Consider the following 922,746-nt stretch of genomic DNA (forward strand, 5'->3'; position numbering starts at 1 on the left):
CACGCTGGGCCGTTTGTCTGAACCGGAAGACGTGGCCGCCTGTGTTTCCTATCTCGCTGGCCCTGATTCTGACTATATGACAGGTCAGGCGCTGTTGATTGATGGTGGTATGGTCTTCAACTGATTGACTCAGCGCCACTGCGCCTCGTCACACGGCGAGGCGTGTTCTTCTCATCACCACTATCCGCGTTCTCCCACAGAGCCCCCAAACGCACAGAGCACGTTTCTTGCTATCTCCTGACGCTATCTGTATTCCTGATCCTGTCTGTGGTCGCTTTCACTCTTTTCACAAATCCCTACTCAGGGCATACCTATTAATTCGATAGAAACAACTACCATTATCCGTTTTGTCAAAAAAGGTAAAGTAGCCAGGTAGCCGCGGGTTATTCACATGCCACGGCAACAACGGCGGTTATTCACACCGTCAGCCATGAGTACAACCCCATTTCTTACCCGTCATGACGACAGGTCAGGAACAGGGAAAACAGATAAACCGCAATCACCAACAGGGCATGAGTCTTATCGTTGCCTCTGATGGAGAACTTTCTCTGCTGATAGCTTAAAGCAGTGCAATGGAATCACAGCAATAACCAAACCCTATTGTTGATAATAATCATACGGAAAATGAGGAAAGTTATGAGCAATCATGCCGCCATACATCGTATTCCCGGCTGGAAAACACCACTGGCCATCATCTCTTCACTGTTGATAGCCTACCCGGCGCTGTCAGCCACGCTGACGCGTGATAACGGCGCACCGGTGGGTGATAACCAAAACTCGCAAACTGCCGGCCCCAATGGCCCGGTTTTATTGCAGGATGTTCAGTTACTGCAAAAGCTACAGCGCTTTGACCGTGAACGCATTCCAGAACGCGTTGTGCACGCCCGCGGTACCGGTGCACACGGCACATTTACCGCCACCGAAGACATTTCGGACCTGACCATCGCCGAGGTATTCAAAAAAGGCAGTCAAACGCCGGTATTTGTACGCTTTTCAAGCGTCGTACACGGTAACCACTCCCCAGAAACCTTGCGAGATCCACGCGGTTTCGCTACCAAGTTCTATACCACGCAAGGCAACTGGGATCTGGTAGGCAACAACTTCCCCACCTTCTTTATCCGCGATGCGATCAAGTTCCCGGACATGGTACATGCGTTCAAACCCGATCCGCGGACCAATCAGGATAACGATGGACGCCGGTTTGATTTCTTTTCTCACGTTCCGGAATCGATCCGCACCCTGACCCTGCTCTATTCCAACGAAGGCACACCGGCCAGTTACCGCAACATGGACGGCAACAGCGTTCATGCTTATAAGCTGGTCAACGCCAAAGGCGAAGTGCATTACGTCAAATTCCACTGGAAGACACTACAGGGCATCAAAAATCTCGACCCCAAACAGGTTGAGGACGTTCAGGCTAAGGATTACAGCCACCTGACTAACGATCTGGTTGCTGCCATCAACCGTGGCGACTATCCGAAATGGGATCTTTACATTCAGGTGCTGACCCCGGGCGACCTGGCTAAGTTTGATTTCGACCCACTGGATGCCACCAAAATCTGGCCTGGCGTTCCCGAACGTAAAATCGGCCAGATGGTACTGAACAAAAACCCGGATAACTACTTCCAGGAAACCGAGCAGGTTGCCATGGCACCGGCGAATCTGGTTCCGGGTATCGAGCCGTCTGAAGACCGTCTGTTACAAGGCCGACTGTTCTCGTACGCCGATACCCAGATGTACCGGTTGGGCGCGAACGGCCTGAGCCTGCCAATCAATACTCCGCTGAAAAAGGTCAACAACATCAATCAGGATGGCAGTTTGAATAGCGGCCACACGCAAGACAACGGGGTGAATTACCAGCCAAGCCGGTTGTATCCACGCGAAGAGTTGGTGTCTGCTCGCTACAGCCAGACACCGCTGAGCGGCACTACCCAGCAGCGTAAAATCCAGAAAGAGCAGAACTTCAAACAGACTGGCGAGCTGTATCGCTCTTACAGTAAGAAAGATCAGGATGATCTGGTTCAGAGCCTGGGGTCTGCGCTGGCGATGGCTGATACCGACAGTAAAACCATCATGCTTTCCTACTTCTATAAAGCTGATGCTACCTACGGTACCCGCCTGACCAGTGTCGCCAAAGGCGATCTGAGCAAAGTTCAGTCACTGGCCAGCAAACTGGCTGATTAACGGAACGCCGTCGCCCGGCTTCGCGGCGGGCGACGCCAACGACCAGGGAATCGTCATCATGAAATCATTTCGCCTCTTTGTTTGCCTGCTGGCACTCATTCAGACAACCGCACAGGCACAGCCGCCCGTGTCTATTACAGAGCCGTCAAATTCAGTCGTCGCAGCACCGGCTGCACACGCAACTGATGAAAGACAAGTGCAGAACCAGCTTAATCAGTACCTGTGGGATGCGGCCCGTACCGGTAATGATGCCGTACTCCAGGAGTTCATCAACGCGGGTTATAACCTTAATACCCGTGATGAAAAAGGCTATACGGCAGTCATTCTGGCGGCTTACCACGGCCACTACGACACGGTTTCATTGTTGCTCAATCATGGTGCTGACCCCTGCTTGCAGGATAGTCGTGGCAATACCGCACTGATGGGCGCCGTATTTAAAGGCGAGCTGAAGATTGCCAACTTGTTGCTGAACGCAAAATGTAGCCCGGATACCCGTAATAACGCCGGACAAACTGCGGCCATGTATGCTTCGCTATTTCAGCGCGCAGAGATCCTCAAGGCATTACAGGAAAAGGGAGCGGATATGAATGCTACCGACGCACTGGGCAACAGTGTGCAGGCATTAGGCAGGGGTGAAGTGAAAGGACAATAGCCAACACGCATCAACAGAAATGACACGCCCCGCACGAATATACTACCTTCAGGCGGGGCGTGTGATATCAGACTGGGTTAGCATTATTCAGTCATCCCATTTGGGGCTCAGAAACGCGGCCAGAAATCCCGGTACAACGATAACGGCCAGTATCGCCAAATAAACAGTCACTTGTTCGAACATAACAACCTCCTACGTCAGCATGTAAAACGACCTCATGGTTCCACTACAGATTCATTCAACTACGATTCAACGACCATTCGACGACAAGTTCACTCACTACACAGTGATTCTATCGGCCGAACGTTAAGCAAACATTAACGTCTCTTTAATAGATAAGAAATCGGATCAGGACGAAAGTGCTCATACAGAACAACCTCGTTTGCTTTTTCCAGCACCGGATTAAGCCACCGGTAGTCAATCGGGTATGACGACGCACCAAAAAATATTATTTTTTAATGTGTTATCGGTATGCGGCACGGGTTTCATCATGTCCGGAATTATACGCATGAATATATATTATTGGTGTAATGAATCTTATTGATAATAATAAAAACCTATATTTATTGTCAGCAATGCCTGCTGAAGAAAAAGAATGTCATTTTTTCGGTGATATGACTGACAATACTTTTCAAATGGTCAGCGCTCACTATTCACGCCATTAATTCATTGCTCTGATAACAATAATTAAAATCGATTAATACTGAATGACATTTACCCCCCAATAATTCGCACAGCGCTAAGCCATAATTATCCCCTTTATTAAACGCGGTGTAACATAGCTAAACGGCACCTTAAATATCCATATCCCAGCCGCATACCAGAAGCAGAAAATGAGCACCCGGTCAGGGCACCAAAACTCGCCACTTCTCACCAGAACCGATAAATATCACGATTTAAAAAAAACATGACGCCGCTAGCAGAATACAGCACTCATCTAACCCATACCGAAAAAATGACCTAAAACAATATTTGCGTGGGGTCACAGATTCCCCGCTGATGGCGATTTTATCCATAAGATCAGCGAATACGGCCTGACCCTCTTCCCTCGGCAAAAACTACTGTTTTGTCATGAGTCGCTGGAAGAGGAAAAATAATCACGCCTGCCGTACCCCAAGACGGGGGCAATCCTGAATACCGAATAACACCGTTGTCCCTGAAAATGAAAAACCGATAGCCAATGATTACCAGAGAGGACACTTTTATGTGGAAACGCGTCATTTTAGCTTCAGCTGTGTGTGCGTCCCTGTCATCGGTCGCGCTGGCCGCACCATTAACGGTGGGGTTTTCTCAAGTCGGCTCGGAATCAGGCTGGCGCGCAGCTGAAACGACCGTAGCCAAAGAACAGGCCAAAGCGCGCGGTATTAACCTGAAAATTGCCGACGCCCAACAAAAACAGGAAAACCAAATCAAAGCCGTGCGTTCTTTCATCGCGCAGGGAGTGGACGCTATTTTCATCGCCCCTGTGGTGGCGACTGGCTGGGAGCCGGTATTGAAGGAAGCCAAAGAAGCCAAGATCCCCGTTATCCTGCTGGACCGCGGCATTGACGTCAAAGATGACTCACTGTATCTGACCACGGTACGCGCCGATAATATTAAAGAAGGGGCATTAATTGGCGAGTGGCTGATTAAAACTGAAAACGGCAAAAACTGTAATGTTGTTCAGTTAGAAGGCACCGTCGGCGCAAGCGTTGCTATTGACCGTAAAAAAGGGTTTGAAGACGCTATCGCCAAAACGCCGACTATTAAAATTATCCGTTCCCAGTCCGGCGACTTTACCCGTAGCGGCGGCAAACAGGTTATGGAAAGTTTTATCAAGTCAGAAAATAACGGCAAAAATATCTGCATGGTTTTCGCCCATAACGATGACATGGTGATCGGCGCCATTCAGGCCATTAAAGAAGCAGGGTTAAAACCGGGCAAAGATATTCTGACCGGGTCGATTGACGGTGTGCCGGATATTTTCCGTGCCATGCTGGCAGGCGAGGCAAATGTCTCGGTCGAACTGACGCCAAATATGGCCGGACCGGCGTTTGACGCGCTGGAAAAATATAAAAAGGATGGCACGCTGCCCGCCAAACTGATTCTGACACCGTCCACCCTGTTTAAACCAGACAGCGCACAGGCCGAGCTCGATAAGAAAAAGAACATGGGATATTGATCGTTTATCGTCAGCCCACGTCCTGCCATGGTTACCTACCACTACCATGGCAGGACATCACCTGTTTTGTAAGGAAGAATCGCATGAACGATTTCGACAACCAGGAAATCTTGCGTACGGAAGGGCTGAGCAAAATTTTTCCCGGGGTTAAAGCGCTGGATAAGGTCAATTTCAGCCTGAGGCGCGGGGAAATCATGGCGCTGCTGGGAGAAAATGGTGCAGGAAAATCCACGCTGATTAAAACACTCACTGGGGTGTATCAACGTGACGAGGGCGCTATTTATCTCGAAGGGCAGTCTATCTCGCCTAAAAATACGGCTCACGCCCAACAACTGGGCATCGGCACGGTGTACCAGGAAGTCAACCTGCTACCCAATTTATCGGTGGCGGATAACCTGTTTATCGGCCGCGAACCCAGACGCTTCGGATTATTACAACGCACCGAGATGGAAAAACGTGCGGCGGCGTTGATGTCTTCCTACGGTTTTGAACTGGATGTGCGCGAACCACTGAACCGCTTTTCCGTCGCGATGCAGCAAATCGTTGCCATTTGTCGTGCCATCGACCTGTCTGCCAAGGTGTTGATCCTTGATGAGCCGACCGCCAGTCTTGATACTCAGGAAGTAGAAATGCTCTTCACCCTGATGCGCCAGCTGCGCGATCAGGGCGTCAGCCTGATCTTCGTGACCCACTTTCTCGAGCAGGTTTATCAGGTGACCGATCGCATCACGGTTCTGCGCAACGGTGCTTTCGTCGGTACCTGCGAAACCGCCTCGCTGCCACAGATAGAACTGGTAAAAATGATGCTGGGCCGCGAGCTGGAGCAGAATGCGCTGCAACGTGCCGGACGTACGCTACTGAGCGACAAGCCGGTAGTGGAATTCAAAGGGTACGCTAAAAAAGGTGTGATTGAGCCATTCGAACTGGCGGTACGGCCGGGTGAAATCGTCGGTCTCGCCGGCTTGTTAGGCTCCGGGCGGACAGAAACCGCCGAGGTGATTTTTGGTATTAAACCAGCCGACCGGGGCGAAGCGGTGATCAAAGGGAAATCCCAGACGCTGCGCTCGCCACATCAGGCCTCCTGCCTTGGCATCGGCTTTTGCCCGGAAGACCGTAAAACCGACGGTATCATCGCTGCCGCCTCGGTACGGGAAAATATTATTCTGGCGTTGCAGGCCCAACGCGGCTGGCTGCGCCCGATCCCCCGCAAGGAGCAGATGGCGATTGCCGAGCGATTCATCCGTCAGTTGGGTATCCGCACCCCCAGTACCGAGCAACCTATCGAATTTCTATCCGGCGGGAATCAACAGAAAGTGCTGTTGTCTCGCTGGCTACTGACCAAACCGCAATTCCTGATCCTGGATGAACCCACACGCGGCATCGACGTCGGCGCTCACGCCGAGATCATCCGGTTGATCGAAAGCCTGTGTGCCAACGGGCTGGCGCTGCTGGTCATCTCGTCCGAACTGGAGGAGTTGGTGGGGTACGCTGACCGGGTGTTGATTATGCGTGACCGACAGCAGGTGGCGGAAATCCCGCTCGACCAGCTATCCGTTTCCGCCATCATGAATGCCATCGCGGCATAAGGAGGGCATGGTGATGCCTCGATCACTGATCAAACCGGGCTCCGATAAGCGCCCGTTCCGTTGGCCATCGATGCGGTTTTCACAAGGCATGCCGCAGATAGCCGCGCTGGTGCTGGTGTTGCTGGTAGACAGCCTGGTATCCAGCCACTTTTTCCAGATAGTGGTGCAGGATGGTCGCCTGTTCGGTAGTCCAATCGATATCCTTAACCGTGCTGCACCGGTAGCCTTGCTGGCGATCGGCATGACGCTGGTGATCGCTACCGGCGGTATCGATCTGTCCGTCGGGGCCATTATGGCGATTGCTGGTGCCGTGGCCGCCTCGTTGACCGTGCAGGGCTACAGCCTGACGGTGGTACTGCTGGCCGCACTCGGTGTCGGCATGCTGGCGGGCCTGTGGAACGGTATTCTGGTTGCAATTTTGAAGATTCAGCCGTTTGTCGCCACCCTCATCCTCATGGTGGCCGGTCGCGGTATCGCGCAGTTGATTACCGCCGGGCAAATTGTCACCTTCAACTCGCCGCCGCTGGCCTGGCTCGGTAGCGGTGCGCTGTTCTACTTCCCAACGCCTATCATCATCGCGCTGGTCACGTTGATTCTGTTCTGGCTGCTGGTGCGGCGTACCGCATTGGGGTTGTTTATTGAATCAGTGGGGATCAATATCCGGGCGGCGAAAAACGCCGGGGTCAGTACCCGCGCCATGGTGACCATGACGTATATCCTGAGCGGGCTGTGTGCCGCCATCGCCGGGGTTATCGTCACCGCCGATATTCGGGGGGCTGATGCCAACAACGCCGGTCTGTGGCTGGAGATGGATGCCATTCTCGCCGTGGTGATCGGTGGCGGTTCGCTGATGGGCGGCCGCTTCAACATGGTGCTTTCCGTGTTAGGTGCGCTGATTATTCAGGGCATGAACACCGGTATTCTGCTGTCCGGTTTTCCACCGGAGCTAAACCAAGTGGTGAAAGCCGTCGTAGTATTGTGCGTACTGATAGTCCAGTCGCCACGTTTTGTGACCTTGCTGAAAGGAGCTCGCCGCCATGATAAAGCGTAACTTGCCGCTGATGATCACCCTGGCGGTATTCGTGCTCGGATATCTGTACTGCCTGACGCAATTTCCAGGTTTCGCCTCCACGCGTGTCATCTGCAACATTCTTACCGATAACGCCTTTCTGGGTATTGTCGCCGTCGGCATGACTTTTGTGATTCTCTCCGGCGGTATCGACCTGTCTGTTGGGTCGGTAATCGCATTTACCGGTGTGTTTCTCGCCAAAGCTATCGGCGTGTGGGGGCTGTCCCCCTTGGTGGCGTTCCCGCTGATTCTGTTGATGGGATGTGCCTTTGGCGCGTTTATGGGCTTGCTCATCGACGCGCTAAAAATCCCAGCGTTTATCATCACGCTGGCGGGGATGTTCTTCCTGCGTGGTGCCAGTTATCTGGTGTCGAAAGAATCGCTGCCTATCAACCACCCTATCTATGAAACACTCTCCAGTCTGGCGTGGACGATTCCCGGCGGTGGTCGGCTTAGCGCCATGGGACTACTGATGCTGATGGTGGTCGTCGTCGGCATCGTGCTGGCACGCTATACCCGCTTCGGTAACCAGGTCTATGCCATCGGCGGCAACAGCACCTCCGCTAACCTGATGGGCATTTCCACCCGCAGCACCACCCTTCGCATTTATATGCTGTCCACCGGGCTGGCGACCCTCGCCGGGATCGTATTTTCCATTTACACCTCGGCGGGTTATGCGCTGGCAGGGGTCGGCGTCGAGCTGGATGCCATTGCCTCGGTGGTGATCGGCGGTACGCTACTGAGCGGCGGTGTCGGCACCGTACTCGGAACGCTGTTCGGCGTGGCGATCCAAGGCTTGATCCAGACCTACATCAACTTTGACGGTACGCTAAGTTCCTGGTGGACCAAGATAGCCATCGGCATATTGCTGTTTGTGTTCATCGCCTTGCAACGCGGCCTGACCGCACTGTGGGAAAACCGCCAGAACGCCCCGGTCAAACGTGTCGCTCCGCACGGATAACGACACCACAACGCCTCCCAAACGTAGGTGTGAGATGCCTCTAACGTCTCACCCTACGTTTGTACTCGTCTGACACCACCTCTCGCACCATTGAACCCAACGCAAACTTGCCATCGGCCAGAATACGCCTATGTTTGAATACAGGGGCCGCGCATAGTTGTCATCGGGCAATGACCCGACATTCATACCCATAGCGCTTTTCCCCCTTGCCACCCTTCGCTTTCCTTTCCCCACACCACCAGGTTGTACGTTGTTCGCACATAACGAGATGAGGCTACCGTCAGCACGGCAGTTAGCCTGTGCAACGGTTTTTCCGGGTGGTGACACATTGATTGTTCGACATTGACACGTCTATTGAATTGACACGTTCTATCGAGAGGAAATGCCATGACTCACACCAAAAGCCACACAGCAAGCACGCCTGAAGCAGAACAGTCGCCACATTACGAAAGCAGCGGGCACAGCCTGCTGACTCTGGATAACGCCGGGCCAATCCAGATGGGATTTTGGGTGCCCAACCGGGTATGGGCCACCGCCAAATTCCTGATGCCACTGCGCGAGCATATCGCCAACAAGAAGCGAACCAATACCCTGGCACCCATGCAGCCGGTGCTTCAGAATTTTAAAAACTGGGTGACCAACCACAGTGTCTACCGCATGTGGCTCAATAGCATGATCGAACAATCCAACGCCTATGTGGCTTCGCTGCCCGAATCCACCCGCAAGGAGATCAGCGACGATGGCGACGCGACCTGGATAGACAGCTACGACAGCTTCTTTGAGATCCTCAACGAAATCATTACCACCTCGCCATCATTCAACACTACCGCACAAGTCGGGACACCGATGAATGCGTTTTTGGCCGTGGCGATGGGAACAGAAGCGGGCGTGGCACTGTTCCACGACGCGACGTTCAATCAGCAGTTCCGCAAGGTGCTGGATGCCTGGAACAGTTTCCTGAAAAGCAGCGCCTCACTCGATAAACTCGATATCGCACAACCGGAAAAACCCGGCTCCTGGATTTCCAAAGCTGCGTATCAGGCCGGTGTCTGGAACCAAATGCAGCACGACCCCAACCTGCAGGGTTACGGCTTCGCCAGTTGGAACGATTTCTTTATCCGCCAGTTCGTACCCGGTGCACGCCCATTTAAAGGCGATCCGAACACCCAGATAGACATCGGCTGTGAAACCACACCGTGGCGCTACGCCGACCAGTTGCAACTGGAGAGCCGGTTTTGGGTCAAAGACATCCCTTATTCGCTGCTCGATCTGTTCGGCGGTCAGCGGCAATGGGCCAAACTGTTCGAGGGCGGGCAACTCTATCAAGGGTTCCTTTCTGCGACGCACTATCATCGCTGGAACGCGCCGCTGGATGGTTTTCTGGTACGTTCCTGGGTTGAACCGGGGACTTACTTTGCCCAACGTCCCGGACAGGGCGAAAATCAGGGCACCTGGGAAGGCACCGAGTCACAACCGTACCTCGGCCATGTGGCCGCGCGCGCCGTGTTTATCTTCCGACACAAGACCTGCGGCTACGTGGCGCTCATCTGCATCGGCATGGTGGAAGTGTCCAGCTGCGTGATCGAACCCAGCACGTTTATCGTTGAAGAGAGTGCCGAGCCGGTCAGTATCACCCGCGGCGTCGAAATCGGTCACTTCGAGTTCGGCGGTTCGACTCACATGATGATCTTCCAAAAAGATCGGGTCGCGTTGGAAAAATGGGCCATCGATGCCGTCAGTCACCGCAACGATAAAAATCCTGTCCCGTTGGGCAGCGTGATCGCCACCGCGCTGCATAACAAAGGCTAATCAGCGCTCACACCGGGCTCCGGCTACGGTCGGGGCCGGTTTCTCCGTTGGGGCCTCCCGCCTCCTCGACGATGTCTTTTCTGTTAATCGACGGTTCTTTTTTCGTGATCGCTTTCAACCTTTACGCCGACTTGCCGAATTTTGTTATTCGCTTTGACCTGCCGTTGCCACAATAACCGCAAGTCAACACAGGAAGCACCGGGCCGCCGCCGTCAGAATAGGCGCGACATGAAAGAATGGAAGGGTTCTCTCAAGGATGAGATTTCCCCCTGGCGCAATACAGACAATCCGTCTGTCGCCTCATGCTGGGATAGTCGTCTCTGTGCATACCGAGCCGACCCCAGCCCGACCTGAACAAGACACCGAATTCGCATCCGTACTTTTAACCACAACATGGTTTTTTACCACAACCTGCCTGCTCACCTGATTGAAGACGGTGAGCAACGTGGTTTAAACAGGTGACATAACAAGAGGATAAGCCCTATGGAACACTCCGTGATCGAACCGACTGTACCGATGCCCATGCCAGCGATGTTTGACGCACCGAGCGGCATTTTCGACTCGCTTGACGACGCCGTTCAGGCCGCCGTGTACGCGCAACAACAGTTGAACAGCGTCGAGCTGCGTCAACAGGTGATTAAAGCCATTCGGGTCGCTGGCGAGCGTTATGCCCAGGTGCTGGCGGAAATGGCCGTGGCCGAAACCGGCATGGGCCGCGTGGTCGATAAGTACATCAAAAACGTGTCACAGGCGCGCCATACACCAGGGATCGAATGCCTGTCGGCGGAAGTACTGACCGGTGATAATGGGCTGACGCTGATTGAAAATGCCCCCTGGGGTGTGGTTGCGTCGGTCACCCCGTCAACCAACCCGGCCGCAACCGTTATCAATAACGCCATCAGTATGATAGCAGCCGGTAACAGCGTGGTGTTCGCCCCTCATCCGTCAGCGAAAAACGTATCGCTGCGTACCATCAGCCTGCTCAATAAGGCCATCGTCGCCACCGGCGGCCCGGAGAACCTGCTGGTCAGCGTTTCCGACCCCAACATCGAAACCGCGCAACGCCTGTTTCGCTACCCCGGTATCGGGCTGCTGGTTGTCACCGGCGGCGAAGCGGTGGTGGAAGCGGCGCGCAGACATACCGACAAACGGCTGATCGCCGCCGGAGCGGGTAACCCGCCAGTGGTGGTGGATGAAACGGCGGATATTCCGAAAGCAGCCCGCGCGATTGTTAAAGGCGCCTCATTCGACAACAACATTATCTGTGCCGATGAGAAGGTGCTGATCGTGGTGGACAGTGTGGCCGATGCCCTACTGGCAGAAATGCAACGCAATCATGCCGTGCTGCTCACGCCAGCACAAACCGAACAGCTGCTGCCAGCACTGCTGAGCGACATCGACGAGCAGGGTAAAGGTCGCGTCAACCGCGACTATGTCGGCCGTGATGCCACGAAACTGGCTGAAGCCATCGGGCTTGAGGTCAACGAATATACCCGCTTACTGCTGGCTGAAACCGACGCCAGCCACCCGTTTGCCGTCACCGAGCTGATGATGCCGGTACTACCCGTGGTGCGGGTGAAAAGCGTGGATGACGCTATTGCGCTGGCACTCAAACTGGAAAATGGCTGCCGCCACACCGCCGCGATGCACTCCACCAATATCAGGAACTTAAATCGCATGGCTAACGCCATCAACACCAGTATTTTCGTCAAAAATGGCCCTTGTATCGCCGGGTTGGGGCTGGGTGGCGAAGGTTGGACATCGATGACCATTTCGACGCCGACCGGTGAAGGTGTCACCTCTGCTCGCACCTTTGTGCGCCTGCGACGCTGTGTGCTGGTGGATATGTTCCGTATTGCCTGACGATGGCGAATTATCCAAACAGGTTTGCCGCGCGGTTGCCGTTGGTTCATGACCAGCGGCAATCACAACGCAACAGCCGCTTAAGGAGATAAACAGGGGTCAGGCGATGAGGGCATAAGCCGTACCGAGGTGGGAGACGCCGGAAATTAGGTCGTACCAGAGAACAGGGAAAGTGTGCTTTAGCGCCTGTTCCTCCCCGGCTGAATACCGTATAACGGGGAATGCTTTGGTCTGTCTATACTTCATCCATCGATATGGTGTGACCATGATACGGTGTGACCATCACGCTCTGGCAGACCCCGCCCGACATTGTCAAGGAGGTGAGCTGACGATGAAACACAATCCAGTTAACCTGCATCATCTGGATACAGCGCACCGGCTTCCAGCTACAACGCTGATGCCGCCGGATGACAGTGTGCACCAGCGCCAGACACAGGATGTTTACGCCCAATCCCGCACCATTACAGACTGGCAGCAGATTTACGATCAGGTATCACCGGGACATTTCAAAGGGGAATTACGCGAAATCCTGCTCGACGGCATCCAGATTTGCCACGAATACACCAATCTGGCCTTGCGCCAGTCCTGCATGATATGGCCCGACGCTTTCTGGTTTGGTATTCCGGCCCGCCATGCCGGGACCGGCTTTATCGGCTCCCACCCCATCAGCGACAACGCCATCGCGGTCAGCCCAGGGGGGAAGGAGTTCGAACTGAATACGCCAGATGACTACGCCATTCTGGGGGTCGCTATCTCACGTGACGAGCTGTTGCAGTACACCGATGTGCTGGAAGAGCCGGAACAGCTGACGCGGTTGCTGGCACAAAGCACGACGTTGCTGGTAGAACCCCACAGGCGAGAAATCCTCTGGTCGTTTGTACGTGAAGCGCTGTGGTATGGCTGCAACGAACCGCAACGTTTGCAGCACAGCAACGCGGCCAAGGTACTGAAACACAACTTGCTGACCACCGTGATTTCGTTTCTGGAAAGCGCCCAGCCCGCCGATGTCAGCCCATCCCATACCAACAAACGTATCGGTTATCGCAGCCTGATCGGTCGCGCCAGAGAATATGTGCTCAGCCAGCAGTCGGAACCGGTCACGGTACTTGACCTGTGCCGTCGCCTGCATGTCAGCCGCCGCACGCTGCAAAATGCCTTTTGTGATGTCATGGGATGCGGTCCCAACGCCTGGCTAAAGATGATCCGCCTCAACGCAGTACGCCGCGAATTAGTCAGCCCCTACTCCCATCATCACACCGTACAGGATGCCGCCATGCAATGGGGTTTCTGGCATCTGAGCCAGTTCGCCACGGATTACCAGCGGCTGTTCAATGAAAAGCCATCGGTGACGCTCAAAGCGCGATTAGCAGGATAAAAAGGGAAGTGGGCGTACAGTGGTTATGAATATCAATCTGAGTAGGATGGGCCGACACGCGTCGGCCCAGTGTTTCATTTAATCAATCTTTCCATTTCTCAATGATGACTTTCACCGTGCCCGAATTGTCAGAGCGTTGCCAGTCCTGAAGATACAGATCGAAACCACCAGTTTGAGGAAACGCGTGAATGATCGCGGCGGCATGCATACCATCATCATTCAGACCGTAGTAGCTGACAGCAGCCGTCTTATCAGCAGTACTCGTGCGATCATACACCATCAGTGCCGCAGATTTTGAACGGGTATTACCGCCCTGCCCTGTTGCATAGTCAACACCATCGGAAGTCGGATCAATGCGAAAACGGTAAACGCCCGATGCAATCGTTGTTTCATTGTAAGCGCTTCCCCCGGGGACAGTATTGTTATATCCATCCAGTGTCACCGTTTTATACGGCTGCCAGCCCGCCATCGCTGAGTAAGAGGCTAATAGCGAGGCCGTAGCCACTAAAATTTTTGTCACGTTCTTCACGATTCAACATCCTTATGAATAAGATTAAACAGCCGTCAGATAATTATATAAATACCATTTAAAATCAAATCACTGGATATAACGATTCGTTTTAACCAGACATTATTGATAAGCAATGCTGGTGATTAGCGATTAGCGCCAGAGTCGCAAGCAAGAGATATCGTCCCTGATGGCAACGAGCGCTTTTTATTGCATATCACTACGCTGGCAGGGAGAGACGTAAGCAGCAGTAAGCTGAATCAAGGAAGGCAGGTATTGCCGGATGTTCACCCGGCAAGCCTGGATCACGCATTCAGGGCATCAAACGCGCGGCGGATATCGTCTTCTGGCAGACGAATACCGATAAACACCATGACGCTCTCGCGTGGTTCATCGTCGTTCCATGGGCGATCCCAGTCGGCACTGTAGAGCCGTTGTACCCCCTGAAATAACAGCCGACGATCATCACCCTCGATTGCCAGTACCCCTTTGTAGCGCAGCAGGTTATCGGCACAGTCTACCAACAGTTGCTCCATAACTGCCGATACCGCGGCCATGTCTACCGGCCTTGACAGTTGCACCACCAGCGAGGTGATGGCGTTATCCTGTTCAATCAACGGTCGAAAACGCGGTAACGACACCTGTAGCCGATCGTCTAGCATGAAACCATCGACGCCGAAGATCTGACGGTGATCAATCTGACCATTCACCACCCGATACAGGCTGGCTCGGGCATTGATACGCGCCAGTCTCTCTTCGAGTGCCTGCGTCTCGCCTGCCAGATCGGTTTTGGTCAGCAGAATGCGGTCGGCATAACCGACCTGCGCCTGCGCCACGGTATGTCGGCTCAGTTGCTCATCGGCATGTACCGCGTCGACCAGCGCAATCACACCATCCAGCAGGAAGCGTTGGCTCAGGCGCTCGTCAGAAAAAAATGTCTGAATCACCGGCCCCGGATCGGCCATGCCGGTGCACTCGATCACCAGCCGGTCAAACGCCAGTTCGCCGCGATCGATACCGTCCAGCAAGTCATGCAGCGCATTCGACAATTCATTGGCGCTGCTACAGCAGATACAACCGTTGCTCAGTGTGGTGATACGGGTCGCGCGATCGCCCAGTAACGAGTCATCAATCGCCACCGCGCCAAATTCATTTTCAATGACGGCAATTTTCTCGCCGTGATCGGCATACAGCAGATGGCGCAGTAACGTGGTTTTACCCGCCCCCAGAAAACCGGTGAGGATCGTCGCGGGTAATACGTCTACGGGTAATTCCTCTGCAGGTAATGAACGAGTCATACTCGAAAAAACTCCTTGTCACGCTGACAACTCAACAGCACCGAAAACCCCCTTTACCACTCCCGCCATAACGTGCCTGCTGGCGTTCGCGGAAAAACTCCTCGTAGCTCATCACGTCCTGATCTGGGTGGTTGGTCTGCATGTGCTGCACGTAGTTATCATAATCCGGGATGCCGACCAGCATTCTGGCGGCCTGACCCAGATATTTTCCTGCTTTCCCAAGGTTTCCGAACATATCGCCCTCTCTTGATATCAGCGCCGATGGCGCATGAGCCGACAGATATGAACGCCGACAGGCCCATTCAGGCACCTGTCGGCGGTATCGTCCTCACCGTCGGTTAATGATGGGAGGAGATCTTCACGCCGCCTTCTGGTACCGGCACATACGGGGTTTCACGGTCAGAGCGTTCTGACTGGTTACGTTCCCGCAAAGCTGTACGAATACCATAGAAGATTATGCTATACACCACCACCAGGAACAAAACGCTCAGTACCGCATTGGTGTAATTGTTCACCACGATGTGATGCATGTTGGCAATCTGCTGCGCACTCAAATCCGTGCCTTCAGCAATGCGCTGTTTGTAAACACGCGCCAGATACAGGAAACCTTCCATCTGCGGATTATTACTAAACAGCTTCAGCCCCAGCGCCCAGGTGGTACAAATCAGCAACCAGACTGCCGGTAACATCGTGACCCAAATATAACGGGTGCGTTTCATCTTGATCAGCACTACCGTACCCAGCACCAGCGCGACCGCCGCCAGCATCTGGTTGGAGATACCGAACAGTGGCCACAAGCTCTTGACGCCGCCCAGCGGATCCACCACGCCCTGATACAACAGGTAGCCCCACAAGCCAACGCAACCTGCGGTGCCGACCATACCAGCAATCAACGAATCGGTTTTCTTCAGGAACGGGACGAAGTTACCCAGCAGGTCCTGCAGCATAAAGCGACCAGAACGCGTGCCCGCATCCAGCGCAGTCAGAATAAACAGCGCTTCAAACAGAATACCGAAGTGGTACCAGAAGCCCATGTTGGCGCTTGGGATAATCTGATGGAACACATGAGCAATACCCACCGCCAGCGTCGGTGCGCCACCTGCGCGGTTCAGTACTGACGGTTCGCCGATATCTTTCGCGGTTTGCAGGATCTGCTCCGGTGAAATCACAAAGCCCCAGGAACTGACCGTTGCCGCCGCCTGTGCGGTAACACCCTGCAACTGCGCCATGATCGCCGGTGCATTGGCACCGCCAAGCTCATGCAGGTTCGGCATGGTGACGCCCAGACCGACCGGCGGGGTGTTCATGGCGAAATACAAACCCGGTTCGATAATCGATGCCGCAACCAGTGCCATGATGGCGACAAACGATTCCATCAACATAGCACCGTAACCGATAAAGCGGGCATCGGTTTCGTTCGCCAGCAGCTTCGGAGTGGTGCCGGAAGCAATCAGCGCATGGAAGCCGGATACAGCGCCACAGGCGATGGTAATAAACAGGAACGGGAACAACGCGCCTTTCCACACTGGGCCAGTACCGTCGATAAACTGCGTCATGGACGGCATTTTCAGCTCAGGGTTGATGATGACGATACCGATCGCCAGACCGACGATCACCCCGATTTTCAGGAACGTCGCCAGATAGTCGCGCGGAGCCAGAATCAGCCACACCGGCAACAGCGCCGAGATAAACGCATAACCGATTAACGCAAAGGTGATGGTGGTATCTTTGAACGTCAACGCCGGGCCCCAGTACGGGTCATGAGCGATAACACCGCCAAACCAGATAGCCAGCAGCAACAGTACGATACCGATGACCGACACCTCCCCCACCCGACCGGGGCGCAGGAAGCGCATATAGATGCCCATGAACAGCGCGATCGGCACGGTAGAGCACACGGTGAATACGCCCCACGGGCTTTCCGCCAGTGCTTTCACCACGATCAACGCCAGTACCGCCAGGATGATGATCATAATCAGGAAGCAGCCGAACAGCGCGATGGTGCCGGGTACCGGCCCCATTTCTTCTTTGATCATTTCACCCAGCGACACCCCATTGCGGCGGGTCGACATGAACAGCACCATAAAGTCCTGTACCGCGCCCGCCAGCACAACACCGGCCAGCAGCCACAGGGTGCCGGGCAGATAGCCCATTTGGGCGGCCAGTACCGGCCCTACCAGCGGGCCCGCGCCTGCGATAGCGGCAAAATGGTGGCCGAACAGCACATTGCGGTTGGTCGGCACGTAATTGAGCCCGTCGTTGTTTACCACTGCGGGTGTCGCGCGGTTGGCGTCAAGCTGCATCACCTGGCGGGCGATGTACAAGCTGTAGTAACGGTAAGCGACCAGATAGACCGCCACCGACGCTACCACGATCCACATGGCGCTGACATGTTCGCCGCGGCGCAGTGCAACCACGCCAAGGCAGCAAGCCCCGATGAACCCCAGTAACGCCCAGGGAAGATGCCTGAGAAGTTTATCTTTCATAGCGTTTACTCTTCTTATTGGTGTAATTACTTATGATGTAGTCACGTATGGTGACTGTAGTCAGGCTATTCGTCAGGTGATAGTTGAATTTGGGTCAGCGGTCGGATAAGCGGATGACCGGTCGCATACCGGAATAAGCGGTGACAGATTTTTACTTAAATTGACGAAAACGTGCCCTGCGGCCAACGTTTCAGCCGCAGTAATGATGCCGTTGCCGTGTCATGACCAACGCAAGGGACAGGATGAAAGGAATAGGAAATGCGCCGCCCGCACACACGCGGGTCGGCATTAGCCCTTAAGGCCAAGCAGTTGCTTGAGGGTTTTCAGGTAGCGGCGGCTGACCGGCAACGCCTGACCGCTTTTCAGCAGGATCTCCGCGTGCCCGCTCTCTTCCAGCCGGATTTCGCGCAGATGCGCCATATTGACCAGATACTGACGATGACAGCGTACCAACGGGGTACGGCTTTCCAGCGTTTTCAGGGTCAATTCGGTAAAGCACTCTTCCCCTTGCGGCCCCGTGACATACACACCGCTCTGACGCGAACTGGCAAACTGCACGTCGGCGCTTTTCATCAGGTAGATACGGCTGTGTCCGGTACAGGGAATGTAGTCCAGGCCCGACTGATGGTCGGACAGTTTGTCGATATTCTGCGCCGGGCGTTCCCGGTGCAGATTGCGCAAAGTCTTCGCCAGCCGCTGCGGGTCTATCGGCTTGAGCAGGTAATCAAACGCCTGCTCTTCAAACGCTTTAATCGCATACTCATCGTAAGCGGTAATGAACACGATATAGGGCATGTTGTCTGGATCGATCATGCCGATCATTTCCAGCCCGCTAATGCGCGGCATCTGAATATCCAGAAACACTACGTCGGGGCGTAAGCGGTGAATCGCGCTAATCGCTTCCACCGCGTTCGCACACTCACCGACCAGCTCAAGGCCGTCATCCTGTTCCAGCAAGCAGCGCAGGTTATCCCGCGCCAGCGGTTCATCATCAACAATCAGCACGCTTAGCATGACTGGCTTTCCTCACAGGGCAGCGTCAGATGGATATGGGTGTAACGGTCCGGCTCACATTCCACGCTCAGGCCATAATCATTGCCGTAGCGACTGCGGATACGCTTATCCACCAGATTCATGCCAAGCCCGGTGCAGTTAGTTCGCGGCTGGTACAAACCGGCATTATCCTCAATACTCAGCAACAGTCGCTCCCCCTGCCGACTGGCACTGATGGTGACAATTCCGGTTCCCAGCAGATGCGCCGTACCGTGTTTAATCGCGTTTTCCACCAGCGGTTGCAACGAAAACGCGGGTAACCGCATCGACATCAACGCCGATGGCAGGTCAAAACGGATCTGCAAACGCTCCTGAAAGCGCGCTTTTTCAATTTGCAGATAGGCATTCACATGCTCTATCTCGTCGGCCAGTGTAACAACTTCCTCTGAGCGTTTGAGATTTTTGCGAAAAAACGTCGACAACGACTGCACCAGTTGGCCAGCCTGTTCGCTATCACGGCGGATCACCGCCAGTAAGGTGTTGAGGGCGTTAAACAGAAAATGCGGGTTAACCTGCGCATGCAGCAGTTTGATTTCCGATTGTGTCAGCAACTGCTTGCTGCGCTCATACTGTCCCGCCAGGATCTGAGCCGCCAGCAGGCTGGCGATCCCCTCGCCAAACGTGCGATTGATGGAACTGAACAGGCGGTTTTTAGCTTCATACAATTTGATGGTGCCGATCACCTGCTGATTTTCACCACACAACGGGATCACCAGCGTCGATCCCAGCCGACAGGTGGATTGCAGCGAGCATTGGTACGGCGTCTCGTTGCCGTCGGCGTAGACCACCTCGTTATGCTCGATAGCGCGCCGGGTATGACCCGAGGCAATAGGCGTCCCCGGAAGATGGTGGTCATCGCCGATGCCGATAAAAGCCAGTAGCTTCTCACGGTCGGTGATCGCCACCGCACCAATATCCATCTCCTGATAGATGACCTGCGCCACCCGCATACTGTTTTCTTCATTAAACCCCTGATGCAGGATACCTTCGGTGCAGGCGGCGATTTTTAACGCCCGGGCGGAAAACGCCGAGGTATATCTTTCAAACATGGCGCGCCGGTCCAGCAGAATACGCATGAACATCGCCGCGCCAATACTGTTGGTGACGATCATCGGTGCCGCAATGTCTTTCACCAGTTTCAACGCATCATCAAACGGCCGCGCCAGCAACAGAATAATCGCCATTTGCAGCAGTTCAGCGATAAACGTCACCCCTGCTACGGTAAACGGGTTAAACAACCGGTCAACCCGGCCACGGCGCATCAGCAACCGGTGCGCCATGCCCCCCAACAGCCCCTCGACAATGGTCGACACCATACAACTGAATGCCGTCATCCCACCCAGCGAATAGCGGTGCAACCCGCCGGTCATCCCCACCAGAATGCCAACACCGGGGCCGCCCAGCAGCCCGCCGAGCACCGCGCCAATCGCGCGCGTATTGGCAATCGAATCCTGCACATGTAGCCCGAAATAGGTGCCCATAATGCAGAACATGGAAAACATGGCATAACACAGCAGCTTATGCGGTAAACGGACCGTGACCTGCATCAACGGGATAAACAGCGGCGTTTTACTGAGCAGATACGCGATTACCAGATAGACGCACATCTGCTGGAGCAACAGTAAAACCAGTTTGAACTCATACATGATAGAAACTCAGACGGGCAAAAAACCGGGAATCGGACGATCCCCCGAGGAGCATACCCTAACACAAACTCGCGGCGTTACCTTGACGCGTTTCACTGATTTGCATACTGGCGCAATCTGTTGTCAGCGAGGGGTGAGAAATCCCCGCCGCTATCATAGCTTCAGGCTTTTCTACCTACACCAACGCTAACGTCGCCAACCGGCATTGCTCAGCGGATTTCATTGACGTACATGAAGTTCCCGGTGGTGAAACGGTGATGGGCCAGGATCACCGGCCTTGCGCTCTGATCGAACGAGACTTCGTCAATCACCATAATCGCCTGCGGTGACTGCAACTCCAGCAAACGCAGGTCTTCCTCGCTAGCCAGTTCGGCGGTAATTTGCTCCCGTACTGCTGCCACCCGAATGTCATAGCAATCAATGAGAAACCGATACAGCAGCGACGGCACCGACTCCTGCGCCGGAAAATCGGGCAGGCGGGCCTCCGGCAGCACCATGGTTTCATGCATCGCGGGCGTACCGTCTATCTTTCGTAACCGTTTGAGATAGATAACGCTGTCACCCGGCTGCAACTGCAGCTTTTCCACTTCCTGCTCGGTTGCCAGCGCCCGATGATAATCCAGCAAGATCGTTTGCGAATTGAGCAAGCGGCCATCTTTGCCGTGCAGGCGAAAATAGCGGAAGAAATGACTCAGGTTGTGCAACGGAGCCCACCCGGTGACCACCGTGCCGGTTTTACGCCGACGCATCAGCATCCCTTCGGCGGTCAACGCCGCCAGCGCTTTGCGCACCGTCCCCACCGAAACGCCAAAATCGGCCGCCAGCGCGTTCTCGCTGGGCAGAACCGTACCGGCAGCCAGTTCGCCGACCAGAATCGACTCGCTGATATAGCGTTTCACTACCTCGTAACGCGGGGCCCCTTCAAATTCATCAAGACGCCCAAAACTCACGGCATCCTGCTCGTCAGATCTTTTCATTATCATGAATGATTACCTATTGACCAACTCGCTCACCTGAATTATCTATAAACTATATAGAAATACAACCCTGTGAGCACGACATGAGTGTGACATCCCTTTTTCAGCAGGCATTGGCCGCCATTGCGAATGATTCCGACGCCATTGTACAGGATATGAGCAGCATGCTGGCGGTGGATACCAGTTTCCCGCCCGGCCTGGGTTATGGTGCGTTCGCCGATCTGATGGAGTCACTGCTAACGCCGATGGGATTCCGCTTCCAGCGGGTGTCGGTACCCGAATCCCTCTGGCGTTCACCGGATGGTAGCGCACGCGGAGAGCGCGTCAACCTGCTGGCGACGCTGCCCGGCGACGCGGTAGAGAACTGCAACCTCTATTTTCACGTTGATACCGTTCCCCCCGGCGACGGCTGGCATTACCCGCCGTTAGCGCTGAGTCAGGACGGTGAACGGCTGATCGGCCGCGGTAGCGCCGACATGAAAGGAACGATTGTCGCCACGCTGGCCGCGCTGCGTGCAGCGCAAAAATATCGCCTCAAACTGCGTTTCAACCCGGTGCTGTTGCTGTGTACCGACGAAGAAGGCGGGTTGTACCCCGGCATTCGCTATCTGGCGGAACAGCGGCTTTTCCAAGGTCATATGTTGAGTTTCAACGGCGGTGCCGCGCCGCGCATCTGGGCCGGTTGTTTCGGCAGTCTGGATGTGGTGATCCGTGTGACGGGGCGCTCGGGGCATTCCGGCGACTCGGTAGACGGCATCAACGCCATTGAGGAGAGCCTGCCGTTGATGAACGCCCTGATGGCGCTGAAGCGGCAGGTTGAGCAACGCACCTCCGCCATGCCGCCACCGCCACATTTTGCCGGCAAGCCGCTGACCTCGCGCCTGACGCTGGCGGTGGCGCAAGGTGGTAGCAAAGGCTCCACCTTGCCGGAACGTTTTGAGTTGCTGGTCAACCGTCGCTACGCCCCCGAAGAGTCGTTCGACGCGGTCTGGCAAGAATTGACCGACTGCATCACACAATCCATGGCCTCCTCCGCCGCGCTGGGTACGGAATACCACCTGATCGGCCATCTGGCCCCGGTCAGCGATCCGACCGGGCCACACTGGCCGCGCTGGCAGCAAGCGCTGGGCATGGGATTTGGTTTCCGCGCCGACGAATTCGCCGCCTGGGGTTCCTCCAGCAGTTCCGACATGGGATGGGTACAACAGGCAGGCATTCAGGAAATTCTGTTAGGCGGTCTGGTGCGGCCGGATAACCACATTCACGCCGCCAATGAATACACCACCATGTCGGACATCGTCGCTTTATCCCAGTCTATTTTGGCCTATCTGGCCGAGGACTTTTCGCCAACCCAGGGTCATTAAGCCATAAAAAAACCAATAACAAACAATAAGTAGCAAATAACAATTAGCAAACAGCAGAGAGGAAACCACGATGTGTGCAATGAAAGGAATAAACAGACGGCAGTTTATTACTCACACCACGCTGATGACTGGCGCAGCCATGCTACCGTGGTCATTCCATGCTAACGCGGCTGAGGCCAGCGTCATGACGGCGGGCGGTACGCCACAAAAAGGCGGCACCCTGCGCATCAGCGTCGATCAGGCTATCAACATGCTCAACCCCCAGCAGGCACGCGTCAACCCCGAGTACCTGCTGGCTGAATTGCTCTACAGCGGCCTGACGCGTCTGACACAGGAGATGAAGGCCGAACCGGATTTGGCTATCAGCTGGCAGCCGAATGCTGACCTGACGCAGTGGACATTTACCCTGCGCCCCAACCTGAAGTTCAGCGACGGTACGCCGTTGACCGCCGAGGATGTCGTCGCCAGCCTCTCTGCCATTCTGGATCCCAAAAACGCCTCGCCGGGGATGCGTAACATTGGTCCAATCAAGGAGTTGCATGCCGATGGCAACGACAAAGTCGTGATCATCACCCAGGTACCTTACGCCGACCTGCCCGTGATGCTGGCGTACCCGGACGCCAGGATAGTCCCCGCCGCCATCGCGCAGGGGCAACTGGCGCGGCTGTCCAAAGAAGCGCTGGGGGCGGGCCCTTTCATCCTGTCGTCGTATGAGCCAGAACGCAAAATCGTGGTGAAGCGCAACCCGTATTACTACGACCCGAACCGCCCGTATCTGGATGCCGTGGAGATCGTGGTGTATCCCGATGCTATCGCCGAAAGCTCCGCGCTGATCGCCGGTGATACCGACCTGATGCTGGCGGCACAGCCCAGCGAGTTCAAGCGCCTGTCCGCCGCTTCGGGCATCCAGCCGCTGCGAGTGCCATCAGGCCAGTTCCTCAACATCAACATGGGTTGCGACCAGAAACCCTTTAATGACGTACGGGTACGCCAGGCGCTGGCGCTGTGCATCGATCGCAAAGCGATGGTCGATTTCGTCGCTGACAGTTACGGCACACCGGGTAACGACACGCCGATCAACGCCTCGTATCCGTGGTATCGCAACCTGCCGCTGCGCCAGCCCGACTACGCCAAAGCCAAGGCGCTGCTGGCAGAAGCCGGTTACCCGGATGGACTCGATTTAACCTTGATCGCGTCAGATAAACCGGCCTCCCGTACCCAGTTGGGGATCGCGGTACGCGAGATGGCCAAGCCTGCCGGTTTTCGTATCAACGTACAGACCATGGCCCACAGTACCTACCTCGATCAGGTGTGGAAGAAAGGCAATTTTTATGTCGGCTTCTACAATATGCAGCCTTCACCGGACGCCGTGTTCTCGCTGCTCTACACCTCCGATGCGGCGTGGAACGAAACCCGCTGGAACAATGCCGATTTTGACGCCGCCGTCGCTGGCGCGCGCGGCACCACCGACGACGCCAAACGCCGGGAGTTCTACGGTAAAGCGCAACAGTTGATGCATGAACAGGTGCCGTCGGTCATCCCAGCTTTCTTCAACCTGCTCTCCGCCAGCCGGGATTCCGTGCGCGGCTACGCGCTGCATCCACGTGCCGCCGTGTTCCGTCTCGATCATGTCTGGCTGACGGCGCAAGCGTCGACACGCCGAAGCTGAGTAAGGAGCGGCTGTGAGCGCAAGTTATCTGTTAAAACGTCTGCTGTTGGTGATCTACACCCTGCTGGTGGTGTCCGTACTGGTATTCAGTATTACCCAGTTGCTGCCCGCTGACGCCGCGGTCACCCTGCTCGGCCAGCATGCCACCCCGGAGGCGCTGGCGGCGGTCAGAGCCCGCCTCGGGCTGGACGCCCCCGCCTGGGTGCAATACTGGCACTGGCTGGCGGCGGCGTTGCACGGTGATTTCGGCGTCTCCATGCGGACCAACCTGCCGGTCGCGCCCACACTGCTCACCGCCCTATCCCGCTCGTTGCTGCTGGCGGCGTGCGCCCTGTCGCTGATGCTGCTGGTGGCGCTGCCGCTCGGCGTCTGGGCGGCGGTCAGAAAAGGCAAACTGGCGGATGTGCTGGTCAGCGTGCTGTCCTACATCGGTATTTCCTTTCCCGAGTTCGTCACCGCCACGCTGATGTTGCTGCTGTTCGCCGATATCTGGCAGTTGCTGCCAGCGACCGGTTATGTGCCGCTCAGCGAGAACCTGATTGACGGCGTGCGCCATCTGGTGCTGCCGTCGGCGACGGTGGCGATGATTCTGGTCGCGCATGTCTCACGTATGGTGCGATCGGAAATGGTGGATGTGCTGCATACCGACTACATCCGGGCAGCCTGGCTGAAAGGACTGCCGCGCCGCCGTATCCTGTGGCGCCACGCGCTGCGTAACGGCCTGTTGCCGACCATCACTATCGTGGCATTGGACGTGGGTTATCTGCTCGGCGGCATCGTGGTAGTGGAAGAGATTTTCGCTATTCCCGGCATCGGCCGGGAGCTTATCGTCGCAGTGCAGGCGCGCGATCTCCCGACCATTCAGGGCGGCGTGATGATCCTGGCCTCCACCTATGCGGTCGTCAATTTTCTGGCCGACCTCGCCTACGCCACGCTAGACAAGCGGATTCACTATGTTTGACGTACTCAAAAAACTACTGCGTACCCCGCAAGGGGCCGCCGGGCTTGGCATCCTGCTACTGGCGTTGATTACCGTGTGCGCGGGCGTTCATCTGGCCCCCGCCGACCCGGAGGCTATCTCGATTCTGGCGCGCTATAAAGCACCGAGCGCCATGCACTGGTTCGGTACCGATCAGCTAGGGCGCGACATCCTCAGCCGGGTACTGGTCGGTGCCCGCACCACCATTCTTTATTCGCTACTAGCCACCTCACTGGCGATGGTGGCAGGCTCGGTTATCGGTACCGCCAGCGCGTATCTGGGTGGCAGGATGGATGAAGGCATCATGCGCACCATGGATGCGGTGATGTCGATCCCCAGCCTGCTGTTCGCTTTATTGATTGTCAGCACACTAGGACAGAGTAGCCTGAATGCGGTGCTGGCTATCACCATCGCCTTTATACCGGGCATGGTACGCATCGCCCGTAGCGTGGCGCTGGCCGCGCGCCAGCAGGATTACGTCTATGCCGCCATCGCCCGCGGCGAATCCTCCGGCTATATCATCCTGCGGGAGATGCTGCCTAACATCGTGGCACCCATCATCGTGGAATCTACTATTCGCGTGTCGTTCGCCATTATGCTGTTCGCCACCCTGAGCTTCCTTGGGCTGGGCGCACAACCGCCACAACCGGAATGGGGGCTGATGGTATCCGAAGCCCGCGCCTACTTCTTTAACGCTCCCTGGATGATGCTGATCCCCGGGCTTGCGATCGCTATCGTCGCGATCGGTTTCAACCTACTTGGCGATGGGCTACGCGACGTTCTGAATCCGAGGAGCCACTGATGGACAAACACAACGCCACCCTGACGACGACATCCACACCCGTGCTGGCGGTTAACGATTACAGCCTGGACTACGCACTGCCGGACGGTTCGCATCTGCCGGTGCTGCGGGACATTACCCTGCACGTGAATCGCGGCGACGTGGTAGGGCTGGTGGGGGAATCCGGCTCCGGCAAAACCACCTTAGGCTGGGCCATTATGCGCTGGCTCGCCAGTAACGCACGGGAGCGCGCCGGCGAGATTCACCTCGGCGGGCTCAATCTGCGCACGTTGGCGACGGACAAACTGCACGCGCTGCGCGGCGGAAAACTGGGGATGATTTTTCAGGACCCCAGCGCCTCGCTCAACCCTACCCTGACGCTGGGGGAACAGGTCACCGAGGTGCTGCGCCGTCACCGTCACCTCAATGCCCGGGAAGCACAGGAATACGGCGAAACTCTGCTGCGTGACGTTGACCTGAAACATCCGGCGCTGATGATGCAACGCTACCCGCATCAGGTTTCCGGCGGTGAAAAGCAGCGCATCCTGATCGCTACCGCCTTCGCTTGTCAGCCCGATTGCCTGATTTTCGACGAACCCACCACCGCGCTGGACGTGATCAGCTCTGCACAGATACTGGCGTTGTTTGAACGACTGCGGGAAGAAACCGGTGTAGCAGCCTTGTATATCTCTCACGATCTGGCACTGGTCTCCCGTGTTACCGATCGCGTCTGTGTGTTGGAAAAAGGCCGTATCGTTGAACAGGCGGATGCCGGGGCGTTGTTCAGCGCACCACAACACGCCTACACCCGTCGGTTGATCGCCGCCGTGCCGAATCCAACCGTACGCTTGCTGGATGAAGCTACGCCGTCCTCCCAACCGTTACTGACCCTGAGTGACATCACTATCCAGTACGGTCACCACCGGTTGCTGGATAAACTGCTCAAGCGTCAGCCCCATCAAACCCGCGCCGCTAACGCGGTATCGCTCACCGTGCATGAAGGTGAGATTCTGGGGATTGTCGGTGAGTCCGGCTCCGGCAAGTCGACACTGGCCAAAGCCATCACCGGTCTGGTGCCGTTTAGTGGCGAGCTGGATTTTCGCGGCTACACTCTGCTCGGCCGCGCGCAGATGGATAAGGACTATCGCCGCCGGGTGCAAATGATCTTCCAGCACCCGGACGCGTCGCTCAATCCACGTATGCGTATCGGCGACATTATCGCCCGCCCGCTGCGGCTGTATGGTCTGCCCAACGGCGAAACCGAAACACAGGCCGTCGCCCGACTGCTGGAAGAAGTCCGCCTGCCAGCGTCGATGGCGTCGCGCTACCCTCATGAGCTGTCAGGTGGACAAAAACAGCGGGTGGCGATCGCCCGCGCCTTCGCCCACCCGCCAGAACTGGTGATTTGCGACGAGATCACCGCCGCATTGGACGTCTCGGTGCAAGCGACCGTGATTGAATTGCTGCTGGAACTGCGGCGACGCTACGGCACTGCCTACCTGTTCATTACCCATGACCTTAATTTGATCCAGCAGGTGGCCCATCGTATTGCGGTGATGTATCGCGGCGACGTGCTGGAGATCCTGCCGGGCCATGCGATGGCGTCTCAGGCACAGCATTCTTACACGCGGGCGCTGCTGTCCGCCATCCCGACACCCGGTGAGTTATCGCCTGCCTCACACTCATACACAGAATGAAACCATCATGACGAAAGAACAGTTACTACAGCGTATCGATACCGAATTTTGTCTGCGTTTTCTGGCAAACATGGTGCAACACAAAAGCTACAGCGCCACTGACGGCGAGCGTCAACTGGCGGAATTCATGGCCGGGCGGATGCGCGAACTCGGGCTGGAAACCCAGCTCACGCCGGTGCCGGGCGGGCGGCTCAATGCCATCGGCACGTTGCGCGGCGTCGGCGGCGGCCACAGTTTGCTGTTCAACGGCCATCTGGACACCAACCCGGTGACGGAAGGCTGGACGGTGGATCCGTGGGAAGGAAAAATCGACGACGAATTCATCTACGGTATCGGCGTGTCCAATATGAAATCCGGCGATGCGGCCTATTTCTGTGCGCTGAAAACGCTTATCGACGCGGGCATCAAACTGAAAGGCGACGTGGTGCTGACTTACGTGGTCGGGGAGTTGCAGGGCGGCATCGGCTCCATCGCCGCGATTGAGCAAGGTATCCGCGCCGACTATTTCATCAACGCCGAACCGACCGATATCCAGGCGCTGACCATGCACGCCGGTTCGCTGATGTTCACCATCGAACTGACCGGTGACACCCGTCATCTCTCCAAACGTGAGCAAGCGGTGGATGCCATCGCCGCGGCCGTGGAGCTGATCCCGCAGTTGAACGCCATGACGTTCAGCGGCGCACAGAGCGACGAACACCGCAGCATCAACCGTTGCCATGTCGGCACCGTACACGGTGCGCTGGGGCGCGATCTTGAAGAGTGGCGGCCGCCGCAGGTGGCGGACTTCGCCCGTCTCAAAGGCTCCGCCCGCTTCGCGCCGGGGCAGAGCGTCGCCAGCGTGCTGGCAGATATTCAGGCATTGCTGGATGCGCTCTGCGCCCGCCACCCCGGCCTGAAGGCGGAACTGTTCGACGACGGTGTACGGGATAAACCCACCATGCTGCCGTTCGAAGTGTCCCGCGAGTCAGCGATCGTGCAGGCGGTTAACCGTGCCTATCAACAGGTGCGCGGCGAACCACAGCCCAGCGGTGCTATCACGCCGCCCGCGTTTTACGGCACCGACGCCGCCCATTTTTATCAGTTAGCTGGGATGGAGGGTATCGTGTGTGGTCCCGGCGGCAAGTTCAACACCATGCCGGATGAACGCGTTCACATCAGCGATTTTCTCGATGCGGTACGCATCTATCTGCTGGCGATACTGGAGATCTGCCAGCCGGAGGAGGCGCTGTCGTAACCTCGCCTGCGTCGCTCGCTGGCGAGTCATCATGTCGTCTTGCCAGCGGGCACGGAGGTGACAAGAGATAGCCCCCATCAAAACACTATCCCCACCCTTTACTCCATTAAACGGTGGGGATTAATACACAGTTGCATCAAGAGAAGGATGGGAAGTCCGTCCTCAATCGACACGGGTATTACAACACTTTCGCGCTCCCGGCCCAGCCAGCGTGGAAATTGCCGGAGCAAATCGCCGGTTCAATAGCGCTGATATTTACCCGGACCAGGCCCAGCTTAACGAAGGGATCATCTGACAACGCGACATTGACTGCCGATGAGTCCGTTCCGTAGGCCAGAATAAATCCACCCAGTCCGTTCTCTAATGGACCGGCAAAAATGATATTCCCGAGTTTGATATTATCGGCAAGCCATTTTTTGTGCGCATCAATATGCTGTTCAAGTTCGTCTTTCGGACTGGAGTACTCAAGAGTAATGGCATATAACATAGCAGTTACCTTCATAATAAATTAAACGGCGAGAGAGTTAATCACTAACTGGATGGATGACCTGGCATTCTCAATTTCACGATTTTTTATTTCATCGCCTTTTGATGCTCCTTCCGCACGAATAAAATACACATCATGAATACCGAGAAACCCGAAAAAGGCCTGAAGATAGCGTTCCTGAAAATCCAGACCGGCAAAAGGGGGCTTGCCATAAAAACCGCCACGGGCAGAAACGATAATCACTTTTCTTCCTGCGGATAATCCGACGGGTCCGGTTTCAGTATATTTAAACGTCCTCCCTGCCTGCGCAATTCTATCCAACCAGGCTTTCAATTGACTGGAAACGGAAAAGTTATACATCGGCGCGCCAATAACAATGACATCACTCGCCAGAAACTCTGACACGAGTTGTTCTGACAGTTGGTGCTCCTGCAACGTTGCGTTGTCCACTGCCGCGTTATCTACCTGGCGAAAACCCGCCACAATCGGGCCGGTAAGGTGGTGTATTTCCTGTGCCACCACATCGCGGTAAGACAAGTCCGCATCCGGATAACGGTGGGTCAATTGTTCAATAACCTCAGCGGAAAGCTGCCGTGTTACTGAACCATCAGCAAGAATACTGGAATCTATATGTAATATATTCACGACAACCTCTCTTTATATTTAAGCGCAAAAATCATTCATACGTTAAATCATTCAGGTATCAGAACATCAGCAACCGAATTACGCGCTGTTATATGTATCAACACATCACCACAGACGAATCAGAACAACTCGCCGCCATCAACCTGAATACAGGACGGACATCATCATTTAATGGCCTTGGCTGCCTCATCAATAAAATGTGCGACAGCATCAGGGTGTGAAATAAGAGACATATGGCTGGATGCGATCGACATTACTTTGGCACCAATCTGCCCGGCTATTTTTTCCTGAACGGCATGCGGTAACGCGTTGTCATTTTCAGTTAATAAATACCACGACGGTTTATCTTTCCATGCAGCGTGCTGCACGTTATCGCCAAATGCTTTTGCTGCCATCGGCTGTTGAACCGCGGTTAATTCCTGTACTTTTTTTAACGGTACATCCCCGGCCATGACTTCCTGATACTGCTTAGGATTATCCAGCCAGATTAACCCGTTGGCATCCGCTGTCATCCCTTCCATCGGTGCATGCAGACGCTGCAATAAATCAGCAACGGATTCCCCACTGTCTGGCACCAGCGCCGATAAATAGACCAGCCCTCGCACATTTGGCGCGTTACCCGCCTGGGTAACGACAGCACCAGCCCACGAGTGCCCCACCAGCAGCACATCACCTTGCTGCCTTTGCAACACGCGCTCGGTGGCACTGACATCATCCGCCAACGAGGTCAGGGGGTTTTGCACGGCAGTGACATGGTAGCCCATGCCTTGCAACCGGGTCGTCACCGCCGACCAACTGGAACCATCGGCGAACGCGCCATGAACCAACACAATATTTTTAATTTTCGCGGCCTCCGCAATAGAGTGAACACCGGCAAAGAGAAGCAGCCCCAACCCAATAGCCAGTGTGCGTAGCCAGGCGGTGCGGGAATTCGTCATAGATGTTCCTTTGGCAGATGAATGAATGATGATCGCTGGGTTTTCCCTGGTGTTGCTCCCCTTGCGATACGGGATGAGTGAAGTGTAACCAGCATGGACGCTTGCAGTAAGATGGCAAAGTTGACATAGTTCATGCAAAATTCGCCAATCTTCTCCGACAGGAAAACATCACCATGCGTATCTCGATTCTGGCGTTACCGGGCAGTATGTCGTCGGCCATCGCCGGGCTGGCCGATATGTTCTGGATGGTCAATCAGGCGCTGATCTCGCGCCCGCAAGGAAATGCCGCCGCCAGCCCCCCTGGCGTGACGTTTGAAACCGCGATTGTCAGTGCCGATGGCAACCCGGTGCGCGATGCTCAGGGCCGACTCATCTATGTCGACAGTTCGTTTGAGGCGGTCGGTCAATCAGACATTGTGCTGGCCACAGGCATGATGCTCGGCCCGGATAAACTGCCACTGGCCGCGACATCCGTTGGAGAATCAGCGGCCTGGCTAAAACAGCAATACCTGCACGGTTCCCTGATAGGTGGTGCTTGTGCAGGCAGCTTTATTTTAGGTGAAGCAGGACTGCTGGATGGGCGCTTTTGCAGCACCACCTGGTGGCTCTATCACACCTTCAAGCAAAAATACCCGAAGGCAAAACCGGTATGGGGCAAGGCACTGGAAGAGCAGGATGGCATCATTACAACCGGTGGCCCCTTATCCTGGGTTGAACTTGCCCTGCATATTATTCGGCATCAGGCAGGTCCTGACATCGCCAGGATGGCAGCAGACATTGCCGTTGCCGATAGTCAGCCGCTGTCACAGCGTATTTATGCACCACAGGGATTTATGAATACGGTCGACCCGTTATTGCTGCGTGCTGAACATCTGGTTCGATACGAAAACCCGGCCATGACAGCAGAAGAACTGGCGCGAGCGCTGAATTTCAGCGACCGGACGCTACACCGGAAGATTAAGGAGCTGACCAACGAAAGCCCTAAAAACTTTATTACGCGCGTGCGGATCGAGATGGCCTGCCTGCTGCTCGAAAACCCGGCAGCCAACATCAAGCGGGTGGCTCAGGCCTGTGGTTACAGTGAAGACACGGCATTCAGACGCGCATTTTCGCAACAGATGGGGATGACGCCCGTGCAATATCGCAAGTGGGCGATGGTAAGAAACGATAAAACAGCGATGCCAGAGGCTGAAAAAAAAGACCCCGGATGACAGCATCCGGGGTCTTGAAACGAAACGAGTATTCGCCGTTTATCCAGGCTTAACCGCGATGAACTTCTTAACCGCGATGCTCTTCAATGTAACGAGCCAAATCAGCCGGGGTCTTCAGAACGGTGGCGACTTCGGTTGGCGGGATCATGCAGCCGTAAACGTCCTGCACTTCCAGCACCAGATCGACGGCCAGAATCGAGTCGAGGATATCAGACTCAATCAGTTCATCATTAAACCCCACTTTGCGGGATAAGACCTTTTCAAACAGGGCGAGTATCTCTTGTTCCATCATCATTTCCTGGTGTAATCAATTAGTGCGGGCATGAGTATCCAGCAGTTTACGATCTATTTTGCCGTTAGGATTCAGCGGCAACGCATCTTTAATAATAATCTGAGAAGGCACCATATAGGGTGGAATCACCTTCGAAAGCGAGGTTTTGATCGCATCAGGTGCCAGTTTCGTGACGCAGAACGCAGCAATACGCAACACGCCACCGCCCGACTTCATTAGCGGCAGCACCACCGCTTCACTAATATCAGGCATCGCCAGCAGGCGATTTTCAATCTCGTTGATTTCGATACGGTAGCCGTTCAGCTTGATCTGGCTGTCGTTGCGGCCCTGGCAATACAGGATACCGTTTTCTTCATAGCCCAGATCGCCGGTGCGATAGCCACGGAACTGCTCGCTCTCCCGATGTAACAATTTCGCCGCGTTCTCCTGCGGTAAGCCAAGGTAGCCACGCATCACGTTCTTACCCCAGATAATCAGCTCACCTTCGGCGGTAATTTCCATGTGGGAGTCCGGCATCATCGCCCCGACCGGCAGTACGTCGTTTTCACTGCACAGGATCTCATCGGTAATTTCGATAACCGTGGTGGCGATGGTCGCTTCGGTGGGGCCATAGGAGTTGAGAATTTTGGCATGCGGGAAACGACGGCGTAGCTGTTTTACCAGCGCTTTGTTCAACACTTCGCCAATAAACACAAAGACGCTCAGTGCAGGCAAATAGTCGCTGTTGAACTGTGGGGAGAGCAAGCGTTGATAGGCAAAAGACGGCGTGGAAACCCATACGGACACCCCGTTGTTTTTCAATCGCTCCAGCCAGTTTTCCGCCGCGATATCCTCTTTCGCATTCAGGACGATGTGCCCACCAGTCGCTAGGTTCGCCAGCAACGGAATCAACGAGAGATCAAAGCTGAATACCGCATGGTTCATCAATACCGGCACATCAGGCAGGGAAAAATCCTGACGCACCCATTGCATGAAGTGCCACAGGCTCTCACGCCCAATCTGCACACCTTTCGGTTTGCCGGTACTGCCTGACGTGAACATGATGTAAGCGAGTTCCGGCTCGGCCAGCACCTGCCCTTCCTCGCCAGTAGTGATGAACTGCTTCGTGGCCACATCGTAATAGTAAGGGGCTTTCGCCTGTTGGCAGATTTCCCGCAGACGCTCCTGCGGGTAGATGCAATCCACCGGCACGTAGGGAATGTTATGCAACAGGCAACTATAAATCGCCACGGCAAATTCTGCCTGTTGATGCCCGTATAACACGACCGGTGTACCAGCAGGCTGCTGGCAATGCTGATAACGCTGCTGCCAATCGCTAACGGCGACCGAGAGCTGTTGCCAGGTCATTGCCTCATCGCTACCGCTAATCGCCAACTGGTGTGGGTTCGCGGGCTTGAGTAGTACCGCATGCAAGAAATCTTGCAGTTCCTTAAGCTCGGAGTGATAGTTCATAGAGGTGACATTCCGCTAAAGATGTAAAGAGAGACAGCGGCGCTTGCCAGCGTCAGAATTCGCCCCAGGAACGCAATGACTGGACGTTGTAACCAGTTGCTGAGCGTTGGACTACGTTTGGCTGACCACTGCAACATATTGTGTGCAACAGAAATGGCGCCAAACAGCGCGCCGCTGATAATATAGTGTCGTTCAAGTCCGTTCCATGCCCCCATACAAAACAGGGTGCAAAAAATACCAATATTTTGTGCCAGCGTTTTGTTCTGTCGGAAAAAATCGATCTTCATCAGATTCATATAAATCGGCATAAAAACCACATCCCTTAGCCATTCGGACAAGCTAATGTGGAAGCGACGCCAGAAATCTTGCGGATTTTTAGCCAGGATCGGCATATTGAAGTTCGCCGGGATGTTGAGGCCAAATAGGCGCCCCGCCCCAATCGCCATATTGCTGTAACCGGCAAAATCAAAGTAAAGGTACGCGCTGTAAGCCACCGACATCACAACGCCGACGCTTAAGGTAAACGGGCGATGACTCCACGACTGAATGACCAGGTTATCGATCAGCGTAGCGAACAGGAATTTCTGGATAATACCGATGAAAATCTGCTCCATGGCAGGTAAAAACTGCTCGCGAGTGATAACGAAGGATGGCTTATTACTATCCGTCACCCAAGCTCGCCAGCGATACATCGGCCCGGCAGAAATAACCAGCGGCATAAAGAGATAGCAGAAATAATGCAGGAAATTCTGGCCGTCTTTTTTGGTGCGATACAGTAATACGTCAACGGCGCGAAATGTCATAAACGACAAGCCGATCATCCCCCAGTGGTTGTTCAGGTGTAATTTCACCAAAAACAACGGCAGCAGCGTCAACGTTACCGCCTGCCAGGTCTTTAACCAGCCTTTTTCTTTTAACGTGACAATAATATAAAAGCTCAGGAAAACTGCCACGGGGACAATATAATCACCCTGGAAAATATATCCCCAGCCTAACAACACCAGCGCGGAAATGGCGGATAAATAGGTCAGCCGGTAATGCCATAGCCGATTAATCAGCACAAACAACAGTGCTAATCCAAACAGGCAGAAAAAAAATGTTCCGGAGCTATACATCATTCATCCTTCAGAACTTTTGATATTCAAAATGCACTTGTAAACTCATGCTGTCATCAACAGAGGTCCACGCCACGATGGTCACCGCCAGCAAGAGATAAATAAAAAAAAGGCGAATCGCGTATTTCATCATTTAAAACTCTCAGCAATAAAACGGTCCATCACCACCCATGCCGGGTCTGTTGGATGCAGGCGGTCCCAGTTCCAGCCGTTCTGATAAGGCATAGCGTACATATCAAGATAAGGAACCTGATTCTCATCCAGCATCGACCTGATTTGTTTATCAATCGACTGGAATTTCTCGGAGTTTTTAATCGCCCACGGATTAATCGCATCCACAATCACCACCACCTGAACGTGGCGCTCTTTGAGCAGCTTAATTGTCGCCTGGAATGCGTCCATTTGTGCGGGAAATAGCGGCGCGTCATCCCATACATCCTGTGTCGGATCGTCATCATAGACAGATTTATCCATCCAGAATGTCGCCGCACTTTGCTGGCGAGATTTATTCAGTTCATGGGCGTTAGCCAATTCATTATCCCAGTTAGGAACAATGTCAGGCGAGGGCTTAACAGGCCACGGCCGTACCGGTTGAGGCTCAATCCCCAGTCTTGCCAGCCAGTCTTTTTTTATCATTTCGCAGAAAATGGCAAACTGATAGCTCACTTCCTGCCAGATAATTTGCGGATGCCAGCCATAAACGCGCATCTGAGCGAAGGTTAAATGGCTGACCTCGTCGATGTTGAGATTCTGTAAATAACTCACCAAAAAGCGGCGCGGTTCAGGATCGTCCATCAGGGGATTAAATATCGAGGGCGGGAAATTATCGGCAAACACAGCCCCCGGTACCCCATCACCGTAAAAACTATCGGGTGCCAATTGCAACACGACCTTACTGTTCGCGTTCAGGTCGTTTTTAAAACGCGAGAGCAGTAAAAAGTGCGCAATATTATCGATATAAATATCGCCATAGGCGACTACCGGCCGACGCAACTGGTTATTGAAGTAATTATAGACGGCGTAATGTTCATCTTCAGATGTAGAGACCTCCGACGCACCGATAAAGAAAATCGCATTCCCTTGTAATGCATGAGAAATAGTCGCCATTTTCTCCTTGAGCTCTTTGGGCGTGCCGTCCAGGCTTTTAATCAATGGCTGGAAATTCAGCGGCGGATCGAAGCTCGTCACCAACGGGGGAACGCTAAGAACCAGAATGGCGAGCGTCGCCATCAGGAGATGTAGGCAGATAGTATTTTTAAGTTTCTTCATAAAAGTAAAACTATATGACTTCAATTTGTTTGAAATTTGTTATCTTCACACGACGTCGATTACTGTTTTTTTATGACACTATATACCAGGCTAATCTTCGATGATGAGTGTTGCTGTGTAACGGTATGTACAGTGTGTAGACGGTTGAGCGGGCAAGACTGATATCACACAGAAATGAACGCTAAAACGCGAAGGAAGAGGCACCATTATCATTCGCACTTGCACGACCTTGTTTTGATTCAGCACGGTAGTATCAGGGCCTGAAGGGCATTGTTGAATAAACCGAATCGTTGTCAAACCGCAGAAAAATATTAACTAACATCATGATAAAAAATGAAATTCAAGCAAAATAAACGCGTCATGCCCACCATCTCAGAAAATAACCACCAAAACCTTATAATCCCGACTCTTTCACTTTCGCAAAAAAAGCATCGACAGCAGCATTCGGGAACTGACGTCACCGCACATTCATTGCAGTACCTGCCGCCTCACCTCGCCGATGAATTTGCGCGCCTATGATAAGTGCACACCTTCTCTGACAGAATTATCCTGCATCAACAAACGCACGAAATCCGACCATGTCGACGTTAAGACATCCCCAAATTCGGTCTGATGTAAAGACAGCAAGATCCGGGTCGCCGGGAGGCGCTGCACTCCCCATACTTCGCCTACACCTGCCACACACCATCAACGTGAACATGACACATCCGGAGGTTTTCATCATGCCTGACTTGTCTGACAAAATAGCCATTATCACCGGTGCCAGCTCTGGCATTGGGTATGCAACGGCCAAACGGTTTGCTCAGGAAGGCGCTCGCGTTATCGTGGGTGCCCGACGTCAGCAAGCGCTCAACACGCTGGTTGAGGAGATAACCCTGGCTGGCGGTCACGCGGTAGCCTTAGCCGGTGATGTCAAAAGCGAGGCTTTCGCAAAAGCGCTGGTTGAGCTGGCGATGGATTGTTATGGCGGGCTGGATATCGCCGTTAACAATGCCGGAACCACCGGAGAAACCGGCAGCTTACTGGACATGAGTCTTGCCGAGTGGGAAAACACCTTGCACACGAATTTGACGAGCGCCTTTGTTGGCGCTAAACACCAAATTCCGGCCATGCTCCGCCGGGGTGGCGGGTCGGTCATTTTTACGTCAACCTTCGTAGGCTATACCCTCGGTTTGCCGGGGATGGCGGCTTATGCCGCGAGCAAGTCTGGGTTAATCGGCCTGACACGAGTGCTTGCAGCGGAGTTTGGCGCTCAGGGGATTCGGGTAAACGCACTGCTACCGGGCGGGACGGACACACCGATGGGACAGGCCTTCACCCGTGACCCGGAGTCACTGGCGTTTGTTCAGGGCCTTCATGCCCTAAAACGTCTGGCGCAGCCGGAAGAGATTGCCGCATCAGCCCTTTATCTTGCGTCTGATGCCGCCAGTTTCACCACCGGCATTGCTCTTCTGGCTGACGGCGGCGCCTCCATCTGCCGCACCTGAATAACGACCACGAAAGGGATGGAAGATGACGATGCCAGACTACACACACTCAGACGCGGCACATTCAAACGATGAACATTCAGACTATGCGCGCATCGCTGATGCCATCACGTTCATCGCCAACAGTGTGAACAGCCAGCCCACTCTCGATGAGATTGCCGCGCACGTTCACCTGAGCCCTTTCCACTTTCAGCGGCTGTTTAGCCGGTGGGCTGGCGTTACGCCGAAGCGCTTCTTACAGGTGCTGACCCTCGAACGGGCCAAAGCGCTACTGCGCGAGTCAAGACCGCTGCTTGATGTGGCCGACGCCGTGGGGTTAAGCAGTAGCTCGCGGTTGTACGACCATTTCGTTCATCTCGAAGCGGTAACGCCGGGGGAATACAAGCAACAAGGTGCGGGCCTTATCATCGAACACGCCGTTCACCCTACGCCGTTCGGTAACGCCTTTATTGCCGTGACACCCCGAGGCATTTGCAGCCTTTCCTTTCTGGACAACAAGGATGCCGGAGAACCACTGGCAGCATTGCATCACACCTGGCCACATGCCGTGATGCATGAAAATCCGCAACGGACACAAACGGTGATAGACACACTGTTTGCCATGAAAACACCACCGGATCGCCCGATTTCATTGCATGTGACCGGCACCAACTTTCAGATTAGCGTCTGGAAAGCGCTGTTACAGATCCCCCCGGCCACTGTCGTCAGCTATTCTCAGGTGGCCGATGCCATCGGCCATCACAACGCGGCAAGAGCGGTGGGACTGGCGGTTGGCGCCAATCCGGTCGCCTTCTTAATCCCCTGCCACCGCGTCATCCAACAAAGTGGAAAAATCGGCGGCTACCACTGGGGAGAAACCCGAAAACACGCGATACACGCCTGGGAATCCGCAAGGTATGAAAGGTATGAGTAGCCAGCGCAGCGGCGTTAATCGTACTGCCGTTGTCGGTCCCAGGCCAGCAGACGCCGAAGCCACCAGAGGAGCAGTGCCAGTAAGGCGATGCCGCCAAGTACCGCAAACGCCGTGCGGTAGGAGTAGGTCGCGGCAATATTCCCTGCAAGCGCGGGGCTGAATGACGCCCCGATGCCTTGCAGTAACATGACAACGCTCAGCCCGGCATTGGTATGCCCGCTGCCTTCCAGCAACCTGACGATATAACCGGGAACCGCCACCCCCAGAAGCCCCGCCGCCACACCATCTAATACCTGAACCGGTATCATAAAAAATGGCCCGGCGGATACCGATGCCAGCGCGGCACGCAGCGGCAACACGATTAACGCCAACGTAATCAGCACCGCGTAACCGTATTTATCCGCTTTGGCGGCGGCAAATAACGCCACCGGGATCATCACCAACTGGGAAATAATGACGGTCGCCGCCGCATACACGCCCGCACTCATTTCGCCATCAGGCATCGCGGCCACCCGCATACTGAGCATCGGCAGCAAGGCGGCGTTGGCGAGGTGAAAGAGCATCAGTGTTGCCCCAGTCGTCACCACCGCCGGGTGCGTGATAATGACAGAAAGTCTAGGGGCGGAGGCCGCATCGTCAGCGCCGCTTAACCCACGGGCCACACGGTTATCGATATCACCATGCCGGATAGCCAAAACCGCCATCGTGGCGCATATCGCCATACCGGTCATCAGGATAAAGACGACATCGGTTCCCCAGTAAATCACCAGCGCGCCCGCTAACATCGCCGCGCTCATGTTCCCGCCATGATTAAACGCCTCGTTCCTTCCCATCTGATGGTTAAAACCAGACGGGCCCGTCAACCCCAGCGTAATCCCGGTCAACAAGGGCGCAATAAAGGTGGCGGATACCCCGGTTATCACCTGAGAGAACCCCACAACATACCGATTCGGGAAAAACCAAAGCAACAAGGTCGCGGCGGTGATGAGCACACAGCAGGCAACGAGCACCGCCCGTTTGTTGCGCGACGCATCCGCGGCCAGCCCGCAAGGCATAGTGGCAACCAGGCCCGCCAAACCACCGACGGTCATGATCCAGCCGATGTCATCGGCTTTCCAGTGATGCTCGGTGAGAAAAATCCCCAAAAAAGGGCCGAGGCCATCTCTGACATCAGCCATGAAAAAATTCACTAAACACAGCGCCTGAAGTGATCGTAAAGGCATCGGAACCCTTTTTACGTTGCTAACCATCATGGTTCAGCCTGCCTGAGATAGACGGCCTGTGCCATAGCCGAAAACGCACCACCCAACCTGTCTGTGGGGTAAGTTCTGTTGGATACAGAGAACAGGCATCACTCACCGCCCCCGAAAAATGAAAGTAATCGGCTTTCAAGTCAGTTGTATGATACACAACGGTAACATTAGGCAGAGGCTATGATTGTGGTTGTGCTGGATGATGTGTTCGGTACGGTGCTGCAGCTGCGTAGGTAAGGGGAACTGTTACAAATGTGCTGCTTCTTGACGCCAACACACAGGCTAAAAACCCGCCTTGCCCGGGCATCACCACAACAATGTGCCCAGCCAGTCATGAATTCAGGCACGCAACTTGCTTATTTTCCCCGCTGCGCCCGTCGCTCTCCGGCAGGCTGTTTTTTCGTACAAAAAACCGGCAAAAATAAAATCATGCCGATAACAATTCACATGACATCAAGCCATTAGCACCGTGACGTTTGCACTGGCACCACTTTTGCTTAAAAACGTGTTTTTTGCGGCGGGAAAAACAGAAAAAATCGCACTGGCTTGATCAAACAAAAACAATGGGTTATACATTTTCATTCGTCCTTACGGACTCGCCCTGACTGAAGGGATTAAGACTTCACCTTCGCGTCCAGCGTCACACGCATTAACGTCCGTACGGACGTTCCCTGACTGAAGGGATTAAGACATATCAAAGTGAACCTTTGTTTTGTTTCGAATCGGTCCGTAAGGACCTTCCCTGACTGAAGGGATTAAGACACATCATTTTCGCTCCATGCTGGCTTATCCATGTCCGTAAGGACCTTCCCTGACTAAAGGGATTAAGACCGAAAGAACGAACGCAGTGGTATCTCTGACATCGTCCGTACAGACTCTCCCTGACTGAAGGGATATAAGCTAAAGAAAACCGCCGCGCCCGAGGTGATATGCATCGGGCGCGGTGTGAAGAATCATTGCGGGAAATAACGAAAGGAACATCTGACCGGCACCCACCGTCTGTGCCGTATTATCATCAGTGCCGCGTTAAAGCCGGCTTTTGGCTGATGTATACACCTGCGAGCGCTCTCGTTTGCCCACCGCCACAACCAGCACCACAATCTCATGCTCAAGCACGTGATACACCAGCCGGTAGCCTGCGGATCGCAGTTTGATTTTGTAGCAGTCCGCCATGCCGTGCAGCCGGTTGGCGGGAATATGCGGGTTTTGCAGCACCTCTTTCAGCTTTTTGATGAACTGTTCCCGCACCGGGGCACCCAGTTTCTTAAACTCTTTCAGGGCGTGCTCTTCAAACTCCAGCTTATAACTCATCCAGTGTGACCTTGACGCGTTTCCCCTTCATGCGTGAACGGGCGATGCTGGCAAGTTCTTTGTCTTCCAGATAGTCGGCCAGCGTTTCCCAGATTTCGGGAGAAACGTAATACCCCGAGATATGGCCATTGGTTAACACCGCGACAGGCTCGCCGTGTGCCGCTTTCAGTGCCGCATTGGGGGATTTTTTAAACTCGCTGATGCTAACGGCAGCATTCGCCAGAATGGGTTGTACAGGCATCATCACACTCCTTTCAGTATGAAATTTGATACTGAATTTAGCACTCAATCAAACAGGCGGCAACCTCACGCGCCGCCGTCTTCGCCAGACAAAACACGTCTTCACCACACCAGACTGATGTGAACGATGCGGCGTCACCGCCGCCCGTGGCCGGGCAGCGGTGCGTTAGCGTTTTAGTGCATGGTGCCGCTCTGTGCGGGGCTTTCCGGGGTGTCGCTGTCGCTATCATCGGGCATCTCCAGCGTCGCCAGCAGCACTTCCAGCCGCTCGGCCAGCACAAACAACAGTGCTTCTTTGGCCGCCGGGTTCTCCAGCTCAATCACCGCATAGGTCAGGGCGCGGCACTGGTCGGTAATTTCTTCCGGGGTCAGAGGGGTGGAATCAAACATGGCGCACCTCCCGCACCGGCAGGCGACCGGCGAACACCAGAATAAAATCCGGCCCCAGACGGCGGCGGGCGCTGTGTTCATCGGCGGCCACCATCGCCTTGCGGCAAGGGTGCGAAAGCCCGGCACGGTGTACGGCCAGAAACAGAAAGGTAAATTGCGGGTGTAACAGGGTTGGGGCGGTAGCCATCAGGCAGTCTCCTTGAAGTAACGGTTATCGCTACCACCAGAAACGCCAATTTCAGGGTGGTAGCCCAGACGGGGTTGGCGTAACCGGACTTCAAGGAAACCGGCGCTTCCGAAGAAGCCCCCGCCTGAGCCACCATAATCTGAGTGCGGTAACGGCATGAAAGAATGTGCCGCACCGGATGCAGGTGTGCCAAGGCTGCGACATAAAAAAGACGCATGGCGCGTCTAAGTCGCCTTGAAGTTTATCAGGACGCCAATCCCGGCTGCCGATTGTGCGACAGCGGCAAAACTATAGCGCTAAAAAACCCCGGCAGGCAAGCAGGGAAAACGGCGTAACTCCACGCAAATAAAAAACCGAACCCCATCAGGCCGTTAGCGCCAAAACATTTTCACTGGCACCGCTTTTGCTTAAAAACGCATTTTTGCCACGAGGAAAACAGAAAAAATCAGACTGGCTTGAACAAATAAAAACAATGGGTTATACATTTTTGTTAGTCCGTACGGACCTTCCCTGACTGAAGGGATTAAGACTCAGCTACCCGACGAAGATGATAATCCAAAAAGTCCGTACGGACCTTCCCTAACTGAAGGGATTAAGACGTTTGAACTTGTTTTGCATGATCAGCACGATCGGTCCGTAAGGACCTTCCCTGACTAAAGGGATTAAGACTCAGTGAAACTCAAGACAAACCGTTTCATACCAGTCCTTATGGACTCGCCCTGACTGAAGGGATTAAAACTCCTCCTCTTCTTCCTCTTCTTCCTCTTCTGTCCTCACGGACTCCCCTGACTGAAGGGATTTTCTCTCCACCGGGCGGCTTTCCGCCCATTCTCAAATTTTCCTTATCCGTTGATAGGCATTTCGGCTGAAATTTCGTATGGTTAAGCCCGTTACGGGCGGGCAACGTGGCGCGCCCCGTTTTGGCACAAGGAGATGTCAATGAACTGGCTTGCCGCCTCTTGCCATGTGGCTGCCTTTGCGCTGTTACATAACCTGAAACCACTGGCGCAGCGTGCCGGCATTCAGGATTTCCCGTCACCGGCGCTGGCAAACAAACTGTTTGCGCCGCTGCCGGAAAGCCTCTCAAACCGTGTGGATCTGCACGAAAATACATTAACCCCGCTATTGGATTTCGCCGCCAGACTGGCGCGCGGCGTGCCGGAGACGCCCGTAAGCCGTGGCGAAACCGGGCTGATACCGCTCACCCACCTGTTAGCAGACGATAACCACAGCGCCCCGGCGGCGCGCTGTTACAGCCCGCTGGCCCCGCTGGGGGTCGATTCGCTGATGCCGGTGACGGCCGCGTTGCCTGCCAGCGAACGGCAGGCGGCGTACCGGCAGGTGTATCAGGCATTGATAGAGGGGCTGGAGGCTATCCCCGCCGCCCACCGCCTGCAACCGTCGCTGTGGCTTGACCACCTCGACAGCCTGTGGATGACCACCTGCCACGCGCTGCCAGACGGCGACGGGGACAGCGGTATCTCGCTGTACGATCAGGGTAAAACCACGGCGGCGCTCGCCGTCGCCCTGTGGCAGCACCACGCCCGTCAGGCCACGCCGGAGCAGGAGATACCGCTCACGCCGGGTGACGATGCACGCCTGTTGCTGATCCAGGCCGATGTGTTCGGCATTCAAAACCTGATTTTCGCCGAGGGCAACCAGACGCAAAAAATGGCCGCCAAACTGCTGCGCGGGCGCTCGTTGCAGGTGTCGCTGCTGGCGGAAGCCGCTGCGCTGCGGGTGCTGGAAGCCTTTGACCTGCCGCCGGTGTGCCAGTTGATTAACGCCGCCGGCAAAAGCCTCATTGTCGCGCCGAATCTGCCGGATGCCGCCGAGCGGCTGGCCGGGTTGCGTCAGCGCCTTGATGAATGGTTTTTAACCCACACCTACGCGCAAACCGGCATCGGGCTGTGCAGCACGGTGGCGGGCAGCGCTGAGTTCCTCGGCGAGCAGGCTTACGGCACGCTGCAAAGTCGGCTGGCGCAGGCGATGGAGCAACAGAAATATCAGCGCTTCTCCCTGTGTGCCGGTGATGCGCCCCCGCCGGTATTTGACGGTTATCTGGACCACATCGCGCAGGGCACAGGCGGTGAACCCTGCCCGGTGAATGGCCTGCACCCGGTGGAAACCACCCTCAACGGGCTTGACTGTAGCCGACTGGCGGCAGACCAGATAACCCTCGGCCACTGGATAAGCCACAGCGAGTGTTACGCCCGGCTGCTGATCCTGCGTGACAGCACCGCCACCTTCCCTGATAACCGCTGCCTGCACCTGACGCTGTTTGGCTATCAGGTGGTGGCCGTCAGACTGAAAGAGAACAGCGGCGAGTTCGGCGAACTGGCGCACAACGGCAGCCTGCGCCGCTGCTGGGACATCAGCCTGCCGCCGGAAGGTGTGCCCCTGTTTCAGGGTTATGCCCGCCGTTTTATCAACGGCTGGATGCCGCTGGCGCAGGGCGAGTATCAGCCGGAGTGCTACCCCGGCGTTGCAGACGCGCTCGCTAACGGCGACATCAAAACCTTTGATCACCTGAGCTGTGAAGATTTGTATCAGGATGCCGACCAGCAGTTACGCGGCACCTGCGCGCTGGGCGTGCTGAAAGGGGATATCGACAACCTCGGCTACCTGTTTCGCAGCGGCCTGCCGCAGCCGGGTTTTGCCAAAACCATCGGCCTGTCGCGCCAGATACACCTGTTTTTCACCCTGTGGCTGCCGCATCTGTGCCGCCAAGACTCGCGCTTTGCCAACACCTACACCGTGTTCGCCGGCGGCGACGATTTCTTTTTGATTGGCCCGTGGCGCAGCCAGCAGACGCTGGCGCTAACAATGGCGCAGCACTTCGCGCGCTACAGCGGCCACAACCCGGCGCTGCATTTCTCGCTCGGGCTGGTGCAGGCCAAACCCAGCTACCCGGTGCGGGCGCTGGCCGCTCAGGCCGAAGCCGCTCTGGAGCAGGTCAAGCAACACCCCGGCAAGAACGCCATCTGCCTGTATAACGAGGTGATGGGCTGGCCGGAATATGACGCGTTACTGACGTGCAGCGAGGAGCTGGCGCGCTGGCGCGAGCATGACGGCTACCCGCTCTCCTCCGGCCTGCTTTACCGGTTGCTGGCGCTCAGTGAACTGTCGGCGAAGGAGTCAGCAACCCCGCAGGCGGCACTGTGGCGCAGCCGGCTGGCCTATTTTTTACGCCGCAATCTGGTGGATAAAGTGAAAGTCCCGGCACAAGAGAACCCGGCAGCGTTCCGCCATCAGCTTTATTTGACCTTGTTCGCAATACTGGAACAGCACCTGAAACGGCACCGCCAGCGTTACCGGGTGGCGCTTCAACGCCATCTCTACCACTACCGCACGGTGCCGCGCGGCGAATAAAACGCACAACGACAAGGACACAGCATGACAATGCCAGATTTTAAACGCCAACTGCACAAGCCGGAGGCGACGTTTTTTGATAAAGACGCCGAAGACTTTGCCAAATCATTGTTAATCCTTAATGACAGAGGAAAGCCTCTGTCTCTGAACAAACCCACCCAGTTGCGCCGCTTTTACGACCAGTTACAGCAACTGGAGCAGCGCATCAATGGCGATGAGGAAAAACTGGCTCTCTACCTGCCGGAGATCCGCATGATCAGCGCCCATCTGGCGTATGCCAAAGGGCGCGAGCTTATCTCTGACGAGTTTTGCAAGACCATGCAACACCTGATTCGCAGCATCGACACCTGCCAGCACCTGAAAAACGGCCGGCTGTTTTTTGAAGCCACCCTCGGTTTTTTACGCGCCATACGCCACGACTGACAAGGACATCTCATGCAACTGAACAATATCCAGACGTTACGCGCCACTCTGGTGTGTGAAACCGGGTTACACATTGGCGGCGGCGACACCGCGTTGCAGATTGGCGGCATCGACAGCGCCGTGGTGCGCCACCCGTTGACCCAGCAACCTTACATTCCCGGCTCCAGCCTGAAAGGCAAACTGCGCAGCCTGCTCGAATGGCGCGCTGGTGTGGTCGGCGATACCAAGGGCAAGGTGCTCAGTCATCAGGTCTACCAGGACCTGAAGGACGCTCAAAAACAGGCGCAGGCACTGAAAATCCTGCAACTGTTTGGCGTCAGCGGCGGCGACAAACTTTCCGCCGAACAAGCCCAACAGGTTGGCCCGACCCGCCTGTCCTTCTGGGACTGTAAATTTGACGAACACTGGCTGGCGCAGCAAGGCGGGCGCGTCCAGACCGAAGAGAAAGCGGAAAACTGTATTGACCGCATCAGCGGCGTGGCGCTGCACCCGCGCTTTATCGAGCGCGTGCCTGCCGGCAGCCGCTTTGACTTTCGCCTCACCGTGCGCCAGCTTGATGGCGACAGCCCCGACCTGCTCGACACCCTGCTGGCGGGCCTGAAAATGCTGGAGCTGGACGGGCTGGGCGGCAGCATTTCCCGTGGGTATGGCAAAGTACGTTTTGAAACGCTGACCCTCGACGGGGAAGACCTCCAGCCGCGCTTTGAGCAGTTACAGCCGTTTAAACACACCACGCAGGGAGCCGGATGATGCCCTCCCCCGTTGCCCCCGCCGCCGCGTGGCAATGGCTACGCCTGCGGCTGTTCCCCGACAGCGCCTTTGCCACCGCACTGCGCGGCGATACGCTGTTTGGCCAGTTATGCTGGTACTTGCGCGAATCCCTCGGTGAGGCGGGCCTGAATGATCTACTGGCAGGCTACCACGACCAGCGCCCGTTCGCGGTGATCAGCGACCCGATGCTGGCCGACCACCTGCCGCGCCCGCACCTGCCCGAACACCTGCTGGGCTTTGCCGCCGCCGATGCCCGCGCCCGCAAACAACGGAAACAGCAATGCTGGCTGCCGCTTGCCTTCGCTCACCAGCCGCTGGCCGAGTGGGGCGCGCACGTAACCGCCGCACCCGAGCGCCACCGGCACCGCAGCGACGTGCAGATGCACAACAGCATCAACCGCCAGACGCTCACCACCGGTGGCGATGACGCGTTCGCCCCGTTTGGCAGTGAACAGCACTGGTTTGATGTGGACACCGCCTGGGATCTCTACCTGCTGCATGATGAGCGCCTGAGCGCCGCGCAACTGACCGACGCGCTGTGTGCCATCGGCCTGCTGGGGTACGGCAAAGATGCCAGCATCGGCAAAGGGCGTTTTCACCTCACGCCACAACCGATGCCGGAGCTGCCCACGCCTGACGGCAACCCGCTGCGCCTGACGCTCGCCCCCTGTGCGCCGCAGCAGGGCCACTGGCACAGTGCCGACAGTTTCTTCTCGCCGCTGGTGCGCGTTGGCCGCCACGGTGCCGCGCTGGTGGTGCAGGGCCATCCGTTTAAAAACCCGCTGCTGCTGGCAGACAGCGCCGCCGTGCTGGCCCCCGTCACCCCGGATAACCGCCCGTTTGTCGGCCAGGGGTTAGGCGGCAATGGCCGTCTTTCCACCGCCCTGCCACAAACGGTGCATCAGGGCTATGCGCCGGTGATCCCGGTGCGCTTTCACCATAAGGCACAGCCACAATGACCCCTGACCAGACGCCACGTCGCCACACCGCCTGTGACAGCGACAACATGCAATGCTTCACCCTCACCTGCCTGTCACCGGTGCATGTCGCCACCGGCGACAGCCTGAACCCCGGTGAATACCTGATAGACCAAAACGCACTGTATGAACTGGGGCAAGGCGGCCTGAGCCCGGCGCTCACGGCGACGCAGCGCAGCGAGTTGCTCACTATTCTGGAGAGCAATGATCCTGCTCTGCCGCTGACCGTGCAGCGCTTTCTGGCACGGGAAGCGGGCAAACTGAAATACGCCGCCCGCCGGGTGCGCCCGCTGTTGCCCGGCATCAGCCACTATTACCAGTCACGGCTCGGGCAGGTGATGCAGAACGACACCAAAAACAAAAAGCAGGTGCTCAACCAGCTAGAGCTGATGCGCCACGTCGGTGCCGCACTGGGCGCACCTTATATTCCCGGCTCTACGCTCAAAGGGGCTATCCGCACCGCGCTGGTCAGCGCGCTCAATCAAGGCCAGCCACTGCAAGCCGAACGATTGGAAACAGACAAGCTGAACAACAAGGTGGCGCAGGATACGGAACACCTGCTATTGAAGATTCCCAAGCGCAACGTCAAAGACTGGATTAAACATGACCCTTTCCACTGGTTACAGGTGGGGGATGCCGTAAGCCCGGCGGCGCACCCGCCCATGCTGGATTACTGGCTGGTGCGCCGCCAACCGCTCAAAGGCACGGAGAAGCAGAATAACAAGGCAGACAACATGGAACTGTCGCCGGTTGAATGCCTCAAACCCCGGCAAAGCCCGTTGCGCTGCCAGATAACCGTGAAAACGCCGCCCGCCGCTATCCCAATAAAAAACCCGCGCCTGAAGCAGTGGCTTGGCAAGGTGTCGCAACTGGCGCAACAGGTGAACCAGATAACCCTGCCGCAATGCCATCACGAGCTGGACTGGCTGGCCGAAAAACATATCGGCACGGATGATGCTTACGCCCCCGGCCAGAACTGGGTGGCGCAGATGCAACAATTACTGCGCCAGTTAGACGGCCCGCTACAGCGCGGCGAGGCACTTTTGCTGCGGGTCGGCAAATACGGCGGAGCCATCAGCAAAACCGTGGAGGGCTGGCGGCATATCGCCCGGCTCGGGAAAAAAGGCACGCGCCCCACCTACCACCCGGATGTCACCACCTGCACGCTGGCGCTGCCGCAGGCGGATGCGCTGACGCAGGCGCTGCCCTTTGGCTGGGTGCTGCTGCACCGGCCTGACCAGCCGGAGGTGGCTGAGTTTGTCGCCAGTCATCAGGACTGGTGCCAGCGGCAGCAACAGTGGCTGGCAGACCATCAGCAACAGCAGCACGCCCACCGCCAGCAACGGCAGGCCGAGCAACAACAACGTCAACAGTTGGCCAAAGAGCGAGAGGAAGAGGCACAGCGGCTGGCCAAAGCCCGTGAAGAGGAAGCACAGCGACTGGCAGACAAAGCCCGCCAGAGCCAGGCGCGCCAGTCCATCATGTCGCTGGCAGAAAGCCTGGCGAGTGAGCAACAGTTTCAGCGTAAAAACCCCAACGGCCCGCTGCGTGGCCAGTTAGCCACCTGTGTGGGTTGCGTCGCCGCTGAAGGCTCGGCAGATGAGAAAGCCGATCTGTGTACGCTGTTTGACGCCATCCTCAGCTATTGGGGCATCAAACCCGGCAAAGACAAAAAACTCACGGCCTTGAGGAATAAGCTGTTATGACATGGGCTTGCCATCTGGCGCGTTACCGCCTCTGTTTTCAAAGCAGGGAACCGCTGGCGCTGCCGCTGTTTAGCGGCTCCATGCTGCGCGGCGCGTTCGGCCATGCGCTGCGGCGCATCTGTTGCATCAGCCGCCAGAAACAGTGTGACGGCTGCCCGTTGCTGGCCGGTTGCCAGTACCCGCTGTTGTTTGAGCCGCGCCTGCTGCAACACACCCCCGGCCAGCCGCAACCGGCTCCGCCTTATGTGCTGGAGCCAGCGGCCGTTCAGGGGGCGCTTGCCGCAGGGGAAATCTGGCCGGTGGATGTGGTGCTGCACGGCCCGGCGCTGCCGCACCTGAGCCTGATCATTCTGGCCTGGATGCAGGCAGCCGTTCAGGGGTTTGGCAGCCAGCGGGTGCCAGCACAGTTGTGCCAGGTGCAGGTGGAGCAGCCCGATACAACACCGCATGAAGCGCGCTGGCTGACTATCTGGCGTCACGACCAGCCGTTTATCCTGCCGCACGCCACCACGCACACACCGCCACCGCCGCCAGAGACAGACGCACTGCGCCTGCACTTCACCACCCCGACCCGGCTGTTGCGCCAGGGGCAACTGGTGCGGGTGCGTGAGCTTCAGGCGCACGACCTGCTGGCCGCGCTGGAGCGACGCCTGCACACGCTGGCCGACTCGCTGGGTATTGCCCCGCCGCCGCCGATGACCACGCAGCCCGTTACGCTGCAACCCGGCCAGTTGCGCTGGATGAACTGGCAACGCTACTCCAGCCGCCAGCAACAGGAGATGAATCTCGGCGGGTTTATCGGTGACGTCACGCTCCACGGCGAGCTGACGCCACTGTGGCCGTGGCTGTGGCTGGGCCAGTGGTTGCATGTGGGCAAAAACAGCAGCTTCGGGCTGGGGCGCTATCGGTTAGAGGCGGTTCCTCGTTAACGGTTCCCCGCTAACGCCAGGAAGAAAAAACGCCGCCTGCGGGCGGTGTGAGGCTGTTGAAAAACAGCAATATTGTCTTGTGAATGATGAAATTTGTCCGGTCAGTGAAGAATGTCGTGCGGGATAAACGGTGTTATTTCTTTGCAGCTTCATTGCACGCACGACAAGGAGAGGTGCAAGCGCCACCTCTCCTTGACCTCTGGCTGGTGGCTAAACTGTGCCGCTTCGCGGTCCCTTCGGCGTTCGCCTTCGCTGTTCGGACCGCCCGTGACGCTCTCCCAGAGCGGCACGGGCTTTCGCGACGTCCTGTCGCTCACCCGGCGAAGCCGCCCACCTCAGCACAGTTTTTGACGCCGGAAAGATGCTTCATCCTGTACTTAATGCGTTTGTCAGCAGTCTGACGCCGCCTGCAGGCGGCGTGGAGGGTTAGGTTGACGGCTCATTGTCATGATCCAACATATTGACATACTCATTCCAGTCAATCGCTGGCGCCGTACCCAGCCACTGTAATTCACGCAACAAGCGAAATAAAAAATAAGCCAATGCCCCTTCCTCTTTATTACGAATCGTTAAATTTTCCATTTGAGTATTCTCAATGGTTTTAAAAATTTCTTTAACATTAATCTCAGACTGACTCTGGGGGTCTCTATTTCTTTTTTCTTCTTCCTCTTTCTTTTTTCTTTCCTCTTCTTTCTTTATCTTTTCATCTTCTTTAGAAAAGAAGTCAAAACATCCACCACTTAATGCCAACCCACAATCCAAATTCTTATGCCCGTTATCTTCACTCTGGTTTATGCTTTGTAATTTCTTTTTAAAAGCATCGCTATTAAACCCATCACGCCAATCAACATCAATGGCAATAATCCCAGTGATGATATTAAACAACCTTCCCCGCCCTACTCCCCCCGAATGGCGAAAAGTCATATTGGTACGATCTAATGACCTGACAGACGCTGCTTTATCGGCGGCATAATCCAGGTTCGATGCATCTATTATTGGCTTAACCTCCATGACTGCATACACTGCTTCTGCCGGAATTAAACGATGCCCCTGCTGATTTAATAATGTCGGTGTATAATGCCGGTCAAAAATTATCACATCTATCTGGTCGCTGGTTCTCCCCGCTGAATTGACTACAATCCCCCGGTCAACCGAATATCGCTCTGGCAAATACTGGCGAATTATATCTAAAAAATAACCCTCATTGACATCGCCTTTGACACCTTCATGAGTAATTGCAGCTCTTGACTGTAACAATTGAGTTTTCAGCACTTCCTGTTGCAATTTAAATGCATTCTTCAAATATTTCTTACCATCTTTTTTAGATAACTCTTTTGCCTGATTAGTCATATTCCCTTCCTGATTTTAATTTCATGAATATCCACCCGGAGGGAAAGTATACACCCTAAATAATTCGAGTTGCAGGAAGGCGGCAACCGAGTGAATTCCCAGGAGCTTACTCAAGTAAGTGACTGGAGTGAGCGAGGGAAGCTAACGCACCTGCAACTTGAAGTATGGCGGGTATATCGCTTATCCATAAATTTTCCTGCGACATCTGGGTTCCCATTTAGGCACAGATTTTGCTTATTTTCCCCACTGTGCCCGACATCGACCGGCGGGCCGTTTTTTCGTACAAAAAACCGGCAAAAATAAAATTATGCCGATAACAACCCACATGACATCAAGCCATTAACGCCACAACGTTTGCACTGGCACCGCTTTTGCTTAAAAACGTGTTTTTTGCGGCGAGGAAAACAGAAAAAAGCAGGCTTGCTTGATCAAACAAAAACAATGGGTTATAAATTTTCATTAGTCCGTACGGACCTTCCCTGACTGAAGGGATTAAGACTGTTCATCTTGGTTGTCTCCTCTCTGTTGTTAAGTCCGTACGGACGTTCCCTGACTGAAGGGATTAAGACACAAACTCACTGTTATACGCGTTGAGTATCTCATGTCCGTACGGACCTTCCCTGACTGAAGGGATTTGCCCGGCACAGCGCAATGTGCCGGGTTTATAAGCGCCGTCACACTTCTCACTTTTTCCCGTGTTTTATCCCCGCCCGCCCAACCGGTCAGCCGGCTGCCCGCTACGCTTTATGGTTAAAAAAACTTCATATTAACGGGGGTGGCTATGACCACGCTGGTACTCGACAGGCCCGACTATCACCTCATGCTGCAACAAGGGTTACTGCACCTGTCTCACCCGGAGCGGGAGGTTCGCCTGCTGCCGCTGGGCGATCTGGAGCGTATTGTGATGGGTGCCGGCATCACCCTTAACAGTGACCTGCTGCTGAAACTGGCCGAGCATGATATTGAACTGATTGCGGTTGGGCGGCACAGTTGCGCTCACCTGTTCAACCCGCAAACACCGCCTAATGCATTACGTCTGCTTCAGTATCGGCTGACCTTGCAGGAAGCCTGCCGAATGCAATTCGTGAAGCGGCTCATCAGCGCCCGCCGGGAAGGGCAGAATCAGGTGCTGCGGCGCTTGCACGCGGCCCCGTTGCCGCCGTTGCCGCACGACACGCCCCACTCGATGAAGCCCACCTGAGCCACCATTACTGGCAGGCCTGGCATCATGCCCTGCCGGAAAGCGGCTTTCAGGGCAGGCAGCGCCAGCCGCCGGGCGACCCGATTAACGCCTTGCTGTCGCTCTCCTCCACGCTTGAAGATCAGGCGCTGATTCGCCCGCTGCTCGCCGAAGGCTTTGATATCAATCTGGGCTTGCACCACAAGCACCGGCTATCGCCGTCACAGCCTGCTGCTTGATATCAAAGAGCTGACACGCGCCACGCTGGAAAACCATGTGCTGGATTTATGGCAACAACACACGCTCACCGCCGAACACTTCCACCACGATGGCCCGGCCTGCCGGCTGACCGCACAGGGCCAGCAAATTTTCTACACCGACTGGTTTAGCTGGCTGGCGCAACGGCGTCGTGGGCTGCGCCGTCTGGCGCGGTTATGTCGCCGCCTGCTGGAGCGGGAGGCCCGCTATGCCTAAACCGCTGTGGCTGATTGGTTATGACATTGCCTGCCCGAAACGGCTGCGCAAAATGCAGCGGCGCTGCGCCTCGCAAGGCTGGGCGTTGCAGAAATCGCTGTTTTTATTTGCACTTACCGTGCCGGAGCGCCAGGCATTATGCCGGGAACTGCAGCGCCTGATTGACCCGCAGGAAGACCGCCTGCTCTGCCTGCCATTTGACACGCCGCCCGGCAGTTTTCACCTCGGCCCGCGCTCTGACTACCTGCTCATTCACACCGACCCGCGCCTGAATGATTTTGTGTTTTAAGCACACAACCGGCACGCAAGTTGCTTATTTTCCTCGCTGCGCCCGTCGCTCTCCGGCGGGCTATTTTTTCGTACAAAAAATCAACAAAAATAAAATCGCGCTTACCGCAACTCACGCCACATCAAGCCATTAGCACCACAACGTTTGTAGTGGCACCGCTTTTGCTTAAAAACGTGTTTTTTGCGGCGGGAAAAACAGAAAAAGGCAGGCTGGCTTGATCAAACAAAAACAATGGGTTATAAATTTTCATTAGTCCTTACGGACTCGCCCTGACTGAAGGGATTAAGACCCAAATTCTTTAACATGTATTTCAACGTCTATCGTCCGTACGGACCTTCCCTGACTGAAGGGATTAAGACTTCAAATCGCGTCCAGTAGGACTTTTTGATGGGTCCTTATGGACTCGCCCTGACTGAAGGGATTTTCTGCTTTCTCTGCCAGCGTATTGCGGTGGTATTTTTCGGCTATAGCTTTGTGCAATCGCTGTCCTTGCCTTCCCTGTGCCATATGCCAACAACACAACCAGACCCGCTTTCGAGACTCAACGCATGGCTTCCACCTACACCGCTGAATATCAACTCGTTATCAAAACGCTGCGTGAAGCGCGTATCGCCAAAGGTATCACACAGGAAATGCTGGCGCAGGCGCTGGAACGCCCGCAATCGTTTATTGCCAAGGTCGAAAACGGGGAACGCAGGCTGGATGTGGTGGAGTTTGTTCAACTGGCTCGTTTGCTGGCGCTTGACCCCGCCCAGGTGCTTAACAGCATCCCTTTCAGGCTCAAGCCGCTGAGTTAAGCCTACCCTCGGCAGCGAATCAACGCATACAACCCGTCCGGCACGATAGCGATTCGAGCCTGTTCACAATGCCGGTAAACACGGATCAACACACAGCGAAACGTAACCCCGGTGTAACCCCAGCGTAAAAGTCAATTCGGGAAATTTTGGTAAGTTATTGATTTAGATGGTGCCGATAATAGGAGTCGAACCTACGACCTTCGCATTACGAATGCGCTGCTCTACCAACTGAGCTATATCGGCCCTGAGATCGTCCCGCGAGTGCGTGACGTGAACTACGGTGTGACAAACTAGTCAAATCATTACGGCAAGTCAATACTTACACGTATCGTCTGATGGTTTTCTAAGCGTCTTGCCCGACAGGCGCGCTCTCGCGGCTGCCGGGCATGGAAGGAAATCACGCACGAACCAGATCGTCGCCGTAACCAATCCATTTGTAGGTGGTGAGCGCTTCCAGCCCCATGGGGCCACGGGCGTGCAGTTTCTGGGTGCTGACCGCTACTTCCGCGCCAAGGCCAAACTGGCCGCCGTCGGTAAAGCGGGTGGTGGCGTTGACGTACACCGCCGAGGAATCCACTTCGCGCACGAACTGTTCAGCACGGCTTAATGAACGGGTCAGGATAGCGTCGGAGTGTTGGGTACCATGTTCACGAATGTGGTCGATGGCATCGTCGATATCGGTCACCAGCTTGACGTTCAGATCCAGAGAAAGCCACTCGTCGTCATAGTTCGCGGCCTCTACCGCCGTGACGTTGGCCGGGCCACCGCTTAACAACGGCAGTGAGGCCGGGCAGGCATGCAGGCTGACGCCTGCCTGCTTCATGCGCTCGCTCAGCGCAGGCAGGAACGTCGCCGCGATACCCTGATGCACCAGCAGGGTTTCCACCGTGTTACAGGTGCTGGGGCGTTGGGTTTTCGCGTTAACGATCACGTTCAGCGCCGGTTCAAACTCCATCGACTCATCAACGTAAATATGGCACACCCCGATACCACCGGTGATCACCGGAATGGTGGACTGCTCGCGGCACAATTTGTGCAACCCGGCACCACCGCGCGGGATCAGCATATCCACGTAGCGATCGAGCTTCAGCAGTTGGTTGACCAGCTCACGATCCGGGCTTTCAATCGCCTGAATCGCGGCGGCGGGTAAACCACACTCGGTGAGCGCCTGCTGGATAACCTTTACCGTGGCGGCGTTGGTGCGATAGGTCTCTTTACCGCCACGCAGTATCACCGCGTTGCCGGTTTTCAGGCACAGGCTGGCGACATCCACCGTCACGTTCGGACGGGCTTCATAAATCACCCCGACGACACCGAGCGGCACCCGGCGGCGCTCCAGTTTCAGGCCATTGTCCAGAATACGGCCGTCGATGATTTCACCGACCGGGTCATTCAGGCGGCACACCTGGCGCACATCGTCGGCAATCGCCGTCAGGCGCGCCGGGGTCAGTTGCAAGCGATCCAGCAATGCCTCGCTCATGCCGTTTTCTCTGGCCTGCGCCAGGTCCTGCTCGTTGGCGCTCAGAATAGCGTCATGCTGGGCTTCCAGCAGATCCGCTATCGTCATCAACGCCTTGTTTTTCTGGCTGGTGCTCAGCGCCGCCAGCTGATAAGAGGCTTTTTTAGCCGCTTTACCCATTTGCTCAAGCATCGCCTGCTCCTTAAATAATGATCATGTCGTCGCGGTGGACAGCAACCGGGCCGTATTCGTACCCCAGGATTTCCGCAATCTCCTGGGAGTGATGACCGGCTATCATGCGCAACGCGTCACTGTTGTAACGGGTGACGGCATGAGCCAGGTCACGGCCGTTCAGGCTGCGAATGCGAATGACCTCGCCACGGGAGAAATTGCCCGCCACCTCGCGAATGCCTTTGGGCAACAGGGAACTGCCGCGCTCCAGCATAGCGGCCAGCGCACCGTCATCCACGGTAATTTCACCGGCAGGCGGTGCGCCGAAGATCCAGCGTTTGCGGCTTTCCAGCGGGGTTTCCATGGCGTGGAAACGGGTACCGACCGAGACATCGTTAATCACATCACCGATAACGCCAGCGCGATTGCCTGCGGCAATCACCACCTCGATACCGGAACGGCACGCCACGTCGGCAGCCTGCAATTTGGTGGACATACCGCCCGTCCCCAGGCCGGAAACGCTGCCACCGGCAATCTGACGCAGTTCGTCGGTCACGCCCTGTACTTCACGGATAAGCTCGGCGTCCGGGTTCGTACGCGGGTCGGCGGTAAACAGCCCGGTCTGGTCGGTCAGCAGCAGCAGCTTATCGGCATCCGCCAGCATGGCGGCCAACGCCGACAGATTGTCGTTATCGCCGACTTTAATTTCTGCCGTCGCCACCGCATCGTTCTCGTTAATCACCGGTACGATACGGTTATCCAGCAGCGCACGCATGGTATCGCGGGCATTAAGGAAACGTTCCCGGTCTTCCAAGTCGGCACGGGTCAGCAGCATCTGCCCCACATGGATGCCATAGATGGAAAACAGTTGTTCCCACAGTTGAATCAATCGGCTTTGCCCTACGGCTGCCAGCAACTGCTTGGTGGCGATGGTCGGTGGCAGTTCCGGGTATCCCAGATGCTCGCGGCCGGCGGCAATCGCCCCAGAAGTCACAATCACAATGCGATGCCCTGCGGCATGCTGCTGGGCGCACTGGCGCACCAGTTCGACGATATGGGCGCGGTTGAGGCGGCGTGAACCGCCAGTCAGCACGCTGGTACCCAGTTTTACAACCAAAGTCTGGCTGCCACTCATAATTTTTCTGCCGTTGCGTTGAACAATAAACAATAAAAGGATGAAAAAAACGTTGTAACAGGAGAAACGCGCAATGCCAACCAGCACAACGCGAAAACCCCTGACTCCGGCGTGATGCCGGAGAGCATCATGGTCGTGCGGAGAGGGAAAAAGGTGGGTCGAGTTGTTCTACCAGCGCCTGCAGGCGGGTGTGGAAATCTTCACGGGTAGCCAGCACTTTCTCATGTACCTCAGTATCTTTGATGGTTTCTTCGCGCCAGTCGCCCGCCTTATCAAACAGACCGATACGGTAGGTATAAAACAGGGTTTGATCCTGCCATTCCAGATTAAGCCACCAACCCCAAAACTCTCGCTTTTCCGGCGCAGGTTTTACATTGACACAAACCGCCAGGCAATCAAAGAAAAAATGCTTTTCTTCGCACTGATCTTCACGCAAATACGGCCCCAATGAGGCAAATTTCTTGATGAGCCTGCTTTTCACTGCCATGACACCCTCCTTTAAAATCAGAAGACTTCCAAGCATTCACAGCGACGGAGTCAATCAACCTGCCAGAACTGCTGACACGGGTTCAAGTTTTTTTGCGTCCGTCGTTTCAGGGCGCGAGCCGTGTCACACCGCCACCCACTATACGGATAAATGCAGACTATATTGATAAGAAAAACTAATCAATCACAGTTATTTTTTATTCATCGCCACACCCGTCGCCCTTTACACCCGGCAACGGGGTGACAGCACTACAGATGCGAGAGGTTAGCGTAACTGGCGCTGTAACCAGTCGGTCATCTGTTGCAGCGCCAGATGGAACGTCTGGTACACCGGTGAGAAATTCAGTGCCAGCAATTTCCCCTGTTGCGAAGAGTTAACTATCAACATCGACTCTTCCGGCGGGCTAATCAGGTCATCTTTCCAGTAGCCAGAAAGCATCGGCGTCGGGCAGCGTCGTCCCAGCAACCCCTGCATTTTGAGGGAGTAACGCCCCATTTCTACCAGCAACGCCGCATCGGAGGAATAGGTCATGCCAAGGCGACTGGCGAGCACATCCATAAACATGTCAGGCACCTGCCGCTGACGCTGAGCATCCGACAGCAGGTGGTGCACAATCGGCCCCAGACAGGCGACCGCCCGTAGCCGGTTGGCTTCCAGATACGCCAGTCGCACCGCGATATTGGCTCCAAAGCGAAAACCAAAGGCACCGACGCGAGTATGATCAATCCACGGCACATCCGGTAACGCCCGCAGCACCTGTTGATGGAGAAAGCTGGAATCCTGATCCAGTTTCCAGCGTGAAGAGAACCCGACCGACGGCATATCCACCGTCAGCATCGCGAACCCCGCCGGGGCGAGATAATCCTGAAACAGGCGGTGATAATCACATTGCAGCATATCCAGACTGCCGCAGATCAGTACGGTTGGAAACGGTGCCTTCCCCTGCGCGGGCAGGTGCAAAAAGGCGGTCAACTGCCCGCCGCCGTCTACCGGAAAGGTCAGGGTTTTCAGTTCGTAGGGAAGATGAATAGCGGCTTCTTCATAAGCGCGATTCGCCAGCGTCTGCGCCTGCTCGGCCAGTTCATCCCCTTTAAGATGGGGATAGGCGGCGATACTGTACAGGTTGGCGGCGTTCAGCCAGCATTGCCCCGCCTGTTCGCTCTGCGGATGCTGACTGGCCTGTTGTTGCCAGCGCATCCCCTGTGATACCCACTCGTAGATCCAGTTACCCCCGCGATAGCCAATCACTGTATCCAGCCGCTGCTCATCGCTGCGCGTCGCCTGGCTGGCGGCAATGCGTGATAGCACCTCTTCAATTTCCCATGGGTGCACACCACGCCAGATCCACAATAACCGGTTAAGCATCCGATACCAGTTGTTGGTGGTTTCACCTTCCAGCGCCGACTGCATCTCGGCCGAGCCGGGCGTATTGCGGGAGCGCTGAATAAGCGTAGAGGTTTCCTGATGTCTTACCGATGGTTTAAATAGCGTTTCGGACAGGTTGGCCTGAACCACAGCTGCCTCCATGGACGAATCAACGACGGAACGATGAGGGTATGTGGGAAAAGTGTACCGAACAAACATGCACCGGGCTATAGCGGTACCGCACTATTCAGCCGACAAAAACCATCTTGTCGACAAAATCTATCAACCAGCAAAAACAGTCAACCTGCAAAAACAAACACGCCCGGCATAACCGGGCGCGTCGACGATAACAGCGGTATGGAATTAACGGCCAACCAAAGGCGGTACGAATACCACGCCCATGTCCCACGGCTGTTCAATCCAGGTATCCTGAGGGATATCGACTTCGTAGTCGTCTACCAGCGGTTTACCCGCCGGTTTGGCGAAAATAGTGATGAAGTGAGCTTTCGGGTACATTTCGCGGATCGCCTTGGCAGTACCGCCAGTGTCCACCAAATCATCGATTACGATGTAACCTTCACCGTCACCTTCAGCGCGTTTAAGCACTTTCAGCTCACGCTGGTTGTCATGATCGTAGCTGGAGATACACACAGTATCGACATTGCGAATACCCAGTTCACGGGCCAGTAAAGACCCCGGGACCAGACCGCCACGGCTCACGGCAATAATGCCTTTCCACTGTTCGGCCGGCAGCAAGCGCTGAGCCAGTTTACGGGCATGGATTTGCAACATATCCCAGGTGACGATGTACTTTTCACTCATAAAACATATCCCAGCCAACGATGAGGTCGGCTTAATCAGAATCAGAAGGGGAAAATAAGGTTGCGCGAGATTATAGATAGCTGAGAAGACAAAAACCAGTATTTATGCACACACTGGCAACTGGTAACTCACCGTAATTAATTAACCGTTCGTAATGTGAAAAAGTTATTAGACGTGATGTTACAGATGCGTTACAAACAAGGAGAACAGAAAATAGCCAGGAGAATAGCCATGACGATGTTTGACAGTTTCCTCCTTGCACAACTGGATGTGTTCGCCCCTTTCTTTGTTATCACCATACTGACGGTGATTTGCTTCGAACTGAGCATCAGCTTGCGCTTGTTGCGCCAACGCCAACCAGCTTTGACCCCGATTGTAATTCATCGGCATGACGCTACGTCCGATTCGCCACGCCACACCGACTAATCACGCAGACCGGGAAGAGGGCTCCCCCTCTTCTCCGGACTTTCTTCCCAGGATTGTATTGCCTGAATTCGCGCTCACGTATTCCGCCGTCTTCCACCTTCCGCCCCGTCAGCCATGCATAATCCTTATACCGCGGACATTCTCTCCCGCCGTGGGAAAGTGGTATTCTGTACTGACGTGCCTGCGTCTTCAGGCGATCAATAACCATGTTGCTCTGGCATCACACGCCGTTTGTCGCGTGAATGCCTAACTGGAGAGGTTCAATAGTGTCTGCTTTGTCTCAACTCTCCCCACAGCCGCTGTGGGATATTTTTGCCAAAATCTGCTCTATTCCACATCCGTCTTACCATGAAGAAGCACTGGCTGCGTATATTCTGTCATGGGCAAAGGAGCGCGGCCTTCACTCGGAACGCGATCAGGTTGGCAATATTCTGCTGCGTAAACCGGCGACACCCGGCATGGAAAATCGTAAACCGGTAGTGATCCAGGCGCATCTGGATATGGTGCCGCAGAAAAACAACGACACGGTACACGACTTCACTACCGACCCCATCCAGCCTTATGTCGATGGCGAGTGGATCAAAGCGCGCGGTACGACGCTTGGCGCAGACAACGGCATCGGCATGGCTTCGGCACTGGCGGTGTTGTCTGACGACAGCGTAGAGCACGGGCCGCTGGAAGTGCTGCTGACCATGACGGAAGAAGCCGGTATGGACGGTGCGTTCGGCCTGCAACCCAACTGGCTTCAGGGCGATATTCTGATCAATACCGATTCGGAAGAAGAAGGCGAAGTTTACATGGGATGTGCGGGCGGTATCGATTTTCTGACCCGTCTGCCGTTACAGCGCGAAGCCGTTCCAGCCGGTTACCAGACGCTGAAACTGGTCATCAAGGGGCTGAAAGGCGGCCATTCCGGTTGCGACATTCACCTGGGGCTTGGCAACGTCAATAAACTGCTGGCGCGTTTTCTGGCGCACTACGCCACCGAGCTGGATCTGCGGGTTATCGACCTGCACGGCGGCACACTGCGCAACGCGATTCCGCGTGAAGGTGCGGTGACCCTGGCGGTATCCGCTCATCACGTGGATGCCCTGAAAGACGCCGCGCAAGCCTATCTGGCCGTCCTCAAACATGAGCTCGCCGCCGTAGAAAAAAATATCACCTTGCTGCTGGAAACCACAGAAAGCGCCACGACTGCGCTGACTACCGCCAGCCGGGATCGTTTCATCGCGCTGTTGAACAGCACACCGAATGGCGTTATCCGCATGAGTGACGACATCAAAGGCGTGGTGGAAACGTCGCTAAACGTTGGCGTCGTCAGTATGACCGAGACGCAGGCAGACATTCACTGTCTGATCCGCTCGCTGGTCGATAGCGGTAAAGACTACGTGGTCAGCATGCTGACTTCGCTGGGCGAACTGGCGGGTGCTGATACCGAGGCCAAGGGCGGCTACCCTGGCTGGCAGCCGGATGCACAGTCACCTGTGATGCATCTGGTACGCGAAACGTACCAGAAGCTGTTCGGTAAAACCCCCAACATCATGGTGATCCATGCCGGTCTGGAGTGTGGTTTGTTCAAGAAACCGTATCCAGATATGGATATGGTTTCCATCGGGCCAACCATCAGAGGCCCACACTCACCGGATGAACGGGTTCATATCGCCAGCGTCGGTCAGTACTGGACGCTGCTGACGGCGTTGCTGAAAGCCATTCCGGAACGCGCCTAATCTGCGCCGGTGATGCCTGCTAATGCGGGCATCACCGCCAGATACCGAAACACGTTCGTTTACTGCCAAACGTCAATCCCACGGCAAGAGCAGTTGCCGTTCCAGCTGTGGGTCCATCAACGACACATGCAACCCCACCAGCCTCACGCCCCGGGCATCACGCCGCTGCTCCCAACTTTCACGCGCCAGCCTTAGCAAATCCGGCTTATTGAGTACCGGCCAGACATGCTCCTGCGTGGTCTGACGAAAATCATCAAATTTCAGTTTGACCCCCTGGCGGGCGATATGCAGATCCGGACGAACACGTCGCAGGCGTAGCTCCAGCTCGTCGTACAATCGTTCAATCAGCGCTTCGCAGGCAGTCCAGTCGTGAATATCCCGTGCCAGGGTCTTTTCTACGCCAACGGATTTTCGTAGGCGATCCGGCGAGACCTGGCGCTCATCAATACCGTGGCAGCGCTCCCACAACACCCGGCCGAATTTACCGAATTCCCGCAATAGTTCGCTCAGAGGGTAACGACGGACATCCGCACAGGTATGTAAACCGCACTCTGCCAGCCGTCGGGCGGTCACGTTGCCGACACCGGGGATTTTTTCCAGCGGCAACGCCAGCAGAAACGCCTCCATCTGCGTGGGGGCAATGACACACTGCCCATTGGGTTTGTTCTGTTCAGAAGCAACCTTAGCGAGAAATTTGATGGGTGCGACACCTGCCGATGCCGTCAGATGCAGTTCATCAAAAATCGTCTGGCGAATTTCCTGTGCCATCAGGGTGGCGGAACCCCCGCAGTGCGGGCTATCCGTCACATCAAGGTAGGCTTCATCCAGCGACAGCGGTTCAATCAACGAGGTATAGCGGGAAAATATCGCGCGGATCTGGAGGGAGGTGGCTTTGTAAACCTCCATACGGCCGGGCAACAAGGTCAAATGCGGGCACAGTCTCAACGCGGTAGCCGTCGCCATCGCACTGCGGACGCCATAACGGCGCGCTGGGTAGTTGGCGGTACAAATCACACCGCGGCGATCGGCACTGCCGCCAATCGCCAGCGGGATATCACGCAGGCGCGGATTATCCCGCATCTCTATTGCGGCGTAAAAGCAATCCATATCAACATGAATGATTTTGCGCATCGCCCCTCCAATTAACTGGATAAATATACAGTTAATTTTTGCGACAGGCAATATCTTCTCTTAACGTGATGCCACCCAGTCAATACGGCAGCGTGATTAGCCTGGCGCTATCAGCCGGAATAGTCCGATTTTTTATTCTTTTTTCCTTCCTGAATAAAACAGATACGGTGATAATGTGGTGGCGCGACTTGACATCAGGCTATCCCTCGCTATGGGGCATAGCCTAATGGCAGGACCAAGCCTGACAGATAAGGGAATACGGGGGCATCACCGCCACACGCCGTATCAGACAGAATCACAGTGCCAATAATCAGGATTAACAATGCACAAAGTCGCGTTTTCGCTTGCGATGTTGTTTATTTTACCTTCCGTCGCCATCAGCAATAGCTACGCCAATCAGGTCTCTCCGGTAGCGACAGAAACCAAACAGCAGGTTGCTGGTTCACCGGTTTATATTCAGATCTTCAAGGAAGAACGGGTGCTGGAGCTTTATGCCATGATTGGCGGCGAATACAAACTGGTACAGAGTTACCCGATTTGTAAATACTCCGGCGGTCTGGGTCCTAAAATGACCGAAGGCGACTTCAAAAGCCCGGAAGGGTTTTATCAGGTTGATTTAAAACAGCTTAAACCGGACAGCCACTATTATCGCGCCATTAATGTCGGCTTTCCGAACGAGTACGACCGCGCGCACGGTTATTCCGGTCGTTACCTGATGATTCACGGTGAGTGTGTGTCTATCGGCTGCTACGCCATGACCAACAAATACATCGAAGAGATTTACACTTACGTGGAGAAAGCACTGCGCAACGGGCAGCAGAAAGTCGAGCTGGCGATTTATCCGTTCCGCATGACCGAGCAGAACATGAAGCGCCACAGCCGCTCCAACTACTATAAATTCTGGAGTCAGTTGCAGCCGGGCTACGCTTACTTCAACCGCATGCATCAGCCGCCAGCGGTGTCGGTGCTCAACGGGCAGTACGTGGTTAACCAGTCCGCGCCCGTTGGTCAGCCAGAATCACATTACGCGCTCGCCAAAACAAAATAACGCGAACTCGCCTGGCAGAATCCGATGCCAGGTTTCGTTGCCGGTCAGCGGTTGCGTCGCCAGCACAGTGACCACATCGTTAGGTGTGGTCTGCTGCTGAAAGTCTATCTCAACATCGTCATCCAGTAAGGTCGCTTTGCCAAACGGTGCTCGCCGGGTGATCCAGTGCAAGTGCGTCGAGCAAAATCCCATCACGAACTGCCCGTCCGACAGCAACATGTTAAACACTCCTTTTTTGCGTAGCTGCTCCGCCAGTGTGGCGATGTAGCGAAACACAGCAGGCCAGTTAGACGGCGTACGCGGGTAGCGTTGCGACAACTGGTACAACAGCCAGCAAAACGCGTACTCGCTATCCGTTTCCCCAACCGGACGAAAATGGCCGGTTTTCAAACGCCGATACCCCTTAAGCTGACCATTATGGGCGAACGTCCAGTTCCGGCCCCACAACTCGCGGGTAAACGGGTGGGTATTTTCCAGCGCGACCGCGCCACGGTTGGCCTGACGGATGTGAGAAACCACCGCGCAGGATTTAATAGGATAGTTCTGCACCAATTCGGCAATCGGCGAGGTAAAGCTGGGTAGAGGGTCTTTAAAGGTACGGCAGCCGTTTCCTTCGTAGAACGTAATCCCCCAGCCATCACGGTGCGGCCCGGTACGGCCGCCCCGCTGCATCAGGCCGGTAAAACTGAAACAGATATCCGTTGGGACGTTGGCACTCATCCCAAGCAGTTCACACATGTCTGGTTCCTTTCACTACTACTGCTGCTACTGCTGCGCGTATGACGACGGCGCCTCATGGCAGGCAATCAGTTGCCAGCCATTTCCTTTTCAATCAACTGGATCAGAATATGGATAGCCTTGATGTGCACTTCCTGAATCCGGTCAGCGTAACCGAAATGCGGTACGCGAATTTCCACATCGGCGGTACCGGCCATTTTGCCACCATCTTTGCCGGTCAGTGTAATCACCTTCATACGCTTGGCACGGGCCGCGCTGATAGCCTTGATGATGTTGCCGGAATTACCAGAAGTGGAAATCCCCAGCAGGACATCCCCTTCACGTCCCAGCGATTCGACATAACGGGAGAACACGAAGTCATAGCCAAAATCGTTACTGACACAGGACAGATGGCTTGGGTCAGAAATGGCGATAGCCGGGTAACCAGGGCGGTTTTCACGGTAGCGGCCGGTGAGTTCTTCAGCGAAATGCATAGCGTCACAATGAGAACCGCCGTTACCGCAGGAGAGCACCTTTCCGCCTGCCTTGAAGGCATCCGCCAGCAAAACCGCCGCATCCTGAATTGCCTGAATATTGGCATCATCACTTAAAAATGTATTCAGTGTGGATGCCGCTTCTTTCAGCTCATTACGGATTAAGTCCTGGTACATGGAATCCTCTCATTCAATGACATCATGATATGTAGGCGGAGCCTCTGGTGAGGCATGGGGTGAAACATCGGGTCATGATGAACCCTGTTACCGGGCGATGCCCGCCATTCCACGCCATAAAGAGACGCAACCTGTATTGCCGTGCAGTGTAGCGGATCGCCCAAACGACGAGAAGCAGACAATTGCCAAACGACGGCATCGCGCACCCGAGGTTTCATCCGGCAGCGAGTTTGTGAGTTAAGTTGTAATTGCGTTGTAAATGAATTGATAAAAACACCTTACTGAACTAAAACCACACTATACCAACAGGTCAGACCACAAACGTAAACGGATTAAGCGGACTGGAGAATAAATTATGGTTGCAGTCAGTGTCCTGATCGTCTTGCTGCTTATCGGCGCTCTGCTCTACCACCGGGCTTCACTGTGGCTGAGCAGTGCGGTACTTGTACTCTGGGTTGTCGTCATGGCGTCGCTGCATGTGTGGTCAGCCTGGTTGCTGCTCCCACTCGCTCTTGTACTCGTGCCGTTGCTGGCGACACCGTGGCGGCGGCGATGGTTAGCTGCACCGGCGCTGGCGGCGTTCCGCCGCGTTATGCCGCCGATGTCGAAAACGGAAAAAGAGGCGATTGATGCCGGTACTACCTGGTGGGAAGGCGAATTGTTTCGCGGCACGCCAGACTGGCGCACCCTGCATGCTTACCCCCGACCGGCGCTCACACCGGAAGAACAGGCCTTTCTGGACGGGCCGGTGGAAGAAGCCTGCCGCATGGCAAACGACTTTGAGATCACCCATGAGCGCGCCGATTTACCGCCGGAACTGTGGGCATTACTGAAACAACATCGCTTCTTCGCGCTGATCATCAAAAAAGAGTACGGCGGGCTGGAATTTTCCGCTTACGCGCAGGCGATGGTGTTGCAAAAACTGGCGGGCGTCTCCAGCATCCTGGCAATCACCGTCGGCGTTCCCAATTCGCTCGGCCCCGGTGAGTTACTGCAACACTACGGCACCGACGAGCAGAAAAACCACTACCTTCCCCGGCTGGCGCGTGGTGATGAGATCCCCTGTTTCGCGCTGACCAGCCCGGAAGCCGGGTCCGATGCCGGTGCTATCCCTGATCTTGGCGTGGTGTGCTACGGCCACTGGCAAGGCCAACAGGTGCTGGGGATGCGGCTGACCTGGAACAAACGCTATATCACACTGGCCCCTGTCGCGACTGTACTGGGGCTGGCATTCCGGCTGTACGACCCGGATCACCTGCTGGGCACCCAGGACGACATCGGCATTACCTGCGCCCTGATCCCCACGCAGACCGACGGCGTCAAAATCGGCCGCCGTCATTTCCCCATTAATATCCCGTTCCAGAACGGTCCGACGCAGGGTGAAAACATTTTCGTTCCGCTGGATTACATCATTGGTGGGCCGGGTATGGCAGGTCAGGGCTGGCGGATGCTGATGGAGTGCCTGTCCGTCGGACGTGGTATCACCTTGCCATCCAACGCGACCGGCGGCCTGAAAAGCGTGGCGCTGGCGACCGGTGCCTACGCCCGTATCCGCCGCCAGTTCAAATTGCCGATCGGCAAAATGGAAGGGATTGAAGAACCGCTGGCCCGCATAGCGGGCAACGCCTACGTGATGGATGCCGCCGCGACGCTCATTACCAGCGGCATTATGCACGGCGCGCGGCCATCGGTGCTGTCGGCTATCGTCAAGTACCACTGTACCCATCGCGGCCAGCGCGGCATCATCGATGCAATGGACATCACCGGCGGTAAGGGCATTTGCCTGGGCCCGTCTAACTTTGTCGCCCGTCACTATCAGGGGGCACCAATCGCCATCACCGTCGAAGGTGCCAATATTCTGACCCGCAGCATGATCATCTTTGGGCAGGGCGCGATTCGCTGCCATCCTTACATCCTCAAAGAGATGAACGCAGCGCAGAATAATGACCTGAAAGCCTTTGATCAGGCGCTGTTCGGCCATCTGGGCCACGTCGCCAGCAACGCCATGCGTAGCTTGTGGCTGGGCCTGACCAACGGGCGCACCAGTCGCGCCCCGGTCAACGACGTCACCCGCCGCTACTACCAGCGCCTGAACCGGCTGAGCGCCAATCTGGCACTACTGGCCGATGTGTCGATGGGTGTCCTGGGTGGCAGCCTGAAGCGCCGCGAACGTCTTTCTGCCCGGCTGGGCGATGTGCTAAGCCAGCTCTATCTGGCGTCTGCCACGCTCAAGCGTTATGACGAGGAAGGTCGCCAGGAGGCTGACTTACCGCTGGTGCGTTGGGGCGTTCAGGACTGTTTGCATCAGGCCGAACAAGCCATCGTCGACCTGCTGCGCAATTTCCCCAACAAACTGGTGGCGCGGTTACTGCGTGTGATGATTCTCCCGCTAGGACAGGTCAGCAAAGCCCCAAGCGACCAGTTAGATCACCAGCTGGCGCGGCTGTTACAGGTGCCGTCCGCAACCCGCAGCCGGTTGGGACGTGGCCTGTATCTGCATACTGGTGCTCATCACCCGGCGGCACAACTGGAACATGCGCTGCGCGATATTCTGGCTGCCGAGCCGATTTATCAACGTTTATCGCAATCGGCAGGTTACCCGTTGCCCTTTATGCAACTGGATAAACTGGCGGAACACGGGCTGGCGGAAGGGGTGATTACGCCAGAAGAAGCCAACCTATTGATGCAGGCGGAAGCCAGTCGGCTGCGCTCTATCAACGTTGATGACTTTTCCCCGGACGCGCTAAGCGCACACAAGGTGGAGAGCAGGCAACGAGTACCGGTTGATGCTGATACCGCCGCCTGACAGGTCTGGCGCTTTTTCTGGTTGAAACATCGGGGAAAAGCGCCGGATTGATGCGTTATTCTCAGGCACCGCTCTGACGCACGCGCGCCAGCAAGGCTTCAGGGCCATCGATATGCGCGGCGGCCAACACCAGCGTCTTGCCAAGCTGAATCGCATGGCGCTGGCAGGCCTGACGGGCGGCCTCATCGGCAATGGTATCAAGGTCAGCGACATGCGCCAGCCCGATGGTACGGCGAATCAACTCGGTGCCGCAGTAACCGACCGTTTCCTGCCACACCTGTCGCAGAAACTGTTCAACGTAGCCATCCACCGCCAGCGCCGGGTCGCGGCTCTTTTCATGAGCCAACGCCGCAAAACGTGTAGCGAAGGTCTGCCATACCGTCACGATATCCTCCAGACGGCGTTCCCGCGCATCAACAGCTTCACGTGGCGGCAACAATCCCGGCAGCCCGCAGTAATTCAGCAGCAGGTTACCCAGCACCGTACCGACATCAAACCCTATCGGGCCGTAAAAACCGAATTCCGCATCGATCACCTTCAGACGGTTTTCCGCCACGAAAATAGAACCACTGTGGATATCGCCGTGCAACAAGGCTTCCGTCTTGCTGAGGAAAGCGTGCTTAAGCGCCGCGACGGCGCACAGCAGCGGGCGATCATCCCGTAATGCCAGCACATCGGCCAGCAGCGCCGGGTCAAACTGATTACGTTCATGTTCCCTGTACGGGTCGGTGAAGAACAGATCTTCGGTGATCTGACACAACTCCGGGTTGGTGAAGCGACTGACCGCCGCTTTTTTCTCATGGGGAGACTGGTAGAAATCGCTATGGTGGAACAACGCCTGCGCCAGATATTCACCCAGTTGTGCCGCCGCCTGCGGATAATCCTGCCCCTTCACCAGCTCACGCCGCCAGATCTCATGATCAGACAAGTCTTCTTGCACCATCACCGCCAGTACCGGGTCATGATGCAACACTGCTACCGTGTGCTGCGGGCAATGCTGTGCGTGTGCCAGCAGCGTTTCCGCTTCAATACGGGCGCGATCCAGCGTTAACGGCCAGGACTCACCGACACAGCGAACGTAGGGCAACGCCTGCTTGACGATCACCCGGCTGACGCCTTGTGTATCACGGATCTTGAACACCAGATTCAGGTTACCGTCGCCTATCTCATCGGCTGTTATCAACGACTGCGGATCCGCAACACCGCCATACTGACGGGCGTACTGCACGGCATCGTCCGCGTTAAAAGTACGGTAAAGTGACATGGCCAACCTCGTTTATCTACCTAGTGTGATGAATGTGTTTGCTTGTTATCAACGCCGAGCTTTATACCCAAAATAATTCGAGTTGCAGGAAGGCGGCAACCGAGCGACAAATTCGTCGGGAACGAATTTGACCAGCCAACGGCTGGCCTCCGGTGAGAGACAGGATGTCTCTCATTTCATCCCCAGGAGCTTACTCAAGTAAGTGACTGGGGTGAGAGAGGGCAGCCAACACACCTGCAACTTGAAGTATGAAGGGTATAGACATAAAGGCGTTTGGACGTCTATACTTCTGTAAAGCATATTGGCAGAATAAGAATTCTGATGCAATAACGCAACACGGATTTAACCACCCATGCAGACTGTTAACACCACCAGCCTCAACCTCGTTGATAATCAGTTGTGGATCCTTGACCAGCAGGCACTGCCGCAGGAAAAAATCTGGTGCCCCTGCCCGGATGTCGACGCACTGGTCGAACACATTCGCGCTCTGCGGGTACGTGGCGCACCGTTAATCGGGCTGTCCGCCAGCCTGCTGCTGGCGTTGCTGGCAGAGCAAGGTCTGTCGCGGCCGCAGTTGGCACAGGCGTTGGAAACGTTACGCGCATCCCGCCCGACCGCCGTTAACCTGATGAACAATCTGGACCGCATGAAGCAGGCACTGGCGAGTGACGATTTCGTCAACGCCATGGCGCAGGAAGCGTTACGACTGATAGAAGAAGATAAAGCGCTGTGCGAACGCATCGCGGATAACGGAGCCGGGCTGGTAAAACCGGGCAGCCGCCTGTTGACCCACTGCAATACCGGCGGGTTGGCGACGGCGGGCGTGGGGACGGCGATCGGCGTCATCCTGCGCGCTCACCAGCAAGGCAAGGTGGAGAATGTCTGGGTGGATGAAACCCGTCCGCTGTTGCAGGGCGGGCGTCTGACAGCCTGGGAACTGGGCGAGCTGGGTATCCCCTATCACCTGATTTGCGACTCGATGGCCGCGTCACTGATGGCGCAAGGCCAGGTTGATGCTATCTGGGTCGGAGCGGATCGCATCGCCGCTAACGGCGATGTCGCCAATAAAATCGGCACCTACAGCCTGGCGGTGCTGGCACACTATCACGGTATTCCGTTTTACGTCGCCGCTCCCCACACTACCCACGACCCTCACTGCCCGGATGGCAGCGCGATTCCCATCGAGCAGCGTGCCGCCAGCGAAGTCACCGGGGTAGCCGGTAGCTTCGGCCAGTGCCAGTGGGCACCGCACAACGCCCCGGTGTACAACCCGGCGTTCGATGTCACCCCCGCAGCACTGATTAGCGGCTGGGTACTGGATAGCGGTGTTGTCACCCCTGAGCAGGTTAACGCCGGTATTTTTCAGCAACCGCTGGCGGGATAAGGCGAGATAGGACGCGGGTAATAAAAGCAGCACAGAGAACAGGCCGTGCGCGGGTATATTCCGCCACGGCCTGTAACAGCATTACGCCAGTTTCGGGTACGCGTCAGCGATGGCATCGCCGGTGAACTGCGCAATCCAGCCATCCGGATTATTAAACAGGCGAATGGCGGTGAAATGCGGCTCAGAGCCCATATCAAACCAATGCGGCACCCCGGCAGGCACCGACAGTAAATCGTTCTTTTCGCACAGTATCTGGAAAATCTGGCCGTTTACGTGCAGGCAGAACAACCCAGCCCCTTCCACAAAGAAACGCACTTCATCTTCACCGTGGGTATGCTCCGACAGGAATTTGCTGCGCATCGCCTCTTTTTGCGGGTTATCGGCACGGATGCTGACCACATCCCAGCTCTGGTAGCCCTTTTCCGCCACCAGTTTATCAATCTCATGCTGATACGCCGCCAGCACCTCTTCAGAGGAAGGGGTGGCCCCTAAATCCCTGTCAGCCCGCCAGCGTTCAAACCGCACATTAATAGCACTCAGTTGTTGGGCGATAGCCTCGGCGTCGCGGCTTTGCCAGACGGGCTGATGGGCATCCGTATCACTGAAGATAGTTAAGGCACTCATGACGGTTCTCCTGTTTGGTTGCTCTGACAGGCATTCAGGTCTACCTGATCAAAACGGTTTACCTGCCGATGCTGACTTTCAACATCGGCGTCATCGCGGATCAACTGGCAGGTGTGCCAGCCCGCTTGTGCAGCCGCATCCAGTTCCTGACGAATATCGGACAAAAACAGCACCTTATCCGCGGTCAGGCCGATTGAAGCGGCGATAGTCTGATAGGACGCGACCTCTCGCTTGGCACCAACGCCGGTATCGAAATAGCCGGAAAACAGCGCGGTCAAATCCCCCGCGTCGCTATGCCCAAACAGCAGGCGCTGTGCTTCCACCGACCCGGATGAATAGACGTACAGCGCGATACCCTGTTCACGCCAGGCCTGTAATTGCGGGGCGACATCCTCATAAACATGGCCGCGAAAATCGCCGTTGTGGTAACCACTGCGCCAGATAATGCCCTGCAACAGCTTCAGCGCCGGTGATTTGCGGTCCTCATCCATAAACTGATTGAATGCGGCCAGCAGTTGCGCGGGCGAGGCTTCCGGTTGCCCCAGTTCCTGGCGCGTCAGCGTCAGCGCGGCAGCGATCTCCGGGTCATGCCCGGCCTGTGCCACCGCCTCGGCCAGACGCGCGCGGGCATACGGGAACAACACGTTGTGCACAAAGCGAATATCGCTGGTCGTGCCTTCAATATCCGTGACAATCGCCTTGATCACTTGGCCTCCAGTAAACGTCGTTGTAATTCACACTGGAACAGGAACTCTAACCCTTCCAGATGACGGCGAGCGTCTTTTACATTATGTCCCCAGCAGTACAGACCATGCCCACGCACCAGAAAACCGTAATGCAATGACGAGTTCGCATGGTGGGCGGCAACCTGCTCCGCCAGTGCCGGAATATCCTGAGAATTATCGAAAATTGGAATGGCGACCGCATCCAGATGAGTACGCTGGCCACTTAGCGACTTCTGCATTTCGTACCCCTGCAACACCAGCGCCTCGGTTTTCTCCACCCGCGACAACACCGTCGCGTTGACCGAATGGGTATGCAGCACCGCCCCTACCGTCGGGAACAAGCGATAAAGCAGCGTATGCAGCCCGGTTTCCGCCGACGGTGTGCGGCCGCTCGGTACATGGTTGGTGGCGATATCGACCAACAGGAAGTCTTCCGTGCTCAGGCTGCCTTTGTCTTTACCGGATTCGGTAATCAGGCATTGCCGCTCATCCAGACGCACGGACATATTACCGCCCGTCGCCGGGCACCAGCCTTTTTCGCCGATCCAGTGGCAGGCCGCCACCAGTGCGGCCAGTTGTGGAATTTCACTCATAACGCATCCTGTACAGGTGAAGCTGCCACCCGGTTATCTTCAGGGATAAAACCGGGTAATGAGCCTGCTTATTATATTTAGTTCTATGCCCTTTATACTTCAAGTTGCAGGTGTGTTGGCTGCGCTCGTTCACCCGAATCACTTACCTGAGTAAGCTCATCGGGATTCACTCCCTTGCCGCCTTCCCGCAACTCGAATTATTTTGGGAATAGCTTATCAAATTACGGAATTTAGCCGTTTAAACGTCCAAGCGTCTTGATTGCCAAATACTAGCATCCTGTATATAGTGGCAGCAATAACAGCCTTGCAGGAGTCCTTTTTCAGCCATGAGCGCCGCACTGATTCCAGACAGTAAACTCCCCTCTCTCGGTACCACCATTTTTACCCAGATGAGCGCCCTGGCGCAGCAACATCAGGCGATTAACCTGTCGCAAGGCTTCCCGGATTTTGACGGCCCCGACTACCTGAAACAGCGTCTGGCCTATCATGTCAGTCAGGGGGCAAACCAATACGCACCGATGACCGGCGTGGCACCGCTGCGTCAGGCGATTGCGGAAAAAACCGCCGCGCTCTACGGCTGGCAGCCGGACGCCGACAGTGAAGTCACGGTCACCGCCGGTGCTACTGAAGCGTTGTTTGCCGCCATCAGCGCGCTGGTGCGCCCCGGCGATGAAGTTGTCTGCTTTGATCCCAGTTATGACAGTTACGCCCCGGCGGTGCAGTTGGCGGGCGGGACGCTGAAGCGCATGGCGCTGCAACCACCGGCGTTTCGCGTCGACTGGGCCGCGTTTAGCGACGTACTGAACGACCGCACCCGGTTGGTGATCGTCAACACGCCGCATAATCCGTCCGCCACTGTCTGGCAGCAGGAGGACTTCCGCCAGCTCTGGCAAGCCATCGCCAGTCGCGCTATTTACGTGCTGAGCGATGAAGTGTACGAGCACATCTGCTTTGCCGCTGACGGCCACGCCAGCGTACTGGCGCACCCGGAGCTGCGGCAGCGGGCTATCGCGGTGTCCTCGTTCGGCAAAACCTACCACATGACCGGCTGGAAGGTCGGCTATTGCGTCGCCCCGGCACCGATCAGCGCCGAATTGCGGAAAGTGCATCAGTACCTGACGTTTTCCGTCAACACGCCAGCACAGCTGGCGTTGGCCGATATGTTGCAACAACAACCGCAACACTGGCGCGAACTGCCCGATTTTTATCGCGCTAAACGCGACCGGTTTGTTAACGCGCTGGCGGCCAGTCGGCTGGAGATCCTGCCCTGCGAAGGCACCTATTTCCTGCTGGCGGACTACCGGGCCATTTCCAGCCAGGATGACGTCAGTTTCTGTCGCTGGCTGACTGAGCATGTCGGCGTGGCGGCGATCCCACTGTCCGTTTTCTGTGACGCCCCCTTCCCTCACACGCTGATTCGGTTATGCTTTGCCAAACAGGAATCAACCCTGGATGCTGCTGCGGAGCGTTTATGTCAACTTTAAAGATAACCCTGCTACAACAACCGCTGGTCTGGATGGATGGCCCCGCTAACCTCAGCCATTTTGACAGCCTGTTAGGCGACATTACCGGCCGCGACCTGATTGTACTGCCAGAAATGTTCACCACCGGCTTTGCGATGGAAGCCGCTAAAAGCAGCCTGGAACAAGCGGTGGTAGAAGACTGGCTGAAACAGTGGGCACAGCGCAGCAATGCGCTGGTCGGCGGCAGCGTGGCGGTGCAGACCGGCAAGGGCGCGGTTAACCGTTTTCTGTTGGCTGACCCACAGGGCCGGGTATACCAGTACGACAAACGCCATCTGTTCCGCATGGCGGGCGAGCATGAATATTATCAGTCTGGTCAGACACGAGAAGTCGTGGAATGGCGCGGCTGGCGCATTCTGCCGCTGATCTGCTATGACCTGCGCTTTCCTGTGTGGTCCCGCAATCGTCAGGATTACGACCTGGCGCTGTACGTCGCCAACTGGCCAGCCCCGCGCGCGTTGCACTGGAAAACCCTGCTGGCGGCCCGAGCGATTGAGAATCAGGCGTATGTGGCAGGCTGCAACCGTGTCGGTACCGACGGCAACGGCCATAGTTATCAGGGCGACAGCCTGATTATCGACGCACAAGGCGCGATTCTGGCCTCAGCCCCTGAGCACCAACCTGCGCGTCTTGACGCCGAGCTGTCGCTGGAAGCGTTGCAAAGCTACCGTGAAGCCTTCCCTGCCTGGCTTGATGCCGATAAGTTCAGTGTGTAACCCACTATGCTACATTATCCCGCCCGACGGACTTGCACCGTAGGGCGGGATAAGTAACACAGAAAAGAAAACAGAACCGGCGTCGTTTCACCGTAACCAGTGTGACATACCCTTAATTCATCGCGGGATTACTCGTAACGCTCCGTGTGCCGCATTCCCCGGTCTGACGTCAGCTTAATCGCCTGCAACGGATTATCGGTAATGATATTGGTGAAACCACTCGTTAACTGTAAATCGAGCGATTCCCGTCGATCCACCGTTTCATTACCAAAATAACGGGTTTTGGTCAGATAATCCGACAGTCTGGCGCAACAGGTTGCATTGGAGCGAACGTAATAAGCACCATTACCACGCGACAAATTATATTCCGGCACCGGCACGAATGCGCCGATGGCATGTTTATAACGTTTCGCCTGTGCCACAAAGCTGGAAGTAGGGTCAGGATAATCAGGGCTCTTGTTGCCAATTTCGACCCAGGGAATATCAGGATTGTCATATGCCACCTTTAGCCACTCCTCCACCCGGCAGTGGTGTACTTCGACACTAACGTCACAATAAACATTGGTGAAATTCACCGCGATATCGTCAAGGTTTCCGGCATACACTGTCGGCACAAAATGAACGCCTGCCAGCGAACCCTCAGATCGCGGTGGATTGCTGGAATATAAAGAAGAACTGGCTTTCAATACCACCTGATTTTCCATTCCCAGGTCTTTGACTATTGAAGCACAACGCGAAACCGCCTCAGCTGTTTTTATATCAAGCACCACCAATAACTGTGGCGCTTTTACTTTTATATAGCGTAATGCTTCCAGTACGCTCAGGGGATGAAAACGAGTACCACTGAAATTCCTGTCACGCAGATAACTGTGTGACAGTTGATTATCCGTCATGGTGCGAAAATCCGGGTCCCATCCTATGGGTGGCGTTCTATCCTGAAAGATATCAAAGAGAGGAAGATGATAAATCATTCTCCCGGCATTTTGATCATGAAACAGCCACGGCGTCCCCTGAGAAGACTGTTTTACATCCAGCTCAATGGCTTCAATATTATTATTTACCGTGGCATCAATCGAACATTGCGAATTTTCAGGGCAGCCATCAGAAACCACACCGCGGTGCGCAATAATGCCCACGGTGGTTTGTCCATTGGCATAAGGATATTGAAAGGCTTCAAGAATATGTGCGGGGTTCCAGTTCTCGGCCGCCTGTACATGGCCGACCCAAAATAACAGACTGGCGACGATAACAAAAAACACGGACTGAATAGAACGCATAGTGTATTTCCTCAAGAAAAAACCGTGTTAGCTCTCTTTAACCAAGCCATCCCATGATCTAAAAATAAAAATCGTTTATTTAAAAAACTGACAACATCATGAACAGCAATGACAGCCATTCACGCCAGTCAATGTTATTGGCCAACAGGCAACAGATTCATGTCACGAAAATAATAATCAAATGATCCTATTGAGGCAGATTTATTAAAAAAATAAAAATCAATAGCATTAGTCTTATAAAATTAGAAAAGGAACACTTATTTAAAAACGAGGAAATAAAAAAAAGAATATCGATGAAATGAGATACGAATTAATGCATTTAGATACAGTTGCCCCAAACGATGAAGAATACCAAGCGATGAATGTGGAAAAAGCATTTAACCAGATGGGTGATGAACAAAACGGTGTGGCGTCAGATTGAATAATGACGAGTAAAGCAGGGCGGGACGAGCCCGCCATGCGTATATGCGGCGACGAGTGACACGCCGTCATACTGAGGGGATCGCCAGTCTCAGCGGTATCCCCACACCGTTTGCAATAGCGCCTGCAACGCCAGCGCCACATCCTCGGTCAACACCGCCTCATCGGGATGATGGCTGATACCACCCTTGCAACGCATAAACAGCATACCCACCGGCCAACGTTCAGCGATAGCGATAGCATCATGTCCGGCACCGCTTGGCAGCAACAGGTTCTCACCTTGTACCTGCATCACCGCCGCCGACAGCCGCTGTTGCAGCGTCTCATCGCAGCGGGTGGCAGCAATACGGTAGTACTCTTGCGCATCGAAGGTACACCCGCGTTGCATGGCGATGTCCTGCGCCAGCGTCAGCAGCCGTTGCAGCAGGGCATCCAGCGGCGTATCGTCCGGCCCGCGAATGTCCAGCGTCAGGCGTACCTCACCGGGAATTACATTGGCGGCACCGGGCAGGCACTGCAAGGTGCCGAAAGTCGCCACCAGATAAGGGTCGCTCTCGCGTGTCATCTGCTCTGCCTGCGTCATCCAAGCCGCCGCCGCCGCCAGGGCATCCTGACGTTGCGACATCGGCACGGTTCCCGCATGACCTGCGTGACCAGTAAACGTGCAGTTCAGCCGCCGGGCGCCGTTAATGGCCGTGACCACCCCCAACGCCAGTCCAGCCTGTTCCAGACACGGACCTTGTTCGATATGCAATTCCAGGTAGGCCAGAATATCCGTGGCCGGTCGGGCAGCCTGAGCGATAGCGTCCGGATCCAGCCCAACCTGTGTCAGCGCCTGCGCGACGGTAACGCCGTTGGCATCCGGGCGCGACAGCCAGCCATCAGGCCAGGTGCCGGTTAACCCACGACTGCCCAGCAGCGTGACATCAAAACGGGTGCCTTCTTCGTCGCCAAAGCCTACCACCTCCAGCGCTACCGGCAGTCGAATACCGTGCTGATGCAGGAATGACACCGTTTCAATCGCCGCCAGCACCCCTAACATACCGTCGTAACGCCCGGCGTTACGGACCGTATCCAGGTGTGAACCCATCAGCAGCGCCGGTGCCCCCGGTGTACTGCCTTCATAGCGACCGCAGATGTTACCCACACCGTCCTGCCACACCTGCATCCCGGCGTCACGCATCCACTCGCCGGTTTGCTGGTTGGCCTGCATATGCTGTGCCGACAGATAAACGCGGGTGAGCTGGTCAGGGGTTTCACTGATGGCCGCCAGCTGATCACAGCGCGTCATTACCCGTCGGGCGGCCGCCTGCGCATCGAAATCCGTCATCATGCCTTCCATCAGCACCTCGCTCATGTCGACGCCTGCGTGGCGTCGTACACATTCCAGGCCGCCTGCAACGCCGCCCCTTGCACAGAACGGAAACCAAGGTGGTTCAGTACCGCTTCCAGCGCGGTCAGCGTTTGCATCACACAGTCTTTGCGCGCGTTGTAACCCATGGTGCCGATACGCCAGATTTTGCCCTGCAATGGCCCGAACGACGTGCCGATTTCGATGGCGAAATCTTCCAGCAACAGCTTACGCACCTGCTCACCGTGAATACCCGACGGGATCACCACGCCCAGTACGTTACTCATTTTGTTGGCGATGTCGCCGTAGGGCTGCAACCCCATGCCTTCAATACCAGCCAGCAGCGCCTTACCGTGCAGCTGGTGACGGGCGATACAGGTATCCAGCCCCTCTTCCAGGATAATGCGGGCGCACTCACGGGCGGCGAATAGCATGCTGGTGGCTTCGGTGTGGTGGTTCAACCGCTCCGGCCCCCAGTAATCCATGATCATGCCGAGGTCGAAATAGTTGGAGTAAATCATCTCGTCGTCACCGTCCTGATGGTCGGTGGTGCGGATCCCCTGCTCTACGCATTTACGCTGGCGGATCACCGCTTCCATACGTGAGCTAAGCGTCACCGGCGAGCTGCCGGACGGGCCACCCAGGCACTTCTGCAACCCGGCAGAGACCGCATCCAGCCCCCAGGCATCGGCTTCCAACGGGTTACCGCCGAACGAGGCGGTGGCATCGGAGTAAAACAGAACATCATGGCGACGGCAGATCTCCCCGAGCTCCGCCAGCGGTTGCAGCATCGTCGTGGAGGTATCGCCTTGTACGGTGAGCAGCAGGCGGGGTTTTACCCGCTTGATGGCGTCTTCTATTTGATCGGGTGTGAATACTTCGCCCCACGGCACCTCGATGGTGTGAACATCGGCGCGGCAGCGGCGGGCAATCTCGCACAGCAAGTGGCCGAAACGGCCAAACACCGGCACCAGCACCCGGTCGCCGGGGCGGATCGCCGAGACCAGAATGGCCTCAATGCCGGCGCGGGAAGTGCCGTCCACCAGCATGGTCCAGCGGTTGTCGGTACGGAACAGTTGGCGGTACAGCGCCATCACCTGATTCATGTACCCGGTCATCGCCGGGTCATACTGCCCGACCAGTTGGCTGGCCATCGCGCGCAGTACACGCGGGTCGGCATTGATCGGGCCGGGCCCCATGAGCAAACGATGGGGCGGATTGATCTGCGCAAACAGGTCGTTAGGCATGTGATGAACTCCTGATGTCCTTGATAACATGAAAATCGTAATAGCCGATACCGCTCACGGCGCTACAGCCGTACCGAGGCGATAAACTGTTTCAGTTCGGCGGTCTGTGGGTTGGCAAACAGCGCATCGCCGCTCCCTTGTTCCCACACGGTGCCCTGATGCATAAACACCACCCGATCGCCCACTTCGCGGGCAAAATTCATCTCGTGGGTGACCAGAATCAGCGTCATGCCTTCAGCCGCCAGTTGCTCCAGCACCTTCAGCACTTCACCCACCAGCTCCGGGTCCAGCGCGGACGTAATTTCATCGCACAACAGCACTTTGGGGTTCATCGCCAACGCACGGGCGATCGCCACACGCTGCTGTTGGCCGCCGGACAAATTCGACGGGTAGTAATCGATACGTTCACCCAGCCCGACTTTCTCCAGCATCCTCACCCCCAGCTCCCGGCACTCGGCGGCGCTTTTCCCCAGCACCAGTTTGGGTGCCAGCATCACGTTTTCCAACGCGGTCATATGCGGGAACAGGTTGAAGTTCTGGAAAATCATGCCGATAGAGCGGCTGATCTCCCGCGCTTGCGAGTCACGGTCGGTGACGGTCATTCCGCCCAGTTTGATACTGCCGTCCTGATAGCCTTCCAGCCCGTTGATACAACGCAGCAGGGTGCTTTTGCCGGAACCGCTGCGGCCGATGATGGAGATAACTTCGCCCGCATCAATATCCAGATCCACCCCTTTCAGCACGTGGTTCTGGCCGTAATATTTATGAACCTGATTAATGGTGATGAGCGGCATTGAATTTCTTCTCCAGATAACGGCTGTAGTACGACAACGGATAACACAGCAGGAAATAACCCAGCGCCACCAGCCCGAACACCTTAAACGGCTGATACGTGACGTTGTTGAGCATGGTGCCGGCTTTCGTCAGGTCAACAAAACCAATAATTGACGCCAGTGCGGTGCCTTTAATCACCTGTACCGAAAACCCCACCGTCGGCGCAATGGCGATACGCATCGCCTGAGGCGCGATCACCCGGGTCAACGTCTGTGTGAAGGTCAACCCCAGACAACGACAGGCTTCCCACTGCCCTTTCGGCAACGCCTGTACGCTGCCGTGCCAGATATCCAGCAAGAACGCGCTGGTAAACAGCGTCAGCGCCAGTGAAGCCGCCGTCCACGGGCTCACATCGATACCAAACAACCCCAGCCCGAAAAACGCCAGAAACAGTTGCATCAGCAGCGGCGTGCCCTGAAACACATCGGCGTACAGCCGGGTCAGGCGCATCGGCCAGCGGCGTTTCGTCAGGCGCAGTAATAACAACGGTAACGTCACCACCGCGCCGCCAAAAAAGGCCACCAGCGACAGCAACACCGTCCAGCGCCCGGCCAGCAGCAGGTTGCGCACAATATCCCAGTCAGTAAATGTCATCATCAGCGCGCTGTCCCCAGAAAACGTCGCCCGACCAGCAACAGCAGCTGACGCATCAGCATCGACAGCACCAGATAGCAGAGCGTGGTCACCAGATACACCTCAAAACTGAGGAACGTCCGTGACTGAATTAAGTTGGCGGCAAAGGTCAGCTCTTCATACGACACCTGCGATACCACGGAGGAACCGAGCATCACGATGATGCACTGACTGACCAGCGCCGGATAAATCCGTTGCAGCGCGGGCGGCAAAATCACCCGCGTAAAGGTCTGGGTACGTGATAATCCCAGCACCCTTGCTGCTTCCCACTGGCCCTTCGGTGTCACCTGGATGCCTGCACGAATAATCTCCGTGCTGTACGCGCCCAGGTTCACCAACATCGCCAGTAGGGCGGCCTGACCGGCGGTGAGTTTGAGCCCCAACCCCGGCAGACCGAACACGATGAAAAACAGTTGCACCACAAACGGCGTGTTGCGGATCGCTTCGACGTACAGGCCCCACAGGCGGCTGACGAAGGTTGGCTTACCGCTGCGTAATGCCGCACCGCAAATACCGATGGCAATCCCGCCCAGTGTTGCCATCACCGTCAATTGCACAGTGACCCATAAACCGGCCAGTAACTCCGGCCAGTATGGCCACAGCGCCGCGAAATGAAGCTGATAAGTCATGGCGTATCCTTAGGCACCCAGATTGGCTGGCAGCGGCGCTTTCAGCCATTTTTCGGACAGGCCGTTAAGCGTGTTGTCCTTGAGCGCTTTTTCAATCAGTTCGTTGACTTTCGCTTTCAGCGCAGGCTCGTCCTTTTTCAGACCGATATAGCAAGGCGAGTCTTTCAACATGAATTTGGCGACCGGCGCTTTCTCCGGGTTCTTCTCGGCAATCGCCGCCACTACCAGGTTACCGGTAGCGATATACTGCACCTGACCGGACATATAAGCCGACAGCGTGGTGTTGTTGTCTTCGTAGCGCTTGATATCAGCGGTTTTAGGCGCGATATCGGTCAGCACCATGTCTTCCACCGCGCCACGGGTTACGCCCACGGTTTTGCCTTGTAAGGCATCCGGCGAGGTGACCGTCGTGTCTTTCGGGCCGAACACGCCCAGGAAGAACGGTGCGTAAGCGCTGCTAAAGTCGATCACTTTTTCACGTTCCGCATTTTTACCCAGGCTGGAAATCACCAGATCCACCTTGTCGGTTTGCAAATACGGCACACGGTTGGCACTGCTCACCGGCACCAGCTGCAACTTTAGTTTCATCTCACTGGCCAGATAACGGGCCATGTCGATGTCGTAACCCTGCGGCTGCAAATCGGTACCGACCGAGCCAAACGGCGGGAAATCCTGCGGCACCGCGACACGCAATACGCCGCGCTTCTGGATATCCTGCAGTTGATCCGCCATCGCTTGTCCAGCCTGAACCATCAACAGCGCTGCACCAACTACTGCCAAAACACGTTTTCCGATCTTCATTGCTGTGCCCCCGGTTAAGTTAATTTGAAACCAAAGATTCTTCAATAAAAATATTGAAACCTTTGTTGCAGATTAAAAAGCAAAATGCATGCCAGATAATCAACCGGCATGACACGGCGACACGAAGAGAGCAGCACAGGCAGACTCAGGGAATAACGGCAAGTTTCATCGTCAGGAAACGCGCCCGGCTTTCAACCTGCAGCGCACAATGACAGGGCATTAAAACGGGAATGGATTGCACCAAAATAGAACATTTGCACCAGTGGAGCGCGCAACTACCGCTGTTCCAGCTCGTCGAGTTGCAGGTAAAGATCGGCAATATCGTGGATACGTTGACGCCCTTCCGCCAGCATATGGTGCAGCAACGCGTTACTGATAAGGTTGACCAGACTCATGGCCCCGGCATAGCTGTCAAACGCCGACACGCTATCCAGCGGTGCGCTCAGCACCCAGGACGCCAGCGGCGGCAACGCGTGGACTTGCGGCTCACACAGCAGCAACACCGGAACCTGCCGGGCATGCAATTGTTGCAGCAAGGGCTGAATCAGGCGTGGACGGCGGCGGAACGCCACCACAATCACCACATCCCGCTCATCGAGGTCCGCCAGTTCTTCCGCCAGCGTCTGGCCAGGCTGCGCCAGCAACGGTACCTGCGGGCGGATTTGCAACAGTTGCTGACGCAGGTGTAATGCCACCGGGTAGCTGTTGCGCAGCCCAAGAATGCAGACACGCTGTGCCTGCTGCAACGCGGCGATGACCGCGCCAAACTGCTGCGGGTCTATCTGGTTGACCCATTGCGTCAGGTTAGCCATCTCCTGCTTGTAATGGCGCGCCAGCAACGTATTGCCCTGCACCGCGTCCCGGTTATCGGTCAACGGCATCCCGCTCTGGCGCAGGGTGCGCAGCTCGTCACGCATCTCGCGGTAACTGGGATAGCCGAGGCGGCGGAACAGACGACTGACCGTGGCCTTGGAAACGCCGCTCAGCCGCGCCAGTTCAGCGCTGTTATAGCTGATGAGGTCATCCAGATGGTCAAAGATAAACTCCGCCACACGCTGCTCCTGCGGCGACAGTTCGCTGTACTGGCTGCGCAACCGTTCATCAATCTGCTTCATGCCTGCCCTTGTCATTATCTAACATCTAAACGCTATCAGTTTGAGCGCGCCGGGTTTGAACGCATTAAGTTTGAGCGCTGTAAGTTTGAGCGCTGTAACTTTTGTTTCATCTTTTCGACGCTATGATGAACATAGCATACAACCGTCGGTCGGCAGCAAGCAGAAAAGATGGAACGGCTTTTGCTTAGCATCGACCACCCTACTGTCCACCAAGAGCCTTACCCTCATGATGCAAAGTAATATTGCCCCATCGGGCATGGCGGTCACACCGCATCATCTTGCCAGCGCCAGCGCACAACGCGTGTTACGCGCAGGAGGCAATGCCATCGAAGCGATGGTGGCCGCCGCCGCCGCTATTGCCGTGGTGTATCCCCACATGAACAGCGTAGGCGGCGATGGTTTCTGGCTGATAGTGCCACCGCAAGGCCAGCCTATCGCCATTGACGCCAGTGGTGCCGCCGGTTCGCTGGCGACCCGCGCACGCTACGCCGGTGAAAGCCGCATTCCGCACCGTGGCCCCAACGCCGCGCTGACCGTCGCCGGGACGGTAGGCGGCTGGCAGGAAGCGCTGAATTACGCCGCAGAACTGGATCTGGGTGCTCCCCTGCCACTGACACAGTTACTGGACGATGCCATCCACTATGCGCGCCACGGCATCCCGGTTACCCAGTCGCAGGAAGATGCGCTCACCAGTCGCCAGCACGAACTGCGCGATTTCTCCGAATTCTGCCGGGTCTTTATGCCGCAGGGTGCGATCCCCCGTACCGGCAGCCGTTTCACCCAGCCGGATCTGGCCGATACGCTGCAACAACTGGCACAAGATGGGCTGGACAGCTTTTATCGCGGTGCGTTGGCAGCACGCATGACAAAACAGATGGCGGCGCTGGGCATGCCGGTCACGCAGGAGGATCTGGCGAATTACCGCGCCCGCCGTACCGTGCCATTGGTGTTGAAACACAGCCACGGCGAGGTCTTCAACCTCGCGCCGCCAACGCAAGGGCTGGTCTCGCTGGCGATTCTCGGCATTACCGACAGGCTGGGGATGGCCGATCTCAGCGACAGCCAGACCATTCACCGGGTGGTGGAAGCCACCAAACTGGCGTTTGGGCTACGCGATAGCTACATCACCGATCCGAAACTGATCACCCAGGATATTCAGGCCCTGCTGTCCGATAGCCACCTGAAAGCGCTTGCCGATACCGTCAACACCCGCGCCGCCGCGCCCTGGGGCGAGGGCAAAGGGCCGGGCGATACCGTCTGGATGGGTGTGTGCGATCGCCATGGGGTGTCGGTCTCGTTCATTCAGAGTATTTATCACGAATTCGGCAGCGGCATGGTGCTGCCGGGTACTGGCGTGTTGTGGCAAAACCGTGGCGCGTCTTTCAGCCTGGACCCGAACCACTTGCTGGCGCTGGAACCGGGTAAACAACCCTTTCACACGCTGAACCCGGCGGCAGCACGCCTGTCTGACGGGCGCACGATGGTTTATGGTTCGATGGGCGGTGACGGCCAGCCGCAAACACAAGCCGCATTGTTTATTCGTCATGTGATGCAAGGGATGCCGTTGCAACAGGCGATTACGGCGCCACGCTGGTTGCTGGGGCGCACCTGGGGGCAGTCGACCGATACGCTCAAGCTGGAGGATCGGTTCATGCCCGCTACCATTGATGCGTTGCGAACCCTCGGTCACGATGTGGAACTGCTTACCGGATTTAGCGAAACCGTCGGTCACGCGGGAGCCATAGTCCGCCACGTCAACGGCATGCTGGAAGGTGCCAGCGACCCGCGCAGCAACGGCAGCGCAGCCGGTTATTAATCTTTCAACCCGATGAAGGTGCTGATTATGAAAAACAGGGATATCGATCAGGACACGCTGGCCGCGTACCTGCAACAGATGGAAACCCTGATGGGGCTGGACCTGGACGAGGCTCGCCGTCAGGAATTGCACGTCCAGTTCAGCCGCATCGCCGCTATGGCGCAACCGCTGATGGCGTTTACGTTGGATGAGCGTCAGGAAGTGGCGGGGGTCTACCAGCCATGAATCCCGCGCAACTGTCTATTCGCACATTGCAGGCTGAACTGGCGGCAGGTCACCTGTCCGCCACCGACATTGCCCGCGACACCCTGGCGCGCATCGAGCAACATAACCCGGCGGTCAACGCGTACACCGCCGTCACTGCACAGCGTATGCTGACAGAAGCCAACAGCATTGACCTGAAACGCCGCTTAGGCGAGCCGCTGCCCGCACTGGCCGGAGTACCCTATGCGGTGAAGAATCTGTTTGATGTCGCCGGTGAAACCACCCTGGCCGGGGCCAGGTTATTTAGCCAGCGTGCTCCCGCTACTCAGGATGCGTTCGCGGTGCGCCAGCTACAGGCACAAGGTGCGCTGCTGTCCGGCCTGCTGAATATGGACGCCTACGCTTACGGCTTTACAACTGAAAACACGCACTATGGTGCAACCTGCAACCCGCACGATGTGACCCGTATCGCGGGAGGGTCGTCCGGTGGTTCAGCCGCCGCTGTTGCCGCCGGTCTGGTGAATTTCTCGCTGGGCAGTGATACCAACGGTTCGATCCGGGTTCCCGCTTCGTTGTGCGGTATTTTCGGACTAAAGCCGACGTTCGGGCGGTTATCACGTCAGGGAACACAGCCGTTTGTCGGCAGCCTCGATCACATCGGCCCGCTGGCACGCAGCATAGACGATCTGGCGCTGGTCTATGACGTGCTGCAAGGTCGCGATCCGGCCGATCGGTTTCAGGCGGATCAATCGCTGCGATCTACGGTGCCGTCGTTGTCTGAAACTGCCCCGCTACGCAGCCGGGTATTGGGGGGCTACTTCGCGCAATGGTGCGATGAGCAGGCCGCCGCCGCTGTGCGACAAGTAGCAGACGCCTTAAACGCCGACAGCGAGGTGACACTGGATAACGCCGTGCTGGCGCGTACTGCGGCATTTATTCTTTCCGCCAGCGAAGGCGGTAATCAATACCTGCCAGCGCTGCAGGCCACACCGGAGCAATTTGAGCCACTTTCCCGTGAACGGCTGTTGGCTGGCGCGATGATCCCGGCGGCCTGGTATGTACAGGCTCAGCGCTTTCGCGATCATTTCCGCCGTGAAGTGCTGGCGTTATTCAACGACACCGATCTGCTGATTGCGCCAGCGACCCCGTGCCCGGCCACCCCGATCGGTCAGGAAACCATGCGCATCAATCACACCGATTTACCGATCCGCGCCAGCATGGGCATGTTAACCCAGCCCATTTCGTTCGTCGGCCTGCCAGTCGTCACCGTGCCGCTGGTAACCGCCAGCGGGCTGCCGATCGGTGTGCAGTTGATCGCCGCCCCCTGGAGGGAAGACGTGGCGCTACGCGCCGCCTGGCATCTTGAACAACAGGGCATCGCACAGGCGCTGCCCCCTATAACGTTTTACCCACAAGGACTTTCCGCATGACATCCGAGAACACACAGTCTGACATTAATATTCCCGAGGTACTGGCTGAGGTCACCGACGCCTTTTACCGTTACGAAAAGGCGTTGACCGGCAACGATGTTGACGTGCTGGACCAGTTGTTCTGGCATGATGAACGCACAGTGCGTTACGGCGCGTCTGAAAATCTGTACGGCATCGAGCAGATCCGCGAATTTCGTGCCGCACGCCCCTCTGCCGGGTTGGACAGGCAGTTGCAAAACACCGTCATCACCACCTATGGCCGTGATACCGCGGTCGCCAGTACCGAATTTCGTCGTGAAGGCAGCGAGAAAATCGGCCGTCAGATGCAAACCTGGCGGCGTACCGAGCAAGGCTGGCGCATCGTGGCGGCCCATGTGAGTCTGATGGTGTAACCCCAACACATCCATGTCGGATAGCGACGGTACCGGTTACCGGCTATCCGACGTCCCGCCAGAGGTCGGAGCCGGAACACCGCCCCCAGCAAGCCCAGTCGTGACACAGCCTGGCGCTATCACCGACAAAAAAGCCAGACAATGAAACCTACAGGTCACATTGTCTGGCTCATACGGGTAACGCCGTCGGTACGATGAATGCCTTATCGCATCAGCCCTGATAAGGGTGGACCCGATACCAGTGCTCGGCGATATCCTGACGGCGACAGACCCATACCCGCTCATGCTGTTGGATATAATCGAGGAAGCGTTGTAACGCCCGGAATCGTCCCGGTCGCCCCAGCAAACGACAGTGCATACCAATCGACAGCATTTTCGGCGCGTCATCCCCTTCGGCATACAGCACGTCAAAACTGTCCTTCAGGTAGTTGAAAAACTGCTCGCCACTGTTAAAACCCTGTGGTGAGGCAAAGCGCATGTCGTTGGCATCCAGCGTGTAGGGAACGATCAGATGCGGTTTCACCTCGCCGTCGGCGCGCCGCACCGGCAACCAAAACGGCAGGTCATCACCATAATAGTCGCTGTCGTACAGGAAGCCGCCCTGCTCCAGCACCAGCTGTCGGGTATGGGGGCTGTCGCGGCCGGTATACCAACCCAACGGCGGCTGACCGAATAAATCGGTGTGCACGGCGATGGCCTGTTGCAAATGCGCCCGTTCGGTATCGATATCCATATTCTGGTAGTGGATCCAGCGCCAACCGTGGCTGACCACGTCGTAGTCCGCCGCCTTGATAGCCTCGACCACCGCCGGGTTTCGCGCCAGCGCCATCGCCACGCCAAACACCGTCATCGGCAAGCCACGGCGTTGAAACTCCTGATGAATACGCCAAAAACCGGCACGAGAACCGTATTCATAGAGCGAATCCATCGACATATGCCGCGCCGGGTAACTGGCTGCCCCGATAATATCGGACAGAAACTGCTCGGAACCGGCATCGCCGTGCAGCACATGATTTTCGGACCCTTCTTCATAATTCAGAACAAATTGCACCGCGATACGTGCCTGTCCGGGCCAGCGGGCATGCGGCGGTTTTCCGGCATAACCAATCAGATCGCGCGGATAGTCAGGGTCTGTACCCCAGAGCTGAGAAAGTGTCATGGTCTCTTTCCTTTAATGATGACGGCAACGGCGCGCTCATTACTTAGCGCAACGGTGCACATGCGCCGGTTAACGGCTTGTCGAGTGGGTAGTCGAGATCGCCGTGTTTACTGGTGCTCAGTCCCAGTCCAACCAGCGACTCCACCATCTTCACCGCTGCACCGACGCCATCGATCACCGGGATCCCCAACTCCTGCGTCAGCGCCTGTGCCAGATCGGCCATGCCGCCACAGCCCAGCACAATCGCACCGGATCCATCCAGCCGCTTCGCTTGTATACACATTTCCCGCACTTTATGTTGTGCCAGCCCTTGCCCGTCCTCCAGTGCCAGCACCGGCAAATCGATCGCGTGCAGCGCGGCGCAGTGGTGCTCGAAACCGTAACGCTGCAACAGATGACGGGCGATGATAAGCGTGCGCGGCAGCGTGGTGACGATGGAAAAACGCGTCGCCACCAGCGTTGCCAGATGCATCGCTGCCTCAGCTATCCCCACCACCGGCGCGCTTGCCAGCTCCCGTGCCGCCAGCAGACCGGGGTCGCCGAAACAGGCGATGACATGTCCGCTGACCCCTTGCTCACGCCCCAGCCGCACCTGTTCCAGCACGCCCAGCGTCGCCACCGCTTCATCAAAATGCCCTTCAATCGACGGCACGCCCTGCGACGGGCACACCGCCAGAATCTCCGTACCGGCCGAGGCCACTCGCCGTGCCGCCTCACCGATGGTTTCCGTCATCGCCAGACTGGTATTAGGATTGATTACCTGAATCACGCATCGGCTCATTCGGCCTGCTCCTTGTTAGGGTGTTCGGACGATTTGAACTGGCTGAACAGCCGTGAAAAATCCGGTGTGGTCACACTGTCGCCGCCAAAGCGCAGGCTGGCGACGATGTCGTCGAAATGCTGTTGCATGGCGGCAGTCAGCGCCTGCAGACTGCCTTTACGCAACAGTGCCAGTAAATCCTGATGATCATGACAACGGCAGCCTTGCTGCCAGGGCGCACCATACGCGGCGATCACCAGCGACGATCGGAGCGTCAATTGTGACACCATGCCGGTCAGCACAGTGTTACCGGAAATCGCCTGCAGCTGTATATGAAAAGCGGCCGACAGGTGGATCGCCTCCGGCCCATTACGATCCTGATGGGCTTTTTCTTCTGCCTCCATCAGTTTCTCCAGCGCCGCCAGGTGCGGCGGCTGGCAGTGAGCCAGCACGGCAGGCAGGTTAGCGCACTCCATCAGGCTACGGGTTTGAAAGATCTCACGCGCTTCTTCTACCGTCGGTGTCGCTACCTGTGCACCACGTTTGGGCAACAGTGTGATCATTTGCACCGTTGCCAGACGCTGTAACACCTTTCGGATCCCAGTACGGCTCACCCCAAACGCGTCTGCCAACGCTTCTTCCGGCAGACGAGCCCCAGGCAATAACTGATGCTCAACAATCGCGTTTAACAGCGCCTGATAGATAACGTCATCTTTTTGCTCGAAAAATGTCTCTTGTCCGAGACCATAAATATCGTTCATTGGCTTCTTCCGTCATCACGTCACCACCAGATCGTACACAAAAAATAAAATTATTGTATACAAAATTCACCGATCTGGCCCAAATCCTGCAACACCTCACAGGACAGGTTATTCACCTCTATTTTTCATCGTCATCAAAAAAGGAGCAGATTCCATGCCAGAAAATATGACGCCCGCCGGAAGCGCTCCGGCACACTACAGCCCGAGACTGTGCAACGAAGACCTGGCACCGACACGCGAGCAAAACTGGTCCTGGTACAATATTTTTTCCTTCTGGATGTCGGATGTTCACAGTATGGGCGGCTACGTGGTCGCGGCCAGCTTCTTTACACTCGGTCTGGCCAGTTGGCAGGTGCTGCTGTGTTTGCTGGCCGGTATTTGCATCGTGCAGTTGTGTGCCAATTTAGTGGCTAAACCCAGTCAGCTCAGTGGCGTGCCCTATGCAGTGATTTGTCGTCAGTCCTTCGGGGTGTTCGGTGCCAACATTCCTGCGGTCATCCGTGGATTGATCGCCTTCGCCTGGTACGGCATCCAGACGTATCTGGCAGCCAATGCGCTGATGCTGGTGTTGCTGAAATTCGCCCCTTCTCTTACCTCGCTGACCGCCAGTCACTGGCTGGGCCTGTCGACACTGGGCTGGCTGTGCTTTGGTGTGATGTGGCTGTTGCAGGCCATGGTGTTCTGGCACGGCATGAGCGCCATCAAGCGCTTTATCGATGTCGCCGGTCCGGCGGTTTACGTGGTCATGCTGGCACTGGCCGGGTGGATTGTATACAAAACTGGGCTGGAGAATATCTCTTTCACCCTGAGCAGCAAATCGCTCAGCGGCGGCGAGCAGATCTGGCAGATGATCACCGCGACCGCGTTGGTGGTGTCCTATTTCTCTGGTCCGTTACTGAACTTTGGCGACTTTTCCCGCTACGCTAAAAGCATGCAGGAAATCCACCGCGGTAACCGCTGGGGGCTGCCGTTCAACTTCCTGCTGTTCTCCATCGTCACAGTGGTGATTGTCTCCGGCACCCAGTCCCTGTTCGGCCAAATGATTACCGACCCGATTGAAACCGTTAGCCGCGTCGGCAACAGTGTGGCGGTTGCGTTGGGCCTGCTGACCATGATTGTCGCGACCATCGGTATCAATATTGTCGCCAACTTCGTTTCCCCGGCGTTCGACTTCTCCAACTGTGCACCGCAACGCATCAGTTTCCGCACCGGTGGAATGATTGCCGCCGTCGGTTCAGTGCTGCTGACACCGTGGAACCTGTTCAATTCACCGGAGCTGATCCACTACACGCTCGACGTGCTGGGGGCATTTATCGGTCCGTTGTTCGGCATTCTGCTGGCTGACTTTTACCTGATCAAAGGCGGCAAGATCGATGTCGACGCGCTATTCAACGATACCCCGAACGGCCGCTACTGGTACCGTAACGGCATTAACCCGAATGCGGTGCTGGCGCTGCTGCCATCGGTCGCAATCGGGCTGGTGATCAGTTTTGTACCCGCCTGGCATGAGGTTGCCAACTTCAGTTGGTTTATCGGTGTTGGCTTAGGCGCAGGCAGCTACCGTTATCTGGCTCGCCGGGAAAAAGCCCGCACGCCAGCGGCCGCCAGCCTGTCAGGTTTAGTGCTGGGTAAAGAATAATCCCCCACCACCGGATCGCAGTGAATATTGCGATCCGGTGTTTTATCCTGCCGTATTGCCCCATTTTCGTCCTCGCCTTGCATTCGGTTGTGCTATGACGGTGCGTTTTACACAGATAGCTGCCCCTCCCTTTAGCAATAAACTCAAAGGAAACAGACAATTAAAAGATTGGCATAAGGTTTGAATGTTGCATTCCATCTTGTATACAAACTGGAATGCATTGATGACATCACACACCCCTTATATCGGCCTGACTCTCCCCCAGTGGCAACATCACTACCAGCACGCTTCTGACGCAGTGACTGAAACGCTGCTGGCTGTCTGGCGCTCACTGCGCGCCGAAGACCCGGCGTGGATTTATCTGCCAAACGAAGCCGACGTCCGCGAGCAAATCACCGACCTACTTAGCCGACCCGACGCGAAACACTTGCCGTTGTATGGCGTTCCGTTTGCGGTCAAAGACAATATCGATGTTGCAGGCTGGCCCACCAGCGCGGCCTGCCCGGCGTTTACCTACACCGCCACGCAGGACGCCACCGTGGTAGCACGCCTAAAGGCCGCCGGTGCGATCGTGGTTGGCAAAACCAACCTTGACCAGTTCGCTACCGGGTTGGTGGGTACCCGCTCACCGTTTGGTGCGGTGCCTAACAGCATCAAGCCTGAGTATGTCAGCGGTGGCTCCAGTTCCGGTTCCGCCTCGGTGGTTGCGCGCGGGCTGGTACCGTTCGCGCTGGGTACCGACACCGCAGGTTCCGGCCGCGTTCCCGCCGGTTTCAATAATATCGTCGGGCTTAAACCCACCAAAGGCTGGCTGTCAACGCGTGGGGTCGTCCCTGCCTGCCGCCTGAATGATTGTGTGTCAGTGTTTGCATTATCCGTGCAGGATGCCTGGCTGGTTACCACACTGGCAGGCGGTTATGACGAGGATGACGCGTATTCGCGCCACCACCCACGCACCACGCCAGCGAATGTCTCCGCCCGGTTACGACTGGCGCTACCGCATCCACTGGAGTTTTTTGGCGACCAGCAAGCGGAGCTCGCGTTTCAACAAGCGCTATCCGGTTTGCAGGCGATGGGTGCGACGCTGGAGCCGGTGGACTTCACCCCGTTCACACAACTGGCGCGCCAGCTCTATGAAGGGCCATGGGTGGCAGAACGTACCGTGGCCGTTGGCGCGTTACTGCATGAGCAGCCAGAAGCCATGGATCCAGTGGTACGCGGTATTATCGCTAAAGGTTCCGATTACCGTGCTGGTGAGGTGTTTGCCGCAGAATACCTGCGTGCGGAACTGGTACGACAGATAGCAGGCACGCTGAGTGAGTTTGATGCGCTGGTGGTCCCTACCGCCCCCACCATTCGCACACAGGAAGAGATGAAACAGCAACCCGTGCTCTACAACTCACAGTTCGGCTTCTACACCAACTTCACCAATCTGGCGGATTTGTGTGGGCTGGCATTACCGGCACCGTTTCGTGAAGACGGCCTGCCCGCCGGTATTACGCTGATTGCACCGGCCTGGCATGACGCGGCGTTGGCGGCGTTTGGTCAGCGCTGGCAATCTGCCACGGCGCTGCCGTTGGGTGCCACCGGTCAGCCTCTGCCGCCAATGTCTGCACCACAGGTGCCGTCGCCCCACCATGTACGGTTGGCTGTAGTGGGCGCTCACTTAACGGGGATGCCGCTTAATTTTCAATTGACTACCCGCGATGCCGTCAAAGTGGAAGAGACCATCACCAGCGCTGACTACCGTCTTTACGCACTGGCGAATACCCATCCCCCTAAACCGGGACTGGTCAACACCGGCCAGGGGCAACCCATTGCGGTAGAACTGTGGGATATTCCGCTGGCACGTTTCGGTGAATTCGTTGCCGAGATCCCCCCACCGCTCGGTATCGGCACGCTGACTCTGGCAGACGGACGCCAGGTCAAGGGGTTCATCTGTGAACAGTCAGCGCTGGAAGGTGCCGAGGACATTACCGTATTCGGCGGCTGGCGTGCCTTTATCGCTCAGCGTTCGTCGACCTGACGTTGGGAGGAAACCTTATGCAATTCGCCGCACCCGACACACCGACAACGCGTCGCCAAAGCAAACCACCGGTCCTGGCAGAGCAGGTTTATTTACAGCTGAAACAGGATATCTTCGATTTCCGGTTACTGCCGGGAGATCGCTTTACGGAACACGAACTGGCTGAACGCCTGTCAGTCAGCCGCACACCGATCCGTCAGGCATTGTTTCGGCTGGAAACCGAAGGGTTTGTGCGTGTTTACTACCGCAGTGGCTGGCAGGTTAAGCCGTTCGACTTCGCGTACTTCGAAGAGTTGTATGACCTGCGCATCGTACTGGAACGCGAAGCGGTACAACGGCTGTGCGCACTACCGCCAGACACCTGCACCACGCTGCTTCAGCCTCTGCGTCAGTACTGGATAGACGAACCGCAACAGGAAGACGGCAAGCAGGTTTCACAGCAGGATGAAGCCTTTCACCTGGCCTTAGTCGTTGCCGTCGGCAACCGTGAAATGGCGCGTGTCCACCGTGATGTTACTGAGAAAATCCGTATTATTCGTCGGCTGGATTTCACCCGTCAGGACCGGATTCAGGCAACGTATCAGGAGCATGCCGCCATCCTGCAAGCTATCTTCACTCAGGATACAGACCAGGCCTGTCAGCGCCTTACGCAGCATATTGCTGATAGCAAAGCGGAGGTGCGCAATATTACGTTGCATCTGCTACAACAGGCCAGAGATCAGACGGTGATTTGACCTCTCTTTTGATAGCTATATAGATTGTCTACTGCCGGGTCCTTCCCCCGGCAGTAGACACTATTTGACTGGCGCAATTTACCTGACGAAAATACTCATCATCGATGACTTATTTCTTTCATAAATAATCAGAATCATCCGATTATTTCTCTCATCTATTCCGTTGCGCCATTTACTATTATTCAGGCATTCATGGCAATCAAATGCCTGATAGCTTCCCCGCCTGCAACCCTCTACCATCAGCGGGTAACAGGCTACAACCACAATCTATTCACTGCAATCGTCATCACTCACAAAAATATGAAACCATGATTAAATCAACACATTTCATCGTCTTAAAAACCTCACTGGAATTATTGTTATCAACATAAAATCCCATCTTACAAAAACACCAGTAAAAACAAACAACTAATATAATCAATGCATTGAATTTAAACGATAATTAAATCACTAAAAAGACAGTCATGCGAAACAATAAAACCTAAAAAATCAGTAAGACATTAACAATAAAATAGCGACATCATGAACCATGGCATCACACACCGTATAACCAAAGGGTTGTCACGCCATCCATTTCTGGTTAGGGTATAAAAAGTTTTGTTCATCATGAGGCAGAAATAAAAAAATCAAACCACACAGGAAACCCTGAATTACATGGCAATTAAAATTGAAATAAGACATCTGTATAAAATATTTGGTGAGCATCCCAACCGGGCATTCAAGCTACTGGAGCAAGGGATGAAAAAGGACCAGATATTTGAGAAAACCGGTCTGACGGTTGGCGTAAAAGACGCCAGTCTGGCCATTGAAGAAGGCGAGATTTTTGTGATCATGGGATTATCCGGCTCCGGTAAATCCACCCTGGTACGCCTTCTCAATCGCCTGATTGAACCCACTCGTGGCCAGGTGCTGATCGATGGCGAGGATATTTCCCGCCTGCCGGATAGCGCATTGCGCGCGGTACGTCGCAAGAAACTCAGCATGGTGTTTCAGTCTTTCGCACTGATGCCACATCTGAATATTCTCGACAATACCGCATTCGGCCTGGATCTCGCCGGAGTTCCCCGTGAGGAACGCGAGCAAAAAGCGCACAATGCCCTGCAACAGGTCGGTCTGGAGGCATACGCCAATGCCTATCCGGACGAACTCTCCGGCGGGATGCGCCAACGCGTCGGCCTGGCCCGTGCGTTGGCGAATGACCCTGATATTCTGTTGATGGACGAAGCGTTTTCCGCCCTCGACCCGCTGATCCGTACCGAGATGCAAGATGAGCTGATTAAGCTACAGGCCCGTCAGCAACGCACTATCGTGTTTATCTCACACGATTTGGATGAAGCGATGCGCATCGGCGATCGCATCGCCATCATGCACAGCGGCGAAGTGATTCAGGTCGGCACGCCGGATGAAATCCTCAATAACCCGGCGAACGACTACGTACGCGCCTTCTTTCGCGGCGTGGATATCAGCCAGGTATTCAGTGCCAAAGATATCGCACGCCGTCGTCCGGTGACGATCATCCGTAAGACGCCAGGTGTCGGCCCGCGCTCAGCGTTGAAGATCCTGCAAGAGGAAGATCGTGAGTATGGCTATGTGTTGGAGCGGGGCCGCAAGTTTATCGGCGTAGTCTCCATTGATTCACTCAAACAGGCGCTGCGTGAGCAGTTGTCGCTAGAGCAGGCCTTACTGTCGGCTCCGGCACCGGTTCCGGCAGATATGCCGCTCAATGAGCTGATATCTCAGGTGGCACAAGCCCCCTGCGCCGTACCGGTTGTGGGTGAACACCATGAATACCTCGGCATTATCTCTAAAGGGATGTTGCTGCAGGCGCTGGATAAGGAGAACACGCTCAATGACTGATACCACACACGATTCGCTGGAAGAAATCCAAACACCCGATGCGGTGGCCAATACGGCCACGTCGGCCACTCCACATACCGCGGGCCACCCGGCCTCTACCGACCCGTGGGCGGCGGCATCCTCGCCGACAGACGCTTCATCAGCAGGTAGTCCCCCTGCGCAGGACACCAACGCCGATCCCTGGAACACGGCACCACCACCGCCTGCTGCCAGCGATGTACACCAGAATGGGGGCGACTGGCTCAACACCCCCGCCCCGGCGCAGGAGCATGTTAGCCTGATGGACCCGTTCCAGCATGCCTGGATCCCGCTCGATCGCTGGGTGACAGAAGGCATCGACTGGCTGGTACTGCATTTTCGCCCGCTGTTTCAGGGGATCCGGGTACCGGTGGATGTGATCCTGACCGGTTTTCAGCAACTGCTAACCAGTGTGCCCGCCCCCATCGCCATTCTGGTGTTTTCATTGCTGGCCTGGCAAATCGCCAGTTTCGGCATGGGCGTGGCGACACTGCTGTCGCTCATCGCTATCGGCGCTATTGGTGCCTGGTCGCAGGCGATGGTGACGCTGGCGCTGGTGCTGACCGCCTTGTTCTTCTGCATCATCATCGGGTTACCACTGGGCATCTGGCTGGCTAACAGCAACAGAGCAGTTCGTATTGTACGGCCCCTGCTGGATGCGATGCAGACCACACCGGCGTTTGTCTATCTGGTACCCATAGTGATGCTGTTTGGCATCGGTAATGTGCCGGGCGTCGTGGTCACCATTATTTTCGCCCTGCCGCCGATCGTCCGTCTGACCCTACTCGGCATCCGTCAGGTACCGGCAGATTTGGTCGAAGCAGCACAATCCTTCGGCGCCAGCCCGCGCCAAATGCTGTTTAAGGTCCAGTTGCCGCTGGCGATGCCCACCATCATGGCGGGTATCAACCAGACACTGATGCTGGCGCTCTCTATGGTGGTGATCGCATCAATGATCGCCGTCGGTGGGCTGGGACAGATGGTACTGCGCGGCATTGGTCGTCTCGACATGGGGCTGGCGTCCATCGGCGGGGTCGGCATCGTGATACTGGCCATCATACTGGACCGGCTGACCCAATCACTGGGGCAGGATGCCCGCAGTCGCGGCAACCGCCACTGGTCCCACCGCGGGCCGCTGGGGCTATTGATTCGCCCCTTCATCGCCCCCCGGGCCTGACCGGACGATAGCGTCTGACATTGCGGCTGGCATCGACTAGCCGCACACACGAAGACCAGAGCCCAAGCGTCACCAGACCACGTATTGAATGACAACATGAGGACTATCCACATGAGGACTATCCGTATGCGTACTCTTCGCCTCGTCACTGGCATAGCAACGCTTGCCGTGACGACGATACTCAGCACCAGCCTGTTTGCCGCCGACAATCTTCCCGGCAAAGGCATCACCGTTAAGCCGGTGCAAAGTACACTCTCTGAAGAAACCTTCCAGACACTGTTGGTCAGTAAAGCGCTGGAAAAACTGGGCTATACCGTCGATAAACCCAGTGAAGTTGATTACAACGTCGGCTACACCTCGATCGCCAACGGGGACGCCACCTTTACCGCCGTCAACTGGCAACCGTTGCACGATGATATGTATCAGGCCGCCGGGGGCGACACCGCCTTCTACCGTCAGGGGACCTATGTTTCAGGTGCCGCGCAAGGGTATCTGATCGATAAAAAAACTGCCGACCAGTACCACATTACCCGTCTTGATCAGCTAAAAGATCCGAAACTGGCCACACTGTTCGACACCAATCGCGATGGCAAAGCGGACCTGACCGGCTGTAACCCCGGCTGGGGCTGCGAAAGCGTGATTAATCACCAGATTCAGGCCTATGGACTGAGTGGAACCGTCAATCACAATCAGGGCAACTACGCAGCGCTGATCGCCGACACCATCGCCCGCTACAAACAGGGGAAACCGATTCTGTATTTCACCTGGACGCCGTATTGGGTGAGTGACGTACTGGTGCCGGGGCGCGACGTTGTCTGGTTGCAGGTACCGTTCTCATCGTTACCGGGCAAACAAAAAGAGACCGATACCAAACTGCCTAACGGCGCGAATTATGGCTTCCCCGTCAATAATATGCGCATTGTCGCCAATAAGTCGTGGGCGCAGAAAAACCCGGCGGCGGCAAAACTGTTCGCCATCATGACGTTACCACTGGCCGACATTAACGCCCAAAACCTGCGAATGCATCAGGGTGAAGCCTCTCAGGAAGATATCGAGCGCCACGTCAACGGCTGGATTAACGCGCATCAGGCACAGTTTGACGGTTGGATTAATACGGCCCGCGCTGCCGCACAATAAGCTATCCCACTGTAAGCCATCCCGCTGAGTGCCCAGAGGATACCCGCCCCGGTATCCTCTGTTTTTTCACCCACCGCCATACCAGAGTGAGTTCCTCTTTCCCCACCCGTTATCCTGCCACCTTTCGTTTCCCCGGTAGCCAAACATCATCGAACCTTTCAGGAAAGGCTGATAAAGAACCTTATTATTTTCAAGGAAATTTATAAGACAAATTGCTGGATTCTCAGGTGTGACTGTTCAATACTGAACCATCACTTAATGCAACATCAAGTTAACACTCCCCATGTCTGTATCTTCTACCAAGCCCGTCGGCCTGAGTCCGGCAATGACGTTATTAATGTCCGCCGCCACTGGCCTGGCGGTCGCCAGCAACTATTATGCCCAACCTTTGCTGGATGCTATCGCCCATGCGTTTAGTTTATCGGTCAATCAGGCAGGTTTTATTGTGACCGCTGCCCAACTGGGCTATGCCTGCGGCCTGATGTTTCTGGTGCCGTTGGGCGACCGGTTCGAACGCCGCAGCTTAATTGTCATCATGACACTGCTGGCCGCAGGCGGCATGCTGATAACCGCGTCTGCGCCGTCGCTATGGCTGATGGTGGCGGGTACCGCTATCACCGGGCTGTTCTCGGTAGTGGCGCAAATTCTGGTGCCGCTGGCGGCGACGCTTGCCTCACCGGAAAACCGGGGTAAGGTCGTTGGGACTATCATGAGCGGCCTGTTGCTGGGGATCCTGCTGGCAAGAACACTGGCAGGCGCACTGGCCTCGCTGGGAGACTGGCGTACGGTATATTGGGTCGCCAGCGCGTTAATGACGGGAATGGCGTTATTGATGTGGCGTTCACTGCCGCAGTATCACTCCTCCACCGATCTGAATTACCTGCAATTGCTGGCATCCATCTTCCAGCTCTTCGGCCGTTCCCGTGTACTGCGTACCCGCGCGATACTGGGCGCGATTTCATTTTCCAACTTCAGCATCATGTGGACGTCCATGGCGTTTCTGCTGGCAGCCGCGCCTTATCACTATAGCGAAGGCGTGATCGGCCTTTTTGGCCTGGCTGGCGCTGCGGGTGCGCTATCCGCCAGTCGGGCAGGTCGACTGGTCGATAAGGGCAAAGCCAAGCTCACCACCACCGTTGGCTGGTTGCTGCTGGTGTTATCATGGTTGCCGATTGCCGCAGGCGTCACTGCCGTGGTGCCATTGCTCATCGGCATCGTGGTGCTGGATATGGCGGCGCAGGGAACGCATGTCACCAATCAGAGCGTGATTTACCGTATGCACCCGGAGGCACGTAACCGTCTCACCGCCGGGTACATGACCAGCTATTTTATTGGCGGTGCGCTCGGTTCGCTGATCTCTGCCTACGCCTACCAACATTTCGGCTGGCTAGGTGTGTCGAGTGCCGGAGGGCTGTTGAGTTTGCTAGGGTTACTGGTGTGGTGGCGCAACCATCATCACGAGTCATCGTTACCGGAAGCAGACTAAAGAATACCGCGCGGCGGCCCGTTGACGGCCATGTCTTCGTGTGATGACCAATATTATTTGGGTGATGAACACCATTGCTGGCGCGGGTTTACGCCAATGATGTTATTTTTTAATGAGTCTATATTTTCAACCCGTGGATAACCTCAATACTGTGAATACCGTGACTGATGAGCACACGCCTGAACGCACCGTCCCCGAGGCCTCGTTTGCCAGAGGCCTGTTCGACAGTCTGCCGATTGTCATCGGCTACGTGCCGGTCGCGTTTGCGTTTGGTCTGAACGCGGTCAAACTGGGCTTCACGCCGTTGGAAGCCATTTTCCTTTCCTGCATTATCTACGCTGGTGCCAGCCAGTTTGTCATCACCGCGCTGCTGAGTGCGGGTGCGTCTATCTGGGTTGCGGCCCTTACCGTCATGGCAATGGACGTGCGCCACGTCTTGTACGGCCCGTCATTGCGCCACCGCATCCGGCAACGTCTCCCCACCGGCAAGACTGTCTGGTGGGCCTTTGGACTCACCGACGAAGTGTTTGCCGCCGCTACAGTGCGATTGTCACGGGATAACCGGCGCTGGAGTGAGTCATGGATGCTGGGTGTAGCGATAAACGCCTGGTTGTCGTGGGTCGCCGGGACAGTACTCGGCGCCCTCTTCGGCAATGGCCCGCTAAACGGATACCCTGCGGTTGAGGCGGCATTATCCTTCATGCTACCGGCACTTTTTTTGAGTTTTCTGCTTGCGTCGTTCAGGCGTCGTCAGAGTCTGGTGGTCGCCACCGCGCTAGGCGGCGCCAGCCTGGGGCTACTGATATCGTCTATTCCCGCCGCCATTCTGGTCGGTATTGTCGGCGGATGTCTGGCATCACTGTACCAACCGGCACAATTAACAGAAGAGACGCCATGAATACATCAGTATTATTGATTGGTCTACTGGTGGGAACCGTTAATTTCCTATTCCGGTACCTGCCGTTACGGCTGGGAGCTGGCCGGGCTCCAGGTCATTTGCGGCGAGGCAAAACCGCCCTATTGCTCGACAGTATCGGTATTGCCTCCATTTGTGCTCTGCTGGTGGTTTCCACCCTGCCGGATATCATGCAGCACCCGGAAAGACAGTTACCGACACTGGTGGGGTTTGCCCTGCTAACACTTTGTTTTTACAAAACCCGCAGTATTGTGCTGTCGACACTGCTGGGTGCGCTATGCTATGGCGTCGTATTTAAATGGGTTTAGACAATAGCCTGAGTATCACCGGCTCACATCGTGCCCTTTATCAGCAAAAATCAGGCGGCGACAGACCGCATCACCTGCACACCGTTCGAGCAGTGATAAAATAAGCACTAATCGACAAGTCTCTCGCATTTACCTAATTAGTAACATTCGTTACTATGCAGGTCGTGATTAATGAGGTTGACATCTATGGAAAGTTCGTTCGCTCCAATCGAAGACATGCTGCGTATGCGGGCATCACGCCGCCCAGATTTCCCTTACCGGGAGGTCTTGCTGCTGCGTTTGTTTATGCACATGCAAACTAAAATACTGGAACACCGCAATCACATGCTGAAAGAGCAGGACATCAACGAGACCCTGTTCATGGCGCTGATTACGCTGGAATCGCAGGAAAACTACTGTATCCAGCCTTCTGAGTTGAGCGCGGCGCTAGGCTCTTCACGCACCAACGCCACCCGCATCGCGGATGAACTGGAAAAACGCGGCTGGATCGAACGCCGCGAAAGCGACAGTGATCGCCGATGCCTGTACCTGTACATGACCGAGAAAGGTAAAGCCTTTCTGGACGAATTGCTGCCGCCTCAGCACCGCAGCCTGCATACGCTCTGTTCTGTCCTTGAAGACAGTGAGAGAGAGCAACTGGAAGTGCTGATGCGTAAGTTGTTACTGCGTCTTGACGAAATGGAGCAGGACGGTTTTTAACCCCCGTCGCTATTCCTGACAGAGACCATCATCATCATCGTTGTTATGCAAACCCTCGGGTTTGCAGATGGTGTCGTACGTTCAAAAAAATCGCCATCGCACTAATACCGCCATGAACGGCAATCAAAGGCCATGAAAGGCCGAAAAAAAGAAATTTAACTAGGAGAGAGTTATGAGTGCCAACGTGGAAAAGCAAAGTCCACCCACCGTGCCATCAAAGCCCAGAAAAACGCGTAAAGGAATTCTCACCCTGCTGATGATTCTGTTTTTCTTTATTGGCTGTGTGTGGTTCGCTTATTGGTATCTGGTATTGCGGCACCATCAGGAAACCGATGACGCCTATGTCGCCGGCAACCAGGTTCAAATTATGTCGCAGGTCAACGGCAGCGTCACCCGCGTCAACGTCGATAACACCGACTTCGTTAAAAAAGGTGATGTTCTGATTGAACTTGACCCAACCGATTCTGAGCAGGCCTTTGAGCGCGCGCAGACCACGCTGGCGAACAGCGTGCGTCAGGTTCATCAGCAGATGATCAACGTTCGTCAGTATAAAGCCAATATCGAACTGCAACAGATTACGCTGGATCAAGCCATCAGCGACTTGAACCGCCGTGAAGCACTGGGACGGGCGAATGCTATCGGACGGGAAGATTTGCAACATGCCCGCGATCAGGTCGCCAGCGCCAAGGCCTCGCTGGAAGCCACTAAACAGCAATATGCCGCTGCCCAGGCGTTGGTACTCAACACGCCGTTGGAGCAACAACCGGCTATTGCACAAGCCGCGACCGACCTGCGTAATGCCTGGCTGGCGCTGAAGCGTACCCATATCGTCAGCCCTGTTGATGGCTATGTTTCTCGTCGCAGCGTGCAGTTAGGTGCCCGAATTACCCCGTCATCGTCTCTGATGGCCGTCGTACCGGCAGCGCCGCTGTGGGTTGACGCGAACTTTAAGGAAACCCAGTTAGCCAACATGCGCATCGGCCAGCCTGCAACCGTCACCAGTGATCTTTACGGCGATAACGTGGTGTACAAAGGTAAGGTGGTCGGTCTGGATATGGGGACAGGTAGTGCGTTCTCGCTGCTACCTGCCCAGAACGCCACCGGTAACTGGATCAAAGTCGTACAGCGTTTGCCGGTCCGGATCGAGTTAGACCCGAAACAGCTGGCTGATAACCCGCTGCGCATTGGTTTGTCGATGTTGGTTAACGTGGATACCGCGAATACCGATGGTAGAGTGCTTTCCGACGCGAGCCGCACAACACCGGCTTACCAGAGTGACGCACTGGATCTCGACCTGACGCCAGTCAACCAGATGGTCGATCAGATCATCAGCGCCAACGCGGGCTAACCTCAGAAGGAGAGCAGCGTGACAAGAAAACCGCTTGAGGGCATGACGCTGGCTCTGATGACGTTCGCCCTGTCTCTGGCGACGTTCATGCAGGTGCTGGATTCAACCATTGCCAACGTCGCTATCCCGACTATCGCCGGGAATTTAGGTGCGTCGAACTCACAGGGTACCTGGGTCATCACGTCTTTCGGGGTCGCCAACGCCATTTCCATTCCGATTACTGGTTGGCTGGCAAAGCGATTCGGTGAGGTGCGTTTGTTCGTCTGGGCCACCGCCCTGTTTACCTTAGCCTCCTGGCTGTGTGGCATATCCACCAGCCTCGAAATGTTGATCGTCTGTCGTATGTTGCAGGGGTTGGTCGCGGGTCCAATTATTCCGTTGTCCCAAAGCCTGTTGCTGAACAACTACCCGCCCGCCAAACGGGGTATCGCTCTGGCCCTGTGGTCAATGACCGTGGTCGTCGCCCCGATCTTCGGCCCAATCCTTGGTGGTTTTATCAGCGACAACTACCACTGGGGATGGATCTTCTTCATCAACGTACCGCTAGGCATTATCGTTGTGTTGATAACCCTGCAAACTTTACGCGGGCGAGAGACCAAAACCGAGATCCGCCCTATCGATACGGTCGGGCTGGTTTTACTGGCAGCCGGTATCGGTAGTCTGCAAATGATGCTGGACCGCGGAAAAGAGCTGGACTGGTTTAACTCGACGGAAATCGTGACGTTGACGGTCGTCGCTGTCGTATCGCTAACGATATTGATCGTGTGGGAGCTCACAGACGAGCATCCGGTAGTTGACCTGTCGTTGTTTAAAATGCGGAACTTCACTCTTGGGTGCCTGTGTACCAGCCTGGCCTTCATGCTCTATTTCGGTGCCATTGTGCTGTTACCGCAGTTATTACAAGAGGTGTTTGGCTATACCGCCACCTGGGCCGGGCTGGCTTCTGCCCCCGTGGGGCTGATGCCGGTAATCCTTTCGCCGATCATCGGCAAATTCATGCATAAGCTGGATATGCGTCGTCTGGTAACGTTCAGCTTCATCATGTATGCGATCTGTTTCTACTGGCGAGCTTACACTTTCGAACCCGCCATGGATTTCGGTGCTTCCGCCTGGCCACAGTTCGTACAAGGATTTGCCGTCGCCTGCTTCTTTATGCCGTTAACCACCATCACGCTCTCCGGTCTGCCGCCGGAACGTATGGCGGCCGCATCCAGCCTGTCGAACTTCGCTCGTACGCTGGCAGGGTCTATCGGTACATCGATCACGACAACATTGTGGGAACGCCGGGAAGCGCTGCATCACGCCCAGTTGACGGAAGCGATCAATCCCTACAATCCGCTGGCACAGCAAACCTACCAACAGCTGGAAGCGATGGGGATGAGCCAACAGCAGGTGTCCAGCTATCTGGCCCAGCAGATTACCGCACAGGGGCTGATTATTAGCGCCAACGAAATCTTCTGGCTGTCGGCCGGAGTGTTTGTCGCGCTAATCGTGCTGGTCTGGTTTACCAAACCCCCATTTGGCAGTCACTCGGCAGGTGGCGCACACTGATCGGATACCGCACGACACTGAATCAAAAACGAAAAAAGAGGCCGCAACGTTATCCGTTGCGGCCTCCTTCAAAGGCTTTACTGACAAGCATTATGGCCAGGCCACCTTTTTTTATTCACTCAATCGGCGAACTGAACATCACTTAACCGTGATGCTGCCGCCACCACTCCGCCAGCAGGATCCCGGTCGCAACCGAGATATTCAGGCTTTCTACATTGCCGGTACCATCAATCGATACTTTGACATCGCCCTGCTGCCAGGCACTGTCTGACAAGCCATCGCCTTCCTGACCCAACACAATCACCGTCTTCGCGGGCAGCGAGACTTGCGACAAGGTGGTGCCCTTATGGCTGGACGTCGTCACGATGGTGTAACCCGCAGCACGGAACTGCGCCAGCGCATCAACCAGACCTTCAGCGCTGATGGCTTTCACATGCTCGGCGCCACCTTCAGCCGTACGCACTGCGGCACCGGATTCCAGCTGCGATGCATCATTGACCAGCACACCTTTCACACCAAAATGTGCGCAGCTGCGCATGATTCCGCCCAGATTATGTGGATTACCCACATCTTCCAGCGCCAGCACACAGTCAGTTTCCCCGGCTTCACGCAGGTAGGCAGTGACATCCAGACCACGGCGTTTCTTGATCAGAAAACACACACCGCCGTGATGTTCAGTACCGGATGCACGAGCAAGTTCTTCGTCCTCCACTACGTGGTAAGCCTTGCGGTTAGCCGCCATCCAACGCAGTGCCTCACGAAAACGCGGTGTGACTTCCTGCAAAAACCAGCCACGCACAATGGCTTCCGGACGGCTCAAAAACAGAGCCTGACAGGCATTTTCTCCGTAAACCCGCGTTTCCTCGGCACGCTGGCGGCGAATCTGCTCCGGGTCGACCTGGCTTTTACCGCTAATTCCGCCGTGATCCGGTGTCTCTTCTGGCGCACGTGATACCGTTTTCCAGGGAGAATCAGCATATTCCGGCGATTCACCGCGAACCGGACGCTCACGCCCAGCCGACTCACCGCGCCACTTACCGCCACGCCCGGCGCTGTCTTTATTATCTTTATTGTCCCGATCGCGTCCGCCACGCGGCGCACCATCACGCCCTTTACGGCTGCCACGGTTGCTGTCGCCACGGTTGCTATCACTACGATGGCTATCCCCGTCACCACGACGCTTATCCGATGTTCGTTTTGGCTTACTGCTTTTCTCGTCCCCGTCCTCGCTGCGGACGTACATGACACGGACTTTGCCGCCCTTTCCACTCAATGTATCGCTCATGATCTTCTCCACCTACGCGCTGGGCGCGAAGATTACCCTATGTACACCGGGTTAGCCACCAGCCCGATCATAAAAGTCACTAACTATTGTAACTATTGGGTAAAACGCCTTGTTGGTGTTCCACAGGCTATCCATACTTATCCTGTTTTCGCATCACAGTTGTTGATCCTTTTGCACCAAATGGACGCATCTTCATCAACAATACACTTGATTACAGCCCTTTTTCTATCAGAGGCCCGTTTATGAATACGGTATGTGCATTCTGCAACGCCACGAATCGACTGCCAGAAGAACGTATTAATGAAAACCAGAGCGCCAAATGCGGTCGTTGCGGTCATCCCCTGTTTAATGGGGAGGTGATTAACGCCACGGAAAAGACGCTGGATAAATTACTACAGGACGATCTGCCGGTGGTGGTGGACTTCTGGGCCCCCTGGTGCGGCCCGTGCGTCAACTTTGCACCGGTATTTGAAAGCGTCGCCGACGAAAATGCCGACAAGATCCGCTTTGTGAAAGTGAACACTGAGGCAGAACCGGCTCTGAGTGCCCGCTTTCGTATCCGCAGTATCCCGACTATCATGCTCTTCAAGCAAGGGAAAATGGTCGATATGCTTAACGGCGCGATGCCTAAAGCCCCTTTTGAGAGCTGGCTTAACGAATCGCTCTAAGTACACCCTGACCCGCATCATCACCAACAATCGGCCCCGTTTGCCACACGGGGCTTTAGGTCAGCAGCCCGGTCGTTTAGAATGACGCTTTTTAACGGAAAACCATGACCGGTAACGCTGTTCTGCGTCTGCGCCAGCAACGCCTTGCTCTCTCCACGCGCCCGTTTCGCGCCCGCGGTTGCCGCGTAACCCGCTGCCAGCGCTGTCTGCTGCCGGAAATTCATTGCCTGTGCGATACCCTCTCGCCCAGCACCGCTCGCAGCCGTTTCTGTCTGGTCATGTTCGACACCGAACCGCTAAAGCCCAGCAATACCGGTCGCCTGATTGCCGACATCCTGCCGCAAACGGATGCCTTTTTATGGTCTCGCACCGAACCTGACCCGGCCTTACTCGAGGCGTTACAAACCCCAGACTATCAACCCTGGCTAGTATTTCTGGCTGACGCCAACGAAGAGGGACGCCAGGTTTGCCATCAGTTACCCGCCAATGACAAACCGCCGTTGTTTGTGATGCTCGACGGCACCTGGCCGGAAGCGCGCAAAATGTTCCGCAAAAGCCCGTACCTCGATTCATTACCGATCCTGTCGCTCAGTGTGGACGCGTTATCCTGTTATCAACTGCGGGAAGCCAGTAGCGCCGGACAGCACTGCACCGCGGAAATCGCCATCGCCTTGCTGCATCAGGCTGGTGACCACACGGCCGCCGACGCACTGGGCGCACACTTTGACCGTTTTCGCCGCCACTATCTGGCAGGCAAAGCGCATCATGCGAAAAAGAAAATTTCTTCTACTGTCACAGCAAAATCGGCAACTGACGTTTAAGATCAATCAGGTGTATTCCAACAGGAGTAACTGATGAGCCAGCGTGGATTAGAAGCACTACTGCGGCCCCGTTCAATTGCGGTGCTCGGGGCGTCGGAAAAACCGGGACGAGCGGGTTTTCTGATGATGCGCAATCTGCTTGACGGCGGATTCAACGGACCGGTGCTGCCGGTCACCCCTAAATACAAGGCGGTATGTGGTGTTCTGGCGTACCGCGACGTCGCCAGCCTGCCAATGACACCTGACCTTGCGGTTATCTGCACACGCTCAGATCGTAATCTATCTCTGTTAGAAGCGTTGGGACAACGAGGCTGTAAAACCGTCATCGTGCTTTCCGCGCCGCCATCACAATTCGCCGAGTTGAAAAGCTGCGCCACCCGCTACGCTATGCGCCTGTTAGGCCCGAATAGCCTCGGTCTGCTGGCTCCCTGGCAGGGGCTTAACGCCAGCTTTTCACCGGTGCCGATTTTAAAAGGCAAACTGGCGTTTATCTCTCAATCGGCAGCTGTGTCCAATACAATACTGGACTGGGCGCAACAACGCGGCATTGGCTTCTCTTACTTTATCGCGCTGGGTGACAGCCTGGACATTGACGTTGATGACCTGTTGGACTTTCTGGCTCGTGACGGTAAAACCAGCGCCATTTTGCTACATCTGGAGCACATCAGCGACGCCCGACGTTTTCTTTCCGCCGCGCGCAGTGCTTCCCGCAATAAACCGATTCTGGTGATCAAAAGTGGTCGCAGCCAACAAGCGCAGCAACTGCTGCATGGCGGTCAGCATGGGTTGGATGCCGCCTATGACGCCGCAATCCAACGCGCCGGGCTGCTGCGGGTGCAAGACACCCACGAACTGTTTTCGGCAGTGGAAACCCTCAGCCACCTGCGCCCGTTGCGTGGCGAGCGTTTGCTGATTGTCAGCAACGGCGCATCCCCTGCCGCCCAGGCGCTGGATCAGTTGATTGCCCGCCAGGGCAAACTGGCAAAGTTGAGTGAAGCGACACAACAGGCGTTACGCGCCGTATTACCTGACGATGTCACTATCGGCAATCCGCTCGATTTGCGCGACGACGCGACTCCGCAACGCTATCAGGCCACGCTGTCGGCGCTGCTCGATAGCGACGATTATGATGCGTTGCTACTCATTCACGCCCCCAGCGCCGCCGCCCCAGGGACGGAAAGTGCAGAAAGCCTGATTCAGTTGTTGCAGCAACACCCACGTGGCAAGCGTATTACATTGCTGACCAACTGGTGCGGCGAGTTCTCCTCGCAGGAAGCGCGTCGTCTGTTCAACGAGGCCGGGATCCCAACCTACCGCACGCCGGAAGGTACGGTCACGGCATTCATGCATATCGTTGAATACCGTCGTAACCAGAAGCAGCTAAAAGAAACTCCGGCACTGCCCTCCGACCTCACCGCCAATGCCGCACAAGCGCACCAGTTAATCAGTCAGGCATTGCTGGAAGGCGCCACCCGGCTCGATACCCATGAAGTGCAGCCGATTCTACAGGCCTACGGCCTGAATACCCTGCCGACCTGGATTGCCAGCGATAGCACCGAGGCGGTGTACATCGCGGAAAAAATTGGCTATCCCGTGGCACTTAAACTGCGCTCGCCAGATATTCCCCACAAGTCGGAAATTCAGGGCGTTATGTTGTATCTGCAAAATGCCCAGGAAGTACAACTGGCGGCAGAAGCGATGCTGGAACGAGTCAGGCATACCAACCCACAGGCACGTGTTCACGGTTTGCTGGTGCAGGGCATGGCCAATCGTACCGGTGCGCTGGAGTTACGCATCGCCGTCGAACAGGATGCTATCTTCGGCCCGATCATTATGCTGGGAGAAGGCGGTACGGAATGGAACCGGGAAACACAGGCAGCGGTGGCCTTGCCGCCGCTGAACATGGCACTGGCGCGTTACCTGATCGTTCAGGCATTAAAAAGCGGTAAGATCCGTAGCCAAAATGCCCTCAAGCCATTAGATATTGCAGCCTTCAGCCGATTACTGGTGCAGGTTTCCAACCTGATTCTGGATTGCCCGGAGATTGTGCGTCTGGATATTCACCCACTGCTGGCTTCCGGCGAGGAGTTTACGTTGCTGGATGTGACCTTACATTTGGCCCCATTTAGCGGCGACCCACAATCGCGCTTATCGATTCGTCCGTATCCGCAGGAACTGGAAGAGAGCGTTTTGCTCAAGGATGGCTCATCCTGCCTGTTCCGCCCTATTCTGCCTGAAGACGAGCCGCTGTTGGCCCGTTTTATCGGCAAAGTGACGCGTGAAGATCTGTACTACCGCTATTTCAGTGAAATCAATGAATTTACTCATGAAGATTTAGCCAATATGACCCAGATTGACTACGATCGTGAAATGGCGTTTATTGCTGTCCGGGCTGATATCACCGGTGAGCCGGAAATTATCGGGGTCACACGCGCCATTGCCGACCCTGACAATATCAGCGCAGAATTCGCGGTACTGGTGCGTTCTGATCTGAAAGGGTTGGGATTAGGCAGGAAGCTGTTGGAAAAATTGATCCACTACGCCAGCCTCCACGGACTGAATCGTCTTAGCGGTATTACGATGCCGAACAATCAGGGAATGGTCTCGCTGGCGAAGAAACTGGGCTTCAATGTTGACGTGCAACTGGAAGACGGTATTGTCACGCTGGAACTGCCACTGGGTACGCCAGTGCAGCCATAACCCCGTGCGTAGATGTGGTTGAGATCTCGCTACCGGCAGTAAAACTTGCTCACACGCCTGCCAAGTAGTGGTATCATCGCCCGATTCGGCTATGCCTTAACATGTATTTCATGACCATGTGGTCATCCCACGATGAGAGAAGAATCGCACTGTGATGTTGTCAAAATTAAAGCGGACTAAATATCAACAACACCTTGCACAATTGCCTAAAATTCCTCAGTCTGCCGATGACGTCCAGACGCTTCACAGCCCGGCGCATTTCCGTACCACGCTGACAGAGCGGATTCTGCAGGCCAGGAAACGCATCTATGTGGTGGCTTTGTATCTGGAACACGATGATGGCGGCGAAGGTATTTTGTCTGCACTCTATCAGGCCAAGCGTCAATGCCCGGAACTGGAGATCAACGTACTGGTCGACTGGCACCGCGCACAACGCGGTCGCATCGGCGTCGCGGCCGATAGCACAAACGCCGACTGGTACTACGAGATGGCGCAACGATACGATGACGCCGCTTTCCCGATTTACGGCATCCCGGTAAATACCCGTGAGGCATTGGGTGTCTTACACCTGAAAGGGTTTATTATCGATGACACCGTGCTCTATAGCGGTGCCAGTCTGAATGATGTCTATCTCCATCAGCATGAAAAGTACCGCTATGACCGCTATCAGTTGATTCATAACCCGGTGCTGGCCGATGTGATGGCGCGTTATGTACAAGACCTGCTGGTGTCCCCTGCCGTACAACGCCTGGACACCTCTTCTCGTCCCAAAACCATCGACATCAAAAATGATATCCGTCAGTTCCGTCAGTCGCTACGTTCAGCAACCTATCTGCTACCGGGCGTCGGCGACAACAACAATCAGTTGACGGTCACACCGCTGGTTGGACTGGGAAAACAGAGCCCGCTGAATCAGACTATCCACCATTTGATGTACTGCACCGATCAGCGTCTGGTGATGTGTACGCCGTATTTCAATTTGCCTGCGCTGCTGGTGCGCAACATTATTCGCCTGCTACGTGACGGCAAGCAGATTGAGATCATTATTGGCGATAAAACGGCAAACGACTTTTTCATCCCGGAAGACCAACCATTTCGGATTATCGGTGCCCTGCCTTACCTGTATGAAATCAACCTGCGTCGCTTCCTGAGCCGCTTGCAGAAATATATCGACAGCAACCAGTTAGTGGTTCGCCTGTGGAAGGATGGCGACAACAGTTTCCACCTTAAAGGCATGTGGGTAGATGAACACTGGCAATTACTGACGGGCAATAACCTCAATCCCCGTGCCTGGCGACTGGATCTGGAAAACGCCATCCTGATTCATGACCCAGAACAGGTGCTGCAAGACCAGCGTCAGCAGGAGCTGGAATGCATTCGCGCTCACACCCAGGTCATCACGCACTATCAGCAGTTGCAGAGTATTGCACAATATCCGGTAAAAGTACGCAAGCTCATCCGTCGCCTGCGCCGAATCCGTATTGACCGCCTGATTAGCCGCATTCTGTAACCCTGCCTTCACCACCTCACAGTGGTGTTTACTGTTCACACAGATAAAACAGGAAAGACCTTATCGGAAGTAGCCGACATACGTCGGCTACTGCTTCGTGTAGCTGGCTGCCTATCATGAAAGCGTTTCACCTTTCCCTTTATGATGCAGCCCTAATGAAACCAGAAACGCCAGCGCCCCCATCAGTGAAACGTACCAAAAGAAGGACTCCTCCGTCCCCAGCGACTTCAACGATAAAGCAACATACTCAGCAGACCCGCCAAATAAGGCATTCGCTACAGCGTAAGATAACCCGACACCCAGTGCTCTGACCTCCGGAGGAAACATTTCCGCCTTCAAAATACCACTGATAGAGGTATAAAAGCTCACTATCACCAACGCTAGCATAACCAGCGAGAAGGCGATAACCGGGTTGGTCACCCCCTGCAAAGTAGACAGAATTGGTACCGTCAACAATGCCGACAACGCCCCAAAAAACAGCATTGAACTACGGCGGCCGATTTTATCAGACAGTGCGCCGAACAACGGTTGCAGTAACATGAAGACAAACAGCGCCAGTGTCATCAGCCCGCTGGCCGACTTGGCATTCATACCGGCGGTATTCACCAGATATTTCTGCATGTAAGTTGTGTAGGTATAAAAGCTTAGCGAGCCACCCGCAGTAAAACCCAGCACCATGATAAACGCCTTGCGGTTGTGCCACAGCCCGCGCAGCGATCCAGCATCTTTACGTGCACGGGTTTCGCTATTTAATGTTTCATTGAGTGAACGACGCAGAAACAAGGCAACCACCGCCAACGCCGCTCCCAGAGCAAAGGGGATACGCCATCCCCAGGAGCGTAACTCCACGTCAGAAAGCAAGTGTTGCAGGACGACCACCACCAGTAACGCCAGCAACTGACCACCAATCAGCGTGACATACTGAAAAGATGCGTAAAACCCCTTACGTCCTTCCAGCGCCACTTCACTCATGTAAGTTGCACTCGTCCCATATTCGCCACCTACTGATAGCCCCTGAAATAAACGCGCTATCAGTAGTAATATTGGTGCCCACACCCCAATCGCGGCATAACCGGGTAAACAGGCAATAACCAACGATCCCAGACACATCATGCACACCGATATCAGCATCGATTTTTTACGACCGTATTTATCAGCAATATAGCCAAACAACCAACCGCCGATGGGGCGCATCAAAAATCCAGCGGCAAAGACACCGGCTGTTTGTAACAGCTGCGTCGTCGTATTACCGGTTGGAAAGAAGATATGGGCGAAATAAAGAGAACAAAACGAATAGACGTAAAAATCAAACCACTCAACCAAATTACCCGAGGATGCGCCGACAATTGCCCAAATGCGTTGACGCGTGCTACTGACCATCATTCCATCCTGTGGCTTTATTGTATTCACCATGTACGATTTACCCTTTCTGTCTGTTATTTAATTATTCTTTTATATATAGCAGACACAATAAAACAGGCTTGAGGATTCAGGCAAAGACTAATCAGCCCATGTAATTATTTAAGCCAGAAACAGGATGTGAGCGCTATTTCTAATCGCAGTAAAACGAAATGGCTGATGTGGACTGAATACGTGATACATGGGGATCAAAGAAAAGGATCTACCGACCAAGGCTCCGGTTTTCGGGAACGATCGTAGACAGATGACAGATGACAGATGACAGATGACAGATGACAGATGACAGATGACAGATGACAGATGACAGATGACAAACAATAGGTCACAAGCAACGGATGAACAAAAGGCCCGTTCGAAAGAGCGGGCCTTTTGTCTTATGTGATGTCTGGCAGTTCCCTACTCTCGCATGGGGAGACCCCACACTACCATCGGCGCTACGGCGTTTCACTTCTGAGTTCGGCATGGGGTCAGGTGGGACCACCGCGCTCTCGCCGCCAGACAAATTCTTTTATTCATTTTGCCGAACGTAACTTAAAACAACTGGTGCTGATACCCAGAGTCGAACTGGGGACCTCACCCTTACCAAGGGTGCGCTCTACCAACTGAGCCATATCAGCACGCAAAATTTGATGCCTGGCAGTTCCCTACTCTCGCATGGGGAGACCCCACACTACCATCGGCGCTACGGCGTTTCACTTCTGAGTTCGGCATGGGGTCAGGTGGGACCACCGCGCTCTCGCCGCCAGGCAAATTCTTTTGATGTCTTTCAACATCCTAACCTTTCATGCCGCCGTGTATCGCTACACCACGCCATCCAATCCTCGAACAAGCCAAATTCTACTTTTAGTCTCTCACCAAAACACCTTCGGTGTTGTAAGGTTAAGCCTCTCGGGTCATTAGTACTGGTTAGCTCAACGTATCGCTACGCTTACACACCCAGCCTATCAACGTCTTCGTCTTAAACGTCCCTTCAGGGGCCTCAAGGGCCCAGGGAAGACTCATCTCGGGGCAAGTTTCCCGCTTAGATGCTTTCAGCGGTTATCTCTTCCGCACGTAGCTACCGGGCAGTGCCATTGGCATGACAACCCGAACACCAGCGGTGCGTTCACTCCGGTCCTCTCGTACTAGGAGCAACCCCCCTCAATCTTCCAACGCCCACGGCAGATAGGGACCGAACTGTCTCACGACGTTCTAAACCCAGCTCGCGTACCACTTTAAATGGCGAACAGCCATACCCTTGGGACCTACTTCAGCCCCAGGATGTGATGAGCCGACATCGAGGTGCCAAACACCGCCGTCGATATGAACTCTTGGGCGGTATCAGCCTGTTATCCCCGGAGTACCTTTTATCCGTTGAGCGATGGCCCTTCCATTCAGAACCACCGGATCACTAAGACCTGCTTTCGCACCTGCTCGAGCCGTCACTCTCGCAGTCAAGCTAGCTTATGCCTTTGCACTAACCTCCTGATGTCCGACCAGGATTAGCTAACCTTCGTGCTCCTCCGTTACTCTTTGGGAGGAGACCGCCCCAGTCAAACTACCCACCAGACACTGTCCCCAGCCCGGATTACGGGCCCAGGTTAGAACATCAAACATTAAAGGGTGGTATTTCAAGGTTGGCTCCATGCAGACTGGCGTCCACACTTCAAAGCCTCCCACCTATCCTACACATCAAGGCTCAAGGTTCAGTGTCAAGCTATAGTAAAGGTTCACGGGGTCTTTCCGTCTTGCCGCGGGTACACTGCATCTTCACAGCGAGTTCAATTTCACTGAGTCTCGGGTGGAGACAGCCTGGCCATCATTACGCCATTCGTGCAGGTCGGAACTTACCCGACAAGGAATTTCGCTACCTTAGGACCGTTATAGTTACGGCCGCCGTTTACCGGGGCTTCGATCAAGAGCTTCTCCCTGAGGATAACCCCATCAATTAACCTTCCGGCACCGGGCAGGCGTCACACCGTATACGTCCACTTTCGTGTTTGCACAGTGCTGTGTTTTTATTAAACAGTTGCAGCCAGCTGGTATCTGCGACTCTCGTCAGCTCCATCCGCAAGGGACTTCACCCACAAGAGCGTGCCTTCTCCCGAAGTTACGGCACCATTTTGCCTAGTTCCTTCACCCGAGTTCTCTCAAGCGCCTGAGTATTCTCTACCTGACCACCTGTGTCGGTTTGGGGTACGATTTAATGTTACCTGATGCTTAGAGGCTTTTCCTGGAAGCAGGGCATCTGTCACTTCAGCACCGTAGTGCCTCGTCATCACGCCTCAGTGTTAACAGCAGACCGGATTTGCCTGGTCCACCCACCTTCACGCTTAAACCGGGACAACCGTCGCCCGGATGACATAGCCTTCTCCGTCCCCCCTTCGCAGTAACACCAAGTACAGGAATATTAACCTGTTTCCCATCGACTACGCTTTTCAGCCTCGCCTTAGGGGTCGACTCACCCTGCCCCGATTAACGTTGGACAGGAACCCTTGGTCTTCCGGCGTGCGGGTTTTTCACCCGCATTATCGTTACTTATGTCAGCATTCGCACTTCTGATACCTCCAGCAGCCCTCACAGGCCACCTTCACAGGCTTACAGAACGCTCCCCTACCCAACAACACATTGTGTCGCTGCCGCAGCTTCGGTGCATGGTTTTAGCCCCGTTACATCTTCCGCGCAGGCCGACTCGACCAGTGAGCTATTACGCTTTCTTTAAATGATGGCTGCTTCTAAGCCAACATCCTGGCTGTCTGGGCCTTCCCACATCGTTTCCCACTTAACCATGACTTTGGGACCTTAGCTGGCGGTCTGGGTTGTTTCCCTCTTCACGACGGACGTTAGCACCCGCCGTGTGTCTCCCGTGATAACATTCTTCGGTATTCGCAGTTTGCATCGGGTTGGTAAGCCGGGATGGCCCCCTAGCCGAAACAGTGCTCTACCCCCGAAGATGAGTTCACGAGGCGCTACCTAAATAGCTTTCGGGGAGAACCAGCTATCTCCCGGTTTGATTGGCCTTTCACCCCCAGCCACAAGTCATCCGCTAATTTTTCAACATTAGTCGGTTCGGTCCTCCAGTTAGTGTTACCCAACCTTCAACCTGCCCATGGCTAGATCACCGGGTTTCGGGTCTATACCCTGCAACTAGACGCCCAGTTAAGACTCGGTTTCCCTGCGGCTCCCCTATTCGGTTAACCTTGCTACAGAATATAAGTCGCTGACCCATTATACAAAAGGTACGCAGTCACACCCTAAAGGTGCTCCCACTGCTTGTACGTACACGGTTTCAGGTTCTATTTCACTCCCCTCGCCGGGGTTCTTTTCGCCTTTCCCTCACGGTACTGGTTCACTATCGGTCAGTCAGGAGTATTTAGCCTTGGAGGATGGTCCCCCCATGTTCAGACAGGATACCACGTGTCCCGCCCTACTCGTCGAACTCACGACCTGTGCATCTTCGTGTACGGGACTGTCACCCTGTACCGTGCGCCTTTCCAGACGCTTCCACTGACACACAAGCCGATTCAGGTTCTGGGCTCCTCCCCGTTCGCTCGCCGCTACTGGGGGAATCTCGGTTGATTTCTTTTCCTCGGGGTACTGAGATGTTTCAGTTCCCCCGGTTCGCCTCACACACCTATGGATTCAGTGTGTGATAGTGTGACGAATCACACTGGGTTTCCCCATTCGGGTATCGTCGGGTATAACGGTTCATATCACCTTGCCGACGCTTTTCGCAGATTAGCACGCCCTTCATCGCCTCTGACTGCCTAGGCATCCACCGTGTACGCTTAGTCGCTTAACCTCACAACCCGAAAGTGTCTCGGGATATGAGTATTTTGAGAGACTCCAACAACACATGAATTCACACTCACATGCCGTCGTTTCAAATTATTCAGCTTGTTCCGGATTGTTAAAGAGCAGAATACTTCGCAGCATACTGTTGCCAGTACACTCTGAAGTCATTCGTAAATGGTGGAGCTATGCGGGATCGAACCGCAGACCTCCTGCGTGCAAAGCAGGCGCTCTCCCAGCTGAGCTATAGCCCCATAGATGCATCAACCTTTTCAACCCGCTTAGCCACAGAAACACTGCATACCCCGTCGCGCTCCGTGCAAAAGCACATCGTCAACGCAGTTCGTGAACGTTTCAAGGACAAGTAGAGTTGGTAGGCCTGAGTGGACTTGAACCACCGACCTCACCCTTATCAGGGGTGCGCTCTAACCACCTGAGCTACAAGCCTATAAGGTTTTACTGCTCATCTTCTTCATCAGACAATCTGTGTGGACACCCACGCAGGCACTTCTACTCGGTAAGGAGGTGATCCAACCGCAGGTTCCCCTACGGTTACCTTGTTACGACTTCACCCCAGTCATGAATCACAAAGTGGTAAGCGCCCTCCCGAAGGTTAAGCTACCTACTTCTTTTGCAACCCACTCCCATGGTGTGACGGGCGGTGTGTACAAGGCCCGGGAACGTATTCACCGTAGCATTCTGATCTACGATTACTAGCGATTCCGACTTCATGGAGTCGAGTTGCAGACTCCAATCCGGACTACGACGTACTTTATGAGGTCCGCTTGCTCTCGCGAGGTCGCTTCTCTTTGTATACGCCATTGTAGCACGTGTGTAGCCCTACTCGTAAGGGCCATGATGACTTGACGTCATCCCCACCTTCCTCCGGTTTATCACCGGCAGTCTCCCTTGAGTTCCCACCATTACGTGCTGGCAACAAAGGATAAGGGTTGCGCTCGTTGCGGGACTTAACCCAACATTTCACAACACGAGCTGACGACAGCCATGCAGCACCTGTCTCAGAGCTCCCGAAGGCACACCCGCATCTCTGCAGGCTTCTCTGGATGTCAAGAGTAGGTAAGGTTCTTCGCGTTGCATCGAATTAAACCACATGCTCCACCGCTTGTGCGGGCCCCCGTCAATTCATTTGAGTTTTAACCTTGCGGCCGTACTCCCCAGGCGGTCGATTTAACGCGTTAGCTCCGGAAGCCACGGTTCAAGACCACAACCTCCAAATCGACATCGTTTACAGCGTGGACTACCAGGGTATCTAATCCTGTTTGCTCCCCACGCTTTCGCACCTGAGCGTCAGTCTTCGTCCAGGGGGCCGCCTTCGCCACCGGTATTCCTCCAGATCTCTACGCATTTCACCGCTACACCTGGAATTCTACCCCCCTCTACGAGACTCTAGCCTGTCAGTTTTGAATGCAGTTCCCAGGTTAAGCCCGGGGATTTCACATCCAACTTAACAGACCGCCTGCGTGCGCTTTACGCCCAGTCATTCCGATTAACGCTTGCACCCTCCGTATTACCGCGGCTGCTGGCACGGAGTTAGCCGGTGCTTCTTCTGCGGGTAACGTCAATGAACAGGGTTATTAACCCTGCTCCCTTCCTCCCCGCTGAAAGTGCTTTACAACCCGAAGGCCTTCTTCACACACGCGGCATGGCTGCATCAGGCTTGCGCCCATTGTGCAATATTCCCCACTGCTGCCTCCCGTAGGAGTCTGGACCGTGTCTCAGTTCCAGTGTGGCTGGTCATCCTCTCAGACCAGCTAGGGATCGTCGCCTAGGTGAGCCTTTACCTCACCTACTAGCTAATCCCATCTGGGCACATCCGATGGCAAGAGGCCCGAAGGTCCCCCTCTTTGGTCTTGCGACGTTATGCGGTATTAGCTACCGTTTCCAGTAGTTATCCCCCTCCATCAGGCAGTTTCCCAGACATTACTCACCCGTCCGCCGCTCGTCACCCAGGGAGCAAGCTCCCTTGTGCTACCGCCCGACTTGCATGTGTTAGGCCTGCCGCCAGCGTTCAATCTGAGCCATGATCAAACTCTTCAATTTAAAGTTTGATGTGTTTTCCGAAGAAAACGGTGCTCAAAGAATTTACTGTTTATTCGTAATGAATTAACTGTTGTCACTCTTCAAGACTTTCACTAATTTTTTAGTGAAGCGTCCTGCGAGTGCCCACACAGATTGTCTGATTGATTGTTAAAGAGCAGTGCGACCGGTCTGAGCCTGCTGTCGCGAGGTGGCGTATACTACGCTTTCCTCATGAAGTGTCAACGATTATTTTCGTTTTCGCTTCCTGACACCGCGCTGCGTTGCCGCTGTTGCCGTGTCAGTGGGGTCGCATTATAGGGATCCGAACGGGTTACACAACCACTTTTTCAGTCTTTTTTTCCGTTCGCGCATTTTTCCACCCTTACGGCTATTTTCCATGCTGTTTTATCGTTTTAGGCAGGTCTGCCAGGCTATCAATTACCCAATCAGCCAATTTTTCGCCCTCTTCAGTGAGCGGCTTACCCGTTTTCACCAGAACTTTGGTTCCCACTCCTGCCACCTGTGCCGCCTGCATATCTTCCATTTTGTCACCCACCATATAGGAAGCCGCCATATCAATATGCAGATGACGCTGCGCGGAGAGGAACATGCCAGGCTGAGGCTTACGACAGTCACATTGTTGGCGGTACTCCCCTTCACCGGCATCAGGGTGATGCGGACAATAATAGATACCATCCAAATCAACACCGCGATCGGCCAACGACCAGTCCATCCATTCGGTAAGCTGCATGAACTGGTCTTCAGTAAACTTGCCTCTGGCAATCCCCGACTGATTGGTCACCAACACCAAGGCAAACCCCATTTTTTTGAGTTCATGCAAGGCCTCGATGACCCCATCGATAAATTGAAACTGATCGATTTCATGGACATAACCATGATCAACATTAATAGTACCGTCACGGTCGAGAAAAATTGCTGGAACGCTATTTGCCACTTACCTTTGCTCCTGATGGCGTAAATTGTGCGTAGTATCGCATGTTTTCATTATCAGAGAGAGTACATCCCCAATAGGATCTCGATTGACTTGGACGTCTAGACGCCTTAACATCCCTTCCACATTGGGCCGGATTATCATGGTTTCTAATCCGGCTATCGGCATCTTTGATAAAACTTATGATTGAACTAATTAATATTACAAAGGTTTTTCAGCAAAAGGGGCGCGCCGTCACTGCACTTGACGACGTGACATTACGCGTACCCGCTGGCCAGATTTATGGCGTAATCGGCGCATCAGGTGCGGGTAAAAGCACACTGATTCGTTGCGTGAATCTGTTGGAAAGACCGACTCAAGGGAAAGTGTTGATCGACGGGAAAGATCTGATGAGCCTGTCGGAAAGCCAGCTGACGCGCACTCGCCGTCAAATCGGCATGATTTTCCAGCACTTCAATTTGTTATCCTCCCGTACCGTATTTGGCAACGTGGCGTTACCGCTGGAACTGGATAATACTCCCGCGTCTGATATCAAGCAGCGGGTACATCAACTTCTGGATTTGGTCGGCCTGTCGGACAAACATGATGCCTACCCGGCCAACCTGTCTGGCGGTCAAAAACAGCGTGTCGCCATCGCCCGTGCGTTGGCAAGTAATCCTAAAGTACTGCTGTGTGATGAAGCCACCAGCGCACTGGACCCAGCCACTACCCGTTCTATTCTTGAATTACTAAAAGATATTAATCGCCGACTGGGTCTGACCATTCTGTTGATTACGCATGAAATGGATGTCGTTAAACGTATTTGTGATCAGGTGGCGGTGATCAGTGACGGCAAGCTGATTGAACAGGACACGGTCAGCGAGGTGTTCTCACACCCGAAAACGCCGCTGGCACAGAAATTTATTCAGTCTACCCTGCATCTGGATATTCCAGATGACTACCAGCAACGGCTATCACCAACACCCCGTCAGGGGAACGTACCGCTGCTGAGAATGGAATTCACCGGTCAGTCGGTTGATGCGCCGCTGTTGTCCGAAGTGGCTCGCACGTTCAACGTTAACAACAACATTATCAGTGCGCAGATGGATTACGCCGGTGGCGTTAAATTCGGCATCATGCTGGCAGAAATGCACGGACAAGACACCGATACTCAGGCAGCTATCGCATTTCTGCAGCAACACCATGTAAATATTGAGGTATTGGGTTATGTCTGAAGCCATGATCTGGTTGCTTGCCCGCGGTGTATGGGAAACCGTGGTAATGACATTTGTGTCCGGTTTCTTTGGCTTTGTACTGGGGTTGCCTATTGGTGTGCTGTTGTATATCACCCGACCCGGGCAAATTATCGCCAATCCCAAGCTCTACAGTAGTATTTCCGCATTAGTAAACATCTTCCGCTCAATTCCCTTCATTATTTTGTTGGTGTGGATGATCCCGTTTACCCGAATCATTGTCGGAACCGCGATTGGCTTACAGGCAGCGATCGTACCGTTGACGGTAGGTGCCGCACCGTTTATCGCCCGTATGGTGGAAAACGCCTTGCTGGAAATTCCAACCGGATTGATTGAAGCGGCACGCGCCATGGGCGCAACACCGATGCAGATTATCCGTAAGATTCTGCTCCCTGAAGCACTCCCCGGTTTGATCAATGCGGCGACGATTACCCTGATTACGTTGGTCGGTTACTCAGCGATGGGTGGCGCAGTCGGCGCGGGTGGTCTGGGGCAGATTGGCTATCAGTATGGCTATGTCGGTTATAACGCCACCGTGATGAATACCGTACTGGTTCTGCTGGTGGTACTGGTTTATCTCATTCAGTTTTTTGGTGAAAGAACAGTTCGCGCGGTTACTCATAAATAATTGAGTTTTAGTATCGCGTTTATCTTCTTCAGTGCAGGTTAAAAACATTACATAGGGGTAAAAAATGGCAATTAAATTGAAATCTCTCGCCGCAGTAGGTGCGTTGATTGGTGCACTGGCGCTGGCCGGATGCGGTCAGGAGCAGAAGAACCCTAACCACATTAAAGTGGGCGTTATCGTCGGTGCAGAACAACAGGTAGCGGAAGTGGCACAGAAAGTCGCCAAAGAAAAATACGGCCTGGATGTTGAGCTGGTGACCTTTAATGATTACGTGCTGCCGAACGAAGCGCTGAGCAAAGGCGATATCGACCTGAATGCCTTCCAGCACAAACCGTACCTCGACCAGCAAATTAAAGATCGCGGTTACAAGCTGGTTTCCGTCGGCAACACCTTTGTGTATCCGATCGCGGGCTATTCCAAAAAAATCAAATCGCTGAGCGAATTGCAAAATGGCGCCCAGATAGCACTGCCTAACGACCCGACAAACCTGGGCCGCTCGCTGTTGCTGCTGCAGAAAGTCGGCTTAATCAAACTCAAAGACAACGTTGGCCTGTTACCGACCGCGCTGGATGTGGTTGAAAACCCGAAAAACCTGAAACTGGTTGAACTGGAAGCGCCGCAATTACCGCGTTCTTTGGATGACGACCAGATTGCGCTGGCTATCATCAACACCACCTATGCCAGCCAAATCAATCTGACCCCAGCTAAAGATGGCCTGTTTGTAGAAGACAAAAACTCACCATACGTTAACCTGCTGGTTGCTCGTGAAGACAACAAAGACGCAGAAAACGTGAAAAAATTCGTCAAGGCCTATCAGTCTGAGGAAGTGAATCAGGCGGCGTTGAAAGTCTTTAATGGTGGTGCAGTGAAAGGCTGGTAAGTTAATACTTACTTTCTTGCACAAAAGAGATGAAAGACGGGCGCCAGCCCGTCTTGTTATTTTCTGTATAGCTTGATTCAATAACCGCACTTTATCCAAGCCAGAGGAAAATTTATGCGTGCTGTACCTGTTCTGTTGTTGGCGCTTTCGCTAACAGGGTGTTCCCTGCTGCACAAACCCGCTGCGCCTACGCCACAACCTCAGCCCCCTGCGGCAGTAGAACCTCCGCCGAAGCCGAAGCCGGTCGTACACACTGCGCCAGCAGTGCTGTATAAAAGTGCCGAAGAACTGGTAGGCAAGCCATTCCGCGATATGGGCGAAGTATCTGGTTCCTCCTGCCAGTCAAGTGCACAAGATACACCGCCTAGCATTCCCTCTGCCCGCAGAAAGATGCAAAACCGCGCGACCGCCATGAAAGCCAACGCCGTATTGCTGCATGACTGCCAGATAATCAGCAATGTCGCAGGATGCTACCGTCAGGCGGTTTGCCAGGGCACCGCATTGAAAGTTTCCGCGCAATGAGCCAATTTTGCTTTAATCAGATCGGTGTTATCCGCTCCCCTTATAAAGAAAAATTCGCCGTACCCCGGCAACCCGGTCTGATTAAGGATGGCGGTGGGGAGTTACATCTCCTCTCGCCTTATGATCAACCCGAGGCCGTTCGCGGGCTCGAGGATTTCAGTCATCTGTGGCTACTGTTTATCTTCCACCAGACAGCCTCCGCTGGCTGGCGCCCAACGGTCAGGCCGCCGCGTTTGGGCGGCAATGCCCGTATGGGCGTATTCGCTACCCGTTCAACGTTTCGTCCGAACCCGATAGGCATGTCACTGGTTGAACTCAAAGCGGTTCGCACGGGGCGGGATGGCGTAATACTGGATCTGGGCAGTCTGGACCTGGTCGATGGCACCCCCATCGTTGATATCAAACCGTATTTACCATTCGCAGAAAGCCAGCCGCAGGCGCGAGCCGGCTTTGCACAGTTGGCCCCCGACGCCGAGATGCCCGTTCGTTTTTCCGCGCTGGCGGAACAGCAACTGACTACGCAGCAGCACATTCATCCTAATTTGCGGCGTTTCATTACCCAGGTGCTGGCGCAAGACCCTCGCCCAGCCTACCGCAAAGGGGAGGATGACACCAAAGTGTATGCCGCACGGCTGTTGGAATTTAATGTCAAATGGCAGGTCATTGACGGTCAAACGGAAGTTATCAGCCTTGATGGCGGTTAAAAAACACGGCGGCGACTTTTGGGGAACCGCCCGCACTGGTAAACTAAACCACTTTTTCTGCCTAAACCACACTGTGGTTAATGCTATTTATTTGTTCTGACGGAACTCAAACATCATGCGTACAAGTCAATACATGCTCTCCACGCTGAAGGAGACGCCTGCCGATGCCGAAGTCATCAGCCATCAGTTAATGCTGCGTGCCGGGATGATTCGTAAACTGGCATCCGGCCTTTATACCTGGTTGCCAACCGGATTGCGGGTGCTGAAAAAAGTCGAAAACATCGTGCGTGAAGAAATGAATAACGCCGGTGCCATCGAGATTTCAATGCCGGTGGTCCAACCCGCTGACTTGTGGCAGGAAAGCGGCCGCTGGGAGCAATATGGTCCTGAACTGTTGCGCTTTGTTGACCGTGGCGACCGCCCGTTTGTACTCGGCCCAACGCATGAAGAAGTGATTACGGATTTGATCCGTAACGAAATCAGCTCCTACAAACAGTTGCCGCTGAACTTCTACCAGATCCAGACCAAATTCCGTGATGAAGTCCGTCCGCGTTTTGGCGTCATGCGTGCGCGTGAATTCCTGATGAAGGATGCGTATTCGTTCCATACTACGCAAGAATCCCTGCAGGTTACTTACGACGCCATGTATGCCGCCTACGGCAAGATTTTCAGTCGCATGGACCTCGATTTCCGCCCGGTACAGGCCGACACAGGTTCTATCGGTGGCAATGCATCCCATGAATTCCAGGTGCTGGCCAGCAGCGGTGAAGACGACATCGTCTTCTCTACAGAGTCGGATTACGCTGCCAATATCGAGCTGGCGGAAGCCGTTGCACCGGAACATGGCCTGAGTGCACCCACTCAGCCTATGACACTGGTAGATACGCCGAACGCTAAAACCATCGCCGAACTGGTCGAACAGTTTACTCTGCCAATAGAAAAAACCGTTAAGACTCTGCTGGTGAAAGCGACTGAAGAAAGCGGCCATAAACTGGTTGCCCTGCTGGTTCGTGGCGATCACGAACTGAACGAAGTCAAAGCCGAAAAACTGGAACTGGTTGCCAGCCCGCTGACATTTGCGACCGAAGATGAAATCCGTGCGGTTGTAAAAGCAGGCCCTGGTTCTCTGGGGCCAGTCAATATGCCGGTACCGGTTGTCGTTGACCGGACTGTCGCCGTCATGAGCGACTTCAGTGCGGGTGCCAACATTGATGGTAAGCATTACTTCGGTATCAACTGGGAACGCGATATCACACTGCCGCAGATTGCGGATATCCGCAATGTAGTGGAAGGTGATCGCAGCCCGGACGGTAAAGGCACGTTGCTTATCAAGCGTGGTATCGAAGTGGGCCACATCTTCCAGTTGGGTAAAAAATATTCCGAAGCGTTGAAAGCCACGGTACAAGGTGAAGACGGTCGTAACCAGACTCTGACCATGGGATGCTACGGCATCGGTGTCACCCGTGTGATCGCCGCCGCCATTGAACAGAACCACGACGATCGCGGTATTATCTGGCCTGACGCCATTGCGCCGTTCCAGGTCGCGATTCTGCCGATGAACATGCATAAATCCTTCCGTGTGCAGGAAGTAGCCGAAGGCATCTATCAGCAGTTACGTGCAAACGGCATTGATGTGTTGCTGGATGACCGTAAAGAGCGTCCTGGCGTTATGTTTGCCGATATGGAATTGATCGGGATTCCGCATACTATCGTGATTGGCGATCGTAACCTCGACAACGATGAGATCGAATATAAGCACCGCCGTAAAGGTGAGAAAGAGATGATCAAAGCCGGCGATATCGTTGAGTTTTTGCTATCTCAATGTGCCCGATAAGGCAAACCGCCTCTCAGACATACAACGTCTGATCTGTCGGACATAAAAAATGGTGGGGAAACCCACCATTTTTTGTGCCATGTTAATTATTGTACAGGTTATTCGCGGAACAGCTCTTCGATGTCCAGACCCTGCACTTGCAGGATTTCACGCAGACGGCGCAACCCTTCTACCTGAATCTGACGAACCCGTTCACGTGTCAGACCGATTTCACGACCGACATCCTCCAGTGTAGCGGCTTCATATCCCAGCAGACCAAAACGACGAGCCAGCACCTCACGCTGTTTGGCGTTCAGTTCAAACAACCACTTAACGATATTCTGCTTCATATCGTTATCCTGAGTGGTATCTTCCGGGCCGTTATCTTTCTCATCGGCCAGAATATCCAGCAGCGCTTTCTCCGAATCTCCGCCCAATGGGGTATCTACCGACGTGATGCGCTCATTGAGGCGCAGCATACGGTTCACGTCATCCACCGGCTTATCCAACCGTTCAGCAATCTCTTCCGCACTCGGCTCATGATCCAGCTTGTGGGAAAGCTCACGTGCCGTACGCAGATAAACGTTGAGTTCTTTGACGATATGGATAGGTAAACGGATAGTTCGGGTTTGATTCATGATGGCCCGTTCAATCGTTTGACGGATCCACCAGGTGGCGTAAGTTGAAAAACGGAACCCGCGTTCAGGGTCAAATTTCTCAACAGCGCGGATAAGACCGAGGTTTCCCTCTTCAATCAGGTCCAGCAATGCCAGTCCTCGATTGTTGTAGCGGCGGGCGATTTTCACCACCAGCCGCAGGTTACTCTCGATCATACGGCGGCGAGAAGAGACATCGCCGCGTAGTGCCCGACGGGCAAAGTAAACTTCTTCCTCAGCCGTCAGAAGAGGTGAGTAGCCGATTTCTCCCAGATAGAGCTGAGTTGCGTCCAGCACGCGCTGTGCAGTTCCTTGCGAGAGCAATTCCTCATCGAGTAGATCGCTATCGCTGGTTTCTTCCTCCGCAAGCGCTTTGTCGTCAAAAACATCGACTCCGTTCTCATCAAATTCAGCATCTTCATGCAACTCGTTAACTTTCAGCGTATTTTGGCTCATAAGTGGCTCCTACCCGTGATCCCATGGCAGGATACCAACATACCCTGCCCGATTTATCGCTGCGGAAGAAAACGCAGCGGGTTTACGGATTTCCCCTTGTAACGAATTTCAAAGTGCAAGCGTACTGAACTGGTTCCGGTGCTACCCATGGTAGCAATTTGTTGACCCGCCTTTACCTCTTGTTGTTCCCGGACCAGCATGGTTTCGTTATGGGCATAGGCGCTCAGGTAGTCATCATTATGTTTGATGATTATCAGATTACCGTAACCGCGTAACGCGTTACCCGCATACACTACGCGCCCGGAAGCGGTAGCGACAACGGATTGCCCACGTGAGCCGGCGATATCAATCCCTTTATTTCCCCCCTCTGAGGCTGAGAAATTATCTATGACTTTCCCATCTGTAGGCCAACGCCAACTGGCAATTGCCGTGTTGGTTTGCGTCGGTTCGGTGGCAGGCAACGTAGCTGCAGCCCCTGCCGCAGGCAGCATCTTACCGCCCGCATTCTGTTTACCCGAACCTTCAGAATACGCATTAGTTGGTTGAGAATCAACCTGTGCGGATTGCATTTGTGTTGACGATGGCGACGCCGTAGCAGCGGCCGCCGCGTTGGCTGGCAGCATATGACCGCTGCTGTTCGCGGTATTATTATTGCCCGACAACATACGACTACCGCCAGAGGCTTTAGCCGCATTTTCTGGCAACATATGGCCGCTGTCAGACGGGCTGCTGGCGGCAGGAGCAGGAGTCGTTGTCATGGTCGGCGTACCGGCGATCGCCATCCCCTGAGAACCGCCTGAAGCATTCATGTTGCTGCCAAGGCTCAACGTCTGGCCGACATTCAGACTATAAGGCTCCTGAATATTGTTGCGCTGGGCCAGCTCGCGGTAATCATTACCGGTAATCCAGGCAATATAAAACAGGGTGTCCCCACGTTTGACGGTGTAGTTATTGCCGGTATAGCTCCCTTTCGGAATGCTGTTATAGCTACGGTTATAGACAATCTTCCCTTCCCGCGTGGTGACGGCTGCGGGTGCTGGCGACGCCTCGCTAGAAGGACGGCTTATACTCGCGGAAGGAAGAGGCTGCGAGTTATTGCTCATGCTGCTGCCAGCGCTCGAAATACGCGGTGGTGGTGAATAGGTGGTCGTACTGCCCGAACGGCTTCCTGCGTCGTTACCTCCCACGCTGCTGATCGGGGCGGCCTGATTATTGTCATTTGCACAACCAGCCAATCCCAGAATAATAATCGAACACACAGCGATCTGACGCCAGTTAACGATTTGGCTTCCCATGCGCCAAATTCCCCCTATAACCAAAAATGACGAAATCTGCCCGGCCCCGGCGTTTACTCCTGTCCGGGGTACCCTGATGAAGGGTAGTGAGCATGCCAAACAACGCAAAACGCAGCCACCATTCATCGTCTTCGTCGATACAAACAGGCAATCACTACACAGTTCTGCCTGGCAGCCATACTGTACCAACAGGGCCAAGACACGGACAACGACGGCACACAGCCTATCAATATCAATCCGTTATCACCATAAGACAGTTGTATTGAAATTTTAAAGACGGATGTTTTACCGATGAATACTGTTTATCAATAAATACTGTTTATCAATGAATACTGTTTTACCGATCAAGACGATGTCATTGAAGATGATGACGGCGAGTGCCACGGTATCAAGCCAGTTCCCCTTTGACCAGCGGAACAAACCGAACTGTTTCCACCGTCTGGACGATAAATTCACCATGACGGTGCACCACCACCTGTAACGTTTGTTGTTGCTCCCCTACCGGCAACACCATAATGCCGCCTTCATCGAGTTGCTCCATCAACGCCGAGGGGATCTCCGGCGGTGCCGCCGTGACAATAATGGCATCGAATGGCCCTTTAGAAGCCCAGCCTTGCCAGCCATCACCATGGCGGGTGGAAATATTATGCAGATCCAATTGCTTAAGACGCCTTTTCGCCTGCCATTGCAGGCCTTTAATGCGCTCAACTGAAAATACATGCTGCACCAGATGTGCCAGGATGGCGGTTTGATAGCCGGACCCCGTGCCAATTTCCAGCACACGAGATACCGGCGTCAGCCGTAGCAACTCCGTCATTCTGGCGACGGTGTATGGCTGAGAAATGGTTTGTCCGGAGCCGATTGGCAGGGCGACATTATCATAGGCTTTATGCTCGAATGCCTCGTCAACAAAGCGTTCACGGGGAACCGAAGCCATCGCCTGCAACAGGCGTTCATCCTGAATTCCCTGCTGGCGAAGCTGTTCCAGCAGCGTTTGCACGCGTTTGTTCACCATTCCCAGCCTGCTCCAGCGTTAGCCCACCTCATCAACTCGCTCCGTCCCCCGATAGCAAAGAAACCGACTGCCCGTCCTGGCATAACACAGGCGTTTGCGACCGAAAAACCCGCCGCGGATCAGACCGATTACCTATTTTCCTGTTGTTCCTGTTGCACAGGAAGCAGCAGTTCCCGCACCACGCTGGTGGCAAAGCACCCCGCAGGCAGCCAAAAGTGTAACTCCAGCGTGGCATCATCTTGCCACAACCAGCGCATCTCTTGCGGATACAACATGATAGCGCGACGAGCACTCTCCACCCGCTCGCGCGTCAACAATGATAAGAGCTGAGTGTGCTCCTGCAAACATTGCTGCTCAAACGACAGCGCCAGCGCTTGCACGCCAGGGTCGCCTTGTCCCGGTAAGGCCGCGGTAATTTGTACGTCGCCAGCATTCACACGTGACTGCGCGTCGTCCAACTCCTCCGGCTTCACCACAAACCAGCTACCGCGACCGGTCAGTTGCAGTGCATCACCCACCAATACTTGTGTTGGGCCATATGTCGCCAGCCGCGCGCTGGCTATCTGATTAAATAATTCACTGCGAACGGCCGAGAGGTAGAAACTCCGTTTGCTGCGATCCTTAACCCGAATCTCGTCATTCGCCCAACGACGGGCCTGATCCAGATTATTACCATCGCGACCAAAACGCTGACTGCCAAAGTAATTAGGTACGCCCCCGGCTGCGACCTGTTGCAAACGGGTTTCGACCTCGGCACGGTCACTGATCTCACGCAACACCAGTCGAAATGCATTGCCACGTAGCGCACCAATACGCAGTTTACGGCGATGGCGATGTGCTTCAAGAATTTCACACCCATCGAGCGCAAACGTCGACCACTCCGGGGACTCTTTGCCCGGCAAATGAAGACAGAACCACTGCTCAGTTACCGCGTGACGATCTTTTAGTCCGGCATAGCTGACAGAACGCGCCGGGATACCTGCAAACCTGGCCAGTGCTTCCGCTACAAAAATGGTATTACACTCTCGTTTACGAAGACGTACCAGCACATGTTCGCCGTCACCGTCTGCGGTAAACCCCAAATCCTCGGCAACAAAGAAATCATCCGGCGACGCCTTGAGTTTCCCTGTTGCGACAGGTTCACCATGCAACCAAGACAGTGATTCGCAAGCCATTACCATGCCACGACTCCCGCCGCGTCACTTCTGACCAGTAAAACGACCGCTTCACAGGCAATCCCTTCGCCACGACCGGTAAAACCCAGTTGCTCCGTGGTGGTAGCCTTCACATTGACGTCATCCATATGCGATTGCAGATCTTCAGCAATATTGACGCGCATTTGTGGGATGTGTGGTGCCATCTTCGGGGCCTGTGCAATGATAGTGACATCCAGGTTACCCAACTCGTAACCTTTATCGGTAATACGACGCCAGGCCTCACGCAGCAATTCACGGCTGTCGATGCCGCGATAAGCCGGGTCAGTATCGGGAAACAGTTTGCCGATATCCCCCATTGCCGCCGCGCCCAGCAGCGCGTCGGTAACCGCATGCAACACAACATCACCATCGGAATGCGCCAGCAAGCCGCGCTCATAGGGAATACGCACCCCACCGATCACCAACGGGCCTTCCCCGCCAAATTTATGCACATCAAAACCGTGACCGATACGCATCACTCAGGCTCCTTTATTATCGTGTTAATGATGATCCAGACTGCGCGTCAAATAAAATTCCGCCAGAGCCAGATCCTCCGGACGTGTGACTTTGATATTGTCTGCGCGCCCCGGAACTATCTGCGGCTGATAACCGCAATATTCCAGCGCCGAGGCCTCATCGGTTATGGTTGCCCCTTCACGCAACGCGCGTTCCAGGCACGAGCGCAGCAGCGCCAACGGGAACAGTTGCGGCGTCAGTGCATGCCACAGCGCTTCACGTTCTACCGTGTGGTCAATGTGTCCATCACGGCTGCGCTTCATGGTATCACGTACCGGGGCCGCCAAAATGCCACCGACTTCACTCTGCCCGGTCAGGAGCAATAGTCTTGATAAATCATCCTGATGCAAACAAGGGCGAGCGGCATCATGCACCAGCACCCAATCAGCTTGCTGCACCTGTTGCAACCCAGCCAGCACCGAATCGGCACGCTGGCGACCGCCGTTCACCACCTGAATACGGGCATCCGAAGCCAGAGGTAGCGCGGAAAAATAGGGGTCATCGGCGCTAATAGCGATAATTACCCGTTGAATTCGCGGCTGGCGTAGCAACGCGGCGACCGTGTGTTCAAGAATGGTTTTCGTACCGATGGAAAGATACTGTTTGGGGCGATCACTGAGCATCCGGCTGCCGTTACCAGCCGCCGGCAAAACAGCGACCACCTCAGCCACAGCGTGATTCGGAGTAGACATACCTAGCGAGACATCGATGATGAAGTGGAAGACGTCGGGGAGGATGGCGCAGGTGACGAGCTACTGCGCGCACGGCGATCGGCTTGATCTGCCACTAAACGATAAAAACTTTCACCCGGTTTGGTCATACCCAGCTCGTTGCGCGCACGCTCCTCAATGGCTTCCTGACCGCCGTTGAGGTCGTCGATTTCAGCGAACAGCTGTTCGTTACGGGATTTCAGTTTAACGTTGTTGGCCTGCTGCACCGCCACGTCATCCTTCACCCGCACATAATCATGAACACCGTTTTTCCCCAGCCAGAGCGAATATTGCAACCAACCGAGAAGAATCAACAATAATAGCGAAAGTTTTCCCATCCAGCCCCCTGAAAAGCCGCCTAATCATCCCATAACTTTTGTCAGGACTCCACCTCCGCCAGCAGCATTCGTTTCTGGCAGGGAAAAGTCAGGCGTAACCGGTCGGTGACGGATAAAGTTACTCACTCATGGACATAGTTTTAGCAAAGAAATAAATAGTCTGAAATCGGTATCGTGGCGGGAATAACGCCTGAAGGGCTACCATCCGGTGATTAACACGAACACCAGCCAGAACAGGCCCGGAATGCTGACCGCACAGCAGAGCATCATCCACCCCACATGATTCGGCAACAACACGCGGAACAACATGCCGATCAGAACCGACAGGGGCATCAGCGCCAGGAAGAAAGGCCAGGTATACAGCATCAATAGCAGCGTGGAATTCAGGCCGTAGAACACGAATGGCAGAGAAAAAGCCAGCCAGTAGAAACAAAAACCGGCCAGTGCGCCCACCAGCGGACTGTAGGACGACGCAGGAGACGCGTCCTCCTCGCCATGAAAGGTCCGCGCACTACTATAGGTTTGCGAACTGCTATAGCTTTGCGAACTGCTATAGCTTTGCGAACTGCTATAGCTTTGCGAACTACCATAGCTTTGCGCACTACTACAGGTTTGCGTACTACTATCAGGTAATGGCGTCACACTCTGCATCATCGTTCCTGCTTACCCCATCACCGGGTAACCGTTGGCCTGAAGACTGCCCCTTCACTCGCACACCCCGTAGCGCGACAACGTAAACACACCTACGCCACGGCGGTGAACAGCCTCGTGAAGGGCCATCTGAGGCTTAGATGATAGCTCGACCATGCAGCATATCTAATAATTCGTCGACTAAATTTGTTACCAATTGTTGGCCATCCAGATGCAATTCAGGCTGTTCCGGTGCCTCATAAATGGCATCAATACCGGTGAAATTACGCAGCTCACCGGCGCGGGCTTTCTTGTACAGACCTTTCGGGTCACGGGCTTCACAAATCGACAGCGGCGTATCCACGAACACTTCAAGAAACTGCCCTTGATCAAGCAGTTCGCGTACCATCTGTCGTTCAGCACGATGCGGAGAGATAAACGCGGTTAATACAACCAGCCCCGCATCGACCATCAACCGGGCGACCTCGCCCACCCGGCGGATATTCTCCCGCCGGTCATCGTCGCTGAATCCCAGATCCCGGCAGAGGCCATGCCGAACATTATCGCCATCAAGCAAATAAGTACTGACGCCACGGGCAAACAGCGACTGCTCCAGCGCACCGGCTAACGTCGACTTACCGGAGCCGGACAACCCGGTAAACCACACCACCACGCCACGATGGCCGTGTTGCCGTTCCCGGTCCTCACGCGCCACCGCATGGTCATGCCACACCACATTGGCATCAACCGGTCTATTGCTGTCAACCGGTCTATTGTCATCAACCGGTCTGGAATGCGTTTGCGCCACCTTATTTTCCTCCCAGCAGATCACGCGCACCCCAGTGCGGGAAGTGGCGACGAATCAAGGCGTTCAACTCCAGCTCAAACGCGCTGTAATCACCACGCTCTGCGACAGTCTGTGCCACCGGCTCACGCACCAACCCGGCACCGACCGTCACATTACTCAGACGATCGATAAAAATCATGCCGCCGGTAACTGGATTGTGCTGGTACTTATCCAGCACCAACGGTTCATCAAAGGTGAGCTCCACCAGACCAATACCGTTAAGCGGCAACGATTCGGTAACCCGCTGCGTCAAGGTGTTGATGTCCACCTGATAGTGAATCTTTTCCACCCGTGCGCGGGTTTTCTTACCGGCAATTTTGATATCGTAGCTTTGTCCTGGCACTAAGGGTTGCTCAGCCATCCACACCACATCCACATTGGCACTGCGAACCGCCTGACGTGTTTCTTCACTGCTGACCAGCAAATCTCCCCGGCTGATGTCGACTTCGCTGGATAGCACCAGCGTCACCGCTTCACCCGCCTGCGCTTGCTGTAGATCACCATCGAAAGTCACGATACGGCTGATGCTGGACTCCACACCAGAGGGCAGTACTTTCACCCGCTGTCCAACCTGCACGGTGCCTGAGGCGACCGTACCGGCATAACCACGGAAATCAAGATTCGGGCGGTTGACATACTGTACCGGGAAGCGCATCGGCTGGCTCAGGCTACGGGCAGAAACATTGACGGTTTCCAACACGTCCAGCAGCGTCGGGCCGCTATACCAGCTCATAGACGAACTGGGCGTTGCCACATTATCGCCATCCAGCGCGGAAATCGGCACAAAGGTGATATCCAAATCCGCCGGTAACTGACCAGCGAAGTCCAGATAATCGCGCTTGAACTGCTCAAAGACCGCCTGCTGATAATCCACCAAATCCATCTTGTTAACCGCCACCACCAGATGGCGAATCCCCAATAGCGTAGCGATAAAGCTGTGACGCCGGGTCTGATCCAGCACGCCTTTACGGGCATCGATCAACAAAATCGCCAGTTCGCAAGTAGACGCGCCGGTCGCCATATTACGGGTGTACTGCTCATGCCCCGGCGTATCGGCAATAATAAATTTGCGCTTTTCAGTAGAAAAATAGCGATAGGCCACATCAATGGTGATGCCCTGTTCGCGCTCAGCCTGTAAGCCATCCACCAGCAACGCCAGATCCAGCTTTTCACCCTGTGTACCAAGACGTTTACTGTCATTGTGCAGCGTAGAGAGCTGATCTTCGTAAATCTGACGCGTATCGTGCAACAATCGGCCAATCAGGGTGCTTTTGCCATCGTCAACGCTGCCGCAGGTCAAAAAACGCAGCAGGCTTTTGTTCTGCTGTGCATGAAGGTAAGCCTCAACCCCGCCCTGCTCGGCAATCTGTTTTGCAATGCTATGATTCATTTGACGATTCCTCAGAAGTACCCTTGACGCTTTTTAAGCTCCATGGAGCCGGCCTGATCACGGTCAATGACCCGTCCCTGACGTTCACTGGTGGTGGACACCAGCATCTCTTCAATGATTTCCGGTAACGTCTGTGCCTGTGATTCCACCGCGCCGGTCAGCGGCCAGCAACCCAGTGTGCGAAAACGCACCATACGCTTGGCGATAACCTCACCCGGTTGCAGATCGATACGATCATCATCCACCATCAACAGCATACCGTCACGCTCCAGCACCGGACGTTCAGCGGCCAGATACAGCGGCACAATATCGATATTTTCCAGATAGATGTATTGCCAGATGTCCAGCTCAGTCCAGTTGGAAAGCGGGAATACGCGGATGCTTTCGCCTTTGTTAATCTGGCCGTTATAGTTGTTCCACAATTCCGGTCGTTGATTTTTAGGATCCCAACGGTGGGCGCGATCGCGGAAAGAGTAGATACGCTCTTTAGCACGGGATTTTTCCTCGTCACGGCGAGCGCCGCCAAACGCGGCATCAAAACCGTACTTATCCAATGCCTGTTTTAGCCCTTCGGTTTTCATGATGTCGGTATGCTTGGCGCTGCCGTGCACAAAGGGATTAATGCCCATCGCCACCCCTTCCGGGTTGCGGTGCACCAGCAACTCACAGCCATAAGCTTTGGCAGTACGATCGCGGAATTCGTACATTTCGCGAAACTTCCAGCCGGTATCCACATGCAAGAGCGGAAACGGCAACGTGCCCGGAAAGAACGCCTTGCGGGCCAGATGCAACATCACGGAGGAGTCCTTGCCGATGGAGTACAGCATCACCGGGTTGCTGAATTCGGCCGCCACCTCACGAATGATATGAATACTTTCTGCTTCAAGCTGTTTTAAATGCGTGAGTCTTTTCTCGTCCATAACCTTAACCTTAAGCCAGATTCACCACGGCCGGGCGCCCATCATTCGGCGTCATCCGCGCTTGTTCACCAAACCAGGCGATGTGTTGATGCAAATCCACCACTTCGCCGATAACCAGCAATGCAGGCGTCGGAGCCTGTTGCGCCAGCGTTTCTAATTCCGCCAGCGTTCCCGTCAGCACGACTTGATCCTGCCGGGTACCACGGCCGATGACCGCCACCGGCGTCTGTGCAGCCCGACCATGCGCAATCAGTTGCTGGCTGATTTCCGCCGATTTGACCGTGCCCATATAGATAGCCAATGTCTGCCTGCCGCGCGCCAGCGTCGACCAGTCCAGCGCATCGCCATCCGGCCGACAATGTCCGGTGATGAATGTCACGCTCTGCGCGTAATCCCGGTGTGTCAACGGAATGCCAGCGTAGGCTGTCGCACCTGCCGCCGCCGTAATTCCCGGCACCACCTGAAACGGAATGCCTGCCTGCGCCACCTGTTGCAGTTCTTCGCCACCGCGGCCAAAAATAAAGGGATCGCCGCCTTTGAGCCGCACGACCCGTTTCCCTTCTTGCGCCAGTTTCACCAACAGCGCATTAATCTCTTCTTGTGGCAGCAGGTGCGCGCTGGCGCGTTTACCGACACAAATCCGCTCAGCATCACGGCGCACCAGATCCAGCACGTCGTCACTGACCAGATGATCGTAAAGCACCACATCCGCCTGCTGAATGACCTGCAAGCCGCGCAGTGTTAGCAAACCGGCATCGCCGGGACCTGCCCCCACCAACGCCACCTCGCCCTGTTGCCCATCAGGCTGCGACAGTTGCTGTTCCAGTTCCTGCTCGGCCTGAGCCAGTTGACCGGCCGCCACCAGACTGGAAAAACGGCCACTAAACACACGCTCCCAAAACCGACGGCGTTCCGTTATTGATGCCAGTTGCTGCTTGATGCGTCCGCGCCATTTCCCGGCCAGTTCCGCCATTTGTCCCAGACGAGCAGGCAATAGCGCCTCGAGCTTCTCTCGCAATAACCGCGCCAGCACCGGTGCCTGACCACCGGATGAAATCGCCACCACCAATGGCGAGCGGTCAATCAGCGACGGGAAAATGAACGAGCATTTGGGTTGATCGTCTACCACGTTAACCAGTAGCTGGCGTTGATTGGCCTGCTCAAACACCGTGGCATTGAGCGCCCCGTCATCCGTAGCGGCAATCACCAGAAATACGTTATCCAGCAGCGCAGGCGCAAACTCCTGCGCTACCCAGGCCAGTTGTCCCGCCTGATGCAAAGCCTGAAGCGGCTCGCACAATGACCGCGCCACGACCCGGACATCCGCACCGGCACGTTGCAACAAGTCAATTTTGCGGGTTGCCACCTCACCGCCTCCCACCACCAACACGGGGCGTTGCCGGAGATCGGCGAATATAGGGAGATAGTTCACAGATGCCTTTACTAAGCTAAAAATTCTATAAAGCGACTATAAAACGTGAAGAGAAGGGTTATGAAATGCCGAATTAGTATGATTAGTTCCGTAATGGAATAACAAACTACGCGTGAAAGAATAAAAACGCTTAATAACGGTTTTTCATGACTATTTTTACACTTCACGTTCACCTGAGCCTGCTAAAAGCAGGCGAGAACATCAGCACACAGATGATGTGATAGCGTTGTGCACCTGCCGCCGGAATAGCCACCGGTGACAACGCTCATGGATAAGAAGAGGACTGACAAACCGTTTGAACCAGTAGGAATCAACCCTCATGCAGCCCGCATTCGCGTTTCAGGCCGAAGAAACGGGTTTCTTCCTCACTCATACCCGGCTCCCACTTGCGGGTAGTGTGGGTATCGCCGACGGACAGATAACCCTGCTCCCACAGCGGATGGTAGCCCAGTCCATTGGCTTTCAGGTACTGATACACCGTGCGGTTATCCCAATCGATGATCGGCAAAAACTTGAATACCCCACGTCGGATAGCCAGCACTGGCAAGCCTTCACGACTCCCTGACTGTTCACGACGCAAGCCAGCAAACCAGGTGCCGACCTGTAACTCCTGCAACGCCCGGTTCATCGGTTCGACTTTATTGATCTGGTTGTACTGTTCAAGCCCTTCCAGCCCCTGTTCCCACAATTTGCCGTAGCGCGCCTCCTGCCAGGCAGGAGACTGGGGGGCACGGTAAACATGCAGGTTAAGGTTCAGCTGTTCGGTTAATTGATCGATGAACTGGTAGGTTTCCGGGAACAGATAACCGGTATCGGTGAGGATAACCGGGATATCCGGCCGTTGCCGGGTCACCAGATGCAAACTCACCGCGGCCTGAATGCCGAAACTGGAGGACAGTGCAAACTCTCCCGGCAGGTTTTCCAGCGCCCAGCCCACACGCGCTTCGGCAGACAACCCTTCCAGCAATTGATTGACCTCCGCCAGAGCGGCGGTCTGCTCCGTTTGAGACAAGGCGCGCAGCGCCTCCAGATTCAGACTGGACATCAGGTTCTCCTGTCAGTCGTAAAAATCAACAGCGGGATCCAGCACCGGTTTAATGATGCCGACACGGATGGCAAAATCGCCAAACCCTTCGCCGCTTTCGCGTTCGCTGGCCCAACGCGCGACCAATTGGTCAATCTCCGTCAGGATCTCTTTTTCGGTAATGTTCTCCCGGTACATCCGCGGAATGCGGGTACCTTCGCGATTACCACCGATATGCAGGTTGTAACGACCGATAGCTTTCCCCACCAGGCCAATTTCCGCCAGCATGGCGCGGCCACAGCCGTTAGGGCAACCCGTTACGCGCAACACGATATGGTCATCACCCACACCGTGTTTCTGCATAATGCCTTCTACCTGCGTGACAAACTCCGGCAGGAAGCGCTCTGCTTCCGCCATCGCCAGCGGGCAGGTTGGCAGCGAAACACAGGCCATCGAGTTCTGCCGTTGCTCGGTGAGGCTATCGTCGATCAGGCCATGCTGACGCGCCAGTGCCTCGATTTTGGCTTTGTCGCGCGCCGCAACCCCCGCCACGATCAGGTTCTGATTCGCGGTCAGTCGGAAATCACCTTTGTGGATTTTAGCGATTTCCGCCATGCCGGTTTTTAACGGACGCCCCGGGTAATCCAGAATACGGCCATTCTCAATGAACAGCGTCAGATGCCAGTGATTATCGATCCCCTTCACCCAACCGATGCGATCGCCACGACCGGTAAACTCGTACGGCCGAACCGCTTCAAACGCAATACCGGCACGACGCTCGACTTCCTGTTTAAAGGTGTCGACGCCGACCCGCTCCAGCGTATATTTAGTCTTGGCGTTCTTACGGTTGGTACGGTTGCCCCAGTCACGTTGGGTGGTGACCACCGCTTCAGCTATCGCCAGCGTCTGCGCCAACGGAATGTACCCCAACTCACTGGCCGTACGCGGATAAGTGGTCTTGTCGCCATGAGCGATAGACAAGCCGCCACCGACCAGCACGTTAAAGCCCACCAGTTGGCCGTTATCTGAAATAGCGACAAAGTTCAGATCATTGGCGTGCAGATCCACATCATTCTGCGGCGGGATCACCACCGTGGTCTTGAATTTACGCGGCAGATAAGTCGGCCCCAGAATCGGCTCTTCATCGGTGGTGGCAACCTTTTCCTTATCCAGCCACACTTCAGCGTAAGCGCGAGTACGCGGCAGCAGATGTTCGGAAATTTTCTTCGCCCACTCGTAGGCCTGCTGATGCAGCACCGACTCGACCGGATTGGAGGTACAGAGCACGTTACGGTTGACGTCATTGGCGGTTGCCAACGAATCCAGCCCAACGTCATGCAGCAACTGATGAGCGGATTTCAGATCATTTTTCAAAATACCGTGAAACTGGAAGGTTTGGCGGTTTGTGATACGGATACTGCCGTACAGCGTTTTTTCACCCGCAAACTTGTCGATAGCGAGCCACTGCTGCGGCGTCATCACCCCACCCGGCAGACGGCAGCGCAACATCATGGCATGACGCGGCTCCAGTTTCTGCTCGGCGCGTTCAGCACGAATATCGCGATCGTCTTGCTGGTACATGCCGTGAAAGCGGATAAGCAGAAAGTTATCGCCGTTAAAACCGCCAGTCAGACCGTCGTTTAAATCTTGTGTAATCGTACCGCGCAGGTAATTGCTTTCCTGCTTCATACGTTCGGCGTCAGCCAGCGTACCCTCGACCACCAGCGGACCAGAATATCTTTCGCTCATTAGTACACATCTCTCTGATAACGCCGCTCAAGACGCAGCTCGCTTAAAAACTCATCCGCCTGTTCGGCGTCCATCCCACCTTGTTCAGCCACTATGTCCAGCAGCGCGTGTTCCACATCTTTTGCCATGCGATTGGCATCGCCGCACACATAAATATGGGCGCCATCCTGAATCCAGCGCCACACCTGCGCGCCTTTTTCACGAATCTTGTCCTGCACATAGACTTTGTGGGCTTGATCGCGTGACCATGCCAGGTCAATGTCGGTCAGCAGCCCATCCTTGACGTAGCGCTGCCACTCCACCTGATAAAGGAAATCTTCAGTAAAGTGTGGGTTGCCGAAAAACAGCCAGTTTTTGCCCCCGGCCCCCTCAGCCTCACGCTGTTGCATAAACGCGCGGAACGGAGCAATACCGGTACCGGGCCCAATCATAATAATCGGCGTGTCTGGGTTGGCAGGCAGACGGAAATTATCATTGTGTTCAATGAACACACGGACCTCGCCCTCTTCTTCCAGATGGTCAGCCAGATAACCTGACGCGCCGCCGCTACGCGCACGCCCTTCATATTCATAGCGCACGACGCCGACGGTGATGTGCACTTCACTGCCCACATCGTCCTGTGACGATGCAATAGAGTAGAGACGCGGCGTCAACGGACGCAACAACCCGATGAGCTGTTCCGGCGTCAGTTCCACCGGTGCTTCGCGTACCATATCCACCAGCGGAGTGCGTTGTGCGTACTGTTGCAAGGCAGACTTATCCGCCACCAACCCCAACAAGGTGTCGTTACGGGACAACGCCGCATAGTTGGCAACGATCGGTGCGGTATTCTGCGTCAGCTCGAAATGGCGTTGTAGTGCCTCGGACAGCGGTAGGGTGTTGCCGCCGACGCTGACCGGTTCATCGCCTTTTAACCACAACAGACCCAGTAATTCCTGTACCAGCGCCGGGGCATTCTCATACCAAACCCCTAACGCATCACCAGGCTGATAACGCAGACCGGAATCCCCTAAGTCGATTTCGATATGGCGGACATCTTTCTCTGAGTTGCGGCCGGTAATCTTCTGATTAGTTACCAACGAAGCGGTATAAGGTGCTTCTTTATGGTACGGGCTGGTGGTTACCGCGTTAACCTGACCACTGGCAGCCGTTTGTACCGCCACCGCCGTCTGGCTGGCGAAACGCGCTTTCAGCGCCTCAGCCACCTGGCGTCGCCACTGCACTGCCAGTGGCTGGAACTCCACATCAGCATCGACACGATCCAAAAGACGCTCAGCGCCCAATTCCGCCAGGCGACTGTCAAAATCTTTACCGGCCTTGCTGAAGAATTCGTAAGAGGTATCACCCAAACCAAATACCGCGAATGTCAGCCCCGCCAGCGACGGCGCTTTTTTCGAGAACAGGTACTTATGTAGCGCCACAGCTTCCTCTGGCGGCTCGCCCTCGCCCTGCGTCGAGGTGACTATCAGCAACAGTTTTTCCTGTGCTATCTGCTTGAACTTATAATCACCGGCATTCACCAGCGTCACGGGCAGGTTGGCTGCCAGCAGCTCGTCGCGGACCTGCTCCGCCACACGGCGCGCGTTGCCAGTCTGGGAGGCTGAAATCAGCGTAATAGCGGCAGGCGGTGCCGCGTTTGACGAAGCTAGCGCGCTGGTCGGTGCGGCGAGCGCACCGGGTTGCTGCTGAATCACGCCCCAGAAATAGCCAGACAGCCAGGCCAGTTGCGCCGGTGAAAGATCACCGGTCGCCGCCTGAAGACGCGAAAGTTGCTCCGCGCTCAACGGGAGCTGCGGAGTCGGAGAAGCCGGAATGCTCATTATGGTGTCGGTATCCTTGTTCTGGCTGCGGGCGCGAATGCCGGGTTGCCGCCATAGCCAATATCATGAAATAGAAAGTCAGATAGGATATAAGGTAACCATCCCTACCTGAACAATTAAAGACAGGATGGCAATATTTAATAACCAAAATGACTAAATAGTTTTTTTGATAACACTTATTGCTTTAAGTGTTATTGATCACAATTTATTGCATTGATTATTGGGATGTTTATTTTCCGCTATCGCACAGACGTGAAACCCTAAATAATCCGGGGCAGAACCCTATTTCGTGACCCTGGGAGCATACCGATAATGTGGCAACGTCGCGCGCTGGAACTCAATACCCAAGATATCTGGCACTGGCAGCGGGTCATCACGTTGGTGGAATATGCCCGTCGTTACGGTTTCAATACGCTGGTGCTAGGCCAGGCGGACTTGCTGGACAAGCTGGTGACGCCCCCGGCTTATCAGCCAACCCGCTTTGACGATCGTATCAGCAGTCAGCAACGCTCACGCTGCGTCTATCTCAATCAGGTTGCCGCTTATTGTCGCGAGCAAGGGTTAGCGTTATACCTGCAATGCAAAGAACTGACGTTCCCCACCGACTTGCTATTGCAGTATCCCCATTTACTGGACGATGCACGTCAGTTCCGCATTGATACCCACTTCTGGTGTGATTATCTGGCCGCCAAAGTCGAACAACTGATGCAGCAAATCCCACGATTGCATGGGCTGATGCTGGCTATCTCCAACAGCGACAGCCTGATACGTTTCGCTCCACCACCCGGCGAAGAGATACAGCGTGGCGGCACAGTCCCCGCCGCCACAGACAGCGAGCCGGTCTACCGGCAATTGTTCGCGGCCGTTACCCGCGTTATCCACGCCCACCAGCGTCACCTGGTATTACGCGCTTTTCCCGCTAATCATCAGGATATGTCTCATGTACTGGACGCTATCCGCAGCCTGCCGACTAGCGTATCCGCCGCCATTAAAATGACGCCGGAACGCTTCTGGCCGGAATTTCCCAATAATCCAGCACTGCTGGAACTGGGGGATCGGGAAGTCTGGGTGGAGTTGGATCTGGCTGGCGAAGAAGTCGGCTGGGGAAATTTACCGTTTTTGCGCTACACCGAAGTACAAGGGCGGCTGTTATGGTGTCGGGAGAAAAATCCGGCCATCGTCAGCGCGGCCTGTCGCATCAGTTGGGACGGCGTCGATAACCACAGCGTATTAGGCTCGCTGAGCGAATTCACCCTGTTTGCTTGCGCGCACCTGTTGAATGACAACGCGCCACCGATTAACGAAAGCGAACTTTTTCGCCGCTGGCTGGCGGAATGCTGGCAATGGCAACCGGATGAGCAGGTTTGTCACACCATGCGAACGTTGCTGGAACAGGCCCAACAGGCGCTGTCGTTATCGCTGTACGCCCGCCACCACGTGTTCCATCGCCATAGTCTGTTACCGTCCAGTTATGGTCAGGCGGTGTGGAGCCTGTACGGTCAGCTTAACCGCAATCACTGGCTCCCCGGCTCCGGTCGCGACATCACCTTTGAACGTCAGGAAACTGAGCTGGCCTCCCACAATCTGTACCAGATCGTGCGGGAGAAAGACACCGCCTGGCAGTTAGCCGAGCAAAGCCAGCAGGTTGCCATGCAGTTTGTCCGCGACCACCAACTGCCGGAGCCGCTACGTCAGCGCTGGCTGCAAGAATGGCGAGGGCTCGCGCTCTATTGCCGGGCTTTCGTCCATGCACAGAAAGCCTTTTTCACGTTGCACTATTGCCAGCGTGTGGAAAATAACTGGACGCTGCGTGAGATAGCCAAAACCAATATTCAGGCGCTTTATGGCGTAGCCCATGAAATGGATGATTTCAGCCTGCAACACCGGGATTACCCGGTCAGCATGCATGTCATGTTTGATGCTGACCGCCCACGCTCGCTGGCAGACAGTCTGCAACAGCAGTTGACAGCGCTCACGCAAGATATTGGTGGTCATCACCCGACAGCGCCACGTCATGAAGCGTAGCGCCATCAGGCCGACAATTAGCGGATCACGCGCTTGAGAATGCGATTACCGGCCTCGCTAAACGTCTTCGCGGAGACCTCCACCGTCTTGTTGCCGTAATCCAGTTGCTCGACCGTTTGCAGAATCAGGCTGGACAGTTGCGGGTCTTCAATATACGAGGACACCGGGGTTTGCATGGGTTTTTCCAGCGCCTGCATCAACCCTTTCACCGCCAGATCCTGCGTGTCCAGTTTTTGGTTATCCTGTAGTGCCTGTCGTGCCACCCGGCTAAGCGGTACGCCGCGCTCGGTCCCCATCAGGAGGCTGCCTTCCGGTTCATTCATCAGGAAATTGAGCAACAGTGCCGCCTCTTTCGGGTGCCCGCTGTTTTTGCTGATGGCAAACAGCATGGAGGGCTTGAAGAACTGCCCAGGATTATCCGAGCCAGGCGTCATTATGTACGGCCCCAGTTCCAGTTTGGCTGGCGGCGCTAACGGCTCGGCGTATTTTTTCACTACCGAGGCCCACAATTGCGCCCCGCCGTACTCACCGTTAATCCACGGCCGGGTTTCAAAGACTCCCGCCTTGCCAAAGGCGTTGTAGTACTTGGTCGATGGAATAACATGCTCATCCACCAACCGTTTATAGAAACGGAACGCTTCCAGCCACTGTGCTTCGGTGTAATTAAAACGCTTGTTCTGCTCGTCAATCATGCCAATATTGAATTTTTGCGTCATATAGGTGTTGAGCAGTTCCAGCAGCCCTTCCCCGCTGTCTTGCGCCGGGGACGCTAATGGGAAGTAGTTATCACCGAGCTTTTCTTTGAACACCTTGCCAGCCTGAAACAGCTCTTCCCAGGTGGTGGGATACGCCAGTCCGGCTTTTTTCCAGGTATCGACGTTGTAGTACATCACCAGCCCGTTCAGTGAGGTCGAGATAGCATTCACCTTGCCATCGACCGTCGTTAACGCATCGGCAGGGAAATCCTGCAATTTCAGAGTGTCTTTCAGTGTATTGAGGTCATAAAAGCCAGTACCGGTGCGGGAAAAAATCGGGATCCAGTTCCAGTTGATCTGCATGACATCCGGTTCCTGCCCGCTGGCGATTTGCGTCGTCAGGCGTGAAAGATAGCCGTCCCAGCCGGTATATTCTGCTTTAACGGTGATGCCTGGGTATTTCTTCTGAAACGCGTCAATCGCTGCCAGAGTCGCCTGATGGCGACTGTTGCCTCCCCACCAGGCCATACGCAATGTTACTTGTTCCGCTGCCTGAACCTGGCCCAGCAAGGTCAATGCCAGCAACAGTAATCCTGTCAGTAATCTCATCATGTCCCCGATCCTCTTGGTGTTGTTATTTTAGGGCGGAAGGGTAATCAGGCAGGTACAGAGCACCTCCCGCTGGCAAACAAGATAGGCAGATTGCTGTTGTCTTCACCAGTGCCGGGGAAGCCTCTGATACGCGTTATGCGGGGCAGGCTGAAAAAATGTGTACCGTCAGCCCTGACAACATTCATTTCATGGACATGGGTGCCCTCTTCATCGTACGGCACTCCTGCTACCTCACACCCCATCGCATACAGTAAACATCTTGCGCGATCTGCTTCACACTTATTTAACAAAAACAAAACACAATCTGTCACTGATGCGGCTGGCCTACATCGGAAGGGATTAAAGTGTGATGAAACACACATTACGCTCGGGCGGTGGCGGGTATGACGTTATCACGATCACATTCCGGCTGATGGCGTCAGACAGGCTGTGAAGGCGCTCTAACCTTCAATGATTTCCCGTCGCGCTACGGCTGCTGACGAGAAAAAGCCGTGCTGGAATAGCCCATCATCTGCCCGATACAGGATCACCACCATGACGCTATCTTTTCGTACCTACCAGCCCGCCGCCGATGGCATTACTCCGGATACCGCACGCTTCCAGCAAGCACTCAACGACCTGGACATACAGGGCGGCGGCACGCTGGTGGTCGAGTCGGGACGTTATTTGCTAGGGGGCCTGCGGATTCCTTCGAACTGTTGCCTGCAACTGGATGAAGGCGCGGAGCTTATCGCCAGCGCCTGTTATGACGATTTTGCCCACACCACGACGCTCAGCGTGGCAGAGCTTTCCGATCGTGCATTTTTGTATGCTCGCCAGCAGCGCAACATCACCTTGTGTGGAAAAGGAAAAATCACCGGTAGCGCCGATGCCTATTTTTCGGCACAGCCCGATGAGCAGGGCTATCGGTTACCCGCGCAGCATCGGCCGCGTATTGTGGTGCTGGAGGACTGTGAGCAGATTACGATACAGGATATCACTATCGAACACGCGCCGATGTGGACCATCCATCTGGTGAGCTGCCGTCAGGTCAACGTTGAACGCCTGACGGTGGATAACGACATGACGATGGCCAACACCGATGCGCTCAATCTCGACAGTTGCCAGGATGTCATCGTCCACGATTGCCATTTAAGCGCTGCCGATGACGCCTTGTGCATCAAAACCACGGCCAAGCCCCCTGCCATGCAATATAAAGCACAGCGTATGAGCGTCAGCCACTGCCGGTTACGCTCACGCAGCTGTGCACTAAAAATTGGTACCGAAACCTTTGCCGATATTGAAGACCTGAACGTCAGCCACTGTACCCTCTACGACTCCAACCGGGGGATCGGCCTTATTTCACGTGATGGCGGCGCGTTTCGTCGAATTTGTTTTAGCGATATCACGCTCGAATGCGTCACTGCGCCGCCGTGTCATTGGGGGAAAGCAGATCCGATATTCATCTCGGTACGCTACCGCGATCCAACGATAGAACCGGGGGTTATTGAGCAGATTCGCTTTGTGCGGATAACCGGCGTCAGTGAAGGGGCTATCAATCTGCACAGTACGCCAGCAGGTTATGTCCGCGATATTCATTTCGAGGACATAACACTGACACAACAATCAGTCGATAGTACGGAACAAGGTCTGTACGACGTTCGTCCGCCCTGTAACCCGGCCCGCCCCACCGGCATGGGACTGGATAATGCGTATCTGGTTAATCCCGATACCGGGCGTGCTTATGGCGTGGAGGCTTATCCGGGAGGAATGCCTGCGCTGTTTGCTCGCGGCATCAATGGGCTGACATTGCACAACATGACGCTGCAACGCCCATCTCCGTTGCCCGTCGGCTGGAACCACAATGCGATTATTGAACTGGCGGAGTAATTATTGAACCAGCCAAATAACCTGACCGCCTGATTGCGCCGCTCTCCTCGGACTGGCGCAACAAACACAAGCGACAGTGACTGGCACAAGGGATAGCGACCTCACACAAGGTATAGACCTCACACAAGGTATAGTCGGGTTGTCAGGAAACGTGCTTCACACCGCACTTTCCGGTAGTATGCGACGGTTTTTTGAATGACACGAGAGCATCACCATGCCAACCACACTGTTTAAAGATTTCCAGTTTGAAGCCGCGCACCGGCTCCCCCATGTACCGGACGGCCATAAATGCGGCCGCCTGCATGGTCATTCGTTCATGGTTCGTCTGGAAATTACCGGTGAGGTCGATCCTTATACCGGCTGGGTGATGGATTTCGCTGAATTGAAAGCGGCGTTCAAGCCGACCTGGGAGCGGTTGGATCACCACTACCTCAACGAGATCCCTGGGCTGGAAAACCCCACCAGCGAGGTGCTGGCCCGTTGGATTTGGCAGCAGCTTAAACCGACACTGCCGTTACTCAGCGCTGTGACCGTCAAGGAAACCTGCACCGCCGGGTGCATCTACCGCGGCGAAGAGGACTAACCCCACACCCGACGCCGCGCGCTATTTCCCGGCTCGTCAGGCGATATTCAGGTATTTGTGAGTCTGCATCGATAAACGCCAATTGCGGGCAATGCAGGTTTCAATACACAGCCGGGTGGCATCCTCTTTTTGGCTGACGGGTTGTAAGGCTACAACCCGCACCTTATCGTCATCCAGTCGCGCCAGTAACCCTTCCAGCGCCTCGATATCCCGCTCACGCGCCACCGGATGTTTGATTTCATCTGCCCGTTGCAACGCCTGATCCAACACAGCCAAACCGCCACGCATATTCACTTTGGGAGACACCGTCACCCAACAGCCTGATGAGCAACGCACCTCATGGGTGCCGCTGGTTTCAATCTGGGTACTGAATCCCTGCTGTTCCAACGCCTGCGTCAACGGCGTCAAATCATGAATACAAGGCTCGCCGCCGGTAATCACCACATGTCTGGCGCTATACCCCTGCTGCGTTATCTGTTGCAACAGCGCCTCGACACTGGAACTGCTCCAGGCATCACTTTCCCCGCGCTTAACCAGCACCTCCGCCAGTGAGATCTGCCGCTCTGGCAGTGTGTCCCAGGTGTGTTTGGTATCACACCAACTGCACCCTACCGGGCACCCTTGTAGACGGATAAACACCGCCGGGACGCCGGTAAAAAAACCTTCGCCCTGCAGGGTCTGGAACATTTCGTTAATCGGGTAACGCATCGTGTTTGAGTATTCCTTCTGGCTAAACCACTATTATCGCCGATAGTGGATGTCATGCCAAACCGCCGGGTGCGCTTCCCAACCGAACGGCTGAATGAAACGGTAACCCGAATACGGTTACCTGAAAACGGTTGTCAGAAAAAAGACGGTTACCGGAGAAAAGACGATTGTCGGAAATTTGTACCTTCCCGCTTCCCGGTTAATAATCAACAGGCAGCATATATCCGGCCGAACTTCTTCAAATAAGGAAATGCACGATGACGTTATTAAAGCCCCTGGCTGTTTTCTGTTTATCACTTTCTCTGGTGTCGACATTCGCCCATGCCGAAGCTGTCGCGCAAGTCAAAACCCAACCCGGTTATTACCGTATCATGGTCGGGCAATATGAAATTACTGCCTTGTCTGATGGCACCAACACCATGCCAATGGACAAGCTACTCACCCGCACCCCACGGGAGAAAATTGTCAGCCTGCTGGACGCCAGTTACCTGAAGCCACAGGTGGAAACCTCCATCAATGCCTTTCTCATCAACACCGGCAAGAACCTGATTCTGGTCGACAGTGGCACCGGGGCTTTGGGCGGTAAAACCACCGGTAAAACCCTGACCAACCTGAAAGCCGCAGGTTATAAACCGGAGCAGGTCGATACCGTGCTGGTCACCCACCTGCACGCCGATCACTTCGGCGGGCTGGTTAGCGACGGCAAGCTGGTTTACCCCAATGCCGTCATTTATGTGAATCAGAAAGACACAGATTTCTGGTTGAGTCAGGATAATCTGAAAAAAGCGCCCAAAGATAAAAAAGCCGGATTTGAACGTGTGCAGGAAGTGTTCCGCCATATCCGCGAGGCAGGCAAACTCAGAACATTTACCGATCACCAGTCGCTGCCAGCCAATATCATTGCCGTACCGACACCGGGTCACACCCCCGGCCATACGGCATTTTTGGTCAACAGCGACGGGCAGAAAATCCTGCTGTGGGGAGATATCATCCATGCTGAAGCGGTGCAAATGCCACTACCGGATACCGCTATCGCCTTTGACTCCGATAGCGATCAGGCGGTTCGTACCCGCGATGCGTTACTGAAAGAGACGGTAAAACAAGGCTATTGGGTGGCTGGCGCGCACCTGCCATTCCCCGGTATTGGTCATGTAGCGGTACAGCATGACGCCAGCGGTAAAACCAACGGTTATCGCTGGTTACCGGTGAATTACAGCCTGTCGGGATTGTGAGTCATATAAGCCCTGTTGTGCTGTTATTGGAGAATTTATGTCAGAACAGTGAATGATTTCGTGCGGGATAAACGATGTCATATATTTACCGCGTCATCGCACGCACGACAATGAGAGGCTCAAACGCCGCCTCTCCTTGACCACTGGCTGGTGGCTAAACTGTGCCGCTGCGCGGTCCCTTCGGCGTTAGCCTTCGCTGTTCGGACCGCCCGTGACGTGTTCCCAACACGGCACGGGCTTGCGCGGCTTCCCTGCCGCGCATCCGGCGAAGTCCCACACCTCAGCACAGTTTTTGACGCTGTAAAAACCCATAACCAATAACCAGAAGGATTTATAAACAATCTGGTGGGCTTCCCATTCTTCCTCTCATCTCCTGCCGTTTTACAGATAAACGCGCAAGTACTCTGACAGACACAAAATCGCCATCGCCTGACCATAGGGCATGGAGGTCAGCGGAATCTGGCGATAGTAATCCAGATCTTTCCCCATCGCCGTCCCGAAAGAGACGTTGAGCAACTCGCCACTCTCACTGATATTTGCCAGTACGCCGCGCATCGCCTTTTCCGCCACCTCGGCGTAGCGACGGTCGATGTAGCGTTTGCGTACCGCTTTCAAGATGCCATAGGCAAACCCGGCGGTCGCCGAGCTTTCCAGATAGGAATTAGGGTCATCGAGCAAGGTATGCCACAGACCGCTGTCATCCTGATACTTCGCCAGAGCATCGACCTGGCTCTCCAGCACCTGAATCAGAAAACGGCGGGTGGCGTTACCTTCCGGCAAATCCAGCAGCTCGATAAACTCCGGAATAACGATGGTCAGCCAACTGTTGCCGCGAGCCCAACGCGCCTGGGCAAAACTGTGGTTGCCGTCAAAAGTCCAACCGTGGAACCACAAGCCGCTTTGACGATCCATCAGGTACTGCACATGCAGCAGGAACTGGTAAGTCGCTTCCTCCACAAATTCAGGACGATTAAGCAACTTGCCGATCTTCGCCAGCGGCAACACGCTCATCATCAGGGTATCGTCCCACAGTTGATCGGTGTTTTCGCTGTTATAGACAATATGCTGCAACCCGTCCTTGTGGGTACGCGGCATGTCGTACATCACCCATTCTGCCCAGCGTTCAAGATACGGCACCCAACGACTGTCGCCGGTTTCTTCATAGCGGTAGGCCAGCGTCAAAAACGGGCATACCGTGTTGACGTTTTTGGTCGGCGTCCCCTCTTCCAGTCGAGCAGTAAACCAGTCATCGATGATAGCGCGCATCTGCTCATCGCCGGTCTGGCGATAATACTGGTAGATGCCATACAGCCCGATGCCGTGCGTCCATTCCCAACCTGCCCACCCTTTGGTGTCGATGACCCGGCCGTCATCCAGACGCAGCAGGAATTCGCCGGTTTTATCTTCAATATTGACAAGGTTGTCGGTCACCCGGCAAATCAATGCCTTTAACTCGTCCCGTGAGATAACGTATTCGGGCTGGCGCAACAGCGCACTATGCTTTACAGGAAAAATGGTCATAACAGATATCCAGTTCCAGTTTTATTACCCATCAATCGATGGCTTAACAGTCAATGGCGTCGCGCCAATAGCACGTCAGTTTAACGACAGACTCAATGGACGCCGTGGTGAGGCGTTCCGCGGGCTATCGGCCGGGCCGGCGCTTTATGGCGGTTGAGATAACCAATGTTGTTGTTCCCCCATAGCGACTCATAAGGCATACCCGCCAGCATCTCCACCGTCTCACGCGCTTCAGGCGTAATCTTTTCCGGTACGATACGGCCTGCTTCGCGCATTTTCGCCGTTTCCTGCCGCAACACTTCATGGGTTTGCAGATTCAGTTTAAAGCGCAGGGACACCAGAAAACCCAATGCCAGTACAGCGACAGTCCCAAAGCACAGCACCGTCAGAATGGTGTGGCTGACGCCCGGTGCCTGCACGCTCTGACCAGAAACAAAACCGGATAACTGTAAAACGATCCCCACCAGCATCACCGCACCCGCCTGAGAGGCTTTACGGGTCAAGGTCATAATCCCGGCGAAGATCCCTTCACGACGTTGTGCGGTGATCACCTCGTCCACATCCGCAATGTAGGTATAGGTATTCCACGGGACATAGTTGATACCGCCACGACCCACACCGGCCAGGCCAGATACCAGCAACAACAGCGAAAACGCCGAATGCATCCCGCTGTAATAGAGGAAGCCATACGAGAGTGCGCTTACACCAAACAGGCATACCACCATGCGGTAAGATGGTGCAGGACCAAATTTGATGCACAATGGGATCATCGCGATCACCGAGATAAATTGCAGGATAGCCATCGTCCCCATCAGGTTTGACGCCACCGTCGGGCTTTGCATCAACACGAACACCACGTAATACGTGAACACCGCATTAAATACGTCCTGCGCAATGTAACCGCCCAGATACATCCCCAAATGCTGGCGGAAGATGCGAATGCGCAGCGTCGACAGCAGTTCAATATTGAGGCGCTTGAGGCTCTGCCCGAGTGTCAGTGACTGACGTTCTTTTTCCGCCCGTAACGAGGCTTCAGACATCTGGTCGCGCGGCCGCTCCCAGGTAAACAGATACACCAATGTCAGTACACACGCGCAAATGACTGAGAACACCAGACTGGCGTAGAAAAAAGACACCGCGTTATCTTTGCCGAAATGCCCCAGCAGAATGCCCGGCAAAAACGCCGCCAGAATGGCTGACAACTGTGCCAGCGCGATACGCGCGCCGGAAAACTTAGTTTTTTGTTTGAAGTCATCCGTCATTTCCGGCACCAGCGTTTCATACGGCACTAGTACCATGGTGTAGATCACGTCAAACAGCAGGTAGGTTAGCAGGTAATACCAGTAATCCATGTGGCCGACCCACATCAGGCTGTAGCTGAAGACACAAGGAATACCAAGCAAAATAAAGAATTTGCGACGCCCGAAGCGCTTACCCAACCAGGTCGAACCGAAGTTATCGGTCAGGAAACCCATTAATGGGCTGACGACGGCATCCAGCACCCTGGCCATAGCAAAAATAAAGGTCGCCTCAATCGGTGTCAGGCCGCAAAACGTGGTGTAAAAATAGAGCAACCAGCCAGCGGTGAGCGCCGTGGTGCCGGCCCCGAGAAAATCGCCGGAACCGTAGGCCAGATAATTCGCCAGCCCAATCTTACGTGTTTTCATCGCCATCCTTCCTCATTGATTGTATTTATGAAGGTGTTGCAGCGGCCCTAAAAAACATCGCTGCCGCCGTAGCGTTAAAGTAACGAGGTGGCAAGGCAAAAACCTTTGCACGTTTGCCACCCCCTCATTGCTATTGGCATCCGCGGGAAGAACCAACCGATCGGCTTCAAACTTCTTATCGAAATAGGATTTTGAATCAGAAGAACCTGTAGTTTGAAATCACTCTACCGGGTCGTGAGGCAGGCCGCATGCGGCGAAGAAGAGATTTGGGATCGGGTTCATTGTTTGTTAGCGCAAGGTTCAGGACTCCCAAAATAGTCAGGAAGCGCGCTCATACATCAACGACATCCACCACCCTCCTTGCAGGTCAAAAGATGCGATAACACCATCGCCTGCACAGGTCATGATGCCGTTGGCGGCGGACCGTGAGCAGCAGGCAAAAAAAATCCGGAAGCGAAAACGCTTCCGGATAGCAGAGGTGATTTCCGGCGAGTCAACCCGCCGGAGAGCAGGCGATTACGCCTGACCTTTCACTTCTTTCAGACCGTTGAACGGTGCGGAATCACCCAGCGCTTCTTCGATACGAATCAGCTGGTTGTATTTAGCAACACGGTCAGAACGGCTCATAGAACCAGTTTTGATCTGGCCAGCCGCAGTACCTACCGCCAGGTCAGCGATGGTAGCGTCTTCAGTTTCGCCAGAACGGTGAGAAATAACGGCGGTGTAGCCTGCGTCTTTCGCCATCTTGATAGCAGCCAGCGTTTCAGTCAGAGAACCGATCTGGTTGAATTTGATCAGGATGGAGTTGGCGATGCCTTTCTCAATACCTTCTTTCAGGATCTTGGTGTTGGTGACGAACAGGTCGTCGCCCACCAGCTGGATTTTGTCGCCCAGCACTTTGGTCTGGTAAGCAAAACCGTCCCAGTCAGATTCGTCCAGACCGTCTTCGATAGAAACGATCGGGTACTGTTTGGTCAGGTCTTCCAGGAAGTGAGTGAATTCTTCAGAAGTGAACGCTTTGTTGCCTTCGCCAGCCAGAACGTATTTACCGTCTTTGTAGAATTCAGATGCTGCACAGTCCATCGCCAGGGTGATGTCTTTGCCCAGCACGTAACCGGCTGCTTTTACCGCTTCAGCGATAACGGCCAGCGCTTCCGCGTTGGAGCCCAGGTTCGGCGCATAGCCACCTTCGTCACCCACAGCGGTGTTCATGCCTTTGGACTTCAGTACTTTCGCCAGGTTGTGGAACACTTCAGAACCCATACGGATGGCTTCTTTAACAGTTTTCGCGCCAACTGGCTGAATCATGAATTCCTGGATGTCGACGTTGTTGTCGGCGTGCTCACCACCGTTGATGATGTTCATCATCGGCAACGGCATGGAGTATTTGCCCGGGGTGCCGTTCAGTTCAGCGATGTGAGCATACAGCGGCAAACCTTTAGACGCGGCAGCGGCTTTGGCGTTAGCCAGAGAAACAGCCAGAATGGCGTTAGCGCCGAAGTTGGATTTATTCTCGGTACCGTCCAGATCGATCATGATCTTGTCGATAGCAGCCTGATCCTTAGCGTCTTTGCCCAGAACAGCCTGTGCAATCGGACCATTTACCGCAGCAACGGCTTTAGTAACGCCTTTGCCCAGGAAACGGGATTTGTCGCCGTCACGCAGTTCCAGCGCTTCGCGGGAACCAGTAGAAGCGCCTGACGGTGCAGCAGCCAGACCAACGAAACCACCTTCCAGGTGTACTTCCGCTTCAACAGTCGGGTTTCCGCGTGAGTCGATGATTTCACGGCCAATGACTTTAACGATTTTGGACATCAGATTTTCCTCAGTACAAGTTAAACTAAAACCTCAGACGGCAACGCGCGATCGGAAGACCGCGCGTTGCTGCAAAACTCATTTCACCGGTAAAACCTTACTTCACCTGACGCTTCTGGTACGCCCCGGCGGCTTTAACAAAGCCGGCGAACAGCGGGTGCCCGTCACGCGGCGTGGAGGTGAATTCCGGATGGAACTGACACGCCACGAACCACGGATGATCAGGAATTTCGACAATCTCAACCAGCTTGCGGTCAGCGGAGACACCAGCAACACGCAATCCCGCCGCCTCAATCTGTTTTAACAACATATTGTTGACTTCGTAACGGTGGCGATGACGTTCAATAATCGTCGGCTCACCGTACATCTGACGCACCAGGCTGCCTTCTGTCAGATGACACTGCTGCCCGCCAACACGCATGGTGCCGCCAAGGTCGCCATCTTCAGTGCGCACTTCAAGATTACCATCCGCATCACGCCATTCGGTAATCAGCGCCACCACCGGGTACTTACAGTCTGGCACAAACTCGGTGGAGTTGGCGCCGTCCATACCCGCGACATGGCGAGCGAACTCTATCAGCGCCACCTGCATGCCCAGACAGATGCCGAGGTAAGGGATGTTGTTCTCACGGGCATAACGCGCCGCCATGATTTTCCCTTCCACCCCACGGTAACCAAACCCGCCTGGCACCAGTATCGCATCCAAACCTTTCAGCACATCGACACCGCGGGTTTCTACATCCTGCGAATCGATGAACTTGATATTCACCGTCAGACGGTTTTTCAAACCGCCATGCTTCAGCGCTTCAACAACGGACTTATACGCATCCGGCAGTTCTACATACTTGCCGACCATACCGATGGTCACTTCACCGACCGGATTGGCTTCTTCGTAAATCACCTGCTCCCATTCTGACAGGTTTGCTTCCGGACAGTTCAAGCTGAATCGTTTACAAATATAATCGTCCAGACCCTGAGATTTCAATAGCGATGGAATTTTATAAATGGAATCAATGTCCTTCAGCGAGATAACCGCTTTCTCCGGCACGTTACAGAACAGCGCAATTTTTGCGCGCTCGTTAGCCGGTACAGTGCGGTCAGAACGGCAAATCAACACGTCAGGCTGGATACCGATGGACAGCAATTCTTTCACTGAATGCTGAGTCGGCTTGGTTTTCACCTCACCAGCCGCTGCCATGTACGGCACCAGCGTCAGGTGCATAAACAGGGTGTGCTCGCGCCCCACTTCCACCGCCATCTGCCGAATCGCTTCAAGAAACGGCAGAGACTCGATATCGCCAACCGTACCGCCGATTTCTACCAGCACCACATCATGGCCTTCGCCGCCTTCGATAATACGTTCTTTAATGGCGTTGGTGATGTGCGGAATGACCTGAATGGTCGCCCCCAGATAATCACCCCGACGCTCCTTACGCAGAACGTCAGAATAAATGCGTCCGGTGGTGAAGTTATTGCGGCGCGTCATCTTTGTACGAATAAAACGCTCGTAGTGACCCAAGTCGAGATCGGTTTCAGCGCCATCTTCGGTGACAAACACTTCGCCGTGCTGCGTCGGGCTCATCGTGCCCGGATCCACATTGATATACGGGTCCAGTTTCATGATGGTCACGTTGAGGCCACGGGCTTCGAGAATAGCCGCGAGGGAGGCTGCGGCAATGCCTTTACCCAGAGAGGATACGACCCCGCCGGTCACAAAAATATAATTAGTTGTCATGCTGAACCTGAAAGTTTAGGTTTAAGGACGATGGAAAGACCAGGACGGGAAAGTAGTATACCCGAACCTGGGAGACGCCACAAATGATCGTTTTACCCTTTGTGACGTTGACAGGCTCCGGCTGGTAAGGTATTTCCCAAGCAGGCGGTAGACAATATTCGGGTTTACAATCAGCCGGATAGCAAGAAAAAGCGTATAAAATACGGCTTTTACTCAGAAAATGAATTCAATCGTTTTTTTCTGATGCTTTCACCTGTTGCCAGGCGATTTCCATTTCGTCTAACGTCGCGTCAGACAAGGTTTTGCCCTGGGCAGCAATCCGTTGCTCGACCTGCTGGAAACGGCGGGTGAACTTGCGATTAGCCTGCTGCAACGCCGTTTCCGCTTTATGACCAAGATGGCGGGACAAATTGACCGCCGCAAACAGCATGTCGCCTATCTCCTCACCCAGTTTTTCCGGGTCGATCACCGCCTGCTGTGCCTCAGCCATCACCTCATCGATCTCTTCATAGAGCTTATCGACCACTGGCCCCAACGTCGTCCAGTCGAAACCGACGGCGGCACAGCGCTGTTGGATTTTATGCGCCTGCATCAGCGCGGGCAGCGCCTGGGGAATATCGTCGAGTTGCGAATGGCGATCTTTTTCCGCCCGCTCTTGCGCTTTGGTCTGCTCCCAGTTAGCCAGCACCGCTTCACTGCTCGACAGGGTAGCGTCACCAAAAATATGTGGATGACGACGCTCCAGCTTGTCGCTGATGGCATCACACACATCTGAGAAATCAAACAACCCTTGCTCTTGCGCCATGTGTGCGTAAAACACCACCTGAAACAGCAGGTCGCCCAGTTCACTGCGCAGGTCGTCAAAATCCTTACGGCTGATGGCATCAAGCACTTCGTAGGTTTCTTCCAGCGTATACGGGGCGATGGTGTCGAATGTTTGTTCGCGATCCCAGGGGCAACCGTTTTCCGGGTCCCGCAGTTGCTGCATGATGCGCAGTAAGCGTTCGATGGCAGATGAATTCATGATAATCCTGATAATAAAATGGCAAAGGCGGGACCGGCCCGCCTTACGGTATTAAAACAGTATCAATTGCCCTGTAAACGACGGGCGTCAATCACATCCGGCAGTTGATTGAGCTTAGCCAGTACCCGGCCCAGCACCTGCAGATTGTAGATTTCGATATCCATGTCGATAGTCGCGAGTTGCTGTTTCACGTCGCTGCGGCTGGATACCCCCAACACGTTGACCTTTTCGTTGGCCAGAATGGTGGTGATATCACGCAACAAGCCGCTGCGGTCGTTGGCGGTTACCCTGACGACCAGCGAGTACCCGCTGGAGTAGCTTTCCCCCCACACCGCTTCGACAATACGTTCCGGCGCATGGCTGCGCAGGTCATCGAGCTGTTCGCAATCGGCACGGTGAATAGAAATGCCGCGCCCGCGGGTGATGAAACCGATGATGTCATCTCCCGGAATCGGCTGACAGCAACGCGCAATGTGGTGCATCAGGTTGCCAACCCCTTCTACCACCACCCGGCCATTGTCCTTGGTGCTGACACGCTGAGCCGGTTGCTGGGATTTCTGCGTCAACTGGCGTAGCGCTTCGCGATCCTGCTCTTCCGCACTCGGCTGGTTCACCTTCGATTGCAGGAAGTTCACCAGCTGATTCAGGCGGATATCGCCACCGCCGATGCCAGCCAGCAATTCATCCATCGAATTGATGTTGTAACGCGGCAACAGCAGTTTTTCGGCCATCTTCAGGCTCACACCGAGATGCGCCAGTTCATCATCCAGGATCTGTTTACCCGCGAGAATATTCTTGTCCCTGTCCTGCTTGCGGAACCAGTTGTGGATTTTGGAGCGCCCGCGGCTGGTGGTGATATACCCCAGATTGGGGTTCAGCCAGTCACGGCTTGGGTTCGGTTGCTTCTGGGTAATGACCTCGATTTGGTCCCCCATTTGCAACTGATAGGTGAACGGCACGATACGCCCGCCCACTTTGGCACCGATGCAGCGGTGACCGATATCGCTGTGGATGTGATAGGCAAAATCCAGCGGTGTGGAACCGGCGGGTAAATCCACCACATCACCTTTGGGCGTAAACACGTACACGCGGTCGTCGAACACCTGACTGCGTACCTCGTCGAGCATTTCGTCCGAGTCGGCCATTTCTTCCTGCCAGGCCAGCAGTTTACGCAGCCAGGCGATACGCCCTTCATAGCCAGAGCGCCCACTGGTGGTGGCACCTTCTTTGTATTTCCAGTGCGCAGCAACCCCCAGCTCGGCATCTTCGTGCATCTGCCGGGTCCGAATCTGAATTTCCAACGTTTTACCGCCCGGCCCTAACACCACGGTGTGGATCGACTGATAACCGTTAGGTTTAGGGTTGGCGACGTAGTCGTCGAATTCATCCGGCAGGTGGCGATAATGGGTATGCACAATCCCGAGCGCGGCGTAGCAATCCTGCAACCGCTCGACCACGATACGCACCGCCCGCACGTCAAACAGCTCATCAAACGACAGCGATTTTTTCTGCATCTTGCGCCAGATGCTGTAGATATGCTTGGGACGGCCGTAAACCTCGGCTTTAAGCCCTTCGGTTGCCATCGAGGCGCGCAGGTTTTTAACGAAGTCGTCAATGTACTGCTCACGGTCGATACGCCGTTCATGCAGCAATTTAGCGATGCGCTTGTACTCATCCGGGTGCAGATAGCGGAAGCAGAAATCCTCAAGCTCCCACTTGAGCTGCCCGATGCCCAGCCGGTTCGCCAGCGGCGCATAGATATTGGTACACTCTTTGGCCGCCAGTACGCGTTCTTCTTCTGGTGCGTCTTTCACTTCACGCAGGTGGGCGATACGCTCAGCGAGCTTTATCACCACGCAGCGGAAATCTTCCACCATCGCCAGCAGCATGCGGCGGATATTGTCCACCTGTTCAGATGCCATCGAATCGTGCTGGGTGGCTTTAAGCTGGCGAATCGCATCCATATCGCGCACGCCATGCACCAGATTGACGATATTCTTGCCGAAGGTTTCCCTCAGCGTGTCTTCTTCCACCACGTTAGCGTCGGCCAACGGGAACAGCATCGCCGCGCGCATGCTGTCGTTATCCATACTCAGGGTGGAGAGGATTTCCACCATTTCGATGCCGCGCCACAACAGCAACATCGCATCCGGGTGGTCTTGCGTTTTTTCTTCGCAGTAACGCCAGGTCTCGGCGAGACGTTCGCACGATGTTTTACTGGCGATACCCAGGGAGGCAATCCACGCGTCCGGCACGAACTTGCCTTCGGTATTCAAATGCGCACTTCTTACCGCAACCATAATTTCTCCCTACTTTACCGAACCTTCGGAACCAAGCAAAAACAGTGCCATTGACTCAAGATGTCCGGTATGTGGAAACATATCCAACATGGTCAACCGGGCCAAACGATAACCGGCTGCCATCAGTACCTTGCTATCTCTCGCCAGCGTGGTGGGGTTACAGGATATATACACCACCCGCCGGGGAGCCAGTTTCACAATCTGCGGCATCACACCCGGCGCACCGGCGCGAGCCGGATCAAGCAATACTTTATCAAACCCCATTGACGCCCACGGTTGTCGGGTAACGTCTTCTTCCAGATTATGATGATAAAATGTGACTTGGGTCAGCCCATTACGCTGGGCATTTTCCTGACCTTTCTCTACCAGCGCCGCGACACCCTCAACACCGACCACCCGACCGGCGTGCTGCGCCATCGGTAACGTGAAATTGCCCATGCCGCAAAACAGGTCGAGCACGCGGTCCTGCGGTTGCAGTTCCAGCCACGTTAACGCCTGCGCCACCATACGTTGGTTAATATCATCATTCACCTGAATAAAATCACGCGGACTGAACGCCAGCGATAACCCGGCGATACGATAAGACGGCATGTCGCCGTGCAGACACTCCAGCGTGTCCGCTTGCGGCGCAGCAAACAGCGACGCACCGCAAGCCTGCGCAAACGCTGTCAACGCGTGCCGGTCAGCGTCACACAACGGCTCCAGATGACGCAAAACGACCAGCGGCCCTTGCTCCGCCAAGACCAGCTCCACATGCCCGAGCCGCCGCTGTGCTCGCAATTGGCCCAGACAGTCGCGTAACGGCACCAGTAAGGCTTCCAGCGCCGGATGCAAAATCGGACAGGCGCGGATATCCACCAGGTCGTGCGACCCCGCCTGCCGATAGCCCATCTGCAACTGGCGTGTTTTCGCCTGATAGTATAATGCAAGGCGTGCGCGGCGGCGGTAGCCATAGGCCGCTGCACCGATAACCTCCGGCTCCGGCACGGTGTCACCGGTTTCCCGTTGCATCAGGTGTTTCAGTGCGGCCGATTTACTGCGATGCTGTAATGGCTGGCTGGCATGCTGCTGCTGGCAACCGCCGCACACGGAAAAATGTGGGCAACGCGGCGTCACGCGATCTTCGCTGGTGGTCAGCAAGCGTCGTAATTTAGCGTGGGCAAACTGGCGTTTATCTTGCGTTATCTGCACCTCAGCTTGCTCTCCCGGTAAGACGCCGGGAATGAACACCGTTTTTCCCTGATGACGGGCGACTCCCTGTCCGAATGGATCGAGATCATCCACCGTCACGGTAAGGGTTTGCCGGGTCGTCACGCGCCGGTTTGGAGAGTAGAATTGCGCCATAAGTGTGCTGTCATTGATTTAATGGAATAGTCGACCTTAATTGTCCCACATTGGAACCCCATGACCAAATACAGTCTGCGCGCACGAATGATGATACTGATTCTGGCCCCAACCATGCTGATCGGGCTGTTGCTCAGTAGCTTTTTCGTCATCCACCGTTATAACCAGTTGCAGGAACAGTTGGCCGACGCGGGTGCCAGCATCATTAAACCGTTGGCCGCCAACAGCGCCTATGCGTTGACCCAACGACAGCCTGAATCGCTACGACAATTGGTCAACATGCTGCACCGCCATCACTCCGGCATTGTGCGCGCCATCAGCGTATTTGACGCCCGTAACCAGTTAATCGTCACCAGTAATCCGAACAACCCACACGCATTGATGTTGCAGGTGCCGTCAGGCAGCCCAATACCGACCACGCTGCAATTACAAGACGAAGGCGAAAGTCTGGTGTTGCAGATGCCTATCGAAAACGAAGGCCCGCTTGCCGCCAATACGCTGGTCAGTCGACAAACGCCCATGGGGTATGTGGCGGTCGAACTGGATTTAAACACGATACGGTTACAGCAATACCGTGAGATGTTCATGGCCGCAATGTTGTTGCTGTTCTGCATGGGGGTGGCCATGTTGCTGGCCTATCGCCTGATGCGCGACGTGACAGCGCCCATTCGCAACATGGTGGAAACCGTAGACCGTATCCGTCGCGGCCAGTTGGACAGCCGGGTAGAAGGCCACATGCTGGGCGAACTGGACATGCTGAAAAACGGCATCAACTCGATGGCGATGTCACTGACCGCCTACCATGAGGAAATGCAGCAAAACATCGACCAGGCGACGTATGACCTGCGCGAAACGCTGGAACAGATGGAGATTCAAAACGTCGAGTTGGATTTGGCCAAAAAGCGGGCACAGGAAGCCGCGCGCATCAAATCCGAATTTCTGGCTAACATGTCTCACGAGCTGCGCACACCGCTCAACGGTGTTATCGGTTTTACCCGGCAGACGCTGAAAACCCAGCTTACGACCACCCAGAAGGACTATCTGCAAACCATTGAGCGTTCTGCTAACAATCTGCTCAACATCATCAACGACGTATTGGATTTCTCCAAGCTGGAAGCCGGAAAACTGGTGCTGGAGAACATCCCGTTTTCGCTGCACAACACACTCGATGAAGTGATCATGCTATTGGCGCACACCGCCCATGAGAAAGGTCTGGAACTGACACTTAACATTCAGCATGATGTGCCGGAACAGTTTGTCGGCGATCCGCTGCGTTTGCAGCAAATCATTACCAATTTGCTAGGTAATGCCATCAAGTTTACCGAACAGGGCAACATCGATATCCGCATCGAGAAACGCAAACAGGAAAACCTGCAGGTATTACTGGAAATCCAGATTAAAGATACCGGCATCGGTATCGCCGAAGCGCAGCAGACCCAGTTATTTCAGGCGTTTCGTCAGGCAGACACCAGCATTTCACGCCAGCACGGCGGCACCGGTTTGGGGCTGGTGATCACCCAGCGACTGGTTCGAGAGATGGGTGGCGATATCAGCTTCCACAGTAAGCTCAATCAGGGCACCACCTTCTGGTGCACCGTCAACCTACAGTTGAATCCACACATGCTGGAACCGGATTATCACTTTGCGCCGTTGCAGGGTAAACATCTGGCCTACGTGGAAACCAACCCGGCGGCGGCGCAGGCAACGCTGGACATTCTGGTGCATACGCCACTTACCGTTAGCTACAGCCCTACGCCTGAGCAATTGCCGGAGCGCACCTTCGATATCCTGCTGATAGGCGTACCGATCTATTATCGCAATACACTGCTGGATTTTACGCCGCAAATTCGCGATTTCTGCCGTCTGGCCTCCCGTGTCATTCTGGCGCTGCCCAGCCTGGCGGAAATAGAAGCCGAGCAACTGAAAGCGTTCGGCATTCATGCCAGTTTGAGCAAGCCTATCACCGCACCACGGCTCTTATCGCTGCTGCAAGACACCAACCTGTTTAGCCAGGATCAGCACGAAGAGGTGCAGGCCCTGCCGCCGCCTGCCACATCGTTCCAGCGTTTACCACTCAGCGTGATGGCGGTCGATGACAACCCCGCCAACCTGAAGTTGATTGGTGCATTGCTGGAAGAACAGGTAGAAAACATCATTTTGTGTGAAAGCGGCGCGGATGCGATCGCCCGCGCCCAGGAAAACCGCCTCGATATCATCCTGATGGACATTCAGATGCCAGGTATGGATGGGTTACAGGCCAGCGAACACATCCGGCGGTTGCCGCAACACGCACACACCCCAATTGTAGCGGTCACGGCACATACCATGAGTGGAGAGCGTGAAGTGCTATTGCAGGCCGGTATGGATGATTACCTGTCCAAACCGATTGATGAACAGATGCTGCGCCAGACACTGCTACACCATACCAACAAGCCCGAGCCTGAATTGACCGTGTTGCCATCAACAATAACCACACCATCGCCGTTGTCACTGGACTGGGACCTGGCATTACGGCAGGCCGCCAGCAAACCGGATCTGGCACGCGACCTGCTGGCGATGTTACTCGACTTTCTCCCCGAAGTACGTGAGCAGATAAACGCGGTGCTGGATGGCAACGCGCCGGATAATCTCGTCGATATCATTCATAAACTGCACGGCAGTTGCAGTTATAGCGGTGTGCCGCGGCTCAAACAGATTTGCCACTACCTTGAACAGTCGCTACGCAAAGGCCTGCCCGTTGATGAACTGGAGCCGGAATGGCTGGAATTACTGGATGAAATGACCAATGTGGAAAAGGCCGCACGGAAACGGCTTGAGATCTCTGCCTGAATTATTCACCGGGAAGCGTCATCAGGCTCAACAGCCGGGCTTCCCATCAGGCAGGCGTCGCAGACAAAGGCAGCGCCTGCCGGTTGATGAGCCGTCCTACTGACGGCCCGAGATGAGTCAGTGGCTCAGGCTATCGTCTGTGCCAGTTTGATGGTGGCGGCGATATTGCGCGCCGTCATACGCACATTGTTGGCGGCATTATCCAACGCCTCCTCCAGCGAGCAAATGGTGTACAGCACGCTGAATACGGCATCAAGACCATGATCGTGTACCACACCCACATCGGCCGTCAGGCTACCGGCAATGCCGATCACCGGTTTATGGTAGCGCTTGGCGACAGACGCCACGCCAATCGGCACTTTTCCGTGAATGGTCTGGCTGTCGATGCGGCCTTCACCGGTGATCACCAGCGATGCATCTTTGACCAGCTCATCCAGCCCCAGTGCCTCAGTCACAATCTCAATGCCCCGGCGCAACTCCGCGCCACAGAACGCCAGTAACGCCGCGCCCATGCCACCGGCAGCACCGGCACCCGGCACCTGCTCGACATCGATATCCAGGTCATGACGGATAACGCCAGCATAGTGCTGCAATGCCTGATCCAGCTGTTCTACCATCGCTTCGCTGGCGCCTTTTTGCGGCCCGAACACCGCTGAAGCCCCTTGCTTGCCGGTCAGTGGATTGGTGACATCACACGCGACTTCGAAACGACACTGCTGAATACGCGGGTCAAGCGAACGGGTATCAATGTACGCCAGCCGGGCCAGTTCCGCGCCGCCAAAGCCGATCGGCTGCTTCGCGTCATCGAGCAACTGCGCGCCCAACGCCTGCACCATCCCCGCGCCGCCATCGTTGGTGGCACTGCCGCCGATACCAATAATGCAGTGACGCACACCGTGGTCCAGCGCGCTGCGAATCAACTCGCCGGTGCCATAGCTGGTGGTCAGCAGCGGATTGCGCAGATGCGGCGGTACCCGCTCCAGCCCACTGGCGGCCGCCATCTCGATGAACGCCGTTTTTTCATCCCCTGACAGCCCAAAAAAGGCTTCGATATCATCGCCCAGCGGACCAGTGACGTTCACTCTGATGATTTTACCGCGGGTTGCCGCCACCATGGCCTCCACGGTTCCCTCTCCCCCATCGGCGACCGGCAGTTTCACATAGCTGGCGTCGGGGAACACTTCCCGAAAACCGGCCTCAATCTGCGTCGCCACTTCCTGGGCGGATAAGCTCTCTTTGTAAGAATCCGGTGCGATAACTATTTTCATAAACGACTCGCGTCATCAACTACCCGCGCTGCAGAACCGGCGCTAATCAAAATGTTCCGTCAACCAGGCGGCGTGCGTGATACCGACGCCGCCTTGTCAACTACCGAGTGACTTCCACTTTCGCCAGCTTCTCATAATAACGAGCCAGCGCACTGTGATCGGCACCGCCCAGATCATCGGCTTTCAGTGCCTGCATCATTTCCATCACGGCAGCAGTCAGCGGCAGTTGCGCCCCAACGCCATGAGAGGTATCCAGCGCGTTCGCCAAATCTTTGATATGCAGATCGATGCGGAAACCGGGTTTGAAGTTGCGGTCCATGACCATGGGCGCTTTGGCATCCAGCACAGTACTGCCCGCCAGACCACCACGAATCGCCTGATACACCAGGTCTGGATTGACACCCGCTTTGGTTGCCAGCACCAGTGCTTCTGACATGGCGGCGATATTCAGCGCCACAATGACCTGATTCGCCAGCTTGGTGACGTTACCGGCACCGATATCACCGGTATGCACCACTGAACCGGCCATCGCCTTCATCACGTCGTAGCAGCGCTCAAACACCGCTTTATCGCCGCCCACCATGACCGACAGCGTACCGTCGATCGCTTTCGGCTCACCGCCGCTGACCGGTGCATCCAGCATCTCGACGCCTTTTTCCGCCAGCGCTACGGCAATTTCACGGCTGGCCAACGGTGCGATAGAACTCATGTCGATAACGATAGCGCCTTTGCGTGCGCCTTCGATCACGCCGTTCTCACCCAGTACCACCTCCTTTACGTGAGGCGAGTTCGGCAGCATGGTAATGATGATATCGCTCTGCTCGGCGATGGCTTTCGGCGTTGCCGCCGCGCTAGCACCCGCTGCGGTCACTTCGGCAACGGCTTCACTATTTCTGTCCAGCACCACCAATGAATAACCCGCTTTAATCAGGTTTTTGCTCATCGGTTTGCCCATGATACCCAGTCCAATAAAACCAATTTTCATTGCGATAACCTCGTTGTCCATTCAGTGACATGGTCAGATATGTTGACGGCCGATGCGGCCCTGATTAATCCGAATTACTTTTTGAATTTGTCGCACAGTGCCTGTGTGGCGCCACGGAACACACCCAAGTCGCTGCCGACGGCAACAAAACGGGCACCCCATTCCAGATAACGACGCGCGTCTGCTTCCACCGGCGCGAGAATACCGCTCGGTTTGCCGTGGGCGGCCGCACGTTCAAAAATGTGGCGAATGACTTTCTGCACTTCCGGGTGATTCGGCTGACCCAGATACCCCAGTGCGGCCGACAGGTCGCCGGGGCCGACGAAGATACCGTCAACGCCATCGACGGCGGCAATCGCGTCCAGATTGTCCACCCCTTCCTGCGTTTCTATCTGCACCAGCACGGTAATGTTGTCGTTAATGGTGGCAAAGTAGTCCGGCTCAGTGCCGTAAGCATTGCTGCGATGGCCGACCGATACACCACGAATCCCTGCGGGCGGGTAACGGGTCGATGCGACGGCGCGAATGGCTTCTTCTTCGGTTTCCACAAAAGGAATCAGGAAGTTGTAGAAACCGATATCCAGCAACCGCTTGATAATCACCGGTTCATTACAGGGCGGACGCACCACCGGCGCGCTGTGGCTGCCTTTGAGCGCCATCAGTTGCGGAATAAAGGTGTTGATGTCGTTCGGCGCGTGCTCGCCGTCCAGTACCAGCCAGTCAAACCCTGCCAGCCCCAATACCTCGGTGGAAATCGGATTAGCCAGCGCACACCAGCAACCGATCAGGGTATTTCCCTGACGTAAATCCTGGCGAAATGGGTTAGGCAACAGTGGCGTCTTCATGTTTTGTCCTTACTCTTTACCGCGCCGCCCCGGATGACGCGGCGCTCTTCATTAACAACCTACGATAATTAACAAACCGCGATGGATTAACGGACCAGACAAGGACGTTTGTTATCGAACGTCCAGTTAGGGATCAGGTACTGCATGCCTACGGCGTCGTTACGTGCGCCTAATCCCATGTTTTTATACAGCTCATGTGCTTTCATGACCTGTTCCATATCCAGCTCGACACCCAGACCCGGTTTCTTCGGTACTTCCACCATACCGCCGACAATCTGCAACGGCTCTTTGGTCAGGCGCTGGTTGCCCTCCTGCCAAATCCAGTGCGTATCAATGGCGGTGATACGGCCCGGTGCTGCCGCTGCCACGTGGGTGAACATCGCCAGTGAAATATCAAAGTGGTTATTGGAGTGAGAGCCCCAGGTCAGGCCCCATTCATGGCACATCTGAGCGACGCGTACCGACCCTTGCATGGTCCAGAAATGCGGATCCGCCAACGGGATATCCACAGATTGCAGGGAAATGGTGTGCCCCATCTGCCGCCAGTCGGTGGCGATCATATTGGTGGCGGTAGGTAAACCGGTGGCGCGACGGAACTCTGCCATCACTTCACGACCGGAGAAGCCCTGCTCGGCACCGCAGGGGTCTTCCGCGTAAGCCAGCACACCGCGCAGTTGTTTGCCGAGGCGAATCGCCTCTTCCAGTGACCAGGCACCGTTCGGATCGAGCGTAATACGTGCCTGCGGGAATCGTTTGGCCAGCGCCGTCACCGCTTCAGCTTCTTCACTACCCGCCAGCACGCCGCCTTTGAGTTTGAAATCGTTGAAGCCGTATTTCTCGTACGCGGCTTCCGCCAGACGCACCACCGTTTCCGGCGTCAGCGCTTCTTCGTGACGCAGGCGATACCAGTCGCATTTGTCATTCGGCTGGCTCTGGTACGGCAGGTCGGTTTTGTTGCGATCGCCGATATAGAACAGGTAACCGAGCATTTCTACCGCGTCACGCTGCTGACCGTCGCCCAGCAACGCTGCCACCGGTACATTCAGGAACTGCCCCAGCAGGTCCAGCATGGCGGCTTCGATACCGGTGACGACATGAATGGTGGTACGCAGGTCGAAGGTTTGCAGGCCACGGCCGGAGGCATCGCGGTCGGCAAACTGGTTGCGTACCGCCGTCATCACGTTTTTGTATTCGCCTAACGTTTTACCCACCACCAGCGCCGCGGCGTCTTCCAGCGTCTGGCGGATCTTTTCGCCGCCCGGGATTTCCCCCACGCCGGTATGACCCGCGTTGTCGTTGATGATCACGATATTACGGGTGAAGTACGGCGCGTGCGCCCCGCTGAGGTTCAGCAACATGCTGTCGTGCCCGGCAACAGGGATCACCTGCATACTGGTAATAACCGGGGTAGAACTTTGCGACGTCATGGTAATTTCCTTCTGTTAAAACGTAGAATTCTTGGGTAACTCGCGTCCGAATACCGGGCGTTTGCGATCAAATTTCCAGCCGGGGATCAGGTACTGCATCGCCGCCGCGTCATTACGCGCGCCGCTCGGCAGTTTTTTATGCAGCTCATGGGCTTTCATGACCTGCGCCATATCCAGCTCAATGCCTAGCCCCGGCCGCTCCGGCACCTTGATTTTGCCGTTAATGATTTGCAGCGGCTCTTTGGTCAGGTGCTGGCCTTCCTGCCAGATCCAGTGGGTGTCAATAGCGGTCGGTTTGCCCGGCACCGCCGCCCCCACATGGGTAAACATCGCCAGCGAAATATCGAAGTGGTTATTGGAGTGACAACCCCAGGTCAGCCCCCACTCGTCACACAGTTGTGCAACCCGTACCGCACCGTGCATGGTCCAGAAGTGCGGGTCTGCCAGCGGGATATCGACCGCCTGCAACATCACTGCGTGGTTCATCTCACGCCAGTTGGTCGCAATCATGTTGGTCGCGACCGGCAGCCCGGTGGCGCGACGGAACTCCGCCATCACTTCACGGCCAGAGAAACCTTGCTCCGCGCCGCAGGGGTCTTCTGCGTAGGTCAGCACATCATTGAGGCCTTTGCACAAGCCTATCGCTTCATCGAGCAGCCAGGCGCCGTTCGGGTCTACCGTGATACGGGCATCGGGGAAGCGCTTTTTCAACGCCTTCACGGCGTCGATTTCCAGCTCGCCCGGCAACACGCCGCCTTTTAGTTTGAAGTCTTTGAAACCGTAACGATCGGCCGCCGCTTCCGCTAACCGCACCACCGATGCGCTGTCCATCGCCTTCTGATGGCGCAGGTGATACCACGGGTGTTTACCCTGTTCGCCTTCCAGATAGGGCAAATCGGTTTTAGTGCGATCGCCGATATAGAACAGGTAGCCCAGTACCGTGACTTCGTCGCGCTGCTTGCCCGGCCCCAGCAATTCGGCGACAGGCACATTCAGGTGCTGCCCCAGCAGGTCCAGCAGGGCGGCTTCCAGTGCGGCGACAGCGTTGACCCGCAATTCGAACGTCCAGGCGCCTTTGCCGAACGAGTCGAAATCCGAAGACTGGTTGCCTTTGTGAACCTGATGCACCAGGTGGTTCATACGCGCAACCTGCGATCCCACTACCTGTGACGTCATCGCCGTCAGCGTGTTGTAAATCACCTCGCCGCCGGGTGCTTCACCGACGCCGGTGTGACCGGCGTTGTCTTTGAGAATCACGATATTACGAGTGAAATAGGCCCCGTGAGCACCACCAATATTGAGTAACATGCTGTCATAGCCCGCGACGGGGATGACCGTCATTTCGGTAATAACAGGGGTATCTTGCGTACTGCTCATTTTCTCGTCCTTACCCGGCATCAGTGGGGTTTATAAGGTTTCAGTTCGATGCGTTTGATGTCCTGCACAATGAACAGGAAGCTCAGAATCGCCACCAGCGCATGGATACCGACGTAGATCAGGCCTCCGTTGAACGAGCCGGTACTGCCAACGATATAACCGATGGCAATCGGCGTGACGATGCCAGAGATATTGCCGAACATGTTGAACAGACCACCGCTCAGGCCGCTGATTTCCTTCGGCGCTGTATCCGCCATCACCGCCCAGCCCAGCGCGCCGATGCCTTTGCCGAAAAACGCCGCTGCCATCACCGCGATCACCACCCATTCCGTAGTGACGTAGTTACAAATCACCATCGACATAGAAAGCATCATACCCAGCACGATCGGCGTTTTACGGGCGAGGGTCAGCGATTGGGTGCGGCGCATCAGGTAATCGGAAATTACGCCGCCCAGCACGCCGCCGACAAACCCGCAAATGGCTGGGATCGATGCCACAAAACCGGCTTTCAGAATCGACATACCACGAGCCTGGACCAGATACACCGGGAACCAGGTAATGAAGAAGTAGGTCAGCGCATTGATGCAGTATTGACCAAGATAGACGCCCATCATCATGCGGGAAGTCAGTAATTGTTTAATCTGGTGCCACTTCTCACCGCGAGCGACGTCTTTTTTCGCGGCTGACGCATCCATGTTGACCAGTGCGCCACCGGCTTCGATGTACTCCAGTTCGGCTTTATTCACACCTGGGTGATCTTTCGGGTCATGAATCACTTTCAGCCACAGGAAACTGATAACCATACCCAAGCCGCCCATGAACCAGAACACGTGCGCCCAGCCCACTTCGTGCGTCAGCCAGCCCATGATGGGGGCGAAGATAACAGTGGCGAAATACTGCGCAGAGTTGAAGATGGCGACAGCGGTACCACGTTCTTGCGCCGGGAACCAGGCCGCCACAATACGGCTGTTACCGGGGAAAGACGGGGATTCACACAGCCCAACCATGAAGCGCAACATAAACAGGGAAATGACGATGGCCGAGCCGTGGAAGAGATCCACAAACCCTTGCAGCAGGGTAAACAGCGACCAGGTGAAAATACTCCAGAAGTAAACCCGCTTGGAACCAAAACGGTCCAGCAGCCAGCCGCCGGGGATTTGACCTATGACATAAGCCCAGGAGAACGCGGAGAAGATATAGCCCATGCCAACGGCATCAAGACCAATTTCTTTGGACATGGCGGAGCCTGCGATAGAAATCGTGGCTCGGTCGCCATAGTTGAATGACGTGACAATGAACAGCATCACGACAATCCAGTAACGGGCGTTGGTTTTCTTTTGTAGTACGCCTGCTGCTGTGCTGACGGTATTCATGATGAACTCCTACTTTCAGATAGCGGTTAGCTCATTCATTCCGAATAACAACACAATGTAGGGTTGAGTTACCAGAATGAAATCAAGAGTCGGTAATGGTTTGAAACCTGAGCAAAGGAAAAACAGAACAGCAAAAATAAACCACGGACCTCTTAGACTTCTGGAAACGATTATAACGGGCAGCGCCGGGCACCTCACTGGACAGGCGCACAACAATCACCACAATATCCAAAATGGATTATTGCAATCGCCCAACTCGTTGGGAGTCATTTCACGAAAACACCGTTTTTTGTCATCGCAGTCACAAAGCGCGACAGTCAGAATAAGGAAGGGATAAATCAACAGACGGAATAATGTGACAGGTCTCACTGCCTATTGTTTCTTCGCCCGAGAAATTAAGCACAACGCGTCGGGATGTCAGTCAATTGCATAATGCATGATGGTGGAAACCTCACCTATACTGATGCCGAGCAAAGTTATTATTAGCAGCAACAGTGAACATAAACCGCGCGTTATAACTATAACCAGTTGATAACTCATGAAGGTTAGCGCCATGTCAGAGAATACAACAACGGGTGTGGACAGTGAGCGGCCGCTTTATATCAAGGTCCATGAGTCTGACAATGTCGCCATTGTCGTCAACAATAATGGCCTGAAAGCCGGTACCCAGTTCAGCTGTGGTCTGGAACTGAAAGAACATATACCGCAAGGCCACAAGGTTGCGTTAGGCGATATCGCCCAAGGGGCTCCGATCGTTCGTTACGGCGAAATCATCGGCTATGCCCTCAGGGATATCACCCGTGGCAGTTGGATAGACGAATCGCTAGTGGAATTACCCAGCGCACCAGCGCTGGAGACACTGCCGCTGGCAACAAAGGTTCCGCCTGCGTTGCCGCCGCTGGAGGGTTTTACCTTCCAGGGCTACCGTAACCCGGACGGTAGCGTCGGTACCAAGAACCTGCTTGGGATTACTACCAGCGTTCACTGCGTCGCCGGTGTGGTGGATTATGTCGTCAATCTGATAGAGCGCGATTTACTGCCCCGCTACCCTAACGTCGACGGCGTCGTGGCGTTGAACCATCTGTACGGCTGCGGTGTGGCGATCAATGCTCCGGCGGCGGTCGTGCCAATTCGCACCATCCATAATCTGGCGTTAAACCCAAATTTCGGCGGCGAAGTACTGGTCGTCGGGTTGGGTTGCGAGAAACTGCAGCCGGAACGACTGCTGCAAGGAACGCCGGATGTGCAGGCGATTTCGCTCGATGAAACCAGTATTGTGCGATTGCAGGATGAACACCATGTCGGCTTCAAATCGATGGTGGACGATATCCTGTCCATGGCGGATAAACACTTGCAACAGCTCAACCGTCGTCAGCGTGAAATCGTACCGGCCTCTGAACTGGTGGTCGGTATGCAATGCGGCGGCAGCGATGCGTTTTCCGGCGTGACCGCCAATCCGGCAGTAGGCTTCGCCTCTGATTTGCTGGTACGCTGCGGCGCCACGGTGATGTTTTCCGAAGTCACCGAAGTCCGCGACGCCATCCATCTACTTACGCCACGGGCCATCAACGAAGAAGTCGGTAAACGACTGCTGGAAGAAATGGCCTGGTATGATGATTACCTCGATAGCGGTAAAACCGACCGCAGCGCCAACCCATCGCCCGGTAACAAAAAAGGCGGCCTGGCCAATGTGGTGGAAAAAGCGCTGGGGTCTATCGCTAAATCCGGTACCAGCGCGATTGTGGAAGTGCTATCGCCGGGCCAACGTCCGACCAAACGCGGTCTGATTTATGCCGCCACACCCGCCAGCGACTTCGTCTGTGGTACGCAGCAGTTGGCTTCCGGTATCACGGTGCAGGTATTTACCACCGGGCGTGGCACACCTTACGGGCTCAAAGCCGTGCCGGTTATCAAGATGGCGACCCGCTCAGCGCTGGCAGAGCGCTGGCATGACCTGATGGATATTAACGCCGGTACTATTGCGACTGGCGAGGCCACCATTGAGGATGTGGGCTGGCAGTTGTTCCACTTTATTTTGGATATTGCCAGCGGCAGGAAAAAAACCTGGTCTGACCAATGGGGTCTGCATAACGCCCTGTCGGTGTTTAACCCGGCACCGGTTACCTGATACGCACCATCATGCCATCAACTCCATTCCCCCGGATGCCTCATCCGGGGGAATATTCTCAACACACCAGCGGTGTGCCGTACCTTGAAATTAATTTAATGTGTCAGTTACGTGAATTATTTTCGAAAGAAAATAACGCCACATCTTTTCCCTTGGCCCACCATTAATACCTCTAAATAAGTAACGCTATTTTCCTTCATTTTAGGAAGCATTTTTTCGTTACCCATGTTAATAAAACGTTTTTATTGTGATGTCGTCTTTAAGAAAAAATCGATCAACATTTAATAAACACAAAGAAGATAAAAAAAGTGCTGTTCAAAAAATGATTTCATTGACAACACAAAGACCCAAAGCATAAATTCCTCCCTACAAAAAAAGGAATAATTTTACTTAGGGATGCTTTCTCGTTTAAAGCGCCCTTTTTTTCGTACCTTCTAACCATGATCAAAAACAAAAATGATGATCTTACACACCGTTAATGATCTCTCCTGACGGGTGCCCTTGTTGCAGCCAGACAACACGCGGACTGCACAGAAAGGCCCGAAAAGCAGGTTTTCAGCCGGTGTAATTAATCAGGCCACACTCACACGTTGGCCCTTTTATTCTCATGACATATTACTGACACACAGCATCGGGGTTTCCAATGAGGGTTAATACACCTATTACACAACAGGAATACCTGTTGGATGACGACACAACATTAATGTCGACCACGGATGTTAAAAGCCACATCACTTACGCCAATTCCGCATTTATACGTATAAGCGGATTTGATGAAAATGAACTCATGGGTGCGCCGCACAATCTTGTTCGTCATCCTGATATGCCCGTCGAAGCCTTTGCGGACATGTGGTACACCCTGCAACAGGGCGACAGTTGGACCGGGCTGGTAAAAAACCGTCGTAAAAACGGCGATCACTACTGGGTACGAGCTAATGTCACACCGGTTTATCATAACAACCACCTGACGGGCTATATTTCGGTTCGCAATACCCCCAAAACGGCAGAAATTCAGGCGGCAGAACCGTTGTATGAAGCGGTACAAAATAAGCAAGCCCGCCACCTTCGTTTTTATAAGGGACTGGTGGTTCGTACCGGACTATTCTCTGTATTGTCATTATTCCAGCGCTTATCGGTACGTGGGCGATTGCGGTTGGCGGTATTGTTTGGCGGCTTGATGCCACTAGCTCTCACTCTGCTGGGCATCGGCACCAGCGCGTCTATTGCCGCGACATTAGTGCTCATGATAATGCTGGACTCCTTTTTGCAACAACAAATCGCTCGCCCATTGCGTTTGATCCTGCGTCAGGCACAGCAGGTGGTGTCTGGCCGCCGGGCGGATAGCATCCATCTCAACCGGGTGGATGAGATCGGGCTATTGCTGCGGGTCGTCAACCAGTTTGGGCTGAACCTGCATTCTCTGGTCAACGATGTCAGCACACAGGTTTCTGGCATCAACGACATCAGCCAACAACTGGCCGACAGCAACAGCAACCTGAGTGTACGCACCGAAGAGACCGCCGCGAATCTGCAACAGACCGCCGCCGCTATCGAGCAAATTACGGTAGCGGTGCAGCAAAGCGCAGATACCGCCACACAAGCGACGCAGATGGCGCAAAACGCCAGTCACTCTGCCCGCAAAGGTGGCGACATCATGGCTGAAACCGTCAGCATGATGGAGTCGATTTCCAACGCCAGCCGCAAGATAGTCGATATTATCGGCGTTATCGACAGCATCGCCTTTCAGACCAATATTCTGGCGCTGAACGCGGCAGTAGAAGCGGCACGGGCAGGCGTAGAAGGGCGAGGCTTTGCCGTTGTGGCCGCGGAAGTGCGCAATCTGGCACAGCACTCCGCTTCCGCTGCCCGTGAAATTAAGACGTTGATCGACGCCAATATGGCGAGCGTTGAAACCGGCAGCGCCCTGGTGGATAACGCCGGTCAGCATATTCACGATATCATTAACGACGTGCAGCAGGTTGCCGCGATGATTAGCGAAATCAGCAATGCCACCCGGGAGCAAACCGAGGCTCTGTCGCTTATCAACGGCTCTATCGCCCAGATTGAACAGATGACCGTAGGCAATACCGGTATGGTCGATCAATCCGCTGAATTCTCCGCTAACCTCAGCCAACAGGCGCTGCGATTAACCGATGCCATTAACGTCTACGGGAAATGATGTCAGGCATAAAGATACAATTCTTTACCTCTCATCACGCCCAAAGAGTAGCCAGGTGTCACTTTTTGGTTAATAATCACTCATAAGATCGCGCGAGGTGCCGATAATAGAGATAGCAGGGACAGTCCCCTGCTAAGACGACCTAATCAGGAGGATGTATGCTGAGTCCAATTACCAGCTCTGCGTTTGCAGTGATGCCGGTGCCAGCATCCACCAGTGTCGAAACCAATACGGAACAGAAGGTTTCCGATCGCAATTTGCAAAACCTGAAAGCCGCGGAGACATCAGGCGAAAGCACCAAAAAGCAGCAGGAAACAACGATTAACGGGCAACAGCAGTCGATGCAGGCCCAGATCGTTGTGATGCAAGGGCAAATTGCACAGATGCAAAATCAGCAGGTTCCACCGCCGCAGGAAAGCAAGCCGATGGTGCGGCCGGTTGAGGGTGTTAACCGCCCTTCTGCCGAACACGCGATCGACATCTATATCTGATTCGGTCTGCCAGCCAAATCGCTTAACTTAGCCCGCTGTCATCCAGCGGGCTTTTGCGTTTTAATACCAAAGTGAAATAGCAGTAATACAAAACGCTACCGCTATACCGGTTTTCATCATACCCGACGGGCGAAGACCATGGATTGGCTGCGACGCATTTCGCTGAGGGAGCACGGCGAAAACGGTTATCATGCGGGTATATTTGTATATACTTCGTCAGGAAATCGAAAAACCTATAAGGCTATCGCAGTGTGATGCCGATAACGGTATAGCCATTATGGCTATTTTCAGGAGGAATTTATGGCAGGTTCTATCGGCTCAGCAACATCGGCCGTCTCTGCGTCATCAGGCAGCAGCAGTAGCGCCAGTGTTGATCAGCAAATTTCCCAGTTAAACAAGGAAATTCAATCGCTGACCAAACAAGCGACCAAGCTCTCTCAGCAGATGACGGAAGCAAAAACGGATGAAGAGCGCCAGTTGCTGGAACAACAGCAAAAGATGATTCAGGCGCAAATCCAGCAGCTTCAGGCACAAATCCAGCAATTGCAGCAGCAGAAATCGCAGCAGGCTCAGCAGTCAGGTGCTTCTGCCATCCAGTCGAGCACGCCCAAAGAAGGCGTTAACATGCCGACAGATGAAAACAGCGTTAATATTTACATCTGATTTTTTGCCGTTTGAATACTGTCTGGTATGAATAAAAGCATCATGTATCCTGATGATTCATGATGCTTTTTATTTGCTAAACTAAAAATGGTGTCAGCACCGGCGAATTGCCAGCGCCATCAATACCTGTCAGGTTAGTGATATCAGGGGGCGGGACGACGCAAAGGCTTAATCAGCCCCTGCAATCCTTCTATCTTAATGGCAAGGGTAATCTGCATCAGCTCACCCAGACGTCCTGCTGGAAATTCGCCCTTGCGGGCGAACCACAAGAGATATTCTTCCGGTAAATCGACCAGCATACGCCCTTTATATTTGCCAAACGGCATCGGTGTAGTGGCAATCGCCAGCAAATCCTCTTTTTCCATATGAACTTACCCCAGCAGACGCATCATCTCCGCTTCGTCGATGACGGCAATGCCAAGCTCTTGTGCTTTGGCAAGTTTAGACCCCGCTGCCTCACCGGCAATAACCAGATCGGTTTTCTTCGACACACTACCGCTGACCTTGGCTCCCAACGCAGTGAGACGATCTTTGGCTTCATCGCGAGACAACTGGCTTAACGAGCCGGTCAACACCACCGTTTTTCCGGCAAACGGGCTCGTTGACGCCTCAACATCGACTCTCACCGGATCCGGCCAGTGAATACCGACCTCATCGCTGATCAGCGCCTGGATTACCTGCTGGTTATGCGCTTCATCAAGAAAGTGACGCACATGCGTTGCCACGACGATGCCAACATCCGGCACCTGCTGCAAGGCTTCCAGATCGGCCGCCTGCAACGCGTCTAACGTACCGAAGTGCGATGCCAGATTCGCTGCCGTCGCCTCGCCCACATCGCGAATGCCTAACGCGTACAGAAAACGGGCAAACGTGGTCGATTTCGCTTTATCCAGCGCACTCACCAGATTCTGTGCCGACTTCGGACCCATGCGATCCAACCGGGTAAGGATACCGATATCCAGCCGAAGCAGGTCTGCCGGTGTTTTGACGTATTCTTTCTCGACCAGTTGGTCGATAATTTTATCGCCCATGCCTTCCACATCCAGCGCACGGCGAGAAACAAAGTGCTTCAGCGCTTCTTTACGCTGCGCGGCGCAGAATAAACCGCCGGTACAGCGGGTCACCGCTTCCCCCTCTACCCGCTCCAGCTCAGAACCACATACCGGGCAGTGTTCAGGAAAGACAATTGGCCGGGCATCCGATGGGCGTTCGGACAACACCACGCTCACTATCTGTGGAATGACGTCACCGGCACGGCGCACCGCCACCCGATCGCCAATCTGAATCCCCAGACGTTCGATTTCATCAGCGTTATGCAGTGTGGCGTTACTCACGACTACCCCAGCCACCGCCACCGGCTCAAGCCGCGCAACCGGTGTTATCGCACCGGTACGCCCGACCTGAAACTCCACATCGCGCAACCAGGTCAATTGCTCCTGTGCCGGGAACTTGAAGGCCACCGCCCAGCGTGGCGCTCTCGCCACAAAGCCCAGTCGTTCCTGCAAGGCCAACTCATTGACTTTGATCACCACACCATCGATATCAAATCCCAGCGTTTCGCGCTCTTGCTCCACCTGGCGATAGAAATTCAGCACCGCCTCACTACCGGTACACAGGCGAATGCGATCACTGACCGGCAGCCCCCAGTCACGGAACTGCATCAGCCGCTGCCAGTGGGTATCCGGCAGGGTACCGCCTTCCACCAGCCCAACGCCATAACACAGGAAGGTCAACGGACGCGTAGCGGTAATACGAGGATCTAACTGACGCAACGACCCCGCTGCTGCATTGCGCGGGTTGGCGAACACTTTACCGCCAGTACGGCGTGCTTCTTCATTCAGGGCTTCAAACCCTTTGTGTTTCATGAACACTTCGCCGCGCACTTCCAGCCGGGTCGGGATGTTATCGCCATGCAAACGCAACGGGATCGCACCAATGGTCCGGATATTAGCGGTGATATTTTCACCCGTCGTCCCATCGCCGCGTGTCGCGGCGCGAACCAGCACGCCCTGCTCATACAACAGGCTGACGGCCAGCCCATCGAGTTTCAATTCACAGCAGAACGTCAGCTCAGCATCATTTTTCAAGCGGTCGTTGATACGTTTGCAAAACGCCAGAAAGCTGGCCTCGTCAAAGACGTTATCCAATGACAGCATTGGCACGTCATGGGCGACGGTATCAAACGCATCCAGCGGCGCGGCACCCACACGCTGAGTCGGCGAATCCGGTGTGACCAGTTCAGGGTGCGCCTGCTCCAGCACTTTCAGCGTATTCATCAACGTGTCGTATTCTGCGTCGGGAATCTCCGGCGCATCTTCGACATGGTATTTGTATTCGTGATAACGCAGTTGGGCGCGCAGCGCCTCAACCTGTGCGGCAACAGCCGCGATATCGTCGGCCGTCTTCGACTCTTTTTCCAGCATAAGTGCGCCCGTTAGTCTCTGGCTTTGATGGTGTTGATAATATTGGTGGTCGAGCAACCATCCTCAAAATTCAGCACCCGCACTTCACCGCCATTGGCCCAGACTTCTTTGCTCCCGGCGATATCTTCCGGTTTGTAATCGCCACCCTTCACCAAAATATCCGGTAATACTTCGCTAATCAGACGCTGTGGGGTGTCTTCTTCAAACGGCACGACCCAGTCCACCGCCTCCAACGCCCCCAGAACGATCATCCGTTGCGGCAACGGATTAACCGGTCGAGTCGGCCCTTTCAGACGTTTGGTGGAATCATCGCTGTTTACCGCCACGATCAGACGGTCGCCCAGACGACGTGCATTTGCCAGATAGGAAACATGCCCGGCGTGCAAAATATCGAAACACCCGTTGGTCATTACCACCGTTTCGCCACGCTGGCGCGCCAGCGCCACCGCGTCTTTCAACTGTGCTTCGGTCATCACGCCAAAACCGGTATCGGCACGGCCACGGATGGCATTTTCCAGTTCGATCGGCGTAACCGTAGAGGTACCGAGTTTACCCACGACGACCCCCGCCGCCGCGTTAGCCAGGAAGCAGGCTTCCTCCAGCGGTTTACCCGCTGCCAGCGCCGCTGCCAGTACGCCAATCACGGTATCGCCCGCACCGGTCACGTCATACACTTCTTGCGCCTGCGTCGGCAGATGCAACGGCGCTTTACCCGGTTGCAGCAACGTCATGCCCTGCTCAGAGCGGGTCACCAGCAACGCGGACAGATCCAGCTCCGCCAGCAGTTTCGCACCCCGTTCCACCAGATCGTTTTCATCTTTGCAGCGCCCGGCCACCGCCTCGAACTCCGACAGGTTCGGCGTCAGCAGCGTTGCTCCGCGATAACGATTGAAATCGGTACCTTTCGGGTCGATCAACACCGGCACACCGGCGGCTCTGGCGGTTTGGATCATGGTTTGTACATGCACCAACGCCCCTTTGGCGTAATCAGACAACACCAACGCGCCGATTTTCGGCAATGCCTGTTGGATGCGGTCGATCATCGGTTGCGGATCGACACTGTCGAACCCCTCTTCAAAATCGAGGCGGATCAACTGCTGGTTACGCGACAGTACGCGCAGTTTGGTGATAGTCGGATGAGTGGGAACAGAAACGAAATCACATTTGACGTTGACTTCGTTCAATTTGGCGCTCAGGGCACGGGCGGCATCATCAATACCGGTTAACCCCACCAAACGCGACCCTGCGCCCAATGCAGCGATATTCATCGCCACGTTAGCCGCGCCGCCGGGACGTTCTTCGATGGTATCCACCTTAACCACCGGTACCGGCGCTTCCGGCGAAATACGGCTGGTTGGGCCGTACCAGTAGCGGTCCAGCATTACGTCACCCACGACCAGAACACCGGCGTGGCGAAAATCAGGTAGCGTTACTTTCATTCCCTGGCTCCAAAAACGGGTTCATTTTAACGCGCGCTATACTACCACAACTCCCACTCTCAGCTATCACACTCACCGGGTAGCCACCGCCCTGGCGGGCGTTTTGCACGCGCTTTACTCCAGCCACGTTTTCCAGCTCTGCAACACCTGCTGACGCTCGGCAGTGAAACTCTCCTGCCCAACCCGACCGGGCAATTCCTGCAATGCCAGATGATGGATTTCATCGCGCAGGGTGATGTAAGCCAGTCGCAGCGCCTCAGCTTCGGCTTCTTCCATCACGCCGTGGCGGGCCAGTAGTTCCAGAATCCGCACGTTATCGGACCAACGTGTTAATCGAGGCTCCTGCGCCGCATAGCGCAGCACCAGATACTGCGCGATAAATTCGATATCGGTAATCCCGCCAGCGTCCGCCTTAATATCGAACCCCATGTCCTTACTGGCGTGATGCTGACGCATCTTTTCGCGCATTTCCCGTACTTCGGTGCGCAAAGCGTCGCCGTCACGCTCACGACATAAAATTCGCTGGCGGATCTGCTCGAACTGCTGCTGTATGGCAGGCTCGCCATACACAACCCGAGCACGGACCAGTGCCTGATGCTCCCAAGTCCAGGCTTCGTTACACTGATAGTCTTCAAACGCCGTCACGGTACTCACCAGCATGCCCGCCGCCCCCGAAGGCCTTAAACGCGCATCCACCTCGTACAAAATACCGGACGAGGTACGGGTGCTAAAGAGGTGCATCACACGCTGGGCCAGACGCAAGTAGAACTGGCGGCCATCAATACTGCGTTCACCGTCAGTCATCACGTTATCAGGGCAATCGATCAGAAACACCAGGTCCAGATCCGAACTGTAACCCAGTTCCCACCCGCCCAGTTTGCCATACCCCACAACCGCGAAGCCCCGCCCGGACTGAGCATGCAAGTGGGTCGGCTGGCCGTAGCGGGTCGTCATCTGGCTCCATGCCTGCTGCACGACCGCCGCAATAATTGCCTCCGCCAGATAGGTTAAGTGATCGCTCACTTTCATGACCGGCAACGCGCCGACAATATCGGCCGCGGCAATACGCAGATGCTGCGCTTGTTTGAACTGACGCAATGCTTCCAGTTGCTGCTCTTCATCGTCTATCGGTACGCGCATCAGGTATTGGCGCAGCTCATCAGCGTAAGCATCCAGCGCAATGGGTTGATACAGACTGGCGGGATCCAGTAGTTCATCCAGCAGCAAGGGATAGCGCGCCAGTTGGCTTGCGATCATCGGTGATACAGCACACAGCCGGATCAACTGCGTCAATGCCGCTCGAGACTCCAGCAACAACTCCAGATAGGTCGTGCGGGTCACAATACCCAGCAGCAACGGCGTCAGACGCGCCACGATAACATCAGCGTTTGCATGACCGCAGGCCTGCGCCAGCAACGCGGGCATCAGTTGATCCAACACGTCACGACCGCGGGGCCCGATCGTACGGCGAGATAAATCGGCACGAAAATCCGCCACCCGAGTCAGCAAACGCTCACACACGTCGGTGGTCAGCTGCGGTGACAGCACCGACAGTTCCGCACTCTCCAGCCCATCCTGCCACAGGCTGCTGTAATGGCTATGCTCCGGGGTTTCACTGCCGTCAGGCGCGTCATCACCAATCAATTCATGGAACACCGCACGTACCGCCTGCATCTGCTGATGTAAGCGTTCACTCAGTTGCAGCCAGTCGTCACAACGCATTCCCCATGCCAGCCGCGCCTGATTCAGCGCGTCTTCCGGCAAGGTTTGTGTTTGCTCATCGGCGATCGATTGCAGCAGGTTCTCCAGCCGCCTTAAAAACAGATAAGCCTCGCGCAACTGGGCCGCCTGCTCCGGGGTCAATAACCCTAGCGCGCCCACTTGCTCCAGCGTCGGTAACAAAGAACGCCCTTGCAGCGCAGGTTCACGGCCACCACGAATCAACTGGAATACCTGAGTGATGAATTCCACTTCGCGGATGCCGCCCGCCCCCAACTTAATGTTGTTACGCAAATCGCGCCTGCGCACTTCACGGGCAATCATGCTCTTCATGTTGCGCAGCGACTGGATCACACTGAAATCAATATAACGGCGGAACACAAACGGCCGTAACAGACGGATCAGTTCCTGACTGTAGTGGTCATCATCGCCGCCCATCAGCCGGGCTTTGACCATCGCATAGCGTTCCCAGTCACGCCCTTGCTCCTGATAGTAATCTTCCAGCGCGGCAAAGCTCATCACCAGCGGGCCACTGTCGCCAAACGGCCGCAGACGCATATCGACCCGATACACAAACCCGTCTACCGTCGGCTGGTCCAGGGCTTTAATCAGCCGCTGCCCAAGGCGGGTAAAAAACTGGGCGTTATCCAGTTCACGACGGCCCCCCTGGGTCTGGCCATTTTCGGGATACGCGAAAATCAGGTCGATATCCGAAGAAAAGTTAAGCTCACCGCCCCCCAATTTCCCCATGCCCAAAATCAACAACGGTTGCGGTTCACCTGCCGCATTGCATGGCGTCCCCCACTCACGACAGCATGCGTCATACAGCCACTGTCGGGCAGCGACGATCAACACCTCCGCCAGTACGCTCAGTTGTTGCAATGTCTCGTCCGTGGTGCTTAGTTGTAGCCATTGCCCCCAGGCAATGCGCGTCAACATACGACGTCTGAACAGGCGCAACGCCGTCATTAACGTCGCCTCGTCCGTGACATCGCCCAGGGCTTGCGACAACCACTGCGCATACTGCTGCCACTCCTGCGGTTGAGGGGGCTGCCGGGTTATCTCCTCTCGCCAGTCCGGGTAACGTGCCAGCGACTCACTGACAAACTCGCTACAGGCCAGCACTGCCGCCGCACTATCGGCTATCGGCGTGGGAGCGGTACTCAACGCACGCTCCACCTCGTGGCGTGCCTGTTCAGTCAAGGATGCAGAGAGCGGAAATAATGATGCGGGACGACAGGTCATGGCGATATCCTTGCACAGCTGCCCCGTCAGGCAGCCTCAATTCGGGGTAACCGGGGCGGTGGATCCAGAACCAGCACGCCCCGAATGGCGATAGTCTGGACTATTGGCCGCTGTGCAGCCAAAACGGTGGCTGGGCGAGGGCCTGTTTGCGGCTGTTTTCCAGCATTCCGGGCACCACCTGGCCGACGGACAGCGACTCAATCAGTTGCATCAGCTCACGCCACGGCTGCAAATAGCGCGTCGCCTCCTCTTGCGGATAGCTTCCGCCCAGCAGCAAAAAGGTATACACACCACGCTGTAAACGCGGCAGTTGCTGGGTGTAATGCAACGCATCCAGTGAGTGACTGAATACCGCTTTCAGTTCAGCCAGCCCCCGACTCATCATGATGTCGGCAAAGCGCTTCCAGGAACTCTGCAGGCGCATCAGTTCACGGTTGTCCATATAGTTGCGCCATCCTTGCTTGACCAGCCACGAGGTCAGGATCAGCTTATCCTTCAGGTAATCGACGCTATAGCAGAGCGTATCCGCCGTTTCCGTACGCTCGATCGCCTCTTCAAGATGGCCCAACGCAGCACGGAACTCCGCAGTCACTTTACGCGGCACAACACCGCCTATCAGCACCAGCAATTCACGCATCATGGCACCGGCTTCCAGCAACGCCGGGCGGGCAGTGGCATCACCACGCGCCCATAGCTCCTCATGGTATTGCCAGTGGCTAAAGGCATGCTCCAATCCGGCAGCGATACCCTGATCGAGCGTCATTTTTGGCTCGACCGGCAGAAACGTCAGTTCGTGACACGGCCGGGCCGGATTACCTTTCGCCAGATGATAACCACGCGCGGCTTTACTCAAGCTACCTTGCCGCAAGCCGCCGAGATCAGCCAATTCGTTGGCGAACGCCAGCAAATCCGCAACACGACCGTTTTTCAGTTCCAGCTCCAGTTCACACAACGGTTCGCTACACTCACCGGCGCGGATCTCGCCCTGATCGACGGCAATTTCGATCAGGCTCTGGTGATGAGACACCACCCAGGATTCGCGTTGGAAATCCGTACTGAACAGCGGCTGCACCGCCTGAGAAAGTGCTTCAATGTCACAGCCTTCAGGCCAAATCTCTGGCGGCAACAGATGAATATCGAGGTGCGGCCCCGGCAGACTCACGTTGTATTCCGGGTGTTGGTGTAACCCCCCCACCACTTTTCCCGCGGTTTTCACCGTCATCTCATAACGGCCGTTTTCACCCCGAATACGCAGCCCGATGCCATGCTGGCGTAAATAGCCATCTGCCGTTTCGTAATAGCTATTGGCCAGTTGATGCGTATGCAGATGGTTGCTGTGCCCCACATCGCTCTGCCAGCTTTTCAGCCCTTGTCTGATCGATGCCGCCGCATCAGGGTGAATAATAAATTTTAATTCAATCTCTTCGCTCATCGTCTCGCACTGCCCGGGTGTTACGGAAATATCGCCAGTAAATAACATTTTATCGCAGGTTGCCACTTTTACGGCATGGCAGCGCACATACCCTGCGAAGGCGCTCGCAAAGCCGGTGCAACCGCTGTGCATTCGCGGCCGGTTGCCACCGACAATGGCTGGATAACACCGCCTGATTCAGTGCCCATCAGAATAGGTTCTAAGACAGTTCCCATTCAGGTTTGGCAACGTCATCGTCAGACTGGGCCGCTAACTTTATACTCCCTGAGAAACAATCCCTGCGAACTTAATATATTGAATATGATGAATAAATTATCCTTTTTCCTCACTGCCCTGCTGGGCCTGTCCACGACGTTGAGCCTGCATGCGGAAGAAAAGCGCTATATCTCCGACGAACTGGTGACCTACACCCGCAGCGGGCCGGGCAATCAATACCGTATCATCGGTACCTTGAATGCCGGTGAAGCCGTCACGCTGGTTAGCGTCAACGACGGTGCGAATTACGCCGAGATTCGCGATGACAAAGGCCGCACCAGTTGGATTCCTCTCGACCAACTCAGCCAAACCCCCAGCCTGAAAACCCGAGTGCCGGAACTGGAGAATCAGGTAAAAAGCCTGACCGATAAACTCAATAGCGTTGACCAGGACTGGAACCAGCGCACCACCGATCTGCGCCAGAAGGTCGCGAGCAGCGACAGTACCCTCGCCTCGCTACAGCAGGAAAACCAAACGCTGAAAACACAACTGAATGTCGCGCAGAAAAAACTCGAGGTCGCCAATCTGCAACTGGACGATAAGCAGCGCACGCTGATCATGCAGTGGTTCATGTACGGTGGTGGCGTGGCCGGTGGGGGGCTGCTGCTGGGATTGTTGCTGCCGCATCTGTTGCCCCGGCGCAAAAAAAACGACCGCTGGATGGGGTAGCGCCTGCACATCGGATCGCCAGTCATACCGATGTACCGTTGTGTTCAGGAAGCGGTTAATCAACAATAACCTTAAAATGACCACAATAACCGTAAATGACCGTTAGCTACCTTGTCGCTACCGCTAACGCGTATTCCATTTATCGACACAGCCTAAACATCGGGAGCCGGGTTTGAAGATTTACCTTGTAGGGGGTGCAGTGCGTGATGGCCTGTTGGGCAGGCCGGTCACCGAGCGTGATTGGGTCGTGGTCGGCGCTACCCCGGAGATGCTGTTAGCGCAAGGCTACCAACAGGTTGGCCGTGATTTTCCAGTTTTCCTGCACCCGCAAACCAAAGAAGAGTACGCACTGGCGCGTACTGAACGCAAATCCGGCAATGGCTATACCGGGTTTATTTGTCAGGCGACGCCGAACATTACCCTGGAAGAGGATCTGCTACGACGCGACCTGACCATCAATGCCATTGCGCAAGAGGAGAGCGGACAGCTCATCGACCCGTACGGTGGTCAGCGCGATCTGCAAAACCGGCTTCTGCGCCATGTCTCGCAGGCGTTTAGTGAAGACCCGCTACGGGTGCTGCGGGTTGCGCGTTTTGCTGCCCGCTACGCTCACCTCGGTTTTCAGATTGCCGAAGAAACCCTGCATCTGATGCAAACCATGACCCGCAACGGCGAACTGGATTTCCTGACGCCGGAGCGAGTCTGGAAAGAAACGGAAAAAGCCCTCGGCACGCAGGATCCTCAGGTCTATTTTCAGGTACTGCGCGATTGTGGCGCGCTGGCTGTCCTGTTCCCCGAAATCGATAGGTTGTATGGCGTGCCGGCTCCCGCCCAATGGCACCCGGAAATCGACACCGGCATTCATGTGATGATGAGTCTGGCCATGGCCGCCCGCCTCAGCCCGGCGCTCGATGTCCGCTTCGCCACACTGTGTCACGACCTTGGCAAAGGGCTGACACCGCCTGAACTCTGGCCGCGCCATCACGGCCACGGTGTCGCAGGTGTACCGCTGGTTGAGGCGTTATGCCAGCGCTTGCGGGTGCCAAATGCCTTGCGCGACCTGGCCTGTCTGGTAACCGAGTACCATGACCTGATCCACACCGTGCAGATACTGCAACCCAAAACACTGCTTAAGTTATTTGACGCGATTGACGTCTGGCGTAAACCCCAGCGGCTGGAGCAATTGATCCTCGCCAGCGAAGCAGATGCCAGAGGGCGAGCCGGGCTTGAACAGCAACCTTACCCGCAGGGCGACTATCTGCGCGACGCTTTTGCCGTCGTCAGCCAGATAACCAGTGCGGAGGTGGTAGCCGCCGGGTTCCAGCATGCAGCGATCAGAGAAGAGTTACAGCGCCGTCGGCATCACGCACTGGAAGAATGGAAAGCCCGGCGAGCAGAAAACACAACCGGGCCACGCGCATAGCGCCTTTATTAAAGCGCCTGTATTAATGAATGCTGTCGTCGGGGACATGGATTGCGCCCGACGACATTAATATTACATCAGTACCAGCCACACCACCGCCGCCACAATAAAGCGGTAAATCGCGAACGGCACAAAAGAAACGCGTTTAATTAACTGCAGGAAGGTTTTGATGGCGATCATCGCCACCACAAACGCGGTCACAAAACCGGTTACAAACATCGGCAGGTCGGACAACGACAGGAAATGCCAGCTTTTGTACAAATCCAACCCGCTCGCCCCCAGCATGATCGGCACGGCGAGAATAAAGGAGAACTCGGACGCCGCATAACGGTTAACACCGACCAGCATCCCACCGGAAATGGTCGCGCCAGAGCGAGAAAAACCCGGCCATAACGCCAGGCACTGAAAACAGCCAATCAGGAATGCCTGAAGATAGCTGATGTCATCCAACCCTTCCGCTGTCGGTTTTTTCGGTTTGCGCCACTCCGCCAGCAGCAGTAGTACGCCGCCAGCCACCAGCGCATAAGTCACCGTCACCGGATTGAACAGCGATTTGATGGCGTCATGCAATACCAGCCCCAACACCACGGCAGGGATCATCGCCAGTATAATATGTGCCAGCGTCAGATGGCCTTTGCCACGCCCTTCATGCTCGGGTGGCTGACCAAAATGGATGCCAATCAAGCCGAACATCCGCCGCCAGAACACCACCACCACGGCCAGAATCGACCCCAACTGAATAATGACTTCAAACGTCTTGGCGGTGTCTCCCTCAAACCCCAGCCAATGACCGACAATAATCATATGCCCGGTGGATGACACCGGTAGAAACTCGGTGAGCCCTTCCACCACCCCAAGAATGAACGCCACCAGCAACGAATGCAGATCCGCCATCGACCGTTAACTCCCTACCTGCCACATAAAAAAGCGGCCTTGCTACCAGCAAGCCGCAACGTATAACGCACATCGAATGATGTCCCCTTAAGGACATAACTTAAAGTAAAGATATTATCTTTTAATTACCTTAAGAACGGTCTGTGTTTATGCTGAAATAATCGCCAACCGTTCACGCTGACGGCCGAACGCCGCGCTCAATGACCACGCCGACGCTGCGCGCTTGCGCCACCGCACCGGGCTTGCTGACTTTCAGCCGTAGCCAGGGAATGCCAAAACGCTGCATCAGCCCGGCCGCCACTTCTTCTGCGACACGTTCTACCAGCGCAAAACGCCCACCTGCCACCCATTCAATCACGGACTCACTCACTTCGGCATAATTCAGGCAATCCGTTACCTCATCACTGGCAGCCGGTGGGCGGTTGTCCCAGGCCATTTCGATATCGAACACCAATTTCTGCTGGATGGTCTGTTCCCAGTCATACGCACCGATCGTGGTGATTACGCTGAGTTCTTCAATAAACACGATGTCCATCACGTCATCCCCTGTTTTTAGCGCCGCCGGATACCACTTCCGGCAGAAAGTGCGTATTATCCACAGATGCTGAAGTTAAAACGACCTTTATTGGACGGAAGCCGTTTATGAGTGTTATCGCGCCCGGAATGATTCTCGTCGCGTATCTGTGTGGCTCGATCTCCAGTGCGATCCTGATTTGTCGTATCGCCGGGTTGCCCGATCCGCGCGAACACGGTTCCGGCAACCCCGGCGCCACCAACGTGCTGCGTATCGGTGGTAAGGCTGCTGCTGCCGCGGTATTGGTTTTTGATATTCTCAAAGGGATGCTGCCAGTATGGGGCGCTTACGCGCTGGGCAGTTCACCGCTGTATCTTGGTCTGACGGCGATTGCAGCCTGTCTTGGACATATCTACCCGGTATTCTTTCACTTTCGTGGGGGCAAAGGGGTCGCTACTGCATTTGGCGCCATCGCGCCTATCGGCTGGGATCTGACGGGGTTGATGACCGGAACCTGGTTACTGACGGTGCTGTTAAGCGGCTACTCCTCACTGGGTGCGATTGTCAGCGCACTGATAGCCCCGTTTTATGTCTGGTGGTTCAAGCCGCAGTTTACCTTCCCGGTAGCCATGCTCTCTTGCCTTATCCTGATGCGCCATCACGATAATATCCAGCGCCTGTGGCGTGGGCAGGAAGGCAAAATCTGGAAAAAGCTCCGTCGTAATCGCCATTCAGCGGATGATACACCTGATGAGCACGACGCATCCTGACTATCCCTGAAATGCAAAAACTATCCTGAAATGCAAAAAAAGCGGCCTATCTGACCGCTTTTTCTTTTATATCAATAACATGTTAATTAGTAACGGCCTAATGCTGCCATCGTCTGCGGCTCCAGCCGGAACTGGGCCATGCTGGCCGCCAGTTCACGTGCCTGTTCTTCCAGTGATCGGGTCGCTGCTGCCGACTCTTCCACCAGCGATGCATTTTGCTGTGCGACCGAATCCATCTGCGATACCGCCTGGTTTACCTGCTCGATACCATTGCTTTGCTCACGGGTCGCCGTAGAGATTTCACGCATCAGCGTTGTCACCTGGGATACGGACAAGGCCACCTCACTCATGGTTTGCCCTGCAATACGGGCGATATCCGTCCCTTCGTTAACCTGAACTTGCGAATCCTGCATCAGCACTTTAATTTCTTTGGCGGACTGGGCACTGCGTTGTGCCAGATTGCGCACCTCACCAGCCACCACCGCAAAACCACGGCCCTGCTCCCCGGCTCGCGCCGCTTCTACCGCCGCATTCAGTGCCAGAATATTGGTCTGAAAAGCGATACCGTCGATCATCGCCAGAATGTCGGCCACGCGTGCCGCCGTGGCGGAAATCATCTGCATTTTATCCAGCATCTGGTCAGCGGCTTCACGCCCTTTACCTGCAATATCCGAGACCTGCTGTGCCAACAGGTAAGCCTGATCGGCGCTATCGGCATTCAACTTCACGGTAGACGCTAACTGTTCCATACTGGCTGCCGTCTCCTCCAGCGAGGCCGCTGACTCTTCGGTGCGCTCCGCTAAATGGTTGTTGCCAGATGCCAGTTCGCTGGTACCAATATCAATCTGGCTACCTGCGTCGCGCACACGCCCCACCGCAATAGCCAGCGACTGCTGCATGGATTTCATCGCTCGGATCAAGCGGCCGATTTCATTGTTACCGCCATCCTCAATCGTGCGTGACAGATCGCCCTGCGCAATAACCTCAAGCTGCTGTACGGCACCGTCCAACGGGCGCAACACTATCTGCCGGATAGCCCACCAGGCTACCCCGGCCAGCAACAGCGCGATGGCAAAGATTACCCCCATCGTCCACAGTCGGCTATAAGCCAGCTCGTCCGCCTGCAGTAACAGGGTTTCCCCCACCTGCAACGCAAAAGTGCGGAAATCGGTGATGGCTGAATCCATGTTGATACTCAGTGCCGGCAGGGTATCCTGCATCAGGGAATAGTAGGTATCCAGATTGTCGCTCTTTAACGCGGCGACCAACGGTGTTATGCCCTGACGGTCATAGGCGTCATAAGCCACTTTGATCTGTTCAGCCAGTTCAGCACCGCGTTTGGTCACCGTGCCATACGCCAGAAAACGCGCCATCTCCCGACGCGACTGGTTGGCATAATCTTCGACACGCCGAAGGGTATCCTGTGCCTGGTCAATCAAGCCTACCTCATAGAGTCTGGCGGCCTGTGACGCCGCCGTTCTGGCCCGCAACGCGGCGGTATAACTTGACGACAGAGCACTGAGTTCCTTGCCCTGAATTTTGTCGATAGACACTAATGACCGGTTCCCCTGACTAATTGCACTGGTGCCGATACCCACGACAATTGCCAGCAATACCAGCATAATGCCCCCCACAGCCAACAGGCCATGCCTGACCGTAATGCTCTTTAGCATCCGTACTCTCCCCTGTAATTCAACATCATAAAAAAACAACCAATAATGAAATAACGCTCCCGCCTCGTTGCCCGACGCACCTGACGATACGCCACAGCGCCTGTCTGGTGACACGATTCAGGACTGACGTTTATCGGAATACAGCTAATTGTTCTTTAATTAGATTAATTATTTAATTTCCATTAATTAGCACTATGTGGAATCCATTTTGACAGGCACGCCATACACCGCGTGCGCCCACCCTAAAAAACCACGACTTTCGCCATCAGTTGGCTATAATGAGCGCCACTCCATTCTGGTTTGAAGAAGAAGGAAACCGACATGAGTTTGAATAGCGTACCGGCGGGTAAAGACCTTCCGGAAGATATTTATGTAGTGATCGAAATCCCGGCTAACTCTGATCCGATCAAGTACGAAGTGGACAAAGAAACCGGCGCCCTGTTCGTAGACCGTTTCATGTCTACCGCCATGTTCTATCCGTGCAACTACGGCTACATCAACCACACCCTGTCACTGGACGGTGACCCGGTTGACGTGCTGGTGCCGACGCCGTATCCGCTGCAGCCGGGTTCGGTTATCCGCTGCCGTCCGGTTGGCGTACTGAAAATGACCGACGAGTCTGGCGAAGATGCCAAAGTCGTTGCGGTCCCGCACACCAAGCTGAGCAAAGAGTACGACCACATTAAAGACGTGAACGACCTGCCGGAACTGCTGCGTGCCCAGATCGGTCATTTCTTTGAGCACTACAAAGACCTGGAAAAAGGCAAGTGGGTTAAAGTGGAAGGTTGGGCTGATGCCGCCGCTGCGAAAGCCGAAATCCTGTCTTCTTTCGAGCGTGCTAAAAACAAATAAGGCGCTGTGATGATGTCTTTCGCGTTTTGGCTACGACAGTCACATGACCAGTAGCCAGCAACAGAAAGTCAGCAACGCCTGAATAACAACACCGCCGATGGCGGTGTTGTTGTTTATACCTCAGCGACAATCTCCATCACCGGTATTACTCTTCGTCAAACGCAGGCCGCCAGGAGCTGCCAACGCCAAACTCCGCTTCATACGCTGGCCGGGCCGTGACGGTGTCGTAAATGATGTGCAATTTTTCAATCAACCCTTCACTGTTCATTTCCAACACATCGACACACTCAAAATGCGCTGGCTCGCCGGAAGGCAACGTCCATCTGAATTTGAACCAGATGGTAATGAGCGGTCGCCCATCAACCTGCGACCCTTTCGTCACCCCTTTCAGATTGATTTTCGCACGCCCGGTGTCTTTGAATAACGCGGTATAGAAATCAACCGCTTTTCTCGGGCCGTACAACGGTGAAAAGACCACCCCATCCAGGGTATAGAGATCGAGAATGGCGCGAAGATCGCTTTTCTCCAGTGATTCAAGGTACGTTTTAGCAATCTGATCCGGTGTCATTGTTTTTCCTCCTGAAGCGTAATGTCCATCGTAATTTCACCGGCTGCCAACGGCTCGGATAGCCGCCATGCAGCCAGTACATGGGTTGCCAGTTGACCGACGTGGCCGACAATATCGCCCGCGTCGGTCACCAGTGTGGTTGCCCCCGATGCCGCCCAGGCAACCTGGTCATCCACATGGCAGTGGACAACAACACCTCGCGCCGCCAGCGCCGCCCGCATCGCCGCTAACAATTGCTCTTTGCTGCGCCCCAACGCTGCCAGATGGAATGGCTGTAGGGGGATGGCCGAGTACAACTGTGCCAAGTGTTCGTCAGACGGCGCACTGCCGGTCGCCACGCTCGGGGCAAGCGGCAATCGAGCAGGTAAAAACACACGTGCACGTTCAAAAATACCGCCGTAATGCAGCGGTAATGCGGTGCCTTGTTGCTGCCACAGGGTCAATAACCCTGGTAACAAGAGTGGCTGCATCACCGGCTCAATACCCTCTATCGGGTCACGCAGTTGCCAGTAATTAGCCAGCGAGTCCGGTAAGGTAGCGGGTTGTACGCAAGCCAACGCCTGCACAGAGGTAAACGGAAAGGTCGAGACCTGTACCCATCCCTCGGTCGCCATCGTCCAGTCGGTCTGGCTATCAATGTCATGCGTGCCTGATTTTTCGGCCTCTGCCGTGGCCAAGTCCATCGCCCTGCTGCTGGCATAGGTCAGGTCGCCATTCACGATCGGCTGCAAATCTTGCAAACCGTCCCTGAGCATCAGCGTACGTTCCACTCCAATGCCGAATGAAAAAGCGCTAAACGCGTCAGGGTCGACACCGCAATTGATCAGCACATCCCGATGCACCATGCCGCAGCCTCCCCATTCAATCCACCCCTCACCCTGACAAGTCGGGCACGTAGCCGACTGCCCGTGGCACTGATTGCATTGAATGTCGATTTCGGCTGCCGGTTGCGCGTAGGCAAACTCATAAGACCGTAACCGCGTCACCACTCCTTGCCCAAACAGCGAATGCGCCAGTTCATCCAGCAATTGCTTGAGGTTATCCATCGTCAGATGGCGGTCCACCGCCAGCCCTTCCAGTTGATTGAAGACCGGACTGTGTGTGGCATCAAGCGCATCAGGCCGATAGGTGCGACCAATATGAAAGCGATATAACGGCGGCGATTGCGTCAGCAAGGTACGCGCCTGTACTGGCGACGTATGCGCCCGCAGTACCAACCCGGAACGTGGCCGATGTGGTTCTGGCTGTTGTTCCGAGGTCGTTAACTCGCCGTACTGCTCTGCGGCTGACTGGATCAGATAAAAAGTATTGTCTGGGGTACGGGCAAAATGATCGTCAGCCATATTCAGCACATCGAAATTGAACCATTCGGCTTCAATTTCTGGTCCATCCATCGGGGTATAGCCACGCGCCTGAAAAAAACCGGCGATCTGTTGCCTGAGCAACGTCAGCGGATGCAATGAACCTCGCGGAGGTTGGCTACAGGATGTCATGATGAAGCGCCCTGCAATGTCCAGGCGGCGATACGCTCATGTACCAAATCCATCATGTCCCAGGCCTGACGGCACAGCGGCAGCAGCGATTGTATTTTTTCAGCGGGCAGGCTGTGGAGATAAGCCTGACCGATGGACCGATGGTCATCATCCGCTTCGGCATGTACATCAAAATAATCGCCTTCGACCTCGGGTTTATGGAATATTTCAGAGGTGGCGAGGCCAAACACGTGACCGCTCGACTCAACGACCAGATGCACGACGACCAGTTTCCCAGCTTCATCCTGTTGGTACATCTGAGAGACAAACCAGTTACCGGCCGCTTCCAAAATTGGGTCGTAAACCTCGTCATTAATCTCATAACGCACCCGCAACAATTCATCATGCCCCACTTCTTCCATAAAGTGACGCTGATACTCCTCCTGCAAAGCAGGGGTGATGCTCAGTGCCTGGCGAGCCAGCACCATTTTCTGGAAATAACGTGACCAGACATACAAGGCTGACACAAAGCGTTGACGTAATTGCGCGTCCTTCTGTAACCGGCCGGAGGAGAATAGCTGAAACAAGGCATTTTCCTGGTGACGGCCCACCAGCGTTTCGTTCACCTGATAGAGGTTATTCAGCGCATCGCTGAACGTTACCCTTGCCTGTTGTTCATCCTCATATAATCCCTTACCTTCAAATTGAATCGACAAACCATGAAAGGTTTCGCCCTCACGGGTGGTAAAGCCGTGGTTGCGGAAGGGTTCTACACAAACAATATCCCCCTCATATAATTGACGAGGTTCATCCCCCGTTAATTGCACCGAACCACTACAGACAATAATCATGGATTTTGTCGGGTGTTGATGGACATCCAGTGTCTCACCATCGGTTAAACGCACCCAGGCAAATGACAAGCGACCTGACTCGGGTATAAAATGAGCCAGATTTTCATTGCGACGAAAATCACGATGCTGCCCCAACAAATGTTTTTCACCATTAATGTCTACATGTGTAATCGCACGAATTTGTTCACGAGCAATAACATGGGTAACGGCATGTTGTTCCTTATTCATATCCAACGACTCCTTGTAATTACAGTTATTATATTTCGTTTTATTGACAACAACGGTTAAACCACAAAGATTAGCCATACGGCCTTTCATTCGTGTTCATAAAAATTTTTTATAAAAAAGGTTGGTACAGATTATGTCATATCAATACATTCAAATAATCACGGTTATTCCAACACCCGCAGCAGATTATCCATTACCTCGGGTGCAGCCAGTGAAATACGAATATAACCGATAAGCCCCATCGGATTCGGTAGCACATCAAATCCGGCATTCAGTAACCGGGTTGCCATCGATTCGGGCGCTTTGATGGTAATAAAACCAGCATGGGCAAGCACGTTTTCAATTTCAGGAATATTTTTCAGCCGTAGCGCTACCCGTTCGCGCTCCTGAATAAAAAGCAAAATTTGTTGTTTTAATTGCCCGATATTTGAGAGCGCGGCTTCCGCCTGCTCAATGACCGGCTGAGGAAGTGCAAAGGGAAGTCGTACCTTCATCATGGCTTGAATCAGTTCAGGCTGGGCCAATACCGCCCCCAGACGTAACCCAGCCAACGCCATGGCTTTAGACAAGGAACGCACCACAATAAGTTGCGGATAGTCATGAATTAAATGACGAAATGAACGTCGGGAGGCATATTCTACATAGGCTTCATCAATGACAACCAACCCTGAGAAATTCTCCAGCAGGTGAATAACCTCATCCATAACCAAGCTACTGCCAATGGGGTTATTAGGGTCACACAGCAATATGCCTTTCGCCTGACTCGCCTTTATCCTGACCAGATCAAGGTGATTAAACTCATCGCCTAAAAGCGGGATAGGTTCAACACGAACAGAATAGGCCGTAGCCAGTTCATCAAACAAACGGAAATTGGGTGGGGTGACAATCACACTATCTTGTCGCGGTTCAAAGAACGTTCGAAAGATTAAATCCAGACCATCAGATGCGCCACGGGTCATGAGTACCCAATCCAAATGCCATTCCTGACTATCTTGATATCCCTCTATCTCTGCCAGTGCATTAAGATAACGGCTGGCGAGTGTTGGGTAGACATTCGCAGGGTAACGATTTTGCTGACCACCGAACGGATTTTCGTTATCTCGCAGATTAACCATACCTCGTTCTTCTGAACGGGAAGCAAAACTGAAGGCGGGCTTCATACTGTTAATCACATCCCTGACCAGTGATTTTTTCATTTTCGTCCTTGTGTTAGTGAATTACAAATGGCGTGCAATGCCTTTCCCTTTACTCTTATCCATATTAACCCTTCACCTGCGATAGCAAATAAATATAACACGCAGAAAAAATCACCTAATATAAATAACAATAGCAACCCCAGGTGAAAGGTTCTCTTTCCACACAAATAAGCAACATAACAAAAATAAATAACAATTAACCAAAAAAAGAAAATAAGAATGAATTAGTGTTAATAAATTTTATTATTGAATCAAAATCACCATACTGTCAAGCATCATAAAAAAACAAAACAACATCACAAGAACAACAAAATTTTTACTCAAAAACCAAGAATACATATAAAAAATATCAACGAGATTTCTTTACAAAGAAAGAATTAATAAACACAAACAACAAATAAAGAAGAATAAATAAGAACAAGTGACTATTGGGGGAAATAAATAATCCCGGTTAACGTTATTCGCTACCGGGATTATGTAGAGTATGACGTGATGGTAGGTTATGGCTCTTCGTTACGCTTCAACCAGTCGCCGCTGACGATACGACGTAAGCCAGTAACCGGACGCTGATACAGGTAAATCCAGGCGCTGCCATAAGGCGTGGCAATCAACTCACGCTGGTAAGCTCCGCCTCCCCGCTTCAGTTCATCCAGTTCGGTCAGAATAGACGAACTGATGCGGTACACTTCGCAGTAAATCTCTCCTTCGCCTGCAACCGCCGCCGGATAGTGTCCCAGATCGTATAACTCGTACCCTTCGAGCTGGTGATCCCCTAACCACTGAGCGTTGGTCATCCAATGACTGTTTCCCTGTTTGCGCCGTAAACTGCCGTAGACAATAATTCGCATTGCTAAAACTCAAACTGATAGAGCACATCGAGTGCCTGACTCACACCAGACACCGCTTCCAGATATAGTTTTGGCATTAAACGGTAACGTAAGGTTAACGTTGCCAATGAATCGAACAGGCCGACACCATATTTGACCTGCAGGCCCGGAAGAACGTAACCGCTGACAACAACCTGCGATTTGTCGCCAACTCCCTGTGTATCCAGAGCTAAATGGCTTACGCCAAAGGCCTCGCCGATTTTACCCACAACTTGGCCACTTTGTGCAACCCCTAAACCAATCAGGGCTGATGTCATCATCGAACTATCTGCTCCGCTACGGTTCAAACCCTGACCACGCAGCAGGTAAGACAGCGCTTCCTCCTGGGATAACGTCGGCTCGGAAAACACATCCAGCTTAGGCGCACTGGCAGTACCGGTGACCCGTACGCCGACCGTCACACTGTCTGCGGTATTATCCGGGTTGCGAATAGCCTCGATATTTAACACCGGTAGCGTCGGCGGCCCGGAAAACAGTAATAGCCCTTTACGCACTTGCAAATCCTGTCCATAGGCCTTGAAGCGCCCTTCCTGCATCGAGATCTGCCCGTTCAGCCCCAACCCTTGTTCATCCTGCGAGACTTTCAAATCGCCATGAAGACGGGCTCGTAACCCATAAGCATCCAGCCAGACATCATCACCCACTCGGACAATCAGGTTGCTGGCGATGGGAATCCCACGGGCAACGGTTGCAACCGGTTGACGCCGCGCATCCAGAATCACTTCATCCGAGGAGACATCCACCGCACTGGCGGGCATATCGTGCACCACAATCCGCGCCCAGGGGATCGTCACTGTACCGTTTAGCGACAGTAGCTGTGGCGTCGCCTCGAACACGATATCCGGCGACACATCCAGCCGCGCCATTGGCGGTACTGTCACCCGCATACGATCACCGTTAACCGCAATCCGTGCTCGCCAGGCATCGAATACCGACCAGTCGGCGTTCCCCGTCAGGGTTATCTGCCCTTGAGTGGTACGGAAAACGCCCTGCAATGTCGAGGACATACCGTTAAACAGCAACGCTAACCGCCCGCTAGTCAAATCCACTGGCATCCAGTTACCGTCCACATCAAGGTTATCCAGCGTGAGTTGCCCGAACACCTGCGGACGTTGCAGATCGCCGCCCAACCGCAGATCAGCATTGACGACCCCAGCGGCTTTCTCGTTTTGACGCAGCATCGGTCGCAGCAAGTCGAGTGACAACGCATTTAGCGTCACCGTACCACTCAGATTACGGCGATGCTGCGGATCGGTAATACTCACATCGCCCCGGAAACGACCGTTACCCTGAATGCCCATCAGCCACGCCAGGCGCGCCTGCCCGTGCTCTAATCCGGCATCCAGGGTCAGCGTGTCAAACACTACCGGCAGCGTGCCGCCTTCAACCTGCTGGCGAACGGTGACACCCTGCCCCGCCAGCGTGACACGGGCTTGCGGCAAACCGCCGTTGACCTGCCAACTGACTTGCGCATTGCCGTTCACCGTACCACTCACCGCTGTCTGCTGACCGATAAACGGTGCCAGCATCGCCAGATTAAACCGGTTGAGCATCACGCTTGCCTTACCGCTGGCTCCCGCTTCAATCGGCTGAGGTACGCACAATTCAGCATTAGGATTACGCCAGCAATGCGTTCCTATCGTGACGGTCTGCGCCGCAACCTGATAAACCAGCGACATCGACGGTGCCAGCCGCCATTCGCCAACCGGGGTGTCAAACCGCGTATCGCTCAGCTCCCCCTGCCAGCGCTGCTGTGCACGGTCGAAGTGGCCGCTCAATAACAGCTGGCCGCCTACCGGCTCGCCGTTCAGGATGACGCGTAGCTGGTGCTGGCTCTCATCACCGGTCGCCCGGACATTCAGCGACGCCAGCCGCACATCCCCCTGCGTCAGTTGCTGCGCCTGTAACGTCAGTGTGCCGTGTACCTGTTTATCCGATTGCACGTCGCCCTTGAGTGTCAGTTTACCGAGGCTCAGTTCCTGCCAGCGCAACGCGGTGGCGGAAATATCTGTCTGCAACTGTGGTGCCTCACGTTTGCCATCCAGCCGCAGTTTCCCCGTTATCTGTCCACCCAGACCGGGCAGTATCCCATTGAGCGACGGCGCATTAATGTCGCCGCTCAATCGCCATTGGTCTTTCAATTCCCCCTGTAACGTCAGTTGGTTACGCCCCAGCGAAAGCGTTATCCCCGGAATCGACCACTGACCGTCGGCATTACCGCTCAATGCCCCTTTGGCGATCAGTTTGTTCTGCCGGATTTGCCCGTCCAGCGTCAGTTGCGGTACATCAAACCGCCATGACTCCCCCGTCAGGCTGCCGTTAATAGTGAATACACCGTCCAGCCGTGCTGGCCACTGTGGCCATTGCTGCGCGGTATTGATGCCTTTGAGCGCCAGATTACCGTTCCAGGTTATCGCATCACGCCAGTCCAGTTGACCGGTTATGTCCGCCGTTCCCTGCAACGCCGCCAGCCGTAATCGCGCCAGCGAGAACTGTTGTTCACTGCCCTGACCATCGAGCACCAGGGTAGCGGGCGGCAGTTCACTGCCACGGATATCCCCGCGTAGCGACAGTGAATAATCCGTCACTTTTCCGCTGACATTCACTTGTACTTCATTGAACTGGTAAAGCGCGTCACCGGTCAGCGGCCAACGCAGTTGCGGTGCGCGCACGCTCAGATTCAGCGGCAGGCCGGGTTCGGCCAACGCGGTCTGGATATCGACCTGCGCCCGCTGTGGGCCAGACAGGTTTATCGCCAGCCGTAGCTGCTGACGCAGGCTGCCGTCAGCGGTCAGCCGTATGCGCTCCCCCTTGAGCAGCTCGCTATTTAGCATACCGTTGAGGTTAAGCGTGACCGGCCAGTCGCCCGATAAGGTCGCGTTGCCGTGCGCATACAGTGCACCCTGCGGTGATTGCACCGTGAGTTGCTGCAGCGTCAGCGTTTGCTGTCGAATAGCTGCCTGCAATTGGACGCGTGAAATAGCTACCGGCTGGCTCCCTACAACCTGCCATGACTCCCCTTGCAGATCGGCAATGGTGAGATCCAACGGCAAGGTAAATGTCGGCATCGCCGGCAGTAGCGGTGCGGAAAACAGCGCATGTAGCGTTTCTCCCAGCGGCGGCGGCTTAACCGCCGTCACCGGCGGTGTAGACGGCGCTTTCGCTGTGGCAGGCAACGAAACAATGAGGCCTGACACCTGTGTCGGCAACAACGTCAGTGAACGTCCCTGCCAGTTCAGCGCAGTTTGCAGCGAGTTCAATGACACATCGGTGCCATCGATCACAATGCGACTATGGGTGAGGTTGATGTGATTCAGCGCCATCGCCACCGGTGCAAGAATGTCGGTTACCGGTGCGCTTTTCACCGGTGGTTCGGGTTCGGCCGGTGGCAATGCCTGAGTATTGATAGCGACCGTCAGCCCCTGCAACGACAGGTCATCCAGACACAACTGACTGCGCCACAGGCATCCCGGTTTCAACGCCACATGCACGCGCTCTGCCTGCACGGTGACGCCGGGTGACTGGTAGCGTATGGCATTGAGCGTCAAATCCCGCCAGCCGCCTTCGACGGCTCCCATTTCCAGCCCCGGCACCCAGCGCGTAGCCGCGCCAAGTAACACATGTAACCCTGGCGTGGTGGTCACCAGTAGTATCACCGCCAGCAATAACGCCAGCATCCCCACCATCAGGCCAATTCCGGCTTTTTTCATCCTGCTCATAATTCCGGTCCCAGCCCGATATAAAACTGCAATCCGCGTTTATCGTTATCACCAATCGGCCGGGCGATATCCAGCTTGACTGGCCCGACCGGCGAAGCCCAGCGCACACCAATACCCGCGCCCGTTTTCAGGTTGGTGCGAGCCAGATCATTGACGGCTTCGCCACTGTCGATGAAAACGGCTCCCCACCATTTCCCCGTGACGTTGTACTGGTACTCCAGCGATCCTGTTGCCAGCTTCGAGGCACCGGTGAGCTTGCCGTCGCTATCGCGTGGAGAAATGGATTTGTACTTATAACCGCGAATGCTGCGATCGCCACCGGCAAAGAAACGCAACGAGGGGGGAACACGCGAGAAGCTACCGGTTTCGATCCAGCCCAGATTGGCGCGAGTCACAAAACGGTGTTTCTCCGCCAGCGTCCGGATCCAGACGTTCTGTGCCTGAAACACCGCAAAGTCAATATCCGATCCCCACAAGGTATTGGAGACATCCACCGAGTAACGCTGGGTATCCCCCCAGTCGGGCATGAGCCCGCCTCGTTGTCGGGTACGGTTGAAACTGACGCCGGGGTAAAGCAGCATCGTCGTGTTGGTGACGTTGGCCTGAGTAAAGTGATCCAACGTCCAGCGCATATTCACGGCACGCTGCCAGCCGCTGGTGAGCTCCCAGTAACGCGCCAGGTTGAATGTCGTCGAGTCAGACTGGGTATCGTTGAGATCTTCTCGCTTAAAGCCACCTTGTGCCAGATAGTATTGCTCTAGCGGGCTTTTCAGCAGCGGCATCTTGTAGCTGAAATCCAGTTGCTGTTCCGGTGCGGATACGCTCAGGCTGCTTTCCAGACTGTGGCCATAATCGTTCACCCAGGGTCTTTTCCAGGTTGTTTTCAGCCTCGGCCCGACATCGGTGGCATACCCTACCCCGGTTTCCACGTTATTACGGGTACGCGGCGTCACCACCGCCTCTAGCGGCAGGACTTTACTCTGGCGACCGTGTTCGAAATCCGGCGAGACTACCGCAGAGTTAAACCAGCCGGTGGCAGACAAGCGCCGGTTAAACTCCCCCAGTTGTTCCACCGAGTAAACGTCGCCCTCGCGAAAGGGTACCAGATTGTGCAAATACGCCTGCTGAATCTGAGAGCCTCGAAAGTTCACCTTACCAAAGCGATAGCGGGTGCCGCTGTCATAATCGATGTCCCACCAGGCCTGATGGGTAGAGGGCATCACCCTTAACTGGCTTTTAGTGAAATGGCCGTCGAAATAGCCTTTACGCATCGACAACGTATTGAGTTCGTCTTTGAACGCATCGTAATCACCGTGATTGAGCGGACTACCGACTGCTGGCCGACGTTGTTGCACCAGTTTTTGATAATCCTCATCCTGTTGTGCGCCACCACGAATGGCGATGCTGGAACCGGCGATGTTGACCGGCTCTCCCGGTGTCACCGTGACCTTCAACACCGGACGGCCACGCCCCTGCGCTGGAATAAATTCAAAGCGGATATCCGGGTCGTAGTACCCCAACGCACGAAGCCCCTTGCGGATAGCTTCATCAACCCGGGCACGGAAACGCCCATCAGCATTGACTTCATCCGGGGTGATAGTAGAAAGGCGTGCCCGCACATTTTTCTGCAACTCCCCGTCCAGCCCGCTAAGCTGAAGACGTACATTCGATGCAGCCCATGCCGACGTCGCCATCAGCAGCAGGCAAGCTATGCTTAACACCCGGCAGAACACGGCGCTACGGCGGCAAAATCTATTTTTTGTCCTGATAAAAATTGTCACGTAACTTCCCAGTAGCGTCGGAAAAATCGACGTATTTTCTGAACAACAACAGACAGGTATCTCAGTAACGATAGAATTAGTTACCACTGTTAACTATAGATAGTCGTCGCCATGCCGACAACGCCATGACCCTGAAAGCCGCCCACACCCGGCACGATAGCCCGGCAATGCGTACACTTCAGGTAGGGGCCGACGTATTGGCGACACACTCGCCGTCGATACCCACACCGTTGTCATATACCTATGCTATTTCGCCATAAAGACAGAGCGCATTAACTCGGTTATGCTCTGAAAATGACGAAATACAGGGTGATAATCAGGAGCCAAACGTGATAGTGAATTTTGACAAGACCCAGTTGCTCGACAAGTCAGATGCCCTGCCAGGCCGCACGACGCCGATGCCAGTCGCCCGCCTGCACGTGGTCAACCAGCACTCCATGACCCACGTTCCGGACAACATGGAGGTGGCGATTTTCGCGATGGGCTGTTTCTGGGGCGTAGAGCGCCTGTTCTGGCAACAGTCGGGCGTTTACAGCACCGCGTCAGGGTATTGCGGCGGTTATACCCCCAACCCGACGTATCGGGAAGTGTGCACCGGTAAAACTGGCCATGCCGAAGCGGTACGGGTGGTGTTTGACCCGGCAGAGGTGAGTTATACCCAGTTGTTGCAGCTGTTTTGGGAAAACCATAATCCCGCGCAAGGGATGCGACAGGGCAACGACATCGGCACGCAATACCGTTCCGCTATCTATACGTTAACGCCAGAGCAGAACGCCGCCGCCAAAGCCAGCTACCAGCGCTTTCAGCAGGCCATGCGCGAAGCGGGCGATAACCGTGCCATTACCACCGAAATTCAACCCGCCGGGCCGTTTTACTATGCCGAAGATGAGCACCAGCAATACCTGCACAAAAATCCGTACGGCTACTGCGGACTGGGCGGTATTGGCGTGTGTTTACCGCCGCAAGGCTAAGGCTGGCGACGATTTCATCGCACCTGTTATACTGTGCGTCCACAGGACCGGTTTCCGGTCCTTTTTGCGGTGCCGTTGCACCCTTATTTCGGTGCCGAAGCACCCATAATGTGATTCCCTTTCAGAGGTTCGCCGTCCGCGACGACTGTGCGAAAAAACTATGTTAAACAGTCTGTTAATTATTTTATGTCTTATCGCTATTAGTGCGTTTTTTTCCCTATCGGAAATATCGCTGGCCGCTTCGCGCAAAATCAAACTGAAGCTGATGGCCGACGAGGGAGACTTGAATGCCGTGCTGGTACTGAAATTTCAGGAAACGCCGGGCATCTTTTTCACCGTCATTCAGATAGGCCTCAATGCGGTCGCTATCCTCGCCGGTATCATCGGCGACGCGGCATTCTCCCCGTATTTCGAAATGCTGTTTACCCGCGTTCTGCCGCAAGACATGGTCGCCCGGGCCAGTTTCGCCTGTTCGTTTGTGCTGGTGACCAGCCTGTTCATCCTGTTTGGCGACCTGACACCGAAACGCATTGGTATGATTGCCCCGGAAGCGATTGCCATTCGGATCATCAACCCCATGCGCTTCTGTCTGTTGGTATTCCGCCCGCTGGTGTGGCTGTTCAACGGCCTGGCAAACCTGATTTTTCGGCTGTTCAAATTACCGATGGTGCGCAAAGAAGACATTACACCGGATGATATCTATGCGGTGGTGGAAGCCGGAGCTCTGGCCGGCGTGCTGCGCAAACAGGAACACGAGTTGATCGAAAACGTATTCGAACTGGAGTCCCGTACGGTACCGTCCTCCATGACCTCGCGTGAAAGCGTGGTCTATTTCGATTTGCACGAAGATGAAGCGCAAATCAAAGAGAAAATCGCCCACCAGCCGCATTCCAAGTTTCTGGTATGCGACGGCACCATCGACCAGATTGTCGGCTATGTGGACTCCAAAGACTTGCTGAACCGGGTGTTGGGGAACCAGAGTCTGGAGCTGACCAGCGGCGTCCAGATTCGCCCGGCGCTGATGGTACCGGATGCCCTGACGCTGTCAGAAGCGCTGGAAAGTTTTAAAACGGCAGGAGAAGATTTTGCCGTTATCCTCAACGAGTACGCGCTGGTAGTAGGAATTATCACCCTCAACGACGTGATGACGACGCTGATGGGCGACCTGGTTGGACAGGGGATGGAAGAGCAAATTGTCGCCCGTGACGAGAACTCCTGGCTTATCGAGGGGGGCACACCGATAGAAGACGTGATGCGCGCGTTGAGTATTGATGAGTTCCCTCACTCCGATAATTACGAAACCATCGGCGGGTTCATGATGTATACGCTGCGCAAAATCCCCAAACGTACTGATTTTGTCCGTTACTCTGGGTATAAATTTGAAGTGGTGGATATCGACAGCAACAAGATAGACCAGTTGCTGGTGACCCGGCTGGAAGAAAGAACAACGGTTAACCCCGAAACGCCCCCGGCCTAAGCCAGCCTTCACCGTTCAGTCGCTACCAATAACAACGGCCCGTCAAAGGGCCGTTTTCCTATTGCTGAAGAGGGTTCGTCAACCCAGTTCAGCCTGCAATTTCAGTACCTGACGGTTCACTTCAGACATCACCACCAGATGCTGTTTATCCTGCGTCTTAGGCAGCAGGATGCGCCCCTGATCAAATTCAAAAGCGCCGATCCCGTTAATGTAGAGCCTTCCACGAAACAGGATTTTCACATACTTGGCGACCTTCAGGGGATTGTAACGCTCGAAGATCCTCATCGTCTTCCTCTCCTCCCGTTTTTATTCACCACGCACCCCATGCCTGATTCAGGCCGGAGATGTCCTGCGTGGCAATCATGTACTACTGATTAGTGTCTCTATTCTGTGGTTAGTTCCCGCAACAGCAGAATTATTTATGGCATTTACATAATTTTACCGAATAGATTAATGCCATAATTTTTAAATCAGTATAAACCTTCAAGTTATTACCGTGTGTGCGGTATGCCGCAAACTCGGGCATGCCGCCGCACTCGCGTTAACGGCCGCCAATCTACCGGGAGAATATGACCAAAAAACGACAGTACGTCGTGCTTCATGTTAAAGATGACAACGTAAAGATAGATATCGCAGCAGGGGCGTCGCCTGCTGCGATATCAGCGGGAAGAATCAGGCTGGCACATCACGACCAGTAGAAAATACGCCTCAGAACAGCGATACGCGAAATCCGGGGTTCAGGAAGGACTCTCGTGGCACATAGGAAAGTTCACGTCCCTGCCAGTCATGCACTTGTGCACCGGCGGCCAGTGCTACCGCATGCCCGGCAGCGGTATCCCAAATATTCGTCGGCCCAAAACGCGGATACAGTTGTGCTTTGCCTTCAGCGACCAGACAGAACTTCAGCGACGAACCGATAGAAACGGTCTGGTGCTCGCCTAACTGGCGCAGATAATCCTCCAGCTCCGCGTCGGCATGGGAGCGGCTCACTACCACCAGCGGCGGCCTGGCGTCTTTCACCCGAATCGGACGGCGCGATCCTTTTTCCTCTTTCCAGGCATTGCCCTGTGTGGCGGCATACATCACGCCCGTTACCGGCACATACACCACCCCCAACACCGGTTTACCGTTATCAATCAACGCGATATTGACGGTAAACTCACCGTTGCGGTTAAGAAACTCCTTGGTTCCATCCAACGGGTCCACCAGCCAATAACGCTGCCAGTGCTGGCGTTCGGACCACACCTGCGGGTCCTCTTCCGAGAGAATGGGGATAGTAGGGTGCAATTCCGCCAGCCCACGCGCAATCACCTTATGCGCCGCCAGGTCAGCCGCCGTCACCGGCGAATCATCTTTTTTATGCGCTACATTGAGCGGCTGCTGGCCGTTATATACCTGCATGATGGCCTCTCCCGCCTCACGCGCCAGTTGGCAGATCGGTTCTAACATCGTTTCACCTCGTTATCTGTACAGGCCATTATTATGTCTGTCCCCGGCATTCTATCCTTTAATAAATCGCGTTGCAGGAAGGCGGGTATATGTCATGCTTCACACTCCAGACTGATATTTAACACTATATTCATCAAAATCTGCGATATAGATTCAGGCTTCGCCGCCAGGACGTCGGACAAATGACCGGCGGCGAAGCCCTATTCATACCTCGTCACAGGAGCGACCTTTATGAAGCATAAGCTGGTGCTGAGCCTGCTTGCGATGGCTATCGCTACCGCTACCCAGGCGGCGACCGTCGATTTACGGGTGCTGGAAACCACCGATCTTCACAGCAACATGATGGACTATGACTACTATAAAGACAGTCCAACGGATAAATTCGGACTGGTCCGTACCGCCAGTTTAATTCAGTCCGCTCGTCAGCAGGCCGTCAACAGCGTGCTGGTGGACAACGGCGATATTATTCAGGGCAGCCCACTGGGTGACTACATTGCGGCCAAAGGATTACAAAAAGGCGATGTACACCCGGTCTATCTGGCGATGAATACGCTGGATTACGCTGTCGGCAATATCGGCAACCACGAATTCAACTACGGGCTGGACTACCTGCACAAAGCCTTGTCTGGCGCCCACTTCCCCTATATCAACGCTAATGTACTGGATGCCAGCACCGGCAAACCACTGTTTACACCTTACCTGATCGAAAAGAAAACGGTGAAAGACCGTGACGGTAACCCTCATGAACTGCGCATTGGTTACATCGGTTTTGTCCCGCCACAAATCATGGTGTGGGACAAAGCCAACCTGAGCGGCAAAGTCACCGTGGCGGATATCACCGAAACCGCGAAAAAATGGATACCGGAGCTGCGCAAACAAGGGGCGGATGTGGTGATTGCCATCCCGCATTCCGGCCTGTCGGCTGAGCCATACAAAGCCATGGCGGAAAACTCAGTCTACTACTTAAGCCAAATTCCCGGTATTGACGCCATTATGTTCGGCCACGCTCACGCCGTGTTCCCGAGCAAAGATTTTGCTGGCATCCACGGTGCCGATATCGCTAAAGGCACGCTCAATGGCGTACCGGCTGTCATGCCCGGCCAGTGGGGCGATCACCTTGGGGTGGTCGATTTGGTCTTGAACAATGACAGTGGTCAGTGGAAAGTGACCGAGGGCAAAGCGGAAGCGCGCCCCATCTTCGACAAAGCCCAGAAGAAATCACTGGCGGCGGAAGATGCGCAACTGGTTAACGTACTGGCGGACGCCCACCAAAAAACCCGTGAATTTGTCAGCCAGCCTATCGGTAAATCCTCCGACAACATGTACAGCTACCTGTCGTTGATTCAGGACGACCCAACCGTACAGATAGTCAACAACGCGCAGAAAGCCTACGTCGAACACTTTATTCAGGGCGACCCGGATCTGGCGGACCTGCCGGTGCTCTCCGCCGCCGCGCCATTTAAGGCTGGCGGTCGCAAAAACGACCCGGCCAGCTATGTGGAAGTCGAAAAAGGCCAGTTGACCTTCCGTAACGCTGCCGACCTTTACCTCTACCCCAACACGCTGGTGGTGGTGAAAGTCAAAGGCGAGCAGGTACGGGAATGGCTGGAATGCTCCGCCGGTCAGTTCAACCAGATTGATGTGCATAAACGCGAGCCGCAATCGCTGATCAACTGGGAAGGGTTCCGCACCTACAATTTTGACGTGATTGACGGTGTCAGCTATCAGATAGATGTCACCCAGCCCGCCCGTTACGACGGCGAGTGCCAATTGATCAACGGTAATGCACACCGCATCAAGGATCTGACCTTTAACGGCAAACCTATCGACCCGCAGGCCACGTTCCTTGTCGCCACCAATAACTACCGCGCGTATGGCGAAAAATTTGCCGGTACCGGTGAAAAACAGGTCGCATTCGCCTCGCCGGATGAAAACCGTGCGGTACTGGCTGCCTACATCAGCACTGAAACGAAAAAATCCGGAGAGGTGAAACCGTCGGCGGACAACAACTGGCGTCTGGCGAAGATTGTCAGCGATACACCACTGGATATCCGGGTGGAAACCTCACCGTCGCCGAAAGCCGCCGCATTCATCAAGGAAAAATCGCAATACCCGCTCACCCTAGTGGGCAACGATGATATCGGCTTCGCCGTGTACCGTCTGGATTTACAACAATAACCCGTCACCATACCGCGCCGACAGGCGCGGTGTTTTCATCGCCCTCTTTCTCCCAGTAATCCTTTTTAGGGATAGCTAATTTTTAAAGATGTATTTAAAATACATTTTATAAATAACACCGTTCTGAGGGTACCCACCATGCACTACCGCGACCAATCATTAGGCGAGCTGGCCATCACCATCCCTCGCGCTACCGCACTGTTCCGTGAATTCAATCTCGATTTTTGTTGCGGCGGCAAACAAACGCTGCTGCGTGCTGCCACCAAGAGGGCGCTGGACATCGATATGCTCGAATCGCGTCTGGCCGACCTGTCGACACAGCCATCCACGGAAAAAGACTGGCAACAGGCCTCTCTTGGCGAAATGATTGTGCATATCATCAGTCGTTTCCATGATCGTCACCGTGCACAGTTGCCGGAACTGATTCGGATGGCGGAGAAAGTCGAACGCGTACACCACGACAAGCCGGGTTGCCCAATTGGACTGACGGCTCAACTGACGCTGATTCACGACGATCTGGCACAGCACATGATGAAAGAAGAGCGGATCCTGTTCCCAATGATCCAGTCCGGTATGGGTGCCCAAGCCACTGGGCCGATTTCCGTCATGGAACATGAGCATGACGACGCCGGTCAACAGCTGGAAGTGGTCAAAGCCCTCACCAACAACGTGACCCCGCCGGTCGGCGCTTGTACTACCTGGCGTGCGCTATACACCGGTATCAATGAATTTATCGACGACCTGATGGAACATATCCATTTGGAGAACAACCAGTTGTTTCCACGGGCGCTGAAGGGCGAATAATCGCCGTTACCCGCCATGTAGCCGCTAAAAGAAACCGTGCTCTGCCAGAGCACGGTTTTTTATTTTAAGTTCGCTATCAATCACGGTTTACCAACGCGGGCCACCGTGATGAGGGCCTGGCCCCCATCCCCATCCTGGACCACGCGGCCCGGCAGGGACGACGTAGACCGGCGGCGGAGGCGGTGCTTCTACCACCACAACTCGGCGCGGCGGGGGCGGTGCATAGTCGTAATATTCGTAATAAACCTGGCGGGCATGATGGTGGCGACGGGCGTACCAGCTATCCGGGTCACACCACCGATTACCGTCCCAGTAATAGCCACGAGTATCACGATCGCCGATGTGCAAAGACACACCAGGCAATGACAGACTCAGGCTATCAGCCTGTGCGGCAGGCATTGCTGACAGCAATAAGCCTGTCACGATGGCACCCAGTAAAAGTGGCTTAATCATATTGTTAACCTCTGATTCACCGCAACGCGGCGGATGAGTCACTTATACGGCGCGCCACCTTCAGTCGCTATCAGAAAATGGCTAAATAATAATAACTTCAGGAAAGCAATTCACGCCTGGCGCCGTTGACTGCATACCAGTATAAAAAAAGAATCGTCAGCCCATCTTTACCAGGTGTATCCATCGGTTACACCACGACGTATTTGCACAGCGGCATGAACCATGATCAATGGGAAATGAGCAATTGAAAAGCGATGAGGTCGGCGTCATTCACAGCTAACGCCTGCGAGGGGAAATCAGCCGGGTCACGACGTCCCCGGCAGAGAAAACACTTACAGGATTTCCAGCAGTTCCACTTCAAAAATCAGGGTACTGAACGGAGGAATGGACGCACCCGCGCCACGTTCGCCATACGCCAGATTCTGAGGGATATAGAGTTCCCACTTAGAACCAACCGGCATCAGCGTCAGCGCTTCGATCCAACCTGGGATCACGCCGCTAACCGGGAATTCAGCCGGCTGGCCACGCTCTACCGAGCTGTCGAACACGGTGCCATCAATCAGGCGGCCAGTGTAGTGAACCCGCACACGATCCTGACGGGCCGGAATCGCGCCGTCGCCTTGAGTCAGAACACGGAACTGCAAGCCGGATTCTGTGCTGCTCACCCCGTCTTTAGCGGCGTTGGCATCCAGAAAACGCTGGCCTTCAACCGCTAGTTCACGCTGACGTTCACGACGCACCGCATCCGCCCGCTCATGCACTTCACGCAACGCGCGATGTACCACATCAACCGGCACCGCAGGCGCTTTACCTTCCAGCGCATCGCACAGCCCTGCCAGCAGCGCATCGGGGATCAACCCCTCCAGACCGGATTCCTGCAGTTGTTGACCAATCTGCAGGCCAATGCCGTAGCTTGCCTGCGCTTCGACGCTGTCATAAGAAGGCGTTGTCATGAATGTTCCTTTAATCTAAAAAATATGAAAGTGCAGCATAGCAGTGAGTCGATTGAGGGTAAAACGTTCTGTCGTTATCTTGTTTCGCCGTCGCTCGACCTTGCGTCAAACCGTTCATGTTTACGGCATCAGTTTCCAATGATGGCGGCCTTAACTGGTTATCTGTCACCAATTACCGATATAATTATACCCAAAATAATTCGAGTTGCGGGAAGGCGGCAAGAGAGCGAATCCCGATGAGCTTACTCAAGTAAGTGACTCGGGTGAGCGAGCGCAGCCAACACACCTGCAACTTGAAGTATGACGGGTATAGGCTGTTTTTACCTTTATACGGTTCTAAGAGAGGTCACCATGGGCAGAATCGCGCCCAGGAGAAAACAATCCAGGAGAGATCAATCCCGGAAAGAACAATCCACCTGGAATCACCTGACGTTATGGCGGTCCTGCCTGAACTGGCTGGCCCAGCGACGTCAACACAAGGCGATGCCAGATGAACCGGAAGAACGTGCAGAGGAAGCACCCGAGATTTCCCCGGATCCCGCGCCACGCCACCCGCATCGCAGACACTACTCATCCTGGCTGCGGACAGTGTGGCACCTGCCGGATGATTTCAGTTGGATGGAACCACTGCCCTATTTTCACCGTCGTTGTATTCTGATTCTGCTGTGCTTGCTGTTACTGGTACTGCTGTGGCCGACCCCGCCTTCAGCACCCGCGCCTTCCCATCAGGTGGACGTACCGCTTAGCTCGCAGAATGCGCCGATACAGGCACAACTGGTGGACCCTAACGCTAACGCCACCGCTAACCAGGCGTCGCGCCCGGCGACATCTGGTGCCCACTGGCAGTCCTACCAAATCGCCTCCGGTCAGACGCTGGCGCAGTTATTTCGCGACAATAACCTGCCCGTCAATGATGTGTTTGCTATGGCGCAAGTCGAGGGCCAGAACAAGCCACTCAGTAATTTGCGGGCCGGGCAGAATGTTCGCCTGCAACTCAATACACAGGGGATGGTGAGCCAGCTTGAAATCGACACCCCGGATGGTCAACAAGTCCAGTTCACCCGGCAGCAAGACGGCTCTTTTATTCGCGCTCGCTAAGCGTGCACTTGCTCAACCAGAAAATCACGCAAAACCATGGCATGATTTCGCTGCGTATCCCGGCTGCCATACAGCAGCGTTATCGGCTCGTTTTGACGCAACAGCGTTATCAACGGTTGCCACGCGCAATGCTGACAGAGTTCCGCGTGGTACAGCCCGACAAAAACATCCCACTCGACCGGGTTGGCATGATACCAGCGGCGCAATTCATGACTGGGTGCCACGTCTTTAAGCCAGACAACACCAGCCAGACGGCTTTTTGCCACACCGCGTGGCCATAGCCTATCCACCAGAAATGCCGCCGGTTCCATCGGCTGATGTACGTCATAGACGCGCATCAGGTGTATCAAGGTCATTCCCCCCTCCTTCTGACTGAATTGATTTCGCCTGTTGATCATACTCGCGGGGTAGCGTCACGTCGTGCGTATCCACCATTAACACATGATCCTCTGCTGAATAGATCCAATTTCTCGCAAATCCCTCTTGACAGGATCGGTCGCTTTGATAAAAACTGCAAACGTTCCCGCAAACGTTTTTGATAAATTGCACTCGACAGTACCCTATAGAAAAAAGAGGACGTTATGAAAAACATCAATATCGATTTACGTGGTCTTAACCCTGCACCAATCACCCCATTCACCCGCGACGGGGCCGTCGACTATGCGGCTTGTAAAAAACTAGGCAGTTGGCTGGCTAGCATCGACGGTGTGAAAAGCCTCACCGTGTTAGGGCACGCCGGGGAAGGCACCTTCCTGTCGCAAGAAGAACAAATGAAAGTGATTGAAGCCTTTGCCGAATCAGTAAACGGCGCGATTCCGATTATCGCTGGCATCACGCTGGAAGGGACCGCTGTAGCGGCAGAAGAAGCCAAACGCGCCATCAAAGCCGGTGCATCAGCAGGGTTGCTGTACCCGTCCCACGGTTGGCTGCGTTTCGGGTATCAGAAAGGCGCGCCGCAGGACAAATACCGCCATGTGTATGAAGAAAGTGGCCTGCCGCTCATTCTGTTCCAGTATCCCGATGCGACCAAATGTACTTACAACCTGGAAACGATGCTGGATATCGCGGCACAACCCGGCGTATTCGCCATGAAAAATGGGGTGAGAAACATGCGCCGCTGGGACACTGAAATTCCTGTCATCCGCCGCGAACGCCCTGACCTGCAAATCCTGAGTTGCCACGATGAATACCTGCTATCAACCGTATTCGATGTGGATGGCTTCCTGGTCGGTTATGGCAACATTGCCCCCGAACTGTTGGTTGAAATGATTAAAGCGGGTAAGGCGAAAGATTATGCTGCCGCCCGCGCTATCCACGATCGCCTGCTGCCGGTGACGAAAAGCGTGTACCACCGTGGTTCTCACATGGAAGGCACCGTGGCATTGAAACATGCGCTGGTCGCAAGAGGGATCCTGGATCATGCGACAGTTCGTTCCCCGTTAATGCCGTTGGAACCTGGTGCCGCAGACGAAATTATGACGGCCATCCGCATGGCGGAGCTTCCTCGCGTTGGCTGATGCGTTCGACGCTCATCTCTACTATCAGCGCAACTATCAGCGCAACTATCAGGGTGCCCGCCTACACAGGGTACGGGCACCCTGCCATTCTGACCTGACGCGCCCTGTTTGCGTGGCCTTGTGCTTCCCTTCACCACATTTGCTCGCGTACCGACCGCCATACCCTGTCGGCACTACGCCTTGATTCACGTCATAGCGCTATCTGCGGTGTATTACCAAAAATATAGCTAATTCACCGGTGCCACTACATAATAACAGCGTGCAAAACAAGCAATAAAACAGACACACTCCAGACGGCTGAAGGCATCCGGACAGCGTGGATAGCCTTAAATACCGGAGTTTTATCGGGGAGGCTCCCCTACTGATTACGACGAAGGATGACATGGACTCAAACGCATTTTCGCCACCTGGCGCCAACCGGAAGCTGAGCAATAAACCGGTAACACTGCAGGACGTGGCAACCGCGGCTGGCGTCAGCGTCTCTACCGTGTCGCGCGTACTGGACGAACGTCTGCCTCCATCGCGCAGTAAAGCCGCTCAACGGGTCAGAGAGGTCGCACAGGAGCTGGGGTACCGCCGCGATATTATGGCATCCAGCCTGCGTCGTGGTGGCACAGGGACTATCGGTGTGCTGGTGCCGCGTTTAAGCGATATGGTCATGGCGCTTTTATACGAAGCCATTTTCCGCGCCGCAGAACGGCACGGTTACTTCACTATTGTCGCCACTTGCGGTGATGACCCGGTGCAGGAAAAGCAGGCGGCAGAATCGTTGCTTGACCGCCGGGTTGACGGTTTGATTCTGGCCACCAGCCGACTGGATGACCAACTGCCTGCGGAATTACGCCAGCAGCAGATCCCCCATACTCTGGTGCTGCGTACCGATGGCATTAGCCCTTCAGCTACTGGTAATGATGAGCAAGGGGGTTATCTGGCCACTCGTCATCTTATCGATTTAGGTCATCGGGATATCGGTCTGATTGCGGGCCCCAATTTCACCTCGGGAGCGCGTGATCGCCGTCTGGGGTTTCAGCGGGCGATGCAGGAGGCGGGGTTGCCAATACGACCCGAATGGATCCGCGAGTCTGGTTTTGGGATTGAGTCCGGGGAACAACAAGGGTTGGCACTGCTCACACCGGCAAACCGTCCCAGCGCCATTTTTGCGATCAATGATGATCTGGCGATAGGCGTGATGGCGGCAGCGCACCGTGTCGGCCTGACAATTGGTCAGGACCTGTCGCTGGTAGGGTATAACGATATTCCGCTGGTCGCGCGCCTGCCGGTACCGCTCTCATCAGTCCACGTGCCGCTGGATCATGTCGCCTCACTGGCCGTCGACCTTTTGCTTTCGCCTCCACAAGGCGCTAACGCCATCAGTCGGGTTATCCCAAGCCTGATTCCACGCAGCTCCAGCGCGCCCTACAAACGCTAACCACTAAAAAAGGCCGCCCTGTTCATCAGAGCGGCCGACTTCCACCGTTTTTAGGATAACAGCCGATGCGGTGATACCAGTGCCGATGGACGACCATAGCCGGTCTCCTCGGGCAGATCATCGCCTTGCGGCAAACGGAAGACCGCAACCAATTCAGCCAGACGTGCCACCTGCTCTTCCAGCGCATGCGCCGCCGAAGACGATTCGCTGACCATCGAGGCGTTTTGCTGGATGGTCGAATCCATTTCTGTCACCGCACTGCCGATCTGCGAAATACCACGGCTCTGCTCATCAGAAGCAACGGCGATTTCCCCCATCAGGTTGTTGACCGAGTTGACCGACCCCACGATTTCATCCATCGTCGTCCCGGCTTTCGTCACCAGATTCGCCCCGACATCGACACGGGAAACCGACTCAGAAATCAGCGCTTCGATCTCTTTGGCTGCCTGAGAACTACGCTGCGCCAGACTACGCACTTCGCTGGCAACGACCGCAAACCCTCGGCCTTGTTCCCCGGCTCGGGCCGCTTCCACCGCGGCGTTCAACGCCAGAATATTGGTCTGAAACGCGATACTGTTGATGACCGATGTGATATCAGAAATCTTTTTAGAACTACCGGAAATCTCGGACATGGTACTGACCACTCGCCGGATAATATCGCCCCCCTGATTAGCAATGTCTGACGCCTTACCGGTAATCTGACTGGCATGGCGGGCGTTATCGGCATTATTTTTCACCGTTGAGGTCAACTGCTCCATACTGGCTGCCGTTTCCACAATCATGCTGGACTGCTGCTCCGTCCTTGCCGACAGGTCGTTATTACCTGCGCTGATTGCATTCGATGCCCCGGCGACGCGATTAACGCTGTGAAGAATATCCGCCACCAGCTTGCGCAGCCGCAATGTCATATCCATCATGGCGTGCGTCAGCATCCCCAACTCGTCATTGCGCTCAATCTTCACCGACATGGATAAATCACCATCCGCGATGGCTTCCGCCAGTTTCAGGTTCGACATAATTGGTTGGGTTATCTGGCGGGTTATCGCCCAGGAAATCAGCAAGCCGAACAGTACCGCAATCCCTCCGAGGGTTGTCATCTGCAAGACTGAGCTGTTGATGATGGCGCTATTTTTTGCGTCAATACTCCCGACGATGCTGGCAATATCCGCAGTGAGTTTATCCCCCGTCGCGCGGAATTTCACATCCGTAGACTTCAGGCTGGTCAGGTTATCAAAATACTGTTTGCCCACACGGCCATAATTGTCGATATAAGCAGCGGTATCCGTCAGCCGGGCTTTTCGTTCACTATCGAGTGCGCTGGCAAGGTCGGTATACGCCTTTGTCGCCTCATCGTAATAACGCAGTTGCGCTTTCGATGCCTCCGCACTGCCTGTCCGCTGCAGTGTCTGCGTACTGTTAGTCAGCTTAACAATGGCCAACAACATCGCATCACGCTTTGCCAGCAACACGGTTTCATCAGGCTTCAGCGTTATGCTACCCAAGGCCTGAGCCAGCTGATTTCCGCTACCAAGCGTATCAATCGCATTGTTGGTCTCTTTCACTTTATTTAATGCTGCTTTCTCGGTATCCAGATCCTGCCAGTACTGTTTCATATCCTGATCCAGACTGCTCAGATAACCAGAATATTCGTCTCCCCACGACAGTGATTTGGTTTTATTAATACTCTCGACAATCTGATTATTATAACTCACCAGGTTGTTGAGGTTAGACTCATCAAAAGAAAAGAAATATTTAATTCTCGCTATCTTAGACTGATCAAGGTAATGATTCATATCATTCATGATCGATGTCTTGATATAAAGGTCTCGAATAGTGAAAAATCGCGTCGCCGCAAACCCTGAGGCGATGATCACTAAAATAAGCACTATCGAGAAACCACCGTATAGCTTGTGTGAGACTTTCATTTTATTCATTATGTTATTAGCCAACCCCATATTGACCCCCACCCTTGACGGAAAGAAAAACCACACCACATTGTTACAGTATCGGTACGGATTGCGAGATATTAACGATGATGTAATTATTTTGTCTGACACTCGACAAATTGATAATTTTAACGCCAGGAAACATTAAAGTGTGATGCACACCACAAACAAGTTACTACTTATAATTATAGATTAATCTGTTACGGCCGAACCTCACACCGCCATGACCTCCTGATAAAACGGTATTACTGACAGCATCGAGATTAATAGCTTAAAAACAAATAATCCATACACATCATTAAATAAAAATTTGTTTCATCTTAGCTGAAATAAAAACCGACAACGTGATGCATAAAACCGGGGATTTCTTCTATTCCCCTGACGTATCCTCACGTCATACGTGGATGAGTTACATGATTCAGCCATTTCATCCCCCCAGGCTTAACCAGCCAGTATGTGGCATGGTTCAACACGCCACACAAATTATTTTGAATATATATAAATAATTATTCTTCATATTATTTCTCAGCGGATGAGGCGAGCGTCTGAAAACCACTGCCTGTGATTATTTAATGCTTGCCCCACACTCGCAGGGCAAGCCAACCATACACAGGTACCGCTATGGCGAGAGTTCCTCCAAAACCTTGCCTTTCGTTTCAATAGCATACCTCAGCGTTACCACACCCCCAATCAGGGCGATTAAGGCGAAAGCGACAAACACATAGCGAATGCCAAAATCACTGACAATAACGCCTACCAAAATAGGGCCAACGGCGGAACCTGCACGCAGCCAGGCACTCCCCAATCCGGTGCCAATAGCGCGTAGCCTGGTTGGATAAAGTTCGGAAGAATACAGGTAGAGAGAAAACGTGATGGTCTGCAATATGGCGTATGCCACCGTTGCACAGACCAGAATCTGTATTGGACTGGTCGCCCCTAATACGGTCAATGAAGTAAGCGGAATAATTGCCAATAAAAAAGCAGCCGCATACCAGCGCCTGCGCCCAACTTTATCAATAAACAGCGCACAGATAATCGAGGCTACAACACCAAATGCCGATGTTATCCAGCCGTACGCCAGCGCCGTTTCGATAGGCAAGCCAAATACCTTTTTATATAGCGTTGGCAACCAGGTCACCAAACCATTGTTGATGGTATAGCCGCATACCCACAACGCCCAAATGGTAAACGTCCGCTTACGGTAAATACCCGAAAACAGCTCACGCCACCCTTGCGAGGCAACGGTTTTATCCGCAGTCTGGCGAATGACCGGCTCTGCTAGCGTGCCACCGTGGCGAATCACTTCGTCCTCCAGCCTTTTCACCACCGCATCGGCTTCAGATAAGCGCCCTTTTGAGGCCAGCCAGCGTGGTGACTCGGGCATAAACCAGCGTAAAGGCACCGTAATGATGGAAGGAATCAACCCCACAATAAACATCGCCTTCCAGCCATAAATCGGCACCAGAAAATACCCGGCTATCCCCGCAAACATCATGCCTATCGGGAAAATCACTTCATATAACAAAAAGAAACGCCCACGTTTTTTCGCTCCGACGAATTCATTGATATAAGAACTGGCGACCGGAACTTCAGCGCCGATCCCCACACCTTGCAGGAAGCGAAATACCATCATGGATGTACCGCTCCAGGCAAACAGACAGGATGCATCCATGACTACAAACAGGATAATCGTGATTTTTAATACACCAAGACGACCAATCTTTTCTGCCAGAGAACCAAAAAATACCGCTCCGATCAATTGCCCGACATAGCTGGCAGCAATAATCATGCCGATATCCGTCGCATTTAACCCCCATTCCGCCGCCAGTTGCGGCATGGCAAAGGCGATTGCCAGTACGGTATAAGCATCAAAGAATGTGGAAAGACCCACAACCACACGAATCGTCATTAACTGGCGGGTGATTGGCATACGCTCAAGGCGAGCCACCAATTCAGCCTGTGTTGTGCCTCCAGTCGCGACAGTGCTGATGACACCACTCATGGTGCCGACACTCATGTCATGCGTAGACATACGTTTTTCTCCAGAAAGGCTAGTGAGGATGTGCTATTGCCTGACCAGTCAGGGGCTTTTCTCCGTATTTCCCCTTACCGGTATGTTCAGCACGCGGTAACAGTCACACAGGCGATTTCACCGCCCGATAACCACCTGTGTTACCGGTTGCACTCCTCGTTGCAGCAACGTATGCCTGCTCACGCAACGTATTATCCCCCGAGATCTGTCGCACAGTGCGTTAGCGCGTAATACATGACGCGCTCCATCAGCATGATTGCTTTTCTCCGTAGACGGACTGCGGTAGCGCTGCCCCGCCGTTATCGTGATTTTTTTCATAGCGTCCTCTTTTCTTCATGTAGGGTACTTTTAATAAATTATGTAAAACGTTTGCAGGAACGTTTGCATATTTTTCTAATGAAGGGATTATGGGTGTCAAGAAAACGATGAAAATTTCGACAGGGAGTGTGATGACTATCTATGCCTGACACTTATCCGATCGCAAGATCTCAGGCAGGTGGAATATATGCGAATTGCATCACAGACAGTTTCTTAATTGAGAAAACCGAAAAACCAGATGAAATAATACGTTAAATATCAATCAAATAAAAAATCATTGAATAACCACAGCCTTGTCAAAGATCACGGTGCCGGGATGCTGAAGAACGTCTGGCACAGGATCCAACGCGGTAAGATCACTCACATCAGGATCAACCCATAAAATGGATCGCCTGAAATGCAAAACGCTGGCACAAGGCCAGCGTTTTACGTGTTGCCATGAAGCGGAGTAAAAAATTACTCAGCTACAACGACAACGTTCAGTTTAGCGAATACGTCGCCGTGCAGCTGGAAGCTCACTTCGTGATCGCCCAGTGTGCGCAGAACGCCGTTCGGCAGACGAACTTCGCTTTTCGCTACTTCAACACCGGCAGCGGTCACCGCATCAGCGATGTCACGAGTACCGATAGAACCGAACAGTTTACCTTCGTCACCCGCTTTAGAAGCGATGGTTACGGAAGCCAGTGCGTTGACTTTCTCAGCGCGGGCTTCAGCAGCAGCCAGAACGTCAGCCAGTTTAGCTTCCAGTTCAGCGCGACGGGCTTCGAAGAACTCAACGTTTTTCTTGGTTGCCGGCACAGCTTTGCCCTGCGGAACCAGGAAGTTACGAGCGTAGCCCGCTTTAACGTTAACCTGATCACCCAGGCTGCCCAGGTTTGCTACTTTATCAAGCAGAATAACTTGCATTACCTTATCCTCTCAAAGTCTCGTTAATGGACAGTGGCCGATTACTGATGACGATCAGTGTACGGCAACAAAGACAGGTAGCGCGCACGCTTGATAGCGCGGGCCAGTTGACGCTGGTATTTTGCACGGGTGCCGGTGATACGGCTCGGTACAATTTTACCACTTTCAGTGATGTAGTTTTTCAGCGTTGCGATGTCTTTATAGTCAATCTCTTGAACGCCTTCCGCGGTGAAACGGCAGAACTTGCGACGACGGAAATAACGTGCCATTTGGCTAGTCTCCAGAATCAATCAATTCAATCTGCTCGGCATGCAGCACCAACTTACTGAGGCCATTGCGCCCTTGGTGGCAACTAATGAACCCCTGAACTCTGAGTTGCATACCGACCGTTATACTGTGGGTAAATGCCTGTGACGGATGTCCACTGACAATCACGGGCATACGGCACCATGCTTGTCGGCTGAGTCCGGCTTCTTCCTGCACTGAGCGGTGCTCAAGCACAAACTGGCAGTGAGGAATACCTGACGGACTGACTTTTCGAATGGGGGTCTTGCACACCGTGCCCGACAACACCAGCCGATTGGCCGTCACCACAACAATTACTCTTCAGAATCCCCAACTTCAGCATCATCATCAGCTTCAGCGTATTCGTCACGACGCTCACGGCGTTCGTCTTTCGCTTTCACCATCGGAGATGCTTCAGTTACCGCGTGCTTAACGCGCATAACCATGCTGCGGATAACGGCGTCGTTGAAGCGGAAGTTAGTTTCCAGCTCATCGATCACTTCCTGCGGCGCTTCAACGTTCAGCAGAACGTAGTGAGCTTTGTGCAGTTTGTTGATCGGGTAAGCCAGCTGACGACGGCCCCAGTCTTCCAGACGGTGGATCTTGCCTTCCGCTGCTGTGATAGCACCGGTGTAACGCTCGATCATGCCCGGAACCTGTTCGCTCTGGTCAGGATGAACCATAAAAACGATTTCGTAATGACGCATCGAATTGCTCCTTACGGATTATTCAGCCTCCTGTCAGGGTCAGCCGTGGCCCATGGAAGCAAGGAACGTATTGTGTGTACGGCTGAAAAAAATGACGCGTAATTATAATGACGCCCTCATGGGAAAACAAGCGATATCGCCAGACAGTCTCACAAAGGGAAAAGCGGCGCAGCCAGAGGGGAAATCAGAGTGAACGCACGAAGAAATCCGCACCGGCCTGCAAGGCGGTCGGGGTAATCTTGTGGCCAATACCGACCTCCGTCAGGTAGGTCACATGCTGACTGGCGTTACAAGCGGTCAGCTCCCGATACAACCGTTCGCTCTGTGATGCCGGTACCAGCTCATCGGCCAGGCCATGCCAGAGCAGTAGCGGTCGGTCAGACACCTTATCCAACTGATGCCCCACGTCATAAGGCGCCACACGTTCCGCCAGCGCCTGTAACTGCGCCTGCGCTCCCGGCTCATCCGGCGTCACCGGCGGAAACAGCGTCTGCGACAACGACGAAAAATAGCCTGCGCCCATAAAGCAGGCCGCTGATTTCAGCCAGGGGTATTGCGTCATTGCCGCCAGCGCCGTCATGCCGCCCATCGACGCACCACAAATCCCGACTCTGTCGCCGTCAATCAACCCGTGCTCACGACACCAGGCCAGGTGGATGGGCAACTCCTGCACATTCGTCAGTAATATGTCCCAAAAACAGCGCCAGCGCCGCGCCTCATCACCGTCAAAGCGTGCACCATGCATCAGTGCATCCGGCGCAATAACCCGAAAGCCAGCCTTCGCCAGCGCGTACGCAAAATACGAATAAACCTCTTTAGAAGAGGTGTAGCCGTGAAAGAAGAAAATGGTGGGTAAAGGCCGCGTCCTGCCACCGGAAGGAAAGGCATGCAGCACCTCGATGCCTGAAACATCCTCGTTTCCCATTTCTACCATTATCGTCTCCTTTTCTTCATTGATTGACAGGTAAAACCGTCAAGAACGCCTACAATTATTTCGTATGCCATTTAACCGCCAGCAACACTCAATACACATAAAGACAGATCGCAATGATCTTGATCAAATTAGTTACAAAAGTACCGATTAGTGTAAAATTTCGCACTTTTTTGCCGTTAACGGCAGTAATCAATCGCCAATCACGTCTCATATCATACTAAAGAGAATTATCATGCAGCTTGCTTTTAGACGCTGGAGCCTCGGTGTCAAACTTTCGGTCATTGCCTCCCTGAGTGTGGCTGTGCTGTTTATTACATTCAGCCTCAGCCTGACGCGCTCAGCCGGTGAGAAACTGGAATCATTGACAATGCATGACATGGAAAGTCAGGTTACGGGTATTACCGATATGATAGCTATGTACGACGCCAGCCTGCAGTCAGGTGTCGACAGCTATACCAATCTGTTTGCCAGCTTTCTACCTTCTCGTTTTACCGTCGATAATCAGGCCCGCCTGCCTGTCGGTGGGACTACAGCCCCGACACTGAAATCCGGCGACACCGTTCTTAACATGAACACCGCCGTTACTGACGAATTTCTCAACCGTACCGGTGCGATTTCCACTATTTTCGTCCGCGATGGCGACGATTTCGTGCGTATCACCACCTCGTTAAAAAAGGAAGACGGCTCACGTGCCATCGGCACTAAGCTGGACCGTGCCAGCCCGGCGTTCGCACCCGTTTCCAGCAACAAATCGTTCAGTGGACTGGCGGTGCTCTTCGGCAAACAATACATCACCCAGTACAAACCGGTCACCGACGCCAGCGGTAACGTTATCGCCATTCTGTTCGTGGGGATTGATATCAGCAAAGAGTTTGCCCTGATGCAAAAACGCATCCTGGATAAACGCATCGGCGATAGCGGTCATTTTATTGCGCTCAGCACCGCGGGTGCGACGGCAGGCAACTATCTGGTTCATCCAACGCTCAGCGGACAAAAACCGAACTGGTCTGGCGATACGCTGCAACAGGTGCTGAAAAATGACAGCGGCAGGCTGGAATACGAAGACAGCAGCCTGAGCGGCGATGATCGCACCCAGGTGATGGTGTATCACAGCGTTCCGCAATGGAAATGGGTTGTCGTCGGTACCATCAGCAAAGCCAGTCTGTTGGCGGAAATCAATGCCATCCGCAATCTGTTCCTGGGCGGTGGTATTGCGCTGGTAGTGCTGTTTGCCGTGTTCTTCGTCTACCTCACCCGTCGCTGGTTAAGTCGGCCACTGGACGAGGTGGTCAAAGTCGCAGAGCAGTTCGCAGCCGGGAATCTGCAGGCCACGCTCACGACCCAGAGCCAGGATGAAGTGGGTCGGCTGGTCGATGCCATCAACGGCATGGGGCATGGCCTGACCCGGCTGGTATCTCAGGTACGCGACGCCGCTGAAGAGATCGTCGTCGGTACGGATGTGTTGGCCGAAGACAGCGGCAACATCAGCGAGCAAATTTCCCGTCAGGCCAGCAGTGTGGAGGAAACCTCCGCCACCATGGAACAACTGGCATCGACGGTAAAACAGAATGCCGACAACGTTTCTACCGTCAAAGGTCTGGCGGCACAAAGCGCCAGCGCCGCTCAGAATGGCAGCAAAACGGTCACTGACTCGGTGGAGACCATGAGCGAAATCAAACGCTCATCGCAGAAAATTGCCGACATCACCACCACCATCCAGTCGATCGCCTTTCAGACCAACATTCTGGCACTCAACGCCGCCGTCGAAGCCTCACGCGCAGGCGAACACGGTAAAGGCTTTGCGGTGGTCGCCGCCGAAGTCCGCTCGCTGGCCCAGCGTAGCTCTTCAGCGGTCAAAGAAATCGAAGCACTGATTGCAGAGTCACTGCATCAGGTCGAAACCGGTTACCGTTTCTCGGAAAAAACCCGTGCAGCGATGGATGACTTACTGCAACGTATTCAGCAGGTCAGCACCATCATCAGCGATATTGATATCGCCTCACATGAACAGGCTCTCGGCATCGAGCAGGTCAATGTGGCTATCAATCAGATCGGGCAGGCTATCCACCAGAACGCCTCGTTGGTACAAAACTCGGAAAGCACGGCTCAGGGGCTACGTGAGAAGGGTCACCACTTGAGCGATGTGGTCAGCGTATTCCGCATTCATCACTGATGCTGTCATGACCTTCGCCGCTGAACGGCGAAGGTCGCGTCACCCCTGCCCCGTTTACACGTCAACACACCTCAACGGTATCCCTGCCTGCTTCAAGGCGTTACACTATTCTCGCCCGGTACAACAATTCTCACCCCTTACAACACGCTGATTCACCGTGTTATTGACGTGTGCCGGATGAATTTATCGCGTATCGGACTGAATGGAGCACCGCGTTATGACTTGCCTGTCATGGTTATTCAGACTGACGCCGCTACACAGAGTGTGGCTGGGTGCGGCGCTGTCGATGCTGCTCAGTAGCTGTGCGATGCTGGCCGGTAAGCCAGTTCCACCACCGCCACCGGCGCAGCAGGCAGTAGAAGTGTCCAGAGAGCAAAGCTACCTGTTGGAAAAAACCGGCTCTGTCTCGGTGAATGTCCGCGGTACTCTCGATGATGCGGTAGAAGAAATTGCCCGTGAGGCCAACGCACGCGGCATGCCTTACTACCGTGTGGTCAACCTGACGCAAGACGAGCATGTGCGACAGGACAACTGGCACGGCTATGCGGTCTTCTATCGTCCCTTGCCTGCCGCTCGCCCATAGCCATTCAGGCACAATAAGAGCCTAAAGAACGTTAAGAGGATGAAGGATGAAAACAAAGATTGCCGCCATCGCCCTGTTACTGCTGACAAGCGGCCTGAGTGGCACCGCGCTGGCTTCAGAATATCCATGCCGCAGCACGGAATGGAATGAGTGGATAGAGTCGATAGTCAATACGCGCGCCGTGCTGGGTGATGTCGATGTAGGCTCACAGGTTTGGCAGCAGGCGGTAGAAAGCCGGTTACCTGCCTCCTCCTGGCCGTCACGCAATTCGGTATTGTGGTGCGCGGCGGTAGAACAGAAAATCGCCAGCCTGAAGAAATAACGCATCGCCTCCCGGCAGGTCAGTTATGCCATCGTTAGATGCCGTCTGTCGGGAACATGCCGTTTTTATCGTATGACGGCATTTTTTATTTTCGTATGACCGTTTCGTGGGACCGTATTGTCGTATGACCGCACAGCAGCGTGTTAGCACACACCCGGTCACACGACGTCACGCCACCTTGCACGACGGCTCACACAGCGCGCTGGCGTACCGCTTCAAACAGACAAATGCCGGTAGCAACAGAGACATTCAGCGACGACACGCTTCCTGCCATCGGAATACTGATCAGCTCATCACAGTGTTCGCGCGTCAGACGGCGCATGCCCTCTCCTTCAGCCCCCATCACCAGCGCCAGCGGGCCGGTCAGTTTGCTTTGGTACAAGGTATGATCGGCTTCACCCGCCGTACCGACGATCCAGATATTCTGTTCCTGCAGGAAACGCAGCGTGCGTGCCAGATTGGTTACACGGATCAGCGGTACGGTTTCCGCCGCACCGCAGGCGACTTTCTTCGCGGTCGCATTCAACTGAGCGGAGCGATCTCGCGGCACAATCACCGCATGGACGCCAGCGGCATCAGCGCTACGCAGGCAAGCGCCCAGGTTATGGGGGTCTGTCACGCCATCCAACACCAACAGGAACGGCGTCGCGTGTGATGCCAGCAACCCCGGCAAGTCGTTTTCCTGATACTGACGCCCTTCTTTTACCCGGGCGATGATCCCCTGATGGACTGCGCCTTCCACCTTGTCATCCAGCCACTGACGACTGGCGACCTGTACCGCAATGCCGCTGGCTTCCAGCTCGGCTATCAGCGGTTGCAGGCGACGGTCTTCACGCCCTTTCAGGGTGAACACTTCCAGAAAACGTTGAGGGTCTTGTTCCAGCAGCGCTTTCACCGCATGGATGCCGTAAATAATTTCGCTCATTACTACTCTTCAATCATACGCTTGAGACGGGTTAACAGGGCAGCCGGTCGGCTGCCCAGAATACCGATGTCACGGTCAGACGCTGTTCGTCACTCTGCCGTTTTATTCTTTTTGCTGGCGCGTTTAGCTCGCGTGGCTGCCGCAATTTTACGCGTTTTTTCAGCGTTCTTTTGCGATTTTGCCGCCTTCTTTTTACCGCCGGTTTTCGCCTTACCGTTATCCTTGCTGGCAGGCTGACGTTTTTTACCGTCTCCCTCAGGGCGGAATGCGCTATCCGGCTCAAAGTTGGCTCGCTGGCCGGTACGGCGACGACGCGGCGGCTTCGCACCAGTATCGCTCCCTCTCTTCGCCCGGTCGCGCGAGGTTTTACCTTCGCCGCGCACCTTACGGGTAGACGAGATCAGCGCAAAATCAATTTTACGCTCATCCATGTGTACCGCTTCGACGCGGATTTCCACCTCGTCGCCCAGTCGGTAAGTCTGACCACGAGATTCGCCAATCAACCGCTGGCCGACATTGTCGTAGCGGTAATAGTCGTTATCCAGCGTGGAGACATGCACCAGACCATCGATGAACAGGTCGTTAAGCCGCACGAAGAAGCCGAAACCGGTAACACTGGAGATAATCCCGGTAAAGGTTTCCCCCACATGGTCCTGCATGAAATCGCACTTCAGCCAGTCGGCCACATCGCGTGTGGCTTCATCGGCACGGCGCTCAGTCATCGAGCAGTGTTCGCCCAGTTGCAACATTTCGTTGAAATCGGCATGCCAGCCACCGCTTTGCGTCCAGCGGTTTTTACGGTCGCTCAGCAGATACTTGATACCACGGTGCAACGACAAGTCCGGATAACGCCGGATCGGTGACGTGAAATGCGCATACGAGGTCAACGCCAGACCAAAGTGGCCGCGGTTTTCCGGGTCGTAGATAGCCTGCTTCATGGATCGCAGCAACATGGTTTGCAGCATCTCATGATCCGGCCGATCAGCGATGGAATCCATCAACTCAGCGTAGTCTTTCGGTTGCGGCTTCATGCCGCCTTTGAGCGTCAGCCCCAACTCGCCTAGCACGCTACGCAACGCCAGCACATGGTCTTCACTGGGTTGGTCATGCACGCGAAACAATGCCGGTTCTTCACTCTTCTCGACAAACTTCGCCGCCGAGATGTTGGCCAGAATCATGCACTCTTCGATAAGCTTGTGCGCATCATTACGCACGACGGCTTCCACCCGTTCGATACGGCGCTCTGCGTTGAAGATAAACTTGGCTTCTTCGGTTTCAAACGCGATACCGCCACGCACCTCACGCGCATGTTCCAGCACCTTGTACATCCGGTGCAGTTCTTCCAGCGGCTCCACCAGTGACTGGTAGTGTTCGCGCAACGCCTCATCGCCCTGCAAAATGCTCCACACCTTGGTGTAGGTGAGGCGGGCGTGTGAACTCATCACCGCTTCATAGAACTTGTAGCCGGACAATTTGCCCTGTGTGGAGACCGTCATCTCACACACCATACACAGGCGATCCACCTGCGGGTTCAGTGAACACAGCCCGTTGGACAGCACTTCCGGCAGCATCGGCACCACCTGCGACGGGAAATAGACCGAGGTGCCGCGCGCGCGGGCCTCATGGTCCAGCGCCGTACCGGGGCGCACGTAATAGCTGACATCCGCTATCGCCACCCACAGTCGCCAGCCGCCGCCGCGTTTTTTCTCACAGTACACCGCATCGTCAAAATCACGGGCGTCTTCGCCGTCAATCGTCACCAGCGGCAGGGAACGCAAATCAACCCGACCTTTCTTGGCGCTTTCCGGCACCTCTTCGGCCAGGTCACTCACCTGCTCTTCCACCTTAGGTGGCCAGCTGTGTGGGATTTCATGGGTGCGCAGCGCGATGTCTACCGCCAGCCCGGTCCCCATGTTGTCGCCGAGGATCTCTACGATCTTACCGATCGCCTTGGTGCGACGGGTCCCACGTTGAGTCAGTTCCACCACCACCACCGAGCCCATGCGTGCTCCAGCGATACATTCCGGTGGGATCAGGATATCAAAGCTCAGACGGCTGTCGTCCGGCACCACAAAACCGGTACCGGCTTCAGTGAAATAACGCCCGACGATCTGGCTGGTACGCGGCTCCAGCACGCGCACAATGCGTCCTTCACGGCGCCCCCGGCGGTCTTCACCCAACGGCTGGGCCAACACTACATCACCGTGGATCACCGTTTTCATCTGTTCAGCGGACAGGTAAAGATCGTCTTTACGTCCTTCCACCCGCAGAAAGCCATAACCATCGCGATGGCCGAGCACCTTACCGCGCAGTAAATCCAGCTTTTCCGGCAAGGCATAACACTGACGACGGGTAAACACCAGTTGCCCGTCGCGTTCCATCGCACGTAACCGGCGGCGCAGCCCTTCCAGTTGTTCATCGCTGGTCAGTTGCAGATCGCTTGCCAGTTCTTCACGACTGATAGGGGTATCCCGTTTGGCCAGGTGCTCCAGAATGTACTCGCGGCTGGGGATAGGGAATTCGTATTTTTCTGCTTCACGTTCCAGAAACGGATCTTGTGACATTGCGGTTCCTCCGTTGTCATCAGCAGGCAGCTGAGCAGGCTTATTCAACCAGAAGTAATTTATAGAGGTGTGGGTTCTGTTCCACCATATCGGCGAGCGTATAATTATCCAGTTCTTTCAGGAAATTCTGTACGGCCTGTTGCAATACCTGTTTGAGTCGGCAGGCGGGGGTAATATGACAAAACGCTTTACTGCAGTTAACCAGAGAGAGCGGCTCCAGTTCCCGTACCACATCGCCAATGCGGATAGTGGACGGATCGCGGCCCAGCCGAATGCCACCGTTCTTGCCGCGTACAGCCATAACCAACCCGGCGCGACTCAGTTGATTGATAATCTTCACCATATGATTGCGTGAAACGCCATACACTTCAGTCACTTCTGAAATGCTGGTCATTTTGCCCTCCGGCAATGACGCCATGTAAATCAGCGCGCGCAAACCATAATCCGTAAAACTTGTTAACTGCACAGAAACCTCGGGTACTTTTCCAATCGAGTACGTTGCCGAACAGTCACCTGACTGCCCAAAAACACTAACCAGAATCAGGATGGCGCTCGTTATCCTGACACCAGACACATCATGTTCATTTTTTATCAGCAGATGATAAACCAGTGCTCCGCGCCGGGCGAATTTATTTAGTACTCAGAGATCTTTCTTAAAGGAAAATTCGCCGAGTTGACGCATTTCTGTTAACAAAACATAAGAGAATCTTGCTATCTAACACGCTGTTTCATCTGTTATGTTCTGAACAAAAATAGCCCTACATGCACGTTAACGTATGGCAAGCCAGAGATAGGCTTTGCCAGTGTTTTTTATTCTGCACACACTAGGAAATGGACCATGCGTTTGAAAAATCTCTCCATCCGTACCGGCCTGTTAACCTTGCTGGCTGTCATCACCCTGTTATTACTGTTGGTCAGCGGTATGGGGATCCAGGCCATCAACAAAAGCCGGGACTCTCTGACGCAGCTCAACCAGATTCAGGGGGAGCAGTTGGGCGCGTTGATGAATGGTTATAACCTGACGCTACGGGCCAGAGCGTCCGCGACACTGGCGGTACGCAAGATAGAAATTGGTTTGCTGGACGTGGGCGCCAAAGAAACGGATAAACTGGATAGTTATATACAGCAGTCCGACAAAGAGATTCGCCAGTTCAGTAGCGTCGGCACCACCAGCGAGCAGGAGCAGAAACTGGCGCAGCAAGTGTTAAAAACGTATCAGGACTACCTGACTCAGGGATTAAAACCGATGTTAGACTCCCTGAGGAAACAGTACACCGACGAGTACTACACCCTGCTGGAAAATAACCTGACGCCCCTGAGCGACGCATTTGATAAATCCATCCAGAATTTCCGCAGTTACTCCCAGCAACTCTCCGAACAGCATATCCAACAGGCAAATAGCAACGAACGACTGATGCTGATGCTGATAGGCTTTGCCTGTCTGTTATCCCTGTTACTGGTCTTGCTGGGCTGGCTGGCGTTACGCCACATGTTGCTCAAACCGCTGGATCACGCCATTGAGCAGTTGGAACACGTCGCCTCCGGCGATTTGACCCACCGCATTACCACCGGGGGTGACAATGAACTGGGTCGCCTGAGCGACGCCATTTTGCGCATGCAAATGGCACTACTGGATTCCGTCGGCCAGGTACGTGACGCCAGCCATCAAATCGATCAGGGAAGCCGCGAACTGTTTAGCGGCAACCGCCATCTGGCGGAACGTACCGAGGAATCGGTCGCCGCGCTGGAGCAAACCGCCGCCAGCCTGGAAGAACTGAGCGCCACCGTTAAACGCAACGCCGATAACGCCGAACTGGCCCATCAGTTGACCAATCAGGTTTCCGATACCACCGATCGCGGCAATGAATCCGTCAACTACGTGGTGGAAAAAATGCGCGAAATCGCTGCCAGCGCCAAACGCATCAGCGATATTCTCGGCGTTATTGACGGCATCGCCTTCCAGACCAACATTCTGGCGCTGAACGCCGCGGTGGAAGCGGCCCGTGCGGGTGAACAAGGGAAAGGCTTTGCGGTGGTCGCCGGTGAAGTGCGTAATCTGGCACAACACAGCGCCCAGGCAGCCAAAGAGATCCGCACGCTGATTCTGGACTCACAGTCCCATGTCTCGGAAGGGCTCGATTTAGCCGCCAAAGCCGGTGAAACCATGGATAACGTCGCAGACGAAATCAACCGTATCACCACGCTGATGAAAGAGATTTCTTACGCGTCTCAGGAGCAACATCGCGGTATTGAACAGGTGAACATCGCCTTCACCCAGATAGATAAAGTCGCACAGCAGAACGCCTCTCTGGTCAAGGCCTCCACCGATACCACCCAGTCGCTGGAAGAGCAATCCCGCCAACTGGTGCAGGCTATGTCCATGTTCCGTATCGAAGACCACACGCCGCTGCTGCAAGCGCGCTGATTCTGTCTTTGGCAGTGGCCAGTCACGGCCACTGCGTTTTCACTGACTCGCCCTGTTGGCTTTATGGCTGCTGGTTCACGCGGCAGGTGAGCTCGTGCGTGGTTGATTCACGCTTTCAGTGCACCACACAGCACCTTGCACAGTAAACGGGCACATTACGCCATGTTTTAGCGCCAAACCATGCAGCCTGCACAGAGGGCATATTCTCAATGCTCTGGCGACCTTCCCTGACGACCTGTTCAGGCGTTAGCGACAGTAAAACCGGCACGTTCTTTGCTGCACACGCTGTAGCGCGCACTACACTGAATATCACTGACATTGTCGTTTCCCCAAAACGAGAAGAGAAGGAAAAAACCGGAGGGATCATCATGTCGGCATCGCATCAACGCAGCCTGTCTTATCGCGACAGTTCTCATGACCATACGGAAGAGCAGTGGGACGGATGGCGTAGCGATTTTCTGCTGGCGCTCCTCACCGCAGACCCGTCGGATCTGGCGCTGATTCATCAGCGTGCCGACCGCCTGCAATGGCCGCTGGACGTGCCACACCGGGTGGTAGCCTGGCGCATCGGTAACATGGCAAGCCTGTTCGCTTCACCGGATTGCCACAATCCAGAGGCGCAATTGCAGCGCTCACGCCTGGTGTTGCAACAACGGCTACAACAGTCCCTGTTGGCGCTGCATCCTGTATCAGCGCCACACCCTCCCCCACCGTTGGTTACGCTGGGCGATCTCAGCCTAATGGTGTTGCCGACAGACAGCCCATTACTGCAACCGCCGGGGCATCAGCGGCTGGTGGCACTACGCCAGGCCGTCCACGCCGAAATAGCTCCATTGACGCTATACGGCGGGCTATCCAGTGCGATCAGCTCAGCAGCACAGTACCGCCAGGGCCTGAACGAAGCGCAACAGGCACTTGACGCCGTCGTCAGCCTGCAGCCAGAAAAGGGGCTATGCGACTACACTGAACTGGGGATACTGCAATTATTGGGCGCCGTCAGCGACCCAGCATTGCTGACCCGGTTTATGCACAACGTGCTGGGCAATCTGGTAGAGCATAACCGTAAGTCGCCTTATCTATTGATTGAGACGCTAGATGCGGTATTGCAGGAAAACAGTAATCTGATCAAAGCGGCCGAACGGCTGGCTATTCATCGCAATACGCTGCACCAGCGCCTGCAACGCATTGAACAATTATCAGGCGGCACCCTGAACGACCCACTGTTTCGCCTTAGCGCCGCTGTCGCGCTCATGATCGGGCGCCTTTCTGGCTTTCCAGCGTCAGAAAGCGCAGTGTCGCCATTCAAGGTCCCATCACAGGAGTGATTATGAAGATTATCAACGCTGTGTTACGCCATCAGCCCGGGCTCTACACCGTGCAACTGCAAAACGGCCTGATTGCCGCCATCGACGCCCAATCAGGCCAGTGCCCCGCGATGCCAGACGACATCGACGCCGCAGGGCAGTTGGTGATTCCGCCGCTGGTAGAGCCGCATATTCATCTTGATGCGGTTATGACGGCAGGTGAACCGCAGTGGAATATGAGCGGCACACTGTTTGAGGGCATCGAACGCTGGAGCCAACGTAAAGCGACGATCACCCACGACGATACCCGACGCCGGGCACATACCGCTATCGGCCTGTTGCGCGACCACGGCATCCAGCATGTCCGTACCCATGTTGATGTCACCGATCCCTCGCTGGCGGCGCTGGAAGCCATGCTGAAACTCAAAAACGAGGTGCGCGACCTGATCGACCTGCAAATCGTCGCCTTCCCGCAGGAAGGTATCGAATCGTATCCAGATGGTCGCCAGTTGATGGAACGCGCCATTGCGCTGGGAGCGGATGTGGTCGGCGGCATTCCTCATTTTGAAAATACCCGCGAGCAGGGCGTCAGTTCAGTGAAGTTTTTGATGGATCTGGCAGAGCGTACCGGTTGTCTGGTTGACGTGCACTGCGATGAAACCGATGACCCGCATTCACGCTTTCTGGAGGTACTGGCCGAAGAAGCGCGGGTGCGAGACATGGGGGCTCGCGTCACCGCCAGCCATACGGTAGCGATGGGCTCATATGACAACGCGTACTGCTCGAAGCTGTTTCGCCTGTTGCGCCGCTCAGGCATCAGCTTCGTCTCCTGTCCGACGGAAAGCATCCACCTGCAAGGACGGTTCGATACCTTTCCTAAGCGCCGTGGTGTGACCCGCGTTGCCGAACTGGACCGCGCTGGTATGAACGTCTGCTTCGGACAGGACTCCATCAGAGACCCGTGGTACCCACTCGGCAACGGCAACATTCTGCGTATTCTCGACGCCGGGCTGCATATTTGCCACATGATGGGGTATCAGGATCTGCAACGTTGTCTCGATTTCGTCACTGATAATAGCGCCAAAGCCCTGCATTTGGGCGATCGCTACGGTATCGCTGTCGGTCGCCCGGCCAATCTGGTGATTATGGATGCACAAAACGACTACGATGCACTACAGCGGCAGGCCAAAGCACGGTTGTCTATCCGCCACGGGCGAATCATCATGCAGCGCGCCCCCGAGCACGTGATTTATCCGACAACGTAACTGTCTGACAACGTCACCGGACTCGTTATGAATCCGCGTTCACGGTTAATACATAGCCACAACAAACGCAAGGGTGATACCGTCGTCACCCTTTTTCATCAAACTTCCTGCCAACACCTCAGAAGTCGCCGCGGATGGTCGATAATTCCTTTGTCAGGAAAATTCCCCGAAAATGAACTAAAAGGAAGTAATCGGACGAACGCCTGCATCGAAAAACGGCCCGCCATCAGAATGCCGTTAACCGCGTATCAACACGGATTGTCATAAGAAGAACAGTATCGATGATGAGGTGAATGATGACCGGTTCTGCATGGAATTCAGAAAGTTTGTTTCAGGGCATCCTCGACCGCTGCCCGGTGGGCATTGCCGTTATCAATTACGACGGAAAGTATGTCACCGTTAATCCTGCCTATAGCGCTATTTATGGTTACACCCAGGAAGAGATGGTTAATCATCCCTTTACTATGGTTTTTCCTGAGTCTACCCGGCCATCCGTCCTGGCCCGTCATCAGTCGTTTCTCGATGAAGGCGGCAAACTGGGAGGGGAATGGACGGTCGTCCGTCATGACGGTGCGGTCCTGACAGTCTGGTCAGAATCCGTCCCCTTCGCGCAGCACGGGCAAAAAGCCGACCGACTGGTGTACGTCCTCGATATTACCGAACGCCAAAAAGCACGTGAGCAGATGAAGATTGCCGCTACCGTCTACGAAAGTACCCAGGAAGCCATCATCGTCATCGATACCAACCGAAACATTATCTCCATCAACCCCGCCTTTACCCGCCTGACCGGGTATAGCGAAGCTGACATCGTGGGAAAACCGTCGAACATATTCCAGTCCGATCGTCATGATATCGCTTTCTATAATGCCATCTGGCGCACGGTGAATGAGGACGGGCTGTGGGTCGGTGAAATGTGGGATCGCAAGAAAGACGGCAGCGACTATCTCCGGGAACTGACTATTAATATGGTCAAAGACGCGGCAGGCACCCCCATCAACTATGTTGGCGTGTTCTCCGATATTACCCAGCGCAAAAAACAAGAAGAATTAATCTGGCGACAAGCCAACTATGACGCGGTCACTGCACTGCCAAACCGACACAGATTTCAGGATAAACTTGAACGTGCGGTTGAACGCGCAAAGCAGACCGGCCGCCCAATGGCGCTGATGCTTATAGACCTGGACCATTTCAAATCGGTTAATGACAGCCTGGGGCACCGCGCAGGCGATGCGCTGCTGTTTGCGGTGTCGACCCGTATTACCGACTGTATTCAGAATGCCGATACTATTGCCCGAATCGGTGGCGACGAATTTGCCATTATCCTGTCTGACCTGCTACGAACCGATGACTGCGGACGTCTGGCCAACACATTGCTGCAGCGTTTGGCAAAACCGTTCAATATCGACGGGGAAAACATGCTGGTTTCCGCCAGTATCGGTATTGCCTTTTACCCTAACGACAGTGACACATTGGAAGAACTGTTCAAACATGCCGACCAGGCGATGTATTCCGCCAAGAGCGCGGGGCGCAACGGCTTCCATTATTTCACGCCTGCCCTGCATCAGGCTGCGCGCGCCCGTTTACGCCTGACTAACGATCTGCGCCAGGCGCTTGAATCCGCTCAGTTTGAGGTTTACTACCAGCCGATTATCGAACTGGCTACCAACCGGATAACCAAGGCTGAAGCGCTGGTACGCTGGCATCATCCCGAACGGGGTCTGGTCAGTCCGGCTGAGTTTATCCCGCTGGCGGAAGATACCGGCCTTATCGTTCCCCTCGGCGACTGGGTCGCGCAGCAGGCCATTATCCAGTTAGCACAATGGCGCAACACGCTCGACCCGCACTTTCAGATAGCCATCAACCAGTCCCCCATTCAACTACGCAGCAAAGATTTCACTGAAATGACCTGGGTGCAGGAACTGGCGCGATACGGGCTGGACGGCAACGCCGTGATCATCGAAATCACCGAGGGGCTACTGTTGAATGCGGAACTGCGGGTGAACAACAATCTGCATCTGCTCCGTGATGCCGGAATACAAATTGCCATTGATGATTTCGGCACCGGGTATTCATCACTGGCCTACCTCAGGAAATTCAACATTGATTGCCTGAAGATTGATCGCTCCTTTATTGAGGATCTCGATGGCATCGGGCTTGAACTGTGCGTGGCGATTATCGCCATGGCTCACAGCCTTGGCCTCAATGTGGTAGCCGAAGGGGTTGAAACGCAGCACCAGTGCGACATTCTTACCCGACTTGGGTGCGACTATGCACAGGGCTTTTTGTTCTCACGCCCGGTCCCGGCCCCGGAGCTAACGACGATGCTGCAAGCCGCCACCGATACGACAGAAACAAAATCGGCGTAAGCCGAAGGCATTTACGGCAATGGCGATTCATGACGGTAATTATCCCTCATTCTATGTCAGAGCCAGGTGTCGTCAGCATGGCATCCGGTAACAGGCCTTCCTGACACCGCTGTTGGTAGCTCTGTTCAAAGGTTTGCATCCCCACCTGGCTGCCGGTTTGCAACAGGCTCGGCAACTGGTGGGTTTTACCTTCGCGGATCAGGTTACTGACTGCCGGTGTGGCAAGCAGTACCTCAAATAACGCCACACGCCCACCCTGCGCACCCGGCAATAATTTCTGTGCCACTACCGCCTGCAAACTCGCTGCCAGTTGTGTGCGCACAAAGGCTTTCTCTTCGGCCGGGAACACATCCACTAACCTATCCACCGCCTGCACCGCCCGTCGGGTATGCAACGTCGCCAGTACCAAATGGCCGGTCTCCGCTGCCGTCAGCGCCAGCCGAATGGTCTCGCTGTCGCGCAGTTCCCCCAGTAACAGCACATCCGGGTCTTCACGCAATGCGGCCCGCAAAGCGCTGGCAAATCCTTCACTGTGCCGACCGATTTCCCGCTGTTGGATCAGGCTACGTTGACTGGTATGCAGGAATTCAATCGGATCTTCCAGCGTAATAATATGGCGGGCACAACGCTGATTCAGTACCGCGATCATCGCCGCCAGGGTGGTCGATTTCCCGCTGCCGGTCGCCCCGGTCACCAGAATCAATCCGTCGGTACGCTCAGCCAATGCCGCGACGACCGCGGGTGCCCCCAGCGTCTGCAAATCCGGCTGACGGTGTGGGATCAGGCGTAGCGCCGCCGACAAACCGTGGCGCTGCATAAACAAATTGGCCCGCAACCGCTGCCCTCCCGCCAGCGTCAACGCACAATCGGTTTGCCCACACCGACGCAACTGCTGCTCACACTCTGGGTCCAGCCAGCTCTGGCACCACTGTTCCAGGTCGGTGTGCTGTAACGGCGGCTGGGTGGCATCCGCCACCAATTGGCCGTCGATACGCCACACCGGGGGATGACCGCTGCACAGGTGCAGATCGGATACATTCTGTTTTACACTAGCGTTCACCCATTCACTCACATCCATTTATTGGCCTCCTGAATCACTATGACGATGACACCGGTAGCGACGATATCGACAGTTCAGCAAAACCTACAGGACGTCCGGCAGAAAATCTCGGCGGCGGCACAACGCTGCGGGCGCGCGCCAGAAGAGATTACGCTGCTTGCCGTCAGCAAAACCAAACCTGTGAGCGCGCTCGAAGAAGCCATCGCGGCTGGGCAGCGGGCATTTGGCGAAAACTATGTACAGGAAGGGGTGGATAAGGTTCGTCATTTTCAGACCGCCCTGCCCGATGTCGCGCTGGAATGGCACTTTATCGGGCCGTTGCAGTCGAATAAAAGCCGTCTGGTGGCAGAACATTTCGACTGGTGCCACACCATCGATAGGCTGCGTATCGCCCAGCGCCTGAGCGAGCAACGCCCAGCGCACCTGCCACCGCTCAATGTGCTGTTGCAGGTCAACATCAGTCAGGAAGCGAGCAAATCCGGCATTCTGGTCAGCGAACTGCCAGAGCTGGCCGCCAGCGTGGCGACACTACCGAATCTGCGATTGCGCGGACTGATGGCAATTCCCGCGCCGCAGGCGGATCACGCCCAGCAACTGGCGGTATTTCGTCAAATGACCGAACTTTTTCTGCAACTGAAAGTGGATTATGGCACCTTGGATACCTTGTCGATGGGGATGACCGACGACATGGCGGCCGCCATTGAAGCTGGCAGCACGATGGTACGCATCGGTACCGCAATTTTTGGCGCACGTGATTATAGTTCGCCGACCAGTTAACCTAACGGACAGACGAGAACAGCGAGAATCTGATGGAACACCGTAAAATAGCCTTTATCGGCGCGGGCAACATGGCACAGGCGATCATCGCCGGTTTGATGGCAGGCGGTTATCCGGCCCACCAAGTCAGCGTTAGCGCACCGTCCGCCACCCACCGGGATCAACTGGCTACCCGCTATGGCATTGCCAGCCTGAGCGACAATGCCGCCTGTGCCCGTGACGCCGATGTGGTGGTGCTGGCGGTTAAACCGCAACTGATGGCCGATGTTTGCGGGGAACTGGCAAAACAGGTGGATTTCAACGGCAAGCTGGTATTATCGATCGCCGCCGGTGTTAACGTCGCCCGCTTCCGCCAGTTATTGGGCGCATCGCTCAACATAGTGCGTATCATGCCAAATACCCCCTCGCTGGTAGGCCAGGGCATGAGCGGATTATACGCACCGGCCGAGGTGAGCGACGCCGATCGCGCCTTTGCCGCCGACCTGATGCACAGTGTCGGTAAACTGTGCTGGGTTGCCGACGAGTCGCACATTAACGGCGTGATTGCCGCTGCCGGTAGCGCACCTGCCTATTTCTTCCTGTTTATGGAAGCGATGCAGCAGGAGGCCATGCGTCAGGGGTTCGACGCCGACACCGCTCGCTTGCTGGTACAGCAGGCGGCTAGCGGTGCAGCGGCACTGGTGGAAGCCAGCCCGAACACCCCGTTGTCCACTCTGCGGGAAAATGTGACTTCCAAGGGCGGCACCACCGCCGCGGCGCTGCGCGTATTTAACGAGCGTCAGTTGAGCCAGACGGTTGCAGATGCCATGCAGGCCGCTGTGCACCGGGCAAAGGAAATGGAATCGCTGTTCTGATTACCACCTGAAAAATGACTTTGAATGAAGGAATGACCCTCTGATGCTGACCCTGACTTTTCTGGTCAAAACCCTGATTGACCTGTACGTGATGGTGTTGCTGCTGCGTATCTGGATGCAATGGGCACGCAGTGATTTTTACAACCCACTGGCGCAGTTCGTGGTGAAACTCACTCAGCCGATTATCGGCCCGTTGCGTCGTATTATCCCTTCGCTGGGGCCTATTGACAGCGCCTCGCTGCTGCTGGCGTTTCTGCTCACCACGCTGAAATACCCGTTGCTGTTGCTGATTCAGGTTGGCTCGCTCTCGCTAAGCCCGATCAACTTGCTGGTGGGGCTACTGGCGCTGATCAAATCCGCTGGTTATCTGGTGTTCTGGATAGTGATCATTCGCTCGCTAATGAGCTGGGTCAGCCAGGGCCGCAGCCCGGTGGATTATATGCTGCACCAACTGACCGAACCGTTGATGGGCCCGGTTCGCCGTATTCTTCCCTCGGCAGGCGGCCTGGATTTCTCGCCGATGATCGTGATTCTGGTGCTGTACGTGTTGAATTACCTTGGCATGGATTTCTTCCCGGGGCTGTGGTTCCTGTTGTGAGTGCTGTCAGTCGCTGTGAAGACGGGCTGGTCATTCGGCTGTATATTCAGCCGAAAGCCAGCCGGGATCAGATTGTCGGGTTGCATGGCGACGAGCTCAAAGTCGCCATCACCGCACCACCGGTAGACGGTCAGGCCAATGCCCACCTGATCAAATTTCTTGCCAAGCAATTCCGTGTCGCCAAAGGCATGGTCACCATCGAAAAAGGGGAGCTTGGCCGTCACAAACAGATTAGGATCGTCAACCCGCAAACCATCCCGGCCGATGTCGCGGGCCTCATTTCCTGAGCCGATTCCCTGAATAGAACATCCCAGACAGATTGCAGGAACAACAGATGCAAAACGTGGTTTTAGCCACCGGCAACGCCGGTAAAGTGCGTGAACTCGCCGGTCTGCTGGCGGATTTTGGTCTTGACGTGGTGGCACAAACCACGCTGGGCGTCGACTCCGCCGAAGAAACCGGTTTGACCTTTATCGAAAACGCCATTCTGAAAGCGCGCCACGCCGCACGCGCCACCGGCCTGCCCGCCATCGCAGATGATTCGGGGCTGGCGGTCAACGCGCTGGGCGGCGCACCGGGCATCTATTCCGCCCGCTATGCCGGAGAAGACGCCAGCGACCAGCAGAATCTGGACAAGCTGCTGGCGGTGCTCGACAACGTGCCAGACGAACAACGTCAGGCCAGCTTCCACTGTGTGCTGGTGTATTTGCGTCATGCTGATGACCCGACGCCGTTGGTGTGCCATGGTAGCTGGCAGGGCGTCATCACCCGTGCGCCTGTCGGTGAAGGCGGTTTTGGCTACGATCCCGTCTTTTTCGTGCCGCAACTCGGCAAAACCGCCGCCGAACTCAGCCGCGAAGAGAAAAACGCCCACTCCCACCGTGGACAGGCGCTGCGTCAATTGCTGGATGCGCTGCGACATGCTTAATTTGCCGCCGCTGAGCCTGTACATCCACATCCCCTGGTGCGTGCAGAAGTGCCCTTATTGCGACTTCAACTCCCACGCACTCAAAGGCGAAGTACCGCACGACGATTATGTGGCGCACCTGCTGGCGGATCTGGATGCCGACCTGCCGATGGCGGTCGCCCGCCCGCTGCACAGCATTTTTATCGGCGGTGGTACACCGAGCCTGCTCAGCGCCGAGGCGATGCAACAGTTGCTCGATGGGGTGCGGGCCCGGTTGTCATTGGTGCCGGACGCGGAAATCACCATGGAAGCCAACCCCGGTACGGTAGAAGCCGACAGGTTCAGCGGTTACCAACGTGCAGGGGTGAACCGTATTTCCATCGGCGTACAAAGTTTCAGCCCGGATAAACTGACGCGTTTAGGCCGCATCCACGGCCCGGAAGAGGCTAAACGCGCCGCTGTTCTCGCCGCCGGTCTGGGGCTGCGCAGTTTCAATCTGGATTTGATGCACGGGCTGCCGGAGCAGTCGCTGGATGAGGCGCTGGATGATTTACGTCAGGCGATAGCGCTTAACCCGCCACACCTGTCCTGGTATCAGTTGACCATCGAACCCAATACCCTGTTTGGCTCACGCCCGCCGATGCTGCCAGACGACGATGCGCTATGGGATATTTTCGAGCAGGGCCACCGTTTATTGAGCAACGCCGGGTACCAGCAGTATGAAACCTCGGCCTACGCCAAACCGGGTTACCAGTGTCGGCACAACCTCAACTACTGGCGCTTTGGCGATTATCTCGGTATCGGCTGCGGCGCACACGGCAAGATCACTTTCACTGACGGCGAGATCGTGCGCACGGTGAAAACCCGCCACCCACGCGGTTATATGCAGGGGAATTACCTGCAACAACGCAGCGAGGTCGCGCTGGCTGACCGTCCATTCGAGTTTTTCATGAACCGCTTTCGGTTGCTGGAACCGGCGCCACGCGCTGATTTCACCGCTTATACCGGCCTGTCGGAAAGTGTTATCAGGGAACAACTGGACGCCGCACTGACGCAAGGGTACCTGACGGAAACCGAACAACACTGGCAGGTCACCGAGCACGGTAAACTGTTTCTTAATTCGCTGCTGGAGCTCTTTTTGACGGAAGAGTGAGAGTACGCTTTTGGTTGCAGTAAGTTATGTCATACCCACACGCCGCTGTGCCGATACACAATGGCGGGCGATGAAACGCTCAACGGCGTTACCGTCAGGCAGGTGCCGCATTCTGGTCAGGACCCGCTTCTACCCGATTGCGGCCCAGATGTTTAGCGCGGTACAGCGCATCATCGGCATCATTGCTCAACTGTGTCATGCTGCTCCCGGCATCGCCCGGTCTGGCGACCGCCACACCGATACTCACCGTCACCACCCCCTGCGGCGACTTGGTATGGGGGATCTCCATCGACTCAACCGCCTGACGACAGCGTTCGGCCAAGGCCAACGCCTGTTGGTAGTCCGTTTGCGGCAACACCACCGTAAACTCCTCACCACCGTAACGCCCCAGCAGACATTCTGACGATGGCAGTTGCCCCGCCAGCGTTTCCACGACTGACTTTATGCAGGCGTCCCCTTTGCTATGCCCATAGCTATCGTTAAAGCGTTTGAAACGATCGATATCGATCATCAGCAACGACAACGGCATCTGTATGGATTCGTGCTGACGCCACAGTTGTTGATAGCGCTCATCGAAATGGCGGCGATTGGCGATGCCGGTCAGCGAGTCGGTCTGCGCTAACACCTGCAACAAGGTTTCTGACTGCTTGAGATCGGTAATATCGAGCATCGAACCGTAAAACACGGTGTTGCCGTCCTCAGGGTAAGACGCCATCGCTTCGGCATGGATCCAGCGAACATCGCCGTTTTCAGAGCAAATACGAAAATCACTGCGCCAGCTATGGCGATGAAAATCACCATTAGCGTAATAGTGTGCGATACGCTCACGATCTTCTGGCAGAATACGCTCTCGCAGCGGGTGACCGGGGCCGAACGGTACGGCGGTCATGGCCTGCGGCGTCAGGCCCAATACCCGAGTCGAGACAGGGCTACAGTAAACAAAGCGATATTCATTACCACGATCCGTATCGCCACTACCTGCATCGTCACGAACGGTATCGCTATGAACGGTATCTCTATGAACAACAAACGTATAAAGCACCGCCGGGGCATGCTGTAACAGCATATCCATCATGTGTTGCTGTTGATGCAATTGCTCCAGCAACCGCTCACGTGCGGTGATATCCGTAATCACACTGAGGTAGCCCAACAAGCGCTCGTCCGGCAGACGGACCTCATGAAAACTCAATTCGCCCCAAAAGATACCGCCATCTTTTTTCCGATAACACCAGACCGAAAACGGCTGATAATGACGTAACAGCGCCTGTGGCGATAACTGCCCCATTTCCCCCTGACGCAGCACTACCGTGGTGGCATCGCGACCGATAACTTCACAGGCGCGAAAGCCGAACAACCGTTCGGCTCCCGAGTTGAACAAGGTGATGTGATTGGCTGAATCGGTGGCAATGATCGCCGCCTGCGTGGACGCGTTCATCAATAGTGAACTACAGGCAGCCATAATCTGTGCGTCACTCACCGCAGACGACGTCTTTTCCCGAGACTTTTTTGACCAGCACATTTTTAACCAGTGAAACAGACCAGACATGACCAACCCTGTAACTGAATAAACCGAACTGGCGACCGACCTACCCCTGTCAGCCGGACTATGGCAAAACCCCCTGCGCTACACTGACTGATTCTCTGCTAACTGGCTGACATCACGTTGGATCCTTACGTGATAGTATGACAAAGTGAAAGCAGAAATGACCTCAGTCTGGATTTGCGCTGCGATCCCCGAAATAATTCACGTTGCAGAAAAACCGGCAGGCGTATTGAACCGTGCCGCGAAAAGAACGCACGGCGCTTATCCGGGCCAGCAACCGGAGTGAGCGGCCACGCTGCAAAAAGCAGACTGATACGCTGCTTGTTGCAGCGCTAACAGGCTGGGTAATAACACCAACACACCTGCGATATAAAGTATGACGGGTATATAAAGGTAAATCACTATGAAAACTATCGCCCTGCTGGTTGCCACACTCGTGATGGCGACCACATTGAGCGGATGCAACACCGCGCGCGGATTTGGTCAGGACGTTCAGAAACTCGGCAGTACTATTTCCCATTCCGCCAGTTAACCCGGCGTCAGCCCATACCAGCGCCCCGCCTGCACAGGTGCGGGGCTGCGCTGTCACGTCTTAGCGCCACACTTAGAGCCTATCCCAGTAGGCGTTACTGGCGTGGCCAGTTTGGACACGGGAAGCCGCGCAGACAACATGCGTTGCATGTTGAACGGACAAAGCACTTTGTCCGGCCCAACGGGCGAGCGCAGCGAGTAACCCGGAGCGTACACGTAGTACGTGAGGATTTCGAGCACTGCCCAGGGCCAAAATGGCAAGTGAAATAGCCCTAATGGGATAGGCTCTTACCCCGCGGTTCGCATCGGCACGTGAGGAATACCGTCCTCGTCGTAACCTTCACCACAAACCACAAAGCCAAATTGCTGGTAAAAGTGCTGCAAATGCGCCTGAGCCGAGAGGTATTGCGCCCGCCCCGGCCAGTGACGAGCACAAACGGCCTGAGCGTGCATCACCAACTGATGCCCCAACCGTTGGCCTCGCGCTTCAGGGGAGACAATGACCCGGCCAATCGTGACCACCTCTTGCCGGTCATGTGGTGCCAGCAAGCGCGCACAGGCGATCAGCCTGCCGTTTTGCCAGGCTGTAACATGCCGGTTACCGTCCACCAGATCCAGACCGTCCAGGTCCTGATAAGCGCACTGTTGTTCAACCACAAAAACCTGGCTACGCAGGCGCAAAATGTCATACAACGCATACGGGTTCAGGTCTTTCACCCCCCAGTCATGCCAAATCAGACTCATTGCCCCTCCCGTTATTCCTGCTCATCAGACGTTGGTGCGGCAGCAGACGCTGGCCGACGCCGCCACTGGGTTACCTGCACCCAGCACCACAACCCGGCAATCGCCAGCGCAAACAGTGTGCCGAAACCGATACCGATCGCCAGTACCGGTACACCGACCTTCACCGCCAGCGAGTAGAGCGCCAGCATCAGCAGCATCGCGCCGTTTTCACCCAGATTCTGCACGGCAATGGCGTTACCTGCCCCAACGCTTTCCCGGCCACGTTCTTGCAGCAACGCATTGAGCGGCACGATGAAAAAGCCCCCCAGCGCCCCCAGCACCAGCAGGCAGGCGTAAGCGTTCATCAGGCTATGCTGCAGGGTAAATACCACCACCATCACGCCGATCAACACACCTGCAGGCAGGCAGCGTCGCACGGTTTTCAACGTCACCAGTTTACCGGCTGCCGCTGCCCCTACCACAATCCCGACCGCGACCATGGCGTTGAGTAACGTCGGCGTAGAATTGTCGTTAATGCCCAATGCCAGCGGTACCCACAGCACCAGCAGGAAGCGTAACGTCACACCGGCCCCCCAGAACATGCCGGTGCCCACCAACGAAAAGCGGGTTTCGCCGTTGCGCCACAGAACCTGGCAGGCATCGAAAAACGAACGGGTCATGCGCGCCGGGTGCCAGGAGACACCGGGGCGGGCTGGGGCCAGTTTGGGTATCAGCAGGTTGGCGGCCAGTGCGATACCATAAGCCAGCGCACACACCGCCAGCGCGCCGTAGATATGCCAGTCCGCCAGCACACCGCCGACCACCGAGCCGGTAAGGATAGCGGCGATGGTGGAAGCCTCCATCAACCCGTTGGCTTTCACTAACTGATCGCCACGGGTGATTTCCCCCAGAATGCCGTATTTGGCCGGGGAATAGGCCGCCGCCCCCAGCCCCACCAGCGTATACCCCAGAAACGGGTTCCCACCCAGACAAATCCATAACGCGCCAGCCAGCTTCAGGGCGTTGGCAAACATCATCACCCGCCCTTTGGCGAAACTGTCAGCAAACTGCCCCACAAACGGTGCCAGCACGATATAGGCGGCGACGAACCCCATTTGCAGGAAGGGCTGGCTCCAGTCGGGATACGCCAGCGATTTCACCAATGCCAGCGTAGCGAACAGCAGAGCGTTATCGCCGAAAGCAGAGAAAAACTGCGCCACCATCACCGCATTCATACCGCGGGAAAACAGTGACGACGTTGGGGAAGTCGTCTGGCTCATGCATCATGCTCCGAAGGGGTAGGCGTGGCATCTTCCACGGCCACGGCGGGTTGTTCCGCCCATTGCCGCAGCGTGACGAAATCCGGTTTGCCGCTGCCCAATAGCGGCAACTCTTTCAGGTAACGAATATCTCGCGGCACCGCCAGTTCCGGCACGCCGCTCGCCCGCGCCAGTGTCAGCAGGCTATCGCGGGTCAGCGCCGCATCGGTAGTAAACAGCACCAGCGCCTCCCCTTTACTGCTGTCGCTGCGGGCGCTGGCGGCATGTTGGGTGTGTGGCGACGCCTGATTAGCCAGTTGCTCCACGCTCTCCAGCGACACCATTTCTCCGGCCAGCTTGGCAAAGCGTTTTACGCGGCCCACGATGGTACAAAAACCCTGTTCATCCAGAAAAACGACATCGCCGGTATCGTACCAGTTCGCCTCACGCTGCCCGTGCTCGTTTTCCGCGGCGGGGGATTCTAGCTCGCCAGGGTTTTCCACCCTCAAGTACCCCTTCATCACATTCGGTCCGCGCAGTTGCAGACGAGCGCCATGATGGATACCCGCAACCGGGATCAACCGTGACTCAATACCCGGCAATAATCGGCCGACAGAATGCAGTTTACAGGCCATCGGTACGTTGATAGCCACCACCGGCGCGCACTCCGTCACGCCGTAGCCTTCCAGAATACGAATGCCAAATTTGTCCTGCCACTGCGTCCGCACCCGTTCAGAGAGTTTTTCCGCCCCGGCCACCACATAACGCAGGCGGGCGAAATCATACGGGTGGGCAAAGCGGGCATAATGCCCGAGGAAGGTCGAGGTACCGAACAGCACCGTGCAGTTACGGTCATACACCAGCTCCGGCACAATGCGGTAATGCAGCGGGCTGGGGTAGAGGAAGATACGCGCACCGGTCATCAACGGCGTCAGCAACCCAACCGTCAACCCAAACGCATGGAACAGCGGCAAGGCCGACATGAAACGATCGCGCGGGGTAAAATCGGCCACGGTGCGGATCTGTTCTACGTTGGCCATCAGGCTATTATGGGAATGCACCACCCCTTTCGGGTTGCCTTCCGAGCCGGACGTAAACAGAATTACCGCCGCGTCATCCGGCTGCTGCGGGCACATGGCGCGCATCGGGAACAGCAGGTGGCACAGGATCCACAGCTTATCCGACAATGTCACCGTGTCCTTCAGGTCTTCCAGATAGACCCAATTGGCCTCTTTCACCTGCTGCGGCAGATGCGTCAGCTTACCTTTTTCCAGAAACTGCCGCGACGTGACGATGGTTTTGATGCGCGCGGCGCTCATCGCGCTCTGAATGCCTTTCGCCCCAGCGGTATAGTTCAACATCGCCGGCACCCGGCTGCTGAGCGACGCGCCAAGCACCGTCGCTGCCGTCACCGTCGCATTGGGCAATAACAACCCGACATGCTCACGTTCCTGGGTAAAACGTTGCAGAATGCGTGCTACCCCGAGTGATTTCTTCAGCAGGCCGTGATAACTGTCTTCCTTCAGATTGACGTCTTCAATACAGGCAGAGTGGTAACCGTAACGATCGCAAGCGGCCAGAAACGCCTGATAGAGCGTATGACGTGGGCGCACCGCCATACGTGCGTCCATCATGATGCGATGCAGCGCTTCACCGGCCAGCTCACGGCGCTCACGCGCGGAAGGGGCAACTGGCATCGGGAGCGTTGTCGGCGGCAGGAAATGCAGTGAAATTTGTGGGAACAGGCGACGACGCAACACCCCACCCAGACGGCCGAAGTGCGTAAACTCAGGCCCTTCAATGCGTACCGGCACCACTGCCGCGCCTGAGCGGGCCGCCACAAACGCCGCACCGCTGTAGATTTTCATCAGTGAGCCGGTCACGGTAATGCGCCCTTCGGGGAACACCACCACCGGACGCCCCTGCTCCACCAGACGAATTAACTGCTTAATAGCCAACGGCTTGGTCGGGTCCAACGGCAGAAAATCGATATAGGGCTTCAGCCAGCGCATAAACCAGCTATCGGCAATGCGGGAATAGACGGCGAATACCGGTTTGTTTTGTACCGGCAAGAACAGCGCCATCAGCGCGCCATCGAGAAAGGAAACGTGATTGGGGGTAATCAATATCTTCGATTGCCGGAAACTGCTTTCATCACCCGTAATCTGAATGCGATACAGGTGCTTGAGCGCCCAGCGTAAAAAGGTATAAATCATCCCACCTCCCTATGTCTAAACAGTAACACTGACGTAATAGTCACCTTGAGGTAAACCGTCACTCTGCCCGGTTTGGACCCCACATGCCACGGATTGTTCATGGCGGCCAGCCAAAGGGTTCACCATACCATAAACCATAGCAACATTAGCGATGCTCAGGAGGGGCAGAAAGACAGAGTTAGCGGGGCAAATGTCGGATCGCAGGCAAAAAAAAACCTACGCATCCGCGTAGGTTGGTGAAATTTGAATGGTTCAATGTGGAGAACACATCGATTGTCACCCATCAATACCTCTGGGACTTGTTACTCTAAAGACAGTCCCCCTGAATCACTAGCGTTGAATCGAAAGATAACCGTTCGAAGTGCAACTAACTGTAAAATTCTCAGGTGAGCTGTAATAAAGGCGTGAAAACGCAGCAACATTGCCACTTACACGCCCGGATCCAGACTTACAGTGCCCACCAGATCGCTGCTGCGATCCCGCCGAACAATGCCCATTTCACCAGATAGTAAACCGGCTTGTTCCAGCTTTTCAGCCGTTTCCCCACTTTGCGTACCGCGTAGAGATATTTGAAAATCCGATTGATGCCGCCGGTGCGATCCCCCTCGCTATTCGGTGCCGCCGCCGCGCTCATCAGATGGCGCCCAAGCCAGTAATTCACCGCTTGCGCCCAGCGATAACGCATCGGTCGCTCAATGTCGCAAAACAGGATCAGGCGATTCTGTCCACTTTGATTTTCCGCATAGTGGATATAGGTTTCGTCGAACAGCACGCCTTCGCCATCACGCCAGCTATAACGCTTGCCATCAACCTCGATAAAACAACGGTCATCGTTCGGCGTCGACAGCCCCAGATGGTAGCGCAGCGAACCGGCATAGGGGTCACGGTGGCGCGGCAGTCGGCTTCCGTCCGGCAAGGTGGCGAACATAGCGGCTTTTATCGACGGCACCGAACGCAGCAGCGCGGTAGTCTTGGGGCACAAGGCATCCGCCGAGGGATGAGACGCCTCATACCATTTCAGGTAGAAGCGCTTCCAGCCGGTCTTGAAAAACGAGTTAAACCCCGCGTCGTTATACCGATCCGACGCTTTAATCTCCTGCATTGCCAGTAGCCTTTCCCCTTCCTCGCGGATCGTCTGCCAGTTCTGCTGTAGCGCCGCCAGTTCGGGAAAATGTTCAGGTTTGAGATACGGCGTCACCGGGACACGGGAAAACAGGTACATAAAAACGTTGAGCGGCGCGGTAAAGGTCGAGTGGTCCGACAGTTGGCGCCAGAATGGATATCGTATACGACCACGGAAGTGGACATAGGCCACCGCCAGAATAAACACCAGCAAAATGATATATTTCATACAGAGACTTCCTTCCCTGAGGCTGTGAGTTACCCCCATAACTGAGTACTGCACCCAGCGCGGGAGATAACACGTTGGAAAAACATCGGCACAACATATGTCAAACAACTCGCTTACGTTTCACTAATATTGCTGCCGGAAGGGAACGGTCGATGGCGTACAAACGGTAAACGCGATGAACGTGGTGGGTGAAAGCGATGAAAGTTGCGATCCCCGCCTCTTGCGGCCACGGCCTAATTCCGTGACACTCAGGCAGTCACTTGATTCGACGCCTCATTTTTATATTAGTAACAACAGGAAACCTTCATGGCCACCATTAAGGATGTCGCCAGGCTGGCAGGCGTGTCGGTCGCCACCGTATCACGTGTGATCAACGATTCGCCTAAAGCCAGTGAGCACGCACGCAGCGCCGTTCTGCAGGCCATGCAACAGTTGCAATACCATCCGAACGCCAACGCCCGTGCGCTGGCCCAGCAGTCCACCGAAACACTGGGGCTGGTGGTCTCTGACGTGTCCGACCCGTTTTTCGGCACCATGGTCAAAGCGGTAGAGCAGGAAGCCTACCGTACCGGTAATTTTCTGTTGATCGGCAACGGCTACCACATCGCGCACAAAGAGCGGCAGGCCATTGAACAGTTGATTCGCCATCGCTGCGCTGCGCTGGTGGTGCATGCCAAGATGCTGCCGGATGAAGAGCTGGCGCAACTGATGGAACAGATCCCAGGAATGGTGTTGATTAACCGTATTCTGCCGGGGTACGAGACACGCTGCGTGGCGTTGGATAACCGTTACGGCGCCTGGCTGGCTACCCGGCATCTGATCCTGCAAGGGCATCGCCAGATTGGTATTTTGTGTTCCAACCATGCGATTTCCGATGCCGATGACCGCCTGGCGGGCTACCGGGACGCGCTGGCCGAACACGATATTGCACTGGATGAGCAGTTGATCGCCTACGGTGAACCGGATGAAAGCGGCGGCGAAGCCGCGATGACCACGCTGCTGGAGCGCGGCCGCCCGGTGACGGCGCTGACCTGCTACAACGACCCGATGGCCGCCGGTGCGTTGGCAGTGTTGAGTGATAACGGCATCGAAGTGCCGCGAGACATGTCGCTTATCGGCTTCGACGATGTGCTGCTGTCGCGTTACCTGCGCCCGCGCCTGACCACCATCCGCTATCCGATTACCGCCATGGCGACGCAGGCTGCGCAAATTGCGCTGGCGCTGGCAAACAACACGCCGCTACCCAACGCCATCAACCTGTTCCACCCGACGCTGATTCGCCGCCACTCCGTTACCAGTTTGAATAATGGGCAATAAAATTAGTAAGGCATTAAGACGCAGCAGACACTGGTAAGTCCCTTTAGCTGAAGGTGATGGTTTTACGGCGTCAAAAACTGTGCTGAGGCGGGCGACTTCGCCGGGTGAGCGGCAGGACGCCGCGAAAACCCGTGCCGTGCCGGACAAAAACGTCGGGAACGTTTTTGAACAGCGTTTACGCTGGCCCGAAGGGCGAGCCCCAGGGATGGGGCGAGTAACCACGTCACGGGCGGCCCGAACAGCGAAGACGAATGCCGAAGGAACCGCGTTAGCGGCACAGTTTAGCCCCTAGCCAGTGGTCAAGGAGAGGCGGCGTTTGAGCCTATCCTTGTCGTGCGTGCGACGAAATAGCAGAGAAATGACACTGGTTATCCAGCACGAAACCATTCACCGACCGGATAAAAATCACTATCCACGAAGCAGTAGGCTGTTTGCAAACAGCGCAGATTACCTTAATGAGCGGTGGTACAGCCGTACCTGTTTATCGGGGTACTCGGGTGCGTCGCCGATGTAACGCCAGCCGTGGCGCTCGTAGTAACCGCTGAAACTGGCGTACAGATAGAGAGAGTCAAAACCGCGTTCGCGGCTGAATTCGATGACAAAACGCTGAAGGTCCGCCCCCAGACCGCGATCGCGGTAGCGTTCGTCCACATACAGCGCCGCCAGCCACGGGGTTAAATCCTGACGGCTTATCAAATCACAACGCCACAGCCCGACCGTACCGACCAGTTGGTCGCCTGCCAGCGCCACGAACGTCAGCGGCAGCGCGCGCTTGTCCATGCTGTGGTGCACCACGCTGGCAAAAAAATCCCGACTCAGTCCGTCGCCAAATGCCTGCCACAGCCAGTCGACGACCTGCGTCTCGAAATGCGGGTAATCCGCCAGATAGCCAATTGAGACAGGAGATCCTATCGTTGGCGTAGTTTCCATCGTCGTCATACGTCAGACCAGTTTTCCCTGAAAAATCGGCACAGAATCGAACAGGTAGCCGTCAAACTCCGGCGCTTCGGCGTCAGATATTTCCATCAGTGTGGTTTTGACGTTTTCCAGATGCTGCCACATCGCCTGATACGACCCGCTGACGTCGCGACGACGCAGCGCCGCCAGTATCGTCTGGTGATCCGCCAGCCATTTCAGCCGGTAACCGTGGTTGCCCACATGGCTGTAAAGCTGTTGCCAGATAGGGCTTTCGTCCCGGCAAGACCAGATATTGCTGACGGTTTCCAACAGCATCTGGTTTTGGGTCGCCCCTGCTACCTGCAAGTGAAAGATTTTATCGAAATCGCTGCGGTAATCGTTGGCGGCGATAGCCGCCTGTTCCTGCTCCAGCGTGCGCCGCAAACTATCAATATCATTGCGGGTCGCCATCCGGGCGGCAAACGCGGCAATATTGCTTTCCAGCAGTTGGCGCGCCTGCAACATTTCAAACGCGCCGATACGGTTTTGCGCGTTCGGAGACGGTTCTTCCGCCGACGGCACACGTAACACGTACACCCCGGAACCCTGGCGGATATCCACCGTTCCTTCCAGCTCCAGCATCAGCAAGGCTTCACGCACGATGGTACGGCTTACACCATAGGTCTCCGCAATATTCCGCTCTGGCGGAAGACGCGCCCCGACCGGGTACTCCCCCCGCTGGATTTTCTCCCGCAGGTCACCCCCTATTTCCTGGTATTGCTTTCTGTCTTGTAGAACCACAACCTTCGTCACAATGCCACCCTGAACGGCCGAGAATTGAACACCGCTGCCGCCCCGACACGGGGCCGGATACCAGGCTGCTTCCTTTCGTCATCGTCACTGCGGCTTCACACCGCGTTCGTCAGGTCCACAGCCTAAACACGAACCGGCGTTTATTCCCACACCGGCTCGCATTTACAGCAATCAGACTCAGTTTACCAAACTCAGCGCCTGATCGAGTACCTTTGCACCGTTCAGGGTGCCGTAGGCCACCGAGTCGATAACGGCGATAGGAATGTGATACTCGTCGGTCAGTTTTTTGTTTTCCGCCAGCTTAAAGCGCACCTGCGGCCCCAGCAGCACGGCGATAATGTCATTGCCGTAAGTCTGCAATTCATCACGCAGGTTCTGTTCCGGGATAGCGTAAATCTGATATTCCATACCCCGTGCCGCGGCTTCTTTTTCCATTTTGGTCACCACCAGCGAGGTAGACATGCCTGCCGAGCAGGCCAGTACGATCCGTTTCATCTTTCCCCCTATTTCTCTTCATCGTCCAGTTCGAACGCCAGCACGCCGCTGTCCCGTACCTGTCGGAACCAGCCGGCTGATTTCTTCGCTCTGCGCTGCCGGTCGTGTTCCAGATCGATTTCAATCAGGCCGTAACGGTTTTTAAAGGCGTTCATCGGCGACACATTGTCAGTAAACGCCCACAGCATATAACCCTGGCAGTTGGCACCGTCTTCGCGTGCTTTTAGCGTCCAGTAAAGATGCTCGGCGATAAACGCAATACGGTAGTCGTCCTGTATCACGCCGTGGCTGTCTTTGAACTGGCCTTCATTTTCAATCCCCATACCGTTTTCCGACACAAACCAGGGCACGTTGCCGTATTCATCCTTCAGGCGCATCGCCATGTCGTAAATAATGCGGGGGTTGATCTCCCAACCGCGCGACTTATTCATCCGGCGGCCGGGCAATTCGAAATGCTCGTAATAGTAAGCTGGGTGGAACGGCGTGTTGCTGTTCCAGGCCCTGCTGGGGGCTTTGACCCGGTGCGGGTAGTAGAGATTAATACCCACCTCATCCACGGTGTTCGCGCGGATGATAGCCAGCTCTTGCGCGTCGTAATCCCACTTCACCTGATGTTTTTCCAGCAGCGCCAGTAATTCTGCCGGGTATTCGCCTTTCAGCGCCGGGTCGAGAAAGACCCGGTTATAGAACAGGTCATACAGGCGCGCCGCCTCAACATCATGCGCCTCACTGGAACGCGGGTAGGTGACTTCCGGGTTCAGGATCACCCCGATGCTGCCCCCTTGCAGGTGGTAACCTTTGTCGCGAAACCGTTGCACCACTTTGGCGGTTGCCAGGTTTTTATGGTGGTTCCACTGCATCCAGGTGCCAGTATCCTGCTGATAAGGGTAGCGCACCGCATCCAGATACACGCGGGTCTGCACCACAATCGGCTCATTAAAGGTAAACCAGCGTTTGACCTTACCGGCGTAGCGGGCAAATACCGCGTCGGCGTACTGCACGAACCACTCCACCACCTGCTTTGACGACCAGCCCTGATATTTCTCGAACAGCACCGCCGGGAGCTCATAGTGTTCTAAGCACAGCATCGGTTCGATGCCTTCACGCTGCATTTCGTCGATCAGGTTATCGATGTAAGCGGCGTACTCTTCATCCACCACGCCGTTTTCATAATCCAGCATGAAGCGCGACCAGTTAATCGAGGTACGAAAGTGCGTCAGCCCGGTCTGCTTCATCAGCGCCACGTCTTCACGGTAGCGGTTATAGAAATCGGTGGCGATCGCCGGGCCGTAGCCGTTGTGCCACACCTGACGATCCCGCTTGTACCACAGGTCCAGATAGGAATCCTGCCCGTTTTTCTTGCCTGACCACCCCTCGGTCTGCCAGGCGGACGCCGCCGCCCCCAGAATAAAGCCCTCAGGCAGGGTCATTGATACCTTGCTCATTACCGGTCTCCCTTAGATTCAGTATTGCAATACATTCATTATTTCAATGCATTGGCCTGTGCCGCGGCCTCTAACTCCGCCTCACGCTGCGCCTGCTCAGCACGACGAGACGCCACTTTGACGAACGGCAGGTAAATCAGGGTGGCGACGATGATGCACACCACCTGTGTCGCAACCGCCCCCATCGAACCGGCGGTAGACAGCCAGGCGTTAATCAACGGCGGCGTAGTCCAGGGCACCATCACCACCGCTTTACCGGCAAAGCCCATGCTGGTGGCGAAGTAACCGATGGTGCCGGTCACCAGCGGCGTGATGATGAACGGGATAGCCAGAATCGGGTTGAGCATGATAGGCATGCCGAAAATCACCGGTTCATTGATGTTGAAGACACCTGGGCCGAAGGAAATTTTGGCGATCTCTTTCATTTCTCGACGTTTAGAGGCAATCATCACCGCCAGCAGCAACCCGATGGTCAACCCAGACCCGCCGATACTCATGTACACGTCCCAGAACGGCATGGTGATGATGTTCGGTACTTCATGCCCCTGCTCAAACGCGGTCATGTTCACCGCAATCGCCCCCAGCAACAGCGGTTCGCGAATCGGTTTGATCATCTGGTTACCGTGAATACCGATAACCCAGAACAGTTGCGCCACGAACATCAGAATCAACAGCCCCGGCAGGCTCTGTACTACCGACTCCAGCGGCTGTTGCACCACCATATAGATGGCGTCATACAGGTACATGCCGGTCACTTTCTGGAAGGTAAACCCGAAGGTCGCGACCAGCGTGACGGTGATGATCGCCGGGATCAACGCCGAAAACGACGCGGACACATTCGGCGGCACGCTATCTGGCATCTTGATGCGCAGCCGGTCTACCGATTCCAGCTTCGAATAGATTTCCACCGACGCAATGGCGATAAACATGCCGAGGAACAGACTTTTGGTGTCGGAGAATTGCCGCGCCAGCACATCCTTCACCGGTAATGTCTGACCGTTGATCACCATATCGATGGTGGTCGGGGTAATGGAAATAAAGCAGATCACCGCCAGCAAACCGGGAAACAGGCTACGAGAGCCGTTGATTTTCCCAAGCTCGATGCCTATCAGGAACACCGCGCCGATGGTGAGGAAATTGAGCGTGGCGTAATTAATGCCGCTCATGATGGGTTTTAACGGTGCCAGAAATGAAAACAGAGCGAAACTCGCCAGCCCGTTCTTCGGATCCAGCACCATGTTGGAGATCAGCACAGAGAACGCCCCGACGATGATCACCGGCATCAACGTAATAAATGAGGCTTTGATCGCCATGATGTATCTCAGGCTGTTGAACTGGTTGGCGAACGATCCTAATGAATCGATAGCCTTATCCTTGAATGACATAACTCCACCTCTTTGATTTACCTGTGTTTTCAGGGGTTGTTGTTATCAGAGGCTCTCGCCCCCGTAGTGGCCGTTACGCGCGGAAGAGAATGGACGGCAGGTTCAGCGCTCTCGCGTTTGGCATACCAAAAAATAAAACAAACGAATAATTTTTCTGTGACACTGTTCTCACAAGTCAGTATTGGAATTCCAATAACATGTTTAAAAGCAAATTTGGCATACCAAGAGGACACCGCGATGGAATTGGATATGGAACAGACCGTAATGGAATTGCTGATCAACGCTGGCGAAGCGCGTTCCTGCGCCATGATGGCGATTCAGGCCGCCCGAGCGCAGGACTGGGTGGAAGCCGACGCGCAACTGCTGGCTTCTCAGGAGGCGGCAAAAGCAGCCCACCAGATCCAGACTCGGTTGATCGGGCTGGACGAAGGCGAAGGCAAAGTGCCGGTTAATCTGATCATGGTACACGCTCAGGATCACCTGATGACCGCCATGCTCTGCCGGGATCTGGCCGAAGAAATGGTACAACTGCGCAAAGAACTGTTTGGTGGTCACCACGCCTGATGGCACCGACCGCGCAACGTGCCGCACTTCACCCACTGACGTCGCTCCAGTGTGCTAGTATGTGACTAATATTGATAACAACGCTGTGACTGACTTCGATAAAACAGGGAAGGTGCAAACGATGATGACCATGCTTGACGTGGCAAAGCACGCCGGTGTATCCAAAGCAACGGTATCACGGGTGTTAAACGGTACAGGTCAGGTAAAACAAAGCACGCGTGACGCCGTCTTCAAGGCGATGGAAGATCTCGGCTATCGCCCTAATTTTCTGGCGCGCTCGCTGGCGCAACGCAGTTCAAACAGCCTCGGGTTGGTAGTCTCCAACTTCGACGGCCCCTATTTTGGCCGCCTGCTGCGCCGTGCCGCTGAGCGTACCGAAACCAGCGGCAAGCACCTGATCGTGACCGACGGTCACGACACGCCGGAAGACGAGCAACAGGCGGTGCAGCTCCTGATCGATCGCCGCTGTGATGCCATCGTGCTCTATACCCGCCACATGTCTGACGCCGCCCTGATGGCACTGCTGGATCACTCCCGCGTGCCCATCGTGGTCATCAATCGTCATCTGCCGATGGCACCTGAGTACTGCGTCTGGTTTGAACAACAACAGGCAGTGTTCCAACTGGTCGATTATCTGGTACAGCAAGGGCACCGCGACATTGCCTGCATCACCGGCCCCATCAACACGCCGACGGCACGCGCCCGTCTGGCCGGTTACCGGCAGGCGCTGGAGCATCATCACATTCCTTACGACCCGCTGCGGGTGGTCAATGGTGATAGCCTGGTCCCCGGCGGTTATCAGGCTGCACGCGAATTGCTGGTGCATGACGCCGGTTTTTCCGCGCTGTTCGCCAGTAACGATGATATGTGCATTGGTGCGATGAAAGCCCTGCTTGAAGCCGGTAAACGACTGCCGCAAGACGTATCGCTGTTCGGTTTTGACGATATCCCCAGTGCCCCTTATCTGACGCCCGCGTTATCTACCGTCTATTTACCGATTGAAGAGATGATTAGCGCCGCTATCTCGCAGGCGCTAAAACTGAGCGAAGGGTCCCCTGTCACTGCCATCGCGCCGTTTACCGGCGAGCTGAAACTGCGCGCGTCGGTGGTCAAAGGCCCCTACGCGCACTGAGTCTGCGCAAACGATTACACCCGCTCCAGCGCCAGCAATTCGTCCAGCGTTTGGCGGCGGCGAATCAGTCGCGGCTGCCCCTGTTCGAACAGCACTTCCGCTATCAGCGGACGGCTGTTGTAGTTGGAAGACATCGACGCACCGTACGCGCCGGTATCATGGAACACCAGATAGTCACCCACTTGCGCCGATGGCAACGCCATCGTTTCCACACCGCCACCGGCCTGCTGAGTGAACACATCGCCAGACTCACACAGCGGGCCTGCCACCACGGTATCACGCCGCGGTGACTGGCTCAGGTCACGCCCGTCGCCCGGCAACAGGGTAATATGGTGGTAACTGCCGTACATTGCCGGGCGCATCAGGTCACTGAATCCAGCATCCACCAGCACAAAATGACGGCTGCCCATGTCCTTCACCGCACGCACCTGCGCCACCAGTACGCCGGACTCCGCCACCAGAAAACGCCCCGGTTCGATTTCCAACGCCACCGGATGCCCCAGATGTGCGGCAATCCGCTCCCGCGCCTGATTCCACAGGCCATAATAGTGTTGGGTATCAATGCGCTCGCCGCCGTGGTGATAGGGAATAGACAACCCGCCACCCGCAGAAATTGCCTCCAGATCCTGCCCCACGGCCAGCACCTGCTGCACCATCGCTTCGCAAACCTGCTCCAGATGCCGGTAATCAACGCCGGAACCAATATGCATATGGATGCCGACCAATTTCAGGTGGTAACGGCTTAAGGCTTCCAGCGCCTGCGGTAAATCGGCATACCAGATGCCGTGTTTACTGTTTTCGCCACCGGTGTTGGTCTTCTGGCTGTGACCATGTCCAAAACCGGGGTTAATACGCAGCCACACCGGGTGACCCGGCGAACGCTCGCCCAGTTGATGCAGCATGTCGATGGAACCGGCGTTCACCGGAATAGCCAGCTCATGCACCCGTTGCAGCGTGGCGTCATCGAGCACATCGGCGGTAAACACAATCTCATGCGCGTCAGTACCCGGCTCAAAACCGGCGGCCAGTGCCCGTTCGATTTCACCCAACGAAACCGAATCCACTTTCACGCCCTGCTGGCGCATCAACGCCAAAATATGCAGGTTGGAGCAGGCTTTCTGCGCAAAACGGATGGTATCGAACTGGCGCAACTGACCAATGCGCTCAACGATGGTAGCAGCGTCATAGGCCCACAACGGGCAACCAAATTGGGCAGGCAGCGCACGCAGGCTCTGCGCGTTCAACGCATAAGACAGGTCATTCAGATCGTGTGGCATGAATAGAGTACCGAAACGTTATCAGATGTCGGAATTGTGCTGGCCCACAAGCTATAATTCCAATATCCTTTTTCAAAGACTCTATTCATTTTTGATATGGAATGAACCGCCTATGACCGCCGTCTCCCTGCGCCACATCGAGATTTTTCACGCGGTGATGACCACCGGCAACCTGACGGAAGCGGCCGCGCTGCTCAACACCTCACAGCCCACCGTGAGCCGCGAGCTGGCACGCTTCGAGCACCTGGTGCAGATGCCGCTGTTCGAGCGCATTCGCGGGCGGTTACACCCTACCGCGCAAGGGTTGCAGTTATTCGAGGAAGTACAACATTCCTATTATGGGTTGGATCGCATCATCAACGCGGCGCAGGATATCCGCCAGTTTCGTCAGGCCCCGCTCTCGGTTGCCTGTTTACCGGTGTTCTCTCAGTCATTACTGCCCGAGGTGTGCCAGCCGTTGCTGGCGCGTTACCCTGAACTCAACCTGCATGTCATCCCACAGGAATCGCCGTTGCTGGAAGAGTGGCTCTCCGCACAGCGCCACGACCTGGGGCTAACGGAAAACTTGAATACACCCGCCGGTACCGAACGGCGCACCCTGATGGAGTTGAACGAAGTCTGTGTGCTGCCCAGTGGTCACCCACTGGCACGCAAGGCGGTACTGACACCAGAGGATTTCCGCGACCAGCCGTTCGTCAGCCTGTCCAGCACCGACAGTTATCGGCAATTGCTCGACCAGCAGTTTGAGCAGGCAAACGTCGCGCGGCGGCTGGTGTTGGATACCCACAGCGCCGCCTCGGTATGCGCGATGGTGCGCGCCGGGGTAGGATTATCGATAGTCAATCCACTTACCGCGGTGGATTACGCCAGTAGCGGCGCGGTAGTGGTGCGCCGTTTCAGTATTGATGTGCCGTTTACCGTCAGCCTGATTCGCCCACTGCACCGCCCGGCGTCGACGCTGGTGGCGCAATTCACCGAACAGTTGCTCGCCTTCGCCGAGCGCTTCCCCACCCGGTTACAGCGCGTGCTGGCGGCATCAGCCTAATATAAACAGGCTTGACGGCGGTAAACCGCTTTCGTACTTTCAACTTAACATCAAATATATAGGGAAAACGTGCAAGAATTATCTGTACCGATTTATACCTGTTCCTGTAATGATGCGTTCCGGACTGCTCAATATTATTCAATCCAGTTAATCAGCTAAGAAATGCTTACTGTTGACTCCCCTGATAAAATATGTAGAAATCTTACCCTCACACGGTGATGGATTTTGTGAAAACGCATGGATACAGCGAGGGATTGATATGGCAAATATTATTTATTTGAAGCTTACAGGTGAGAAGCAGGGGCTTATATCTGCCGGATGTTCGACTGCAGATTCTATCGGTAATAAATACCAGTCGGCACACGAAGACGAAATCTTCGTCTATGAACTGATAAATCAGGTAACAAGAGTAGATAATGTCTCTTTACACCCTGTAGAAATCAGAAAGCCTGTAGATAAATCCACACCACTTCTGGCTCAGGCACTGAACGATAATGAAAAGCTGAAATGTGAATTTCTCTTTTACCGGACTTCTCTATCTGGTGGTAATGAACTTTATTTCAAAGTTAAACTGAGCGATGCTGTCATTACGGATCTTCGCTTTTTTTATCCAAATTCATTAACGAATAATGAGATGCAGCCACAGGAGAATGTTTCTTTCAAATTTGCATCAATAGAGTGGGAACACGTTGTTGCCCGTACCAGCTCTTATATATTATGGAATAATGTAGAGTACTGACATGACAGCAGCAGCCTTACTATATGGATTTTATGATGAGAGTGAGCGACTGAGAAGGATCGCTCTTCTTGCATCTTCTTTTTTCATTGAAGATAAAACCATTCGTATGGAGTACATTAAAGAAATAGATGATTTCATTAATGCACTCCGCGTAAAAATCACCTCTTCCACATTAGAGCTTAGTGATAAGAATGCTATTTTAGAATAGATAAGAAAAGAACGAGAGTCCACAGAAAAAGAGTATCAGAAATTAAGAACCGGCGATTATATAAAATATATTGTCACTGACATCTTTGAAGATCAGGGTGTACTAAAATATGCAAAAATTGCATCAGGTGTAGTCTCAGGCGGATTCCAGACATTCTCAGGATATAAATTAACAAAATTCGGAAATGGACTAAATATTAAGTATTTCAAATCACTTGGTGTTACGCTGATGGCACATGGGATTAATAATACATACGAAGCTATATCACCATTAATTCACAATGGCCAGTCCTTATCCGGCCCAGTAAGGAATATATATAGATATCTATCATCTACGCTTGGTTACGAGAGTGATCGTGGAGATCTCTTTTATAGTATGGGAGATATCTCTCTCACAATATATGCATCACTACGCATGCCTGTACTCATAGAAAACCCCAATCGTCTGATTTCGAGATCACGCTTTGATAAAGCCAGAACAGATAGGTTATTCTATTTTTTAAACAAAGATTATAATTCAAAGTTCTTAGCTGCAAGCCGGGCAATGAAGCTATATATGGTCGGTAACTCTGGTTATAAATTATACGCAGAATTTAAAGATGAAAATTATATCCACAACGATAAGAACTGAACCACATTACATAACATTAGTAGAAGAGCCATATCAAATGATGATTATTTATTCATATGAAGATAGTCATCATCTAGAAAATGAAATAGCATCATTAAAGGATTTTATTTATTAAACACCAACATAACTCTGAGTATTATCAGTTTAAATGTCGTACCTATCTTGATATGAAAGTAATCGCCATTATTTTTCAAAACGCAAACTAACATGATTGCATAAAGTAAAAGAAACACTTTCATTGCACTGACAATCTCTTCATAAATATAATAATCATAGATCGCGAAAGAAAGGCTGAAGAAAGTTATCATATACATTCCTTTCCAACATAGCCGAGAAACAAATGCGATGTAATCCGAAAAGGATTCAATATCTTTTATTTTTTCTTCTTTTCTGTAAGCCTTACCTTTAAACTCCAGGTATTTTTTTCTTAAAGAAATAATTTCTCTTAAAGAAAGCCCTGATTTTAATATTAACTGACGCTTATCCATATCTATTCCATGATTTAGGGAGGATAAATAACAAGCTATACTTATAGCACTTTATAATAAGTGAAGCCAGCCTCCCCTGACTCATCCCTGTATTCGCCACGTTTCCGCCAACAATTTGCACAGCGACGGGCTATACAATTCTGAAAGGTCAGAAATTTACCAACTGTAGGTTTTTGTGTCTCGCGTTTGGCAATTGAGTGGCACCAATCCTAGCCTTACATTGCCGCCGATCAGGTACAAAACCCTGTCACACCTCACCTGAATACACATCGCCCCTGAAAGGTATTGGCCTACCAAACAGGTGCTAACCACAACGTGATAAGGACTAACGCTTCAGAAAGGCAACGTACAACCAGCTTCTCATTCAGTTGATCTTCATACCCTACATCGGTCGAATAGCAGAAGAACGGCAAGCAAATCCCCATTACGCCACCTCACGCAGCGCGCCCAGGTCAATCTGCACCCCGACGCGGCTGCCGGTGGCGTGTAAATCCTCGACCGAGCGATTGAGCACATCCACCGAGAGCTCTACCCCGCTGACGCGTATCCGATAACGCACCACGTTCCCCAACAGGCTGTGCCCGATAATGTCCCCCGCCAGCCCCTGTTCCGGCGCGCACAAGCGCACCGACTCCGGGCGCAGCGCCACCTGGCCAGCAAACTGCCCACCGGTCAGGCGCATTGCCTCATCGGCGCTCAGCAGGTTATAGCTGCCGATAAACCCGGCGGCAAACAGACTGGCGGGCTGGGTATAGAGCGACTCCGCGTCGCCGTTTTGTACGATTTCACCTTTATTCATCAGCACGATTCGGTCAGACAAGGTCAGCGCCTCTTCCTGATCGTGGGTGACGAAAATCGTCGTCAGCGTCAGTTCCTGCTGGATGCGTCGGATCTGCTCACGCAGGTGGCGGCGAATGCGCGCATCCAGTGCGGATAACGGCTCGTCCAGCAATAGCAGCCGCGGGCGGGTCACCAGTGAACGCGCCAGCGCCACGCGCTGACACTGCCCACCAGACAACTGATGCGGGTAGCGGCGGGCGTAATCGCCCAGTTCCACCAGTGCCAATACCTCCTCGACCCGGTTGTGAATCTCAGCAGCAGGCAGCTTCTGCATCTTCAGGCCGAAGGCCACATTGCCTTCAACGGTCATATTGGGAAACAGCGCATAGTTCTGGAATACCATACCGATATCGCGCTGTTGTGGCGACAGCGGCACGATATCACGCCCCTGTAGCAGAATCTGGCCGTTGTCCACCGAGGTCAATCCGGCCAGACAGCGTAATAACGTCGATTTACCGCAACCACTTGGCCCCAGCAAAGTGACGAACTCGCCTTCGTCGGCCGAAAAATGGATATCCTGAAACACTCTGGTCGGCCCGTAGTGTTTATTCAGATTGATGACATCAAGGTAGGCCATGTTCAGCGTGTTCCTTTTTACTCATTGCGTCATTCATTGATGGCGATTCAGCGCATTGGCCAACCAGGTCACCAACAGCACCACCAGAAAATAGGAGATCACCAATGCACTGGTGAAATGCCCGCTGTCGTTGCGTCTGTTATAGAGGTAGACCTGTAAGGTTTCGTAGTTGGTGCCAGCCAGCAAGTTGGCAAACACAAACTCGCCAATCAGGAATGAAAACGACAGCAACACTGCGATCATCACCCCTTTGCGCAGGTTAGGTAGCACCACCCACAGCGCCGCCTGCCAGGTGCTGGCACCCAGCAAATGCGCCGCATCCAGCAGTTCCTGCAAATTTATGGCCTGTATATTGTTGGCGATGGCGCGGTAAATAAACGGTAGGGCAATCGTGAAATAACAGCCAATCAGGATCCACGGAGTGCCGGTCAGCGCCAGCGGCGGTGCGGAATAGAGCTGTAGTAACCCGACTGACGACACCACTGGCGGTACCGCAAACGGCAGCAAAATCAGCACGTTCATCAGCCCGTCGAGCTTCGGAAAAGCCCAGGCGATGACAAACATGGCTGGCAGCACCAACAGCAGTGAAAACAACAACGCGCCAAAACAGATAAGCAGTGAATGGCCCAGCGCGACCAGAAAGCGGCCATCGCGCCACAATTCGATAAACCATTTCAGGGTCAACCCATTGGGCAAAATGGTCGCCCCCCACTCGGTCGCCAGCGCGTAACCGAGCGTGGCGAGCAGCGGTAACATCAGAACCAGTAATATCAGCCACACCACCAGCAGATGGTAACGGCGTTCAGCCTGGGACATGGCAGCCTCCGGTGACAGAATTAGCGAGCAGCATGGAGGTAACTCCGGCGTAGCAGCCATTGGTGAATCGCGGTAATCAGCGCCATCAACACGACCAGCAGCATGGAAAGCGCACTGCCCAGATTAGGGTCCAGCGAGATATCGCCGGACACCAGCGCCGCAATGCGCACCGGCACCACGTTGAAATTGCCGGTGGTGAGCGCGTACAAGGTGGCATAGGCCCCCAGCGCGTTGGCCAGCAGGATGACGAAGGTGCCGAGCAATGCCGGCGTCAGCACCGGAATGCCAATATGCAGCCAGTAACGCCAGCGGCTGGCCCCCAACAATGCGGCCGACTCTTGCCATTCGCTGCGCAACCCGTCAAACGCCGGATAGAGCAGTAAAATGCCGAGCGGTATCTGAAAATAGGTATAAATCAGGATCAATCCGTCACGGGAATACAGCGTAAAGTCACCAAGCAACCCGTTTTGCCGCAGCAACAGGGTAATAAAACCGTTCAGCCCCAGCATGATCACGAAAGCGAACGCCAGCGGTACACCGGCGAAATTGCTGGTCATGTTGGCAAACGACATCACAAAACGCCGCAACCGTCCTTCTCCCAGCTGTTGCAGCGAATAACCGCCAACCAGTGCGATAATCAGCCCGTACAGACTTGACCAGAATGAAATATCCAGTGAAAAACGCATCGCCTGCAAATAAAACGGCGAGGTCAGTAAATCCTGATAGTTAGCCAGCCCCCAGGCACTTTCCGTGTCGCTGTAGAAGCTGTTGACTGCCATCCATACCAGTGGGGCTATCTGAAAGGCGATAAACACCACCAAAAACGGCAGCAACACCAGCGCTGCCAGCCATCGCCTCTTCACGCTCGCACCTCCGCACCGCTTTTCACCAGCATATCGCGGCTGACCGGCTTGTCATGTGCGACACCGAGCAATTGGCACACCGTGCCGCATAACTCGGTTTGTTGTGGCGCGGCATCCGGTCGCAACGAGAATGCGTCGCCGAACACGTACAACGGCACCTGGCGCTCTTCCGGTAAGATGCCGCCGTGGCTACGGTCGTCATTCATGCCGTGATCGGCAGTCACCAACACCTGGTAGCCTTCATCGAGCCAGCGCGGCATCCAGTGCGACAGGTAACCGTCCGCCATACGTGCCCGATTGCGGTACTGCGGGGTGGACAACCCGTGGCGATGCCCGGCATCGTCAATATTCATCGGGTGAATCAGCAGAAAGTCCGGCTGGTAACGCAGGCGCAGACTTTCCGCGTCTTCAAACAGATGGGAGTCGGGATAACCGTCATCATGGTAGAAGTGGCCGTACTGAATCGGCAACGACGGCTCGACGGTATGACGGTCGTGCGCTGCCTCAAACGGCGTACGGTTATACAGCTCGCTGATCCAGTGATACGCCGCCGCTGCGGTTGTTAACCCTGCCTCGCGAGCGTAGTGGAAAATACTGCGCTCGTGGCTTAGCCGGTCGACACCGTTGTGGATAATGCCGCTTTTCACCGGCGTCACACCGGTGAGAATGCACTCATACAAGGGGCGCGACAGCGAGGGCAACTCGCACTCCAGCTGATAGAGGTAACCGCGCCCGGCAGCACACTCCGCCTGCAGGTAACCCATGGCCTCACGACCTACCTGAAAGCTCAGCCCGTCCAGTATCACCAGAATCGTTTTCATCCCGAACTCCAAAACGCGTGCTTACTGCTTCATGTTGATGATGACGTTTTCCTGCCACAGACGCGGCAGCGCTTTCACGCTCTTATCCCAGGCGTCAGCATCCGCGATCGGATGCGCATTTTTATACTGTTCCTGCGGCAGCAGCCTGGCTTTCACGTCATCCGGCAGGGTAATGTATTGCGCACGGATCGGGCGGGCATAGCCACGTGCCAGATTGATCTGACCGGCATCAGAGAAGATGTATTCACGCGCCAGTTTGGCGGCGTTCGGGTGTTTGGCGTATTTGTTGATGATGGTGGTATAGCCGGAGATAACCGAACCGTCAGACGGGATCAGCACGTCGAAACGGCTTTTATCGATGGTGTCGCGGTAGTTCAGGCCGTTGAAATCCCACACCACGCCCACCTGCACTTCACCTTTTTCGATATTGGCGATAGCCGGGTTAGTCAGGCCGAGGCGACCTTCTTTAGCCAGTTTGGCGAAGAAATCCAGCGCCGGCTTCAGGTTTTTCTCGTTACCCCCCAATGCGAAGTTGGCCGCCAGCACCCCGCTTGACGCCTGAGACGCGGTACCGACGTCACCGATGGTCACCACATACTTGCCTTTTTGCAGATCGGCCCAGCTATGCGGAATGTCTTTCACCTGCTGCTTATCGACGATAAACGCAATGGTGCCGGTGTAGGCCATCGCCCAGTGGCCGTCCTTGTCTTTCGCCCAGGCAGGCACCTGGTCCCAGGTGGTCGGCTTGTACGGCTGACTCACGCCTTTTTGCACCGCAACCGGGCCGAAAGCCACGCCCACGTCGCCGATATCCGCACTGGCGTTCTCTTTCTCTGCGGCGAATTTGGCGATCTCCTGCGCGGAAGACATATCGGTATCACTGTGTTTCAGGCCGTATTTGGTGCTTAAATCGTTCCAGGTATCTTTCCAGTTGGCCCAGCTGTCCGGCATGCCGACGCTGTTAACTTCGCCTTCAGCACGAGCGGCTTTCTCTAACGCTGCCAGGTCCTGTGCCATAACGGCACTCGAAAACAACGCGCTGCTGATTAACACAGAAGACAACAATTTTTTCATCATGATGCTCCATAGCAAGGGGAGTGATACGCTGTTGGTCTGATACTCTGCTGGTCTAGTCCAGCAATAAGTACGCCAATTCAGCACACGGCGATGACGTTTTCATGTCGGCAAGATGACGAGAAGGTTTCAACGCCGGTCTGTAAACGCGTGTGGACGGCATCGGATGCCTGTCGGCGTGCAATTTGCATCACCCCGACAGACAGGCAACCTGATAGTCAACAATCCCTGCTATGGTGCAGGCTGCACAATATCAAGGCTTTTTACGATGACGAAAATACAACCGACCGCCGTTATCCAGATTGCTGACGCGCTACGAGAGCGCCTGCATCGTGGCGAGTTCACGAGTGGCCGACTGCCGTCCGAACGGGCGCTCAGCGAGCAGTTTTCCACCACCCGTATCACCCTGCGCGAAGCCCTCACGCTGCTGGAGTCGCAAGGCATCATTTACCGGGAACTGCGGCGCGGCTGGTTCATCTCACCGCCGCGGCTTAGCTATAATCCGCTGCACAGAAGTCACTTTCATGAAATGGCGGAAAAACAGGGGCGTAAAGCCGCTACCGAAGTACTGGAAGCGACTGTCGTTGCGGCAAATGCGACCATTGCCGGTCATCTGGAATTGGAGGAAGGCGCGGAGATCTACCGTATCCGCCGTTTGCGTCGCCTTGATGGGCGCGCGGTGTTGTACGTGGAACACTACCTGAATCCGGTCTGGTTTCCGGGTCTGCTCAATAGCGACCTGACCCGTTCGCTCACCCAGCTTTACCAGTCACAGTACGATATTCGCTACGGCCGGGTGCGCTTCATCATGCTGCCCTCGCCGCTGCCACCGGTGGCGGCACCGGTATTAAAGCTCGCCCCCGGCAGCCCGTCGCTGTTTATCACCCGCATCAACCGGGATCAGCATGACCGTATTATCGACTGTGACTGCGAGTATTGGCGTTACGATGCGCTGTATATTGATGTGCAAGCATAAGCCGTAGGAAAAAACGCGAAGGACATCTGAAGGGCAGCGATAAACAATAGCCCCATGAACCGGTTATCGGTGGTTCATGGGGTGAGTAAATAACACTCCCCATTAATGATTTATCTCAGATGAGGTGATTAGTTCAACGGATTGGCAAACATTTGCCACGCACCTTTGATATTTTTCAACTCAATATTATTAATCAGGCAATGATTGGGATTACCGGGAAGCGGATCTTTCGTTACTGTCGCATTTTTATTGATCAGTGTTGACGCATTGGTGGCACCGGCCTGATTCAACGGGTTGGGATGTTTGGTATCTGTCATAATTAATGCTTTGACTTTCGCGCTATCCACGCCTGAATTCGCTTGAGAGCACAGGGCGGAAACGTTTTGCAATTTTCCCGGATAACCATCCTGATTTTTATAATTCTCATCCATATTGGCTGCGCCATAACGCACTACCAGTGCACCTTTAGGCACATCGTTGACTGCCGCAAATGAAGACACTGATACCATTGCACCAATAGCCATCAACATCATATATTTGATTCTCATTACGACCTCACAGAGCTATCATTTTCAGAGAAATAAATGCCGTAATCTGAATAAATTCAGATTACGTCCACCTATATACCCAAAACAATCCTAACTGAAGGTAAGCCAATAACGACCACATCTCAGCACATATATGCGAAAGACATGAGAACAGTCAACACACCTGCAACAAAGAAATACGATGGGTATAAATTAAAACTCGTTATAAGTCTGGCCTGAATAATCATTTTTTCAAGAAGAAAATATTTATTATTTTTCAAAAAAAATAAAAACCAGAGAGAATGAATTAATTCACCCACATTTATATGCAGCAAAAGAGATCATACCAAACCTCTCTTACCACCAGAGAAATAGGTATTCCCTTTCATACCAAGGTTACAGACGCGTTAGCCAGGAAGATGTTAAGTCAATTTAAACCGATTGCCGTGAAGCAAGCGGAGAATGGAGACAGTCGATAAAAGCACGCTGGAATTCGCCAAGCTCGCTCTGGCTTTTCCCCATCGCCTCAAAAAGATTGTTCAGGATACGGGTGAGAGACGATTACCAGCGTTTTCATTGTAACTCCTTAGAAAATAAAAGAGATGGATAGCAATATGGGTTCTCAGGCGTCGGCAGGGAACGGTAACCCTTCGACCAGATAGATATTGCACCGCTGTCGATGTGCTGGCCGAACAACGTGCTGAAATTGGTGGTCATGTACGTCTCTCGTGTAGTGCAGAATTCGGCCACGACCATCTGTTACCGGTACTGTCAGGACTGCAGATGCGCTACCCTTCCCGGACGATAGAAGTAGACTTTGATGACCGCGTTATTGATCTGGTCAAAGACGGCTACGATTTGGCGATTCGAGGTGGGCAAATCGCAGACTCTGGGCTGGTATCGCGTCCGATTTGTCGACTTGGCATGGTATTGGTCGCCGCCCCGGACTATCTGCTGGCCGCCTTTGCCAACGACGACGCGCTACATGTGCCACTGCACACCCTGAATGATTATGTCTACACGCCCTGACTCAACGGGCATAGCCGTCGGCAGAGCGTGAGAAAATCAGTATCACTAAAAATGGGGCCCTCACACCGAGGGCCCGCCGACAGGGATGACTTAATCCTGTGCGTTAAGAGACGCCATATCTATCACAAAACGGTATTTCACATCGCTGTTCAGCATTCGCTCGTACGCTTCGTTGATGTCCTGCATACGAATCACTTCCACATCCGACACGATGTTATGTTCACCACAGAAATCGAGCATCTCTTGTGTTGCGGCGATCCCGCCGATCATCGATGCAGCGACAGCCTTACCCCCTATCACCATCGGCATGGTGTTCAGCGTCGGGTCAAGTGGGCCGAGATACCCGACCAGCACCAGCGAGCCGTTGAAACGCAAAGTGGGGATATAGGCGTTAACATCGTGTACATAAGGCACCGTATCGACGATGAGATGGAAATGGCCGGCGACCTGAGCCATCTGCTCAGCGTCAGTCGATATCACCACGCGATCGGCTCCCAGACGATAGGCGTCCTCTTCTTTGCCTGATGAACGGGTAAACAGGGTGACGTCGGCTCCCAAAGCCTTGGCCAGTTTAATCGCCATGTGGCCAAGCCCTCCCAGCCCGACCACTGCGACACGGCTACCGGGACCAACCTTGGCATTTTTGAGTGGGGACCAGGTCGTGATGCCAGCACACAGCAAGGGTGCAGCGCCCCGGAGATCAAGGTTATCAGGAATGCTCACGACGAAATCCTGTTTGACGACAACCTTTTCCGAATACCCCCCTTGGGTCATGCTACCATCAATGCGGTCAATGGCACCGTAGGTGTACGTGGCGGTTTCAGCACAATGCTGCTCGTGGCCTTCTTGACAGGCTTCGCAATGCCCACAAGAGTCCACCATACACCCGACACCGACGCGATCGCCGACCTTAAACCGGGTGACATGCTCGCCAACGGCAACAACCTGACCAATGATCTCATGGCCCGGCACAATCGGATAGCTGCTCCATCCCCAGTCATTGCGTGCCGTATGCAGATCTGAGTGGCATACGCCACAATAAAGAATGTCGATCTCCACATCGTCTGGTCGCCTCTGGCGACGTGTGATGGGATGAAACACCAGGGGCGTACTGGCCGAGGTAGCAGCATATGCCTTCACGGATTTGATCATAAATTATCTCCTGTAAACCGGCGTCAATAGTCGGCATGGTTCTTCGTTTACTGACGAGCCAAACACTCGACAAAGGTTGAATGGCGCGCAAAGCGCCTCGGATTCTCAGCATGGGAGCAACGAATTATTTAAACGGGCTTGAGCCGCGCACCATTGCCGACCACCAGTGACGCAATGACCAGCAACAAGGCACTCCCCATAAATGTAGCGCTAATAGAAAGCGTATCCAGCAGCCATCCCCCCAGCGCTGCGCCCAGCGTAATTGCCAGCTGAATGGCGGCAATCATTAATCCACCACCACTATCGGGGGAATCCTCCATCCCTTGAGTAATCCAGGCCGACCAGGCAACCGGAATCGCTGAATTCAGCATCCCCCAGAGGATGAGCGTCAGTGCCGCGCTCCAGAAAAGGTGCCCAACCGCCAGCAGGCAAAGCGTGATAATAGCCAGCACCAACGGCAACCAGCGCAACATCCGGTACAGGTGTAGGCTCAACATCAGGCTGACTGCCGTGGTACCGACAAAACCAGCCAGGCCCAACGCCAGCAACAACGAGGATAGCTGTGGCAGGCTCACGTGGGTGTAACTTTCCAGAAAAGGGCGGAAATAGGTAAAAGCGCTAAAAGCACCGGCGAAGGTCAGCATCACGCCCACGATGGCAAAGAGCACATTAGGGCGCTGCATCAGCCGAAATGGATTCTCTGGCCGTGATGTCGAACGCATCGATGGCACGCTGATCGCCATCCACAACAGGTTGACAACCACCAGCGGTGTCAACAGCCAGAATACCCCACGCCAGCCAATGATGCCGCCCAAATAGCTGCCGATCGGCGCAGCAAACGCCGTCGCTACCGCATTTCCGGTATACATAATACCCAGAGCCTTAGGAACAGACTCGGCCGGAACCAAACGCATAATCGTAGCCGCGGCCAGCGCCCAAAACCCGCCGATGACAATGCCAAGCAATGCCCTCGCCACCATCAGCACCGCAAAATTGGGGCTCAGAGCAATCACCACCAACGAGATTAACATCAGCGTTGCTAACCCCATCAGTACGTGGCGTCTGTCCAATGTGCGGCAAAGCGAGGCAATCACCAGGCTCGTTGGCACAGCAAACAGGCCGGAAATCGAGATAGCAAGGCCCGCCATACCATCGCTGGCCCCCAGGTCATCGGCAATCGGTGTCAGCAAGCTGACAGGCAGGAACTCGGCAGCAATCAATAACGCCACGCACAGCGACATAGCACCAACGGCGGACCACCGCCCGGTGCTCGCCGCCACAAAACCGGGAGCATCCGGCAGTAAGTGAGGAGATGTCATAACATTACCTACAGCTAAAAACGGTATAACTCTGAATATTGAGTCACTTGACGGCCTCAATGATGACGGTCGCGGAAGGATGAGCAGTCAGGTACGTCATGCCTGATTCAATTCGCCCTAACTTGACCAGCCCGGTTGAATAGCCGAAATCCTGATAAAAAATGGCCAGATTTCCCCATGGCGCGTAATACGTCAGATAGCCGACGTCGGGGTCGATGCCTTTAGGTGCCCCTTGCGTGGTTAATTTTCGCGGCAGATAGGCAATCTTCTCGGTACCGGCATGGTCCTCCAGCTTCAGCGTCAGCGGTAGCATAGAGAAAAAATCCCTGGCGCTCGGGCTATCGTCCAGTGTGGCGATGAGGGTCCCGCCTGCCAGAGTCATCTTGATGTTCATAGTGCCTTTCACCGTCGGGTTCTCGATACGGTAGCCTGCGTCGGCGGTTAACACGCTGGCGTTTACCTCAGATGAGCAGATGCTCGCCCCCACCACAGTAACCAGAGCGACGATGGCCAACAGGAACGCCGCCGTCGTGTTGCATGCAGATACAGCCATCCCCGTCACTCCCGCAATAGGATCACAACACCGGGTGTCGGACGCGATAACCAAGCGGCAGGAATTCACCCGCCGCCCAGAACCACCCTTACTTCAGATTGGTGTTAAAGAACTGCTCAAACCTGGCAAACGGGATCTTGCCAGCCTGGTTGTCATACAAGTCCACATGATTAGCACCGGGTACCACCACCAACTCTTTCTGCTTGCTGCCAACGGCCTTGAAAGCCCCCTCAGCAAAATAACGCGAGTGGGCGTTTTCACCCGTGACTATCAAGGTCGGAATGGTGATTTCACTGGCATAACTCAGCAGTGGCATATTCATAAACGACAGCGGCATGGTGGTATTCCACGCACCGTTGGAGTTAATTGAGCGTTCATGGAAGCCGCGCGGCACGCGGTAGTAATCAAAGAACTCGACCAGTACCGGGTTAGGGTTCGCTGGCAATGTCTCCGGCAAGATGCGCTCGGCGGCGGTAACGCGGCCATCTTTATCGACATAAATATCGTGGTTGGAACGGGCAATCGTACCGCTTTGCGCGTCTTTCCAGCGTTGTTCGTTCAGGTATCTCAGCACCGCGCGACGATCAGCGGTGGTGTAACGATCTTGACCATTACCAACACCATGGCCCATCGCACGACTCATGTCGTACATCACGCTGGTCGCGACCGCTTTCACGCGTGTGTCACCCGCAGCCGCATTCAACGCCATACCACCAAAGCCACAGATGCCGAGCAAACCGATGCGGTTACGGTCGACCTCTTTTTGCAGGCCGAGAAAATCAACGGCGGCGCTGAAATCTTCGGTGTTGATATCTGGCGACGCCACATTACGCGGTTCACCGCCGCTTTCACCGGTGTAAGACGGATCAAACGCCAGCGTGACAAAGCCACGTTCGGCAAGGGTTTGCGCGTACAAACCGCTTGATTGCTCCTTCACTGCACCAAATGGTCCGCTTAGCGCGATAGCGGCCAGTTTGCGCTCCCCCCTGTCTTTCGGGAGATAGAGATCGCCAACCAACGTAATGCCATATCGGTTTTGGAATGAGACCTTGCGATGATCAACCTTGCTGCTTTGTGCAAAGGTTTTATCCCACTGCGTCACCATAGAAACAGGTTCATTCGGATTCGTGCTGTCGGCATAGCTCATAGCGGAAACGCCGGTCAATGCCGCGCCCAACAACAAGGCAGAGGCCATAGCCGTCATTTTCCTTGGGAGGATATTCATGAAAAAGCTCCTTAAAAACAAATAATTGTTTTGCAGTCCGGGTGGGTAACTGGCGTTTTTCTAGCCTACGAGCAGCATTGTAATTAGTACGTGTAGTGATGATTAGAGGGTTTTATTTGATAACATTAATGATTTTTTGTTATGAATAGCCCAACCAGACTGGTGGCAAGTGATACCCACCGCCCTCACACGTAAAGGCGCATGACGATGGCGAATCGAGAAAACTACAATGATCTCTACCTGTTTATGCTGGTAGCGCGCGAAGGCAGTTTCACTAAGGCCGCTACCCGACTAGGGCTGACACAATCAGGGGTCAGCCGGGCCATACGAGAGCTGGAAACTCGACTGGGTGTACAGTTATTGACCCGCACCACGCGCAAACTGTCGCTGACACAGGCAGGAGAGCAGCTGTACCGTACCACGTTGACGGGTTTCGATTCGCTTGATCTGGGCCTGGCCACCCTCGCCCATTTCCGCGATACCCCATCAGGTACGGTGCGTATTAATGCCAGCCAACACGCTATCGACAAGGTGCTGCTACCGAAACTGGCGACATTCAGGCTGCACTATCCAGATATTCGACTGGAGCTCATCAGCGAGAGCCGTTTTGTGAACATCATTGACGAACGGTTCGATGCGGGTATCCGCTTAGGCCCCGAAGTCGATGAAGGCATGATTGCGGTGCAGATCACGCCGGATATGGAGATGGTCGTGGTAGCGACGCCGGATCACTTTCGCCATTACGGCTTTCCGCAGACACCCGCAGATTTGGTGGTACATCCTTGCATTGCCTATCAGTTCGCTGACGGCAGCCTCTATCAGTGGGAACTCTGGCAGGATGGCAAACCGTTGAGGCACAAACCACAAGGGCAATGGGTGTTCTCTGACAGCTATATGGAAGCCGCGGCTGCACGGCTTGGATTGGGGCTGGCTTATGTTCCAGAGGAACTGGTGACTCCCGATCTGGAACAAGGAACGCTTATCCGGGTACTACAGCGTTATAGCCACCGTCTGGCAGGATTACACCTTTATTATCCTCACCGTAATGTGTCACCAGCACTGAGAATGGTCATCGATGCGTTGAAACTCTGAATCTGCCGTAGCCTCCCGTTGCGTTGGTAACGTGAAGCTACGGCGCAACATGTTTTCTCCGCTTATCACGCTGTCTGCCAAAGAGAGGGGATTCCCGCTATACTACCCGTTCGCCTGTATATTCCCTGACGGTAAGGCCATCGCGTTTTGTGCCTGTGTCGGCGTGATGTTTTGTATCCTCGCCGAACACCACAACCGTGCGGCGTGCCGCCGCTCTGGCGCTGCGAGGGAGATGATTTAATCAACACGTGTCTGGAAACACCCGTAAATGACTCAGAAACCCATCAGTGAAAACCCCGTGAAATCAGGCATTGAGACCCCACCCGGCAAGCCTGCCCACCGTCAGAGATTCTCGATTGCCCCGATGTTGGACTGGACTGACCGCCATTGCCGCTACTTTCACCGGTTACTGAGCCATAACGCGTTGCTGTACACCGAGATGGTGACCACCGGTGCGATTTTGCACGGCAAGGGCGATTATCTGGCCTATAGCGACGAAGAACATCCGTTGGCGTTGCAGCTCGGCGGCAGCGACCCGACAGCACTGGCACAGTGCGCGGTGCTGGCGGAACAGCGCGGCTATGACGAAATCAACCTCAATGTCGGCTGCCCGTCCGACCGGGTGCAAAATGGCCGTTTCGGTGCCTGCCTGATGGCGGAAGCACAGCTCGTGGCGGATTGCGTAACAGCGATGCGCGAGCGCGTCAGCATTCCGGTGACGGTGAAAACCCGTATCGGTATCGACGATCAGGACAGCTACGAATTTTTATGCGATTTCATCCGCACCGTGTCCGAACAGGGTGGCTGCGACACCTTTATCGTGCATGCCCGTAAAGCCTGGCTTTCCGGCTTAAGCCCGAAGGAAAACCGCGAAATCCCGCCGCTGGATTACCCACGGGTCTACCAACTTAAACGCGATTTCCCCTCGCTGACACTGGCGATTAACGGCGGCATCAAAACGCTGGCGGAGGCGAAACAGCACCTGGAACACGTGGATGGCGTGATGGTGGGTCGGGAAGCCTACCAAAACCCCGGTATGCTGGCGCAGGTTGACCGCGATCTGTTTGACGCCACCAGTGTGGTGCCGAATCAGGCGGCCGTGGTGCAGGCGATGTACCCGTATATCGAACGCGAACTCTCTGGTGGTGCGGCACTGGGCCATATCACCCGGCACATGCTCGGTTTGTTTCAGGGCATACCCGGCGCACGCCAGTGGCGGCGTTATCTGAGTGAAAATGCCCATAAGCCGGGTGCGGACGCATCGGTAGTGGAACACGCGTTATCCCTGGTCAACATCGCCTAAAAAAAACCAACTGTTGGTCTTTTTGACCAACAGTGTATTTCCCCTTGTCATCACCTCATTATAAATCAATGCGTTAGCAGAAATTCATTCTGGCATGCTTCTTGTAATACTCAGCCTGTATACGTCATCACACGCAGAATGCGGCGGTTCCTGCGCACGACGTGATTCAATGGCCAAGGAGCACACCATGTTAGAGATTTTCTTCGTTATGGGGTTTTTTATCATGCTGGTGGTCACCGGCGTGTCACTACTGGGCGTCATGGTGGCGCTGATTGCCGCCGCCATTGTGATGCTGATTGCCGGGCTGTTTACGATGGCGATAAAAGTCCTGCCGTGGTTGCTGCTGGCCATCGTGGTGGTATGGCTGTGGCGTCGATATCAAGGTCCAGGTGCTGCCAGTACGCCCTATGGCCGGTATCGGAAAAAATACGACTCGCGCTATCACAGAGGCGGCGGTGACTGGTAACGACACACAGAAAGAGACACCAGAATAGACGTATCGCAGATAAAAACGCAGGGAATACAAAACTGTGCGCCAGCAAATATTTTTTCCTCACTGCAACTGCTAGCATACTGAGTATTGTCTGCGTCTTCCTGATAACTCAGGGAAAAGCCAACGACACGATTTCATCGCCGTCAGGAAAATAATAGCCGCTCAGTGGCACCTTCGTGACGATCACCCGCTGTACCCTACATACAGCTGATGAAATTAGCCTTATGGCGTTTACGGTCTGTGCACAAACACCGGCTCTTACCGGGCCGGTGTTTGTCCTGCCTGAATCGCACTACCTGATCAATCCCCCGCTGACACGCTCAAACACCTATGCCCTCACACGCCAGGGGAAGTACTGCGCCCTGCCACAGCACACTGATTACGCGCTGTAACCCGGAATCAGCAGGCATGAGCCTTGCGTAGTGCGACTTTCCAGCGCACGGTGGGCGGACTGCGCATCTTCCAGCGCAAATTTCTGGCTCTCCGGCACCGTCACATTGATGGCACCGCTGGCAATCAGCCCAAACAGCTCACGGCTGGCGAGCTCCAGCTCCTCGCGGTTGGTGATATAGCTAAACAGCGACGGACGGGTGACATACAGCGACCCTTTCTGGTTGAGGATACCGAGATTGACCCCGGTCACCGGGCCGGACGCGTTGCCGAAGCTCACCATTAACCCGCGCCGTTTCAGGCAGTTCAGCGATGCCTCCCAGGTGTCCTTGCCGACCGAGTCATACACCACCGACACTTTCTCTTCGTGCGTTAATTCCAGCACCCGCTGGACGATATCTTCCCGGCGATAATTGATGGTGGCCCAGGCCCCCGCCTGTTTTGCCAGTTCCGCCTTCTCGTCAGAACCGACGGTACCGATTAATTTTGCGCCCAGGGCTTTCGCCCACTGACAGGCGATAAGCCCAACGCCGCCCGCCGCCGCATGGAATAAAAACACCTCGCCCGGTTTCACTTCATAGGTCTGACGCAGCAGGTAATGTACGGTCAATCCTTTCAGGAATGACGCCGCCGCCTGCTCGAAGCTGATGTTATCCGGCAACAGCGCGACTTTGTCCGCCGGTACGTTATGCCGCTCGCTATACGCCCCCAATGCCGACTGGGCATACACCACACGATCGCCCACCTTCAGGTGTGTGACGCTCGCCCCGGCCTTCACCACCACGCCCGCCGCTTCAGTCCCCAATCCCGAGGGGAACGACGGCGGTGAGTACAACCCGGCACGAAAGTAGGTATCAATGAAGTTGATGCCGATGGCGTGGTTTTCCACCTGAACCTCGTTAAGACCCGGCTCGCGTGGTGTGTAATCCACATACTCCAGCACCCCCGGCCCGCCGTGGTCGCTGAACTGAATACGTTTAGCCATGATGAATCTCCTCGATCTACTCGTGTGTGCCCGCAGATATCATCGGACGATATGTCATTCTGTGATATACAATGCTCCCACTCCTTAAGCTAAATCAACCCGTAAAGAACGCGTTTCATGGCAGAAAAAAAATCAACTAAACCGGCAGAATCCCGCGACCGTCAGGTAGAAGGGCTAAAACTTCCGCCCCATTCCATCGAAGCGGAACAGTCGGTGCTAGGGGGGTTGATGCTCGATAACGAGCGTTGGGACAACGTTGCCGAGCGCGTCAGTACCAACGACTTTTTCAACCGCGCCCATCGGCTCATCTTCAACGAGATGCAGCGCCTGCTGGAGATGAGCAAGCCCATTGACCTGATCACCCTGTCAGAGTCGCTGGAGCAAAAAGGCGAGCTGGAATCCGCAGGTGGGTTCGCCTACCTGGCGGAAATGGCGAAAAACACCCCCAGCGCGGCGAATATCGGCGCTTATGCCGACATCGTACGTGAACGTGCAGTAGTGCGAGAAATGATCGCCGTCGCCAATGAAATCGCCGACGCAGGCTATGATCCACAAGGCCGCAGCAGCGAAGACCTGCTGGATCTGGCCGAATCGCGCGTGTTTCAAATCGCAGAAAACCGCGCCAGTAAAGATGAAGGCCCCAAAAGTATCGACCGCATTTTGGAAGATACCGTGTCGCGCATCGAGCAGCTTTATCAGCGCCCGCACGACGGCGTCACCGGTGTTTCCAGCGGCTATCAGGACCTGGACAAGAAAACCGCCGGGTTGCAGAAATCAGACCTGATTATCGTGGCGGCACGTCCTTCCATGGGGAAAACCACCTTCGCCATGAACCTGTGCGAAAACGCCGCCATGACACAGGAAAAACCGGTACTGATCTTCAGTCTGGAGATGCCCGGCGAACAGATCATGATGCGTATGCTGGCCTCGCTGTCGCGCGTCGACCAAACCCGCATTCGTACCGGTCAGCTCGACGATGAGGACTGGGCGCGCATTTCCAGCACCATGGGGTTGTTGCTGGAAAAACGCAACATGTACATCGATGATTCATCCGGCCTGACCCCTACCGAAGTACGCTCCCGCGCCCGCCGGGTATTCCGCGAGCACGATGGCCTGAGCCTTATCATGATCGACTACCTGCAATTGATGCGGGTTCCTTCCTTGTCGGACAACCGAACGCTGGAGATTGCCGAAATCTCCCGTTCACTCAAAGCGTTGGCAAAAGAATTGCAAGTACCGGTCATCGCGCTGTCGCAGCTCAACCGTAGCCTGGAGCAGCGGGCGGATAAACGCCCGGTTAACTCCGACTTGCGTGAATCCGGCTCCATCGAGCAGGACGCCGACCTGATCATGTTTATCTATCGTGACGAGGTCTATCACGAAAACAGCGATTTGAAAGGCATCGCGGAAATTATTATTGGTAAGCAGCGTAACGGGCCGATCGGTACCGTTCGCCTGACCTTTAACGGGCAGTGGTCACGTTTCGACAATTACGCCGGACCACAATACGATGATGAATAAATATGATGACGAATAAACGCACTAAGGACTTAGCATGAAAACGGCAACTGCCGTCATTGATCGTCAGGCTTTGCGCCACAATCTGCAACGTATCCGACAGATGGCACCACAAAGCCGATTGATCGCCATCGTCAAAGCCAACGCCTACGGGCACGGCGCACTGGAAGCCGCCCGCGCCTTTTCCGACGCTGACGGTTACGGCGTCTCCCGCCTGAGCGAAGCGCTGGTACTGCGCGCCGCCGGAATCACCAAACCTATCCTGCTGCTGGAAGGCTTCTTTGACGCTGACGAGTTACCGTTGCTGGCCGAACACCAGTTGGAAACCGCGGTACACAGTGAAGAGCAGTTAGCGGCGCTGGAACAGGCGCGCTTGCCGCACCCGCTGACGGTCTGGATGAAGCTCGACACCGGCATGCACCGCCTTGGCGTATTACCGGAACACGCCGACGCGTTTTATACCCGGCTGTGCAACTGCACTAACGTGGTGCAGCCGGTGAACATCATGAGTCACTTTTGCCGCGCCGATGAACCCGAGGTCGATACCACCCAACGCCAGCTCGACTGCTTTGATGCCTTTGTACAAGGCAAGCCGGGCCGTCAGTCCATCGCCGCTTCTGGTGGCATCCTGCTGTGGCCACAGGCGCACCGGGATCAAATTCGCCCCGGCATTATCCAGTACGGCATTTCACCGCTGGCGCAAGGCGATGCCAGCCAGTGGCAGCTTAAACCCGCAATGACCTTGACCTCACAGCTGATTGCGGTACGCGAACACCACGCCGGTGAACCGGTGGGATACGGCAGCAACTGGGTCAGCCCGCGTGACACCCGCCTTGGGGTGGTCGCCATCGGCTACGGCGACGGCTATCCGCGTGATGCCAAAAACGGCACGCCAGTGTGGGTAAATGGCCGTGAAGTGCCGCTATCTGGTCGGGTTTCGATGGATATGCTCACTGTCGACCTGGGGCCGGATGCACAAGACAAGGTGGGTGATGAAGTGATTTTATGGGGCGGCCCGCTGCCGGTAGAAAACGTCGCGGCCTACAACGGCATCAGCGCCTATGAGCTGATCACCCGTCTGACCGCCCGTACTCAACTGGAGTACATCGGCTAGCACATCGGCTAATCGCCCTTCCCGCTCAGTGCTATTATTCGATCAGTACTATTCGATCAGTACTATCCTCGATCAGCACTATCCGCTGCTATGCAAAAAGCCCGAACCCTGGATGAACCTGGGTTCGGGCTTTCTCACATCATACTGAACCGTTTACTCATGACGCGTCAGCCGCAGAACATCAGCCACGCACAAGCGAGTGATTAGTTATACAGTTCGGCAACCGCGCGCATCTGGTCATCACCGGTAGCAGAGATGATGCGGAAAGATTTGGCACCGGCGGCATCTGCTTTTACTGACAGCTGATGCTGCACATCATCCAGGGTGCGACCGGTAACAGACACGGTCCCGATGTCACGGCTCTGTGCTGACTGAACTTCAGTCGCCGCCATAGAACCGAAAGAGACAGTAGCCAGAACGGCAGCAGCAACAACAGTTTTGATTGATTTCATGATAAACCTCTTCACATTATTCGGGTCGGGAAGGCCATTTGCCTTCGATGTGAAGCAGGATAGCGCCGTTAGCAGTCTGTTAAAACCGGGTTAATTTGCCGATATCAATCAAAGAAATTGAATGAAAAAAAGCACCAAAAGATAAGCAAAAACTATCTCATGGTGCGCAATGTCGGTCTATTATCCCAAATAATACGATAAACAATATAGATTTACGTTATATTACACAGAATACACAAACTTTTATTCTGCCTTACCCAACCATTCAGAAATGATATTCCGATACTCACCCGTCGATTTAGACAAGTGCAGCCATTGGTCCACATATAACTTCCAGCTCATGTCGTCACGCGGCAGCATGTAGGCTTTCTCGCCATACTGCATCGGTGAAGCAGGATTAACCGCACACAGTTGCGGATAACGCTTCTGCTGGTACAACGCTTCGGACGCATCGGTAATCATCACATCCGCCTGCTTGTCTACCAGTTGCTGGAAGATGGTCACATTGTCGTGCAACGCCAGATGGGCATTCGGTAAATGAGCATGCACAAACGCCTCGTTGGTGCCGCCCGCCGGTTCGATCACCCGCACCGAGGGCTGATTAATCTGCGCTACCGTCTGGTACTTATCTTTATCGTCACAGCGCACCAGCGGGATCTTGCCATCCACATCCAGCGTATTAGAGAAAAAGGCCTTCTTCTGGCGCTCCAGCGTGACGGAAATCCCGCCCATGGCGATATCACACTGGTCAGACTGAAAATCTGGCATCAGGGTTTTCCAGCTGGTTTTCACCCATTCCACCTTCACGCCCAGGCTTTTCGCCAGCGACTGCGCCATCGCAATATCGATACCTTCGTAACTGCCATCCGCACGCAGCGAGGTATACGGCTTATAGTCCCCGGTAGTACAGACCTTCAGCACCCCACGTTCCTGAACCTGATCAAGATGAGAAGCCGCGCTGGCACTACCGGCCAGCCCCAATAACAACATCAATGAGAACCGTTTTTTCATGAAATATCCCTGCACGTCACGCCTGTCTGGCAAAAACGTCACTGTAGCACGCCATATTCACGAATATCGCTTTTGACCCTTTTTTTCGCCCCGTGATAACTCGTTGATTTTTAATGATGATAAAGGTGGGTTTTAAAAAAGGGTTTCACGACCCAAAACACGACTTTCCCTTTCAACATCAAGCCATAAGCGATAAATTGCTACAGTGAACTGCCGCATAGGCAGCTTAGAAAGCTACCGAGATCGCCACCTGCCGTGTATCAGCGTGAACTGCCGCATAGGCAGCTTAGAAAAGCATCAGCACCGCTATAACCTCAGCCAAATAGTGAACTGCCGCATAGGCAGCTTAGAAAACGGCGTGGCCCGATTCCGGGGTGGTACTGGCGTGAACTGCCGCATAGGCAGCTTAGAAATTGATGACACAGAAAAGCTCGACCGCAAACAAGTGAACTGCCGCATAGGCAGCTTAGAAAATGGGCGGTTATCGCATGACGCCACACGCCAGGTGAACTGCCGCATAGGCAGCTTAGAAAACGGTGTACGTCACGGTCATTACCTTGGTCAGGTGAACTGCCGCATAGGCAGCTTAGAAATGAGATATCAGGCATGGGCCGGTAACCGCGATGTGAACTGCCGCATAGGCAGCTTAGAAATAGGCAGCCCATCGCTGACCGGGACTCCAACCGTGAACTGCCGCATAGGCAGCTTAGAAATTATCGAATTCCGTATTAAAATCCTGCTGCGTGTGAACTGCCGTGTAGGCAGCTTAGAAAAATCAGCGGTTGCGTCATCAAGATACGTGTCAGTGAACTGCCGTGTAGGCAGCTTAGAAACGATAACGGAGCGTCTTCCACTAATTGAGACGGTGAACTGCCGCGTAGGCAGCTTAGAAAGAGCTGGAACCAGTTGATTGACGCCATCGAAGGTGAACTGCCGTACAGGCAGCGGTGGTGGGGTTACTGGCGTTAAAACTACGCTGAGGTGGGCGACTTCGCCGGATGAGCGGCAGGACGCCGCGAAAACCTGTGCCGTGCATGGAGCACGTCACAGGTGGTCCGAACAGCGAAGGTGAACGCCGAAGGCACCGCGTCAGCGGCGTAGTTTAGCCACTCAGCCAGAGGTCAAGGAGAGGTGGCGCTTGCACCTCTCCTTGTCGTGCGTGCGATGATGTGGCAAAGAATCGACACCGTTTATCCCGCACGAAACCACCCACCAACCTGACATACATTCGCCAGTCAATAACAAAGCACCCCGGCTGTTTACCAACAGCCCAAAAACGTTACTCCACCGTCAACACCGCTACCGCCTTTTTACGCTGTTTGATGGCATAACCCGCCCCCAGCGCCAGCAGCCAGAACGGAATCAGCCACACGGAAATCTGAATGCCCGGCGTCATCGCCATGATCACCAAAATCCCGGCCAGAAACAGCAGGCACAGAATGTTGGTCAGCGGGTAGCCCAGGCTTTTGAAGCGGGTTTCCTGATGCGCACGCTGTTTCGCCTGGCGGAATTTCAAATGGGTAATGCTGATCATCGCCCAGTTGATCACCAGTGCAGACACCACCAGCGCCATCAGCAGTTCAAACGCTTTGCCCGGCATCAGGTAGTTGAGCAGCACACACAACGCCGTCGCCAGCGCCGATACCCCCAATGACACCAGCGGAATACCACGGCGGTTGACCGAAAGCAGCACCCGCGGCGCGTTGCCCTGCTGCGCCAGCCCGAACAGCATGCGGCTATTGCAGTACACACAGCTGTTGTATACCGACAACGCGGCGGAGAGCACCACCAGATTCAGCACATTCGCCACCAGATTGCTATCCAGCGCGTGGAAAATCAGCACGAACGGGCTGCCGCCTTCCACCACTTTCTGCCACGGATACAGCGACAGCAGTACCGCCAGCGCCCCCACATAAAACAGCAGGATGCGGTAAATCACCTGATTGGTGGCACGTGGGATACTGCGTTGCGGGTCGTCCGCTTCGGCGGCAGTAATCCCCACCAGCTCCAGCCCGCCGAAGGAAAACATGATCACCGCCATCGCCATTACCATGCCGCTGACACCGTTCGGGAAGAAGCCACCGTGCTGCCACAGGTTGGCGACACTGGCATCCGGCCCGCCCGTACCGCTCAACAGCAGATAGCCACCAAACACGATCATGCCGATAATCGCCGCCACCTTGATGATGGAAAACCAAAACTCCAGCTCGCCGTAGACCTTCACCGTGCTCAGGTTGATGGCGTTAATCGCGACAAAAAACACCGCCGCCGAAACCCAGGTCGGCACACCCGGCCACCAATACTGAATGTAGATGCCCACCGCGCTCAGTTCCGCCATGCTCACCAGCACGTACAACACCCAGTAATTCCAGCCGGACATAAACCCGGCAAAATGCCCCCAGTAATGGTTAGCGAAATGACTAAACGAACCGGCTACCGGCTCTTCCACCACCATTTCCCCCAACTGACGCATAATAAAAAAAGCAATCACGCCCGCAATGGCGTACCCCAGCAGCACCGACGGCCCTGCCATACGAATTGTCTGTGCAATGCCAAGAAACAAACCGGTCCCGACCGCCCCACCCAGCGCAATCAGCTGGATATGGCGGTTCTTCAGCCCGCGCTTCAGCTGGCTGTCTTGTTGTGTGTTCATCACCCTGTCTCCCAGAAAGTGGGTTAATTGTTATGTCTGTCGTCACACAAGGAGCAATTATCAGGCCAACCTCCACACCGTTTCCCCGCAAGGCGTGTTTAAGGTACTTAACAAACTGAATCAGTTTAGAAAAAATCATGAATTCACACTTCTCGCAACAAAACAGCCATTGCGTTTATTCAGTGTAAAAAACAGACAAAAATCGCATACAACAGACAAAATACCGGCTAGTCATACACAACAACGAACCAGAATGGTGCAAGCGCTCAGCCGGAAAAACGTGCTGGCGGCATAAGATGTCAAACAACGAACTTCCGGAAGGGAAAAAAGCTGATAGTCTGTAGGCTTTATGCTTCTGGCAAGGCAGGGCTATGTACAACATTGATGATTTTGATTTGAAGATCCTCACATTGCTGCAGGCAAACGGACGCCTGACTAATCAGGAGCTCAGCGATCTGGTTGGGTTGTCTGCCTCACAGTGCTCCCGTCGTCGAATCGCCCTCGAACAGGCGCAACTGATTCTCGGCTATCACGCCCGGCTGGCGCCCGATGCGGTGGGGCTGGAGTTGATGGGGTTGATTGAAGTGCGGCTGATCAATCACACTCAGGAATGCGTAGACAGCTTCCATCAGATGCTCGGCGAAGTAGACGCCATTATTGATGCCTACAAAACCACTGGTGATGCCGATTACATGCTCAAAGTGGCGGTAGCGGATTTGCACGGCCTGAGCGCGCTCATCAGCGAAATTCTGGCGCGCAATAAAAGCGTGGCGCACCTGAAAACCTCCGTGGTGCTCAACCGCCTGAAAGAGAACGGGTTAATGGCACCAGCCGCCTCAGCGCTCTGATTCAGTGCACACCGTGCTTCATTATGGTGCAGGGCGGCATACCTCCTGCATCACTCCACCATAAATTGCACGATATCCACATAAATAACGACAATCATGCACGATACGTGTAAATATTTTCGTTTAATGCTTTCAATACGTTAACGTGATTACAGCGTGAAAAAGCAACCCTGGGCGACATGCGCCACACCATCTGGTGTGCTTTTTGCTTGAAAAGACAGGTATTCCCTCTTTTATCAGGCACGTTTCCATGGATAACGTCATTACACCACAACCCGTTTCACACACGCTGCTGGAAGACGTTCTGGCACTGCTTATCGGCACCCTGATGGTCTCTTTCGGGGTGATTCTGCTGCGCCAGGCGGGCGCGCTCACCGGCGGCACGGCTGGTATGGCTTTTTTGTTGCACTACGCGACCCATATCTCGTTTGGCACCGCGTTCTTTCTGCTGAATCTGCCGTTTTATTACCTCGCTATTCGGCGCATGGGCTGGGCATTTACCGTTAAAACCTTCTGTGCGGTAGCGATGGTCTCGCTGTTTTCCGACCTGCACCCGCTCTTCATCCACTTTGACCACCTGCAACCGGTTTACGCCACGCTGTTTGGCAACCTGATCATGGGGCTGGGGTTTATCGTACTGTTTCGCCATCGCGCCAGTCTGGGTGGGGTGAATATTCTGGCGCTCTATTTACAGGATAAAAGTGGAATCCGCGCCGGAAAATTCCAGATGGCGGTAGACGTGACCATTGTGCTGGCTTCCCTGTTCGTGGTAAGCATACCCATGCTGATCGCATCGGTAGTAGGAGCGGCGGCGCTGAATCTGATTATTGCCATGAATCATCGCCCCGGCCGTTATATCGCCTAGCGAACAGCCTGACTTTTTATACCTGAGGAGAGTGACCAACGTGTTCCAGAATGTCGACGCCTATGCTGGCGACCCTATCCTGTCCCTGATGGAAAAATTCAAGCAGGATCCCCGTACTGATAAAGTCAACCTCAGCATCGGGTTGTATTACGACGGTCAAGGCGTCATTCCTCAGTTGCAGGCGGTCAACGCCGCAGAAACCCAGTTGCAGGCAGAGCCGCAACACGCCTCGGTTTACCTGCCGATGGAAGGTCTGGCCGCTTACCGCAGCGCGGTACAAACGCTGCTGTTCGGCGAGCACCACCCGGCGCTTACCGCGCAGCGTGTCGCCACCATCCAGACCCTGGGCGGCTCCGGCGCGCTGAAAGTGGGGGCCGATTTCCTCAAACGTTATTTCCCGGACTCCGAAGTCTGGGTCAGCGACCCGACCTGGGAAAACCACATCGCGATTTTCTCCGGTGCCGGTTTTCAGGTGCATACCTACCCGTACTTTGACGCCGACACATTGGGCGTCAACGTAGAAAAGATGATAAGCGCGCTGAAACAGCTGCCGCCGCGCAGCATCGTGCTGCTGCACCCGTGCTGCCACAACCCGACCGGCTCAGACCTGACCCACGCCGAGTGGGACCGCGTCATCGAAGTGCTGATCAAAGGCGAGCTGGTGCCGTTTCTGGATATCGCTTATCAGGGCTTTGGTGGCGGCATGGACGACGATGCCTACGCCATTCGCGCCATCGCCAGTGCGGGCCTACCAGCGCTGGTCAGCAACTCGTTTTCTAAAATCTTCTCGCTGTATGGCGAGCGCGTCGGCGGGTTGTCCGTCGTATGTGAAGACCAGGACGCCGCCAGCCGCGTACTGGGGCAGTTGAAAGCCACCGTGCGCCGCAACTACTCCAGCCCACCGAACTTCGGTGCCCAGGTGGTCTCGCGCGTACTGAACGACAGCACGCTCAACGCCAGCTGGCACGCAGAAGTGGAAGCGATGCGCCTGCGTATTCATGAAATGCGCCAGACGCTGGTGGACGAACTGAAAAAAGCGCTACCGGAACGTAACTTTGACTACCTGCTAACCCAACGCGGCATGTTCAGCTACACCGGCTTTAGCGCCGCACAGGTAGACCGCCTGCGCGAAGAGTTCGGTGTGTATCTCATCGCCAGCGGCCGTGTTTGCATCGCCGGGTTAAACCATCACAACGTACAGCGCGTCGCTGCTGCCTTCGCTGCCGTACAGTAAGTTATTCCTTTCACTTTTTTTACGCCCTTTCCCCCAGCCGGTAACGGTTGGGGGATTTTTTTCCTTGCAGGAAACGGCTATGCCCGCCGGGGATGGGGTGCTGGTAACAGCCGGGGGATTGCGGCCTGATTTATGCTGGGCGGTGGGTGGTTTCGTGCGGGATAGACAATCGCGCCTCTCTACTATTTCATCGCACGCACGACAAGGAGAGGTGCAAGCGCCACCTCTCCTTGACCTCTGGCTTGATGGCTAAACTACGCCGCTGACGCGGTGCCTTCGGCGTTCGCCTTCGCTGTTCGGACCGCCCATTACGCGTTCCTTACGCGGAATGGGCTTGCACGGCATCCATGCCGTGCATCCGGCGAAGTCGCCCACCTCAGCGTAGTTTTAACGCCAGTAAACCCGTCAACCTCTGCCTACTCGGCAGTGAACTGTTAATGTTGACGACAAAAGCCCTTACGAGATTTCTAAGCTGCCTACTCGGCAGTGAACTGGCACCTTAGCAGCGTTGATTGTCCGGGCGCTTTCTAAGCTGCCTACGCGGCAGTGAACGATATTCATATCGACGTGAGCACGTATTGTAATTTCTAAGCTGCCTACGCGGCAGTGAACGAACGTAATTTGCCGGAATAGCGATAGTCATGTTTCTAAGCTGCCTATGCGGCAGTGAACCACGCGAAGAAGCCGACCAGCTTATTTTGACTTTTCTAAGCTGCCTATGCGGCAGTGAACAATTCGGTCATTGGTTTTGCCTTATTTCTTGATTTCTAAGCTGCCTACACGGCAGTGAACATTACCCGAAGGCGCCCTTCTCAAATCACTGGCTTCTAAGCTGCCTACACGGCAGTGAACGCCGACACTTTCGGCTTCAATCGTGCGCCGCATTTCTAAGCTGCCTACACGGCAGTGAACGTGTGCGCCAGCCGGACAATCACATTTTCAATTTTCTAAGCTGCCTGTGCGGCAGTGAACGCCCCCGCACTGCCGGATGCGCTACATGCAGATTTCTAAGCTGCCTGTGCGGCAGTGAACCGAATCATTTTCGGCGCGCAGGCGCTTATTCTTTTCTAAGCTGCCTGTGCGGCAGTGAACATCGCCCCGTTCCACAATGGCCCCACGTATCATTTCTAAGCTGCCTACACAGCAGTGAACATGAGGATGTAACCGATGGGATTCTTTGGCTTTTTTCTAAGCTGCCTACGCGGCAGTGAACGCGCTGATGCGGGTTTGGCCGTTGACCTGCCGTTTCTAAGCTGCCTGTGCGGCAGTGAACTGATACAGCAGGCGACAACGATTGTACACGCTTTTCTAAGCTGCCTGTGCGGCAGTGAACGGTTAACTCCGTGCGGTTCTTCAGCATTCCCATTTCTAAGCTGCCTGTGCGGCAGTGAACCAGGCGGCGCGCCGGGTGATCTGCCCGTATACTTTCTAAGCTGCCTGTGCGGCAGTGAACGAGACCGGCAATATTCCCGGTGCGCTGATGCATTTCTAAGCTGCCTGTGCGGCAGTGAACTGTAGCGAATAATCGCTTATCACCTGATTGTTAAAGAGAAATAGCCGTTTTCCCGGAAAAACCCTTTTTTCTGGCGGCCAGATTGCTGTATTAAAAATCAATACGTTACAACTGGCCGCAAAAAAAGGGTCAAAACCACGGGATGGTGGCGATGGCGCTTAAGCCGTAGCTGGAGAACACCCCGGCGACTGGTTTCTCCTGCAACGGGCCGTGCTCGACAAACAGTAAAAACGTTTGTCCGCTGGAAAGGCTGCGCAGCGGCAGGTACGGCAGCGAGGTGCGTTTTTCCGCCGCATAGGGAATGCGGGCGGCGGCTTCATCCGCAGTCATTCGGCCTTTACTCACCGCCCGGCGGCGCAGGCGTTCAGCGCTGCTTTTTACCTGCACCCGGCGCACGGTGCGGTACTGCGCACCCGTTGGCACCGTTAATACATCGGTAATGGTGCTATAGTCGCGCAGCCCTTTCAACCAGCCGGTTTGTTCCAGCGCCGCCAGCGCCTGCACGCTGCCGTGCAACCGCAGCCGTTCCCCCAGCGTTTTGCCCGCATCCGGAAAGCTCACGCCAATATCGCCAGTCGCACGCTGCCCCAGCGCCCGGTGCAACTTGGCAAACAGCGCGCTCAGCAACTGCACCGCGCTGAACTCCGGGTCAGGCAACACCCGAATCTCGATATAGTGGTCCATAGGGTTACTCACCTTTCTCGCCGAACACCCCGCCGCGAATCAGTGTGGCGATCACGTAGTGCTGCTGCGCCACCTCCGGCACGTTGCCCTTGATCACCCAGTTATCCAGCAGGGTGTAAAAATCCATCTTGTCTTTCGGCTGGCGATACGCACGGCCACGGCTGGTGACCGAGCCATAGGGTTCAACCGCAATCGGCCCGGTTTCCGCCGCTTCCGGGTGCCAGTCATCCACCGTGCGCAACGCATTGCCGATTTTCTGCGAGTGCATCGCCGCCACGCCGTTAACCTGATACAGAATTTTGCTCTTGCCGTTGCGGGCGCGCTCATCCAGCACCAGTTCTTGGGACGGGAACACCTCCTGCCCGTTGCCCAATTTCACCTGCGCTTCCACGCGGAAAAACGCCGAATCGCTGCCCGCCAGCGCCTGCTCAATGGCGTGGGCCAGTTCGGCCAGTGCCCCCGAAGGCTGGCTAAACTGGCGCAGCGAGTAGTCTTCGCCGTTAAATTCCCAGCGCTTATCGTCGTGCGTCACCACCACCTGCACCGCTTCTGCGCCGATACGGTTGCGCCACAAAAAACGACCACTGGCGATATTCTCAGCGTAACGTGCCGCGAGCACGCCAAAGCCCTGCTCGCGGGCGTAACCGTTAATCAGGTCAGTCAGCGCCTGTTGATAATCCTGATCGTTACAGACCGACGGCAGCGCCAGATTACCCAGCACCCGCAGGGTGAAGGCCACTTTCAGCGTGTCGGCATCAAACGGCAGCGCTGCCACATCTACCGTTTGCAGGTTGGGTTTTTGAATTTCGGCATCCAGTTTAGCCGGGTCACTGCTGATGGCGTTTTTTAACCGGTTGGAGATGGTGCCGCGTACCGATTTTTCCTGAATCACCACCGGCTGCCAGTTCTCCTGCTGCCAGTTGCCCGCCAGCATCAGCGCATCGGAATTCGCCAGTTTGCGCTCAAACGCCAGTACCGATGCGGTTTTCAACGTGGTTGCTGCTTTTGCCATGGTCTTCATCCTTATTCAAAGTCGTTCAGTTCGAATTCGTCGTAATCATCTGCGGCGCTGTCTGTACCTTGTCCGGTTTGCAGGCAGCGGTAGGTGTGGTGTTGATCGTCGTGTTGATAGAGGTAACGCCAGAAAATACGGTTGATGTCGTCAATACGGTGCGCGCCGCGCCATTCACCCACGCCGTAAATGGCTTCGGCAAAACAGAACGGGGTGGACGGGTCGCGGGTTTTCTCCACCTCGCCGGGGTTGTACAACGGCGAAATAGCGCGGTAGCCGGTCATCAGCGGCACCAGATAACCTCTGTCAGGCTTGGGCAGCGGCTGCCAGCTCACCGCATCATCAGAAGATCGCACCGCCTGATATTTCAGGGCAGCAAAATCGAGCCAGGCATCCAGCATGTCCGCCTGCGCGTCAGCCTGTTGCCGGGTTTCAAGATGCGACGATAACAGCGCCGTGCGGTCTACCAGCACAAAGCCCGGCAGTAAACGACGCATCAGGCCGCGGGTGGCTGCGCCCCTGGCGGGTATGTCATGGAAGCTCACCTGTTCGATATCTACAGTCAGCCCGCCCGCCAGCCGCTGCTGTTGCGCCTGTTGCCGCACCTGCTGGCGAAGCGCCTCACGCCCGTCTTCACCGGGCAACATGCCGTGGCATTCGATAAGCAGCGACACGGTGAGGTGCATCCGCCCCTCTTCGTTAAAAGCAGCGGTTTTTTCCTCTTTGGTCAACGGGTTACGTGTCAGCGCAAAGCTGCGGTTCCAGCCATTGCCGTAAGCGTGAACCTGATGCTGATGGCACACCACACCGCAGCCTTCCAGCCTCAAACCGTGGGATGCCTGCAACTGGCGCGACAACGCATGGGTAAAGCCGAGAAAATGACTGATGGCGGGAAAGCCGTAGGTGTGCCCAGCAATGGCGTTGGCGTTTTCCACCACAATACGCCGCAGAATCATCAGCTTGCTCATGCCAGCTCCTCCTTCAGCCATCGCTCGTTTTCCCGCAGCCGCTGCTTAAACAGTGCGGCGGTGGACCACTCGCGGCGCTCCACCTCGCCGAAAATCAGTTTTTCATGCTGCAATCGCGCATTCAGCCACAGGCCAAACTCGCGAGCGACCTGTTCCTTCCAGTCCCCCCCTTCGCGTGCATAGCAGAAAGCGTCATCCTGCCGACAGCGAAATGGGTCAAGCCACAATTGCAGAGGAACATTCAGGCGGGAGTCCTTGCTCCAGCCTGCCGGGCGCAGGTTTTGCACCGTGACGACATAGCCAAACAAGGTATCGATCAACTGGTCGAGGTAGCGCCGACGCTGATTGCGAATATCGCGGTTGTTTTCCACGTCTTTGACGCTGAGCAGGAATTGCCGCATATCCCGGCGATCCACATAGGTCAGTGCATCCACCTCGCCGTTGTTGCGAAAGATGGTGTCACTATCAAGCGGCGGTTTAATTTGGCTGAGCCACTGTGGCGGCGCGCAATTGAGCAGATAGGAACGACCGCTACGAGCGCTGTTCAGTGCGGAGATATTTTGCGGCTTGGTGCCGCCCATATTCTGCACCGCAATACCGGGGTAGCTGACGTCAACCTCATCGTGCCAACGCTTTTGCCGCCGGGCCTCACGGGTGGCTTTAGCCTGCTCGCCAAAGCGCACTGCGTTCAGGCGTTGATCCAGCGCCTGCGACAGCGAAGAGGAATAAAGCGGACTGAGTAAGTGGTATTCGCCGTCACCCACCGGGAAGTAGATCTGCTTTGCCAGCTTGTGGGAACTGGGTTGCTTATCACTTAACACCTGCCCGAACCCGGCCAGCCACTGGGTAAGCTGCTCTGCGTTTTCCGCCAGCGCTTCCAGTGCGCGGTGGTCGCCCCGTTGCAGCGCCGCCACCAGCGAATCACCCTGATGCTCGGTTTGCAGCAATTTAGCCACATCCAGCGCTGCGGCGTTGCCCACCGCATCAATCGCTGGTTGCGCCAGTGATGCGGTGGAGAGCACATCCGTAGCCGTTGCAGGCTCAGTGCTGAACACACTGCTGCCTTTGGCATCACTGTGGGTGAATTTCAGCGCGTGGGTCACCAGGCTAATCTGCCCGGCGCGGCTGGCGGCATCCGTCAGCCAGGTGCGCACCTCATAAGCCTGCTCAATCTCACGCCGCTGCTGCAAAAGCGTCACTTCCGCTGCGGCCAGCGCTTCGCCGCTTAACGCCGCTCGCTGCTTGTCGGCGGCCTTATCGAAGGCATCCAGCTTGGCCTGCTTTCGGGTTTCGATATACGACAGGATAAACGCTTGCAAACCCTCACTACTCATAGTCGATTCCTTGAGCGTGTTATCAATTGCGATTAGTTACGGTTAATATTTATAGAAAAAACCGAGAACCACTGGGCCTTTACTGACGTGTCCGGTGGGTTACTGACAGTCATAGATACCGGCCTCATCAGCAGACCGGCAACAATACAAAGTACCGCGACACAGAACAACGTTGAGTTATGGCGCTTCATTTCATTAGACTCACTAATCAATCAAGACAGTGACGCCATGCTACACAATGCCAATCAAGCGATCAACACCCAAGAGTCCCTCTTTATCGAAATCATTGTATAATCCAATTTCCATATATATGATGCGGACACTGTCGAATCAGACAGCTTAGAAACAAGAGTCGCTATTTATTAGCATGATTATTATTAACTGCCGCATAGGCAGCGGCGCACTCACTTGAGTGCGCCAAACACCCCGAGCCACTCATGCCAGCACCACGCCAGGTTATCTCGGGTGCTGATGCTGATTTCACCAAAGCGGTCGCTGACTCTGGCGAGTTCCCACTGCTTTTCCTCGGCCAGTTGCAGGTAAAGCGTGGTGTAATCCATCTCTACCCAGAGGCTGACGCCGTCGGCCATGGCCTGTTCCACTGAGCGAATCACATCGATTTCTTTCCAGCCGCTCGGGCCGTCGTCCTGCAACATAAAACGCGTTTTTTCGCTTTCGTCTTCCAACCGCAGCCAGTAGCGCTGCTGCGGGTCTGAACGGCGAAACGGCGTGTGCCGTTGTAGTTCGCCGTTCCAGTGCAACGAAACCTTCCACCACAACACCGCTGCGGGTTTATCTGTCGGCCGCGGTTTTGTCCTCCCCAACAGCATTAACCTTAATGCTGCGTGTTCGAGGCTGATTAGCGTCAGTTTTTTGAGATCTAACGGTGGCTCGGTAATACGCGGCGCAGCGCTGATGTGCTGGTAGTCCTCCGGTTTGAGGATCTCCCGCAGGTCGTGGCTGGCGAGTGTGAAACCGTGCTCTGATTCAAAACCTGGGCGACAAAACGCAATCGTTTGCTTATCACCAGCCGGACCATGACGCAGCGCCCGCACGTTATGGCTTAGCAGATAAAAGTTAGGAGAGGTCGGTACATACTCGTCACGCTGGCGGTGGCGCAGAATACGCCCGGCTAACTGGATAAATGAACGCATCGAGCTGGGTTCGGCGATGGCCCAGTCGTAATCGTGGTCTCGCCCCACTTCCGCCACCGAGGTGGCCAGCACCACAAACAGGTGATGCCGTTGCGGCTGCTGTGCGATGGCGTCACGAATTTCCGCCACCTGCCACAGTGCCTGCGGGTCTTTGCGCATCAGTGCCGCATCCAGCCGCGCTTCGATGTGGGAGCGCATCGCCAGCGGGTGCTGGCTGTGATAAACGCAGTAATGCACGCAGTAATCCGGCAGCGAGGGCATCTCCATCAGCGCACGCGCCACCGCCACCAGCGGGTTGATGTTTGCCATGCGAATCAACCCCAGCGACACGGTTTTGCCGCCGGAATGCGTCTGGTGATGGTGCTGATGCAGCGCAAACAGCCGCTGGTGCAGGGTTTGCGCCACCGCCCGGCACACCGCGCTCGCCTCTCGCGTCGGGCTTGCCACCGGTTCAATCTCCGCCCAGCGCAGCCGCTGCTCCTGCTGTTGCAGCTTGTCGATGCGCCCGGCGACAAACGCCTTGTGTTGAGCGGCAAAAGCGTCGGTATCAGCAAGCTGATGGCACTGGCTGTCGAATTCATCAAACCAACCGCAGCAAATACTCAGCGGCGTACCCGGTTCACCGTAAGCCTGCTGCCAGGCTTCGCGGCCTTTCAGGTAGGCTTCGAACAGTGCGCGGATCAACGCCGGTGGCAGCGTGGCGGATGACAGTAATACCCGTGAACCAAGCATCCCCACCCAGTTCACCAGCCGACACAACGCGGGCAGGTCTTCCAGCCCAAAATCGTCCGGCTCGTCCAGCACCAAATCCGAGGTGAGTAGCCGCAACATCGGCGCAATCTGGTGGCCGCCGCGCAGGCTTTCGGTCGCGGGCATCAGGTGGTCGATGGTGGTAACCAGCACCGGCGCACTCAGCAGTTGATGCAGCGTCGGCGATTTTTTCAGCCAGGTTTTCAGCCGTCCGTCATCCAGCGAGCCGTCGTAACTGACGTACTGATGCTCGATAAACAGCGACTCAGCCGATTCGCTACCGGTTTGCACCACACGCGTTTCCTGCTCCTGCTGGCGTAGCTCATGCAGTTCCTGCACCGCTTGCGATCCAATCAACACCGCCAGGTCGTCTTCATCTAACGTCAGGCGCTGGCGCAGGGCATCACCGGTTTGTAGCGTCAGGGTGCGCAGGCCGAGTGCTACCGAAAAGCGGCACCCGACGGATTCATCTGCCAGCGCGTACATAATGCGGGCATTCGCCAGCGTCTTGCCGCGCCCGGTAGACGCCATGTTAACGCCAAAAAAGCCGTGTCGAGCCGCCTGCTCACGTATCGCGCAGACCTGATCAAACGCTTTATCCTGCCAGCGAAAACGCGCATCGGTGCTGCGCTGGCGAAAGCCTTTGTGGCGGGTGATAGCTGGCAGCGTGTCGCGCAGGTGCGGCAGGCTACGCCCGAGCAGCAGCGCATTCTGCGCCACGCCGACGCAGTGCTCGTCCAGACGCTGTTTGAACACGTTTTTCTCGGTATTAGCCCATACGGTATAACGCGGGTCTTGCCAGCCGGGGGTGGCATCGGAAGAGGAGTAATGGTGATCTGCCAGCATCAGCGACAGCCGCGCCAGATGCACCGTCAACCGTTGCTCCAGTTGGCCGAAGGTCATCAACGAGGGTAACTTCAGCGCACGAGTGGCGAACTTGCGCGCCTTTTCACACCAGACGCGGCTTTGCAGCGGCGTGCCATGCGGGAACTGCCACACCTGTTGCCATTCCTGCGCACTGATATCCGGGCGCAGGTGATTAATGGCATTCCAGTTGGGTGACACCTGCGTGGTCAGCCATTCATCAATATAGGAGAGATCAGGGCTGGGATTGCCGCTCTTGTCATCCCAAAACATCGGCAAACGGTGGTGCGAAACAATCAGCCAGCCCACCACCTGCGCCAGCGGCGGCAGGCTGTTAAACGGCGAAGGCTTGAGTATTTTCGTATCCTGTTGCAAGCGTGCCAGCAACGCCACTTCCTCCTCCGCGCGGATAGCGGCCAGCGCCGTCAACCAGCCGGTATCGTCTTGCTCGCCAACAAACGCCTGAAACAGCCGCAGCGACACCCACTCGTGGCGAAGCGGCTGGCTACGCGGCCCTTTGCCCCGCAACCCGGCCTGAAACAGCGCATTGGCCTTGCCGATGTCGTGAAACAGCCCGGCAATCGCCGCCAGCAGGCTGAAGGCTTCAGCACTGTGCCACGGGTTTTCATCCTGGCTGCGCAGAATATCGCGCTCGGTACGGTTGGTCGGCACACTGCCTTGCGGATTGAAACGCCGCAGGTTGCCGACAATCCACAACAGTTCGGTGTGATTGGCGCTACGAATCCAGTGGCAGGCCACCGCTGTGTTGCGCCGTGCGGTTTTACGCAGCAGTGTGCGCAGCGTTTTTAACCCCTCTTCGGTGATGGCAGTCTGCCAGGTGCGTTCCCCTTTGCGCTCGGCGAACTGATCCAGCACCCGGCGGGTTTCCACCAGCGCTCGCTTGTTGCATTCGGAAATCAGTAGGATGTTCATTGCGCCCCCTGACTCCCGGTTTTCGCCACCTGGCTTAATTGCTGTGCCACCTGTTGCAGGCTGTCGATCATTACATCCAGCGCTTCGGCCTGACGAAACGACGTCAGGCAACGCTGGCGAAAGTCCTGCTCGTCTTCCCCTTCCATGGCAGCGATAAACGCCTGCGGCAGAATCAGTGCGTCTTTAATCAGGTCCGCCACATCGAACACCAGCCCGCCGCGCCGGGTTTTGCCGTGCAGCACCGCCAGCCCGTGCGGCAGGCCCAGTACCCACAACGCCACCGCCGCTAACCCATAAGCCAGATAATTACCGTGGTCGAGAAAACGGTTCGCCAGGTCGGTACCGCCACCGCGTTTGGCGCGGGTAAAATCACCGTAACTCACCGCGTTGGCCGCCAGCCGGTACAGCGCCTTGGTCATCATCGCTTCCTGCACCAATACGTCGTTACTGGTGCGACACGCCGTCAGCCCCTGCTGATAGCGGTTAAGCAGTGCTTCCACATGCTCGGGTTTGATAGCAAAACGCGACTCACGCGCCAGCCGCCCGCCCAGCCAGTGCTGGCGAATCTGGCCAATGCGCACCTGCTGAAAGGCAATCGCCGCCGCCAGCCGCTGCTCTTCGTTAAACCAGAAGCTGACCCAATCTTGCAAATATTCAGTAGGGCGGTATTCACTTTGCGGCGACAGCCATGACACCGCCACTTCGGCCTCATTGGCCGCGAACAGCGGCGTACCGCCCCCCCCACAAAACCCGACCATCACCCCGGCGCGGGCAAATTCCCGCATCGCCGCCTGCGTGACCGAAGTACCGGTGCCGAGCATCACCACGCTGGTATTAGCAATCGGGATATTCCAGTACAACGACTGATTCCCTTCTTCGGTGACATATTCCACCCGCCCGCCATTGACCAAAATACGGCAATGCTGGAGGTAATAAATATTGGCGCGTTTGGAATGCAGAATGGTTTTTAAATCCGACGGGCTGAATACGTTATCCATAAAACCGTTTCTCTGTTGTCGTGATAAAGCAACCCCACCCGCGTAATAACACGCAGGCTAATAATTAATTGGAAAACACGTAATACACTGGAAAGTAACGAGAATTAACCTATCACAACCCAAGCGAGAAAGTGAATGACGCCGAAAAGACTTTCCTTATTTCCGCACCCTTTTTTTCAGCCGCTATTTTCGGTATTGAAAAATCAACAAGTTACCGACAGCCGAAAAAAAAGGGTCTGACAGCGAAAATCGACAATTGCAGGCTGAAATACAACGGGTTAGAGTCAACGGGCTACAGTTCACTGCCGAGTAGGCAGCTTAGAAATCAACGACCGTCGGCGCTGTCAGTTGAGATAAGTTCACTGCCGAGTAGGCAGCTTAGAAAGCCACCTGCTGGGGCTGAATATTATGATGGACGTTCACTGCCGAGTAGGCAGCTTAGAAAATCCCGGCACTCGTCAGCGAGGAGTACATAGAGTTCACTGCCGAGTAGGCAGCTTAGAAATTTTCGTTGCCCAACCCTTCCACGAGGTGGAAGTTCACTGCCGAGTAGGCAGCTTAGAAAAGCTGCAACGGTTCCCGATGTCGTGCCGGTGCGTTCACTGCCGAGTAGGCAGCTTAGAAAGGCGATAAATGCGTCTTTAAATTCCTGCACGTGTTCACTGCCGAGTAGGCAGCTTAGAAAAGTATGCGGGGTTAAGACGCGTCGAGTTATGAGTTCACTGCCGAGTAGGCAGCTTAGAAATGGGGTGGATTAGTACGCTATCTGATCGACATGTTCACTGCCGAGTAGGCAGCTTAGAAAAGCCAGCGGGCCTTTGTTCGGGGCGCGCCAGTGTTCACTGCCGAGTAGGCAGCTTAGAAAGAACATTACGCCGGGCCGCACAGACCAAAATGGTTCACTGCCGAGTAGGCAGCTTAGAAACAGCTCAATGAAATGCTGGTTAAGCGCAACCAGTTCACTGCCGAGTAGGCAGCTTAGAAATTGCGTGCACTTGTATGCGAACGATTTTTCAAGTTCACTGCCGAGTAGGCAGCTTAGAAAAATAAGGCGTACCGCCTGCGCGTGCTTGATCGGTTCACTGCCGAGTAGGCAGCTTAGAAATTACGGCAGTTAATGAAACTCGGTCTACTTCTGTTCACTGCCGAGTAGGCAGCTTAGAAACTGGATTGTTGCGATTGTAGAAACGGGTGTATGTTCACTGCCGAGTAGGCAGCTTAGAAATTAGCCAAGATTACCCCCGAAAAGTGCAACTCGTTCACTGCCGAGTAGGCAGCTTAGAAAATGCATCACTACAGCTACGAAGAAATTATTGAGTTCACTGCCGAGTAGGCAGCTTAGAAAGCCCGGCTGGGCAGAACACCCCATGCGGTCAGGTTCACTGCCGAGTAGGCAGCTTAGAAAGACACACACCGGCATGTTGTTCATCGAGTCAAGTTCACTGCCGAGTAGGCAGCTTAGAAATATCCACATAACGGGATGGTCAATGCCGAGTTGTTCACTGCCGAGTAGGCAGCTTAGAAAATTGGCGCGCGACTTCGATTCTCAGATGTTTTGTTCACTGCCGAGTAGGCAGCTTAGAAAGTTGACCCAGCGACATGCCGCGCACGCGTTCGGTTCACTGCCGAGTAGGCAGCTTAGAAAGTTCACCGCTACGTTTTTCCGGCCAGAGATCAGTTCACTGCCGAGTAGGCAGCTTAGAAAGGCGCGCACGGTATGACCGGGCAATGCAGGCTGTTCACTGCCGAGTAGGCAGCTTAGAAAGCTATAACCTCAGCCAGATAAACAGACCCGATGTTCACTGCCGAGTAGGCAGCTTAGAAATTAATAGCGAGTTCTGACTAATAAGAATTGTCGTTCACTGCCGAGTAGGCAGCTTAGAAAGCTACGAAAACTGGTCCTGATCAAACTCGCAGGTTCACTGCCGCGTAGGCAGCTTAGAAACAGATGTCAGACTGGTCTTTCCCGACAGCCGGGTTCACTGCCGCGTAGGCAGCTTAGAAAGCATAGATAGACGGGCAGGCATCACGCATCGCGTTCACTGCCGAGTAGGCAGCTTAGAAAACAGTTCTGGCGATTAAGGGGATTAAATTAGATTTTCACTGCCGTACAAGCGGTGGTTGACGGGTTTACTGGCGTTAAAACTACGCTGAGGTGGGCGACTTCGCCGGATGAGCGGCAGGACGCCGCGAAAGCCTGTGCCGTGCATGGAGCACGTCACAGGCGGTCCGAATAGCGAAGGCGAACGCCGAAGGCACCGCGTTAGCGGCGTAGTTTAGCCATCAAGCCAGTGGTCAAGGAGAGGTGGCGCTTGCACCTCTCCTTGTCGTGCGTGCGATGATGTGGCAAAGAAGCGACTCGGTTTATCCCGCACGAAACCCTTCACGCTTTCAGGCACGCCTTCGGTGTCGGCGTGATGCGGTTAATCACGCACGAAACCCTCACTCTACCGATAATCCTCACTATCTAACGCCAGGAAAAGGGCAACCTGTCAGAACGACGTCCAATCACTATGGCTACCCGCTGCCGCCGCGGCCCGTTTTTCCGGCAGCGCCGGAGATAACACCGCTGACGGACGGGCTGGCGACGTTGCACCGCTGTTGCCCTGCGTCGTCAGGCGAAACGCGCTGACAGCTTCCGCCAACAAGGAAGCCTGAGACTGCAACGACAGCGCGGCAGAGGCCGACTCCTCCACCAATGCGGCATTCTGCTGGGTGGTGGTGTCAATCTGCCCGACGGCGATGTTGATCTGGCTCATGCCGTCGCTCTGTTCATGGCTCGCCTGCGAGATCTCGTTGATGATGCTATGCACATCATTGACGTGGCTGGTCAGGTCAGTCAGGGTGGATTCGGCGTTATCCACCAGATCCATCCCTTCCTGCACTTTGTCGACCGAATCATCGATCAGCTCTTTGATCTCTTTGGCGGCGGTGGCACTGCGTTGCGCCAGAGAACGCACCTCGCCCGCGACCACGGCAAACCCACGCCCTTGTTCGCCAGCACGCGCGGCTTCCACCGCCGCGTTCAACGCCAGAATGTTGGTCTGAAAGGCAATACCGTCGATAACGCCGATGATCTCCGCCATGCGCATCGAAGATTCGCGAATCCCGCGCATTTTATGGGTGACAGACAACATCACTTCGCCGCTGCGATGCGCGGCGGAGGATGCCAGATTGGCTATCGAGGTGGCCTGTTGTGTGTTATCGGCGGTGTTTTTGATGGTGGAGACCAGCTCTTCCACCGAGGCCGCCGTTTGTTCCAGCGAACTGGCCTGCTCTTCGGTGCGAGAAGAGAGGTCCTGATTACCGGCGGCGATTTGCGACGCGGCGGTGGAGATAGCCTCCGCGCCATCACGCACCTGGCCGACAATCTGGCGCAGGCTGGCATTCATGTGATCCAGCGCCTGCAACAGTAGCCCGGCTTCGTCTTTACGGGTGGTGGAAATCTGTGCGGTGAGGTCGCCTTGCGAGACGCGGTCCGCCATCAGCAGTGCCTGCTGAATGGGCTGGGTCACGCTGCGAGTTATTGCCATCGCCACCCAGATGCTCAGCAGCACACCGGCCCCCAGAATCGTCAGCAACACCAGCCGGATATCGTGATACGAGGCAGACATGGCATCCACGGTACTCATCATGGCGTTGTCCTGATAATCCACCAGTTGGCGTACCGCATTACGGTATTCCCGCTGTGCCGGATTCAGGTGCTGATTAAATTCATCCAGTGCTTCTTCACGGTTATTGGCTTTCACCAGCGCAACCATTTTTTGTCCTGACTCCAGAAACTGTGCCCGGATACGCCGGATATCGCCAATCAGTTGCTGAATTTTCGCGTTATTGGATTCATTGGCTTCTCTTTCCAACGCATCCATCAATCGGGTAATTTCCTTTGATACCGGGGCAATCTGATCGGATACCGCTTTGATACGATCATCACCCGAGACCAGCAGTAATTGCTGGAAAATTCGCACCCCTTCATTCACATTTTCGATCAGGGCATTGGCATCAACGGTTTGGGGATAAATCTCTTGTACAATGTTACGTGCATCATCATGAAACGTTGACAGCTTCGCCATCGATAACATGCCGACAAAAACCAGCATGACCGCCAGGACGGCAAAACCGGCTCCGAGCCGATACCCGATTCGCCAATCAGATAAACGCATATTCCGCTCCTCATTCCTTTATTAAGAACACAATCTCATAAACATGACTTTTTCAGAGGCAAACACAGAACTGCGGCTAAAACAGGTATCTCATCCGTTACTGTCATTAATCGTGATAAGAGAAAAGCAACAACCAGGCGAATATCTCAGCCAGTCATCACGATGAAATATTTCTCATCCCCTTTTTCCGGCGATAAAAAGCATTTCTTTTCCACAGTGTGTAAAACACAAACATTAAAAAAAGAGATTTAAAAGTATTCCAAGAACCCGGACTCGATATCATCATTACCTGTCGCCATTCAGCATACTCTGGTCTGCTCCCTGACCCGCTATCGGTTTTTCATTCTATCAACCTTTACGATTTGATCGATAAAAACATTCAAACAACAACTATAAATAGGTATTAGCTATTGAATTTTATTTATTGATCGGAAATAGCAACAAAAAAGTCACACAGTTGTTAAGGTTAACGTTGTGAGGGAGCAAGGAAGAGGAAGTGTGCGTAACGACAGACATCAGGTAAGAAAAAGAAGGGAAGACACGTCTTTATCGGTAAACGTAACCGAGTGCCTAACCCTGACCAGATACATCAACAACTGTGAAGTATTATACAGATACAGCCAACACTGCCAGTGTGGCATGCTGGTGGTCAATGTAAATCTGACTGATACTAAAGATGAAAATTAATAGCGAGTTAAGCAATTAGCAGACTGGGGTTATGATACTCATTTCAATACAATATATTATTCTTTATATTCCATAACTTTAATTAAAACACAGTTTCTTTTTTATTTTTGATTTACGCCAAAAAATTTCCCATCACACAGGTTGACACTATTTTAATCCTTGACTACTACTTAATTATTAAGGCTGGCTGTGTGTCCTTACTTAACGGAAAAATAAATGAATTGCACATTTTGTGCAACCAGAAATGGTAATAACCCCGGTAACGATAACTAAATGCGAGTAAAAAACCTACTACGAATAAATCTTCTGCATTTAATCCTGTTCATTTCTCTTGCCAGTATGTTTATTACACTTTTGAACAGCTACTTCACTTTTTATCATGTTCAAAAAAAACTGCTTATTGAACAAGCCAATAAAGTCAACTCAAGTTATTCATCCAAATTATCCACCACCGTGGATAATTTTTTCTCTATATCAGAAGAACAATTGTCATATGGTGCCAGATTGCTCGTCACACATATCCAGTCGGGGAATTTACACACGCTGCAAACCGAATTGCAACGCATTCACCGGTTAAGTCATGTGTTTAACTCCATGCTGGTGGTAACGGAAAATGGGCAAATCATCGCGTCATCACCTACGTCACTTAATTTGACCGGCCTCACATTACATTCCCGCCAGCATATTGCTGCGAATAAAGGGAAGCGCTTCTTTATCAGTTCGCCTTATACCTCCCTGAGTGGGAATTATATTATTTTTATTTCCCAACCTATTCTTGATGATGCAGGAAATTACCTCGGTTATGTCGGTGGTTCACTTTATCTTAATAACCGACGTGTTCTGAACGAATTCATGAATACACAGTTCAGCAATGACAGTTTTAATACTTATGTCATTGATAAAGAAGGTACCATCATTTACCACCACGATATCGCGCAAGTCGGTACCAAATTTACCGACCCCACCCTCTTCTCGGTAATTAGCAATCAGGATAAAGGCAGTTTTATGATGCCGGATGAACAGGGGATCCCCTCACCGGCTTCATTTATCCGCACGCAAAAATCAGGCTGGATTATTATTACCCAGCAATCGTTTCACTCCATCGAAGAAGCGCTGAACAATGTCATGTTGGATGTACTGAAACAAGGCACGCCGCTGGGGATCGCCACCCTAATGATACTCAGCATTCTGGTCTATTACATCGCCAAGCCGCTACGTCAGTTGGCCAAATCAGCCAGCAGCATGGAACAGCCTGGCGTGATTGGCAAAATCCGGGCGGTCAAAGCCTGGTATCAGGAGATAGAACAGCTCAAGCGGGTACTGCTCATGGGGACCGTCCTGTTGCACAAACGTATCGGTCGCCTTAGCTCAGAAGCGCACACCGACCCGCTTTCCGGCATGTTGAACCGGCGGGGCATGTTGGAAAGCATGGAAGAGATCCGGGGTGAATATAAGAAAGTCTCGGTCATCGCCATCGATATCGACCATTTCAAATCGATCAACGATTCCTTTGGGCATGATGTGGGCGATATGGTCATTCGCAAACTGAGCCAGCAAATCCGTAAAAACTTTCGCAAAACCGATCTGGTCTGCCGAATTGGCGGCGAAGAGTTTCTTATTTTGCTGCCCGGTGCCGATATCCATGTCGCGACGGTGATAGCCGAACGGCTGCGTAATAACGTCGCCAACACAGTCTACGTTCCGGGTTCACAGCACCATCAGGTCACCATTTCCATCGGCGTGACCACCTTTAACCCGCAAAAATCCGCGCTGGATATCGCCATTAAAACGGCAGATAACGCGCTGTACAAAGCGAAAAACGGCGGGCGTAATCAGGTGGTGGTGGAATACCTCTCTGACGACATTTCACTGGCACAACACTAAGCGGCACCCCGAGTTGCCGTCAGTACTCAACCGGTACGATACCGGTACTGGATTGACGCCGGTTATTCACCCTGCAAGGTTACCACCAGCGAGCGACTGCCGCCGTGGTTACGGTGTTCACACAGGTAAATCCCCTGCCAGGTGCCGACATGCAACCGACCGTTGCGTACCGGTAGCATCAGGCTGCTGCCCAACAGGCTGCTCTTCAGGTGCGCTGGCATGTCGTCGCTGCCTTCATAGGTATGGCGGTAATAGGGTTCGTCTTCCGGCACCAACTGGTTAAAGAAGTTCTCGAAGTCCTGGCGAACCGTGGGATCAGCATTTTCATTGACCGTCAGCGACGCGGACGTGTGGCAGATAAACACATGCAGCAACCCGACCTTAACCTGACGCAAATCCGTCACCTGCCCCAGCACTTCATCGGTGATCAAATGAAAACCACGGGACCGGGGTTTAAGCCGAATATCGTATTGTTTCCACATTTCATCTCTCCTGTGGTGGTAACCATCGCCAGAGGATGCCATAAAAAAGCGCGGCACGCCGCGATGAGGCTGTAAACAAACAGGCTATTGTTTTTTATAGGCGAATTTATGCCAGAACGGTAAAAAGTTTCGTGCGTAGTAAAAGTGGTGATTCTTTTGCAACGTCATCGCACGCACGACAAGGAGAGGCTCAACGCCGCCTCTCCTTGACCACTGGCTTGATAGCTAAACTGTGCCGCTGGCGCGGTGCCTTCGGCAAGCGTCTTCGCTGTTCGGGCCGCCCGTGACGTGCTCCCAGCACGGCACGGGCTTTCGCCGCGTCCATACGGCTCACCCGGCGAATCCGCTAGCCTCAGCACAGTTTTTGACGCTGGAAAAACCACTTCCGTCAAATAGGAAGGTTTATCAATAACCTAAACTGACTAACCCCGATCCAGAATCGGTTTCAGGAACCGGGCGGTGTGGGATTGCTCGCACTGGGCTACCGTTTCCGGCGTGCCGGACACCAGAATCTCGCCGCCGCCGCTGCCCCCTTCCGGGCCCAGATCGACTATCCAGTCAGCGGTTTTGATCACATCCAGATTGTGCTCGATCACCACAATGGTGTTGCCCTGATCGCGCAACTGGTGCAAAACCGCCAGCAACTGCTGAATATCAGCAAAATGCAGGCCGGTCGTCGGCTCATCCAGAATATACAACGTCTGCCCGGTGCCACGCTTCGACAGCTCACGCGCCAGCTTCACGCGCTGCGCTTCACCGCCGGACAAGGTGGTGGCCGACTGCCCCAAACGGATGTAAGACAAACCGACATCGATCAGGGTTTGCAGCTTACGCGCCAGCGCCGGAATGGCATCAAAGAACTCGCGGGCGTCTTCGATGGTCATCTCCAGCACTTCATGGATGCTCTTGCCCTTGTATTTAATCTCCAGCGTTTCGCGGTTATAGCGTTTGCCTTTGCACTGGTCACAGGGCACATAAATATCCGGCAGGAAGTGCATTTCCACCTTGATAACACCGTCGCCCTGACAGGCTTCGCAACGCCCGCCACGCACGTTAAAACTAAACCGACCGGGGTTATAGCCGCGGCTGCGCGCTTCCGGTACACCGGCGAATAATTCGCGGATCGGCGTAAACACGCCGGTGTAGGTGGCCGGGTTCGAGCGAGGGGTACGACCGATCGGGCTTTGATCGATGTCGATCACCTTATCGAATTGTTCCAGCCCCTGGATCTCGCGGTACGGTGCCGGTTCGTTCAGTTCACCACCGTTAAGCTGGCGCTGGGCAATCGGGAACAGCGTATCGTTGATCAGCGTCGATTTACCGGAACCGGACACCCCGGTAATACAGGTGAACAGCCCAACTGGCAGCGTCAGGGTCACGTCTTTGAGGTTGTTGCCACGCGCGCCAATCAGTTTCAGTACTTTAGACGGGTCGGCCTGCACGCGCTGCGCCGGGATCTCGATTTTGCGTGCCCCACTCAAGTACTGGCCGGTCAGTGATTCCGGCACCGCCATAATCTGCGTGGCCGTGCCTTCGGCAATCACCTGACCGCCGTGTACGCCAGCACCGGGGCCAATATCAATAATGTGGTCAGCGGCACGGATGGCGTCTTCATCGTGTTCCACCACGATCACTGTGTTACCGAGGTTACGCAGGTGGATCAACGTTTCCAGCAGGCGCTCGTTATCACGCTGATGCAGGCCGATAGAGGGTTCGTCCAGCACGTACATCACGCCGACCAGACCGGCACCGATTTGGCTCGCCAGACGAATACGCTGCGCTTCGCCGCCCGACAAGGTTTCCGCCGAGCGCGACAGCGACAGGTAATTCAACCCGACGTTGACCAGAAAACGCAGCCGATCGCCAATCTCTTTCAGTACTTTTTCGGCGATTTTCGCCCGTTGACCACTCAGCTTGATGTTATGGAAAAACTCCATCGCATGGCCGATGCTCATGTCAGCAATCTGTGGCAACGTCGTCTGCTCGACATAAACGTGACGCGCTTCTTCACGCAACCGGGTGCCGTTACAGCTGGCGCACGGCCGGTTACTGATGAATTTCGCCAGTTCCTCACGCACGGCGGTCGATTCCGTCTCTTTGTAGCGGCGCTCCATATTGTTGAGCACCCCTTCGAACGGATGACGACGTACCGAGGTGTCGCCGCGATCGTTGATATATTTGAACTCGATATTCTCTTTGCCGGAACCGTACAGAATCACCTTCTGAATCGCCGGACTCAGGCTATCGAACGGCGCTTCCACATCGAACTCATAGTGCTCCGCCAGTGAACGTAGCATCTGGAAATAGTAGAAATTACGGCGATCCCAGCCGCGGATCGCGCCGCCTGCCAGCGACAGTTCGCCGTTTTGCACCACGCGTGCCGGGTCGAAAAACTGCTGTACGCCCAGCCCGTCGCACGTCGGGCAGGCACCCGCTGGGTTATTGAATGAAAACAGCCGCGGTTCCAGCTCATGCATGCTGTAGCCACACACCGGGCAGGCAAAGTTGGCGGAAAATAACAGCTCTGGCGCGTTCGGGTCATCCATATCCGCTACCACAGCGGTGCCGCCGGACAACTCCAGCGCGGTTTCGAACGACTCCGCCAGACGTTGCGCCAAATCGCTGCGCACTTTAAAGCGGTCTACCACCACTTCAATGGTGTGCTTTTTCTGGAGTTCCAGTTTCGGCGGGTCTGACAGGTCGCACACTTCACCGTCGATACGCGCGCGGATATAGCCCTGCGTCGCCAGGTTCTCCAGCGTCTTGGTGTGTTCGCCTTTACGCTCTTTCACGATGGGGGCCAGCAGCATCAGCCGCTTGCCTTCCGGCTGGGACAAGGCGTTGTCCACCATCTGGCTGACGGTCTGGGCATCCAGCGGAATATCGTGTTCCGGACAGCGCGGCTCACCGACGCGGGCGAACAACAAACGCAGATAATCGTGGATTTCAGTGATGGTGCCGACGGTAGAACGCGGGTTATGGGACGTAGATTTCTGCTCGATGGAAATGGCGGGTGACAACCCTTCGATGTGGTCCACATCCGGCTTTTCCATCAATGACAGGAACTGGCGCGCGTAAGCCGATAGCGACTCCACATAACGACGTTGCCCTTCGGCATACAGCGTATCGAACGCCAGCGAGGATTTGCCCGAACCGGATAACCCCGTCACGACGATAAGCTTATCACGCGGAATAATCAGGTTGATGTTCTTCAGGTTATGAGTACGGGCACCACGAATCTCGATCTTATCCATGCACACTTTTCCCGCAGTAGACGCTGTTTTTTATCCTTTATCTAAGAAAGGAAACCAGTAGAAACGGCCGATTATGGCACAAACAAAACTGAATGAATATCCAGTATATGATGGCAATTTCTGCAACGGCGGAAAAAAGAATGCGGTTCGCCTCGCGGGTATTATCTGACTCAATGGCGTGATATAGTTTTTCGTTTAAAATTTAAAGAAGTGATTGTTCAGGAGACACCAACATGGCCAGCAGAGGCGTTAACAAAGTGATTCTTATCGGGAATCTGGGTCAGGACCCGGAAGTCCGTTACATGCCGAATGGCGGCGCAGTCGCTAACCTGACTCTGGCCACGTCGGACAGCTGGCGCGACAAGCAGACCGGCGAGCAGAAAGAGCGTACTGAGTGGCACCGCGTCGCACTCTACGGCAAGCTGGCGGAAATCGCCGGTGAGTACCTGCGCAAAGGCTCTCAGGTGTATATCGAAGGTCAGTTGCGTACCCGTAAATGGCAGGATCAGGGCGGCCAGGATCGCTACACCACTGAAGTGGTGGTCGATATCTCCGGCAGCATGCAAATGCTGGGCGGCCGTACCGGCGGCGGCGCACCTGCTGGTGGCAACATGGGTGGCAATACGGGTGGTGGTAACGCACCACAAGGTGGTTGGGGTCAACCGCAACAGCCGCAGCAAGCCAACCAGTTCAGCGGTGGCGGCCAGTCACGTCCTCAGCAAAGCGCCCCAATGCCGGGCAACGAACCGCCGATGGATTTTGACGACGACATTCCGTTCTGATAAGCATCATCAATGCCGGGGCAACACAGGTTCCGGTATGATGTACAGGTTCAAGGATGAACCCAGTTACCACATAAGTCAGGAAAAGGATGAGGATACTGCCTATGTCACGTTCATTTGAATTACAAAGAATTTCCGAAGCTCATCGTCAAGCAATGTTGCAATCTGTTGAGCGGGCATCAAGCCGCGCTAGTGCAGCAGGTGCAGCAGGTGCAGCAGGTGCAGCAGAAACAGTAAGAGCACTCTCTCCGTCAGATCTGAACGAACTGATTCATCAGGCTATGAGTCAGGTATTGGGTTCTAAATAGCTTCTCATATTATTGCTCCACTTTAGCCAAGCCAGGTTGGTTGCCGGGAAATGGTGAAGCGGTACGCATAAATTGCGTTACCTGTTTCAGTAACTGCCACAGGTACTGGCACTGATGGTTTCGCGTTATTGTCTCGTGTAACGATAGCCACAGCCGCTCTATCGGATTCAGCCACGGCGAATAGGTCGGCAGAAACAGCAGCCGGAACTTGCTGTTCTCCGCCAGCCAGCGCTCCACTTTGTGGCTTTTATGGATGATGTAGTTATCAACCACCAACGTAATGGTTTTCGCCCGCCGGTATATGCGTCGTAATGCCTCTAACAGTTTGATAAATAAATCATAACTCTTGCTGTTGCCACTAACGTGAGACTCGGCCCGTCCCCGAATGCAGAGCGCCGGCCAGATAATGTTCCTGGTTCTGTCCCGGCGTGGCGATACGCTTCTGCTGCCCTTTGGGCATCCAGTCGGCACCAATTTTCGGGTTCAGGTCGATATCGACTTCATCCTGATAAAACACAGGATTAGCCACTGAGCCCTGAGCCAGCGCCCGCTCGATGGCAAGCCGCTTTTCATCATAATATGGGTCCCTGATTTTCAGCGTCGGTGCGGCTCTGCGCCAGACCATACCGGCCTGTTTGAGGTATCGGTGCAGGGTGGAACGGTGAAGTGCCACGTCAAAAAGCCGGTTGACGATACGGGTCAGTAACTCCGTACTCCAACGGGAGCGCAGCCAGCCGAAATCCTTCGGCGACCGTTGAACCAGCAAGGGAAGCACTCGCTGGATATCGGCGACCGGCCAGCAAGGCGCACGACCGGGCCTGAGGCTCTTGAGTCCATCAACACCCTGTAAAGTAAACCAGTTTATCCATCTTCCGACGGATGAACGCGCAGCACAGAGCAATCTGGCGACCTCGGTGACGGTCATTCCCCGATGCAACATCAGCATGGCAATGAGTCGTCTGGCATAATTTTTATCGCGTGTTTGTTGGGCTTCTTTGCACATCAGTTGTCGTTCTTCATCAGGGATTGCTGCTATGATCGGCATCGCTCAGTCCGGTTGGTGATTTGTGATGTTTGGCGATTGATCAGATCGCACAATCCGGGCTGAGTTCCCCCCAAGTGATCTACTATTTGGCGAAGCTATTTAGCTGGTGTCAGGTGAATATTATCTCCATACACCCAGTATTTGTGATCCTGAAGGTCCTGGATCACAGTCAAGGGAGGAAGGAGCCGTACACCTCATCCATACAGGCGTGCTAGTCAATACAAGGTAGGAAATACAAAGGTTAGCCTAAATTGGCTTGTTAGCTGCGCAGCTAATGATACAATAACACCTAATATTAGCTAAAATTGCTTTTTTTGCTGCGCAGCTAATAATGAATTGGAGGCTAATGTTATGGGACATTACTCACATAGTTTAGGGTTTGAATTCGAAAGGCAGATGCTGGATGCACTGGTGGAGGCTCTTGCTGAAGCATTCGGCTCCGAAGCCTCTGTGCTCGATGCTTCACACGAGCTTCGTGGGGTTGGGGTTGAGCTTGATGGCATGATCGTGATCAAAGCTCCGGGTAAAACCCTGCAGGTATTCGTCGAAGTCAAAAGGGAGGTCTATCCAAGAGACTTGAGGAATGCTGTGTACCAGCTCCACAGGGGCATTGACGAAACTCGTCATCGTCACGAAGCTATTATTGGACTGCTCGCTGCAGGCGTATTGAGCCCCGGGGCTAAGCAGGAGCTTAGAGAACAGAATATCGCCTCATTCGAGCTGGGAGGCAGCCTTTACCTAAAGCATGACGGCTGGCTCATCAACATCGAAAAGCCTTCTCACCGTACCAAAAAGAACACTCAGGGCATTGATCTTTTCACTGAGGCTCGTGAAAGTGTAATACACGCGCTTTTGATGAATAGTCATGGGTGGTTAACTGGTACAGAGCTGGCCGAACAAGCCGAAACTTCTCCATACACCTGCTCTCTCGTGTTGCAGGAACTGACGTTGCGTGAGTGGGTGGAGTCTACTGGTGGAGGACCGAGCAAGCGCAGAATGCTCACTCGCCCTGGTAAGCTTTTGGACGCTTGGTCTGAGCAGTGGCAGGAGCGTAAAGAAAAGAAGTCAAAGTGGTACACCTTTGTCGAAAATCCCAAGGATATGCTGTCCCACCTAGCGGAACGTATAGATCGTCAGAAGGTGGATTATCCGTGGGCGTTCACAGGTGCTGCTGCGGCTAATGTTTACGCCCCATTGCTGACCAGTACTGAGGGGGCAGAAATCATTGTCCCCAAGGGCTACGCAGAGAGGATGGCTGATGTGTTAGGCCTGAAGCCAGTGAGCAAAGGGGCGAACGTTACTCTCATCGAACGCGAACCTGCGAGCTTGCTTTACCGAGATATGCACTCGGACCACCCTATCTTTTTCGCAAGTCCTTACATTCTTTACTTAGACTTATTGGATGGTCGAGGCCGCAACAAAGAACTGGCGGAACATATTAGAGAACGATTGGAGTCATTATGGCAACAGGACTGAAGCCTCGTACAGCGGCTGGATACGATCAAGATGTTACTTCGGCGTGTGAGAGGACATTGCTCACACTACTGAGCGCCTTTGGGAATCTTAAGGACACCCTGAGACTTGTCGGTGGCTTGGTTCCTCGTTATCTCACGCCAGCGACTCCGCCTGATGTTCCTATGCATGCAGGGACTTCTGACGTGGACATTGTGTTAAACCTGGAAGTACTGGCAGCTGGCAATGAATATGCTAGCCTTGCGCAGCAGTTAAAAGCACGGGGCTTCACCCGATGGTCCGAAGAGGGAAAGTCTGCATCTTGGCGCTGGCGCCGCAAGGTCAATGACCACATCGAGGTAGTCGTTGAGCTTCTCCGGGATGCCGGTGATGAGGAACCAGGCCGGACCATCAGTGTCGATGGGGAAAAAGTATCAGCACTCACAATCAAGCATGCTCGAATTGTTCACGATTGGTATCAGCAGAAGGAAATATCTGCCCAACTTCTGGATGGTGATGGCTTATCAGTAGATATCGTGCGATTTGCAGACGTGCCAGCATTTGTCGTTTTGAAAGCACTGGCTCTGGATCAACGTCAGGAGCGGAAGGATGCTGCTGACCTAATCCACGTGATCAGATACTCAGGCTCGGTACAGGAAGTCGCAGCTCTATTCGTTCAGCGTATTCGTTCAGGGCAGCACCCAGAAGCCTTGCAGGACGGGCTAGTGGCGCTCAGCAGGCGCTTTGGGGACGACGAGCATGGTGAAGGCTATGAGAAGGTGGGGCCTGTTGCCTACGCACGCTTCCACGGCAAAGACAACGAAGACGAAGATGAGCTTGTTGGTCGTCAGCGTTTTGCTGCAGGGTTAGTCCAGCACTTACTGGCCGAGATTGAGAAGCAACGGGCAATCTAACGAAAACAGAATTGCCCCATGCAAACTTGGTTTTTTGGCTGCTCCATCTACTCAATAGCAGCTGACAACAATGTAATGTTTAACAGGGAATGTTATGAGAAATTTTACAAAAAATATTACACTTTATGTGTTTTATTGGGTGTCGCGACACCCACATCCCTTTATATAGCCTTTTAGTATTACAAACAAATTCAGTAGTGATGCATCAGGTAAACCTAACCGTTCTGATTGGCATCATCAATGCCGGGGCCAACACGGGTTCCGGTATTATCCCCTTACAACGCCCTGCCCTTGCAGGGCGTTCGTTTATATCGTTATTCCCCCGCACACAGCGCATCGCCGATGGCGTAATAATGCCCACCCGCCACGTGATGCAGGCTACGCCACGCCGGGTCGGCCTTCTCAAAATGCCAGTGACCGTCACTAAAGACTCGTGAATCCGCCCAGGCAGCGATGACCTCCCCGATAAACAGATCGTAGGTTTGCTGGTTGTGAGCTTCAGGGATCAGCTTACACAGTAGCCAGGCCGCGCAACCGGCCACCAGCGGCACATCCGACTCACTGGTGCGAAACAGTTCCACCTGGCAGTGCGCCAGCTTGTCCGGGTTATCACGCAGGCTGATATTCCCGACCTGATTGGTTAATTGCAGTTGAGCTACGGTGGGTACCTGAACAGCGAAATAGCCGCTGTTTTCCAGCAGTTCACGTGTTTTGGTCGCCTTATCCAGCACTACGGTCAGTTTAGGTGGTACAAAATCCAGCCCACAGCACCAGGCCGCCGCCATCACATCCTCTACCCCGTTATGGCAGGCCGACACCAACACCGTCGGCCCGTGGTTAACCAGTCGATAGGCTTTTGCCAGCTCAACCGGTGAAATTTCGCTATTCATAGTGGCTCCTGCGTTATTCCGTTATACAGAGTGACCATCACTTTACACCAGATGCTCAGAGCCAATCACCTGCACACCGCCAACCGGATTCAACGCCGCCGCCAGCAACGCGTCCGCAATGTTTTCCGCAGGGTTAATACGCAAAGCCCGTGGTAGCACCGGATGCAATACACGCAATACCTGTTGTGCCGCCCATTCACCAGCACGCCGATCGTGTCGCTCGCCGCCAATCAATCCTGGGCGCACCAGCGTCAGCGAAGAAAACCCCACTCCAGCAAGATCGCGTTCCACGTCACCTTTCACCCGGTCGTAGAAAAACCGCGACGTAACGCTCGCCCCTCTGGCTGAATTCAGCACGTAGGTTGGCGTGCCATGGTGCTTAGCCAGACGTGCAACCGCCAGTGGGTAGTCATGATCGACCCGGTAGAACGCCGCCTGGCTCCCTGCCGTTTTAATGGTGGAGCCCAGCGTGCAGATCACGGCATCGGCCTGCCACCAGTCGGCATCTGGCGGCAAGTGTTCAAAACTCACCTGCGGTACCAGCAGTTTGTCGTGAGCGGGTAATTCACGCCGTACCGGTGCCGTCACCTGCGTAATACGCGACTCTGCCAGAGCCTTTAATAGCACCTGATGGCCGACCAACCCGGTTGCGCCGACAAGTAGTAGTTTCATTTCTATTTATCTCCGTATGGAATAGTGGCATGAAACAGCATCGCAACATGGCAGAACCCACCAAAGGGCATAACCCAGATTACACAAATAGATTTAAGCCCTACATAATACAGATGAACAGACCGCACGGTGTTTTGTACCGATCCGTTCAACCATCTGCTGGTTATCCCAAATGCTAATGACTATGGGTTGCAAACAATTTCCTTGCCTTCAACCTTCGTAAATTTGACTGTCTTATCATTGATGCGCCAGGCGTGTTCAACCGTCCTTGGCCATGGTTTTTCCTCCGAGGGGATAAACGTAACAAACGTATCGTGGGAATTCGAACCATCAACTACACACGAAACGATTTGTGCTTTAGGGTTTTCTTTCGGTGAAGGTGACGAGAGGACATCTTTGACGATTTCACGACGATCGAGTAAGAAATACTCCCGACCGCATATTTGCCATGACTCAAGTGACCAGGGATCACCATCACTTTCCATGCCGTAAGTCCCCAAATCTTTAAGATCAATACTCTTGTAACGCTCTTCGGTGGCCACAGTACTCTCATTTGGCATATGGCGCCCGATTAATGCCGAGGGAATATCACTCTTACAAGTTATACCATCGAATGACTTCGCCGCTCCAATAGCGTGTGAAGAAAGGAAAATAAGGGGTAAAAGTAGACTGATAGAACGCCCCAAGGTCATGTATAGCCTCCGAATAGCTAATAGAAAGATAATAAAATCATCAATAAGAAAGACGAGAAAAACCTCAAAAATAGGGTTTAAACTTCTGTCAATCGGCAGGATCAGGCCCAATAATCTTGTAACAATATCATAAGAATCAATCACAAAAAAGCGCCAAAATATGTTTAAAAAAAGCAGGTAAAAAACGTCACATAAAAAAGAAGCAATAGAAATGAATACATTGCTTCAAAAACCAGTAAAAACCATGGTTAATTCAGTCATAAATACGAATGATCTTTTCGGCATAAATTTTATCAGCAATACTTGCTGTACGACTTACAGCCACCTCATTTATAGCGAGTTCTACAGAGGATAATTAATAAAGGAACCCCCATGATCCACGCCTCTATCCATTACCTGACCCGGCAATTAAATCAATACCTGAAAAATACCCTGAACCTGCACGATGACGTTGTGGTTATAGCGAATCCGGCTGATGACGACGGTAAGATGTTTCCCCTCACGAAGAATAAGCTGGTGGTATTTTTATCGAACATTGAAAAAGAAACCGTGACGTATCGGAATAATGCCGCCAATCCTGGGAATCGTTTTGCTGTTAGTACACCGCCGTTATTTGTACGAATTTCGCTGGTGGTGGCGGCAAATTTTAGCGGTGCGCAATACGCGGAAGGATTACACATGATCGCCCATGCGATGGCGTTCTTTCATAAAAATGCCTTGCTTAACCGTTATAACGCCCCAGATATGGACGAGGCAATTGAGCAACTATTACTGGAAATGGATAGCCTGCCGCGCCATGAGCTCAGCACGATGTGGACGATGTTAGGCAGCCGTTATTTGCCGTCTGCGGTATACCGTGTGCGGGTGAAAATTGCCGATAGCCAGGCGATTCAGTCGCAGACCGAAAGTGTCAGACAATTGCCTGCCACCGTGACTAAGGGCACAACGCCATGAGCGATTACGACGTGTTATTTCAATTGCGTATCGAACATGAATTTTTTACCGGCTGCACCAGCCTGCCGTTTTATGGCGAATGGCTGCCATGTAGCCAACAGGCGGCGACAAGCATTGGGCTGTTGACCAAACCGCAGGCTGACGGGGTGCTGGTGTTGGCGGATAGAACCCATCCCGCCCTTCAGGCGGTGGAGAACGTAACGCTGCGGTGGTGGTTTGGCAGCCGGGAGCCGAATTTTTTCAGCTACACCGACACCAGTGCGACCGGCACCAGCGGGCTGTTGGAACCGAAGACGCCGTACTTTTGTTACACGCTGAGCGGCGCAGAACCCGGCGAGGTGCGTCTGGAAACGAGCAGCGACACGCCATCAGAGGCATCGAACAGTTTGCCCTCAGCCAAAGGGCGGCTCTGGCAGGTTGATATTGAGATCAATCCAACGGCAATAACGGCATTTCTCAACCGGCGAACAGCACCGGTCTTTATTATGCCGTTTCGCTGCCAACGGCGGCGCTGGAAATATCTGTTCACCGCGCCGTATGTTAATACGAATACACGTATTCGGGATAACCGTCAGAATAATCAGTTTGATTATCTGGGGGAGGAAATACTGGCTAATGACCAACGGGCACAGGCGTTTATTTCCCGTGAACCATTAAGAATACAAAAAAAGTCAGACTATTATTTTCAGCTTTATCAGGACAACACCGTATTCATTGAACGATTACCGGTCGCCATGCCGCAGCATCAATGTCGATTGCAGGTGGATAAATCATCCACCGTTGTCTCGGAAATCATTGTTAACTGACATAACAAGAAAGACAGGGCAATAAAAATAGCGCAATAAAAAATAGCGATACCGCCATACCGGCGCAGGTACCTTTTACTCTCGTCATCGAAAGGGCGCGGGGTGGTTATCTCTCTTAATCAGAAGGAATCACACTATGGGCGTGATGAAAACCCCAGGCGTTTATATTGTTGAAAAGAACGCCTTCCCCAATTCCGTAGTTGAAGTCGCCACTGCGGTACCGGCCTTTATTGGTTACACCGAAAAGGCGGAAAATGGCGGCGTATCACTGCGTAATAAAGCGTGGCGAATTACCTCGATGTCGGATTTTCGTCATTATTTTGGTGGCGCACCGCAGCATAAATTCGATATCGTCGAAAAAACCGATCAAGTACCGGGGGATGCCGCCTTCAGTCAGGCAGGTAAAGCCTATACCCTGACGCTGGCGAATACCCGCTACCTGCTGTACTACAGCATGCTGTTCTTTTTCCAGAATGGCGGCGGCCCCTGTTACATCATCTCGGTGGGGAGCTATCAAGACGCCATTGATGCTGATGCACTGAAAAACGGCATCACACCGCTGCTCAAAGAGCCGGAACCCACCATGGTGCTGACCCCGGAAGCGGTATGCCTGAAAGAAGACGACTGCATCAACGTGCAGCAGGCCGTGCTGGCCCACTGCGGCGGTACCATGAAAAACCGCATCGCCATTCTTGATGTCTGGGAAGGGTATAAAGACCGACAAGACCCGAGCGGCGACTGTATCGCCAACTTCCGTTCCAAACTGGGCATCAACTACCTGGATTACGCCACCGCGTACTACCCGTGGCTGAACACCTCAATCATTCAGGACAATGACATCAGCTTCGCCAACGTCAACAACCCGGACATTCTGATTACCGTGTTGAACGCGGAAATCGCCTCCGCTTTCAAAGAACTGGACGCACTGAACGCTGAGCAGCTAAACAGCGGCGGCAACAAGCTCAAAGCGGCCAAAAAGCAACAGATGCTGGACGAAGTCGCCAAGCTGACGGTGGAGCAGAGCGAAGCGGAAAAAACCTTGCTGCACAAAATTCTGTTCTCTATCAGCCCCATTTACAAAAGCGTGCTGGAAAACATCCGACGTCAGCAAAACCTGCTGCCACCCGCCGCGTCGATGGCGGGGATCTACACCATGGTGGATAACGCCCGTGGCGTGTGGAAAGCCCCGGCTAACGTCAGCCTGAACGCGGTGGTGTCACCCAGCGTGAATATCAGCGCCGACGAGCAGGAAGACCTGAACGTTACCACCCAGGGGAAATCGATCAACGCGCTGCGTACCTTCACCGGCGAAGGCACGCTGGTGTGGGGCGCGCGCACGCTGGATGGCAACAGCCTCGACTGGCGCTACGTCAACGTACGCCGGACCATGATCATGCTGGAGGAATCGATCAAACAGGCGGCCAAAGCCTACGTGTTCGAACCCAATACCGCCAATACCTGGGTGTCGATGGAGAGCATGATCGAAAACTTTCTGTTCGGCATCTGGAAGCGCGGCGGGCTGGCAGGGGCCTCACCGGAAGACGCCTACAGCGTGGATGTCGGCCTTGGCAAAACCATGACGCCGCAGGACATTTTGGAAGGGATCCTGCGTATCACCGTGCTGGTAGCCATCAGCCGTCCGGCTGAGTTTATCGAAATCACCTTCCAGCAGCAGATGCAGAAATCCTGACGCTGACGGTATGACGTTTTAGCGACCGTAGGTTTTTGACGACCATCGGTTTTTGACGAATGAGTTTTTTGACGACCACAGATTTTATCACCCTCTTCAAGGAGAACACCCATGGCAGATGACGGTTCCGCTCAGTCAAGCACCGTATGGCCGATGCCCAAATTTCACTTTGAAGTGAAATGGGACGGCGGCGCGGGCGCCAGCATGGTGGCGTCGTTTCAGGAAATTAGCGGCCTGGATATCGAAGCCCAGATTATTGAATACCGCGCGGGCAACAGCCCGGTATTTTCCACCATCAAAATGCCCGGAATTATCAAGTCCGGCAATGTGACGCTGAAAAAAGGCATTTTCGTCAAAGATAACAACTTCTACGACTGGTTCTCGAAAATCAAGATGAACACCATCGCCCGCACCGCCGTCACCATCAGCCTGCTCGATGAAAGCGGCAGCCCGGCTATGACGTGGAAGCTCAAAAACGCCTGGCCGACCAAAATCAGCGGGACGGATTTGAAATCAGACGGCAATGAAGTGGCGGTTGAAACCATCGAACTGGCGCACGAAGGGCTGGAAGTCGCGGTGTAATCGCCTATTCGCGGCGTGAGGGCCGGTTAATGCAGCAGGTTAGCGCTGCATTAACCCGGTCATCAGGCTCATCTGGCGTAGCCAATAACCAGCCCCGGTAATGCTGATGCAAAAACCATCGTCCAGCAGTGAATGGCCGCTACCCGCGTTTTATTTCAGCGTGAACATCGACAACAGCGGCGACGATCAAGCGTTTCAGGAAGTGTCCGGTATTGAGGCACGTATTGAAACCGAACCCTTCCGCGAGGGTGGCAATAACAACCTGTATCACCTGCCGGTGGCGGTGATACACGGGCCACTCACGCTGCGCCGGGGCCTCGGTTCGGCCAGTTCGCCGCTGGTGCGCTGGTGTAAGCGTTGCTTTGAAGGGCAATTGAATGGCCCGCTGGAAACCAAAGAGGTCAGCGTCAGCCTGCTGAACGAACAAGGCGACCCGTTACGGGTGTGGCTGTTTTATAACGCCTACCCCATCAGTTGGCGGGTTGACCGCTTCCACGCCACCCGCAATGAGGTGGCGATTGAAGAGATTGTGCTGTGTTTTAGTCGTTCGACACGTAAACAGTAACCGCAGAAGGACACACCATCATGGCAATAGAAGTGCGACAACTGACGATTTACTCACGGGTTATCCAGACGAATGACCCGGACGCCGCCCGGCAGGACACGGGCCGCCACGACAGCGACACAGACAACACGGCGGACAACAGTGGGCCAGATGCCGCACACAGCGCACCCGCAGGCTCGCAGGTACTGCATCACCTGAGCAGCAGGCCGCGGGAACGCTAACCGGAGGCGCTATCATGCAGAAGCTGACTATCCGCACCCTCGATAAAAAGCAGCAGTTTGACGTGATGCTCAACCCTGCCAGCCTCCGTCACGAGCACGGCATCAACTACACCAACCGGGCGGTGGCGGGCAACCGTACACTCGGCAGTCTGGCACCACGGCTCGATTTCGCCAGCTACCAGAGCGAGAGCCTCAGTTTCGAGTTGATGATTGACGGCACCGGCGTGGTCGAGCAGCCGCAAAAACCCGATGTCGCCAGTCAGGTCACTCAGTTGAAAAACGTAGTGTACCGCTATGTCGGCGAGAAGCACGAACCCAGCGTGGTGGTACTGACCTGGGGCACCCTATCGTTCAAAGGACGCCTGACCCGTCTTGATATTCGCTACTCGTTATTCGACGCCGCCGGTGCGCCACTGCGCGCCACCCTCGGGTTGCGCTTCGACAACTATCTGGACAGCAGTGAGCAGGCGTTGCGGGCCAATCGCTCCTCGCCGGACCTCACCCACAGCGTGGTGGTGAAACAAGGCGATACCTTGCCGCAACTGTGTCATGCGATTTATCAGGACAGTGCCTATTACGTGGCGGTCGCCCGTTACAACAACCTGAATAACGTGATGCACATCGCACCGGGCACACGCCTGTATTTTCCCCCACTGGCCTGACGGAATCACGATATGGCGGACTCCCCGGCAACACACCATGACGGCGTGGTGACCTACACCATCAAGAGCAACGGCACCGAGATCGGTAACGCTATCCAGGTGTTATCCCTCCATGTCTGTAAACGGGTGAACCATATCGCCCGCGCAGAACTGGTGATTGAGGATGGCGACATGCCGCAAAATCGCTTTCCGCTCAGTAGCGGCTCGCTGTTCAAACCGGGTAACACGCTGACTATCGCCGCCGGTTACGCCAGCCAGGAACAGGTGTTGTTCGAGGGCATGATCATTCGCCACGGCATCCGCCTCGGTGGGGCGGGTCATTCACGGCTGATCATCGAATGCCGGGACAGCGCTATCGGCATGACGGTCGCGCGCCGCAACAACAACTACCTCAAGAAGAAAGACAGCGACATCTTACGCCAGTTGATTGGCGGCTGCGCCGGGCTTACCGCCCGTGTCGACACCACAACCACCCAGCACGACGAGCTGGTGCAGTTCAACTGCACCGACTGGGATTTTTTGCTGACCCGAGCGGAAGCCAACGGGCTGGTGGTCTGCAACGACGATAATACGGTAGCGGTCACCGCGCCCTGTCTGAGCGCGTCGCCGGTGTTGACCCTCACCTACGGCGACGACCTGATGTCACTGACCGCCGATATCGACGCCCGTTATCAGTTCAGCTCGGTCACCGGCGTTGGCTGGGATATCAAAAACCAGCAGCCGATACAGGAAAACGCCGCCGCGCAGTCCGTCAGCCAGCAAGGCAACCTCAGTGCCGATGAGTTGGCCCGCGTACTGGGGCTGACCGCGTTCCGGCTGCAAAGCGCCACGCCACTGCCAGCCAGCGCCCTGCGGGACTGGGCGAGCGGCCAGCAGGTAAAATCCGCCCTCTCCCGCCTGCGCGGCACGCTGACCTGTCAGGGCAGCGCCCGTGCACGCATCAACACGCTGATTGAACTGGCTGGCGTCGGCACGCGTTTTAACGGCCACCTCTATGTCAGCGGCGTTCGCCACCATATTCAGGATGGGCAGTGGCTGACCCACATCGATTTCGGTATGCCGCCGGTCTGGTCGGCCGAGCACCGGGATCTCACGCCGCCGCCTGCCGCCGGTCTGCTGCCGGGCGTGGATGGCTTGCAAATAGGCATCGTCAAAAAGCTCGATGGCGACCCACAACAGCAACACCGCGTTCAGGTATCGCTACCGGTGACGCAGGCGGAAAACGATGGCTTGTGGGCGCGGCTGGCCAGTTATTACGCCTCATCCGGCATCGGGGCGCAGTTTATGCCGGAGGTGGGCGACGAGGTGATACTGGGTTACTTCAACAATAACCCGTCCGACCCGGTGATCCTCGGCAGCCTGTACAGCAGCAAGAACCCACCGCCGGTCATACCGGAAGCCAAAAACACCCTCAAAACGCTGATGACCCGCAGCCAGTTAACGTTGCAGTTCAACGAAGAGGACAAGTCCATCACCCTGACGACCCCCGGCGGCAATCAGGTGATGTTGAGCGACAAAGACAAAACGGTGACGTTACAAGATCAGAACGGCAACAGCGTCACGCTGGATGCGTCTGGTATCACGCTCGACAGCCCGAAGAACATCACCCTCAGTGCCAAAGGGAAAATCGAACTCAGCGCCGGGCGCACCGTGGATATCAGCGCCAAAGCCGACGTCACCGCCGAGGGGATGAACGTCAACCTGTCGGCCAAAACCGGCCTGACCGCCAAAGGCAACGCCACCGCCGAACTGTCGGCCTCCGGCCAAACCACCGTGAAAGGCGGCATCGTGATGATCAACTAGGGTTGACTGATTGAGGGCGGTAGAGCGGAAGCGCACACCTCAGCACAGTTTTAACGCCAGACTGGTACAGCACACAACGAGACAACGTTGTTAGTTATCTACAAAAAATCAGGAGAAACACCTTATGCCACCTGCTGCTCGCCTGACTGACTTACACGCTTGCCCGATGGTGACGCCGGGGTTGCCGCCGATTCCTCATGTCGGCGGGCCGGTTATCGGCCCCGGCGTGCCGACGGTGCTGATTGGCAAACTGCCAGCGGCGGTGCTGGGGGATAACTGCGTCTGTGTTGGGCCACCGGATGCCATCGTAAAAGGCTCCGCCACGGTGCTGATCGGCGGGAAACCGGCGGCCCGTATTGGTGATACCACCGCCCATGGCGGCACTATCGCGCTGGGCGATTTTACTGTGTTGATAGGAGGATAACCGTGAATAACGACAACGCGTTTCTCGGTACCGGCTGGGGGTTTCCGCCGCAGTTCGATACCGCGACCCACAGTATCGGCATGGCCAGTGGCGATGAGGATATCCGGCAAAGCCTGGCGCTATTGCTCTCCACCCGCCCCGGCGAGCGCATTATGGCCCCCAGGTACGGTTGCGATATTCAGGGCATGGTGTTTGAAGACCTCACGCTCTCCACCCTGACCGACATGAAAACCCGTATTGAGCAGGCCATCTTGTTTTTTGAGCCACGGATTCAACTACAGGCGATCACTATCGACAGTAGCCATGCCCCCGACGGCACCTTGCTGATTAACCTCGACTACACGCTGATTGCCACCAATACCCGCAGCAACATGGTGTATCCGTTCTATTTACGGGAAGGCACGTTGACCGCAACGCCATAACTGGCCCCGACTGCCGCGCACTTCTTCCTCTGACGGACACCCATTAACCAAGGTCGCTGAATCATGACTACACACTGGAGCCCCCCATTGCCGCCCGCTGGCACCTCACAACACCAGCGCCTGCCGCCAGCACTGGAGGACGGCGCGTTTCTGGCAGACGAGATGTCGTTTGAAACCCTGCTGGTACTGGCCAGTGACATCGCCGCCCAGCTGTCGTTCGATGCCGGTGAAGTCTCGCCGCCGGGTAACTGGCAGGCGCTGTTTGCCAAAAGCGAAGTCACCGGTATGGCTATCATGCTGTCGTTCGACACCACGCTGGAGCAGAACCGTTTTCGTCAGGCGCAGTCACGCGGTCTGGATCAAACGCTGGCGTATTTGATCGCCCTCTACGGCAATCTGGATCGCTGGTACCGGGCTTTTATTCCCGTCCAGACCCTCAGTGCCGATCACATCAAGCTGACCATCCAGACGGTGCTGAAAACACAGTTGGTGCGCCCCTTTCAGTACGTGGTGATCCTGGCGCAGGCGTTGGAGGACTATCGCCAGTCGCTGCTGGCGGACGATAACCTGACCGCCCTCGACCCGTTGTGGGGGATTGGCTACGACAACGGCCGGTTTGTCGCCAGTGAGCAGCACCCGTTGCTCCAACAGCAATTACCGGGCATGGCGATCCTGGAAGAGCAGTTGCAGTTGTGTTTTTCCGCCGCCATCAATGCTGTCAGCCAGTTGCAGGCCGAGTGCCGCCGCCATCTGCAACAGGCGTTGTCTCATGCCGATCACGCCCCGGAAGTCGCCCTGTATCTGACGTTTCTGCGCTTATTCGCCAGAGCGCAGGCCCGGCTTAACCGGTTCACCGCCCGACACCTCGATTTTTACTACCGGCAGGTGCTGCGCCAGCAGCCACAACCGCTCAACGCTGACGCCGTCTTTTTAAAACTGACGCTGGAACATCCCACGACGCCTGTCGTATCACTGGCGCGCGGTACCGCCTTTAGCCACGGGCAGGATGACCGACTGCGCGACCTGCTCTACCACAGCGAACACCCGGTGTTGGTGACCGACGCTGAAGTCAAACAGGTTCACTCGCTGCTGCTCAGGCGCGACCCGTTGATGTCACCAGAACGGGAGTTGGATTTCGTCACCGCTATCCACAGCGACAGCCTGTGGCCGTGGCACGATGACCAGCCGCGCTCCCGCACCCTGCTGACGCTATTTGGCGAAACACCGGCGTTACAACGCCACCCGTCGCCCTGTGAACCGGGCATCGCCATTATCGACCCGGTGCTCTACCTGCCTGAAGGGCGGCGTCGGGTCAGCCTCACCATTAATCTCCACGAAGCGCAACATTCGCTACTGGCGCAACAACTTTACCTGCTGCGCGATACCCCTTATCCGGCCTTGTTGCGAAATCGGCTGACCACGCTATTGCTCACGCTGGCACGCGCGATGACACCGCTGCTGCCTGACGACAGCGCCCCCGCCACTATCCACTCGCTGGTGGAGGCGTTATCTTCCCGCCAGCTACAGGCACTGCAACACGGCAGCGACGACCACATCATCAGCCGTCTGTACCAATACCTGTTACTGGGCGTATTGCGCCAGACCGACGACCCGGCCTGCTATCGTCGTGCGCTGGGGCATCTGTTCAGCCGCCAGTGCCTGAGCCTGACCGACTGGCTGAATGACGACGACCGGCAATGGATTGTGGCCCGCAGTCACCAGTTGCTGCCCGCAGACAGCCAGTTGTCGCTGGCAGAGTTACTCAACGGCAACCGGCAAGCCACCTTTTACCGCCTGTGCAGCGAATTATTCACGCTACGCATCAGCACCGACAGTGGCTGGCAACCTATCGCCACGTACCGTATCCATCCACTGCGTGCTGGCGATGATGGCCCCTACGGTTTTCGGCTGACCTTTACCCTGCCGCCGGGGTTTGGGGCTGTCATACCCTGTGACCCGGCGATCCACGGTGAGAGGTGGTGTTACCACGCCCCGGCGTTGCAGGTGACTATGAAGCCGGAAACCCCCTTTTTCCCCTATTCGGTGTTTCGCCACTTCGTGCTCGGCCCGTTAATCATCAATACAGAGGTCTCCGGCGTTCAGGCAATTCATGTCTACACGCCAGAAGGCCAGGCCGACGCCAGCAAGGTGTTTTACCCCTTTGGCGCACAACCCGTCAGCCAGTCCTCACTGACGATCGCCTGCTATGAACTCGCCCAAAAGCAGGTACAGGACATCACGCTGAGCATCGACTGGGCCAACCTGCCGGGCGGCAGCGACGGCTTTCGCCAGCACTATCAGGCTTATCCCGGTGATTACGCCACCACGCGTTTTAACGCGCAGTTATCCGTACTGCGTGAAGGTGAATGGAAAGTCGTCAGTCACGATATCGCACTGTTTGACGGCGAAGCAGGCAGCGATCGGTTACGCCCTGACAGGCAGATTCATGCCTCGCTGAAGCAGGCGTTTCAACCGAGCCGCCACGCCGTCGACGCCGATACCTTTCGCTTCGACAGTACCAGCCGCAACGGTCTGATTCGCCTGTCGTTGTGCGAACCGGAGCACGCGTTTGGTCACCAGCAGTACGCGTCACTGCTGAGCCAGACGCTGATACACAATGCCAAACACCGCACGCCACTACCGCTGCCCAACCCGCCGTATACCCCGGCGATAAACCGACTGACGCTCGGCTACCGGGCCTGCTCCCGGCTCACCCCCGGCTTACCCAGCCACACAGGGCACACCGGCCACACACCGCTGCCGGACAGCCATCTGCTGCATTTACATCCTTTCGGCTATGAAGTGCTGTTCGGCTATGAAGTATTGTCCGACGATAAAGCGCTGTCCCCGATGCGTACCACCGACGAGGCTACCCGTAGCGTGACCTTTTTCCCCCGCTACGAGGATGACGGTAACCTGTTCATCGGCTTACAGGCCTCATCACCGGGTGGCATGTTGAACCTGTTTTTCCATCTCGACGATCAGGCCACCCCCACCGCCATTCGCCATCGACAGGCGTTTCAGTGGCGCTATCTGGTGGATAACGACTGGCGCATTCTGCCGCCGCATCAGGTCATCGCCGATACCACCTGCGGCTTTATCACCTCCGGCATCATCACGCTGGAGATCCCAACAGAGATTAACGATCGACACACCGTTATGCCAGATAGGCTCTACTGGTTGCAGGTCAGCACCCGGCAGGGCATCGGCGAGTACGCCAACTGCCTGCATGTCGCCACCCACGTGGTGCAGGCACGTCGGCAATGGACGCCGGGGCAGGAAAACGATAACCCGCCCGTGCCACCCGCCACCGCCTCAGGCTGGCAGGTGCTGTCGCCACCGCCGGGGCTTGGCGGCGTCAGCCTGATGCTGCCAGTGCAGGGTGAAGCGCCGCATGAGTCCCTGCGCCAGTTCCACCAGCGCGTCAGCGAACAGTTGCGTCACAAAGGACGGGCATTGACCGGCTGGGATTATGAACGGCTGGTGCTGCAACAGTTTGCGGATATCGAGCAGGTGCGCTGTTTTCCACATACCCGCTTCGGCGTGCCGGGCCATCATCCGGGGCATGTCCTGCTTTTGGTGCGCCAACGTCATCCAGCCTGTCAGCATCACCCCTGCGACGCGCGGCACACCAGCGCCGCGCTGCTACACCGGATACAAACCTGGTTACAAACCGTCGCACCGCCGGGGGCCAACATCGCGGTGCGTTCACCGGTGTACGACCGGGTTCAGGTACGCTGTAGCGTCGCGTTTCAGCCGGGACAGCACCCGGGGCAGGCATTGCGGACGTTGAACCGGGATATCTGCACCTACCTCTGCCCGTGGCGCGAAGACAGCGTCAGTCAGGGCTTTGGTTCCCACGTGGCGCTGCATCAAATCGAGTCATTCATCGCCCACCTCGACTACGTGCGTTTCGTGACCGCGTTTTCACTGGTCATCCTGCGTCAGGACACTGCGGATGAGTGCGACGACCCGACCACGGGCTGGCGGTTATCTGACAGTGCTGCGCCGTCGCACGATAACACCCTCGTTCCCGCCGCAAACACCCCGAATCTGACCGGGCTAAGTCCGCGCTATCCCTGGAATATTATCCTGCCGGTTGAACAACACGCGTTGCGGCTCAGTACCGATCTGCGCCCGCTGGCGCCGGAAAAAATCGGTATTGGCGATCTGGTCATCGGCGACAGTTTTCTCACCGTCCGCTAACCCGTGATGGCGGCCCGCCCGACGCCGCCAGACGGGAGACAGCGACAAAAGGAGTAGGTCAGTGGCAAAACGAAATCGCGGCACGTTGAAAAACTATTTCCGTCAGGGCGCTATGCCGTCCGCCGAGCACTTTTCCGATCTGATCGACTCGTCAGTCAACAAAATCGAGGAAGGGTTCGATAAAACACCGGAACACGGGCTGAAGGTCGCCGCACTGGATGCCCACGCCAGACTGATGACGTTTTACCGCGACAGTGACCCCAGCCGTGAGTTGTGGTCGGTCGGCCTGCAACCGGACAGCGACCGCTTACAGATAGACCGCCACCTCAGCGACGGGCAGGAGGTGATGGACGACGAGGCCCCCTTGCTGACGCTCACCCCGGAAGGGCGAATGGGCGTGAATACCAGCGCGCCGCGCCATGCGCTTGACGTCAACGGGGTGATCGGCGCGCCAGGTCGCGCTGGGGCTCAATGGGCAGAGACACTACCGGCTGATGGTCAGTGGCACGATATCACCCCCAAACTGGAAGGGTGCCAGGCGTTTGAAGTGGTAGCCGGTGTGGGTATCCGCCATTCAGGGCGCTACGCGTTGCTCCACGCTATCGCCCTGAATACCTGCGCGCCCAGCGGTTTTCTGTTCAACTTTTTCGGCCACAAAAACCGCATCAACGCGCGCCATGCTTATTACCATTCACGGGCTGACAAGCTGACATTGCGCTGGCTGCGCGACGATACGCCGACGCACGGTCATGACGGTATCCGCCCCTACCGGTTGCAGATTCGCACCCACACCAGTTACGGCGACGGCATCGTCATTCGCTACCACCTCACCCAGCTGTGGCATGACGCCTACATGCACGACTGCCTGTTACCGGCGCAGGAGGAGTGAGCATGGCGCCGTCGTCGTTTATCCCAAGGCAAACGGATGACCCGGACAACGTTGCCAGCCTGCTGCGCGACGGGCTGAAACTTGTGCAGACACTCAGCGGCAACCGCTGGACCGACTACAACCTGCACGACCCCGGCGTCACGCTGTTGGAACTGCTGTGTTTCGCGCTGACGGACCTTATCTATCGCACCGATTTCGACGTTGCCGATTATCTGACAACGCCTGACGGCCAGCTGGATTACGCCGCACAGGGGCTGATGCTGCCGGAACAGATTTTCCCGGCACGCCCCTGCACCCGAGAAGATTACCAGCGTGCGATACAAGACAACGTCGATGACGTCGAGCGCGTCTGGGTGACACTGGACGCCCAATGCCCGCAGTACTATCACATCGACCTGCTGCTCACCGAGTCGGCTCGTCAGCGTTGTGAACACCACCCGGCGCTGCGCGATACCCTCATCACGGCGGTCACCGAGGTTTACCACCGCAACCGCAACCTGTGTGAAGACCTCGCCGGGATACGCATCATCGACAGCCGCGGGCTGCGGCTGTACGCCGATATTGAGCTGCAACGCCACGATAACGCCGACGCGCTGGCAGCGGACATTTACTTTCAGGCCGAACAGTGGCTGCGCGGCGACGACACCCGCGCCGACGAGATACCAGATAATGACCCCATAGCCCCGACCCGCGCCCTCTCATCGCTCTATACCCGGCTCATCAGCATCGATGGGATTAGCCATATCCAACAATTGCGCCTGATCCCGCAGCCTGAACGGGAGGGTGCCTCCGATGCTCGCGCTGATCACCTCCGATCTGATCACGAACACTTCAGCCCCGGCGACTGGGTCCTGCTGCCGAAAAAGCACGATGACATTCACCTCCGGTTTACCCATCAGGGCTACCCTGTGCCGATTGACTTCAGCGCCATGAGTATCCGGCTGGTGCGACGGCAGGCACAAGCTGGCTCGCTGGGCGAGCAAATCCGCCGCCAGACCGACACCCTGACCCCGGTGCCACACGGCACCTGGCGCGCGCTGTCGGAGTATCATTCTCTCCAGTCGCTGTTCCCCCGCGTCTACCAGCTGGACGCACCGCGTTTTCCGGCCGCAATGCGCCCGCAGGAACACCGGCAGGTACAGCAATTTCGCGGCTATCTGCTGCTGTTTGAACAACTGATGGCGAACTTCTGCGCCAATCTGGCTAACCTGCGCGACCTGTTTTCCCCGTCTATCGACACTGGGCGCAGTTATGCCTTTGGCTTGCTCAATGACAGCCAGTTTCGTGGGGTGGATGACCTCTATCCTGACGACGCCGCGACCCGCTTTCAGCACCTGCTGGCCGGTATCGACCACTACCCGGAACGCAAAGGTCGGTTATTCGACTATCTGTTGGCGTTATACGGCGAAACGCTGGATACCCGTTTATGGCGTCAGCCGGGCGAAGCGCTGGATGACAGCGCGCAACGCCCCTTGTCACTGGAATATCCACGCCGGTTTATTCAGGCCATCGACCGCCTGACGCGCGATCGGGGTGCGGGTTTCAACCTGTGCCAGCCGATGACCCACCGGGAAAACCGGGGAGGATTCGCGCACCGTGTGGCGCTACTGCTCGGCATGGACGACGCCGACGACTGGCCCTATAGCCAGACACTGGTCCGGCAGGGATGGCGGTTCATCACCAACGATGCCCTGCTGCACTGCGCGCAGGAGCAGTCCCGCCTGCAATGGTTGGATCAACGCTCGCTCGACAGTTTGCTTGATGTACCGCTACGGGAAGCGCCGGAGCCGGGGAGCGCGGAAGAAGCCGCGACGGTGCGCGACATACAGACACTCTGCGACCATCCCTTGCCAGTCACGCTGTTGCAGCACGGTGTCACGCTGGCGCATTACCGTATTTTACCGCCACGCACCGGTAGCCGTTATCAGGCGCTGTTCCGGTTATCGCCAGCAACCACGCCGCCACACAGCGCACTGTGGCTCTATCTGGGTGACAGCAGCCGACCGGCGCAACTGGTGCACCTCGTAAATCAACTGCGCCGTCGGTTGATTCGGCTCAACCAGCAGTGCGAAGGGGTGTATGTGGTAGAGCACCTGCTGCTGCAACCGGCACCGCCGCACTGCTGTGCAGATGACCGCCCCAACCCGTTTCGCGGCCAGCTCAGCCTGATCCTGCCCGGCTACACCGCCCGGGGCGGCAACCCGCTGTTTCGAGGGCAAGCCGAAGCGTTAATAGCCCGCCAGTGCCCGGCGCACCTGCTGCCACGCTGCCACTGGCTCGATCTCGATGCCATGCACAGCTTCGAAACCGCCTGGCTCACCTGGCTTGATGCACGACGCCACGCCCCCGGTCAGCCCTTATGCGACGAGGCCAGCGCCCGACTGACGGCGCTGTTGCACGACTGGCACACCCCATCGCCGTTTTCTCAACCAGAAGGACAGGACGCATGACGCAGCCACACCGGATCCACACCGCCAGCCTGACGCTCGACTTTTGCCATCCGTCCGAGGCGGAGCGGTTTGAGCGCGAGGCCCCACATCTGGTGCAGCACCAGTTGTTGCCATTGATTGACAAGCTGTTTGATCAGTACTCGCCGCCGCACCAACTATGGGTCATCGACCACCTGAACTGTGATTTGGGCGCACTGCCGGCATCGGATCTGGCCTCTGCATTGCTGGCCGCACTACAACAACAGCTCACACAACAGCTCACACAAGCGCTGCGCGTGCAGCGACGGAACGTGAACACACTTCATGCCGGACACGAGGCGGGAGCTTCGGCCAGACAAGCCGTACCACAAGAAGTACAACAAGAATTACTGGATGGCCCGGCGGCCCAATGGCGTCAGTTGGCGTTTTACCTGCAACACGGCGTGATGCCCTGGCATTACCCCAGTCGACAAGGCGGGTGGCGGGTGGATAACCACCGCCGTCACTGGCTGGCTGAGGCGGTGCGTCTGCACACTAAACAGCTCAACCAGTTACTGAACGCCAGCCCCCACGCGGCAAGCCTGCTCGCCCGGCTGGTTTCGCAACTGCCGCTGAGCGCGCTCAATGGCTGGCTGGAACAGCTCTCCCCGGCCCATCAAGACATGGCGCTGCGCTGTCTGGCAGAACGGCCGCAGCAGCGGGACATGCCCGCCGCGTTGCGGGGGCGGCTGCATCGCCACTGGCACCAACGCATCCATCAGGCGTTGCAGCAGCACCGTCTGCGCCAGGAATTACTCCCCGTCTGGTCAACACTACTCAGCGAGCAGCGCCCCCGCTTTTTGCTGGCGCTGTATGCCTGCGGGCAACACGCTGATGTGGTGCGCGCGATGGCACAGGCGTTGGATGACACCACCTTCAACGACCTGCTAATCCTGCTGGCACCGCAGGCACAGCCGTTCATCCAGCAGGTACTGAACCACCCGATGTGGCTCCGCCAGCCTGACGACGTCATCCCCCCGGCGGAACCACCCTACCTGTTGCGGGAATTCACCCTGCATTACCTGCTGGTACAGCGCGGCGGTCAGTTCAATAAACAGCGCTACATGGCCGGGTTGATTGGCCGTCTGGCGGCGCATCACAATAGAGAGCGCACCGAGGTACTGCAATCACTGTACCTGTATCTGGCGGCCTGGCCGGGCGACCGAGCACTGAAGCAGCCGCTGTTGTCGTTACTGACCACTCTCTGGGAAGAAATGGCCGCGCCTGCCCGGTCACTGCCACTGTTGTCCGTCCCCCTGTCAGGCGTTCAGCCGGTACAGTACCGTGCGGCAACCCACGAACGCGGCACACAAAGGCAAACCACCGCAGAGGCCTTCACCCCCGAATGGCGACAGCACTGGCTGGATGCCCTGCAACAGGCCGATGAAGCGGCGTTCCATCGGCTATGGCGCCACAGCGCGCCGACTGTGCTGCTGATGTTACGCCCACTGTTGATCCACTGCGGTCAGCAAAGTCAGGTGCGCCAGCGCTGGGCGGTGCGTTTTTCCGCTGCCGCGCGCTATCGCCTGCTAACGTTGCTGGAACCGGCTGAGGCCCCGTTTATTCGTGACCTGATGGCTGAGGTCAGCGCCAGCCAGTCGGCGATCAACGCCCACGCCGCCCACGCGCCGGGCGAACCACTGCTGACACACAGCCTGTGGAGCCTCACCTTCAGCTATCTGCTGGTCGAGCGCGGCAGCGAGTTCAACCGCCACAGCTATCTGGAAGCGTTGCTGCGGCAACTGGCGGCACACCATAACCTGTCACGCCAGACGCTGGTTGAGGCATTGTTGCAACACCTGCGCCATACCACCGCAGACAGCGAGGTACGCCGGTCGCTGCTGGCTCTGCTCAGCCGCTGGCAAGACAGTGAGCCGGGCGCACCATCACTGCCGCCGTCACTATCGCCGTCACCGTCACCGTCACCATCAAAACAGCCTCAGCCATCCGCCGGGCAGACATTCCCGATCGAGGCTGATTTTCCGCCCCCGGCCGACCCGCTGCTCGATGCTGCCTGTTACCAATATCTGCACGATGTGTTGATCGACGGCTCACCGGCACGTCGTTTTACACCGACGCAAGCGGTACCGGATACCCGTTATGCGGCCTCGTCCCCTGCCGGTGCCGACCTGCTGTACTGCCTGCAACAGTTACAGCGCCACCACCCGTTATTGATCCAACGCTGGCTGGCGGTTTCCACACACCATCCCGCCAGTTGGTTACGGCTGTGCGCCGCCCTGCGCCCGTCACACGCGGCCCGGTTACTGGCGCTGTTGATCATGCTGCGCCAGCCATCTGCCAATCTGCGCCACCTGTCGGCGACACTCGACACCGCCACCCGTCGCCTGAGCCTTGCCCAGCGGCAGGCCTTCTACGGGCAGATGATCGAGACGCTGGCAGCCAACCGCACACCGGATTGGCTGGCAATCCGTGATGCAGTAAGCCAGGCTGACCCAGCCACCAGCGAGACCACACCCCGGCAACCGGCTCCCCCCACCGTCGCCCAGACGCCACGTACTATCGATGAAGCCAGCGCACTGGCGTTATTACAGCGGATAGCGGATCACGGCCCGGCCGCCGTCACCGAAAGCGACCTGAGCGCGCTCCCGGCAGCACTGGCACGCCTGCTGCCTGCACAGCCCGAGGCCATCCGCCGTTTACTGCTACCGGCGCTGCGCTCATCGACTCTTGGCGAACAACTGGCTGACAGACTCCCCGACACGCTGCACACCGCGTTACTGCTGCTGTTGCGCCGTCACGATTTCCTGGCGCTGTACCCATACGGCCGGTTGGTTACCAACCTCTGCTATCGCCATCCGGCGAACTATGATCCAGCGAACGACAGGGCATCGTCGGTACTGGAAAAACTGTTCAGGCGGGCGCTGTACCACGCGTTGTTCGCCACCGACTCACCGATGGCTATCGCCGCGTTTATCCGCTATTTTCTTGACCAACTGGCGGCTGACTGGCAAACACGCAGCCATCAGGCGTCACCGGCGGCGTTCTACCGTTTTCTACTGGAACAGGCACAGGCCGAGTGCTTACCGGCAACCCGCCTACTGGTCGAGCGTTTGCAACAGCTCATCACCACCGCCGGTCTGCATCAGGACACCCCACCCGCTGCACCTGCCGATATCACCGATGACAGCGATACCGGGCAACCCGCGGAACACCACAGCGCAGAGGAGCCTTGCTCTGCCCCCTCCGATGCAGAGGATACACCGCTGCCTGCACTGGTAGCGCCCGCACGCACGCCGGTTATCAGCGACTGGCAGGGTGATGACGCCCTGCGCACCGACGAACCGCTGTCTGTCGCCAACGCCGGGCTGGTGCTGGCCTCACCCTGGTTGCCTCGTCTGCTGGCACGGCTGGGGTGGGTGCAAGACGGGGAATTTACCGCACTGGATGCCCGCTATCAGGCCATTTACTGCCTGCAATATCTGGTCAACCCGCAGCCCGACTATGCCGAATACCAGTTAGCGCTGAACAAGTTACTGTGCGGTGTGCCGCTCAACGCGCCACTACCACGGGCGATGACACCGGACACCGCCATCTGCGACACGCTGGACACGCTACTGGCCGCCATCCTGCAACACTGGAACGCGTTAGGTCACACCTCGGTAGAGGGCCTGCGTCAGACCTTTTTGCAACGCGAAGGCACCCTGTGGCGACAGGCAGATAGCTGGAAACTGGAAGTGGACCCCGGCCCGTTCGACATGCTTATCGACCGACTGCCGTGGGGATATTCGACCATCAAATATCCCTGGATGGACCGGCCGCTGCACGTGGTCTGGCGTTGAGCCGCCCCGTCCTGTCGGCACCTGCCATCGACACCTGTTAAGGGAGTAAACCACCGTCATGAGGATTCACCGTTTTATCGTGCATCGTGCCATACCCGTACCACAGCGCGTCTTGCTGGGGTTAGTGGCCTGCCTGTGTGTACTGGCATTACCGCTCACGCCGATGGCCTCTGCCGCACAGCCGGAGGCGGTGTCGTCTCTGCCAGCAGACACGCCCACTGCCACGCCCACCTATGCCCAATGCCTTCAGGTGCTGGAACGGATGGACAGCCGACGGTTTACCCACATCACGCAGGATAAACTGGCGATTATCTACCACGATAATGACGACTATCAGCGCGATTATCATCAGCCGGGGGACTACCTTGCCGATGGGGTGTTCGGCCCCAAAACCCGCAAATGGCTGGCGACGTTTTGTGGCGAATTCGACATCACGCCTGCGCCGAATCGCAACACCTTCGTCGAGGCGTTGCTGGTGTCGCTGGCTAAAGTGTCCGAGTTGGATCAACTGTTTCCTTACTGGCGCAGCCGGATGAGCGCGCCGGAGCTGTTGCAGTGGCCGACGCAGAAAACCATCGAGTTTCTTAGCGCGCAGGTGGAGGCAATGAGCACACCGTCTACGGAGGTCGCACCCGTGGAGTACTACGCGCTGACAGAAGACGACCTGCGTAAACTGGCAGAACGCAACGCCATTCAGAGTCAACTGGACGCACTGACAGGCCACCAGTTCACCAGCCCGGTAGAATTAAACAACGCGGTACGCCCGTTAATCCGTCAATTACACGGTAATGAAGAGCAGATTTTGCGGCAAATTGTCGACGCCGTACCGGTCAACGCTGGCAGCGCTCAGACGCCCCCTGTTGCCACCTCCCCCGAAGGTACGCCACCTGGCGCGCAGGCCAGCGACGACAGCGCGGATACCCCGCCAGCTCTCCCGTCAGATACGCCACAACCCAGCGATGCCAATACGGTGATGGCTTACTCGCTCAACCAGAATGCACTGGAGCTGGCTTATCTCGATCTCAACCTGGTATCGGTCGATAAGGATGCCCTGACGCAACTGGCAACACTGAAAAACATACCGTTTGCCGACCGTTACCAACTGACGGTCGCGATGAAGCTGGCCGGGCTTGGCCGCCTCACTCGCCAGAGCTGGCAGCACATTATTGAGATAGCCCGCAAAGACGGCGCGCCGTCAGCCACCCTGCCGCCGATGGTGTGGCGGGCATCGGCGGATTGCGGATGTGAAGACAGCGCCCCGAACATTAACGGCGATGACGCCACGTTCTACGGCTTTTATCCTTACTGGCAACCGCTGGCGGAAGGGCAAAGCCTGAATTTCCGCCAGTTGGACCGCATCGGGTATTTCTCTGCCGCCCTCCTGCCGGGGGGACGCGAACCACAACTGGTGTTGCCACCCAACTGGCGGAAAAACAAACCGTATTCCAACTTTATCCGACTGGCGCATCGTTATCGCACAAATGTCGACCTGGTGGTCTCCACGCCACGAAAACTGCCATCGGCAACGCTGGTCAGCCTGTTCACCCCCTCGGTGATTGCCCGCCTGAGCGCCAGTGTGCAAACGCCACTGGAGGACTGGATTAATGGAGCGAAACCCTGGCTGACACTGGGTCTGGGTACCATCGACACCATGGCGGATGGCGTCACGCTGGACATCGACCTGACGCGGCTGACCACCCGCGCCGGTCAACAGACTTTTATTCGCTTTGTACAGGCGCTGCGCAACGCGCTTACCCCCACCAGACATCACTTCACCCCACCGCCCCATTACGCCATCAACCTGATCGTGCCGGTGGAGTTGCTGTTGAAGCGACAGGGGTTCTATACGCTGGATAACCTGCGTGAACTGCTGCCGTATGTTGATCGGTTTATCCTGCAATCGGATCCGCCCGATGGGGTCAGCGAACCGCGCCGGGCACGCGACCAACTGAACGATCTGCGCTACGCATTAAGCCAGCAGCCACAGGACGGTATTGCCGACCTGTACCGCAAGATGGTGCCTATCCTGATTACCGACACCAACCGCCAGCAAACGACGGAGCTGACCGAACTGGTGCATTACAGTAGCTGGAACTTCCTCAGTGCGGCTTACTGGCCGCTGCCGCTTAACGACACCAGCCAGCAGCTCATCAGCCACACGTATTACCCCAGCACCATCCTGCCCGCGCCGCTGGCGCAGATAGCGGCCGTCGCCAATGCCGTTATCGACATTGTCTGCCCTAACCGCTGGGTCCTGCGTCTGATTCTGCTGATCACCTTTTGGGGAATTGTCATCACCGGGGTCGTCAGCCTGTGGCTGTTCCCGGTGCGTAAGGTGACCGAATCACTGTGGTTTGCGGGGTTTGTGGTGCTGTTTGCCGCAACGCTAATGCTGGCGCTGGTCGCGGATCCGTACTGGCAGCAATACCAAACCGTGATCCTGCTGCTGTTCGCCGCCGTGGTGGTCGCCATCGCCACGCTGCAACGCGTGCGGAAAAACCGGCGGGATCGAAATCCGTGATGCCAGCAGCCCCGCGCCAAAGAGAAACGGCCACACAGGCATAACGACAGGCCTACAACGTCACCCCCCGCACCGACTCCCTGATAACCAGGTGACCGGCCAGCTCGATGCGCTGGGCGATGCCAAGGGCCTGTGTGGGCAGCAGTTGTTGGGTCAGCAGGTGCAGCGCCGCACGCGCCATCTCTTCAAATGGCAGGTGCACCGTGGTGAGCGACAGCGGCAGCATGTCGAGCGGCAGGATGTCGTCCATCCCCATCACCGAGATATCCTGCGGTACCCGCAGGCCGTGCTGGCTGAGTGCATCGGTCACACCGATGGCCTGATTGTCGGCAGCGCAGAAGATAGCGGTCACGCCCAGTCTGTCTGGATGGCGCACCAGCCAGTCGAGCAGCGCGTCACGGGCAGTCAATGGCTGAAAATCCGGCAGCGACAGAATCAGGCGCTCATCCAGCGCGATGTCAGCCTGCGCCAGCGCACTGCGATAACCACGCTCGCGCTCGCGGATAGTCTGGCGTGAAGGCCAGGTCAGGTGCAGGATGCGGCGATGTCCTTGAGCTATCAGATAGCGCACCGCCTGCGTCGCCGCATAGTAGTTCGCGGGCATCACGGTGTTAAGCCGCATGGTCGGGTCTTCACCGTTGATCAGTACCGCCGGTACGCCACTTTCCGCCACCGCGTTCAGCAAGGTGGGGTGGTCGTCATTGACGATCAGGATTGCGTTAGCCTTGCCAGCCCGCAGCGCCTGCAACAGTTGTTGCTCGTTGATGCTATCCGGTTCGCCGACAAACGGACTCAGTTGGATGTTGCGCTGCTGGCACAGGGTTTTTAGCCGGTTGATTAACGTCAGCGACACCAGATTGATATCGCTTTCCAGCATTAGATTACGCGGTGTAGCCAGCATAATATGGCGTAGCGGGTCTGGAGCCACGAGCGTTTTACCCGTCTTATGCAGCGGATACCCTTGTTCGGTGGCAATCGCCATAATCTGCTGGCGCACGCTGGCGCTAATGGGCGCGGTCCCGTTCAGCACCCGTGACACCGTACTGATCGAGACGCCCGCGCGCTCGGCAATATCCTTGAGCGTCGTCATTTATTTCATTCCTGTGTTGGCAATACCGGTGGTGATGTATTTTTGCAGGAACACAAACACCGCCGTCACCGGCAACAGCGAGAGCATCGTCATCGCCAGAATATAGTGCCACTGCACCGAGAACTGCCCCTGAAACGCATTCAGACCGATTTGCAGCGTAAAATTGTCCTGGCTGGACAGCACAATCAGCGGCCACAGGAAGTCGTTCCAGCGCCAGATCACCGAGAAGATCGCCAGCACCGCCAGCGCGGGTGCGGTCAGCGGCAAAATGATCTTCCAGTAGATGCGAAATTCACTGGCGGCGTCGATACGCGCCGCTTCGATCAGCTCATCCGGGATCGTCAGCATGTACTGGCGCAGCAGGAACACCCCGGTAGGCGTGGCGATCGTCGGGATGATCACCCCCCACAGGTTATCGCCCATCCGCAGGCCGATCACCACCAGAAAGGTCGGTACCATTACCACTGACAGCGGGATCATCATGGTGGACAAAAAGAGCGTTAATACCGTGCCACGCCCACGAAACTCGTATTTCGCCAGCGCGAAGGCCGCCATTGAACTGAGCAGCAGCGTCAGCAGCGTTGCCATCACCGTCACGAACACGGTGTTTTTCAGGTAGGTGGCGAAGTGGAATTTCGACAACGGCGTGGTGTAGTTATCGGTTTCCAGATGCAGGGTTTTCTGCGGTGTCAGGTTCTGCACCGGTACCCGCACCACCTCTTGCGGTGCTTTCGGGTCCACCATTTGTGCCAGCAAACCGATACGCCGTACCATCGCCAGCGTTTTGCTACTGCCATCGTCCTGCTTCGCCTGCCACAGCTCCAGTGGTTTCGGGTAGTCTGGCAGCGTAACGGTACTGGCGGCCTCCGGCAGAAAACTGGGCGGGAAACGGTTGATTTCCGCCGGTGTTTTCAGCGATGACATCGCCGCCCACATCACCGGAATCAACACCAACAACGTACCGACCACCAACCACACCCAGCTCATGATATCGGTGATGTGAATCCGCCCCGGATAACGGGTACGGGTAAGAAACGAGATGATCTTCATGCCGCTGACTCCCGGTTATTTTTTGCCTTCCAGACGGCGGGTGAGCAGAAACTGCAACGCCGTCAGGATCATCAGCACCAGCCCCATCAACACCGAAGCCGCCGATGCCAGCCCATACAGTGACGCATTAGACGAAAACGCGGTCTGATAGATGTACTGCACAATAAAGTTGTTGGCCGTCCCTGGCCCGCCGCCGTTGGTCAGCACCCAGGCCTCATCGAAAATCTGCACGCTGTTGATGGTCAGCAGGATCACCACCACCAGAATGTTGGGTGCCAGCAACGGTAACGTCAGAATATAGAAACCGCGCCAGCGTGAGGTGCCGTCCACCGCCGCCGCTTCATAGATATCCCGAGGGATCGCCTGCAACCCGGCCAGCAGAATCAGGGTATAAAAGCCAACATGAAACCACACCGACACGAACACCACCCAAAACCGCGCCAGCGATGGTTCCAGCAAAAAGGTGACCGGCTGGCCGCCCAGTGACGACAACACCAGATTCAGCAACCCGTTACGGTTCAAAAACCACTGCCACACCAGCCCCACCACCACCGGTGACAGCAACACCGGATAGAAGAAAATGGCACGGAAAAAGCCACGGGCGATGATCTTGCGATTGAGGATCAGCGCGGTGACCAGCGCCACGCCGAGCGTGCAGGTCACGTTAAAAAAGGTGAACGACACCGTGTTGTAAATGCCGGTCCAGAACAAGTCCTGCTCGCAGGTCGACGGCACTGTATATTGCTCACAGCTCAACAGGGTGGAAAAGTTCTGCAACCCGACGTAGGGCCGGTCCCACAGCAGGATATTGGTCCCCCCGGTGAAGGCGTAGCACACCGCCAGCAGGATCGGAATAAACACGAACACGGCGAACAGCAGCATGTTCGGTGCGATAAAAAACCACGGCATCACCCGGCGGCCACCGAATTTTTGCAGCAGGTTGACGGACTTTTCCACCGGTGTGACCAGGGTATCCACCAGCGATGAGCCGGGCTGAATCAGCGATTTTCGGTTCATGGTTGTCTCCTGCAATCAGGCGAGTTGTTCAGTCAAACGCGGCAGTGTCTGGCCACTCTCGGCGTCAAACAGATGGCAATAGGCCTCTGGGAAGCGGACAAACACCAGTTCCGCCGTACGGAATTCGTGATGCCCCGGCAGGTGCACGATGATCTCATCTTCAATACCGGCGCAGCGGCCATAGATGAAGGTTTCATGCCCCATCATTTCGCAGCGGTCGATGCACAACGACACCCCCTCGTCATGCTCGCTCACCAGTTGGCAATGCGACGGCCGAATGCCCAGATCCACCGTTTTTCCCTCTTCGCCACGAAACGGCAGGCGCAACAGCGTGCCGGAGGGACAGCGAACCTCCACGCCGTCATCCGAGGCGCTGCTGATGGTGGCGCGGAACATATTCATGCGCGGCGAACCGATAAAACCCGCCACAAACTTGTTTCTCGGCCGATTGAACAGCTCCAGCGGCGTCCCCACCTGTTCGATACGTCCGCCATTGAGCACCACGATGCGCTGCGCCATGGTCATCGCCTCAACCTGATCATGGGTGACGTAGATCATGGTGGTGCGCAGCTTCTGGTGCAGTCGGGTCAATTCGCCACGGGTTTGCACCCGCAGTTTGGCGTCAAGGTTGGACAAGGGTTCGTCAAACAGGAACAGGTCGGGGTCACGCACAATGGCGCGGCCGATAGCGACACGCTGCTGTTGCCCGCCGGACAGCGCCCGTGGTTTGCGGTCCAGATACGGCTCCAGCCCAAGCATGCGGGCGGCCTCTTCAATGCGCCGCTCGATTTCATCTTTCGGGAAATGCAGGTTTTCCAGCCCGAACGCCAGGTTCTTGCGCACCGACAGATGCGGGTACAGTGCGTAAGACTGGAATACCATCGCGATTTTCCGCTCCGCCGGGCTGAGATCGTTAACCCTGCGATCGCCAATCCACAGATCGCCGTCGGTGATGGGCTCCAGACCGGCGATCATCCGTAATAGCGTGGATTTGCCGCAACCGGACGGCCCGACGAATACCATGAATTCCCCGTCGCGGATCGTCAGGTCCACGCCTTTGATAATCTGTATTGATCCATAGCTTTTATGGACGTTCTTCAGTTCCAGACTCGCCATCACCGTTTCCTCAACCTGTTTCTGTTTTCAAACCCAGTTCTGTTTTTCAAACAGAATGTCGCTGCGCCAGCAGCATCAGCATGGCCAGCGCCTGCCCGTAAGGCACCGCGACATTGGGGATATCACGATAAAACTGCAGGTCATGGCCCATCGCAGTGCCGTCTGACACCCCTTGCACCACACCCTGCTCATCGATTTGCGCCATCACCGCCGCCAGCCCGTTATCCAGCACCTCCTGCGGGAAGTCTGTCAGCATGCCAAGCTGACGCGCGGTCAGGATCCCGGCGATGAAACCAGCGCTGGCGGAGGTTTCCAGCGGTGAGTCTGGATCGTTGAGCAGCGTGTGCCATAATCCGGACTGGTGCTGACAGAGCGCCAGCGCACGGGTCTGCTGGGTGAGGATCGCCTCCAGCGTGCGGCGTACCGGTGCCGATAATGGCGAATCCGTCAACCAGCACATCTCCGGCAGCACCAGCGTGACCCAGGCGTTGCCACGCCCCCAGAATGCCCCGGCGTAATGATGGCGGCCCAAAAACGTCCAGCCGTGGTACCACAATCCGGTGGTGGCATCCGCCAGATAGCGGGCGTGGGTCAGCAGTTGGTATTCCGCTTCTTCCAGCAGTTCACGACGTTTGAGCACCCCAGCGCTGACCACCAGAAACAGCCCGGCCATGAACAACGTGTCATCCCACAGTTGTCCGGTATTGGGGCGTTCTTTCACCGTGTGCTGGAAACCACCGTCTTCGGTTTTCGGCAAGGAATGCAGCAGCCAGTCGGCCCACTCTTCCACCGCTGCCAGCCAGTGCGGTTTGGGGTTATCACGACACAGCAACGCCAGCACCAGCATCGGTGCCGTGGAGTTGATTTGCCGTGGCGGCAACCCGGCCTGTAATTTTTGCTCATACCACTGTTCGAGCGCCGCCAGCATGGCGGTATCCTGCCGCTGGCGCGCCAGCTTCCAAAATCCATACAGCCCGACGCCCACCTCCCAGTCCCATTCTTCAAACTGGATGGTCAGCGTATCGCCGGTAGGTGCGCCATCGGTCACGCTGTTGATAGCCTTCAGGCGACAGAACGCCAGTGCGACCTTGTCCAGCAGCGCATCGATCGGCTGACTGCCAGCGGATCTGTTGATTGATTGTATTGTCATGTTACCGATCCTCCTCGGTACGCTCAGGCATTACCGACACCGTGTCGGGAAAGATGAAAGGATGATGATTAACTGTAAAACCCTGTGCGGGATGCCAGTGCATCAGGCCGTATTCCGGGTCATCAAACGCGACACTGCCGTCATCCGCCCATTGCGCCTGACGGTGGCGGAAACGGTCGATAAACGCCTGAAAATCCGCCGCGCCCTGGCCGCTGTCCACCGCGATGTACCAGACGTTGCGCTCACCCACGGCGCGCAGTTCACTATCCGGCTGCCCGCCATCCGGCGTATGGGTCTGTAGCCCCGCCGGGTTATGCAGCGCCGCGTAGCCGTTACCACCACGCACAAAGCACCAGTGCGACTCCACCACCACGTCGTCCAGTGCGGTGCGCGGCAGGTAAAGGTGGGTCCAGCGGCGGAGATCCTGCTGTAAGTCGAAAATCATCCAGGCGCGATTGCGATGCTGCATCACGTGCGGCAGGCGGCCATTCCCCGCCCAGTACGACGGTCGGTGCACCCCATCGGGGCGATCTTCACCGGGATGGTTAACCCACAGTCGGGCGGCGTAATGACGACCCAGACGAATATCCAGCACATGCTGCTGATGCCCCGGCTGGCCGGGGTGGTGATCAAACACGGAAGAAAACGCCACATCCGGCTGTTTCCAGGCAATGACGCGGGCACTGCGGTTCAGCCCCTGCACCCAGCGCGCCTGCGCGCCCTGCGGTGACTGCCACTGGGCGATAGCGTACGTTTCATCGGGCGGTTGGTACTGGCTCAGGCACAACAGCGGCAGCGCCGCACAATGCGGAATCAGCCACCCTTCGCCCCAGACCAGCGCACACAACCCGGACAACTCGGTCAGCATGCCTGAGCGCAGCTCTTTATCGTAAGCCCGCCCCATGGTGCCGACCGCCACACCGTTTTGGTGTACCCAGGCGGTCATCAGCATAATACGGTCAACCACTGTGCGGGCGCGGGTGCGCAGGCTGTCATCGCTGGCCAGTTCGGCTAATGCCACCAGCCCAATCAGATCAATGGGGTAATACGCCGCGGAGTTCCACTCCACCAGCCCGTGTTCCAGAATGGCGTCAAACCATTTGTCCAGTCGCTGACGGGCGATAGCCTGCTGTTCGCGCCCCCGACGGCCGCTGCACACGAACACCGCATCAGGAAAGTTTTGCCCGGCCAGATATTGCGCGACATGGAAACACAGACAGTGGTTTTCGCTCCAAAACCACATGGTGTCGTTGCCCGGTTCGTCTATCCAGTAACGAAAGCCCAGAATCGCGCTGCGCACGCGCCGCCAGTCATGGGCCGCCAGTCGCTGGCCCTGATAGCGTTGCCACAGCCAGATAAGCGGCACCAGTTGAAAATCGGCACAGTCTTCCCGGCGGCTGATTTTATGCAGCGCCTGATTGAGCGCAGGCATGATCTGGTCCGTCCCTTCGCCCGTGGCAAAAGCGGCCAGCACCCGACCGATGCGCTCGAAACCGTGCAAGGCGATGTGGCGTAACAGGTGATCGCGTCTGGCCGCCAGTGTCGACAGCGCGGGCGTGGTGTGCATCGACATCGTTTGTGTCGGCAAACGGCCAAAGCTCAGGCTGCGCGTCAGGGTGATGCCGTGGCACACGACACGGCATACCACATCGTAATACCCCACCAGCCCATCCGGCAGTGTCACCTGCCAGCCAGTATTCCCCGCCGCCAGTGTTGACTGCTGCTGCCAGGGAGGCACCGATTCGTTGACGTTGCACAGCAGATGGTGGTGCAGTTCCACCGTTTCCGGCAGCGGTATGTCGGTACGCAGGGTCAGCACATCACCGTCGGTCAGGTTATCGACCAGCGACAGACTGTTGAGCCAGCGATCCAACGCCCACATGCGTTCGCTACAGGCGGCATCCGGCGCAACCTGCCAGCGCAGCGGCCTTTCACCGACATAGCGCAGGCTAAACAGGTAGTCGGTATCACGCTCACACAGTTCTTCGGCATGCACCACCAGCGTATTCAGCCCCAATTGCAAGGGCAGCGTCAGTTCGCATTGCTGCTCGGTGTTACGGCTAAACGGTGTGAAACGGCAAATCTGCTGGCCATTGAGCCATACGGTCACGCCACCGCAGGTAGACAGCTGGAAAGGTGCCGATTGCAGGCTATCGCTATGCACATAGCAACGGGCGAAGCGTTGCACATGGGCGGGGCACGGCCAGAAATCGCTGAAATTGACAGACTGGCTGTCATCGCCACCGCTCCACAGCGCGTGAAAACGCAGTGACTCCGGCAGGCTGACCGCACGGGGGGCCGTTTCCCGCAGAAAACGCACCCGACAAGGCAATACGCCGACATCGACAAAGCCATTAATAAAACGATAGTTAACATTATCCGGTAACGTATCCGGTTCTGCAGGATAATCACTCTCCTCCAGCTCGGTAATCATAAACCGGTTAATCACACTATTTTTCTTTAACACCCAACCGATATTCATGGCGATTCCTTGTTACCGCACAAAGGTATAAATGAAATAGCGAAAACGTATTACTCAATAAGAAAAAACTAATAACCCAGAAATACCTGAAGGTATTTATTTGCACTGTTGTGGTTATTTGCACTATTACTGTGCGCCCCGCTGCCGTTATTTGGCGCAGTGCTATTTTCCACTGCCAGTTTACGACACGTTTTTACTACCCGGCTCAGTATAAGCACGCAATTAATGCAAATTTGCATAATTAGGCAATTTGCACTTAACATCGTATTTTTGCATTATAGAGTAAATTATCGCGTGAACAATATGCGATTCTTATCGCAAAAAGACGTTGACTCAGCGTACTATCGAAATATATTTAATATGCCTCACAGAAAAGAACACCATTTTTGTTCATGATTAGCCGCTGAATGGCTTATTCATGCAAATTTGCATTCACGCTCTAGGGTCGTCGAAATATACCTGGAATCATCGGCCAATAATGCCAATGCACCTGCAACCTGACCCATGACGGGTCAGCTATTTATAATGGGTGGGAGAGAATGATGAATCGCTACCAGCACGCACTGTTATTTTCCTTCATGACGCTGGGTGCCATTGCCAGCAGCCATGCCTTCGCTGAAAAAACACAGATTACTTTTTTATACAGCGACGACGACCCGGAACTGGTCCATTTCATGGAACAGAAGGTGAAGACGTTTTCACAACATAACGATCATATTGACGTGAATTTTGTCAGCACCGGCTATAACGCGCTGCAAACCCAGTTGCCGATGCAACTGGCCGCCGGTCTGGGGCCGGACATCGCCAAAACCACCCAGATGGGCCTGCTCTCCTACACCCTCGACCTGCGCCCTTATCTGGCTGACCCGGCCGGATTTGAAAAACGCTACGGTGCTGGTATTGAAAAAATCATGCGTATCAAAGGGGTGCACAAAGACAACGCCCTGCCGGGTTTTGTCGCCTCCTGGACGGCCGACTTACCGTTCGTTAACGTGACGCTGTTCCAGCAAGCCGGTGTGCCACTGCCGCAACCGGGTTACACCATGGAACAACTGATGCAGGCCTCAAAACAGGTCGCAGCCAAAACCGGTGTCACCATTCCTTTTACCATCGACCGCAGCGGCTTTCGTTTCTCCGGACCGGCGTATTCCTACGGTACCCGTTACGACAAAGATGGCCTGATTAACTTCCCCGACGCAGCCGCACAGGCGTGGATCAAAGACCTGAAACGCTGGTCAGACGAAGGGATTTTCCCGCGTGAGATGTGGGGAGCGGCAGGCGGTGGCCAATACAAGAGCATGGCGGACGACTTTGTGAACGGCAACATCGTCACCTATTTCTCCGGCAACTGGCAGTTAAACCAGTTCAGCAAGCAAATCGGCAACGGTTTCGACTGGAAAATGCTGCCCGCCCCCTGCAAGGAAAAATGCATTTCAATGGGCGGTGCCACCTTTATTATGCCGTTCAAAACCAGCAAGCATCCGAAAGAAGTGGCGGAATTCATGGAGTGGCTGGGCAGCGATGCCATTCAGCGTGAAATCGCCGAGCGCTTTAATATTATCGTCGGCGCTGATATTCCCGATCTGCACTATCAGACCAAGGATCAGCACGTGATCGACGGCCTGAACACCGCTCGTGCCGAAATCGCCAACATCCCGGCTTATGTCTTCGACTGGGAAAAAATGGAAAGTCTGGGCGGCAATGAACTGTATCCGATTATCCTGACCCGCTTTACGCAGTACCTGAACAATCAGGTTTCCTACGACGAGTATCTACGCCTGACGGAAAACGACGTGAAACGGCTTAACCAGACTATTGCCGCCAACCGGCAGCAACAGAAAGCACAGTAACGGTATGACACATCCACTGGTTCCGTTGCCGCTCAATGGCGACGTCCCGTTTGACTGGCAGACGGAATACACGTTCTGCCAGCAACGGTGGCCGGATGAAGACCGTTTTCTGGTTGTCACCGGCACCTTCACCCGGCTGCTATGCTGGCGGCAGGGGCGGCTGCAGCACTATGGCGGCAACCTGTTTCCCGTGGGCGACCCGGCCAGTCAGGCGCGGCTCGGGCTGTGGGGCGTACAAGCCATGCTGCAAGCCGTCGAGGGTATGACACCGCTCACTCCGCTGGTCAGTACCTTGTTTGCCCGTTTCAATCACCAGATTGAGCAGGTCGTCGAGTGGTCAAAGCAGGCCCAGGCCAGTGATTACGCCACGCTGGCGGCCGATATCCTCGCCCACTCTACCGACCCGCTGGCTGAGGCGTTGTTACAACGCTGCGCCCACGAGCTGGCGCTGCTGCTGCGTATGCCAGACATCGCGAAACACGCGCCGGAACAGCTCTGCTTTAGCGGTGCGCTGGCGTCGGCGTGTCTGCCTTACCTGACTCAGGAGGCCCGTTCATGACCGCCACACCTTATACCGGGGAAGCACTTTATGCCGGTGTTGACGGCGGCGGCACCGGTTGTCGGGCGCGCATTTATCGGGCTGACGGCACGCCGCTCGGACAGGGTGTCGGCGGTCGCGCCAATCTGTTACTGGGCGTGGAAACGGTACGTCACGCGGTGGATGACGCGTTGTTGCAGGCGCTGGAGCACAGCGGACTACCGTCGCAGGATCGCGCGCGTTTACACGTCGGCCTGGCGCTGGCCGGTGCCGAACATCGCCGCGCTTATCAGGCGTTTCTGGCACTGCCTTCTCCTGATGCTGCACAGGTGCTCAATACCGATGCGCTGGGTGCCTGTCTGGCGGTGAACCGGGGGAACGACGCCGGGGTCGTGATCGCCGGTACCGGCTCTTGCGGTTTGGCCTGGCATCAACGCACCATCACCGCCTACGGCGGCCATGAATTTCCGATTTCCGATCAGGGTAGCGGCGCGCGTCTCGGGCTTGCGGCCCTGCAACACCTGTGGGGTGTCAGACAAGGCTGGGCTACGCCATCGGCGTTAAGTCAGCAACAGACGCTGCCGTTTGATAACGACGCGGACGCAGCGACCTGGCTGAATCAAGCCAGGCCGGGCGACTACGCCCGTTTTGCCCGGCCGGTGTTTGACTGCGCCCGTCAGGGCGATGCGCTATCAATCAACCTGCTGCAACAGACCGCCCGCGAGGTGGAAGGGCTGCTGGCCGCCGTGGCGACCCATGACCTGCCGCGCCTGTCGCTGATGGGTAGCATCGGGTTGCATATTCGTCCCTGGCTGACGGAAAGCTGGCAACAGCGGCTGTCACCCCCTGACGGCGATGCACTGGACGGCGCACGGCTGATTGCGCTGCACGGTTACGCGCTCTATGCCTGATGCGTTCGTGATGCCTGATGCCAGTTCTGGCACTACAATACCACCGGTTACACCGGTATATCTCGCGCCTGACGCTGGTTTGCCCAGCGCAGGCACAGCAACGGCAGCGGTAACGTCATCGCCAGCAACAGCCACACCAGCGCATACACCGCATCGACCCCGTCGTTTTGCAGGTTGATGTACAGCTTCACCGGAATACCCTGCGGAAAATAAGCGAAAATCATCACGATACCGAACTCACCCATCGCCCGAACCCAGGCAATCGCAACGGCGGCTGCCAGACCAGAGGCGGCCTGCGGTATGGTCAGGTAGATCAGGCGTTGCCTGGCGTTCGCCCCCAGGATACGCCCGGCCTCGTCCACCGAGGGCGGTATGTTGGCAAAAGCAGAGCGGGCGGCAGTAATGAAATACGGCAAAGCGCCGTATAGCTGTGCGACCACGAACGCCGCCGGATTATTGACCAACGCCAGCCCTACGCGGGATAACAGCACGCCGATAGGGCTATACGGCCCGTATACCGAGACCAGCAGAATCCCCATCGCCAGCGGCGGTGTTAGCAACGGAATCATCACCAACAGCTCCACCAGCCAGCGACGGCGAGAACGGCTTGCGCGTGCCAGCCAGAGCGCCACCGGTAACCCCAGCACGATAACCAACGCTATCGCCAGCAAACCGAGGCCAACGGAAACGGCGATAGCATCGCCATCGCCCCATGCCAGTTGAAAATGATGCCAGGGAGTAATGCCGAGCAGCGTGATAAACGGTACCGCCAACAGCAGCAAAGCGGGTATCGCCAGCCAGAGTGTCATCGTCGGCTATTTCGCGGCGTAAAGCGCCGTCCCTTTCGGTACGTCATAGCCGTTCTGGTGAAATAGCGCCTGCCCCTGCGGGCTTAACATGAAGTTGACGAATTGTCGGGCCTGCGGCGCATCGGGTGCGTTCTTCAGCACCGCGGCGTAAAACACCAATGGCTGAGTGTGCAATACCTGATCCTTGCCAGCACTGTCTTTGATGATGAAACTCACGGTGTCGTACCACTGTTTTGACATCTCCGGGTTACTGAGGTTGATTTCATCGGGCAGCGACACGTATGGCAGTTTGGCGGAGCGTACCGAGCTTTCATAACCGGAGGTGGCGTCGATCTGGCCTGACTCCAGCCGGGTCAGCAATCCCCCCTCCATAAAGACCTGCGCCGGATTCTGCACCTCACCGAGCGCTTTTTTCGCCGCCTCTGGCTGATGGTAATACTTCTCGGCCAGCAGCATGGTGAACACGATATTCTGCCCCTGCGGGTCGTTATACGGGTCGGTACGGCCAAATTTTAGCGATTTGTCCTGCAACACCGCCAGCCAGTCGCTGTTGTGAGCCTTATCCGAGGCGGCCAGTCTGGCAGCGAACGGGCTTTTCGGGTTATAGGCAATCACCATGCGGGTACTGGCAACCGGTATCGCCTCGTCAATCAGCCCGGCCTCTTTCAGGATCTGCATCGGCCCCGGTGTAATAGACACGAACACATCTGCCACCACCTTCTTACTGGCCAGCAGGCGCGCCATACCATACGCCCCTTGCCCCTGCCCTTGATAGGTCAGATGCTGTTGTTGGGCAAACGTCGGCCCCAACGCCTTGTCCATTACCACGCCCATCGACCCGGCGTAGGTTAGCTGAATTTTATCCTGCGCCTGTACCGTCTGGCCTGCCAACAATGTCGCCACCAGCACGGCGACGCACGAGTACGTTATCCGCTTGCTCACACTCACTCCATTCGCTATATAAAAAAATGCACAACGAAAATCCTCCTGAATATGGCAAAGTGAAAAAATAAAATGCGACAAAATATGTAATCCCGCAGAGTCACTCACCCACCTTGTCGCGACAGGCAAAAGAAGAGCGAGCAGCGACATGCCCCCACTCAAACGCGGATCTGAGACCTTCCTCGGCTGTACACGCATCGTCCCCTGCCGCCGCAGAGGCCCTGACACATTTTCTTACCTCTCATCGACTGGCATAAAATCGTTATGTTATATTATAACGATTCTGATGGAGGATACTGTGACCAGTCTTTACGCTTTTTCCGCTGTGGCCCGGCTGGGTATCGCCGGTGTGTTGCTGGTGCTGTTATGGGGTTTGATTTCCTGGGCGGTGGCACTGGCATGATCGCATTACATTCACTGACATTTGGTTATTCTGGCCAGCCCCCGCTGGGTACGCTGGACGGCTGCTTTGACAGCGGTTCGTTGACCGCCATTATCGGCGCGAATGGCGCAGGCAAATCCACCTTGCTTAAAACGCTGGCCGGTCTGTTGCCACCACTGGGCGGCCATTTCTGTATGGCACCGCAGGCACGACGCCAGTTAGGTTACCTACCCCAACTGACTGAATTTGATCGCCAGTTTCCACTGAGCGTTAACGACCTGGTGTTGATGGGGTGTGTCCCGCACTGCGGGATGTTCGGCCGTATTTCCGGTGAGTGGCGAAAAAAAGCCACCGACGCGCTGGATACCGTCGGCATGGCGGAATTCGCACCGGCGCACATCGGCACGCTTTCCGGCGGCCAGTTACAGCGCGTACTGTTTGCCCGACTGCTGGTGATGCAGTCGCCGGTTATTCTGCTCGATGAACCCTTTACCGGTATCGACGCGCAGACTACCCGCACCCTGCTGGCCGTTATCCGGCAGTTGCATCAGGAAGGACGTACTATTCTGGCGGTGCTGCATGACCTGGAACAGGTGGAAGCCCACTTTCCCCGCGTACTGATGCTCAGTGCGGAAGGCCATCGTTGGGGTGATAGTCCCGATGTTTTGCCTACCCCCACGGCCGTAGTCACGCCGCCGCAACTGAGGCTGGTGCCATGATGTTACTGCATCTTTTGACCGAGCCATTTGGCGATTTCGGTTTTATGCGTCGGGCGCTGGTGGGTTGTCTGGCACTGACTCTGAGCGCCGCGCCACTCGGCTGCTTTTTACTGCTGCGCCGTATGAGCCTGATCGGTGATGCGCTGTCCCACGCAGTCTTGCCCGGTGTGGCGATCGGCTACCTGATATCGGGCATGTCGCTGGTCGCGATGGGGGTCGGTGGTTTCATCGCCGGGCTGGCGGTGGCCATGTTGTCTGGCGTGGTCAGTCGCCATACCGAACTGAAAGAGGACGCCAGTTTCGCCGGGTTTTACCTCGGTTCGCTGGCGCTGGGCGTCACGCTGGTATCGCTACGCGGCTCCAGCGTCGACCTGTTGCATGTGCTGTTCGGCTCGATTCTGGCTATCGATGCCAGTGCGCTTATCACCATCGGCACCATCAGTTCCTGTTCGGTGCTGGTACTGGCGTTGATCTACCGGGCGCTGGTGATCGAGTCGTTTGACGTCACCTTTCTGAAAATTCTGTCACGCCGGTCGCGGGCGCTGATCCACGGTCTGTTTTTGTCGCTGGTGGTGCTCAATCTGGTGGCGGGCTTCCAGTTACTCGGCACGCTGATGGCCGTTGGCATGATGATGCTACCGGCTGCCTGCGCCCGCTTCTGGAGTCAACGTCTGCCCATCATGCTGCTGGCGGCGGTGGGCATTGGTGCCTGCGCCAGCCTGGTGGGGTTGACCTGGTCTTATTACGCTGACTTGCCCGCTGGCCCGGCGGTCATTCTTACTACCACGCTATTTTTCTGCTTTTCGGTACTGTTTGGTTCTAATGGCGGCATGTTACGCACACGTCGCTGACACGTAATGGTTTTGCATGGCAACGAGATGAAGGGGAAAAGATGAAACGTTCCATTTTGGTTATGACACTGTCCAGCCTGTTACTGAGTCCACTGGCAATGGCAAAAGAGTTGAATGTGGTGGCAAGTTTCTCGGTACTGGGCGATATGGTCAGCCAGATTGGCGGCCAACACGTCCACGTCACCGATCTGGTGCAGCCGAATGGTGACCCGCATGAATTCGAACCGTCGCCGAAAGACAGCAAAACCCTGTCACAGGCGGACGTCGTCTTTGTCAGCGGGCTAGGGCTGGAAGGCTGGCTGGACCGTCTGGTGAAAGCCTCGGGCTACAAAGGTGAGGTGATTACCGCGTCCAACGGCATCAAAACACTGAAAATGGAAGAAGACGGGAAAACCATCACCGATCCGCACGCCTGGAACAGCATGAAAAACGGCATCGTCTATGCCCACAACATCGTCAGTGCCCTGGTCAAAGCGGACCCGGAACACGCCGACGATTACCGTAAACAAGGCGACAGCTACATCCAGCAGTTGCAGCAACTGGATAACTACGCCACCCAGACGTTTGCCGCCATCCCGAAAGAGAAACGTAAAGTGCTGACCAGCCATGATGCGTTTGGCTATTTCGCTGCCGCCTACGGGGTGCGTTTCCTGTCGCCGGTGGGCTACTCCACCGAGTCGGAAGCCAGCAGTAAAACCGTGGCTAAACTGATCAATCAGATCAAGAAAGAACACGTGAAACTGTACTTTATCGAGAACCAGACCGACCCACGACTGGTGAAACAAATCGCCGATGCCAGCGGCGCACAGCCGGGTGGTGAGCTTTACCCTGAAGCGCTGACTGACAGCAACGGCCCCGCCGCCACCTACACAGCAGCGTTCAAACACAATGTCGATACCATCGCGGCTGGCATGAAGTAAGCGAGTAAGTAAGTAGTCATCAGGTTGCCCGGTACCGCCGGGCAACCCGGAAAGTACCTCTTGTCACCGTACCAGCCAGCACCTCACTCACTATCTGCTTATTATCCAATCTGATTATCGTCCGATAGCCCCTCATACCGGTTTCGATTATGCTGATAGCGCGATAACGCTCCGGTTCATCGTGCGAAGGCATAGCACACTCGCTCCCGCCGTCATCTGACAGACAGCATCGATCAACTCAGGCCACAGAAGGAATACTATGTTGAAGTTCGGCGTATTTTGCGGTTCCGCTCCCGGTAACAACGCGATTTATCAGCAACAGACGCAATCTCTCATCCGCTATCTGGTCAGCCAAAACGCCAGCATTGTCTACGGTGGTGGGAAAGTGGGCCTGATGGGACTGGTGGCGGATACGGCACTGGCCTGTGGTGGTCAGGTAACCGGGGTTATTCCTAAGCATTTGGTGAACAAGGAGCTGGCGCACCCGACGCTCACTGAACTGGTTATCACCGAAGACATGCATGAGCGCAAAGCGAAAATGGCTGAACTGGCGGATGTTTTCATCGCGTTGCCGGGCGGTGCCGGTACGCTGGAAGAAATTATCGAACAGTGGACCTGGGCGCAGTTGGGTCTGCACCACAAAGCCTGCATCCTGTTCAACGTCAACAGCTACTATGATGGCTTTATCGATTTTGTCGCCCGCACCGTGCGCGATGGCTTCATGAAGCAGGATTACCTCGACATGCTGATCGTCTCAGACAGCCCCGAAGCGGTGTGGGATAAAGCGCTGTCTTATCAGCCGCCCAAAGCTAAATGGGATAAATAATAGGCACATAGGCTGAATAGGCTGAGACGACTCAGCCTATGCCCGTTATACCGGGTTAGCCAAAACGCGCCAGTTCTTTGTCGAAATCCAGTGGCTGAATGCCTCGGGCGTTACGATCCGCAGGTGTCAGTTGATCAGCAGGAATAAACCAGGTGACCTCAAACAGCAGGCCATCCGGATCGTGGCCGTATACGCTTTTATGTACGCCGTGATCTTCCTCCAGCCCCAGCCGTCCGTCCTGCGCCAGCCGGTCACGAATCCGCTTGAGTTCGTGCAACGTATCCACCTCCCACGCCAAATGATACAACCCCGCCGGTGGCTCATGTTCGCCAGGTTGCTCGCCATGGGCGCGAAACACGCCAGCCCGCTGCTGACCGAGATTTTTAGCGAACAGCGCCAGGTCATGATCGTTATCCGATTCCGCTGCCTGGGTAAATACGGCCTGACTGCCGCCCGGCTTGGGGCGAAACCCTAACGTATCACGATAAAATGCGGTGCTTTTCTCCACGTCGGACACATACAACACCGCGTGATTCAGGCGGGTAATCCCCATCGTCATCTCCTTGTAGATTGCCGGTATAAACCTGCATCCTGACACACGATGACGGCGGAACATATGCCGATTTCCGTTAACCAAAGTCGCCGTACGCATGAGCCGGAGGACATCGAAACGCTAAAGCATACGAAAGGAAAAACGTGTGAAGAGAACAGAGCAAGAAGGGAAGCCGCCGTTCAGCGGCTCGCCACGCTCACCAGTTGCAGCGTAAACGGCTGCGCACGTAACTGACGTTCCACCTCTGGCGACAGGCCGCTGTCAGTGATGATATCGGTCAGTTCAGTCAACGCAGATACGCAAAACAGCGAGTAAGCGCCGTATTTGCTGCTGTCTGCCAGCAACACCCGACGGCTGGCGTTCATGCCTAGATCCTGTTTGATGCCCGCTTTTTCTTCCGTGGGGGTGGTGATGCCTTTCTCCAGGCTCCACGAGTTACAGCTGATAAAGGCAATATCCGGATAGACGCTGCGCAACAAACGACGACCGTGCTCACCAATGCAGGACTGGCTGCTGTCGTCGATACGCCCGCCAATAATCGTCACTTCTATCTGCTTGAACTCAGAGAGAAACAGCGCTATCTGCAAATCGGCGGTGATCACCCGCAGCGGCAAATGCGTCAGGTTACGCGCCAGTTCCAGCATGGTGGTACCGGCATCCAGCACCACTGCATTTCCCGGTTGCACCAGTGTCGCCGCCTGCCGGGCGATGGCCTGCTTTTCCGCCAGGCTGCGCTGCAGCTTTTCATTGGTTGTCGGCTGAGAAGGGATAAACCGGTTGAGCGTCACCCCGCCGTGGCTACGGCTGATGACGCCCTGCTCGTCGAGCTTGATCAAATCGCGGCGAATGGTCGCCGGGGACGCATCAATGACCGTCACAAGTTCATCCACCGTCACCAGATTATGGCTTTTCAGATAATCCAGAATCTGATCAAGACGGCTTTGTCCTCTCACTCGCTCTCCATTTACGCGTAACGTATCAGTCAATGTTGCACCCCACGACATCTTCAACAGGCTCCATATCCGCGATTATATCAGGCCAGTTGCATCGCCAGTTTGATGGAGATCGCCATGCTGTCAGACTTCGCTTTACCTGTCCAGGCGATATCAAACGCGGTACCGTGGTCCGCTGAGGTGCGGATAAACGGCAACCCGGCGGTGATATTCACACCATCATAAAAGCCCAGCAGTTTAAGCGGAATATGTCCCTGATCGTGGTACATCGCCACCACCATGTCGTATTGCCCCTCGTATGCCTGCAGGTACACCGTATCCGGCGGGCACGGGCCGTACGCGTCGATGCCTTTGGCTTTCATCGCCTCGATGGACGGACCGACAATAGTAATCTCTTCATCGCCGAACAAGCCATTTTCACCCGCATGCGGATTCACCCCGGCAACCGCAATGCGCGGCGCCTGATAGCCCACACGTTTGAGGAAGGTATCCGCCATCGCAATCACGGTTTCAACCCGATCACGGTTAAGCGTATCCAGGAATTTACGCAACGCAATATGGGTCGTGACATGAATCACTTTCAGTTTATCGGTGTACAACACCATCGCATAGTCACGGCTGTGGGTCAGCTTCGCCAGCAACTCGGTGTGCCCCGGGTAGAGGTGACCGGCAGAGTGCAGCGCCTCTTTGTTGAGCGGCGCGGTGGCAATCGCATGGACTTCACCCGCCATCGCCAGCTCGGTGGCGCGTTTCACGCAACGGTACGCCAGATCGCCCGCCTGCGCCTGTACCACGCCTTGTTTGAGACCCTGCGGGTCAGCCAGCGGCTCGTCGATCACGTTGATAACGCCGGGAGCGAAATGCGCATCGGCAGGCCGTTCGATTTCGTTGAGCTCCACCTGCGGCACAACGCCTAACGCCAGAATACGGCGCAGCGTCTGTACGCAGCCCACCACCACCGCCGGTGCGCCGGACAGTTCGCCTTCGGCCAACGACTTGATGATGATTTCCGGGCCGATGCCCGCCGGGTCGCCCATAGTTACCGCAATAATTTTACTCACACACGCTCTCCTCAATAAAACGCAATACATTCAGCAGGGTGGCCTCATCGCCAAACCCGCCCGCTTTCGTCATGACGGGAATGTCACCCACCAGGCTGTCGAGCAAACGTCCCCAGGGGACGCAGGAAGCAATCTGTCCTTTGATATGAAATCCGCTGGCCTGTAACGCGGTCGCGGCCGCAATGGCGATATCCCCGCCGGATAAATAGAGCCCGCCCGGTCGCTGACGCTGCACGATACGCCGCGTCAGTTCACCCAGCTGGCGACTGATGGTCTCCCCCAGTTGCTGACGGCTCATGCCGTAGCGCTGGCACAGACTGTCCACTTCAAATCGCTGATTATCGTCACGGCAGGTGCGCAGCACGCAGTGCTGTCCTGCGGCCAACACAGCCACCGCCTGCTGGCTGATTTGCACTAGCAAACCGTCATCCGCCGTCAGTAACCCGGCGATGTCTATATCGATTAACCGCACGTCGGGGCGTTGACCGGCCGCCTTAATCTGCAATTGAGCAATTTCACTCATCGAACCAATCACCGCCAGCAACGACCGACACGGTGCCGGAAACGACAGATACTGTGCCAGCGCTTCACTCAACCCGGCAGACCCCACCAGCAGCGGTTTTTCTGCCAATTGAGCGGCGGCCGCAACAATATGGTCAAGATCCTGCTGACTCTCGGCATCCAGCACCACCAGCCGCACACCGCTATCACTGAGCTGTTGCAGTCGAGCCGCCAGATTGCCGCCACGCACCTCGTCCAGCGACAACGCCGCCTGAGCCAGTTGGGTTTGCTCCGCCAGTCGTTTACCGATGGATGCTGAACGTACCGGCGTTTTCGGGTCGCTGGCAAATTCGGTATCCGTCAGCAACACGCCGTGTACCCACACTTGCCCATCACGGGTGACACGCCCCAGCGTTGGAGCAGCAGGCGCAATCAATGCCAGCGACAGATCCGCCGCATTCAGTGCCGCTTCTATTTCTGCGCCGGGGTTACCACGCAGGGTCGAATCCAGCTTTTTAACGATCCAACCGCGTGCGCCGGTTTTACGCCACAACGCCACCGCCTGTGCGGTACGCTCCGCCGCCACGGAAGCCGTGACAGCACGGCTGTCGGTGTTCACCACCAGCGCGTCATCCGTCTGTCCGGTATGGATAGCCGTGACGTCAAACATCACATTCACCCGCGCGCCCTGCAGCGCCAAACCGACGCCCGCATCGTTCGCACCAGTGAAGTCATCCGCCACCACCATGATTGGGGTGAAATCACGCCCGTCCGGCATACCCACTCTCCATCAGTTCGATTACCTGAAAATGATTATATTGAATCATGATTGATTATATGTGAGCAACATCAAATTATTCAAAACCAATTTCACCTATAAATTACCCCACACAATGCGAGTAAAACGATTTTTTTCCATCACAGCATAGAAATGTGATTGAAAAAAATCAGACCTATCCAGCTGAAGTCACAGCAAAAAGACAAGGTACCAGTATGAATATCAACAGCACCCTCATCAGCGGTTATCAGGCACTCCAGGATCTGGGCTACCTCCTGCGCGGCAGGCAGCACGTACTGTTGGTGACGGACAGGAACATCGTGGGACTGGCCGGGGTTCAGTCTCTGATCGCGCAACTGAAGGACAGCGTGCCACACCTTTCCCTGATTGATAACGTGCCGGCCGAACCCAGCCAGCACGATGTGGCGGCGGTCTTGCAACAATTGCCCGCCACCCAGCCTGATCTGGTGATCGGTGTCGGGGGCGGTAGCGTACTGGACGTCGCCAAACTGCTGTCGCTGCTGTGCGCCGGCGAAGAAGGCATCACGCTTGATAGCCTGCTGGAAGGTCGCAAACCGACACGGCGCACCACCTCGTTGCTGATCCCAACAACAGCGGGCACCGGTTCCGAAGCCACGCCAAACGCCATTCTGGCTATTCCGGAAAAAGAAACCAAAGTCGGGATTATCACCCCGGTAATGCTGCCGGATTATGTGGCGCTGATACCTGAACTGACCACCAGCATGCCAGCGCACATTGCTGCTTCAACCGGCATTGATGCGCTCTGTCACCTGATCGAATGCTTTACCGCCACCATCGCCAACCCGGTGGCCGACAACTATGCCTTAATCGGCATGAAGAAACTGTTCGCCAACATCGAAACCGCGGTGAACGAACCTTCTAATCTGGAAGCGCGCCTGAACATGCTGTGGGCTTCCTATTACGGCGGCGCGTCTATCGCCCACTCCGGTACTCATCTGGTCCACGCCATGTCTTACCCGCTGGGCGGCAAGTACCACATTCCTCATGGGGTAGCGAACGCCATTCTGCTGGCACCGTGCATGCGCTTCGTCCAGCACGCCGCGGCGGAAAAATTCGCGCAGGCTTATGACCTGCTGCCAGACGCCGACCTGTCGCTTTCCACTGAACAGAAAGCCGCTGCACTGGTGGATTACTTCACCGCGCTGGTGAAACGACTGAATCTGCCGTCGTCGCTGCAACAGTTGGGTATTAGCCCGGATCACCTGCCATATCTGGTGGAGTCCGCCTTGCAGGTACAGCGACTGATGAAAAATGTCCCGACTACCGTGACGGCGCAGGATGTCCACGCCATTTATTCAACGTTGTTTTAACAACCAGCCTAACCTGTTGTTTTAAAAAATTATAAGTGAGTGATTCAACCGTATCCGTTTTAACAACGTCGCTCTGGATAATGAAAAAGACCGAGGAACAATAACGATGACTAAAGCGATTACAGGCGTACTGACGGCGATCGTCACGCCTTTTGACCATCAGGGGGAATTCAGCCCCACCGCCATGCGCCAGCAGGTTCAACGCCAGATGCGCTATGGCAACGGCATTTTCTGTAACGGCACCAACGGTGAATTCTTTGTGTTGCACACCGACGAAAAAGTGGCCGTCACCGAAACCTGCGTGGATGAAGCCGCCGGAAAAGTACCGGTTGTAGCACACATCGGTGAAATCTCTACCCGTGAAACCATCAAGCTCGGCAAGCGCATCGCCGCATTGGGCGTGGATGCCGTTTCCGTCATCACGCCGTATTTCGTGCCGCTCAAACAAAGCGAACTGATAGACCACTACCGCGCGGTGGCGGACGCACTGCCGGTACCGGTGTTCATGTACAACATTCCGGCCCGTACCGGCAATACGCTGCAACCGGAAACGGTGCGCGTGCTGGCCGAGCACCCGAACATTATTGGCATCAAGGACAGCGCCGGTAGTTACGAAAGCCTGAGCGGCTTCTTGCAGGCGGTGAAAGATATGCCGAACTGCGATGTGCTCAACGGCCCGGATTCGCTGATTCATCAGGGGTTTGTTGACGGTTGCTCCGCCTGTATTTCAGGCCTGGCCAACGTGGCGCCACAGGCCATCAGCGAAATCTGGCACCGTTTCCACGCCGGTGACATCGAAGGCTCCCGCCAGGCACAAGAGCAGGTGAGCGAACTGCGTAAGACGCTGTACGCGGTGGCGTTCTCACCTGCCGTGGTGAAAAAAGCGCTGGTACTGATGGGGCAGGACGTCGGCGTCAGCCGCTACCCGATTGCGTTCTCAGCACAAGACGAAGAGACCATTCGCACCATTATTAAACCGTTCTCACAGTGAATGAGAACCTACCCTTACTCCTACAGGATCGAAAACCATGAACCATTTTGATCTGACAGACACACTTATCATCGTCGGGATAATTGTCGTCTACATTGCGCTTACCTCCTTGCTGACCCTGCGCCTGCGCAGTAAGTCCAACTCGGAGTTCATGGAAGGCTCACGCGCACTGCCGGCCTTTATCGTCGGTATCCTGCTGATGACCGAATTTATCGGTGCCAAATCGACCGTCGGTACGTCACAGGCCGCCTTTGAGAGTGGTATCGCGGCCTCCTGGTCGGTGATTGGCGCGGCTATCGGCTTCCTGCTGTTTGGCATGATTCTGGTGAAGAAGATCTATAACACCGGGAAAATCACCATTTCCGGTGCTATCGCTGAACGTTATGGCAACACCACCAAGAACATTATCTCCATCATCATGATCTACGCGCTGTTGCTGGTGAACGTAGGTAACTACGTCAGCGGCGCCGCGGCTATCTCCACCGTGCTGAAAGTGAGCCTGCCGGTGGCGGCGCTGATTACCGCTATCGTCAGTACCTTCTATTTCTACTTCGGCGGCATCAAAGGCGTTGCCTACGTCACGCTGATCCACAGCGGCATGAAATACATCGGGGTGATGGTCATTCTGTTCGTGGCGCTGAAAATGACCGGCGGCATCACGCCGATGGTCGAGAAGATGCCAGAATTCTACTGGACCTGGGACGGCAGTATCGGTGCCAGCACCATTGGCGCATGGCTTATCGGTACCATCGGCTCCATTTTCTGTACCCAGTTTGTGATTCAGGCTATAGCCTCCACCAAAGATGAGAAATCCGCCAAACGGGCGACCTGGATTGCGTTCCTGTTCTGTATGCCGATCGCCATTGCGATTGCCATCATCGGTGTCGCCGCCAAATTCGTACACCCGGAAATCAAGAGCCTGTACGCGTTGCCCATCTTCCTGCAGGACATGAATCCGTGGCTGGCAGGGCTTGTCACCACCTCGCTGGTGGCGTCCATCTTCATCAGCGTGAGTACGGTTGCACTGGCGATTGCCTCGCTGATCGTGAAAGATTTCTACGTGCCGTACTGCAAACCGACACCGGAAAAAGAATTCAAGATGACCCGCGTGTTCTCGCTGATCATCGGCTTCCTGCCGCTGGTGTTCGTGCTGCTGGTGCCGGAAGTGCTGAAACTGTCGTTCTTTACCCGTGCCATTCGTCTGTCGATTTCCGTGGTGGCGATGGTCGCCTTCTACCTGCCGTTCTTTAGCAGTTCGCGTGGCGTCAACGCGGGCCTAATTCTGTCCTGTGTCGTCACCTCAGTCTGGTACATCATGGGTAACCCGTTCGGCATCGACAACATGTACATTGCACTGGCAACACCGGCTGTGGTGATGGTGATTGACCGTCTGATCCCCAACAAAGCCGCCAAAGCCGGACAGAAAGTTGAACCATCCGTACCTCATTCTGGAGCCTAAGTAGTCATGACGACCGAAACGACCGAAACCATTACCATCGAACGCGACGGCCTGGTCCGCCCGGCTGACGCTGACAACCAACGTCTTGACGCGTACATTCCGTCAGAATGCCCGCAGAACCATGCGTCTAACCTGCTGCATCTGCCTAACGGCGATGTGCTGTGCGTCTGGTTCGGCGGCACCCAGGAAGGGGTGTCTGACATCTCGATTTACCTGTCGCGACTGGTGAACGGGAGCGGGCAATGGACGCCTGCCGTCAAACTCTCCGACGACCCGACCCGTTCCGAACAAAACCCGGTGCTGTTTCTGGCACCGGACGGCGTACTGTGGTTACTGTACACCGCGCAGAAATCCGGCAATCAGGACACCGCCATCGTGCGTTACCGCCAGTCGCAGGATCAGGGCTACACCTGGGGTGAGATTGGCGTACTGCTGGAACAACCCGGCACCTTTATCCGCCAGCCGATTACCGTGCTGCCCAACGGCGACTGGCTGCTGCCAGTGTTCTACTGCCGCATCCAGCCGGGTGAAAAATGGGTCGGCAACGATGACATCAGCGCGGTGAAGATTTCAAGCGATCGCGGGCAAACCTGGCGTGAGTCGGTGGTGCCGAACAGCACGGGCTGCGTACACATGAATATCACCCTGCTCAAAGACGGCACCTTACTGGCGCTGTTCCGCAGCCGCTGGGCCGATTTCATCTACCGCAGCCACTCGACCGACGGCGGGGAAACCTGGTCGGAGCCAGAGGCGACAGACCTGCCAAACAACAACTCGTCGATTCAGGTGACCACGCTGGACAACGGCCACCTGGCGCTGGTGTTCAACGCCATGAATGCCGACGGCGCGACCGAACGTCGCCTGTCGCTGTATGACGAAATCGAAGACGAAGAAGAGAGCGATGCCAAAATGCCGGAAATCGCCACCGGACGCAGCGCCTTCTGGGGCGCGCCACGTGCGCCGATGACGCTGGCGATTTCTGAAGATGGTGGGAAAACCTGGCCGTGGCAGCGCAATCTGGAAGTGGGTGACGGTTACTGCATGACCAATAACTCGACGGATAAACGTAACCGCGAGTTCTCCTACCCCAGTATCAAACAGGGGCCAGACGGCAAACTGCACATCGCGTTTACCTACTTCCGTCAGGCGATTAAATACGTCTGCGTCAGCGAAGAGTGGGTCAAAGGCTAACCCTGTCTCCCCTCCCTCTTGCAGGGAGGGGCTCTCGCCGCTTTCCGTCTACTTGCTAAGGAACCGCTTATGATCGCAGGTAATCTGAATCATCTGTCACTGGCCACCTTGCCCGAACCACTGTGGCGCATTCTTTCCGGCTTCACGCTTGCGCAGCTAAACGCGCTGCCGGAAGGGAAATACCAGCCGGATAACGTGGACTGGTTCTATTCTATCGGCACGGTATCCACCGCACCGAAAGCCGAACGTCATACCGAATTCCATCGCCGTTTTCTCGATATTCAACTGATTCTGGCAGGGGAAGAGATCATCGGTTACGACCTGAACGACGCCAGTGATCGCGCCGCTACCGAACGTAAACCGGACCTGTTTATTCTGGAACAGTCGCAGGTACCGCACGCCATTCGACTGGCCGCCGGGGATTTCGTCACCTTTTATCCCGGTGAGCCCCATCAGGCGCTGTGCGCCATCAACGACCAACCAGCCCCGGTGAAAAAAGCGGTGTTTAAGATACCGGTTGAACAACTGAACACACAGGGGTAAAGCGTATGTCAGCACAGAAACAGGCGGTGATTACCGGCAGCAGCTCCGGTATCGGTGCCGCCATTACCGCCACCTTGCTGGCGGCAGGCTGGAAGGTCATCGGGCTGTCACGTCAGCCGGGCGCGCATCAGCACCCCAATTTCAGGCATTGTCCACTGGATATCACCGATACGCCTGCGCTCTGTGCCCTGCTGGACAGCCTGCCCACTGTCGACGCAGTGATCCACGCCGCCGGGGTGATGAAAGCAGCGACACTGGGCACCTTGTCCTACGCCGACAGCGAGCAGTTGTGGAAGCTGCATATTCAGGTAGCGGAAGTGTTAGCCGACAGACTGGTGAACAAACTGCCGCAAGGCGGGCGCATCATCCTGCTGGGTAGCCGGACCTCTAGTGGTGCTGCCGGGCGTAGCCAGTACGTCGCCACCAAATCGGCGATGATCGGCATGGTGCGAAGCTGGGCGGCCGAACTGGCCCCACGCGGCATCACGGTGAATATTGTGGCACCGGGAGCGACCGAAACACCGATGCTCAACCAGCCGGGAAGACAAAGTTCACCGCCGAAACTGCCGCCCATTGGCCGGTTTATTCAACCGCAGGAAGTGGCCGATCTGGTCGCGTACCTGCTGTCCCCCTCCGCCGCCGCCATCACCGGACAACAACTGGTTATATGCGGCGGTGCCTCGTTATAACGCCGTTACGCCAGTCAGTGCTAACCCGGCCACACCGCGCTACGCCGTGTGGCCGGGAGCTCAGGCCGATTCACGCATCCATTCATCCATTCATCCATTCATCCATTCATCCATTCATCCATTCAAGCATTCAAGCATTCAACGGCTAGCGACGCTCAATGCCAGTCGCGGCGTTTTGCTGATCATCATTGAATCGACAGTCATCGCGCTGGCGGTCATCGAATCGGCAATCGTAAAGCGACTGACGGACTGCTTCAGTTCCTGCGAATGCGTTTCCAGATAGGCGGTATCTGTCGTGGTTTGCTCAACCATCGCGGCATTCTGTTGCGTTGTGCGCTCCATCTCAGCCAGCGACCGGGCAATTTCCTGCGTTGCGATGGACTGCTCCGCCGAGGTATCCGCAATCTTCCTGATAAACTCGCTCGACAAATCAACTGCCTGATTAATTTTCTGCATCACTTCAGAGGCCTGACTGATTTCACTGTAGCCCTCGCCGATTTTCTCAGATGACGCATCGATAAGGTGCTTTATCTGATGCGCCGATGCCGTGGTTTTCTGCGACAGGGTACGAATTTCAGCCGCCACCACCGAGAAACCGCGCCCTACCTCTCCTGCTCGCGCCGCTTCTACCGCCGCATTAATTGCCAGGATATTGGTCTGGAAGGCGATATCCTCAATCACTTTGGTGATAGACGAAATGCTGTCCGAATGCCGTTTGATGTTCTCCATCGTATCCACGATTTTACTCACCAGTTGGTTGCCCTGATGCGTTTCGCTGGCCGCATTTTCAGATAACTGACTGGCCTGTCTGGCACTGGCGGCATTATCTTTCACCGACTCTGACACCTGCCCCATCGCCGCTGAGGTTTGCTGCAACGCCGACACCTGCATATCGGTACGCTGCGACAACGCTACGCTACTTTTGCTGATATTTTCGCTGGCAATCGTCACCCCTTCAGCATGCGTCGACACATTAGCGACAATATTAATTAATGACTGGCGCATGGTTTCAATCGCTGCCATCACACTGTGTTGCTGCCTATCATTAATGAGGGTTTTCTCGGTTAAATTACCGGAGGCAATCGCACGGGTCATCGTTAGTAATACGGCCGGTTCGGCACCCAGCGCCTGAAAAATTCGGCGACGGGTCGCAAACATCGCCAATGTACCCAGTAATAGGGCGACGATTAAAACAATCGGCATTGCCACGCTAAAATACCTTGCGGTTTCTCTGGCGATATGCGTCAACTGATTATTCTGTTCAGCCTCATAATTAATAAACGCATTCACATCCGCCAGCCACTGTACAAATGCACCGCGACCTTCACTCAGCAAGAGAGTACGTGCAGCGTCGCTATTGCCTGCATTTTGTAATGCAATTAATCGGGCAATGATTGCGCTGGTCTTATTATTCGAATTTTGTATATTTTGGTATAAGGTTTTTTCGTGACCAGATATCGCCAACTGGTTCAACATCGCGTCGAGCTTAACATCCGACTGTTGGTAAATCTCTGCCAGTTTATTGATATTGTTGATAATAACTGAAAGCTCTTGCTTGTCGGCAATTAATAAATCCCGAACAGCAATCGAGCGGTCGTGAACACTACCACGCAAATTCACCGCATAGAATTGCTTAACGCTATTTTCATCATTCACTTCGGTTAATATATTGCTGATGTGCCGAATAGTTATCAAACCTGAAATACCCAACACTACACTGACTAATATAGGAATAATAAAACCCACTACAATTTGTCGTTTTACCGTCATGGTATTTTTCATGTATCCCCCGATGCCAACTTAACCACATATACCAATAAACATCATCGACGCCGCTCATTTAAACCTGGGTAGCGTAAACGAATCCAACACACACCAATTCGTGCAGATTCCGAACGCTGTCCAACGCCAAAATGGCAAATAAAATAGCCTGTCTGGATAAGTTTTTACTGTCTGTTTTAGTGACTGCCGTATCTGTATTTCATACTAAGTCAAACTGGCATCATAATCGATAGGGAAAAGCATCGGCTCACGCTATTAATACAATTGGAGACAATTGCTATATATCCGTCATATTTTCAGGTTGCAAGAGATACCGCCTCCCTGCCCCCGAATGCGTTTGGTATGGCGCACAATACGCCATCCTTTGCCGCAGCATCATTCGTTGTCTACATCATCCTTTATCTACATCATCCTTTATCGACGAACGCCCGGTATTTTTCCAACAGTTCCAGAAAGTCCTCCAGACCGCAGAGCGACAGGCTTTCTTCGTCGTAATAACTCATTCCCTCTTCCAGCTCGTCGGTTTCAAACGCCAGTTGATTAGCGCGCACCATCACCTCTTCACTGTCCAGCAGCAGCGTGTATTCATGACCGGCACGTTCCCACTGGCGCTCGCTGCCGGACAGTTCACGCACCGCTGCCTCTACTTCATCCAACACGGCCTGCTGACCTTTAACCTCTTCATTTAGCCAGTGCCCCACTGCTTCATGGCCCATCGACATCCGGACCATCACCTGCCCGGTGACATCATGCAAAAACTCATAGTCCATGATCGTTCTCCTCTGCCTGATTCGCTATCGCGTGCCACAACAGTAAAAAAAGGGAGACCTTTCGGCCTCCCTTCCTGTTATTACAATGAACTATAGCGGTTTATACGGCGGTCTGGAAGATCACCTTATCCGCTTTGTTGGTGTACTGCTGCAACTGGTCAAAATTCAGATAACGGTAAGTGTCGTCCGCGGTTTTGTCCACCTGCGCCATATACTGCTGGTACTCATCCGGTGTCGGAATACGACCCAGCAGCGCCGCTATCGCCGCCAGCTCTGCCGAGGCCAGATAGACATTGGCACCCGTGCCCAGACGGTTCGGGAAGTTACGGGTAGAGGTCGACACCACCGTCGAACCGTCTGCCACACGCGCCTGGTTACCCATGCACAGTGAACAGCCGGGGATTTCGACACGAGCCCCACTCTTACCGAAGACGCTGTAATAGCCTTCCTCGGTCAACTGTGCGGCGTCCATACGGGTCGGCGGAGCCACCCACAGACGGGTCGGCAATGACCCTTTGTTCTGATCCAGCAACTTACCGGCAGCACGGAAGTGACCGATGTTGGTCATACAAGAACCGATGAACACTTCATCGATTTTGTCGCCCTGCACGGTGGAAAGCAGACGTGCATCATCCGGATCGTTCGGTGCGCACAGGATCGGCTCTTTGATCTCGTTCAGATCGATATCGATAACCGCGGCATATTCTGCATCGGCATCGGCTTCCAGCAACTGCGGATCCGCCAGCCATTTTTCCATGCCCTGAATACGGCGTTCCAGCGTGCGGCGATCACCATAACCTTCGGCAATCATCCACTTGAGCAGAACGATGTTGGAGTTCAGGTACTCGATGATCGGCTCTTTATTGAGCTTAATGGTACAGCCCGCTGCCGAGCGCTCTGCCGAGGCATCAGTCAGTTCGAATGCCTGCTCGACTTTCAGATCCGGCAACCCTTCGATTTCCAGAATGCGACCGGAGAAGATGTTTTTCTTGCCTTTCTTCTCAACGGTCAGCAGCCCCTGCTGGATAGCGTAATACGGGATCGCATGGACCAGATCACGCAGGGTAATCCCCGGCTGCATCTGACCTTTGAAACGCACCAGCACTGATTCCGGCATATCCAGCGGCATCACACCGGTCGCGGCGGCAAACGCCACCAGACCAGAGCCTGCCGGGAATGAGATACCAATCGGGAAACGGGTGTGGGAGTCACCGCCGGTGCCGACGGTATCCGGCAACAGCATGCGGTTTAACCAGGAGTGGATAACACCATCACCCGGGCGCAGCGACACGCCGCCACGGTTCATGATGAAGTCCGGCAGGGTGTGGTGAGTATTCACGTCAACCGGCTTCGGATAGGCCGCCGTGTGACAGAAAGACTGCATCACCAGATCAGCCGAGAAGCCCAGACAAGCCAGGTCTTTCAGTTCGTCACGGGTCATCGGCCCGGTCGTATCCTGAGAGCCCACCGAGGTCATCTTCGGTTCGCAGTAAGCGCCCGGACGAATACCGGCTACACCGCAGGCACGGCCAACCATCTTCTGCGCCAGCGAGAAGCCACGGCTGCTCGCCGCCACATCTTTAGCATGACGGAATACGTCGCTGTGCGGCAAACCAAGCGATTCACGCGCCTTGCTGGTCAGACCGCGACCAATGATCAGCGGAATACGACCACCCGCACGGACTTCGTCCAGCAGCACATCGGTTTTCAGTTCAAAGCTGGCCAGCAGTTCATTGCTATCGTGATGACGGATTTCACCCTTGTACGGATAAACATCAATCACATCACCCATGTTCAGCTTGGTGACGTCAACCTCAATCGGCAGTGCCCCAGCATCTTCCATAGTGTTGAAGAAAATCGGCGCAATCTTGCCACCCAGCACCACGCCACCGCTACGCTTGTTCGGCACGTTCGGGATATCGTCACCCATGAACCACAGCACCGAGTTGGTGGCGGATTTACGGGAAGAACCGGTACCGACTACGTCACCGACATACGCCAACGGGAAGCCTTTATTGTTCAGTGCTTCGATTTGCTTGATTGGGCCGACCGCACCCGGCTGATCCGGCTCGATGCCATCACGGGCGTTTTTCAACATGGCCAGCGCATGCAGCGGGATATCCGGGCGTGACCAGGCGTCCTGCGCAGGAGACAAATCATCGGTATTGGTTTCGCCAGTTACCTTGAATACCGTCACGGTAATTTTTTCCGCCAACTGCGGACGGGACAGGAACCACTCGGCCTCAGCCCAGGATTTGACAACCTGCTGCGCGTGGGCGTTGCCAGCTTTGGCTTTTTCTTCCACGTCGTAGAAATTATCGAACATCAGCAGGGTGTGGGATAAGGCTTTGGCGGCAACCGGTGCCAGGGCGGGGTTATCCAACGCATCGATCAGCGGGTGAATATTGTAGCCGCCTTGCATGGTACCCAGCAGCTCAGTGGCTTTTTCCGGGGTGATCAGGGGAGAAACCGTCTCACCTTTGGTGATGGCAGCCAGGAAACCGGCTTTGACGTAGGCCGCCTCATCAACACCCGGCGGAACACGATTGACTAACAGGTCGACTAAAAACTCTTCTTCTCCGGCGGGGGGATTTTTAAGCAATTCCACCAGTGCCGCCATTTGCGAAGCCTCTAGCGGTTTGGGGACGATCCCTTGTGCAGCCCGCTCGGCTACGTGCTTGCGATAATCTTCTAGCACGACGTTCTCCTCGCTCTCATTGTCTAATTATGCCCGGCGCTCAGTTCCAGCTTTAGGCTGATTATCAGCGTTTGGATAGGTAAGGTCAGAGTGCCCGGTCCAGCCTGTCCAACATATCAGAGTTTGAACCGTTTGTTAATTCGTTTACATTAAGGCAACATTTATGCCTGTGCCACTTTTATAGCTGTACTGCTTTTATATTTTATAGCTGTACTGTTTTCTCAAGGATGGGGGCGTTAAACGACATAAGCCAAGCCTCCTGCCTTGAGGCCAGCATAGCAGTTGGCGGCAAAATCAACCACCGCTTAGCCCATAGAAACGATAAGGATAATAAAAAGAATATTCGCCACTGCCGCCGAATGCCAAACCCACTGTCACCACCCCGATATGACAGATTATCGCCGTTAAAAGCAGAAAAAATTGCTATGCTTCTCACGTCATTCGCGGCATTGTCTTTCTTTACATTTACGTCACAGCACAGATATCGCCATGTCAGCCCATTCCCGTATTACCGCCCGGTTGGCGCACCTGATCGTCACCACAGAACCGGATAGCACCGTTATCGATCTCGCCCGCGAAGGCGTCATGGATTTTCTCGCCTGCGCCCTGCCGGTTTGGCAGGGTGCGGTCGCTGACAGCGGGCTTGCGCCGTTAAAATCGGTCTACCCCGGCAACGATAGCCAGAGCAGAAGCTTGCTGCTGGGTTATGCAGGTCATGCGCTGGATTTTGACGATTTTCACTCTGGGTTTCGTGGTCATCCCAGCACGGTTATCCTACCCGCTTTGCTGGCTCTGGCTGGCGAACACCCAACATTCACGCAGACGCATTTTCTTGTCGCTTATGCTATCGGTGTAGAAGCTGCCGGACGGCTGGGGCTGGCGGCAGGGCCACGCCACTACAGCCAGGGTTACCATAATACGGCAACGCTGGGGGCCATTGCGGCCGCGGCGGCAAGCTGTCGCCTGATGGGTGCCACGTCAGATCAAACCGCCAATGCGCTGGGACTGGCGGCATCGCAAGCTGCCGGGCTGCGTGCGCAGTTTGGCTCTGCCATGAAGCCGCTGCATGCCGGGCTGGCCGCGCGTGCCGGGTTAAGTGCCACGCAACTGGCACTGGCGGGATTCCACGGCAACCACGATACCGTGCTGGAAGCGTTTCTCGCAGCCCACGGTGACGGCAAGCATCACGATGACGCGTTGACCGCCCACTGGGGTGCGCCCTGGCGACTGGTGTCACCTGGGCTGACCTTTAAGCGTTACCCCACCTGCGGCGGTACCCACAGTGCGGCAGAAGCGGCATTTATCCTGCGGGAACAGTGGGTCATGCAGGATGGACATTCACCTGACGACCTGCCCGACGCCATTCAAAGCATCACAGTACAATTCCCACCGGGTGGCGACGCAGCGCCGTTTATCCGGCGGGCCACCACCGGCGTCGAAGGCCGCTTCAGCCTGGAGTACGTGATTGCCGCTGCGCTGCTGGAAGGCCAGTTGCGACTGGAGCGTTTTACCGAAGGCCCGGTCGACCCGCGTATTGCCGAACTGGCAAGCAAAGTGTCACGTCAGGCAGACCTGAGCGCACCGCCGGACGAGCAAAACCCCGATGCCCGCTTCCATGACGTCAGTATGCAGATGAACGATGGGTCATGTTTTCATGCCAGAGTCACCTGGCAGCAAACCGCTGCGGTAAAAACGGATGTCACCGCCAAGCTACGCCAGACACTCACCCTGCTGCCGTGGCTGACGGCTGACGAGGCGCTCAGCCACAGCCAGTTACGCACACCCGATGCACTGGCCGAGCTGGTTCGGCTACTGTCATAACCGACAGCGGGATGCCTTCCCGCTGTATTGACCTGACAGCCCGCCGGGTTGGTTCACTGTACTCAGCGCGGCGCAGATGCCAGCCAGCGATCCAGCCATTGGAACACCGCTTCTTGTTGCTCCTGATAGAACACGTGTCCTAACTCAGGCCAGATGCGGGTTTCCAGCCGGTCATCAGCGTGTTGCGACTGCCACACCTGATGCATGCGCTCATACGCCGCTTGCACCGCCTGTTGTGGGAACAAGTTATCTTTGCCGCCGTTGAAAAACAGCATCGGACGCGGTGCCGCGATACTGGCAACATCAGGGAAATCAAGATGAGCAGGTAACCCCGGATGCAACATATAGAAAGAAGACTGGCCGCGCAGCACATTGTTGCCCGGCACCATTAAACCGTCATAGGTTCCCATCCAGGCAACAGCCGCTGTCGCCGCCGCTTTATCTGACAAGGCGGCCAGTTGCCAGGCACGGTAAGCCCCCATGGAAAACCCGACGACCCCCACGCATTTCGGGTCAACCGAGCGCAATGACGCCAGAAAATCCAGCGATCGCGTATCTTCGTAGGCCATATCCCCCGCCAGCGATCGCCCCAGATTAAAAAAATTACTGGCAAGCGCCTGCTGCTGTTCGTATTTTAGCGGCCCACGGTCCCCCCACCCCAGCGCATCTACCGCCAGCACCACATAACCCCGTTTGGCCAGTTCGTCACCGACAAAGCGGCCGGTAAAGTAACGATCAGCCCACGCCTTTGCAGAAGCGATGCGCGCGTCATCCCCCCACGGGCGGATCATTTTCTCCTTACCAATATCGAATTTCGCACCGTGATCATGCAGCAGCAGCACCGCCGGATGTGGCCCCGGGGTTTTTGGCGTCAGTAACAATCCCGCCACCCGGCTTTCATCGGTGAGATTAAACGCCACTTTCTCGGCCACATAGGTATCGCGGTCCTGACGGTCCACCACCTGTGGCTCGAAAGCGCGATGAGAATCAGGCGTGAGCAGCAGTGATCGTACTAGCTGCCGGGCATGCTCTCGCCATTGGTTGAAATGCACATCATGCCCGGCCAGCCAGGAATCCGGGTAGGTCAGTTGCTGCTTGAGCTGCGGGTAGAACGTGGGCAAGGCGTCATCCGTTACCGACGTCGTTGTATAGGAATGATCGTTTGCCATAAGCGGGGCACTCGCCAGACAGCACATCAAAATACCGAGGGTACGCCGTAATCTGCCTATTTTCATTGTTATCCTCCAAAAATAAAACATCGTTTCTTTTCGGTGGAGTTGATTGTAAATGAAGCAGATACCGCTGACAGGAGCAGATCAGAATTCTGGGAGGAAGGTAAAAAAAATCCGGCAACAGGTGCCGGATTCGCATTGAACAGACAAGACGTTTGTTCCCCACAACCACGGTTGCGGGGAAACGAATTATTTCTTCTTGGCTTTCGGGTTCGGCAGGTCGGTGATGCTACCTTCAAAGACTTCAGCCGCCAGACCTACGGATTCATGCAGCGTCGGGTGAGCGTGGATAGTCAGTGCGATATCTTCTGCATCACATCCCATCTCGATAGCCAGACCGATTTCACCCAGCAGTTCACCACCGTTGGTACCGACAATCGCACCACCGATCACACGGTGTGTTTCTTTGTCGAAAATCAGTTTGGTCATACCGTCAGCGCAGTCGGAGGCAATCGCACGACCCGATGCGGCCCACGGGAACACGGCGGTTTCGTAGCTGATGCCTTTTTCTTTCGCTTCTTTCTCGGTCAGGCCAACCCATGCCACTTCCGGCTCAGTGTACGCGATAGACGGGATCACTTTCGGATCGAAGTAGTGTTTCTTACCGGAAATGACTTCAGCCGCGACGTGACCTTCATGCACGCCTTTGTGCGCCAGCATCGGCTGACCGACGATATCGCCGATAGCGTAGATGTGCGGTACGTTGGTACGCATTTGTTTGTCAACGCGGATGAAACCACGGTCGTCAACTTCAACACCAGCCTGACCAGCATCCAGCAGTTTACCGTTCGGTACACGACCGATAGCCACCAGCACCGCGTCATAACGCTGCGGTTCTGCCGGGCCGTTCTTGCCTTCCATCGACACGTAGATACCGTCTTCTTTGGCTTCTACCGCCGTCACCTTGGTTTCCAGCATCAGGTTGAATTTCTTGCTGATACGTTTGGTGAAGACTTTAACGACGTCTTTATCCGCAGCCGGGATCACCTGATCGAACATTTCCACTACGTCGATCTGTGAACCCAGCGCGTGGTACACGGTACCCATTTCCAGACCGATGATACCGCCGCCCATGACCAGCAGACGGCCGGGAACGGTTTTCAGTTCCAGCGCATCGGTAGAGTCCCATACACGCGGGTCTTCATGCGGAATGAATGGCAACTGAATCGGACGGGAACCGGCAGCGATAATCGCGTTGTCGAAGTTTACCGTGGTGCTGCCGTTTTCCCCTTCAACCACCAGGGTGTTCGGACCGGTAAATTTACCAAAACCGTTGACGACTTTGACTTTACGGCCCTTCGCCATACCAGCCAGACCGCCAGTCAGTTGAGTAATAACCTTTTCTTTCCAGGTGCGAATTTTATTGATATCCGTCTGCGGTTCGCCAAACACGATACCGTGCTCAGCCAGCGCTTTGGCTTCTTCGATAACTTTCGCTACATGCAGCAGTGCTTTGGAGGGGATACAGCCTACATTCAGACATACGCCGCCCAGCGTGGAATAGCGCTCGACCAGCACGGTGTCCAGACCCAAATCTGCACAACGGAACGCTGCGGAATAACCTGCAGGGCCCGCGCCAAGTACCACCACCTGAGCTTTAATTTCAGTACTCATCATGACCTCTTAATGAATTTCCGGCGGGTCTGTGACGTCATTATTGTTGAGTCTTAACGCCCTCTTCCACCGGGACGTGTCTTTGCCGCGCTAGTTTACAAAATCATTAACAATTTTGAAACAACGAGCGACTAACGATTTGTCCTTAATCACTGATAGCTGTAACCAATAACAGCTTATCAGAAAAAAGCCGGCCGTCAGGCCGGCTTTTTTGATTACATCACCAGACGGCGAATGTCGGACAAGGTGTTGTTGATGATGGTAATGAAGCGTGCACCATCAGCACCGTCAATGACACGGTGGTCGAAGGACAGAGAGATCGGCATCATCAGACGCGGAACAAACTCTTTACCATTCCAGACCGGTTCCATGGCGGACTTAGACACACCCAGAATAGCCACTTCCGGCGCGTTGACGATCGGCGCGAAATGCGTTGTGCCGAGGCCGCCGATGCTGGAGATGGTAAAGCACCCACCCTGCATTTCGCCTGCGGTCAGCTTACCGTCACGGGCTTTCTTAGAGATGGTCATCAGTTCGCGAGACAGTTCAACGATGCCTTTCTTATTCACATCTTTGAATACCGGAACCACCAGACCATTCGGCGTATCTACCGCAACACCGATGTTGATGTATTTCTTCAGCGTCAGGCGTTGGCCGTCTTCAGACAGCGAACTGTTGAAGCGAGGCATCTGCTCAAGCGCAGCGGCAACCGCTTTCATGATGAACACGACCGGCGTGATCTTCACATCCAGTTTACGCTTCTCAGCTTCCACGTTCTGCTGTTTGCGGAACGCTTCCAGATCGGTGATATCAGTTTTATCGAAGTGCGTAACATGCGGGATCATCACCCAGTTACGGCTCAGGTTAGCACCAGAGATTTTCTGGATACGACCCAGTTCCACTTCTTCAATTTCACCAAACTTGCTGAAATCAACTTTCGGCCACGGCAACAGACCCGGCAGAGAACCGCCGGTCGCGCCCGCTGCCGGAGCAGACTCAGCGCGTTTCACGGCGTCTTTCACGTAAGCCTGTACGTCTTCGCGCAGGATACGACCTTTACGGCCAGTACCTTTTACTTTCGCCAGGTTGACGCCGAACTCACGCGCCAGACGGCGAATGACCGGTGTGGCATGGATGTAGGCGTCGTTTTCAGCAAACTCACCTTTGCTATCGGCTTTCGCCGCAGCTGGTGCCGCTGCCGCAGGTGCTGGTGCACTCGCGGCCGGAGCCGGTGCTGCCGCTACAGGAGCCGCAGCCGGTGCTGCGCCTTCTACTTCGAAGACCATGATAAGCGACCCGGTTTTCACCTTGCTACCGGTGCTAACCTTGATTTCCTTCACGGTACCGGCAAACGGTGCCGGGACTTCCATTGACGCTTTGTCGCCTTCCACAGTGATCAGCGACTGTTCAGCCGTCACTTTATCACCGACTTTGACCAATACTTCCGTCACTTCGACTTCATCGCCACCGATATCCGGCACGTTGACGTCTTTAGCACCACCGCTCACCGCTGGCGCGACAGCAGGTGCACTCGCGGCAGGAGCCGGAGCAGCAGCAGGCGCTGCACCCGCCACCTCAAACACCATGATCAGTGAGCCAGTTTTCACCTTGTCACCGGTCTTGATGCGAATTTCTTTTACTGTACCCGCGAACGGCGCCGGGACTTCCATAGAGGCTTTATCACCTTCCACCGTAATCAGCGACTGCTCTGCCGCTACGGTGTCGCCGACTTTCACCATCACTTCGGTCACTTCAACTTCGTCGCCGCCGATATCCGGTACTTCAACTTCTTTCACCGCGCTGGCAGCGGCAGGTGCCGCAGCCGGTGCTGGCGCAGCAGCAGCCGGAGCCGGTGCGGCAGCCGCCGCACCTTCTGCTTCGAAGACCATGATCAGTTTGCCGGTCTCGACTTTGTCACCCACCGCCACTTTAATCTCTTTAACTACACCCGCCTGCGGAGAGGGGACTTCCATCGAAGCCTTGTCACCTTCAACGGTGATCAGCGACTGCTCGGCTTCCACTTTGTCACCCACTTTGACCAGCACTTCGGTGACTTCAACTTCATCTGCACCGATATCCGGTACCTTGATTTCGATAGCCATTACTCTTTCCCTCTTATGCTACGCGCGGGTTAACTTTTTCAGGGTTGATGTCGAATTTCTTGATGGCTTCAGCCACAACAGATTTTTCAACTTCACCGCGTTTAGCCAGTTCGCCCAGAGCAGCAACAACCACGTAGGAAGCGTCCACTTCAAAGTGGTGACGCAGGTTTTCACGGCTGTCGGAACGGCCGAAACCATCGGTGCCCAGTACGCGATAATCGCTGGCCGGAACGTAGGTACGTACCTGCTCGGCAAACAGTTTCATGTAGTCGGTAGACGCGACTGCCGGTGCGTCGTTCATCACCTGAGCGATGTACGGTACGCGCGGCGCTTCGGTCGGGTGCAGCATATTCCAGCGTTCGCAGTCCTGACCGTCACGGGCCAGTTCAGTGAAGGAGGTAACGCTGTACACATCAGAACCGATGCCGTAATCCTTCGCCAGAATCTGTGCGGCTTCGCGTACATGACGCAGGATAGAACCGGAACCCAGCAACTGAACTTTGCCTTTGCTGCCTGCCACGGTTTCCAGCTTGTAGATACCTTTGCGGATGCCTTCTTCGGCGCCCTGCGGCATCGCCGGCATGTGGTAGTTTTCGTTCAGTGTGGTGATGTAGTAGTAAATGTTTTCCTGCGCGTCGCCATACATACGAACCAGACCGTCATGCATGATGACCGCCACTTCATAAGCGAACGCCGGGTCGTAGGAAATACAGTTCGGAATGGTCAGTGCCTGGATGTGGCTGTGACCATCTTCATGCTGCAAACCTTCGCCGTTCAGTGTGGTACGACCGGATGTACCGCCGATCAGGAAGCCACGTGCCTGCTGGTCGCCAGCCGCCCAGCACAGGTCGCCGATACGCTGGAACCCGAACATGGAGTAGTAAATATAAAACGGGATCATCGGCAGGTTATTGGTGCTGTAAGACGTTGCCGCCGCCAGCCAGGAGGAGCCTGCACCCAGTTCGTTGATCCCTTCCTGCAGGATCTGACCTTTCTGATCTTCTTTATAGTAAGCGACCAGTTCGCGGTCCTGCGGGGTGTACTGCTGACCATTCGGGCTGTAAATACCGATCTGACGGAACAGACCTTCCATACCGAAGGTACGCGCTTCGTCGGCGATGATCGGAACCAGTCTGTCTTTGATAGACTTGTTCTTCAGCATCACATTCAGTGCACGCACAAAGGCGATGGTGGTGGAGATTTCTTTGGTCTGCTCTTCCAGCAGAGAGCTGAAGTCTTCCAGCGTCGGCAGGTCCAGCTTCTCATCAAATCTCGGCTGACGGGACGGCAGGTAGCCTTCCAGCGCCTGACGACGTTCGTGCAGGTATTTATACTCTTCGGAGTTTTTGTCGAAGGTAATGAACGGCAGTTTTTCAACATCAGCGTCAGCAACCGGCACATTGAAACGGTCGCGGAAATAACGCACGCCGTCCATGTTGATTTTCTTGACCTGGTGAGCAATGTTCTTGCCTTCAGCCGCATCACCCATACCATAACCTTTGATGGTATGAGCCAGAATAACCACCGGCTTGCCTTTGGTTTCCTGTGCTTTTTTCAGTGCAGCGTAAACTTTCTTCGGATCGTGACCACCACGGTTAAGTGCCCAGATATCATCATCGCTCCAGTCTTTGACCAGTGCAGCGGTTTCCGGGTATTTACCGAAGAAGTGCTCACGCACGTAGGCACCGTTTTTGGATTTGAAGGTCTGGTAATCGCCGTCAACGGTTTCGTTCATCAGTTGGATCAGCTTACCGCTGGTGTCTTTACGCAGCAGTTCGTCCCAACGACCGCCCCAGATAACCTTGATCACTTCCCAGCCAGCACCACCGAAGATGCCTTCCAGCTCGTTGATGATCTTGCCGTTACCGGTGACCGGGCCGTCCAGACGCTGCAGGTTACAGTTGATGACAAACACCAGGTTGTCCAGCTTCTCACGGGTCGCGATAGTAATCGCACCTTTAGATTCCGGCTCATCCATTTCACCGTCGCCCAGGAAGGCATATACGGTTTGTTTGGTGGTATCTTTAAGACCGCGGTTATTCAGATACTTCAGGAATTTGGCCTGATAGATAGCGTTAATCGGGCCCAGGCCCATTGACACGGTCGGGAACTGCCAGAATTCCGGCATCAGTTTCGGATGCGGGTAGGAAGACAGGCCATTACCGTGAACTTCCTGACGGAAGTTGTTCATCTGATCTTCAGTCAAACGGCCTTCCAGGAAGGCGCGCGCATAAACCCCTGGGGAGATATGCCCCTGGAAGAACACCAGATCACCGCCGTCTTGTGCGTTACGAGCACGGAAGAAGTGGTTGAAGCACACTTCATAGAAGGTAGCGGAAGACTGGAAAGACGCCATATGACCGCCCAGCTCCAGATCTTTCTTAGATGCGCGCAGTACCGTCATCACCGCATTCCAGCGGATTGCGGAACGGATACGACGCTCCAGATCAAGGTTCCCCGGATACGCGGGTTCATCTTCTGCCGCGATGGTGTTGATGTAGTGACTGCCAGCACTGCCCGCAGCCACTTTCACCCCACCTTTACGTGCTTCAGTCAATACCTGATCAATCAGGAACTGAGCGCGCTCAACACCTTCTTCACGGATAACCGATTCGATCGCCTGCAGCCAGTCACGCGTTTCGATCGGATCCACGTCATTGTTCAAACGTTCTGACATGGTGTATTCCTTATCTGTTTCTAATCAGTTGATTTGTCTGGAGCCTGTCTTCTTGTACTCTGTTCCTGTTGGAGAAAGCACAGGAAGACAGGCCCTTCGTCTTGTTGCCGCAAACGACCGCCAGTCGACGGCCTAATCCTTGCGCTGCTGGAGCCGACGCAACGAGCGTTCCCGCCGACTATGTTCCCGGTTAAGTTCCAGCAATACTTCCTCAATAAAGGCCAGGTGGCGATGTGATGCCTCGCGGGCTTTTTCCGGCTCACGAGCGACAATCGCTTCAAAAATCCTGGCACGATGGCTACTCACCTGCGTCAGAACTTCACGACTCAGATAAAGCAATTCAAAATTCTGCCTGACGTTTTGCTCAAGCATCGGCCCCATACAACGCAACAGGTGCAACAACACCACGTTGTGCGCCGCTTCCGTCACTGCGACCTGATAATGCATGACCGCTTCAGACTCCCCTTCCAGATCACCGGCTTCACGTGCCGTTTCAATCAGGGCATGACAATCACGGATACGCTGCAAATCCTCTTCCGTACCACGCAAGGCGGCATAGTAAGCGGCGATCCCTTCAAGGGCATGACGAGTTTCGAGGAGGTCGAACTGGGATTCCGGATGGTTAATTAACAGCTCCGCCAGCGGGTCGCTAACGCTCTGCCACAGGTTATTCTGAACAAAGGTACCGCCACCCTGACGGCGCAACAGTAGCCCTTTGGCTTCCAACCGTTGGATAGCCTCGCGTAGCGAGGGGCGGGAAACATCGAACTGTTTTGCCAGTTCACGTTCCGGTGGCAGCTTCTCTCCAGGACGCAAGGTTCCCTCAAGGATCAGAAACTCCAGTTGCTGTTCAATCACATCTGACAGTTTAGGTTGACGGATCTTGCTGTAGGCCATGTGAATTCTTCCCGGCGAAAAAGCGCGGAGTCAATTGGTAATACCAATTTTAAAAACATGACGCACAAAGTAACAAAGTATTCACCTTCTGTCCATACAGACGATGAGCGAAATTACCAATCACCTTAGTTTTTAACAAATGCCCAGAATCTTGTAGCAAAAGCACGAATCGTTCAGTGGTATTACCATTTATTAAAGCTCGCCAGTTTTAACTTTTTTGAAACTCGAGTCAGGCAAAGCTGAACCGTTCAACCTGCCATTTAATGAATTTAAAATCACAATAAACGAATAAAAAACCAACAAGTCCAATTCACAGACCATGACCTTATTTTGGCCCTCCCGAACATATCGCGCGTGTATGACATGGAAAAGGCAACGACGTTTCTCCCCCTGTAAACAACGGTAAAAGCGCAAAGCCGTACCGTACAGATGACGGTGATCATGACATCACACTTTTATGTCATGCCTCGCAAGAAATCAGTGCAATTCTGTGCGCATATCACTATTCTCTGACGCGCGATAGCACTGGCGGCGATTTAAGTTTGTCAGCGTCGTAAATATAAAATTACACACACGTAAAAAGACAAACGTGCCAGCCCGCGCCACACCGTCGGTGAACGGTTTGTCTTTTCATCGGCAGAGGGTAAAAAGCATGCAAGATCAACAAGACGGTACGCTACAACGCGGACTGAAAAACCGTCACATACAGTTGATTGCTCTGGGGGGCGCGGTTGGAACCGGGTTGTTCCTCGGTATCGCACAAACGATCAAGATGGCCGGGCCATCCGTTCTGCTGGGCTATGCAATCGGCGGTCTGATTGCGTTTTTCATCATGCGCCAGTTAGGTGAAATGGTGGTGGAAGAGCCGGTTGCCGGTTCATTTAGCCACTTTGCCTATAAATACTGGGGCAACTTCGCCGGTTTCGCTTCCGGCTGGAACTACTGGGTGCTGTATGTGCTGGTGGCGATGGCGGAGCTAAGCGCCGTTGGTATCTATGTACAATACTGGTGGCCGGATATTCCTACCTGGGTGTCCGCTGCAGTGTTCTTTGTCGTGATCAACGCCATTAACCTTGCCAACGTGAAGATGTACGGCGAGCTGGAATTCTGGTTTGCGATTATCAAGGTGGTGGCGATTGTCGGCATGATCGTGTTCGGTGGCTGGCTGTTGCTCAGTGGCCACGGCGGGCCGGACGCATCCATTACCAATCTTTGGGCGCAGGGTGGTTTCTTCCCCAACGGCATCAGCGGTCTGGTGATGGCGATGGCGGTTATCATGTTTTCTTTCGGTGGTCTGGAACTGGTGGGCATTACAGCAGCAGAAGCAGACAAACCGGAAGAGAGCATTCCGCGCGCGACCAATCAGGTCATCTATCGTATCCTGATTTTCTACGTCGGCTCATTAACGGTGCTGCTGTCGCTCTATCCGTGGGGCAAAGTGGTTGAAGGCGGTAGTCCGTTCGTTATGATTTTCCACGCACTGAATAGTGAGCTGGTGGCTAACATCCTGAATATTGTGGTGCTGACTGCGGCGCTGTCGGTATACAACAGTTGCGTTTACTGCAACAGCCGTATGCTGTACGGCCTGGCTAAGCAGGGAAATGGCCCACAATCGCTGCTGAAAGTAGACCGTCGCGGTGTGCCGGTGGTCGCTATCGGCGTATCTGCGCTGGCTACCGCCCTGTGCGTACTAATCAACTATGTGTTGCCGGGCAAAGCGTTTGAGCTGCTGATGGCGCTGGTTGTGTCTGCTCTGGTTATCAACTGGGCGATGATCAGTCTGGCGCATCTGAAATTCCGTGCGACCAAAGACCGCGAAGGCGCGCAGACCCGATTTAAAGCGTTGTGGTTCCCGTACGGCAACTACCTGTGTCTGGCATTTATGGCAGGTATTCTGGTCATCATGTCCCTGACGCCAGGTATCCAGATTTCGGTCTTATTGATTCCTATCTGGTTGCTCGTGCTGGGCATCGGCTATCGTTTTAAAACACGCCAATAACACTTTCCTTTCTTAGAAAAACACCATCCTTTCTCAGTATGGCCGCCGCAGCGGCCATACTGTTTTCATGATGTTCCCATCTTCACAGCAACGTGACTCTCACGATAGGTTAGACCAGCGTACCGTAGATGGTGAGTAACGCCACGACGACAACCAACACCAGCGTCACTTTTTTCGCCAGCGACACTGCCGCTCTCGGGGTAGAAATCGGGTCGCCATGCGGTTCACGTTCAAGTGAAAACTGCGCCAGTTTCGTCAGAACCCAGTACTGAGAAGAGTGTGTGTCCATCATGGCGGCAAACCAGGCGGGCAATGCCTTCTCACCGTGCCCCAGCAACGCATAAGCGGCACCGGCCAACCGTACCGGAATCCAGTCCAACCAATGCAGTAAGGTATCAACCCCCGAATTCGCTCGTTCCAGAGGAGTATGATGACGGGCCAGGCAGCACTGCCGGGCGCGCAACACGGTGTAACCCACCAATGCTACCGGACCATAAGGCCCCGCCGCGACAAACCAGAACAATGGAGCCAGATAAAAGCGGAAATTCAACCACAGCAACGCGTTTTGTAATTCCTTTAAACGTTCACGTTCGCTGCCATCGAGCGGCAGGCCATGAATCAGCGCCAGCTCCTCAGCCATTTCCCGGCAGGCATCCGCCTCACCACGCTGAGCGCTCTGAATATAGCGGTGGTAATGCTGGCGTATTTCACCCGCGCCAATGCACAGCAAGCCAACAGCGATCCACAACAGCAACAGCGGCAAGCCAAACAACCACCCGCTGAGCACCCACTGCGCCGCCAACACCACCGCCATGCCCATAATAGATAACAGCAATGTTTGCACCAGCGATGGGGCGGAAAGATGACGAAACACCCGTTCCAAATGGTGATCCAGTTGCCAGTGGTCGCCACGTTTAAACAACCGCTCCCATCCCAGGACCAACAATAGGCTAAACAACGTCATCTGTGATTACTCCCCTTGTTCTGGTGGTGTCTGCCATAACTGTTGATATCGCGCCCAGTCGAACGCCGGGCCGGGGTCAGTCTTACGACCCGGTGCAATATCACTGTGTCCGGTAATACGTTCAGGCGTAATGCCATAAGTTTCACTCAGCAGGCGGGTAACGTCTGCCAGCCGGGCGTATTGTTCTGTGGTAAATGGCAGCGTATCAGTGCCTTCCAGCTCGATACCAATCGAAAAATCATTACAACGCTCTCGTCCATCAAACTGCGACACGCCGGCATGCCAGGCTCGTTGATCAAATGCCACATACTGTACAATTTCACCGTTACGACGAATCAGGCAATGCGCTGACACCCTCAGGTGGCATATGGACGCAAAATAAGGATGCGTCGTTGCGTCCAGCGTACCGGTAAAGAGTTGGTCGATGTAAGGCCCGCCGAATTCGCCTGGGGGCAAACTGATGTTGTGAATCACCAGCAAAGAAGGCAACTCGCCTTGCGGACGCTCATCCTGATGTGGCGACAAAACGCGTCTGGCCTCTGTCAACCAGCCATGCTCCACTCTCATCACCGCTCCTTTGATTCTTCCTGGCCGTCAAAACACGATCATCACCGGAACACATATTGCCCGGAAACAATCAGATATCGCACCACTAGCGTTAACCGACTGATCGCACTCATCATGCAAACATCTTACCGCATCTGCCCTGTTCCTGACCTGTTAAAAAACCATTCCGGTTTATTCGCGATTGTTCTTTCAACGCCTGCACACAAACCATGATGTTCTGCCCTTCTTCTGGTATGCTGCGCCCCCTCTTTCCGGCAAGCAGTCGACACGTACGCCATAACAAGCAAACGTTTTCGTCTTCTGCCCATCACCGGGAGGTTTTTCAGCAGTTATTTTGTTATTACAGCCCGAATCAATCTGCGCCTCCCCGGCCAACCAAGCCGCTGACGCGCTATCGGGCAACACAGAGAATCGTCATGAAAAAAATCCTTGCCGCCTGTGCAATCAGCACATTGTCATACAGTTTACCCACCGTTGCGGACACTAACGCCCCGCAATACCTCTCGGACTGGTGGCACCAGAGCATCAATGTGGTTGGCAGCTATCACACCCGTTTCGGACCCCAGTTAAACAATGATGTGTATCTGGAATATGAAGCGTTCGCCCGTAAAGACTGGTTTGATTTCTATGGCTATGTTGATGTGCCGAAAACCTTTGGCGCAGGTAATACGCCTGACCGTGGTATCTGGAATAAAGGCTCTCCGCTGTTCATGGAAATCGAACCTCGTTTCTCGATTGATAAACTGACCAACACGCAGTTGGGGTTCGGCCCATTCAAAGAGTGGTATGTCGCTAACAACATTATCTACGATCAGGGTCGTAATAATGACTCGCGCCAGAGCACCTGGTATGTCGGTCTGGGCACCGATATCAATACTGGTACGGATCTGTCGTTGTCCGCCAATATCTACGCCAAATACCAGGGACAGAACTACAGCGCGCCGAATGAAGATCGCTGGGACGGCTACCGTTTTAAAATCAAATACTTTTATCCGATCACATCGTTGTGGGGAGGCAAGCTGACCTATATCGGCTTTACCAACTTCGACTTCGGATCCGACCTGGCTGACGCCGCTGGCCCGTCTCGCACCAGTAACGCCATTGCCTCCAGCCATATTCTGGCGCTGAACTATGACCACTGGCACTACTCCGTCGTTGCCCGTTACTTCCATAACGGCGGCCAGTGGGCTGATGGCACCGAACTGGATTTCGGCCGTGGCCCGTTCAATGTCCGCTCTACAGGGTGGGGCTATTATCTGGTAGCCGGTTACAACTTCTGATCTTTGCTATGATGTATCCCGGCCATGGCCGGGATACGAAAACCCCGCCAGGATGGGTTGTTACTCACCATGTCAGACCTGGCGGGTTGCGCCAACAAAACAAATAATACATTGAATTGAAATAGTTTTTAAAATCACCCATTAACGGGATAGCATACATTCCGGATTCCATCGGAGTAGCATCATGACAACACGCCGTTATAGTCAGGAGCAGCGCCAGGCGGAACTGCTCAGCCGTATTGAGCAAGATATCCCCGCCAGCGTACAGCAGGCATTACGCGAAGACCTGGGGGGAGAAGCCAACCCGGAGCATGACCTCACCGCACAATTGTTACCCAATGACACTGTCGCCAGCGCGGTCATCATTACCCGCGAAGCTGGTATATTCTGCGGTCAGCGCTGGGTAGACGAGGTGTTCCGTCAGTTGGGCAACGTCATCACCATCGACTGGTTGGTTCAAGACGGTGATGTACTGACGGAAAATCAACCGCTGTGCCAGTTGCAGGGGTCTTCCCGTATACTGCTTACCGGTGAACGCACCGCGCTGAATTTCCTGCAAACGCTCTGCGGTGTGGCAACCGAAGTGAGTCGTTATGTCGCACAACTGGCAGGCACGCCTACCCGGTTGCTGGACACGCGAAAAACGCTGCCCGGCTTGCGCACTGCGCTGAAATACGCGGTACTGTGCGGTGGTGGGAGCAATCATCGCCTCGGCCTGGCCGATGCATTCCTGATCAAAGAAAACCACATTATTGCCGCAGGCTCCATCAGGCAGGCGGTTGAAAAAGCCTTCCAGTTGCGTAGCAATGTGCCGGTAGAAGTCGAGGTAGAAACCCTCGACGAACTGCAACAAGCGCTGGGTGCCGGGGCGGACATTATTATGCTGGACAACTTCACGCTGGATGCTATCCGCGAAGCCGTCACCCTGACCGATGGCCGCGCGTTGCTGGAAGTCTCCGGCAACGTGACGTTGCAAACATTGCCGGATTACGCCGCCACCGGTGTCGACTATATCTCGGTGGGCGCGCTGACCAAACATGTGCAGGCGCTCGACCTGTCGATGCGTTTTCGTTAATGCCTGTCGTTGCATTGCGGTGCTCCTCCATCAGCCCGGTGCGCCGGGTTGATGGCGATGCTGTAGCACTATTGGCTCTCTCGCCAACCTTTCCTTAGGTTTACCTCCCCGTTTTGCGAGCCCGCTCGCCTGTTTTTTGTAACACCCTGCTGTAATCCTCCGCAGTTTGCACAACAGGTTCCTGATTAAAAACATTGTGATAGCCAGCATCACTCTCAGTCTCTACCCTGCCATCACCAGCCACACCAGGGAACCAATAACATGACACAACAAGGATTTTCACTGATTGAATTGATGGTGGTTATTGTCATCATCGCCATTCTGAGCGCGCTGGGGATCCCGGCGTATCAAGGGTATCTGCAAAAAGCCGCCATGACTGACATGCTGCAAACCATGAGCGCCTATAAAACCGCAGTCGATCTTTGCAGCCTTAGCAATGCAGGGCTGGAAGGATGTAACGCCGGTAGCCAGGGGATCCCGACACCTTCGGCATCACGGTATGTCAGTGCCGTCACGATCAATCAGGGTGTCATTACCCTGACTGGCCAGTCGACCCTGCAAGGGTTAAGTGTGGTGATGACACCCACACTGGATGCGCAAAACGGTGCATCTCGCTGGACAAGGGCTTGCCGCACCAGCGCCGGAGCCGACAGTCTGCGTCAGGCATGCGAAGACGTCTTTCGTTTTGACTCGGCAGCAGGGTGACAGCCATGACACATCAGACACAACACCATGAATTACAATTGCTTTGTCGTCGTTATCACGCCCTACTACTGGATATAGACGAACAGACGATCTCTGTTGCCGTGGCCGGTTCGGTAACAGAAGATCTGATCGCTGCGCTGCGTTTCGCCAGTCACCGCCGCGTTCTGGTAGAACAATGGCCTGCCGCACGGCTGGAGCAACAACTCACGTCACCGCAAGCTCAAGAGGCTAACGCCTCTTATCAGGCTGATACCGCATCCCCCGAAGAACCCGATGATGCGCCAGTAGTCCAGTTCATTAACCAAACCCTGAAATTGGCTATCCAGCGCCGGGCCTCTGATATCCATCTGGAACCCTTATCAGCAGGTTATCGCGTCAGGCTGCGTATCGACGGGGTATTACATGAAATACCGACCAACCCGGATTTACCCGCAAACCGTATGGTTGCCCGTCTTAAGATTATGGGGAAACTAAATATTGCTGAACGCCGTTTGCCACAAGACGGGCAATTCAGCCTCCGTCTGGAGCAATATACCTATTCGCTACGCATCGCCACGTTACCCGTTCAGGGCGGTGAGAAAGTCGTATTGAGAGTATTACAAACACAGCAACACGCTCTGGAACTGAGTGCGTTAGGCCTGCCCGATTACGCGCTGCAACAATTCAAGCACACCCTCAGCCTGCCACAAGGCCTGATTTTGGTTACCGGCCCCACCGGTAGCGGCAAGACTTTCACACTGTACAGTGCTATCCGCTGGTTAAATGACACCAGCCGTAACATTTGCAGCGTAGAAGATCCGGTAGAAATTCCCTTGCCCGGCATCAATCAAACCGCTATCCACGCACAAAGTCAGTTGGACTTCGCCCGGGTATTACGTGCGCTATTACGCCAGGATCCCGATGTAATCATGATTGGTGAAATCCGTGATGCTGAAACGGCAGAGATCGCCGTCAAAGCCGCACAAACCGGTCATTTGGTGCTGTCCACCCTGCATACTAATTCGGCGCTGGATACGCTGATCCGGTTGGGGCATTTGGGCATCCCCGGCTATCTGGTGGCTGCGGCGCTCAAACTGGTTATTGCCCAAAGACTGGTGAGACGATTATGTCCGCACTGCCGCCAATTGAGAGAAGACACCACCACCTTACCCCACTCGCTATGGCAAGGCCCGTTACGGCAATGGCAGGCAACCGGGTGTGAACACTGTTTTTCTGGCTACTACGGCCGGGCCGCGATTTACGATCTACTACCGGTCACACCGGCACTTCAGCAGGCATTGTCTGGTGCCACATCATTAGCTGACCACAACCTGACACTCCCATTGCAACGGGAAACCCGCTTACTATCCGCAGGACTGGCACTGGTTCACGAAGGCGTCACGTCTTTGGAAGAAGTCTATCGCGTGATAGGCGATCACATTGAATAGAGGCCACTCATGGCGGTACAAAAACTCTACTACTGGCAGGCACTACGCCATGATGGCGAACCTTGCACTGGCGAACGTATCGGTTTTGAACGGGGTGAAATTTACCAGTACTTGCTGGAGCTCGGCTATCAGCCTTTACGACTGAAAACCGGTGCGTATCTGACACCACGTTACTGGCAAGGCCCCCAGCTATCCATCATCGTCCGACAGCTGTCGACCTTGCTGCAGGCAGGATTACCCTTACTGGATGCATTGGAGCTGCTAGGACGTCAGCACGAAAAAGCGGGCTGGCGCTGTCTGTTACAGGACATTCGCCTACAGGTCAGCCAGGGACGCCCACTGTCAGAGGTACTCTCAGAGTATCCAACCATCTTCCCGGTTATGTGTCGTTCGTTGGTCGCGGTGGGGGAACTGACTGGAAAACTGGACGAATGCTGTGCCCGCCTGGCGGACTATCAGGAAATGCAACGCCAGTTGACGGGAACAGTGATAAAAGCCTTACGCTATCCCATATTTGTGGTGGCGGTGGGGTTACTGGTCACGCTACTGATGCTCACGCTGGTATTACCGGAGTTCGCAGAGCTGTACGCTTCTTTTGGTGCCCCGCTTCCCTGGCTGACCCGCATGATGCTGGCATTATCGGATGGGATAAACCGTCATGGTGTGATCCTCTTTCTCCTGTCTGGTGGCATATTACTGGGTTACCGGCGGTTACGCAGGCAAAACGCAGAGTGGCAACAACGAGAACAACGGTTATTGCTGAAACTACCGCTGCTATCCACACTGATACAAAGTCATTGTCTGGGCCAAATTTTTCACACCCTGGCCATGACGCAACAGGCGGGATTAACGCTCTTGTCAGGCCTCAATGCCGCAGCCACAGTAAACAACCCGGTTTACCGACAGTCACTCACTGAGATACAACGCCAACTTGAACAGGGCATTCCGCTCGGGCAAGCCATCCATGATGAGCCTCTACTCTACCCGGCACCCTGCCACCAGCTCATCAGCGTCGGAGAGGAAACCGGGGCGCTGGATCAGTTATTTGCCCGACTGGCAGGCTGGTATGAGAATCACACCCGACAATTTGCAGACACGCTAACGCAAACACTGGAACCACTGCTTCTGGTCGTCGTTGGTGGTCTGGTGGGAACACTGGTTATCGCCATGTATCTACCGATTTTCCAGTTGGGGAATGTGCTGGCGGGTGCCTGACCCGCCAGCACATAACAACGGGGGCTTAGCCGTTAAACACCGGGTTTTCCTGCTCGGCAACACGAATGAAGGTGGTACGCTTGGTCAGTTCTTTCAGGCGTGCCGCTCCCACATACGTGCAGGCAGAGCGCAACCCACCGAGAACATCTCGTACTGTATGTTCTACCGGGCCACGCAATGGCAGGCGTACGGTCTTACCTTCCGCTGCGCGGTATTCAGCAACACCACCGACATGTCTCTCCATCGCTGAGGCAGAACTCATGCCGTAAAACAGCATCATCTTGCGGCCATCTTCCTCCACAATATCGCCACCACACTCGTCATGCGCGGCCAGCAGCCCTCCTAGCATCACGAAATCGGCACCGCCACCAAAGGCTTTGGCCACATCCCCCGGCACGGAGCACCCCCCGTCACTGACAATCTGTCCACCCAGCCCATGAGCGGCATCAGCACATTCGATCACCGCGGACAATTGCGGATAGCCAACGCCGGTTTTAACCCGCGTCGTACAAACAGAACCGGGGCCAATCCCCACCTTGACGATATCCGCCCCTGATAACAGTAACTCTTCCACCATCTCACCGGTTACCACGTTACCGGCACAGATGACTTTATCAGGGAAAACGTCACGTGCTTTCTGCACAAAATTGACGAAGTGTTCCGAATACCCGTTAGCAACATCAATGCAGATAAATTTCAGATCCGGGGATAACGCCAGGATCTGTGTCATCTTCTCAAAATCACTGTCCGATGTGCCGCTCGACACCATGACATGGCGTAAGACCGTAGCAGGCGTACTCTCGATGAACTGCCGCCATTCAGCCACGGAATAATGCTTATGCACTGCGGTCAGTAACTCAAACGACGCCAGGACTCGCGCCATCTGAAACGTCCCCACTGTATCCATATTGGCCGCAATGACGGGGACACCCGACCAGCCGCAACCTGCATGCAGAAAGCTGAATTCCCGTGTCAGTTCAACGTCTGCACGGCTTTTCAGCGTGGAGCGTTTAGGACGAATAAGCACATCTTTGAAACCCAGTTTAATATCTTCTTCAATACGCATGATGTACGACCTGATGAAGTGGGAGAATGATTCAGGGAAGAAGAGGCGATAATGCGCCAATTCATTGTGATCATACGCTCGAATAATCCTGCGACAAGACTGCGATTTTTCCTCAATTTGGGCTAAAATCCGATAAATTTACCTGGCCATTTCTAGTTGATTACCATGGCATATATCGTCGCGCTTACAGGCGGCATAGGAAGCGGGAAAAGCACGGTTGCTCAGGGTTTTGCAGAGCTTGGCGCCACTATTGTCGATGCGGATGTGATAGCCCGTGAGGTCGTGGCACCGGGGCAACCCGCGCTGGCAACTATCGTGAAATACTTTGGCCGGGAAATATTACAACCAGACGGTGCATTAAACCGAAGCGCCCTGCGTGAGCGCATTTTTGCTAACCCGGAAGATAAGCGTTGGCTCAATGCGTTGCTGCATCCGTTGATCCAGAAAGAAACCCGACGCCAGCTCGCTGCCGCTACCACCCCTTATGCGTTATGGGTGGTACCTTTGTTGGTGGAGAATCAACTACAAGGGAAAGCGCACCGTATTTTGGTGGTCGATGTCCCTCTGGACACACAATTACAACGTACCATGAGCAGGGATGGTGTATCCCGCGCTCAGGCGGAAAATATTTTGGCATCGCAGGCTAGCCGTGAACAACGGCTGGCCTGCGCTGATGATATTATCGATAACAACAGCAATCCGAGCTTACTGGCTCCGCGGATTGCCGCTCTACATCAGCATTACCTTGAGCTGGCCGCATCCGCAACCGACAGGACGACCCATAATGAGTGACGTTTCCTCAACAGTTCTTTTTGAATATCCGCTGAATGAAAAAATGCGTACCTGGTTACGCCTGGAATTTTTACTGCAACAGATGTTCGACAACCATGACCTGAAAGACATCGGCGTTGCCCTGACGTTTTTCCGCGCCGTCTCAGAGTTACTGGATATTCTCGAACGAGGGGATGCCCGCCCAGATCTGCTAAAAGAGCTGGAGCGACAGCAACAGAAACTGGCGCAATGGGGTGAATTGCCGGAAGCGGATATTTTGCGTATTAACACGTTACGTCAAAAATTACGCAACCTGTCTGCCGAACTGATTGCTGCGCCGCGCATGGGGCAAGGGCTGCGTGAAGACAAATTAATCGCTATGGTACGCCAACGTCTGAGCCTGCCAGGCGGGTGTTGCAGCTTTGACCTGCCCACCTTGCATATCTGGCTGCACCAGTTGCCGGAGCAAAAACAACGACACATCAACATGTGGCTGGAGAGCGTATCACCGCTCAAACGTTCACTCGACAGCATACTGGAGTTGATTCGTCATGCGGGATCCTTCAAAGAGCAAATCAGCCTTAACGGGTTTTATCAGGATAATGCAACCGATGCCGATCTGTTGCGCCTGCGGATTGGTCTCGCTCATCAGCTCTACCCGCAAATATCGGGTCATAAGACCCGTTATGCCATCCGTTTTCTGCCATTAGACAGTGATGGGCAAACACCTGCACGGCTGGAATTCGAGTTGGCGTGCTGCTAGATAGAATTAACTTGCTGGCGACAGCAAGTTTCTGGAGAAGAATGAAACGTGGATAACGAGATGACCGTTGTAAAATGCCCCGTCTGCACCAAACCGGTGGAATGGAGCGAGAACAGCCCTTATCGACCCTTCTGTAGCAAGCGCTGTCAGTTGATCGATTTAGGTGAGTGGGCAGACGAAGAAAAACGGATACCCAGCGAGGAAGACATTTCAGACAGCGACGTTTGGGGCGAAACGCAGCACTGACCACAGCCCCAACTATAGCGATACGCTATTTCTTGCCCTTGTCACGATTCATGCCTGCAGGCATGAATCGCTGTAAAGAACGCGAACAAGTCCAAGCCCCAGACAATATGCCCGATTTACGCTTATACGCGACCGGCTTTCAGCTGTTGAATCATCTCGGCGTTGGCCGGTGGAAACTCGTGTTCGTCCAGTTCTTCAGCCGTTAACCAACGCGACGGCTGGCCCTCACGGCCATACGGCTCACCACGCCACTGCTCAACTAAAAAGAAATGCAGCGTGATCAGACGTTCACCGGCAGAAAACGTTTTGCTGCCCAGCGGGCTCGGATTGATCACCTCAATCCCGGCTTCTTCATGCAGCTCACGCGCCAGCGCCTGCTCCGGTGTTTCCCCCTCTTCTACCTTGCCGCCGGGGAATTCCCATTTCCCAGCCATGTGTACGCCAGCTGGACGGCAGGCAATGAAGAACTCACGCTGCGGATTGCGGATAATCCCCACCGCCACAGATAAAGTTTTTTGCGTCATTCTCTTTTCAACCAGTAAAAAGGCGGTCAACGACCGCCTTTGGGATATGTCACTACGTTATCCGCCTTACTTCTGAAGGCGGCCGTGGCACTGCTTGTACTTTTTACCTGAACCGCACGGGCAAGGATCGTTACGACCGATTTTACGATCAGCATACGGTGAACTGCCAGCCGCTTCATCCTGATGGCTCAACTGTTGTTGACGGGCCAGACGCTCGGCTTCTTCACGACGCTGCTGTTCCATCGCTTCAACCTCTTCCGGCATACGCACCTGCACCTTACTCAGCGTACTGATAACTTCGTATTTGAGGCCTTCCAACATCGCGGCAAACATCGCAAACGACTCACGCTTGTATTCCTGCTTCGGATCTTTTTGCGCATAACCGCGCAAATGGATCCCCTGACGCAGATAATCCATCGCCGCCAGATGCTCTTTCCACAACGAGTCCAGCGTTTGCAGCATCACGCCTTTCTCGAAATTGCGCATCACATCACTGCCGACCACTTCTTCTTTACGACGATACACGTCGACTGCCTGCTCATAGATACGCTCACGCAACGTTTCCTCATGCAGTTCAGGCTCTTTATCCAGCCATTCTGCGATCGGCAATTCGAGATCGAAGTCGCTTTTCAAGCGTTGTTCCAGCCCCGGAATATCCCACATTTCTTCCAGAGACTGGGGTGGAATGTGAGCATCAAGGGTAACTTTGAACACATCTTCACGAATGCTATTGATGGTTTCGCTGATATCAGAGGCATTCAACAGTTCATTACGTTGGGAGTAGATAGCACGACGTTGATCGTTAGCCACATCATCGTATTCGAGCAATTGCTTACGAATATCGAAGTTACGGTTTTCTACCTTGCGCTGCGCATTGGCGATAGCTTTAGTTACCCAAGGGTGTTCAATCGCTTCACCTTCTTTCATGCCCAGTTTACGCATCATGTTGGAAACGCGATCCGAGGCGAAAATGCGCATCAACGCATCTTCCATCGACAGGTAGAAACGGGAAGAACCTGGGTCACCTTGACGACCGGAACGACCACGTAACTGGTTATCGATACGGCGAGATTCATGGCGTTCGGTACCAATAATGTGCAAACCACCCGCCGCCAGTACGTCGTCATGACGTTTTTGCCATTCTGCCTTGATAGCGGCAATTTGCGCATCATCCGGGCTTTCCAGTTCCGCCACTTCAGCCTGCCAGCTACCCCCCAATACGATATCCGTACCACGACCGGCCATGTTGGTAGCAATAGTCACCGCGCCTGAACGACCGGCCTGAGCCACGATATCCGCTTCCATCGCATGGAATTTGGCATTCAGCACGTTGTGCTTGATACCCGCGTTGGTCAACGCATGCGACACCACTTCGGATTTTTCGATGGAAATGGTCCCCACCAACACCGGTTGCCCTTTAGCCGCGCGCTCTTTGATATCTTCAATGATCGCATTGATTTTTTCCTGCTCGGTCATGTACACCAAATCTGGCAGGTCTTTACGGATCATTGGACGGTTAGTCGGCACCACAATAGTATCCAGCTTATAAATCGAGCTGAACTCGAACGCCTCGGTATCTGCTGTACCGGTCATCCCGGCCAGTTTTTCGTAAATACGGAAGTAGTTCTGGAAGGTGATCGACGCCAGTGTCTGGTTTTCGTTGTTGATCTTGACGTTTTCTTTGGCTTCCACCGCCTGGTGTAAGCCATCAGACCAACGGCGACCTTGCATAGTACGGCCGGTATGTTCATCAACGATGATGACTTCGTCATCTTTCACGATGTAGTCGACATCACGGGTAAACAGCACGTGCGCACGCAGCGCCGCCGTCACATGATGCATCAGCATAATGTTGGCTGGCGAATACAGCGATTCCCCCTCTTCCATGATGCCGCCCTGCACCAGCAACTCTTCAATTTTAACCAGACCGCGTTCAGTCAGGTTAACCTGGCGCGCTTTCTCATCCACCGAGAAGTGGCCTTCACCGTGGAAAGTATCTGAGTCTTCTTTCTCCTGACGAATCAAATGCGGGATGATTTTGTTCACCCGCATATACAGCTCAGAGCTGTCCTCCGCCGGACCCGAGATAATCAACGGGGTACGCGCCTCGTCAATCAGGATGGAGTCCACTTCATCCACCAGAGCATAATACAGTTCACGCTGTACACGCTCTTCCGGGCTGAACGCCATGTTGTCGCGCAGGTAATCGAAACCGTATTCGTTATTGGTGCCGTAAGTGATATCAGCGGCATACGCGGCACGTTTGGCCGGTGCTGGCATCCCTGGCAGGTTAATACCCACCGTCAGGCCCAGGAATTCAAACAACGGGCGGTTGTTTTCGGCGTCACGCTGCGCCAGATAGTCGTTGACGGTCACCACGTGCACACCACGCCCCGTCAAAGCATTGAGGTAGGCTGGCAAGGTCGCAGTCAGCGTTTTACCTTCACCGGTACGCATTTCCGCGATGCAACGCTCATTCAGCACCATACCGCCAATCAGCTGCACATCAAAGTGACGCATGCCAAACACACGTTTACTGGCTTCACGCACCACAGCAAACGCCTCCGGCAACAGCGACTCCAGGGTCTCACCTTTCTTGATGCGGTCACGGAATACCTGGGTTTGCGCCTTCAGCTCTTCATCAGAGAGCTTCTCCATGTCTGGTTCGAGGCGATTGATAACTTCCACAATTTTGCGCATACGGCGCAATGCACGGTCATTACGGCTACCGAAAACTTTCGTCAATAACTTGATTAACATAGTAATTTTAATCTCAACAATGCCAGTTTATCGATGCTGGCACGACATCAGAAAAAAGGTCTACGGCCACAGGCCTGGTACAAAATACGATGACAGTCAGGAGAACATCGGCCCGGCGCGAATACCCTGAACCTGCGCCAGCCATAGACCGGTGTGATGGGAAGGGGAAAAGTATGTCGGTGCCAGTTCAGTACTGGCAGTACGTTGCGGCGCGGCTTCGCGAGTCAGCAACGCATTCAGCGTTTCCAATAGCACCTGGTGATGGTGCAACCGGGAAGCCTCAGCCGCTTCAATAATGGTAGCGGGCGGCGTAAATGCAAATGACAGGTGACGGATTACCGTGCGGATGGCATGCTGATGCCAGAAATCATTACTGAACGGCGAGCGACGACGCGAATCTTTTAACGCCGCCAGATCAGTGAGATTGAAATAGGATACATTGGGACGACTGAACGCCGAAGCGGAATTGGGCTCGGTAGCGGTATCGCGAGACTCGGCGAAGTTAGCAGGCAGGCCGAGCGTCGCCGCAACCATCCCCAACAGCAGGTGAGGCCAGAAATAACGTCTGCCAAATTGTCGCCAACGATTTAAAATACCAATCACAAGTTTCTTTCCGTCGGAGCCTGCGTTATGCGTGATAACCGTCCACAATCACTGGAGTCATTTTTCGATGGCGCATCGCAAACAGGGTCAGGCCCATTGCATGATATTCAACAACGCGCGCTCGCACTGTTAAAGCTCAATCGGGCTGTGCATGCGCTGCTGCCGACTGCGCTGCGTCCGTATTGTCGGGTAGCCAACTATCGTCATGGACTGCTGGTGCTGGAAACCGCCAGCGCCAACTGGCTAATGCGGTTACGTTATGAACAACCCGCCCTGCTTTCTGCTCTGCGCGCACAAATACTACCATCATTGGCGGCGATCGACATCAGGATTAATCCAGTGCTGGCCGCAAAAATACATGAAAACGAGAAAACACCTGCCGTTGCGTCAACAGATGCAACAACCACGACTACCACAAGGATACTCAGCGCACAGAGTGCGGAAATATTGAAAGGATTAGCGGAGCAAAGCCCGGAGCGGCTGCAGAAAATATTAAAACGACTAGCTTCGCTGGCCGGAGAGAATACCAGCAAAAACCAGTCGTCATAATGTCATATCAGAACAGACTCAGGCCAGAACGGTAGACGGCGCTTTGAAAGCCAGCGGCATTTCCGCTTCATCTTCAAAGGTCACGTATTCCCATGCTTCCTGTTTGGCCAACACCGCCTGCAACAGCTTGTTGTTAAGCGCATGACCAGACTTGAATGCAGTGAACGCACCAATGATGTTGTGACCACACATGAACAGGTCGCCAATCGCGTCCAGCATCTTGTGGCGAACAAATTCATCATCAAAGCGCAAACCGTCTTCGTTCAGCACGCGATAGTCATCCACCACGATCGCACAATCGAAGCTACCGCCCAGGCACAAACCACGGGACTGCAGATACTCGATATCGCGCATAAAACCAAAGGTGCGCGCGCGACTGATTTGGCGCACGAACGCATCAGCGGAGAAATCCAGCTTGAAGCGTTGCGAACCAGAATCGATCACCGGGTGATTGAAATCGATTGTGAAATCTAGGCTGAATCCGTTGAAAGGCTTCAGTTCTGCCCATTTGTCACCGTCTTCTACGCGTACAGGCTGTTTGATTCGAACAAACTTCTTGGCACAATTCAGTTCTTCGATACCAGCATCCAGCAGCAGGTAGACAAATGGACTGGCACTACCATCCATGATCGGAATTTCAGGCGCATCCACTTCGACAACAATATTGTCGATGCCCAATCCCGCCAGAGCCGCATTCAGATGCTCCACCGTTGAAATACGCACGTCATGCTCATTAACCAGGCAAGTACAGAGCATGGTATCACGCACGGATTTGGCATCAGCCGGAAAATCAACCGGTGGATTCAAGTCAGTACGACGATAGATGACCCCGGTATTAGCCGGTGCAGGACGCATAGTCAGGGTGACTTTCTTGCCGGTATGAAGACCGACCCCTGTCGCCTGTACGATACGTTTTAATGTACGTTGTTTGATCATCGTATTATCTCGCATTCATCTGAACCTACAGCCTTAGCTTACACTAAGGCCGGTGGCACAGTTTAGCACAAAGAGCGGAGAATCCAACCAAACCTTAGTCAGCCTGCTTACGCAGGAAAGCAGGAATATCAAGATAATCCGGCTCTTTATTGGTCTGTACGCTCTGGTCATTCACCACTTTGGCCGCCGGTTTTTCCTGCGTCAGCGGCGCCATGCCATGCTGCTGATAGCGGTGATCCATAACCGGCTGGCTGCTCTGTTTGTTAGTAACCAGCGTAATTTCAGGACGTTTGTCCATGCCGATACCGGTCGCCACCACAGTCACCCGTAGTTCATCGTTCATATCCGGATCGAGCGATGTACCAATCACGACGGTTGCATTATCGGATGCAAACGCGCGAATGGTATTACCAACAGTCTCAAATTCATCCAGACGCAGATCGAAACCGGCAGTAATGTTAACCAGCACGCCGCGCGCACCAGACAGGTCGATATCTTCCAGCAGTGGACTGGAAATCGCCATTTCAGCCGCTTCTTCGGCACGATCTTCACCGCGAGCTACGCCAGAACCCATCATGGCATAGCCCATTTCGGACATGACGGTACGCACGTCAGCGAAGTCGACGTTCATCAGACCCGGACGAGTGATAAGCTCAGCGATACCCTGTACTGCGCCTTTTAGCACGTCGTTAGCCGCGCCAAACGCATCCAGCAGAGAAATACCACGACCCAACACTTTCAACAGCTTGTCATTGGGGATGGTAATCAGTGAATCAACGTGCTTAGACAGCTCCGCGATCCCCTGCTCGGCAAACGCCATGCGTTTTTTGCCTTCAAAATTAAATGGCTTGGTCACAACCGCCACGGTCAGGATACCCAGATCCTTAGCGACTTCAGCCACCACGGGTGCAGCGCCAGTACCGGTGCCGCCGCCCATACCTGCGGCGATAAACACCATGTCCGCCCCTTCCAGAGCAGAACGCAGCGCTTCGCGATCTTCTTCAGCAGAATTACGGCCGACTTCCGGGTTAGCACCCGCCCCCAGACCTTTGGTAATACCGCTACCGATCTGGATGGTCTGGCCGACAGCTGTTTTACGCAGTGCCTGAGCATCGGTGTTAACCGCAAAGAATTCAACACCTTCGATGCGTTCACGCACCATGTGTTCGACAGCGTTACCGCCGCCACCACCGACGCCGATGACTTTAATCACCGCGTCGTTGGTTAACTCCATTGGTTCAAACATAGTTTCTCTCCGTCTTGTGCCTGTATTGCTTCAAGATCAAAAAAGTCGTGCTAATGATCTCTTTTGATAACCGTCAAAATTCTTTTCTCAGCCAGCTATTGAGGCGTTTAAACCAATTGCTGACCGAAGTCCGTTTCTCAACTTCGTGTTCACCACTCAGATGAGACTCTTTGCCGTAATGCAGCAGCCCCACCGCTGTCGAGTAATAGGGCTCCTGCGCATAATCCGTCAATCCGGTGATGTTCAGCGGCTGACCAATACGCACCTGTGTATGGAACACACGCTGTGCGCAGGCTGCCAGGCCATCAATTTGCGCGGCACCACCGGTCAGCACGATACCTGCTGCCAGATGATGCTTCACACCTTGCTGACGCAATTGTTCTTGCAACTGCAACAGCTCGTCATTCACCAGATTCAATAATTCGGTATAGCGAGGCTCAATCACCTCAGCCAGAGTCTGACGCTGCAGACTACGTGGTGGACGCCCGCCAACACTCGGTACTTCCACGGTTTCATCCTTGCTGACAATGGAACCGAGCGCGCAACCGTAACGCACTTTTATCGCTTCTGCGTCTGTCGGCGGCGTACCAAACGCATAGGCTATATCGCTGGTGACTACGTTACCAGCATAAGGAATCACTTTTGTGTGACGCAGCGCGCCGCCGGTATACACCGCCATATCCATGGTGCCGCCGCCGATATCTACCACACACACGCCCAGCTCGCGTTCGTCTTCTGTTAACACCGCATAACTCGATGCCAGACCGGCGAAAATCAGCTGGTCAACTTTAAGACCACAACGTTCCACTGCTTTAACAATGTTCTTTGCCATGTCGTTATGACAGGTGATCAGATGCACTTTGGCCTGCATCCGCACACCAGACAAACCGACCGGATTTTTAATCCCTTCCTGATAATCAATGGCGTATTCCTGCGGGATAACATGCAGAATGCGGTGCTCGTCACGTACCCGGACAGACTTGGCCGTATGCACCACGCTTTCTACATCATCCTGCGTCACTTCTTCTTCAGAGATAGGCACCATGCCTATTTCGTTCTGGCAGCTGATATGCTTGCCGGACAACGCCAGATACACCGAAGAGATCTGGCAATCGGCCATCAGTTCCGCCTGATCGATGGCACGCTGCACGCACTTGACCACCGACTCCAGATCGTTGACGCCGCCTTTATCCATGCCCCGTGACGGGCAGCTTCCCACACCGATGATATTGATCATGCCATCAGGCAGAACTTCACCGACCAGTGCAGCGACTTTTGCTGTACCGATTTCCAGCCCAACTACCAGTTTTCTGTCCGTCGACTTGATCATTGCTGTTTAGCCTGTGCCTGATTCTGTTGCTGATTACCGTTCTTTTGCTGATCAATGTCTTTTTGCTGATCAATAAATGCCGGGCTCCAACCTACTGCAGCGCCGGTGTCATACCGTAAATCCACATAACTGATGCGCTTGTTTTCATTTTGAGCCTGCCGCTGCAGCAACGGATAAAGCTCCAGAAAACGCGCCAGACGGCGGCTTCTGTCATCACGACCCAGTTCAAGGCGAATATCATCGTCCAGCCCAACCTGCCATGAATGACGCGCGGTCATCGCCACCATCTTTACCGTAAATTTGCCTGCCGCGAGTGTCTGGCTTATCTCGCGGTATCCCTCCAGCACATCCTCCTCTCCACCTTCAGGGCCATACAGCATCGGCATTTTTTTATTACCAATGCGTTCTGCTGGCACGCTGAAGGCATTCCCTTCGCTGTCAACCATAAGCTGGTCATTCCACCGCGCAAACGGAACAAATTCAACCAGATGAATCTTTAATTCGTCCGGCCACTGCTTGCGCACACTGGCCTGCTTAATCCAGGGCAGACGTTCTATCTGCTGCTGAATGACATTCACGTCCTGGGTCATGAACGTGCCGGGCGGCCCCAGCGACAAAATCGCCTGACGAATATCGTCATTGGTGGTGTAGTGCCGCTCGCCCGTCACCACCAATCTGGACAGTGGCAAACGGCTGGCATCCTTCATCCAGCCCAACACCATCCAGCTTCCCCACAGGATGGTACCGGCCACCATTAACAGGAAAACAATCCCTGCCAACTGGCTACCATTGCTACGCCGTGCGCCCTTTTCCTGCTCACGTCCGCGTGTATTCAGCGCCGCCTGCGACATACTAATCCGCTAACTCCACAACAGGTACGCGGCGGTAACCATTGTGTGTCATGACTGGGCGCGACATATCGATGTAACACGCCTCAACCTGCCGTTGGCGGGTTTCATCGTAGTCAGCGTTGGCGTGTTTCATCACTACCATCACAAGCTCAGTCATCCTGTTCTCAGTCTGTAGACTTCGCCTGCAGGCGGTTTTCCGCCAGCCGACGCGCCAGTTTGCCAATATTGCCAGCACCCTGAACCAGCACCAGATCATCGCCCTGTAACGCCTGCGCCAATAATTCAGGCAACGTCTCGACATCCGGCACCATGATCGGGTCAATTTTGCCGCGACCACGGATCGTGCGGCACAGCGATCGGCTATCCGCTCCCGGAATCGGCGCTTCACCGGCCGGATACACATCCAGCATCAGCAGCACATCCACTTGCGACAATACATGTGCAAAATCATCGTACAGATCGCGCGTACGGGTATATCGATGCGGCTGGAAAATCATCACCAGACGCTTATCCGGCCAACCCGCTCGTGCCGCTTTAATCGTGGCGTCCACTTCCGTCGGGTGGTGCCCGTAATCATCCACCAGCATGGCGCTGCCGCTTTTGCCGTTGACCGGCTGTAGCGGAAACTCACCCAGAAAATCGAACCGACGGCCCGTTCCCTGAAAACGCACCAATGCCCGCAGGATAGCCTCGTCATCAATCCCTTCTTCCGTTGCGACCGCCACCGCCGCCGCCGCGTTCAACGCATTGTGACGGCCCGGAGCGTTCAGGGTAACGTTGAGCAACGGTTTGCCCTGCCGCGCCAACGTAAACAGCCCCTGAGCCCCCACCTGCCGGTAGTCAGCGACCCGCACATCCGCGTCTTCGCTAAAGCCGTAGGTGGTGATGTGACGCCCCACTTTCGGCAACAATTCACGAATCACCGCATCGTCAAGACACATTACCGCATGGCCGTAAAACGGCAGGTTGTGCAAGAAGTTGATGAACGTCTGTTTGAGGTTCTCAAAATCGCCCTGATAAGTGTCCATGTGGTCGGCTTCGATGTTCGTCACAATCGCGACCATCGGCTGCAAATGCAGGAACGACGCATCACTTTCATCCGCTTCCGCAATCAGGTAACGGCTCGACCCCAGACGGGCGTGTGTTCCTGCCGCTTTAACCAAACCACCGTTCACGAACGTTGGGTCCAGACCGGCTTCTGCGTAGATACTGGTGACCATCGCGGTGGTGGTGGTCTTGCCGTGCGTCCCGGCAATGGCGATGCCGTGGCGAAAGCGCATCAATTCTGCCAGCATCTCTGCCCGACGAATCACCGGAATACGGGCCTCATGTGCCGCGATAATCTCCGGGTTATCTGCCGCAATCGCGCTGGACACGACCACAACACTCGCCTCGTTCACGTTCTCCGGACGATGGTGGAAATAGATCCGGGCACCCAGATCGGTCAGTTGTTGCGTTACCGCATTGGGTGCCAGATCGGAACCGCTGATCTCGTACCCTTCATTAGCCAGTACTTCGGCAATACCGCCCATGCCAGCACCGCCGATGCCGACAAAATGGATGTGCCGGACACGGTGCATCTCGGGCACGATTGAACGCAGTTTCGCCAGTTCTTGAGTATTCACTATCTTTTATCGCAACCTACATCAACGCCGACGACTGTCGGCCATCATCAATTAATTCCGGACAGCCTGAGCTGTCCGCTGCATTGCCGCTGCCGCAACCTCAGCCGCTACCCGCTCCGTCGCATCTGGGATCGCAACGGTTCGGGCTTTCTGCGCCATATCGCGCAAGGTGGTGCGATCCCAGGAGGACAACACATCGCTTATCGCGTCCACGCTCAGTTCAGCCTGCTCGATAATCTTTGCCGCCCCCGCTTGCTCCAGAGGCAACGCATTCCAGTACTGCTGCCGATCCTTATGCTGGAACGGCACAAACAACGCTGGCAACCCGGCGGCGGCAATCTCGCTGACCGTCAGTGCGCCGGAACGGCACACGACGACATCCGCCCACGCATACGCCGCCGCCATGTCGTCGATAAACTCGGTAATCCGGTGTTGAGGCTCGCCGGCCTTCACATAGGCCGCCTGGACTTCCACCTGTGCCCCCTTGCCGGTTTGATGCCAGATGGTAACCGCATCATGTAAGCGCGCCGCAACGCCGGGCAGGGTTTGATTCAACACTCTGGCACCCTGACTTCCGCCAACAACCAATACCCGCACCGGGCCACTGCGTTCGGCTAATCGTTCTGTCGGGGATGGTAGCGCCAGTACGTCAGTACGCACCGGATTCCCCACCACATCCGCATCCGGAAATGCCCCCGGAAACGCCTGTAACACTTTTTTGGCGATGCGCGACAGCCAGCGGTTAGTCAATCCAGCGATACCGTTTTGTTCATGCAACACCACCGGGATACCGCACAACCAAGCCGCCAGACCGCCGGGGCCGGAAACATACCCCCCCATACCCAATACCACATCAGGCTGATAGCGACGCATAATCGCCTGTGCTTGCCGCACCGCCCGGAAGATACGCACCGGCGCCAACAACAAGGCTTTCAGCCCCTTGCCGCGCAGGCCGGAAATGCGGATAAAATCGATGTCGATACCGTGCTTCGGCACCAGATCTGCTTCCATCCGGTCAGCCGTGCCCAGCCAGCGGACCTGCCAGCCTTGCGCCATCAGGTGGTGCGCCACGGCCAGACCGGGGAACACATGTCCCCCCGTCCCGCCAGCCATCACCATCAAACGCTTGCCTTCGCCACTCATCGGGCACCTCTCGTAAACGCCTGCGCTTTGGTCAGGCGCGTTTCATAATCAATTCGCAACAACAACACAATGGCTGTCGACATAATCAGCAAACTGGACCCACCGTAGCTGATAAGCGGCAAGGTCAGCCCCTTGGTCGGCAACATACCGGCAGCAGCACCAACGTTCACCAACGTCTGAAAGCTGAACCAGATACCGATGGAGCAAGCCAGAAAACCCGAAAAACGCTGGTCGATTTCCAGTGCGCGACGCCCAATCGACATCGCTCGAAAAGCGACGAAGAATATCATTAACAACGCTAAAACCACACCGATATAGCCCAGCTCTTCCCCCAGAATGGAGAAAATAAAGTCAGTGTGCGCCTCCGGCAGATATTCCAGTTTCAGTATCGAGTTACCGAGCCCCTGCCCCCACAATTCACCGCGCCCAAACGCCATCAGTGACTGCGTTAACTGATAACCACTGCCAAACGGGTCGTCCCACGGGTTCCAGAACGAGGTGACACGACGTACACGATAAGGCTCTGCGATAATCAACAACGCGACGGCGAAGATGCCACAACCGATGATCGCCAGAAACTGCCACAACTTCGCTCCGGCAAGAAACAACATCGCCAGCGTCGTAATAAACAACACCACCACCGTACCGAGGTCCGGCTGGGCCAGCAGTAATACCGCCAGCACCACCATCACGCCCATCGGCTTACAAAATCCCCAGAAGTTGTTCCGCACCTCATCGACTTTGCGCACCATGTAACTGGAGAGGTAGCAAAACAACGACAACTTCGATAATTCCGCAGGCTGGATACGCAACGGGCCCAGAGAAATCCAGCGTGACGCCCCGTTCACCGAGCTCCCGACCACCAGCACGATCAACAACATCACCATCGATACCAGCAGTAATACCACGCTGTAACGCTGCCAGACCTCCATCGGTACCCGCATGGTGACCAGCGACAAACCGAACGCCAACCCGAGATACAGTGCATCGCGCTTGGCGAACAGGAAGGGATCGCTGGCCAGACGCTGCCCGACGGGCATCGACGCCGACGTCACCATCACAAAACCAATAACCGCCAGCCCCAGGGTCAACCACAGCAACGTCCGGTCATACAGCACGGTGCTGAGGTTGTCGCTTTCACGCGTCCCCATCACCCAGCTCTTAAGACGCTCGAACAGGCCGGCCCCGATAAGGCGCATTATCCCAACTCCTCCGCCAGACGGGCGAACTCATCGCCCCGCTGTTCAAAACTACGGAACTGATCGAGACTGGCACAGGCCGGTGACAGCAACACCATATCCCCCGGTTGGGTACGGCTGGCTATCAGGCGCATGGCCTGCTCCATGGTGTCAGTCTGCTGGGCAATCTCCGGGCGTAACGCCGCCAGTTGCCCACCGTCGCGTCCAAAGCAGTACAGCCGAATACGATCACCTTGCAGATAACGCAGCAACGGGGAGAAATCAGCCGATTTTCCGTCCCCGCCCAGCAACAGGTGCAGCGTTCCATCAACCTGCAACCCGCTCAACGCCGCTTCGGTGCTGCCAACATTGGTGGCTTTAGAGTCATTCACCCAGCGCACACCGTTACGCTCCAGCGACAACTGGAAACGGTGCGGCAGGCCGGTAAAGGTGGTCAGCGCGGTCAAGGCCGACGAGCGCGGGATACCCACCGCATCCGCCAGCGCCAGCGCTGCCAGCGCATTGGTGTAGTTATGCTGCCCGACCAGTTTGATTTCGCGGGTATTCAACACCCGTTCGCCTTTCACCCGCAGCCAGGTTTCACCCTGTTGCCGGTTCAGATGATAATCGCCCACATCCACACCGAAACTCAGACAACGCGCATCGGCACCGCGTACCGGCATCGTCAAAGCGTCGTCGGCGTTCACAATGCAGACTTTGGCATTTTCATAAATGCGTAGCTTGGCCGCGCGGTACTGCTGCAACCCGAGTGGGTAACGATTGGTGTGATCCTCGGTGACGTTGAGGATCGTCGCGGCAGCGGCATGCAGACTGTGGGTGGTTTCCAGTTGAAAGCTCGATAACTCCAGCACATACAGCTGGCTTTCTTGCTTGAGCAATTCCAGCGCCGGTACACCGATATTACCGCCCACACCGACAGCCCAACCGGCCGCGTGCGCCATTTGTCCCACCAGTGTGGTGACAGTACTTTTGCCGTTAGAGCCGGTAATCGCGACAATCGGTGCCTGTGCCTCACGGCAGAACAATTCGATATCGCCGATAATTTCAATACCGGCCGTCGCCGCATCGCACAGCACCGGCGTCGCCAACGCGATACCAGGGCTGGCGACAATCAAGTCAGCAGACAGCAGCCATTCATCATTAAGGCCGCCAAGATGACGCTCAACGGAACCGGGCAGTTTATCCAGACCCGGCGGACTGATACGGGTATCCACCACGCGCGGCACTACCCCGCGTGCAAGGAAAAAATCAACACAGGAGAGCCCTGTCAGCCCTAACCCGATAATGACAACCTTTCTACCCTGATAGTCCATTTTTACCGTACCTTGAGCGTTACCAGTCCGATGAGCATCAACATCAGCGAAATAATCCAAAACCGCACGATGACCCGCGGCTCCGGCCACCCTTTCAGTTCATAGTGGTGGTGGATCGGCGCCATGCGGAAAATCCGCTGGCCGCGCAGTTTGAAAGAGCCGACCTGCAAAATAACGGACAGCGTTTCCACCACGAAAACCCCGCCCATAATCACCAGCAAAAACTCCTGACGCAGCAGCACGGCGATAGTACCCAACGCGCCACCCAGCGCCAGTGAGCCGACATCCCCCATGAATACCTGCGCAGGGTAAGTGTTAAACCACAAAAACCCGAGCCCGGCACCGACAATCGCGGTACACACCACCACCAGTTCGCTGGCGTGCCGGATATACGGAATATGCAGATAGCTGGCGAAATTCATGTTACCGGTCGCCCAGGCCACCAGCGCAAAACCCACCGCTACAAACACCGTCGGCATGATAGCCAACCCATCCAGACCGTCGGTGAGGTTAACCGCATTGCTGGTGCCGACAATCACGAAATAGGCCAGCACGATATACATCACGCCCAGTTGCGGCATCACGTCTTTGAAGAACGGCACCACCAGTTGTGTTGCCGGGGTGTCTTTACCTATCGCGTACATGGAAAACGCCACGGCCAGCGCCAGCACTGATTGCCAGAAATACTTCCAGCGGGCAATCAGCCCACGGGTGTCTTTACGCACGACCTTGCGATAGTCATCCACAAACCCGACAATGCCGTATCCCACCAGCACCAGCAGTACACACCAGACATAGGGGTTAGCCAGATTGACCCACAACAGCACCGAAATAATGATCGACGCGAGAATCATCACGCCGCCCATGGTCGGCGTACCACGCTTACTAAAATGGGATTCTGGCCCTTCGTTACGCACCACCTGACCGATTTGCAGGCGTTGCAGCCAGGCAATCAGGTGCGGCCCCATCCACAGGGAAATAATTAATGCCGTCAGCAGGCTGACAATGGCCCGAAACGTCAGATACGAAAAGACGTTGAAGCCGGAATAAAACTTGACCAGATACTCGGCCAGCCAAACTAACATGTAGCATTCTCCTGTAATGCGTGTACTACCTGTTCCATCGCAGCGCTGCGTGAACCTTTAATTAAGACGGTAATGGTATTATGTTGCGTTACCAGCGCACGCAAACGTTCAATCAACGCTGCTTTATTATCAAAATGCTCGCCGGTGCCGCTCGCCTCACCAATCAACACACTCAGCGTTCCCACACTCAGCACCTTATCAATGTTCGCCTTGCGGGCTGCTTCACCCACCTGGCGATGACATGCCTGAGCGTCCTGACCCAACTCTGCCATATCGCCGACCACCATCACCCGATAGCCGGGCATTTCCGCCAGCACTTGCGCGGCGGCCGTCATTGAGCCGACATTGGCGTTGTAGCTGTCATCCAGCAGCAACTTCCCGGGTGCCAGCGCAATCGGGAACAAACGCCCAGGCACCGCCTGTAACTGCTCCAGGCCGACCTTCACCGCCTCAAGTGATGCCCCGACCGTCAGCGCCAGCGCCGTTGCGGCCAGCGCGTTGGCGATATTGTGGTGCCCCGGTAATGGTAGCGTCACAGCGATATCGCCCATCGGCGTATGCAACACAGCATCGGTACCCCGTTCGCTGACACGAATATCACTGGCGTAAAAATCAACGCCATCGTGTCCCTGCGGGGAAAAGCGCCACAGCGTTTTCCCTGTCAGCACATCCTGCCAGCGGGCTTCATCGTTGCTGTCCGCATTGATGATCGCCACACCCTGAGCGGGCAAGCCGCCAAAAATCTCGCCTTTGGCCTGCGCCACGCCTTCCAACGAACCAAACCCTTCCAGATGCGCGGCCGCCAGGTTATTCACCAATGCCGCCTCCGGTCGCACCATCGCCGTGGTGTAGGCGATTTCGCCAATATGATTGGCGCCCAGTTCGATAACGGCGTAGTCATGCTCTGGCGTCAGACGAAACAGCGTCAACGGCACACCGATGTCGTTATTGAAATTACCGGCGGTGTAGAGCACGTTGCCGCACTGACGCAGAATCGATGCGGCCATTTCCTTAACGGACGTTTTTCCCGATGACCCCGTCAGCGCCACGACGCGCGCACGACTTTGCTGGCGCACCCAACCGGCCATTACGCCCAGCGCCAAACGCGTATCGTCTACCACCAATTGCGGCACATCGATTGGTAAGTGCTTACTCACCAATAATGCTGCTGCCCCATTATTAACGGCATCAACCGCGTAATCATGAGCATCAAATTTTTCGCCGCGTAACGCGACGAACAGACACCCGGCATTGAGCTTGCGGGTATCGGTAGAAACATCGCTGATAGTCAGGTTTTCGCCCACCAGACGGGCACCCAGCACATCAGCCAACTGTCGCAACGACACGCTGATCATACGATAACCCCCAGCAAACGTGCGACCGTAATGCGATCCGAATAATCCAATCGCTCATTTCCTACCAGTTGGTAATCTTCATGCCCTTTACCGGCAACCAGTACCACATCATCGGCAGCCGCCTGCATCACCGCACTGGTGACAGCTTCCGCCCGTCCGGCAATCACCTGCACCCGACCTGCATCCAACAGTCCACTCAAAATATCAGTCACAATCGCCTGCGGGTCTTCGCTACGCGGGTTGTCATCGGTCACAATCACCCGATCTGCCAGTTGTTCTGCAATCGCTCCCATTAGTGGGCGCTTACCTCTGTCACGATCGCCGCCACACCCGAAGACGCACCATAACGTTCCCCGACAATGCAAGCGCGCCGCCGCCAGTGCTTTTTCCAACGCATCCGGGGTATGGGCATAATCCACCACAACCGTCGGACGTCCGCTGGCAAGAAAAACTTCCATTCTACCGCAAACAGGCTGCAACGCAGAACCGGCCTCCACCAGTTGCTCCAGCGGATACCCTAACGACAACAATGTCGCCAAGGCCAGCAACAGGTTACTGACGTTAAACTCTCCCATCAGACGGCTATTGATGGCACCGGCCCCCCAACTGGAATCAAACTGCACAGTAAAGCCACTGTCGTGATAATCGATGTGAGTGGCTTTCAGCCAACGCGCCCGTGAGCTATCGACGCTGCCCGCCACACTCACCGCCACCGCGTCTGGCAGGCGGCTTAACCAACGACGACCGACCTCATCGTCGGCGTTAATGACTTTCTGACCAACCTGATGCTCGGCAAACAACCGCCACTTAGCGGCCTCGTAATTCGCCATGTCGCCGTGATAATCGAGGTGGTCGCGACTCAGGTTAGTAAAGACGGCGGCGGCAAACGACAAGGCTTCAACCCGATGCTGCACCAGCCCATGGGAAGACACTTCCATGGCGGCGAAGTCGGCCCCTTGCTCCACCAACTGGCTCAGGATCTGCTGTACATCCACCGCCGAACCGGTGGTATTTTCTGAAGGTGCCACATGCCCCAGCAGCCCATTACCCACTGTGCCCATTACCGCACTGGTTTTACCCAGAGCCTGACTCCACTGCGCCAGCAACTGGGTCGTCGTCGTTTTACCGTTGGTACCCGTGACGCCAATCAATTGCAACGCGGTCGATGGCTGGCGGTAGAAGCGCCCCGCCAGCGCCGACAACCGCTGGTTGAGGTGTGCCAGGTAAATCACCGGTACGCCGTGCATTTCAGTCAGGGTGCCATCGGGCGTAGCATCATCCGCCTGCGCGACAACCGCCGCGACGCCCTGCGCAATGGCCTGCGGAATATAGTGCCGCCCATCCGTCTTGTGGCCGACCACAGCCACAAACAGATCCCCGGCAGCCGCCACGCGGCTGTCTAATGTCATTTCCCGCAGCGCGCGCTCTGGGGCGTCGTTCACCCACGGAGCCAGGACATCGCGCAAGTTACGATCTGTCACCTGAACCCTCTTTTCTGTTGATTACAAACTCACTTTTTTCACCGGTCGCCAACGCATCCGGCTCGATATTCATGGTGCGCAGCACGCCGCCCATGATCGCGCCAAATACCGGTGCCGACACCGCACCACCGTAGTATTTCCCCGCCTGTGGGTCGTTAATCACCACCACCAGCGCAAAGCGCGGGTTACTGGCTGGCGCCACCCCTGCGGTATAGGCGATATATTTGTTGATGTACTTGCCATCCGGGCCGACCTTTTTCGCCGTACCGGTTTTAATCGCGATGCGGTAGCCTTTGACCGCGGCCTTGGTACCACCACCACCGGGCAGGGCGACACTTTCCATCATGTGCACCACGGTACGAACAATCTGTTCAGAGAACACACGCTCTCCGGGTACCGGCGGGTCAACCCTGGTAATGGAAAGCGGGCGGTAAATACCGAAGCTGCCGATGGTCGCGTAGACACGCGCCAGTTGCAGCGGTGTGACCATCAGGCCATAGCCAAACGAGAAGGTAGCGCGTTCAATATCCGACCAGCGCTGACGATTCGGGTACAGCCCCAGACTTTCGCCCACCAACCCCAGATTGGTGGCTTTACCCAGCCCAAAGCGAGAGTAAGTGTCCACTAATGCGGAAGCAGGCATCGCCAGTGCCAGATGCGATACACCAACGTTACTGGATTTCTGCAACACCCCGGTCAATGTCAGCTCGCTGTAACGCGCAACGTCCTTGATCTCATGGCCGTTGATGTAATACGGCAGCGTATTGAGTACCGCATTTTCCTTGACCACATTACGCTGTAGCGCGGTCATCACCACCATCGGTTTTACGGTGGAACCGGGCTCAAAAATGTCGGTGATGGCGCGGTTACGGATAACGTCGGTCGGCGTGCCGCTCAGGTTGTTCGGGTTGTAGGAAGGGCTGCTGGCCATGGCCAGCACTTCACCGGTGTTCACATCGACCAGTACAGCAGTACCTGATTCAGCCTTATTGAACGCCACGGCGTTATTCAGTTCACGGTATACCAGCGCCTGCAGACGCTCATCGATACTGAGCATCAGGTTGTGCGCCGCCTGACTGTCCACCGAAGAAATATCTTCAATGACCCGCCCAAAACGGTCTTTGCGCACGGTACGCTCACCGGGACGGCCAGTCAGCCAGCGATCAAAACTTTTCTCAACACCTTCAATGCCCTGACCATCGATGTTGGTAAAACCGATCAGGTGCGACGTCACCTGACCGGAAGGATAATAACGACGAGACTCCTGACGCAGGTTGATGCCTGGCAGTTTCAGCTTGTGGATGTATTCGCCGATCGCCGGGTTCACCTGACGGGCAAGATAGACAAAGCGGCCATTCGGGTTGGCGTTCACTTTTGCAGCTATCTGATCCAGCGGGATTTCCAACGCATCTGCCAGCGCTTTCCAGCGTGTGTCCAGCGAGATACCGCCATGATCATTCACATCTTTCGGGTCAGCCCAGACCGCATTGACCGGTACGCTCACCGCCAGCGGTCGGCCTGCACGATCACTGATCATACCGCGAGCGGTCGGCACTTCTTGTACGCGCAGGGAACGCATGTCCCCTTCGCGCACCAGCTTATCAGGCGCGATCACCTGCAAGTATGCGGCGCGCAACATCAATCCCAACATGCACAACAAAATACCGCCGCAAAGCAACGCAAAACGCCAGCTGACGAAGCTGGCATGTTCTTCCTGACGTTTCACTTTTCCTGGTCGCGCTGCTCTCATAATTTAGGCGATACCTGCTAATTCATTGTTGTTTAACCACAATATTTTCCTGTGAAGGATCAACGTGCACCATATGCAGTTTCTCGGTGGCGATCTGCTCGACACGGCTGTGATCGCCCAGGGCATTTTCTTCCAAAATCAGGTTGCGCCACTCGATATCCAGCGCATCACGCTCCAGCAACAACCGCTCACGCTCTGCCGTCAACAGACGTGTACGATGCGCCGTGGTGACCACCATGATGGCGGACACCAATACCGCTATCAGCAGCAACAGTGGTAACTTGCCATGACGCAGCAGGTCATCACCGATGACGCCGCCCAGCGAATGGCGCTCATTCCCGATCACGACGGCAGCCTCTCGGCAAAGCGCAATACCGAGCTGCGCGCACGCGGATTTTCTGCCACCTCATCATCCGGGGGCATCATTTTACCGATAGACTTGAGCGTCTGGCCGCCCTGGCTACGCAGTTGCTCTTCCGTCAGCGGCAAACCGGCTGGCACCTGCGGCCCCCGGCTATGCTGACGGATAAAACGCTTCACAATACGGTCTTCCAGCGAATGGAAGCTGATTACCGACAAACGCCCTTCGGGAGCCAGCACTTTCAATGCGCCGTCCAACGCCCGTTCGATCTCTTCCAGCTCACTGTTGATGTAAATGCGGATAGCCTGAAATGACCGGGTCGCCGGATGTTTGTGCTTTTCCCGAATCGGACTGGCGGCAGCAATCAACTCCGCCAGCGCTTTGGTTCGGGTCAACGGATCGATGCGGTTACGTTCCACAATCGCGCGGGCGATACGTTTGGCAAAACGCTCCTCGCCGAATGTCTTCAACACCCAGGCAATATCGTCTGCTTCCGCTTTCATCAGCCATTCGGCGGCAGACTGGCCCCGCGTGGGGTCCATACGCATATCCAACGGCCCGTCACGCATAAACGAGAATCCCCGTTCCGGGTCATCCAACTGAGGTGAAGACACGCCCAAATCCAGCAAAATACCGTCGATTTTGCCGGTCAGCCCACGTTCATCGACGTAATCAGCCAGTTCGGAAAAAGGTCCATGGATAATAGAAAAGCGAGCGTCATCAATGGTATTAGCCACAGCAACCGCCTGAGGATCGCGATCGATAGCTAACAAACGGCCTTCCGGCCCAAGGTGGGACAGAATAAGACGGGAGTGGCCACCCCGGCCAAACGTACCGTCGATGTAGATACCGTTGCTGCGAATGTTCAGGCCGTTGACGGCCTCATCCAGCAACACGGTGGTGTGATTAAACGTTTCTGCCATGACTATAGTGATAAGTCCCGCAGCCGCTCAGACAAGGGCTCCTGAGTTGACTGCTCTGCGTCAATATCTTCCTTGACTTGTCGATACCAGGTCTGTTCATCCCACAGTTCAAACTTGTTGAACTGCCCAACCAGCATCACTTCTTTCGTAAGACCCGCATGCTGACGTAGCGTCGATGCAATTAATATCCTTCCGGCATTATCCATCTGGCATTCACTGGCATGCCCGAGCAGCAGGCGCTGAACACGACGCTCAGCAGGGTTCATACTCGACAGGCGAGAAAGTTTCTGTTCGATAATTTCCCATTCAGGTAGCAGGTAAAGCAGCAGGCAGGGCTGATGCAGGTCGATGGTGCATACCATTTGACCTTGAGCTTCCTCGTTCAGTAAGTCCCGGTAACGGGTAGGAACGGCAAGCCGCCCTTTACTGTCGAGATTGACCAGCGTCGCCCCACGAAACATGACAGTATTTAGTCCTTCATGACCCTTTTTACCACTTTGCCCCACAAATCCCCACTATTGAGAGTTTACGGAGGGGATGAAAACCTTGTCAAGCCAGCACGGATGCGCCTGGGCATTATTTCCTGCCAGGTTCGAGAGTGAAAAAACAGTTCAAAAACCACCACGAAAAAATAATGCGGATTAAGGCTGTGATTATTTAAGGAAAATTAATGGCTTTCAGCGAGGGGGCTAAAGATATAGGATTTTTCCTTCGGTGCAATATTATTTTGACTGTCACCGTTCGATACCTATTTCTTAAATATTCTAACGATGTCGAAATATTTTTATAGGCTGATTTTTAAGCATTTTTAGAAATAATTATTCCAGTCTGCAAAAATCATGGCCAGAAAAATGAAATTATCGCCTCTGGGATCCCATTTTTTTGACCTGAACCACAGTGTCAGCCACTTCAACTCAGGTTATCTATTCATACCTGAAACATTAACCCGCTGTCTTACTCTTACCAGACGGAATAACTGGTTTTATTTCCAGTGCCATTCACATTCACTTGCAATTTACCATTCAGCAACGTTTCCGCTGCAATCTTTTTCTTTTCCGATTTCTTGTTTCCTCACCGGACCTCAATATTACTAATCATTTGTTTTATATAAAATTAAACACATGACTCACGATAAACGAACGAAAAAGATGATTTGCAACCATAAAGTCGCGCCCTTGAACAAAAAAAGACCAAAAATAAGTTTTTTAAGCTAGTTAAAACATAATAAATAGTTATGTACACTACAAAAAAACCAATAAAGCAAAATGAAACACCAAAAAATCGCACCATAAGCAACGTTATTGTCCTTCACCACGGAGCCATACGATATGTTTTCCTTTATTTCGCGCATGCGTGGCATCGTCGCCGATACGGTAGCCATGGTGGTGTATTGCTTCCTGACGGGTATGGCAATCGAAATCGTATTGTCAGGAATGACCTTCGAGCAGTCACTCTCCTCCCGATTATTGTCGATTCCGGTCAATATCGTGATTGCCTGGCCTTATGGGCTTTACCGGGACTGGATTGTTGCACTAGCGCTACGTCTGAACGCCAATTCGCGCTGGGGGAAAAATATAGCGGACCTGTTTGCCTACGTCAGTTTTCAGTCGCCCGTTTATGTCGCTATTCTGTTAACGATTGGTGCAGAACCATCACAAATTCTGAAAGCGGTCGCCAGCAATGCGATAATCTCGATGGTGATGGGAGTGGCGTACGGTTATTTTCTGGAATATTGCCGTCGCCTGTTTCGGGTGGATGTTTCTTCTCGCGCACAAATTGCTGACCATTAATTCTGAACAATAAACAGTCATATCAATATACCTGTCATACTTCACGTTACAGGTGTGTTGGCTGCATTCCTGAAGCTCGAATTATTTTGGGTATAAAGATAAAAATAAGAATTATCTCATGCGGTGCGGAGTAAAAAATGATTCCCGCACCGCATGATGTCGATCAATGACGACTCAAAAAACCACGACGATAGAGATTGCGACGAATACGGTACAAACCCGGCTTCGGTTTACGCGGCTCATCCAGACTGGCCAGTACCAGTTCCAGTACACGTTCAGCCACTTCACGATGACGCTGCGCTACCGCCAGCACCTGGCACTCAAGGAAATCCAGCAATTCATTATCGCCGAATGTGGCAATAGCCAGATTGTTCGGCAAGCGGCCACTCTGCCTGAGCGTTACATCCATCACACCCTGCAGCAACGGAAATGATGTCGTAAATAACGCCTGCGGCATGGGATGGGTTTTCAGGTATTCTTCAAACACTGCCGCCGCCGCACTACGCTCATAGCTGTTGGCATAGACATAATTCACCTGACGCGGATCCTCTGCGAAGGCACGTCTGAATCCTTGCTCACGCAAAAAACTCACCGACAGTTCCGGCAGTGCGCCCAGATACATAACCGATTCAGCAGGCACCTTACGCAGTTCCTGCGCCAGCATCTCAGCATCTTCCATGTCTGCGCCGACCACACTGGTGAAATGCTCACGGTCCAGTGCTCGATCGAGCGCGATCACCGGCAGAGGATCGTTGGCCCAGCGCTGATAAAACGGGTGTTCCGGCGGCAGTGCAGTCGACACGATGATGGCATCTACCTGACGCTGCAACAGATGTTCAATGCAGCGCATCTCATTATCAGGTTGATCCTCAGAACAGGCGATCAGCAACTGATAACCACGCTGCCGGGCCTGACGCTCCAGATAATTGGCGATGCGGGTGTAGCTGGTGTTTTCCAGATCGGGAATGACCAACCCGATCGAACGGGTACGCCCGGCGCGCAAACCAGCTGCGACGGCGTTCGGATGGTAGTTGTGCTCCCTGACCACCGCCATCACTTTCTCAACGGTCTTATCGCTGACACGATACTGTTTCGCTTTACCGTTAATCACATAACTGGCCGTCGTACGCGAAACTCCAGCAAGACGCGCGATTTCATCCAGTTTCACTGGCAACCCCTTAATAAGCCGGACAAAAAACAAAGAATGGAAAGATAACCATGCATTAACCGTGGATATGATACCGATCTAAACGCAGAAAACACTGACGGGCAACCGCTTTTATTATTTACAGCAATCAGGATCAAAAAAGCCCGGCTTCATGGCCGGGCTCAATAATACCATCAGAAAAGCAGGTATTGCTGTATGAAAATCAGCAAATCGTCAAACAATCGACGACATTTCAGCACCGCGTCAGCGCATAACGCGGTCTCCGCGCGATACGCCCACAATGCCGGAACGCGCCACTTCAACAATTTCAGCCGCTTCGCGCACGCTATTAAGAAACGCATCCAGCTTCTCACTGGTCCCCGCCAATTGCACGGTATACAGCGAGGCGGTGACATCGACTATCTGCCCACGGAAGATTTCCGCACTGCGTTTGACCTCTTCGCGGCCATAACCGGTGGCCTGCAATTTCACCAGCATCAGTTCACGCTCAACATATGCGCCCTGACCCAGTTCGCTAACCCGCAGCACGTCCACCAGTTTATGCAGTTGCTTTTCAATCTGCTCCAGCACTTTCTCGTCACCCACTGTCTGGATGGTCATCCGCGACAAGGTAGGATCGTCCGTCGGAGCGACGGTCAGGCTTTCAATGTTGTAGCCGCGTTGAGAAAACAGGCCAATCACGCGCGACAGAGCCCCCGATTCGTTCTCCAGCAATACCGACAAAATACGACGCATGATCAGGTCCTCTCCGTTTTGCTTAGCCACATCTCATCCATCCCGCCGCCGCGGATCTGCATCGGATAGACATGCTCGCTGCTGTCCACTCGCACATCCACAAACACCAGCCGATTTTTTTGCTCCAGCGCCGCTTTCAACTTCGGCTCCAGCTCATCCGGGGTATCGATGGTGATGCCGACATGGCCGTAGGCTTCCGCCAGCTTGACGAAGTCCGGCAGGGATTCCATGTAAGAACTGGAGTGACGGCCGGAGTAGATCATGTCCTGCCACTGTTTCACCATACCGAGGAAGCGGTTATTCAGGCTCACCACCACAATCGGCAGGTCATATTGCAATGCGGTAGACAGCTCCTGAATATTCATCTGGATACTGCCGTCACCGGTCACGCAGATGACCGTTTCTTCCGGCAATGCCAGCTTGATACCCAGCGCGGCAGGCAAACCGAATCCCATCGTCCCCAGGCCGCCGGAGTTAACCCAACGACGCGGCTGGTCAAACGGATAATACAGCGCAGCGAACATCTGGTGCTGCCCCACATCGGATGCCACGTACGCCTTACCCTGCGTCAGGCGATGCAGCGTTTCGATAACCGCCTGCGGTTTGATGGCGTCACCATCAGTGTTGTATTTCAGGCACTGACGGGCACGCCACTGCTCGATGCGCAACCACCAGTCACGCATCGCGTCGAATTTCTGCTGAACCTCGCCGCCTTGCGTCAGCAGCTCCAGCATCAGACTTAGCACCTGACGGGCATCGCCGACGATCGGAATATCCGCCGCCACGGTTTTAGAGATGGACGCCGGGTCGATATCAATGTGCAAAATGGTGGCGTTCGGGCAGTACTTCGCGAGGTTATTGGTGGTTCTGTCGTCAAAACGAACCCCAACGGCAAAAATCACATCGGCATTGTGCATCGCCATATTGGCTTCGTAAGTACCGTGCATGCCGAGCATACCGAGACTCTGGCGATGCGTGCCCGGGAAACCGCCCAGCCCCATCAACGAGCTTGCCACTGGCAGGTTGAGTTTTTCCGCCAGTTCGCGCAGTTCCTGATGACAATTGGCGTTGACAACGCCGCCACCGCTGTAAATGACCGGGCGCTCGGCGGCCAGCAACGTCTGCAACGCGCGTTTGATTTGGCCTTTGTGCCCCTGCACCGTCGGGTTATAAGAGCGCAGACTCACCTGATCAGGATAGGCATACGGCAGCTTTTTAGCCGGATTAAGAATGTCTTTCGGCAAATCCACCACCACCGGCCCTGGACGACCGGTAGACGCCAGATAGAAGGCTTTTTTCAGCACGGTGGGAATGTCTTCGGTCTGTTTAACCAGATAACTGTGCTTCACCACCGGGCGGGAAATCCCCACCATGTCACATTCCTGAAAGGCGTCATACCCGATAAGCGACGTCGCCACCTGGCCGGAAATCACCACCAGCGGAATGGAATCCATGTACGCGGTGGCAATACCGGTAATGGCATTGGTTGCGCCCGGCCCCGAGGTCACGAGCACTACCCCAACTTCACCCGTCGCTCTGGCGTAGCCGTCTGCCATATGTACTGCGCCCTGCTCGTGGCGCACCAGAATGTGTTCTATACCGCCAACGGTGTGCAGCGCATCGTAAATATCCAGCACCGCACCGCCTGGATAGCCGAACACATGTTTTACGCCCTGATCGATCAACGATCGAATCACCATCTCGGCGCCTGACAACATCTCCATGGGTTTGCCTCTTATTGTTCAGATAGCGAGTTGCTTCTGCATTGACAGGGGAACCCCCCGCGCTCATTAGACGATACACGGTGAATGAAACAAGAGCGTGCGAGCTTTCGCCACACGCCTGCGCTTTCGCAGTACATCGCCCGGGTTTTTACATATAACTTATTAACATAACGCCAGATTATGAAGCAGGCAAACGCCGCTGCCGGGCTGGCAACGGTGTGATAATGGTAAATCAACTGTTAAAAGAGGAACGAAACAGATAAAACGCTGGGGAGCGACCACGGCATTAAAAAATATCCCGCCGTGGTCAGGCATTACAGAGTGAAATATTGACGATAAAATTGCGACTCAACGTGCGTCATCGCCGTCAAAATGTCTGCTACTCGGTGTACATCGCCTCAATTTCCAGCTGATAACGCTGATGAATGACCTTACGACGGAGTTTTAATGTTGGAGTCAGTTCGCCTTCCTCCTGACTAAACGGCGTCGGTAGCAACGTGAATTTCTTCACCTGCTCAAAGCGGGCAAACTCTTTTTGCACCTCACGTAGCCGCTGTTCGAACAGCGACACAATGTGGTTATGGCGCAACAGCTCCAGCCGGTCCTGATAACGCAGGTTAATCGAATGGGCATACTCTTCCAGTGCGTCAAAACACGGCACAATTAACGCAGAGACATATTTGCGGGCATCCGCGATCACCGCGACTTGCTCAATGAAACGATCCTGCCCCAGCGCCCCTTCCAAATGCTGTGGCGCGATGTATTTGCCGCCCGAGGTTTTCATCAGATCTTTGAGGCGTTCGGTGATGAACAGGTTACCGTTCCCGTCTACGTCACCCACATCGCCGGTTTTAAACCAGCCATCTGGCGTGAACGCCGCCTCGGTGTCTTGTGGACGCTGGTAATAGCCGCGCATCACCGTCGCACCACGTACCTGGATTTCATTTTGCTCGCCGATACGCACCTCAATACCCGGCAATGGCGTCCCCACAGACCCGAGCAGGTACTGATTCGCCTCCCAGCAGGACACCGTGGCGCAGGTTTCCGTCAGGCCGTAGCCATAAACGATACGCACCCCCATCGCCTGAAAGAAAGCGATGATATTGTCATCCAGACGCGCACCTGCCGCTGGCAGAAAGCGAACCTTTCCTCCCAGCAACTGACGCAGACGCGACAACACCAGTCGATCGGCAAGCTGGCAGGTCAGCGCATTCCACACACCAGTGCGTTTTCCGGCCTGCTGGCGTAAAAACCGCTTCGTGCCCTGGGCGATTCCCCAATGAAACAGCGCACGTCGATGCCACGGTGCCTGCGCCACTTTTTCATGGATTGCGCTAAACACCTTCTCGTAAAAACGCGGTACGGCGCACATCACCGTCGGGCTCACCGCTGTCATCGCCGCACGTACCTGATTGGTATCACGCAGATACACATTCTGTGCGCCGCGGTGCATGATAAGGAAGCTCCAGGCACGCTCGAATACATGCGATAACGGCAAAAAGCATAGCGACACATCCTGTTCGCTTATCTGCAACCGCTCATCATGCAACATCAGTTGGGTTGCCATGTTGGCGTAATCCAGCATGACGCCTTTCGGCTCACCGGTAGTACCGGAGGTGTAGATGAGCGTGAACAGGTCGTGCAGATCCCGCTCTGCCACACGCTGGCACAGAACAGACTCCCACACGGATAACTCAGCCTGCGCTTCAAACTCCTGCAGTGAGACGGCAATATCGCAACCCCGGCGGCGTGTCTGCTCATCAAGCAAAATAATGGTGCGCAGTTGTGGACAGGTACTGCGTAGCGACATCAGCAAATCAAACTGTGCCTGGCCGCCCACAAAAACGGTTCGGATATCCGCCTCATTGAGAATAAAGGCCGCCTGTTGCGCCGCACTGGTGGCATAAAACGGCACGGTAATCGCGCGCACGTGCAACAATGCCAGGTCTGCCAGCGACCAGTTGATCGAATTATCAGAGAAGATGGCCACCCGCTCCTGAACATCAACGCCCACTCCCAGCAGGCCGCAGGCGATGCGGCGAATACGCTCGCCCACCTGATGCCAGTCAAGTTGCTGTTCCTGACCGGGTTCCCATTCACGAAACGCCAGCGCGTCAGGACGTTGGGCTATTTGTTGCTGAATGCGGTGAACCAGGTGGTATTGTGGGAGTGAATTCGTCTTCATGCGCGTAAAAGTCTGACAATCTCAAAAATAGGCGTAAAAACCGGGCAGGCAGTCTACCGCGCCCATCAGTAGCGTCAAAGCCCTTTACGCCGCTTTTCCACCAGGAATGTGACGGGCAAAACACCCCGAATATCACCACCGGTGATGATCCCGATGTTGACATCACTGCGGGAATCAAGTACCAATAAAAGCAGAACTTCGTTTTCAACTCATTTTGGATACTGAAACAGCATGTTTAACGTCGCTCAGCTACTAGGCCTACTACTAAACGCATCTTACTTGCGCGGTATGCCGGTGGGCGAAATTCAGAGCTGATTTCAGGTCACCCCCATAAAAAACCCGCGCCGTTGCGCGGGTTTTTTTTTACTCGCCGGGCGCCCAGGCTAACAGAACAAAGGAAGAAGACCGATGAACCAACAAGTGATTATTTTCGATACGACGTTGCGTGACGGTGAGCAAGCGTTGCAGGCCAGCCTGAGTGTGAAAGAAAAGCTCCAGATTGCCCTGGCGCTGGAAAGGATGGGCGTCAATGTGATGGAAGTCGGGTTTCCCGTCTCCTCTCCCGGCGATTTCGAATCGGTACAAACTATCGCCCGTAACATCAAAAACAGCCGTGTTTGTGCCCTGGCACGTTGCGTTGAAAAAGACATTGATGTGGCGGCCGAATCCTTGCGCGTCGCCGAGGCGTTCCGTATCCATACGTTTATCGCCACCTCGCCGATGCATATCGCGACCAAACTGCGCAGCACGCTGGATGAAGTCATTGAGCGGGCCACGTATATGATTAAACGCGCCCGCAACTACACCGACGATGTGGAATTCTCCTGTGAAGACGCTGGCCGTACCCCGATCGAAGACCTGAGCCGGGTAGTGGAAGCCGCCATTAACGCTGGCGCCCGCACCATCAATATCCCGGATACTGTCGGTTATACCCTGCCCCACGAATTCGGCAACATCATCGCCTCGTTGTACCAGCGTGTGCCGAACATCGATAAAGCGATTATTTCCGTGCACACCCATGACGACCTCGGTCTGGCGGTGGGCAATGCTATAGCAGCGGTGCACGCGGGTGCTCGTCAGGTAGAAGGTACACTCAACGGCATCGGCGAACGCGCGGGCAACTGTTCACTGGAAGAAGTGATCATGGCCATCAAGGTACGCAGCCAGTTGATGAACCTGCACACCAGCATCAACCATCAGGAAATCTACCGTACCAGCCAGATAGTCAGCCAGATCTGCAACATGCCGATCCCGGCCAACAAAGCGGTAGTCGGCGCCAATGCGTTCGCTCACTCTTCCGGTATCCATCAGGACGGCGTGCTGAAAAACCGCGAAAACTACGAAATCATGACGCCGGAATCCATCGGCCTGAAAGAAGTGCAGTTGAACCTGACCTCCCGCTCTGGCCGTGCCGCCGTTAAACACCGCATGGAAGAAATGGGCTATAAAGAAGGCGACTACAATCTGGATACGCTGTACGCCGATTTCCTCAAACTGGCCGACAAGAAAGGTCAGGTGTTCGACTATGACCTGGAAGCGCTGGCGTTTATCAACAACCAGCAGGAAAGCTCCGAATTCTATCGGCTGGACTACTTCAGCGTGCAATCTGGTTCTAGTGTTATGGCTACAGCGTCCGTCAAATTGTCATGTGGCGACGAGACACTGTCTGAAGCCGCTACCGGTAACGGTCCGGTTGACGCCGTGTATCAGGCCATTAACCGCATTACCGGCTACCCGATCAATCTGGTCAAATACCAGTTGTCCGCCAAAGGGCAAGGTAAAGAAGCGCTCGGCCAGGTGGACATTGTGGTGGAATATCAGGGCCGCCGTTTCCACGGCGTCGGTCTGGCGACGGACATCGTCGAATCCTCCGCCAATGCGATGGTTAACGTATTAAACAACATCAAACGTGCGCAACTGGTTGAAAAAGAAGTGCAGCGTTTGCAGCAACACAACAAACACAACAGTCAGGAAACAGTGTGATGAGCAAGAGTTACCATATTGCCGTCTTACCCGGTGACGGCATCGGCCCGGAAGTGATGGCTCAGGCGTATAAAGTATTGGATGCGGTTCGCCAGCGTTTTGGTTTGCGCATCACCACCAGCGAATACGACGTCGGCGGCATCGCCATCGACCGTCAGGGGACGCCGCTGCCACAGGGAACGATCGAAGGCTGTGAACAGGCCGACGCCATTCTGTTCGGCTCGGTCGGCGGCCCGAAATGGGAACATCTGCCTCCGGCAGAGCAACCCGAGCGTGGCGCGCTGTTACCCCTGCGCAAACACTTCCGCCTGTTCAGCAACCTGCGCCCGGCGCGTCTGTATCAGGGATTGGAAGCCTTCTGCCCGCTGCGTAGCGACATCGCCGCCAACGGTTTCGACATTCTGTGTGTACGTGAACTGACCGGTGGTATCTATTTCGGCCAGCCGAAAGGCCGTGAAGGTAGCGGCATGTACGAACGCGCTTTCGATACCGAGGTGTATCACCGTTTCGAAATCGAGCGCATTGCCCGCATCGCCTTTGAATCAGCGCGCAAGCGTCGGAGCATCGTCACCTCTATCGATAAAGCCAACGTGTTGCAAAGTTCGATTTTGTGGCGCGAAATCGTCAACGAAATCGCCCGCGATTACCCGGATGTTCGCCTGAATCATCTGTACATCGACAACGCGACCATGCAGTTGATTAAGGATCCGTCCCAGTTTGACGTGCTGCTGTGTTCTAACCTGTTCGGCGACATCTTATCCGACGAATGCGCGATGATCACCGGCTCAATGGGGATGTTGCCGTCAGCCAGCCTCAACGAACAGGGCTTTGGTCTGTACGAACCGGCCGGTGGTTCCGCACCAGATATCGCCGGCAAGAACATCGCCAACCCGATCGCCCAAATCCTGTCCGCCGCGCTGTTGCTGCGTTACAGCCTGGGTGCAGATGATGCCGCCACCGCTATTGAGCAGGCGGTCAACCGGGCGCTGGCGGAAGGTTACCGCACCGGCGATCTGGCTAGCGGCGGCAACGCCGTCACCACCGATGAAATGGGCGATGCGATTGCCCGGTTTGTAGCAGAAGGGGCGTAATCATGGGTAAGACCTTATATCAGAAATTGTTCGATGCGCATGTGGTACACGAAGCACCGAATGAAACCCCGCTGCTGTATATCGACAGACATCTGGTGCATGAAGTGACTTCACCGCAGGCATTCGACGGTTTGCGCGCCATGGGCCGTAAAGTCCGCCAGCCGGGCAAAACCTTCGCCACCATGGACCACAACGTCTCGACTCAGACGCGTGATATCAACGCCAGCGGCGAAATGGCCCGTATCCAGATGCAGGAGTTGATCAAAAACTGTGCCGAGTTTGGCGTGCAACTGTATGACCTGAACCATCCATTTCAGGGCATCGTGCACGTTATCGGGCCAGAACAAGGTATGACGCTGCCGGGGATGACCATCGTTTGTGGTGACTCCCACACCGCCACCCACGGCGCGTTCGGCGCACTGGCATTCGGTATCGGCACCTCTGAAGTCGAGCATGTACTGGCGACGCAGACACTGAAACAAGGCCGCGCCAAAACCATGAAGATCGAGGTTGTGGGCGACGCAGCCCCCGGCATCACCGCGAAAGACATCGTACTGGCCATCATCGGTAAAACCGGCAGCGCTGGCGGCACCGGCCATGTCGTGGAATTCACCGGCAGCGCTATCGAAGCGCTGAGCATGGAAGGCCGCATGACCTTGTGCAACATGGCAATCGAAATGGGTGCCAAAGCCGGTCTGGTCGCGCCGGACGACACCACCTTTGCTTACCTGAAAGGCCGCCAGTTCGCGCCAACCGGTAGCGATTGGGATGCCGCCGTCGAGTACTGGAACACCCTGCGCTCCGACACTGATGCGCACTACGACACTATCGTCACACTGAATGCCGCCGACATCGCGCCGCAAGTGACCTGGGGCACCAACCCCGGTCAGGTGATCGCCGTCGATCAAATCATCCCGGCACCGGAATCCTTCCATGATCCGGTAGAGCGCGCCTCGGCAGAAAAAGCGCTGGCGTATATGGGCTTGCAGCCGGGCGTGAAACTGACGGAGGTGGCAATCGACAAAGTGTTTATCGGTTCGTGCACCAACTCCCGTATTGAAGACTTACGCGCTGCCGCCGCCATCGCCAAAGGGCGCAAAGTGGCCGACGGTGTGCAAGCCTATGTTGTCCCCGGCTCCGGCCCGGTCAAAGCGCAGGCTGAAGCCGAAGGTCTGGACAAAATCTTCCTGGATGCCGGTTTCGAATGGCGTCTGCCCGGTTGCTCTATGTGTCTGGCAATGAATAACGACCGTCTGAACCCGGGCGAGCGTTGCGCCTCGACCAGTAACCGTAACTTTGAAGGGCGTCAGGGCCGTGGTGGCCGCACCCATCTGGTCAGCCCCGCGATGGCGGCGGCAGCGGCGATTACCGGTCGTTTTGCAGACATTCGTGAACTGAATTAAGAGAGGCAACCATGGCTAAATTTACCCAACACACTGGTTTGGTGGTGCCGCTGGATGCCGCCAACGTCGATACCGACGCGATTATCCCGAAGCAGTTCCTGCAAAAAGTGACCCGTACCGGTTTCGGTCAGCATCTGTTTCACGACTGGCGTTTTCTGGACGATGCTGGTCAGCAGCCTAACCCGGATTTCGTGCTGAACCAGCCGCGCTATAAGGGTGCAAGCATTCTGCTGGCACGCGAAAACTTCGGCTGTGGCTCTTCCCGCGAGCACGCGCCGTGGGCGTTGACCGACTACGGTTTTAAGGTGGTGATCGCCCCAAGCTTCGCCGATATTTTCTACGGTAACTCGTTTAACAACCAGCTGTTGCCGGTTAAATTGAGCGATGCCGATATCGACGACCTGTTCAAACTGGTAGCCAGCCATGAAGGCATTACCTTCACCGTGGATCTGGAAGCACAGCAGGTTAAAGCGGGCGAGAAGACCTACTCGTTTGAAATAGACAACTTCCGCCGTCACTGCATGATAAACGGTCTGGACAGCATCGGCCTGACGCTGCAGCACGACGCATCCATCGCCAGTTACGAGCAGCAACAACCGGCGTTTCTGCGCTAGTTTTGCCTTGTAGGCTTTTAAACCACTTAAGTGCAGATGAAGGGTTTTCCGGCGTCAAAAACTGTGCTGAGGTGGGCGACTTCGCCGGGTGAGCGGCATGGATGCCGCGAAAGCCCGTGCCGCGTCTGGAACGCGTCACGGGCGGCCCGAACAGCGAAGGCGAACACAGAAGGGACCGCGTTAGCGGCACAGTTTAGCCACACAGCCAGTAGTCAAGGAGAGGCGGCGTCTGAGCCTCTCCTTGTCGTGCGTGCGATGGTGCTGCAAAGCGAGAATCGACGTTATAACGCACGAAACCTCTCACCGATCTTGCATAGACTCGTCAGCAACAAAACAACACGGTTGTTTGTCAACAACCTCAATGAGAACGAGGACCGCGGCTCCAGTAGGCCATAAAGGTGATAGATTCTTGCGCCAGGCCTTTTTCTGCCAGCAGATACCGACGCAACGCTTTCACCGCTGAGGATTCAGTGGCCACCCACCCGAAAAACTGACCTTGTTGCGCACTGGCCGGTTCCCAGACCTTCTCACCTTCAGCGATATCCGCCACCATCACTGGCTGTGCCGCTACTACCTGCGCTGTCGGGCATGACCAATGGCGCGCCGCCTCCAGCAAGCGCTCACCATAGGTCGCGCCCGTGCCTTCACGCGGCAACCAGACTACCTCGGCGAACGGTAACTGGCGATAATCGTCAGTGCAATCCGCCTGTAACGGTACTTCGATAAATGCCTGCACCTGCGGTGGGTTATCCTGCTGCGCCAACTGTTCCAGAATGCCTTTGATGGCTGGCAACGCGGTTTCATCGCCCATCAACAACACCTGACGGGTGTTGACTGACAACACCCACTCATAACCGCCGTTATCACCGGCAAAATCACCACGCGGTGCCACCACCTGCAATGTCGCGCCCGGCTGTGCACTCAACACCCAAGCAGAAGCGGGGCCTTCCGTGCCATGCACCACGAATTCCACCACCATTTCGCCGGTTTCAGTATCCAGACTGCGCAACGTATAAGTACGCGGGATGGGACGCTGTGGCTTCGGCATGGCCTGCACCATCTGATACCACTCGCCCACATCCGGCAGGCGTGGCGGTGTACCGTCTTCAGCAGGCAACAGCACTTTAATGCGTTGATCCGGCGCGCAGATTTTCATCTTTTTCACCGCCTCGCCACGAAAGACACAGCGCATTAGCGAGGGGGTAAGCAATGTCTTATGGGCCAACGTCACATCAAACACTTTATATTCCTTTACCCCAGCCATAACCTGCCTTTACCTCTTTGTTAGTGACTCCACGGCAACACGCCCCAATAACCGGTTCCGATGCCAAACGTCGACTGTTTTAACATTAAAAAATGCTAATGAGAACCATTATTGAATCAATTTTAATTCTCACATAAGACCAGTACTGTCAGTGCGGGATTGCCCGCGTGATCACGGTTTTATCCGGTACTTTTGCCCTATTCTGATCGTTCGTTATTCACGAGATAAGGAGACCTCATGACACGCATCATCCGGTGTTATCGCCTGAGCCTCTCCGGCGACTGTCGCCCCTGGTTCAACATCGACCACCGCCTCACCGACGATTTCCCACGCTCGCTTCATGCCTGATTCAGCTTTGCTCTGATTTTTTCCTGTTATTTCAATTTATTGTTTTTTGACGTCATACAGCGGCAAATCGGCCTGCTGACGGCGTTATGGAGAAAGTGCATGAAACGCATCCCTGAGCCTTTTCGTATCAAAATGGTAGAAAACATCCGTATGACCACCCGCGACGAACGGGAACGCGCCTTGCAGGAAGCAGGCTACAACCCGTTTTTGTTACGCAGTGAGGATGTCTACATCGACCTGCTGACCGACTCCGGTACCGGCGCCATGAGCGACCGCCAGTGGGCCGGGCTGATGATGGGCGACGAAGCCTATGCCGGGTCGCGCAACTACTACCATCTGTGCGATCAGGTGAAAGCGCTACTGGGTTATCCGTTCACGATTCCGACCCATCAGGGCCGTGGCGCGGAACAGATTCTGTTCCCGTGTCTGATTGCCAAAAAGCAACGCGCTGGCGGCGGCAAAAAGCCGGTGTTCATTTCCAACTTCCATTTTGACACCACCGCGGCCCATGTAGAGCTAAACGGTGCACGCGCCATCAATGTGGTGACTCCCAAAGCCTTCGACACCACCACCTATTACGACTGGAAAGGCGACTTCGACCTTGACCTGTTACAGACCACCATCGAGCAACACGGTGCGGATAACGTGGTGGCCATCATCACCACCGTCACCTGCAACAGCTCCGGCGGCCAGCCGATTTCAATGGGCAATATGCGCGAGGTGTATCGCATCGCGCAGCAACACGGGATCCCGGTCGTGATCGACTCCGCCCGGTTTTGCGAAAACGCCTGGTTTATCAAGCAACGTGAAGCCGGTTATGAGAACCGCTCGATCAAAGCGATCGTCCATGAGATGTACCAGTACGGCGATATGCTCACCATGTCGGCGAAGAAGGATCCGATGGTGAACATCGGCGGACTGTGCTGTTTTCGCAGCGACGAAGATCTGTTCAACGAGGTACGCATCCGCTGTGTACCGATGGAAGGCTTCGTGACCTACGGCGGGCTGGCCGGGCGCGACATGGAAGCGTTGGCTATCGGTCTGGAAGAAGGTATGAACGAAGACTACCTGACCTATCGTATCGGCCAGGTGACCTATCTCGGCGAGCGCCTGCGTGCCGGTGGGATTCCGATTCAATACCCGGTGGGCGGACATGCGGTATTTGTCGATGCGAAAAAACTGCTGCCGCATATCCCGGCGGAACAGTTCCCGGCACAGGCGCTGAATAACGAGCTGTATCTGGAAGCGGGCATCCGCAGTGTGGAAATCGGTTCATTGCTGCTGGGGCGTGACCCGGACACCGGCGAACAGAAACCATCGCCGCTGGAACTGCTGCGTCTGACCATTCCGCGCCGGGTGTATACCAACGATCACATGGACTATATCGCCGACTCGCTGATTGCACTGAAAGAAAGGGCCAGCAGCATCAAAGGTCTGACATTCACCTATGAGCCGCCGGTATTGCGCCACTTTGTCGCCCGGCTGAAACCGGTGGAATAACGCGCCACCATAAAACCTGCCATAAAAAAAGCCAGCGGAGCACTCCGCTGGCTGGTGAACAGCACCATTACTCAGAACACTGTGGCAGTTTCCCGCCACCGTTCTCACTCTCATTCGATAGCCACCGGCATTACAGCCAGCGGCGATACTCTTCCTCGTCCATATCCTGGATCTGCCACTGCGTAACCTGTAACAGCAATGCCATTCGCTGTGGAGCGGTGAGTACACCCCATCCCCGCCGACAGCCTCGGCAAAGCCAGCGACGATAAAAGCGGAATAACCGGTACATATAGCCTCCCCTTCACGACGGTTCGCGTACAGAACCATTCACTGATACTCAGTATCCGCGTAATATAGGGAAAAATATATTGATGACCTTGAGTCGTGGAGTTCCCCTTTTATGTCCTCCCCACGCCTGCAACAACAGTTCATTCGGTTATGGCAATGCCTGCAAGGTCAGGATACTGACACTACGCTGCAGGAACTGGCCGTGTTGCTCAGTTGTTCCCGTCGCCATGTCCGCTCGCTACTCAACGCCATGCAACAGCAAGGCTGGCTCACCTGGCAGGCAGAAGCCGGGCGTGGTAAACGCTCGCGTCTCAGTTTTCTCTACACCGGGTTAACCCTGCAACAGCAGCGGGCCGAAGACTTGCTGGAGCAGGACCGCATCGACCAGTTGGTACAACTGGTGGGTGACAAGGAAACCGTACGCCAGATGCTGATGTCACACCTTGGTCGCAGCGTACGACAAGGGCGCCACCTGCTGCGCATCCTCTATTACCGCCCAATGCATAACCTGTTGCCCGGCAGTGCGTTACGGCGCTCGGAAACCCATATCGCCCGCCAGATTTTCAACGGGCTGACCAGCCTAAATGAGGAAAATGGGGAACTGTTACCGGATATCGCGCACCACTGGCAGGCGTTGTCACCCTTGCACTGGCGTTTCTACTTGCGCCCGGCTATTCGTTTCCACCACGGTCGGGAACTGACGATGGAAGACGTGATCGCCTCGTTATCCCGGTTAACGTCGCTGCCGCTGTTTTCCCATTTAGCCGACATCTCGTCACCGACGCCGTTCGTGCTGGATATCCGGCTCAGCATGCCGGACGACTGGCTACCGTGGTTGCTCGGCAGCGTACCGGCGATGATCCTGCCGCAAGAATGGCCAACGCTGCCGGATTTTATGCGTCAACCGGTGGGCACCGGGCCCTATAAGGTGGTGCGCAATTCCCCCAATCAGCTAAAAATCGCCGCGTTTGACGATTACTTCGGCTACCGGGCGCTGATTGATGAGGTCAGTATCTGGGTGCTGCCTGACGCCCCGACTATCCCCGCCTGTACCGTCACGCTGCAAGGTGATGACACCACCGACAATGAACTGGAGAATCGGCTCGAAGAAGGCTGTTATTTCCTGCTGTTTGACCGCCGTTCTGCGCCAATGACAGACCCGGAGGTCCGCCACTGGCTGTGTCAGGTATTAAGCCCGGTAGCGATGCTTGCCCTGGCCGACAGCCCATACCAGAGTGACTGGTCCCCTGCCTATGGCTTGCTACCGCGCTGGCATCACAGCCCGCCGCGTGCGGTCCGGGAAAAACCGGCCGGTCTGACCCACCTCACGCTCACTTACTACCGTGACCACCCTGAGTACGCGGTGATAAGCGACATCATGAGCCGCCTGCTGGCATCACACGGCGTCACACTGACGCTACGCAGCCTGGAATTCGACGCCTGGTGCCAGGGCACCGATGTCGGCGATATCTGGCTCGGTAGCGCCAACGTCTATCTGCCGCTAGAGTTTTCGCTGTTCGCGATGCTGTATGAACTGCCGTTGCTACGACACTGTTTGGGGGAAGACGAGTTGGATAGCACCGCGCGCCAGTGGCGTCAGGGTTCCCTGTCGCTGGCAGAGTGGAGCCAGTCGCTGGTCAGTAACCAGCAACTTCACCCACTATTCCATCACTGGTTGCGGTTGCAGGGGCAGGCCAACATGCGAGGGCTGCACATGAACACACTGGGTTGGTTCGATTTCAAGTCGGCCTGGTTCGCACCGCCCGCCCCCACCACCTGACCCTCCGCTCCCCGTCATGGCGCTTTTCCTGATGTGACAAACACTTTACAATGGTGTCGTTCTCAACGGGGTGCGGCCCCAACATTCATGTACCAGTCGTCATGTACGAAGGGTCATGCACGAACAACCATGTACGTTTGCGCCGCTGAGAAAATACCCGTCGAACCTGATCCGGTTAATACCGGCGAAGGGATTTGAGACTGCATTCTGCTTGCTCAAAGACCTTTGCCGCCTTCAACAATTTGGAGCGCAAAGTGTTAAAGAAATTATTGTCCTGCCTGTTATTGCTGTCCGCCCCTGTGTTTGCCAAACCCATCCTGACGGTCTACACCTACGACTCGTTCGCCTCGGAGTGGGGCCCCGGCCCGGCGGTCAAAACCGCGTTTGAAAAAGAGTGCGACTGTGAGCTGAAATTCGTGGCGCTGGAAGATGGCGTCGCCCTGCTCAACCGCCTGCGAATGGAAGGTAACAATACATCGGCGGATGTGGTACTGGGGTTGGATAACAATCTGGTACAAGCCGCAGCACAGACCGGCCTGTTCGCCCCGCATGGCGTGAACACCAGCACGCTGACAGTGCCCGGTGGCTGGCACAACGCGACCTTCCTGCCGTTCGACTACGGTTATTTCGCCTTCGTCTATAACAAAGACAAACTGAAAAACCCGCCCAAAAGCCTGCATGAACTGGTGGAAAGCGACCAGCCGTGGAAAGTGATCTACGAAGATCCGCGGACCAGCACTCCGGGGCTGGGATTACTGTTGTGGATGCAAAAAGTGTATGGCGACAAAGCACCACAAGCCTGGCAGAAACTGGCGGCGAAAACCGTTACCGTGACCAAAGGCTGGAGTGAAGCCTACGGCCTGTTCCTGAAAGGTGAAGCCGATTTGGTACTGAGCTACACCACCTCACCGGCCTACCATCTCATCGCTGAGAAAAAAGACAGCTATGCCGCCGCCAATTTCAGCGAAGGCCACTATATGCAGGTCGAAGTCGCCGCCTCACTGGCTGGCAGTAAAAACCCGCAACTGGCGGCACGCTTCCTGCAATTTATGATAAGCCCCACCGTGCAACAGCTCATTCCGACCACCAACTGGATGTACCCGGTGATCAAAACCGAGCTGCCTGAGGGCTACAACACCCTGACGCTGCCAGCCAGTGCGCTGGAGTTTACCCCGCAGCAGGTCGTGGAACAGCGCGCGAATTGGGTTCAGGCATGGCAGCGCGCCGTCAGCCGCTGATCGCAGACTGGCTGTGGCCAGGGCTGCTGGCCACGGTTCTGTTGATCGCTACCGCGGCACTGGCGTTCGGCGCACTGTGGCTGGACGCCCCCCCGGCCCCCTGGCTGTCGCTGTGGAATGACAGCTACCTGTGGCATGTCATTCGCTTCAGCTTTTGGCAAGCGTCATTGTCCGCACTGCTTTCCACCTTGCCCGCGCTATTTCTGGCGCGGGCGTTGTATCGCCGCCGTTTTCCCGGTCGCCGTTTGCTGCTGCGGTTGTGCGCGATGACGCTAGTACTGCCGGTGCTGGTGGCGGTATTCGGTATACTCAGCGTCTATGGCCGGGAAGGCTGGCTGGCACGTTTGCTGATGCAGGTGGGCATCGAGTACCGGTTTTCGCCTTACGGCTTGCAGGGCATCCTGCTGGCTCATGTCTTTTTTAATCTGCCGCTGGCAACCCGGCTGTTCTTGCAGGCGCTGGAAGGCATTGCGACCGAACAACGCCAGTTGGCAGCCCAACTGGGCCTGCGCGGCTGGTACTTCTTCCGATTGGTGGAGTGGCCGTGGCTACGCCGCCAGCTCTTACCCGCCGGGGCACTGATTTTCATGCTGTGCTTTGCCAGCTTTGCTACCGTGCTGGCGCTGGGCGGTGGTCCGCAGGCGACGACTATCGAACTGGCTATTTATCAGGCGTTAAACTTTGACTATGACCCTGCCAGAGCCGCGCTGCTGGCGCTGTTGCAGATGGTCTGTTGTCTGGGGCTGGTGTTACTCAGCCAACGGCTAAGCCGGTTATTGGCAGTAGGCGTCAGCAACCGCCAGCGCTGGCGAGACCCACAGGACAGCCTGTTTAGCCGGGTCACCGATACACTACTGATTACAGCGGCGCTGTTATTGTTGTTGCCACCGCTACTGGCCGTCTTCGCTGATGGGCTAAATCGCTCGCTGCCGGACGTATTGCGCCAGCCTGCACTATGGCAAACGCTCTGGACTTCACTGCGTGTCGCGCTGGCGGCAGGTGCGCTCAGCGTAGCGTTAACCCTGATGTTATTGTGGAGCAGCCGTGAACTGAAACTGCGTCAGCAACGGTTAGCCGCCCAGTGGCTCGACCTGAGCGGTATGCTGATTCTAGCGATGCCGGGCATTGTGCTGGCGTCGGGGTTTTTCCTGCTATTCAATCGAACTATCGGGCTACCGTCCTCCCCTTACGGGCTGGTGGTGCTAACCAATGCGCTGCTGGCCATTCCTTATGCGATGAAAGTGCTGGAAAACCCGATGACGGACGCCGCCGCACGTTACAGCTTGTTGTGTCAGTCACTGGATATTCGTGGCTGGAATCGACTCAGGGTGGTGGAACTGAAGGCGCTACGCGCGCCTATTGCACAGGCGCTGGCCTTTGCTTGTGTATTATCGGTGGGTGATTTCGGCATCATCGCGCTATTTGGCAACGAGCAGTTTCGCACCCTGCCGTTTTACCTTTATCAACAGATTGGCGCTTATCGCAGCGCTGATGGTGCGGTAACGGCGCTGCTACTGTTAGTACTGTGCTTTACGCTGTTTACCCTGATTGAGAAACTGGCAGGCTTACATGATAGCGCTTCATAAGTTGACCTACCTCTACCAACACTTGCCGATGCGCTTCGATTTACAGGTGCAACCCGGCGAGCGCCTTGCCATTCTGGGCCCGAGTGGCGCGGGGAAAAGTACCCTGCTGAGCCTGATAGCGGGCTTTCTGTCAGCCGATAGCGGCCAGTTACAGCTTAACGGGCAGGATCATGCTGCCACGCCCCCGGCGAAACGCCCGGTGTCGATCCTGTTTCAGGAAAACAACCTGTTCCCCCATCTGACGCTGGCGCAGAATATCGCCCTTGGCCTGCATCCCGGCCTGAAATTAAGTACGGATCAGCAGCAAACACTACGTGATATCGCGGGCCGCATGGGGCTTTCGCCACTGCTGGAACGCCTGCCGTCGCAGGTGTCTGGCGGGCAACGCCAGCGGGCGGCACTGGCGCGTTGCCTGATTCGCCAGCAACCAATCCTGCTGCTGGATGAACCGTTTTCCGCACTCGACCCGGCGCTGCGTCAGGAAATGCTGTCACTGGTGGATGAAATTTGCCGCGAACGGCACCTGACGCTATTAATGGTGTCACACCAGTTGGAAGACGCCATACGCATTGCGCCACGCAGCATACTGGTGGTAGACGGCCGAATCTATCACGATGGCCCGACCAGCGAACTGGCGCAGCATGCACAGGCCGCGAAAATACTGGGGCTGGGATGACAAACACCCCATTTAAAATGTGACATTAAGCACATTTCTGTGGTTTTGCTGTGTTGAAGCCTTGTCTATTTTTCCGCGCTCATGGTTATATGGGAGCGCAAATTAACCAAAACGAACATTAAGGTTACCCGTGAAACACACCACCTCTACTTTCGCACTACTAAACAACGCCGCGCTGCTTGACGCGGTCGTCGTCGTGCGCGTGGTGGTCGTGGTCGGCAGCGCGCCGTAACGGGTTCCGAATCAAACCTAGATTCCCAAACCCCGCCGGCGCAAGCCGAGCGGGGTTTCTTTATGTCCACCCTCCCCGCTCCTCCTGACACCGGCTCTGATAAAGGATATGACTATGCGTTATACAGGAGCTGAGCTGATTATCCGTCTGCTGGAGCAGCAAGGCATCACCACAGTAAGCGGTATTCCGGGCGGCGCGGCGCTGCCGTTGTACGATGCGTTGGGAAAAAGCCACATCATTCGCCATGTACTCGCCCGCCATGAACAGGGTGCCGGATTCATCGCTCAGGGGATGGCTCGCGCCAGCGGTAAAGCCGCGGTATGTATGGCTTCCAGCGGGCCCGGTGCCACCAACCTGCTGACGGCCATCGCCGATGCCAAGCTCGATTCTATTCCACTGGTGTGCATCACCGGTCAGGTGCCTTCCAGCATGATCGGTACCGACGCGTTTCAGGAAGTCGACACCTATGGCATCTCGATCCCGGTGACCAAGCACAACTATCTGGTGCGCGATATCAGCGAACTGCCGCAGGTGATTAATGACGCCTTTCGGCTGGCACAATCCGGCCGTCCTGGCCCGGTCTGGGTGGACATCCCTAAAGACGTGCAAACCGCGACCATCGAACTGGCAGAGCTGCCTGCACCAGCCACGCTGTCCCCGGCTCCGGCTGTCGATACCCATGCTCTGAACGCGGCGGCGGCGATGATCAATCAGGCCAAACGCCCGATCCTGTATCTGGGTGGTGGGATCATTAGTGCAGATGCGCATCAACACGCCATCGAACTGGCTGAACGCGCTGGGTTACCCACCACCATGACGCTGATGGCGCTGGGCGCAATGCCAGTGGATCACCCGCTGTCACTGGGTATGCTGGGTATGCATGCCGCCCGCTATACCAACATGATCCTGCAACAGTCTGATCTGTTGATCGTACTGGGCGCCCGTTTTGACGATCGCGCTATCGGTAAAGCGGAAGAATTCTGCCCGGATGCCCGTGTTATCCACATCGATATCGATCCCGCTGAACTCGGTAAGATCCGCCAGCCGCATGTCGCACTTCACGCCGATGTCGCGCAAGCGCTGGAGCAGTTACTGCCATTGGTCGAACACCAGCCCCGTACCGAGTGGCTCGAACAGGTGCGTGCCCTGCAACGTGATTTTCCGTTCAATATGCCAAATGCCGACGACCCGCTCAGCCATTATGGGTTGATCCGCGCGGTGGCGGCGCAACTGGACGACCAGGCCATCATTACCACGGACGTAGGTCAGCACCAGATGTGGGTCGCGCAGGCGTATCCACTGCGACGTTCACGCCAATGGCTCACCTCCGGCGGTTTCGGCACCATGGGCTTTGGCGTACCGGCAGCTATCGGCGCGGCGCTGGCAGAACCACAACGCACCGTGGTCTGCTTTTCCGGTGACGGCAGCCTGATGATGAACATTCAGGAAATGGCTACCGCGGCGGAAGAGAACCTGAACGTCAAAATCGTCCTGATGAACAACCAGTCACTGGGGTTGGTGCACCAACAACAAGAGCTGTTCTATAAGCAGAACTTTGTAGCATCAGACTACCGTTACCAAACCAACTTTCTGGCGATCGCCGCCGGATTCGGTTTCGCCACCTGCGATCTGAACGCGGCGAAAGACCCGCAAGCCGCCTTGCGCGACGCACTGCAACGCCCCGGCCCGACATTGATTCACGCCGCGATTGATATCAACGAAAAAGTGTTCCCGATGGTACCGCCGGGTGCCGCCAATATTGAGATGATTGGAGATTAAATTATGCAGACTTCATCGACGACTGCACAGGTCACACTGGAACTCTCAGTACGCAACCACCCAGGCGTAATGTCCCATGTGTGCGGGCTGTTCGCCCGCCGCGCGTTCAACGTGGAAGGCATCATGTGTATGCCGCTACCCGGCAATGAACAAAGCCGCATCTGGCTATTGGTGAAAGATGATCACCGCTTAGCGCAAATGGTAAGCCAGGTAGAAAAGCTCGAAGATGTATTACAGGTGACTCGCCATGGCGAAGAGATGAAAATCTTTGATCAGGTAGCGGAGTTTTACCGCTAACCCTCAGAAGGCGATACCGCTCTGTCTGGTATCGCCTCCACTCATTTAGCGGTTTAAAAACTTACCCATTGAGAATTTGCCACAGCAGGTGTCGGTAAACCGGCATCAACGGGTGCTGCCACAACTGCCACAGACTGATGACCGCGATAACTGCCGTCAATGGTGCCAGCCATCGCAGGCGCGCCAGTGTCAGCCAACCGGTTGGTTCCGCCGTATTCCCACGAGGAGCACGCCACCACAGCCATACCAGCCAGCCCGCACTCCACAGCAAGACAGCCGTCACCAGCAACAGCCACTTAAAGCTACCGCTGTCCGCCTGTTTGGGAATATCAATCGCCACACCGGCCAGAATACCGGGCAGCAGATACACCGGTGGCCAGGTAAGACAACCGATGATATTCGGCAGTGCAAAACGCCGGGGCGATAACTGCAACATCCCCGCCACCATCGGGATCAGCGGTCGGGTCGGGCCAAAAAACCGACCAATCAGAATAGTCGCCATACTGTGCTGGTGCAGCATTTTCTCCGTGCGATACAGGTATGCCCGGTGCTTTTGCAGGAACGACCAGTTATGCAGTTTCTCGTTAAAGTGCCAGCCGATGAAATAGGAAATCCAGTCCCCCAGCAGACAACCAATGATGCCCATCCCCCAGGCGGGATACAGCCCCATATTACCGCTGCCGATCAAGGTGCCCAGTGACGCCATCATGATTGTGCCGGGTAACAGCAACCCTACTAACGCCAGTGACTCCAGAAACGCCACCAACAGTACCGCCGTCAGCGAATACGCCAACGATTGAGTGATCAGATGCTCCAGCCAGGCTTCCATACGTCTCTACATTTCTGCTTTTTTATAAACAAAGATAACGGGATGATAGCAGGAAACCGCTGGCGTATGGCAGGAAGGAGTAAAAGTGCCTCTGGCACGGTACTCATCATCACCGATGCCTCGCTTCCTTGAAGCGGCACTATTTTGTTGTTATAAAAGCAACACTTTAAAGTCGTGAATGGATTTACCGATGGAAGAAGCCAGGATTGCTTTTCCTGTTGGCAAAGGGCAAGTCAACAGGGTTGAAGATGTCAAAACCGTTCAACAGTTACTGAATAGCCGCTCAAATGGAACACTGAGCGTTGATGGTATTGTCGGTATCAGAACACAAACCGCCATCACACACTTTCAACGCCAGATAGTCGGGATGCATTCGCCTGACGGTATCGTCTCCCCGAATGGCCCCACACTGAGAAAATTAAATCATCTTCATATCCGACGCCCGGCAACTTCTCAACCCTCGTTTTCCAGCGATTCTGGTGACAGCGTTTCCGAAGAACTCTATCTGAATGCCGCCAGAGAATTAAACTGCGAAGTGGCGGCAATCAAAGCGGTGGTAATGACGGAAACGGCACTAAATAGTGCGTTCCTTAGCCCAGGAAAACCTAAGATACTCTATGAACGGCACTACTTCCGACGGCTAACTCAGGGTAGGTATGACCGATCGCATCCGGATATATCGGGTTCTCGTTATACATCCTATGGCTTAGAAAGCCAACAATATGAACGACTTGAAACAGCAATAATACTGGATCGACGAGCGGCATGGATGTCAGCCTCATGGGGTGCATTCCAGATTATGGGGGAGAATTATAGAACCGCAGGCTTTGATGATATCGAAAGTTTCGTTTCTGCAATGAGAAGTATTGACGGTCAGGTGTTCGCTTTCATTAATCATGTAAAAAATACCCCTATTCTACTTTCTGCATTAAGGCATAAAGACTGGGTAAAATTTGCACGATCTTATAATGGTGTTTCCTACGCAGAAAAGCACTACGATGTTAAAATAGCAAATAATTATCAAAGATTAACTAACAGGTAATAGTATATGAAGAAAATAGCATTAGCTTCATTATTAATGACACTACTGGTTTCTTTCCATTCGAATGCAACTGTTAATTTAATAAGAAATGAAGATAGAACTTTATCAAGTGATATAATAAAAGAAGGAAATAACAAGGGAATTATTGAGATAAGCATTCAAGACAATCAACGGTTTGATATTATTGATGATGGGGAATACATCGGAACAATAATACCTGCCAGAGGGTTTTATAATAATTATAACCCACTGTGTTTTATTGGTTGGTCAACTGATAAAAAAACAATATCAAAAATCATCCCATCAATAGGACAAGGGTATTTTGAACTTTCCCTCTGTTCAAAACTTGATGCAATAGGAAAAATAGAGGAAAATGGAAGAACCTTTATTGGCTTTGTATACACTGTAGGGTTGAGAGACAGATATTCTCAAAACTACTTTCTCATTGAGCTTAATAGAGAAAAAAGAACTATAGAAGATAAAAGTCAACTCATTGAAAAATTTCAAAATGATTCAGAAAAAAAGAGCATAGCTGATCTCAGAAGAGACATAAAGAAAATTGATGAGAAATAACAATGAAGAAAATATTAGCAATAATAACATTATCAATGTCACTTCAAGCGCATGCATCAATTATGTTAACGCCGATTGATAGCAGCAATCTATTATTGCAGCTGTCGATAAAAACACAGCCATTGGGAATAGACCAGATAAAAATAGATAATGGACAATCCTTTGACATTACTGAAAACGGTAAATATCTAGGCACACTAATCCCTGCCGAGGGTTATTATAGAAAATACAATCCGCTATGCTTTATTGGTTGGTCTATAGACAAAAAAGAAATCAGTAATATTGTTCAGTCTATTGGTCAGGGTGATTTTGAAAACTCAACCTGTTTAAGTCTCGATGCAGTTGGGAAAATTGATGTTAGAGATAAATCATTTATAGGTTTTGTTTATACTGTTGGGTTAAGAGATAGACGAGCAAAAAATTATTTTTTAATTGAGATTGATAAAGATAAAAAAACAATAACAGATAAGAGTACGATTATTGACGAACTACAGAATAACGGTAAAAAAAAGAGCATTACTGCAATCAAAAAATATCTCGAAGAAAACCAGAGTTCCATACCCGATTAACGTCATTCAATTATCAGGCACCTGAATTAAAATTAGGTGCCTGACAGGCTAACAACATGACTGCCAGTTAAAACAGCTGGCTTTCCCAAATGCAGTATGCACTGGTTCCCGCCTTAACATGCTCACATAACATATTCTTGTAAGTAAAAGAGATAAATTCTTCCGGCTGATACTCGTTATGTGTTATCGAACTCGGGTAGTGCATTCTGATATTTTTTACTTTTGCATCAGACAGTTTGATAGAGAAGTATTGCTCCATCCCACCATTCTCAGAGGTTCGATAGAAAATGAAAGTGCAGGTCAAATATTCATTCTCATTTAATGCGCTGAGTAATAATGGCGTTGATTTATCAATGGGCTTTCTAATTTCAACCGGCTGATATGCCACATTATCAATACGTTCAGCTGAATTATTTAGCTCATGAACAAAAATTTCATTTTCATGACCTTGTTGCCATTTATTTCCCATTGAATCATACGATCCACACCCAGAAGAAATCAGCCCCTGATTCTTACCTTCTATTTTCAGATAAATGATATTGGCCATTAAATTCCCTTTAATTCCATATTATGGATGATATGAAAAAGTAGCGAGGTCACTATAATAATTTAATGCTTAACCGACAAGTAGACCGCTCCAACGTGTGGGTACGGCAACTGGACAAAACCTGTATGCATATACATAATTTATGCCATTACTCCACTGACCCGCTGACAATACGCCATGACCCTTTCCCCACCGCGTCAGGGATTTGTACTGACCCGCCACTGGCAAGACACCCCTGCCGGAGTCCAGGTCGAATGCTGGCTGGCGACGGACACTGGCCCCTGTCGGGTCAGGTTGTCACCGCAACAGGCGGTAGCGTTTGTCCCAATGCGTCATCAGGCACGTATCAGCCAGTTATTCAGTGGGGAAAAGCACTGGCAACTGCGGCCGCTGGCGCTGAAAAACTTCCACCACGAGCCTCAACTGGGGCTCTACTGCCTGCAATATCGTCAGTTATTACGGCTGGAGAAGAAGCTACAGGAAGCGGGCATCCCAGTGTACGAAGCGGATATCCGCCCGCCGGAGCGGTTTCTGATGGAGCGTTTTATCACCGCGCCAGTCTGGTTTAGCGGCGAAGAAACCGCTGACGGGCTGATCGATAACGTCAAACTCAAACCGGCCCCTGACTACCGCCCGTCACTCAAAACTGTGTCGCTGGATATCGAAACCAGCCGCCACGGCGAGCTTTACTGCATCGGTCTGGAAGGGTGCGGCCAGCGTCAGGTCTTTATGCTGGGGCCAGAAAATGGCAACAGGGATGATGCTGGCGACCTGACGCTGGAATACGTCGCCAGCCGTCCACAACTGCTGGAAAAACTCAATCAGTGGCTGCACACCTACGATCCGGATGTGATTATCGGCTGGAATCTGGTGCAGTTTGACCTGCGGGTGCTGCAACAGCACGCCGAGCGTTACCGCATTCCACTAAGATTCGGACGCGACGGTCAGGAGCTGGAGTGGCGCGAGCATGGCTATCGACAGGGGCATTTTTTCGCCAGCGCGCCGGGCCGGTTGATCGTCGATGGTATCGAAGCACTGAAATCCGCCACCTGGCATTTTGCCTCGTTCAGTCTGGAATTTGTCGCCCAGTCGCTGCTTGGCGAAGGGAAAGCCAGCGACAATCCTTATCAGCGGCTGGAAGAAATCGAGCAGCGTTTTCAGCAAGACAAACCGGCACTAGCGCGCTACAACCTGAAAGATTGCGAGCTGGTGACGCGCATCTTCGAGAAAACCCATTTGATCGCCTTTTTACTGGAGCGGGCGAGCGTCACCGGGCTGGCAGCAGACCGCAGCGGCGGTTCGGTGGCAGCATTTACCCATCTCTACCTGCCGCGTATGCATCGAGCCGGGTTTGTCGCTCCCAACCTGGGTGAGATCCCGCCGGAAGCCAGCCCCGGCGGCTACGTGATGGACTCCCGCCCCGGCCTGTACGATTCGGTGCTGGTACTGGACTATAAAAGCCTCTATCCCTCAATTATTCGCACCTTCCTGATTGACCCGGTCGGGCTTATCACCGGCTTGCAGCAGCCTGATGAACAGCACGCGGTCGAGGGGTTTCGCGGTGCCTGGTTTTCCCGCCGCCAGCACTGCCTGCCCGCTATCGTGGAAGAGGTGTGGCACGGACGTGACCTCGCCAAGCAGGAGAACAATAAACCGCTGTCGCAGGCGTTGAAGATCATCATGAATGCATTTTATGGCGTACTGGGGTCCAGCGGTTGCCGTTTTTTTGATCCTCGTCTGGCGTCTTCGATCACTCTGCGCGGCCATGAGATCATGCGCCAGACCCGTTCTTTGATTGAAGCCAAAGGTTATCAGGTGATTTATGGCGATACGGATTCTACCTTCGTCTGGCTTAAGCGCGCCCATCGCGCGGACGAAGCGGACGCCATCGGCCATGAGCTGGTTGCTTATATCAACGACTGGTGGCAACAGCACCTGCGCCAGCAGCATGGCCTGAACAGCGCGCTGGAAATGGAATACGAAACCCATTTTCATCGTTTTTTGATGCCCACTATCCGTGGTGCCGAACTGGGCAGCAAAAAACGCTACGCCGGTATGACCATGACGCCACAGGGTGAGCAGATGGTATTCAAAGGACTGGAAACGGTACGTTCGGACTGGACCCCTCTGGCACAGCAATTCCAGCAACAGCTTTACCAGCGTATTTTCCACCGTGAGCCGTATCAGGAATGGGTGCGGGAATACGTGGCTAAAACGATGGAAGGCGAGCATGACGACCTGCTGGTCTACCGCAAACGCCTGCGCCATAAACTGAGCGACTATCAACGCAATGTACCGCCGCAAGTGCGCGCCGCCAGAATGGCCGACGAGTACAACCGTCAGCATGACCGCCCGTTACAATACCAAAGCGGCGGCTGGATAAGCTACGTCATCACGGTCAATGGCCCCGAACCGCTGGAGAATCGTCACTCAATGCTGGATTACAACCACTATGTGGAAAAACAGCTGCAACCGGTGGCCGATGCCATTCTGCCTTTCATTCACGATGATTTTGCTACACTGATTACCGGACAGATGGGGTTATTTTAACAATCCGATGGTGCCTGACAGGTGACGAACAGGCCGCCATCCAGTACCATAGCGCCCTTTCAAAAATATCAGGCGTGGGTCCACGTCTGTCAGTTAGACAACGGTCAATTACATCCGGGGCGCTTCCCCCATACCCGCATCACACAGGCTGTGCACGATAGCATCTCTGTCGCGCAGGGCGGGTAAGGTATTGCCGTACGCAGGGGTCGGCAGCCTCCTGTTCAGACATTCTCCGACAACGACGAGTATCGAGCTTAGAATTTATGCCTTTTACACTTGGTCAACGCTGGATCAGCGATACAGAAAGCGATTTAGGATTGGGTACGGTAGTGGCGATGGATGCCCGCATGATTACGGTGCTATTTCCGGCTAGCGGCGAAAACCGCCTCTATTCCAGAAATGACGCACCTATCACCCGTGTCATGTTCAATCCTGGCGATACCGTCACCAGCCACGAAGGCTGGCAACTACAGGTGGAAGACGTTCGTGATGAGAACGGCCTGCGCACCTACATCGGCCAGCGTCTGGATACCGACGAGCCCGCTGAACTGCGGGAGGTGTTCCTCGACAGCAAACTGACCTTCAATAAACCGCAAGACCGGTTGTTCGCCGGGCAGATTGACCGCATGGATCGTTTTGCACTGCGTTACCGTGCCCATCTGCACCAGCATGAACAGGCGCTGCAATCCTGGGGAGGGTTGCGTGGCATGCGCGCCAGCCTGATCCCTCATCAGTTACACATCGCCCGCGAAGTAGGCCAACGCCATGCGCCACGCGTGTTGCTGGCCGACGAAGTCGGTTTGGGTAAGACCATCGAAGCTGGCATGATTATCCACCAGCAATTGCTGGCAGGTCGTGCCGAGCGCGTACTGATCGTGGTGCCGGAAACCCTGCAACATCAATGGCTGGTGGAAATGTTGCGCCGTTTCAACCTGCTGTTTTCGTTGTTTGACGACGAACGCTACGCCGAAGCCCGCCTGGATAGCGACAACCCGTTTGAAACTGAGCAACTGATCATCTGCTCACTGGATTTTGTTCGCCGTAACCCCTCCCGTTTCGAGCAGTTGCTGGATGCCGACTGGGATCTGCTGGTGGTGGATGAAGCCCATCATCTGGCCTGGAGTGAAGCCGCACCGAGCGCTGGCTATAAGGCGATTGAGCGTCTGGCACGCGCTATCCCGGCCGTCTTGCTGCTGACGGCAACGCCAGAGCAATTAGGTCAGGAAAGCCACTTCGCCCGCCTGCGCCTGCTCGACCCGGATCGTTTCCACGATTACCACGAATTTATCGCTGAACAGCAACAATACCGCCCGGTCGCCGATGCGGTCACCCTGCTGCTAAGCGGCAACAGTATCAGCGACAGCGAACGTAACGCCCTTAGCGAGATGCTGGGTGAACAGGATATCGAACCGCTGCTGAAATCCATCGCCAGCGACAGTGAAGACAGCGCCGCCGCGCGTCAGGAACTGATCACCATGCTGATGGACCGCCACGGCACCAGCCGTGTGCTGTTCCGCAATACCCGCCAGGGCGTGAAAGGGTTCCCGAAACGCGAGCTACACCAAATCAGACTGCCGCTACCGGCACAGTATCAGACAGCGATCCGCGTATCCGGCATTATGAATGCCCGAAAATCCGCCGAAGACTGCGCACGCGACATGCTCTACCCGGAGCAAATTTATCAGCAGTTCGAAGACGATAACGCCACCTGGTGGAGCTTCGATCCGCGCGTCGAGTGGATGCTGGAATTTCTGACCAGCCATCGCGATGAAAAAGTACTGGTAATCTGCGCCAAGGCCGCCACCGCGTTGCAACTCGAACAAGTGCTGCGCACCCGTGAAGCTATCCGCGCCGCCGTCTTCCACGAAGGGCTCTCTATACTCGAACGTGACCGTGCCGCGGCGTACTTCGCTTCGGAAGAAGAAGGCGCACAGGTATTGATCTGTTCGGAAATCGGATCCGAAGGCCGCAACTTCCAGTTCGCCAGCCATTTGATCATGTTTGATCTGCCGTTTAACCCGGATCTGCTGGAACAGCGCATCGGCCGTCTGGATCGTATCGGTCAGAACCGTGACATTCAGATTCTGGCGCCCTATCTGGAAAATACCGCTCAGGCATTGCTGGTACGCTGGTATCACGAAGGGCTGGATGCGTTCGAACACACCTGCCCAACGGGTCGCGCAATTTATGACAGTCACTACGAGCAACTGATCAGCCTGCTGGCTAAACCGTCTGAACAAACCGGGCTGGATGAATTTATCCATACCTGTCGTCAGCAACATGACACCTTGAAAGCGCAACTGGAGCAAGGGCGTGACCGCCTGCTGGAGATGCATTCCAACGGTGGCGAGCGGGCGCAAGCGCTGGCCCAGGCCATTGCCGAGCAGGATAACGACGTCAATCTGGTCAATTTCGCGCTCAACCTGTTCGACATCATCGGTATTCATCAGGATGACCGTAGCGATAACTTGATCGTGCTGACACCGTCTGATCACATGCTGGTGCCGGACTTCCCCGGTCTGCCACAAGATGGCTGTACCATCACGTTCGATCGCGATCAGGCGCTGTCACGCGAAGATGCCCAGTTCGTGAGTTGGGAGCATCCGCTGATCCGCAATGGTCTGGATCTGATCCTGTCTGGCGACACCGGCAGCTGCGCCGTATCGCTGCTGAAAAACAAAGCCTTACCGGTCGGCACACTGCTGGCAGAGCTGGTCTATGTCGTGGAAGCACAGGCACCGAAGAAACTGCAGTTGACCCGCTTCCTGCCACCGACGCCGATTCGCGTCCTGCTGGACCGCAAAGGCACCAATCTGGCAGCACAGGTGGAGTTCGAGAGCTTCAACCGTCAACTGAGCGCGGTTAATCGCCACACCTCCAGCAAGCTGGTCAATGCGGTACAGGACGAGGTGCACGACATGTTGCAGAAGGCTCAGCCCTTGGTAGAGGCGCAGGCACAGGCACTGATCGCCGAGGCTAAGCGTAACGCCGAAACGCAATTACGCCGCGAACAGGAACGACTGGAGGCGCTCAAAGCCGTCAACCCGAACATCCGTGACGACGAACTGGAAGCGCTGGAAGAACAGCGTGAACAGGTGCTGCTGAATCTGCAACAGGCCAACTGGCGTCTGGATGCCATCCGTCTGGTGATGGTTGCGCACCAGTAAACCTCATCTGTTATCTACCTACTTCGCGGCGAGGCCTGCCTTGCCGCGATGCCGGAGCCTTCATGGAACCCTATAGCCCCCCTCGCGAGCCCTGGCTGCACATCCTGTATCAGGATCAGCACATCATGGTGGTGAACAAGCCTAGCGGACTGCTCTCCGTTCCCGGTCGTGCCGAAGAACATAAAGACAGCATCATGACCCGTATTCAGACTGATTTTCCCACCGCCGAGTCCGTCCATCGTCTGGATATGGCCACCAGCGGTGTAATGGTGGTCGCCCTGACCAAAGCGGCTGAACGGGAGCTGAAACGCCAGTTCCGCGAGCGGGAACCGAAGAAGTCTTACGTTGCCCGCGTTTGGGGCCATCTGGCGCAGGATGAAGGGCTGGTCGATCTGCCGCTCATTTGCGACTGGCCTAACCGTCCGAAACAAAAAGTCTGCTTTGAACAAGGTAAGCCCGCCCAGACCGACTACATCGTCTTATCACGGGACAGCGACGGCACCACCCGAGTGAAACTGATGCCTATTACCGGTCGCTCACACCAGTTGCGTGTCCACATGCTGGCATTAGGCCACCCGATTCTGGGCGACGGGTTTTATGCTCACCCAGAGGCGAAGGCATTGGCCCCCCGCTTGCTACTGCATGCACAGGAACTGGCCATTACCCATCCGATTTTTACGACACCGATGCACTTTCGTTGCGAAGCCGACTTCTGATACCGGTGGTCAGGCCCCCAGTTATCGCACTAAAAACCGTGCAGCATTAGAAACGAGCGCCCTGTATGAAAACAGGCAATCATGGAAAGAAGCGCGACTACGAGAAAAGCAAAAAGAGAAGAAGAGCTAGCGAGAAAACTTATTGATTTTCAGAAATTCATAGGCAGCCTGAATATCCTGCGCTTTACGCTTGGCTATCTCAATCATGCGCGGCGACAGGCCTTTGCCCATCATTTTATCAGGGTGGTGTTCGCTCATCAGTTTGCGATAAGCGCGCTTCACCGTCGCAGCATCATCCGTGCTACGCACCCCTAATGTCCGGCAGGCGCTTTCGATAGTCGGCCCGCGCGAGTATACCGGCGGCCGCTGGCCATAGGACTGCCCACCATAAGACTGATTACGCCGCTGATAAGACTTATTACCCTGTCTTGATGATTGTTGCTGACTATTATTCTGCCGTGATTGATGGGTGCTCCCCTGCCGTGACTGGTAGGTATTGCCCTGTCGTGACTGGTAACCACTGCTGCTCTGTTTTGACGACTGATGGGCACCGCGCTCCATGTTGCGCATGAACAACTCAAACTGTTCGCGGGTTACGCCCAGCTCATCGGCAAACACATACAGCAACCGCCGTTCATTCGGATGTAATGCGCCGTCTACAAACGCGGCCTGTAACTGAATCTCCAGAAACATCCTAATTAAATCAAAACGGCCAATGCAGGCGTCGCGTAACTTACGCAGCTTATTACGCACCGGAAACTGACTGGCTTTCCCTTCACGGAACGCCTGTTGCGCGGCATTCCGCGCCTCACCATGCAGTTCCAGTCGGTCCATCATGGTGGTCGCGATACGGATATCAGACTCCGTCACCCGCCCTTTTGATTTGGCCAGGTGCCCCATCGCCTGAAAGGTGGTCAGACAAAACAAGGCCTGGCGGGTGGCTTGCGCGGAAAAAAAGTCGCGACGACGGGATGCACGAGCTCTGTCAAGCAAATGACCCAACAGCAGCCCGATTATCAACCCGCCGACACCAGCGCTGGACACAATCCCCAACGCCAGTCCCAGCAACTTTCCCCAATACCGCATATACTCCTCAAATCCCCATGCCGTCGGCCAAAAATTGCTTTATCATACCCGTCATTTATCTTTGCTCCTAACGGCAACGCATAGAAAATGGCGGGGATTTTGCGCTGGCGCTACGCCGGTGGCTTATATAGTCTCTGACCGTTTGCCGGCATGACGCCCTTGATGACGGAACACCAGATACCGCGTATGAAAAAAAGTTTTCCAACCCTGCTGGCCTCGTTAATTGGGTCGGCGCTGTACAGCCAGCATGCGCTGGCCGATCTCGCCTCTCAGTGTATGTCGGGCGTTCCTGTATATAATCGCCCGCTGGTCACCGGGGACACCAGTCAGTTGCCGGTTCACATCCGCGCGGATCAGTCACAGGCCAACTACCCCGACAGCGCCTTATTTACCGGCAATGTGAACGTCGAGCAGGGTAATCGCGTGCTGACCGCAGATCAGGTGCAGCTACATCAGAAACAACAGGCGGGTCAGGCTGACCCTGTTCGCACTGTCACGGCTATCGGTAATGTGCATTACGATGATGATCAGGTCATCCTGAAAGGCCCGCGCGCCTGGTCCAACCTTAACACCAAGGATACCGACGTCGAAGACGGCGACTACCAGATGGTCGGGCGTCAGGGTCGCGGCGATGCCGACAAGATGAAGCAGCGCGAAAACAACCGCTATACCATCTTGGATCATGGTTCATTTACATCCTGCCTGCCAGGTGATGATAGCTGGAGCGTCGTCGGTTCGGAAGTGATTCAGGACCGGCAGGAAGAAGTTGCCGAAATCTGGAACGCCCGTTTTCGCATCGCGGGTGTCCCGGTATTCTACAGCCCTTACATGCAACTCCCGATTGGCAATAAGCGTCGTTCCGGTTTCCTGATCCCCAACGCGAAATACGGCAGGAATAACGGGTTTGAGCTGGTCACGCCTTATTACTGGAATATCGCGCCTAACTATGACGCCACCATCACGCCGCATGTACAGACCAATCGCGGCATGCAGTGGCAGAACGAATTTCGTTATCTGTCGCGCGCGGGCTTAGGCCTGGTCGAATTTGACTGGCTGCCGGACGACAGGCAATACAAAAGTGACATACTGTCAGGCAAATCGGGTTACGCGTCTGATGATAATTACACCCGCTGGCTGTTCCACTGGCAGCATTTCGGCGTGATGGACCAGGTGTGGCGCTTTAGCGCTGACTATACCAAGGTCAGTGACCCAAATTATTTCACCGATCTGGATTCGTTTTACGGTAATACCACCGACGGTTACGCCACCCAAAAATTTAGCCTGGGTTACGCCAACCAAAACTGGGATGCCACCGTCTCGACACGTCAGTACCAGATATTCAGCAATCTGGCTTCCCGCGATATCTATCGAGCGCTGCCGCAGCTCGATATGAATTACTATCAGAATGATATCGGCCCCTTCGATCTGCATCTTTACGGTCAGGCGGTAAAATTTACCAATGTTAACCCCAGCCTGCCTGATGCGACCCGTCTGCACTTCGAGCCGACGATTTCTATGCCGGTTTCCAATCAGTGGGCCAGCCTGAATACCGAAGCCAAGCTGATGGCAACCCACTATCAGCAGGAAAATCTGGATGCCTATAACGCCAGCAACCCGGACTCGCCATTAAAAAGTAGCGTCAACCGTGTCATGCCGCAGTTCAAAACCGACGGAAAGATGGTGTTCGAACGCGATATGGACTGGGCGAAAGGCTATACCCAAACGCTCGAGCCCCGAGTGCAGTATCTATATGTGCCATACCGTAATCAGTCTGATATTCGCGCCTATGACTCCACCCTGTTGCAGGCAGACTACGCCGGGTTATTCCGTGACCGTACCTTCAGCGGCCTGGATCGCATCGCGTCTGCGAATCAGGTATCGAGCGGGGTGACAACGCGGTTGTATGACAGTGCGCTCGAAGAGCGTTTCAATGCGTCAATGGGGCAGATTTATTATTTTGATCGCCCTCGCACTGGCACCAACTCAAGCCTCGACCAGAATGATGAGCGCGGCAGCCTGAACTGGGCGGGAGACGCCTACTGGAAATTTGCCGACAACTGGGGTCTGCGTGGCGGCGCGCAGTACGATGAACGTCTCAAAAGCGTCACTCTCGGCGACGCAATTCTTGAATACCGTGGCGGCGGTGAGCGTATGTTCCAGTTGAATTACCGTTTCGCCAGCTCGGAATATATTCAGGCTATGCTGCCAAACATTACCAACCCCGGTTTCCAGCAAGGCATATCGCAGGTCGGTGCCACCGCCAGTTGGCCGTTGTCCGATCGCTGGGCTATCGTGGGGGCTTATTACTATGACACCAAGGCCAATCAACCCGCCGACCAGTTAGTGGGTCTGCAGTACAACACCTGCTGTTGGGCGGTCAACGTGGGCTACGAACGCAAGATAACTAAATGGAATAGCACCACCAATCAGAGCGTCTACGACAGCAAGATTGGCTTCAGCTTCGAATTGCGTGGCCTGAGCAGCAATTACAATCTGGGAACGGACAAAATGCTGAGAAACAGTATATTGCCTTACCAGCGTGCGTTCTGATGAGGTAACGCCGGGAACTCTGGCGACAATAAACGTCTAATGACCGGTAGCGATTAAACATGTAACCCGCCCTGGCGGATAAATTAAACGGGAAAGGTATGAAGAACTGGAGAGCGCTTGTCCTGGGACTGGCACTGAGTGCCAATATGGCGTTTGCGGCCCCACAAGAGGTCAACAAGATCGCCGCCGTCGTCGACAACAGTGTGGTTCTGGAAAGTGATATCAATAGCCTGCTACAGTCCGTCAAACTGAACGCGCAAGAAGCCGGTCAGCAGTTGCCAGACGACGCCACGCTCCGTCACCAGATTCTGGAGCGTTTGATCATGGATAACATCATCATGCAGATGGCGCAAAAGATGGGTGTTCAGGTCACCGATGAACAATTGGATCGCTCTATCACCAATATTGCGGCACAAAACCACATGAGCCTTGACCAGTTGCGTAGCCGCCTGGCCGCCGAAGGCGTGAGCTTCGATACTTACCGTAGCCAGATTCGCAAGGACATGATGATCGCGGATGTGCGTAACAGTGAAGTGCGCCGTCGCGTCACCGTGCTACCGCAGGAAGTGGACGCGCTGGCTCAGCAGCTTGCTAGTCAGGGGGCAAACGGCCCTGAGGTTAATCTGAGCCAAATTTTGATCCCGCTGCCGGAAAATCCGACGCAAGATCAGGTTGATAAAGCAGAGAGTCTGGCCAACCGTCTGGTAAAAGAAGCCTCCCAGGGTGCTGATTTCGGCAAACTGGCCATCACCTACTCCGCCGATCCGCAGGCGCTGAAAGGCGGGCAGATGGGTTGGGGCCGTCCGCAAGAACTGCCGTCGCTGTTTGCCGAACGTCTGGCTAACCCACAGAAAGGACAGATCATCGGGCCGATTCGTTCTGGTGTGGGCTTCCATATTCTGCGTGTTAACGATACCCGCGGTGGCTCTCAAGCGGTATCAGTCACTGAAGTACATGCCCGCCACATTCTGCTGACGACCTCGGTAGTGATGAACGACGCGCAAGCCAAAGCTAAACTCGAAGAGGTGGCAAGCCAAATCCGGAGTGGCAAACTGAGCTTCGCCGCCGCCGCCAAACAGTTATCTCAGGATCCGGGCTCTGCTAATCAGGGCGGCGACCTGGGGTGGGCATCGCCAGATATGTATGACCCGGCATTCCGTGATGCCTTGATGGACCTGAAAAAAGGCGAAATCAGCGCACCGGTGCACTCCTCCTTTGGCTGGCACCTGATCCAGCTGCTGGATACCCGTCAGGTAGACAAGACTGACGCCGCTCAGAAGGATCGCGCCTATCGCATGCTGTTTAACCGTAAATTCGCCGAAGAAGCCCAAACCTGGATGCAGGAAAAACGCGCGGCGGCATACGTGAAAATCCTGGATGGTCAGAACTGATGTCCGTTGAAACGCAGGTGCAGCGAGTCGTGATTACTCCCGGCGAACCCGCCGGGATTGGTCCCGATGTGGTTGTTGCGCTGGCCCAGCAAAGCTGGCCGGTGGAACTGGTGGTATGCGCCGATGCCGAGCTGCTGTTAAGCCGTGCGCTGGCGCTGAAACTCCCGCTGACCTTGCGTGAATACCAACCGCATCTGGCGGCACAGCCGCAAGCGGCTGGCACGTTGACGTTGCTGCCGGTTGCCACCGACTCCACCGTGGTGCCAGGACAATTGAACGTGGCGAATAGCCGCTATGTGCTGGAGACGCTAACCCGTGCTTGCGACGGTTGTCTGAATGGCGACTTCGCGGCGTTGATTACCGGCCCGGTACACAAGGGCATTATCAATGAATCGGGTATTGCGTTTTCCGGTCACACGGAGTTTTTCGCCGAGCGCAGCCACTGCACGCGCGTGGTGATGATGCTGGCGACCGAGGAACTGCGCGTGGCGCTGGCGACCACCCATCTGCCGCTAAAAGCAGTATCGGATGCCATCACCCGCGACAGCCTGCACGAAGTGATTACCATTCTGCATCAGGATTTGCAGCGCAAGTTCGGCCTCGCCCAACCGGTCATCTACGTCTGCGGTTTGAACCCGCACGCTGGCGAAGGCGGCCATATGGGGCGTGAAGAACTGGATGTCATTATTCCCGCGCTGGATGAGCTGCGTCAGTCTGGTATTCAACTGGTTGGCCCGCTGCCTGCCGACACCTTATTCCAACCCAAGTATCTCGAACACGCCGACGCCGTGCTGGCGATGTATCACGATCAAGGCCTGCCAGTACTGAAATATCAGGGCTTTGGTCGAGCCGTCAACATCACGCTGGGGCTGCCGTTTATCCGCACGTCCGTCGATCACGGCACCGCACTGGAACTTGCCGGTCGCGGTCAGGCCGATCCGGGCAGCTTCCGCACTGCATTGAATCTCGCTCTACATATGATTGCTAACCTTAATGAATAATCGCGTCCATCAAGGCCATTTCGCGCGTAAGCGCTTTGGCCAGAATTTTCTCAACGATCAGTTCGTGATCGACAGTATTGTTTCCGCCATCCACCCGCAGCCGGGTCAGGCTATGGTGGAAATCGGCCCCGGTCTGGGGGCGTTAACGATTCCTGTCGGCGAACGTATCAACCGCTTTACCGTCGTCGAATTGGACCGCGATCTGGCCGCCCGGCTTGAAGTGCATCCGACGCTCAAGGACAAGCTGACCATCATCCAGCAGGACGCCATGACCGTGGACTTTGCCGCACTGTCACAACAGGCGGGACAACCGCTGCGGGTTTTTGGTAACCTGCCGTATAATATTTCGACACCGCTGATGTTCCACCTGTTCAGCTATACTCAGGCTATTCACGACATGCACTTCATGTTGCAAAAAGAAGTGGTCAACCGGCTGGTGGCAGGGCCAAACAGCAAGGCTTATGGTCGTCTGAGTGTGATGGCGCAGTACTATTGTCAGGTTATTCCGGTGCTTGAAGTGCCGCCGACGGCTTTCAAACCGGCCCCTAAAGTGGATTCTGCGGTAGTGCGGTTGGTACCGCACACGGCGTCGCCTTATCCGGCTGTGGATACCCGTATCCTGAGCCGGATTACCACGGAAGCCTTTAATCAGCGACGTAAAACGCTGCGTAACAGTCTGGGTAACCTGTTCACGCCAGAGCAATTGACGGCACTGGAAGTGGACCCTAACACCCGGGCTGAAAATGTCACTATTGCGCAATATTGCCGTCTGGCCGAGTGGCTGACCGCGCACCCCACATCGCAGGAATAAGCTGGAGTTGTCGTCATGATGAATGCGCCCCGAGTGTGTATACAGGTTCAGAGCTTCTATGTGGAAGCGCAGTCTCAGCCAGAAGAAGACCGTTTCGTCTTCGCGTATACCATCACCATCCGCAATCTCGGTCGTCATGACGTCAAACTGCTTAGCCGTTATTGGATGATTACCAACGGCAACGGCAAACAAACTGAAGTACAGGGTGAGGGCGTGATCGGCCTGCAACCTGTCATTCAGCCAGGCAGCGAATTCCAGTATACCAGCGGCGCCATTCTGGAAACGCCGATGGGCACCATGGAAGGTCACTACCAGATGATTGATCATCAGGGTGAAACATTTCAGGTTCCCATTACGGTATTCCGCCTGGCCATTCCCTCACTGATACATTGAAAGACTATGGCTATCTATCTTATTGGCGACGTTCACGGCTGTGCCGTCGAGCTCAACGCGTTGCTGGCGCACGTTGCGTTTAACCCTGAGAGCGACACGCTGTGGCTGACCGGCGATCTGGTCGCGCGTGGCCCCGACTCACTGGACGTGCTGCGCTATGTGCGCTCATTGGGCGATTCAGTGCGTATGGTGCTCGGCAATCACGATCTCCATCTCCTGGCGGTATACGCGGGTATCAGCCGCAATAAACCCAAAGATCGTCTGGATCCGCTGCTCTCGGCTCCTGATGCGGACGACTTGATCAACTGGCTGCGACGCCAGCCGATGTTGCAGGTAGATGAAGAACGTAAGCTGGTGATGACCCACGCCGGTATCACGCCGCAATGGGATCTGGACACCGCCAAAATGTGTGCGCGGGAAGTCGAAGCGATCCTCAGCAGCGACAGCTATCCGCTGTTTCTGGATGCGATGTACGGCGACATGCCGAATCATTGGAGCCCGGAATTGAGTGGGCTGGCTCGTTTGCGCTTTAGTACCAACGTGTTTACCCGCATGCGCTACTGCTTTTCAGGCGGCCAGCTCGATATGCTGTGTAAAGAGGCGCCCTCGCAGGCACCGTCGCTGCTTAAGCCCTGGTTTGCTCTACCGGGCCCGGTTCCAACCGAATACGCTATTGCCTTCGGTCACTGGGCATCGTTGGAAGGAAAAGGCACGCCGGAAGGTATCTATGCGCTGGATACCGGCTGCTGCTGGGGTGGCTCACTCACTTGTCTGCGTTGGGACGATAAGCGCTATTTCACGCAACCATCACTCTCATCCAATACCGAGTTTTCTGGCGATATCGCGCTGAACGGATAAGTAAAAGCGCTCCTATTATCCCCAGCCGTGCCAATGTCATAGCAACGAAAAAGTCGTCTCAGACTGAACCTTTTGGGATGACTGCTCGGCTGACGCCTTGACGGGAATCGACCAGATGCCGCCGCCAAGGAATCCGGCCAGACCCACGACTTCCAGATCATCTGAGGGCAATTCACGGCGGCGTGGATCGCTCAAACGGTCAGTATTCAGATTGCGGTTGCTATTCATCATGCGTACGGTCTCCGGCCTATCAAATGCCTATCAAACACAGCGGTTTACTGACATCGTTGATTTAACAACGAAAGCTGTCACTCATTTTTATAGTAACGATGGCAGATGACGGAAATGTGTCTTACGGGTTGATAGGTATGAAAAGCCTTTCGCTGTGGGAACAGAAAACGAAAAAACCCGTCATAAGACGGGTTTAGCTGGCTATCTGGCGTATTACCGACTGAGCGTTATCACCGGCAAGCGCACTTAGCGACGGTCGAGGATTTCGAAGCAATAACTGTGAGAGTTTTGCTCATCGGCATCATGGAATTCACTGAACGTCGATACCCACTCATCCGGTTCGTAATCCGGGAAATGGGTGTCGCCTTCCACCTCAGCGTCAATATGGGTCAGATACAGGCGGCCAGCCTGCGGCAGCATCTGCTGATAAATGCAGCCTCCGCCGATCACCATCACTTCTTCCACGTCACCAGCGGCTGCCAGCGCCGCGTCCAGCGACGTCACCCAGGTTACCCGCTCATCGTCGCCCGGTTGACTGCTCACCACAATGTTCAGTCGTCCCGGCAGCGGCCGCCCGATAGAGCGGAACGTATTGCGCCCCATAATCACGGGTTTATTGAGTGTGTTGCGCTTAAACCACGCCAAATCAGCTGGCAGGTGCCACGGCATGGCGTTCTCCATTCCGATCACACGATCCACTGCCAGTGCGGCAATCAAACTAATCACCATGGTAAAACCCTACAGGCTACAAAATTGGTGCCACTATACGGAAAGCCTGCCCATGCGTCGATATGCTTACCGGGTCGCCACCCACTATTTAAGAGAACACTGAATGCCTTAAGAGAACACCGAATCCTTAAACAGAAAGCCGAAGCGTTATACTCCCGGACGTTTACGATAAATCCAGACTCCCGGCAGCGACAGCCCGATAGACAGTGCCCCAACGATAAAACTGGCTTTCAGGAAGTTGGTGATCAGCGTTTGCATCAACGCCTCGCTATATCCATGCTGGGAAAGCTGCACGACCGAAATCATCGCCGTATAGGCGGAAATACCGGGGAACATCGGGATCACCGCTGCAACGGTAAAGACTTTAGGGTGAGCCAGGAACCAGCGGGACCAGCGAATACCGATGATCCCCACCATGATCGATGCCACAAAGGTCGCCAGCTCGATAGGGATACCGAAGCGAATCATCAAAAAGCGCACACTATGCCCCAGCGCGCCGAGTAACGCGCAATACGGCAACGCTCGCATTGGTACGTTAAATACCATAGCGAACCCGACCGCCGGCACCGCGGCCAGCACCATGTCCTGAATTAACGCCCAAACCAGTTCAATCACCATCCGTGCAGCCCCCATATCACCATTGCCGTTACCACACCAATACAGGTCGACAGCGTCAGCAGGCTGGCCATCGTCCAGCGTGCCAACCCGGTGTTCACATGGCCTTTAAACATATCGGCGACCGCATTAATCAGCGGAAAGCCGGGTACCAGCAACAACACACTGGCCGCCATCGCCACGGAGGAACTGTGCTCAAGAGCGGGCACCCGCATCAACAACCCGGATGCCGACGTCGCCACAAATGCGGTAATACAGAAATTGATCAACGGATTAAGGTGCCGGGCGGTCAAAACCTGACGAACATACATCGCCATGCCGCTGGCAATCAGCGTCACCAGAAACGCATCCCAGCCGCCGCCGTTTAAACGGCTAAAACAGCCGCACGACAACGCCACGATGGTCACCATCAGCCAACGCGGATAACGCAACGGTTTGATATGGCTAAAGCGCTTTGCCACACCCGCCACATCCAGCAGTTTATGTTCTGCCATGATCACCACGCGCTGCACTTCCGTCACCACATGCATGTTGATGCCTCTGTCCACATTTTTACGGGTGGATGTCAGGCAATGCCCTTGCATAATGGTAGTCAGCACTATTGCGTTAGCCGAAATTGAGCTTTCTACCGCGTCCATTCCCAGTGCCACGCCAAGTCGTGACGAGAGCTGCTCAACCAGCATACTTTCCGCACCATGCTGCAACAGCAGCAGTGCGCACTGAATACACAATCGGGTAATATCCCGCTGCTGTGTGGTTTCATTTACCATCTTACACTTCGTCCCCTGTCCTGATTACAACCACTATAAGCGTGGTTTTTATAAGTTTATTAACATTTCAAATCGATGATTGATAGTGCGAAAAAATGCCACTGACGGTATTATGCCCACCTTTTTTCGTCGAATCCTTGATTGTCATACGTGATCCATCATGCTTGAAACCTCTTTATTCGTGGCGACCATCGCTGCACTGGGGATGATATCTCCCGGCCCGGACTTCTTTCTGGTGATCAAAAATGCGGTACGTTACCCACGGCTGGCCGCCATGATGACCACTGTCGGTGTTATCGCTGGTGTCGCCACCCATATGGCGTATTGTGTCGCCGGTCTGGCGGTCGTCATCACCACCACGCCCTGGTTATTCAGCCTGCTGAAATATGTCGGTGCCGCCTACCTGATCTGGCTGGGGATTCAGGCACTGTGCTCACGCGGCGGCAGTAAGCTGGATTTATCCGGCCTGACGCCGCAGCGCATCGGACTGTGGAAAGCCTTCCTCCAGGGCTACCTCTGCAACCTGCTGAACCCGAAAGCGACGCTGTTTTTTCTGGCGGTCTTCACCCAGGTATTGGGGCTGAACTCCAGCATGGGGGAAAAGTTGTGGTACGCCGGGATAATCCTGGGATTGACGCTGATCTGGTGGCCGCTACTGGTTATTCTGATTCAGAGCGAACCAGTACGTCGCGGCCTGACCAAAGCCCAAAAGCTGATCGACAAACTGCTTGGCGGCGTGTTGATTACGCTGGGCATCAAAGTTGCGTTAAGCTAAACCGCCACCCTGATACCAGACGAAAAAACCGGCCTGATGCCACGCACCAGGCCGGTTTTATTTTTCATGATTGACCTTTCACGATTTCACGACAGCGCGCCTGAACTCAGGCGCGTGTGTTTTTAGCCGTTATCCCTGAATACGGGCATGCATTTCCTGAACGGAAATCACCTGCTCGGTTGGGTCGGCGTTCAGCGACATCGCCGTAGCAAAACCGCCGTTCATGGTGGTGTCGTAATGCACTTTATACTGCAGCGCACTGCGGCGAATCAGTTTGGAATCTTCGATCGCCTGACGACCCGCTGTGGTATTGACGATGTAGGTGTATTCGCCATTCTTGATGCGGTCCTGAATATGTGGACGGCCTTCATGTACCTTGTTCACCAAACGCGGATTGATACCGGCTTCACCCAACACCACCGCGGTGCCGTGAGTCGCATCCAGTTCAAAACCGTGCTTGAGCAGCTTGGCAGCCAAATCCACTACGCGGGCCTTGTCACCCTCACGTACCGACAGCAACGCGCGGCCAGTTTTCTTCATCGGTGAGTTACTGCCCAGCATCGCCTTGGCGAAGGCTTCAGCAAAGGTACGCCCTACACCCATCACCTCGCCGGTAGAACGCATTTCCGGCCCGAGGATCGGATCAACACCTGGGAATTTATTAAACGGCAGCACCACTTCCTTAACGGAATAGTACGGCGGAATCACCTCTTTGGTGACGCCCTGCTGCGCCAGCGTTTGTCCCACCATCACACGGGCAGCCACTTTCGCCAGCGGAACCCCTGTGGCTTTGGAAACAAATGGCACGGTACGTGCCGCACGCGGGTTCACCTCAATCAGGTACACTTCGTTGTTTTTCACCGCGAACTGCACATTCATCAGGCCACGCACCGCAAGCTCGAACGCCAGTTTTTCTACCTGCTGGCGCATCACATCCTGAATCTCTTTGCTCAGGGTATACGCTGGCAGCGAACAGGCCGAGTCACCGGAGTGCACGCCCGCCTGCTCGATATGTTCCATGATGCCGCCAATCAATACGCGCTCACCGTCGCAGATAGCGTCCACATCCACTTCCACCGCGTCATCCAGGAAACGGTCCAGCAGTACCGGCGCATCGTTGGAAACACTGACTGCCGTCTGGAAGTAACGACGCAAATCGATTTCGTCATACACGATTTCCATCGCCCGGCCACCCAGTACGTAAGACGGGCGCACCACCAGCGGATAGCCGATGTTAACGGCTTTTTCCACCGCCTGATCGATGGTGCTGACCGTGGCGTTGGCCGGTTGCTTCAGGCCAAGGCGGTTAACCGCCTGCTGGAAGCGCTCACGGTCTTCCGCACGGTCGATAGCATCTGGACTGGTGCCGATCACCGGTACACCGGCGGCCTCAAGCTGACGCGCCAGTTTCAGCGGCGTCTGTCCGCCGTACTGCACGATCACACCCTTCGGCTGCTCAATACGCACAATCTCCAGCACGTCTTCCAGCGTTACCGGCTCGAAGTAGAGGCGATCGGAAGTATCGTAATCGGTGGAGACGGTTTCCGGGTTGCAGTTGACCATAATGGTTTCATAGCCGTCTTCACGCAGCGCCAGCGCCGCATGCACACAGCAATAGTCAAACTCAATCCCCTGACCGATACGGTTCGGGCCACCGCCCAGCACCATTACCTTGTCACGATCCTGATTCGGGTTGGCCTCGCACTCCTCGTCATACGTGGAGTACATGTAGGCGGTATCCGTCGCGAACTCGGCGGCACAGGTATCTACGCGCTTGTAGACCGGATGCAGATCATATTTGTAACGCAGCTTGCGGATTTCACCTTCTGATACACCGGCCAGTTTTGCCAGGCGTGCATCGGCGAAGCCTTTGCGTTTGAGCAAACGCAGGAATTCTTTCGTCAGGCCGTTAGCGCCTTGTTCTGCCACCTGCTCTTCGAGGCGCACCAGTTCTTCGATTTGCACCAGGAACCAGCGGTCAATGTTGGTCAGGTTGAATACGCCGTCAACCGACATACCTGCACGGAATGCGTCCGCCAGATACCAGATACGGTCGCCGCCGGCGTCTTTCAATTCGCGGCGGATTTTAGTCAGCGCTTCCGGATCGTCCAGACTCACTTTGGGATCGAAACCGGTCGCCCCGACTTCCAGACCACGCAGCGCTTTCTGCAGTGATTCCTGCTGGGTACGGCCGATCGCCATCACTTCGCCCACCGATTTCATCTGCGTGGTCAGACGATCGTTAGCGCCAGCGAATTTTTCGAAGTTAAAGCGCGGTATCTTGGTAACCACATAATCGATGGACGGCTCGAACGATGCCGGGGTACGCCCGCCGGTAATATCATTCATCAGTTCATCAAGCGTATAACCCACCGCCAGTTTGGCCGCGATCTTGGCGATCGGGAAACCGGTCGCTTTGGAAGCCAGCGCCGAAGAGCGGGATACGCGCGGGTTCATTTCGATAACGATCAGACGCCCGGTTTTCGGGTTGACCGCAAACTGCACGTTGGAGCCGCCGGTTTCTACCCCGATTTCACGCAGTACCGCCATCGAGGCGTTACGCATGATTTGGTATTCCTTGTCGGTCAGGGTTTGTGCCGGTGCGACAGTGATAGAGTCACCGGTGTGGATCCCCATCGCATCAAGGTTTTCAATAGAGCAGACGATGATGCAGTTATCGTTTTTATCCCGCACCACTTCCATTTCATACTCTTTCCAGCCGATCAACGATTCGTCGATCAGCAGTTCCTTGGTCGGTGACAAATCCAGACCACGGGTACAAATTTCTTCAAACTCTTCACGGTTGTAAGCAATACCGCCGCCCGTGCCACCCATGGTGAAAGACGGGCGAATAATACAGGGATACCCCACATCCGCCGCTACCGCCAGCGCTTCATCCATATTGTGGGCGATGCCGGAACGTGCGGTTTCGAGGCCGATTTTTTTCATCGCGATATCGAAACGGCGACGATCTTCCGCCTTATCGATGGCATCAGCGGTCGCGCCAATCATGGTCACGCCGAACTCTGCCAACACTCCCTGACGTTCCAGTTCCAGCGCGCAGTTCAGCGCCGTCTGGCCGCCCATTGTCGGCAACACGGCATCCGGACGTTCTTTTTCGATGATTTTGCGCACCACTTCCCAATGGATCGGTTCAATATAGGTGGCATCGGCCATCTCCGGGTCGGTCATGATAGTGGCCGGGTTGGAGTTCACCAGAATCACGCGGTAACCTTCTTCACGCAGCGCCTTACACGCCTGAGCGCCGGAGTAGTCAAACTCGCACGCCTGACCGATCACGATCGGACCGGCACCGAGAATCAGGATACTTTTTATGTCTGTACGTTTTGGCATTTTTCGCTCCTGCGAACCCGTTTACTCACCGCCGCGCTGGCACTTTCGCCCTGTTCTTTTATCGCAGCGTGACTAAACGGATTCTGATTATTTGGTGTTACGATAAGACTCAATCAGCTCGATGAAGTGATCAAACAGCGGCGCGGCGTCATGTGGGCCGGGGCTGGCTTCAGGGTGACCCTGAAAACTGAATGCCGCTTTATCGGTGCGATGAATGCCCTGCAGCGAACCATCAAACAGCGATTTGTGTGTTGCACGCAGTGTGGCAGGCAGCGACGTTTCGTCTACCGCAAAGCCGTGGTTTTGCGCGGTGATCATCACACGGTTGCCGTCCAGATCTTTCACCGGGTGGTTGCCGCCGTGGTGACCGAACTTCATCTTGACGGTTTTCGCGCCACTGGCCAGCGCCAGCAACTGGTGGCCCAGACAAATGCCGAATACCGGAATATCGGTTTCCAGAAAGGCTTTAATCGCCTTGATGGCGTAATCGCACGGTTCCGGATCGCCAGGGCCATTAGAGAGGAAAATACCGTCCGGATTGAGTTTCAGCACATCCTCGGCCGAGGTTTGCGCCGGTACCACCGTCAGGCGGCAGCCGCGATCCACCAACATACGCAGGATATTACGCTTCACACCGTAGTCATACGCCACCACGTGATACGGCAGTTCACCCTCGGTTTTTGCTGCTGGCAGTTCGCCTTCCAGCGTCCAGCTTCCCTGTAACCAGCTATAGCTGGAGCGGGTGGTCACTTCTTTCGCCAGATCCATCCCTTTCAGGCCGGGGAACGCTTTAGCCTTTTCCAGCGCCAGCGCCGCATCCGGTGCGTCACCTGCGATGATGCAACCATTCTGCGCGCCTTTTTCACGCAGCAAACGCGTTAATTTGCGGGTATCGATATCCGCAATTGCCACAATATTGTTGCGCTTGAGGTAATCAGACAGGCTTTCTTCGCTGCGGTAGTTGCTGGCAATCAGCGGTAAATCACGGATAACCAAGCCCTGAGCATGAACGGCGGGAGATTCTTCATCGGCTTTGTTGGTGCCGACATTTCCGATATGGGGATAAGTAAGAGTGACAATCTGGCGGGAATAGGAAGGATCAGTGAGGATTTCTTGATAACCGGTCATTGACGTATTGAAAACGACTTCCCCCACTGCCGTTCCCTCTGCCCCAATGGCCCGACCGTGGAATTGGGTTCCGTCTTCCAGAACCAATAGCGCTGACTTAATCAAAACACCCTCCAAGGAATAAAAAATCATGTTATTTGCATATTAATTCAGATTTGATGGACTAAATCAATGCAAAAGCCACCTGTAAGGCAAATTTTTGGCAAATTGCGCGCATTTTAATGATGCACCTGACCGTTGTCTAGCCAAACCGGATTTTTTTTCACTATTTCATGGCTTCAGAAGGTAATACATCGCCATATCGGCAAAAACATACATCAACTGCGAAAAGTAAACGGTTGCCAGCATCGATGAATGAAAGAATGATTAAAATCACGCCAAAACCGGTATCCTGAATCAGAAATGGTCGACACACGACAGATAAAAAGATAGATAACCATGAAAAATATCAAATATAGACCAATATACAAACCAAACCATCATTTATCACATAAAACAATGGCGCTATTTTTAGCGCCATTAAAATCAATACATTAAGAAAAAATCAGGGAGCCACACCTTACAAATCATCAAGCCCCAGCACATCCCTCATGTCAAAAAGACCATGATTACGAGAGCTTACCCACAATGCAGACCTGACTGCGCCATTTGCGAATGTCATCCGACTGGAAGCCTTGTGCGTTATCTCGATGCGTTCGCCGATGTCTGCAAACATCGCCGTATGCTCTCCCACGATATCTCCAGCCCGAATGGTGGCAAAACCGATGCTTTTTGGCTCACGCTCACCGGTATACCCTTCACGTGCATAAACCGCACACTCTTTCAGGTCACGACCCAACGCCCCGGCAATCGCTTCCCCCATCGCCAATGCCGTGCCTGATGGGGCGTCCACTTTATGGCGGTGGTGCGCTTCAATAATCTCAATGTCCGTGTAGTCACCCATGACTTTGGCCGCTTTTTCCAGCAGCTTGAGCAACACATTCACGCCAACGCTAAAGTTAGCGGCAAACACAATACCAATGTCGGCGGCAGCCTGCTGAATCGCTGCTTTACCGGCGTCGTCAAAACCGGTAGTACCGATAACCATCCCTTTACCGTGCTGGCGACAAAACGCCAAATGCTTAAGCGTGCCTTCTGGACGGGTAAAATCGATAAACACATCAAAATCGTTCACCACTGCCTCAAGGCTGCTTTGTACGGTAACATCCGCTTTCCCTGCCCCGGCCAACTCTCCCGCGTCACTACCCAGCAAAGATGAACCTTCGCGTTCCAGCGCCGCACCCAGGACTACGCCTTCCATCTGCAATGCAGCCTGAATCAACTGCCGCCCCATGCGACCACCCGCTCCTGCGATGGCGACGCGGATTTGTGCATCACGCATATTCGTACTCTTTATTTGTTGATGAGTGAGAAAAGGTTCTCAGGTTAACCAGCCCAGCCAGGCGCTGCCAGCCGAAAACCCCCATAATTAGAAATTTATGACAAACCCGCGGGGATATCAGTAAAAGCTATTGTTTATGGCCACAATACCCTGCCCCTGCAGGAAGGCATGGCTTAACCAAAACATTAAGGTGCTAAAGCCAACACCTGCGCCACCCATGCGCGAAATCCCGCGGCATCCAACGCTAATGCCACCTGCGCATTAGCTGGGCGATGCAACCGATGCTGGAGATCCACTACCGTGGCACCGGCGGTATATTCTCCCTGCGTTTCCACCGCGACAAAACAGTGTTGCAGGGTAAACAATGTGGGTTTCACCAGATAAGCAATAGCGCACAGGTCGTGCATACGCAAACCAGTCGCCATACTGCCGCTGCGATAATGGCTGAACAGTGCATGCAACATGGCACCGGTGCGGTTAAGGCCCGGTAATGTGGCCAGATAATCCGGCGTCAGCACCGCCTCATTGGTCACATCCAGCCCACACATCACGATATCGATACCGCTGTCGAAGACACGCGCCGCCGCCTCCGGGTCGATCGCCATATTAAATTCCGCATTCGGCGTGAAATTGCCACGCCCTGACGATCCCCCCATCATCACCAGACGTTTAATCTGTTTTTTGCACTGCGGGTAAAGCGTCAGCAGTAAGGCGATATTGGTCAGTGGCCCGATGGTCACAAGCGTGACAGGCTCAGGGCTACGGTTAAGGCAGTCATACATGGCCTGAACGGCAGGCGCTTCCAGCACGGTACGTTCATGCGCCACAAAGTCATAGCCTTCCATGCCAGACTCGCCATGGACATAGGCAGCGTCACGCAATGGACGTACCAACGGTGTCGCCGCCCCTTGCGCCACCGGCACGACTGCGTCCCAAAAATGCAGCAGTTGCAGCACATTGCGCGTGGTTTTTTCCACATCCACATTGCCTGCTACTGTGGTAATGAGCTTCAGATCCAGTTCAGGGGAAAACAACGCCGCCGCGATGGCAACGGCATCATCAATGCCTGGGTCAGTATCCAGAATAATGGGGATTCGGTTCATGTGCGTTCTCCCAAAAAAATGCCAGGCGATTTTCATCGTCTGGCATCATTTTTAACGATGAGGCGAAGGACTTACTCCACTTCACGAACGTCCATACGCAATTCTTTCGGCACTTCAAACACGATGTTCTCTGCGCGACCTTCCATCTCCATGGCCACTTCGCCCCCCATGCTTTGCAAACGTTTAATCACTTGCTGAACCAGCACGTCCGGCGCAGAAGCCCCGGCCGTTACCCCCACACAAGCCACTCCCTTCAGCCACTCTTCCTGAATATCATCGGCAGAATCAATCAGGTAAGACGGTTTACCGACACGCTGTGACAGCTCGGCCAGACGATTGGAGTTAGAAGAGTTTTTCGAGCCGACCACCAGTACCACATTTGCCTGCGCCGCCAGGTTACGCACGGCTTCCTGACGGTTGGTGGTGGCGTAACAGATATCATCTTTGCGCGGCCCGATAATCTGCGGGAAACGCGCCCGCAGCGCATCGATGACCGCCGAGGTATCATCCACCGACAAGGTCGTCTGGGTCATGAAACAGAGATTGGTTTCATCCTTTACCTGCAGCGACCAGACATCCTCCGGCCCTTCCACCAGGTACATGCCCCCAGCCGGGTTGTTGTACTGGCCCATGGTGCCTTCCACTTCCGGATGCCCGGCGTGGCCTATCAGGATAGCTTCCGTCCCCTTACGGCTGGCACGCGCCACCTCCATATGCACTTTCGTCACCAGCGGACAGGTCGCATCAAAGACGGTCAATTCACGGCTTTTGGCTTCCGCTCTCACCGCCTGCGATACGCCGTGTGCGGAAAAGATCAGAATCGCGCCATCCGGCACGTCTTCGATTTGCTCGATAAAGACGGCACCGCGATCGCGCAGCCCGTCCACCACATAGCGGTTATGTACCACTTCATGACGGACGTAAATCGGCGCGCCGTACACTTCCAGCGCCCGCTCGACAATACTGATAGCGCGATCGACACCAGCGCAGAATCCACGGGGATTAGCCAGCAGGATTTTCATGCGTTGCCTCCGTCAGAGGGGGGATGAACCTCCAGTACTTCTACGTCAAACGTGATGGTATGCCCGGCCAACGGGTGGTTGAAATCCACCGTCACCGACTCGTCAGCCACCTCACGGATAATGCCTGGCATATCATTACCAGCCATACCGCTGAACAGCATGATGGTGCCCACTTCGGGCACCCCGGTCTGCACAAAATCACGACGCAGGAAGAATTGGATCAAATCGGGATTCAACGGGCCAAAGGCAGACTCTGGCGGCAGACTGAACGTACGCTTATCGCCGACCTGCAAACCCAGCAATTGAGCTTCCAGCGCCGCCGACAGGCTACCGTCCCCCAGCCGAAACATCGCCGGTTTGCCGCTCTCACGGGTGGCTTCCGCCACGGAACCGTCTTCCAGCATCAGCGTAAAATGCACCAGCACTCCGCTGCCGTTCGTCACGAATTCCGTCATGCGTTATTTACCTTCCGCCTGCTTTTTTTGCGGAGAAGCCAAAAACCCCTCCAGCACAATCAGCAACGCTCCCACGACAATGGCGCTATCCGCCAGATTAAACGTCGGGTAATGCCAGTTATTGACGTAAAAATCCAGAAAGTCGATCACGTAACCATGTACCAACCGATCGGCCAGGTTGCCAATAGCGCCACCAATGATCATCGCATAAGCGATGTTGTTCAGCTTCTGGCTGGCACTGGAGCGAAGCATCATCGCCAGCAACGCCACAATAATGACCAGTGCTATCACCGCAAACAGCCAACGTTGCCAGCCGCCTTTGTCTGCCAGAAAGCTAAACGCCGCGCCATAGTTATGGGCGTAGGTAAAATTGAAGAACGGCACCAGCGGTACCGACTCGCCCAGTTGGAAGTGGGTCATCACCCACTGCTTGCTGCCGAGATCGACCACCAGTACCAGTGCAGCCAGCCACAGCCAGCGCAGACCCGTTGCTCCAGTAGATTTACTCATCAGACAAACTTACGCTCTTCGCCATTACCGCCAACATTGGTCGCACAGCGACCGCATACATCCGGATGCGCGGCATCACTGCCGATATCCGTTTCATAGTGCCAACAACGCGGGCATTTCTCCCCGTCGGCTTTAGTAAGGACAACTTTCAGTCCCGGTAATTCACTTTGCTGTGCGTCAGCCGGTGCATTCTCACCACGTTCCAGGCGCGCTTTGGAAGTTAACAAGGCAAAGTGCAACTCACCTTGCAGGCTGTTGAGCTGTGCAAACAACCGCTCATCTGCATACAACGTCACGGCTGCTTCCAGTGAACCACCAATGCGTTTGTCGTTACGTGCCTGCTCGATCACCTTGTTGACTTCACTGCGCACATTCAGCATGTCAGTCCAGAACGCATCGTTCATCGGCTCGCTGTCGGCCAGCCCGAATAAACCGTCATACCACTCTTCGGTAAAGACAAACTGCGCACGTTTACCCGGCAGATACCCCCAGATTTCATCGGCGGTAAACGACATAATCGGTGCCATCCAACGCACCAACGCTTCAGCGATATGGAACAGTGCAGTCTGGCAGCTACGACGCGCCACGCTGTCGTGTTTCGCGGTGTACTGGCGGTCCTTGATGATATCGAGATAGAACGACCCCATCTCAATAGAACAGAACTGCATCAGACGCTGCACCACACGGTGGAAATCGTAGCTCTCGTAAGCCTCGACAATCTCATCCTGCGCCGCTTTGGCACAGCCTACCGCCCAACGATCCAGCACCACCATGTCTTCCGGCTTCACGCTATGCAGCGCCGGATCGAAACCATTCAGGTTAGCCAGCAGGAAACGTGCGGTGTTACGGATACGACGGTAGGCATCGGCAGAACGTTTGAGGATTTCATCAGATACCGCAATCTCGCCAGAGTAATCGGTAGAGCCGATCCACAAACGCAGAATATCCGCCCCCAATTTATCCATCACATCCTGCGGGCTGACGGTGTTGCCGATGGATTTCGACATCTTGCGGCCCTGACCGTCCACGGTGAAACCGTGGGTCAGTACCTGACGGTACGGCGCTTTGCCTTTAATAGCGGTAGAAATCATCAGTGAAGACATGAACCAGCCACGATGCTGGTCGGAGCCTTCCAGATACATATCCGCTGCGTGGCCACCAAATTCCGGGCGAACATCCACCACAGATGCATGCGTCGACCCGGAGTCGAACCACACATCCAGCGTATCCGGTACTTTTTCATAATCGGCCGCTTCCGCGCCCATCAGGTCTGCCGGGTTGAGATCCCACCATGCCTGAATGCCATCCTGTTCAACACGTTTGGCTACCGCCTCAATCAGCTCTGCGGTACGAGGATGCAGTTCCTGCGTTTCTTTATGCACGAACAGCGACATCGGCACGCCCCAGGTACGCTGGCGGGAAATACACCAGTCAGGACGGTTCGCGACCATCGACTCAATGCGCGCCTGACCCCAATCCGGAATCCACTGCACGCCTTTAATTTCAGACAGCGACTGTTTACGCAAGCCGTTTTGATCCATGCTCACGAACCACTGCGGCGTAGCACGGAACAGGATCGGCGACTTGTGACGCCAGCAGCACGGGTAACTGTGTTGCAGCTTTTCATGGTGCAACAACGCGCCGCGCTCACGCAGCAATTCAACGATCTTGTCGTTGGCTTTAAACACGAACAGACCATCCAGCCCTGGGAAGGTACCCGGCAGGTAGCAGCCGTTGGGTCCGACAGGGTTAGCGATTTCTAATTGGTATTTCTGGCTGATGACATAGTCGTCCGGGCCGTGACCACCGGCGGTGTGTACCGCACCGGTACCGGCATCCAGCGTGACGTGATCACCCAAAATAGCCGGGACATCGAAATCCAGGAATGGATGACGGAAACGCAGCAATTCCAGCTCGCTACCTTTGACGGCATGTCCCAAACGAGTGCTAGCGTCGCTCCCGGCAACACGTTTAGCGACCGCGTCGGCCAGCCCTTCAGCAACGATGATGGCTTTGCCAGCCACCTGAATCAGCGCATAGTCAAACTCGGCATTCAGTGAAATGGCACGGTTGGCCGGCAACGTCCAGGGGGTCGTCGTCCAGATAACCAGCGCCACATCGCCATCAACCGCATCGGCAGCCAGCCCGAACTTCGCCAGCACGGCGGCACGGTCAACCGCGTTAAACGCCACATCAATCGCCGGGGAAGTTTTGTCGTAATACTCCACTTCCGCTTCCGCCAACGCGGAACCACAGTCGGCACACCAGTGCACCGGCTTAGCGCCCTTGTGCAGATGGCCGTTTTCGATGATACGACCCAGTGCGCGAATAATATTGGCTTCGGTTTTAAAATCCATTGTCAGGTAGGGGCGATCCCAATCACCCAACACACCCAGACGGATGAAATCTTTTTTCTGCCCGGCTACCTGCTCGGCCGCGTATTTCCGGCACTCTTCACGGAACTGTGCAGCGCTGACTTTCTCACCCGGTTTGCCCACCAGTTGTTCTACTTTCAGTTCGATTGGCAGACCGTGACAGTCCCAGCCCGGCACATACGGCGAGTCATAACCGGATAAGCCTTTGGCCTTGATAATAATGTCTTTGAGAATCTTGTTAACCGAGTGACCAATATGAATGTTGCCGTTCGCATACGGCGGGCCGTCATGAAGGATAAAGGTTTTTTTACCCTTCTTGGCGCCACGAATAATCCCGTACAAATCCTGCTCATACCAACGTTTCAGCATGTCAGGTTCGCGCTTGGCTAAATCGCCACGCATCGGGAACCCTGTTTCCGGCAAATTCAGGGTAGTTTTATAGTCACTCATTCGCTTCTCGATTTCGTTTTCGGCTAGAAAAAAATTAAACCGGTGCCTTCAACCCGAAGAACTCACGGGCGGCCACCACATCGTCGGCGATTTGCTGCTTCAGCGCATCCAGCGAAGCAAACCGCTGCTCACTACGTAATTTTTTACACATCACCACATCTATATGTCGCCCATACAGATCCAGTGTGACATCCAACAAATGCACTTCCAGTTGCTGACGTTTATCGCCCGTTACGGTCGGACGGGTACCAATATTGGCAACACCGGGCAACGGCGCTTCACCCAGTCCGTACACCTGGACGGCATAGACACCGCTTACCGGAGAAACCTGACGTTTCAAAGGCAGGTTGGCCGTTGGAAAACCGATGGTGCGTCCCAGCTCGTTGCCGTGCACCACCCGACCAGAGATACTGAACGGGTGCCCTAACAGCTCCTGCGCCAGCGTCAGGTTGTCCTGCGCCAACGCTTCACGTACGGCGGTGCTGCTCACCCGTTTGCCACTGCTACAAAAGGTCTGCGTGCTGATCACGTCGAAATTCTGTTCGACACCCGCTTTCTGTAATAACAGGAAATCCCCCTCGCGACCAGCCCCGAAGCGGAAGTCATCCCCCACCACCAGAAATTTCACCCCTAGCTTTTCCACCAACAGGCTGGAAATAAAGGTACTGGCATGGTTGGCGGCAAAGTGGGCGTCAAAGGTCACGCACAAGAGATAATCCACACCGGCCTGCGCCAGATACTTCACCTTATCGCGCAGCCGGGTCAACCGTGCCGGTGCTTTCTCTGCGGCAAACAGCTCCAGCGGCTGAGGCTCGAAAATCATCACCATGACCGGTAACCCGCGAGCCTGACCTTCCTGCTTCAGGCGTTCAAGCAATGCCTGATGCCCGCGGTGGACACCGTCAAAGTTACCAATAGTTAGCACACAGCCGTAATGGCAGGCCTGGAGATTGTGTATACCGCGTATTAGCTGCATAACTGGCTCAAAACAGTGGAAATCGGCGGATTATACCTTGTACAGCGACCAAGGTTAACCCGCGATTCATGCCTTTTGTTGCCATGTCAGCGTATTTCGCCTCCCCACCGCAATGAGAATTTTTCACCTGGCCGATAACAGGCGCATCGGCGGACTCACGGCTTTTAACCCGTAATCAAACGCTTGACGCGACAAAGGCGGCAAAGGGCGAATTTATGACGCGAAAGGCTGTATTCCCGACGCTTAAGCTGCTAAAATCCCGCGCCATCACAACGTAACAAGCGCTGGCGTACAAACGGCGCTTATTTGCACAAATCCATTGACAAAAGAAGGCTAAAAGGGCATATTCCTCGGCCTTTGAATTGTCCTCGATAGAATATATTTGGGAGTTGGACCTTGGCTAATATCAAATCAGCTAAGAAACGCGCCGTACAGTCTGAGAAGCGCCGCAAGCACAATGCAAGCCGTCGCTCCATGATGCGTACTTTCATCAAGAAAGTGTATGCGGCCATCGCCACTGGCGATAAAGAAGCTGCGCAGAAAGCATTTAATGACATGCAACCGATCGTGGACCGTCAGGCCAGCAAAGGTCTGATCCACAAAAACAAAGCTGCTCGTCATAAATCCAATCTGACTGCGCAGATCAACGCGATGCAGTAATCACGTTTACGTGATGAATCGCTGAAGAAACCGGCTCAGGCCGGTTTTTTTGTGCCTGCCAAACGGCAAAATATCCTTATTCACAAAACGCTATTCACAAAACAGGGAAGAGAAATCTTCGTTGCAGACGCGTTGCACCGCCGGGTGTTGGATCATGCGTTCGGCAAAAATAACGTAATACTCATCCTGAATATTGTCGATGCGGCCAATCTCTACAATCTCGCCTTGCGCCACCATTTCATCGGCATGCAGCGATGGCGCGACAAAAATCGCATCGTGACTCATACCAAAAGCGGTCATCAATGCCGCATCATCGAACTCGCCCATGATATCCACTAACAGATTCTGCTCACTAAACCAATTGAGCAACTTGCGCCCCAGCATCGTACGGCGGGCAGGAATTAATAGCTTACTTTGCGACAGGCAGGCGGGAAAAGGGACACCTGGCCCCGGACGACGGCTATAAAAACTCACCCCGCACTCACCCAGTTTGCGGGAAAATAACCCGGCCTGCTGGCCGGAATCCACCGGGCAATCAGACAAAATCATATCCAGTTTGTGCTGACTCAGCTGTTCAATCAGCAGCTCATGAGTGGATTCGAAGCAGCGCAGGTGAATCGGCATTTGTTCATTCACCACCGTTTCCAACACCCGACTTACCAGTCGTTTCGACAAGGCATCCGCCACGCCGACGTCAAACAGCAAGCTGGATTCTTTGCGGTAGTTCACGATATCCAGCATCTCCTGACTCAAGGCAAACATCTTGTCCGCATAGCGAAATACCAGTTGCCCCAGCTCTGTTGGCTCCAGCCCACGGCCTTTACGCTTGAACAACTTTCCCTGTAGTCGCTCTTCCAGCAGTTTTATTTGCCCGGTAATCGTTTGTGGCGTCAAAAATAGCCGTTCGGCGGCGGCAGCCACCGAACCGGTCTTACACACTTGCCAGAAATAGTAGAGATGATTGAAGTTGATATGCGCCATAGGCCCGCGTCCCTTCACTCATGCATAGTTCATTCATGCATAGTTCATTCATACCGAGTTAGCGCTGTGCCGCAGGCAACACCGCACGCAATGTCAGGTAGCCCAACACTGCCGTGGTCAGCGACGTCAGCAAAATAGCCAGCTTGGCATACAAGATATCCTGTGCCGACACATCGCCAAACGCCAGCAGCGTAATGAAGATAGACATGGTAAACCCAATACCGCACAACACCGACACCGCCATCACCTGACGAAAATCCACGCCAGCCGGTAACCGGCCAAGCCCAAGGCGGATCACCAGCCAGCTAAATAACGACACACCAATCGGCTTGCCCACCAGTAATCCGCTGGCGATACCCAACGTTAATGGCGACAGCAAGTGCCGGAACTCAACACCCTGCAACGAAATACCGGCATTAGCGAAAGCAAACAGTGGGATCACCAAAAAGGCAATCCAACTCGCCAGCCCATGCTCCAGCGTACTGGCAGGTGAAGGATGCCCCGCCGGAACGCGCAGGGGAATAAAGAATCCCACAATCACCCCGGCAAGCGTAGCATGCACGCCAGATTTCAGAATACATACCCACAGCACGATACCAACCAACAGATAGGCCGAGGTTTTCATCACCTGCTGGTGATTCATGTACGCCAGTACCGCGATGGCGGCCAGTGCGCCTGACAGCGCCAGCCAATGCAACTGCTGTGTATAGAACAAGGCAATGATGACGATAGCCCCCAGGTCGTCAATGATCGCCAGTGCCAGCAGAAACACCTTTAACCCGGTTGGCACTCGTTTACCCAACAGCACCAGGATACCGACCGCGAAAGCGATATCCGTCGCCGTCGGAATCGCCCAGCCGGAGCGAGTTTCTACCTCAGTGGCGTTGAACAGCAGGAAAAACAGCGCGGGCACCAGCATCCCACCAAACGCCGCCACCACCGGCAATATGGCCTGACGTCGACTCGCCAGCGCACCGACGACCAATTCGCGTTTCACCTCCAGCCCTACCTGCAGGAAAAACAGCGCCATCAAACCGTCATTGATCCACAACAGCAGCGGTTTGTTGATATCCAGTGCACCAATTCCCAGCACAACCGGTATCTCCAGAAAGGCGTGATACCACGGCAGCGTGGCGGGGATATTGGCAACCAGTAACGCCAGCAGCGTGGCGATAATTAAAATCATACCGGCAGCCGCTTCCAGGCCGGTTAAATAGCGAAACAGCTTTATCATTTTTGTCTCCCTTACCCCATCGACGGGCATCACGGCCCGATAATGAGATGCAAGGTTAAGCTACAGCACTCATCGTTAAAAGCAGTTTTAAACTGGATTATTACTCGAAGAAACCGAATAGTCAGATAATATCTATAAAAACAATGGCTGTAAAAAAACCAGCCGGGTTACCCTGGCTGGCTTTTATTAAGACGGGCGGAGAATCGACTTATCGCGTCAGGTCATCAAAGAATTTTTTCACACCGTCGAAGAAACTTTTGGAGCGTGGGCTGTTGCTTTCGCCAGTCGGCCCACCGAAACTTTCCTGCAATTCCTGCAACAGCTGTTTTTGACGATCGCTCAAGTTGACCGGGGTTTCTACCACCACCCGGCACAGCAGGTCGCCTTGAACGCCACCACGAACCGATTTCACACCTTTACCGCGCATACGGAACAGTTTACCGGTTTGCGTTTCCGCTGGTACTTTCAGCATCACCCGGCCATCGAGCGTCGGCACTTCGATTTCGCCTCCCAGCGCCGCCATCGCGAAGTTAATCGGTACTTCGCAATAGAGGTTATTGTCTTCACGCTGGAAGATCGGGTGTTCACGCACTTGCACCTGAACATACAAATCGCCTGCTGGCGCGCCAAATTCTCCCGCTTCCCCTTCACCTGCCAGGCGGATGCGGTCACCAGTATCGACCCCTGCCGGGATCTTGACCGATAGTGTTTTGCTCTTCTCGACGCGGCCATGACCGTGGCACTTCGTGCAAGGGTCTTTGATGATTTTCCCGCGCCCATGACAGTGCGGACACGTCTGCTGCACCGTAAAGAAGCCCTGACGCATTTGCACCTGTCCGTTGCCGTGGCACGTCGGGCACGTGACCGCATTGCTGCCCGGCTTGGCACCGCTGCCATGGCACACGTCACACTCCTGCAGCGTCGGGATACGGATCTCTTTCGTGACGCCGCGTACCGCTTCTTCCAGCGTCAGCTCCATGGTGTAACGTAAATCAGAGCCGCGACTTGCACGCTGACGGCGTCCGCCGCCAAAGATATCGCCGAATACATCACCAAAAATATCGCCGAAATCAGCGCCGCCGAAACCACCGGCGCCACCGCCTCCCATGCCACCTTGCTCAAACGCGGCATGTCCATACTGATCGTAGGCGGCGCGTTTCTGAGCATCGGTCAAAATCTCATAGGCTTCTTTGACTTCCTTGAACTTGGCTTCAGCCTCTTTATCACCCGGATTGCGGTCCGGATGATATTTCATCGCCAGCCGTTTATAAGCCTTTTTGATGTCGCGTTCATCAGCGTCTTTCGCAACACCCAGAATTTCGTAGTAGTCTTGCTTCGCCATTCTTTTTTCCTGCCCTCAACATGCGTGCACGGGCGCAGAGTTTCCCCGACGCCCGTGCTGGTTGCCAGCAACAGTATGAGCTACCGCTACTGCGCCCGCTTAAGGGCGATTATTTCTTGTCTTTGACTTCTTCGAACTCGGCGTCGACCACATCGTCATCCTGACGGGCGGCATTGTCAGCGCCCGCCGCACCGGCCTGAGCCTGTTGCTGCTGAGCCGCTTCCAGCAGTTTGGTCGATGCTTCCGCCAGTTTCTGGATTTTCGCGTCGATATCCGCTTTATCTTCACCTTTCAGCGCAGTTTCCAGCGCTTTCAGTGCTTCTTCAATAGCGGTCTTGTCAGCGGCAGCCAGCTTGTCGCCGGTTTCTTCCAGTTGCTTACGGGTGCTATGCAGCAGGTGGTCACCCTGGTTGCGTGCCTGTACCAGTTCTTCAAACTTACGGTCCGCTTCGGCGTTGGCTTCAGCGTCACGTACCATCTTCTGAATTTCGTCCTCATTCAGGCCCGAAGAGGCTTTGATGGTGATGTTCTGCTCACGGCCACTGTTCTTGTCTTTAGCCGATACATGCAGGATACCGTCGGCGTCGATGTCGAACGTCACTTCAATCTGCGGCATACCGCGCGGTGCCGGCTGGATACCGTCCAGGTTGAACTGGCCCAGCGACTTGTTATCGTGAGCGCGCTTACGCTCACCCTGCAGTACATGGATGGTCACCGCAGACTGGTTGTCTTCCGCCGTTGAGAACACCTGACTGTGTTTGGTCGGGATGGTGGTGTTCTTGGTAATCAGCGGGGTCATCACGCCGCCCATGGTTTCGATACCCAGAGACAGCGGAGTCACGTCTAGCAGCAGAACGTCTTTTACGTCACCGGCCAGCACGCCACCCTGTACGGCAGCACCGATCGCCACTGCTTCATCCGGGTTAACGTCTTTACGCGGCTCTTTCCCGAAGAAATCGGCCACTTTCTTCTGTACCAGCGGCATACGTGTCTGACCACCGACCAGGATCACGTCGTGGATTTCGGACACGGACAGGCCAGCATCCTGCAACGCCACTTTCAGCGGTTCCAGTGAACGGGTTACCAAGTCTTCAACCAGCGATTCCAGTTTGGCGCGAGTCACCTTGATATTCAGGTGTTTCGGACCCGTAGCATCGGCTGTGATGTACGGCAGGTTAACATCAGTCTGCTGAGCGGAAGACAGTTCAATCTTCGCTTTTTCTGCCGCTTCTTTCAGACGCTGCATCGCCAGCGGGTCGTTACGCAGGTCAAAGCCCTGCTCTTTTTTGAATTCGTCAACCAGATAGTTGATCATACGGCTATCGAAGTCTTCGCCACCCAGGTGGGTATCACCATTGGTCGCCAGTACTTCAAAGGTTTTTTCGCCGTCCACGTCATCGATTTCGATGATGGAAATATCGAACGTACCACCACCCAGGTCATACACAGCGATGGTGCGGTTACCAACACCTTTGTCCAGACCGTATGCCAGCGCAGCGGCGGTCGGTTCGTTGATGATACGCTTCACTTCGAGGCCCGCGATACGGCCGGCGTCTTTGGTCGCCTGACGCTGAGCATCGTTAAAATAAGCCGGAACGGTAATGACTGCTTCGGTGATGGTTTCACCCAGATAATCTTCCGCCGTCTTTTTCATTTTTTTCAGCACTTCTGCGGAAATCTGCGGCGGAGCCAGTTTCTGGTCTTTGACTTCTACCCACGCGTCACCGTTGTCAGCCGGAATAATTCTGTACGGCATGATGTTGGTGTCACGCTGAACTTCTTCATCCTGGAAACGACGACCAATCAAACGTTTGATAGCGAATAGTGTATTTTTCGGGTTAGTCACCGCCTGACGTTTAGCCGGTTGGCCAACCAGAGTTTCACCATCTTGCGTATAAGCAATAATGGAAGGCGTGGTGCGATCACCTTCGCTGTTTTCCAGTACTTTGACCTGCGTACCGTCCATAATCGCTACACAAGAGTTGGTTGTACCCAAGTCGATACCAATAATCTTACCCATCTAAACATCTCCACTTAAAAGTCATATTCGGTGTGGTGGTTTAACCTACTATGCGGGCGAAATACTACTTTTCAACACCCCAAAATCGTCATTATCTTTTCAGTCAAACCGCTTCGATGACTCTAAGATGGGGACGACAATTCCGGCATCAAGGGGGAGTAACCAAAAAAAACTGCATCTTCCCGGTTTTTGATCAAATTATTCGCCACCTATCTGGTTGTATCGCCTATTCCCGCCCGCTATGATGCCGCGCTCGCCGCAGAAAAGGGATTAACCCGGCCTGACAGCGGGTAACGGCGGCACGCCGTTCATCTCGAAGGCGTGTCCGTCGGGCAAACTTTGAGACACAACACCACATTGACCATTTTGTTATTGCTGAGGATGTATGCACGAGAAAACGTTGGCGAATCCGGGCCCATTGGGACTGATGGGCTTCGGGATGACCACCATTTTGTTAAACCTGCACAACGCAGGCTTTTTCCCACTGACTTCTATTATTCTGAGCATGGGCATCTTCTACGGCGGTATCGCCCAGATCCTGGCTGGCCTGCTGGAATATAAAAAAGGCAACACATTTGGCGTCACTGCCTTTACGTCCTACGGCGCATTCTGGTTAACGCTGGTTGCTATCATCATGCTGCCGAAAATGGGTCTGGCGGAAGCGGCCGATGCACAGTTCCTGGGGGTATTCCTGGCACTGTGGGGCATTTTCACCCTGTTTATGTTCTTCGGCACACTGGGTGCCAACCGCGCACTGCAATTCGTGTTCGCCAGCCTGACCGTACTGTTCGCCCTGCTGGCGATCGGTAACATCACCGGCAACCACGCACTGCTGACCTTCGCCGGTTACGAAGGCATTATCTGTGGTGCCAGCGCCATCTACCTGGCAATGGCCGAAGTGCTCAACGAGCAGTATGGCCGTACCGTACTGCCGATTGGTGCCCGCGGCGCACACTGATAGACCGGCATGATGTACGCTATCAGGTAAAAAAAGAGAGACGCATAATTGCGCCTCTCTTTTTTATTCACATGTTTTATTCACATACTTTGATCACAGCAGTTATACGCTGGCAGGCGACGTCACCTGCTCTGCTTTCGATTCCACCTCACGGTGGGTCTGACTCTGCAGATAAACGCCCAGCATCAGCCCTAATGCACACAACGCCAGCACATAAAACGCAGGTGCCATCGGCGTCCATTTCATCAGCAACGTGACAAAAATTGGCGTCATACCACCAAAAATGGCGTACGCCACGTTGTAGGAAAATGAAATGCCGGAAAAACGCACCGCTGCCGGGAATGCGCGCACCATCACGTATGGCACCGCGCCCACGACCCCAACGCTCAATCCCGCCAGCGCATAGCTGATAAACAACACGCCATGACTCATGGCCGCGTGGGAATAAAAGAACCAACTGCATACGGCAAACAGCAGGCTACCAATAATAAAGGTGCGACCGACGCCAATCCTGTCCGACGCCAGACCGGCAATAATGCACCCCACCATCAGCATAATGGTGGCCAGACTATTGGCCTGCAATGTCAACGCCGCCGGAATACCGTACAGTTTCTGCAAATACACCGGCGCCATCAAGATCACCACCACAATGCCCGCTGATAACAGCCAGGTTAGCAACATACTGACCACTATCGCCTTTTTATGGTGGAATACGATGGTTTTGAGCGGCAATTCATCCGCCAACGCCTTATGCGCCTGCATTTCGCGGAAAATCGGCGTTTCCTGCAACCAGCGGCGCAGATACAAGGCAATCAACCCAAAAATACCGCCGATAAAGAACGGGATACGCCAGCCACCGGCAACAATCTGACCAGGCTGCAGTAAGGTATTGAGCACAGTGGCGACCATCGAACCAAACAGAATGCCGAGCGTCAGCCCGGCAGTCAGCGTGCCGCAGGCAATACCAATACGGGAACGGGGAACATGTTCCGCCACAAACACCCATGCGCCGGGTACTTCACCGCCAATCGCCGCCCCTTGCAGCACCCGCATCAACAATAACAGTAACGGAGCCGCGATACCGATGGAGGCGTACGTCGGCAACATCCCCATACCCAGCGTAGGTAATGCCATCAGCAGGATACTCAGGCTGAACATTTTCTTGCGACCGACACGATCGCCAAAGTGCGCCATCACGATGCCGCCTAACGGGCGCGCCAGATAGCCTGCGGCAAAGATGCCAAAGGTCTGTACCTGCCGCAGCCATTCGGGAATATCGGACGGGAAAAACAGGTCACCAATAACAGCGGCGAAAAAGACGAAGATGATGAAGTCGTAAAACTCCAGCGCGCCGCCCAGTGCCGCCAACGAGAGGGTTTGATAATCGTGTCGATTCAATCGACGATGCTGCTCACCAGCCATAAATCACCGCGCAATGCCAGTACGATAAGAAAATAATTTTATATTATCGTGTAAATAAAAAATTACTATAGCGGCAAACTTTTGACACACCAGTGCCACGCGGCGATTCTTGGTTCAATACGTCAACTTCAGCTTTTTATATCGCGTATCGCACTCTTAGGACGAAAAGCGACTACCACGTCAGGATTGGTTTCGATATAAGGCCCTTCCAGCAGTTGGATGCAGTAGGGAACACTGGCAAAAATACCCGGCACGATAACCTGCCCTGAGGCATCTTTCAGGCCTGACAGGGTTTCACGAATAGATTTCGGCTGCCCCGGTAGATTGAGAATCAATGCCTGCTTGCGAATAACACCAACCTGACGCGACAAAATCGCGGTGGGCACAAAACGCAGGCTAATCTGGCGCATCTGTTCGCCGAACCCCGGCATTTCCCGGTCGGCAACCGCCAGCGTGGCGTCAGGCGTGACATCACGGCGCGCCGGCCCGGTACCGCCCGTCGTCAGCACCAGATGACAACCACATTCGTCCACCAGCTCACACAGTGTTTGCTCAATGAGCGGTTGTTCATCCGGCACCAAACGGGTTTGCACATCAAAAGGGGTGCTCAGTGCTTCGCTCAGCCATGCCTGCAGAGCCGGAATGCCTTCATCCTGATAAACCCCGCTGGACGCGCGATCAGAAATGGATACCAAACCAACACATAGACTGTTCATAAGCACCTCTTGTTTATCCAAAAATTAGTTCTATCAGCCAGATTAATCATCCAATGCATTAAACCCATTCAAAAATCTGCTCACTAATGAGACAATGCTTGAGATCTGCGTGATGTCATCAACAACCGCGCCATGACCATGCACAATAGCTAACGATTCAACGAGTTAATTCTCAACTATCGATTAATATTTTTGACCATAATAATAATTAAGAGTCTACCCCAGCTTGCATGATTATCGCAGTCAGATTGCACAGGGAGAGTACGCGTAAATCATCACGTGAATAACGGCTACACTGATTCCGGGCTCCGGAAACCCGCGTAGCGCCTCAACGAGGCTGATTTTGCAAGTAATATCAGGGCCGGACAATAGCGTACCACCGTGCAGTTCAGGAAAAGTGAATGAATGTTATTAAAAGTCACCTGGTAAGGTTGTTTGCCAATCCATTTTCCGCTTTTGTCTTGTTCGGCTTGTTCTCCGTTGCGCTGACCAGCCTGTTGTTGCTGAATTCCCGTCAAAAAGACTGGCAGGAAGAAAAACGTAGTTTCGACAATATAATCCGCCTGTACGATGCCAATAACATGGGTGGCGACGTCACTGAAAGCGATCAGTTCTACAAAGTCGGCAATTCTATGTTTTCCCGGGTGCGCATTATGGCCTTCAACACCCACGACACCCGCCACGAATGCATCAACCGCCTGTCGGAACTCAACCTGCCGCTTAATGATATGGCGATTATCCGGGTCTGCCAGAATATGCTGGCCTCAGCGGGCAATTCGCCGGAAAAAGATCAGTTTATTACCGTGATGCCTATCCTCTCGCCCACCGACAAACTGATCGGTGCGCGCGTACGCATCACCACCTTGAGTAATGTGCCCGGCTTTATCAACATTCTTACCTCTTCTGCAGAAGTCGTCACGCTGGTTTGCATCAGCCTGCTGATTGCCATTATGGGCAGCCTGTTGTCGCTGTTTACGAAGAAGTACCTGATAGAACTACCTGCCACCGCCCGTTACGACGATCTGACCGGTGTTCTGCGCCGGGATGCATTTTACCAGTTGGCCAACCGCGCATTAAAAGTCGCCTATCAGGAGGATAAGCCGCTCTGCGCGATGCTGATTGATATCGACCATTTCAAGCAGGTGAACGACACATGGGGGCATGCCGCTGGCGATAAAACGCTCAAAACCATTGCCGACATTATTCGACACTCGTTTCGTAACCGTGACATCATTTGCCGTCTGGGTGGTGATGAATTTGCCGTTGTGCTGCCCGGTATCACGCTGGAAAATGCCATGCGTGTGGCAGAACGGGTCAGAGAAGGGATCCATGAATTCGGGTACAACGCCACCTCGGTAGCACCGGGAATTACCGTCAGCATTGGGCTGGTGGCCGCAGAACTGCCCGATGAGAGGCTGGATGAAATTATCCGCCGTGCCGACGTTAATCTCTATCAGGCCAAACGATCACGCAACTGTACCGTCGCCACGCAGCCCGCATCGGCCCAACAGGAGATGACAGAAACAACAACGGCCAGCGCCAGCTGACCGTTTTCGACAGACACTCGGTATTCAACCCTACCGGTGTAAACCTTACTGCAAGCAAGTCGTTATAACAGATAACGTCTTACAGCAGGTCGGCGATCATTTTTTCCAGTTTTTCCTGGTCTACCGCAAACTTACGGATACCGTCGGCCAGTTTATCCACCGCCATCGGATCCTGATTGTGCTGCCAGTAAAACTCAGACTCAGTCAGCTTAGCCGGACGGGCTTTCACTTCGCCCTGATAAGACAGCTTACGCACCACGTCGCCCTGGCTTTCCGCCAGTTCTTTAAGCAGTGCAGGGGCAATCGTCAGACGGTCGCAACCCGCCAGTTCCAGAATCTCGCCCGCATTACGGAAGCTGGCGCCCATGACCACGGTTTCATAACCATGCGACTTATAGTACTCATAGATATCAGTCACGGAGACAACACCCGGGTCTTCGTGCGCAGCGAACTCTTTCTTGTCGCCGTTGGCTTTATACCAGTCCAGAATGCGACCTACGAACGGAGAAATCAGGAACACACCGGCTTCTGCACAGGCACGTGCCTGGGCAAACGAGAACAGCAGTGTCAGGTTGCAGTTGATGCCTTCTTTTTCCAGCCGCTCAGCAGCGCGGATACCCTGCCAGGTGGAAGCCAGTTTGATCAGAATACGGTCGTTGCTGATACCGGCGTCGTTATACAGTTTGATCAGACGTTTTGCCTTGGCAACGCTGGCTTCGGTATCGTAAGAAAGACGGGCGTCAACTTCGGTAGAGATACGGCCCGGAATCAGCTTAAGAATTTCCAGACCGATATTGACGGCCAGTTTGTCAGTCGCATCAACAAGCTGCTGCTCGCGTTTGCTGCTCTGCGCGCGGGCCCAGACTACAGCGTCATCAATCAGCGCACGGTATTCCGGAATCTGCGCGGCATTCAAAATCAGGGAGGGGTTGGTAGTGGCGTCCTGCGGCTGGTAAAGCTTCATTGCCGCGATATCGCCGGTATCTGCCACTACGGTGGTGAATTGGCGTAGGGAAGTCAGTTTATCCGTCATGTTGGCCTTTCTCATTGTTTGTGCATGAACTGGTGGCAGGAACTGTCGCCAGAGCCTGATAATAACACGCGCCAAAGACCGCGCAAGCGGACCAGCGAAAAACCAGCCAAAAGAAAAAACAGAAAATTAAGATTAAAAATCAATAAAATAACCAACATTCATTTTTATTTATTCTTGTTTTTAACCAAAAATCGCGCGCTACACCACACACCGCCGATTTATCCTGCCTGTCGCAGCTATCGCCCCTTTTTTACCGACTTTTGCTACAGTAAGGCCTGCCAATACACCAACGGGATATGCTTATGCTCATCACCCTTTCACCTGCTAAAACGCTGGATTACACCAGCCCGCTGCCGACTCAACGCCATACGCAGCCTGCGCTGCTGGCGTACTCCCAGCAACTGATACAGCATTGCAAGCAATTGACCCCGGCGGATATCGCCTCGCTGATGAGCATCAGCGACAAACTGGCGGACCTGAATGCCGCTCGTTTTCAGGAATGGAGCCCGGAATTTTCGCTGGATAACGCGCGTCAGGCGCTGCTGGCCTTCAAAGGTGATGTCTATACCGGTCTGGCAGCGGAAGATTTCAGCGAGGCGGATTTTGATTTTGCCCAGCAGCATTTGCGCATACTGTCCGGCTTGTATGGCGTATTACGTCCATTGGACCTGATGCGGCCTTACCGTCTGGAAATGGGCATTCGGTTGAAAAACGACGTGGGCAACGACCTGTATCAGTTTTGGGGCGATACCATTACCGAAACGCTTAATCAGGCACTGGCCGAACAAAACGACGATGTCCTGATCAATCTGGCCTCAGACGAGTACTTCAAATCCGTCAAGCCAGCCAGACTCAAGGCACGGATTATCAAACCCGTCTTTTTGGATGAAAAGAACGGCAAGTTCAAGGTGATCAGTTTTTATGCCAAAAAGGCTCGCGGACTGATGAGTCGCTTCATCATTCAAAATCGGCTGACACAACCGGAACAGCTAAAAGATTTTAACAGCGATGGCTATTACTTCGACCCTGCCGACTCATCGGCGGACGAACTCGTCTTCCGACGCCGCGAGCGCGATGCCTGAAAACATGAGCACAAGGTTTAGCGTGCTTTAAACAAAAACGACCGGAAGGTGGTTCCCCATTTTCCGGTCGTTTCGCAAGGTCGTCGTGAGGGCCAGTCTGCCTCACTACCCAGAGTAGATTAGTACGGCAGCTCCATCAGGAATTTACGCAGCAGCGCAAAATCCGGGGCGAAGTGGTGTGACAGCAATGCCAGATCTGCACGATCAGCCAGCGCCTGCGGTAACGGCAAGGTTTTACCCAGAATAGCTTCCACACTCTCTTTAAACTTCGCCGGATGGGCAGTACCCAGGAACAGGCCGTATTCACCCGGTTGCAGTTGGTCACGCAACAAACGGTAAGCGATAGCCGCATGCGGCTCCGAGGTATACCCCAGCGCTTCGAGTTCCAGCATGGTGGCTTTGGTGGTTTCGTCACTCACCGCACCGAACGCCAGATCCTTCAGTTGCCAGTTTTTACGGCGGAACAACTCCTCCACGCGCGGCCAGTTGTTTGGCTGGCTCACATCCATCGCATTAGAGAGCGTCGCCACTGTTGGGTTCGGCTGCCAGGCACCGCTTTGCAAAAAGCGTGGCACGGTATCGTTCGCATTGGTCGCGGCGATAAAACGTTTCACCGGCAAGCCCAGCGATTTTGCCAACAGGCCTGCGGTCAGATCGCCGAAGTTACCACTGGGCACCGATACCACCAGTTGGTTACGTGCTTCCTGCGGCAACTGCGCCACCGCTTCAAAATAGTAACTGATCTGCGCCAGCAGACGACTGATGTTGATGGAGTTGGCAGAGTTCAGCCCGATAGCACGCTTGAGCTCTTCATCATCAAACGCCTGCTTCACCAGCGCCTGACAGGCATCGAAATCGCTGTCGATGGCGATAGTGTGGATGTTGCCACCCAGAGTACAGAACAGTTTCTCCTGCAACGGACTGATTTTGCCGTTCGGGTACAGAATCACCACACGCACATTCTTCAGGCCGTAGAACGCATGAGCAACCGCGGCCCCAGTATCACCAGACGTCGCGGTCAGAATCGTGATTGGTTGATCGCCCGCCACTTCCGCCAGCATCTGCGCCATCAAACGGCCGCCGAAGTCTTTGAACGCCAGCGTCGGACCGTGGAACAGCTCCAGCGCGGCAATATCCTCGCTCACCGGCACGACCGGTGCCGGGAAGCGGAACGCCGCTTTCACACGCTGGTAGACGATTTCATCGGACATTTCATCACCCATGAACGCCGACAGGATGCGGCTACTACGGGTGACAAAATCCTGCTCCAGCAGTTCATCAACGGTCGTGCGGTCGAATTCAGGCAGCTCCAACGGGAAAAACAGGCCCTGATTGCTTCCCAGTCCTTTACGGATCGCCTCGGCGAAATTCACCTGTTCATTGTGATCTTTCAGATTGTACAGTTTCATGCGTTATCCCAGTTGTCGCGCGCCTGCGGTATCCAGACGGCAAATATGAACAAAACCTTCGTCGTTCTGCAGATAGTTTTCCCGCAGCCAGTTTGCCAGGCGCTGTGCAACGTCCATGTCGTTGCACACGGAAAACAGCGTCGGCCCGGAACCGGAAATGCCACAGGCCAGCGCCCCTAATTCGTTGGCAGCCTGGCGCGCCTCGGCGAACCCCGGCAGCAGGCGCGTACGATACGGCTCAGCGATCACGTCTTTCATCAGTGTGGCCGCCAGTTCCGCCTGACCGGTATGGCAGGCGTGAATAAAGCCCGCCAGATAGCGACCGTGGCTAATACAGTCTTGACGGCGATACTGCGCGGGTAAGATTGCCCGCGCTTCAGCCGTGGACACTTTGATGCCCGGATAGGCCATCACCCATAACCAGTCGTCAAATCCCGGTACTGGCTGGCTGATGATGCCCTTCTCTTCTATCATCAGTTGCACGCCACCCAGAAAGCACGGCGCAACATTGTCGTAATGTACGCTACCGGAAATGCGGCCTTCCAGCTCACCCATCAGCGCTAACAGTCGGGTATCATCCAACGGCTTGCCACAGAATTCGTTCATCGCCATCAATCCGGCGACCACCGAGCAGGCGCTGGAGCCTAAACCCGATCCAATCGGCATGTTTTTTTCCAGCGTCATGGCAACCGGCACGGTCTTGCCAATCTCCTGACAGAACCGCTCCCAGCACTGATAAACGATGTTATCTTTCGGGTTATCCGGCAGCTTACTGACAAAACGCCCTTCATTGTGCAGGCTGAACAGATCCGCTTCGCGCACGCTAACGCAATCGCCCAACAGGGTACCATCCACCGGCGATACCGCCGCGCCCAGCACATCAAACCCCACACTCACATTCCCAATGGATGCCGGGGCATAAATCTTCACCATTCTCACACTCCCACCTTCCACGACAGCGTACGCAGCAGGTCTGCAAATACCCCGGCCGCCGTCACATCATTACCTGCCCCGTACCCTCGCAACACCAGCGGCAGCGGCTGATAGTAGCGGCTGTAGAACGCCAGCGCATTCTCACCGTCCTTCACTTTGAACAACGGATCGTTACCGCCTACGGCACTGATCGTCACCTGGCATTTGCCGTCTTCGATCTTACCGACGTAGCGTAACACTTTACCTTCTGCGCGCGCGGCTTCAACCCGGCTGGCAAATTCGTCATCCAGTTGCGGTAAACGTTCCAGAAAACTGGCCACATCGCCCTGCGCGTATTCCGCTGGCAGCACAGAGTCAACCTGAATATCTTCCAGCTCCAGCTCATACCCGGCCTCACGCGCCAGGATCAACAGCTTACGCGCCACATCCATGCCAGACAGATCGTCACGCGGGTCCGGCTCGGTAAAGCCTTTTTCTTTCGCCAGCAACGTCGCGGCGGACAACGGCATGCCTTCATCCAGCTTGCCGAAGATAAAGGACAGGGAACCCGACAAAATACCGTTAAAGCGGATGAGCTCATCACCGGCATTCAGCAGATTTTGCAGGTTTTCGATAACCGGCAAGCCAGCGCCAACGTTGGTGTCATACAGGAATTTTCGACGTGATTTCGCCGCAACCTGCCGCAACTGGTGGTAGTAACGCAGTGAGCCGGTGTTGGCTTTCTTATTCGGCGTAACGACATGGAAACCGTCTGCCAGAAAATCGGCATATTGATCGGCCACGACCTGACTGGAGGTACAATCGATGATCACCGGATTGAGCAGGTGATACTCTTTCACCAGACGGCTGAGCGCGGCCGGGCTGAATGGCTCACGCGCACGCGCCAGTTCGTCACGCCAGCGGTCCATCGGAATACCGTGCACGTTGGTGAGCATTGCTTTGGAATTGGCAATGCCGCACACCCGCACATCAATATGTTTTTGTTTGAGCCATGACTGCTGGCGCTGGATTTGCTCCAGCAGCGCGCCGCCTACACCGCCCACACCAATCACAAAGACGTCCAGCGTCTGATTGGTGTTAAACAGCATCTGATGCGCTACCCGCACACCTGTGGTCGCTACGTCGTTGTTCACGACAACCGAGATTGAGCGTTCGGACGACCCCTGTGCGATTGCCACAATGTTGATATTGGCGCTGGCCAGTGCGGTAAACAAACGCGCCGACAAGCCACGCAGCGTGCGCATGCCGTCACCCACCACGGAAATAATCGCCAGTCGCTGCACCACATCCAGCGGCTCCAGCACACCCTCTTTCAGTTCCAGATAGAATTCGTCTTCCAGCGTTTTGCGCGCACGCGACAGCTCATTTTGGGATACACAGAAGCTGATGCTGTATTCAGAAGAGGACTGGGTAATGAGTACCACCGAAATACCGGCACGCGACATCACGGCAAACACACGCGCGGCCATCCCGACCATCCCTTTCATGCCGGGGCCGGAAACGTTGATCATCGCCATGTTATTGAGATTGGTGATGCCTTTGACCGGATAGCGGATATCGTCGCTTTCCAGCCCGATGAGTGTGCCCGGGGCTTGGGGGTTTTCGGTATTCTTGATAAGGCAGGGGATTTGGAACTGGGCGATAGGAGCGATAGTGCGGGGGTGGAGAACTTTGGCACCGAAGTACGATAATTCCATCGCTTCCTGATAGGACATCGACTTCAACAATCGCGCGTCAGGCACCTGACGCGGGTCACAGGTGTACACGCCGTCAACATCCGTCCAGATCTCACAGCAATCAGCACGCAAACATGCGGCCAGCACCGCCGCCGAGTAGTCAGAACCATTGCGGCCCAGCACTACCAGTTCGCCTTTATCATTACCGGCGGTAAAGCCTGCCATCAGGATCACATGGTTCGCCGGGATCACCAGGTCATTAATACGGCGGGTAGATTCAGCGATATCAACCGTGGACTCCAGATAGTGACCCTGCGCCAACAGACTACGAACCGGATCGATGACCGACACCTGATAGCCACGCGCCTGAAATACCGCTTCCATAATCGCGATGGAGAGTTTTTCGCCCCGGCAGATAATGCCTGCGTTGACACTATCCGGGCATTGCCCCAGCAACGCGATGCCGTGTAATACTTGTTTGAGCTGGGCGAACTCTTCATCTACCCGCGCTTTCAGTCGGTCATAAGCAAAACCGGGCTGGGATTGGGCCAGTCCCTGCAATAAATCGGCAAAAATGACTTCTGCTTCGATGATATTTGGCTGGATGTCCTGTTTCGCCACGGTTTTTTCAATCATGGCGACCAAATGGTTGGTGATTTTCGCCGGTGCTGACAGCACCGTCGCGACCTGTCCCTGTCGTGCATTACTTTCGATGATATCGGCAACACGCGCAAACCGCTCCGCGTTGGCTACCGAGGTCCCGCCAAATTTCAACACTCGCATCTTGTCTATTCTCCTGAATTTTTTCTGGCCAAAAACGCCAAAGCGCCTTTGAAAACCGCTTGCAACAGCCTTGTATCCTTGACGGGCAGAAACAAGCCCGCAATAACTGTAAAAAAAAAGCCCGCACTCTGAAGTGCGGGCTTTTTCTGGATTCATCTGTACGCGTCAGCCCGCACCGTTACTGGTAGTACCGGTGGTAATAATAATGGTGGTGGTAACCTGGCTGGTGTAATGCATCGCGTAGCGTTCTCGTGATTCAAAAAATATCTGCCCTATTAGTTAGGGCAATCGCCTTGCTAAGTCAACGGATTTCTTCATTTCGCTGTTTGCTCCACGATAACCTCAATGGGGAAAGCCTCTGCAGAAAAACAAAAAAGCCAGACAATTATTCAGTAAATACGGCTTGCCGATATGTTTCGCCGCATTACCTTCATTTCCCCTTATCTTCTGCCGACAAGGCTTTTTCTACATCATGCAACAGTCTGTGCAACATGGCGTTATCCCGCTGCTCCAATAACCCAAGACGTTGCTGGAGCCAGTCACGCAACTTTTCATCCTGCTGCGCACCAACCCGAACCAGCAAGCGCGAAAATCGCTCACGCAGCGCTCCCAACTGCCCTGACTCCGCAGGCATCGGCTCCGCTACCGCCACCTGCATCAACGACGCTAACTGATAGCAATACACCATTACCGCCTGCCCCAAATTCAGTGATGGATAATCCGCCGCCATCGGCACACCGGTCAGGATGTCTGCCAGCGCCAGCTCTTCATTTGTCAGCCCGGAGTCTTCCCGGCCAAATACCAGCGCGGCAGAACTTATCCATTGCTGTTTTTCCTGCAACACCGCCAGCAGTTGGGCTGGTTCGCAATAGTAATGAAAACGCGCACGACTGCGGGCGGTTGTCGCCACCGTAAAATCAATATCCGCTAACGCGTCGGCAAGCGTCGGAAAAACGTCGACAGCATCCAGAATATCGCCGGAACCATGCGCCACCCAGCGCGCCGCGGGTTCAAGATGCGCACGGCTATCCACAATCCGCAAACGACCAAACCCCATCGTTTTCATGGCCCGCGCTGCCGCCCCAACGTTCTCAGGCCGGGCTGGTGCCACTAAAATGATATAGAACTGCACATAACCTCCCAAACGACACCTGGCAGGTGCGCTGACGATTCAGATATAACGGCGATTTAGCCAGCCCTCTAGCGGGTTGGGTATACCAGACAGATGGACCGAAACGTCAACCCCGACACTCCAGCCAGGATGGGATAACCCCGTGAAAATGGAAACGCTTCAGCTATAAGCATTTATTATGCCGTGGTCAGTATAAAAATGTTAAATTGTGATAGATAGCAGCATTCGTAGCGCGTTTTCCACAAAGCGCTAACGTGCTACAATGAAATTTGATATATGTCAATGGAACCGTAGATTTGCCAGTCGGTGAAATCAGTGCTCACTGTTATGTTGCTGTTAATAAGGTTAAACTATGCGCCACAATAGGCCCTGTTGAAAAACCTCATCGCTACCTGTTATCAGGCCGCGCGTCAGGTGAAAACAAGTGCATCAACACGTATTTGCGTACTTGAGTCGGTCGGCGAAAAAACGGTGAACATGATTTTCCAAAGCGCCCGAGAGAACCAGGACTTCTGTACTTTCGAATCTCTATATTAGTTGGCAATTTTAGGTAGCAAACATGCAGACCCCCCACATTCTTATTGTCGAAGACGAGTTGGTAACTCGTAATACCCTCAAAAGTATTTTTGAGGCTGAGGGATACGTTGTTCACGAGGCCACAGACGGCGCCGAGATGCATAACATACTGTCCGAGCATGATATCAATCTGGTCATTATGGATATTAATCTGCCGGGCAAGAATGGCTTATTACTGGCACGTGAACTGCGTGAACAGGCAAGCGTAGCGCTGATGTTCCTGACTGGTCGTGACAACGAAGTCGACAAAATTCTGGGCCTGGAAATCGGCGCGGATGACTATATCACCAAACCGTTTAACCCACGTGAGCTGACTATCCGCGCACGCAACTTGCTGTCCCGCACCATGAATCTGGGTGGCGGTACGGAAGAACGTCGTCTGGTTGAAAGTTACCGTTTCAACGGCTGGGAGCTGGATATCAACAGCCGCTCACTGGTCAGCCCGAATGGCGAACAATACAAACTGCCGCGTAGCGAATTCCGCGCTATGCTACATTTCTGCGAGAATCCAGGAAAAATCCAGTCACGTGCCGAGTTACTGAAGAAAATGACCGGTCGCGAGCTGAAGCCGCATGACCGTACGGTCGATGTGACTATCCGCCGTATCCGCAAACATTTCGAATCTACCGCCGATACGCCGGAAATCATCGCGACTATTCACGGTGAAGGTTATCGTTTCTGCGGCGATCTGGAAGACTGATCGTCAGCACATCGGGTACCACTAAAAAGCCGGGATTGCTCCCGGCTTTTTTATTCACTCGCGGTTATTCTCACAATAATCGTCGTTATTTCACCCAAGGCAGAATCGGTACTGCACTGAGCGCATTCTTCGGCGAACCATCCACCAGACGATCAGAATAGGTTAGATACACCAGCGCATTACGTTTCGCATCGTAAAAACGTACGACCTGCAATTTCTTGAAGATCAGCGACGTTCGCTGCTGAAATACCACGTTACCCTTGCCTTTACTGCTGGTGATCTTGTCACTCAGGGTGATGGGCCCTACCTGCTGACAAGAGATAGCGGCATCCGATGTATCTTCCGCCAGGCCAAGCCCACCTTTGATGCCACCGGTTTTCGCTCTGCTCAAATAACAAGTGACATTCGCCACATCCGGATCATCAAACGCTTCCACCACGATTTTATGGTCTGGACCTAACAGTTTAAACGCCGTATCCACCGAACCTATCTCTTCCGCCCTGACGGAGGTGATACCGAAAAGCAGGGCTGCAACCGTCAATATAACGTGTCTTTTCATCATCATTGCCACTCTCTCACAATTGCCGTTCTTTCGCTCGTTGCCATCATGGCGTAGTTTCTGTGGTCTACAGACCGTTTGTCAGATAGATTTCTCTGGTGGCCTATGTTAATCAAATTCTTTATTCATAAGGCACAAAAATCTTGGTAAGTGCACCAGGGAAAAAGTTGCTATTATGCCGAGCTTATACGCTTAGCTCTCGGTGTGTTCTATGAGGACGATCTATGGATCAAGCCAGTATCATACGTGACCTGCTCAACTGGCTGGAGGGTCATCTTGACCAGCCCTTATCGCTGGATAATGTTGCAGCCAAGGCCGGCTATTCCAAGTGGCATTTGCAGAGGATGTTCAAGGACGTAACAGGTCATGCTATCGGCTCATACATTCGCGCCCGTCGGCTCACCAAAGCGGCCGTCGCACTCTGTCTGACCAGCCGCCCCATTCTGGATATCGCCTTACAATACCGTTTCGATTCGCAACAGACCTTCACCCGCGCCTTCAAAAAGCAGTTTGCGCAGACGCCAGCCTCCTATCGCCGGGCGGATGACTGGAACACCTTTGGTATCCATCCACCGATTCGGCTGGGTGCGTTCACCATGCCGCAACCGCAATTTATCTCTATGCCGGAAACGCAACTGGTGGGCCTGACACAAAGCTACAACTGTAATCTGGAACAAATCAGCTGTTTTCGCACCGAAATACGCATCCACTTCTGGCGTCAGTACCTGGGTGAAGTGAAACAGGTACCACCGGTGTTATACGGGTTGCATCATTCTCGCCCAAGTAAAGAGAAAGATGATGAACATGAAGTGCTGTATACCACCGCGCTGGAGCCTCATCACGTACCGGAAGGCGTGCACCCTGGCGAACCCGTCACACTCCCGGCTGGCGATTACGCATTGTTTATCTACGAAGGCCCGGCAGACGATTTGCAAGATTTCATCATCACGCTGTACGACACTTGCCTGCCGACCTATAAACTGATCCGGCGCAAAGGGTTCGATGCCGAACGTTTTCATCCCAAAGAGGACCCAGACGCCGAACCCCAAAAAATCATACGCTGTGAATATCTGATTCCTATCCAGCGTTAACGCTGCATTTCATCCAACGCCGGAGCATCAAGATGAGACACATCTCCGGCCGTTTCCACTATCCAGCCAGGAGCCAGCCAGGGACTTTGCTGATAATCCACACGAGATAGCGAGCAGTTGCGAAGGCGCAGACGACGCTCTGCCCAGGCGGGCAAGCCCAGCAACGTACTGAGCAAACACCCCAGCGCAATACCGTGACTGACCAGCAATGGGCGGCTACCTTGCGGTAACGCCAGGCACTTTTCCAGCACACGATGCATACGCACAGCCAACTCCGACATGGATTCACCACCGGGAATACGGCCATCACGGGTGCCATCCACCAATTGTTTACGCCAGCTTTCCTCTTCGTGGCTTAGCGAATCAATCAGCCTTTCTTCCAGCACCCCCATGTTCAGTTCTCTCAGACCCGGCTCCATGATGACCTTACAGCCACCGCAGGCCTGCGAGATAATATCGGCGGTATGTCGGGTACGCCCCAGATCACTGGTAAAAATATGGGTGATCCCCAATTTTTTTACCCTGTCGGCGACCAAACGAGCTTGATGTTCACCACCTGGGGTTAACGGACTGTCCGACTGCCCCTGGATACGTCGCGCCACATTCCACTCTGTTTCACCGTGGCGAACAAGATATACCTGTAACATGATTTTTTTCCGTTATACTGCGTCAAACTAACTACAAGGTAGGGAAACATTATGTACCATGTTGTCGCATCCACGACCAACCCGGCCAAGATTAGTGCCATAACTTTAGCATTTGCCGACGTATTTGGTGCAGATAATTGCCGTATTGAAGGGGTTGACGTAGACAGTGGCGTCCCCAGTCAACCACTTGGCTCCGTTGAAACCCGAACAGGCGCAAGGAATCGCGTGATGAGGGCGCGTCAGGTCCGCCCGGAAGCCGATTTTTGGGTGGGTGTAGAAGCGGGTATCGAAGAAAGCATGACCTTCGCCTGGATGGTCATTGAAAACGCCACCATTCGGGGTGAATCCCGCTCGGCCAGTCTGGTATTACCGCAAAGTATTCTGCAGGGAATCGGCCAGGGCCGTGAGCTCGGGGACGAAATGGCTCGCATTACCGGCATTCAGGACATCAAACGTCAGGGTGGTGCGATCGGCGTATTTACCGATGGCAAGCTATCCAGAACCAGCGTGTATTATCAGGCGCTGCTATTGGCACTGGTGCCGTTTCATAACCCAGTTTATCAGCAATCCATTCATGCGGCATCTGCCTGAAGCCCCAAACGTTACGCTTTCTTCTCTGGTAACAACTGCTCCTCCAGCCAGATTTTCAGCCTGACTGGAGCAGACTTGAGACTGTTAGAACCCCGGGTGATGGTAGCAATACCGGCACCCAGCTCATTTTTCAACTCACGCTGACTCATTTCGCCCCGCATCAACTCTTGAATAATGCGCACGCGGGTTCCGAGAGAAGCCCGCTCATCCGGGGTTAACAACAATTGCAGTAGCGGCTGTTCCAATCCTTCCGTCATTGCCTGCTGGAACAGACTGACAAAAGCGTGCCAGTTTTCATCGTCTGACTCGGAAAAACTCGGATCGTGAAGTGAAGGTAATGTCATAACGGCCACCATACTATTTAACTAGTACAACAGCATAACATACTATTCACTTCGAAAAAAAGCGCAGGGAAAAGGATAAACACCCGCCCCAACGAGGCGGGCATTGAGATAATCACGGTTTGACGACAGTTACGCGTTAAACCCGCATGCAGTTTGGTGATAATGGGTCGCAGGTTGATTTATCAGTAACGTCGCTGCCACTCATTATCCATCAACAAAGCCGTCTGACGTTGTTGCATCAAACTACGATAAAAAACGTCATACGCCAGCACGTTTTTAACGTACCCCCGGGTTTCGGAAAACGGGATGCTTTCCACGAACGCGATCGCATCAATCCGGCCATTAGTGTCTTTTAACCAGTTATTGACCCGCGACGGCCCCGCATTATAAGCCGCTGATGCCAGAATACGGTTCTGACCAAACGACTGATAGACATAGTCCAGATAGCTGGTACCAAGCTGAATATTCATCTGCGGATCGAGCAACTGACTGCTATTGCTATAACTGGCGATGTTAAACATCTCAGCGGTGTGCTGCGCGGTGGCTGGCATCAGTTGCATCAACCCTGCCGCGCCTACAGCAGAACGAGCCTGTGGATTCCAGGCGCTTTCCTGACGAGCAATCGCCATGGCATAACTCTGGCTAATTCCTTTACCTTGTATTGCCTGACGGAAATCGTCACTCCATGCTAGCGGGAAACGCTCTTCCAGATTATCCCAAAGTTTCGCCACTATTGTGGCCTGTACACTCAAATCATACCAATGTTGTTCTAATGCAAAGCGTGCCAGCGCCTCTTGTTGAGGCCTCTCCCGGCTGGCGACCAGCCCGGCCCACTCAGAACGGGCCAGGCTTTCCAGTCCCCAAAACATCAGCTCGCGAACTCTTGCCACCTCTGGTGACTGCCCAATCGAGCGCTCCGGTTTGGCGGCAATTATGATCGTCAGCGGATAATTAACATTCAGTTTCTGTGCCGCAGCCATCGGGTAAAAACCGCGAATCTTCATCAGCTCGCGCAGTTGATTCTCGCCCTCTTGCTTTTGTCCTTGCTCAAGCAACAGTACGGCTCGCCAGTAACGCCATTCGTCTTTTTGCTGCACATCGGCTGGCAAGCGCGCCATCCACTGCGCCAGTCCGACACGATCGCCCTGCCCCAACGCCATACGGACACGTCGCTCCAGCAAGGGAGCAGAGGCACTACGCAAAATCACCGCATCACGCCAGCGCGCCTGTTCGTCAGTAGCATCGCTGCTCATCAGACGCCAGGCTATGTCATCTTCCATGCTCTGGCGGTCCTGCGGACGCATTTTTTGCAGTCGTACTAATTGTGGCAATAGGGCCAGAGCCTCATTGGGATCCTGACGGGCAATACGGCTAAACGCCGACACCACTACCCGACGGGTAAAATCCGTCGGGCCGACAGAGCGGGCGAATCGTTCAATTGATTTGGTATTGCTTTGTAACTTCAGCAACGCATCGGTGATGGTTTTGTAATCTGCCGGTAGTTGCCGGGCAAGATGGTTGACCAACCCCGCACTGCCCGCATCCATCGCCAGCCGCATCCGCTCAAGTACCATCAGTGAGGTTAGGCCGCCTTGTTGCTGCCAGGCTGAAAACAGCTTGTCACAGGTTGGCGGCAGAGAACGGCCGGTCAGCCAGATCTCTTGTGTCTGCTCCCACACGCCTTGCGGCTGCCCCGTCATGACTTTGGCATACAGATAATTGCAAAGTGAGGCGACAGGCTTAGGCTGCTGGGGGCTGAACGCCAACAGGCCGCTCCAGTCCTGACGACGGGCCAGTTCATTGATAAAACTGTTATTCAACGTCCGTACTGCGGGCAGTGTTGGGTGTGACGTCATAAACTGCCTGACCTGCACAGTACTAACCGTCGAGAGATCCTGCGTCAAAGAGCGGTATTCCAAATAGGGATAAAGCGGGTAATCACGCAGCGTTGGCATCAATTGGGAAACGATGTCCATCTGATTATTGTCCCAAGCGGACTTTACTTGCTGATAGCGCTGCCGCTGCTCATCGAGCGAGTCTGCCAGCACCTGGTACGAAACCCCAACGAGACACAGCACGGCGGCTACAGATCGCCAATACCCTATTTTGAACATACTGCCCTGACCTCACTCGTTATCGATTCTGCCATTGCGCCAGATGCCGCCCTCAATGCCCTATCAACATACTATCGATGTGTTAGGCGTTATCAATTCCAGCGCTCAGCTATACCGTTCCAGACCCACAGCGACCGCATTAACACCGGCAACATCTGACTTTTTCAAATCAAATCAGTGTGGCATATCCAGCCCGGCAACGATACGCCGAAAGCGCGCTAAAACAGAACGAAATTCACGGCGTTTTCCCCTTTTATCAACAGCGCTCGCAGTTTCAGCGGATATCCGCGTCGATTATGCCATCCCAGATGGAAGCCGCCTCGCAGAGTCGGCAACACGGTGACAGGATGGCTGGGATCATGAGGCGAAAACAGCTAAACTCCGTCAACAGTAAATTCCTTTTGCCGGTGGAGCACTTGTGCACTTCCGGTATCATGCCCCTACAGGCGCCATGCTTTTAATGGCATAACGCTAAACTGGACAGAAAGAGGCTCAGAGCAACGTGGCTCAATACGTTTACACCATGCACCGCGTCGGTAAGGTTGTTCCGCCGAAGCGCCATATCCTGAAAAATATCTCCCTTAGTTTCTTCCCCGGTGCCAAAATCGGCGTTCTGGGTCTAAACGGTGCGGGTAAATCCACTCTGCTGCGTATCATGGCGGGGATTGATAAAGACATCGAAGGCGAAGCACGCCCGCAGCCGGGGATAAAAATCGGCTACCTGCCTCAGGAACCCCAGTTAAATCTGGAATATACCGTCCGCGAAGCAGTTGAAGAGGCGGTCAGCGACGTGAAACGCGCGCTGACTCGTCTGGACGAGGTTTACGCTGCTTATGCCGACCCAGAAGCTGACTTCGATAAACTGGCGAAAGAACAAGGTGAACTGGAAGCGATTATTCAGGCGCACGATGGCCATAATCTTGATAATCAGCTAGAGCGAGCCGCTGATGCGCTGCGTCTGCCACCGTGGGAAGCGAAAATCGCCAACCTCTCTGGGGGCGAACGCCGCCGTGTCGCCATCTGCCGCCTGTTGCTGGAAAAACCGGACATGCTGCTGCTCGACGAACCCACCAACCACCTGGATGCGGAATCGGTCGCCTGGCTGGAGCGTTTCCTGCACGACTACGAAGGTACCGTTGTCGCCATCACCCATGACCGTTACTTCCTCGACAACGTTGCCGGCTGGATTCTGGAGCTGGACCGCGGCGAAGGGATTCCATGGGAAGGCAACTACTCGTCCTGGCTGGAACAGAAAGACCAGCGTCTGGCACAGGAAGCCTCCACCGAAGCCGCTCGTCGCAAATCCATTGAGAAAGAGCTGGAGTGGGTGCGTCAGAATCCGAAAGGTCGTCAGGCCAAAGGCAAAGCGCGTCTGGCTCGCTTCGACGAACTCAACAGCGTCGAATACCAGAAACGCAACGAAACCAGCGAACTGTTCATTCCACCAGGCCCTCGCCTTGGCGACAAAGTGCTGGAAGTGCAGAACCTCACCAAATCTTACGGTGACCGAGTGCTGATTGATAACCTGTCGTTCGCCATTCCGAAAGGCTCCATCGTCGGTATTATCGGCCCCAACGGCGCCGGTAAATCGACCCTGTTCCGTATGTTGTCCGCTCAGGAGCAGCCGGATTCCGGCTCGATTTCACTGGGTGATACCGTTCAACTGGCGTCAGTCGATCAGTTCCGTGACAAAATGGACGGCAGTAAGACCGTATGGGAAGAAGTTTCCGGCGGTCAGGATATTATGCGCATCGGTAATTTCGAGATCCCAAGCCGTGCCTACGTCGGCCGCTTCAACTTTAAAGGCGTCGATCAGGGTAAACGGATCGGAGAGCTCTCCGGTGGTGAACGCGGCCGTGTACATCTGGCCAAGTTGCTGCAGGTTGGCGGCAACATGCTGCTGCTTGACGAACCAACCAACGATCTGGACATCGAAACGCTGCGAGCGCTGGAAAACGCCCTGTTAGAATTCCCTGGCTGCGCTATGGTTATTTCCCATGACCGCTGGTTCCTGGACCGTATCGCCACCCACATCATCGACTATCAGGATGAAGGTAAGGTGGAATTCTTTGAAGGTAACTTCACGGAATACGAAGAGTACAAAAAACGCACGCTGGGTGCAGAGGCGCTGGAACCACATCGCATCAAGTATAAGAAAATGGCGTAACACCACGCCCTTTCTATTCTGCTCTATGCTGTCACAACCGGTTCCTGTGACGACAAAGCCCGCCGATTGGCGGGCTTTTCATTTGAATGCATTGACTTAATTAACATCAGGTGTGGCGAATTAAGCCACACCTGACAAGCCTCAGAACGTTTCCCAATTCTGATTGCTACGGCTACCTTTACCCGCCCCCAGAGCGGCCACGGCAGGAATAGCCTGCAACGTCGGCCGGGATGGTAACGATGCACGAACTGAGTCACTGTCCCGACGATGACTCAACTTGAAGACTGCGACCGCCTGGGTCAACCGTTCAGCCTGCGATTCCAGTGAGGATGCGGCAGCGGAAGCCTCTTGCACCAACGAGGCGTTTTGCTGTGTTGTGCCTTCCATTTCCAACACAGCCTGATTCACCTGCCCAATGCCACGACTTTGCTCATCAGATGCAGAAGCAATTTCACCCATGATATCCGTCACGCTGACAACCGCTTTTACGATCTCGTCCATCGTATCACCCGCTTTTGCCACCAGAACGGACCCCGCATCCACCAACTTGCCAGATTCACCAATCAGTGATTCGATCTCTTTCGCTGCCTGCGCGCTGCGTTGAGCCAGACTACGAACCTCTCCGGCAACCACGGCGAAACCCCGTCCCTGCTCACCGGCACGGGCTGCTTCTACCGCCGCATTCAGCGCCAGAATATTGGTCTGGAAAGCGATGCTATTAATAACACTGGTGATCTCCGATATTTTTCTCGAACTGGAGGAAATATCGCCCATGGTTCTCACCACATCCTGAACAATAGAGCCACCTTGCTCCGCCTTGCTGGAAGCATTACGTGCCAGTTGGCTGGCATGGTTGGCGTTATCGGAGTTCTGCTTCACGGTGGAAGTCAGCTCTTCCATGCTGGCTGCCGTCTGCTCCAGCGCCGCCGCCTGTTGCTCCGTACGGGAAGAAAGGTCGACGTTGCCCGCGCTAATTTCCGACGCGCCCTGATAGATAGAATCGGCACCTTCGCGAACGACCGTCACGGTATTGGTCAACGACTCCTGCATGTGCTGCAGGTTTTGCCCCAGAATACCGATTTCGTTGCGTCCCAGATTTTCAGCCGGTTGGGTCAGATCACCCTGAGCAATTTTCTGGATACGGGCAATCAGCACATTAACCGGTACCAAAATCGCCCGACGGATGACCAGATACGTCAGTGCGGCCAGCAGAATCGCTAAAATAAACGACGCCCCCATCAGGATATTCCCCAGACGGGCGTTAGCAGACGCCTGCGCATTAATACTGTTTGCGTGATCTGTCAGGTACTTCACTTCTTTTCGCACCTGAAGGGCATAATTCGTATCCAACTGGCGAGCCAGCGTCGTTTCCAGTTCAATGGTGTTTTCGAATTCACCGTTACGCACAAACTCCACCATCGGCAGCATTATCTTGTCACGATAGGCGGTATAGTTGGCGCTCAACTCAGAATCCAGGGATGTCTCTTGTGCGGATTTGTCAGTTCGCGCCATATACTCATCAAAGCGCTTCTGTGAGCTTTTGATGCGATCCAGACCTTCGGTAAAGGCCTGTTTGTAAGCCTCAGTATCACCGATACGCGACGATGCCACGGCCTGAACCAGCAACTGACGGGAAACACGCAGTTGGTCCATGCTGCTGCTGACCCCAGCCCGGATATCGGAAACCAGATTAGCCCGCTCCAGAGAGGCATTACTCTGTTTGAGAAAATAACTGGCAGTACCAATTGAGAGAGCAAACAGAACCAGAATAATGGTTAACAGGGTAATAAACAGCGTCACAAGACGAATGTTATTTATCGAAGAAATATTTCCTTTTTGTTCTGCCATTCCGATTTCTCACTTTCACTACAAGATGCTGAACACTTCCACTGTCTCAACAGCAGAAGCACGTATAGCTTTGCGCCATTTAGTACTCCTTGGCATACACCGGCTGCTGCCACATCAGCGTCCGGTAAGGCAACAAACGTCACTCCCAAGCGCAAAACAAAACGACATTTTATTTTAATTGTATTGTTGTTTCTTTAAAAAAGAAAAACCGTGACGACTGTAGCATGCTCTGTTGATAAGTGGTAAATAGAAACACTCAGGTTCCTTTTCTATGATGAAGTCATCATATATCAGGCGGGGATATCAACCGAAAATTAGCCTTTGCAGGGGAAAATACAAAAGATGGCAAACGAGGATTTGCAGCCCGTACGCTGATAACCTGACGATAATTGACAGGCAGAAGCAAGCCTTTGCAGGGTACGTTGCCCTACTGTACTTCTACCGGACTTCTTGTACCTCGTGAGAAAACAGCATGGTTTACCGTGAAGAATAATCGCACAACGCGTCAAAGCTCAGTGCAAAATCAATAAAGCTATTCAGCGCGGGGGAGTTCAACTTGCGCCCAGGATAAATCAAATAGAGATCGTTGGTATCTGCCTGCCATTCCGACAAAAGACAAACCAACTCCCCGCTATCTATCTGTTCACGGCACAAAAATGCCGGTAACAACGTAATTCCACCATCCGCCAGTACACAAGCACGCGCATACAGCAGATTGTCGGTAATGTGTGATTGCGGCAACCGCCAGAGAAAATACTCCGCTTCACGGCGAAATCCCCATTCCGGCCAGGCGCGGTGCGCAATACACCGGTGCGCTTGCAGCTCACGCGGGTGTGTAATCGGCGGCAATGCCGCCAGATAGGCGTAGGAAGCCACCAGATAATGCGGCACCTGTCCCAGAGAACGCCCAATCAGGGAAGAATCCTGTGGTTTACCGGTACGCAACGCGGCATCAAACCCTTCCTCCACAAGATCAATGACCCGATCAGCCACTACGATCTCCAGTGACACCGCCGGAAAGCGAGACTGAAACTCGACGGTCAAACGCGCCAGCAACGTCGCCCCCAATCCGGCCGGGCTGGTTATTCGCAAACGCCCACTGGGTTTATCGCGTAAGTGTTGCATCGCCATCTCAGCGCGCTCGCTCGCCTGGCGCATCTCCTGACAATGCACCAGATAGCGTTCACCCGCAAAGGTGAGGTTCAGCTTGCGAGTCGTTCGATTGAACAACCGCAACCCCAGAGACTGCTCTAATTGACTGACGCGTAAACTGAGGCTCGATTTGGCCATACCAGCTTGTCTGGCCGCTTCGGTAAAACTGCCGCATTCAGCCACCAGGGCGAACAGCGCCATATCCTGCAATTGTCTGAACATGATTGTTCTTCTCCGTCGAACACGTCGTTAGTGATTGTCCATCTTATCAGTACTATCGACAGGTTCTACACTGTCGTTACACCCAACATGCAACGATGGAAACATTGATCATGACAGTAAAAGCAATCGCCGTTGACCCCAGTTCTCCTGACAATTTCGTAGAAATCACGACCGAATTACCACAGCCCGGCGAGCATGACCTGCTGGTAGCCGTAAAAGCGGTGTCGGTTAATCCGGTAGATACCAAAGTACACGCAGGATTACGCCGAAATGGTCTGCAACACCCACGTATTCTTGGCTGGGATGCCAGTGGTGTCGTGATAAAAACCGGCTCAGGTGTCAGTAACGTCAACGTTGGAGATGAAGTCTGGTATGCCGGTGATATCACGCGCCCGGGCAGTAACAGCACCCATCAGTTAGTCGATGCCCGCATCGTCGCACACAAGCCCGCGTCACTGAACTGGGCTGAAGCCGCCGCCTTGCCGCTGACAGCGCTGACCGCCTGGGAAGGGCTATTTGAGCATCTGAACATTCAGAATGCGGCTAAAGGTAAAACGCTGTTGATTATCGGCGGCGCTGGCGGCGTCGGCTCACTGGCGATTTCACTGGCAGCCCAACGCAGCGAGGTGACCGTCATCGCGACGGCGTCTCGTCCCGACTCTGCACAATGGTGCCGCGACCGTGGCGCAGATATGGTGGTGGATTATCGCCATCTGGCTGATGATCTGAAAAAGCAGAATATTGAGCACGTGGATTACATTTTCTGCCTGAATGACACTGACGGCCACTGGGATGCCATTAGCCAGTTAATCGCCCCGCTGGGACATATCTGTACCATCGTGGAAAACACCCGTCCTTTAGATCAAAACGCACTGAAATTAAAAAGCGCTGCACTGCACTGGGAATTCATGTTTACCCGCAGCATGTTTACCACACCGGATATGGCCCGTCAGGGAGAAATTCTGCGTGAGGTGGCGCAACAGGTGGATAACGGTCTCTTGCAAGGCACGCTGAGCCAGACCCTGAACGGATTAACGCCTGAAACGCTAAAACAGGCCCACGAAGCCATACTGAATGGTCATATGCGCGGTAAGCTCGTCATTACACTGTGAGTGAACATCACCAGTGAAAGCGCCGGCATAAAAAAGCCAGCCCAACGGGCTGGCTTTGACGTTTTTCGTCGAACCGATCGGCGACCACCGACCGGCTATTCGCCGCTTAGTACAGCAGGCGGGCACGAATGGTGCCGGGGATAGATTTCATCAGTTGCAGCGCGGTGTCTGCCCCGTCCGTTTCCACATCGATAACCACATAACCGATTGTCGGGCTGGTCTGCAGATACTGTGCTGCAATGTTGATACCCTGCTCAGCAAAGATGTTGTTAATCTGCGTCATGATACCCGGGCGGTTTTCATGAATGTGCAGCAGACGGCTGGCGCGATCACTGTGCGTCGGCAACGACACTTCCGGGAAGTTGACAGCAGACAAGGTAGAACCGTTATCAGAGTATTTCACCAGTTTCCCGGCAACCTCGATACCAATGTTCTCCTGCGCTTCTTCCGTTGAGCCCCCGATATGCGGCGTCAGAATCACGTTATCAAATTCGCACAGCGGCGACAGGAACGGGTCGCTGTTGGTTGCCGGTTCCTGCGGGAATACGTCGATAGCGGCACCAGAGAGGTGCTTGTTGGCAAGAGCGTCACTCAATGCCGGAATATCGACCACGGTACCGCGTGATGCGTTGATCAAAATCGAACCCGGCTTCATCAACGCCAGTTCGTTGGCGCCAATCATATTCTGGGTACTGTCGGTTTCCGGCACATGCAGACTGACCACATCGCTCATATTCAGCAGTTCGGACAAATGACGAACCTGCTGGGCATTCCCCAACGGCAATTTGCTTTCGATATCGTAGAAATAGACATGCATCCCCAGGCTTTCAGCCAGGATCCCAAGCTGGGTACCGATGTGACCATAACCAATGATACCAAGCTTCTTACCGCGAGCCTCAAAGCAGCCAACCGCCTGTTTGTGCCAGATACCACGATGTGCTTTAGCGTTAGCAGTCGGAATGCCACGCAGCAGCAGCAGCAGTTCACCGATAACCATTTCGGCTACGGAGCGGGTATTGGAAAAAGGTGCATTGAAGACCGGGATGCCACGTTTGGTCGCAGCCGACAGTTCAACCTGATTTGTGCCGATACAAAAGCAACCCACTGCCACCAGTTTCTCAGCAGCTGCGAAAACGTCTTCCGTCAGATGCGTACGCGATCGAATCCCCACAAAGTGCGCGTCACGAATCGACGCTTTCAGCGCTTCCGGGTCAAGCGCCCCTTTATGGTATTCAATATTGGTGTAACCTGCAGCACGCAGATTCTCCAGCGCATTCGGGTGTACCCCCTCCAGCAGCAGGAACTTAATCTTGTCTTTTTCCAGTGATACCTTTGCCATTTCCCGACCTTATTTTCAGACTTCAGATATGACGGTTTGCAAACCGGTCTGTGCAAACATAACAAAAAATACGCAGGCGGCAATACAAACGATTGCCTTCGCGTTTTTTCTTACTCCCACCCGTCGGTGATTTCATGGCAAAAAATACTGCCAACCCTCAGCAAGACCAGACAGGGATGATGCGAAATAAGAAAAACTGATATTAAGTACCAAAAATGAGCCGTTAGAGAAAGTCGGATTTTTTAGATAAAAAAATCCGGCCACCGTTAGCGTGGCCGGACCTCTGCGAGAGATAACAACATGGCACGATTTCAATGGCATTATTTCAATGACACTGTTGTTTCCAACATGGGTTATTTCAGGAATAATTTATTTCAGGCGAACGGTTTTCACCCCGTCGGCGGTCCCCACCAGCGCGACATCCGCACCGCGGTTCGCAAACAACCCCACCGTTACCACGCCAGCCAGATTATTGATGCAGTTTTCCATCGCCACCGCATCCGACAGATCCATATTGTGCACATCCAGAATAATGTTGCCGTTGTCTGTGATAACCCCATCACGATACACCGGCTGACCACCCAGTTTGACCAGCTCACGGGCCACATAAGCGCGCGCCATCGGGATAACTTCCACCGGCAACGGGAAACGCCCCAGCACATCAACCTGTTTGGACGCATCGACGATACACACAAACTGACGCGCGATCGCCGCCACGATTTTTTCGCGGGTCAATGCGGCACCGCCACCTTTGATCATCTGCATGTGTGGGTTGATTTCATCAGCGCCGTCGACGTAGACATCAAGCACATCCACGTCATTACAGTCAAAAACCGGAATCCCCAGACTTTTGAGCTTGGCGGTAGAAGCGTCAGAGCTTGAAACCGCGCCTTCAATTTGATGCTTGATAGACCCCAGTGCGTCAATAAAGTGCGCGGCGGTAGAGCCGGTTCCCACGCCAACGATAGTACCGGGGCGAACATAATCGAGTGCGGCCCAACCAACGGCTTTTTTCAGTTCATCCTGCGTCATGATGTGCTTATGCCTGTAGCTACGAAAACGTGTGCGTATTATAGGGCATGCCATAGTCAAAAGGAGAGCCTTGCCTGTCGGGTACGGTAATATTTCGGTCTCACGGCGGCAGGCTGGGCGATTTTTTTCGGCGATACCTCACAAAAATGTGGCATATTGCCAAATATAGTTTTTACGCAAAGGAATCTTCACCTTCATGAAACGCCCGGACTATCGCACGCTTCAGGCGCTGGACGCCGTGATCCGTGAGCGTGGCTTTGAGCGCGCCGCACAAAAACTCTGTATTACGCAGTCCGCCGTCTCACAACGCATCAAACAGCTGGAGAATCTGTTTGGCCAGCCGCTACTGGTAAGAACAATTCCACCGCGCCCGACCGAGCAAGGGCAGAAGTTGCTGGCCTTATTGCATCAGGTGGAATTACTGGAAGAAGAGTGGCTGGGCAACGAAAACAGCAATGAAACCCCGCTTTTGCTGTCTCTGGCGGTCAACGCCGACAGTCTGGCGACCTGGCTTTTACCCGCCCTGCAACCTGTGCTGGTGGACTCCCCCATCAGGTTAAATTTGCAGGTGGAAGATGAAACCCGAACCCAGGAGCGCCTACGCCGGGGTGAAGTAGTGGGGGCCGTGAGTATTCAGCCGCAGCCGCTGCCAAGCTGTCTGGTGGATAAGCTGGGCGCGCTGGACTATCTGTTCGTCGCCTCGCCAGGCTTCGCCAATCGCTACTTCCCTAACGGGGTAACGCGTTCTGCGCTGCTGCGTGCGCCAGTGGTGGCGTTCGACCATCTGGACGATATGCATCAGGCATTTTTGCAGCAAAACTTCGACCTGCCGCCGGGTAGCGTACCCTGCCACATCGTTAACTCATCTGAAGCCTTCGTACAGCTCGCTCGTCAGGGCACGACCTGCTGTATGATCCCCCATTTGCAGATCGAACGTGAACTGGCGAACGGCGAACTTATCGACCTGACACCGGGGCTATGCCAGCGCCGTATGCTGTACTGGCATCGTTTCGCGCCGGAAAGCAGAATGATGCGACATGTGACCGACGCCCTGCTCACGCACGGACGCCAGGTTCTGCGTCAATCCTGAATTCATCAGGCAGACTCACTTACGCGGCGCCCTCAAGGCGCTCGCTGTAATTCAAACACCACATCCACCTGATCATCAAAGTGGATAGTCTGTTGTTCATACGTTTGCGACACCTCGCTCTGCGCCGCCATATTGGTGGTTTTGAACATACGCGCGGCCGGTATCGGCTGGTAGTTGGCAACGTGATAGCGAATGCTGTAAACCGGCCCCAACGTGGCGTTAAACCCAGAGGCTAACGACTGCGCCTGTAATGTCGCCTGCTCTATCGCTTTTTTACGCGCCTGTTCGCGGTAGGTATCCGGGTTAGACACCCCCAACTCCACCGCCCGGATCTCGTTAAGACCCGATTTGAGTGCACCATCCAGCAGTTCATTGAGCTTATCCAACTGACGCAACGTCACTTCCACCTGCCGCACCGCACGGTATCCTTTCAAGACCGAGCCGCCATTCTTCAGGTAATCGTACTCCGGTTGAGTGCGCAAATTGGCCGCGTTGATATCTTTCTTATCGATACCGTTTTTATCCAGAAAAGCAAAGTATTGCGCGACACGATCATCCACCTGCTTTTTGGCGTCGGACACGTCTTTGGAGGACACGCTAACTTCTATCGCCAGCCGGGCGATATCCGGCGTTGCATCCACACTCGCCGTGCCGGAAGTCACAATGTGTGGCCCACTGGGCAACTCATTACCGGCCTGTGCCGTCAGTGACGACAAACCGAGCAGCATAGTCAAAACCAGAACGTTCAGCTTCACAGTATCTCCTTTGCGCGTGAATGAATGACGAAGCCTACCTGGGGCAGGCTTTATTCACTATAGGCGAATGTCTGAATAGGTGAATGTCTGGATAGATGAATACTCGAATACCGGCTACGCATCGCGAAACACAATGCCAAACGCCCGCTTACGCCGCAGGCGGTGTAAATCCTAACTCAAGGGAAATAGTGCGGGCGGTTTCCCGTAAGGGGTCAACCAGCGTATCAATCCCTATTTGTTGCAGACGCGCCATCGACAGCGAAATGGAAACGGCATAGGCCACCCGGTGCTGAATATCAAACACCGGCGCAGAAATACAGGAAACCCCCAATTCATTCTCTTCCCGGTCCATCGCCAACCCCTGGCGGCGAATTTCCGCCAGTTCCTGTTGCATGGCGGGAAGCTCAACGATGGTGTTGTCAGTCAAAGGACAAATAGTGTTTTGATGGGTCCGCCAGTATTCTGCGGGGTAGTCCTCTGCGCCGTAGGCCATGAAAATCTTACCCATCGCCGAACTGTGCAAAGGCATATGCTGGCCGATGTAAGCGCGGGTACGCATCATGCCGGTAGTCGGTTCCAGCTTATAAATCAGAATCGCGTGGTCATCTTCACGCGTTGAGAAGTTAACAGTCTCACCTACCGTCAGGTTCAACGCCTCCAGGTGCGGTGCCGCTACGTGCAACACATTCAACGACGAGAGCGCCTTCTGGCCGATAGCGATAAACTTGGTGGTCAGTCGATAACTGCCTGGCTGACGTGCAGGCACCACGTAACCACACCCGGCCAGCCCTTGCAACAAGCGATGGACGGTGCTTTTATTCATGCCGGACAACTCGGCAATCCGCGCCAACGGGCACCCGTTGGGATAGTCGCTGAGTATTTCGATCAACTGTAAACCGCGAAACAGGCTTTGACTTCCCAGCGGCTTTTCCGCCTTCCCCTCGTCATCAATGCTATGTTCATTTATCACGTCTGATCTTCCTCTCATTACGCCTGTCAGGACATCAACCTCTGCCAGGACAAAGACCATCATGAAACAGCATGTTATGCGATGCAATAGAGGAAATCGCCTGCGCGCCGCTACGGATAACAGCCGCAGGCATGAATCCACATAAAAAACTACAGTGTCGGCGCGCCCTGCGACCCCGTCTGCGCTGAAGGCGTATGGTGCAAATGCACATCCATCTGTGGATACGGAATACCGATACGATGCTCATCCAACGCCCGTTTGAAATTCTCCAGCAGGTCCCAATACACGGCTGCTGCGTCGCCATTACTGGTCCACACCCGTACCACAAAGTTAAGCGAAGACGGCCCCATCTCATTGAGCCGAATAGTAACGCCGTTATCATGCAGGATACGGTTATCCGCCGCGACGATAGCGCCCAGCACATTTTTCACCACATCGATATCCGCGTCATAGGCCACGCCGACAATAATTTCAGTACGACGATTCGGCTCACGGGAACTGTTGATAATATTCCCTGCGATAATTTTGCCATTTGGCACCACGATGACTTTGCCGTCGGCCGTCAGCAGCGTGGTGGAAAAAATTTGCACCTGAGTGACCGTGCCCGCAATGCCGCCCAAATCTACCGACTCCCCGGTGCGAAACGGCCGGAACATCACCAACAGTACCCCAGCAGCAAAGTTCGACAGTGAACCTTGTAAAGCCAGACCAACCGCCAGACCGGCGGCACCCAACACCGCAATGACCGATGTGGTTTGCACACCTACCCGACTTAGCGCCGCTATCAGTGTGAAAGCGATAATGCCGTAGCGCACCAGTGCAGACAAAAAGTCTGCCACCGTGACGTCAATACCACGAGTGACCATCAGTCGGTTTAGCGTGTTCGCCATCATACGGGCAACCAGCATCCCAACACACAAAATCATCAGGGAGGCGACGACATTCACTGCATACTGCAACAGGATATGTTGATTATTCACCAGCCAGCTCTGCAGGCGTCCCATGCTTTCAGCTACGTTGAGTTCTTCCATTTGTTCGCTCCTGTTAGCGTCATTTGCATTATCGGTATGCAGATAAAATTAAGGCTCCCGTAGGAGCCTTAGTCAAACTATCTGTGTAAAAATCATAACCGGCCGTTTAAGAATGACAACCGGCTCGATAATTTACAGTACGTCAACCGCGTTCAGTTCTTTAAACGCTTGTTCCAGACGCGCCACCATGGTCACCTGACCGGCACGCAGCCAAGCACGCGGGTCATAGTATTTCTTGTTCGGCTTGTCGTCGCCTTCCGGGTTACCCAGTTGGCCCTGCAGATAGCCTTCGTTTTTCTTGTAGTAATTCAGGATGCCTTCCCAGGTCGCCCACTGGGTGTCGGTATCGATATTCATCTTCACCACACCGTAGCTGACTGCTTCGGCGATTTCTGCGGCGGAAGAACCAGAACCGCCGTGGAACACGAAGTCCAGGCTGTTATGCGGCAGGTTGAATTTCTTGGAGACATATTCCTGAGAGTTACGCAGGATTTTCGGCGTCAGTTGCACGTTACCCGGCTTATACACGCCGTGTACGTTACCGAAAGAGGCCGCGATGGTGAAACGAGGGCTGATAGCGTTCAATTTTTCGTAAGCATATGCCACATCTTCCGGCTGGGTATACAGCGCAGAGTTGTCCAGATGGCTATTGTCCACGCCGTCTTCTTCACCACCGGTGCAGCCCAGTTCGATTTCAAGCGTCATGTCCAGTTTGGCCATACGTGCCAGATACTTGCTGCAAATCTCGATGTTTTCTTCCAGTGATTCTTCAGACAGGTCGATCATGTGGGAAGAGAACAGCGGTTTACCGGTCGCGGCGTAGTGCTTCTCACCAGCATCCAGCAGACCGTCAAGCCATGGCAGCAGTTTCTTCGCGCAATGGTCGGTGTGCAAAATCACCGGAATACCATAGTGCTCAGCCATCTGGTGTACATGATGAGCGCCAGAAATCGCACCCAGAATTGCCGCCTGCTGACCTTCAGCTTTCAGCCCTTTACCAGCAGTAAATGCAGCACCGCCGTTGGAGAACTGAACGATCACCGGCGCGCGTACTTTGGCTGCGGCTTCAAGCACGGCGTTAATAGAGTCGGTACCGACACAGTTAACCGCCGGTAGTGCAAAGTGATTTTCTTTGGCAATAGCGAATACTTTCTGAACGTCATCACCAGTGATGACACCAGGTTTTACGAAATCAAAAATTTTAGACATGTCACGTGTCCTGTTTCGTTGGCCGTGGAGGGTTAGAGATTTGTCTGTTACTGCATATCGTCGGTAATACGGCGACTACCGACGTGACCACCATTCATTACTGCTGATATTGCTGCGGGTTAGCCCGGCCGTGACCAGGCTAACCGGGGCGCGGGATCGTCCCGCCGCCACTGACTGATGAAAAACGCTTACTGACGTGCGCGTTCTTCCAGCATCACCACTGCCGGCAGTTTTTTGCCTTCTACGAACTCCAGGAAGGCACCGCCACCGGTAGAAATATAGGAGATCTTGTCGGCAATGCCGAACAGATCGATTGCTGCCAACGTATCACCGCCGCCTGCGATAGAGAATGCATCACTGTTGGCAATCGCATTCGCCACAATCTCCGTCCCTTTACGGAAGTTCGGGAATTCGAATACACCAACCGGGCCATTCCACAGAATCGTCTTGGCATTTTTCAGGATGTCAGCCAGACGTTCGGCAGAAACGTCGCCCAGGTCCAGAATCTGTTCATCATCTTTAATGGCGGCCACGGATTTCAATGTCGCGCTGGCAGTTTCGGAGAATTCTGTTGCAACACGGACATCGCTCGGTACCGGAATATCGCAGGTTTCCAGCAGTTTTTTCGCTTCCGGAATCAGTTCCGCTTCGTACAGCGATTTACCGACGTTATGGCCTTGAGCGGCAACGAAGGTATTGGCGATACCGCCACCAACGATCAGCTGGTCAGCAATTTTAGACAGTGAATCCAGCACCGTCAGTTTGGTAGACACTTTGGAACCACCGACGATAGCCACCATCGGGCGAGCCGGGTTACCCAGTGCTTTACCCAACGCTTCCAGTTCATTGGACAGCAGCGGGCCAGCACAGGCGATCGGTGAGAATTTGCCAACACCGTGAGTTGACGCCTGCGCGCGGTGTGCGGTACCGAACGCATCCATCACAAACACGTCGCACAGCGCGGCGTATTTTTTGGACAGCACTTCGTCGTCTTTCTTCTCGCCCTTGTTGAAACGGACGTTTTCCAGCACGACCAACTCACCTTCGGCCACATCAACGCCGTCCAGGTAATCTTTCGCCAGACGTACCGGTGCAGACAGATGATCTTTCAGGTAGTTCACTACCGGCAGCAGGGAGAATTCTTCGTTGTACTCGCCTTCGGTCGGGCGGCCCAGATGGGATGTCACCATCACACGGGCACCCTGCTTCAGGGCGATTTCAATGGTCGGCAGGGATGCGCGGATGCGGGCGTCAGACGTCACTTTGCCATCTTTAACCGGCACGTTCAGATCCGCACGGATCAGCACGCGTTTGCCAGCCAAATCCAGGTCGGTCATCTTAATTACAGCCATGGTGAATCCTCTTGTTGATTCTCTTTAAAGTTGCTTGAGTGAGGTGTCGGTTCCCCGGCACCGCCTATCAGAAACCGCAGGCCGCCATCGCCCATGTTGTATCCAACATCCGATTGGCAAAGCCCCATTCGTTATCGCACCAGACCAGTGTTTTGATCAGATGTCCTCCGCTGACCCGGGTTTGCGTCCCATCCACTATCGCGCTATGCGGGTCGTGGTTGAAATCCACTGAGACCAACGGCAAATCGGTATAATCAACTATACCACGAAATGTATTCTGCGCTGACTGGCGAAACAGCGTATTGATTTCACTTACGTTTACCGCGTTTTTCACGCTGACGCTAAGATCAATCGCCGTGACATTGATAGTCGGCACCCGCACCGAAATCGCCTCAAAGCGGTCTTCGAATTTCGGAAAGAAACGGGTAATCCCCACCGCCAGTTTGGTGTCCACCGGGATGATCGACTGACTGGCAGCACGGGTACGCCGCAGGTCATGGTGATACGCATCGATCACCGGCTGGTCGTTCATCGACGCATGGATCGTCGTCACGGTACCGCTCTCGATGCTATACGCATCGTCCAGCAGTTTAATAATCGGAATAATACAGTTGGTGGTGCAGGAGGCGTTGGATACCAGACGGTGAGCCAAATGCAGATCCTGATGATTAACGCCATACACAATGGTGGCATCAAGATCCGGCGCTCCGGGGTGGGAAAACAGCACTTTTTTCGCGCCTGCCGCCAGATGGGCTTCACCATCGGCGCGGCTGCCGTACACACCGCTGCAATCCAGCACGATATCAACACCCAGCTCGCCCCACGGCAGAGAACGGAGATCTGGCTCATGCAACAGGCGAATGGTGTCATCCCCTACCGATAAACGATCGCACTCCTGACGGACATCCCACGAAAAACGGCCATGGCTGCTATCGTACTTGAGCAGATGGGCAATCCCTTCGGCATTAGCCAGCTCATTAATCGCCACCACCGTGATTTCGGCTCGCCGACCGGATTCATACAACGCACGCAGAACACTGCGACCTATACGACCAAAGCCATTTATCGCAATACGGATTGTCATGAAATTCCCTGTGTAGTGATAAAAGCATTGCGCGTTATAGGATAATCAGTAAGCCACCAGGAATAAACCGCTTGTTGCACAGGACATGTCACCACGTAAAACCGCTGTATAACCTTGTAGTCAAACGCTGTCACACCAACAACTGAAACGCTTCAGCTAGCATAAACGAATTGCCTGGCAAAAGAAATATGGCGGCAGGGCGGATACCAGAAGAGTGATCCGCGTCAAATAATTACCGCACAGTTTGTTCAACCAGTGTGTTATCCCAAGACTAGCAGGATCAAAAAAGGCCGGGAGACAATCCCGGCCTTACAAGAACCGCTAACTACAGAACAGCGTTATTTCAGCAGCGCTTTCGCCTTCGCCACCACGTTATCGGTAGTGAAGCCAAAGACGTCGAACAGTTTTTCTGCCGGTGCGGATTCGCCAAAGCTTTCCATACCAACAATCGCGCCATTGAGGCCAACATACTTGTACCAATAGTCAGCAATACCGGCTTCGATCGCCACACGGGCGCTCACGGCAGACGGTAGTACCGCTTCACGATAAGCCGCATCCTGTTTGTCGAATGCATCGGTAGACGGCATGGACACCACGCGCGCCTTAACGCCTTCTTCGCTCAGTTTCTGCCAGGCAGCGACCGCCAGTTCGACTTCAGAACCGGTAGCAATAAGGATCAGCTGCGGCTGGCCGCCGCTGTCTTTCAGCACATAAGCCCCTTTAGCGACATCAGCCAACTGCTGAGCGGTACGTTCCTGCTGCGCCAGATTCTGACGAGACAGAATCAACGCCGTCGGGCCGTCTTTACGCTCGATGGCGTATTTCCAGGCTACCGCGGTTTCAACCTGATCCGCCGGGCGCCAGGTACTCATGTTTGGCGTCACGCGCAGGCTGGCCAACTGCTCTACTGGCTGATGGGTCGGGCCATCTTCGCCCAGACCGATGGAGTCATGGGTGTAGACATAGATGCTGCGCACTTTCATCAGCGCTGCCATACGCACCGCATTACGGGCGTATTCCACGAACATCAGGAACGTCGCGGTGTACGGCACGAAACCGCCATGCAGCGAAATACCGTTGGCAATGGCAGTCATGCCAAATTCACGCACTCCGTAGTGGATGTAGTTACCAGCCGGGTCTTCATTCAGCGCTTTCGAACCAGACCAAATCGTCAGGTTGCTCGGCGCCAGGTCAGCAGAACCGCCCAGGAATTCCGGCAGCAGCTTGCCATAGGCTTCCAGCGCATTCTGCGAGGCTTTACGGCTGGCGATCTTGGCCGGGTTAGCCTGCAGTTGTTCGACAACTTTCGTCGACTCGGCCTGCCAGTTAGCCGGCAATTCGCCGTTCACGCGACGAGTGAATTCAGCAGCCAGTTCCGGATAGGCGCTGGCATAGGCATTGAACGCCTGCTGCCAGGCAGCCTCTTTGCTCTCACCGGCTTTGCGAGCATCCCAGGCGGCATAGATATCAGCCGGGATTTCAAACGGACCGTATTTCCAGCCCAATTGCTCACGGGTCGCAGCCACTTCAGCATCACCCAACGGCGCACCGTGGGAATCATGGGTACCGGCTTTGTTCGGAGAACCGAAACCAATCACGGTTTTGCACAGCAGCAGCGACGGTTTGTCAGTGACGCTCTGCGCTTCTTTGATAGCACGCTGGATGGCATCAGCATCATGACCGTCAATGCCGCGAACCACATGCCAGCCATAGGATTCAAAACGGGCAGCGGTATCATCGGTGAACCAGCCTTCGATGTGGCCGTCGATGGAAATACCGTTGTCATCGTAAAACGCAACCAGTTTACCCAACTTCAGGGTACCCGCCAGTGAACAGACCTCATGAGAGATCCCTTCCATCATGCAACCATCACCCAGGAAGACATAGGTGTGGTGGTCAACGATGTCATGGCCCGGACGGTTGAACTGCGCGGCCAGTGTACGTTCGGCAATCGCCATACCGACCGCGTTAGCGATCCCCTGCCCTAACGGTCCAGTAGTGGTTTCCACGCCCGGTGTATAACCCACTTCCGGGTGACCCGGCGTTCTGGAATGCAACTGGCGGAAGTTTTTCAGTTCTTCAATCGGCAGATCATAACCCGTCAGATGCAACAGGCTGTAGATCAGCATGGAGGCATGACCGTTGGACAGCACGAAGCGATCGCGGTTAGCCCAGTGCGGGTTGGCTGGGTTATGGTTCAGATGGTCACGCCACAGGACTTCAGCGATATCAGCCATACCCATTGGTGCGCCAGGATGACCAGATTTGGCCTTCTGCACGCCATCCATACTCAACGCACGGATAGCATTGGCAAGTTCTTTACGAGAGGACATGCTTTACTCCAGATCGGATTGAACAGTTGCCTGTCGAACATAAAACATATAAATCAATGTGTTAGCTCAAAAAGGCAAAGAAAAGATATTCACAAATGTACATGAAAACCCAGCCGATTGCACATGGAACAGCAAGCGGAAAAAACGCACGAATCTGCTGACATGCAGACCGTATAGCAGGCTTTCCTTTTCATCGGGGCGGTTTTATCTGCCTTAGCTCACACGATGTAGCAGCTTTACCTGTTTACGCCCGCCTTTTTTCGCCACCATAACACCACGGCTACGTCGTCTGCACGACCTTCTTTGAAGAGACACCGATCAAAAAGGGCATCCTGTAAGATGCCCTTGCAACGTGACTCATTAGCGAAAAATATCAACGACGGTAGGTCAGCACCGATTAATGCGCGGCAGCCTCATGTCCATGCAAACGGTGACGGGTCACCATCCCTAACAGGAAGCACATGACGAAGACCACAAAATAGAGCCCGTTCGCGGTCACCAGCGCAGCATGTACGCCGAAGTGCTGCACGATCGGCCCAGTGACGATAAAGGTCAGCATGGTTCCCACCGTTCCGCAGGTCAGAATGAAGTTGACCAGCTTCGGCGACGGCACCTTGGTCTGCTGGGAGCCCAGAGTAATCAGCGTGGTATAGATAGCGCTGGAAATGAAGCCCAGGCCAAAAATGAAGTATTTCAGCAGATGAGGTTGATCGCTGCTGACAAACAGGTACATCGCCCCGGTCGCCAGCACAGCCAGCACAGTCACTACGCGCTGCAAGTCAAAAAACTTGAGCACAACGCTGAACACCCACATACCAATCATGTACGACGTCCAGAAGCTACTGACCAGTTCCCCGGCATCGCCAATGCTCATACCAAAGGATTTGGTCACGTATTCCGGCACCCACTGAATAAACGCCAGTTGCCCCAGGATATAGCACAGCGCCGCAATAGACAGGAATACCACGCCCATGCCCCATTTTTCCGTCTCGACAGGTGTGCTCTGAGCGTTGGCTTTTTCCGTGCCGATAGCGGGAAAATCAGACAGCAGTGTCAGTACCAGAATCGCCACGTACAACAGTCCGATGCAAGCGTAAATCCAGTACCAGCCGAAATGACGGGACAACAACGCCGCTGCCACAATCGGGAAAATCATACCGGCCATACTGAAAAAGGAATCGGTAAACAGCAAGCGGGCACCACGCTGACGCCCGGAGTAGAGCTGGGTAATCAGAAAGGTGCCGATCGACATGGTGATGCCGCTGACTACGCCCAGCGTAAACATACAGGCAGAAAACACCGCCAGCGATTTACCCACGAACAACCCGACGACCGACAGGACAATCAGTATAAAACCGAAGATCAGCTGTTTCTTCAGCGGGAAAATATCCATCAGCCAGACATTCAGGAAAATGGATAGCAAAATACCGGCATTCAGAAACGTAAAGGTATTACTCATATTGGCTATCGGGACATTGAAGTACTGGGCGATATCGCCCATGACCATGCCCGTGACGATAACCAGCGCACCGGTCAGCGCATAAGAAAAGCAGCTGGTAAAAAATAACCGCTGACGATTGAGATCAGACATATATCCTTCCTGTCATCAAATAGGAAAAGCGCAGGTGATACCCGATTCTGGTATCGACGTAGCGCCACAACGTTGTCATCAAAGTGTTGGTAGGCCGCACACACAAAACGGCATGCTAACCGGAAAGCGTCATTCCGCCTTACTACACGCCGTACTACACAAAACCAGACGTGCTATTTAATAAAAAACTGACGTACTGTGTAATAAACGCAGACATACCGTACCGCACTCAGTATGGCTGCCACGCCCGAAAAAGAAAAAGGTTGAGCGCCTTATCAGCACCCAACCTTTTCTGACGAGAGATTATTCGTCTTCCAAATAAGTATAACCGTATAAGCCGGTTTCGAATTCCTCAAGGAATTGCGCCTGCAATTCCGGTTCCAGATTGGCGCCCTTCACCTGATCACGGAAGCGGGACATCAACACTTTCGGGTCGAGCTGCACGTATTCCAGCATATCGGCCACGGTGTTGCCTTCATCTGACTCTTCCAGCTCAACCGTCCCATCCTGGAATACAAACACATCCACGGTCGAGGTGTCGCCAAACAGGTTGTGCATATTACCGAGGATTTCCTGATACGCCCCCACCATGAAAAATCCCAGCAGCGGCGGGTTTTCCGGGTCGTAAGGCGGCATCGGCATCGTCGTGGCAACGCCATCGCCATCCACATAGTGATCGATAGTGCCGTCAGAATCGCAGGTGATATCCAGCAGTACCGCACGACGCTGCGGCGGCTTGTCCAGCCCTTCGAGCGGTAACACCGGGAATAACTGATCGATCCCCCAGGCATCTGGCATCGACTGGAACAGCGAGAAGTTGACATACAGCTTATCCGCCATACGTTCCTGCAGTTCATCAATAATCGGCCGGTGCGCGCGGTTACTCGGGTCAAGCTGCTGCTGAAGGCGCTGGCAGATATTCAGATAGAGCTGTTCCGCCTGTGCACGCTGGGTCAAATCCAGCATACCGTGGGTGTACTGGGTGTGGACATCATTCAGGTCCATCTGGCTGTCGTGCAGCCATTCACGCAGCGAACGACGGTTGCCCGGCTCCTGAATTTCCTGCCAGGTGCTCCACAAACTTTCCAGCGCACGCGGCGCGTCTTCATCCGGTGCTGTCGGCTCGCTAAATTCGTTACGCTCTACCCCGATGATATTGGATACCAGCACGGTGTGATGTGCGGTCACCGCACGCCCGGACTCGGTTATCACCATCGGATGCGGCAAGCCATATTCATTACAGGCGTCGCCAATTCCCCAAATAACGTTGTTGGCGTATTCGTTCAGGCCGTAATTGACCGAACAGTCGGACTGCGAACGGGTGCCTTCGTAATCGACGCCCAATCCACCACCGACGTCAAAACACTGAATATTGACGCCCAGTTTATGCAGTTCAACGTAAAAACGCGCCGATTCACGCACGCCAGTGGCGATATCACGAATGTTCGCCAGTTGTGAACCCAGGTGGAAATGCAACAGTTGCAGGCTATCGAGGCGGTTGGCGTTGCGCAGCAGTTCCACCAGTTGCAGTACCTGTGTCGCGGCCAGGCCGAACTTGGACTTTTCACCACCGCTCGACTGCCATTTGCCGGAACCCTGCGATGCCAGACGCGCACGCACGCCCAAACGCGGTACCACGTTCAGACGCTCGGCCTCTTCCAGCACCAGCTTGATTTCCGACATCTTTTCAATGACCAGATAGACCTTGTGACCCAGCTTTTCGCCGATCAAGGCCAGTCGGATATATTCACGGTCTTTATAACCGTTACAGACGATAACGGTACGGGTCATACCTGCATGGCCCAATACCGCCATCAATTCCGCTTTGGAGCCGGCTTCCAACCCCAACGGCTCACCGGAATTGATCAGGGATTCAATGACGCGGCGATGCTGGTTAACTTTGATGGGATAAACCAGAAAATAGCCGCCTTCATAACCGAAAGACTCACGCGCGCGTTTAAACGCGGCATTAATAGAACGCAGGCGGTGTTGCAAAATCTGCGGGAAGCAGAACAGCGCAGGTAGACGCTGATTATCCTGCTGACGGGTTTTTACCAGTTTGGCCAGGTCGACACGCGCCTCTGGCACGTCCGGATCCGGGCACACGCTGATGTGACCCAGCTCGTTGACGTCGTAGTAATTATTACCCCACCAGGCAATATTATACGTTCTCAGCATCTCGCTGGCGTCGCGGTCATTCATGGCTACCTCCTGCATGGAGCGCAGATGATCGTGTTTACCCGCCGCTGACGAGTACGGTTGAATCATATCGTCAGACATGGCGATCCCCTTCTTCCACTTCTAGATGAATAATCACATTTTTTCCCGCAACAAATACCGGCGGCATAGCAAAAGCGTGCATCGCTGGCAGTGAAAAAACCGACGAGCAGTAGTATGCCGTCGTTTTATGACTCTTATTAGTGTAAAACACGATGTCAGACTCCGAGATTCGGGTCGGTGAAAACCAGGGAAAACACCACCAGGAAGAACGCACATGCATTCACTGGCGCGGAGAAAAAAGCAGGTTAGCCAGCTCGGGAGTCCTGCGTTGCGCTGCGGGACAGGCAACTTCGGGCAAATGGCGGAAAGGATTGAGTCAGTGACGCAGTGGCGTCAGAAGAAAAGCGCGGCAGGCGCAACTCACTCAATAAACAACGGATCATTAATCCTATCACCTCCACGCTCGCCGCAGATGATGCGGTCAGGCTATCACGACAACCATCAGGAAACGGTCAAACAGTATCGGCAAGCGTCTTGTCGCAGCACTCGCCGGTCACTCAGGACAAGCCTCGCGCCACATTTTGAGGCCCCGAATGACGGACAACAAAACCGCCTGCCGTTTATACCTATCCATCCCCGGAAAAGCAAAATGAAAATGGTAAAAAAACCTATCATGTTGGCAAAAACTGCCGATGAACATCGTCAGTCCATCACTGCGGCATAAAAACTGCTGGCATGGGGCTATCGTGTGGCCTAGAATAGCCATCCAGATGTTAATCCATCTATACCGATTAACTGATGCCCTAAATAATCCGAGTTGCAGGACAAAACGCGTTGGCCCTTCAGGACAAGGTTCATTAAGAACCGAGCAAGTAAGAAAGCCCCACCTGCGGCTTAAAATATGACGGGTATATATTGATTAACGGCTTTAGCTTATAAGGTAGAGAAACTCATGGCTAAACACCTTTTTACGTCCGAATCGGTCTCCGAAGGACATCCTGATAAAATTGCTGACCAGATTTCTGACGCCGTCCTTGACGCGATTCTGGAGCAGGACCCCAAAGCGCGAGTTGCCTGCGAAACTTACGTAAAAACCGGTATGGTGTTAGTTGGTGGCGAAATCACCACCAGCGCCTGGGTGGATATCGAAGAAATCACACGTCGCACCGTCCGCGACATTGGCTACGTCAACTCAGAAATGGGTTTTGACGCCAACTCTTGCGCGGTACTGAGCGCCATCGGCAAACAGTCTCCAGACATCAATCAGGGCGTTGACCGTAAAGACCCGCTGGAGCAAGGCGCGGGTGACCAGGGCCTGATGTTCGGCTACGCCACCAACGAAACCGACGTGCTGATGCCAGCACCGATCACCTATGCACACCGGCTGGTACAGCGTCAGTCTGAAGTGCGCAAAAACGGCACCTTGTCGTGGCTGCGTCCCGATGCCAAGAGCCAGGTGACCTTTGCTTACGACAACGGCAAAATCGTCGGTATCGACGCGGTTGTATTGTCTACCCAGCATTCAGAATCCATCGGGCAGAAAGACCTGCAGGAAGCCGTGATGGAAGAGATCATCAAGCCGGTTCTGCCGTCTGAATGGCTCTCTGCCAATACCAAATACTTCATCAACCCGACCGGCCGTTTTGTTATCGGTGGCCCGATGGGTGACTGCGGCCTGACCGGTCGTAAAATCATCGTTGATACTTACGGCGGTGCCGCACGTCACGGTGGTGGTGCATTCTCCGGTAAAGATCCGTCCAAAGTGGACCGCTCTGCTGCCTACGCCGCCCGTTATGTCGCGAAAAACATCGTGGCCGCCGGTCTGGCAGATCGCTGTGAGATCCAGGTGTCTTACGCTATCGGCGTGGCAGAACCGACCTCCATCATGGTGGAAACCTTCGGTACGGAGAAAGTCTCCAGCGATCGCCTGGTTGATCTGGTTCGTCAGTTCTTCGATCTGCGCCCTTACGGTTTGATTCAGATGCTGGACTTGCTGCATCCGATCTACCAGAAAACCGCAGCTTACGGTCACTTTGGCCGTGAAGAATTCCCGTGGGAAAAAACCGACGTGGCAGAAAAACTGCGCGATGCCGCAGGCCTGAAATAATCCGCTTTTCTGACATGCCAACGGCGAAGCAGAGCTTCGCCGTTTTTTATTGCCGAAGCCTGTGGGCATGATTGTGTCTGAAACCATGATTGCATCCGGTTCGCCCAGCCCGTAAGCTGCCAGCATGAACACACCACGTCTTCCTATCGCCCTGCAACAAGCGGTCATGCGCTGTCTGCGAGAAAAACTTCAGCAGGCCAATACCGTATTAGGCAGCGATTATCCTGAACCGATCATCAACTACCAGCAACGCGGTTCCACGGCGGGCAGCGCCTGGCTCAAAGAGTGGGAAATCCGCCTCAACCCGGTGTTATTACTGGAAAACCAGCAGTCGTTCATTGACGAAGTCGTGCCGCACGAACTGGCGCACCTGCTGGTTTATGCCCGTTTTGGGAAAACCGCGCCACACGGTCAGCAATGGCGCTGGATGATGGAAAGCGTATTGAACGTTCCCGCCCGTCGTACCCATCAGTTTGTGACAGCATCAGTCCAGGGGAAAACCTTCCCTTATGAATGTGCCTGTCGCCGCCATGAACTCACTGTGCGTCGGCATAACCGGGTGATCAAGGGCGAATCAGAATACCGTTGTCGCTCTTGCGGCGAACGGTTACGCGCTCTTGTAACAAAACCCGTTTAAACAAAAATAACTGGCATTTAATACTGAATTTTTTGAGTTTGCCTGTACGGTCTTCCTCAGGTACGCTGCCCGTTTTTAACCCTGAGGTAGCGTTGGAATATGCTTCGCAATGTTGTCATTTTCGTGGTGTTGGGCGCAGGCCTGACAACGCTGGCCGTGGCCGGTCAGAACATCAATAATTTCACGCAAGCCAAAGCCGCCGCCGTGAAAATCCATCAGGATGCCCCCGGTACTTTCTACTGCGGCTGTACCATCAACTGGCAGGGTAAGAAAGGGACGCCGGACCTGGCCTCCTGCGGCTATCAGGTTCGCAAAGACGCCAACCGCGCTCATCGTATTGAGTGGGAACACGTCGTGCCTGCATGGCAATTTGGGAATCAGCGCCAGTGCTGGCAAGACGGCGGCCGCAAGAACTGCACCAAAGACGATGTTTACCGCCAGATGGAAACCGATCTGCACAACCTGCAACCGTCAATTGGTGAAGTGAACGGCGATCGTGGCAACTTCATGTACAGCCAGTGGAATGGTGGCGAGCGTCAATATGGCCAGTGCGAGATGAAGATTGATTTTAAAAACCAACTGGCAGAACCGCCCGAACGAGCACGCGGTGCTATCGCCCGCACCTACTTCTATATGCGCGACCGCTACCATCTGAACCTGTCCCGCCAGCAGACCCAACTGTTTGATGTCTGGAGCAAACAATACCCGGCCACCGCGTGGGAATGTACCCGTGAAAAACGCATCGCAGCGATACAAGGCAACCCTAACCCCTATGTGCAAGAGGCTTGCCAGCCCTGATGCCGCTCCCTACTATAACGGCTTGTCTCTTATAATAAGCGCCGCCGTCGCCACCGTTGCTATAACGGTGGCCGGGGTCTGTCAGGCTTTGCCCCTTCGATTAACTACCACCTAAGGCCAGATTATTCATGCGAATACCGCGCATTTTTCATCCCGATACGCTTGCCCCACAAGGGGGAGAAACCGATCTGAGCGAAGACGCCGCCAACCATGTGGGCCGAGTACTTCGCATGAGCGCCGGGCAGGCGCTGCAACTGTTCGACGGCAGTAATCAGGTTTTCGAGGCCGAGATTGTGCAGGCCGGGAAAAAAAGCGTGCGGGTCCGTTATGCCACCGGTCAAACGGAAGACCGGGAGTCACCCTTGCACCTGCATTTGGGCCAGGTGATGTCGCGTGGCGAAAAAATGGAATTCACTATCCAAAAATCCATCGAGCTGGGTGTTAATATCATCACTCCGCTGCTATCCGAACGTTGTGGCGTCAAACTGGATGGTGAACGGCTGGAGAAGAAAATCGCGCAGTGGCAAAAAATCGCCATTGCGGCCTGCGAACAGTGCGGCAGAAACCGGGTACCGGATATTCGCCCAGTCCAGACGTTGGAAAGCTGGTGCGCGGAATCGGACAATGGGTTAAAACTGAACCTGCATCCGCGGGCGTCGCAACACATCAATACATTGCCGTTGCCGGTATCGCGCATCCGGTTGTTGATTGGCCCGGAAGGCGGATTATCAGCAGACGAAATCGCCATGACCGCAACCCAGGGATTTACTGATATCCTGCTGGGGCCTCGCGTTCTGCGTACAGAAACCACCGCGCTCACCGCAATCACCGCGCTTCAGGTGCGATTCGGCGATTTGGGGTAAAGGAGAAAATAATGAGAAAACTCGGTATCGTGATGGACCCGATTTCGTCCATCAATATCAAGAAAGACACCAGCTTTGCGATGTTGCAGGAAGCCCAGCGCCGTGGCTGGGAACTGCACTATATGGAAATGGGCGACCTCTACCTGCACGCAGGTGAAGCCCGGGCAACCACCCGCACGCTGAACGTTCAATACGATTACAACCATTGGTATGACTTCGGTGCGACGCAGGACATCGCCCTGCATGAATTAGATGTGGTGTTGATGCGCAAAGACCCGCCGTTTGACACCGAATTCATCTACGCCACCTATATTCTGGAGCGGGCGGAAGAGAAAGGGACGCTCATCGTTAACAAACCGCAAAGCCTGCGTGATTGTAACGAGAAACTGTTCACTGCCTGGTTCCCGCAGTTAACGCCGGATACGCTGGTCACCCGCAATGCCGATCGGCTGCGTGCGTTCCATCAGCACCACAGCGACGTTATCTTAAAGCCACTCGACGGCATGGGCGGCGCGTCGATTTTCCGCCTGAAGCCAGAGGATGCTAACGTATCGGTCATCATCGAAACCCTGACCGAACACGGTAGCCGTTACTGCATGGCGCAAAACTACCTGCCTGCCATTAAAGACGGCGATAAACGCGTACTGGTGGTCGATGGTGAACCGGTGCCTTACTGTCTGGCACGCATTCCGAAAAGCGGTGAAACCCGCGGGAATCTGGCTGCTGGTGGTCGGGGCGAAGCCCGCCCGCTCAGCGAAAGCGACTGGCAGATTGCCCGTACCGTCGCACCAGTACTGAAACAGAAAGGCTTGATCTTCGTCGGGCTAGACATCATTGGCGATCGCCTGACCGAGATTAACGTCACCAGCCCAACCTGTGTGCGTGAAATCGAAGCCGCCTATCCGGATGTTTCTATTACCGGCATGTTGATGGACGCAATTGACCGCAGGCTGGCTCAGCGCTAACGATACACGGACCGTATCCCGGTCGGTGATGTAGACCTTACCCGGTTCGCGGCCCGGCAGCGAACCGGAAACATTCACTCCGACAGAGAAGCGATAATAAAGACGATGAATTTACAGCACCATTTTCTGATTGCGATGCCCTCTCTGCAGGACTCGGTGTTCAGGCGGACGGTGATTTATATCTGCGAACACAATGAAGACGGCGCCATGGGCCTTATCATCAACAAACCAATGGAACAGTTCACCGTCGAGAATATCCTCAAAAAGCTGAAGATTACGCCTGATCGTCGGGATACGACTATCCGTCTCGACAAGCCGGTGTTTTCCGGTGGCCCGCTGGCGGACGATCGCGGCTTTATTCTGCATACCCCTTGTGAGGGTTTTGCCTCCAGCATCAGTATTTCCGACGAAACCATGATCACCACGTCAAAAGATGTGCTGGAAACGTTGGGGACGCCGGAGCAACCGCGCAATACATTGGTCGCATTGGGTTATTCAGCCTGGGAAGGGGGCCAACTAGAGAGCGAACTGTTGGAAAACGCCTGGCTGACCGTGCCGGCGGACCACCATCTGTTATTCCATACACCGATTGCTGAGCGCTGGCGCGCGGCTGCTAAAAAACTGGGTGTGGACATTCATAATATCGCTGCTGAAGCGGGGCACGCCTGATGGGAAACCGAACATTACTGGCCTTCGACTTTGGCACCCGCAGTATTGGCGTTGCTATCGGCCAGGAAATCACCGGGACGGCCCGCCCGTTGACATCGCTGAAAGCGCAGGATGGCATACCTGACTGGCAGAAAGTAGAGAAACTGCTCAACGAGTGGCAGCCCGCTTTGATCATCGTCGGCCTTCCGCTGAATATGGATGGTACCGAACAGCCGCTGACCGCCCGGGCACGTAAATTTTCCCAGCGCTTGCAGGGCCGTTTCGGCGTCACCGTTGAGTTGCATGATGAGCGGCTCAGTACCGTGGAAGCACGCGCAGATCTGTTCGAGCGTGGTGGATTCCGGGCGCTGGATAAAGGCAGCGTCGATGCGGCCTCCGCGGTGATTATTCTGGAAAGTTGGTTCGAACAGCAATTTACCCCACCGCAGTAAACCTGACCTGGCAGGCCATGTCGTCTACCTTTCTTATCAACACTTGTCTTACTTACTGTATATACCCAAAATAATTCGAGTTGCAGGAAGGCGGCAAGTGAGTGAATCCCGATGAGCTTACTCAGGTAAGTGATTCGGGTGAACGAACGCAGCCAACACACCTGCAACTTGAAGTATGAAGGGTATAAACAATTCAGGCCCGCCAAAGCGAGCCTGAATGAAATACCGGGCACAACAACCGACGGGGATTACTCGTCTGGGTAGTCGCGCAGGAACCCTTCCAGGTCTTCCACCATTGAGGTGTTACCGACGAAGAACGGCGCACGCTGATGTAATTTCTGCGGGACAAGATCCAGAATGCGGTTTTTACCATCACTGGCTTTACCACCCGCCTGCTCGGCCAAAAACGCCATCGGATTACATTCGTACAGCAAGCGCAGTTTCCCTTCCGGGTAGCTGGCGGTACTTGGATAGAGGTAAATGCCGCCCTTCAACAAGTTACGGTGGAAATCCGCCACCAGCGAACCGATATAACGGGTGGTATACGGGCGCTGTGTCGCCTCGTCCTGTTCCTGGCAATACTTGATGTACTTCTTCACGCCCTGCGGGAATTTGATGTAGTTCCCTTCGTTGATGGAGTACATATTGCCTTTCTCCGGGAAACGCACGCGTTCGTGAGACAGGCAGAACACCCCCAGCGATGGGTCATAAGTAAAGGCATGCACGCCATGACCGGTGGTGTACACCAGCATGGTAGAAGACCCGTAAACGATATAACCCGCGGCAACCTGCTTGTGACCAGGCTGGAGGAAATCCTCTTCGCGCACCGGCATGCCCAGCGGGGTGATACGGCGGTAAATGGAGAAAATGGTTCCTACAGAGACATTCACGTCAATATTGGAAGAACCGTCCAGCGGGTCCATCAATACCACGTATTTGGCATTTTCAGCGCGCTCACCGTCGAAGATAACAATGTCGTCTTCTTCTTCGGAAGCAATCCCTGCTACCTCGCCACGGGCTTTTAGCGCCGCTTTCAGCTTTTCATTGGCGTACAGATCGAGTTTCATCTGTACTTCGCCCTGAACGTTGGACACGCCGCTGGTGCCCAGAATATCCACCAGACCCGCTTTGTTAATGTCACGGTGAATAATCTTCGCACCCAGTTTGATGGCAGAAAGCAAAGCAGTCAGCTCACCAGTGGCATGAGAGAAATCGTGCTGTTTTTCGACGATAAATTCGCCTAACGTTTTCATAACACTATTCCAGAATCTACGAATGAAAAGCGGTTTTATTTTTGTACCGCCAGCGTTTGCGTCTGCAGTGTAGCCCAAAGAGAAAGCGAGTACCTAGCAAATCCATTTCTTATGACGTATTCCAGGCGTTAGAATGGACGGCAGACTCTCTGAATATAGATGGAAAATGTATGCGTATTCATATTTTAGGAATCTGTGGCACCTTCATGGGAGGACTGGCGTTGCTGGCCCGATCACAAGGACATCAGGTAACCGGTTCGGATGCTAACGTCTATCCGCCAATGAGTACCTTACTGGAAGAGCAAGGGATTACCCTTATCCAGGGTTACGACCCCGCACAGTTGGATCCGGCACCGGATCTGGTCATCATTGGCAATGCCATGACCCGTGGTAATCCCTGCGTTGAGGCGGTACTGGAACAAAATATCCCGTATATGTCCGGCCCGCAATGGCTGCATGACCATGTTCTGCGTGAGCGATGGGTCATCGCTGTTGCCGGTACCCACGGCAAAACTACGACTGCCGGTATGGTGACCTGGATTCTGGAGGATTGTGGCTACAAACCGGGGTTTGTCATCGGTGGCGTACCGGGTAACTTCACCGTTTCCGCCCGTCTGGGCGACAGCCCATTCTTCGTGGTGGAAGCCGACGAATACGACTGCGCCTTCTTCGACAAGCGCTCCAAGTTCGTTCACTACAGCCCGCGGACACTCATTCTGAATAATCTGGAATTTGACCACGCCGATATTTTTGACGACCTCAAAGCCATTCAGAAGCAGTTCCATCATCTGGTACGTCTGGTGCCAGGCAAAGGTCGTATCATCGTTCCATCGCACGACCTGCACCTGAAGCAGGTGATGAGCATGGGATGCTGGAGCGAACAGGAACTGGTGGGAGAAGAAGGGGTCTGGAAGGCGAAAAAAGTCACCACCGACGCCAGCGTGTTTCAGGTATACCTCGACGATCAACTGGTTGGGGAAGTTACCTGGAATCTGGTGGGTGAACACAACATGCATAACGGCCTGATGGCTATCGCAGCGGCGCGCCATGTCGGTGTCACGCCAGCAGAAGCCTGCCGGGCGCTGGGCGGTTTCATTAATGCCCGCCGTCGTCTGGAACTGCGTGGTACCGCACACGGCGTGTCCGTGTATGACGATTTTGCTCACCATCCGACAGCCATTCTGGCAACACTGGCTGCGTTGCGCAGCAAAGTGGGTGGGACCGCACGCATTCTCGCCGTGCTGGAACCACGCTCCAATACCATGAAGATGGGTCATTGCAAAAACGAGTTAGCTCCTTCTCTGGGGCGTGCTGATGGTGTCTTCCTGTTCCAGCCCCAACATATCCCCTGGCAGGTCTCTGAAGTCGCTGACGCCTGTGTTCAGCCCGCCTACTGGAGTGCCGATATCGATACGTTGGTGGAGATGGTCAGTAAAGTCGCTCAGCCGGGCGACCATATTCTGGTGATGAGCAACGGTGGTTTCGGCAATATTCACAACAAACTGCTGGATGCACTGAATACCAAAGCTCTGGCGACGCACAACGAAGATTGACTGAGACTGCCACGATACGTGGCCTGTCGCCGACAACCCGCTTGTCGGCGAGCAGGCAAAAGTGAAAAGGTAAAGGCAGATATCAAAAAGCAAAAAGGACGGGCCTGGCCCGTCCTTTTTCATGCAGCAACCACTGAAATTATGCGTCGAAAGGATCGCGCAGAATCATGGTTTCTTCGCGGTCTGGACCCGTGGAAATGATATCCACCGGTACACCCGTTACTTCTTCGATGCGCTTAATGTAGTTCAGCGCTGCCTGCGGCAATTTGCTACGCTCTTTCACGCCAAAGGTGCTTTCAGACCAACCCGGCAATGATTCATAAATCGGCTCGATACCTTCCCAGCCGTCTGCAGCCAACGGAGTGACATCCACATTGCTGCCATCAGGCATACGGTAACCAACGCAGATTTTCACTTCACTCAGACCATCCAGCACATCCAGTTTGGTCAGGCAGAAACCGGACAGGGAATTAATCTGCACAGCACGGCGTACCGCCACCGCATCCAGCCAGCCAGTACGACGGCGACGACCGGTGGTTGCACCGAACTCATTACCTTTCTGCGACAGATGTTCGCCAACATCATCGAACAGCTCAGTCGGGAACGGACCTGCGCCGACACGTGTGGAGTAGGCTTTAACGATACCCAAGACATAATCCACGTAACGCGGCCCCAGACCAGAACCGGTCGCCACACCACCTGCGGTGGTATTGGAGGAGGTCACATACGGATAGGTACCGTGGTCGATATCCAGCAACGTACCCTGCGCCCCTTCGAACATGACGAAATCGCCACGCTGATGCGCTTTGAACAACAAATCGGATACGTCTACGACCATGCCGGTCAGGATGTCAGCGACTGCCAACACATCATCCAGCGTTTTCTGGTAATCCACCGGATCGGCTTTGTAGTAATGCACCAACTGGAAGTTATGGTATTCCATAATTTCTTTCAGCTTGATGGCAAAACTTTCCTGATCGAACAGATCGCCAACGCGCAAACCACGACGTGCAACCTTGTCTTCATACGCCGGACCGATACCACGGCCAGTCGTACCGATAGCTTTCGCGCCACGCGCTTTTTCGCGGGCGTTATCCAGCGCAACATGGTACGGCAGAATCAGCGGGCAGGCTTCGGAAAGCAACAGACGTTCACGCACTGGCACGCCACGCGCTTCGAGTGCGGTCATTTCCTTCAGAAGCGCATCCGGTGCCAGCACAACGCCGTTACCGATGATGCTAATGACATTCTCGCGCAGAATACCAGAGGGAATTAAATGGAGAACGGTTTTTTCACCGTTGATAACCAGCGTGTGACCAGCATTGTGACCACCCTGGTAGCGCACAACATATTTGGCCCGTTCAGTCAGCAGGTCTACGACCTTGCCTTTACCTTCGTCACCCCATTGGGTGCCCAGTACGACAACGTTCTTACCCATCTCAAGAATCACCAGATTGGTTAAAAAAGGATTCTAGCATCTCATCTTTCGGCTTTCAGTAGTTTTAGCACACGATTGCGCACATTTTTAGTGGAAATTTCAGCCGCCTGTCCGACTACGCAACATGTAGTAGATCACACACCCCGCAACCACAATTCCACCGCCAAACCGACGCAAAATATTATCGGGTAGCTGCGCCATCGTCAGGATCATCCGACGCCAGATACGGGGAAACAGCAAGGGCCCCAACCCTTCCATAATCAGCACTAACCCCAGCGCCAGCCAGATGCTCACATTCATAAAAAACTCCAGACAGAAAAAAGCCCGTAAACACGGGCTTGATAGTGTAGCGACAGACAACCTTAACGCGCCGGGAGGCTCTTTTCAGGCGATTTCATATAGCGGAAGAAATCGCTGTCAGGGCTCAACACCAGCACATCCTGATTGGAGCTGTTAAAGCTATGCTCATAAGCTCGCAGACTACGAATAAAGCCATAGAATTCCGGGTCCTGACTGAACGCGGCAGCAAACAGTTTTGCCGCTTCGGCGTCGCCTTCACCACGCATGATGCGCCCCTGGCGTTCCGCTTCAGCCAGTGTACGGGTCACTTCATAATCAGCAGCTGCCTTGATCTTCTCTGCCTGCTCCTGGCCTTGAGAACGGTGACGGCGGGCAACCGCTTCACGCTCAGCTCGCATACGCTGGTAGATAGCATCCGAGACTTCGGTCGGCAGGTTGATCTGCTTGATACGCACATCAATCACTTCAATCCCGAGCGCCGCCATACTATTCGGGTTAACACGCGGCATGTCGCCAGTGGTTTCACGAGCAACACGCGCAGCGGCAGAAGCAATCGCGTTATCCGCTTCGGTGGTTTCACCCGTACCGTTATTCAGTGCTTCGCGCACATCAGACATCAGCTGACCGCGGGAATCGGTGACGATGCCTTTGACATCCAGACGACCGATTTCAGAACGCAGACGGTCACTGAATTTACGCTTGAGCAGCACTTCCGCCTGAGAGACGTCACCACCGCCAGTCGCAAGATAGTAACGACTGAAATCGCTGATACGCCATTTGATATACGAGTCGACGATCAGGTCTTTCTGTTCTTTGGTAATGAAGCGGTCAGCCTGGTTTTCCATCGTCTGGATGCGAGCATCCAGCATTTTTACCGACTCCAGGAAGGGGATCTTCACATGCAGACCGGGCAGATACACCTGCGGCTTATTTTCACTATCGCGCAACACCTTACCAAAACGCATGACGATGCCGCGCTGGCCTTCCTGCACCACAAACAGCGAGGCATAGACCACCACCAGTAACAGGGCAAGAATAAAGAGGACTGACTTACGCATAATTATTCTCTCCCTACGCGAATGATCTCGTCACGCTGCGCGTTGGCGCGGCGTTGATCCATAATATTACCGTTGTTGGAAGAACGGGGCGCATAGCTGGCACCGTTACCGCCGGATGTCGACGGCAGGCGCAACGGCGCGGGATTCGCTGCATTGCCGTTGGCAGGTGCGGTTGCCGGGAAACTCCCCTGACCTCGCATCAATTGATCGAGCGGCAGCACCATCAGGTTGTTGCTCTTGTCACTCACCAGCACCTTGTTGGTGTGGCTCAGCACACGTTCCATGGTTTCAATATAGAGACGCTCACGGGTAATTTCCGGTGCAGCCTTATATTCCGGCAACAGACGAGAGAAACGAGACACCTCACCTTGCGCTTCCAGCACGGTACGGTCTTTATAGGCGCGGGATTCTTCCAGAATACGCTGTGCCTGACCATTGGCGCGCGGCTGGACTTCGTTAGCGTAGGCTTCCGCTTCACGAATGTACTGCTGCTCGTTTTCACGGGCGGCAATCGCATCGTCAAATGCGGCTTTGACTTCTTCAGGCGGACGGGCAGTCTGGAAGTTCACATCCAGCAAGGTAATCCCCATATCGTACGGACGCACGGTCTCTTCCAGCACACGCTGGGTATCCGTACGCACAATGGTACGCCCTTCAGTCAGGATTTTATCCATCGTGTACTTGCCGATAACGCCACGCAGCGCGCTATCGGTCGCCTGACGCAGGCTGTCGTCAGCATTGGTAACGCTAAACAGGTATTTTTCCGGCTGAGTGACACGGTACTGGACGTTCATCTCCACCCGCACCACGTTTTCGTCGGATGTCAGCATAACGCCGGAGGTCGCCAGCTCGCGGACTGACTCAACGTTGACAGCGCGTACCGCATCAACAAAGGTCGGTTTCCAGTTCAGGCCTGGCCCCACCAGATGGCTGAATTTGCCAAAGCGGGTGACCACACCACGTTCGGCTTCCTTGATGGTATAAAAACCGCTGACACCCCATACCACCACGACTGCCGCCACGACCAGCCCCAGAATACGGCCGCTGTTTCCACTGCCGCCCTGAGAACCAGAGCCGGAACCTGATGATTTACCGCCCAGATCGCCGAGTTTTTTGCTCAACTTACGGAAAATATCATCGAGGTCAGGCGGCCCCTGATCCCGTCCACCTTTATTGTTTCCGCCAGAGTTGCCGCTATTGTTATTGCTGCTCCCCCACGGGTCGCGGTCCTGTCCGTTGTTACCGGGCTGATTCCACGCCATGTTTAGCTCCATTCATTATGATAGGTATTTTTCGGGGTCAATGTCCCAGAGTTACGAGACTGTCTGTGTCGATGAGACAATATAATCTTGCAATTTCTGCTCCTGTTTACACAGGCGCCGCCAGTCGATAATGGGCATTCTGACCACCAACCCTACGCTGCCGTCTTCCTCAATCCACTCTTTTTCTATTGCCTGAAGCTGATAAAAACGACTTCTCAGGCGACCGGCCCCTGCCGGAAGATGCAACGAATAATGCGCAATCTCCCCGGACAGTCGTTCGGTTAACGCCTGAAATAATAATGGGATTCCTTCCCCGGTTTGAGCAGAAAGCCATACCCTGACTGGGCGGTTTTCCTCATCACGGTCGATACGCGGTGCAATATTCTCCAGCCGGTCAATTTTGTTCATGACCAGTAAAAAAGGAATATCATCCGCTTCTATCTCGGCTAACACCTCGTTAACGGCGTCGATATTTTCATCGACACGGGCGTCGGAGGCATCGACCACGTGCAGTAATAAGGTGGCTTCCCGGGTTTCCTGCAATGTCGCCTTGAATGCCGCCACCAGGTCATGCGGCAAATCGCGGATAAACCCGACTGTATCTGCCAGCACAGTATCACCGACATCATCGACCTCAATACGGCGCAATGTCGGATCCAGTGTGGCAAACAACTGGTCTGCAGCATAGACATCCGCAGCAGTCATACGATTGAACAGGGTTGATTTACCCGCGTTGGTGTATCCCACCAGCGAAACGGTCGGCACTTCAGCTCGCGTACGTGCCCGCCGCCCCTGCTCGCGCTGTTTTTCCACCCGCTCAAGGCGTGACAGAATCTGGCTGATGCGATTGCGTAATAAACGTCGGTCGGTTTCCAACTGGGTTTCACCCGGCCCACGCAAACCGATACCACCTTTCTGGCGCTCAAGGTGCGTCCAGCCACGAACCAGACGCGTCGCCAGATGGCGTAATTGCGCCAGCTCAACCTGTAATTTCCCTTCATGGGTACGGGCGCGCTGAGCAAAGATATCCAGAATCAACCCGGTACGGTCAATCACCCGGCACTCGCAAAGCCGCTCCAGATTACGCTCTTGCGCTGGCGTCAACGCATGATTAAACAACACGACAAAGGCACCGGTCGCTTTAACCGCCTGCGCGATTTCCTCCGCCTTGCCTTCGCCGACAAAATATTTGGAGTGCGGCGCTTTACGGCTGCCGGTAATCACCTGCAACGCGTCTATTCCGGCTGAAGACACCAGAGACTCGAACTCCAGCAGGTCTTCAGTATCTTTCTCTTGCGAAAAGTAAATATGAACTAGTATGGCCTGTTCACCGGCTTCATAACGGTCAAACAACCGGACACCCTCTCAGAAAAAAGCGACCACGGCAGTGAAAGCCGCTGAAATCAGCACTTTTCCCGCCGTGGTAAACTGGTAAGGACGCGTTATTCAGCGTCATCACTTTCCTGTTGCGGCTGTTGCTGCGCCGCCTGATTGTTGGCATGGTAGTTATTTGAGCCAGGATTATTACTGTGATGCGATACCGGGCGAGAAGGAACTACCGTTGAAATGGCGTGTTTGTACACCATCTGACTAACCGTGTTTTTCAGCAGAATCACAAACTGATCGAAAGACTCAATCTGGCCTTGCAGTTTGATGCCGTTAACCAAATAAATCGAAACCGGAACACGTTCACGACGCAAAGCGTTCAAGAACGGATCTTGCAAAGATTGCCCCTTAGCCATTCTATATTTTCCTTATTTGCTTGTTGTTTGTAACAAAGAACCCTGCGGCCCTAAAATAACGTTATAAAAATTTGTGCCGAGAATCAGTCAATTGTAGACACAGGCAATTGTACACAATCGTCTAACCTATGCACTAACAACCTGAATCACCGTGCGTAACGCTTCTGCGGGCTGATCGCTGTCAAGCCAGCGCACCCCTTCCCAGCCACGCAACCAGGTCATCTGGCGTTTCGCCAGTTGCCGGGTAGCGCAGATGCCACGATACACCATCTCATCGTAATCGATCTCGCCCGACAAATATGACCACATCTGGCGGTATCCGACACAACGAATTGACGGCAACGCAGGGTTCAGATCTGGTCGGGCAAACAATGCCCGGGCCTCTGTTTCAAAACCTGATTCCAACATCTGCCGAAAACGTAACGCTATCCGTTCATGCAACAACTCACGTGTCGCCGGAGCAATCGCAAACTGATGAACACGATAGGGCAACGCTTCACCGGATGTCTTTGTCAACTCAGTTAAAGTGTTACCTGAAACGAAAAAAACTTCCAGTGCCCGAGACAGTCTCTGCGGATCATTTGGATGAATCCGAGCCGCCGCCACCGGATCGATGGCACTGAGCTGACGATGTAACGCTTCCCACCCCTCGGTACGCGCACGTTCTTCAATCTCTTGCCGTATGCTGGCATCTGCCGATGGTAACGGCGACAATCCTTCCAGCAGCGCTTTGAAATACAGCATGGTGCCGCCTACCAGCAATGGAATACGCCCGGCGGCGGTGACCTCCGCCATCGCCTGCAACGCATCACGTCGAAAATCGGCGGCTGAATAGGCCTGTGCCGGATCCAGGATATCCAGCAAACGGTGTGGAGCCCGCGCCAGTTCTTCCTGACTGGGCTTTGCCGTGCCGATATCCATACCACGATAAATCAGCGCCGAATCCACGCTAATCAACTCAACGGGAAGGTGCTCGCGCAATGCCATCGCCAGCGCGGTTTTCCCGGAAGCCGTCGGCCCCATAATAAAAATGGCTGGCGGGTATTGCGCCGTGTCAAACTCATTCATGCTTCAACGCCTTGATGGCAGATTCAATATCCATCACATATAACAATTCTGACGGCGGCGTTTTCACTTGCACAGGGCACAGACGCTCGACATCGGACAGCAACTGTACGGCCTGTGGCAACGTCCAGCTTTCACGCTCACTGCCGAGCTGTCCGGCTATCCACGCCGCTACGGCATCAGGCTTCACGTCATGAGAATCAGCGAGATAGCCTAGCAGGTCAGAAATCAAGTTTTGTAAATTTTGTTGTCTCAATGGTAAAGGTACCGCCCGCAGCGTAGCGCGCGGCGGCGCTACCTCAACCTCTATGCCCATCAGGGCCAGCAACGGCTGTTGCTGCTGGACAACCGCCAGTTCGGATGCATTCAGCGTCAGTCGCTGCGGGATTAATAATGGCTGAGGGCGCAATCCTTCGCCATTCTGCGGCGGCGTCAATTGCGCCTGACGCAGATAACGCTCCGCGACGACTAACGACAAGAGTGCCAGCCCCTGCCGGTACTCCACCAATGCATAAGCTGGAGGATAGACAGTCAACACACGTCCTAACCCCAGCGAGTGGCTCGCCAGCGGCAGGTCATCGGCCACCGCTGTTTTCTCCGCCACGTAATGCGGCTTCACCAGCGAATCCTGCGCGGGCGGTGCCTCGCGAGCAACCGTCTGCGGGCCTGAGGATTCGGTATGCAGCAAGCGCTGGTACAGCTCACCCTGTTTCTTATCGTAACCCGCCGTCTGGGTACGGGCTGGCTGCGACTCGCGCGCCGGACGCCCCACTTCACCCGATTCACGAGCGGTGAAGGCAGAGGAGCGCAGCTCCGACGTCAATGTTGGCGTTGCCGGTCGGGCAAAATGATTTTCCCCCGCGGCGGTGCGGTTTTCCGGCTGCCACACCGTTGACGCCATCTGCGTATCACCCATCCCATTCAGGCCCGGTGACGCTGCCTGCTGCAATACGGTCATCACCGCCTGATAGATAAAGTCATGCACCAGCCGGGCCTGATGAAAGCGTACTTCATGCTTCGCCGGATGCACATTCACATCCACCTGATGGGGGTCAACCTCCAGATACAGGACGTAAGCCGGTTGCTGTTCATCACGTAATTGATCCTGATACGCCTGACGAATCGCATGATTAATCAAACGATCGCGCATCATGCGCTGATTGACATAGCAGTACTGCATTTCAGGTAACTGGCGTGAGCCTGCCGGATCGGCCACCCAGCCATGAATATTCAAATCGCCATGCTGCCAGGAAACCGCTAACGCATGCTGTAAAAATGCTGCCCCACAAATACTACCCAGCCGCCGTTCACGCTGTGCCGACTCCGATACGGCGCGGTATTGTCGAATCAACTTACCATTGTGGTGCAACGTTATCGCCACATCGAAGCGCGCCAGCGCAATGCGCCGCACGACCTCATCAATGTGCATGAATTCTGTCTTTTCGGTACGCAGAAACTTACGTCTGGCCGGGGTATTGTAGAACAAGTCCAGCACTTCCAGCGTCGTCCCCACCGGGTGCGCCGCTGGCTTGACGGTCACCGCCATCTCGCGCCCTTCGGCGTAGGCTTGCCACGCTTCTGTCTGCGCGTCGGTACGGGAAGTCAGCGTCAGGCGTGAAACCGAACTGATACTGGCCAGTGCTTCACCGCGAAATCCCAGGCTGACAATCGCCTCCAGATCATCAAGTGTAGCGATCTTACTGGTGGCATGACGCGCTAACGCCAGCGCCAGATCCGCCTTACTGATACCGCAGCCGTTATCCCGAATACGAATCAGCTTCGCGCCACCGCGTTCGATTTCGATATCGATTCGCGTCGCACCGGCATCCAGACTGTTTTCCACCAGTTCTTTGACGACAGAAGCGGGTCGCTCCACTACCTCGCCAGCGGCGATCTGGTTCGCCAACTGGGGGGGCAGTACCTGAATCGACATGGATTCTCCTCGTTTCCCCTGAATCAGGCAGAGGGGATGATCAGCGTTTGCCCCAACTGCACCGTTCCGGAAGACATGTTGTTCGCCTGCTGAATAGCTTTCATACTGACGCCATAGTGTGCCGCGATATCACTCAGCGTATCGCCCCGCACCACCTTGTGCTTTATCACGGTTGCGGTTTTCTTTACGCGTGACGTTGATGAAGCCACTACAGGCTTGCTCGTCGCCGCTGGCACTGACGCTGTTCTGGTCGTCGATGAAGCACTAGACGGTATCTTCAGCCGCTGCCCTACCCAGACTACGTCTTTTTTCAGGCGGTTGATGTCCCGAATAGCGTCCATACTAACGCCATAATGCGCGGCGATCCCCGATAAGGTTTCTCCGGTCACCACCGTATGGCGTACCGTTGCCCCGCTCGCTGTCTGAACAGGCTCAGCGGCTTGTGTTTTTTTCACCGTCTGCGTCTGCGGGGCGAGCGGACGGTTTTCCTGCTTTGGGACGTTTTGTAACGGATGAGTCTGGAAATAGCTACGCAACCCAAGGTAGATAGCGTTAGTGATTTTTTCCTGATACTCGTTGCTGCCTAGCAGCCGTTCCTCGCTCGGATTAGAAATAAACCCAGTTTCCACCAGTAATGATGGAATATCCGGTGAACGCAGGACACCCAGACTGGCGTGTTCCGGTCGGCGTTTATGCAAGTAACCGACCCGCTGCAATTCATGCAGTACTTTTACCGCCACATCGTAACCCACTCGCTGAGAATGCCCGAACTGCAAATCCAGCACCGCCTGACTCAGGTAAGGGTCGGCTGCGCTGTTAGCCAGCAAATCGCCCGCACCACCTAATAACTCAGACTGCTTTTCATGCTGTTCCAGCCAGTTCGCCATTTCGCTGTTGGCACGCCGGTTAGACAGCACCCAAACGGATGCCCCCGTCGCGCCACGGTTAGGCGCGGCATCTGCGTGAATCGACACCAGCAGGTTAGCCCCTTGCTTGCGCGCCACATCGGAACGCCCCATGACCGAGATAAAGTAGTCGCCATCGCGGGTCAACACCGGTTTGAACTCCGGGTCAGCGCTCATAATGGCGCGCAATTTACGGGCTATGGAGATAGTGACGTTTTTTTCATGCAGCCCGCCCGGCCCGGTCGCCCCTGGGTCCTGACCACCGTGGCCTGCGTCAATCGCGACAATAATTTTCTCGCCATTTCCTACCCTTCCCGATACACGAGTCGGGGTGGCAGCAACCGACGGCGATGGGGACATCAGCGGGTTGCGTCCAACAACCGGCGTTGATGGTTGCGCCGACGGCGTTACCGTCTTGCGGGCCACCGTTTTACGTTCGCCAGTCAGCGTAAAGACGGCACCATTGCCCTCTTTTGCCGCCTTAACCTGTACCTTCTGGGTCAGATCCAGCACCAGTCGCAGACTTTTCGGGTCTTTGGCGTTACTGGAACGAATACGCGCTATCAGATTTTGGCCGTTAAATGTCAGCGGCAACCCTTTCATCACCCCTGACTGGCTAATATCGATAACCACCCGGTTCGGGTTATCCAGCGAGAAATACTCGTATACCGGCTGACCACTGAAACTCAAGGTCACGACTGCCTCGCTGGCGGCATTATTTACCCGAATATCAGTCAGGCTGCTTGCCCACAGCGGCCAGGATAGCATCAGCAATAGCCCTGATAGGGCATTCATCAACCGCACCGTCATGGCGTTTCCTGCTCCGACTGCGCAGCCAGTATCGCCACAATCCGCTCACCCTCGGGGGTTCCCGCGTTGATCTCTGCCTGGCGCCCCTCGCCCTGATAACCCAGCAGTAACTCAATATCTGCCTGCGGCAGAATACCCGCACCTTGCTGTGGCCACTCAATCAGGCAGAGTGCGTCCTGCGACAAATAATCACGGATACCCATGAACTCCAGTTCTTCCGGGTCGGCCAGTCGATAAAGGTCGAAGTGATATACCGGGCGCGGCAACAGCGTATAAGGCTCCACCAGCGTATAGGTTGGACTTTTCACATTGCCCTGATGACCCAACGCCTGCAGGAACCCACGACTCAGTGTAGTTTTTCCTGCCCCCAGGTCACCCAGTAGATAAATAATGGTAGCGCGCTCGCAGGCTTTGGCTAACGCCGCCCCCAGCGCAATCGTGGCTGCCTCATCCGGCAAAGGTAACAAAAGCGTCTTCATTCTGTGTTTTCTAAGGATATCCGCTCAGGATTTACATACTGCGGCAATACCGCCATCAAATCGGTTGCCAACATCCCGCGTGTGCCCTGACGCTGCGCCAGCCAGTCCGCCGCCGCACCGTGGGCCACACAGCCCGCGCAAGTTGCGTCGTACAACGACAGCCCTTGCGCCAGCATCGCCCCAATCATCCCCGCCAGCACATCGCCCATGCCACCGGTCGCCATGCCGGGATTCCCGACATCGGCAATCGCGACGTTGCCCTGCTCACTGGCCAGCACCGTACCGGCACCTTTCAGCACCACCACGCCGCCATAACGTTTCACTAAACGTTGTGCGGCAAGTAAGCGGTCACTTTCGATATCGGCAATCCGGCAGTTCAACAGACGGGCCGCCTCGCCGGGGTGAGGCGTCAAAACGCGATTCTGACGTTTATGCGGGCTGATTGCCAGCAGGTTGAGTGCATCAGCATCCCATAACATGGATTTGTTACAATTTTCCACGATTCGCAGTGCGTTTTTTCCCCACTCCCGCTGCCCTAACCCTGGCCCGATAACTACCACATCCGCCCACGCAATGCCTGCTTTGACCGAATCTGTCGTCAGTTCCTGCACCATCAATTCCGGACGGGCCACCAGCAAAGCAGCCAGATAGCTTTTGTGAGTAAGCACTCGCACCAAGCCAGCACCACTGCGTAACGCAGCTTCTCCGGCCATAAAAACCGCACCACCGGTGCCCTCATCGCCGCCGATAATCAATAAGCGGCCATGATCACCTTTGTGCGCGCCCGGACGCCGCGGCGTTAGCCATTGTGTTAATGAGGCTGCCGTCAAACGCGCAATCGGCGCAGTCTGCTCAGCCAGCCAGTCGCCCAACCCCAAATCATGGTGATGAAGTTGCCCGACGACATCTCTCGCCTGACCGGTTAGTAAGCCGGGTTTTAGCGTGATAAAAGTAACCGTATGCGCGGCATGAATCACCGCGCCAGCATAAGCGCCGGTGTGTGCGTTCAACCCGGAAGGAATATCCAGTGCGATAATCGGCGCAGGATGGCGATTGGCCTGAACAATCAAGCCGTCATAGGGCGCACGAGGGGCCGATGCCAGACCGGTTCCCAACAGGCCATCGACAATCAAATCCACATCATCAGGCCACGGTGCCTCGCTATGCTGCTCACTGCCACCGGCATCATGCCACGCCTGATGCGCCAGATGCGCCTCCGGCGGCAGAGGCCGATCACCGCTTACCGCCACTAGCGTTACCGTTATGCCCGCAGCACGTGCCAGCGTGGCCATCACATAGCCGTCGCCACCATTGTTGCCATGCCCGCACAGAATCAACCAGTGTCGGGCAGCAGGATAATGTTGTCGGGCGATGTGAAAGGCCGCCGCCCCGGCTCGCTGCATAAGCGTATACAATGAAACGCCGATTGACTGCGCCGCATGCGGCTCCTCGCGGCGCAACCAGTCAGGCAAAAAGACAGTATGAGGCAGGTCGGGTAATGATCCGCCGGGCTGATACACGCATTGGTTCTGATGCATGTCATCCCTCCGTCGGTAGCAGAATTGTGCGCCTCAACTTAGCAAGCTCTGCCGGGAAGCGCCATATGCAGGGATACCGAAAACGATAACAACCGGCCTTTATTTAGTTCAGCGCACCGCCCCTTCCAGCACATCGACAAACTGTTTTAATGCCTGAATATGCGTCTGTACGGTGTGTTCGTCGCTGCTCATCCGTAACGTTTCACGGACATCATTTATCCACGCGACTGACGAAGACACATCCGCCTGAGCAAAACGTGTCGTTACCGGCTCGCCGGCAATCGACTGGAACAATTTGTCAGCATTGGTCTGATATTCACTGAGCCAGTCAGGGTGCTGGGGGAACTGCTTGACGAAATCGAGATAAGGCGTGGACCAGTCACCCCCACTTTCCAGTGCGCTTAGATAGGCCTGATAGCGCTCAGGATCTTTTTCCTTCATAAGCGCGGAAGCATCCACCTTATATTCATTCGTACCGGGAACACGCTCCGGCAGGGTAAGGTAAGAAACCGAACCATCGTCACCCACCTGGCGTGTTTTCACCACAGAGGCCAGCAGATTGATACTTTCCATAAATGCGGCTTTCTTATCGCCGCTTAAATACTGCTCGGCAAAGTAGCTGGCCTGCGACAAACCCAGTTCCAATGCCAGTTGTCGTTGCTCGTCGTTCGACTCAGCCGCATTCACTATCTTGTCGTCAATCAGACGATATATCGCCTGCGAAACCTGTTCCGGTTGTTCAGCCAGCGCCGCTGACAATCCATTCTCAATCTGAGAAGAAAAATAGTACCGCGCGGGTGAATCCACAACATCGCCCTGTGCCAGTTGCCGCCCCTCGTCACTGATATAAACGTATGCAACAGAGGCGTTCTCCGTGGACGCTGCATATTGCAAGGTCGTTTCCTGTGGTTGAGCAGGATTAATACGCACATTCACATCCTGATTTACCAACCGGTAAGCCGAAAGCGTTAGTGTCTCCACGCCGTTCCTCCCAGAGTCATTAGAATAATTGCCAGTTTGCTCAAGTTATCGACACATCATGCAAAAGTATTAATAAATATTTCTATTTATTACATGATGGTCTCTGCTCACTACCAACGATGTGAGGAGAATGTGATAAAATAGCTTCCCGGTTTTTTCCCCAATGGTTACGCATGACATACCCCTACGACCTCAACGAACTCGCACAGCGCATTAAACTCTGGGGGCAGGAATTGGGTTTCCAGCATGTGGGGATTTGCGATACCGATTTGTCTGATGAAGAACCCCGACTTCAGGCGTGGCTCGATAAGCAGTATCACGGTGAAATGGAATGGATGGCGCGTCATGGCATGATGCGAGCCCGTCCACATGAGCTGCTGCCCGGTACGTTACGTGTCATCAGCGTGCGTATGAATTACCTGCCAGCCAAAGCCGCGTTTGCCAGCACATTGAAAAATCCACAGCTTGGTTATGTCAGCCGTTACGCGCTGGGGCGCGATTATCATAAGTTATTACGTCAACGGCTAAAAAAGCTGGGCGATCAGATTCAGGCACACTGCGGCGAATTACAGTTTCGTCCCTTTGTCGATTCAGCACCGATCATGGAACGGCCACTGGCCGCTAAAGCCGGGCTAGGTTGGGTTGGCAAGCACTCACTGATATTGAACCGGGAAGCGGGCTCGTGGTTCTTTCTGGGGGAATTGCTAATTGACCTGCCTTTGCCGGTAGATCAGCCGGTTGAAGAACAGTGTGGCAAATGCGTCGCGTGCATGACGACATGCCCGACGGGTGCCATTGTCGAGCCTTATACCGTTGATGCCCGACGCTGCATCTCCTATCTGACGATTGAACTGGAAGGCGCTATTCCTGAAGCTCTACGCCCTTTAATGGGAAATCGGATCTATGGCTGTGACGATTGTCAGTTGATTTGCCCCTGGAACCGCTTCTCGCAGCTTACCGATGAACCCGATTTCAGCCCACGCGCCGCGTTACACGCGCCGGCGTTACTGGAATTGTTTGGCTGGGATGAGGCTCGCTTCCTGCGAGTGACTGAAGGCTCGGCCATTCGACGCATCGGCCACGAACGCTGGCTACGCAATATCGCTGTCGCACTGGGCAACGCGCCTTATGAAGATAGCATTGTGCTGGCGCTGCAAAGTCGACTGGGAGAAAGTGCCTTGCTGGATGAACACATTCACTGGGCCATCAACCAACAGCTGATTCGGCGCGAGCAACACGCCCTTGACGTCCAGATGCCGCAAAAAAGGCGGCTGGTTCGTGCGATAGAGAAAGGATTACCGCGCGATGCCTGATATTTCACATTGCAATGGTTGATGATACTGAACCATTCGTCTGTGGATAATTTTAAAAAAACGTTGTCAATCAAGCATCACAAAAAGTACAAGTGATCTGGATAGCGTTTTTTATCATAAATTTTTCTTTTTATTTCAATGAATTGAAATAGTCTCTTTCTTATGATGTTTTGCTCTGGACGCACGCGGGCTGTTTTCAGGCTGTGGATAAGTCTGTTCAGAAAAGTATGAATGTATGCAGAAAAACGATATAAACAGGAAGAGACTGAGGAACTAAAAACTGGAGCGGGAAACGAGACTCGAACTCGCGACCCCGACCTTGGCAAGGTCGTGCTCTACCAACTGAGCTATTCCCGCACACGCAACGCTTAAGTATTGACGTTTTTTCTATAAACGCAAACCAGCGCGGCCAAATTTTGCACTGCTTTTATGACACTACAATTAACCTGTTGATTTAATTGCGTTTTAAAAGCTGTATCGCAAAGAGGGCAGCATTATGAACCAATCCACCCCTTCTGACAAGGGGGGAAGAAGTAATTTTATTCCGCCCCTTTCAAACCAACAGGTTACCGTCAGTAAGACCGCGAGAAATCCACTTCACCCGCCATCGACGCCCCCTGCCGAAAGCGCTGCAGGTTAGCTAAAAACAACTGCCCCAACCGGGCAGGCACCAGCGGACCAGCAACATGCGTGGTTACCGTGAGATTCGGCGTCTGCCAAAACGGGTGCGTCTGTGGCAATGGTTCCTGCCTGAAGACATCCAACACGGCTCCGGCAATGCGTTGTTGACGCAGCGCCGCACACAAATCCGCATCCACTACCGCGGTGCCACGCCCGACATTGATGAATAATGCGGAAGGCTTCATCGCGGCAAACACCCCGGAATGGTAGATATCTGTCGTCGCGGGCGTATCCGGCAGGATATTGACGACGTAATCGGCTGAGGTCACCGCCTGTTCAAGCGAGGCCAGAGCGTCCACACGTTCAAACATCGACATCTCGCGTGGTGAATGTGCAATACCACGCAACACCACACCAAAAGGCTGCAGAAAAGTCGCCACTTCCCGGCCGATATCCCCCGCGCCAACAATCAGCACCTGACGCCCGAACAGTGACCCCGGTAAAATCTTCTTCCATTCGCCGTCGCGCTGGCTCTGATAGCGTTGCGACAAATGCAGCTCATGCTGTAGCAGATACGCAATGACATATTCCGCGATCGGCTGACCAAACACACCGACAGCCCGACTTAACCGATAATCACGCGGTAACCCGGCGGCCAGCAACGGCTGATACCCCGCCCAGGTTGACTGCAGCCAGCGGGGTTTAACGCCCAACGCCAACAGGCGGGCGGCTTTATCCGGCTCGCCAACCCAAATATCGCACGTAGCGGCCTGCTCAGGCTCGCCAGAACCGATAACCAGCGGCAGCTCGGGCGCTTTACCATACAGAACGTCTCGCAGTTCCTCTGCGCGGGAATCCAACAGCAAAATGGATGTCATCGTTATCACCAGTGAACAATCATGGCATCGATGATATAGGAAATCACAATCGTGCCAAATAGCAGCGACTTATGGGTTAACGAATAAGAAATTGGAATATTAAGAAGATGGTGTATTGACTGAGACAGAAAAGAAAATTTGGAGCGGGAAACGAGACTCGAACTCGCGACCCCGACCTTGGCAAGGTCGTGCTCTACCAACTGAGCTATTCCCGCTTAGGAGGATTATTCAAAGCGCCTTGAAGCACCTAATTCTTTGTAATCTACTGATTATAAAGGCTTTAACACTTTAAGGCGTTTGGAATGGCGCTGATTATGGACCGGTTATCACACGCTGGCAAGCCTTTTTTCACGCCCCTGCTTTGTTTGCTTATAATATCGCCAACAGAACATCATGCCATCACACGGGCGTTCAAACCAACAGGGAACGATGAACAACGAGCATATATTACGTTAATGAAATAAATTGGTAGCTTTAGATATAAAATCTGATTGAGTGTGCTCTCTCATTCTGGCAAATTAAGCCGACACGGAATAAAAACGTCCACGGCTGGCACATCACACTAAAAATAATAATGTCAGTTTCAAATAGCGTTATACCCAAATATTCAGTCTACAAAGCCAGGTGCAATGTGTTTGTACCGTGCAACGGAAGTCTGATATCTGGCGGGTATATTACTCGACAACACCACAACCACTATTTCATTTTCATTCTTTTTATGCAGGCTTTTAAAAAGCCGTTTTAAAAAGCAGGTTGCTGGCTCATTTCTGGAGAGAACGCTTATGCCAGATATTAATATATTTTTATCTTCTTTGCTCGAACGGCAATTACATGACGCTGCCGAGCGTTCCCGTATCCGGGAAGCCACCATGGGCCGACAGCAATTACATCAAAAAGCCCGCGCACTGCTCGATCAACTCACCGGCATCGAAGATGATGAGCGCGCTCAGCGTGATCGTACGACGTTACCGGCTGGCGATATTCGTGAGCGGCTGGCCCGTGCCCGTCAGGCTAGCGCCTTTGTCAACGGCACAGGAGCCAACCCGTTCAGCGGGCTGACGTACCACCAATTATCGTTGATTATCTACGATGACAGCGGCGAGTTTACCCTGAATGAGCGCCGGGCAGCCTGGAGCGAAGCCTACATGCAAGATCAAACCTGGCGTCAGCACATCGTCACGCAGGCCTGCCTCAACTATTGCCACCCACACTGGCAAATACAGTTTTTCACCGCCGTACTGAAAAATTACCGTTCATTGCCCGCGATTGAAAAAGCCCAATATCCGCGTCACTACGAACGGCAATTGCAATGCCACATTCTGCCCAGTGGCGACAGAGCACACCCGTTGGATTTTTCAGCCTTGTTTGATTACCCCAGCCTGTTGGAAATGTTGCTTGCCATCAGGCAGGGCGCAGCCAGACGCGAAATCTTCGCCCCCACAGAGAACCCTATCCCTTGATCCCGGCAGCCAGCGCACGTATCGACGCCAGACGTGCAGCCGGGTCGTTCACTGGCGTATGGATAATGAACTCGCTGACACCGAAACGCTGATGGTAATGCTGCAACTGGCGATGGACCTCCTGCGAGGTACCATACAAAATGTTCTGCGCCTGTTTTTCGATACGGAACTGCGTACTGCCAGCCTGTTGCACCAGCAGGTCAGCCTGCTCCTGAGTCAGCACGTTGAGCGGCGCACGATCGTCAATATAGACCTTGTAGTTATACCGCTCGCCCGCCAGCATTTTCGCCTCATCATGGCTTTCCGCGACGATAACCGACAGCGATAACAGTGCCTGTGCATGTTCAGGCTGGTACTCACGCCAGGTGAGGAACGCCTCCGTCAGCAGGCTTTCACTGGGCTGAATGAACCCGGCAAAGACAAAATTCCAGCCCAGTGAGGCCGCCAGACGCGCACTTGCCGGGCTGGCTCCCAGCAAAAAACGTGATGGCGACGCCGGTGGCTGCGGCGTGGCGAACAACCCGGAATTCGATTGTGCCGACGTCGGCTCCAGTAATGTATGCAGTTGCCGCAGTTTATCGTCAAATGTCACCTGGCGGGCCGGGTCAATTTCCTGTTGCAGCGCACGAGTGGCAAGCGGGAATCCGCCCGGTGCCTTACCAATGCCCAGGTCGACGCGGTCTGCTGCCAGCGATGACAGCACATGGAAATTCTCTGCCACTTTATAAGGGCTGTAATGCTGTAACATCACCCCGCCAGAACCAATGCGGATGTGGCGAGTATGAGCCAGCAACCAGGCAATCAGCACTTCCGGCGATGAGCCTGCCAGTGAATCAGAATTGTGGTGTTCTGATACCCAGAAGCGAGAGTACCCCAATGTATCGGCGAGGCTGGCCAACGCTGTCGTTTGTGCCAATGCGTCAGCAGCGGTCATCCCTTGTGCAATCGGACTTTGATCTAATAAACCAATACGATAGCTCATGTATTTCCTTTTTCTGATCTGGCCTGAATTTTCTGCATATTTTCATAGCCAGAAAAAATCCATAAATAACAAAACAGCGTTTAAATAGTACAAATTCTCACTATCAGTAAATGAGAATCACAATAATCAGCGTAATGAACTATCTATTTTTACTGGGGTACTATTTGTACAGGGGCACTATTTCCACATGGCTACTTTTTCATCATGAAACTTTCCGAGAGGTATGCTTATTTTTCCGTGGCACTTATTTCATTTCCTGAATAAATAAATCACAAAACCCCCTGAGATATTTTTTTGCTTTGGCATAGTCAATTTTGTTGTTTTACATCCCGAATCCTCTCATCAATAGTATTTTCCAGACGTCCCTGACCCTCTACTCCCCCTTCACCACGCGTTTTCCTGTGTTTTATCCCAGCCAGGAAACAGGGGGCTTTTAACCAACATTTGCCGTAGGGAGCATGCCGATGAGTAAAAAAACGATTTCTGAACACCCTTCAAGCCCTGCACGACGTCAGTTGAGACTGGGGGTCATATTGCAGGGCGCAGCCGGCAATATGTCAGCCTGGCGACACCACAACGTGGTACCGGATGCCAGCATCAATTTTGGTTTCGTGCTGGATACGGTGAAAAAAGCCGAGCAAGGGAAATTCGACTTCGCTTTTGTGGCGGATGGGTTATATATCAACGAAAAATCCATCCCCCACTTTCTTAACCGCTTTGAACCGCTGACGCTGCTCTCAGCGCTAGCCGCCTCCACCCGTCACATCGGTTTGGTCGGTACGCTGTCCACCTCTTACAGCGAGCCGTTCACCACCGCACGGCAGTTCGCCAGCCTCGATCACCTGAGCAACGGCCGTGCGGGCTGGAACGTCGTGACCTCGCCACTGGAAGGGTCAGCGAAGAATTTTTCCCGCGTTTCACACCCGGAACACGCCCTGCGCTACCGCATTGCCGATGAATTTTTGCAGGTGGTGAAAGGGTTATGGGATTCCTGGGAAGATGATGCGTTTATCCGAGACAAAGCCAGCGGCCGCTTCTTCGACCCGGAAAAACTGCATACGCTGAACCATCAAGGCGAATTTTTCTCGGTCGCCGGGCCACTGAATATCGGACGCACACCACAGGGTCGTCCGATTATCTTCCAGGCCGGTGCGTCAGATGACGGCAAGAAACTGGCTGCCAGTCACGCCGATGCCATTTTCACCCACCAGCACACACTGGAGGAGGCGCAGGCGTTTTACCGCGACGTCAAACAACAGTTGGTAGAACAGGGGCGACACGAAAACCAGTTGCACATCTTTCAGGGTGTTAGCGTGCTGGTGGGCGATAGCGCGGAAGATGTGGAGCGCCAATATCAAACCACTGCCGCACTGGTCACCATCGAAGACGCGCTCAATTACCTCGGCCGTTACTTTGAACACTACGACTTCTCACAACATCCGTTGGATGCCCCTTTCCCGGATATCGGCACGCTCGGCCAGAACAGTTTTCGCAGCACCACCGACGAAATCAAACGCAATGCCCGCGAACGCGGATTAACCCTGCGTCAGGTGGCGTTGGAAGCCACGACGCCCCGCCCGCTATTCAGCGGTACGCCGCAACAGGTGGCAGATGGGTTGCAGTCGTGGTTCGAACAGTATGCCGCCGACGGTTTTATCATCCAGAGTGCCACACCGGACAACTTCACCCGATTTGTCGATCAGGTGGTGCCATTGCTGCAACAGCGCGGCTTATTCCGCCAGGAGTACCCCGGCTACACGCTGCGGGAAAGCCTGGCGCTGGAGTTTCCTGCTAACCGTTACACCGCCGCCCGTCACCTCACCGAGGAAACGACACCATGAACGCACGCGACTACGCCACACTGCTGCTGACCACACTACTGCTCAGCGCGGGTGGGCATGCCGAATCAGTGAGCGTCGGTCGAATCGACCTGAAAGCCAACCAATTACCGGTACATGCCCCCGCTAACCCACAAGCGATCGCTGCAATCCCTGCCGGGTTTACCTTTGCCGAACCCGGCACACTCACCGTGGCGATCGCCAGTCACAGTTCCCCACCGCTGGCACTGCTGGCGGACGACAATAAAACACCTATCGGCAGCGACCCGGACATCGCCCGTTTAGTTGCCGACGCACTGGGGTTAAAACTCAAACTGGTACCGACCGCCTGGGAAGACTGGCCGCTAGGCATCGCCTCTGGTCGCTATGACGCCGCTATCCTCAATATCGCGGTCACCAAAGCACGTAAGGAGAAATTCGATTTCGCCACTTATCGGGTCGATACGCTGGGTTTTTATGTCAAATCCACCAGCCGTATTCAGGCAATTCGGGGAGCGGCAGATGTGGCAGGACTCAAAGTGATCGTCGGTTCCGGCACCAATCAGGAAAACATCCTGCTGGGCTGGGATCGCCAGAATCGTGCTCAGGGCTTAGCGCCGGTACAGCCGATTTACGTTACCGACGATGCGGCGGCCAACCTGAGCATCCAGTCCGGCCGGGTGGATGTTTTTTTCGGCCCGCACTCCATCGGGGCGTATAAGGCGGCACTGACAGGACAGACAAAGATGGTGGGTATCGGCCCTACCGTGGCACCGGTTGCCGTGACCACCCGCAAGGGTAACGGACTGGCACAACCGATTAGTACCGCGCTCAATGGCGTCATCGCTGGCGGGCAATACGCGCAGGTGCTGGATCGTTGGGGTGAGAATGACGAAAAAGTCACACGCTCCGACGTCAATCCACGCGGATTGGACGAATAACTCAACTCGTCCTCCCCGCTGATAAATTTATCTTCAAGGAATACGCTATGCAGACTCTCGCCGTTCGTCCATTTTATCGTCTGGCCGCGACGCTATTTGGCGGCTGGTTACTACTCGGCAACGCACAAGCCGCCAGCATTGACCTCAACGCGAACCAACAGCCGATCCACGCGCCCAAAAACCCGCAGGCCATCGCGCAGATCCCGGCAGGATTCCGGTTCGTCGAGCCAGGAAAGCTGACCGTCGCCGTCGCGGCATTAGGCTCCTCGCCGCCGCTGGCCTTTCTGGCCGACGACAACAAAAGCCTCATCGGCAGCGAACCGGACATCGCCCGGCTGGTAGCCGATAGCCTCGGGCTGGAATTGAATCTGGTATCAACCTCATGGGAAGACTGGCCGCTGGGCGTATCCTCCGGTAAGTATGATGTCGCCATCACCAACGTGACCGTCACCAAAGCGCGTAAAGAGCGTTTTGACTTTGCCACCTACCGTACCGATACACTGGGCTTCTACGTGAAATCCAGCAGCAAGATAACCGCTATCCACAATGCCAAAGATATTGCCGGGCTGCGGATTATCGTCGGTTCCGGCACCAATCAGGAAGCCATCCTGCTTGACTGGGACAAGCAAAACCGGGCAGTCGGCTTGCCGCCGTTTCAGCCGGTCTATGTCACCGATGCGGCCGCGGCAAACCTGAGTATTCAGTCTGGTCGTGCCGACGCCACATTCGGCCCGAATGTCACCGGTGCCTATAAAGCAGCGCTGAATGGGCAGACTCGCCTGGTGGGAACCGTCAACGGCGGTTGGCCTCAGGTGGCACACATCGCGGTCACCACCCGCAAAGGTAACGGACTGGTGACCGCACTCAATACCGCGCTCAACGGTGTGATTCAGGGCGGCGAATACGACCAGGTACTGAACCGCTGGGGAGAAGGTGTGGAGCGAATCAGCCACTCGGAGATCAACCCGCTGGGTCTGGGCGATACGCCGTTGTAATCCGCATCCAGTTGCACAGGGAGAACGCTATGTCTGAGGAACATTTCATTGTCACCTACCCGGAAGATGAACGCATTGCGCCGGTGCTGGACGGTTTATTTGCTGAATACCGTCAGCGTTACGGCGACTACTTCGCTCATCAGGATCCGGAACCACAGGGGCTATATCTACCGCCGGACGGTATTTTTATCGTGTTGATGCGCGATGAGCGCCCCATCGCCACTGGCGCGTTCAAACGCTACGACGCCACCACCGCCGAGCTTAAACGCATCTGGACTGACAGAACCCTGCGACGTCAGGGACTCGCCAAACGAGTACTACTTGAACTGGAGCGCCATGCCCGTCGGCTGGGCTATCGGGATCTGTTTCTGACAACCGGTTTTCGCCAGCCGGAAGCAGTCGGGTTATACCTGAGCGAAGGTTATCAACCACAGTTCGATACTCAACTCGACCCGGAATATTACAGCCTGCCGCCGCACGATGGTCGGTTGCCGTTTCGTAAACCGCTGTATAGGCCATTGTCTGAACGGGTGGTCCAACAGGAACGGGCTATCGGGTAATAAGGACACACTGATGACACACTCAATCCCCCCCGCACTGCATCCAACGGATGCCCCTGCGACAACCTTACGCGTGGTACCGGCGCGTTACCCACTACGTATCGCTGGCACCGTGTTTTCGCTATTTATTTTCGCCGGTATTGCCGAGTCGGTGGCGCTCAACAGCCGCTGGGAATGGTCCGTGTTCGCCAACTATTTTTTTAATCCCGTCATTCTGGAAGGGCTAGGGCGTACCCTGTTGCTGACGCTGCTTGGCACCTTGTTCAGCGTGATCGTCGGTACCGGGCTGGCGTTGGCACGGCTGTCATCGTCGACCTTACTCAGTACGCTGTCCTGGCTGTATATCTGGTTATTTCGATCACTGCCACTGATTCTGGTGCTGATAATCCTCTACAACTTCTCGTACTTGTACGACACATTGGCACTGGGCATCCCTTTCACGGCAGTCGAGTTTTTCCGCTACCCCACTATTGATGTGCTAAGCCCCTTCTCTGTCGCCGTGCTGGGGCTCACACTGGTGCAATCGGCCTACACCGCCGAAATTATCCGTGGCGGTATCCTTGGTGTTGACGCCGGACAGTTCGAAGCCGCCGCCGCGCTCGGCTTACCGGGTTATCGCCGTACCTGGCGAATTATTCTGCCGCAGGCGTTGCGCTCCATTCTGCCTACCGGCTTCAACGAAATCATTAGCCTGGCCAAGGGCACCTCGGTGGTGTACGTGCTGGCACTGCCGGAACTGTTTTACACCGTGCAGGTGATTTACAACCGCACTCAGCAAGTCATTCCACTGTTGATGGTCGCGACCGTCTGGTATCTGGTGATCACCAGCGTACTGTCGGTACTGCAATATTTTGTAGAACGCTACGTCGCCCGCGGCGCAGTACGGGAAATACCGGCGCATCCGTTGCAGCGTCTTTTCCGGCACCTGACCACACTGATATTCAGAGGGAAATACCATGTCTGAAGCTATTGATCTTTATTCAATCCCACATACCGTATCAGGCACTGTAGCTGAAAAAGGTCGGATCGATATTCAGGGGGTAGGCAAATGGTTCGGTGCGCATCGGGCGCTGGATAATATTAACCTGACGCTGCCGCCCGGCTCAGTGACCGTGATAATTGGGCCGTCAGGCTCCGGCAAATCCACGCTACTGCGAACCATCAACCACCTGGAGCGGGTGGACGAGGGCACCATCCGTATCGATGGCGACTACATTGGCTATCGCCGTGAAGGCGACACACTGTACGAGCTAAAAGAACGGGAGATTCTGCGCCAGCGCATCGGCGTTGGTTATGTATTCCAGAACTTCAACCTGTTTCCACACCTGACGGTGCTGGAGAATATTATTGAAGCGCCACGAGTGCACCGACTATACCGTCGCGCCCAGGCACAGAGCGTGGCACTGGCGCTGCTGGAGCGGGTCGGGTTACGCCACAAAGCGAATGCTTATCCACGCCACCTGTCCGGCGGGCAGCAACAACGCATCGCCATTGCTCGTGCGCTGGCGCTCAACCCCAAGGTGATGCTGTTTGACGAACCCACCTCGGCGTTAGACCCGGAACTGGTGGGTGAAGTACTGGATGTCATCAAGGATCTGGCACGATCGGGCGTCACTATGGTGATCGTTACCCATGAGATTGGCTTTGCGCGCGAAGTGGCAGATCGGGTGGTGTTCATGGTGGATGGCAGAATCGTGGAAAGCGGCGACGCGTATCAGGTGCTGAACCATCCTGCCCACCCTCGCACCGCCAGCTTTTTAAATAAAGTGCTCTAAGCGATGTTTTCATTCCCCGACACCGTGCGGGGAATGAAAGTGTTACTTCAATCGTTCACGCAGTTCAGTTGACGCCTGCAACAGCGCGGCGCGGGTGGCCGGTACATTGCTTAACGCATTGAGCAGACCGAAGTCGTGGATCATGCCGTTGTAGCGCGTGACGGTGACATCTACCCCGGCCTCATCCAGCTTACGACCATAGGCTTCGCCTTCATCACGTAGTACATCCAGTTCAGCGGTTTGAATCAACGCCGGTGGCAAACCTTTCAACTGTTCACGAGTGGCCCGCAAAGGAGAAGCCAAAATATCTCGACGTTGCGCACTGTCCGTTGTGTAAGCACCCCAGAACCATTTCATCATGTTGCGGCTCAGGAAATACCCCTTCTGAAACTGCTGGTAAGAAGCGGTATTAAAATCGGCATCAGTCACTGGCCAGAACATCACCTGATAGCGAATGTGCGGCGTCCCCGCCTGTTTAGCCTGTTGCGCTACCGCTGCCACCATGTTGCCGCCCACACTGTTACCCGCCAGCGCCAGCCGTGAACCATCTACGCCGATCTCTTTACCGTGTTCCGCGACCCAGCGGGTCGCCGCATACGCCTGGTGAATCGCCACTGGATAATGCGCTTCCGGCGACGGCGAATAATTGACAAAGACTGCCGCCGCACCGGACTGTACCACCAGATCGCGCACGAAGCGTTCGTGCGTTGGGTAATCACCCAGAATCCAGCCACCGCCATGGAAGAACATGAACACCGGCAGAACCCCGGCGCTGCCAGCCGGTTTAACGATGGTCAATGGGATGTTCTGACCATCAACGGTAATGGTTTTCTGGGTGACGTCAGCCGCAGGCAGGCCCGCCCCCGCTTGTGCAGCAACCAGCACGTTGCGCGCATCTGCTGGTGACAGCTGTTCGAGCGGCTTCCCCCCACCCGCATTCAGTTTATCCAGAAACGCCTGCACATGACGTTCAGCATACGGTGCCTTGTTGTCCACCGCTGCGGCATTCCCCGCTATAGCAACCAGTAAGGCTGCGACAAGACTTTTTCTCATGATGTATTACCCTGGTGTTAAGTGAAAACATTTACTTTTTAATGAGTTATTTTTTCTTATTGCTATCTGACTCAGATAACCGTCAGTTTCACATCAATGTTGCCACGCGTTGCGTTGGAGTACGGGCAGACGATGTGTGCTTTCTGTACCAGGTCTTCCGCTACCGCACGATCCAGACCCGGCAGGGTGACTTTCAGTTCAACTTCGATGCCAAAACCGTTCGGGATGGCACCAATACCTACGCTGCCATTAATGGTGGTACCCGCCGGAATCGAGACTTTGTCACGTACGCCGACAAACTTCAGTGCACCCAGGAAGCAAGCGGAGTAACCAGCGGCAAACAGTTGTTCCGGGTTAGTGCCTTCACCACCGGCACCGCCCAGCTCGCGCGGCGTAGTCAATTTGACATCCAACTGCTGGTCAGAAGAAACCGCACGACCATCACGACCGCCGGTCGCCTGCGCATGTGCAACGTAGAGAACTTTTTCAATAGACATCATGTGACTCCTTTGAGTGGATTATATTAGCGATTTAAATCGTTAGATATTAAATCGCACACTACTTAATTGGTGGTAAAAAAACGCGTCTAATCAGCACGCGTTACATTATATCGACTCATCAAATATGCCTGATGAGGCTGGCACGCAATGTTTCCAGATCGTGCTTGATAGCACGCAACTGCTCGATATTGCATTCTGACGCGCAGAACACCCCTTCTGGTACGGCCTTCGCTTTGGTCTGCAATGCACGCCCGTCGTCGGTGAGCTCAATCAGCACCTGACGTTCATCTTGCGTGCCACGACGACGCGTAACCAGCCCAGCGGTTTGCAGACGCTTAAGCAGCGGCGTCAGCGTGGCGGAATCCAGAAACAGACGCTCGCCCAGTTCAGAAACCGTTACCCCATCGCGTTCCCACAACACCAGCATCACCAGATACTGCGGGTACGTGAGGTTAAGCTCGGTCAGCAAACGGCGATATAACTTGTTCATCGCCAGATTCGCTGAGTAGAGCGCGAAACAGAGCTGACCATCCAGCCGGAAGGCGTCATCACTCAGTATCGGTTTGGTATCGGTATCGTTTCTGTTCATGGTCGCCACTCTATATCGCTCAAAATTAAATAGCAAGCGATTTAGATTAAAGGTTAGATAAAAAAAGCGCAGCAACTGACTTGTTGCCGCGCCTGCCTGCGTTATTTATTCACTCGCAGGTCCCTGACGACGCCAGGGTCAGAATGATGTCCAATCGTCGGTGGTTTTCTCCTGCCGTGAAGCAGGGTTCGCCAGCACCGCCATCTTCCCGGCGGGCTTTTGTTCCCGACGTGCCGTCAGCGCATCAGCCACACCCGGCAGTTTGAATACCGCGACAATTTCATTCAGATGATGTGCCTGCTCTTCCAGTGAAGAGGACGTCGCCGACGACTGTTCAACCAATGCCGCGTTCTGCTGCGTTACGCTATCCATTTGCGTGATGGCGGTGCCCACCTGGGAAATCCCTTTGCTCTGCTCGCTGGAAGCCGAGGCGATTTCACCCATGATATCCGTCACGTTGGTGACTGACCTCAGAATATCGTCCATCGACTTGCTAGCCAGCGACACCTGCTCGTAACCGTTTTTGACATTCTCTACCGACTCGTCAATCAGGGTTTTGATTTCTTTCGCCGCCTGCGCACTGCGCTGAGCAAGACTTCTGACCTCGCTCGCTACCACGGCGAACCCTCGCCCGGCTTCACCGGCACGCGCGGCTTCCACCGCCGCGTTCAGCGCCAGGATGTTGGTCTGGAAGGCAATACCGTCGATCACATTGATAATGTCGGCAATTTTCTGCGAACTATGGGTAATACTTTGCATACTGTGACTGACCGACTGCACTACCTCGCCCCCGTTGTTGGCGGCGGTTGACGCGTCTCTGGCAAGCAGACTGGCCTGTTGAGCGTTATCGGCGTTCTGTTTCACTACCGCGCTCAGTTGCTCCATGCTGGCGGCAGTTTCACTGAGCGCCGCTGCCTGCTCTTCGGTCCGCGAAGACAGGTCGCTGTTACCGGCGGCGATTTCGCTGCTGCCGTGATAAATTTCGCTGGCGCTACGGCGAATATCCGCCACCGTTTTTATCCAGTTCTGCTGCATGGAATTAACGAACGGGATGAGTTGCCCCACTTCGTTACGCCCTATGTCGTCAATCGTGGTATCGAGTTGCCCATTCGACAAGATTTGCAAATGCGCTTTCACCTGCTCCAGCGGGCGTCCCATCTGAATGGCGAGATAACGATCGGTAAATACCACCACGCCTAAACCAACAATCATGGCGACTATCAGCGTCACCTGACTCCAGTACACCCAGGCGGCGATGCGCGCCTGTGCTTCGGTTTTCAGATTTTTAATAATCTGGTTGTAGTGGCTAATAGCGGTGGTGAATTTTACCCGCAACGGGTTGTATTTCTCCGTAACGAGTTTCACATAGGCATCGTGATTACCTTGTCTGGCGGCGTCCAACATCGGCACAACCGCTTCGCTAAACAGCTGGTAAGAACTATTGTAAATATCATCAATAGACGTGCTGCTGATATTGGCATGATCCGTCACCTTGAATTGCGCCAGACCATTTTTCAGGAACTCCACATCCGCGGCGGCATCATTCAGTAAATTGCGCCCCCGATCGCTGCTATTTTCTGCCGCTATCGCTTCATCCATCGACAATTTAACTTTGTAGTAACTATCGCTCGCACCATTGATAATATCGCCATTCGTTTGCTGCACATTCGTCAGGCTAATCTCATCCGTCAGGTTATTTAACGAGTACAGGGAGAAAACCCCCACCCCGCCCCATAACACAGTAAATATGGCCAGAATGGCCAGCATCATAATTTTAATCCTGATGTTACGAATTAGACTCATTTAACACCTCTAAAATGAAAAATATATCTCACGTTCTCTTATGGATTTGTATTAGACAAACAGGTTTACCTGGCATACTTTTTTTATACACTTCATACTTCAAGCTATGGATGTACTGCTGCATTAGCTGTTCCATCAGCACGACAGCTCGAATTATCTGGGCAAGGACTTTTCATCCCTGAAATAACCCGAGCCATCAGAGAACATGCTGTTAATTTGAACAACACAACCGCACTCATCGACATCATGACTGATGAAATAAGTAGACAACTCACCTGAAACCTAACGCTCGCCGGGGATACGGCAAGAATAATGTAAAGCATGAAACCTATATCGGCTTAACATTCTTTTTCTTTATTCAATCGCATTAAAATAACAAAAAGACATATTGAAAATAAAAAAACAGGTGAGGCAATAAAAAAGGCAATGCGATATTAGATTATCATGTCCTGGTTATTAGGACATTCAAAATATCTCAGTTGTTGTTCACTGAATAATTCATGATGCGAAAAAACAGGTTATGAATTGATTAAAAATAAAAACACAGAGAGTATTTTTTGTGAGGGAAATGATATTTTCTCGGGATCATTCTCCCGTTACTTACTCGGTTTTGTGATGAAAGACGATGCGTTTTACCAACCATTTCCACGTTGATTAACGCGATAAAATGACTTTTTCCCGGATTAGACCGCGCAAAGACATAAGAGAAAGGAAAGAATGGATGACAGGGTGCCGATCGTTTTTCACATTATCGTGCCTGAGCAGCCATAAGACAGCACGTTACCCATTTTTTTGATGAAACCGCGGTCTGAATACTGACAATATTACATAAACATTACTTACGACACATCACTCCACCGCGTTTATTGATATCATCCCTGAAACGCAACACGCACACCAACAAGGAGAAATTGATCGATCAAGGAGTTCGATGCGAGAGTCGCGCCACGACAGACAAAGGGTTGAGTTATCAGCTTGCTGAGTGTGAATCATTGCGAGACTCAGCCTGACCTACATCAACAACCATTCGCGATAAAACTATTAGTCTGTTCCCGCAATCGGGCCGGTGTACCGTCTGATGATAAACACAGCATATACCCTCAATATTCGGGTTTCAGGGCAACAACCTGCAACGTGAAGTATGACGGGTATACTCGTTGCCTTACTGATATTGGCTGAGGTCTGCAAGACTGGAGGCATCAATAGCGGCAGGTAGGGAAAATCAGCACTTCAAAGGAGATGGGGATGTTAGAAAAAATCAAAATAAGAAATGGGCTTTACTGCGTACTCGCCATATTCGCGCTATTGCTACTGTCTATTTGTACTTTTAGCTTGTATTCCTCCATACAAAGCAACAAGTCTATCCGCAACGTCAACGGGATTGAGGGCGAGCAGCTCGTTCCCCTTTATTTGGCCTATTCAGAAATGCTCAATGCCAGACTGGCCGGTTTCAACATCGCGCTGGCGATTGGAGACAAAAAAGATGACGCGACAATTCGGGCTGGTCTGGAGCGACTGAACGGTTACATCGCCTCCGCCAACAGCACCATGGCGGAACTGCGTCGTATCCCGGCACAAACACCGCAAGGCCAGGCGCTTCGCAATGATCTTGATGACACCTTCAATGATTATATGAACAACACCGTCGCCCCCATGCTCACGGTACTGCGAGAACGAAATCTCGAGAGCTTCTATTCCAAACTGGCCCCCAGTGCACTGGAAAAAGGCGCGGTGTTCCGTAAAAAGCTGGAGCAGTTTGTGACGTTAGCCAAAGGGGTTGGTAATGAGGAGATCACGCAGGCGGATAACTTCTATCAACGCACATTAACTATCCTTATCGCTACGCTGATAGTCGCTCTGATCTTAAGTCTGATTACCCTGAAGTTCATCCGCAACGTGGTGTTGCACCCGATGCAGAAGGTCAGAACCTATTTCGGCATGATGGAACAAGGTGTACTGACGCTGGATATTCCGCCACAGCACAATACCGAAATGGGTAGCCTGATGCTGTCACTGAAAGATATGCAGCAGGCATTTCGCAGAATCGTGTTGGATGTCAGAGAGTCGGCCAGTTCTGTCGCCGCTGGTGCAGAACAGATTTCCGCCGCCAACCGGGATTTCGCCGCCCGAACCGAAGCGCAAGCCTCCTCCGTTGAGCAAACAGCGGCCAGCATGGAACAAATCACTGCGTCCGTGCAGGAAAATACCGCCAACACCAGTAAAGCCATGGCGCTGACCAATTCTGTCGCGGCGCTGGCGGAAAAGAACGCCAGTAACTTTAGCCAGATGATCGAACGGATTCAGTATATTTCTGATAGTTCGAACAAAATCAACGATATCATCAGCATTATGGACGGCATCGCTTTCCAGACCAACATTCTGGCGCTGAACGCGGCGGTGGAAGCCGCCCGTGCGGGTGAAGCAGGTAAAGGTTTCGCGGTGGTCGCTTCGGAAGTGCGCAGTCTGGCACAACGCAGCGCCGGCTCGGCACGAGAAATCAAAGAGTTGATCGAAAAAACCGCAGATGAGATCGCTCAGGGAGAAAAAGTGGCGTCACACTCCACACAGGATATGGCGCGGCTCATGGATGAGATTAAACGTGTAAACGAATTTATGTCGGATATCTCTATCGCCTCGTCAGAGCAGGCTAAAGGTATCGAACAGGTTAACGCCGCCATCACGCAGCTTGAGCAAGCCTCCCAGCAAAACGCAGCGCTGGTTGAAGAATCCGCCTCCGCCAGCTCTTCGCTACACGAACAGGCCAGACATCTGGACGACACCATGACCTTCTTCAACCTGGACGATAACAACCCGATGGCGCTCGCCGCGCCACGTTAAGACGTTCAGGTTATCGGTCCGCCCTTTCCCAGCCCGCCGCCTCTGGCGGGCTGATTTTCCGCCACACGACGCTACCGGAAACGGATGCTCACCGCAATCAGCGCACTTGTTACACCCGACCAGCGATCTTTTACATCCCGCAGTAATACGATGAGAGTGTCCCGCAGCCCTTGCGGCACCGTCCCGCGTTATCGACGCAGGCGGGCTAACCTGTCTTCGGAGGTATGATGCTACCCAACCGTATTCACGCCGTCTCTCTGCCAACTCGCTCAGGGTTATCCTGCCTGTGTTTTTTGGGTGTGGTGCTGCTGGCAGGATGTTCACACACCACAGCGGAGCCCGACACCACCTCCATGCCTTATCGTTCAGTGCCTTATGGTAAGTGCGATAACGTCGGGACTTACCACCTGTATTTCGACCGATTCGACGAAACCGCGCAGCAGCTTGCCCACGCCACCGGCTGCGTTGTGATTACCGACACCAGCAAAACCGGCGCAATTCAGCCTCACCCGGTGGTCGGCACCCTGACTATCCGTCAGGCAGTGCAGATGGCGATTACGGGGACAACGCTTCGAATAACACATCAGGATGGGAATAGCATCACGGTAGAGTGAGCAAAAGCCGAAGAGCGCGGTCAGACTCGAGGCATAGCAACCGTCGGCATTGAAGAGGTTGATATATCTGGTGTCTGGTGCCGGCATCGCAGGCACCAGAGTTATCAGACAATCGACCATCAGAATGATGATGTCATAGAATGGGTTAGAATGACTGTAACGCGCCTATCTTACCCTGCTGCCAGTTGGTCTCAGACTGGCGTAACGCCTGACTGATATCCGCCAGCCGGTTGGACGGCAGCGTTTTTGGCAGCAAATCCAGCCCCACGGTTGAGAGGATTTGACCATAGCTGTTACGCAATTCGGCGTAAGCCAGATCCTGACGCAAGTTGGCGTTCAGGGCATTGAGTTCCCCCTGAATCAGTTGCAGTTCGCCGATACTGTTCGCCTTGTAACGGTTTCTGAGTTGCTCGGCAATCTGACCATCGAGATCGCGCAGTTCAACACTGGTTTTATACTGACGCACCGCTTCGTTGAAGTTAGCCCGGGCGATGTACAGCTGTGCCATGATAGCCAGCGACATGGCCTGACGCTGCACTTCCGACACGCTTTCATTCGCCTGTGCCGTTTTATACGCCGCAGGGCCTGACAGCAGATTAAACAGGTTCCAGGTCACCTTTACGCCCACGTCCGCCCAGCTTTGGTTCACCATAAAAGAGTTGCTGTCGTAGTGACCACCGGCGCTGACCTCCAGCCCCGGCAGCATGCGCAACAATGACTTGCGGGTTTCAGCGGCATGAATACGCACCTGATAATCCTGCTCTTTCAGTTCCGGGCGGCTCAGCAGTGCCGTCTGCTCCAGAGTATTGAAATCGACATTCAGTTGCGGCACTGGCATCTCACGATTATCCGGCAGTGCCAGCGTATACGGGGTATCCAGCGGCAGGTTCATCAATGTCGCCAGTTCGGTCTTCGCCAATGACAACGCACGGCGTTGCTCTTCCAGTTGGCGCACAGCATCAATCAACGCACGGCGATAACTGAGCGCTTCAACCGGGTCGCCCACTTGCTGCGTACTCATGTGTTCGCTGGCTTCGCGCGCCTGATTCACCCTATCGATCAGGCTGTCGATACGGCCCAGCAGCCGCTCAGCCGCTACCGCACGCCAGTACGCGGAACGCACATCCTGAATGATGGTGTGGACGACCTTGCGTTTGCGTTCATCAGCAATCCAGCGTTGGTCGGCTCTCTGTTTGGCGTTGACATAACTGACACCGAAATCCAGCACGTTCCAGACCATCGTCAGGTCGGCGACGTCACGGTTTTGGTCAAGCGAGGTGGAAGGCTCCAGTGATTGCCGCCCGGTTTGAATACTGCGGCTGCTGGATGCGCTGGTGTTGCTGCGACCAACATAGCCTGCCGACATCGCCATCTGCGGCAACATGTCATAGCGCGCCAGCTCCAGTTGCTGTTGCGATAACGCCTGCTCCATCACTTTCAGCCGGGCTTCCAGGTTATATTTAAGCGCTCTGGCCATCGCATCGTACAGTGTGATCGGTGCCGTCACCGGCTCCTGTTTACTGAACATCGCGACCTTATCCTGTCGAATACGCTGCTCGCCCTGCTCCTTCGAAATGGGCTGGCTGGTAACGGCACAACCGCTCATTGCCACCACGATGAGGCTAAGACTGAAAAGTTTGCGACCCTTTAACACGATTCCACTCCTGACCCTTGTTGTTATTGTCATAAACACCTTACCCCGAGGTCACCGTTACCCTTGTTGTTGTTCGTAGGTGATTTGGCCGATATCGAGCAATGCCTGCTCAATCGCCGCCAGCCGCTGCTGCGTATCGTTCCCAATGTGTTGTAACTGCTGTTCCAGACCGGGAGCAAACTGCAGCGCGACACCGCCTGATGGCATCGTCACCCGACCGGTATTGGCGCTGCTGGTATTGATGTCGCGCCAGCTACCGCCAGAGAACACCGCCATCGGCGACAGAGAAGGCAAACTCATTCCTGAGAACACACCCGCCAGCGAAGAACTCCCCCCCAACGCGCCGCCGGTATTGAAGCTGGGGAATGACCCCAGCGAACTTTCAAACAGACTGGCACTGCTGGAAACGGCACCCTGAACAAACGCACTGGCTATCTGGCTGGCCGGTACGTTACTGACTTGAGGCGCGCGTTGAGCAGACTGAAAGATGGTTGACGCTGCGGTAGCGTTATCCGCCGTGCTACCCGCATTCAGCGCACCGAGCGATGTCGGGCCGAACAGCGCACCTAGCGTGATCGGTGCGGCTGGCGCCACCGTCACAACCGGCACGGGCGTAGCCGTTGGCGGCGCGCTCGTGCCGCCATTGATTCTGAATTCCGGATCGCCGTTATCCACAGTGCTGCCGGTAACGACCAGCCCAAAAGTGGTGCTGACCGAGGCGTTGCTGCCGTCGGTCGCCGTCACCCGAATAGTCAGATTGCCCACATCGCCATTGCCCGGCGTACCGGAGAAGGTGCGGGTGGCCGGGTTGAAGCTCAGCCAGCCCGGCAGTGCCGAGCCGTCCGCCTGTGTCGCACTCAGCGTCAGCGTGTCGCCGGTATCCGGGTCGGTAAAGACGCCTGCCGGGACAGTAAAGCTGAAACCGCCGTTTTGTGCCGCCGTTTGGCCACCCAATGAGCCGGATACCACCGGTGCATCATTCACGTTGGTGACGACCAGCCCGAAAGTGGTGCTGACCGAGGCGTTGCTGCCATCGGTCGCCGTCACCCGGATGGTCAGATTACCGACATCGCCATTGCCCGGCGTACCGGAGAAGGTTCGGGTAGCTGGGTTGAAGCTCAGCCAGCCGGGCAGTGCCGAGCCATCCGCCCGTGTTGCGCTCAATGTCAGCGTGTCGCCGGTATCCGGGTCGGTAAAGGTCCCCCCAGGAACAGTGAAGTTGAAGCTGCCATTTTGTGCGATGGACTGATCGGTCACCGGGGTGGACACCACCGGCGGGAGATTACTGTTATTCACCGTCAGCCCGAAGGTGGTGCTGACCGATGCATTACTGCTGTCCGTCGCGGTTATCCGAATCGTCAGGTTGCCGACATCACTGTGACCCGGCGTGCCAGAGAAGGTACGGGTGGACGGGTTAAAGCTCAGCCAGGTCGGCAGTGCCGAGCCATCCGACTGTGTCGCGCTCAACGTCAAGGTATCGCCGCTATCCACATCGACAAAGGTACCGCCAGGTACGGTGAAACTGAACGCCGTATCTTTGGTGGCGCTTTGGATACTGACCGGGCTCCCCACGGTCGGGGCGTCATTCACGCTGGTGACCACCAACGATGCCTGCGCACTATTGGTGGAAAACGCACTGCTGCCGCCAGTAGTCGAGGTATCCGCCAGGCCTTTGCTGCTCCCTGCCGTCGCGCTACCACTGGTGTGATCCCACGCGCGGAAACTCAGGGTTGCGGTTTCACCATTGGCGCTATCCGGCACATAACGAACCTGCGCCGTCGCCCCCAACAGCAATGCCGATGAGCCTGATACCGTTCCGATAGAAAACCAGTTCGCGCCACTATCCGTGGAATACTGCCAGCCACCGTTCCCTGCCGTCGCCGTAATCGCAATGCCGCTGGATGCCCCGCTGTCCACATCCCCATAGCCCGCATTGCTGAGCAACGACGAGACAGTAGTAGCAGACGATGTCATATCTTCCGTCGTGGATGTCAGGGTGACCGTCACGCCGCTGGATAACGTTGGCGCATCGTTAACTGGTGTTACGTTGAGGGTCATCGTCCCGGTATTGCCGGACAACGCCGTGCCATCACTGACTTTCCAGGTAAAGGAGGTATAACCTGTGCCGTTGGCATTCGCGGTCGGGCGGAAGGTCAGTTTGCCGATATCGGCCGCACTGACCACCGATCCATTACCCAGTAAGGTATCGCCGCCGCCACGCACACCGTCGTTGTTCGCGTCAATAAACAACTCGCCAGCGCTCGGCCCGGTAACGATGGTAATCGATTGCAGCGTGTCGCCGCTGTCGACATCGCTGAAACCAAAATCAGCGGCGCTAAAGGTCTGGGCGCTATCCTCATTGAGGGTTTTACTGACCGATGTATTGCTGATGACCGGCGCATCGTTAACCGGCGTTACGTTGAGGGTCATCGTCCCGGTATTGCCGGACAACACCGTGCCATCGCTGACCTTCCAGGTAAAGGAGGCATAACCCGTGCCGTTGGCGTTCGCGGTCGGGCGGAAGGTCAGTTTGCCGATGTTGGCCGCACTAACCACCGCACCATCGCCAAGCAACGTGTCACCGCTATCGCGAACACCGTCACTGTTGGCGTCAATAAACAGCTCACCGGCAGTCGGTGCAGTGACGATAGTAATGGATTGCAGGGTATCGCCACTGTCCACATCACTGAAACCAAAATCGGCAGCGCTAAAGGTCTGGGCAGTGTCCTCATTGAAGGTTTTGCTCACCGACGTATTGCTGATGACCGGTGCGTCATTGACCGGCGTGATACTCAGCACCGCCTGATTACTACCGCTACTGTTGAGCGAGCCGTCATTAAAGGTCCAGTTAAGCGTCACGCTGGACGGTGGATTATTAGAACTGTTGTTATACGTCAGGGATTGCAGCACCGCACTGACTATCGCCGACGTCGCATTGCTATTGAACGTCAGCGTCAACGAGCCGGAAGAATTCGTTGTAACACTGCCCACCACCGTACCGTTGTACGTGAAGTTCTGCCCTTGAGTCAGCGATCCCAACAACCCGCTATTGCCAAAGGAGTCGTCTGTGTTAGCCCCGCCGTTACGGGCAATTGAGATAGAGGCACCGCTATAGTTGCCCTGCCCGCTGTTAAGCGCGTCGAGTTCGGTATCGGCAACGGTGACATTGTTATCCATCACCACCGCACTGCCTTTTTCAGTAAAGGTCGCGCCACCATTCAGGTTGCTGAATACGGGGGCGGTGTTGGTGGTTGAGGTTATCGACGAACTGTTGATCGCTGTCAGGCCGCCTGATGTGGCGCGCAGCGCCAGCGTATTGGAACTGCCGCTGTTGGTGTACTGAATAATGAGCCCCGTGTAGGTGGCGATACCGCCAGACGGCGTTAATGTTACCGTCGTAGCGCTGGCATCATGATCGCCAGAGGTGACCGTCAGGCTATTGACGGTACCATCGACAACACTGTCGTTAGGGTCGGTCACCGAGAGCACGATATTGGTGGTGTAATCCTGGTCCACCATACCATTCGCATCGACCGCCTGAACGACCGGTACAGTGGTAAAACTGGCGCTTTGTCCGTTCTGAATCGTTGTAGGGACGGGCTGGGTGGAAAAAACCAGTCGCGTCGCTACCACATCCGGATCGATCGATGCGGATGTGGCGCTGACCAGGCTAGCGGATGCCGCCGTCAGCACGAAGTTAGCGTCAGCATCGCTGGCCGAGGTGTACTTCACACCGCTAAAGGTAGCAATACCGTTTGAGGCGGTCACCTGAGTGGTGCCAGTCAGCGAGCCACTGCCATTTTCGCTTAGCGTTACCGAGCTATTGAAATCGGTGTCAATATTGCCGCGATCGTCAACAGCAATCACCACCGGCTGAGTAGTGAAATTAATACCACTGACCACTGAGGTGGATGGCGACTGACTATAAATCAGCTTGGTTGCTGCCACATCAATGCTGGCACCGCTGCCGTTGGTCACGCTGCTCTGGGCACCCACAAAGGTGGAGCTTCCCGACCCGGTGGTCACGTTACTGGCATTGATTGACAGTACCACCGTGTGGTGATCGGTGATGTCATTACTGCTGGTGTTGTCGTTGTAATACGCCTTAATGGTGTAGGTTTCGCTACCGCCATCAGCAACCGACACATTAAGCCCGGAAAAGGTGACTCTACCCGTACTGCTGTCGTACGTGCCCACGACGTTAGTGGCATCGGGGCCGTTGAGCAGGAAGGTCATATGACTCAATTCTGATGATGTCGCGCTTCCACTGACGTTGGCGTATAACGCGCTGACGGTCGTGGCTACCCCGTCCGACGCACCGGTGTCCGTAATCGTGAAATCCATCAGTGACGTCGCGCTCCCCACTGACGTCGCGGTGGTAGAAAATGTTGTCGCCTCGCTGGCAGCACCTGCGGTTAGCGTAGAGGTCGAGTCTTTTGGCGCAGCAGTTTTAACATCGGTGATAATGATGTTTTGAAAAAGGCCATAGTCTTCCGAGGTAAATACCACCGACGTCACATCATTCAGCGTTGTTAAGCCACTGTAGGTATGAAATGCATCCGCGCCAGGAGAAAGAGAGAAAGAACTGGTGACGCCATCTTTAACATAATAAATCGTCAGGGTACCGGTTCGAAGTTGGGTTTCGAATCCCGTCACATCAAAGGTATAGCCACTTTGCACCGAGATCTCGAAATCCATACCACTGCCGCCATTACGGTCAGACAGCGCATAAATCCCCGGGCCGATCCCACCACCGGAAGTCTGATAATTAGGGTTCGTATCTTCCTGAATATCGAGATAACTCGCGTTCTTTCCTGTGATCGTCGAGCCTGCTTTAAACGTGAAACTCGCCCCGTCGACAGTGCGCACGAACATGTTATTATTATTCGCATCGCTATCTTCTTGCGAATCTACGACAAATGTCACCGTTGAGAGCAAGTGCGAGTAATGGGATACACTCAGGGAATTGGCCTGAATATCGCCCACTGAGGTTTCGAGTACCCAGTCGCCGCCTAGCGCAGCAGCACCGGTGTTATCGTTGGAAGCCGCAATGTCAGCGCCTGTCGTATCATGCAGCAATTGCAGAAACGCGCCGCTACCCGTGGCACCGATATCACATCCGTACAGCAACAGATCCCCATCCTCCGTCAACGCGGAACCCAGCGTCGCCAAATCAGCGGAGCGTGACGCTGCCGTCGTCGTATTTAACGTCAGCGTCCCCAGCGAAACCTGCCCTTCACTGCCATGACTGATGATATGAATCGCATCATAACCGTGGTGGGTTTGTGCCCACTCTGCCATCTGGGTCAGTCCGTCTTTGCTACTATCCAGCAATACCACTTCCGTTCCGGCAGGCACCTGGTCAACCAAGGTCTGGTAATCCGCCACTGAGGTATCGATAAACACCACTTCTTTGTGGGCGGTTGCCCCCGTCGCTACTGCTGCCACATCGTGGCTATCCGCCGTGGCGCTCTGCGTGCTGGTATGTTGAGAAGAGGTATCGGATTGATCGGTTGTGCCATCAGCGTGGCTATTGTCGGACTGAGTCGCCGTATCAGCCGAGGCGGTTTGCGTGGTTGTTGTTTGCGAGGTCGTTGTTTGCGTTTCTGTGGTTTGCTCGGCCGTAGCGACAATCGCACCATCAAATAACATACGGGCTTCCAGTGCATACCCTATCGGTATGTCGGAAACCGGTTCAACAGAGCAAGCCGGATGGCTGCTTTTCTTACGAAACAGATGACGCCATAACATAAAAACACCCCGACACCAGAAATAACTGCTCACAAAAAGGTGATAATGAAAAAACCGTTAAATAATAAAAAGATAACCATTTAAATCGGGAATGACAGTTTGGATTTACAAGGAGGATGTCATTGATATCCTCCTTGCAAGCAAGGCATTTTTTTCGATTTGTATTTTTGTATGTATTACTTTAGCAACGTGCCGCCATCTACTCAAAAGGAAAGCAGGTTACCTGCTTTCCTTGTGAAAGCCGTCACATCAAGGGCGAACCGGATAAATACCATTCACCGCAATACAGGCTGTCATCGCTAACGACGGATCACGCACCGGCAACGGTACTGGCACCTGAATGACTACCGGAGCAGGAGCCGTAGCATTCGGCCCCACCGAAACGGCAGCGGTTAACGGCAGACTGACATTGCCAGACGCTGTTCCCGACAACTGTCCGCCACTAGCCGTACCACTGACCGGGCCACTCGCGGTCCCCGTCACGCCGCCATCCGGCCCCACCTGCCGATCGTTGGTGCCAGAAGGGGCGTAGATTTGGGCAGCCGGCCCAACAACCGTGGTCAACAAGGCTTTATCGGTCAGGTTAGCGCTACGCCCGGTTGTGGTAGACGAACCAATTTTGGCGATACCGGTGACAGGAAGACTGGCTACGGCGCTGAAAGGCAGGTTGGTGATACTGCCAGAAAGCGCCAAAGAAACGGAACCGCTGGCCACAGGCGTCGTACCGGCAGTACCGTTCAACGTCAAGGTGGCGGGGTGAGTATGCGGTGGAACCTGAGGGGCAGTCAGCGTGACTGATGTAGACGCAATAACCGTTGAACCTTCCTGTCCAACTTTCTGCCCGGAACTATAAACGGGAGCAGAACCATTCAGTGGACCAGTACCTATCGCCGTCCTTCCCCGCAAATCAGGCAATGCGAAGGTATTAGGCGCGCTACCACCGTAAAGGTTGCCAATCACCGCATAGAGCGCCTGATTTTGGGATACGTTCAGCGTCCGACCATCGGCAGGTAAGTAGGACTCAGGGCAATAATTGCTCGCCATGTAGCAAACGGAACCCAAATAAGGCTCGTAAGCACAAGCATTTGCTGACGTCGGGAGCATGGCAAAACCTAATGCACCAGCAAGAACTGATTTGATAAACAAACGCTGAACTCGCTTCATTACACATCTCTCCTTAGGCAGATGGCTGCCTCACCAAATAGTGAAGCGCATCTGATAATTTTAATCATGTTGTTGTAACCCCAGAGGACGGGGCAATCAGGATGTCATGTCGTAAAACGGTGGCGTGATCAGAAAACCAACCACAATAAGAACATAGTCTAAGCAGGAGAGATTTTCCGCTGGCGGAATAAATTATTTCTTATAGCATCACATAAAAAACTATTTAATAGAATTAACCGAATAATACATTTATCACTATCGACAGGTTTTATTTTCAACGTGTCAAAATCCGCTTTCCCGGATACCCAACGCAGCAATTCGACGCCACACCGCGCCAAGAATGGATTCCGTTTCCCCTTCCAGCATCACGCTACCCCGTAACGGCTGTTGCGGCGGCGAGAACTGCCCCTCTTGTACTGCGAAACGCACACGGTACTGCGCCTGAACGGGCTGAGGGTTATGATCTCTGTCGCGACGCACAGCGATCGGGCCGTGGCGATCAGACGCCAGCATTTCCTGCTGTAACCAGGCGGTACCGGTGGGCGCAATCTCTTTCAGTTGTACGACCAGCCGGGGATACGCGGGATCGTCGGCGATAAAATAGCCTCGCATCCCCACTTTCGCGCGCTTTAGCGTATCGTCGGGTAAATACCCTTGCACTTTTCCGGCACCCTGCCCGACCACTCGCAGCAATGGCATATCCGACGTCAGCCAACGGCCTTCGGTCATATCCCGCGCCACATCTCTCACCTGGCCGGCCTGCGGCGCGGTGAGAGACAAACGCTGGCGTTGCGCATCCAGCCCCCGATAGCGGGCCAATGATTCCGCCAGTTGGCGGTCAAGCACCTGGGTTTCACTGGCGGTCTCCTGACGCCCGGCTCCCCGCTGCCGCTGCTGTTGCAGAATGGCAATTTGCTGACGCTCGATATTGATACGGTAGTCCAAATCGGACGAGGTGAGATCCAGCAGTTTTTCACCAGCCTGTACCTGCTGGCCGTCGGCGACGTACAGCGCTTTGACCTGCGCAGGAATAGGGGCATATAGCGCGCTGACGTTTTCTGCTTCCAGCACGGCAGGAATACGGATGCTGCCGCGCCAGGGAAACAGCAGCAACACCAGTACCGCCGCCACAATCAACCCTGAACGCAACAGGTTAACGGGATGAGCATTCTTACGCATGGACCACCAGATACGGGCCTCCTTCACCACCGGAAGCGCGATAAACCAGCCAATTTCCACCGACATCAACACAATACCAACCACCTTAATGAAAAAGTGGTACACCATCAGCGCAATGCCGAAAAACAGGAAAAAACGCCATACCCATGAGGCATAACCCCATATCAACAGCTTGCGCCGCATCGGCGGCGACCAGGTATGCGGTGCCGGATGACCATAACCAAACAACGCCTCGCGCAGCCGCCATCGGCACAGGGCATACGCGCGCTCCTGCAGATTTTCTACCCGCCAGAAATCGCTCAGCAAAAAGTACCCGTCAAAACGCATCAGCGGGTTGAGGTTAACCACCAGCGTCGTTATCCAGGTGGCGCTGGAAAGCATGAAGGCGGCCGTGCGCATCGGTCCATCAGGCAACAGCGCCCAGGCCAGTAACGCAACGCAGGCCAGCATCAGTTCCGCCAGAATACCGCCTGCGCTTATCAATAACCGGGCACGCTGTTCCTTCAGTTTCCAGGCATCGCTGACATCGGTATAAAACAACGGGAATAGCACGATAAACGCCACCCCCATAGTCTGCACCCGGCAACCGGCACGCTTAGCCATAAAAGCATGCCCCAGTTCGTGGATGAATTTGGCAAAGACCAGCGCGATGCCGAAAGCCGCCATCCCTTGCAGGCTGAACAGGTGAGGAAACGAATGGGTATAGCGCACCCAGTCACGGCTGACCAGAAAGCCCCCCAGCAGCAGTATTAGCGGTAACGCCACCCGCAGGAATAGCAGGCCGTAACGTTGCAGCCAGGGCCAGCAACGGTTGAGCACCGGATCCGGGCGCCATAGCGGGATGCGAAAAAACAAATACTGGTGTAGCAGGGTTTTCCACAGGCTGACACGCAATGCCGCCGCCTTGATGGCATAGCCTTGACGTTGCACTGGGTCACTGGCGGCTATCAAATCGTGATTACGCAGAAACCGCAATAACTGCTCCAGCTCGCGGCCCTGCAACGGCAGACCCGGCTCACGGTTAGCCGCCTCCAGCACCCATTGGGGATGGCGCAGCGACCAGTGCCGCAACAGACGTATCGCCGAGGGCGTCAGCGTGAAATAACGCCCGGTCACCGGGTCGGCCAGCACCCATTGCGGCGCACCGTCGAGACCGGTCGCCGACTCCACCAATTGCAAATCCGTTCTCAGCGCGGGCAAAAGTTGCCCCGTTCCACCACGGGTCATAATCCAACCGACTGACGTAAGACGGCGAGCGGCCGTCGGAACAGATACACCGCCAGCGGCACATACTCACCAGAAATTTTCGCCGTACCACGCAGCCCAATGCGCGGCGGCTCACCGGTGAAACGCGCATCCAGCCGATAAGCCAGGTTACCCGACGGGGTCGGTTCCGATTCATACGCAATACGATCCAGTAGCGCGCCATGCGGCGTTATCGGATCGCTATCAAGAAATAACGTGATCGGCGCATCCGGCTCCAGCCGAATCGCATCGCCGACATCCAGCTCAATACGCAGAGAGACCGAGGCCGGGTCGGCCAAATCCATCAGTCGTTCACCGGTGCGAACCGGTTTACCGGTCCAGCGTTCGGCATCGGCAAATACCGCGATACCGTCCCGCTCCGCCCGAATCTCGGTACGGCTCAGCAGCGCGTTGGCATAATCGCGCTCGGCACGCTTTTGTGCCACCTGCGCGGCAAGGAAATCCAGCCGGGCTTTGGAATCTGCATCCTGAAAAGCGCGTTGCGAGCTGGCTCGGTACTCCGCTTCCGCCACGTTCAACGACCTTTCAGCCACATCCGCTTGGGCTTTCAGCGTGGTATCGTCGATACGCACCAGCACATCGCCTTTTCGCACACTCTGATTCGGCTGAACGGCAAACGCCTGAATCACCCCATCCAGTGGTGCGGCCACCACACGCCCGTTGAGCGGGATCACTTCGGCTGGCGCCAGCACCGACTGTCGCACCGGAATAAGCAGACACCCCACCACAACCAGCAGCGGGATGGCCAGTTTCCAGCGCCAGCGCGTGCGCCGCCAGACCGGTTGCGGCTCCAACGCCAGCCAGGCGTGGCTGAACGCATGGGCCAGTTGTTCCAACAGCAATTGCTCTGCGGGCTGCCAGGGCTGCTCACGGGCATACCAGATGCCGCCAAACAAACGCCCTTGCCTGTCTTTCAGCGGTGCCCACAGCACTTCGGGCGCCGATAACGCCAGCCAGTCGTTACGGCTTTGATCATCTAACGCTGTCGCCTCCACCACCGCACACTGCTCGTATTGCGGTTCTCGCAGCAGTTGCGTGCAGGCGCGTTCAACAAACGCCACAAAAGGCGCATGGGGCGCAGGCTGGGTCACGCCGGTTACCGCTCGCACCGTGCCGTTGATCACCAACGCGGCATGACGAAAACCAAACAACGTCTGGCTGTCATTGACGATGCAGTACGCCAGCTCGTCGACCGTGTCAGCCGAACGCGCCTGACGTTCGATATCGAGAAAACGGGCGAAGATGCGTTCGCCGGAAACGGGGGGCGTAGTACTCACGGTTTCTCCGGGAAATGTGCCGTGCCGCTCATCCCAGCCATCAGCGCGGCGTCTTTGGTTTCAATCACCCCTGTCAGGCTGAGTGTCTGGCTGCTTTCATCAATGCGTGCGCCTAGTCGGGCAACGCGGGCTTGTAACGGCGTGCCGGTTTCATCCGGCGTAAATGTGAAGGCCAGGCCGGACTTGAGTATGGGCAACCAACGGGATGGCACCAGCAGGTTAATTTCCAGATGGCGATTGTTGACGATATCCAGCACTGGCGCCCCAGGTGCCACGCTTTCATACGCCTGCGCACGACGCCTGACCACCTGACCGTCAAACGGTGCCAGAATGCGGCAACGGTTGACCTGAATCTGGTAGACCTGACTTTCTGCCTGCGCCTGTGCCAGACGTGCGGCGGATAAAGCCACGGCGTGCCGACCCACCGATTTGAGCTCCGCCAGTTGCTGGTTCTGGCTCAGTTCTGCTTCCGCCGCCCGCATCGCCGCCTGTGATGCCGACAATTGCGCCTGATAGATGGCACAATCAAAACGCGCCAGCAGGTCGCCTTTTTTAAACGACTCCCCTTCTCTGAACGGCATCTCCACAATGCGCCCGGCCAGGTCGCTGGAAATGGTCGCCTGATCCACCGCCACCAATATTCCACGTGCCTGATTGTCCGACGATGCCGCCATCTGAGTAGGATGAGCCGGATTAATCAATAACGGGTCGTCAGCCTGCGCCTGCACATGATAAGCCAACACGCAAACCGTCATCAGTCCCAGAGCCCGACGGAAAACGGCGTGATTGAAATTGTTCACACTAACCTGCCTTGGTTGCGCAAAGATGTGTACCCATCAGAAGGCATCAAGAACAAGCCCCTGAATTTTCACCGATTAGCCATAGTTATTCTGGCAAGTATAGTAAATCAGCAGAAACGGGAATGCGATGAGAGGTAGAACCAGGTTATGAATTTGCTGAGAGGATCAACAACGACGTAATAGCCAGACGACAGAGCACAAGCAATATGATTGGCGAGCACCACACAACAGGCACAAAAAAACCACCTTTCGGTGGTCTTCTGCATCCTGTAGACAGTTATCTACATGATGATAATTTGGAGCGGGAAACGAGACTCGAACTCGCGACCCCGACCTTGGCAAGGTCGTGCTCTACCAACTGAGCTATTCCCGCAGGGGTGTGACGCAACGTAATTTTCTGTCGTTACGGGGAGCGCATTATACGAGAAACTTTCTCCCCCGCAACCCCCCTGACAAAAAATAGTGTTCAAGTGCCGACAAAATCAGCAATACGCTGAAAATCCCCGCGACAGCCAACCGTTACAACTGAATAAAGTGCTCGCGGTAGTACGCCAGCTCCGCGACCGATTCGCGGATATCGTCCAGCGCCTGATGGGTATTGCGCTTTTTAAAGCCCGTCAGAATCTCGGGTTTCCAGCGGCGTGCCAGTTCCTTGAGCGTACTCACGTCCAGATAGCGGTAGTGGAAGTAGGCTTCCAGCTCCGGCATGTAGCGGAACAGGAAACGACGATCCTGCCCGATGCTGTTGCCGCAAATCGGTGATTTGCCCGCCGGTACCCACTGTTGCAGGAAGGCAATGGTTTCCCGCTGTGCCGCGTCTTCGTCAACGCGACTGGCTTTCACTCTCTCTACCAACCCGCTGGCGGTATGGGTACGCACGTTCCAGTCATCCATCAGCGCCAGTTGACTGTCAGGCTGATGCACCGCCAGCGTCGGGCCTTCTGCCAGCACATTCAGGTTAGCGTCGGTCACCAGTGTTGCGATCTCGATGATCCGATCCCGTTCAGGATCCAGCCCCGTCATTTCCAAATCGATCCAGATCAGGTTGTTTTCATTTACCATCGTCGCGTTCCCGTGTCGCCCTTGCTATTGAAAGTTTCGCCGCCAGCAGGCTGACAGGCCCGGCGGCGGTTAATTAAAATAAAATAGCGTGTATTATAGTCGCTTCCATCGCCACCGGCGATAAGCGCCGAACCAAGAGAGACTGCGTGAGTAAAAAGAAACTGTCAAAAGGTCAGCAACGGCGGGTTAGCGCCAACCATCAGCGCCGCTTGAAGCATGCCGACAGCAAGGTCGAGTGGGATGACAACCAATTGGGCGAACCACAGGAAGGCATCATTATCAGCCGTTTCGGCATGCATGCCGATGTGGAAGCGCCGGATGGCGAACTGCACCGTTGTAATCTTCGCCGTACCATCCCCTCGCTGGTCACCGGTGACCGGGTCGTCTGGCGTGCCGGTAATGAAACGCTGGCTGGCATCAGCGGTATTGTCGAAGCGGTACACCCACGTCAGTCGGTGTTGACCCGGCCGGATTACTATGACGGTATCAAACCGATCGCCGCTAACATCGACCAGATTGTGATTGTCTCCGCCATCTTGCCGGAGTTATCGCTCAATATTATCGACCGCTATCTGGTGGCCTGTGAAACGCTGGAAGTCGAGCCGCTGATCGTGCTCAACAAAACCGACCTGCTGGATGACGAAGGTCGGGCGTTCGTAGAAGAGGTGATGGATATTTATCGCAACCTGCACTACCGGGTGCTGATGCTGTCCAGCCATACCCAACAGGGCATCGCCGAACTGGAAGCTGCGCTAACCGGCCGCGTCAGTATCTTTGCCGGGCAGTCTGGCGTCGGCAAGTCGAGCTTGCTCAATGCGTTACTCTACCCTGATAACGCCAAAATTCTGGTCAACGACGTGTCCGATGCTTCTGGGCTTGGCCAACACACCACCACCGCCGCACGGTTGTACCACTTTCCCCACGGCGGCGACGTTATCGACTCGCCGGGCGTACGCGAATTCGGCCTGTGGCATCTGGAGCCGGAGCAGGTCACTCGGGGTTTTGTCGAGTTTCGCGACTATCTGGGCAGTTGTAAATTCCGTGACTGCAAACACGATACCGACCCTGGCTGCGCTATCCGCGCCGCACTGGAGCGAGGTGAGATAGCCGCTGAGCGTTTCGATAACTACCACCGCATTCTGGAGAGCATGGCGCAGGTAAAAACGCGTAAATCCTTTTCTGCTTCGGATAACTGACATTTATTGTATCCACCGCTACAATGCGCCCCTTTTTACGGCGTATCCTTAGAAAACGACGAGGCTCACTGTGCTGGACAGAATCAAGATTGCTCTACAACATCTGCTCCCGAAGGTCTGGCTAACGCAACTGGCCGGTTGGGGGGCCAACCGTCAGGCTGGCCTGCTGACCAGACTGGTGATTGAACTGTTTGCGCGCATCTACAAGGTCAATATGCAGGAAGCGCAACAACCCAGCGCCGCATCCTACCCCACGTTCAACGACTTTTTTGTGCGCCCGCTGAAACCGGGAATTCGCCCGGTTGATCCGCTGGCGAACCGGTTAGTGTTCCCTGCCGATGGCGCTATTTCTCAGTTGGGCACCATTGACGATCTTCAGGTCTTGCAAGCCAAACAGCACAACTATTCGCTGGAAGCGCTGTTGGCCGGTAACGTTATTCTCGCTGACCTGTTTCGCGACGGCGTGTTCGTCACGACTTATCTCTCGCCGCGCGATTACCACCGTGTGCATATGCCGTGTGACGGTATTTTGCGCGACATGATCTACGTGCCGGGCGACCTGTTTTCCGTTAACCCGCTGACCGCCGCCAACGTGCCGAACCTGTTTGCCCGCAACGAGCGTGTGATCTGCCTGTTCGATACGCCATTCGGCCCCATGGTGCAGATTCTGGTGGGCGCGACCATCGTCGGCAGTATCGAAACGGTGTGGGCGGGTGTGGTTACACCGCCGCGTGAAGGCATCATCAAACGCTGGGCCTATCCGCTGGAAGGCGAAGACGCGGTTATTCTGGAAAAAGGCGACGAAATGGGCCGTTTCAAACTCGGCTCCACGGTCATTAACCTGTTCGCGAAAGGTCGTGTAGAGTTAATGCCTGGACTGGCCAGCCAGAGCGTTACCCGTATGGGTGAAGCCATGGCCGAAGCGTTGGATGAGGATGTTCGGGCGCGCATGAGCGCAGCCAACGACAGCGACACAACCGACACCACCCCCTGACCCCATCAATAACCTGAGGAGGCCAGCCGTGCGTCTGATTCTGATTTTCCTGATGGGATGCCTGTTATCAACCACGTCGCTGGCCGCCCAGTTGCCTGACGAAACGCAACTGAAACAGGATCTGCAGCAGGCCGAAACCAATAAGAATACCCCGGCGCAAGCCGATATCGTCAAAGAGCTGCAATCCGCGTTGCGGCTGCTGGATGAGCGCCGGGAGACCCGCCAACGGGCCGACCAGTACCAGCGTGCGATTGATGACTTCCCCAAGCTGACCCGCGAACTGCGCCAGCAGTCTGACGCGGAAGACGCTAAACCGGCAGCACCACCTAAAACCACCTCGGTTAACGACCTGGAACAGCAAATTGTCCAGATCAGCAGTCAGTTGCTGGAGCAAACCCGTCAGTTACAACAAGAACAGGACCACCAGCGGGAAATCAGTGACTCGCTGGCCCAGTTGCCACAGCAGCAAACCGAAGCCAACCGCGCGCTGAGCGACGTCGAACGGCGCGTACAGGCGCTGGGCAACCCCACGACACCCCTCGGTCAGGCGCAACTGGCCGCGTTACAGGCTGAAGCCGCATTGCGTAAAAGTCGGCTGGAAGAGCTGGAACTGGCGCAGCTTTCCGCCAGTAACCGTCAGGAACTCTCGCGTCTGCAAGCCGAGGTCTATAAAAAGCGGCGTGACCGGCTGGATAATCAACTCCAATTATTGCGCAGCACGCTGAACACCTTGCGCCAACGTGAGGCGGAGCAGGCATTAGAAAGAACAGAGCAACTGGCTGAGCAGGAAGGTCAGTTACCCACCGCGGTCGCCAGCCTGCTGCAAACCAACCGTGAACTGTCCATGGCACTGAATCAGCAGGCACAGCGCATGGATCAGATTGCCGCCCGCCAGCGCCAGACCGCCGCCCAAACGCTACAGGTGCGTCAGGCGCTGAGTACGCTGCGCGAACAAGCGCAATGGCTCGGCTCCTCACCCGCGCTGGGGGAAACGTTGCGCGCTCAGGTCGCCAGACTGCCGGAAATGCCCAAACCCCAGCAACTGGATGGCGACATGGCGCAGTTGCGCGCCCAGCGCCTGCATTATGAAGATCAGCTCAACAAGCTGTCGGCAAGCGGTGATCCCACCCGGCAGGATAACGGTACCCCGTTGACTGCCGCTCAGCAAAAGATCGTCAACGATCAGCAACGCACCCAGCGCGATCTGCTCACATCGCTGATTTCCGGTTGTGACACGCAGATTCTGGAGCTGACCAAGTTGAAGGTCGCCAGCAACCAGCTGGAAGACGCCCTGATTGAGATCCGCGATGCGGCACACCGCTACCTGTTCTGGGTGGCAGATGTCGACCCGATTGGTTTTGCCTACCCACTGAATCTGTTACGCGATCTGTCTCGCCTGCTATCGCTCGATACCCTCACCCAACTCAGCGGTGCCATGCTGATGATGGTCACCAGTCAGGGAACCCTGTTGCCGCTGCTGGGCGCATTACTGCTGGTCGGGCTTAGCATCAGCTCGCGTCGTCATTACCACGCCTTTCTGGACCGTGCCAGTAGCCGGGTCGGTAAGGTGACGCTCGATTACTTCATGCTGACGCTGCGTACCGTGTTCTGGTCGGTGATGGTAGCGATGCCGCTGCCGGTACTGTGGGCAGCACTCGGCTACGGGTTACAAAACGCCTGGCCTTACCCAGCCGCCGTCGCTATCGGCGACAGTGTGACCGCCACCGTGCCGCTGATGTGGGTGGTGATGATTGGTGCCGCATTTTCTCACCGTCAGGGATTGTTCATCGTGCATTTCGGCTGGTCGCCGAAGCAGGTGGCGCGTGCCATGCGCTACTACCGTCTTTCTATTGGCTTTATCGTGCCGCTGGTGATGGCGTTGATCACCTTCGATAACCTCAACGATCGGGCGTTTTCCAGTACGCTGGGGCGGCTGTGCTTTATCCTGCTGTGCATGGCGCTCAGTCTGGTGACCACCAGCCTAAAACGCGCCGGGATCCCGTTGTATCTGGATAAAGAAGGATCCGGTGAAAACCCGTTAAACCGTGCGATGTGGAATCTGATGATCTGCATTCCGTTGATTGCCGCGCTGGCATCCTGCCTGGGCTATCTCACCACATCGCAGGCATTGCTCGCACGACTGGAAACCTCGGTCGCTATCTGGTTCTTCCTGCTGGTGATTTATCACATCATCCGCCGTTGGATGCTGATACAACGCCGCCGTATCGCTTTTGACCGCGCCAGACAACGCCGGGCGGACATGCTGGCGCAACGCGCCCGGGGCGAAGAAGACAATACGGCGCTGTCGTCACACGAAGCCAGTGGTGACGTGGTGGAAGAACCGGTGGTGGATCTGGATGCTATCAGCGCGCGCTCACTGAAACTGGTGCGGTCTATCCTGACATTGGTCGCGCTGGTATCGGTCATCGCGCTGTGGTCGGAAATCCATTCCGCTTTTGCTTTTATGGAGAATATCAGCCTGTGGGACGTCACCAGCACGGTGAAAGGTGTAGAAAGCGTACAACCGATTACGCTGGGCTCGGTACTGATAGCACTGCTGGTGTTTATTATCACCGCCCAGTTGGTGCGAAATCTGCCCGCTTTGCTGGAACTGGCGGTATTGCAGCATATTGAACTGTCGCCCGGTACCGGCTACGCCATTATTACCATCAGCAAATACCTGATGATGCTGGTTGGCGGGCTGACAGGATTCTCACTGATCGGTATCGAGTGGTCAAAATTGCAGTGGCTGGTGGCGGCACTCGGTGTAGGGCTAGGGTTTGGTTTACAAGAGATCTTCGCCAACTTTATTTCCGGGTTGATCATTTTGTTCGAAAAGCCGATCCGCATTGGCGATACCGTGACCATTCGCGATCTGACTGGCAGTGTGATGCGCATTAATACCCGTGCTACCACGATCTCCGACTGGGATCGCAAAGAGATCATCGTGCCGAACAAAGCCTTTATCACCGAACAGTTCATCAACTGGTCGTTATCTGACTCGGTCACCCGTGTGGTTCTGACCATTCCCGCTCCCGCCGATGCCAGTACGCAGGACGTCACCACACTACTGCTGGATGCGGTGAAACGCTGTTCGCTGGTGCTGGATAACCCGCCACCGGAAGTATTTTTGGTCGACCTGCGTCAGGGCATCCAAATTTTTGAACTGCGTATTTTCGCCGCCGAGATGGGTCACCGTATGCCGTTGCGCCACGAACTGCACCAGCTGATTCTGGAAAGCTACCGCGAACACAATCTGGTGATGCCGTTCCCACCGTTCCAGGTGCGGATGGACTCAGTACAAGTTGCCGGGCGCAACGCCGCCACGTCAACCCGCACTGCTGGTGGGTTATGACGCATGGGTTGTAATCACACGTAAGTTTTCATGATGTTTAAACTGTCATTACGCTGAATAAAAAAACCACGGCAAGTAATAGCTTCCGTGGTTTTCTGTCAACCCGAGTCATTAAGAATGAAAAAACGGCCTCAGGCGCGATCCACCGTAAATGCCATCACCTCGCCGATAGACTCGGCATTGAGCGCCAGCATCACCAGACGATCCACGCCCAGCGCCACGCCGGAACACGGCGGGATACCCGCGGCCAACGCCGCCAGCAGGTTTTCGTCAATCGGTTGTACCGGTAAACCACGCGCGGCACGCTTGCGGTTATCCTGCTCGAAGCGTTGACGCTGCTCTTTACTGTCCGTCAGTTCGCAAAAACCGTTGGCCAGCTCGATACCTTTGTAATACACCTCAAACCGCTCCGCCACGCGGTGATCCTCGGTGCTAATTTCCGCCAGCGCGGCCTGCGTGGCCGGGAAATGGTAAACAAACGCCGGTTTATCACGACCGATCTGCGGCTCGACACCAAATGCGAACAGCAACTGCAACAGGGTATCGCGATCTTCTTCCCGGTTCGCCACATCACCGACACCGATTTTCTCCGCCGCTTCACGCAGCTGTGCTTTATCGGCCGACAACGGGTCTACTTCAAGATGACGCTGGAACGCCTGCTGATAAGACAGCATTTCGGCGCTGTCGCACTCCAGCACCTGTTGCAGCAGGTCATCCATTTCATTCATCAGGCGATACATATCGTAGTGGGGGCGATACCACTCCAGCATGGTGAATTCTGGATTGTGGTAACGGCCGGACTCTTCGTTGCGAAAGCTGCGACACAATTGGTAAATCGGTCCACTCCCCGCCGCCAGCAAGCGCTTCATGTGGTATTCCGGACTGGTCATCAGATACAACGCCATACCATCAGCAGCACCGGGGCCGACAAAGTGGGTCTGGAACGGGAACAGATGCACATCCGTCACCGTCGCCTGGCTCATGGCCGGTGTTTCCACCTCCAGCACGCCACGGTCTGAGAAGAAACGCCGGATTTCTTTCATTATCGACGCCCGCTTCAACAGATTGGCGACAGGGGCACTGGGTTGCCAACTGGCCGTTTCGCTCATGATTTCCACTCCACACTCAAACTGGAGATGCAGTCTACCCGTATCCCCACAACCAGACAAATTTATCCAGCGGAAGACTTTCTTCAATTTGATTTGTCGAGATTATTAAAGAAATAAAAGTGATATTTATGAATAAATCACATTTCCCGTCACGTTTTCCGGAATATGTCCGTGCGGATATTAAAAAACAGCAAAATACTGGATCACATCAAATTTCAGACATCTTCAAATCGCTATAATCATTCCCATACAAAAAAAGAGTGATTGAATCTCTCTTTGTAGGTAGATCAGATATTTTTTCACTCGATTTACTATCTTGAAATTAAAACGGAAAATAAGTGACGACGTTGGATTGCATATTATTTTCTTAATTTAATTTATTTAACTTAAGTAACTGGAGGCATGCAGTGCAAACCTTTAATGCCGATTTGGCCATTATCGGGGCCGGGGGAGCAGGTTTACGGGCCGCGATTGCTGCGGCGCAAGCAAATCCCCAACTCAAGATTGCGCTGATTTCCAAAGTCTACCCGATGCGTAGCCACACTGTGGCGGCAGAAGGTGGTTCGGCGGCGGTCACACAGGATCATGATAGCTTCGACTTCCATTTCCACGACACCGTGGCAGGGGGAGACTGGTTATGTGAACAGGACGTGGTGGACCACTTCGTGCAGAATTGTCCGCGCGAAATGACCCAGCTTGAGCAGTGGGGTTGCCCGTGGAGCCGTAAACCGGATGGCTCGGTTAACGTACGTCGTTTCGGCGGGATGAAGATCGAACGGACCTGGTTTGCGGCGGATAAAACCGGTTTCCATATGCTGCACACCTTGTTCCAGACCTCTCTGAAATACCCACAAATTCAGCGTTTCGACGAGCATTTCGTTCTGGACATCCTGGTGGATGACGGACATGCCCGTGGGGTCGTTGCCATCAATATGATGGAAGGGTCGCTGATTCAGATTCGTGCCAACGCCATCGTGATGGCAACAGGCGGCGCGGGTCGCGTCTATCGCTACAACACCAACGGCGGCATCGTCACCGGTGACGGCATGGGCATGGCGTTCCGCCACGGCGTCCCATTGCGTGACATGGAATTCGTTCAGTACCACCCGACCGGTCTGCCGGGTTCCGGTATTCTGATGACCGAAGGCTGCCGCGGTGAAGGCGGTATCATGGTCAACAAAGACGGCTACCGCTATCTGCAAGACTACGGCCTCGGGCCGGAAACGCCGCTGGGCGAGCCGAAAAACAAATACATGGAACTGGGGCCGCGCGATAAAGTATCGCAAGCCTTCTGGCACGAATGGCGCGCCGGACGCACCGTGTCGACCCCGCTGGGCGATGTGGTCTACCTCGACCTGCGTCATCTGGGCGAGAAGAAACTGAAAGAACGTCTGCCGTTTATTTGCGAACTGGCAAAAGCCTACGTCGGCGTCGACCCGGTCAAAGAGCCGATTCCGATTCGTCCGACTGCGCACTACACCATGGGCGGTATCGAAACCGATCAGCAGTGTGAAACCCGCATTCAGGGCTTGTTCGCCGTTGGCGAATGTTCGTCCGTTGGTTTGCACGGCGCCAACCGCCTTGGCTCCAACTCACTGGCAGAACTGGTGGTGTTCGGCCGCGTAGCCGGTGAAAAAGCCGTAGAACGTTCACAGTCAGCCGCACCGGCCAACGCCAGCGCACTGGATGCTCAGGCGAAAGACGTGGAACAGCGCCTGCACGCGTTGCTCAAGCAGGAAGGTACCGAAAGCTGGTCTAAAATCCGCGACGAAATGGGTATGTCGATGGAAGAAGGCTGCGGTATTTACCGTACCACCGAGTTGATGCAGAAAACCGTCGACAAGATGGCCGAGCTGAAAGAACGCTTCAAACGCGTGAAAATCACCGACCGTTCCAGCGTGTTCAACACCGATCTGCTCTACACCATCGAACTGGGCCACAGCCTGGACGTCGCCGAGTGTATGGCGCATTCCGCCATCAACCGCAAAGAATCACGTGGCGCACACCAGCGTCTGGATGAAGGCTGCACCGAGCGTGATGACGTCAATTTCCTGAAGCACACGCTGGCGTTCTACAACCCGGAAGGCGGACCACGTCTGGAATACAGCGATGTGAAAATCACCAAGCTGCCGCCGGCAAAACGCGTTTACGGTGCCGAAGCAGAAGCTCAGGAGAAAAACAAGAAGGAGCAAGCGAATGGCTGATATGAAAACCCTGAAAATGGAAGTCATGCGCTATAACCCAGAGCAGGATAACGCCCCGCACTTCGATACCTACGACGTGCCGTATACCCGCGAAACCTCGCTGCTGGATGCGCTCGGCTACATCAAGGACAACCTGGCACCGGACCTGTCTTACCGCTGGTCCTGCCGTATGGCGATTTGCGGTTCTTGCGGCATGATGGTCAATAACGTGCCGAAACTGGCCTGTAAAACCTTCCTGCGTGACTATGCCAGCAGCGGCATGAAGGTTGAAGCGCTGGGCAACTTCCCGATCGAACGCGATCTGGTGGTGGATATGACCCACTTCATCGAAAGTCTGGAAGCTATCAAGCCTTATATCATCGGCAACAACCGCACACCGGATCAGGGCCCGAACACACAGACACCGGCACAGATGGCGAAATACCATCAGTTCTCCGGTTGCATCAACTGTGGGCTGTGTTACGCCGCCTGTCCGCAGTTCGGCCTGAATCCGGAGTTCATCGGTCCTGCCGCGATTACGCTGGCCCACCGTTACAATCTGGACAATCGCGACCACGGTAAGAAAGAGCGTATGCCGCAACTGAACAGCGACAACGGCGTCTGGTCCTGTACCTTCGTCGGTTACTGCTCTGAAGTGTGTCCGAAGCACGTCGATCCGGCGGCCGCTATCCAGCAAAGCAAAGTGGAAAGCGCCAAAGACTTCATGATCGCCATGCTGAGACCACAATAAGGGAGGCAACAAATGATCACCAAACGTAAAGCGTATGTCCGTGGCATGACGCCCACCTGGTGGCAGAAGCTCGGTTTCTACCGTTTCTATATGCTGCGCGAAGGTACTGCGGTGCCTGCGGTCTGGTTCAGCATCGTCCTGCTGCATGGCGTGTTTTCGCTCAAAGCCGGTCCGGAAGGCTGGAGCCAGTTTATCGGCTTCCTGCAAAACCCGCTGGTGCTGCTGCTCAATATCATCGCCCTGCTGGCGGCGGTATTGCACACCAAGACCTGGTTTGATCTGGCACCGAAGGCCTCCATCATCATCGTGAAAGATGAAAAAATGGGGCCTGAGCCGGTCGTTAAAGGACTGTGGGCGGCCACTGTGGTCATCACGCTGGCGGTGCTGGCCATCGCCTTGCTGTTCTGAACAGGAGGAATCTCGTGAGTAATCAACAACCCAAACGTTCCGACGAACCACCGTTCTGGGGCCTGTTCGGCGCTGGCGGCATGTGGAGCGCGATGTTCGCGCCGGTTATCATCCTGCTTATCGGGATTTTGTTGCCGCTTGGCCTGTTCCCACAGGCGCTGACCTACGATCGTATCGCCGCGTTCAGCCACAGCCTGATTGGCCGTGCATTCCTGCTGCTGATGATTGTACTGCCGCTGTGGTGCGGCCTGCACCGTATCCACCACGCCATGCATGACCTGAAGATTCATGTTCCGGCCGGTAAATGGGTGTTCTACGGTCTGGCGGCAATCCTCTCCGTCGTCACCATCATTGGTGTGGCAACGCTGTAACACCGACTTATCGTTATGCGTCACGGCCCGCACTATGCGGGCCTTTTTTATTGCATCTTTGCATTCCACTTCCTACCTTTAACCCCAAGATAAACCAACACAGGAAGCCGCAAATGAAAAGTTGGCGCGTATTGCTGACCTCATTGATCACCTTATTCACGACAGCCTGCAGCACCACACCGCCGCAGGGCGTTCAGGTCGTGGATAATTTCGAACCTGCTCGCTATATGGGAACCTGGTATGAAATCGCCCGACTGGACAACCGTTTCGAGCGTGGTCTGGAGCAGGTTACCGCGACTTACAGCCCACGGGACGATGGCGGCATCACCGTGGTGAACCGTGGCTTCGACCCGGTGAAACGAGTCTGGCGCGAAAGTATTGGCAAGGGTTACTTCACCGGCTCATCACAACGCGCTGCGCTGAAAGTGTCTTTCTTCGGGCCATTCTATGGCGGCTACAATGTGATAGCACTGGACAGTGACTACCGTTATGCACTGGTTTGCGGGCCAAATCGTGAATACCTGTGGATTCTCTCCCGGACACCCGACCTTCATCCCCTTGTGAAGCAGGCGCTGCTGGCGAGCGCGCAACGTAATGGCTTTCAGACGGATAAATTAATTTGGGTAAACACGAAAGCCAGTACGGGGAAATAATCAGCAGGAACCAACGGAAAAAGGAAATAAATAAAACATCGTTTTGATATTATTATTTCCGGTCATGCTAACGCCGCTTATCGGCGTATTTTCAGCCGGTTGTTATACCGGCTGTTTTATCGAATAACGTGAAGGCCGATCAGCCCATAATTTTGTCACGGAACATAAAGAATACCGCGCCCAACAGGCACAGCCCGGCCCAAATATAGTCGGTACGGAAGGGTTCTTTGAGGATCACTATCGAGAAAGGAATAAACACCGACAAACTGATCACTTCCTGCAGGATTTTCAGTTGCCCGGCTGAGGCGACCTGATAGCCAATACGGTTCGCCGGCACCTGCAACAGATATTCAAACAGCGCAATCCCCCAACTGACCAGCGCGGCCACCATCCAGGTCCGGCCACTGAAATAGCGAAGGTGCCCGTACCAGGCAAAGGTCATAAATACATTGCTGAGGGTCAGCATGAATACCGTGATAATAAGTGGGGACATAGCTCTGCTCTCTCCTTAACCAAGACGCGGCATTATTACGTTAGCCGGGATAAAATACCATCAGGGAACGTTCTGGTTGTGTGAAAGAGTTTTTCAGGCGGGAATCAGAATAATGGCAACGCGTAAACCGCCCGATGGACAGTTTACGCGCCAGGAAGGCTTACTTCACGCGGGAAACGTATTCGCCAGAACGAGTGTCAACCTTGATGACTTCGCCGATCTGTACGAACAACGGTACTTTCACCACAGCGCCGGTAGACAGCGTTGCCGGTTTACCACCTGTACCTGCGGTATCCCCTTTCAGGCCCGGATCGGTATCGGTGATTTCAGCTTCGATAAAGTTCGGCGGCTGAACGGCGATCGGACGACCATCCCACAGGGTAACGATACATTCAGCGTTGTCCTGCAACCACTTGGCGGAATCCCCCACGGTTTTCGCGTCAACCTGATGCTGTTCAAAGGTTTCAGGGTGCATGAAATGGAAGAACTCCCCGTCGTTATACAGGTAGTTCATGTTGGTATCCATTACGTCAGCGCCTTCTGCCGAGTCAGTAGACTTGAAGGTTTTCTCAACGCGGGAGCCCGTCAACAGACGACGCATTTTGACACGAGCAAAAGCCTGGCCTTTACCCGGCTTCACAAACTCACTGGATTCGATAGCATACGGCTCGCCCTCGAACATGATTTTAAGACCGGAACGGAAATCGTTGCTAAAATAAGTCGCCATAATGGCCCTCTACATTGATACTGGTACTTAGCCAAAAAAATGGCACACATTGTAACCCTAAATATACCCTCCCGAGAAGATTGGTTGCAGCAACTCGCCGACGTTATTACCGATCCCGATGAATTGCTGAGACTTCTGGCACTGGATAAACATCCGCAACTGACCGCCGGACGCGAAGCTCGCTCGCTATTTCCGTTACGAGTACCGCGTGCCTTTGCCGCTCGCATGCGGCCCGGTGACGCCCGCGACCCACTGTTGCTACAGGTGCTGACCGCAAAAGACGAGTTTATTACCGCGCCGGGCTTTAGCCAGGACCCACTGGACGAACAGCAGAGTGTGGTTCCGGGATTGCTGCATAAATACCACAACCGTGCCCTGTTGCTGGTGAAAGGCGGATGCGCGGTCAACTGTCGATATTGTTTCCGCCGCCATTTCCCTTATCAGGATAATCAGGGTAATAAAGCTAACTGGCGTCAGGCGCTGGATTATATCCGCCAGCACCCGCAGTTGGACGAAATCATCTTCTCCGGCGGCGACCCGTTGATGGCTAAGGATCACGAGCTGGACTGGTTGCTAACCGAACTGGAACAGATTCCGCATCTCAAGCGCTTACGCATCCATACCCGCCTGCCGGTGGTGATCCCCGCACGTATCACGGCGGAGCTTTGCCAGCGGCTGGCGCAATCTCCGCTGCAGGTGGTGCTGGTCACCCACATCAACCACGCCAATGAAATCAACGCGGAACTCACCGACAGCATGGCGCGTCTGCGTCGTGCCGGGGTGACATTGCTCAACCAGAGTGTCTTGCTACGTGGCATTAACGATCGTGTTGACACGCTGGTGGCACTCAGCAATGCCTTATTTGATGCAGGTATTCTGCCCTACTACCTGCATGTGCTGGATAAGGTTCAAGGTGCCGCGCACTTTCTGGTACCGGACGATGAAGCTCGTACGTTGGTTCGGGGGCTGATGACGCAAGTTTCGGGCTATTTGGTGCCGAACCTGACGCGGGAAATCGGCGGTGAGGCCAGCAAAACACTGCTGGATATTGGTATGCGCCAGGAAAATCAGGGCTGAAGCGCTGTCAGCGCCACGGGTATTTGCCCATGGCGCTGACGGTCTTGAATATCAAGGGCACTTATAAACCTGGCCTTGCATTTTGCTGTCCAGCGGCGCGAAGCTGGACAGGAACGTCTGACTCGGCGTGCTCACGCCATAAATCACGTTACCGCCCATGGCCGCCGCTTTATTGCGCAGATCGTTCGCCGCACCACGCATGGAGCTGCCTTCATTACCACTGCCCGACAGCCAGTTAGACTGCGTGCCAGTAACGCTACCCAATAACTGGCATTGTGCTGCCGGTTTAGTGTCAGTAAAACGCACCGCCTGACCGGCAGCACTGAGATCGTTATTCGTACTGCACCCTGCTAATAGCGTGATGGCAGCCAATCCCATCAGTATTCGAGTCCGCATGCTTCTCTCCGTGATGATCGATACACTGGCCGAAGCCGGGCTAGCCCGACCCGACAACCGAAAACTTATGCCGAAACAATCCCATGTTACCACCATCAGCATGGCAGTCATTGTTCATGGCGCAACTATTTCTGTCACCATGACGGCGATCACGTCCCCTACAAACCAACAGGCCCCGGAATCGGGGCCTGTTTTATGACTCATCGTCATGACGTGACAGCTATGGCGCAGCGCTCAATACGCCGCTGCACCGCGGTCATTACGCACGCCACTGTTTGAAGCGGTTGATAAGCCCGTTGGTGGAGCTGTCGTGACTGCCAACCACCGCGTCATCCTGCAGTTCAGGCAGGATACGGTTAGCCAGCTGTTTGCCCAACTCCACACCCCACTGATCGAAGGTGAAGATGTTCAGAATAGCGCCCTGCGTGAAGATCTTGTGCTCGTAAAGCGCGATCAACGCCCCCAGGCTGTACGGTGTGATTTCCCGCAACAGGATGGAGTTGGTTGGGCGGTTGCCTTCGAACACCTTGAACGGGGCCACATGCGCCACATCAGCGGCGGATTTGCCCGCTGCGGCAAACTCAGCTTCCACCACCTCGCGGGATTTGCCGAACGCCAGCGCCTCAGTCTGCGCGAAGAAGTTCGACAACAGCTTGTTGTGGTGGTCGCTCAGCGGGTTGTGGGTCGTCGCCGGTGCAATGAAATCACACGGCACCAGCTTGGTACCCTGATGGATTAACTGATAGAACGCATGCTGGCCATTGGTACCCGGCTCACCCCAAATGATCGGGCCAGTCTGGTAATCCACGGCATTGCCGTTGCGGTCAACGTACTTACCGTTGGATTCCATGTTGCCTTGTTGGAAGTAAGCCGCGAAACGATGCATGTACTGATCGTACGGCAGAATCGCTTCAGTTTCCGCGCCAAAAAAGTTGTTATACCAGATGCCGATCAACGCCAGCAGTACTGGCAGGTTTTTCTCAGCCGGGGTAGTAGCGAAATGCTGGTCCATGGCATGTGCGCCACTCAGCAATTGTTCGAAGTTATCGAAGCCGACGGACAGGACAATCGACAGACCAATGGCGGACCACAGCGAGTAGCGACCACCGACCCAGTCCCAGAACTCAAACATGTTGTCGGTATCGATGCCGAATTCGCCAACCGCTTTCGCGTTGGTAGACAGCGCGGCAAAGTGCTTGGCGACATGTTTTTCATCACCAGCAGCCTTGAGGAACCAGTCACGCGCGCTGTGGGCGTTGGTCATGGTTTCCTGGGTGGTAAAGGTCTTGGAGGCCACCAGGAACAGGGTGGTTTCCGGGTTGACGCGTTTGAGCACTTCAGCAATGTGGGTGCCGTCAACGTTGGAAACAAAATGCATGGTCAGGTGATTTTTGTAGGGGCGCAGCGCCTCCGTCACCATGTACGGCCCCAGGTCGGACCCACCGATGCCGATGTTCACCACATCGGTAATCGCCTTACCGGTATACCCTTTCCATTCCCCGCCAATGACACGCTCGCTGAACTGCTTCATCTTTTGTAGCACGGCGTTCACTTCCGGCATCACATCTTTGCCATCAACCACGATCGGCGTGTTACTGCGGTTGCGCAACGCGACATGCAACACGGCACGATCTTCAGTACGGTTGATCTTCTCGCCGGAGAACATGGATTTAATGGCCGTGGACAGATCGGTTTCACGCGCCAGCGCCTGCAGTTTTTCCAACGTTTCAGCGGTGATGCGGTTTTTGGAATAATCCACCAGCATCAAATCGCCGAATGTGGCGGAAAAATGCGAGAAACGATCAGGATCCTGGGCGAAAAGATCGCTAATCTGAACCTCTTTCATTGCGGCAAAATGCTGCTGCAATGCCTGCCAGGCGGCAGTCTGCGTCGGGTTGATATTTTTCATCACACTACTCTTTGGTTTGAGAACAAGTCGGTTTGAGAACAAATCGGTTTGAGCATAAATCGGTCGACAGGCGGGAAACCCCACCCGCTTTTTCCCGATTGTATCCCTTAACGCCGTGCTGGGAAGCCCTTTTCTTGCGAAATGCCCCGCCCCCATCCAATGTTGATTGACAGCCGACGCGTTACCCGCTATTTGTAAAAGACTACTTGCGCACGTGTTGCGCAAGCCAGAAGAGGAGCGCCGCCCAGGCAAGGTATCGGAGGAACCGTATCCGATGACGATACCAGAGGGGGAGCAGCGCCGAGACGGACGTAACCTACGGTGTTTACGCTGTCGACTGCAGGGGCTGAATCCCCTGGGTTGTCACCCGCATCGCTTCGCAACGCGAAACGATCAGCAAGGTGGAGCGCTTCTGGGTGTGCCGTAGCCAGTTCCTACGCCTGCCCCCTGCTTACCGCTCTTCCCTTGTGCCAAGGCTTAACGATGGAATGCTGTTGTCGATAACGACGATGACGCCCCTGACACGAGGTTTTTTGAATGTCTGTTAATACGAATAACTCACTGATTATCGCCAAATTCGGCGGCACCAGCGTCGCAGATTTCGACGCCATGAACCGCAGCGCCGACATCGTGCTGTCTGACGCTCAGGTACGCGTGGTGGTGCTGTCTGCCTCTGCTGGCGTCACCAACCTGCTGGTCGCGCTGGCTGATGGTTTGCCGCCGGAGGAACGTGCGGCGCAACTGGAAAAACTACGCCAGATCCAATACGCCATTATCAACCGTCTCAACCAGCCTGCCGTTATCCGCGAAGAAATTGAGCGTATGCTGGAAAACGTAGCCCGCCTGTCGGAAGCGGCGTCGCTGGCTACCTCCAACGCCCTGACCGACGAGCTGGTCAGCCATGGCGAACTGATGTCCACCCTGCTGTTTGTGGAAATCCTGCGTGAGCGTAACGTCGCCGCCGAATGGTTCGACGTGCGTAAAATCATGCGCACCAATGACCGCTTCGGCCGCGCCGAGCCAGACTGCGACACGCTCGGCGAGTTGACTCGCAGCCAGTTGGCACCGCGTCTGGCACAAGGTCTGATCATTACCCAGGGCTTTATCGGCAGCGAAGCCAAAGGCCGCACCACCACACTGGGCCGCGGTGGCAGCGATTACACCGCCGCCTTGCTGGGCGAAGCGTTAAACGTTAGCCGCATCGATATCTGGACTGACGTACCCGGTATCTATACTACCGACCCGCGCGTGGTGCCATCTGCCCACCGCATCGACCAGATTACCTTTGAAGAAGCCGCCGAAATGGCGACCTTCGGTGCCAAAGTGCTGCACCCGGCGACGCTGTTGCCCGCCGTGCGCAGCGATATTCCGGTCTTTGTCGGCTCCAGCAAAGACCCGGCGGCTGGCGGCACGCTGGTGTGCAACAACACAGAAAACCCGCCGCTGTTCCGCGCGCTGGCGTTACGCCGCAAGCAGACGTTACTGACCCTGCACAGCCTCAACATGCTGCACGCACGCGGCTTTCTGGCGGAAGTGTTCAGCATTCTGGCTCGCCACAACATCTCGGTAGATTTGATCACCACGTCTGAGGTTAATGTCGCGCTGACGCTGGATACAACCGGCTCAACCTCTACTGGCGACAGTCTGCTGTCCAGCGCTCTTTTGACTGAACTCTCCTCGCTGTGTCGGGTGGAAGTGGAAGAGAACATGTCGCTGGTAGCGCTGATCGGCAACAAGCTGTCGCAGGCCTGCGGTGTCGGCAAAGAAGTGTTCGGGGTACTGGAGCCGTTCAACATTCGCCTTATCTGTTATGGCGCCAGCAGCCATAACCTGTGCTTCCTGGTGCCGTCCAGCGATGCCGAGCAGGTGGTACAGACGCTGCACCACAACCTGTTCGAATAAGCCTTCCGTACTGCCGCAACAAAAAAACCGAAATCCATAGGATTTCGGTTTTTTTACCTTCACTGAACGGCTATCACCGGGTTACGCCGACGCAGAGGACTCTTCCCGCTCATCATCCTCGTCTTCCGTCATCATCAACACGTTATAGGCCACCGCGCAGAACAGTGAATTCAGCCGGTTCATATCGCCCAGTAACCCAAGATGCAGCGAACTGGTTTCCAGACTTTGCACATTTTGCTGATGCAGCCTGTCAACATGCGCATGGGAATAACGCCGGTTCAGAATACGGAAACGGTGTTTGGCGCGGCGCAGGCGTCTGGCGCTGGTCACATCCGACGACAGGAATACCGACATCCCCAGACGCAGGTTGTTCATCAGTTGCTCATATAGCGTGTTCAGCTCGTCCTGGCCTGCCGTTGAAAATCCGCGCAACCCATCAGGCGCGTGGGCGTCTACATCGCAAATCACCCGTTCGATGATATCGCCAGCCTGTTCCAGACTGAGCGCCATTTCGATCACTTCCGCCCAGCGTTGGGAATCACGCTTATGCAGGCCGGCTTTTTCAATCTGCGCCAGATAGAGCTTGATGGCGTTGTAGAGCACGTCCACATCATCATCCAGCTTACGGATCTCTCGCACCGGCGGGCGATTGCCCTGTAGTGCGTCCTGAAACATCTTCAACATCTGTTCAATCACATCGCCAATGCGCAGCGTTTCCCGCGCGGCGTTAGCCAGCGCCAGCGTCGGGGTATCCAGCGCGCTGACATCGAGATGACGGGGGCGCAGTCGTGGGTCGAGATCGGGCTCAATCCGCACCAGATTACTGCACAACTCTGCCATACGTCCGGCAAACGGCAATAGCAGCAGGCAGCGCACCAGGTTGTACAACAGATGGAAGTAAATCACCCGCTCCGCATCCGGTAATGGCAACGACTCCATCAGACCAGCCAGATAGCCGATAGCAGGCAACGCTGGCAGACAACCGATCAGTTTGAAGAACATACTTCCCAGTGCCACCTGCCGTGCCAACGCCCCCTGCGCACTGGCATTCGCCAGCGCCACAATGCCGCTGCCCAGATTAGCACCGATTACCAGACACAACGCCGCATCAAGAGAAATCACATGACTGGCGGTCAATGTCGCCGTCAACAATACCGCCGCCAGACTGGAGTAACTCACCACGGCAAACACCGCACCGACCAGCGCATCCAGCATCACATCGCCGGTCAGCGACGAAAACAATACCTGAACACCCGCGGTCTGGGTAATCGGCGTCGCCGACTGCACAATCAATTCCAGCGCCAGCAGAATCAGCCCCAGCCCGATAGCAACCCGTCCCAATTGACCGGCGCGGGTCTGTTTCCGGCCGAGGAAGAACACTACGCCAAGGAATATCAGCAAGGGGGACAACCAGGAGAGATCAAACGTCAGCACACGGACCATCAAGGCGGTGCCGACATCGGCTCCCAGAATGATGACCAGCGCCGGAGCCAGCGCAATCAACCCCTGAGAGACAAAAGAAATGGTCAGCAGCGCGGTCGCGTTACTACTCTGTACCAGTGCCGTGACGCCTATCCCTGCGAGAAACGCCAGCGGCTTGCGGCTCACACTATCGCTGATAGTGCGACGCAAACGCGCGCCGTACACCCGCATAATTCCGGTACGAACAATATGCGTCCCCCACACCAACAACGCGATGGCAGACAACAAGTTCAACAACGTCAGCACAGAGCCCGGCCTCCTTCAGTTAAAACCGTGGTGATTAACACAGGTATCCCTCCCTAAACCAGGCGCCTCCTGCCTGTATCCGTTCTTGAGGCTGCCATCTTACTGATATCTTATCTATTCTTACGTGAGCCAACGGGGTAAACACACGTAATTTTTTAAAAACACGGTCTAAATCAAAAACAAGGTGTTTTTCCCCCACACCACCCGTTTCTGGCGTTATGCTTTTTTCATCAGCCGTTGCAGTCAATACCGGCGACGGTAACGTTTCAGCCTTGAGCAAAGGAAATATGGATGAAGACTAAAACCGCATATGGCCTGAACTGGCTGGCATTGCTCATTATTGTGATTGTGAGCGCCTTCTTCTGGCAACTAACGCCACCTACCGGACTGAAACCCGCCGCCTGGCACTCCGCCGTACTGTTTGTCGCTACTATCATCAGCATTGTGGCGAATGTCTTGCCTATTGGCGCTATTGGCCTCATCAGCATTACCTTGTTCGCCCTGACCTATGCCGCTGGCGACACCAATGCCAGCGCCTCGATTCAAACCGCATTGAGCGATCTCAACAGTTCGCTGATCTGGTTGATCGTGGTGGCATTCATGATCGCCCGCGGTTTTATCAAAACAGGTCTGGGTCGCCGTATCGCCTTGCAAATGATCCGCCTGTTGGGAAAACGCACGCTAGGGCTGGCTTATGGATTAGCCTTCGCCGATCTGGTGCTATCTCCTGCCATGCCCAGTAACACCGCACGCTGCGGCGGGGTCATTTACCCGATCGCCGACTCGTTAGCTCGCAGCTTCGACTCCAAACCGGAAGACGCCTCCCGCAGTAAGATCGGCACCTTCCTGATTACCTGTATCGGCAACGTGAATGATGTCACCGCCGCCTTGTTCATGACCGGTTACACCGGCAACCTGCTGGCGGTGAAACTGGCAGCCAACGCCGGTGTCACCATCACCTGGGGCAGTTGGTTTGTCGCTGCGGTAGTGCCCTGTGTGATTTCGCTGCTGCTGGTACCACTGTGTGTGTATGTGCTGGTGAAGCCGGAAATCCGCCACACACCGGATGCGCCGAAACTGGCACACAGTGAACTGGAAAAAATGGGGCGCATGTCGCGCGGTGAATGGCTGATGGCTGCCACCGTGGTGATCCTGCTGGTCTTGTGGATTTTCGGCGACATGCTGGGAGTGGATGCCACCACCGCCTCCTTTGTCGGCCTGTCCTTTTTACTGCTGACCGGTGTACTCAATTGGGAAGACATCAAGAGCGAAAAAGGCGCGTGGGATACGCTGGTTTGGTTCGCCGCGTTGCTCATGATGGCTAACCAGTTGAAGAAACTCGGTTTTACTAACTGGTTTGGCGACCTGATCGGCAATAATATTGGTCACCTGATGCAAGGCACCAGCTGGGTGCTGGTACTGTTGTTACTCAATGCCGCCTATTTCTACACCCACTACTTTTTCGCCAGCGGCAACGCGCAAATTGCAGCGCTGTACGCGGTGTTTCTCGGCGTCGGCATTAATCTGCATATCCCGGCGGCACCGATGGCCTTGATGCTGGCGTTCACCAGCAGCCTGTACTGTTCGCTGACCCAATACACCCACGCCCGTGGCCCGATTCTGTTCGGTGCCGGTTACGTCCCCACCGCCGTCTGGTGGCGCACTGGCTTTATCATCAGCCTGATTAATCAGGCCATATTCATGTCCGTTGGCCTGTTGTGGTGGAAAACCATCGGCCTTTACTAAACCTGTCAGACATCGAAAAAGCACAGGCCGGGTTACCCCGGCCTGTTTTTTTGTCGACTCTGCTTAATCAGTCTGCGTCATACCCCAGATTCGGGGCCAGCCAGCGTTCAATTTGCTCTACCGGCATCTGCTTGCGAACCGCGTAATCTTCCACCTGGTCGCGTTGGATTTGCGCCACGGCGAAATACTTGCTGTCCGGGTGGCTGAAGTACCAGCCAGACACCGACGCCCCCGGCCACATCGCGTAAGACTCGGTGAGTTTCATGCCGACGGTGTTATCCACGTCCAGTAATTGCCAGATGACGGCTTTCTCGGTGTGATCCGGGCAAGCCGGGTAGCCCGGTGCCGGGCGGATGCCTTGGTAATTTTCGCGGATTAACTCGTCGTTACCGAGGTTCTCGTTCGGCACATACCCCCAGTAGACCTTGCGCACCCGCTCATGCAGGTACTCGGCAAACGCTTCCGCCAGCCGGTCCGCCAGCGCTTTGAGCATGATCTTGTTATAGTCGTCATGCTGCGCTTCCCATTGTGCTGCCAGTTCGTCCTCTTCCAGACCGCCGGTCACCGCGAACGCGCCGAGGTAATCTGGCTTGCCGCTGGTTTTCGGTGCCACCACATCCGCCAGACAGTAGTTAGGGAAATCCGTCTTTTCGGTTTGCTGACGCAGATGATGGCTGACGGTCAGCACCTCAGTGCGGCGCTCATCGGTATAGATTTCAACGTCATCGCCTACCCGGTTAGCCGGGAACAGCCCCACTACACCACGCGGATTCAGCGTGCCGTTGGCAGACAGGGTATCCAGCATGGCATTCGCATCCGCAAACAGCCGCGTGGCCTCTTCCCCCACCACCTCGTCTTCCAGAATGTTGGGGTATTTGCCCGCCAGCGACCAGGTCATAAAGAACGGTGTCCAGTCAATATAGTTGCGCAAAGTCTCGATACTGGCGGTAACCGGTTGAACGCCGAGGCGGTGCGCCACCGGCGGTGTATAACTTTCCCAGTCGATCGGCATCGCGTTATCGCGCGCTACTTCCAGTGACACCGGCGGCGTGCGCGGTTTTTTACGACCATGCTGGATACGCACCGTTTCGTATTCTTTGCGGATACGCGCCACAAAGTCGTCGTGTTGCGTATCCGAAAGCAGCGCCGACACCACGCCCACCGAGCGCGACGCATTCTGTACATACACCGTCGGGCCGCTGTAATTCTGCTCGATCTTCACCGCAGTATGCGCCTTCGAGGTCGTCGCGCCGCCAATCAGCAACGGCAGCGTAAAACCCTGGCGTTCCATCTCTTTGGCGACGTTGACCATTTCATCCAGCGAGGGGGTAATCAACCCCGACAGGCCGATGATATCGACGTTTTCTTCGCGCGCCGTCTTGAGGATTTTATCGGTCGGCACCATCACGCCCAAATCGATGATTTCGTAGTTGTTACACTGCAATACCACACCAACGATGTTCTTGCCGATGTCGTGTACGTCGCCTTTCACCGTCGCCAGCAAAATTTTACCGGCGCTGGAACCCTGGTCTTTGCTGGCCTGGATGAACGGTTCCAGATACGCCACCGCCTGCTTCATCACACGCGCCGACTTCACCACCTGCGGCAGGAACATCTTACCGGCACCGAACAGGTCACCGACCACGTTCATGCCGTCCATCAGCGGCCCTTCGATCACCTCAATGGGGCGCGCCGACTCCGCTCGCGCCTCTTCGGTATCCTGCTCGATAAACTCGGTAATACCTTTAACCAGCGCATATTCCAGCCGTTTTTTCACCGGCCAGCCGCGCCATTCAGCCGCGCCTTTGTTGCTGTCGTCGTCGGATTTACTGCCCCGGTATTTTTCGGCAATCTCCAGCAACCGTTCGGTGCCGTCGTCGCGCCGGTTGAGAATGACGTCTTCGACGGCGTCACGCAGTTCAGCGGGCAGGTCGTCGTAGATAGCCAACTGACCGGCGTTGACGATCCCCATGTCCATGCCATTACGGATGGCGTAATACAGGAACACCGCGTGAATCGCCTCACGTACCGGTTCATTGCCACGAAACGAGAACGACACGTTAGACACACCGCCGGAAATCAGCGCGTGCGGCAACTGGGCTTTGATATCGGCGCAGGCCTCAATGAAATCCACCGCATAGTTGTTGTGCTCTTCAATACCGGTGGCAACAGCAAAAATATTCGGGTCGAAAATGATGTCTTCCGGCGGGAAACCGACTTCTTCGGTCAGGATGTGGTAAGCGCGGCGGCAAATTTCAATTTTGCGCGCGCGGGTATCCGCCTGCCCCACTTCATCAAACGCCATCACCACCACGGCAGCACCGTAACGGCGCACCAGCCGGGCGTGATGCACAAAGGCTTCCACACCTTCTTTCATCGAAATCGAGTTGACGATGCCTTTGCCCTGAATGCACTTGAGCCCGGCTTCCACCACGTCCCACTTTGAGGAGTCGATCATGATCGGCACACGGGCGATATCCGGCTCGCCAGCGATAAGATTCAGGAAACGCACCATCGCCGCTTCGGCGTTAAGCATCCCTTCGTCCATGTTGATGTCGATGATTTGCGCGCCGCTTTCCACCTGTTGACGCGCCACATCCAGCGCTTCGCTGTACTTCTCTTCTTTGATCAGGCGTTTGAATTTGGCAGAACCGGTAACGTTAGTACGCTCGCCGACGTTAACGAACAGTGTGTCGTCCCCGATATTCAGCGGCTCCAGCCCGGACAGGCGGCAGGCAACCGGCAGCGTCGGCAGGGCGCGCGGTGCGACACCCTCAACGGCTTTCACCATTGCCGCAATATGTTCTGGCGTGGTACCGCAGCACCCACCGATGATATTCAGGAAACCAGACTGCGCCCATTCGCCAATCTGGCGCGCCATTTCATCCGCATCCAGATCATATTCACCAAAGGCGTTCGGCAGCCCAGCGTTGGGGTGCGCGGTGACATAACATTCAGCAATGCGCGATAACTCCGCCACATACTGGCGCAGCTCATCCGGCCCCAGTGCGCAGTTCAAACCGAACGACAGCGGCCGGGCATGGCGTAGCGAGTTATAAAACGCTTCGGTGGTTTGCCCAGACAGGGTACGGCCGGAAGCGTCAGTAATGGTGCCGGAAATCATCACAGGCAGCGTGACACCGAGCGCCTCGAATTCGGTTTCGACCGCAAAAATAGCGGCCTTCGCGTTCAGCGTGTCAAAAATCGTTTCAATCAGAATGATGTCAACGCCGCCGTCAATCAGCGCGCGGGTCGATTCCCGGTAGGCTTCCACCAGTTGGTCAAAACTGACATTACGGTACGCCGGGTCATTCACATCCGGTGAGATTGACGCGGTGCGGTTAGTCGGCCCCAAAACCCCGGCCACATAGCGTGGACGATCCGGCGTTCGTGCCGTCCATTCATCGGCACAGGCACGCGCCAGCCGGGCAGCAACCGTGTTGATTTCCGCCGACAGCGCCTGCATTTCGTAGTCGGCCATGGCGATACGGGTGGCGTTGAAGGTGTTGGTTTCCAGAATATCCGCGCCCGCGGCCAGATAATCGTGATGAATGGCGGTGATGACTTCCGGCTTACTCAGCACCAGCAGGTCATTATTCCCTTTCAGGTCGCAGTGCCAGTCGGCAAAACGTTCACCGCGATAATCCTCCTCCTGCAGACGGTAACTCTGGATCATGGTGCCCATGCCGCCATCCAGAATCATAATGCGCTGCGCCAGTTGCTGCTGTAATGCCTGTAACCGATTTGCCATCATCTTATTCTCGTTATTACCCTCGTCTGTGCGAATTCTTATCCTAGCACAAGAGTGCGTCGTGCCAGCGCTGCGCACCGTTGATAACCCCATCTGATAAGACGGTTGCATTCTGCGCTAAAAAAACGAAAATCGATTCCATGATATGAAAAAGGAAACCGATGATGACGCCACCCGAACCCGCCAAACGCGGTAAAAAACCCCGCGCTACCACAGCCAGCACAGCGCAGCCCGCCGGTCAGGTACAATCGCTGACCCGCGGCCTGACACTGCTGGAATATATCGCCAAGGCCAACGGCAGCATCGCACTGACCGATCTCGCCCAACAAGCTGGCCTGCCCAACTCCACCACACACCGATTGCTGACCACCATGCAACAGCAGGGCTTTGTTCGTCAGGTCGGTGATTTAGGGTTATGGACCATCGGTACTCATGCGTTTATCGTCGGCAGTAGCTTTCTGCAAAGCCGAAATCTGCTCAGCCTGGTGCACCCGATGCTGCGTCAGTTGATGGAAAGCTCCGGTGAAACGGTGAATCTGGCTGTGCTGGACCAAACCGATTATCAGGCGATCATCATCGATCAGGTGCAGTGTACCGCGCTGATGCGTATGTCAGCGCCTATCGGTGGCAAGTTGCCGATGCACGCCTCCGGTGCCGGAAAAGCGTTTCTCGCCATGCTGCCGGATGACAAAGTCACCCAGTTACTGCACCGCAAAGGGTTACACAGCTATACCCCACACACCCTAAGCGCCCAGACGCTGAAAGAGAATCTGACGGCGATTCGCCGCCAGGGTTACTCGCTGGACGATGAAGAACATGCGTTAGGCTTACGGTGTGTCGCCGCCTGCATTCTGGATGAACACCACGAAGCCTTTGCCGCTATCTCTATTTCCGGGCCGGTGTCCCGCATCACCGACAGCCGTATTACCGAATTGGGTGCACTGGTGATTAAGGCCGCCAAAGAGATTAGCTACCAATACGGCGGCGCACGTTAAGCTGCACACGACATCAGCACATCATGACGTCAGCGCGCTGTCTGACGTCACCGGGTCGGCATAGCGCAAACTAAAGCGCTTTCTGCGACGATAGGCGTAGACATCCTCGATATGACCGCTGCGGATCCGCTGTTGTAACGCCCGCCAGTAATCAGCCCGAAACAGGTCGGCGTGCAGTTCTTCGAACAGCGGCAGCAAACGGCGGTCGCTACACAAAAACTGGCGGAACTCCTCGGGAAAGACATCATTCGGCCCAACGCTATACCAGGGCTCTGCCGCCAGCTCGTCCGCCGGATCGCGCGGTGGAGGTATATCGCGGAAATTCACTTCGGTCATGTAACAGATTTCGTCGTAGTCATAAAACACCACCCTGCCGTGACGGGTCACGCCAAAGTTCTTGAACAGCATATCGCCGGGAAAAATATTGGCGGCCGCCAGTTGCCGGATGGCGTTGCCGTACTCCTCAATCACATCGCGCAGCGCCTGCCCGCTAGCCTGCTCCAGATAAAGATTCAGCGGAGTCATCCGCCGCTCCATATACAGATGGCGGATGACCAGCCGGTCGCCCAGGTCTTCCAGCTTGTCTGGCACTTCCCGCCACAGCTCCGCCAGCAGTTCAGGGCTGATACGCGCTTTCTCCAGCACGAAGTTTTCATACTCCTGTGTATCGGCCATGCGTCCGACGCGGTCATGCTCCTTCACCAGCCGATAGCACTCGCGCACCCGTGCCTCGCTGACCTCTTTTTGCGGCGCAAACCTGTCTTTGATCACCTTGAATACCCGATCAAATGTCGGCAGTGTAAACACCAGCATCACCATGCCTTTCACACCCGGCGCGATAATAAACGGCTCCTGCGTGTTGGCGATAAAATCAAGATACTCCCGGTAGTACTCGGTCTTGCTGTGCTTCTGACACCCAATCGCCAGATACAACTCGGCCGTTGTTTTACCCGGCAAGATTTCCCGCAGCCAGGCCACCAGTGCCGATGGCAGCGGTGCGTAGACCATGAAGTAGGAACGGGCGAAACCAAAGACAATGCTGGCGTCTGCGTGGCGAGTCAGGCAGGTATCCAGAAACAACGCACCGCGTTCGTTATGGTGAATCGGCAGTAAAAAGGGAAACACGCCCCCCGGTAAACGCAATTTCCCCACCAGCCAGGCCGCTTTATTACGATAAAAAAGCTCGTTGGCTACCTGCAGCGAGGCTTTAGCCAGCGATGCCGTCGGAAACGTCTCCCGCAGCGATCGCTCCACATAGCCGATATCCCGTGCCAGGTCTTCCCACGGCAATCGCAACGGCAGTGCCGTCAACACCGCTTCCAGCATGGCCGCCCACCCATTATCAGGCTTATAGGTTCGGGCCAGCGGTCGTGGAATTTCCTGAAAGCGCCTCGCGGGCTGCGAGCTGAACACAAACAGCTTGTCCGGCGTCAGTTCTCGGTGATGAAACAACCGACAATACACCGAGTTGAAGAAGCTCTCGGCAATTTCGAAACGGGGATAATCCGGCAACAAGGCAGTGTAAATCTGTTTAACCCGGGCGACGAAGGTGGCGTCATAACATTGCTGGTCAGTGATACAACCCAGTTGTTCGACGACCAGCCCGACATGGTGATCGTAGAGCTGGATACGCTGCTTCATCGCCTGCTGTACCGCATGCCAGTCTGCCTGTTCGAAGCGCTGCTGCGCCCCGGCGGTGATTTCCAGAAACCGACCATACTGCGCATCGAATCCTTGCAGAATGGTCTGTGCCACCAGCTTTTCCCGTCCCCGACTCATCCAACTCTCCTCTTTGGCCATCGACATAACGACACGCGGCCAGCATCAGGCTGGCCGCGATAGGGCGGATAATCCGCATCAGAACTGTTGTTCTTCTGTCGATCCGGTCAGCGCCGTCACCGACGACACACCTCCCTGAATCAGCGTAGTCACTTTGTCAAAGTAACCGGTCCCCACCTCCTGCTGATGAGAAGAGAAGGTGTAACCTTGCTGAATGGCCGCAAATTCCGGCTGCTGTACTTTCTCCACATAGTGTTTCATCCCTTCGCCTTGCGCATAGGCATGCGCCAGATCGAACATGTTGAACCACATGCTGTGAATACCCGCCAGCGTAATGAACTGGTATTTGTAGCCCATCGCCGACAGTTCATCCTGGAAATGAGCGATAGTGCGATCGTCCAGATTCTTCTTCCAGTTGAATGACGGCGAGCAGTTATACGCCAGCAGTTTACCGGGAAAGCGGGCATGAATCGCCTCGGCAAAACGCCGCGCCTGTTCCAGATCCGGCTTAGAGGTTTCACACCACACCAAATCGGCGTAAGGGGCATAAGCCAGCCCACGACTGATAGCCTGCTCTACACCGGCGCGGGTGCGGTAAAAACCCTCTACCGTACGTTCACCGGTAACAAAATCCCGATCGTAATCATCACAATCCGAGGTCAGCAAATCCGCCGCATCAGCGTCAGTTCGTGCTACCAGCAATGTCGGTACGCCCAATACATCGGCCGCCAGACGGGCTGCTACCAACTTCTGAACCGCTTCCTGCGTCGGCACCAGCACTTTGCCCCCCATATGGCCGCACTTCTTCACCGACGCCAGTTGATCTTCAAAGTGGACGGCAGCGGCACCTGCTTCAATCATCGATTTCATCAACTCAAACGCATTCAACACCCCGCCAAAACCAGCTTCCGCATCGGCCACGATCGGTAAGAAATAGTCGGTGTAACGCGGGTCATCCAGCCCGATACCGTTAGCCCACTGGATTTGATCCGCACGGCGGAAGGTATTGTTAATGCGCTGCACCACCGCCGGTACCGAGTTAGACGGATACAGCGACTGGTCCGGGTACATACTGGCGGCCAGGTTGGCATCTGCCGCCACCTGCCAGCCGGACAGATACACCGCTTCCAGCCCGGCTTTCGCCTGCTGCAGCGCCTGCCCGCCGGTGAGGGCGCCAAGGCAGTTGACGTAGCCTTTACGTGACTTACCGTTCAATAACTTCCACAGTTTTTCCGCTCCCAGTTGCGCCAGTGTGCAGGCAGGGTTCACTGAACCACGCAAATTCACCACGTCCTCAGCGCGATACGGGCGGGTGATGCCTTCCCAGCGCGGGGTATTCCACTCTTTTTCCAGTTGCTCTATTTGTTGGGTACGAGAGGTGCTCATAACGATTCCTTTTTTAAACAGGATTAATCAAGTAAGTCGTAACCGGGTAAGGTAAGAAAATCGATTAGCGCGTCTTGCGTGGTGATACGCTCCATCAGTCGGCCTGCATCCTCGAAACGGCCGCCATCAAAGCGGGTATCGCCCAGCTCACCGCGGATAACCTGCATCTCTTCAGCCAGCATCTGGCGGAACAAGGCTTTGGTTACCACGCGGCCATCGCTGAGGGTTTTGCCATGGTGAATCCACTGCCAGATGGAGGTGCGGGAGATCTCTGCGGTGGCAGCGTCCTCCATCAGACCGTAAATCGGTACGCAACCGTTGCCGGAAATCCAGGCTTCGATGTATTGCACGGCTACGCGGATGTTGGCGCGCATACCCGCTTCGGTGCGCTCGCCTGGGCAAGGGGCCAGCAGTTCATCAGCGGTCACCGGGGCATCATCCTCACGCAGCACATCCAACTGATTGGGGCGATCACCCAGTAAGCGGTCAAACACCGGCATCACGGTGTCAGCCAAACCGGGGTGGGCAATCCAGGTACCGTCATGACCATTGCGGGCTTCCAGTTCTTTGTCCTGCCTGACCTTCTCTTGCACCCACGCGTTGCGTTCCGCCTCTTTGCTGGGTATGAACGCAGCCATCCCCCCCATAGCAAATGCACCGCGCCGGTGACAGGTTTTGATCAGCAAACGCGAGTAAGCGCTCAGGAACGGTTTGTCCATCGTCACTGACTGACGGTCTGGTAATACGCGGTCCGGGTGATTCTTCAACGTTTTGATGTAACTGAAGATATAGTCCCAACGACCGCAGTTCAGCCCGACGATATGGTCACGCAGGTGATACAGGATCTCGTCCATCTGGAACACAGCAGGCAAGGTTTCAATCAATACGGTGGCTTTGATAGTGCCGCGCGCTAAACCAACATGGTCTTCGGCATAACTGAACACCTCGCTCCACCAGGCTGCTTCCTGCCAGGATTGGGTTTTCGGCAAATAGAAATACGGGCCGCTGCCTTTTGCCAACAGTTGGCGGTAGTTGTGGAAAAAATAGAGCGCGAAATCAAACAGGCTACCGGGGATAGGCTCATCATTCCACAGCACATGTTTTTCCGGCAGGTGTAACCCACGAACCCGACAAATCAACACCGCGGGATTGGGCTTGAGCTGATAAATCTTTCCTGCCTCGTTGGTGTAGGCGATGGAGCCACGCACAGCGTCACGCAGGTTGATTTGCCCCTCGATCACTTTTGACCAACTGGGTGCCAGTGAGTCTTCAAAGTCTGCCATGAAGACTTTCACATTGGCGTTCAGGGCGTTAATCACCATTTTGCGTTCCACCGGGCCGGTAATCTCTACCCGGCGATCCAACAAGTCATTCGGAATACCACGAATTTTCCAGTCAGAATTTTTTATGGAATCCATTTCCGAAATAAAACCCGGTAATTCACCACTATCAATCCGCGCCTGTATTACCTGACGTTCGGCCAGCAGGTGATTGCGCTGTGATGTAAACCGGCTTACCAGCGCAGTGAGAAAATCAACCGCTTCCGTCGTCAGAATCTGCCGTTCCGCGTCACCTAACGCTGCGGTGAATACCAGTTCCCTGCTTATCGTCTGTTGTGTCATGTCGTCGTTCCTTTTTGCTCCGCCATCTTCGCCTTATTGGCTGCTCAATCTGCGAACTTAACTCGAACGTTTTTCAGCCAACAGAACTAAGCCTAATCCAATAAAATTAAAAATCAAAAACTATTTCCATTTTATAAAAAAATAACAAACAACTATTTGATTAATAAAAAGTTAAATTTTTATTCAATAGAGAAACCTATTTCATACATCATAAAAACAGGTACAAGGAGGAGCCTGTCGTATACCAACAGGAAAAAGAAAAGGCGCCGTTAGGCGCCTGACAGGAAAAATGGAGGTAGGGAGAATCAGTCCAGTGTAGGGTTCATATGACGCAAGTCGAACGGCGTGATCTGGTAAACGTAGTAATTCAGCCAATTGGAAAACAGCAGATGCCCATGGCTACGCCAGGTCGCCCTTGGGGTTTTCTCAGGGTTATCGTCTGGAAAGTAATTTACCGGGATCACCGGCTCCAGACCTGCTTCACGGTCACGGAAATACTCACCCGACAGGGTCAACGCATCATACTCAGGATGGCCGGTAACAAACGCCAGCCGCTTGTCCTTGCTGGCAAACAAATAGGCGCCTGCTTCATCAGACTCTACCAGAATATCCAAATCGGTATGCTCGCGGATAACACTGGAAGGAAAATCGGCATAACGGGAATGCGGAGCCAGAAAGGTTTCATCAAAACCACGCGTCAGCAAGGCATGAGGCTGCAGCGTAAGGTGCGAATATACACCGGATAATTTCGCATCGCGGGTCAGCTTAGGAATACCGTACAGGACATTCAATGCCGCCTGAGCCGCCCAGCACACAAACAGGGTGGACGTAACATGTTCTTTGGCCCACTTAACAACCCGCTCGATCTGTGGCCAATACACCACATCACAAAAATCGACCAATCCCAATGGTGCGCCGGTCACAATCAGGCCGTCAAAGTTCTCGTGCTCGATATCTTCAAAATCGCAGTAAAAGTTGTTGAGGTGCTCTACCGGCGTGTTCTTCGACTCTCGGCTATCGATACGCAGCAATTGAATGTCTATCTGCAGTGGTGAGTTCGACAGCAACCTCAGAAACTGGTTTTCCGTTTCGATCTTCTTTGGCATCAGGTTAAGCACCAACACCTTCAAAGGACGAATTTCCTGTGTCTTTGCTCGGGAAGACGCCATCACAAAGACGTTTTCATTACGCAAAAAGCTGACTGCTGGCAACTCATCAGGAACCCGGATTGGCATAGCCTACACCTCACTGCACACGTTTATACGTTTATACGTTTAGACTTCTAGGCTGCTGAAGATAACGACTTTCAGCAGCAATGTCGAGCACAGAACCCTCTGGTTGAAAATCTTTCATAAGAAATTCGATTTGTATATCCATCTTTAGCATAAAAGCGGAGGGCAAGGCAGAGTGGGGTTTAGTGAAGCCTCGGGAATAGGGAAAAACAACAAGGATATAGAGGAGAACGGATGAGGTATGAGTCCGAGGGTGGAACCGATGACTGGGTGAAGAGGCTCGCGTATAAATCAGCGTAATCAAGGCACCCTATCAGAAGTGACTGCCCCGCTGTCTCAGGCTGCCGCCCGGACGATATCCAGTAAAACCCCGGTGTTAACCAGTGCTCGCTGGGCGCATTGACCCGGCTCAACCGGTCATTACCCGCCCGGCCATTCCACACGCAAACCGCAAAAAACAAAAGGCCCGGTCTTTCGACCGGGCCCTTCGCTCTGTTTGATGCCTGGCAGTTCCCTACTCTCGCATGGGGAGACCCCACACTACCATCGGCGCTACGGCGTTTCACTTCTGAGTTCGGCATGGGGTCAGGTGGGACCACCGCGCTCTCGCCGCCAGGCAAATTCTTTTGATGTCTTTCAACATCCTAACCTTTCATGCCGCCGTGTATCGCTACACCACGCCATCCAATCCTCGAACAAGCCAAATTCTACTTTTAGTCTCTCACCAAAACACCTTCGGTGTTGTAAGGTTAAGCCTCTCGGGTCATTAGTACTGGTTAGCTCAACGTATCGCTACGCTTACACACCCAGCCTATCAACGTCTTCGTCTTAAACGTCCCTTCAGGGGCCTCAAGGGCCCAGGGAAGACTCATCTCGGGGCAAGTTTCCCGCTTAGATGCTTTCAGCGGTTATCTCTTCCGCACGTAGCTACCGGGCAGTGCCATTGGCATGACAACCCGAACACCAGCGGTGCGTTCACTCCGGTCCTCTCGTACTAGGAGCAACCCCCCTCAATCTTCCAACGCCCACGGCAGATAGGGACCGAACTGTCTCACGACGTTCTAAACCCAGCTCGCGTACCACTTTAAATGGCGAACAGCCATACCCTTGGGACCTACTTCAGCCCCAGGATGTGATGAGCCGACATCGAGGTGCCAAACACCGCCGTCGATATGAACTCTTGGGCGGTATCAGCCTGTTATCCCCGGAGTACCTTTTATCCGTTGAGCGATGGCCCTTCCATTCAGAACCACCGGATCACTAAGACCTGCTTTCGCACCTGCTCGAGCCGTCACTCTCGCAGTCAAGCTAGCTTATGCCTTTGCACTAACCTCCTGATGTCCGACCAGGATTAGCTAACCTTCGTGCTCCTCCGTTACTCTTTGGGAGGAGACCGCCCCAGTCAAACTACCCACCAGACACTGTCCCCAGCCCGGATTACGGGCCCAGGTTAGAACATCAAACATTAAAGGGTGGTATTTCAAGGTTGGCTCCATGCAGACTGGCGTCCACACTTCAAAGCCTCCCACCTATCCTACACATCAAGGCTCAAGGTTCAGTGTCAAGCTATAGTAAAGGTTCACGGGGTCTTTCCGTCTTGCCGCGGGTACACTGCATCTTCACAGCGAGTTCAATTTCACTGAGTCTCGGGTGGAGACAGCCTGGCCATCATTACGCCATTCGTGCAGGTCGGAACTTACCCGACAAGGAATTTCGCTACCTTAGGACCGTTATAGTTACGGCCGCCGTTTACCGGGGCTTCGATCAAGAGCTTCTCCTTACGGATAACCCCATCAATTAACCTTCCGGCACCGGGCAGGCGTCACACCGTATACGTCCACTTTCGTGTTTGCACAGTGCTGTGTTTTTATTAAACAGTTGCAGCCAGCTGGTATCTGCGACTCTCGTCAGCTCCATCCGCAAGGGACTTCACCCACAAGAGCGTGCCTTCTCCCGAAGTTACGGCACCATTTTGCCTAGTTCCTTCACCCGAGTTCTCTCAAGCGCCTGAGTATTCTCTACCTGACCACCTGTGTCGGTTTGGGGTACGATTTAATGTTACCTGATGCTTAGAGGCTTTTCCTGGAAGCAGGGCATCTGTCACTTCAGCACCGTAGTGCCTCGTCATCACGCCTCAGTGTTAACAGCAGACCGGATTTGCCTGGTCCACCCACCTTCACGCTTAAACCGGGACAACCGTCGCCCGGATGACATAGCCTTCTCCGTCCCCCCTTCGCAGTAACACCAAGTACAGGAATATTAACCTGTTTCCCATCGACTACGCTTTTCAGCCTCGCCTTAGGGGTCGACTCACCCTGCCCCGATTAACGTTGGACAGGAACCCTTGGTCTTCCGGCGTGCGGGTTTTTCACCCGCATTATCGTTACTTATGTCAGCATTCGCACTTCTGATACCTCCAGCAGCCCTCACAGGCCACCTTCACAGGCTTACAGAACGCTCCCCTACCCAACAACACATTGTGTCGCTGCCGCAGCTTCGGTGCATGGTTTTAGCCCCGTTACATCTTCCGCGCAGGCCGACTCGACCAGTGAGCTATTACGCTTTCTTTAAATGATGGCTGCTTCTAAGCCAACATCCTGGCTGTCTGGGCCTTCCCACATCGTTTCCCACTTAACCATGACTTTGGGACCTTAGCTGGCGGTCTGGGTTGTTTCCCTCTTCACGACGGACGTTAGCACCCGCCGTGTGTCTCCCGTGATAACATTCTTCGGTATTCGCAGTTTGCATCGGGTTGGTAAGCCGGGATGGCCCCCTAGCCGAAACAGTGCTCTACCCCCGAAGATGAGTTCACGAGGCGCTACCTAAATAGCTTTCGGGGAGAACCAGCTATCTCCCGGTTTGATTGGCCTTTCACCCCCAGCCACAAGTCATCCGCTAATTTTTCAACATTAGTCGGTTCGGTCCTCCAGTTAGTGTTACCCAACCTTCAACCTGCCCATGGCTAGATCACCGGGTTTCGGGTCTATACCCTGCAACTAGACGCCCAGTTAAGACTCGGTTTCCCTGCGGCTCCCCTATTCGGTTAACCTTGCTACAGAATATAAGTCGCTGACCCATTATACAAAAGGTACGCAGTCACACCTAAAAGGTGCTCCCACTGCTTGTACGTACACGGTTTCAGGTTCTATTTCACTCCCCTCGCCGGGGTTCTTTTCGCCTTTCCCTCACGGTACTGGTTCACTATCGGTCAGTCAGGAGTATTTAGCCTTGGAGGATGGTCCCCCCATGTTCAGACAGGATACCACGTGTCCCGCCCTACTCGTCGAACTCACGACCTGTGCATCTTCGTGTACGGGACTGTCACCCTGTACCGTGCGCCTTTCCAGACGCTTCCACTGACACACAAGCCGATTCAGGTTCTGGGCTCCTCCCCGTTCGCTCGCCGCTACTGGGGGAATCTCGGTTGATTTCTTTTCCTCGGGGTACTGAGATGTTTCAGTTCCCCCGGTTCGCCTCACACACCTATGGATTCAGTGTGTGATAGTGTGACGAATCACACTGGGTTTCCCCATTCGGGTATCGTCGGGTATAACGGTTCATATCACCTTGCCGACGCTTTTCGCAGATTAGCACGCCCTTCATCGCCTCTGACTGCCTAGGCATCCACCGTGTACGCTTAGTCGCTTAACCTCACAACCCGAAAGTGTCTCGGGATATGAGTATTTTGAGAGACTCCAACAACACATGAATTCTCACTCACATGCTGTCGTTTCAAATTATTCAGCTTGTTCCGGATTGTTAAAGAGCAGATAACATAAACCTGACTATCTCTAATCAGTTTTAGGTTAGCGTTGACCGTGCCTTTCACACACTGTCAGTCATTGGCGTCCCCTAGGGGATTCGAACCCCTGTTACCGCCGTGAAAGGGCGGTGTCCTGGGCCTCTAGACGAAGGGGACATCACTTGTCAGCTTCGCAAGACGCTTTTGACTCTTTCTTATCATCAGACAATCTGTGTGGACACCACGCAGGCACTTCTACTCGGTAAGGAGGTGATCCAACCGCAGGTTCCCCTACGGTTACCTTGTTACGACTTCACCCCAGTCATGAATCACAAAGTGGTAAGCGCCCTCCCGAAGGTTAAGCTACCTACTTCTTTTGCAACCCACTCCCATGGTGTGACGGGCGGTGTGTACAAGGCCCGGGAACGTATTCACCGTAGCATTCTGATCTACGATTACTAGCGATTCCGACTTCATGGAGTCGAGTTGCAGACTCCAATCCGGACTACGACGTACTTTATGAGGTCCGCTTGCTCTCGCGAGGTCGCTTCTCTTTGTATACGCCATTGTAGCACGTGTGTAGCCCTACTCGTAAGGGCCATGATGACTTGACGTCATCCCCACCTTCCTCCGGTTTATCACCGGCAGTCTCCCTTGAGTTCCCACCATTACGTGCTGGCAACAAAGGATAAGGGTTGCGCTCGTTGCGGGACTTAACCCAACATTTCACAACACGAGCTGACGACAGCCATGCAGCACCTGTCTCAGAGCTCCCGAAGGCACACCCGCATCTCTGCAGGCTTCTCTGGATGTCAAGAGTAGGTAAGGTTCTTCGCGTTGCATCGAATTAAACCACATGCTCCACCGCTTGTGCGGGCCCCCGTCAATTCATTTGAGTTTTAACCTTGCGGCCGTACTCCCCAGGCGGTCGATTTAACGCGTTAGCTCCGGAAGCCACGGTTCAAGACCACAACCTCCAAATCGACATCGTTTACAGCGTGGACTACCAGGGTATCTAATCCTGTTTGCTCCCCACGCTTTCGCACCTGAGCGTCAGTCTTCGTCCAGGGGGCCGCCTTCGCCACCGGTATTCCTCCAGATCTCTACGCATTTCACCGCTACACCTGGAATTCTACCCCCCTCTACGAGACTCTAGCCTGTCAGTTTTGAATGCAGTTCCCAGGTTAAGCCCGGGGATTTCACATCCAACTTAACAGACCGCCTGCGTGCGCTTTACGCCCAGTCATTCCGATTAACGCTTGCACCCTCCGTATTACCGCGGCTGCTGGCACGGAGTTAGCCGGTGCTTCTTCTGCGGGTAACGTCAATGAACAGGGTTATTAACCCTGCTCCCTTCCTCCCCGCTGAAAGTGCTTTACAACCCGAAGGCCTTCTTCACACACGCGGCATGGCTGCATCAGGCTTGCGCCCATTGTGCAATATTCCCCACTGCTGCCTCCCGTAGGAGTCTGGACCGTGTCTCAGTTCCAGTGTGGCTGGTCATCCTCTCAGACCAGCTAGGGATCGTCGCCTAGGTGAGCCTTTACCTCACCTACTAGCTAATCCCATCTGGGCACATCCGATGGCAAGAGGCCCGAAGGTCCCCCTCTTTGGTCTTGCGACGTTATGCGGTATTAGCTACCGTTTCCAGTAGTTATCCCCCTCCATCAGGCAGTTTCCCAGACATTACTCACCCGTCCGCCGCTCGTCACCCAGGGAGCAAGCTCCCTTGTGCTACCGCCCGACTTGCATGTGTTAGGCCTGCCGCCAGCGTTCAATCTGAGCCATGATCAAACTCTTCAATTTAAAGTTTGATGTGTTTTCCGAAGAAAACGGTGCTCAAAGAATTTACTGTTTATTCGTAATGAATTAACTGTTGTCACTCTTCAAGACTTTCACTAATTTTTTAGTGAAGCGTCCTGCGAGTGCCCACACAGATTGTCTGATTGATTGTTAAAGAGCAGTGCGACCGGCCTGAGCCTGCTGTCGCGAGGTGGCGTATACTACGCTTTCCTCATGAAGTGTCAACGATTATTTTCGTTTCCGCTTCCTGACACCGCGCTGCGTTGCCGCTGTTGCCGTGTCAGTGGGGTCGCATTATAGGGATCCGAACGGGTTACACAACCACTTTTTCAGTCTTTTTTTCCGTTTGCGCATTTTTCCACCCTTACGTTGAGTTATTGTGCAGGCAACGCTATTTTCTGAGCAATAACGCCGGATCAATCAAAGATCTGGGATCCATTACACTAACGTTAGGAGAATACGGCACATGTCCGAGACATTACGCCCGTTTAAAGGAACGCGCCCTGTTATCGGTAAAAATGTCATGGTGGATCCTTCCAGTGTTGTGATCGGGGAGGTCACACTGGCAGATGATGTGAGCATCTGGCCACTCGTCGTCATCAGGGGGGATGTTAACTTCATCCAGATTGGTGCTCGTACCAATATTCAGGATGGCAGTGTTTTACACGTCACCCATCGTTCAGAAAAGAACGAACATGGAAATCCACTCATCATCGGTGAAGATGTCACTGTCGGGCACAAGGTTATGCTGCATGGCTGTACCATCGGCAATCGTGTCCTGGTAGGTATGGGTTCAATCCTTCTTGATGGCGCTACGGTTGAGAATGACGTCATTATTGGAGCGGGTAGTCTGATTTCCCCCGGGAAGACGCTGGAAACTGGCTACCTTTATCTGGGTAGTCCAGCTAAAAAGATCCGCCCACTCACCGAGCAAGAGCTGGAAGGTTTACACTATTCAGCCAACAACTATGTGCGCTGGAAAGACGAATACCTAAACGAGTCATATCAGTAAAGAAGACATAGGCGCTTTTCATTAATTAATGGATTTATTTCCCAAACAGAAAGCGCCCTTTTCATCATGTTCATCATTACGGATCAAGCGCTCAAACTCATCTTCCCAATCCCAACGATGTTCGCGGAACAGTGACAGCCACTGTTCCGGCGGTACGTCACCATAGCGAGCAAGCAAAACATCTCGTCTAATGATGCACTCACGCTGGAACCCACCCACCAGCACCGGAAAAATGATCGCCTCATCGAGATCACTCCACCGCTCCCGTTCTGGGAACTGAATCGCCTGATTCATGCTCCCAGTTCCTGCTTCATTTTACGGATCACAGGCACAACGTCCGGCATGACGCCATGCCACAAATTGAACGCATGTGCCGCCTGCCAGACCAGCATCCCCATACCGTCAATATAACGTTGCGCCCCTTGCTGAATGCACCATGTCAAAAAAGGCGTCGGTTCCGACTGATAAAACATGTCATAACAACACACATCAGGAGATATCAGAGAAGCTGGTAAATCAGGCACCTCACCCGCTATACCTGATGAGGTGGCATTAATAATCACATCAACGCATTGGCTATCCATTGTTTCTAGCGGCAACGCCTTTACCTGACCATAGCCGCTGAAGTGTTCAGCCAGTGCTTCTGCTCTGGCAAACGTACGGTTAACAATGATTACCTCGCATCCATGTGCAAGCAAGGGTTGAATAACGCCACGTGCTGCGCCCCCAGCCCCCACGAGCAATACCCGATTACGCGGTTGGATAAATCCATGCTGCTGCAAATCACTCAACAGGCCGATACCATCCGTATTATCACCATACAGCGAACCATCACCTTTTTTTTGAACCGTGTTAACAGCACCAGCAGAACGGGCTCGTTCACTCAACTCGTCCATCGCAGCACATGCGCGCTCCTTGAATGGGGCCGTCACATTCGCGCCACATGCGCCATGCTGGAAAAATGCTTTCAGACTATCTTCAAAGCCATCCAATGGGGCGAGGATACGCTCGTATGTCAGCGAAATCCCGGTTTGCTCTGCAAACAACGCATGAATACGCGGCGATTTGCTATGCGCGATAGGATGACCAAAAACAGCAAAAGATTGACTCGCGGGCACCTTATTCTCCAGTAGTTACTACCCTTGACGCAGCATTTCACCTGTCAAAGCATCACGAATTTCAGACGGATTCAGGCGACCGCCAACTTCCCCATTAAGAACAGGAAAGCTCTCGCCAAACTGCGCTGTCACTTCTCTGACGGTACGACAGGGCGGCTGACCACTCAAGTTAGCACTGGTGGAAACCAGCGGCTTGCCAAATGCCAGACACAGTTGCGCCACCAGCGGGTGATCACTCACACGCACCGCCAGCGAATTAAAACGTCCAGTCAACCAGTCCGGTGTTTCCGCTCTGGCTGGAATCACCCAAGTCACCGGGCCAGGCCAGGTAGCGAAAATCGTCTGACGTTGCATATCAGACAAGGCAGAGAGCTCAATATAAGATGCCAGTTGCTGAAAATTCGCTGCAATCAGAATCAGACCTTTTTCACGCGGACGTTGCTTCAACGCCAGCAAGCGCTCTACTGCCACTTCACTGTCAGGGTCACATCCAAGTCCAAATACAGCCTCGGTTGGGTAGGCGATCACACGCTCTTCCCGCAATTGCTGTAACAGCAGTGTCAAATCTTTAGAATTTACGTTACTCATCACTATGACGTTCTTCTACCGGCTTTCCACATAATTTACTGGCACAAAAGCGTCTTACTCCGTGCGCGGTTTTCTTCTCTAGTAATAAAGGATAATGACAATACTCACACTCCCCTGCGAGTGGCTTATAATTCAGCGAAAATTGACAAGAAGGGTAACGCTCACAAGCGTAAAACGTCTTGCCATAACGAGATTTCCGCTGAAGCAATCGGCCTTCATGGCATTGGGGACATATCAAGGCCGTTTCATCCGGGCGATCAATCGCTTCTGTATGATCACATTCAGGATAATTGCTACAGCCAATGAACATGCCATAGCGCCCTTGACGTAACACCAGAGTCGACTGACAGCGAGGGCAAGATTGACCATCCAGCACTTTCACCACATGCCCATCAGCATTGGCTTTAAGCGGCCGGATATAACGACATTCAGGATAATTTGAACAGCCAAGAAACGGGCCGTGCTGCCCAGAACGGATAATCAGCACAGCCCCACATTCAGGACACACCTGTTGATGCTTTTCAGCAATAACGGCTTTGTTCATGATTTACTCTAAATCCCGACTACTGCAAATACCCTTCATTCGCCTCAAAGAGTAAATCTTCCATTTGCTGATAAGCATTTTCACAACCAGGCACATTGAACAACACCATCAAAATGACCCATTTTAAATCCTCAAGGTCAAAATCCTGTGTCTCAAGTGCCATGACCCGATCGATAACCATTTCTCGGGTTTCCAGATTAAGGACTTTAATCTGCTCAAGAAACAGCAGAAAACCACGGCAATCCGCATCTAAACGCTGTTCTTCTTCAGCCGTGTAGATGCGTAACGCCAGAGGATCACTGGCCAATGCCAAAGGCGGGGTTTGCCCTTCCTGCAGGTCAGCCAGTTTTTCCAGCCAGTCCAACGCGCTGTAGATATCATCACGATCAAATCCCGCGCGGGTGAGGTCATCAGTCAACGTATCTTGATCGACACGCATTTCAGTTTCATTGTGGATGTAAGTTTCAAACAAGTACATGAGTACGTCGAACATGGCCTGCCCTCCTTATACGGACATAGCCGCCGGGTACAGCTGCGATCCACCCTGCTAACTCCAGATCCAGTAACTTACTCACCACCTCTGGCACAGGTTGGCCGGCACGTTCAGCGACAACGTCAACAGGTGTAACCTCATCTCCTACGGTAGCCAACACATCAGCAAATGGCAATTCCAGTTCGCCTTCCGTCGCACAAATAATTTCCGGAACGCCCTCATTGGGAATATCGGCAAACCAACGCAGCCCATTATGGAGTTGTTCAAAAATGTCCTGAGGCTGGGTAACCAGGCTTGCTCCTTGTTGTATCAGCCAATGGTTACCCTCCGTCATCGGATTGCCAATCGGACCGGGCAGGGCAAATACTTCACGATTCTGTTCCAATGCATAACGCGCCGTCACCAGCGATCCACTACGCAGTGACGCCTCTACGACCAGAACCCCCAGACTTAATCCACTGATGATGCGATTACGGCGAGGAAAGTTTACCGGCAGCGGCGGTGTATTTAGCGGGAACTCCGACACCAGAGCACCGCCCTGCGCCACGATGGCATCCGCTAACGCCACATGTCGGCGGGGGTAAAGTCGACGTAATCCACTGCCTAAGACGGCAAGGGTTTTCCCTTCTGCCTGTAACGCGGCACGATGGGCAATTCCATCAATACCGACGGCCAGCCCACTGGTTACTGTCAAACGATTCTGGCTGAGTTGTTCGCTAAAGAAATGTCCCCACTGTTCGCCATAAGCACTATTGTTACGGCTACCCACCACCGCGATTTGCGGAGATGACAGGAGGTTTGGCTCTCCAATGACATACAAGCATGCCGGGGGAGAAGCAATGTTACTGAGCAGAGGAGGATAATCGTCGCTGCCAAATGTTACCAGGTGATGGGTCGGCTTTTCCAACCAGCCGATGGTATTCTGTATATCCAAGTCGCTCAGGCCGAAAAATTGCTCGGTCTGATTTTGCGTCAAACCTAACCCTTTCAGATGTTCGACCGAATACGAATTCTCGGCCTGCAATTGGCTGAACACTAGCGCACAGCGTTTGGCGCCAAGCCCCTTAACCGACGCCAGACGCAACCAGATTTCCGTATCCATCATACCCCACTCCACACCCTGCTCTACTGTGGCCGTGATGCTGTCAATCACCCCCGGAAATGTCTACAATAAAGACTGGAGCATTCTAACCACCTGAATACAGATCTAAACCTATATGTCAGTCTTGCAAGTATTACATTTTCCCGATGAGCGGCTTCGCACTCAGGCAAAGCCGGTAAAAGAAGTTAATGCAGAAATTCAGCGTATCGTGGACGATATGTTCGACACCATGTACGAGGAAGAAGGTATTGGCCTTGCCGCAACACAAGTTGATATCCATCAGCGCATCATTGTTATCGATGTCTCCGAAGAACGGGATCAACGACTGGTGCTGATCAACCCGGAACTGCTGGAAAAATCCGGCGACACCGGAATAGAAGAGGGTTGCTTGTCGATTCCAGAAACCCGTGCATTGGTTCCTCGGGCTGAGCACGTCAAAGTGCGTGCGCTAGACCGTGAAGGAAAACCTTTTGAACTTGATGCTGATGGATTACTGGCAATTTGTATCCAACATGAAATGGATCATTTGGTTGGTAAGCTGTTTGTCGACTATCTGTCGCCGCTGAAGCGCCAGCGTATTCGCCAAAAGTTGGAGAAATTAGCCCGGCAAAACAGCAAGGCATAAAACAATATCGTAAACCTATATCCAGACAGGAAACTACGTGTCACTACGCATTATTTTCGCAGGAACACCCGATTTCGCCGCGCAGCACCTTGCTGCGCTGTTATCCTCGGAGCATGAGGTTGTCGGTGTCTTTACCCAGCCTGACCGCCCGGCAGGGCGCGGTAATAAACTGACCCCCAGCCCGGTCAAGGTGTTGGCCGAGCAGCATGGCATCCCGGTATTCCAACCCAAGTCATTACGCCCCAGCGAAAACCAGCAAATCGTGGCAGGACTAAACGCTGACGTGATGGTCGTGGTTGCCTATGGCCTTATCCTGCCACAAGCGGTTCTGGATATGCCCCGGTTGGGATGCATCAACGTTCATGGGTCGCTATTGCCACGCTGGCGTGGGGCCGCACCGATACAACGTGCGCTTTGGGCTGGTGACAGCCTGACTGGAATCACGATCATGCAAATGGATGCCGGATTAGATACTGGCGCCATGCTTCATAAAATCGAATGTCCTATTTTGCCGGATGACACCAGCGCCTCACTCTATGACAAACTAGCGAAGCTGGGCCCACAAGGGTTGCTGGAGACACTGGCGCACTTGTCTTCATCTCAGGTCACAGCACAAGTGCAGGATGACAGCCTGGCAACCTACGCAGAAAAGCTAAGCAAAGAAGAAGCACGGTTAAACTGGCAATTGTCCGCAGAGCAACTGGAACGTTGTATTCGGGCTTTCAATCCCTGGCCTGTCAGCTATTTTCTGGTTGAGGAACAGCCAGTGAAAGTCTGGAAAGCGAAAGCGCTAGACACGCAGCATCAACAACAGCCAGGAACTGTGCTTGCAGCCGATAAAGAAGGCATCAGTGTCGCCACCGCTAACGGCATATTAAATATTCAAATTCTTCAGCCATCGGGCAAAAAAGCCATGTCGGCACAGGACTTGCTGAACTCGCGTCGTGAATGGTTCATCCCAGGCAACACATTAGCCTGATGCCTTAAGCTGATACTATTAGCCTGATACTACGGTGCCGACAGACTTGTCGGTACCATCATTATTCCCCTATTCTTCTGAGCCGATGAAAAGCACATACAATCTTCGCAGTATTGCCGCCACCACCCTTTTACAGGTTGTAGAACAAGGGCAATCACTTAGTCAATTACTGCCTGCGCTCCAACGTGACATCAGTGAAAGAGATCGCGGCCTGCTGCAAGAGATCTGCTTTGGTGTACTGCGCGTATTACCGCAGTTGGACTGGTATCTTCGTCAACTGATGGCAAAACCACTTACTGGCAAACAGAAAGTTCTCCATTATCTGTTAATGGTTGGCCTCTACCAGCTCATCCATACTCGCATTCCCCCTCACGCCGCTCTGGCAGAAACGGTGAATGGCGCAGTAGCCCTGAAACGCCCGCAATTAAAAGGGCTGATTAATGGCGTATTACGCCAGTTTCAGCGCGAACAGGAAGCTCTGCAGCAGCGGTTACAGAACAACCCAGCACGTTATTCGCACCCCGACTGGCTGCTACAACGACTGAAAAAAGCCTACCCTGGCCAGTGGGAACAGATTATCGACGCCAACAATCAACATCCTCCGATGTGGTTAAGGGTCAATCGCCGCCATCATACCCGTGAAGCCTATCTGGCATTATTACAGGAAAAAGGGATTGAGGCTCATCCTCACGCACACTATCCAGATGCCATCAGACTGAGCACGCCTTGTGCTGTCAATGTATTGCCGGGCTTTGAAAAAGGTTTTGTGACCGTGCAAGATGCTTCTGCACAGGGCTGCATCCACTGGCTATCACCACAGGACCACGAAGATATTCTCGATCTCTGTGCTGCACCCGGTGGCAAAACAACACATATACTTGAAGCAGCACCTCATGCCCGCGTACTGGCCGTTGATGTTGATGAACAACGTTTGAAACGGGTCAGAGAAAATTTGCAGCGGCTTAATCTGCACGCCGAAGTCAAGTGTGGCGATGGCAGAACACCTACACAATGGTGCGGCGATAAGTGTTTTGACCGCATTTTACTTGATGCGCCCTGCTCTGCTACAGGTGTCATTCGCCGCCATCCAGATATCAAATGGTTACGTCGGGATAGTGATATCGCCGAACTGGCATCGCTACAAAACACAATTCTGGAAGCTATCTGGCCGCGACTGAAAAACGGTGGCACGCTGGTTTATGCCACTTGTTCAGTATTACCGGAAGAGAATTGCCAACAAATAGCAGATTTCCTGCAGCGACACGCCGACGCGATGCTGGTCGATACCGGAACCCCGGCCTCACCAGGGATACAAATGTTGCCTGCGGCGGAAGATGGCGATGGTTTCTTTTATGCGAAGCTGGTAAAAAGCGGGCAATAGTCCACAGGTCCCCCAACGGGAACAGACACGGCAGAAATGACGATGAAGATAATTATTCTTGGTGCAGGTCAGGTTGGCGGAACGCTGGCGGAAAATTTGTCAGGTGAAAATAACGATATTACGGTTGTGGATACCAATACCACTCGGCTACGCCAGCTTCAGGACAAATTCGATCTGCGCGTGGTCACAGGTTATGCCTCTCATCCACGCGTGTTGCGCGAAGCTGGAGCAGAAGATGCGGATATGTTGATCGCCGTAACCAACTCTGATGAAACCAACATGATCGCCTGTCAGGTCGCTTATTCGCTGTTTAATACCCCTAACCGTATCGCCAGAATCCGTGCATCAGAGTATATCCGCGAGTCAGAGCAGCTATTTCAGTCTGAAGCAGTCCCTATCGACCATCTTATTTCGCCGGAACAGCTGGTCATCGATAATATCTACAAATTAATCGAGTATCCGGGGGCATTGCAGGTCGTCAATTTCGCCGAGGGAAAAGTCAGTATTGCTGCGGTAAACGCATATTATGGCGGGCCTCTGGTAGGGAATGCCATCGCGACAATGCGCGATCATATGCCGCACATTGAAACCCGGGTTGCCGCAATTTTTCGACATGACCGCCCTATTCGCCCACAAGGCTCAACCGTTATTGAAGCGGGAGATGAAGTATTCTTCATTGCTGCTTCACAACATATTCGGGCCGTCATGAGTGAAATGCAGCGTCTTGAGAAGCCCTATAAACGCATCATGATTGTTGGTGGGGGAAATGTAGGGGCTGGCCTTGCTCGTAAACTGGAGAAAGACTATAGCGTTAAACTGATAGAACGCGATGCGCTTCGGGCTGCGGAACTGGCTGAACGTTTACAAAATACCATTGTTTTCCATGGTGATGCCTCTGACCAGGAATTACTGGCTCAGGAACATGTCGAGCAAATCGACGTATTTATCGCCATCACCAATGATGATGAAGCCAATATCATGTCAGCGATGTTAGCTAAGCGAATGGGGGCGAAGAAAGCAATGGTCTTGATCCAACGTCGAGCCTACGTCGACCTGGTTCAGGGAAGTGTCATTGATGTGGCGATCTCACCGCAACAGGCAACGATTTCTGCTCTGTTGGGGCATGTCCGCAAAGCGGATATCGTCAGTGTTTCATCACTACGACGTGGAGTGGCGGAAGCCATTGAGGCCATTGCGCATGGCGATGAGGGGACATCGAAAGTAGTCGGTCGCATGATTGCTGATATCAAACTCCCGCCTGGAACAATTATTGGTGCCATTGTCCGTGGCGACGATGTGATCATTGCTAATAATAATTTGCAGATTGAGCAGGGTGATCACGTCATCATGTTTCTGACTGATAAAAAATATATCTCTGACGTTGAGCGTTTATTCCAACCTAGCCCATTCTTCCTCTGACCACCTTTCCTCAGGGCGTGTTAACCCGCGCCCTATGCCATATGCCGTTTTGGTAATTTCTTTATCACTTATTAGAATTGAAAAAGGTTTAACAGGAGATAATGCAATGAGCCTGATAAAAGAGTTTCGTGAATTCGCCATGCGCGGCAATGTTGTTGACCTGGCTGTAGGGGTCATTATTGGTGCTGCATTCGGGAAAATCGTATCGTCGCTGGTGTCGGACATTATTATGCCGCCATTGGGGTTACTGATAGGTGGTGTCGATTTCAAGCAGTTCCATTGGGTGTTACGAGAAACGCAGGGCAACCTTGCTGCCGTCAGCATCAACTACGGCACATTCATTCAGAATATTTTTGATTTTGTTATCGTAGCCTTTGCCATTTTTATGGCCATTAAACTGATGAACAAATTACGCCGCACTCAGCAGGAACAACCGAGTACCCCGCCGAAAGTTACCGCAGAAGAAAAACTCCTGACAGAAATAAGAGATCTGCTCAAACAGCAGATTGATAGCCAGTCTAAAAATTCATAACTGACCTTAACAACTGAAACAGCAAATCAGAAGGCCAGTGGTAAAAGTGTTATTTCTCTTACCACTGACCTCCCAATTTTTACTCTGTGCTTTCTGATGTTTCTCTTTGCGCCGATAACTTCCTTTGCCTTTGGTATTTTGCTCGACACGTTGGCGAAACAAGGGGTCATGTAGTAATGCTTCGAGTGCATTATCAGTTATTCGACCTTTAGTGTGGCGATAGTTCGACATAAATTACCTCATTTGATAGACATAACATTGGCAAGAACACCGTATTATAACGACAGGTCAGTCGTCTTTATCAGGGTGGAAACCCTTCTCAAACCGGCTCATCAGTTGATGCCGATAAGGCATTTTTAAAAAATCCGTGTTGACGCCTGAAAGCTGTAAACGCAATTCAAGCGCTCTGAGCTGCCGGGATAACTCAACATACTCTTTTGATGCAGGGTCAGCAGTGAGCAGTAAATCTGCCAGCGTCAACGCATCCTTACGAGCTGATAACTCCGGTGGTAAAAAACCCGAATTTTTCATCAAGTGGTATGCGCTGCGCAACTCACTAGGGACGGCGCTATTATCATCCAATTGAAGCGGCTTACCGCTTCCCGATAAATGATCCAATTCTCCGCGCTTTTGTGCTTCGAGTATATGGCGCTCAGCCCATTCATCAATAGGAAACATAACACAACCTCACACTCGAGATTTTGTTCATATGATAGTGGATTGAAAAGCACTCGAACAGCGGCGGGGAGGACTAAAATAAGGACGTAAAAAAACCGGGTTTCCCCGGCTTTTTTACGCTAGTGCAAATTACTCTGCAGCAGCAACTTCTTCTGTCTGAGAAACTGCGCGATCAACGAGCTCGATGTATGCCATCGGCGCATTGTCACCAGCACGGAAGCCACACTTCAGAATACGAGTGTAACCACCAGCACGGCTCGCGAAACGCGGGCCCAGTTCGTTAAACAGTTTAGCCACGATCTCGTTATCACGAGTGCGGGCAAATGCCAGACGACGATTAGCAACGCTGTCGGTCTTGGCAAGAGTAATCAGCGGTTCAACAACACGACGCAGCTCTTTCGCTTTCGGCAGGGTCGTCTTGATAATCTCATGACGAACCAAAGAACCAGCCATGTTACGGAACATAGCCTGGCGATGGCTGCTGTTACGGTTCAGTTGACGACCACTCTTACGATGGCGCATGACCTTATCCTTCTCAGTAAAACCTTAACCTGTGATCCGGTTACTCATCAGCAATGCTTGCCGGTGGCCAGTTTTCCAGGCGCATGCCCAGTGACAGACCACGAGAAGCCAGCACGTCTTTGATCTCAGTAAGAGATTTTTTACCCAGGTTAGGCGTTTTAAGCAATTCAACCTCGGTACGCTGTACCAGATCACCGATGTAGTGGATAGCTTCTGCCTTAAGGCAGTTAGCAGAGCGGACAGTCAATTCAAGATCGTCAACAGGGCGCAGCAGGATCGGATCGAATTCTGGTTTCTCTTCTTTCACTTCCGGCTGACGTACATCACGTAAGTCAACGAAAGCTTCCAATTGTTCAGCCAGAATGGTTGCCGCACGGCGGATCGCCTCTTCAGGATCGATCGTACCATTGGTTTCCATTTCGATAACCAGCTTGTCCAGGTCAGTACGCTGTTCAACACGCGCTGCTTCAACATTGTAAGCGATACGCTCAACAGGGCTGTAGCAAGCGTCGACTAACAGACGACCGATCGGGCGCTCATCTTCTTCCGTATGAATACGGGCAGACGCCGGCACATAACCACGGCCACGCTGAACTTTGATACGCATATTGATAGATGCATTCTCATCGGTCAGATGGCAGATCACATGCTGTGGCTTGACGATTTCGACATCACCATCATGGGTGATGTCGGCTGCAGTCACAGGGCCAATGCCAGATTTATTCAGGGTAAGAATAACTTCATCTTTGCCTTGAACTCTCACCGCCAGCCCTTTCAGGTTGAGCAGGATTTCCAGGATATCTTCCTGTACGCCTTCTTTGGTGCTGTACTCGTGCAGTACACCATCAATCTCAACCTCGGTCACCGCGCAACCAGGCATGGATGAAAGCAGAATACGGCGCAGTGCGTTACCAAGAGTATGGCCGAAGCCCCGCTCTAACGGCTCAAGGGTCACCTTGGCGTGCGTCGAACTAACTTGCTCGATATCTACCAGGCGCGGTTTTAGAAACTCTGTCACAGAACCCTGCATTGTGTCCTCTCTTTGGTACTAAGCTTTACTTGGAGTAAAGCTCGACGATCAGGTGTTCATTAATGTCCGCAGACAGATCGGTACGTTCAGGAATACGCTTGAACACACCTTCCATCTTGGCAGCATCAACTTCCAGCCAAGTTGGCTTTTCACGCTGTTCAGCCAGCTCCAGAGCGGCCTTAACACGAGACTGCTTTTTCGCTTTCTCGCGGATGCTGACTACGTCATTCGGAGATACCTGATAAGAAGCGATGTTAACAACGCGACCATTTACCAGAACAGCTTTGTGACTTACCAGCTGACGAGCTTCTGCGCGGGTAGCACCGAATCCCATACGGTAAACAACGTTGTCCAGACGACCTTCCAGCAACTGCAACAGGTTGGCACCTGTATTGCCTTTCAGGCGAGCGGCTTCTTTGTAGTAGTTACGGAATTGACGCTCCAGAACACCGTAGATACGGCGAACTTTCTGCTTCTCACGCAACTGTACACCATAGTCAGACAGACGCGGTTTACGTGCGCCGTGCTGGCCAGGAGCTTGTTCAATTTTACACTTGGAATCGATCGCACGAACACCAGACTTTAAAAACAGGTCGGTGCCTTCACGACGGCTCAGCTTGAGCTTAGGACCCAAATATCTTGCCATTTTCTTTCTCCAGCAATCCTAAAAGCGGCGTTACACGCGACGCTTTTTCGGCGGACGACAACCGTTATGAGGGATCGGAGTCACATCAGTAATGTTAGTGATGCGGAAACCAGCCGCGTTCAGAGCGCGGATAGTAGACTCACGGCCCGGACCAGGTCCTTTAACCATAACTTCCAGATTCTTGATACCGTACTCTTTCACAGCTTCAGCGCAGCGCTCTGCTGCTACCTGAGCGGCGAACGGAGTGGATTTACGAGAACCACGGAAACCGGAACCACCGGCAGTTGCCCAACCCAACGCATTACCCTGACGATCGGTAATGGTAACGATGGTGTTGTTGAAAGAAGCATGGATATGAGCCACACCGTCAGAGACTTGCTTTCTTACACGCTTACGTGCACGAATAGGTGCCTTTGCCATTATTCAATCACCCCGATTATTTCTTGATCGGTTTGCGCGGACCCTTACGGGTACGGGCGTTAGTCTTGGTACGCTGACCGCGAACCGGCAGACCACGACGGTGACGCAAACCACGATAAGTACCAAGGTCCATCAGGCGCTTGATGCTCAGGGTGATTTCACGACGCAGGTCGCCTTCTACAACAAACTTGGCAACTTCGTCACGCAGCTTATCGATTTGCTCTTCAGACAGCTCACTGATCTTAACATCTTCAGCAATACCCGTTGCAGCACAAATAGATTTGGAACGGGTTTTACCAATGCCGTAAATAGCAGTTAATGCAATTACGGTATGTTTATGATCAGGAATGTTAATGCCTGCTATACGGGCCACTATGCACTCCTACAATTTTATAAAGCAATACCATTCTGAAAAGCCCGTTTTCAGGATACTCAAATGACATTGCAGTTACATACAAAAGATTGGCTGGCTAATCTAGCCAGCTCAATCCAACTTTGCAAGAAAAATATGCGAGATAATCAGCCTTGGCGCTGTTTATGCTTCGGTTCGGCACTGCAGATAACGCGAACGACGCCGTTACGCTTAACAATCTTACAGTTACGACATAATTTCTTGACGGAAGCACGAACTTTCATTTTTACTCTCCGTAACTTCTCAAGCTAACCTAATCAGCGGCTATAGCCTTTCAGGTTCGCCTTCTTCAATGCAGACTCGTACTGACTTGACATCAGCAGCGTTTGCACTTGAGCCATAAAATCCATGATCACAACAACAACGATCAGTAATGACGTCCCACCGAAATAGAACGGCACTTTCATTGCGTCACGCATGAACTCCGGGATGAGGCAGATAAAGGTAATATACATCGCACCAACTAACGTCAGGCGGGTCATTACTTTATCAATATACTTCGCCGTTTGCTCTCCCGGACGAATTCCTGGCACGAATGCACCGGACTTCTTCAGGTTATCTGCTGTTTCACGCGGGTTAAACACCAACGCGGTATAGAAGAAACAGAAGAAGATGATTGCAGATGCATAGAGTAACACATAAAGCGGTTGTCCAGGCTGCAGATACAGCGAAATAGTCGTCAGCCAGTTCCAACCGGTACCGCCCCCAAACCACGATGCTATAGTCGCGGGGAACAGAATAATACTGGAAGCAAAGATAGCTGGAATAACACCTGCCATGTTCACCTTCAGTGGTAAATGTGTACTCTGTGCTGCATATACGCGACGTCCTTGCTGGCGTTTGGCGTAGTTAACAACGATACGACGTTGACCGCGCTCGATAAACACCACAAAGAACGTTACAGCGAATACCAGCACTGCAACCAACAGCAACAGGAGGAAGTGCAGATCGCCTTGCCGCGCTTGCTCGATGGTATGGCCAATAGCCGGCGGTAAACCCGCAACAATACCTGCAAAGATTATGATTGAGATACCGTTACCGATACCGCGTTCAGTAATCTGCTCGCCCAGCCACATCAGGAACATAGTCCCTGTGACCAGACTGACAACAGCGGTGAAATAAAACGCAAAGCCTGGATTAATTACCAGACCTTGCATTCCAGGCATATTCGGTAAACCGGTAGCAATACCGATTGACTGAAATATCCCCAACACCAGAGTGCCGTAGCGGGTGTACTGGCTGATTTTACGTCGGCCAGCTTCCCCTTCCTTCTTAATTTCCGCCAATGCAGGATGAACCACCGTCAACAACTGAATGATGATGGATGCCGAAATATACGGCATAATTCCCAGTGCGAAAATTGAAGCGCGGCTTAAAGCACCACCAGAGAACATGTTAAACATTTCAATAATGGTGCCACGCTGTTGTTCGAGCAATTTGGCAAGCACAGTGGCATCAATACCAGGAATGGGAATAAAAGAGCCAATACGGAAAACAATCAACGCACCGATAACAAACAACAGTCTGCGTTTCAGTTCGCCAACTCCGCCTTTAGCACTTTGAAAATCTAATCCTGGTTGTTTAGCCATCTGCTACTTATTCCTCAATTTTGCCGCCAGCAGCTTCGATAGCAGCACGAGCGCCTTTGGTGACGCGCAGACCACGAATCGTTACCGGACGTGCAACTTCGCCAGACAGAATCACTTTCGCGAATTCAATCTGAACGCCGATGACGTTAGCAGCTTTCAGCGTATTCAGATCAACAACATCGCCTTCCACACGAGCCAGATCAGACAGACGGATTTCCGCTGTAATCATCGCTTTGCGAGAAGTGAAGCCGAACTTCGGCAGACGACGATACAAAGGCATCTGACCGCCTTCGAAGCCACGACGTACGCCACCGCCAGAACGAGAGTTCTGACCTTTGACGCCGCGACCACCAGTCTTACCGAGGCCGGAACCAATACCGCGACCTAAGCGCTTCGGCGCGTGTTTAGAGCCTTCGGCCGGAGACAGAGTATTCAAACGCATCTGTTACTCCTCCACTTTAACCATGTAGGAAACCGCGTTGACCATACCGCGAACAGCAGGAGTATCCTCGCGCTCAACGGTGTGACCAATACGACGCAGACCCAGGCCAAGCAGCGTTGCCTTATGTTTCGGCAGACGACCGATTGCACTACGGGTTTGAGTAATTTTAATAGTCTTTGCCATGGTCAATTACCCCAGAATGTCTTCAACGGATTTACCACGCTTGGCAGCGACCATTTCCGGGGACTTCATGTTAGCCAAGCCATCGATAGTTGCACGAACCACGTTAATCGGGTTTGTGGAACCATAGGCCTTAGCCAATACGTTGTGAACCCCTGCAACTTCCAGAACGGCGCGCATTGCACCACCGGCGATAATACCGGTACCTTCGGAAGCTGGCTGCATGAACACACGAGAACCTGTGTGTGCACCTTTAACCGGGTGCTGCAGAGTGCCGTTGTTCAGCGCGACATTCATCATATTGCGACGGGCTTTTTCCATCGCTTTCTGGATCGCTGCCGGAACTTCGCGAGCTTTGCCGTAACCAAAACCTACGCGACCGTTACCATCACCTACCACAGTCAGTGCTGTGAAGGAGAAAATACGACCACCCTTAACGGTTTTAGATACGCGATTTACCGCGATCAGCTTTTCCTGCAGTTCGCCAGCTTGTTTTTCGATGTGAGCCATCTTACACCTCTACCTTAGAACTGAAGGCCAGCTTCACGGGCAGCATCTGCCAGTGCCTGGACTCGACCATGATATTGGAACCCGGAACGGTCAAAGGCCACACCCTTGATGCCTTTTTCCAGAGCGCGTTCAGCAACAGCTTTACCAACAGCTGCGGCCGCGTCTTTGTTACCGGTATACTTCAGTTGCTCAGCGATAGCTTTTTCTACAGTAGAAGCGGCTACCAGGACTTCAGAACCGTTCGGTGCGATAACCTGCGCATAAATATGCCGGGGGGTACGATGTACCACCAGACGAGTCGCACCCAATTCACGGATTTTGCGACGTGCGCGGGTTGCACGACGGATACGAGCTGATTTCTTATCCATAGTGTTACCTTACTTCTTCTTAGCCTCTTTGGTACGCACGACTTCATCGGCGTAACGGACACCTTTGCCTTTGTAAGGCTCAGGACGACGGTAAGCACGCAGGTCAGCAGCTACCTGACCGATCAGCTGTTTATCCGCACCTTTCAGTACGATTTCAGTCTGAGACGGACATTCAGCAGTAATGCCTGCAGGCAGTTCGTGATCGATCGGGTGAGAGAAGCCCAGGGCCAAATTCACCACATTACCTTTCACGGCTGCACGATAACCTACACCTACCAATTGCAGCTTTTTGGTGAAGCCTTCGGTAACACCGATAACCATGCTGTTCAGCAGAGCGCGGGTAGTACCGGCCTGAGCCCAGCCATCGGCAAAACCTTCGCGCGGGGCGAAAGTCAGCACGTTATCAGCTTGTTTAACTTCGACAGCGGCATTGATCTCACGAACCAACTCGCCGTTTTTACCCTTGATCGAAATATCCTGACCGTTGAGTTTTACCTCTACGCCGGCAGGAATGACGACGGGTGCTTTTGCAACACGAGACATTCTTCCCTCCCGATTAAGCTACGTAGCAGATAATCTCGCCACCAAGACCAGCCTGGCGAGCTGCACGATCAGTCATCACACCTTTAGAGGTAGAAACAACTGCGATACCTAAACCGGCCATAACTTTCGGCAGCTCATCTTTGCGTTTATAGATGCGCAGACCAGGACGGCTGATACGCTGAATGCTTTCTACAACAGCCTTACCCTGGAAATACTTAAGAGTCAGTTCCAGTTCAGGCTTGGTGTCGCCTTCAACTTTAAAATCTTCAATAAAACCTTCTTCCTTCAGCACGTTGGCAATTGCCACTTTCAGCTTGGAGGAAGGCATGGTGACCGCAACTTTGTTCGCGGCCTGACCGTTACGGATACGGGTCAGCATATCCGCGATCGGATCTTGCATGCTCATCTGTCTTTACTCCCGTGATTCAATTGGTGACAATTACCAGCTAGCCTTTTTCAGACCCGGAATTTCACCGCGCATGGCGGCTTCACGGACCTTGATACGGCTCAACCCGAACTTCCGCAGGAAAGCGTGCGGACGACCTGTCTGGCGGCAGCGGTTACGCTGACGGGACGGGCTGGAATCACGCGGCAGAGTCTGCAGCTTGAGAACAGCATCCCAACGATCTTCGTCGGATGAGTTCACATTGGAGATGATAGCTTTCAGCTCAACGCGCTTGGCGAAGAATTTATCAGCTAATTTCACGCGTTTAACTTCGCGTGCTTTCATGGATTGCTTAGCCATTAGTAACCCTACCTTACTTGCGGAACGGGAAGTTAAAGGCGGCCAACAGCGCACGGCCTTCATCATCGGATTTCGCAGTGGTGGTAATGGTAATGTCCAAACCACGAACGCGATCGACCTTGTCATAGTCGATTTCCGGGAAGATGATCTGCTCACGCACACCCATGCTGTAGTTACCACGTCCATCGAATGATTTCGAAGACAGACCGCGGAAGTCGCGGATACGCGGTACAGCAATGGTAATCAGACGCTCAAAGAACTCCCACATGCGTTCGCCACGCAGAGTTACTTTACAGCCGATCGGATAGCCCTGGCGGATTTTGAAGCCTGCAACAGATTTGCGTGCTTTGGTGATCAACGGTTTTTGACCGGAGATAGCTGTCAAATCAGCTGCGGCGTTATCCAACAGCTTCTTGTCAGCGATCGCTTCACCAACACCCATGTTCAGGGTGATCTTCTCGACCCGAGGGACTTGCATGACAGAATTGTAGCTGAACTGAGTCATCAGTTTGCTAACCACTTCGTCTTTGTAGTAATCATGCAGTTTCGCCATCGTACTACTCCAAATTACTTGATAGTTTCGCTGTTAGATTTGAAGAAACGGACTTTTTTGCCGTCTTCGAATCTAAAGCCTACACGATCCGCCTTGCCGGTGGCCGCATTGAAGATTGCAACGTTAGAAACCTGAATAGCAGCTTCTTTTTCAACGATGCCGCCTGGTTGATTCAGCGCCGGAACCGGCTTCTGATGTTTTTTAACCAGGTTGATACCTTCAACAACGACCTTACCAGAAGTCAGGACGTTCTTAACTTTACCGCGCTTACCTTTATCTTTGCCGGTCAGCACGATAACTTCGTCATCACGACGGATTTTCGCTGCCATGATTCGCTCCTTAGAGTACTTCTGGTGCCAGAGAGATAATTTTCATGAACTTTTCAGTACGCAGTTCACGAGTTACCGGCCCAAAAATACGCGTACCGATAGGTTGCTCGCTGTTATTGTTCAGAATAACGCATGCATTACCATCGAAGCGAACGACAGAACCGTCAGGGCGACGAACACCCTTCTTGGTGCGCACCACTACCGCCTTCAGTACATCGCCTTTTTTCACCTTACCGCGGGGAATTGCTTCCTTAATGGTAATTTTGATGATGTCGCCGACGCCTGCGTAGCGACGGTGCGAGCCACCCAGAACCTTGATACACATTACGCGACGTGCACCGGAGTTATCGGCCACATTCAGCATAGTCTGTTCTTGGATCATGTTTAGTGCTCCGCTAATGTCAACTACTACTTTTCGAACCCTTGCGGGTCATTAATACCCCAGAATCGAGGGCGCAGCATTATAACACCACTTATCGACTGTGGGTAGAAAAAATAAACGGCCCTTTACAGAGCCGTTTATTATCAAGAGAAGAGCAATACTGTATTACAGAATCGCTTTCTCTACAACGCGAACCAAGGTCCAGGATTTGGTCTTGGACAGCGGACGGCATTCGCGGATTTCAACCACGTCGCCAATTCCACATTCGTTGTTCTCGTCATGCACGTGCAGCTTGGTCGTGCGTTTGATGAATTTACCGTAGATCGGGTGTTTCACGAAACGCTCAATAGCAACAACAGCAGATTTCTGCATTTTGTCACTAACGACACGACCTTGCAGAGTACGGATTTTATCGGTCATTACGCACCCGCCTTCTCAGTCAGTAAAGTCTTAACGCGTGCGACATTACGACGCACTTGCTTCAACAGGTGAGTTTGTTGCAGCTGACCGCTGGCAGCCTGCATGCGCAGATTGAACTGTTCACGCAGCAGTCCGAGCAGTTCGGTATTCAGCTCTTCAACGCTCTTTTCACGCAGCTCTTTTGCTTTCATTACATCACCGTCTTAGTTACAAAGGTGGTTTTGATCGGCAGTTTCGCTGCTGCCAGTTCGAATGCCTCACGGGCTAACTCTTCCGGCACCCCGTCCATTTCGTACAGGACTTTACCTGGCTGAATCAAGGCAACCCAATACTCCACGTTACCTTTACCTTTACCCATACGCACTTCAAGCGGTTTCTCAGTGATCGGTTTGTCCGGGAATACACGGATCCAGATCTTACCCTGACGCTTAACAGCACGGGTCATTGCACGACGAGCAGCTTCGATTTGACGAGCAGTCAGGCGACCGCGGCCAACAGCTTTCAGACCGAAAGTGCCGAAGCTCACATCCGTACCTGCAGCCAGACCACGGTTGCGGCCTTTGTGCACTTTACGGAATTTTGTACGCTTTGGTTGTAACATTCAGCGACTCTCCTTACTTGCGGCCTTTACGCTGCTGCTTTTTCGGTTGAGCAGCCGGTTTTTCCGGTTGTTCAACGGCAGCCATACCACCCAGGATCTCACCTTTGAAGATCCACACTTTCACACCGATGACACCGTAAGTGGTGTGCGCTTCGGAGGTGTTGTAGTCGATGTCAGCACGCAGTGTGTGCAACGGAACACGACCTTCGCGGTACCATTCGGTACGTGCGATTTCGGCGCCGCCCAGACGACCGCTAACTTCAACTTTGATACCTTTAGCGCCCAGACGCATGGCGTTCTGAACAGCACGCTTCATCGCGCGACGGAACATAACACGACGTTCCAGCTGAGAAGTGATGCTGTCAGCAACCAGTTTAGCGTCCAGTTCAGGCTTACGAACTTCGGCGATATTAATCTGCGCCGGTACGCCAGCGATATCCGCTACGCCCTTACGCAGTTTTTCAACGTCTTCACCTTTCTTACCGATAACGATACCCGGGCGAGCAGTGTGAATGGTCACACGAATGCTTTTAGCCGGACGCTCGATAACGATGCGAGAAACGGAGGCTTTCTCCAGTTCTTTGTTCAGGTACTGACGAACTTTAAAATCGCTGTCCAGGTTGTCAGCGAATTCTTTGGTATTCGCATACCAGGTAGAGTTCCAAGTTTTGACAATACCCAGGCGAATACCATTAGGATGTACTTTCTGACCCATTGCTAGTCTCCAGAGTCTCAGCGATCGGACACAACCACAGTGATGTGGCTGGTACGCTTCAGGATGCGATCCGCACGACCTTTAGCACGCGGCATAATGCGTTTCATGCTCGGGCCTTCGTCTACGAAGATTTTCGCAACTTTCAGATCGTCAATGTCAGCGCCATCGTTGTGTTCTGCGTTAGCAATGGCAGACTCCAGTACTTTCTTAACCAGACCAGCAGCTTTCTTGTTGGTATAGGTCAAAATATCCAGAGCTTGCGACACTTTCTTACCGCGAATCAGGTCAGCCACCAGGCGAACCTTCTGGGCAGAAGAACGAGCATGGCGATGTTTAGCGATAGTTTCCATCTCTTCCTCCTACCTTATTTCTTCTTGGCTTTTTTATCAGCCGCGTGGCCGCGATAAGTACGAGTCGGCGCGAATTCACCCAGCTTGTGTCCGACCATCTCATCAGAGATGAATACCGGAACGTGCTGACGACCATTATGGACAGCGATGGTCAAACCGATCATGTTTGGAAAGATCGTTGAGCGACGGGACCAGGTGCGCAGGGGCTTCTTGTCACCGCTTTCCACCGCTTTCTCTACCTTCTTCAGCAAGTGCAGGTCAATAAATGGACCTTTCTTGAGAGAACGTGGCATGGTTTATCCTCTAAAATTATTTAGTACGGCGACGTACGATGAATTTATCAGTACGCTTGTTGCTGCGGGTCTTCTTACCTTTGGTCTGAACGCCCCACGGAGTAACCGGGTGCTTACCAAAGTTACGACCTTCACCACCACCGTGCGGGTGGTCAACCGGGTTCATTGCCGTACCGCGAACGGTCGGACGAACACCACGCCAGCGTGCAGCACCTGCTTTACCCAGAACGCGCAGCATATGCTCAGCATTGCCGACTTCGCCCAGCGTTGCGCGGCAGTCGGATTCGACTTTACGCATTTCGCCAGAACGCAGACGCAGGGTAACGTAAGCACCTTCACGAGCAACGATCTGAACGTAGGCACCAGCAGAGCGAGCCAGCTGGCCGCCTTTACCTGGTTTCATTTCTACGTTGTGAACCGTTGAACCGACCGGGATGTTACGCATCGGCAGGGTGTTACCGGTTTTGATTGCAGCATCAACACCAGACTGAATCTGGTCACCCGCTTTCAGGCCTTTCGGCGCCAGGATGTAACGGCGTTCGCCGTCTTTGTACAGAACCAGTGCGATGTTCGCAGAACGGTTCGGATCGTACTCCAGACGCTCAACTACAGCCGGAATACCGTCTTTGTTGCGTTTGAAGTCAACAATACGGTACTGCTGTTTGTGACCACCACCGATGTGACGAGTGGTGATGCGACCATTGTTGTTACGGCCACCGCTTTTGCTGTTTTTTTCCAGCAACGGGGCATACGGTTTGCCCTTGTGCAGCTCAGGGTTAACCACTTTAACAACGTGGCGACGACCCGGAGATGTCGGTTTACACTTAACAACTGCCATTGTTCTTACTCCTCCGACTTACTCTGCGCCGCCGATGAAGTCCAGATTCTGGCCTTCTTTCAGGGTGACGTAAGCTTTTTTCCAGTCGCTACGACGACCGATACGCTGTCCGTGACGTTTTACTTTCCCTTTAACAACCAGGGTGCGGACGTCATTGACTTCGACTTCAAACAGTTTCTGTACAGCAGCTTTGATTTCTGCTTTAGTCGCGTCTTTAGCAACTTTGAGTACGATGGTGTTGTTTTTTTCCATCGCAGTAGACGCTTTTTCAGAAACGTGCGGCGCGCGCAATACTTTCAGCAGACGTTCTTCACGAATCATGCCAGCATCTCCTCAACTTGCTTAACAGCATCAGCAGTCATAACCACTTTGTCGAAGGCGATCAGGCTTACCGGATCGATGCCTGCTACGTCGCGTACGTCAACCTTGTACAGGTTGCGAGCGGCCAGGAACAGGTTCTCATCCAGTTCACCAGTGATGATCAGCACGTCATCCAGCGCCAGTTCTTTCAGTTTCTGAGCCAGCAGCTTGGTTTTCGGTGCTTCAACAGAGAACTTCTCGACAACGATCAGACGGTCCTGACGTACCAGTTCGGACAGGATGCTTTTCAGCGCGCCGCGGTACATCTTTTTGTTTACTTTCTGGCTGTGATCCTGCGGCTTGGCTGCGAAAGTCACACCACCTGAACGCCAGATCGGGCTCTTGATAGAACCAGAACGCGCACGGCCGGTGCCTTTCTGACGCCACGGTTTTTTACCGGAACCAGTTACTTCAGCACGGGTCTTCTGAGCGCGAGTACCTTGACGGGCACCTGCTGCATAAGCAACAACAACCTGGTGAACCAGCGCTTCGTTGAAATCACGACCGAAGGTAGTTTCGGAAACAGTCAGCGCGCTTTGCGCGTCTTTCAATACTAATTCCATTGCTATCTCCTCACGCCTTCACAGCCGGTTTAACGATCAGGTCGCTACCGGTTGCACCCGGGACTGCACCTTTAACCAGCAGCAGGTTGCGCTCAGCGTCAACACGTACTACGTCCAGGCTCTGAACGGTTACACGTTCGTTACCCAGCTGGCCTGCCATTTTCTTGCCTTTGAACACTTTGCCCGGAGTCTGGTTCTGACCGATAGAACCCGGAACACGGTGAGACAAGGAGTTACCGTGGGTAGCGTCCTGAGTGCGGAAGTTCCAGCGCTTAACGGTACCGGCAAAGCCTTTACCTTTAGAAGTACCGGTAACGTCTACTTTCTTAACGTCAGCGAAAACTTCAACGCTAATGTCCTGTCCTACAGCGAATTCTTCGCTGTCAGCCAGACGGAATTCACGCAGAACGCGGCCAGCTTCTACGCCAGCTTTAGCGAAGTGACCTGCTTCAGGCTTGGTTACACGGTTAGCTTTTTTAGCGCCGGTGGTGACCTGGACAGCACGGTATCCGTCGTTCTCCAGGGTTTTAACCTGAGTCACGCGGTTTGCTTCAATTTCGATTACGGTTACGGGGATAGAAACGCCTTCTTCAGTGAAGATGCGGGTCATACCCACTTTTTTACCGACTAAACCAATCATTGTTTCAACCTCTCAATCGCTCAATGACCTGATTAACCCAGGCTGATCTGCACGTCTACACCGGCAGCCAGATCCAGACGCATCAGAGCATCAACGGTTTTCTCGGTTGGCTCAACGATGTCAACCAGACGCTTGTGAGTGCGAATCTCGTACTGATCACGCGCGTCTTTGTTAACGTGCGGGGAGATCAGAACGGTAAAGCGCTCTTTGCGGGTCGGCAGCGGGATCGGACCACGGACCTGCGCACCAGTGCGCTTGGCAGTCTCGACGATTTCCGCGGTTGATTGATCGATCAGACGATGATCAAACGCTTTCAGGCGGATACGGATTCTTTGGTTCTGCATGAGACCAGAGCTCCAATTATTTTATAAACGAAAATAATCACTACTCGTACCCATTACGATTGATGGGAGAGTGTAATCGTTCGGTACATAACCCCCATATCGAGAGTATTGTTCGGCGGGTATCGGGTACCTGCCTTCAGATTCATACGAATCGGGCCTACCATTTCAGGTAAGCCCGCGCATTATACGTAAATTTGCTCAGGAAGCAATCGAAAGTTAGAAGTGATACTTTATTAACCTGGTTAGGGTTACATCATGGTCATATTGACGCGTGTGGCAGAGGGGAGAAAATCACTCTTCTTTCAACTGCGTTTGCAGGTAGTTCTGCATACCCAGACGCGCGATCAGTTCCAGTTCGGTTTCCAACCAATCGATGTGCTCTTCTTCGTCGGTGAGCACCTCAATCATCAAATCACGACTGACATAATCTCTCACTGAATCAGCATAAGCGATGGCCTCGCGTAAGTTCTTCGCGCCCTCAAGCTCCAGCGCAAGATCCGAGCGTAGCATTTCTTCAACATCTTCACCGATATTCAGTTTACCGAGATCCTGTAGATTAGGGACCCCTTCCAGAAACAGTATGCGTTCGATGTACCGATCTGCATGTTTCATTTCGTCAATCGACTCATGATACTCATGATCGTTAAGACGCTTGAGTCCCCAGTTCTTAAACATGCGGGCGTGAAGGAAGTACTGGTTGATAGCCACCAGCTCATTGCCCAACAGTTTATTCAGATGTGTAATGACATTTTTATCGCCTTTCATGACTTTGCTCCTCCGCTTCAGTATTAAAAAGTGTAGAAGCGGTCTACACAGAGTCAAAAAAATGCCCTTACGACTCAGGCGACTTTATACAATTGCGCATCTTTTGCTGTTTCTTCTTCCAGAATCAGCCTGGCCTGGCGGATACATTTGCCACATGACGTTCCGATCGGCACAAATTGCTTCAGCTGTTTCAGCGACTGCGGTTGGTGCTGGCGAACAACCTGCCGGATGACTTTATCGGAGACGGCATTGCATAGACAGACATACATATGCGGATAACTCATTTTTTAATCAACTCACCGCATTGTAAATAAGAATGGTTTTTATTTCAATTCATCATTGGGGGAATAAAAAAAGGGTACCGAAGTACCCTTTTCACTTTTCATGTCAGTTATCGATATTAAGCGATAACTTTAGCAACCACACCGGCGCCTACAGTACGGCCACCTTCACGGATTGCGAAACGCAGACCGTCGTCCATCGCGATCGGCGCGATCAGGTTTACGACCATCTTGATGTTGTCGCCAGGCATAACCATTTCAACGCCTTCCGGCAGTTCGATGGTGCCAGTCACGTCAGTAGTACGGAAGTAGAACTGCGGACGGTAGCCTTTGAAGAACGGCGTGTGACGGCCACCTTCGTCTTTGCTCAGGATGTACACTTCAGATTCGAACTGAGTGTGCGGCTTGATTGAGCCCGGTTTGGCCAGTACCTGACCACGCTCAACTTCATCACGTTTAGTACCACGCAGCAGAACACCCACGTTCTCGCCCGCACGGCCTTCGTCCAGCAGTTTACGGAACATTTCAACGCCGGTGCAGGTGGTTTTCGTGGTGTCTTTGATACCCACGATTTCCACTTCTTCACCTACTTTGATGATGCCGCGCTCTACACGACCGGTAACTACAGTACCACGGCCGGAGATGGAGAATACGTCTTCGATCGGCAGCAGGAACGGCTTGTCAATCGCACGCTCCGGTTCCGGAATGTAGCTGTCCAGCGCTTCAGCCAGTTCGATGATTTTCGCTTCCCACTCGGCATCGCCTTCCAGCGCTTTCAGCGCGGAACCGCGGATTACCGGCGTGTCGTCGCCCGGGAAGTCGTACTGAGACAGCAGCTCACGCACTTCCATCTCAACCAGTTCCAGCAGCTCTTCGTCATCAACCATGTCACATTTGTTCAGGAACACGATGATGTACGGAACGCCTACCTGACGACCCAGCAGGATGTGCTCACGCGTCTGCGGCATCGGGCCGTCAGTCGCAGCAACTACCAGGATCGCGCCGTCCATCTGGGCAGCACCGGTGATCATGTTTTTCACGTAGTCGGCGTGTCCCGGGCAGTCAACGTGCGCGTAGTGACGAGTCGGGGTATCGTATTCAACGTGAGAGGTGTTGATGGTGATACCACGCGCTTTTTCTTCCGGCGCGTTGTCGATCTGGTCGAATGCACGAGCCTGACCACCGTAGGTTTTTGCCAGAACGGTAGTGATGGCAGCGGTCAGCGTTGTTTTACCATGGTCAACGTGGCCGATAGTACCGACGTTAACGTGCGGTTTTGTACGTTCAAATTTTTCTTTAGACACGGCTATATTCCTTACTCAAATGCTCTCCCCTTATGGAGAGAGCACGGGATCAATGTGTTGTTAAACCCGAATTACTTACCACGGGCTTCGATAACGGCCTGGGCAACGTTGTTCGGCGCATCATCGTACTTCAGGAACTCCATGGAGTAAGAAGCACGACCCTTGGTCAGAGAACGCAGCTGAGTTGCATATCCGAACATTTCAGACAGCGGAACTTCAGCGTGAATCACAACGCCAGTCACGTTGGATTCTTGACCACGCAGCATACCACGACGACGGCTCAGGTCACCGATGACATCACCAGTGTTCTCTTCCGGCGTTTCTACTTCAACCTTCATGATCGGTTCAAGCAGAACAGGTTTCGCTTTACTGAACGCAGCTTTAAAAGCAATAGAAGCGGCCAGTTTAAACGCCAGCTCGGAGGAGTCAACGTCATGGTAAGAACCGAAGTGCAAACGCACGCCGAGATCAACTACCGGGAAGCCTGCCAGCGGACCCGCTTTCAGCTGTTCCTGGATGCCTTTATCAACGGCCGGGATGTATTCGCCAGGAATCACACCACCTTTAATGTCGTTGATGAACTCGTAGCCTTTCGGATTTGAGCCCGGCTCCAGCGGGTACATGTCGATAACAACATGACCATACTGACCACGACCACCAGACTGCTTAGCGTGTTTACCTTCAACATCAGTAACTTTAGCGCGAATCGCTTCACGGTAAGCAACCTGCGGTTTACCCACGTTTGCTTCCACGTTGAATTCACGTTTCATACGGTCAACGATGATGTCCAGGTGCAATTCACCCATACCCGCGATGATAGTCTGGTTAGATTCTTCGTCAGTCCATACACGGAAAGACGGGTCTTCTTTCGCCAGACGGCCCAGAGCCAGACCCATTTTTTCCTGGTCAGCTTTGGTTTTCGGTTCTACAGCGATGGAGATAACCGGTTCCGGGAATTCCATACGCTCCAGAATGATCGGGTTTTCCGGGTCACACAGAGTATCGCCGGTGATAACGTCTTTCAGACCGATCGCAGCGGCGATGTCGCCTGCACGAACTTCTTTAATCTCTTCACGTTTGTTGGCGTGCATCTGAACGATACGGCCAAAACGTTCACGTTCGGATTTCACTGAGTTCAGTACGGTGTCACCGGAGTTAACCACACCGGAGTACACGCGGAAGAACGTCAGGTTACCCACAAACGGGTCAGTTGCGATTTTGAACGCCAGCGCAGAGAACGGCTCATCATCGCTAGCGTGACGCTCAGCCGGCGTATCTTTACCGTCATCCAGAATACCGTTGATCGCAGGAACGTCAGTCGGTGCCGGCAGATAGTCGACAACGGCGTCCAGCATTGCCTGCACACCCTTGTTCTTGAACGCAGAACCACAGGTAACCAGAATGATTTCGTTGTTCAGTACGCGCTGACGCAGTGCTTTTTTGATTTCTTCCTCGGTCAGCTCTTCGCCGCCCAGGTATTTTTCCATCAGCTCTTCAGAGGCTTCTGCTGCAGACTCGATCAGGTTCTGGTGCCATTCATCGGCCAGATCCTGCATGTCAGCCGGGATATCTTCATAAGTGAAGGTAACGCCCTGGTCTGCTTCATTCCAGTTGATGGCTTTCATTTTCACCAGGTCAACGACACCGGTGAAGTGTTCTTCTGCGCCGATGGCCAGCTGCAACGGAACCGGGTTCGCACCCAGACGCACTTTAATCTGGTCAACAACTTTCAGGAAGTTCGCGCCCATACGGTCCATTTTGTTAACGAACGCGATACGCGGAACTTTATATTTGTTCGCCTGACGCCATACGGTTTCAGACTGCGGCTGAACACCACCTACCGCACAGTAAACCATGACTGCGCCATCCAGAACACGCATGGAACGTTCTACTTCGATGGTGAAGTCAACGTGCCCCGGGGTGTCGATGATGTTGATACGGTGCGGTTCATACTGCTTAGCCATACCAGACCAGAAGGCAGTGGTCGCAGCAGAGGTAATGGTGATACCACGCTCTTGTTCCTGCTCCATCCAGTCCATAGTGGCAGCGCCATCATGAACTTCACCGATTTTGTGGTTTACACCGGTGTAGAACAGAATACGTTCAGTAGTGGTGGTCTTACCGGCGTCGATGTGTGCGCTGATACCGATATTACGATAGCGCGCAATGGGTGTTGTACGAGCCATTTGTTTCCTCTATTCCTAGGGCGTTCAAAGTAGTAAACCCGGGCGGGTCAGCTGTTGAGCGCCCGCCAGGGTATTAACGTCTACGCAGGGATTACCAGCGGTAGTGAGCGAACGCCTTGTTGGCTTCAGCCATACGGTGAACGTCTTCACGTTTCTTCACAGCAGTACCTTTGTTGTCTGCTGCATCAGAAAGTTCGTTCGCCAGGCGCAAAGCCATGGATTTATCACCGCGTTTACGAGCAGCTTCAACGATCCAACGCATAGCCAGAGCATTGCGACGAACCGGACGGACTTCAACCGGAACCTGATAAGTTGAACCACCTACACGGCGGGACTTAACTTCGACAGTCGGACGAACGTTGTCCAGAGCGACTTCGAAAGCTTCCAGTTCGCTTTTACCTGAACGCTGAGCCAGGGTCTCCAGCGCGGTATAGACGATTGCTTCTGCAGTAGATTTTTTACCATCTACCATCAGGATATTGACAAATTTAGCCAGCAGTTCTGATCCGAACTTCGGATCCGGCAGAATTTTACGCTGACCAATGACGCGACGACGTGGCATGGAAATACTCCGTTGTTAATTCAGGATTGTCCAAAACTCTACGAGTTTAGTTTGACATTAAAGTTAAAACGTTTGGCCTTACTTAACGGAGAACCATTAAGCCTTGGGCTTCTTCACGCCGTATTTGGAGCGGGATTGCTTACGGTCTTTAACACCAGAGCAGTCCAGCGCGCCACGAACGGTGTGGTAACGCACACCTGGCAGGTCTTTAACACGACCGCCACGGATCAGGATCACGGAGTGTTCCTGCAGGTTATGACCTTCACCACCAATATAGGAGGTAACTTCAAAACCGTTGGTTAAGCGAACACGGCAAACTTTACGCAGTGCGGAGTTCGGTTTTTTCGGGGTGGTGGTATATACACGGGTACATACGCCACGTTTCTGCGGGCAGGCTTCCAGCGCCGGAACGTTGCTCTTAGCAACCTTCAGGGAGCGCGGTTTGCGTACCAGCTGGTTAATTGTTGCCATTCAAAAAGCTCCTGGTTTTTGCTTCGTAAACACGTAATAAATCACCCCATACAGAGACAGAGGCAAAGTATGAGGACGCAGAATTTTAGGGCTGGCTGGGTAAGGAGTCAAGAAATATACAAAAAGGCGAAATTACCAAGCCAGTTGCCGGGAATGCAGGACTGTTAATTGCACGAATTGAGTATAGTCAATCAATACAATTGTGGTGGAAATTTGCTCAGAAAGCCCGCGTGCTACCACATCCTCTTGCAAGGCATACACCGTAGCGCCAGAAGACTGCAGGCGTTCGCCAAAGGGCACGCCGCTTAACGCCGAAATCACGCCATCCTGCAACAGCAAAACAGCGTCATCTGCACCAACGTTACGCATCAACGCATCCAGATCGGTATGGTAGGGAGAATGCGCCAGAGTATGCAGCATGGGTTCACCGCTCAAAAGGTCAGTACAGTATCGTAGGTGTTGAGCATGTCGCGTAATGCATCTGCCGCCAGCGGTTCGACATCTAACACCCAACGGGTATCCACAGACAAACCACGCTGACGAAGCGACGCTTCGCAAACGTAACAACGCTCGATGTCATACAACGGCAGCACACCGAAAGTCGCAATATAATTGCGCATCAGAATCCGCTCTGGCTGCTGGTTAGGGAGAAGCTGGAATATACCGTCAGCGATAAAGAAAACGCCGATATCTTCGGTCAATGCCGACATTGCCAACAATGCATCCAGCCCTTCCCGGCCGGAGGACGAACCATGAGGCGGCTGGGTAAACACAAAGGCAACGCGCTTCATCTTCTTTTTTCCCACTGACTAAAACTGGACGACACGATCGCAACGCAGCACCGACTGCGACAGTTCGCCTAAGCCGCTCAGCGTAAACCCCGACTGAAGATTGGCTCCCGACAGTTGCAACTGCGCCGACTGCGTTGCATCAGTCACACCGCGCCGCAGCGCCGCCGCGACACAAACGTTCAGTTCCACCTCATGAGACGACGCCAGTTGCTGCCAGGCACGAACCAAATCAAACTCATCATTCGCGGGTGCCGTGAGCTGGTTGGCGTTCAGCACCCCTTCGCGGTAGAAGAAAACGCTTTGCAACCGGTGCCCTTGCGCCAGTAAAGCCTGTGCGAACTGAAACGCGCTACTGGCTTGCTGCGTGCCATAAGCAGGCCCGGTCACCAGCAGGCAATAGCTCAACATTACCGATCGTGCCCACTGAAATCGCCGCTTTTGAACTGGCGAATGTACAGATAAACGGTGTGCTTGGAAATATTCAACCGATCGGCGACCTGATTGATGGCATCCTTGATATCAAAAATGCCTTTCTCATAAAGGTTCAGCACAATCTGGCGGTTCTTGGCATTGTTGGAAACGTTACGATCGGCATTCACTTCTTCAATCGTGAACTCCAGCGTCTGCGCTACCAGCTCATCCACCGAAGAGGCGAAGTTGACGGAAGACGCCACTTCCTTGATCTCCGGTGGCAGGAAGGTTTGCATGATCTGCGAGAAAGGAACGTCGAGGTTCATATTGATGCACAACAGCCCGATGACGCGCTGTTCGCGATTACGGATAGCGATGGTGACCGATTTCATCAATACGCCGCTTTTGGCGCGGGTAAAATACGCTCTGGAAACACTGCTGTCTTCGCCCGCCATGTCATGTAACATACGCAGCGCCAGATCAGTAATAGGCGAGCCGATTTTACGTCCGGTGTGCTCGCCATTCGCGATACGAACCGCCGAGCACTTCAGGTCGTCTAGCGAGTGCAAGACTATCTCGCAATGATCGCCGATCAGCATCGCCAGGCCGTCAACCACAGCCTCATACGATTTCAGGATTTCATAATCCGTCTGCGTGAACGGACGCTGGTCAAGCAAATCAAGGTCGCTGGATTCGCCAGTAACAAGCGAAGTAGACATGACAGGCACCACCCTCAACGTCATTTATCATCGTATTGACAGAATAGTGAGTTTACCAAATAACCCTTGAGTCGTCCTTTGTATTTCGAGAACGGTCGGGTGTTTTCCTTCTTAAGGTTGAGTTAATTTATGCGCTTTAGAGTGCGACACATCATATTTTCCCGCATGGATGGCCTATCTGCAATGCTCAGAATTTCACGCATTTCCCGCCCCGTATGGAGCAGTTTTACCTATAATTTTGTCTTCGCGGCATTTATCACCCTGATACAGAATATCGCCTACTACCGTCAGGTCTCACATCTGGTCGCTGTCAACTCCTGGCTGGATGGCGTGTTTATCGCCACCATGCCCATCGTTATCTTTGCGGTACTCAATATCCTGTTCACGTTACTGGTGATCCCCTGGTTGCGTCAGGGGGTCGTCGCGCTGCTACTGATAGGCGGCGCGGCGGTACAGTATTTTATGATTAATTACGGCATCATCATTGACCGTACCATGATGCAGAATGTGTTCGAAACCAACATAGCGGAATCCATGGCGCTGGTGACGCCCCAATATGTACTGTGGCTGACCCTATCGGGTATTATTCCGGCGCTCGGCGCATTGTGGGTTAAGATTCGGCCCACCCCATTAAGTTGGATAGCCATTGGTTCGCGTATTTTCAGCATCATGGTGTCGATTGTCGCTATTCTGCTGGTCGCCACGTTTTTCTATAAAGATTACGCATCGCTGATGCGCAATAATAAAGAGCTGGTGAAATCATTAACCCCCAGCAATATTATTCTCGCGAATATTTCCTATTACCGTCATCACGCACAAGCCAATTTACCGTTGGTGCAAATCGGACTGGATGCACACAGAAACCCGCCGCCAGCGGTGGATGCCAAAAAGAACCTGGTGATATTGGTGGTGGGAGAAACCTCGCGTGCCGAGAACTTTTCCCTCGGCGGTTACGGAAAACCCACCAATCCCCGGCTGGCCAACGATAATGTGGTTTATTTCGGACAGACCGCCTCCTGCGGTACCTCAACCGGGGTGTCCGTTCCCTGCATGTTTTCCGGCATGCCGCGTACTGGCTACGACGAGCAGTTAGCCTCCCATCAGGAGGGATTACTTGATATTCTGCAGCACGCGGGCGTCAGTGTGCTCTGGCAAGAGAATGACGGTGGCTGCAAAGGTGCCTGCGATCGCGTACCGACGCGTGACATCACCGACCTGAATCTTCCCGGTCAATGTATCGACGGCGAATGCCACGATGAGGCCTTGTTCCATGGCGTAGACGACTATATTAATCAGTTGAATAATGACGGCATTATCGTGCTGCATACGATGGGTAGCCACGGTCCGGCCTATTATCAACGTTACCCTGACGCTTTTCGACAATTCACGCCAACCTGTGATACCAATCAAATTCAGACGTGCTCGCGAGAATCATTAATCAATACTTACGATAATACGATTCTCTACGTAGACTATATTGTTGATAAGGCAATTAATGTCTTGAAAGGGCATCAGGATAAATTTAATACCGCTTTGGTTTATCTTTCCGACCACGGCGAATCATTGGGCGAAGACGGAATGTACCTGCACAGCATGCCGTATGCCGTTGCGCCCACACAGCAAACCCATATCCCGATGTTGATGTGGTTTTCCGGCGGCTACCAGCAGCAGTTTGCCATCAACGACAGTTGTATGCGCAAACAAGCCGACCAACAGCGTTTTTCTCAGGACAATCTTTTCCACACCGTTCTGGGCATGTTTAACATTGCGACAAAAGAATATCAGGCGCCGCTTGATATTCTTCAACCGTGTCGGGGCACTTCATGAAACTCTTGATTGTTGAAGATGATACGTTGTTACAGGAAGGGCTATTGCAGGCGATGCGCAATGAAGGTTATGTCTGCGATTGCGCCTCCACAGCCAAAGAAGCGGATGCCCTCATCAACAGCGCTCACTACAGCCTGGTGGTGCTGGATCTGGGCTTACCGGACGAAGACGGCCTCACCCTGCTAGGTCGCTGGCGCCGAAACAACTACCAGCAACCGGTGCTCATTCTCACTGCCCGGGATACGGTGGATGATCGCGTCACCGGGCTGGATGTCGGTGCCGACGACTACATGATAAAGCCCTTTGCATTGAGCGAATTTCAGGCACGGGTCCGCGCGCTTATTCGTCGCCATCAAGGATCCAGCGACAGCTGGATTCGGGTAGACAACATCACGCTCGATCTCAACAATCAACAAGTTATGCTGGATGACAAGCCTATCGTGCTGACGCCGAAGGAATTCGCCATCCTCTCCCGGCTTATCCTCAAGGCAGGTTCACAGGTACACCGTGAAGTGCTGCATCAGGACTTGTACAGCTGGGACGATGACCCCTCATCGAATTCGCTGGAAGTCCATATCCATAATCTGCGGCAAAAGATCGGCAAAAATCGCATCAAGACGCTACGCGGTTTCGGCTATCTATTGACCAAGGATGATCAGCCATGAAACTGCTCCCTCACCCCTCACCGCTGGAGAAGACTGCCAGCATCAGAACCCGGTTGATTCTGACGCTGGGGTGTATTCTGCTGGCGTGCCAGTTGCTGAGCGTGGTCTGGCTCTGGCACGAAAGTGAAGAGCAAATCCAGTTACTGGTAGAACAAACGCTGACCGCGAAAAAGCTCAGTCAGGATATCGAATTAGAAGTGCATGAAGCGATTGCCTCGCTCAGTATTCCCAGCCTGGTGATGATCATCGCCTCTCTCATTTTGTGTGCCCATGCGGTGACCTGGATCACCCGCCCCCTCTTAAAGCTGCAGGAAGAACTACACAACCGCACGGCTGAGAACCTCGACCCACTACAACAACATAGCGATGTCACCGAGATTGCGGCTGTCATCACCAGTATGAATCAATTACTGGCGCGGTTTAGTGAGTCGTTATATCGCGACAGGCTTTTTGCCTCGAATGTCGCACATGAATTACGCACCCCGCTGGCCGGTATCCGATTAAGCCTGGAGTTGCATGAACAACTCCACCATATCGATTGCCAGCCATTAATTAAGCGCATCGACCACCTGACCAAAACCATCGAACAGTTGCTGTTACTGGCGCGCACCAGTAATGAGCTGGCGACCGGCCACTATAAATCGGTGTCATTAGCGGATGATGTCATCACGCCGAACCAGCAAGAGCTTGAAGAAATGGCGGCGGCACGGCACCAACAGCTCGACTGGCAGTTAGAAACACAAAACGCCATCGTGCCGGGCAACGCGACACTGTTGCAGTTGCTGCTGCGTAATCTGGTGGAAAACGCCTATCGCTATAGCCCTGAACACAGCACAATTAGCATCAAACTGGCCGATCATCCCGACGGCGGCTACGAGTTGACCGTTGCGGACGAAGGACCGGGTATTAATGAATCCCAGGTGGGAGAGCTCACTAAAGCCTTTGTGCGTATGGACACCCGCTATGGCGGCATCGGCCTTGGCCTGAGTATCGTCACCCGTATCGTGCAGTTGCATCACGGTGAATTCTTTCTGGAAAACCGGCGCGATCGCACGGGTACCCAAGCTCGTGTGGTGTTTAAGCGAAACAGCAACGGTATCATCTGCTATGAAAGCGATATTCACTAAATCGCGCTCGGGCACTCGCCAGTGGCACCTTATCCTTGCCGATGCCGACGGTAATAGGGTGTCATTCATCCAGCATGCCTGCCACGTTTCGGCTCCGGCGTTATTCTGCCCGATAGCGGTATTGTGCTGCAAAATCGCGGTGAACTAAATTGTACCCAACAGTGCCTGGCAGAACGCCGACGCGGTGATGCAACGCCATACCGTGCTCCGGGGTTCGGCGCAAAAAAATACCGCCTGTGCAGACGCACGGGCGGTATCGAAACCGGTTTACACGCCCCGAACTGGCGGCGTACAAGGCATTACTGAGCGGCTTTCTTCGCTTTGTCGTCAGCCGGTTTTTCTGCTTTCGGTGCAGCAGCGCCTTTCGCGTCGGCATCTGACTTGATATCCAGCAGTTCGACGTCGAACACCAGCGTAGAGTTAGCTGGGATCCCCGGAACACCGGCTTCGCCGTAAGCCAATGCCGGTGGGATAACCAGCTTGATCTTACCGCCTTTCTTCACGTGCTTGAGGCCTTCAGTCCAGCCTGGGATAACGCCATCCAGACGGAAAGACAGCGGCTCGCCGCGTTTGTAGGAGTTATCGAACTCGGTGCCATCAACCAGCGTACCCTTGTAGTTCACCACTACGGTATCGCTGTCTTTAGGTGCCGCGCCGGTCCCTTCCTTATCTACCTGATAAAGCAGGCCGGATTCAGTTTTCTTCACGCCTTTTTCTTTGGCGAAGGCATCACGGAATTTGGTGCCTTTATCCGCATTGTCTTTAGCATCCTGCTGCATTTTCGCCTGAGCCGCTTCTTTCACACGGCCTTCAAATGACTGCAGGGTTTTCTCGATTTCTTCGTCAGACAATTTGCTCTTGTCAGCAAACGCGTCCTGAACCCCCTGGATCAACTGTTGTTTATCCAGTTTGATACCCAGTTTTTCCTGCTCTTTCAGGGAGTTGTCCATGTAGCGACCCAAAGAGGCACCCAGCGCATACGCGGCGGCTTCTTCATCGCTCTTAAATTGACCTGTCGTGGCTTTCGCTGCGTCCGCTGCCGCAGGAGCGGTAGCCGCTGCATCAGTGGTCTTGGCCGCATCCGCTGCCATAACACCCGTACTCAGCGCCAATCCCATAGCCGCCGTCAGCAGTGTGACTTTAAACAGTGATTTCATCCATCTCTCCAACATTCGGAGCACCATGCCCCGGCAACATTAACATTTCGCCAGCTACTATAACGTTGCGTGCAAAGACAATACAACGACACGCCGCACCAGATAGCGAAAAATTCTGAATACCAGGATTTACGCCCGATGGCGTAGGGTTTTACTACCAGAACTTTCCGCTTTCTGACACACTTTGCACTCACTGCACGGGAGGAAAAATGATGTCACTGTCACCACTGGAACAACGGCTCGAATTGCTGGAAAGCCGACTGGCTTTTCAGGAGGTAACGATTGAGGAATTGAACCAGACCGTCGTGCACCATGAACTGGAAATGGCCCGGTTACGCGAACAATTACGGCTGCTCACCGAAAAACTGCGGGCGACGGCCCCTTCCATGATTGCCTCACAGTCGGAAGAAACACCGCCACCGCATTATTAAATACCGGCAAGCCCGATAACCACCAGCGTGTTATGCCTTGCGCCACTGCCGTGGGCTAATGCCAAACCAGCGGCGGAAGGCGCGGGAAAACGCGCTCACCTCGGAGTAGCCCAGCAGGAATGCCATCTCGGAAATCGACAGCTGGCGTTGCTGTAAATAGTGGGTCGCCATTTCGCAGCGCACCTTTTCCACCAGTTGGGTGAAGGTGATGCCTTCGTCTTTCAATCGACGCTGTAGCGACCAGCTCGATAACCCGATGCTCTCCGCCACCTCGTCCAGCGACGGTTCCCCCTGCGACAACACCTGACGCAGCCGGGCGCGCGCCAGTTCCACCACGCTCTGCTGGGGAGCGTCGTTGTTAAGCCGACGCAACGCATCCTGTACCACCAGCAGCAATAGCGGATCATTGTCCGGCATAGACCGCATCACATCACGCTTGGGGATCAACAACGAGTTGAACGGCTGATCGAAATACACTGGTGCGTCAAACACTTTACAGTGTTCATGCCACTGCTCAGGGCGGGGATGTTCAAAATGGACCTCCCGCGGTGCCCAGTTTTTGCCTGCTGCATGACGAATCAGGTTTAATATCATCCCCAGTGTCAGCTCGGCGTCCTGCCGACAATGCAGGATAGCGCCGTGACGGACCTGATAGTCAAAGCGCCAGCAATCGCCTTTGTCCACCAGACGAATCAAGGTATCGTGCTGATGAAAAGGGAAGGCATTGACTACGTTATGCAATGCCTGCTCCAGAGTGGCACTGCATAACCCAACATAGCCTATCAACCCCAACGCCTGCGGTTTGAACTGTCGGCCGTAATGCAGCCCGAAATTATCACAGTCCGAATAGCGGGCCGCCTCTTCCAGTACCCGGCAATAATTGACCAGTCCGACACTAAGCGTCGGGCAGGCCAGCATTTCCGGGTTGATACCGCTGATGCCCAAAATGCGATCCGCATCGCCACCTTTTTCACCGATAAAATCGGTCAGACCTGATGCCGCCGCCGCCAGAACCCCCCGATGCCCGGACAGCTCGGCCACCGGCGGTAACCGAAAGGACGTGGTTTCCATGATTCCTGCCTCACACAACCGATTCAATATCGTAAACCTGCAAATTCCATACCATTCACAAGTTACTGATTTTTATCGCGTCGAAAGACAAAATGGCACCACGACGATCCCGTGGTGCGCTATCATGGTGCACGGTTCACCACGGCAGGATCAGGCGCCAACCGGCAGTGCGGCGTTCTCCAGATAACGGCGACATAACCGCACGGTGTGATCGCTCCAGTCAGTTCCCAGACTGATCGCCTGCTCCGTCTGACTATGGGATCCTGCCCAGGCCATTAACTGAATGCGCCGCTGGATCAGCAACGAGGGGATCACCGCCCGGTCCGCCTCGCCCAGTGGGCAAATTTTCTGGTAACCGTCTAACCAGCCCTCCACCCATGACGGCGCGCTGGGGTGATGCTCCACAAAGCTGATTGCCGCCGCCAGATCGTGCAGATACCAGCTAAAGCCGCAATCATCAAAGTCGATCACCCGGGTTTCGCCGTTTTGCAGCAACAGGTTGGTCAGCCGTAAGTCCGCGTGGATCAACCCATAACGCTGACGATCCTTACCGTAGTGGGTCAGCGCCTGCTGCACCTGTGTCAGCGTTTCTTCGATGATGCCGTGATCCGTTGCCTTCAGGTTGGGCGCATCCTGCCAGCGCCCCCAGTGCCCTTGCGGCCCGACCATGGTGTCATGGTCCCAAACCAGCCGACGAAAACCGGTGGGGCGCTCCCAACGACGGCTGTGTTGATGCAAACGGGCAGTAATCATCCCCAGTTGTTCAAAAGCGGCGGCGTCAACCTCGGTGGTCGGCATCTCACCATCAATCCAGTGGAACAGCACCACATTGCGCACCGTGCCATCGCTCATCGTCACGGTTTGCACGGCTTCGCCATCCAATCCGTTCAGGGCCTGCGGCACGGTAATGCCTTCTTCGCGCAACGCGTCCAACCAGGCCAGTTCACCGGCGATATCCTCACGCTGGTGATAGCCGGGACGGTGAATACGCATCGCGTAGCGTTTACCACCGGCGATCAGCCGATAGGTGGCATTTTCCGAACGACACAACAGGCTGAGCTGCCCCTGCTGCGCCGATGGGTAACGTTGCATAGCCAGTGCGGCCAACTGGTCCAGCGTGGTGTTATCAAGGGTATCGTACTGTTCTGCCATATCCTGCTCTGCCATAGGGGTTATCTCATCCAAAGAGGGCCAAACCGGTGGTGTCCAGCGGACAGGGCACCGCCTGACTATCAGAATGAGATCACTCCCGCGATGATGCTTGACGTCGCAGTGCCGCAAATTGACCTTGCACGACACCGCCCCGCCGAACCCTCCCGGTTTGACCGTAGAGCGCAAAAATCTACGGGCAGAGGTCAAGTCGCCGACGAACCCCAAGCGGCATTATCGAAAGCGTACCACCCTGCCGGACATATCTGGCGCAGTACGGAACCGTACCGCTTTCTGACACGGTGATTTTTATAACCACATGATTTTTATACACAGAGGTGATGAAAAGCCGCTATTTTCATCCCACGACGTGTAGGGGAGACCGTCATGACAATGCAGCTAAAACCCACGCAGTTAAAACCCACACTGGGTACGCTTCATCTGTGGGGGATTGCCGTCGGCCTGGTGATTTCCGGCGAGTATTTCGGCTGGAGCTACGGCTGGGGTGTGGCGGGAACGCTAGGCTTTCTCGTCACCACCTTGATTATCGCCGCCATGTACACCTGCTTTATTTTTAGCTTCACCGAACTGACCACCGCCATTCCTCATGCTGGCGGCCCCTTTGCTTATAGCCGTCGCGCCTTTGGCGAAACCGGCGGCCTGATTGCCGGTATGGCGACCCTGATCGAGTTCGTGTTTGCCCCGCCGTCGATTGCGATGGCTATCGGCGCTTATCTCAATGTGCAGTATCCGTCGTTGGATCCGCGCTACGCCGCCACCGGCGCTTACCTTATCTTTATGACACTGAATATTTTGGGCGTGAAACTGGCGGCGATGTTTGAACTGTTCGTCACCGTGTTGGCGGTCATCGAATTGCTGGTGTTCATGGGGGTGGTCGCGCCCGGTTTCAGCATCAGCCACTTCGTCGCTAACGGTTGGGCCGGTAGTGCTGATTTCGGTAGCCCGGCCATTTCCGGTATCTTTGCCGCCATTCCTTTTGCTATCTGGTTCTTTCTGGCGATTGAAGGTGCCGCGATGGCGGCCGAAGAAGCCAAAGACCCGCAACGCACCATTCCCAAAGCCTACATCAGCGGAATTATCACGCTGGTGGTGCTGGCGCTCGGCGTCATGGTGATGGCAGGCGGTGTGGGTGACTGGCGTACGCTGTCCAACATCAACGACCCGCTGCCGCAGGCGATGAAAGCCGTAGTGGGCTCAAACTCAGGCTGGATGCACATGCTGGTGTGGATCGGTCTGTTCGGGTTAATCGCCAGCTTCCACGGCATTATCCTCGGTTATTCGCGTCAATTCTTCGCGCTGGCCCGGGCCGGTTATTTACCTGCCGGACTGGCGAAGCTATCCCGCTTCCAGACACCGCACCGCGCTATTCTGACTGGCGGCGTGATTGGCATCGCCACCATCTTTAGCGATAGCTGGATCAACCTGCAAGGAATGACACTGACCGCCGCGATGATCACGATGGCAGTGTTCGGGGCCAACGTGATGTACATGATGAGTATGCTGAGCCTGTTTCGTTTACGCCGCAGCGAACCGGAGCTACATCGTACCTTCCTGGCACCGGGTTATCCGGTCATCCCAGCTATCGCACTGGCGCTGTCGGTGGTGTGCCTCATCGCGATGCTGTGGTTCAACCCGGTCATTGGCGGCCTGTTTATTGTGCTGATGCTGATGGGTTACAGCTATTTCCTGATGACCCGCGCCCAGCGAGACAATGCCCCTCAAGATGCCATGCTGGTAGGGAAAGAGTAGCCAGGAGAACAAAAAAAAGCCGCGTTCACACGCGGCTTTCTCTGAAACAGGGAAATATCAGTGCTGGCAACCGCAACCGCCGTGGCCGCCGCAACCGCCTTTACCCTTTTCATGATCATGATCGTGATCATGGCCACCGCAGCAACCGTCGTGATCATGGTCGTGACCACCGCAGCAGCCTTCGTGATCATGGTCGTGCGCGCCATGCACATGGCCGTGGGCCAGTTCTTCTTCCGTAGCTTCACGGATAGCAACCACTTCCACGTTGAATTTCAGATTCTGGCCTGCCAGCATGTGGTTACCGTCAACCACAACGTGGTCATCCTGCACCTCGGTGATTTCTACCGGTACCGGACCCTGATCGGTATCAGCCAGGAAGCGCATACCAACCTGCAGCTCATCCACACCGACAAATACGTCTTTCGGTACGCGCTGAACCAGGTTGTCGTCGTATTCGCCGTAGGCATCGTTAGCACCGACGCTAACGTCAAAACGTTCGCCCACATCGCGGCCTTCCAGCGCTTTTTCCAAACCGGAAATCAGCGAACCGTGACCATGCAGATAGTCCAGCGGTGCGCTCACCGGAGACTCATCAACTAATACACCATCTTCTGTACGAACCTGATAAGCCAGGCTGACCACCAGGTCTTTTGCTACTTTCATGATATCTCCTAGCGTTGGAAATCAATTTTGCGCAAATTGTAGCGGAAAAACATCCCCATGTATTGCCCGGGATAAAAAACTGTCTGGAAGACCTTTTCCATCTGCATACCGTTCGCGGTCAACCGCCATCGCAGCCGTCTTAAGCCAGGTTATTCCGGGCGAAACAGGCCGATGATTTCACCGGCGGGTGGCGTGGCAGCCTTGGGCGGTGCCTCCGACTGGCTTTGCTGATATCCGCAGTGCACACACACCACGACCTCGTCATCGCCTTCGCGTCCTACCGCCAGCGTATCCTGCGCATGACACTTCGGACACACCGCTCCGGCAATAAAGCGTTTACGCATAGTTGTTCTCCGGCTCTCTGTTAATCGGCCTGCCTTCACTTACGACGTACTACTGCGACTTACGGCGTACTACTGCGGTATGCCTACTGTACGCCGGGTCCCTGCTTAATGGTCGTCGTGCTCATCCCAGTCATCCGGTCGACGCCGCTCACGCTGCATTTCTCGCTCAAAGATCTCCTCAAGCTCGCGGCGGGCCTCTTTGACGCGGGAAATCTGCGCCACATCGCTTTTATGCTGAGGCATCAGTTCACGCAGCATACGCATATCCAGCCGCCGAAAATGCTGTTGTGCCCGGTACGCCTGATGGGGATGCATGCCGAGTGTAATCAGCGTTTTGCGCCCCAATTCCAGCGCACTCGAAAACGTTTCGCGGGTGAACAGGGTGACACCAGCCTGCAGCAGCTCATGCGCTTCCACACGCCCGCGGGCACGCGCCAGAATCTCCAGATGGGGGAAATGCTGCTGACACAAGTGCACAATTGTCATGGCGTGCTCAGGGTTCACACAGGTAATCACGATAGATTGCGCCTGATCCGCCCCGGCGGCACGCAGTAATTCGAGCTGAGTCGCGTCACCGTAATACACTTTATAGCCATAGGAGCGCATCAGGCGCACCGCGCTGATATCACGATCCAATACCGTGATGCGCATTTTGTTGGCCATTAATAAACGCGCGACAACCTGCCCAAAACGCCCGAATCCCACCACGATCACCTGAGGCCGGTCATTCTCCACATAATGCTTTTCATCCACCTCTTCCTGATGGTTGAAACGGCGCGATAACAGTTTGTCGATCAGCGTCATCAGTAGCGGCGTCAGCATCATCGACAGAGTGACCGTCACCAGTAACAACGGCAGTTGCGACCCTTTCAGTACCCGGTAGGTCGCCGCAGAAGAAAACAGCACGAAAGCAAATTCACCTCCCTGGCTGAGCACCCCGGCAAACTGCAGCCGTTCAGAGGAACGCAGCCCGTACACCCATGCCAGCAGGTACAGGATAATCCCTTTCACCACCACCAGAATCGCCACGCCCGTCAACACCATCAGGATATTGGCGTACAGTATCCCGAGGTTGAGCGACATGCCGACCGAGATGAAAAACAGCCCCAACAGCAACCCTTTGAATGGCTCGATGGCAATTTCCAGTTCATGGCGGTATTCGCTTTCCGCCAGCAGCACACCGGCGATAAACGTGCCGAGCGCCATCGACAGGCCCAGCGCATCCATAAACAGTGCCGAACCCAGCACCAGCAACAGCGCGGCGGCGGTGAATACCTCCCGCACGCCGGAGGCGGCGATAAACCGGAACAGCGGGCGCACCAGATAGCGGCCGCCAATCAGCATGCCGCCAAATGCCACCACCTTCAGCACCACCTGTCGCCAGTCATCCAATTCGCCTTGTACCCCCGCCAGCACGGGGATAAGCGCTAACGCCGGGATAACCGCGAGATCCTGAAACAGCAGCACGGAAAAGCCGAGTTGACCGGCCTCGTTACGGTGCATGCCTTTTTCCCGCATCAGCTGTAACGCAATAGCCGTAGAAGACATCGCCAACCCAATACCGCCGATCATCGCCGACTGCCAGGAAAAATGGCTCAGGTACAGTGCGCCACCCAATAGCGTCGCGCTCAGCAAGACCTGCGCCGCGCCGGTGCCGAAGATAGACCGCCGCAGCCGCCACAATTTGGCCGGATCAAGCTCCAGACCAATGATAAACATCAGGAAGACTACACCCAGCTCGGAAAAATGCAGGATGGCTTCCACATCACGGATGAACCCCAGCCCCCACGGGCCAATGGCGATACCGGCCAGCAAGTAGCCCAGCACCGCACCAATCCCCAGCCGTGCGGCAATCGGCACCATCAACACGGCGACAAACAGGAACAACACCCCGGCGTTCAATAACGAAGACGTTTCCATGTTTAGTAATCCCCATGGGGAAACGGTGACGCCAGCCAATCGCTGTAGGCTTTAGCGTGTTCCCGTAACACATCAGGCGGCAAACGCCGGGCCCAATAAATCACCAGCGGCGATAACCAGTTCATGTGGCACATGGCCGCCGTCATCTCAAACGGCCGCAAGACTTCATCCATCGAGTAGCGGTTCACGCCCGACGCGCGGTAGGCATCTTGCTGCTCACCGGTGGTCACCACCGAGCGCCAATATTTTCCAGCCAGCGCATTACCGCCGACCCCGTTGGCGAAGCCACGTGTCAGTACCCTGTCCAACCACTCTTTCAGCAAAGCCGGACAACTGTAGGTATAAAGCGGGTGCTGGAACACAATCAGTTGGTGATCACGCAGCAACTGCTGCTCATGATGAATGTCGATAAAAAAATCAGGATAGTGTGCATACAGGTCGTGCACCGTGACATGCCCAAGTTGCCGGGCATAGTGCAGTAGCAGCTTATTCGCGACCGAATCCTGAGATTCCGGATGGGCAAACAGCAGCAAAATCTTTGGTGGCTGCGACATCATTCCCCTCCAGGGCGTCGTCATTGCAGGTATTTTCGGCTACCATGCGTAGTGCAATACAACAGGACACGGCAGTCCTGATACCCGATCGGTAATTTAACATATTTGAACATTTGGCGCGTTATGATTGTTTTCTCCTCTTTGCAAATTCGACGCGGTACACGGGTACTGCTGGACAACGCCACCGCCACCATCAACCCAGGTCAGAAAGTTGGTCTGGTGGGTAAAAACGGCTGTGGCAAATCAACCCTGTTGTCATTACTGAAAGGGGAAATCAGCGCCGATGGCGGCAGCGTCACCTTTCCGCAAAACTGGGCATTGGCATGGGTGAATCAGGAAACACCGGCGCTGGCACGCTCGGCTATTGATTACGTGATAGACGGCGACCGCGAGTTTCGCCAGTTGGAAGCCGACCTCGATGCGGCCAACGCCCGTAACGACGGCAACGCTATCGCCACCCTGCACGGCAAACTGGACGCGATTCAGGCCTGGTCGATCCAAGCCCGCGCCGCCAGCCTGCTCAACGGGCTCGGTTTTCAACAAGACCAGTTGCAACACTCTGTCAGTGATTTCTCCGGTGGCTGGCGTATGCGTCTGAATCTGGCGCAAGCGCTGATTTGCCGCTCCGACTTACTGCTGCTCGACGAACCGACCAACCACCTGGATCTGGATGCGGTAATCTGGCTTGAAAAATGGCTGAAAAACTACCCTGGCACGCTGGTGCTCATTTCCCACGACCGGGATTTTCTTGACCCGATCGCTAACCGGATCCTGCATATCGAGCAGGAAACCCTGTTCGAGTACACCGGCAACTACACCTCGTTCGAGCAACAGCGCGCCACCCGTCTGGCCCAGCAACAGGCGATGTACCAGCACCAGCAGGAGCGGGTCACGCATCTGCAGCACTATATCGACCGTTTTCGCGCCAAAGCCAGTAAAGCCAAACAGGCCCAAAGCCGCATCAAGATGCTCGAACGCATGGAGCTTATCGCCCCGGCGCATGTCGACAACCCGTTCCGCTTCAGCTTTCGTGAACCGCAAGCGCTGCCCAACCCGCTGTTGCGGATGGAAAAGGTCAGCGCGGGCTATGGCGACCGGTTGATTCTCGATTCTATCAAACTCAATCTGGTGCCCGGCTCACGCATCGGCTTACTGGGCCACAATGGTGCCGGTAAATCGACGCTCATCAAACTGCTGGCGGGCGAACTTCAGCCGTTTAGCGGCGACATCGGCCTGTCCAAAGGCATACGCCTGGGCTATTTCGCCCAGCATCAGTTGGAGTTTCTGCGTCCCGACGAGTCACCGTTACAGCACCTGACCCGACTGGCAGAGCGCGAGACCGAGCAGCAACTGCGTGATTATCTCGGCGGTTTTGGCTTTCGGGGCGACAAGGTCACCGAGTGCACCGAGCGTTTTTCCGGCGGCGAAAAGGCGCGACTGGTGCTGGCGCTGATTGTCTGGCAGCGCCCGAACCTGTTGCTACTCGACGAACCGACCAACCATTTGGATCTCGACATGCGCCAGGCGCTGACCGAAGCGTTGATCGACTTCGACGGCGCGCTGGTGGTGGTATCGCACGATCGTCACCTGATCCGCTCCACCACCGACGATCTCTATCTGGTGCACGACGGCAAGGTCGAGCCGTTTGACGGCGATCTGGAAGATTACCAGCAGTGGCTATTGGATGCACAAAAGCAGGATAACGCGACAGAATCCGCCCCCAAAGACAACGCCGCCAACAGTGCGCAGTCGAGGAAGGATCAAAAACGGCGTGACGCCGAACTGCGCACACTGACTCAACCGCTGCGTAAGCAGATAACCCAACTGGAACAACAGATGGAGAAGCTGCAAGCAACGCTGAGTGCGGTAGAAGAGCGCCTTGCCGACAGCGGGTTATATGACGTCAGCCGCAAAAGCGAATTGACCGACTGTTTGCAAAAACAAAGCGTGACGAAGGCCGAACTGGAGAACACCGAAATGGCCTGGCTGGATGCGCAGGAACAACTCGAACAGTTGCTGCGCGACGCCGAAGCCCAAGGGTAAGCACCATCCAGAGTGAACGGCGGGCGCAATACGGTGGCCCGCTGTTCAGACGCTCTTCACGATGATTAATGCCAGATCATCAGCACGCAGGTCGCGGTCAGTAACCCCATCGCGAGGTTGAATACTTTCCAGGCACGCGGACTTTGCAGCAGGCGGCCGATCATCGCACCAAATCCCAGCCAGATAACCCCGGCCACGAAATTAACGCACACCATCGCCACGCTGATGGCCACCACCGACCCGACATAGCCGTCGCCAGACAGGCTAAACCCCGCGACCGCGCCCAGTGACATCAGCCAGGCTTTGGGGTTGAGGAACTGCAACAACCCACCCTGATACAACGGAATCGGCCGCGGCGGTGCCGTTTCGGTATCCAGCTTTTCGTAAGCCGCCGTGGCAATCTTCCACGATAACCACAGCAGATAGGCACTGCCCAGTAGCTTCAGCGCCAGATGCAGCGAGGGATAAAGCAGGATCAGGCTACCCAGCCCCAGTGCCACCAACAACAGTATGCTCTGCATACCGATCATGATACCCAGCATCAACGACATAGAGCGTAATACGCCAAAGTTGGCTGCGGAGGCCGTAAGTAGCATATTATTGGGCCCAGGTGTAATGGCAGCGACCCACAAGAAACCGAGCATTGAAAGAAACAGGCTGACGTGCTCCATGAAACGACGATCCTTTAACATAAGGGACGTTAAACCTAGCAGCGCGACAGGATGCAGACAAGTGCTTCACCATGCCGCGGCGGGCCCCAATGCCTCTTTTCATCATGGCTCTCTTTTTATGAATAATTCTTCTTACCGTAATGCGTGCTTTCAGCCCCTGCCGGGTGGGCGCAACCCGCATATTCAGACGCTGCTACCGCGTCTGCTTCGCCGTCATGCGGCTCTGAAACCCGTCTGGCAGCGTCTGACCTTGCCGGACGGCGATTTTATCGACCTGGCCTGGAGCGAAGCGCCACAACACGCAGCACATAAACCCCGTGTGGTACTGTTTCACGGGCTGGAAGGCAGTTTTCACAGCCCTTACGCCCACGGACTGATGGCCGCCTGCCAACAGCGCGGCTGGCTGGCGGTGGTGATGCACTTTCGTGGTTGCAGCGGACAACCGAACCGCCTGCCACGGGCGTATCACGCCAGTGAAACCGAAGACGCACGCTACTTCCTGCACTGGCTGCGTCAGACGCTGGGTGACGTCCCCACCGTCGCGGCGGGGTTTTCTCTGGGTGGGAATATGCTGGCTTGCCTGCTGGCGCAACAAGGTGCGTCCTGCCCGTTGGATGCCGCGGCGGTGGTATCCGCGCCATTGATGCTCGAGCCGTGTAGCACTCGTCTGGAACAGGGTTTTTCACGCCTCTACCAGTTCTATCTGCTGAATTCACTGCGTCGCAACGCCTTGCACAAGTTGGCGATGTACCCCGATTGCCTGCCGGTGTCCGCCAGTCGGTTACGTCGGGTGCATCGCCTGCGAGAGTTTGACGAGCTGGTCACATCACCGCTGCACGGTTTCACCGACGCAACCGATTATTACCGACGCAGCAGCGCCCTGCCTTTACTGCCGCGTATCCGCCAGCCATTACTGGTCATCCACGCCAAAGACGACCCGTTTATGACGCCGGAAGTCATCGCTGATGTCTCGCAACTCCCGACCAATATCGACTACCAGTTGACGGAACATGGCGGTCATGTCGGTTTTGTTGGCGGATCCTGGCGACAGCCTGAATTGTGGCTGGAGCACCGTATTCCCGAGTGGTTTACCCCTTATCTGGAGCAGCACGCATGATCATTCCCTGGCAAGAACTGGCACCGGAAACACTGCAAAATCTGATTGAATCGTTCGTCCTGCGTGAAGGCACCGACTACGGCGAGCAGGAGCGCACACTGGAAGAGAAAGTGGCAGATATACGTCAGCAACTGGCGCACGGCGAGGTCGTCCTGGTGTGGTCGGAATTGCATGAAACCGTCAATATCATGCCCCGCCGCCAGCTCAGCAATAATGAACGGTATCAGCCCTGAATCAATCGCTTAAAAACGTAAATTGCCGTGTCAGTGTGCGATAAACATGCTAACAATGATCAGATCTAACATGGATCAGATATAACATGGCCTGATGGCTCTGCACGGCATAGCCCTTACTCATCGAATGATGACTTCACCGAAGATTGCCCTACACATCGGAGGTTACACACCATGTCGCACCAGCACCCGATTATCGCGGTCACCGGCTCCAGCGGCGCGGGGACCACGACCACCAGCCTGGCGTTTCGCAAGATATTCCAGCAACTGAATCTGCGCGCCGCGCTGGTGGATGGCGACAGTTATCACCGCTATACCCGACCGGAAATGGATATGGCGATCCGCAAGGCACGGGATCTGGGGCGTCACATCAGCTATTTCGGGCCGGAAGCCAACGACTTCTGCCAACTGGAAAACACCTTTATCGAATACGGTCGTAGCGGCACCGGACAGACCCGCAAATACCTGCACACCTATGATGAAGCCATCCCCTACAATCAGGTGCCGGGGACTTTCACGCCCTGGGAGCCGATGCCAGAGCCGACCGACCTGCTGTTCTACGAGGGATTACACGGCGGCGTGGTCACCGCGCAGCATGATGTTGCCCGGCATGTCGACCTGCTGGTCGGTGTGGTGCCGATAGTCAACCTGGAATGGATTCAGAAGCTGGTACGCGACGTTAACGAACGCGGTCACTCCCGCGAGGCGGTGATGGATTCCGTCGTGCGCTCGATGGAAGACTACATCACCCATATTACCCCGCAGTTTTCCCGCACCCACATCAACTTCCAGCGGGTGCCGACGGTTGATACCTCTAACCCGTTCGCCGCCAAAGCCATTCCCTCGATGGACGAAAGTTTCGTGGTGATCCACTTTCAGGGTCTGGACCGCATTGATTACCCCTACCTGCTGGCCATGTTGCAGGGCTCGTTCATTTCCCACATCAATACGCTGGTGGTACCGGGTGGCAAAATGGGGCTGGCGATGGAGTTGATCATGATGCCGCTGGTGCAGCGGTTGATGGAAGGCAATAAAATCGACTGACACCGGCGATAAGAGCGATGATAAGCGCCGATAAACCGGCGCTTAACGACGCGGTGGCCAGGACAGCACACCACCGCGAGCAGAGGTGTTTAATCCAGCGCGATCACTTCATGGCTGTGGGTGATGTTCACGGCTTTTCCCAGCATCAACGCCACAGAGCAGTATTTTTCGGCTGACAGCGACACCGCGCGCTCCACGGCTTTATCGCCCAAGCCCTTGCCGGTGACGATAAAATGCAGGTTGATGGCGGTGAACAGGCGCGGTGCCTCCTCACGGCGTTCAGACGTCAGGCGGACTTCACAATCCACCACGTCATGACGGCCTTTTTGCAGGATAGACACCACATCGATGGCGCTGCATCCGCCTGCGGCCATCAGTACCATTTCCATCGGGCTGGGCGCTTTATCGCCTGCGTTGCCATCCATCAGCAGTTGATGTCCGGAAGCGGATTCACCAAGAAACGTTAACCCTTCAACCCATTTCACCCGCGCCTGCATAATTTTGTCCTCAATCAATTATTTTTGAAATTTTACATCGCTTATGTACAAAAAAGCCTGATAATCAGAGCTTAATCATGCTGAAGCGAGACAACACAAGACACTACACTCAACCTGTGTTACAAACAAAAGCGTAAACCGGCATGTGTTGTTGAGCCGATGCCTGACCCACCACCGGCTTACTGGCGTCATCTGATAGACAGCCTCAGTATATTCCCTGACGTCATTCCGCCAGGACGGAATTGAATTATAACTATGTTATCACGCCGTACAGGGAACTCTGAGCCCTGTGATTTGCGCAGTGAATTAACAACAGAGGATAACAGCGAATGGTTCTCGGCAAACCGCAAACAGACCCGACTCTCGAATGGTTCCTTTCTCATTGCCACATTCACAAGTACCCATCGAAGAGCACCCTAATCCACCAGGGTGAAAAAGCAGAGACGCTTTACTACATCGTGAAAGGCTCGGTTGCCGTGCTGATCAAGGATGAAGAAGGCAAGGAAATGATTCTGTCTTATCTGAATCAGGGCGATTTTATTGGCGAACTTGGCTTGTTTGAAGACGGGCAGGAACGCAGTGCGTGGGTCCGGGCGAAAACAGCCTGTGAAGTTGCTGAAATCTCCTATAAAAAATTCCGCCAGCTCATCCAGGTCAACCCGGACATTCTGATGCGCTTGTCCTCACAGATGGCACGTCGTCTGCAGGTGACCTCGCAAAAAGTCGGCAACCTGGCGTTCCTCGACGTGACGGGCCGCATCGCGCAAACCCTGCTTAATCTGGCCAAACAGCCGGACGCCATGACCCACCCGGATGGTATGCAGATCAAGATCACCCGTCAGGAAATCGGCCAGATCGTCGGCTGTTCCCGCGAAACTGTCGGCCGCATTCTGAAAATGCTGGAAGACCAGAACCTGATCTCCGCCCACGGTAAAACCATCGTGGTATATGGTACTCGCTGATTTATCATCAGCTAGCTTGTAGACGTGAAAAGAGCGTGCCACATGGCACGCTCTTTTCACTTCAGCTAAAGGCGGCAACCGCGATTACGCGCCCTTCACTACCTGCGCCACGGCTTTTTCAAACAGTGCCATCCCCTGGTCGATCTCTTCCGGGGTGATCACCAGCGACGGCACAAAACGGATCACATCCGGCCCTGCCACCAAAATCATCAACCCCAGATCTGCCGATGCCGCCAGAAAATCACGGGCGCGGCCATGCCAGGCCGGTTTTAGCTGTGCGCCCAGCAGCAGGCCCATGCCACGGATTTCATCAAAAATACCGTACTGGGCGTTGATGCGCTCAAGCGCAGACACAAAACGCGCATGGCGATCGACCACGCCGGACAGCACTTCCGGTGTATTGATCACATCCAGCGCCGCTTCCGCCACCGCGCAAGCCAGCGGGTTGCCGCCATAGGTGGTGCCGTGTGTCCCAACCGCCATCACCGACGCAATCTCTTCCGTGGTCAGCATGGCGCTGATCGGGAAACCGCCGCCCAGCGCTTTCGCGGTGGTCAGAATATCCGGCGTGATGCCGTAGTGCATATAAGAGAACAGCTTACCGCTGCGGCCCATACCACACTGTACTTCATCAAACACCAGCAGCGCCTGATACTGATCGCACAGCTCACGCACCCCCTTGAGGAACGCCGGTGTCGCTGGCGTAATACCGCCTTCGCCCTGAATCGGCTCCAACACCACGGCACAGGTGTGGTCATCCATTACTGCTTTGACCGCGTCCAAGTCGTTGAACGGCACGTGCACGATATCCGCCGGTTTCGGGCCGAAGCCATCGGCATATTTCGGCTGACCACCGACCGACACGGTAAACAAGGTGCGACCATGAAACGACTGGTAAAACGAGATTATCTTGGTTTTGTACGGGCTATGACGGGTAATGGCGTAATGCCGTGCCAGTTTGAACGCCGCTTCATTGGCTTCTGCACCGGAGTTGGCGAAAAACACACGATCGGCAAACGTGGCGTTGATCAGTTTGGTCGCCAGACGCAGCGCCGGTTCGTTGGTGAATACGTTGCTGGTGTGCCACAGGGTTTCACCCTGCTCTTTCAACGCCGCCACCAACGCCGGATGGCAATGTCCCAGCGCCGTTACCGCGATGCCGCCGGAGAAATCGATATATTCTTTGCCCTGCTGATCCCAGACACGGCTCCCTTTGCCTTTTACCGGCACAAACTGCGCGGGTGCATAAACCGGAAGAATTACCTTATCGTAAGTATCCCGTGTTACTGCTGCTTTCTCTGTCGCCATTTGCTGCCCCGTTGTCATATCCCGTAGTGTGGAGTGAAGATTTTAAGTGAAAATATAATCAATAAATATGCATAAAAAATCAAAAATAGGCAATCGCTAATCCGATACACCCGTCCTGACCTGCGCTATCCGACTATAAATCAAGGAAATTTTTCAATAGCTGATGCCCTTGCTGGCTGAGGATGCTTTCTGGATGAAACTGCACACCTTCCAGCGGCAACGAGCGATGACGTATCCCCATGATCTCGTCGATATCACCGTCAAACTCAGTCCATGCAGTGACCTCAAAACAGTCAGGCAGCGTATTTTTTTCCAACACCAGCGAATGGTAACGCGTGACAGTGAGCGGGTTTGCCAGCCCGGCGAACACACCGCGCCCGGTATGCCGTACCGGCGAGGTTTTGCCGTGCATCACCTGACGGGCGCGCACCACCTGAGCGCCAAATACCTGTCCCAGCGCCTGATGCCCCAGGCATACCCCCAGAATCGGCAGTTGACCGGCAAAATGGCGAATCGCCGCCAGCGAGATCCCTGCGTCATCCGGTGTACAGGGGCCGGGAGAAATCACCAGTCGTTGCGGCGATAACCGCTCAATGTCTGCCAGCGTCAGCGCATCATTACGCCTGACCAGCACCTCTGAACCCAGTTCGCAAAAATACTGGTACAGGTTGTAGGTAAAGGAGTCGTAGTTGTCGATAAGTAGCAGCATATAATATTTAAATTACTGATATGTAATAAGTAAACTACGGAAATCACTCTGCGATACCCACAAAAATACCCGCAATTTTTCTTATTTGGCGAAAAATCTGCAATAGCAGGATAGCGTCTGGCACCGCACCCGCCCCCTTTTTGGGGAGGGGGCGGGCGCTCCGTGGCACTATCTATGAAGATGGATTTTCCTTCGTGTCGTAAAACGACAGGATCATTTCTGCCAAATCATCTTCTACCGTATAAAAATAACAGGCAGGAACATGCAGCACAGCAGCCAGTCGGCGCGCCAGCTCAAAATCTGGCGTGTGAATCCCACGCTCATATTGATTCATGCGAGCGCTGGCTGTCGCTTCGTCTATCCCGGCAAGAATGCCTAAGCGCTCCTGAGATAATCCCGCCATGAGCCGGGCCGCCTTTAAACGATGAGGTAACATGAGAATCCCGCATTGTGACGTGATTGAGGTGATTCTCAGTGGTGTGCATTGAAAATATACTAAGCAATACTTAGTATTGATCCATGCTTACCAGATAAGGCGTAAAGATTATATGAAGCAAGGGAACGACTGGCATCAGGCGGATATCATCGCCGGCTTGCGCAAGAAAGGCACCACGCTGGCCGCGCTATCCCGTTCTGCGGGACTCAGTTCTTCCACACTGGCGAATGTGCTGGTACGTCCCTGGCCGAAGGGGGAATGGCTGGTTGCCACCGCGCTGGACAAACATCCCGCTGAAATCTGGCCCAGCCGCTATTTTGATGAAACGGGTACATTGATTGACAGAAAACGCCGTATCAGGCAGGAAAGGGGTAAATAGCGTTCATGCTGGTAAAGCGGTTTTCTGTGCTGACTCCCCCACCTTTCCCCCACCTTACCGCGTAATACGCTTCCCCCACCGGATGACGGCAGAAAAACAATAAATCATTGATATACAGTAAGTTAATTATTCTCCCCCCACTTAGGGTATATAGGCATCCGGGAAGTGGGGGAAGTCGCCAGATACCATAGCCTGATACCCTGTTTCCCCCACATTTCCCCCGTTTATTCCCCCACGTTACCGCGTTTTGATAATGGCACGATGTTTTCACCATCCAGCGCGATCAGGTCATCCTTGACGAGTTTATCCAGCCAGCGGGTAAACTTTTTGGAGACATCAAACCCCATCGCCCGCATATCGTCGCGCACCAGTGCGCGGGTGCAGCCATCTCCACTGGCCGTGCGCGAGCGGATCGCTTCCCACAGCGCTACATGGTTATCCGTCAGCCGGGTGATCCCACTGAGCGCCGGGTCAGCGTCGGTCGGATCATCGCGGACTTCCCGGCCTTCATCCCGCAGAACCAGCGACGTGACCGGCTCGCCGTCATCGTCCACGTACAGATTCACCGCCGTCAGGTCGTAGGCCCGGCGTGGTGGCTCTTCAGCGTCCTTCATCTTGGTGCAGGTCAGGATCAGCGCCTGCCCATCGGCCTCGCGGCGCACATTAAACTCCACGTCCAGCGCAGCCCGGAAGGCGCTGGAGCCGCGAGCGCCTTTGTCCTGATCTTTGCCGGAGTGATGAATAATCAGTACCGTGGCCTGCGTGGCCGCCTTGATGTAGTCGCAACCCTGAATAAACGCCCCCATGTCTTTAGCGGCGTTTTCATCCGAACCGCCAAAGCAGCGGGCCAGTGTATCCAGAATGATCAGCCGTACTGCCATCCCGGTGGCGGCCTGCACGTCATGGGCGGCCTTGATCACCTGCTCCACGCTGTCGGGACTGGCCGGGAATACCGGGCAGTCAACGCGGTAGAGCGCATCAATCGGGCTACGGTCGTTCAGCGTTTCCTCCCACGCCCGAATGCGGCGCGGTACGCCGATCCCGCCTTCGCCTACCACATAAATCACCGCACCCTGTGTGACCGGTCGGTTGGCCCACGGCTTTCCGGTGGCGATATGGCACGCCCAGGAAACAGCCAGAAAGGATTTATACGACCCGCTGGCACCGTAGGCACTGGCAACCGCGCCGCTCGGCAGGTAGCCCTTGATCAGGTAATCCTGCCGGGTATCAAACCCTTCCGAGCCTTTACGCAGAGGCAGGGCGGAGGAAAATGCCGTGACAGGAGACAGCCCGGCGTCAGGCAACGGGGCCGGACTGATAACGGCAGGCTGGGTAAGCTGACGCCGGAATGCGGCTTTGGTGGCTTCCATGCCGTGCCGTTGACGAAAATCATCCCAGTCACTGGCGGTATCGGTCGGCGGCAGGGACACCCAGCCGTCAACGGCCAGCGCCGCTTTCTCCGCCATCAGTTTGCCGGTGTTGGCCGTGCCATCCGGGTGAATATCGTTATCCCCGGCCAGAATCAGGCAGCAATGGGGATAACGCGCCCTGAATGCCTGCGCCACGTTCAGCAGGTTATTGGCCGATACCGCCGCCACCACATGGCATGACGAGCACTGTTGCAGAGTGAGCGCCGTGGCATACCCTTCGGTGATAATCAGTTTTGACGGCTCCGGGTCGTGGTTGACCGGAATAAACGCCCCTTTCAACTGTGTGCCGGGATACAGCCGCTTTTCACCGCCGGGCGTGATCAGTTGCGCCCCTGCCAGTTCACCGGAGGTGCGGAACATCGGCAACAGTAGCGATCCTTCGCCAAACCGGACACGCCCGATGGTCATCGCCTGTGTGGCAGTCAGCAGCATAGCCTGTGTCATCAGCCCTCTGGCTTTCAGATACCGGCTTTCCCCGGTGTTCGCGGCAGCCATCAGCGCCTTGATGCGTTCTGCCAGCGGGCGGGGATCAACCGCCTTTTCTCTGGCGGGCGGTGTTTCACTGGCTGATGACGCCAGTGCCGTCACCACTCTGGCCGCTTCCGCGATGTCACACCGCCTGACGCGGGCGACCAGATCCAGACCATCACCGTGGCCGCAATGATTACAGAACCAGGTGCCACGTCCCCGCTTGTCATCAAAGCGGAAGCGATCTTTTCCACCGCAGACAGGGCAAGGGCCATGCTGACCCCCGGCAGGAAAGTAGATATCTAATGCCGCCAGAATCGATGGCCAGCGGTGGCGGGATTGTGCAACACTTTCCGAGACAAACTTACTCATTGTCCGGCCCCTCCGCATCCAGCGTGTCATTCAGCAGGTTAAGCCGCTCCCATAAGATGAACATCAGCAGCTCTTTGGCAACGGGGTTTTCCAGCTCAATGATGGCGTAGGCCAGCACCCGGCAGTGATCGGCGATCTCTTCCAGTAACAGCGGTGTGGGGTTATACATAGCGCACCTCCACAAGAGAGGTGAAAGATTGCAGGCAAGAATAGCTAAGGGTCGTAGCCATAAGGCAGCCTCCAGACTGTAGCAATTGTGATAGCTACCACCAGAGACGCCAATCTCGCGGGTGGTAGCCCGTGCGAGGTTGGCGTTACCGGACAGTCTGGCTACCGGCCTTCCTTGCGGAAGCCCCGCACGAGCCACCATTGAAGGTACAGCTCGACGCTTGCCTGCAAAAAAATACGCACAATATGCGTATTCAGGCACCAGACTATTGTTCGGAACGCCAATTCCGGCTACGGATTTTGCCGTAGCCCGCGCAGTATAGCCCAATTTGCCCGCCAGAAGAAAAGCTGAATGACTCATTTGCGCCCCTCCGCCCGCTGACGGATACGTTCGGCAATCCAGTCGTTGATTTCACTCTCCACCCAGGCGACAGAACGTGCGCCCAGCTTCACCGGCTGGGGGAATTCACCACGATCGATCAGGTAATAGATCCAGGATTTTTTGAGGCTGGTTTTTTTCATCACATCGGGCAAACGCAACAGAGTGAGATTGGACATCATTACGCCTCCTCCTGACGGGTGTAGACACGTTCAACATAACGGCCACGGCCATCGCCATGACCCAAATCCATCGACACCAGCGCCCGTGCCTCCTGACGGCTAAACCCGTCGGTAAGGTAGAAACGCATGGCATCCTGCGCCCATGCATAGCGCAGACTGTGGGGGGAGTAATGGCTGGTCAGGCCGAGGCGGGTAGTCCGGGCACGCCAGAAATTCATGGCGGTTTTCAAATCCGGTTTATCGATGAGTTTGCCGTTGCGGTTGTCGGCGATGACAAGTGCCTCACGCACAGCAGCAAGCACCGCTGCGCTGTCCAGCACGCGGGTTTCACGCGGTCGCCCACCTTTGGTACCAAACACGACAGTGAGCCGGTCAGCCTGCCGGGTCAGTTGCTGTTCCCAGCGCTTCAGCGAGGCACAACACTGCACCGCTTCCTGCGAACGCAACCCCAGCAGCCGGGCAAGCTGGAGCGCACAGGCCAGACCGGCATCTTCCCGGCGGGCGGACTCCAGCACGGACTGATAGCGCGCATCCGGGATGGCATATTTAGTGCCTGCCCGGCTGGCACCACCCAGCCCCAGCGCCTGATTGCTCAGGCGGGGGTCATCCACCAGTTTGCCCCGGCCTGCCAGACGCAGCACGCTGCGCAAGGCGGACATCTCGTTATGCAACGTGCGCAAAGCCATGCCCTGAGAGCGGCGAGCCGCCACATAGCTTTCGATATGCCGGGCTTTAACGTGCTGTACACTGCGCACCTGAATGTTGAGTGTCAGCAGATGACGGCACAAACGCTCAACAATACGGAGGCGATCATGAACCGTTTTATGGCTGCCACCCGCCTGTTTCGCCCATGTTTTCATTTCACGACTGAGTTTTGTCATGCTCTTATCTCGACTTCAGCCCTTCGGCGCATGGCTGCTATGCAGAGTCGGTGCTCTGCCTGAACGATACCTGTGCGCCGGAGGGCTTGGGTTTTGTTGAGGTATCGGGGGGTCGGTGATGCACACAGTGCAACCGCTGTTCACACAGTCATACCCCCAGGCAAATCGCCTGCCTCGGTATCGATCCAGAATGCTTTTAAACACAATGAGGCGCGAAAACGGTGGTGTCAGAATGTTGACACGCAGCGCAAACGGCCATGAGTAAAGTCGAGAAAGACGTCAGTGCGCGGCGTCACTTTCACCTGCTTGCGCGGTAAAAGTGACGCCGGGTGAAAGCGTTGCCATGAGCGAATCTCTGCCGTTGTCTGATGACAAAGCAAAACTACATGACAACACTAAACACACGCCTGTCGTTGCTATGAAGAAGGTGGGGTTACGCGATAAAACGCTAACCCTGAGTCAATAAGCGCGCTGAGAACGCTTATTGCTTTAAAAAAACAAAAAGTTAAAACATAGGCTAACAGGACAGCCATAAATGTCTGTCATTGAATCTGGAAGCCGATAGTAGATAAAAGCAGCCCGTTGCCAGCAAAGACATTCAATGCGGCATAAAGCATACGGCAGCACGCCTGCCATAGATCAACAGACAGCAACGCCGTTTTTTGCAAGTAAAAACAAGCCATTCTGGCTTTTGTGTAAAGTTAATATTCCTTTATCACCATCATATAGCGTGGTGATCTCCGTTCTCAAAGGATTAACGGAGGTACCGCTACGGTAATAGCGCCATCTTTCAGGCTACGATGGCATTTTTTCCCTGGCTCTGAAGAAAGGGCCATACAGTTCACTACAATCACACACACCAGATACTGGAACCGTACAGCATTGAAGGGGTGACCACCCGAAGGCGTTTCTCTCAGGTCACTCGTATCATCCTGACACTGGAAACATTGGCAGTTGTCTGAGACAACGGATTACGTAGATGAAAATACGATAAAAACACATAAATATCAACAAACCCGCATACAAACATCCAAACCAACTTAACCAATTGATTTTAAATAACTAAATGTATTTTTTAGACAAAAAAACTCAAGTATGCTGCTTGAAAAGTATGGCATTATTAGCAAAAAAAATTACAATGAACATATTCTAAATTGAATTGGTTAATGATATGACTCTTCCCAAATTAATGCCACATGTTACAGAGAAAGTATCTCCAGATGTACTTAAGTTGGATACCCGTAATCCTAGATTATTTAATGGGAAAAATTTCAACGATAATGCCGAGCTATATGAATTGGTAAAAGCTTTATCCGATACAGCAGATCTGGATGAATTAATAAAGTCGATTTCAGAGAATGGATACATGTCTATTGAACCCTTAATTATTATGAAACGGGATCAGTATTATGTTGTTTTGGAAGGCAACAGAAGGCTTGCAGCTATAAAATTGCTTAAAGATCCTGAATTAGCTAGGCAGTGCCGAGTTGTTGTACCAACTACATTAAATGAAGACATTACTAACTCTTTAAAAGAAATTGCAGTATATCTGGTTAATGATGAATCAGAAGCGAGATCATTTATTGGATTTAAGCATGTAAACGGGCCGCATAAATGGGATTCTTTTGCAAAAGCACAATTTGCATATAAGTGGTTCATAAGTGAAAGAGATAGCGGAGTCACAATTGATACTATTACTAAAAAGCTTGGTGATAGTAATAACACCGTCCGTTCTATTGTTAGTGCTATGTTTGTTTTAGAGCAAGCACGCAACCAAGAGGTTTACGACATTCATAGTGATAGGATGTCTAATAAATTTTCGTTTTCTCATTTATACACAGCATTAAACAGAGTTGAATATAGAGATTTTCTAGGATTGGAGAAAGATTGGAACATTACTTTAAACAACAATCCAGTTCCTGAAAAGAATCTTGAAAAGCTAAAAGATGTTCTTGTTGGTCTATACGGATATAAGAAAGACAAGAAGACTTCATTAATTTCGTCACAGAACCCAGATTTAAAATATTTTGGAGAGGTTCTTGCTAATAATATATCATATGGAGCATTCAAATCTGGAGTTGATAATTTAGCAGAATTATATAAACAAGCAGGCGATCCATTACAGCATATTAAAGATGCGTTCCTAGAAATAAATAAACAATTAGATACGATATCATCTGTTTTAGATCGCACTGAAAATTTAGATGAAATAACAAAGAATTACATTGAACAATTTAAGAAAAAAATCACAAAAGTTCAATTTCAAATTAATGAAATAAAAGGATAAAGAATGCAATTACTACCTTATCCTGAAAGTTATCCAATTCAAGTAAAATTAGATTGGGTAGAATTTTCCTGCCTTTGCAATCAATATGTTACTTTTCGGGTTTCTGAACTAAGGAATATACTAGAAAACCTTGAATCATTTTCGTCAAGAAATATAGCTGAAGAAGATGCAGATGTCGAAAATGAAATACAGAAAATACTTGAGCAATATAAACAACGCAGTGAAATACTAGCAGATAGCTACCCATTTGAATTCGAAGAAGATAGCCAATGTTTCATATTAAAAAGTGAAAGTGTAGAAAATCTAACAATTGATCAGCACATTTATTTATATTGCTTATATTTCTCTCATGTTTCAGATTCTAGACTTTTCAGTGGGTTAGAAGCTCCGACTAATAGGCATAGAGATTTATTGCAAATAGCCGCGACTATAGCAATGGCTGGCTATTCTGATGGGCATAGCATATCTTTTGGATGGCCAAGACCAGATCATAGTAGTTTTTACAACTCTTTATGCCGTACAATAGATCTTATTGGTGAAGGACAAGTAAAATCATTTCAAGACATAAACCTTTATTTACAATCCAGACCACATAAAGATGCTGGTATTGATGTTATTTCGTGGAGTTCTCCCAATCCAAATGATCGAATGCCGGGTAATAAGATAATATATTTTTCACAAGTTGCTAGCGGTAACAATTGGCGATCTAAACCAGTTAAAGGTGATATTGAAGCAATACAAAATTATTGGCTATCACAACGCCTTTACAGAATAATTGATGCAATAATAATTCCTTTTGATGTTGAGAGTGATGATGAGTCTCTAAAAAGAGATTTTATTTCGCTAATAGCTGATGAGTTTGGGGTTTTTTTATATAGGCTAAGAGTGCCAGCATATTTTAAAAAAGGAATCTCATTGCTTGAGAATAAACCGGAATTACTGATTGAAAGAGCAGATGAAATAAATAGCATATCCCAATATGTTATTCAAATAACAGAAAACTTACAACAAGATGCGGCCTAGCTTTAGGCCGTTTTCTTTTTGTTTCCTAATTCTAAATTATTTTCACCTGCTTCTTCTATAGTGAATAGTGACTCCGGCATTCTCAGCCTAGAATCAGCGATCATAAGCTCTTTACCTACTTTAGCTTGATTCATGACATAACTAAATTCTATAGCTCTAGTACCATGTTGAGAATACAATTCATGGACAAGTGGGTGATCATCATATGAAATAAGCCAACGATTAGAGAATGAGACAATAAAATCTTTTAACTCCTTGTGTTTAAAATCATCAAAGCAAAAATCCTTTGAGTAAATGTTTTTCCCTTCTTTTACATATGGAGGATCTAAATATACAAAATCGAGATCATAATTTTCCTTATGATCAAACCGTCGCAAGAAATCAATACAATCCTCATTGTATACAAAGATTGAGTTTCTCATTTCCGCTATTCTTTCTAATTTTTTTATTAACGTATTTTTAGTATAGCGACAATCAATTTTATAATTACCTGTCTGCTCTAGACCACCAATAGGGCCAGCACCTAAAACACCTGAACGATTCGCTCTATTCAAATAAAAAGCACTAAATCCATACTCAAGTTTTGAGTACTTAGTTCTATCACTAATACTTAAATTATAAATATCTCTTTGTATATGCCAACCATCTATTGATGGTGTCGTTTGATAAACTAAATCAAGGAGTTTATCTGTATTATTAATTAATTGATCCCAAAAACAATAAAGTGCATAATTTTTATCATTAAGATGGATTTCTTTAACATATCCACCAATTAGCAAAGATAATGAAGCACCAGCCCCCCCGCAAAATGGCTCAATAAATCTAGCTCCCACAAGCTTATTATGAGTTAAAAAAATAGCTAAAAAAGACGTAAGCTTATCTTTACCTCCGGGATAACGGAATGGAGAACTAGCTCTTGGAATATCATGTACGCCAAACAACTTGCGAACCGATTTTTTACTGAGCTGCTTGATAGCCTCATGCTCAAGAATACGCTTGCCCATTCTCTATACCAACTCTATTACAATGAAAAATATTTCTATTCTCTCACGAGGATTCATTAAGTGCAAAACAATAAAAAAATAAATAAAATCAAATATTTATTAAAAATCATTCATCCTGCTAGGTGGGAGAACCATTAACAAAATCCGCCCACGCTTGCATCATCTTTCGACGCTCATCCAAATACACCGCACGGTTGTAACTCGCTCGTACCTTATTACGCTCAGTATGAGCAAGCTGACGTTCGATCACATCCGGGCGGTATCCCATTTCATTTAAAATCGTTGATGCGGTAGCGCGAAAGCCGTGCGCGGAAAAACCGATGCTGTCCTTGCCATTAAACCCCATACGCTCAAGCGCACGGTTAAGGGTGGTCGCCGTCATGCAATCCTGTGGGTTACGATAATTTGGGAACAGCCACCCGCGTCCGCCAGTGTATGTTTGTAATTCACGTAGCAGCACAATCGCCTGCGTTGATAAGGGGACAATATGCTCCTCACGCATTTTCATTCTTCCGGCAGGGATTCGCCATTCAGCACCATCCAGATCAAATTCCCGCCATTCTGCTTTGCGAAGCTCAACAGTTCTGACGAACGTCAGTAGCATCAATTTTAAGGCAATCACCGTGGTGCGATAACCACCATAGCGATTCAGTGCCTGCATGAAATCCTCAATTTCAGTACGCGACAGAGGTTTATGATGCTCAACTTTAGGTCGGCGTATTGCGCCTTTGAGCGCCGCCGCCGGATCGCTATCTGCGCGAAGTGTTGCTACTGCGTAACGAAATATCGCAGAAGACCACTGCCTTATAAGCAAAGCAACTGTCTCCGCCCCTCGCCCTTCAATACGTTTAATGATCTCAAGCAGGTGGGCCGCTTTAACACTTTTGATTGGCAACTTACCAATGGCAGGGAATACATCGGCAGCTAAGAAGCGTTCAACCTGCCGTAAGTAGTAAGGTGTCCAGTCTGGTGACTTTTTATCGATCCATTCACGCGCAACAGCTTCGAACGTATTCGCGTTAGCGCTGTAGCTCGCCATACGTTCTAACTGGCGCTGATGTGCTGGATGTATCGCCTGTTTGACCAACGCTCTGGCTTTATCATGCTCAGCGCGGGCTTCGGCAAGGCTCAGTGTTGGATACTCCCCCAGAGCAAATACGTTTTCTTTTCCTGCAATACGGTATCGGTAGCGCCACAGTTTTGAACCTGACGGGCGAACATCCAGATACAGGCCACCGCCATCAGCTAGCTTGATCGGTTTATTGGCCGGTTTGGTACTACGAATTTTTGCATCAGTCAGCGGCATACAATTGCGGGTATCAGATAAACGATACCCGCAAAGATACCCGCTATTTTCGTGGATAACAATGGACTACCTCACCCGCCAATGAACGGTAATTGACTGTAATTTAATAAGATTAAACCAAAATATGGAGGACAATAAACGCCAATGGACGTCGATGGCAGTTATCGATAAGTAGCAGCATATCTTTATTGATCAGCGGATAAATGACGCTACATGCGTCGTCGATGTCATGCTGACAGCACATGATGTCGAATGAATGTGCCGAGTCTGAAGAGTTGAGAGGCGGTTGTCCAGATACGAGGTGGAAACAATCGGTACAGAACGTAAATGTGACGCAGAACGCGGGTATAAAAACCTGCCGACATCACGGGAAAACCCCGGTCAATGATGGCCGGGGCGCTCCGCGATAACCGAGTTCTCACCCGGTTTCATTACGCAGCAACATCGGATTGAACTGCTTTCTAAACTCGATGGGGGTCGCACCGGTGTAGCGCTTAAACATCTTTTCAAAATGGCTCAGGTCGCCATAGCCGCAATCCAGATAGAGATTAGTAATGCGGCTCATGGGGTGACACTCCAGCCGCTGGCAGGCATAGAAAATGCGGGTCTGATTCAGAATCTGTTTAAACGATAAACCCAGACTGTGCTTGAGCAGATAAGAAAGATGCGACGGACTGATATGCGAATTCTCAGCCAGTTCAATCAGCGTCACTTCACGTTGAAAATGCTCGCCCAGATACAACAGCGCTTTGATCACCGAGGGGTGGAACTGCTGCAACGCGTCCTGATCGCGGCTCAATACCGCATCACACAATGAGCGGTTAATCCGCCGCCCTTCCCCTCTCTGCGCCAGCTCCGTTAGGGGGATAATATGCGGCAGAATGCGGCTGGCCTGGGCCAGGCTAATCTCAGCATCCTCACTGAGCATTAGTAGCCGGGCGACGCTGTGCCACAATTGCCGGACATTGCCGGGCCATTCGTAATGGTGCAGATAAGACAGTACGTCAGGATGCAATGTCTGCCGGACCGATTGACGGTACGCCTGCCAGGCCGCGTGGACCAGTTCGACTATCTCTGGCGTTTTGCCTTTCAGGGCCGATATAGACAATAGCTGGCACCCAAAGGTCGACATCAGTTGTGCGCCGGGTTGTGTCGGCAACGCGCCGCGTTCTGTCGGGGTGGCTATCAACCCGAATACCAGCCGCAGCGCATGGTGACCGGCCTGTTCATCCTGCAATTGCTTCAGCAACGTCTGTTGTTGCTGTTCGGTCAAGGCATCAAAGCTGGGTATGCACAGCGTCAATCGATGACCATCAGGCAGCGAGGCAAGGACATCCATCACCTGTTTCACTGGGTCACCTTCGCCGCTAAGCTCGACATAACGCCCTTGGGATGCCAGCAGCCTGGCACGAATATAGCTGGTGATATCAGACAGATCGGCACCCGGTTCGCCATGCAGCAGAATCGGCTGGCCAGACAGCAATAACCGATCGATTTGCCCACGCAGTGCGGAGGGTAAAAAGATGAATTCAGGAATATGTCTTCCTACCGAATAACCCGCCAGAGGGATCTTTTCAGCAGGAATATTTTTTAGTTTACCAGGTAGTATATTTTCTGTTTTCACGGGAAAATCCTTTATTCAACTCCTGCCAGCGTACATTTCACAACAATGTACTCCTTCATAAGAACGGGTATGGCTGATGCAACGCCACCGTCTTATTTCAACCGCTATTTCAACCATAAAAACAACTATCCCTATCCCAATAATTCGGGCTACCCAAAAGCAGCAAATACCCAAGTGCTGACGCAGGTGAATGGCTGGGGAGACCCCATCAATACATACACCGGCAACCTGAAATGTGATAGCGATATACCCTGTCGAAAAACCGTCCTGACTACACCCTGGTAAAATAAAGTAAATCCCTTTACTGTTTTTATTGATTATCACCGCGAACATGGGATAAAAATAAAATGCTTTCCCTGCTGGCACTCGAATTCAACGCACAACGCCAACATGGTGATGTGACCGCGACAATTCATGCCTGTGCTGTCTATAATCACCCGCCCTCACAACAATCATTCGAGGGTTAATATGGCTTTCGTTAAAATATTATTTTCTATGTCTACAATCAGGTCTTATTCGCCTCATTCATAACCAACATGTTATATATTCCGGCAAAAATAAACGCGATGCATTTACACTCATCATGAGTCACGTCACGAGAAACCCGCTCATCCGAGGGTAAAATGAGATTATCTACCGTGACATCAAAGAATTTCGCAAATTTACACAATGTTTGCCTGGAAATAGGCTTGCCTAACTCGGCTCTTTTTACTGTAGAGATAGAGATATAACACTTCGACTCAAGACTCAGCTCCGACAATTCCTCCTGACTTAATTTTTTTTTAGCCTCAGGTCTTTGATCACTGCGGTGTTCAAGAAAAATCCATTGTTAGACATACATTCCCCTCTGCAATAAAAATTAATACGCTCTTTTTATGGCACTATTTTCATGACACGCTCTAAACACCAACCCTCATTTACTGTGGGTTGATATTCATGCATATGAATCATGCAGAGCCACAATCGAACCTATTAATTCGTTATGATGTACATTCACCGAACGTCATATCCCCTGATTTTGACAATATAATTATTACCGTATTACATCACTGTATTTTTTCTTATTATGAAGAAATGGTGCACGGCCATATGGCCGTGCACCATTGTCGATTAGCTCAGTACGCCGCTCAGCGCGCCCTGGCCTGCTTTTTTCAGCAGATTCAGCGCTTCACCCCAGAAAGCCGGGTTCACGCCAGAGGCTTTGGCTTCAGCAACACGGTTAGCGCGGTTCACATTCTGTGCTTGGGTTGGAAGTTTCATGGTATTTCTCCTTGAGTGTATTTACATCGTATTTTGGGGATATCCCCAGGTTAATGCCCCCAACTGGCGGCAAATCTTAAAACCGAGAACAAACGGCAAGCCGGGTATTAATAGGCATGCCAGCTACGCAGCGTGCCGATGGTGACCGGCATGACATCACTGACGTCAATGGTGTAGCGATACAGTTTGCGGGCAGCGGTAAGACGTTCTTTCGGGTTGAAGAACTCCAGTACCACGTCCCAGCAATCGGATTCCGGGCGGCTGACCGGGCTGCGCTCTGCGCTGATTTTGTTCAGGAATAATCCTTCAGCGAAGGCGTCATCGAAGATTTCCTTCATCTGATAAGCGTTAGTGGCCGCATAGTTAATCGCGCGCTCATTCGACTCGTAACCGCGGTTACGCAGCTCGTAGTAAATACGGTTGATGAAGTTGATCAGCTCTTTGGATTTCGGCGTACCGACGGCGCTTTCGCCCATCAGCATTTTCGAAATATCCTGGGATTCCCAGTTGAACATGCCGCGTAATACCGGGCTGATGGTCGGAATCACCTGGCCGTTGAACAACCGCGTTTCACCGCTGATAATCCCGGCGATGGAAACACGTTCTACGCCTTTGGTTTCCTGCTCGTACAGGAACTCCACCAGGCGGGCGTATTCCAGCACCGCGAACTGCGCATCCGGTTTAATGGCGTACACCGGAATACCGTCGATTTTTAATGTCCAGATCAACGCGTTGGATTGCTCCGCGTTATCGCCGGTATTCAAATGTTCAGCCATTTGTACTGGATCAAACGGATAGCCGCTTTTATTGCCCATGACCTGGGTGAAGTAATCCAACCGCGCTTCGGTACCGAAGTCATAGCCAACCTGGCCGATAACAAAAATCTTTTCCTGATCACGCACTGTGCGCGCATCCAGCGCAGAAGACTGCGGCATAATCCGCCGGGCAGGCGCATGCACATAATGGTTGGCCGCCGGGTCGCTGATTTTGGGGAACGCCAGGCCAGCGTCACGCGATGGCGCACTCACTTCGGTACTCAGGCTGGAAGGCGCCAGTACGGCATCATCGCCCAACGCCACATCCTGAATGTCCTGATGGGTGTCGATAATCGAGGGAACCAGCAGCTCCACAGCGGCAGGCTCAATATTTTTTTCTTCAGTTGACATGGTCATGATCCTTTTGGGTGGTTGGTGAGAGAATTCCTGTGCTATTTGCCGGAATACTTTCTGAATATTTAATCGGTATATCACTGACTCCCGATTAGCTGCCGTTGACAACACAAGAGGGGTCGCTGTAGTAAATAGCAGGTCCCGAATAATTTGTGGCGCACGACAATGCCCCGCCACATTTATTGCCCTCATGATTAATGCCGATATCGCCGACACTACCGGGGCAGAAAAACTGCTGCCAGAGACAACAGACAGATCATAATTCGGCGTAGCAACAGGAATGGATACACCGGATGCCAGCAACATTTTCTTTCTCAGTTTCACCCCATAGTTATTAAATGGAGCGGGCAACCCTTCTTTATCGCAGGCACCAACAGCCAGAACAAAATCCATTGATGCCGGTAATGACTCACTATTGCGGCCTTCATTACCGACAGCTGCCACAATCAACACGCCGTCTTTTTCACAATCGTCAATGGCTTTACGTAATTCATCCGTTCCATGGCCATTTATCGATAATGACGCACCACTCACATTAATAATATGGCAGCCATGTAAACGGGCATCACGAATCGCTTTTGCCAGGGTACGTTCAGAGCAGCCATGAATATTTCCCCGTTCATCCTCATGAAATACAGGGATACTCAAAATAGTGGCTGCCGGTGCAATACCAACGCCTTTTCCACCAATAATGCTGCTGACTGCCGTTCCGTGTGAGGTCGTTTTATTTTCCTGTGCAGCCAGGCTTTCAATGGTTAAATGATTTAATATCGGGTGATGACTATCAATGGCACCATCAATAATACCGATTTTTACTCCCTCTCCATTTATCCCTAATTGCTGCAAGCCCGATAGCGGATTGTCAACGAATAGATCACGAGTGTTCGACGAGTGCATCATCATTCTCTTTCCTGAATGTGGAATGTAAAATCCCCGGTGTTTTCAGACCACTCCGCTCGCAAGAGAATAACAACCGCTACTATTGCATGAATGATAACCATGCTGTCCGGTTATATTTTCTTTCACTCTGGAACTGGCGCAGAACTTTCACACAGTAAACACAGTCTGTCTCAATAAATGTCATCGTCATTTATGATTTAAACGACCTGCGATGCATCATTTATTTATCCTGAACGAATAAATTCATACTAGCCTTACTTAAAGAATATTTTGGTATCACTTTAGTATCAGTTTTATCAGATCCAGGTCGCTCAATAGGTTACCTATAACCATCCAATAAAATACTGAAAACTTATTGAACAACGCACCCCCATTTTAAAAAGACGGGATGTTCACGTCGCTGTGGAAAATATCGGCTCCAGATAAACCGGCGTTACCTTGCCTTGCCGAATTGACCTCTGGCACCGGTATTGTCCACATGCATCACGTTTATCAGTTAAAAACACGTTTATCAGTTAAAAGCGCGTTTAGCCTTCGCCAGATAGTTTTTACGATCGGCCAGGCCATTCAAGCCGCCATTAATCCTACGGGTGATCCCATTGATATCATCCTGATCGGCCAGTTCGTTGAGACCGTTCTTTTTCCAAAACCAAATTGCCGCCGCCACCGAAACGTCCGGATTCTGGCTAATCAGGTCAGGATTAGTCACCAGATCCTGACCAATGGCACTGCCACAGGCACGATAGTTATCCCGTCCCGTCAGTTGAATCAGCCCACGACCGCGATACTTCCAGCCATCACCGGTTTGCGTCGCGCCATTACCCAGTCGGTTGGCATAAACAATATTGGCGATGGCTTCGGGGTTGCGTTCACACTGTGCGGCCATCTCATCCGTGGTGAAATACCGCCCAAACACCGAGCGCAGCCCTTTGGCGCTGTAATTCAAATTCTCCACCCGGGCGCGCAACTCATTGCTCTCGTGCGCAATCTGGGCAATAAAGTGCGCAAAACGCAAAGGGGTATCGATCTGCGCCGCGTTGCATTCCTGCTGTAATGCCGGCTGAAATTGCGTGAGATCGTCGGCACTGGCGGCCGTCATTACCTTTTTTAATTTTTCCTGACTAATTTCAAGAGTCATTCGGTTTCCTCCTCAATGGCTTGACGCAGTCAGTTTGCAGAGGAAGACGCCTCCCTCTCTTGGGGAAATATCGGTAAAAAGCAGGGGAACATGCAGCAAAATCGGGGGAAATCAGGACATCGTCAATCCACGCCCCGGTCATCAACCGGGGCAAAGAAGCAACGAGGCGGCATTCCTGCGTTCACGACGAGACGGGGCATCAAGAAGCCGCGTTTATTGAAACGGCGTTTGGTGTTCAACCAACTCCCACACCAGGTAACAGAGGAAGGCGCAGCCGACCACCACCAGCACCAGCGTCATCCCCTCTGGCCCCATGCGGTCCATCATGAAACCGATGCCAATCAAACCGACGATGCCGCCGAGGGAATCCATCATGGTGTAACTCATGTTGGCAGACATCTGCTGCTGTGGATGAAAACGATCGCCAATCAGCGACAAACCAATGCTGTACACGCCGCCCATACTCCCACCCCAGAGATACAACAACACCAACGTGGCACCGTAGTCGGCGTACACCGCCAGTGCCAGAAACACCGCGCATACCACCGAGCAGAAAATACAGAACGCGACGATCCATTGTCGGTTTACCCAATCCGATAGCAGGCTGACGGCCATGCCAAGCGTCACGCTGCCCAACATGAACATGGTCATCAGCAACGATGCCCGCTCGTCCGTCAATCCATCGCTCATGCCATACAAGGTCAGAAAATTAGGTAAACCGTAAAAACTGACGCCCCCCACCAGCGCGGAAACCAGAATGGCGCGGGCATGACGGCAGACAAAGCGAAAACGAACCGCAGAAACCGTCTCCGACTGTGGGTTGATGTGGGCAATCCACACCAGCAACAACGAGCTCAGGCTCAGCAACGCAGTCAGCCAGAACCGCTGTGTCATCGATACTTGCGTTAGTTGCAACAAGACCGGCCCCAACGCTACCCCCAACGACAGCGCGGCTGAAAACAGCCCCATCACCACGCCACGCCGTCGCAGTGGCAATTGGTTAAGCCAGGTCTGTAGCAGGATCAGCTGCATCCCGGTACACAGCCCGTACCCCAAAATACTGACCAGCCAGCCGGGATAAAACTGTTGCCACGCCATGCTGACGCACAGCCCCGCACGCAGTAACACCAGTAACAGCGTTGACCACACCAGCCCTATCCACTGAATCAGCCGACTCAATCGCCGATGGAATAGCAATACGCCAATGATTTCGCAGGCCATCGCCACGCCTATCCACAAATTGTTATGACCTTGCAGGTTCATCAGCACCGGGATAGTGACGTAATTGATGCCGGAGACCAGTTGAATCAAGAACGTTTGCATGATCAACAGGATAGGTAATAACCGCCGTATCATAACGCCTCCGGATATTTAGGTACCCGCCAGCTCAGCCACAGCTGCCCCTTCTCCACCTGGCGGATAGCCACGTGTGCTAATTCAGCGTCTGCCTGCCAGAGCAAAAAGCGTCGCCACCAGTCCGCCGAGTCACCGTCTTCGCCCTTGTCCGGTTCACCGGTTCGTATCAGAAGGATATCCAGCACCCAGTACAGCAACGCTTCTTCCTGCAGGTGCACCTCAATTTGTAGCGGTTGCTGCGCCAGTTGCCGCCACAGTTGAAAGCTTTGCAACCAGAAACCACGGTAATAATCCGGTGAGAAATAGGCGTCCAGCACGTCGATGGGTACCTTCGTTAGCATGGAGGCTGGGCAGGGCAATAACGACGGCGCAGTGTGGTGCCACCATGCGGATAAATTGCTCTGCAACGCGCCGTGATTGTCCCGCACAGCCGGGTCTACGGTGGTGGTATCTGCAGAGAGGGGGATGGATGTCATGTCTAGCGGTGAGTGGGCAGGGGTGCCGCCACGCAAAAACAACAGCGGCAGCGTCTGGTCATACAGCCGTTCCAGTTGTAAAGGGGACGTGGCGTGCAACAACGCATGGTAAGCCTGCTCGCGCAGTGCCAGTTGCCTGCGTACCTGCTGGCTACTACGCCGCATCCACCATACCGCCAGTCCGACGACCAAGCCGAGAAACACAATGGTAATGATGGCCTTGCGAAATACCTGATTGAGCGCCTCTAACCGCTGATAAAAACGTGATAACTCAAGATCCATCGCCAGTACGCCGCGAAACGTCCCCTGTCGGTCATAAAAAGGCGCGTAGGCGCTGATGAAAACGCCCCATTCGTCCCGATACGGTTGTTCCGATACCCCAGTTTTCTGCTCCCGCAGCGCTGCCGCCAGTTCCGATGGCGCATTGTCATAGACCTGCATCAATGCCGGGGGCAGGTCGGGGACACCGTCGCCATCATTGTCGTTTTGCGGGCTGGGGTTGACGACAAAGCGCACCTTGTCCTGATCCAGTATCGTGGTATAGATGTAACGCACATCCTGCGACGCCTGACGAATACGTTCCAGTTGCACTGCCAGTTGCCGGTAAAGCGGATCATCACGCTCGGTATGCGCGGTGATGTTCTGGTGCTCATCGCCAGACAGGGTGGAGGCGGCCGCTCGCACGTTCGACAACAAGCCGATTTTAATTTCCTGCTCCAGCGTGTTGATAGACTTGTGGTAAACCATGTAGGTCGAAAACCCCAGCAAGCCGATAAAAATCAGGCTGGCGAACAATGCTTCGACCAGCGCTGCTCGTGAAGGTGAAACGTTCATAGCGTGATCCCCCGAATAACCAGCATCCCACCTATCGCCAGAAAACTGAGCGGAAAAACCAGACGACAGCGGCGTATCAATCGCTCATCTTCCACGCCGTTCGCTTGACGATGATGGGCGAAGATAATCAGCAAAATCGCCGCGAAAATGCTGCCATACCCGGCGATGATCATCTGATCGATGATTGTGGTGTAAGGCAGGCGCGGCAGAATATTGCTGGTGTAAAACGCATAGGCCACCACAGTCAGCATCAGCGTGAACGAGGTCTGCAAACGCTCGGAAAACGATTCGAGCCAGAACACGCTCCAGGAGGCAGCGATAATCAGCCCCAGCGGCAGGATAAAACTCCACAGGTAGTAGGACGGGTTGCGAACCGCGTCTATCTGCACCGTAATACGGGAAAATTCGTTCTGGTTGGGCTGCACACTGCTCAAATGATCATAACGAATATCGCTGATATGGGTGGCGGCTTTTCCCCGAATCCACCACTCGTCTATCTCTTCGTTATCAATGTTTTCGGTATAAACCTGGATGCTGCTGAACCGCAATTGCTGGTTGTTATAGGAAAACGGCTCCAGTTCCAGCACGAACTGTTGGTGATCAAACGGGAACAGGCGGAAATCCATGTCATTACTGAACGAACCCAAAAAGCGGGCGTTATAGATAACCCGGCCATCGGGAAACAGCATCAGGCGCTTATTACCAGTATCCGGGCTGCCAACCACGTTGATAAATTCCAGCGCCGGTACCCATAATCCATTCTTAATCCACCACTCGATCTGGTTGTTTTCAACGATCAAGGGTTTGTCGCCGGGTGTTTTGCGCGGCTTACCCGTCCATTGCGCGACCAGATACCCATCCACCTTGTAGGTTTGCTCGAGGGTGTTTACGCCGTAAATTTTATTGATAAAAATACTCACGCTCACATCGACCGGTCGGGTATCCGGCGCGTTATCCGCCACCGCCGCCCACACCGCTCCCCCCCAAAACAGACACCCCGCTGCAATGCATGCCCATAGCGTTCGCATAATCACACCTCCGTAACCGGCGCAAAAGCACCGGGCTGTCTGAGCGCCCACAGCAGGCTATCTACCAGTGCCTGATGACAATGCGGCAACACCACCAGATGGCAGAATCGCCTCGGCGTTCCCTGCACGACCACCTGATCGCTGGATAACGAAAACCGTTCAATCACCGACGGGTGTGGCGCACTGAATTGCACCATCAGCGAGCCACGGATTAACGGCAGTACCACTAACCGCTCCCGGCCGGGGTCAAGGCGTTCAAACAGATAGCGAAGTTGCTGGTATGCGTAGCGTTGTACCTCGTGACAACGGCGGATCATCTCTTGCTGTCCTGACTCACCCAGACGACACAGCTGGTTCCACAGCACCACCGCCGACAAGCCGGGACGCGAGCCGGATAACGTTGCCTCACCGCTGCCGATATAGTTCGGGCGATCGAGTGCCACCGCGCGATACGCTTCAGGCAACATCACCACGCCGCACGGCCACGGCATACTTAGCCATTTGTACGGGCTGGCGCAGATGGAATGCAGTGATGCCGCCAGTGCATCAATCGCCAGTTGACGCCCTTCCGGCTCCGGCCAGAACGGCAGATAATTGGACGACAACGCCCCGTCCATGTGCAGCCAATAGTGGCGTTGCTGCGGGGTATTCGGCGGCAGCAACCGCTGCAATTGCGCCGTAATCTGCGCCCAGTCGTCACAGGCACCGCTAAACGTCGTCCCACTGGTCAGGCAGATAATCACCGGCCGTCGGTAGCGATGAAAAAACACCACCAGTTGCAACAGGCTCTCTACGTCCACGCGCCCGGCATCATCGCAGGGCAGCGCCTGTGGCCAGACACCGCCATTAAACGGGCAACGCCCCAACGCCGGACCGGCTTGTGCGGGGGTTGCCAGCTGCAATACCCGGCACGCCTTGGCCAGTGAGTAGTGGCTGCGCTCGGAATACAGGACCACGGGCGCGTAGCGCGCATGCGCAGTGGACGGCCAATGGGTGGTCGCCGCGCCACACAGAAAATCGCGCGCATTCCACAGCGCAAACAGGTTGCCTTCCGTCGACCCCATCGCCGTCAGGTAACCCCAGTACGGTGATGGCAAACGCCACAGTTGGGCGTAATACGCCAGCACCGCCCGTTCAAAACGCTTGCTGTTAACCTGATAAGCACCGGGTTCCATGCTGTCCCCCAGGTTCAGCAGGTTCATCTCCAGCAATGGACGCAACCCGGCATCGAAGCCGCCCTGTTGGTTGGTCTGAAACCCGGCAAAATGCCGTTGCTGCTCCTCCATGTGCGCAATGTAAGTGCGCAAAATTCGCCTTCGTACCACATCATGCAGCCCATCAGCCAAAATAGTCAGTTCATCAACTGGTTGCATATCCCCACCCTTTGCTCATGTCAGCGATAAGAGCAGAGTAAGAAATTGCCCGCTTCACGAGCGCGGCTGTTCAACGTGGAAATACGGCGAAATGCGGGAGAGAAGCCACCGGGTGACACAACCGGGTCAGCGAACGGATCGGCCACCGTGCCTGTGAACAACTTCACAATTCATTCCAAACCAAAACTATGAAGATTTACTGAATAGTTATTGCCAAACCTGTTATCGAAACCCGTTAGCGTGAGCCTGCTCAAAACTATTAAAAAATCTATTCGATCCAGATAGTGAAATGGCATTTCGCTTGTTGAAGTGTTCGATTTTTACACTAAAACTGAGTCTGGTGACCGGCATGCATGGACAGCTTTCATCTACCGGCATACCGGCCAACGTCCACTACGGGCGCAGGGAAAAACTCATGCCCACAAACTTATTGATGGTTTAGAGAAAAGGAATACAGGCTATGAAATCACTCATTACCCCGATTACCGCTGGACTGTTACTGGCACTCAGCCAACCCGCGCTGGCTGCTACCAATACCGGCGGTTACGCCGCAACAGCGGGGGGCAACGTGACGGGTGCGGTCAGCAAGACGGCCACATCGATGCAAGATATCGTCGATATCATCGCAGCAGCCCGTCTGGATGCTAACGGCAAAAAGGTGAAGGGCGGCGCGTACCCACTGGTCATCACCTATACCGGTAATGAAGACTCGCTGATCAACGCGGCGGCAGCCAATATCTGCGGCCAGTGGAGCAAAGACCCCCGTGGCGTGGAAATCAAGGAGTTCACCAAAGGCATCACCATCATCGGCGCTAACGGCTCATCCGCTAACTTCGGTATCTGGATTAAGAAATCCTCTGACGTGGTGGTGCAAAACATGCGTATCGGCTACGTCCCGGGCGGGGCTAAAGATGGCGACATGATCCGCGTGGATGATTCGCCGAACGTCTGGGTTGACCATAACGAATTATTCGCCGCCAACCATGAGTGCGACGGTACGCCAGACGGGGATACCACCTTTGAAGCCGCCGTCGATATCAAAGGGGCGTCAGATTACGTCACCGTTTCCTACAACTACATCCACGGTGTGAAAAAAGTGGGGCTGGACGGTTCCAGCAGCAGCGACACCGGCCGCAACATCACCTATCACCATAACCGCTATAACGACGTGAACGCCCGCCTGCCGTTACAACGCGGTGGTCTGGTGCATGCTTACAACAACCTGTACACCAATGTCACCAGTTCCGGTCTCAACGTGCGTCAGAACGGCCAGGCCTTGATCGAAAACAACTGGTTCGAAAACGCAGTGAATCCGGTGACATCCCGTTATGACGGCAAGAATTTCGGCACCTGGGTGCTGAAAAACAACAATATCGCCAAACCGGCTGACTTCTCGACCTACGGTATCACCTGGACGGCAGACACCAAACCTTACGTGAATGCGGATAGCTGGACCTCCACCGGTACCTTCCCGGCGGTGAGCTATAGCTACAGCCCGGTTAGCGCGCAGTGTGTGAAGGACAAACTGGCTAACTACGCTGGTGTGGGTAAAAACCTGGCCACGCTAACCAGCGCCGCCTGTCAGTAACCCAGCAATCAATAACCCGGTGATCGAGCAGGCAATCGCCTGCTCTTTTTCAGGGTATGGACAAGCCTGCCGCTCATCTGGCGAATGAATTTAATAATCGGCAGGTTTTTAATTATTAAAGGTTATAACCAACAGGTCAGAACTCCGTCCATAAAGAGTGACGCCTGTCAAAATTTGAAAAAACATAACCATTACTAATAATGAACTGCCGTTTCACCTATTGAAATGTCGTCTTTTTGAGCTAAAACTGAGCGCAGGTTGATTCATGCGATTCGGTTTTACTTATGTGTACCCTGCATGAGTTGTGTGACTGAAAGGCAGTTAATGCCCCTGCAACATGAAGCATGACGGGAATATCGCGGCTGCATCAACCACCAATAAGGGCATGTGGAACGATAAATGCCCATTTCACATTTTTTTTAAAAACAGGAACACGACTCATGAAATCACTCATTACTCCCATTGCCGCCGGTCTGCTGCTGGCATTCAGTCAATCCAGCCTGGCCGCTGATACCGGTGGTTATACCAAAACGGACGGTGGTAACGTCACAGGCGCGGTTAGCAAAACGGCTGCGTCCATGCAGGATATTGTAAGTATCATCGATGCAGCCAAAGTGGATGCCAACGGTAAAAAAGTGAAAGGCGGTGCCTACCCACTGATCATCACCTACACCGGTAACGAAGACAGTCTGATCAACGCGGCAGCCGCCAACATTTGCGGCCAGTGGAGCAAAGATGCCCGTGGCGTGGAAATCAAAGACTTCACCAAAGGCATCACCATCATTGGTGCCAACGGTTCTTCCGCGAACTTTGGTATCTGGATAGTCAATTCCTCCGACGTCGTGGTACGCAACATGCGTATCGGCTACCTGCCGGGCGGTGCTCAGGATGGCGACATGTTCCGTATCGACAACTCGCCAAACGTCTGGCTGGACCATAACGAACTGTTCGCAGCGAACCACGAATGTGACGGAACCAAAGACGGCGATACCACCTTTGAATCCGCCTTCGACATCAAAAAAGGCGCCACTTACGTCACCATCTCCTACAACTACATCCACGGTGTGAAGAAGGTCGGTCTGGCGGGCTTCAGTGCTTCTGACAGCGCTGAACGCAACATCACCTACCATCACAACGTTTACAACGACGTTAACGCCCGTTTGCCGTTGCAACGCGGTGGTAATGTCCATGCGTACAACAACCTGTACACCAATATCACCAGCTCCGGCCTCAACGTCCGCCAGAATGGTAAGGCGCTGATCGAAAACAACTGGTTCGAAAATGCGGTAAGCCCGGTAACGTCACGCTATGACGGCAGCAATTTCGGCACCTGGGTACTGAAAAACAACAACATCACCAAACCGGCCGATTTTGCGACTTACAACATTACCTGGACAGCCGACACCAAGGCCTACGTTAACGCCGACAGTTGGACTTCCACCGGCACCTACCCGACTGTGCCTTACAGCTACAGCCCGGTTAGCGCGCAGTGCGTGAAGGACAAACTGGCTAACTACGCAGGTGTAGGCAAAAACCTGGCAACACTGACCAGTTCAGCCTGTAAGTAATGCCTTCCCGTCAGCCTGACTGACCTCTGGAACGTCCTGCGCCCGGTTTTGCCGGGCGCAGGACGCATGATTGATTCAGGGCGGGAGAGCCATCATTACTCACCCGCCTTTTGTTTGACAACGCCTCGCTATCAGGCAGAACACGCCCCGGCATAGGGATCAAGTCATCATGAAACACACCCTTTTATTTACGTTGTTATTCAGTACCTGCGTACTGACTGCTCAGGCCGCCAGCACCGCCGCCCCTGACCTGAAAGGATTCGGTACCGAGACGGTAGCCGGCAGCGGCGGCAAAGTTATCCGTGTCACCACGCTAGCCTCCAGCGGTGCAGGCTCGCTGCGCGAAGCATTGGCCACCAAAGGCCCGCGTATTATCGTGTTCGAAGTGGGCGGCGTGATCGACATATCAGATAGAGACATCCGTCTTGCCGAGCCTTACGTCACCATTGCCGGTCAGACAGCACCGTCACCGGGTATTACGTTGGTCAAGGGCGGCATGATGATCACCACCCATGATGTCCTGATGCAGCATATCCGTTTCCGCATTGGTGATAACGGTCACGCCAAGAAGAGCGGCTTTGAGAAAGACGTGTCACTCTACGGGCCGGACGCCTACAACGTGGTGGTGGACCACTGTAGCTTTGCCTGGGGCACCGACGAAAACCTGTCGGTTTCAGGCCCGCGTTACGACGGCCAGTCCGGTACAGCCCATAACGTTACCTTCTCAAATAACATTATTGCGGAAGGGCTGTACGACTCCAGCCACTCCAAAGGCATCCACTCGATGGGAACGCTGGTGCACGATAACGTGACCAACGCTGCGATCATCGGCAACCTGTACGCCCACAACAATGAACGCAACCCATGGTTTAAAGGCGCAACCACCGGCGTTGTGGTCAACAACCTGATCTACAACCCGGGGATTTGGGGTATCCGCATCGGGGCGATACAAAGCGAATGGGAAGGCCGTTCTTTGCCGGTTAACGCCAAAGTCGCGATCGCCGGTAACGTGATGTATTACGGCGCCAACACCAAATCCGATCTCTCACTGGTCGGCAGCAACACCACTGGTGGTGATGTCTGGATGAGCGACAATCTGGCCTTCGATAAAGCAGGCAAAGCCGTCGCGCAGACCTCCGGTACGGGCATTAACCTGCTGAAATCCGCCCCCGTCTGGCCCACCGGGTTGACGGCGCTCAGTTCATCGTCGGTAGCCAACCAGGTGACGCAGCACGCCGGTGCGCGTCCGAAAGACCGCGACGCGGTAGACAAACGCATCGTTAACGACTTCCAGAAACGCAGCGGCACCTTCGTCAACAGCCAGAGCGAAGTCGGTGGTTATCCCACCGCTACTACGACTACGCGTACGTTGACGGTACCATCCAGCGGTGTGGACAGTTGGCTGCAACAGATGGCGAAAGACCTGGAATAATCCCCCACCCGAATTCATTACCAACGCGTTAAAAAATAAAAGGGAACCCATTGCAGGTTCCCTTTTTTCTGTTGGCATAACGCGCTTATACCCTAAATAATTCGAGTTGCAGGAAGGCGGTAAGCGAGTGAATCCCGATGAGCTTACTCAAGTAAGTGATTCGGGTGAACGAGCGCAACCCACACACCTGCAACTTGAAGTATGACGGGTATATTGACAACAACCATCGCTAAACCGTATATCAATACTATCAAACACAGCGAAACAGACCGACATCGCGAAAACAGACACACAGCAAAACAGGCCGGACAGGTCATCATCAGGATGACGATGCCATCGCGTTGCCGAGCGACATCCTATTCGGCTCTCCTGATTCTCACCCTGGTCAGGCATTATGCCGCCACGCTACGCGGTATCCTGCCATCGGACGGCATAAACAAGCCTGCGACGAGTACAGACTTTCAGACACGCTTTTTATATCGTGTGCCTGCCTTGTCATGCTCTTGTACTGCAAATTCAATATATTTGTATTGGCTACTGTGTCAGCATCAATAAAATCGATGGCAGTGACGCAAAGGAAAGAGAATAAAAACCAACTGCTATTCCGCTGAGCACGCACGAATAACAACGAATGCCAGTGACAGTCACACTTTTTGCTTTTTTTTATTTTGAGGTGATACATGCGAGTCGATGTCCCCACAATGTTTATGATGATCATCGTCTCAAGTTTTGCCCTGGCCATGTGTGTGCGCTGGGCGGCGCACAACCATCGGGATCGGGAATTGATGATTTGCACCTGGGCATTAGTTTTTCACGGAACGGCCTACACATTGTATGCGTTACGCGGCCAAATTCCTGACACGCTATCCATCATCCCCTCGAACATCCTGATTGCGCAAGCCTACTCATTACTGCTTCTGTCTGTCGCTACGTTCCAGCAACGGCGTGTCCCGCACTGGTTGTTGTGGATGCCAGCGGTATTTGCCGCCGTGTTCTTTAGCATCATGCTGGATAACCAGAAAGCCCGCACGCTGGTCAGTAGTATTCTGTGCATGCTACAAGCCTTTGTGGTGATTGGTTATTTGTTGACGCAGGCAACCGATCAACCGGTTCGGGGGCGCAACCTGATGGTGTTGGGGCTGACGGTGAATATCCTCAGCCTTATCCATCGACTCTTCTTGTTACTATCCAGCGGCAATTATCCTACTTCATTACTCGCCAGTTCCCCGGCACTGACGATTATCAATGTGGCGAGTCTCGCCACGCTGCTCTTCATTGCCAACGGGCTGATCATGATGACGAAGGATCGTTCCGACCATCTCAACAGCCTGATGCTGCGCCAGGACAACCTGACAGGTTGCTGGAACCGCATCCGGGTACAAGAGATAGCCCGTCAGGAAATGGACCGTCTGGAGCGATATGGCTATCCCGTGTCGTTGCTGATGTTCGACCTGGATCATTTTAAGAAAGTAAACGACGATTACGGCCATGCAACGGGAGATGAAGTGCTCAAAGCATTCGCCTACATTGCCCGCACCACGTTGCGCACTACCGATGTACTCGGGCGATGGGGAGGCGAAGAGTTCGTCGCAATTCTGCCGTCTACCGGTATCGGCGGTGCGATACTGACCGCCGAACGCATCAGGCAGGCGCTCGAGTCACAACGTTTTTCCCACGGCCTGCAGGTGACAACCAGTATTGGTATCGCTGTTTGTCAGTCTACCGACCATTGGGAAAGCTGGCTAAGCCGGGCCGACTCCGCGCTCTACCGCGCTAAAGCGGCTGGCCGTAACCGTGTCGAAACGGAAGCACTGATTGTCGATAATTCGTTGATGGTGCTGCCGGATACCAATCTGGTTCATCTGACCTGGCACTACAGTTACGCTACCGGTCATCCAGATGTCGACAGGGAACACCAGAACCTGTTTCGTCAGGCTAATGCGCTATTGCAGATAATACTGCGTAGCGGAACACGGGAAGAATTCTCACAGCAGGTCAGCCAGCTTATCGATTTACTGCACGAGCACATGCAGCATGAAGAGCAAATGCTGCGCGAAAAGCAGCATCCAGACGCCGGTTATCACGCCCGCTTACACAGCCACCTGCTCTATCGGGCAAGCGAGCTACTACAACGGTTTGAGCAGCAGCAGATAGGTATGACGGAGCTATTTCACTACGTGGTGTACGAAGTGATCACTCAGCACATGCTAATTGATGACAAAAAGCTGTCGCTGTCTAAAAAATAAATGGGCAGTTTCCCCACGCCGCGGCATCCTGCTGCGGGAATGGGGAAATGATGCGAAAGACATGTCAAACCAACAGGCGATTACTTCTTAATCACTTTTGCTGACTGAATGACGATAGGTTTCGTCGGTACATTCTGGTACGGCCCGACATTGTCGGTCTGGACTTGAGAAATCTTGTCTGCGACCTCCATGCCTTTGACGACTTTACCGAATACCGCGTAGCCAAAATCACGCTGGCCGTGATCCAGAAAAGCGTTGTCCGCTACATTGATAAAGAACTGACTGGTGGCGCTATCTTTTTCACTGGTACGCGCCATGGCGATGGTGCCGCGCAGGTTACGCAGACCATTATCCGCTTCATTCTTGATAGGCGGATTGGTGGCTTTCTGTTTCATATCACTGCTAAAACCGCCAGCCTGAACCATGAACCCTGGGATGACCCGGTGAAAAATAGTGCCATTGTAAAAACCGCTGTTGACATAATCGACAAAGTTTTTCACGGAAATCGGCGCTTTTTGATCATCCAGCGCCAGTTCAATGTTACCTGCGGTGGTTGTCAGCAACACGTGAGTGGACGTGGTAGCGGCAAAAGCCGGTGAAAAAGCGGTCAGGGCAAATACAGTCACTACCGCTGCCAGTATACGTTTTGACATGAAGCATTCCTTTTGAGGATCAACGACAGAAAGCGTACCGATTTTAAATAGCCATACCTTTCTGCGCCACCCATTTACCTTTTTTTACGCGATCACGGCCACCCATTGGCGAAAAAAAGAGCATTATTTGCTCTCCCACCCGCCGACTCAACATCATGATAGCCGCCACACGCTCCCCCGGAGTCGAAACATCATAACCGGGGGAGAGAAAGGGTCAAAAGAATGATGCGCTGCCCGGCCTATTAATGCTGGCTCAGCGTGTGTGCTTCGATCCAGTCAAAGTTGATATCTTCACCCAGACCAGGGCGTTGCGGCAGGTGAACGAAACCGTCTTCGTCCATCGGGTCCACCAGCGAATTCAGATAAGCCGCAGGTTCGTCGTAGTTCATGAAGGGATGCAGCAGGCCACGTTCATACCAGCGACAGTTTTTAATCGCCCCCACTACCGCCAGATTGGGTGCCCCGTTGCCATGAATTTCGCAATCCATACCGAAGGCCTCCGCCAGATGTGCCACTTTGAGGCACGGTGAAATACCGCCCACGCCCTGCACCCCGGCGCGCAGGATGTCACAGGCGCCTTCCTTCACCCAGTCGGCACGACTGAAGTATTTCCCACCCAGACTTTCTGGCCCGATGACATCGATATCCAGATTTTTGTTGAGCCAACTGTAGGATGCCATGCTCTGCTCCTCCATCGGCTCTTCGAACCAGGTGAAGTTCAGTTTTTGCAGCTCACGACCGATATACAGTGCCTCACTACGGCTGTACCAATGGTAGCCATCCAGCATCAAGTTAATATCCGGCCCCACCGCTTCACGCACCGCCGCACAGGCTTTCACGTCCATTTGCGGGCTAGGTGCGAATGATACCGGCGGCATCCAGGTGTGCAGTTTAATGGCCTTGTAACCACGCGCGACCAGTTTTTCGGCGAACTGACCGTACTCGTCCGGCGTCGACAGACCGCCTTTCAGTTCGTCGCCACACATGGTGCTGCCGTATGCCAGTACTTTATCGCGGTAGCCGCCCAGCAGTTTATAGACCGGCATGTTCAGAACCCGCCCAGCCAGATCCCACAAGGCTTGCTCAACGATAGCCAGCGCCCGGTCAGTTAACTGGTTAGCGCTACCGCGCTGCCAGTGCACCAGATCCTGCCATAAACGCTCACGGTCAAACGGATCCTGCCCAATCAGTACCTTGCGGAAAAAACTGTTCACCACATAGGGCCGAATGATTTCCGGCGGCGCAAACGCATACCCTTTGTGCCCATCCTCGGTGCTGATGGTCAGCAACGCCATGCTAGCCTGATGCTCATCGCCTGGGTGGGAATGTCCTGCGCTGTCAGAAACGCGGCGAGTGGGATAAGTGAAGACGGTGACGTCAATAGATTCAATTTTCACGTTGATTACCTGCCTGAAGGTGAAGCGCCCGCCAGCATCGGTTTTTATGAATTGATAAAAATAAAAACACAGTGCTGATTTAATAAAATTGCGTTTTATTTATATCGATTATTGAGGAAGTCTGCCGCAAGGTCATTAGGCAATTTATAACATTTGTGAAAATTATCCGCCCGATGATTATGCAATTGCCCTATTTACAATCTCTATTTTTATACCCTAAATAATCCAAGTTGCAGGAAGGCGGCAACCGAATGAATCCCCAGGAGCTTACTCAAGTAAGTGACTGGGGTGAGCGAGGGCAGCCAACGCACCTGCAACTTGAAGTATGACGGGTATATCATCTTTATTTTCCTTATCCATCGCTCAGACTAACATTAATAAAAAAGCGCCGCTTCCGATAAGAAGCGGCGCTGTCTGAATAAAAATAACCACGACCAGATAACGAACGTTCAGATTACGGGCGAGCGACAAACCCCACCACGTCATAGGCTTTACGCAGCGTTTCCTGCGCACGGGCGCTGGCTTTTTGTGCCCCATCACGCATCACCTGCTGCAGGAAAGCTTCGTCATCACGGAAACGGTGATAACGCGCCTGCAGTTCGCTCAGCATGCCGGAAACGGCATCGGCTACCGCGCCTTTCAGATGACCATACATCTGCCCTTCAAACTCTTTCTCCAGATCAGGGATGGCTTTTCCCGTCACGCCAGAGAGGATATCCAGCAGGTTGGACACCCCGGCCTTGTTTTGCAGATCGTAACGCACCACCGGCGGCTCGTCGGAGTCAGTGACTGCACGTTTGATCTTCTTCACCACCGATTTCGGGTCTTCCAACAAGCCAATGACATTATTGCGGTTATCATCCGACTTCGACATCTTCTTGGTCGGCTCCAGCAAAGACATCACCCGCGCACCGGATTTAGGAATAAACGGTTCAGGAACACGGAACACCTCACCGTAAATCGCGTTAAAGCGCTGGGCGATATCCCGGCTCAGTTCCAGATGCTGTTTCTGATCTTCGCCCACCGGTACCTGATTGGTCTGGTAGAGCAGAATGTCAGCTGCCATTAACACCGGGTAGTCAAACAACCCGGCATTGATGTTTTCTTCATAGCGGGCGGATTTGTCTTTAAACTGGGTCATGCGGCTCAGCTCGCCGAAATAGGTATAGCAATTAAGCAGCCACCCCAGTTGTGCGTGTTCCGGCACATGCGACTGGACAAAAATCGTGCTCTTTTGCGGGTCGATACCGCAGGCCAGATAGAGCGCCAGCGTATCCAGCGTCGCCTTGCGCAGTTGCTGCGGATCCTGACGCACGGTGATCGCATGTTGATCCACGATGCAATAAATGCAGTCAAAATCATCCTGCATGTTGACCCACTGACGTAACGCACCCATGTAGTTACCAATGGTCAACTCGCCTGACGGCTGTGCGCCGCTAAATACAATGGGCTTACTCATGTCATGCTTCCTGATCGTGTAAAAGGGGTAACCCGGCAAGGGTCAATAAATCCGCAAAGCGATCCAGCACCACGTCAGGGTGACTTAACGCGATCGCCTCACCATAGTTATAACCATACGTCATGCCGACGCACGGGCATCCGGCGGCACGGGCGGCCTGAATATCATTACGAGAATCGCCGACAAACAGCAATTCGTTTACCCGCAACCCCAGTTTACCCAACACCATGTACAACGGTGCCGGATGTGGCTTTTTCTCGGTTACGTCATCGCCGCCTAAAATCAGCGAAAAATAGTGCCCTATCCCCAGCACATCCAGCAACGGCGCGACAAAGGGCGTCGGTTTATTGGTAACGACGGCCATACGAAAGCCACGTGCGGCCAGTTCGGCCAGTGTGTCCTTCACCTCTGGAAACAGCAGGCTGCCGCTATCTACCGTGCGGGCATAATACTTATCAAACAGCGAACGGGTGTCCTGAATTTGCCTGCTCGTTGGCTCTACCCCTGCCCAGCGTAACGCCCGTTCCATCAGTACATCAGCGCCGTTACCAATCCAGGTGGATACTCGCTCTTCACCCGCGCGCGGCAGCGACAATGCACCTAATGCCATATCCACCGCTTCGGCCAGCCCCGGCGCGCTGTTAACCAGCGTACCATCCAGATCAAACGCCAGCCCACGAATCGCCGCAAAATCAGCCATGACGTACTGTCTCCAACTCCTGACGCATCTTATCAACCACCGCACGGTAATCCGGCTGGCCGAAAATCGCCGAACCGGCGACGAACATATCCGCACCGGCTGCCGCAATCTGCGCGATATTATCGACTTTGACGCCACCATCGACCTCAAGACGAATATCGTAGCCGCTTTCATCAATCCGCTGACGCACCTGGCGTAATTTATCCAGCGTAGAAGGAATGAATGACTGGCCGCCGAAGCCCGGGTTCACGGACATCAGCAAAATGATATCCAGCTTATCCATCACATAATCAAGATAACTCAACGAGGTGGCCGGGTTAAACACCAGACCTGCCTTACAACCATGGCTCTTGATCAGTTGCAGCGTCCGGTCGACATGTTCAGATGCCTCGGGATGAAACGTAATGAAGCTGGCGCCCGCCTCGGCAAAATCAGGTATCAGTCTGTCCACCGGTTTTACCATCAGATGTACATCGACCGGGGCGGTAATGCCGTAGTTGCGCAAGGATTTCAACACCAACGGGCCAATCGTCAAATTGGGAACATAGTGATTATCCATCACATCAAAGTGGACGACATCTGCTCCGGCAGCCAGAGCGCGCGCGGTATCCTCGCCAAGACGGGCAAAATCAGCCGACAAAATAGACGGGGCGATTAAAAACGGTTTCATGCGTTTCTCCAAACCATCAAGTCTGCATTCCGCTGCCGGGTACACCCACTGATGACACACCTGCGCAGCCACTCTGTTAGGGGAACAAGGGTGAGGTTTTTCTCACCGTTATTCCCCCTGCCCGTCGCCTCTGGTGACACTCAAGACGCCCGGCAGTACAACGCCAGCAATTCATTGACTTTACTGCGGCCCGAAATATTGCGGCTGATGGTGCGACGCGCCTTGACCACATACAACGATGACGCATCACGATACCACTCGCGAGTCAGTACCGTATCATGGTTGGAAATCAGCACCGGGATCTGGTTTTGCGATGACAACTGTTGCGCCAACTGTGCCAGATTTTGCTGATCCTGATGGTTAAAGTTGTTGGTGTGATACGCCGTGAAATTGGCCGTGGCCGACAGCGGCGCATAAGGCGGATCGCAATACACCACCGAGCCGGAGGTCGCATTTGTCAACGTCTGCTGATAATGCTCGCAAACGAACGTGGCGTTTCGCGCCTTTTCCGCAAACCAGTAAAGTTCTTCTTCCGGAAAATAGGGCTTTTTATAACGCCCAAACGGCACATTGAATTCACCCCGCATGTTATAGCGGCACAAGCCGTTATAACAATGCCGGTTCAGATACAGAAACAGCAATGCGCGGCGATAGTCATCGGTGCAGAGGTTAAATTCCGTTCTCAACTGATAAAAAACATCCGAGGTATTCACCTCATCAATAAACAACTCGCGGGCATCGCTAATGAACGTATCGGTTTCAGTTTTGACAATTTTATAAAGATTAATGAGATCGCTGTTAATATCCGCCAGAATATAGCTGTCGTAATCGGTATTGAGAAACACGGAACCCGCGCCCACGAAAGGCTCGATTAATCGCTCTCCCGCTGGCAGATATCGGCGAATCTCCTCCACCAGCGGATATTTCCCACCGGCCCATTTTAAGAACGCGCGGTTTTTCTTCATGCCGTCGTTAGTTACTCACACAGTTCAGAGCCACGGATTGTACTCTGTTAAGACAGCACATCAGGGCCAATTTGGTCTTACTTGGTCAAGTCCTGCTTCACCTGACGGATCGGCCTGACCCATGGTTTTTTCGCCTGAACATCAGCAGGCAGGGACGCAATAGCACGCTTGGCATCTTCCGGTGTGGCGTAAACACCATTCACCAGGACATACCAGGGCCGCCCGTCACGTTTCGTTTCATACACCCAGTAATTCGCCAGTCGCTGTTCCCGTGCATAAGCCTTGAGGGAATCTTCACGAGACGCACTGCTGAGCTGCAAGGTAAAGTGGCTGGCAGGCGCACTCTGGATAGCCGTACTGCTCTGGCTTGCGGCTGATGCCGCAGGTTTAACCACCGCAACCGGTTTGCTCGAAGGTGCGGGCATTACAGCGGTCGTAGGGCCGCGATGCGTATTCGTAGCAGGCTTAGCTGCCTCTTTAGCTTCTGCGACCGTTTTATGGGATGGCGTAGTTTCATGGAATGGCACAGTAGAAGGCTGCTTTTCAGCCTGCACACGTGACGGTGCCTTCTCCACAGGCTGCGTGCGCCCGGATTTGGTGGTCGGCGACAATATGGTAGCCGGTTCGGTCGGCAATCCAGCAGACAAGGCGTTTACCCTATCTTGCTGCTGAGGCTGAGACAACGCCTCGGTGATATTACCCGGCAACTCGATACGCTGCTGGTTGTTATTCTGTACCGGCAATGGCGCCTGCGTAGGGGTGCCGGAAACCGGCTGGCCGCTTAACGCCTGCGGAGCGCTACTCCCCGTATTCGGGTTATTGCTTACCGGTACCGGGGAAGGAGGCTGAGGTGCCGTCGGCGATGCTCCCTGCGTCTGGCTGGAAGACATGGACGATGACAAATCGATATTCTTGCCAGAACCGGCGGTGGGTGACGACGCTGCAGGCGTATTCTGGCTGGGTGACTGCAAGGCAGAGCCGATGCCGATGATCAGCAGCACCAATACCACAATACCGATACCAATCATGGTGTGTTGTCTGGATAGCGAAACACTCGGGGCAGAGAAACTTTTGCTTCTTCTCTGCTGACGCACGGGGCGTCGATCACTGGTATCCGGTTTCAACTCTTCTTCCGGGTTGAACTCATCCATTTTACCCTCCCACTGAAAGGCTAGCTTTCGCACACATTCTGACGCTGCGAAAGTCTAAATCATAAGGCATTGTATTTTAAACGTAAACCACCGCGACTCCACCTGCTGGCTATTCAGCCAGCCCAGCGGAAGGTTTAGGGAAGGCAGTCGGCGATGGATGCCAGCACCAGCTCGTGCGATACGCCCGACCGGACCTCTGACTGACCAATTGCCGTAGGCAGAACCAGACGCAACTCTCCGGCCAGAACCTTCTTATCCCTCATCATGTGCGGTAAATACGCTTGAGGAACCATTTCGCTCGGTCCGGTGACAGGCAAACCAGCCCGCAGCAACAGCGCCTTGATACGCTCAACGTCATCTGCGCTCAACTGCCCGAGGCGACGCGCCGCATGAGCGGCCATCATCATTCCGGCCGCTACGGCTTCGCCATGCAACCAGTTGCCGTACCCCATTTCCGCTTCAATGGCATGTCCATAAGTGTGGCCTAAATTCAGCAAGGCACGCAGCCCGGATTCACGTTCATCCGCTGCCACCACCTCTGCTTTTAGTTCACAACAACGACGGATACAGTAGGCCAGCGGCGCGCCTTCCAGCCGACGAATCTCATCGATATGCGCCTCCAGCCATTCAAAAAAGACGCGATCGAGGATAACGCCATACTTGATCACTTCGGCAAGCCCGGAGGAGAGCTCGCGTGCAGGCAATGTTTGTAGGCAATCCAAGTCAACAACCACCGAGGCGGGCTGATAAAACGCGCCAATCATGTTTTTGCCAAGCGGATGATTGACTGCCGTTTTACCACCGACAGAGGAGTCAACCTGTGACAACAATGTGGTGGGAACCTGAATGAAGCGAACGCCACGTTGATAACAGGCAGCGGCAAAACCGGTCAAATCACCGATGACACCGCCGCCCAATGCTACCAGCGTGGTGTCACGACCATGCGGTTTGGCCAGTAATGCGGAAAACACCTGCTCTAGCACCGCCAGCGACTTGAATTGCTCACCATCGGGCAGAATAACCTGATCCACCCGTACGCCGCTGCTCTCCAGCAGACTACGCACCTTGTCCAGATACAACGGAGCCAAGGTTTCATTGGTCACCAGCATGACCTGGTCGCCAGCCCTCAGCGGCATAAAAGAAGCCGCATCGTTGAAAAGACCGGCGGCGATCGTAATGGGGTAACTACGTTCCCCGAGGGTTACGGTGACTCTTTCCATGCACGTTCCATTGATCTGTCAGAGACCTGCGGTATACAGGAGATTGCACAAAATCAGTTGTTTTCCAGCATGCTGATAATCTGGTTGGCAACGACTTTGGCGCTTTGTTCATCGGTGCGAATCGTAACATCGGCGATTTCTTCATACAGCGGATTACGCTCTTTCGCCAACGCCTCCAATACTTCGCGTGGTGGGCTTTCAACCTGAAGCAACGGACGTTTTTTATCTCGTTGAGTACGGGCCAACTGTTTTTCAATCGTGGTTTCCAGATACACCACCACGCCACGTGCTGACAGGCGATTGCGGGTTTCGCGTGATTTCACCGAACCGCCGCCGGTTGCCAGTACAATGCCTTGCTTTTCCGTCAATTCATTAATGACTTTCTCTTCGCGCTCGCGGAAGCCTTCCTCGCCTTCCACATCAAATACCCAGCCCACATCAGCCCCGGTACGACGCTCAATTTCTTGATCGGAGTCGAAGAATTCCATATTGAGCTGCTGAGCTAACTGACGGCCAATGGTGCTTTTGCCGGCACCCATAGGCCCAACCAGAAAGATATTGCGTTTCTCTGCCATTTTTTTGGTATTACTAAGAAATTCGTTAATGATAACCCGCCCCGCCATGTAACCTGCGGCGGAACCTAAACTGAAACCTCATGAGCGATAGTGCGAGAATCAGACAAAAAATTATCTCAATACTCAGGGTGGTTTGGCAACCGAATAAAACGCCACACAAACCAGGTCATCATAAACCGTGCGTTTTATCTACACTGCTGATGTAACACCACTTCCGTGCTCAAGCCGCTATCCTTGTATGCTAAAACGACGGGATCGTCAAACGATGAAGGGCACTATTTCACAAAGCGAGTGCATAAAGCGGGCAGACACATCCTTACTGCCCGCTGTTTTAAGATAATCAGGCCGCTGGTGCTCGTTTGGCCGCCTGAATCAGCGTAGGCGTGATAAAGATGACCAGTTCGCGGCGCGTATGCTGCTGGCTTGTGGCGCGAAACAACCGACCAATGCCCGGTAACGCGCCTAAACCGGGTACCTGACGCTCCCCTTGATTTTTCTGCTGTTGGAAAATCCCACCCAGAACAATGGTTTCGCCATCCTGCACGGTGACCTGAGTCTGGATCTCCTGTTTATCGATCGCCAGGATTTCTCCGCCCTCCCCCTGCTTGATAGCCCGCCCCGGCATATTCTGGCTAATCAACAGGTTGAGCGTAATCTGCCCGCCATGCAGAATTCTGGGGGTGACTTCCATGCCCAACACCGCTTCCTTGAACTCGATCGATGTCGAACCGCTGGCACCGCTGGATACCTGATACGGGATTTCTGTGCCTTGCTTGATGCTGGCCGTTTGTTGATGCGCAGTAAACAGGCGCGGACTGGCGATAATCTCCACCTCGTTTTCCTGTTCTAGCGCCATCAGCTCCAGGTCAAGTAATCGTCCATTGAGCTTTGCCAGGTGGAACCCGGCGTTAATGGCGGGCGATTCAACCGGAAGGTTGACCGTGAAGTTATTCATTTGCATTGCCTGCCCTGCTATAGAGGCCTCCCCCAGCCCCCAGTTCACCCCCAAGGCTTTAAGATGTTCGCTGCTGATGGTGACGATATGCGCCGCCAGTTGCACCTGCGACAATGGCTTATCCAACGCGTCAATCCAGGGACGAATTTGTTCCAGCGCAGAGGCAACATCCCGAATCAGTAGCGTGTTGGTGCGTTTATCGACGGTGACGTTACCGCGTTCCGTCAGCAACGTACCGCGCTGGCTTTGTAGATTCGCCACCACCTCAGTCGCTTCCGCGTACTGCAAGGTGACGGACAAGTTTTGCAACGGTAGCTGCAAACGCTGCTTAGCCGCCAGCTCTTCCTGTTTCTGCTGGCGGTCTTTCACATAGGTATCGGGGTAAACCATCATGACGCTATTTTGCTGCTCAACCGTCAATTGCCCCATGCGCAGAATGATATCCAGCGCCTGCTGCCAGGGAACCTGCTGTAAATTCAGGCTAATATTACCCGCCACCCCCGGTGCCACGACCAGATTAAGTTGCTGGTGGTCTGCCAGCGCCTGCAAAACTCGCTGAACCGGAACGTCGTCAAAGACCAGTGAAACCGGTTCGCCGCTACCGGCTTTGGCCAGCATGCTGCCGCATAACATCATCAACCAGCCGTAGCGGTAAAACCGTCTGCCGGGAAAACATCCTGTCTTCATCCTTCATTCCTTGTTGTGATGAAAAGGTGGCCCAAGGCGTATCTCCGCCACCCCACAGCTCACGTTCTCATCCGTTTTGCGCAACGTTGCGCCGCCATGGTCGAGCTGGGTAATCTGCCAGTCACCGGGTGGAATAACGTCGCCATCACGAACGCGTAACCAGCCAATTTGCGGTTGTACCAGCCAGGCAATCCACCGCGACGATGACCCAACCATTCCCTTTAGTTGCCATTTCTGCTGATCCTGCCCGCTATTACACGCCATCTCCGACAAGGGCTGGAATGGATCGCGCATAACGGACTCGCGTACTATGGGGTCGTGTATTACTGAGTCGCGTGTTACTGAGTCGCATAGCGCCGCTGTACTCACCACGCCAAGAAGCCCCCCGACACACAGTGCACAGCCTTGCCAACGACTCATTGCCCCACCTTCGCTGATGGCGCTTGCGGCAATGAGAGCCGCAGTTCGGTACGCAGCCCAACAGGCGCTTTGCGGATAGTAATGTGGTCGATGCGCAGCACCACTGGCAGCGCTTGAAAACGCGACAGGAAATTCAGGGTTGCACCGTACTGCGCATTAAAAACCAGTAACCAGGCAGGTGACCCGCCATTAGCGCCCTCCGACAGCAATGGATGCCAGCTTTCAAGCTGAACACCACTGTCTCGTAATGGCGCATCCAGTAACGACGCAATGCGATTTACCGACCTGTCCTCGGCCAGGGAAGGGTGTTCAGCAAGCCAACGTTGTAATACGTATAGCGCCGGTAACGCGGTAATTTTCTCTCGCCACTGTCTGATGACCTGTTCACTATCACGGACTTGCTGTTCGAGTTGCAGTAATTGTCGCTGCTCCGCCTGCATCCACACGCCACCGATGACAAACGCCCCTAACATGACCACCATTGGAGGGACCAGCAACCACAACCATAGCGGTGCTGCCAGCCAATGCGCGACCCGGGGATAAAGCCAGCTCATCATCCTTTCACTCCCACTTCGCCTATAACCTGCCAGTGCAGACGTAACGAAAAACTCAGCCGGGCGCTATTCTTAGGATCGCGATCGGCCTGTTGCACACTGGCATGGGCTATTTGCGGCAATGCCGACATTGCCTTCGCCAGCGTGACAATAGCCGAATAGTGATTACTCACTCCTGACAACGATAAACGCACGCCGTTATCGCCAATTTCTGTCAGCCAAAGTGCATCAGGCATCAGCGTCGGTAGTTGTGCAAGCAGGGTTTGATAACGCTGGTTCTGACGTTGGCTCTGCTCTTGTGCTGCCAGTTGCGCCAACTGGGTTTCACGTCGCTGCCAGGCAGCAAACGTATGGTGGTGGAGCTGTTCATAGCGCACCTGTTGCGACTGTGTCAGCCCGACCTGCTGTTGCCGCCATGCCAGTTGTTGGCGGTAGTTCACGCAGGCGATGACTGCCGCATAACCAACAATCACCACCACGATACCGGTCAGCAACAGGCTTAAGCGTATACGCCGGTAAAACAGGCGAGGTCGCCACGCCAGAAGATTCACAGTCAGCATGGTGAATCCTCCGGGCGGATCGCCAGCCCCCCTGCAATGGCAAAAGCGGCAGGAAACGCGGGTAATGGGGGTTGTTGTTGCGCAAATGCCGTCAGAGGCGACCAGGAAATCAGCCCGGCAGACGCTTGCTGCAACGTCATAGGAACAGAGGCACTGAGATAGGCTGCAGGCGAAATCTCTTTTTGATAGCAAGTGCTCACGTACTTTAATAGTTCGTGCTCAGCCCACGTACCCGACGGGTCGCCCGCTATCTCATCTGGATGAAACGTGCCGAATGCCAAAGGCGTGTCCAGCGGTGACACCCACAGCCAGTGATCATCAAACCGATGCAACAGCACACGATCGCCAGCCAGCCCGGCCCGTGCCGCCATACACCGCAATGCGCAAGGTGTGATATCTACCGCATCGGGCTGCAGACCGGCATCACGCAGGCAATGCAGCCAGACATCCAGTTCCGTCTGACGTGCCGCGGTGACCAGCAGCTTATTGGGGGCCTGCGGATCAGGACGATAATCCAGCGCCAGATCGTCGCCGCTCACTGGCAGCACTTTGGCCGCCATTTTACGAATATATTCGCCACGTTGCGGTTCACGCAGACGATGGTCAGGCATCGCCAGCCGTTGTTGCAGTACGCGCGGGGCGGGAAACCCCAACCGTAGTGAAACAAATCGTGGCAATTCATGCCGCCATTGACGAAGAACCGTACAAAGTGCAGCGGGATGATGTAGACTACCGCCGCGTAATGTGCCGTCTGGTAACGGCAATTGCCACCAATGGCGTAATTGCCAGCTATGTCGGCGACGTTGTACGGCCAGGGCGCGCATTACGCCGTTCTGAATGTCCAACCCAACCTGCCAGATGGGATAAGCCATGAATGTTCGATCTCCTTATCGTTTCATACAGAACAGATACCCGATGGACGTCGCGGTGCAGGTAAGGCGGTCATAGAGTCATACCCGGTTTACGGCGCCCCGCAAGGGAAGAGGACCATAAAAAGCCGGGTACAGCGGGCCACCATGCGCCTGTAATCTGAAAGACGACGGGTATATCCACCTTGCTGGCTTCCCTTTATACTAGCGCCCGTCTGTTTATAAACTATTCAATTGCTACTGAATGGAAAATCTCCGGTGAAGTTCGTAAAGTATCTATTCATCCTTGCAGTGAGTTGCATTCTGCTGGGAGTCGCTTCGCTCTATGGCCTTTATCGCTATATCGAGCCACAGTTACCCGATGTCGCTACGTTGAAAGATGTCCGCCTGCAAACTCCGATGCAGGTTTACAGTGCTGACGGCGAGCTGATCGCCCAGTTTGGTGAGAAGCGTCGTATCCCGCTGAAGCTGGACCAGATCCCGCCGATGATGGTTAACGCGTTTATCGCCACGGAAGACAGCCGTTTCTTTGAACATCACGGTGTTGACCCGCAGGGGATTATTCGTGCGGCGGTGATTGCCCTGACCTCTGGCCATGCATCGCAAGGGGCAAGTACCATCACCCAGCAGCTGGCACGTAATTTCTTCCTGAGTCCTGAGCGCACGCTGTTGCGTAAGATTAAGGAAGTGTTTCTGGCTATCCGCATCGAACAAACGCTGACCAAAGACGAAATCCTGGAACTGTATCTGAACAAGATCTATCTGGGATACCGCGCTTACGGCGTTGGTGCCGCCGCACAGGTCTATTTCGGACAACCCGTCGACCAGTTGACGCTGGCGCAAATGGCAATGATTGCCGGTTTGCCGAAAGCGCCGTCCACCTTTAACCCGCTTTACTCTTACGATCGAGCAGTGGCGCGTCGTAACGTGGTGCTGTCGCGTATGCTGGACGAGAACTACATTACGCAGGCGCAGTACGATCAGGCCCGTAACGAAAAGCTGGTGGCGGACTATCACGCACCAGAAATCGCCTTCTCCGCGCCCTATATGGCCGAAATGGTTCGCCAGGAAATGGTGAAGCGCTACGGCGAAGATGCGTATAGCGATGGTTATCAGGTCTACACCACTATCACCCGCAAACTGCAATTGGCAGCGGAAGACGCGGTACACAACAACGTTATCGCCTACGATATGCGTCACGGCTATCGCGGCCCGGACCAGGTGCTGTGGAAAGTCGGTACCCCTGCATTGACGCAGGATAAGATTGTCGAGGCACTGAAAAAATTACCGGTTTACGGGCCGTTGTTCCCGGCAGTCGTCACCGATACCAGTGCCGACAAAGCCCATGCCGTGATGGCTAACGGCGATAAGATCGAACTGCCAATGTTGGGTGTACGCTGGGCACGCGCCTATCGTTCAGATGACCAGCAAGGCCCCACGCCAAAACGCGTCACCGATGTACTGGCTGCAGGTCAGCAAATCTGGGTACGCAAAGTCGACAACGACTGGTGGTTGGCGCAGGTGCCTGACGTCAACTCGGCGCTGGTCTCCCTCAATCCGACAGACGGCGCGATACTGGCGCTGGTCGGCGGATTTGATTTCAATCAGAGTAAGTTCAACCGTGCCACGCAGGCGCTGCGTCAGGTGGGGTCGAATATCAAGCCATTCCTGTACACCGCCGCGATGGATAAAGGCCTGACGCTGGCGACTATCCTCAACGACGCCCCGATTACACGCTGGGATCCCGGTGCCGGTTCCGACTGGAGCCCGAAAAACTCACCGCCGGTCTACGACGGCCCAATCCGTTTGCGCCAGGGCCTGGGACAGTCGAAAAACGTGGTGATGGTGCGTGCAATGCGTGCGATGGGCGTGGATTACGCCGCTAATTATCTGGAACGCTTCGGCTTCCCGGAACAGAACATCGTACATACCGAATCACTGGCGCTAGGTGCCGCGTCGTTTACGCCGTTGCAGGTAGTGCGTGGTTACTCGGTAATGGCTAACGGCGGCTATCTGGTCGACCCTTACTTCATCACCAAAATCGACAACGCTGCCGGTAATACCGTTTTCAGCGCCACACCGAAAATCGTGTGTGATACCTGCAATCTGCCGGTCATTTACGGCGATACCCAACGTTCCGCCGTCCTGTCGGATGACAGCATGGAGAACGTGGCGACATCGCAGGAAAATCCGGTGCAGGCTGCCCCGCAGGTTGACCCGATTACACCGTCAGAAGTCGCCAGACAGGCCGCCGCCCAACCGTACGCCCCGCATGTGATCAGTACGCCTTTGGCCTTCCTGATCAAAGACGCGCTCAACAGTAACGTGTTTGGCGAACCGGGCTGGATGGGTACCGGCTGGCGTGCGGGTAAAGTACTGCAACGCCATGATATTGGTGGCAAAACTGGTACTACCAACAACTCGAAAGACGCCTGGTTCTCCGGTTATGGCGCGAATATTGTTGCTTCGGTGTGGATTGGTTTTGACGATCACCGCCGTGATCTTGGCCGCACATCGGCATCTGGTGTCATTCGCGACCAGATTTCCGGTTATGAAGGCGGAGCAAAAAGTGCTGAACCTGCCTGGGATGACTATATGAAGGTGGCGCTGGCTGGCGTACCAGAACAGCCGAAGACGCCGCCGCAGGGCGTCGTGACGGTCACTATCGATCGCAGCACCGGCAAACTGTCGGATGGCGGCGGGAATAGCCGTCAGGAGTATTTCATCGACGGTACGCAACCCACCGAGCGGGCAGCGCATGACGCGGGTACCACGCTGTACAACACCAGCAGCGGTCAGGCAGAAGAGCTATTCTGATGCGAACACGCGGTGCAGCGCTGATGGGGCTGCGCCACGACTGCGATAACCACACAGCAAAAAGGCGCGATATTCGCGCCTTTTTCTTTATCTGGATCGACTGCTTTATCTGGGCTGTGATAAAGCGATTGTTTTGACAAGTCGTGTTTTGATAATTAGCCCTGCTGCGCTAAAAACTGTTGCGCTAAAAATAACGCACTCACGTTACGCGCCTCGCGAAAATCCGGCTCTTTCAGCAGCGACATCATGTTTGCCAGCGGCCAGCGAACTAACTGCAACGGTTCTGGCTCGTCACCTTGTAAGCGTTTCGGATAAAGACCGCTCGCCACCACGATATTCATGCTGCTGGAAAAATACGACGGCGCCATCGTCAGGGTGGATAACAATTCAAACCGTTCGGCGCCAAAACCGACCTCTTCCATCAGTTCACGGTTAGCCGCTTCAAACACGGTCTCACCTGGGTCAATCAGCCCTTTGGGGAACCCCAATTCATACTGCTCAATCCCTACCGCATATTCACGAATCAACAACAGTTCATCGCCGATGACCGGTACTATCATCACCGCTTCACGGCCTGACGGACGCATACGTTCATAGATGCGGCGCTCACCGTTGCTAAACTCCAGATCAACAGCCTCCACATTGAACAGATGTGAACGGGCTACGGTCTCAACCTTGAGGATTTTAGGTTTTTGCAGGTTATTATCCATCGTGGCCTCGATGAGGAAACCGCAACAGGCTTTCCCCGTTCAGGCCTGTGTCGGCACGGAACACAAACTGGTAGAGCCGCGATTTCCTGCAAAATATTCAGTAAGTCATATTGTGCGTTAACATTAACAGTCGCTGCAACTCTATCATGGTGAATTTACATATTCGCAACAACGCTCACACATTAGTTTTTTTTATACAAAAAACGACGGTATGACGATGCGCCTCCACCATAAACCCATCAGAAAAAATTCAGATTTTCCTCATTTTCGCGTTCGAGCTAGCTTGCTAATATGCGCTGTTAAATAAGTAATAGTCGGTTAATTCAGTTATTAACTGTACGACGTGGGTTAACATTGTTCGTGTAGTTTTGTTACTATCCGGGAATAACAGGGGGAACCTTACGCTGTTGGCTGGAGATAATATGCGCACAATACTCATCATATTGGCTGTATTGTTTGCCTGTCTAATTGTCGTGGGGGGGATCATTGGCTATCTCATGTATCGTCGTCTTCTATTCGCCAAACGTTTGCCGGTTACACCATCGGGACATCGTCAGCTGACAGCGTCGGAACGTATTGCCGTCGAACGCTATCTGGCCATGGCCCACATAGACAGTCCAGTTTCTGTGTCTGTTCCGGCCACCTTGCCCCGTCTGCTACCGGGCAATCGGGTGTATCCCATAACCCATAGCATCACCCGCTATGGGCTGAGTACCGACGCGCCCAACAAATGGCGCTATTATATCGATACTCAGGAAATCCACCTGCCTGCACGTTGGGAGCAATACATCACTCAGAACAATGAAATCGAACTGATCAAAACCCGTTCGATCCCACTGGTGATTTCGTTGAACGGCCACTCATTGACGGAAGTAGTGACCGAGATGGATTCGTTCGCCGGTTCAGACATCCCTGGCGAACAGGCATACATTCGCCCGGAAAGCTACGAACACACCGAGCTGGTCGCTATCCGCAAGGAAACGCCGGAAGAGCATGCCGTGCACCGTTCACGCGGCCTGCGTGAAACCGGAGTACTGAGTCTGGCGTTTCTGCTGCTGGTGTTTAGCCTGACCAGTCCGCTGACGATGTTGCCCTGGCTGGCCGGTGCCGCTTGCCTGATGGCCGCCTGGGGATGCTGGCAGTTGTTTCGACCTCCGTCGCAAAAAGAACTGCGCGAAGTGCATTGCCTGCATGGCACACCACAATGCATGGGATTATTCAGCGACACCACACAAAGCCAGATCAGCAATGTCTCGCTCGGCAATATCGACCTTATTTATCCCCCCCACTGGCAGCCTTACATTGGCTACGACCTCGGCAAAAAAACCGATGTGGATATTTATCTGACCCGCCAGGTCGTGCGTCAGGGCAACTATCTGTCCTTACATAACGAAGTCAAATTCTTCCCGCTACAGCAATGGGGCAAAAACGCCGTACTGGCTGTCGGTGCTCTGCTCAGCCTGATCCTACTGTTGACGTCAGTGCCGCTTGATCTTCCCTTAAAGCTCAGTCTGGCCTGGGTTCAGGGTGCCAGCAGCATCAAGGTGACCCAGGTCGAAGATCTGGAGCGCATGCCGCTGCACATTGGCGATAAATTACAAGTACGCGGCAGCGGGATGTGCTATGTGCCGCCGATTAGCCTCAACCCAACGGCGTCCAGGGTCTCGCCTTTCGCCCCGTTTGACTGCGCCGCCATTTACTGGAATAAAGCGGCACCGCTGCCATTACCCGAATCGGACACTATCGAGAAAACCGCAGCCTTGCAAAAGACGGTGAACGAGCAGTTACACCCCGCCGCCAGCGATAATCAGGTCAGTTCCCAGTTGGCAGATGCTATTCAGAAATCCGGTATGATTCTGCTCAATAACTTCTCCGATATCGTGCTGAAAACCGATGCCTTATGTGAGAAAGAAGAAGATTGTATCCGGCTCAAAAATGCGCTGATCAATTTAGGCAATGCCAAAAACTGGGACCTGTTGGTTAAACGGGCGCGCTCCGGGGCGCTAAAAGGCATGAGCGTGGTGTTACGCCCGGTCAGTGCTGAATCACTGGATGGATTGGTGAAAAACGCCACCGACGAGTTCTACAGCCGCGAAATCATTACCGCCTCCAATTCACTGAACAGCCCGCCGCCGGGCGGTTTTCTGATTCGCAGTGACGAAGGTCGGCAATTCGTCAATCATCAGGCTCCGGTCGCACCGCTGCGCGATCTCCCGCCGCAGGAGCAATGGCAGGAACTTCAACGCCTGTCCTCGCTGTTGCTGCATACGCCGTTTGAAGCCAGCGGCGTGATAACCCAGATCAGTATCGACGCCAATGGTACCCGCCATATTTCGCTGCATAGCGAGCCTGATGCCGTTACCATGTGGCGCTCACTGGGTGCCTGCCTGCTGTTGCTGACCTTTAGCGTCATTCTGGTGCTGAATCTGCTGCTGCTGCTGGTCAAACGCCGCCGCAGCCAACAGCGTATTGCCAATATTCAGCAATACTATGCGCGCCATCTGGTGCCGGAAGCCCCGACCGCCAATCCCCTGTACGGCAATGCGGTTCACCCCTAGCTCACCTCAATCGATACGTGCTATCAGCCGCGTTTAGCGGTTATGCTACGCAAATCATATCGACTACCCCGCTTCCGGTTACACCGGAAACGGGGCATTGTCCTGGAGTATGTATGAATCCCGAACTGAACTGGAATGAGATCGATACCGTTTTGCTGGATATGGACGGTACGCTGCTCGACCTTGCGTTCGACAGCTATTTCTGGCTGCAATTGGTACCGGAATCCCTGAGTCGTCAGCGTGAGATCAGCCTGGATCAGGCACAGCAGTTGATCGCGGTGGAATACCAGGCGGTGCGTCATACCCTGAACTGGTACTGCTTCGATTACTGGAGTGAACGACTGGGGCTGGATATTTACCAGATGACCAGTGACATCGGCCACCGCGCCCGCTTGCGGGATGACACCACGCCATTTCTGCACGCACTGCGTAAAAGCGGTCGTCGGTCGGTTTTGCTGACCAACGCCCACCCGCATAGCCTGTCAGTCAAGGTGGCCCATACCGGGCTGGATAGGCACCTTGATTTATTGCTTTCCACCCATACTTATGGGTATCCCAAGGAAGATCAGCGATTATGGCGGGCGGTGCAGGAAGACATCGGGTTTAACCCGGAACGAACCCTGTTTGTGGATGACAGCGAGCCAATACTGGATGCCGCCAGAACCTTCGGTATCCGCTATTGTCTGGGTGTCCGCAATCCTGACTCAACCAGCCAGCAGGAAAATCGCTTCCGGCAACACCCATCGATGAACAACTATCTGGCCTTTCTGCCGGACATTCATCAGTCGATTCGCGTCGGCAATCAGGAGTGTTCATGAGTAAAGACCGTCAGCACGATGACGACAACGCCGTCCGGTTAGATAAGTGGCTATGGGCTGCGCGTTTTTACAAAACCCGTGCCCTGGCGCGTGAGATGATCGACGGCGGCAAAGTGCACTATAACGGCCAGCGCAGCAAACCGGGCAAACTGGTGGAATTAGATGCCGAAATTACGCTGCGTCAGGGTAACGATACGCGCACGGTAATGGTTCGCGCCATCAGCGATCAGCGCCGCACGGCGGCACAAGCGCAGGCGTTATATGAAGAAACGCCGCAGAGTATTGAAAAGCGTGAAAAGCTGGCGCAAGCCAGAAAGCTGAATGCCCTGTCGATGCCACACCCGGACCGGCGGCCGGATAAAAAAGAGCGTCGGGATTTAATCAAATTCAAATACAGTGATACGGAATAAGCCGTCGTCACCACGAGAGAACATTATGGCCAATCATGACCAATTGCATCGTTACCTGTTCGAAAATCATGCTGTTCGCGGCGAACTGGTCACGGTAAGCGACACCTTCCAGCACATGCTGGCGAATCACGACTACCCGGCACCGGTAAAAAACCTGCTGGGCGAGATGCTGGTAGCCACCAGCCTGTTGACCGCTACGCTCAAATTCAGCGGCGATATCACGGTACAGTTACAGGGCGACGGCCCGCTGAAACTGGCGGTGATTAACGGTAACCACCAGCAGCAAATGCGCGGCGTTGCGCGTTTGCAAGGCGACATTGCCGCCGACAGTTCACTGCGCGACATGGTCGGCAACGGTTATCTGGTGATAACGATCACCCCGACTGAAGGTGAACGTTATCAGGGCGTGGTGGGTCTGGATGGCGAGGATGTGGCGGCCTGTCTGGAAAATTACTTCCAGCAATCCGAGCAGTTACCAACGCGGCTGTTCATTCGCACCGGTGAGCATGATGGTCGCCAGTGCGCTGCCGGTATGCTGCTACAGGTGCTGCCCGCACAGCACGGCAACCGTGAGGATTTTGACCATCTCACACAGTTAACCGCCACGGTGAAAGCGGAAGAGCTGTTTGGCCTGCCAGCCAACGATGTGCTGTACCGTTTGTACCATCAGGAAAACGTCACGCTGTATGAGCCGCAGCCGGTCGAGTTCAAATGCCACTGTTCACGGGAACGTTGTGCTGACGCGCTGATGACGTTGCCAGCGGATGAGGTCAGCGATATCCTGGCGCAGGACGGGCAAATCGATATGCACTGCGACTATTGCGGCAGCCATTATCTGTTCAATACCCAGGACATCGACAATATTCGCCAGTCCAGCCCCAACCCAACTTTACATTAATCACGCTAATTATTTGCGCGCCATATCACGGCGTGTCAATCCATTACAGGTAGCCCGCTGGCGGGCTATCTGTGCTTTCAGATTAATCAGTACATAAATAAGCCACTGGTGTTTTTATCGCACTATTCTGTTTATATTCCAACCGTTTGCTTACTTTCCATTCACATGTATAAGCAAAGTTATTAATGAATTTATTTAATTTTTTGATTGGTATCGCGGTTAAAATAAGCTCACCTTCTAGACTTACTATGTAGTACAACTATAACGATCTAGGAGTAGCAACATGCAGATGAAAGGCATTACGCCAGAGGCACTGACGGCTTATGGTATTCATGATGTCCGCGAAATTGTCTACAACCCAAGCTACGATTTACTGTTTACTGAAGAGACATCCCCTACCCTGCAAGGCTATGAGCGCGGTATCGAAACCCAACTGGGTGCCGTTGCTGTGGATACTGGCATTTTCACTGGCCGTTCGCCGAAGGATAAGTACATCGTTCGCGACGATGTGACTCGTAATACTGTCTGGTGGTCTGATCAGGGCAAAGGCAAAAACGACAACCATCCGCTTAGCCAGGAAAACTGGCAACACCTGAAACAGCTGGTCACCAACCAGTTGTCGGGCAAACGCGTGTTTGTCGTTGATGCTTTCTGTGGCGCCAATGCCGATACTCGCCTGAAGGTCCGTTTTATCACTGAAGTGGCCTGGCAGGCTCACTTCGTGAAAAACATGTTTATTCGCCCCAGTGAGGAGGAGTTGCAGGGTTTCGAGCCGGATTTCATCGTGATGAACGGTGCGAAATGCACGAATCCGCAGTGGCAAGAACAAGGGCTGAACTCAGAGAACTTCGTGGCGTTCAACCTGACGGAGCGCATCCAGCTCATCGGCGGTACCTGGTACGGCGGCGAGATGAAGAAAGGGTTGTTCTCCATCATGAACTACCTGCTACCGCTCAAGGGCATCGCATCCATGCATTGCTCTGCCAACGTCGGCGAGAAAGGCGATGTCGCGGTGTTCTTCGGCTTGTCCGGTACTGGCAAAACCACGCTGTCCACCGACCCGAAACGCCAGTTGATCGGCGATGACGAGCACGGCTGGGATGATGACGGCGTGTTCAACTTCGAGGGTGGTTGCTATGCGAAAACCATCAACCTCTCCGCCGAAGCCGAACCGGACATTTACCACGCTATCCGGCGCGATGCGCTGCTGGAAAACGTGACGGTGCTGGCCGATGGCAGCGTTGATTTCAGCGACGGTTCTAAAACCGAAAACACCCGCGTGTCTTACCCGATCTATCACATCGATAATATCGTGAAGCCGGTGTCCAAAGCCGGGCACGCCACCAAGGTGATATTCCTGACCGCCGATGCTTTCGGCGTGCTGCCGCCGGTATCCCGCCTGACAGCGGACCAAACCCAGTACCACTTCCTGTCTGGTTTTACCGCCAAGCTGGCGGGAACCGAGCGCGGCGTCACCGAACCCACGCCAACCTTCTCCGCCTGCTTTGGCGCAGCGTTCCTGACACTGCACCCGACGCAGTACGCAGAAGTCCTGGTGAAACGTATGCAGGCAGCAGGTGCAAAAGCCTATCTGGTCAATACCGGCTGGAATGGCACCGGAAAACGAATCTCCATTAAGGACACCCGCGGCATTATCGACGCGATCCTCAATGGCAGCATCGATGACGCTGAAACCCAGACGTTGCCGATCTTCGATCTGGCGATCCCGACCGCATTGCCGGGTGTTGATCCAGCGATTCTGGATCCTCGCGACACCTACGCCTCTGTCGAGCAGTGGGAAGAAAAAGCACACGATCTGGCGCAGCGTTTTATCACCAACTTCGATAAATACACCGACACCCCAGCCGGTGCGGCACTGGTATCCGCCGGGCCGAAACGCTAACCTCGACGATCGCCGCCGCTCACCCGGCGGCGTTTTTCCGACAGCAAAAAGGCGCGATAACGCGCCTTTTCTTTGTTATTTTCACCGATTTCACCTCGGTGGGTCGATATTACTCTTTGTCTTGCCGGGTGCGACCTGTCTGCGTCGAGCTACGTCGATGGCCCTCACGCACACGGACTGAAGCCGTGCCGGATGGGTTCGGGAACGCCAGTGGTAAATAAGCCCGCACGCGCAGTCCGCCGCGCTCACTTTTCCCCACATCCAACGATCCGTTATGTGCGTCAATGATACGCTGCACGATCGCCAGGCCTAACCCGGTGCCACTGGTACTGCGGGCACTATCACCACGAACAAACGGCTGAAACAGGTGCGCCAACTGCGATGGGTCGATACCGGGGCCATCATCTTCCACCTGGAACCAGGCACGCTGTAATTCCCGGCCGCTGCTGACACGAATCCAGCCATTACCATAACGCGCAGCGTTCACGACCAGATTCGCTACCGCTCGTTTAATCGACAAGGGGCTGACCTTCATCGGCAGTTCGCCCAGAGTCAATTCACTGTCGATTTCCCGCTCATAACCGCTTTCAGACGCGACCACTTCACCCAGAATCGCATTGAGGTCAGCAACCTCCATCTGCATTTCCTGACCCGTGCGCAGGTAGTCGATGAACTGCTCGATGATGGCGTTACACTCTTCAATATCTTTATTGATAGATTCCGCCAGGTATTCATCTTCCTGGCCCATCATCTCGGTTGCCAGACGAATGCGGGTCAACGGCGTGCGTAAATCATGGCTGACGCCAGCCATCAGTAACGTTCGATCGTCCGCCAGTAGCTTGACCCCAGATGCCATCTGGTTGAAGGCCCGTGTCACCGAACGGACCTCCGAAGCACCATATTCACGTAACGGCGGCGGAATAATGCCTTTCCCCACCTGAATGGCAGCGTGCTCTAGCTCCACCAAGGGCCGATTCTGCACCCGAATAAATAGCCAGGCGCCACCGATCACCAGCAGCATAATAGCCAGGGTATAGCGAAACAGTGGCGAGAAGTCGCCCTGATGGATTTCCGTTAGCGGCACCCGAACCCAGATATCTGGCGATAGCCAGGTTTTCAGCCATACCACCGGCGTATTCTTGCTGACCTCAACCCGCACTTCGGTCGGCCCACCCAGTTGCTGCGCCATCTGCTGGCTCAGAAACTTGTAGTGCTGCGCCCAGCGCAACCCACTCTCTTCCGCTGCGGCGTTGGTGTAGAGCGAAATACCCAGTTCGCGATAAATCTCGCGCCGGAACGCCGGGGGGACGTCCAGCGTGGAACCATCTTCCAGTTGCAGCTTGTCCGTCATCAACATTCTGACCTCATAGGCCAGAACTTTGTTGAACTGTTGCAGACTGGGCAGAATCGCGAAGTTAAGCACCACCAGATAGGTGGTGACAAGGCTAACGAATAGCAGAGTAACAATCAGCAACAGCGTGCGGGCGAAGGCGCTGCGTGGTGAGAAGCGCCATCGAATCATGCTTTACTGCCGTCCGGCACAAAAACGTAACCCAGTCCCCACACGGTCTGGATATAACGCGGATGTGCCGGGTCTTCCTCTACCATGCGGCGCAAGCGGGAAATCTGCACGTCAATGGAACGTTCCATGGCGCTGTATTCACGGCCACGAGCCAGATTCATCAGTTTGTCGCGAGACAGCGGCTCACGCGGATGGCTCACCAGCGCCTTGAGTACCGCGAACTCGCCACTGGTCAGCGGCATGGGTTCATCGTCACGGAACATCTCGCGCGTGCCCAGATTCAGTTTAAATTTACCGAATGCGATGACCGCTTCTTCCTGTGACGGCGCACCGGGCAATTCATTCGCCTGACGGCGCAGTACCGCACGAATACGGGCCAGCAGTTCGCGTGGGTTAAACGGTTTGGGAATATAATCGTCCGCGCCGATTTCCAGCCCCACGATCCTGTCCACTTCTTCGCCTTTCGCCGTCACCATGATGATCGGCATCGGGTTGCTTTGACTACGCAGACGACGGCAGATGGACAACCCATCCTCGCCCGGCAGCATCAAATCCAACACCATCAGATGGAACGATTCGCGCGTCAGCAGGCGATCCATCTGTTCGGCATTGGCAACACTGCGTACCTGAAAACCCTGTTCGGTCAGATAGCGTTCCAATAACGCTCGCAGGCGCATATCGTCATCCACAACCAGAATTTTATAATTCTCTTGCATCTCTCTTCTCCAAAGACATGATAGCTGCCAGCGCTTGGTTCCATCACGAAACACAATCTAGTATTGTTCAGAAACCCGCAACGAACTGACAGCCGTTTCTGGTATACATTCTAGGCAAAATTGTTACAAAGGATATAAAAATACGTTGTAATCAAGCCGTTCCCGCCATAATACGCCGCAACCCTCGCTACAAATGACGATTTATCCGCTATGTTATCTCACCGTCGTCGATTATAACGATTTTATGATCTTCACATTTCAGAAAAGCGTATGAAAACCGATCTGATCACTCGCGAAGGCTATGAAGCCCTACATCAGGAACTGAACTATCTGTGGAAAGAGCGTCGCCCGGAAATCACAGAGAAGGTAGCCTGGGCGGCCAGTTTGGGCGATCGCAGCGAAAACGCCGATTACCTCTACAACAAACGCTTGTTGCGCGAAATCGACCGCCGGGTACGTTACTTGCGCAAACGCCTGCAGGTAGTGCGGGTGGTGGATTATTCCCCCCAGCAGGACGGCAAGGTATTCTTTGGCGCCTGGGTCGAGGTGGAAAACGAAGAGGGCGAGGTTAAACGCTTTCGTATCGTCGGGCCGGATGAAATCTATGGCCGTAAAGATTACATCTCGATTGACGCGCCAATGGCCCGCGCCCTGCTGAAAAAAGCGGTGGACGAAGAAGCGGTGGTCACTACACCTACCGGTCCCAGGGTCTGGTACGTCAATAAAATCGACTATCACCACCCGATTGACTGAGGGTGACAACAGGCAACGCTGAACTGAGCGGCAGGCCCCAGTCTGCCGTTCATATTTTCTTTCATCTTCCTGACATGTAACTGAGATTTTTTTGCAATAACCCCGTAGCATTCACCCCTACTGATAACACTCCAAGAATAAAAATGGACAACTACCAGCAGCATGCCCGCACCCTGTTAAAAACCCTGTGGTGCCAAATTTTATTATTGAGCCTGTTGTTGTCCGGCGCTCGTCTGACCATGTTTTCAGTGTTCGCCGACACACAGCAATTACACCATTACGACGCTGCCGTGAGGCTGATGTGGCTCACCGGGTTACGTTACGATTTACGTGCGGTATCCATCCTGCTGGCGCCGCTGCTGGTCATCGGCCTGGCGATGAGCGTGCATCGCACCGGCTGGCGCTGGGTGCAGCGTATTGCGCCCTGGTATCTGGGGGTATGCGCATTTCTGGTCAGCATCATCGCCATCATCAACTATTTTTATTACCAGACCTACCATACCTACATCGATATCTTCGCTTTCGGGCTCATTGACGATGGTCCAGTCGCCGTCATGACCACCATCTGGCAGGACTACCCGATTGTCAGATCACTACTGCTGGTAGCGTTGTTTGTCTGGCTGAGCAACCGACTGGGCAGGAAAGTTCTCTTTTCACAGCCTCAGCAGACTGGGTTTGCACAAATACGGCGGTCACGTTTGCTACCCAACCCGGTCTTTGTGGTGTACCTGCTGATCAGCCTGCTGGTGTTTTTCGCCATGATCCGCGGCAGCCTGAGCACCTTCCCACTGCGGCGTAACGACTCGCAAATTTCCTCCGTCACTATCCTCAATAAGCTCACCCCCAATGGTTTGATGGCATCGGCCTGGGCGATGGGGGACAGGGATGACGATATTCATTTCGAACCGGTAACACGTGCAGCGGGAGAGCAGTTGCGCACCCAAAGTGGGCTGGCCACACTGGAAAGCCGCACCCCCGCTAACCCCTGGCTGGCTCAGCATCGCCCCAACGTGGTAATGGCGTTGATGGAAAGCATGGGGAGTAATATGCTGGTGTACGATCACCTGCCGGATAACGACATGCTGGGTGCGCTGCGGCCCCATTTCGCGTCGGATTTCGTTTTCCGTCGCTTCGTATCAGAAGGCAATGGTACGGCACCGTCGTTCGCTGCGCTGTTTTTCCAAAGCCCTATCCAGAACCTCAGCCACTCATCCGCACAATATAAATCGCTGGATGACACACCTTACGCCACGTACAAAAAAGCGGGCTACAAAGTGATATTCATCACGTCCGGGAGCCGGATGTGGCGTAACTTCGGTAACTATTTGCCCCGGCTTGGGGTGGATGAAATTTACGACCAAAGTTCCCTGATGGAAAGCTACCCTGAATCACGCGCTATGCTGACCGACTGGGGCGTACCGGATGAATTTGCGTTTCGCCTGGCGCAACGTTTGCTGACAGAAGCGCACCAACCGCTCTTCATCAGTATTCTGACTGTCACCAACCATCCCCCTTACAAGGTTCCTGCCAGCTATCACCCACAACCAGTGCATGCCGGGCCGGAAATGATGGCACACGCCGAGGTAAGTCAACAGGAACAAGAATCCATCGCTGCCACCTACCAGTACGCCACCAATGCGCTGGGAGAATTTATCGCTGCGGTGAAATCCTCCCCGGTGGGAGAATCCACACTGATCGCGGCAACCGGCGACCATCAGATGCGCCGTCTGAAGGCACAGTATCCGCATGAGCAGTTTCTGGATCGTGCCGTCCCCTTCTATCTGTATGTGCCAAAAACCATTCTGGCGAACACCGCCTGGCGTTTTGACCCATCACGCCCCGGCTCGCACAAGGATATCTTCCCAACACTCTACGCTTACAGCCTCGCCGATACCCCCTATTACGCACTCGGCGGGCGCAATATGCTGGCGGAGCAGGACGACACCTCGCGTGCGTTTGGCTACAACCAGGTGTTGTGGATTGATGAACAAGGCGTGATTCCTATCGGCAGTACCGGACGTTACTCCTGGGATGCAACCAACCCGATGCTCACCCAGACAACCGCTCACCCCATCAGCACCGAGCAGCAACAGCGAATCGCGGCCTTCCCCGCCTTGCTGCATTGGCAGATTAACGCCCGCGAGCAGGGCTTCACCGAGAAGTAACCACTTACGATGCCTGCTCCTGCAGGCATCGTTACGCGCACTTGCTTTTGCTTTACCTCAATTACATTTAGAAAAATTAGTTCTAAGACTGAAATAAAGATGTCACTTCCCTCCCTTACCGTGGCAACGGTGATTATGGAGGCCAATCTATGTTCAGCCTGGATACCATTCTGCAAGATCTCGCACCGCATCGTCCCACGCCGAACTGGCAGCGCTCCATTCTGCGCACGATGTTATTCGAAACCGAAATACAGGATTTTGCTCAGCGCTACCCGCACCTGAAAGGGTTGGATCTGGTAGAGCAGATTCTGGATCACTTCAGCCTTAACTGCGAAATGGTAGAGGGCGACCTGGAAAACATTCCCAGCCAGGGGCCGGTGGTGCTGGTGGCCAATCATCCGATTGGCTCGCTGGACGGACTCGCCTTACTGCGTACTGTCGCCAGCGTGCGCCCCGACGTGCGTATCGTCGCCAGTCAATTACTGTCCTATATCGGGCCGCTGAAAAAACTGTTTTTCTCGGTAGATAACTTCAGCAATCGTACCCGACGCCACCAGCTCGCCGCTATCCAGGAACATTTGGCCGCCGAGGGGGCAATCATTATGTTCCCAGCCGGTGAAGTCTCCCGCATGAGCCTGAAAGGCATCCGCGACGGTCACTGGCATAGTGGCTTTATTCGCATGGCAGCCAAAGCGCGTGCGCCGATAGTCCCAATACACATCAGCGGCCGTAACAGCAACCTGTTCTATCTCTCGTCGCTGATTTACCGCCCGTTATCCACCCTGTTGCTGGTGCGGGAAATGTTCCGCCAGCACGGCAACCGACTGCGTTTTCGCATTGGTGCGCAGATCCCCTACTCGACCTGGAATCAGGGCGAGTGGCAGCCCAATGACCTGGCCGCCCGTTTCCGTCGTCATGTCTACCGCCTGGGCCACGGTAAGCCCGGCTGTTTCGCTGGTGAAAAGCCGATTGCGCTTCCCGAAGAGCGCTCGCTGCTTAAACGTGCGTTAGAAAGCTGCGAAACGCTCGGCACCACGCCGGACGGCAAGAAAATTTATCTCTACCGTCGCGGCAGCGAAGATTATGTGCCTATCTTGCGTGAGCTGGGACGCCTGCGGGAAATCGCCTTTCGCGCCGTGGGGGAAGGCACTGGCAAACGCCGCGATCTCGATAGCTTCGATGACGACTACCTGCATCTGGTGCTATGGGATGAGCGCGAGCTGGAAATCGTTGGCGCTTACCGGTTCACGCCGACAGCACGCCTGCTGGCGGAAAAAGACATCGGCAGCCTGTACAGCCACAGCCTGTTCCAATATGGCGAAGAGATGGCCCCGGTGTTAGCCAGCGGTATTGAACTGGGCCGCAGCTTTATCCAACCCAAATACTGGGGAAAACGCGGTCTGGATTACCTGTGGCTGGGGATTGGCGCCTATCTGGCCCGCTACCCGGAATACCGTTATCTGTTTGGCCCGGTTTCCTTGTCCAGCACCTTACCGTCTACCGCGCGCGACCTGCTGATTGCCTTCTACCGCCTGCATTTCGCGCCCAGTCAGATGCTGGCCCGTTCGCGTCGGCCTTACCCGGCATCGTTGCCGGACGTATTGAGACAGTTTGAAGGGGACGACTACCAGCAGGATCTGACCCGGCTCAAAAGCATGCTCAGCAACATGGGATGCTCTATTCCTACCTTGTACAAACAGTACTCGGAAGTGTGCGAGCCAGGTGGCGTACAGTTTATCGATTTTGGCGTCGATCCGGACTTCAACAACTGCGTCGATGGTCTGGTACTGGTGGACTTACAGCAACTGAAACCTTCACGCTATCAGCGCTATATCGCACCATTCTGCGACAACGCGTAACCCGTTTGCGGGTCGGCATCCGTCGACCCGCCACAAACCCTCCATTTGTCTGACTGGCATTTTGTGCCGTCAATCCGTATAACTGTCCCCCAGTTGTCTATCCTTGCAACATTCATTATCTCGCTAATTACACTATCTTGTTGATAACACTATTTTGTTGATAACACTATGACGAATGCATTAAGCCAGATTATTGCCAGCGAATTGCAGGCGCGCACCGAGCAGGTGAGCGCAGCCATTCAACTGCTGGACGAGGGCAACACAGTCCCGTTTATCGCTCGCTACCGTAAAGAAGTGACCGGCGGGCTGGATGACACCCAACTGCGTCAGTTGGAAAGCCGCCTGTCCTACCTGCGCGAGCTGGAAGAACGCCGCCAGACCATCCTCAAATCCATTGAAGAACAGGGCAAGCTGACCGATGCGCTGGCCGCCTCCATCAACGGTACACTGAGCAAAACCGAGCTGGAAGACCTCTACCTGCCTTACAAACCGAAACGCCGCACCCGAGGACAAATCGCCATTGAGGCCGGGCTGGAGCCGCTGGCAGACAGCCTGTGGAACGACCCAACGCAAACACCAGAACAGGCGGCAGAGGCTTACATCAACGCCGAAAACGGTGTGGCCGACGTCAAAGCGGCGCTCGACGGTGCACGTTACATTCTGATGGAGCGCTTTGCCGAGGACGCCGCGCTGCTGGCCAAGGTGCGTGATTATCTGTGGAAAAACGCCCATCTGGTGTCCCGCGTAGTGGAAGGCAAAGAGGAAGAAGGCGCCAAATTCCGCGACTATTTCGATCACCATGAGCCACTATCGCAAGTGCCGTCGCACCGTGCGCTGGCGATGTTCCGTGGCCGCAACGAGGGTGTGTTGCAACTCTCATTGAATGCCGACCCGCAGTTTGACGAGCCGCCCAAAGAGAGCCACTGCGAGCAGATCATCATCGACCACCTGGGTCTACGCCTTGGCAATGCACCGGCAGACAGCTGGCGACGCGCCGTGGTGAACTGGACCTGGCGCATCAAGGTGCTGCTGCATCTGGAAACCGAATTGATGGGCAGCGTGCGTGAGAAAGCCGAAGACGAAGCCATTAACGTCTTCGCCCGCAACCTGCACGACCTGCTGATGGCAGCACCTGCCGGTATGCGCGCCACTATGGGGCTGGACCCCGGTCTTCGCACCGGTGTAAAAGTGGCGGTGGTGGATGCGACCGGTAAACTGGTGGCCACCGACACTATCTATCCGCACACCGGTCAGGCAGCCAAAGCCGCCGCCATCGTCGCCGCGTTATGCATCAAGCATCAGGTCGAGCTGGTCGCTATCGGCAATGGCACCGCGTCGCGCGAAACCGAACGCTTCTTCCTTGATACCCAGAAGCAGTTCCCGGAAGTGAAAGCGCAGAAGGTGATCGTCAGCGAAGCGGGGGCTTCAGTCTATTCGGCCTCTGAACTGGCAGCGCTGGAGTTCCCGGGTCTGGACGTATCGCTGCGCGGCGCGGTATCTATCGCTCGTCGCCTGCAAGACCCGCTGTCCGAACTGGTCAAGATCGACCCGAAATCCATCGGTGTCGGCCAGTACCAGCATGACGTCAGCCAGACTCAACTGGCGAAAAAACTCGATGCGGTGGTGGAAGACTGCGTGAACGCCGTCGGCGTCGATCTGAACACCGCCTCGGTACCGCTGCTGACCCGTGTGGCGGGCCTCACCCGGATGATGGCGCAAAACATCGTCAATTGGCGTGATGAAAACGGCCGTTTCAACAACCGTGCGCAGTTGCTGAAAGTCAGCCGCCTCGGCCCGAAAGCCTTCGAGCAATGCGCTGGCTTCCTGCGTATTAACCACGGCGATAACCCGCTCGATGCCTCCACCGTCCACCCGGAAGCCTACCCGGTGGTGGAGCGTATTCTGGCGGCAACCGAGCAGAAACTGCAGGATCTGATGGGCAACGCCAGCGCGCTGCGCAACCTGAAACCGGCCAGCTTCACCGACGATCGCTTCGGGGTGCCAACGGTGACCGACATCATCAAAGAGCTGGAAAAACCGGGTCGCGACCCGCGCCCTGAATTCAAAACCGCCAGCTTCGCCGACGGGGTGGAAACCCTCAACGACCTGACGCCGGGCATGATTCTGGAAGGTGCTGTCACCAACGTCACCAACTTTGGTGCGTTTGTGGATATCGGCGTACATCAGGATGGGTTGGTGCACATCTCTTCACTGTCGGATCGCTTCGTGGAAGACCCACATCAGGTGGTGAAAGCCGGTGACATCGTTAAGGTGAAAGTGCTGGAGGTCGACCTGCAACGCAAGCGCATCGCGCTGACCATGCGGCTGGACGAACAACCGGGCGAAGGCAACAACCGTCGCGGCGGCGGACGCGAGCGCGACAACGCGAATGCCTCCCGCCCAGCGTCACAGGCGGGCAATAAGGCACGCCCACGCCAGACCAGCAGCACCCCAGCCGGTAACAGCGCCATGAGCGACGCACTGGCGGCGGCGTTTAAGAAACGGTAATAGCCCTTGTCAGGGTTCAGGCTCGATAGCCTGAACCCTGTATGTAGAAATTAGAAGCAGTGACTGGCGAGTCATGCCTGAATGATGTACCTATGCTAAAATACAACAATCTTCATTGAGACTCACTGTATAAAAATCACTTCAAAAGGGAATTACACATGGATACAGTGGAAGAAATAGGTGGAACATATTTTTACAATGGGATGATAAATTTAAGCGCAGGAGAGTTATTCTTCTGGATTATGGTTGATGAAACCATGAAGCGCTTTGGCATTGACGATGCCCTCGCGATGAGCATGATTCTTTTAGGGCGAAATGACCAAGACACAAGAAGAAAACCGTCCGGAGCAATAAAGGGAACGTCATTATCTAGCATATACTCAAGGCGAATATTCAAAAAAACAAAAATCCCAATGGGAATATCATTACCAACAATTATCGGTGGTCCAATACAAGGATTAAAAGTAAGATTTGTCAGGAATTTAGGGACATTTGTTGGCAGGACAATACCTGTATTAGGCTGGGGTATATTAATTTGTGATGTAAGTACCATATCCTATAATACTGTTCGGCATTACAATAAAATAGCCAGAGTAGAGGACAAGTTATATGGGAATTAACAAGAATAAAATAATTAAACTGGTAGAGAAACACGCCGGATTTTCAATAACCCCATATCAAAATAAAATAACAGAAGAAACTCTAATAAACTCAGAATTTGATTTTGATGATGATGAGATACAAGCATTGATGTCTGAATTCTTCGAAGAGTTCAACGTCAACCCAGATGGTTTTAATATAAATAATTATTATTATGATTATTCAGACCATAGTTTTCTTTCTCTTTTAAACCCATTTAAAAAGGTTGAAAAACCAGCATTAAAAGCATTGTCTATAGCAATGCTTATAGAATCCGCAAAATTAGGGCATTGGCTTTACGATTAACCTCCGAAGTGAATATTATACCCGTCGCACGTCAAGTTTTAACCCAAGGTATAACCTTCGGAGGTTATTGAAAATAAAAAATTAATCTATTCGTTAATTCCATCATGCCAGATACTATAACCAGAAGTACCGGCAGCCTTATGCGACCAAGATATGCTTTTATATTTAAGCATAATTTCTTCATACGGGATTGATTCTGTATTATTTATGGAGTGTGGATACGATGAAGATACAGATACCACTCTGGCATCAGCCAATGTTAATTCATAAAAAACCTCCAGCTTCCCAGCCGAATTCGTTCTATAGAAGAAAATTTTTGCCGTTAATTTTTCATTTGAGGTAATGGATACACCTAACAATGGAGAAGATTTATCGATAGGCTTTACTAATTGTATCGGATGATGAGCGACATTATCATCTCGTGTTATCGTATGGTTCAATCCTAATACCTGTATCTGATCTTCGTGTCCAGACTGGTAACGATTACCGATAGAATCTATAGTAGAACAGCCAGAAGAAATCAATCCCTGCTGATCGCCTTCTAAAGTTAGATAAATAATATATGACATTTTTACATCCTTTTCTCTATTCAATCATCCACGTGTAATACTTTCTTTTAAAACTGGCATTATAAACATTACATCGAGCTGATTTAAATATAGCAACCGAATCGCCGAGATCCTTGTATCATAATCCTTGCATTTCGATAAACCACGCCCATGAATCGACTACACCAACAGATTTTCCCCCACAAACCCCACCACATGCTCCACAAACACCTCCGGGTGGGAGATAAACGGTGCGTGGGAGGCTTTCGGTATCACGACCGAAGTGGAGTGCGGGTACTGTTCGTCCATCAGCGCGGCAACTTTACGCGGCACCAACCCATCGAGTGCGCCATACACACGCAGGAATGGCGTCGTCAGACCGGCCAGTTCCTGGCGTAAATCCACCCGACGTAGAATCTCCAGCCCGCCGTCCAGCACTTCCACGGTGGGTGACGGTTGCGTCGTGACGACCGCCTTCAATAGACGCGCGTCTTTTCTGGCACTTTCGGTACCCAACGTTTGCAACGCCAGAAACCGCTCGATAGTGCCGGAAAAATCCTCGTTCAGTAGTTGCTGAAAACCGGACAACACCAGCGGCTTGATACCGGGCCATTCATCTGCGGCCTCAAAACGGGGTGAAGAGGCTACGGTAATCAACGCGCTGACCCGCTCTGGCGCGCGGATCGCCGCCAGACTTGCGACCAGTCCGCCCAGCGACCACCCCAGCCAGACAGCTCGCGCGGGTGCACTTGCCAGTACCGTCTCGGTCATCTCCTCCAGCGACATAGCGGGGAACCCCTGACTCTGACCATAACCCGGTAAATCCACACAATGCAGGCGAAAATGCGGTGCCAGCCGCACCACAATGTTGTTCCACACTTTCGAATTCATTCCCCAGCCATGCAGCATCACAAGTTCGCATGCGCCTTCTCCTTGCGTGTACCAGTGCAATGATTCCATGAGTTATTGTGTCCTCCGTCGGAAGTAGAGTAGTTCAGAAGTAGAGTAGTCCAGAAATAAAATAGTTCAGGCCATGCTGCCCGCGGCCTGATGACTCAGGGAACGAGACAATGTTGACGATCATGGCACAGTGCTGGCTCTGCCAGCAGCCGCTCTATCATAGTCATCACGGAATTTGCAGTCACTGCTGCCGTCATCTGCCCCAACCACTTGTCTGCTGTCCACGCTGCGGGTTGCCTTCGGCGTCGGGGATCCTGCCGTGTGGACGGTGCCTGCAACAACCGCCGCCATGGCAGTCGCTCCTGTCTGTCAGCGACTACCGGCCGCCGCTCAGCCACCTCATTAAGCGCTTCAAACTTCAGGGACGTAGTGAGCTGGCTCCGACGCTGGCGCGGCTGGTGCTGTTGCAATGGCAGGGATGTCGCCGGGATACGGTTCTGCGCCTTCCCGACGCTTATCCCCGCCCTGATGCTATCGTCACTGTTCCGCTACACCGACGGCGTCACTGGCGTCGAGGGTTCAACCAAACCGACCTGATCGCACGCTGGCTGGCACACTGGCTGGGATGCGCCTATGACCCTGATACGTTGACTCGCGTGCGTCATACCGTTCCCCAGCAATCACTGGGAGCCCGTTCGCGACGTCACAACCTGCGCGGCGCGTTCCGATGTCGACAGGATGCCATCAGCCAGCGCGTCGCTGGCAAACGGTTAGTGTTGCTGGACGATGTGGTGACCACGGGCAGCACGGCGGCGGAGGTCAGCCGCACGCTGTTGCGTGCCGGTGCGCAACACGTTCAGGTATGGTGTGTATGTCGCACCTTGTCGTAACCGCCGGGATGGGCGTATTATAACCAACTAGCGTAGTCAACTATTGAGTTAACATTATGATTCGTATTACCGACGCTGCTCAGGAGCATTTTGCCAAACTGCTGGCAAAACAGGAGGAAGGCACCCAGATTCGTGTCTTCGTTATCAATCCCGGTACACCTAATGCCGAGTGTGGGGTGTCTTACTGCCCGCCCGATGCCGTCGAGCCGAACGATACCGAGCTGAAGTTTGAGAAATTGTCTGCCTATGTAGATGAACTCAGCGCACCGTATCTGGAAGACGCCGAGATCGACTTTGTGACCGACCAGTTGGGTTCGCAACTGACCCTAAAAGCGCCGAACGCCAAGATGCGCAAAGTCGGTGATGATGCTCCGCTGATGGAACGGGTGGAATATGTGTTGCAGTCTCAGATTAACCCGCAACTGGCGGGCCACGGTGGCCGCGTATCACTGATGGAAATCACCGAAGAAGGCTACGCCATTTTGCAGTTTGGTGGCGGTTGCAACGGCTGTTCGATGGTGGATTACACGCTGAAAGAGGGCATCGAGAAAGAGTTGCTGGAAAAATTCCCGGAGCTGAAAGGGGTACGCGACCTGACTGAACATCAGCGCGGTGAGCACTCCTATTATTAAGCGGGCGCCTATTCAGCCACTGTGGTTTTGATTGTCATGAGCGGTCAGTCATCTGGCCGCTCATCGTTTCTGTTATCTGTTAACCCCGCCGACGCGTACTCTCGTCACTCAGGCTTTTTTGTCTGTTCCTGCTTTCCATTATCCTCCGGCGTATCCGCTGGTTTGACTGTCTTTTTGGTTCGAGACGGCACCGGGCCACCACGGCGTAAATCAATATCCCGAATCAGCCGTTCCAGATAACGGTCAGTGAAAATGGAATCCAGCGGACGACTCAGCTTACGTCGCCAGTTGGGGTATTCCTGGTTAGTACCAGGTACATTTACCGGCGTCGCCATGTCCAGCCAGTCTTCAAGCTGCAACCCCAATAATGCACTGGCGCTGTCCGCCAGATAACGCTGCACACCCCGGTTAAGCTGGGCGCTCATGGTGGTCAGCGATGCATTACGCCCAACACGCTGGGGTAGCAGTCCCTGTTCATGCAATGCATCCAGCAGCCCTTGCTTGGCGCGTTCACGTGCATCGTGCTGCTGCTTCAACAACGCCTCTGAGGGGTATAACCCAAGATCTTTGCCCAACGTCAGATCGACCCCTTGCCAGTAGCCGCGTAACGTCGCCAGATCGTGTGTGGTGATGGTTGCCATCGAACGGGCCGGGTACTCATCCGGGGTACGAAAACGATCGTGCTGATCCTTTTCAAAAAACAGGACCTTATAAGAATAGATACTGTTGTCGCGCAGCTTGTTGACGATCTCCTCCGGTACGGTGCCCAGATCCTCACCGATCACCAGACAGCGGTGACGATGGCTTTCCAACGCCAGGATCCCCAGCAAGTCATCCACCGGATAAAGCACGTAGGCACCACGGTTCGCCGTGCCGCCATTGAGGATCCACCACAGACGCAACAGCCCCATTACGTGGTCGATACGTAATGCGCCACTGTGCGCCATATTGCTGCGCAGCAAATCGATAAACGGCTGATACCCACGCTGGCGCAACCGCGTCGGGTGCATCGGCGTCAGGTTCCAGTTTTGCCCTCCCGGCCCCAGCGGATCCGGCGGGGCGCCGATGGTCACCGACAGGCAATGCAACTGCTGGTCGCTCCAGGTATCAACGCCGCCCTGCGCGACGCCCACCGCCACATCACGATAGAGGCCTATCGGCATACCCAGTTGTTTACTATGGGAAAAACAGGTCGCCAGTTGTTCATGTGCCAGCCATTGCAACCAGCAATAGAACTGCACATCGTCGGCGTGTTCCTGTCGAAAACGCAGTGTAGCGTCGCTGCGGGCATCGTGGTATTCCTGCGGCCATTGCAGCCAGTCAGCAGCCGGTTTGCCTTGCAGCTTCATCCAGTCCTGTAACGCATCATAGGTGGCCTGTTGTAGCAGACTTTCATCGTGGGTTTTCAGGAACTGCAAAAAAGCGGTTTTGCGCGGATCCAGCGCGCTACGGCCGGTAAAGTGACCAAATGCCAGACGCAATGCGGTCAGTTTCAGGTGGGTAACGGCGGTGTAATCCACCCATCGGCTGGCGCGGACCGCCGTCAGTTGTCGTTGGATGTCGTCTTGCATCCACCAGGCCTGGGCCGCCTGACTCTGATGAAAATCATCCACCTGATTCACATCGATATAGATAATATTCAGCCAGTTACGCGAAGAAGGACTGTACGGGCTGGCGGCTTCCGGCTCTGCCGGATACAACGCATGCAGCGGATTAAGGCCGACAAAAGCGCCCCCCCGGCGCGCCACCTGCTCCACCAGCGTTTTTAGATCGCCAAAGTCGCCGACTCCCCAGTTATCCGACGAGCGCAGGGTATACAGCTGTACCATGACGCCCCACCAGCGCTTCCCCTGTATCAGCGGGTCCGGCTCGTAGCAGCGTGTCGGCGCGACAATCACCCGACAGGACCACTGTTGCTCACCCTGCGTTAGCATCAGCTGGTGATAGCCAAGCGGCAGAGTGTCCGGTAACACCAACGTTGCCTGACCACCTGAACGGCCTTCGATAATGCCGCCTTTTTCAAAGATGAGCGTCCAGATATAGTCGCCCTCGCCACGCAACGGCAGCCGGTGCTGCTGCCCCTGACGAAACACACATACCGAAGGCAAGGGTGACGCCGTCGGTTCCGCCACATCCAGCAAGTGCAGCAACGCCTTACGCGTGTCGCTGTCTATCGCCTGTTCATTACCGTAAGCATCTTTATAGGTATCAGCGATCCCCTGATAGTGGGGTACAGATTTTTTTGCTTTCAACGCCATGGTATTGATTCCTTAATCACGCATCGTCCAGATGCGTTTCTGATAATCATGAATTGCCCGATCAGCACTGAACATGCCCATATGAGCCGTGTTCAGAATGCAGCGACGCGTCCATTCATCAGGTTCACGATACAGTTCATCCACACGCTGTTGAGCCTGGCAGTAAGGGGCGAAATCAGCCAACACCAGATAGGGATCACCCAGTTTTAGCAGGCTATCGAGCAAAGGGGCGAACGCCGTTTTATCTCCATGGCTGAACTTTCCTTTCCCCAGTTCAGTCAGGATTTCCTTTAATAGTGGATTCTCGGCAATGTAACGGGTGGGTTTATAGCCGTCGGCAATCAACGCTTTTACCTGCTCGACAGTATGACCGAAGATGAACATATTCTCTGCACCGACTTCCTGCGCCATCTCCACATTGGCACCATCCAGCGTCCCTACCGTCAGGGCACCATTCAGCGCCAGTTTCATATTCCCTGTCCCGGATGCTTCCTTGCCTGCGGTGGAAATCTGCTCTGATACATCGGCTGCCGGAATAATCCTCTCCGCCAGCGAGACACGGTAATCCGGTAAAAAAACCACTTTCAGGCGATCGTTGACCCGTTTGTCCCGGTTAATGTGTTCCGCCACACAGTTGATGGCATAAATAATATTTTTTGCCAGGACATAGCCCGGCGCCGCCTTGGCACCAAACAGGAAAAGGCGCGGCACGATATCCAATCCAGGGTCGGTAAGCAATCGCTTATATAACGATAAAATGTGCAGTAAATTCAGATGTTGCCGCTTATATTCATGCAACCGTTTGATTTGCACATCAAACAACGCGCTCGGATCGATATGGATGCCGTAATCGCGCCGTAAAAATTGTGCCAGTTGCGTTTTATTGTCCTGTTTGATGCGGCGATAACGCGCCTGAAACGCACTATCCTGTGCGTAGGGAGCCAGCCCCTCCAGTAGCGTAAGCCGGTTACCCCATTCGGTACGCAGGGTGTCGTCTATCAGTGAAGACAGTGCCGGATTGCACTGTTTTAGCCAACGGCGCGGCGTAATACCGTTGGTAACGTTATGAAATTTCGTCGGCCACAACTGGTGGTATTCCGGGAACAAGTCGCGAACCACCAGATCCGAGTGCATCTGCGCGACGCCGTTCACCGCAAAACACGCCACCACGCACAGGTTCGCCATTCTCACCTGACGGCGATACACCACCGCCAGCCGCGCCCAGACACGCTTATCACCCGGCCAGCGAGCCTCCACCTGTTGGCGCAGATGCGCATTAATGGTTTTGATTATCGACAGATGACGCGGTAATAACCGACCGAACAGCCGTTCATCCCAGCACTCCAGCGCTTCCGGCATCAGGGTATGATTGGTGTAGGCAAATAAGCGCCCGGTCAGTTGCCAGGCCTGCTCCCACGGTAATTCATAGTCGTCCAGCAACACGCGCAGGGTTTCGGGAATCGCCAGCGTCGGGTGGGTATCGTTTAGCTGCACCACCTCATAATCGGGTAATGTCGCCAGCGGTCGTCCGGCACGTTCATGCCGCCGGAAGATATCCGCGACCGCGCAGGCACATTGGAAATACTGCTGCATCAGGCGCAGTCTTTTACCTGCGGCATGATTGTCGTTCGGGTACAGCACTTTGGTCAGGCTGGCGGCGTCGATACCCCGCTGCTCGGCTTTCAGATAATGGCCCGCATTAAACTGTTCAAGGTCAAACGGCTCACTGTGGGTAGCTTGCCACAGCCGCAACGGCTGTACACGGCCATTGAGATAACCGATAACCGGGATATCGGTGGCTTCGCCGATAACGACCTGATCTGGAATCCAACGCTCGCGGCCATCCGGCTGGATGACCAACTCACCGCCGAAACCGACTTCTACCGCTAGCTCTGGGCGTGGACGCGCCCAGGGATAACAGTCGCGCAGCCAGTCATCCGGGGTTTCACGCTGGAAACCGGCCTCAAAATGCTGGCGGAACAAACCATACTGGTAATGCAGGCCGTAGCCTATCGCCGGTTGTCCGACTGTCGCCATCGCGTCCAGATAACAAGAGGCCAATCGCCCCAACCCACCATTACCCAGCGCCGGGTCCGTTTCCTGTTCCAGCACATCACTCAACGCCAGCCCGTGCCCGGCCAGCACCTCCGCCACCGCGTCATACCACCCCAGATTGAGCAGATTATTGCCGGTCAGGCGGCCTGGCAGAAACTCCATCGACAGATAGTTCACATGCCGCGATATCGACGTGGCGGCATCTGGTGGAGACGGTTCGGCAGCTATCAACACATCCAGTTGCTCCGTCAGCGCCGCACTCACCAATTGCCAGCACTGGCGTAACGACAGTGCCTGTAACGACGGCTGAGCGAGAGCCTGCAACTGGCGTTGCAACGCCGCGGTAAACTGGGAAGGATTGAATAAGGGTGACATCGTGCCTCTCTCCTTTGCGGGTGATGGAAAAAGGCACGTCGGGATCAGCACAACTCCAACTGTACCTTATGTTGTTCGATGATTTTCAGCACACTGGGTGGCGGTAACTGATCGGTAAAAAGATAGTCGATCAAATCCATGTTGCCCAAATTGACCATCGCATTACGGCCGAACTTGGAATGGTCCGTCACCAACATCACGCAACGGGAGTTTTCGATGATTGCACGCTTGGTGCGAACCTCGTGGTAGTCAAACTCCAGCAACGAGCCATCCATATCAATGCCACTGATGCCCAAAATGCCGAAATCGAGCCTGAACTGAGAAATAAAATCCAGCGTGGCTTCGCCAATGATGCCGCCATCGCGGCTGCGCACCTCGCCTCCCGCCAGTATCAGGCGAAAGTCTTCTTTGGCGGTCAGTAACGTTGCCACATTCAGGTTATTGGTGACCACGCGTAAATCCTTATGGTTCATCAGCGCGTGAGCCACCGCTTCCGGTGTCGTACCGATATCTATAAAAAGCGTAGCACCATCCGGAATTTGACTGGCGACCTGCCTCGCAATCCTGGCTTTTTCATCAGACCACATCATTTTTCGATCATGGTAAGCGGTATTGACTGAACTGGAGGGCAACGCCGCGCCACCATGATGGCGGTGGATCTTGTTTTGTTCCGCCAGATCGTTCAGATCCCGGCGGATGGTCTGTGGGCTGACTGCAAAATGTTCCACCAGCTCTTCGGTACTGACGTATCCCTGCCGACGCACCAGATCGATAATGGCGTCGTGCCGCTGTGTTTGCTTCACATTGATCCCCTCAAACGCCGACATGACCTCATGTCGGCCAACTAAGAAACCGCGCGCAGTATAAAAATGCACACGGCAGTAGCCACGCGGCTCTACACCACGTATCAGGCTGCGGTAACGGTATGATAGCGTTAACGGCGGTGCTGGCGCGTATCCCACCACGCCATCAACACGCCAATGACCAACCCCGAGGCATGCGCCGCATTCGCGATAGACATGCCCAAAATATCGAAATACCCGGCCACCAGCCATACCAGCGCGAACGCCATCAGGCCGCGTTGAAGGTGCAGCGGCCCGCCCGGCTCACGCTCGCCACGTAACCAGACATACCCCATCAGGGCGTATACCACGCCGGACAAACCACCGAAATAAACGCCGCTGAACCAGGACTGTACCCACCCGCTGATCGCGGATGACAACAGTAGAATCACACACAATCGCCGGGTACCTAAGACACGCTCCACCGGGCCGCCGAGATACCACCACCACATCAGATTGAACAGCAGATGCAGCAGCGAAAAATGCAACAACGCATGACTGAACCAGCGCCAGAGTTGCAGAGTCTGGGTGCTATCTGGGAAGGCCAGCAGCGTCATCATGCGATTAACACCATAAACCTGCATCAACAGGTAAACCGCAATGGCGACCACCAGCATGCCCAGCGTCAACGGCCCAGCACGCTGACGCAAGGTTTGCAGATAGGAATACGACGGGTAACGAAGCCCGCTGTTAGTGGTGCCGCTCTGCCAGCTGGCGGCCTGATAGCGTTCATGCCACGGCTCTTGCAGGAAGCGCTCCAGCTCCTGCTTTACCCGCGCCTGCTGGCTTTCGTCCGGCAGCCAGATATCGACTTCATTCCCGTTAATACGGGCCACCAGCCGGATCTGCTGCGTGTGCATATAGTCGACAAACGCCTGCGCCAGACGCGGATTGGATAGCGCAACAATTCGAATCATGACAATAGCCCAACGCTTCCCGCCAATGAATGTATGTTTTCGATTCTAAAACATTTGTCACTCGGAACGCAGCGCAATAACCGCTGATTATCTTGCCTATTTCAATATCAGTGTGACGGCTTTCACATCTCGCCACCCTGCGTACTGACAGCCTCTCTTGTTGCCCGGTAGATGTAGTGGGGATTTTTGTTTACTTCCGTTTTATCCGACATCCTATGATCACGGTCACTTTTCAACCAGGACGGCTCCATTACTCTCATTCAAGAGGTGTTAACGGTATGTTTCTTGAAGAACGCAGAAACAAGATTCTGGACTATCTGGATCAACATGATCGCGTCAGCGTGGAGTATCTGGCCGAGGTTTTTTCTGTCACCAGAGAAACCATCCGCAGTGATCTGAATGCGCTGGCCCGACAGCGATTAGTTCAACGCTGTCACGGCGGTGCCATTATTATTCGGCGCAGTCTGCAATCTCAGCTGATTACCGAAACCGGGAAAGACTTCGAAGTCCTGTTAAAAAAAATAAAGAATCAGGTCAGAAATAGAAGTATCCGAAAAAAGGATAAAACCATGAAAGGTAAAGTCTGTATTCTTGGTTCGTTTAATGTGGATATTGTTGCCAGGGTCGCCCGTTTTCCTAAAGGCGGAGAATCATTGTTGGCGCAAGGCAGTGCTTTGGGGCCAGGAGGAAAAGGCGCGAATCAGGCGATGGCGGCCAGTATGGCCGGTGCAAAAGTACATTTCGTGTCTAAAGTGGGAAAAGACCAATTCAGTCATTTCGCGTATGAGCATTTATCAAAATCCCCTATTCATTCCTTTAAATTATACCAGTCAGAAACAGAACCCACCGGCAATGCGATTATTTATGTCTCGCAACAAAACGGCGAAAATATGATTGCCATTTATTCCGGGGCGAATAAAACACTGACCGACGAAGAAATCGCTGAGATTATGCCTGACCTGGAAGACGCAGATGTGTTATTGCTGCAAATGGAAAATAACTTCCCGGCGACCTTGAGCGCCATGAAATTAGCCAGAGCGCTCGACACCCGAATTATCCTGAATCCGGCACCGTATTCCGATGACGTCGTATCCTGCCTCGACTATGTGGATATCATCACCCCAAATGAAACGGAAGCCTCGCTCTTATCCGGTATTGAGATCAGTAATCTTGAGAGTGCCAGACAAGCCGCGCAAAAAATCCATGCGCTTGGTGCCGCGCGGGTGATAATCACCATGGGTGCCAATGGCGCCCTGCTATTTGACGGCCAGCAATTTCAGCATATCCCGGCCTTTCCTGCCGTCAGCGTGGATACCACCGGCGCTGGTGATGCGTTCAACGGCGCCTTCGCTGCGGCCGTCGCCGCCGGGCAGAGCGTGGCGCAGGCCGCCACGTACGCAAATGCGTTTGCCTCTCTGGCGGTCGAACGGGAAGGTGCGGCCAATATGCCAACGCATCAGCAAGTGACGAACCGGCTGGCGCAACGCTAATCCCCACACCCTATTTTAAACACCCCGAAGCGGTTTTCGGGCAAGGAGAAAGAGAATGAAAAGCATCGAAGGCATCGTTCCCGTCATGCTGACCCCGTTTAACACCAGAAATGAAATAGACTACCCCGGTCTGGCGAAGCTGATCGACTGGTATCTGGACAAAGGCGTGGACGCACTGTTCGCCGTCTGTCAGTCCAGCGAAATGCTGTTTCTCAGCCTGGAGGAGCGCGTGAGCCTGGCGCGTTTCGTTGTCGAACAGGTTGCAGGGCGCATACCGGTTATCGCATCCGGTCACATCAGCGACGACATCAATGACCAGATAGCCGAATTGCAGGCGATGGCGGAAACCGGCATCGACGCACTGGTGTTGGTCACCAACCATCTGGACCCGAAAAACCAGGGATCGGCGACGTTCTTTGAGACGCTGGAGACCTTGCTGGCATCCCTGCCTGCGACGTTGCCGCTCGGCCTGTACGAGTGCCCGGCACCGTATCGCCGACTGTTAACCGATGAAGAGTTGATGCACTGCGCCAACAGCGGCCGCTTTGTGGTACTCAAAGACGTGAGCTGCGACCTGCCAACGGTAGAACGTCGGGTGAAACTCACGGCAGGCACACCGCTGAACATCATCAACGCCAACGCCGCCATCGCGTTTCCGGCAATGCGCGCCGGTTCCAAAGGCTTTAGCGGTGTGTTCACCAATTTCCACCCGGAGCTCTATCAGTGGCTTTATTCCCAAAGCCAGCAGCAACCAGAACTGGCGCAGGAACTGGCGACCTTCCTGTCACTGGCGGCAGTGACCGAAACGTTGGGCTACCCCAAAAACGCCAAGATTTACCACCAGCGTCTGGGGACTTTCGAGCACGATAACTGCCGGGTCACCAGCGATAATGTGCTGGAAAAATTCTGGGCCTTGTCGGTGATCCTCGATCAGATCCGCCAGGGAACAGAGCATTACCAACAAAAAATCCAATAACGATAACGTCACTTTTTTACCGGCGTATTGTCCGGCAGGTGGAAATATCCCCCCTGCCGGTTTAATGACACAACCTTGTCGCTCACCAGGAATAACCCTCTATGATTATTTGCGATCAACAAGACTGGGCTCAGGAAAAATACGCGTTACATCCGATTATTCACCAGGCCATCGATTATATCTCTACCACCGATTTCGCCGTTATGGCGACCGGTAAATATGACATTATCCCCGGAAAGATGTTCTGTCTATTACAGGAGTTCACCACCGAACCAGCCGCGGACAGGCTGGCAGAATCGCATTTCCAGTATGTCGATATTCAATATTTATTACAGGGAGAAGAAACTATCGGCGTTGCACGAGGTAGCCGTCGTAATACCGTGATTGAAGATAAAAGCGAGCAGCACGATATTGTTTTTTATCGTGAGACTCAAAACGAAAGTTTTATTTCACTAACACCAGGCATGTTTGCCGTTTTCTTTCCAGAAGATCTACATCGGCCATGTTGCCAAAGCAATGGTCCCTCTTTTATTCGAAAAGCAGTTATTAAAATTCACATCAGTTTATTTACGGATTGCTGATTATTATGAAAAATACCACTTCTGCCTTACAAGACAATAGGGTTATCCCTGCCTCGCCGATTACCCGCTTACGTTGGGGGATCATTTTCATTCTGTTGATGGCGGCGGTTATCAATTACCTCGACCGCGCCAACTTAAGTATTGCCAATACCACCATCGCCAAAGAATTCGGTTTTAGCGCTACCCAGATGGGGATGCTGCTGTCGGCCTTCCTGTGGCCTTACGCACTCGCTAACCTGCCGGCCGGCTGGCTGGTAGATAAACTGGGGCCGAAAAAGATGTTCTCCGGCGCAGTCGGGCTATGGTCCACCTTTACCGTGCTGGCCGGGTTCATCAACGGCTATTCCATGTTTTATGGATTGCGCATGTTGCTGGGGATAGCCGAGTCGCCCTTCTTTACTTCAGGCATTAAAATTACCCATCGCTGGTTTTCCGCCCGCGAGCGCGGCCTGCCAACCGCCATCATCAATACCGGCTCGCAAATTGCCAACGCCGTTGCACCGCCAATCCTGACGGTGTTGCTGCTGACAATGGGCTGGCGCGGCATGTTTATTGCCATTGGTCTGGCTGGCATTCCGTTGCTGTTGGTCTGGCTGAAGTTTTATCGCGAACCGACCGCGGCCGAAGAGCGTGACATTCATGCCGACACCGCAGCGACAGCAGCGCCCAGCCATGAAGCGGCAAAAAACCAGCAAGGCTGGGGTGCACTGTTCCGCCATAAAACCACCTGGTTCATGATTCTGGGTAATTTCTCCATCATGTTCACCATCTGGGTTTACCTGACCTGGCTGCCGGGTTATCTGGAAAAATCCCTTGGCTTTACGCTGAAACAAACCGGTTGGATCGCCTCGATCCCGTTCCTCGCCGGTATTCTCGGCGTGCTGTGCGGTGGGGCTATCTCTGATCGTCTGATTCGTCGCGGCGTCAACACCATTACCGCCCGTAAAATTCCGATCGTCATGGGGGCGGCACTGGCGGCCTGCTTTGTTGCACCGATCCCGTTTGTCAGCAACACCTCGCTGTCTATCCTGCTGCTGTCGTTGGGGTATTTCTGCTCACAGCTGCCTTCCGGCGTTATCTGGACACTGGCGACCGACATTGCGCCTAAAGAGCAGGTGGCGTCACTCGGGGCAATTCAGAACTTCGGTGGTTTTCTCGGCGCGGCCAGTGCTCCCATCATCACCGGCGTGATTTTGGATGCCACAGGAGTGTTCACCAATGTTTTCTTCCTGGGTGCAGGCTTGCTGATGCTGGGTGCGTTGAGCTACGGCTTGTTCGTTAAGAAACCGATAACAGTTTGAAACCTGACAGTTTATAGACAGTCGGGTTTATAAACAGATGACAACAACCGGTATGGCGCGTCAGGCACCATACCGGTTCAGCATTACCCTGCCGCGACATCCTGCGGGAAGCGATTTTGCCAGGCATCGAAGCCACCATCCACGCTGTATACCGCCTCAAAACCCAGGCTTATCAGGTAATTCGCCGCATTACGGCTACTGATGCCGTGATAACACATCACCATCACCGGCTGTTCAAAATCCGCACCGCGCACAAAATCTGACAAGGTTTCATTGGTCAGGTGGGTTGACCCCGGTACATGCGCCGCACCGAAACTCTGCGGGTCACGAATATCAACCAACGCCTGGCCTTGCTGCCAGCGCTGATACGCCTGCTCAATATCGATTGCCTCAAACTGCTCCATTGCCTGCCTCATGGTTCGTGGTGAAAACTCGGGGTTAAAAAAGGGTTATCAACGGCTTTGCCTGACATTGTCGGCATTGTAACCCACCCACCGTACGGATAGACCGGACAAAGCACAGGGATATCGCGCGCTCACGCAGGTATCGTGACGGCATAAGCCGACTCAGCAGGACTATTTTCAATCAAATCAGGCGCGAAACTGTTAGCTGTATCACGCGCAAATGTTTTTAATTGGTTAACGCTTGGCTAACATGTTTGTTTTCGATTAATATCGTGAGCGAAAACGAACATTTTAACTTTCAACGGCCGACCATGGCGGCGTTTGACGTAGCGGAGGAGAAAACGTGAAAACCCAAGATCTGATCGTGATCGGCGGAGGCATTAACGGCACGGGCATCGCAGCAGATGCCGCCGGGCGCGGGCTGTCCGTCCTGCTGCTGGAAGCGCAGGATCTGGCCTGTGCGACCTCTTCCGCCAGTTCCAAGCTGATTCACGGCGGCCTGCGCTATCTGGAACACTACGAGTTCCGGCTGGTGGGGGAAGCGTTGTCTGAACGCGAAGTGTTGCTGAAAATGGCACCACACATCATTTTCCCGATGCGTTTTCGCCTGCCGCACCAGCCGCATTTGCGCCCGGCCTGGATGATCCGCGCCGGTCTGTTCATGTATGACCATCTGGGCAAACGTGTCAGCCTGCCGTCCAGCCACGGGCTGCGATTCGGCCGTGAATCGGTGTTAAAACCCGAGCTGACGCGCGGTTTCGAATATTCCGATTGCTGGGTGGACGATGCCCGTCTGGTGGTGCTGAACGCGCAGGAAGTGGTGCGCCGTGGCGGCGAGGTGAAAACCCGCATGAAAGTGACCCGCGCCCACCGCGAAAACGGCCTGTGGATCGTCGAAGCCGAAGATACTCTCAGTGGTGAAACCCACCGCTGGCAGGCAAAAGGCCTGGTTAACGCAACCGGCCCGTGGGTACGCCAGTTCTTTGACGACGGTCTGGCGCTGCCATCACCGTATGGCATTCGTCTGATTAAAGGCAGTCATATCGTCGTGCCGCGCGTCCATCAGGAAGAGCAGGCCTACATTCTGCAAAATAAAGACAATCGTATTGTGTTTGTGATTCCGTGGCAGGATGAATTCTCCATCATCGGCACCACCGATGTGGAATACCACGGCGATCCGCATCAGGTGAAGATCGACGACAACGAAATTCGTTACCTGCTGGATGTGTATAACGACCATTTCAAAAAGCAGCTGACACGTGACGATATCGTCTGGACGTATTCGGGTGTGCGCCCGTTGTGCGACGACGAATCCGATTCACCGCAGGCTATCACCCGCGACTACACCTTGTCTGTTGCGGATGAAAACGGTAAGGCACCGCTGCTGTCCGTATTCGGCGGCAAGCTGACCACCTACCGTAAGTTGGCGGAACACGCACTGGAAAAACTGGTGAAATACTACCCGCAAGCCGGACAAGCGTGGACCCGTAACGCCATTCTGCCCGGTGGTGATATCAGTGGCAGCCGCGAAGATTACGCCGCGACATTGCGCCGCCGTTACAATCTGCCGGAAGCGCTGGCACGTCGTTACAGCCGCACTTACGGCAGCCAGAGCGAGAAAATCCTCGGCAACGCCCAATCCTTAAGCGACCTGGGCGAACATTTCGGCCATAACCTGTACGAAGCCGAGTTACGTTATCTGGTGGAACATGAATGGGTTGTCACGCTGGAAGACGCTATCTGGCGTCGCACCAAGCTCGGCATGTGGCTGGACGACGCACAACGCCAGCGTGTCGCCGACTGGCTGGTCAGCTACCGCAGCCAGTTAGCCAAAGCCGGTTAATACTAAAGAAAAACGGCTTCCTCATGGAAGTCGTAGCTGTGGTCCCACTCAATCCAAACGAAGGGGATTCGGCGTCAAAAACTGTGCTGAGGCGAGCGGATTCGCCGGGTGAGCCGCATGGACGCGGCGAAAGCCCGTGCCGCGTCTGAAACGCGTCACGGGCGGCCCGAACAGCGAAGACGCTTGCCGAAGGTACCGCGTAGCGGCACAGTTTAGCCCTTAGCCAGAGGTCAAGGAGAGGCGGCGTTTGAGCCTCTCCTTGTCGTGCATGCGATGATGCCGCAAAGGGATAACGGATGTCATCAAGCACGAAACCTCATGCTACTCCAACATAAATCGCCAATAACAAAACGACAGCGCTGTTTGTCTACAACCGTATTGGCTTGATGTGCCAAATCTCGTCGGCGTATTCCTGAATCGTACGATCGGAAGAGAAATAGCCCATATTGGCAATGTTGTGCAATGTGCGACGCGTCCATTCATCCTCATCGCAATACACTTCATCTACCCGGTCCTGGCTGTCCACATAACTGCGGTAATCCGCCAGCAACTGATAGTGATCACCGAAATTGACCAGTGAATCAAACAGGTCAGCATAACGACGCGGCTCGTCCGGGCTGAATACCCCGGTCGCTATCTGCGTCAGTACCCGGTGCAATTCCTCATCCTGATTGTAGAACTCGCGCGGGTTGTAACCGTTGCGACGTAATTCCTCTACCTGCTCCGTCGTATTACCAAAGATAAAGATATTCTCTTCCCCAACCCGCTCACGCATTTCGACGTTGGCACCGTCCAGCGTACCGATGGTCAGTGCACCATTGAGCGCAAACTTCATGTTACTGGTGCCAGAGGCCTCGGTACCGGCCAGCGAGATCTGCTCCGACAGGTCCGCCGCCGGAATAATGATTTGCGCCAGGCTAACGCCGTAATTCGGGATGAACACAATCTTCAGTTTGTCTTTCACCGCCGGATCGTTGTTGACCACACTGGCCACATCATTGATCAAATGAATAATGTGTTTGGCCATGTAGTACGCGGAGGCCGCCTTACCGGCGAAAATGGCGACGCGCGGTACGCGGTCCAGATCCGGGTCATCCTTAATGCGGTTATAGAGCGTGATCAGGTGCAACACATTGAGCAACTGGCGCTTATACTCATGAATACGCTTAATCTGCACGTCAAACAGCGCGTTAGGGTCAACCACGATATCCAGATGCTGGGCAATGTAGACCGCCAGCCGTAATTTATTTTCCTGCTTGGCTTTACGCACTTTCTGCAGGAAAGCCGGGTAATCAATGTGCGGTTTCAGGTCAGCCAGTTGGCTCAAATCGGTACGCCAGGTCTTACCGATGGTTTCATCCAACACTTTCGACAGTGGGCGGTTTGCCAGCGCCAGCCAGCGCCGTGGCGTCACACCGTTGGTTTTGTTACAGAACCGCTCCGGATAAACCCGGGCGAAATCGGCGAACAGCGATTGCACCATCAGGTCGGTGTGCAACTGGGACACCCCGTTCACCTTATGGCTACAGATCACCGCCAACCACGCCATGCGCACCTTACGGCCGTGTTCTTCATCAATGATCGATACCCGTTTGAGTAGGTCGACATCGTTGGGGAAACGCTCTTGCACTTCGTCCAGAAAGCGGTCGTTGATTTCAAAAATCAGTTGCAGATGGCGCGGCAGGATTTTGCCCATCATGTCGACCGGCCAGGTTTCCAGCGCTTCCCCCATCAGGGTATGGTTGGTGTAGGAGAACACCTTGGTGACCACATCCCAAGCCACATCCCACTTGAACTTGTGCTCATCGATCAACAGCCGCATTAACTCAGGGATCGCCAATACCGGATGGGTATCGTTAAGGTGGATAGCAAATTTCTCCGCCAGATTGGCGTAGGTTTTATGCATCGTCCAGTGACGGCTAAGGATGTCCTGTACCGTGGCAGACACCAAAAAGTATTCCTGACGTAAACGCAGTTCGCGGCCGGAATAGGTGGAGTCATCGGGGTAGAGTACGCGCGACACGTTTTCGGAGTGGTTTTTATCTTCTACCGCCGCGAAATAGTCGCCCTGATTAAATTTACCGAGATTGATTTCGTTACTGGCCTGCGCCGCCCATAGACGCAAGGTGTTGGTGGCGTCGGTATCAAAACCAGGGATTATCTGGTCATAGGCGCAGGCGATGATTTCCTCCGTTTCCAGCCAGCGGGTTTTGCTCCCCTCCTGCTGAATTCGGCCGCCAAACCGCACTTTATAGCGGGTGCTGTGACGCACGAATTCCCACGGATTACCGTACTCCAGCCAGTAATCCGGTGACTCCGCCTGCTTTCCGTCGACGATATTTTGCCGGAACATGCCGTATTCATAACGAATACCGTAACCCCGTCCCGGCAGCGCCATGGTGGCGAGCGAGTCGAGAAAACAGGCCGCCAGACGACCAAGACCCCCGTTGCCCAATGCCGGGTCGTCTTCTTCTTCCAGCAACTCGTTCAGGTCAAGGCCCATCGCTTCCAGCGCATCACGCAGGTCGTCAAACATACCCATCGCCAGCAACGCGTTGGACAGTGTGCGCCCCAGCAGGAATTCCATCGACAGGTAATAAACCTGCCGAACATCCTGTGATAACTGTGCACGATTAGAACGCAGCCAGCGCTCGACCATACGGTCCCGCACCGCCAGTACCGCGGCATTCAGCCAGTCATGCTTACTGGCAATGCTGGGATCCTTGCCGACGGTAAACATCAGCTTATAGGCGATGGAGTGTTTCAACGCGTCTACGCTGAGCGTAGGTGAGTTGTAGATAAATGGAGAGTTCATAATGTCATTCCCACTGATGCGTACTACCAAAGACGTTGATAAAGCGCACGATAGGCCTGGGCAGCGACCTGCCAACTAAAATCCATTGCCATTGCCTGACGTTGTACATAACGCCAAAGCGAAGGGCGCGACCACAACACAAAGACCCGACGAATCGCCCGCGACAGCGACGCGGTATTACAATCGCTGAACACAAAACCGCTCGCCAGGCCATCAGCCAGATTTTCCAGCGAGCAATCTGCCACGGTATCCGCCAGTCCACCGGTGCGTCTGACCAGCGGTAACGTGCCGTATTTCAGGCCGTATAACTGGGTCAACCCGCAGGGTTCGAACCGACTAGGAACCATAATCACATCCGCGCCGCCAATGATGCGGTGCGAAAACGCTTCGTGATAACCAATCTGTACGCCGACGCGGCCGTGATACTCCGCCGCCGCCGCCAGAAAACCTTCCTGTAAGGTGGCATCGCCTGCTCCCAACACCACCAGTTGTCCACCTTGTTCCAGCAAATCCGGCACGGCCTGCAAGGCGATATCCAGCCCCTTTTGGCTGGTCAGGCGGCTGACGATGGCGAACACCGGCACACGGTCATCCACCTTGAGTCCCATGGCTGTTTGCAAATGCCGCTTGTTTTCCGCTTTGCGCGCCAGCTCATCGCGGCTATAGGTGGCGGTTAGCAACGCATCGTGTGCCGGGTTCCAGATCTCATCATCCACCCCGTTGAGGATACCGGACAGACGCCCCTCCTCCTCGCGCGACTTCAGTAGCCCCTCCAGCCCGTAGCCATACTCAGCCTGAGTGATTTCATGGGCATAGGTCGGGCTGACGGTAGTGACATGATCCGCATAATACAGCCCGGCCTTGAGGTACGAGATTTGACCGTAAAACTCCAGCCCGTACATGTGGAAGTATTCCGGCGGCAAGCGCAACTCCGACATGTGACGGGCATCAAATAATCCCTGATAAGCCAGATTATGGACGGTAAACACCGATTTTGCCGGTCGACCTTTCGCCGCCAGATACGCACAGGCAAGCCCGGCATGCCAGTCATGGGCATGAACGATGTCTGGCCGCCAGAACGGATCCACGCCGTTGGCCATTTCCGCCCCCATCCAGCCCAACAAGCCAAAGCGCAAGACATTGTCCGTATAGGCGAATAACGACGTATCGTGATACGGGCTGCCCGCCCGCTCATACAGGTGCGGGACATCGATCAGGTAGATGCCCACCCCGTTGTAATGGCCGTAACGCAGCGTGACATGACCGCCAAACGTATCCAGTTCCCGTACCACCTGCGCGTCCGGGATACCCTTTTTCAGGTCGGGAAACGCCGGCAACAGCACGCGTACATCCATCCCCGCGGCTATCTGCGCACCGGGCAACGCGCCCACCACATCCGCCAGTCCCCCGGTTTTCAGCAAGGGGAATAGCTCTGAACACACGTGTAATACCCGCATTTTGTCTCCCATTCCACCACCCACGCCCCACACGTGGGCAGCATCAATCCGTCGGCCCGTTACGGCCGGGTACACAATCAGGTCAGGACTTGAGCTTCGCCAACATGGCACGCGTCACCAGCACAATGCCCTCTTCAGAACGATAAAAACGACGGCTGTCATCCTCAGCGTTCTCGCCAATCACCATGCCTTCCGGAATATCGCAGGCGCGATCGATGATGCAACGATGCAAGCGGCATGAGCGTCCAACGTTGACATCCGGCAACAACACCGATGAATCGATGCTGCAAAAGGAGTTGATACGCACCCGAGGGAACAGTACCGAATGCGTGACCACCGAGCCGGACACAATGCACCCGCCAGACACCAGCGAATTCATGGTCAAGCCATGGCTGCCGGAGCGGTCCTGGACGAACTTGGCGGGCGGTAACGCCGCCATCGCCGAGCGAATCGGCCAGTTATGATCGTACATGTCCAGTTCCGGCATCACCGATGCCAGGTCAAGGTTGGCGCGCCAGTAGGCTTCCAGCGTGCCCACATCCCGCCAGTACGGCGGCGCGTTGTCCGACGACGTCACGCAGGAGAGGGTGAAGGGATGCGCCCAGGCATTCCCTTCCGCCACGATTTTTGGGATCAGGTCCTTGCCGAAATCATGGCTGGAATCAGAGGTGCACACATCCTCCTCCAGCCGCCGGTACAGGTATTTGGCGTTGAAAACGTAGATCCCCATACTGGCCAGCGCCATATCGGGGTTATCCGGCATCGGTGCCGGGTTGGCGGGTTTCTCGTCGAAACTGATAATGCGGTTGTCTTTATCCACGCTCATCACGCCAAAAGCGTGTGCTTCTTTGATAGGCACCGGAATACACGCGACCGAACACTCCGCGCCATTCTCCACGTGGTCCAGCAGCATGCGGGAATAGTCCATTTTATAGATATGGTCACCGGCCAGAATCACGACGTATTCCGCCCCATAGCGCCGGATAATATCCAGGTTGTGGCATACGGCATCAGCGGTGCCGCGGTACCAGTGATCGTTTTCATCATGCCGTTGCTGAGCGGGCAGCAAATCGACAAATTCATTCATCTCGATATTCAGGAACGACCAGCCGCGCTGAATATGCTGCACCAGCGTGTGCGACTGATACTGGGTAATCACGCCAATCCGGCGGATGCCGGAATTCAGGCAATTAGAAAGGGCAAAATCGATAATCCGGTATTTACCGCCAAAGTGCACCGCGGGTTTGGCACGGTGCGCCGTTAAATCTTTCAGCCGGGTTCCACGCCCGCCCGCCAAAATCAGCGCAACAGATTTCAAGGGCAACTGTCTGGCCAGCATCAGGGGATCGTGTTTGTCAGTACTCACCATGTCAGACTCCTTTTTTATTGTTTTACCAGTACGCACACCGCATTCGCCTGCCCATGCCAAACCCGTCCTTTGAGCGGATGGTCAGCCGCGCTAAAGGGGGGCGAAACCCGCCACTCCCCTGCGGGAAGCGAAAACTCACTCGTCTGCGTCGTGGCGTTGAGCAATAGCAACCAGCGTTCGGAAAGCTGGATTTGTAACTGATGTGCCCCCTGCTCCCATTCGTATGGCGTCAGCGGCTCTCCCTGCGCATTCAGCCACTGAACGTCGTTTCCGCCGTCACGCCACCATGCGGCTTTGCGCAACGCGGGAATAGCACGGCGCAGGCGGATCAGGCCTGCGGTAAACGCGAGCAAATCGGTATCCGCCTGATCCCAATGCAACCAGGCCAGCGCGTTATCCTGGCAATACGCGTTATTGTTGCCCTGCTGGCTGTTACCGAATTCATCGCCAGCCAGCAGCATCGGCGTGCCCTGCGACAACAGCAGTGTCGTCAGCAGCGCCTGTTGGCTGGCTCGTCGCCGCGCCTGTGTAGCGTCATCCGCCTCCAGCCCTTCCGTCCCGTGGTTGAAGCTGAAATTGCTGTTGGAGCCATCACGGTTTTGTTCCCCGTTGGCTTCGTTATGCTTGTGGTTAAAGCACACCAGATCCCGCAGGGTAAAACCGTCATGGGAGGTCAACATGTTGACTGACGCCCAGGGCAAGCGCCCATTACGCTCAAATACCTCGCTGGAGGCGGCGAAACGGCGGGCAAATACCCCGACAGGCATATCGCCGAGTAACCAGAAACGGCGCATATCGTCCCGAAAACGGTCGTTCCACTCGGCGAACAACGCAGGAAACTGGCCCAGTTGGTAGCCGCCGGGACCAATATCCCAGGGCTCGGCGATCAGTTTGCACTCGCGCAGCGAACGGTGGTTACGCAGCGCGGTAAAGAACGGGGCCGAAGAAGAAAAATCCGGCGAACGCCCCAAAATCGTCGCCAGATCAAAACGGAAGCCATCCACATGGCAGGTTTCATGCCAGAACTTCAGGCACTCAATCACCCACTGCAACACCGCCGGGCTATCCAGCCGCAACACGTTGCCGCATCCCGCCCAGTTGTAATAATCGCCCTCCCCGGTTAACCAGTAGTAACTGGTATTATCAATGCCGCGCAGCGACAGCGTAGGGCCGTCTACGTCCAGCTCTGCGCTGTGATTAAACACCACATCCAAAATCACCTCGATGCCGGCTTTATGCAGCGCCCGCACCGCGTCACGGAATTCGTTGAGCGGGTCATCCCCCGCTGCCAGGCTGCTGTCCACCGCGAACGGTAGCAGCGTGTTGTAACCCCAGTAATTGCGCAATCCCATCGATTGCAAACGGGGCTCGTCGGCATGCTGCTGGACAGGCATCAACTCCAGCGCGGTCACACCCAGTTGCGTCAGGTACTCCAGCATCACAGGGTGCGCCAGCGCAGCGTAGGTGCCGCGTATCGATGCAGGAATGCGTGGGTGGCGTCGGGTCAACCCACGCACATGCGCTTCGTACAATACGGTGTGATGCCAGGGCGTGCGCGGAAAGGCATCGCCCTGCCAGTCGTAACGTTCATCCACCACAACGCTGCGTGGCATCACTTCAGCGCTGTCCGCGGCATCAGGGTAGTCATAACCGCCGTGCAGTCGCTCATCATCCACCACCCAGCCATCCATCTGGCGGGCGCAGGGGTCAAGCAACAGTTTCCTGGCATTGAAACGCAGGCCGCGTTTCGGGTCGAACACACCATCGACACGGTAGCCGTAACACAAGCCTGGCTGGGCATCCGGCAGATAACCGTGCCAGATATCGCCGGTACGGGCCGTCAGCGGCAGGCGTTGTTCCCGCAGGCCGTCAAAAATACACAATTCCACCTTCGAGGCTCCGGAAGAGAACAACGCAAAGTTCACCCCTTCGCCATCGAAATAAGAGCCTAACGGTCGGGGACGACCCGCCAGCAGTTCAACCATTACGCCTCCCTCACCAGATACAGGGTGGAGAGCGGCGGCAGTGTTAATACCAGCGATTGTGGCCGGGAATGGCTGCCGACCGCTTCACTGCGTACCAGTCCCTGATTGCCAATATTGCTGCCGTGATAATGCATGGAGTCAGTATTCAGCACTTCACGCCATTGCCCCGGCTGATTGATACCGACGCGATATCCGTCCCTCGGCACCGGCGTAAAGTTGCTGATAATCAGCATTTCATTGCCGTCAGCATCGCGCCGGATAAAAGCGAAGACCGAATTCTCGCGATCGTCTACCACCACCCATTCGAATCCCTGATGCAGGTAATCGCATTGATAAAGCGGCGGGTGTTGGCGATAGCAATGGTTGAGGTCGCGCACCAGTTGCTGTACACCGGCATGCCAGCCTTCAGGCTCATCCAACAGATGCCAGTCCAGACTGGTGTCGTGGTTCCATTCTCGTCCTTGCGCAAACTCGCAGCCCATAAACAGCAGTTTCTTGCCGGGGTAGGCCCACATGAAACCGTAATAGGCGCGCAGGTTGGCAAATTTCTGCCAGGCATCACCCGGCATCCGGTCCAGCAAAGAACGCTTGCCATGCACCACTTCATCGTGTGACAGCGGCAGGACGAAGTTCTCGCTATAGGCATACAACATGCCGAAGGTCAGCAGGTCGTGGTGGTATTTGCGATGCACCGGGTCCTGTTGCATGTAGGCCAACGAGTCATGCATCCAGCCCATGTTCCATTTGTAGTGAAAACCTAACCCACCGTGTTCCGGCGGTAATGTCACCCCGGCATAATCGGTAGATTCCTCGGCGATGGTGACCGCACCGGCATGGTGCTGGCCCAGCATTTGGTTGGTGTAACGCAGAAAACCGATCGCCTCCAGGTTCTCCTTACCCCCGTAGTGGTTCGGCACCCATTCGCCGTCACGGCGGCTGTAGTCCCGGTAAATCATCGACGCCACCGCGTCCACCCGCAGCCCGTCGACGCCAAACCGTTCGGTCCAGTACAGCGCGTTACCCGCCAGATAGTTACGCACTTCGTGACGGTCAAAGTTATAAATCAGCGTGTTCCAGTCCTGGTGGTAACCCTCTTTCGGGTCGGCATATTCGTACAAGGCGGTGCCGTCAAACCGCGCCAGGCCGTAACTGTCGGTTGGGAAATGGCCGGACACCCAATCCAGCAGCACATTGATGCCAGCCTCATGAAACGCATTGACGAGATAACGGAAATCCTCCGGTGAGCCGAAACGGCGGGTCGGCGCATACAGCCCCAATGGCTGATACCCCCAACTGCCGTCAAACGGATGTTCATGCACCGGCATCAGCTCAACGTGGGTAAACCCCATCTCTTTCACATAAGGCACCAGTTGGTCCGCCAGTTCGCGGTAGCTGAGCCAGAAATTGTTGTCGGTATGCCGCCGCCATGACCCCAGATGCACTTCGTAAATGGAAATCGGCGACTGCAAATCGTTGGCGGATTGCCGCGCCTCATCCACCGGCAACGCAGTTGGCAGCCCACTCACCACTGAAGCGGTATCCGGGCGCATCTGTGAGGCAAAGGCATACGGGTCAGATTTCACCAGCACATTGCCGTAGCAATCGATAATTTCGAATTTGTACAGTTGCCCTATCCCAACACCTGGGACAAACAGCTCCCACACGCCGTTCTCACGCCGCAAACGCATCGGATGGCGACGCCCATCCCAAAAATTGAAATCGCCCACCACTGATACCCGCTGGGCATTCGGTGCCCAGACGGCAAAACAGGTGCCCTCAACGCCATCCAGCGTGGACGGATGTGCACCCAGTGTTTCAAACGGTCGTAAATGGCGCCCCTCTGCCAGCAACCAGATATCCAACTCCTGCAATAACGGGCCAAACCGATAAGGGTCATCAATGACATACGTCTCCTGCTGCCAGGTGACCGCCAGCCGATAGCTGAATGGTTTTTTGCGACGAGGGATCACTGAAGCGAAAAAACCGCGTGGGTCCCGACACTGTAAGTGCGCCACTTTACGTCCGCTGTGTACATCCACCACGTGAACTTCACTGGCGTCTGGAAGCAGTGCACGCACTTCCAGCCCTGACGATGTGACATGCATACCCAATACTGCAAAAGGATCGGCGTAATGGCCGGAAAAAAGGAGATTAATGATGTTCCGATCGGAAAATCCTGACATGGCATCCGTCCTCTGAATTAACCATCTGAATAAAGTAAAGATGTTAAAGAGACAGGTCACTTCTTCAGCACTCTTATTGGTATGCGAATGCCCTGAGTCAATAACAGAAAAGGAACCAGCCTGACCCCCATAAAAAGAGAGCCGACCTGAAAGGATGCAACCGCGCAGTAATCATTGACGCTGCTAAGTATTCTTCAGGTAAGCCTAAGATTCAGCTTAGTCAAGAAAAGAGAAAATATTTGAGATATTGGATAAATTTTTACTCCCGACAACCATAAGAAAAAATAATTAATCATAGCGTTAGCGAATATTGATCTTGTTCGGGTTACCTTGGTGTACAACACGTAGAATTGCTTGATCCAACAGGGAGGTGTGTGGAGATGGTCAGCCAGGTCGATTTGATTCTGTCATTGCTACAACAAACGTGCGTCTATCTGGTCATCGCGTATTTGCTGAGCAAAACACCGCTGTTCATTCCGTTGACGCAGGTTACCCTTCATCTGCCGCATAAATTGATCTGCTATCTGACGTTTTCCATGTTTTGCATTCTCGGTACCTATTTCGGCCTGCATATTGACGACTCCATCGCCAATACCCGCGCCATCGGCGCGCTACTGGGCGGCGTACTGGGAGGGCCGACGGTCGGCGTACTGGTTGGGCTGACCGGTGGCCTGCACCGCTATTCATTAGGCGGTATGACCGCACTGGCGTGCATGGTGTCCACCATCATGGAAGGATTGGCCGGTGGCCTGCTGCACCGTTACATGCTGCGTCGCCACCGTATCGATCTGCTGTTCCAGCCGTTGGTTATTGCCGCCGTCACACTGCTGGTGGAAATAGTGCAGATGAGCATCATCCTGTTGCTGTCGCGCCCGTTTGACGAGGCGCTGACGCTGGTTAAGAGCATCGCGTTGCCGATGATCATCACCAACAGTATCGGGGCGGCCATGTTTATGCGGATCCTGCTGGACAGGCGGGCCATGTTTGAGAAATACACCTCGGCGTTTTCCGCTCGCGCCTTGCAGATTGCGGCTCGGGCGGAAGGGGTACTACGGGAAGGGTTTAATCCGGATACCAGCCTGCGGGTGGCCCGGATCTTGTATGAAGAACTGGGTGTTGGCGCTGTCGCCATCACCGATCGGGAAAAGCTGCTGGCTTTCGTCGGCACCGGCGACGATCACCACACCGCCGGTTCGCTAATTACATCGTCCTATACCCATCAGGCTATTGACAGCAATCAGGTGGTCTACGCTGACGGCAACGAAATACCGTTTTGCTGCCCACTGTCGTCACACTGCAAACTGGGGTCTACGCTGGTTATCCCACTGCGTGGCGAAGAGCAGCGGGTCATCGGCACCATCAAGCTGTATGAACCGAAAAACAAGTTATTCTCCAGCATAAACCGCACCTTGGGGGAAGGTATCGGCCATTTGCTGTCGGCTCAAATTTTCGCGGGTCGTTTCGAGCAGCAGAAGCAGTTACTGGCACAATCCGAAATCAAACTCCTGCATGCGCAGGTGAACCCCCATTTCCTGTTTAACACCCTCAATACCTTATCGTCGATTATCCGCCGCAATCCGGATCAGGCCCGTCAGTTAGTGCTGTCGCTATCGACCTTTTTTCGTAAAAACCTCAAACGCAGCGGTGATGAAGTCGCGCTCAGTGATGAGCTGGAGCACATCAACGCCTATCTTGATATTGAAAAGGCCCGTTTCGCCAATCTGCTGACAGTGGAAATCGCCGTTCCAACGTCGCTCAGGGCGGCCAGATTACCGGCCTTTTCCCTGCAACCGCTGGTGGAAAACGCCATCAAGCACGGTATCGCCCACATGCTGGATAACGGCTATCTACGCATTGGCGCCCGTACTCACGCCAATATGCTGGAGCTCACGATAGAGGATAACGCCGGGGCTTATTACCCCCGCAACGGTAGCGACGGGCTGGGGATGAATCTGGTAGACCGGCGCATCAAGGCGCGCTACGGCCATCATTACGGCATCACTGTTACCAGCGAACCGGAACGCTTTACCCGCGTTCGGGTACGGGTGCCGCTGAGGGTGGGATAAGAGCGTGTCAGGCTGGCACAGTCATACCTGAAATAAAACTCACGCCTGAAATAAAAAACGGCTTCCCCTAGGGGAAGCCGTTCTCAGGCTAATCTCGGCATCACATCACGTCACTGCTCCGGCTAACGCCATCTTCGCTATCGTCGGTGAGGATGACCCGGGAAATTACAGCCCTACTACGTTCTCAGCAGAAGGACCTTTCGGACCGTTGCCGATAACGAATTCCACTTTCTGGCCTTCGTACAGCGTTTTGAAGCTGTCGCTCTGAATTGCAGAGAAGTGTACGAATACGTCTTTGCTGCCATCAGCCGGGCTGATAAAGCCAAAACCTTTAGATTCGTTAAACCATTTTACTGAACCAGTCATTTTATTAGACATCATATTACCTCGTAATTTTTTCCAGCCCATTTGAGGGCAACAGGGGTCTGCAATGCAGGAAATACTTATGAGCAAGAAAAAAAGAGATTCAGGGGAAGTGATATCAGGGATAACGCTTGGACTGAGGACTACTTTAGTAAAATGCTTTGCATAAATAGGTCTGACTAACAAACCGTGCGGCTATTAACGCATTCATCAGGCATGAAAGCAAGCATTATGTATTGTTACGGCAGGAAAATATTTTATATCATTTATAATTCATGCAGTTAATGAGTCGGCCTCGGTGATTTTTCGCCACGCCCACCGCTGACGCCAGCCTGACCCGCAAACCGGCTTAACGATAATACCGATGTTGCTGCATTTATTCCTTAGTGGCGGCCTGCTCCATCGGAATCAGATTCAGCTGTCCGTGACGCACACCCGTCTGAGCGATGACCGAAGCGGCAAACTGCTCTACACGCTCGGTAGGGCCACGCAAAATCACGGTTTCCACACATTCGTCATGGCTGAGGTGGGTGTGCATGGTGGATACCGTCAGGTGATGATGTTCATGCTGCATACCGGCCAGTCGGCTCGACAGCTGACGCTCGTGATGGTCATACACATAGCTCAGCACCGCCACGCACTCGGCGTTTTTATCCTGCGCTACCGTCATTTCGCCCAATTCACGCCGCAACATATCGCGAAACGCTTCCGACCGGTTGGCATAGCCTTTTCGCAGCATCAGTGCATCCAACGCCTCAGCCAGCAGGTCATCCAGAGAAATCGTCAATCGTTGCATGTCAGCCTCACAAAAAAGCGAAAAAAATCCTCCGGCGTGGCGTCACGCAGGCCGTTCCATTATGCCGGGGTTCATCATGATGATCGTGATTCAGCGCAAAACGGCGCTCAAATCCCTGATGAGCAAATAAGAATGGACAAGACCGCAACCCATTGCCAGAAAAAGATCATCGCCTCCCGAGGCGGGTGATCGGGGGATAACAGTAAAACGCGCCCAACGGGCGCGTTTTAGCAGGAACGGGATTACAACAGGATACGCAGCATACGGCGCAGCGGTTCGGCAGCGCCCCACAGCAGCTGGTCACCGACGGTGAAAGCGGACAGGTACTGCGGCCCCATGTTCAGTTTACGCAGACGACCCACCGGGGTAGACAACGTACCGGTCACCGCTGCCGGGGTCAGTTCGCGCATGGTGATTTCGCGGTCGTTCGGTACCACTTTCACCCAGTCATTGTGGGTGGCCAGCATTTGCTCGATTTCCGGAATCGACACATCTTTTTTCAGCTTCAGCGTGAACGCCTGACTGTGGCAGCGCAGCGCGCCGATACGCACGCACAACCCATCCACCGGAATGGTGCTGGCGGTATTCAGAATCTTGTTGGTTTCGGCCTGGCCTTTCCACTCTTCACGGCTCTGGCCGTTTTCCAGTTGTTTGTCGATCCACGGGATCAGGCTACCCGCCAGCGGCACACCGAAGTTTTCCACATCCAGACCGCCGCGTGACAATGCCGTCACTTTGCGCTCGATATCCAGGATGGCTGAAGCCGGGTCGCTCAGTTCAGCGGCGACTTCGGCGTTCAACTGTCCCATCTGAATCAGCAGTTCACGCATATTGCGCGCACCCGCGCCGGACGCCGCCTGATAGGTGGCAACGGAGGCCCACTCCACCAGATCGTTGGCGAACAGGCCGCCCAGCGACATCAGCATCAGACTGACGGTACAGTTACCACCGACAAACGTTTTGATGCCTTTATCCAGACCGGACTGGATAACACCGTGGTTAACCGGGTCCAGAATAATAATCGCGTCATCTTTCATTCGCAGAGAAGATGCTGCGTCGATCCAGTACCCTTGCCAGCCACTTTCACGCAGCTTTGGGTAGATTTCATTGGTATAATCGCCGCCCTGACAGGTGATGATAATATCCAGCGCGCGCAGCGCGTCGAGATTGTAGGCATCCTGCAGGACACCCTGCTGGCCGCCCAACGCCGGTGCTGGCTGACCGTGCTGCGACGTAGAAAAGAATACCGGGCGGATTAAATCAAAATCGCGTTCTTCCACCATGCGCTGCATGAGTACCGAACCGACCATTCCGCGCCAGCCAACAAAACCAACATTTTTCATGGTAACCGTCCTGCCTGGGGGTGACAAAAAGCAATCCGACTGCCGTTTCAGGCAGGGAGCATAGTTTAAAGTGATGTCTGTCAACCTTACAAAATGTATCAGAAGTCGCAAGTGAATTTATTCGATGACTCAGGCGTTTTCAGCAACAGGCCTAATGTGCCGGTCAGAAAACTGGGGATGAAAGGAGCTTACCGCCACCATGACTGAAATGATCTCAGCAACCGTCCTGTTGCTGTTAATTATGGATCCGCTCGGCAACCTGCCGGTGTTTATGTCTGTTCTGAAACACCTGGATCCCAAACGGCGACGTGTGGTGCTGATTCGGGAAATGATCATCGCACTGGGGGTGATGCTGGTGTTCCTGTTCGCGGGCGAGAAGATTCTGGCAATACTGAATCTGCGTACCGAAACCGTGTCCATTTCCGGCGGCATCGTGCTGTTTTTGATTGCCATCCGCATGATTTTCCCAACGCAGGAAGGTTTTACCAGCGGCTTGCCCGCCGGTGATGAGCCGTTTTTGGTGCCGTTGGCTATTCCGATGGTGGCCGGGCCATCGATTCTGGCCGCACTGATGCTGCTTTCCCACCAGTACCCGGATCAATTACCGCATCTGACACTGGCGCTGCTTATTGCCTGGGCCATTACCGTAGTCGTGCTGCTGCTATCAAATCTGTTCCTGCGGTTGTTGGGCGATAAAGGCGTCAATGCGTTGGAACGGCTGATGGGATTGGTACTGGTCATGCTTTCCACCCAGATGTTCCTGGACGGTATTCGGGCCTACCTGAAACTCTAGCATCTGGTCGTTGTTGTCTCAGACCGTTCTCTCAGTCTCCCGCGCGTTGCGGAGACTGAGAGAATAGGGTTACCGCCTGTCGGTCTTCATCACACCATCTGTCTTCATCACACCACGTAGCTCAGCAGCAGGGTGCCGACCAGACCACACACCGCGATAATGGTTTCCAGCGCTGACCATGACTTCAGCGTTTCCGGAATGCTCAGGTTGAAATACTCCTTGAACAGCCAGAAACCGGGGTCGTTGACATGAGAAAAAATCACGCTGCCGGAACCGACCGCGATCACCATCAATTCCGGGCTGACGCCGCTGGTGGCAATAATCGGTGCCACAATCCCGCCCGCGGTCAGCGCGGCCACAGTGGCAGACCCTAATGCCAGGCGCAGCACGGCGGCGATAAGCCAACCCAGCAACAGCGGCGACACGCTACTACCGTGCATCATACTGGCGATGTACTTGTCTACGCCGCTGTCGACCAACACTTGTTTAAACGCGCCGCCGCCGCCGAGGATCAGCAACATCATGGCGATGATTTTAATCGAGTCGGTAATGGTGCCCATCACCTCATCCATGCTGCGGCCACGGTTCAGGCCGAAGGTAAAAATCGCGATCAGCACCGCAATCAGGGTCGCCATCACCGGGTCGCCGAAGAACTCGGCATACGACAACAATGCATGTCCCTTCGGTAATATCATTTCCGCCACGGCGCGCAGCGCCATCAGGATAACCGGCACCAGTGCGGTCATTACGCTAACGGCAAAGCCCGGCATTTCCTCTTCGGTGAACTGCTTCGGGTTATACAGCCCTTCCGGAATCGGCTTATCGATCTTCTTGAGAAAACGGGCGTAAACCGGCCCCGCCAGAATCACCGTCGGGATCCCCAGCAGCGTACCGTAGAGCAGGGTTTTGCCCATGTCGGCATGAAATAGCGAGGCAATCGCCGTCGGCCCCGGATGCGGCGGCAGAAAACCGTGGGTGACGGATAACGCCGCCGCCATTGGCACACCGGCGTATAGCAACGGAATACGGGCTGAGGCCACAATGCTGAACACCAGCGGCAACAGCAGCACAAACCCCACTTCATAGAACAGCGCGAAGCCGACGGTAAACCCGGTTAGCACAATCGCCCACTGGATATGTTTGCGGCCAAAGCGATGAATCAGCGTGGAGGCAATCCGCTGTGCTCCGCCGCAGTCCGCCAGCAATTTCCCCAGCATAGCGCCAAATCCCATGATCAGCGCCAGGCTGCCCAGCGTACCGCCCACCCCGTTTTTGATGGAGGTCATCACTTTTTGCACCGGCATTCCCTGCATGACGCCCACAGCCAGAGCGACCAAAATCAGTGCGATAAAACCATTCAGTTTAAAGCGGATCATCAACACCAACAGCAGTGCGACACCCACAGCGACAATCACGAGTGGCATAACTCTCTCCGGCAACCCCTGCATGCTCGAACCGGGCAACAACAGGGGATTTTCTTATGTTTTGCGAAGGCTCCCGGTGTGACATCGACGCCTTCGCTACAGTAGTGGCGTACCTGCGTCGTGACAGGCATGCATCGTTGCATGCAGTCGGGAACGCATTCACCCAATGTGATGGCTGTCATGTGGCGACTATCGCGTGACAACTATCACAATGCACAATGTTACCGGTATCATGATACCGGTAACATGTTAAAATACGAAACCTGCGCGACGCATTTAATTTACAGTTTGGGATAGAGATCAAATTATGTCAGGACAAAGTATTATTCTGATGGGGGTTTCCGGCAGCGGGAAATCCAGCGTGGGAGCCCAGTTGGCACGCGACATTCACGCCAAGTTTATCGATGGCGACGATCTGCATCCCAGGGCCAATATCCAGAAAATGGCCAGCGGCCAGCCACTCAATGACGATGACCGCGCCCCCTGGCTGGAGCGCCTGAACGATGCCGCCTACAGTCTGCTGCATAAAAATGAAACCGGCATTATCGTCTGCTCCGCCCTGAAAAGGCGCTACCGCGATCGGCTACGCGACGGCAACGACGGCATGGTCTTTCTCTACCTCAAAGGAAGCTTTGACGTCATTTTGCAACGCCATCAGGCACGCGCCGGCCATTTTATGCCGACGGGTCTGCTGCAAAGCCAGTTTGATGCACTGGAGGAACCGGACGAAACCGAAGCCGATGTCATTACCGTGGATATCAACGGCCCGATGGACCAGGTGGTAGCACGGTGTATCGAGGCATTGCGCGCTCGCCTGCCACGCTGACCCCGGCCCTAAACGCTTTCTCCCACTTGCACGGTAAAGCCGACGTCCACACGGGGTGTCGGCAACGTTTCGCCGTGCAGACGAGCCAGCAACTGTGCCGCACCGATCTCGCCAATGCGCTTACGCGGTGTCAGTATGCTGGTGAGCCGTGGCACCGTGGTTTGTCCGATATCATGGCCGTGGAAACCGGCAATCCCCATTTGTTCGGGAACGCGTAACCCCTGCCGCTGGCATTCGAACATGGCACCAATCGCCAGGTCATCATTGGTACAGAACAGGCTATCGAGCTGTGGGTATTCCGCCTGCGCACGACGCAACAGCTCGCCGCCCAACGTATAAGACGAGGGGCTTTCACTCATCACGCTGTAACTGGCAAGCCCAGCCTCCGCCATCGCTTGTTCATAACCCCGTTGCTTTAATAACGTGCGCTCATCCTGACGTGCGCCGAGGTACACCACGCGGCGGCGGCCACGCGCAATCATATAACGCGTCATCTGGCGTGCGGCGTCCACATTATCAAACCCCACCGCCATATCGAGGCAGGGAGATACCGAGTCCATCAACTCCACCACCGGGATCCCGGCCACCGCAATCATCTGACGGGTACGCGCCGTATGGTTGCGCTCAGCAAGAATCAACCCGTCGATGTTATAAGCCAGCAGCGACATCAGACGCCGTTCTTCCACTTCCGGCTGGTAGCCGTAATGCGCCAGCATGGTTTGATAGCCTTGCGATTCGGCCACTTTTTCAATGCCACGCAACACCTCGGCAAACACCTGGTTGGTGAGCGATGGCAGCAACACGCCGATGGCCCGGCTGGTAGAATTAGCGAGAATATGCGGCGTTCGGTTGGGAATGTAACCCAATTCATCCAACACAGCGGCGATCTTGCCTCGCAACGCTTCAGAAACCTGCTCGGGGTTACGCAAATAGCGGCTGACCGTCATTTTGGTCACCCCAACCCGGTCGGCGACATCCTGCAACACCGGTCTTTTTTTCTTTATCATCCGTTGACATCCCCGCGACTCAAAACGTCGATTGTACTAAAGAAATGGTTAGCAGAATATCTATCTGAACTCCGGTGATAACAATCGCATGACGGTATCCCGAAACCAACTTATTTATATTATTCTTTTATTATTAATTAATTTTGCAATAAATAGACATGCCAATGAATTAATTAATTTTTAATGAAGTAACACGGTCATAAATGATTTTTTATTATAAGTCGTTTCACATACTACTATTGTATTCTTGCCGGAATGGCACCCATCATTACATGCCATAAAAATATCGGGATACAGAAAATTGGCTTTCTCTCAGGAAAAGCGAATAAACCTGAATATATCTCTTCAATAATTCGATGTGCCGGACAACATGCACAACGCAATGTGCGAGCCCTTTCAGGGCTGGGTAATACACTGCAACGTGAAGTATGACGGGTATCGATGCTGATAAATCTGGCTGCCACTGGCAGCATTAATAACACTCTGGAGACAATAATATGACTAGCATTTCTCAAACTGGAGCGTACGCCGCCACCCCCTCAATCGTAATATCAAACCCGAAAATCACGATCACCAAATCTGAAGAAACGGGCGGATACCATGTCAATATAGATTCAAAACCAGGCAGCACGAATAACCAACAACCCAGCGAGGAAGCCCTGCGTAAAATGATGGATTATTTCGACGCAAAAAAAGCCGGCATCGAGCCGCCTCAGTCTTCCCACGTGACCATTTCAGACGGCACGCCCATCACGTTAGTGACCTACGGCGACCTGTTAAAAAAAGCAACCAGTACCGATAATCCTGTCACTACCACGGCAGGCCGCGCCGTTTATACACCAGGCACCTCCAGCGAAGGCATTACCATCCAGTCGGCGCCGGTGACAACCAGCAGCGAAGCTGAGACCCCAACAACTCAGCCATCGTAAGCCTTGTCATCAAAAATAAAGGCGAGCCCGGTGTGCTCGCCTTTACTGACATGCGCTGGTTACTGTTACTTTGCCGGTGGCAAATCAAACAGCAGGATTTCGCTGTCTTCGCTGGCACGCACCGTGATAGCGTCTTCATCCCAGATAGCCAGCGCATCGCTGATGGTCGCCTGCTGACCATTGACCTCAACCGAGCCTCGTACCACCTGAATCCATAACACACGGCCCTGCTGAGTCTGGTAGGACGACGCTTCCTGCGCCTTCAGCGCCCAGCGCCACAACGTCATGTCCTGAAATACTTTCAGCGATCCGTCGCGGGCATCCGGTGACAACACCAGTTGGCGACCCTGCGGCGCATCGAAACGGCGCTGCTCATAACGCGGCGTCAGGCCGGTTTTTTCCGGGATCACCCAAATCTGGTACAAATGCAGCAGTTTGTCCTGGCTGGCGTTGTACTCGGAGTGGCGGATCCCGGTGCCAGCGCTCATTATTTGGAACTCACCCGCCGGGATCTGTTCCTTGTTGCCCATACTGTCCTGATGTTCCACGGTGCCTTCCAGCACATAGGTGAGAATTTCCATATCCCGGTGCGGGTGGGTTCCAAAACCTTGCCCACCTTCGATATAGTCTTCATTGATCACCCGCAGTGCGGAAAACCCCATAAAATCCGGATCGTAGTAATCGGCAAACGAAAACGTGTGCCAGCTATCCAGCCAGCCGTGGTTAGCATGGCCGCGATCGTGTGCTTTGCGTAAATAAATCATGTTGCGCTCCTCGAATGTTTTTTTCAGTCTAGCGACCAGTCGGGAATAAGAAAGCCTAAAAAACTCACCGCTCTATTCAAAAAATTTCCGGGAGAAATGTTGATATCGCAACGCGATAGCCCGTAGGGTGGCGGCCAGGGATGGTAAGCCACCAAAAATTTCCGGGAGAAATGTTGATATCGCAACGCGATAGCACTTAAGGGGATAGCAGCAACAGCGTTAACAGGAATAATTATTGGAAACCGGATTCCAAAAAACTCAGAATAAAAAAAAGCCAGCACCCGAGCTGGCTAAGTAATACTGGAAGCAATGTGAGCAATGTCGTGCCTTCACAGCAAAACCGCGATGAGTCACAGAGATGGATTCATTAGGCTTTCCCGGAACGCATGGCAATAATAATCATTATCATTTGCATCTGTAAAGCGATTTTTTGTTCAATTTAAAGAAAATGTTCGCCGGACAGCCTGTTCCGACTGACGTGCCGGTTATTCCTGCCAGTATCCAAAAGAATTATTTTTCAGAATCAGATGGTTAATGTTTAACCATTAAAAAGAAAGGGGTATACCGCGTCGCGCGCCCCCGGAGCAAATAGCAGGGAGGGCGTGGTTCAACATTGGCTCTTCACGTGAATAGCGCTTTACGTGAAGAGCGTTGTCGGTGAGGAGCGCTTTACGCGGGCAGCGCTCTGGCCAGTAAGCTGAAAGGATGTTCGCAGGCTTTACTGGTCGACATTTCAATCTGCCATTTGCAGGTCTCACAATCCGTGATCACCAGATCAGCGCCGCTGGCTTCGATTTGTCGGAACAACGGTGCGCCAATCCCCTGCGCGGTATCATAGTTTTCCTTTTTAAAACCGTAAGTTCCGGCGATACCACAACACTGAGAATCCAGTACCTGCAACTCCAGCCCCGGAATGCGTCGCAGTAATTCCAGGGTATACGCCGTCCACCCCATTCGTTCCAAATGGCAGGGCGTGTGATACACCACCCGCAGCGGCAACGGTTGCAACGGCAATGTTCGACCTTGATCCAGCAAGCGATAAAGGTGGCGAGTCGCCAGTTCTATGCCATCACGCACGTGATGGTTGTCCACCCCCAACAGATGGGGGTATTCATCGCGCAGCGTAAAGGTACAACTGGACGACGTTGCAATAACCGGCAGACCGCGACTGTTGATAGCCTCATCCAGCGAAGCCAGATTAAAGTTCGCCTGCTTGCGGGCTTTATCGAGAAAACGGTTGGCGATAAGCGCCACACCGCAGCACTTCTCTTTGGTGAGCAACTGAACCCCAACCCCCATCGCGTTAAACACACGGATCAGGTCACGGCCCAGTTGTGGATGATTGTAGTTAACGTAGCACCCATGGAAATAAGCGACTTGATCGGCAAACTGCAACTGCTGTGCCGCCTGCCGACGGTACCAACTGCGGAAAGTACCGTGGGAATAGCGCGGCAACTGGCGACGATGGTCAATCTTCAGCGCTTTATCCAGCAACTGACGCATGGGTTTCAACCCGGTCAGCGTATTCACCAGCGGTGCAAACGGCGTCGCGACAGACCCCATCAAATCAGTGTGACTGAGAATGGCATCACGCAGCGTCGGACGATGCTGGCTATGGCTGGCTTTGGCACGCTGAATGATGTCGCCAATTTTGACATCCGATGGGCACGCTACCTCGCAGCGTTTGCAGTTGGTGCAGTACTTCAACGCCTCGTCAAATAATGCCGGGTCTTTACGCCGTAACCGCTCACCATCTGGCCCTGCTTGTTTTGGCCCTGGGTAGAACGGATTGACGCGTGCGACCGGGCAGGCAGTAGTACAAACGGTACATTTGATGCAATTCTCAAAACTGGTGTCAGACCGGCTCATCATCGGTTCTCCCTTGTGATCATCTCGGCGGCGTATAGCGCGCTCAGCAGTGAAACCCCGCCGCCACACCCCTGCCGTAACGGGTCATACCCCCGCAATACCGAGCCAATCGCATACAAACGGTGTTGGGTGTGGCCGTCGATAGCCGGGTGTAACTGCTCGTCCGCGATGACCCCAAATTGCAGATAAGGCTGAGCAGCAAACAGGTTGGACTGACTCCAGTCCTCGTGGGTCGGCAGGAAATCGACATCCAGGCCAAACACCGGCTCCACCACCCGATCGCGTTCCGCCACCAGACCGTTGCTGAAAAAACTCCCGCTGGCCAGTACCACGTGCTCGGCACGCAGCGGTACCTCGCCATGGCTGCGCGTATACAACGCGACGCCCGTATCGCGCGCTTGGGCTGACAACACTTTGTCTCCCGGCATCAGCGTCCCGCCGGTCTGGCGAAAACGCCCCAGCAGCGCCTGATGCAAGCGCATGCCCGGCAACGAGGGCGGCAACGTCGCCAGCAGCCCGACCGGTTTACCCAGTGCAGCATTCAGTTGTGCCTGAGCGTCCAGCCCCAGACAGGCAGGCAATATAACGGCATCATTGCCGCTCGCCCGCGTCATCAGCTCTTCCGCCAGCGCCGCGATACCGGCCGGGGTGTCCAGCACACGGGCGATAGCCAGTGAACGGAACTCACTGGCGTTCTGCCGCTGCGCATCCAGCAGTGGTAAGCGCAGATCATCGGCGCGCGCCGCAATCCCCTGTGCCTGCAATTCTCCGGCGACCAGTCGGGACTGAAAATCCATAAACCCTTCAATACCGGCAACCAACGGCTGCCGCCACGCGGGTGACCCCGACAAACCGCGCGTAACGCTATCTGACGGGCTTAACCAGCAGGGGTGCCATTTGCCCAACGGTGTCAGGCGCTGATGGTTGCCGCCGCTATCACCGCGCAACCACAGACCACAGCGCGACAGCAAGGCTTCGGCATCCGCCGCCAGTTGGCTGACTCGCGCTTTGCCCATCAGGGTATAGGGGTGGTAGGGCGCCTGCGCGGCCAGTTCATCCAGTGCAGTCAGCGGCTGCTCGACCGCAGTGCCATCCGGCAATGTCGCCAGCAGGTCCAGTGCACCGGAGGCAAAGGTCAACGCACTTTGCCCGACGCTGACCACAGCGCAGCGTTTGCCCTGCTCTTGCAGGCGAATGCCGCAGGTTAACCCCGCCAGCCCACCGCCAATGATCACCACGTCATAATGCATCGCCGTTCTCCTGCTCCGGGCGCTCGGTCAGTCCGCACAAGCCCTGATAAATCCAACTGGTAAATTCGCTTTCCCGCAACGTGTTTCCCCAGGCAATGGGCCGCATGCCTTTCCAGCGCTCGTTCAGGAACTGGCTCAATTGCGACACCGCCTGCTGCGGCGTGGATTGCCCCAGTCGACACAACAGCCCAGCGGCGCGGCAAGCACACAATTCCCCCTGACAGGTTCCCATGCCGACACGGGTACGTCGGCGCAGGTCAGTCAGGTTGTTCACCTGCAGCGACTCAACCGCGTAACGCACCTCACCTGCTGTCACGGCTTCACATTCGCACACCAGACTGCTGTCCACCCGATGACCGGAGACCAGCGGCGCGGCACGATGCCCGTGGCGGTAAATCGCGGAACCACGCAGCGGTGCTGAAAGCGACGAGGTGGCCTGCGGTCTGTCAGGTTCCGTGGTTTCCGACCCCGGCAACGGGCGAGACGCCGTCGTACATTCGGCGCGGTGACCGAGTTTTTCGCAGACTTTGTTGGTTACCCATTCCGCCATCAGCCGGTAGGTCATCAGCTTGCCGCCGGTGATGGTCACAAAGCCCTCCAGCCCGTCACGGCTGGCATGGTCTAGCAACACGATGCCGCGACTGACGCTGCGCCCGGAGGGGTCGTTATCGCTCGCTACCAGCGGCCGCACCCCGGCGTAAGCACGCAAAATACGGGTCTGCGCCAGTTGCGGCGCCAGCATGCTGCCTTCGCGGATCAGCGTATCCACTTCCTCTGGCGTCACCGTCATGTGGTCAATCTGGTCGTAGTCGATGCGGGTCGAGGTGGTACCAATCAGCGAGATAGTATCGCCAGGTACCAGAATGTCGGCATCAGCCGGTGGACGGCAGCGGTTAATCACCCGGTTATTGATGCGATGCCCCAAAATCAGCAACGCGCCTTTGGCGGGGAACATACGCACATTCAGGTCGGCATATTCGGCGATACGTTGCCCCCAGATGCCGCCCGCATTCACCACCACTTGTGCATAAATTTCACTGGCCACCTGACGTTTATGGTCGAAAACGCGCACGCCAACGACACGATCGCCCTGACGGAGTAACCCAATGACCTCGTGATACGTCAGCACTTCCGCACCGTGTTCACAGGCATCGATCATGTTGGCGGCGGTTAACCGGAAGGGGTCAACCGTACCGTCCGGCACGCGCACAGCACCGATCAACGCCGGATTCGCGGCGGGCTCCAGCCGCAAAGCTTCCTGCGGGTCGATGGCTTGCGCCCGGATACCCGCGCGCTGACAAGCGGCGATAAACCGGGTTTGATAGTCGATATCATCCTGCGGCAAGGTCAAAAACAGCCCATCGGTCGGCTCAATACAGTGACGGGCGACGCGCCGCAGAATCTGGTTTTCCTCAATACATTCACGAGCAGACTCCGCATCGGTCACCGCATAGCGCGCACCGCTGTGCAACAGCCCATGATTGCGGCCAGTAGCGCCGGTGGCGATGTCATGCCGTTCCAACAACAGACAGCGCAACCCGCGCAACGCGCAGTCGCGGGCCGTTCCCGCCCCCGTGGCGCCACCGCCGATAATCACTACATCCGTTTCTCGCCGCAAACCGTTGTTTGCCATTGCCGTTTTACCTCAATGCGGATCATGCCTGTCTGTAGTGGGACATAAATCAGTGCCACAATGATTGATAAAGAACAAAAACACTCAAAAAACGAAAATAAAATCCGGAGACAACCGCAGATATGTGATTCAAATCACCCAAAAATGGAAAATCATTATTTCATTTGTGTTACTTAAAGCTCAAAATAGCGCCCGCCGTCATAAAAGTGTAACAATTGCGTACTGACTCACATTGACGATGACGCGCATTCGCTACGCTGACGAGCGTTATAGAAAATAACTATCGGGGATCGTTTATTTATGTTGAGTATTTTCAAGCCTGCGGCTCATCGCCCGCGCGTGGCGGAACATCAGGTAGACCCGCTCTACCGCCGGTTACGCTGGCAGATTTTTCTGGGGATCTTTTTTGGCTACGCCGCCTACTATCTGGTCAGAAAGAACTTCGCGCTGGCGATGCCCTATCTGGTCGAACAGGGTTTTTCCAAAGGCGACCTGGGTTTTGCCCTGTCCGGTATTTCCATTGCCTACGGGTTTTCTAAATTCATCATGGGGTCGGTATCAGACCGCTCCAATCCGCGTGTCTTTCTGCCTGCCGGTCTGATTCTGGCCGCCGTGGTCATGCTGTTTATGGGCTTCGTACCGTGGGCGACATCCAGCATCATGGTGATGTTTGTGCTGTTGTTCGTCTGTGGTTGGTTCCAGGGCATGGGTTGGCCGCCGTGCGGTCGTACTATGGTGCACTGGTGGTCACAGAAAGAGCGTGGCGGCATCGTGTCTATCTGGAACTGCGCCCATAACGTGGGTGGCGGCATTCCACCGTTACTGTTCCTGCTGGGGATGGCCTGGTTTAACGACTGGAAAGCCGCACTCTATATGCCGGCCTTCGCCGCCATTCTGGTCGCGCTGTTCGCTTTCGCCATGATGCGCGATACGCCGCAATCTTGCGGTCTGCCGCCGATCGAAGAATACAAAAACGATTACCCGGTGGATTACAGCGAGAAAGATGAACAGGAACTGACCGCGAAAGAAATTTTCATGCAGTATGTGTTCCCCAACAAACTGTTGTGGTACATCGCTTTCGCCAACGTGTTCGTCTACCTGCTGCGTTACGGCATTCTCGACTGGTCGCCAACCTACCTTAAAGAAGTGAAGCACTTCGCACTGGATAAATCGTCCATCGCTTACTTCCTGTACGAATACGCCGGTATTCCAGGCACCTTGTTGTGCGGCTGGATGTCCGACAAAGTGTTCAAGGGTAACCGTGGCGCGACCGGGGTGTTCTTCATGACACTGGTGACCATCGCCACCGTGGTGTACTGGCTGAACCCGGCTGGCAACCCCAACGTGGATATGCTCTGCATGATCGTCATCGGCTTCCTGATTTACGGCCCGGTTATGCTGATTGGCCTGCACGCGCTGGAACTGGCACCGAAGAAAGCCGCCGGTACCGCTGCGGGCTTCACTGGCCTGTTCGGTTATCTGGGCGGTTCGGTCGCTGCCAGCGCCATCGTCGGCTACACCGTCGATTTCTTTGGCTGGAACGGCGGCTTTATGGTCATGATCGGCGGTAGTGTGCTGGCGGTATTGCTGCTGGTGCTGACCATGATTAACGAGACCAAACACAAAGCAGAACTGGCGAAACGCGCCTGATTCTGTCATCTCGTCATGGTTTACTTACCATAAACCATGAGCATTATCCCCGCCGGTCCATACCGGACTGGCGGGGAATTATCAACGACCTGTTCGTTTTCATCACCACCACTCACACAGCTTTTCTTTCTCCCACTGAAAAAGGACGCTGACATGATTCCTCTGTTCAAACCATTATTAGCCGGTGTCGCACTGGCGATATCCCTCGGCGCACTGGCGCAAACCGACGATAAAATCGTGATTGCTCACCGGGGGGCCAGCGGTTACCTGCCGGAACACACCTTGCCCGCCAAAGCGATGGCGTATGCACAAGGGGCGGACTATCTGGAGCAGGATCTGGTGATGACCAAAGATAATGCGCTGGTGGTGCTGCACGATCACTACCTCGACCGGGTGACCGACGTCGCCAGCCGCTTTCCCAACCGGGCGCGAGCCGACGGCCGCTACTACGCCATCGATTTTACGCTGGCAGAAATCCGCTCACTTAAATTCACCGAAGGGTTTGACCTGAAAGACGGCAAACCGGTGCAGAGCTACCCCAACCGCTTCCCAATGGGTAAATCGGATTTTCGTGTTCACACCTTTCAGGACGAAATCGAGTTTATTCAGGGGCTGAATCACTCCACCGGCAAAAACATCGGGATTTATCCAGAGATCAAAGCACCGTGGTTTCACCGCCAGGAAGGAAAGGATATTTCACGCGCGGTGCTGGAGGTGCTGAAGCAGTACGGCTACACCCAAAAAAGCGATCGGGTTTATCTGCAATGCTTTGACGCCAACGAGCTACAGCGCATCAAAACTGAACTGGAGCCCGCGCTGGGGATGAACCTAAAGCTGGTGCAACTGATCGCCGAAACGCGCTGGCAGGAAACCCAACAGCGACAACCGGACGGGCGCTGGGTCAACTATGACTACGACTGGATGCTCAAGCCGGGTGCCATGCAAAAAATCGCCCGTTATGCCGATGGCGTTGGTCCCGACTATCACATGTTGCTAAGCGGCGACACAGGCAAGGTCACCATCAGCCCGCTGGTAAAAGAGGCGCACGCCAGCGGCATGGTGGTACATCCTTACACCGTGCGCGCCGACCGGCTGCCGAAATACGCAAGCGACGTCAATGCACTCTACGCCCTGCTTTACCGGCAAGCCGATGTCGATGGCCTGTTCACCGACTTCCCGGACAAAGCCGTCGCTTTCCTGCATAACGCGCAACCGGTGTCTCAGGCTCCATCACCGAGATAAAGACGACGCAGATACCGAGGCACCGCCTGTTCGATGTTGGTGCCGATTACTTCGTTATCCGGCAGCATGTCTTTCAGTCGCTGGTGGGCATTGTTCATGATGCAGCCCTTGCCCGCCATCGACAGCATTTCATAATCATTCATGCCATCGCCGAAGGCGATACAGTCCTTGATGGTGTGACCGAGAATTTTAGCGACCTGTTCCAGCGCATGGCCTTTGGAAACGCCGCCCGCCATCACTTCCAGACAGCTCAGGGTGGAGAAACTGACATTCACCCGATCGCCCCAACGAGCATTCAGTGCTTCTTCCAGCGGCAGCAGTTTGTCGTGGTCCTCGCAGGTGAAGAACACCTTGCCGACACCGTCCGTACCCAGCGTATCCGGGTCGAACAGTTTGTAGCGGAACACTGTCTCGGTAAAAAAGCGCTCTTCTTCCGGACGAGAGCGGCACAGAAACCACTCATTATCGCGATAAACATGCGTCATGATTTCCGGGTGGTGATACACCATGCCATACAGCTCCTGGGCGATATCGCGGTCCAGATTATGGCTGAAAATCAGCTCACCGTCGGTGTTATGCACCCGGGCACCATTCGACGTAATCATGTAAGCGCTAATCGCCAGATTATCGCGAAGCTGTGCCACATCCATATGGTGGCGACCGGTGGCAAACACAAAATGAATCCCCTGTTCCGTCATCAGACGCAGGGTTTCCTTAGCATAGGGTGACAGGGTGTGATCGGATGACAGCAGTGTGCCATCCAGATCGGAAGCAACAATCGGGTACATACGTTGAAATTCAACCTCCGCTGGTGCCGGGCGGCCGGGCCGCACAGACGTATTAATGATAATCGCTGAAATGTTGCAAAATCTGCCCGAAGGCATCGGCCCGCATCGCATCCTTTTCCGACAGAATGTCGTGACGGGCACCGCGAACGACGTAAGGACGGCCTCCCACACACGGGTGACCGGCTGCCGCCAACGCCTGACAAAAGGCGTCCTGGCTGCGGTTATCCACCACCTGCTCCTCTTGCGCCTGCAACAGCAGTAACGGCGTGGTGATGGTGGGTGCTTGTTGCAGTAACTGTTCTTCTACCCGTAACGCTTCCCGTACCCAATGATAGGTCGGGCCGCCGATGCGTAAATCCGGGTCATCGGCATAAAAACGGACATGACGGCGATAGCGCTCACGGCTGTGCGTTAGCTCATTGGCCATAAACGGCAATGGTCGCCACGGACGGGTACCAATCGCATAATAATCCCTGATCCTGGGGCGACGTTCCGCCCACGCCAGAATGCGCCAGGCGAGCCAGCGCGGCATCGGCAACAGGATGCCGCACATTGGTGCGCACAACGCCGCCGCATCAAACGCCTGTGGCTGGCGGGCCAGAAACTGCGCCAGAATCGCCCCCCCCATCGAATGGGCCAGCGCAAACCGCCGGGTATACTGCCCGGGCGCGACCTGTTGCTGCCACAGGGTCGCCACGTCGTCCACATAATCACTAAAACGGTTAACATGCCCACGATGGCCGTCTTTCAGCAACCGGCCCGAACGCCCCTGACCGCGGTGGTCCATCATCAGGACGTCATAGCCGCACTGGAACAGGTCATAGGCCACCTCGGCGTATTTTACATAGCTGTCGGTACGCCCGGGCAATACCACCACCAGATGGCGATGCAACGATGAGGTAAAACGCACGAAACGCACAGGCACGTCATCCACCCCGATGAACATACCCTCCTGACGCTGTCGCCAGAAATCCAGCAAGGGACCAGTAACAAATGCGGCGTACTGCCACTCTCTGGTCAGCAGGCATTCCGGATACGGATTCATCAGGCTCTCCCGAGGTCAATCATGCTGAGCAGTTTGATTTTTGTGAGCGGTAGCACAAAGACAGGCGTTAGCGTATTGTGGCATAAAAAACCGCAATCAGGGAGCATCACCCATGACCCAAGACTGGTGGCTAACCTACCTTCTCACCACGCTTATATTAAGCCTGTCCCCCGGCTCCGGCGCTATCAACACCATGAGCACTAGCATCAGCCACGGCTACCGGGGCGCGGTTGCCTCTATCGCCGGGCTGCAACTGGGTCTGACTATTCACATCGTGCTGGTGGGGATAGGCCTTGGGGCGCTGTTATCGCAGTCGGTACTGGCGTTCGACGCACTGAAATGGCTCGGTGCCGCTTATCTGATCTGGCTGGGTATTCAGCAATGGCGTAGCGCCGGGTCGCTGGATTTGCAGACGCTAGCGAACAGTATGCCGCGCCGCCGCCTGTTTAAACGAGCGATTTTGGTCAACCTGACCAACCCGAAAAGTATCGTGTTTCTGGCGGCACTGTTCCCCCAGTTTATTATTCCGCACCAGCCTCAGGCGATGCAGTATCTGGTGTTGGGCGTCACCACCGTGGTCGTGGATGTGATAGTGATGATTGGTTATGCCACGCTAGCGCGGCGCATCGCGCTGTGGCTGAAAGGCCCGCGCCAGCTCAAACAGCTCAACCGCACTTTCGGCTCACTGTTCATTCTGGTTGGCGCGCTGCTGGCTACAGCGCGTAAAGCCTGATCTTGTTTTGCCGACTCGCCGCGCATGCCGCGGCGGGTCTCTTCCCGCCAGCTCACATCAACGCGAAATAATCAGGTGGATACCAAAACCGGTAAACAACGCCCCCGCCAGACCATCCACCCATTTCGCCAGCCGCTGATAACCACGACGCATCACCGGCAAGGCAAACACCAGCGCCACCACGCTGAACCACAGCAAGGTTTCCAGTGAAATGAGCGTAAACAGCCCCCAGCGTGCCGCGGCCCCCACGTCATCACCGACAAACAGCGAAAACACACTACCGAAATAGATAAGCGCTTTAGGGTTAGACAAGTTGGTTAACAATCCGCGCATAAAGGTCTTACCCCGCTGCGGCAGCGCTACCTCAACAGCCGCACCCTCATCCTGATGCGCGCGCTGACGCAACGCCGATCGCAGCAATTGCCAGCCCATCCAGCACAGATACAAGCCACCACCGACGGTAACAATGCGGTGCAGCCACGCCATGCGCTCCAGTAACAGGTGCAACCCCAGCAAGGCGATAGCGGCCCACACCAGTACGCCCAGCGTAATTCCCAGCACCCCCATCAGCGCTTCACGACGGGAGCGGCTAATCGCCGTCTGGGAAACAAAAAAGAAATCCGGCCCTGGGCTCATCAGCGCAATCAGATGCACCAACGCCACCGTGAGAAACAACATCAACATAAGCAATCCTTCTTTTTAGATGCAGAAAATTTTCAGATACAGAAAAAAGCGATGAACCCGACAAACGAGGTAGCCCCAGCAAACACAACAGCCCGACAAGCAAACCCAATAAATATCAGTCGTCGCCGCTATCGAGATGATCACGAATCAGCGTCATAAAGGGGACGCCAAATCGCTCCAGTTTCCGCTGACCAACGCCATTGACCGCCAGCAACTCACTGGCGGTCAATGGCAACAGTTCAGCCATTTCCAACAGCGTGGCGTCACTGAACACCACGTATGGCGGAATATTGTCTTCATCCGCAATGGATTTACGCAATTTACGCAGCTTGGCGAACAGCTTGCGATCGTAATTGCCGCCGTAGCTTTTCTGGCTGGCACGCGGCTTACTCAGGCTACTCACCCTTGGGACCGCCAGTTGCAACGGCACTTCACCGCGCAATACCGGCCGCGCTGACTCGGTCAGTTGCAGCGCGGAATGATGGGCAATGTTTTGCGCCAGCAGGCCCAGATGAATCAACTGACGCAAAATACTGACCCACTGCTCCTGGGTTTTGTCCTTCCCCAGGCCATACACCGGCAATTTGTCGTGACCGAATTCGCGGATACGCTGATTATTGGCACCACGCAGCACTTCGGCGATGTACCCGATACCAAACCGTTGCCCCACCCGGTAAACACAGGACAAGGCTTTCTGCGCATCCACCAGCCCGTCATAACGCCGTGGTGGATCAAGGCAAATATCGCAATTGCCGCACGACTGCTGGCGGTTTTCGCCAAAATAATTGAGCAGCACCAGACGACGGCAGGTTTGCGCTTCGGCAAACGCCCCCATCGCATTGAGTTTGTGCCGTTCAATATCCAGTTGCATCCCCGCCGGTTTCTCCTCCAGACAACGGCGCAACCAGGCCATATCCGCCGGGTCATAAAACAGCGCCGCTTCGGCGGGCAACCCATCGCGACCCGCGCGACCGGTTTCCTGATAATAGGACTCGATATTACGTGGGATATCGAAATGCACCACAAAACGGACGTTCGGTTTATTGATCCCCATCCCGAACGCCACGGTAGCCACCACCACCTGCAGGTCGTCGCGCAAAAACGCCTCCTGCACCTGAGAGCGACGGTCGTTGTCCAGCCCGGCGTGATAGGCGCCGACACTCAGCCCACGGTTTTGCAACCGGGCACACAGGTCTTCAACTTTCGCCCGGCTGTTGCAATACACGATGCCGCTTTTACCGCGCTGCCCATGTATAAATAGCCACAGTTGATCGAGCGGTTTGAATTTTTCCACCAGCGTGTAACGGATATTGGGTCGGTCAAAACTGCTGACATTGACCAGCGGATCGCGCAAATCCAGCAGACGGGCGATATCCTGACGGGTGGTGTCGTCAGCGGTCGCGGTCAACGCCACAATCGGCAGTGTAGGGCACTGTTGCTTAATCTGCCCCAACGCGCGGTATTCAGGGCGGAAGTCGTGCCCCCACTGGGAAATACAGTGAGCTTCATCAATGGCGATAAGCGACGTATTCCAGTGCACCAGTTGGTCCAGAAAACCGTCGGTCGAGAGGCGTTCCGGCGCAATGTACAACAGCTTCAGCTCACCACGACGGCAAGCGTTGAACACCGCCTGTTGCTGTTCACGACTCTGGGTCGAATTGAGGCACGCCGCCGCCACGCCGTAGGCCTGCAATTGATCGACCTGATCTTTCATCAGGGAAATCAACGGCGATACCACCAGCGTCAGCCCATCCAGCACCAGCGCCGGGATCTGATAACACAGCGACTTCCCCCCGCCGGTCGGCATAATAACCAGGCAGTCGCGCCCGTTGATGGCGGCATTGATAATGTCCTGCTGGCCCGGCCGGAATTGCTGGTAGCCGAAGGTTTCGCGCAGTACCTGCATCGCCAGCATTTCTTTACTCAATACGTCCGCATTCAATACGTCTGCCGTAGACACGCCTTCACCGTTATTCACTGCCCTGAAAAAAGTTAGTCACTGCGTTGGGAAAAACAAACCGCCGCTATTTTCAGCGCCACCCGCTAAAACTGCAACGTTTGTTGCCGGGTTTTCTGTAACGGCCCGCAGCGATACCCGCAAGCAGACCGGCCTGACTACAACATGTCATTGAGCGTCACACCAATGCCGTAGCGGGTCTGGCGGTGGTTGTAATCGATCAGCGACTCGCCGTAACCACTGAATACCTTGGTATAAAAACGCACATGATCGGTGATCGGATAACTCCAGCCTATCTCACCGCTGCCGTAACCGCTGTTCCAGTTATAACGCCCTTCGGCGCTGAAAACGCTATCGCCCCAGCGGTAGCCAACACGCACCCGGTAATGGCCCATGTAGCGGATGATGTCCGGGTTATCATCTTCGCTATCGTGCAAACGAATCCAGGGTTTCACATCAACCTGCCAGTTACCATTTTGCGCCATCAGGCGGGCATAGACCCGGTTCCAGCTCCGCGAGGTCGGGTCGGCACGCCCATTCGACTGATGATTAAATCCCCATTCCACGTCGCGCAGCGTCCAGCCAGCAAAGCGATAATCGGTCGCCCAGCCAAGAAATAATTGCGGTTCGTAGTTGGTTTCACGAAACGGGGAGGACTCGCTTTTATTGGACATCTGCCACCAGGAGCGCTGAGTATAGGACGCGCCCAACAGTGAGTTATCACCGGCGATGCCACGCCACAGCGGAAAACCGAGGCTTATCTGGAAATTCACTTCGTCTTTACGGGCATGCTCAGCCCAGCTATAACTCTCAATCGCCTGCTTATTGATATCGCTGGTGTAGGTATAAAGCAGGTAGTTGCTTTCATACGGATAGAGAATAAACGGCGTATCATGCTGTTGCAGCAAACCGGCGATAATACTGCCCGGTACGGCTGGCGCATCATGAATTTCCTGAACGCGAGCCTCCTGCGCCTGTGCCGTCGTCGCCAGCATCAGCGCAACCATCACCCCGCCTGATTTATACATGTACGTCATCTCCCAAAGGATCGTGATAAATAAGTGGCCCCAAAAACGAACTGAATTCGCGGCGGATAGTGTACACAGCGCATCCGGTTTACGCAGTTATCCTGTTCTTATAACCACCGCCAGTAGCAAGAAACCATAACGACGCCTAAAATAACAACTCATTAACTAATAAAGACACAAAAATTAACCACCCTACCGGTGTTATCGTTATTAAGGACTCACACATGCCTACTACACCGCTCACTCAGGATAGGATACGTCAGCGTGTCAGCGACATTTTTATCTATCAGATGCCGTTCAATCAGGAACTGGGCCTCACGCTGGAAGCCTTTTCGCCGGACGCGGTGACACTGCGTTTTAACCATCAGAACAAGCTGGTGGGTAACGCATTGCAGCAGATCCTGCACGGTGGCGTGATCGCCGCCGGTCTGGATGTGGCGGCAGGGCTGGTTTGTGTGGGCAGCGCGTTATTGCGCCACGATACCCTGAGCGAACAGGAATTACAGCATCGGCTTTCACGCATGGGCACCATCGACCTGCGGGTGGATTACCTGCGGCCCGGTCGCGGCGAACACTTTACCCTGACCAGTCATTTGCTACGTGGCGGAAATAAAATCGCCGTCGCGCGGGCTGAGCTGCATAATGAAAAACACTCGCATATCGCCAGTGCCATCGCCACCTACATCGTGGGTTAAACACACCTATTGGGGGTTAAAGACACCGTGACAGGAGACTTCCCGGCGCACGGTAACAAGACACCCGCGCTGCGCTCCGGTACACTGGATTTTTCATTTGCGGGTGACTGGTTTTTATCAATGGACAGCATGCCACAACACCGCCAGGGGGTTCTGTTCGCCCTTGGTGCCTATATCCTCTGGGGAGTTGCCCCAATTTATTTCAAACAAATCAGGCAAGTACCGGCTAATGAAATTCTGGGCCACCGGATTATCTGGTCATTCTTTTTCATGCTGTTGCTGCTGACCCTGTGCCGTAACTGGGGGGCGGTACGTAATGCCTGCCGTCAGCCGCGCCAGCTATTACTGCTGGCGATTACCGCCATACTGGTCGCCTGTAACTGGCTGACGTATATCTGGGCAGTCAACCATAACCACATGCTGGAAGCGAGCCTGGGCTATTTCATCAACCCGTTGGTTAGCGTGCTACTGGGAATGCTATTTCTTGGCGAACGTTTTCGTCCGACGCAATGGCTGGCGATGCTGCTGGCGGTGTGTGGCGTACTGGTTCAGTTGTGGACGCTCGGCTCACTGCCGGTGATCGCGCTCACCCTGGCCTTCAGCTTCGGCGTTTACGGCTTATTGCGTAAAAAGATCGCCATCGACGGCCAGACCGGGATGCTGTTTGAAACGCTGTGGCTGTTGCCTGCGGCACTCATTTATCTGGAATGGCTGGCCGATTCCCCCACCAGCCAATTCAGTCAAAACCCGTTATCGCTCAATCTGCTGTTGATGGCGTCAGGCGTGGTAACTACGGTGCCGCTGCTGCTGTTTACCGCTGCCGCCGTACGCCTGCGGTTGTCTACCCTAGGCTTTTTCCAGTATCTGGCACCGACGCTGACCTTCCTGCTGGCGATACTGGTCTACGGTGAAACCATCACACCAGACAGGCTGGTCACCTTTGCGTTCATCTGGCTGGCACTCGGCGTGTTTACGTTCGATGCGCTCTATACGCAGCGGCGGCTACGCCGCGCCAGCCTCCGCGTGACGCGAGATGTAACGCGATAAGATCGGGCTGAAAATCAGGGTAGTGAACAGGCGCATCGTCTGCAGCGCCATCACAAACGCGATATCCACCCGGCTACCGGCGGCAATAATAGCGATAGAATCCAGCCCGCCGGGGCTGGTTGCCAGATAGGCGGTCAGCATATCCACCGATAGCAGATGCATCAGCATCAGCGCCATCCCACCACACAGCAGCATGAGCGTGATAATCGACAGCATCATTTTTGGCAGGGTTCGCAGCGCCAGCAAAAACACCGGCCGGGTAAATGACAGCCCAACGCTCCAGCCAATCAAGGCATAAGCCACCGCCAGTAACCATTCCGGTGTTTGCAATGTCATGATGCCGGAAGAATGTAATAGTGACCCGACGATCATGGGCACCAACAGTTGGCCGGAAGGAATACGCAACCATCGACCCACCCAGGCACAACTAAACGCCATCGCCAGCGTACCGGGGAAGCGCCAGTCCAGCGAGGGGAACCAAACCAGTAGCGCATTATTGGCTTCGGCACCCGGCCCGAGACTGGCTCGCGCCACAAACGCCGCCGACGCAGTCACCATCAATACCCGCAGGTATTGCATGAACGCCACCAGACGAACATCCGCGCCAAAGTCACTCGCCATCGCCACCATGGCCGACGCCCCACCCGGTGATGCCCCCCAGGTGCCGGTCGTTCCCGGTAGTTCGCTGTAACGCATCAACAACCAGCCGGACAAGCCGCTGGCAATCAGCGTTGATAACAGAATGAAGACCACCAACGGCCACTCTTTCATCAGCGGCGTCAGGATAGACAGGGAGAGACTTTGCGCGACCAGACAGCCTAGCACGGCATTACTGGCATAAAAGAACGTACGGGGGATGCGAATGGTCGAACCGTTCAGGCCCATGACCACACCGACCAGCATCGGCCCTAGCAGCAGTGCCGCCGGAACATGATAAAACTGTAAACCAAATCCCAACACCAACGATACTGCCAGCAGCATGAACCATTGTGTCGATGCGGAAAACCTCTCCATGCACAGTACCTGTTACAGCATCAAAACAAGAGCGGTTATTTTACCCCGCAAGCCCAATTGGCGGGCATCTATCGGTGCTAAATCTGTCCGTTATCAATAATTATCGATGAAAGCGTAGCAGAGACTCGTTAGCCTTGCGGTCAACGAGTCATCTATCGGAAGAAAAGAGGGAGGGCATTAGAGCCAGTTACGGCGTTTGAAGTAGAGATACGGCGCCAGACCGGCCAGCAGCATCAGCACCAGTGCGCCGGGATAGCCGTAGGCCCACTTCAGTTCCGGCATGAATTCGAAGTTCATACCATAGCTGGATGCCACCAGTGTTGGCGGCAGGAACACCACCGATACCACCGAGAATATTTTGATGATGCGGTTCTGCTCGATGTTGATAAACCCCATCGCCGCCTGCATCAGGAAGTTGACCTTCTGAAACAGCGATTCGTTATGCGGCAACAGCGACTCGATATCTCGCAGAATCTCACGCGCCTGCTCCAATTGACCACTGGGCAGACGGGCACGACGCACCAAAAAGTTGAGCGCCCGCTGGGTATCCATCAGACACAGGCGCACTTTCCAGCCCACATCCTCCAGCTCCGCCAGCGTCGACAGCGCGTCGTCATATTCATCACCCTGACGGCCATCCATGATCACCCGGCTCAGCGATTCCAGGTCGCTGTAGATATTTTCAATTTCATCCGCCAGCTGTTCTATCTTGGTTTCAAACAGGTCAAGCAGCAGTTCATACGCGTTGCCATCGACCAGCGTTTGTGCGCGGGCACGCATGCGGTAAAGACGGAAAGCAGGCAACTCGCGCTCACGCAACGTATACAGGCGGCCATCACGAATAGTAAACGCCACCGTGGAGTTGCCGGCGTGATCATCCGTATCTTCAAAAAAGAAAAAGGAGTGAATATGCAGCCCATCCTCATCTTCGAAAAAACGGGCTGATGCTTCGATGTCTTCCAGTTCCGGTCGTGTCGCCAGGCTTTGTCCCAGCTGACTCTGCACGCACTCTCGCTCTTCGTCATCCGGCTCGACCAAATCCACCCATAGCGAGGTAGTCAGATCGTCGCTTTCATCCAGTTCCAGGCGAGTTAAACGGCAGTTATCGAGTTTAAATGCGCTCAGCATAAGCCATGCTCCCAAAATGTAACAAAGAGGGACAAAACGCGATTGAAACACAGAAACTGGGTGGGAAACGTCACCATCAGGTTTCAGACCGTGAGACGGTGCTGACTCGATGCGACAAACGGTGTCGCTGATAACCTTAAAGGCTATCAGCACAGGGAAGATAGCCTTAGAAGTTATACCTAATCAGTAGGTTATTGAGCCAGTATCGACTGGGTGTGTCCAAGGCGTGGGTCCTCCGGGAATAATGATGGGCGCATGTTACGCTGAGATGAAAAAGACTGTCAACAAACAATCAGATGATTAGTCTGTGTCCACCCGTCACATCCGATGAGCACAGACTGAACACCCACACCATCATAGCCCGACGGCGCTATACCGCCTCCAGACGGGCATAGGCAGCCACCAGCCACTTGATGCCCTGACCCACAAAGGCGACCTGGATACGGCAATGTTCGCCGCTGCCTTCCACGTTAACAATGGTGCCTTCGCCAAACTTGGCGTGGCGTACCCGTTGCCCCAGCTTATAGCCGGTATCGCTCTGGCTGATTGGCGTCCCCAGCCGCTGATGGTTGACCGGGCGCGAGACGCTGGCGCGCAGCCGCACCTCTTCCACGCACTCAGGCGGTAACTCGCCGATAAAGCGTGACGGACGGTGGTACGTCTCCTTACCGTATAGCCGTCGGCTTTCAGCGTAAGTCAGGGTCAATTTCTGCATGGCACGCGTCACGCCGACATACGCCAGCCGACGCTCTTCTTCCAGACGGCCGCCTTCATCCAGCGACATCTGGCTGGGGAACATCCCCTCTTCCATACCGACGACGAACACCTGTGGGAACTCCAGCCCTTTGGCGGAGTGCAGTGTCATCAATTGCACCGCGTCCTGATAGGCATCCGCCTGCCCCTCGCCAGCCTCCAGCGCCGCATGAGACAAAAACGCCTGTAGTGGCAGCAAATCCTGATCTTCATCCTGATAGCTGAATTGCCGGGTCGCCGTCACCAGCTCTTCCAGGTTCTCTACCCTCGCCTGACCTTTTTCGCCTTTTTCCTGCTCGTACATGCTCCACAAGCCGGAGTCGCGAATCACCCGGTCGGTCTGCACATGCAAGGGTAAGTCAGCAGTATCGCTGGCAAGCGCATCCACCAGTTCCAGAAAACGCTGTAATGCCGCCGCCGCACGCCCGGCCAGCACCTTTTCCTGTAGCAACGCACGCGTGGCCTGCCACAGCGTCAACTGACGGTCGCGGGCGGTCTGGCGCACCACGTCCAGGGTGCGATCGCCGATACCGCGCGTCGGGGTGTTGACCACGCGTTCAAACGCGGCGTCATCGTTGCGGTTAGTCATCAAACGCAGATAAGACAAGGCGTCTTTGATTTCCTGTCGTTCGAAGAAGCGCATGCCGCCATAAATCCGGTACGGCAGACTTTGCTGCAACAACGCTTCTTCCAGCACACGGGATTGGGCGTTGCTGCGATACAAAATAGCGCATTCGCTGAGCGCACCGCCCGCTTCCTGCCACACCTTGATACGGTTGACCACAAACCGCGCTTCATCCAGTTCGTTAAAGGCGCAGTAGAGCGAAATCGGCTCGCCTTCAATACCGTCGGTCCACAGGTTTTTACCCAGTCGATCGCCGTTGTGGGCAATCAACGCGTTGGCGGCGTTAAGAATATTGGCGGTGGAACGGTAATTCTGCTCCAGACGGATGGTCGTCACGTCGTTGAAGTCACGCAGGAAATGCTGAATGTTCTCCACCTGCGCCCCACGCCAGCCATAGATAGACTGGTCGTCATCACCGACGATCATCACTTTGGCGCTATCGCCAGCCAGCAAGCGGATCCAGGCATACTGGATACGGTTGGTATCCTGAAACTCATCCACCAGAATGTTGTTAAAGCGATCGCGATAATGCTGAAGAATATGCGGTTTGTTGAGCCACAATTCATGGGCGCGCAGCAGCAGTTCGGCGAAATCCACCAACCCGGCGCGATCACAGGCCTCCTGATAAGCCTGATAGATGCGCAACCAGGTCTGCTCCACCGGATTGCCGTAGCTATCGATATGCTGTGGCCGTAGGCCTTCATCCTTTTTGCCGTTGATGTACCACATCGCCTGACGGGGTGGCCATTGTTTCTCGTCCAGATTCAGCGCCTTAATCAGCCGTTTGAGCAACCGCAGCTGATCTTCGCTGTCCAGAATCTGGAAATCCTGCGGTAACCCGGCATCCAGATGGTGCGCGCGCAGTAAGCGATGTGCCAGCCCGTGGAAAGTACCGATCCACATTCCCCCCTGGCTGGTGCCGAGCAGTTGATCGATACGGTGGCGCATTTCCGCCGCCGCCTTGTTGGTAAAGGTCACCGCCATGATCGAATACGGCGAGCAGTTCTCCACCGTCAGCAACCAGGCGATGCGGTGCACCAGTACGCGGGTTTTGCCACTGCCTGCGCCAGCCAGTACCAGCATATTGCTGCGCGGCGCCGCCACGGCGTCACGCTGTTTATCATTCAGACTGTCGAGCAGGTCAGAAACGTCCATAGGCGTCGGTTATCCGTCAAAAGGGAACCCGGCCTCCGGATCGGAGACAAATTCCACTGATTATATATACAGTAAAAATAGCAGAATTATAGCAACGTGGTCAGCGATGCCAAACTGAAAATTTCCACATGCGGCAACAGTCGGGAATCGTGAATCTGCATCAGGTTGCCGTCACGCAGGTTAATCCAGCAGGATTGCACGCCGCTGCGGATCGCTCCTGCTACGTCGGTGGTCAGATCATCCCCCACATGTAGCAGGTTGTGCAACGGTAAATTCAGCCGCCCGGCGGCGAGCTGATACATATCATGGGACGGCTTGGAGCGGCCATCGGGGCCGGCACGCAGAATAAACTGAAAATAATCGCCAAGGCCGCAGGCATGGGGATCCGCATTGCCGTTGGTGATCGCCACCAGCGGCCAACGCTGCCCCAACGCGCGTAATGTGTCGTGGGTTTCCTGCGGCACCGTGATGTCACTGCGCCAGCGGGCAAACTCCGCCATTACCGCATCCGCACCGGTTTTGGCCTCGTTTGGCGACATGCCCACCCGGGTCATCGCCAGGTGTACGGAACGCCAGCGCCAGTGGGTCACATCGTGATAAATCTCCGGTTCTTGCGCCAGCAGTTCCTGGCGTAACTGTCGCAACCCTTCGCTGGTGAACGCCTGTAACCCGGGGTGGTAGTTCTGCAAAAACCGCAACGACTCCTGTTCCGTACGCCGGATAACGTCATGGTTGTCGTACAGGGTATCGTCCAAATCGAATGTAATGGCATCAATCCGATCAAGCGGGCGATAAAAATACATCAGGATTTACCTCGTTTGGCACGTGGGTGCGCGGCATCGTACACCGATGCCAGATGTTGAAAGTCCAGATGGGTATAGATCTGGGTGGTGGAGAGGTTAGCATGGCCCAACAATTCCTGCACAGCACGCAGGTCACCGCTGGATTCCAGCATGTGGGTAGCAAATGAATGCCGCAGTTTATGCGGGTGAACATGGCTGTTCACCCCCTGTTTGACGCCCCATTCGGCAAAACGTTTCTGTACGTTGCGCATCGAAATGCGCCTCCCCAGACTAGAGACAAACACCGCGTCATCCTCTGGCGCATAAATGTCACGGATCGCCAGCCAGTGCGTCAACCAGGTTACCGCCGTCGCGCCGACAGGCAGCTTGCGCTCTTTGCTGCCTTTTCCCATCACCCATATTTCGCCGCTTTCCAGATTGACGTGTCCGCAATCCAGCCCAACCAACTCCGCCAGACGCAGCCCGGCACCGTACATGACTTCCAGCATGGCGCGGTCACGCACCGCCAGCGGATCATTGAGATCGATATCCAGCAGGCGGTCCATTTCATCCACATCCATGTTTTTGGGCAGATGCCGCCCGGCTTTCGGTGCGGGCACACCGCGGGCAGGGTTGGCCTTAAGCTCGCCACGGCCCACCAGCCAGTCGAGAAAGCTGCGTAACGCAGACAAACGTTGCGCCAGACTGGCCGCGTTCAGGCCATCACGCTTGCTGCGGGCGACCACGGCCCGCACCCCTGCCGCATCCAGCGATGACCAGTCCGTCACGCCGGATGCCGACAGCATCTCAATAATCACCTGTAACTGGTGGGCGTAGCTGCGTTGTGTCAGCGGACTCAGCTGTCGTTCAACCCGCAGGTAACGCAGAAAAGCGTCTGCCGGGGCTGACAAAGGGGAATCGGGGTTCATAGGCGTTCAATCCATCGCTCCAGCAACACCGGCACGATCATCGCCAGATGTTGCAGCAGCTCGGTGCCCATGCCGTCCTGATAATGGTGGCTATCGCGGCTGCTAAAAATCAACAGCCCCAGATCGCCCTGTTTTCCCATCAGCGACAGCGCAACCGAGCCGACATGGCGCGCCTGCGGTAACAATAGCAGCAATTCGGGGCCGTTGAGGGTGCCAAGATAGTGATGCCGTTCGCCCAGTCGCTGGATGCGTAACGGCTCAAACAGTGTCCGGTTAAGCGCCAGATGGGTAAAGTCGGAAGGCGCGCCGATGCGCCAACGGTCGGCAAACAGACGGACGGCCGCCCCCACTAATCCCAGTTCGCGCGCCCAACGGTGCAGCCGGTCGAGCAGGTCCTGCAACGAATCGGCTGTAGAAAGCGCCATCTGCAACGCTAGCAGCTGACTGAACAGTGCTTCGTTGCGGGTCGCCTGCTCCATCAGCAAGGCGATCTCCTCTTCCAAAAACTGGATGCGGTTACGCTGACGGGCAAGCTGCCACTCCACCAGCGAGACGCTGCCCCGCACCGGGTGTGGAACGCGCAGGCTCTCAACCTGGTGGGCATGGCGAATGAAAAAGTCAGGGTGCTGGTGCAGATGCTGTAACACCAGTTCGTCAGTCAACGCCTGACGTTCAGCCTGCTCTTCCACATTTTTCATAGATGAATAAATCCATCATAAACATGGGTTGCCGGGCCGGTCATAAACAACGGATGACCGGGGCCGTCCCAGTGAATGTCCAGTTCACCACCAGGCAGTTGGACTTTGACATCCGCTGCCAGCAGCCCCTGTTGGATGCCGACCGCCACAGCGGCGCAGGCACCGCTGCCGCAGGCTTGCGTTTCCCCCGCACCGCGCTCAAAGACACGCAACCGGATAAGGTGGGGATTAACCACCTGCATAAAGCCGACATTGGCACGCTCAGGAAAACGCTCATGGTTTTCCAGCAACGGGCCTTGTTCCTCCACCGGCGCGGTATCCACATTATCCACCTGAAGCACGCAATGCGGGTTACCCATCGACACCACACCGCACAACACCGTGTGTTCCGCGGCGCGCAAAATATAGGTTTTTTCCGGCTTAGCCGCCCGAAACGGCACCTGTTGCGGTTCAAAGTTGGGCTCGCCCATATTGACCCGCACCAGTTCATCTTCCGTCACCGACAGTACCATGCGGCCGTTATGCGTACTGACGTTGATCTCACGTTTACTGGTCAACCCTTTCAGGCGGACAAAACGCGCAAAGCAGCGTGCGCCATTACCGCACTGCGCTACTTCACTGCCATCGGCGTTGAAGATGCGATAGTGAAAATCCAGCTCAGGATCGTAAGGCGGTTCGACGATCAACAGTTGATCGAACCCCACTCCGCAATGCCGATCCGATAAGCGACGGATCAGATCCGGTGAAAAGTAGACATTCTGCGTCACGGCATCGACAACCATGAAATCATTGCCCAGACCGTGCATTTTGGAGAACTGCATTTCCTGACCCCGCTGCGTTAAACGGGCGCGGCAGCCACACTGTCGCAACCCGTGAGATTATCCTCAATCACCCTGCCTATCACGGCGGCTATTGCTGCCGGGCGGATGATGCTTGCGGAGCCTGGGTGTTTTGTTGCTGCGTTTTTTTAACCGGTGCTGGCTGCTCCGGCGGAAAATAAAGCGGGCCTTTTAAACCACAACCAGCCAGCGACAACACCAGCAATGCCAGTGCGCCCTGACGAAAAAAAGTTTTCATTTCGTTAAAACCTGTCATTCGGAGACCTATGCTCTCTATAATCGCAGGTGGATCATGAAAATCAATAGGAATCGAATATGAACGATAGCGAGTTTCATCAATTGGCCGACGCGCTGATGCTAAAAGTAGAAGAAACGCTGGATCAGTTTGATGGCGATGCGGATATCGATTACGAAACCAATGGTGGCGTGATGACCCTGAGTTTTGAAAACGGCAGCAAGATTGTGATTAACCGGCAAGAGCCGATGCATCAGGTCTGGCTGGCGACCAAAGGCGGCGGCTACCACTTCGATTATCAGAACAACCGCTGGATTTGCGACCGCAGTGGCAGCGATTTCATGACGCTGCTGGCGCAGGCCTGCTCAGAACAGAGCGGCGAAGCGATTGATTTCGACTAAACCCGGGCAGGCTGTCACCTAAAACAAGCCAGGGCGCAGTTGCGCCCTGGCTTGTTAGCTCGGTTATCGGTCATTAACCCCAGATGCCCTACGCGGTACTACCCTCGTCGTACTACAGCATCTGCAAGCGCTGGTTCAACACCAGATTCTTCTTTTCCTCAGACGAAGGCGTCACGCACAAATGCGACAAGGCACTGCTACGGAATGGGATCACCTGTGTGCGGCCATCCAGTTGAACGATCTGATAGAACTGCGGCAGGTTGAAATTGATGAAGCTGGAGCCGTAGGTAAAGCGATCATGCGATGAGGAGTAGAAGCGGCTGACGTCGCGCACCAACTCTTCTTTGCTGCCTTCACAGTGATGATAGACCTCCACCCGGTTCGACTCATCCAGAATATAGATATTGAAACCCTGATTATCCGCCTGATCTTCAAAGAAGAATTGGATAATACCTTCACTGGCGACACCATCCACCACCGGTGGCAGATGGATATGGTTGGTTTCAACCTGAACAGGCAGCCCCTGTAGCTTGTTGTTGGAAATCGCGCCGTAAAACTCCACCGCATTTTCCAGTTTCTGCGCTGACACACTCAGGCGTTCGAAGAACAACCCCCAGGTTTCGCCCGCGACTTTGACCGCCTTGAAACGGCCTGGCTCCTGACGGGTGCTGGACAAGCGCAGTTCAATGCACTCTGACACCAGTTGCTGCACACGGGTACGGATAAGCCCGCGTAAGTGCTGACTGTAACAGAAGACTTCCAGCGACTCCGGCAGCGCGGCGTCCTGATGCATTTTGCCAAGAATGGTTTTCAGCGCTTCCAGCATCGCCTGCTCACCGCTGAAGTGCAGGGTTCGCACTTCATTCCACGAATTGCGGTACAGCAAGTCAATGCTACCGACCAGACATTGCTGTTGTTGACCAAAACTAAAGACATCCAGTTGGCGGAAATCGAAATGCACCACCTGATTACGGAATGTCGCGGTCGGATCATGTTCCAGGTTGACGATAATCGCCAGATGGCGAATTTCACACGGGCTGTACAGCGCTTTCGGCGTGGGTGCCGCCACCCGCAACGGGAAGTGACTGGACACATCCGATACCAGTTCCTGCAGCCGGGCGATGTCGCACAGTTCATGGCCTTTAATGTGCAGACGCGTAGACGATGTCAGCAGGCCGTTAAAGTACGCCCAGGCCACCAGCTTGTTGAGATAGCGGTTATATTCCAGCGGCTGATGGCTGATGATGGCGTCCATCGACGGTGCCTGATTGTACAGATACCAGCCAGAGCGATTGGCACGCCCGGCAGGCACATAAATAAAGGTCAGATTCGGTTCTGACAGGTCAGGTGAAATCTGCGGGTTCACCAGCGTCACCTTACCCGGCAAGGCTTCAAACGCCGCGTACAGTTTACGGGTCAGTACGCCGATATCCTGCGGACTGGCGCTGACGCTTAGGTTGTTGCGGCGGGCGAAACGGATCAGGTTGCGATAGCTTTGCATCATGGCATCGAGCAATTCGTTGTGCGCTTCGCGCACCTGCCCAATTTTCCAGTTCGCCCGGTTGTCCAGCATCACCAGCCGCTCATCGCTCCATCCCCACGCCTGCACCAGTTGTGTCAGGATCTGGCGACGCCAGGCGGTACACGCGCGCTCGCGGGAGAGCTTTTCGCACACTTTAAGATAGAAACAGCGACGTACCAGGTCCAACCGGGTCTGATCATCAATCGCCGTCAGATACTGGGTCACACGCTCCAGCATCATGCAATATGGATCCAGCCCGAAAGACACGATCTCGCCGTTATGCAAACGCGCTTTGATCTCGCTCGACAGCAAACGGGTATTGGGATATTCCCAGGAGTAGGCTTCCAGCAGCAGCGTTTTCAATACCGCCTTGTAAGGCGAATCAATGCTCTTATATAACTGCCACAAGCTGGCACCAAAGTATTCTTCCGCCGACAGTGCGCTCAGGCCGCCGAGATCCAGCCATTCGTTTGGTGCCAGCGCGCCACGGGCATACAAAGACAGCACGTACTCGTCGTAGTGCTCCTCTTCTTCTACTGGCACCATGTTCCACAGGATGCGCTTGCCCGCCATGCGCACCGCCGTGCGATAAAACTCATCCAGCAACAAAATGTGTTGGGTAGAACCGCAGTCTTCGCCACCCAAGCTACCGCTCTCGTTGTGGCGGAAACGGTTTTCATCCATCAGGAAGAAACTGACATCCACCCCCTGGCCTGCCGCCCATTTTTCCAACAACAGACATTTCTGCTGTAACCGCTGGCGCTCTTCGCTGTCCAGCCAGGATTGGTGGCACACCCAAATATCGAGATCGGAACTGCAACTCTGCCCGATGGACGAGGTGCTGCCCATCGAATAGACACCGGTGATCGGCAATTCGCCTTTGCGATCCGGCGCAGACAACTCACCCCAGCGTAACTCGACGCTATCGAGGTAGTGTTGCTGTTTTTCATCGGGGAAAAAAAGACAAATGCCGTGGGGAACCTTACCTTCCAGATAGCCAGGCATCAACGGATGATGATGATGTAATAAAACTGGCAAAAGACTGTAAACCTGCTTAAAAGCCGGTTTCATTGCTTCCAGAGCACGATCCACACGCAGTTGGTTGATCGCATCCAGTCTTTGCTTCAGTGTCTCGATGTAGAAGTACAAGACGTTTCGCCTGCTTATCCCAGTGCCTATAAAGAAGCCGTTGTTTTCCAGACTGCCCTGGATAGATATTGGAAGAATGGTGGGCAGAGTATTGCTGGAAACGTGATCAATTTAACACCTTGCTGAAAGGGCGTAAAGAAACTAAAGAAAGTCGGATTTGTTTATTGATGCTTCAGCATTGCACATATTATCGCCGCTTTTGCCACGTGCGGCTATCTCCGGCAAGGGTTTTCGATCTCCCCACTCTCGTCATTGCGACGGCCGGGCAACTGACACCAGCTTGCCTTCAATGGTACGATGGAAAAAAAGGATCAATACGGTATTAAGCATGGTAGACACTATTCTCAGGATCGCCACCCGACAGAGCCCGCTGGCACTATGGCAGGCCCACTTTGTGCAGCAACGGCTGGAAGCCTGTCATCCCGGTTTGCGGGTGGAACTGGTTCCGATGGTCACCCGTGGCGATGTCCTACTGGATACACCACTGGCCAAAGTGGGCGGCAAAGGATTATTCGTCAAGGAACTGGAACTGGCGTTGCTGGAAAACCGTGCTGATATCGCGGTACATTCGATGAAAGATGTCCCCGTCGAGTTCCCCGAAGGGTTAGGGCTGGTGACTATTTGCGAGCGTGACGATCCGCGCGACGCCTTCGTCTCCAACAACTACGCCACGCTTGACGATCTGCCGGAAGGCGCCTGCGTCGGCACCTCCAGTCTGCGTCGCCAGTGCCAGTTGCGCGCCCACCGCCCAGACCTGGTTGTCCGCGACCTGCGTGGCAACGTCGGCACCCGCTTGTCCAAACTGGATAACGGTGACTACGATGCGATCATTCTGGCCGTTGCGGGGCTAAAACGCCTTGGTCTGGAAAACCGTATCCGTACCGCGCTCAGCCCGGAACAGTCGTTACCGGCGGTCGGTCAGGGTGCGGTGGGTGTGGAATGCCGACTGGACGACGCTCGTACCCGTGCGCTGCTGGCACCGCTTAACCACGATGATACTGCCACACGGGTGTTGGCCGAGCGCGCTATGAACACCCGGCTGGAAGGGGGATGTCAGGTGCCTATCGGCAGCTATGCCGAACTACAGGATGATACATTGTACCTGCGGGCACTGGTGGGCGCGCCAGACGGTAGTCGCATTATTTACGCTGAACGCCGTGGCCCGCGTCAGGATGCCGAAGCGCTGGGTATCGGTCTGGCAGATGAACTGCTCGAACGCGGCGCGCGCGACATTCTGCAATCGGTTTACGGAGGAGCCTCGTCATGACGATTCTGGTTACCCGTCCCTCTCCTGCGGGTGAGCAGCTGGTAGCCCGTTTAAGAATGGCTGGCTTGCAAGCCTACCATAGCCCGTTAATTGAATTTTCTCCGGGTAGCGAATTGCCGCAATTGCCCGCCATGCTACAGGCGTTACGCCCCGGCGATTTGGTTTTTGCCCTGTCGCAGCAAGTGGTGGAATACGCCGATCCGGCGCTCTCCCGTGCCGGAATGGGCTGGCCCGAGTCACTCACCTACTTCGCCGTAGGGCGCGCCACCGGACTGGCGTTGCATACCGTCAGCGGCCTGGCGGTGCACTACCCGCCAGAACGCGCGACCAGTGAGACCCTGTTGCAGTCCCCGGCGTTACAGCACGTCACGGGCAAGCAGGCGTTGCTGCTGCGCGGCAATGGCGGCAGAGAATTGCTGGGCGACACATTGCAGCAACGCGGTGCGCAAGTACGCTACTGCGAATGTTATCAACGTAACCCGGTGGTCTACGACGGCGCGGAACAGTGCCAGCGCTGGCAACGCCTGGGCATCGACACGCTGGTCATCACCAGTGGAGAAATGTTGCAGCAGTTCTATACCCTGGTACCTGATTATTATCGAACGACCTGGCTGGTTGATTGTCGGGTCGTGGTGGTTAGCGAACGCCTGGCTGACGTGGCCCGTGAGTTGGGCTGGCGCGATATTCGGATCGCCGATAACGCGGATAACGATGCATTGATGCGCGCGCTACAGTGATACCGAATAGCTGCAGTGATATCGAATAGACTGTTACGCTGCGGTCGTCACGCGGCGAAAGAATACCCCGGACACTTACCATTACCCTGATCATAGGATGTACTCATATGACGGAACACATTACCTCCTCAACGCCCTCCGAAGAGGTGGTCGAACGGGCTGAACCCTCCTCGCCGCAAACGCCGCCGAAGGCGTCCCGCGCACCACGCCACGGTCTGGTGTTGGGCGCTATCGCCATCGTGGTCTCGCTGGCACTCAGCGGCAGTGTGTATTATTACGCCCACCAGCAGATGGCCCGCCAAAACGCCACGCTCACCCAACTGCAAGGCCAGATCGCTGCACTGCAAAAACAACAATCACAAGCACAGCAACAATGGCAGCAGACGCTGGACCAACAGGCAAAAACCCTGAGTGCCGATGAACAACGGCTGGCGACGTTGACGCGGCAAGCCGGGGAAATGCAGGAAAAACTGGCGACGCTCGATAACAGCGACTCGAAAACCTGGTTGCTGGCGCAGGCTGATTTCCTGGTAAAACAGGCAGGCCGTAAACTGTGGAGTGATAAAGACGTCACCACCGCCGGTGCCTTACTCAAAAGCGCGGATGCCAGCTTGGCCGACATGAACGATCCGAGTTTGCTGGAAGTACGGCGCGCCATTACCCACGACATCAGCATGTTGGCGGGCGTCAGTCAGGTGGATTTCGACGGCATCATCCTGAAAGTGAATCAACTGGCCGATCAGGTAGATAATCTGCGTCTGGCGGATACCGATACCGATGAAGCGCCGATGGAAGAAAGCGACTCTACCTTGTCGGCCTCGGTGAGTGAATGGCGGCAAAACCTGAGCAAGAGCTGGCACAATTTCCTGTCGGATTTCATCACCATCCGCCGTCGTGACGACAGCGCTGAACCGCTGCTGGCACCGAATCAGGACGTCTATCTGCGTGAAAATATCCGTTCTCGCTTGTTGATCGCCGCGCAAGCGGTGCCGCGCCATCAGAACGAAACCTACCGTCAGTCGCTCGAAACCGCAGCGACCTGGGTTCGCGCCTACTTTGACGAAAGCGATCCGACCACCAAAGCGTTTCTCGACCAGTTGGATGCGCTAAGCCAACAATCGGTGGCGATGGACGTGCCGAACGAACTGCAAAGCCAGCCGCTGCTGGATAAATTGATGCAAACCCGGGTTCGCAACCTGCTGGCGCAGCCGTCCGCCACCCCACAGGAGGGCTGATTATGCTGAAGGTACTGCTGCTATTTGTGGTGCTGCTGGCAGGCATCGTGGTCGGGCCCATGCTGGCCGGTCATCAGGGTTACGTGCTGATCCAAACCGACAATTACAACATTGAAACCAGCGTCACCGGGTTGGTGATTATGCTGGTCCTATTTCTGCTGGCTTTTCTGGCGGTGGAATGGCTACTGCGGCGAGTATTCCGCACCGGGGCGCGCACCCGCGGCTGGTTCATCGGACGAAAACGCACTCGGGCGCGCCAGCAAACTAAAGCTGCATTGTTAAAACTGACCGAAGGCGACTATCTGCAGGTAGAAAAACTGCTCACCCGTAACGCCGATCACGCCGAGCAACCGGTGGTGAATTACCTGCTGGCGGCAGAAGCCGCCCAGCAACGCGGCGATGAATTCCGTACCCGCCAGTATCTTGAGCGGGCGGCGGAAATCGCTGACGGCGACCAGTTGCCGGTCGATATCACCCGCGTTCGCATTCAATTGACGCGTAACGAAGACCACGCCGCTCGTCATGGCGTCGATCGTCTGCTGGAAGTAGCGCCGCGCCACCCGGAAGTGTTGCGTCTGGCGGAACAGGCGTTTTTGCGTACCCACGCCTACAGCGCCTTGTTGGATATTCTGCCTGCCATGCGTAAAACCCGGCTGCATGATGAACCCTCTCTGGATGAATTGCAGCAGCGCGCCACCATCGGTCTGATGGATCAGGCGATGTCGGAAGGCGGCAGCGAAGGATTGAAACAGTGGTGGAAAAACCAGCCGCGTAAAGCCCGCCAGTCACTGGCGATGCAGGTGGCAATGGCTGAACGCCTGATCGTGTGTGATGACCCGGTGACCGCACAAGACATCATTATTGACGGGCTGAAGCAGCAGTTTGACTACCGACTGGTGCAGTTACTCCCCCGGCTCAATAGTGGTCAACCGGAGCCGCTGGAGAAACTGCTGCGTCAGCGTCTTAAACAGCACAATAACGATGCACTATTACACAGCACGCTGGGGCAATTGCTGATGAAGCATGGCGAGTGGCAACAAGCCAGCGATGCTTTCTCCGCCGCGCTGGCACTGCGACCCGACGCTTATGACTACGCCTGGTGTGCTGATGCCTTTGACCGACTCAAACGCCCTGAAGACGCCGCTCGTATGCGGCGCGACGGCCTGCTGCTGACGTTACAGACCTCTCACGACGCCTAAAAAACCCCAAACCGGCGCGACCCAGCGCCGGTTTTCTTCACTCGTTTTTCTTCCACTCGGTTTTCTTCCCCACTTTTCTGATAACCGCCTGATTTAGCAAAATAACGGCGAAAAAAAACGCTTGCCGACCAGCGACAAGCGTGCAATAAAAATCAGGTCTGAAAGACAACTTTAAGGTGCCCCACTCAACATTACGTCCAACCGCGATGAAACAGCACTTCATCAATAACTGGACGTCAGGCACCGTAAATGGCTCTGCGTCATTCCCAGGTTTATGAAGCCGAAGCAAACATAGAGGGTGGAATGAGCATCTACACCTCTAATTAAGCATAAATGATGCCAACTTTTTAAATCCCACCAAACAAAAATCATTACTCATTGATAAATAAGACATTAAACACAATGAACCACTAAACACCGAAATGATTAACGTGCTGAAAAATCAAGCATTCCGGGTCAGAACTGTCGTTAAACGGAGACACCACTGGCACTAACTTTTATACTCTTTAAAATTCAAATGGTTACATGTCTCTCATTGGCGACACCGCTACCCCCACCCTGTCGCTAAAAAACCACAACCTATACCGGTCAGGGATAGCACAAAAACAATCACCACCTCCCGAGGAGGTGGTTTAAAGCTGACAACAAAACGGCCACGGTAACCGTGGCCGCTGTCATCAATAAGGATAAGACGGGAATAATGACGGAATCAGGCTGTCTGCGACAACTGTTCCAGACTCTGCTTCGCCAACTGATACAGATAGTGTGCGGTAGGAAACAGCGCCCGGTCATCCACCCGGAATTTCGGATGGTGCAGCGCATAGGGGCCACCTGACCCGACCATCATGAACGTCCCCGGCAGTTTCTGTTGGTAGAACGCAAAATCCTCACCGATCGGGCTGGCGTCAACACGACGAGCCTCAAACCCTTCGGCATCCGCCACTTGCAACGCGAAATCCACCCAATGCGGCGTATTCACCACCGACGGTGGCCCCGCGTGCCAGATAAATTCGATTTCGGCACCGAAGGTGCTGGCGATACCGGCGACAATCTGACGGAAACGTTGTTCTATCAAGTCACGGGCCGCCTGACTGAACGTACGCACGGTGCCTTCCACATAGGCAGTGTCAGGAATCACGTTCCAGGTGCTGCCGCTGTGTACCTGGGTAATCGACACCACCGCATTGTTGTCCGACGGTACGGTACGACTGATGATAGTCTGCACCGCGGAAATCAGCTGCCCCAGAATAATGATCGGATCATTACCTTCATGCGGTTTGGCAGCATGGCAACCTTTGGCGGCAATCTTGATTTCAAAGCGGTCTACCCCGGCAGTCAGAGCGCCATCTTTACCGCCAATCACGCCGACCGGTAACGTTGGGTCGTTATGAATGCCAAAAATGGCGCTGGCACCGTCAAGCGCGCCAACGGCGATGACTTCCGGCGCGCCCAATCCGGTTTCTTCCGCAGCCTGAAACAGAATGCGCACAGTACCTTTCAGTTCCTGCTCAATACGCTTGAGCAGGATCGCCGCCCCCAGCGCCGCCGATGAGTGAAAATCGTGTCCACAGGCGTGCATCACCCCGGCATTTTTTGAGCTGAACTCAACACCGGACTCTTCTTCAATCGGCAGGGCATCAATATCGGAACGCACAACGACCAGTGGACCATCTTGCAGGCCACCCACTTCCGCTACCAGACCGGTTTTTAGCGGCAGATCAAGGATGCGAATGCCTTCTTTTTCCAGTACAGCACGGATTTTTTTCGTCGTTTCAAACTCTTGATTGGACAATTCCGGATGCTGATGCAATTCATGCCGAAACGCCTGAATAAACTGCGCCAACGGCGCATGCTGCGCATGTTCTTTCATGTCGGGTGACTCCTCTTCTTCTGCCCCGTCATCACGGGGCGTGCCCGCAGGTGAATAGGTTATCGATCAGATGTCGAACTCTGAAGGTTCCTGAATCGTGGTGAGTTGCCGCAGGAAGCGACGGGTCTGCGGATTATCGGAGAAACTGATCACCTTCTCCGCCGGGCCTTGTTCAACGATGTGTCCGTCAGCCATAAAGATCACTCGGTCCGCCACGTCTTTAGCGAACTGCATCTCATGGGTCACGATAACCATAGTGGTGTTCTGCCCTGCCAGTTTCTGGATAACCTGTAGCACTTCGTGTACCCGCTCCGGGTCAAGCGCCGAAGTCGGCTCGTCAAACAGAATCGCTTTCGGGTCCACCGCCAACGCACGGGCAATACTAACACGCTGCTGCTGACCGCCGGACAGCGTCACTGGGTATTGGTGCGCCTGCGGCAACAGTCCGACCATTTCCAGCAGTGACAACCCTATCTCGTCCGCCCGCTTTTTCGGTATCTTCTTCACCACGATCAAGGCTTCGGTGATGTTCTCCAGCGCGGTCTTGTTTTTGAACAGGTTGTAGTTCTGGAATACCATCGCCGTCTGACGCCGGAGCGCATACGCGTCCTTGCTGCTATAGCGGCGGGTATCCAGCGATTGCTCGCCGATGGTAATCACGCCGGACTCTGGCTTTTCCAGCAAATTCAGGCACCGCAGCAGGGTGGATTTCCCTGAACCGGAAGGCCCGATGATCGCGACCACTTCGCCCTGGGCGATATCCAGACTGATATTGTCCAGTACCACCTGGTCACCAAAACGTTTAGTCAGGTTTTTTACGCTAATCATATCGGCTCCTTAACGCTGCCGTGAGTGGCTGAGCTTTTTCTCCAACTGAGATTGCAGCCAGGAGTAGACCACGATGAGCATCCAGTAAATCAGCCCCACCACCAGGAAGGTTTCGAAGAAACGCAGCGACTCGGCGGCGATCATCTTGCCTTCGGCAAACAGCTCAGACACACCGAGCGCAAAGGCTACCGAGGTATCTTTAATCAATGAAATAAAAGTGTTGCCGGTCGCTGGCAGCGCATTGAGCATCGCTTGCGGCAGCACAATACGACGGTAAATCTGTACTTTATTCATTCCCACCGACAGACCGGCTTCGGTTTGGCCGAAATCCACCGACGCCAGCGCCGCCCGGAAAATTTCCGCCATGTACGCGGAGTTCTTCAGGCTGAACCCGATAATGGCCGCCGTCATGGCTGATAAACCATTCAGTGATGGAAACAGCTGTGGCAGGCCGAAATAGATAATGAACAGCTGAACTAACGACGGGATGCCGCGAAACAGCGAAATATAGAACTCCACCAGTTTCGAGACCACCACAAAGCGGCTCTCACGAACCAGTGCCAGCACCAGTCCCAACACGATGGCAACCAGCATCGACACCACCGCCAGTAGCAGCGTGGTGGGCAAGTACATCAGTACCTGGGGAAATACCTTCAACAGGTAGGAAAGATCGATATTCATGAGCCATACCATTACAGCAAACGCCAGCCCGCAATCGAACTGGCGTCGCAGAAGTTGAGTGAGCTAGCGAGGTTATTTGCCCGCCGTGATGTCCTCACCGAAGTATTTAACCGACAGGGCTTTCAGGCGGCCGTCATTGCGCATTTTGGTCAGTTCGTCATCGAACTTCTTACGCAGTTCGTCACCGTTCTGATCTTTATGGAACGGGAAGCCAACCTGCTCGACCACCAGCGGCTCACCCACCATCTTGAACGGCAGGTTACGCTTGTTGATTTCCGCCAGCAGGATCGGACGGGAGTTGATGTAACCCTCAACACGCTTGGCCAGCGCATCGCTCATCGCGCCATCGCGGGTTTCATAGGTGCGAATCGTCACACTGCCGTCGGCAAAGGCTTTTTTCAGGTTGTTGACGTGATTGGAGCCCAGTACGCCCGCTACGGTTTTCCCTTTCAGGTCATCCAGTGTATTGATGTTGGTATTGTCTTTGTGCGTGACAATCTGGCTACCGTAGTAGCTATAAGGCGTGGAGAAGTTGTATTTATCCTGACGAGCCGGGGTAATCGCCACCACGTTAGCGATCGTGTCCAGCTTATTCGCTTCCAGTTGCCCCATCAGGCCGCTGAAATCCGCCGTCACCCACTCCACTTTGTAGTTCAGATCTTTAGCGATGGTTTCCGCAACTTCTACGTCAAACCCGACCAGCTTGTTGTCCTGCTTGAAGGAGCTCGGATAACTCTGCCCGGTGGCACCGATACGCAACACTTTTTCGTTACTGTTCTGAGAATCGCAACCCGCTACCAGAATAGCGGCCGACAAGGCCAAAACAGGGAGGATAATTTTTTTCATTGTCATTGGATAACGCCTCTTAGGAGTGTTTCTTTTCCCAGTGGTGATAAAGGTCCTGATCCAGGACTTTTCGCATATAAATCGTGAGGTGTCCTTTCCCTAAATCCGCCTGGCCGACTTCCTGAAAGCCATACTTCCGGTACATTTCCAGCAACCAAGGGTGCTGCTTAGCGGTACCCAGCGTCACGGCAGGCGCCTTTAACTGATCTTTCAACACCGCCTGTTCCAGCCAATCCAGCATCTGTTTGCCCAGTCCTTGCTGTTTGAAGTCAGGGTGGGTAGCGAACCAGCCGATATGTGGCAACCCGTAAGGACCAGGATTTGGCCCCCACGGATAGCGAAGGGTGACGGATGCCGCCAGACGACCGTCTTTTTCCAGCACGTACACACCGTTGCTGCACAGATGGCGGCGCACCATGTCGATGTCCGCATAGGCGGCGTCAAACTTGATGCCCAGCTCACGCACCGGTGCATAGGCGGCCAACGCCAGCGCCAGAAATGCTTCATCATCGGCAAGCGTCGCCTGACGAAATACGGTACTCATGGCACCTCCCGTCATTCGGCCAGCAAGCCGGTGTTATCCGCGTACCGGATCACCTCATCCACTTTCTGCGGGGCGCTGCCCACATAATTCGCCGGATCCAGCCAGATATCGATCGTCTCGGCCGTCAGGTGCTGCGACAGTACCGGGTGTTCCAGCAGTAACGCTTTAAATTCACGGTTCTGCTCAAATGCCGCCATAGAGCACTCGTAAACCAGATGATGGGCCGTCTGTTTACCGAGCAGTTTGCCGATTTCAAACATCACCTTTTCCGAGAGCAGCAGGCCGTTTTGCAAATCCAGATTGGCACGCATCTGTTTTTCATTCACCGACATACCACGCAGGATACCGAGCGCGTTTTGCAACTGCGCCGACAGGTAGATGTTGATTTCCGGCAGGGCTATCCACTCCGCACGCCAGCTCATGGCATCGCGCTCGTGTTCCACTTTCATTGACTCGTGGATCAGCGCCGCACTCTTAAACAGTGGTGCAGTCAGGCTGGCCAGCCCTTCCAGCGCCGCCGGATTGCGTTTGTGCGGCATGGTGGTAGAACCGATCTTCCCTTCGGAGAAAGGCTCTTCGATTTCGTTGATTTCGGTACGCATCAGGTTATACAGCTCGTTGCCGATTTTACCGAGCGTACCGCTGATCAGTACCGCCACCGACGCATATTCCGAGAAACGGTCGCGGGCAGACTGCCAGCCAATATTGGGGGTATTCAGGCCCAGACGGGCAAGAGTATGACGCTCAATTTCCGGCCCCAACTCGCCAAAAGAGGCGTAGGTACCGATGGCACCGTTAATGTTGCCGACCAGTACCCGATCGCGAATTTCATTCAGGCGCTGCAAGTGACGGACAAACTCGTCCAGCCATACCGCCAGCTTAAAGCCGAAAGTGGTTGGCATGGCCTGCATGCCGTGGGTACGGCCGGTCATCAAGGTATGCTGGTGTTTCTTCGCCAGCCGTTTCAGTTCAATCGCCACCAGACGGGTATCGCGCACCACGATGTCGAATGCCTGACGCAATTGCAGCACGGTGGCGGTATCCACGATGTCCTGTGTGGTCACGCCGTAATGAATGTATTCGCCAGCCTCGCCGCACTGCTTTTGAATAGCCGTGATCGTCGGCATCAGGGAGTGCTTCATACGCACCGCATCCTGGGCTATTTCTTCAATATTCAGGGAGCTGGCGTCAGCGTGGGCAGCAATGGTGTCGGCCGCATCCTGCGGAATGACACCCAGCTCGCCCTCTGCCAGTGCCAACGCAATTTCCACGTCAACCTGGCGGGTCAGACGGTTTTGCTCTGACCATACGGCGCGCATTTCTGGTGTGCCAAAGTTATTTCCAATAAGAAGAAAATCAATCAGATGTGATGCCATAACTCACTCGTTTACATTGTAATAATGGGGGAAAGAGAGGCGGGTCGAGACGACGCTGTTATTTGTCTGTGACTATATCACTGGCGATATTCGCGCCTATATACGTGATCGATCTAACATATTCTTTATTGTTTTATGATTTCTCTGGTGATTATTTTCTTCGCAATGAAAAGATCGGCGAGATGGGTAGCGAATGGATAGCAGAACGGGCGCGCGTTATGACATAACGATTTTTCAGCGCGCTTTATTGATGGGTTTTGAAACCTGGGCATGACACCCGCACAAATACACCAGGAGGGTGATTGTGTGGGGGATGGTGACCAAAACAACGACAAAAACAGCTACGACGCAAAATAGAACCATGCGGTCGTAATCAAGCCATCGTTCACTTCAAACACGGCGATACTTTCGAGCGCATCAGGACCGAGGCCGTAAATCTTTTCATGATCAAAAACCTGATTACCCAGCACGGTACGAGAGACCAGCTCAGCACGCAGCGCGGGATTATTAAAACGATGCTCGCGATAAAACGCCTCCAGTGCCGCCTTCCCTACCATAGAGGGATGTTCAGACGGCATACGATACGCCTGGAAATGCTCATGGAAACAAGCAGAAAAAGCCGCCAAATCATGGGCGTTATAAGCAGCGAACTGTTTCTCAACCGGTGCGACAACTGACATACTCAACTCCATTTAAATGCAAATTTAATGAATAAAAATTCACATAAAGAAATACAGCAGTCAGGTATAAAAAGCAAATCAGACGCGGTACTGCGTCGCAAGCACCGCGTGCCGAATCGCCTCTGGTGCGAGCGAAAATGGCAGTAACACGGCACTGTCTTTGGGGAATTTAAATGTTTCAGACAACGTCTCTGCCAGTTCGGCATAGCGTGCCTCCGCTACCGGCAAATGCGCAGGAGCATCATAACGCTGTAAGTGTGCCAGCAAATCGGGTTCAACCGAGCCGTCACCACGCGCCAGCAGGGACTGTACACGTAATCCGAATCCTACCTTCTCGCCGTGTAGCCAGCCATGCAGCTCAGGAACGTGTGTCATGCGATTATGAATCGCGTGGGCTACGCCAGGTGATGGTGAATCATCACGCATACTGTTAGCCAGACCTGCCAAGGCAATATTGGCATCGATCACCTTTTGTAATGCCCGCGTGACACGCTGCTCTGCATTGTCATGCAAAGCCTGTTCGCCCCACTGTACAAAGGTGTCTTTCGCCAGCGCCGCGGCCTGTATTTTAAGGTTCAACGCCAGATTATCGCTATTTTTCGCCAAATAGGGTTGAAATTCGTACCATTTGGCAAGAGCATCCACGATCCCAGCCTTCAGGTAGCGCACATCGCTACGGGCAATCACATCGCTGTCCACCAGCACCATTTGGGGCATACGCTGTAATACCAGTGTTCCCTGATGCCTGCCCTGCTCATCATACAAAATACTGATAGGAGACCAGGCAGCGCAGGTGGCAGCAATCGTCGGCAACGTCGCAACCTGACCGTTGTCCAACCCATCAGCAACCGCTTTGGCGCAGTCCATTACTCGGCCACCACCAACCCCCAACACAAAATGAACACCTTGTTGAGCAATTTGATGCCGATGGTATGCGATAGCATCGCGCGTGCATTCACCTTCCAACAGATGCACAACACATTGTACGTCGGCCTTCGTCAAACTCTCGGACAGCGAACTTCGCACGGCATCCCAGGCTCGCGGGCTGGTTAATACAGCGATGCGATGCGAAAACGGCGCAATGAGCTCACCAATGCGTGACAGTAAACCTGACTGATGGTGATAGACCCCGGGGGATTTTATGGCAAACACAGTAATTCCTTGATGTCCCTATGCTGTACCAACCCATACGCACAGCTTGCAGGACATAATAGTAAAATGTTGTCTGCACGGTGTAACCGCTCAAATGATGATAAGATATAACGTGATGGTATAAATTTCCCTTTATTTTGAATGATATAGTATTCCCCACAACCAACGATTCATCACCTCTGTTACTCCTTATCCCGCTTTTTTCGTCTGTCATGCCCCCCAGAGTTGATGAGTACGTTGCGACATATACCGCTATCAGACCTGATCCAAACCAGGAATATTCATACAGGAATTCATAATGAGAACCCGACTGACTCGCTACCTCAGCGCCGCGCTATTCCCTGCCATTGCAGCCGTGATGTTGAACGGCTGTGATAACAACACGAGTACACAGACACAGAACAACGTGCTACGTGTAGGTACCACAGGTCAAAGTTATCCGGGTTCTTATAAAGAGAACGGCACGTTAGTGGGTTATGATGTGGAAGTGGCAGAAACCATCGCTCACAAACTGGGTTATCAGATAGCCTGGACCACCGCTGATTTCAGCGGATTGATGGGCCAGTTGGAAGCAGGAAAACTGGATACGGTCGCCAATAATTTTGTGAAAACAACCGAGCGCCAGAAAAAGTACGACTTCACCAACACGTATCTCAACTATGCATCGCAAATCGTCACCAGCATTAACAACAAAGACATTCAATCTCTGGACGACCTTAAAGGTAAAACGGTGTCTGGCGTGCTGGGGTCTACCCATGTCACCAATCTGCGCAACGCGTTCCCCAATAATGACGTCACCATTCGCACCTACGAAACTCGCGATGGTGCGATGAGTGATGTTATCAATAACCGTGTTCAGGGCTACGTCAACTCACGCCCTATCCTGCTGGCAGAAATTAACAAACGTCACTTGCCGTTAAAACTGGTTGGTAACCCCATCTCCAACGAACAAGTCTCCTTCCCGTTTGCCAAGACACCGGAAGGCAATAAATTACTGGCGGAATTTAACCAACAGCTGCAGGAACTGCGTCAGAATGGTCAGCTAAAAGTGCTGGCAGAGAAATATTTCGGTAGCGATAAGGTGCTGGAAAGCAGTAAAGCGGAATAAGTGACTTATCACCTCGACCACGACGTTTTTATAGCATTCTCAGTGTTAAAAGCAAAAAAAACGGCAGTCCGTCTGGACTGCCGCTTCTTCAGAATAGGATGGTCGGCGAGAGAGGATTCGAACCTCCGACCCACTGGTCCCAAACCAGTTGCGCTACCAAGCTGCGCTACTCGCCGATCATGGTCTAACACGGTACTGCTATTTTCGTTTGTGTGGTGCGAAGAGAGGGACTTGAACCCTCACGTCCTAAGGACACTAACACCTGAAGCTAGCGCGTCTACCAATTCCGCCACCTTCGCGCGTCACAAACTTAAAATTTGGGGTGGCTAATGGGACTCGAACCCACGACAACTGGAATCACAATCCAGGGCTCTACCAACTGAGCTATAGCCACCATATACCACTGCTTTACTACGTATTCCGGTACTCGATTTACGGGGTAATAAGTACCTCCGCAGCTCCCGCGCCCAATCTAATGGCGCGCCCGACAGGATTCGAACCTGAGACCTCTGCCTCCGGAGGGCAGCGCTCTATCCAGCTGAGCTACGGGCGCGTAGCGCCGTTGCGGGTGGGGATAGTACGGATTTAATAGGGGGCTGTCCAGTGCTTTTTTCACAGAAATGATGCGTTTGCTTATGCTTTGCTCATTTACGGTCAAAACCCGGTTCAATCCACCGTCACCACCCGCAGCTCGCTGCGATTACTCCTCTTGTGCCTGCATTTGCGGCTGTTTTTTACCCAGCCCCAACACAACGTACAGCACACTGACCGCCGCCAGGAAAATACCGCCGACCACCAGCGACATTCGCGTGTCTTCGTTAACGTACATCCCAACCAGCACACAGAGAAGGAATGCCATCGTCAGGTAATTCACCCACGGGAACAAAATAGACTTAAACGGGTGACCAGCGATCGCCGCCTGATGCTGCTGACGGAAACGCAACTGGCTAATCAGCACCACAAACCAAGGGATCATACCCGGCAGTACGCTGGCGCTATAGACATACACGAACACTTTTTCCGGGTTAGGGATAATGTAATTCAGCGCAGACCCTGCCACCAGACACAGAATCGACACCAGCACCCCAACAGCAGGCACACCGCCTGCGGTTACCCGCCCTAACGCCGCCGGTAGCTGACGGTTGTTAGACAGCGAATACAGCATACGCCCACAGCTATACATACCGCTGTTGCAACCAGACAACGCCGCGGTCAGCACCACAAAGTTGATAATTCCCGCTGCAGCGGTAATGCCGATTTTGGCGAAGGTCAGCACAAACGGGCTACCGGACGTGCCGATTTCATTCCACGGGAAAATCGTGACGATCACGAAAATGGCACCGACATAGAAAATCAGGATACGCCACAGGATGTTATTGATAGCCCGTTTCAGCGTCACCTGCGGGTTACGCGCTTCACCAGCGGTAATCCCGACCAGTTCGACCCCCTGATAGGACGCCACCACCAGACAGAGCGCAAACAGCACGCCTTTCCAGCCGCCAGCCAGGAAGCCGCCGTGTTCGGTCAAATTAGTCAATCCGATAGACTGGCCGTGGTTGCCGATCCCAAAGAAAATAATCCCGACACCCACCACAATCATCACCACAATGGTGGTTATCTTGATCATCGAGAACCAGAACTCGAGCTCACCATACAGCCGCACCGCCGCCAGATTCGCGGCTGCCACCAGCGCCACTGCGCCGATCGCGGGTATCCACTGCGGTAACGTCGGGAACCAGTACTGCACGTAGACGCCGATGGCAGTAATTTCTGAAATCCCCACCGCCATCCACATAAACCAGTATCCCCAGGCCGTGAGATAGCCGAAAAACGGACTCAGGTAATTATGCGCATAAACCGCAAACGAACCGGTTACCGGTTCCAGAAACAACATCTCGCCCATCGAGCGCATGATGAAGAATACAAACACGCCCGCCACGATATAGGCCAACAGCACGGACGGCCCAGCCCATTTCAGGGCGCTTGCCGCCCCCATGAACAATCCCACACCGATGGTACCACCCAGCGCGATAAGCTCGATATGTCGCGCTTCCAGCCCACGGTGGAGCTTGTCCTGTTTTTCTGTATTTGCCATATAACCTCTGTCTTCAATAGATCCTTTTTACGCCGGTATCAAAAGCGTTATTGTTTTATACCCGTCATGCTTTAAAGGGGATACCGACACGCTCCCGGCAAGGCATGACAGCCTCCCGACCGGAAAAACGGCCGAGAAGATACCGCAATGCAAACCGGATTCCTACCTTTCCTGTACCCAGACATGATGAAATAAACAGCGCGGCCAGACCTTGATCGCAACGATAAAGCTGGGAAAAAAGTGGGATGACTCACAGAAAACGCCAGACTGATACCGCGACAAGCCGCGTCTACAGTCTACCGCTGATATGCCAGGCCAGATAGCGCAACAGCTTGAGCTGACGGCGAAAGCGGCTGGGCTGCGTCAATAAACGATACAACCACTCCACCCCATGGCGTTGCCACACCAACGGGGCGCGTTTGACCAGACCGGTAAACACATCATAAGTGCCGCCGACGCCCATATAGAGGGCCGTGGGGTATAACCGGCGGCAATCGCGTATCAGTAATTCCTGGCGAGGAGAACCTAGCGCTACGGTCACCAACTGTGCGCCACTATCACGCACTCGCTCCAGTACTGCCTGTCGCTGCTGTGGCGCAAAATAGCCATCCTGCGTACCCACAATGTTAACCTGCCACTGCTCGCGCAACTTGCGCTCGGTTGCAGCCAGCACCGACGGCTTCCCTCCCAGCAAAAACACCGGCGTTCCCAACTCCCCGGCACGCTGCATCAGCGCCTCCCAGAGATCGGCACCAGCGATACGTTCCACCTGCGCCCCCGGATACTTGCGGCGAATAGAACGCACCACGCTGATACCATCAGCATAGTTACAATGCCCTTCCTGCAACATCAGTTCACGCAATGCCGCCTCACGATCCGCCGCCAGTACCTTCTCGGCATTGATGGCAATCAGCGTGCCTGCCTGCGGCGAACCACCCGCAAACAGTATCGAGACACACTGCGCCTTATCCCGAAACCCATGCACCGGGATGCCGCGAATAACGTATTGCGGCACATCATTCATTCCACTTCTCCTCAAAACTGGGGCGATTCACCACCACACCGGCACGCAGCAGCAGCCAATACAGCAACTTAGCAACGAATAAACAGGCCGCGAAAATCAGGCAGAAAAACACCAACCGCGAGACAAACGCATCAACCCCCTCACGCACCAGCACAATCAGATTAAACACTGCACCAAAACAAAATGCCTGCGATACGGCGGACAGATAGCGATTTTCGGCCTGTCTGCCGTAATGGTAAAGACGGTCAAATCCCTTGATGAGCAGCCCGATGGCGACAGCACCTGGCGGGATCAGCAGCGGCCCTCCCATGATCAATAATGAGCCGAGCAGCGTCGGTGATATCGCCAGACCGGCATGGTAATTCAGCACTTCCCAGGTGAAATAGTTGGCACTGTTTAACACCAGTGCCGGTCGCTCCGCCCACAACCAGGTGGGAATAAAAACATAAAAATCCCGCACGATGGGTGCCAGCCCCTGCAAGGTAATCTCGTCGAGGTGCTGCCACAATGTGGCCAGATTTTCCCAGGGTGAGAAGGTGTCACGCGTCAGATATAAGAAGGTGTAAAACGCCTCGTCACCGTGCACATCCAGTCCGTAGCGTTTCAGTGCCAGCCAAAACATCGCCACTATCCCGCTACCGCCTGCGGCTATCAGCATCCACAGCGTAATCCAGCCACGTTGCAGGCCGATAAACAAAAACAGGGCGAAGGCAATAATGATATTGGCGCGGGTTCCCCCCACCAGCAGGTAGGTCAACCCGCCAAATGCCACCGTCGCCAGCAGAAAAATCAGCCAGGCGCGTCGGGTCTGGTGCAGGAAATACCACATCAGCATGGCGGGAATAAAAAAATAGAAGAAGCGTTTCAGGGCGACGCCGATAACATCGTGCGAGAAAATCTGGCTATACGAACTGAGCTTGAACAGCAGCAGGCCATTGTTGGCAAAGAACACCGCGGCGGTCGATAACGCGACCAGCGCCAGCAGCCCACCGGTCAGCTCCACCTCCAGACGTGTCATGGTTAACGCCAGAGGACGAGATACCGGTGAGGCAGGCCACAGCCGGGTTTTATAACTGACATAATAAATGGCATAAAACGCTGTAGCGGACAGTTGCGCCTGCAATAAATTCAGCGGTGACGCCGTTTCCACACCGAAGCGAAACGCCAGCACGGCCGTCAACGGAAAGCCAAAATAGAACGTCAGTAAGTACAGCAGTGAAAACAACACATTGAAGTTAAAGCGCCAACGGCGGAACTCTCGCCCACAGAGCCAGAGCACCATGCCGCCGCCTCCCAGCCAGACCAGCCACAACCCGAAAAACGCCCACTCAGTCATGGCTGTCCCCCGCGGCTAACGCCAGCGCCTGTCGCCACCCTTGTTCATAGCCAGGGCTGAAGAATGCAATCTGGCGGGTATCCACCCGTTTTAGCTGTTCGCGCGCCTCGCGCACGCGGGCCTCGCTCAGTGGTTCATCATCCAGCAATACCGGCAGGCGCTGCTCGGCTAAATCCTGCCGAAATGGATTATGGCGGCTGATAACGAACGGCACCCCCAGTTGGATGAGCAAACACAGGGTGCCGATCCCCTGCTGACGATGAAACAGAAAGTAGCCCAGACTGCAGGTTTTCAGTAGCGCCAGATACTCATCAAACGCCATTGATTCACGCAGCACCCGGCAACGGTCGGCACCGAACAGCGCCACCCCATGCTGTTCGACCTGCTCAATCCAGCGATGATTTCCGGCCGGATACCCCATCGGTACTATCACTCGCACCTGCGAGCCAAACTGACGATGAATAGCATCAAGCGCCGCCAGATGACGGTTACTGCGATCACCAGAATTACCGACCAGAATGGTCAGCGGCGTACCCGGCATTTTCTCATTCGACCCCATAACCTGTTGACCCATCCGGGTGGGGAAATAGAGTAGCGATGTCGGCACCGCCGGATAACGCTGCCGGAAATAGTCGCTATCACCGCGCGTGGCGAACACCCGAGCGACCCGCCGTTGCGCCAGCCGCCGCAGGCGGTAAAACCAGCGATAACGCCAGCCTTGAGCCTCTTCATACACATCCGCTCCCCAGATATGCCAGTAGGCTTGCACTGGGCGGATAGCGCCGAACAGCAACGCCAGCCACACCCAAGGGTTAAACTGGCCGTGAAAAAAGAAACGGACGGAGCTATCTGCCCGCGCCTGCGCTACCACCGCTCGCGCCAGCGCTTTCTGGCTGGAAAACCGAGTGACATGCAACATGGGGTAATCAGACTCAGAGAACGCCTTCGCCGACACCACCATAAATCGCCGGGTCTGATACAACGGCAACGACGGCGCGAGCGTATCATTAAAGAAACGTAGCACCGTGTGGTTATGGTGGGGAATATCCGCCCCCAGAACATGAATAAGTGTGGTCATGCTCGCCTGCAATACCGCATGAAAACGCCGCAACACAACAAAAAATAGAACGCATAAGTTGCCAGATACGCCTGTGCCGCTCCCAGTGCGCCGTGCAATGGAATCAGCCAGCGGGCAAATCCGGTCAACAACAAAAACTGACTAAGTTCAGCCAGCACATAAAACCGCAGCGACGCTCTGGCCACCACCAGATACCCAAAGACGTAAGCACCCACTTTCAAAACATCGCCCGCCAGTTGCCATGCAAACAGGCTACGCATGGTCGAAAACGCCCCGGAGAACAGGATGTGAATCGCCACATCACGCATCAGCCAGATAACCACCGCCACGAGCGCCGCAACCGGCAGCACAAATCGCAAGGTACGAAGAATCTCATGCTGGACGGCATGTTTATCCTGCAAACGCACCAGCGTCGGCAGCAGATAAACGCTAAAAGACGCGGTAATAAACTGCAGCCAGGCATCGGAAATGGTCGTCATCCCCTGCCATAGCCCGACCTCCTGCCAGGTGTAATGGGCGGCCAGCAGGTTTCGCATCATCACATAGCCTACCGGCATCGTCACCGCGGTTATCAACGTCATTAAGCTAAACCGGGTTAACTGACCAGCCAGCGGCCACGACCAGCATGGAGTAAGTGCCCGCAAACGTAATGGCGTGCGCCGAAATAGCAGCAGCAACGCGGGTAAACAGGCTAATGCCGGTACCAACGCCAGCCCGACCAACGCCCCGGCATAGGCCCCCAGCCAGAAACTTATACCGTAGGCGACCACGCCCAGCAGGCTACCCGCTATCACAACCAGCGCATTGCCTTGCGCATCCTGATACCCTTTCAGTATCGCCAGTAGCAGGCTGGCCAGCGCGATCCCCAGTTGCAGACAAGCCAGTGCACGAATGACCGGCTGGTAGGCGTCATCACCAAACAGCAGGCGCGATAATGGCGCAGACAGCAACCACAGCGACAACGCCAGCAACAATGAGAACCCCATCGACAGCGATACCGCCGTTCCCAGCAGCGGGCTGGAGCGGTCACGCTCAGGCGGCGCGGCAGCCACCGCACGGGTAACGCCGTTGACAATCCCCGCGCCCGCTATCACCCCCAGCACGGTAATCAACTGCCGGTAGTTACCGGCAAGCCCGACACCTTCCGGGCCAAATGCCACCGCCAGCAGTTTGATAATCACCAGCCCTGTGCCGATTTTGACCAGCGTGGAAGCCGCCGTCCACAGCGATGCTCGTGCCAGTGACATCAGGAAAAGAAACTCAGCGCGGCATGGATAACAATGTGCTGATCAGCATCAGACAAGTTGTAGAACAGCGGCAAACGCACCAGCCGTTCGCTTTCCCGCGTCGTATGCCGATCGTCACCGACAAAGCGGCCAAACTGACGCCCTGCCGGGCTGGAGTGCAACGGAATGTAATGGAATACCGCCAGGATATCAGCAGCTTTCATATAACTGATAAACGCCGAACGCTCCGCTTCATCCCGCAGGCGCAGGAAAAACAGGTGGCCATTGTGGCGGCACTCTGGCGGGATCACCGGCAATGTCACACGACCGGATACCGCCAGCGGCGCGAACGCATGGGCATAGCGTTGCCATAACAACACACGCCGCTCATGGATGCGCTGTGCTGCCTCCAACTGCCCCCACAGGTACGCCGCCTGAATCTCCGCCATCAGATAGCTGGAGCCGATATCGCGCCAGGTGTACTTATCCGCCTGACCACGAAAGAATTGGCTGCGGTTGGTGCCTTTCTCACGGATGATCTCGGCACGTGCCGACAGTTCAGGATCATTAATCAGCGTCGCCCCGCCTTCACCACCAGCGGTGTAATTCTTGGTTTCATGAAAACTAAAGCAACCGATATGGCCGATGGACCCCAGCGGCCGGTCCTGATAACGCGACATCATCCCCTGCGCGGCATCCTCTACCACAAACAATCCATACCGCTGCGCCAGTGCCATGATAGCGTTCATGTCGCAACCGACCCCCGCGTAATGCACCACAACGATAGCGCGAGTCTTCGCTGTGATCGCCGCTTCAAGGCCGTTTTCATCCAGATTGAGGGTATCCGGTCGGATATCGACAAACACAATGGTCGCGCCGCGCAACACAAACGCATTGGCGGTGGAAACGAAGGTATAGCTCGGCATGATGACTTCATCGCCGGGCTGGATATTCAGCAATAACGCCGCCATTTCCAGCGACGCGGTACAAGAAGGCGTCAACAGAACCTTGTCACTACCGGAGTAGTCTTCCAGCCACTGCTGACAACGGTGGGTAAACGCGCCGTCGCCACTGAGCTTGCCGCTGCGCATCGCCGCCTGCATATACTCCAGTTCCGATCCCACTACCGGGGGGGCGTTAAAAGGGATCATCTCATCACCCGCGGGGCCGTCATCAGCAGAACCTTCATCGATAAAACCAGTAAGCGGTGCTCTCCACCCGAGCGCCGCTGCGCAGATAGAGCCGTAATGCCGCCAGATTGCTGGTTTGGGTCGCCACCGTCAACCGGCGAATGCCGCGCTGCTGGCACCAGACCCGCGCGACCTGCATCAACCGCTGACCAATCCCCTGGCCAGTCATCCCCGGCCAGGCGGATAACACGCCGATACGCGCCGCGTTCGGTGATGTCTGGCGTAACGTCACAAATCCCTGTAACGATCCGCCCTGAGGCCCCAAGACCAGACAAGCATCATCAAAGGTGCCATAGACCGCCTTCTCCACCCAACGGGCGTAAAACCGCCCGCAATCATCCGGTCGATACCACGGCGATCGGAACCGGCTCAGCACAAAACTTTTCGCCGCCGCCGCCCGCAACGCCGGGATATCGCCGACGTCAGCATCGCGCACCCCCACGGCAAACACCGCACGGGCGGCAGGGACGACTGGCATACTGAAATCCACCTCGCCTTCCGCCAGCCGAAATCCCAGTTCTGACAAGGCATCAGCCGTCGCCAAATCACCTGCTGCCAGTTTCGCCTGGCATAGCTCATAGCGATCGAGATCAGCGGGCGCTAACGGCGATGCAATGTCGGTGAAACTTAAGCGCCCGCAGATACGTTGGAAAAACTCACTTTCCCAAACCAGCGGTTCAATTTCAGCACAAACAGGCATAGGCCACTCCGGTTAACGCAGAATCAACAGAGGCCACCAACGCCGCTTTACCGCCAGACGCCTTTGGTGTCCACCACCCAACGTTGCGCTACCTGCTCAGGGGCAATCGCCCTGAACTGCCGGTGATCAACCAGTAACACCAGCATATCCGCTTCCTTTAGCGCGCGATCGCTATCCACCAGCGCCGCTTTTCCCTGTAAACCCGGCGGTAACTGCCGGATATAAGGCTCGACCACCCAGGTTGGACCGACATGCCATTGTGCAATCTGCTCCGCAATCGCCAGTGCGGGGCTCTCGCGAAGGTCCTCCACATCCGGCTTAAACGCCAGCCCCAGACAGGCGATGCACAGATCTCGGGCCGATTTCCCTCCCTGAACCAGCGCATCCGCCACCCTGATTTTGACCTGATCCACCACCCAACGCGGTTTGTCGTCATTCACTTCACGCGCGGTACGAATCAGGCGAGCCAGCTGTGGGTGCTGCGCCACGATAAACCAAGGGTCAACCGCGATACAGTGGCCGCCGACGCCCGGCCCCGGCTGCAAAATAGTGACCCGCGGGTGACGGTTGGCCAGTCGGATCAGCTCCCAGACATTGATCTGCTGCTCAGCACAAATCCGCGATAACTCATTGGCAAAGGCAATATTTACATCCCGAAAGCTGTTTTCCGTCAGTTTGCACATCTCTGCGGTACGGGAGTCCGTCATCACACATTCCCCCTCAAGGAAAAGGCGATACAGCTCGCTGGCCCGTGCCGAGCAACGCGGCGTCATACCACCAATCACCCGCTCGTGGCTGAGCAACTCTTCCATAATGCGACCGGGTAATACCCGCTCAGGGCAATAAGCAATACGGATATCCGACGCAACACCGGCCTGTTGGGGAAAGCTCAGGTCCGGACGCGCCTGCGCTAGCCACGCCGCCATCTGCTCTGTGGTGCCGACCGGCGAGGTGGATTCCAGAATCACCACATCCCCCGGCTTCAATACCGGCGCCAACGATAACGCAGCGGCTTGCACCAGCGACACATCTGGCTGATGGTCCGTTAGCGGTGTCGGCACCGCAATGATAAACGCCTGCGCCGATACCGGACGACTGCCAACCTGTAGATATCCTTGCGCTACCGCCTGTTGCAACGTCTGCGCCAGCCCCGGCTCCGCAATATGAGTATGGCCTTGCCTGACCGTCTCCACCACGTGCGGGTTCACATCCACGCCAAAAACAGACTGTTGCCGCGCCGCCAACACAGCGGCAGTCGGCAGGCCGATGTATCCCAGCCCCAGCACACAGATACGGTTAAAACTCATGCAGTCACCCGGTGTTGTTTCAAAATAGAAAGAATCCGCTGGCTGGCTAACCCATCGCCGTAAGGGTTATGGGCATAGCTCATCGCCTGATACGCAGAGGCATCCGTCAGCAGTCGGGAAACTTCACGAACAATCGTCGCGGTATCGGTTCCCACCAGCCGTACCGTACCCGCCGCCAACGCTTCCGGTCTCTCCGTGGTTTCCCGCATTACCAGTACCGGCTTTCCGAGCGAGGGCGCTTCTTCCTGAATCCCGCCCGAATCGGTCAGGATCAGCCAGGCGCGGTGCATCAAATAGACGAAGGGCAAATAGTCTTGCGGCGTTATCAGATGCACATTGTCGATATCGCCAAGAATCCGCTGGACCGGCTCCCGCACATGTGGGTTACGGTGCACCGGATACACAATCTGAATATCCGAATGATGGTGGGCAAGCGTCGCCAGCGCATGGCAAATCCGCTCCATCCCCTCACCAAAGCTCTCTCGCCGATGGCTGGTGACCAGCACTATTTTTCGCTCCGGCGTAAGAAAAGCGTACTTCTCCTGCAACTGAGTACACAACGCCGCATCATGGAGGATGCGATCCCGTACCCAGAATAATGCGTCAATCACAGAGTTCCCTGTCACCCAGATGCGTGAAGACGGCACGTGTTCGCGTCGCAGGTTCTGCCGTGCGTTAGCCGTCGGCGCAAAGTGGTAGGTCGCCAGACTGCCCGTCAGCAGGCGATTTGCCTCTTCAGGCCACGGAGAAGCCAATGTGCCGGTACGCAGTCCGGCCTCGACATGCGCGACCGGGATACGGTGATAAAACCCCGCCAGACTGGCCATCAGCGTTGTGGTGGTATCACCGTGCACCAGCATCATGTCGGGCTGAAGCTGGGTCAATACCGGCCCTAGCCCGGCGAGGATGCGAGAGGAAATCTCCACCAGCCCCTGATCCGGCTGCATAATATTGAGATCATAGTCTGGCGTAATCTCAAACAGACGCAGTACCTGATCAAGCATGTCGCGATGCTGCGCCGTCACACAGACGCGGGACTCAAAGAAGGCATCCTGAGCCATCGCCCGTATTATCGGCGCCATCTTTATCGCTTCAGGGCGAGTGCCAAAGACCGTCAAAACTTTCACTGATGATTCTCTTTATTCCGGCCTGAGTTACGGTTTGCCGACACGGTAAAACAGGGGTGACCGACCCACCTTGCTATCAACGCACTTAACATTTAATCACGCCGACGCCGCGCCAGCGCCAGCGCCAGTCCGGCCCCCATCACCAGCCCAATGCTGCCCCACATCAGCAGCAGAAGAACACGGCGTGGACTGTCGCGATGCACAGGCTCTTGCGGCGTATGCAAATAGCGGTAAGTATGAAACCTGTCTGCCAGCGCCGGGCCGCTTTCCAGCATCGCCAGTACTGCCTGACGCGGTGCGTAATCCGCATCGAATACCGGGCCATTGGCCTTCAGCATCTCCAGACGTGCCTGCAACCAGGCCGAACCTTGCAGAAATAATGCCGAATCGGACGGTGCATCGTGCTTCGGCTGTGTGATTCCCTGCTGGCGGGCGATAGCCAGTGCTTGCGTCACGCGCCGTAACTCCTGCTCATACGCCACGCGAGCAACCGCGTCCTCGCGTTGCAGCCAGGCACGCTCAGATCGGATACGCGCTTCCCAATTTCCCGCCAGGTTTTGATTCAGATGATTGACGGCACGCTGGTTGGCAAACTGCACATATTGCCGCAACAGGTTACTGGCATCTTGCGGGTTGTCAGCCGCCAGCTTAAGGGTATCGTTGGTTTTTTTAGCCTCATCGTGCGGTATAAACTGGATATCGTTGATAAGCGTATCCAGCAGAACGGCATCCGCCTTGTTGTCGCCTTTTCGACGCTCACGGTAATACGGCGACTGTAGCCAAAACTCGCGCCGGGTATCGTAGGCAGCGGCCTGCAGAGTAAACTCGGTATAGGCGTCCGCCACGATAGTACTCCCATCCGGCACCACCGCTGACGATGCATCCAGCGAGCGCAGCCACTGCTGCTGTTCAAAAAACGTCGACAACATGGCCACCGACGGTTTATCCGTTACTGCCGTCGCGCGCCACACCGGTTGAGCCAGCCAGGAATACACCAGCGCCAGCAGTGCCAGTAACGCCGCCGAGCCGACAATCCAGCCCTTACCCTGCCATAACACCCGGCAGAGCTGGCGAATATCCAGCTCATTATCCAACGATACCGCCTGGGAGGAGATTTCCGGTTTCATTGTGTTTCCCGATTCGGTTTATCAACATGTGGTTTGTCAACACTTGATTTATCAACAATAGCGATGATTGCGCCAGTAACGCTGAATGCGCCGGACAACGCGCGCCACTCGCCATGCCCGCTTAATACAGTAGCCATAGCCACCAAATACCAGTAAAAACAGCACAAACATCATGTACTCGGGAATCGCCAACCATTCACCGGTAATCCCCACGCCCGCCAGTAACGCGGCGGCCAGTGTAATCAACAGACAAGCCTGGCGGGAAGTCAATCCGGCACGCATCAGCAGATGATGGATATGCTGGCGATCCGGCGAAAACAGATTTGAGCCGTTGTGCAACCGGCGATAGACAATCGCCACCATATCCATCAGTGGAATGGCGATAACCCACAATGCCGTTACCGGCCGGATAGCACTCTCCGGCCCCTGAGACCCTTGTAGCAGTAACCAGATGGCGGTAAATCCCATCAGGGTACTACCCGCATCACCCATAAAAACCTTATAACGTCGGCCGAGGCATTCAAGATTTAACAGACTATACGGCAAGATGGCGGCAATCATGGCAAAACTCCAAAACGCCAGCGCGTTGCTGCCGTGGAGATAGAATAAAACGCCTAAGGCGACAAACAACACGCCAGACAACCCACCCAGCAAACCATCAATGCCATCCACCATGTTAAAAGCATTGATAGCCGCCCATACTACCAATAACGTCATGGGGTAACGCATCATCCCCAGTCCGATATCCCAGCTCGGCCCCAGAATATACCCCAGACGCAGCAACATCAGCCCAGCCAGCGCCATCATTATTATGGCGACAACCGCCTGTGCCGTAGCGCGGATACCAATGCTGATGTCAAAGCGATCGTCCAGTGCGCCAACCAGCACCAGTAAACCCGCACACAACAGGTAAATCGGGAAATGGGGAATCGACTCGGGAATGAAGAACGGCAACAGGCAGACACCGGCGTAGACAGAAATTCCGCCAACCAGTGGCACCGCGCCATGATGGCGTTTACGGTGGTTTGGTCTATCAACCAGACCGGTTTTTCTCGCTACATGACGCGCCAGCAGCAGGGAAAAGAAAGAGCACAGGAATACGGCGACTAATTGAGCACTCATCATGATTCATTCACGCTTATCAGTGCCTGATGATACTACTGCGAATTATGCCAACCGAGGCTAATTTACCAAATTTTTCAGAAAGTTCCTGCACGTTCACGTAACAAAACATGATGCGCTCTGCCCGCATTAGCACCACAGGATTGAAAACATGCCAGACTGGCCGAACAGGCAGAAACAAAAAACGCCACAGATTCGTGGCGTTTTGTTTGATGGCATAACCCGTTACAGGGAAAACCTGTTACGACCGTTTCATCATATCGAAGAATTCGTCGTTGGTTTTGGTCATCGCCAGTTTGTTGATCAGGAACTCCATCGCGTCGATTTCCCCCATCGGGTGGATAATCTTGCGCAGAATCCACATCTTCTGCAGCTCTTCAGATGTGGTCAACAATTCTTCCTTACGGGTACCGGAGCGGTTGTAATCAATCGCCGGGAACACACGTTTCTCAGCAATCTTACGAGACAGGTGCAGTTCCATGTTACCGGTGCCCTTGAACTCTTCGTAAATCACTTCGTCCATCTTCGAGCCGGTGTCGATCAGCGCGGTAGCGATGATGGTCAGGCTGCCGCCCTCTTCAACGTTACGAGCCGCACCGAAGAAACGCTTCGGACGATGCAGGGCGTTAGCGTCCACACCACCGGTCAGGACTTTACCGGATGCCGGTACCACAGTGTTGTAGGCACGAGCCAGACGGGTGATGGAGTCCAGCAGGATAATCACGTCTTTCTTATGCTCAACCAGACGCTTGGCTTTCTCGATCACCATTTCGGCGACCTGAACGTGGCGAGAGGCCGGTTCGTCGAACGTCGACGCCACCACTTCCCCTTTCACCAGACGCTGCATTTCCGTCACTTCTTCCGGACGTTCGTCAATCAGCAGCACCATCAGCACGCAATCCGGGTGGTTGTAAGCGATGCTCTGGGCAATGTTTTGCAGCAACATGGTTTTACCGGCTTTCGGCGGCGCAACAATCAAACCACGCTGTCCACGACCGATCGGGGAGGCCAGATCCAGCACACGGGCGGTCAGGTCTTCGGTAGAACCGTTACCACGCTCCATACGCAGACGTGAATTAGCGTGCAACGGCGTCAGGTTCTCAAACAGGATCTTGCTGCGGGCATTTTCCGGCTTGTCGTAGTTGACTTCATTGACCTTCAACAGCGCGAAATAGCGTTCACCCTCTTTCGGGGGACGAATCTTACCGGAAATGGTGTCGCCAGTGCGGAGGTTGAAGCGTCGGATTTGGCTGGGGGAAACGTAGATATCATCAGGGCCGGCGAGGTAGGAACTGTCTGCTGAGCGGAGGAAACCAAAACCATCCTGCAATATTTCCAGTACGCCATCGCCAAAGATATCTTCACCACTTTTCGCGTGCTGCTTGAGGATAGCGAAAATAATATCCTGTTTACGCATGCGAGCCAGATTCTCCAGCCCCATATTTTCGCCAAGAGTAATTAACTCAGACACTGGCGTATTTTTTAATTCGGTAAGATTCATAATGGTGGGTTCTTAAACTCGGGGTAAATCTCGAACTATTAACGTGAATGGTATGGCAGGAACATCCATGCCGCTTAACAGCCTTCAATCACCAGACACTGTGTTGCTCAGGCTTAACCGCACTGACGCTATGCACACGCATGGCAAGAGGTCGAAGACACCGTAAAACTAATTAATGTAAAACTATCAGATTGCCAGACTGGACACTAACATGATGAAAATTAATGATTTCCAAACCTGACATGGGATAAAACTTTAGATTCTAACTTCAGGCTCAAGCCTAACGGCTTAAACTAAGGTAAGTACGATATGCAGTATTGACGAATCTAGCACGCTTCCCGGTGGGCGTCCAGCGGTCATAATGAGAAAATCTCATTACCCGCTGTCGCCCAGGAAAGCCAGTATGACGGATTACAGATTGGCGTTCAGGAACTCTTTCAGTTGCCCTTTGGACAACGCACCGACTTTGGTCGCGGCCACTTCGCCGTTTTTAAACAGCAGCAGCGTCGGGATACCACGAATACCGTATTTCGGTGCGGTAGCCGGGTTGTCATCGATGTTGAGCTTGGCGATGGTCAGCTTACCTTCATACTCATCGGCGATCTCATCCAGAATCGGAGCAATCATTTTACAAGGACCACACCAGTCAGCCCAGAAATCAACCAGTGTCACATGTTCAGACTGCAGTACGTCTGTCTCGAAGCTGTCGTCCGTCAGATGAATAATTTTATCGCTCATGTTTTACTCCGCAGGATTATCTCTACCCAGTTGGTGTAGCATTAACCAACTATGAGGTTGACTTTATTTCACTGGATACGCTTTCGTAAAGCAATAGTTAACTGATATTCTACCACGCTATGAGCAAAACACACTTAACCGAACAGAAGTTTTCCGACTTCGCACTGCATCCGCAGGTTATTGAAGCTCTTGAAAATAAAGGCTTTCATAACTGCACGCCCATTCAGGCGCTGGCGTTGCCGCTGACGCTGTCGGGCCGTGACGTGGCGGGACAAGCGCAAACCGGAACAGGCAAGACGCTGGCATTTCTGGCGTCTACATTTCATTATTTGTTGACCCACCCCGCCCCCGCTGAACGCCAGACCAATCAACCCCGCGCCCTGATTATGGCGCCGACCCGTGAGCTGGCAGTGCAGATCCATGCCGATGCCGAAGCGCTGGCGAAAGCGACGGGTCTGCGGTTGGGGCTGGCTTACGGTGGCGACGGCTACGACAAGCAGCTAAAAGTACTGGAAGACGGCGTCGATATTTTGATCGGTACCACCGGTCGTTTAATCGATTACACCAAACAAAACCATATCCACATGGGCGCCATCCAGGTCGTGGTGCTGGACGAAGCCGATCGCATGTACGATCTCGGCTTTATCAAGGATATCCGCTGGTTATTCCGCCGCATGCCGCCGACGAATCAGCGTCTGAACATGCTGTTTTCCGCCACCTTATCCTATCGCGTGCGCGAACTGGCGTTTGAACAGATGAACAACGCCGAATACGTTGAAGTGGAGCCGGAGCAGAAAACCGGTCATCGCATCAAGGAAGAGCTATTCTACCCTTCCAATGAAGAGAAGATGCGTCTGCTGCAAACGTTGATCGAAGAAGAGTGGCCAGATCGCTGCATCATCTTCGCTAACACCAAGCACCGTTGTGAAGATATTTGGGGTCACCTGGCTGCGGATGGACACCGTGTTGGGCTGCTGACTGGCGACGTGGCGCAGAAAAAACGACTACGCATTCTGGAAGAATTCACCCAGGGTAGCCTGGATATTCTCGTCGCCACCGATGTAGCAGCGCGCGGCTTGCACATTCCGTTGGTCACCCATGTATTCAACTACGACCTGCCTGACGATTGCGAAGATTACGTCCATCGCATCGGCCGTACCGGTCGTGCGGGTGCCAGCGGTGTGTCCATCAGCCTGGCGTGTGAAGAATACGCGCTGAATCTGCCCGCTATTGAAGACTATATCGGCCATCATATCCCGGTGAGCAAATACAGCAGCGAAGCGCTGATGACCGGATTGCCTGAGCCTAAGCGCCTGAGCCGTCCACGCACCAGTGGTGGCCCTCGCCGTCCCGGCGCGCCTCGCCGCAGCGGTGCGCCTCGTAACAATCGAAAACGACCGGGTTGAGTTGCCGATGCTGAGCGCTTCTTCTCTTTATGCCGCAATCGATTTAGGGTCCAACAGCTTTCATATGCTGGTGGTGCGTGAGGTGGCAGGCAGTGTACAGACGCTGGCTCGCATCAAACGGAAAGTCAGACTGGCTGCCGGACTGGACGCTAATAACCGCCTCTCGCCGGAAGCCATGCAGCGCGGCTGGCAATGTCTGGCGCTATTCTCCGAACGTTTGCAGGACATTCCGTCGCAACAGGTGCGAGTCGTGGCCACTGCCACATTAAGACTGGCCACCAACGCTGATGAATTCCTTGAACGGGCCCAGCTGATTCTGGGTCTACCGATTCAGGTTATCAGCGGTGAAGAAGAAGCTCGGCTCATCTATCAGGGCGTCGCCCATACCACCGGCGGGCCAGAACAACGGCTGGTGGTGGATATCGGCGGCGGCAGTACCGAACTGGCGACCGGTACCGGCGCCCGTCATACCCAACTCTTCAGCCTGCCAATGGGTTGCGTGACCTGGCTGGAGCGGTATTTTACCGATCGCGATCTCACCCTGGCGCATTTTGAGCGGGCCGAACAGGCAGCCCGTGAAATGTTACAGCCGGTAAAAGACATTCTGCGTCAGCAGGGCTGGCAAATTTGCGTTGGCGCGTCGGGCACTGTACAGGCGTTACAGGAAATCATGGTGGCGCAGGGGATGGATGAATACATCACCCTCGGTAAATTGCGCCAGCTGAAACAGCGCGCCATCCAGTGCAGTAAGCTGGAAGAGCTGGAAATTGAAGGGCTTACGCTGGAGCGTGCGTTGGTATTTCCCAGCGGTCTATCCATCCTGCTGGCTATCTTTCAGGAACTGGATATCGACTCCATGACGTTGGCAGGTGGTGCGCTGCGCGAAGGACTGGTCTACGGCATGTTGCATTTGCCGATTGAGCAGGATATCCGCCACCGTACCCTGAAAAACCTGCAACGCCGTTACCTGCTGGATAGCGAACAGGCGCAACGGGTCAGGTTGCTGGCGGATAACTTTTTGCAGCAGGTTGCCCGCGACTGGCAGTTAGATGGTCGATGTCGGGAATTACTGGCTAGCGCCTGTCTGATTCACGAAATCGGCCTGAGTGTCGATTTCCGTCAGGCACCGCAGCATGCGGCCTATCTGGTTCACAACAGCGATTTGCCGGGCTTCACACCGGCGCAGAAAAAATTGCTGGCGACACTGTTACAAAACCAAAGCAACACCATCGACCCAATCCCCCTCACTCAGCAAAACGCCTTGCCGGTTACTCTGGCACAGCGGTTATGTCGCCTGTTGCGACTGGCGATTATCTTTGCCAGCCGCCGACGCGACGACACCCTACCGGCAGTGCGCCTGCGAGTAGAAGGCGATAGCCTGCGCGTCATTCTGCCAGCGGGCTGGCTTGATCAACATCCTCTGCGAGCCGAAACCCTGTCGCAGGAAAGCCTGTGGCAAAGCTACGTGCACTGGCCACTTCTCATCGAAGAACACACTGTCTGACAGCAAAAAGGGGTAACAATTGGTTACCCCTTTTTTTTATCCCCTCGACTAGGTTTGTGATCGCTTCCGGGGAAAAAAGAAATGCGAGATGTATTTTTATAAAACACCGTTTCTTATTGGAAGCTGTGCTGTATCTGGATCGAATAAAGACGACTTTCCGACTCTGACGTCAATGCGATTTCTGACGTCATGACCCATTTTTGATATAAACATAATGAAGGAACAAGGATGAAAACGTTCACATTTTCCCGGCGCCATACCCTGGCGTCGATGGTGTCGGCCTGCCTGCTCAGTCTCCCGGTACTGGCAATAGCCAGTCCCACTCAAGCCCCGCAAAAGCTACAGGTGCCGACGTTGTCTAATGATGACCACAGTGTGGTGCTGGTGTGGGATGCGCCAGAAGACACCTCCAATATCACCGACTACCAGATTTACCAGAACGGCCAGCTCATTGGGCTCGCCAGCCAAAATAACGACAAAAACTCGCCAGCGAAACCGTACATTAGTACGTTTTACAAAAATGACACGGCCAGTTTTCACCATCGCATTGTGGTACAAAACGCTAAAATCGACGGTCTGAAAGCCAACACTGACTACCAGTTCACCGTTCGGGCCGTCTATGCCGACGGTACAACGTCCACGGACAGCAACGCGGTCACCGCGACCACCTCCGCCACACCGACGGTCATCAACATTACCCAGTACGGCGCGAAAGGTGACGGCACCACGCTCAATACCAGCGCTATCCAAAAGGCGATCGACGCCTGCCCAACCGGCTGTCGCATCGACGTCCCGGCCGGGATTTTCAAGACAGGCGCATTGTGGCTGAAAAGCAACATGACCCTGAATCTGTTGCAGGGCGCGACGTTGTTGGGCTCGGATAACGCGGCGGATTACCCTGATGCCTATAAGATTTACAGTTACTCATCCCAGATGCGACCAGCCTCACTTATCAACGCCATCGATAAAACCAGCTCGGCTGTCGGGACATTCACAAACATCCGTATCGTCGGTAAAGGTGTTATCGACGGCAACGGCTGGAAGCGTAGCGCTGACGCCAAAGATGAACTGGGCAACAGCCTGCCGCAGTACGTGAAGAGTGATAACAGCAAAGTGAGCAAAGACGGTATTCTGGCTAAAAACCAGGTCGCGGCGGCCACCGCTACCGGCATGGACACCAAAACCGCGTACAGCCAGCGCCGCTCAAGCCTCATCACCCTGCGCGGTGTCCAAAATGCCTATGTCGCCGATGTGACCATCCGTAACCCAGCCAACCACGGCGTGATGTTCCTGGAAAGCCAAAACGTGGTGGAAAATGGTGTCACCCATCAGACATTCAATGCCAACAATGGCGACGGTGTCGAATTTGGCAACAGCCAGAACATCATGGTGTTCAACAGCGTATTTGATACCGGAGACGACAGCATCAACTTCGCCGCCGGTATGGGTCAGGCAGCACAGAAGCAAGAACCTTCGCAGAACGCCTGGTTGTTCAATAACTATTTCCGTCACGGACACGGTGCGGTCGTACTCGGTAGCCACACCGGTGCCGGTATCGTCGATGTGCTGGCAGAAAACAACGTGATAAGTCAAAGCGACATCGGTTTGCGGGCCAAGAGCGCCCCGGATATCGGCGGTGGCGCGCACGGCATCATCTTCCGTAACAGTGCGCTAAAAAATCTGGCCAAACAGGCGGTTATCGTGACGTTAAGTTACGCCGACAACAACGGCACCACCGATTACACACCCGCCACGGTGCCTGCTCGTTTTTATGACTTCACCGTCAAAAACATCACCGTGCAGGACAGCACCGGGTCAAGCCCATCGATTGAAATCAGCGGTGACAGCAGCAAAGACATCTGGCACAGCCAGTTTACTTTCAGCAATATGAAACTCAGCGGCGTAAGCCCGACGTCAATCAGCGATCTGAGCGATAGCCAGTTCAATAACCTGACGTTCAGCAACCTGCGTAGCGGATCTTCACCGTGGAAATTCGGTACGGTGAAAAACGTGACCGTAGACGGCAAAACCGTCACGCCCTGATAGTCAGTCTCAACACGCCGGGCTATCGCGCCCGGCATCGTTTCCCGAGTTAGTCTTTGTCTCTGGCCTTCGCCAGTTGGGCGCGCAGATTGGCCAGATGGTTCTGCCCTTTTTGCATCCGCTCCTGTGGGCTGACGACTTTGCGTTCGGTTTCCCACATCACATCATCCTGCGGCAATTCCAGCAGAAAACGACTGGGTTCCGGGCGAATCAACTCACCGTATTGCCGACGTTCGCGACACAAGGTAAACGTCAGTTCTTTCTGCGCCCGGGTGATGCCGACATAGGCCAGACGACGCTCCTCGTCGACATTGTCTTCATCAATGCTGGTCTGGTGCGGTAACAACCCTTCTTCCATGCCGACCAGATACACGTAAGGGAACTCCAGCCCTTTGGAGGCATGCAGCGTCATCAGTTGCACCTGATCCAGCTCTTCTTCGGCCTCGTTACGCTCCATCATATCGCGCAGGGTAAACCGGGTGACCACCTGAGTCAGCGTCATCGGCTCGTCCAGATCGCTGCCCTCCAGCATTTCCGTCATCCAGGTAAACAGCGTATTGACGTTTTTCATGCGCATTTCCGCTGCTTTCGGGCTGGGCGAGGTTTCATACAACCAGCTTTCGTAATCCAGCCCGTGGAGCAAATCACGTACCGCCTTCACTGGCTCCTGCTCCGCCAGTCGGGCAATGTCACCGATCCACTGGGTGAAACGCTGCAATGACTCCAGCCCGCGTCCGCTCAGGGTCTGGCTCAACCCCATATCGAAGCTGGCGTTAAACAGGCTACGGTTACGCTGTCTGGCCCACTCGCCCAGCTTTTGCAGTGTCGCCGGGCCGATTTCACGCTTGGGGGTATTCACGATACGCAAGAATGCGCTGTCATCTTCCGGGTTGGTCAGCACACGCAAGTAAGCCAGCAGGTCTTTGATTTCCGGGCGAGAGAAAAACGACGTACCGCCGGAAATACGATAAGGGATGCGGTTTTGCATCAACACTTTTTCGAACAACCGGGACTGGTGGTTACCGCGATAAAGAATAGCGTAGTCACCATACTGAGTTTTGCGGATAAAGTGGTGGGCAATCAGTTCACCCACTACCCGCTCCGCTTCATGATCTTCGTTATTGGCGGTGATGATTTTAAGCGCTTCGCCATATCCCAACTCAGAATACAGTCGCTTTTCGAACACGTGCGGGTTGTTGGCGATAAGGATATTGGCGGCCTTGAGAATACGCCCGGACGAGCGGTAATTCTGCTCCAGCTTGACAACCTGCAATTGCGGAAAGTCCTGCTGCAACAGCGACAAGTTCTGCGGGCGGGCACCGCGCCAAGAGTAAATCGACTGGTCGTCGTCGCCCACTACGGTAAAGCGCGCCCGGCTACCTACCAGCAACTTCACCAGTTCGTATTGGCTGGTATTGGTATCCTGATATTCATCCACCAGCAAGTAACGCAGGCGGTTCTGCCAGCGTTCACGTACCTCGTCATTGCGTTTAAGCAGCAACGTCGGCAGCAGGATCAGGTCATCAAAATCCAACACGTTGCAGGCCCGCAGATGCTCGTCATACAACCGATAGCAATGCGCGAACAACCGGTCCCGTTCCGAACGCGCCAGTGCCGCTGCCTGCGCGGGGTCAATCAGGTCGTTTTTCCAGTTGGACAAGGCAGACACGAGCTGTTGCAGTAAGTCTTTGTCGTTTTGCAGCCACAACTCCGTCAGCTCTTTTAGCAGCGCCAGCTGATCCTGATCGTCAAACAGCGAGAAGTTAGACTTCATACCCAACGCCGCGTACTCACGCTTGATGATCTCAAGCCCCAGCGTATGGAAGGTCGCAATCAGCAAACCACGGGTTTCCTTACGCCCCAGTGTTTGCGCCACACGCTCTTTCATCTCCCGAGCAGCCTTATTAGTGAAGGTCACCGCCGCAATATGGCGGGCCTGATAGCCGCAACCCCGGATCAGATGGGCGATTTTTTGGGTAATCACTCGCGTTTTGCCGGATCCCGCCCCGGCCAGTACCAGACAGGGACCGGTCACAAATTCAACGGCGTGTTGTTGGCTGGGATTCATGCGCATGATGTTTCGAGCTCGACGTTCAAACGGAAGGGGATTGTAACAGAACAGGATTGTAGCAAAAGTGCGGACCGGCGCGAGGCCTCCTTCCCCAAACAGGAACACGCGCCGCATTTCCTTTCGTCACAAGGGGGTGCTAGGCTGTGGCTGGTAACATCGGCTTTCCCTTTGCTCAAGGAGCGTACTATGGCAAATACCGCAGCAGCATTGCACATTCTGGTGGATACCGAACAACAGGCCACCGACATTCTGGCTCAACTCGAGAAGGGAGCAGACTTTCAGCAGTTAGCAAAAAAGCACTCGACCTGCCCGTCAAAGCGTAATGGCGGCGATTTAGGCGAATTCCGTAAAGGCGACATGGTTCCGGATTTCGATAAGGCGGTGTTTTCCTGCGAGCTGCTCAAACCCTTCGGCCCGGTCAAAACCCAGTTCGGCTACCACATTATCAAGGTGTTGTACCGAAACTAACGGGAGTAGAGGCGGCGAGAGCCGCCTCTTCAGACATTATATTAACCAATTGTCATCAGGCTGGCATTGCCGCCCGCGGCAGCGGTGTTAATACTGAGCGAGCGTTCGATCAGCAACCGTTCCAGCACAATGCCAGTCTCTCCACGGGACAACCCTTGCACACCGACAATCGTCCCATCGCGTTGCGCTAACTGCTCGCTAAGCTGACGCAACTGGTCGGCATCACCGTGGAAAATCACCGCCTCAAACCGGCTGCCGTCCGTTATGCCATCACGGCAGAATGCCAGCCGTGCCTGTACCGGTTCAGGCAGTTGCCGGTACAATGCCTGTCGCTCCGGCGTTTCACGCCACAACGCCCGGCTGCCCACCGCCAGCACCGCTGCCAGTTGCACCAGCGCGTCATCGTCGTTATCCGCCACACACAGCACCTGCTCACGCGGCAACAAGGTATAGGTATTACGCTCGCCGGTCGGGCCGGGTAACACCCGGATGGTGCCACTCTGCGTCAGCCCGGCATAACGCTGGCAACAAGACACCAGTGCGTTACGCTGCGTCTGCCGCGCCCAAGATTCCAGCGCCTGCAATCCAACCAGCAGTGCCTGACGTGCGGTGAAATCGGCCGGGCGCTCGTTGTCCCGATGGGTAAACACCTGTGTCGCGGCATCATCCGGGCGATGCGACAGCAACCGGTGCAGATAAAGCGGCCCGCCCGCTTTGGGCCCGGTACCGGATAATCCCTCACCGCCAAACGGCTGTACACCGACCACCGCACCGACCATATTGCGGTTCACATACAGATTGCCCACCTTCGCCAGCCCCATCACCCGCGCGATGGTTTCATCAATACGGGTATGCAGACCCAGCGTGAGGCCATAACCGGCCGCGTTGATGTGTCGAATTAGTGTCTCCAATTGATGACGGGAATAGCGCACGACATGCAGCACCGGCCCGAACACCTCCTGTTGCAGTTCTTCCACACTTTCCAGCTCAATCAGCGTCGGGGCAATGAAATACCCGTGCTCCCATTCCGCCTCATCACGGCTATTCGGCCAGGCAGACTGAAACACCGGCCGCCCTTTGGCCCTCATCGTGTGAATATGGTGACCAATCCGCTGCTTCGCATCGGCATCGATCAACGGCCCAACATCGGTGGAAAGCCGTTCCGGGTTCCCCATGCGGTACTCCGCCATCGCCCCGCGTAGCATCGTCAGCGTTTTCTCCGCGACGTCCTCCTGCACACACAGCAGCCGCAACGCCGAACAACGTTGACCGGCGCTATCAAACGCCGACGTCATCACATCCGCCACCACCTGTTCGGTCAGCGCCGACGAATCAACAATCATCGCGTTGATACCGCCGGTTTCGGCGATGAACGGCGTGGTACGCCCTTGCGGGTCGAGCCGTCCAGCCAACACGCGTTGTAACTGAGCGGCGACAGCAGTAGAACCGGTAAACATGACCCCGCGTACCCGCTCGTCACGCACCAGTGCCGCGCCCACGGTTTCGCCATTCCCCGGCAACAATTGCAGCGCACCGACCGGCACCCCAGCCTCATGCAGTATCTGCACCGCCTGTGCCGCAATCAGCGGCGTCTGCTCCGCCGGTTTAGCCAGTACGCTGTTACCCGCCGCCAGCGCCGCTGCCACCTGCCCGGTGAAAATAGCGAGCGGGAAATTCCACGGGCTGATGCACACCACCGGCCCCAGTGGGCGGTAATCATGATTGTTGAATGTCTCACGCACCAATGCAGCGTAATAACGTAAGAAATCCACGGCTTCACGGACTTCCGCCACCGCATTCGCCAGCGTTTTGCCCGCCTCCCGTACCAGCAATCCCAACAGCTGTTGTTGCTGGTTTTCCAGCAGGTCGGCCGCCCGCGACAAGATAGCCGCCCGTTCGGTGGCAGGCGTAGCGAACCAGATATCACCGGCGCTGGCCGCCTGCTCCAGCGCCAGCATGACCTCCTGGGGCAGCGCCTCACGCACATAGCCCACCACATCACGCGGCTCAGCTGGGTTAACGACCGGTCGGGCCTCACCGCCGACATCGCTGTCGACAGCCAGTATCGGCTGTGCCTGCCAGGGTCGGGCGGCACCGCTTAGCAGCGCACTGGATAGCGACGCCAGCCGGTGCTCGCTGGATAAATCCAGCCCGCTGGCGTTGCGTCGTCCATTGCCATACAACGCTCGTGGCAACGGGATACGCGGGTGCGGCGACCCAACCTGCCCATCCCGCACCGCCAGTGCTTCAGCTTCCCTGACCGGGTCAGCCACCAGTGTTTCCAGTGCCACCGACGGGTCGGCAATCCGGTTAACAAACGAGGTATTGGCACCATTTTCCAGCAAACGGCGCACCAGATAGGCCAGCAGCGTTTCATGGGTGCCAACCGGGGCGTAAATCCGGCATGGACGGTTCAGTTTTCCGTCCGCCACCTTACCCACCACCTGCTCATACAACGGTTCTCCCATGCCGTGCAAGCACTGGAATTCATATTGGCCGGGGTAGTAATTGTTGCCTGCCAGATGGTAGATGGCGCTGAGCGTATGGGCGTTGTGGGTGGCAAACTGCGGGTAAATCAGGTTCGGCACCGCCAACAGACGACGGGCACACGCCAGATAGGAGATATCGGTGTACAGCTTGCGGGTATAGACCGGGTAGCCTTCCAGCCCATCCACCTGAGCGCGCTTGATTTCACTATCCCAATAAGCGCCTTTCACCAGCCGCACCATCAGTCGTCGCTGGCTACGACGCGCCAGGTCGATAATCGCATCAATCACAAAGGGACAACGCTTCTGGTAAGCCTGAATCACGAAACCGATGCCGTTCCACCCCGCCAGTTGAGGTTCAAAACACAACCGTTCGAGCAGGTCGAGAGACAGCTCCAGCCTGTCCGCTTCTTCGGCATCAATGTTAATGCCGATATCGTAGTGCCGGGCCAACAGCGTTAACGACAGCAGGCGCGGATACAACTCGTCCATCACGCGCTCGTACTGCGCCCGGCTATAGCGCGGGTGCAACGCCGAAAGTTTGATGGAAATCCCCGGCCCTTCGTAAATACCACGCCCGCAGGCGGCTTTACCAATCGCGTGAATGGCCTGCTGATAAGATGCCAGATAGGCCGTGGCGTCATCGCCGGTCATCGCCGCTTCGCCCAGCATGTCATAGGAATAGCGGAAGCCTCGCGCCTCCAGCTTGCGGGCATTCGCCAGCGCTTCGGCGATGGTTTCCCCGGTGACGAACTGCTCGCCCATCAACCGCATCGCCATGTCCACGCCTTTACGCACCAGCGGCTCACCGCTTTTGGCGATGATACGGTTCAACGCACCGGAGAGATGGGATTCATTGTGGGTCGATACCAGTTTGCCGGTCACCAGTAGCCCCCAGGCCGCGGCATTGACGAACAACGAGGTACTACGCCCAACGTGTGACTGCCAGTTACCGGTACTGATTTTGTCGCGAATCAGTGCGTCCCGAGTCGGTTTATCCGGAATACGCAACAGCGCCTCCGCCAGACACATCAACGCCACGCCCTCCTGCGATGACAGCGAAAATTCCTGCAACAGGCTCTGTACCATACCCGCCCGGCCGCCGCTGTTTTTCTGCTGGCGCAACGTCGCCGCCAGCCTTGCCGCCAGCGTGCTGGCAGCGTGCGACAGCGCCTCTGGCATACGGGCTTGTTCCAGCAACATCGGTATCATCTCTGTTTCTGGCCGACGGTACGCCGCCGTGATCGCGGAACGTAGTACCGACTGCGGCAAAACCTGCTCGGCGAAGTCCAAAAACGGCTGGTGGGTTTCTTCTTGTGGTGATTGCGGCATAATCTCTGCCGCCTCACTCGGGTCTTGCCCGACCGGCTGAGGAATTTCAGGCGTGTCGGCACCACTTTCAAGGCGTTCGAGATAGCTGAAAATGGCCTGTTTAATCAGCCAGTGCGGCGTGCGATCAATGCGCTGCGCCGCGGCTTTAAGACGCTCACGCGTGGCCTCATCGAGCTTGACGCCCATGGTGGTGGTGCCCATATCCGCTCCTGTTGTGCGCCCTCAATACATCGAGTTGCAGAACAAAACGCTCGCGTTGGCCCCAAAGGCGAGGAAGAAAGCCAACGTACCTGCAACCTGACGTATGACGGCTATAAGAAAGTGATGTTGGAAAGCAAAGCTACTATCCGGCATGTTGCAACTTTGTGCAACCTTGTTAATAAACTACGCTTTTCAGCCTATTGCCGCCCATTCTTCTGAATGATCGCAGGCTGTATTGGCAATGCCAGCCATTTTGGCATGTCGCTTTAGCCAGCCATCAGTTGAAAGGTGCAACCTGTAGCAACTATTATCGCGAATCCGTTCCGGCAAGCCGGACAGTGCCCGGCCTACCGGAGCGCAGGACTGACGGATCGCATCACAATGGAGAAAATAATGACGACGATGAGCACACCATTGCTGGTGACCTTTCTGGTGTACATCTTCGGGATGGTGTTGATCGGCCTGATGGCCTATCGCGCCACCCACAATTTTGGCGACTATATTCTGGGTGGACGTCGTATGGGGAGTGTGGTCACGGCGTTATCTGCCGGGGCCTCCGACATGAGCGGCTGGCTGCTGATGGGGCTGCCGGGGGCCGTCTTTTTGTCAGGTATCTCGGAAAGCTGGATAGCGATTGGCCTGACCATCGGTGCTTACCTGAACTGGACCTGGGTCGCCGGACGCCTGCGGGTACATACCGAGGTTAACCATAACGCGCTGACGCTGCCGGATTACTTCAGCCACCGCTTTGAAGATAAAAGCAAACTGTTGCGCGTCATTTCCGCGCTGGTGATCCTGGTGTTTTTCACCATTTATTGCGCTTCCGGCATTGTGGCGGGTGCCCGTCTGTTCGAAAGTACCTTCGGCATGAGCTACGACACCGCTTTATGGGCCGGTGCGGCGGCGACCATTGCCTATACCTTTATCGGCGGCTATCTGGCCGTTAGCTGGACTGACACCGTGCAGGCCAGCCTGATGATTTTCGCGCTGATCCTGACGCCGGTGATCGTCATTCTGTCGGTTGGCGGTATCGCCCCCTCACTGGCGGTCATTGAAAGCAAAAACCCGGCGAATCTGGACATGTTCAAGGGGTTGAACACCGTCGCGATTCTGTCGTTGCTGGGGTGGGGGCTGGGGTATTTCGGCCAGCCGCATATTCTGGCGCGCTTTATGGCCGCCGATTCACACCACACTATCCGCCATGCCCGTCGTATCAGTATGACCTGGATGGTGCTCTGTCTGGCCGGTGCCGTCACCGTCGGATTCTTCGGTATTGCCTACTTCACGGGTAACCCTGATCAGGCGGGTAACGTTGCTCAAAACGGTGAGCGCGTCTTCATCGAATTGGCGCGTCTGCTGTTTAACCCGTGGATTGCTGGCATATTGCTGTCCGCGATTCTGGCGGCGGTGATGAGTACGCTCAGTTGCCAGTTGCTGGTGTGCTCCAGCGCCATCACCGAAGATTTGTACAAGCCGTTTTTGCGTAAAAACGCCAGTCAGAGAGAATTGGTGTGGGTCGGTCGTGCCATGGTGCTGCTGGTCTCAGTCATCGCGATTGCACTGGCGGTGAACCCGGAAAACCGCGTGCTGGGGCTGGTCAGCTACGCCTGGGCCGGTTTCGGCGCGGCCTTCGGCCCCGTCATTCTGATTTCCCTGCTGTGGCCGCGCATGACTCGCAATGGTGCGCTGGCAGGCATGCTGGTCGGTGCCGTGACCGTGATCGTCTGGAAACAGTACGGCTGGCTGAATCTGTATGAAATCATCCCCGGTTTTCTGCTGTCCAGTGCGGCGATTATGGTCGTGAGCCTGCTGGGCAGGGCACCTTCTTCTGTCGTCACCGAGCGCTTCCAACAGGCTGAACAGGTATTTAAGTCTGCACCGGCGGACGCCTGAGCTTAAGATAACGATACGGCCCAGCGCATCGGGCCGTATTACGGGTGGGTCACGGTAATGCGGGTTTTCAGTGTTTCATAGCCGTCATGAAGGCGAACACGGTTATCCAACCGGTACACGTCGCCAGTCAGGTTAATCACCAGTACCCCATCTTGCATACGGATATCGGCGTCACGGCTATTGGTCTTCAGCACCTCTTTGGCTTCCCCACCATTCACGCTGACGGTATACCGATAGACATCCCCTGCCATGGCCCCACCGCTCCCCAGCTCCAGCAGATTCACCGTCACGTTGTTTTCAAGCCGGTATTGCCGTATCAACGTGTAGTCGTCGTCTGCCCCATAGAGAAAGACCACCAGCATCACGACCACGCCGACAACAGCAACCCCGACTCTCCTTGAGGATAACGAGAACGTCTTCGCCATTTTTATGTCCTGCATCGCTCATCCCTGCCCTACGTTGTGAATTGAGTGCAAAAAAAACGGGGCGCAATCTGCGCCCCGCTCTCAGGAGGAAAGGTCCCGATGACCTTAGCCAGCGACCGCAATACGTTTCATATCGGTCATGTAGCCACGCAGTTTCTTACCCACAACCTCGATCGGGTGGTGGCGGATAGCTTCGTTCACATCACGCAGTTGCGCGTTGTCCACGCTGGTCGCTGCGACCGGTTTGCCCAGATCGCCCGGCTGCAGGCTGTCCATGAACGCGCCTTTCAGCAACGGCACTGCCGCGTTGGCGAACAGGTAGTTACCGTACTCAGCGGTATCGGAGATCACCACGTTCATTTCATACAGACGCTTACGGGCGATGGTGTTGGCAATCAACGGCAGTTCGTGCAGTGATTCGTAGTAAGCAGATTCTTCGATGATACCCGAGCTCACCATCGTTTCGAACGCCAGTTCTACGCCCGCTTTTACCATCGCGATCATCAACACGCCGTTATCGAAGTATTCCTGCTCAGCGATTTTACCTTCAAACTGCGGTGCGTTTTCAAACGCCGTTTTACCGGTTTCTTCACGCCAGGTCAGCAGTTTCACATCGTCGTTAGCCCAGTCAGCCATCATGCCGCTGGAGAATTCGCCGGAAATGATGTCGTCCATGTGTTTCTGGAACAACGGTGCCATAATGCCTTTCAACTGCTCAGACAGCGCAAACGCACGCAGTTTGGCCGGGTTGGACAGGCGATCCATCATCAGGGTAATACCGCCCTGCTTCAGCGCTTCGGTGATGGTTTCCCAACCGAACTGGATCAGTTTTTCCGCGTAAGCCGGATCAACGCCATCAGCAACCAGCTTATCGAAGCTCAGCAGAGAACCGGCCTGCAACATACCGCACAGAATCGTCTGCTCGCCCATCAGGTCGGATTTCACTTCCGCCACGAAAGACGACTCCAGCACGCCTGCACGGTGACCGCCGGTTGCAGCCGCCCATGCCTTGGCGATCGCCATGCCTTCGCCTTTCGGGTCATTTTCCGGGTGAACGGCGATAAGCGTCGGCACACCGAAACCACGTTTGTACTCTTCGCGAACTTCAGTACCCGGGCACTTCGGCGCAACCATCACCACGGTCAGGTCTTTACGAACCTGCTCGCCCACTTCAACAATGTTGAAGCCGTGGGAATAACCCAGCGCAGCGCCTTGTTTCATCAACGGCTGTACCGCTTGTACCACAGCAGAATGCTGTTTGTCCGGTGTCAGGTTAACCACCAAGTCCGCCTGCGGGATCAGTTCTTCATAGGTGCCGACTTTAAAGCCGTTTTCGGTCGCTTTGCGCCATGAAGCACGTTTTTCAGCGATGGCTTCAGCACGCAGCGCATAGGCGATATCCAGACCGGAATCGCGCATGTTCAACCCCTGGTTCAGCCCCTGCGCGCCACACCCCACGATGACCACTTTCTTGCCTTTCAGGTAGCTGGCTTCATCCGCGAATTCGTCACGGCCCATGAAACGGCATTTGCCTAATTGCGCCAGCTGCTGACGCAGGTTCAGTGTATTGAAGTAATTGGCCATGAGGCGTGCTCCATTTGATATTGTGTTTGCTTTATGTGCGGGACAGCGATAACTACCGCCATCAGAATGTCATTATCATATGACAGGAAATACATTGCTTAAATTGATATATTAACAACGTCATATTGCAAGATTTGCAACACTAAAACGAGACACAGCGCGCATGGACTTACGGGACCTGAAACTCTTTTTGCACCTGGTGGAAAGCCGCCACTTCGGCCGCACCGCCAAGGCGATGCATATCAGCCCCTCCACGCTGTCGCGCCAGATTCAGCGACTGGAAGAGGACATTGGTCAGGCGCTGTTTCTGCGCGATAACCGCACCGTGCGCCTGACCGATGCCGGTGAACACCTGAAAACCTTCGCCCAGCAAACCCTGTTGCAATACCAGCAATTACGCCTAATTTTACAACAGCAAGGCCAGTCGCTCAGCGGTGAGCTACGGCTATTTTGCTCCGTCACCGCCGCGTATAGCCACTTGCCGCCAATCCTCGACCGTTTCCGAGCCAGGCACCCATTGGTGGAAATCAAACTGACCACGGGGGATGCCGCTGACGCGCTGGATAAAGTGCAATCCAACGAAGCGGACCTCGGTATTGCCGGCCGGCCGGAAACGCTGCCAGCCAGTGTGGATTTCATGCCTATCGGCAAGGTCCCGCTGGTATTGATCATTCCGGCGCTACCGTGCCCGGTGCAAACACAAGCGTTGCAGCCGCACCCGGACTGGTCGCAAATTCCGTTTATCCTGCCAGAGCACGGCCCGGTGAGGAAAAGAATCGATGTCTGGTTCCGTCGTCAACACATTACCAATCCCCCTATTTATGCGACCGTCTCCGGCCATGAGGCGATGGTGTCGATGGTCGCACTGGGCTGTGGTATTGCCTTGATCCCTGATGTGGTACTTGAAAACAGCCCGGAACCGGTGCGTAATCGGGTATCCGTATTAGAAGCACAAGCGATGGAACCATTCGAACTGGGTGTCTGCGTACAAAGAACACATCTTAGCACCCCGTTGATTGCGGCATTTTGGGAAACCTTACAGGAAAAATAATGAAACGATTGCTCGCTACATGGCTGCTGCCTCTGGCTGTGGGGTGCGTTGCGCTCCCGTCGCTGGCCGCCAGCTTTCCCTGCCAACAGGCCAGTTCGGCGCAGGAGAAGTTGATTTGCCAGACACCCGCGCTCAGTCAACTGGACGACGAACTGGCGAAAGAGTGGCAGAAATCGCGCGCCTTTCTCACCGGTAATGCGGAGCGGGTCGCACAGGACAAAATCCTGACGCAGTTCCAGCGCAGTTGGCTGTCCAGCCGGAATACCTGTCGGGATGAAGAGTGCCTGCGTCAGAGCTACCAGCAACAGCTTAACCGCCTGCGCTACCTGAACGACGTTACGCTGCACACCCTGCCGGACCCGATCGCCCGGCCGCGCCGCAACAGCTGCTTTGATGGCGACTACAGCTACGAGTATTACCTGCAACTCCCGGCGCAGGAGTACGACGAGCTGAGCGATTACTTCAAAGAAATGTATGACCAGAAAGCGCCATACCATCTGGTCAACGTCACGCTAAATGCCGAAAACGTTGATATTACCGGCAATGGCTCGGTGGCCTTTCGCTATGCAACCAAACTCGATGACATCACGCTCAGCGCCCGCCAGATGACCGATACCCAGGCGATTGGCCAGACGGAGAGCAGCTTCGGCGGACAGAAAAAACTGCTGTTGACTTGCGTGGACAACCGGCAGTTGCAAATCACCGTGTTTGACGCCGCCGGTGAAAGCTACCTGTTTGATTATTTGATGAGCCGGGGAAAATAACCCTCAGCGGCTAAACCACTTCTCATCCAAAAAGGCGGGGCTGACCTTTTCAGGCTCCGCCGCTTTCTTCATCGCCTCAATTTTCATCAGGTAATGGTACAGCGGCTCCAGCCGGGTAAAGCCTTTCGCCAGCAGCGGCACCAGTTCACCACTAAACAACGGTTCCTGATCCTGCCGGGTGGTCATCACCGCAAACGATTTACGGTTGTACCAGTGTGCCAGCGCCTCGGGCTGATCCTTAACCAACGGCCGTTTATAACTCTCCCCCACCAGCTCAAACTCATGCCCCAGACACGCCGCCACATCCAGAAAACCCTGCGGATTATCGCGCAGCGTTTGTCGAAACAGCTCCATCGTGGTGCGACTGGCGCTGTAATACCCCAGACCATAGCTCCAGTCGGTGGGCGTTAGCTCGAAAAAATAGACCGGCGCGTCCGTCCAATCTTTATGGGTGCGTTTAAAGGTGAACCACATCTTGTCGCGATAGCGCGATTTATCATGGGAAAAGCGGGTGTCGCGATGAATGCGGGATAACGTTTTGCCTACCGCCGGTTTGGTTTCGAAATGATCGTCAATCTGCAACATAGGGATCGACAGCGAGTCTACCAGCAAGCGAAACGGCGTCAGTAACTGATCGTTATACTCCTGCCGGTGATCTTCAAACCATTCTTTGCTGTCCTGCTGGCGTACCTGCTGCAAAAACGTCAGCGTCTGCGGTGAGAAGCCGTTGAATCCCGTAGCCATGATGTGATGTCCTTGACAGATAGAGGGTCAAGCCTACCGCAACAGGTCATAAAATAAAATGCGCCCGGCGGCATAACACCGTCGGGCGCATGACATCAGGCTAACCGGTGTTAACCTTGCAGGAAGAAACGAAACGCCGGGTTTTGCGTTTCATCATGGCACTCATACCCCAGTGCCTGCAGATGTTGCTCGAATGCCGGGTCGTGTTCCGTGCGTTCAAACGCTGCCAGCACCCGACCAAAATCGGTGCCGTGGCTGCGGTAATGGAACAGCGAGATATTCCAGTGCGTACCCAGCGTATTGAGGAACTTCAGCAACGCCCCCGGCGATTCGGGGAATTCGAAGCTGTACAGCCGCTCCTTCAGGGGTTTGGATGGCCTGCCACCGACCATATAACGCACATGCAGCTTCGCCATCTCGTCGTCAGACAGATCGACCACCTGATACCCACCCGCCTGCAATTCCGTCAGGATTTCATGACGTTCCGCATTACCGCGCGTCAGCCGTACACCGACAAAAATACAGGCGTTGTCGGCATCCGCGTAACGGTAGTTAAACTCAGTGACAGAACGCCCACCAAGCAACTGACAGAACTTCAGGAAGCTGCCTTTCTGTTCCGGAATCGTCACTGCCATCAACGCTTCACGCTGTTCACCCAGCTCACAACGCTCAGAAACGTAACGCAACCCGTGGAAATTGACGTTAGCGCCGGACAGAATGTGCGCCAGCCGTTCGCCCTGGATGTTGTGCTGCTGGATGTATTTTTTCATCCCGGCCAGCGCCAGCGCCCCGGACGGCTCGGCAATCGCCCGCACATCCTCGAACAGGTCTTTGACCGCCGCACAGATGGCGTCGCTGTCGACGGTAATCACATCGTCCAGATACTCCCGGCACAAGCGGAAGGTTTCGTTACCGATGCGTTTTACCGCCACCCCTTCGGCAAACAGCCCGACGCGCGGCAAATCCACCGGCTGACCGGCATCCAACGCCGCTCGCAGGCAGGCGGAATCTTCCGCTTCAACGCCGATGACCTGGATCTGCGGCATCAACTGTTTGATCAATACCGCCACCCCTGCCGCCAGACCACCACCACCGACCGGCACGAAAACGCGATCGAGATGGGCATCCTGCTGCAACAGCTCCATCGCCAGCGTTCCCTGCCCGGCGATCACCGCCGGGTGGTCAAATGGCGGCACAAAGGTCATGTGCTGCTGTTGCGACAGTTCAATGGCTTTGGCTTTGGCCTCATCAAAGTTGGCGCCATGCAATAACACCTCGCCGCCAAAATCGCGCACCGCATCGACTTTGATGTCCGCGGTGGCGACCGGCATTACGATCAATGCCCGAATACCGAGGCGACTGGCCGACAGCGCCACGCCTTGTGCATGGTTACCGGCCGACGCCGTCACCACACCGTGCGACTTCTGCTCGTCAGTCAGGCCCGCCATCATGGCGTACGCACCGCGCAGCTTGAAGCTATGCACCGGCTGGCGATCCTCTCGCTTGACCAGAATGACATTACCCAGCCGCGAGGAGAGTTTATCCATCCGTTCCAGCGGCGTAACTTGCGCCACTTCGTACACCGGCGCACGCAATACCGCGCGCAGATACTCTGCTCCACCGGGTTCGGCAGGAAGAGGGAGTGATACTGCCATGGCGTTTAGCCCCCCAGCTTGCTTTTGTCCCGCACCGCGCCTTTATCCGCACTGGTCGCCAGGCTGGCGTAAGCGCGCAGCGCAAAGGAAACCTGCCGGTCACGGTTTTTCGGCGTCCAGGCAGCATCGCCACGAGCCAATTCCTGCTCACGACGGCGGGCCAGTTCGTCATCGCTGACTTCCAGCGCGATACCGCGTTGGGGAATATCGATAGCGATCATGTCACCATCCTGCACCAGACCGATAGTGCCGCCACTGGCCGCTTCCGGCGACGCGTGGCCGATCGACAAACCGGAAGTACCGCCGGAGAAGCGGCCATCGGTGATCAACGCACAGGCTTTACCCAGCCCCATTGATTTCAGAAAGCTGGTCGGATAGAGCATTTCCTGCATACCAGGACCGCCTTTCGGGCCTTCGTAGCGAATCACCACCACGTCGCCTGCCTGAACCTGACCACCCAGAATCGCTTCCACGGCATCATCCTGGCTTTCATATACCTTGGCCGGGCCGCGGAATACCAAGCTGCCTTCGTCTACACCAGCCGTTTTCACGATACAGCCATCTTGCGCCAGATTGCCGTACAACACCGCCAGGCCACCATCCTGACTGTACGCATGTTCGCGAGAACGAATACAGCCCTCTTGACGGTCGGTATCCAGCGAATCCCAACGGCAATCCTGCGAGAACGCCTGCGTGGTACGAATGCCTGCCGGACCGGCGGCAAACATCTTTTTCACCGCCTCATCCTGTGTGAGCATCACGTCATAGGCAGACAGGGTTTCCGGCAGGGTCAGACCCAATACGTTCTTCACGTTTTTATTCAGCAACCCGGCGCGATCCAGCTCGCCCAGAATACCAATCACGCCGCCAGCGCGGTGCACATCTTCCATGTGGTATTTCTGGGTGCTCGGTGCCACCTTGCACAGCTGCGGCACCTTGCGCGACAGGCGGTCGATGTCGTCCATGGTGAAATCCACTTCGCCTTCCTGCGCTGCCGCCAACAGGTGCAGTACCGTATTGGTAGAACCGCCCATCGCGATATCCAGCGTCATGGCGTTTTCAAACGCCGCTTTAGAGGCAATGCTACGCGGCAGCACGCTGGCGTCATCCTGCTCGTAATACTGTTTCGCCAGACCAACGATGCGCTTACCAGCATTGATAAACAGATCTTTGCGATCGGCATGGGTGGCCAGCAGTGAGCCATTACCCGGCTGAGACAGCCCCAGCGCTTCAGTCAGGCAGTTCATCGAGTTGGCGGTGAACATACCGGAACAGGAGCCACAGGTCGGGCACGCGGAACGTTCAATCTGAGCACTGTCTTCATCGCTGACTTTCGGGTTCGCCCCTTGAATCATGGCATCGATCAGATCCAGCTTGATGATTTTGTCAGACAGTTTGGTTTTCCCGGCTTCCATCGGGCCGCCAGAAACGAAAATCACCGGAATGTTCAGGCGCAGCGACGCCATCAGCATCCCTGGGGTGATCTTGTCGCAGTTAGAGATACAGACCATGGCGTCCGCACAGTGCGCGTTAACCATGTACTCCACCGAGTCAGCAATTAACTCGCGGGACGGCAGAGAATAGAGCATACCGCCATGCCCCATCGCGATACCGTCATCGACCGCGATGGTGTTGAATTCTTTGGCAACGCCACCGGCTGCTTCAATTTGCTCGGCGACCAGTTTGCCCAGATCGCGCAAATGAACGTGTCCGGGGACGAATTGGGTGAACGAGTTCACTACCGCGATGATAGGCTTGCCGAAATCGGCATCGGTCATCCCTGTCGCGCGCCACAGGGCTCTCGCTCCAGCCATGTTACGACCATGCGTGGTGGTGGCTGAACGGTACTTAGGCATACTCTGATTACTCCAGTTTAAGCGGATAGCCGGTGGCATACGGCCACCGGAAAAAAGTCAGTCATTGCTCGATTAACGGTTTACCGGATCCAGCCAGCCCCATTTGTCCTGGGTCTCGCCGGTGAACAGGCCGAAAAACGCCTGTTGCAGTTGTTTGGTGACAGGGCCGCACTTACCAATACCGACCTGAATACCGTCTACGCTGCGAACCGGGGTGATTTCCGCCGCGGTGCCGGACATAAAGACTTCATCGGCCAGATACAGCGACTCACGGGACAATACCTGCTCGCGGACTTCAAACCCTTTGTCCTTCGCCAGCTTGATAATGGCATCGCGGGTAATACCCGGCAGCGCCGCAGAGGTGAACGGCGGGGTGAAAATCACACCGTCTTTCACTTCAAACAGGTTTTCACCAGCACCTTCAGACACATAGCCATTCACATCCAGCGCGATCCCTTCCTGATAGCCATGGCGACGTGCTTCGCTGCCCACCAACAGGGAAGACAGGTAATTACCACCGGCCTTGGCAGCGGTCGGAATGGTATTGGCCGCGACACGGTTCCAGGACGACACCATCGCGTCGATACCCTGATCCAACGCTTCCTCGCCCAGATACGCGCCCCACGGGAACGCAGCAATAATCACATCAGTATTGTAGCCTGCTGGCGGATTTACCCCCATGCCCACATCGCCGACAAACACCAATGGACGAATATAGGCGCTGGTCAGGTTATTACGACGCAGTGTTTCACGGCAGGCTTCCATCAGCTCATCAATGCTGTAGGAGAGCGGCATACGATAAATTTTGGCGGAGTCATGCAAACGCTGCATGTGTTCGCGGTGACGAAACACCACCGGACCTTTATGGGAATTGTAGCAACGCACCCCTTCAAACACTGACGTACCGTAGTGCAAAGCGTGGGACATCACGTGAACTTTGGCATCCGCCCAGGGAATCATCTCGCCATTGAACCAGATATAGTCTGCTTTCTTCGTCATTATTGCTTTCCTTACCGATGCCATCAGGCACGTATTTGTTGTGATGTGAGCGGCTGGATCTCCACACAGGCAATGTCCAGCAGTTTGCTTAATTGGGTTGACAATAAATCCACTGACCGGTGGCTGGCAACGGTCATGTCTATCTGCACGTGATCGTCATTGTGCCCCTGCGTCATGTTCATGGCGCACACCTGAAAGCCACGGTGACGGGTCACACGTAATACGCGTTCCAGAACTTCCGGGCGATAGCGAGCCTGAATGGAAAGCTGATGATGTGTCATGGGAAAGTCTCCTGCCATTATTCTGTCTTATCGAATTATTCTGTCTTATCCAACATGGTTTCATTACCGGCGCCAGGGGGCACCAGCGGCCAGACATTCTCATTCTCGTCGATGGAAACATGCAGCAGGTAAGGGCCTTCGCTGTTGAGCAGCGCATCCAGGGCAGAGTCAATCTGGTCTTTACAGGTGATATGCTGGCCGGGAATGCCGAAAGCGCTGGCCAGTATCAAAAAATCGGGGTTATCGGAGAGGTTGGTTTCGCTGTAACGCTCGTCAAAAAACAGTTGTTGCCATTGTCTAACCATTCCCAGCCGCTGATTATCCAGCAAGACTATCTTCAACGGCAGACGTTTTCGTTTGATGGTGCCGAGCTCCTGCACATTCATCATGAAAGAGCCGTCACCGGAAATACAGATAACGGTATTGTCAGGACGTGCCACCTGCGCCCCCACCGCTGCTGGCACCCCAAATCCCATCGTGCCAAGTCCGCTTGAGGTGATGAAATTTTCCGGTCGGCTGAAGTGCATATGCTGCGCGGCCCACATTTGATGCTGACCAACATCGGTGGTCACCACCGTTTCAGCGGGCATACGATCCGCCAGCGTACGCAGTAATGCCGGTGCATAGATAGCCTCGCCAGGATGGTCATAACGCCAGGTATATTCGGCTTTCATCATCACGGCATGCTGACGCCACTCAGCAATATTCAGCGGCTGCTGCAATGCGGGCAACAGTTGGTTCAGATCGCCACGCAGCGCCACGTGCGCTTGTCGCAGCTTGTTCAGTTCAGCCGGGTCGATATCCATGTGGATAACGCAGGCATGCGGCGCAAACGCGCTCAGCTTACCGGTCACGCGATCATCAAAGCGGGCGCCAACCGCGATCAGCAAATCGCATTCCTGCACCAGCAGGTTAGCCGCTTGCGTGCCGTGCATACCGATCATACCCAAATAATAAGGGTAGTCTTTCTCTAGTGCCCCCAACCCTTTGAGGGTCACCACTGCTGGAACCTGAGTGGTCTCAATAAAGGTGCGCAATGCCGGAACCGCCTGCGCCATTCCCACACCGCCGCCCACATACAGCACCGGTTTTTTCGCCTGCGCCAGCATCGCTCGCGCCTCTGTCACCTGCTGGATGGAAAATGGCATCACGTCATCCACCGGCATAAAACAAGGCGAAAAATCCCCCTGCGCCAGTTGGATGTCCTTGGGAATATCAATCAGTACCGGACCGGGACGCCCGCTACGAGCTACAGCAAAGGCTTCCGCCATGATTTCCGGTAATGACTCGATTGAATCAACCAGAAAGCTATGCTTGGTGCAGGCCAGAGACAGACCCAGCACATCGATTTCCTGAAAAGCGTCCGTTCCGATCAGCGCCGAGCCAACCTGACCGGTAATGGCCACAATAGGGACCGAATCCAGTAGTGCGTCCGCCAGACCCGTGATCAGGTTGGTCGCGCCGGGACCTGATGTCGCGATACACACCCCGACGTTACCGGTAGAGCGGGCATAACCAATCGCGGCCATCGCAGCGCCTTGTTCATGGCGACAGAGCAGGTGTTCCACGCCGCCATCATACAATGCGTCGTAGACCGGCATGATCGCGCCACCAGGATAACCGAAAACAGTCTCCACTCCCTGCGCCCGCAACGCTTGTACCACCCACTGCGCACCATTCATAGTTATTTCCCCGACTCTGTCTGAGGAAAACAGGATTTTATGCTACTCGGCATTATCTGCTCCCTTATTGCCATGATCGGCCCATAAAAAAACCCCCGACCTTTCGGTGCGGGGGTTTTCTTGAATTCGGCCTTGATTTTTAAGCCATTCTTCGTCCAAGTGCTGCCCCGCACGGTGGGATAATAATCACCACCACGCTAATCACGACTAGGCTAATCACTAGGTTGAAGGCTTTCATTTCAGGTTGTTCATTAATCTACTGTCGAACGAATACCTACAGAGTTATCACAGCAAGCCACACTGTGACAACTCTTTTTTTCCATTCACTGTCGGCGACTATCGTTCCTTGCATCACAAAACAGCTTATTATTCATACGTTAACCTGCGTCGTACCCACACTGTGTTTTTTTGCTGACCAACTGTTATCCGCGAACGCCGCCAGCACCGCAATCACAATCGCGACTACCCCCGCCACGCTCGCCATCGCCAGCCCATAATTATGGTTATGTGATTCGGCAATGCTCGCCTGTAGCGTGGCATTGACTGACGCAATCAAGTTACCGAGCTGGTAGACAAAACCAGGGAGTACCGCCCGTGTATTACTCGGCACCAACTCGTTCAGGAAAGTTGGGATTACCCCCCAGGCCCCCTGCACCATAAACTGTATTAAAAATGCCCCCAGCCCCAACATCCAGGGCCCATGAGAGAACGCCCATAGCGGGATAACCGGCAATGCCAGTAATGCAGCGGTCATAATCGCTTTTTTCCGACCGATACGCTCCGATAATGTCCCAAAAAAGATACCGCCGATAATCGAAGCAATATTGTAGCTAATGGCGATCATACTGACAGTTTTCGCATCAAAACCGTGCTGGATTTTTAAAAATGACGGGTACAGATCCTGTGTGCCATGGCTGAAAAAATTGAACGACGCCATTAACACCACCAGATAGACGCAGAGCTTCCAGTGTGTTTTCAACACCGGCAGCAACGCGGTGCTTTCCTTGCGCACCCTTGCCGCCCGCCATACCGGTGATTCCTCCACACAGAAATAGATAAACGGCAACAACAGGATAGGAAGCGCACCAATAATAAACATGCCACGCCAGCCAATATGGTCAAACAATAGCCCGTAAACGACCGCAGCCAGTAAATAACCAAAAGGGTATCCCGCCTGGAAAATACCTGACATCAACCCACGCGAACGGTCTGGAATGGTCTCCATCGCCAGTGACGATGCCACACCCCAAATCCCCCCCATCGCCACGCCATATAGCACTCTCAACAGCAGGAATACGGTGATATTCGGTGCCGAGGCGGATAGCAGCTCAAACAGGGAGAACATCACGATGTTCAGCATTAAAATCGGCTTGCGGCCAAACTTTTCCGCCAGCCGCCCCAGTAACAATGCGCCGATAGGCCGAACAGCCAGCGTTAACAGAATAGCCAGCGTTACCTGCTCGATGTTGACCGAAAAAGCGTGAGCCAGTTCGCTAAGCAGAAAAACCAGAATGAAGAAATCAAATGCATCCAGCGCCCAGCTCAAAAAGCTGGCAATCGCGGCATTACGCTGCAGAGGAGTCCAACCAAACATAATTTTATCCTGTCCTATAGTAGAGACACTCGCATGTCCCGGCAGGCTGAACGGCAGGTGATGCCGCAGTCGATGAGGCGATGTAAAAATCGCAAGCGATAATTTAAATAATTGTTAAATACGCCCATCGCGACTATTGAGCAATGCTATAAGCGGTATAAATCTGTTGCGAATCCAGCCGCCTTGTAACCCTTTATTAACAACATCCGGAAGCACGCACACAATTTCATGAATTCCGCCTGAGAAAGCAGATTGTTTTCTGACGATAGCTCGCATCATGATGACAGCGACCGTGTGGTAACGCGCTCAGACAGGCATGATGCCCACGCCACAGGGAGGAATACGTCATGACATTGGCAGTGACCTATACGCGAGCAACCATCGGTATGCAGGCACCGGAAGTCTCAATCGAAGTACATATCAGCAATGGTTTACCGGCACTCACGCTGGTCGGTTTACCGGAAACAACGGTCAAAGAAGCACGAGACCGGGTACGCAGCGCGCTAATCAACAGCGGCTTTACCTTTCCAGCCAAGCGGATCACCGTCAATCTGGCTCCAGCGGATCTGCCGAAAGAAGGGGGACGTTATGACCTTCCTATCGCGCTAGCCATTCTGGCAGCCTCTGAGCAAATTGCTGGTGAGAAACTCGCACAATATGAGTTCCTCGGTGAACTTGGATTATCAGGCAGCCTGAGGGGCGTTCATGGCGCGATTCCTGCAGCCATGGAGGCGCAAAAGGTAGGGAGGGGATTAATCCTGCCAGAAGACAACAAACTGGAAATGACCCTGATTCCCCACGGAGATACGCTACTGGCAAATCATCTGCTACAAGTTTGTGCTTTTCTGCAAGGGGAGACCGCCTTGTTGCGTGGCAGCGAGATCCCTCACACCATATCCCCCCATACCTCAGCGCCAGACCTGAAAGAAATCATTGGCCAGGAACAAGCGAAACGTGCGTTGGAAATCGCTGCGGCAGGCGGACACAATTTGCTGTTACTCGGCCCACCAGGAACCGGCAAAACGATGCTGGCCAGCCGCCTGCCCGGTTTACTACCCGAGCTTAATGACGATGAAGCACTGGAAAGTGCAGCCATCAATAGCCTGATAGATATTCAGCCGGGTCTGTTGCAATGGCGCAAAAGGCCATTCCGCTCGCCTCACCATACCGCATCCATTACGGCGCTGGTTGGCGGAGGGGTGTTACCTAAGCCAGGTGAGATTTCACTGGCGCACAATGGCGTACTGTTTCTGGATGAACTGCCAGAATTTGAGCGGCGAGTGCTGGATTCACTGCGAGAACCGTTGGAGTCAGGAGAAATAGTGATTTCTCGCACTCGTGCCAAGGTGTGTTATCCCGCACGCTTTCAGTTAGTCGCCGCCATGAATCCCAGCCCGTCAGGGCACTACCAAGGCATCCATAACCGTATGCCAGCACAACAAATTCTGCGTTATCTCAACAGGCTATCCGGCCCTTTTCTCGATCGTTTTGATTTATCTATTGAGGTGCCATTGCTACCACCAGGTATTCTCCGACAGCAGACACGCATCGGGGAAGACAGCGCAACCGTAAGGGCACGGGTATTTGACGCCAGAAAACGGCAACTGGATCGCGTTGGCAGAATCAACGCACAAATGAAATCGGATGATATCGCCAGTTACTGTCGACTAAACCATGAGGACGCCACCTATCTGGAAGAGGTGATGAGCAAGTTAGGATTATCAGTCAGGGCCTGGCATCGGATCCTAAAGGTTTCACGTACGATTGCGGATCTGGGAGGAGAAGAGCAGATACGTCGCGCTCACTTATCTGAAGCGCTCAGCTATCGCTGTATGGACCGTCTGTTGATTCAACTACACAAGAGCCTGGCATGAGCCTACTCCTGCTTTCACCAGCAACCAGCAGAGATGAAAATGGGGCCAAAGCCCCATTCAGATTAATCATCGCTTTCCGTGTATTCTTCCACCGTGTCCATTTGCGGTTTACCGCCAGACAACGTATGGAAGCGTTTAGGACGACGAATACGACTGATATACTTCGCCCAGATTTTTTCCAGTTCGGTCTGTGCAGCACGTTCACCACGGCATACTGCGACAAACTGGGTTTCTTCTTCCGTCACCGGATGACGTTTGCCCGAATCAAGTTCGTTAAATGCCTGTCCATAGCGTTCCAGCAGTTGAGCTTCTTTAATCGTAAAGTCACCATGCCGGGAAAAACCACGTGGATAGAATTTGTTATCAAAAAAACGACTGGTTGTTGAGAAGCTTTCCGCCATCTTACACGCTCCTAATTCTCATATGGTCGTGCCGTTTATGGCGCGGAGTATTAGATAGGCTTGACTTCCTGTAAAACAAAACATTTAAATCATGACGACAAAATTTTTTGGAGAAAAGCATGGATACCGACTTACTGAAAACCTTTCTGGAAGTCAGCCGGACAAGACACTTCGGTCGGGCAGCTGAATCTTTGTATCTGACACAGTCAGCAGTGAGTTTCCGTATCAGACAACTGGAAAATCAACTCGGTGCTAATTTGTTCACTCGGCACCGTAACAATATTCGCCTGACACCCGCGGGTGAGCGCCTGCTGCCTTATGCGGAAAACCTGATCGGTACCTGGCAAATCGCTAAAAAAGAGGTCGCACGCTCACAGCAGCATAGCCAGCTGTCCATCGGCGCGACTGCATCGCTTTGGGAAGCCTTCCTGACACCCTGGTTAAATGAGCTCTATCAGCAGCGTCCATTGCTACAACTGGAGGCCAGAATTGCACTGCGACAAACGCTAATTAAGCAACTCCATGAACGTCAGCTAGATTTACTGATAACCACCGAATCACCAAAGATGGATGAGCTTTCCTGCCAGTTATTAGGTAATTTTTCCCTGTCGTTATTTGCTTCAGCCAACAATACGCCAACCGAGGAACGCCCCTATATCAGGCTGGAATGGGGGGCTGATTTCCATCAATACGAAACCCCTTGGTTACCTGGCGATCAGGTGCCGTCACTCACCACATCCTCCGCACATCTGACACGCCAGTTAATGTCAGCCATTGGCGGGTGCGCATTTTTACCGAGCGAATGGTCCCAGAGTTATCCCGAGCTTCTTGCGATTCCTGAAGCGAATACAATAGTGCGGCCTTGCTACGCTGTCTGGCTTGAAAGTGGCGACCAGCAGGAACTGATTAAACAGTTACTGAAAACCCCACTGAACATAGCTTGTTAAACCATTATCTGGTGCATGATGCGATCTACCTGAAAGTCCTTGTGGCTTTCGGATGATCGGCTGCTGCGGGCTATTAATAATCGTCTCACGTCACTATGTTGTTATTCGTCACAGATATATGGTCGGTGAGGAATCCGCCATTATATCCCTTCCCCTCTGCCGCCGTTCTGTTCCCACATAAAACACGGCGCTAGCGACGTATGCTTATGGAATCGCTTAAAGAGCAGTCCTGGCTCAATAAATCCAAAGGGCGATGAGGATGTTCTTATCAACGGAAAAAGCATGGCATGGAAAAATCAGAGATCGACAGACGAAAAAAAACCCTTCACGTTAACGTGAAGGGCTATTTTTGGTTTGGCAGGGGCGGAGAGGCTCGAACTCCCAACACCCGGTTTTGGAGACCGGTGCTCTACCAATTGAACTACGCCCCTAAATAGGGTGGCGGTGCGGACGGGACTCGAACCCGCGACCCCCGGCGTGACAGGCCGGTATTCTAACCGACTGAACTACCGCACCACCGATTCTGTATGTTATCAGAGGAGTCAATCCGATAACCGGTGTCTTACTTACACCACAATTTGATGCCTGGCAGTTCCCTACTCTCGCATGGGGAGACCCCACACTACCATCGGCGCTACGGCGTTTCACTTCTGAGTTCGGCATGGGGTCAGGTGGGACCACCGCGCTCTCGCCGCCAGGCAAATTCTTTCGACGTCTATTCAACGTCCTGATTCTTCATGCCGCCGTGTATCGCTACACCACGCCATCCAATCCTCGAACAAGCCAAATTCTACTTTTAGTCTCTCACCAAAACACCTTCGGTGTTGTAAGGTTAAGCCTCTCGGGTCATTAGTACTGGTTAGCTCAACGTATCGCTACGCTTACACACCCAGCCTATCAACGTCTTCGTCTTAAACGTCCCTTCAGGGGCCTCAAGGGCCCAGGGAAGACTCATCTCGGGGCAAGTTTCCCGCTTAGATGCTTTCAGCGGTTATCTCTTCCGCACGTAGCTACCGGGCAGTGCCATTGGCATGACAACCCGAACACCAGCGGTGCGTTCACTCCGGTCCTCTCGTACTAGGAGCAACCCCCCTCAATCTTCCAACGCCCACGGCAGATAGGGACCGAACTGTCTCACGACGTTCTAAACCCAGCTCGCGTACCACTTTAAATGGCGAACAGCCATACCCTTGGGACCTACTTCAGCCCCAGGATGTGATGAGCCGACATCGAGGTGCCAAACACCGCCGTCGATATGAACTCTTGGGCGGTATCAGCCTGTTATCCCCGGAGTACCTTTTATCCGTTGAGCGATGGCCCTTCCATTCAGAACCACCGGATCACTAAGACCTGCTTTCGCACCTGCTCGAGCCGTCACTCTCGCAGTCAAGCTAGCTTATGCCTTTGCACTAACCTCCTGATGTCCGACCAGGATTAGCTAACCTTCGTGCTCCTCCGTTACTCTTTGGGAGGAGACCGCCCCAGTCAAACTACCCACCAGACACTGTCCCCAGCCCGGATTACGGGCCCAGGTTAGAACATCAAACATTAAAGGGTGGTATTTCAAGGTTGGCTCCATGCAGACTGGCGTCCACACTTCAAAGCCTCCCACCTATCCTACACATCAAGGCTCAAGGTTCAGTGTCAAGCTATAGTAAAGGTTCACGGGGTCTTTCCGTCTTGCCGCGGGTACACTGCATCTTCACAGCGAGTTCAATTTCACTGAGTCTCGGGTGGAGACAGCCTGGCCATCATTACGCCATTCGTGCAGGTCGGAACTTACCCGACAAGGAATTTCGCTACCTTAGGACCGTTATAGTTACGGCCGCCGTTTACCGGGGCTTCGATCAAGAGCTTCTCCCTGAGGATAACCCCATCAATTAACCTTCCGGCACCGGGCAGGCGTCACACCGTATACGTCCACTTTCGTGTTTGCACAGTGCTGTGTTTTTATTAAACAGTTGCAGCCAGCTGGTATCTGCGACTCTCGTCAGCTCCATCCGCAAGGGACTTCACCCACAAGAGCGTGCCTTCTCCCGAAGTTACGGCACCATTTTGCCTAGTTCCTTCACCCGAGTTCTCTCAAGCGCCTGAGTATTCTCTACCTGACCACCTGTGTCGGTTTGGGGTACGATTTAATGTTACCTGATGCTTAGAGGCTTTTCCTGGAAGCAGGGCATCTGTCACTTCAGCACCGTAGTGCCTCGTCATCACGCCTCAGTGTTAACAGCAGACCGGATTTGCCTGGTCCACCCACCTTCACGCTTAAACCGGGACAACCGTCGCCCGGATGACATAGCCTTCTCCGTCCCCCCTTCGCAGTAACACCAAGTACAGGAATATTAACCTGTTTCCCATCGACTACGCTTTTCAGCCTCGCCTTAGGGGTCGACTCACCCTGCCCCGATTAACGTTGGACAGGAACCCTTGGTCTTCCGGCGTGCGGGTTTTTCACCCGCATTATCGTTACTTATGTCAGCATTCGCACTTCTGATACCTCCAGCAGCCCTCACAGGCCACCTTCACAGGCTTACAGAACGCTCCCCTACCCAACAACACATTGTGTCGCTGCCGCAGCTTCGGTGCATGGTTTTAGCCCCGTTACATCTTCCGCGCAGGCCGACTCGACCAGTGAGCTATTACGCTTTCTTTAAATGATGGCTGCTTCTAAGCCAACATCCTGGCTGTCTGGGCCTTCCCACATCGTTTCCCACTTAACCATGACTTTGGGACCTTAGCTGGCGGTCTGGGTTGTTTCCCTCTTCACGACGGACGTTAGCACCCGCCGTGTGTCTCCCGTGATAACATTCTTCGGTATTCGCAGTTTGCATCGGGTTGGTAAGCCGGGATGGCCCCCTAGCCGAAACAGTGCTCTACCCCCGAAGATGAGTTCACGAGGCGCTACCTAAATAGCTTTCGGGGAGAACCAGCTATCTCCCGGTTTGATTGGCCTTTCACCCCCAGCCACAAGTCATCCGCTAATTTTTCAACATTAGTCGGTTCGGTCCTCCAGTTAGTGTTACCCAACCTTCAACCTGCCCATGGCTAGATCACCGGGTTTCGGGTCTATACCCTGCAACTAGACGCCCAGTTAAGACTCGGTTTCCCTGCGGCTCCCCTATTCGGTTAACCTTGCTACAGAATATAAGTCGCTGACCCATTATACAAAAGGTACGCAGTCACACCCTAAAGGTGCTCCCACTGCTTGTACGTACACGGTTTCAGGTTCTATTTCACTCCCCTCGCCGGGGTTCTTTTCGCCTTTCCCTCACGGTACTGGTTCACTATCGGTCAGTCAGGAGTATTTAGCCTTGGAGGATGGTCCCCCCATGTTCAGACAGGATACCACGTGTCCCGCCCTACTCGTCGAACTCACGACCTGTGCATCTTCGTGTACGGGACTGTCACCCTGTACCGTGCGCCTTTCCAGACGCTTCCACTGACACACAAGCCGATTCAGGTTCTGGGCTCCTCCCCGTTCGCTCGCCGCTACTGGGGGAATCTCGGTTGATTTCTTTTCCTCGGGGTACTGAGATGTTTCAGTTCCCCCGGTTCGCCTCACACACCTATGGATTCAGTGTGTGATAGTGTGACGAATCACACTGGGTTTCCCCATTCGGGTATCGTCGGGTATAACGGTTCATATCACCTTGCCGACGCTTTTCGCAGATTAGCACGCCCTTCATCGCCTCTGACTGCCTAGGCATCCACCGTGTACGCTTAGTCGCTTAACCTCACAACCCGAAAGTGTCTCGGGATATGAGTATTTTGAGAGACTCCAACAACACATGAATTCACACTCACATGCCGTCGTTTCAAATTATTCAGCTTGTTCCGGATTGTTAAAGAGCAGAATACTTCGCAGCATACTGTTGCCAGTACACTCTGAAGTCATTCGTAAATGGTGGAGCTATGCGGGATCGAACCGCAGACCTCCTGCGTGCAAAGCAGGCGCTCTCCCAGCTGAGCTATAGCCCCATAGATGCATCAACCTTTTCAACCCGCTTAGCCACAGAAACACTGCATACCCCGTCGCGCTCCGTGCAAAAGCACATCGTCAACGCAGTTCGTGAACGTTTCAAGGACAAGTAGAGTTGGTAGGCCTGAGTGGACTTGAACCACCGACCTCACCCTTATCAGGGGTGCGCTCTAACCACCTGAGCTACAAGCCTATAAGGTTTTACTGCTCATCTTCTTCATCAGACAATCTGTGTGGACACCACGCAGGCACTTCTACTCGGTAAGGAGGTGATCCAACCGCAGGTTCCCCTACGGTTACCTTGTTACGACTTCACCCCAGTCATGAATCACAAAGTGGTAAGCGCCCTCCCGAAGGTTAAGCTACCTACTTCTTTTGCAACCCACTCCCATGGTGTGACGGGCGGTGTGTACAAGGCCCGGGAACGTATTCACCGTAGCATTCTGATCTACGATTACTAGCGATTCCGACTTCATGGAGTCGAGTTGCAGACTCCAATCCGGACTACGACGTACTTTATGAGGTCCGCTTGCTCTCGCGAGGTCGCTTCTCTTTGTATACGCCATTGTAGCACGTGTGTAGCCCTACTCGTAAGGGCCATGATGACTTGACGTCATCCCCACCTTCCTCCGGTTTATCACCGGCAGTCTCCCTTGAGTTCCCACCATTACGTGCTGGCAACAAAGGATAAGGGTTGCGCTCGTTGCGGGACTTAACCCAACATTTCACAACACGAGCTGACGACAGCCATGCAGCACCTGTCTCAGAGCTCCCGAAGGCACACCCGCATCTCTGCAGGCTTCTCTGGATGTCAAGAGTAGGTAAGGTTCTTCGCGTTGCATCGAATTAAACCACATGCTCCACCGCTTGTGCGGGCCCCCGTCAATTCATTTGAGTTTTAACCTTGCGGCCGTACTCCCCAGGCGGTCGATTTAACGCGTTAGCTCCGGAAGCCACGGTTCAAGACCACAACCTCCAAATCGACATCGTTTACAGCGTGGACTACCAGGGTATCTAATCCTGTTTGCTCCCCACGCTTTCGCACCTGAGCGTCAGTCTTCGTCCAGGGGGCCGCCTTCGCCACCGGTATTCCTCCAGATCTCTACGCATTTCACCGCTACACCTGGAATTCTACCCCCCTCTACGAGACTCTAGCCTGTCAGTTTTGAATGCAGTTCCCAGGTTAAGCCCGGGGATTTCACATCCAACTTAACAGACCGCCTGCGTGCGCTTTACGCCCAGTCATTCCGATTAACGCTTGCACCCTCCGTATTACCGCGGCTGCTGGCACGGAGTTAGCCGGTGCTTCTTCTGCGGGTAACGTCAATGAACAGGGTTATTAACCCTGCTCCCTTCCTCCCCGCTGAAAGTGCTTTACAACCCGAAGGCCTTCTTCACACACGCGGCATGGCTGCATCAGGCTTGCGCCCATTGTGCAATATTCCCCACTGCTGCCTCCCGTAGGAGTCTGGACCGTGTCTCAGTTCCAGTGTGGCTGGTCATCCTCTCAGACCAGCTAGGGATCGTCGCCTAGGTGAGCCTTTACCTCACCTACTAGCTAATCCCATCTGGGCACATCCGATGGCAAGAGGCCCGAAGGTCCCCCTCTTTGGTCTTGCGACGTTATGCGGTATTAGCTACCGTTTCCAGTAGTTATCCCCCTCCATCAGGCAGTTTCCCAGACATTACTCACCCGTCCGCCGCTCGTCACCCAGGGAGCAAGCTCCCTTGTGCTACCGCCCGACTTGCATGTGTTAGGCCTGCCGCCAGCGTTCAATCTGAGCCATGATCAAACTCTTCAATTTAAAGTTTGATGTGTTTTCCGAAGAAAACGGTGCTCAAAGAATTTACTGTTTATTCGTAATGAATTAACTGTTGTCACTCTTCAAGACTTTCACTAATTTTTTAGTGAAGTGTCCTGCGAGTGCCCACACAGATTGTCTGATTGATTGTTAAAGAGCAGCGCCACTTATCGTGGCCGCGGGTCGCATATATTATGCTGTCCCGACAAGAAGTCAAGCGGCATGCGCCTGACTTCTTACTGAAACTGCGCTGGCGTTTCGCCGTTGCCGTGTCAGTGGAGGCGCATTATAGGGAGTTATTCCGGCCTGACAAGCACTAATTTCAAAAATAAGCTCGACCGCTCAATATTCACTCACCCACTGTGTTTAATGGCAATTTTTCGAGTGAATGAAAGCCATAACGGCGTAAAACTGGCCAAAGCGCCGCCACTTTAGGCGTGATCGACAAACAATAAGCCAGGTTTTTCTCCGTCGAACATTTAGGGTTATCTAAATGTTCTATCAGCCATGCGGTTCTACGCGCAATTGCCGAGCCAGAGTCAACCAACCGTGTACCATCAGGTAGTACATGCTGCAGTTCCTCGGTCAATAACGGGAAATGCGTGCACCCTAATACAACCGTGTCCGGCGGCTCAGGCAATTTCAGCCACGGACGCAGAATTTTGCGCAGAACATCTTCAGATACAGACTCACCCTGTAATTTCGCCTCGGCAAACTCAACCAACTCCGCAGAGCCCAATAGCAAAATCTGGCAGTCATGGGCAAAACGCGAAATCAGTTCATGAGTATAAGAGCGCTGGACCGTTGCCCGGGTTGCCAATAGGCCAACTACGCCGTTTCGAGTGAGCTTTGCCGCAGGTTTAACTGCCGGGACCACCCCAACGACCGGGAAATCAAAACGTGTACGCAATGCGGGCAGTGAAATCGTGCTGGCGGTATTACAGGCAATAATCACCAGAGATAATGGATGCTGCTTCTCCACCGCTTCGACGATAGAGAGCACTCGTTCAATAATAAATTGCTCAGGCTTTTCCCCATAGGGAAAAGCCTCATTATCGAATGCATAAATATAATGTAAGTCCGGCAGCAATTTGCGAACTTCATCATAAACGGACAAACCGCCCACCCCGGAATCAAACACCAGGACAGTCGGGCGGTTGGGTAAATCAGAAACTATAGCTTCCGGTGAGATAGTATTCTCGCCCTGCAGTTCGGTAGCCATATACCGTCTCATAATTCTTATCAAACAGGTTGGCTATTCTAGCACGAACTGTCAGATGTGAGGTGACAGGATATGATGCAGCGATATCCCACAAACTCACCCCAGCCAGCTTCACTCTCTCTGTCGGCGTGGTATTGAAGTTCTGGTCATAACGTTCACCCAGATAGTGATAAGTTACCGTCCAGTCCAGATCGTTGAATTGCCAGTCCAAATCATATTTAAATTGCTGTCTGGCGCGTCGGGTCAATATTTCATTCTTGTCGAGATCCCGCGGGTCCAAATAGTCGTACGACAATTTATGTGACACAAACCCGGTATCAAACGATGCTGTCGCTTCGACACCCTGTAAGCGGGCTCGACCTATATTAATATTCGTAGACTGGGACGGCCCCGTTTGGATCGACTGAATCAAATTACTGACATCATTACGATACGCCGAAAAGCGCCAATTTACCGGGCCGGTTAAGCCTTCAATACCACCTTCCCATTGTTTGCTTTCTTCTGGTTTCAGATTGCTGTTGCCGATAGATGACCCATATAGCTGGCCAATGGTTGGTGCCTTATAACCCGTTCCATAAGATGCCAGCAAACGGTAGCCATCAACGAATTCCCACGCGGCACTGCTTTGCCAGGTGGTATGTTGACCAAACTGGGAACTGTCATCGCTGCGTAATGCCCCTTCAAGGGTTACCGGGCCGAATGCCTGTAACGCAGTGGTATAAATACCGGTATTACGGAGCTCATAGCCATTAGCGATAAAGTTTGTGCCAGGCTCAGTGGTTTGCTTCTGCCAGTCAACGCCCGCACCAACATTACCCTTTCCTACCTGAACACTGTTGCTCCACTGAACATTGTACTGCTGGATATCGTCTAAGGTGGCGGAGTCGTTATAAGGGTTACCAGTATGATCATAATTATAGTCTTTACTATGGCTGTAACTGGTGATCAGTTGAGAGGCCCATATATCTCGATGATAACGCAACCCGGTATCCCAACTCCGACTGTAAAGTTGTCGCATATCCCATGGTGTACCATCGTACGCCGTCCTATTATCAAAGCCGTATCCGCGAACAAACCCGCTGACATTCTCGCTGAACTGATGTTCGACATTTCCGTATACCGTTTTGCTCATGAAACCATCGCGATCAGGCTGGGCGGGGTCTCCAAACGAATCGGGCAGATTGGCGACAACATCAAACCCTCTGGTATAGGTGTAATTCCCGGCAAAGGTTGCCAGCGTATTCGCGCCCAATTGCTGCTGGGTGGAGGCGTCATAAGACTGATAACCATTAGAGCCGATGCCCGTGGAAAGGGTCGTGCCTTTTTTCTCGCGGGTGGTGATGATATTCACCACGCCGCCAATCGCATCCGAGCCGTAAACGGCTGAGCGTGACCCGCGGATATATTCCACTTTCTGAACCAGGGAAATCGGGATTTGGCTGATATCGGAAGAGCCGCTGACACCAGCCTGATTAAGCCGCACGCCATCAATCAATATCAATACATGGCTTGATGAAGCGCCACGAATAAATAATCCACTCTGCTGCCCTAGGCCACCGCTCTGGTAGAGATCTACCCCCGGCAACCGGCGCATAACGTCGGTCAGGCTTTTTGACTGCCAGCGGTCAATATCATCACGCGTTACGACCGTCGTGGGGGCTAATACGGTAGAAATCGGTTGGGGGAAACGGTTGGCGGTCACCACCATTGCATCATTGCTGCCTTGTTGTGTGTTGTCGCTACCTTGCGCCCACCCCGAAAAAGCCGTGGCCACCGTCGCCGCCAGCATCGTTATTTTTTTATTAAGCATGTTAAGAAGCATCCAAACTGAATTGGCAGGATGCCGCATCCTCACGATCGATAGCACGCGATGACCATGAAATAGTGCGACGTATTCCGGCAGGTCTTCGGGCTCGGGTGCGGCCATCAACTGGCGCGGCAACGATGACTTCCCATCCGTCAGGACAGTGTCTGCATCATATTATCGTTGCCCATTCCCCTTACCGCTGCGCGTCAGCTCCAGATTCACACTGGATTCCCTTTTCACTTGCGAGGCAAGACCGGATGCTCATGCTACGATCGAGGTAGGTAGATGTCTAGACTTCCATTTTTAGATAAGCGAATCCGTACAGCAAAACTGGACATCCCCTCCGGATGCCCTACAATCGCGCCCTGACAGCTATCTGTCACGTAGCAACATTATTCCAGCCGCTTTTTCAGATGAGACCATCATGACGCCAGAGATTCTGCCCATCGACCAATATGACGCCCAGCTTGAAGAAAAAACCGGGCGTCTTGGTGCCATGATGGCGCCATTCGATGCGCCGGCACCGGTTGTATTCCGTTCGCCGGTCAGCCACTACCGGATGCGGGCAGAGTTTCGGATCTGGCATGATGGCGATGATCTCTACCACATTATGTTTGATCAGCAGACCAAACAACGGATCCGGGTCGATCAGTTTCCGGCTGCCAGCGAGCTGATTAACCGCCTGATGCCAGTGCTGCTTAACGCACTACGCGCCGAACCGGTGCTACGGCGCAAGCTATTCCAGATTGACTATCTCTCCACGCTGAGTGGCGAGATCGCCGTATCCCTGCTTTATCACAAAGCGTTGGATGACGAGTGGCAACAACAAGCCCGTCTTTTGTGCGATGGACTACGCGCACAGGGTTTCGCTCTACAGTTGATTGGTCGCGCAACGAAAACCAAAATTTGCCTGGATCGGGATTACGTGGATGAATGTCTGCCGGTCGCAGGCCGACAGATGATTTATCGTCAGGTGGAAAATAGCTTCACCCAGCCTAACGCCATGATGAATATTCAGATGCTGGAATGGGCGTTATCCGTCACGCAAGGCGCGACGGGCGATTTGTTAGAGTTGTATTGTGGCAACGGCAATTTCTCACTGGCGCTGGCACGCAATTTCGAACGGGTGCTGGCAACGGAGATAGCCAAACCGTCAGTCGCGGCAGCGCAATATAATATTGCCGCTAACCAGATTGATAACGTGCAGATTATTCGCATGGCGGCAGAAGAATTCACCCAAGCCATGACGGGGGTGCGCCAGTTCAACCGTTTGCAAGGCATTGACCTGAAGAGTTATCGCTGTGAAACGATTTTTGTCGACCCACCACGCAGCGGCCTGGATAACGAGACCGTAAAACTGGTACAGGCATACCCGCGCATTCTCTATATTTCCTGCAACCCGGAAACCCTGTGTGCCAATCTGGAAACACTGAGTCAAACGCACCAGATAAGCCAGTTAGCACTGTTTGACCAGTTCCCTTATACCCATCACATGGAATGTGGCGTGTTACTGGAAAAACGCCAGTAACACGACCTGTAGTAGGCAAAACTCAGCAGGTAAAGCGACTTAAGGCGTATTGATGTCATGACTGTCGGGCTTACGAGCCCGCAGTTTGACGACCAGCCACAGCGCCAGTACGACGCAAAGGATAGACGGCACAAAATTGGAACCTATCTGCGGGTACTCGGCTCGTACAATCGCACTGTAAAGCAACAAACCGAACAGGAAACAGCTCGCCGCCAGAAGTGGCGTGCCTTTGGGCATAGCATGATGCATATAACGCTGATGCAGGCAGTAAACCGACAGCACCAGCGCTATCAACGGAAAAATGGAAAACGGCACGATAGAACTGAACACGGCGATAAAGGAACCGTTCGCTGACAAACCAGCGACCATCGCCAGCACCAACGTACTTTTCTCTGAATTTATCTGCTCTGTCATGACATGTCCTCTGATTATCCCTCAGGGTAGGTAAACACCCTTACCCTGCTCTTTGCGATACCAGTAATAGGCGCCTTTAGCAATCATGCGCAACTGCAATACTAACCGTTCTTCCAGTTGACGCCGTTGTTCAAGATCCACATCCAGCGCTTCGGCACCCGCGCTGAATACGATAGTCACCATCGCTTCTGACTGTGCTTCGGCGAAGCTGCGTGGAATATGATTTTCGACTTCAAGATAGTCGGCCAGTTCAGCGATAAAATGTTGAATTTCGCGTGCCACGGCGGCACGGAACGCGGCTGACGTACCGGATCGTTCCCGCAGTAGCAGCCGGAACGCATTGGGATTGTCGCCAATGAACTCCATAAATGTGGAGACCGATGTTCTGATCACACTGCCGCCGCTTCTGACAATGCGTTGACGAGCCTGTCGCATCAGTTGACGTAGCATCAGCCCACTCTCATCCACCATGGTCAATCCCAATTCATCGACATCGCGAAAATGGCGATAAAACGATGTCGGGGCAATGCCCGCTTCACGAGCCACCTCGCGCAAACTCAGGCTGGCGAAACTGCGTTCAGCACTTAACTGGCTAAAAGCAGCCTCAATCAGGGAACGGCGAGTTCGTTCTTTTTGTTGTGCTCTGACACCCATTATCCTGCCTGCAGTCATCGGCTCTCCTTACGTCAAGGACAGCACTATAACAACTTTACTTGCTACATACTGCGCCAAAGTTTGTCATAGTAAAAATGTGATCCTGGGTTTCCATACAAATATCAGGGATGATTGGGTTATCACTCCGACGATGTTACAATAGCGTTAGTAACTTGTATAAAAACAGGTGGTTCCTACCATGTCCATACAACAGCAATACGATTACGATGCCATCGTGATTGGTTCAGGTCCGGGTGGTGAGGGGGCGGCCATGGGGCTCGCCAAACAAGGGGCGAAAATTGCCGTGATAGAGCGGCATTACAATGTCGGTGGTGGCTGTACCCACTGGGGCACCATCCCGTCTAAATCCCTGCGACACGCCGTCAGCCGTATCATCGAATTCAATCAAAACCCTCTGTATAGCGACAACGCCCGCGTCATCAGCTCCTCATTCTCCGACATCCTGCGTCACGCTGACAGTGTCATTGGCCAGCAAACCCGTATGCGTCAGGGCTTCTACGAACGCAATCACTGCGAAATATTTTCCGGTGAAGCGCGGTTTATCGATGCGCATACCATCGCGGTGTATTACCCGGATGACACTCACGACACGCTGACCGCCGCGAATATCATTATCGCCACCGGTTCACGGCCTTATCATCCCGCCGGTGTGGACTTCGATCATCCCCACATCTACGACAGCGATTCCATTCTCGATCTGGATTATGAACCCAAGCATGTGATCATCTATGGTGCAGGGGTCATCGGCTGTGAATATGCCTCAATATTCCGGGGGTTAAACGTCAAGGTCGACCTGGTCAATACCCGTGACCGTCTGCTGGCGTTTCTCGACCAGGAGATGTCCGACGCCCTGTCCTACCATTTCTGGAATAGCGGTATCGTGATCCGTCATAACGAGGAATTCGAGCGTATTGAAGGGCTGGATGATGGCGTCATCATTCACCTGAAATCCGGCAAGAAAATGAAAGCGGACTGCCTGCTTTATGCCAACGGGCGTACCGGCAACACCGAAAACCTGGGGCTGGACACTATCGGGCTGGAAACCGACAGTCGTGGTCAGTTGAAAGTCAACAGCATGTACCAGACGGCTCAGGCTCATATCTACGCCGTGGGTGATGTGATTGGCTACCCCAGTCTGGCATCGGCAGCCTATGATCAGGGCCGCATCGCGGCGCAAGCCATCACCAAAGGCGAGGCTATCGCTCACCTGATTGAGGACATTCCTACCGGTATTTATACCATTCCAGAGATCAGCTCCGTCGGTAAAACCGAGCAGGAACTGACAGCGATGAAAGTGCCGTATGAAGTGGGCCGTGCGCAGTTCAAACACCTGGCGCGGGCACAAATTGTGGGCATGAATGTCGGTAGTCTGAAAATTCTGTTCCACCGCGATACCAAGCAGATTCTCGGCATCCACTGTTTCGGCGAGCGGGCGGCCGAAATCATTCACATCGGTCAGGCGATTATGGAACAGAAAGGGGAAGGCAACACGATAGAGTACTTCGTGAACACCACCTTTAACTACCCGACGATGGCGGAAGCCTATCGGGTCGCAGCGTTAAACGGCTTAAACCGGTTATTTTGATAACCGGTTTTTACTCAGGCTGGAAATGCTGAACCAGACTACTGGCTGATTAGGCCGACTGTTGTGCCAGTTTCTCCATGTGGAGTTGCATGTGCTCACGCACCGACTCAGCCAGTTGTTCATAACGGCCGCGCAGCGGCGAGCCAGGACGGTACACCAGCGCGATGGTGCGTTTGGGCTCAGGCTTGTAGCAAGGCAGGTAGCATACGCCATCGCGTATCCGTTCCTGCGGCACCGCCAGCGAGGGCAGTAACGTAATACCGCTGCCCGCCGCTACCATATTGCGCAGTGTCTCCAGACTGGTCGCCCGGAAGTGGGTATCTTCATCTGCACCGGCCTGAAAACAGAAACCCATCGCCTGATCGCGCAGGCAATGCCCGTCTTCCAGCATCAGCAGTTTTTCACCCGACAAATCTGACATCGCCACCCGCTCGCGATTCGCCCAGGGGTGATCCTGATAAATCGCCAGCTTCATCGGCTCATCAAACAACGGCACTTCGATGAAGGCTTCCGACTCTTTTACCATCGCCAAAATGGCGCAATCCAGCTTGCCGCTGTCGAGCTGGGCCAGCAATTGGTGTGTCTGAGCTTCATGCAAATACATTTCCAGCTTCGGGAAAGTACGGTGCAACATTGGGATAATCTGGGGCAACAGATAAGGGCCGACAGTCGGGATCAAGCCGATATGCAGCGGGCCAGACATGGTTTCCCCCTGCTGGCTGGCCATTTCTTTTAGCACCTTCACTTCACGCAGCACTGTTCTGGCTTGTTCCACCAGCAACAACCCTGCCTGAGTAAACAGTACCTTGCGGCTGGTTCTCTCCAGCAACATCACCCCCAGTTCATCTTCCAACTTACGAATCTGGCCACTGAGTGTGGGCTGGCTGACATGGCAAGAATCTGCTGCGCGTCGAAAATGGCGATGCTCCGCCAGCGCCACCAGATACTCTAAATCCCGAATATTCATGCCCTGATTCCCCTAAACATGATAGTCCCTAGCGATAGATAGGATAGCAATGAACGATTAGTCCTATCAACATTTAATAGTGAATAATATCCCTCACGAACCGAGTCCTGCTCAGCAATGGATTCAGCCAGACAGAACTTTTCGACCAGTAGAGACGACAATATGTTTGTAAGCCAAGAAGGCAAAAAAATTCCGTCAGTCACTTTCCATACTCGTCAGGGAGATCAATGGGTTGACGTGACTAGCGAAGAACTCTTTAACAATAAAACCGTCGTCGTCTTTTCTTTACCGGGGGCTTTTACACCCACCTGCTCTTCCAGTCATTTGCCACGCTATAACGAGTTGGCCGAGGTATTCAAGCAGTTTGGCGTTGACGCCATTCTATGCGTATCCGTGAACGACACGTTTGTCATGAACGCCTGGAAAGCGGATCAGAACGCAGAAAATATTACGTTTATTCCCGATGGGAACGGCGAATTTACCCGTGCCATGAATATGCTGGTCGAAAAGGCAGAATTGGGCTTTGGCCCACGCTCCTGGCGCTACTCCATGCTGGTTCGTCACGGCGTGGTAGAGAAAATGTTTGTTGAACCCAACAAGCCGGGCGACCCGTTTGAAGTTTCCGACGCCGACACCATGCTGAAGTACCTTGCTCCACACTATAAGATTCAGGAATCCGTTTCACTGTTCACCAAGCCAGGCTGCCCGTTCTGCGCCAAGGCCAAGCAGTTATTACAAGATCGCGGCCTTCAATATGAAGAAATCATGCTGGGTAAAGATGCGACTACGGTAAGCCTGCGGGCCGTGACTGGACGCAGTACCGTACCTCAGGTCTTTATCGGCGGTCGTCATATCGGCGGCAGCGAAGAACTTGAAACCTTCCTGACGATATAAGTTTTATAAGCCAACGAAACTTTGGCGGGCTTCGGCCCGCCCTTTTTTTATTCGATGCGCTTAGTACTCAAAACACAAACGCCCGTCTGGTGCTCTCCAGACGGGCGTTTCATCATGCTCAGCAAAAACGTCAGGCAGACGCTATCGGGCGTACACCCAACGTATGACAAATAGCGTAACTCAGTTCTGCACGGTTCAGGGTGTAGAAATGGAAGTCCTTCACCCCTTCACGGCTGAGGATTTTCACCATATCCATCGCAATCGAAGCCCCCACCATCTTGCGGGTTTCCGGGTCGTTATCCAGCCCATCAAACATCGCGGTCATCCAGTTTGGAACCCGCACATTGGTCATGGTGGCAAAACGCTGCAACTGCTTGAAGTTCGATACGGGCAAAATACCGGGTACGATTTCCACATCAATACCGGTCGTCACGCAGCGATCACGAAAACGCAGATAGCTTTCCACATCAAAAAAGAACTGCGTGATGGCACGGCTGGCACCGGCATCAATCTTCCGTTTCAGGTTGATCAGGTCTGCCTGTGCACTTTTCGCTTCCGGGTGTACTTCAGGATAAGCCGCGACCGAAATATCAAAATCACCGACCTCTTTAAGCAAGGTCACCAGATCAGCGGCATACATATCCGGCTTACCACCCCCCAACGGTAAGTCGCCGCGTAGGGCAACGATGTGGCGGATACCACTTTGCCAGTAATCCTGGGCGATAGCTTTCAGTTCGTCACGGGAGGCGTCGATACAGGTCAGGTGTGGCGCTGCTTCCAGACCGGTACGTTCTTTGATGCCTTTGATAATGCTGTGGGTACGGTCACGCTCACCGGAATTGGCACCGTAGGTGACCGACACGAATTTGGGTTTCAGACTGCTGAGGCGGTCAATCGAGCTCCACAGCGTTTCTTCCATCTCGCTGGTACGCGGTGGGAAAAACTCAAAGGAAACGTTAATCCGGCCCTGTAATTCCGCCAGATTCTGGTTCAGCGCTTCCTGATGGTTCGCGTGGAAAAAGCTCATATCCTTACCTCGATTAGCCATTATCATCGTTATTTTCTATAAACGTCTATACGTTTAGACGTCTATATAGAAAATGACCGAATCCGATTAAAGAGTCAACGCTTTTCAACGTGATGAATGCTGATGTTTACTCATACAACATGAAGAAAATTCATGACCACACACGACAAGTCAGGCGGTCTTTACGACAGACCGAACACGCCTACAAACACGCATAAAACATAAGGAATTCGTTTTTAGTATTGGCAACAATCGCTCTCTTTGCCACTGCGCAGACCAATAGCATAAAAAAAGCCTGCGGTTGCAGGCTTCTCGGTTTATTGTCGGGGTCGCGCCCGACCGGTCACAGCAGTTGTGCCAGACGGTTGAGATCCGACTGAATGGCCCCTGCGGTCACATCGCGGCCAGCGCCCGGGCCACGGATCACCAGTGGGTTGTCACGATACCAGCGGCTTTCGATGGCAAATACGTTATCACATGGCAACAACGCCGCCAGCGGATGATCCGCCCGCACCGCTTCCACGCCGACACGCGCTTTACCGTTACTATCAAAACGGGCGACATAGCGCAGCACCAGCCCCATCTCATTAGCGGCTTCCAGTCGCTGCAGCATCTGCTGATTCAGCGGTTCGCCATCTTCAAAGAACTGATCTACTGAGACATTCTCACACCCGGCAGGCACCAGTGATTCCACCCGCACCTGATTGGGCTCTATCTCATAACCGGCTTCGCGCGCCAGAATCACCAACTTGCGCATCACATCCTGCCCGGAAAGGTCGACACGCGGGTCCGGCTCGGTCAACCCCTGCTGCCAGGCCTGATCCACCAGTTCGGTAAACGGTACCGTGCCGTCAAACTGCAGGAATAGCCATGATAGCGTGCCGGAGAAAATACCGCTGATAGACAGAATGCTGTCACCGCTTTCGCGCAGATCACGCACCGCATAGTTCACCGGCAACCCGGCACCAACCGTTGCGTTATACAACCAGTGACGCCCGGTTTTAGCGAATGCATCACGGATCTGGCGATAATTATCGCCGCCGGACGCGCCCGCCAGTTTATTGGCGCTAATCACATGGAAACCATAGCTGGCGAAATCCAGATAAAGGTCGGCAACCGACTGACTCGCGGTGACATCCAACACCACCAGATCATCATACGGATGAGCACGCATCCACAGGAACAGTTCGTCATCGTCACGTTCCTGCGCTTCATCGCCAAAGAAAGCCAGTACGCGACTGGCGTCCAGCCCCTCGTAATTCAGCAGGCTGCGGGAACTGTCTACCACCCCCGCCAGGGTGAATTCAAAACCGGTACGCGCCGAAATCAGGCTCTGCTCACGGGCGAACAGTTCGAGCCAGCGAGAACCAATGTTGCCTTTGCCAAACACGACCAGGCCGATACGCTTTTCCGCCCGGAACAGCGAATGATGCAGGCCGCGCACCAGATGCTCCGTCGGCCCGACACGCAATACCGCCACCAGACTGATGTCGTCTTCCGCCTGCCAGACGAACTCGATCGGCTGGTCACGCAATTGCTGGTAGAAGCGGTGGCTGTGCAACGGGTTACGGCATACACCAGCCCCCACCAACGCGACCAACGCCAGCCCTTCACGCAGGTGCAGCGATACCGGCAACGCCGCCTGTTCCAGCACTTGCCAGGCGCTGTGCACCACTTCCGAGGTGTAGCACAATTGCAGCAGGTTACGGTCCTGATGTACGCCCAGCGCCAGCGGCCGAATTTGTGCTTTCTGCAACAGTTGCTCGACGTCTTTGTGCATACGGACAAAGTCGTGATCCGCCGGTACGCCAATCTCAATCAGGCACACATCATCATGACTGGTGACAATCTTGGCACCGGTGCCGGACGCCAGCACGCGCTCAATACGGGTCGAACCCTGCTCTGGCTGATAGCTGCAGCGCAATTGCAGATCGATATCACTACCGGAAACCGGCTGTAGGGTACGGGCATGCAGTACCGGTGCGGCCAGACGAGCCAGCTCGCTGGCTTCATCCAGCCGCAGCAACGGCAGCAAACACGCATCTTTGACTTTGCGTGGGTCAGCGCTGTACACACCGGCCACGTCGCTCCAGATAGTCACGCGCTCAACACCCGCCAGCGCGCCAATTTGGGTGGCGGAATAGTCACTGCCGTTACGCCCCAACAAAACGGTTTCACCGGCCTCGTTGCTGCTGATAAAACCGGTGATGACCAGTCGCTGCCCGGCATGCTGGGTCAGTAATTGCTGCAGCAATGGCCATGAGCGGCCTTCATCGACCTGCGGCTGTGCCGCCCGTTCGGTACGCAGGAAGGTTCGCGCATCCAGCCAGGCCGCAGACAGGTTTTTCTGATTCAGCACCGCTGCCATCAGCCGTGCCGACCAGATTTCACCGTGCCCCACCACTTCGGCATAGGTGGCATCGGTCATCTTGCCATCCAGCAACGCCGCAAGGCGTTCCAGATCGCGAATAAATTCATTAATCAGCGGTGCTGCCGTTTCGGCGGGCAGCAAACCGGAAATCAACTCGCTTTGATAACGACGCAGCGACTGCTGTACCTGATGGGCGGAAATCCGGTCCGACTGGCTGAGGGTCAACCAGCTAATTAACTGGTTGGTGGTGCTGCCTGCCGCTGAGACCACCATCAAGTCGCCAGCCTGGCTGTAATTCGCCATGATGCCAGCGACACGCTGATAACATTTCACATCTGCCAGGCTGCTGCCGCCGAATTTATGCAGTTGCCGTCCTTTTACGGCCGCTGCTATCCCTAACGCACTCATTGTTACCTCTTGGCTGCTGCCTGAAATGCTCTGTCCAGTGAGGCGACCAGATCGTCACCATCTTCAATGCCGACAGAAATACGCAATAACGTTTCCGAGATACCGGCGGCGGCGCGCGCTTGCGGTGCCATACCTGCGTGAGTCATGGTCGCGGCATGAGAAATCAGACTCTCGACGCCACCCAGCGACTCCGCCAGCGTGAACAGATCCAGCGCGGACAGAAAACGACGCAGGGTATCTTCATCGCCATCCAGCTCAAAACTCAGCATCGCGCCAAAGCCGGACTGCTGCCGACAGGCAATCTCATGGCCGGCATTCTCGGGCAAAGAAGGATGATACAACGCCTTGACCAGTGGCTGATGCCGCAAATACTCCACAATTTGCAATGCATTCTTCTGCGCCATCGCCATACGTGGCGACAGCGTACGCATACCACGCAGCAACAGGTAGCTGTCAAACGCCGCACCGGTCACACCAATGTTGTTAGCCCACCAGGCCAGTTCCGTCGCCACATCGGGGTCGCGGGCAATCACCGCCCCAGCCACCACATCCGAATGACCGTTAAGGTATTTGGTACAGGAATGCACCACCAGATCCGCACCCAGTTTGAGCGGATTTTGCAACGCCGGGCTCAGGAAGGTGTTATCCACCACGCTCACCGCCCCGACATCACGCGCTGCCTGACAGATAGCGGCGATATCCACGACGCGCAGAAGCGGGTTGCTGGGGCTTTCAACCAGCACCAGTTTTGGTTTTTCCGCCAGGGCGGCGTTAAGCTCCGCCAGATTGCCCTGATCGACGAATTTCACGTTGAAAGCCCCGCGTTTGCTCAGGCTATCAAACAAACGATAGCTGCCGCCGTAGCAATCATGTGGTGCTACCAACAGGTCACCAGGCTTTAGGAATACCGTACAAACCAGCATGATAGCCGACATACCGCTGCTGGTCATGACCGCGCCCGCCCCGCCTTCCAGTTCCGCCAGCGCACGCTGGACAACATCACGGGTCGGATTGCCGCGCCGTGAATAGTCATGCGCTCTGGGCTCATTAAAACCGGTGAAGTTGTAAGTACTGGAGAGGTGAATCGGGGGAACAACGCAACCGAACTGCTCGTCGTTGTTTAACCCACTGCGGACTGCGATAGTAGCCTGTTTACGCGTCATCGGTACTTTTCCTGACTGGAAGACTGAGGTGAAGAAGTTAGAGAGTAAACCCGGATAATATAGACGTCAATACATCTGGACTTCTAAACTTCTTTGCGTATAGATTGAGCATCCCTGCAATAATCGTTAGAATTATGGTGTTTTGTGCCAGTGACTGTTTTTATCACGATCAATATTTAAGGTATCCCATGGCTGAGTGGAATGGCGAATATGTAAGCCCATACGCTGAACACGGCAAGAAGAGTGAGCAGGTTAAAAAGATCACTGTATCTATCCCTTTGAAGGTATTGAAGATACTGACAGACGAGCGTACCCGTCGTCAGGTCAACAACCTGCGTCACGCAACCAATAGCGAGTTACTGTGTGAAGCGTTCTTGCACGCTTTTACCGGCCAACCCTTACCCAATGATGACGATTTGCGTAAAGAACGCGGCGATGAAATTCCTGAAGCCGCCAAAGCGATTATGCGAGAAATGGGGATTGACCCGGATACGTGGGAATACTGAGCAGGCTGTGAAGCAGACAGGAAAGCACCGCTGAAACAACAAAGGCACCCGAAGGTGCCTTTGTTTTGGCAGAATAACCGGTTAACCGATTCTCTGCCCCAGCGCAGAAGCCAATTATTTTTTGGCGCCTGGGAGGCTGAAACGTTTGTTGAAACGCTCAACACGACCGCCGGTGTCAACCACACGCTGTTTACCGGTGAAGAACGGGTGGCAAGCACCACAGACGTCCAGGTTCAGGTCGTGAGCAACGGTAGAACGGGTTTTGATGACGTTACCGCAAGAGCAAGTTGCAGTAATTTCAACGTAATTCGGGTGAATACCTTCTTTCATGGGAAACCTCTGTTTAAGGCCGTGTCGCTATCCGGCCCTGTTCCGCCAGACACCACACGAAGTTGAGTGAAATAGTCTTTATACTACGAGGTATAAAGGCGGCGGATCATACAGAAATTAACCACCCGATGCAATTGGATCCGCGCAAACACACTGCCTCGCATCAACAAGGCGCAGGCAAGATTGCACAACGCCGTCGCGCACAGTACCGTGACGGCTGACAACCCTGATGCATAACCGAAGACCTTCATGACGCATTTGAACGCACACACCACGCCCGTTGTTCAGGTTGCTTTGCCAGTGCCACTGACACGCACATTTGATTACCGGCTGGCGGCTGGCGTCACACCGCCGGTACCAGGCATGCGAGTAAGCGTTCCTTTCGGCAACCGTAAGATGATCGGTATCGTGGTGGCGTTGGGCGCGGGCAGTGAACTGCCGCCGGAACAGCTCAAACCGCTGCATGAAGTACTTGATGACGCCCCGCTATTCCCCGACAGCCTGTGGCGCATCTTGCGGTGGGCAGCAGAGTATTACCACTACCCGATTGGCGAAGTGTTATTCCATGCGTTGCCGATACTCCTCCGGCAAGGGAAACCGGCCCATCGTGCTCCGCTCTGGCAGTGGTTTGCCACCGAGCAAGGCCGTGCCACGCCGCTGAATGCGCTAAAACGCGCGCCCAAACAGCAGCAGGCGCTGGCCGCACTGCTACAAGGACCGCTCTATCGCCATCAGGTGGCGGAAACCGCACTGACGGAAACGGCATTGCAGGCGTTGCGCGAAAAAGGGCTGAGCGAGCTACGTGCGCAGCCAACGCAGGTGCAGGACTGGCGAGAACATTTCAGCCTGGCAGGCGAACGTCTGCGCCTGAATACGGAACAAGCCACCGCGGTCGGAGCCATACGCAGCGAAGATGACCACTTTGCCGCCTGGTTACTGGCGGGGATCACCGGGTCGGGTAAAACTGAGGTTTACCTCAGCGCACTGGAAAATATTCTGGCGCAGGGTAAGCAGGCGCTGGTACTGGTGCCGGAAATCGGCCTGACCCCGCAAACCATCGCCCGCTTTCGCGATCGGTTTCATGCCCCAGTGGAAGCACTGCACTCCGGGCTAAATGACAGTGAGCGGTTGTCGGTGTGGTTACGGGCGAAACAGGGTGAATCCGCCATTGTGATTGGTACGCGTTCCGCGCTGTTTACCCCTTTTGCGCGACTGGGGCTCATCATCATCGATGAAGAGCACGACGGCTCTTATAAGCAACAGGAAGGCTGGCGTTACCATGCGCGCGATCTGGCGGTGTTTCGTGCCCGGCAGGAAGATATCCCCATCGTGATGGGATCCGCCACTCCGGCGCTGGAAACGCTCTACAACGTACAGATTGGCAAGTACCGCCAGTTACGGCTGAGCAAACGCGCGGGCAACGCCCGGCTGGCTCAGCAACACTTGCTGGATTTGAAAGGCTTACCGCTGACCAGCGGCTTGTCGCAACCGTTAATCCAGCGTGTTCGACATCATCTGGCACAGGATAATCAGGTTATCCTGTTCCTTAACCGCCGTGGCTTCGCGCCAGTGGTGATGTGCCATGAATGCGGCTGGATAGCCGAATGCCAGCGCTGCGACAGCTATTACACCTTGCACCAACATCAGCGCATGATGCGCTGCCACCACTGCGACAGCCAGCGTCCGGTGCCGCAGCAGTGCCCGCAATGCGGCTCCACCCATCTGGTGCCGGTGGGTCTGGGTACCGAACAGCTCGAACAGGCGCTACCGGCGTTGTTTCCCGATACCCCCATCACCCGCATCGATCGCGATACTACCAGCCGTAAAGGCGCGCTGGAGCAGCAACTGGCGCAAGTCCGCCAGGGTGGTGCCCGCATTCTGATCGGCACCCAGATGCTGGCCAAAGGGCACCATTTTCCTGACGTCACGCTGGTCGCATTGCTGGATGTCGACGGTTCGCTGTTTTCCGCCGACTTTCGTGCCACCGAGCGCTTCGCCCAGCTCTACACGCAGGTATCCGGGCGCGCCGGGCGCGCCGGTAAAGCCGGTGAAGTCGTGCTACAGACCCATCACCCGGAGCACCCGCTGTTACAAACGCTGCTGCATCAGGGCTACGATGCGTTCGCCAGCCAGACGCTACAAGAACGCCAGAGCGTATTTCTGCCGCCGTTTACCAGCCATGTTCTGTTCCGGGCCGATGATCATGACAATCAGCAGGCCAGCCTGTTCCTGCAGCAGTTACGCAATTTGCTGGAAGCCAGCCCGCTGCGCGACGACGCGTTGTGGCTGATGGGACCGGTCCCCGCATTGCAGCCAAAACGGGCCGGGCGTTTTCGCTGGCAATTACTGCTGCAACACCCATCGCGCGCCACGCTGCAGCGCATCATCCGTCATTCTATGGTGTTGATTGATACCCTACCGCAAACCCGCAAGGTGAAATGGGTCATGGATGTCGACCCGACAGACAGTTGAGCCGATTCTGCGCCGCAGGCTTGAGCGGTGCCAGTCGCAGCAACAGTTTTTGCGAACAATACCGAAAAACCGATAATCCAAACGGCACAGGCGTAAATTATTCGATAAATCCTGGGCGCAATCTGTTAAGAGTGATGGCGGAAGCAGTATGCTGATCAGGCAGTTGGCGCATCATCAATGCCATGCATGTCATAACCGCGCTTGCCGCATGGCGGATCAGACATTCTGTAAAACGGCGGCCGACCAGTCATAACGGCCACCCTGACTACGGCGCCAGTAAACGCTGACGCAAGGAGGAAATGCGTTGGAGCAGAAAAGATTCATCCCACCCGCAACCATGAAAGACGTGGCCGATAAGGCTGGCGTCTCCACCGCAACGGTGTCACGCGCCCTGACCAACCCGGAGAAAGTCTCGGCTTCAACCCGCAAGAAGGTAGAGCAGGCAGCGCTGGCGGTGGGATACTCTGCACAAAACCTTGCTCGTAATCTCAAGCGACATGAATCAAGAACGATTCTGGCGTTGGTGCCTGATATCTGCGATCCCTTCTTCAGCGAAATGCTGCGTGGCATTGAAGAAACCGCCGCAGAACGCGGTTACCTGGTCCTGATCGGCGATTGTGCGCACCAGCGCCAGACAGAAAAAACCTTTCTGGACCTGATTGCCACCCGCCAGATAGACGGCATCCTGTTATTGGGGTCGCAACTACCGTTTGATGCCGGTAGAGATGAACGTCGTCATCTTCCGCCGATGGTGATGGCGAACGAGTTTGCGCCCGAGCTGGATATGCCCACGGTACACATTGATAACCTGACCGCCGCGTTTGAAGCCGTCAGTTATCTTCATCAGTTAGGGCATCAGCGCATCGCCTGTATTGCCGGCCCACAGCAGATTCCGCTCAGCGAGTATCGGCTACAAGGTTATATTCAGGCGCTACGGCGCTGTGGACTGGTTATCGACAACCAGTACATCGTACACGGCGATTTTAGTTACGATACCGGCTCGCGCGGCCTGATAACACTGATGTCACACCCTACTCCCCCCAGCGCGATTTTCTGCCATAGCGACGTGATGGCGCTGGGTGCATTAACCCAGGCGCGGAAAATGGGGCTGGACGTCCCACGAGACCTGTCGCTTATCGGGTTTGATGATATTGCCCAGGCCAGCCACTGCTTTCCGGCGCTGACCACCGTTTCCCAGCCCCGCTACGATATTGGTCGTGAAGCAACGCTGTTGCTGCTGACGCAATTGCAGCAACACAAGGTGGCTCGCGGGTCACGGCTGATGTCCAGTCAGTTGATTATTCGCGACAGTACTGCCGCTCCACCTCTGCGTGTTACAGGCTTTAAGAATTCCGGTGCTGGTCAAACATTTTAGGGTTCAGTAACATGGCGACCTGTTACCTATTTTCTTAGCAACGAAACGATTGTGGCACAACGAGACTATGTCAGCCGGGGACGTTCTGGAACGCGCCGGAAAAAAACATCCAGCCGAAAACGAGGGGGGTCCTCAGGCGCATCTAAAACTATGATAGCGCTGGCTGTCGCCGTGCTGGTCACGTTTGCCGGTGGACTCTATTTTATCGCCCACAATAAGCCGGATGAATCGCCGGTCCTGCCGCATCAGGGCACCAAAGGCAATGGGTTGCCGCCCAAACCGGAAGAACGCTGGCGTTATATCAAAGAGCTGGAAAACCGTCAGATTGGCGTCGCGTCGCCGACCGAACCTTCGGCAGGGGGAGAAATCCAGTCAACAGGCCAACTTACCGATGAACAGCGCCAATTGCTCGAACAGATGCAGTCGGATATGAAACGCCAGCCGACAACGCTGACGGAAGTGCCTTACAACGATCAGAGCCAGATGTCGGCTCGCTCTCTTAACACGCCCAGAGCGCAAACCGTGGTGCCGGGCGTATCGGGTACCAATACTAATGGCACAATTACTAATGGCACAATACAGCCGATAACGCCGCGTACGACCACCGCTGCCCCGGCGACAACGCCGCGTCATGCCACGTCGAACGTCACCACGCCGACGCAAACAGCCCAAAAACCGGTACAGGCAGAACCCCGTAAAGAGGTGACGAAAACAGAACCTCCGGCAGCGGCCAAAGAAACAGCTAAAACCGACAACACCAAGCCGGACAGCAAATCTGAGAGCAAACCGGAGAAAGAACAGCGCTGGATGGTGCAATGTGGCTCGTTCAAAACCACTGAACCCGCAGAGTCGGTACGCGCAGAGCTGGCGTTTGCCGGTGTAGAAAGCCGTATCACCAGTAGCGGTGGCTGGCACCGAATCATGATCGGTCCGTACAACAGCCGCGCTCTCGCCGACAAAATGGCACAAAAGCTCAAAGGTATGGGGCAATCCAACTGTATCCCGTTAGCCAGCGGGGGTTGAAAACCCCACGCCCCTCCCCCATGTTTATCGTCAATACGCCCCGCGTCCGCGCGGGGGTCTTTTTCTCAGTAACGGGGATAAACTCGTGACAACAATTGTAAGTGTGCGTCGCAATGGTCAGGTGGTGATTGGCGGTGACGGGCAAGCCACCCTGGGCAACACAGTAATGAAAGGCAATGTACGCAAGGTGCGTCGCTTGTATAACGATCGGGTTATCGCCGGGTTTGCTGGTGGCACCGCGGATGCCTTCACCCTGTTTGAACTGTTTGAGCGCAAGCTGGAACTGCATCAGGGCCATCTGGTTAAAGCGGCGGTGGAACTGGCTAAAGACTGGCGTACTGACCGTATGCTGCGTCGTCTGGAAGCACTGCTGGCTGTCGCCGACGAAAATGCGTCACTGATCATCACCGGTAACGGCGATGTGATTCAGCCGGAAAACGACCTGATCGCCATCGGCTCAGGCGGCCCCTATGCGCAGGCGGCTGCACGCGCCTTACTGGAAAACACGGAATTAAGCGCCCGGGAGATTGTCGAAAAATCACTGGGTATTGCGGGTGATATCTGTATCTACACCAACCAGTTCCACACGATTGAAGAATTAGCCTCCAAGGCGTAAGGATCCACTATGTCTGAAATGACCCCGCGCGAAATAGTCAGCGAGCTTGATAGCTACATCATCGGACAGCACAAAGCAAAGCGCGCCGTCGCGATCGCCTTGCGTAACCGCTGGCGCCGCATGCAGTTGGAAGAGAGCCTGCGCCATGAAGTGACCCCGAAAAATATCCTGATGATCGGCCCAACCGGGGTGGGGAAAACGGAAATCGCCCGTCGCCTCGCCAAGCTGGCTAACGCGCCGTTTATCAAGGTAGAAGCGACTAAATTCACCGAGGTGGGTTATGTCGGCAAGGAAGTGGATTCCATCATCCGTGATCTGACCGACGTGGCCATTAAAATGGTGCGTCAGCAGTCAATAGAGAAAAACCGTTATCGTGCCGAAGAACTGGCCGAAGAGCGCATTCTGGACGTGCTGATTCCCCCGGCCAAGAACAACTGGGGCCAGCCGGAAGAGAACCATGAGCCGTCCGCCGCTCGTCAGGCATTCCGCAAAAAGCTGCGCGAAGGGCTGCTTGACGACAAAGAAATCGAAATCGAACTGGCGGCTGCACCGGTTGGTGTCGAAATCATGGCCCCTCCCGGCATGGAAGAGATGACCAATCAGTTGCAATCCATGTTCCAGAATCTGGCGGGGCAGAAACAGAAAAGCCGCAAGATCAAGATTCGTGAGGCCTTCAAACTGCTGGTGGAAGAAGAAGCCGCCAAGCTGGTTAACCCGGAAGAACTCAAGGAACAGGCGATTGAAGCGGTGGAGCAACACGGCATCGTCTTCATTGATGAAATCGACAAGATTTGCAAACGGGGCGATACCTCCGGCCCGGACGTATCACGCGAAGGCGTTCAGCGCGACCTGCTGCCGCTGGTGGAAGGCTGTACAGTGTCCACGAAGCACGGCATGGTAAAAACTGACCATATCCTGTTCATCGCGTCCGGCGCGTTCCAGGTTGCCAGCCCATCGGATCTGATCCCTGAGTTGCAGGGCCGTCTGCCTATCCGGGTTGAGTTGCAGGCGCTGACCACCGAGGACTTCGAGCGTATTCTGACCGAACCCAGCGCCTCGCTGACCCGTCAGTATCAGGCGTTGATGGAAACCGAAGGCGTTAACATCACCTTCCAGCCGGATGGTATCCGCCGTATCGCGGAAGCGGCCTGGCAGGTTAACGAGCGTACGGAAAACATCGGCGCTCGTCGTCTGCATACGGTATTAGAGCGCTTGATCGAGGATGTGTCCTACGGCGCCAGTGAAATGAACGGCCAAACCGTGACGATCGATGCAGATTATGTACGCAGTCACCTTGATGAGTTAGTAGCAGATGAAGATCTGAGCCGATTTATCTTATAATCCGTTCGCGGATCGCACTGATGACCAAACAGTGGGAGGCGTTGGCCTCCCACTGTTGTTTTTGATGCCGTCACCAGGCTGCATTATTCCTGCACTTAACGCGCCACAACCTGGCTGATAGCATGGCCCATAAACACCATGATCCCATTAATACCATGACCCAGTTAACACCATGACCCAATTGACACATAGCAGCAAAACTCAAGCCTGGCTCGACAGCCTGCGTCCCAAGACGCTGCCGCTGGCTTTTGCCTCCATCGTTACCGGCACCGTCATCGCCTGTTGGCACAGCAATTTCAAACCCGGCGTCGCGCTGTTGACGCTGATCACCGCCGGGCTGTTGCAGATTCTCTCCAATCTGGCCAACGACTATGGCGATGCGGTGAAAGGCAGCGACAAGGAAGACCGTATCGGCCCGCTACGCGGCATCCAGACGGGGGCTATCACGCTGGCGGAACTGCGCAAGGCGCTGCTCATCACCGTGTTGCTAACCGCAGTATCCGGTAGCGCGCTGGTAGCACTGGCCTGCGAAAAACCGGTGGATATCGTGGTATTCCTGGCGCTCGGCCTGCTGGCGATTCTGGCCGCGATTACCTACACCGTCGGCAACCGGCCTTACGGGTATATTGGGCTGGGTGATATCTCGGTGCTGATTTTCTTTGGCTGGCTCAGCGTAGCCGGGTCGTACTACCTGCAAACCGGCCACTTCGACAGCAGCGTTATCCTGCCTGCAACCGCTTGTGGCCTGCTGGCCGTCGCGGTGCTCAATATCAACAATCTGCGCGATATCGACAGCGATCGGGAAAACGGCAAAAACACGCTGGCAGTAAGGCTCGGTGCCTATAAAGCCCGCCGCTACCACATGATGTTACTGATGACGGCACCGGTTTGTCTGGCCCTCTTCGCGATGCTGTATCTGCATACGCTGGCGGGCTGGCTGTTTATTCTGGCACTGCCGTTACTGGTGAAACAAGGCCGCTATGTGATGCGCGAAACCACCGCGTTCAGCATGCGTCCGATGCTGGAAAAAACCGTGAAAGGCGCGTTACTCACCAATTTGTTGTTCGCGGTAGGCGTACTGCTGAGCTAAACCAGATTCAGTCTGGATTGAACGAGCAACACGTTTGTGCCGGTTGGCAAAATCACAACCGATTACTGATGCGGGTCAAAGCCGCTGTTGATGATTTTGCCAACAACAAACATAAAGGGATATACTCAGTCCCACACTCCCCAGCGGCAACAAACGTGACTCCTATGAAATACGATACTTCCGAACTGTGTGATATCTATCATGAAGAGGTCAATGTCGTTGAGCCTCTTTTCTCCAATTTTGGTGGACGTAGTTCATTCGGCGGCAAAATCGTCACAGTAAAATGCTTTGAAGATAACGGCCTGCTATTCGATGTACTGGAAGAAAACGGCAGTGGCCGCGTCTTGCTGATCGACGGCGGCGGTTCTGTACGCCGTGCGCTGGTTGACGCTGAACTGGCCCGCCTAGCCACGCAAAACGAATGGGAAGGTATCGTGGTCTATGGCGCGGTACGTCAGGTAGACGATTTATCGGAGCTGGATATCGGCATTCAGGCGATGGCGGCGACACCGGCTGGCGCAGCGAGCGAAGGCATCGGTGAAACGGATATCCGGGTGAATTTCGGCGGTGTGACGTTCTTCTCCGGCGATCACCTTTATGCTGACAACACCGGTATTATCCTGTCTGAAGATCCGCTGGATCTGGAATAACCAGACCGGGTTGCCAAGGGCGTCAACTGACGCCCTGTGTGTGCCGTTGTCTGTTTGACGTCGGCGGTTATTGAACGTCTTCCATTTTACCCAGCAGCGCACGCAGACGTTCCTGCCATACCAGCTGTTCCTGCTTAAGTTGTTCGTTCTCGCTCATTAATGCATCACGGTTACCCGCCATGCTCTCCACTTCCTGCGACAACGTATTGTTCTTCTCTTTCAGCTCTTCGATTTCCATCTGCAACAGCGTGATCGTGTCAATCGCCTGCTGAACTTTCGCTTCCAGCTTCTCAAACACTTCAAATGACATAACTTCTAACCCCTTTTGATCGCACGGCCTGAGCCGGTTAACGCAGATGTATCACGAACAGGTGTGCCACGCACGGTATCCCGCGAGCAGGTATGCACCGACACGGGTTTCACAAACAGATATCTCATGCCGCCTTGTGCACTCAGCCTGCACATCTGTTATGGCTGTTATGGCGACGCCGGACGTAAACGCCAGCCAAATTGTATGTAGCCAGATCAAACGTGTCCAGCGCACTGCCGGTAAAACAGCGACTCTGCCTGCTTTTTCGCTCATGCGCTATCAGTACAGGCCGAAAATTGCCCGAATTATTGTTAAACGATATTGATGTTAATAAATTTAACACCCTGATTAACACCTATCCGCTGGTCGCATGACAGTTTTGTGTCTAATTACGCGAATGCGCGCATTTTCTTGACGCATCACACACATTTTGATTTCGATATTTCTCGTTTTCGAACATTAACGATAAATTCACATCCGAAATACAAAAAGAGCCTGACCGCGAATCGCCAAAGACGAACGGGACAGGCCTGAAACGCGCAGACCCACAGAGGCCTGCGTCAACCACCATGCTGTAGCCTACAAGCAGGAACAAGCATTATGAGTCAATCTGATATTTCTACCCTTAAAGGCCAGTGCGTTGCCGAGTTTCTCGGTACTGGCCTGCTGATCTTCTTTGGCGTTGGCTGTGTAGCGGCTCTGAAACTGGAAGGCGCCAGTCTGGGGCTATGGGAAATCAGTATTATCTGGGGGTTGGGGGTCGCGATGGCGATCTACCTGACCGCCGCGATTTCCGGTGCTCACCTCAACCCTGCGGTCACCATCGCCCTGTGGCTGTTCGCCTGCTTCGATGGCCGCAAAGTCCTGCCTTATATCGTTGCACAGGTCGCTGGCGCGTTCTGTTCGGCGGCACTGGTCTATGGCCTCTACCACAACCTGTTCGATAACATCGAACAAACGCACAATATTGTGCGTGGTAGTGTGGAAAGCCTCGATCTGGCTGGTGTCTTCTCCACCTACCCGAACCCGCACATTTCAGTGATGCAGGCCTTCATGGTGGAAACGGTCATCACCGCTATTTTGATGTGTCTGATTCTGGCGCTGACCGATGACGGCAACGGTATTCCACGTGGTCCGCTGGCACCGCTGTTAATAGGGATTCTGATCGCGGTGATTGGCGCATCAATGGGCCCGTTGACCGGCTTTGCCATGAACCCGGCGCGTGATGCTGGACCGAAGCTGTTTGCCTACTTCGCTGGCTGGGGCAAAATCGCGCTGACTGGCGGACGTGACATCCCTTATATACTGATACCGATTTTCGCCCCGATCGTCGGAGCCTGTCTGGGCGCATTTGGCTATCGCACCCTGATTGGCCGTAACTTGCCTTGTGATGTCTGCGCCATTGATAACGACACCGACACGGCGGCTTCTGCCCAAACCCGTAAGGTCTGACCCTACTCCGCTAACAGGATTACGTTTATGAACCAGGAAAAAAAATACATCGTCGCGCTCGACCAGGGCACTACCAGTTCACGAGCTGTTGTGTTTGATCATGACGCCAACATCGTCAGCGTATCCCAGCGGGAATTCACCCAGATTTACCCCAAAGCGGGCTGGGTAGAACATGACCCGATGGAAATCTGGGCGTCGCAAAGCTCCACGCTGGTAGAGGTGCTGGCGAAAGCGGGCATCAGCAGCGACGAAGTTGCCGGTATTGGTATTACCAACCAGCGTGAAACCGCCGTAGTGTGGGAAAAAGAGACCGGTAAGCCGATTTATAACGCCATTGTGTGGCAGTGCCGCCGCTCTGCAGATATCTGCGAAAGGCTGAAAAAAGACGGTATGGAAGAGTACATCCGCGCCAACACCGGTCTGGTGGTTGACCCGTACTTCTCCGGCACCAAAGTGAAATGGATCCTCGACCATGTGGAAGGGTCGCGTGAACGTGCCCGTCGCGGCGAGCTGCTGTTCGGCACCATCGATACCTGGCTTATCTGGAAAATGACCCAGGGGCGCGTCCACGTCACCGATTACACCAACGCTTCACGCACCATGCTGTTCAACATCCATAAACTGGACTGGGACGAACGTATGCTGGACGTGCTGGATATCCCACGAGCCATGTTGCCGCAGGTCCGTCCTTCCTCTGAAGTGTACGGCCAGACCAATATTGGTGGCAAAGGCGGTACCCGTATTCCTATCGCCGGTATCGCCGGTGACCAGCAAGCTGCGTTGTACGGCCAACTGTGTGTACAACCCGGTATGGCGAAAAACACCTACGGTACCGGCTGCTTCCTGTTGATGAATACCGGTAAAGAAGCAGTTCGCTCTAAACACGGCCTGTTGACGACCATTGCCTGTGGCCCGCGTGGTGAAGTGAACTATGCGCTGGAAGGTGCGGTATTTATCGGTGGGGCGTCTATCCAGTGGCTGCGCGACGAGCTGAAACTGATTGGCGACGCGATGGACTCTGAATACTTCGCCACCAAAGTGAAAGATACCAATGGCGTCTATGTGGTACCGGCGTTTACCGGTCTGGGCGCACCTTACTGGGACCCGTACGCCCGTGGCGCGATTTTCGGCCTGACCCGTGGTGCCAATGCGAATCACATTATCCGCGCTACGCTGGAATCCATCGCCTATCAGACCCGTGACGTGCTGGATGCCATGCAGGCTGATGCCGAGACTCGCCTGCAAGCGCTGCGTGTGGACGGCGGTGCCGTCGCCAACAACTTCCTGATGCAGTTCCAGTCCGACATTCTGGGTACGCGTGTTGAGCGCCCGCAAGTGCGCGAGTCTACCGCGCTGGGTGCCGCGTTCCTGGCGGGTCTGGCTACCGGCTTCTGGAACGATCTGGACGAAGTGAAGAGCAAGGCCACCATTGAGCGTGAATTCCGCCCCAGCATCGAAACCGTGGAACGTAATTTCCGCTATCGTGGCTGGCAAAAAGCGGTGGAACGGGCGCGTGCGTGGGAAGATCACGACGAGTAAAATCACCACTATCCTTGATCGGGCGCGGCTATCGCGCCCTTTTTCTTTCCCTCCCCCTCACCCGCCCGCCAACATGGCTGTGTTACCATAACGCCCCGACTGACTCTTCTTTTGTTCCTTAATTCCCTGTGCAGGACTGGTATCCATGAAACGTGAATTAGCCATCGAATTCTCCCGCGTGACCGAAGCCGCTGCGCTGGCCGGCTACAAGTGGCTGGGGCGCGGCGACAAAAACGCCGCCGATAACGCTGCCGTGCAGGCGATGCGCATCATGCTCAATCAGATCGACATCAACGGCCAGATTGTCATCGGCGAAGGTGAAATCGACGAAGCCCCGATGCTTTATATCGGCGAACAGGTGGGCACCGGTAACGGTGACGCGGTAGACATCGCCGTCGACCCGATCGAAGGCACCCGCATGACTGCCATGGGGCAGGCTAACGCCCTGGCAGTATTAGCCGTCGGCGAGCAGGGAACCTTCCTGCATGCACCCGACATGTACATGGAAAAACTGATTGTCGGCCCGCAGTCTAAAGGCGCTATCAATCTTGACCAACCGTTGGAAGAGAACCTCAAGCGCGTTGCCGAGCGACTGGGTAAACCACTGAGCGAACTGACCGTCATCACGCTGGCCAAACCGCGCCACGATCAGGTCATCGCGGATATGCAGCGGCTGGGGGTAAAAGTCTTTGCCATTCCTGATGGCGATGTGGCTGCGTCTATTCTGACCTGCATGCCGGAAAGCGAAGTGGATGTACTTTACGGCATCGGCGGTGCGCCGGAAGGCGTTATTTCTGCGGCGGTGATCCGTGCGCTGGATGGCGACATGCAAGGGCGTCTGCTGGCCCGCCATCAGGTGAAGGAAGATAACGAGGAAAACCGTCGCCTGGGCGAGCAGGAATTAGCACGCTGCCGCGAAATGGGCATTGAAGCAGGCAACGTGCTGGCACTGGGTGACATGGCGCGCAACGACAACGTGATATTTTCCGCCACCGGCATCACCAAAGGTGACCTGCTCGAGGGCATTTCACGCCGTGGCAATATCGCCACCACTGAAACGCTGCTGATCCGCGGCAAGTCACGTACCATCCGTCGTATCAGCTCTACCCATTACCTGGACCGCAAAGATCAGGCACTGCACGACTTTCTGCTGTAATCACGGCAGGGTATGCGCAGCTCAGCATGAATTGTTTCACTGTTGTTAATAGATCGCGTATCGTAAGGCTCGGCTGCACACAGCCCTGTGACACCAGAGAGATCAAAAACAGGAGCAGATAACCATGGCAGAGTGGGTGACCGGTAAAGTTATTCAGGTTGAACACTGGACGGAAAATTTATTCAGCCTGCGGCTGGAAGCGCCGATAGCGCCGTTTACCGCCGGGCAGTTCGCCAAACTGGCGCTGGAACTGGATGGCGAGCGGGTACAGCGCGCCTATTCTTACGTCAACGCACCCAGCAACACGCTGCTGGAGTTCTATCTGGTTAACGTGCCGGACGGCAAGCTCAGCCCGCATCTGCACCGTTGTCAGCCGGGCGATGAGGTGCTGGTAACCCAGGAAGCCGCCGGTTTCTTCGTACTCGAAGAAATCCCAGACTGCGATACCCTGTGGATGCTGGCAACCGGCACCGCCATCGGCCCGTATCTGTCGATTTTGCAGGAAGGGCGCGACCTGGAGCGGTTCAAGAATATCGTGCTGGTCCACGCTGCTCGGTTCGCTCGCGACCTGAGCTATCTGCCACTGATGCAACAACTGGAACAGCGCTACAACGGTAAGTTACGCATCCAGACCGTTGTCAGCCGGGAGGAACAGCCCGGCTCACTCACTGGCCGCGTACCGGCACTGATTGAAAGCGGCGCGCTGGAAGAGGCAGTCGGCTTACCGATGGATGCCGCTACCAGCCACGTCATGCTATGCGGCAACCCGAAGATGGTGCGAGATACCCAGCAGTTGCTCAAGGAGACGCGGCAGATGAGCAAACACCTGCGTCGTCGTCCCGGCCATATGACCAGCGAGCACTATTGGTAATCCAGACTATCCCGACGACCGGCGAGTACCCACAAAACGGTAGAAACAAACGGCACTCAGGACGCGCGGAACTGCAACGGTTCCGCTGCCGGTCCGAAACGGTTCGCACCTGTTGTGCCGACGAACGCGCCGCAATCAAGCAACATCATCACGCTAATCAGCGTCGGCAAGAAACGCTCTACGCCCCATTGAGCAAGCGATGGCAGCATCGACCAATTACCGTTACCCAACATCCAGGCCACCACCAGCAATAACGCCCACCAGCCACTTCGGTTGCGATCGTGCAGCCTTTTGACCAGTATCGCCGTCAGCGGCCACATTAGCATCACCAGTACAAACGCCGCCTTCTGGGTATCCAGCCAACCGGTACCGGCCAACACGAATAATCCCACCATCAACGCCAGCACGATCACCATCCCTAACCAAAAATCCCGGCGACCAACGCGGCCACGAAACGAAAAACACCATTGTTGTATTGTCATGTCTTCTTATCCCCGAATACGGTTCTACGGGTATGAGTTTACCTTAAGTCAGGTTGTGTTTTTTACCGCACATTTTGACAATTGATCCTGAATCCCGCTTTAATCACACAGCGTGCCAACAGTGAGTGACGATACGAATAAACTGATGATGAAAAATGCCCTGCTGATTGTTTGTTGCCTGTCTGCTGGCCTACTCTGCACCCCCTTTGCCAGAAGTGACGGCTTATTCCAGCCTCAAACCCCAACCGCTGCCCCTTACCTGCTGCCGGGTTCTCCCACGTTCGACATGAACATCGTGCAATTTCGCACCCGTTATAACCTGAGTAACCCGTCACTGCCGATTAGTGAATACCGGGTCATCGACACCGGTGACGACTCACCGAACCTGACGCGTGCAGCCAGCCGCATCAACGACCATCTGTATTCATCCACCGCGTTGGAAAAAGGCACCGGCAAGATTAAAACCATGCAAATTACCTGGCTTCCCAAACCTAAAGACACCGACCAAAGCGGGCGACGTAAACAAGCCATCGGTTACATGGCAGCACTGGTACGCACTTTTATGCCATCGCTCACCAACGAACAAAGCCTGAAAAAAATCGAGACATTGTTGGAAAAAGGCAAAGGGCAGCGCTTTTACCAGCAAACTGAGGGGGCATTGCGCTATGTTGTGGCGGATCATGGCGAAAAAGGGCTAACCTTCGCTGTTGAACCGATTAAGCTAGCGCTATCTGATTCGTGATCACATCGAGAATTAGGCACGAAAAACAGAGCCACCGCGCCATTTCGACTCTATACTATCGGCAGTTCTGTATCATCGTCAGAGTGGCTGCCTGACGCAGCCATGTATTGATTAACTGGCAATTCGCCTGGAGGAAACAAGATGCGACATCCCTTAGTCATGGGCAACTGGAAGCTGAACGGCAGCACCAGCATGGTTCACGAACTGATCGCCGGCCTGCGCAAAGAACTGAGCGCCGTCACCGGTTGTGACGTAGCCATTGCGCCACCCGCTATTTATCTGGATCAGGCGAAACACCAGCTGGCAGGCAGCCGTATTGTGCTGGGTGCCCAGAACGTGGACGTCAACCTTGCGGGCGCTTTCACCGGTGAAACATCCGCTGAGATGCTAAAAGACATCGGCGCGAAGTACATCATCATCGGCCACTCCGAGCGCCGTACCTATCACCATGAAAGTGATGAGTTCATCGCCAAAAAATTTGGCGTGCTGAAAGAAACCGGCCTGATTCCGGTACTGTGCATCGGTGAAACCGAAGCTGAAAACGAAGCGGGTCAGACCGAAGCCGTCTGCGCGCGTCAGTTGGACGCGGTGCTGAACACGCTGGGCGCGAAAGCGTTCGAAAACACCGTCATTGCCTACGAACCGGTATGGGCCATCGGCACCGGCAAGTCCGCCACGCCGGCGCAGGCACAGGCCGTGCACAAATTCATCCGTGACCACATCGCTAAACAGGATGCGGCAGTCGCTGAACAGGTCATCATCCAGTACGGCGGCTCGGTCAATGCGGCTAACGCTGCTGAGCTGTTCACCCAGCCGGACATCGATGGCGCGCTGGTGGGCGGTGCCTCACTGAAAGCTGATGCGTTCGCCGTTATCGTTAAAGCCGCGGCCGAAGCCAAAGGCCTGGCCTGATTCCTGCCCGAACACCGCACAACGGCTCCAGACTGGAGCCGTTTTTTTATGCCTTTTTCCCACTGACTCCGCCTGCATTCATTATTTTGTCATTTTTCCCGTCTAGGTTTTACCAGTCGTGTTTATTTGTTACTTAATTTAACCAAGAGTGAATGAAAATGACTCGTAAGGCTATTATTCGCAAAACACTGCTCTCTTCCCTAATGATGACACTGGTAGCAGGTAGCGCACTGGCCGCCAGCGCCGACTACCAACGCCAGGCGCAGGGTGACATCACCCAACCCGGTGGTGCCCGCCGCCTCAGTGCCGATCAAACGGAGATGCTGAAAGCCTCACTCAACGCGAAGACCGCCAAAAACGTGATTCTGCTGATTGGTGACGGCATGGGCGATTCGGAAATCACGGCCGCACGCAACTACGCGATGGGGGCTGGCGGCTTCTTCAAAGGTATCGATGCACTGCCGCTGACAGGCCAGTACACCCACTACTCGCTGGACAAAAAAACCCGCAAACCAGACTACGTCACCGATTCCGCGGCATCGGCCACCGCGTGGTCCAGTGGTGTCAAAACCTACAACGGCGCACTGGGCGTTGATGTGGATGGCAAAGACCATAAAACACTAATTGAAATCGCTAAAGCGGCGGGCAAAGCGACGGGTAACGTCTCTACCGCCGAACTGGAAGACGCCACACCGGCCGCCATGGTGTCCCACGTGACCTCCCGCAAGTGCTACGGCCCGGAAAAAACCAGCCAGCAGTGCCCGACCAACGCACTGGAAAACGGCGGTCGCGGCTCTATTGCTGAACAGTTACTGGTCACCCGTGCGGATGTCACGCTGGGCGGTGGCGGTGCCACTTTTAAAGAACTCGCCAAAGCGGGTAAATATCAGGGGAAAAGCCTGAAAGAACAGGCGGAAGCGCTGGGCTACCACATCGTGACGGATCTGGATGGCATGAACGCCGTTACCGCCGCCACGCAGAGCAAGCCGGTGCTGGGGCTATTCGCCGATGGCAACATGCCGGTGCGCTGGCAGGGGCCGCAAGCGAGCTACCACGGCAACCTGGACAAACCGGTTGTAACCTGTGAGCCGAATACCAAACGCGCGGCCACCGTGCCGACACTGGCGCAAATGACCGATAAAGCTATCCAGTTATTGAGCAAGAATAAAAACGGTTTCTTCCTGCAAGTTGAAGGCGCGTCTATCGACAAACAGGACCACGCCGCCAACCCGTGTGGTCAATTCGGCGAAACCGTCGACCTGGACGAAGCGGTCCAAAAAGCGCTGGAATTCGCCCGTCGTGACGGCAACACGCTGGTGATTGTCACCGCCGACCACGCCCACTCCAGCCAGATTATCGAAAACGGAGCCAAAGCACCGGGCCTGACGCAGGCGCTGAACACCAAAGATAATGCGGTGATGACCATCAGCTACGGTAACTCGGAAGAGGAGTCTCAAGGCCACACCGGCACCCAGTTGCGTATCGCCGCCTACGGCCCGCACGCCGCCAACGTCGTGGGGCTGACCGACCAAACCGACCTGTTCTACACCATGAAAAACGCGATGGGGCTGAAGTAATAGAAGCTATCTTTGGGCCACGGTACTCCTGTGGCCCGTTTCTTTGTGGGCCGTTGTCGTTTTTATAACGTTGTCTTTACACCTAAGCGGATCCTTTCGGTTGGGAACAACGGTTGCAATATTACCTCATCATTAAAAATGAATAATTTGGGTGACAAGGCTGTTACATCATAAATATTTTCAGCAATTAAACTTAATTTCGTTCTAAAGACCGGAATACTAATTTCATCCGCGAAGACAAATACATCATCACTTATTAGAATATTTTCATTTAACAGACTATCAATACTTTCATAGTCTGAAAATTTCATTTCTGACCAAACCACACCCTCTCTTGAAAAGGGATAGTCATTTAAGCTATCTATAGCTTCCTTCAGAGCTTGTCCATCAAGCACATTAAAATTAGCACTAAGTGCTGCTTTACACTCTTCAAATAAGTTCATTTTTCTTGGTCATTTCAATATCGTTTTAAAAAATATCCCATTACTCTAAAATTGACATGGTCTGAGAACATATTATTACCTGTTACTCCTAACAGGAAAATTAAAATTATAACTCGTCTTCATTGAATGAATGATAATATTAATAATCTCCCATGGCAGTACATGTCAAATCAAAAAACCTATCAAATTGATGCAGTTTATTAAATAGATATTTCTATATCATCTCACAACTCTCTAATCTTACGCTTCGTCAGATAATATTCTCATGAATTCACACACAGCCTTTTTATGCAATTCAATCTCTTCCGGAGATAACAATACATTCATTAATTGATCATCAACATCCATATCATATATATCGACATCCAACCACCCTTTTGACCAAAAATCCATCCCACCTATTCTATTTTTACCTTCAAATTCAACCCGTTCCAGATCGCCAAAATCACCATTGGTATAATAGCTATACTTGAAAGTATACCCTTTCATTTTTGGTGCAATGTTTTTCTTAAAATAATCAATGTTAAACATTTGGTTCTCACTATTTATCTATTACACGTATCTTTTTCTAAGATAAGTATTCCTGATATTATATCTTCACCATATGATTTTGTGATACATTCGCACCATACCCGGCTGTATGGCGAGCATCGTCCAAAACACCCGCAGGCGGTAGTGACAGGTGTCAGCATCATCACCCCACACACCGATGTAGTAGAGGTGTTTGTCTTATCGGCGTGAACACAGGATCCTGAGCAGCAGATAGGATCCCCTGTCTGTTAAGCCCCGGGATTTATTTGAGATAACTATCATGAGCCAAAAAAGCACAGACATCAGTAAGTTCTTAAGTTACATATTACGCCATCAACCTGAAGCTATCGGTTTATCTTTGGACACAGAAGGATGGGCTGTCATAAGCGATCTTATTCTTTGTGCCGTTAAAGAAGGTTATATACTCGAAAATAGCCTGATTCATAGTATCGTTGATAATAGTGATAAAAGACGCTTTACAATTTCAGACGATGGATTACGTATCCGGGCGGTACAGGGACACTCAACACAGCAGGTTAATATTTCCTACAAAGAGAAAACACCTCCTGAGATCTTATATCATGGAACAGCCACCCGTTTTATATCAGCCATTCGGGAACAAGGTCTGATTCCTGTATCACGTCAGTATGTACATCTTTCGCCTGATGAAGAGACGGCCATTCAGGTAGGACAACGTCATGGAAAACCGATAGTACTAACGATAAAAGCCCTTAACATGTACGAACAGGGCTTTAAATTTTATCAAGCTGACAATGGTGTCTGGTTAACTGATACCGTTCCTTATCAGTTTATTCAGGAATAACCTACTACTCATCATCTTTTGCCCGCGCTGCTGTGTGGCGGGCAGATTGAAGACACACAATGTTTAGCCATTCTGAAATACATATCTTCGCCGCCGAAATAGACAATTTCATCCGAATAGCGCCTGTTCACAAAAGGTAGTTGACATCCCACCAGTTTGCCAGAGGCAAAAACTATGTAATTCCAATTTGTGCATTATTTTCGATTACTGCTTATACATTCTCGTAAAATGTTTATTAATATCCTTATTCTCGATAACTCTAGCATTTGTGAAGTCTATTAAGTCAGATACAACAATCCCACGTTGGAGATCTTCTGGGAAATCATCAATAGAAGCATAAATCGTTGGTACTAGAAATCTGAAATAGTCACCCATAACAGTATTCCCCTCATATCCAACTGGGTAATCCTCGCCTTCATTTGTTCCTTCAACACCATGAAAAACAAAGAAGCCCTTCTTAGATGGAAGATTATAGTCGCTCAATTCAATTTCTGGCAATGAACGTTCTTCAACCCATTTAACTAAGTCATTTCGACATTTAACATATTCAAACCTTATGTATGAATATAAATCCAATACTGTCTTTCCATTTTTAGACTCTGGATATTCAGAATAACCCGCAGACTCTTCCCACATATACTCATTTAAAGAATCCAAAATACACTCAGCGTTATTCATCTGCAAAACCGCCTTCGGAATATCACCAAAACAGTTATTAACCATTACAGAAATCCTGCCAAACTTATCCATTGCGAACCATGTGTAAATAGTTCCAAACTCGGGCTTCCAATTTTCATCAAGATTATTCATCATTCTTTTTCTCCTGCGTCAACATGACCTTACTCAGAATCTACCAGCGTTAGCGGGCGCACATAGCGCGCTATGGAAAAACACGCTGACGTAATCGTTCTCCCAAGAACACCAAAAAAAATAATAATAATTCCCTGCGAAAAATAAATTAATTATTGAAATACACTCAAGAATTTTTATTAAAAACAGCATCCCTTAAATAAATTTCTTCCCCAAAGCCATCATATATACCATAAAAAATAGACAAACACCCCTCTTTTTCTAGAAGACTAAACCCGGTTACTCCACAATCAAAATAAAGACCAACGCACCCATACTCAACATTTTTAATTCTATATTCATATATGTTAACTATCTTCTTATCAATGTAATCAGACAACTCAGGAACAATCTTCACTGGATAAAAAAACTCATCATCGATATCCATAACATCTAATAAAAAAGGCTCGAAACTCTCCTGTAAAATTTTAGCAATACCTTCATTAACACTTAATGATATCCAGCCAGATTCCGATGTTCGAAAGAACATAACAAGAATATCACAAATCAACTCATTCTCTATAAAGAGAGAACGCTTGCGAAACTCTTTAATATACTCATTAACCAACATTACATCTCCCTATTAATATTTTTAAGATTCTTCAGGAGCTAACCTGTTAAATTAATACATTTCATTATGTAAAATACTCATGCTGATAACTATTCATCTATACACATGCATTGCTCTTCTCCTCTAACTGAGATTCTGTGCCACCAAAATTAGCGCTTCCAGCCAAGAGAACGAGATTTTTCTAATAACGCTATTGCAGATAGCGCTCATCTTGCTGGACGAGGGGTTCTATTTCCTCTTCCCATATGCGCTTTTGGTATAACTGCCACTCTGTTAGTTCAGTGCGCCTTTTTATACAATCACGAATAACTTTTACCGCAAGAATAAATTCTTCATTGTTCAGATCAGTAAAATTAATCTGATCAAGAACTAAAACCTCCATTATCTTTTCATATATAATTGGATGGTTGCCCTGAAGGGCATCATCTAATAAGTCCTCTAACGCATCTGAAGCGATCCTATTCAAAGTAATACGTAAGCTCGTTCTCTCTAGGTAACCGATAAAAACAGTTGCCCCCATAATTCACCTCATTACGAAAAATCAATACATGTTATTACCCTAACTCCGGACCTGTTCCAACCATAGTTTAAAACCCTCAAGGAACAGAGCCATCAGAGATGAGAAAAATTTCACATTAACTGAACATTAGAAATGTATTCTTTTGGGGATAAATACTATCAGTATGAGTAGTCATACTTAGCATTTATTCTACGGCATATCCAATAGATGTTGGCAACAAAACAAAAACCTCTAGCGATTTGTTAACATCCTTCATTTCCCACGCTCTCTCAAATGAATAAAAAGATCCACACGATAAAATCGAAACATCCTATTACTTCAAGATATACATTCGATTATGGACCACCCCAAGACAACCTTGACTTTAACTCATCAGGAACTATTTTAAATAATAATTTAATGTACTCTACATTCTGGGTGTAATTGGTGGATATATCATCACTGCATTTTTCAAAATAGTACTTTGCTTGGTTATTTAAAAACCAAATGTCATGCTCCACAAAATCAAAATCCAGAATACTTTTTGATAAGTTATGTATAAGTTCAACATCAAAATAGCAGGACCTGTCCCTTGCCCTTACCCAAGAATTCTGTGACTGAACACTTCTTATATAAGGTAAAACAAGGTCAAATATCTTCTTATATATCTCTTGCTTTGTCATCTTTATCACTACATTATCGCCTATTCATAGACAAGCATAACTTACAGCCATAACAGGGGGAATTATTTTATTGACATGTGGTTCCGTTGAACCTCTGAACTGATTATTTCGGAGAGCACATCCAACAGACTATTAGTGGACACAAAATATTTCCTGCCCGAGAGATTAAGCACTCTTAGATAATCACCACCGCTCTCTCAAATATGCTGGGTAGTTGAGGCGAAACGGAGAGGCTAATAGATAAAACTGATCTTCCCGGAAAAAGGTACAAGAACAATAATACTGATTTTAATGACCATTCTCTTTAAAAATATCATGCCAATTTATTTCTTCTCTATTTCTTGGCTCATAGTGCCGACTTAAGTCTATCAAACGCCACAATCCGTTATCTTCAACAAATAGTTCCCTTACTTTCAAGTATGGCTTTTCCATTTCATCTAAAAATAGCACCCCTTTTATTTTTGCATAATGAAATAACCTTGATGAACCACCGCCATATAAACTAACATTATTCTCAAGATTATCACTCAACCCATGGTTCTCAATCTTCAAAAAAGGGGAATTTAAATAATCACTTCCATAGCCCTTATCAATCAAAATTAAATTACCATCTGAATGATAGATAATATATCCATTAACATATACCTCTTTATAATTAGAGAAATTATCAAAAACTTCTCTGACAGTCATCATTTTAATATAATCCTATTGTAATTCTTAATCCTGTTAAGAACAGTATCCTGCCAGCGTACTGACCATCCCATGCAGTTGCATCACGTAATCATACTGGCCGCCACCTCATCCCAGCTTTTTTGTTTGCTTCAGCTATGGCTGTGATGGCCGCATCGCGGGTGATGTTACATCCATCATGGATGCTTGCATTAGCAACGTCCTGTGGATATAGGTCGTTGTAGATCAGTACGTGTAGATTGGGAATTGAGTCGAAACGCAGGATCTGAGCGAATACACATTAGTTATCAGAATCGAATAATTAGAATCATCGCCACTTTTCCATTAACCTAACTAAGTATCCAATGAATAAGCTTTAACAAAGTCACTGTATACTTCATGTAGATGATAAAAATCTGCATCAGGCTCATTTTTTATCATTTGATACCTTTCCATTAATTTTTTAAAAAGCCCATCAGGTATCGGATGAGGATCTGACTCATTTTTCGCACAAAAAAAAATAAAACAGAGTATCCTTTAGAGATGGAACTGATAAACTCTCACTATACCTAATTATAAATGAAAACGCATACTGCCAATCACATTCCGACAGTAATAGATATGACAAACAAGCCGCTCTTAGGAAGTCATTATATAATATTTCCGACTCCAAAATTAACTTACAAAAGGCAAGTCCTTCACGCTCATTAATTAAGTAAAGTTTATTGAGATAATCAAACGCCTCTTTCTCAGGATCTTCAGATGACAATTCATTAACATAACCATTCGCTAGATAGCTGTTTAATCCATCAAATAGATCTTTGATGTTTGATTGGGTTGGATTCAACATCACTTAAATGCCCCCGTTTGTATAGTTGATAGCCGCTTTGAACCGTCATGTAAAATCGTCCAAGTAGCATAAATTCTTACAGCATTACCCTAGCAGCCTGTACTTCACTGAATCCGGGATCACCAGCGCTGAAAAACAGTCGGTCACCATTGTGACCGATATACTCCAACTACGGTGGTAATAAACGGAGGAAAGGGATTTAGGACTTAAAAGCAAAAATCCCCAACCAACCCAGTCGGGGTTTTATTTTATAAATCATCTTCCGAAGTAATATTTATCGCCCCGCAGGCTTCAAATAACCATTTCAAAGCACCAGACATAAAAAGGGAGTCAATAGCAGTAACCTCGATTATAAAATGGCTATTACTCAACGGTGCATCGAATAACACCGCATCCCACCAAAACCATTCTCGCTCATCAGGTTCTAGCCAAGATAACCATGATGATAATGTCCATTTTTTATCATTAGAGGCCTCCTTAATTTTTTCTTCATAAGATAATTCATCCCACCTTCTAGTTTGCTTTTTTCTTTCCGCTTCAGTCAGTTCTGGCAAACAGGCGTTAACAAACCGGGATGGAAGGACATTTGACCATTCATTAAGGAAAAGCCAGTTTTCGGTTGAATAATGATTTACAGTGATCAACACCTCTTTTGCCAGACCTAATACTGAAGGAACATCATCACAAGACACAATGAATCTGGCGATTCCAACACCAGTGGCTTTATCTGTTGATTGAGGAGGCTTTTTCAACCTATCCCTTTCCAATAAAATTTGCCGTAATTTCTCATCACTTACTTGCATCTTTTCCTGTCCCCTGAATGATTACTATAGCCTCACAGGAACAATCACTACCTCCATAGGAGGTGGTTTAGGGCTGACAAAAGAGCCTGGCTGTTAAGCCAGGCTCTTTATCAGTAAAAATCTTCTCGTTTAAAAATAATACCCGTGGGGAAAACGTCGTCCTTCTCGAAGTACACTGAATTTTCTTTTCCATGAATTACCACAGAGTAACCATAGACAATATTATCTTCTTCGCTAATTCCAATAACTACTCCTTTGCATTTTGCATACTTGTCATTTTTAGCATCTTCTTTAACTTCGACTTCCTGATAAAAAGCTATTTTCATGGCGATCACTTGCGCGTAATTTTTCCATCCCGGAATAGAGCTATGTTGTTTTGTCCAAACTACCGATATCGATGACTGGCTAAAGCGTTACCCCAGCGGCCTTAAGTTTGCCGAGTAATAACACACTCACCCCCGGCCCATGCCGGGAGTTTTTGTTTTATGGCTGGGGTGTCGGGGCATAGTCCTGACCGGATGGTTGCTGAAGTATTTTCAGGCAACCCCGCCACTTAGGCTCAAGAATGGTGAGAGATGTTAAAATATAATCGTCTTTTCCAAATCATCCTCTAGTAATTTAATTTCCTCTATCATATCTATGACAACACTATCATTCTCATATAAGAGAGATACTTTTTTTAACCATACATGCATATTACAGTATAAAAAATTACCACCTACCAACACACCGAAAACATCATCTTCTTTTATTATCTTATCTATAAAGCTGATTGGTAATATAATTCTTGCTTTATAATCACTATGGTTGCCATTATCTAAAGCAATGTAACCGGACAATCCATCATTATTATAAACTGTTAAGTATCCATCAATAAAATCAATATATCTAGGCTTCATTGAAATGACATCAATTAGATTATTCATATATTACCACACTATTTCCTTGGGCTAGTAATGATCGCTTGCCCAGTAAATTTCTCTCTGAACTCTGATAATGGCGTAAAATACTGCCTACCCAATGCAGGATCTCTAATAGCAACAACTTGCTGACCATTCCTAATGGTTACCCCATCAACCACAACAGCATGACCTCCTTCTGGCAGCCATACGTGTCCTTTATTGCTAACGCCTTATTTTTACAGCATACACAGTCGGTTACTGTCCCCAACGGTAGCCGGGGCAACCCGCCGCCGCAACTCACGCTGAAGGGCCGCTGGCTGGAAGATCTCGGCTTCAACACCGGCCAGCCCGTTATCGTCACCGTGGAGCACGGGCGGCTGGTGATTGAGGAGGAGATTAGGTTTTGACTGACAGATGTAAAAATCCCGGCGTATTTTAGGGGCCGGGATTGTTCTAATTGTTCGACGAGTAAGCTTTTAAAAAATCGTTGTACGTTTCATGAAGATGATAAAATTTCGCATCGGGATCATCTTTCAATTCTTCATATCTTGCCATTAACTTTTCGAATAAACCATCTGGTACAGGATAAGGATCTGTCTCATTCTTTGCGCAGTAAAAATAGAATAGAGCCTCTTTCAGTAACGGAACTGATAAAGCTTTACTATTTTCAAGCAAAAATGAAAAAGAATATTGCCAACTACTCTCTGACAATAGTAAATACGATAAACAAGTTGATCTCAGGAAGTCATTATATAATATTTCCGACTCCAAGATTAACTTGCAAAAAACGAGCCCTTCATGTTGATTAGCTAAATAAAGAGCATTGAGATAATCAAATGCATCTTTCGCAGGATCTTCTGGCGAAAGCTCATTAACATAACCATATGCTAGGTAACTGTTTAGTCCATCAAATAGCTCCTGGAGTTCTGGTTTATTTGGACTCATCATCATTTAAATGCTCTCGTATTAATAGTTGAAAGTCTTTTTTTGCCATCAGGTAATATTATCCATGTAGCATAAACCCTTACGCTACCGTTAGGCCCTGATACAATAGATTTTTATCTATTTGCAGACGTAGCACCCTGTGCTGAGTCCAATAACCTATCGATTATCATACTGTTATTACTAGCAGTATTCACTATACCTGCTTGATCTAATACGCGAGCCATATCTTGAGAGCGATCAATGTTATGGATTTGTTTTTCTAGCACGTCCATCCTTTTCGCATTATTTGGATATTTTGCAAATTCTTTTTGGCTACTAATTTTTGCATTCTTTAAGGAATTATATTCTTCTTGCAAAGCTTCAAGGTTACCAGAAGCTGGTCCATGCATAAATAGTTCAATCTTATCGATGGGTGCTGATTATCTGTATCGTGACTGCGTGAAAGATAAAATCCCTGCTCAAGTGGCCGGGATTTTAGTCAATTTAATTTAATAAAATACATCAGCCTGTCTGGCCATTATTTTATTCATGAATTAACGTCATAACGCTCATCCTGAATAATGTAAGGCTCTGCAACATCTTCCCACACAACTTTCGCCATCTCTTGCCATTTTGTCGGATTTTGTTGCTTCGAAATATAATCCCTGATTAGCTTAACAGCTTTATTAAAGTCCACTTTATCCAACTCAACAAATTAATGAAATTTTAGATATTCACCTTCTTCAGATTTAATTATTTCATGCAGAATTAGGTAATCTGGTAAAAAAACAGCATCCAGCAGATCGCCAAAGGCATCCCAATAACTCCCGTTAACGAAGCCTCCGGTCCTTTGAAAGTTACTTTCTCTTTGCCTATTATAATTCCAACCGATAAATAAACTTCCCCCCATACTATCACCTCACAATATCAAGCATTACACCGGCTATCTGACTCTTGTCGAGCCCCCTTTTCACGCCGGTCATATTCGGGGTATTTATTTTTAGCGCCTGGCTGTCGAGGCATAGCCTTGACCAGATTTTTTGGGGAAAATCCATCATAGCGGTAGCCACAAAACATCTCCTAAAGTACTTTCAGACCGCTTATGCTCATGAGTGAAGAGCAATTGAGGTGGTACACAGGGTCTGGCTGGTACCGAGAAAGAACAGAGATACTCATAGTCACTTAATACAACATTCGTCTTAATAAATTGCTAAAAAATCACATGAACATTTACATATCATATCCAGCATCTTTGAATACTAAACGCACATGGTCAGCCAACCCAACAAGATCTTCATACGCAATTAGGCCAAATTCTGGCGAGTGCTCCGATATATAATCATAAACCTCAAATGTTTCATGTCTTTTTTCTCTTATTTCTTTTACATATGTAGGCATAATGCATCGATTCACGCCTTCTGTATATTCTTTAGGCTGTTCTATCATACTCCATTGAAGCCTCCCTTTATAAGAATCTAACGCCTCTCGGAGAAGCTTAATCACATTGGGATTTTCTTCTTTAAAACGAAAACTTGTAGAAGGAGGTATATTAGAGCAGTCAGTTCTCTCAAAGTGATCATTGTTCCATATTTCAGGATAACGCTCGCTATAGCGTTTCCACTCTAATTTCCCAATTTTTTCAATAACAGAAAGCAAGCATCTATCTTCTCTATTCATCATCTCTTTATCCCTTGAAATTTATCAGATATTGTCACCCCATTAGGATTTATAGATTTGATATGCTTTTCCCAGTCACCTTTAGGAATAGGCTTTAATGACAACCTAGGATCGTAAACATACTTACCGTCAGTATACACCTGATGAAAGACTTGTTCATGATCGACTTTACCATTCTCATAGACACTCAAATTACTACCTGGGGTTGTAGGTCTGACTTCAATTATTTTCCCTCGATCTCCAGCCGCATCTAAAAGCTTAGGAGCGATATCAGAACAATCTGTACAATCAATATCGCTAGCCCAACGAATAAACTTCGGATCATTCATTTTGTTCACTACATCTTGATTAGCCGGATAGCCTGGATTCTCAGGGCGAACATTTTCAAGTCCAGGGATCTTTTCATTTCGATAGAAAAGGTCATCTAGTGTCGGCCCATCCGGGATCGGCGTCGTGGTAGTGTTCCCGGCTGTAAACGGTGCGCCATCGGGATTTCCGGTATGGCTGGCTCCGTTCTTATCCGACTGATCCGGCGTCGTCAGCGTGGTAGCCGTGTTCTCTCCGTCGGGGCCGGGTTTTCCAGTTTGCCTCCGGTCGGATCTGTGTCCGCTATCGGTAATTCCGTATGCGACGGTGCATTTTCGTCATCCTTCTTCGCTTCATTGATAACTTCATTGCCAATGATCGCTGTCGCTACGCCGGCAACAACGGCCGCACATGGCCCTGTGGCAAAGCACGCTGCCGTAGCCTCTCCCGCAGCCACAACAGCCGGGACAACAAACAGAAAGTTATTTTCAGCCGCCACCTGCGCCGACTGCGCCCCCTGCACCGCGTCCGCGCCGGTATTCCCCACCACGCCCGCCGCCAGGCCACCCGCTATCGTCGCCAGCGTGCTGATGTACTGCTTCTGCTCTTCGTTCAGCTCCGAGGGTGTCTTGCCCGGGTATAGCGCTTCAATCAGTGTGTGTGCCGCCAGCTCGCCGCCCGCTTCACCTGCCGCCCCCGCCAGTGCGTTATTCCCGCTTGCCTGCGCCACCACTGCGCCCAGCAACGCGTGCGCCAGCGTGTTCGCCGCCACGTCCGTGTTGCCCGCCGCATCCGTCGTCGCCCGGTGGATGGCTTCGGCCAGATACGGCGCTGCCGCCCCCGTCAGTGCCTGCGCCATGTTCCCCGCCAGTACCCCCTGCAGCGCCGCCGTCACCGCCTGAATGCCCTGACGTACCGCACCGCCCGTTCCGTACGGCGATGTCCGCATCGCCTCATCGTAGTACGACTGGAACAGCGCCTGCGTGATGTCATCCTGCGTTATCGCCTTGTTCGGGTTCGCCTGCGCCAGCTCGCTGCCCTTCGCCCGACGCTCCGCCGCCGATGCCTCAGCCACCTTCTCGTTCGCCGCCTTCGTCGCCGCTATCGCCCCTTCCGTCGACGCGATATCCAGCGCCTGCGCACCGATATCCGACATCAGTTGCGCCTGCTGCATCCGGCTCTCGACCTTCTCCTTATCAAATATCGGGTTCAGCGACCCGCGGTTCGCCCCCGCCGTATCCCGGCTCAGCCCGCTCACGTCCTGCTGCTGACCGGCCCTGTCACGGATTATCAGCGTGCCGTCGCTCACCGCCGCATAGGTCGTCCCTGATGAGGAGCCGCTCTGGTTCGCCCCCGCCAGCGCCAGCCCGCCCAGGTTGCTCAGCATCTGCATCCCTGTCGGGCCGCCGGTGCCAAACCCGCCCCCGCTGTGCGACGCGCTGTACGCCGCGTGGTTGTCGATATTGCTGAACCCCAGCGTCCCCGTATCCAGCCGGTTCTTATCCGCCGCCGCCGTCGACGCTATCGCCCCGCCGTCCAGTTGCGTGTGGTTCCCCACCGTCACGTCAAATCCGCCCCGGCCCGCAAACAGCCCCGACTGCTCCTGCACGCTGTCAAAGTTGCTGTTCACCCTGTCACGGCTGAAGCTGAAGCTCGCGCCGCCACCCCCGCCGTAAATCGGTATCGTCACCCCGGCGCTCATGCTCTGCTGCTTGCTGTCGTAATGGTCGCTGTCCTGCTCGCTGCGTACCAGCAGGTCACGCCCCACCTGCGCGGTTATCGTCTCCGCACTGACCTGCGCGCCCTGCAGCGTGGTGTCGCGACCGCTGTGCAGCACCGCCGCCCGCCCTGCTTCCAGCAGCGCTTCCGTGTGCGTCACCCCGTCGCCGTGCTGGCTGCCCTTCGCCGCATTCACGCTCGCACTCACGCTCAGCCCGAAGCTGCCCGAGGCACTCACCCCCAGGCTCACCCCGATACTGCCGCCCTGACTCTGGTTGCTCCCCTCGGTGTGCTGCGTGTTCGCCGACGACAGCAGCCGGATATCCCGCGACGCATCCAGCAGCAGGTCCTGACCCTGCCTTCAGGGTGCTGCCCTGCGCCGTGGTCTGCGTCTGCGCCTGTACCGATTTCGACGACTGGCTGCCGTACGACACGCTGACACCCACCGTCTGGCCGCCCTGTTGACCGCCGGCCCCTTCCGACTGTGCCTGTGCCAGCCGCGCCGCCTGCACCCCCTGTGCCACACTCAGCGCCGCCTTCGTCTGCTGCAGCGCCTTCACCCGGCCGTCCTGCGTCTCACGCGAGGACTGCGCCGTTTCCACCGCCGTGTTCAGCGCGCCGCCCACGCTACCGCTCAGCGCAATCGTCAGACCGCTCTGCTTCTGCTCCCGCGTTTCCTGCCTGTCCTGTCGATTCTCCAGCGACACCACGCTCACGTCACGCCCTTTCAGCGTCACGTCTTCACCCGCTATCAGCTCGCTGCCTGCCACCAGCTATAATTACGATAATCGTAGTATCTAAAATTCATCATGACTACGAATATCGTAGCCATGAATACTTCCCAGCAACGCCACGATGTTTTCAGTCAACGTTTAAAGGATGCCCGCTTATTGCGTGGGCTGTCACAGAAGGGCTTGGGTATCGCTGCCGGAATCGATGAGTTTGTTGCCAGTGCACGCATTAATCGCTATGAAAAGGGTGTGCATGAAGCGAATATCGTGACGGCGAAGCGTCTCGCAGAAGCACTCAATGTCCCTCTGGCTTATTTCTATGCCGACGACGACAATCTGGCAAAAATGATCCTGTTGTTTGCCGACTTGCCCAGAGAGCAGCAGGAAAGCGTGCTGGCATCGTTAGGCAATAACCCGCCTGAAACAACGTGAAACGTGCTTAACGCGATTTCGTTCTTATCCTGATTTTACGATCAATCAATTCACCATCCTGACCGTAATACCGGCTCGGCCATATCTCGGCCGGGTGAATTCCCAACGCATCAGCAACCAGCCATTCCCCCTTCGGCCAGGGCCTGACCAATACATTCGCCAGTGTTGATGCACTCAAACCCGCAGAGCGGGAAAGCGCTGCCATCGAGGTACGTTGCTTGTGCAGAGCGGCGATAACATCTGCCTGATGCCAATCCTTTTTCATCCAGCCTCCTGACTCGTCACCGTTATGAAGAATAGTCACAGCAGATACTACGTTATTCGTAGTATCTCACTCAAGCAAAAACTACGATTCTCGTAGTCATGAAAGCAAAGCAAAACTACCATGACGTTTTCTGTCAACGGCTTAAGCAAGCCAGACTGGCGAAAGGTTTGTCACAGAAAAAACTCGGCATCGCTGCCGGAATTGATGAATTCGTGGCAAGCACCCGTATTAACCGCTATGAAAAAGGTGTGCACGAAGCCAGCATCGATACCGCTCAACAGCTCTCGGACGCACTTGATGTCCCGCTGGCATTCTTCTATACCGCAGATGACCAACTGGCTGAATTGATGCTGGCATTTTGGGAGATGCCGCCAGAGAAACGGGCAGAGATTTTGGTATTGGCGAAAACGAATAAATGAATGCGCCCAAACATCAGGAAAAGAGAGTCCTTAAAGGTATATTGCGCTAAGACAGCGAGTTTACAGCAGGCCAGAAGACGATGAAGCGACATCACCACCGCCTCTCCTCCAGGGCCGCTTCTGTTTTAATACCGGTCAATTTTGATTGAAAACGCCAGCAGTTTCACCTGATACCCTGTGGTAGAAAAATAACATTGAATAGTGAAAATTTATTATCGAAAAATACAATGAACATCCCAAAAGACCATGATTATTATTATAAAAGTAGTGATATTTCACTCCTTTTTAGTTATTTGACATTAACTATTATATGCTTTCCTACCGAACCATCCCAAATGATATTTACATTCAACTTCATCCCACCCCCACCAACGAACTTGACTATTCGCCGCCGTAATATCTTTTATCGCCATTCCACCATTAGTAGGATATATATCATAGTCATGCCCAACTTCAGGGATAAATGAAGCTGAACGTGTAGCAATTATCTGAGTGTATTGAGATCTAAACGTTTCTTCTTGATAGGTTATTTTTATGTGTTGATTAGCTTTAATTACATACTCAAGAGAGTCCATACCTTGCATTGCCGTTGAGGGAGGAGCCATCCCTGGAATTCTCTTGTTATAGGTTGACTTTATTCCTATAAAGTTCACACCGGCCGTTAATGTTCTCGCATCTATAACTTTATAACACCCATTTGATTTTTCATGAACTTCCAACGTTAACGGAGGGAGATAATTTTTCACTCGGATACGCGAAGAGTCACTCCCCTCGTAGTCAGACATAGATTTGGTTGTACTAATCGAGCATCCCACAGAAAATAAAACAGGAATAATTGCTATAAATTTTCTCATAAAAATTATTATCTCCAGAAAAAATATTATTAATAATAACCTAACAAAAATTGCGCAGCCTCAGTCAACCATCAGATCAAAAAATCGCTAGCAGAGTTGTGCAGGAGTATAGAACAAGTGGTAGACACACCGGTAAGTAAATAGCCCCAACAACAGTTTTCTTTCAAGAACCACCAATGCTTATTTTTAACACTGGTCAACCCGTTATCATCACCGTTGAATTCGTGCGGCTGGTGATTAAAGCGGAACTCAGAGTCGGCCTGGTAAAAAAAGCGATCACGGCACAAGGCCGGGATCGTTTCAATAACTCTATTGCTGATAGCGCTCATCTTGCTGAATGAGGGGTTCAATGTATTCATCCCATGCTAGCTTTTGGAATACTTGCCCTTGTGTTAGCTCCGTTCGATTATTAATACACTCACGAATAGTTTTTACAGCCACATTGAATTCTTCTTTTTCCAACTCAGCTAACGTTATTTGATCTAATGGTAAGTACAACATTATCTTTTCATGTATATCTGGATAATGCTCCAGCAATGCGTCATCAAACAACGCTTCCAAAGCATTTGAAGACGATCTGTCAAGCCCTACAGTAAGACTCCTGTCACCATAGCTATGGTTGCATGGTTTCCGACCAATATTAAAAAAAGAACCCATAATCACCTCATAATAATAATTTTATCTTGTTGATTTTTAGGCAGCGTCTTTATGGAATTCATAAAAACCTTTTGATTTGAAGGGGTTAACACAGTAAAATCAACAGGAACTATGTCTGCCTTTCCTAAGTGATCAAGAATTTGCTTTTGCCCACCAGGGATGTTCTGACCCTCAAACGTCACTGTCATATTTTTCTCAAAGAATTTATTCATTCCATCGATCTCTTTCTGAGATAAATTCTTGGTTGTATACATCAAATCAACAGTTTTCCCCGCATTAGGGCCTGAAGTGATAATAAAATCAGCTACCTTTTCGCCAGTATTAGGTGCTCTTTCCAATGCCCCTAGCACGTTTTCCAACCTTGCCGCCGCTGCCGCCTCTGCTGGATTATATTTCCCATTACCATTTATATCTGGTGTATTTAAGCGCTGTTGGCCTTCCAGAGGCGTAGAATCCATTTTTACTTCATAAATACCATCTGCATTTTTAACAAGAGAATTTGCTGCCCCTGCGGCTAAGCTTTTGTTGCCCACCGCTATATCTTCCCCGAACTGCTTCACCAGCTCCTTGGACGCCACTATGGCACTGATGCCGCCATACAGATACATTCCACCGATATAAACCCCAGCCCGTGCTCTGGCTTCCTCTTCTGTATACCCGAACCTCATGAGAGCCTGGGTATACCCTTCCAGTACGTTAAATGCATCCTTCGCCAGGGGGTCTGTCGAGTTCAGCAGGCTCTGTATCTGTTGATACCCCGCCTGCGCTTCTTTCGGATTCAGGTAACTCAGGTTGGTATAAGTATTCAGCGCCTCAAGGGCTTTATTTCTTTCCGCCTGACAATCACTTCCTCCTACCTGACACGCCTTTATCGCTGCAAGATCGCTTTCCAGATCCTTACGATTCAGCGCATCACGCTCCTGTTTTTCCTGCTCGGTCAGGTTCTCTTTGTGGTTGAGATACGTCTGGCGGCTCTTATCTGTACTGTTCAGGTAGTTATTCTCCACCGCCACCTGCGCCGACTGCGCCCCCTGCACCGCGTCCGCGCCGGTATTCCCCACCACGCCCGCCGCCAGGCCACCCGCTATCGTCGCCAGCGTGCTGATGTACTGCTTCTGCTCTTCGTTCAGCTCCGAGGGTGTCTTGCCCGGGTATAGCGCTTCAATCAGTGTGTGTGCCGCCAGCTCGCCGCCCGCTTCACCTGCCGCCCCCGCCAGTGCGTTATTCCCGCTTGCCTGCGCCACCACTGCGCCCAGCAACGCGTGCGCCAGCGTGTTCGCCGCCACGTCCGTGTTGCCCGCCGCATCCGTCGTCGCCCGGTGGATGGCTTCGGCCAGATACGGCGCTGCCGCCCCCGTCAGTGCCTGCGCCATATTCCCCGCCAGCACACCCTGCAGCGCCGCCGTCACTGCCTGAATGCCCTGACGTACCGCACCGCCCGTTCCGTACGGCGATGTCCGCATCGCCTCATCGTAGTACGACTGGAACAGCGCCTGCGTGATGTCATCCTGCGTTATCGCCCTGTTCGGGTTCGCCTGCGCCAGCTCGCTGCCCTTCGCCCGACGCTCCGCCGCCGACGCCCCGGCCACCTTCTCGTTCGCCGCCTTCGTCGCCGCTATCGCCCCTTCCGTCGAGGCGATATCCAGCGCCTGCGCACCAATGTCCGACATCAGCTGCGCCTGCTGCATCCGGCTCTCGACCTTCTCCTTGTCGAATATCGGGTTCAGCGACCCGCGGTTCGCCCCCGCCGTATCCCGGCTCAGCCCGCTCACGTCCTGCTGCTGACCGGCCCTGTCACGGATTATCAGCGTGCCGTCGCTCACCGCCGCATAGGTCGTCCCTGATGAGGAGCCGCTCTGGTTCGCCCCCGCCAGCGCCAGACCGCCCAGGTTGCTCAGCATCTGCATCCCTATCGGGCCGCCGGTGCCAAACCCGCCCCCGCTGTGCGACGCGCTGTACTCCGCGTGGTTGTCGATATTGCTGAATCCCAGCGTCCCCGTATCCAGCCGGTTCTTATCCGCCCCCGCCGTCGACGCTATCGCCCCGCCGTCCAGTTGCGTGTGGTTCCCCACCGTCACGTCAAAACCGCCCCGGCCCGCAAACAGCCCCGACTGCTCCTGCACACTCTCAAAGTTGCTGTTCACCCTGTCACGGCTGAAGCTGAAGCTCGCACCGCCACCCCCGCCGTAAATCGGTATCGTCACCCCGGCGCTCATGCTCTGCTGCTTGCTGTCGTAATGGTCGCTGTCCTGCTCGCTGCGTATCAGCAGGTCACGCCCCACCTGCGCGGTTATCGTCTCCGCACTGACCTGCGCGCCCTGCAGCGTGGTGTCACGACCGCTGTGCAGCACCGCCGCCCGCCCTGCTTCCAGCAGCGCTTCAGTGTGCGTCACCCCGTCGCCGTGCTGGCTCCCCTTCGCCGCGTTCACGCTCGCACTCACGCTCAGCCCGAAGCTGCCCGAGGCACTCACCCCGACGCTCACCCCGATACTGCCACCCTGACTCTGGTTGCTCCCCTCAGTGTGCTGCGTATTCGCCGACGACAGCAGCCGGATATCCCGCGAGGCATCCAGCAGCAGGTCCTGACCTGCCTTCAGGGTGCTGCCCTGCGCCGTGGTCTGCGTCTGCGCCTGTACCGATTTCGACGACTGGCTGCCGTACGACACGCTGACACCCACCGTCTGGCCGCCCTGTTGACCGCCTGCCCCTTCCGACTGCGCCTGCGCCAGCCGCGCCGCCTGCACCCCCTGTGCCACGCTCAGCGCCGCCTTCGTCTGCTGCAGCGCCTTCACCCGGCCGTCCTGCGTCTCACGCGAGGACTGCGCCGTTTCCACCGCCGTGTTCAGCGCGCCGCCCACGCTACCGCTCAGCGCAATCGTCAGACCGCTCTGTTTCTGCTCCCGCGTTTCCTTCCTGTCCTGTCGATTCTCCAGCGACACCACGCTCACGTCACGCCCTTTCAGCGTCACGTCTTCACCCGCTATCAGCTCGCTGCCTGCCACACCCAGCGACCCGCCCGCGTTCAGCGTCAGCGACCCCGTGCTGCTGCCTACCGTACTGCCGCGATGTTGCTGCGCGCTCTCCGCCGTGGTGGTCTTCTGGCTGGTGCTGCCTATCGTAAACCCGATACCGCCGCTGCCCATCAGCCCGGAGTGTGTCTCCTCACGCAGGTGCGTCTGTGCATCCCGCTCCTGGGCTGCGGTTACCGTCGAGCGCGGGCGGCTGGTGATTGAGACTGAACTGCGGTTCTGACTGGCAGACAAAAAAATCCCGGCCTTTTTAGGGGCCGGGATTTTTTTATAGGATTATTTGGCTGGCTTTTTTCGGGCCTTACGTTCTTCTAGCGTGACCTTTATCCATATTCCGACACCTAAAATAAGGCCTCCAACATATCCTGATTCAAAAAAGGATGAAAAAACGTCCTGCCAACTGAATGGGAAAAAATCTTTTTTAAAATAAATAATTAATGATGCAAGAAGTACTAATGCCGTATCAGCAACTAAAAATAAAGCCAAGCAGCATAATATCAACTTAGATAATCTAATAAGGCTATTTTTTAGCATTGGCATCATCCTTTTTATCGAGAATATCTTTTACAGCATTTCCTGTTTTCTCACTGATGTAGCCCCCGATAACTGTACCTGTTAAATCAGATATAGCATCTTTTCCAAGTTTTGAGGCGGCTCCTTTTATTACTTCACCTCCGAGACCACCAATAACAGTACCCGCTCCAGCACCTGCAACAGCGTTAGTCGGTTCTTCCCCCTTAATACTACTGCCAATTGCTGCGCCTCCCATATTGATAGGTGTTGAGGCTATAATACCTTTCCCCGTCGTTGCTGCCGCTGTTACTCCTGCCATAATTGCATCCACATAGCTGAACGGATCTTTTCCGGCAAGCTGAACACCTGCATTAACCCCCACACCAATTGCTGCATTAGCCGCCATTCCTTTTATGGTCAGTCCCAGCACACTCCCCGCCATTATCAGAGGTGCATCACCAATACTGGCATTTGATTTATGGTAGCCCCAGGTATTTACAATGCCTTGAGCCTGATTCAAGGCTTCATTGTCAGGATTACGCTTAACACCGGGATAGGCAAAAAGCCCCTGAACCCTCTGTTTAGCTTCATCGGGACCATAAGCAGACTCCATCTCAGACGCATAGACCCTGACATAGGCATTCAATTCGATCTGTTCAGACTCTGATAATGAAGAGGGATCGTGCTTGAACTTATCCAAAAGCACTTCACTGCGTTGATCCGCATTTTCCATCTTAATAAGCTCGTTAGCGGTAGCTAAGGACTTATCACCAGCCTTAATTTTCTCAATGGCTGCGAAGAGCTTGTCTGAAGATGTTTTTCCGAGGAAATTATTCTCCACCTCAACCCGTGCCGCATTCGCCCCGCTGCCAATGCCGCTGCTGTTCGCGGCAGCCACACTACCGCCTGCCGCTCCCAACGCAGCCGGTTCAGCTCTTTCTCTTTGTCGAAGATAGGGCTCAGCGTCTGGTTGGCGTGCTCTGCGTCGCGACTCAGATTAGCCACATCCTGCTACTGTTTGTTCTTGTCGCGGCTGACGATTGTCCCTTCGCTCACCACCGATTACGACTATTAAAAAAAATATAATCGATGGATATTAAGCATCCAATTAAAGTGCCTGCACTCACTCCAGATAAAACATCAAATTTAAAATCAGAAATTTCATAAGGTTGCCAAACACTATACCCAACGTAGGCGTACCCTCTAGAAACAAAAGAAATTAAAATATTACCCAAAGTCATTAGGCAGATAAACAAAACAATAACAAAAAAAATAAATATAATCTTTTTTATCATTTTATTTTCTCACTAGCATTATCTTCAATAAACTTTCCTGTCCGTTCAGAAAAATAAGAACCAGCTGCAGCCCCTGAAATGGAAGGTATTGGACTAACCTTTGGAGGGTTTATTATGGAAGGGAAAACAGGATCACGATAATCCTTAAAACCATTTTTCCATGGATTAATATATTTATCTCCCAGTTTTTCAACCCCATACCCTACATAATATCCACCTAAACTTCCGCCAGCGGCTCCTATCATTGGTGGAAGTGGATTCTTTCCAGAAATAACGCTATCAATACCAGCACCAGCTGTGCTTATAACAACCGTTCCGGGCGCTTTCATTCCCTCACTTAACCCACCAGATAAAGTCGCAATAAAAAGGCTTGAAATGCTGAATTTTTCGTTCGGATCATGAATTATACTTTGCACTTGGGATACTCCATTAGCTGCTCCTGCGATACCAGCCCCTATAACTCTTTGAGCGACAGCCTGGCTTCCTAATAATTCACCGCGTGCCGTCGCTCACCGCCGCATAGGTCGTCCCTGATGAGGAGCCGCTCTGGTTCGCCCCCGCCAGTGCCAAATCCGCCCCGGCCCGCAAAGAGCCCCGACTGCTCCTGCACGCTGTCGAAGTTGCTGTTCACCCTGTCACGGCTGAAGCTGAAGCTCGCGCCGCCACCCACGCCGTAAATAGGTATCGTCACCCCGATGGCTTGAAGTTTGACGAGTAATAACACCCGCCCCCACGCCGCTGGCCGGGGTTTTTGTTTTATGGGTGGGGTGTTGGGGCGTAGCCCTGACCGGGTGGTTTGTCATACCGTCGGCATGGCGGTAATGACAAAACATTTCCTGTCGGGGGGGTTGAAGCTCTTTCAGACAACCCCGCCGCTCAGGCTCAAAGACGACGGGGATGAAAGCGTAACGCAAAGGCTGGCAATAACAATCCCTACTTTGTGCCGAGTTTAGATTAGGAAAGAAGTTTCAATTCATCGAAAAAATCATCGATATCAAAAAAATATCTCCATTGCTCACATTCATTAAATATAGAAATTTCATATCTCACACCATTTTTCCCTATATATATTTCAGGAAAATCAGTTCCACGACTAGCAAACCTCAGGCAATGACTTGACCGATAATCAAACATTTTATCGACGACTTCGTCATTATCCACATCCAGATTCTCATAAATAGAATGAATGCCCTCTGCGATTGACGTATCGGTTAAATACCCTACAGGAATTTCGAGTGACTTAATGTCTTCCTCATTATCCAAAAACCACTCGATAAGCAGTTGAAAATCAACTCTTCCTTTAAATAGGGATTTTAACGATCCATTTTCTTCCATTGTAAGATCAATTAACTGACCGTCATCTAGCGACCCTATATCAAGCAATCTGATATTTAATCTACCCATTGCTATTTGCCCTTAATCATTTTGTTATATTGAGCCTTACTTATGTCTCCACGCGATAAGAACTCACGCAGAACCTTAGGCGGAGCCTCAGTACCCGGTATGGGATACCCATGCCAACCGCCAACATTATCTGGTTGGAATTCATAAAGTTTTCCATCACTAACGCCATAACGTTGTTTGCCGCCTTGGATAGAATTATTTAAAACCTCCTGAGCTTTAGAATCACTCAAATCCATCGGCGTTCCCCAACCGCCTTCGGCATGTTTGGGGCTTGGTACATATTTTGTATCTCCAGAAAGATAAGCCAAATCATCCTGACTCGGCCCATCAGGGATCGGCGTCGTGGTGGTGTTTCCGGCTGTAGACGGTGCGCCATCGGGATTTGCGGTATTTGTTACTCCCTGACCTTGCGGCTGATCATTCCCTGTATGCGACGGCACATTTCCGGTTGCAGTCTGATCTCCCCCCGTATCTGTCGGCCCCTGGTTTGCGATCTGATCGCCGCCGGTGTCGGTTACTGCCGACTTGTCATTACCTCCAAATATTTCAGCAATGATAGCCCCAAGTCCAGCACCAGCGGCACCACCCATCATGCCGCCCCCCATACCGCCACCGCGCATGAGATCATCACCAGGGCTATTTATGCAACTGGTCGGCGAACAACCCAGCGAGTTATTTTCAGCCGCCACCTGTGCCGACTGTGCACCCTGCACCGCGTCCGCGCCGGTATTCCCCACCACGCCTGCCGCCAGACCACCCGCTATCGTCGCCAGCGTGCTGATGTACTGCTTCTGCTCTTCATTCAGCTCCGAGGGTGTCTTGCCCGGGTACAGCGCTTCCATCAGGGCGCGGGCCGCCAGTTCACCGCCTGCTTCACCCGCCGCCCCCGCCAGTGCGTTATTCCCGCTCGCCTGGGCTACCACCGCGCCCAGCAACGCGTGCGCCAGCGTGTTCGCCGCCACGTCCGTGTTGCCCGCCGCATCCGTCGTCGCCCGGTGGATGGCTTCGGCCAGATACGGCGCTGCCGCCCCGGTCAGCGCCTGGGCCATGTTCCCCGCCAGTACGCCCTGCAGCGCCGCCGTCACCGCCTGAATGCCCTGACGTACCGCGCCGCCCGTTCCGTACGGCGATGTCCGCATCGCCTCATCGTAGTACGACTGGAACAGCGCCTGCGTGATGTCATCCTGCGTTATCGCCCTGTTCGGGTTCGCCTGCGCCAGCTCGCTGCCCTTCGCCCGACGCTCCGCCGCCGATGCCCCGGCCACCTTCTCGTTCGCCGCCTTCGTCGCCGCTATCGCCCCTTCCGTCGAGGCGATATCCAGCGCCTGCGCACCGATGTCCGACATCAGTTGCGCCTGCTGCAGTCTGCTTTCAACCTTCTCTTTATCAAATATCGGGTTCAGCGCTCCGCGGTTCGCCCCCGCCGTGTCCCGGCTCAGCCCGCTCACGTCCTGCTGCTGACCCGCCCTGTCACGGATTATCAGCGTGCCGTCGCTCACCGCCGCATAGGTCGTCCCTGATGAGGAGCCGCTCTGGTTCGCCCCCGCCAGCGCCAGCCCGCCCAGGTTGCTCAGCATCTGCATCCCTGTCGGGCCGCCGGTGCCAAACCCGCCCCCGCTGTGCGACGCGCTGTACGCCGCGTGGTTGTCGATATGGCTGAACCCCAGCGTCCCCGTATCCAGCCGGTTCTTCTCCGCCCCCGCCGTCGACGCTATCGCCCCGCCGTCCAGTTGCGTGTGGTTCCCCACCGTCACGTCAAATCCGCCCCGGCCCGCAAACAGCCCCGACTGCTCCTGCACACTCTCAAAGTTGCTGTTCACCCTGTCACGGCTGAAGCTGAAACTCGCGCCGCCCCCCCCGCCGTAAATCGGTATCGTCACCCCGGCGCTCATGCTCTGCTGCTTGCTGTCGTAATGGTCACTGTCCTGCTCGCTGCGTATCAGCAGGTCACGCCCCACCTGCGCCTTTATTGTCTCCGCACTGACCTGCGCCCCCTGCAGCGTGGTGTCACGACCGCTGTGCAGCACCGCGGCCCGCCCTGCTTCCAGCAGCGCTTCCGTGTGCGTCACCCCGTCACCGTGCTGGCTGCCCTTCGCCGCGTTCACGCTTGCACTCACGCTCAGCCCGAAGCTGCCCGAGGCACTCACCCCCAGGCTCACCCCGATACTGCCACCCTGACTCTGGTTGCTCCCCTCGGTGTGCTGCGTGTTCGCCGACGACAGCAGCCGGATATCCCGCGACGCATCCAGCAGCAGGTCCTGACCCGCCTTCAGGGTGCTGCCCGCCACCGTGACGTCACCGTCCGTCGCCGTCACCGACAGATTGCGACCCGCCGTCACGCTGCTGCCCTGCGCCGTGGTCTGCGTCTGCGCCTGCACCGATTTGGACGACTGGCTGCCGTACGACACGCTGACACCCACCGTCTGGCCGCCCTGTTGACCGCCTGCCCCTTCCGACTGCGCCTGCGCCAGCCGCGCCGCCTGCACGCCCTGTGCCACGCTCAGCGCCGCCTTCGTCTGCTGCAGCGCCTTCACCCGGCCGTCCTGCGTCTCACGCGAGGACTGCGCCGTTTCCACCGCCGTGTTCAGCGCACCGCCCACGCTACCGCTCAGCGCAATCGTCAGACCGCTCTGCTTCTGCTCCCGCGTTTCCTGCCTGTCCTGTCGATTCTCCAGCGACACCACGCTCACGTCACGCCCTTTCAGCGTCACGTCTTCACCCGCTATCAGCTCGCTGCCCGCCACACCCAGCGACCCGCCCGCGTTCAGCGTCAGCGACCCCGTGCTGCTGCCTACCGTACTGCCGCGATGTTGCTGCGCGCTCTCCGCCGTGGTGGTCTTCTGGCTGGTGCTGCCTATCGTAAACCCGATACCGCCGCTGCCCATCAGCCCGGAGTGCGTCTCCTCACGCAGGTGCATCTGTGCATCCCGCTCCTCGGCTGCGGTTACCGTCAGGGTATTGCCCGCCGACAGGCTTACATCGCCGGTGCCTGCCACATCGCTGCCCGAGACCGTCAGGTCATGGCCTGCCGCCAGCGCCACCGTATTGCCACTCAGCACGCTCGCCGCCGCCGTCTGCCGGTCTACCGTATCCTGCCGTACCGTGGTTATCTTGGAGGCAAAGCCGTTGCTGCCGGTGGTCTTGTGCCGCTCATCCAGCGTGGCGGTATCCGTTCCCTGCTGAATAGTCAGGTTGTTGCCCGCCGCCAGCATCAGACCGTTGCCCGCGCTCATCGAGGCGGCCGTCGCCGTCAGGTCACGGCCCGCACTCATGTGAATATCGCCTTTGGCGTTTACTTCGCTGCCCTGCTCATGGCTGGCACTTTGTGTGACCCGATTATCGCCGTTCCAGACGATATTATCCCGGCTGGCGGTGGTCACCGTCTTCAGGTTGATATCCCGCCCGGCCGCCACCGTGGTGGTGCCATTCTCACCGCCGTTGGTCAGTTGCGCCGCCGTCAGGTTAACGTCACGCCCGGCCTGCAATACCAGTTTCCCGGCATCGTTCTGCACATACAGGCCTGCCACCCGGTCCAGCGCGGTACGGCTGAAATTGCCGTCGGCACTGGTGGCACTGCGGGTCGTGGTGGTGAGGGTGATATCCCGTCCCGCCTGCGCCGTCAGGCTGTCGTTGCCCGAAATCAGCCCGCCGATGCTGGTAATATCGGTGCGCGCCTGCAACGCCAGATCATTGGCGTGGATCAGCCCACCGGTGTTGTTGAGGTTCTCTGCCAGCAGGGTGGCGTTGCCTGCCGCCTGAATACGGCCGCTGTTGTTGATATCGCCATCAACACGAATATCCGCCGTGCGCCCGGCCAGCAGCGCCCCGCTGCCGTCCAGATCACCGTCTTTCAGTCGGGCGTAAACCTGTGGCACCAGCACCGTCTGGGTGGTGCCGTCCGGCAACGTCACCGTCTGGTTGACCATCCACACCATGTCGCTGGTCAGTAACCGCATCTGTTCCGCTGTCAGCGCCACCCCCGGCGTCAGCCCGTATTGCTTGCCAAACGCGATACCGGCATCCATCAGCGCCTTGAACTGGGTGTCATCGTTGTTGTAACCATTCAGGTAGCGCTGCCCGGTTAACGAGACGATCTGCTCACGCACCAGCCGCTGTTCGTAGAACCCATCCCCCAGACGTTTGTGGACGCTGGTCGGGTCGCCGGTGAGCGCACTCAGCATGTAGTCTGAACTCAGCCAGGTCTTCTGGTTGGTGAAGCGCGGGTCGGTTTCCACCAGATAACTGGCGTTACGGTCCGGGTTGGTATGAAACAGGCTGTTATCCGGTAGCCGGAGGTTCGGCCCCACCAGCCTGATGATGGCCGCGGGTTTACCACTTTCCGGCGCGGTACCCGACGTCACTTCGAAAACCTGGCCGGATGGCAACATCACCGGCTGATTGGGCAGCGCCTGCAACACGGCGGCATTCACACCGGTTGCACCCGCCACGCTGCCGTTCACGCTGCTGTCACTGCGCCCCTGTAAACCACGGTTGCTGGCCGCCGCCGTGAACGACTGTATCGCCCCCGGCTGCAAGGTGATCGACTGGATCTGCTCCGGCGGGGTATACGCCGCGCTATCGTGACCTTGTTCGTCACGCCCTTTGTGACGAATACGCCAGAAACTGGTGGCGGTGCCGTTTTCAGTAATATGCCGTTCGCCGGGGACTTCCACGTTATTCAGTTGTCCGGCACTGATCCCCAGTCCTGAACCGGCAATGATGCGGCTCTTGTCGTTCAGCACCATACCGGAGGTAATCAGCAGATTGCCGCCCGACAGTATCTGGCCGGGGTCGCTTTGGATGATGCGCGACTCTTCGGTATGCCGGGTGAAATCATACCGGGTAAACTCTTCGTTGCCGCCGTCTGGCGTAATCAGGCCGTCAACTTCACCATGACTGATACTGATCTGGTCTGGGGTGTACATGGTGGTCGACCCGGCCATGCGGTACAACTGCACCTGTTCATCCGACACCGGCACGATCGCGGTGGCAAAATGGTTATTGGTGTTATTGAGCGTACCGACATTCAGCACCATGTCGCCTGCGGCTTCGATCGTCGCACTGCCGTTATTGATAACGCCACCCTGACCGGTCGCCTGGTTCTGGCTATCCAGCGCGCCGCCTATCGCCATCGCCCCGCTGCTGTAAATCAGGGCGTGTTCGTTGTTATTCAGCGCCCACATGCCGAGATCCAGCCGCTGGCGGGCGGCAATCACCGGTGCCACGCCATTCTGGTTGAGGTTATTGATCGTTCCGGCCTGTAGCGCCAGCGCATCACCGAAGATCCGACCGGTCGACAGGTTATTGAGCGTGGAGGCGGTGAGCAACGTGTTGCTGCCATCCACCAGCCCGTAGTTGGTCAGCGTCTGGCCTGCACTGAGCCGGGTGGTGGTAGCGCTGATCTCGGCTCCGTTCAGGTTTTCCAGATTCGTCGCACCCAGTTGCAGCGTTGACCCGGCCTGCATCAGTGCCGCATTACGCAGCAGCCCGTTGGTCTGGAAGGTCAGCGCATTACTGGCGCGCACGCTGCCGGTGTTGATGAAGTCCTGTGTGAGCGACACCTGCATGTTGCCCAACGACAGCAGGCGGCCATCGCCGCTTAACTGATTGGCCGTCAACGTCAGTTGCTGTTGTGCTTGTATATCGCCATTGGTGTTCAGCAGAGTATCGGCCTGCATCTCACTGCTGCCCTGACTGGATAGCATGCCGTTGCTGTTATCCAGTGCGCCGCTGAGGGTGAGCGACAGATCGCGGCTGGCGGTGACCGCGCCGTTGCCGTTCTGCAACTGACCGGCGGTCACACTGACGTTGTTACCCAGAATCCCATTCTGGTTGCGTGTGCCCTGATTCAGTACGGACCCGGCCAGCAACGTGGCCTGCTGCCCGGCATGAATCAGCCCCAGGGTGTTGTCGATCACCGCCTGCACCGCATCCAGCGTCAGGTTGCCCACCGCCTGCAGGGTACCGCTCTGGTTGCTGATGCCACCATCCGCGGTCACCGTCAGGTTCCCGTTGGTGATGATAGACCCGCCCTGAGAGTTATCGAGCGATGAACCGGCCAACGTCAGGTCACCGCCGGACTGGATCTGCCCACCGGCATTGAGGATGACATTGTTTGCCGCCGGTGCGGCTGCCAACAGGGCCATGAACTGCCGGGCCGCCCTGCGCAGGGGGCGGGTATCCCAACTCAGCGACGTCCCCGCCTGAATTTTGCCGCCCTGATTGCTGACATCGGCCGTGCTCGCCTGCAAGGCACCCAGTGCAGCCAGTTGTCCCTGCTGGTTATTCAGGCTACCGCTGTTTAACGTCAGGTTGCGGTTGGCTATCACCGCACCACCGAGGTTACTGAACACCCCGGTACGCAGTTGGATGTCCGACTGACTGGTGATGCCGCCCTGGCTGCCACTGGCACCGTTGCTCAACGACTGGCCGTTGGTGTTTAACGACAGCAGACCACCGCTTTGTATCAACCCGGTATCGTTCTGTACTTGCAGGGTATCCATCGTCAGCGTGCCGGTCGCACCGATCCGCCCGCCCTGATTATCCAGCGCGCCCAGCGTGAGCGCGGCATCCGCGCCGCTCACCAGCAAACCGTTGCGGTTATCCACATCACCGCTATTTAAGGTGAACGCGCCCTGGCTGAGCAACGTTCCCTGAGTGTTAATCAAACCGCCTTGCTGCAAGTCGACATCCAGCGCATTCGCCCGCACCAGACCGGCGGTATTGCTCATGCCGTTCGCCTGAATCTGCAGGCGGTTACCCGCCCCCAGTTTGCCGCCGTCATTAAGCAACTGCTGCTGGCTGGTGATCAGCGCATCGCCGGAAACCGTACTGAGCGTTCCTTGTCGGTTATCCAGTTGACCGGCCGTCAGCGTGAAATGACCCGCGCCCACATGCTGAATGCTGCCTTGCTGATTGTTGAGCTGCTGGGTTTGCAACGTCAGATCCTGCCCATTGCTGATGACCTGACCACCACGATTGTCGATGCCGCCGCGATGATTCAGTGTCAGGCTCTGGCTGCCCGTCTGGATGAGATTCCCTTTGCGGTTGGATAACCGGTCGGTACTCAGGTTCAGGGTATCCGCCTGCAATATGCCGCCGTCGTTGTTGATGCTGACCGGCGCATTCAGCGACAGCAGGGTGTCCGACTGAATATTGGCACCGCTGACCGAGACACTGCCTTGTCTGGCCGTGATCGCCACCTGTTTGCCGTAGGTCTGGCTACCGCCCAGATCCACATCGCTACCGGTCACAGTCAGTTGGCCCGCCGCCAGGTGCTTACCGTTGCCCGTCAGGTTGCCATCGGCATCCAGCGTTAGCGTGCCGCTGCCGGACAAGGTGCCGTCGGCCCCCATACCACCGGCGATCGCACCCGACTGGCTATTGTTTATCGTACCGCCTTTGATGCGGGTATGGCTGGCGGCGGCGATAACGCCACTGTTGCCAAGCTGGCCACCTGCCGTGACTGACGTTTCGCCACTGGCGTATACCTTGCCCTGATTGCTGATGTCCTGACGTGAAGTCAGTTGGATATCCTGACTGGCGTTGATTGTGCCGCTATTTTCGATGCGCCCGTCAGCCGTCAGCGTCACACTGCCTGCCGAGGCACCGATATTCCCGGCGTTTCTCACGCCAACCCCTTTCTCGGTACCAATCAGACGGATTTTCCCGGCGTACATCCCGCCCAGTTGCGAGGCATCCAGCGCCAGTTGAGGCGAGGCGCTGCCGTCACGGCTCGCCTGAATGTTGTCATGGGCGGCACTGACCTGATTGCTACCGGTGGTGACCCGCAAATCGTTAGCCCAGATACCGGCGTTCACTTTCACGGAGCGAGCGATGATATCGGTGTAATCCTGGGTGCGGCTGTCCAGCCCGCCGCCCTGAATAATGATTTCACCTTGTCGCACGTCATAACCGGTCAGATTGCCGTCCTGCATCTGCGCCCGGCCAGTGGTGAGCGTCGCCCGATTAGCATTAATAAAACCGCAGCCATCACAAGTGATGCCCGCCGGGTTCGCGATAATCACCTGCGCCCGGGTGCCTGCCACCTCCACATACCCACCCAGGCGGCTGGGGTTGCTGGAATTCACCTCATTGAGGATGACTTTGGCCTCACCCTGCGCCAGATAGGGGTTACGTTCAACCCAGCCGCCCTGCTGCGTCTGGATACGTTCGCGCGAGTTATTGAGGATGGCGCCTTTGCCATCCACATCAAACTGGCTGTAGGTATTGCGGGATACGCCGCCCGCGCTGGGCGTCTGGATATTAACCTGCGGCACCCCGTTGGCGGTGTTAACGATCACCGGTTGCTGGTTAGCTGGCGCACCCGCGTCCGCCACAATTCCCGCCTGAGCGGGTGCCACAATAGACACACAACCAAGCGCGGTTAGCAGTGCAAAACCCAGCGGAGAAAGACGGGCCCACTGATGCGGCAAAAGGGTACCGGGTCGTGAGGAACGGCCACCACCGCCTTGTCCTGATCGGGCAATATCCGCCACAACCATCAACATGCCGCGGCTTTTGTTGAAAATGATCCGGTAGAGCAATTTGTTCACAGCAAGATATCCTTATCGAATGCAAATCTCGGGAAGCGGTTCAGCTAAAGGGTGTTGTTGCAGCCAGTGATCGCGTGACTGACGTGATACCTGATCGCCATGGTGTACGAAGACGCGTTTGCCACGTCTGGCACCCTGATGGTCAAGCGAACGAAAGCAGTAATCCGGCAATAACGTGCGGCAGACCAGATGGCTCATGGCGCGAGAATGGCCGAAGGGCGCGATCCAATCGATAATCCACATGCGATCGCCACAGGCCCAGTCGTCCTGCGGCATCAGAATAGAGGGTTGGGTGAGGTAACGCCGTTCGGCTTCGGCATCCAGCCATGCCCAACTCATGAAAAAAATTGGCTGTTGCTGCTGGCTGACCACCACGTATTGTTGGTGCTTGATAATCGGCAACAGTAATGTCGATAACGCCTGTAAGGGCGCATCACGGTGCAGCGGCGAATGCATCCAGAGCCACACGGCGGCCCCCAGGATTTCTGCTTCGCTGCTTTCGCCGCCAATTAACGCTGGCGACTGAACGTCAAAATGGTCAATCTGCATCCTTGCTACGTCCTAATACTGCCAGTTGAGGGTAAATCCTACTGTTACCGGGCTGGTGTTGAATCCATCGGGTTTAGAGAGCGGGATACCGGCGAACAGGTCATAGTTAATGCTCTTAACCGCGCCGCGCCAGCCCAGCACGCCCCCGGCCAGATGGCGTCCCAGCAAGGTATCGCTGCCGCCGCCGTCCACCGCGCCATAATCTACGCCGAGATAGAGTGACTGCCCCGGCAACGGCGTCGTCCACACCAGTTCATTGCGAACCAGCCAGCCATCATCGGCATTCAGGGTGCGCTCGCCGTCAAATCCCCGCACCGTCCAGCGGTTACCGATGGCAAATTGTTCCTGGGGGGTCAGCCGGGTCAGACTGTGCTGTTGCTGATATTGCAGGTTATAGGTGAAAGGTTGCGCCAACAGATGGAAAGGCACCTCCAGTTGCGTTGTCCACTGCACAATCTTCGACAGCTCGGTGCCTTCATCAAACGCTTCTTCCGGGGCCGGTAGTGCGCCGAACCAACGGGTGCCGCGCTGGTAGCTGACCGCCATATCCAGCGTGGATTGCCCGATATAGTGACGATGCTGTAAACCAAGACGCCAGGCGGCACTGTTACGCCGCTGCACCTCCACTTCGGTGTCGTTGATGTAATTTCGTGTCTGGCGGGTGAGCAGCTCGTAGCTGACCGATGTTTTCTGCGTGGCATTGCGATGAATAACCCGCCGCAGGCTGGCGTTAAGATTCTGGCTGCGACCGCTGTATTTATATTCCTGATTGATACCGGCGATCGTCTGGTGGTAGTCGTACCCGCTGGTGGTAATACCCGCCAGCCAATAGCCCCACGGCACCGAATAGTGCGCGGTATAGTTTTGGCTGGATTGGGCGCTACGCCATTGCAGATCGTGGGTTGCAGATACATAGAACATGTCACTGAGCGATAGCGGGTTATCCAGAAACAGCGTCATTCCGCCCTGATAACGGCCGGTACTGCGCGTACCCGAGTCATCCAGCGAGGTCGCCACACGCCAGTGGCGGGACTGTTTCCAACTGATATCGACATCACTCTCACCCGGCTGCTCACCGGGAACAATCTGCATGTCGGCTTTCACCGTCGGCAAACGCTGCAAATTTTCCAGCCCTTGCTCGATATCACGCAGATTCAGCAGGTTACCTTCATGCGCGGGCAGTGCGCTATAGAGCTGCACATAGCGGTCGCTCTCCGGTATCAGAACCACGTGGCGAATCGTCCCTGCCACCAACGCCAGTTTAAGGGTACCGCTTTTCAGATCCTGCGCGGGTGCCAGGACACGCGATGTCACATAGCCATATTCAACCAGCCGGTTCTGTAACCGGCTCATCAACAGGTTGATGCCCTTGACCCCAAGGCAGTGCCCACGGCCTGTATCTGCCAGACGCTGTAGCGGTAACCAGGATGGAAAGGAAGTCAGTCCGGCCAGTTCGACACGGTCGATATCAAAACACGGCTGCTCTGCGGGAAACCCGTTGCCAGAGACCTCTTCCAGCGAGGTCTGAAACCGGACATCCGGTGTTACCGGTGCCAGCTTTTTCTCCTGAGCACGCAACCGTTCTTGCTGGCTAATGGATTGCTGCTCCAGCGGGGCGCCGGGTTCTGCCGCCGATGCTGAAAAACAATAAGAAATTGAAAATAAAAAGTAAAATTTAAGAAATAAGGGGAATTGCTTAAAACAGGCCGTATTGCGCCTTCTTCCCTGAAGATCGATGAACATAGCTATCCGTTTCGTCAAAAAACTGTAAAGAAACATACAATAATTTACGATGCGGAGTTTACATAAACGCGTAAGAGAACAAAACAGGCTGCTTAGTTGGATTTTTTATAAGCAGCTATTGATTAGCATTAAGAATATTTTAAGAAAGAACGCGGAAGAGTCAGCCCCCCGGGAATGGGGGGCCGCAGCAGGATTAGCGGTGTACCGCCGGGATCTGCTGGGTAATACAGTGGATATTGCCGCCGCCCAACAGGATCTCGCGCGCCGGAACACCACTGATCAGGTAGTCGGGGAACATCTGTTGCAACAGCGCATGTGCCTCGCCGTCAGTACGTTCATCCAGCAGCGGATAAATCACCTGCTTGTTGCTGATCAGGAAATTGACGTATGAGCCCGCCAGCCGTGACCCGGCGTTACGTTCAATCGCGTTGCCTTCGGTCACGCCCGCCGCTTCTTCCGGTGTCGCGTACAGTGGGCCGGGTGCCGGTAGTTTCCAAATTTTTAGCGACCGGCCCTGGGCATCCTTCGTCTGGGACAACACCTGATACGCAGCCTGAGAGCGGGCATACTGCGGGTCGGTTTCATCGTCCGTCCAGTGCAGCGCCACTTCGCCGGGGCGGATAAAACAGCACATGTTGTCGATATGGCCGTCGGTTTCGTCGTTATAGACGCCCTCCTCCAGCCAGATAAAGGCCGACACACCGAGATAATCCCGCAGGTGTTGCTCAATCTGCGCTTTGCTCAGATGCGGATTGCGGTTCGGGTTTAACAGGCACTCGGCAGTAGTCAGCAACGTGCCTTCACCATCGGTGTGGATCGAGCCACCTTCCAGAATCAACGGGGCGGCATAGCGCGCATCGCCGTAATAGGCCAGCACCTGCGCCGCCACGTTCTCGTCACGGCTCCAGTCCTCATACAGGCCACCCAGCGCGCCACCCCAGGCGTTGAATTGCCAGTCGACGCCACGACGTTCACCGGCCGCGTTCAACACAACGGTAGGCCCGGTGTCACGTACCCAGGCATCATCGCTTTCCATTTCCACCAGCGTCACGCCTGTCGGCATCACGCTTTTGGCCAGCGCCATCTGGTCACGCGGCACGCCCATCACAACCGGCGTGGTTTGCGAAATAGCCGCAGCAACGGCAGCAAAGGTACGCTGGGCGGGAATCTCGTCGCCCTGCATGCGCCAGTTGTCGCGACGGTACGGCCACAACATCCACACCGCGTCGTGCGGTGCCCATTCCGCTGGCATGGCGAAGCCGTCTTGCAACGGCGTAGTCAGCTCAGACATCACTTATCTCCAGGTCTTGCCGTCAGAGGTGCCGATAACACCGTACATGTCCGGGCGGCGGTCACGGAACAAGCCCCAGGCAGCGCGCTGCGAAGCAATCGCTTCCAAATCGAACTCATGCACCAGCACTGTTTCGTCGGTCTTGTTGGCCTGTGCGACCAGCGCACCGGTTTGATCGGCAATGAACGACGAGCCATAGAAGGTCATTTCCAGACCGTCGAGGTATTTACTGGCTTCGGTACCGATACGGTTAGACGCGATCACCGGGATCAGGTTGGCGGCGGCGTGGCCCTGCTGTACGCGGGTCCAGTGCGGCTGGCTGTCGATATCCGGATACGCCGGTTCAGAACCGATGGCGGTCGGGTAGAAAATCAGCTCGGCCCCTTTGAGTGCCAGACAACGGGCGGTTTCCGGGAACCACTGATCCCAGCAGATGCCCACGCCCACTTTGGCGTAGCGGGTTTGCCACACTTTGAACCCGGTATCGCCCGGAATGAAGAACTGTTTTTCCTGATAGGCCGGGCCGTTAGGAATATGGGTTTTGCGATACACGCCCAGTACGCTACCGTCAGCGTCAATCATCACCAGCGAGTTGTAGTAGGCGTTATTGGCGCGCTCGAAGAAACTCAGCGGCAGCACCACTTCCAACTCAGCCGCCAGCGCGGAAAAGTGTTTGATAAGCGAGCTGGTTTCCAATTCCTGCGCCAGCGCGTAATGCTCCGGGCTCTGGTCGATGCAGAAATAAGGCGCGGCAAACAGTTCCTGAATCAGAATGATTTGCGCCCCTTGAGCATGAGCCTGACGCACCAGCCTTTCGGCGTTTTCGATATTTTTTGGCAAATCCCAGGTGCAGGCCATCTGCGTGGCGGCAACGGTAACTTTTGTCATGCGAAAACCTCAATAATTTCTGTATGGGTGCTCATGCCTGCGCCACCAGCGCGTGGGAATAGCATGAGACGGGTAAAAAGTGTAGATCAACAACTCACCCGACGCCCGGTGAACGCCGCAGGGCATCGACATTATGCCAGCGAATCATCACGGTGAGGATGGCGTTTCCCGGTTACCCGTTGCTGGCATACGCCTTGTTCATCCACCTCGGTCATCGGGCCGTCGCCGTTTTCCGTTTCCCAATAAGAAATCCCGCCCAAAAGGGCGGGATTTGCTTGCTCAACCCGGCACGCCGGGTACACATCAGAACAGCTTCTTGGCGGTATTCAGCCAGTCGCCTTTGAACGGGCGCTTCATGTTCTCGATAGCGTCGATAATATCATGATGGACCAGTTTTTCATTCTGGATCCCGACGCAACGGCCGCCATAGCCTTGCTGCAACAGCTCAATGGAGTACGCGCCCATGCGGGAAGCCAGGATGCGGTCATACGCCACCGGTGAACCACCACGCTGGATGTGGCCCAACACCGTGGCGCGGGTTTCGCGCCCGGTTTCCGTTTCAATATAGTGTGCCAGTTCATCCACATCACACACCAGTTCGGTAATGGCGACGATGGCGTGTTTCTTCCCTTTGGCGATACCGGCTTTAATCTCTTCCACCAGGTCTTCTTTTTTGAAGTCGACTTCCGGCAGCACGATGAATTCACAGCCACCGGCGATCGCTGCGGCCAGCGTCAGGTCGCCACAGTGACGCCCCATCACTTCCACGATGGAAATACGCTGGTGGGAAGACGAGGTATCGCGCAGGCGGTCAATCGCTTCCACCACGGTTTCCAGCGCGGTGAAATAACCGATGGTGTAATCGGTGCCTGCCACGTCATTGTCGATGGTGCCCGGCAAGCCGATGCAGGGGAAACCCATCTCGGTCAAGCGTTTAGCCCCCATGTAGGAACCGTCACCCCCGATCACCACCAGTGCGTCCAGATCATGCTTTCTCATGTTTTCCACGCACACCTGACGCACCGCTTCCTCACGGAACGCCGGGAAACGGGCTGAACCCAGGAACGTGCCGCCGCGGTTGATCACGTCAGACACGCTATAGCGGTCCAACTGCGCCATGCGATCTTCATACAAGCCCAGATAGCCGTCATAAATACCGTATACTTCCAGGTTTTCCGCTAACGCGGCACGCACCACACCACGAATGGCCGCATTCATCCCCGGCGCATCGCCACCGCTCGTCAGTACTCCGATTCTTTTAATCATGACAACCTCTGGATTTGTAGATGTAAATTCGCAGATTCTTCTATCTCAAGGCTCACAGGACAAAGCCTAACCGTTTTATCGACATAGTATAACAAATACACCCAGCTGAATTGATTCAGGTCAGTCTCTTCGTCCACGAAAAATCTATCGCAGATCACATTTTTACAACACATCATGGCCCGGATAAAACCCGACCCGCTACAGTTCCCAGCGCCCACGCTGCTCCTGCGGCACCACCGAGACAGGATCCTGATGAATGATAACGTCTGAACCGGGGAAGCGTTTGAGCAATGCCTGCTCTAGTTCGTCCGCAATCTGGTGTGACTCCACCAACGGCAGGTTATCCGCCATTTCAAGATGCAACTGGATAAAACGGGTCGGACCTGAGCGGCGGGTGCGCAACTGATGCGCACCACTTACTCCCGGCCATGAAGACACGATATTGACGATTTCCTGTCGCTCGTCATCGGGCAGGGCTCTGTCCAGCAACACCTGAATCGCTTCGTAGGCCATGCGCAGCGCGCTGCCCAGTATATAAATACCTATCCCCAGCGCGAAGACCGCATCCGCCCAGTTGATACCTTTCCAGCTTAGTACCAACGACAGCAAAATGGCACCATTCATCAGGACATCAGACTGGTAATGCAGCATGTCTGCCCGCACCGCCTGACTATGTGTTCTGCGGATAACCCAACGCTGGAAGCTCACCAGAAAGCCCGTCGCCACCAGCGCGATCACGGTCACCCACATGCCCAGTTCAGCCCCTTGCAGCGGCTGTGGGTTTATCAGATGCTGAGCCCCGGTCAACAGCAGAAACAGCGCCGAACCGGCAATGAACATACTCTGCGCCAGCGCAGCCAATGACTCGGCTTTGCCATGCCCGAACGTATGTTCCATATCAGCGGGTTGCAGAGAATAACGAACGACCAGCAGGTTGACCAGCGACGCCGCGATATCCACCAGCGAGTCCACCAGTGATGCCAGCAAGCTGACCGAACCGGTGTACCACCAGGCGTACACCTTCATGCCAAACAGCGATAACGCCATACCGGTAGCCAGAAAAGCAGCGGTCGTCACCAGACGTGCGTAATGAGAATTCATACACTATTCCATTCAAGCGAGGGAGCCAGTATACCGAATTCCAGCAGGGAAAAACCGTGACACTTTATGTCAGTATTTGGGGT

At 54.4% G+C, this 922,746-nt stretch carries 799 protein-coding genes, 16 tRNA genes, 10 rRNA genes, 3 pseudogenes, 3 CRISPR repeat arrays, 3 riboswitches and 1 other annotated feature (1 of these 835 running past the window's edge); of the genes and pseudogenes, 319 read left to right on the forward strand and 509 right to left on the reverse strand.

Annotated elements, in window-relative coordinates; translation table 11 throughout:
* The 3 genes from DD586_RS15855 to DD586_RS15865 form a co-directional block, all read left to right on the forward strand.
* On the forward strand, window positions 1-124 hold the end of the coding sequence (locus tag DD586_RS15855) for a (S)-acetoin forming diacetyl reductase (RefSeq protein WP_012885832.1). Its footprint begins 650 nt before the window's first position; only the last 124 of its 774 coding nucleotides appear in the window; its start codon lies beyond the left edge, outside the window; its stop codon occupies window positions 122-124.
* A gap of 512 nt (window positions 125-636) precedes the next feature.
* Window positions 637-2,184, forward strand: coding sequence for a catalase KatB (gene katB, locus DD586_RS15860; protein WP_012885833.1), 1,548 nt, complete (start codon window positions 637-639; stop codon window positions 2,182-2,184).
* Window positions 2,185-2,242: 58 nt separating this feature from the next.
* A complete protein-coding gene (locus tag DD586_RS15865) occupies window positions 2,243-2,836 on the forward strand; it encodes an ankyrin repeat domain-containing protein (RefSeq protein ID WP_012885834.1) in 594 nt (197 codons plus the stop codon).
* Window positions 2,837-2,923: 87 nt separating this feature from the next.
* Here the strand turns inward: DD586_RS15865 and mgtS are convergent, their stop codons facing one another.
* A complete protein-coding gene (mgtS, locus tag DD586_RS22045; RefSeq protein WP_012885835.1) occupies window positions 2,924-3,019 on the reverse strand; it encodes a protein MgtS in 96 nt (31 codons plus the stop codon).
* Between the two features lie 1,021 nt (window positions 3,020-4,040).
* On the opposite strand from mgtS, the gene ytfQ reads away from it, so the two are divergent.
* The 4 genes from ytfQ (at window position 4,041) to yjfF (ending at window position 8,613) form a co-directional block, all read left to right on the forward strand.
* A complete protein-coding gene (gene ytfQ, locus DD586_RS15870) occupies window positions 4,041-4,997 on the forward strand; it encodes a galactofuranose ABC transporter, galactofuranose-binding protein YtfQ (protein WP_012885836.1) in 957 nt (318 codons plus the stop codon).
* A gap of 83 nt (window positions 4,998-5,080) precedes the next feature.
* Window positions 5,081-6,583, forward strand: a complete 1,503-nt coding sequence (gene ytfR / locus DD586_RS15875; RefSeq protein WP_012885837.1) for a galactofuranose ABC transporter, ATP-binding protein YtfR — start codon at window positions 5,081-5,083, stop codon at window positions 6,581-6,583.
* Window positions 6,584-6,596: 13 nt separating this feature from the next.
* Window positions 6,597-7,634, forward strand: a complete 1,038-nt coding sequence (ytfT, locus tag DD586_RS15880) for a galactofuranose ABC transporter, ATP-binding protein YtfT (RefSeq protein WP_012885838.1) — start codon at window positions 6,597-6,599, stop codon at window positions 7,632-7,634.
* Window positions 7,621-8,613 carry a galactofuranose ABC transporter, permease protein YjfF gene (gene yjfF / locus DD586_RS15885; RefSeq protein WP_012885839.1) on the forward strand — a complete coding sequence of 331 codons (993 nt, stop codon included), beginning with the start codon at window positions 7,621-7,623 and terminating at the stop codon, window positions 8,611-8,613. Before ytfT ends, yjfF begins: the two co-directional genes overlap by 14 nt.
* Window positions 8,614-8,795: 182 nt before the next feature.
* Here yjfF and DD586_RS22380 read toward each other — a convergent pair whose 3' ends face one another.
* Window positions 8,796-8,918, reverse strand: a complete 123-nt coding sequence (locus DD586_RS22380) for a hypothetical protein (RefSeq protein WP_267195265.1) — start codon at window positions 8,916-8,918, stop codon at window positions 8,796-8,798.
* 82 nt (window positions 8,919-9,000) lie between these two features.
* Between DD586_RS22380 and DD586_RS15890 the strand changes: the two genes are divergently transcribed.
* The 3 genes from DD586_RS15890 (at window position 9,001) to eutR (ending at window position 13,660) form a co-directional block, all read left to right on the forward strand.
* On the forward strand, window positions 9,001-10,422 hold the full coding sequence (locus DD586_RS15890) for a phosphatidylserine decarboxylase family protein (protein ID WP_012885840.1): 1,422 nt from the start codon (window positions 9,001-9,003) through the stop codon (window positions 10,420-10,422).
* Window positions 10,423-10,938: 516 nt separating this feature from the next.
* Window positions 10,939-12,285: an aldehyde dehydrogenase family protein gene (locus DD586_RS15895; protein WP_049779824.1), complete on the forward strand. Its 1,347-nt coding sequence runs from the start codon at window positions 10,939-10,941 to the stop codon at window positions 12,283-12,285.
* A 331-nt stretch (window positions 12,286-12,616) separates the two neighbouring features.
* Window positions 12,617-13,660, forward strand: coding sequence for an HTH-type transcriptional regulator EutR (eutR, locus tag DD586_RS15900; RefSeq protein WP_012885842.1), 1,044 nt, complete (start codon window positions 12,617-12,619; stop codon window positions 13,658-13,660).
* A gap of 82 nt (window positions 13,661-13,742) precedes the next feature.
* On the opposite strand, the gene DD586_RS15905 is transcribed toward eutR, so the two are convergent.
* The 7 genes from DD586_RS15905 to DD586_RS15935 form a co-directional block, all read right to left on the reverse strand.
* Window positions 13,743-14,189: a hypothetical protein gene (locus DD586_RS15905; RefSeq protein WP_012885843.1), complete on the reverse strand. Its 447-nt coding sequence runs from the start codon at window positions 14,187-14,189 to the stop codon at window positions 13,743-13,745.
* 284 nt (window positions 14,190-14,473) lie between these two features.
* Window positions 14,474-15,466, reverse strand: a complete 993-nt coding sequence (gene yjiA, locus DD586_RS15910) for a GTPase (protein WP_012885844.1) — start codon at window positions 15,464-15,466, stop codon at window positions 14,474-14,476.
* A gap of 31 nt (window positions 15,467-15,497) precedes the next feature.
* A complete protein-coding gene (locus tag DD586_RS15915) occupies window positions 15,498-15,701 on the reverse strand; it encodes a YbdD/YjiX family protein (RefSeq protein ID WP_012768713.1) in 204 nt (67 codons plus the stop codon).
* A 103-nt stretch (window positions 15,702-15,804) separates the two neighbouring features.
* Window positions 15,805-17,952, reverse strand: a complete 2,148-nt coding sequence (locus DD586_RS15920) for a carbon starvation CstA family protein (RefSeq protein ID WP_012885845.1) — start codon at window positions 17,950-17,952, stop codon at window positions 15,805-15,807.
* Window positions 17,953-18,240: 288 nt separating this feature from the next.
* Window positions 18,241-18,966: a two-component system response regulator BtsR gene (btsR, locus tag DD586_RS15925; RefSeq protein ID WP_012885846.1), complete on the reverse strand. Its 726-nt coding sequence runs from the start codon at window positions 18,964-18,966 to the stop codon at window positions 18,241-18,243.
* Complete coding sequence (locus tag DD586_RS15930) at window positions 18,960-20,651, reverse strand: sensor histidine kinase (RefSeq protein WP_012885847.1); 1,692 nt, start codon at window positions 20,649-20,651, stop codon at window positions 18,960-18,962. Before DD586_RS15930 ends, btsR begins: the two co-directional genes overlap by 7 nt.
* Window positions 20,652-20,860: 209 nt before the next feature.
* A complete protein-coding gene (locus DD586_RS15935) occupies window positions 20,861-21,634 on the reverse strand; it encodes a GntR family transcriptional regulator (RefSeq protein WP_012885848.1) in 774 nt (257 codons plus the stop codon).
* Between the two features lie 77 nt (window positions 21,635-21,711).
* On the opposite strand from DD586_RS15935, the gene DD586_RS15940 reads away from it, so the two are divergent.
* The 6 genes from DD586_RS15940 (at window position 21,712) to DD586_RS15965 (ending at window position 29,355) form a co-directional block, all read left to right on the forward strand.
* On the forward strand, window positions 21,712-22,992 hold the full coding sequence (locus DD586_RS15940) for a M20 family metallopeptidase (RefSeq protein ID WP_012885849.1): 1,281 nt from the start codon (window positions 21,712-21,714) through the stop codon (window positions 22,990-22,992).
* A gap of 70 nt (window positions 22,993-23,062) precedes the next feature.
* A complete protein-coding gene (locus DD586_RS15945) occupies window positions 23,063-24,661 on the forward strand; it encodes an ABC transporter substrate-binding protein (RefSeq protein WP_012885850.1) in 1,599 nt (532 codons plus the stop codon).
* A gap of 13 nt (window positions 24,662-24,674) precedes the next feature.
* Complete coding sequence (locus DD586_RS15950) at window positions 24,675-25,622, forward strand: ABC transporter permease (RefSeq protein WP_012885851.1); 948 nt, start codon at window positions 24,675-24,677, stop codon at window positions 25,620-25,622.
* Window positions 25,615-26,442 carry an ABC transporter permease gene (locus DD586_RS15955; RefSeq protein WP_012885852.1) on the forward strand — a complete coding sequence of 276 codons (828 nt, stop codon included), beginning with the start codon at window positions 25,615-25,617 and terminating at the stop codon, window positions 26,440-26,442. The genes DD586_RS15950 and DD586_RS15955 overlap by 8 nt, the downstream gene beginning before the upstream one ends.
* Entirely contained in the window at window positions 26,442-28,118 is a 1,677-nt protein-coding gene (locus tag DD586_RS15960) for a dipeptide ABC transporter ATP-binding protein (RefSeq protein ID WP_012885853.1), read from the forward strand. Before DD586_RS15955 ends, DD586_RS15960 begins: the two co-directional genes overlap by 1 nt.
* Window positions 28,119-28,125: 7 nt before the next feature.
* Window positions 28,126-29,355: a M20 family metallopeptidase gene (locus DD586_RS15965; protein ID WP_012885854.1), complete on the forward strand. Its 1,230-nt coding sequence runs from the start codon at window positions 28,126-28,128 to the stop codon at window positions 29,353-29,355.
* Window positions 29,356-29,533: 178 nt separating this feature from the next.
* Here the strand turns inward: DD586_RS15965 and DD586_RS15970 are convergent, their stop codons facing one another.
* The 3 genes from DD586_RS15970 to DD586_RS15980 all read right to left on the reverse strand — a co-directional run bounded on the left by DD586_RS15970 (window position 29,534) and on the right by DD586_RS15980 (window position 31,425).
* The gene (locus tag DD586_RS15970) at window positions 29,534-29,842 is read right to left on the reverse strand and encodes a YciI family protein (RefSeq protein ID WP_012885855.1); all 309 of its coding nucleotides are present in this window, start codon (window positions 29,840-29,842) and stop codon (window positions 29,534-29,536) included.
* Between the two features lie 21 nt (window positions 29,843-29,863).
* A complete protein-coding gene (locus DD586_RS15975) occupies window positions 29,864-30,487 on the reverse strand; it encodes an FMN-dependent NADH-azoreductase (RefSeq protein WP_012885856.1) in 624 nt (207 codons plus the stop codon).
* 164 nt (window positions 30,488-30,651) lie between these two features.
* A complete protein-coding gene (locus DD586_RS15980; protein ID WP_012885857.1) occupies window positions 30,652-31,425 on the reverse strand; it encodes an alpha/beta hydrolase in 774 nt (257 codons plus the stop codon).
* A gap of 173 nt (window positions 31,426-31,598) precedes the next feature.
* On the opposite strand from DD586_RS15980, the gene DD586_RS15985 reads away from it, so the two are divergent.
* A complete protein-coding gene (locus tag DD586_RS15985; RefSeq protein WP_012885858.1) occupies window positions 31,599-32,636 on the forward strand; it encodes a GlxA family transcriptional regulator in 1,038 nt (345 codons plus the stop codon).
* 67 nt (window positions 32,637-32,703) lie between these two features.
* On the opposite strand, the gene DD586_RS15990 is transcribed toward DD586_RS15985, so the two are convergent.
* From DD586_RS15990 to DD586_RS16005, 4 genes are all read right to left on the reverse strand, one after another.
* Window positions 32,704-32,925 carry an acyl carrier protein gene (locus DD586_RS15990; protein WP_012885859.1) on the reverse strand — a complete coding sequence of 74 codons (222 nt, stop codon included), beginning with the start codon at window positions 32,923-32,925 and terminating at the stop codon, window positions 32,704-32,706.
* A gap of 18 nt (window positions 32,926-32,943) precedes the next feature.
* Complete coding sequence (locus DD586_RS15995) at window positions 32,944-34,380, reverse strand: AMP-binding protein (RefSeq protein WP_012885860.1); 1,437 nt, start codon at window positions 34,378-34,380, stop codon at window positions 32,944-32,946.
* Window positions 34,377-35,495, reverse strand: a complete 1,119-nt coding sequence (locus DD586_RS16000; protein WP_012885861.1) for a membrane-bound O-acyltransferase family protein — start codon at window positions 35,493-35,495, stop codon at window positions 34,377-34,379. The genes DD586_RS15995 and DD586_RS16000 overlap by 4 nt, the downstream gene beginning before the upstream one ends.
* 129 nt (window positions 35,496-35,624) lie before the next feature.
* Window positions 35,625-36,764 carry a D-alanyl-lipoteichoic acid biosynthesis protein DltD gene (locus DD586_RS16005; protein ID WP_012885863.1) on the reverse strand — a complete coding sequence of 380 codons (1,140 nt, stop codon included), beginning with the start codon at window positions 36,762-36,764 and terminating at the stop codon, window positions 35,625-35,627.
* Between the two features lie 722 nt (window positions 36,765-37,486).
* Here DD586_RS16005 and DD586_RS16010 point away from each other — a divergent pair.
* Both DD586_RS16010 and DD586_RS16015 read left to right on the forward strand, forming a co-directional pair.
* A complete protein-coding gene (locus DD586_RS16010; RefSeq protein ID WP_012885864.1) occupies window positions 37,487-38,251 on the forward strand; it encodes an SDR family oxidoreductase in 765 nt (254 codons plus the stop codon).
* A 31-nt stretch (window positions 38,252-38,282) separates the two neighbouring features.
* Complete coding sequence (locus tag DD586_RS16015) at window positions 38,283-39,164, forward strand: bifunctional transcriptional activator/DNA repair enzyme AdaA (protein WP_049779825.1); 882 nt, start codon at window positions 38,283-38,285, stop codon at window positions 39,162-39,164.
* Between the two features lie 14 nt (window positions 39,165-39,178).
* On the opposite strand, the gene DD586_RS16020 is transcribed toward DD586_RS16015, so the two are convergent.
* The 6 genes from DD586_RS16020 to DD586_RS21880 form a co-directional block, all read right to left on the reverse strand.
* The gene (locus tag DD586_RS16020; protein ID WP_041164569.1) at window positions 39,179-40,387 is read right to left on the reverse strand and encodes an MFS transporter; all 1,209 of its coding nucleotides are present in this window, start codon (window positions 40,385-40,387) and stop codon (window positions 39,179-39,181) included.
* 1,056 nt (window positions 40,388-41,443) lie between these two features.
* Window positions 41,444-41,728, reverse strand: coding sequence for a type II toxin-antitoxin system RelE family toxin (locus DD586_RS16025; protein WP_012885867.1), 285 nt, complete (start codon window positions 41,726-41,728; stop codon window positions 41,444-41,446).
* Window positions 41,718-41,969 (reverse strand): type II toxin-antitoxin system Phd/YefM family antitoxin, encoded by a 252-nt coding sequence (locus tag DD586_RS16030; RefSeq protein ID WP_012885868.1) that lies wholly within the window; start codon window positions 41,967-41,969, stop codon window positions 41,718-41,720. The genes DD586_RS16025 and DD586_RS16030 overlap by 11 nt, the downstream gene beginning before the upstream one ends.
* Window positions 41,970-42,142: 173 nt before the next feature.
* Window positions 42,143-42,358: a hypothetical protein gene (locus tag DD586_RS16035; RefSeq protein WP_012885869.1), complete on the reverse strand. Its 216-nt coding sequence runs from the start codon at window positions 42,356-42,358 to the stop codon at window positions 42,143-42,145.
* Entirely contained in the window at window positions 42,351-42,503 is a 153-nt protein-coding gene (locus DD586_RS21875; protein WP_228669796.1) for a host cell division inhibitor Icd-like protein, read from the reverse strand. The genes DD586_RS16035 and DD586_RS21875 overlap by 8 nt, the downstream gene beginning before the upstream one ends.
* Window positions 42,436-42,762 (reverse strand): ash family protein, encoded by a 327-nt coding sequence (locus tag DD586_RS21880; RefSeq protein ID WP_228669704.1) that lies wholly within the window; start codon window positions 42,760-42,762, stop codon window positions 42,436-42,438. Before DD586_RS21880 ends, DD586_RS21875 begins: the two co-directional genes overlap by 68 nt.
* Before the next feature lie 722 nt (window positions 42,763-43,484).
* Here DD586_RS21880 and cas10 point away from each other — a divergent pair.
* Genes cas10 through cas6 form a run of 6 tightly spaced genes read left to right on the forward strand, consistent with a single transcriptional unit; the run spans window position 43,485 to window position 50,723 of the window.
* The gene (gene cas10, locus DD586_RS16045) at window positions 43,485-45,917 is read left to right on the forward strand and encodes a type III-A CRISPR-associated protein Cas10/Csm1 (protein WP_012885870.1); all 2,433 of its coding nucleotides are present in this window, start codon (window positions 43,485-43,487) and stop codon (window positions 45,915-45,917) included.
* A 24-nt stretch (window positions 45,918-45,941) separates the two neighbouring features.
* Window positions 45,942-46,340: a type III-A CRISPR-associated protein Csm2 gene (gene csm2 / locus DD586_RS16050; protein ID WP_012885871.1), complete on the forward strand. Its 399-nt coding sequence runs from the start codon at window positions 45,942-45,944 to the stop codon at window positions 46,338-46,340.
* A gap of 12 nt (window positions 46,341-46,352) precedes the next feature.
* Window positions 46,353-47,090 (forward strand): type III-A CRISPR-associated RAMP protein Csm3, encoded by a 738-nt coding sequence (gene csm3 / locus DD586_RS16055; protein ID WP_012885872.1) that lies wholly within the window; start codon window positions 46,353-46,355, stop codon window positions 47,088-47,090.
* A complete protein-coding gene (gene csm4, locus DD586_RS16060) occupies window positions 47,087-48,070 on the forward strand; it encodes a type III-A CRISPR-associated RAMP protein Csm4 (RefSeq protein ID WP_228669706.1) in 984 nt (327 codons plus the stop codon). The genes csm3 and csm4 overlap by 4 nt, the downstream gene beginning before the upstream one ends.
* A complete protein-coding gene (locus DD586_RS16065) occupies window positions 48,067-49,794 on the forward strand; it encodes an RAMP superfamily CRISPR-associated protein (RefSeq protein ID WP_012885874.1) in 1,728 nt (575 codons plus the stop codon). The genes csm4 and DD586_RS16065 overlap by 4 nt, the downstream gene beginning before the upstream one ends.
* On the forward strand, window positions 49,791-50,723 hold the full coding sequence (gene cas6 / locus DD586_RS16070) for a CRISPR system precrRNA processing endoribonuclease RAMP protein Cas6 (protein ID WP_012885875.1): 933 nt from the start codon (window positions 49,791-49,793) through the stop codon (window positions 50,721-50,723). The genes DD586_RS16065 and cas6 overlap by 4 nt, the downstream gene beginning before the upstream one ends.
* Window positions 50,724-51,149: 426 nt before the next feature.
* Here cas6 and DD586_RS16075 read toward each other — a convergent pair whose 3' ends face one another.
* On the reverse strand, window positions 51,150-52,073 hold the full coding sequence (locus tag DD586_RS16075; protein WP_012885876.1) for a DUF6602 domain-containing protein: 924 nt from the start codon (window positions 52,071-52,073) through the stop codon (window positions 51,150-51,152).
* Window positions 52,074-52,854: 781 nt separating this feature from the next.
* On the opposite strand from DD586_RS16075, the gene DD586_RS22385 reads away from it, so the two are divergent.
* The 5 genes from DD586_RS22385 (at window position 52,855) to DD586_RS16095 (ending at window position 54,813) form a co-directional block, all read left to right on the forward strand.
* Window positions 52,855-53,274 carry a CRISPR-associated endonuclease Cas1 gene (locus tag DD586_RS22385; RefSeq protein ID WP_041164573.1) on the forward strand — a complete coding sequence of 140 codons (420 nt, stop codon included), beginning with the start codon at window positions 52,855-52,857 and terminating at the stop codon, window positions 53,272-53,274.
* Between the two features lie 32 nt (window positions 53,275-53,306).
* The gene (locus tag DD586_RS22520) at window positions 53,307-53,492 is read left to right on the forward strand and encodes a CRISPR-associated endonuclease Cas1 (RefSeq protein ID WP_407635428.1); all 186 of its coding nucleotides are present in this window, start codon (window positions 53,307-53,309) and stop codon (window positions 53,490-53,492) included.
* Window positions 53,431-53,727 carry a CRISPR-associated endonuclease Cas1 gene (locus DD586_RS22390; RefSeq protein WP_041164575.1) on the forward strand — a complete coding sequence of 99 codons (297 nt, stop codon included), beginning with the start codon at window positions 53,431-53,433 and terminating at the stop codon, window positions 53,725-53,727. Before DD586_RS22520 ends, DD586_RS22390 begins: the two co-directional genes overlap by 62 nt.
* The gene (cas2, locus tag DD586_RS16090) at window positions 53,720-54,016 is read left to right on the forward strand and encodes a CRISPR-associated endonuclease Cas2 (RefSeq protein ID WP_012885877.1); all 297 of its coding nucleotides are present in this window, start codon (window positions 53,720-53,722) and stop codon (window positions 54,014-54,016) included. Before DD586_RS22390 ends, cas2 begins: the two co-directional genes overlap by 8 nt.
* Window positions 54,017-54,564: 548 nt before the next feature.
* Window positions 54,565-54,813, forward strand: coding sequence for a helix-turn-helix domain-containing protein (locus DD586_RS16095; RefSeq protein ID WP_012885878.1), 249 nt, complete (start codon window positions 54,565-54,567; stop codon window positions 54,811-54,813).
* Between the two features lie 167 nt (window positions 54,814-54,980).
* Here the strand turns inward: DD586_RS16095 and DD586_RS16100 are convergent.
* The 6 genes from DD586_RS16100 to gpt all read right to left on the reverse strand — a co-directional run bounded on the left by DD586_RS16100 (window position 54,981) and on the right by gpt (window position 60,252).
* Window positions 54,981-55,056, reverse strand: a tRNA-Thr gene (locus DD586_RS16100).
* 154 nt (window positions 55,057-55,210) lie between these two features.
* Window positions 55,211-56,464 (reverse strand): glutamate-5-semialdehyde dehydrogenase, encoded by a 1,254-nt coding sequence (gene proA, locus DD586_RS16105; RefSeq protein ID WP_012885879.1) that lies wholly within the window; start codon window positions 56,462-56,464, stop codon window positions 55,211-55,213.
* 10 nt (window positions 56,465-56,474) lie between these two features.
* Window positions 56,475-57,578: a glutamate 5-kinase gene (gene proB / locus DD586_RS16110; protein WP_012885880.1), complete on the reverse strand. Its 1,104-nt coding sequence runs from the start codon at window positions 57,576-57,578 to the stop codon at window positions 56,475-56,477.
* A 127-nt stretch (window positions 57,579-57,705) separates the two neighbouring features.
* Window positions 57,706-58,065 carry a sigma factor-binding protein Crl gene (crl, locus tag DD586_RS16115; protein WP_012885881.1) on the reverse strand — a complete coding sequence of 120 codons (360 nt, stop codon included), beginning with the start codon at window positions 58,063-58,065 and terminating at the stop codon, window positions 57,706-57,708.
* Between the two features lie 264 nt (window positions 58,066-58,329).
* Window positions 58,330-59,580, reverse strand: coding sequence for an esterase FrsA (frsA, locus tag DD586_RS16120; protein ID WP_012885882.1), 1,251 nt, complete (start codon window positions 59,578-59,580; stop codon window positions 58,330-58,332).
* A gap of 213 nt (window positions 59,581-59,793) precedes the next feature.
* The gene (gene gpt / locus DD586_RS16125; RefSeq protein ID WP_012885883.1) at window positions 59,794-60,252 is read right to left on the reverse strand and encodes a xanthine phosphoribosyltransferase; all 459 of its coding nucleotides are present in this window, start codon (window positions 60,250-60,252) and stop codon (window positions 59,794-59,796) included.
* Window positions 60,253-60,483: 231 nt separating this feature from the next.
* Between gpt and DD586_RS16130 the strand changes: the two genes are divergently transcribed.
* Together DD586_RS16130 and pepD are read left to right on the forward strand one after the other, a co-directional pair.
* Complete coding sequence (locus DD586_RS16130) at window positions 60,484-60,678, forward strand: hypothetical protein (protein WP_012885884.1); 195 nt, start codon at window positions 60,484-60,486, stop codon at window positions 60,676-60,678.
* 266 nt (window positions 60,679-60,944) lie between these two features.
* Entirely contained in the window at window positions 60,945-62,405 is a 1,461-nt protein-coding gene (gene pepD / locus DD586_RS16135; RefSeq protein WP_012885885.1) for a beta-Ala-His dipeptidase, read from the forward strand.
* 72 nt (window positions 62,406-62,477) lie between these two features.
* Here the strand turns inward: pepD and dinB are convergent, their stop codons facing one another.
* Window positions 62,478-63,536 (reverse strand): DNA polymerase IV, encoded by a 1,059-nt coding sequence (gene dinB, locus DD586_RS16140; RefSeq protein WP_012885886.1) that lies wholly within the window; start codon window positions 63,534-63,536, stop codon window positions 62,478-62,480.
* 322 nt (window positions 63,537-63,858) lie between these two features.
* On the opposite strand from dinB, the gene dpaA reads away from it, so the two are divergent.
* Complete coding sequence (dpaA, locus tag DD586_RS16145) at window positions 63,859-64,584, forward strand: peptidoglycan meso-diaminopimelic acid protein amidase (RefSeq protein WP_012885887.1); 726 nt, start codon at window positions 63,859-63,861, stop codon at window positions 64,582-64,584.
* On the opposite strand, the gene DD586_RS16150 is transcribed toward dpaA, so the two are convergent.
* Window positions 64,555-65,322 (reverse strand): class II glutamine amidotransferase, encoded by a 768-nt coding sequence (locus DD586_RS16150; RefSeq protein ID WP_012885888.1) that lies wholly within the window; start codon window positions 65,320-65,322, stop codon window positions 64,555-64,557. The two genes, dpaA and DD586_RS16150, sit on opposite strands and share 30 nt — an antisense overlap.
* A gap of 68 nt (window positions 65,323-65,390) precedes the next feature.
* Entirely contained in the window at window positions 65,391-65,972 is a 582-nt protein-coding gene (lpcA, locus tag DD586_RS16155) for a D-sedoheptulose 7-phosphate isomerase (RefSeq protein ID WP_012885889.1), read from the reverse strand.
* A 355-nt stretch (window positions 65,973-66,327) separates the two neighbouring features.
* On the opposite strand from lpcA, the gene fadE reads away from it, so the two are divergent.
* Complete coding sequence (gene fadE, locus DD586_RS16160; RefSeq protein ID WP_012885890.1) at window positions 66,328-68,778, forward strand: acyl-CoA dehydrogenase FadE; 2,451 nt, start codon at window positions 66,328-66,330, stop codon at window positions 68,776-68,778.
* A gap of 61 nt (window positions 68,779-68,839) precedes the next feature.
* On the opposite strand, the gene mtnK is transcribed toward fadE, so the two are convergent.
* Window positions 68,840-70,042, reverse strand: coding sequence for an S-methyl-5-thioribose kinase (gene mtnK / locus DD586_RS16165; protein WP_012885891.1), 1,203 nt, complete (start codon window positions 70,040-70,042; stop codon window positions 68,840-68,842).
* A gap of 352 nt (window positions 70,043-70,394) precedes the next feature.
* On the opposite strand from mtnK, the gene mtnA reads away from it, so the two are divergent.
* The gene (mtnA, locus tag DD586_RS16170; RefSeq protein ID WP_012885892.1) at window positions 70,395-71,426 is read left to right on the forward strand and encodes an S-methyl-5-thioribose-1-phosphate isomerase; all 1,032 of its coding nucleotides are present in this window, start codon (window positions 70,395-70,397) and stop codon (window positions 71,424-71,426) included.
* An 81-nt stretch (window positions 71,427-71,507) separates the two neighbouring features.
* On the opposite strand, the gene DD586_RS16175 is transcribed toward mtnA, so the two are convergent.
* From DD586_RS16175 to DD586_RS16185, 3 genes are read right to left on the reverse strand one after another with little or no spacing between them, the layout of a single operon-like run.
* Complete coding sequence (locus DD586_RS16175; RefSeq protein WP_012885893.1) at window positions 71,508-72,050, reverse strand: 1,2-dihydroxy-3-keto-5-methylthiopentene dioxygenase; 543 nt, start codon at window positions 72,048-72,050, stop codon at window positions 71,508-71,510.
* Entirely contained in the window at window positions 72,047-72,757 is a 711-nt protein-coding gene (mtnC, locus tag DD586_RS16180) for an acireductone synthase (protein ID WP_012885894.1), read from the reverse strand. Before mtnC ends, DD586_RS16175 begins: the two co-directional genes overlap by 4 nt.
* Window positions 72,754-73,368 (reverse strand): methylthioribulose 1-phosphate dehydratase, encoded by a 615-nt coding sequence (locus DD586_RS16185; RefSeq protein ID WP_012885895.1) that lies wholly within the window; start codon window positions 73,366-73,368, stop codon window positions 72,754-72,756. Before DD586_RS16185 ends, mtnC begins: the two co-directional genes overlap by 4 nt.
* A 326-nt stretch (window positions 73,369-73,694) precedes the next feature.
* Between DD586_RS16185 and DD586_RS16190 the strand changes: the two genes are divergently transcribed.
* Both DD586_RS16190 and DD586_RS16195 read left to right on the forward strand, forming a co-directional pair.
* Window positions 73,695-74,852, forward strand: coding sequence for a pyridoxal phosphate-dependent aminotransferase (locus tag DD586_RS16190; protein ID WP_012885896.1), 1,158 nt, complete (start codon window positions 73,695-73,697; stop codon window positions 74,850-74,852).
* A complete protein-coding gene (locus DD586_RS16195) occupies window positions 74,840-75,607 on the forward strand; it encodes an amidohydrolase (RefSeq protein ID WP_012885897.1) in 768 nt (255 codons plus the stop codon). The genes DD586_RS16190 and DD586_RS16195 overlap by 13 nt, the downstream gene beginning before the upstream one ends.
* A gap of 128 nt (window positions 75,608-75,735) precedes the next feature.
* On the opposite strand, the gene DD586_RS16200 is transcribed toward DD586_RS16195, so the two are convergent.
* Window positions 75,736-76,884 carry a glycerophosphodiester phosphodiesterase family protein gene (locus tag DD586_RS16200; protein ID WP_012885898.1) on the reverse strand — a complete coding sequence of 383 codons (1,149 nt, stop codon included), beginning with the start codon at window positions 76,882-76,884 and terminating at the stop codon, window positions 75,736-75,738.
* 298 nt (window positions 76,885-77,182) lie between these two features.
* Between DD586_RS16200 and DD586_RS22395 the strand changes: the two genes are divergently transcribed.
* On the forward strand, window positions 77,183-77,305 hold the full coding sequence (locus DD586_RS22395; RefSeq protein WP_264183293.1) for a hypothetical protein: 123 nt from the start codon (window positions 77,183-77,185) through the stop codon (window positions 77,303-77,305).
* Between the two features lie 90 nt (window positions 77,306-77,395).
* Here DD586_RS22395 and hpxK read toward each other — a convergent pair whose 3' ends face one another.
* From hpxK to DD586_RS16235, 7 genes are all read right to left on the reverse strand, one after another.
* Entirely contained in the window at window positions 77,396-78,661 is a 1,266-nt protein-coding gene (gene hpxK / locus DD586_RS16205) for an allantoate amidohydrolase (protein WP_041164578.1), read from the reverse strand.
* Entirely contained in the window at window positions 78,658-79,902 is a 1,245-nt protein-coding gene (locus tag DD586_RS16210; RefSeq protein ID WP_012885901.1) for a pyridoxal-phosphate-dependent aminotransferase family protein, read from the reverse strand. The genes hpxK and DD586_RS16210 overlap by 4 nt, the downstream gene beginning before the upstream one ends.
* A 62-nt stretch (window positions 79,903-79,964) precedes the next feature.
* Window positions 79,965-80,696: an amino acid ABC transporter ATP-binding protein gene (locus DD586_RS16215; RefSeq protein WP_012885902.1), complete on the reverse strand. Its 732-nt coding sequence runs from the start codon at window positions 80,694-80,696 to the stop codon at window positions 79,965-79,967.
* Window positions 80,677-81,330 carry an amino acid ABC transporter permease gene (locus DD586_RS16220; protein ID WP_306763233.1) on the reverse strand — a complete coding sequence of 218 codons (654 nt, stop codon included), beginning with the start codon at window positions 81,328-81,330 and terminating at the stop codon, window positions 80,677-80,679. Before DD586_RS16220 ends, DD586_RS16215 begins: the two co-directional genes overlap by 20 nt.
* A gap of 2 nt (window positions 81,331-81,332) precedes the next feature.
* The gene (locus DD586_RS16225; protein ID WP_012885904.1) at window positions 81,333-81,998 is read right to left on the reverse strand and encodes an amino acid ABC transporter permease; all 666 of its coding nucleotides are present in this window, start codon (window positions 81,996-81,998) and stop codon (window positions 81,333-81,335) included.
* A 9-nt stretch (window positions 81,999-82,007) separates the two neighbouring features.
* Window positions 82,008-82,799 (reverse strand): transporter substrate-binding domain-containing protein, encoded by a 792-nt coding sequence (locus DD586_RS16230; protein ID WP_012885905.1) that lies wholly within the window; start codon window positions 82,797-82,799, stop codon window positions 82,008-82,010.
* 275 nt (window positions 82,800-83,074) lie between these two features.
* Window positions 83,075-83,914 (reverse strand): MurR/RpiR family transcriptional regulator, encoded by an 840-nt coding sequence (locus DD586_RS16235; protein ID WP_012885906.1) that lies wholly within the window; start codon window positions 83,912-83,914, stop codon window positions 83,075-83,077.
* A 226-nt stretch (window positions 83,915-84,140) separates the two neighbouring features.
* Here DD586_RS16235 and DD586_RS16240 point away from each other — a divergent pair, with 226 nt between their 5' ends.
* The 4 genes from DD586_RS16240 to hpxZ are packed head-to-tail and all read left to right on the forward strand — an operon-like array spanning window position 84,141 to window position 87,756.
* Window positions 84,141-85,730, forward strand: coding sequence for a gamma-glutamyltransferase family protein (locus DD586_RS16240; protein WP_012885907.1), 1,590 nt, complete (start codon window positions 84,141-84,143; stop codon window positions 85,728-85,730).
* Between the two features lie 27 nt (window positions 85,731-85,757).
* Window positions 85,758-85,955: an oxalurate catabolism protein HpxX gene (gene hpxX / locus DD586_RS16245; protein ID WP_012885908.1), complete on the forward strand. Its 198-nt coding sequence runs from the start codon at window positions 85,758-85,760 to the stop codon at window positions 85,953-85,955.
* Window positions 85,952-87,364 carry an AtzE family amidohydrolase gene (locus tag DD586_RS16250; protein ID WP_012885909.1) on the forward strand — a complete coding sequence of 471 codons (1,413 nt, stop codon included), beginning with the start codon at window positions 85,952-85,954 and terminating at the stop codon, window positions 87,362-87,364. The genes hpxX and DD586_RS16250 overlap by 4 nt, the downstream gene beginning before the upstream one ends.
* On the forward strand, window positions 87,361-87,756 hold the full coding sequence (gene hpxZ, locus DD586_RS16255; RefSeq protein WP_012885910.1) for an oxalurate catabolism protein HpxZ: 396 nt from the start codon (window positions 87,361-87,363) through the stop codon (window positions 87,754-87,756). The genes DD586_RS16250 and hpxZ overlap by 4 nt, the downstream gene beginning before the upstream one ends.
* A 211-nt stretch (window positions 87,757-87,967) precedes the next feature.
* On the opposite strand, the gene puuE is transcribed toward hpxZ, so the two are convergent.
* Genes puuE through DD586_RS16270 form a run of 3 tightly spaced genes read right to left on the reverse strand, consistent with a single transcriptional unit; the run spans window position 87,968 to window position 90,436 of the window.
* A complete protein-coding gene (puuE, locus tag DD586_RS16260; protein WP_012885911.1) occupies window positions 87,968-88,915 on the reverse strand; it encodes an allantoinase PuuE in 948 nt (315 codons plus the stop codon).
* A gap of 43 nt (window positions 88,916-88,958) precedes the next feature.
* The gene (gene hpxA / locus DD586_RS16265; protein WP_012885912.1) at window positions 88,959-89,696 is read right to left on the reverse strand and encodes an allantoin racemase; all 738 of its coding nucleotides are present in this window, start codon (window positions 89,694-89,696) and stop codon (window positions 88,959-88,961) included.
* Window positions 89,693-90,436 (reverse strand): GntR family transcriptional regulator, encoded by a 744-nt coding sequence (locus tag DD586_RS16270; protein ID WP_012885913.1) that lies wholly within the window; start codon window positions 90,434-90,436, stop codon window positions 89,693-89,695. Before DD586_RS16270 ends, hpxA begins: the two co-directional genes overlap by 4 nt.
* Before the next feature lie 154 nt (window positions 90,437-90,590).
* On the opposite strand from DD586_RS16270, the gene DD586_RS16275 reads away from it, so the two are divergent.
* The 12 genes from DD586_RS16275 (at window position 90,591) to emrB (ending at window position 105,332) form a co-directional block, all read left to right on the forward strand.
* The gene (locus tag DD586_RS16275; RefSeq protein WP_012885914.1) at window positions 90,591-92,075 is read left to right on the forward strand and encodes an NCS1 family nucleobase:cation symporter-1; all 1,485 of its coding nucleotides are present in this window, start codon (window positions 90,591-90,593) and stop codon (window positions 92,073-92,075) included.
* A 223-nt stretch (window positions 92,076-92,298) separates the two neighbouring features.
* Entirely contained in the window at window positions 92,299-94,101 is a 1,803-nt protein-coding gene (gene atzF, locus DD586_RS16280) for an allophanate hydrolase (RefSeq protein WP_041165079.1), read from the forward strand.
* A 17-nt stretch (window positions 94,102-94,118) separates the two neighbouring features.
* Window positions 94,119-94,835 carry a GntR family transcriptional regulator gene (locus DD586_RS16285; protein ID WP_012885916.1) on the forward strand — a complete coding sequence of 239 codons (717 nt, stop codon included), beginning with the start codon at window positions 94,119-94,121 and terminating at the stop codon, window positions 94,833-94,835.
* A 654-nt stretch (window positions 94,836-95,489) separates the two neighbouring features.
* On the forward strand, window positions 95,490-96,692 hold the full coding sequence (gene proV / locus DD586_RS16290) for a glycine betaine/L-proline ABC transporter ATP-binding protein ProV (RefSeq protein ID WP_012885917.1): 1,203 nt from the start codon (window positions 95,490-95,492) through the stop codon (window positions 96,690-96,692).
* Window positions 96,685-97,887: a glycine betaine/L-proline ABC transporter permease ProW gene (gene proW, locus DD586_RS16295; protein WP_012885918.1), complete on the forward strand. Its 1,203-nt coding sequence runs from the start codon at window positions 96,685-96,687 to the stop codon at window positions 97,885-97,887. Before proV ends, proW begins: the two co-directional genes overlap by 8 nt.
* 126 nt (window positions 97,888-98,013) lie before the next feature.
* Window positions 98,014-99,024: a glycine betaine/L-proline ABC transporter substrate-binding protein ProX gene (proX, locus tag DD586_RS16300; protein WP_041164582.1), complete on the forward strand. Its 1,011-nt coding sequence runs from the start codon at window positions 98,014-98,016 to the stop codon at window positions 99,022-99,024.
* A gap of 283 nt (window positions 99,025-99,307) precedes the next feature.
* Window positions 99,308-100,510: an MFS transporter gene (locus tag DD586_RS16305; protein WP_012885920.1), complete on the forward strand. Its 1,203-nt coding sequence runs from the start codon at window positions 99,308-99,310 to the stop codon at window positions 100,508-100,510.
* Between the two features lie 112 nt (window positions 100,511-100,622).
* Complete coding sequence (locus tag DD586_RS16310) at window positions 100,623-101,408, forward strand: AzlC family ABC transporter permease (RefSeq protein ID WP_012885921.1); 786 nt, start codon at window positions 100,623-100,625, stop codon at window positions 101,406-101,408.
* Window positions 101,405-101,734, forward strand: a complete 330-nt coding sequence (gene ygaH, locus DD586_RS16315; RefSeq protein WP_012885922.1) for an L-valine transporter subunit YgaH — start codon at window positions 101,405-101,407, stop codon at window positions 101,732-101,734. Before DD586_RS16310 ends, ygaH begins: the two co-directional genes overlap by 4 nt.
* A gap of 186 nt (window positions 101,735-101,920) precedes the next feature.
* Window positions 101,921-102,433, forward strand: a complete 513-nt coding sequence (gene mprA, locus DD586_RS16320; RefSeq protein ID WP_012885923.1) for a transcriptional repressor MprA — start codon at window positions 101,921-101,923, stop codon at window positions 102,431-102,433.
* 172 nt (window positions 102,434-102,605) lie between these two features.
* A complete protein-coding gene (gene emrA, locus DD586_RS16325; protein ID WP_012885924.1) occupies window positions 102,606-103,781 on the forward strand; it encodes a multidrug efflux MFS transporter periplasmic adaptor subunit EmrA in 1,176 nt (391 codons plus the stop codon).
* An 18-nt stretch (window positions 103,782-103,799) separates the two neighbouring features.
* Window positions 103,800-105,332 (forward strand): multidrug efflux MFS transporter permease subunit EmrB, encoded by a 1,533-nt coding sequence (gene emrB, locus DD586_RS16330; RefSeq protein WP_012885925.1) that lies wholly within the window; start codon window positions 103,800-103,802, stop codon window positions 105,330-105,332.
* Between the two features lie 142 nt (window positions 105,333-105,474).
* Here emrB and DD586_RS16335 read toward each other — a convergent pair whose 3' ends face one another.
* Window positions 105,475-106,617, reverse strand: coding sequence for a tRNA/rRNA methyltransferase (locus tag DD586_RS16335; protein ID WP_012885926.1), 1,143 nt, complete (start codon window positions 106,615-106,617; stop codon window positions 105,475-105,477).
* Window positions 106,618-106,859: 242 nt separating this feature from the next.
* Between DD586_RS16335 and trxC the strand changes: the two genes are divergently transcribed.
* The 4 genes from trxC to pssA all read left to right on the forward strand — a co-directional run bounded on the left by trxC (window position 106,860) and on the right by pssA (window position 112,316).
* Window positions 106,860-107,285 (forward strand): thioredoxin TrxC, encoded by a 426-nt coding sequence (gene trxC, locus DD586_RS16340; protein ID WP_012885927.1) that lies wholly within the window; start codon window positions 106,860-106,862, stop codon window positions 107,283-107,285.
* Between the two features lie 104 nt (window positions 107,286-107,389).
* On the forward strand, window positions 107,390-108,106 hold the full coding sequence (locus tag DD586_RS16345) for a tRNA-uridine aminocarboxypropyltransferase (protein ID WP_012885928.1): 717 nt from the start codon (window positions 107,390-107,392) through the stop codon (window positions 108,104-108,106).
* A 33-nt stretch (window positions 108,107-108,139) separates the two neighbouring features.
* Window positions 108,140-110,806, forward strand: coding sequence for a bifunctional acetate--CoA ligase family protein/GNAT family N-acetyltransferase (locus DD586_RS16350; RefSeq protein WP_012885929.1), 2,667 nt, complete (start codon window positions 108,140-108,142; stop codon window positions 110,804-110,806).
* A 202-nt stretch (window positions 110,807-111,008) separates the two neighbouring features.
* The gene (pssA, locus tag DD586_RS16355) at window positions 111,009-112,316 is read left to right on the forward strand and encodes a CDP-diacylglycerol--serine O-phosphatidyltransferase (RefSeq protein WP_407635429.1); all 1,308 of its coding nucleotides are present in this window, start codon (window positions 111,009-111,011) and stop codon (window positions 112,314-112,316) included.
* A gap of 114 nt (window positions 112,317-112,430) precedes the next feature.
* On the opposite strand, the gene DD586_RS16360 is transcribed toward pssA, so the two are convergent.
* The 9 genes from DD586_RS16360 to gmhB all read right to left on the reverse strand — a co-directional run bounded on the left by DD586_RS16360 (window position 112,431) and on the right by gmhB (window position 120,501).
* A complete protein-coding gene (locus tag DD586_RS16360; RefSeq protein WP_012885931.1) occupies window positions 112,431-113,729 on the reverse strand; it encodes an MFS transporter in 1,299 nt (432 codons plus the stop codon).
* 389 nt (window positions 113,730-114,118) lie between these two features.
* Window positions 114,119-114,234 (reverse strand): 5S ribosomal RNA (gene rrf / locus DD586_RS16365).
* A gap of 42 nt (window positions 114,235-114,276) precedes the next feature.
* A tRNA-Thr gene (locus DD586_RS16370) sits at window positions 114,277-114,352 on the reverse strand.
* Between the two features lie 14 nt (window positions 114,353-114,366).
* A 5S ribosomal RNA gene (rrf, locus tag DD586_RS16375) occupies window positions 114,367-114,482 on the reverse strand.
* Window positions 114,483-114,610: 128 nt separating this feature from the next.
* Window positions 114,611-117,516: ribosomal RNA gene (locus DD586_RS16380) — 23S ribosomal RNA — on the reverse strand.
* A 168-nt stretch (window positions 117,517-117,684) separates the two neighbouring features.
* Window positions 117,685-117,760, reverse strand: a tRNA-Ala gene (locus DD586_RS16385).
* 117 nt (window positions 117,761-117,877) lie between these two features.
* Window positions 117,878-117,954: transfer RNA gene (locus tag DD586_RS16390), tRNA-Ile, on the reverse strand.
* Window positions 117,955-118,024: 70 nt separating this feature from the next.
* A 16S ribosomal RNA gene (locus DD586_RS16395) occupies window positions 118,025-119,567 on the reverse strand.
* The 16S, 23S and 5S rRNA genes sit together here with 3 tRNA genes alongside, the layout of an rRNA operon.
* A 367-nt stretch (window positions 119,568-119,934) precedes the next feature.
* The gene (gene gmhB, locus DD586_RS16400; protein WP_012885932.1) at window positions 119,935-120,501 is read right to left on the reverse strand and encodes a D-glycero-beta-D-manno-heptose 1,7-bisphosphate 7-phosphatase; all 567 of its coding nucleotides are present in this window, start codon (window positions 120,499-120,501) and stop codon (window positions 119,935-119,937) included.
* Window positions 120,502-120,680: 179 nt separating this feature from the next.
* Here gmhB and metN point away from each other — a divergent pair, with 179 nt between their 5' ends.
* From metN to proS, 6 genes are all read left to right on the forward strand, one after another.
* On the forward strand, window positions 120,681-121,712 hold the full coding sequence (gene metN / locus DD586_RS16405; RefSeq protein ID WP_012885933.1) for a methionine ABC transporter ATP-binding protein MetN: 1,032 nt from the start codon (window positions 120,681-120,683) through the stop codon (window positions 121,710-121,712).
* Complete coding sequence (locus DD586_RS16410; RefSeq protein WP_012885934.1) at window positions 121,705-122,358, forward strand: methionine ABC transporter permease MetI; 654 nt, start codon at window positions 121,705-121,707, stop codon at window positions 122,356-122,358. Before metN ends, DD586_RS16410 begins: the two co-directional genes overlap by 8 nt.
* Window positions 122,359-122,422: 64 nt before the next feature.
* Window positions 122,423-123,238: a MetQ/NlpA family lipoprotein gene (locus DD586_RS16415; RefSeq protein WP_012885935.1), complete on the forward strand. Its 816-nt coding sequence runs from the start codon at window positions 122,423-122,425 to the stop codon at window positions 123,236-123,238.
* Between the two features lie 114 nt (window positions 123,239-123,352).
* A complete protein-coding gene (gene rcsF / locus DD586_RS16420) occupies window positions 123,353-123,760 on the forward strand; it encodes an Rcs stress response system protein RcsF (protein ID WP_012885936.1) in 408 nt (135 codons plus the stop codon).
* Window positions 123,757-124,464, forward strand: coding sequence for a tRNA (N6-threonylcarbamoyladenosine(37)-N6)-methyltransferase TrmO (gene tsaA, locus DD586_RS16425; protein ID WP_012885937.1), 708 nt, complete (start codon window positions 123,757-123,759; stop codon window positions 124,462-124,464). The genes rcsF and tsaA overlap by 4 nt, the downstream gene beginning before the upstream one ends.
* A gap of 115 nt (window positions 124,465-124,579) precedes the next feature.
* A complete protein-coding gene (proS, locus tag DD586_RS16430) occupies window positions 124,580-126,298 on the forward strand; it encodes a proline--tRNA ligase (RefSeq protein ID WP_012885938.1) in 1,719 nt (572 codons plus the stop codon).
* A gap of 98 nt (window positions 126,299-126,396) precedes the next feature.
* Here the strand turns inward: proS and rpoS are convergent, their stop codons facing one another.
* The 15 genes from rpoS to cysJ form a co-directional block, all read right to left on the reverse strand.
* Window positions 126,397-127,389: an RNA polymerase sigma factor RpoS gene (rpoS, locus tag DD586_RS16435; protein WP_012885939.1), complete on the reverse strand. Its 993-nt coding sequence runs from the start codon at window positions 127,387-127,389 to the stop codon at window positions 126,397-126,399.
* 53 nt (window positions 127,390-127,442) lie between these two features.
* Window positions 127,443-128,684: a murein hydrolase activator NlpD gene (gene nlpD / locus DD586_RS16440; protein WP_012885940.1), complete on the reverse strand. Its 1,242-nt coding sequence runs from the start codon at window positions 128,682-128,684 to the stop codon at window positions 127,443-127,445.
* A gap of 388 nt (window positions 128,685-129,072) precedes the next feature.
* Window positions 129,073-129,699: a protein-L-isoaspartate(D-aspartate) O-methyltransferase gene (locus tag DD586_RS16445; RefSeq protein ID WP_012885941.1), complete on the reverse strand. Its 627-nt coding sequence runs from the start codon at window positions 129,697-129,699 to the stop codon at window positions 129,073-129,075.
* Window positions 129,700-129,827: 128 nt separating this feature from the next.
* The gene (truD, locus tag DD586_RS16450; protein ID WP_041165082.1) at window positions 129,828-130,874 is read right to left on the reverse strand and encodes a tRNA pseudouridine(13) synthase TruD; all 1,047 of its coding nucleotides are present in this window, start codon (window positions 130,872-130,874) and stop codon (window positions 129,828-129,830) included.
* Window positions 130,874-131,371, reverse strand: coding sequence for a 2-C-methyl-D-erythritol 2,4-cyclodiphosphate synthase (gene ispF, locus DD586_RS16455; protein WP_012885943.1), 498 nt, complete (start codon window positions 131,369-131,371; stop codon window positions 130,874-130,876). Before ispF ends, truD begins: the two co-directional genes overlap by 1 nt.
* A 24-nt stretch (window positions 131,372-131,395) precedes the next feature.
* Entirely contained in the window at window positions 131,396-132,103 is a 708-nt protein-coding gene (gene ispD / locus DD586_RS16460; protein WP_012885944.1) for a 2-C-methyl-D-erythritol 4-phosphate cytidylyltransferase, read from the reverse strand.
* Between the two features lie 2 nt (window positions 132,104-132,105).
* Window positions 132,106-132,459 carry a cell division protein FtsB gene (gene ftsB, locus DD586_RS16465; RefSeq protein WP_012885945.1) on the reverse strand — a complete coding sequence of 118 codons (354 nt, stop codon included), beginning with the start codon at window positions 132,457-132,459 and terminating at the stop codon, window positions 132,106-132,108.
* A 198-nt stretch (window positions 132,460-132,657) separates the two neighbouring features.
* Window positions 132,658-133,113: a DUF3561 family protein gene (locus DD586_RS16470; RefSeq protein WP_228669708.1), complete on the reverse strand. Its 456-nt coding sequence runs from the start codon at window positions 133,111-133,113 to the stop codon at window positions 132,658-132,660.
* Between the two features lie 133 nt (window positions 133,114-133,246).
* Window positions 133,247-133,897: an adenylyl-sulfate kinase gene (cysC, locus tag DD586_RS16475; protein ID WP_012885947.1), complete on the reverse strand. Its 651-nt coding sequence runs from the start codon at window positions 133,895-133,897 to the stop codon at window positions 133,247-133,249.
* Window position 133,898: 1 nt separating this feature from the next.
* The gene (cysN, locus tag DD586_RS16480) at window positions 133,899-135,326 is read right to left on the reverse strand and encodes a sulfate adenylyltransferase subunit CysN (protein ID WP_012885948.1); all 1,428 of its coding nucleotides are present in this window, start codon (window positions 135,324-135,326) and stop codon (window positions 133,899-133,901) included.
* Window positions 135,327-135,337: 11 nt separating this feature from the next.
* The gene (cysD, locus tag DD586_RS16485) at window positions 135,338-136,246 is read right to left on the reverse strand and encodes a sulfate adenylyltransferase subunit CysD (RefSeq protein WP_012885949.1); all 909 of its coding nucleotides are present in this window, start codon (window positions 136,244-136,246) and stop codon (window positions 135,338-135,340) included.
* Window positions 136,247-136,256: 10 nt separating this feature from the next.
* Complete coding sequence (gene cysG, locus DD586_RS16490) at window positions 136,257-137,678, reverse strand: siroheme synthase CysG (RefSeq protein WP_012885950.1); 1,422 nt, start codon at window positions 137,676-137,678, stop codon at window positions 136,257-136,259.
* A gap of 310 nt (window positions 137,679-137,988) precedes the next feature.
* Window positions 137,989-138,723 (reverse strand): phosphoadenylyl-sulfate reductase, encoded by a 735-nt coding sequence (locus tag DD586_RS16495; RefSeq protein ID WP_012885951.1) that lies wholly within the window; start codon window positions 138,721-138,723, stop codon window positions 137,989-137,991.
* A 12-nt stretch (window positions 138,724-138,735) separates the two neighbouring features.
* Complete coding sequence (cysI, locus tag DD586_RS16500) at window positions 138,736-140,451, reverse strand: assimilatory sulfite reductase (NADPH) hemoprotein subunit (RefSeq protein ID WP_012885952.1); 1,716 nt, start codon at window positions 140,449-140,451, stop codon at window positions 138,736-138,738.
* On the reverse strand, window positions 140,451-142,271 hold the full coding sequence (cysJ, locus tag DD586_RS16505; protein WP_012885953.1) for an NADPH-dependent assimilatory sulfite reductase flavoprotein subunit: 1,821 nt from the start codon (window positions 142,269-142,271) through the stop codon (window positions 140,451-140,453). The genes cysI and cysJ overlap by 1 nt, the downstream gene beginning before the upstream one ends.
* A gap of 312 nt (window positions 142,272-142,583) precedes the next feature.
* On the opposite strand from cysJ, the gene DD586_RS16510 reads away from it, so the two are divergent.
* Window positions 142,584-144,296: a hypothetical protein gene (locus DD586_RS16510; protein WP_012885954.1), complete on the forward strand. Its 1,713-nt coding sequence runs from the start codon at window positions 142,584-142,586 to the stop codon at window positions 144,294-144,296.
* A 17-nt stretch (window positions 144,297-144,313) separates the two neighbouring features.
* Here DD586_RS16510 and DD586_RS16515 read toward each other — a convergent pair whose 3' ends face one another.
* The gene (locus DD586_RS16515) at window positions 144,314-145,603 is read right to left on the reverse strand and encodes an ABC transporter substrate-binding protein (protein ID WP_012885955.1); all 1,290 of its coding nucleotides are present in this window, start codon (window positions 145,601-145,603) and stop codon (window positions 144,314-144,316) included.
* Window positions 145,604-146,137: 534 nt separating this feature from the next.
* On the opposite strand from DD586_RS16515, the gene DD586_RS16520 reads away from it, so the two are divergent.
* Entirely contained in the window at window positions 146,138-147,472 is a 1,335-nt protein-coding gene (locus DD586_RS16520; protein WP_012885956.1) for a glycoside hydrolase family 28 protein, read from the forward strand.
* Window positions 147,473-147,686: 214 nt separating this feature from the next.
* Entirely contained in the window at window positions 147,687-148,055 is a 369-nt protein-coding gene (gene queD / locus DD586_RS16525; protein WP_012885957.1) for a 6-carboxytetrahydropterin synthase QueD, read from the forward strand.
* Between the two features lie 36 nt (window positions 148,056-148,091).
* On the opposite strand, the gene queE is transcribed toward queD, so the two are convergent.
* Window positions 148,092-148,763, reverse strand: coding sequence for a 7-carboxy-7-deazaguanine synthase QueE (gene queE / locus DD586_RS16530; RefSeq protein ID WP_012885958.1), 672 nt, complete (start codon window positions 148,761-148,763; stop codon window positions 148,092-148,094).
* Between the two features lie 257 nt (window positions 148,764-149,020).
* On the opposite strand from queE, the gene DD586_RS16535 reads away from it, so the two are divergent.
* Window positions 149,021-149,995, forward strand: coding sequence for an MBL fold metallo-hydrolase (locus tag DD586_RS16535; RefSeq protein WP_012885959.1), 975 nt, complete (start codon window positions 149,021-149,023; stop codon window positions 149,993-149,995).
* Window positions 149,996-150,376: 381 nt separating this feature from the next.
* On the opposite strand, the gene bglB (DD586_RS16540) is transcribed toward DD586_RS16535, so the two are convergent.
* The 7 genes from bglB (DD586_RS16540) to rlmD form a co-directional block, all read right to left on the reverse strand.
* A complete protein-coding gene (gene bglB / locus DD586_RS16540) occupies window positions 150,377-151,516 on the reverse strand; it encodes a beta-galactosidase BglB (RefSeq protein ID WP_012885960.1) in 1,140 nt (379 codons plus the stop codon).
* Window positions 151,517-151,608: 92 nt separating this feature from the next.
* Window positions 151,609-153,183 (reverse strand): MFS transporter, encoded by a 1,575-nt coding sequence (locus DD586_RS16545; protein ID WP_012885961.1) that lies wholly within the window; start codon window positions 153,181-153,183, stop codon window positions 151,609-151,611.
* Window positions 153,184-153,699: 516 nt separating this feature from the next.
* Entirely contained in the window at window positions 153,700-154,998 is a 1,299-nt protein-coding gene (gene eno / locus DD586_RS16550; RefSeq protein ID WP_012885962.1) for a phosphopyruvate hydratase, read from the reverse strand.
* Window positions 154,999-155,095: 97 nt separating this feature from the next.
* Window positions 155,096-156,733, reverse strand: coding sequence for a glutamine hydrolyzing CTP synthase (pyrG, locus tag DD586_RS16555; protein ID WP_012885963.1), 1,638 nt, complete (start codon window positions 156,731-156,733; stop codon window positions 155,096-155,098).
* A 226-nt stretch (window positions 156,734-156,959) separates the two neighbouring features.
* Window positions 156,960-157,757, reverse strand: coding sequence for a nucleoside triphosphate pyrophosphohydrolase (gene mazG, locus DD586_RS16560; RefSeq protein WP_012885964.1), 798 nt, complete (start codon window positions 157,755-157,757; stop codon window positions 156,960-156,962).
* 62 nt (window positions 157,758-157,819) lie between these two features.
* A complete protein-coding gene (gene relA / locus DD586_RS16565; RefSeq protein WP_012885965.1) occupies window positions 157,820-160,057 on the reverse strand; it encodes a GTP diphosphokinase in 2,238 nt (745 codons plus the stop codon).
* A gap of 9 nt (window positions 160,058-160,066) precedes the next feature.
* A complete protein-coding gene (rlmD, locus tag DD586_RS16570; protein WP_012885966.1) occupies window positions 160,067-161,401 on the reverse strand; it encodes a 23S rRNA (uracil(1939)-C(5))-methyltransferase RlmD in 1,335 nt (444 codons plus the stop codon).
* A gap of 60 nt (window positions 161,402-161,461) precedes the next feature.
* Here rlmD and barA point away from each other — a divergent pair, with 60 nt between their 5' ends.
* Window positions 161,462-164,230 (forward strand): two-component sensor histidine kinase BarA, encoded by a 2,769-nt coding sequence (gene barA / locus DD586_RS16575; RefSeq protein ID WP_012885967.1) that lies wholly within the window; start codon window positions 161,462-161,464, stop codon window positions 164,228-164,230.
* Window positions 164,231-164,355: 125 nt separating this feature from the next.
* Here barA and DD586_RS16580 read toward each other — a convergent pair whose 3' ends face one another.
* The 6 genes from DD586_RS16580 to DD586_RS16605 form a co-directional block, all read right to left on the reverse strand.
* Window positions 164,356-165,498, reverse strand: coding sequence for a glycerate kinase (locus tag DD586_RS16580; RefSeq protein ID WP_012885968.1), 1,143 nt, complete (start codon window positions 165,496-165,498; stop codon window positions 164,356-164,358).
* 100 nt (window positions 165,499-165,598) lie between these two features.
* Window positions 165,599-166,489, reverse strand: a complete 891-nt coding sequence (gene garR / locus DD586_RS16585; protein WP_196229114.1) for a 2-hydroxy-3-oxopropionate reductase — start codon at window positions 166,487-166,489, stop codon at window positions 165,599-165,601.
* A 68-nt stretch (window positions 166,490-166,557) separates the two neighbouring features.
* Window positions 166,558-167,328, reverse strand: coding sequence for a 2-dehydro-3-deoxyglucarate aldolase (gene garL / locus DD586_RS16590; RefSeq protein WP_012885970.1), 771 nt, complete (start codon window positions 167,326-167,328; stop codon window positions 166,558-166,560).
* Window positions 167,329-167,414: 86 nt separating this feature from the next.
* Window positions 167,415-168,755, reverse strand: coding sequence for a glucarate dehydratase (gene gudD / locus DD586_RS16595; protein ID WP_012885971.1), 1,341 nt, complete (start codon window positions 168,753-168,755; stop codon window positions 167,415-167,417).
* Window positions 168,756-168,770: 15 nt separating this feature from the next.
* On the reverse strand, window positions 168,771-170,132 hold the full coding sequence (locus DD586_RS16600) for an enolase C-terminal domain-like protein (RefSeq protein ID WP_012885972.1): 1,362 nt from the start codon (window positions 170,130-170,132) through the stop codon (window positions 168,771-168,773).
* A 20-nt stretch (window positions 170,133-170,152) separates the two neighbouring features.
* The gene (locus tag DD586_RS16605) at window positions 170,153-171,505 is read right to left on the reverse strand and encodes an MFS transporter (RefSeq protein WP_012885973.1); all 1,353 of its coding nucleotides are present in this window, start codon (window positions 171,503-171,505) and stop codon (window positions 170,153-170,155) included.
* 538 nt (window positions 171,506-172,043) lie between these two features.
* On the opposite strand from DD586_RS16605, the gene garD reads away from it, so the two are divergent.
* The 4 genes from garD to DD586_RS16625 all read left to right on the forward strand — a co-directional run bounded on the left by garD (window position 172,044) and on the right by DD586_RS16625 (window position 176,966).
* On the forward strand, window positions 172,044-173,633 hold the full coding sequence (gene garD / locus DD586_RS16610) for a galactarate dehydratase (protein WP_095522543.1): 1,590 nt from the start codon (window positions 172,044-172,046) through the stop codon (window positions 173,631-173,633).
* A gap of 643 nt (window positions 173,634-174,276) precedes the next feature.
* A complete protein-coding gene (locus tag DD586_RS16615) occupies window positions 174,277-175,812 on the forward strand; it encodes a methyl-accepting chemotaxis protein (protein WP_012885975.1) in 1,536 nt (511 codons plus the stop codon).
* Between the two features lie 158 nt (window positions 175,813-175,970).
* Window positions 175,971-176,303 (forward strand): FlxA-like family protein, encoded by a 333-nt coding sequence (locus DD586_RS16620; protein WP_012885976.1) that lies wholly within the window; start codon window positions 175,971-175,973, stop codon window positions 176,301-176,303.
* A 300-nt stretch (window positions 176,304-176,603) separates the two neighbouring features.
* The gene (locus DD586_RS16625; RefSeq protein ID WP_012885977.1) at window positions 176,604-176,966 is read left to right on the forward strand and encodes a FlxA-like family protein; all 363 of its coding nucleotides are present in this window, start codon (window positions 176,604-176,606) and stop codon (window positions 176,964-176,966) included.
* Window positions 176,967-177,109: 143 nt separating this feature from the next.
* On the opposite strand, the gene DD586_RS16630 is transcribed toward DD586_RS16625, so the two are convergent.
* The 5 genes from DD586_RS16630 to DD586_RS16650 form a co-directional block, all read right to left on the reverse strand.
* Window positions 177,110-177,331, reverse strand: a complete 222-nt coding sequence (locus DD586_RS16630) for a DUF3820 family protein (protein WP_012885978.1) — start codon at window positions 177,329-177,331, stop codon at window positions 177,110-177,112.
* Between the two features lie 6 nt (window positions 177,332-177,337).
* A complete protein-coding gene (gene ligA / locus DD586_RS16635; protein ID WP_012885979.1) occupies window positions 177,338-179,389 on the reverse strand; it encodes an NAD-dependent DNA ligase LigA in 2,052 nt (683 codons plus the stop codon).
* 11 nt (window positions 179,390-179,400) lie between these two features.
* Window positions 179,401-180,828, reverse strand: a complete 1,428-nt coding sequence (gene hldE / locus DD586_RS16640; RefSeq protein WP_012885980.1) for a bifunctional D-glycero-beta-D-manno-heptose-7-phosphate kinase/D-glycero-beta-D-manno-heptose 1-phosphate adenylyltransferase HldE — start codon at window positions 180,826-180,828, stop codon at window positions 179,401-179,403.
* A 114-nt stretch (window positions 180,829-180,942) separates the two neighbouring features.
* The gene (glnE, locus tag DD586_RS16645) at window positions 180,943-183,792 is read right to left on the reverse strand and encodes a bifunctional [glutamate--ammonia ligase]-adenylyl-L-tyrosine phosphorylase/[glutamate--ammonia-ligase] adenylyltransferase (RefSeq protein WP_012885981.1); all 2,850 of its coding nucleotides are present in this window, start codon (window positions 183,790-183,792) and stop codon (window positions 180,943-180,945) included.
* Window positions 183,793-183,892: 100 nt separating this feature from the next.
* Window positions 183,893-185,224, reverse strand: coding sequence for a CYTH domain-containing protein (locus DD586_RS16650; RefSeq protein ID WP_012885982.1), 1,332 nt, complete (start codon window positions 185,222-185,224; stop codon window positions 183,893-183,895).
* Between the two features lie 303 nt (window positions 185,225-185,527).
* Here DD586_RS16650 and DD586_RS16655 point away from each other — a divergent pair, with 303 nt between their 5' ends.
* Window positions 185,528-186,148 (forward strand): TIGR04211 family SH3 domain-containing protein, encoded by a 621-nt coding sequence (locus DD586_RS16655; RefSeq protein ID WP_038915175.1) that lies wholly within the window; start codon window positions 185,528-185,530, stop codon window positions 186,146-186,148.
* 172 nt (window positions 186,149-186,320) lie between these two features.
* Window positions 186,321-187,571 carry a multifunctional CCA addition/repair protein gene (locus DD586_RS16660; protein ID WP_012885984.1) on the forward strand — a complete coding sequence of 417 codons (1,251 nt, stop codon included), beginning with the start codon at window positions 186,321-186,323 and terminating at the stop codon, window positions 187,569-187,571.
* A gap of 72 nt (window positions 187,572-187,643) precedes the next feature.
* Here the strand turns inward: DD586_RS16660 and bacA are convergent, their stop codons facing one another.
* On the reverse strand, window positions 187,644-188,465 hold the full coding sequence (bacA, locus tag DD586_RS16665) for an undecaprenyl-diphosphate phosphatase (protein ID WP_012885985.1): 822 nt from the start codon (window positions 188,463-188,465) through the stop codon (window positions 187,644-187,646).
* Between the two features lie 172 nt (window positions 188,466-188,637).
* The gene (gene folB / locus DD586_RS16670) at window positions 188,638-189,000 is read right to left on the reverse strand and encodes a bifunctional dihydroneopterin aldolase/7,8-dihydroneopterin epimerase (RefSeq protein WP_012885986.1); all 363 of its coding nucleotides are present in this window, start codon (window positions 188,998-189,000) and stop codon (window positions 188,638-188,640) included.
* 107 nt (window positions 189,001-189,107) lie between these two features.
* Between folB and plsY the strand changes: the two genes are divergently transcribed.
* Complete coding sequence (plsY, locus tag DD586_RS16675) at window positions 189,108-189,749, forward strand: glycerol-3-phosphate 1-O-acyltransferase PlsY (RefSeq protein WP_012885987.1); 642 nt, start codon at window positions 189,108-189,110, stop codon at window positions 189,747-189,749.
* Between the two features lie 86 nt (window positions 189,750-189,835).
* On the opposite strand, the gene DD586_RS16680 is transcribed toward plsY, so the two are convergent.
* Window positions 189,836-191,422 carry a methyl-accepting chemotaxis protein gene (locus tag DD586_RS16680; RefSeq protein ID WP_012885988.1) on the reverse strand — a complete coding sequence of 529 codons (1,587 nt, stop codon included), beginning with the start codon at window positions 191,420-191,422 and terminating at the stop codon, window positions 189,836-189,838.
* 321 nt (window positions 191,423-191,743) lie between these two features.
* Here DD586_RS16680 and ppa point away from each other — a divergent pair, with 321 nt between their 5' ends.
* Window positions 191,744-192,274, forward strand: a complete 531-nt coding sequence (ppa, locus tag DD586_RS16685) for an inorganic diphosphatase (protein ID WP_012885989.1) — start codon at window positions 191,744-191,746, stop codon at window positions 192,272-192,274.
* A 145-nt stretch (window positions 192,275-192,419) separates the two neighbouring features.
* Here the strand turns inward: ppa and DD586_RS16690 are convergent, their stop codons facing one another.
* The 7 genes from DD586_RS16690 to tamA form a co-directional block, all read right to left on the reverse strand.
* On the reverse strand, window positions 192,420-192,842 hold the full coding sequence (locus tag DD586_RS16690; protein WP_012885990.1) for a nuclear transport factor 2 family protein: 423 nt from the start codon (window positions 192,840-192,842) through the stop codon (window positions 192,420-192,422).
* Window positions 192,839-194,335 (reverse strand): tRNA ligase subunit PheS family protein, encoded by a 1,497-nt coding sequence (locus tag DD586_RS16695; protein ID WP_012885991.1) that lies wholly within the window; start codon window positions 194,333-194,335, stop codon window positions 192,839-192,841. Before DD586_RS16695 ends, DD586_RS16690 begins: the two co-directional genes overlap by 4 nt.
* Window positions 194,332-195,393, reverse strand: a complete 1,062-nt coding sequence (locus DD586_RS16700; protein ID WP_012885992.1) for a cupin domain-containing protein — start codon at window positions 195,391-195,393, stop codon at window positions 194,332-194,334. Before DD586_RS16700 ends, DD586_RS16695 begins: the two co-directional genes overlap by 4 nt.
* A gap of 164 nt (window positions 195,394-195,557) precedes the next feature.
* Window positions 195,558-196,589, reverse strand: coding sequence for an aminotransferase class I/II-fold pyridoxal phosphate-dependent enzyme (locus tag DD586_RS16705; protein ID WP_012885993.1), 1,032 nt, complete (start codon window positions 196,587-196,589; stop codon window positions 195,558-195,560).
* A gap of 500 nt (window positions 196,590-197,089) precedes the next feature.
* Window positions 197,090-197,437: a gamma-glutamylcyclotransferase family protein gene (locus DD586_RS16710; RefSeq protein WP_012885994.1), complete on the reverse strand. Its 348-nt coding sequence runs from the start codon at window positions 197,435-197,437 to the stop codon at window positions 197,090-197,092.
* 2 nt (window positions 197,438-197,439) lie between these two features.
* Window positions 197,440-201,195, reverse strand: coding sequence for an autotransporter assembly complex protein TamB (gene tamB / locus DD586_RS16715; RefSeq protein WP_012885995.1), 3,756 nt, complete (start codon window positions 201,193-201,195; stop codon window positions 197,440-197,442).
* Window positions 201,192-202,889, reverse strand: a complete 1,698-nt coding sequence (gene tamA / locus DD586_RS16720; protein WP_167316315.1) for an autotransporter assembly complex protein TamA — start codon at window positions 202,887-202,889, stop codon at window positions 201,192-201,194. Before tamA ends, tamB begins: the two co-directional genes overlap by 4 nt.
* Window positions 202,890-203,305: 416 nt before the next feature.
* Here tamA and msrA point away from each other — a divergent pair, with 416 nt between their 5' ends.
* Together msrA and DD586_RS16730 are read left to right on the forward strand one after the other, a co-directional pair.
* Complete coding sequence (msrA, locus tag DD586_RS16725) at window positions 203,306-203,947, forward strand: peptide-methionine (S)-S-oxide reductase MsrA (protein WP_012885997.1); 642 nt, start codon at window positions 203,306-203,308, stop codon at window positions 203,945-203,947.
* 160 nt (window positions 203,948-204,107) lie between these two features.
* The gene (locus DD586_RS16730) at window positions 204,108-205,424 is read left to right on the forward strand and encodes a hemolysin family protein (protein ID WP_012885998.1); all 1,317 of its coding nucleotides are present in this window, start codon (window positions 204,108-204,110) and stop codon (window positions 205,422-205,424) included.
* Window positions 205,425-205,502: 78 nt separating this feature from the next.
* Here the strand turns inward: DD586_RS16730 and DD586_RS16735 are convergent, their stop codons facing one another.
* Entirely contained in the window at window positions 205,503-205,709 is a 207-nt protein-coding gene (locus DD586_RS16735; RefSeq protein ID WP_012885999.1) for a DUF1107 domain-containing protein, read from the reverse strand.
* Between the two features lie 423 nt (window positions 205,710-206,132).
* On the reverse strand, window positions 206,133-206,873 hold the full coding sequence (gene cysQ / locus DD586_RS16740; RefSeq protein WP_012886000.1) for a 3'(2'),5'-bisphosphate nucleotidase CysQ: 741 nt from the start codon (window positions 206,871-206,873) through the stop codon (window positions 206,133-206,135).
* A gap of 231 nt (window positions 206,874-207,104) precedes the next feature.
* Here cysQ and DD586_RS16745 point away from each other — a divergent pair, with 231 nt between their 5' ends.
* Both DD586_RS16745 and ytfE read left to right on the forward strand, forming a co-directional pair.
* A complete protein-coding gene (locus DD586_RS16745; RefSeq protein WP_012886001.1) occupies window positions 207,105-209,051 on the forward strand; it encodes a bifunctional 2',3'-cyclic-nucleotide 2'-phosphodiesterase/3'-nucleotidase in 1,947 nt (648 codons plus the stop codon).
* A gap of 138 nt (window positions 209,052-209,189) precedes the next feature.
* A complete protein-coding gene (gene ytfE / locus DD586_RS16750; RefSeq protein WP_012886002.1) occupies window positions 209,190-209,855 on the forward strand; it encodes an iron-sulfur cluster repair protein YtfE in 666 nt (221 codons plus the stop codon).
* A gap of 87 nt (window positions 209,856-209,942) precedes the next feature.
* On the opposite strand, the gene DD586_RS16755 is transcribed toward ytfE, so the two are convergent.
* Window positions 209,943-210,308 (reverse strand): DUF2502 domain-containing protein, encoded by a 366-nt coding sequence (locus DD586_RS16755; RefSeq protein WP_012886003.1) that lies wholly within the window; start codon window positions 210,306-210,308, stop codon window positions 209,943-209,945.
* 332 nt (window positions 210,309-210,640) lie between these two features.
* A complete protein-coding gene (fklB, locus tag DD586_RS16760) occupies window positions 210,641-211,261 on the reverse strand; it encodes an FKBP-type peptidyl-prolyl cis-trans isomerase (protein ID WP_012886004.1) in 621 nt (206 codons plus the stop codon).
* 351 nt (window positions 211,262-211,612) lie between these two features.
* Between fklB and DD586_RS16765 the strand changes: the two genes are divergently transcribed.
* On the forward strand, window positions 211,613-212,359 hold the full coding sequence (locus DD586_RS16765; protein ID WP_012886005.1) for a LysM-like peptidoglycan-binding domain-containing protein: 747 nt from the start codon (window positions 211,613-211,615) through the stop codon (window positions 212,357-212,359).
* Here DD586_RS16765 and DD586_RS16770 read toward each other — a convergent pair.
* Window positions 212,356-212,715, reverse strand: coding sequence for a DUF488 domain-containing protein (locus DD586_RS16770; RefSeq protein WP_012886006.1), 360 nt, complete (start codon window positions 212,713-212,715; stop codon window positions 212,356-212,358). The genes DD586_RS16765 and DD586_RS16770 overlap by 4 nt on opposite strands.
* Window positions 212,716-212,940: 225 nt before the next feature.
* Between DD586_RS16770 and DD586_RS16775 the strand changes: the two genes are divergently transcribed.
* Together DD586_RS16775 and DD586_RS16780 are read left to right on the forward strand one after the other, a co-directional pair.
* Window positions 212,941-213,876: a dihydrodipicolinate synthase family protein gene (locus tag DD586_RS16775; protein WP_012886007.1), complete on the forward strand. Its 936-nt coding sequence runs from the start codon at window positions 212,941-212,943 to the stop codon at window positions 213,874-213,876.
* Between the two features lie 382 nt (window positions 213,877-214,258).
* Window positions 214,259-215,305 carry a LacI family DNA-binding transcriptional regulator gene (locus DD586_RS16780; protein ID WP_012886008.1) on the forward strand — a complete coding sequence of 349 codons (1,047 nt, stop codon included), beginning with the start codon at window positions 214,259-214,261 and terminating at the stop codon, window positions 215,303-215,305.
* Between the two features lie 50 nt (window positions 215,306-215,355).
* Here DD586_RS16780 and DD586_RS16785 read toward each other — a convergent pair whose 3' ends face one another.
* The 7 genes from DD586_RS16785 to yjfP form a co-directional block, all read right to left on the reverse strand.
* Window positions 215,356-217,260 (reverse strand): methyl-accepting chemotaxis protein, encoded by a 1,905-nt coding sequence (locus DD586_RS16785; RefSeq protein WP_012886009.1) that lies wholly within the window; start codon window positions 217,258-217,260, stop codon window positions 215,356-215,358.
* A gap of 610 nt (window positions 217,261-217,870) precedes the next feature.
* Entirely contained in the window at window positions 217,871-219,253 is a 1,383-nt protein-coding gene (locus DD586_RS16790) for an MFS transporter (protein WP_167316316.1), read from the reverse strand.
* An 804-nt stretch (window positions 219,254-220,057) separates the two neighbouring features.
* Window positions 220,058-220,507 (reverse strand): 50S ribosomal protein L9, encoded by a 450-nt coding sequence (gene rplI, locus DD586_RS16795; protein ID WP_012886012.1) that lies wholly within the window; start codon window positions 220,505-220,507, stop codon window positions 220,058-220,060.
* 41 nt (window positions 220,508-220,548) lie between these two features.
* Complete coding sequence (rpsR, locus tag DD586_RS16800) at window positions 220,549-220,776, reverse strand: 30S ribosomal protein S18 (protein ID WP_000135199.1); 228 nt, start codon at window positions 220,774-220,776, stop codon at window positions 220,549-220,551.
* A 4-nt stretch (window positions 220,777-220,780) separates the two neighbouring features.
* A complete protein-coding gene (gene priB / locus DD586_RS16805; RefSeq protein ID WP_012886013.1) occupies window positions 220,781-221,101 on the reverse strand; it encodes a primosomal replication protein N in 321 nt (106 codons plus the stop codon).
* 5 nt (window positions 221,102-221,106) lie between these two features.
* Window positions 221,107-221,499 carry a 30S ribosomal protein S6 gene (rpsF, locus tag DD586_RS16810; protein WP_012768533.1) on the reverse strand — a complete coding sequence of 131 codons (393 nt, stop codon included), beginning with the start codon at window positions 221,497-221,499 and terminating at the stop codon, window positions 221,107-221,109.
* Window positions 221,500-221,683: 184 nt separating this feature from the next.
* Window positions 221,684-222,433 (reverse strand): esterase, encoded by a 750-nt coding sequence (gene yjfP, locus DD586_RS16815; protein ID WP_012886014.1) that lies wholly within the window; start codon window positions 222,431-222,433, stop codon window positions 221,684-221,686.
* Between the two features lie 232 nt (window positions 222,434-222,665).
* Between yjfP and DD586_RS16820 the strand changes: the two genes are divergently transcribed.
* The 3 genes from DD586_RS16820 to DD586_RS16830 all read left to right on the forward strand — a co-directional run bounded on the left by DD586_RS16820 (window position 222,666) and on the right by DD586_RS16830 (window position 225,511).
* Window positions 222,666-224,606, forward strand: coding sequence for a methyl-accepting chemotaxis protein (locus DD586_RS16820; RefSeq protein ID WP_012886015.1), 1,941 nt, complete (start codon window positions 222,666-222,668; stop codon window positions 224,604-224,606).
* A 217-nt stretch (window positions 224,607-224,823) separates the two neighbouring features.
* Window positions 224,824-225,189, forward strand: a complete 366-nt coding sequence (bsmA, locus tag DD586_RS16825; protein ID WP_012886016.1) for a biofilm peroxide resistance protein BsmA — start codon at window positions 224,824-224,826, stop codon at window positions 225,187-225,189.
* A gap of 46 nt (window positions 225,190-225,235) precedes the next feature.
* Window positions 225,236-225,511 (forward strand): hypothetical protein, encoded by a 276-nt coding sequence (locus DD586_RS16830; protein WP_012886017.1) that lies wholly within the window; start codon window positions 225,236-225,238, stop codon window positions 225,509-225,511.
* 190 nt (window positions 225,512-225,701) lie between these two features.
* On the opposite strand, the gene rlmB is transcribed toward DD586_RS16830, so the two are convergent.
* The 3 genes from rlmB to nsrR form a co-directional block, all read right to left on the reverse strand.
* Window positions 225,702-226,436 (reverse strand): 23S rRNA (guanosine(2251)-2'-O)-methyltransferase RlmB, encoded by a 735-nt coding sequence (gene rlmB, locus DD586_RS16835; RefSeq protein ID WP_012886018.1) that lies wholly within the window; start codon window positions 226,434-226,436, stop codon window positions 225,702-225,704.
* A gap of 89 nt (window positions 226,437-226,525) precedes the next feature.
* Window positions 226,526-229,000 carry a ribonuclease R gene (gene rnr / locus DD586_RS16840; RefSeq protein WP_012886019.1) on the reverse strand — a complete coding sequence of 825 codons (2,475 nt, stop codon included), beginning with the start codon at window positions 228,998-229,000 and terminating at the stop codon, window positions 226,526-226,528.
* Window positions 229,001-229,040: 40 nt separating this feature from the next.
* The gene (gene nsrR / locus DD586_RS16845; protein WP_012886020.1) at window positions 229,041-229,466 is read right to left on the reverse strand and encodes a nitric oxide-sensing transcriptional repressor NsrR; all 426 of its coding nucleotides are present in this window, start codon (window positions 229,464-229,466) and stop codon (window positions 229,041-229,043) included.
* 372 nt (window positions 229,467-229,838) lie between these two features.
* On the opposite strand from nsrR, the gene DD586_RS16850 reads away from it, so the two are divergent.
* The 4 genes from DD586_RS16850 to DD586_RS16865 all read left to right on the forward strand — a co-directional run bounded on the left by DD586_RS16850 (window position 229,839) and on the right by DD586_RS16865 (window position 236,360).
* The gene (locus tag DD586_RS16850; protein ID WP_012886021.1) at window positions 229,839-231,425 is read left to right on the forward strand and encodes a methyl-accepting chemotaxis protein; all 1,587 of its coding nucleotides are present in this window, start codon (window positions 229,839-229,841) and stop codon (window positions 231,423-231,425) included.
* A 209-nt stretch (window positions 231,426-231,634) separates the two neighbouring features.
* Window positions 231,635-232,750 (forward strand): PucR family transcriptional regulator, encoded by a 1,116-nt coding sequence (locus DD586_RS16855; RefSeq protein WP_228669710.1) that lies wholly within the window; start codon window positions 231,635-231,637, stop codon window positions 232,748-232,750.
* Between the two features lie 2 nt (window positions 232,751-232,752).
* Complete coding sequence (codA, locus tag DD586_RS16860) at window positions 232,753-233,994, forward strand: cytosine deaminase (RefSeq protein WP_012886023.1); 1,242 nt, start codon at window positions 232,753-232,755, stop codon at window positions 233,992-233,994.
* A gap of 293 nt (window positions 233,995-234,287) precedes the next feature.
* Entirely contained in the window at window positions 234,288-236,360 is a 2,073-nt protein-coding gene (locus tag DD586_RS16865) for a sensor domain-containing protein (RefSeq protein ID WP_226510185.1), read from the forward strand.
* A gap of 46 nt (window positions 236,361-236,406) precedes the next feature.
* Here DD586_RS16865 and DD586_RS16870 read toward each other — a convergent pair whose 3' ends face one another.
* Window positions 236,407-237,438, reverse strand: coding sequence for a type IV pilus twitching motility protein PilT (locus DD586_RS16870; protein WP_012886025.1), 1,032 nt, complete (start codon window positions 237,436-237,438; stop codon window positions 236,407-236,409).
* A gap of 21 nt (window positions 237,439-237,459) precedes the next feature.
* On the opposite strand from DD586_RS16870, the gene DD586_RS16875 reads away from it, so the two are divergent.
* Genes DD586_RS16875 through hemW form a run of 6 tightly spaced genes read left to right on the forward strand, consistent with a single transcriptional unit; the run spans window position 237,460 to window position 241,709 of the window.
* Complete coding sequence (locus DD586_RS16875; protein ID WP_236032031.1) at window positions 237,460-238,197, forward strand: YggS family pyridoxal phosphate-dependent enzyme; 738 nt, start codon at window positions 237,460-237,462, stop codon at window positions 238,195-238,197.
* Between the two features lie 32 nt (window positions 238,198-238,229).
* A complete protein-coding gene (proC, locus tag DD586_RS16880) occupies window positions 238,230-239,051 on the forward strand; it encodes a pyrroline-5-carboxylate reductase (RefSeq protein WP_012886027.1) in 822 nt (273 codons plus the stop codon).
* Window positions 239,052-239,094: 43 nt separating this feature from the next.
* On the forward strand, window positions 239,095-239,649 hold the full coding sequence (locus DD586_RS16885) for a YggT family protein (protein WP_012886028.1): 555 nt from the start codon (window positions 239,095-239,097) through the stop codon (window positions 239,647-239,649).
* The gene (gene yggU, locus DD586_RS16890; protein ID WP_012886029.1) at window positions 239,646-239,936 is read left to right on the forward strand and encodes a DUF167 family protein YggU; all 291 of its coding nucleotides are present in this window, start codon (window positions 239,646-239,648) and stop codon (window positions 239,934-239,936) included. The genes DD586_RS16885 and yggU overlap by 4 nt, the downstream gene beginning before the upstream one ends.
* Window positions 239,937-239,983: 47 nt before the next feature.
* On the forward strand, window positions 239,984-240,577 hold the full coding sequence (locus DD586_RS16895) for an XTP/dITP diphosphatase (RefSeq protein ID WP_012886030.1): 594 nt from the start codon (window positions 239,984-239,986) through the stop codon (window positions 240,575-240,577).
* Entirely contained in the window at window positions 240,570-241,709 is a 1,140-nt protein-coding gene (gene hemW / locus DD586_RS16900; RefSeq protein WP_012886031.1) for a radical SAM family heme chaperone HemW, read from the forward strand. Before DD586_RS16895 ends, hemW begins: the two co-directional genes overlap by 8 nt.
* A 94-nt stretch (window positions 241,710-241,803) precedes the next feature.
* Here hemW and DD586_RS16905 read toward each other — a convergent pair whose 3' ends face one another.
* A complete protein-coding gene (locus DD586_RS16905; RefSeq protein ID WP_012886032.1) occupies window positions 241,804-243,255 on the reverse strand; it encodes a sensor domain-containing diguanylate cyclase in 1,452 nt (483 codons plus the stop codon).
* Between the two features lie 400 nt (window positions 243,256-243,655).
* On the opposite strand from DD586_RS16905, the gene DD586_RS16910 reads away from it, so the two are divergent.
* On the forward strand, window positions 243,656-243,784 hold the full coding sequence (locus tag DD586_RS16910; RefSeq protein ID WP_012886033.1) for an entericidin A/B family lipoprotein: 129 nt from the start codon (window positions 243,656-243,658) through the stop codon (window positions 243,782-243,784).
* A gap of 287 nt (window positions 243,785-244,071) precedes the next feature.
* Here DD586_RS16910 and DD586_RS16915 read toward each other — a convergent pair whose 3' ends face one another.
* The 4 genes from DD586_RS16915 to lpxO form a co-directional block, all read right to left on the reverse strand.
* Window positions 244,072-244,527, reverse strand: a complete 456-nt coding sequence (locus DD586_RS16915) for a GNAT family N-acetyltransferase (protein ID WP_012886034.1) — start codon at window positions 244,525-244,527, stop codon at window positions 244,072-244,074.
* Window positions 244,528-244,538: 11 nt separating this feature from the next.
* The gene (gene lplT, locus DD586_RS16920; protein WP_012886035.1) at window positions 244,539-245,786 is read right to left on the reverse strand and encodes a lysophospholipid transporter LplT; all 1,248 of its coding nucleotides are present in this window, start codon (window positions 245,784-245,786) and stop codon (window positions 244,539-244,541) included.
* A complete protein-coding gene (gene aas, locus DD586_RS16925; protein ID WP_012886036.1) occupies window positions 245,783-247,981 on the reverse strand; it encodes a bifunctional acyl-ACP--phospholipid O-acyltransferase/long-chain-fatty-acid--ACP ligase in 2,199 nt (732 codons plus the stop codon). The genes lplT and aas overlap by 4 nt, the downstream gene beginning before the upstream one ends.
* 448 nt (window positions 247,982-248,429) lie before the next feature.
* On the reverse strand, window positions 248,430-249,332 hold the full coding sequence (gene lpxO, locus DD586_RS16930) for a lipid A hydroxylase LpxO (protein ID WP_012886037.1): 903 nt from the start codon (window positions 249,330-249,332) through the stop codon (window positions 248,430-248,432).
* Between the two features lie 306 nt (window positions 249,333-249,638).
* Here lpxO and galR point away from each other — a divergent pair, with 306 nt between their 5' ends.
* The gene (galR, locus tag DD586_RS16935; protein ID WP_012886038.1) at window positions 249,639-250,649 is read left to right on the forward strand and encodes an HTH-type transcriptional regulator GalR; all 1,011 of its coding nucleotides are present in this window, start codon (window positions 249,639-249,641) and stop codon (window positions 250,647-250,649) included.
* A gap of 447 nt (window positions 250,650-251,096) precedes the next feature.
* Here galR and DD586_RS16940 read toward each other — a convergent pair whose 3' ends face one another.
* The 5 genes from DD586_RS16940 to DD586_RS16960 form a co-directional block, all read right to left on the reverse strand.
* Window positions 251,097-251,588 (reverse strand): GNAT family N-acetyltransferase, encoded by a 492-nt coding sequence (locus tag DD586_RS16940; protein WP_012886039.1) that lies wholly within the window; start codon window positions 251,586-251,588, stop codon window positions 251,097-251,099.
* A 3-nt stretch (window positions 251,589-251,591) separates the two neighbouring features.
* Window positions 251,592-252,359: an FCD domain-containing protein gene (locus DD586_RS16945; RefSeq protein WP_012886040.1), complete on the reverse strand. Its 768-nt coding sequence runs from the start codon at window positions 252,357-252,359 to the stop codon at window positions 251,592-251,594.
* A 177-nt stretch (window positions 252,360-252,536) separates the two neighbouring features.
* On the reverse strand, window positions 252,537-252,854 hold the full coding sequence (locus DD586_RS16950) for a PTS sugar transporter subunit IIB (protein WP_012886041.1): 318 nt from the start codon (window positions 252,852-252,854) through the stop codon (window positions 252,537-252,539).
* A gap of 8 nt (window positions 252,855-252,862) precedes the next feature.
* On the reverse strand, window positions 252,863-254,299 hold the full coding sequence (locus DD586_RS16955) for a glycoside hydrolase family 1 protein (RefSeq protein WP_012886042.1): 1,437 nt from the start codon (window positions 254,297-254,299) through the stop codon (window positions 252,863-252,865).
* A gap of 38 nt (window positions 254,300-254,337) precedes the next feature.
* On the reverse strand, window positions 254,338-255,684 hold the full coding sequence (locus DD586_RS16960; protein ID WP_012886043.1) for a PTS sugar transporter subunit IIC: 1,347 nt from the start codon (window positions 255,682-255,684) through the stop codon (window positions 254,338-254,340).
* A 237-nt stretch (window positions 255,685-255,921) separates the two neighbouring features.
* Here DD586_RS16960 and DD586_RS16965 point away from each other — a divergent pair, with 237 nt between their 5' ends.
* Together DD586_RS16965 and DD586_RS16970 are read left to right on the forward strand one after the other, a co-directional pair.
* A complete protein-coding gene (locus tag DD586_RS16965) occupies window positions 255,922-256,248 on the forward strand; it encodes a PTS lactose/cellobiose transporter subunit IIA (protein WP_012886044.1) in 327 nt (108 codons plus the stop codon).
* A 121-nt stretch (window positions 256,249-256,369) separates the two neighbouring features.
* Window positions 256,370-257,380 (forward strand): LacI family DNA-binding transcriptional regulator, encoded by a 1,011-nt coding sequence (locus tag DD586_RS16970; protein WP_012886045.1) that lies wholly within the window; start codon window positions 256,370-256,372, stop codon window positions 257,378-257,380.
* A 14-nt stretch (window positions 257,381-257,394) separates the two neighbouring features.
* Here the strand turns inward: DD586_RS16970 and lysA are convergent, their stop codons facing one another.
* Window positions 257,395-258,657 carry a diaminopimelate decarboxylase gene (gene lysA / locus DD586_RS16975; RefSeq protein ID WP_012886046.1) on the reverse strand — a complete coding sequence of 421 codons (1,263 nt, stop codon included), beginning with the start codon at window positions 258,655-258,657 and terminating at the stop codon, window positions 257,395-257,397.
* Window positions 258,658-258,769: 112 nt separating this feature from the next.
* Between lysA and DD586_RS16980 the strand changes: the two genes are divergently transcribed.
* The 4 genes from DD586_RS16980 to DD586_RS22525 all read left to right on the forward strand — a co-directional run bounded on the left by DD586_RS16980 (window position 258,770) and on the right by DD586_RS22525 (window position 261,279).
* The gene (locus DD586_RS16980) at window positions 258,770-259,702 is read left to right on the forward strand and encodes a LysR family transcriptional regulator (protein ID WP_012886047.1); all 933 of its coding nucleotides are present in this window, start codon (window positions 258,770-258,772) and stop codon (window positions 259,700-259,702) included.
* A gap of 259 nt (window positions 259,703-259,961) precedes the next feature.
* Window positions 259,962-260,441 (forward strand): Hcp family type VI secretion system effector, encoded by a 480-nt coding sequence (locus DD586_RS16985; protein ID WP_012886048.1) that lies wholly within the window; start codon window positions 259,962-259,964, stop codon window positions 260,439-260,441.
* Between the two features lies 1 nt (window position 260,442).
* The gene (locus tag DD586_RS16990) at window positions 260,443-260,649 is read left to right on the forward strand and encodes a hypothetical protein (protein ID WP_041164594.1); all 207 of its coding nucleotides are present in this window, start codon (window positions 260,443-260,445) and stop codon (window positions 260,647-260,649) included.
* Complete coding sequence (locus DD586_RS22525) at window positions 260,650-261,279, forward strand: DUF4225 domain-containing protein (RefSeq protein ID WP_080516784.1); 630 nt, start codon at window positions 260,650-260,652, stop codon at window positions 261,277-261,279.
* Window positions 261,280-261,383: 104 nt separating this feature from the next.
* On the opposite strand, the gene DD586_RS16995 is transcribed toward DD586_RS22525, so the two are convergent.
* The 6 genes from DD586_RS16995 to DD586_RS17020 form a co-directional block, all read right to left on the reverse strand.
* Window positions 261,384-261,767 (reverse strand): hypothetical protein, encoded by a 384-nt coding sequence (locus tag DD586_RS16995; protein ID WP_012886049.1) that lies wholly within the window; start codon window positions 261,765-261,767, stop codon window positions 261,384-261,386.
* A gap of 424 nt (window positions 261,768-262,191) precedes the next feature.
* Window positions 262,192-263,184: an ABC transporter ATP-binding protein gene (locus DD586_RS17000; protein ID WP_012886051.1), complete on the reverse strand. Its 993-nt coding sequence runs from the start codon at window positions 263,182-263,184 to the stop codon at window positions 262,192-262,194.
* Between the two features lie 33 nt (window positions 263,185-263,217).
* Window positions 263,218-264,000, reverse strand: coding sequence for an ABC transporter permease (locus tag DD586_RS17005; RefSeq protein ID WP_012886052.1), 783 nt, complete (start codon window positions 263,998-264,000; stop codon window positions 263,218-263,220).
* A gap of 20 nt (window positions 264,001-264,020) precedes the next feature.
* On the reverse strand, window positions 264,021-264,863 hold the full coding sequence (locus tag DD586_RS17010; protein ID WP_012886053.1) for an ABC transporter permease: 843 nt from the start codon (window positions 264,861-264,863) through the stop codon (window positions 264,021-264,023).
* Complete coding sequence (locus DD586_RS17015; RefSeq protein WP_012886054.1) at window positions 264,860-265,684, reverse strand: alkaline phosphatase family protein; 825 nt, start codon at window positions 265,682-265,684, stop codon at window positions 264,860-264,862. The genes DD586_RS17010 and DD586_RS17015 overlap by 4 nt, the downstream gene beginning before the upstream one ends.
* 21 nt (window positions 265,685-265,705) lie before the next feature.
* The gene (locus tag DD586_RS17020) at window positions 265,706-266,758 is read right to left on the reverse strand and encodes an ABC transporter substrate-binding protein (RefSeq protein ID WP_012886055.1); all 1,053 of its coding nucleotides are present in this window, start codon (window positions 266,756-266,758) and stop codon (window positions 265,706-265,708) included.
* Between the two features lie 268 nt (window positions 266,759-267,026).
* On the opposite strand from DD586_RS17020, the gene DD586_RS17025 reads away from it, so the two are divergent.
* Window positions 267,027-267,734 (forward strand): UTRA domain-containing protein, encoded by a 708-nt coding sequence (locus DD586_RS17025; RefSeq protein WP_012886056.1) that lies wholly within the window; start codon window positions 267,027-267,029, stop codon window positions 267,732-267,734.
* 128 nt (window positions 267,735-267,862) lie between these two features.
* Here the strand turns inward: DD586_RS17025 and DD586_RS17030 are convergent, their stop codons facing one another.
* On the reverse strand, window positions 267,863-268,267 hold the full coding sequence (locus DD586_RS17030) for a hypothetical protein (RefSeq protein WP_041164596.1): 405 nt from the start codon (window positions 268,265-268,267) through the stop codon (window positions 267,863-267,865).
* A 675-nt stretch (window positions 268,268-268,942) separates the two neighbouring features.
* Between DD586_RS17030 and DD586_RS17035 the strand changes: the two genes are divergently transcribed.
* Window positions 268,943-269,290: a LysR substrate-binding domain-containing protein gene (locus DD586_RS17035; protein WP_041164598.1), complete on the forward strand. Its 348-nt coding sequence runs from the start codon at window positions 268,943-268,945 to the stop codon at window positions 269,288-269,290.
* Window positions 269,291-269,380: 90 nt separating this feature from the next.
* Here DD586_RS17035 and DD586_RS17040 read toward each other — a convergent pair whose 3' ends face one another.
* From DD586_RS17040 to DD586_RS17055, 4 genes are all read right to left on the reverse strand, one after another.
* The gene (locus DD586_RS17040; protein WP_012886058.1) at window positions 269,381-270,442 is read right to left on the reverse strand and encodes an NAD(P)-dependent alcohol dehydrogenase; all 1,062 of its coding nucleotides are present in this window, start codon (window positions 270,440-270,442) and stop codon (window positions 269,381-269,383) included.
* Between the two features lie 128 nt (window positions 270,443-270,570).
* Window positions 270,571-271,761: an MFS transporter gene (locus DD586_RS17045; RefSeq protein ID WP_012886059.1), complete on the reverse strand. Its 1,191-nt coding sequence runs from the start codon at window positions 271,759-271,761 to the stop codon at window positions 270,571-270,573.
* A 43-nt stretch (window positions 271,762-271,804) separates the two neighbouring features.
* On the reverse strand, window positions 271,805-272,314 hold the full coding sequence (locus DD586_RS17050) for a cyclophilin-like fold protein (protein ID WP_012886060.1): 510 nt from the start codon (window positions 272,312-272,314) through the stop codon (window positions 271,805-271,807).
* 88 nt (window positions 272,315-272,402) lie between these two features.
* A complete protein-coding gene (locus DD586_RS17055) occupies window positions 272,403-273,539 on the reverse strand; it encodes an alpha/beta hydrolase (RefSeq protein WP_012886061.1) in 1,137 nt (378 codons plus the stop codon).
* A 207-nt stretch (window positions 273,540-273,746) separates the two neighbouring features.
* On the opposite strand from DD586_RS17055, the gene DD586_RS17060 reads away from it, so the two are divergent.
* The 4 genes from DD586_RS17060 to pspG all read left to right on the forward strand — a co-directional run bounded on the left by DD586_RS17060 (window position 273,747) and on the right by pspG (window position 276,400).
* Window positions 273,747-274,631: a LysR family transcriptional regulator gene (locus DD586_RS17060; RefSeq protein ID WP_012886062.1), complete on the forward strand. Its 885-nt coding sequence runs from the start codon at window positions 273,747-273,749 to the stop codon at window positions 274,629-274,631.
* A 49-nt stretch (window positions 274,632-274,680) separates the two neighbouring features.
* Entirely contained in the window at window positions 274,681-274,872 is a 192-nt protein-coding gene (locus tag DD586_RS22050) for a hypothetical protein (protein ID WP_157668906.1), read from the forward strand.
* Between the two features lie 123 nt (window positions 274,873-274,995).
* Entirely contained in the window at window positions 274,996-275,934 is a 939-nt protein-coding gene (gene dusA / locus DD586_RS17065; protein ID WP_238553581.1) for a tRNA dihydrouridine(20/20a) synthase DusA, read from the forward strand.
* 187 nt (window positions 275,935-276,121) lie between these two features.
* Window positions 276,122-276,400 carry an envelope stress response protein PspG gene (gene pspG / locus DD586_RS17070; RefSeq protein WP_012886064.1) on the forward strand — a complete coding sequence of 93 codons (279 nt, stop codon included), beginning with the start codon at window positions 276,122-276,124 and terminating at the stop codon, window positions 276,398-276,400.
* 406 nt (window positions 276,401-276,806) lie between these two features.
* On the opposite strand, the gene DD586_RS17075 is transcribed toward pspG, so the two are convergent.
* On the reverse strand, window positions 276,807-277,802 hold the full coding sequence (locus DD586_RS17075; protein WP_012886065.1) for a quinone oxidoreductase: 996 nt from the start codon (window positions 277,800-277,802) through the stop codon (window positions 276,807-276,809).
* Between the two features lie 117 nt (window positions 277,803-277,919).
* Between DD586_RS17075 and dnaB the strand changes: the two genes are divergently transcribed.
* A complete protein-coding gene (gene dnaB, locus DD586_RS17080) occupies window positions 277,920-279,323 on the forward strand; it encodes a replicative DNA helicase (protein ID WP_012886066.1) in 1,404 nt (467 codons plus the stop codon).
* Window positions 279,324-279,357: 34 nt separating this feature from the next.
* A complete protein-coding gene (gene alr, locus DD586_RS17085; protein ID WP_012886067.1) occupies window positions 279,358-280,434 on the forward strand; it encodes an alanine racemase in 1,077 nt (358 codons plus the stop codon).
* 203 nt (window positions 280,435-280,637) lie between these two features.
* Here the strand turns inward: alr and bhsA are convergent, their stop codons facing one another.
* From bhsA to DD586_RS17100, 3 genes are all read right to left on the reverse strand, one after another.
* A complete protein-coding gene (gene bhsA / locus DD586_RS17090) occupies window positions 280,638-280,886 on the reverse strand; it encodes a multiple stress resistance protein BhsA (RefSeq protein WP_012886068.1) in 249 nt (82 codons plus the stop codon).
* A gap of 243 nt (window positions 280,887-281,129) precedes the next feature.
* Window positions 281,130-281,897, reverse strand: coding sequence for a transporter substrate-binding domain-containing protein (locus tag DD586_RS17095; protein WP_012886069.1), 768 nt, complete (start codon window positions 281,895-281,897; stop codon window positions 281,130-281,132).
* A gap of 205 nt (window positions 281,898-282,102) precedes the next feature.
* Window positions 282,103-282,790: a CRISPR direct-repeat array (repeat unit 28 nt; unit sequence GTGAACTGCCGCATAGGCAGCTTAGAAA).
* Window positions 282,791-283,176: 386 nt separating this feature from the next.
* Window positions 283,177-284,550 (reverse strand): amino acid permease, encoded by a 1,374-nt coding sequence (locus tag DD586_RS17100; RefSeq protein ID WP_012886070.1) that lies wholly within the window; start codon window positions 284,548-284,550, stop codon window positions 283,177-283,179.
* 371 nt (window positions 284,551-284,921) lie between these two features.
* On the opposite strand from DD586_RS17100, the gene DD586_RS17105 reads away from it, so the two are divergent.
* The 3 genes from DD586_RS17105 to DD586_RS17115 all read left to right on the forward strand — a co-directional run bounded on the left by DD586_RS17105 (window position 284,922) and on the right by DD586_RS17115 (window position 287,497).
* Window positions 284,922-285,398, forward strand: a complete 477-nt coding sequence (locus DD586_RS17105; protein WP_012886071.1) for an Lrp/AsnC family transcriptional regulator — start codon at window positions 284,922-284,924, stop codon at window positions 285,396-285,398.
* A 250-nt stretch (window positions 285,399-285,648) separates the two neighbouring features.
* Window positions 285,649-286,263, forward strand: coding sequence for a YitT family protein (locus DD586_RS17110; protein ID WP_012886072.1), 615 nt, complete (start codon window positions 285,649-285,651; stop codon window positions 286,261-286,263).
* A 40-nt stretch (window positions 286,264-286,303) separates the two neighbouring features.
* Window positions 286,304-287,497, forward strand: a complete 1,194-nt coding sequence (locus DD586_RS17115; protein ID WP_012886073.1) for an amino acid aminotransferase — start codon at window positions 286,304-286,306, stop codon at window positions 287,495-287,497.
* Window positions 287,498-287,961: 464 nt separating this feature from the next.
* Window positions 287,962-289,010: a CRISPR direct-repeat array (repeat unit 28 nt; unit sequence TTTCTAAGCTGCCTGTGCGGCAGTGAAC).
* A gap of 129 nt (window positions 289,011-289,139) precedes the next feature.
* Here the strand turns inward: DD586_RS17115 and cas6f are convergent.
* From cas6f to DD586_RS17150, 7 genes are all read right to left on the reverse strand, one after another.
* On the reverse strand, window positions 289,140-289,694 hold the full coding sequence (gene cas6f / locus DD586_RS17120; RefSeq protein WP_012886074.1) for a type I-F CRISPR-associated endoribonuclease Cas6/Csy4: 555 nt from the start codon (window positions 289,692-289,694) through the stop codon (window positions 289,140-289,142).
* 4 nt (window positions 289,695-289,698) lie between these two features.
* Complete coding sequence (gene csy3, locus DD586_RS17125; protein ID WP_012886075.1) at window positions 289,699-290,706, reverse strand: type I-F CRISPR-associated protein Csy3; 1,008 nt, start codon at window positions 290,704-290,706, stop codon at window positions 289,699-289,701.
* Window positions 290,707-290,717: 11 nt separating this feature from the next.
* The gene (csy2, locus tag DD586_RS17130) at window positions 290,718-291,674 is read right to left on the reverse strand and encodes a type I-F CRISPR-associated protein Csy2 (protein ID WP_012886076.1); all 957 of its coding nucleotides are present in this window, start codon (window positions 291,672-291,674) and stop codon (window positions 290,718-290,720) included.
* The gene (gene csy1, locus DD586_RS17135) at window positions 291,671-293,008 is read right to left on the reverse strand and encodes a type I-F CRISPR-associated protein Csy1 (RefSeq protein ID WP_012886077.1); all 1,338 of its coding nucleotides are present in this window, start codon (window positions 293,006-293,008) and stop codon (window positions 291,671-291,673) included. Before csy1 ends, csy2 begins: the two co-directional genes overlap by 4 nt.
* Before the next feature lie 404 nt (window positions 293,009-293,412).
* Complete coding sequence (cas3f, locus tag DD586_RS17140; protein ID WP_012886078.1) at window positions 293,413-296,709, reverse strand: type I-F CRISPR-associated helicase Cas3f; 3,297 nt, start codon at window positions 296,707-296,709, stop codon at window positions 293,413-293,415.
* On the reverse strand, window positions 296,706-297,707 hold the full coding sequence (gene cas1f / locus DD586_RS17145) for a type I-F CRISPR-associated endonuclease Cas1f (protein WP_012886079.1): 1,002 nt from the start codon (window positions 297,705-297,707) through the stop codon (window positions 296,706-296,708). The genes cas3f and cas1f overlap by 4 nt, the downstream gene beginning before the upstream one ends.
* Window positions 297,708-298,004: 297 nt before the next feature.
* Window positions 298,005-299,772: direct repeats of the CRISPR family, unit length 28 nt; unit sequence GTTCACTGCCGAGTAGGCAGCTTAGAAA.
* Window positions 299,773-300,199: 427 nt separating this feature from the next.
* The gene (locus DD586_RS17150) at window positions 300,200-301,870 is read right to left on the reverse strand and encodes a methyl-accepting chemotaxis protein (RefSeq protein WP_012886080.1); all 1,671 of its coding nucleotides are present in this window, start codon (window positions 301,868-301,870) and stop codon (window positions 300,200-300,202) included.
* Window positions 301,871-302,830: 960 nt separating this feature from the next.
* Here DD586_RS17150 and DD586_RS17155 point away from each other — a divergent pair.
* The gene (locus DD586_RS17155) at window positions 302,831-304,441 is read left to right on the forward strand and encodes a sensor domain-containing diguanylate cyclase (RefSeq protein WP_041164602.1); all 1,611 of its coding nucleotides are present in this window, start codon (window positions 302,831-302,833) and stop codon (window positions 304,439-304,441) included.
* 62 nt (window positions 304,442-304,503) lie between these two features.
* On the opposite strand, the gene DD586_RS17160 is transcribed toward DD586_RS17155, so the two are convergent.
* Together DD586_RS17160 and uvrA are read right to left on the reverse strand one after the other, a co-directional pair.
* Window positions 304,504-304,923, reverse strand: coding sequence for a secondary thiamine-phosphate synthase enzyme YjbQ (locus tag DD586_RS17160; protein ID WP_012886082.1), 420 nt, complete (start codon window positions 304,921-304,923; stop codon window positions 304,504-304,506).
* A gap of 422 nt (window positions 304,924-305,345) precedes the next feature.
* Complete coding sequence (gene uvrA, locus DD586_RS17165) at window positions 305,346-308,177, reverse strand: excinuclease ABC subunit UvrA (RefSeq protein ID WP_012886083.1); 2,832 nt, start codon at window positions 308,175-308,177, stop codon at window positions 305,346-305,348.
* Between the two features lie 233 nt (window positions 308,178-308,410).
* Here uvrA and DD586_RS17170 point away from each other — a divergent pair, with 233 nt between their 5' ends.
* Window positions 308,411-308,959, forward strand: coding sequence for a single-stranded DNA-binding protein (locus tag DD586_RS17170; RefSeq protein WP_012886084.1), 549 nt, complete (start codon window positions 308,411-308,413; stop codon window positions 308,957-308,959).
* Between the two features lie 104 nt (window positions 308,960-309,063).
* Window positions 309,064-309,267, forward strand: a complete 204-nt coding sequence (locus DD586_RS21560; RefSeq protein ID WP_228669712.1) for a hypothetical protein — start codon at window positions 309,064-309,066, stop codon at window positions 309,265-309,267.
* A 9-nt stretch (window positions 309,268-309,276) separates the two neighbouring features.
* Here the strand turns inward: DD586_RS21560 and DD586_RS22400 are convergent, their stop codons facing one another.
* Entirely contained in the window at window positions 309,277-309,738 is a 462-nt protein-coding gene (locus DD586_RS22400; RefSeq protein ID WP_264183291.1) for an IS630 family transposase, read from the reverse strand.
* Window positions 309,626-310,312: an IS630 family transposase gene (locus DD586_RS22405; protein ID WP_264183290.1), complete on the reverse strand. Its 687-nt coding sequence runs from the start codon at window positions 310,310-310,312 to the stop codon at window positions 309,626-309,628. The genes DD586_RS22400 and DD586_RS22405 overlap by 113 nt, the downstream gene beginning before the upstream one ends.
* Window positions 310,313-310,663: 351 nt before the next feature.
* Here DD586_RS22405 and DD586_RS17180 point away from each other — a divergent pair, with 351 nt between their 5' ends.
* Window positions 310,664-311,788 carry a type IV toxin-antitoxin system AbiEi family antitoxin gene (locus DD586_RS17180; RefSeq protein WP_012886086.1) on the forward strand — a complete coding sequence of 375 codons (1,125 nt, stop codon included), beginning with the start codon at window positions 310,664-310,666 and terminating at the stop codon, window positions 311,786-311,788.
* Complete coding sequence (locus DD586_RS22315; protein WP_012886087.1) at window positions 311,773-312,678, forward strand: hypothetical protein; 906 nt, start codon at window positions 311,773-311,775, stop codon at window positions 312,676-312,678. The genes DD586_RS17180 and DD586_RS22315 overlap by 16 nt, the downstream gene beginning before the upstream one ends.
* A 314-nt stretch (window positions 312,679-312,992) precedes the next feature.
* Here DD586_RS22315 and DD586_RS17190 read toward each other — a convergent pair whose 3' ends face one another.
* The 3 genes from DD586_RS17190 to DD586_RS17200 all read right to left on the reverse strand — a co-directional run bounded on the left by DD586_RS17190 (window position 312,993) and on the right by DD586_RS17200 (window position 315,076).
* Window positions 312,993-313,568 carry a flavin reductase family protein gene (locus DD586_RS17190; RefSeq protein ID WP_012886088.1) on the reverse strand — a complete coding sequence of 192 codons (576 nt, stop codon included), beginning with the start codon at window positions 313,566-313,568 and terminating at the stop codon, window positions 312,993-312,995.
* A 42-nt stretch (window positions 313,569-313,610) separates the two neighbouring features.
* Window positions 313,611-314,240, reverse strand: a complete 630-nt coding sequence (locus DD586_RS17195; protein WP_012886089.1) for a Rossmann-fold NAD(P)-binding domain-containing protein — start codon at window positions 314,238-314,240, stop codon at window positions 313,611-313,613.
* Window positions 314,241-314,422: 182 nt separating this feature from the next.
* Window positions 314,423-315,076 (reverse strand): hypothetical protein, encoded by a 654-nt coding sequence (locus DD586_RS17200; protein ID WP_041164605.1) that lies wholly within the window; start codon window positions 315,074-315,076, stop codon window positions 314,423-314,425.
* Between the two features lie 228 nt (window positions 315,077-315,304).
* Here DD586_RS17200 and DD586_RS17205 point away from each other — a divergent pair, with 228 nt between their 5' ends.
* The 15 genes from DD586_RS17205 to DD586_RS17275 all read left to right on the forward strand — a co-directional run bounded on the left by DD586_RS17205 (window position 315,305) and on the right by DD586_RS17275 (window position 336,945).
* Window positions 315,305-315,886: a DUF4255 domain-containing protein gene (locus DD586_RS17205; protein WP_012886091.1), complete on the forward strand. Its 582-nt coding sequence runs from the start codon at window positions 315,305-315,307 to the stop codon at window positions 315,884-315,886.
* The gene (locus DD586_RS17210; protein ID WP_012886092.1) at window positions 315,883-316,692 is read left to right on the forward strand and encodes a hypothetical protein; all 810 of its coding nucleotides are present in this window, start codon (window positions 315,883-315,885) and stop codon (window positions 316,690-316,692) included. Before DD586_RS17205 ends, DD586_RS17210 begins: the two co-directional genes overlap by 4 nt.
* 136 nt (window positions 316,693-316,828) lie before the next feature.
* Window positions 316,829-318,382 (forward strand): phage tail sheath family protein, encoded by a 1,554-nt coding sequence (locus tag DD586_RS17215; RefSeq protein ID WP_012886093.1) that lies wholly within the window; start codon window positions 316,829-316,831, stop codon window positions 318,380-318,382.
* A 111-nt stretch (window positions 318,383-318,493) separates the two neighbouring features.
* The gene (locus DD586_RS17220) at window positions 318,494-318,964 is read left to right on the forward strand and encodes a phage tail protein (RefSeq protein WP_012886094.1); all 471 of its coding nucleotides are present in this window, start codon (window positions 318,494-318,496) and stop codon (window positions 318,962-318,964) included.
* Window positions 318,965-319,070: 106 nt separating this feature from the next.
* A complete protein-coding gene (locus DD586_RS17225; RefSeq protein WP_226510143.1) occupies window positions 319,071-319,529 on the forward strand; it encodes a phage tail protein in 459 nt (152 codons plus the stop codon).
* Window positions 319,530-319,549: 20 nt separating this feature from the next.
* A complete protein-coding gene (locus DD586_RS17230; RefSeq protein ID WP_012886096.1) occupies window positions 319,550-319,750 on the forward strand; it encodes a hypothetical protein in 201 nt (66 codons plus the stop codon).
* Window positions 319,751-319,764: 14 nt separating this feature from the next.
* The gene (locus tag DD586_RS17235; protein ID WP_012886097.1) at window positions 319,765-320,412 is read left to right on the forward strand and encodes a CIS tube protein; all 648 of its coding nucleotides are present in this window, start codon (window positions 319,765-319,767) and stop codon (window positions 320,410-320,412) included.
* A 12-nt stretch (window positions 320,413-320,424) separates the two neighbouring features.
* Window positions 320,425-322,215: a type VI secretion system tip protein VgrG gene (gene vgrG / locus DD586_RS17240; protein WP_012886098.1), complete on the forward strand. Its 1,791-nt coding sequence runs from the start codon at window positions 320,425-320,427 to the stop codon at window positions 322,213-322,215.
* Window positions 322,216-322,339: 124 nt separating this feature from the next.
* Entirely contained in the window at window positions 322,340-322,639 is a 300-nt protein-coding gene (locus DD586_RS17245) for a PAAR domain-containing protein (protein ID WP_012886099.1), read from the forward strand.
* A gap of 2 nt (window positions 322,640-322,641) precedes the next feature.
* A complete protein-coding gene (locus DD586_RS17250) occupies window positions 322,642-323,061 on the forward strand; it encodes a GPW/gp25 family protein (RefSeq protein WP_012886100.1) in 420 nt (139 codons plus the stop codon).
* A gap of 63 nt (window positions 323,062-323,124) precedes the next feature.
* Entirely contained in the window at window positions 323,125-327,267 is a 4,143-nt protein-coding gene (locus DD586_RS17255; protein ID WP_012886101.1) for a baseplate J/gp47 family protein, read from the forward strand.
* 61 nt (window positions 327,268-327,328) lie between these two features.
* Window positions 327,329-328,156, forward strand: coding sequence for a hypothetical protein (locus tag DD586_RS17260; RefSeq protein WP_012886102.1), 828 nt, complete (start codon window positions 327,329-327,331; stop codon window positions 328,154-328,156).
* 2 nt (window positions 328,157-328,158) lie between these two features.
* Window positions 328,159-330,606: a hypothetical protein gene (locus DD586_RS17265; protein WP_012886103.1), complete on the forward strand. Its 2,448-nt coding sequence runs from the start codon at window positions 328,159-328,161 to the stop codon at window positions 330,604-330,606.
* The gene (locus DD586_RS17270) at window positions 330,603-334,424 is read left to right on the forward strand and encodes a contractile injection system tape measure protein (RefSeq protein ID WP_012886104.1); all 3,822 of its coding nucleotides are present in this window, start codon (window positions 330,603-330,605) and stop codon (window positions 334,422-334,424) included. The genes DD586_RS17265 and DD586_RS17270 overlap by 4 nt, the downstream gene beginning before the upstream one ends.
* A gap of 58 nt (window positions 334,425-334,482) precedes the next feature.
* Entirely contained in the window at window positions 334,483-336,945 is a 2,463-nt protein-coding gene (locus DD586_RS17275; RefSeq protein WP_012886105.1) for a hypothetical protein, read from the forward strand.
* A 52-nt stretch (window positions 336,946-336,997) separates the two neighbouring features.
* On the opposite strand, the gene DD586_RS17280 is transcribed toward DD586_RS17275, so the two are convergent.
* From DD586_RS17280 to DD586_RS17305, 6 genes are read right to left on the reverse strand one after another with little or no spacing between them, the layout of a single operon-like run.
* Window positions 336,998-338,035, reverse strand: a complete 1,038-nt coding sequence (locus DD586_RS17280) for a LacI family DNA-binding transcriptional regulator (protein ID WP_012886106.1) — start codon at window positions 338,033-338,035, stop codon at window positions 336,998-337,000.
* Window positions 338,036-339,085 carry a carbohydrate ABC transporter permease gene (locus DD586_RS17285; RefSeq protein ID WP_012886107.1) on the reverse strand — a complete coding sequence of 350 codons (1,050 nt, stop codon included), beginning with the start codon at window positions 339,083-339,085 and terminating at the stop codon, window positions 338,036-338,038.
* Between the two features lie 15 nt (window positions 339,086-339,100).
* Window positions 339,101-340,102: a carbohydrate ABC transporter permease gene (locus DD586_RS17290; RefSeq protein ID WP_012886108.1), complete on the reverse strand. Its 1,002-nt coding sequence runs from the start codon at window positions 340,100-340,102 to the stop codon at window positions 339,101-339,103.
* Window positions 340,103-340,117: 15 nt separating this feature from the next.
* On the reverse strand, window positions 340,118-341,218 hold the full coding sequence (locus DD586_RS17295) for an ABC transporter ATP-binding protein (protein WP_012886109.1): 1,101 nt from the start codon (window positions 341,216-341,218) through the stop codon (window positions 340,118-340,120).
* A gap of 46 nt (window positions 341,219-341,264) precedes the next feature.
* The gene (bglB, locus tag DD586_RS17300; protein WP_012886110.1) at window positions 341,265-342,368 is read right to left on the reverse strand and encodes a beta-galactosidase BglB; all 1,104 of its coding nucleotides are present in this window, start codon (window positions 342,366-342,368) and stop codon (window positions 341,265-341,267) included.
* A gap of 1 nt (window position 342,369) precedes the next feature.
* Window positions 342,370-344,850: a hypothetical protein gene (locus tag DD586_RS17305; RefSeq protein ID WP_012886111.1), complete on the reverse strand. Its 2,481-nt coding sequence runs from the start codon at window positions 344,848-344,850 to the stop codon at window positions 342,370-342,372.
* A gap of 542 nt (window positions 344,851-345,392) precedes the next feature.
* Here DD586_RS17305 and DD586_RS17310 point away from each other — a divergent pair.
* Genes DD586_RS17310 through DD586_RS17320 form a run of 3 tightly spaced genes read left to right on the forward strand, consistent with a single transcriptional unit; the run spans window position 345,393 to window position 348,149 of the window.
* Complete coding sequence (locus tag DD586_RS17310) at window positions 345,393-346,700, forward strand: ABC transporter substrate-binding protein (RefSeq protein ID WP_012886112.1); 1,308 nt, start codon at window positions 345,393-345,395, stop codon at window positions 346,698-346,700.
* 4 nt (window positions 346,701-346,704) lie between these two features.
* Window positions 346,705-347,259 carry a glucosamine kinase gene (locus DD586_RS17315; protein WP_012886113.1) on the forward strand — a complete coding sequence of 185 codons (555 nt, stop codon included), beginning with the start codon at window positions 346,705-346,707 and terminating at the stop codon, window positions 347,257-347,259.
* Entirely contained in the window at window positions 347,256-348,149 is an 894-nt protein-coding gene (locus DD586_RS17320) for a BadF/BadG/BcrA/BcrD ATPase family protein (RefSeq protein ID WP_012886114.1), read from the forward strand. The genes DD586_RS17315 and DD586_RS17320 overlap by 4 nt, the downstream gene beginning before the upstream one ends.
* Window positions 348,150-348,196: 47 nt before the next feature.
* On the opposite strand, the gene DD586_RS17325 is transcribed toward DD586_RS17320, so the two are convergent.
* Together DD586_RS17325 and DD586_RS17330 are read right to left on the reverse strand one after the other, a co-directional pair.
* Window positions 348,197-348,958, reverse strand: a complete 762-nt coding sequence (locus DD586_RS17325; protein WP_012886115.1) for an ABC transporter permease subunit — start codon at window positions 348,956-348,958, stop codon at window positions 348,197-348,199.
* Between the two features lie 6 nt (window positions 348,959-348,964).
* Window positions 348,965-349,900 carry an extracellular solute-binding protein gene (locus DD586_RS17330; protein WP_012886116.1) on the reverse strand — a complete coding sequence of 312 codons (936 nt, stop codon included), beginning with the start codon at window positions 349,898-349,900 and terminating at the stop codon, window positions 348,965-348,967.
* A 399-nt stretch (window positions 349,901-350,299) separates the two neighbouring features.
* Here DD586_RS17330 and DD586_RS17335 point away from each other — a divergent pair, with 399 nt between their 5' ends.
* The 4 genes from DD586_RS17335 to DD586_RS17350 all read left to right on the forward strand — a co-directional run bounded on the left by DD586_RS17335 (window position 350,300) and on the right by DD586_RS17350 (window position 353,598).
* Window positions 350,300-351,001: a metal ABC transporter ATP-binding protein gene (locus DD586_RS17335; protein WP_012886118.1), complete on the forward strand. Its 702-nt coding sequence runs from the start codon at window positions 350,300-350,302 to the stop codon at window positions 350,999-351,001.
* Window positions 350,998-351,852, forward strand: a complete 855-nt coding sequence (locus DD586_RS17340) for a metal ABC transporter permease (RefSeq protein ID WP_012886119.1) — start codon at window positions 350,998-351,000, stop codon at window positions 351,850-351,852. Before DD586_RS17335 ends, DD586_RS17340 begins: the two co-directional genes overlap by 4 nt.
* A gap of 41 nt (window positions 351,853-351,893) precedes the next feature.
* On the forward strand, window positions 351,894-352,772 hold the full coding sequence (locus DD586_RS17345) for a metal ABC transporter substrate-binding protein (RefSeq protein WP_012886120.1): 879 nt from the start codon (window positions 351,894-351,896) through the stop codon (window positions 352,770-352,772).
* A 259-nt stretch (window positions 352,773-353,031) separates the two neighbouring features.
* Window positions 353,032-353,598, forward strand: a complete 567-nt coding sequence (locus DD586_RS17350; RefSeq protein WP_012886122.1) for an LOG family protein — start codon at window positions 353,032-353,034, stop codon at window positions 353,596-353,598.
* A 55-nt stretch (window positions 353,599-353,653) separates the two neighbouring features.
* Here the strand turns inward: DD586_RS17350 and DD586_RS17355 are convergent, their stop codons facing one another.
* The 4 genes from DD586_RS17355 to dtnK all read right to left on the reverse strand — a co-directional run bounded on the left by DD586_RS17355 (window position 353,654) and on the right by dtnK (window position 357,444).
* Window positions 353,654-354,151 carry a VOC family protein gene (locus DD586_RS17355; protein ID WP_012886123.1) on the reverse strand — a complete coding sequence of 166 codons (498 nt, stop codon included), beginning with the start codon at window positions 354,149-354,151 and terminating at the stop codon, window positions 353,654-353,656.
* A gap of 179 nt (window positions 354,152-354,330) precedes the next feature.
* On the reverse strand, window positions 354,331-355,155 hold the full coding sequence (locus DD586_RS17360; RefSeq protein WP_012886124.1) for a DeoR/GlpR family DNA-binding transcription regulator: 825 nt from the start codon (window positions 355,153-355,155) through the stop codon (window positions 354,331-354,333).
* A gap of 29 nt (window positions 355,156-355,184) precedes the next feature.
* Complete coding sequence (locus tag DD586_RS17365; RefSeq protein ID WP_012886125.1) at window positions 355,185-356,165, reverse strand: D-threonate 4-phosphate dehydrogenase; 981 nt, start codon at window positions 356,163-356,165, stop codon at window positions 355,185-355,187.
* Window positions 356,158-357,444, reverse strand: a complete 1,287-nt coding sequence (gene dtnK / locus DD586_RS17370; RefSeq protein ID WP_012886126.1) for a D-threonate kinase — start codon at window positions 357,442-357,444, stop codon at window positions 356,158-356,160. The genes DD586_RS17365 and dtnK overlap by 8 nt, the downstream gene beginning before the upstream one ends.
* Window positions 357,445-357,659: 215 nt before the next feature.
* Between dtnK and DD586_RS17375 the strand changes: the two genes are divergently transcribed.
* The 6 genes from DD586_RS17375 (at window position 357,660) to DD586_RS17400 (ending at window position 363,669) form a co-directional block, all read left to right on the forward strand.
* The gene (locus DD586_RS17375; RefSeq protein ID WP_012886127.1) at window positions 357,660-358,796 is read left to right on the forward strand and encodes an iron-containing alcohol dehydrogenase; all 1,137 of its coding nucleotides are present in this window, start codon (window positions 357,660-357,662) and stop codon (window positions 358,794-358,796) included.
* A 106-nt stretch (window positions 358,797-358,902) separates the two neighbouring features.
* A complete protein-coding gene (locus DD586_RS17380) occupies window positions 358,903-359,787 on the forward strand; it encodes a dihydrodipicolinate synthase family protein (RefSeq protein WP_012886128.1) in 885 nt (294 codons plus the stop codon).
* A 37-nt stretch (window positions 359,788-359,824) separates the two neighbouring features.
* Window positions 359,825-361,246 (forward strand): sodium:solute symporter family protein, encoded by a 1,422-nt coding sequence (locus DD586_RS17385; protein ID WP_012886129.1) that lies wholly within the window; start codon window positions 359,825-359,827, stop codon window positions 361,244-361,246.
* 6 nt (window positions 361,247-361,252) lie between these two features.
* Window positions 361,253-362,437 (forward strand): sialidase family protein, encoded by a 1,185-nt coding sequence (locus DD586_RS17390; protein ID WP_012886130.1) that lies wholly within the window; start codon window positions 361,253-361,255, stop codon window positions 362,435-362,437.
* Window positions 362,438-362,506: 69 nt separating this feature from the next.
* Window positions 362,507-362,980, forward strand: coding sequence for a YhcH/YjgK/YiaL family protein (locus DD586_RS17395; protein WP_012886131.1), 474 nt, complete (start codon window positions 362,507-362,509; stop codon window positions 362,978-362,980).
* Between the two features lie 5 nt (window positions 362,981-362,985).
* Complete coding sequence (locus tag DD586_RS17400) at window positions 362,986-363,669, forward strand: SDR family NAD(P)-dependent oxidoreductase (protein ID WP_012886132.1); 684 nt, start codon at window positions 362,986-362,988, stop codon at window positions 363,667-363,669.
* Window positions 363,670-363,807: 138 nt separating this feature from the next.
* Here DD586_RS17400 and DD586_RS17405 read toward each other — a convergent pair whose 3' ends face one another.
* From DD586_RS17405 to acnB, 3 genes are all read right to left on the reverse strand, one after another.
* Window positions 363,808-365,451 (reverse strand): methyl-accepting chemotaxis protein, encoded by a 1,644-nt coding sequence (locus DD586_RS17405; protein WP_012886133.1) that lies wholly within the window; start codon window positions 365,449-365,451, stop codon window positions 363,808-363,810.
* A 407-nt stretch (window positions 365,452-365,858) separates the two neighbouring features.
* On the reverse strand, window positions 365,859-366,221 hold the full coding sequence (yacL, locus tag DD586_RS17410; RefSeq protein WP_012886134.1) for a protein YacL: 363 nt from the start codon (window positions 366,219-366,221) through the stop codon (window positions 365,859-365,861).
* Window positions 366,222-366,321: 100 nt separating this feature from the next.
* A complete protein-coding gene (acnB, locus tag DD586_RS17415) occupies window positions 366,322-368,919 on the reverse strand; it encodes a bifunctional aconitate hydratase 2/2-methylisocitrate dehydratase (RefSeq protein WP_012886135.1) in 2,598 nt (865 codons plus the stop codon).
* Between the two features lie 489 nt (window positions 368,920-369,408).
* On the opposite strand from acnB, the gene DD586_RS17420 reads away from it, so the two are divergent.
* A complete protein-coding gene (locus DD586_RS17420) occupies window positions 369,409-370,740 on the forward strand; it encodes an MmgE/PrpD family protein (RefSeq protein WP_012886136.1) in 1,332 nt (443 codons plus the stop codon).
* A 62-nt stretch (window positions 370,741-370,802) separates the two neighbouring features.
* On the opposite strand, the gene DD586_RS17425 is transcribed toward DD586_RS17420, so the two are convergent.
* The 5 genes from DD586_RS17425 to pdhR form a co-directional block, all read right to left on the reverse strand.
* Window positions 370,803-371,975: a dienelactone hydrolase family protein gene (locus tag DD586_RS17425; protein ID WP_012886137.1), complete on the reverse strand. Its 1,173-nt coding sequence runs from the start codon at window positions 371,973-371,975 to the stop codon at window positions 370,803-370,805.
* A gap of 186 nt (window positions 371,976-372,161) precedes the next feature.
* Window positions 372,162-373,586 (reverse strand): dihydrolipoyl dehydrogenase, encoded by a 1,425-nt coding sequence (gene lpdA, locus DD586_RS17430; RefSeq protein WP_012886138.1) that lies wholly within the window; start codon window positions 373,584-373,586, stop codon window positions 372,162-372,164.
* A 215-nt stretch (window positions 373,587-373,801) separates the two neighbouring features.
* The gene (gene aceF / locus DD586_RS17435; protein WP_012886139.1) at window positions 373,802-375,688 is read right to left on the reverse strand and encodes a pyruvate dehydrogenase complex dihydrolipoyllysine-residue acetyltransferase; all 1,887 of its coding nucleotides are present in this window, start codon (window positions 375,686-375,688) and stop codon (window positions 373,802-373,804) included.
* Window positions 375,689-375,701: 13 nt separating this feature from the next.
* Window positions 375,702-378,365 (reverse strand): pyruvate dehydrogenase (acetyl-transferring), homodimeric type, encoded by a 2,664-nt coding sequence (gene aceE / locus DD586_RS17440; RefSeq protein WP_012886140.1) that lies wholly within the window; start codon window positions 378,363-378,365, stop codon window positions 375,702-375,704.
* 132 nt (window positions 378,366-378,497) lie between these two features.
* Window positions 378,498-379,262, reverse strand: coding sequence for a pyruvate dehydrogenase complex transcriptional repressor PdhR (gene pdhR / locus DD586_RS17445; RefSeq protein ID WP_012886141.1), 765 nt, complete (start codon window positions 379,260-379,262; stop codon window positions 378,498-378,500).
* A 652-nt stretch (window positions 379,263-379,914) separates the two neighbouring features.
* On the opposite strand from pdhR, the gene DD586_RS17450 reads away from it, so the two are divergent.
* Window positions 379,915-381,261 carry an amino acid permease gene (locus tag DD586_RS17450; protein WP_012886142.1) on the forward strand — a complete coding sequence of 449 codons (1,347 nt, stop codon included), beginning with the start codon at window positions 379,915-379,917 and terminating at the stop codon, window positions 381,259-381,261.
* Window positions 381,262-381,370: 109 nt separating this feature from the next.
* Here the strand turns inward: DD586_RS17450 and ampE are convergent, their stop codons facing one another.
* The gene (gene ampE / locus DD586_RS17455) at window positions 381,371-382,225 is read right to left on the reverse strand and encodes a beta-lactamase regulator AmpE (protein ID WP_012886143.1); all 855 of its coding nucleotides are present in this window, start codon (window positions 382,223-382,225) and stop codon (window positions 381,371-381,373) included.
* Between the two features lie 6 nt (window positions 382,226-382,231).
* Entirely contained in the window at window positions 382,232-382,792 is a 561-nt protein-coding gene (gene ampD, locus DD586_RS17460) for a 1,6-anhydro-N-acetylmuramyl-L-alanine amidase AmpD (RefSeq protein ID WP_012886144.1), read from the reverse strand.
* A gap of 416 nt (window positions 382,793-383,208) precedes the next feature.
* On the opposite strand from ampD, the gene DD586_RS17465 reads away from it, so the two are divergent.
* The 5 genes from DD586_RS17465 to hofC all read left to right on the forward strand — a co-directional run bounded on the left by DD586_RS17465 (window position 383,209) and on the right by hofC (window position 388,494).
* Complete coding sequence (locus DD586_RS17465) at window positions 383,209-384,072, forward strand: nucleoside-specific channel-forming protein Tsx (RefSeq protein ID WP_012886145.1); 864 nt, start codon at window positions 383,209-383,211, stop codon at window positions 384,070-384,072.
* Window positions 384,073-384,256: 184 nt separating this feature from the next.
* Window positions 384,257-385,147 carry a carboxylating nicotinate-nucleotide diphosphorylase gene (nadC, locus tag DD586_RS17470; RefSeq protein WP_012886146.1) on the forward strand — a complete coding sequence of 297 codons (891 nt, stop codon included), beginning with the start codon at window positions 384,257-384,259 and terminating at the stop codon, window positions 385,145-385,147.
* Between the two features lie 261 nt (window positions 385,148-385,408).
* The gene (gene ppdD, locus DD586_RS17475; protein WP_012886147.1) at window positions 385,409-385,852 is read left to right on the forward strand and encodes a prepilin peptidase-dependent pilin; all 444 of its coding nucleotides are present in this window, start codon (window positions 385,409-385,411) and stop codon (window positions 385,850-385,852) included.
* Between the two features lie 5 nt (window positions 385,853-385,857).
* Window positions 385,858-387,279 carry a type II secretion system protein GspE gene (gene gspE / locus DD586_RS17480; RefSeq protein ID WP_012886148.1) on the forward strand — a complete coding sequence of 474 codons (1,422 nt, stop codon included), beginning with the start codon at window positions 385,858-385,860 and terminating at the stop codon, window positions 387,277-387,279.
* A gap of 9 nt (window positions 387,280-387,288) precedes the next feature.
* A complete protein-coding gene (gene hofC / locus DD586_RS17485; RefSeq protein WP_012886149.1) occupies window positions 387,289-388,494 on the forward strand; it encodes a protein transport protein HofC in 1,206 nt (401 codons plus the stop codon).
* A 25-nt stretch (window positions 388,495-388,519) separates the two neighbouring features.
* Here the strand turns inward: hofC and DD586_RS17490 are convergent, their stop codons facing one another.
* Entirely contained in the window at window positions 388,520-389,560 is a 1,041-nt protein-coding gene (locus DD586_RS17490) for a GMP reductase (RefSeq protein ID WP_012886150.1), read from the reverse strand.
* Window positions 389,561-389,725: 165 nt separating this feature from the next.
* Between DD586_RS17490 and coaE the strand changes: the two genes are divergently transcribed.
* From coaE to yacG, 3 genes are read left to right on the forward strand one after another with little or no spacing between them, the layout of a single operon-like run.
* Window positions 389,726-390,352: a dephospho-CoA kinase gene (coaE, locus tag DD586_RS17495; protein ID WP_012886151.1), complete on the forward strand. Its 627-nt coding sequence runs from the start codon at window positions 389,726-389,728 to the stop codon at window positions 390,350-390,352.
* Window positions 390,345-391,094: a cell division protein ZapD gene (zapD, locus tag DD586_RS17500; RefSeq protein ID WP_012886152.1), complete on the forward strand. Its 750-nt coding sequence runs from the start codon at window positions 390,345-390,347 to the stop codon at window positions 391,092-391,094. Before coaE ends, zapD begins: the two co-directional genes overlap by 8 nt.
* 60 nt (window positions 391,095-391,154) lie before the next feature.
* Complete coding sequence (gene yacG, locus DD586_RS21565; protein WP_012886153.1) at window positions 391,155-391,340, forward strand: DNA gyrase inhibitor YacG; 186 nt, start codon at window positions 391,155-391,157, stop codon at window positions 391,338-391,340.
* A 122-nt stretch (window positions 391,341-391,462) separates the two neighbouring features.
* Here the strand turns inward: yacG and mutT are convergent, their stop codons facing one another.
* The 3 genes from mutT to secM form a co-directional block, all read right to left on the reverse strand.
* Window positions 391,463-391,864: an 8-oxo-dGTP diphosphatase MutT gene (mutT, locus tag DD586_RS17505; RefSeq protein ID WP_041164617.1), complete on the reverse strand. Its 402-nt coding sequence runs from the start codon at window positions 391,862-391,864 to the stop codon at window positions 391,463-391,465.
* Window positions 391,865-391,930: 66 nt separating this feature from the next.
* Entirely contained in the window at window positions 391,931-394,624 is a 2,694-nt protein-coding gene (secA, locus tag DD586_RS17510) for a preprotein translocase subunit SecA (RefSeq protein WP_012886155.1), read from the reverse strand.
* 96 nt (window positions 394,625-394,720) lie between these two features.
* Entirely contained in the window at window positions 394,721-395,227 is a 507-nt protein-coding gene (gene secM / locus DD586_RS17515) for a secA translation cis-regulator SecM (RefSeq protein WP_012886156.1), read from the reverse strand.
* 27 nt (window positions 395,228-395,254) lie between these two features.
* On the opposite strand from secM, the gene DD586_RS17520 reads away from it, so the two are divergent.
* Window positions 395,255-395,776, forward strand: coding sequence for a DUF721 domain-containing protein (locus tag DD586_RS17520; RefSeq protein ID WP_012886157.1), 522 nt, complete (start codon window positions 395,255-395,257; stop codon window positions 395,774-395,776).
* An 18-nt stretch (window positions 395,777-395,794) separates the two neighbouring features.
* On the opposite strand, the gene lpxC is transcribed toward DD586_RS17520, so the two are convergent.
* From lpxC to mraZ, 16 genes are all read right to left on the reverse strand, one after another.
* Complete coding sequence (gene lpxC, locus DD586_RS17525; RefSeq protein WP_012886158.1) at window positions 395,795-396,712, reverse strand: UDP-3-O-acyl-N-acetylglucosamine deacetylase; 918 nt, start codon at window positions 396,710-396,712, stop codon at window positions 395,795-395,797.
* Window positions 396,713-396,806: 94 nt separating this feature from the next.
* Window positions 396,807-397,958, reverse strand: a complete 1,152-nt coding sequence (gene ftsZ / locus DD586_RS17530) for a cell division protein FtsZ (RefSeq protein ID WP_012886159.1) — start codon at window positions 397,956-397,958, stop codon at window positions 396,807-396,809.
* A gap of 73 nt (window positions 397,959-398,031) precedes the next feature.
* Entirely contained in the window at window positions 398,032-399,288 is a 1,257-nt protein-coding gene (ftsA, locus tag DD586_RS17535; RefSeq protein WP_012768377.1) for a cell division protein FtsA, read from the reverse strand.
* Window positions 399,285-400,139, reverse strand: a complete 855-nt coding sequence (gene ftsQ / locus DD586_RS17540; protein ID WP_012886160.1) for a cell division protein FtsQ — start codon at window positions 400,137-400,139, stop codon at window positions 399,285-399,287. Before ftsQ ends, ftsA begins: the two co-directional genes overlap by 4 nt.
* 1 nt (window position 400,140) lies before the next feature.
* Window positions 400,141-400,296 (reverse strand): hypothetical protein, encoded by a 156-nt coding sequence (locus DD586_RS22135; protein WP_012886161.1) that lies wholly within the window; start codon window positions 400,294-400,296, stop codon window positions 400,141-400,143.
* Between the two features lie 7 nt (window positions 400,297-400,303).
* Entirely contained in the window at window positions 400,304-401,764 is a 1,461-nt protein-coding gene (murC, locus tag DD586_RS17545; protein WP_012886162.1) for a UDP-N-acetylmuramate--L-alanine ligase, read from the reverse strand.
* Between the two features lie 51 nt (window positions 401,765-401,815).
* Window positions 401,816-402,907 carry an undecaprenyldiphospho-muramoylpentapeptide beta-N-acetylglucosaminyltransferase gene (murG, locus tag DD586_RS17550; RefSeq protein WP_012886163.1) on the reverse strand — a complete coding sequence of 364 codons (1,092 nt, stop codon included), beginning with the start codon at window positions 402,905-402,907 and terminating at the stop codon, window positions 401,816-401,818.
* The gene (gene ftsW, locus DD586_RS17555) at window positions 402,904-404,106 is read right to left on the reverse strand and encodes a cell division protein FtsW (RefSeq protein ID WP_012886164.1); all 1,203 of its coding nucleotides are present in this window, start codon (window positions 404,104-404,106) and stop codon (window positions 402,904-402,906) included. The genes murG and ftsW overlap by 4 nt, the downstream gene beginning before the upstream one ends.
* A complete protein-coding gene (gene murD, locus DD586_RS17560) occupies window positions 404,106-405,419 on the reverse strand; it encodes a UDP-N-acetylmuramoyl-L-alanine--D-glutamate ligase (RefSeq protein ID WP_012886165.1) in 1,314 nt (437 codons plus the stop codon). Before murD ends, ftsW begins: the two co-directional genes overlap by 1 nt.
* Before the next feature lie 2 nt (window positions 405,420-405,421).
* Window positions 405,422-406,504: a phospho-N-acetylmuramoyl-pentapeptide-transferase gene (gene mraY, locus DD586_RS17565; protein WP_012886166.1), complete on the reverse strand. Its 1,083-nt coding sequence runs from the start codon at window positions 406,502-406,504 to the stop codon at window positions 405,422-405,424.
* The gene (gene murF, locus DD586_RS17570) at window positions 406,498-407,859 is read right to left on the reverse strand and encodes a UDP-N-acetylmuramoyl-tripeptide--D-alanyl-D-alanine ligase (protein WP_012886167.1); all 1,362 of its coding nucleotides are present in this window, start codon (window positions 407,857-407,859) and stop codon (window positions 406,498-406,500) included. The genes mraY and murF overlap by 7 nt, the downstream gene beginning before the upstream one ends.
* Window positions 407,856-409,340, reverse strand: coding sequence for a UDP-N-acetylmuramoyl-L-alanyl-D-glutamate--2,6-diaminopimelate ligase (gene murE / locus DD586_RS17575; protein ID WP_012886168.1), 1,485 nt, complete (start codon window positions 409,338-409,340; stop codon window positions 407,856-407,858). Before murE ends, murF begins: the two co-directional genes overlap by 4 nt.
* Window positions 409,327-411,090, reverse strand: a complete 1,764-nt coding sequence (locus DD586_RS17580; protein ID WP_012886169.1) for a peptidoglycan glycosyltransferase FtsI — start codon at window positions 411,088-411,090, stop codon at window positions 409,327-409,329. Before DD586_RS17580 ends, murE begins: the two co-directional genes overlap by 14 nt.
* Before the next feature lie 22 nt (window positions 411,091-411,112).
* The gene (gene ftsL, locus DD586_RS17585) at window positions 411,113-411,436 is read right to left on the reverse strand and encodes a cell division protein FtsL (protein ID WP_012886170.1); all 324 of its coding nucleotides are present in this window, start codon (window positions 411,434-411,436) and stop codon (window positions 411,113-411,115) included.
* Complete coding sequence (gene rsmH / locus DD586_RS17590) at window positions 411,433-412,374, reverse strand: 16S rRNA (cytosine(1402)-N(4))-methyltransferase RsmH (RefSeq protein ID WP_012886171.1); 942 nt, start codon at window positions 412,372-412,374, stop codon at window positions 411,433-411,435. The genes ftsL and rsmH overlap by 4 nt, the downstream gene beginning before the upstream one ends.
* Window positions 412,375-412,376: 2 nt before the next feature.
* Window positions 412,377-412,835 carry a division/cell wall cluster transcriptional repressor MraZ gene (mraZ, locus tag DD586_RS17595; RefSeq protein WP_012886172.1) on the reverse strand — a complete coding sequence of 153 codons (459 nt, stop codon included), beginning with the start codon at window positions 412,833-412,835 and terminating at the stop codon, window positions 412,377-412,379.
* Window positions 412,836-413,702: 867 nt separating this feature from the next.
* On the opposite strand from mraZ, the gene DD586_RS17600 reads away from it, so the two are divergent.
* Entirely contained in the window at window positions 413,703-414,164 is a 462-nt protein-coding gene (locus DD586_RS17600; protein ID WP_012886173.1) for an L-alanine exporter AlaE, read from the forward strand.
* Between the two features lie 163 nt (window positions 414,165-414,327).
* On the opposite strand, the gene cra is transcribed toward DD586_RS17600, so the two are convergent.
* The 4 genes from cra to DD586_RS17620 all read right to left on the reverse strand — a co-directional run bounded on the left by cra (window position 414,328) and on the right by DD586_RS17620 (window position 419,976).
* The gene (gene cra, locus DD586_RS17605; protein ID WP_012886174.1) at window positions 414,328-415,332 is read right to left on the reverse strand and encodes a catabolite repressor/activator; all 1,005 of its coding nucleotides are present in this window, start codon (window positions 415,330-415,332) and stop codon (window positions 414,328-414,330) included.
* Window positions 415,333-415,575: 243 nt separating this feature from the next.
* The gene (gene ilvN / locus DD586_RS17610; RefSeq protein WP_012886175.1) at window positions 415,576-416,067 is read right to left on the reverse strand and encodes an acetolactate synthase small subunit; all 492 of its coding nucleotides are present in this window, start codon (window positions 416,065-416,067) and stop codon (window positions 415,576-415,578) included.
* A gap of 2 nt (window positions 416,068-416,069) precedes the next feature.
* Window positions 416,070-417,791: an acetolactate synthase 3 large subunit gene (gene ilvI, locus DD586_RS17615; protein WP_012886176.1), complete on the reverse strand. Its 1,722-nt coding sequence runs from the start codon at window positions 417,789-417,791 to the stop codon at window positions 416,070-416,072.
* Between the two features lie 379 nt (window positions 417,792-418,170).
* Window positions 418,171-419,976 carry an AMP-dependent synthetase/ligase gene (locus DD586_RS17620; protein WP_012886177.1) on the reverse strand — a complete coding sequence of 602 codons (1,806 nt, stop codon included), beginning with the start codon at window positions 419,974-419,976 and terminating at the stop codon, window positions 418,171-418,173.
* 231 nt (window positions 419,977-420,207) lie between these two features.
* Here DD586_RS17620 and leuL point away from each other — a divergent pair, with 231 nt between their 5' ends.
* The 5 genes from leuL to leuD all read left to right on the forward strand — a co-directional run bounded on the left by leuL (window position 420,208) and on the right by leuD (window position 425,067).
* Window positions 420,208-420,291, forward strand: a complete 84-nt coding sequence (leuL, locus tag DD586_RS22530) for a leu operon leader peptide (RefSeq protein WP_110371466.1) — start codon at window positions 420,208-420,210, stop codon at window positions 420,289-420,291.
* Between the two features lie 93 nt (window positions 420,292-420,384).
* Window positions 420,385-421,959, forward strand: coding sequence for a 2-isopropylmalate synthase (gene leuA / locus DD586_RS17625; protein WP_012886178.1), 1,575 nt, complete (start codon window positions 420,385-420,387; stop codon window positions 421,957-421,959).
* A complete protein-coding gene (leuB, locus tag DD586_RS17630; RefSeq protein WP_012886179.1) occupies window positions 421,959-423,050 on the forward strand; it encodes a 3-isopropylmalate dehydrogenase in 1,092 nt (363 codons plus the stop codon). The genes leuA and leuB overlap by 1 nt, the downstream gene beginning before the upstream one ends.
* Window positions 423,051-423,052: 2 nt before the next feature.
* The gene (gene leuC / locus DD586_RS17635) at window positions 423,053-424,453 is read left to right on the forward strand and encodes a 3-isopropylmalate dehydratase large subunit (RefSeq protein ID WP_012886180.1); all 1,401 of its coding nucleotides are present in this window, start codon (window positions 423,053-423,055) and stop codon (window positions 424,451-424,453) included.
* Window positions 424,454-424,464: 11 nt separating this feature from the next.
* A complete protein-coding gene (leuD, locus tag DD586_RS17640) occupies window positions 424,465-425,067 on the forward strand; it encodes a 3-isopropylmalate dehydratase small subunit (protein WP_012886181.1) in 603 nt (200 codons plus the stop codon).
* A gap of 358 nt (window positions 425,068-425,425) precedes the next feature.
* Here leuD and DD586_RS17645 read toward each other — a convergent pair whose 3' ends face one another.
* Window positions 425,426-426,331 (reverse strand): siderophore-interacting protein, encoded by a 906-nt coding sequence (locus DD586_RS17645; RefSeq protein ID WP_012886182.1) that lies wholly within the window; start codon window positions 426,329-426,331, stop codon window positions 425,426-425,428.
* Window positions 426,332-426,568: 237 nt separating this feature from the next.
* Between DD586_RS17645 and tnaC the strand changes: the two genes are divergently transcribed.
* The gene (tnaC, locus tag DD586_RS21570; RefSeq protein WP_012768352.1) at window positions 426,569-426,679 is read left to right on the forward strand and encodes a tryptophanase leader peptide; all 111 of its coding nucleotides are present in this window, start codon (window positions 426,569-426,571) and stop codon (window positions 426,677-426,679) included.
* A gap of 99 nt (window positions 426,680-426,778) precedes the next feature.
* Entirely contained in the window at window positions 426,779-428,179 is a 1,401-nt protein-coding gene (tnaA, locus tag DD586_RS17650; RefSeq protein ID WP_012886183.1) for a tryptophanase, read from the forward strand.
* A gap of 130 nt (window positions 428,180-428,309) precedes the next feature.
* On the opposite strand, the gene sgrT is transcribed toward tnaA, so the two are convergent.
* Window positions 428,310-428,468, reverse strand: coding sequence for a glucose uptake inhibitor SgrT (sgrT, locus tag DD586_RS17655; RefSeq protein WP_012886184.1), 159 nt, complete (start codon window positions 428,466-428,468; stop codon window positions 428,310-428,312).
* A 111-nt stretch (window positions 428,469-428,579) separates the two neighbouring features.
* On the opposite strand from sgrT, the gene sgrR reads away from it, so the two are divergent.
* The 7 genes from sgrR to ilvN (DD586_RS17685) all read left to right on the forward strand — a co-directional run bounded on the left by sgrR (window position 428,580) and on the right by ilvN (DD586_RS17685) (window position 436,055).
* Complete coding sequence (sgrR, locus tag DD586_RS17660; protein ID WP_012886185.1) at window positions 428,580-430,247, forward strand: HTH-type transcriptional regulator SgrR; 1,668 nt, start codon at window positions 428,580-428,582, stop codon at window positions 430,245-430,247.
* Window positions 430,248-430,303: 56 nt separating this feature from the next.
* Window positions 430,304-430,458: riboswitch (TPP riboswitch) on the forward strand.
* Window positions 430,459-430,501: 43 nt separating this feature from the next.
* Window positions 430,502-431,485, forward strand: a complete 984-nt coding sequence (gene thiB / locus DD586_RS17665; RefSeq protein ID WP_012886186.1) for a thiamine ABC transporter substrate binding subunit — start codon at window positions 430,502-430,504, stop codon at window positions 431,483-431,485.
* Window positions 431,461-433,071, forward strand: coding sequence for a thiamine/thiamine pyrophosphate ABC transporter permease ThiP (gene thiP / locus DD586_RS17670; RefSeq protein WP_012886187.1), 1,611 nt, complete (start codon window positions 431,461-431,463; stop codon window positions 433,069-433,071). The genes thiB and thiP overlap by 25 nt, the downstream gene beginning before the upstream one ends.
* The gene (gene thiQ, locus DD586_RS17675) at window positions 433,055-433,747 is read left to right on the forward strand and encodes a thiamine ABC transporter ATP-binding protein ThiQ (protein WP_012886188.1); all 693 of its coding nucleotides are present in this window, start codon (window positions 433,055-433,057) and stop codon (window positions 433,745-433,747) included. The genes thiP and thiQ overlap by 17 nt, the downstream gene beginning before the upstream one ends.
* Window positions 433,748-433,877: 130 nt before the next feature.
* Window positions 433,878-433,979 (forward strand): ilvB operon leader peptide IvbL, encoded by a 102-nt coding sequence (locus DD586_RS22060; RefSeq protein WP_100224696.1) that lies wholly within the window; start codon window positions 433,878-433,880, stop codon window positions 433,977-433,979.
* A 114-nt stretch (window positions 433,980-434,093) separates the two neighbouring features.
* Window positions 434,094-435,758: an acetolactate synthase large subunit gene (ilvB, locus tag DD586_RS17680; RefSeq protein WP_012886189.1), complete on the forward strand. Its 1,665-nt coding sequence runs from the start codon at window positions 434,094-434,096 to the stop codon at window positions 435,756-435,758.
* 3 nt (window positions 435,759-435,761) lie between these two features.
* Window positions 435,762-436,055, forward strand: coding sequence for an acetolactate synthase small subunit (gene ilvN / locus DD586_RS17685; RefSeq protein WP_012886190.1), 294 nt, complete (start codon window positions 435,762-435,764; stop codon window positions 436,053-436,055).
* Between the two features lie 61 nt (window positions 436,056-436,116).
* On the opposite strand, the gene DD586_RS17690 is transcribed toward ilvN (DD586_RS17685), so the two are convergent.
* Window positions 436,117-436,884 carry a DedA family protein gene (locus tag DD586_RS17690; RefSeq protein ID WP_012886191.1) on the reverse strand — a complete coding sequence of 256 codons (768 nt, stop codon included), beginning with the start codon at window positions 436,882-436,884 and terminating at the stop codon, window positions 436,117-436,119.
* 190 nt (window positions 436,885-437,074) lie between these two features.
* Between DD586_RS17690 and DD586_RS17695 the strand changes: the two genes are divergently transcribed.
* Genes DD586_RS17695 through DD586_RS17705 form a run of 3 tightly spaced genes read left to right on the forward strand, consistent with a single transcriptional unit; the run spans window position 437,075 to window position 439,068 of the window.
* Window positions 437,075-437,926, forward strand: a complete 852-nt coding sequence (locus DD586_RS17695) for an N-acetylmuramidase domain-containing protein (protein WP_012886192.1) — start codon at window positions 437,075-437,077, stop codon at window positions 437,924-437,926.
* A gap of 6 nt (window positions 437,927-437,932) precedes the next feature.
* Window positions 437,933-438,499, forward strand: coding sequence for a hypothetical protein (locus DD586_RS17700; RefSeq protein ID WP_012886193.1), 567 nt, complete (start codon window positions 437,933-437,935; stop codon window positions 438,497-438,499).
* Window positions 438,500-438,501: 2 nt separating this feature from the next.
* Window positions 438,502-439,068 (forward strand): hypothetical protein, encoded by a 567-nt coding sequence (locus DD586_RS17705; protein WP_012886194.1) that lies wholly within the window; start codon window positions 438,502-438,504, stop codon window positions 439,066-439,068.
* A 67-nt stretch (window positions 439,069-439,135) separates the two neighbouring features.
* On the opposite strand, the gene DD586_RS17710 is transcribed toward DD586_RS17705, so the two are convergent.
* Window positions 439,136-439,615, reverse strand: coding sequence for an Hcp family type VI secretion system effector (locus DD586_RS17710; RefSeq protein WP_012886195.1), 480 nt, complete (start codon window positions 439,613-439,615; stop codon window positions 439,136-439,138).
* 177 nt (window positions 439,616-439,792) lie between these two features.
* Here DD586_RS17710 and DD586_RS17715 point away from each other — a divergent pair, with 177 nt between their 5' ends.
* From DD586_RS17715 to rluA, 3 genes are all read left to right on the forward strand, one after another.
* The gene (locus DD586_RS17715) at window positions 439,793-442,165 is read left to right on the forward strand and encodes a DNA polymerase II (RefSeq protein WP_012886196.1); all 2,373 of its coding nucleotides are present in this window, start codon (window positions 439,793-439,795) and stop codon (window positions 442,163-442,165) included.
* A 263-nt stretch (window positions 442,166-442,428) separates the two neighbouring features.
* Window positions 442,429-445,332, forward strand: coding sequence for an RNA polymerase-associated protein RapA (rapA, locus tag DD586_RS17720; protein ID WP_012886197.1), 2,904 nt, complete (start codon window positions 442,429-442,431; stop codon window positions 445,330-445,332).
* 62 nt (window positions 445,333-445,394) lie between these two features.
* Entirely contained in the window at window positions 445,395-446,048 is a 654-nt protein-coding gene (gene rluA, locus DD586_RS17725) for a bifunctional tRNA pseudouridine(32) synthase/23S rRNA pseudouridine(746) synthase RluA (RefSeq protein ID WP_012886198.1), read from the forward strand.
* Between the two features lie 126 nt (window positions 446,049-446,174).
* On the opposite strand, the gene djlA is transcribed toward rluA, so the two are convergent.
* Window positions 446,175-447,134, reverse strand: a complete 960-nt coding sequence (djlA, locus tag DD586_RS17730) for a co-chaperone DjlA (protein WP_012886199.1) — start codon at window positions 447,132-447,134, stop codon at window positions 446,175-446,177.
* Window positions 447,135-447,284: 150 nt separating this feature from the next.
* Between djlA and lptD the strand changes: the two genes are divergently transcribed.
* The 6 genes from lptD (at window position 447,285) to apaH (ending at window position 454,138) form a co-directional block, all read left to right on the forward strand.
* A complete protein-coding gene (lptD, locus tag DD586_RS17735; RefSeq protein WP_012886200.1) occupies window positions 447,285-449,684 on the forward strand; it encodes an LPS assembly protein LptD in 2,400 nt (799 codons plus the stop codon).
* A gap of 98 nt (window positions 449,685-449,782) precedes the next feature.
* A complete protein-coding gene (gene surA / locus DD586_RS17740) occupies window positions 449,783-451,075 on the forward strand; it encodes a peptidylprolyl isomerase SurA (RefSeq protein ID WP_012886201.1) in 1,293 nt (430 codons plus the stop codon).
* Complete coding sequence (gene pdxA / locus DD586_RS17745; protein WP_012886202.1) at window positions 451,075-452,076, forward strand: 4-hydroxythreonine-4-phosphate dehydrogenase PdxA; 1,002 nt, start codon at window positions 451,075-451,077, stop codon at window positions 452,074-452,076. The genes surA and pdxA overlap by 1 nt, the downstream gene beginning before the upstream one ends.
* Window positions 452,069-452,887: a 16S rRNA (adenine(1518)-N(6)/adenine(1519)-N(6))-dimethyltransferase RsmA gene (gene rsmA, locus DD586_RS17750; RefSeq protein ID WP_012886203.1), complete on the forward strand. Its 819-nt coding sequence runs from the start codon at window positions 452,069-452,071 to the stop codon at window positions 452,885-452,887. Before pdxA ends, rsmA begins: the two co-directional genes overlap by 8 nt.
* 15 nt (window positions 452,888-452,902) lie before the next feature.
* Window positions 452,903-453,280, forward strand: coding sequence for a Co2+/Mg2+ efflux protein ApaG (gene apaG / locus DD586_RS17755; RefSeq protein WP_012886204.1), 378 nt, complete (start codon window positions 452,903-452,905; stop codon window positions 453,278-453,280).
* 6 nt (window positions 453,281-453,286) lie between these two features.
* Window positions 453,287-454,138 carry a bis(5'-nucleosyl)-tetraphosphatase (symmetrical) ApaH gene (gene apaH / locus DD586_RS17760; RefSeq protein ID WP_012886205.1) on the forward strand — a complete coding sequence of 284 codons (852 nt, stop codon included), beginning with the start codon at window positions 453,287-453,289 and terminating at the stop codon, window positions 454,136-454,138.
* Window positions 454,139-454,174: 36 nt separating this feature from the next.
* Here the strand turns inward: apaH and DD586_RS17765 are convergent, their stop codons facing one another.
* The 4 genes from DD586_RS17765 to DD586_RS17780 form a co-directional block, all read right to left on the reverse strand.
* Window positions 454,175-454,369, reverse strand: coding sequence for a hypothetical protein (locus tag DD586_RS17765; RefSeq protein WP_012886206.1), 195 nt, complete (start codon window positions 454,367-454,369; stop codon window positions 454,175-454,177).
* Window positions 454,370-454,615: 246 nt separating this feature from the next.
* Window positions 454,616-455,098 (reverse strand): type 3 dihydrofolate reductase, encoded by a 483-nt coding sequence (gene folA / locus DD586_RS17770; protein WP_012886207.1) that lies wholly within the window; start codon window positions 455,096-455,098, stop codon window positions 454,616-454,618.
* Window positions 455,099-455,245: 147 nt separating this feature from the next.
* A complete protein-coding gene (locus DD586_RS17775) occupies window positions 455,246-455,716 on the reverse strand; it encodes a threonine/serine exporter (protein ID WP_012886208.1) in 471 nt (156 codons plus the stop codon).
* Window positions 455,710-456,483, reverse strand: coding sequence for a threonine/serine exporter family protein (locus DD586_RS17780; RefSeq protein WP_012886209.1), 774 nt, complete (start codon window positions 456,481-456,483; stop codon window positions 455,710-455,712). Before DD586_RS17780 ends, DD586_RS17775 begins: the two co-directional genes overlap by 7 nt.
* A gap of 160 nt (window positions 456,484-456,643) precedes the next feature.
* Between DD586_RS17780 and DD586_RS17785 the strand changes: the two genes are divergently transcribed.
* Window positions 456,644-457,258, forward strand: coding sequence for a LysE family translocator (locus DD586_RS17785; RefSeq protein ID WP_012886210.1), 615 nt, complete (start codon window positions 456,644-456,646; stop codon window positions 457,256-457,258).
* Between the two features lie 129 nt (window positions 457,259-457,387).
* Here DD586_RS17785 and carB read toward each other — a convergent pair whose 3' ends face one another.
* From carB to ribF, 9 genes are all read right to left on the reverse strand, one after another.
* Window positions 457,388-460,612: a carbamoyl-phosphate synthase large subunit gene (gene carB / locus DD586_RS17790; protein WP_012886211.1), complete on the reverse strand. Its 3,225-nt coding sequence runs from the start codon at window positions 460,610-460,612 to the stop codon at window positions 457,388-457,390.
* Between the two features lie 87 nt (window positions 460,613-460,699).
* Complete coding sequence (gene carA, locus DD586_RS17795; RefSeq protein WP_012886212.1) at window positions 460,700-461,845, reverse strand: glutamine-hydrolyzing carbamoyl-phosphate synthase small subunit; 1,146 nt, start codon at window positions 461,843-461,845, stop codon at window positions 460,700-460,702.
* A 454-nt stretch (window positions 461,846-462,299) separates the two neighbouring features.
* Window positions 462,300-463,121: a 4-hydroxy-tetrahydrodipicolinate reductase gene (dapB, locus tag DD586_RS17800; RefSeq protein ID WP_012886213.1), complete on the reverse strand. Its 822-nt coding sequence runs from the start codon at window positions 463,119-463,121 to the stop codon at window positions 462,300-462,302.
* A 185-nt stretch (window positions 463,122-463,306) separates the two neighbouring features.
* Window positions 463,307-464,224: a ribonucleoside hydrolase RihC gene (gene rihC, locus DD586_RS17805; RefSeq protein WP_012886214.1), complete on the reverse strand. Its 918-nt coding sequence runs from the start codon at window positions 464,222-464,224 to the stop codon at window positions 463,307-463,309.
* Window positions 464,225-464,295: 71 nt separating this feature from the next.
* Window positions 464,296-465,246, reverse strand: coding sequence for a 4-hydroxy-3-methylbut-2-enyl diphosphate reductase (gene ispH, locus DD586_RS17810; protein ID WP_012886215.1), 951 nt, complete (start codon window positions 465,244-465,246; stop codon window positions 464,296-464,298).
* Entirely contained in the window at window positions 465,243-465,701 is a 459-nt protein-coding gene (gene fkpB / locus DD586_RS17815) for an FKBP-type peptidyl-prolyl cis-trans isomerase (protein ID WP_012886216.1), read from the reverse strand. The genes ispH and fkpB overlap by 4 nt, the downstream gene beginning before the upstream one ends.
* Before the next feature lie 3 nt (window positions 465,702-465,704).
* Window positions 465,705-466,211, reverse strand: coding sequence for a signal peptidase II (gene lspA, locus DD586_RS17820; RefSeq protein ID WP_012886217.1), 507 nt, complete (start codon window positions 466,209-466,211; stop codon window positions 465,705-465,707).
* A complete protein-coding gene (gene ileS / locus DD586_RS17825) occupies window positions 466,211-469,036 on the reverse strand; it encodes an isoleucine--tRNA ligase (protein ID WP_012886218.1) in 2,826 nt (941 codons plus the stop codon). Before ileS ends, lspA begins: the two co-directional genes overlap by 1 nt.
* 34 nt (window positions 469,037-469,070) lie before the next feature.
* Window positions 469,071-470,012, reverse strand: a complete 942-nt coding sequence (gene ribF / locus DD586_RS17830; RefSeq protein ID WP_012886219.1) for a bifunctional riboflavin kinase/FAD synthetase — start codon at window positions 470,010-470,012, stop codon at window positions 469,071-469,073.
* 396 nt (window positions 470,013-470,408) lie between these two features.
* Between ribF and rpsT the strand changes: the two genes are divergently transcribed.
* Window positions 470,409-470,672, forward strand: a complete 264-nt coding sequence (gene rpsT, locus DD586_RS17835) for a 30S ribosomal protein S20 (protein ID WP_012768310.1) — start codon at window positions 470,409-470,411, stop codon at window positions 470,670-470,672.
* A 90-nt stretch (window positions 470,673-470,762) separates the two neighbouring features.
* Here the strand turns inward: rpsT and nhaR are convergent, their stop codons facing one another.
* The 4 genes from nhaR to dnaK form a co-directional block, all read right to left on the reverse strand.
* Complete coding sequence (gene nhaR, locus DD586_RS17840; RefSeq protein ID WP_012886220.1) at window positions 470,763-471,653, reverse strand: transcriptional activator NhaR; 891 nt, start codon at window positions 471,651-471,653, stop codon at window positions 470,763-470,765.
* A gap of 58 nt (window positions 471,654-471,711) precedes the next feature.
* Window positions 471,712-472,887, reverse strand: a complete 1,176-nt coding sequence (gene nhaA / locus DD586_RS17845) for a Na+/H+ antiporter NhaA (protein WP_012886221.1) — start codon at window positions 472,885-472,887, stop codon at window positions 471,712-471,714.
* 208 nt (window positions 472,888-473,095) lie between these two features.
* Entirely contained in the window at window positions 473,096-474,229 is a 1,134-nt protein-coding gene (gene dnaJ / locus DD586_RS17850; RefSeq protein WP_012886222.1) for a molecular chaperone DnaJ, read from the reverse strand.
* Between the two features lie 109 nt (window positions 474,230-474,338).
* Entirely contained in the window at window positions 474,339-476,249 is a 1,911-nt protein-coding gene (gene dnaK, locus DD586_RS17855) for a molecular chaperone DnaK (protein WP_012886223.1), read from the reverse strand.
* 385 nt (window positions 476,250-476,634) lie between these two features.
* Between dnaK and satP the strand changes: the two genes are divergently transcribed.
* A complete protein-coding gene (satP, locus tag DD586_RS17860; protein WP_012886224.1) occupies window positions 476,635-477,207 on the forward strand; it encodes an acetate uptake transporter in 573 nt (190 codons plus the stop codon).
* A 102-nt stretch (window positions 477,208-477,309) separates the two neighbouring features.
* On the opposite strand, the gene DD586_RS17865 is transcribed toward satP, so the two are convergent.
* Window positions 477,310-478,629 (reverse strand): MFS transporter, encoded by a 1,320-nt coding sequence (locus DD586_RS17865; protein ID WP_012886225.1) that lies wholly within the window; start codon window positions 478,627-478,629, stop codon window positions 477,310-477,312.
* Between the two features lie 128 nt (window positions 478,630-478,757).
* The gene (mog, locus tag DD586_RS17870; RefSeq protein WP_012886226.1) at window positions 478,758-479,345 is read right to left on the reverse strand and encodes a molybdopterin adenylyltransferase; all 588 of its coding nucleotides are present in this window, start codon (window positions 479,343-479,345) and stop codon (window positions 478,758-478,760) included.
* Between the two features lie 401 nt (window positions 479,346-479,746).
* Between mog and DD586_RS17875 the strand changes: the two genes are divergently transcribed.
* Window positions 479,747-480,892: a GGDEF domain-containing protein gene (locus DD586_RS17875; protein WP_012886227.1), complete on the forward strand. Its 1,146-nt coding sequence runs from the start codon at window positions 479,747-479,749 to the stop codon at window positions 480,890-480,892.
* Window positions 480,893-480,971: 79 nt separating this feature from the next.
* On the opposite strand, the gene tal is transcribed toward DD586_RS17875, so the two are convergent.
* Window positions 480,972-481,925, reverse strand: a complete 954-nt coding sequence (gene tal, locus DD586_RS17880) for a transaldolase (RefSeq protein WP_012886228.1) — start codon at window positions 481,923-481,925, stop codon at window positions 480,972-480,974.
* Window positions 481,926-482,227: 302 nt separating this feature from the next.
* On the opposite strand from tal, the gene yaaA reads away from it, so the two are divergent.
* Window positions 482,228-483,007 (forward strand): peroxide stress protein YaaA, encoded by a 780-nt coding sequence (yaaA, locus tag DD586_RS17885; protein ID WP_012886229.1) that lies wholly within the window; start codon window positions 482,228-482,230, stop codon window positions 483,005-483,007.
* Window positions 483,008-483,126: 119 nt separating this feature from the next.
* Here yaaA and thrC read toward each other — a convergent pair whose 3' ends face one another.
* The 4 genes from thrC to DD586_RS17905 all read right to left on the reverse strand — a co-directional run bounded on the left by thrC (window position 483,127) and on the right by DD586_RS17905 (window position 488,940).
* The gene (thrC, locus tag DD586_RS17890; RefSeq protein ID WP_012886230.1) at window positions 483,127-484,416 is read right to left on the reverse strand and encodes a threonine synthase; all 1,290 of its coding nucleotides are present in this window, start codon (window positions 484,414-484,416) and stop codon (window positions 483,127-483,129) included.
* A gap of 3 nt (window positions 484,417-484,419) precedes the next feature.
* Window positions 484,420-485,349 (reverse strand): homoserine kinase, encoded by a 930-nt coding sequence (gene thrB / locus DD586_RS17895; protein WP_012886231.1) that lies wholly within the window; start codon window positions 485,347-485,349, stop codon window positions 484,420-484,422.
* Window positions 485,350-485,351: 2 nt separating this feature from the next.
* Window positions 485,352-487,808, reverse strand: a complete 2,457-nt coding sequence (gene thrA, locus DD586_RS17900) for a bifunctional aspartate kinase/homoserine dehydrogenase I (protein WP_012886232.1) — start codon at window positions 487,806-487,808, stop codon at window positions 485,352-485,354.
* A gap of 110 nt (window positions 487,809-487,918) precedes the next feature.
* Window positions 487,919-488,035 (reverse strand) — a sequence feature (Thr leader region).
* 203 nt (window positions 488,036-488,238) lie between these two features.
* On the reverse strand, window positions 488,239-488,940 hold the full coding sequence (locus DD586_RS17905) for a tRNA/rRNA methyltransferase (RefSeq protein WP_012886233.1): 702 nt from the start codon (window positions 488,938-488,940) through the stop codon (window positions 488,239-488,241).
* 559 nt (window positions 488,941-489,499) lie between these two features.
* Here DD586_RS17905 and arcA point away from each other — a divergent pair.
* Window positions 489,500-490,216 carry a two-component system response regulator ArcA gene (gene arcA / locus DD586_RS17910; RefSeq protein WP_012768295.1) on the forward strand — a complete coding sequence of 239 codons (717 nt, stop codon included), beginning with the start codon at window positions 489,500-489,502 and terminating at the stop codon, window positions 490,214-490,216.
* Window positions 490,217-490,301: 85 nt separating this feature from the next.
* Here arcA and creA read toward each other — a convergent pair whose 3' ends face one another.
* Window positions 490,302-490,778, reverse strand: coding sequence for a protein CreA (creA, locus tag DD586_RS17915; protein ID WP_080516800.1), 477 nt, complete (start codon window positions 490,776-490,778; stop codon window positions 490,302-490,304).
* Between the two features lie 221 nt (window positions 490,779-490,999).
* On the opposite strand from creA, the gene robA reads away from it, so the two are divergent.
* Window positions 491,000-491,866, forward strand: a complete 867-nt coding sequence (gene robA, locus DD586_RS17920) for an MDR efflux pump AcrAB transcriptional activator RobA (protein WP_012886235.1) — start codon at window positions 491,000-491,002, stop codon at window positions 491,864-491,866.
* Here robA and gpmB read toward each other — a convergent pair.
* A complete protein-coding gene (gene gpmB / locus DD586_RS17925) occupies window positions 491,863-492,513 on the reverse strand; it encodes a 2,3-diphosphoglycerate-dependent phosphoglycerate mutase GpmB (protein WP_012886236.1) in 651 nt (216 codons plus the stop codon). The genes robA and gpmB overlap by 4 nt on opposite strands.
* Before the next feature lie 51 nt (window positions 492,514-492,564).
* Here gpmB and yjjX point away from each other — a divergent pair, with 51 nt between their 5' ends.
* Window positions 492,565-493,104 (forward strand): inosine/xanthosine triphosphatase, encoded by a 540-nt coding sequence (gene yjjX / locus DD586_RS17930; protein WP_012886237.1) that lies wholly within the window; start codon window positions 492,565-492,567, stop codon window positions 493,102-493,104.
* A gap of 11 nt (window positions 493,105-493,115) precedes the next feature.
* Here the strand turns inward: yjjX and trpR are convergent, their stop codons facing one another.
* On the reverse strand, window positions 493,116-493,448 hold the full coding sequence (gene trpR / locus DD586_RS17935; RefSeq protein WP_012886238.1) for a trp operon repressor: 333 nt from the start codon (window positions 493,446-493,448) through the stop codon (window positions 493,116-493,118).
* Window positions 493,449-493,630: 182 nt separating this feature from the next.
* Window positions 493,631-495,562: a murein transglycosylase gene (gene sltY, locus DD586_RS17940; protein WP_012886239.1), complete on the reverse strand. Its 1,932-nt coding sequence runs from the start codon at window positions 495,560-495,562 to the stop codon at window positions 493,631-493,633.
* Between the two features lie 502 nt (window positions 495,563-496,064).
* Between sltY and ettA the strand changes: the two genes are divergently transcribed.
* On the forward strand, window positions 496,065-497,729 hold the full coding sequence (ettA, locus tag DD586_RS17945) for an energy-dependent translational throttle protein EttA (protein ID WP_012886240.1): 1,665 nt from the start codon (window positions 496,065-496,067) through the stop codon (window positions 497,727-497,729).
* Window positions 497,730-497,870: 141 nt separating this feature from the next.
* On the opposite strand, the gene DD586_RS17950 is transcribed toward ettA, so the two are convergent.
* Both DD586_RS17950 and DD586_RS17955 read right to left on the reverse strand, forming a co-directional pair.
* Window positions 497,871-499,577, reverse strand: a complete 1,707-nt coding sequence (locus DD586_RS17950) for a methyl-accepting chemotaxis protein (protein WP_012886241.1) — start codon at window positions 499,575-499,577, stop codon at window positions 497,871-497,873.
* A gap of 477 nt (window positions 499,578-500,054) precedes the next feature.
* A complete protein-coding gene (locus tag DD586_RS17955) occupies window positions 500,055-500,951 on the reverse strand; it encodes a LysR family transcriptional regulator (RefSeq protein ID WP_012886242.1) in 897 nt (298 codons plus the stop codon).
* Between the two features lie 110 nt (window positions 500,952-501,061).
* Between DD586_RS17955 and DD586_RS17960 the strand changes: the two genes are divergently transcribed.
* Window positions 501,062-502,063, forward strand: coding sequence for a zinc-binding alcohol dehydrogenase family protein (locus tag DD586_RS17960; RefSeq protein ID WP_012886243.1), 1,002 nt, complete (start codon window positions 501,062-501,064; stop codon window positions 502,061-502,063).
* Between the two features lie 106 nt (window positions 502,064-502,169).
* Here the strand turns inward: DD586_RS17960 and serA are convergent, their stop codons facing one another.
* Window positions 502,170-503,402 carry a phosphoglycerate dehydrogenase gene (gene serA / locus DD586_RS17965; RefSeq protein ID WP_012886244.1) on the reverse strand — a complete coding sequence of 411 codons (1,233 nt, stop codon included), beginning with the start codon at window positions 503,400-503,402 and terminating at the stop codon, window positions 502,170-502,172.
* Between the two features lie 369 nt (window positions 503,403-503,771).
* The gene (gene rpiA / locus DD586_RS17970) at window positions 503,772-504,434 is read right to left on the reverse strand and encodes a ribose-5-phosphate isomerase RpiA (RefSeq protein ID WP_012886245.1); all 663 of its coding nucleotides are present in this window, start codon (window positions 504,432-504,434) and stop codon (window positions 503,772-503,774) included.
* Between the two features lie 196 nt (window positions 504,435-504,630).
* Between rpiA and DD586_RS17975 the strand changes: the two genes are divergently transcribed.
* Window positions 504,631-505,524 (forward strand): LysR family transcriptional regulator ArgP, encoded by an 894-nt coding sequence (locus DD586_RS17975; RefSeq protein ID WP_012886246.1) that lies wholly within the window; start codon window positions 504,631-504,633, stop codon window positions 505,522-505,524.
* A 32-nt stretch (window positions 505,525-505,556) separates the two neighbouring features.
* On the opposite strand, the gene DD586_RS17980 is transcribed toward DD586_RS17975, so the two are convergent.
* The 9 genes from DD586_RS17980 to speA form a co-directional block, all read right to left on the reverse strand.
* Window positions 505,557-506,279 carry an oxidative stress defense protein gene (locus DD586_RS17980; RefSeq protein ID WP_012886247.1) on the reverse strand — a complete coding sequence of 241 codons (723 nt, stop codon included), beginning with the start codon at window positions 506,277-506,279 and terminating at the stop codon, window positions 505,557-505,559.
* 148 nt (window positions 506,280-506,427) lie between these two features.
* On the reverse strand, window positions 506,428-507,231 hold the full coding sequence (locus tag DD586_RS17985) for an IclR family transcriptional regulator (protein WP_228669798.1): 804 nt from the start codon (window positions 507,229-507,231) through the stop codon (window positions 506,428-506,430).
* A gap of 167 nt (window positions 507,232-507,398) precedes the next feature.
* Window positions 507,399-508,280, reverse strand: coding sequence for a small-conductance mechanosensitive channel MscS (gene mscS / locus DD586_RS17990; protein WP_012886249.1), 882 nt, complete (start codon window positions 508,278-508,280; stop codon window positions 507,399-507,401).
* A gap of 132 nt (window positions 508,281-508,412) precedes the next feature.
* Window positions 508,413-509,489: a class II fructose-bisphosphate aldolase gene (gene fbaA / locus DD586_RS17995; protein ID WP_012886250.1), complete on the reverse strand. Its 1,077-nt coding sequence runs from the start codon at window positions 509,487-509,489 to the stop codon at window positions 508,413-508,415.
* Between the two features lie 188 nt (window positions 509,490-509,677).
* On the reverse strand, window positions 509,678-510,841 hold the full coding sequence (pgk, locus tag DD586_RS18000; RefSeq protein WP_012886251.1) for a phosphoglycerate kinase: 1,164 nt from the start codon (window positions 510,839-510,841) through the stop codon (window positions 509,678-509,680).
* Window positions 510,842-510,908: 67 nt separating this feature from the next.
* Window positions 510,909-511,925, reverse strand: coding sequence for an erythrose-4-phosphate dehydrogenase (gene epd, locus DD586_RS18005; protein WP_012886252.1), 1,017 nt, complete (start codon window positions 511,923-511,925; stop codon window positions 510,909-510,911).
* Between the two features lie 338 nt (window positions 511,926-512,263).
* Window positions 512,264-514,258: a transketolase gene (gene tkt, locus DD586_RS18010; protein WP_012886253.1), complete on the reverse strand. Its 1,995-nt coding sequence runs from the start codon at window positions 514,256-514,258 to the stop codon at window positions 512,264-512,266.
* A 397-nt stretch (window positions 514,259-514,655) separates the two neighbouring features.
* Window positions 514,656-515,849 (reverse strand): MFS transporter TsgA, encoded by a 1,194-nt coding sequence (tsgA, locus tag DD586_RS18015; RefSeq protein ID WP_012886254.1) that lies wholly within the window; start codon window positions 515,847-515,849, stop codon window positions 514,656-514,658.
* Between the two features lie 303 nt (window positions 515,850-516,152).
* Window positions 516,153-518,129 (reverse strand): biosynthetic arginine decarboxylase, encoded by a 1,977-nt coding sequence (gene speA, locus DD586_RS18020; protein WP_012886255.1) that lies wholly within the window; start codon window positions 518,127-518,129, stop codon window positions 516,153-516,155.
* Between the two features lie 214 nt (window positions 518,130-518,343).
* On the opposite strand from speA, the gene DD586_RS18025 reads away from it, so the two are divergent.
* From DD586_RS18025 to ruvX, 8 genes are all read left to right on the forward strand, one after another.
* Entirely contained in the window at window positions 518,344-518,793 is a 450-nt protein-coding gene (locus tag DD586_RS18025; protein ID WP_012886256.1) for a hypothetical protein, read from the forward strand.
* Window positions 518,794-519,021: 228 nt separating this feature from the next.
* A complete protein-coding gene (gene metK, locus DD586_RS18030; RefSeq protein ID WP_012886257.1) occupies window positions 519,022-520,176 on the forward strand; it encodes a methionine adenosyltransferase in 1,155 nt (384 codons plus the stop codon).
* A gap of 124 nt (window positions 520,177-520,300) precedes the next feature.
* Window positions 520,301-520,813 carry a SprT family zinc-dependent metalloprotease gene (locus DD586_RS18035; protein ID WP_012886258.1) on the forward strand — a complete coding sequence of 171 codons (513 nt, stop codon included), beginning with the start codon at window positions 520,301-520,303 and terminating at the stop codon, window positions 520,811-520,813.
* Window positions 520,814-520,912: 99 nt separating this feature from the next.
* Window positions 520,913-521,611, forward strand: a complete 699-nt coding sequence (endA, locus tag DD586_RS18040; RefSeq protein ID WP_012886259.1) for a deoxyribonuclease I — start codon at window positions 520,913-520,915, stop codon at window positions 521,609-521,611.
* A 128-nt stretch (window positions 521,612-521,739) separates the two neighbouring features.
* Window positions 521,740-522,474, forward strand: coding sequence for a 16S rRNA (uracil(1498)-N(3))-methyltransferase (gene rsmE / locus DD586_RS18045; RefSeq protein ID WP_012886260.1), 735 nt, complete (start codon window positions 521,740-521,742; stop codon window positions 522,472-522,474).
* 11 nt (window positions 522,475-522,485) lie between these two features.
* Window positions 522,486-523,439 (forward strand): glutathione synthase, encoded by a 954-nt coding sequence (gshB, locus tag DD586_RS18050; protein ID WP_012886261.1) that lies wholly within the window; start codon window positions 522,486-522,488, stop codon window positions 523,437-523,439.
* Between the two features lie 105 nt (window positions 523,440-523,544).
* Complete coding sequence (locus DD586_RS18055; RefSeq protein ID WP_012886262.1) at window positions 523,545-524,108, forward strand: YqgE/AlgH family protein; 564 nt, start codon at window positions 523,545-523,547, stop codon at window positions 524,106-524,108.
* Entirely contained in the window at window positions 524,108-524,539 is a 432-nt protein-coding gene (gene ruvX, locus DD586_RS18060) for a Holliday junction resolvase RuvX (protein ID WP_012886263.1), read from the forward strand. Before DD586_RS18055 ends, ruvX begins: the two co-directional genes overlap by 1 nt.
* 248 nt (window positions 524,540-524,787) lie before the next feature.
* On the opposite strand, the gene fbp is transcribed toward ruvX, so the two are convergent.
* Window positions 524,788-525,792, reverse strand: a complete 1,005-nt coding sequence (gene fbp / locus DD586_RS18065) for a class 1 fructose-bisphosphatase (RefSeq protein ID WP_012886264.1) — start codon at window positions 525,790-525,792, stop codon at window positions 524,788-524,790.
* Between the two features lie 170 nt (window positions 525,793-525,962).
* Between fbp and mpl the strand changes: the two genes are divergently transcribed.
* Window positions 525,963-527,345 (forward strand): UDP-N-acetylmuramate:L-alanyl-gamma-D-glutamyl-meso-diaminopimelate ligase, encoded by a 1,383-nt coding sequence (mpl, locus tag DD586_RS18070; RefSeq protein WP_012886265.1) that lies wholly within the window; start codon window positions 525,963-525,965, stop codon window positions 527,343-527,345.
* Window positions 527,346-527,484: 139 nt separating this feature from the next.
* Here mpl and DD586_RS18075 read toward each other — a convergent pair whose 3' ends face one another.
* From DD586_RS18075 to DD586_RS18130, 12 genes are all read right to left on the reverse strand, one after another.
* Window positions 527,485-528,783 carry an adenylosuccinate synthase gene (locus DD586_RS18075; RefSeq protein ID WP_012886266.1) on the reverse strand — a complete coding sequence of 433 codons (1,299 nt, stop codon included), beginning with the start codon at window positions 528,781-528,783 and terminating at the stop codon, window positions 527,485-527,487.
* Between the two features lie 99 nt (window positions 528,784-528,882).
* A complete protein-coding gene (locus DD586_RS18080; protein ID WP_012886267.1) occupies window positions 528,883-529,083 on the reverse strand; it encodes a DUF2065 domain-containing protein in 201 nt (66 codons plus the stop codon).
* A gap of 62 nt (window positions 529,084-529,145) precedes the next feature.
* Window positions 529,146-530,141, reverse strand: coding sequence for a protease modulator HflC (gene hflC / locus DD586_RS18085; protein WP_012886268.1), 996 nt, complete (start codon window positions 530,139-530,141; stop codon window positions 529,146-529,148).
* A gap of 2 nt (window positions 530,142-530,143) precedes the next feature.
* Window positions 530,144-531,403 carry an FtsH protease activity modulator HflK gene (gene hflK, locus DD586_RS18090; protein ID WP_012886269.1) on the reverse strand — a complete coding sequence of 420 codons (1,260 nt, stop codon included), beginning with the start codon at window positions 531,401-531,403 and terminating at the stop codon, window positions 530,144-530,146.
* A 51-nt stretch (window positions 531,404-531,454) separates the two neighbouring features.
* Window positions 531,455-532,756, reverse strand: a complete 1,302-nt coding sequence (gene hflX, locus DD586_RS18095) for a ribosome rescue GTPase HflX (protein ID WP_012886270.1) — start codon at window positions 532,754-532,756, stop codon at window positions 531,455-531,457.
* A gap of 89 nt (window positions 532,757-532,845) precedes the next feature.
* On the reverse strand, window positions 532,846-533,145 hold the full coding sequence (gene hfq, locus DD586_RS18100) for an RNA chaperone Hfq (protein ID WP_012886271.1): 300 nt from the start codon (window positions 533,143-533,145) through the stop codon (window positions 532,846-532,848).
* A gap of 126 nt (window positions 533,146-533,271) precedes the next feature.
* Window positions 533,272-534,213 (reverse strand): tRNA (adenosine(37)-N6)-dimethylallyltransferase MiaA, encoded by a 942-nt coding sequence (miaA, locus tag DD586_RS18105; RefSeq protein ID WP_012886272.1) that lies wholly within the window; start codon window positions 534,211-534,213, stop codon window positions 533,272-533,274.
* Window positions 534,206-536,143, reverse strand: a complete 1,938-nt coding sequence (gene mutL / locus DD586_RS18110) for a DNA mismatch repair endonuclease MutL (RefSeq protein ID WP_012886273.1) — start codon at window positions 536,141-536,143, stop codon at window positions 534,206-534,208. The genes miaA and mutL overlap by 8 nt, the downstream gene beginning before the upstream one ends.
* Window positions 536,144-536,166: 23 nt before the next feature.
* Window positions 536,167-537,858 (reverse strand): N-acetylmuramoyl-L-alanine amidase AmiB, encoded by a 1,692-nt coding sequence (amiB, locus tag DD586_RS18115; RefSeq protein ID WP_012886274.1) that lies wholly within the window; start codon window positions 537,856-537,858, stop codon window positions 536,167-536,169.
* Entirely contained in the window at window positions 537,855-538,337 is a 483-nt protein-coding gene (gene tsaE, locus DD586_RS18120; RefSeq protein WP_012886275.1) for a tRNA (adenosine(37)-N6)-threonylcarbamoyltransferase complex ATPase subunit type 1 TsaE, read from the reverse strand. The genes amiB and tsaE overlap by 4 nt, the downstream gene beginning before the upstream one ends.
* Window positions 538,334-539,875 (reverse strand): bifunctional ADP-dependent NAD(P)H-hydrate dehydratase/NAD(P)H-hydrate epimerase, encoded by a 1,542-nt coding sequence (gene nnr, locus DD586_RS18125; RefSeq protein WP_012886276.1) that lies wholly within the window; start codon window positions 539,873-539,875, stop codon window positions 538,334-538,336. The genes tsaE and nnr overlap by 4 nt, the downstream gene beginning before the upstream one ends.
* A gap of 108 nt (window positions 539,876-539,983) precedes the next feature.
* The gene (locus DD586_RS18130; protein ID WP_228669714.1) at window positions 539,984-540,805 is read right to left on the reverse strand and encodes a hypothetical protein; all 822 of its coding nucleotides are present in this window, start codon (window positions 540,803-540,805) and stop codon (window positions 539,984-539,986) included.
* A 224-nt stretch (window positions 540,806-541,029) separates the two neighbouring features.
* On the opposite strand from DD586_RS18130, the gene queG reads away from it, so the two are divergent.
* A complete protein-coding gene (gene queG, locus DD586_RS18135) occupies window positions 541,030-542,169 on the forward strand; it encodes a tRNA epoxyqueuosine(34) reductase QueG (protein WP_012886278.1) in 1,140 nt (379 codons plus the stop codon).
* Window positions 542,170-542,450: 281 nt separating this feature from the next.
* On the opposite strand, the gene DD586_RS18140 is transcribed toward queG, so the two are convergent.
* From DD586_RS18140 to DD586_RS18150, 3 genes are all read right to left on the reverse strand, one after another.
* A tRNA-Gly gene (locus DD586_RS18140) sits at window positions 542,451-542,526 on the reverse strand.
* A 215-nt stretch (window positions 542,527-542,741) separates the two neighbouring features.
* The gene (locus DD586_RS18145; RefSeq protein WP_012886279.1) at window positions 542,742-543,668 is read right to left on the reverse strand and encodes a D-2-hydroxyacid dehydrogenase; all 927 of its coding nucleotides are present in this window, start codon (window positions 543,666-543,668) and stop codon (window positions 542,742-542,744) included.
* A 139-nt stretch (window positions 543,669-543,807) separates the two neighbouring features.
* Window positions 543,808-543,883: transfer RNA gene (locus DD586_RS18150), tRNA-Gly, on the reverse strand.
* A gap of 567 nt (window positions 543,884-544,450) precedes the next feature.
* Between DD586_RS18150 and DD586_RS18155 the strand changes: the two genes are divergently transcribed.
* Complete coding sequence (locus DD586_RS18155; RefSeq protein ID WP_012886280.1) at window positions 544,451-545,128, forward strand: hypothetical protein; 678 nt, start codon at window positions 544,451-544,453, stop codon at window positions 545,126-545,128.
* Here DD586_RS18155 and DD586_RS18160 read toward each other — a convergent pair.
* Window positions 545,118-546,110, reverse strand: a complete 993-nt coding sequence (locus DD586_RS18160) for an LLM class flavin-dependent oxidoreductase (RefSeq protein ID WP_012886281.1) — start codon at window positions 546,108-546,110, stop codon at window positions 545,118-545,120. The genes DD586_RS18155 and DD586_RS18160 overlap by 11 nt on opposite strands.
* Before the next feature lie 464 nt (window positions 546,111-546,574).
* On the opposite strand from DD586_RS18160, the gene DD586_RS18165 reads away from it, so the two are divergent.
* The 6 genes from DD586_RS18165 to DD586_RS18190 are packed head-to-tail and all read left to right on the forward strand — an operon-like array spanning window position 546,575 to window position 552,198.
* A complete protein-coding gene (locus DD586_RS18165; RefSeq protein WP_012886282.1) occupies window positions 546,575-547,951 on the forward strand; it encodes an LLM class flavin-dependent oxidoreductase in 1,377 nt (458 codons plus the stop codon).
* On the forward strand, window positions 547,948-548,868 hold the full coding sequence (locus DD586_RS18170; protein ID WP_012886283.1) for a transporter substrate-binding domain-containing protein: 921 nt from the start codon (window positions 547,948-547,950) through the stop codon (window positions 548,866-548,868). Before DD586_RS18165 ends, DD586_RS18170 begins: the two co-directional genes overlap by 4 nt.
* 47 nt (window positions 548,869-548,915) lie before the next feature.
* Complete coding sequence (locus DD586_RS18175; RefSeq protein WP_012886284.1) at window positions 548,916-549,863, forward strand: ABC transporter substrate-binding protein; 948 nt, start codon at window positions 548,916-548,918, stop codon at window positions 549,861-549,863.
* Between the two features lie 29 nt (window positions 549,864-549,892).
* A complete protein-coding gene (locus DD586_RS18180) occupies window positions 549,893-550,423 on the forward strand; it encodes a GNAT family N-acetyltransferase (protein WP_012886285.1) in 531 nt (176 codons plus the stop codon).
* Between the two features lie 13 nt (window positions 550,424-550,436).
* Window positions 550,437-551,387: an amino acid ABC transporter permease gene (locus DD586_RS18185; protein ID WP_012886286.1), complete on the forward strand. Its 951-nt coding sequence runs from the start codon at window positions 550,437-550,439 to the stop codon at window positions 551,385-551,387.
* Window positions 551,380-552,198: an amino acid ABC transporter ATP-binding protein gene (locus DD586_RS18190; protein ID WP_012886287.1), complete on the forward strand. Its 819-nt coding sequence runs from the start codon at window positions 551,380-551,382 to the stop codon at window positions 552,196-552,198. Before DD586_RS18185 ends, DD586_RS18190 begins: the two co-directional genes overlap by 8 nt.
* Window positions 552,199-552,240: 42 nt before the next feature.
* Here DD586_RS18190 and DD586_RS18195 read toward each other — a convergent pair whose 3' ends face one another.
* The 4 genes from DD586_RS18195 to DD586_RS18210 all read right to left on the reverse strand — a co-directional run bounded on the left by DD586_RS18195 (window position 552,241) and on the right by DD586_RS18210 (window position 556,143).
* Window positions 552,241-553,251: an alpha/beta hydrolase gene (locus tag DD586_RS18195; protein ID WP_012886288.1), complete on the reverse strand. Its 1,011-nt coding sequence runs from the start codon at window positions 553,249-553,251 to the stop codon at window positions 552,241-552,243.
* 71 nt (window positions 553,252-553,322) lie between these two features.
* The gene (locus DD586_RS18200) at window positions 553,323-553,748 is read right to left on the reverse strand and encodes an organic hydroperoxide resistance protein (RefSeq protein WP_012886289.1); all 426 of its coding nucleotides are present in this window, start codon (window positions 553,746-553,748) and stop codon (window positions 553,323-553,325) included.
* A gap of 121 nt (window positions 553,749-553,869) precedes the next feature.
* Window positions 553,870-554,340, reverse strand: a complete 471-nt coding sequence (locus tag DD586_RS18205) for a MarR family winged helix-turn-helix transcriptional regulator (RefSeq protein WP_012886290.1) — start codon at window positions 554,338-554,340, stop codon at window positions 553,870-553,872.
* 138 nt (window positions 554,341-554,478) lie between these two features.
* Entirely contained in the window at window positions 554,479-556,143 is a 1,665-nt protein-coding gene (locus DD586_RS18210; protein WP_012886291.1) for a methyl-accepting chemotaxis protein, read from the reverse strand.
* A 1,245-nt stretch (window positions 556,144-557,388) separates the two neighbouring features.
* Here DD586_RS18210 and DD586_RS18215 point away from each other — a divergent pair.
* Window positions 557,389-558,981 carry a methyl-accepting chemotaxis protein gene (locus DD586_RS18215; RefSeq protein WP_012886292.1) on the forward strand — a complete coding sequence of 531 codons (1,593 nt, stop codon included), beginning with the start codon at window positions 557,389-557,391 and terminating at the stop codon, window positions 558,979-558,981.
* Between the two features lie 224 nt (window positions 558,982-559,205).
* Window positions 559,206-559,595, forward strand: a complete 390-nt coding sequence (locus tag DD586_RS18220) for a hypothetical protein (protein ID WP_095522544.1) — start codon at window positions 559,206-559,208, stop codon at window positions 559,593-559,595.
* Window positions 559,596-559,740: 145 nt separating this feature from the next.
* On the opposite strand, the gene DD586_RS18225 is transcribed toward DD586_RS18220, so the two are convergent.
* The 8 genes from DD586_RS18225 to orn form a co-directional block, all read right to left on the reverse strand.
* Entirely contained in the window at window positions 559,741-561,249 is a 1,509-nt protein-coding gene (locus DD586_RS18225; protein ID WP_012886294.1) for a TolC family protein, read from the reverse strand.
* A 57-nt stretch (window positions 561,250-561,306) separates the two neighbouring features.
* A complete protein-coding gene (locus DD586_RS18230; protein ID WP_012886295.1) occupies window positions 561,307-567,000 on the reverse strand; it encodes a putative Ig domain-containing protein in 5,694 nt (1,897 codons plus the stop codon).
* 249 nt (window positions 567,001-567,249) lie between these two features.
* Window positions 567,250-568,164 (reverse strand): phage tail protein, encoded by a 915-nt coding sequence (locus DD586_RS18235; RefSeq protein WP_012886296.1) that lies wholly within the window; start codon window positions 568,162-568,164, stop codon window positions 567,250-567,252.
* A gap of 282 nt (window positions 568,165-568,446) precedes the next feature.
* Window positions 568,447-570,570, reverse strand: coding sequence for an HlyD family efflux transporter periplasmic adaptor subunit (locus tag DD586_RS18240; RefSeq protein ID WP_012886297.1), 2,124 nt, complete (start codon window positions 570,568-570,570; stop codon window positions 568,447-568,449).
* Window positions 570,567-571,886: an efflux RND transporter periplasmic adaptor subunit gene (locus DD586_RS18245; RefSeq protein ID WP_012886298.1), complete on the reverse strand. Its 1,320-nt coding sequence runs from the start codon at window positions 571,884-571,886 to the stop codon at window positions 570,567-570,569. The genes DD586_RS18240 and DD586_RS18245 overlap by 4 nt, the downstream gene beginning before the upstream one ends.
* On the reverse strand, window positions 571,883-572,686 hold the full coding sequence (locus DD586_RS18250; RefSeq protein WP_012886299.1) for an efflux RND transporter periplasmic adaptor subunit: 804 nt from the start codon (window positions 572,684-572,686) through the stop codon (window positions 571,883-571,885). Before DD586_RS18250 ends, DD586_RS18245 begins: the two co-directional genes overlap by 4 nt.
* A gap of 297 nt (window positions 572,687-572,983) precedes the next feature.
* Window positions 572,984-573,059, reverse strand: a tRNA-Gly gene (locus DD586_RS18255).
* A gap of 146 nt (window positions 573,060-573,205) precedes the next feature.
* A complete protein-coding gene (orn, locus tag DD586_RS18260) occupies window positions 573,206-573,748 on the reverse strand; it encodes an oligoribonuclease (RefSeq protein ID WP_012886300.1) in 543 nt (180 codons plus the stop codon).
* Between the two features lie 146 nt (window positions 573,749-573,894).
* Between orn and rsgA the strand changes: the two genes are divergently transcribed.
* The 3 genes from rsgA to mscM all read left to right on the forward strand — a co-directional run bounded on the left by rsgA (window position 573,895) and on the right by mscM (window position 579,293).
* A complete protein-coding gene (gene rsgA / locus DD586_RS18265; RefSeq protein WP_012886301.1) occupies window positions 573,895-574,944 on the forward strand; it encodes a small ribosomal subunit biogenesis GTPase RsgA in 1,050 nt (349 codons plus the stop codon).
* A 70-nt stretch (window positions 574,945-575,014) separates the two neighbouring features.
* Window positions 575,015-575,938 (forward strand): archaetidylserine decarboxylase, encoded by a 924-nt coding sequence (gene asd, locus DD586_RS18270; protein ID WP_012886302.1) that lies wholly within the window; start codon window positions 575,015-575,017, stop codon window positions 575,936-575,938.
* Between the two features lie 28 nt (window positions 575,939-575,966).
* The gene (mscM, locus tag DD586_RS18275; protein ID WP_012886303.1) at window positions 575,967-579,293 is read left to right on the forward strand and encodes a miniconductance mechanosensitive channel MscM; all 3,327 of its coding nucleotides are present in this window, start codon (window positions 575,967-575,969) and stop codon (window positions 579,291-579,293) included.
* A gap of 131 nt (window positions 579,294-579,424) precedes the next feature.
* Here mscM and epmA read toward each other — a convergent pair whose 3' ends face one another.
* A complete protein-coding gene (gene epmA, locus DD586_RS18280; protein ID WP_012886304.1) occupies window positions 579,425-580,402 on the reverse strand; it encodes an elongation factor P--(R)-beta-lysine ligase in 978 nt (325 codons plus the stop codon).
* 407 nt (window positions 580,403-580,809) lie between these two features.
* Between epmA and frdA the strand changes: the two genes are divergently transcribed.
* From frdA to blc, 5 genes are all read left to right on the forward strand, one after another.
* Window positions 580,810-582,606: a fumarate reductase (quinol) flavoprotein subunit gene (gene frdA / locus DD586_RS18285; protein WP_012886305.1), complete on the forward strand. Its 1,797-nt coding sequence runs from the start codon at window positions 580,810-580,812 to the stop codon at window positions 582,604-582,606.
* Complete coding sequence (locus DD586_RS18290) at window positions 582,599-583,336, forward strand: succinate dehydrogenase/fumarate reductase iron-sulfur subunit (protein WP_012886306.1); 738 nt, start codon at window positions 582,599-582,601, stop codon at window positions 583,334-583,336. Before frdA ends, DD586_RS18290 begins: the two co-directional genes overlap by 8 nt.
* 12 nt (window positions 583,337-583,348) lie before the next feature.
* Window positions 583,349-583,744, forward strand: coding sequence for a fumarate reductase subunit FrdC (gene frdC / locus DD586_RS18295; protein ID WP_012886307.1), 396 nt, complete (start codon window positions 583,349-583,351; stop codon window positions 583,742-583,744).
* A gap of 14 nt (window positions 583,745-583,758) precedes the next feature.
* On the forward strand, window positions 583,759-584,115 hold the full coding sequence (gene frdD / locus DD586_RS18300; protein ID WP_012886308.1) for a fumarate reductase subunit FrdD: 357 nt from the start codon (window positions 583,759-583,761) through the stop codon (window positions 584,113-584,115).
* Between the two features lie 113 nt (window positions 584,116-584,228).
* Entirely contained in the window at window positions 584,229-584,768 is a 540-nt protein-coding gene (gene blc / locus DD586_RS18305) for an outer membrane lipoprotein Blc (protein WP_012886309.1), read from the forward strand.
* 139 nt (window positions 584,769-584,907) lie between these two features.
* Here blc and DD586_RS18310 read toward each other — a convergent pair whose 3' ends face one another.
* Both DD586_RS18310 and efp read right to left on the reverse strand, forming a co-directional pair.
* On the reverse strand, window positions 584,908-585,261 hold the full coding sequence (locus DD586_RS18310; RefSeq protein WP_012886310.1) for a DMT family protein: 354 nt from the start codon (window positions 585,259-585,261) through the stop codon (window positions 584,908-584,910).
* Window positions 585,262-585,421: 160 nt separating this feature from the next.
* Window positions 585,422-585,988: an elongation factor P gene (gene efp / locus DD586_RS18315; protein ID WP_012886311.1), complete on the reverse strand. Its 567-nt coding sequence runs from the start codon at window positions 585,986-585,988 to the stop codon at window positions 585,422-585,424.
* A 39-nt stretch (window positions 585,989-586,027) separates the two neighbouring features.
* Between efp and epmB the strand changes: the two genes are divergently transcribed.
* Window positions 586,028-587,065: an EF-P beta-lysylation protein EpmB gene (gene epmB / locus DD586_RS18320; protein WP_012886312.1), complete on the forward strand. Its 1,038-nt coding sequence runs from the start codon at window positions 586,028-586,030 to the stop codon at window positions 587,063-587,065.
* 51 nt (window positions 587,066-587,116) lie between these two features.
* On the opposite strand, the gene DD586_RS18325 is transcribed toward epmB, so the two are convergent.
* Together DD586_RS18325 and pgi are read right to left on the reverse strand one after the other, a co-directional pair.
* Window positions 587,117-587,461, reverse strand: a complete 345-nt coding sequence (locus tag DD586_RS18325) for a DUF4156 domain-containing protein (RefSeq protein ID WP_012886313.1) — start codon at window positions 587,459-587,461, stop codon at window positions 587,117-587,119.
* Between the two features lie 259 nt (window positions 587,462-587,720).
* Window positions 587,721-589,370: a glucose-6-phosphate isomerase gene (pgi, locus tag DD586_RS18335; RefSeq protein ID WP_012886314.1), complete on the reverse strand. Its 1,650-nt coding sequence runs from the start codon at window positions 589,368-589,370 to the stop codon at window positions 587,721-587,723.
* Between the two features lie 222 nt (window positions 589,371-589,592).
* Window positions 589,593-589,790, forward strand: a riboswitch (Lysine riboswitch).
* A 117-nt stretch (window positions 589,791-589,907) separates the two neighbouring features.
* Between pgi and lysC the strand changes: the two genes are divergently transcribed.
* Window positions 589,908-591,272, forward strand: a complete 1,365-nt coding sequence (gene lysC, locus DD586_RS18340) for a lysine-sensitive aspartokinase 3 (protein ID WP_012886315.1) — start codon at window positions 589,908-589,910, stop codon at window positions 591,270-591,272.
* Window positions 591,273-591,353: 81 nt separating this feature from the next.
* On the opposite strand, the gene DD586_RS18345 is transcribed toward lysC, so the two are convergent.
* A complete protein-coding gene (locus DD586_RS18345; protein WP_012886316.1) occupies window positions 591,354-593,000 on the reverse strand; it encodes a Na/Pi cotransporter family protein in 1,647 nt (548 codons plus the stop codon).
* A 291-nt stretch (window positions 593,001-593,291) separates the two neighbouring features.
* Between DD586_RS18345 and DD586_RS18350 the strand changes: the two genes are divergently transcribed.
* Window positions 593,292-594,746, forward strand: coding sequence for a DASS family sodium-coupled anion symporter (locus tag DD586_RS18350; RefSeq protein WP_012886317.1), 1,455 nt, complete (start codon window positions 593,292-593,294; stop codon window positions 594,744-594,746).
* A gap of 67 nt (window positions 594,747-594,813) precedes the next feature.
* Here the strand turns inward: DD586_RS18350 and metH are convergent, their stop codons facing one another.
* Window positions 594,814-598,497: a methionine synthase gene (gene metH, locus DD586_RS18355; protein WP_012886318.1), complete on the reverse strand. Its 3,684-nt coding sequence runs from the start codon at window positions 598,495-598,497 to the stop codon at window positions 594,814-594,816.
* 164 nt (window positions 598,498-598,661) lie between these two features.
* Between metH and iclR the strand changes: the two genes are divergently transcribed.
* Window positions 598,662-599,492, forward strand: a complete 831-nt coding sequence (gene iclR / locus DD586_RS18360) for a glyoxylate bypass operon transcriptional repressor IclR (protein WP_012886319.1) — start codon at window positions 598,662-598,664, stop codon at window positions 599,490-599,492.
* Between the two features lie 21 nt (window positions 599,493-599,513).
* On the opposite strand, the gene aceK is transcribed toward iclR, so the two are convergent.
* The 8 genes from aceK to DD586_RS18400 all read right to left on the reverse strand — a co-directional run bounded on the left by aceK (window position 599,514) and on the right by DD586_RS18400 (window position 611,059).
* On the reverse strand, window positions 599,514-601,271 hold the full coding sequence (gene aceK, locus DD586_RS18365) for a bifunctional isocitrate dehydrogenase kinase/phosphatase (protein ID WP_012886320.1): 1,758 nt from the start codon (window positions 601,269-601,271) through the stop codon (window positions 599,514-599,516).
* A 78-nt stretch (window positions 601,272-601,349) separates the two neighbouring features.
* Complete coding sequence (gene aceA / locus DD586_RS18370; RefSeq protein ID WP_012886321.1) at window positions 601,350-602,657, reverse strand: isocitrate lyase; 1,308 nt, start codon at window positions 602,655-602,657, stop codon at window positions 601,350-601,352.
* 23 nt (window positions 602,658-602,680) lie between these two features.
* The gene (gene aceB / locus DD586_RS18375) at window positions 602,681-604,279 is read right to left on the reverse strand and encodes a malate synthase A (RefSeq protein WP_012886322.1); all 1,599 of its coding nucleotides are present in this window, start codon (window positions 604,277-604,279) and stop codon (window positions 602,681-602,683) included.
* Between the two features lie 305 nt (window positions 604,280-604,584).
* On the reverse strand, window positions 604,585-605,514 hold the full coding sequence (gene metA, locus DD586_RS18380) for a homoserine O-acetyltransferase MetA (protein WP_012886323.1): 930 nt from the start codon (window positions 605,512-605,514) through the stop codon (window positions 604,585-604,587).
* Between the two features lie 498 nt (window positions 605,515-606,012).
* Window positions 606,013-606,128 (reverse strand): 5S ribosomal RNA (gene rrf, locus DD586_RS18385).
* Between the two features lie 128 nt (window positions 606,129-606,256).
* Window positions 606,257-609,162, reverse strand: a 23S ribosomal RNA gene (locus DD586_RS18390).
* 192 nt (window positions 609,163-609,354) lie between these two features.
* Window positions 609,355-609,430, reverse strand: a tRNA-Glu gene (locus DD586_RS18395).
* A gap of 86 nt (window positions 609,431-609,516) precedes the next feature.
* Window positions 609,517-611,059: ribosomal RNA gene (locus DD586_RS18400) — 16S ribosomal RNA — on the reverse strand.
* A gap of 463 nt (window positions 611,060-611,522) precedes the next feature.
* On the opposite strand from DD586_RS18400, the gene DD586_RS18405 reads away from it, so the two are divergent.
* Entirely contained in the window at window positions 611,523-612,068 is a 546-nt protein-coding gene (locus DD586_RS18405) for a gamma carbonic anhydrase family protein (RefSeq protein ID WP_012886324.1), read from the forward strand.
* A 21-nt stretch (window positions 612,069-612,089) separates the two neighbouring features.
* On the opposite strand, the gene DD586_RS18410 is transcribed toward DD586_RS18405, so the two are convergent.
* The 6 genes from DD586_RS18410 to dprA are packed head-to-tail and all read right to left on the reverse strand — an operon-like array spanning window position 612,090 to window position 615,916.
* A complete protein-coding gene (locus DD586_RS18410; RefSeq protein ID WP_012886325.1) occupies window positions 612,090-612,362 on the reverse strand; it encodes a DUF1488 family protein in 273 nt (90 codons plus the stop codon).
* Window positions 612,359-613,186 (reverse strand): shikimate dehydrogenase, encoded by an 828-nt coding sequence (gene aroE / locus DD586_RS18415; RefSeq protein ID WP_012886326.1) that lies wholly within the window; start codon window positions 613,184-613,186, stop codon window positions 612,359-612,361. Before aroE ends, DD586_RS18410 begins: the two co-directional genes overlap by 4 nt.
* Before the next feature lie 18 nt (window positions 613,187-613,204).
* Complete coding sequence (gene tsaC, locus DD586_RS18420; RefSeq protein WP_012886327.1) at window positions 613,205-613,774, reverse strand: L-threonylcarbamoyladenylate synthase type 1 TsaC; 570 nt, start codon at window positions 613,772-613,774, stop codon at window positions 613,205-613,207.
* Window positions 613,767-614,318: a DNA topoisomerase family protein gene (locus DD586_RS21580; protein ID WP_012886328.1), complete on the reverse strand. Its 552-nt coding sequence runs from the start codon at window positions 614,316-614,318 to the stop codon at window positions 613,767-613,769. The genes tsaC and DD586_RS21580 overlap by 8 nt, the downstream gene beginning before the upstream one ends.
* A 19-nt stretch (window positions 614,319-614,337) precedes the next feature.
* Window positions 614,338-614,811, reverse strand: a complete 474-nt coding sequence (locus tag DD586_RS18430; RefSeq protein ID WP_012886329.1) for a DUF494 family protein — start codon at window positions 614,809-614,811, stop codon at window positions 614,338-614,340.
* A complete protein-coding gene (dprA, locus tag DD586_RS18435) occupies window positions 614,783-615,916 on the reverse strand; it encodes a DNA-protecting protein DprA (protein ID WP_012886330.1) in 1,134 nt (377 codons plus the stop codon). The genes DD586_RS18430 and dprA overlap by 29 nt, the downstream gene beginning before the upstream one ends.
* A 112-nt stretch (window positions 615,917-616,028) precedes the next feature.
* Between dprA and def the strand changes: the two genes are divergently transcribed.
* The 5 genes from def to mscL all read left to right on the forward strand — a co-directional run bounded on the left by def (window position 616,029) and on the right by mscL (window position 620,849).
* On the forward strand, window positions 616,029-616,538 hold the full coding sequence (gene def / locus DD586_RS18440) for a peptide deformylase (RefSeq protein ID WP_012886331.1): 510 nt from the start codon (window positions 616,029-616,031) through the stop codon (window positions 616,536-616,538).
* Between the two features lie 37 nt (window positions 616,539-616,575).
* Window positions 616,576-617,517: a methionyl-tRNA formyltransferase gene (gene fmt / locus DD586_RS18445; RefSeq protein ID WP_012886332.1), complete on the forward strand. Its 942-nt coding sequence runs from the start codon at window positions 616,576-616,578 to the stop codon at window positions 617,515-617,517.
* Between the two features lie 85 nt (window positions 617,518-617,602).
* Entirely contained in the window at window positions 617,603-618,898 is a 1,296-nt protein-coding gene (gene rsmB / locus DD586_RS18450; protein ID WP_012886333.1) for a 16S rRNA (cytosine(967)-C(5))-methyltransferase RsmB, read from the forward strand.
* 42 nt (window positions 618,899-618,940) lie between these two features.
* A complete protein-coding gene (trkA, locus tag DD586_RS18455; protein WP_019845206.1) occupies window positions 618,941-620,317 on the forward strand; it encodes a Trk system potassium transporter TrkA in 1,377 nt (458 codons plus the stop codon).
* Window positions 620,318-620,423: 106 nt separating this feature from the next.
* A complete protein-coding gene (gene mscL / locus DD586_RS18460) occupies window positions 620,424-620,849 on the forward strand; it encodes a large-conductance mechanosensitive channel protein MscL (RefSeq protein ID WP_012886335.1) in 426 nt (141 codons plus the stop codon).
* Between the two features lie 6 nt (window positions 620,850-620,855).
* Here the strand turns inward: mscL and DD586_RS21585 are convergent, their stop codons facing one another.
* The 40 genes from DD586_RS21585 to DD586_RS18650 all read right to left on the reverse strand — a co-directional run bounded on the left by DD586_RS21585 (window position 620,856) and on the right by DD586_RS18650 (window position 642,812).
* Window positions 620,856-621,080: an alternative ribosome-rescue factor A gene (locus tag DD586_RS21585; RefSeq protein WP_012886336.1), complete on the reverse strand. Its 225-nt coding sequence runs from the start codon at window positions 621,078-621,080 to the stop codon at window positions 620,856-620,858.
* A 57-nt stretch (window positions 621,081-621,137) separates the two neighbouring features.
* Window positions 621,138-621,527 carry a DnaJ family domain-containing protein gene (locus DD586_RS18465; RefSeq protein ID WP_012886337.1) on the reverse strand — a complete coding sequence of 130 codons (390 nt, stop codon included), beginning with the start codon at window positions 621,525-621,527 and terminating at the stop codon, window positions 621,138-621,140.
* Window positions 621,528-621,656: 129 nt separating this feature from the next.
* Entirely contained in the window at window positions 621,657-622,049 is a 393-nt protein-coding gene (rplQ, locus tag DD586_RS18470) for a 50S ribosomal protein L17 (protein ID WP_012768122.1), read from the reverse strand.
* A gap of 40 nt (window positions 622,050-622,089) precedes the next feature.
* Window positions 622,090-623,079 (reverse strand): DNA-directed RNA polymerase subunit alpha, encoded by a 990-nt coding sequence (locus DD586_RS18475; RefSeq protein ID WP_012768121.1) that lies wholly within the window; start codon window positions 623,077-623,079, stop codon window positions 622,090-622,092.
* 25 nt (window positions 623,080-623,104) lie between these two features.
* Entirely contained in the window at window positions 623,105-623,725 is a 621-nt protein-coding gene (gene rpsD, locus DD586_RS18480) for a 30S ribosomal protein S4 (RefSeq protein ID WP_012886338.1), read from the reverse strand.
* 30 nt (window positions 623,726-623,755) lie between these two features.
* On the reverse strand, window positions 623,756-624,145 hold the full coding sequence (rpsK, locus tag DD586_RS18485) for a 30S ribosomal protein S11 (RefSeq protein WP_002919257.1): 390 nt from the start codon (window positions 624,143-624,145) through the stop codon (window positions 623,756-623,758).
* 16 nt (window positions 624,146-624,161) lie between these two features.
* Window positions 624,162-624,518, reverse strand: a complete 357-nt coding sequence (rpsM, locus tag DD586_RS18490; protein ID WP_012768119.1) for a 30S ribosomal protein S13 — start codon at window positions 624,516-624,518, stop codon at window positions 624,162-624,164.
* Between the two features lie 146 nt (window positions 624,519-624,664).
* Entirely contained in the window at window positions 624,665-624,781 is a 117-nt protein-coding gene (rpmJ, locus tag DD586_RS21590; protein WP_002227352.1) for a 50S ribosomal protein L36, read from the reverse strand.
* Between the two features lie 33 nt (window positions 624,782-624,814).
* Window positions 624,815-626,146, reverse strand: coding sequence for a preprotein translocase subunit SecY (secY, locus tag DD586_RS18495; protein WP_012886340.1), 1,332 nt, complete (start codon window positions 626,144-626,146; stop codon window positions 624,815-624,817).
* A 7-nt stretch (window positions 626,147-626,153) separates the two neighbouring features.
* Window positions 626,154-626,588: a 50S ribosomal protein L15 gene (rplO, locus tag DD586_RS18500; RefSeq protein WP_012886341.1), complete on the reverse strand. Its 435-nt coding sequence runs from the start codon at window positions 626,586-626,588 to the stop codon at window positions 626,154-626,156.
* A gap of 3 nt (window positions 626,589-626,591) precedes the next feature.
* Window positions 626,592-626,771 carry a 50S ribosomal protein L30 gene (gene rpmD, locus DD586_RS18505; protein ID WP_004846568.1) on the reverse strand — a complete coding sequence of 60 codons (180 nt, stop codon included), beginning with the start codon at window positions 626,769-626,771 and terminating at the stop codon, window positions 626,592-626,594.
* A gap of 6 nt (window positions 626,772-626,777) precedes the next feature.
* Window positions 626,778-627,278, reverse strand: coding sequence for a 30S ribosomal protein S5 (gene rpsE / locus DD586_RS18510; protein WP_012768115.1), 501 nt, complete (start codon window positions 627,276-627,278; stop codon window positions 626,778-626,780).
* A gap of 14 nt (window positions 627,279-627,292) precedes the next feature.
* The gene (gene rplR / locus DD586_RS18515; protein WP_012768114.1) at window positions 627,293-627,646 is read right to left on the reverse strand and encodes a 50S ribosomal protein L18; all 354 of its coding nucleotides are present in this window, start codon (window positions 627,644-627,646) and stop codon (window positions 627,293-627,295) included.
* Window positions 627,647-627,655: 9 nt separating this feature from the next.
* Window positions 627,656-628,189: a 50S ribosomal protein L6 gene (gene rplF, locus DD586_RS18520; protein WP_012886342.1), complete on the reverse strand. Its 534-nt coding sequence runs from the start codon at window positions 628,187-628,189 to the stop codon at window positions 627,656-627,658.
* Between the two features lie 13 nt (window positions 628,190-628,202).
* A complete protein-coding gene (gene rpsH, locus DD586_RS18525; protein ID WP_012768112.1) occupies window positions 628,203-628,595 on the reverse strand; it encodes a 30S ribosomal protein S8 in 393 nt (130 codons plus the stop codon).
* 33 nt (window positions 628,596-628,628) lie between these two features.
* Entirely contained in the window at window positions 628,629-628,934 is a 306-nt protein-coding gene (gene rpsN / locus DD586_RS18530) for a 30S ribosomal protein S14 (RefSeq protein WP_012768111.1), read from the reverse strand.
* A 13-nt stretch (window positions 628,935-628,947) separates the two neighbouring features.
* Window positions 628,948-629,487, reverse strand: coding sequence for a 50S ribosomal protein L5 (rplE, locus tag DD586_RS18535; protein WP_012768110.1), 540 nt, complete (start codon window positions 629,485-629,487; stop codon window positions 628,948-628,950).
* A 14-nt stretch (window positions 629,488-629,501) separates the two neighbouring features.
* A complete protein-coding gene (rplX, locus tag DD586_RS18540; protein ID WP_012768109.1) occupies window positions 629,502-629,816 on the reverse strand; it encodes a 50S ribosomal protein L24 in 315 nt (104 codons plus the stop codon).
* Window positions 629,817-629,826: 10 nt separating this feature from the next.
* Window positions 629,827-630,198 (reverse strand): 50S ribosomal protein L14, encoded by a 372-nt coding sequence (gene rplN, locus DD586_RS18545; protein ID WP_012768108.1) that lies wholly within the window; start codon window positions 630,196-630,198, stop codon window positions 629,827-629,829.
* Window positions 630,199-630,363: 165 nt separating this feature from the next.
* On the reverse strand, window positions 630,364-630,618 hold the full coding sequence (gene rpsQ / locus DD586_RS18550) for a 30S ribosomal protein S17 (protein WP_012768107.1): 255 nt from the start codon (window positions 630,616-630,618) through the stop codon (window positions 630,364-630,366).
* Window positions 630,618-630,809, reverse strand: a complete 192-nt coding sequence (gene rpmC, locus DD586_RS18555) for a 50S ribosomal protein L29 (RefSeq protein WP_012764048.1) — start codon at window positions 630,807-630,809, stop codon at window positions 630,618-630,620. The genes rpsQ and rpmC overlap by 1 nt, the downstream gene beginning before the upstream one ends.
* Window positions 630,809-631,219 (reverse strand): 50S ribosomal protein L16, encoded by a 411-nt coding sequence (rplP, locus tag DD586_RS18560; protein ID WP_012768106.1) that lies wholly within the window; start codon window positions 631,217-631,219, stop codon window positions 630,809-630,811. The genes rpmC and rplP overlap by 1 nt, the downstream gene beginning before the upstream one ends.
* Before the next feature lie 13 nt (window positions 631,220-631,232).
* Window positions 631,233-631,934 (reverse strand): 30S ribosomal protein S3, encoded by a 702-nt coding sequence (gene rpsC, locus DD586_RS18565; protein ID WP_012768105.1) that lies wholly within the window; start codon window positions 631,932-631,934, stop codon window positions 631,233-631,235.
* 17 nt (window positions 631,935-631,951) lie between these two features.
* Window positions 631,952-632,284, reverse strand: a complete 333-nt coding sequence (rplV, locus tag DD586_RS18570) for a 50S ribosomal protein L22 (RefSeq protein WP_012764045.1) — start codon at window positions 632,282-632,284, stop codon at window positions 631,952-631,954.
* A gap of 14 nt (window positions 632,285-632,298) precedes the next feature.
* On the reverse strand, window positions 632,299-632,577 hold the full coding sequence (rpsS, locus tag DD586_RS18575; RefSeq protein ID WP_012764044.1) for a 30S ribosomal protein S19: 279 nt from the start codon (window positions 632,575-632,577) through the stop codon (window positions 632,299-632,301).
* 16 nt (window positions 632,578-632,593) lie between these two features.
* Window positions 632,594-633,415: a 50S ribosomal protein L2 gene (rplB, locus tag DD586_RS18580; protein WP_012886343.1), complete on the reverse strand. Its 822-nt coding sequence runs from the start codon at window positions 633,413-633,415 to the stop codon at window positions 632,594-632,596.
* An 18-nt stretch (window positions 633,416-633,433) separates the two neighbouring features.
* The gene (rplW, locus tag DD586_RS18585) at window positions 633,434-633,736 is read right to left on the reverse strand and encodes a 50S ribosomal protein L23 (RefSeq protein ID WP_009111205.1); all 303 of its coding nucleotides are present in this window, start codon (window positions 633,734-633,736) and stop codon (window positions 633,434-633,436) included.
* A complete protein-coding gene (gene rplD, locus DD586_RS18590) occupies window positions 633,733-634,338 on the reverse strand; it encodes a 50S ribosomal protein L4 (RefSeq protein WP_012764041.1) in 606 nt (201 codons plus the stop codon). The genes rplW and rplD overlap by 4 nt, the downstream gene beginning before the upstream one ends.
* A 10-nt stretch (window positions 634,339-634,348) precedes the next feature.
* Entirely contained in the window at window positions 634,349-634,978 is a 630-nt protein-coding gene (rplC, locus tag DD586_RS18595; RefSeq protein ID WP_012886344.1) for a 50S ribosomal protein L3, read from the reverse strand.
* 32 nt (window positions 634,979-635,010) lie between these two features.
* On the reverse strand, window positions 635,011-635,322 hold the full coding sequence (rpsJ, locus tag DD586_RS18600) for a 30S ribosomal protein S10 (RefSeq protein ID WP_001181005.1): 312 nt from the start codon (window positions 635,320-635,322) through the stop codon (window positions 635,011-635,013).
* Window positions 635,323-635,613: 291 nt separating this feature from the next.
* The gene (bfr, locus tag DD586_RS18605) at window positions 635,614-636,087 is read right to left on the reverse strand and encodes a bacterioferritin (protein ID WP_012886345.1); all 474 of its coding nucleotides are present in this window, start codon (window positions 636,085-636,087) and stop codon (window positions 635,614-635,616) included.
* A 74-nt stretch (window positions 636,088-636,161) separates the two neighbouring features.
* On the reverse strand, window positions 636,162-636,356 hold the full coding sequence (gene bfd, locus DD586_RS18610; protein ID WP_012886346.1) for a bacterioferritin-associated ferredoxin: 195 nt from the start codon (window positions 636,354-636,356) through the stop codon (window positions 636,162-636,164).
* Between the two features lie 131 nt (window positions 636,357-636,487).
* Window positions 636,488-637,672, reverse strand: coding sequence for an elongation factor Tu (gene tuf / locus DD586_RS18615; RefSeq protein WP_012882957.1), 1,185 nt, complete (start codon window positions 637,670-637,672; stop codon window positions 636,488-636,490).
* Window positions 637,673-637,743: 71 nt separating this feature from the next.
* Entirely contained in the window at window positions 637,744-639,858 is a 2,115-nt protein-coding gene (gene fusA / locus DD586_RS18620; protein ID WP_012886347.1) for an elongation factor G, read from the reverse strand.
* Window positions 639,859-639,949: 91 nt separating this feature from the next.
* On the reverse strand, window positions 639,950-640,420 hold the full coding sequence (rpsG, locus tag DD586_RS18625; protein WP_012768096.1) for a 30S ribosomal protein S7: 471 nt from the start codon (window positions 640,418-640,420) through the stop codon (window positions 639,950-639,952).
* Window positions 640,421-640,516: 96 nt separating this feature from the next.
* Window positions 640,517-640,891, reverse strand: coding sequence for a 30S ribosomal protein S12 (rpsL, locus tag DD586_RS18630; RefSeq protein ID WP_012768095.1), 375 nt, complete (start codon window positions 640,889-640,891; stop codon window positions 640,517-640,519).
* 132 nt (window positions 640,892-641,023) lie between these two features.
* The gene (gene tusB, locus DD586_RS18635; protein WP_012886348.1) at window positions 641,024-641,311 is read right to left on the reverse strand and encodes a sulfurtransferase complex subunit TusB; all 288 of its coding nucleotides are present in this window, start codon (window positions 641,309-641,311) and stop codon (window positions 641,024-641,026) included.
* 11 nt (window positions 641,312-641,322) lie between these two features.
* Window positions 641,323-641,682: a sulfurtransferase complex subunit TusC gene (gene tusC, locus DD586_RS18640; protein WP_012886349.1), complete on the reverse strand. Its 360-nt coding sequence runs from the start codon at window positions 641,680-641,682 to the stop codon at window positions 641,323-641,325.
* A gap of 18 nt (window positions 641,683-641,700) precedes the next feature.
* A complete protein-coding gene (gene tusD, locus DD586_RS18645; protein ID WP_012886350.1) occupies window positions 641,701-642,090 on the reverse strand; it encodes a sulfurtransferase complex subunit TusD in 390 nt (129 codons plus the stop codon).
* The gene (locus DD586_RS18650) at window positions 642,090-642,812 is read right to left on the reverse strand and encodes a helix-turn-helix transcriptional regulator (RefSeq protein ID WP_012886351.1); all 723 of its coding nucleotides are present in this window, start codon (window positions 642,810-642,812) and stop codon (window positions 642,090-642,092) included. Before DD586_RS18650 ends, tusD begins: the two co-directional genes overlap by 1 nt.
* Before the next feature lie 183 nt (window positions 642,813-642,995).
* Here DD586_RS18650 and eptA point away from each other — a divergent pair, with 183 nt between their 5' ends.
* The 3 genes from eptA to pmrB are packed head-to-tail and all read left to right on the forward strand — an operon-like array spanning window position 642,996 to window position 646,431.
* The gene (gene eptA / locus DD586_RS18655; RefSeq protein WP_041164639.1) at window positions 642,996-644,639 is read left to right on the forward strand and encodes a phosphoethanolamine transferase EptA; all 1,644 of its coding nucleotides are present in this window, start codon (window positions 642,996-642,998) and stop codon (window positions 644,637-644,639) included.
* Complete coding sequence (gene pmrA, locus DD586_RS18660) at window positions 644,636-645,304, forward strand: two-component system response regulator PmrA (protein ID WP_012886353.1); 669 nt, start codon at window positions 644,636-644,638, stop codon at window positions 645,302-645,304. Before eptA ends, pmrA begins: the two co-directional genes overlap by 4 nt.
* A complete protein-coding gene (gene pmrB / locus DD586_RS18665) occupies window positions 645,301-646,431 on the forward strand; it encodes a two-component system sensor histidine kinase PmrB (RefSeq protein ID WP_012886354.1) in 1,131 nt (376 codons plus the stop codon). The genes pmrA and pmrB overlap by 4 nt, the downstream gene beginning before the upstream one ends.
* 299 nt (window positions 646,432-646,730) lie before the next feature.
* Here the strand turns inward: pmrB and fkpA are convergent, their stop codons facing one another.
* Window positions 646,731-647,588 carry an FKBP-type peptidyl-prolyl cis-trans isomerase gene (gene fkpA, locus DD586_RS18670; RefSeq protein ID WP_012886355.1) on the reverse strand — a complete coding sequence of 286 codons (858 nt, stop codon included), beginning with the start codon at window positions 647,586-647,588 and terminating at the stop codon, window positions 646,731-646,733.
* A 212-nt stretch (window positions 647,589-647,800) separates the two neighbouring features.
* Here fkpA and DD586_RS18675 point away from each other — a divergent pair, with 212 nt between their 5' ends.
* Window positions 647,801-648,019, forward strand: coding sequence for a protein SlyX (locus tag DD586_RS18675; protein ID WP_041164641.1), 219 nt, complete (start codon window positions 647,801-647,803; stop codon window positions 648,017-648,019).
* A gap of 30 nt (window positions 648,020-648,049) precedes the next feature.
* Here the strand turns inward: DD586_RS18675 and qhpR are convergent, their stop codons facing one another.
* Both qhpR and DD586_RS18685 read right to left on the reverse strand, forming a co-directional pair.
* Window positions 648,050-649,090, reverse strand: a complete 1,041-nt coding sequence (gene qhpR / locus DD586_RS18680) for an AraC-like transcriptional regulator QhpR (protein WP_012886357.1) — start codon at window positions 649,088-649,090, stop codon at window positions 648,050-648,052.
* Between the two features lie 150 nt (window positions 649,091-649,240).
* Window positions 649,241-650,257: a phosphotransferase enzyme family protein gene (locus tag DD586_RS18685; RefSeq protein ID WP_012886358.1), complete on the reverse strand. Its 1,017-nt coding sequence runs from the start codon at window positions 650,255-650,257 to the stop codon at window positions 649,241-649,243.
* Window positions 650,258-650,626: 369 nt separating this feature from the next.
* Here DD586_RS18685 and eat point away from each other — a divergent pair, with 369 nt between their 5' ends.
* A complete protein-coding gene (gene eat / locus DD586_RS18690; RefSeq protein ID WP_012886359.1) occupies window positions 650,627-652,009 on the forward strand; it encodes an ethanolamine permease in 1,383 nt (460 codons plus the stop codon).
* A 57-nt stretch (window positions 652,010-652,066) separates the two neighbouring features.
* Here eat and slyD read toward each other — a convergent pair whose 3' ends face one another.
* The 4 genes from slyD to kefG all read right to left on the reverse strand — a co-directional run bounded on the left by slyD (window position 652,067) and on the right by kefG (window position 655,490).
* A complete protein-coding gene (gene slyD, locus DD586_RS18695) occupies window positions 652,067-652,672 on the reverse strand; it encodes a peptidylprolyl isomerase (RefSeq protein ID WP_012886360.1) in 606 nt (201 codons plus the stop codon).
* Between the two features lie 149 nt (window positions 652,673-652,821).
* Window positions 652,822-653,016, reverse strand: coding sequence for a YheV family putative zinc ribbon protein (locus tag DD586_RS18700; protein ID WP_012886361.1), 195 nt, complete (start codon window positions 653,014-653,016; stop codon window positions 652,822-652,824).
* Between the two features lie 105 nt (window positions 653,017-653,121).
* A complete protein-coding gene (kefB, locus tag DD586_RS18705) occupies window positions 653,122-654,936 on the reverse strand; it encodes a glutathione-regulated potassium-efflux system protein KefB (RefSeq protein ID WP_012886362.1) in 1,815 nt (604 codons plus the stop codon).
* Window positions 654,937-654,938: 2 nt separating this feature from the next.
* Window positions 654,939-655,490 carry a glutathione-regulated potassium-efflux system ancillary protein KefG gene (gene kefG / locus DD586_RS18710; RefSeq protein ID WP_012886363.1) on the reverse strand — a complete coding sequence of 184 codons (552 nt, stop codon included), beginning with the start codon at window positions 655,488-655,490 and terminating at the stop codon, window positions 654,939-654,941.
* A 123-nt stretch (window positions 655,491-655,613) separates the two neighbouring features.
* Between kefG and DD586_RS18715 the strand changes: the two genes are divergently transcribed.
* Complete coding sequence (locus DD586_RS18715; protein WP_012886364.1) at window positions 655,614-657,533, forward strand: ABC transporter ATP-binding protein; 1,920 nt, start codon at window positions 655,614-655,616, stop codon at window positions 657,531-657,533.
* Between the two features lie 65 nt (window positions 657,534-657,598).
* Here DD586_RS18715 and DD586_RS18720 read toward each other — a convergent pair whose 3' ends face one another.
* Window positions 657,599-658,204, reverse strand: a complete 606-nt coding sequence (locus DD586_RS18720; RefSeq protein WP_012886365.1) for a LysE family translocator — start codon at window positions 658,202-658,204, stop codon at window positions 657,599-657,601.
* 118 nt (window positions 658,205-658,322) lie between these two features.
* Here DD586_RS18720 and DD586_RS18725 point away from each other — a divergent pair, with 118 nt between their 5' ends.
* The 3 genes from DD586_RS18725 to DD586_RS18735 all read left to right on the forward strand — a co-directional run bounded on the left by DD586_RS18725 (window position 658,323) and on the right by DD586_RS18735 (window position 660,598).
* On the forward strand, window positions 658,323-659,321 hold the full coding sequence (locus tag DD586_RS18725) for a hydrolase (protein ID WP_041165102.1): 999 nt from the start codon (window positions 658,323-658,325) through the stop codon (window positions 659,319-659,321).
* The gene (locus tag DD586_RS18730) at window positions 659,318-659,554 is read left to right on the forward strand and encodes a YheU family protein (RefSeq protein ID WP_012886367.1); all 237 of its coding nucleotides are present in this window, start codon (window positions 659,318-659,320) and stop codon (window positions 659,552-659,554) included. Before DD586_RS18725 ends, DD586_RS18730 begins: the two co-directional genes overlap by 4 nt.
* Before the next feature lie 174 nt (window positions 659,555-659,728).
* Complete coding sequence (locus DD586_RS18735; protein ID WP_012886368.1) at window positions 659,729-660,598, forward strand: phosphoribulokinase; 870 nt, start codon at window positions 659,729-659,731, stop codon at window positions 660,596-660,598.
* A gap of 89 nt (window positions 660,599-660,687) precedes the next feature.
* Here the strand turns inward: DD586_RS18735 and DD586_RS18740 are convergent, their stop codons facing one another.
* A complete protein-coding gene (locus tag DD586_RS18740; protein ID WP_012886369.1) occupies window positions 660,688-661,095 on the reverse strand; it encodes an OsmC family protein in 408 nt (135 codons plus the stop codon).
* A gap of 329 nt (window positions 661,096-661,424) precedes the next feature.
* Between DD586_RS18740 and crp the strand changes: the two genes are divergently transcribed.
* Entirely contained in the window at window positions 661,425-662,057 is a 633-nt protein-coding gene (gene crp, locus DD586_RS18745) for a cAMP-activated global transcriptional regulator CRP (RefSeq protein WP_012768072.1), read from the forward strand.
* An 84-nt stretch (window positions 662,058-662,141) separates the two neighbouring features.
* On the opposite strand, the gene argD is transcribed toward crp, so the two are convergent.
* The 3 genes from argD to DD586_RS18760 form a co-directional block, all read right to left on the reverse strand.
* The gene (gene argD / locus DD586_RS18750; protein ID WP_016942972.1) at window positions 662,142-663,365 is read right to left on the reverse strand and encodes a bifunctional acetylornithine/succinyldiaminopimelate transaminase; all 1,224 of its coding nucleotides are present in this window, start codon (window positions 663,363-663,365) and stop codon (window positions 662,142-662,144) included.
* Between the two features lie 133 nt (window positions 663,366-663,498).
* A complete protein-coding gene (locus DD586_RS18755; protein ID WP_012886371.1) occupies window positions 663,499-664,074 on the reverse strand; it encodes an aminodeoxychorismate synthase component II in 576 nt (191 codons plus the stop codon).
* A 172-nt stretch (window positions 664,075-664,246) separates the two neighbouring features.
* The gene (locus DD586_RS18760; protein WP_012886372.1) at window positions 664,247-664,510 is read right to left on the reverse strand and encodes a helix-turn-helix transcriptional regulator; all 264 of its coding nucleotides are present in this window, start codon (window positions 664,508-664,510) and stop codon (window positions 664,247-664,249) included.
* A 112-nt stretch (window positions 664,511-664,622) separates the two neighbouring features.
* On the opposite strand from DD586_RS18760, the gene DD586_RS18765 reads away from it, so the two are divergent.
* On the forward strand, window positions 664,623-664,889 hold the full coding sequence (locus DD586_RS18765) for a helix-turn-helix domain-containing protein (RefSeq protein ID WP_012886373.1): 267 nt from the start codon (window positions 664,623-664,625) through the stop codon (window positions 664,887-664,889).
* Window positions 664,890-665,113: 224 nt separating this feature from the next.
* Here DD586_RS18765 and DD586_RS22320 read toward each other — a convergent pair whose 3' ends face one another.
* The 6 genes and pseudogenes from DD586_RS22320 to DD586_RS18785 all read right to left on the reverse strand — a co-directional run bounded on the left by DD586_RS22320 (window position 665,114) and on the right by DD586_RS18785 (window position 668,769).
* Entirely contained in the window at window positions 665,114-666,193 is a 1,080-nt protein-coding gene (locus tag DD586_RS22320; protein WP_228669800.1) for a helicase RepA family protein, read from the reverse strand.
* A 75-nt stretch (window positions 666,194-666,268) separates the two neighbouring features.
* Window positions 666,269-667,189: pseudogene (locus tag DD586_RS22325) on the reverse strand (primase-helicase zinc-binding domain-containing protein); the annotation flags it as partial.
* Window positions 667,152-667,328, reverse strand: coding sequence for a hypothetical protein (locus DD586_RS22330; protein ID WP_023638494.1), 177 nt, complete (start codon window positions 667,326-667,328; stop codon window positions 667,152-667,154). The pseudogene DD586_RS22325 and the gene DD586_RS22330, both read right to left, overlap by 38 nt.
* A gap of 33 nt (window positions 667,329-667,361) precedes the next feature.
* Window positions 667,362-667,688, reverse strand: a pseudogene (locus DD586_RS22335) (ash family protein); the annotation flags it as partial.
* Window positions 667,685-667,885, reverse strand: a complete 201-nt coding sequence (locus tag DD586_RS18780; RefSeq protein ID WP_026357784.1) for a helix-turn-helix transcriptional regulator — start codon at window positions 667,883-667,885, stop codon at window positions 667,685-667,687. The gene DD586_RS18780 and the pseudogene DD586_RS22335, both read right to left, overlap by 4 nt.
* A gap of 2 nt (window positions 667,886-667,887) precedes the next feature.
* Window positions 667,888-668,769, reverse strand: coding sequence for an integrase domain-containing protein (locus DD586_RS18785; protein ID WP_012886377.1), 882 nt, complete (start codon window positions 668,767-668,769; stop codon window positions 667,888-667,890).
* A 1,171-nt stretch (window positions 668,770-669,940) separates the two neighbouring features.
* On the opposite strand from DD586_RS18785, the gene DD586_RS18790 reads away from it, so the two are divergent.
* Entirely contained in the window at window positions 669,941-671,056 is a 1,116-nt protein-coding gene (locus DD586_RS18790) for a ParB N-terminal domain-containing protein (RefSeq protein ID WP_038909166.1), read from the forward strand.
* A gap of 3 nt (window positions 671,057-671,059) precedes the next feature.
* Window positions 671,060-672,079: a hypothetical protein gene (locus DD586_RS18795; protein ID WP_012886379.1), complete on the forward strand. Its 1,020-nt coding sequence runs from the start codon at window positions 671,060-671,062 to the stop codon at window positions 672,077-672,079.
* Between the two features lie 2 nt (window positions 672,080-672,081).
* On the opposite strand, the gene DD586_RS18800 is transcribed toward DD586_RS18795, so the two are convergent.
* The 3 genes from DD586_RS18800 to DD586_RS18810 form a co-directional block, all read right to left on the reverse strand.
* Window positions 672,082-673,083: a DNA adenine methylase gene (locus tag DD586_RS18800; protein ID WP_012886380.1), complete on the reverse strand. Its 1,002-nt coding sequence runs from the start codon at window positions 673,081-673,083 to the stop codon at window positions 672,082-672,084.
* A gap of 118 nt (window positions 673,084-673,201) precedes the next feature.
* The gene (locus DD586_RS18805; protein ID WP_012886381.1) at window positions 673,202-674,389 is read right to left on the reverse strand and encodes a tyrosine-type recombinase/integrase; all 1,188 of its coding nucleotides are present in this window, start codon (window positions 674,387-674,389) and stop codon (window positions 673,202-673,204) included.
* A gap of 418 nt (window positions 674,390-674,807) precedes the next feature.
* Window positions 674,808-676,013 carry a helix-turn-helix domain-containing protein gene (locus DD586_RS18810; protein ID WP_012886382.1) on the reverse strand — a complete coding sequence of 402 codons (1,206 nt, stop codon included), beginning with the start codon at window positions 676,011-676,013 and terminating at the stop codon, window positions 674,808-674,810.
* Window positions 676,014-676,082: 69 nt separating this feature from the next.
* Between DD586_RS18810 and DD586_RS18815 the strand changes: the two genes are divergently transcribed.
* Window positions 676,083-676,298: a hypothetical protein gene (locus DD586_RS18815; protein WP_041164646.1), complete on the forward strand. Its 216-nt coding sequence runs from the start codon at window positions 676,083-676,085 to the stop codon at window positions 676,296-676,298.
* A gap of 220 nt (window positions 676,299-676,518) precedes the next feature.
* On the opposite strand, the gene DD586_RS18820 is transcribed toward DD586_RS18815, so the two are convergent.
* The 9 genes from DD586_RS18820 to DD586_RS22065 all read right to left on the reverse strand — a co-directional run bounded on the left by DD586_RS18820 (window position 676,519) and on the right by DD586_RS22065 (window position 685,714).
* A complete protein-coding gene (locus tag DD586_RS18820; RefSeq protein WP_226068112.1) occupies window positions 676,519-676,836 on the reverse strand; it encodes a helix-turn-helix domain-containing protein in 318 nt (105 codons plus the stop codon).
* 287 nt (window positions 676,837-677,123) lie between these two features.
* Window positions 677,124-677,273, reverse strand: a complete 150-nt coding sequence (locus DD586_RS22140) for a hypothetical protein (protein ID WP_012886384.1) — start codon at window positions 677,271-677,273, stop codon at window positions 677,124-677,126.
* A 107-nt stretch (window positions 677,274-677,380) separates the two neighbouring features.
* Window positions 677,381-679,345 carry a PatA/PatG family cyanobactin maturation protease gene (locus DD586_RS18825; protein WP_041164648.1) on the reverse strand — a complete coding sequence of 655 codons (1,965 nt, stop codon included), beginning with the start codon at window positions 679,343-679,345 and terminating at the stop codon, window positions 677,381-677,383.
* 508 nt (window positions 679,346-679,853) lie between these two features.
* Complete coding sequence (locus tag DD586_RS18830) at window positions 679,854-680,480, reverse strand: glycoside hydrolase family 19 protein (RefSeq protein ID WP_012886386.1); 627 nt, start codon at window positions 680,478-680,480, stop codon at window positions 679,854-679,856.
* 213 nt (window positions 680,481-680,693) lie between these two features.
* The gene (locus DD586_RS18835) at window positions 680,694-681,836 is read right to left on the reverse strand and encodes an MFS transporter (RefSeq protein ID WP_012886387.1); all 1,143 of its coding nucleotides are present in this window, start codon (window positions 681,834-681,836) and stop codon (window positions 680,694-680,696) included.
* Window positions 681,833-683,146 (reverse strand): PDC sensor domain-containing protein, encoded by a 1,314-nt coding sequence (locus DD586_RS18840; RefSeq protein WP_012886388.1) that lies wholly within the window; start codon window positions 683,144-683,146, stop codon window positions 681,833-681,835. Before DD586_RS18840 ends, DD586_RS18835 begins: the two co-directional genes overlap by 4 nt.
* On the reverse strand, window positions 683,143-684,174 hold the full coding sequence (locus DD586_RS18845) for a ligand-gated ion channel (RefSeq protein ID WP_012886389.1): 1,032 nt from the start codon (window positions 684,172-684,174) through the stop codon (window positions 683,143-683,145). Before DD586_RS18845 ends, DD586_RS18840 begins: the two co-directional genes overlap by 4 nt.
* A gap of 2 nt (window positions 684,175-684,176) precedes the next feature.
* Window positions 684,177-685,547, reverse strand: a complete 1,371-nt coding sequence (locus DD586_RS18850; protein WP_012886390.1) for a pyridoxal-dependent decarboxylase — start codon at window positions 685,545-685,547, stop codon at window positions 684,177-684,179.
* A gap of 20 nt (window positions 685,548-685,567) precedes the next feature.
* A complete protein-coding gene (locus DD586_RS22065; RefSeq protein WP_157668907.1) occupies window positions 685,568-685,714 on the reverse strand; it encodes a hypothetical protein in 147 nt (48 codons plus the stop codon).
* A gap of 293 nt (window positions 685,715-686,007) precedes the next feature.
* On the opposite strand from DD586_RS22065, the gene pelC reads away from it, so the two are divergent.
* From pelC to DD586_RS18870, 4 genes are all read left to right on the forward strand, one after another.
* Window positions 686,008-687,135: a pectate lyase PelC gene (pelC, locus tag DD586_RS18855; RefSeq protein WP_012886391.1), complete on the forward strand. Its 1,128-nt coding sequence runs from the start codon at window positions 686,008-686,010 to the stop codon at window positions 687,133-687,135.
* A gap of 440 nt (window positions 687,136-687,575) precedes the next feature.
* Entirely contained in the window at window positions 687,576-688,703 is a 1,128-nt protein-coding gene (gene pelB, locus DD586_RS18860) for a pectate lyase PelB (RefSeq protein WP_012886392.1), read from the forward strand.
* Between the two features lie 169 nt (window positions 688,704-688,872).
* Window positions 688,873-690,135, forward strand: coding sequence for a pectate lyase PelZ (gene pelZ, locus DD586_RS18865; protein ID WP_012886393.1), 1,263 nt, complete (start codon window positions 688,873-688,875; stop codon window positions 690,133-690,135).
* 680 nt (window positions 690,136-690,815) lie between these two features.
* Window positions 690,816-692,381, forward strand: coding sequence for a diguanylate cyclase (locus DD586_RS18870; protein WP_012886394.1), 1,566 nt, complete (start codon window positions 690,816-690,818; stop codon window positions 692,379-692,381).
* Window positions 692,382-692,461: 80 nt separating this feature from the next.
* Here DD586_RS18870 and ppiA read toward each other — a convergent pair whose 3' ends face one another.
* From ppiA to pilM, 14 genes are all read right to left on the reverse strand, one after another.
* Window positions 692,462-693,034, reverse strand: coding sequence for a peptidylprolyl isomerase A (gene ppiA / locus DD586_RS18875; protein ID WP_012886395.1), 573 nt, complete (start codon window positions 693,032-693,034; stop codon window positions 692,462-692,464).
* 242 nt (window positions 693,035-693,276) lie between these two features.
* Window positions 693,277-694,431, reverse strand: a complete 1,155-nt coding sequence (locus tag DD586_RS18880; RefSeq protein ID WP_012886396.1) for a mandelate racemase family protein — start codon at window positions 694,429-694,431, stop codon at window positions 693,277-693,279.
* Window positions 694,432-694,885: 454 nt separating this feature from the next.
* Window positions 694,886-695,890, reverse strand: a complete 1,005-nt coding sequence (gene trpS, locus DD586_RS18885) for a tryptophan--tRNA ligase (protein WP_012886398.1) — start codon at window positions 695,888-695,890, stop codon at window positions 694,886-694,888.
* Window position 695,891: 1 nt separating this feature from the next.
* Window positions 695,892-696,590, reverse strand: coding sequence for a phosphoglycolate phosphatase (locus DD586_RS18890; protein WP_012886399.1), 699 nt, complete (start codon window positions 696,588-696,590; stop codon window positions 695,892-695,894).
* Window positions 696,583-697,260, reverse strand: a complete 678-nt coding sequence (gene rpe, locus DD586_RS18895) for a ribulose-phosphate 3-epimerase (RefSeq protein WP_012886400.1) — start codon at window positions 697,258-697,260, stop codon at window positions 696,583-696,585. The genes DD586_RS18890 and rpe overlap by 8 nt, the downstream gene beginning before the upstream one ends.
* A gap of 140 nt (window positions 697,261-697,400) precedes the next feature.
* The gene (gene dam / locus DD586_RS18900) at window positions 697,401-698,225 is read right to left on the reverse strand and encodes an adenine-specific DNA-methyltransferase (RefSeq protein ID WP_012886401.1); all 825 of its coding nucleotides are present in this window, start codon (window positions 698,223-698,225) and stop codon (window positions 697,401-697,403) included.
* Between the two features lie 77 nt (window positions 698,226-698,302).
* Window positions 698,303-699,376, reverse strand: coding sequence for an SPOR domain-containing protein (locus DD586_RS18905; protein WP_012886402.1), 1,074 nt, complete (start codon window positions 699,374-699,376; stop codon window positions 698,303-698,305).
* A 134-nt stretch (window positions 699,377-699,510) separates the two neighbouring features.
* Complete coding sequence (gene aroB, locus DD586_RS18910; protein WP_012886403.1) at window positions 699,511-700,596, reverse strand: 3-dehydroquinate synthase; 1,086 nt, start codon at window positions 700,594-700,596, stop codon at window positions 699,511-699,513.
* A 53-nt stretch (window positions 700,597-700,649) separates the two neighbouring features.
* Window positions 700,650-701,171, reverse strand: coding sequence for a shikimate kinase AroK (gene aroK, locus DD586_RS18915; protein ID WP_023640907.1), 522 nt, complete (start codon window positions 701,169-701,171; stop codon window positions 700,650-700,652).
* A gap of 340 nt (window positions 701,172-701,511) precedes the next feature.
* Complete coding sequence (gene hofQ, locus DD586_RS18920) at window positions 701,512-702,813, reverse strand: DNA uptake porin HofQ (protein ID WP_012886405.1); 1,302 nt, start codon at window positions 702,811-702,813, stop codon at window positions 701,512-701,514.
* Window positions 702,814-702,816: 3 nt separating this feature from the next.
* Window positions 702,817-703,107: a HofP DNA utilization family protein gene (locus tag DD586_RS18925; RefSeq protein ID WP_228669717.1), complete on the reverse strand. Its 291-nt coding sequence runs from the start codon at window positions 703,105-703,107 to the stop codon at window positions 702,817-702,819.
* Between the two features lie 122 nt (window positions 703,108-703,229).
* Window positions 703,230-703,790, reverse strand: a complete 561-nt coding sequence (locus DD586_RS18930) for a hypothetical protein (protein ID WP_012886407.1) — start codon at window positions 703,788-703,790, stop codon at window positions 703,230-703,232.
* Window positions 703,787-704,347 (reverse strand): PilN domain-containing protein, encoded by a 561-nt coding sequence (locus tag DD586_RS18935; protein WP_012886408.1) that lies wholly within the window; start codon window positions 704,345-704,347, stop codon window positions 703,787-703,789. The genes DD586_RS18930 and DD586_RS18935 overlap by 4 nt, the downstream gene beginning before the upstream one ends.
* On the reverse strand, window positions 704,341-705,219 hold the full coding sequence (gene pilM / locus DD586_RS18940; RefSeq protein WP_012886409.1) for a type IV pilus biogenesis protein PilM: 879 nt from the start codon (window positions 705,217-705,219) through the stop codon (window positions 704,341-704,343). Before pilM ends, DD586_RS18935 begins: the two co-directional genes overlap by 7 nt.
* 255 nt (window positions 705,220-705,474) lie before the next feature.
* On the opposite strand from pilM, the gene mrcA reads away from it, so the two are divergent.
* Window positions 705,475-708,033, forward strand: a complete 2,559-nt coding sequence (gene mrcA, locus DD586_RS18945) for a peptidoglycan glycosyltransferase/peptidoglycan DD-transpeptidase MrcA (protein WP_012886410.1) — start codon at window positions 705,475-705,477, stop codon at window positions 708,031-708,033.
* A 155-nt stretch (window positions 708,034-708,188) separates the two neighbouring features.
* On the opposite strand, the gene nudE is transcribed toward mrcA, so the two are convergent.
* Complete coding sequence (gene nudE / locus DD586_RS18950) at window positions 708,189-708,743, reverse strand: ADP compounds hydrolase NudE (protein WP_012886412.1); 555 nt, start codon at window positions 708,741-708,743, stop codon at window positions 708,189-708,191.
* A 422-nt stretch (window positions 708,744-709,165) separates the two neighbouring features.
* Between nudE and DD586_RS18955 the strand changes: the two genes are divergently transcribed.
* The 5 genes from DD586_RS18955 (at window position 709,166) to pckA (ending at window position 715,330) form a co-directional block, all read left to right on the forward strand.
* On the forward strand, window positions 709,166-711,301 hold the full coding sequence (locus tag DD586_RS18955) for an intracellular growth attenuator family protein (RefSeq protein ID WP_012886413.1): 2,136 nt from the start codon (window positions 709,166-709,168) through the stop codon (window positions 711,299-711,301).
* A gap of 113 nt (window positions 711,302-711,414) precedes the next feature.
* Entirely contained in the window at window positions 711,415-712,119 is a 705-nt protein-coding gene (gene yrfG, locus DD586_RS18960; protein ID WP_012886414.1) for a GMP/IMP nucleotidase, read from the forward strand.
* Window positions 712,116-712,529, forward strand: coding sequence for a ribosome-associated heat shock protein Hsp15 (hslR, locus tag DD586_RS18965; RefSeq protein ID WP_012886415.1), 414 nt, complete (start codon window positions 712,116-712,118; stop codon window positions 712,527-712,529). The genes yrfG and hslR overlap by 4 nt, the downstream gene beginning before the upstream one ends.
* Window positions 712,530-712,554: 25 nt before the next feature.
* Entirely contained in the window at window positions 712,555-713,427 is an 873-nt protein-coding gene (gene hslO, locus DD586_RS18970; protein WP_012886416.1) for an Hsp33 family molecular chaperone HslO, read from the forward strand.
* 283 nt (window positions 713,428-713,710) lie between these two features.
* A complete protein-coding gene (gene pckA, locus DD586_RS18975) occupies window positions 713,711-715,330 on the forward strand; it encodes a phosphoenolpyruvate carboxykinase (ATP) (RefSeq protein WP_012886417.1) in 1,620 nt (539 codons plus the stop codon).
* Between the two features lie 109 nt (window positions 715,331-715,439).
* On the opposite strand, the gene envZ is transcribed toward pckA, so the two are convergent.
* Both envZ and ompR read right to left on the reverse strand, forming a co-directional pair.
* A complete protein-coding gene (gene envZ / locus DD586_RS18980; protein WP_012886418.1) occupies window positions 715,440-716,852 on the reverse strand; it encodes a two-component system sensor histidine kinase EnvZ in 1,413 nt (470 codons plus the stop codon).
* A complete protein-coding gene (gene ompR, locus DD586_RS18985; protein WP_001157747.1) occupies window positions 716,849-717,568 on the reverse strand; it encodes an osmolarity response regulator transcription factor OmpR in 720 nt (239 codons plus the stop codon). The genes envZ and ompR overlap by 4 nt, the downstream gene beginning before the upstream one ends.
* 270 nt (window positions 717,569-717,838) lie before the next feature.
* Here ompR and greB point away from each other — a divergent pair, with 270 nt between their 5' ends.
* The 6 genes from greB to DD586_RS19015 all read left to right on the forward strand — a co-directional run bounded on the left by greB (window position 717,839) and on the right by DD586_RS19015 (window position 725,798).
* A complete protein-coding gene (gene greB, locus DD586_RS18990; RefSeq protein WP_012886419.1) occupies window positions 717,839-718,321 on the forward strand; it encodes a transcription elongation factor GreB in 483 nt (160 codons plus the stop codon).
* A gap of 143 nt (window positions 718,322-718,464) precedes the next feature.
* On the forward strand, window positions 718,465-720,486 hold the full coding sequence (locus tag DD586_RS18995; protein WP_012886420.1) for an LTA synthase family protein: 2,022 nt from the start codon (window positions 718,465-718,467) through the stop codon (window positions 720,484-720,486).
* Between the two features lie 149 nt (window positions 720,487-720,635).
* Complete coding sequence (locus DD586_RS19000; protein ID WP_012886421.1) at window positions 720,636-722,345, forward strand: lysophospholipid acyltransferase family protein; 1,710 nt, start codon at window positions 720,636-720,638, stop codon at window positions 722,343-722,345.
* Between the two features lie 168 nt (window positions 722,346-722,513).
* Window positions 722,514-724,853: a Tex family protein gene (locus DD586_RS19005; protein WP_012886422.1), complete on the forward strand. Its 2,340-nt coding sequence runs from the start codon at window positions 722,514-722,516 to the stop codon at window positions 724,851-724,853.
* A 158-nt stretch (window positions 724,854-725,011) separates the two neighbouring features.
* Window positions 725,012-725,473: an STM2901 family protein gene (locus tag DD586_RS19010; RefSeq protein WP_012886423.1), complete on the forward strand. Its 462-nt coding sequence runs from the start codon at window positions 725,012-725,014 to the stop codon at window positions 725,471-725,473.
* Window positions 725,463-725,798: a DUF1493 family protein gene (locus DD586_RS19015; RefSeq protein WP_012886424.1), complete on the forward strand. Its 336-nt coding sequence runs from the start codon at window positions 725,463-725,465 to the stop codon at window positions 725,796-725,798. The genes DD586_RS19010 and DD586_RS19015 overlap by 11 nt, the downstream gene beginning before the upstream one ends.
* Before the next feature lie 86 nt (window positions 725,799-725,884).
* Here the strand turns inward: DD586_RS19015 and DD586_RS21595 are convergent, their stop codons facing one another.
* Window positions 725,885-726,367, reverse strand: coding sequence for an Hcp family type VI secretion system effector (locus DD586_RS21595; RefSeq protein WP_012886425.1), 483 nt, complete (start codon window positions 726,365-726,367; stop codon window positions 725,885-725,887).
* A gap of 159 nt (window positions 726,368-726,526) precedes the next feature.
* Entirely contained in the window at window positions 726,527-727,306 is a 780-nt protein-coding gene (gene bioH / locus DD586_RS19020; protein ID WP_012886426.1) for a pimeloyl-ACP methyl ester esterase BioH, read from the reverse strand.
* Window positions 727,307-727,416: 110 nt separating this feature from the next.
* On the opposite strand from bioH, the gene gntX reads away from it, so the two are divergent.
* Together gntX and nfuA are read left to right on the forward strand one after the other, a co-directional pair.
* Window positions 727,417-728,136, forward strand: a complete 720-nt coding sequence (gntX, locus tag DD586_RS19025; RefSeq protein ID WP_012886427.1) for a DNA utilization protein GntX — start codon at window positions 727,417-727,419, stop codon at window positions 728,134-728,136.
* 56 nt (window positions 728,137-728,192) lie between these two features.
* Window positions 728,193-728,768, forward strand: a complete 576-nt coding sequence (nfuA, locus tag DD586_RS19030; RefSeq protein ID WP_012886428.1) for a Fe-S biogenesis protein NfuA — start codon at window positions 728,193-728,195, stop codon at window positions 728,766-728,768.
* Window positions 728,769-728,872: 104 nt separating this feature from the next.
* On the opposite strand, the gene malQ is transcribed toward nfuA, so the two are convergent.
* The 4 genes from malQ to glpG all read right to left on the reverse strand — a co-directional run bounded on the left by malQ (window position 728,873) and on the right by glpG (window position 735,215).
* Window positions 728,873-731,026 carry a 4-alpha-glucanotransferase gene (malQ, locus tag DD586_RS19035; protein WP_012886429.1) on the reverse strand — a complete coding sequence of 718 codons (2,154 nt, stop codon included), beginning with the start codon at window positions 731,024-731,026 and terminating at the stop codon, window positions 728,873-728,875.
* Window positions 731,027-731,038: 12 nt separating this feature from the next.
* Window positions 731,039-733,456 carry a maltodextrin phosphorylase gene (gene malP / locus DD586_RS19040; RefSeq protein WP_012886430.1) on the reverse strand — a complete coding sequence of 806 codons (2,418 nt, stop codon included), beginning with the start codon at window positions 733,454-733,456 and terminating at the stop codon, window positions 731,039-731,041.
* Window positions 733,457-733,500: 44 nt separating this feature from the next.
* Complete coding sequence (locus DD586_RS19045) at window positions 733,501-734,259, reverse strand: DeoR/GlpR family transcriptional regulator (RefSeq protein ID WP_012768014.1); 759 nt, start codon at window positions 734,257-734,259, stop codon at window positions 733,501-733,503.
* A 131-nt stretch (window positions 734,260-734,390) separates the two neighbouring features.
* On the reverse strand, window positions 734,391-735,215 hold the full coding sequence (glpG, locus tag DD586_RS19050) for a rhomboid family intramembrane serine protease GlpG (protein WP_012886432.1): 825 nt from the start codon (window positions 735,213-735,215) through the stop codon (window positions 734,391-734,393).
* A gap of 278 nt (window positions 735,216-735,493) precedes the next feature.
* Here glpG and rbsK point away from each other — a divergent pair, with 278 nt between their 5' ends.
* The 4 genes from rbsK (at window position 735,494) to DD586_RS19070 (ending at window position 739,563) form a co-directional block, all read left to right on the forward strand.
* Window positions 735,494-736,705: a ribokinase gene (gene rbsK / locus DD586_RS19055; RefSeq protein WP_012886433.1), complete on the forward strand. Its 1,212-nt coding sequence runs from the start codon at window positions 735,494-735,496 to the stop codon at window positions 736,703-736,705.
* A 55-nt stretch (window positions 736,706-736,760) separates the two neighbouring features.
* On the forward strand, window positions 736,761-737,681 hold the full coding sequence (locus tag DD586_RS19060; protein WP_012886434.1) for a dihydrodipicolinate synthase family protein: 921 nt from the start codon (window positions 736,761-736,763) through the stop codon (window positions 737,679-737,681).
* A gap of 101 nt (window positions 737,682-737,782) precedes the next feature.
* The gene (locus tag DD586_RS19065) at window positions 737,783-738,262 is read left to right on the forward strand and encodes a YhcH/YjgK/YiaL family protein (protein ID WP_012886435.1); all 480 of its coding nucleotides are present in this window, start codon (window positions 737,783-737,785) and stop codon (window positions 738,260-738,262) included.
* A 5-nt stretch (window positions 738,263-738,267) separates the two neighbouring features.
* Complete coding sequence (locus DD586_RS19070; RefSeq protein ID WP_012886436.1) at window positions 738,268-739,563, forward strand: MFS transporter; 1,296 nt, start codon at window positions 738,268-738,270, stop codon at window positions 739,561-739,563.
* Between the two features lie 83 nt (window positions 739,564-739,646).
* Here the strand turns inward: DD586_RS19070 and glpE are convergent, their stop codons facing one another.
* A complete protein-coding gene (gene glpE / locus DD586_RS19075) occupies window positions 739,647-739,967 on the reverse strand; it encodes a thiosulfate sulfurtransferase GlpE (protein WP_012886437.1) in 321 nt (106 codons plus the stop codon).
* Window positions 739,968-740,310: 343 nt separating this feature from the next.
* Between glpE and glpD the strand changes: the two genes are divergently transcribed.
* On the forward strand, window positions 740,311-741,810 hold the full coding sequence (gene glpD, locus DD586_RS19080; RefSeq protein WP_012886438.1) for a glycerol-3-phosphate dehydrogenase: 1,500 nt from the start codon (window positions 740,311-740,313) through the stop codon (window positions 741,808-741,810).
* Window positions 741,811-742,177: 367 nt separating this feature from the next.
* Here the strand turns inward: glpD and glgP are convergent, their stop codons facing one another.
* From glgP to glgB, 5 genes are all read right to left on the reverse strand, one after another.
* A complete protein-coding gene (gene glgP, locus DD586_RS19085; RefSeq protein WP_012886439.1) occupies window positions 742,178-744,625 on the reverse strand; it encodes a glycogen phosphorylase in 2,448 nt (815 codons plus the stop codon).
* Window positions 744,626-744,648: 23 nt separating this feature from the next.
* Window positions 744,649-746,082 carry a glycogen synthase GlgA gene (glgA, locus tag DD586_RS19090; RefSeq protein ID WP_012886440.1) on the reverse strand — a complete coding sequence of 478 codons (1,434 nt, stop codon included), beginning with the start codon at window positions 746,080-746,082 and terminating at the stop codon, window positions 744,649-744,651.
* An 82-nt stretch (window positions 746,083-746,164) separates the two neighbouring features.
* A complete protein-coding gene (gene glgC / locus DD586_RS19095) occupies window positions 746,165-747,451 on the reverse strand; it encodes a glucose-1-phosphate adenylyltransferase (RefSeq protein WP_012886441.1) in 1,287 nt (428 codons plus the stop codon).
* 14 nt (window positions 747,452-747,465) lie between these two features.
* Window positions 747,466-749,436, reverse strand: a complete 1,971-nt coding sequence (gene glgX / locus DD586_RS19100; RefSeq protein ID WP_012886442.1) for a glycogen debranching protein GlgX — start codon at window positions 749,434-749,436, stop codon at window positions 747,466-747,468.
* Window positions 749,436-751,619, reverse strand: a complete 2,184-nt coding sequence (gene glgB / locus DD586_RS19105; protein WP_012886443.1) for a 1,4-alpha-glucan branching protein GlgB — start codon at window positions 751,617-751,619, stop codon at window positions 749,436-749,438. Before glgB ends, glgX begins: the two co-directional genes overlap by 1 nt.
* 380 nt (window positions 751,620-751,999) lie before the next feature.
* Here glgB and DD586_RS19110 point away from each other — a divergent pair, with 380 nt between their 5' ends.
* Entirely contained in the window at window positions 752,000-753,685 is a 1,686-nt protein-coding gene (locus DD586_RS19110; RefSeq protein ID WP_012886444.1) for a sensor histidine kinase, read from the forward strand.
* A 165-nt stretch (window positions 753,686-753,850) separates the two neighbouring features.
* On the opposite strand, the gene cspE is transcribed toward DD586_RS19110, so the two are convergent.
* The 3 genes from cspE to asd (DD586_RS19125) all read right to left on the reverse strand — a co-directional run bounded on the left by cspE (window position 753,851) and on the right by asd (DD586_RS19125) (window position 756,187).
* A complete protein-coding gene (cspE, locus tag DD586_RS19115) occupies window positions 753,851-754,063 on the reverse strand; it encodes a transcription antiterminator/RNA stability regulator CspE (protein ID WP_012768004.1) in 213 nt (70 codons plus the stop codon).
* Between the two features lie 361 nt (window positions 754,064-754,424).
* Window positions 754,425-754,844: a nickel-responsive transcriptional regulator NikR gene (gene nikR, locus DD586_RS19120; RefSeq protein ID WP_012886445.1), complete on the reverse strand. Its 420-nt coding sequence runs from the start codon at window positions 754,842-754,844 to the stop codon at window positions 754,425-754,427.
* A gap of 242 nt (window positions 754,845-755,086) precedes the next feature.
* Window positions 755,087-756,187, reverse strand: a complete 1,101-nt coding sequence (gene asd / locus DD586_RS19125) for an aspartate-semialdehyde dehydrogenase (RefSeq protein ID WP_012886446.1) — start codon at window positions 756,185-756,187, stop codon at window positions 755,087-755,089.
* A 199-nt stretch (window positions 756,188-756,386) separates the two neighbouring features.
* On the opposite strand from asd (DD586_RS19125), the gene DD586_RS19130 reads away from it, so the two are divergent.
* Window positions 756,387-756,980, forward strand: coding sequence for a YhgN family NAAT transporter (locus DD586_RS19130; RefSeq protein ID WP_012886447.1), 594 nt, complete (start codon window positions 756,387-756,389; stop codon window positions 756,978-756,980).
* A 107-nt stretch (window positions 756,981-757,087) separates the two neighbouring features.
* Here DD586_RS19130 and gntT read toward each other — a convergent pair whose 3' ends face one another.
* Window positions 757,088-758,404, reverse strand: coding sequence for a gluconate transporter (gene gntT, locus DD586_RS19135; RefSeq protein WP_012886448.1), 1,317 nt, complete (start codon window positions 758,402-758,404; stop codon window positions 757,088-757,090).
* 56 nt (window positions 758,405-758,460) lie between these two features.
* On the opposite strand from gntT, the gene DD586_RS22070 reads away from it, so the two are divergent.
* On the forward strand, window positions 758,461-758,604 hold the full coding sequence (locus DD586_RS22070) for a hypothetical protein (RefSeq protein WP_012886449.1): 144 nt from the start codon (window positions 758,461-758,463) through the stop codon (window positions 758,602-758,604).
* A gap of 107 nt (window positions 758,605-758,711) precedes the next feature.
* Complete coding sequence (locus tag DD586_RS19140; RefSeq protein WP_012886450.1) at window positions 758,712-759,230, forward strand: gluconokinase; 519 nt, start codon at window positions 758,712-758,714, stop codon at window positions 759,228-759,230.
* A gap of 8 nt (window positions 759,231-759,238) precedes the next feature.
* Here DD586_RS19140 and gntR read toward each other — a convergent pair whose 3' ends face one another.
* A complete protein-coding gene (gene gntR, locus DD586_RS19145) occupies window positions 759,239-760,237 on the reverse strand; it encodes a gluconate operon transcriptional repressor GntR (RefSeq protein WP_012886451.1) in 999 nt (332 codons plus the stop codon).
* Window positions 760,238-760,734: 497 nt separating this feature from the next.
* Between gntR and DD586_RS19150 the strand changes: the two genes are divergently transcribed.
* On the forward strand, window positions 760,735-761,166 hold the full coding sequence (locus DD586_RS19150) for a hypothetical protein (RefSeq protein WP_012886452.1): 432 nt from the start codon (window positions 760,735-760,737) through the stop codon (window positions 761,164-761,166).
* Window positions 761,167-761,231: 65 nt separating this feature from the next.
* Here DD586_RS19150 and DD586_RS19155 read toward each other — a convergent pair whose 3' ends face one another.
* The 4 genes from DD586_RS19155 to glpA form a co-directional block, all read right to left on the reverse strand.
* Window positions 761,232-761,930, reverse strand: a complete 699-nt coding sequence (locus DD586_RS19155) for a pirin family protein (RefSeq protein ID WP_012886453.1) — start codon at window positions 761,928-761,930, stop codon at window positions 761,232-761,234.
* A 669-nt stretch (window positions 761,931-762,599) separates the two neighbouring features.
* Window positions 762,600-763,802 (reverse strand): anaerobic glycerol-3-phosphate dehydrogenase subunit GlpC, encoded by a 1,203-nt coding sequence (gene glpC / locus DD586_RS19160; RefSeq protein WP_012886454.1) that lies wholly within the window; start codon window positions 763,800-763,802, stop codon window positions 762,600-762,602.
* On the reverse strand, window positions 763,799-765,049 hold the full coding sequence (gene glpB / locus DD586_RS19165; RefSeq protein ID WP_012886455.1) for a glycerol-3-phosphate dehydrogenase subunit GlpB: 1,251 nt from the start codon (window positions 765,047-765,049) through the stop codon (window positions 763,799-763,801). Before glpB ends, glpC begins: the two co-directional genes overlap by 4 nt.
* Window positions 765,039-766,682: an anaerobic glycerol-3-phosphate dehydrogenase subunit A gene (glpA, locus tag DD586_RS19170; protein ID WP_012886456.1), complete on the reverse strand. Its 1,644-nt coding sequence runs from the start codon at window positions 766,680-766,682 to the stop codon at window positions 765,039-765,041. Before glpA ends, glpB begins: the two co-directional genes overlap by 11 nt.
* Before the next feature lie 300 nt (window positions 766,683-766,982).
* Here glpA and glpT point away from each other — a divergent pair, with 300 nt between their 5' ends.
* Both glpT and glpQ read left to right on the forward strand, forming a co-directional pair.
* Window positions 766,983-768,332: a glycerol-3-phosphate transporter gene (gene glpT, locus DD586_RS19175; RefSeq protein ID WP_012886457.1), complete on the forward strand. Its 1,350-nt coding sequence runs from the start codon at window positions 766,983-766,985 to the stop codon at window positions 768,330-768,332.
* Between the two features lie 153 nt (window positions 768,333-768,485).
* Window positions 768,486-769,574, forward strand: coding sequence for a glycerophosphodiester phosphodiesterase (glpQ, locus tag DD586_RS19180; RefSeq protein WP_012886458.1), 1,089 nt, complete (start codon window positions 768,486-768,488; stop codon window positions 769,572-769,574).
* Here the strand turns inward: glpQ and yigL are convergent.
* Both yigL and pldB read right to left on the reverse strand, forming a co-directional pair.
* Window positions 769,553-770,362, reverse strand: a complete 810-nt coding sequence (gene yigL / locus DD586_RS19185; RefSeq protein ID WP_012886459.1) for a sugar/pyridoxal phosphate phosphatase YigL — start codon at window positions 770,360-770,362, stop codon at window positions 769,553-769,555. The genes glpQ and yigL overlap by 22 nt on opposite strands.
* Window positions 770,363-770,414: 52 nt before the next feature.
* Window positions 770,415-771,407 (reverse strand): lysophospholipase L2, encoded by a 993-nt coding sequence (gene pldB / locus DD586_RS19190; protein ID WP_012886460.1) that lies wholly within the window; start codon window positions 771,405-771,407, stop codon window positions 770,415-770,417.
* A gap of 112 nt (window positions 771,408-771,519) precedes the next feature.
* Here pldB and rhtB point away from each other — a divergent pair, with 112 nt between their 5' ends.
* Entirely contained in the window at window positions 771,520-772,140 is a 621-nt protein-coding gene (gene rhtB, locus DD586_RS19195) for a homoserine/homoserine lactone efflux protein (protein WP_012886461.1), read from the forward strand.
* Window positions 772,141-772,197: 57 nt separating this feature from the next.
* Here rhtB and rhtC read toward each other — a convergent pair whose 3' ends face one another.
* The 3 genes from rhtC to pldA all read right to left on the reverse strand — a co-directional run bounded on the left by rhtC (window position 772,198) and on the right by pldA (window position 775,809).
* On the reverse strand, window positions 772,198-772,824 hold the full coding sequence (gene rhtC / locus DD586_RS19200) for a threonine export protein RhtC (RefSeq protein WP_012886462.1): 627 nt from the start codon (window positions 772,822-772,824) through the stop codon (window positions 772,198-772,200).
* A gap of 115 nt (window positions 772,825-772,939) precedes the next feature.
* A complete protein-coding gene (gene recQ, locus DD586_RS19205) occupies window positions 772,940-774,784 on the reverse strand; it encodes an ATP-dependent DNA helicase RecQ (protein ID WP_012886463.1) in 1,845 nt (614 codons plus the stop codon).
* A gap of 155 nt (window positions 774,785-774,939) precedes the next feature.
* Entirely contained in the window at window positions 774,940-775,809 is an 870-nt protein-coding gene (pldA, locus tag DD586_RS19210) for a phospholipase A (RefSeq protein ID WP_012886464.1), read from the reverse strand.
* Between the two features lie 224 nt (window positions 775,810-776,033).
* Here pldA and DD586_RS19215 point away from each other — a divergent pair, with 224 nt between their 5' ends.
* Window positions 776,034-776,504 (forward strand): thioesterase family protein, encoded by a 471-nt coding sequence (locus DD586_RS19215; protein ID WP_012886465.1) that lies wholly within the window; start codon window positions 776,034-776,036, stop codon window positions 776,502-776,504.
* Window positions 776,505-776,624: 120 nt separating this feature from the next.
* A complete protein-coding gene (gene rarD, locus DD586_RS19220) occupies window positions 776,625-777,551 on the forward strand; it encodes an EamA family transporter RarD (protein ID WP_012886466.1) in 927 nt (308 codons plus the stop codon).
* Here the strand turns inward: rarD and DD586_RS19225 are convergent.
* The 8 genes from DD586_RS19225 to lptM all read right to left on the reverse strand — a co-directional run bounded on the left by DD586_RS19225 (window position 777,507) and on the right by lptM (window position 785,712).
* Complete coding sequence (locus DD586_RS19225) at window positions 777,507-778,565, reverse strand: AbrB family transcriptional regulator (RefSeq protein WP_012886467.1); 1,059 nt, start codon at window positions 778,563-778,565, stop codon at window positions 777,507-777,509. The genes rarD and DD586_RS19225 overlap by 45 nt on opposite strands.
* 177 nt (window positions 778,566-778,742) lie before the next feature.
* Window positions 778,743-779,693 (reverse strand): magnesium/cobalt transporter CorA, encoded by a 951-nt coding sequence (corA, locus tag DD586_RS19230; RefSeq protein WP_012886468.1) that lies wholly within the window; start codon window positions 779,691-779,693, stop codon window positions 778,743-778,745.
* 370 nt (window positions 779,694-780,063) lie between these two features.
* Window positions 780,064-782,226: a DNA helicase II gene (gene uvrD / locus DD586_RS19235; protein WP_012886469.1), complete on the reverse strand. Its 2,163-nt coding sequence runs from the start codon at window positions 782,224-782,226 to the stop codon at window positions 780,064-780,066.
* Between the two features lie 86 nt (window positions 782,227-782,312).
* Window positions 782,313-783,029, reverse strand: coding sequence for a 5-amino-6-(5-phospho-D-ribitylamino)uracil phosphatase YigB (yigB, locus tag DD586_RS19240; protein ID WP_012886470.1), 717 nt, complete (start codon window positions 783,027-783,029; stop codon window positions 782,313-782,315).
* Window positions 783,029-783,937 (reverse strand): tyrosine recombinase XerC, encoded by a 909-nt coding sequence (gene xerC, locus DD586_RS19245; protein WP_012886471.1) that lies wholly within the window; start codon window positions 783,935-783,937, stop codon window positions 783,029-783,031. The genes yigB and xerC overlap by 1 nt, the downstream gene beginning before the upstream one ends.
* On the reverse strand, window positions 783,934-784,635 hold the full coding sequence (locus tag DD586_RS19250) for a DUF484 domain-containing protein (RefSeq protein ID WP_012886472.1): 702 nt from the start codon (window positions 784,633-784,635) through the stop codon (window positions 783,934-783,936). Before DD586_RS19250 ends, xerC begins: the two co-directional genes overlap by 4 nt.
* Window positions 784,632-785,456, reverse strand: coding sequence for a diaminopimelate epimerase (gene dapF, locus DD586_RS19255; protein ID WP_012886473.1), 825 nt, complete (start codon window positions 785,454-785,456; stop codon window positions 784,632-784,634). The genes DD586_RS19250 and dapF overlap by 4 nt, the downstream gene beginning before the upstream one ends.
* An 88-nt stretch (window positions 785,457-785,544) precedes the next feature.
* Window positions 785,545-785,712 (reverse strand): LPS translocon maturation chaperone LptM, encoded by a 168-nt coding sequence (lptM, locus tag DD586_RS19260; protein ID WP_020477063.1) that lies wholly within the window; start codon window positions 785,710-785,712, stop codon window positions 785,545-785,547.
* A 77-nt stretch (window positions 785,713-785,789) separates the two neighbouring features.
* Between lptM and cyaY the strand changes: the two genes are divergently transcribed.
* Window positions 785,790-786,110, forward strand: coding sequence for an iron donor protein CyaY (cyaY, locus tag DD586_RS19265; RefSeq protein WP_012886475.1), 321 nt, complete (start codon window positions 785,790-785,792; stop codon window positions 786,108-786,110).
* Window positions 786,111-786,222: 112 nt separating this feature from the next.
* Here the strand turns inward: cyaY and DD586_RS19270 are convergent, their stop codons facing one another.
* Window positions 786,223-788,781 carry a class I adenylate cyclase gene (locus DD586_RS19270; protein ID WP_012886476.1) on the reverse strand — a complete coding sequence of 853 codons (2,559 nt, stop codon included), beginning with the start codon at window positions 788,779-788,781 and terminating at the stop codon, window positions 786,223-786,225.
* Between the two features lie 328 nt (window positions 788,782-789,109).
* Between DD586_RS19270 and hemC the strand changes: the two genes are divergently transcribed.
* The 4 genes from hemC to hemY all read left to right on the forward strand — a co-directional run bounded on the left by hemC (window position 789,110) and on the right by hemY (window position 793,219).
* Window positions 789,110-790,048 carry a hydroxymethylbilane synthase gene (hemC, locus tag DD586_RS19275; RefSeq protein WP_012886477.1) on the forward strand — a complete coding sequence of 313 codons (939 nt, stop codon included), beginning with the start codon at window positions 789,110-789,112 and terminating at the stop codon, window positions 790,046-790,048.
* Window positions 790,045-790,785 carry a uroporphyrinogen-III synthase gene (gene hemD / locus DD586_RS19280; protein ID WP_012886478.1) on the forward strand — a complete coding sequence of 247 codons (741 nt, stop codon included), beginning with the start codon at window positions 790,045-790,047 and terminating at the stop codon, window positions 790,783-790,785. Before hemC ends, hemD begins: the two co-directional genes overlap by 4 nt.
* A gap of 107 nt (window positions 790,786-790,892) precedes the next feature.
* Window positions 790,893-792,020 (forward strand): uroporphyrinogen-III C-methyltransferase, encoded by a 1,128-nt coding sequence (hemX, locus tag DD586_RS19285; RefSeq protein ID WP_012886479.1) that lies wholly within the window; start codon window positions 790,893-790,895, stop codon window positions 792,018-792,020.
* A 2-nt stretch (window positions 792,021-792,022) separates the two neighbouring features.
* A complete protein-coding gene (hemY, locus tag DD586_RS19290) occupies window positions 792,023-793,219 on the forward strand; it encodes a protoheme IX biogenesis protein HemY (protein WP_012886480.1) in 1,197 nt (398 codons plus the stop codon).
* 709 nt (window positions 793,220-793,928) lie between these two features.
* Here hemY and DD586_RS19300 read toward each other — a convergent pair.
* From DD586_RS19300 to DD586_RS19335, 8 genes are all read right to left on the reverse strand, one after another.
* Window positions 793,929-795,089: a M20 peptidase aminoacylase family protein gene (locus tag DD586_RS19300; RefSeq protein WP_012886481.1), complete on the reverse strand. Its 1,161-nt coding sequence runs from the start codon at window positions 795,087-795,089 to the stop codon at window positions 793,929-793,931.
* A gap of 66 nt (window positions 795,090-795,155) precedes the next feature.
* The gene (locus tag DD586_RS19305; protein WP_012886482.1) at window positions 795,156-795,917 is read right to left on the reverse strand and encodes an amino acid ABC transporter ATP-binding protein; all 762 of its coding nucleotides are present in this window, start codon (window positions 795,915-795,917) and stop codon (window positions 795,156-795,158) included.
* 9 nt (window positions 795,918-795,926) lie between these two features.
* A complete protein-coding gene (locus DD586_RS19310; RefSeq protein ID WP_019845855.1) occupies window positions 795,927-796,598 on the reverse strand; it encodes an amino acid ABC transporter permease in 672 nt (223 codons plus the stop codon).
* Window positions 796,599-796,670: 72 nt separating this feature from the next.
* Window positions 796,671-797,450, reverse strand: a complete 780-nt coding sequence (locus DD586_RS19315; RefSeq protein ID WP_012886484.1) for an amino acid ABC transporter substrate-binding protein — start codon at window positions 797,448-797,450, stop codon at window positions 796,671-796,673.
* Window positions 797,451-797,463: 13 nt separating this feature from the next.
* Window positions 797,464-797,988, reverse strand: coding sequence for a GNAT family N-acetyltransferase (locus DD586_RS19320; RefSeq protein ID WP_012886485.1), 525 nt, complete (start codon window positions 797,986-797,988; stop codon window positions 797,464-797,466).
* 11 nt (window positions 797,989-797,999) lie between these two features.
* Window positions 798,000-799,364, reverse strand: coding sequence for an adenylosuccinate lyase (purB, locus tag DD586_RS19325; RefSeq protein ID WP_012886486.1), 1,365 nt, complete (start codon window positions 799,362-799,364; stop codon window positions 798,000-798,002).
* Between the two features lie 341 nt (window positions 799,365-799,705).
* A complete protein-coding gene (locus DD586_RS19330) occupies window positions 799,706-800,044 on the reverse strand; it encodes a nuclear transport factor 2 family protein (RefSeq protein ID WP_012886487.1) in 339 nt (112 codons plus the stop codon).
* Window positions 800,045-800,122: 78 nt separating this feature from the next.
* Window positions 800,123-801,196, reverse strand: coding sequence for an iron-containing alcohol dehydrogenase family protein (locus DD586_RS19335; RefSeq protein WP_012886488.1), 1,074 nt, complete (start codon window positions 801,194-801,196; stop codon window positions 800,123-800,125).
* Between the two features lie 298 nt (window positions 801,197-801,494).
* On the opposite strand from DD586_RS19335, the gene DD586_RS19340 reads away from it, so the two are divergent.
* Window positions 801,495-802,304 carry an amino acid ABC transporter substrate-binding protein gene (locus DD586_RS19340; protein ID WP_012886489.1) on the forward strand — a complete coding sequence of 270 codons (810 nt, stop codon included), beginning with the start codon at window positions 801,495-801,497 and terminating at the stop codon, window positions 802,302-802,304.
* Between the two features lie 99 nt (window positions 802,305-802,403).
* Here the strand turns inward: DD586_RS19340 and DD586_RS19345 are convergent.
* The 17 genes from DD586_RS19345 to trxA all read right to left on the reverse strand — a co-directional run bounded on the left by DD586_RS19345 (window position 802,404) and on the right by trxA (window position 817,875).
* A tRNA-Pro gene (locus tag DD586_RS19345) sits at window positions 802,404-802,480 on the reverse strand.
* A gap of 37 nt (window positions 802,481-802,517) precedes the next feature.
* Window positions 802,518-802,603: transfer RNA gene (locus DD586_RS19350), tRNA-Leu, on the reverse strand.
* 19 nt (window positions 802,604-802,622) lie between these two features.
* A tRNA-His gene (locus DD586_RS19355) sits at window positions 802,623-802,698 on the reverse strand.
* 82 nt (window positions 802,699-802,780) lie between these two features.
* A tRNA-Arg gene (locus tag DD586_RS19360) sits at window positions 802,781-802,857 on the reverse strand.
* Between the two features lie 147 nt (window positions 802,858-803,004).
* The gene (gene thrP, locus DD586_RS19365) at window positions 803,005-804,399 is read right to left on the reverse strand and encodes a bifunctional threonine/serine APC transporter ThrP (RefSeq protein WP_012886490.1); all 1,395 of its coding nucleotides are present in this window, start codon (window positions 804,397-804,399) and stop codon (window positions 803,005-803,007) included.
* A 289-nt stretch (window positions 804,400-804,688) separates the two neighbouring features.
* On the reverse strand, window positions 804,689-805,423 hold the full coding sequence (gene wecG / locus DD586_RS19370; RefSeq protein ID WP_012886491.1) for a lipopolysaccharide N-acetylmannosaminouronosyltransferase: 735 nt from the start codon (window positions 805,421-805,423) through the stop codon (window positions 804,689-804,691).
* Complete coding sequence (gene wzyE / locus DD586_RS19375) at window positions 805,416-806,759, reverse strand: ECA oligosaccharide polymerase (RefSeq protein ID WP_012886492.1); 1,344 nt, start codon at window positions 806,757-806,759, stop codon at window positions 805,416-805,418. The genes wecG and wzyE overlap by 8 nt, the downstream gene beginning before the upstream one ends.
* Window positions 806,752-807,837: a TDP-N-acetylfucosamine:lipid II N-acetylfucosaminyltransferase gene (locus tag DD586_RS19380; protein WP_012886493.1), complete on the reverse strand. Its 1,086-nt coding sequence runs from the start codon at window positions 807,835-807,837 to the stop codon at window positions 806,752-806,754. The genes wzyE and DD586_RS19380 overlap by 8 nt, the downstream gene beginning before the upstream one ends.
* Window positions 807,834-809,084 carry a lipid III flippase WzxE gene (wzxE, locus tag DD586_RS19385; RefSeq protein WP_012886494.1) on the reverse strand — a complete coding sequence of 417 codons (1,251 nt, stop codon included), beginning with the start codon at window positions 809,082-809,084 and terminating at the stop codon, window positions 807,834-807,836. Before wzxE ends, DD586_RS19380 begins: the two co-directional genes overlap by 4 nt.
* Window positions 809,084-810,214 (reverse strand): dTDP-4-amino-4,6-dideoxygalactose transaminase, encoded by a 1,131-nt coding sequence (gene rffA, locus DD586_RS19390; protein WP_012886495.1) that lies wholly within the window; start codon window positions 810,212-810,214, stop codon window positions 809,084-809,086. The genes wzxE and rffA overlap by 1 nt, the downstream gene beginning before the upstream one ends.
* 34 nt (window positions 810,215-810,248) lie before the next feature.
* Window positions 810,249-810,953 carry a dTDP-4-amino-4,6-dideoxy-D-galactose acyltransferase gene (rffC, locus tag DD586_RS19395; RefSeq protein ID WP_012886496.1) on the reverse strand — a complete coding sequence of 235 codons (705 nt, stop codon included), beginning with the start codon at window positions 810,951-810,953 and terminating at the stop codon, window positions 810,249-810,251.
* A gap of 47 nt (window positions 810,954-811,000) precedes the next feature.
* The gene (gene wecC, locus DD586_RS19400) at window positions 811,001-812,260 is read right to left on the reverse strand and encodes a UDP-N-acetyl-D-mannosamine dehydrogenase (RefSeq protein WP_012886497.1); all 1,260 of its coding nucleotides are present in this window, start codon (window positions 812,258-812,260) and stop codon (window positions 811,001-811,003) included.
* Window positions 812,257-813,387: a non-hydrolyzing UDP-N-acetylglucosamine 2-epimerase gene (wecB, locus tag DD586_RS19405; protein WP_012886498.1), complete on the reverse strand. Its 1,131-nt coding sequence runs from the start codon at window positions 813,385-813,387 to the stop codon at window positions 812,257-812,259. Before wecB ends, wecC begins: the two co-directional genes overlap by 4 nt.
* 92 nt (window positions 813,388-813,479) lie before the next feature.
* On the reverse strand, window positions 813,480-814,514 hold the full coding sequence (gene wzzE / locus DD586_RS19410) for an ECA polysaccharide chain length modulation protein (protein ID WP_012886499.1): 1,035 nt from the start codon (window positions 814,512-814,514) through the stop codon (window positions 813,480-813,482).
* Between the two features lie 51 nt (window positions 814,515-814,565).
* A complete protein-coding gene (wecA, locus tag DD586_RS19415; RefSeq protein ID WP_041164667.1) occupies window positions 814,566-815,636 on the reverse strand; it encodes a UDP-N-acetylglucosamine--undecaprenyl-phosphate N-acetylglucosaminephosphotransferase in 1,071 nt (356 codons plus the stop codon).
* Window positions 815,637-815,877: 241 nt separating this feature from the next.
* Window positions 815,878-817,137: a transcription termination factor Rho gene (gene rho, locus DD586_RS19420; RefSeq protein ID WP_012886501.1), complete on the reverse strand. Its 1,260-nt coding sequence runs from the start codon at window positions 817,135-817,137 to the stop codon at window positions 815,878-815,880.
* Window positions 817,138-817,548: 411 nt separating this feature from the next.
* Window positions 817,549-817,875 carry a thioredoxin TrxA gene (trxA, locus tag DD586_RS19425; protein ID WP_012886502.1) on the reverse strand — a complete coding sequence of 109 codons (327 nt, stop codon included), beginning with the start codon at window positions 817,873-817,875 and terminating at the stop codon, window positions 817,549-817,551.
* A 119-nt stretch (window positions 817,876-817,994) separates the two neighbouring features.
* Here trxA and rhlB point away from each other — a divergent pair, with 119 nt between their 5' ends.
* From rhlB to DD586_RS19440, 3 genes are all read left to right on the forward strand, one after another.
* On the forward strand, window positions 817,995-819,281 hold the full coding sequence (gene rhlB, locus DD586_RS19430) for an ATP-dependent RNA helicase RhlB (protein WP_012886503.1): 1,287 nt from the start codon (window positions 817,995-817,997) through the stop codon (window positions 819,279-819,281).
* Window positions 819,282-819,288: 7 nt separating this feature from the next.
* Window positions 819,289-820,785 (forward strand): guanosine-5'-triphosphate,3'-diphosphate diphosphatase, encoded by a 1,497-nt coding sequence (gppA, locus tag DD586_RS19435; RefSeq protein ID WP_012886504.1) that lies wholly within the window; start codon window positions 819,289-819,291, stop codon window positions 820,783-820,785.
* A gap of 228 nt (window positions 820,786-821,013) precedes the next feature.
* Entirely contained in the window at window positions 821,014-822,828 is a 1,815-nt protein-coding gene (locus DD586_RS19440; RefSeq protein WP_012886505.1) for a glycosyl hydrolase family 28 protein, read from the forward strand.
* A 49-nt stretch (window positions 822,829-822,877) separates the two neighbouring features.
* Here DD586_RS19440 and rep read toward each other — a convergent pair whose 3' ends face one another.
* Complete coding sequence (rep, locus tag DD586_RS19445) at window positions 822,878-824,902, reverse strand: DNA helicase Rep (RefSeq protein ID WP_012886506.1); 2,025 nt, start codon at window positions 824,900-824,902, stop codon at window positions 822,878-822,880.
* Here rep and ppiC point away from each other — a divergent pair.
* On the forward strand, window positions 824,789-825,367 hold the full coding sequence (ppiC, locus tag DD586_RS22410; protein WP_267195266.1) for a peptidylprolyl isomerase PpiC: 579 nt from the start codon (window positions 824,789-824,791) through the stop codon (window positions 825,365-825,367). The genes rep and ppiC overlap by 114 nt on opposite strands.
* A gap of 41 nt (window positions 825,368-825,408) precedes the next feature.
* Here the strand turns inward: ppiC and putA are convergent, their stop codons facing one another.
* Window positions 825,409-829,386 carry a trifunctional transcriptional regulator/proline dehydrogenase/L-glutamate gamma-semialdehyde dehydrogenase gene (gene putA / locus DD586_RS19455; protein WP_012886507.1) on the reverse strand — a complete coding sequence of 1,326 codons (3,978 nt, stop codon included), beginning with the start codon at window positions 829,384-829,386 and terminating at the stop codon, window positions 825,409-825,411.
* 393 nt (window positions 829,387-829,779) lie between these two features.
* On the opposite strand from putA, the gene putP reads away from it, so the two are divergent.
* The gene (putP, locus tag DD586_RS19460; RefSeq protein ID WP_012886508.1) at window positions 829,780-831,279 is read left to right on the forward strand and encodes a sodium/proline symporter PutP; all 1,500 of its coding nucleotides are present in this window, start codon (window positions 829,780-829,782) and stop codon (window positions 831,277-831,279) included.
* A gap of 38 nt (window positions 831,280-831,317) precedes the next feature.
* Here putP and DD586_RS19465 read toward each other — a convergent pair whose 3' ends face one another.
* Complete coding sequence (locus DD586_RS19465) at window positions 831,318-831,704, reverse strand: hypothetical protein (protein ID WP_012886509.1); 387 nt, start codon at window positions 831,702-831,704, stop codon at window positions 831,318-831,320.
* A gap of 105 nt (window positions 831,705-831,809) precedes the next feature.
* Window positions 831,810-833,288 (reverse strand): ketol-acid reductoisomerase, encoded by a 1,479-nt coding sequence (ilvC, locus tag DD586_RS19470; RefSeq protein ID WP_012886510.1) that lies wholly within the window; start codon window positions 833,286-833,288, stop codon window positions 831,810-831,812.
* 163 nt (window positions 833,289-833,451) lie between these two features.
* On the opposite strand from ilvC, the gene ilvY reads away from it, so the two are divergent.
* Window positions 833,452-834,339: an HTH-type transcriptional activator IlvY gene (ilvY, locus tag DD586_RS19475; RefSeq protein ID WP_012886511.1), complete on the forward strand. Its 888-nt coding sequence runs from the start codon at window positions 833,452-833,454 to the stop codon at window positions 834,337-834,339.
* The gene (locus DD586_RS19480; protein ID WP_012886512.1) at window positions 834,339-835,103 is read left to right on the forward strand and encodes a lysozyme inhibitor LprI family protein; all 765 of its coding nucleotides are present in this window, start codon (window positions 834,339-834,341) and stop codon (window positions 835,101-835,103) included. Before ilvY ends, DD586_RS19480 begins: the two co-directional genes overlap by 1 nt.
* 3 nt (window positions 835,104-835,106) lie before the next feature.
* On the opposite strand, the gene DD586_RS19485 is transcribed toward DD586_RS19480, so the two are convergent.
* The 8 genes from DD586_RS19485 to DD586_RS19515 all read right to left on the reverse strand — a co-directional run bounded on the left by DD586_RS19485 (window position 835,107) and on the right by DD586_RS19515 (window position 843,914).
* Window positions 835,107-835,847 carry a DUF2461 domain-containing protein gene (locus tag DD586_RS19485; RefSeq protein ID WP_012886513.1) on the reverse strand — a complete coding sequence of 247 codons (741 nt, stop codon included), beginning with the start codon at window positions 835,845-835,847 and terminating at the stop codon, window positions 835,107-835,109.
* A 110-nt stretch (window positions 835,848-835,957) separates the two neighbouring features.
* Entirely contained in the window at window positions 835,958-837,502 is a 1,545-nt protein-coding gene (ilvA, locus tag DD586_RS19490) for a threonine ammonia-lyase, biosynthetic (RefSeq protein ID WP_012886514.1), read from the reverse strand.
* A 5-nt stretch (window positions 837,503-837,507) separates the two neighbouring features.
* Window positions 837,508-839,358: a dihydroxy-acid dehydratase gene (gene ilvD / locus DD586_RS19495; protein WP_012886515.1), complete on the reverse strand. Its 1,851-nt coding sequence runs from the start codon at window positions 839,356-839,358 to the stop codon at window positions 837,508-837,510.
* A gap of 72 nt (window positions 839,359-839,430) precedes the next feature.
* Window positions 839,431-840,357 (reverse strand): branched-chain-amino-acid transaminase, encoded by a 927-nt coding sequence (ilvE, locus tag DD586_RS19500; RefSeq protein ID WP_012886516.1) that lies wholly within the window; start codon window positions 840,355-840,357, stop codon window positions 839,431-839,433.
* Window positions 840,358-840,380: 23 nt separating this feature from the next.
* Window positions 840,381-840,638 (reverse strand): acetolactate synthase 2 small subunit, encoded by a 258-nt coding sequence (gene ilvM / locus DD586_RS19505; protein ID WP_012886517.1) that lies wholly within the window; start codon window positions 840,636-840,638, stop codon window positions 840,381-840,383.
* Between the two features lie 35 nt (window positions 840,639-840,673).
* A complete protein-coding gene (ilvG, locus tag DD586_RS19510) occupies window positions 840,674-842,320 on the reverse strand; it encodes an acetolactate synthase 2 catalytic subunit (RefSeq protein ID WP_012886518.1) in 1,647 nt (548 codons plus the stop codon).
* A gap of 139 nt (window positions 842,321-842,459) precedes the next feature.
* Window positions 842,460-842,558, reverse strand: coding sequence for an ilv operon leader peptide (ilvL, locus tag DD586_RS21600; protein WP_071526243.1), 99 nt, complete (start codon window positions 842,556-842,558; stop codon window positions 842,460-842,462).
* A gap of 132 nt (window positions 842,559-842,690) precedes the next feature.
* The gene (locus tag DD586_RS19515; RefSeq protein WP_012886519.1) at window positions 842,691-843,914 is read right to left on the reverse strand and encodes an MFS transporter; all 1,224 of its coding nucleotides are present in this window, start codon (window positions 843,912-843,914) and stop codon (window positions 842,691-842,693) included.
* A gap of 347 nt (window positions 843,915-844,261) precedes the next feature.
* On the opposite strand from DD586_RS19515, the gene DD586_RS19520 reads away from it, so the two are divergent.
* Window positions 844,262-845,788 carry a YifB family Mg chelatase-like AAA ATPase gene (locus tag DD586_RS19520; RefSeq protein WP_012886520.1) on the forward strand — a complete coding sequence of 509 codons (1,527 nt, stop codon included), beginning with the start codon at window positions 844,262-844,264 and terminating at the stop codon, window positions 845,786-845,788.
* A gap of 62 nt (window positions 845,789-845,850) precedes the next feature.
* Here DD586_RS19520 and DD586_RS19525 read toward each other — a convergent pair whose 3' ends face one another.
* Window positions 845,851-846,189, reverse strand: coding sequence for a DUF413 domain-containing protein (locus DD586_RS19525; protein ID WP_012886521.1), 339 nt, complete (start codon window positions 846,187-846,189; stop codon window positions 845,851-845,853).
* A 119-nt stretch (window positions 846,190-846,308) separates the two neighbouring features.
* Between DD586_RS19525 and hdfR the strand changes: the two genes are divergently transcribed.
* Window positions 846,309-847,136: an HTH-type transcriptional regulator HdfR gene (gene hdfR, locus DD586_RS19530; protein WP_012886522.1), complete on the forward strand. Its 828-nt coding sequence runs from the start codon at window positions 846,309-846,311 to the stop codon at window positions 847,134-847,136.
* Window positions 847,137-847,491: 355 nt separating this feature from the next.
* On the opposite strand, the gene DD586_RS19535 is transcribed toward hdfR, so the two are convergent.
* From DD586_RS19535 to btuB, 9 genes are all read right to left on the reverse strand, one after another.
* A tRNA-Trp gene (locus DD586_RS19535) sits at window positions 847,492-847,567 on the reverse strand.
* 8 nt (window positions 847,568-847,575) lie between these two features.
* A tRNA-Asp gene (locus DD586_RS19540) sits at window positions 847,576-847,652 on the reverse strand.
* A gap of 67 nt (window positions 847,653-847,719) precedes the next feature.
* A 5S ribosomal RNA gene (gene rrf / locus DD586_RS19545) occupies window positions 847,720-847,835 on the reverse strand.
* 129 nt (window positions 847,836-847,964) lie between these two features.
* Window positions 847,965-850,870, reverse strand: a 23S ribosomal RNA gene (locus DD586_RS19550).
* Between the two features lie 168 nt (window positions 850,871-851,038).
* Window positions 851,039-851,114, reverse strand: a tRNA-Ala gene (locus tag DD586_RS19555).
* Between the two features lie 117 nt (window positions 851,115-851,231).
* Window positions 851,232-851,308 (reverse strand) — tRNA-Ile (locus DD586_RS19560).
* Between the two features lie 69 nt (window positions 851,309-851,377).
* Window positions 851,378-852,920: ribosomal RNA gene (locus DD586_RS19565) — 16S ribosomal RNA — on the reverse strand.
* A gap of 346 nt (window positions 852,921-853,266) precedes the next feature.
* Entirely contained in the window at window positions 853,267-854,139 is an 873-nt protein-coding gene (gene murI / locus DD586_RS19570; protein ID WP_012886523.1) for a glutamate racemase, read from the reverse strand.
* Window positions 854,084-855,949, reverse strand: coding sequence for a TonB-dependent vitamin B12 receptor BtuB (gene btuB / locus DD586_RS19575; protein ID WP_012886524.1), 1,866 nt, complete (start codon window positions 855,947-855,949; stop codon window positions 854,084-854,086). The genes murI and btuB overlap by 56 nt, the downstream gene beginning before the upstream one ends.
* 71 nt (window positions 855,950-856,020) lie before the next feature.
* Window positions 856,021-856,217, reverse strand: a riboswitch (cobalamin riboswitch).
* A gap of 153 nt (window positions 856,218-856,370) precedes the next feature.
* Between btuB and trmA the strand changes: the two genes are divergently transcribed.
* Window positions 856,371-857,474, forward strand: a complete 1,104-nt coding sequence (gene trmA, locus DD586_RS19580) for a tRNA (uridine(54)-C5)-methyltransferase TrmA (protein WP_012886525.1) — start codon at window positions 856,371-856,373, stop codon at window positions 857,472-857,474.
* A 39-nt stretch (window positions 857,475-857,513) separates the two neighbouring features.
* On the opposite strand, the gene DD586_RS19585 is transcribed toward trmA, so the two are convergent.
* Window positions 857,514-857,888 (reverse strand): YijD family membrane protein, encoded by a 375-nt coding sequence (locus DD586_RS19585; RefSeq protein WP_012886526.1) that lies wholly within the window; start codon window positions 857,886-857,888, stop codon window positions 857,514-857,516.
* 21 nt (window positions 857,889-857,909) lie between these two features.
* The gene (fabR, locus tag DD586_RS19590; RefSeq protein WP_016942852.1) at window positions 857,910-858,542 is read right to left on the reverse strand and encodes an HTH-type transcriptional repressor FabR; all 633 of its coding nucleotides are present in this window, start codon (window positions 858,540-858,542) and stop codon (window positions 857,910-857,912) included.
* Between the two features lie 205 nt (window positions 858,543-858,747).
* Here fabR and sthA point away from each other — a divergent pair, with 205 nt between their 5' ends.
* Window positions 858,748-860,148 carry a Si-specific NAD(P)(+) transhydrogenase gene (sthA, locus tag DD586_RS19595; protein ID WP_029456516.1) on the forward strand — a complete coding sequence of 467 codons (1,401 nt, stop codon included), beginning with the start codon at window positions 858,748-858,750 and terminating at the stop codon, window positions 860,146-860,148.
* Window positions 860,149-860,197: 49 nt separating this feature from the next.
* Here the strand turns inward: sthA and oxyR are convergent, their stop codons facing one another.
* Window positions 860,198-861,115: a DNA-binding transcriptional regulator OxyR gene (gene oxyR / locus DD586_RS19600; RefSeq protein WP_012886529.1), complete on the reverse strand. Its 918-nt coding sequence runs from the start codon at window positions 861,113-861,115 to the stop codon at window positions 860,198-860,200.
* A 162-nt stretch (window positions 861,116-861,277) separates the two neighbouring features.
* Here oxyR and DD586_RS19605 point away from each other — a divergent pair, with 162 nt between their 5' ends.
* Window positions 861,278-862,009 (forward strand): glutathione peroxidase, encoded by a 732-nt coding sequence (locus tag DD586_RS19605; protein ID WP_012886530.1) that lies wholly within the window; start codon window positions 861,278-861,280, stop codon window positions 862,007-862,009.
* A 130-nt stretch (window positions 862,010-862,139) separates the two neighbouring features.
* Here DD586_RS19605 and metF read toward each other — a convergent pair whose 3' ends face one another.
* The 3 genes from metF to metB all read right to left on the reverse strand — a co-directional run bounded on the left by metF (window position 862,140) and on the right by metB (window position 866,978).
* Window positions 862,140-863,036, reverse strand: a complete 897-nt coding sequence (gene metF, locus DD586_RS19610) for a methylenetetrahydrofolate reductase (protein ID WP_012886531.1) — start codon at window positions 863,034-863,036, stop codon at window positions 862,140-862,142.
* A gap of 343 nt (window positions 863,037-863,379) precedes the next feature.
* Entirely contained in the window at window positions 863,380-865,815 is a 2,436-nt protein-coding gene (locus DD586_RS19615; RefSeq protein ID WP_012886532.1) for a bifunctional aspartate kinase/homoserine dehydrogenase II, read from the reverse strand.
* 2 nt (window positions 865,816-865,817) lie between these two features.
* Window positions 865,818-866,978, reverse strand: a complete 1,161-nt coding sequence (gene metB / locus DD586_RS19620) for a cystathionine gamma-synthase (protein ID WP_012886533.1) — start codon at window positions 866,976-866,978, stop codon at window positions 865,818-865,820.
* A gap of 188 nt (window positions 866,979-867,166) precedes the next feature.
* Between metB and metJ the strand changes: the two genes are divergently transcribed.
* Window positions 867,167-867,484 (forward strand): met regulon transcriptional regulator MetJ, encoded by a 318-nt coding sequence (metJ, locus tag DD586_RS19625; protein WP_012767902.1) that lies wholly within the window; start codon window positions 867,167-867,169, stop codon window positions 867,482-867,484.
* Window positions 867,485-867,598: 114 nt separating this feature from the next.
* On the opposite strand, the gene rpmE is transcribed toward metJ, so the two are convergent.
* On the reverse strand, window positions 867,599-867,814 hold the full coding sequence (gene rpmE, locus DD586_RS19630; protein WP_012886534.1) for a 50S ribosomal protein L31: 216 nt from the start codon (window positions 867,812-867,814) through the stop codon (window positions 867,599-867,601).
* A 249-nt stretch (window positions 867,815-868,063) separates the two neighbouring features.
* Here rpmE and priA point away from each other — a divergent pair, with 249 nt between their 5' ends.
* The 7 genes from priA (at window position 868,064) to rraA (ending at window position 876,381) form a co-directional block, all read left to right on the forward strand.
* Complete coding sequence (gene priA, locus DD586_RS19635) at window positions 868,064-870,286, forward strand: primosomal protein N' (protein ID WP_012886535.1); 2,223 nt, start codon at window positions 868,064-868,066, stop codon at window positions 870,284-870,286.
* A 304-nt stretch (window positions 870,287-870,590) separates the two neighbouring features.
* On the forward strand, window positions 870,591-871,661 hold the full coding sequence (gene cytR, locus DD586_RS19640) for a DNA-binding transcriptional regulator CytR (protein WP_012886536.1): 1,071 nt from the start codon (window positions 870,591-870,593) through the stop codon (window positions 871,659-871,661).
* Between the two features lie 51 nt (window positions 871,662-871,712).
* A complete protein-coding gene (gene ftsN, locus DD586_RS19645; RefSeq protein ID WP_012886537.1) occupies window positions 871,713-872,684 on the forward strand; it encodes a cell division protein FtsN in 972 nt (323 codons plus the stop codon).
* Between the two features lie 85 nt (window positions 872,685-872,769).
* The gene (gene hslV / locus DD586_RS19650) at window positions 872,770-873,300 is read left to right on the forward strand and encodes an ATP-dependent protease subunit HslV (protein ID WP_012767897.1); all 531 of its coding nucleotides are present in this window, start codon (window positions 872,770-872,772) and stop codon (window positions 873,298-873,300) included.
* Between the two features lie 9 nt (window positions 873,301-873,309).
* Window positions 873,310-874,641, forward strand: coding sequence for an HslU--HslV peptidase ATPase subunit (gene hslU, locus DD586_RS19655; RefSeq protein ID WP_012886538.1), 1,332 nt, complete (start codon window positions 873,310-873,312; stop codon window positions 874,639-874,641).
* Between the two features lie 172 nt (window positions 874,642-874,813).
* Entirely contained in the window at window positions 874,814-875,731 is a 918-nt protein-coding gene (locus DD586_RS19660; RefSeq protein WP_012886539.1) for a 1,4-dihydroxy-2-naphthoate polyprenyltransferase, read from the forward strand.
* Window positions 875,732-875,895: 164 nt separating this feature from the next.
* Window positions 875,896-876,381: a ribonuclease E activity regulator RraA gene (gene rraA / locus DD586_RS19665; protein WP_012886540.1), complete on the forward strand. Its 486-nt coding sequence runs from the start codon at window positions 875,896-875,898 to the stop codon at window positions 876,379-876,381.
* 67 nt (window positions 876,382-876,448) lie between these two features.
* Here the strand turns inward: rraA and zapB are convergent, their stop codons facing one another.
* Window positions 876,449-876,691, reverse strand: coding sequence for a cell division protein ZapB (zapB, locus tag DD586_RS19670; RefSeq protein ID WP_012886541.1), 243 nt, complete (start codon window positions 876,689-876,691; stop codon window positions 876,449-876,451).
* Window positions 876,692-877,291: 600 nt separating this feature from the next.
* On the opposite strand from zapB, the gene DD586_RS19675 reads away from it, so the two are divergent.
* The 4 genes from DD586_RS19675 to fpr all read left to right on the forward strand — a co-directional run bounded on the left by DD586_RS19675 (window position 877,292) and on the right by fpr (window position 881,709).
* Window positions 877,292-878,143: an MIP/aquaporin family protein gene (locus DD586_RS19675; RefSeq protein WP_012886542.1), complete on the forward strand. Its 852-nt coding sequence runs from the start codon at window positions 877,292-877,294 to the stop codon at window positions 878,141-878,143.
* Between the two features lie 27 nt (window positions 878,144-878,170).
* Window positions 878,171-879,682 (forward strand): glycerol kinase GlpK, encoded by a 1,512-nt coding sequence (gene glpK, locus DD586_RS19680; RefSeq protein WP_012886543.1) that lies wholly within the window; start codon window positions 878,171-878,173, stop codon window positions 879,680-879,682.
* Between the two features lie 145 nt (window positions 879,683-879,827).
* Window positions 879,828-880,838 (forward strand): class II fructose-bisphosphatase, encoded by a 1,011-nt coding sequence (glpX, locus tag DD586_RS19685; protein ID WP_012886544.1) that lies wholly within the window; start codon window positions 879,828-879,830, stop codon window positions 880,836-880,838.
* A gap of 124 nt (window positions 880,839-880,962) precedes the next feature.
* On the forward strand, window positions 880,963-881,709 hold the full coding sequence (gene fpr / locus DD586_RS19690; protein ID WP_012886545.1) for a ferredoxin--NADP(+) reductase: 747 nt from the start codon (window positions 880,963-880,965) through the stop codon (window positions 881,707-881,709).
* Between the two features lie 56 nt (window positions 881,710-881,765).
* On the opposite strand, the gene DD586_RS19695 is transcribed toward fpr, so the two are convergent.
* Window positions 881,766-882,191 carry a DUF805 domain-containing protein gene (locus DD586_RS19695; protein WP_012886546.1) on the reverse strand — a complete coding sequence of 142 codons (426 nt, stop codon included), beginning with the start codon at window positions 882,189-882,191 and terminating at the stop codon, window positions 881,766-881,768.
* 148 nt (window positions 882,192-882,339) lie between these two features.
* Here DD586_RS19695 and DD586_RS19700 point away from each other — a divergent pair, with 148 nt between their 5' ends.
* The 3 genes from DD586_RS19700 (at window position 882,340) to phoA (ending at window position 885,422) form a co-directional block, all read left to right on the forward strand.
* Window positions 882,340-882,933 carry a DUF1454 family protein gene (locus DD586_RS19700; RefSeq protein ID WP_095522545.1) on the forward strand — a complete coding sequence of 198 codons (594 nt, stop codon included), beginning with the start codon at window positions 882,340-882,342 and terminating at the stop codon, window positions 882,931-882,933.
* Window positions 882,934-883,074: 141 nt separating this feature from the next.
* A complete protein-coding gene (gene tpiA, locus DD586_RS19705; protein WP_012886548.1) occupies window positions 883,075-883,845 on the forward strand; it encodes a triose-phosphate isomerase in 771 nt (256 codons plus the stop codon).
* Window positions 883,846-883,997: 152 nt separating this feature from the next.
* Window positions 883,998-885,422, forward strand: coding sequence for an alkaline phosphatase (phoA, locus tag DD586_RS19710; RefSeq protein WP_038909280.1), 1,425 nt, complete (start codon window positions 883,998-884,000; stop codon window positions 885,420-885,422).
* Window positions 885,423-885,484: 62 nt separating this feature from the next.
* Here the strand turns inward: phoA and DD586_RS19715 are convergent, their stop codons facing one another.
* Both DD586_RS19715 and DD586_RS19720 read right to left on the reverse strand, forming a co-directional pair.
* Window positions 885,485-885,865, reverse strand: coding sequence for a CDI toxin immunity protein (locus tag DD586_RS19715; RefSeq protein ID WP_012886550.1), 381 nt, complete (start codon window positions 885,863-885,865; stop codon window positions 885,485-885,487).
* Between the two features lie 240 nt (window positions 885,866-886,105).
* The gene (locus DD586_RS19720) at window positions 886,106-886,396 is read right to left on the reverse strand and encodes a hypothetical protein (RefSeq protein WP_012886551.1); all 291 of its coding nucleotides are present in this window, start codon (window positions 886,394-886,396) and stop codon (window positions 886,106-886,108) included.
* A 280-nt stretch (window positions 886,397-886,676) separates the two neighbouring features.
* Here DD586_RS19720 and DD586_RS19725 point away from each other — a divergent pair, with 280 nt between their 5' ends.
* Window positions 886,677-887,219: an RNA 2'-phosphotransferase gene (locus DD586_RS19725; protein ID WP_012886552.1), complete on the forward strand. Its 543-nt coding sequence runs from the start codon at window positions 886,677-886,679 to the stop codon at window positions 887,217-887,219.
* Between the two features lie 204 nt (window positions 887,220-887,423).
* On the opposite strand, the gene DD586_RS19730 is transcribed toward DD586_RS19725, so the two are convergent.
* The 8 genes from DD586_RS19730 to DD586_RS19765 form a co-directional block, all read right to left on the reverse strand.
* A complete protein-coding gene (locus DD586_RS19730) occupies window positions 887,424-888,032 on the reverse strand; it encodes a hypothetical protein (protein WP_157668909.1) in 609 nt (202 codons plus the stop codon).
* A gap of 163 nt (window positions 888,033-888,195) precedes the next feature.
* Window positions 888,196-888,639, reverse strand: coding sequence for a hypothetical protein (locus DD586_RS19735; RefSeq protein ID WP_012886554.1), 444 nt, complete (start codon window positions 888,637-888,639; stop codon window positions 888,196-888,198).
* A gap of 190 nt (window positions 888,640-888,829) precedes the next feature.
* Window positions 888,830-889,159: a hypothetical protein gene (locus tag DD586_RS19740; RefSeq protein WP_012886555.1), complete on the reverse strand. Its 330-nt coding sequence runs from the start codon at window positions 889,157-889,159 to the stop codon at window positions 888,830-888,832.
* Between the two features lie 335 nt (window positions 889,160-889,494).
* A complete protein-coding gene (locus tag DD586_RS19745; RefSeq protein WP_012886556.1) occupies window positions 889,495-889,821 on the reverse strand; it encodes a hypothetical protein in 327 nt (108 codons plus the stop codon).
* A gap of 288 nt (window positions 889,822-890,109) precedes the next feature.
* Window positions 890,110-890,514 (reverse strand): hypothetical protein, encoded by a 405-nt coding sequence (locus tag DD586_RS19750; RefSeq protein WP_012886557.1) that lies wholly within the window; start codon window positions 890,512-890,514, stop codon window positions 890,110-890,112.
* A 1,074-nt stretch (window positions 890,515-891,588) separates the two neighbouring features.
* Window positions 891,589-892,143 carry a hypothetical protein gene (locus DD586_RS19755; protein WP_012886559.1) on the reverse strand — a complete coding sequence of 185 codons (555 nt, stop codon included), beginning with the start codon at window positions 892,141-892,143 and terminating at the stop codon, window positions 891,589-891,591.
* A gap of 110 nt (window positions 892,144-892,253) precedes the next feature.
* A complete protein-coding gene (locus DD586_RS19760) occupies window positions 892,254-892,469 on the reverse strand; it encodes an Imm31 family immunity protein (protein ID WP_041164675.1) in 216 nt (71 codons plus the stop codon).
* Window positions 892,470-892,721: 252 nt separating this feature from the next.
* Window positions 892,722-893,069: a hypothetical protein gene (locus DD586_RS19765; RefSeq protein ID WP_012886561.1), complete on the reverse strand. Its 348-nt coding sequence runs from the start codon at window positions 893,067-893,069 to the stop codon at window positions 892,722-892,724.
* A 220-nt stretch (window positions 893,070-893,289) separates the two neighbouring features.
* Here DD586_RS19765 and DD586_RS22535 point away from each other — a divergent pair.
* Window positions 893,290-893,452 (forward strand): annotated as a pseudogene (locus tag DD586_RS22535) (SymE family type I addiction module toxin); the annotation flags it as partial.
* Window positions 893,453-893,498: 46 nt separating this feature from the next.
* On the opposite strand, the gene DD586_RS19775 reads toward DD586_RS22535, so the two are convergent.
* From DD586_RS19775 to DD586_RS19800, 5 genes are all read right to left on the reverse strand, one after another.
* Window positions 893,499-893,996, reverse strand: a complete 498-nt coding sequence (locus tag DD586_RS19775; RefSeq protein WP_012886563.1) for a hypothetical protein — start codon at window positions 893,994-893,996, stop codon at window positions 893,499-893,501.
* 107 nt (window positions 893,997-894,103) lie between these two features.
* Window positions 894,104-894,379 (reverse strand): hypothetical protein, encoded by a 276-nt coding sequence (locus DD586_RS19780; protein WP_041164677.1) that lies wholly within the window; start codon window positions 894,377-894,379, stop codon window positions 894,104-894,106.
* Window positions 894,380-895,199: 820 nt separating this feature from the next.
* Complete coding sequence (locus tag DD586_RS19790) at window positions 895,200-895,649, reverse strand: hypothetical protein (RefSeq protein WP_012886565.1); 450 nt, start codon at window positions 895,647-895,649, stop codon at window positions 895,200-895,202.
* Window positions 895,646-895,975: a hypothetical protein gene (locus DD586_RS22340; RefSeq protein WP_228669720.1), complete on the reverse strand. Its 330-nt coding sequence runs from the start codon at window positions 895,973-895,975 to the stop codon at window positions 895,646-895,648. The genes DD586_RS19790 and DD586_RS22340 overlap by 4 nt, the downstream gene beginning before the upstream one ends.
* Before the next feature lie 209 nt (window positions 895,976-896,184).
* Window positions 896,185-898,017: a hemagglutinin repeat-containing protein gene (locus DD586_RS19800; protein ID WP_228669802.1), complete on the reverse strand. Its 1,833-nt coding sequence runs from the start codon at window positions 898,015-898,017 to the stop codon at window positions 896,185-896,187.
* Between the two features lie 484 nt (window positions 898,018-898,501).
* Between DD586_RS19800 and DD586_RS19805 the strand changes: the two genes are divergently transcribed.
* Entirely contained in the window at window positions 898,502-898,834 is a 333-nt protein-coding gene (locus tag DD586_RS19805; protein ID WP_012886566.1) for a helix-turn-helix domain-containing protein, read from the forward strand.
* 7 nt (window positions 898,835-898,841) lie between these two features.
* Here DD586_RS19805 and DD586_RS19810 read toward each other — a convergent pair whose 3' ends face one another.
* The gene (locus DD586_RS19810; protein ID WP_012886567.1) at window positions 898,842-899,099 is read right to left on the reverse strand and encodes a helix-turn-helix domain-containing protein; all 258 of its coding nucleotides are present in this window, start codon (window positions 899,097-899,099) and stop codon (window positions 898,842-898,844) included.
* Between the two features lie 98 nt (window positions 899,100-899,197).
* Between DD586_RS19810 and DD586_RS19815 the strand changes: the two genes are divergently transcribed.
* Window positions 899,198-899,518: a helix-turn-helix domain-containing protein gene (locus DD586_RS19815; protein ID WP_012886568.1), complete on the forward strand. Its 321-nt coding sequence runs from the start codon at window positions 899,198-899,200 to the stop codon at window positions 899,516-899,518.
* Between the two features lie 299 nt (window positions 899,519-899,817).
* Here the strand turns inward: DD586_RS19815 and DD586_RS21615 are convergent, their stop codons facing one another.
* The 15 genes from DD586_RS21615 to fieF all read right to left on the reverse strand — a co-directional run bounded on the left by DD586_RS21615 (window position 899,818) and on the right by fieF (window position 922,663).
* Window positions 899,818-900,372 (reverse strand): hypothetical protein, encoded by a 555-nt coding sequence (locus DD586_RS21615; RefSeq protein WP_012886569.1) that lies wholly within the window; start codon window positions 900,370-900,372, stop codon window positions 899,818-899,820.
* A 309-nt stretch (window positions 900,373-900,681) separates the two neighbouring features.
* Window positions 900,682-901,029 (reverse strand): hypothetical protein, encoded by a 348-nt coding sequence (locus DD586_RS19825; RefSeq protein WP_012886571.1) that lies wholly within the window; start codon window positions 901,027-901,029, stop codon window positions 900,682-900,684.
* A 2-nt stretch (window positions 901,030-901,031) separates the two neighbouring features.
* On the reverse strand, window positions 901,032-904,292 hold the full coding sequence (locus DD586_RS19830) for a hemagglutinin repeat-containing protein (protein ID WP_012886572.1): 3,261 nt from the start codon (window positions 904,290-904,292) through the stop codon (window positions 901,032-901,034).
* A gap of 42 nt (window positions 904,293-904,334) precedes the next feature.
* Window positions 904,335-904,592, reverse strand: coding sequence for a hypothetical protein (locus tag DD586_RS19835; RefSeq protein WP_012886573.1), 258 nt, complete (start codon window positions 904,590-904,592; stop codon window positions 904,335-904,337).
* Entirely contained in the window at window positions 904,579-905,469 is an 891-nt protein-coding gene (locus tag DD586_RS19840) for a VENN motif pre-toxin domain-containing protein (protein ID WP_012886574.1), read from the reverse strand. Before DD586_RS19840 ends, DD586_RS19835 begins: the two co-directional genes overlap by 14 nt.
* Window positions 905,470-905,862: 393 nt before the next feature.
* Window positions 905,863-906,282: a hypothetical protein gene (locus DD586_RS22075; protein WP_157668910.1), complete on the reverse strand. Its 420-nt coding sequence runs from the start codon at window positions 906,280-906,282 to the stop codon at window positions 905,863-905,865.
* Between the two features lie 538 nt (window positions 906,283-906,820).
* The gene (locus DD586_RS19850; RefSeq protein ID WP_012886575.1) at window positions 906,821-907,270 is read right to left on the reverse strand and encodes a hypothetical protein; all 450 of its coding nucleotides are present in this window, start codon (window positions 907,268-907,270) and stop codon (window positions 906,821-906,823) included.
* A gap of 2 nt (window positions 907,271-907,272) precedes the next feature.
* Complete coding sequence (locus DD586_RS22195) at window positions 907,273-915,825, reverse strand: two-partner secretion domain-containing protein (RefSeq protein ID WP_012886576.1); 8,553 nt, start codon at window positions 915,823-915,825, stop codon at window positions 907,273-907,275.
* Between the two features lie 12 nt (window positions 915,826-915,837).
* Window positions 915,838-916,374 (reverse strand): toxin-activating lysine-acyltransferase, encoded by a 537-nt coding sequence (locus tag DD586_RS19860; RefSeq protein WP_012886577.1) that lies wholly within the window; start codon window positions 916,372-916,374, stop codon window positions 915,838-915,840.
* 12 nt (window positions 916,375-916,386) lie between these two features.
* Window positions 916,387-918,117, reverse strand: a complete 1,731-nt coding sequence (locus DD586_RS19865; protein ID WP_012886578.1) for a ShlB/FhaC/HecB family hemolysin secretion/activation protein — start codon at window positions 918,115-918,117, stop codon at window positions 916,387-916,389.
* Between the two features lie 193 nt (window positions 918,118-918,310).
* Window positions 918,311-919,408, reverse strand: a complete 1,098-nt coding sequence (aguA, locus tag DD586_RS19870) for an agmatine deiminase (RefSeq protein ID WP_012886579.1) — start codon at window positions 919,406-919,408, stop codon at window positions 918,311-918,313.
* 3 nt (window positions 919,409-919,411) lie between these two features.
* Window positions 919,412-920,296 (reverse strand): N-carbamoylputrescine amidase, encoded by an 885-nt coding sequence (gene aguB / locus DD586_RS19875; RefSeq protein WP_012886580.1) that lies wholly within the window; start codon window positions 920,294-920,296, stop codon window positions 919,412-919,414.
* Between the two features lie 131 nt (window positions 920,297-920,427).
* Window positions 920,428-920,598 (reverse strand): hypothetical protein, encoded by a 171-nt coding sequence (locus tag DD586_RS22080; protein WP_157668911.1) that lies wholly within the window; start codon window positions 920,596-920,598, stop codon window positions 920,428-920,430.
* A 1-nt stretch (window position 920,599) separates the two neighbouring features.
* Entirely contained in the window at window positions 920,600-921,562 is a 963-nt protein-coding gene (pfkA, locus tag DD586_RS19880; RefSeq protein WP_012886581.1) for a 6-phosphofructokinase, read from the reverse strand.
* Between the two features lie 198 nt (window positions 921,563-921,760).
* Window positions 921,761-922,663 (reverse strand): CDF family cation-efflux transporter FieF, encoded by a 903-nt coding sequence (gene fieF / locus DD586_RS19890; protein WP_012886582.1) that lies wholly within the window; start codon window positions 922,661-922,663, stop codon window positions 921,761-921,763.
* Window positions 922,664-922,746: the final 83 nt, after the last annotated feature.

This window comes from Dickeya parazeae Ech586, assembly GCF_000025065.1.
Lineage (GTDB): Bacteria > Pseudomonadota > Gammaproteobacteria > Enterobacterales > Enterobacteriaceae > Dickeya > Dickeya zeae.

What these genes read in the sequence shown, in the direction of transcription:
- katB (WP_012885833.1), top strand. Translation starts at nt 637, where the DNA reads ATGAGCAATCATGCCGCCATACATCGTATTCCCGGCTGGAAAACACCA.
- DD586_RS15865 (WP_012885834.1), top strand. Translation starts at nt 2,243, where the DNA reads ATGAAATCATTTCGCCTCTTTGTTTGCCTGCTGGCACTCATTCAGACA.
- mgtS (WP_012885835.1), bottom strand. Translation starts at nt 3,019, where the DNA reads ATGTTCGAACAAGTGACTGTTTATTTGGCGATACTGGCCGTTATCGTT.
- ytfQ (WP_012885836.1), top strand. Translation starts at nt 4,041, where the DNA reads ATGTGGAAACGCGTCATTTTAGCTTCAGCTGTGTGTGCGTCCCTGTCA.
- ytfR (WP_012885837.1), top strand. Translation starts at nt 5,081, where the DNA reads ATGAACGATTTCGACAACCAGGAAATCTTGCGTACGGAAGGGCTGAGC.
- ytfT (WP_012885838.1), top strand. Translation starts at nt 6,597, where the DNA reads ATGCCTCGATCACTGATCAAACCGGGCTCCGATAAGCGCCCGTTCCGT.
- yjfF (WP_012885839.1), top strand. Translation starts at nt 7,621, where the DNA reads ATGATAAAGCGTAACTTGCCGCTGATGATCACCCTGGCGGTATTCGTG.
- DD586_RS15890 (WP_012885840.1), top strand. Translation starts at nt 9,001, where the DNA reads ATGACTCACACCAAAAGCCACACAGCAAGCACGCCTGAAGCAGAACAG.
- DD586_RS15895 (WP_049779824.1), top strand. Translation starts at nt 10,939, where the DNA reads ATGCCCATGCCAGCGATGTTTGACGCACCGAGCGGCATTTTCGACTCG.
- eutR (WP_012885842.1), top strand. Translation starts at nt 12,617, where the DNA reads ATGAAACACAATCCAGTTAACCTGCATCATCTGGATACAGCGCACCGG.
- yjiA (WP_012885844.1), bottom strand. Translation starts at nt 15,466, where the DNA reads ATGACTCGTTCATTACCTGCAGAGGAATTACCCGTAGACGTATTACCC.
- DD586_RS15915 (WP_012768713.1), bottom strand. Translation starts at nt 15,701, where the DNA reads ATGTTCGGAAACCTTGGGAAAGCAGGAAAATATCTGGGTCAGGCCGCC.
- DD586_RS15920 (WP_012885845.1), bottom strand. Translation starts at nt 17,952, where the DNA reads ATGAAAGATAAACTTCTCAGGCATCTTCCCTGGGCGTTACTGGGGTTC.
- btsR (WP_012885846.1), bottom strand. Translation starts at nt 18,966, where the DNA reads ATGCTAAGCGTGCTGATTGTTGATGATGAACCGCTGGCGCGGGATAAC.
- DD586_RS15930 (WP_012885847.1), bottom strand. Translation starts at nt 20,651, where the DNA reads ATGTATGAGTTCAAACTGGTTTTACTGTTGCTCCAGCAGATGTGCGTC.
- DD586_RS15935 (WP_012885848.1), bottom strand. Translation starts at nt 21,634, where the DNA reads ATGATAATGAAAAGATCTGACGAGCAGGATGCCGTGAGTTTTGGGCGT.
- DD586_RS15940 (WP_012885849.1), top strand. Translation starts at nt 21,712, where the DNA reads ATGAGTGTGACATCCCTTTTTCAGCAGGCATTGGCCGCCATTGCGAAT.
- DD586_RS15945 (WP_012885850.1), top strand. Translation starts at nt 23,063, where the DNA reads ATGTGTGCAATGAAAGGAATAAACAGACGGCAGTTTATTACTCACACC.
- DD586_RS15955 (WP_012885852.1), top strand. Translation starts at nt 25,615, where the DNA reads ATGTTTGACGTACTCAAAAAACTACTGCGTACCCCGCAAGGGGCCGCC.
- DD586_RS15960 (WP_012885853.1), top strand. Translation starts at nt 26,442, where the DNA reads ATGGACAAACACAACGCCACCCTGACGACGACATCCACACCCGTGCTG.
- DD586_RS15965 (WP_012885854.1), top strand. Translation starts at nt 28,126, where the DNA reads ATGACGAAAGAACAGTTACTACAGCGTATCGATACCGAATTTTGTCTG.
- DD586_RS15970 (WP_012885855.1), bottom strand. Translation starts at nt 29,842, where the DNA reads ATGTTATATGCCATTACTCTTGAGTACTCCAGTCCGAAAGACGAACTT.
- DD586_RS15980 (WP_012885857.1), bottom strand. Translation starts at nt 31,425, where the DNA reads ATGACGAATTCCCGCACCGCCTGGCTACGCACACTGGCTATTGGGTTG.
- DD586_RS15985 (WP_012885858.1), top strand. Translation starts at nt 31,599, where the DNA reads ATGCGTATCTCGATTCTGGCGTTACCGGGCAGTATGTCGTCGGCCATC.
- DD586_RS15990 (WP_012885859.1), bottom strand. Translation starts at nt 32,925, where the DNA reads ATGGAACAAGAGATACTCGCCCTGTTTGAAAAGGTCTTATCCCGCAAA.
- DD586_RS15995 (WP_012885860.1), bottom strand. Translation starts at nt 34,380, where the DNA reads ATGAACTATCACTCCGAGCTTAAGGAACTGCAAGATTTCTTGCATGCG.
- DD586_RS16000 (WP_012885861.1), bottom strand. Translation starts at nt 35,495, where the DNA reads ATGTATAGCTCCGGAACATTTTTTTTCTGCCTGTTTGGATTAGCACTG.
- DD586_RS16005 (WP_012885863.1), bottom strand. Translation starts at nt 36,764, where the DNA reads ATGAAGAAACTTAAAAATACTATCTGCCTACATCTCCTGATGGCGACG.
- DD586_RS16010 (WP_012885864.1), top strand. Translation starts at nt 37,487, where the DNA reads ATGCCTGACTTGTCTGACAAAATAGCCATTATCACCGGTGCCAGCTCT.
- DD586_RS16015 (WP_049779825.1), top strand. Translation starts at nt 38,283, where the DNA reads ATGCCAGACTACACACACTCAGACGCGGCACATTCAAACGATGAACAT.
- DD586_RS16020 (WP_041164569.1), bottom strand. Translation starts at nt 40,387, where the DNA reads ATGCCTTTACGATCACTTCAGGCGCTGTGTTTAGTGAATTTTTTCATG.
- DD586_RS16025 (WP_012885867.1), bottom strand. Translation starts at nt 41,728, where the DNA reads ATGAGTTATAAGCTGGAGTTTGAAGAGCACGCCCTGAAAGAGTTTAAG.
- DD586_RS16030 (WP_012885868.1), bottom strand. Translation starts at nt 41,969, where the DNA reads ATGCCTGTACAACCCATTCTGGCGAATGCTGCCGTTAGCATCAGCGAG.
- DD586_RS16035 (WP_012885869.1), bottom strand. Translation starts at nt 42,358, where the DNA reads ATGTTTGATTCCACCCCTCTGACCCCGGAAGAAATTACCGACCAGTGC.
- DD586_RS21880 (WP_228669704.1), bottom strand. Translation starts at nt 42,762, where the DNA reads ATGCGTCTTTTTTATGTCGCAGCCTTGGCACACCTGCATCCGGTGCGG.
- cas10 (WP_012885870.1), top strand. Translation starts at nt 43,485, where the DNA reads ATGAACTGGCTTGCCGCCTCTTGCCATGTGGCTGCCTTTGCGCTGTTA.
- csm2 (WP_012885871.1), top strand. Translation starts at nt 45,942, where the DNA reads ATGACAATGCCAGATTTTAAACGCCAACTGCACAAGCCGGAGGCGACG.
- csm3 (WP_012885872.1), top strand. Translation starts at nt 46,353, where the DNA reads ATGCAACTGAACAATATCCAGACGTTACGCGCCACTCTGGTGTGTGAA.
- csm4 (WP_228669706.1), top strand. Translation starts at nt 47,087, where the DNA reads ATGATGCCCTCCCCCGTTGCCCCCGCCGCCGCGTGGCAATGGCTACGC.
- DD586_RS16065 (WP_012885874.1), top strand. Translation starts at nt 48,067, where the DNA reads ATGACCCCTGACCAGACGCCACGTCGCCACACCGCCTGTGACAGCGAC.
- cas6 (WP_012885875.1), top strand. Translation starts at nt 49,791, where the DNA reads ATGACATGGGCTTGCCATCTGGCGCGTTACCGCCTCTGTTTTCAAAGC.
- DD586_RS16075 (WP_012885876.1), bottom strand. Translation starts at nt 52,073, where the DNA reads ATGACTAATCAGGCAAAAGAGTTATCTAAAAAAGATGGTAAGAAATAT.
- DD586_RS22385 (WP_041164573.1), top strand. Translation starts at nt 52,855, where the DNA reads ATGACCACGCTGGTACTCGACAGGCCCGACTATCACCTCATGCTGCAA.
- cas2 (WP_012885877.1), top strand. Translation starts at nt 53,720, where the DNA reads ATGCCTAAACCGCTGTGGCTGATTGGTTATGACATTGCCTGCCCGAAA.
- DD586_RS16095 (WP_012885878.1), top strand. Translation starts at nt 54,565, where the DNA reads ATGGCTTCCACCTACACCGCTGAATATCAACTCGTTATCAAAACGCTG.
- proA (WP_012885879.1), bottom strand. Translation starts at nt 56,464, where the DNA reads ATGCTTGAGCAAATGGGTAAAGCGGCTAAAAAAGCCTCTTATCAGCTG.
- proB (WP_012885880.1), bottom strand. Translation starts at nt 57,578, where the DNA reads ATGAGTGGCAGCCAGACTTTGGTTGTAAAACTGGGTACCAGCGTGCTG.
- crl (WP_012885881.1), bottom strand. Translation starts at nt 58,065, where the DNA reads ATGGCAGTGAAAAGCAGGCTCATCAAGAAATTTGCCTCATTGGGGCCG.
- gpt (WP_012885883.1), bottom strand. Translation starts at nt 60,252, where the DNA reads ATGAGTGAAAAGTACATCGTCACCTGGGATATGTTGCAAATCCATGCC.
- DD586_RS16130 (WP_012885884.1), top strand. Translation starts at nt 60,484, where the DNA reads ATGACGATGTTTGACAGTTTCCTCCTTGCACAACTGGATGTGTTCGCC.
- dinB (WP_012885886.1), bottom strand. Translation starts at nt 63,536, where the DNA reads ATGCGCAAAATCATTCATGTTGATATGGATTGCTTTTACGCCGCAATA.
- dpaA (WP_012885887.1), top strand. Translation starts at nt 63,859, where the DNA reads ATGCACAAAGTCGCGTTTTCGCTTGCGATGTTGTTTATTTTACCTTCC.
- DD586_RS16150 (WP_012885888.1), bottom strand. Translation starts at nt 65,322, where the DNA reads ATGTGTGAACTGCTTGGGATGAGTGCCAACGTCCCAACGGATATCTGT.
- lpcA (WP_012885889.1), bottom strand. Translation starts at nt 65,972, where the DNA reads ATGTACCAGGACTTAATCCGTAATGAGCTGAAAGAAGCGGCATCCACA.
- fadE (WP_012885890.1), top strand. Translation starts at nt 66,328, where the DNA reads ATGGTTGCAGTCAGTGTCCTGATCGTCTTGCTGCTTATCGGCGCTCTG.
- mtnK (WP_012885891.1), bottom strand. Translation starts at nt 70,042, where the DNA reads ATGTCACTTTACCGTACTTTTAACGCGGACGATGCCGTGCAGTACGCC.
- mtnA (WP_012885892.1), top strand. Translation starts at nt 70,395, where the DNA reads ATGCAGACTGTTAACACCACCAGCCTCAACCTCGTTGATAATCAGTTG.
- DD586_RS16175 (WP_012885893.1), bottom strand. Translation starts at nt 72,050, where the DNA reads ATGAGTGCCTTAACTATCTTCAGTGATACGGATGCCCATCAGCCCGTC.
- DD586_RS16185 (WP_012885895.1), bottom strand. Translation starts at nt 73,368, where the DNA reads ATGAGTGAAATTCCACAACTGGCCGCACTGGTGGCGGCCTGCCACTGG.
- DD586_RS16190 (WP_012885896.1), top strand. Translation starts at nt 73,695, where the DNA reads ATGAGCGCCGCACTGATTCCAGACAGTAAACTCCCCTCTCTCGGTACC.
- DD586_RS16195 (WP_012885897.1), top strand. Translation starts at nt 74,840, where the DNA reads ATGTCAACTTTAAAGATAACCCTGCTACAACAACCGCTGGTCTGGATG.
- DD586_RS16200 (WP_012885898.1), bottom strand. Translation starts at nt 76,884, where the DNA reads ATGCGTTCTATTCAGTCCGTGTTTTTTGTTATCGTCGCCAGTCTGTTA.
- DD586_RS22395 (WP_264183293.1), top strand. Translation starts at nt 77,183, where the DNA reads ATGAGATACGAATTAATGCATTTAGATACAGTTGCCCCAAACGATGAA.
- hpxK (WP_041164578.1), bottom strand. Translation starts at nt 78,661, where the DNA reads ATGAGCGAGGTGCTGATGGAAGGCATGATGACGGATTTCGATGCGCAG.
- DD586_RS16210 (WP_012885901.1), bottom strand. Translation starts at nt 79,902, where the DNA reads ATGCCTAACGACCTGTTTGCGCAGATCAATCCGCCCCATCGTTTGCTC.
- DD586_RS16215 (WP_012885902.1), bottom strand. Translation starts at nt 80,696, where the DNA reads ATGCCGCTCATCACCATTAATCAGGTTCATAAATATTACGGCCAGAAC.
- DD586_RS16220 (WP_306763233.1), bottom strand. Translation starts at nt 81,330, where the DNA reads ATGACATTTACTGACTGGGATATTGTGCGCAACCTGCTGCTGGCCGGG.
- DD586_RS16225 (WP_012885904.1), bottom strand. Translation starts at nt 81,998, where the DNA reads ATGACTTATCAGCTTCATTTCGCGGCGCTGTGGCCATACTGGCCGGAG.
- DD586_RS16230 (WP_012885905.1), bottom strand. Translation starts at nt 82,799, where the DNA reads ATGAAGATCGGAAAACGTGTTTTGGCAGTAGTTGGTGCAGCGCTGTTG.
- DD586_RS16235 (WP_012885906.1), bottom strand. Translation starts at nt 83,914, where the DNA reads ATGAAGCAGATTGATGAACGGTTGCGCAGCCAGTACAGCGAACTGTCG.
- DD586_RS16240 (WP_012885907.1), top strand. Translation starts at nt 84,141, where the DNA reads ATGATGCAAAGTAATATTGCCCCATCGGGCATGGCGGTCACACCGCAT.
- hpxX (WP_012885908.1), top strand. Translation starts at nt 85,758, where the DNA reads ATGAAAAACAGGGATATCGATCAGGACACGCTGGCCGCGTACCTGCAA.
- DD586_RS16250 (WP_012885909.1), top strand. Translation starts at nt 85,952, where the DNA reads ATGAATCCCGCGCAACTGTCTATTCGCACATTGCAGGCTGAACTGGCG.
- hpxZ (WP_012885910.1), top strand. Translation starts at nt 87,361, where the DNA reads ATGACATCCGAGAACACACAGTCTGACATTAATATTCCCGAGGTACTG.
- puuE (WP_012885911.1), bottom strand. Translation starts at nt 88,915, where the DNA reads ATGACACTTTCTCAGCTCTGGGGTACAGACCCTGACTATCCGCGCGAT.
- hpxA (WP_012885912.1), bottom strand. Translation starts at nt 89,696, where the DNA reads ATGAGCCGATGCGTGATTCAGGTAATCAATCCTAATACCAGTCTGGCG.
- DD586_RS16270 (WP_012885913.1), bottom strand. Translation starts at nt 90,436, where the DNA reads ATGAACGATATTTATGGTCTCGGACAAGAGACATTTTTCGAGCAAAAA.
- DD586_RS16275 (WP_012885914.1), top strand. Translation starts at nt 90,591, where the DNA reads ATGCCAGAAAATATGACGCCCGCCGGAAGCGCTCCGGCACACTACAGC.
- atzF (WP_041165079.1), top strand. Translation starts at nt 92,299, where the DNA reads ATGACATCACACACCCCTTATATCGGCCTGACTCTCCCCCAGTGGCAA.
- DD586_RS16285 (WP_012885916.1), top strand. Translation starts at nt 94,119, where the DNA reads ATGCAATTCGCCGCACCCGACACACCGACAACGCGTCGCCAAAGCAAA.
- proV (WP_012885917.1), top strand. Translation starts at nt 95,490, where the DNA reads ATGGCAATTAAAATTGAAATAAGACATCTGTATAAAATATTTGGTGAG.
- proW (WP_012885918.1), top strand. Translation starts at nt 96,685, where the DNA reads ATGACTGATACCACACACGATTCGCTGGAAGAAATCCAAACACCCGAT.
- proX (WP_041164582.1), top strand. Translation starts at nt 98,014, where the DNA reads ATGCGTACTCTTCGCCTCGTCACTGGCATAGCAACGCTTGCCGTGACG.
- DD586_RS16305 (WP_012885920.1), top strand. Translation starts at nt 99,308, where the DNA reads ATGTCTGTATCTTCTACCAAGCCCGTCGGCCTGAGTCCGGCAATGACG.
- DD586_RS16310 (WP_012885921.1), top strand. Translation starts at nt 100,623, where the DNA reads ATGAGTCTATATTTTCAACCCGTGGATAACCTCAATACTGTGAATACC.
- ygaH (WP_012885922.1), top strand. Translation starts at nt 101,405, where the DNA reads ATGAATACATCAGTATTATTGATTGGTCTACTGGTGGGAACCGTTAAT.
- mprA (WP_012885923.1), top strand. Translation starts at nt 101,921, where the DNA reads ATGGAAAGTTCGTTCGCTCCAATCGAAGACATGCTGCGTATGCGGGCA.
- emrA (WP_012885924.1), top strand. Translation starts at nt 102,606, where the DNA reads ATGAGTGCCAACGTGGAAAAGCAAAGTCCACCCACCGTGCCATCAAAG.
- DD586_RS16335 (WP_012885926.1), bottom strand. Translation starts at nt 106,617, where the DNA reads ATGAGCGATACATTGAGTGGAAAGGGCGGCAAAGTCCGTGTCATGTAC.
- trxC (WP_012885927.1), top strand. Translation starts at nt 106,860, where the DNA reads ATGAATACGGTATGTGCATTCTGCAACGCCACGAATCGACTGCCAGAA.
- DD586_RS16345 (WP_012885928.1), top strand. Translation starts at nt 107,390, where the DNA reads ATGACCGGTAACGCTGTTCTGCGTCTGCGCCAGCAACGCCTTGCTCTC.
- DD586_RS16350 (WP_012885929.1), top strand. Translation starts at nt 108,140, where the DNA reads ATGAGCCAGCGTGGATTAGAAGCACTACTGCGGCCCCGTTCAATTGCG.
- DD586_RS16360 (WP_012885931.1), bottom strand. Translation starts at nt 113,729, where the DNA reads ATGGTGAATACAATAAAGCCACAGGATGGAATGATGGTCAGTAGCACG.
- metN (WP_012885933.1), top strand. Translation starts at nt 120,681, where the DNA reads ATGATTGAACTAATTAATATTACAAAGGTTTTTCAGCAAAAGGGGCGC.
- DD586_RS16410 (WP_012885934.1), top strand. Translation starts at nt 121,705, where the DNA reads ATGTCTGAAGCCATGATCTGGTTGCTTGCCCGCGGTGTATGGGAAACC.
- DD586_RS16415 (WP_012885935.1), top strand. Translation starts at nt 122,423, where the DNA reads ATGGCAATTAAATTGAAATCTCTCGCCGCAGTAGGTGCGTTGATTGGT.
- rcsF (WP_012885936.1), top strand. Translation starts at nt 123,353, where the DNA reads ATGCGTGCTGTACCTGTTCTGTTGTTGGCGCTTTCGCTAACAGGGTGT.
- tsaA (WP_012885937.1), top strand. Translation starts at nt 123,757, where the DNA reads ATGAGCCAATTTTGCTTTAATCAGATCGGTGTTATCCGCTCCCCTTAT.
- proS (WP_012885938.1), top strand. Translation starts at nt 124,580, where the DNA reads ATGCGTACAAGTCAATACATGCTCTCCACGCTGAAGGAGACGCCTGCC.
- rpoS (WP_012885939.1), bottom strand. Translation starts at nt 127,389, where the DNA reads ATGAGCCAAAATACGCTGAAAGTTAACGAGTTGCATGAAGATGCTGAA.
- nlpD (WP_012885940.1), bottom strand. Translation starts at nt 128,684, where the DNA reads ATGGGAAGCCAAATCGTTAACTGGCGTCAGATCGCTGTGTGTTCGATT.
- DD586_RS16445 (WP_012885941.1), bottom strand. Translation starts at nt 129,699, where the DNA reads ATGGTGAACAAACGCGTGCAAACGCTGCTGGAACAGCTTCGCCAGCAG.
- truD (WP_041165082.1), bottom strand. Translation starts at nt 130,874, where the DNA reads ATGGCTTGCGAATCACTGTCTTGGTTGCATGGTGAACCTGTCGCAACA.
- ispF (WP_012885943.1), bottom strand. Translation starts at nt 131,371, where the DNA reads ATGCGTATCGGTCACGGTTTTGATGTGCATAAATTTGGCGGGGAAGGC.
- ispD (WP_012885944.1), bottom strand. Translation starts at nt 132,103, where the DNA reads ATGTCTACTCCGAATCACGCTGTGGCTGAGGTGGTCGCTGTTTTGCCG.
- ftsB (WP_012885945.1), bottom strand. Translation starts at nt 132,459, where the DNA reads ATGGGAAAACTTTCGCTATTATTGTTGATTCTTCTCGGTTGGTTGCAA.
- DD586_RS16470 (WP_228669708.1), bottom strand. Translation starts at nt 133,113, where the DNA reads ATGATGCAGAGTGTGACGCCATTACCTGATAGTAGTACGCAAACCTGT.
- cysN (WP_012885948.1), bottom strand. Translation starts at nt 135,326, where the DNA reads ATGAATCATAGCATTGCAAAACAGATTGCCGAGCAGGGCGGGGTTGAG.
- cysD (WP_012885949.1), bottom strand. Translation starts at nt 136,246, where the DNA reads ATGGACGAGAAAAGACTCACGCATTTAAAACAGCTTGAAGCAGAAAGT.
- DD586_RS16495 (WP_012885951.1), bottom strand. Translation starts at nt 138,723, where the DNA reads ATGTCCAGTCTGAATCTGGAGGCGCTGCGCGCCTTGTCTCAAACGGAG.
- cysI (WP_012885952.1), bottom strand. Translation starts at nt 140,451, where the DNA reads ATGAGCGAAAGATATTCTGGTCCGCTGGTGGTCGAGGGTACGCTGGCT.
- cysJ (WP_012885953.1), bottom strand. Translation starts at nt 142,271, where the DNA reads ATGAGCATTCCGGCTTCTCCGACTCCGCAGCTCCCGTTGAGCGCGGAG.
- DD586_RS16510 (WP_012885954.1), top strand. Translation starts at nt 142,584, where the DNA reads ATGTGGCAACGTCGCGCGCTGGAACTCAATACCCAAGATATCTGGCAC.
- DD586_RS16515 (WP_012885955.1), bottom strand. Translation starts at nt 145,603, where the DNA reads ATGATGAGATTACTGACAGGATTACTGTTGCTGGCATTGACCTTGCTG.
- DD586_RS16520 (WP_012885956.1), top strand. Translation starts at nt 146,138, where the DNA reads ATGACGCTATCTTTTCGTACCTACCAGCCCGCCGCCGATGGCATTACT.
- queD (WP_012885957.1), top strand. Translation starts at nt 147,687, where the DNA reads ATGCCAACCACACTGTTTAAAGATTTCCAGTTTGAAGCCGCGCACCGG.
- queE (WP_012885958.1), bottom strand. Translation starts at nt 148,763, where the DNA reads ATGCGTTACCCGATTAACGAAATGTTCCAGACCCTGCAGGGCGAAGGT.
- DD586_RS16535 (WP_012885959.1), top strand. Translation starts at nt 149,021, where the DNA reads ATGACGTTATTAAAGCCCCTGGCTGTTTTCTGTTTATCACTTTCTCTG.
- bglB (WP_012885960.1), bottom strand. Translation starts at nt 151,516, where the DNA reads ATGACCATTTTTCCTGTAAAGCATAGTGCGCTGTTGCGCCAGCCCGAA.
- DD586_RS16545 (WP_012885961.1), bottom strand. Translation starts at nt 153,183, where the DNA reads ATGAAAACACGTAAGATTGGGCTGGCGAATTATCTGGCCTACGGTTCC.
- eno (WP_012885962.1), bottom strand. Translation starts at nt 154,998, where the DNA reads ATGTCCAAAATCGTTAAAGTCATTGGCCGTGAAATCATCGACTCACGC.
- pyrG (WP_012885963.1), bottom strand. Translation starts at nt 156,733, where the DNA reads ATGACAACTAATTATATTTTTGTGACCGGCGGGGTCGTATCCTCTCTG.
- mazG (WP_012885964.1), bottom strand. Translation starts at nt 157,757, where the DNA reads ATGAATTCATCTGCCATCGAACGCTTACTGCGCATCATGCAGCAACTG.
- relA (WP_012885965.1), bottom strand. Translation starts at nt 160,057, where the DNA reads ATGGTTGCGGTAAGAAGTGCGCATTTGAATACCGAAGGCAAGTTCGTG.
- rlmD (WP_012885966.1), bottom strand. Translation starts at nt 161,401, where the DNA reads ATGGCGCAATTCTACTCTCCAAACCGGCGCGTGACGACCCGGCAAACC.
- barA (WP_012885967.1), top strand. Translation starts at nt 161,462, where the DNA reads ATGACCAAATACAGTCTGCGCGCACGAATGATGATACTGATTCTGGCC.
- DD586_RS16580 (WP_012885968.1), bottom strand. Translation starts at nt 165,498, where the DNA reads ATGAAAATAGTTATCGCACCGGATTCTTACAAAGAGAGCTTATCCGCC.
- garL (WP_012885970.1), bottom strand. Translation starts at nt 167,328, where the DNA reads ATGAAGACGCCACTGTTGCCTAACCCATTTCGCCAGGATTTACGTCAG.
- gudD (WP_012885971.1), bottom strand. Translation starts at nt 168,755, where the DNA reads ATGACGTCGCAAAGTTCTACCCCGGTTATTACCAGTATGCAGGTGATC.
- DD586_RS16600 (WP_012885972.1), bottom strand. Translation starts at nt 170,132, where the DNA reads ATGAGCAGTACGCAAGATACCCCTGTTATTACCGAAATGACGGTCATC.
- DD586_RS16605 (WP_012885973.1), bottom strand. Translation starts at nt 171,505, where the DNA reads ATGAATACCGTCAGCACAGCAGCAGGCGTACTACAAAAGAAAACCAAC.
- garD (WP_095522543.1), top strand. Translation starts at nt 172,044, where the DNA reads ATGAAGGTTAGCGCCATGTCAGAGAATACAACAACGGGTGTGGACAGT.
- DD586_RS16615 (WP_012885975.1), top strand. Translation starts at nt 174,277, where the DNA reads ATGAGGGTTAATACACCTATTACACAACAGGAATACCTGTTGGATGAC.
- DD586_RS16620 (WP_012885976.1), top strand. Translation starts at nt 175,971, where the DNA reads ATGCTGAGTCCAATTACCAGCTCTGCGTTTGCAGTGATGCCGGTGCCA.
- DD586_RS16625 (WP_012885977.1), top strand. Translation starts at nt 176,604, where the DNA reads ATGGCAGGTTCTATCGGCTCAGCAACATCGGCCGTCTCTGCGTCATCA.
- DD586_RS16630 (WP_012885978.1), bottom strand. Translation starts at nt 177,331, where the DNA reads ATGGAAAAAGAGGATTTGCTGGCGATTGCCACTACACCGATGCCGTTT.
- ligA (WP_012885979.1), bottom strand. Translation starts at nt 179,389, where the DNA reads ATGCTGGAAAAAGAGTCGAAGACGGCCGACGATATCGCGGCTGTTGCC.
- hldE (WP_012885980.1), bottom strand. Translation starts at nt 180,828, where the DNA reads ATGAAAGTAACGCTACCTGATTTTCGCCACGCCGGTGTTCTGGTCGTG.
- glnE (WP_012885981.1), bottom strand. Translation starts at nt 183,792, where the DNA reads ATGACCTGTCGTCCCGCATCATTATTTCCGCTCTCTGCATCCTTGACT.
- DD586_RS16650 (WP_012885982.1), bottom strand. Translation starts at nt 185,224, where the DNA reads ATGAGCGAAGAGATTGAATTAAAATTTATTATTCACCCTGATGCGGCG.
- DD586_RS16655 (WP_038915175.1), top strand. Translation starts at nt 185,528, where the DNA reads ATGAATAAATTATCCTTTTTCCTCACTGCCCTGCTGGGCCTGTCCACG.
- bacA (WP_012885985.1), bottom strand. Translation starts at nt 188,465, where the DNA reads ATGGCGGATCTGCATTCGTTGCTGGTGGCGTTCATTCTTGGGGTGGTG.
- folB (WP_012885986.1), bottom strand. Translation starts at nt 189,000, where the DNA reads ATGGACATCGTGTTTATTGAAGAACTCAGCGTAATCACCACGATCGGT.
- plsY (WP_012885987.1), top strand. Translation starts at nt 189,108, where the DNA reads ATGAGTGTTATCGCGCCCGGAATGATTCTCGTCGCGTATCTGTGTGGC.
- DD586_RS16680 (WP_012885988.1), bottom strand. Translation starts at nt 191,422, where the DNA reads ATGCTAAAGAGCATTACGGTCAGGCATGGCCTGTTGGCTGTGGGGGGC.
- ppa (WP_012885989.1), top strand. Translation starts at nt 191,744, where the DNA reads ATGAGTTTGAATAGCGTACCGGCGGGTAAAGACCTTCCGGAAGATATT.
- DD586_RS16690 (WP_012885990.1), bottom strand. Translation starts at nt 192,842, where the DNA reads ATGACACCGGATCAGATTGCTAAAACGTACCTTGAATCACTGGAGAAA.
- DD586_RS16695 (WP_012885991.1), bottom strand. Translation starts at nt 194,335, where the DNA reads ATGACATCCTGTAGCCAACCTCCGCGAGGTTCATTGCATCCGCTGACG.
- DD586_RS16700 (WP_012885992.1), bottom strand. Translation starts at nt 195,393, where the DNA reads ATGAATAAGGAACAACATGCCGTTACCCATGTTATTGCTCGTGAACAA.
- DD586_RS16705 (WP_012885993.1), bottom strand. Translation starts at nt 196,589, where the DNA reads ATGAAAAAATCACTGGTCAGGGATGTGATTAACAGTATGAAGCCCGCC.
- DD586_RS16710 (WP_012885994.1), bottom strand. Translation starts at nt 197,437, where the DNA reads ATGCGAATTATTGTCTACGGCAGTTTACGGCGCAAACAGGGAAACAGT.
- tamB (WP_012885995.1), bottom strand. Translation starts at nt 201,195, where the DNA reads ATGAGCAGGATGAAAAAAGCCGGAATTGGCCTGATGGTGGGGATGCTG.
- tamA (WP_167316315.1), bottom strand. Translation starts at nt 202,889, where the DNA reads ATGGCGACGTCGGCATGGGCTGCATCGAATGTACGTCTTCAGCTTAGC.
- DD586_RS16730 (WP_012885998.1), top strand. Translation starts at nt 204,108, where the DNA reads ATGTTAAACAGTCTGTTAATTATTTTATGTCTTATCGCTATTAGTGCG.
- DD586_RS16735 (WP_012885999.1), bottom strand. Translation starts at nt 205,709, where the DNA reads ATGAGGATCTTCGAGCGTTACAATCCCCTGAAGGTCGCCAAGTATGTG.
- cysQ (WP_012886000.1), bottom strand. Translation starts at nt 206,873, where the DNA reads ATGTTAGAACCGATCTGCCAACTGGCGCGTGAGGCGGGAGAGGCCATC.
- DD586_RS16745 (WP_012886001.1), top strand. Translation starts at nt 207,105, where the DNA reads ATGAAGCATAAGCTGGTGCTGAGCCTGCTTGCGATGGCTATCGCTACC.
- ytfE (WP_012886002.1), top strand. Translation starts at nt 209,190, where the DNA reads ATGCACTACCGCGACCAATCATTAGGCGAGCTGGCCATCACCATCCCT.
- DD586_RS16755 (WP_012886003.1), bottom strand. Translation starts at nt 210,308, where the DNA reads ATGATTAAGCCACTTTTACTGGGTGCCATCGTGACAGGCTTATTGCTG.
- fklB (WP_012886004.1), bottom strand. Translation starts at nt 211,261, where the DNA reads ATGACAACGCCTTCTTATGACAGCGTCGAAGCGCAGGCAAGCTACGGC.
- DD586_RS16765 (WP_012886005.1), top strand. Translation starts at nt 211,613, where the DNA reads ATGGGCAGAATCGCGCCCAGGAGAAAACAATCCAGGAGAGATCAATCC.
- DD586_RS16770 (WP_012886006.1), bottom strand. Translation starts at nt 212,715, where the DNA reads ATGACCTTGATACACCTGATGCGCGTCTATGACGTACATCAGCCGATG.
- DD586_RS16775 (WP_012886007.1), top strand. Translation starts at nt 212,941, where the DNA reads ATGAAAAACATCAATATCGATTTACGTGGTCTTAACCCTGCACCAATC.
- DD586_RS16780 (WP_012886008.1), top strand. Translation starts at nt 214,259, where the DNA reads ATGGACTCAAACGCATTTTCGCCACCTGGCGCCAACCGGAAGCTGAGC.
- DD586_RS16785 (WP_012886009.1), bottom strand. Translation starts at nt 217,260, where the DNA reads ATGGGGTTGGCTAATAACATAATGAATAAAATGAAAGTCTCACACAAG.
- DD586_RS16790 (WP_167316316.1), bottom strand. Translation starts at nt 219,253, where the DNA reads ATGAGTGGTGTCATCAGCACTGTCGCGACTGGAGGCACAACACAGGCT.
- rplI (WP_012886012.1), bottom strand. Translation starts at nt 220,507, where the DNA reads ATGCAAGTTATTCTGCTTGATAAAGTAGCAAACCTGGGCAGCCTGGGT.
- rpsR (WP_000135199.1), bottom strand. Translation starts at nt 220,776, where the DNA reads ATGGCACGTTATTTCCGTCGTCGCAAGTTCTGCCGTTTCACCGCGGAA.
- rpsF (WP_012768533.1), bottom strand. Translation starts at nt 221,499, where the DNA reads ATGCGTCATTACGAAATCGTTTTTATGGTTCATCCTGACCAGAGCGAA.
- yjfP (WP_012886014.1), bottom strand. Translation starts at nt 222,433, where the DNA reads ATGGTAGAAATGGGAAACGAGGATGTTTCAGGCATCGAGGTGCTGCAT.
- DD586_RS16820 (WP_012886015.1), top strand. Translation starts at nt 222,666, where the DNA reads ATGCAGCTTGCTTTTAGACGCTGGAGCCTCGGTGTCAAACTTTCGGTC.
- bsmA (WP_012886016.1), top strand. Translation starts at nt 224,824, where the DNA reads ATGACTTGCCTGTCATGGTTATTCAGACTGACGCCGCTACACAGAGTG.
- DD586_RS16830 (WP_012886017.1), top strand. Translation starts at nt 225,236, where the DNA reads ATGAAAACAAAGATTGCCGCCATCGCCCTGTTACTGCTGACAAGCGGC.
- rlmB (WP_012886018.1), bottom strand. Translation starts at nt 226,436, where the DNA reads ATGAGCGAAATTATTTACGGCATCCATGCGGTGAAAGCGCTGCTGGAA.
- rnr (WP_012886019.1), bottom strand. Translation starts at nt 229,000, where the DNA reads ATGTCACAAGATCCGTTTCTGGAACGTGAAGCAGAAAAATACGAATTC.
- DD586_RS16850 (WP_012886021.1), top strand. Translation starts at nt 229,839, where the DNA reads ATGCGTTTGAAAAATCTCTCCATCCGTACCGGCCTGTTAACCTTGCTG.
- DD586_RS16855 (WP_228669710.1), top strand. Translation starts at nt 231,635, where the DNA reads ATGCTCTGGCGACCTTCCCTGACGACCTGTTCAGGCGTTAGCGACAGT.
- codA (WP_012886023.1), top strand. Translation starts at nt 232,753, where the DNA reads ATGAAGATTATCAACGCTGTGTTACGCCATCAGCCCGGGCTCTACACC.
- DD586_RS16865 (WP_226510185.1), top strand. Translation starts at nt 234,288, where the DNA reads ATGATGACCGGTTCTGCATGGAATTCAGAAAGTTTGTTTCAGGGCATC.
- DD586_RS16870 (WP_012886025.1), bottom strand. Translation starts at nt 237,438, where the DNA reads ATGGATGTGAGTGAATGGGTGAACGCTAGTGTAAAACAGAATGTATCC.
- DD586_RS16875 (WP_236032031.1), top strand. Translation starts at nt 237,460, where the DNA reads ATGACGATGACACCGGTAGCGACGATATCGACAGTTCAGCAAAACCTA.
- proC (WP_012886027.1), top strand. Translation starts at nt 238,230, where the DNA reads ATGGAACACCGTAAAATAGCCTTTATCGGCGCGGGCAACATGGCACAG.
- DD586_RS16885 (WP_012886028.1), top strand. Translation starts at nt 239,095, where the DNA reads ATGCTGACCCTGACTTTTCTGGTCAAAACCCTGATTGACCTGTACGTG.
- DD586_RS16895 (WP_012886030.1), top strand. Translation starts at nt 239,984, where the DNA reads ATGCAAAACGTGGTTTTAGCCACCGGCAACGCCGGTAAAGTGCGTGAA.
- hemW (WP_012886031.1), top strand. Translation starts at nt 240,570, where the DNA reads ATGCTTAATTTGCCGCCGCTGAGCCTGTACATCCACATCCCCTGGTGC.
- DD586_RS16905 (WP_012886032.1), bottom strand. Translation starts at nt 243,255, where the DNA reads ATGTCTGGTCTGTTTCACTGGTTAAAAATGTGCTGGTCAAAAAAGTCT.
- DD586_RS16910 (WP_012886033.1), top strand. Translation starts at nt 243,656, where the DNA reads ATGAAAACTATCGCCCTGCTGGTTGCCACACTCGTGATGGCGACCACA.
- DD586_RS16915 (WP_012886034.1), bottom strand. Translation starts at nt 244,527, where the DNA reads ATGAGTCTGATTTGGCATGACTGGGGGGTGAAAGACCTGAACCCGTAT.
- lplT (WP_012886035.1), bottom strand. Translation starts at nt 245,786, where the DNA reads ATGAGCCAGACGACTTCCCCAACGTCGTCACTGTTTTCCCGCGGTATG.
- aas (WP_012886036.1), bottom strand. Translation starts at nt 247,981, where the DNA reads ATGATTTATACCTTTTTACGCTGGGCGCTCAAGCACCTGTATCGCATT.
- lpxO (WP_012886037.1), bottom strand. Translation starts at nt 249,332, where the DNA reads ATGAAATATATCATTTTGCTGGTGTTTATTCTGGCGGTGGCCTATGTC.
- galR (WP_012886038.1), top strand. Translation starts at nt 249,639, where the DNA reads ATGGCCACCATTAAGGATGTCGCCAGGCTGGCAGGCGTGTCGGTCGCC.
- DD586_RS16940 (WP_012886039.1), bottom strand. Translation starts at nt 251,588, where the DNA reads ATGACGACGATGGAAACTACGCCAACGATAGGATCTCCTGTCTCAATT.
- DD586_RS16950 (WP_012886041.1), bottom strand. Translation starts at nt 252,854, where the DNA reads ATGAAACGGATCGTACTGGCCTGCTCGGCAGGCATGTCTACCTCGCTG.
- DD586_RS16955 (WP_012886042.1), bottom strand. Translation starts at nt 254,299, where the DNA reads ATGAGCAAGGTATCAATGACCCTGCCTGAGGGCTTTATTCTGGGGGCG.
- DD586_RS16960 (WP_012886043.1), bottom strand. Translation starts at nt 255,684, where the DNA reads ATGTCATTCAAGGATAAGGCTATCGATTCATTAGGATCGTTCGCCAAC.
- DD586_RS16965 (WP_012886044.1), top strand. Translation starts at nt 255,922, where the DNA reads ATGGAATTGGATATGGAACAGACCGTAATGGAATTGCTGATCAACGCT.
- DD586_RS16970 (WP_012886045.1), top strand. Translation starts at nt 256,370, where the DNA reads ATGATGACCATGCTTGACGTGGCAAAGCACGCCGGTGTATCCAAAGCA.
- lysA (WP_012886046.1), bottom strand. Translation starts at nt 258,657, where the DNA reads ATGCCACACGATCTGAATGACCTGTCTTATGCGTTGAACGCGCAGAGC.
- DD586_RS16980 (WP_012886047.1), top strand. Translation starts at nt 258,770, where the DNA reads ATGACCGCCGTCTCCCTGCGCCACATCGAGATTTTTCACGCGGTGATG.
- DD586_RS16985 (WP_012886048.1), top strand. Translation starts at nt 259,962, where the DNA reads ATGGCAAATATTATTTATTTGAAGCTTACAGGTGAGAAGCAGGGGCTT.
- DD586_RS16990 (WP_041164594.1), top strand. Translation starts at nt 260,443, where the DNA reads ATGACAGCAGCAGCCTTACTATATGGATTTTATGATGAGAGTGAGCGA.
- DD586_RS16995 (WP_012886049.1), bottom strand. Translation starts at nt 261,767, where the DNA reads ATGGATAAGCGTCAGTTAATATTAAAATCAGGGCTTTCTTTAAGAGAA.
- DD586_RS17000 (WP_012886051.1), bottom strand. Translation starts at nt 263,184, where the DNA reads ATGGCCTACCTTGATGTCATCAATCTGAATAAACACTACGGGCCGACC.
- DD586_RS17005 (WP_012886052.1), bottom strand. Translation starts at nt 264,000, where the DNA reads ATGTCCCAGGCTGAACGCCGTTACCATCTGCTGGTGGTGTGGCTGATA.
- DD586_RS17015 (WP_012886054.1), bottom strand. Translation starts at nt 265,684, where the DNA reads ATGAAAACGATTCTGGTGATACTGGACGGGCTGAGCTTTCAGGTAGGT.
- DD586_RS17020 (WP_012886055.1), bottom strand. Translation starts at nt 266,758, where the DNA reads ATGAAAAAATTGTTGTCTTCTGTGTTAATCAGCAGCGCGTTGTTTTCG.
- DD586_RS17025 (WP_012886056.1), top strand. Translation starts at nt 267,027, where the DNA reads ATGACGAAAATACAACCGACCGCCGTTATCCAGATTGCTGACGCGCTA.
- DD586_RS17030 (WP_041164596.1), bottom strand. Translation starts at nt 268,267, where the DNA reads ATGATGTTGATGGCTATTGGTGCAATGGTATCAGTGTCTTCATTTGCG.
- DD586_RS17040 (WP_012886058.1), bottom strand. Translation starts at nt 270,442, where the DNA reads ATGATCAAATCCGTGAAGGCATATGCTGCTACCTCGGCCAGTACGCCC.
- DD586_RS17045 (WP_012886059.1), bottom strand. Translation starts at nt 271,761, where the DNA reads ATGACATCTCCTCACTTACTGCCGGATGCTCCCGGTTTTGTGGCGGCG.
- DD586_RS17050 (WP_012886060.1), bottom strand. Translation starts at nt 272,314, where the DNA reads ATGGCTGTATCTGCATGCAACACGACGGCGGCGTTCCTGTTGGCCATC.
- DD586_RS17055 (WP_012886061.1), bottom strand. Translation starts at nt 273,539, where the DNA reads ATGAATATCCTCCCAAGGAAAATGACGGCTATGGCCTCTGCCTTGTTG.
- DD586_RS17060 (WP_012886062.1), top strand. Translation starts at nt 273,747, where the DNA reads ATGGCGAATCGAGAAAACTACAATGATCTCTACCTGTTTATGCTGGTA.
- DD586_RS22050 (WP_157668906.1), top strand. Translation starts at nt 274,681, where the DNA reads ATGTTTTCTCCGCTTATCACGCTGTCTGCCAAAGAGAGGGGATTCCCG.
- dusA (WP_238553581.1), top strand. Translation starts at nt 274,996, where the DNA reads ATGTTGGACTGGACTGACCGCCATTGCCGCTACTTTCACCGGTTACTG.
- pspG (WP_012886064.1), top strand. Translation starts at nt 276,122, where the DNA reads ATGTTAGAGATTTTCTTCGTTATGGGGTTTTTTATCATGCTGGTGGTC.
- DD586_RS17075 (WP_012886065.1), bottom strand. Translation starts at nt 277,802, where the DNA reads ATGGCTAAACGTATTCAGTTCAGCGACCACGGCGGGCCGGGGGTGCTG.
- dnaB (WP_012886066.1), top strand. Translation starts at nt 277,920, where the DNA reads ATGGCAGAAAAAAAATCAACTAAACCGGCAGAATCCCGCGACCGTCAG.
- alr (WP_012886067.1), top strand. Translation starts at nt 279,358, where the DNA reads ATGAAAACGGCAACTGCCGTCATTGATCGTCAGGCTTTGCGCCACAAT.
- bhsA (WP_012886068.1), bottom strand. Translation starts at nt 280,886, where the DNA reads ATGAAATCAATCAAAACTGTTGTTGCTGCTGCCGTTCTGGCTACTGTC.
- DD586_RS17095 (WP_012886069.1), bottom strand. Translation starts at nt 281,897, where the DNA reads ATGAAAAAACGGTTCTCATTGATGTTGTTATTGGGGCTGGCCGGTAGT.
- DD586_RS17100 (WP_012886070.1), bottom strand. Translation starts at nt 284,550, where the DNA reads ATGAACACACAACAAGACAGCCAGCTGAAGCGCGGGCTGAAGAACCGC.
- DD586_RS17105 (WP_012886071.1), top strand. Translation starts at nt 284,922, where the DNA reads ATGTACAACATTGATGATTTTGATTTGAAGATCCTCACATTGCTGCAG.
- DD586_RS17110 (WP_012886072.1), top strand. Translation starts at nt 285,649, where the DNA reads ATGGATAACGTCATTACACCACAACCCGTTTCACACACGCTGCTGGAA.
- cas6f (WP_012886074.1), bottom strand. Translation starts at nt 289,694, where the DNA reads ATGGACCACTATATCGAGATTCGGGTGTTGCCTGACCCGGAGTTCAGC.
- csy3 (WP_012886075.1), bottom strand. Translation starts at nt 290,706, where the DNA reads ATGGCAAAAGCAGCAACCACGTTGAAAACCGCATCGGTACTGGCGTTT.
- csy2 (WP_012886076.1), bottom strand. Translation starts at nt 291,674, where the DNA reads ATGAGCAAGCTGATGATTCTGCGGCGTATTGTGGTGGAAAACGCCAAC.
- csy1 (WP_012886077.1), bottom strand. Translation starts at nt 293,008, where the DNA reads ATGAGTAGTGAGGGTTTGCAAGCGTTTATCCTGTCGTATATCGAAACC.
- cas3f (WP_012886078.1), bottom strand. Translation starts at nt 296,709, where the DNA reads ATGAACATCCTACTGATTTCCGAATGCAACAAGCGAGCGCTGGTGGAA.
- cas1f (WP_012886079.1), bottom strand. Translation starts at nt 297,707, where the DNA reads ATGGATAACGTATTCAGCCCGTCGGATTTAAAAACCATTCTGCATTCC.
- DD586_RS17150 (WP_012886080.1), bottom strand. Translation starts at nt 301,870, where the DNA reads ATGCGTTTATCTGATTGGCGAATCGGGTATCGGCTCGGAGCCGGTTTT.
- DD586_RS17155 (WP_041164602.1), top strand. Translation starts at nt 302,831, where the DNA reads ATGCGAGTAAAAAACCTACTACGAATAAATCTTCTGCATTTAATCCTG.
- DD586_RS17160 (WP_012886082.1), bottom strand. Translation starts at nt 304,923, where the DNA reads ATGTGGAAACAATACGATATTCGGCTTAAACCCCGGTCCCGTGGTTTT.
- uvrA (WP_012886083.1), bottom strand. Translation starts at nt 308,177, where the DNA reads ATGGATAAGATCGAGATTCGTGGTGCCCGTACTCATAACCTGAAGAAC.
- DD586_RS17170 (WP_012886084.1), top strand. Translation starts at nt 308,411, where the DNA reads ATGGCCAGCAGAGGCGTTAACAAAGTGATTCTTATCGGGAATCTGGGT.
- DD586_RS21560 (WP_228669712.1), top strand. Translation starts at nt 309,064, where the DNA reads ATGTCACGTTCATTTGAATTACAAAGAATTTCCGAAGCTCATCGTCAA.
- DD586_RS22405 (WP_264183290.1), bottom strand. Translation starts at nt 310,312, where the DNA reads ATGCCGATCATAGCAGCAATCCCTGATGAAGAACGACAACTGATGTGC.
- DD586_RS17180 (WP_012886086.1), top strand. Translation starts at nt 310,664, where the DNA reads ATGGGACATTACTCACATAGTTTAGGGTTTGAATTCGAAAGGCAGATG.
- DD586_RS22315 (WP_012886087.1), top strand. Translation starts at nt 311,773, where the DNA reads ATGGCAACAGGACTGAAGCCTCGTACAGCGGCTGGATACGATCAAGAT.
- DD586_RS17190 (WP_012886088.1), bottom strand. Translation starts at nt 313,568, where the DNA reads ATGAATAGCGAAATTTCACCGGTTGAGCTGGCAAAAGCCTATCGACTG.
- DD586_RS17195 (WP_012886089.1), bottom strand. Translation starts at nt 314,240, where the DNA reads ATGAAACTACTACTTGTCGGCGCAACCGGGTTGGTCGGCCATCAGGTG.
- DD586_RS17205 (WP_012886091.1), top strand. Translation starts at nt 315,305, where the DNA reads ATGATCCACGCCTCTATCCATTACCTGACCCGGCAATTAAATCAATAC.
- DD586_RS17210 (WP_012886092.1), top strand. Translation starts at nt 315,883, where the DNA reads ATGAGCGATTACGACGTGTTATTTCAATTGCGTATCGAACATGAATTT.
- DD586_RS17215 (WP_012886093.1), top strand. Translation starts at nt 316,829, where the DNA reads ATGGGCGTGATGAAAACCCCAGGCGTTTATATTGTTGAAAAGAACGCC.
- DD586_RS17220 (WP_012886094.1), top strand. Translation starts at nt 318,494, where the DNA reads ATGGCAGATGACGGTTCCGCTCAGTCAAGCACCGTATGGCCGATGCCC.
- DD586_RS17225 (WP_226510143.1), top strand. Translation starts at nt 319,071, where the DNA reads ATGCAAAAACCATCGTCCAGCAGTGAATGGCCGCTACCCGCGTTTTAT.
- DD586_RS17230 (WP_012886096.1), top strand. Translation starts at nt 319,550, where the DNA reads ATGGCAATAGAAGTGCGACAACTGACGATTTACTCACGGGTTATCCAG.
- DD586_RS17235 (WP_012886097.1), top strand. Translation starts at nt 319,765, where the DNA reads ATGCAGAAGCTGACTATCCGCACCCTCGATAAAAAGCAGCAGTTTGAC.
- vgrG (WP_012886098.1), top strand. Translation starts at nt 320,425, where the DNA reads ATGGCGGACTCCCCGGCAACACACCATGACGGCGTGGTGACCTACACC.
- DD586_RS17245 (WP_012886099.1), top strand. Translation starts at nt 322,340, where the DNA reads ATGCCACCTGCTGCTCGCCTGACTGACTTACACGCTTGCCCGATGGTG.
- DD586_RS17255 (WP_012886101.1), top strand. Translation starts at nt 323,125, where the DNA reads ATGACTACACACTGGAGCCCCCCATTGCCGCCCGCTGGCACCTCACAA.
- DD586_RS17265 (WP_012886103.1), top strand. Translation starts at nt 328,159, where the DNA reads ATGGCGCCGTCGTCGTTTATCCCAAGGCAAACGGATGACCCGGACAAC.
- DD586_RS17270 (WP_012886104.1), top strand. Translation starts at nt 330,603, where the DNA reads ATGACGCAGCCACACCGGATCCACACCGCCAGCCTGACGCTCGACTTT.
- DD586_RS17275 (WP_012886105.1), top strand. Translation starts at nt 334,483, where the DNA reads ATGAGGATTCACCGTTTTATCGTGCATCGTGCCATACCCGTACCACAG.
- DD586_RS17280 (WP_012886106.1), bottom strand. Translation starts at nt 338,035, where the DNA reads ATGACGACGCTCAAGGATATTGCCGAGCGCGCGGGCGTCTCGATCAGT.
- DD586_RS17285 (WP_012886107.1), bottom strand. Translation starts at nt 339,085, where the DNA reads ATGAAGATCATCTCGTTTCTTACCCGTACCCGTTATCCGGGGCGGATT.
- DD586_RS17290 (WP_012886108.1), bottom strand. Translation starts at nt 340,102, where the DNA reads ATGAACCGAAAATCGCTGATTCAGCCCGGCTCATCGCTGGTGGATACC.
- DD586_RS17295 (WP_012886109.1), bottom strand. Translation starts at nt 341,218, where the DNA reads ATGGCGAGTCTGGAACTGAAGAACGTCCATAAAAGCTATGGATCAATA.
- bglB (WP_012886110.1), bottom strand. Translation starts at nt 342,368, where the DNA reads ATGACAATACAATCAATCAACAGATCCGCTGGCAGTCAGCCGATCGAT.
- DD586_RS17305 (WP_012886111.1), bottom strand. Translation starts at nt 344,850, where the DNA reads ATGAATATCGGTTGGGTGTTAAAGAAAAATAGTGTGATTAACCGGTTT.
- DD586_RS17310 (WP_012886112.1), top strand. Translation starts at nt 345,393, where the DNA reads ATGAATCGCTACCAGCACGCACTGTTATTTTCCTTCATGACGCTGGGT.
- DD586_RS17315 (WP_012886113.1), top strand. Translation starts at nt 346,705, where the DNA reads ATGACACATCCACTGGTTCCGTTGCCGCTCAATGGCGACGTCCCGTTT.
- DD586_RS17320 (WP_012886114.1), top strand. Translation starts at nt 347,256, where the DNA reads ATGACCGCCACACCTTATACCGGGGAAGCACTTTATGCCGGTGTTGAC.
- DD586_RS17325 (WP_012886115.1), bottom strand. Translation starts at nt 348,958, where the DNA reads ATGACACTCTGGCTGGCGATACCCGCTTTGCTGCTGTTGGCGGTACCG.
- DD586_RS17335 (WP_012886118.1), top strand. Translation starts at nt 350,300, where the DNA reads ATGATCGCATTACATTCACTGACATTTGGTTATTCTGGCCAGCCCCCG.
- DD586_RS17340 (WP_012886119.1), top strand. Translation starts at nt 350,998, where the DNA reads ATGATGTTACTGCATCTTTTGACCGAGCCATTTGGCGATTTCGGTTTT.
- DD586_RS17345 (WP_012886120.1), top strand. Translation starts at nt 351,894, where the DNA reads ATGAAACGTTCCATTTTGGTTATGACACTGTCCAGCCTGTTACTGAGT.
- DD586_RS17350 (WP_012886122.1), top strand. Translation starts at nt 353,032, where the DNA reads ATGTTGAAGTTCGGCGTATTTTGCGGTTCCGCTCCCGGTAACAACGCG.
- DD586_RS17355 (WP_012886123.1), bottom strand. Translation starts at nt 354,151, where the DNA reads ATGGGGATTACCCGCCTGAATCACGCGGTGTTGTATGTGTCCGACGTG.
- DD586_RS17360 (WP_012886124.1), bottom strand. Translation starts at nt 355,155, where the DNA reads ATGTCGTGGGGTGCAACATTGACTGATACGTTACGCGTAAATGGAGAG.
- dtnK (WP_012886126.1), bottom strand. Translation starts at nt 357,444, where the DNA reads ATGCCGGACGGGCGTGATTTCACCCCAATCATGGTGGTGGCGGATGAC.
- DD586_RS17375 (WP_012886127.1), top strand. Translation starts at nt 357,660, where the DNA reads ATGAATATCAACAGCACCCTCATCAGCGGTTATCAGGCACTCCAGGAT.
- DD586_RS17380 (WP_012886128.1), top strand. Translation starts at nt 358,903, where the DNA reads ATGACTAAAGCGATTACAGGCGTACTGACGGCGATCGTCACGCCTTTT.
- DD586_RS17385 (WP_012886129.1), top strand. Translation starts at nt 359,825, where the DNA reads ATGAACCATTTTGATCTGACAGACACACTTATCATCGTCGGGATAATT.
- DD586_RS17390 (WP_012886130.1), top strand. Translation starts at nt 361,253, where the DNA reads ATGACGACCGAAACGACCGAAACCATTACCATCGAACGCGACGGCCTG.
- DD586_RS17395 (WP_012886131.1), top strand. Translation starts at nt 362,507, where the DNA reads ATGATCGCAGGTAATCTGAATCATCTGTCACTGGCCACCTTGCCCGAA.
- DD586_RS17400 (WP_012886132.1), top strand. Translation starts at nt 362,986, where the DNA reads ATGTCAGCACAGAAACAGGCGGTGATTACCGGCAGCAGCTCCGGTATC.
- DD586_RS17405 (WP_012886133.1), bottom strand. Translation starts at nt 365,451, where the DNA reads ATGAAAAATACCATGACGGTAAAACGACAAATTGTAGTGGGTTTTATT.
- yacL (WP_012886134.1), bottom strand. Translation starts at nt 366,221, where the DNA reads ATGGACTATGAGTTTTTGCATGATGTCACCGGGCAGGTGATGGTCCGG.
- DD586_RS17420 (WP_012886136.1), top strand. Translation starts at nt 369,409, where the DNA reads ATGTCAGCCCATTCCCGTATTACCGCCCGGTTGGCGCACCTGATCGTC.
- DD586_RS17425 (WP_012886137.1), bottom strand. Translation starts at nt 371,975, where the DNA reads ATGAAAATAGGCAGATTACGGCGTACCCTCGGTATTTTGATGTGCTGT.
- lpdA (WP_012886138.1), bottom strand. Translation starts at nt 373,586, where the DNA reads ATGAGTACTGAAATTAAAGCTCAGGTGGTGGTACTTGGCGCGGGCCCT.
- aceF (WP_012886139.1), bottom strand. Translation starts at nt 375,688, where the DNA reads ATGGCTATCGAAATCAAGGTACCGGATATCGGTGCAGATGAAGTTGAA.
- aceE (WP_012886140.1), bottom strand. Translation starts at nt 378,365, where the DNA reads ATGTCAGAACGTTTGAACAATGACGTGGATCCGATCGAAACGCGTGAC.
- pdhR (WP_012886141.1), bottom strand. Translation starts at nt 379,262, where the DNA reads ATGGCCTACAGCAAGATCCGTCAACCTAAACTGTCAGATGTGATTGAA.
- DD586_RS17450 (WP_012886142.1), top strand. Translation starts at nt 379,915, where the DNA reads ATGCAAGATCAACAAGACGGTACGCTACAACGCGGACTGAAAAACCGT.
- ampE (WP_012886143.1), bottom strand. Translation starts at nt 382,225, where the DNA reads ATGACGTTGTTTAGCCTATTGTTGGTCCTGGGATGGGAGCGGTTGTTT.
- ampD (WP_012886144.1), bottom strand. Translation starts at nt 382,792, where the DNA reads ATGAGAGTGGAGCATGGCTGGTTGACAGAGGCCAGACGCGTTTTGTCG.
- DD586_RS17465 (WP_012886145.1), top strand. Translation starts at nt 383,209, where the DNA reads ATGAAAAAAATCCTTGCCGCCTGTGCAATCAGCACATTGTCATACAGT.
- nadC (WP_012886146.1), top strand. Translation starts at nt 384,257, where the DNA reads ATGACAACACGCCGTTATAGTCAGGAGCAGCGCCAGGCGGAACTGCTC.
- ppdD (WP_012886147.1), top strand. Translation starts at nt 385,409, where the DNA reads ATGACACAACAAGGATTTTCACTGATTGAATTGATGGTGGTTATTGTC.
- gspE (WP_012886148.1), top strand. Translation starts at nt 385,858, where the DNA reads ATGACACATCAGACACAACACCATGAATTACAATTGCTTTGTCGTCGT.
- hofC (WP_012886149.1), top strand. Translation starts at nt 387,289, where the DNA reads ATGGCGGTACAAAAACTCTACTACTGGCAGGCACTACGCCATGATGGC.
- DD586_RS17490 (WP_012886150.1), bottom strand. Translation starts at nt 389,560, where the DNA reads ATGCGTATTGAAGAAGATATTAAACTGGGTTTCAAAGATGTGCTTATT.
- coaE (WP_012886151.1), top strand. Translation starts at nt 389,726, where the DNA reads ATGGCATATATCGTCGCGCTTACAGGCGGCATAGGAAGCGGGAAAAGC.
- zapD (WP_012886152.1), top strand. Translation starts at nt 390,345, where the DNA reads ATGAGTGACGTTTCCTCAACAGTTCTTTTTGAATATCCGCTGAATGAA.
- yacG (WP_012886153.1), top strand. Translation starts at nt 391,155, where the DNA reads ATGACCGTTGTAAAATGCCCCGTCTGCACCAAACCGGTGGAATGGAGC.
- mutT (WP_041164617.1), bottom strand. Translation starts at nt 391,864, where the DNA reads ATGACGCAAAAAACTTTATCTGTGGCGGTGGGGATTATCCGCAATCCG.
- secA (WP_012886155.1), bottom strand. Translation starts at nt 394,624, where the DNA reads ATGTTAATCAAGTTATTGACGAAAGTTTTCGGTAGCCGTAATGACCGT.
- DD586_RS17520 (WP_012886157.1), top strand. Translation starts at nt 395,255, where the DNA reads ATGCGTGATAACCGTCCACAATCACTGGAGTCATTTTTCGATGGCGCA.
- lpxC (WP_012886158.1), bottom strand. Translation starts at nt 396,712, where the DNA reads ATGATCAAACAACGTACATTAAAACGTATCGTACAGGCGACAGGGGTC.
- ftsZ (WP_012886159.1), bottom strand. Translation starts at nt 397,958, where the DNA reads ATGTTTGAACCAATGGAGTTAACCAACGACGCGGTGATTAAAGTCATC.
- ftsA (WP_012768377.1), bottom strand. Translation starts at nt 399,288, where the DNA reads ATGATCAAGTCGACGGACAGAAAACTGGTAGTTGGGCTGGAAATCGGT.
- ftsQ (WP_012886160.1), bottom strand. Translation starts at nt 400,139, where the DNA reads ATGTCGCAGGCGGCGCTGAATACACGCGGACGTGAGCAGGAAAAGGGC.
- DD586_RS22135 (WP_012886161.1), bottom strand. Translation starts at nt 400,296, where the DNA reads ATGACTGAGCTTGTGATGGTAGTGATGAAACACGCCAACGCTGACTAC.
- murG (WP_012886163.1), bottom strand. Translation starts at nt 402,907, where the DNA reads ATGAGTGGCGAAGGCAAGCGTTTGATGGTGATGGCTGGCGGGACGGGG.
- ftsW (WP_012886164.1), bottom strand. Translation starts at nt 404,106, where the DNA reads ATGCGCCTTATCGGGGCCGGCCTGTTCGAGCGTCTTAAGAGCTGGGTG.
- murD (WP_012886165.1), bottom strand. Translation starts at nt 405,419, where the DNA reads ATGGACTATCAGGGTAGAAAGGTTGTCATTATCGGGTTAGGGCTGACA.
- mraY (WP_012886166.1), bottom strand. Translation starts at nt 406,504, where the DNA reads ATGTTAGTTTGGCTGGCCGAGTATCTGGTCAAGTTTTATTCCGGCTTC.
- murF (WP_012886167.1), bottom strand. Translation starts at nt 407,859, where the DNA reads ATGATCAGCGTGTCGTTGCGACAGTTGGCTGATGTGCTGGGTGCCCGT.
- DD586_RS17580 (WP_012886169.1), bottom strand. Translation starts at nt 411,090, where the DNA reads ATGAGAGCAGCGCGACCAGGAAAAGTGAAACGTCAGGAAGAACATGCC.
- rsmH (WP_012886171.1), bottom strand. Translation starts at nt 412,374, where the DNA reads ATGGCAGAAACGTTTAATCACACCACCGTGTTGCTGGATGAGGCCGTC.
- mraZ (WP_012886172.1), bottom strand. Translation starts at nt 412,835, where the DNA reads ATGTTTCGTGGGGCGACGCTGGTCAATCTCGACAGTAAAGGGCGGCTT.
- DD586_RS17600 (WP_012886173.1), top strand. Translation starts at nt 413,703, where the DNA reads ATGTTTTCCTTTATTTCGCGCATGCGTGGCATCGTCGCCGATACGGTA.
- ilvN (WP_012886175.1), bottom strand. Translation starts at nt 416,067, where the DNA reads ATGCGTCGTATTTTGTCGGTATTGCTGGAGAACGAATCGGGGGCTCTG.
- ilvI (WP_012886176.1), bottom strand. Translation starts at nt 417,791, where the DNA reads ATGGAGATGTTGTCAGGCGCCGAGATGGTGATTCGATCGTTGATCGAT.
- DD586_RS17620 (WP_012886177.1), bottom strand. Translation starts at nt 419,976, where the DNA reads ATGAAGACGAATTCACTCCCACAATACCACCTGGTTCACCGCATTCAG.
- leuL (WP_110371466.1), top strand. Translation starts at nt 420,208, where the DNA reads ATGTTTAACGTCGCTCAGCTACTAGGCCTACTACTAAACGCATCTTAC.
- leuA (WP_012886178.1), top strand. Translation starts at nt 420,385, where the DNA reads ATGAACCAACAAGTGATTATTTTCGATACGACGTTGCGTGACGGTGAG.
- leuB (WP_012886179.1), top strand. Translation starts at nt 421,959, where the DNA reads ATGAGCAAGAGTTACCATATTGCCGTCTTACCCGGTGACGGCATCGGC.
- leuC (WP_012886180.1), top strand. Translation starts at nt 423,053, where the DNA reads ATGGGTAAGACCTTATATCAGAAATTGTTCGATGCGCATGTGGTACAC.
- leuD (WP_012886181.1), top strand. Translation starts at nt 424,465, where the DNA reads ATGGCTAAATTTACCCAACACACTGGTTTGGTGGTGCCGCTGGATGCC.
- DD586_RS17645 (WP_012886182.1), bottom strand. Translation starts at nt 426,331, where the DNA reads ATGGCTGGGGTAAAGGAATATAAAGTGTTTGATGTGACGTTGGCCCAT.
- tnaC (WP_012768352.1), top strand. Translation starts at nt 426,569, where the DNA reads ATGACACGCATCATCCGGTGTTATCGCCTGAGCCTCTCCGGCGACTGT.
- tnaA (WP_012886183.1), top strand. Translation starts at nt 426,779, where the DNA reads ATGAAACGCATCCCTGAGCCTTTTCGTATCAAAATGGTAGAAAACATC.
- sgrT (WP_012886184.1), bottom strand. Translation starts at nt 428,468, where the DNA reads ATGTACCGGTTATTCCGCTTTTATCGTCGCTGGCTTTGCCGAGGCTGT.
- sgrR (WP_012886185.1), top strand. Translation starts at nt 428,580, where the DNA reads ATGTCCTCCCCACGCCTGCAACAACAGTTCATTCGGTTATGGCAATGC.
- thiP (WP_012886187.1), top strand. Translation starts at nt 431,461, where the DNA reads ATGGCAGCGCGCCGTCAGCCGCTGATCGCAGACTGGCTGTGGCCAGGG.
- thiQ (WP_012886188.1), top strand. Translation starts at nt 433,055, where the DNA reads ATGATAGCGCTTCATAAGTTGACCTACCTCTACCAACACTTGCCGATG.
- ilvB (WP_012886189.1), top strand. Translation starts at nt 434,094, where the DNA reads ATGCGTTATACAGGAGCTGAGCTGATTATCCGTCTGCTGGAGCAGCAA.
- ilvN (WP_012886190.1), top strand. Translation starts at nt 435,762, where the DNA reads ATGCAGACTTCATCGACGACTGCACAGGTCACACTGGAACTCTCAGTA.
- DD586_RS17690 (WP_012886191.1), bottom strand. Translation starts at nt 436,884, where the DNA reads ATGGAAGCCTGGCTGGAGCATCTGATCACTCAATCGTTGGCGTATTCG.
- DD586_RS17695 (WP_012886192.1), top strand. Translation starts at nt 437,075, where the DNA reads ATGGAAGAAGCCAGGATTGCTTTTCCTGTTGGCAAAGGGCAAGTCAAC.
- DD586_RS17700 (WP_012886193.1), top strand. Translation starts at nt 437,933, where the DNA reads ATGAAGAAAATAGCATTAGCTTCATTATTAATGACACTACTGGTTTCT.
- DD586_RS17705 (WP_012886194.1), top strand. Translation starts at nt 438,502, where the DNA reads ATGAAGAAAATATTAGCAATAATAACATTATCAATGTCACTTCAAGCG.
- DD586_RS17710 (WP_012886195.1), bottom strand. Translation starts at nt 439,615, where the DNA reads ATGGCCAATATCATTTATCTGAAAATAGAAGGTAAGAATCAGGGGCTG.
- DD586_RS17715 (WP_012886196.1), top strand. Translation starts at nt 439,793, where the DNA reads ATGACCCTTTCCCCACCGCGTCAGGGATTTGTACTGACCCGCCACTGG.
- rapA (WP_012886197.1), top strand. Translation starts at nt 442,429, where the DNA reads ATGCCTTTTACACTTGGTCAACGCTGGATCAGCGATACAGAAAGCGAT.
- rluA (WP_012886198.1), top strand. Translation starts at nt 445,395, where the DNA reads ATGGAACCCTATAGCCCCCCTCGCGAGCCCTGGCTGCACATCCTGTAT.
- djlA (WP_012886199.1), bottom strand. Translation starts at nt 447,134, where the DNA reads ATGCGGTATTGGGGAAAGTTGCTGGGACTGGCGTTGGGGATTGTGTCC.
- lptD (WP_012886200.1), top strand. Translation starts at nt 447,285, where the DNA reads ATGACGCCCTTGATGACGGAACACCAGATACCGCGTATGAAAAAAAGT.
- surA (WP_012886201.1), top strand. Translation starts at nt 449,783, where the DNA reads ATGAAGAACTGGAGAGCGCTTGTCCTGGGACTGGCACTGAGTGCCAAT.
- pdxA (WP_012886202.1), top strand. Translation starts at nt 451,075, where the DNA reads ATGTCCGTTGAAACGCAGGTGCAGCGAGTCGTGATTACTCCCGGCGAA.
- rsmA (WP_012886203.1), top strand. Translation starts at nt 452,069, where the DNA reads ATGAATAATCGCGTCCATCAAGGCCATTTCGCGCGTAAGCGCTTTGGC.
- apaG (WP_012886204.1), top strand. Translation starts at nt 452,903, where the DNA reads ATGATGAATGCGCCCCGAGTGTGTATACAGGTTCAGAGCTTCTATGTG.
- apaH (WP_012886205.1), top strand. Translation starts at nt 453,287, where the DNA reads ATGGCTATCTATCTTATTGGCGACGTTCACGGCTGTGCCGTCGAGCTC.
- DD586_RS17765 (WP_012886206.1), bottom strand. Translation starts at nt 454,369, where the DNA reads ATGATGAATAGCAACCGCAATCTGAATACTGACCGTTTGAGCGATCCA.
- folA (WP_012886207.1), bottom strand. Translation starts at nt 455,098, where the DNA reads ATGGTGATTAGTTTGATTGCCGCACTGGCAGTGGATCGTGTGATCGGA.
- DD586_RS17775 (WP_012886208.1), bottom strand. Translation starts at nt 455,716, where the DNA reads ATGGTGATTGAACTGGTTTGGGCGTTAATTCAGGACATGGTGCTGGCC.
- DD586_RS17780 (WP_012886209.1), bottom strand. Translation starts at nt 456,483, where the DNA reads ATGGTAAATGAAACCACACAGCAGCGGGATATTACCCGATTGTGTATT.
- DD586_RS17785 (WP_012886210.1), top strand. Translation starts at nt 456,644, where the DNA reads ATGCTTGAAACCTCTTTATTCGTGGCGACCATCGCTGCACTGGGGATG.
- carB (WP_012886211.1), bottom strand. Translation starts at nt 460,612, where the DNA reads ATGCCAAAACGTACAGACATAAAAAGTATCCTGATTCTCGGTGCCGGT.
- dapB (WP_012886213.1), bottom strand. Translation starts at nt 463,121, where the DNA reads ATGCGTGATGCACAAATCCGCGTCGCCATCGCAGGAGCGGGTGGTCGC.
- rihC (WP_012886214.1), bottom strand. Translation starts at nt 464,224, where the DNA reads ATGAACCGAATCCCCATTATTCTGGATACTGACCCAGGCATTGATGAT.
- ispH (WP_012886215.1), bottom strand. Translation starts at nt 465,246, where the DNA reads ATGAAAATCCTGCTGGCTAATCCCCGTGGATTCTGCGCTGGTGTCGAT.
- fkpB (WP_012886216.1), bottom strand. Translation starts at nt 465,701, where the DNA reads ATGACGGAATTCGTGACGAACGGCAGCGGAGTGCTGGTGCATTTTACG.
- lspA (WP_012886217.1), bottom strand. Translation starts at nt 466,211, where the DNA reads ATGAGTAAATCTACTGGAGCAACGGGTCTGCGCTGGCTGTGGCTGGCT.
- ileS (WP_012886218.1), bottom strand. Translation starts at nt 469,036, where the DNA reads ATGAGTGACTATAAAACTACCCTGAATTTGCCGGAAACAGGGTTCCCG.
- ribF (WP_012886219.1), bottom strand. Translation starts at nt 470,012, where the DNA reads ATGCAGCTAATACGCGGTATACACAATCTCCAGGCCTGCCATTACGGC.
- nhaR (WP_012886220.1), bottom strand. Translation starts at nt 471,653, where the DNA reads ATGGCGCATATCAACTTCAATCATCTCTACTATTTCTGGCAAGTGTGT.
- nhaA (WP_012886221.1), bottom strand. Translation starts at nt 472,887, where the DNA reads ATGATAAAGCTGTTTCGCTATTTAACCGGCCTGGAAGCGGCTGCCGGT.
- dnaJ (WP_012886222.1), bottom strand. Translation starts at nt 474,229, where the DNA reads ATGGCGAAGCAAGACTACTACGAAATTCTGGGTGTTGCGAAAGACGCT.
- dnaK (WP_012886223.1), bottom strand. Translation starts at nt 476,249, where the DNA reads ATGGGTAAGATTATTGGTATCGACTTGGGTACAACCAACTCTTGTGTA.
- satP (WP_012886224.1), top strand. Translation starts at nt 476,635, where the DNA reads ATGCACGAGAAAACGTTGGCGAATCCGGGCCCATTGGGACTGATGGGC.
- DD586_RS17865 (WP_012886225.1), bottom strand. Translation starts at nt 478,629, where the DNA reads ATGGCTGGTGAGCAGCATCGTCGATTGAATCGACACGATTATCAAACC.
- mog (WP_012886226.1), bottom strand. Translation starts at nt 479,345, where the DNA reads ATGAACAGTCTATGTGTTGGTTTGGTATCCATTTCTGATCGCGCGTCC.
- DD586_RS17875 (WP_012886227.1), top strand. Translation starts at nt 479,747, where the DNA reads ATGAATGTTATTAAAAGTCACCTGGTAAGGTTGTTTGCCAATCCATTT.
- tal (WP_012886228.1), bottom strand. Translation starts at nt 481,925, where the DNA reads ATGACGGATAAACTGACTTCCCTACGCCAATTCACCACCGTAGTGGCA.
- yaaA (WP_012886229.1), top strand. Translation starts at nt 482,228, where the DNA reads ATGCTCATCACCCTTTCACCTGCTAAAACGCTGGATTACACCAGCCCG.
- thrC (WP_012886230.1), bottom strand. Translation starts at nt 484,416, where the DNA reads ATGAAACTGTACAATCTGAAAGATCACAATGAACAGGTGAATTTCGCC.
- thrB (WP_012886231.1), bottom strand. Translation starts at nt 485,349, where the DNA reads ATGGTGAAGATTTATGCCCCGGCATCCATTGGGAATGTGAGTGTGGGG.
- thrA (WP_012886232.1), bottom strand. Translation starts at nt 487,808, where the DNA reads ATGCGAGTGTTGAAATTTGGCGGGACCTCGGTAGCCAACGCGGAGCGG.
- arcA (WP_012768295.1), top strand. Translation starts at nt 489,500, where the DNA reads ATGCAGACCCCCCACATTCTTATTGTCGAAGACGAGTTGGTAACTCGT.
- creA (WP_080516800.1), bottom strand. Translation starts at nt 490,778, where the DNA reads ATGATGAAAAGACACGTTATATTGACGGTTGCAGCCCTGCTTTTCGGT.
- robA (WP_012886235.1), top strand. Translation starts at nt 491,000, where the DNA reads ATGGATCAAGCCAGTATCATACGTGACCTGCTCAACTGGCTGGAGGGT.
- gpmB (WP_012886236.1), bottom strand. Translation starts at nt 492,513, where the DNA reads ATGTTACAGGTATATCTTGTTCGCCACGGTGAAACAGAGTGGAATGTG.
- yjjX (WP_012886237.1), top strand. Translation starts at nt 492,565, where the DNA reads ATGTACCATGTTGTCGCATCCACGACCAACCCGGCCAAGATTAGTGCC.
- trpR (WP_012886238.1), bottom strand. Translation starts at nt 493,448, where the DNA reads ATGACATTACCTTCACTTCACGATCCGAGTTTTTCCGAGTCAGACGAT.
- sltY (WP_012886239.1), bottom strand. Translation starts at nt 495,562, where the DNA reads ATGTTCAAAATAGGGTATTGGCGATCTGTAGCCGCCGTGCTGTGTCTC.
- DD586_RS17950 (WP_012886241.1), bottom strand. Translation starts at nt 499,577, where the DNA reads ATGGCAGAACAAAAAGGAAATATTTCTTCGATAAATAACATTCGTCTT.
- DD586_RS17955 (WP_012886242.1), bottom strand. Translation starts at nt 500,951, where the DNA reads ATGTTCAGACAATTGCAGGATATGGCGCTGTTCGCCCTGGTGGCTGAA.
- DD586_RS17960 (WP_012886243.1), top strand. Translation starts at nt 501,062, where the DNA reads ATGACAGTAAAAGCAATCGCCGTTGACCCCAGTTCTCCTGACAATTTC.
- serA (WP_012886244.1), bottom strand. Translation starts at nt 503,402, where the DNA reads ATGGCAAAGGTATCACTGGAAAAAGACAAGATTAAGTTCCTGCTGCTG.
- rpiA (WP_012886245.1), bottom strand. Translation starts at nt 504,434, where the DNA reads ATGACGCAGGATGAACTGAAAAAAGCCGTTGGTTGGGCCGCACTCGAT.
- DD586_RS17975 (WP_012886246.1), top strand. Translation starts at nt 504,631, where the DNA reads ATGAAACGCCCGGACTATCGCACGCTTCAGGCGCTGGACGCCGTGATC.
- mscS (WP_012886249.1), bottom strand. Translation starts at nt 508,280, where the DNA reads ATGGAAGAACTCAACGTAGCTGAAAGCATGGGACGCCTGCAGAGCTGG.
- fbaA (WP_012886250.1), bottom strand. Translation starts at nt 509,489, where the DNA reads ATGTCTAAAATTTTTGATTTCGTAAAACCTGGTGTCATCACTGGTGAT.
- pgk (WP_012886251.1), bottom strand. Translation starts at nt 510,841, where the DNA reads ATGGCTGTAATTAAGATGACCGACCTGGATTTGGCTGGCAAACGCGTG.
- epd (WP_012886252.1), bottom strand. Translation starts at nt 511,925, where the DNA reads ATGACAATCCGTATTGCGATAAATGGCTTTGGTCGTATAGGTCGCAGT.
- tkt (WP_012886253.1), bottom strand. Translation starts at nt 514,258, where the DNA reads ATGTCCTCTCGTAAAGAACTTGCCAATGCTATCCGTGCGTTGAGTATG.
- tsgA (WP_012886254.1), bottom strand. Translation starts at nt 515,849, where the DNA reads ATGTCTGATCTCAATCGTCAGCGGTTATTTTTTACCAGCTGCTTTTCT.
- speA (WP_012886255.1), bottom strand. Translation starts at nt 518,129, where the DNA reads ATGTCTGACGATATGATTCAACCGTACTCGTCAGCGGCGGGTAAACAC.
- DD586_RS18025 (WP_012886256.1), top strand. Translation starts at nt 518,344, where the DNA reads ATGCATTCACTGGCGCGGAGAAAAAAGCAGGTTAGCCAGCTCGGGAGT.
- metK (WP_012886257.1), top strand. Translation starts at nt 519,022, where the DNA reads ATGGCTAAACACCTTTTTACGTCCGAATCGGTCTCCGAAGGACATCCT.
- DD586_RS18035 (WP_012886258.1), top strand. Translation starts at nt 520,301, where the DNA reads ATGAACACACCACGTCTTCCTATCGCCCTGCAACAAGCGGTCATGCGC.
- endA (WP_012886259.1), top strand. Translation starts at nt 520,913, where the DNA reads ATGCTTCGCAATGTTGTCATTTTCGTGGTGTTGGGCGCAGGCCTGACA.
- rsmE (WP_012886260.1), top strand. Translation starts at nt 521,740, where the DNA reads ATGCGAATACCGCGCATTTTTCATCCCGATACGCTTGCCCCACAAGGG.
- gshB (WP_012886261.1), top strand. Translation starts at nt 522,486, where the DNA reads ATGAGAAAACTCGGTATCGTGATGGACCCGATTTCGTCCATCAATATC.
- DD586_RS18055 (WP_012886262.1), top strand. Translation starts at nt 523,545, where the DNA reads ATGAATTTACAGCACCATTTTCTGATTGCGATGCCCTCTCTGCAGGAC.
- ruvX (WP_012886263.1), top strand. Translation starts at nt 524,108, where the DNA reads ATGGGAAACCGAACATTACTGGCCTTCGACTTTGGCACCCGCAGTATT.
- fbp (WP_012886264.1), bottom strand. Translation starts at nt 525,792, where the DNA reads ATGAAAACGTTAGGCGAATTTATCGTCGAAAAACAGCACGATTTCTCT.
- mpl (WP_012886265.1), top strand. Translation starts at nt 525,963, where the DNA reads ATGCGTATTCATATTTTAGGAATCTGTGGCACCTTCATGGGAGGACTG.
- DD586_RS18075 (WP_012886266.1), bottom strand. Translation starts at nt 528,783, where the DNA reads ATGGGTAAGAACGTTGTCGTACTGGGCACCCAATGGGGTGACGAAGGT.
- DD586_RS18080 (WP_012886267.1), bottom strand. Translation starts at nt 529,083, where the DNA reads ATGAATGTGAGCATCTGGCTGGCGCTGGGGTTAGTGCTGATTATGGAA.
- hflC (WP_012886268.1), bottom strand. Translation starts at nt 530,141, where the DNA reads ATGCGTAAGTCAGTCCTCTTTATTCTTGCCCTGTTACTGGTGGTGGTC.
- hflK (WP_012886269.1), bottom strand. Translation starts at nt 531,403, where the DNA reads ATGGCGTGGAATCAGCCCGGTAACAACGGACAGGACCGCGACCCGTGG.
- hfq (WP_012886271.1), bottom strand. Translation starts at nt 533,145, where the DNA reads ATGGCTAAGGGGCAATCTTTGCAAGATCCGTTCTTGAACGCTTTGCGT.
- miaA (WP_012886272.1), bottom strand. Translation starts at nt 534,213, where the DNA reads ATGAATGAGTTTGACACGGCGCAATACCCGCCAGCCATTTTTATTATG.
- mutL (WP_012886273.1), bottom strand. Translation starts at nt 536,143, where the DNA reads ATGTCGATTCAGGTACTGCCCCCCCAGTTGGCGAACCAGATCGCCGCT.
- amiB (WP_012886274.1), bottom strand. Translation starts at nt 537,858, where the DNA reads ATGACGGTGCGGTTGATGAATGCCCTATCAGGGCTATTGCTGATGCTA.
- tsaE (WP_012886275.1), bottom strand. Translation starts at nt 538,337, where the DNA reads ATGAAGACGCTTTTGTTACCTTTGCCGGATGAGGCAGCCACGATTGCG.
- nnr (WP_012886276.1), bottom strand. Translation starts at nt 539,875, where the DNA reads ATGCATCAGAACCAATGCGTGTATCAGCCCGGCGGATCATTACCCGAC.
- queG (WP_012886278.1), top strand. Translation starts at nt 541,030, where the DNA reads ATGACATACCCCTACGACCTCAACGAACTCGCACAGCGCATTAAACTC.
- DD586_RS18145 (WP_012886279.1), bottom strand. Translation starts at nt 543,668, where the DNA reads ATGACATCCATTTTGCTGTTGGATTCCCGCGCAGAGGAACTGCGAGAC.
- DD586_RS18155 (WP_012886280.1), top strand. Translation starts at nt 544,451, where the DNA reads ATGCCAGATATTAATATATTTTTATCTTCTTTGCTCGAACGGCAATTA.
- DD586_RS18160 (WP_012886281.1), bottom strand. Translation starts at nt 546,110, where the DNA reads ATGAGCTATCGTATTGGTTTATTAGATCAAAGTCCGATTGCACAAGGG.
- DD586_RS18165 (WP_012886282.1), top strand. Translation starts at nt 546,575, where the DNA reads ATGAGTAAAAAAACGATTTCTGAACACCCTTCAAGCCCTGCACGACGT.
- DD586_RS18170 (WP_012886283.1), top strand. Translation starts at nt 547,948, where the DNA reads ATGAACGCACGCGACTACGCCACACTGCTGCTGACCACACTACTGCTC.
- DD586_RS18175 (WP_012886284.1), top strand. Translation starts at nt 548,916, where the DNA reads ATGCAGACTCTCGCCGTTCGTCCATTTTATCGTCTGGCCGCGACGCTA.
- DD586_RS18180 (WP_012886285.1), top strand. Translation starts at nt 549,893, where the DNA reads ATGTCTGAGGAACATTTCATTGTCACCTACCCGGAAGATGAACGCATT.
- DD586_RS18185 (WP_012886286.1), top strand. Translation starts at nt 550,437, where the DNA reads ATGACACACTCAATCCCCCCCGCACTGCATCCAACGGATGCCCCTGCG.
- DD586_RS18190 (WP_012886287.1), top strand. Translation starts at nt 551,380, where the DNA reads ATGTCTGAAGCTATTGATCTTTATTCAATCCCACATACCGTATCAGGC.
- DD586_RS18195 (WP_012886288.1), bottom strand. Translation starts at nt 553,251, where the DNA reads ATGAGAAAAAGTCTTGTCGCAGCCTTACTGGTTGCTATAGCGGGGAAT.
- DD586_RS18200 (WP_012886289.1), bottom strand. Translation starts at nt 553,748, where the DNA reads ATGTCTATTGAAAAAGTTCTCTACGTTGCACATGCGCAGGCGACCGGC.
- DD586_RS18205 (WP_012886290.1), bottom strand. Translation starts at nt 554,340, where the DNA reads ATGAACAGAAACGATACCGATACCAAACCGATACTGAGTGATGACGCC.
- DD586_RS18210 (WP_012886291.1), bottom strand. Translation starts at nt 556,143, where the DNA reads ATGAGTCTAATTCGTAACATCAGGATTAAAATTATGATGCTGGCCATT.
- DD586_RS18215 (WP_012886292.1), top strand. Translation starts at nt 557,389, where the DNA reads ATGTTAGAAAAAATCAAAATAAGAAATGGGCTTTACTGCGTACTCGCC.
- DD586_RS18220 (WP_095522544.1), top strand. Translation starts at nt 559,206, where the DNA reads ATGATGCTACCCAACCGTATTCACGCCGTCTCTCTGCCAACTCGCTCA.
- DD586_RS18230 (WP_012886295.1), bottom strand. Translation starts at nt 567,000, where the DNA reads ATGTTATGGCGTCATCTGTTTCGTAAGAAAAGCAGCCATCCGGCTTGC.
- DD586_RS18235 (WP_012886296.1), bottom strand. Translation starts at nt 568,164, where the DNA reads ATGAAGCGAGTTCAGCGTTTGTTTATCAAATCAGTTCTTGCTGGTGCA.
- DD586_RS18240 (WP_012886297.1), bottom strand. Translation starts at nt 570,570, where the DNA reads ATGACCCGTGGTGGAACGGGGCAACTTTTGCCCGCGCTGAGAACGGAT.
- orn (WP_012886300.1), bottom strand. Translation starts at nt 573,748, where the DNA reads ATGGTAAATGAAAACAACCTGATCTGGATCGATTTGGAAATGACGGGG.
- epmA (WP_012886304.1), bottom strand. Translation starts at nt 580,402, where the DNA reads ATGAGCGAAACGGCCAGTTGGCAACCCAGTGCCCCTGTCGCCAATCTG.
- DD586_RS18290 (WP_012886306.1), top strand. Translation starts at nt 582,599, where the DNA reads ATGGCTGATATGAAAACCCTGAAAATGGAAGTCATGCGCTATAACCCA.
- frdC (WP_012886307.1), top strand. Translation starts at nt 583,349, where the DNA reads ATGATCACCAAACGTAAAGCGTATGTCCGTGGCATGACGCCCACCTGG.
- blc (WP_012886309.1), top strand. Translation starts at nt 584,229, where the DNA reads ATGAAAAGTTGGCGCGTATTGCTGACCTCATTGATCACCTTATTCACG.
- DD586_RS18310 (WP_012886310.1), bottom strand. Translation starts at nt 585,261, where the DNA reads ATGTCCCCACTTATTATCACGGTATTCATGCTGACCCTCAGCAATGTA.
- efp (WP_012886311.1), bottom strand. Translation starts at nt 585,988, where the DNA reads ATGGCGACTTATTTTAGCAACGATTTCCGTTCCGGTCTTAAAATCATG.
- epmB (WP_012886312.1), top strand. Translation starts at nt 586,028, where the DNA reads ATGGCACACATTGTAACCCTAAATATACCCTCCCGAGAAGATTGGTTG.
- DD586_RS18325 (WP_012886313.1), bottom strand. Translation starts at nt 587,461, where the DNA reads ATGCGGACTCGAATACTGATGGGATTGGCTGCCATCACGCTATTAGCA.
- pgi (WP_012886314.1), bottom strand. Translation starts at nt 589,370, where the DNA reads ATGAAAAATATCAACCCGACGCAGACTGCCGCCTGGCAGGCATTGCAG.
- lysC (WP_012886315.1), top strand. Translation starts at nt 589,908, where the DNA reads ATGTCTGTTAATACGAATAACTCACTGATTATCGCCAAATTCGGCGGC.
- DD586_RS18350 (WP_012886317.1), top strand. Translation starts at nt 593,292, where the DNA reads ATGAAGACTAAAACCGCATATGGCCTGAACTGGCTGGCATTGCTCATT.
- metH (WP_012886318.1), bottom strand. Translation starts at nt 598,497, where the DNA reads ATGGCAAATCGGTTACAGGCATTACAGCAGCAACTGGCGCAGCGCATT.
- iclR (WP_012886319.1), top strand. Translation starts at nt 598,662, where the DNA reads ATGACGCCACCCGAACCCGCCAAACGCGGTAAAAAACCCCGCGCTACC.
- aceK (WP_012886320.1), bottom strand. Translation starts at nt 601,271, where the DNA reads ATGAGTCGGGGACGGGAAAAGCTGGTGGCACAGACCATTCTGCAAGGA.
- aceA (WP_012886321.1), bottom strand. Translation starts at nt 602,657, where the DNA reads ATGAGCACCTCTCGTACCCAACAAATAGAGCAACTGGAAAAAGAGTGG.
- aceB (WP_012886322.1), bottom strand. Translation starts at nt 604,279, where the DNA reads ATGACACAACAGACGATAAGCAGGGAACTGGTATTCACCGCAGCGTTA.
- metA (WP_012886323.1), bottom strand. Translation starts at nt 605,514, where the DNA reads ATGCCAATCCGGGTTCCTGATGAGTTGCCAGCAGTCAGCTTTTTGCGT.
- DD586_RS18405 (WP_012886324.1), top strand. Translation starts at nt 611,523, where the DNA reads ATGTCCGAGACATTACGCCCGTTTAAAGGAACGCGCCCTGTTATCGGT.
- DD586_RS18410 (WP_012886325.1), bottom strand. Translation starts at nt 612,362, where the DNA reads ATGAATCAGGCGATTCAGTTCCCAGAACGGGAGCGGTGGAGTGATCTC.
- tsaC (WP_012886327.1), bottom strand. Translation starts at nt 613,774, where the DNA reads ATGAGTAACGTAAATTCTAAAGATTTGACACTGCTGTTACAGCAATTG.
- DD586_RS21580 (WP_012886328.1), bottom strand. Translation starts at nt 614,318, where the DNA reads ATGAACAAAGCCGTTATTGCTGAAAAGCATCAACAGGTGTGTCCTGAA.
- DD586_RS18430 (WP_012886329.1), bottom strand. Translation starts at nt 614,811, where the DNA reads ATGTTCGACGTACTCATGTACTTGTTTGAAACTTACATCCACAATGAA.
- dprA (WP_012886330.1), bottom strand. Translation starts at nt 615,916, where the DNA reads ATGATGGATACGGAAATCTGGTTGCGTCTGGCGTCGGTTAAGGGGCTT.
- def (WP_012886331.1), top strand. Translation starts at nt 616,029, where the DNA reads ATGTCAGTCTTGCAAGTATTACATTTTCCCGATGAGCGGCTTCGCACT.
- rsmB (WP_012886333.1), top strand. Translation starts at nt 617,603, where the DNA reads ATGAAAAGCACATACAATCTTCGCAGTATTGCCGCCACCACCCTTTTA.
- trkA (WP_019845206.1), top strand. Translation starts at nt 618,941, where the DNA reads ATGAAGATAATTATTCTTGGTGCAGGTCAGGTTGGCGGAACGCTGGCG.
- mscL (WP_012886335.1), top strand. Translation starts at nt 620,424, where the DNA reads ATGAGCCTGATAAAAGAGTTTCGTGAATTCGCCATGCGCGGCAATGTT.
- DD586_RS21585 (WP_012886336.1), bottom strand. Translation starts at nt 621,080, where the DNA reads ATGTCGAACTATCGCCACACTAAAGGTCGAATAACTGATAATGCACTC.
- DD586_RS18465 (WP_012886337.1), bottom strand. Translation starts at nt 621,527, where the DNA reads ATGTTTCCTATTGATGAATGGGCTGAGCGCCATATACTCGAAGCACAA.
- rplQ (WP_012768122.1), bottom strand. Translation starts at nt 622,049, where the DNA reads ATGCGCCATCGTAAGAGTGGTCGTCAACTGAACCGTAACAGCAGCCAT.
- DD586_RS18475 (WP_012768121.1), bottom strand. Translation starts at nt 623,079, where the DNA reads ATGCAGGGTTCTGTGACAGAGTTTCTAAAACCGCGCCTGGTAGATATC.
- rpsD (WP_012886338.1), bottom strand. Translation starts at nt 623,725, where the DNA reads ATGGCAAGATATTTGGGTCCTAAGCTCAAGCTGAGCCGTCGTGAAGGC.
- rpsK (WP_002919257.1), bottom strand. Translation starts at nt 624,145, where the DNA reads ATGGCAAAGGCACCTATTCGTGCACGTAAGCGTGTAAGAAAGCAAGTC.
- rpmJ (WP_002227352.1), bottom strand. Translation starts at nt 624,781, where the DNA reads ATGAAAGTTCGTGCTTCCGTCAAGAAATTATGTCGTAACTGTAAGATT.
- secY (WP_012886340.1), bottom strand. Translation starts at nt 626,146, where the DNA reads ATGGCTAAACAACCAGGATTAGATTTTCAAAGTGCTAAAGGCGGAGTT.
- rplO (WP_012886341.1), bottom strand. Translation starts at nt 626,588, where the DNA reads ATGCGTTTGAATACTCTGTCTCCGGCCGAAGGCTCTAAACACGCGCCG.
- rpmD (WP_004846568.1), bottom strand. Translation starts at nt 626,771, where the DNA reads ATGGCAAAGACTATTAAAATTACTCAAACCCGTAGTGCAATCGGTCGT.
- rpsE (WP_012768115.1), bottom strand. Translation starts at nt 627,278, where the DNA reads ATGGCTCACATCGAAAAACAAGCTGGCGAACTGCAGGAAAAGCTGATC.
- rplR (WP_012768114.1), bottom strand. Translation starts at nt 627,646, where the DNA reads ATGGATAAGAAATCAGCTCGTATCCGTCGTGCAACCCGCGCACGTCGC.
- rplF (WP_012886342.1), bottom strand. Translation starts at nt 628,189, where the DNA reads ATGTCTCGTGTTGCAAAAGCACCCGTCGTCATTCCTGCCGGCGTAGAG.
- rpsH (WP_012768112.1), bottom strand. Translation starts at nt 628,595, where the DNA reads ATGAGCATGCAAGATCCGATCGCGGATATGCTGACCCGTATCCGTAAC.
- rpsN (WP_012768111.1), bottom strand. Translation starts at nt 628,934, where the DNA reads ATGGCTAAGCAATCCATGAAAGCACGCGAAGTTAAACGCGTGAAATTA.
- rplE (WP_012768110.1), bottom strand. Translation starts at nt 629,487, where the DNA reads ATGGCGAAACTGCATGATTACTACAAAGACGAAGTGGTTAGCAAACTG.
- rplX (WP_012768109.1), bottom strand. Translation starts at nt 629,816, where the DNA reads ATGGCAGCGAAAATCCGTCGTGATGACGAAGTTATCGTGCTGACCGGC.
- rplN (WP_012768108.1), bottom strand. Translation starts at nt 630,198, where the DNA reads ATGATCCAAGAACAGACTATGCTGAATGTGGCCGATAACTCCGGTGCA.
- rpsQ (WP_012768107.1), bottom strand. Translation starts at nt 630,618, where the DNA reads ATGACCGATAAAATCCGTACTCTGCAAGGTCGTGTCGTTAGTGACAAA.
- rpmC (WP_012764048.1), bottom strand. Translation starts at nt 630,809, where the DNA reads ATGAAAGCAAAAGAGCTGCGTGAAAAGAGCGTTGAAGAGCTGAATACC.
- rplP (WP_012768106.1), bottom strand. Translation starts at nt 631,219, where the DNA reads ATGTTACAACCAAAGCGTACAAAATTCCGTAAAGTGCACAAAGGCCGC.
- rpsC (WP_012768105.1), bottom strand. Translation starts at nt 631,934, where the DNA reads ATGGGTCAGAAAGTACATCCTAATGGTATTCGCCTGGGTATTGTCAAA.
- rplV (WP_012764045.1), bottom strand. Translation starts at nt 632,284, where the DNA reads ATGGAAACTATCGCTAAACATCGCCATGCTCGTTCTTCTGCCCAGAAG.
- rpsS (WP_012764044.1), bottom strand. Translation starts at nt 632,577, where the DNA reads ATGCCACGTTCTCTCAAGAAAGGTCCATTTATTGACCTGCACTTGCTG.
- rplB (WP_012886343.1), bottom strand. Translation starts at nt 633,415, where the DNA reads ATGGCAGTTGTTAAGTGTAAACCGACATCTCCGGGTCGTCGCCACGTT.
- rplW (WP_009111205.1), bottom strand. Translation starts at nt 633,736, where the DNA reads ATGATTCGTGAAGAACGTCTGCTGAAAGTATTGCGCGCGCCGCACGTT.
- rplD (WP_012764041.1), bottom strand. Translation starts at nt 634,338, where the DNA reads ATGGAATTAGTATTGAAAGACGCGCAAAGCGCGCTGACTGTTTCCGAA.
- rplC (WP_012886344.1), bottom strand. Translation starts at nt 634,978, where the DNA reads ATGATTGGTTTAGTCGGTAAAAAAGTGGGTATGACCCGCATCTTCACT.
- rpsJ (WP_001181005.1), bottom strand. Translation starts at nt 635,322, where the DNA reads ATGCAGAACCAAAGAATCCGTATCCGCCTGAAAGCGTTTGATCATCGT.
- bfr (WP_012886345.1), bottom strand. Translation starts at nt 636,087, where the DNA reads ATGAAAGGCGATAAAAATGTCATTACACATCTGAATAAACTGTTGGGC.
- bfd (WP_012886346.1), bottom strand. Translation starts at nt 636,356, where the DNA reads ATGTATGTCTGTCTATGCAATGCCGTCTCCGATAAAGTCATCCGGCAG.
- fusA (WP_012886347.1), bottom strand. Translation starts at nt 639,858, where the DNA reads ATGGCTCGTACAACACCCATTGCGCGCTATCGTAATATCGGTATCAGC.
- rpsG (WP_012768096.1), bottom strand. Translation starts at nt 640,420, where the DNA reads ATGCCACGTCGTCGCGTCATTGGTCAGCGTAAAATTCTGCCGGATCCG.
- rpsL (WP_012768095.1), bottom strand. Translation starts at nt 640,891, where the DNA reads ATGGCAACAATTAACCAGCTGGTACGCAAACCGCGCTCCCTGAAGGTT.
- tusB (WP_012886348.1), bottom strand. Translation starts at nt 641,311, where the DNA reads ATGCTGCATACTCTGGCGCATTCTCCCTACCATACCGATCTGGATGCG.
- tusC (WP_012886349.1), bottom strand. Translation starts at nt 641,682, where the DNA reads ATGAAGCGCGTTGCCTTTGTGTTTACCCAGCCGCCTCATGGTTCGTCC.
- tusD (WP_012886350.1), bottom strand. Translation starts at nt 642,090, where the DNA reads ATGTTGAGCTATTGCCTGCTGGTGACCGGGCCTGCTTATGGCACGCAG.
- DD586_RS18650 (WP_012886351.1), bottom strand. Translation starts at nt 642,812, where the DNA reads ATGTCTACTTCGCTTGTTACTGGCGAATCCAGCGACCTTGATTTGCTT.
- eptA (WP_041164639.1), top strand. Translation starts at nt 642,996, where the DNA reads ATGCTCAGAATTTCACGCATTTCCCGCCCCGTATGGAGCAGTTTTACC.
- pmrA (WP_012886353.1), top strand. Translation starts at nt 644,636, where the DNA reads ATGAAACTCTTGATTGTTGAAGATGATACGTTGTTACAGGAAGGGCTA.
- pmrB (WP_012886354.1), top strand. Translation starts at nt 645,301, where the DNA reads ATGAAACTGCTCCCTCACCCCTCACCGCTGGAGAAGACTGCCAGCATC.
- fkpA (WP_012886355.1), bottom strand. Translation starts at nt 647,588, where the DNA reads ATGAAATCACTGTTTAAAGTCACACTGCTGACGGCGGCTATGGGATTG.
- DD586_RS18675 (WP_041164641.1), top strand. Translation starts at nt 647,801, where the DNA reads ATGTCACTGTCACCACTGGAACAACGGCTCGAATTGCTGGAAAGCCGA.
- qhpR (WP_012886357.1), bottom strand. Translation starts at nt 649,090, where the DNA reads ATGGAAACCACGTCCTTTCGGTTACCGCCGGTGGCCGAGCTGTCCGGG.
- DD586_RS18685 (WP_012886358.1), bottom strand. Translation starts at nt 650,257, where the DNA reads ATGGCAGAGCAGGATATGGCAGAACAGTACGATACCCTTGATAACACC.
- eat (WP_012886359.1), top strand. Translation starts at nt 650,627, where the DNA reads ATGACAATGCAGCTAAAACCCACGCAGTTAAAACCCACACTGGGTACG.
- slyD (WP_012886360.1), bottom strand. Translation starts at nt 652,672, where the DNA reads ATGAAAGTAGCAAAAGACCTGGTGGTCAGCCTGGCTTATCAGGTTCGT.
- DD586_RS18700 (WP_012886361.1), bottom strand. Translation starts at nt 653,016, where the DNA reads ATGCGTAAACGCTTTATTGCCGGAGCGGTGTGTCCGAAGTGTCATGCG.
- kefB (WP_012886362.1), bottom strand. Translation starts at nt 654,936, where the DNA reads ATGGAAACGTCTTCGTTATTGAACGCCGGGGTGTTGTTCCTGTTTGTC.
- kefG (WP_012886363.1), bottom strand. Translation starts at nt 655,490, where the DNA reads ATGTCGCAGCCACCAAAGATTTTGCTGCTGTTTGCCCATCCGGAATCT.
- DD586_RS18715 (WP_012886364.1), top strand. Translation starts at nt 655,614, where the DNA reads ATGATTGTTTTCTCCTCTTTGCAAATTCGACGCGGTACACGGGTACTG.
- DD586_RS18720 (WP_012886365.1), bottom strand. Translation starts at nt 658,204, where the DNA reads ATGGAGCACGTCAGCCTGTTTCTTTCAATGCTCGGTTTCTTGTGGGTC.
- DD586_RS18725 (WP_041165102.1), top strand. Translation starts at nt 658,323, where the DNA reads ATGAATAATTCTTCTTACCGTAATGCGTGCTTTCAGCCCCTGCCGGGT.
- DD586_RS18730 (WP_012886367.1), top strand. Translation starts at nt 659,318, where the DNA reads ATGATCATTCCCTGGCAAGAACTGGCACCGGAAACACTGCAAAATCTG.
- DD586_RS18735 (WP_012886368.1), top strand. Translation starts at nt 659,729, where the DNA reads ATGTCGCACCAGCACCCGATTATCGCGGTCACCGGCTCCAGCGGCGCG.
- DD586_RS18740 (WP_012886369.1), bottom strand. Translation starts at nt 661,095, where the DNA reads ATGCAGGCGCGGGTGAAATGGGTTGAAGGGTTAACGTTTCTTGGTGAA.
- crp (WP_012768072.1), top strand. Translation starts at nt 661,425, where the DNA reads ATGGTTCTCGGCAAACCGCAAACAGACCCGACTCTCGAATGGTTCCTT.
- argD (WP_016942972.1), bottom strand. Translation starts at nt 663,365, where the DNA reads ATGGCGACAGAGAAAGCAGCAGTAACACGGGATACTTACGATAAGGTA.
- DD586_RS18755 (WP_012886371.1), bottom strand. Translation starts at nt 664,074, where the DNA reads ATGCTGCTACTTATCGACAACTACGACTCCTTTACCTACAACCTGTAC.
- DD586_RS18760 (WP_012886372.1), bottom strand. Translation starts at nt 664,510, where the DNA reads ATGTTACCTCATCGTTTAAAGGCGGCCCGGCTCATGGCGGGATTATCT.
- DD586_RS18765 (WP_012886373.1), top strand. Translation starts at nt 664,623, where the DNA reads ATGAAGCAAGGGAACGACTGGCATCAGGCGGATATCATCGCCGGCTTG.
- DD586_RS22330 (WP_023638494.1), bottom strand. Translation starts at nt 667,328, where the DNA reads ATGTATAACCCCACACCGCTGTTACTGGAAGAGATCGCCGATCACTGC.
- DD586_RS18780 (WP_026357784.1), bottom strand. Translation starts at nt 667,885, where the DNA reads ATGTCCAATCTCACTCTGTTGCGTTTGCCCGATGTGATGAAAAAAACC.
- DD586_RS18785 (WP_012886377.1), bottom strand. Translation starts at nt 668,769, where the DNA reads ATGACAAAACTCAGTCGTGAAATGAAAACATGGGCGAAACAGGCGGGT.
- DD586_RS18790 (WP_038909166.1), top strand. Translation starts at nt 669,941, where the DNA reads ATGACTCTTCCCAAATTAATGCCACATGTTACAGAGAAAGTATCTCCA.
- DD586_RS18795 (WP_012886379.1), top strand. Translation starts at nt 671,060, where the DNA reads ATGCAATTACTACCTTATCCTGAAAGTTATCCAATTCAAGTAAAATTA.
- DD586_RS18800 (WP_012886380.1), bottom strand. Translation starts at nt 673,083, where the DNA reads ATGGGCAAGCGTATTCTTGAGCATGAGGCTATCAAGCAGCTCAGTAAA.
- DD586_RS18805 (WP_012886381.1), bottom strand. Translation starts at nt 674,389, where the DNA reads ATGCCGCTGACTGATGCAAAAATTCGTAGTACCAAACCGGCCAATAAA.
- DD586_RS18815 (WP_041164646.1), top strand. Translation starts at nt 676,083, where the DNA reads ATGGCTGATGCAACGCCACCGTCTTATTTCAACCGCTATTTCAACCAT.
- DD586_RS22140 (WP_012886384.1), bottom strand. Translation starts at nt 677,273, where the DNA reads ATGAAACTTCCAACCCAAGCACAGAATGTGAACCGCGCTAACCGTGTT.
- DD586_RS18825 (WP_041164648.1), bottom strand. Translation starts at nt 679,345, where the DNA reads ATGATGATGCACTCGTCGAACACTCGTGATCTATTCGTTGACAATCCG.
- DD586_RS18830 (WP_012886386.1), bottom strand. Translation starts at nt 680,480, where the DNA reads ATGACTCTTGAAATTAGTCAGGAAAAATTAAAAAAGGTAATGACGGCC.
- DD586_RS18835 (WP_012886387.1), bottom strand. Translation starts at nt 681,836, where the DNA reads ATGATACGGCGGTTATTACCTATCCTGTTGATCATGCAAACGTTCTTG.
- DD586_RS18840 (WP_012886388.1), bottom strand. Translation starts at nt 683,146, where the DNA reads ATGAACGTTTCACCTTCACGAGCAGCGCTGGTCGAAGCATTGTTCGCC.
- DD586_RS18845 (WP_012886389.1), bottom strand. Translation starts at nt 684,174, where the DNA reads ATGCGAACGCTATGGGCATGCATTGCAGCGGGGTGTCTGTTTTGGGGG.
- DD586_RS18850 (WP_012886390.1), bottom strand. Translation starts at nt 685,547, where the DNA reads ATGCAACCAGTTGATGAACTGACTATTTTGGCTGATGGGCTGCATGAT.
- pelC (WP_012886391.1), top strand. Translation starts at nt 686,008, where the DNA reads ATGAAATCACTCATTACCCCGATTACCGCTGGACTGTTACTGGCACTC.
- pelB (WP_012886392.1), top strand. Translation starts at nt 687,576, where the DNA reads ATGAAATCACTCATTACTCCCATTGCCGCCGGTCTGCTGCTGGCATTC.
- pelZ (WP_012886393.1), top strand. Translation starts at nt 688,873, where the DNA reads ATGAAACACACCCTTTTATTTACGTTGTTATTCAGTACCTGCGTACTG.
- DD586_RS18870 (WP_012886394.1), top strand. Translation starts at nt 690,816, where the DNA reads ATGCGAGTCGATGTCCCCACAATGTTTATGATGATCATCGTCTCAAGT.
- ppiA (WP_012886395.1), bottom strand. Translation starts at nt 693,034, where the DNA reads ATGTCAAAACGTATACTGGCAGCGGTAGTGACTGTATTTGCCCTGACC.
- trpS (WP_012886398.1), bottom strand. Translation starts at nt 695,890, where the DNA reads ATGAGTAAGCCCATTGTATTTAGCGGCGCACAGCCGTCAGGCGAGTTG.
- DD586_RS18890 (WP_012886399.1), bottom strand. Translation starts at nt 696,590, where the DNA reads ATGGCTGATTTTGCGGCGATTCGTGGGCTGGCGTTTGATCTGGATGGT.
- rpe (WP_012886400.1), bottom strand. Translation starts at nt 697,260, where the DNA reads ATGAAACCGTTTTTAATCGCCCCGTCTATTTTGTCGGCTGATTTTGCC.
- dam (WP_012886401.1), bottom strand. Translation starts at nt 698,225, where the DNA reads ATGAAGAAAAACCGCGCGTTCTTAAAATGGGCCGGTGGGAAATATCCG.
- DD586_RS18905 (WP_012886402.1), bottom strand. Translation starts at nt 699,376, where the DNA reads ATGGATGAGTTCAACCCGGAAGAAGAGTTGAAACCGGATACCAGTGAT.
- aroB (WP_012886403.1), bottom strand. Translation starts at nt 700,596, where the DNA reads ATGGAAAGAGTCACCGTAACCCTCGGGGAACGTAGTTACCCCATTACG.
- aroK (WP_023640907.1), bottom strand. Translation starts at nt 701,171, where the DNA reads ATGGCAGAGAAACGCAATATCTTTCTGGTTGGGCCTATGGGTGCCGGC.
- hofQ (WP_012886405.1), bottom strand. Translation starts at nt 702,813, where the DNA reads ATGAAGACAGGATGTTTTCCCGGCAGACGGTTTTACCGCTACGGCTGG.
- DD586_RS18925 (WP_228669717.1), bottom strand. Translation starts at nt 703,107, where the DNA reads ATGCGCGATCCATTCCAGCCCTTGTCGGAGATGGCGTGTAATAGCGGG.
- DD586_RS18930 (WP_012886407.1), bottom strand. Translation starts at nt 703,790, where the DNA reads ATGATGAGCTGGCTTTATCCCCGGGTCGCGCATTGGCTGGCAGCACCG.
- DD586_RS18935 (WP_012886408.1), bottom strand. Translation starts at nt 704,347, where the DNA reads ATGCTGACTGTGAATCTTCTGGCGTGGCGACCTCGCCTGTTTTACCGG.
- pilM (WP_012886409.1), bottom strand. Translation starts at nt 705,219, where the DNA reads ATGGCTTATCCCATCTGGCAGGTTGGGTTGGACATTCAGAACGGCGTA.
- nudE (WP_012886412.1), bottom strand. Translation starts at nt 708,743, where the DNA reads ATGGATAATAACCTGCAAAAACCTAAAATCCTCAAGGTTGAGACCGTA.
- DD586_RS18955 (WP_012886413.1), top strand. Translation starts at nt 709,166, where the DNA reads ATGCGCACAATACTCATCATATTGGCTGTATTGTTTGCCTGTCTAATT.
- yrfG (WP_012886414.1), top strand. Translation starts at nt 711,415, where the DNA reads ATGAATCCCGAACTGAACTGGAATGAGATCGATACCGTTTTGCTGGAT.
- hslR (WP_012886415.1), top strand. Translation starts at nt 712,116, where the DNA reads ATGAGTAAAGACCGTCAGCACGATGACGACAACGCCGTCCGGTTAGAT.
- hslO (WP_012886416.1), top strand. Translation starts at nt 712,555, where the DNA reads ATGGCCAATCATGACCAATTGCATCGTTACCTGTTCGAAAATCATGCT.
- pckA (WP_012886417.1), top strand. Translation starts at nt 713,711, where the DNA reads ATGCAGATGAAAGGCATTACGCCAGAGGCACTGACGGCTTATGGTATT.
- envZ (WP_012886418.1), bottom strand. Translation starts at nt 716,852, where the DNA reads ATGATTCGATGGCGCTTCTCACCACGCAGCGCCTTCGCCCGCACGCTG.
- ompR (WP_001157747.1), bottom strand. Translation starts at nt 717,568, where the DNA reads ATGCAAGAGAATTATAAAATTCTGGTTGTGGATGACGATATGCGCCTG.
- greB (WP_012886419.1), top strand. Translation starts at nt 717,839, where the DNA reads ATGAAAACCGATCTGATCACTCGCGAAGGCTATGAAGCCCTACATCAG.
- DD586_RS18995 (WP_012886420.1), top strand. Translation starts at nt 718,465, where the DNA reads ATGGACAACTACCAGCAGCATGCCCGCACCCTGTTAAAAACCCTGTGG.
- DD586_RS19000 (WP_012886421.1), top strand. Translation starts at nt 720,636, where the DNA reads ATGTTCAGCCTGGATACCATTCTGCAAGATCTCGCACCGCATCGTCCC.
- DD586_RS19005 (WP_012886422.1), top strand. Translation starts at nt 722,514, where the DNA reads ATGACGAATGCATTAAGCCAGATTATTGCCAGCGAATTGCAGGCGCGC.
- DD586_RS19010 (WP_012886423.1), top strand. Translation starts at nt 725,012, where the DNA reads ATGGATACAGTGGAAGAAATAGGTGGAACATATTTTTACAATGGGATG.
- DD586_RS19015 (WP_012886424.1), top strand. Translation starts at nt 725,463, where the DNA reads ATGGGAATTAACAAGAATAAAATAATTAAACTGGTAGAGAAACACGCC.
- DD586_RS21595 (WP_012886425.1), bottom strand. Translation starts at nt 726,367, where the DNA reads ATGTCATATATTATTTATCTAACTTTAGAAGGCGATCAGCAGGGATTG.
- bioH (WP_012886426.1), bottom strand. Translation starts at nt 727,306, where the DNA reads ATGGAATCATTGCACTGGTACACGCAAGGAGAAGGCGCATGCGAACTT.
- gntX (WP_012886427.1), top strand. Translation starts at nt 727,417, where the DNA reads ATGTTGACGATCATGGCACAGTGCTGGCTCTGCCAGCAGCCGCTCTAT.
- nfuA (WP_012886428.1), top strand. Translation starts at nt 728,193, where the DNA reads ATGATTCGTATTACCGACGCTGCTCAGGAGCATTTTGCCAAACTGCTG.
- malQ (WP_012886429.1), bottom strand. Translation starts at nt 731,026, where the DNA reads ATGGCGTTGAAAGCAAAAAAATCTGTACCCCACTATCAGGGGATCGCT.
- malP (WP_012886430.1), bottom strand. Translation starts at nt 733,456, where the DNA reads ATGTCACCCTTATTCAATCCTTCCCAGTTTACCGCGGCGTTGCAACGC.
- glpG (WP_012886432.1), bottom strand. Translation starts at nt 735,215, where the DNA reads ATGATTCGAATTGTTGCGCTATCCAATCCGCGTCTGGCGCAGGCGTTT.
- rbsK (WP_012886433.1), top strand. Translation starts at nt 735,494, where the DNA reads ATGTTTCTTGAAGAACGCAGAAACAAGATTCTGGACTATCTGGATCAA.
- DD586_RS19060 (WP_012886434.1), top strand. Translation starts at nt 736,761, where the DNA reads ATGAAAAGCATCGAAGGCATCGTTCCCGTCATGCTGACCCCGTTTAAC.
- DD586_RS19065 (WP_012886435.1), top strand. Translation starts at nt 737,783, where the DNA reads ATGATTATTTGCGATCAACAAGACTGGGCTCAGGAAAAATACGCGTTA.
- DD586_RS19070 (WP_012886436.1), top strand. Translation starts at nt 738,268, where the DNA reads ATGAAAAATACCACTTCTGCCTTACAAGACAATAGGGTTATCCCTGCC.
- glpE (WP_012886437.1), bottom strand. Translation starts at nt 739,967, where the DNA reads ATGGAGCAGTTTGAGGCAATCGATATTGAGCAGGCGTATCAGCGCTGG.
- glgP (WP_012886439.1), bottom strand. Translation starts at nt 744,625, where the DNA reads ATGAACTCTCCATTTATCTACAACTCACCTACGCTCAGCGTAGACGCG.
- glgA (WP_012886440.1), bottom strand. Translation starts at nt 746,082, where the DNA reads ATGCGGGTATTACACGTGTGTTCAGAGCTATTCCCCTTGCTGAAAACC.
- glgC (WP_012886441.1), bottom strand. Translation starts at nt 747,451, where the DNA reads ATGGTGAGTACTGACAAACACGATCCCCTGATGCTGGCCAGACAGTTG.
- glgX (WP_012886442.1), bottom strand. Translation starts at nt 749,436, where the DNA reads ATGGTTGAACTGCTGGCGGGTCGTCCCCGACCGTTAGGCTCTTATTTC.
- glgB (WP_012886443.1), bottom strand. Translation starts at nt 751,619, where the DNA reads ATGTCAGGATTTTCCGATCGGAACATCATTAATCTCCTTTTTTCCGGC.
- DD586_RS19110 (WP_012886444.1), top strand. Translation starts at nt 752,000, where the DNA reads ATGGTCAGCCAGGTCGATTTGATTCTGTCATTGCTACAACAAACGTGC.
- cspE (WP_012768004.1), bottom strand. Translation starts at nt 754,063, where the DNA reads ATGTCTAATAAAATGACTGGTTCAGTAAAATGGTTTAACGAATCTAAA.
- nikR (WP_012886445.1), bottom strand. Translation starts at nt 754,844, where the DNA reads ATGCAACGATTGACGATTTCTCTGGATGACCTGCTGGCTGAGGCGTTG.
- asd (WP_012886446.1), bottom strand. Translation starts at nt 756,187, where the DNA reads ATGAAAAATGTTGGTTTTGTTGGCTGGCGCGGAATGGTCGGTTCGGTA.
- DD586_RS19130 (WP_012886447.1), top strand. Translation starts at nt 756,387, where the DNA reads ATGACTGAAATGATCTCAGCAACCGTCCTGTTGCTGTTAATTATGGAT.
- gntT (WP_012886448.1), bottom strand. Translation starts at nt 758,404, where the DNA reads ATGCCACTCGTGATTGTCGCTGTGGGTGTCGCACTGCTGTTGGTGTTG.
- DD586_RS22070 (WP_012886449.1), top strand. Translation starts at nt 758,461, where the DNA reads ATGTTTTGCGAAGGCTCCCGGTGTGACATCGACGCCTTCGCTACAGTA.
- DD586_RS19140 (WP_012886450.1), top strand. Translation starts at nt 758,712, where the DNA reads ATGTCAGGACAAAGTATTATTCTGATGGGGGTTTCCGGCAGCGGGAAA.
- gntR (WP_012886451.1), bottom strand. Translation starts at nt 760,237, where the DNA reads ATGATAAAGAAAAAAAGACCGGTGTTGCAGGATGTCGCCGACCGGGTT.
- DD586_RS19150 (WP_012886452.1), top strand. Translation starts at nt 760,735, where the DNA reads ATGACTAGCATTTCTCAAACTGGAGCGTACGCCGCCACCCCCTCAATC.
- DD586_RS19155 (WP_012886453.1), bottom strand. Translation starts at nt 761,930, where the DNA reads ATGATTTATTTACGCAAAGCACACGATCGCGGCCATGCTAACCACGGC.
- glpC (WP_012886454.1), bottom strand. Translation starts at nt 763,802, where the DNA reads ATGATGAGCCGGTCTGACACCAGTTTTGAGAATTGCATCAAATGTACC.
- glpB (WP_012886455.1), bottom strand. Translation starts at nt 765,049, where the DNA reads ATGCATTATGACGTGGTGATCATTGGCGGTGGGCTGGCGGGGTTAACC.
- glpA (WP_012886456.1), bottom strand. Translation starts at nt 766,682, where the DNA reads ATGGCAAACAACGGTTTGCGGCGAGAAACGGATGTAGTGATTATCGGC.
- glpT (WP_012886457.1), top strand. Translation starts at nt 766,983, where the DNA reads ATGTTGAGTATTTTCAAGCCTGCGGCTCATCGCCCGCGCGTGGCGGAA.
- glpQ (WP_012886458.1), top strand. Translation starts at nt 768,486, where the DNA reads ATGATTCCTCTGTTCAAACCATTATTAGCCGGTGTCGCACTGGCGATA.
- yigL (WP_012886459.1), bottom strand. Translation starts at nt 770,362, where the DNA reads ATGTACCCGATTGTTGCTTCCGATCTGGATGGCACACTGCTGTCATCC.
- pldB (WP_012886460.1), bottom strand. Translation starts at nt 771,407, where the DNA reads ATGAATCCGTATCCGGAATGCCTGCTGACCAGAGAGTGGCAGTACGCC.
- rhtB (WP_012886461.1), top strand. Translation starts at nt 771,520, where the DNA reads ATGACCCAAGACTGGTGGCTAACCTACCTTCTCACCACGCTTATATTA.
- rhtC (WP_012886462.1), bottom strand. Translation starts at nt 772,824, where the DNA reads ATGTTGATGTTGTTTCTCACGGTGGCGTTGGTGCATCTGATTGCGCTG.
- pldA (WP_012886464.1), bottom strand. Translation starts at nt 775,809, where the DNA reads ATGTATAAATCAGGCGGGGTGATGGTTGCGCTGATGCTGGCGACGACG.
- DD586_RS19215 (WP_012886465.1), top strand. Translation starts at nt 776,034, where the DNA reads ATGCCTACTACACCGCTCACTCAGGATAGGATACGTCAGCGTGTCAGC.
- rarD (WP_012886466.1), top strand. Translation starts at nt 776,625, where the DNA reads ATGGACAGCATGCCACAACACCGCCAGGGGGTTCTGTTCGCCCTTGGT.
- DD586_RS19225 (WP_012886467.1), bottom strand. Translation starts at nt 778,565, where the DNA reads ATGGAGAGGTTTTCCGCATCGACACAATGGTTCATGCTGCTGGCAGTA.
- corA (WP_012886468.1), bottom strand. Translation starts at nt 779,693, where the DNA reads ATGCTGAGCGCATTTAAACTCGATAACTGCCGTTTAACTCGCCTGGAA.
- uvrD (WP_012886469.1), bottom strand. Translation starts at nt 782,226, where the DNA reads ATGGACGTTTCTGACCTGCTCGACAGTCTGAATGATAAACAGCGTGAC.
- yigB (WP_012886470.1), bottom strand. Translation starts at nt 783,029, where the DNA reads ATGTATTTTTATCGCCCGCTTGATCGGATTGATGCCATTACATTCGAT.
- xerC (WP_012886471.1), bottom strand. Translation starts at nt 783,937, where the DNA reads ATGAACCCCGATTCCCCTTTGTCAGCCCCGGCAGACGCTTTTCTGCGT.
- DD586_RS19250 (WP_012886472.1), bottom strand. Translation starts at nt 784,635, where the DNA reads ATGAAAAATGTGGAAGAGCAGGCTGAACGTCAGGCGTTGACTGACGAA.
- dapF (WP_012886473.1), bottom strand. Translation starts at nt 785,456, where the DNA reads ATGCAGTTCTCCAAAATGCACGGTCTGGGCAATGATTTCATGGTTGTC.
- lptM (WP_020477063.1), bottom strand. Translation starts at nt 785,712, where the DNA reads ATGAAAACTTTTTTTCGTCAGGGCGCACTGGCATTGCTGGTGTTGTCG.
- cyaY (WP_012886475.1), top strand. Translation starts at nt 785,790, where the DNA reads ATGAACGATAGCGAGTTTCATCAATTGGCCGACGCGCTGATGCTAAAA.
- hemC (WP_012886477.1), top strand. Translation starts at nt 789,110, where the DNA reads ATGGTAGACACTATTCTCAGGATCGCCACCCGACAGAGCCCGCTGGCA.
- hemD (WP_012886478.1), top strand. Translation starts at nt 790,045, where the DNA reads ATGACGATTCTGGTTACCCGTCCCTCTCCTGCGGGTGAGCAGCTGGTA.
- hemX (WP_012886479.1), top strand. Translation starts at nt 790,893, where the DNA reads ATGACGGAACACATTACCTCCTCAACGCCCTCCGAAGAGGTGGTCGAA.
- hemY (WP_012886480.1), top strand. Translation starts at nt 792,023, where the DNA reads ATGCTGAAGGTACTGCTGCTATTTGTGGTGCTGCTGGCAGGCATCGTG.
- DD586_RS19300 (WP_012886481.1), bottom strand. Translation starts at nt 795,089, where the DNA reads ATGAAAGAACATGCGCAGCATGCGCCGTTGGCGCAGTTTATTCAGGCG.
- DD586_RS19305 (WP_012886482.1), bottom strand. Translation starts at nt 795,917, where the DNA reads ATGATTAGCGTAAAAAACCTGACTAAACGTTTTGGTGACCAGGTGGTA.
- DD586_RS19310 (WP_019845855.1), bottom strand. Translation starts at nt 796,598, where the DNA reads ATGAATATCGATCTTTCCTACCTGTTGAAGGTATTTCCCCAGGTACTG.
- DD586_RS19315 (WP_012886484.1), bottom strand. Translation starts at nt 797,450, where the DNA reads ATGACAATGAAAAAAATTATCCTCCCTGTTTTGGCCTTGTCGGCCGCT.
- DD586_RS19320 (WP_012886485.1), bottom strand. Translation starts at nt 797,988, where the DNA reads ATGAGTACCGTATTTCGTCAGGCGACGCTTGCCGATGATGAAGCATTT.
- purB (WP_012886486.1), bottom strand. Translation starts at nt 799,364, where the DNA reads ATGGCATCACATCTGATTGATTTTCTTCTTATTGGAAATAACTTTGGC.
- DD586_RS19330 (WP_012886487.1), bottom strand. Translation starts at nt 800,044, where the DNA reads ATGTCAGTTGTCGCACCGGTTGAGAAACAGTTCGCTGCTTATAACGCC.
- DD586_RS19340 (WP_012886489.1), top strand. Translation starts at nt 801,495, where the DNA reads ATGAGAACCCGACTGACTCGCTACCTCAGCGCCGCGCTATTCCCTGCC.
- thrP (WP_012886490.1), bottom strand. Translation starts at nt 804,399, where the DNA reads ATGGCAAATACAGAAAAACAGGACAAGCTCCACCGTGGGCTGGAAGCG.
- wecG (WP_012886491.1), bottom strand. Translation starts at nt 805,423, where the DNA reads ATGAATGATGTGCCGCAATACGTTATTCGCGGCATCCCGGTGCATGGG.
- wzyE (WP_012886492.1), bottom strand. Translation starts at nt 806,759, where the DNA reads ATGACTGAGTGGGCGTTTTTCGGGTTGTGGCTGGTCTGGCTGGGAGGC.
- DD586_RS19380 (WP_012886493.1), bottom strand. Translation starts at nt 807,837, where the DNA reads ATGACCACACTTATTCATGTTCTGGGGGCGGATATTCCCCACCATAAC.
- wzxE (WP_012886494.1), bottom strand. Translation starts at nt 809,084, where the DNA reads ATGTCACTGGCACGAGCATCGCTGTGGACGGCGGCTTCCACGCTGGTC.
- rffA (WP_012886495.1), bottom strand. Translation starts at nt 810,214, where the DNA reads ATGATCCCTTTTAACGCCCCCCCGGTAGTGGGATCGGAACTGGAGTAT.
- rffC (WP_012886496.1), bottom strand. Translation starts at nt 810,953, where the DNA reads ATGCCTGTTTGTGCTGAAATTGAACCGCTGGTTTGGGAAAGTGAGTTT.
- wecC (WP_012886497.1), bottom strand. Translation starts at nt 812,260, where the DNA reads ATGAGTTTTAACCGTATCTGTGTGCTGGGGCTGGGATACATCGGCCTG.
- wzzE (WP_012886499.1), bottom strand. Translation starts at nt 814,514, where the DNA reads ATGAAACCGGAAATCTCCTCCCAGGCGGTATCGTTGGATAATGAGCTG.
- wecA (WP_041164667.1), bottom strand. Translation starts at nt 815,636, where the DNA reads ATGAGTGCTCAATTAGTCGCCGTATTCCTGTGCTCTTTCTTTTCCCTG.
- rho (WP_012886501.1), bottom strand. Translation starts at nt 817,137, where the DNA reads ATGAATCTTACCGAATTAAAAAATACGCCAGTGTCTGAGTTAATTACT.
- trxA (WP_012886502.1), bottom strand. Translation starts at nt 817,875, where the DNA reads ATGAGCGATAAAATTATTCATCTGACGGACGACAGCTTCGAGACAGAC.
- rhlB (WP_012886503.1), top strand. Translation starts at nt 817,995, where the DNA reads ATGAGCAAAACACACTTAACCGAACAGAAGTTTTCCGACTTCGCACTG.
- gppA (WP_012886504.1), top strand. Translation starts at nt 819,289, where the DNA reads ATGCTGAGCGCTTCTTCTCTTTATGCCGCAATCGATTTAGGGTCCAAC.
- DD586_RS19440 (WP_012886505.1), top strand. Translation starts at nt 821,014, where the DNA reads ATGAAAACGTTCACATTTTCCCGGCGCCATACCCTGGCGTCGATGGTG.
- ppiC (WP_267195266.1), top strand. Translation starts at nt 824,789, where the DNA reads ATGGGCGATTTTTTGGGTAATCACTCGCGTTTTGCCGGATCCCGCCCC.
- rep (WP_012886506.1), bottom strand. Translation starts at nt 824,902, where the DNA reads ATGCGCATGAATCCCAGCCAACAACACGCCGTTGAATTTGTGACCGGT.
- putA (WP_012886507.1), bottom strand. Translation starts at nt 829,386, where the DNA reads ATGGGCACCACCACCATGGGCGTCAAGCTCGATGAGGCCACGCGTGAG.
- putP (WP_012886508.1), top strand. Translation starts at nt 829,780, where the DNA reads ATGACGACGATGAGCACACCATTGCTGGTGACCTTTCTGGTGTACATC.
- DD586_RS19465 (WP_012886509.1), bottom strand. Translation starts at nt 831,704, where the DNA reads ATGGCGAAGACGTTCTCGTTATCCTCAAGGAGAGTCGGGGTTGCTGTT.
- ilvC (WP_012886510.1), bottom strand. Translation starts at nt 833,288, where the DNA reads ATGGCCAATTACTTCAATACACTGAACCTGCGTCAGCAGCTGGCGCAA.
- ilvY (WP_012886511.1), top strand. Translation starts at nt 833,452, where the DNA reads ATGGACTTACGGGACCTGAAACTCTTTTTGCACCTGGTGGAAAGCCGC.
- DD586_RS19480 (WP_012886512.1), top strand. Translation starts at nt 834,339, where the DNA reads ATGAAACGATTGCTCGCTACATGGCTGCTGCCTCTGGCTGTGGGGTGC.
- DD586_RS19485 (WP_012886513.1), bottom strand. Translation starts at nt 835,847, where the DNA reads ATGGCTACGGGATTCAACGGCTTCTCACCGCAGACGCTGACGTTTTTG.
- ilvA (WP_012886514.1), bottom strand. Translation starts at nt 837,502, where the DNA reads ATGGCAGTATCACTCCCTCTTCCTGCCGAACCCGGTGGAGCAGAGTAT.
- ilvD (WP_012886515.1), bottom strand. Translation starts at nt 839,358, where the DNA reads ATGCCTAAGTACCGTTCAGCCACCACCACGCATGGTCGTAACATGGCT.
- ilvE (WP_012886516.1), bottom strand. Translation starts at nt 840,357, where the DNA reads ATGACGAAGAAAGCAGACTATATCTGGTTCAATGGCGAGATGATTCCC.
- ilvM (WP_012886517.1), bottom strand. Translation starts at nt 840,638, where the DNA reads ATGACACATCATCAGCTTTCCATTCAGGCTCGCTATCGCCCGGAAGTT.
- ilvG (WP_012886518.1), bottom strand. Translation starts at nt 842,320, where the DNA reads ATGAATGGTGCGCAGTGGGTGGTACAAGCGTTGCGGGCGCAGGGAGTG.
- ilvL (WP_071526243.1), bottom strand. Translation starts at nt 842,558, where the DNA reads ATGAAAGCCTTCAACCTAGTGATTAGCCTAGTCGTGATTAGCGTGGTG.
- DD586_RS19515 (WP_012886519.1), bottom strand. Translation starts at nt 843,914, where the DNA reads ATGTTTGGTTGGACTCCTCTGCAGCGTAATGCCGCGATTGCCAGCTTT.
- DD586_RS19520 (WP_012886520.1), top strand. Translation starts at nt 844,262, where the DNA reads ATGACATTGGCAGTGACCTATACGCGAGCAACCATCGGTATGCAGGCA.
- DD586_RS19525 (WP_012886521.1), bottom strand. Translation starts at nt 846,189, where the DNA reads ATGGCGGAAAGCTTCTCAACAACCAGTCGTTTTTTTGATAACAAATTC.
- hdfR (WP_012886522.1), top strand. Translation starts at nt 846,309, where the DNA reads ATGGATACCGACTTACTGAAAACCTTTCTGGAAGTCAGCCGGACAAGA.
- murI (WP_012886523.1), bottom strand. Translation starts at nt 854,139, where the DNA reads ATGGCTACCGAACTGCAGGGCGAGAATACTATCTCACCGGAAGCTATA.
- btuB (WP_012886524.1), bottom strand. Translation starts at nt 855,949, where the DNA reads ATGCTTAATAAAAAAATAACGATGCTGGCGGCGACGGTGGCCACGGCT.
- trmA (WP_012886525.1), top strand. Translation starts at nt 856,371, where the DNA reads ATGACGCCAGAGATTCTGCCCATCGACCAATATGACGCCCAGCTTGAA.
- DD586_RS19585 (WP_012886526.1), bottom strand. Translation starts at nt 857,888, where the DNA reads ATGACAGAGCAGATAAATTCAGAGAAAAGTACGTTGGTGCTGGCGATG.
- fabR (WP_016942852.1), bottom strand. Translation starts at nt 858,542, where the DNA reads ATGGGTGTCAGAGCACAACAAAAAGAACGAACTCGCCGTTCCCTGATT.
- oxyR (WP_012886529.1), bottom strand. Translation starts at nt 861,115, where the DNA reads ATGAATATTCGGGATTTAGAGTATCTGGTGGCGCTGGCGGAGCATCGC.
- DD586_RS19605 (WP_012886530.1), top strand. Translation starts at nt 861,278, where the DNA reads ATGTTTGTAAGCCAAGAAGGCAAAAAAATTCCGTCAGTCACTTTCCAT.
- metF (WP_012886531.1), bottom strand. Translation starts at nt 863,036, where the DNA reads ATGAGCTTTTTCCACGCGAACCATCAGGAAGCGCTGAACCAGAATCTG.
- DD586_RS19615 (WP_012886532.1), bottom strand. Translation starts at nt 865,815, where the DNA reads ATGAGTGCGTTAGGGATAGCAGCGGCCGTAAAAGGACGGCAACTGCAT.
- metB (WP_012886533.1), bottom strand. Translation starts at nt 866,978, where the DNA reads ATGACGCGTAAACAGGCTACTATCGCAGTCCGCAGTGGGTTAAACAAC.
- metJ (WP_012767902.1), top strand. Translation starts at nt 867,167, where the DNA reads ATGGCTGAGTGGAATGGCGAATATGTAAGCCCATACGCTGAACACGGC.
- rpmE (WP_012886534.1), bottom strand. Translation starts at nt 867,814, where the DNA reads ATGAAAGAAGGTATTCACCCGAATTACGTTGAAATTACTGCAACTTGC.
- priA (WP_012886535.1), top strand. Translation starts at nt 868,064, where the DNA reads ATGACGCATTTGAACGCACACACCACGCCCGTTGTTCAGGTTGCTTTG.
- hslU (WP_012886538.1), top strand. Translation starts at nt 873,310, where the DNA reads ATGTCTGAAATGACCCCGCGCGAAATAGTCAGCGAGCTTGATAGCTAC.
- DD586_RS19660 (WP_012886539.1), top strand. Translation starts at nt 874,814, where the DNA reads ATGACCCAATTGACACATAGCAGCAAAACTCAAGCCTGGCTCGACAGC.
- rraA (WP_012886540.1), top strand. Translation starts at nt 875,896, where the DNA reads ATGAAATACGATACTTCCGAACTGTGTGATATCTATCATGAAGAGGTC.
- zapB (WP_012886541.1), bottom strand. Translation starts at nt 876,691, where the DNA reads ATGTCATTTGAAGTGTTTGAGAAGCTGGAAGCGAAAGTTCAGCAGGCG.
- DD586_RS19675 (WP_012886542.1), top strand. Translation starts at nt 877,292, where the DNA reads ATGAGTCAATCTGATATTTCTACCCTTAAAGGCCAGTGCGTTGCCGAG.
- glpK (WP_012886543.1), top strand. Translation starts at nt 878,171, where the DNA reads ATGAACCAGGAAAAAAAATACATCGTCGCGCTCGACCAGGGCACTACC.
- glpX (WP_012886544.1), top strand. Translation starts at nt 879,828, where the DNA reads ATGAAACGTGAATTAGCCATCGAATTCTCCCGCGTGACCGAAGCCGCT.
- fpr (WP_012886545.1), top strand. Translation starts at nt 880,963, where the DNA reads ATGGCAGAGTGGGTGACCGGTAAAGTTATTCAGGTTGAACACTGGACG.
- DD586_RS19695 (WP_012886546.1), bottom strand. Translation starts at nt 882,191, where the DNA reads ATGACAATACAACAATGGTGTTTTTCGTTTCGTGGCCGCGTTGGTCGC.
- DD586_RS19700 (WP_095522545.1), top strand. Translation starts at nt 882,340, where the DNA reads ATGAAAAATGCCCTGCTGATTGTTTGTTGCCTGTCTGCTGGCCTACTC.
- tpiA (WP_012886548.1), top strand. Translation starts at nt 883,075, where the DNA reads ATGCGACATCCCTTAGTCATGGGCAACTGGAAGCTGAACGGCAGCACC.
- phoA (WP_038909280.1), top strand. Translation starts at nt 883,998, where the DNA reads ATGAAAATGACTCGTAAGGCTATTATTCGCAAAACACTGCTCTCTTCC.
- DD586_RS19715 (WP_012886550.1), bottom strand. Translation starts at nt 885,865, where the DNA reads ATGAACTTATTTGAAGAGTGTAAAGCAGCACTTAGTGCTAATTTTAAT.
- DD586_RS19720 (WP_012886551.1), bottom strand. Translation starts at nt 886,396, where the DNA reads ATGTTTAACATTGATTATTTTAAGAAAAACATTGCACCAAAAATGAAA.
- DD586_RS19725 (WP_012886552.1), top strand. Translation starts at nt 886,677, where the DNA reads ATGAGCCAAAAAAGCACAGACATCAGTAAGTTCTTAAGTTACATATTA.
- DD586_RS19730 (WP_157668909.1), bottom strand. Translation starts at nt 888,032, where the DNA reads ATGATGAATAATCTTGATGAAAATTGGAAGCCCGAGTTTGGAACTATT.
- DD586_RS19735 (WP_012886554.1), bottom strand. Translation starts at nt 888,639, where the DNA reads ATGTTGGTTAATGAGTATATTAAAGAGTTTCGCAAGCGTTCTCTCTTT.
- DD586_RS19740 (WP_012886555.1), bottom strand. Translation starts at nt 889,159, where the DNA reads ATGGGGGCAACTGTTTTTATCGGTTACCTAGAGAGAACGAGCTTACGT.
- DD586_RS19745 (WP_012886556.1), bottom strand. Translation starts at nt 889,821, where the DNA reads ATGACAAAGCAAGAGATATATAAGAAGATATTTGACCTTGTTTTACCT.
- DD586_RS19750 (WP_012886557.1), bottom strand. Translation starts at nt 890,514, where the DNA reads ATGATGACTGTCAGAGAAGTTTTTGATAATTTCTCTAATTATAAAGAG.
- DD586_RS19755 (WP_012886559.1), bottom strand. Translation starts at nt 892,143, where the DNA reads ATGCAAGTAAGTGATGAGAAATTACGGCAAATTTTATTGGAAAGGGAT.
- DD586_RS19760 (WP_041164675.1), bottom strand. Translation starts at nt 892,469, where the DNA reads ATGAAAATAGCTTTTTATCAGGAAGTCGAAGTTAAAGAAGATGCTAAA.
- DD586_RS19765 (WP_012886561.1), bottom strand. Translation starts at nt 893,069, where the DNA reads ATGAATAATCTAATTGATGTCATTTCAATGAAGCCTAGATATATTGAT.
- DD586_RS19775 (WP_012886563.1), bottom strand. Translation starts at nt 893,996, where the DNA reads ATGATGATGAGTCCAAATAAACCAGAACTCCAGGAGCTATTTGATGGA.
- DD586_RS19780 (WP_041164677.1), bottom strand. Translation starts at nt 894,379, where the DNA reads ATGCATGGACCAGCTTCTGGTAACCTTGAAGCTTTGCAAGAAGAATAT.
- DD586_RS19790 (WP_012886565.1), bottom strand. Translation starts at nt 895,649, where the DNA reads ATGATGAATAGAGAAGATAGATGCTTGCTTTCTGTTATTGAAAAAATT.
- DD586_RS22340 (WP_228669720.1), bottom strand. Translation starts at nt 895,975, where the DNA reads ATGAATGATCCGAAGTTTATTCGTTGGGCTAGCGATATTGATTGTACA.
- DD586_RS19805 (WP_012886566.1), top strand. Translation starts at nt 898,502, where the DNA reads ATGAATACTTCCCAGCAACGCCACGATGTTTTCAGTCAACGTTTAAAG.
- DD586_RS19810 (WP_012886567.1), bottom strand. Translation starts at nt 899,099, where the DNA reads ATGAAAAAGGATTGGCATCAGGCAGATGTTATCGCCGCTCTGCACAAG.
- DD586_RS19815 (WP_012886568.1), top strand. Translation starts at nt 899,198, where the DNA reads ATGAAAGCAAAGCAAAACTACCATGACGTTTTCTGTCAACGGCTTAAG.
- DD586_RS21615 (WP_012886569.1), bottom strand. Translation starts at nt 900,372, where the DNA reads ATGAGAAAATTTATAGCAATTATTCCTGTTTTATTTTCTGTGGGATGC.
- DD586_RS19825 (WP_012886571.1), bottom strand. Translation starts at nt 901,029, where the DNA reads ATGGGTTCTTTTTTTAATATTGGTCGGAAACCATGCAACCATAGCTAT.
- DD586_RS19835 (WP_012886573.1), bottom strand. Translation starts at nt 904,592, where the DNA reads ATGCTAAAAAATAGCCTTATTAGATTATCTAAGTTGATATTATGCTGC.
- DD586_RS19850 (WP_012886575.1), bottom strand. Translation starts at nt 907,270, where the DNA reads ATGGGTAGATTAAATATCAGATTGCTTGATATAGGGTCGCTAGATGAC.
- DD586_RS19860 (WP_012886577.1), bottom strand. Translation starts at nt 916,374, where the DNA reads ATGCAGATTGACCATTTTGACGTTCAGTCGCCAGCGTTAATTGGCGGC.
- DD586_RS19865 (WP_012886578.1), bottom strand. Translation starts at nt 918,117, where the DNA reads ATGTTCATCGATCTTCAGGGAAGAAGGCGCAATACGGCCTGTTTTAAG.
- aguA (WP_012886579.1), bottom strand. Translation starts at nt 919,408, where the DNA reads ATGTCTGAGCTGACTACGCCGTTGCAAGACGGCTTCGCCATGCCAGCG.
- aguB (WP_012886580.1), bottom strand. Translation starts at nt 920,296, where the DNA reads ATGACAAAAGTTACCGTTGCCGCCACGCAGATGGCCTGCACCTGGGAT.
- pfkA (WP_012886581.1), bottom strand. Translation starts at nt 921,562, where the DNA reads ATGATTAAAAGAATCGGAGTACTGACGAGCGGTGGCGATGCGCCGGGG.
- fieF (WP_012886582.1), bottom strand. Translation starts at nt 922,663, where the DNA reads ATGAATTCTCATTACGCACGTCTGGTGACGACCGCTGCTTTTCTGGCT.